764 protein-coding genes, 23 tRNA genes, 1 other RNA gene and 10 pseudogenes (1 of these 798 running past the window's edge) are annotated in these 922,746 nt (G+C 65.3%); 470 read left to right on the forward strand and 328 right to left on the reverse strand.

Annotated elements, in window-relative coordinates; translation table 11 throughout:
• On the forward strand, nt 1–5 hold the 3' portion of the coding sequence (locus tag N4264_RS07415; RefSeq protein ID WP_261696425.1) for a glutathione S-transferase family protein. The gene continues 598 nt to the left of window position 1, outside the view; 5 of the gene's 603 nt are visible here — the last part of the coding sequence; its start codon lies beyond the left edge, outside the window; the stop codon is at nt 3–5.
• 95 nt (nt 6–100) lie between these two features.
• The gene (locus N4264_RS07420) at nt 101–2,365 is read left to right on the forward strand and encodes a thiamine pyrophosphate-dependent enzyme (RefSeq protein ID WP_261696426.1); all 2,265 of its coding nucleotides are present in this window, start codon (nt 101–103) and stop codon (nt 2,363–2,365) included.
• Nucleotides 2,366–2,471: 106 nt separating this feature from the next.
• On the opposite strand, the gene N4264_RS07425 is transcribed toward N4264_RS07420, so the two are convergent.
• Nucleotides 2,472–3,050 carry a TetR/AcrR family transcriptional regulator gene (locus tag N4264_RS07425; RefSeq protein WP_261696427.1) on the reverse strand — a complete coding sequence of 193 codons (579 nt, stop codon included), beginning with the start codon at nt 3,048–3,050 and terminating at the stop codon, nt 2,472–2,474.
• Nucleotides 3,051–3,749: 699 nt separating this feature from the next.
• Here N4264_RS07425 and N4264_RS07430 point away from each other — a divergent pair.
• The 14 genes from N4264_RS07430 to N4264_RS07495 all read left to right on the forward strand — a co-directional run bounded on the left by N4264_RS07430 (nt 3,750) and on the right by N4264_RS07495 (nt 24,989).
• On the forward strand, nt 3,750–7,862 hold the full coding sequence (locus N4264_RS07430) for a type I polyketide synthase (RefSeq protein WP_261696428.1): 4,113 nt from the start codon (nt 3,750–3,752) through the stop codon (nt 7,860–7,862).
• Nucleotides 7,844–11,920: an SDR family NAD(P)-dependent oxidoreductase gene (locus N4264_RS07435; RefSeq protein WP_261696429.1), complete on the forward strand. Its 4,077-nt coding sequence runs from the start codon at nt 7,844–7,846 to the stop codon at nt 11,918–11,920. Before N4264_RS07430 ends, N4264_RS07435 begins: the two co-directional genes overlap by 19 nt.
• A gap of 11 nt (nt 11,921–11,931) precedes the next feature.
• Nucleotides 11,932–12,501, forward strand: a complete 570-nt coding sequence (locus N4264_RS07440) for a DUF4188 domain-containing protein (RefSeq protein ID WP_261696430.1) — start codon at nt 11,932–11,934, stop codon at nt 12,499–12,501.
• Nucleotides 12,502–12,528: 27 nt separating this feature from the next.
• Entirely contained in the window at nt 12,529–13,845 is a 1,317-nt protein-coding gene (locus N4264_RS07445; protein ID WP_261696431.1) for an NAD(P)/FAD-dependent oxidoreductase, read from the forward strand.
• Between the two features lie 2 nt (nt 13,846–13,847).
• A complete protein-coding gene (locus tag N4264_RS07450) occupies nt 13,848–14,507 on the forward strand; it encodes a type 1 glutamine amidotransferase domain-containing protein (RefSeq protein WP_261696432.1) in 660 nt (219 codons plus the stop codon).
• Nucleotides 14,508–14,526: 19 nt separating this feature from the next.
• Nucleotides 14,527–14,973: an ester cyclase gene (locus tag N4264_RS07455; RefSeq protein ID WP_261696433.1), complete on the forward strand. Its 447-nt coding sequence runs from the start codon at nt 14,527–14,529 to the stop codon at nt 14,971–14,973.
• A 28-nt stretch (nt 14,974–15,001) separates the two neighbouring features.
• Complete coding sequence (locus N4264_RS07460) at nt 15,002–16,111, forward strand: DUF4331 family protein (protein WP_261696434.1); 1,110 nt, start codon at nt 15,002–15,004, stop codon at nt 16,109–16,111.
• Between the two features lie 82 nt (nt 16,112–16,193).
• Entirely contained in the window at nt 16,194–17,303 is a 1,110-nt protein-coding gene (locus N4264_RS07465; protein WP_261696435.1) for a DUF4331 family protein, read from the forward strand.
• A gap of 143 nt (nt 17,304–17,446) precedes the next feature.
• Nucleotides 17,447–18,649, forward strand: a complete 1,203-nt coding sequence (locus N4264_RS07470) for a tetratricopeptide repeat protein (protein WP_261696436.1) — start codon at nt 17,447–17,449, stop codon at nt 18,647–18,649.
• Nucleotides 18,633–19,766 (forward strand): HupE/UreJ family protein, encoded by a 1,134-nt coding sequence (locus tag N4264_RS07475; RefSeq protein WP_261696437.1) that lies wholly within the window; start codon nt 18,633–18,635, stop codon nt 19,764–19,766. Before N4264_RS07470 ends, N4264_RS07475 begins: the two co-directional genes overlap by 17 nt.
• 134 nt (nt 19,767–19,900) lie before the next feature.
• Nucleotides 19,901–20,677: a ferredoxin--NADP reductase gene (locus N4264_RS07480; protein ID WP_261696438.1), complete on the forward strand. Its 777-nt coding sequence runs from the start codon at nt 19,901–19,903 to the stop codon at nt 20,675–20,677.
• Between the two features lies 1 nt (nt 20,678).
• Nucleotides 20,679–22,835 (forward strand): TonB-dependent receptor, encoded by a 2,157-nt coding sequence (locus tag N4264_RS07485; RefSeq protein ID WP_261696439.1) that lies wholly within the window; start codon nt 20,679–20,681, stop codon nt 22,833–22,835.
• A gap of 83 nt (nt 22,836–22,918) precedes the next feature.
• Nucleotides 22,919–23,902: an MDR family NADPH-dependent oxidoreductase gene (locus N4264_RS07490; protein WP_261696440.1), complete on the forward strand. Its 984-nt coding sequence runs from the start codon at nt 22,919–22,921 to the stop codon at nt 23,900–23,902.
• 184 nt (nt 23,903–24,086) lie between these two features.
• Complete coding sequence (locus N4264_RS07495; RefSeq protein ID WP_261696441.1) at nt 24,087–24,989, forward strand: adenylate/guanylate cyclase domain-containing protein; 903 nt, start codon at nt 24,087–24,089, stop codon at nt 24,987–24,989.
• Nucleotides 24,990–24,998: 9 nt separating this feature from the next.
• Here the strand turns inward: N4264_RS07495 and ybeY are convergent, their stop codons facing one another.
• The 6 genes from ybeY to miaB all read right to left on the reverse strand — a co-directional run bounded on the left by ybeY (nt 24,999) and on the right by miaB (nt 30,699).
• Complete coding sequence (gene ybeY / locus N4264_RS07500; protein WP_261696442.1) at nt 24,999–25,460, reverse strand: rRNA maturation RNase YbeY; 462 nt, start codon at nt 25,458–25,460, stop codon at nt 24,999–25,001.
• A gap of 25 nt (nt 25,461–25,485) precedes the next feature.
• Nucleotides 25,486–26,463, reverse strand: coding sequence for a PhoH family protein (locus N4264_RS07505; RefSeq protein ID WP_261696443.1), 978 nt, complete (start codon nt 26,461–26,463; stop codon nt 25,486–25,488).
• Nucleotides 26,464–26,498: 35 nt separating this feature from the next.
• Nucleotides 26,499–27,665 carry a diguanylate cyclase gene (locus N4264_RS07510; protein ID WP_261696444.1) on the reverse strand — a complete coding sequence of 389 codons (1,167 nt, stop codon included), beginning with the start codon at nt 27,663–27,665 and terminating at the stop codon, nt 26,499–26,501.
• A gap of 219 nt (nt 27,666–27,884) precedes the next feature.
• Nucleotides 27,885–28,448, reverse strand: coding sequence for an outer membrane protein (locus N4264_RS07515; protein ID WP_261696445.1), 564 nt, complete (start codon nt 28,446–28,448; stop codon nt 27,885–27,887).
• Nucleotides 28,449–28,576: 128 nt separating this feature from the next.
• Entirely contained in the window at nt 28,577–29,131 is a 555-nt protein-coding gene (locus tag N4264_RS07520) for a porin family protein (RefSeq protein WP_261696446.1), read from the reverse strand.
• 239 nt (nt 29,132–29,370) lie between these two features.
• The gene (gene miaB, locus N4264_RS07525; RefSeq protein WP_261696447.1) at nt 29,371–30,699 is read right to left on the reverse strand and encodes a tRNA (N6-isopentenyl adenosine(37)-C2)-methylthiotransferase MiaB; all 1,329 of its coding nucleotides are present in this window, start codon (nt 30,697–30,699) and stop codon (nt 29,371–29,373) included.
• A 150-nt stretch (nt 30,700–30,849) separates the two neighbouring features.
• On the opposite strand from miaB, the gene N4264_RS07530 reads away from it, so the two are divergent.
• Nucleotides 30,850–31,779, forward strand: a complete 930-nt coding sequence (locus tag N4264_RS07530) for a lytic transglycosylase domain-containing protein (protein WP_261696448.1) — start codon at nt 30,850–30,852, stop codon at nt 31,777–31,779.
• Between the two features lie 26 nt (nt 31,780–31,805).
• Here the strand turns inward: N4264_RS07530 and N4264_RS07535 are convergent, their stop codons facing one another.
• The gene (locus tag N4264_RS07535; RefSeq protein WP_261696449.1) at nt 31,806–32,996 is read right to left on the reverse strand and encodes a S1C family serine protease; all 1,191 of its coding nucleotides are present in this window, start codon (nt 32,994–32,996) and stop codon (nt 31,806–31,808) included.
• A gap of 281 nt (nt 32,997–33,277) precedes the next feature.
• Between N4264_RS07535 and petA the strand changes: the two genes are divergently transcribed.
• The 5 genes from petA (at nt 33,278) to N4264_RS07560 (ending at nt 37,144) form a co-directional block, all read left to right on the forward strand.
• Nucleotides 33,278–33,895, forward strand: coding sequence for a ubiquinol-cytochrome c reductase iron-sulfur subunit (gene petA, locus N4264_RS07540; RefSeq protein WP_261696450.1), 618 nt, complete (start codon nt 33,278–33,280; stop codon nt 33,893–33,895).
• Nucleotides 33,895–35,142 carry a cytochrome b gene (locus tag N4264_RS07545; RefSeq protein WP_261696451.1) on the forward strand — a complete coding sequence of 416 codons (1,248 nt, stop codon included), beginning with the start codon at nt 33,895–33,897 and terminating at the stop codon, nt 35,140–35,142. Before petA ends, N4264_RS07545 begins: the two co-directional genes overlap by 1 nt.
• Complete coding sequence (locus N4264_RS07550) at nt 35,135–35,971, forward strand: cytochrome c1 (protein WP_261696452.1); 837 nt, start codon at nt 35,135–35,137, stop codon at nt 35,969–35,971. The genes N4264_RS07545 and N4264_RS07550 overlap by 8 nt, the downstream gene beginning before the upstream one ends.
• A gap of 134 nt (nt 35,972–36,105) precedes the next feature.
• Complete coding sequence (locus N4264_RS07555; RefSeq protein ID WP_261696453.1) at nt 36,106–36,729, forward strand: glutathione S-transferase N-terminal domain-containing protein; 624 nt, start codon at nt 36,106–36,108, stop codon at nt 36,727–36,729.
• A gap of 22 nt (nt 36,730–36,751) precedes the next feature.
• Nucleotides 36,752–37,144: a ClpXP protease specificity-enhancing factor gene (locus N4264_RS07560; protein ID WP_261697589.1), complete on the forward strand. Its 393-nt coding sequence runs from the start codon at nt 36,752–36,754 to the stop codon at nt 37,142–37,144.
• A 45-nt stretch (nt 37,145–37,189) separates the two neighbouring features.
• On the opposite strand, the gene N4264_RS07565 is transcribed toward N4264_RS07560, so the two are convergent.
• The gene (locus N4264_RS07565; protein WP_261696454.1) at nt 37,190–37,531 is read right to left on the reverse strand and encodes a DUF3301 domain-containing protein; all 342 of its coding nucleotides are present in this window, start codon (nt 37,529–37,531) and stop codon (nt 37,190–37,192) included.
• Between the two features lie 321 nt (nt 37,532–37,852).
• On the opposite strand from N4264_RS07565, the gene N4264_RS07570 reads away from it, so the two are divergent.
• On the forward strand, nt 37,853–40,477 hold the full coding sequence (locus N4264_RS07570) for a bifunctional serine/threonine-protein kinase/formylglycine-generating enzyme family protein (RefSeq protein ID WP_261696455.1): 2,625 nt from the start codon (nt 37,853–37,855) through the stop codon (nt 40,475–40,477).
• 117 nt (nt 40,478–40,594) lie between these two features.
• Complete coding sequence (locus N4264_RS07575) at nt 40,595–41,410, forward strand: FHA domain-containing protein (RefSeq protein WP_261696456.1); 816 nt, start codon at nt 40,595–40,597, stop codon at nt 41,408–41,410.
• 124 nt (nt 41,411–41,534) lie between these two features.
• Here the strand turns inward: N4264_RS07575 and nadC are convergent, their stop codons facing one another.
• From nadC to N4264_RS07590, 3 genes are all read right to left on the reverse strand, one after another.
• The gene (gene nadC, locus N4264_RS07580; RefSeq protein ID WP_261696457.1) at nt 41,535–42,389 is read right to left on the reverse strand and encodes a carboxylating nicotinate-nucleotide diphosphorylase; all 855 of its coding nucleotides are present in this window, start codon (nt 42,387–42,389) and stop codon (nt 41,535–41,537) included.
• 22 nt (nt 42,390–42,411) lie between these two features.
• Nucleotides 42,412–44,778: a DUF1631 domain-containing protein gene (locus tag N4264_RS07585; RefSeq protein ID WP_261696458.1), complete on the reverse strand. Its 2,367-nt coding sequence runs from the start codon at nt 44,776–44,778 to the stop codon at nt 42,412–42,414.
• An 83-nt stretch (nt 44,779–44,861) separates the two neighbouring features.
• On the reverse strand, nt 44,862–45,140 hold the full coding sequence (locus tag N4264_RS07590) for a Trm112 family protein (protein WP_261696459.1): 279 nt from the start codon (nt 45,138–45,140) through the stop codon (nt 44,862–44,864).
• Nucleotides 45,141–45,202: 62 nt separating this feature from the next.
• On the opposite strand from N4264_RS07590, the pseudogene purE reads away from it, so the two are divergent.
• Both purE and N4264_RS07600 read left to right on the forward strand, forming a co-directional pair.
• A pseudogene (gene purE, locus N4264_RS07595) lies at nt 45,203–45,717 on the forward strand (5-(carboxyamino)imidazole ribonucleotide mutase).
• Entirely contained in the window at nt 45,714–46,847 is a 1,134-nt protein-coding gene (locus N4264_RS07600; RefSeq protein ID WP_261696460.1) for a 5-(carboxyamino)imidazole ribonucleotide synthase, read from the forward strand. Before purE ends, N4264_RS07600 begins: the two are co-directional and overlap by 4 nt.
• A gap of 61 nt (nt 46,848–46,908) precedes the next feature.
• Here the strand turns inward: N4264_RS07600 and sodB are convergent, their stop codons facing one another.
• A complete protein-coding gene (gene sodB / locus N4264_RS07605; protein ID WP_261696461.1) occupies nt 46,909–47,487 on the reverse strand; it encodes a superoxide dismutase [Fe] in 579 nt (192 codons plus the stop codon).
• A gap of 168 nt (nt 47,488–47,655) precedes the next feature.
• On the opposite strand from sodB, the gene grxD reads away from it, so the two are divergent.
• The 7 genes from grxD to N4264_RS07640 all read left to right on the forward strand — a co-directional run bounded on the left by grxD (nt 47,656) and on the right by N4264_RS07640 (nt 56,917).
• Complete coding sequence (gene grxD / locus N4264_RS07610; RefSeq protein ID WP_261696462.1) at nt 47,656–47,973, forward strand: Grx4 family monothiol glutaredoxin; 318 nt, start codon at nt 47,656–47,658, stop codon at nt 47,971–47,973.
• 1 nt (nt 47,974) lies between these two features.
• A complete protein-coding gene (locus N4264_RS07615; RefSeq protein ID WP_261696463.1) occupies nt 47,975–48,730 on the forward strand; it encodes an SDR family NAD(P)-dependent oxidoreductase in 756 nt (251 codons plus the stop codon).
• An 89-nt stretch (nt 48,731–48,819) separates the two neighbouring features.
• Complete coding sequence (locus N4264_RS07620; RefSeq protein ID WP_261696464.1) at nt 48,820–49,425, forward strand: YhgN family NAAT transporter; 606 nt, start codon at nt 48,820–48,822, stop codon at nt 49,423–49,425.
• A 209-nt stretch (nt 49,426–49,634) separates the two neighbouring features.
• Nucleotides 49,635–51,374, forward strand: a complete 1,740-nt coding sequence (gene olsF, locus N4264_RS07625) for a bifunctional ornithine lipid synthase OlsF (RefSeq protein WP_261696465.1) — start codon at nt 49,635–49,637, stop codon at nt 51,372–51,374.
• 195 nt (nt 51,375–51,569) lie between these two features.
• On the forward strand, nt 51,570–54,767 hold the full coding sequence (locus N4264_RS07630) for a TonB-dependent receptor (RefSeq protein WP_261696466.1): 3,198 nt from the start codon (nt 51,570–51,572) through the stop codon (nt 54,765–54,767).
• Between the two features lie 544 nt (nt 54,768–55,311).
• Nucleotides 55,312–56,709 carry a nucleotide 5'-monophosphate nucleosidase PpnN gene (ppnN, locus tag N4264_RS07635; protein ID WP_261696467.1) on the forward strand — a complete coding sequence of 466 codons (1,398 nt, stop codon included), beginning with the start codon at nt 55,312–55,314 and terminating at the stop codon, nt 56,707–56,709.
• A gap of 132 nt (nt 56,710–56,841) precedes the next feature.
• Nucleotides 56,842–56,917, forward strand: a tRNA-Asn gene (locus N4264_RS07640).
• A gap of 67 nt (nt 56,918–56,984) precedes the next feature.
• Here the strand turns inward: N4264_RS07640 and N4264_RS07645 are convergent.
• Complete coding sequence (locus tag N4264_RS07645) at nt 56,985–57,527, reverse strand: GspH/FimT family pseudopilin (protein WP_261696468.1); 543 nt, start codon at nt 57,525–57,527, stop codon at nt 56,985–56,987.
• A gap of 247 nt (nt 57,528–57,774) precedes the next feature.
• On the opposite strand from N4264_RS07645, the pseudogene uvrB reads away from it, so the two are divergent.
• A pseudogene (uvrB, locus tag N4264_RS07650) lies at nt 57,775–59,810 on the forward strand (excinuclease ABC subunit UvrB).
• 14 nt (nt 59,811–59,824) lie between these two features.
• Here uvrB and N4264_RS07655 read toward each other — a convergent pair.
• Both N4264_RS07655 and N4264_RS07660 read right to left on the reverse strand, forming a co-directional pair.
• Nucleotides 59,825–60,847, reverse strand: coding sequence for a hypothetical protein (locus N4264_RS07655; protein ID WP_261696469.1), 1,023 nt, complete (start codon nt 60,845–60,847; stop codon nt 59,825–59,827).
• Nucleotides 60,822–62,243, reverse strand: a complete 1,422-nt coding sequence (locus N4264_RS07660) for an MBOAT family O-acyltransferase (protein WP_261696470.1) — start codon at nt 62,241–62,243, stop codon at nt 60,822–60,824. The genes N4264_RS07655 and N4264_RS07660 overlap by 26 nt, the downstream gene beginning before the upstream one ends.
• Nucleotides 62,244–62,485: 242 nt before the next feature.
• Between N4264_RS07660 and N4264_RS07665 the strand changes: the two genes are divergently transcribed.
• From N4264_RS07665 to N4264_RS07740, 16 genes are all read left to right on the forward strand, one after another.
• Nucleotides 62,486–62,560, forward strand: a tRNA-Val gene (locus N4264_RS07665).
• 314 nt (nt 62,561–62,874) lie between these two features.
• On the forward strand, nt 62,875–64,986 hold the full coding sequence (locus tag N4264_RS07670) for a TonB-dependent receptor plug domain-containing protein (RefSeq protein ID WP_261696471.1): 2,112 nt from the start codon (nt 62,875–62,877) through the stop codon (nt 64,984–64,986).
• Nucleotides 64,987–65,255: 269 nt separating this feature from the next.
• Nucleotides 65,256–67,160 (forward strand): threonine--tRNA ligase, encoded by a 1,905-nt coding sequence (thrS, locus tag N4264_RS07675; RefSeq protein ID WP_261696472.1) that lies wholly within the window; start codon nt 65,256–65,258, stop codon nt 67,158–67,160.
• A 46-nt stretch (nt 67,161–67,206) separates the two neighbouring features.
• Nucleotides 67,207–67,734, forward strand: coding sequence for a translation initiation factor IF-3 (gene infC / locus N4264_RS07680; RefSeq protein ID WP_261697590.1), 528 nt, complete (start codon nt 67,207–67,209; stop codon nt 67,732–67,734).
• A 295-nt stretch (nt 67,735–68,029) separates the two neighbouring features.
• Complete coding sequence (gene rpmI / locus N4264_RS07685; RefSeq protein WP_133819098.1) at nt 68,030–68,227, forward strand: 50S ribosomal protein L35; 198 nt, start codon at nt 68,030–68,032, stop codon at nt 68,225–68,227.
• Nucleotides 68,228–68,242: 15 nt separating this feature from the next.
• Nucleotides 68,243–68,602, forward strand: coding sequence for a 50S ribosomal protein L20 (gene rplT, locus N4264_RS07690; protein ID WP_261696473.1), 360 nt, complete (start codon nt 68,243–68,245; stop codon nt 68,600–68,602).
• A gap of 115 nt (nt 68,603–68,717) precedes the next feature.
• Nucleotides 68,718–69,713: a phenylalanine--tRNA ligase subunit alpha gene (pheS, locus tag N4264_RS07695; RefSeq protein ID WP_261696474.1), complete on the forward strand. Its 996-nt coding sequence runs from the start codon at nt 68,718–68,720 to the stop codon at nt 69,711–69,713.
• A gap of 102 nt (nt 69,714–69,815) precedes the next feature.
• The gene (gene pheT / locus N4264_RS07700; RefSeq protein WP_261696475.1) at nt 69,816–72,191 is read left to right on the forward strand and encodes a phenylalanine--tRNA ligase subunit beta; all 2,376 of its coding nucleotides are present in this window, start codon (nt 69,816–69,818) and stop codon (nt 72,189–72,191) included.
• A gap of 1 nt (nt 72,192) precedes the next feature.
• Nucleotides 72,193–72,495 carry an integration host factor subunit alpha gene (locus N4264_RS07705; protein ID WP_255914143.1) on the forward strand — a complete coding sequence of 101 codons (303 nt, stop codon included), beginning with the start codon at nt 72,193–72,195 and terminating at the stop codon, nt 72,493–72,495.
• Nucleotides 72,473–72,829: a MerR family transcriptional regulator gene (locus tag N4264_RS07710; protein ID WP_261696476.1), complete on the forward strand. Its 357-nt coding sequence runs from the start codon at nt 72,473–72,475 to the stop codon at nt 72,827–72,829. Before N4264_RS07705 ends, N4264_RS07710 begins: the two co-directional genes overlap by 23 nt.
• Nucleotides 72,830–73,002: 173 nt before the next feature.
• Nucleotides 73,003–73,079 (forward strand) — tRNA-Pro (locus N4264_RS07715).
• A 358-nt stretch (nt 73,080–73,437) separates the two neighbouring features.
• Nucleotides 73,438–74,376, forward strand: a complete 939-nt coding sequence (locus N4264_RS07720) for a helix-turn-helix transcriptional regulator (RefSeq protein ID WP_261696477.1) — start codon at nt 73,438–73,440, stop codon at nt 74,374–74,376.
• A gap of 16 nt (nt 74,377–74,392) precedes the next feature.
• Nucleotides 74,393–75,010, forward strand: coding sequence for a hypothetical protein (locus N4264_RS07725; protein WP_261696478.1), 618 nt, complete (start codon nt 74,393–74,395; stop codon nt 75,008–75,010).
• 150 nt (nt 75,011–75,160) lie between these two features.
• A complete protein-coding gene (gene pip / locus N4264_RS07730; protein ID WP_261696479.1) occupies nt 75,161–76,123 on the forward strand; it encodes a prolyl aminopeptidase in 963 nt (320 codons plus the stop codon).
• A 137-nt stretch (nt 76,124–76,260) separates the two neighbouring features.
• Nucleotides 76,261–78,480, forward strand: a complete 2,220-nt coding sequence (locus N4264_RS07735; RefSeq protein ID WP_261696480.1) for a winged helix-turn-helix domain-containing protein — start codon at nt 76,261–76,263, stop codon at nt 78,478–78,480.
• Between the two features lie 144 nt (nt 78,481–78,624).
• Nucleotides 78,625–79,161: an ECF-type sigma factor gene (locus N4264_RS07740; protein WP_261696481.1), complete on the forward strand. Its 537-nt coding sequence runs from the start codon at nt 78,625–78,627 to the stop codon at nt 79,159–79,161.
• 38 nt (nt 79,162–79,199) lie between these two features.
• On the opposite strand, the gene N4264_RS07745 is transcribed toward N4264_RS07740, so the two are convergent.
• Nucleotides 79,200–81,899: a serine/threonine-protein kinase gene (locus N4264_RS07745; RefSeq protein ID WP_261696482.1), complete on the reverse strand. Its 2,700-nt coding sequence runs from the start codon at nt 81,897–81,899 to the stop codon at nt 79,200–79,202.
• On the reverse strand, nt 81,896–84,607 hold the full coding sequence (locus N4264_RS07750) for a serine/threonine-protein kinase (RefSeq protein WP_261696483.1): 2,712 nt from the start codon (nt 84,605–84,607) through the stop codon (nt 81,896–81,898). Before N4264_RS07750 ends, N4264_RS07745 begins: the two co-directional genes overlap by 4 nt.
• A 586-nt stretch (nt 84,608–85,193) precedes the next feature.
• Here N4264_RS07750 and N4264_RS07755 point away from each other — a divergent pair.
• Together N4264_RS07755 and N4264_RS07760 are read left to right on the forward strand one after the other, a co-directional pair.
• The gene (locus tag N4264_RS07755) at nt 85,194–85,586 is read left to right on the forward strand and encodes a post-PEP-CTERM-1 domain-containing protein (RefSeq protein WP_261696484.1); all 393 of its coding nucleotides are present in this window, start codon (nt 85,194–85,196) and stop codon (nt 85,584–85,586) included.
• Nucleotides 85,576–87,066 carry a PA domain-containing protein gene (locus N4264_RS07760; RefSeq protein WP_261696485.1) on the forward strand — a complete coding sequence of 497 codons (1,491 nt, stop codon included), beginning with the start codon at nt 85,576–85,578 and terminating at the stop codon, nt 87,064–87,066. The genes N4264_RS07755 and N4264_RS07760 overlap by 11 nt, the downstream gene beginning before the upstream one ends.
• Nucleotides 87,067–87,159: 93 nt before the next feature.
• Here the strand turns inward: N4264_RS07760 and N4264_RS07765 are convergent, their stop codons facing one another.
• Nucleotides 87,160–87,519, reverse strand: a complete 360-nt coding sequence (locus tag N4264_RS07765; protein WP_261696486.1) for an MmcQ/YjbR family DNA-binding protein — start codon at nt 87,517–87,519, stop codon at nt 87,160–87,162.
• Nucleotides 87,520–87,806: 287 nt separating this feature from the next.
• Here N4264_RS07765 and N4264_RS07770 point away from each other — a divergent pair, with 287 nt between their 5' ends.
• The 3 genes from N4264_RS07770 to N4264_RS07780 all read left to right on the forward strand — a co-directional run bounded on the left by N4264_RS07770 (nt 87,807) and on the right by N4264_RS07780 (nt 93,396).
• Nucleotides 87,807–88,247 (forward strand): hypothetical protein, encoded by a 441-nt coding sequence (locus N4264_RS07770; protein ID WP_261696487.1) that lies wholly within the window; start codon nt 87,807–87,809, stop codon nt 88,245–88,247.
• 266 nt (nt 88,248–88,513) lie between these two features.
• Nucleotides 88,514–90,865, forward strand: a complete 2,352-nt coding sequence (locus tag N4264_RS07775) for a M9 family metallopeptidase (RefSeq protein ID WP_261696488.1) — start codon at nt 88,514–88,516, stop codon at nt 90,863–90,865.
• 356 nt (nt 90,866–91,221) lie between these two features.
• Nucleotides 91,222–93,396, forward strand: coding sequence for a M9 family metallopeptidase (locus N4264_RS07780; protein WP_261696489.1), 2,175 nt, complete (start codon nt 91,222–91,224; stop codon nt 93,394–93,396).
• Between the two features lie 106 nt (nt 93,397–93,502).
• On the opposite strand, the gene N4264_RS07785 is transcribed toward N4264_RS07780, so the two are convergent.
• Together N4264_RS07785 and N4264_RS07790 are read right to left on the reverse strand one after the other, a co-directional pair.
• The gene (locus N4264_RS07785; RefSeq protein WP_261696490.1) at nt 93,503–94,348 is read right to left on the reverse strand and encodes a hypothetical protein; all 846 of its coding nucleotides are present in this window, start codon (nt 94,346–94,348) and stop codon (nt 93,503–93,505) included.
• Between the two features lie 171 nt (nt 94,349–94,519).
• Nucleotides 94,520–96,022 (reverse strand): aminotransferase class III-fold pyridoxal phosphate-dependent enzyme, encoded by a 1,503-nt coding sequence (locus N4264_RS07790; RefSeq protein ID WP_261696491.1) that lies wholly within the window; start codon nt 96,020–96,022, stop codon nt 94,520–94,522.
• Between the two features lie 270 nt (nt 96,023–96,292).
• Between N4264_RS07790 and N4264_RS07795 the strand changes: the two genes are divergently transcribed.
• From N4264_RS07795 to tgt, 7 genes are all read left to right on the forward strand, one after another.
• Entirely contained in the window at nt 96,293–97,183 is an 891-nt protein-coding gene (locus N4264_RS07795; RefSeq protein ID WP_261696492.1) for an ABC transporter ATP-binding protein, read from the forward strand.
• Complete coding sequence (locus N4264_RS07800) at nt 97,183–97,944, forward strand: ABC transporter permease (protein WP_261696493.1); 762 nt, start codon at nt 97,183–97,185, stop codon at nt 97,942–97,944. The genes N4264_RS07795 and N4264_RS07800 overlap by 1 nt, the downstream gene beginning before the upstream one ends.
• 33 nt (nt 97,945–97,977) lie before the next feature.
• Nucleotides 97,978–99,141 carry a sensor histidine kinase gene (locus tag N4264_RS07805; RefSeq protein WP_261696494.1) on the forward strand — a complete coding sequence of 388 codons (1,164 nt, stop codon included), beginning with the start codon at nt 97,978–97,980 and terminating at the stop codon, nt 99,139–99,141.
• Nucleotides 99,142–99,176: 35 nt separating this feature from the next.
• Nucleotides 99,177–99,779 (forward strand): response regulator transcription factor, encoded by a 603-nt coding sequence (locus N4264_RS07810; protein ID WP_261696495.1) that lies wholly within the window; start codon nt 99,177–99,179, stop codon nt 99,777–99,779.
• Nucleotides 99,780–99,868: 89 nt separating this feature from the next.
• Nucleotides 99,869–101,971, forward strand: a complete 2,103-nt coding sequence (locus N4264_RS07815; protein WP_261696496.1) for a hypothetical protein — start codon at nt 99,869–99,871, stop codon at nt 101,969–101,971.
• A gap of 29 nt (nt 101,972–102,000) precedes the next feature.
• On the forward strand, nt 102,001–103,053 hold the full coding sequence (queA, locus tag N4264_RS07820) for a tRNA preQ1(34) S-adenosylmethionine ribosyltransferase-isomerase QueA (protein WP_261696497.1): 1,053 nt from the start codon (nt 102,001–102,003) through the stop codon (nt 103,051–103,053).
• A gap of 31 nt (nt 103,054–103,084) precedes the next feature.
• Nucleotides 103,085–104,209, forward strand: a complete 1,125-nt coding sequence (gene tgt, locus N4264_RS07825; RefSeq protein WP_425508315.1) for a tRNA guanosine(34) transglycosylase Tgt — start codon at nt 103,085–103,087, stop codon at nt 104,207–104,209.
• Between the two features lie 47 nt (nt 104,210–104,256).
• Here tgt and N4264_RS07830 read toward each other — a convergent pair whose 3' ends face one another.
• From N4264_RS07830 to metG, 4 genes and pseudogenes are all read right to left on the reverse strand, one after another.
• Nucleotides 104,257–105,117 carry a hypothetical protein gene (locus N4264_RS07830; RefSeq protein WP_261696498.1) on the reverse strand — a complete coding sequence of 287 codons (861 nt, stop codon included), beginning with the start codon at nt 105,115–105,117 and terminating at the stop codon, nt 104,257–104,259.
• Between the two features lie 200 nt (nt 105,118–105,317).
• Nucleotides 105,318–105,766, reverse strand: a pseudogene (locus N4264_RS07835) (RnfABCDGE type electron transport complex subunit B); the annotation flags it as partial.
• Between the two features lie 56 nt (nt 105,767–105,822).
• The gene (locus N4264_RS07840) at nt 105,823–106,395 is read right to left on the reverse strand and encodes an Rnf-Nqr domain containing protein (RefSeq protein WP_261696499.1); all 573 of its coding nucleotides are present in this window, start codon (nt 106,393–106,395) and stop codon (nt 105,823–105,825) included.
• A 22-nt stretch (nt 106,396–106,417) separates the two neighbouring features.
• Nucleotides 106,418–108,496 carry a methionine--tRNA ligase gene (gene metG, locus N4264_RS07845; protein WP_261696500.1) on the reverse strand — a complete coding sequence of 693 codons (2,079 nt, stop codon included), beginning with the start codon at nt 108,494–108,496 and terminating at the stop codon, nt 106,418–106,420.
• Between the two features lie 125 nt (nt 108,497–108,621).
• Between metG and apbC the strand changes: the two genes are divergently transcribed.
• From apbC to N4264_RS07870, 5 genes are all read left to right on the forward strand, one after another.
• The gene (apbC, locus tag N4264_RS07850; RefSeq protein WP_261696501.1) at nt 108,622–109,713 is read left to right on the forward strand and encodes an iron-sulfur cluster carrier protein ApbC; all 1,092 of its coding nucleotides are present in this window, start codon (nt 108,622–108,624) and stop codon (nt 109,711–109,713) included.
• 171 nt (nt 109,714–109,884) lie between these two features.
• Nucleotides 109,885–110,454, forward strand: a complete 570-nt coding sequence (dcd, locus tag N4264_RS07855) for a dCTP deaminase (RefSeq protein ID WP_261696502.1) — start codon at nt 109,885–109,887, stop codon at nt 110,452–110,454.
• 67 nt (nt 110,455–110,521) lie between these two features.
• Nucleotides 110,522–110,926 (forward strand): hypothetical protein, encoded by a 405-nt coding sequence (locus N4264_RS07860; protein WP_261696503.1) that lies wholly within the window; start codon nt 110,522–110,524, stop codon nt 110,924–110,926.
• Between the two features lie 37 nt (nt 110,927–110,963).
• On the forward strand, nt 110,964–111,287 hold the full coding sequence (locus N4264_RS07865) for a hypothetical protein (protein ID WP_261696504.1): 324 nt from the start codon (nt 110,964–110,966) through the stop codon (nt 111,285–111,287).
• 71 nt (nt 111,288–111,358) lie between these two features.
• Nucleotides 111,359–112,066 (forward strand): hypothetical protein, encoded by a 708-nt coding sequence (locus N4264_RS07870; RefSeq protein WP_261696505.1) that lies wholly within the window; start codon nt 111,359–111,361, stop codon nt 112,064–112,066.
• A gap of 31 nt (nt 112,067–112,097) precedes the next feature.
• Here N4264_RS07870 and pcp read toward each other — a convergent pair whose 3' ends face one another.
• From pcp to N4264_RS07915, 9 genes are all read right to left on the reverse strand, one after another.
• Complete coding sequence (pcp, locus tag N4264_RS07875; RefSeq protein ID WP_261696506.1) at nt 112,098–112,763, reverse strand: pyroglutamyl-peptidase I; 666 nt, start codon at nt 112,761–112,763, stop codon at nt 112,098–112,100.
• Nucleotides 112,760–113,740, reverse strand: coding sequence for a DUF979 domain-containing protein (locus N4264_RS07880; protein WP_261696507.1), 981 nt, complete (start codon nt 113,738–113,740; stop codon nt 112,760–112,762). The genes pcp and N4264_RS07880 overlap by 4 nt, the downstream gene beginning before the upstream one ends.
• Nucleotides 113,727–114,431, reverse strand: coding sequence for a DUF969 domain-containing protein (locus tag N4264_RS07885; protein WP_261696508.1), 705 nt, complete (start codon nt 114,429–114,431; stop codon nt 113,727–113,729). Before N4264_RS07885 ends, N4264_RS07880 begins: the two co-directional genes overlap by 14 nt.
• Nucleotides 114,422–115,195, reverse strand: coding sequence for a LamB/YcsF family protein (locus N4264_RS07890; protein WP_261696509.1), 774 nt, complete (start codon nt 115,193–115,195; stop codon nt 114,422–114,424). Before N4264_RS07890 ends, N4264_RS07885 begins: the two co-directional genes overlap by 10 nt.
• 95 nt (nt 115,196–115,290) lie before the next feature.
• On the reverse strand, nt 115,291–116,283 hold the full coding sequence (locus N4264_RS07895; protein ID WP_261696510.1) for a 5-oxoprolinase subunit C family protein: 993 nt from the start codon (nt 116,281–116,283) through the stop codon (nt 115,291–115,293).
• Nucleotides 116,280–116,996, reverse strand: coding sequence for a 5-oxoprolinase subunit PxpB (gene pxpB / locus N4264_RS07900; RefSeq protein WP_261696511.1), 717 nt, complete (start codon nt 116,994–116,996; stop codon nt 116,280–116,282). Before pxpB ends, N4264_RS07895 begins: the two co-directional genes overlap by 4 nt.
• Complete coding sequence (locus N4264_RS07905; RefSeq protein ID WP_261696512.1) at nt 116,993–117,430, reverse strand: HIT domain-containing protein; 438 nt, start codon at nt 117,428–117,430, stop codon at nt 116,993–116,995. Before N4264_RS07905 ends, pxpB begins: the two co-directional genes overlap by 4 nt.
• A complete protein-coding gene (locus N4264_RS07910) occupies nt 117,427–118,104 on the reverse strand; it encodes a dienelactone hydrolase family protein (RefSeq protein ID WP_261696513.1) in 678 nt (225 codons plus the stop codon). The genes N4264_RS07905 and N4264_RS07910 overlap by 4 nt, the downstream gene beginning before the upstream one ends.
• A 73-nt stretch (nt 118,105–118,177) precedes the next feature.
• Entirely contained in the window at nt 118,178–120,286 is a 2,109-nt protein-coding gene (locus N4264_RS07915) for a diguanylate cyclase (protein WP_261696514.1), read from the reverse strand.
• 166 nt (nt 120,287–120,452) lie between these two features.
• Here N4264_RS07915 and rimO point away from each other — a divergent pair, with 166 nt between their 5' ends.
• Both rimO and N4264_RS07925 read left to right on the forward strand, forming a co-directional pair.
• Nucleotides 120,453–121,772, forward strand: a complete 1,320-nt coding sequence (gene rimO / locus N4264_RS07920) for a 30S ribosomal protein S12 methylthiotransferase RimO (protein ID WP_261696515.1) — start codon at nt 120,453–120,455, stop codon at nt 121,770–121,772.
• Between the two features lie 18 nt (nt 121,773–121,790).
• Nucleotides 121,791–122,621, forward strand: coding sequence for a DUF3025 domain-containing protein (locus tag N4264_RS07925; protein ID WP_261696516.1), 831 nt, complete (start codon nt 121,791–121,793; stop codon nt 122,619–122,621).
• Here the strand turns inward: N4264_RS07925 and greB are convergent.
• Nucleotides 122,573–123,108, reverse strand: a pseudogene (gene greB, locus N4264_RS07930) (transcription elongation factor GreB). The gene N4264_RS07925 and the pseudogene greB sit on opposite strands and share 49 nt — an antisense overlap.
• Nucleotides 123,109–123,182: 74 nt before the next feature.
• The gene (locus N4264_RS07935) at nt 123,183–123,578 is read right to left on the reverse strand and encodes a VOC family protein (RefSeq protein ID WP_261696517.1); all 396 of its coding nucleotides are present in this window, start codon (nt 123,576–123,578) and stop codon (nt 123,183–123,185) included.
• A gap of 77 nt (nt 123,579–123,655) precedes the next feature.
• On the opposite strand from N4264_RS07935, the gene N4264_RS07940 reads away from it, so the two are divergent.
• A complete protein-coding gene (locus tag N4264_RS07940) occupies nt 123,656–124,564 on the forward strand; it encodes a cation diffusion facilitator family transporter (protein ID WP_261696518.1) in 909 nt (302 codons plus the stop codon).
• Between the two features lie 21 nt (nt 124,565–124,585).
• Here the strand turns inward: N4264_RS07940 and N4264_RS07945 are convergent, their stop codons facing one another.
• Both N4264_RS07945 and N4264_RS25795 read right to left on the reverse strand, forming a co-directional pair.
• On the reverse strand, nt 124,586–125,092 hold the full coding sequence (locus N4264_RS07945; RefSeq protein WP_261696519.1) for a Slp family lipoprotein: 507 nt from the start codon (nt 125,090–125,092) through the stop codon (nt 124,586–124,588).
• 119 nt (nt 125,093–125,211) lie between these two features.
• Nucleotides 125,212–126,062: pseudogene (locus N4264_RS25795) on the reverse strand (23S rRNA (adenine(2030)-N(6))-methyltransferase RlmJ).
• Nucleotides 126,063–126,261: 199 nt separating this feature from the next.
• On the opposite strand from N4264_RS25795, the gene N4264_RS07960 reads away from it, so the two are divergent.
• From N4264_RS07960 to N4264_RS07970, 3 genes are all read left to right on the forward strand, one after another.
• Entirely contained in the window at nt 126,262–128,082 is a 1,821-nt protein-coding gene (locus N4264_RS07960; RefSeq protein WP_261696522.1) for a DUF885 domain-containing protein, read from the forward strand.
• Nucleotides 128,083–128,213: 131 nt separating this feature from the next.
• Nucleotides 128,214–128,810: a GNAT family N-acetyltransferase gene (locus N4264_RS07965; protein WP_261696523.1), complete on the forward strand. Its 597-nt coding sequence runs from the start codon at nt 128,214–128,216 to the stop codon at nt 128,808–128,810.
• 2 nt (nt 128,811–128,812) lie between these two features.
• Nucleotides 128,813–129,736: a carbon-nitrogen hydrolase family protein gene (locus tag N4264_RS07970; protein ID WP_261697593.1), complete on the forward strand. Its 924-nt coding sequence runs from the start codon at nt 128,813–128,815 to the stop codon at nt 129,734–129,736.
• On the opposite strand, the gene N4264_RS07975 is transcribed toward N4264_RS07970, so the two are convergent.
• The gene (locus tag N4264_RS07975) at nt 129,701–130,258 is read right to left on the reverse strand and encodes a phosphatase PAP2 family protein (RefSeq protein WP_261696524.1); all 558 of its coding nucleotides are present in this window, start codon (nt 130,256–130,258) and stop codon (nt 129,701–129,703) included. The genes N4264_RS07970 and N4264_RS07975 overlap by 36 nt on opposite strands.
• Nucleotides 130,255–131,381 (reverse strand): annotated as a pseudogene (locus N4264_RS07980) (glycosyltransferase family 4 protein). Before N4264_RS07980 ends, N4264_RS07975 begins: the two are co-directional and overlap by 4 nt.
• A 142-nt stretch (nt 131,382–131,523) precedes the next feature.
• On the opposite strand from N4264_RS07980, the gene N4264_RS07985 reads away from it, so the two are divergent.
• From N4264_RS07985 to phoU, 4 genes are all read left to right on the forward strand, one after another.
• A complete protein-coding gene (locus N4264_RS07985) occupies nt 131,524–132,609 on the forward strand; it encodes an ABC transporter permease subunit (RefSeq protein WP_261696526.1) in 1,086 nt (361 codons plus the stop codon).
• An 83-nt stretch (nt 132,610–132,692) separates the two neighbouring features.
• Entirely contained in the window at nt 132,693–133,949 is a 1,257-nt protein-coding gene (pstA, locus tag N4264_RS07990; RefSeq protein WP_261696527.1) for a phosphate ABC transporter permease PstA, read from the forward strand.
• Nucleotides 133,946–134,773, forward strand: a complete 828-nt coding sequence (gene pstB, locus N4264_RS07995; RefSeq protein ID WP_261696528.1) for a phosphate ABC transporter ATP-binding protein PstB — start codon at nt 133,946–133,948, stop codon at nt 134,771–134,773. Before pstA ends, pstB begins: the two co-directional genes overlap by 4 nt.
• Before the next feature lie 102 nt (nt 134,774–134,875).
• A complete protein-coding gene (gene phoU, locus N4264_RS08000) occupies nt 134,876–135,592 on the forward strand; it encodes a phosphate signaling complex protein PhoU (RefSeq protein ID WP_261696529.1) in 717 nt (238 codons plus the stop codon).
• An 854-nt stretch (nt 135,593–136,446) separates the two neighbouring features.
• Here phoU and N4264_RS08005 read toward each other — a convergent pair.
• The 3 genes from N4264_RS08005 to N4264_RS08015 all read right to left on the reverse strand — a co-directional run bounded on the left by N4264_RS08005 (nt 136,447) and on the right by N4264_RS08015 (nt 140,743).
• Complete coding sequence (locus N4264_RS08005; protein ID WP_261692799.1) at nt 136,447–137,430, reverse strand: IS5 family transposase; 984 nt, start codon at nt 137,428–137,430, stop codon at nt 136,447–136,449.
• A 258-nt stretch (nt 137,431–137,688) separates the two neighbouring features.
• Nucleotides 137,689–138,783 (reverse strand): hypothetical protein, encoded by a 1,095-nt coding sequence (locus tag N4264_RS08010; RefSeq protein ID WP_261696530.1) that lies wholly within the window; start codon nt 138,781–138,783, stop codon nt 137,689–137,691.
• Nucleotides 138,784–138,976: 193 nt separating this feature from the next.
• Nucleotides 138,977–140,743, reverse strand: a complete 1,767-nt coding sequence (locus N4264_RS08015) for an ABCB family ABC transporter ATP-binding protein/permease (protein WP_261696531.1) — start codon at nt 140,741–140,743, stop codon at nt 138,977–138,979.
• 139 nt (nt 140,744–140,882) lie between these two features.
• On the opposite strand from N4264_RS08015, the gene N4264_RS08020 reads away from it, so the two are divergent.
• Nucleotides 140,883–141,326: a DUF4399 domain-containing protein gene (locus tag N4264_RS08020; protein ID WP_261696532.1), complete on the forward strand. Its 444-nt coding sequence runs from the start codon at nt 140,883–140,885 to the stop codon at nt 141,324–141,326.
• On the opposite strand, the gene N4264_RS08025 is transcribed toward N4264_RS08020, so the two are convergent.
• Genes N4264_RS08025 through N4264_RS08045 form a run of 5 tightly spaced genes read right to left on the reverse strand, consistent with a single transcriptional unit; the run spans nt 141,319 to nt 144,415 of the window.
• The gene (locus tag N4264_RS08025; protein WP_261696533.1) at nt 141,319–141,828 is read right to left on the reverse strand and encodes a hypothetical protein; all 510 of its coding nucleotides are present in this window, start codon (nt 141,826–141,828) and stop codon (nt 141,319–141,321) included. The genes N4264_RS08020 and N4264_RS08025 overlap by 8 nt on opposite strands.
• Nucleotides 141,829–141,885: 57 nt before the next feature.
• Nucleotides 141,886–142,173: a cell division topological specificity factor MinE gene (minE, locus tag N4264_RS08030; protein WP_261696534.1), complete on the reverse strand. Its 288-nt coding sequence runs from the start codon at nt 142,171–142,173 to the stop codon at nt 141,886–141,888.
• A 2-nt stretch (nt 142,174–142,175) separates the two neighbouring features.
• Nucleotides 142,176–142,988: a septum site-determining protein MinD gene (minD, locus tag N4264_RS08035; protein ID WP_261696535.1), complete on the reverse strand. Its 813-nt coding sequence runs from the start codon at nt 142,986–142,988 to the stop codon at nt 142,176–142,178.
• 36 nt (nt 142,989–143,024) lie between these two features.
• Nucleotides 143,025–143,783, reverse strand: coding sequence for a septum site-determining protein MinC (minC, locus tag N4264_RS08040; RefSeq protein ID WP_261696536.1), 759 nt, complete (start codon nt 143,781–143,783; stop codon nt 143,025–143,027).
• A 17-nt stretch (nt 143,784–143,800) separates the two neighbouring features.
• Nucleotides 143,801–144,415 carry a GNAT family N-acetyltransferase gene (locus N4264_RS08045; protein WP_261696537.1) on the reverse strand — a complete coding sequence of 205 codons (615 nt, stop codon included), beginning with the start codon at nt 144,413–144,415 and terminating at the stop codon, nt 143,801–143,803.
• Between the two features lie 335 nt (nt 144,416–144,750).
• On the opposite strand from N4264_RS08045, the gene N4264_RS08050 reads away from it, so the two are divergent.
• From N4264_RS08050 to N4264_RS08090, 9 genes are all read left to right on the forward strand, one after another.
• On the forward strand, nt 144,751–145,917 hold the full coding sequence (locus tag N4264_RS08050) for a sensor histidine kinase (protein WP_261696538.1): 1,167 nt from the start codon (nt 144,751–144,753) through the stop codon (nt 145,915–145,917).
• On the forward strand, nt 145,914–146,555 hold the full coding sequence (locus N4264_RS08055; RefSeq protein WP_261696539.1) for a response regulator: 642 nt from the start codon (nt 145,914–145,916) through the stop codon (nt 146,553–146,555). The genes N4264_RS08050 and N4264_RS08055 overlap by 4 nt, the downstream gene beginning before the upstream one ends.
• Before the next feature lie 380 nt (nt 146,556–146,935).
• Complete coding sequence (locus N4264_RS08060; RefSeq protein WP_261696540.1) at nt 146,936–148,156, forward strand: SRPBCC family protein; 1,221 nt, start codon at nt 146,936–146,938, stop codon at nt 148,154–148,156.
• Nucleotides 148,157–148,540: 384 nt separating this feature from the next.
• Nucleotides 148,541–149,479 (forward strand): ABC transporter ATP-binding protein, encoded by a 939-nt coding sequence (locus tag N4264_RS08065; protein WP_261696541.1) that lies wholly within the window; start codon nt 148,541–148,543, stop codon nt 149,477–149,479.
• The gene (locus N4264_RS08070; protein WP_261696542.1) at nt 149,476–150,210 is read left to right on the forward strand and encodes an ABC transporter permease; all 735 of its coding nucleotides are present in this window, start codon (nt 149,476–149,478) and stop codon (nt 150,208–150,210) included. The genes N4264_RS08065 and N4264_RS08070 overlap by 4 nt, the downstream gene beginning before the upstream one ends.
• Nucleotides 150,211–150,222: 12 nt before the next feature.
• Nucleotides 150,223–152,082, forward strand: coding sequence for a Gldg family protein (locus tag N4264_RS08075; protein WP_261696543.1), 1,860 nt, complete (start codon nt 150,223–150,225; stop codon nt 152,080–152,082).
• Nucleotides 152,083–152,101: 19 nt separating this feature from the next.
• The gene (locus tag N4264_RS08080) at nt 152,102–153,349 is read left to right on the forward strand and encodes a DUF4340 domain-containing protein (RefSeq protein WP_261696544.1); all 1,248 of its coding nucleotides are present in this window, start codon (nt 152,102–152,104) and stop codon (nt 153,347–153,349) included.
• Nucleotides 153,350–153,805: 456 nt separating this feature from the next.
• On the forward strand, nt 153,806–154,789 hold the full coding sequence (locus tag N4264_RS08085) for a BsuPI-related putative proteinase inhibitor (protein WP_261696545.1): 984 nt from the start codon (nt 153,806–153,808) through the stop codon (nt 154,787–154,789).
• A gap of 74 nt (nt 154,790–154,863) precedes the next feature.
• The gene (locus N4264_RS08090) at nt 154,864–155,319 is read left to right on the forward strand and encodes a DUF423 domain-containing protein (RefSeq protein ID WP_343231992.1); all 456 of its coding nucleotides are present in this window, start codon (nt 154,864–154,866) and stop codon (nt 155,317–155,319) included.
• A 1-nt stretch (nt 155,320) separates the two neighbouring features.
• Here N4264_RS08090 and N4264_RS08095 read toward each other — a convergent pair whose 3' ends face one another.
• The 7 genes from N4264_RS08095 to N4264_RS08125 all read right to left on the reverse strand — a co-directional run bounded on the left by N4264_RS08095 (nt 155,321) and on the right by N4264_RS08125 (nt 162,584).
• Nucleotides 155,321–155,905 (reverse strand): 2OG-Fe(II) oxygenase, encoded by a 585-nt coding sequence (locus N4264_RS08095; protein WP_261696546.1) that lies wholly within the window; start codon nt 155,903–155,905, stop codon nt 155,321–155,323.
• Complete coding sequence (locus tag N4264_RS08100) at nt 155,906–156,307, reverse strand: DUF3574 domain-containing protein (protein ID WP_261696547.1); 402 nt, start codon at nt 156,305–156,307, stop codon at nt 155,906–155,908. It abuts the gene before it with no gap.
• 47 nt (nt 156,308–156,354) lie between these two features.
• Nucleotides 156,355–156,837 carry a cupin domain-containing protein gene (locus N4264_RS08105; RefSeq protein ID WP_261696548.1) on the reverse strand — a complete coding sequence of 161 codons (483 nt, stop codon included), beginning with the start codon at nt 156,835–156,837 and terminating at the stop codon, nt 156,355–156,357.
• 46 nt (nt 156,838–156,883) lie between these two features.
• On the reverse strand, nt 156,884–160,336 hold the full coding sequence (mfd, locus tag N4264_RS08110; RefSeq protein ID WP_261696549.1) for a transcription-repair coupling factor: 3,453 nt from the start codon (nt 160,334–160,336) through the stop codon (nt 156,884–156,886).
• Nucleotides 160,337–160,528: 192 nt separating this feature from the next.
• Nucleotides 160,529–161,140, reverse strand: a complete 612-nt coding sequence (locus N4264_RS08115) for a GNAT family N-acetyltransferase (RefSeq protein WP_261696550.1) — start codon at nt 161,138–161,140, stop codon at nt 160,529–160,531.
• A gap of 150 nt (nt 161,141–161,290) precedes the next feature.
• Nucleotides 161,291–161,659 carry a PilZ domain-containing protein gene (locus N4264_RS08120; RefSeq protein WP_261696551.1) on the reverse strand — a complete coding sequence of 123 codons (369 nt, stop codon included), beginning with the start codon at nt 161,657–161,659 and terminating at the stop codon, nt 161,291–161,293.
• A 121-nt stretch (nt 161,660–161,780) separates the two neighbouring features.
• Entirely contained in the window at nt 161,781–162,584 is an 804-nt protein-coding gene (locus tag N4264_RS08125) for a cytochrome C assembly family protein (protein ID WP_261696552.1), read from the reverse strand.
• Between the two features lie 114 nt (nt 162,585–162,698).
• Between N4264_RS08125 and ffh the strand changes: the two genes are divergently transcribed.
• From ffh to N4264_RS08160, 7 genes are all read left to right on the forward strand, one after another.
• Nucleotides 162,699–164,087: a signal recognition particle protein gene (ffh, locus tag N4264_RS08130; protein WP_261696553.1), complete on the forward strand. Its 1,389-nt coding sequence runs from the start codon at nt 162,699–162,701 to the stop codon at nt 164,085–164,087.
• A gap of 168 nt (nt 164,088–164,255) precedes the next feature.
• Nucleotides 164,256–164,513, forward strand: a complete 258-nt coding sequence (rpsP, locus tag N4264_RS08135) for a 30S ribosomal protein S16 (RefSeq protein ID WP_261696554.1) — start codon at nt 164,256–164,258, stop codon at nt 164,511–164,513.
• Between the two features lie 11 nt (nt 164,514–164,524).
• Nucleotides 164,525–165,040, forward strand: a complete 516-nt coding sequence (rimM, locus tag N4264_RS08140; protein WP_261696555.1) for a ribosome maturation factor RimM — start codon at nt 164,525–164,527, stop codon at nt 165,038–165,040.
• A 17-nt stretch (nt 165,041–165,057) separates the two neighbouring features.
• Complete coding sequence (gene trmD, locus N4264_RS08145) at nt 165,058–165,837, forward strand: tRNA (guanosine(37)-N1)-methyltransferase TrmD (RefSeq protein ID WP_261696556.1); 780 nt, start codon at nt 165,058–165,060, stop codon at nt 165,835–165,837.
• Nucleotides 165,838–165,857: 20 nt separating this feature from the next.
• The gene (gene rplS, locus N4264_RS08150) at nt 165,858–166,223 is read left to right on the forward strand and encodes a 50S ribosomal protein L19 (RefSeq protein ID WP_261696557.1); all 366 of its coding nucleotides are present in this window, start codon (nt 165,858–165,860) and stop codon (nt 166,221–166,223) included.
• A gap of 228 nt (nt 166,224–166,451) precedes the next feature.
• Nucleotides 166,452–168,335: a molecular chaperone HtpG gene (htpG, locus tag N4264_RS08155; protein WP_261696558.1), complete on the forward strand. Its 1,884-nt coding sequence runs from the start codon at nt 166,452–166,454 to the stop codon at nt 168,333–168,335.
• 73 nt (nt 168,336–168,408) lie between these two features.
• Nucleotides 168,409–168,810 carry an Hsp15 family ribosome-associated heat shock protein gene (locus tag N4264_RS08160; RefSeq protein WP_261696559.1) on the forward strand — a complete coding sequence of 134 codons (402 nt, stop codon included), beginning with the start codon at nt 168,409–168,411 and terminating at the stop codon, nt 168,808–168,810.
• A gap of 29 nt (nt 168,811–168,839) precedes the next feature.
• On the opposite strand, the gene mutS is transcribed toward N4264_RS08160, so the two are convergent.
• Nucleotides 168,840–171,377 carry a DNA mismatch repair protein MutS gene (mutS, locus tag N4264_RS08165; protein ID WP_261697595.1) on the reverse strand — a complete coding sequence of 846 codons (2,538 nt, stop codon included), beginning with the start codon at nt 171,375–171,377 and terminating at the stop codon, nt 168,840–168,842.
• Between the two features lie 425 nt (nt 171,378–171,802).
• Here mutS and N4264_RS08170 point away from each other — a divergent pair, with 425 nt between their 5' ends.
• The 20 genes from N4264_RS08170 (at nt 171,803) to N4264_RS08265 (ending at nt 187,626) form a co-directional block, all read left to right on the forward strand.
• Complete coding sequence (locus tag N4264_RS08170; RefSeq protein WP_261696560.1) at nt 171,803–172,312, forward strand: CinA family protein; 510 nt, start codon at nt 171,803–171,805, stop codon at nt 172,310–172,312.
• Between the two features lie 137 nt (nt 172,313–172,449).
• On the forward strand, nt 172,450–173,487 hold the full coding sequence (gene recA / locus N4264_RS08175; protein ID WP_261696561.1) for a recombinase RecA: 1,038 nt from the start codon (nt 172,450–172,452) through the stop codon (nt 173,485–173,487).
• Nucleotides 173,488–173,540: 53 nt separating this feature from the next.
• Nucleotides 173,541–174,035, forward strand: coding sequence for a regulatory protein RecX (locus N4264_RS08180; protein WP_261696562.1), 495 nt, complete (start codon nt 173,541–173,543; stop codon nt 174,033–174,035).
• A gap of 55 nt (nt 174,036–174,090) precedes the next feature.
• Nucleotides 174,091–176,724: an alanine--tRNA ligase gene (alaS, locus tag N4264_RS08185; protein WP_261696563.1), complete on the forward strand. Its 2,634-nt coding sequence runs from the start codon at nt 174,091–174,093 to the stop codon at nt 176,722–176,724.
• Nucleotides 176,725–177,003: 279 nt separating this feature from the next.
• Nucleotides 177,004–177,204: a carbon storage regulator CsrA gene (gene csrA, locus N4264_RS08190; RefSeq protein ID WP_261696564.1), complete on the forward strand. Its 201-nt coding sequence runs from the start codon at nt 177,004–177,006 to the stop codon at nt 177,202–177,204.
• Between the two features lie 82 nt (nt 177,205–177,286).
• A tRNA-Ser gene (locus tag N4264_RS08195) sits at nt 177,287–177,379 on the forward strand.
• A gap of 313 nt (nt 177,380–177,692) precedes the next feature.
• A tRNA-Arg gene (locus N4264_RS08200) sits at nt 177,693–177,769 on the forward strand.
• Nucleotides 177,770–177,941: 172 nt separating this feature from the next.
• Nucleotides 177,942–178,018 (forward strand) — tRNA-Pro (locus tag N4264_RS08205).
• A gap of 21 nt (nt 178,019–178,039) precedes the next feature.
• Nucleotides 178,040–178,116, forward strand: a tRNA-Arg gene (locus N4264_RS08210).
• Between the two features lie 20 nt (nt 178,117–178,136).
• A tRNA-His gene (locus N4264_RS08215) sits at nt 178,137–178,213 on the forward strand.
• A 12-nt stretch (nt 178,214–178,225) separates the two neighbouring features.
• A tRNA-Lys gene (locus N4264_RS08220) sits at nt 178,226–178,301 on the forward strand.
• 74 nt (nt 178,302–178,375) lie between these two features.
• Nucleotides 178,376–178,460, forward strand: a tRNA-Leu gene (locus tag N4264_RS08225).
• Nucleotides 178,461–178,528: 68 nt separating this feature from the next.
• Nucleotides 178,529–179,827, forward strand: coding sequence for a trigger factor (gene tig / locus N4264_RS08230; protein ID WP_261696565.1), 1,299 nt, complete (start codon nt 178,529–178,531; stop codon nt 179,825–179,827).
• Nucleotides 179,828–179,966: 139 nt separating this feature from the next.
• The gene (gene clpP / locus N4264_RS08235; protein ID WP_261696566.1) at nt 179,967–180,599 is read left to right on the forward strand and encodes an ATP-dependent Clp endopeptidase proteolytic subunit ClpP; all 633 of its coding nucleotides are present in this window, start codon (nt 179,967–179,969) and stop codon (nt 180,597–180,599) included.
• A 123-nt stretch (nt 180,600–180,722) separates the two neighbouring features.
• On the forward strand, nt 180,723–182,003 hold the full coding sequence (clpX, locus tag N4264_RS08240; protein ID WP_261696567.1) for an ATP-dependent Clp protease ATP-binding subunit ClpX: 1,281 nt from the start codon (nt 180,723–180,725) through the stop codon (nt 182,001–182,003).
• A gap of 340 nt (nt 182,004–182,343) precedes the next feature.
• Nucleotides 182,344–184,812: an endopeptidase La gene (lon, locus tag N4264_RS08245; RefSeq protein WP_261696568.1), complete on the forward strand. Its 2,469-nt coding sequence runs from the start codon at nt 182,344–182,346 to the stop codon at nt 184,810–184,812.
• A 311-nt stretch (nt 184,813–185,123) separates the two neighbouring features.
• Nucleotides 185,124–185,396, forward strand: a complete 273-nt coding sequence (locus N4264_RS08250; RefSeq protein ID WP_261696569.1) for a non-specific DNA-binding protein Hbs — start codon at nt 185,124–185,126, stop codon at nt 185,394–185,396.
• Between the two features lie 13 nt (nt 185,397–185,409).
• Nucleotides 185,410–185,484: transfer RNA gene (locus tag N4264_RS08255), tRNA-Val, on the forward strand.
• 7 nt (nt 185,485–185,491) lie between these two features.
• Nucleotides 185,492–185,568: transfer RNA gene (locus tag N4264_RS08260), tRNA-Asp, on the forward strand.
• Between the two features lie 144 nt (nt 185,569–185,712).
• Nucleotides 185,713–187,626, forward strand: a complete 1,914-nt coding sequence (locus N4264_RS08265; protein ID WP_261696570.1) for a SurA N-terminal domain-containing protein — start codon at nt 185,713–185,715, stop codon at nt 187,624–187,626.
• Nucleotides 187,627–187,766: 140 nt separating this feature from the next.
• Here N4264_RS08265 and N4264_RS08270 read toward each other — a convergent pair whose 3' ends face one another.
• From N4264_RS08270 to gloB, 3 genes are all read right to left on the reverse strand, one after another.
• Nucleotides 187,767–188,552 carry an enoyl-ACP reductase FabI gene (locus tag N4264_RS08270; protein WP_261696571.1) on the reverse strand — a complete coding sequence of 262 codons (786 nt, stop codon included), beginning with the start codon at nt 188,550–188,552 and terminating at the stop codon, nt 187,767–187,769.
• Between the two features lie 291 nt (nt 188,553–188,843).
• Nucleotides 188,844–190,262 (reverse strand): transglycosylase SLT domain-containing protein, encoded by a 1,419-nt coding sequence (locus N4264_RS08275; protein WP_261696572.1) that lies wholly within the window; start codon nt 190,260–190,262, stop codon nt 188,844–188,846.
• A complete protein-coding gene (gene gloB, locus N4264_RS08280) occupies nt 190,256–191,050 on the reverse strand; it encodes a hydroxyacylglutathione hydrolase (RefSeq protein WP_261696573.1) in 795 nt (264 codons plus the stop codon). The genes N4264_RS08275 and gloB overlap by 7 nt, the downstream gene beginning before the upstream one ends.
• 263 nt (nt 191,051–191,313) lie before the next feature.
• Here gloB and N4264_RS08285 point away from each other — a divergent pair, with 263 nt between their 5' ends.
• From N4264_RS08285 to N4264_RS08300, 4 genes are all read left to right on the forward strand, one after another.
• Nucleotides 191,314–192,027 carry a class I SAM-dependent methyltransferase gene (locus N4264_RS08285; RefSeq protein ID WP_261696574.1) on the forward strand — a complete coding sequence of 238 codons (714 nt, stop codon included), beginning with the start codon at nt 191,314–191,316 and terminating at the stop codon, nt 192,025–192,027.
• Entirely contained in the window at nt 192,018–192,476 is a 459-nt protein-coding gene (gene rnhA / locus N4264_RS08290) for a ribonuclease HI (RefSeq protein WP_261697596.1), read from the forward strand. The genes N4264_RS08285 and rnhA overlap by 10 nt, the downstream gene beginning before the upstream one ends.
• On the forward strand, nt 192,476–193,216 hold the full coding sequence (gene dnaQ, locus N4264_RS08295; protein ID WP_261696575.1) for a DNA polymerase III subunit epsilon: 741 nt from the start codon (nt 192,476–192,478) through the stop codon (nt 193,214–193,216). Before rnhA ends, dnaQ begins: the two co-directional genes overlap by 1 nt.
• A gap of 132 nt (nt 193,217–193,348) precedes the next feature.
• Nucleotides 193,349–194,668: a cytochrome c family protein gene (locus tag N4264_RS08300; RefSeq protein ID WP_261696576.1), complete on the forward strand. Its 1,320-nt coding sequence runs from the start codon at nt 193,349–193,351 to the stop codon at nt 194,666–194,668.
• A gap of 69 nt (nt 194,669–194,737) precedes the next feature.
• Here N4264_RS08300 and N4264_RS08305 read toward each other — a convergent pair whose 3' ends face one another.
• Nucleotides 194,738–195,439: a PP2C family protein-serine/threonine phosphatase gene (locus N4264_RS08305; RefSeq protein WP_261696577.1), complete on the reverse strand. Its 702-nt coding sequence runs from the start codon at nt 195,437–195,439 to the stop codon at nt 194,738–194,740.
• Between the two features lie 204 nt (nt 195,440–195,643).
• Nucleotides 195,644–195,733, reverse strand: a tRNA-Ser gene (locus tag N4264_RS08310).
• Between the two features lie 156 nt (nt 195,734–195,889).
• Between N4264_RS08310 and N4264_RS08315 the strand changes: the two genes are divergently transcribed.
• Nucleotides 195,890–196,288, forward strand: a complete 399-nt coding sequence (locus N4264_RS08315; RefSeq protein ID WP_261696578.1) for a DUF6165 family protein — start codon at nt 195,890–195,892, stop codon at nt 196,286–196,288.
• Here N4264_RS08315 and N4264_RS08320 read toward each other — a convergent pair.
• A complete protein-coding gene (locus tag N4264_RS08320; protein ID WP_261696579.1) occupies nt 196,273–197,349 on the reverse strand; it encodes a glycosyltransferase family 9 protein in 1,077 nt (358 codons plus the stop codon). The two genes, N4264_RS08315 and N4264_RS08320, sit on opposite strands and share 16 nt — an antisense overlap.
• A gap of 14 nt (nt 197,350–197,363) precedes the next feature.
• On the opposite strand from N4264_RS08320, the gene N4264_RS08325 reads away from it, so the two are divergent.
• From N4264_RS08325 to N4264_RS08380, 12 genes are all read left to right on the forward strand, one after another.
• On the forward strand, nt 197,364–198,167 hold the full coding sequence (locus tag N4264_RS08325; RefSeq protein WP_261696580.1) for a 3-deoxy-D-manno-octulosonic acid kinase: 804 nt from the start codon (nt 197,364–197,366) through the stop codon (nt 198,165–198,167).
• Complete coding sequence (locus N4264_RS08330) at nt 198,164–198,934, forward strand: MBL fold metallo-hydrolase (protein WP_261696581.1); 771 nt, start codon at nt 198,164–198,166, stop codon at nt 198,932–198,934. Before N4264_RS08325 ends, N4264_RS08330 begins: the two co-directional genes overlap by 4 nt.
• The gene (gene moaA, locus N4264_RS08335; protein ID WP_261696582.1) at nt 198,927–199,973 is read left to right on the forward strand and encodes a GTP 3',8-cyclase MoaA; all 1,047 of its coding nucleotides are present in this window, start codon (nt 198,927–198,929) and stop codon (nt 199,971–199,973) included. The genes N4264_RS08330 and moaA overlap by 8 nt, the downstream gene beginning before the upstream one ends.
• Nucleotides 199,974–199,976: 3 nt before the next feature.
• Nucleotides 199,977–200,471, forward strand: coding sequence for a cyclic pyranopterin monophosphate synthase MoaC (gene moaC, locus N4264_RS08340; protein ID WP_261696583.1), 495 nt, complete (start codon nt 199,977–199,979; stop codon nt 200,469–200,471).
• Nucleotides 200,468–200,707 carry a MoaD/ThiS family protein gene (locus N4264_RS08345; protein WP_261696584.1) on the forward strand — a complete coding sequence of 80 codons (240 nt, stop codon included), beginning with the start codon at nt 200,468–200,470 and terminating at the stop codon, nt 200,705–200,707. The genes moaC and N4264_RS08345 overlap by 4 nt, the downstream gene beginning before the upstream one ends.
• Nucleotides 200,704–201,138, forward strand: coding sequence for a molybdenum cofactor biosynthesis protein MoaE (locus N4264_RS08350; RefSeq protein ID WP_261696585.1), 435 nt, complete (start codon nt 200,704–200,706; stop codon nt 201,136–201,138). Before N4264_RS08345 ends, N4264_RS08350 begins: the two co-directional genes overlap by 4 nt.
• Nucleotides 201,139–201,231: 93 nt before the next feature.
• A tRNA-Ser gene (locus tag N4264_RS08355) sits at nt 201,232–201,324 on the forward strand.
• Between the two features lie 90 nt (nt 201,325–201,414).
• An RNA gene (gene ffs, locus N4264_RS08360) (signal recognition particle sRNA small type) lies at nt 201,415–201,511 on the forward strand.
• A gap of 97 nt (nt 201,512–201,608) precedes the next feature.
• Nucleotides 201,609–203,459 carry a DNA polymerase III subunit gamma/tau gene (gene dnaX / locus N4264_RS08365; protein ID WP_261696586.1) on the forward strand — a complete coding sequence of 617 codons (1,851 nt, stop codon included), beginning with the start codon at nt 201,609–201,611 and terminating at the stop codon, nt 203,457–203,459.
• A 76-nt stretch (nt 203,460–203,535) separates the two neighbouring features.
• Nucleotides 203,536–203,859: a YbaB/EbfC family nucleoid-associated protein gene (locus tag N4264_RS08370; protein WP_261696587.1), complete on the forward strand. Its 324-nt coding sequence runs from the start codon at nt 203,536–203,538 to the stop codon at nt 203,857–203,859.
• A 4-nt stretch (nt 203,860–203,863) separates the two neighbouring features.
• Nucleotides 203,864–204,466: a recombination mediator RecR gene (gene recR, locus N4264_RS08375; RefSeq protein ID WP_261696588.1), complete on the forward strand. Its 603-nt coding sequence runs from the start codon at nt 203,864–203,866 to the stop codon at nt 204,464–204,466.
• A 12-nt stretch (nt 204,467–204,478) separates the two neighbouring features.
• Nucleotides 204,479–204,823, forward strand: a complete 345-nt coding sequence (locus N4264_RS08380) for a histidine triad nucleotide-binding protein (protein WP_261696589.1) — start codon at nt 204,479–204,481, stop codon at nt 204,821–204,823.
• A gap of 36 nt (nt 204,824–204,859) precedes the next feature.
• Here the strand turns inward: N4264_RS08380 and N4264_RS08385 are convergent, their stop codons facing one another.
• From N4264_RS08385 to N4264_RS08400, 4 genes are all read right to left on the reverse strand, one after another.
• Nucleotides 204,860–205,411 (reverse strand): Slp family lipoprotein, encoded by a 552-nt coding sequence (locus tag N4264_RS08385; protein WP_261696590.1) that lies wholly within the window; start codon nt 205,409–205,411, stop codon nt 204,860–204,862.
• Nucleotides 205,412–205,489: 78 nt separating this feature from the next.
• On the reverse strand, nt 205,490–207,478 hold the full coding sequence (locus N4264_RS08390) for a transglutaminase TgpA family protein (RefSeq protein WP_261696591.1): 1,989 nt from the start codon (nt 207,476–207,478) through the stop codon (nt 205,490–205,492).
• Nucleotides 207,475–208,446, reverse strand: coding sequence for a DUF58 domain-containing protein (locus N4264_RS08395; protein WP_261696592.1), 972 nt, complete (start codon nt 208,444–208,446; stop codon nt 207,475–207,477). Before N4264_RS08395 ends, N4264_RS08390 begins: the two co-directional genes overlap by 4 nt.
• Complete coding sequence (locus tag N4264_RS08400; RefSeq protein ID WP_261696593.1) at nt 208,443–209,402, reverse strand: AAA family ATPase; 960 nt, start codon at nt 209,400–209,402, stop codon at nt 208,443–208,445. The genes N4264_RS08395 and N4264_RS08400 overlap by 4 nt, the downstream gene beginning before the upstream one ends.
• A gap of 23 nt (nt 209,403–209,425) precedes the next feature.
• Here N4264_RS08400 and N4264_RS08405 point away from each other — a divergent pair, with 23 nt between their 5' ends.
• A complete protein-coding gene (locus tag N4264_RS08405; protein WP_261696594.1) occupies nt 209,426–210,979 on the forward strand; it encodes an ArnT family glycosyltransferase in 1,554 nt (517 codons plus the stop codon).
• On the opposite strand, the gene N4264_RS08410 is transcribed toward N4264_RS08405, so the two are convergent.
• Nucleotides 210,971–211,558: a Maf family protein gene (locus tag N4264_RS08410; protein ID WP_261696595.1), complete on the reverse strand. Its 588-nt coding sequence runs from the start codon at nt 211,556–211,558 to the stop codon at nt 210,971–210,973. The genes N4264_RS08405 and N4264_RS08410 overlap by 9 nt on opposite strands.
• The gene (locus N4264_RS08415; RefSeq protein ID WP_261696596.1) at nt 211,555–211,980 is read right to left on the reverse strand and encodes a hypothetical protein; all 426 of its coding nucleotides are present in this window, start codon (nt 211,978–211,980) and stop codon (nt 211,555–211,557) included. Before N4264_RS08415 ends, N4264_RS08410 begins: the two co-directional genes overlap by 4 nt.
• Before the next feature lie 148 nt (nt 211,981–212,128).
• Between N4264_RS08415 and N4264_RS08420 the strand changes: the two genes are divergently transcribed.
• The 14 genes from N4264_RS08420 to N4264_RS08485 all read left to right on the forward strand — a co-directional run bounded on the left by N4264_RS08420 (nt 212,129) and on the right by N4264_RS08485 (nt 224,089).
• A complete protein-coding gene (locus N4264_RS08420) occupies nt 212,129–212,638 on the forward strand; it encodes a YceD family protein (RefSeq protein WP_261696597.1) in 510 nt (169 codons plus the stop codon).
• Between the two features lie 89 nt (nt 212,639–212,727).
• Nucleotides 212,728–212,922, forward strand: a complete 195-nt coding sequence (rpmF, locus tag N4264_RS08425; RefSeq protein ID WP_261696598.1) for a 50S ribosomal protein L32 — start codon at nt 212,728–212,730, stop codon at nt 212,920–212,922.
• 194 nt (nt 212,923–213,116) lie between these two features.
• Nucleotides 213,117–214,088: a beta-ketoacyl-ACP synthase III gene (locus N4264_RS08430; protein WP_282563038.1), complete on the forward strand. Its 972-nt coding sequence runs from the start codon at nt 213,117–213,119 to the stop codon at nt 214,086–214,088.
• A gap of 22 nt (nt 214,089–214,110) precedes the next feature.
• Nucleotides 214,111–215,061, forward strand: a complete 951-nt coding sequence (gene fabD / locus N4264_RS08435; RefSeq protein ID WP_261696599.1) for an ACP S-malonyltransferase — start codon at nt 214,111–214,113, stop codon at nt 215,059–215,061.
• 76 nt (nt 215,062–215,137) lie between these two features.
• The gene (gene fabG, locus N4264_RS08440) at nt 215,138–215,881 is read left to right on the forward strand and encodes a 3-oxoacyl-ACP reductase FabG (RefSeq protein WP_261696600.1); all 744 of its coding nucleotides are present in this window, start codon (nt 215,138–215,140) and stop codon (nt 215,879–215,881) included.
• 274 nt (nt 215,882–216,155) lie between these two features.
• Entirely contained in the window at nt 216,156–216,395 is a 240-nt protein-coding gene (gene acpP, locus N4264_RS08445) for an acyl carrier protein (protein ID WP_261696601.1), read from the forward strand.
• A 238-nt stretch (nt 216,396–216,633) separates the two neighbouring features.
• Nucleotides 216,634–217,872, forward strand: a complete 1,239-nt coding sequence (fabF, locus tag N4264_RS08450) for a beta-ketoacyl-ACP synthase II (protein ID WP_261696602.1) — start codon at nt 216,634–216,636, stop codon at nt 217,870–217,872.
• Between the two features lie 110 nt (nt 217,873–217,982).
• Nucleotides 217,983–219,356 carry an aminodeoxychorismate synthase component I gene (locus tag N4264_RS08455; protein WP_261697598.1) on the forward strand — a complete coding sequence of 458 codons (1,374 nt, stop codon included), beginning with the start codon at nt 217,983–217,985 and terminating at the stop codon, nt 219,354–219,356.
• The gene (gene pabC, locus N4264_RS08460; RefSeq protein WP_261696603.1) at nt 219,353–220,171 is read left to right on the forward strand and encodes an aminodeoxychorismate lyase; all 819 of its coding nucleotides are present in this window, start codon (nt 219,353–219,355) and stop codon (nt 220,169–220,171) included. Before N4264_RS08455 ends, pabC begins: the two co-directional genes overlap by 4 nt.
• Nucleotides 220,168–221,196 (forward strand): endolytic transglycosylase MltG, encoded by a 1,029-nt coding sequence (gene mltG / locus N4264_RS08465; protein WP_261696604.1) that lies wholly within the window; start codon nt 220,168–220,170, stop codon nt 221,194–221,196. The genes pabC and mltG overlap by 4 nt, the downstream gene beginning before the upstream one ends.
• Nucleotides 221,193–221,831, forward strand: coding sequence for a dTMP kinase (tmk, locus tag N4264_RS08470; RefSeq protein ID WP_261696605.1), 639 nt, complete (start codon nt 221,193–221,195; stop codon nt 221,829–221,831). The genes mltG and tmk overlap by 4 nt, the downstream gene beginning before the upstream one ends.
• Nucleotides 221,828–222,793: a DNA polymerase III subunit delta' gene (gene holB, locus N4264_RS08475; RefSeq protein ID WP_261696606.1), complete on the forward strand. Its 966-nt coding sequence runs from the start codon at nt 221,828–221,830 to the stop codon at nt 222,791–222,793. Before tmk ends, holB begins: the two co-directional genes overlap by 4 nt.
• Before the next feature lie 16 nt (nt 222,794–222,809).
• Nucleotides 222,810–223,163: a PilZ domain-containing protein gene (locus N4264_RS08480; RefSeq protein ID WP_261697599.1), complete on the forward strand. Its 354-nt coding sequence runs from the start codon at nt 222,810–222,812 to the stop codon at nt 223,161–223,163.
• Complete coding sequence (locus tag N4264_RS08485; RefSeq protein ID WP_261696607.1) at nt 223,163–224,089, forward strand: ketopantoate reductase family protein; 927 nt, start codon at nt 223,163–223,165, stop codon at nt 224,087–224,089. The genes N4264_RS08480 and N4264_RS08485 overlap by 1 nt, the downstream gene beginning before the upstream one ends.
• A 45-nt stretch (nt 224,090–224,134) precedes the next feature.
• Here N4264_RS08485 and N4264_RS08490 read toward each other — a convergent pair whose 3' ends face one another.
• A complete protein-coding gene (locus N4264_RS08490) occupies nt 224,135–226,183 on the reverse strand; it encodes a 3-hydroxyacyl-CoA dehydrogenase NAD-binding domain-containing protein (RefSeq protein WP_261696608.1) in 2,049 nt (682 codons plus the stop codon).
• A 117-nt stretch (nt 226,184–226,300) separates the two neighbouring features.
• Here N4264_RS08490 and N4264_RS08495 point away from each other — a divergent pair, with 117 nt between their 5' ends.
• From N4264_RS08495 to recO, 11 genes are all read left to right on the forward strand, one after another.
• Entirely contained in the window at nt 226,301–226,789 is a 489-nt protein-coding gene (locus N4264_RS08495) for a Ycf46 family AAA ATPase (protein WP_261696609.1), read from the forward strand.
• Nucleotides 226,789–229,404, forward strand: coding sequence for a two-component system response regulator (locus tag N4264_RS08500; protein WP_261696610.1), 2,616 nt, complete (start codon nt 226,789–226,791; stop codon nt 229,402–229,404). Before N4264_RS08495 ends, N4264_RS08500 begins: the two co-directional genes overlap by 1 nt.
• A gap of 242 nt (nt 229,405–229,646) precedes the next feature.
• Entirely contained in the window at nt 229,647–230,234 is a 588-nt protein-coding gene (rpoE, locus tag N4264_RS08505) for an RNA polymerase sigma factor RpoE (RefSeq protein WP_261696611.1), read from the forward strand.
• 5 nt (nt 230,235–230,239) lie between these two features.
• On the forward strand, nt 230,240–230,902 hold the full coding sequence (locus tag N4264_RS08510; RefSeq protein WP_261696612.1) for a sigma-E factor negative regulatory protein: 663 nt from the start codon (nt 230,240–230,242) through the stop codon (nt 230,900–230,902).
• Nucleotides 230,903–231,138: 236 nt separating this feature from the next.
• Entirely contained in the window at nt 231,139–232,575 is a 1,437-nt protein-coding gene (locus tag N4264_RS08515) for a Do family serine endopeptidase (RefSeq protein ID WP_282563034.1), read from the forward strand.
• 235 nt (nt 232,576–232,810) lie between these two features.
• Nucleotides 232,811–234,604 carry a translation elongation factor 4 gene (gene lepA, locus N4264_RS08520; protein ID WP_261696614.1) on the forward strand — a complete coding sequence of 598 codons (1,794 nt, stop codon included), beginning with the start codon at nt 232,811–232,813 and terminating at the stop codon, nt 234,602–234,604.
• Nucleotides 234,605–234,651: 47 nt separating this feature from the next.
• Nucleotides 234,652–235,455, forward strand: coding sequence for a signal peptidase I (gene lepB / locus N4264_RS08525; protein WP_261696615.1), 804 nt, complete (start codon nt 234,652–234,654; stop codon nt 235,453–235,455).
• Nucleotides 235,456–235,469: 14 nt separating this feature from the next.
• On the forward strand, nt 235,470–235,850 hold the full coding sequence (locus N4264_RS08530) for a DUF4845 domain-containing protein (RefSeq protein ID WP_261696616.1): 381 nt from the start codon (nt 235,470–235,472) through the stop codon (nt 235,848–235,850).
• A gap of 23 nt (nt 235,851–235,873) precedes the next feature.
• Nucleotides 235,874–236,542 (forward strand): ribonuclease III, encoded by a 669-nt coding sequence (gene rnc / locus N4264_RS08535; protein WP_261696617.1) that lies wholly within the window; start codon nt 235,874–235,876, stop codon nt 236,540–236,542.
• 4 nt (nt 236,543–236,546) lie between these two features.
• On the forward strand, nt 236,547–237,449 hold the full coding sequence (era, locus tag N4264_RS08540) for a GTPase Era (protein ID WP_425508338.1): 903 nt from the start codon (nt 236,547–236,549) through the stop codon (nt 237,447–237,449).
• Nucleotides 237,450–237,503: 54 nt separating this feature from the next.
• Entirely contained in the window at nt 237,504–238,226 is a 723-nt protein-coding gene (recO, locus tag N4264_RS08545; protein WP_261696619.1) for a DNA repair protein RecO, read from the forward strand.
• On the opposite strand, the gene N4264_RS08550 is transcribed toward recO, so the two are convergent.
• A complete protein-coding gene (locus tag N4264_RS08550) occupies nt 238,218–238,898 on the reverse strand; it encodes a response regulator transcription factor (RefSeq protein ID WP_261696620.1) in 681 nt (226 codons plus the stop codon). The genes recO and N4264_RS08550 overlap by 9 nt on opposite strands.
• A gap of 60 nt (nt 238,899–238,958) precedes the next feature.
• On the opposite strand from N4264_RS08550, the gene N4264_RS08555 reads away from it, so the two are divergent.
• The 8 genes from N4264_RS08555 (at nt 238,959) to N4264_RS08590 (ending at nt 246,246) form a co-directional block, all read left to right on the forward strand.
• A complete protein-coding gene (locus N4264_RS08555) occupies nt 238,959–240,950 on the forward strand; it encodes a hypothetical protein (protein ID WP_261696621.1) in 1,992 nt (663 codons plus the stop codon).
• A 17-nt stretch (nt 240,951–240,967) separates the two neighbouring features.
• On the forward strand, nt 240,968–241,561 hold the full coding sequence (locus N4264_RS08560; protein WP_261696622.1) for a YdbL family probable chaperone protein: 594 nt from the start codon (nt 240,968–240,970) through the stop codon (nt 241,559–241,561).
• A gap of 73 nt (nt 241,562–241,634) precedes the next feature.
• A complete protein-coding gene (rlmD, locus tag N4264_RS08565) occupies nt 241,635–242,939 on the forward strand; it encodes a 23S rRNA (uracil(1939)-C(5))-methyltransferase RlmD (RefSeq protein WP_261696623.1) in 1,305 nt (434 codons plus the stop codon).
• A 12-nt stretch (nt 242,940–242,951) separates the two neighbouring features.
• Nucleotides 242,952–243,464, forward strand: coding sequence for a CYTH domain-containing protein (locus N4264_RS08570; protein WP_261696624.1), 513 nt, complete (start codon nt 242,952–242,954; stop codon nt 243,462–243,464).
• Nucleotides 243,464–244,483 (forward strand): beta-N-acetylhexosaminidase, encoded by a 1,020-nt coding sequence (gene nagZ, locus N4264_RS08575; protein WP_261696625.1) that lies wholly within the window; start codon nt 243,464–243,466, stop codon nt 244,481–244,483. The genes N4264_RS08570 and nagZ overlap by 1 nt, the downstream gene beginning before the upstream one ends.
• Complete coding sequence (locus N4264_RS08580) at nt 244,480–245,019, forward strand: hypoxanthine-guanine phosphoribosyltransferase (RefSeq protein WP_261696626.1); 540 nt, start codon at nt 244,480–244,482, stop codon at nt 245,017–245,019. Before nagZ ends, N4264_RS08580 begins: the two co-directional genes overlap by 4 nt.
• A gap of 53 nt (nt 245,020–245,072) precedes the next feature.
• Nucleotides 245,073–245,816, forward strand: a complete 744-nt coding sequence (locus N4264_RS08585; RefSeq protein ID WP_261696627.1) for an S-methyl-5'-thioinosine phosphorylase — start codon at nt 245,073–245,075, stop codon at nt 245,814–245,816.
• 223 nt (nt 245,817–246,039) lie between these two features.
• Nucleotides 246,040–246,246, forward strand: a complete 207-nt coding sequence (locus N4264_RS08590) for a cold-shock protein (protein WP_261696628.1) — start codon at nt 246,040–246,042, stop codon at nt 246,244–246,246.
• A 157-nt stretch (nt 246,247–246,403) separates the two neighbouring features.
• Here N4264_RS08590 and N4264_RS08595 read toward each other — a convergent pair.
• Nucleotides 246,404–246,480, reverse strand: a tRNA-Pro gene (locus N4264_RS08595).
• A 217-nt stretch (nt 246,481–246,697) separates the two neighbouring features.
• On the opposite strand from N4264_RS08595, the gene N4264_RS08600 reads away from it, so the two are divergent.
• The 3 genes from N4264_RS08600 (at nt 246,698) to N4264_RS08610 (ending at nt 249,150) form a co-directional block, all read left to right on the forward strand.
• On the forward strand, nt 246,698–247,954 hold the full coding sequence (locus N4264_RS08600) for an NAD(P)/FAD-dependent oxidoreductase (RefSeq protein WP_261696629.1): 1,257 nt from the start codon (nt 246,698–246,700) through the stop codon (nt 247,952–247,954).
• Between the two features lie 63 nt (nt 247,955–248,017).
• Nucleotides 248,018–248,800: an N-formylglutamate deformylase gene (gene hutG / locus N4264_RS08605; protein WP_261696630.1), complete on the forward strand. Its 783-nt coding sequence runs from the start codon at nt 248,018–248,020 to the stop codon at nt 248,798–248,800.
• Nucleotides 248,801–248,877: 77 nt separating this feature from the next.
• Complete coding sequence (locus N4264_RS08610) at nt 248,878–249,150, forward strand: hypothetical protein (RefSeq protein ID WP_261696631.1); 273 nt, start codon at nt 248,878–248,880, stop codon at nt 249,148–249,150.
• An 88-nt stretch (nt 249,151–249,238) separates the two neighbouring features.
• Here the strand turns inward: N4264_RS08610 and parE are convergent, their stop codons facing one another.
• On the reverse strand, nt 249,239–251,128 hold the full coding sequence (parE, locus tag N4264_RS08615) for a DNA topoisomerase IV subunit B (RefSeq protein WP_261696632.1): 1,890 nt from the start codon (nt 251,126–251,128) through the stop codon (nt 249,239–249,241).
• A gap of 332 nt (nt 251,129–251,460) precedes the next feature.
• Entirely contained in the window at nt 251,461–251,868 is a 408-nt protein-coding gene (locus tag N4264_RS08620) for a type IV pilin protein (protein WP_261696633.1), read from the reverse strand.
• Between the two features lie 227 nt (nt 251,869–252,095).
• Here N4264_RS08620 and N4264_RS08625 point away from each other — a divergent pair, with 227 nt between their 5' ends.
• The 5 genes from N4264_RS08625 to N4264_RS08645 all read left to right on the forward strand — a co-directional run bounded on the left by N4264_RS08625 (nt 252,096) and on the right by N4264_RS08645 (nt 259,755).
• Complete coding sequence (locus N4264_RS08625; protein WP_261696634.1) at nt 252,096–252,926, forward strand: pilus assembly FimT family protein; 831 nt, start codon at nt 252,096–252,098, stop codon at nt 252,924–252,926.
• 15 nt (nt 252,927–252,941) lie between these two features.
• Nucleotides 252,942–253,694 (forward strand): PilW family protein, encoded by a 753-nt coding sequence (locus tag N4264_RS08630; protein WP_261696635.1) that lies wholly within the window; start codon nt 252,942–252,944, stop codon nt 253,692–253,694.
• A gap of 68 nt (nt 253,695–253,762) precedes the next feature.
• Entirely contained in the window at nt 253,763–255,388 is a 1,626-nt protein-coding gene (locus tag N4264_RS08635; protein WP_261696636.1) for a hypothetical protein, read from the forward strand.
• Between the two features lie 9 nt (nt 255,389–255,397).
• Nucleotides 255,398–257,782, forward strand: a complete 2,385-nt coding sequence (locus tag N4264_RS08640) for a type IV pilus modification PilV family protein (RefSeq protein WP_261696637.1) — start codon at nt 255,398–255,400, stop codon at nt 257,780–257,782.
• 404 nt (nt 257,783–258,186) lie between these two features.
• Complete coding sequence (locus N4264_RS08645; protein WP_261696638.1) at nt 258,187–259,755, forward strand: integrin alpha; 1,569 nt, start codon at nt 258,187–258,189, stop codon at nt 259,753–259,755.
• A gap of 63 nt (nt 259,756–259,818) precedes the next feature.
• Here the strand turns inward: N4264_RS08645 and N4264_RS08650 are convergent, their stop codons facing one another.
• From N4264_RS08650 to N4264_RS08660, 3 genes are all read right to left on the reverse strand, one after another.
• On the reverse strand, nt 259,819–260,865 hold the full coding sequence (locus N4264_RS08650; protein WP_261696639.1) for a TIGR03032 family protein: 1,047 nt from the start codon (nt 260,863–260,865) through the stop codon (nt 259,819–259,821).
• 71 nt (nt 260,866–260,936) lie between these two features.
• A complete protein-coding gene (locus N4264_RS08655) occupies nt 260,937–261,959 on the reverse strand; it encodes an AraC family transcriptional regulator (RefSeq protein ID WP_261696640.1) in 1,023 nt (340 codons plus the stop codon).
• Between the two features lie 8 nt (nt 261,960–261,967).
• Nucleotides 261,968–262,864 carry a GGDEF domain-containing protein gene (locus N4264_RS08660; RefSeq protein WP_261696641.1) on the reverse strand — a complete coding sequence of 299 codons (897 nt, stop codon included), beginning with the start codon at nt 262,862–262,864 and terminating at the stop codon, nt 261,968–261,970.
• Between the two features lie 289 nt (nt 262,865–263,153).
• On the opposite strand from N4264_RS08660, the gene N4264_RS08665 reads away from it, so the two are divergent.
• The 7 genes from N4264_RS08665 (at nt 263,154) to N4264_RS08695 (ending at nt 273,943) form a co-directional block, all read left to right on the forward strand.
• On the forward strand, nt 263,154–265,466 hold the full coding sequence (locus N4264_RS08665) for a TonB-dependent receptor plug domain-containing protein (RefSeq protein WP_261696642.1): 2,313 nt from the start codon (nt 263,154–263,156) through the stop codon (nt 265,464–265,466).
• Nucleotides 265,467–265,487: 21 nt separating this feature from the next.
• Nucleotides 265,488–267,338 (forward strand): phytase, encoded by a 1,851-nt coding sequence (locus tag N4264_RS08670; protein ID WP_261696643.1) that lies wholly within the window; start codon nt 265,488–265,490, stop codon nt 267,336–267,338.
• Nucleotides 267,339–267,427: 89 nt separating this feature from the next.
• Nucleotides 267,428–268,297, forward strand: a complete 870-nt coding sequence (locus tag N4264_RS08675) for a CHAD domain-containing protein (protein ID WP_261696644.1) — start codon at nt 267,428–267,430, stop codon at nt 268,295–268,297.
• A gap of 242 nt (nt 268,298–268,539) precedes the next feature.
• Nucleotides 268,540–269,577 (forward strand): phosphate ABC transporter substrate-binding protein PstS, encoded by a 1,038-nt coding sequence (gene pstS, locus N4264_RS08680; RefSeq protein ID WP_261696645.1) that lies wholly within the window; start codon nt 268,540–268,542, stop codon nt 269,575–269,577.
• 1,106 nt (nt 269,578–270,683) lie between these two features.
• Nucleotides 270,684–272,096: an AAA family ATPase gene (locus N4264_RS08685; protein WP_261696646.1), complete on the forward strand. Its 1,413-nt coding sequence runs from the start codon at nt 270,684–270,686 to the stop codon at nt 272,094–272,096.
• A 3-nt stretch (nt 272,097–272,099) separates the two neighbouring features.
• Nucleotides 272,100–272,744: a retron Ec78 anti-phage system effector HNH endonuclease PtuB gene (ptuB, locus tag N4264_RS08690; RefSeq protein ID WP_261696647.1), complete on the forward strand. Its 645-nt coding sequence runs from the start codon at nt 272,100–272,102 to the stop codon at nt 272,742–272,744.
• A 191-nt stretch (nt 272,745–272,935) separates the two neighbouring features.
• Complete coding sequence (locus tag N4264_RS08695) at nt 272,936–273,943, forward strand: hypothetical protein (protein ID WP_261696648.1); 1,008 nt, start codon at nt 272,936–272,938, stop codon at nt 273,941–273,943.
• 55 nt (nt 273,944–273,998) lie between these two features.
• On the opposite strand, the gene N4264_RS08700 is transcribed toward N4264_RS08695, so the two are convergent.
• The 6 genes from N4264_RS08700 to N4264_RS08725 form a co-directional block, all read right to left on the reverse strand.
• Complete coding sequence (locus N4264_RS08700; protein WP_261696649.1) at nt 273,999–277,604, reverse strand: M36 family metallopeptidase; 3,606 nt, start codon at nt 277,602–277,604, stop codon at nt 273,999–274,001.
• 403 nt (nt 277,605–278,007) lie between these two features.
• A complete protein-coding gene (locus tag N4264_RS08705) occupies nt 278,008–278,766 on the reverse strand; it encodes a class I SAM-dependent DNA methyltransferase (RefSeq protein ID WP_261696650.1) in 759 nt (252 codons plus the stop codon).
• A 33-nt stretch (nt 278,767–278,799) separates the two neighbouring features.
• Nucleotides 278,800–280,995, reverse strand: a complete 2,196-nt coding sequence (locus N4264_RS08710; protein WP_261696651.1) for a glycosyltransferase — start codon at nt 280,993–280,995, stop codon at nt 278,800–278,802.
• Nucleotides 280,992–282,071: a hypothetical protein gene (locus N4264_RS08715; RefSeq protein ID WP_261696652.1), complete on the reverse strand. Its 1,080-nt coding sequence runs from the start codon at nt 282,069–282,071 to the stop codon at nt 280,992–280,994. Before N4264_RS08715 ends, N4264_RS08710 begins: the two co-directional genes overlap by 4 nt.
• A 34-nt stretch (nt 282,072–282,105) precedes the next feature.
• Nucleotides 282,106–283,260: a non-hydrolyzing UDP-N-acetylglucosamine 2-epimerase gene (gene wecB, locus N4264_RS08720; protein WP_261696653.1), complete on the reverse strand. Its 1,155-nt coding sequence runs from the start codon at nt 283,258–283,260 to the stop codon at nt 282,106–282,108.
• Nucleotides 283,261–283,368: 108 nt separating this feature from the next.
• Entirely contained in the window at nt 283,369–285,153 is a 1,785-nt protein-coding gene (locus N4264_RS08725) for an aminopeptidase P family protein (RefSeq protein ID WP_261696654.1), read from the reverse strand.
• 1,134 nt (nt 285,154–286,287) lie between these two features.
• Here N4264_RS08725 and pyrG point away from each other — a divergent pair.
• The 10 genes from pyrG (at nt 286,288) to N4264_RS08775 (ending at nt 294,778) form a co-directional block, all read left to right on the forward strand.
• A complete protein-coding gene (gene pyrG / locus N4264_RS08730) occupies nt 286,288–287,949 on the forward strand; it encodes a CTP synthase (RefSeq protein ID WP_261696655.1) in 1,662 nt (553 codons plus the stop codon).
• A complete protein-coding gene (kdsA, locus tag N4264_RS08735; RefSeq protein ID WP_261696656.1) occupies nt 287,946–288,782 on the forward strand; it encodes a 3-deoxy-8-phosphooctulonate synthase in 837 nt (278 codons plus the stop codon). Before pyrG ends, kdsA begins: the two co-directional genes overlap by 4 nt.
• Nucleotides 288,783–288,798: 16 nt before the next feature.
• Complete coding sequence (locus tag N4264_RS08740) at nt 288,799–289,038, forward strand: hypothetical protein (protein WP_261696657.1); 240 nt, start codon at nt 288,799–288,801, stop codon at nt 289,036–289,038.
• Nucleotides 289,039–289,166: 128 nt separating this feature from the next.
• Nucleotides 289,167–290,345 carry a hypothetical protein gene (locus N4264_RS08745; protein ID WP_261696658.1) on the forward strand — a complete coding sequence of 393 codons (1,179 nt, stop codon included), beginning with the start codon at nt 289,167–289,169 and terminating at the stop codon, nt 290,343–290,345.
• Nucleotides 290,346–290,370: 25 nt separating this feature from the next.
• Complete coding sequence (eno, locus tag N4264_RS08750) at nt 290,371–291,663, forward strand: phosphopyruvate hydratase (RefSeq protein ID WP_261696659.1); 1,293 nt, start codon at nt 290,371–290,373, stop codon at nt 291,661–291,663.
• A 13-nt stretch (nt 291,664–291,676) separates the two neighbouring features.
• Nucleotides 291,677–291,988, forward strand: coding sequence for a cell division protein FtsB (gene ftsB / locus N4264_RS08755; RefSeq protein WP_261696660.1), 312 nt, complete (start codon nt 291,677–291,679; stop codon nt 291,986–291,988).
• Nucleotides 291,989–292,034: 46 nt separating this feature from the next.
• Nucleotides 292,035–292,733, forward strand: coding sequence for a 2-C-methyl-D-erythritol 4-phosphate cytidylyltransferase (gene ispD, locus N4264_RS08760; protein WP_261696661.1), 699 nt, complete (start codon nt 292,035–292,037; stop codon nt 292,731–292,733).
• 37 nt (nt 292,734–292,770) lie between these two features.
• Nucleotides 292,771–293,247: a 2-C-methyl-D-erythritol 2,4-cyclodiphosphate synthase gene (gene ispF / locus N4264_RS08765; protein WP_261696662.1), complete on the forward strand. Its 477-nt coding sequence runs from the start codon at nt 292,771–292,773 to the stop codon at nt 293,245–293,247.
• Between the two features lie 130 nt (nt 293,248–293,377).
• Nucleotides 293,378–294,415: a tRNA pseudouridine(13) synthase TruD gene (truD, locus tag N4264_RS08770; RefSeq protein WP_261696663.1), complete on the forward strand. Its 1,038-nt coding sequence runs from the start codon at nt 293,378–293,380 to the stop codon at nt 294,413–294,415.
• Between the two features lie 135 nt (nt 294,416–294,550).
• A complete protein-coding gene (locus N4264_RS08775; protein ID WP_261696664.1) occupies nt 294,551–294,778 on the forward strand; it encodes a hypothetical protein in 228 nt (75 codons plus the stop codon).
• A 91-nt stretch (nt 294,779–294,869) separates the two neighbouring features.
• Here the strand turns inward: N4264_RS08775 and N4264_RS08780 are convergent, their stop codons facing one another.
• Nucleotides 294,870–295,433, reverse strand: coding sequence for a Smr/MutS family protein (locus tag N4264_RS08780; protein ID WP_261696665.1), 564 nt, complete (start codon nt 295,431–295,433; stop codon nt 294,870–294,872).
• 188 nt (nt 295,434–295,621) lie between these two features.
• Here N4264_RS08780 and surE point away from each other — a divergent pair, with 188 nt between their 5' ends.
• The 5 genes from surE to N4264_RS08805 all read left to right on the forward strand — a co-directional run bounded on the left by surE (nt 295,622) and on the right by N4264_RS08805 (nt 299,996).
• On the forward strand, nt 295,622–296,398 hold the full coding sequence (gene surE / locus N4264_RS08785) for a 5'/3'-nucleotidase SurE (protein ID WP_261696666.1): 777 nt from the start codon (nt 295,622–295,624) through the stop codon (nt 296,396–296,398).
• Nucleotides 296,395–297,075: a protein-L-isoaspartate(D-aspartate) O-methyltransferase gene (locus N4264_RS08790; protein ID WP_261696667.1), complete on the forward strand. Its 681-nt coding sequence runs from the start codon at nt 296,395–296,397 to the stop codon at nt 297,073–297,075. Before surE ends, N4264_RS08790 begins: the two co-directional genes overlap by 4 nt.
• A gap of 43 nt (nt 297,076–297,118) precedes the next feature.
• Nucleotides 297,119–297,724, forward strand: coding sequence for a YqaA family protein (locus tag N4264_RS08795; RefSeq protein WP_261696668.1), 606 nt, complete (start codon nt 297,119–297,121; stop codon nt 297,722–297,724).
• A gap of 10 nt (nt 297,725–297,734) precedes the next feature.
• Nucleotides 297,735–298,910, forward strand: a complete 1,176-nt coding sequence (locus N4264_RS08800) for a peptidoglycan DD-metalloendopeptidase family protein (protein ID WP_261696669.1) — start codon at nt 297,735–297,737, stop codon at nt 298,908–298,910.
• Between the two features lie 165 nt (nt 298,911–299,075).
• Nucleotides 299,076–299,996 (forward strand): sigma-70 family RNA polymerase sigma factor, encoded by a 921-nt coding sequence (locus tag N4264_RS08805; protein WP_261696670.1) that lies wholly within the window; start codon nt 299,076–299,078, stop codon nt 299,994–299,996.
• Nucleotides 299,997–300,050: 54 nt separating this feature from the next.
• Here N4264_RS08805 and N4264_RS08810 read toward each other — a convergent pair whose 3' ends face one another.
• Both N4264_RS08810 and yhbY read right to left on the reverse strand, forming a co-directional pair.
• Nucleotides 300,051–300,422 (reverse strand): Mth938-like domain-containing protein, encoded by a 372-nt coding sequence (locus N4264_RS08810; protein WP_261696671.1) that lies wholly within the window; start codon nt 300,420–300,422, stop codon nt 300,051–300,053.
• A gap of 7 nt (nt 300,423–300,429) precedes the next feature.
• Nucleotides 300,430–300,726, reverse strand: a complete 297-nt coding sequence (gene yhbY / locus N4264_RS08815) for a ribosome assembly RNA-binding protein YhbY (protein ID WP_261696672.1) — start codon at nt 300,724–300,726, stop codon at nt 300,430–300,432.
• A gap of 102 nt (nt 300,727–300,828) precedes the next feature.
• On the opposite strand from yhbY, the gene rlmE reads away from it, so the two are divergent.
• The 5 genes from rlmE to N4264_RS08840 all read left to right on the forward strand — a co-directional run bounded on the left by rlmE (nt 300,829) and on the right by N4264_RS08840 (nt 306,891).
• Complete coding sequence (gene rlmE / locus N4264_RS08820; protein WP_261696673.1) at nt 300,829–301,449, forward strand: 23S rRNA (uridine(2552)-2'-O)-methyltransferase RlmE; 621 nt, start codon at nt 300,829–300,831, stop codon at nt 301,447–301,449.
• A 12-nt stretch (nt 301,450–301,461) separates the two neighbouring features.
• On the forward strand, nt 301,462–303,405 hold the full coding sequence (gene ftsH, locus N4264_RS08825) for an ATP-dependent zinc metalloprotease FtsH (RefSeq protein ID WP_261696674.1): 1,944 nt from the start codon (nt 301,462–301,464) through the stop codon (nt 303,403–303,405).
• 148 nt (nt 303,406–303,553) lie between these two features.
• Entirely contained in the window at nt 303,554–304,441 is an 888-nt protein-coding gene (gene folP / locus N4264_RS08830) for a dihydropteroate synthase (protein ID WP_261696675.1), read from the forward strand.
• 91 nt (nt 304,442–304,532) lie between these two features.
• Nucleotides 304,533–305,879: a phosphoglucosamine mutase gene (gene glmM, locus N4264_RS08835; protein WP_261696676.1), complete on the forward strand. Its 1,347-nt coding sequence runs from the start codon at nt 304,533–304,535 to the stop codon at nt 305,877–305,879.
• 76 nt (nt 305,880–305,955) lie between these two features.
• The gene (locus N4264_RS08840; RefSeq protein WP_261696677.1) at nt 305,956–306,891 is read left to right on the forward strand and encodes an isopenicillin N synthase family dioxygenase; all 936 of its coding nucleotides are present in this window, start codon (nt 305,956–305,958) and stop codon (nt 306,889–306,891) included.
• A gap of 169 nt (nt 306,892–307,060) precedes the next feature.
• Here the strand turns inward: N4264_RS08840 and N4264_RS08845 are convergent, their stop codons facing one another.
• The gene (locus N4264_RS08845) at nt 307,061–307,891 is read right to left on the reverse strand and encodes an SDR family NAD(P)-dependent oxidoreductase (RefSeq protein ID WP_261696678.1); all 831 of its coding nucleotides are present in this window, start codon (nt 307,889–307,891) and stop codon (nt 307,061–307,063) included.
• Between the two features lie 202 nt (nt 307,892–308,093).
• Between N4264_RS08845 and tpiA the strand changes: the two genes are divergently transcribed.
• From tpiA to N4264_RS08985, 28 genes are all read left to right on the forward strand, one after another.
• Complete coding sequence (tpiA, locus tag N4264_RS08850; RefSeq protein ID WP_261696679.1) at nt 308,094–308,840, forward strand: triose-phosphate isomerase; 747 nt, start codon at nt 308,094–308,096, stop codon at nt 308,838–308,840.
• A 23-nt stretch (nt 308,841–308,863) separates the two neighbouring features.
• Nucleotides 308,864–309,331, forward strand: a complete 468-nt coding sequence (gene secG / locus N4264_RS08855) for a preprotein translocase subunit SecG (RefSeq protein ID WP_425508316.1) — start codon at nt 308,864–308,866, stop codon at nt 309,329–309,331.
• Between the two features lie 12 nt (nt 309,332–309,343).
• Nucleotides 309,344–309,428, forward strand: a tRNA-Leu gene (locus N4264_RS08860).
• Between the two features lie 81 nt (nt 309,429–309,509).
• Nucleotides 309,510–309,866 (forward strand): NADH-quinone oxidoreductase subunit A, encoded by a 357-nt coding sequence (locus tag N4264_RS08865; protein WP_261696680.1) that lies wholly within the window; start codon nt 309,510–309,512, stop codon nt 309,864–309,866.
• The gene (locus tag N4264_RS08870; RefSeq protein ID WP_261696681.1) at nt 309,857–310,411 is read left to right on the forward strand and encodes a NuoB/complex I 20 kDa subunit family protein; all 555 of its coding nucleotides are present in this window, start codon (nt 309,857–309,859) and stop codon (nt 310,409–310,411) included. Before N4264_RS08865 ends, N4264_RS08870 begins: the two co-directional genes overlap by 10 nt.
• Before the next feature lie 12 nt (nt 310,412–310,423).
• Complete coding sequence (locus N4264_RS08875) at nt 310,424–311,161, forward strand: NADH-quinone oxidoreductase subunit C (protein ID WP_261696682.1); 738 nt, start codon at nt 310,424–310,426, stop codon at nt 311,159–311,161.
• Between the two features lie 3 nt (nt 311,162–311,164).
• A complete protein-coding gene (locus N4264_RS08880) occupies nt 311,165–312,418 on the forward strand; it encodes an NADH-quinone oxidoreductase subunit D (RefSeq protein WP_261696683.1) in 1,254 nt (417 codons plus the stop codon).
• Between the two features lie 18 nt (nt 312,419–312,436).
• Complete coding sequence (nuoE, locus tag N4264_RS08885; RefSeq protein ID WP_261696684.1) at nt 312,437–312,964, forward strand: NADH-quinone oxidoreductase subunit NuoE; 528 nt, start codon at nt 312,437–312,439, stop codon at nt 312,962–312,964.
• Nucleotides 312,965–313,066: 102 nt separating this feature from the next.
• On the forward strand, nt 313,067–314,380 hold the full coding sequence (nuoF, locus tag N4264_RS08890; protein ID WP_261696685.1) for an NADH-quinone oxidoreductase subunit NuoF: 1,314 nt from the start codon (nt 313,067–313,069) through the stop codon (nt 314,378–314,380).
• 13 nt (nt 314,381–314,393) lie between these two features.
• Nucleotides 314,394–316,736: an NADH-quinone oxidoreductase subunit NuoG gene (gene nuoG / locus N4264_RS08895; RefSeq protein ID WP_261696686.1), complete on the forward strand. Its 2,343-nt coding sequence runs from the start codon at nt 314,394–314,396 to the stop codon at nt 316,734–316,736.
• Nucleotides 316,737–316,741: 5 nt separating this feature from the next.
• A complete protein-coding gene (nuoH, locus tag N4264_RS08900; protein ID WP_261696687.1) occupies nt 316,742–317,806 on the forward strand; it encodes an NADH-quinone oxidoreductase subunit NuoH in 1,065 nt (354 codons plus the stop codon).
• A complete protein-coding gene (gene nuoI / locus N4264_RS08905; protein ID WP_261696688.1) occupies nt 317,803–318,294 on the forward strand; it encodes an NADH-quinone oxidoreductase subunit NuoI in 492 nt (163 codons plus the stop codon). The genes nuoH and nuoI overlap by 4 nt, the downstream gene beginning before the upstream one ends.
• Before the next feature lie 17 nt (nt 318,295–318,311).
• Nucleotides 318,312–318,929 (forward strand): NADH-quinone oxidoreductase subunit J, encoded by a 618-nt coding sequence (locus N4264_RS08910; protein WP_261696689.1) that lies wholly within the window; start codon nt 318,312–318,314, stop codon nt 318,927–318,929.
• Entirely contained in the window at nt 318,926–319,231 is a 306-nt protein-coding gene (gene nuoK / locus N4264_RS08915; RefSeq protein WP_261696690.1) for an NADH-quinone oxidoreductase subunit NuoK, read from the forward strand. The genes N4264_RS08910 and nuoK overlap by 4 nt, the downstream gene beginning before the upstream one ends.
• A 6-nt stretch (nt 319,232–319,237) precedes the next feature.
• Nucleotides 319,238–321,298, forward strand: coding sequence for an NADH-quinone oxidoreductase subunit L (nuoL, locus tag N4264_RS08920; protein ID WP_261696691.1), 2,061 nt, complete (start codon nt 319,238–319,240; stop codon nt 321,296–321,298).
• A gap of 21 nt (nt 321,299–321,319) precedes the next feature.
• Complete coding sequence (locus tag N4264_RS08925) at nt 321,320–322,825, forward strand: NADH-quinone oxidoreductase subunit M (protein ID WP_261696692.1); 1,506 nt, start codon at nt 321,320–321,322, stop codon at nt 322,823–322,825.
• A gap of 10 nt (nt 322,826–322,835) precedes the next feature.
• Nucleotides 322,836–324,308, forward strand: a complete 1,473-nt coding sequence (gene nuoN, locus N4264_RS08930) for an NADH-quinone oxidoreductase subunit NuoN (RefSeq protein ID WP_261696693.1) — start codon at nt 322,836–322,838, stop codon at nt 324,306–324,308.
• Nucleotides 324,309–324,357: 49 nt separating this feature from the next.
• Nucleotides 324,358–324,434 (forward strand) — tRNA-Met (locus tag N4264_RS08935).
• A 138-nt stretch (nt 324,435–324,572) separates the two neighbouring features.
• Nucleotides 324,573–325,097 carry a ribosome maturation factor RimP gene (gene rimP / locus N4264_RS08940; RefSeq protein ID WP_261696694.1) on the forward strand — a complete coding sequence of 175 codons (525 nt, stop codon included), beginning with the start codon at nt 324,573–324,575 and terminating at the stop codon, nt 325,095–325,097.
• A gap of 40 nt (nt 325,098–325,137) precedes the next feature.
• The gene (nusA, locus tag N4264_RS08945) at nt 325,138–326,628 is read left to right on the forward strand and encodes a transcription termination factor NusA (RefSeq protein ID WP_261696695.1); all 1,491 of its coding nucleotides are present in this window, start codon (nt 325,138–325,140) and stop codon (nt 326,626–326,628) included.
• A 58-nt stretch (nt 326,629–326,686) separates the two neighbouring features.
• A complete protein-coding gene (infB, locus tag N4264_RS08950) occupies nt 326,687–329,425 on the forward strand; it encodes a translation initiation factor IF-2 (RefSeq protein ID WP_261696696.1) in 2,739 nt (912 codons plus the stop codon).
• Nucleotides 329,426–329,552: 127 nt separating this feature from the next.
• Nucleotides 329,553–329,909 carry a 30S ribosome-binding factor RbfA gene (gene rbfA, locus N4264_RS08955; RefSeq protein ID WP_261696697.1) on the forward strand — a complete coding sequence of 119 codons (357 nt, stop codon included), beginning with the start codon at nt 329,553–329,555 and terminating at the stop codon, nt 329,907–329,909.
• Between the two features lie 39 nt (nt 329,910–329,948).
• Nucleotides 329,949–330,872 (forward strand): tRNA pseudouridine(55) synthase TruB, encoded by a 924-nt coding sequence (gene truB, locus N4264_RS08960; RefSeq protein ID WP_261696698.1) that lies wholly within the window; start codon nt 329,949–329,951, stop codon nt 330,870–330,872.
• 150 nt (nt 330,873–331,022) lie between these two features.
• On the forward strand, nt 331,023–331,289 hold the full coding sequence (gene rpsO / locus N4264_RS08965) for a 30S ribosomal protein S15 (RefSeq protein ID WP_261696699.1): 267 nt from the start codon (nt 331,023–331,025) through the stop codon (nt 331,287–331,289).
• A 24-nt stretch (nt 331,290–331,313) separates the two neighbouring features.
• On the forward strand, nt 331,314–333,419 hold the full coding sequence (pnp, locus tag N4264_RS08970; RefSeq protein WP_261696700.1) for a polyribonucleotide nucleotidyltransferase: 2,106 nt from the start codon (nt 331,314–331,316) through the stop codon (nt 333,417–333,419).
• Nucleotides 333,420–333,533: 114 nt separating this feature from the next.
• On the forward strand, nt 333,534–334,568 hold the full coding sequence (phaE, locus tag N4264_RS08975; protein WP_261696701.1) for a class III poly(R)-hydroxyalkanoic acid synthase subunit PhaE: 1,035 nt from the start codon (nt 333,534–333,536) through the stop codon (nt 334,566–334,568).
• Nucleotides 334,569–334,576: 8 nt separating this feature from the next.
• Nucleotides 334,577–335,641: a class III poly(R)-hydroxyalkanoic acid synthase subunit PhaC gene (locus N4264_RS08980; RefSeq protein ID WP_261696702.1), complete on the forward strand. Its 1,065-nt coding sequence runs from the start codon at nt 334,577–334,579 to the stop codon at nt 335,639–335,641.
• Between the two features lie 150 nt (nt 335,642–335,791).
• Entirely contained in the window at nt 335,792–336,250 is a 459-nt protein-coding gene (locus N4264_RS08985; RefSeq protein WP_261696703.1) for a hypothetical protein, read from the forward strand.
• A 2-nt stretch (nt 336,251–336,252) separates the two neighbouring features.
• Here N4264_RS08985 and N4264_RS08990 read toward each other — a convergent pair whose 3' ends face one another.
• Nucleotides 336,253–337,179, reverse strand: coding sequence for a hypothetical protein (locus N4264_RS08990; RefSeq protein ID WP_261696704.1), 927 nt, complete (start codon nt 337,177–337,179; stop codon nt 336,253–336,255).
• Between N4264_RS08990 and N4264_RS08995 the strand changes: the two genes are divergently transcribed.
• The 3 genes from N4264_RS08995 (at nt 337,173) to N4264_RS09005 (ending at nt 340,535) form a co-directional block, all read left to right on the forward strand.
• Nucleotides 337,173–338,972 (forward strand): ABC transporter ATP-binding protein, encoded by a 1,800-nt coding sequence (locus N4264_RS08995; protein ID WP_261696705.1) that lies wholly within the window; start codon nt 337,173–337,175, stop codon nt 338,970–338,972. The genes N4264_RS08990 and N4264_RS08995 overlap by 7 nt on opposite strands.
• 113 nt (nt 338,973–339,085) lie before the next feature.
• Nucleotides 339,086–340,114, forward strand: coding sequence for an S-methyl-5-thioribose-1-phosphate isomerase (gene mtnA / locus N4264_RS09000; protein ID WP_261696706.1), 1,029 nt, complete (start codon nt 339,086–339,088; stop codon nt 340,112–340,114).
• Between the two features lie 25 nt (nt 340,115–340,139).
• Nucleotides 340,140–340,535 (forward strand): GtrA family protein, encoded by a 396-nt coding sequence (locus N4264_RS09005; RefSeq protein WP_261696707.1) that lies wholly within the window; start codon nt 340,140–340,142, stop codon nt 340,533–340,535.
• Between the two features lie 25 nt (nt 340,536–340,560).
• On the opposite strand, the gene N4264_RS09010 is transcribed toward N4264_RS09005, so the two are convergent.
• From N4264_RS09010 to N4264_RS09060, 11 genes are all read right to left on the reverse strand, one after another.
• Nucleotides 340,561–341,220, reverse strand: a complete 660-nt coding sequence (locus N4264_RS09010; RefSeq protein WP_261696708.1) for a hypothetical protein — start codon at nt 341,218–341,220, stop codon at nt 340,561–340,563.
• 27 nt (nt 341,221–341,247) lie between these two features.
• Complete coding sequence (locus tag N4264_RS09015; RefSeq protein ID WP_261696709.1) at nt 341,248–341,844, reverse strand: RNA polymerase sigma factor; 597 nt, start codon at nt 341,842–341,844, stop codon at nt 341,248–341,250.
• Nucleotides 341,845–342,213: 369 nt separating this feature from the next.
• A complete protein-coding gene (corA, locus tag N4264_RS09020) occupies nt 342,214–343,245 on the reverse strand; it encodes a magnesium/cobalt transporter CorA (protein WP_425508317.1) in 1,032 nt (343 codons plus the stop codon).
• Between the two features lie 117 nt (nt 343,246–343,362).
• On the reverse strand, nt 343,363–344,595 hold the full coding sequence (locus N4264_RS09025) for a hypothetical protein (protein WP_261696710.1): 1,233 nt from the start codon (nt 344,593–344,595) through the stop codon (nt 343,363–343,365).
• 107 nt (nt 344,596–344,702) lie between these two features.
• Nucleotides 344,703–346,022 carry an Lnb N-terminal periplasmic domain-containing protein gene (locus N4264_RS09030; RefSeq protein ID WP_261696711.1) on the reverse strand — a complete coding sequence of 440 codons (1,320 nt, stop codon included), beginning with the start codon at nt 346,020–346,022 and terminating at the stop codon, nt 344,703–344,705.
• A complete protein-coding gene (locus tag N4264_RS09035) occupies nt 346,006–346,848 on the reverse strand; it encodes a CorC family transporter (RefSeq protein ID WP_261696712.1) in 843 nt (280 codons plus the stop codon). Before N4264_RS09035 ends, N4264_RS09030 begins: the two co-directional genes overlap by 17 nt.
• 83 nt (nt 346,849–346,931) lie before the next feature.
• Nucleotides 346,932–348,014 (reverse strand): alkane 1-monooxygenase, encoded by a 1,083-nt coding sequence (locus N4264_RS09040; RefSeq protein ID WP_261696713.1) that lies wholly within the window; start codon nt 348,012–348,014, stop codon nt 346,932–346,934.
• A 281-nt stretch (nt 348,015–348,295) separates the two neighbouring features.
• The gene (locus tag N4264_RS09045; protein ID WP_261696714.1) at nt 348,296–349,699 is read right to left on the reverse strand and encodes a DUF1501 domain-containing protein; all 1,404 of its coding nucleotides are present in this window, start codon (nt 349,697–349,699) and stop codon (nt 348,296–348,298) included.
• A gap of 7 nt (nt 349,700–349,706) precedes the next feature.
• Entirely contained in the window at nt 349,707–351,497 is a 1,791-nt protein-coding gene (locus N4264_RS09050; RefSeq protein ID WP_261696715.1) for a DUF1800 domain-containing protein, read from the reverse strand.
• Between the two features lie 163 nt (nt 351,498–351,660).
• Nucleotides 351,661–352,716, reverse strand: coding sequence for a UDP-N-acetylmuramate dehydrogenase (gene murB, locus N4264_RS09055; RefSeq protein ID WP_261696716.1), 1,056 nt, complete (start codon nt 352,714–352,716; stop codon nt 351,661–351,663).
• Nucleotides 352,717–352,773: 57 nt separating this feature from the next.
• Nucleotides 352,774–353,808: a quinone-dependent dihydroorotate dehydrogenase gene (locus N4264_RS09060; protein WP_261697602.1), complete on the reverse strand. Its 1,035-nt coding sequence runs from the start codon at nt 353,806–353,808 to the stop codon at nt 352,774–352,776.
• A gap of 398 nt (nt 353,809–354,206) precedes the next feature.
• Between N4264_RS09060 and N4264_RS09065 the strand changes: the two genes are divergently transcribed.
• Together N4264_RS09065 and N4264_RS09070 are read left to right on the forward strand one after the other, a co-directional pair.
• Nucleotides 354,207–354,800 carry a DUF11 domain-containing protein gene (locus tag N4264_RS09065; RefSeq protein ID WP_261696717.1) on the forward strand — a complete coding sequence of 198 codons (594 nt, stop codon included), beginning with the start codon at nt 354,207–354,209 and terminating at the stop codon, nt 354,798–354,800.
• 350 nt (nt 354,801–355,150) lie between these two features.
• Nucleotides 355,151–355,942, forward strand: coding sequence for a winged helix-turn-helix transcriptional regulator (locus N4264_RS09070; RefSeq protein WP_261696718.1), 792 nt, complete (start codon nt 355,151–355,153; stop codon nt 355,940–355,942).
• A gap of 119 nt (nt 355,943–356,061) precedes the next feature.
• Here the strand turns inward: N4264_RS09070 and amaB are convergent, their stop codons facing one another.
• Nucleotides 356,062–357,594 (reverse strand): L-piperidine-6-carboxylate dehydrogenase, encoded by a 1,533-nt coding sequence (gene amaB, locus N4264_RS09075; protein WP_261696719.1) that lies wholly within the window; start codon nt 357,592–357,594, stop codon nt 356,062–356,064.
• A gap of 445 nt (nt 357,595–358,039) precedes the next feature.
• On the opposite strand from amaB, the gene N4264_RS09080 reads away from it, so the two are divergent.
• On the forward strand, nt 358,040–358,372 hold the full coding sequence (locus N4264_RS09080) for a hypothetical protein (protein WP_261696720.1): 333 nt from the start codon (nt 358,040–358,042) through the stop codon (nt 358,370–358,372).
• Between the two features lie 51 nt (nt 358,373–358,423).
• Here the strand turns inward: N4264_RS09080 and N4264_RS09085 are convergent, their stop codons facing one another.
• Both N4264_RS09085 and N4264_RS09090 read right to left on the reverse strand, forming a co-directional pair.
• Nucleotides 358,424–358,852 (reverse strand): hypothetical protein, encoded by a 429-nt coding sequence (locus tag N4264_RS09085; RefSeq protein ID WP_261696721.1) that lies wholly within the window; start codon nt 358,850–358,852, stop codon nt 358,424–358,426.
• Entirely contained in the window at nt 358,849–360,597 is a 1,749-nt protein-coding gene (locus N4264_RS09090) for a hypothetical protein (RefSeq protein WP_261696722.1), read from the reverse strand. The genes N4264_RS09085 and N4264_RS09090 overlap by 4 nt, the downstream gene beginning before the upstream one ends.
• A 219-nt stretch (nt 360,598–360,816) precedes the next feature.
• Between N4264_RS09090 and N4264_RS09095 the strand changes: the two genes are divergently transcribed.
• Both N4264_RS09095 and N4264_RS09100 read left to right on the forward strand, forming a co-directional pair.
• Nucleotides 360,817–361,770: a DNA-3-methyladenine glycosylase family protein gene (locus N4264_RS09095; RefSeq protein WP_261696723.1), complete on the forward strand. Its 954-nt coding sequence runs from the start codon at nt 360,817–360,819 to the stop codon at nt 361,768–361,770.
• A gap of 59 nt (nt 361,771–361,829) precedes the next feature.
• Nucleotides 361,830–362,834, forward strand: a complete 1,005-nt coding sequence (locus tag N4264_RS09100; protein WP_261696724.1) for a S1/P1 nuclease — start codon at nt 361,830–361,832, stop codon at nt 362,832–362,834.
• A gap of 3 nt (nt 362,835–362,837) precedes the next feature.
• On the opposite strand, the gene N4264_RS09105 is transcribed toward N4264_RS09100, so the two are convergent.
• Both N4264_RS09105 and N4264_RS09110 read right to left on the reverse strand, forming a co-directional pair.
• Complete coding sequence (locus N4264_RS09105; protein ID WP_261696725.1) at nt 362,838–363,266, reverse strand: hypothetical protein; 429 nt, start codon at nt 363,264–363,266, stop codon at nt 362,838–362,840.
• Nucleotides 363,267–363,278: 12 nt separating this feature from the next.
• The gene (locus tag N4264_RS09110) at nt 363,279–363,881 is read right to left on the reverse strand and encodes a hypothetical protein (RefSeq protein ID WP_261696726.1); all 603 of its coding nucleotides are present in this window, start codon (nt 363,879–363,881) and stop codon (nt 363,279–363,281) included.
• A gap of 508 nt (nt 363,882–364,389) precedes the next feature.
• Between N4264_RS09110 and N4264_RS09115 the strand changes: the two genes are divergently transcribed.
• Nucleotides 364,390–365,202, forward strand: a complete 813-nt coding sequence (locus N4264_RS09115; protein WP_261696727.1) for a delta-60 repeat domain-containing protein — start codon at nt 364,390–364,392, stop codon at nt 365,200–365,202.
• Between the two features lie 174 nt (nt 365,203–365,376).
• Nucleotides 365,377–366,606 carry a delta-60 repeat domain-containing protein gene (locus N4264_RS09120; RefSeq protein ID WP_261696728.1) on the forward strand — a complete coding sequence of 410 codons (1,230 nt, stop codon included), beginning with the start codon at nt 365,377–365,379 and terminating at the stop codon, nt 366,604–366,606.
• A gap of 48 nt (nt 366,607–366,654) precedes the next feature.
• Here the strand turns inward: N4264_RS09120 and N4264_RS09125 are convergent.
• Together N4264_RS09125 and N4264_RS09130 are read right to left on the reverse strand one after the other, a co-directional pair.
• A pseudogene (locus N4264_RS09125) lies at nt 366,655–366,849 on the reverse strand (transposase); the annotation flags it as partial.
• Nucleotides 366,850–367,018: 169 nt separating this feature from the next.
• A tRNA-Arg gene (locus tag N4264_RS09130) sits at nt 367,019–367,095 on the reverse strand.
• A 208-nt stretch (nt 367,096–367,303) separates the two neighbouring features.
• Between N4264_RS09130 and N4264_RS09135 the strand changes: the two genes are divergently transcribed.
• From N4264_RS09135 to N4264_RS09165, 7 genes are all read left to right on the forward strand, one after another.
• A complete protein-coding gene (locus N4264_RS09135; protein ID WP_261696729.1) occupies nt 367,304–367,810 on the forward strand; it encodes a DUF1993 domain-containing protein in 507 nt (168 codons plus the stop codon).
• Nucleotides 367,811–367,947: 137 nt separating this feature from the next.
• Nucleotides 367,948–368,265, forward strand: coding sequence for a DMT family transporter (locus tag N4264_RS09140; protein WP_261696730.1), 318 nt, complete (start codon nt 367,948–367,950; stop codon nt 368,263–368,265).
• Between the two features lie 259 nt (nt 368,266–368,524).
• Nucleotides 368,525–368,998 carry an aminoacyl-tRNA deacylase gene (locus tag N4264_RS09145; protein ID WP_261696731.1) on the forward strand — a complete coding sequence of 158 codons (474 nt, stop codon included), beginning with the start codon at nt 368,525–368,527 and terminating at the stop codon, nt 368,996–368,998.
• A 389-nt stretch (nt 368,999–369,387) separates the two neighbouring features.
• Nucleotides 369,388–370,425: a phospholipase C/P1 nuclease family protein gene (locus N4264_RS09150; protein ID WP_261696732.1), complete on the forward strand. Its 1,038-nt coding sequence runs from the start codon at nt 369,388–369,390 to the stop codon at nt 370,423–370,425.
• 3 nt (nt 370,426–370,428) lie between these two features.
• The gene (locus N4264_RS09155; protein ID WP_261696733.1) at nt 370,429–371,778 is read left to right on the forward strand and encodes a peptidylprolyl isomerase; all 1,350 of its coding nucleotides are present in this window, start codon (nt 370,429–370,431) and stop codon (nt 371,776–371,778) included.
• A gap of 1 nt (nt 371,779) precedes the next feature.
• The gene (locus tag N4264_RS09160) at nt 371,780–372,424 is read left to right on the forward strand and encodes a hypothetical protein (RefSeq protein ID WP_261696734.1); all 645 of its coding nucleotides are present in this window, start codon (nt 371,780–371,782) and stop codon (nt 372,422–372,424) included.
• A gap of 240 nt (nt 372,425–372,664) precedes the next feature.
• The gene (locus N4264_RS09165) at nt 372,665–375,025 is read left to right on the forward strand and encodes a M9 family metallopeptidase (protein ID WP_261696735.1); all 2,361 of its coding nucleotides are present in this window, start codon (nt 372,665–372,667) and stop codon (nt 375,023–375,025) included.
• 51 nt (nt 375,026–375,076) lie between these two features.
• On the opposite strand, the gene N4264_RS09170 is transcribed toward N4264_RS09165, so the two are convergent.
• Nucleotides 375,077–377,584 carry a hypothetical protein gene (locus tag N4264_RS09170; protein ID WP_261696736.1) on the reverse strand — a complete coding sequence of 836 codons (2,508 nt, stop codon included), beginning with the start codon at nt 377,582–377,584 and terminating at the stop codon, nt 375,077–375,079.
• On the opposite strand from N4264_RS09170, the gene N4264_RS09175 reads away from it, so the two are divergent.
• Nucleotides 377,584–377,940 (forward strand): hypothetical protein, encoded by a 357-nt coding sequence (locus tag N4264_RS09175; protein WP_261696737.1) that lies wholly within the window; start codon nt 377,584–377,586, stop codon nt 377,938–377,940. The genes N4264_RS09170 and N4264_RS09175 overlap by 1 nt on opposite strands.
• 91 nt (nt 377,941–378,031) lie before the next feature.
• Here N4264_RS09175 and N4264_RS09180 read toward each other — a convergent pair whose 3' ends face one another.
• A complete protein-coding gene (locus tag N4264_RS09180) occupies nt 378,032–378,520 on the reverse strand; it encodes an SRPBCC family protein (RefSeq protein ID WP_261696738.1) in 489 nt (162 codons plus the stop codon).
• Nucleotides 378,521–378,624: 104 nt separating this feature from the next.
• Nucleotides 378,625–379,560 carry a LysR family transcriptional regulator gene (locus N4264_RS09185; protein WP_261696739.1) on the reverse strand — a complete coding sequence of 312 codons (936 nt, stop codon included), beginning with the start codon at nt 379,558–379,560 and terminating at the stop codon, nt 378,625–378,627.
• A 161-nt stretch (nt 379,561–379,721) separates the two neighbouring features.
• Here N4264_RS09185 and N4264_RS09190 point away from each other — a divergent pair, with 161 nt between their 5' ends.
• Nucleotides 379,722–380,723 (forward strand): MBL fold metallo-hydrolase, encoded by a 1,002-nt coding sequence (locus tag N4264_RS09190; RefSeq protein WP_261696740.1) that lies wholly within the window; start codon nt 379,722–379,724, stop codon nt 380,721–380,723.
• Nucleotides 380,724–380,738: 15 nt separating this feature from the next.
• On the opposite strand, the gene N4264_RS09195 is transcribed toward N4264_RS09190, so the two are convergent.
• The 3 genes from N4264_RS09195 to N4264_RS09205 all read right to left on the reverse strand — a co-directional run bounded on the left by N4264_RS09195 (nt 380,739) and on the right by N4264_RS09205 (nt 383,627).
• Entirely contained in the window at nt 380,739–381,821 is a 1,083-nt protein-coding gene (locus N4264_RS09195) for a hypothetical protein (RefSeq protein WP_261696741.1), read from the reverse strand.
• Nucleotides 381,818–383,230: a hypothetical protein gene (locus tag N4264_RS09200; RefSeq protein ID WP_261696742.1), complete on the reverse strand. Its 1,413-nt coding sequence runs from the start codon at nt 383,228–383,230 to the stop codon at nt 381,818–381,820. The genes N4264_RS09195 and N4264_RS09200 overlap by 4 nt, the downstream gene beginning before the upstream one ends.
• A gap of 247 nt (nt 383,231–383,477) precedes the next feature.
• On the reverse strand, nt 383,478–383,627 hold the full coding sequence (locus N4264_RS09205; RefSeq protein WP_261696743.1) for a hypothetical protein: 150 nt from the start codon (nt 383,625–383,627) through the stop codon (nt 383,478–383,480).
• A 45-nt stretch (nt 383,628–383,672) separates the two neighbouring features.
• Between N4264_RS09205 and N4264_RS09210 the strand changes: the two genes are divergently transcribed.
• The gene (locus N4264_RS09210) at nt 383,673–384,593 is read left to right on the forward strand and encodes a hypothetical protein (RefSeq protein ID WP_261696744.1); all 921 of its coding nucleotides are present in this window, start codon (nt 383,673–383,675) and stop codon (nt 384,591–384,593) included.
• 14 nt (nt 384,594–384,607) lie between these two features.
• Here N4264_RS09210 and N4264_RS09215 read toward each other — a convergent pair whose 3' ends face one another.
• The 11 genes from N4264_RS09215 to N4264_RS09265 form a co-directional block, all read right to left on the reverse strand.
• Entirely contained in the window at nt 384,608–385,630 is a 1,023-nt protein-coding gene (locus N4264_RS09215; RefSeq protein ID WP_261696745.1) for a GGDEF domain-containing protein, read from the reverse strand.
• 72 nt (nt 385,631–385,702) lie between these two features.
• Nucleotides 385,703–386,890, reverse strand: coding sequence for a DUF3322 domain-containing protein (locus tag N4264_RS09220; protein WP_261696746.1), 1,188 nt, complete (start codon nt 386,888–386,890; stop codon nt 385,703–385,705).
• A complete protein-coding gene (locus N4264_RS09225) occupies nt 386,887–390,264 on the reverse strand; it encodes an ATP-binding protein (protein ID WP_261697603.1) in 3,378 nt (1,125 codons plus the stop codon). The genes N4264_RS09220 and N4264_RS09225 overlap by 4 nt, the downstream gene beginning before the upstream one ends.
• Before the next feature lie 20 nt (nt 390,265–390,284).
• Nucleotides 390,285–390,923 carry a DUF4194 domain-containing protein gene (locus tag N4264_RS09230; protein WP_261696747.1) on the reverse strand — a complete coding sequence of 213 codons (639 nt, stop codon included), beginning with the start codon at nt 390,921–390,923 and terminating at the stop codon, nt 390,285–390,287.
• Between the two features lie 17 nt (nt 390,924–390,940).
• Nucleotides 390,941–392,389 carry a DUF3375 domain-containing protein gene (locus tag N4264_RS09235; protein ID WP_261697604.1) on the reverse strand — a complete coding sequence of 483 codons (1,449 nt, stop codon included), beginning with the start codon at nt 392,387–392,389 and terminating at the stop codon, nt 390,941–390,943.
• 264 nt (nt 392,390–392,653) lie between these two features.
• A tRNA-Ala gene (locus tag N4264_RS09240) sits at nt 392,654–392,729 on the reverse strand.
• Between the two features lie 119 nt (nt 392,730–392,848).
• Entirely contained in the window at nt 392,849–394,147 is a 1,299-nt protein-coding gene (gene thrC / locus N4264_RS09245; RefSeq protein WP_261696748.1) for a threonine synthase, read from the reverse strand.
• Nucleotides 394,144–395,067: a homoserine kinase gene (locus N4264_RS09250; protein WP_261696749.1), complete on the reverse strand. Its 924-nt coding sequence runs from the start codon at nt 395,065–395,067 to the stop codon at nt 394,144–394,146. The genes thrC and N4264_RS09250 overlap by 4 nt, the downstream gene beginning before the upstream one ends.
• Before the next feature lie 105 nt (nt 395,068–395,172).
• Nucleotides 395,173–397,698: a bifunctional aspartate kinase/homoserine dehydrogenase I gene (thrA, locus tag N4264_RS09255; RefSeq protein ID WP_261696750.1), complete on the reverse strand. Its 2,526-nt coding sequence runs from the start codon at nt 397,696–397,698 to the stop codon at nt 395,173–395,175.
• Nucleotides 397,699–397,789: 91 nt separating this feature from the next.
• Nucleotides 397,790–397,915, reverse strand: a complete 126-nt coding sequence (locus N4264_RS09260) for a hypothetical protein (protein ID WP_261696751.1) — start codon at nt 397,913–397,915, stop codon at nt 397,790–397,792.
• Between the two features lie 170 nt (nt 397,916–398,085).
• A complete protein-coding gene (locus N4264_RS09265; protein WP_261696752.1) occupies nt 398,086–399,174 on the reverse strand; it encodes a ribonuclease D in 1,089 nt (362 codons plus the stop codon).
• 97 nt (nt 399,175–399,271) lie between these two features.
• On the opposite strand from N4264_RS09265, the gene N4264_RS09270 reads away from it, so the two are divergent.
• From N4264_RS09270 to N4264_RS09285, 4 genes are read left to right on the forward strand one after another with little or no spacing between them, the layout of a single operon-like run.
• Complete coding sequence (locus N4264_RS09270) at nt 399,272–401,188, forward strand: SUMF1/EgtB/PvdO family nonheme iron enzyme (protein WP_261696753.1); 1,917 nt, start codon at nt 399,272–399,274, stop codon at nt 401,186–401,188.
• 11 nt (nt 401,189–401,199) lie between these two features.
• A complete protein-coding gene (locus N4264_RS09275; protein ID WP_261696754.1) occupies nt 401,200–401,955 on the forward strand; it encodes a L,D-transpeptidase family protein in 756 nt (251 codons plus the stop codon).
• Between the two features lie 3 nt (nt 401,956–401,958).
• Complete coding sequence (locus tag N4264_RS09280) at nt 401,959–402,324, forward strand: MmcQ/YjbR family DNA-binding protein (RefSeq protein WP_261696755.1); 366 nt, start codon at nt 401,959–401,961, stop codon at nt 402,322–402,324.
• A gap of 55 nt (nt 402,325–402,379) precedes the next feature.
• On the forward strand, nt 402,380–402,982 hold the full coding sequence (locus N4264_RS09285; RefSeq protein ID WP_261696756.1) for a class I SAM-dependent DNA methyltransferase: 603 nt from the start codon (nt 402,380–402,382) through the stop codon (nt 402,980–402,982).
• Nucleotides 402,983–403,220: 238 nt separating this feature from the next.
• On the opposite strand, the gene N4264_RS09290 is transcribed toward N4264_RS09285, so the two are convergent.
• The 4 genes from N4264_RS09290 to N4264_RS09305 form a co-directional block, all read right to left on the reverse strand.
• The gene (locus N4264_RS09290; RefSeq protein ID WP_261696757.1) at nt 403,221–405,158 is read right to left on the reverse strand and encodes an LVIVD repeat-containing protein; all 1,938 of its coding nucleotides are present in this window, start codon (nt 405,156–405,158) and stop codon (nt 403,221–403,223) included.
• Between the two features lie 115 nt (nt 405,159–405,273).
• Nucleotides 405,274–407,637, reverse strand: coding sequence for a winged helix-turn-helix domain-containing protein (locus tag N4264_RS09295; RefSeq protein ID WP_261696758.1), 2,364 nt, complete (start codon nt 407,635–407,637; stop codon nt 405,274–405,276).
• A 152-nt stretch (nt 407,638–407,789) separates the two neighbouring features.
• On the reverse strand, nt 407,790–408,452 hold the full coding sequence (locus tag N4264_RS09300) for a response regulator transcription factor (protein ID WP_261696759.1): 663 nt from the start codon (nt 408,450–408,452) through the stop codon (nt 407,790–407,792).
• A 5-nt stretch (nt 408,453–408,457) separates the two neighbouring features.
• Nucleotides 408,458–409,213, reverse strand: coding sequence for a 3-hydroxybutyrate dehydrogenase (locus N4264_RS09305; RefSeq protein WP_261696760.1), 756 nt, complete (start codon nt 409,211–409,213; stop codon nt 408,458–408,460).
• 226 nt (nt 409,214–409,439) lie between these two features.
• Between N4264_RS09305 and N4264_RS09310 the strand changes: the two genes are divergently transcribed.
• On the forward strand, nt 409,440–411,200 hold the full coding sequence (locus tag N4264_RS09310; RefSeq protein ID WP_425508318.1) for a 3-hydroxybutyrate oligomer hydrolase family protein: 1,761 nt from the start codon (nt 409,440–409,442) through the stop codon (nt 411,198–411,200).
• A 67-nt stretch (nt 411,201–411,267) separates the two neighbouring features.
• On the opposite strand, the gene tdh is transcribed toward N4264_RS09310, so the two are convergent.
• On the reverse strand, nt 411,268–412,290 hold the full coding sequence (gene tdh, locus N4264_RS09315) for an L-threonine 3-dehydrogenase (RefSeq protein ID WP_261697605.1): 1,023 nt from the start codon (nt 412,288–412,290) through the stop codon (nt 411,268–411,270).
• A 70-nt stretch (nt 412,291–412,360) separates the two neighbouring features.
• Complete coding sequence (locus N4264_RS09320) at nt 412,361–413,104, reverse strand: SIR2 family NAD-dependent protein deacylase (RefSeq protein WP_261696762.1); 744 nt, start codon at nt 413,102–413,104, stop codon at nt 412,361–412,363.
• Between the two features lie 117 nt (nt 413,105–413,221).
• On the opposite strand from N4264_RS09320, the gene N4264_RS09325 reads away from it, so the two are divergent.
• The 4 genes from N4264_RS09325 (at nt 413,222) to hflX (ending at nt 418,258) form a co-directional block, all read left to right on the forward strand.
• On the forward strand, nt 413,222–415,372 hold the full coding sequence (locus N4264_RS09325) for a S46 family peptidase (RefSeq protein WP_425508319.1): 2,151 nt from the start codon (nt 413,222–413,224) through the stop codon (nt 415,370–415,372).
• 93 nt (nt 415,373–415,465) lie between these two features.
• Nucleotides 415,466–416,428 (forward strand): tRNA (adenosine(37)-N6)-dimethylallyltransferase MiaA, encoded by a 963-nt coding sequence (miaA, locus tag N4264_RS09330; RefSeq protein ID WP_261696763.1) that lies wholly within the window; start codon nt 415,466–415,468, stop codon nt 416,426–416,428.
• A gap of 232 nt (nt 416,429–416,660) precedes the next feature.
• The gene (gene hfq, locus N4264_RS09335; RefSeq protein WP_261696764.1) at nt 416,661–416,948 is read left to right on the forward strand and encodes an RNA chaperone Hfq; all 288 of its coding nucleotides are present in this window, start codon (nt 416,661–416,663) and stop codon (nt 416,946–416,948) included.
• 5 nt (nt 416,949–416,953) lie between these two features.
• Nucleotides 416,954–418,258 carry a ribosome rescue GTPase HflX gene (gene hflX, locus N4264_RS09340; protein WP_261697607.1) on the forward strand — a complete coding sequence of 435 codons (1,305 nt, stop codon included), beginning with the start codon at nt 416,954–416,956 and terminating at the stop codon, nt 418,256–418,258.
• On the opposite strand, the gene N4264_RS09345 is transcribed toward hflX, so the two are convergent.
• Nucleotides 418,252–419,820, reverse strand: coding sequence for a tetratricopeptide repeat protein (locus N4264_RS09345; RefSeq protein ID WP_261696765.1), 1,569 nt, complete (start codon nt 419,818–419,820; stop codon nt 418,252–418,254). The two genes, hflX and N4264_RS09345, sit on opposite strands and share 7 nt — an antisense overlap.
• A 422-nt stretch (nt 419,821–420,242) precedes the next feature.
• On the opposite strand from N4264_RS09345, the gene hflK reads away from it, so the two are divergent.
• From hflK to N4264_RS09370, 5 genes are all read left to right on the forward strand, one after another.
• Nucleotides 420,243–421,307: an FtsH protease activity modulator HflK gene (gene hflK / locus N4264_RS09350; RefSeq protein WP_261696766.1), complete on the forward strand. Its 1,065-nt coding sequence runs from the start codon at nt 420,243–420,245 to the stop codon at nt 421,305–421,307.
• A complete protein-coding gene (gene hflC, locus N4264_RS09355) occupies nt 421,304–422,173 on the forward strand; it encodes a protease modulator HflC (RefSeq protein ID WP_261696767.1) in 870 nt (289 codons plus the stop codon). Before hflK ends, hflC begins: the two co-directional genes overlap by 4 nt.
• Before the next feature lie 203 nt (nt 422,174–422,376).
• Nucleotides 422,377–423,669 (forward strand): adenylosuccinate synthase, encoded by a 1,293-nt coding sequence (locus N4264_RS09360; protein WP_261696768.1) that lies wholly within the window; start codon nt 422,377–422,379, stop codon nt 423,667–423,669.
• 62 nt (nt 423,670–423,731) lie between these two features.
• Nucleotides 423,732–424,154 carry a VOC family protein gene (locus N4264_RS09365; RefSeq protein WP_261696769.1) on the forward strand — a complete coding sequence of 141 codons (423 nt, stop codon included), beginning with the start codon at nt 423,732–423,734 and terminating at the stop codon, nt 424,152–424,154.
• Between the two features lie 127 nt (nt 424,155–424,281).
• On the forward strand, nt 424,282–424,908 hold the full coding sequence (locus tag N4264_RS09370; protein ID WP_261696770.1) for a LysE family translocator: 627 nt from the start codon (nt 424,282–424,284) through the stop codon (nt 424,906–424,908).
• A gap of 97 nt (nt 424,909–425,005) precedes the next feature.
• Here the strand turns inward: N4264_RS09370 and N4264_RS09375 are convergent, their stop codons facing one another.
• Together N4264_RS09375 and N4264_RS09380 are read right to left on the reverse strand one after the other, a co-directional pair.
• Entirely contained in the window at nt 425,006–425,155 is a 150-nt protein-coding gene (locus N4264_RS09375; protein WP_261696771.1) for a hypothetical protein, read from the reverse strand.
• Between the two features lie 67 nt (nt 425,156–425,222).
• Nucleotides 425,223–425,307 (reverse strand) — tRNA-Leu (locus N4264_RS09380).
• A gap of 177 nt (nt 425,308–425,484) precedes the next feature.
• Between N4264_RS09380 and rnr the strand changes: the two genes are divergently transcribed.
• Both rnr and rlmB read left to right on the forward strand, forming a co-directional pair.
• Entirely contained in the window at nt 425,485–427,974 is a 2,490-nt protein-coding gene (rnr, locus tag N4264_RS09385; protein WP_261696772.1) for a ribonuclease R, read from the forward strand.
• Nucleotides 427,971–428,726: a 23S rRNA (guanosine(2251)-2'-O)-methyltransferase RlmB gene (gene rlmB / locus N4264_RS09390; RefSeq protein WP_261696773.1), complete on the forward strand. Its 756-nt coding sequence runs from the start codon at nt 427,971–427,973 to the stop codon at nt 428,724–428,726. Before rnr ends, rlmB begins: the two co-directional genes overlap by 4 nt.
• Nucleotides 428,727–428,961: 235 nt before the next feature.
• Here rlmB and N4264_RS09395 read toward each other — a convergent pair whose 3' ends face one another.
• From N4264_RS09395 to N4264_RS09410, 4 genes are all read right to left on the reverse strand, one after another.
• Nucleotides 428,962–429,414, reverse strand: coding sequence for a hypothetical protein (locus N4264_RS09395; RefSeq protein WP_261696774.1), 453 nt, complete (start codon nt 429,412–429,414; stop codon nt 428,962–428,964).
• A gap of 192 nt (nt 429,415–429,606) precedes the next feature.
• Nucleotides 429,607–430,065, reverse strand: a complete 459-nt coding sequence (locus tag N4264_RS09400) for a hypothetical protein (RefSeq protein WP_261696775.1) — start codon at nt 430,063–430,065, stop codon at nt 429,607–429,609.
• 139 nt (nt 430,066–430,204) lie between these two features.
• A complete protein-coding gene (locus N4264_RS09405) occupies nt 430,205–432,760 on the reverse strand; it encodes a serine/threonine-protein kinase (RefSeq protein WP_261696776.1) in 2,556 nt (851 codons plus the stop codon).
• Nucleotides 432,744–433,328, reverse strand: coding sequence for an ECF-type sigma factor (locus N4264_RS09410; protein ID WP_261696777.1), 585 nt, complete (start codon nt 433,326–433,328; stop codon nt 432,744–432,746). The genes N4264_RS09405 and N4264_RS09410 overlap by 17 nt, the downstream gene beginning before the upstream one ends.
• 335 nt (nt 433,329–433,663) lie before the next feature.
• Between N4264_RS09410 and N4264_RS09415 the strand changes: the two genes are divergently transcribed.
• Together N4264_RS09415 and N4264_RS09420 are read left to right on the forward strand one after the other, a co-directional pair.
• Complete coding sequence (locus N4264_RS09415; RefSeq protein WP_261696778.1) at nt 433,664–434,257, forward strand: hypothetical protein; 594 nt, start codon at nt 433,664–433,666, stop codon at nt 434,255–434,257.
• A complete protein-coding gene (locus N4264_RS09420; protein WP_261696779.1) occupies nt 434,254–435,552 on the forward strand; it encodes an Ig-like domain-containing protein in 1,299 nt (432 codons plus the stop codon). Before N4264_RS09415 ends, N4264_RS09420 begins: the two co-directional genes overlap by 4 nt.
• A gap of 1 nt (nt 435,553) precedes the next feature.
• Here the strand turns inward: N4264_RS09420 and N4264_RS09425 are convergent, their stop codons facing one another.
• The 3 genes from N4264_RS09425 to N4264_RS09435 all read right to left on the reverse strand — a co-directional run bounded on the left by N4264_RS09425 (nt 435,554) and on the right by N4264_RS09435 (nt 441,180).
• Nucleotides 435,554–437,527: a right-handed parallel beta-helix repeat-containing protein gene (locus N4264_RS09425; protein ID WP_261696780.1), complete on the reverse strand. Its 1,974-nt coding sequence runs from the start codon at nt 437,525–437,527 to the stop codon at nt 435,554–435,556.
• 138 nt (nt 437,528–437,665) lie between these two features.
• The gene (locus tag N4264_RS09430) at nt 437,666–440,380 is read right to left on the reverse strand and encodes a YncE family protein (RefSeq protein WP_261696781.1); all 2,715 of its coding nucleotides are present in this window, start codon (nt 440,378–440,380) and stop codon (nt 437,666–437,668) included.
• 110 nt (nt 440,381–440,490) lie between these two features.
• Nucleotides 440,491–441,180 (reverse strand): YceH family protein, encoded by a 690-nt coding sequence (locus N4264_RS09435; RefSeq protein ID WP_261696782.1) that lies wholly within the window; start codon nt 441,178–441,180, stop codon nt 440,491–440,493.
• Nucleotides 441,181–441,306: 126 nt separating this feature from the next.
• On the opposite strand from N4264_RS09435, the gene N4264_RS09440 reads away from it, so the two are divergent.
• Nucleotides 441,307–441,870, forward strand: a complete 564-nt coding sequence (locus tag N4264_RS09440; protein WP_261696783.1) for a CAP domain-containing protein — start codon at nt 441,307–441,309, stop codon at nt 441,868–441,870.
• Here N4264_RS09440 and N4264_RS09445 read toward each other — a convergent pair.
• The 4 genes from N4264_RS09445 to N4264_RS09460 form a co-directional block, all read right to left on the reverse strand.
• Nucleotides 441,864–443,165 (reverse strand): amino acid permease, encoded by a 1,302-nt coding sequence (locus N4264_RS09445; protein ID WP_261696784.1) that lies wholly within the window; start codon nt 443,163–443,165, stop codon nt 441,864–441,866. The two genes, N4264_RS09440 and N4264_RS09445, sit on opposite strands and share 7 nt — an antisense overlap.
• A gap of 71 nt (nt 443,166–443,236) precedes the next feature.
• Complete coding sequence (locus tag N4264_RS09450) at nt 443,237–444,313, reverse strand: aromatic ring-hydroxylating oxygenase subunit alpha (protein ID WP_261696785.1); 1,077 nt, start codon at nt 444,311–444,313, stop codon at nt 443,237–443,239.
• A gap of 79 nt (nt 444,314–444,392) precedes the next feature.
• Nucleotides 444,393–447,386 (reverse strand): CHAT domain-containing protein, encoded by a 2,994-nt coding sequence (locus tag N4264_RS09455; protein WP_261696786.1) that lies wholly within the window; start codon nt 447,384–447,386, stop codon nt 444,393–444,395.
• A 7-nt stretch (nt 447,387–447,393) separates the two neighbouring features.
• Nucleotides 447,394–448,668, reverse strand: coding sequence for a hypothetical protein (locus N4264_RS09460; RefSeq protein ID WP_261696787.1), 1,275 nt, complete (start codon nt 448,666–448,668; stop codon nt 447,394–447,396).
• A 170-nt stretch (nt 448,669–448,838) separates the two neighbouring features.
• On the opposite strand from N4264_RS09460, the gene N4264_RS09465 reads away from it, so the two are divergent.
• The 4 genes from N4264_RS09465 to N4264_RS09480 all read left to right on the forward strand — a co-directional run bounded on the left by N4264_RS09465 (nt 448,839) and on the right by N4264_RS09480 (nt 454,231).
• Entirely contained in the window at nt 448,839–450,908 is a 2,070-nt protein-coding gene (locus N4264_RS09465; protein ID WP_261696788.1) for an FAD-dependent oxidoreductase, read from the forward strand.
• Nucleotides 450,909–450,984: 76 nt separating this feature from the next.
• The gene (locus N4264_RS09470) at nt 450,985–452,859 is read left to right on the forward strand and encodes a 2-oxoacid:acceptor oxidoreductase subunit alpha (RefSeq protein ID WP_261696789.1); all 1,875 of its coding nucleotides are present in this window, start codon (nt 450,985–450,987) and stop codon (nt 452,857–452,859) included.
• 9 nt (nt 452,860–452,868) lie between these two features.
• Complete coding sequence (locus tag N4264_RS09475; protein WP_261696790.1) at nt 452,869–453,147, forward strand: hypothetical protein; 279 nt, start codon at nt 452,869–452,871, stop codon at nt 453,145–453,147.
• Between the two features lie 28 nt (nt 453,148–453,175).
• A complete protein-coding gene (locus N4264_RS09480; RefSeq protein ID WP_261696791.1) occupies nt 453,176–454,231 on the forward strand; it encodes a 2-oxoacid:ferredoxin oxidoreductase subunit beta in 1,056 nt (351 codons plus the stop codon).
• Nucleotides 454,232–454,235: 4 nt separating this feature from the next.
• Here N4264_RS09480 and radA read toward each other — a convergent pair whose 3' ends face one another.
• The 6 genes from radA to rpsF all read right to left on the reverse strand — a co-directional run bounded on the left by radA (nt 454,236) and on the right by rpsF (nt 459,720).
• Nucleotides 454,236–455,609: a DNA repair protein RadA gene (gene radA / locus N4264_RS09485; RefSeq protein ID WP_261696792.1), complete on the reverse strand. Its 1,374-nt coding sequence runs from the start codon at nt 455,607–455,609 to the stop codon at nt 454,236–454,238.
• Between the two features lie 117 nt (nt 455,610–455,726).
• Complete coding sequence (alr, locus tag N4264_RS09490) at nt 455,727–456,806, reverse strand: alanine racemase (RefSeq protein ID WP_261696793.1); 1,080 nt, start codon at nt 456,804–456,806, stop codon at nt 455,727–455,729.
• Nucleotides 456,807–456,859: 53 nt separating this feature from the next.
• The gene (locus N4264_RS09495; protein ID WP_261696794.1) at nt 456,860–458,251 is read right to left on the reverse strand and encodes a replicative DNA helicase; all 1,392 of its coding nucleotides are present in this window, start codon (nt 458,249–458,251) and stop codon (nt 456,860–456,862) included.
• A 223-nt stretch (nt 458,252–458,474) separates the two neighbouring features.
• Entirely contained in the window at nt 458,475–458,924 is a 450-nt protein-coding gene (gene rplI, locus N4264_RS09500) for a 50S ribosomal protein L9 (RefSeq protein ID WP_261696795.1), read from the reverse strand.
• 149 nt (nt 458,925–459,073) lie between these two features.
• Nucleotides 459,074–459,298, reverse strand: coding sequence for a 30S ribosomal protein S18 (rpsR, locus tag N4264_RS09505; protein WP_255914065.1), 225 nt, complete (start codon nt 459,296–459,298; stop codon nt 459,074–459,076).
• 14 nt (nt 459,299–459,312) lie between these two features.
• Nucleotides 459,313–459,720 (reverse strand): 30S ribosomal protein S6, encoded by a 408-nt coding sequence (gene rpsF, locus N4264_RS09510; protein WP_261696796.1) that lies wholly within the window; start codon nt 459,718–459,720, stop codon nt 459,313–459,315.
• Between the two features lie 408 nt (nt 459,721–460,128).
• Between rpsF and N4264_RS09515 the strand changes: the two genes are divergently transcribed.
• Complete coding sequence (locus N4264_RS09515; RefSeq protein WP_261696797.1) at nt 460,129–461,463, forward strand: PAS domain S-box protein; 1,335 nt, start codon at nt 460,129–460,131, stop codon at nt 461,461–461,463.
• A 301-nt stretch (nt 461,464–461,764) separates the two neighbouring features.
• A complete protein-coding gene (locus N4264_RS09520) occupies nt 461,765–461,971 on the forward strand; it encodes a DUF3606 domain-containing protein (RefSeq protein WP_261696798.1) in 207 nt (68 codons plus the stop codon).
• A 94-nt stretch (nt 461,972–462,065) separates the two neighbouring features.
• On the opposite strand, the gene N4264_RS09525 is transcribed toward N4264_RS09520, so the two are convergent.
• The 4 genes from N4264_RS09525 to N4264_RS09540 form a co-directional block, all read right to left on the reverse strand.
• The gene (locus tag N4264_RS09525) at nt 462,066–463,838 is read right to left on the reverse strand and encodes a DUF4153 domain-containing protein (RefSeq protein WP_261696799.1); all 1,773 of its coding nucleotides are present in this window, start codon (nt 463,836–463,838) and stop codon (nt 462,066–462,068) included.
• 443 nt (nt 463,839–464,281) lie between these two features.
• Nucleotides 464,282–464,518 carry a hypothetical protein gene (locus N4264_RS09530; protein WP_261696800.1) on the reverse strand — a complete coding sequence of 79 codons (237 nt, stop codon included), beginning with the start codon at nt 464,516–464,518 and terminating at the stop codon, nt 464,282–464,284.
• 64 nt (nt 464,519–464,582) lie between these two features.
• The gene (locus tag N4264_RS09535) at nt 464,583–464,765 is read right to left on the reverse strand and encodes a hypothetical protein (protein WP_261696801.1); all 183 of its coding nucleotides are present in this window, start codon (nt 464,763–464,765) and stop codon (nt 464,583–464,585) included.
• 395 nt (nt 464,766–465,160) lie between these two features.
• Nucleotides 465,161–468,526, reverse strand: coding sequence for a S8 family serine peptidase (locus N4264_RS09540; protein WP_261696802.1), 3,366 nt, complete (start codon nt 468,524–468,526; stop codon nt 465,161–465,163).
• A gap of 459 nt (nt 468,527–468,985) precedes the next feature.
• Here N4264_RS09540 and N4264_RS09545 point away from each other — a divergent pair, with 459 nt between their 5' ends.
• From N4264_RS09545 to egtD, 3 genes are all read left to right on the forward strand, one after another.
• Nucleotides 468,986–469,411, forward strand: a complete 426-nt coding sequence (locus tag N4264_RS09545) for a CBS domain-containing protein (protein WP_261696803.1) — start codon at nt 468,986–468,988, stop codon at nt 469,409–469,411.
• A gap of 229 nt (nt 469,412–469,640) precedes the next feature.
• Entirely contained in the window at nt 469,641–470,954 is a 1,314-nt protein-coding gene (gene egtB / locus N4264_RS09550; RefSeq protein WP_261696804.1) for an ergothioneine biosynthesis protein EgtB, read from the forward strand.
• On the forward strand, nt 470,951–472,126 hold the full coding sequence (gene egtD, locus N4264_RS09555) for an L-histidine N(alpha)-methyltransferase (protein WP_261696805.1): 1,176 nt from the start codon (nt 470,951–470,953) through the stop codon (nt 472,124–472,126). The genes egtB and egtD overlap by 4 nt, the downstream gene beginning before the upstream one ends.
• An 18-nt stretch (nt 472,127–472,144) precedes the next feature.
• On the opposite strand, the gene N4264_RS09560 is transcribed toward egtD, so the two are convergent.
• The 3 genes from N4264_RS09560 to N4264_RS09570 form a co-directional block, all read right to left on the reverse strand.
• Complete coding sequence (locus N4264_RS09560; protein ID WP_261696806.1) at nt 472,145–472,870, reverse strand: class I SAM-dependent methyltransferase; 726 nt, start codon at nt 472,868–472,870, stop codon at nt 472,145–472,147.
• Complete coding sequence (locus tag N4264_RS09565; RefSeq protein WP_261696807.1) at nt 472,857–474,050, reverse strand: BtaA family protein; 1,194 nt, start codon at nt 474,048–474,050, stop codon at nt 472,857–472,859. Before N4264_RS09565 ends, N4264_RS09560 begins: the two co-directional genes overlap by 14 nt.
• Before the next feature lie 61 nt (nt 474,051–474,111).
• Nucleotides 474,112–474,678 (reverse strand): 3'-5' exoribonuclease domain-containing protein, encoded by a 567-nt coding sequence (locus N4264_RS09570; protein WP_261696808.1) that lies wholly within the window; start codon nt 474,676–474,678, stop codon nt 474,112–474,114.
• A 257-nt stretch (nt 474,679–474,935) separates the two neighbouring features.
• Here N4264_RS09570 and N4264_RS09575 point away from each other — a divergent pair, with 257 nt between their 5' ends.
• A complete protein-coding gene (locus tag N4264_RS09575) occupies nt 474,936–476,705 on the forward strand; it encodes a hotdog family protein (protein ID WP_261696809.1) in 1,770 nt (589 codons plus the stop codon).
• Between the two features lie 42 nt (nt 476,706–476,747).
• Here N4264_RS09575 and N4264_RS09580 read toward each other — a convergent pair whose 3' ends face one another.
• Together N4264_RS09580 and N4264_RS09585 are read right to left on the reverse strand one after the other, a co-directional pair.
• A complete protein-coding gene (locus tag N4264_RS09580; protein WP_261696810.1) occupies nt 476,748–478,334 on the reverse strand; it encodes an endonuclease/exonuclease/phosphatase family protein in 1,587 nt (528 codons plus the stop codon).
• Nucleotides 478,335–478,387: 53 nt separating this feature from the next.
• On the reverse strand, nt 478,388–480,529 hold the full coding sequence (locus N4264_RS09585) for a phosphocholine-specific phospholipase C (protein WP_261696811.1): 2,142 nt from the start codon (nt 480,527–480,529) through the stop codon (nt 478,388–478,390).
• A 451-nt stretch (nt 480,530–480,980) separates the two neighbouring features.
• Between N4264_RS09585 and N4264_RS09590 the strand changes: the two genes are divergently transcribed.
• Complete coding sequence (locus tag N4264_RS09590) at nt 480,981–481,193, forward strand: hypothetical protein (RefSeq protein ID WP_261696812.1); 213 nt, start codon at nt 480,981–480,983, stop codon at nt 481,191–481,193.
• A gap of 51 nt (nt 481,194–481,244) precedes the next feature.
• On the opposite strand, the gene N4264_RS09595 is transcribed toward N4264_RS09590, so the two are convergent.
• Complete coding sequence (locus tag N4264_RS09595; protein WP_261696813.1) at nt 481,245–482,258, reverse strand: zinc-dependent alcohol dehydrogenase family protein; 1,014 nt, start codon at nt 482,256–482,258, stop codon at nt 481,245–481,247.
• 139 nt (nt 482,259–482,397) lie between these two features.
• Here N4264_RS09595 and N4264_RS09600 point away from each other — a divergent pair, with 139 nt between their 5' ends.
• Nucleotides 482,398–483,321 (forward strand): LysR family transcriptional regulator, encoded by a 924-nt coding sequence (locus N4264_RS09600; protein ID WP_261696814.1) that lies wholly within the window; start codon nt 482,398–482,400, stop codon nt 483,319–483,321.
• A 6-nt stretch (nt 483,322–483,327) separates the two neighbouring features.
• Here N4264_RS09600 and ligD read toward each other — a convergent pair whose 3' ends face one another.
• From ligD to N4264_RS09640, 8 genes are all read right to left on the reverse strand, one after another.
• The gene (gene ligD / locus N4264_RS09605; RefSeq protein ID WP_261696815.1) at nt 483,328–485,820 is read right to left on the reverse strand and encodes a DNA ligase D; all 2,493 of its coding nucleotides are present in this window, start codon (nt 485,818–485,820) and stop codon (nt 483,328–483,330) included.
• 139 nt (nt 485,821–485,959) lie between these two features.
• Entirely contained in the window at nt 485,960–486,424 is a 465-nt protein-coding gene (locus N4264_RS09610; RefSeq protein ID WP_261696816.1) for a DUF421 domain-containing protein, read from the reverse strand.
• A gap of 138 nt (nt 486,425–486,562) precedes the next feature.
• Nucleotides 486,563–486,796 carry a hypothetical protein gene (locus N4264_RS09615; RefSeq protein ID WP_261696817.1) on the reverse strand — a complete coding sequence of 78 codons (234 nt, stop codon included), beginning with the start codon at nt 486,794–486,796 and terminating at the stop codon, nt 486,563–486,565.
• A gap of 215 nt (nt 486,797–487,011) precedes the next feature.
• A complete protein-coding gene (locus N4264_RS09620; RefSeq protein WP_261696818.1) occupies nt 487,012–487,818 on the reverse strand; it encodes an ATP-binding protein in 807 nt (268 codons plus the stop codon).
• Complete coding sequence (locus tag N4264_RS09625) at nt 487,815–488,945, reverse strand: response regulator (RefSeq protein WP_261696819.1); 1,131 nt, start codon at nt 488,943–488,945, stop codon at nt 487,815–487,817. Before N4264_RS09625 ends, N4264_RS09620 begins: the two co-directional genes overlap by 4 nt.
• Before the next feature lie 661 nt (nt 488,946–489,606).
• On the reverse strand, nt 489,607–490,014 hold the full coding sequence (locus N4264_RS25800; RefSeq protein WP_425508320.1) for a KGG domain-containing protein: 408 nt from the start codon (nt 490,012–490,014) through the stop codon (nt 489,607–489,609).
• Nucleotides 490,015–490,422: 408 nt separating this feature from the next.
• Nucleotides 490,423–492,669: an EAL domain-containing protein gene (locus tag N4264_RS09635; protein WP_261696820.1), complete on the reverse strand. Its 2,247-nt coding sequence runs from the start codon at nt 492,667–492,669 to the stop codon at nt 490,423–490,425.
• A 388-nt stretch (nt 492,670–493,057) separates the two neighbouring features.
• Complete coding sequence (locus N4264_RS09640; RefSeq protein WP_261696821.1) at nt 493,058–493,909, reverse strand: sterol desaturase family protein; 852 nt, start codon at nt 493,907–493,909, stop codon at nt 493,058–493,060.
• Nucleotides 493,910–494,009: 100 nt separating this feature from the next.
• Here N4264_RS09640 and N4264_RS09645 point away from each other — a divergent pair, with 100 nt between their 5' ends.
• A complete protein-coding gene (locus tag N4264_RS09645; RefSeq protein WP_261696822.1) occupies nt 494,010–494,609 on the forward strand; it encodes a TetR/AcrR family transcriptional regulator in 600 nt (199 codons plus the stop codon).
• Between the two features lie 12 nt (nt 494,610–494,621).
• On the opposite strand, the gene N4264_RS09650 is transcribed toward N4264_RS09645, so the two are convergent.
• Both N4264_RS09650 and N4264_RS09655 read right to left on the reverse strand, forming a co-directional pair.
• Entirely contained in the window at nt 494,622–495,110 is a 489-nt protein-coding gene (locus N4264_RS09650) for a C40 family peptidase (RefSeq protein ID WP_261696823.1), read from the reverse strand.
• Nucleotides 495,107–495,682 carry an N-acetylmuramoyl-L-alanine amidase gene (locus N4264_RS09655; protein WP_261696824.1) on the reverse strand — a complete coding sequence of 192 codons (576 nt, stop codon included), beginning with the start codon at nt 495,680–495,682 and terminating at the stop codon, nt 495,107–495,109. The genes N4264_RS09650 and N4264_RS09655 overlap by 4 nt, the downstream gene beginning before the upstream one ends.
• Before the next feature lie 224 nt (nt 495,683–495,906).
• Between N4264_RS09655 and N4264_RS09660 the strand changes: the two genes are divergently transcribed.
• From N4264_RS09660 to N4264_RS09690, 7 genes are all read left to right on the forward strand, one after another.
• Entirely contained in the window at nt 495,907–496,455 is a 549-nt protein-coding gene (locus N4264_RS09660) for an alpha/beta hydrolase (protein WP_261696825.1), read from the forward strand.
• A 1-nt stretch (nt 496,456) separates the two neighbouring features.
• Entirely contained in the window at nt 496,457–498,583 is a 2,127-nt protein-coding gene (rlmKL, locus tag N4264_RS09665; protein ID WP_261696826.1) for a bifunctional 23S rRNA (guanine(2069)-N(7))-methyltransferase RlmK/23S rRNA (guanine(2445)-N(2))-methyltransferase RlmL, read from the forward strand.
• A gap of 79 nt (nt 498,584–498,662) precedes the next feature.
• Nucleotides 498,663–499,109 carry a hypothetical protein gene (locus tag N4264_RS09670; protein WP_261696827.1) on the forward strand — a complete coding sequence of 149 codons (447 nt, stop codon included), beginning with the start codon at nt 498,663–498,665 and terminating at the stop codon, nt 499,107–499,109.
• A 366-nt stretch (nt 499,110–499,475) separates the two neighbouring features.
• Nucleotides 499,476–500,126, forward strand: coding sequence for a class I SAM-dependent methyltransferase (locus N4264_RS09675; RefSeq protein ID WP_261696828.1), 651 nt, complete (start codon nt 499,476–499,478; stop codon nt 500,124–500,126).
• Between the two features lie 92 nt (nt 500,127–500,218).
• Nucleotides 500,219–501,622, forward strand: a complete 1,404-nt coding sequence (gltX, locus tag N4264_RS09680) for a glutamate--tRNA ligase (RefSeq protein ID WP_261696829.1) — start codon at nt 500,219–500,221, stop codon at nt 501,620–501,622.
• Between the two features lie 132 nt (nt 501,623–501,754).
• A complete protein-coding gene (locus N4264_RS09685) occupies nt 501,755–502,108 on the forward strand; it encodes a hypothetical protein (protein ID WP_261696830.1) in 354 nt (117 codons plus the stop codon).
• A 393-nt stretch (nt 502,109–502,501) separates the two neighbouring features.
• Nucleotides 502,502–502,834, forward strand: coding sequence for a DUF4870 domain-containing protein (locus N4264_RS09690; protein WP_425508339.1), 333 nt, complete (start codon nt 502,502–502,504; stop codon nt 502,832–502,834).
• Nucleotides 502,835–502,925: 91 nt separating this feature from the next.
• On the opposite strand, the gene ispA is transcribed toward N4264_RS09690, so the two are convergent.
• The 5 genes and pseudogenes from ispA to N4264_RS09715 all read right to left on the reverse strand — a co-directional run bounded on the left by ispA (nt 502,926) and on the right by N4264_RS09715 (nt 506,519).
• A complete protein-coding gene (gene ispA, locus N4264_RS09695) occupies nt 502,926–503,810 on the reverse strand; it encodes a (2E,6E)-farnesyl diphosphate synthase (RefSeq protein ID WP_425508340.1) in 885 nt (294 codons plus the stop codon).
• Between the two features lie 55 nt (nt 503,811–503,865).
• Complete coding sequence (locus N4264_RS09700; RefSeq protein WP_261696832.1) at nt 503,866–504,120, reverse strand: exodeoxyribonuclease VII small subunit; 255 nt, start codon at nt 504,118–504,120, stop codon at nt 503,866–503,868.
• Nucleotides 504,121–504,130: 10 nt separating this feature from the next.
• Complete coding sequence (tilS, locus tag N4264_RS09705; protein WP_425508341.1) at nt 504,131–504,778, reverse strand: tRNA lysidine(34) synthetase TilS; 648 nt, start codon at nt 504,776–504,778, stop codon at nt 504,131–504,133.
• 180 nt (nt 504,779–504,958) lie between these two features.
• Nucleotides 504,959–505,455, reverse strand: a pseudogene (tilS, locus tag N4264_RS09710) (tRNA lysidine(34) synthetase TilS); the annotation flags it as partial.
• A gap of 104 nt (nt 505,456–505,559) precedes the next feature.
• Nucleotides 505,560–506,519 (reverse strand): acetyl-CoA carboxylase carboxyltransferase subunit alpha, encoded by a 960-nt coding sequence (locus N4264_RS09715; protein ID WP_261696834.1) that lies wholly within the window; start codon nt 506,517–506,519, stop codon nt 505,560–505,562.
• A 202-nt stretch (nt 506,520–506,721) separates the two neighbouring features.
• Here N4264_RS09715 and N4264_RS09720 point away from each other — a divergent pair, with 202 nt between their 5' ends.
• Nucleotides 506,722–507,036 carry a DUF3247 family protein gene (locus N4264_RS09720; protein ID WP_261696835.1) on the forward strand — a complete coding sequence of 105 codons (315 nt, stop codon included), beginning with the start codon at nt 506,722–506,724 and terminating at the stop codon, nt 507,034–507,036.
• A gap of 21 nt (nt 507,037–507,057) precedes the next feature.
• Here N4264_RS09720 and N4264_RS09725 read toward each other — a convergent pair whose 3' ends face one another.
• The 5 genes from N4264_RS09725 to N4264_RS09745 form a co-directional block, all read right to left on the reverse strand.
• Nucleotides 507,058–507,237: a hypothetical protein gene (locus N4264_RS09725; protein WP_261696836.1), complete on the reverse strand. Its 180-nt coding sequence runs from the start codon at nt 507,235–507,237 to the stop codon at nt 507,058–507,060.
• A gap of 66 nt (nt 507,238–507,303) precedes the next feature.
• Nucleotides 507,304–510,633 carry a sensor histidine kinase gene (locus N4264_RS09730; RefSeq protein ID WP_261696837.1) on the reverse strand — a complete coding sequence of 1,110 codons (3,330 nt, stop codon included), beginning with the start codon at nt 510,631–510,633 and terminating at the stop codon, nt 507,304–507,306.
• Nucleotides 510,634–510,887: 254 nt separating this feature from the next.
• Nucleotides 510,888–514,199 (reverse strand): S8 family serine peptidase, encoded by a 3,312-nt coding sequence (locus tag N4264_RS09735; RefSeq protein WP_261696838.1) that lies wholly within the window; start codon nt 514,197–514,199, stop codon nt 510,888–510,890.
• 398 nt (nt 514,200–514,597) lie between these two features.
• Complete coding sequence (locus N4264_RS09740; protein WP_261696839.1) at nt 514,598–514,783, reverse strand: hypothetical protein; 186 nt, start codon at nt 514,781–514,783, stop codon at nt 514,598–514,600.
• A gap of 37 nt (nt 514,784–514,820) precedes the next feature.
• A complete protein-coding gene (locus N4264_RS09745) occupies nt 514,821–515,276 on the reverse strand; it encodes a hypothetical protein (protein WP_261696840.1) in 456 nt (151 codons plus the stop codon).
• A 189-nt stretch (nt 515,277–515,465) separates the two neighbouring features.
• Here N4264_RS09745 and ompR point away from each other — a divergent pair, with 189 nt between their 5' ends.
• Both ompR and N4264_RS09755 read left to right on the forward strand, forming a co-directional pair.
• A complete protein-coding gene (ompR, locus tag N4264_RS09750; RefSeq protein ID WP_261696841.1) occupies nt 515,466–516,182 on the forward strand; it encodes an osmolarity response regulator transcription factor OmpR in 717 nt (238 codons plus the stop codon).
• Between the two features lie 3 nt (nt 516,183–516,185).
• Nucleotides 516,186–517,460, forward strand: a complete 1,275-nt coding sequence (locus N4264_RS09755; RefSeq protein ID WP_261696842.1) for an ATP-binding protein — start codon at nt 516,186–516,188, stop codon at nt 517,458–517,460.
• Between the two features lie 13 nt (nt 517,461–517,473).
• On the opposite strand, the gene N4264_RS09760 is transcribed toward N4264_RS09755, so the two are convergent.
• Nucleotides 517,474–517,860 carry a VOC family protein gene (locus N4264_RS09760; protein WP_261696843.1) on the reverse strand — a complete coding sequence of 129 codons (387 nt, stop codon included), beginning with the start codon at nt 517,858–517,860 and terminating at the stop codon, nt 517,474–517,476.
• 376 nt (nt 517,861–518,236) lie between these two features.
• Here N4264_RS09760 and N4264_RS09765 point away from each other — a divergent pair, with 376 nt between their 5' ends.
• Both N4264_RS09765 and N4264_RS09770 read left to right on the forward strand, forming a co-directional pair.
• Entirely contained in the window at nt 518,237–519,118 is an 882-nt protein-coding gene (locus N4264_RS09765) for an Fpg/Nei family DNA glycosylase (RefSeq protein WP_261696844.1), read from the forward strand.
• A gap of 96 nt (nt 519,119–519,214) precedes the next feature.
• Complete coding sequence (locus tag N4264_RS09770) at nt 519,215–521,398, forward strand: ATP-binding protein (RefSeq protein WP_261696845.1); 2,184 nt, start codon at nt 519,215–519,217, stop codon at nt 521,396–521,398.
• Nucleotides 521,399–521,406: 8 nt separating this feature from the next.
• Here N4264_RS09770 and N4264_RS09775 read toward each other — a convergent pair whose 3' ends face one another.
• Entirely contained in the window at nt 521,407–521,679 is a 273-nt protein-coding gene (locus tag N4264_RS09775; RefSeq protein WP_261696846.1) for a hypothetical protein, read from the reverse strand.
• Between the two features lie 57 nt (nt 521,680–521,736).
• Between N4264_RS09775 and N4264_RS09780 the strand changes: the two genes are divergently transcribed.
• Nucleotides 521,737–522,204: a hypothetical protein gene (locus N4264_RS09780; RefSeq protein WP_261696847.1), complete on the forward strand. Its 468-nt coding sequence runs from the start codon at nt 521,737–521,739 to the stop codon at nt 522,202–522,204.
• On the opposite strand, the gene trxC is transcribed toward N4264_RS09780, so the two are convergent.
• Together trxC and N4264_RS09790 are read right to left on the reverse strand one after the other, a co-directional pair.
• A complete protein-coding gene (trxC, locus tag N4264_RS09785; RefSeq protein ID WP_261696848.1) occupies nt 522,201–522,662 on the reverse strand; it encodes a thioredoxin TrxC in 462 nt (153 codons plus the stop codon). The two genes, N4264_RS09780 and trxC, sit on opposite strands and share 4 nt — an antisense overlap.
• 51 nt (nt 522,663–522,713) lie before the next feature.
• Entirely contained in the window at nt 522,714–523,325 is a 612-nt protein-coding gene (locus N4264_RS09790) for a hypothetical protein (protein WP_261696849.1), read from the reverse strand.
• A 329-nt stretch (nt 523,326–523,654) separates the two neighbouring features.
• On the opposite strand from N4264_RS09790, the gene N4264_RS09795 reads away from it, so the two are divergent.
• Nucleotides 523,655–525,271 (forward strand): tetratricopeptide repeat-containing sulfotransferase family protein, encoded by a 1,617-nt coding sequence (locus N4264_RS09795; RefSeq protein ID WP_261696850.1) that lies wholly within the window; start codon nt 523,655–523,657, stop codon nt 525,269–525,271.
• Nucleotides 525,272–525,283: 12 nt separating this feature from the next.
• Here the strand turns inward: N4264_RS09795 and N4264_RS09800 are convergent, their stop codons facing one another.
• Genes N4264_RS09800 through N4264_RS09810 form a run of 3 tightly spaced genes read right to left on the reverse strand, consistent with a single transcriptional unit; the run spans nt 525,284 to nt 526,958 of the window.
• Complete coding sequence (locus N4264_RS09800; RefSeq protein WP_261696851.1) at nt 525,284–525,874, reverse strand: M15 family metallopeptidase; 591 nt, start codon at nt 525,872–525,874, stop codon at nt 525,284–525,286.
• Between the two features lie 33 nt (nt 525,875–525,907).
• Entirely contained in the window at nt 525,908–526,087 is a 180-nt protein-coding gene (locus tag N4264_RS09805) for a type II toxin-antitoxin system antitoxin (protein ID WP_261696852.1), read from the reverse strand.
• A 4-nt stretch (nt 526,088–526,091) separates the two neighbouring features.
• On the reverse strand, nt 526,092–526,958 hold the full coding sequence (locus N4264_RS09810) for an SPFH domain-containing protein (RefSeq protein WP_261696853.1): 867 nt from the start codon (nt 526,956–526,958) through the stop codon (nt 526,092–526,094).
• A gap of 134 nt (nt 526,959–527,092) precedes the next feature.
• Here N4264_RS09810 and N4264_RS09815 point away from each other — a divergent pair, with 134 nt between their 5' ends.
• The gene (locus tag N4264_RS09815; RefSeq protein ID WP_261696854.1) at nt 527,093–528,241 is read left to right on the forward strand and encodes an NAD(P)/FAD-dependent oxidoreductase; all 1,149 of its coding nucleotides are present in this window, start codon (nt 527,093–527,095) and stop codon (nt 528,239–528,241) included.
• Between the two features lie 66 nt (nt 528,242–528,307).
• On the opposite strand, the gene N4264_RS09820 is transcribed toward N4264_RS09815, so the two are convergent.
• Together N4264_RS09820 and N4264_RS09825 are read right to left on the reverse strand one after the other, a co-directional pair.
• Entirely contained in the window at nt 528,308–529,183 is an 876-nt protein-coding gene (locus N4264_RS09820) for a YjiK family protein (protein WP_261696855.1), read from the reverse strand.
• A 53-nt stretch (nt 529,184–529,236) separates the two neighbouring features.
• On the reverse strand, nt 529,237–530,691 hold the full coding sequence (locus N4264_RS09825) for a transglutaminase-like domain-containing protein (protein ID WP_261696856.1): 1,455 nt from the start codon (nt 530,689–530,691) through the stop codon (nt 529,237–529,239).
• A gap of 176 nt (nt 530,692–530,867) precedes the next feature.
• On the opposite strand from N4264_RS09825, the gene purT reads away from it, so the two are divergent.
• Nucleotides 530,868–532,049: a formate-dependent phosphoribosylglycinamide formyltransferase gene (purT, locus tag N4264_RS09830; RefSeq protein ID WP_261696857.1), complete on the forward strand. Its 1,182-nt coding sequence runs from the start codon at nt 530,868–530,870 to the stop codon at nt 532,047–532,049.
• A 52-nt stretch (nt 532,050–532,101) separates the two neighbouring features.
• Here purT and N4264_RS09835 read toward each other — a convergent pair whose 3' ends face one another.
• The 6 genes from N4264_RS09835 to N4264_RS09860 all read right to left on the reverse strand — a co-directional run bounded on the left by N4264_RS09835 (nt 532,102) and on the right by N4264_RS09860 (nt 537,827).
• A complete protein-coding gene (locus N4264_RS09835; protein ID WP_261696858.1) occupies nt 532,102–532,401 on the reverse strand; it encodes a hypothetical protein in 300 nt (99 codons plus the stop codon).
• A gap of 66 nt (nt 532,402–532,467) precedes the next feature.
• Complete coding sequence (locus N4264_RS09840) at nt 532,468–533,199, reverse strand: arginyltransferase (RefSeq protein ID WP_261696859.1); 732 nt, start codon at nt 533,197–533,199, stop codon at nt 532,468–532,470.
• 106 nt (nt 533,200–533,305) lie between these two features.
• The gene (locus N4264_RS09845) at nt 533,306–533,749 is read right to left on the reverse strand and encodes a putative signal transducing protein (protein WP_261696860.1); all 444 of its coding nucleotides are present in this window, start codon (nt 533,747–533,749) and stop codon (nt 533,306–533,308) included.
• A 113-nt stretch (nt 533,750–533,862) separates the two neighbouring features.
• Nucleotides 533,863–534,726 (reverse strand): acyl-CoA thioesterase II, encoded by an 864-nt coding sequence (tesB, locus tag N4264_RS09850; protein ID WP_261696861.1) that lies wholly within the window; start codon nt 534,724–534,726, stop codon nt 533,863–533,865.
• A 76-nt stretch (nt 534,727–534,802) separates the two neighbouring features.
• Nucleotides 534,803–535,465 carry a DUF502 domain-containing protein gene (locus N4264_RS09855; RefSeq protein WP_261696862.1) on the reverse strand — a complete coding sequence of 221 codons (663 nt, stop codon included), beginning with the start codon at nt 535,463–535,465 and terminating at the stop codon, nt 534,803–534,805.
• Nucleotides 535,466–535,547: 82 nt separating this feature from the next.
• Nucleotides 535,548–537,827 carry a bifunctional serine/threonine-protein kinase/formylglycine-generating enzyme family protein gene (locus N4264_RS09860; protein ID WP_261696863.1) on the reverse strand — a complete coding sequence of 760 codons (2,280 nt, stop codon included), beginning with the start codon at nt 537,825–537,827 and terminating at the stop codon, nt 535,548–535,550.
• Nucleotides 537,828–537,972: 145 nt separating this feature from the next.
• On the opposite strand from N4264_RS09860, the gene N4264_RS09865 reads away from it, so the two are divergent.
• The 3 genes from N4264_RS09865 (at nt 537,973) to N4264_RS09875 (ending at nt 540,086) form a co-directional block, all read left to right on the forward strand.
• Entirely contained in the window at nt 537,973–538,587 is a 615-nt protein-coding gene (locus tag N4264_RS09865) for a P-loop nucleotide/nucleoside kinase family protein (protein ID WP_261696864.1), read from the forward strand.
• A 135-nt stretch (nt 538,588–538,722) separates the two neighbouring features.
• Nucleotides 538,723–539,283 carry a hypothetical protein gene (locus N4264_RS09870; protein ID WP_261696865.1) on the forward strand — a complete coding sequence of 187 codons (561 nt, stop codon included), beginning with the start codon at nt 538,723–538,725 and terminating at the stop codon, nt 539,281–539,283.
• Between the two features lie 44 nt (nt 539,284–539,327).
• Nucleotides 539,328–540,086: a hypothetical protein gene (locus tag N4264_RS09875; RefSeq protein ID WP_261696866.1), complete on the forward strand. Its 759-nt coding sequence runs from the start codon at nt 539,328–539,330 to the stop codon at nt 540,084–540,086.
• A 53-nt stretch (nt 540,087–540,139) separates the two neighbouring features.
• Here the strand turns inward: N4264_RS09875 and N4264_RS09880 are convergent, their stop codons facing one another.
• The gene (locus N4264_RS09880; RefSeq protein ID WP_261696867.1) at nt 540,140–540,613 is read right to left on the reverse strand and encodes a DUF4442 domain-containing protein; all 474 of its coding nucleotides are present in this window, start codon (nt 540,611–540,613) and stop codon (nt 540,140–540,142) included.
• 124 nt (nt 540,614–540,737) lie between these two features.
• Entirely contained in the window at nt 540,738–541,595 is an 858-nt protein-coding gene (gene trxA / locus N4264_RS09885; RefSeq protein ID WP_261696868.1) for a thioredoxin, read from the reverse strand.
• A 211-nt stretch (nt 541,596–541,806) separates the two neighbouring features.
• Between trxA and leuS the strand changes: the two genes are divergently transcribed.
• The 10 genes from leuS to tldD all read left to right on the forward strand — a co-directional run bounded on the left by leuS (nt 541,807) and on the right by tldD (nt 555,769).
• The gene (gene leuS, locus N4264_RS09890) at nt 541,807–544,548 is read left to right on the forward strand and encodes a leucine--tRNA ligase (protein ID WP_261696869.1); all 2,742 of its coding nucleotides are present in this window, start codon (nt 541,807–541,809) and stop codon (nt 544,546–544,548) included.
• Nucleotide 544,549: 1 nt separating this feature from the next.
• Nucleotides 544,550–545,047: an LPS-assembly lipoprotein LptE gene (locus N4264_RS09895; protein ID WP_261696870.1), complete on the forward strand. Its 498-nt coding sequence runs from the start codon at nt 544,550–544,552 to the stop codon at nt 545,045–545,047.
• A 31-nt stretch (nt 545,048–545,078) separates the two neighbouring features.
• On the forward strand, nt 545,079–546,104 hold the full coding sequence (holA, locus tag N4264_RS09900; protein ID WP_261696871.1) for a DNA polymerase III subunit delta: 1,026 nt from the start codon (nt 545,079–545,081) through the stop codon (nt 546,102–546,104).
• A complete protein-coding gene (gene nadD / locus N4264_RS09905; protein ID WP_261696872.1) occupies nt 546,101–546,757 on the forward strand; it encodes a nicotinate-nucleotide adenylyltransferase in 657 nt (218 codons plus the stop codon). The genes holA and nadD overlap by 4 nt, the downstream gene beginning before the upstream one ends.
• A gap of 312 nt (nt 546,758–547,069) precedes the next feature.
• Nucleotides 547,070–547,468 carry a ribosome silencing factor gene (gene rsfS, locus N4264_RS09910; protein ID WP_425508342.1) on the forward strand — a complete coding sequence of 133 codons (399 nt, stop codon included), beginning with the start codon at nt 547,070–547,072 and terminating at the stop codon, nt 547,466–547,468.
• Nucleotides 547,469–547,570: 102 nt separating this feature from the next.
• Entirely contained in the window at nt 547,571–548,041 is a 471-nt protein-coding gene (gene rlmH / locus N4264_RS09915; protein ID WP_261696873.1) for a 23S rRNA (pseudouridine(1915)-N(3))-methyltransferase RlmH, read from the forward strand.
• A gap of 124 nt (nt 548,042–548,165) precedes the next feature.
• Complete coding sequence (locus tag N4264_RS09920; RefSeq protein WP_261696874.1) at nt 548,166–548,735, forward strand: Maf family protein; 570 nt, start codon at nt 548,166–548,168, stop codon at nt 548,733–548,735.
• A gap of 144 nt (nt 548,736–548,879) precedes the next feature.
• Complete coding sequence (rng, locus tag N4264_RS09925; protein ID WP_261696875.1) at nt 548,880–550,367, forward strand: ribonuclease G; 1,488 nt, start codon at nt 548,880–548,882, stop codon at nt 550,365–550,367.
• A gap of 15 nt (nt 550,368–550,382) precedes the next feature.
• The gene (locus N4264_RS09930; protein ID WP_261696876.1) at nt 550,383–554,252 is read left to right on the forward strand and encodes a YhdP family protein; all 3,870 of its coding nucleotides are present in this window, start codon (nt 550,383–550,385) and stop codon (nt 554,250–554,252) included.
• A gap of 68 nt (nt 554,253–554,320) precedes the next feature.
• Nucleotides 554,321–555,769 (forward strand): metalloprotease TldD, encoded by a 1,449-nt coding sequence (tldD, locus tag N4264_RS09935; protein ID WP_425508343.1) that lies wholly within the window; start codon nt 554,321–554,323, stop codon nt 555,767–555,769.
• A 42-nt stretch (nt 555,770–555,811) separates the two neighbouring features.
• On the opposite strand, the gene yjgA is transcribed toward tldD, so the two are convergent.
• The gene (yjgA, locus tag N4264_RS09940; protein WP_261696878.1) at nt 555,812–556,357 is read right to left on the reverse strand and encodes a ribosome biogenesis factor YjgA; all 546 of its coding nucleotides are present in this window, start codon (nt 556,355–556,357) and stop codon (nt 555,812–555,814) included.
• A gap of 38 nt (nt 556,358–556,395) precedes the next feature.
• On the opposite strand from yjgA, the gene pmbA reads away from it, so the two are divergent.
• From pmbA to N4264_RS09955, 3 genes are all read left to right on the forward strand, one after another.
• Entirely contained in the window at nt 556,396–557,748 is a 1,353-nt protein-coding gene (gene pmbA, locus N4264_RS09945) for a metalloprotease PmbA (protein WP_261696879.1), read from the forward strand.
• Nucleotides 557,749–557,787: 39 nt separating this feature from the next.
• Nucleotides 557,788–558,270 (forward strand): transcriptional repressor, encoded by a 483-nt coding sequence (locus N4264_RS09950; protein ID WP_261696880.1) that lies wholly within the window; start codon nt 557,788–557,790, stop codon nt 558,268–558,270.
• A 97-nt stretch (nt 558,271–558,367) separates the two neighbouring features.
• Nucleotides 558,368–560,005 (forward strand): WS/DGAT/MGAT family O-acyltransferase, encoded by a 1,638-nt coding sequence (locus N4264_RS09955; RefSeq protein ID WP_261696881.1) that lies wholly within the window; start codon nt 558,368–558,370, stop codon nt 560,003–560,005.
• A 52-nt stretch (nt 560,006–560,057) separates the two neighbouring features.
• On the opposite strand, the gene N4264_RS25690 is transcribed toward N4264_RS09955, so the two are convergent.
• The gene (locus tag N4264_RS25690) at nt 560,058–562,382 is read right to left on the reverse strand and encodes a glycosyl hydrolase family 18 protein (protein ID WP_343231996.1); all 2,325 of its coding nucleotides are present in this window, start codon (nt 562,380–562,382) and stop codon (nt 560,058–560,060) included.
• A gap of 574 nt (nt 562,383–562,956) precedes the next feature.
• Between N4264_RS25690 and N4264_RS09970 the strand changes: the two genes are divergently transcribed.
• Nucleotides 562,957–563,316: a GFA family protein gene (locus N4264_RS09970; protein ID WP_261696882.1), complete on the forward strand. Its 360-nt coding sequence runs from the start codon at nt 562,957–562,959 to the stop codon at nt 563,314–563,316.
• Nucleotides 563,317–563,320: 4 nt separating this feature from the next.
• Here the strand turns inward: N4264_RS09970 and N4264_RS09975 are convergent, their stop codons facing one another.
• Nucleotides 563,321–564,562 carry a TIGR03862 family flavoprotein gene (locus tag N4264_RS09975; protein ID WP_261696883.1) on the reverse strand — a complete coding sequence of 414 codons (1,242 nt, stop codon included), beginning with the start codon at nt 564,560–564,562 and terminating at the stop codon, nt 563,321–563,323.
• A gap of 58 nt (nt 564,563–564,620) precedes the next feature.
• Nucleotides 564,621–566,498 carry a CASTOR/POLLUX-related putative ion channel gene (locus tag N4264_RS09980; protein ID WP_261696884.1) on the reverse strand — a complete coding sequence of 626 codons (1,878 nt, stop codon included), beginning with the start codon at nt 566,496–566,498 and terminating at the stop codon, nt 564,621–564,623.
• A gap of 431 nt (nt 566,499–566,929) precedes the next feature.
• On the opposite strand from N4264_RS09980, the gene N4264_RS09985 reads away from it, so the two are divergent.
• Nucleotides 566,930–568,909, forward strand: a complete 1,980-nt coding sequence (locus N4264_RS09985; RefSeq protein WP_261696885.1) for a multicopper oxidase family protein — start codon at nt 566,930–566,932, stop codon at nt 568,907–568,909.
• Between the two features lie 67 nt (nt 568,910–568,976).
• On the opposite strand, the gene N4264_RS09990 is transcribed toward N4264_RS09985, so the two are convergent.
• The 5 genes from N4264_RS09990 to N4264_RS10010 all read right to left on the reverse strand — a co-directional run bounded on the left by N4264_RS09990 (nt 568,977) and on the right by N4264_RS10010 (nt 571,961).
• Nucleotides 568,977–569,873, reverse strand: a complete 897-nt coding sequence (locus N4264_RS09990) for an OmpA family protein (RefSeq protein ID WP_261696886.1) — start codon at nt 569,871–569,873, stop codon at nt 568,977–568,979.
• Nucleotides 569,874–570,069: 196 nt separating this feature from the next.
• Nucleotides 570,070–570,423: a DUF4398 domain-containing protein gene (locus N4264_RS09995; RefSeq protein ID WP_261696887.1), complete on the reverse strand. Its 354-nt coding sequence runs from the start codon at nt 570,421–570,423 to the stop codon at nt 570,070–570,072.
• A 24-nt stretch (nt 570,424–570,447) separates the two neighbouring features.
• Nucleotides 570,448–570,756, reverse strand: coding sequence for an EF-hand domain-containing protein (locus N4264_RS10000; RefSeq protein ID WP_261696888.1), 309 nt, complete (start codon nt 570,754–570,756; stop codon nt 570,448–570,450).
• Between the two features lie 13 nt (nt 570,757–570,769).
• Nucleotides 570,770–571,096: a hypothetical protein gene (locus tag N4264_RS10005; RefSeq protein ID WP_261696889.1), complete on the reverse strand. Its 327-nt coding sequence runs from the start codon at nt 571,094–571,096 to the stop codon at nt 570,770–570,772.
• Between the two features lie 193 nt (nt 571,097–571,289).
• A complete protein-coding gene (locus tag N4264_RS10010) occupies nt 571,290–571,961 on the reverse strand; it encodes a PDZ domain-containing protein (RefSeq protein WP_261696890.1) in 672 nt (223 codons plus the stop codon).
• 143 nt (nt 571,962–572,104) lie between these two features.
• Between N4264_RS10010 and serS the strand changes: the two genes are divergently transcribed.
• Nucleotides 572,105–573,382 (forward strand): serine--tRNA ligase, encoded by a 1,278-nt coding sequence (serS, locus tag N4264_RS10015; protein WP_261696891.1) that lies wholly within the window; start codon nt 572,105–572,107, stop codon nt 573,380–573,382.
• Nucleotides 573,383–573,604: 222 nt separating this feature from the next.
• Nucleotides 573,605–574,576 carry a GTP cyclohydrolase FolE2 gene (folE2, locus tag N4264_RS10020; protein WP_425508321.1) on the forward strand — a complete coding sequence of 324 codons (972 nt, stop codon included), beginning with the start codon at nt 573,605–573,607 and terminating at the stop codon, nt 574,574–574,576.
• 213 nt (nt 574,577–574,789) lie between these two features.
• Here folE2 and N4264_RS10025 read toward each other — a convergent pair whose 3' ends face one another.
• From N4264_RS10025 to yidD, 4 genes are all read right to left on the reverse strand, one after another.
• On the reverse strand, nt 574,790–577,714 hold the full coding sequence (locus N4264_RS10025) for a TonB-dependent receptor plug domain-containing protein (protein ID WP_261696892.1): 2,925 nt from the start codon (nt 577,712–577,714) through the stop codon (nt 574,790–574,792).
• Nucleotides 577,715–578,124: 410 nt separating this feature from the next.
• Nucleotides 578,125–578,997, reverse strand: coding sequence for a M23 family metallopeptidase (locus N4264_RS10030; RefSeq protein ID WP_261696893.1), 873 nt, complete (start codon nt 578,995–578,997; stop codon nt 578,125–578,127).
• On the reverse strand, nt 578,994–580,328 hold the full coding sequence (locus N4264_RS10035) for a dihydroorotase (RefSeq protein ID WP_261696894.1): 1,335 nt from the start codon (nt 580,326–580,328) through the stop codon (nt 578,994–578,996). Before N4264_RS10035 ends, N4264_RS10030 begins: the two co-directional genes overlap by 4 nt.
• On the reverse strand, nt 580,288–580,563 hold the full coding sequence (gene yidD / locus N4264_RS10040; RefSeq protein ID WP_425508344.1) for a membrane protein insertion efficiency factor YidD: 276 nt from the start codon (nt 580,561–580,563) through the stop codon (nt 580,288–580,290). The genes N4264_RS10035 and yidD overlap by 41 nt, the downstream gene beginning before the upstream one ends.
• A 144-nt stretch (nt 580,564–580,707) precedes the next feature.
• Here yidD and dksA point away from each other — a divergent pair, with 144 nt between their 5' ends.
• The gene (gene dksA, locus N4264_RS10045) at nt 580,708–581,742 is read left to right on the forward strand and encodes an RNA polymerase-binding protein DksA (RefSeq protein ID WP_261696896.1); all 1,035 of its coding nucleotides are present in this window, start codon (nt 580,708–580,710) and stop codon (nt 581,740–581,742) included.
• Between the two features lie 77 nt (nt 581,743–581,819).
• Here the strand turns inward: dksA and N4264_RS10050 are convergent, their stop codons facing one another.
• Nucleotides 581,820–582,254 carry a SufE family protein gene (locus tag N4264_RS10050; RefSeq protein ID WP_261696897.1) on the reverse strand — a complete coding sequence of 145 codons (435 nt, stop codon included), beginning with the start codon at nt 582,252–582,254 and terminating at the stop codon, nt 581,820–581,822.
• Nucleotides 582,251–583,636 carry a cysteine--tRNA ligase gene (gene cysS / locus N4264_RS10055; RefSeq protein WP_261696898.1) on the reverse strand — a complete coding sequence of 462 codons (1,386 nt, stop codon included), beginning with the start codon at nt 583,634–583,636 and terminating at the stop codon, nt 582,251–582,253. Before cysS ends, N4264_RS10050 begins: the two co-directional genes overlap by 4 nt.
• Nucleotides 583,637–583,869: 233 nt before the next feature.
• Here cysS and N4264_RS10060 point away from each other — a divergent pair, with 233 nt between their 5' ends.
• From N4264_RS10060 to N4264_RS10110, 11 genes are all read left to right on the forward strand, one after another.
• A complete protein-coding gene (locus tag N4264_RS10060; protein WP_261696899.1) occupies nt 583,870–584,406 on the forward strand; it encodes a glycine zipper 2TM domain-containing protein in 537 nt (178 codons plus the stop codon).
• A gap of 356 nt (nt 584,407–584,762) precedes the next feature.
• Nucleotides 584,763–585,779 carry an N-acetylornithine carbamoyltransferase gene (locus tag N4264_RS10065; RefSeq protein WP_261696900.1) on the forward strand — a complete coding sequence of 339 codons (1,017 nt, stop codon included), beginning with the start codon at nt 584,763–584,765 and terminating at the stop codon, nt 585,777–585,779.
• A 58-nt stretch (nt 585,780–585,837) separates the two neighbouring features.
• Nucleotides 585,838–587,043, forward strand: a complete 1,206-nt coding sequence (locus N4264_RS10070; protein ID WP_261696901.1) for an argininosuccinate synthase — start codon at nt 585,838–585,840, stop codon at nt 587,041–587,043.
• A 36-nt stretch (nt 587,044–587,079) separates the two neighbouring features.
• Nucleotides 587,080–588,171 (forward strand): acetylornithine deacetylase, encoded by a 1,092-nt coding sequence (locus tag N4264_RS10075; RefSeq protein WP_261696902.1) that lies wholly within the window; start codon nt 587,080–587,082, stop codon nt 588,169–588,171.
• Nucleotides 588,158–589,474, forward strand: a complete 1,317-nt coding sequence (locus N4264_RS10080; RefSeq protein WP_261696903.1) for an acetylglutamate kinase — start codon at nt 588,158–588,160, stop codon at nt 589,472–589,474. The genes N4264_RS10075 and N4264_RS10080 overlap by 14 nt, the downstream gene beginning before the upstream one ends.
• 31 nt (nt 589,475–589,505) lie before the next feature.
• Nucleotides 589,506–590,465 (forward strand): N-acetyl-gamma-glutamyl-phosphate reductase, encoded by a 960-nt coding sequence (argC, locus tag N4264_RS10085; protein WP_261696904.1) that lies wholly within the window; start codon nt 589,506–589,508, stop codon nt 590,463–590,465.
• A gap of 1 nt (nt 590,466) precedes the next feature.
• Complete coding sequence (locus tag N4264_RS10090) at nt 590,467–591,780, forward strand: argininosuccinate lyase (protein ID WP_261696905.1); 1,314 nt, start codon at nt 590,467–590,469, stop codon at nt 591,778–591,780.
• Complete coding sequence (gene proB, locus N4264_RS10095; protein ID WP_261696906.1) at nt 591,764–592,909, forward strand: glutamate 5-kinase; 1,146 nt, start codon at nt 591,764–591,766, stop codon at nt 592,907–592,909. Before N4264_RS10090 ends, proB begins: the two co-directional genes overlap by 17 nt.
• Nucleotides 592,906–594,165 (forward strand): glutamate-5-semialdehyde dehydrogenase, encoded by a 1,260-nt coding sequence (locus tag N4264_RS10100; protein ID WP_261696907.1) that lies wholly within the window; start codon nt 592,906–592,908, stop codon nt 594,163–594,165. Before proB ends, N4264_RS10100 begins: the two co-directional genes overlap by 4 nt.
• 150 nt (nt 594,166–594,315) lie before the next feature.
• Entirely contained in the window at nt 594,316–594,969 is a 654-nt protein-coding gene (locus N4264_RS10105; RefSeq protein WP_261696908.1) for a hypothetical protein, read from the forward strand.
• Between the two features lie 216 nt (nt 594,970–595,185).
• On the forward strand, nt 595,186–596,961 hold the full coding sequence (locus N4264_RS10110; protein ID WP_261696909.1) for an acyl-CoA dehydrogenase family protein: 1,776 nt from the start codon (nt 595,186–595,188) through the stop codon (nt 596,959–596,961).
• Between the two features lie 2 nt (nt 596,962–596,963).
• Here N4264_RS10110 and N4264_RS10115 read toward each other — a convergent pair whose 3' ends face one another.
• Both N4264_RS10115 and N4264_RS10120 read right to left on the reverse strand, forming a co-directional pair.
• Nucleotides 596,964–600,224, reverse strand: a complete 3,261-nt coding sequence (locus N4264_RS10115) for a two-component regulator propeller domain-containing protein (protein ID WP_261696910.1) — start codon at nt 600,222–600,224, stop codon at nt 596,964–596,966.
• A 357-nt stretch (nt 600,225–600,581) separates the two neighbouring features.
• A complete protein-coding gene (locus N4264_RS10120) occupies nt 600,582–601,190 on the reverse strand; it encodes a hypothetical protein (protein WP_261696911.1) in 609 nt (202 codons plus the stop codon).
• A gap of 325 nt (nt 601,191–601,515) precedes the next feature.
• Between N4264_RS10120 and N4264_RS10125 the strand changes: the two genes are divergently transcribed.
• Nucleotides 601,516–602,097 (forward strand): hypothetical protein, encoded by a 582-nt coding sequence (locus N4264_RS10125; RefSeq protein ID WP_261696912.1) that lies wholly within the window; start codon nt 601,516–601,518, stop codon nt 602,095–602,097.
• Nucleotides 602,098–602,462: 365 nt separating this feature from the next.
• Nucleotides 602,463–603,005 (forward strand): hypothetical protein, encoded by a 543-nt coding sequence (locus N4264_RS10130; RefSeq protein WP_261696913.1) that lies wholly within the window; start codon nt 602,463–602,465, stop codon nt 603,003–603,005.
• A gap of 148 nt (nt 603,006–603,153) precedes the next feature.
• Here N4264_RS10130 and N4264_RS10135 read toward each other — a convergent pair whose 3' ends face one another.
• The 4 genes from N4264_RS10135 to N4264_RS10150 all read right to left on the reverse strand — a co-directional run bounded on the left by N4264_RS10135 (nt 603,154) and on the right by N4264_RS10150 (nt 606,621).
• Nucleotides 603,154–603,555: a hypothetical protein gene (locus tag N4264_RS10135; protein WP_261696914.1), complete on the reverse strand. Its 402-nt coding sequence runs from the start codon at nt 603,553–603,555 to the stop codon at nt 603,154–603,156.
• A 188-nt stretch (nt 603,556–603,743) separates the two neighbouring features.
• The gene (prfH, locus tag N4264_RS10140) at nt 603,744–604,349 is read right to left on the reverse strand and encodes a peptide chain release factor H (protein ID WP_261696915.1); all 606 of its coding nucleotides are present in this window, start codon (nt 604,347–604,349) and stop codon (nt 603,744–603,746) included.
• Nucleotides 604,346–605,485, reverse strand: coding sequence for an RNA ligase RtcB family protein (locus tag N4264_RS10145; RefSeq protein ID WP_261696916.1), 1,140 nt, complete (start codon nt 605,483–605,485; stop codon nt 604,346–604,348). Before N4264_RS10145 ends, prfH begins: the two co-directional genes overlap by 4 nt.
• 233 nt (nt 605,486–605,718) lie before the next feature.
• Nucleotides 605,719–606,621, reverse strand: a complete 903-nt coding sequence (locus N4264_RS10150; protein WP_261696917.1) for a GGDEF domain-containing protein — start codon at nt 606,619–606,621, stop codon at nt 605,719–605,721.
• A 200-nt stretch (nt 606,622–606,821) separates the two neighbouring features.
• On the opposite strand from N4264_RS10150, the gene N4264_RS10155 reads away from it, so the two are divergent.
• The 7 genes from N4264_RS10155 to N4264_RS10185 all read left to right on the forward strand — a co-directional run bounded on the left by N4264_RS10155 (nt 606,822) and on the right by N4264_RS10185 (nt 615,963).
• Complete coding sequence (locus tag N4264_RS10155; RefSeq protein ID WP_261696918.1) at nt 606,822–610,169, forward strand: ATP-binding protein; 3,348 nt, start codon at nt 606,822–606,824, stop codon at nt 610,167–610,169.
• Between the two features lie 101 nt (nt 610,170–610,270).
• A complete protein-coding gene (locus N4264_RS10160; RefSeq protein ID WP_261696919.1) occupies nt 610,271–611,206 on the forward strand; it encodes a TolB family protein in 936 nt (311 codons plus the stop codon).
• Nucleotides 611,207–611,242: 36 nt separating this feature from the next.
• On the forward strand, nt 611,243–612,133 hold the full coding sequence (gene gcvA / locus N4264_RS10165; RefSeq protein WP_261696920.1) for a transcriptional regulator GcvA: 891 nt from the start codon (nt 611,243–611,245) through the stop codon (nt 612,131–612,133).
• Nucleotides 612,134–612,224: 91 nt separating this feature from the next.
• Nucleotides 612,225–612,698: a RidA family protein gene (locus N4264_RS10170; protein WP_261696921.1), complete on the forward strand. Its 474-nt coding sequence runs from the start codon at nt 612,225–612,227 to the stop codon at nt 612,696–612,698.
• Nucleotides 612,695–613,888: an aminotransferase class V-fold PLP-dependent enzyme gene (locus tag N4264_RS10175; RefSeq protein WP_261696922.1), complete on the forward strand. Its 1,194-nt coding sequence runs from the start codon at nt 612,695–612,697 to the stop codon at nt 613,886–613,888. Before N4264_RS10170 ends, N4264_RS10175 begins: the two co-directional genes overlap by 4 nt.
• 46 nt (nt 613,889–613,934) lie before the next feature.
• Nucleotides 613,935–614,723 (forward strand): SDR family oxidoreductase, encoded by a 789-nt coding sequence (locus N4264_RS10180; protein ID WP_261696923.1) that lies wholly within the window; start codon nt 613,935–613,937, stop codon nt 614,721–614,723.
• Nucleotides 614,724–614,964: 241 nt separating this feature from the next.
• Entirely contained in the window at nt 614,965–615,963 is a 999-nt protein-coding gene (locus tag N4264_RS10185) for a DUF2278 family protein (RefSeq protein ID WP_261696924.1), read from the forward strand.
• 54 nt (nt 615,964–616,017) lie between these two features.
• On the opposite strand, the gene N4264_RS10190 is transcribed toward N4264_RS10185, so the two are convergent.
• Complete coding sequence (locus N4264_RS10190) at nt 616,018–617,106, reverse strand: NAD(P)H-dependent flavin oxidoreductase (RefSeq protein WP_261696925.1); 1,089 nt, start codon at nt 617,104–617,106, stop codon at nt 616,018–616,020.
• A gap of 170 nt (nt 617,107–617,276) precedes the next feature.
• On the opposite strand from N4264_RS10190, the gene N4264_RS10195 reads away from it, so the two are divergent.
• Both N4264_RS10195 and N4264_RS10200 read left to right on the forward strand, forming a co-directional pair.
• Entirely contained in the window at nt 617,277–617,684 is a 408-nt protein-coding gene (locus N4264_RS10195) for a winged helix-turn-helix transcriptional regulator (RefSeq protein WP_261696926.1), read from the forward strand.
• Nucleotides 617,685–617,713: 29 nt separating this feature from the next.
• Nucleotides 617,714–619,051, forward strand: a complete 1,338-nt coding sequence (locus N4264_RS10200) for a M28 family metallopeptidase (RefSeq protein ID WP_261696927.1) — start codon at nt 617,714–617,716, stop codon at nt 619,049–619,051.
• Between the two features lie 13 nt (nt 619,052–619,064).
• On the opposite strand, the gene N4264_RS10205 is transcribed toward N4264_RS10200, so the two are convergent.
• Together N4264_RS10205 and N4264_RS10210 are read right to left on the reverse strand one after the other, a co-directional pair.
• A complete protein-coding gene (locus N4264_RS10205; RefSeq protein ID WP_261696928.1) occupies nt 619,065–619,601 on the reverse strand; it encodes a hypothetical protein in 537 nt (178 codons plus the stop codon).
• Between the two features lie 111 nt (nt 619,602–619,712).
• Nucleotides 619,713–620,879 carry a benzoate/H(+) symporter BenE family transporter gene (locus N4264_RS10210; protein WP_261696929.1) on the reverse strand — a complete coding sequence of 389 codons (1,167 nt, stop codon included), beginning with the start codon at nt 620,877–620,879 and terminating at the stop codon, nt 619,713–619,715.
• Between the two features lie 290 nt (nt 620,880–621,169).
• Here N4264_RS10210 and N4264_RS10215 point away from each other — a divergent pair, with 290 nt between their 5' ends.
• Nucleotides 621,170–622,537 (forward strand): hypothetical protein, encoded by a 1,368-nt coding sequence (locus tag N4264_RS10215; protein WP_261696930.1) that lies wholly within the window; start codon nt 621,170–621,172, stop codon nt 622,535–622,537.
• On the opposite strand, the gene N4264_RS10220 is transcribed toward N4264_RS10215, so the two are convergent.
• Complete coding sequence (locus N4264_RS10220; protein WP_261696931.1) at nt 622,531–622,758, reverse strand: hypothetical protein; 228 nt, start codon at nt 622,756–622,758, stop codon at nt 622,531–622,533. The genes N4264_RS10215 and N4264_RS10220 overlap by 7 nt on opposite strands.
• 110 nt (nt 622,759–622,868) lie before the next feature.
• On the opposite strand from N4264_RS10220, the gene N4264_RS10225 reads away from it, so the two are divergent.
• Together N4264_RS10225 and N4264_RS10230 are read left to right on the forward strand one after the other, a co-directional pair.
• Nucleotides 622,869–623,174: a circadian clock KaiB family protein gene (locus N4264_RS10225; RefSeq protein ID WP_261696932.1), complete on the forward strand. Its 306-nt coding sequence runs from the start codon at nt 622,869–622,871 to the stop codon at nt 623,172–623,174.
• A gap of 293 nt (nt 623,175–623,467) precedes the next feature.
• A pseudogene (locus N4264_RS10230) lies at nt 623,468–625,960 on the forward strand (EAL domain-containing protein).
• Nucleotides 625,961–626,009: 49 nt separating this feature from the next.
• On the opposite strand, the gene N4264_RS10240 reads toward N4264_RS10230, so the two are convergent.
• A complete protein-coding gene (locus N4264_RS10240; protein ID WP_261696933.1) occupies nt 626,010–628,838 on the reverse strand; it encodes a PKD domain-containing protein in 2,829 nt (942 codons plus the stop codon).
• 571 nt (nt 628,839–629,409) lie between these two features.
• On the opposite strand from N4264_RS10240, the gene N4264_RS10245 reads away from it, so the two are divergent.
• Nucleotides 629,410–630,723, forward strand: coding sequence for a M28 family metallopeptidase (locus tag N4264_RS10245; RefSeq protein ID WP_261696934.1), 1,314 nt, complete (start codon nt 629,410–629,412; stop codon nt 630,721–630,723).
• Nucleotides 630,724–630,738: 15 nt separating this feature from the next.
• Here N4264_RS10245 and N4264_RS10250 read toward each other — a convergent pair whose 3' ends face one another.
• The 5 genes from N4264_RS10250 to N4264_RS10270 all read right to left on the reverse strand — a co-directional run bounded on the left by N4264_RS10250 (nt 630,739) and on the right by N4264_RS10270 (nt 634,653).
• Complete coding sequence (locus tag N4264_RS10250; protein ID WP_261696935.1) at nt 630,739–631,050, reverse strand: hypothetical protein; 312 nt, start codon at nt 631,048–631,050, stop codon at nt 630,739–630,741.
• A gap of 60 nt (nt 631,051–631,110) precedes the next feature.
• On the reverse strand, nt 631,111–631,581 hold the full coding sequence (locus N4264_RS10255; RefSeq protein ID WP_261696936.1) for a nuclear transport factor 2 family protein: 471 nt from the start codon (nt 631,579–631,581) through the stop codon (nt 631,111–631,113).
• 118 nt (nt 631,582–631,699) lie between these two features.
• Nucleotides 631,700–633,478 (reverse strand): ABC transporter transmembrane domain-containing protein, encoded by a 1,779-nt coding sequence (locus N4264_RS10260; protein WP_261696937.1) that lies wholly within the window; start codon nt 633,476–633,478, stop codon nt 631,700–631,702.
• Between the two features lie 45 nt (nt 633,479–633,523).
• Nucleotides 633,524–634,120 (reverse strand): IMPACT family protein, encoded by a 597-nt coding sequence (locus tag N4264_RS10265; RefSeq protein ID WP_261696938.1) that lies wholly within the window; start codon nt 634,118–634,120, stop codon nt 633,524–633,526.
• A gap of 35 nt (nt 634,121–634,155) precedes the next feature.
• Nucleotides 634,156–634,653, reverse strand: a complete 498-nt coding sequence (locus N4264_RS10270) for a hypothetical protein (RefSeq protein WP_261696939.1) — start codon at nt 634,651–634,653, stop codon at nt 634,156–634,158.
• Between the two features lie 329 nt (nt 634,654–634,982).
• Here N4264_RS10270 and N4264_RS10275 point away from each other — a divergent pair, with 329 nt between their 5' ends.
• The gene (locus N4264_RS10275; RefSeq protein ID WP_261696940.1) at nt 634,983–635,381 is read left to right on the forward strand and encodes a hypothetical protein; all 399 of its coding nucleotides are present in this window, start codon (nt 634,983–634,985) and stop codon (nt 635,379–635,381) included.
• Here N4264_RS10275 and N4264_RS10280 read toward each other — a convergent pair.
• A complete protein-coding gene (locus tag N4264_RS10280) occupies nt 635,342–635,893 on the reverse strand; it encodes an RNA polymerase sigma factor (protein WP_261696941.1) in 552 nt (183 codons plus the stop codon). The genes N4264_RS10275 and N4264_RS10280 overlap by 40 nt on opposite strands.
• Before the next feature lie 209 nt (nt 635,894–636,102).
• On the opposite strand from N4264_RS10280, the gene N4264_RS10285 reads away from it, so the two are divergent.
• From N4264_RS10285 to N4264_RS10310, 6 genes are all read left to right on the forward strand, one after another.
• Complete coding sequence (locus N4264_RS10285) at nt 636,103–636,552, forward strand: ElaB/YgaM/YqjD family protein (protein WP_261696942.1); 450 nt, start codon at nt 636,103–636,105, stop codon at nt 636,550–636,552.
• A 2-nt stretch (nt 636,553–636,554) separates the two neighbouring features.
• Nucleotides 636,555–636,992, forward strand: a complete 438-nt coding sequence (locus N4264_RS10290; RefSeq protein ID WP_261696943.1) for a hypothetical protein — start codon at nt 636,555–636,557, stop codon at nt 636,990–636,992.
• Nucleotides 636,961–637,230, forward strand: a complete 270-nt coding sequence (locus tag N4264_RS10295; RefSeq protein ID WP_261696944.1) for a hypothetical protein — start codon at nt 636,961–636,963, stop codon at nt 637,228–637,230. The genes N4264_RS10290 and N4264_RS10295 overlap by 32 nt, the downstream gene beginning before the upstream one ends.
• Nucleotides 637,227–638,351 (forward strand): AI-2E family transporter, encoded by a 1,125-nt coding sequence (locus N4264_RS10300; RefSeq protein ID WP_261696945.1) that lies wholly within the window; start codon nt 637,227–637,229, stop codon nt 638,349–638,351. Before N4264_RS10295 ends, N4264_RS10300 begins: the two co-directional genes overlap by 4 nt.
• A gap of 79 nt (nt 638,352–638,430) precedes the next feature.
• Nucleotides 638,431–639,576 carry a pyridoxal phosphate-dependent aminotransferase gene (locus N4264_RS10305; protein ID WP_261696946.1) on the forward strand — a complete coding sequence of 382 codons (1,146 nt, stop codon included), beginning with the start codon at nt 638,431–638,433 and terminating at the stop codon, nt 639,574–639,576.
• A 36-nt stretch (nt 639,577–639,612) separates the two neighbouring features.
• Entirely contained in the window at nt 639,613–640,428 is an 816-nt protein-coding gene (locus tag N4264_RS10310; protein ID WP_261696947.1) for an amidohydrolase, read from the forward strand.
• 126 nt (nt 640,429–640,554) lie between these two features.
• Here the strand turns inward: N4264_RS10310 and N4264_RS10315 are convergent, their stop codons facing one another.
• From N4264_RS10315 to N4264_RS10335, 5 genes are all read right to left on the reverse strand, one after another.
• Nucleotides 640,555–643,857 carry a S8 family serine peptidase gene (locus N4264_RS10315; RefSeq protein WP_261696948.1) on the reverse strand — a complete coding sequence of 1,101 codons (3,303 nt, stop codon included), beginning with the start codon at nt 643,855–643,857 and terminating at the stop codon, nt 640,555–640,557.
• A 384-nt stretch (nt 643,858–644,241) separates the two neighbouring features.
• On the reverse strand, nt 644,242–645,165 hold the full coding sequence (locus tag N4264_RS10320; protein ID WP_261696949.1) for a LysR family transcriptional regulator: 924 nt from the start codon (nt 645,163–645,165) through the stop codon (nt 644,242–644,244).
• 12 nt (nt 645,166–645,177) lie between these two features.
• Nucleotides 645,178–645,525, reverse strand: coding sequence for an arsenate reductase (glutaredoxin) (gene arsC, locus N4264_RS10325; RefSeq protein WP_261696950.1), 348 nt, complete (start codon nt 645,523–645,525; stop codon nt 645,178–645,180).
• A 130-nt stretch (nt 645,526–645,655) separates the two neighbouring features.
• Nucleotides 645,656–645,943 carry a hypothetical protein gene (locus tag N4264_RS10330; RefSeq protein WP_261696951.1) on the reverse strand — a complete coding sequence of 96 codons (288 nt, stop codon included), beginning with the start codon at nt 645,941–645,943 and terminating at the stop codon, nt 645,656–645,658.
• Between the two features lie 78 nt (nt 645,944–646,021).
• Nucleotides 646,022–648,004: a DUF255 domain-containing protein gene (locus N4264_RS10335; protein WP_261696952.1), complete on the reverse strand. Its 1,983-nt coding sequence runs from the start codon at nt 648,002–648,004 to the stop codon at nt 646,022–646,024.
• A gap of 31 nt (nt 648,005–648,035) precedes the next feature.
• Here N4264_RS10335 and N4264_RS10340 point away from each other — a divergent pair, with 31 nt between their 5' ends.
• Together N4264_RS10340 and N4264_RS10345 are read left to right on the forward strand one after the other, a co-directional pair.
• Nucleotides 648,036–648,755, forward strand: a complete 720-nt coding sequence (locus tag N4264_RS10340; RefSeq protein WP_261696953.1) for a CsgG/HfaB family protein — start codon at nt 648,036–648,038, stop codon at nt 648,753–648,755.
• Between the two features lie 249 nt (nt 648,756–649,004).
• On the forward strand, nt 649,005–649,178 hold the full coding sequence (locus tag N4264_RS10345) for a hypothetical protein (protein ID WP_261696954.1): 174 nt from the start codon (nt 649,005–649,007) through the stop codon (nt 649,176–649,178).
• Between the two features lie 312 nt (nt 649,179–649,490).
• Here the strand turns inward: N4264_RS10345 and rluB are convergent, their stop codons facing one another.
• From rluB to N4264_RS10365, 4 genes are all read right to left on the reverse strand, one after another.
• Nucleotides 649,491–651,149, reverse strand: a complete 1,659-nt coding sequence (rluB, locus tag N4264_RS10350) for a 23S rRNA pseudouridine(2605) synthase RluB (RefSeq protein WP_261696955.1) — start codon at nt 651,147–651,149, stop codon at nt 649,491–649,493.
• The gene (gene scpB / locus N4264_RS10355) at nt 651,146–652,255 is read right to left on the reverse strand and encodes an SMC-Scp complex subunit ScpB (RefSeq protein ID WP_261696956.1); all 1,110 of its coding nucleotides are present in this window, start codon (nt 652,253–652,255) and stop codon (nt 651,146–651,148) included. The genes rluB and scpB overlap by 4 nt, the downstream gene beginning before the upstream one ends.
• Nucleotides 652,255–653,127, reverse strand: coding sequence for a segregation and condensation protein A (locus N4264_RS10360; RefSeq protein ID WP_261696957.1), 873 nt, complete (start codon nt 653,125–653,127; stop codon nt 652,255–652,257). Before N4264_RS10360 ends, scpB begins: the two co-directional genes overlap by 1 nt.
• Before the next feature lie 68 nt (nt 653,128–653,195).
• Nucleotides 653,196–653,813, reverse strand: a complete 618-nt coding sequence (locus N4264_RS10365) for an L-threonylcarbamoyladenylate synthase (RefSeq protein ID WP_261696958.1) — start codon at nt 653,811–653,813, stop codon at nt 653,196–653,198.
• Nucleotides 653,814–653,871: 58 nt separating this feature from the next.
• On the opposite strand from N4264_RS10365, the gene dinB reads away from it, so the two are divergent.
• Both dinB and N4264_RS10375 read left to right on the forward strand, forming a co-directional pair.
• Nucleotides 653,872–655,056, forward strand: a complete 1,185-nt coding sequence (dinB, locus tag N4264_RS10370; RefSeq protein WP_261696959.1) for a DNA polymerase IV — start codon at nt 653,872–653,874, stop codon at nt 655,054–655,056.
• 91 nt (nt 655,057–655,147) lie between these two features.
• The gene (locus tag N4264_RS10375) at nt 655,148–655,495 is read left to right on the forward strand and encodes a PilZ domain-containing protein (RefSeq protein ID WP_261696960.1); all 348 of its coding nucleotides are present in this window, start codon (nt 655,148–655,150) and stop codon (nt 655,493–655,495) included.
• Between the two features lie 70 nt (nt 655,496–655,565).
• Here the strand turns inward: N4264_RS10375 and N4264_RS10380 are convergent, their stop codons facing one another.
• Nucleotides 655,566–657,248, reverse strand: coding sequence for a long-chain-fatty-acid--CoA ligase (locus tag N4264_RS10380; RefSeq protein WP_261696961.1), 1,683 nt, complete (start codon nt 657,246–657,248; stop codon nt 655,566–655,568).
• A gap of 159 nt (nt 657,249–657,407) precedes the next feature.
• On the opposite strand from N4264_RS10380, the gene N4264_RS10385 reads away from it, so the two are divergent.
• The 3 genes from N4264_RS10385 (at nt 657,408) to N4264_RS10395 (ending at nt 658,868) form a co-directional block, all read left to right on the forward strand.
• Nucleotides 657,408–657,839 (forward strand): YybH family protein, encoded by a 432-nt coding sequence (locus N4264_RS10385; protein ID WP_261696962.1) that lies wholly within the window; start codon nt 657,408–657,410, stop codon nt 657,837–657,839.
• Nucleotides 657,840–657,927: 88 nt separating this feature from the next.
• The gene (locus N4264_RS10390; RefSeq protein WP_261696963.1) at nt 657,928–658,374 is read left to right on the forward strand and encodes an Xre family toxin-antitoxin system antitoxin; all 447 of its coding nucleotides are present in this window, start codon (nt 657,928–657,930) and stop codon (nt 658,372–658,374) included.
• Complete coding sequence (locus N4264_RS10395; RefSeq protein WP_261696964.1) at nt 658,371–658,868, forward strand: RES family NAD+ phosphorylase; 498 nt, start codon at nt 658,371–658,373, stop codon at nt 658,866–658,868. Before N4264_RS10390 ends, N4264_RS10395 begins: the two co-directional genes overlap by 4 nt.
• A 113-nt stretch (nt 658,869–658,981) precedes the next feature.
• On the opposite strand, the gene acnA is transcribed toward N4264_RS10395, so the two are convergent.
• The 4 genes from acnA to N4264_RS10415 all read right to left on the reverse strand — a co-directional run bounded on the left by acnA (nt 658,982) and on the right by N4264_RS10415 (nt 664,166).
• Nucleotides 658,982–661,678, reverse strand: a complete 2,697-nt coding sequence (acnA, locus tag N4264_RS10400; protein WP_261696965.1) for an aconitate hydratase AcnA — start codon at nt 661,676–661,678, stop codon at nt 658,982–658,984.
• A gap of 251 nt (nt 661,679–661,929) precedes the next feature.
• Nucleotides 661,930–662,553 carry a high frequency lysogenization protein HflD gene (hflD, locus tag N4264_RS10405; protein ID WP_261696966.1) on the reverse strand — a complete coding sequence of 208 codons (624 nt, stop codon included), beginning with the start codon at nt 662,551–662,553 and terminating at the stop codon, nt 661,930–661,932.
• Nucleotides 662,550–663,668 (reverse strand): tRNA 2-thiouridine(34) synthase MnmA, encoded by a 1,119-nt coding sequence (gene mnmA / locus N4264_RS10410; RefSeq protein WP_261696967.1) that lies wholly within the window; start codon nt 663,666–663,668, stop codon nt 662,550–662,552. The genes hflD and mnmA overlap by 4 nt, the downstream gene beginning before the upstream one ends.
• A gap of 3 nt (nt 663,669–663,671) precedes the next feature.
• Entirely contained in the window at nt 663,672–664,166 is a 495-nt protein-coding gene (locus N4264_RS10415) for an NUDIX hydrolase (protein ID WP_261696968.1), read from the reverse strand.
• Nucleotides 664,167–664,276: 110 nt separating this feature from the next.
• On the opposite strand from N4264_RS10415, the gene clpS reads away from it, so the two are divergent.
• Both clpS and clpA read left to right on the forward strand, forming a co-directional pair.
• Nucleotides 664,277–664,603 carry an ATP-dependent Clp protease adapter ClpS gene (gene clpS, locus N4264_RS10420; RefSeq protein ID WP_261696969.1) on the forward strand — a complete coding sequence of 109 codons (327 nt, stop codon included), beginning with the start codon at nt 664,277–664,279 and terminating at the stop codon, nt 664,601–664,603.
• 41 nt (nt 664,604–664,644) lie between these two features.
• A complete protein-coding gene (gene clpA / locus N4264_RS10425; RefSeq protein ID WP_261696970.1) occupies nt 664,645–666,921 on the forward strand; it encodes an ATP-dependent Clp protease ATP-binding subunit ClpA in 2,277 nt (758 codons plus the stop codon).
• A 532-nt stretch (nt 666,922–667,453) separates the two neighbouring features.
• On the opposite strand, the gene infA is transcribed toward clpA, so the two are convergent.
• The 4 genes from infA to trxB form a co-directional block, all read right to left on the reverse strand.
• Nucleotides 667,454–667,672 carry a translation initiation factor IF-1 gene (gene infA / locus N4264_RS10430; protein WP_133820089.1) on the reverse strand — a complete coding sequence of 73 codons (219 nt, stop codon included), beginning with the start codon at nt 667,670–667,672 and terminating at the stop codon, nt 667,454–667,456.
• 169 nt (nt 667,673–667,841) lie between these two features.
• Nucleotides 667,842–668,585, reverse strand: coding sequence for a leucyl/phenylalanyl-tRNA--protein transferase (aat, locus tag N4264_RS10435; protein ID WP_261696971.1), 744 nt, complete (start codon nt 668,583–668,585; stop codon nt 667,842–667,844).
• A complete protein-coding gene (locus N4264_RS10440) occupies nt 668,582–669,751 on the reverse strand; it encodes a GNAT family N-acetyltransferase (RefSeq protein ID WP_261696972.1) in 1,170 nt (389 codons plus the stop codon). The genes aat and N4264_RS10440 overlap by 4 nt, the downstream gene beginning before the upstream one ends.
• Before the next feature lie 47 nt (nt 669,752–669,798).
• Entirely contained in the window at nt 669,799–670,761 is a 963-nt protein-coding gene (gene trxB / locus N4264_RS10445) for a thioredoxin-disulfide reductase (protein ID WP_261696973.1), read from the reverse strand.
• A 293-nt stretch (nt 670,762–671,054) separates the two neighbouring features.
• Here trxB and ald point away from each other — a divergent pair, with 293 nt between their 5' ends.
• The 8 genes from ald to N4264_RS10485 all read left to right on the forward strand — a co-directional run bounded on the left by ald (nt 671,055) and on the right by N4264_RS10485 (nt 681,611).
• Nucleotides 671,055–672,122: an alanine dehydrogenase gene (gene ald, locus N4264_RS10450; RefSeq protein ID WP_261696974.1), complete on the forward strand. Its 1,068-nt coding sequence runs from the start codon at nt 671,055–671,057 to the stop codon at nt 672,120–672,122.
• Between the two features lie 123 nt (nt 672,123–672,245).
• On the forward strand, nt 672,246–674,591 hold the full coding sequence (locus tag N4264_RS10455; protein WP_425508345.1) for a DNA translocase FtsK: 2,346 nt from the start codon (nt 672,246–672,248) through the stop codon (nt 674,589–674,591).
• Nucleotides 674,592–674,595: 4 nt separating this feature from the next.
• On the forward strand, nt 674,596–675,684 hold the full coding sequence (locus N4264_RS10460) for a hypothetical protein (protein ID WP_261696976.1): 1,089 nt from the start codon (nt 674,596–674,598) through the stop codon (nt 675,682–675,684).
• A 12-nt stretch (nt 675,685–675,696) separates the two neighbouring features.
• A complete protein-coding gene (gene lolA, locus N4264_RS10465) occupies nt 675,697–676,344 on the forward strand; it encodes an outer membrane lipoprotein periplasmic chaperone LolA (protein WP_261696977.1) in 648 nt (215 codons plus the stop codon).
• 7 nt (nt 676,345–676,351) lie between these two features.
• Nucleotides 676,352–678,145: a tetratricopeptide repeat protein gene (locus tag N4264_RS10470; RefSeq protein WP_261696978.1), complete on the forward strand. Its 1,794-nt coding sequence runs from the start codon at nt 676,352–676,354 to the stop codon at nt 678,143–678,145.
• A 54-nt stretch (nt 678,146–678,199) separates the two neighbouring features.
• Nucleotides 678,200–679,570, forward strand: coding sequence for a replication-associated recombination protein A (locus N4264_RS10475; protein WP_261696979.1), 1,371 nt, complete (start codon nt 678,200–678,202; stop codon nt 679,568–679,570).
• Nucleotides 679,567–680,754, forward strand: a complete 1,188-nt coding sequence (locus N4264_RS10480) for an MFS transporter (RefSeq protein WP_261696980.1) — start codon at nt 679,567–679,569, stop codon at nt 680,752–680,754. Before N4264_RS10475 ends, N4264_RS10480 begins: the two co-directional genes overlap by 4 nt.
• Nucleotides 680,751–681,611, forward strand: coding sequence for a DMT family transporter (locus N4264_RS10485; RefSeq protein WP_261696981.1), 861 nt, complete (start codon nt 680,751–680,753; stop codon nt 681,609–681,611). The genes N4264_RS10480 and N4264_RS10485 overlap by 4 nt, the downstream gene beginning before the upstream one ends.
• 89 nt (nt 681,612–681,700) lie before the next feature.
• Here N4264_RS10485 and N4264_RS10490 read toward each other — a convergent pair whose 3' ends face one another.
• Complete coding sequence (locus tag N4264_RS10490) at nt 681,701–683,773, reverse strand: EAL domain-containing response regulator (protein ID WP_261696982.1); 2,073 nt, start codon at nt 683,771–683,773, stop codon at nt 681,701–681,703.
• 193 nt (nt 683,774–683,966) lie between these two features.
• Nucleotides 683,967–684,992: an EF-P beta-lysylation protein EpmB gene (epmB, locus tag N4264_RS10495; protein WP_261696983.1), complete on the reverse strand. Its 1,026-nt coding sequence runs from the start codon at nt 684,990–684,992 to the stop codon at nt 683,967–683,969.
• 80 nt (nt 684,993–685,072) lie between these two features.
• On the opposite strand from epmB, the gene efp reads away from it, so the two are divergent.
• From efp to N4264_RS10520, 5 genes are all read left to right on the forward strand, one after another.
• Nucleotides 685,073–685,639, forward strand: a complete 567-nt coding sequence (efp, locus tag N4264_RS10500; RefSeq protein ID WP_261696984.1) for an elongation factor P — start codon at nt 685,073–685,075, stop codon at nt 685,637–685,639.
• Between the two features lie 142 nt (nt 685,640–685,781).
• Nucleotides 685,782–687,116 (forward strand): TRZ/ATZ family hydrolase, encoded by a 1,335-nt coding sequence (locus tag N4264_RS10505; protein WP_261696985.1) that lies wholly within the window; start codon nt 685,782–685,784, stop codon nt 687,114–687,116.
• A 40-nt stretch (nt 687,117–687,156) separates the two neighbouring features.
• Nucleotides 687,157–687,867, forward strand: coding sequence for a bifunctional 2-polyprenyl-6-hydroxyphenol methylase/3-demethylubiquinol 3-O-methyltransferase UbiG (gene ubiG, locus N4264_RS10510; protein WP_261696986.1), 711 nt, complete (start codon nt 687,157–687,159; stop codon nt 687,865–687,867).
• A complete protein-coding gene (gene gph / locus N4264_RS10515) occupies nt 687,864–688,538 on the forward strand; it encodes a phosphoglycolate phosphatase (RefSeq protein ID WP_261696987.1) in 675 nt (224 codons plus the stop codon). The genes ubiG and gph overlap by 4 nt, the downstream gene beginning before the upstream one ends.
• Nucleotides 688,535–689,341, forward strand: coding sequence for a hypothetical protein (locus tag N4264_RS10520; protein ID WP_261696988.1), 807 nt, complete (start codon nt 688,535–688,537; stop codon nt 689,339–689,341). Before gph ends, N4264_RS10520 begins: the two co-directional genes overlap by 4 nt.
• 66 nt (nt 689,342–689,407) lie before the next feature.
• Here the strand turns inward: N4264_RS10520 and ppsA are convergent, their stop codons facing one another.
• The gene (gene ppsA, locus N4264_RS10525) at nt 689,408–691,786 is read right to left on the reverse strand and encodes a phosphoenolpyruvate synthase (protein WP_261696989.1); all 2,379 of its coding nucleotides are present in this window, start codon (nt 691,784–691,786) and stop codon (nt 689,408–689,410) included.
• A gap of 306 nt (nt 691,787–692,092) precedes the next feature.
• Here ppsA and ppsR point away from each other — a divergent pair, with 306 nt between their 5' ends.
• Together ppsR and N4264_RS10535 are read left to right on the forward strand one after the other, a co-directional pair.
• Complete coding sequence (gene ppsR, locus N4264_RS10530) at nt 692,093–692,908, forward strand: posphoenolpyruvate synthetase regulatory kinase/phosphorylase PpsR (RefSeq protein WP_261696990.1); 816 nt, start codon at nt 692,093–692,095, stop codon at nt 692,906–692,908.
• 233 nt (nt 692,909–693,141) lie between these two features.
• Entirely contained in the window at nt 693,142–693,651 is a 510-nt protein-coding gene (locus tag N4264_RS10535; RefSeq protein WP_261696991.1) for a DUF1249 domain-containing protein, read from the forward strand.
• Between the two features lie 275 nt (nt 693,652–693,926).
• Here the strand turns inward: N4264_RS10535 and N4264_RS10540 are convergent.
• The 3 genes from N4264_RS10540 to N4264_RS10550 form a co-directional block, all read right to left on the reverse strand.
• Nucleotides 693,927–694,003 (reverse strand) — tRNA-Asp (locus tag N4264_RS10540).
• Nucleotides 694,004–694,080: 77 nt separating this feature from the next.
• Nucleotides 694,081–694,156 (reverse strand) — tRNA-Glu (locus N4264_RS10545).
• Nucleotides 694,157–694,195: 39 nt separating this feature from the next.
• Nucleotides 694,196–694,271, reverse strand: a tRNA-Ala gene (locus tag N4264_RS10550).
• Between the two features lie 182 nt (nt 694,272–694,453).
• On the opposite strand from N4264_RS10550, the gene N4264_RS10555 reads away from it, so the two are divergent.
• Nucleotides 694,454–696,214, forward strand: coding sequence for a cation:proton antiporter (locus N4264_RS10555; protein WP_261696992.1), 1,761 nt, complete (start codon nt 694,454–694,456; stop codon nt 696,212–696,214).
• A 97-nt stretch (nt 696,215–696,311) separates the two neighbouring features.
• Nucleotides 696,312–700,367, forward strand: a complete 4,056-nt coding sequence (locus tag N4264_RS10560) for an EAL domain-containing protein (RefSeq protein WP_261696993.1) — start codon at nt 696,312–696,314, stop codon at nt 700,365–700,367.
• 5 nt (nt 700,368–700,372) lie between these two features.
• Here the strand turns inward: N4264_RS10560 and N4264_RS10565 are convergent, their stop codons facing one another.
• The 6 genes from N4264_RS10565 to N4264_RS10590 form a co-directional block, all read right to left on the reverse strand.
• Entirely contained in the window at nt 700,373–701,473 is a 1,101-nt protein-coding gene (locus N4264_RS10565) for an ATP-binding protein (RefSeq protein ID WP_261697613.1), read from the reverse strand.
• 833 nt (nt 701,474–702,306) lie between these two features.
• Complete coding sequence (locus N4264_RS10570) at nt 702,307–704,256, reverse strand: response regulator (RefSeq protein WP_261696994.1); 1,950 nt, start codon at nt 704,254–704,256, stop codon at nt 702,307–702,309.
• Nucleotides 704,257–704,416: 160 nt separating this feature from the next.
• On the reverse strand, nt 704,417–704,860 hold the full coding sequence (locus N4264_RS10575) for a response regulator (RefSeq protein ID WP_261696995.1): 444 nt from the start codon (nt 704,858–704,860) through the stop codon (nt 704,417–704,419).
• Nucleotides 704,847–706,751 carry a sensor histidine kinase, YfiR-like protein-associated gene (locus tag N4264_RS10580; protein ID WP_261696996.1) on the reverse strand — a complete coding sequence of 635 codons (1,905 nt, stop codon included), beginning with the start codon at nt 706,749–706,751 and terminating at the stop codon, nt 704,847–704,849. The genes N4264_RS10575 and N4264_RS10580 overlap by 14 nt, the downstream gene beginning before the upstream one ends.
• A complete protein-coding gene (locus N4264_RS10585; protein ID WP_261696997.1) occupies nt 706,752–707,342 on the reverse strand; it encodes a TOL_0243 family YfiR-like periplasmic protein in 591 nt (196 codons plus the stop codon).
• A 22-nt stretch (nt 707,343–707,364) separates the two neighbouring features.
• Complete coding sequence (locus tag N4264_RS10590; protein ID WP_261696998.1) at nt 707,365–709,332, reverse strand: TOL_0244 family TonB-dependent receptor; 1,968 nt, start codon at nt 709,330–709,332, stop codon at nt 707,365–707,367.
• A gap of 424 nt (nt 709,333–709,756) precedes the next feature.
• On the opposite strand from N4264_RS10590, the gene N4264_RS10595 reads away from it, so the two are divergent.
• Entirely contained in the window at nt 709,757–710,524 is a 768-nt protein-coding gene (locus tag N4264_RS10595; protein ID WP_261696999.1) for a hypothetical protein, read from the forward strand.
• A 45-nt stretch (nt 710,525–710,569) separates the two neighbouring features.
• Here the strand turns inward: N4264_RS10595 and N4264_RS10600 are convergent, their stop codons facing one another.
• Both N4264_RS10600 and N4264_RS10605 read right to left on the reverse strand, forming a co-directional pair.
• Nucleotides 710,570–711,631, reverse strand: a complete 1,062-nt coding sequence (locus tag N4264_RS10600) for a radical SAM protein (protein ID WP_261697000.1) — start codon at nt 711,629–711,631, stop codon at nt 710,570–710,572.
• Between the two features lie 86 nt (nt 711,632–711,717).
• Nucleotides 711,718–712,044 carry a hypothetical protein gene (locus N4264_RS10605; RefSeq protein WP_261697001.1) on the reverse strand — a complete coding sequence of 109 codons (327 nt, stop codon included), beginning with the start codon at nt 712,042–712,044 and terminating at the stop codon, nt 711,718–711,720.
• A 416-nt stretch (nt 712,045–712,460) separates the two neighbouring features.
• Between N4264_RS10605 and N4264_RS10610 the strand changes: the two genes are divergently transcribed.
• Nucleotides 712,461–713,183, forward strand: a complete 723-nt coding sequence (locus tag N4264_RS10610; protein WP_261697002.1) for an ankyrin repeat domain-containing protein — start codon at nt 712,461–712,463, stop codon at nt 713,181–713,183.
• Nucleotides 713,184–713,495: 312 nt separating this feature from the next.
• Nucleotides 713,496–714,587 carry a hypothetical protein gene (locus N4264_RS10615; protein WP_261697003.1) on the forward strand — a complete coding sequence of 364 codons (1,092 nt, stop codon included), beginning with the start codon at nt 713,496–713,498 and terminating at the stop codon, nt 714,585–714,587.
• 58 nt (nt 714,588–714,645) lie between these two features.
• Here N4264_RS10615 and N4264_RS10620 read toward each other — a convergent pair whose 3' ends face one another.
• The 3 genes from N4264_RS10620 to N4264_RS10630 form a co-directional block, all read right to left on the reverse strand.
• Nucleotides 714,646–716,022 (reverse strand): DUF1501 domain-containing protein, encoded by a 1,377-nt coding sequence (locus N4264_RS10620; protein ID WP_261697004.1) that lies wholly within the window; start codon nt 716,020–716,022, stop codon nt 714,646–714,648.
• Between the two features lie 10 nt (nt 716,023–716,032).
• Nucleotides 716,033–717,808: a DUF1800 domain-containing protein gene (locus N4264_RS10625; protein WP_261697005.1), complete on the reverse strand. Its 1,776-nt coding sequence runs from the start codon at nt 717,806–717,808 to the stop codon at nt 716,033–716,035.
• A gap of 361 nt (nt 717,809–718,169) precedes the next feature.
• Nucleotides 718,170–719,078, reverse strand: coding sequence for a LysR family transcriptional regulator (locus tag N4264_RS10630; protein ID WP_261697006.1), 909 nt, complete (start codon nt 719,076–719,078; stop codon nt 718,170–718,172).
• A gap of 107 nt (nt 719,079–719,185) precedes the next feature.
• Here N4264_RS10630 and N4264_RS10635 point away from each other — a divergent pair, with 107 nt between their 5' ends.
• The 6 genes from N4264_RS10635 to N4264_RS10660 all read left to right on the forward strand — a co-directional run bounded on the left by N4264_RS10635 (nt 719,186) and on the right by N4264_RS10660 (nt 725,050).
• The gene (locus N4264_RS10635) at nt 719,186–720,445 is read left to right on the forward strand and encodes an MFS transporter (protein ID WP_261697007.1); all 1,260 of its coding nucleotides are present in this window, start codon (nt 719,186–719,188) and stop codon (nt 720,443–720,445) included.
• A gap of 134 nt (nt 720,446–720,579) precedes the next feature.
• Nucleotides 720,580–720,957: a cupin domain-containing protein gene (locus N4264_RS10640; protein WP_261697008.1), complete on the forward strand. Its 378-nt coding sequence runs from the start codon at nt 720,580–720,582 to the stop codon at nt 720,955–720,957.
• 115 nt (nt 720,958–721,072) lie between these two features.
• Complete coding sequence (locus tag N4264_RS10645; protein WP_261697009.1) at nt 721,073–721,768, forward strand: alpha/beta fold hydrolase; 696 nt, start codon at nt 721,073–721,075, stop codon at nt 721,766–721,768.
• 124 nt (nt 721,769–721,892) lie between these two features.
• Nucleotides 721,893–724,019, forward strand: a complete 2,127-nt coding sequence (locus tag N4264_RS10650) for a hypothetical protein (RefSeq protein ID WP_261697010.1) — start codon at nt 721,893–721,895, stop codon at nt 724,017–724,019.
• Nucleotides 724,020–724,181: 162 nt separating this feature from the next.
• Nucleotides 724,182–724,688, forward strand: a complete 507-nt coding sequence (locus tag N4264_RS10655; RefSeq protein ID WP_261697011.1) for a hypothetical protein — start codon at nt 724,182–724,184, stop codon at nt 724,686–724,688.
• Nucleotides 724,685–725,050, forward strand: coding sequence for a hypothetical protein (locus N4264_RS10660; RefSeq protein WP_261697012.1), 366 nt, complete (start codon nt 724,685–724,687; stop codon nt 725,048–725,050). The genes N4264_RS10655 and N4264_RS10660 overlap by 4 nt, the downstream gene beginning before the upstream one ends.
• Before the next feature lie 54 nt (nt 725,051–725,104).
• Here N4264_RS10660 and N4264_RS10665 read toward each other — a convergent pair whose 3' ends face one another.
• Nucleotides 725,105–725,824, reverse strand: coding sequence for a hypothetical protein (locus tag N4264_RS10665; RefSeq protein WP_261697013.1), 720 nt, complete (start codon nt 725,822–725,824; stop codon nt 725,105–725,107).
• Nucleotides 725,825–726,117: 293 nt separating this feature from the next.
• Between N4264_RS10665 and N4264_RS10670 the strand changes: the two genes are divergently transcribed.
• Entirely contained in the window at nt 726,118–727,134 is a 1,017-nt protein-coding gene (locus tag N4264_RS10670) for a zinc-binding alcohol dehydrogenase family protein (RefSeq protein ID WP_261697014.1), read from the forward strand.
• Nucleotides 727,135–727,185: 51 nt separating this feature from the next.
• Here the strand turns inward: N4264_RS10670 and N4264_RS10675 are convergent, their stop codons facing one another.
• On the reverse strand, nt 727,186–728,922 hold the full coding sequence (locus N4264_RS10675; protein WP_261697015.1) for a CehA/McbA family metallohydrolase: 1,737 nt from the start codon (nt 728,920–728,922) through the stop codon (nt 727,186–727,188).
• A gap of 253 nt (nt 728,923–729,175) precedes the next feature.
• Nucleotides 729,176–730,564: a hypothetical protein gene (locus tag N4264_RS10680; protein WP_261697016.1), complete on the reverse strand. Its 1,389-nt coding sequence runs from the start codon at nt 730,562–730,564 to the stop codon at nt 729,176–729,178.
• A gap of 215 nt (nt 730,565–730,779) precedes the next feature.
• On the opposite strand from N4264_RS10680, the gene N4264_RS10685 reads away from it, so the two are divergent.
• Nucleotides 730,780–732,228 (forward strand): DUF4832 domain-containing protein, encoded by a 1,449-nt coding sequence (locus N4264_RS10685; RefSeq protein WP_261697017.1) that lies wholly within the window; start codon nt 730,780–730,782, stop codon nt 732,226–732,228.
• A 5-nt stretch (nt 732,229–732,233) separates the two neighbouring features.
• Here the strand turns inward: N4264_RS10685 and N4264_RS10690 are convergent, their stop codons facing one another.
• Both N4264_RS10690 and N4264_RS10695 read right to left on the reverse strand, forming a co-directional pair.
• Complete coding sequence (locus N4264_RS10690) at nt 732,234–732,749, reverse strand: GNAT family N-acetyltransferase (RefSeq protein ID WP_261697018.1); 516 nt, start codon at nt 732,747–732,749, stop codon at nt 732,234–732,236.
• A 134-nt stretch (nt 732,750–732,883) separates the two neighbouring features.
• Nucleotides 732,884–733,645: a MerR family transcriptional regulator gene (locus tag N4264_RS10695; protein WP_261697019.1), complete on the reverse strand. Its 762-nt coding sequence runs from the start codon at nt 733,643–733,645 to the stop codon at nt 732,884–732,886.
• A 161-nt stretch (nt 733,646–733,806) separates the two neighbouring features.
• Between N4264_RS10695 and N4264_RS10700 the strand changes: the two genes are divergently transcribed.
• Nucleotides 733,807–733,974: a hypothetical protein gene (locus N4264_RS10700; RefSeq protein WP_261697020.1), complete on the forward strand. Its 168-nt coding sequence runs from the start codon at nt 733,807–733,809 to the stop codon at nt 733,972–733,974.
• 57 nt (nt 733,975–734,031) lie between these two features.
• Here the strand turns inward: N4264_RS10700 and N4264_RS10705 are convergent, their stop codons facing one another.
• The gene (locus N4264_RS10705) at nt 734,032–734,745 is read right to left on the reverse strand and encodes a hypothetical protein (RefSeq protein ID WP_261697021.1); all 714 of its coding nucleotides are present in this window, start codon (nt 734,743–734,745) and stop codon (nt 734,032–734,034) included.
• Nucleotides 734,746–735,182: 437 nt separating this feature from the next.
• On the opposite strand from N4264_RS10705, the gene N4264_RS10710 reads away from it, so the two are divergent.
• The 3 genes from N4264_RS10710 to N4264_RS10720 all read left to right on the forward strand — a co-directional run bounded on the left by N4264_RS10710 (nt 735,183) and on the right by N4264_RS10720 (nt 739,762).
• Nucleotides 735,183–735,788 (forward strand): DUF6151 family protein, encoded by a 606-nt coding sequence (locus N4264_RS10710; RefSeq protein ID WP_261697022.1) that lies wholly within the window; start codon nt 735,183–735,185, stop codon nt 735,786–735,788.
• A gap of 200 nt (nt 735,789–735,988) precedes the next feature.
• Nucleotides 735,989–737,257, forward strand: a complete 1,269-nt coding sequence (locus tag N4264_RS10715) for an MATE family efflux transporter (RefSeq protein ID WP_261697023.1) — start codon at nt 735,989–735,991, stop codon at nt 737,255–737,257.
• A 150-nt stretch (nt 737,258–737,407) separates the two neighbouring features.
• Nucleotides 737,408–739,762 carry a polymer-forming cytoskeletal protein gene (locus N4264_RS10720; protein ID WP_261697024.1) on the forward strand — a complete coding sequence of 785 codons (2,355 nt, stop codon included), beginning with the start codon at nt 737,408–737,410 and terminating at the stop codon, nt 739,760–739,762.
• A gap of 54 nt (nt 739,763–739,816) precedes the next feature.
• On the opposite strand, the gene N4264_RS10725 is transcribed toward N4264_RS10720, so the two are convergent.
• From N4264_RS10725 to N4264_RS10740, 4 genes are all read right to left on the reverse strand, one after another.
• Complete coding sequence (locus tag N4264_RS10725; RefSeq protein ID WP_261697025.1) at nt 739,817–740,350, reverse strand: VOC family protein; 534 nt, start codon at nt 740,348–740,350, stop codon at nt 739,817–739,819.
• A gap of 17 nt (nt 740,351–740,367) precedes the next feature.
• The gene (locus tag N4264_RS10730; protein WP_261697026.1) at nt 740,368–741,237 is read right to left on the reverse strand and encodes an AraC family transcriptional regulator; all 870 of its coding nucleotides are present in this window, start codon (nt 741,235–741,237) and stop codon (nt 740,368–740,370) included.
• A 188-nt stretch (nt 741,238–741,425) separates the two neighbouring features.
• Nucleotides 741,426–743,618, reverse strand: a complete 2,193-nt coding sequence (locus tag N4264_RS10735; RefSeq protein ID WP_261697027.1) for a hybrid sensor histidine kinase/response regulator — start codon at nt 743,616–743,618, stop codon at nt 741,426–741,428.
• Nucleotides 743,619–743,716: 98 nt separating this feature from the next.
• Nucleotides 743,717–744,463, reverse strand: a complete 747-nt coding sequence (locus N4264_RS10740) for a YdcF family protein (RefSeq protein WP_425508322.1) — start codon at nt 744,461–744,463, stop codon at nt 743,717–743,719.
• 254 nt (nt 744,464–744,717) lie between these two features.
• Here N4264_RS10740 and N4264_RS10745 point away from each other — a divergent pair, with 254 nt between their 5' ends.
• Nucleotides 744,718–745,623, forward strand: a complete 906-nt coding sequence (locus N4264_RS10745; RefSeq protein ID WP_261697029.1) for a hypothetical protein — start codon at nt 744,718–744,720, stop codon at nt 745,621–745,623.
• Between the two features lie 175 nt (nt 745,624–745,798).
• On the opposite strand, the gene N4264_RS10750 is transcribed toward N4264_RS10745, so the two are convergent.
• From N4264_RS10750 to N4264_RS10760, 3 genes are read right to left on the reverse strand one after another with little or no spacing between them, the layout of a single operon-like run.
• Nucleotides 745,799–746,884: a HupE/UreJ family protein gene (locus N4264_RS10750; protein WP_261697030.1), complete on the reverse strand. Its 1,086-nt coding sequence runs from the start codon at nt 746,882–746,884 to the stop codon at nt 745,799–745,801.
• Nucleotides 746,881–748,191 (reverse strand): tetratricopeptide repeat protein, encoded by a 1,311-nt coding sequence (locus N4264_RS10755; RefSeq protein ID WP_261697031.1) that lies wholly within the window; start codon nt 748,189–748,191, stop codon nt 746,881–746,883. The genes N4264_RS10750 and N4264_RS10755 overlap by 4 nt, the downstream gene beginning before the upstream one ends.
• 58 nt (nt 748,192–748,249) lie before the next feature.
• Nucleotides 748,250–749,755 (reverse strand): DUF4331 family protein, encoded by a 1,506-nt coding sequence (locus N4264_RS10760; protein WP_261697032.1) that lies wholly within the window; start codon nt 749,753–749,755, stop codon nt 748,250–748,252.
• 248 nt (nt 749,756–750,003) lie between these two features.
• Here N4264_RS10760 and N4264_RS10765 point away from each other — a divergent pair, with 248 nt between their 5' ends.
• Nucleotides 750,004–751,542 carry an alpha/beta hydrolase family protein gene (locus N4264_RS10765; RefSeq protein WP_261697033.1) on the forward strand — a complete coding sequence of 513 codons (1,539 nt, stop codon included), beginning with the start codon at nt 750,004–750,006 and terminating at the stop codon, nt 751,540–751,542.
• Between the two features lie 264 nt (nt 751,543–751,806).
• Nucleotides 751,807–752,898, forward strand: a complete 1,092-nt coding sequence (locus tag N4264_RS10770) for an FG-GAP repeat domain-containing protein (RefSeq protein WP_261697034.1) — start codon at nt 751,807–751,809, stop codon at nt 752,896–752,898.
• 52 nt (nt 752,899–752,950) lie between these two features.
• Here the strand turns inward: N4264_RS10770 and N4264_RS10775 are convergent, their stop codons facing one another.
• Complete coding sequence (locus tag N4264_RS10775) at nt 752,951–753,748, reverse strand: hypothetical protein (protein ID WP_261697035.1); 798 nt, start codon at nt 753,746–753,748, stop codon at nt 752,951–752,953.
• 205 nt (nt 753,749–753,953) lie between these two features.
• The gene (locus N4264_RS10780) at nt 753,954–754,160 is read right to left on the reverse strand and encodes a hypothetical protein (protein ID WP_261697036.1); all 207 of its coding nucleotides are present in this window, start codon (nt 754,158–754,160) and stop codon (nt 753,954–753,956) included.
• Between the two features lie 391 nt (nt 754,161–754,551).
• Between N4264_RS10780 and N4264_RS10785 the strand changes: the two genes are divergently transcribed.
• Nucleotides 754,552–754,740, forward strand: coding sequence for a hypothetical protein (locus N4264_RS10785; protein WP_261697037.1), 189 nt, complete (start codon nt 754,552–754,554; stop codon nt 754,738–754,740).
• Between the two features lie 246 nt (nt 754,741–754,986).
• The gene (locus N4264_RS10790) at nt 754,987–756,180 is read left to right on the forward strand and encodes a M12 family metallo-peptidase (RefSeq protein WP_261697038.1); all 1,194 of its coding nucleotides are present in this window, start codon (nt 754,987–754,989) and stop codon (nt 756,178–756,180) included.
• Nucleotides 756,181–756,248: 68 nt separating this feature from the next.
• Here the strand turns inward: N4264_RS10790 and N4264_RS10795 are convergent.
• The 6 genes and pseudogenes from N4264_RS10795 to N4264_RS10820 all read right to left on the reverse strand — a co-directional run.
• A pseudogene (locus N4264_RS10795) lies at nt 756,249–757,847 on the reverse strand (ABC-F family ATP-binding cassette domain-containing protein); the annotation flags it as partial.
• Nucleotides 757,848–757,968: 121 nt separating this feature from the next.
• A complete protein-coding gene (locus tag N4264_RS10800; RefSeq protein WP_261697040.1) occupies nt 757,969–758,253 on the reverse strand; it encodes a hypothetical protein in 285 nt (94 codons plus the stop codon).
• A 20-nt stretch (nt 758,254–758,273) separates the two neighbouring features.
• Nucleotides 758,274–759,287: a tetratricopeptide repeat protein gene (locus tag N4264_RS10805; RefSeq protein WP_261697041.1), complete on the reverse strand. Its 1,014-nt coding sequence runs from the start codon at nt 759,285–759,287 to the stop codon at nt 758,274–758,276.
• A 386-nt stretch (nt 759,288–759,673) separates the two neighbouring features.
• Nucleotides 759,674–760,285, reverse strand: a complete 612-nt coding sequence (locus N4264_RS10810; protein ID WP_261697042.1) for a hypothetical protein — start codon at nt 760,283–760,285, stop codon at nt 759,674–759,676.
• 332 nt (nt 760,286–760,617) lie between these two features.
• Nucleotides 760,618–761,475, reverse strand: coding sequence for a hypothetical protein (locus tag N4264_RS10815; RefSeq protein ID WP_261697043.1), 858 nt, complete (start codon nt 761,473–761,475; stop codon nt 760,618–760,620).
• Nucleotides 761,476–761,598: 123 nt separating this feature from the next.
• Nucleotides 761,599–762,630: a ferritin-like domain-containing protein gene (locus N4264_RS10820; RefSeq protein ID WP_261697044.1), complete on the reverse strand. Its 1,032-nt coding sequence runs from the start codon at nt 762,628–762,630 to the stop codon at nt 761,599–761,601.
• Between the two features lie 531 nt (nt 762,631–763,161).
• On the opposite strand from N4264_RS10820, the gene N4264_RS10825 reads away from it, so the two are divergent.
• The 10 genes from N4264_RS10825 (at nt 763,162) to N4264_RS10870 (ending at nt 775,631) form a co-directional block, all read left to right on the forward strand.
• Nucleotides 763,162–764,547, forward strand: coding sequence for a hypothetical protein (locus N4264_RS10825; protein ID WP_261697045.1), 1,386 nt, complete (start codon nt 763,162–763,164; stop codon nt 764,545–764,547).
• Entirely contained in the window at nt 764,544–765,527 is a 984-nt protein-coding gene (locus N4264_RS10830) for a glycosyltransferase (RefSeq protein WP_261697046.1), read from the forward strand. Before N4264_RS10825 ends, N4264_RS10830 begins: the two co-directional genes overlap by 4 nt.
• The gene (gene ribA / locus N4264_RS10835) at nt 765,524–766,900 is read left to right on the forward strand and encodes a GTP cyclohydrolase II (protein ID WP_261697047.1); all 1,377 of its coding nucleotides are present in this window, start codon (nt 765,524–765,526) and stop codon (nt 766,898–766,900) included. Before N4264_RS10830 ends, ribA begins: the two co-directional genes overlap by 4 nt.
• A complete protein-coding gene (locus tag N4264_RS10840; protein WP_261697048.1) occupies nt 766,897–768,234 on the forward strand; it encodes a hypothetical protein in 1,338 nt (445 codons plus the stop codon). The genes ribA and N4264_RS10840 overlap by 4 nt, the downstream gene beginning before the upstream one ends.
• A 33-nt stretch (nt 768,235–768,267) precedes the next feature.
• Nucleotides 768,268–770,100: a WD40 repeat domain-containing protein gene (locus tag N4264_RS10845; protein ID WP_261697049.1), complete on the forward strand. Its 1,833-nt coding sequence runs from the start codon at nt 768,268–768,270 to the stop codon at nt 770,098–770,100.
• Nucleotides 770,087–770,836 carry a sulfotransferase gene (locus N4264_RS10850; RefSeq protein WP_261697050.1) on the forward strand — a complete coding sequence of 250 codons (750 nt, stop codon included), beginning with the start codon at nt 770,087–770,089 and terminating at the stop codon, nt 770,834–770,836. Before N4264_RS10845 ends, N4264_RS10850 begins: the two co-directional genes overlap by 14 nt.
• A gap of 7 nt (nt 770,837–770,843) precedes the next feature.
• Nucleotides 770,844–771,674 (forward strand): ATP-grasp domain-containing protein, encoded by an 831-nt coding sequence (locus N4264_RS10855; RefSeq protein ID WP_261697051.1) that lies wholly within the window; start codon nt 770,844–770,846, stop codon nt 771,672–771,674.
• A 72-nt stretch (nt 771,675–771,746) separates the two neighbouring features.
• Entirely contained in the window at nt 771,747–772,562 is an 816-nt protein-coding gene (locus N4264_RS10860; RefSeq protein WP_261697052.1) for a hypothetical protein, read from the forward strand.
• Nucleotides 772,559–774,688, forward strand: coding sequence for a hypothetical protein (locus tag N4264_RS10865; RefSeq protein ID WP_261697053.1), 2,130 nt, complete (start codon nt 772,559–772,561; stop codon nt 774,686–774,688). The genes N4264_RS10860 and N4264_RS10865 overlap by 4 nt, the downstream gene beginning before the upstream one ends.
• A gap of 130 nt (nt 774,689–774,818) precedes the next feature.
• Nucleotides 774,819–775,631 (forward strand): class I SAM-dependent methyltransferase, encoded by an 813-nt coding sequence (locus tag N4264_RS10870; RefSeq protein ID WP_261697054.1) that lies wholly within the window; start codon nt 774,819–774,821, stop codon nt 775,629–775,631.
• A 10-nt stretch (nt 775,632–775,641) separates the two neighbouring features.
• Here the strand turns inward: N4264_RS10870 and N4264_RS10875 are convergent, their stop codons facing one another.
• Complete coding sequence (locus tag N4264_RS10875) at nt 775,642–776,022, reverse strand: VOC family protein (protein ID WP_261697055.1); 381 nt, start codon at nt 776,020–776,022, stop codon at nt 775,642–775,644.
• 187 nt (nt 776,023–776,209) lie between these two features.
• Between N4264_RS10875 and N4264_RS10880 the strand changes: the two genes are divergently transcribed.
• Complete coding sequence (locus tag N4264_RS10880; RefSeq protein WP_261697056.1) at nt 776,210–776,767, forward strand: hypothetical protein; 558 nt, start codon at nt 776,210–776,212, stop codon at nt 776,765–776,767.
• 29 nt (nt 776,768–776,796) lie between these two features.
• On the opposite strand, the gene N4264_RS10885 is transcribed toward N4264_RS10880, so the two are convergent.
• Genes N4264_RS10885 through N4264_RS10895 form a run of 3 tightly spaced genes read right to left on the reverse strand, consistent with a single transcriptional unit; the run spans nt 776,797 to nt 779,299 of the window.
• Nucleotides 776,797–777,300 (reverse strand): GDYXXLXY domain-containing protein, encoded by a 504-nt coding sequence (locus N4264_RS10885; RefSeq protein ID WP_261697057.1) that lies wholly within the window; start codon nt 777,298–777,300, stop codon nt 776,797–776,799.
• Nucleotides 777,297–778,319: a DUF4401 domain-containing protein gene (locus N4264_RS10890; protein ID WP_261697058.1), complete on the reverse strand. Its 1,023-nt coding sequence runs from the start codon at nt 778,317–778,319 to the stop codon at nt 777,297–777,299. The genes N4264_RS10885 and N4264_RS10890 overlap by 4 nt, the downstream gene beginning before the upstream one ends.
• Complete coding sequence (locus tag N4264_RS10895; protein ID WP_261697059.1) at nt 778,316–779,299, reverse strand: DUF2157 domain-containing protein; 984 nt, start codon at nt 779,297–779,299, stop codon at nt 778,316–778,318. The genes N4264_RS10890 and N4264_RS10895 overlap by 4 nt, the downstream gene beginning before the upstream one ends.
• 212 nt (nt 779,300–779,511) lie before the next feature.
• On the opposite strand from N4264_RS10895, the gene N4264_RS10900 reads away from it, so the two are divergent.
• From N4264_RS10900 to N4264_RS10915, 4 genes are all read left to right on the forward strand, one after another.
• Nucleotides 779,512–780,318, forward strand: coding sequence for a hypothetical protein (locus N4264_RS10900; RefSeq protein ID WP_261697060.1), 807 nt, complete (start codon nt 779,512–779,514; stop codon nt 780,316–780,318).
• Nucleotides 780,319–780,411: 93 nt separating this feature from the next.
• A complete protein-coding gene (locus N4264_RS10905; RefSeq protein WP_261697061.1) occupies nt 780,412–781,437 on the forward strand; it encodes a hypothetical protein in 1,026 nt (341 codons plus the stop codon).
• A gap of 51 nt (nt 781,438–781,488) precedes the next feature.
• The gene (locus N4264_RS10910; RefSeq protein ID WP_261697062.1) at nt 781,489–782,169 is read left to right on the forward strand and encodes an RNA polymerase sigma factor; all 681 of its coding nucleotides are present in this window, start codon (nt 781,489–781,491) and stop codon (nt 782,167–782,169) included.
• A complete protein-coding gene (locus N4264_RS10915) occupies nt 782,166–784,460 on the forward strand; it encodes a serine/threonine-protein kinase (protein WP_261697063.1) in 2,295 nt (764 codons plus the stop codon). The genes N4264_RS10910 and N4264_RS10915 overlap by 4 nt, the downstream gene beginning before the upstream one ends.
• 9 nt (nt 784,461–784,469) lie before the next feature.
• Here N4264_RS10915 and N4264_RS10920 read toward each other — a convergent pair whose 3' ends face one another.
• The gene (locus tag N4264_RS10920; protein WP_261697064.1) at nt 784,470–785,831 is read right to left on the reverse strand and encodes an MBL fold metallo-hydrolase; all 1,362 of its coding nucleotides are present in this window, start codon (nt 785,829–785,831) and stop codon (nt 784,470–784,472) included.
• Between the two features lie 144 nt (nt 785,832–785,975).
• Nucleotides 785,976–786,419 carry a hypothetical protein gene (locus N4264_RS10925; protein ID WP_261697065.1) on the reverse strand — a complete coding sequence of 148 codons (444 nt, stop codon included), beginning with the start codon at nt 786,417–786,419 and terminating at the stop codon, nt 785,976–785,978.
• Nucleotides 786,420–786,733: 314 nt separating this feature from the next.
• On the opposite strand from N4264_RS10925, the gene N4264_RS10930 reads away from it, so the two are divergent.
• The 4 genes from N4264_RS10930 to N4264_RS10945 all read left to right on the forward strand — a co-directional run bounded on the left by N4264_RS10930 (nt 786,734) and on the right by N4264_RS10945 (nt 792,125).
• A complete protein-coding gene (locus N4264_RS10930; RefSeq protein ID WP_261697066.1) occupies nt 786,734–788,773 on the forward strand; it encodes a carbohydrate binding domain-containing protein in 2,040 nt (679 codons plus the stop codon).
• Between the two features lie 61 nt (nt 788,774–788,834).
• Nucleotides 788,835–791,009, forward strand: coding sequence for a glycoside hydrolase family 44 protein (locus N4264_RS10935; RefSeq protein WP_261697067.1), 2,175 nt, complete (start codon nt 788,835–788,837; stop codon nt 791,007–791,009).
• Between the two features lie 148 nt (nt 791,010–791,157).
• On the forward strand, nt 791,158–791,610 hold the full coding sequence (locus tag N4264_RS10940) for a hypothetical protein (protein WP_261697068.1): 453 nt from the start codon (nt 791,158–791,160) through the stop codon (nt 791,608–791,610).
• Between the two features lie 53 nt (nt 791,611–791,663).
• Nucleotides 791,664–792,125 (forward strand): hypothetical protein, encoded by a 462-nt coding sequence (locus N4264_RS10945; RefSeq protein WP_261697069.1) that lies wholly within the window; start codon nt 791,664–791,666, stop codon nt 792,123–792,125.
• 48 nt (nt 792,126–792,173) lie between these two features.
• Here the strand turns inward: N4264_RS10945 and N4264_RS10950 are convergent, their stop codons facing one another.
• The gene (locus N4264_RS10950) at nt 792,174–793,412 is read right to left on the reverse strand and encodes a pectin acetylesterase-family hydrolase (RefSeq protein ID WP_261697070.1); all 1,239 of its coding nucleotides are present in this window, start codon (nt 793,410–793,412) and stop codon (nt 792,174–792,176) included.
• A 213-nt stretch (nt 793,413–793,625) separates the two neighbouring features.
• Between N4264_RS10950 and N4264_RS10955 the strand changes: the two genes are divergently transcribed.
• Nucleotides 793,626–794,738, forward strand: a complete 1,113-nt coding sequence (locus tag N4264_RS10955) for a glycerophosphodiester phosphodiesterase (protein WP_261697071.1) — start codon at nt 793,626–793,628, stop codon at nt 794,736–794,738.
• Here N4264_RS10955 and N4264_RS10960 read toward each other — a convergent pair.
• The 3 genes from N4264_RS10960 to N4264_RS10970 form a co-directional block, all read right to left on the reverse strand.
• Entirely contained in the window at nt 794,731–795,108 is a 378-nt protein-coding gene (locus tag N4264_RS10960; RefSeq protein WP_261697072.1) for a hypothetical protein, read from the reverse strand. The two genes, N4264_RS10955 and N4264_RS10960, sit on opposite strands and share 8 nt — an antisense overlap.
• A gap of 162 nt (nt 795,109–795,270) precedes the next feature.
• The gene (locus N4264_RS10965) at nt 795,271–796,461 is read right to left on the reverse strand and encodes a sensor histidine kinase (protein WP_261697073.1); all 1,191 of its coding nucleotides are present in this window, start codon (nt 796,459–796,461) and stop codon (nt 795,271–795,273) included.
• Nucleotides 796,445–798,685 carry an ATP-binding protein gene (locus tag N4264_RS10970; protein WP_261697074.1) on the reverse strand — a complete coding sequence of 747 codons (2,241 nt, stop codon included), beginning with the start codon at nt 798,683–798,685 and terminating at the stop codon, nt 796,445–796,447. Before N4264_RS10970 ends, N4264_RS10965 begins: the two co-directional genes overlap by 17 nt.
• Before the next feature lie 498 nt (nt 798,686–799,183).
• On the opposite strand from N4264_RS10970, the gene N4264_RS10975 reads away from it, so the two are divergent.
• The 5 genes from N4264_RS10975 (at nt 799,184) to N4264_RS10995 (ending at nt 805,764) form a co-directional block, all read left to right on the forward strand.
• Nucleotides 799,184–799,735, forward strand: a complete 552-nt coding sequence (locus N4264_RS10975) for a hypothetical protein (RefSeq protein WP_261697075.1) — start codon at nt 799,184–799,186, stop codon at nt 799,733–799,735.
• 198 nt (nt 799,736–799,933) lie between these two features.
• Nucleotides 799,934–800,845, forward strand: coding sequence for a response regulator (locus tag N4264_RS10980; protein WP_261697076.1), 912 nt, complete (start codon nt 799,934–799,936; stop codon nt 800,843–800,845).
• 651 nt (nt 800,846–801,496) lie between these two features.
• Entirely contained in the window at nt 801,497–802,618 is a 1,122-nt protein-coding gene (locus tag N4264_RS10985; RefSeq protein WP_261697077.1) for a hypothetical protein, read from the forward strand.
• Between the two features lie 127 nt (nt 802,619–802,745).
• On the forward strand, nt 802,746–803,630 hold the full coding sequence (locus N4264_RS10990) for a hypothetical protein (RefSeq protein ID WP_261697078.1): 885 nt from the start codon (nt 802,746–802,748) through the stop codon (nt 803,628–803,630).
• Between the two features lie 235 nt (nt 803,631–803,865).
• Nucleotides 803,866–805,764 carry a hypothetical protein gene (locus N4264_RS10995; RefSeq protein ID WP_261697079.1) on the forward strand — a complete coding sequence of 633 codons (1,899 nt, stop codon included), beginning with the start codon at nt 803,866–803,868 and terminating at the stop codon, nt 805,762–805,764.
• 9 nt (nt 805,765–805,773) lie between these two features.
• On the opposite strand, the gene N4264_RS11000 is transcribed toward N4264_RS10995, so the two are convergent.
• Nucleotides 805,774–806,271 carry a hypothetical protein gene (locus N4264_RS11000; protein ID WP_261697080.1) on the reverse strand — a complete coding sequence of 166 codons (498 nt, stop codon included), beginning with the start codon at nt 806,269–806,271 and terminating at the stop codon, nt 805,774–805,776.
• Nucleotides 806,272–806,505: 234 nt separating this feature from the next.
• A complete protein-coding gene (locus N4264_RS11005) occupies nt 806,506–807,456 on the reverse strand; it encodes a LysR family transcriptional regulator (protein WP_261697081.1) in 951 nt (316 codons plus the stop codon).
• A 125-nt stretch (nt 807,457–807,581) separates the two neighbouring features.
• On the opposite strand from N4264_RS11005, the gene N4264_RS11010 reads away from it, so the two are divergent.
• Entirely contained in the window at nt 807,582–809,063 is a 1,482-nt protein-coding gene (locus tag N4264_RS11010; RefSeq protein WP_261697082.1) for an MBL fold metallo-hydrolase, read from the forward strand.
• A 7-nt stretch (nt 809,064–809,070) separates the two neighbouring features.
• Here the strand turns inward: N4264_RS11010 and rarD are convergent, their stop codons facing one another.
• Nucleotides 809,071–809,985, reverse strand: a complete 915-nt coding sequence (gene rarD / locus N4264_RS11015; RefSeq protein ID WP_261697083.1) for an EamA family transporter RarD — start codon at nt 809,983–809,985, stop codon at nt 809,071–809,073.
• 847 nt (nt 809,986–810,832) lie between these two features.
• Here rarD and N4264_RS11020 point away from each other — a divergent pair.
• A complete protein-coding gene (locus tag N4264_RS11020; RefSeq protein WP_261697084.1) occupies nt 810,833–819,277 on the forward strand; it encodes an RHS repeat-associated core domain-containing protein in 8,445 nt (2,814 codons plus the stop codon).
• 246 nt (nt 819,278–819,523) lie between these two features.
• On the forward strand, nt 819,524–819,862 hold the full coding sequence (locus N4264_RS11025; protein WP_261697085.1) for a DUF7737 domain-containing protein: 339 nt from the start codon (nt 819,524–819,526) through the stop codon (nt 819,860–819,862).
• 90 nt (nt 819,863–819,952) lie between these two features.
• Here N4264_RS11025 and N4264_RS11030 read toward each other — a convergent pair whose 3' ends face one another.
• From N4264_RS11030 to N4264_RS11045, 4 genes are all read right to left on the reverse strand, one after another.
• Nucleotides 819,953–820,606, reverse strand: coding sequence for a DUF6064 family protein (locus N4264_RS11030; protein ID WP_261697086.1), 654 nt, complete (start codon nt 820,604–820,606; stop codon nt 819,953–819,955).
• The gene (locus N4264_RS11035) at nt 820,606–821,529 is read right to left on the reverse strand and encodes an aldo/keto reductase (RefSeq protein WP_261697087.1); all 924 of its coding nucleotides are present in this window, start codon (nt 821,527–821,529) and stop codon (nt 820,606–820,608) included. The genes N4264_RS11030 and N4264_RS11035 overlap by 1 nt, the downstream gene beginning before the upstream one ends.
• 380 nt (nt 821,530–821,909) lie before the next feature.
• Nucleotides 821,910–823,220: a delta-60 repeat-containing protein gene (locus N4264_RS11040; protein WP_261697088.1), complete on the reverse strand. Its 1,311-nt coding sequence runs from the start codon at nt 823,218–823,220 to the stop codon at nt 821,910–821,912.
• A 134-nt stretch (nt 823,221–823,354) separates the two neighbouring features.
• Nucleotides 823,355–824,905, reverse strand: a complete 1,551-nt coding sequence (locus N4264_RS11045; protein WP_261697089.1) for a phosphatidylinositol-specific phospholipase C domain-containing protein — start codon at nt 824,903–824,905, stop codon at nt 823,355–823,357.
• Nucleotides 824,906–825,330: 425 nt separating this feature from the next.
• Here N4264_RS11045 and N4264_RS11050 point away from each other — a divergent pair, with 425 nt between their 5' ends.
• Both N4264_RS11050 and N4264_RS11055 read left to right on the forward strand, forming a co-directional pair.
• On the forward strand, nt 825,331–825,696 hold the full coding sequence (locus tag N4264_RS11050) for a YciI family protein (RefSeq protein WP_261697090.1): 366 nt from the start codon (nt 825,331–825,333) through the stop codon (nt 825,694–825,696).
• A 42-nt stretch (nt 825,697–825,738) separates the two neighbouring features.
• Nucleotides 825,739–827,007, forward strand: coding sequence for an RNA polymerase sigma factor (locus N4264_RS11055; protein ID WP_261697091.1), 1,269 nt, complete (start codon nt 825,739–825,741; stop codon nt 827,005–827,007).
• On the opposite strand, the gene N4264_RS11060 is transcribed toward N4264_RS11055, so the two are convergent.
• The 3 genes from N4264_RS11060 to N4264_RS11070 all read right to left on the reverse strand — a co-directional run bounded on the left by N4264_RS11060 (nt 826,988) and on the right by N4264_RS11070 (nt 830,045).
• On the reverse strand, nt 826,988–827,413 hold the full coding sequence (locus tag N4264_RS11060; protein ID WP_261697092.1) for a beta propeller repeat protein: 426 nt from the start codon (nt 827,411–827,413) through the stop codon (nt 826,988–826,990). The two genes, N4264_RS11055 and N4264_RS11060, sit on opposite strands and share 20 nt — an antisense overlap.
• Before the next feature lie 68 nt (nt 827,414–827,481).
• Nucleotides 827,482–828,837 (reverse strand): WD40/YVTN/BNR-like repeat-containing protein, encoded by a 1,356-nt coding sequence (locus N4264_RS11065; RefSeq protein ID WP_261697093.1) that lies wholly within the window; start codon nt 828,835–828,837, stop codon nt 827,482–827,484.
• Nucleotides 828,838–828,941: 104 nt separating this feature from the next.
• Nucleotides 828,942–830,045 (reverse strand): SMP-30/gluconolactonase/LRE family protein, encoded by a 1,104-nt coding sequence (locus N4264_RS11070; protein WP_261697094.1) that lies wholly within the window; start codon nt 830,043–830,045, stop codon nt 828,942–828,944.
• Nucleotides 830,046–830,291: 246 nt separating this feature from the next.
• Between N4264_RS11070 and N4264_RS11075 the strand changes: the two genes are divergently transcribed.
• From N4264_RS11075 to N4264_RS11095, 5 genes are all read left to right on the forward strand, one after another.
• Nucleotides 830,292–831,329 (forward strand): alpha/beta hydrolase, encoded by a 1,038-nt coding sequence (locus tag N4264_RS11075; protein ID WP_261697095.1) that lies wholly within the window; start codon nt 830,292–830,294, stop codon nt 831,327–831,329.
• A 313-nt stretch (nt 831,330–831,642) separates the two neighbouring features.
• Nucleotides 831,643–833,148, forward strand: coding sequence for a hypothetical protein (locus N4264_RS11080; RefSeq protein ID WP_261697096.1), 1,506 nt, complete (start codon nt 831,643–831,645; stop codon nt 833,146–833,148).
• A gap of 489 nt (nt 833,149–833,637) precedes the next feature.
• Nucleotides 833,638–835,287 (forward strand): choice-of-anchor J domain-containing protein, encoded by a 1,650-nt coding sequence (locus N4264_RS11085; RefSeq protein WP_261697097.1) that lies wholly within the window; start codon nt 833,638–833,640, stop codon nt 835,285–835,287.
• Nucleotides 835,288–835,313: 26 nt separating this feature from the next.
• The gene (locus N4264_RS11090; RefSeq protein WP_261697098.1) at nt 835,314–836,882 is read left to right on the forward strand and encodes a sulfotransferase family protein; all 1,569 of its coding nucleotides are present in this window, start codon (nt 835,314–835,316) and stop codon (nt 836,880–836,882) included.
• A 343-nt stretch (nt 836,883–837,225) separates the two neighbouring features.
• A complete protein-coding gene (locus N4264_RS11095) occupies nt 837,226–838,740 on the forward strand; it encodes a hypothetical protein (protein WP_261697099.1) in 1,515 nt (504 codons plus the stop codon).
• A gap of 5 nt (nt 838,741–838,745) precedes the next feature.
• Here the strand turns inward: N4264_RS11095 and N4264_RS11100 are convergent, their stop codons facing one another.
• The 3 genes from N4264_RS11100 to N4264_RS11110 form a co-directional block, all read right to left on the reverse strand.
• Nucleotides 838,746–839,219: a GFA family protein gene (locus tag N4264_RS11100; protein WP_261697100.1), complete on the reverse strand. Its 474-nt coding sequence runs from the start codon at nt 839,217–839,219 to the stop codon at nt 838,746–838,748.
• A gap of 115 nt (nt 839,220–839,334) precedes the next feature.
• Nucleotides 839,335–840,879 carry a hypothetical protein gene (locus N4264_RS11105; RefSeq protein ID WP_261697101.1) on the reverse strand — a complete coding sequence of 515 codons (1,545 nt, stop codon included), beginning with the start codon at nt 840,877–840,879 and terminating at the stop codon, nt 839,335–839,337.
• A gap of 380 nt (nt 840,880–841,259) precedes the next feature.
• Entirely contained in the window at nt 841,260–841,946 is a 687-nt protein-coding gene (locus tag N4264_RS11110) for a hypothetical protein (protein ID WP_261697102.1), read from the reverse strand.
• Nucleotides 841,947–842,388: 442 nt separating this feature from the next.
• Between N4264_RS11110 and N4264_RS11115 the strand changes: the two genes are divergently transcribed.
• Both N4264_RS11115 and N4264_RS11120 read left to right on the forward strand, forming a co-directional pair.
• On the forward strand, nt 842,389–843,750 hold the full coding sequence (locus tag N4264_RS11115) for a delta-60 repeat-containing protein (protein WP_261697103.1): 1,362 nt from the start codon (nt 842,389–842,391) through the stop codon (nt 843,748–843,750).
• A 90-nt stretch (nt 843,751–843,840) separates the two neighbouring features.
• On the forward strand, nt 843,841–846,567 hold the full coding sequence (locus tag N4264_RS11120; RefSeq protein WP_261697104.1) for a serine/threonine-protein kinase: 2,727 nt from the start codon (nt 843,841–843,843) through the stop codon (nt 846,565–846,567).
• An 8-nt stretch (nt 846,568–846,575) separates the two neighbouring features.
• Here N4264_RS11120 and N4264_RS11125 read toward each other — a convergent pair whose 3' ends face one another.
• Nucleotides 846,576–846,890: an SEL1-like repeat protein gene (locus N4264_RS11125; protein ID WP_261697614.1), complete on the reverse strand. Its 315-nt coding sequence runs from the start codon at nt 846,888–846,890 to the stop codon at nt 846,576–846,578.
• Nucleotides 846,891–847,300: 410 nt separating this feature from the next.
• Here N4264_RS11125 and N4264_RS11130 point away from each other — a divergent pair, with 410 nt between their 5' ends.
• Nucleotides 847,301–847,783 (forward strand): hypothetical protein, encoded by a 483-nt coding sequence (locus tag N4264_RS11130; protein ID WP_261697105.1) that lies wholly within the window; start codon nt 847,301–847,303, stop codon nt 847,781–847,783.
• 43 nt (nt 847,784–847,826) lie between these two features.
• On the opposite strand, the gene N4264_RS11135 is transcribed toward N4264_RS11130, so the two are convergent.
• The gene (locus tag N4264_RS11135; protein WP_261697106.1) at nt 847,827–849,329 is read right to left on the reverse strand and encodes a S8 family serine peptidase; all 1,503 of its coding nucleotides are present in this window, start codon (nt 849,327–849,329) and stop codon (nt 847,827–847,829) included.
• A 750-nt stretch (nt 849,330–850,079) separates the two neighbouring features.
• Between N4264_RS11135 and N4264_RS11140 the strand changes: the two genes are divergently transcribed.
• The 3 genes from N4264_RS11140 to N4264_RS11150 all read left to right on the forward strand — a co-directional run bounded on the left by N4264_RS11140 (nt 850,080) and on the right by N4264_RS11150 (nt 852,625).
• A complete protein-coding gene (locus N4264_RS11140) occupies nt 850,080–851,012 on the forward strand; it encodes a response regulator (protein ID WP_261697107.1) in 933 nt (310 codons plus the stop codon).
• A gap of 201 nt (nt 851,013–851,213) precedes the next feature.
• A complete protein-coding gene (locus N4264_RS11145) occupies nt 851,214–851,744 on the forward strand; it encodes a DUF4124 domain-containing protein (protein WP_261697108.1) in 531 nt (176 codons plus the stop codon).
• 167 nt (nt 851,745–851,911) lie between these two features.
• A complete protein-coding gene (locus N4264_RS11150; RefSeq protein ID WP_261697109.1) occupies nt 851,912–852,625 on the forward strand; it encodes a DUF4386 family protein in 714 nt (237 codons plus the stop codon).
• A 47-nt stretch (nt 852,626–852,672) separates the two neighbouring features.
• Here N4264_RS11150 and N4264_RS11155 read toward each other — a convergent pair whose 3' ends face one another.
• Complete coding sequence (locus N4264_RS11155) at nt 852,673–853,089, reverse strand: VOC family protein (protein ID WP_261697110.1); 417 nt, start codon at nt 853,087–853,089, stop codon at nt 852,673–852,675.
• Between the two features lie 101 nt (nt 853,090–853,190).
• Between N4264_RS11155 and N4264_RS11160 the strand changes: the two genes are divergently transcribed.
• The 7 genes from N4264_RS11160 to N4264_RS11190 all read left to right on the forward strand — a co-directional run bounded on the left by N4264_RS11160 (nt 853,191) and on the right by N4264_RS11190 (nt 862,465).
• Nucleotides 853,191–853,877: an HxlR-like winged helix-turn-helix transcriptional regulator gene (locus N4264_RS11160; RefSeq protein ID WP_261697111.1), complete on the forward strand. Its 687-nt coding sequence runs from the start codon at nt 853,191–853,193 to the stop codon at nt 853,875–853,877.
• A 557-nt stretch (nt 853,878–854,434) separates the two neighbouring features.
• Nucleotides 854,435–855,529 (forward strand): hypothetical protein, encoded by a 1,095-nt coding sequence (locus tag N4264_RS11165; protein WP_261697112.1) that lies wholly within the window; start codon nt 854,435–854,437, stop codon nt 855,527–855,529.
• A gap of 390 nt (nt 855,530–855,919) precedes the next feature.
• Entirely contained in the window at nt 855,920–856,567 is a 648-nt protein-coding gene (locus tag N4264_RS11170) for a hypothetical protein (protein WP_261697113.1), read from the forward strand.
• Nucleotides 856,568–856,588: 21 nt separating this feature from the next.
• Nucleotides 856,589–857,170, forward strand: a complete 582-nt coding sequence (locus tag N4264_RS11175; RefSeq protein WP_261697114.1) for a C39 family peptidase — start codon at nt 856,589–856,591, stop codon at nt 857,168–857,170.
• Nucleotides 857,171–857,300: 130 nt separating this feature from the next.
• Nucleotides 857,301–857,945: a hypothetical protein gene (locus N4264_RS11180; RefSeq protein WP_261697115.1), complete on the forward strand. Its 645-nt coding sequence runs from the start codon at nt 857,301–857,303 to the stop codon at nt 857,943–857,945.
• Between the two features lie 190 nt (nt 857,946–858,135).
• Nucleotides 858,136–860,643: a right-handed parallel beta-helix repeat-containing protein gene (locus N4264_RS11185; protein ID WP_261697116.1), complete on the forward strand. Its 2,508-nt coding sequence runs from the start codon at nt 858,136–858,138 to the stop codon at nt 860,641–860,643.
• Nucleotides 860,644–860,923: 280 nt separating this feature from the next.
• On the forward strand, nt 860,924–862,465 hold the full coding sequence (locus tag N4264_RS11190; RefSeq protein ID WP_261697117.1) for a phosphatidylinositol-specific phospholipase C domain-containing protein: 1,542 nt from the start codon (nt 860,924–860,926) through the stop codon (nt 862,463–862,465).
• A 69-nt stretch (nt 862,466–862,534) separates the two neighbouring features.
• On the opposite strand, the gene N4264_RS11195 is transcribed toward N4264_RS11190, so the two are convergent.
• Nucleotides 862,535–863,983 (reverse strand): delta-60 repeat-containing protein, encoded by a 1,449-nt coding sequence (locus N4264_RS11195; RefSeq protein WP_261697118.1) that lies wholly within the window; start codon nt 863,981–863,983, stop codon nt 862,535–862,537.
• 389 nt (nt 863,984–864,372) lie between these two features.
• Here N4264_RS11195 and N4264_RS11200 point away from each other — a divergent pair, with 389 nt between their 5' ends.
• The 9 genes from N4264_RS11200 (at nt 864,373) to N4264_RS11240 (ending at nt 871,629) form a co-directional block, all read left to right on the forward strand.
• Nucleotides 864,373–865,044 carry a GNAT family N-acetyltransferase gene (locus tag N4264_RS11200; RefSeq protein ID WP_261697119.1) on the forward strand — a complete coding sequence of 224 codons (672 nt, stop codon included), beginning with the start codon at nt 864,373–864,375 and terminating at the stop codon, nt 865,042–865,044.
• Nucleotides 865,041–865,718: an HAD hydrolase-like protein gene (locus N4264_RS11205; protein WP_261697120.1), complete on the forward strand. Its 678-nt coding sequence runs from the start codon at nt 865,041–865,043 to the stop codon at nt 865,716–865,718. The genes N4264_RS11200 and N4264_RS11205 overlap by 4 nt, the downstream gene beginning before the upstream one ends.
• A gap of 477 nt (nt 865,719–866,195) precedes the next feature.
• Entirely contained in the window at nt 866,196–866,438 is a 243-nt protein-coding gene (locus N4264_RS11210; protein ID WP_261697121.1) for a DUF3297 family protein, read from the forward strand.
• A gap of 69 nt (nt 866,439–866,507) precedes the next feature.
• Nucleotides 866,508–867,563, forward strand: coding sequence for a DUF1176 domain-containing protein (locus N4264_RS11215; protein ID WP_261697122.1), 1,056 nt, complete (start codon nt 866,508–866,510; stop codon nt 867,561–867,563).
• 441 nt (nt 867,564–868,004) lie between these two features.
• Complete coding sequence (locus tag N4264_RS11220; protein ID WP_261697123.1) at nt 868,005–869,252, forward strand: FG-GAP repeat domain-containing protein; 1,248 nt, start codon at nt 868,005–868,007, stop codon at nt 869,250–869,252.
• A gap of 45 nt (nt 869,253–869,297) precedes the next feature.
• The gene (locus N4264_RS11225) at nt 869,298–869,693 is read left to right on the forward strand and encodes a hypothetical protein (RefSeq protein ID WP_261697124.1); all 396 of its coding nucleotides are present in this window, start codon (nt 869,298–869,300) and stop codon (nt 869,691–869,693) included.
• 153 nt (nt 869,694–869,846) lie between these two features.
• Nucleotides 869,847–870,737: a hypothetical protein gene (locus N4264_RS11230; RefSeq protein WP_261697125.1), complete on the forward strand. Its 891-nt coding sequence runs from the start codon at nt 869,847–869,849 to the stop codon at nt 870,735–870,737.
• A 122-nt stretch (nt 870,738–870,859) separates the two neighbouring features.
• Nucleotides 870,860–871,135: a hypothetical protein gene (locus N4264_RS11235; RefSeq protein WP_261697126.1), complete on the forward strand. Its 276-nt coding sequence runs from the start codon at nt 870,860–870,862 to the stop codon at nt 871,133–871,135.
• Nucleotides 871,136–871,242: 107 nt separating this feature from the next.
• Entirely contained in the window at nt 871,243–871,629 is a 387-nt protein-coding gene (locus N4264_RS11240) for a VOC family protein (protein WP_261697127.1), read from the forward strand.
• Nucleotides 871,630–871,636: 7 nt separating this feature from the next.
• On the opposite strand, the gene N4264_RS11245 is transcribed toward N4264_RS11240, so the two are convergent.
• The 4 genes from N4264_RS11245 to N4264_RS11260 all read right to left on the reverse strand — a co-directional run bounded on the left by N4264_RS11245 (nt 871,637) and on the right by N4264_RS11260 (nt 876,283).
• On the reverse strand, nt 871,637–872,488 hold the full coding sequence (locus N4264_RS11245; RefSeq protein WP_261697128.1) for a GNAT family N-acetyltransferase: 852 nt from the start codon (nt 872,486–872,488) through the stop codon (nt 871,637–871,639).
• 10 nt (nt 872,489–872,498) lie between these two features.
• Complete coding sequence (locus N4264_RS11250; RefSeq protein ID WP_261697129.1) at nt 872,499–874,499, reverse strand: tetratricopeptide repeat protein; 2,001 nt, start codon at nt 874,497–874,499, stop codon at nt 872,499–872,501.
• Between the two features lie 275 nt (nt 874,500–874,774).
• Nucleotides 874,775–875,500, reverse strand: a complete 726-nt coding sequence (locus N4264_RS11255; RefSeq protein ID WP_343232005.1) for an alpha/beta hydrolase family protein — start codon at nt 875,498–875,500, stop codon at nt 874,775–874,777.
• A gap of 117 nt (nt 875,501–875,617) precedes the next feature.
• Nucleotides 875,618–876,283 carry a hypothetical protein gene (locus tag N4264_RS11260; protein WP_261697130.1) on the reverse strand — a complete coding sequence of 222 codons (666 nt, stop codon included), beginning with the start codon at nt 876,281–876,283 and terminating at the stop codon, nt 875,618–875,620.
• 171 nt (nt 876,284–876,454) lie between these two features.
• Here N4264_RS11260 and N4264_RS11265 point away from each other — a divergent pair, with 171 nt between their 5' ends.
• Together N4264_RS11265 and N4264_RS11270 are read left to right on the forward strand one after the other, a co-directional pair.
• Nucleotides 876,455–877,687 (forward strand): hypothetical protein, encoded by a 1,233-nt coding sequence (locus N4264_RS11265; protein WP_261697131.1) that lies wholly within the window; start codon nt 876,455–876,457, stop codon nt 877,685–877,687.
• Between the two features lie 191 nt (nt 877,688–877,878).
• A complete protein-coding gene (locus N4264_RS11270; RefSeq protein WP_261697132.1) occupies nt 877,879–878,745 on the forward strand; it encodes a hypothetical protein in 867 nt (288 codons plus the stop codon).
• A gap of 32 nt (nt 878,746–878,777) precedes the next feature.
• Here N4264_RS11270 and N4264_RS11275 read toward each other — a convergent pair whose 3' ends face one another.
• Complete coding sequence (locus N4264_RS11275) at nt 878,778–879,317, reverse strand: hypothetical protein (protein ID WP_261697133.1); 540 nt, start codon at nt 879,315–879,317, stop codon at nt 878,778–878,780.
• A 166-nt stretch (nt 879,318–879,483) separates the two neighbouring features.
• On the opposite strand from N4264_RS11275, the gene N4264_RS11280 reads away from it, so the two are divergent.
• A complete protein-coding gene (locus N4264_RS11280; protein WP_261697134.1) occupies nt 879,484–879,981 on the forward strand; it encodes a cytochrome C in 498 nt (165 codons plus the stop codon).
• A gap of 26 nt (nt 879,982–880,007) precedes the next feature.
• Here the strand turns inward: N4264_RS11280 and N4264_RS11285 are convergent, their stop codons facing one another.
• A complete protein-coding gene (locus N4264_RS11285) occupies nt 880,008–880,427 on the reverse strand; it encodes an MAPEG family protein (protein WP_261697135.1) in 420 nt (139 codons plus the stop codon).
• A 149-nt stretch (nt 880,428–880,576) separates the two neighbouring features.
• Here N4264_RS11285 and N4264_RS11290 point away from each other — a divergent pair, with 149 nt between their 5' ends.
• Both N4264_RS11290 and N4264_RS11295 read left to right on the forward strand, forming a co-directional pair.
• Nucleotides 880,577–881,461 (forward strand): hypothetical protein, encoded by an 885-nt coding sequence (locus tag N4264_RS11290; protein WP_261697136.1) that lies wholly within the window; start codon nt 880,577–880,579, stop codon nt 881,459–881,461.
• A 133-nt stretch (nt 881,462–881,594) separates the two neighbouring features.
• On the forward strand, nt 881,595–883,547 hold the full coding sequence (locus N4264_RS11295) for a serine/threonine-protein kinase (protein WP_261697137.1): 1,953 nt from the start codon (nt 881,595–881,597) through the stop codon (nt 883,545–883,547).
• Nucleotides 883,548–883,610: 63 nt separating this feature from the next.
• On the opposite strand, the gene N4264_RS11300 is transcribed toward N4264_RS11295, so the two are convergent.
• The 3 genes from N4264_RS11300 to N4264_RS11310 all read right to left on the reverse strand — a co-directional run bounded on the left by N4264_RS11300 (nt 883,611) and on the right by N4264_RS11310 (nt 885,980).
• A complete protein-coding gene (locus tag N4264_RS11300) occupies nt 883,611–884,141 on the reverse strand; it encodes a hypothetical protein (protein WP_261697138.1) in 531 nt (176 codons plus the stop codon).
• A gap of 14 nt (nt 884,142–884,155) precedes the next feature.
• A complete protein-coding gene (locus tag N4264_RS11305) occupies nt 884,156–884,611 on the reverse strand; it encodes a BON domain-containing protein (RefSeq protein ID WP_261697139.1) in 456 nt (151 codons plus the stop codon).
• A gap of 274 nt (nt 884,612–884,885) precedes the next feature.
• A complete protein-coding gene (locus tag N4264_RS11310) occupies nt 884,886–885,980 on the reverse strand; it encodes a flavodoxin family protein (RefSeq protein WP_261697140.1) in 1,095 nt (364 codons plus the stop codon).
• Nucleotides 885,981–886,138: 158 nt separating this feature from the next.
• Between N4264_RS11310 and N4264_RS11315 the strand changes: the two genes are divergently transcribed.
• Nucleotides 886,139–886,906: an MmcQ/YjbR family DNA-binding protein gene (locus tag N4264_RS11315; RefSeq protein ID WP_261697141.1), complete on the forward strand. Its 768-nt coding sequence runs from the start codon at nt 886,139–886,141 to the stop codon at nt 886,904–886,906.
• 26 nt (nt 886,907–886,932) lie between these two features.
• On the opposite strand, the gene N4264_RS11320 is transcribed toward N4264_RS11315, so the two are convergent.
• From N4264_RS11320 to N4264_RS11330, 3 genes are all read right to left on the reverse strand, one after another.
• On the reverse strand, nt 886,933–889,449 hold the full coding sequence (locus tag N4264_RS11320) for a PKD domain-containing protein (RefSeq protein WP_261697142.1): 2,517 nt from the start codon (nt 889,447–889,449) through the stop codon (nt 886,933–886,935).
• Nucleotides 889,446–890,864: an Ig-like domain-containing protein gene (locus N4264_RS11325; protein ID WP_261697143.1), complete on the reverse strand. Its 1,419-nt coding sequence runs from the start codon at nt 890,862–890,864 to the stop codon at nt 889,446–889,448. The genes N4264_RS11320 and N4264_RS11325 overlap by 4 nt, the downstream gene beginning before the upstream one ends.
• Nucleotides 890,865–891,230: 366 nt before the next feature.
• A complete protein-coding gene (locus tag N4264_RS11330) occupies nt 891,231–892,268 on the reverse strand; it encodes a hypothetical protein (protein ID WP_261697144.1) in 1,038 nt (345 codons plus the stop codon).
• A gap of 139 nt (nt 892,269–892,407) precedes the next feature.
• Here N4264_RS11330 and N4264_RS11335 point away from each other — a divergent pair, with 139 nt between their 5' ends.
• The 3 genes from N4264_RS11335 to N4264_RS11345 all read left to right on the forward strand — a co-directional run bounded on the left by N4264_RS11335 (nt 892,408) and on the right by N4264_RS11345 (nt 895,094).
• Nucleotides 892,408–893,319, forward strand: coding sequence for a DUF6929 family protein (locus tag N4264_RS11335; RefSeq protein WP_261697145.1), 912 nt, complete (start codon nt 892,408–892,410; stop codon nt 893,317–893,319).
• A 501-nt stretch (nt 893,320–893,820) separates the two neighbouring features.
• Complete coding sequence (locus N4264_RS11340; RefSeq protein WP_261697146.1) at nt 893,821–894,495, forward strand: hypothetical protein; 675 nt, start codon at nt 893,821–893,823, stop codon at nt 894,493–894,495.
• Nucleotides 894,496–894,518: 23 nt separating this feature from the next.
• Nucleotides 894,519–895,094 (forward strand): C39 family peptidase, encoded by a 576-nt coding sequence (locus N4264_RS11345; RefSeq protein ID WP_261697147.1) that lies wholly within the window; start codon nt 894,519–894,521, stop codon nt 895,092–895,094.
• 120 nt (nt 895,095–895,214) lie between these two features.
• Here the strand turns inward: N4264_RS11345 and N4264_RS11350 are convergent, their stop codons facing one another.
• A complete protein-coding gene (locus tag N4264_RS11350) occupies nt 895,215–898,478 on the reverse strand; it encodes a ligand-binding sensor domain-containing diguanylate cyclase (protein WP_261697148.1) in 3,264 nt (1,087 codons plus the stop codon).
• Nucleotides 898,479–899,046: 568 nt separating this feature from the next.
• Here N4264_RS11350 and N4264_RS11355 point away from each other — a divergent pair.
• The 5 genes from N4264_RS11355 (at nt 899,047) to N4264_RS11375 (ending at nt 906,728) form a co-directional block, all read left to right on the forward strand.
• Nucleotides 899,047–899,589 carry a hypothetical protein gene (locus tag N4264_RS11355; RefSeq protein WP_261697149.1) on the forward strand — a complete coding sequence of 181 codons (543 nt, stop codon included), beginning with the start codon at nt 899,047–899,049 and terminating at the stop codon, nt 899,587–899,589.
• A gap of 955 nt (nt 899,590–900,544) precedes the next feature.
• On the forward strand, nt 900,545–902,623 hold the full coding sequence (locus N4264_RS11360) for a hypothetical protein (RefSeq protein WP_261697150.1): 2,079 nt from the start codon (nt 900,545–900,547) through the stop codon (nt 902,621–902,623).
• A gap of 73 nt (nt 902,624–902,696) precedes the next feature.
• Nucleotides 902,697–903,677, forward strand: coding sequence for a hypothetical protein (locus N4264_RS11365; protein ID WP_261697151.1), 981 nt, complete (start codon nt 902,697–902,699; stop codon nt 903,675–903,677).
• 177 nt (nt 903,678–903,854) lie between these two features.
• A complete protein-coding gene (locus N4264_RS11370; RefSeq protein ID WP_261697152.1) occupies nt 903,855–904,364 on the forward strand; it encodes an STM3941 family protein in 510 nt (169 codons plus the stop codon).
• A gap of 261 nt (nt 904,365–904,625) precedes the next feature.
• Nucleotides 904,626–906,728: a beta strand repeat-containing protein gene (locus N4264_RS11375; protein ID WP_261697153.1), complete on the forward strand. Its 2,103-nt coding sequence runs from the start codon at nt 904,626–904,628 to the stop codon at nt 906,726–906,728.
• A 49-nt stretch (nt 906,729–906,777) separates the two neighbouring features.
• Here the strand turns inward: N4264_RS11375 and N4264_RS11380 are convergent, their stop codons facing one another.
• From N4264_RS11380 to N4264_RS11390, 3 genes are read right to left on the reverse strand one after another with little or no spacing between them, the layout of a single operon-like run.
• Nucleotides 906,778–910,485, reverse strand: a complete 3,708-nt coding sequence (locus tag N4264_RS11380) for an EAL domain-containing protein (protein WP_261697154.1) — start codon at nt 910,483–910,485, stop codon at nt 906,778–906,780.
• A 5-nt stretch (nt 910,486–910,490) separates the two neighbouring features.
• Complete coding sequence (locus tag N4264_RS11385) at nt 910,491–911,297, reverse strand: response regulator (RefSeq protein ID WP_261697155.1); 807 nt, start codon at nt 911,295–911,297, stop codon at nt 910,491–910,493.
• 4 nt (nt 911,298–911,301) lie between these two features.
• Nucleotides 911,302–913,146 carry a PAS domain S-box protein gene (locus N4264_RS11390; RefSeq protein ID WP_261697156.1) on the reverse strand — a complete coding sequence of 615 codons (1,845 nt, stop codon included), beginning with the start codon at nt 913,144–913,146 and terminating at the stop codon, nt 911,302–911,304.
• Nucleotides 913,147–913,507: 361 nt separating this feature from the next.
• Here N4264_RS11390 and N4264_RS11395 point away from each other — a divergent pair, with 361 nt between their 5' ends.
• From N4264_RS11395 to N4264_RS11405, 3 genes are all read left to right on the forward strand, one after another.
• Nucleotides 913,508–915,916 carry a PAS domain S-box protein gene (locus tag N4264_RS11395; RefSeq protein ID WP_261697157.1) on the forward strand — a complete coding sequence of 803 codons (2,409 nt, stop codon included), beginning with the start codon at nt 913,508–913,510 and terminating at the stop codon, nt 915,914–915,916.
• A gap of 78 nt (nt 915,917–915,994) precedes the next feature.
• Nucleotides 915,995–918,763: an ATP-binding protein gene (locus N4264_RS11400; protein WP_261697158.1), complete on the forward strand. Its 2,769-nt coding sequence runs from the start codon at nt 915,995–915,997 to the stop codon at nt 918,761–918,763.
• 26 nt (nt 918,764–918,789) lie between these two features.
• Nucleotides 918,790–919,665: a HEAT repeat domain-containing protein gene (locus N4264_RS11405; protein ID WP_261697159.1), complete on the forward strand. Its 876-nt coding sequence runs from the start codon at nt 918,790–918,792 to the stop codon at nt 919,663–919,665.
• Nucleotides 919,666–919,685: 20 nt separating this feature from the next.
• Here the strand turns inward: N4264_RS11405 and N4264_RS11410 are convergent, their stop codons facing one another.
• Both N4264_RS11410 and N4264_RS11415 read right to left on the reverse strand, forming a co-directional pair.
• The gene (locus N4264_RS11410; RefSeq protein ID WP_261697160.1) at nt 919,686–921,026 is read right to left on the reverse strand and encodes a hypothetical protein; all 1,341 of its coding nucleotides are present in this window, start codon (nt 921,024–921,026) and stop codon (nt 919,686–919,688) included.
• Between the two features lie 139 nt (nt 921,027–921,165).
• Entirely contained in the window at nt 921,166–922,389 is a 1,224-nt protein-coding gene (locus N4264_RS11415; protein ID WP_261697161.1) for a DUF2278 family protein, read from the reverse strand.
• Between the last annotated feature and the right edge of the window lie 357 nt (nt 922,390–922,746).

Raw genomic sequence — 922,746 nt, forward strand, 5'->3', positions numbered from 1 at the left:
CTTGACCGGTCGGAAGAGTCCGTCGCATCGCCAACACCGAATTTCCTTTCCACACCGCGCCACGGTGACTCTCACCGACGCGAATCAGCCGAGCCAAGCCATGTCTGCCGTCGCCCCGATTCCCGCCCGCCATAAAAACGTCAACCGCGCCGAAGTCTGCGACCAGAATTTCCAGGAGTTCGTGCGCGACTGGCACGGCACCGTGCACGCCCGTCCCGCAGCGGACGCGCCGGTGCTGCCGGGCAGCCTGTGCAATGCCACGGATTTCCAGCAATTGCTGGAGTCGCAACTGGTCAGCCGCCATCTGGACCTGATGGCCCGCGTGCTGCGCGTGAAGAACAAAGTGTTCTACACCATCGGTTCGTCGGGCCATGAAGGCAATGCCATGGTTGCGCGCCTGACGCGTCACACCGACCCGGCCTTCCTCCACTACCGTTCCGGCGGCTTCATGGCCGAGCGGTTCCGCAAGCTGCCGGGCATGGATCCGATCATGGATTCGGCCCTGTCGTTCGCCGCGAGCAAGGACGATCCGGCCTCGGGTGGTCGCCACAAAGTGTGGGGATCAAAGCCGCTCTGGGTGCTGCCGCAGACATCCACCATCGCCTCGCACCTGCCCAAGGCGCTGGGCACGGCGGTCGCGATCGAACAGGCACGCCGCATCGGCCACACGCTGCCGGTGCCGGAAGATTCAATCACGATCTGCTCCTTCGGCGATGCCTCGGCCAATCACGCCACCGCGCAGACGGCGTTCAACGCCGCCGGCTGGACCGCCTACCAGAAGCTGCCGGCGCCTGTGCTTTTCGTGTGCGAAGACAACGGCATCGGCATTTCGGTGAAGACGCCTACGGACTGGATCAGCGCCAGTTTCAGCCAGCGCCGTGACCTGGATTACTTCTACGCCAATGGCCTGGATATCGCCGAGGGTTACGAGCAGGTCGCCCGCGCGGTGTACCACTGCCGCACGACACGTCGCCCGACCTTCCTGCACCTGCGCACTACGCGCATCATGGGCCACGCCGGTACCGACTTCGAAATCGAATGGCGTAGCGTGGAAGAACTGATGGCCGTGGAGGCCACTGATCCGCTGCTGCGCTCCGCGCACATCGCGCTGGCATCGGGCCTCTACACCAAGGAAACCCTGCTTGCGCTGTACGAAGGCACGCGCCAGAAGTGCTTCGCCGCGGCGGAAGAGGCCGACCGTCGCCCGAAACTGACCGATCTCGCCGAAGTGATCGCGCCACTCGCGCCCTATCACCCGGACGCCGTGAATGCGGAAGCCCGGCGCACGGATTTTGCGGACCGTCGTGCAGCGGTCTTTGGTGGCGACGAAAAGCTGCCAGAGAAACTGGCGCCACGTCACCTCGCCATCCAGATCAACAATGCCTTGCACGACCTGTTCTGCAAGTATCCCGAAGCCCTGCTGTTTGGCGAGGACGTGGCCCAGAAGGGTGGCGTGTACACCGTCACCAAGGGGCTGCACAAGGCTTTCAAGAGCCAGCGCGTGTTCAACACGCTGCTCGACGAGACCATGATCCTGGGCCTGGCGCAGGGGTATGCCAACATGGGCATGCTGCCGGTGCCCGAGATCCAGTACCTGGCCTATTTCCACAATGCCTGCGACCAGATCCGTGGCGAAGCCTGCTCGCTGCAGTTCTTCTCCAACGGCCAGTACCGCAACCCGATGGTCATGCGCATTGCCTCGCTGGGCTACCAGCGCGGATTCGGCGGTCACTTCCACAACGACACCTCGATCACCGCCCTGCGCGACATCCCGGGCCTGGTCGTCGGTTGCCCCAGCCGCGGCGACGACGCGGCGATGATGCTGCGCACCCTGATGGCGCTGGCAAAGGTGGACGGTCGCGTATGCGCCTTCCTCGAGCCGATCGCGCTGTACATGACCAAGGATCTGTACGAAGCCGGTGACGGCCAGTGGCTGACCAGCTATCCGGCGCCTGACCAGTACATTCCCCTGGGCGAGGAACGCACCTATTCGCCGGAAGCGACGGACCTGGTGATCTTCTGCTACGGCAACACCGTGCCGATGAGTCTTCGTGCTGCACGCGCCCTGGAAGCCAGGCGCGGCTGGAAGGTGCGTGTGGTAGACCTGCGCTGGCTGCAGCCGCTCAATGAATCGGCCATTGCACGTCACGCCGCCGATTGCGCGCGCATCCTCGTGGTGGACGAGGGCCGTCGCTCGGCCGGCGTGGGCGAGGGCATCTTTACCGCGATCGTCGAGGGTGGGCAGGGTGCCAAGCCGCAGAAGCGCGTGGTCGGTGTCGACACCTATACCCCGCTTGCGGGCGCGGCCTTCCTGGTGCTGCCCAGCGACGAAGACATCATTGCCGCGGCGGAATCGCTGGCCTGATCCTGCTTCCCCCGGCGACGCACACCGTCGCCGGGGCCTTCCTCATGCTGCCGCGCCAGCCATCGCGCGGCTTCCCGTGCCGGCCGCCTGAGCCTGGCCACACTTGCTATGCCCGTAGCGACTCGACGATGCCGTCGACAAAGCTGTTCAGGGTTTTCCTGCTGTGGTCCAGCTTCACCATGACCAGCAGCCCCTGATAGTTGAGCAGAAGGTGCCGCGCCAGCACCGCCGCGCTGCGGCCGGCGCGGACCAGTCCCATCCTCTGGGCCTTCTTGATCAACCGTTCAAATTCCACCTCGAACGCCTGCATGCCTTTGATGACCTTGTCCCGGGTGCGTTCGTCCAGATTGCCGATCTCCACCGCCGTATTGGTCAGCAGGCAGCCGCGGCAGTCACCGAGCTTGTGCACATAGGTGGATACGAACAGCGCACGGATGTCCTCGATCGGATCGTCGCCGGACAGGAACTGGCGGATCCGCTTCGTCACGATGTGCTCGATGTAGTAGTCGAGCGCGGTGAGAAACAGCTCGTGCTTGTTGCCGAACGTGTTGTACAGGCTGCCGGCCTTCAGTCCGGTAACGGCTTCCAGATCTTTTATCGACGTCGCCTCGTAGCCGCGACGGCGAAACACATGCATGACCTCCCGGGTGGTTTCGGCGATGTCAAAGCTCTTCTCTCTGGCCATTGGACTTCTCAGTGGTCGTGCGCTCGTCCACTAACCGGACGACGGTGCGCGGGATGGTCAGCCCGGGCCTCCCTGCACACTGGGTCGGCCCCCCTGGCCGACGCTGGTATCCCAACCCTTTGCCATTTCGATTGCAAGTGGTTCTGTGCATATGCGTGGCCAACAATCGTTTCGCAGTTCCGCCCGGGAAAGTGTCGCGGGATCTGAGACGTCAAATGCTTTCAATACCCCCGCTGCAGATCCGTGTTCCCCTTCCGGTCTAGTCCCCTGTGGCGCTTTCGTCACGAAGTTGTCCAACACTCACGCAACGTGGCCATATCTGTCGCTTCCCTGTTGCGAGAAACGTTAACTAGTTCCCTTCGCTACATATTCCGTAAAAGTTCCGTGAATGAATTTGCCTAGTTAGTGCGCTCTAAAAGGCCACTTTCGTTGCAATAGATAGCAAAATGTCATTATTTTTGAACGGTCGACCAAATAATGTGTATGCTACGGTTCCTGGAAGGTCGATCCGGTCGCGTGTGCAAGGTGCGGTCATCGGCGTTTCTTGAACGGTCGGCAAACAGGCCGATCAATATGCGAAATAGTTCTCTTTTCTCGTTCTCACCCCGTGCGTCGCACGGGGTGCAGGGAAGTGTTTCTCTCAAGTTGTCCGGGACGCAGTGGGCGCCCTGGATCGGGCAACCAGAAAGGTTTACCTCGATGAACACAGTACGGAAAAGCAAGAGTCGGACGGATGCAGCAGGTTCTTCGGAAAAGATCGCTGTTGTCGGCATCGGTTGCCGCTATCCGGGTGCGGAATCGCCGCGCCAACTATGGGAAAATATCCTTTCTGCACGACGCGAGTTCCGCCGCATGCCGGATGTGCGTCTGCCGATCGCTGACTATCACGACGGCGACCGCACCACGCCGGACAAAACCTACGGCCTGCGCGCCGCGGTGATTGATGGCTACGAGTTCGACTGGGCCGGCCGACGGATTCCGAAAACCACCTATGACGCCACCGATCTCGCCCACTGGCTGGCGCTGGATACGGCGTTGCAGATGTTGTCGGATGCGGGTTACGACGCTTCCCGACTGCCCGGTGAAACCACGCAGGTCATCGTGGGAAATACACTGACCGGCGAATTCACGCGTTCCAATACCTTGCGTCTGCGCTGGCCGTATGTCCGGCGCGCGTTGCGCGCCTCGGCGGAAAACTGCGGCATGCCGGCATCGGCATTGCAGGCGCTCGAAGAAGACATGGAACTGGTCTTCAAGTCCGCCTTTGCGCCGGTCAACGAAGACACGCTTGCCGGCGGTCTTGCCAATACCATCGCCGGTCGCATCACCAACTATCTCAATCTCAACGGCGGCGGCTATGTCGTGGACGGCGCCTGCTGTTCCTCGCTGATTGCCGTCTACAGCGGAGCCGTTGCCCTGGCGGCCGGTGAGGCCGACTTCGTGATCGCCGGCGGCGTCGACATCAGCCTCGACCCGTTCGAGCTGGTGGGATTTGCAAAGACCGGTGCGCTCTCGCCCACGCAGATGCGTGTCTATGACAGCCGCGGCAACGGCTTCATTCCCGGTGAAGGCTGTGGCTTCGTCGGCCTCAAGCGCCTGGCCGACGCGCAGCGCGATGGCGACAAGATCTACGCCGTGCTCGACGGGTGGGGTATGTCGTCCGACGGACGCGGCGGCATCACTGCGCCGAGCATCAGCGGCCAGGCGATTGCGTTGGCCCGCGCCTACCAGTCCGTCGACCTCGACGCATCGCCCCTGGACTTCATCGAAGGGCATGGTACCGGCACCTCGCTGGGCGACAAAGTGGAATTGTCGGCCATATCGCGAACCGTCACTGCCGAAGGTGATTCGGCGGTGCGGACCTGCGGCGTGACCTCCTTCAAGTCGATCGTCGGACACACCAAGGCGGCCGCCGGTATTGGTGCATTCATCAAAGGCGTCATGGCGGTCAACCAGCGCGTACTGCCGCCGACGGCCGGCTGCGAACAGCCGCACGACGTTTTCCAGGGTGACGGACGCGCGATCTATCCGCTGCTCCGCGGCGAAAAGCGCGCACCCGACGGCGCGATGCGCGCCGGTGTCTCGGCCATGGGATTCGGCGGCATCAACGTGCACGTCACGGTGACGGCGCCGCCCGCCGCGCCACAGTCGCACCTCGCGCCGACTATCGACGAGCGCGCCGTGATGAGCTCCTCGCAGGATTCCGAGCTCTTCGTGTTCGCGGCGATCGACGCCGCCGAACTGGGCGCCCAGGTACGCCGCGTGCGCGCCGAGGCCGTTGATATCAGCCTCGCCGAGCTGGCCGACCTGTCGGCCTCGCTTTGCGAACGCATCGAAGCGGGGCAGGCGTGGCGTGCCAGTGTCGTCGCCTCTTCTCACGACGATCTGCTCAGCAGCCTGGATCAGCTGATTCAGCGCATCAGTCAGGGCGGGCTGCGCCAGGGCGACATCGTGGTCGACCGGGAACACCGCTACACGCTGAGCAACAGCGCGCGAAGCGCAGATCTGGGATTCGTCTTTCCTGGCCAGGGCTCGCAGCAGCTGTGCATGGCGCGCAGCCTGATCGAGCGTTTCGATTGGGCGCGATCACTGGCCCAGCAAGCCGACGCCTGGGCAGCCGAAGTCGGCACGCCGGGGCTGCTCGATGCCATTTATCCCAATCTGAACCTGTACCCCTTCAAGGCCGAGCGGACGGTACTGGCCGAGACGCTCATGCAGACCCAGCTTGCGCAGCCGGCGATCGTGCTGGCATCGCTGCTGTGGCTGGAGCGGCTGCGCCGTCTGGGCGTCGAGCCGGCGGCGGTACTCGGTCACAGCCTGGGCGAGCTCACCGCCTTCCACGCGGCCGGTGCCTACGATGCGAAGGCCCTGATCCAGCTGGCCACGGTGCGTGGCCGCTGCATGGCCGAATCCGCCGAGCGCATCGGCGCGATGGCGAGTCTCGCCTGTGCGCTCGAGCGGGCGAACACGCTGGTTGCCGCCGCGTCCTCCCACGGATACCTGGTGGTTGCCAACGTCAACAGTCCCGAGCAGGTCGTCGTGTCGGGCGACACCAGCGCCATCGATGCGGTGGTGTCGCAGGCGCAGCAGCAGGGCATCAACGCCCGCCTGCTGCCCGTCAGCAATGCATTCCATTCCGAGCTGATGAATCCAGCAGCCGAGCGGCTGCTGGCCCAGGCGCCGGTACCCGCATCGCCTCAGGCGCTGCGCGCCACGGTGTACTCGGCCTGCCTGGCCGGCACGGTCGACGACTCGGTCGCGTTGCCGCGCTATTTCGCCGATCAAATGCTCAAGCCAGTGCAGTTCGTGGCTGCGACGCGGGCATTGACCGGCCGTCACAAGCTGCTGGTCGAAGTCGGGCCGGGCAGGGTGCTCTCGAACCTGATCTCGCGCATCGACGGCGGTGACACGCTCTGCCTGCCGTTGGAAGGCGAAGCCGAGCGCCACGCCGACTTCCACTGGGCGCTGGCCTGTCTCCATGCCTATGGTGTTGCGGTTCGCTGGACGCAGCTCCACGCCAACCGGCTGGTCCGCCCGTTCGTGCCGGCTGCGCAGAAGCAGTTCATCGTCAATCCTTGCGAGCGGCCGCTCGCAGAGCCGGTTCCGCGCCTCGAGCCAGTCTTCGCGGCGGCGTCGCCGGTGGCTGTGGCAAGCAGCGGTGGTGATTCCATCGATAGCGCCATCGATCAGTTGCAGCGTTACCTCTCGGACCGTGGTCGCTTCATCGCGGAAGTCATGAAGGCGGACATCCGCCACTCCGGCACAGGTACCGCACCTGTGCCGGCGGCGTCGGCCGCGGTGTCCGCGAGCGGCAGCATCGTGGAGCGCCTGCTGGCGGCCACGCCTGCCGCGCCGGCCGCCTCCGTCACGAAAAGCGCCCCATCGACACCCGCCGTCGCGGCCGTTGCCACGCCGGCGGCGGCCACGGGCGGCGCGACGCGATCGGTGCTGGTGCGCCTTGCGGCGGAGCTGACCGGATTCGACGCGCAGCGCATCGCGTTGTCGATGCGCCCGGTCGATGACCTCAACCTCGATTCCATCAAGGCGGGGAGCCTGGTCGGGCGCGCTGCCGTTGAACTGGGTATCGCCGGGCAGCTCGACGCCAGCGAGCTGGCTTCCCTCACGCTCGAAGAAATTGCTGCTCGCATGGACGCCCTGGTCGGACCGCAGAGCATCGCCGTCACGGCGCCTGTCACCCACGCCAGCACGGCCTCGGCGATGCCGATCCTGCTCGATGCCGTCGCGCAGATGACCGGCTTCGCCACCAACCGCCTGACGCCGAACCTGCGTCTGATCGACGACCTCAACATGGATTCGATCAAAGTCGGCGCGCTGCTGGCGGAGGTGGCCAGCCAGTGCGGTCTCGCCGGGCAGGTGGATGCGAGCGAACTGGCCGGCTCGACACTCGGCGAGATCGCGGCACGCATGGATGCGCTGGCCGGGCCGGCGCGTCCTGCGCCAGCGGCGTCGACGTCCGCTTCGGCACCGGCGGCCATGACTGTCCTGCGCGATGCCGTCGCGCAGATGACGGGCTTCGCCGCGGACCGGCTTACGCCGGAGCTGCGCCTGATCGACGACCTCAACATGGATTCGATCAAGGTCGGTGCCTTGCTCGCCGACGTTGCCACGCGGTGTGGACTGGCCGGAAAAGTGGATTCCGCCGAACTGGCGGGCGCCACGCTGGGCGAAATTGCTACTCGTCTCGACGCGCTGGCAACCCCGGCAACGCCGAAGTCCTCGGCGCCGGTGGTCGCGGCTGCGCCCCGATCGACCCGGCGCGCCTGCCATCCTGGGTGCGTGGTTTCGAGCTGACGTTGCAGCCGGAGTCCCTGCAGGTTTCGGATGTCTCCCTGTTGCGCCAGTTTGACGGTGCCACCGTATTCATTGCCCGTGACGAGGCTGATGCCGCGGTCGGGGACGCGATCGCCGAGCACCTGCAGGGGCATGGCGCGCAGGTGATTGCCGGTGATCACGCCGCACTCAGGTCGCGTCCTGCCCGCAGCATCCAGCACCTGATTACCGTGCTGCCACGGCGGCCTGCCGATGGGGTCGCGAATCACGACAGCTTGGCGCCGGTGGTCGAGCGACTGAGTGATATCGCCGTCGTGTCGGCGGAGCAGGGCTGTGCTTCCGTGAGCATCGTGCAGTCCGGTGCCCTGGCGACGCTGGGGCGCGGAGACGTCGGCGTCACGGGCATCGCGCAGGGTTGTGCCCGCGCATTTGCCGCCAGCCTGCACCTGGAGCGACCCACGGCGAAAATTCGCGTACTCGACATCGAAGAGGCGATGGCGCCGGTGGATGTCGCGATTCGCGTGGCCGCGGAACTCGCCGTGGACGGCGGGTACGTCGCCAGCTTCCACGACGGCGAGAGTGGGCGGCACATCGGGCGGATGGCGGTGGTTTCCGCCGCCGCAATGCCGCCACGTGACATCCCGTGGAACGGCGACGACGTGGTGATCGTCACCGGCGGCGGCAAGGGCATTACCGCCGAATGTGCGCTCGCGTTCGCACGGCAGACGCGGGTGCGCACGGTGCTGGTCGGCAGCACCACGACCGATCAGGCGTTGCGGTCCGGTAGCGAGATTGCCGCGACATTGGAGCGGTTCCGCAATGCCGGTCTTACGGCACGTTACTACGCCTGCGATATCGCTGATGCCGGCGCAGTGTCCGAGCTGGTACGCCAGGTGGAAACGGAGGTTGGCCCGGTTAGCGGTTTCGTGCACGGTGCCGGCGTCAACAAGCCGCGCCGCGCCGAGCAGGTGAACGCCGCGCAGGCCATGGCCGAGATCGCACCGAAGTTGCTGGGCGCGCTGAACTTCGTTGCTGCGCTGGATGCGAGCCCGCTCAAGCTCATCGTGGGCCTGGGTTCGATCATCGGCCTTACCGGGATGCCCGGCAATGCCTGGTACGCCTTCTCGAACGAGGCGCTGGACCTGGTCCTGCAGCAGCACCGTGCCCGGCATCCCTCGGTGGATGTCGTCACCGTCGCCTACAGCGTCTGGGCCGAAGTGGGCATGGGCGCGAAGCTCGGTAGTACCGACAAGCTCGCGAAAATGGGCATCGATGCCATTCCGAAGGACCAGGGTGTCGACTACTTCCTGGCCTGCGCGCTGCGGCGGCAACCGGCCAGCCAGATCGTCGTCGCCAGCCGTCTGGGTGGGCTCGACACCTGGCCGATCGCGCGCGACCTGGCGCCGCTGCACCGGGATCGCCGCTTTGTCGAGGAGGTCATCGCGCATGAACCCGGCGTCGAGCTGGTCTGCCGCACCCGCTTGTCCATCGATAGCGACCTGTACCTGAAAGACCACTACTACCGCGGCGTCTATCTCTTCCCGACGGTCTTCGGACTGGAAGCGATGGCGCAGTTGGCTGGAGCGGTTCTTGACCGCGCAAACCTGTCCGCCGTGTCGCTCGAAAATGTCAGCCTGGAGCGGCCGATCGTCGTCAACGGCGGTGCCGGCGAACGGATCGAGCTGCACGCCCTGGTGCTCGATCGCACGGATGACGCGCAGCCGCTCAAAGTCCGTGTCGGCATCCGCACCGAGCAGACCGGCTTCAAGCGCGACCATTTCGCTGGAACCGTCGTGTTCGCACCGCCGTCGCACGACGCAGGCATTCCGTCGCTGGCCAGTCGCAGTGCGGAGCCCGTGCCGATGCTCGACCCGATGATCGACCTCTACGGCGGCCTGCTGTTCCAGGGCGCAGTGTTCCAGCGGATCGAGCAGGTGTTCGAAATGGGGTGGGGCGGCTCGTTCACGGCAGTCCGTCGTGGTGCCGAATCGACCTACTTCCATGCCGACCTGCCATCGCGGCTGCACCTGGGTGATCCTTCGTTCCGCGACGCATTGCTCCAGACTGCGCAGCTGTCGGAGAAGGGGCAGTACCTGCCGGTGCATATCGACACCTTGCACCTGCACGATCTCGAACAGTCCAACCGCGGCACGATGCGTGTTGCCAACACCATCACCGGCCGGCGGTCGGATGAACTGCTGTGTGACGTGCACGCCTGCACCGAAGACGGACAGGTTATCGAGTCCTTGCTGGGCTACCGCCTCAAGCGCACGGTCGCCAACGACAGCGCGCCGACGCCGGACGACTGGGTTGATCCCAGCGAACGCGATGCGCGGCTGCTGGATGATGCACTGTCGCAACACAGCGGGGCACTCAAGATCGCCGTCCCGAAGTTCTCTCTGGCGTTCGTGCCCGGGCTCTCGCAGATGGAGAAGGGCCGCCGGCATCTGAGCGAGCTGCCGCTGTTCCTCGAAGCCATTCACCGCGTCGCGCCGGACCTGGGCGATCAGCTGGATGCGCTGGAAATCCAGTGGAGTGCGTCGGGCAAGCCGTCCGTCGTCGGCTTCCCGGCCGATGACCTGAACGTCTCTCTGTCACACGACCTGAGCCATTGCCTGAGCGTGTGCGGATTCGGCGCGCAGGGCTGCGACATCGAGTCGGTCGACCAGCGGAGCGCAGAACAGTGGCGCGCACTCCTGGGTGACAAGCGGGAGGGCATCCTCGCGGCGCTGAATCATCGCGGCGACACGCTCGATGACGCCGGAACGCGGATCTGGTGCGCGGTGGAAAGCGCCCAGAAGGCGCTTGGCAAAGCGGCGGTGGACCTGGAAATCCTCCGTTCCGCCGGCGATGCGATCCTGTGGCGTGCGAGCGCCGCCGGCGAAGCCGAAGGCGTCGAGGTGCTGACCTTCCCGGTCGTGCTGACGCGTCCGCGGCGCAAGATGGTCGGCATCGTCGTCAAACCGGCGACCGTGACGCCACCGCCGGGCAACGCCGCGCTGCCTGCCGTACTCGCGGCGCTGGATCGCGGTGCTGATGACGTCGGCGTCACTGCCTTCATCACGCAGGGGCCGCAGGGCCAGACGCAGACCTGCCATCGTTTCCGCGTTCCGTTCAAGGAAGTGACCAGCCGTCGTCGCCGCCTGAACTTCCCGGTGTTCGCCGACTGGATGGGCATGATCCGAGAGCTGGCCATCACCGGGATCGCCGTCGACCTGGTTCCCGATTTCGCATCGGGTCGCTGGGGCATGGTCACCAACCACTCGAACATTTCGATCGTCGGCGACGCGAACTGTCTCGACCTCATCGAGGGCCGGCTGTGGATCAGCCGCGTCTACGGCGCGGCGAACTCCTCGATCGACATGCACTTCGACTGGGTCCGCATCGACGACTCCGGCGCTGAGCATCCGGTGGCGAGCGCGAACATGGCGACGACCTGGGTCGAGATCACCGGTCACGGCACCGTCGAGCTCAAGCCGCTGCCCGATTACCTGAGCCGGTTCGCGCACGGCTACCTGCCGAAAGAGCCGTTCGGCGACCCGCTCAAGCGCAACGGTGCACCGACCCATGGCCTGGCGTTGAAGGGAGCGCTCTACCGGGCACCGGCAGCGCCGAAGATCGAGCCCGAGCTGGCACGCCACGTATTCGCCACCTCGATGGAAGAGTCGAATCTGGTCGGCAACATCTACTTCTCCAATTACTACCACTGGCAGGGTCGCCTTCTCGACCGGTTCCTCTTCGGCCTGTCGAGCGACTACTTCCGCGCTGGCGTCGCCACCAGCGACCTTCACTGCATCGATACCCGGATCGAGCACCTGCGCGAGGCGATGCCATTCGACGACATCGAAGTGGTGATGGGCCTGGAAGGGCTGTTCGAGAATGGCGTGCGGCTGCACTTCGACTTCTACCGTGTCGGTGCGGGTGGTGACCGCGCCAAGCTGGCCTTCGGCGTGTCCGACTTCGCCTGGGTCGTGGATGCGGACAACGCAGCCGGAGCGCTGACCGCACCATTGCCCGACTGGCTCAAGTCCGCGCTATTGCAGCGCGCCGGGCGCCTCGCGTCGCTGGCGGCTGGCTGAGGAGCGCCCGCATGAGCCGGATCATCAAGGAGCGCGTCACTGTCGATGAGAAGGAGGAATTCGTCGTACTCCTCATCGGCATGCGCATCAACAAATGGTGGAAGGTACACAAGTGGCTTCCGGTGGCGTGGTCCATGCGCACCATGGTCAAGCAGCTGGGCAAGCTCACGGGCGACTCGGGATACCTCGGTGGTGAATACCGCACCGCCGGGAATCCCATCGTGTTCGTGCAGTACTGGCGGTCCTACGACGCGCTGGAGAAGTACGCCTCAAACGCGTCGCTGCACCACCGCAAGATGTGGGGATGGTTCTTCCGCAGCATCGGATTGAAGGGCGACGTGGGGATCTATCACGAGTCCTACCGGATCACGCCGGGCAACTACGAATGCGTCTACCTGAACATGCCGCCGTTCGGCCTGGGCAAGGTTTTCCCGCTGGTTCCCGCCAGCAAGGGATACGCCTCGTCGCGGGGCCGCATGGAGAAATGGCACGGAAAGCCCGGCGCGCCGATCCCGGACGCGCATATCGAGGCTGCCGCAGTGACACCGTCGCACGGCGCTGCCGTTGCAGAATGCGATTAATATACTCTTCTCCTGGAGGATGGTCGGTTGAACACGCAATCATCAAAGGCTGGCGTCGTCATCGTCGGCGCCAGTGTCGCCGGCTGCGCTGCAGCCATCGCGTTCGCGAAGAAGGGCGTGCCTGTCACGCTGATCGAGAAGCGCAGCAACGCCGATTTTCACAAGCCCATCTGCACGCACTTCATCCAGCCCTGCAGCGTGGAGGCGTGGAAGAAGCTCGACATGTACGACGCCCTCATGACCGCCGGTGGCGTGAAGAACACCATTGCGATCTCCACGCGGTGGGGGTGGATACCCAACGCACCGATCGACGAGGAGCACGCCATCAACATGCGGCGCCTCACGCTGGATCCGATGATCCGGCAGAAGGCCATCTCGACGCCCGGTGTGACGCTGGTGGGCGGCTCGCGTGTCGTCGCGCTGACCGTTGACGAAAGCCAGCGGGTGGTGGGTGTCAGTGCGGAGAAGGTGTCCGGTGGCGGCCGCGTCGACTATCCCTGCTCGCTGGTCATCGCAGCGGACGGGCGCGAATCGGAGATCGCCGAGCTGGCGCAGGTGAAGACGCGCGAATGGGTCAACAACCGCTTCTCGTGCTTTGCCTTTTTCCGCGGTATCCCGAATGAATCGCGCACGGTGTCGCGCATGTGGATGCTCGATCCGTATATCGCCTACCAGTTCCCGAACGACGGCGACACGACCCTGATCGCGTTGATGCCGACGAAGGACCGCGTCGACGACTTCAAGGATGATCGCGACAGAAGCTTTCGCGAGATCGTGCGAAACCTGCCCGACGCGCCGGATATCGAGAACGCCGAACGCCTGGGCGAATACCGCATCAACACGAAGAACTCGATGTTGCTGCGGGAGAAACCGCCGGCGGGTCTCGCCCTGGTGGGTGACGCCTTCATCACGACCGATCCCTTGCACGGGTTCGGCATCTCGTGGGGCATCCTGTCATCGATACAGCTCGCCGAATATGCCGCTGATGCCGTACTTGGCGGCCGCAAGGAAAGCATTGACCGGAGCGTGGAGCGTTATCACCGCGACCGGCAACGCGAAGTGTGGGGGCACTTCAAGATCATGGCCGACATGGCACGGGCGGAGCCCATGCCGAAGCCGCAGCAGATTCTGTTCAGCGCCGCGACGCGCGACGACACGATGGCCACCATCGTGCAGCGCTTCCTCGCGGGGCTGACGGGCACCAGCGAACTGCTGTCCCCTTTCACGATGGTACGGGCGATCTCCGCCAACGTTCGCCATGCCGTCAGGAAACGTCTGAAGCGCGAGTCAACGCCTAGGACGGGCAAGCTGCAAGACACACTTCTATCCAGCGAGGAAACTTGACCATGAAGATCCTGATGATCGTCACCAGCCACGACAAGCTCGGCAACACCGGCAATGCGACCGGCCTGTTCCTGTCGGAGCTGAGCCATCCCTACGAAGTTTTCAAGAAGAATGGCATCCAGGTCGACATCGCCTCGCCCAACGGTGGCAAGGCGCCGATCGATCCGAACAGCCTGCAGGCCGAAGACGTACAGCCGTTCAAGCACCTGGCCGATGCGACGCTGAAGCTGAGCGCCATCAACACCGACGACTACGCCGGTGTGTTCATTGTCGGCGGCCACGGCACGATGTACGACCTGCCGACCAGCAAAGATCTGCAGCGCATCCTGATCGAAGCCGACAGCGCCGGGAAGATCGTCGCCTCGGTCTGCCACGGCCAGGCAGGCCTGATCAATGTCGTCGACAAGAACGGCGAGTACCTGTTCAAGAGCCGCAAGCTCACCGCGTTCAGCAACGCTGAAGAATCGCAGATCGGCCTGTCCGGCGTGGTGCCGTTCTCGCTGGAAGATGAGCTCACCCAGCGCGGCAGCAATTATTCCTGCGGCGCGCCGTGGCAGGAACACGTCGTCGTCGACCAGAACCTCGTGACGGGCCAGAACCCGGCTTCGGCCAAGCGCATGGCGGAAGTCATTTCGAAGATGGTCGAGACAGCATCGGCCTGACAACCTAAGGAGTGTGCGCGTGAACGCAGACACATTGATCAAGAGCTATATCGAAGCATGGGAGACCCGGAATTTCGCGCTGTTCGGCGAGATCTTCGCGCCTTCTGTGACGTACTGGGATCCGTTGGTAGGGGAGCCGATCACACTCGGTGCGATGGGTGAGTATGTCGGCCAGCTTCTGGGTGCATTCCCGGATCTGCGCTTTGATGTCTCGTTCACGCGCACCGGCCCGGATTTCGGCACGTTTGAGTGGATCATGCGCGGCACCAACCGTGGTGAGTCGCCTTTCCATCTGCCGACCCACAAGGTGCTGGCACTGCCGGGCATCGACCTGATCCGCGTCGCGGACGGAAAGATCCAGTCAGTCAAGGCCTATTTCGATCTCAAGGACTACGCCGAGCAACTCGGGCTGAGCTCGGTCCAGGCGCCGGAAACTGCCGGTGTCGCCACTGCCGCCACAGCGTGACGGTCAGCCCTTTCCGAAGGAGAAAATCGTGGGTTTGAGGAATCATCTGCGGAAAATCCTGTGTGCAGCGCTGACTGGTGCGGCACTGTCGAGCGGCGCAGCGCTTGCATCCGATCACCGTGAGTCGCCGGAAGCGGCGGCCCATCCGGGGTCGGATATCACCGACTACTACGCGTTCGTCAATCCGAACGATCCGAGCAAGCTGGTTTTCGTTCTGACAGTGAACCCGGCTTCGATCCCGTCCATTGCGCGCACCTATGTGATGGACTCCCGTTCGCGCTTTGTATTTCATATCGATAACAACGGCGACTATCGCGACGACGCCAAGATCGTCTTCCGGTTCTCGAAGGAGGAGTTCCCGCCGTCGGTGCCGGGCGTCGGCATCGTGCCAGGACAGGTCTACAACGCCCGCTTCACGATCGGTTCCGACTCGTTCAACGTGGAAGGCGAGGTCACGCCGTTCAGCCAGCAGTTCCCTGAACCGCCGGCTCCGATCATCACCGAATCCCACGGCGTGAAGGTGTTCGTCGGCCCCTGCAACGATCCGTTCTTCTTCGACAGCGTGGATTCGTTCCGCGTGCTGGCGAAGGTGCAGCCGAAATTCCAGAGTGCGCAGGACCGCAACTGGGGCTCGAATGTCCACGCAATCGTGGTCGAGATGCCGAGCCGGATGATCTACAAGAACAAGCCGCTCAATACCTGGACGGCGACCGAGGAGCTCAATCGCGCGGGCGAGTGGAAGCAGGTGCAGCGCCAGGGCAACCCGGCCCTGAAGGCGGTGTTCATTCCGGAGAAGCTTCGCTACAAGTTCAACACCACGCATCCGAAGGACGATCCGCGGAATTTCCGCGCGGTGATCGCCGACCAGCTCGTCGAGGTCTTCAACGTCCAGCCGCCGGATATCGCGCGTTACCTGAAGTTGACGGTGCCCGATACCTTGCTGCTCGATCCGACCAAGCCGGTCAAGCTGGGGCAGAACGGCCGCACGCTGGATGACGACATCGACCTGATGTTCTGGTTCAACCTCGACAAGCCACTCGCCTATGCGCCGGGCCAGCTCGACGGTGTGCCTGCCAACGATGTCCCCAGCCGCAGCGTGTTCCCCTACGTTGCCCCGCCGACGTCGGTGCCGAACTGAACCGAGAGCCAGGCCGCCGCGCGCCGCGACAGGGCACACCTGTTCCGGGCGCGGTCGCGTCGCCCATCATGGAGTTTCACGAATGAAATCCAGTACGACCCAGCGCTTGATGGCGCTCGTGCAAGGCGTGGCGGTTTCTGTCGCGTCGTTGCTCTGCAGTACCACCGCCATGGCTTCGGACCATCGCGAATCGCCCGAGATCGTCAACTATCCGACCGCGGATATCGGCGACTTCTGGGCCTTCATCAGCCCCAGTGATCCTTCGAAGCTGGTGTTCGTGATGGCGGTGAACCCGTATGCGGTTCCGCTGATCTCCAAGTCCTACATTTTCTCGCCAGACATCCGCTACGTCTTCAAGATCGACAGCGACAATGACGCGCGGGCTGACAGTGAGATCGTGTCGCGTTTCTCCAAGGAAAATGCGTTTGCGCATCCCGATGGTCACGGGGGCCTGACCACGCAGACCTTCCGCACGACTTTCTCGATGGGGCTGGCACCGCTGGTCGGCAAGGTCACGCCGACGACGCAGGTGCGCAAGACGCCGCTCGATCCGATCATTCTGCAGGGGCGCGACGGCACCAAGGCGTTCGCCGGCTTGCGCGACGACCCGTTCTTCTTCGACCTGGTCGCATCCGATCGCACTTTCTCTGGCATGGCCAACGGATTCCGCACCAAGACCGACCGCTTCGCCTGGTTCGCGGTGTCGGCGCTGGTGGTGGAGATTCCGCTCGCATCGGTCTATCGCGGGCAGCCACTGCGTCTGTGGGCAACCACCGAGGAGCTTGGCCAGCGCGGGTGGAAGCAGATCCAGCGCGTGGGCAATCCGGCAGTGAAGGGCGTCTACATTCCCGAGAACATGACTGAGCGTTTCAATGCAAGCGAACCGCACAACGACGTGCGCGACTTCAAGGCGGTCGCGGAGCAGTCGGCGCGGACCATGTTCGGGCTGCAGGGGGAAACGCTTGATCGGCTGATGGGCATCATCATCCCCGACACGCTGACCCTGGATCCGACCCAGCCGACCAAGTCGCCGAACGGCCGTGCGCTGGACGATGACCTCGACCTGATGTTCTGGTTCAACCTCCATGCACCTATCGCTTACGCGCCCGGCGATCTCGATGGCGTGCACGGCAACGACGTGCCCAACAGCACCACGTTCCCGTACCTCGCACCACCGATCCATCCGCAGTAAGTGACGCAGGCGATTCGCGCCAATGGCGCGGATCGATGCAACCCGTCCGGACGTCGCGTCCGGACGGGTATCCACCCCCTTTGCCGAATTCGAGCGACGGTGCGCTGTATCTGCGCACGCCGCGCTGTCTGGAAGTGATTGCCGTGAAGATCCGATTGGGCAACTGGTTGTGCGGCCTGCTCGTGGCCGCAACCGCCACCGGTTCTGCCGATGCGGCCGAACCCTACGTGCCGTCCGACGACGGCGAAGTCCTCGTCCAGCTGCCCGCGTCGCTGCGGGGCCAGCAGACCCGCATCGACGGGTTGAAGGCGCAGCGGGATGCCGCGCCAACGGATGTCACCGTTGCGACCGAACTGGCCAGCCATTATCTGGATGTGGCCAGGCGCGACCGCAACCTGCGCTACTACGGTTATGCCGAATCGGCGATCCAGCCCTGGCTGTCGCGCGCGGACGTTCCATTGGCGACGCTGGTCGTGCGCGCCGACATCCACCAGTACTTCCATCGCTTCGATGCGGCCAAGGCAGACTATCTGCAGGTGGTCCGTGCCAATCCCGCGTATTCCAAGGCCTGGTTCAGCCTGGCGATGATCAGCGCCGCCCAAGCCGACCATGAGACCGCGCTGGCGCACTGCCAGGCGCTGATGCGGCTCAATGTCCATTCGTGGAAGTTGTGCCGTGGTGCTGTCAGCGGGGGAACGTCCGGCATCGCGCAAGGCCAGGCGCTGCTCCGGTCCGCGCTGGACGAGATTCCGTCGTCGGCGGTGGATGAGCGGATCTGGGCGCTGACGGCGTTGGCGGATATCGCGGTGCGCCTGGAGCGGATCGACGAAGCCGATATCTATTTCAAGGAGGCACTCGCCCTGCGTAAAGACAGTGCCGACGTGCTGTTGCCGTATGCCGATTTCCTGCTCGAACAGGGCCGCGCACAGGACGCGCTGGCCGTGCTGGCGAACGATGGGGACACGCTCAATGGCGCGGTCCGGCGATGTCTGGCGCTGCAAGTCACGTCGCCGGGGGACATCGACGCCTGTCGTCTGGCGCTGAAGGCGCGATTTGCCGATAGCGCGTTGCGTGGCGATCCGCCGTACTTCAACGAGGAAGTCCGCGCCAATCTTTATCTGTTCGACGATGCCGCGCGAGCCCTCGCCCTGGCCAAGGAGAACTGGCAAATGGTCAAGACGCCGGCCGATGCGCAGCTGCTGCTGCGCGCCGGACTGGCGGCAAACGATGTGGATGCCGTAACGGCCGTTCGCCAGTGGCTCGCTCCCGTTGCCGCTGCCAATCCGGCGCTCGTGCGTCAGCTCGCTGTCGGACCGGAGGCATCCTCGCATGGCGCCGCTCCGTAATATTCTTCTTCTGCTGTTGACCCTGTGCGGGATGGTGCGGACGGTGTCCGCGCATAGCCCCAGCACGAGCTACCTGTACCTGCAGGCGCAGGAATCGCTGATCGACGTTCGGTGGGACGTCTCCCTGTTCGATCTCAACGACGCCGTCACCCTGGACACCAACGGCGACGGCGCGGTGACCTGGGGCGAATTGCGCAACCAATCCGCGCGCCTCGCGACACTATTGGCAAGCCATGTCGTGATCAGCCAGGACGGCGCATCCTGCGCGCCAGTTCCGCCGATAGGTCTCAGCGTGTTGCACCGGCAGGGTGATACGTTTGCGGTCGTACAGCAGGGCATGCGCTGCAAGGAAGCGCTGACGTCGGCTGACTTGCGCTATTCGTTTCTGTTCGAGCGGAATCTCAAGCACCGTGCGATAGTGACGCTGAATGCGGGCGAGCCGACGGCGTCCGTGCTGGTGGCTTCGCCGGAGCAGCGTACCGTCGCGCTGCGTTTCGACGACAACGCAATGGCGACCTCCTTCGGCGGATTTGTCGTCCATGGCATGCACCACATCCTGGAAGGGCCGGATCACATCCTCTTTGTCTGCACGCTGATCATCGCCGTGCTGCTGCCGCGGCGGCGTCCGAAGACGGATGCCCGTGGCCTGGGTTCCCGCCTGTGGGAACTGACCAAGCTGGTCTCGGTGTTCACGCTGGCGCATTCCCTGACGCTCGGGGCGTCGGCGCTGGGGCTTGTTGCAGCACCGGTCCGGTTCTTCGAATCAGCGATTGCGGTGTCGATCGTCGTGATGGCCCTGAACACCTTGTGGCCGGTTGTACCTGACCGGTTCGAGAAGGGCGTCGTGTTCGGTTTCGGCCTGCTGCACGGCCTGGGTTTCGCCACCTTGCTGCAGGAGCTGTCGCTGCCGCAGACAGGCAGGCTTGCCAGTCTCGCGGGCTTCAATATTGGCGTCGAGATCGGCCAGCTGGCCATTCTCGTGGTGGCCGTACCTGTCGTGCTGTCCGTTTCGTTGTGGCGGCCGGCGCGGGCAGCCTTGGTCATGGCCAGCGCATTCGGCATCGCCGTGATGGGCACCTTCTGGTTCCTCCAGCGCGCACTGGGCATCGGGGCCTGATGCCCTCGCGCTCGCATCGCCGGCATCCGGTACGGGAGGCGGCTGCGTAAGGAAAGGGGATGACCCTGTGCCGACGCGCGCTCCGCATCGCAATGCCGTGTGTTCAACGCATCGGATCGAAAGGAAATACAACGATGACTGCTTTTGACACGGAACGGGTCTTGCGCGTCAGACACTGGACGCCGGCCTATTTCAGCTTCACCACGACGCGTGGCACCGGCCTTCGCTTCGAGAACGGCCAGTTCGTCATGATCGGGCTGCCGGTCGATGGCAAGCCGCTGGTGCGTGCCTACTCGATCGCATCGGGGAACTGGGAAGAGGAGCTGGAGTTTTTCAGCATCAAGGCGCCGAATGGTCCGCTCACCTCGCGGCTGCAGCATCTGCGGGAAGGTGACGACATTCTGGTGAGCCGCAAGCCGACAGGCACGCTGCTCACGCACGACCTGCATGCCGGGCGCAACCTTTACCTGTTGGCGACCGGCACCGGCCTGGCGCCGTTTCTCGCCGTGATCAAGGACCCGCAGACCTATGAGCGGTTCGAGCGTGTCGTCCTGGCGCACGGCGTGCGCTACGAATCGGACCTGGCCTATCGCGACTACCTTACGCGCGGGCTGCCCGAACACGAGTACCTGGGCGAGACGATCCGTCGCCAGCTGCTGTACTACCCGGCCGTCACCCGCGAGCCCTTCGCGCACCAGGGTCGGCTCACCCGGTTGATGGCGAGCGGCCAGATGATGCGGGACCTGGGTATCGAGCCGCTCGACGCGGCGCGCGACCGCGCCATGATCTGCGGCAGCCCCCAGATGCTGTCCGACCTGCGCGAGCTGCTGGATGCACGCGGCTTCACGGCCTCGCCGCGCATCGGTACACCCGGTGAATATGTCTTTGAACGGGCTTTTGTGGAGAAATGACGTGCGGGAGCAGGAAATGATGACCGCGCCGGTCAGAACGAATCAACCCGGTGTGGCGCTGCCGCAGGTTCCGGCGGCCCCTAGGTCGATCGCCCGTCGGGCGACGCTGGCCTTGGCCGTCTGCGCGACTGTCGCCGGCGTTCCACCGATGGTGCATGCCGAGCCGCTGGCCGAAACGCGGTTATCCGCGATCGATGTCGACGAAGTAAATGGCGAAGCGGCCAAGCCCGGCGTGGAGGCTGCATCGGCCGGTATCGTCACGGCGGCCGATCTGCGCGTACGTCCGCTGTCACGTCCGGCGGAGGTGCTGGAGGTGATGCCGGGCCTGGTTGCGACCCAGCACAGCGGCAACGGCAAGGGAAACCAGTATTTCCTGCGTGGATTCAATCTCGATCACGGGACCGATCTCTCCACGACGATCGACGGAGTGCCGAACAACCTGCGCACGCACGGCCACGGGCAGGGCTACAACGACCTCAACGGACTGATCCCGGAACTGATCCGGCGCATCGAGTACCGAAAGGGCCCCTACGCGGCGGACGACGGCGATTTCTCGTCTGCCGGTGCGGCGCATATTCGCTATGTGGATAAAGTTTCCAGGCCATTCGTCGACGTCACGGCCGGCGAGCACGGCTTCGCCCGCGTACTGGCGGCCGGATCGGGCGAGTTCGACCACGACCGGTCGCTCTTGCTCGGGGTGGACCTGGGCCGCAACGACGGTCCCTGGGAAAAGCCCGAAGACGCCCGGCGGGCGTCCGTCATCGCGAAGTTCCGCCAGGGCAATGCCGATACGCGCTGGGGCATCGCATACCTGGGCTACCGCAATCGCTGGGCGTCGAGCGACCAGGTCCCGTTGCGGGCGGTTGAATCCGGCCGCATCGGGCGGTTCGGTCAGATCGACCCGGACCTTGGAGGGGATACGTCGCGACATACCCTCGTGGCCGATGTGACGCATGCGACTGATACCGGCGAATGGCAGGCGAACGCCTACGCGGTTCGCTACCGGCTCGACCTGTTCTCCAACTTCACCTACCTGCTGGAGCACCCGGATGAGGGAGACCAGTTCGCGCAGGCGGACGATCGTACCTACTACGGCGGGGCGCTGACGTATTCGCACCGGTGGACTTCGGGCGAGGTCCTGCACGAACTGGCCACCGGTGCCGAACTGCGCATCGACGATATCGATCGCGTAGGGCTCTATCACACGCGGGCGCGTCAGACGCTGGGTGTCGTGCGGCAGGACCAGGTCGCGGAAACATCCGCCGGCCTGCATGCCAGCCTGCGCAGTCAGTGGACCAGCACGTTTCACAGCGTCGTTGGCCTCCGCGGTGACTACTACGATGCCGACGTCGACAGCCTGCTGTCGCCCAATTCCGGTGCTGCCAGCCAGTTCCGGGCCAGCCCGAAGTTCAGTCTGATGTATTCCCCGGTGGCACCGCTGGCGCTCTATGCCAATGCGGGGCGCGGCTTCCATTCGAACGACGCGCGCGGTGCGACCACCCGCGTCAATCCGCTGGCCCCCTCCGAGCCTGCGCAGCCACTGGATCTCATCGTGCCCACGCGCGGCGAGGAAGTGGGAATCCGCTACGCCCCGGTGCCAAACCTGATGCTCAGTGCCGTGTTCTGGCGGCTGCGCATCGGATCGGAACTGGTGTTCTCCGGCGACGGCGGTTCGACCGAGGCGAGCCGCGCCTCGCGCCGCCAGGGTATCGAGGCGGAACTGACCTACCGGCCATTGCCGTGGCTGCGGCTGGAGGCGGATTTCGCGCGTTCGCAGGCGCGTTTCACGGAATTCGATCCGGCCGGCGACGCCATCCCCGGTGCTATCGAGAAAGTGGCATCCGTTGGCATCTACGTGGACCACGGCGGCCGCTGGTCCGGTGGCCTGCGCTACCGCTATCTCGGCCCGGCACCGCTGGTGGAGGACGGCAGCGTGCGCTCCCGCTCGACCACGCTCGTCAATCTGGATGTCAACTACGCCATCAGTACGAACGCGGCGCTGCGGCTGGAGGTGCACAACCTCCTCGACAGTGACGACAACGACATCACCTATTTTTACGAGTCACGCATGACCGGTGAAACGGATCCTGTCGCGGACATCCATTTCCATCCCGTGGAGCCGCGCACTGTGCGCCTTTCCTGGCGCTACACCTTTTGACGAGCCCTTCCGCGGTTGCAGCGCACCTCTGCGAAGGGGGCGCTGCGGGTGTGGGAGGGCGACGATTGCCGAGGACGGAACCGATGAAGCAGATCCAGTTTGCCCGGACGGGCATCCCCAGCGAGGTCGTGGCGTGCGTGGATGTCCCCGAGCCGGCTTCGCCGGGGCCCGGCGAAGTGCTGGTGCAGGCCCAGGCGTTCCCCATCAACCCGGCCGACATTCTGACGCTGCGCGGCGGCTATGCCCGGCGCGCGGACGGCGTCGGCGTGCCCGGATCCGAGGCCGTTGGCGTGGTCGTGGCGACCGGCGAGGGTGTCGCGAACGTCGCCGTCGGTGATCGCGTCATCTACCTGTGCCGTGACAACTGGTTGGCGTTCAAGTGCGTGCCTGCGCACCAGGTCATGCCGGTGCCACGCCAGGCAGACCTGCTCCAGCTGGCGATGCTCAAAGTGAATCCGGCGACCGCGCACTGCCTGCTGGAACGGTTCGTTGCGCTTGGCGCAGACGACTGGGTGATTCAGAACGCGGCCAATTCCGGCGTCGGCCGCAGCCTCACCCAGTTGGCGCGCCTGCGCGGGATCCGCTCGATCAGCGTGGTGCGTAGGGACGACGTGTCCGCCGAGCTCATGGCGTTGGGGGCTACGGCCGTTCTGCGCGATGGTGACGACCTGGCAGCCCGGGTTCGTGAGCAGACGGGCGGTGCACGCGTCGCGCTGGCGGTGGACGCCGTTGGCGGCGCCGCGACCGCACGCCTGGCGGACGCGGTGTCGGACGGGGCCACCCTGGTCAACTACGGCGGCATGCAGGGCGAAGCATGCATCGTCCGGCCGGATCAGCTGATCTTCCGCGACATCGCCGTGCGTGGCTTCTGGCTGACCCGTACCGTGGAGTCCATGCCCTACGCCGACGCGAAGCTGATGTACGACGCGCTGTCCGGCCACGTGCTGGCGGGCAACCTGCACACGCCGGTGGAGGCGCGCTATCGCGCCGAAGAGATACAGCAGGCCGTGGCGCACGCCGAGCGTGGCGGTCGCCATGGCAAGGTGCTGGTGGAATTCAGCAACTAGCGGTGCGCCGGCCCGATTCGGCGGGTTTGCGCGTCGGGTTGTCCCCCGCGACCTGGCGGTCCGCTCCCCGGCGGGGCGACTGCGGGGGCGGGCGCCAGGACGGGGCTTTGCGCCGCCGGAAGGTGGCGGCCGGCGCCCCGGTGGGCTTCTGGACCTCCGCTGAATCGCCTATGATCGCGCCGAGATGACCCAGCGCCAGCCCTTGACCATCCTCTTTGCCGACGTCTCCGGCAGCACCAAGCTGTTCGAGACCCGTGGCGACGAAACCGCGCGACGGATCGTATCCGGCGTGCTCAACGTCCTGGGGGAGATTACCCAGCATCACGGCGGGCGTGTCATCAAGACCATCGGCGACGAGGTCATGTGTACGTTTCCGGGGCCTCTCAACGGCCTGCTGGCCGCGACGGACATGCAGAAGCGGGTGTCCAGCGACCCGGCGTTCATCCGCGACAACCTGGCCATCCGCGTCGGCCTGCACCATGGCGACACCTTGCTCGAAGACGGCGACGTCTACGGCGATGCCGTGAACACGGCCGCCCGCATGAGCTCCCTGGCCAAGCGTGAGCAGATCGTCACCACGGCCAGTACTGTTTCGGGCGTCACCAACGTGGGGCCGTTGCGCACGCGTGCACTGGGAACGGCGCGGGTCTCGGGCAAACTGTTGCCGATCGAGATCGTCGACGTGATGTGGCAGGAAGACACCTCCAACGTGACCACCGTGCAGCGCGTGGTGAAGCTGGTGGAGCAGGGGCCGCGCAAACAGCGGCTGCTGCTGCGCTATCGCAGCCAGTCGTACGAGATCGACGAGCTGGCACCACCGTTCTCGCTCGGTCGCGAGGCCAGCAATAATCTGATGATCGACGCCGAGTGGGTCTCGCGGACGCACGCGACGATCGAATACAAGCGTGGCCATTGGGTGCTGGGGGACCGTTCCACCAACGGTACCTGGGTCCGCCTGGGCGACGGTGACGAATTGCGGCTGCATCGCGACGAGTTGCACCTGCGGCGCACGGGCACGATCAGCCTCGGCCAGGAAACCTCGCTCAATCCCGACTACGTCCTCACCTTCCAGTGCATGGAAGCGTGATTCGCCGTTTCAGTCGTAGGGATCGCTGATACCCAGCCCGGCCAGCGCGCGCCGCTCCAGGGTCTCCATTGCTTCGGCCTCGTCATCCGCCATGTGGTCGTAGCCGAGCAGGTGCAAGGTGCCGTGTATGGTCATGTGGGCATAGTGGTCGCGCAGCGCCTTGCCCTGTTCACGCGCCTCGCGGGCGACGACCGGTGCGCAGATCACCAGATCCCCCAACAGCGGCAGGCGTAGTCCGGGTGGCAGGTCGGCCGGAAAGGACAGCACGTTCGTGGCGTAATCGCGCTGGCGGTAGGTGCGGTTGAGTTCGCGCCCTTCCGGCGTATCGACGATGCGGATGGTCAGCTCCGCCGCGCGGCGACGACGGGCCACGCGCAGTGCCGCTTCGACCCACGCCTGGAAACTGGCGCGCGTCGGTACACCCGCGCGCGGCAGGCCGCTGGCGCGTGAGACGTGCAGGCTCAGGTTCATGGGCGGGCGGCGGGCGCGGAGTGGATCACTCCTTCGCCCCGCGTTCGTGGCTTTCGTACGCCCGGACGATGCGTTGAACCAGCGGATGGCGAACGACGTCCCGCGCGGTGAAGAAGGTGAAGCTGATGCCGTCGACACCGCGCAGCACATCGATCGCATCGCGCAGGCCGGAGCGCACGTGCTTGGGCAGGTCGATCTGGGTGACATCGCCCGTGACGACGGCAACGGACCCGAAGCCGATGCGTGTAAGAAACATCTTCATTTGTTCCACCGTCGTGTTCTGGGCCTCGTCCAGGATCACGAAGGAGTCGTTGAGCGTGCGTCCGCGCATGTATGCCAGCGGGGCAATTTCAATGACGTTGCGTTCGATCAGCTTGGCGACTTTCTCGAACCCGAGCATCTCGTAGAGGGCATCGTAGAGTGGGCGCAGGTAGGGATCGACCTTCTGGGTCAGGTCGCCTGGCAGAAAGCCCAGCTTTTCGCCGGCCTCGACGGCCGGGCGGACCAGGATGATGCGCTGCACGCGATTGTCTTCGAGCGCATCGACGGCGCTGGCGACGGCGAGGTAGGTCTTGCCAGTACCGGCCGGCCCGATTCCGAAATTGATGTCGTGCGTGGCCACGGCATGGAGATAGCGCGCCTGGTTCGGGCCGCGTCCCTTGATGGTGCCGCGCTTGACCCGGATCACGACTTCCTGCGCCCCTTCGGCGGCGCGCTCGTGCAGGGCTTCAACACCCGATTGCTGCAGATACAGGTTCAACCGATGCGCATCCAGCGTTTCGGTCTCGGTCGATGCGTAGAGTTCATGCAGCAGGCGCATGGTCAGCTCGACTGTGCGATCGTCGCCGATCACCCGGAAGAGGTTGCCGCGGTTGTTGATCTCCACCCCCAGCCGCAGTTCGATCTGGCGCAGGTGTTCGTCGAAGGGGCCAACCAGGTTGGCCAGGCGCTCGACATCGTCGGGCTGGAGGGCAAAGTCGCGATGGGAGAGGGGCGCTGTCATAGGGGCGCGAGGGTAGCGCGCACGCGGAAGCAGCGCTACCCGGACGTCGAGGCGAGGTCCAGCCTGCCAATCGCAGGTCCAACGCTTTCCACCAGGCGCACGCCGCGTCCGTCTTCGCTGCGCAGCGTCGCCGGCGAAATGCCGAGTCCGGAGATTCGCGCGGCACGCGCGTCGTCAGGTCCGGGCAGCACGCCAAAGGCACGGTTGCGGCCGGCTGTCTTGCTCAGGTAGCAGGCGGCATCCGCCAGGCTGAGTGTCTGCTCGATGGATGCCTGCGCCAGCTTTTCGCCCACCCACGGAAAGGGTGCATAGCCGACCGAGCAGGTCACCGTCTCCTGGTGCGGGCCCAGCTGCATGGGTGAGCCGCCGATCGCCTCCAGCAGGCGTTGTGCAGCGGCCGTCGGCTCATCCAGGTCGTAGTAGCGCGCAATGATCAGGAACTCTTCGCCGCCCCAGCGCAACACGGCATCGTCCGCCCGTACTGACGAGCGCAACCGGGCCGCGGTCTCGACCAGGGCGATGTCACCGGCGTCATGGCCGAGCCGGTCGTTGATCTGCTTGAAGTGGTCCAGATCCATCAGGAATACCGTCGTGCGCGCCGGCGCGCGGCGGCGTTCGTGGCTGGCCCGGCGGGACTCGGTATGCTCGTCAAGGAACAATTTCAGAAAGCGGCGATTGCGCAAACCGGTCAAGGTGTCGGTCAGCACCGACTCGGCCAGCTCGCGGTTGATCTGCTCGATCAACCGGTTGCGTTGCTCCAGCTCGGACTGGCTGCGCAGCAGCGCCTCGTAGGCTTCCGCGCGCTCGCGCGCGGCCTTGAGCGCGTTGGCGTGGTAGCGGACGCGGGCGTTGAGTTCCAGGGGGCTGGGCAGTTTCACGACGTAGTCGTTGGCGCCGTACTTGAACGCTTCGACCTTGGTTTCCGGATCTTCCACCGCGGACAGCATCACCACGGGCACGTCGGCCAGCTCGGGCTGCGCGCGGATGCCGCGCAGCACGTCCAGGCCGTTGATCGGGTTCATGTGAATATCGAGGAGAATGACCGCCGGTGCGATCGCGCGAGCCTTCGCTACGGCGCTCGCGGAGTCGTTGTGCAGGTGAATTTCCAGGTCGTCGGCGGACAGCAGGCGCCGTAAGGCTTCGAGAATGACGACCTGATCGTCGATGACCAGGACCTTGGCACGCTCGATTTTCTGGCTCATGCCGCGCACCCCCTGTCCAAGGGGTTCCGGAACGTTGCCAGCGAAACAGTTCGCATGCGGCCAGGCTCCCGATAGCGCGCCGCCGGACCAATGACGCCGGCCGGCGGTGTGATTGAATCACAGGACCGCCAGCCGGCCTAGCGGGGGCGATGCGTCAGCGACGCGACGCCCGGGCATAGCGCCCGGCGGCGCCCCTTGCCGGGGCGTCGACGGGGGGGCTCAGAAGCGGTATTCGGTGCTGATCGACAGTTTGTCCACGTTGTTGGAGCTGCCCGCGCCGACCTTGAAGTAGTCGTAGTTCAGACCCACGCCCCAGTTGGCATTGATGTCGTAGCCGACGCCGACGCCGGCGTACCAGTCCGTGTCGGTGATATCGCCGGCGCCGCGCGTGCCGTCGGAATCGAGGTAGCGGTAGTCGGCCTTCCAGTGGAACAGGCCGGCGCGGGCCGACAGGTACCAGTGGTCATTGAGATTGAAGTGGCCATTGCCGCCGAGCGTCCAACCGGACAGCTCGGTCGAGCCCCTGCTGTGGAAGGTGGGCGACAGGTAGTAGAGCTGATCAACCTGGCCCAGGTCCACATAGCCGCCTTCCACGCCGAAAGAACCCCAGCGGTAGCCACCGTTGATAGCGAAGGCGTTGTCGCTCTCGTTGTAGCCGAGGCTGTCGAGGTCGGACCGGCCTACGCGACCTTCGATGAAGGCTCCGTCAGCCAGTGCGACAGACGGGGCGAACCCGATGAGTGACAGGGCCACTGCCAGGCCCGCCGCAAGATACTTCTTCATTTTTCAGTGTCCGGATAACAGTGGATGGAATTCGTCCAGGGTCTTGCGCGAACGCCTTTTCGTTTCGTGCCGGCCTGAACGGACGACGGCCCTTCCGGGCCGTCGTGGATGTCACAGATAGCGTGCGATCAGAAGCGATATTCGGTGCTGAGCGAGATCTTGTTCACGTCGAAATCGAACACACCCTTCTCAGCGGCATAGTGGTCGTAGTTGATGCCCACGCCCCAGTTGGCATTGATGTCGTAGCCGACGCCGACGCCGGCGTACCAGTCGGTGGAATCGGTATCGCCTTTCATGCGCGGGCCGTTCACCGGGATGGTGTCGATATCGGCGTTCCAGTGGAACAGACCGGCCCGGGCGGACAGATACCAGTGCTCATTGAGGTTGAAATGGCCGTTTGCACCGAGGGTCCAGCCGTCCATGCTGACGCCGTGCTTGCCCGCGCCGATGTAGTTCCTGTCGAACTCGCCCAGATCCACGTAGCCGGCTTCCAGGCCGAACGCGCCCCAGCGATAGCCGCCGTTGATGGCGAATGCGGTGTCATTGTCGTCAAGGCCGTAGTTGTCGAAGTCGGAACGGCCGACGCGACCTTCGACAAAGAGGCCGTCGGCGAGGGCTGTCGCAGGAATAGCGCTGAAAGCGGCCAGGGCGAGCATCAAACTAATAGCAATATTCTTTTTCATGATAGTCCCTTGGGGTCGTCGTGTTGTCGCCGCGTGCTTTCCCCATGCAGTGTCTGCGGCGGGCGAAATATGGGCGAAAGCAGCTGAACCGCCACGCAGCGCGAAGCTGAACGCTTTAGGCGTGGTTCAGAACCATGACGTATGGCCTAGGTGACAGGCGGTTGAGTGCCGCCTGCTTGAGTGCGTCAGCAGCTATCGTCGCGATAGCGGCCGCAGGGACGCGATGCGCGAGGACCGTGTCAGGCGGATGCGATGCGGCCGCGCAACGAATTGGATAGCGCCTCGGTGATCACCACGTCGACGAACTGGCCGATCAGCGACGCGGGGCCGGGAAAGTTCACGTAGCGCATGTTTTCCGTGCGGCCGGTCAGCTCGCTGGCATTCTTGCGGCTGGGCTTTTCGACCAGCACGGTCTGGCGCGTGCCAACCATTGCCTGGCTGATTCTGGCGGCGTTCTCGTTGATATGCGCCTGCAGGCGCAGCAGTCGCTGGCTCTTGACCTCGGCCGGGGTCGTGTCTTCCAGGTTGGCCGCGGGAGTGCCGGGGCGCTTGGAATAGATAAAACTGAAGCTCTGGTCGAAGCCGACGTCTTCGATGAGTTTCATCGTCTTGTCGAAATCCGCATCGGTTTCACCGGGGAAGCCGACAATGAAATCCGATGAGATAGAAATATCCGGGCGCACGGCGCGGAGCTTGCGGATCTTCTGCTTGAATTCCAGCGCGGTGTAGCCGCGCTTCATGGCGGCGAGGATCCGGTCCGAGCCTGCCTGCACGGGCAGGTGCAGGTAGTTCGCCAGCTTGGGCACGCTGGCATAGGCCTCGACCAGGGAATCGGAGAACTCCAGCGGGTGCGAGGTGGTGAAACGGATGCGGCCGATGCCATCGAGCTGCGCGATCGCGTGGATCAGAAGCGCAAGATCCGCAACACCGCCTTCGTGCATGGCACCGCGGTAGGCGTTGACGTTCTGCCCGAGCAGGTTCACTTCGCGCACGCCCTGTTCCGCCAGTGCGGCCACTTCGGCGATGACATCGTCGAACGGGCGGCTGACTTCGTCGCCGCGCGTGTACGGCACGACGCAGAACGTGCAGTACTTGGAACACCCTTCCATGATGGACACGAACGCCGTGGGGCCTTCCGCGCGCGGTTCCGGCAGGTTGTCGAACTTTTCGATCTCGGGGAAGCTGATGTCGACCTGCGGTTTACCCGACTGGCGCTTGGCTTCGATCATCTCGGGCAGTCGGTGCAAGGTCTGCGGACCGAAGACCAGGTCCACGAACGGGGCACGCTTGACGATGCTGTCGCCTTCCTGTGACGCGACGCAACCACCGACGCCGATGATCAGCTTATTGTTGGCCTGCTTGAGTTCACGCCAGCGGCCCAATTGCGAAAACACCTTTTCCTGCGCCTTCTCGCGAATGGAACAGGTGTTGATCAGGATGACGTCCGCTTCAGCCTCATTTTCGGTCAGCTCCAGACCCTGCGCCGCAGCGAGCACATCCGCCATTTTGGACGAGTCGTACTCGTTCATCTGGCAACCGTGGGTTTTGATAAAAAGCTTGCCGGGCATGGGGGCGAAACCAAAAAATCGAGTGAACGCGATAGTTTACGCCCAGATTGCCCGTATCGCCAGTTGCTGCCGGGGAACCCCGGGACGGCCGGATGGTCTTGGAATTTCGCCTTTCCTGTCAGAAACTTGGCCTCCGGAGTTTGGGGACCTATGAAAAACCGCCGCCACCACCGCCTGATCCGTGGGCTCGTCGCCCTTGCGCTGGCGTGCGCCGCCTGGCCCGCTTTTGCCGGCGAACTCTTTCGCTGCAGTGGCAAGAACGGCGAGATGGCCTATACGAACAAACCCGCCGGATACGCCAACTGCGTGAAGGTGGCGGGCTACAAAGAAAACAATGCCAGGCCAGTCACCGCGGCGACCGCGCCCGCCGCGTCCTCGCCCGGGTTTGTGCCCGGCAGTGCGCCGGCGGCGAATGCGAAGCCGGGCCAATGGAACTACCAGGACAGCACCGCTTCCGCGGGAACGCCGCCAGCCGCCGGTACGGCATCAGCTGCGCCCGTGGCGAAGTCCGAGTCGCCCAAGGTGCTGCGGGGCGCGGTGTACAAAGTCAATAAGGCCAACGGCATTACCGAGTACACCAACATCCGTCCCGCCGGAAAGCACTACCAGGTGCTCTTCACCTATATCTCCACGTGCTTCGCCTGCGACGTCCATTCAAAGGTGAACTTCTCGTCGGTGCGCCTCAATCGCGACGCCTATCGAGCCGAGATCGCCGCTGCGGCCGCTGAATTCGGCCTGGATGAATCGCTGCTGCGCGCCGTGGTTCATGCCGAATCCGCATTCAATCCGAATGCGTTGTCGAACAAGGGCGCGCAGGGCTTGATGCAGCTGATGCCGGGCACGGCCGACGACATGGGTGTGGACAACCCCTTCGACGCCGTCCAGAACATCCGCGGTGGTGCCCAGTATCTGTCGCTGCAGTTGAAGAACTTCCAGGGCGACGAACGCCGCGCGATCGCGGCCTATAACGCCGGTCCGGCAAACGTGACCAAGTACGGTGGCGTGCCGCCGTTTGATGAAACCCAGGTCTACGTCTCGCGGGTGTCGACCCTGCGCGACCGCTACCGTCAGACCAACTGACCGGCATTCCCGGCCGGCACGCGCGTTCAGCTCATCGGAATCATGGGCTGGTTGACGACCGGGCGTTGCTTGAGCGTAGCGTCCGTTTCAAAGGGAATGCCGGCGCGAAGGCCGGTGATGTGGACGGTTGTTCCCGGAGCGATCGCGCCCTCCCGCTTGCGCAGGTCCAGGGGATCGGCGATTTCGGCCATGTCGAGCTTGGTGATGACGTCCTCGGGCTGCAGGCCCGCATCCGCGGCCGGGCTGTTGGGATAGATTGCGACGATTTTCGCGCCGCGCTGCGCGCTGCTGACCTCTCCGCCGGAGGCGACGATCACCGGCTCGTACTCGGCGCCCAGCCAGCCGCGCACGACCACGCCGTGGGCGACCAACTGGTCGAACACCTGCTTGGCGGTCGCCGTCGGAATGGCAAATCCGATACCTTCGGTGCCCGTCCGGCGCGCATTGGAGGCCGCCGTATTGATGCCGATGAGATCGCCGTGGGCATTGATCAGGGCGCCGCCCGAATTGCCGACATTGATCGCGGCGTCGGTCTGGATGAACTCCTCCGACGCCCATTGTTCCAGGTGACGTCCGACCGCGCTGACCACGCCCATCGTCACCGTCTTGCCAATACCGGCCGCATTGCCGATGGCAAGGACCACGTCGCCGACGACCGGCGGCGCGCCGTGGGTCAGGTCAACGGTGGGCAGGTCGGTCAGGTCGATTTTCAATACCGCAAGGTCGGTATCGTCGTCGCCTCCGACCAGTTGCGCGGTCGCGAACCGGCCGTCGTGGAGCAGAACCTCGATGTTGTGCGCCTGGGCGATGACGTGGTTGTTGGTCATCACATAACCATTGGCGCTGACGATGACCCCCGATCCGAGGCTGCGCTCCCGCCGCTGCGTCGGCACGATGCTGTAGCCGCCGAGAAGGCGCTGCATGAGGGGGTCGCGCTGGACCAGTCGGGCGGTGGAGGCGACGAACTTCGTGGCATAGATGTTCACGACCGCCGGCGCGGCCTTGGCGACGGCGTCGGCGTAGGAAACCGGGCCGACGCCGGCCGGGCTGGGGAAGCTTGCAGCCGGCGCGGGCGTTGCCGTTGCGGGCGGGATGTTGGCGGGCGTCGGCGCCGGCGCCGGCGTTGCAGGCCACAACCGGGTAATGACGAACGCGGCCGCCAGTCCGACCGTGACTGACTGCAGCAGGAAGGCGAGCGTACGCAACGCAGATTTCATGCGGGATCCGAGCGATGGAGCTGCGCACGAGGGGAAGTGCGCGGCGGGCGAAGTCGGCTGCGCGTTTGATTGTGCGCTGCCTGCCATGCCGCTAAACTAACACGATTTTTGGGGCCAGCCGTCACGTCAGCCGGTCATACCGGCACGGATCCACCGCCCATCGCGGCACGCACTACCCGATGCGCCCCCGGCGGCGCACGTCACTCGCGTTCCCGATGCCCCCGGTCGATTGCTGACAGCCGGTTCCAACCGTATTCCCAAGTATTAAACCGGAGATCCGGATGGCGAACGAAGGCGTCAATCATGGCCGCCGCCGGTTCCTCACGGCCACGACGGCTGTCGTCGGCGGTGCAGGGGCCCTTGTGGCGGCAGTGCCTTTCATCAAATCGTGGTTGCCCAGTGCCCGAGCGAAAACCGCCGGCGCACCGGTGCAGCAGGACATCAGCAAGATCGACGTCGGCCAGATGGTGATCACCGAATGGCGCGGCCAGCCGGTCTGGATCGTCCGCCGTTCGCCGGAGCAGCTGGCCGCGCTGGCCAGCCAGGACGGCCGCCTGCGCGACCCGAAGTCCGAAAACGAAGAACAGCAGCCGAAGTTCGCGCAGAACCCGCACCGTTCGATCAAGCCCGAGTGGCTGGTCATGGTCGGCGTCTGTACCCACCTGGGCTGCTCGCCGAAGTTCCACGGCGACATCAAACCCGAACCGTTCGACGCGGAATGGAAGGGCGGCTTCTTCTGCCCTTGCCACAAGTCGCGCTTCGACATGGCCGGTCGCGTGTACCAGGGCGTTCCCGCGCCGACCAACCTCAAGGTGCCGCCGTACTACTTCACCAACGCGGACAAGACGCTGGTGATCGGCGAGGTGTCCGGCAATCCGGCTGAGCAAGGAGCGGCGTGATGGCGAACACGATCCAGCGCACCGTCGCGAATGTCACGGAGTGGTTCAACTACCGCACCCCGGGCCTGATGCCTGCCTACCGCAAGCACATGTCCGAGTACTGGGCACCGAAGAACTTCAACGTGTGGTACTTCTTCGGTTCGCTCGCCTTGCTGGTGCTGGTCAACCAGATCCTCACCGGCATCTTCCTCACGATGCACTTCAACCCGAGCGCGGCGGGAGCCTTCAACTCGGTCGAGTACATCATGCGCGACGTCGAGTGGGGGTGGCTGATCCGCTACATGCACTCCACTGGTGCATCAGCCTTCTTCATCGTCGTCTACCTGCACATGTTCCGCGGCATCCTGTACGGCTCGGCGCAGAAACCGCGCGAGCTGGTGTGGATCCTCGGCATGCTGATCTACCTCGTGCTGATGGCCGAAGCCTTCATGGGCTACGTGCTCCCATGGGGCCAGATGTCGTTCTGGGGCGCCAAGGTCATCATCTCGTTGTTCGGTGCCATTCCCGTGGTCGGCGACACCCTCGTCGAATGGATCATGGGTGACTACCTGCCGGCCGACGCCACGCTCAACCGCTTCTTCGCGCTGCACGTGATCGCGCTGCCGCTGGTCCTGTTGCTGCTGGTGGTGCTGCACATCGCGGCGCTGCATGAAGTGGGTTCCAACAATCCCGATGGCGTCGACATCAAGAAGACCAAGGATTCCCGTGGTCGCCCGCTGGACGGCATCGCCTTCCACCCGTACTACACGGTGAAGGACATCTTCGGCGTCGGCTTCTTCCTGACGATCTGCGCGTTCGTGATCTTCTTCGAGCCGACCTTCGGTGGCTGGTTCCTTGAGCACGACAACTTCGTCGCCGCCAACAAGATGGTGACGCCGGAGCACATCAAGCCGGTGTGGTACTACACACCGTACTACGCCATGTTGCGCGTGGTGCCGGACAAGCTGCTCGGCGTGCTGGTGATGTTCGGCGCGATCGCGATCCTCTTCCTCGTGCCGTGGCTGGATCGCAGCCCGGTGAAGTCGTTCCGCTATCGCGGCCTGCTGTCCAAGGTGGCGCTCGGCCTGTTCGCCCTGTCGTTCGTATGGCTGGGCAAGATCGGCGCGGGCCCGGGCACGGATCCGGTAGAGACCATCATCGGCCGCGTGCTGACGCTGCTCTACTTCGCCTTCTTCATCACGATGCCGGTGTGGACCCGCATCGACAAGACCAAGCAGGTCCCGGAACGGGTGAAAATGCATGATTAAGGACGCCTTGACCAAGATCGGTCTGACCCTTGCCGTTGCCCTGACGGCCGCCTCTCCGGCTGCCATCGCCAGCTCGGGCGGCGGGGACCTGCAGCCTGCGGGTACCCGAGTTGACAACATCGCCTCGCTCCAGCGCGGCGCCAAGCTCTATTTCAACTACTGCATCGGCTGTCATTCGCTGCAGTACATGCGCTATTCGCGCATCGGTGAAGACCTCGGTCTGTCCGAGGACGTGGTGATGAAGAACCTCAACTTCACCGGCGCCAAGTACGGCGAGACGATCGTCTCCTCGATGCCGGCAGCCGACGCGGAGCGCTGGTTCGGCAAGGCACCGCCGGATCTGTCGCTCGAAGCACGCGCCAAGGGCCCGGACTGGATCTACACCTACCTGAAGTCGTTCTACATCGATCCGGCACGTCCGGTGGGCTGGAACAACTCGGTGTTCCCGGGCGCGTCGATGCCCAATGTCCTGTGGGAACTGCAGGGCACCCAGCACGCCGTCTTCGAGCCAAAGGTCAAGGGCGAGGAAAGCTGCTCCGGCACGGAGGGTGGCTGCAAGAACGGCAAGCGTGAAGTCGAGCACTGCAAGGAAGGCCAGAAGGAACTGGACGGCAAGTGCCTGGTCAAGTTCGAAATTCCGGTGAAGGGCACGCTCAATGAGCATGCCTTCGAGGAAGCGGCCCGCGACCTGACGGCGTTCCTGCAGTATGTCGGCGAGCCTGCCGCCCTCAAGCGCCAGAAACTGGGCGTCTGGGTGCTGCTCTACCTGTCCGTGTTCACCTTCCTGGCCTGGCTGCTCAAGAAGGAATACTGGAAGGACGTGCACTAAGCGTTTCCCCGGCCGGCAGCCCCCAGGCTGCCGGCCGGTGCTTCCTGGCCACGGCTAGGCGAATCTACGGTCAAGTAGTAGATTCGCGCGAGACGGCTCAGATGGGGGCCGGCTCATCGTGGCGGGGGAGAGGCATGGCCTTGAGCACACGTTCGCGCACGGTACTGACGTTGTATTCGGCTCGTGATTGCGTGCATTGCCATCGGATTCGCCTGATTCTCGCGGCGAAAGGCGTTGCCTACGAACTGGTGCTGGTGGATCCGGCAAAGCCGCCGGAGGACCTGATCGATCTCAACCCCTACCATTCGGTTCCCACCCTGATCGATCGCGACCTTGTCCTGTACGAGACCGGCGTAGTGGCCGAGTACCTGGACGAACGCTATCCGCACCCGCCATTGATGCCGATCGACCCGTTGTCGCGGGCGCGGCTGAGGTTGGCAGTGGCGCGGCTCGAGAAGGACTGGTTGCCCCTCGTGGAGCAATGCGCAGGCAACAGCAAGAATGCCGAGGCGGCGCGAAAGCGCCTGCGTGACGACATCCTGGCTGCTTTGCCATTGTTCAAGGCGTCGAAGTTCTTTCTGAACCCGGAGATGAGTCTGGCAGACTGTGCGTTGGCGCCGCTGATCTGGCGCTTGTCCAGCCTCGGAGTCAGCCTGCCGAAAGAGGCGCATGCCATCCAAGATTACGGCGAACGTATTTTCCGCAACCCGGGATTTGCGCGCAGCCTGACCCCAGACGAGAAACTGCTGCGTGACTGACGACAAGGCCGGTACGTCCGGCATGACTTCCAATCGCCCGTACCTGCTTCGCGCCATCTATGACTGGATCAGCGACAACGGACTGACGCCCTACCTCCTGGTCGATGCGTCCTGGCCGGGTGTCCTGGTGCCGCCCCAGGCGGCCAAGGACGGCCGTGTCGTGCTCAATGTCGCGGCGCGCGCCGTCGCCTCATTTGACCTGGGCAAGGACTGGATCCGTTTCCTGGCCCGCTTCGGCGGCGTCAGCCATACGGTCGAGGTGCCCATCGGCGCCGTCCTGGCGATCTATGCCCAGGAAAACGGCCAGGGGATGATGTTTCCGGCGGAAGAAAGCCCGCCGTCGCCGCCATCGCCGACCCGGAGCGAACCCGAGAGCCCGGCAAAAAAGGGCGGGCATCTGCGCGTCATCAAATAGCGCGGATCACACCGGTGTGGTGGGAGAATTTCCGGCCCGTGCGGATCAGTGCAGGGTCGGAGACGACCATACTGCCGGCTCGCTCGGACGAACCGGCAGGGTGAAATCCTCCAGCCGGTCGCCATTGATCCGCAAGCTGCCGCGATGACGGTCACTGCCGTCCGTGCTGACGTCAAATCCATACTGGCGGCGCAAGCCCAGGCGCCCGGACGACTGGCGGACCAGGCTCATGCGCTTGAGCGACACGGACTGGTCCAGAAACTGCAAGCCGGCACGTTCGCAGAGGGTGCGCGTGATCGCCGTGGCGCGGTCCCGGGCGCGCACGGCGTCCTGCCAGACCAATGCCGCGAAACTGACCAGTAAGAAGACGAACAGGGTACTTAGCATCCCCGCAGTGTGGTGCCGCGATCCTACAAACACAACCGTTTCCCGACGCTGCCCACGGCGATTTGCCGTGTGGGCGGTGTCCCCCGGGGGCGTCGAAATCCGATTACCTCACGCTTCCGAAGCCCTCGCCGTTCCCGGAGCATCCATGCAGGCTGAGGCTGGTACGTGTCGAGCCGCCCGTTACGGGGCGACCGGGCAGGGGGTTGCCAATTCCTGGCACAGTCGTGGCCGGGGCTGCGCATCGATTCTCACCCCACACCCGGCCACACCTCATACAATGCCCCCGCATGCGGTAGCGGCAGTACAGGGGAGTGCAAGGCCGTGATCGAAATCGTCGGATACCAGATCAAGCGGGAAATTGGCCAGGGCGGCATGGCGAGCGTCTATCTGGCCGTACAGAGCTCGCTGGAGCGCGAAGTCGCGCTCAAGGTAATGGCGCCCGCACTGGCTGCCGATCCCACCTTTACGCGACGCTTCCTGCAGGAAGCGCGCACGCTGGCGTCTCTGGCCCATCCGAACATCGTGCAGGTGTTCGATGTCGGCGTGACACCCAACCAGCAGCACTATTTCTCGATGCAGTACCTCGCCAACGGCGATTTCGTGGCCCGCGTGCACCGGGGCCTTGACGAAGCCGAACTCAAGCGGATCCTGCAGGGTGTGGCCCGGGCACTGGCCTACGCCCACCAGCGCGGCTATGTCCACCGGGACGTTGCACCCGGCAACATCCTGTTCGATTCGGCGAACAATCCGGTGCTGACGGATTTCGGCATTGCCCTGGCCGCCAGTCAGGCAACACGGATCACCAGCGCCGGTTTCTCGGTGGGCACCAGTCACTACATGAGCCCCGAGCAGGCCCGCGGCGGCGATATCGACACCCGTTCGGACATCTACAGCCTCGGCGTGCTGGCCTGGTACGGGCTCACCGGACACCCGCCCTTCGATGGCTCGGACGGGTTCGCCATCGCGTATGCGCATGTCTTCGAGCCGATCCCGCGCTTACCGCCGAAATTCGCCCATTGGCAGCCCCTTTTCGACCGGGCATTGGCGAAGGACCCGAAAGACCGGTTTGCCGACGTGGAGCAGTTTGCGGAGGCACTGGAAACCATCGGTGTGCCCGACTTGCCGGCCCCCAAGACACTGCCCGAGCCGAACGGCAAGGCAACCGTCGTGACGCGTTCACCGGCCGCCGCGCCTACGCCGGCGGCGGCCGCAAAGGCAGATCCCTCCCGGGCGCCTGCGCCAGCCGCCAAGGCGCCTCCGGCGCCAAAATCGGCGGCAAAGCCCTCAGCGGCGGCAAAACCACCTCAAGTACCTGCGCAATCCGCACCCGCCGCGTCACGGCAGACGGGCTTGTGGCTGGGAATCGGTGCTGTCGCCGTACTGGGGCTGGGCGCCGTCGGTTATCTCCTGACGCGCCCGATGGCGCCGGCCGACGACATGGCTGCCACGGCTCCGGTGCCGGCAAGTGTGGTCTCCACCCCTGCGGCGCCGGCCGTCCCGGCGACAGCCACCCCGTCGACTCCGCCGCCTGCACCGGTCGACACGCCTGCGAGTGCGCCGCCGGTGGACCCGGCCGTGACTTCGGAGCCATTCGCGGCGGCTCTGGCGGCGGTCCCTTCCGACACCGTGCCGCCCGGTGATGCTCCACTGACCGACGTGCTGCCGACAGATTTGCCGCCGGAAGGCGCGGCGGACGTGCCAACCGCCGATGGCATCGAGGCTGCGCCCAATGGGGCGATGACCGACGCCGCCTTCCTCGCCAGCCTGCCCACCGTCGAAGACCCGGTCGCCAAGCTGGTCCGCCAGGGACGGGGCGACCTCACGGCCCAGCGTTACTCGACGCCGCCGGGCGGAAATGCACTGGACCGTTTCCGACTCGCCCTGCGCATTGATGCGCGGGACAAGGGGGCCAAGCAAGGTATTGCCGATACCGCGCGCGCTTACCTGAATCTGGGCAACAAGGCCGCGACGGCGGGTGACCTGGCACTGGCCCGTTCGCACTTCGAGAAGGCGATCGAGATCGCGACATTCGCGCCCCCCGAAAGCAAGCCCGTCACTGACGAGGTCAACCACCGGCGCGCGGCGCTGGCGGGCCCCTTCATCGATGAAGCCAAGCGTGCCGCGGCGGCGTGGGACAAGGAGGCCGCGCAGGCGGCCTATGAGAAGGCGCTGGCCATCGATCCGAAAAACGCCGTTGCGCAGGAAGGGTTGAAAAAGCTGCCGTCGATCGGATCGGCGGGCTTTGTTTTCCGCGACCGTCTCGATGACGGCGGTTCCGGCCCCGAGCTCGTCGTTCTTCCCGGCGCAAAAGTCGCTGCCGGGCGCTACGAAGTCACCCGCGGCGAGTTCCGCCGCTGGTGGACCGCGGCCGGTGCCAAGGTCTTTGGCGCCAAGGAACCCTCCTGCCGCGATCGCGAATCCTTCTTCCGAAGTTCCAAAAAGCGCAATTGGCAGAATGCCGATGTGCAGCAGGAAGACAACCATCCGGTCGTCTGCGTCAGCTGGGACCAGGCGGTGGCGTTCACCCAGTGGTTGTCCCAGCGCAGCGGACACACCTACCGGCTCCTGACCAATGCCGAGTGGGATGCGCTGTCGCGCGACGCGAAGCCCGCATCGTGCAGCACCGCCAACCTGGCCGACGCGGCATTCAACAGCACGTTCGAAGCCCGCTCGGGCGCCGCCTGCGAAGACGGTTTCGCGGGTACGTCGCCGGTCGGCCGCTATGGGGCCATCGCCAACGGGCTCTACGACGTTGACGGCAACGTGCGGGAATGGGTCAATTCGTGCCAGGCCGGCGCGACATCCTGTCGTGAACACCGGATGCGTGGCCGCAGCTGGATGTCGCCGCCCGACAAGGAGACAGTGGCGTTCACCGACACCGTGGCATCGGACGTCGCGTCCAATAACGTCGGCTTCCGCGTCGCGCGCGAGCTTGGCGGGCGTTGATCGCCCGATCGCCTCCCGCGCGCGCTTGCGCAAGGCGTCCGGGGCCGCCTAAGCTCGGTGCGTTCTCCGCCGGGGGTCGGCGGAGCGACCACTACAAGCTCTTCCAAGAGCATGATCATGGGGCAGGATCGAATGAAGCTGACTTTCCCGAACGGCGAGCACGAACCGGTTACGCTGGGCGAAGGCATTACCGCGATCGGGACCAGTGCGGAGTGTCCGATCGTGCTTGCAGCGCCAGGAATCGCTCTGCGTCACGCGGAAATTCACATGCGGAACGGCCAGGCGCTGGTGCGCGTTCCTGATCCGCGCAACGTCGTCGTGCTCAACGGCCGGCAGGTCACCCAGGACATGGCGATCAAGCCCGGCGACCTGCTGCTGTTCGCCAAGGTGGGCTGCCAGGTGATGGCGCCTCCCGAGCGCGCTGCACCGACGCCGCCACCGCGCCCGGCCACCGGGACGGGCGAGGAATCCGACGGACGCACCCGCATCCGGCAAGCCTTGCCAAAATACATGCTGCGTGGGGTGTCCGGTTCCACGTTCGGTAAGACGTATGCCCTGGTGGGCACTATGACGGTCGGTCGCCAGCAGGACTGCGACATCAGCATTCCCGGCGACGAGATCTCGCGTCACCACGCGAAGCTGCAGGTGTTGCCGGACGGCGTGATGGTCGAAGACATGGGCTCGGCCAACGGTACCTTCATCAACGACAAGCGCGTGCATAGCGGCGTGATCAAGCCCGGGGAGGAATTGCGCCTGGATACGGTGCGTTTTCTCCTGATGGCCCCGGGCATGGAAGTGAACAAGCCCGCCGCCGCACCACCACCGCCGGCACCTGAGCCGAAGTCCGGCCCTGGGGCAGGGTTGTGGGTCGGGGTTGCCGTGGTGGTGTTGGCCGCCGCAGCCGGTGCCGCGAAGTTCTTCGGGCTGTTCTGACCAGCGGCAGCGCGATTGCCTGAAAGTGTGTTCCTGGCAGGTCCAGTACGGGCGTTCCGCACTGGATCTCGCTGTTGCGCCAGACGCTCAGGACGATCGGCGGCAGTGCGTCATCGGCGCACGATCACAAGCCAACAGCGACCCGCATCGAGAGATCGATCGCGCGCACGTGCTTGGTCAGCGCGCCGATCGAGATGAAGTCGACACCGGTCTGCGCGATCGCGCGTACGCGTTCGAGGCTCACGCCGCCGGAAACCTCCAGCGGTACGCGGCCGGCGACGTCGGCGACCGCGCGGCAGAGGTCGTCGTCGGAGAATTCATCGAGCATGATGCGGTCGACGCCGCAGGCGAGTGCCTGGTGTAATTCGTCAAAATTCTCCACTTCCACTTCGAGCAGGAGATCCGGGAAGTGCGAGCGCGCGGCGCGGACCGCGGCCGCGAGCGAGCCGGCCGCCGCAATGTGGTTTTCCTTGATGAGAATGGCATCGAACAAGCCGATGCGATGATTCCATCCGCCGCCGCAGCGCACGGCGTACTTCTGCGCGAGGCGCAGGCCCGGGATGGTCTTGCGCGTATCCAGGATGCGCGTCCGTGTCCCTTCGACAGCGGCGACATGGCGCGCCGTGACGGTGGCTGTCGCGGAAAGGGTCTGTACGAAATTCAGTGCGCAACGCTCGCCGCTGACGAGGGCGCGCGCATTGCCGCGCAAGGAAACGAATTTCTGGTTCGGAAGAAGGCGGTCGCCATCGGACGCGTGCCACTGGATGACCACGGCCGGATCGAGCGCCCGGAAGCAGGCATCGAACCACGCCTGACCGCAGAGAATGGCTTCTTCGCGGGTGATCACGAAGGCTTCGGCATTGACGGTGTCCGGCAGCAGCTGCGCGGTGGCGTCGCCGCTGCCGATGTCCTCGTCCAGCGCGCGCTGCACGTCCGCCCGGATGGCCGCCGCCTCGGGCAGCTGAAAAGTGGAATTCATCGCGTCCTGCGGATCGTCGGGGTCAGGTGGCAGCCTGCTGCGCGGCAGCAGGGGACTTGGCGGCATGAGCGCTCTTGAGTCGTTCGACGATCGCATCGAGCGCGCGATCGAAGAGCGGCACTTCCTCAAGAATCACCACGCGGGCACTGGCCAGGTCCGAGGCCAGTTGCAGCGCAGTGCGGTCGGCGACCTTCAGTCCCTTGCGGTTGACGAAGAGGTACTTCGAGCTGATCGGGCTGATCCAGGAAAGCTTCGCGCGCTCCTTGGCACCCTGCTCGTCGGTGAATTCGATCCAGGTGCCGACCTTGAGCTCACGTACCGCGTTCGTCCACTGCTCATCGACCTGTTCGGCCGGGTGCAGCGGCGGCGGTTCCTCTTCGATCGCGCTCATGACGTTGTCCGCGCCGTCCTGGCTGACCATCGGCAGCGGATCGGTCAACTCCAGCGTCGGCACTTCGCTCACGCCGCCGGGATCGGTCGGATGGAGCAGGGCCTGGTAGACGACATTCAGCTGCTGCATCAGCTTGCGAACGTCGTTCTCGTCGAAGGCGACAGTCGCAAGCCCGTGTCGCAGCGTTTTCTCCAGCTGCGGCAGCAGTGCGTGAAGCCGCTCGCGTTCGGCGGCGCTGGACTTGGGCTGCACGCTCCACACCAGCTCGTCGGCGAAACGCAGCGCATGGCGCCATTCGTCCGACGTATCGCCCTGGCGCAGCAGCACCAGCACGAGATAGTTGGCCCAGGGGCGCGACAGCAGGTTGCGGATGAGATCCGGCAGTTCCCGGCTTTCAATCCGCTGCATCACTTCGCGCGCCGCCGTGCGACGCGCTTCGAGCAGTTTCTCGCGGCCGCGGGTGGCTTCGCTCGCGCGTTGCTCGGCGAGGTCTGCGCGCCGCTTGTTGGCTTCGACAAAGGCTTCGAAGTCGATGCGCAGACGATCAAAGATGCCCAGGTCGTCTTCAAAATCCTTCAGCAGCGACTCGACCACTTCGCGCACTTTGTCCTGCAGGCGGCGGTCGCGGTCGGATTCCTCCGACCACCCCACGCAGGCGTGCGCGAGGCTGTCGAGCAGCACGCGGGCCGGATGCGTGCGGCGGGCGAAGAGATGCTTGTCGAGCAGCGCCACCTTGAGGAAGGGAATCTGCAGGCGCCCGAGCATTGCCTGCATCTGCGCCGGAAGATTGCGGTCCTGCAGGATGTACTCGAATAACATGCCAACGAGGTCGATGGTGTCCTCGTCGGCGCTGGAAACATTGGCGCCGTTCTCGCCGCGCAGCTTTCCGGCCTGGCCCAGCAGCTCCTCCTTCATCTTGATCGCGAGCTGCGCGGTCTCGGCGGCGCTCTGCATGCTCAGCGCCTGGTTCTGGAGGATCGTCAGGGCCGAGAGCAGTTCGGTCGGATTGAGCGGCGTGACATTGGGGTTGTAGGTCAGCGGCACGTAGCCGCCCGGCAGGCCCATCGGGCCTTCGTTCGTATCGTGTCGACGCGTGGCGAGCAGCGCCCGCAGCGAGCTGTACAGGTTGGCCTGCATTTCCGCGGCAGCGGCATCGACCGGCATGTAGCCGCCGACAGCCGCTTCGGCGGCCATCTCGGCCGGGGTTTGTGGCATGCCCGGAACGCCGGGCGTGCCCGGCCGGGGTGCGCCGGGAGTACCCGGGGTGGCCGCGGGACCGGCAGGGGCGCCGGGGCGGCGCGCCACGCTGGAGCGCATCTGCGGCAGCACGCCGGCGTGCACCAGCAAGGCATTGAGTTCGTCGTAGAACTGGTCGAGTCCGCCCATGACATAGCGGTCGAACAGCTTGTAAATGATCAGGCGGACCGGCAGCCCCATTTCCAGTTCGCTGCTCGCCGTGCGGAAGGCCTGGCCGACAGCAGTCGGGCCGACCGGGCTGTTGGCGTCCTCCACGCGCTGGTTGGTCAGGGCGGAAAGCCGCTGGTTGACGGCGAACAGAACCCGCTGGAGACGGTTTTCGGTTTTGGCGACCATGCTGGCTACCGCCAGCGATTCTTCCAGTTCCTGGTTGTCGACCAGCGACAACGACAACTCGCCGCCTTCGCTCTTGAGGGCGTTGGGCTGGCGACCCGCCATGAAATCGACGAACTGGCGAGCCAGCTGCTCCTGGAACCGCAATTCGATCTGCTGGCGCTTCTTGCGCACCTCGCGCATGCCGTCGAAGTACTCGGCCTGCACCGCATTGCTGTCAGCCTTGCTGGCCAGGTCGAAAAGGGCGTCGTCGGCGTTCTCGAACAGCGTGGTTGCCAGCGCGGTCAGGCGCTTGAGCGCATGCGTACGGACCTGCCCCAGCGTTTCAGCCGGGCGCTCGCCGAGGGTCGCCGCTGCGCTGCGCTGGTTGAGGTCGACCACTTTCGGATTGTTGTCGTTGGAACTCATAGGCCGCATGACTTCGCGTTCTCGGCAAGCGGGCGGTACAGGGCAAGGATCAGAAACCGGTCACGTTTTTAGTGTGACGGGCGTCACAATTTTGACGCGCTGGGAAATCCCGTCAATTGCGTCGTGCCAATCGCCTCATCGGCCAGCATGACTGGAATATCGTCGTCGATCCGATAGATCACCTTACCGTCCGTCGTTATCAGACCCGCAGCAAAGGGTGTGCCTATTTTCTCGCCAGCGACACTGGCGACCTGGCCGCCCGCAATGGCGGCGTTGAGGGCATCGAGCTGGGCGCGGCTCAAGGGAGTGACGGGGGTCTTGGAAACCGGACAGCACAGTACGTCTAGCAGGCGCTTATCCACTGCGCATTCCTCTCTTGCATTTGCTACTACAATAACCCTTTTGCGAAGGCGGACCAATGAGCATGGCGAGCGCAGGCGAGCCCGCGGGAAACGCCGTTGTCGGCGTGGTGATGGGCTCCCGTTCCGACTGGGAGACGATGCAGCACGCCGCGGAGACGCTGACCCGTCTTGGCGTTCCCCATGAGGTGAAAGTGGTCTCGGCGCACCGGACCCCCGACCTGCTGTTCCAGTACGCCGAGCAGGCTGCCGGCCGCGGATTGCGCGCCATCATCGCCGGCGCAGGGGGGCGGCCCATCTTCCCGGGATGCTGGCGGCGAAAACGAGCGTCCCGGTATTGGGCGTGCCCGTACAGTCGCATGCGCTCAACGGCATGGACTCGCTACTGTCGATCGTGCAGATGCCGGCCGGTATTCCCGTCGCCACGTTCGCCATCGGTCGCGCCGGTGCCGTCAACACGGCGCTGTTCGCGGCGGCCATGCTGGCTCCGACGCATCCGTCGATTGCCCAGGCACTGGCCGATTACCGGGCCACCCAGACCCAGACCGTTCTCGACAATGCGGATCCACGCCAGCCATGACGACCGTAGGTATTCTCGGCGGGGGCCAGCTGGCCCGGATGTTGGCTTTGGCGGGCGCCCCGCTGGGTGTGCGCTTCCTGGTGGTCGACAGCGTTGCCGACGCCTGCGCCAGCCAGGTGGCGCCACTGTTGAAGGCGGACTGGCGTGATTTTGACGCGCTGGAGGAGTTTGCGCGTCGGATTGACGTCGCCACCTTCGATTTCGAGAACGTGCCGGCCGAAACGGCCCAGTGGCTGACCGACCATACGCGGGTCTTCCCCAATCCCCAGGCCCTGGCCATTGCACAGGACCGTCTGGCCGAGAAAACCCTGTTCAGGGAAGTTGGCCTCGACACCCCGGCCTTTGCCGCCGTCGACAGTCAGTCCGACCTGGAAAAGGCCCTGGAATCCATTGGTTACCCGGCGGTCCTGAAGACCCGCCGGCTCGGTTACGACGGCAAAGGCCAATTCCGCATCCGTTCCGCCGCGGATATCGCGCCGGCATGGCAGGCGCTGGGCCGCGTGCCGCTGATCCTCGAGGCCTTCGTACCGTTCGAGCGCGAGGTGTCGGTAGTGGCCGTACGCTCGCGTGAAGGCGAGTTCCGCGCCTATCCGCTGACCCAGAACTGGCACGCCGACGGCATTCTGTCGATGAGCCTCGCGCCGGCCCCCGATTCGGAGGCCCTGGCGCCCCAGGCCTTTGCGCTGGCGAGGAAGCTGGCCGAGCGCCTGGACTACGTCGGTACGTTTGCGCTGGAGCTGTTCGTCCACGACGGGCGGCTGCTCGGCAACGAGATGGCGCCGCGCGTGCACAACTCCGGTCACTGGACGATCGAGGGCGCACCCTCCAGCCAGTTCGAAAATCACGTCCGTGCAGTCCTGGGGCTGCCGCTGGGCGATACATCGGCCCTGGGCCTGAGCGTGATGTTCAACTGGATCGGCACGATGCCGCCGGCCCGGCCGGTGCTGGCCGAAGCGCGCGCCCACTGGCACGACTACGGCAAAGAACCGCGCGACGGTCGAAAAGTCGGACATGCAACGCTGTGCGCCATGACGCGCGAGGAAATGGCGGAGCGGCTCGAACGGGTGGCCCGGGAACTGGGGCGTGAGACGCAGGCGGCGCCGGTGCTCGATGTCCTGAAACGCGCCTGATGACTGCACGAAAAAGCCGCCGGGAGAGGCGGCTTTTTCGTTTTGCGGACAGGCGGTGCGCTTACGCCATCTGTGCGGCGACGAAATCCCAGTTGACCAGGTTCCAGAACGCCTCGACGTACTTCGGGCGGGCGTTGCGGTAGTCGACGTAGTAGGCGTGTTCCCATACGTCGCAGGTGAGCAGGGCGCGGTCGCTGCCGGTCAGCGGCGTGGCGGCATTGGAGGTGCTCACCAGGGCCAGCGAGCCATCCGGACGCTGTACCAGCCAGGCCCAGCCCGAGCCAAAGGTGGTCAGCGCCGTATTGGTGAACTGTTCCTTGAAGGCCGCAAACGAGCCGAAGGCCTGGTTGATCGCGTCAGCCAGCTTGCCGGTGGGCTCGCCGCCGCCGTTGGGCTTGAGGCAGTTCCAGTAGAACGTGTGGTTCCACACCTGTGCGGCGTTGTTGAACATGCCGCCGGAGGACTTCTTGATGATCTCCTCCAGTCCGAGGTTTTCGAACTCCGTGCCCTTGATCTGGTTGTTCAGATTGGTCACGTAGGTCTGGTGGTGCTTGCCGTAGTGAAAGTCGATGGTCTCGGCCGAGATGTGCGGTGCGAGGGCGTCGCGGGCATACGGAAGCGCGGGCAGTTCGATCGCCATTGGGGGCTACTCCTTGCTGATGGGCTGGGATCCTCGATTATAGGTATCCGGCCCGCCTCCGTGGGGCGTTGTGCCGCACGAAGGCTGCGGCACCGCTTGGGTCACGGCGGCGGCTGGTACAATGCGCGATCGGGCGCATACGGCGCCGGCATTACATTGAGGCAAGGAATGGACGTTCTGGAGCGCATCAAAACCACGGTGGAATCCAGCCCCATCGTGCTGTTCATGAAGGGTACGCCGCAGTTTCCGATGTGCGGCTTTTCCAGCCGCACCGCGCAGGCGCTGAAGATGGTCAATGCCGAGTACGTCTCGGTGAACGTCCTGGAGGATCCGGAGATCCGCGCCAACCTGCCGCGCTATTCGAACTGGCCGACCTTTCCCCAGCTGTTCATCAACGGCGAGCTGATCGGCGGTTGTGATATCACGCTGGAACTGTACGAGTCAGGTGAGCTCGAGCGCATGGTGCGCGACACGCGGAAAGCCTGACATGGCGACGCTTCCCGCAGGCTGGACGCCTGCCCCCGGCGCGCTTGCCGGCCGGACCGTGCTCATCACCGGCGCAACGGGCGGCCTGGGCCGCGCCAGCGCACTGGCCTGCGCGGCCGCCGGGGCGACGATCGTCCTGCTAGGCCGCAAGGTGAGCGGCCTGGAAAAGCTCTACGACGAAATCGAAGCCCTCGGTGCGCCGACGCCGGCGATCTATCCGCTCAATCTCGAAGGCGCCACGCCGCGCGACTATGAAGACCTGGCCGACACCATCGCACGCGAATGCGGTGGTCTGCAGGGCGTCGTGCACGCGGCGGCGCATTTCACCGGGTTGCAACCGGCAGTGGAAATCAAGCCGGAAGAGTGGATGCGCAGCCTGCAGGTCAATCTGAACGGCCCGTTCCTGCTCACCCAGGCGGTGCTGCCGCTGCTGCAGCAGCAATCCGACGCCAGCGTCGTGTTCGTGCACGATGATCCGTCGCGCGTGAGCCGCTCGTTCTGGGGCGCTTACGGCGTGGCCAAGGCCGCATTGGCCGGGTTGGTCTCCATTCTCCACGACGAAACCGAAAACTCGCCGGTCCGGATCCACGGCCTGTTGCCACCGCCGATGCGCACCGCCCTGCGCCGCATGGGGTATTTCGGCGAGAACACGATGGACCGGCCGGAGCCGTCCGAATTTGCGCCCGCCGTGGTCTATCTGCTCTGTGCCGACGGTGCTGCATCCCGGGGCCAGACGCTGGACCTGCGCGCCGGCTGAATGCCGCCATCCGGTGGCGGTGGTTGCGCGGCCGGCGCGCCACCGTACACTGCCGGGCCATTGCATGGGGGGCAACGATGGACGCTCAGATGAGCACCTTGTCGGCGGGAATCCTGTTGTTCCTGATCATGGACCCGATCGGCAACATTCCCGTTTTCCTCAGCCTGCTCAAGGGCGTGTCGCCGGAGCGGCGACGCTACGTGCTGCTGCGCGAACTGTTGATCGCGCTGGCGGTGTTGTTCGCCTTCCTGTTCGGCGGCCAATACATCCTGAAGCTGCTGCAGCTGCGCCAGGAGTCGATCAGCATTGCCGGTGGCATCATCCTGTTCCTGATCGGCGTGAAGATGGTGTTTCCACCCAAGGAAGGCGGCATCTTCGGCGGCACGGGCCAGGGCGAGCCGTTTATCGTCCCGATGGCGATACCCGGTGTCGCCGGGCCTTCGGCGATGGCCGCGTTACTGCTGCTGACCAACACCCAGCCCGGACGCATGATGCAATGGGCGGTCGCGCTGTTTGCCGCCTGGGGCGCCACGGCGGCGATCCTGTGGTCGGCCACCTTCCTCTACAAGGTGCTGGGCGACAGCGTGCTGACGGCGCTCGAGCGCCTGATGGGAATGATCCTGGTCGCGCTGTCCGTGCAGATGTTCCTCGATGGCATAGCGACGTACCTGCGCGTGGCGCCGCCGGCCGGATGACCACGACGGATGACTCGTCGCAGAAGTAATTGCGCTAACCCGGCGCCTGTCCAGTGGTTTCCGTTTGCGGCAGCCGGCCTCAGCGCGGCTTTGCACCGAACGGCGCGGCGGCGCAGTCCGGCGGTGCGCCCGTCCGATACCGGACTCTATTCAAACGCCTGTAACATGCCGGGCCGAGCATCGCTACGGTCCGTATGGAGAGCACCCCCGTGATCAGCGTCGAACGCAGCCTGTACGAGAAGTTTCCGCGGCTGGCCGAAGGCGTCGCGCGCAGTTTTTCGCAACCGGTCGTCGATCTGTTGCGCAAGATCACCTGCGAAGAGCGAATCAACGCCACGTTGTCGGCGCTGGCCAACCACACGGGCTTTGAATTCGTCGAGCAGGCGCTGGATTTGCTCGATGTGAGCTACAGCGTTGCCAATACCGATCGGGAGAACATTCCGGTTGACGGCGGCGTTGTCATTGTCTCGAATCATCCGCTCGGCGCTGTCGATGCGCTGTGCCTGCTGCATCTGGTCGGAAGCGTGCGGCGCGATGTCCGTATCCTGGCCAATGACGTGCTGATGCAACTCTCGCCGCTCAACACGCTGCTGCTGCCGATCAACGTGTTCGGCGGCGACGGCGCGGGTTCCGGTGGCATGCGTGAGGCGTATCGCGCGCTGGAAGCGGGGCAGGCGCTGATCGTTTTTCCCTCGGGCGAAGTCTCGCGCGTGCGTCCCAACGGCGTGCGCGACGGGCGCTGGTCATCGGGCTTTGTCCGCATGGCGCGCAAGACCGGCGTGCCGGTACTTCCCGTGCATATCAATGCGCACAATTCGGCGATGTTCTACGGCATCTCCCTGCTCGCCAAGCCGCTCTCCGCGCTGCTGCTCGCCCGGGAGATGTTCGGCATGCGCGGCGAACGGATCGGCATCAATGTCGGCCAGCTGGTGCCGGTGAGCGAGCTTGAGCGTGACAACGAAACGCCGGATTACGTCGCCAAGGGGATGCGCCGTCACGTCTACCAGCTGGCGAAGCGACGTCCCAATGTCTTCACGACGTCCACTGCGATCGCCCACCCGGAGTCACCGCTGGCGGTGCGGCGCGCCTTGCGCGATCGCGCCGAGATTCTTGGCCAGACCACCGACGGCAAGCGCATCCTGCTGATCGATTCGCAACCGGATTGTCCGGTCATGCGCGAAGTCGGGCGGCTGCGCGAAGTCGTGTTCCGCAAGGTCGGCGAGGGCACGGGAAACCGGCGTGACCTCGATGCCTTCGATACGTACTACCGTCACCTGGTGCTGTGGGACGAGGAATCGCTCGCCATCGTGGGTGCCTACCGGCTGGGCGAGGCCGGCACCATCGTTGCGAACCGCGGTATTCCGGGGCTCTATTCGGCGACCCTGTTCGACTATGCGCCGCAGGCCCAGGAATTTCTCAAGGACGCGGTCGAGCTGGGGCGCAGCTTCATCCAGCCGGCCTATTGGGGCTCGCGCAGCCTGGACTACCTCTGGCAGGGCATTGGCGCCTACCTGCGCAAGCGCCCCCAGGTGCGCTACCTGTTCGGGCCCGTCAGTCTCTCGGCGACACTGCCCCAGGCAGTACGGGAGCTGATCGTCCACACCCACGGCCGCTTCTTCCAGGATCCGGAACAGCTGGCCCGCGCCCGCAACCCCTTCCAGGTCAGCCCCGCTGTCGCCCGCGAGGCGGATGCCGCCCTCGACGGGCTGGACGCCAAGGGGGCGCTGTCCCTGCTCAAGCAGCAGCTGGCGACCGCCGACAGCGCCATCCCGACGCTGTACCGCCAATACGTCGACCTGTGCGAGCCCGACGGCGTGCGTTTCCTGGCTTTCGGGGTGGATCCGCAGTTCGGCGGCTGCGTCGATGGCCTTATCCGGCTGGACCTGACGCGGCTGAAGCCGGCCAAGCGCGCGCGATATCTCAGTGACCCGGATGCGTCAAGCCAATAAGCGATAGCCGCTTTACATTTCGGTCATCCATTGCTGTTAAACTCATGTTAATGGATCCGCTCGCGTACGGACTCGCGAGGTCCGGCTCCGTGGCAACACTTGGGTTATCAGGTCGCGCGGACGATGGGGAACATCGTCGCGCGGCTTTCGCATGACCAACGACTGTAACAATTGAAGCTACCAAAGGGTGAAACGATGAATAAGCGACTCCGTGTACGAGTCCTCCCGCTGATGCTCGCCTCGCTGTTGGCCTCCACGCCGACCTTCGCGCAGAACACTTCTGCCGCCATGTCGGGCCGAATCACCGACAGTTCCGGCAACCCCGTCGCCGGTGCGACCGTGGAAATCGTCCACGTTCCGTCGAATACCACCAAGTCCGTCACGACCGATGCCGATGGCCGCTTCAATGCGCGCGGCCTGCGCGTCGGCGGTCCGTTCATCGTTGATGCCGAAAAGAGCGGCATGGCCAAGGTCGAGAAGAAGGACGTGTTCCTCAAGCTCGCCGAGGACACCACGGTTGACCTGACCATGGGCGCCGAAGCGTCCACCCTGGAAGCCGTCGAAGTGACCGCCACTGCGGCCTCGACCGTGTTCCTGGCTGACAACAAGGGCCTGACGACCAACGTCAGCAACCAGCAGATCCAGTCGTTCCCGTCGATCTCGCGCTCGATCCAGGACTATGTCCGCCTCGACCCGCGCATCACGCAGACCGACAAGGAGCGCGGTGAAATCTCGGCCGCCGGCCAGAACTCGCGCTACAACAACATCAAGATCGACGCCGTTTCCACCAACGACGAATTCGGCCTGGAAGCCACCGGCCTGCCGTCGCAGGGTGGCACGCAGCCGATCTCGATCGATACGATTGAAGAATTCAACATTTCCACGGCCGACTTCGACGTCACCAATTCGCGCGCCGTCGGCGCGTCGATCAACGCGGTGACCAAGTCCGGCACGAACGACTTCAAGGGGTCGGTCTACTTCACCTACCGTGATCCCGACCTGATCGGCGAGAACGAGCAGGGCGTCGCCTTCACCGGCTTCAGCAAGCAGACCAACAAGGGCATGACCTTTGGCGGTCCGATCATCAAGGACACGCTGTTCTTCTTCCTGAACTACGAAGAATACGAGCGTACGGACGTGGCGCCGGACGTCGGCGTGCGCGGCTCGGGTGCGACCAACGAAGCGGGCGTCACCCAGGCCCAGCTCGATCGCATCATCAGCATCGCCAAGACCAAGTGGGGCTTTGATCCGGGCACGCTCAACCCGGGCGGCGACCTGTCGGACAAGAAGTACCTCGCCAAGTTCGACTGGAACATCAACGATTACCATCGCGCCAGCTTCCGCTACAACAAGATCGAATCGACCGTTCCGGTGCTCGAGCGCCTGACCGGTGGTCAGGTCTCGCTGTCGTCCTGGTGGTACGACAAGACCTACGACTTCGAAAACTACGTCGTGAACCTGTACGACGACTGGTCCGAGAACTTCTCGACCGAAACCTCGCTGTCGTTCAGCAAGTACGCCAATGCGTCGCCGACGTATTCGCAGCTGCCGGCGATGCACATTGCCGTGGCCGGCACCGAGGGTGCGGCCAACACCAGCGTCTTCCTGGGCACCGAGCGTTCGCGCCAGGCCAATGCGCTCGACGTCGACACGTGGAACTTCTACTGGGCCGGCGACTGGTTCGTGGGTGACCACACGATCAAATTCGGCGCGGATTACAAGAAGAACGACACGTTCAACCTGTTCCTGCAGGATTTCTACGGCAACTACGCGTTTGCCAGCATCGATGATTTCGAAGCCGGCCGCTACTCGCCGATTCCCTCTGGTTTCTCAGGTGGCCTGATTGGCGGCAACGCGTTTCAGCTGAACGTGCCCATCGGCGGCGATGCGCGTAACGCGGCCGCTGACTGGGCGCTGGCGCAGTTCGGCCTGTTCGTCCAGGACACCTGGCAGGCGACGCCGAACCTGTCGATCAAGTACGGCATCCGCATGGACCAGTTCATGACGGGTGACGAGCCGACCTACAACGCGGCCGTGGAGCCGGTGTTCAACTACCGCAACGACGCCACCATCGATGGTCGTCGCGTGTGGCAGCCGCGCCTGGGCTTCAACTACACCTTCGACACCGAGCGCTCCACGCAGCTGCGTGGTGGTATCGGTCTGTTCCAGGGCAGCAACCCGGGTGTATGGCTGTCGAACTCGTACAGCAACACCGGCCTGCTGTTCACGACCTACCAGACCAACCAGCCCGGCACGAACTTCACGCCGGATCCGTTCAACCAGCCGACCGCCAACGCCAACCCGCGCCAGACGCTGTCGCTGACCTCGCCGAATTTCCATGCGCCGTCGGTGTGGAAGTTCGCCCTGGCGTTCGATCACGAGCTGCCGTTCTGGGGCCTGATCGGTTCGGCGGAATACCTGTACCTGGACGTCCGCGACGCCGTGCAGTTCTCGCACCTGAATCTCGGTGCGCCGACCGGAAAGCTGCCGGATGGTCGTGATGCCTTCTGGCGCAACATCAATACGGCGTCCGGCTCCCGTTCCGGGGCGAACACGCGCTTCGGCGACGTCATCCTTCTGCGCAACACGCACGAAGGCAAGGCCAGCAACCTCACGCTGGGCCTTGAAAAGCCGTTCAACGACAACTGGTCGGCGCGCCTGGGTTATTCCTATGGCAACGCCTCGGAAGCCAACGTCGGTTCCTCGTCCGTCGCCCTGTCGAACTGGAACTCGCTGGCGGTCTACAACGCCAACGAGAACCTGGCCACGACCGGCGCCGCCGAGATCCAGCAGCGCTTCACCGCGGCCCTGAGCTGGCGCAAGTCGCTGTTCGGCGACTACAACACCACGATGTCGGCGTTCTATGAAGGCCGCGCGGGTCGTCCGTTCAGCTACACCTTCACCAACGACGCCAACGGCGACGGAAACTCGGGCAACGACCTGTTCTACGTGCCGGTCGATGCCAACGACGTGATCATCGCCGATGCGACCCAGGCCACGAACTTTTGGAACTACATCCAGAGCAACGAGTACCTGAACAGCCGCCGCGGCCAGGTCGTCAGCCGCAATGGCGCCCGCAGCAAGTGGATCAACCAGATCGACCTGCGCTTCTCTCAGGAACTGCCGGGCTTCTTCGAAGGCAACAAGGGTGAGTTCTGGGTCGACATCCTGAACTTCACCAACCTGCTCAACAAGAAGTGGGGCCACATCGACGAAGCGCCGTTCCGCGCCAATGGTGGCCAGAGCCTGGGCGTCGCGCAGTTCGGCGGCGTGGATCCGACGACGGGCAAGTACATCTACCGTTACCCGACCGCCGCCAACAGCATGATCACCAAGGACAACACCGGTGAGTCGCGCTGGGCGATCCAGATGGGTGTGCGCTACACGTTCTGATGCAGTCTCTGGTGGAGCGGGAATCCGCTCCACTGCTGTGGTGTGAAAAAAGCCCCGAAAGGGGCTTTTTTCATTTCCGGGCATAAAAAATGCGGGCGCCGGCAGCGATTGCGCTCGTTGCCTGCGCGGCAGACCGGCGATGCGACTTCCGTCTGGCCGCGAGGTCAGGCTGCGCGCATAGGCGTGGCTACTTGCCTACTTTGCTGTATCGCGAGCGAACAAGCGGTCACTCCGATCGGGCGATTGGCCGGGTCATGCGTGATAGCTAATTGATCTGTAACAATAAATGGCTGGGTCCGTACGGGGCTGGATCAGGCGGGCCGCGTGCGCGGAAGCCGTTGCTTTCAAGGAACTTGACCTCGACGTACGCTTCCGGAATGCTTGATGGCCCCATTCGTCGCCCTTGACGGGCGCGGGACACGGCGTCCCGCAACCACTCTGGCCGTGAGTCGTGCGCGATTCGCGCGAATCCCTCACTGCCGGTCGCTTAGCTCAAGTCGCCAGGACGCCCTGCGTGCCTGTCGGCGGAAGTCGACGGAACCTCATGAATCAACTCAGTAAAACTGCTCTGCGACCCCACACCGTCTCGGCGCGCATTTCGCCGGCCGCCGGCCTGGATGTACTGTCGCGCAACGAAGTGACCCGCCTGCGTGACGCTTCCCAGCGTGGCCTGCACGCCTTGCTGCGCCGCTGCGCGCTGGCCGTGCTGACCCAGGGGGTGGAGACCGACGATGCGCGCGCGCTGCTCGACCGGTATCCGGACTTCGATATCCAGGTGCTGCAACAGGATCGCGGCATCAAGCTGGAATTGCAGAACGCACCAGCCCAGGCTTTCGTGGACGGCCGCATCATCCGCGGCGTGAACGAACTGCTGTTCGCGGTGGTTCGCGACATTGTATACGTTGCCACGCAAATGGAAGCCGGCGGCTTCGATCTGGAAGATTCCTCCGGCATCACACATTCGGTGTTCGAAATCCTGCGCAACGCCCGCGTGCTGCGCCCGCATGCTGATCCGAACCTGGTCGTGTGCTGGGGCGGCCATTCCATCGCGCGGCACGAATACGAATACACCAAGCAGGTGGGGTATCAGCTCGGCCTGCGTGGACTGGACATCGTGACGGGCTGCGGCCCCGGTGCCATGAAAGGCCCGATGAAAGGCGCGATCATTGGCCACGGAAAGCAGCGGCGTAAATCCAACCGCTACATCGGTATCACCGAGCCGGGCATCATCGCGGCCGAATCGCCCAATCCCTCAGTGAATCACCTCATCATCATGCCCGACATCGAAAAGCGCCTCGAGGCGTTTGTCCGTGTCGGTCACGGCATCATCGTGTTCCCTGGCGGTGTGGGTACCGCCGAGGAAATCCTCTACCTCCTGGGCATCCTGCTGCATCCGGAGAACGCGAGCATCCCGTTCCCGCTGATCTTCACCGGTCCGCGCGAATCGGCGGCGTATTTCGAACAGATCGACCGCTTCCTGCGCCTGAGCCTGGGCGATGAAGTGTCCCGGCGCTATGCGATCGTCGTGGATGACCCGGCCGAAGTGGCGCGCCTGATGGTCAAGGGCATCGACAAGGTGCGCGACTACCGGCTGGATTCCAAAGACGCCTTCTTCTTCAACTGGGCGCTGCGCATCCAGCACGAGTTCCAGGTACCGTTCCGTCCGACCCACGAAAACATGGCGGGATTGAAGCTGCATCGCGACCAGCCCGCGCATCGTCTTGCCGCGGACCTGCGCCGGGCCTTCTCGGGCATCGTCGCCGGTAACGTCAAGGAAGAGGGCATTCGCGCCATCGAGCAGCACGGCCTGTTCGAGATCCACGGCGAGCTCGAGATCATGCGTTCGCTCGATGCATTGCTGCACAGCTTCGTCGAGCAGCACCGCATGAAGCTGCCCGGCGGCAGCGCCTACAAGCCGTGTTATCGCGTGGTCGTCGATTGACGACCCGCGCGGGGATGCGTGACCGGTGCCGTGGACGGACTTTGACGGATCCGTGCCCGGGGCCAGGGGAAAAAAGAATAAGAAAAGGCTTGACGAGGTAGGGTCAGATCGGCAAAATCCCGCGCCTCACATTCCCCGATAGCTCAGTCGGTAGAGCAAGTGACTGTTAATCACTGGGTCGGCGGTTCGAGTCCGTCTCGGGGAGCCAGATAAAAAGAAGGGGCCTGCAGCAATGCGGGCCCTTTCTGTTTTCCGGATTGCGGCCTTGCGGATCGTCACGGCGTACAGGCCAGCGCGAATCCCGCTGCTTCTGCCGCGAGCCGGCGCGTACGCCCCATATTGTTTATCACCAGCGCCGTTGCGTGCGCTGCTCCGCGTGCATCGCAGAACGTGATGCGTGTATTGCTGCCGGGACTCGATCCATCGCGCAGTAACCGGATGCGCTGGCGGCCGTCGGAAAGTGCGACACGGACCGTAGCCGGAGCGGGTTCCACGCCGGCCAGTGGCTCGTCGGCGTCGCGGAGCTCGTTGCGGTTGCGGTCTGCGTAGTGGATCCAGGATCCGCTCCAGCGTGGGCTGCGTGCGCACTGCCCGCTGCCATCGTCGGCGCAGAAGATGACGTTGACCGCATGCGCCTGGGCGGTGAGGCGCGCCTGCGCCAATGCCGTGGTGAAACGGTTGCGCGCGTCGGCCATGCGCGTGTCGGCGATGACGCCGGCGAATTGTGGCCAGGCGAGCGTGAGCGTGACGGCGCAGATCAGGAGCGTCATGACCAGTTCGAGCAGCCCGGCGCCGTGCTGGCGGTGGATGGCATTCATCGCGGCATTCCCTTGCATGGAATGCACAGGCTAGCGGGCCGGCTGCGTGCTGGTCAGGGCGCAACGGCGCGTTGACTGCTGGGAAAGCGCCCAATGACGCATCGGAAACGTCCGAGCCGCCGTCGGGCGCCACCCTGGCATCACGGTTCGCGGCGGAGTTCGCCAGGCTCCGGGTCGGTAAGACGATTGGCCGATTGAATCACCGGCGTATTGCCGTTACCTATAGCGTTCGATCCGTGGAGGCCGTATGACCGATCAATTCCAGCTGGTGGCGCCGTACCAGCCCGCGGGTGACCAGCCCAACGCGATCGCGCGGCTCGTTGAAGGGTTCAACGCGGGCCTTGCCCACCAGACACTGCTGGGCGTCACCGGTTCGGGCAAGACCTACACCATCGCCAATCTCATCCAGCAGGTGCAGAAGCCCACGCTGGTGATGGCACCGAACAAGACGCTGGCGGCGCAGCTCTATGGCGAGTTCAAGGAGTTCTTCCCGCACAACGCCGTCGAGTATTTCGTCAGTTACTACGACTACTACCAGCCGGAAGCCTACGTTCCGTCCAGCGACACGTACATCGAGAAAGATTCCTCGATCAACGATCACATCGAGCAGATGCGCCTGTCGGCCACGAAGGCCTTGCTCTCGCGCAAAGACGCGCTGATTGTCGCGACCGTGTCGGCGATCTATGGCCTGGGCGATCCGGACCAGTACCTGCAGATGCGCATGCACCTGATGCGCGGCGAGCACACGGACCAGCGCGAGCTCATCCGTCACCTCACCGAACTGCAGTACACGCGTGGCGACTACGAGCTGCGACGCGGCACCTATCGCGTGCGCGGCGAAGTCATCGATGTGTTCCCCGCTGAAAGCGAAACCGAGGCCTTGCGCATCGAGTTGTTCGATGGCGACATCGAAAACCTGAGCATCTTCGATCCACTGACCGGCGCCGTGCTGCGGCGCGTGCCGCGCTTCACCGTGTATCCGAAGACGCACTACGCGACCACGCGTGCGAGCGTCCTGCGTGCCGTGGATACGATCAAGGAAGAACTGCGCGAGCGCCTCGACGAGCTGTACAAGCAGAACAAGCTGCTCGAGGCGCAACGGCTGCAACAGCGGACCCAGTTCGACCTGGAGATGATGGTCGAGATCGGCTACTGCCAGGGTATCGAGAACTACTCGCGGCACCTTACCGGCCGGGCACCGGGGAGCCGCCGCCGACGCTGTTTGATTACCTTCCGCCCGACGCGTTGCTGGTGATGGATGAATCGCATGTCACCGTGCCGCAGCTGGGTGCCATGTACAAGGGCGACCGGTCGCGCAAGGAGACCCTGGTCGAGTTCGGATTCCGCCTGCCGTCGGCGCTGGACAACCGTCCGCTGCGTTTCGAGGAATGGGAGCAGCGCGAGCCGCGGACGGTGTTCGTCTCGGCTACTCCGGCGAAGTACGAGCTGGAGCGGACGAAAGACAGCACGGTCGAACTGGTCGTTCGTCCGACAGGGCTGGTCGATCCGGAAGTGGAGATCCGGCCCGTGCGCACCCAGGTGGACGATCTCCTGGGCGAGGTTCGCGAACGCGTTGCCATGGGCGACCGCGTCCTGGTGACCACCCTGACCAAGCGCATGGCCGAAAACCTGACCGAATACCTCGGCGATCACGGCGTGCGCGTGCGCTACCTGCACTCGGACATCGAAACCGTGGAGCGCGTGGAGATCATCCGTGACCTGCGCCTGGGGCGGTTTGACGTGCTCGTGGGCATCAACCTGCTCCGCGAAGGGCTGGACATGCCCGAGGTTTCCCTCGTCGCGATCCTCGACGCGGACAAGGAGGGTTTCCTGCGTTCCACCGGTTCGCTGATCCAGACGATTGGGCGCGCCGCGCGCAACCTGCGCGGCAAGGCGATCCTCTACGCGGACAAGATCACCGCGTCGATGAAGGCGGCGATGGAAGAAACGGAACGTCGCCGTGCGCGCCAGGTCGCCTACAACGAGGCTAATGGAATTACGCCGCGCTCGGTGGTGCGCAAGATCACCGACATCATGGAGGGCGCGCGCCCGGAACCGGCGGCCGAGAAGACGCGTGCGGCGGGCGGACGTGGCAAGGGCGAGCGCAAGGTGGCCGATACGGTTGCCGACTACGCCACGCTGACGCCGGAACAGATCGCCGCGCGCATCAAGAAACTCGAGGCGCAGATGTATAAGCACGCCCAGGACCTGGAGTTCGAAGAGGCGGCGCGCCTGCGCGATGAAATCCACCGCGCCCGCAGCCAAGGACTGATGGGCGCCTGATGCTCATGCGGTTGCTATCGCTCCAGTAGCCCGCGCTGGACCAGCGCATCGACCAGGTCGCGCGTGTATTGGGGCTTGTCGCGGTAGTCCGAATGCGATTGGTCAGGTAGTGGCGCGGCTTCGAGTGCCGGTACGTCGGCATAGTGCAGCGTTGCTGCCGGTGTGGTGGCGGCGAAACGGTCCCAGTACAGGCTGCGCGGATAGGACATCTGCGCCATCTTGCGCAGCGTTCCGGCCGTGGGTGTCTCGTAGAAGATCACCTTGCCGCCGCGCTGCTGGATGCGGCGTACCCAGTCGTTGACTTCGGCCAAGGGGGCCAGCCATTCCTCGGGTGTCTCAAGTGCCTTGGTGAACAGGCTGTTGTTGAGGTCCTGCTCGAAATGCGCCGTCAGTGCCTTGACGTCGGTCTGGTCGAAATGGATGTCGCCGCTGCGGTCGCGCCGAAAGACGTGGTAGCCCTTGAACGGGGCAGGGCCGTTGGACAGCCAGCGCTTGGCAGTCGCGGCAGCGCCGAAATCCGGGTTGGCAACGACGGCATGGCGCTGCCACACATTCAGCAGCAGTCGGTGCACGCGCCAGGAAAGGTTCCACTGGGTGCGGTAGTAGGTGTTGTGCGCCGCCTGCATCTCCCAGTAGCGGCGCGTCATGCCGCGGGCGTCGACGTCGCAGAGGATGACGCCCTTGAATTTCTCGTCGTAGGCCAGGTCGCGCAGGGTTGCCAGCGGATTGTGCGCGTTGATGGCCAGCATGACGGGCTTGTAGCGCGGCAGCAGCTGAGCGAGCAGCGGCATGTCCACGCTGAACTCGATGCGGGATGCGCCCAGCAGTACCAGCGGGATGCGCTCATCATCGTATACGCGGTCGCGCTGGATCGACCAGAGCTGGGGGGAATCGAGAAGGCCCGGCCGGTAGTCTTTTCCACGCCAGTAGCGTTCGACAGCAAGCGTAAGGCCGGCTGCCACCAGCAGCGTCACCACGCCGCTCAGCAACCAGTGTCCGCCGCGGGCAGGCTCAGAACTGGAAGTAGATGAAGGCATGGTTGTCTCCCGGCGAAAGCAGGATGATCCAGAGCATCAGCCCCAGGACGACGCCGCGGACGACAGCCGGCAGCGTGGCGACCACGCGCTGCAGGTCGCGTTCGCGCATCAGCCATTGGACGGCGACGACCGCGACAAATACCAGCAGAGCCAGGTGCTGCGCCGGACGTGTCGTCAACGCATCCGCGATGGCGCCGAAAGGACTGAACAGGCGGTGATGCAGTTCCCAGCCGGTCTGCAGGCTGCCGGCTCGGAACCACAGCCAGGCGTAGACGGCGCCCAGCAGCGTCACCATGCCATAGGCAAAGCGCGCCAGTGCGCCGTCGTCGTAACGCGCGAACCAGGTTTCACGCAAGGCGCGCTCCAGCGCCAGGAACAGGCCGTGGAGGCCGCCCCAGATGACGAAGGTCCAGGCTGCGCCGTGCCACAGGCCGCCGATCAGCATCGTCAGCATCAGGTTGCGGTAGGTCCGCCATCGGCCGCCGCGATTGCCGCCCAGGGACACGTAGAGGTAGTCACGCAGCCAGCTCGACAGGGAGATGTGCCAGCGGCGCCAGAAATCCGAGAATCCGATGGCCGCATAGGGACTGCGGAAATTGATCGGCAGCGAAAAGCCCAGCGCCAGAGCCGCACCGATGGCGCACGTGGAATAGCCGGCGAAGTCGCAGAAGATCTGGCCGCTGAAGGCGAGCAGGCCGATCCAGGCATCCGCAGTGCCCGCCTCGGTAGGCGTCTTGAACAGGGCATCGGCGACGGGCGCGAACACCGCATCGGCCAGGGCGACCTTCTGGAACAGGCCGATCACCAGGAGTGACAGCCCCAGGCCAAGGCCTTCCACGGTCGAGCGGCGCGCCGTTTCGATCTGGTCACGCATCTGGGTCCAGCGCACGATCGGGCCGGCAACCAGCTGAGGAAAGAACGCCACGTAGAGCGCGTAGTCGCGCCAGTTTCCGGTCGGCGCGAATTTGCGCCGGTACACGTCAATGCAGTACGAGACCGAGTGAAACGTGTAGAACGAGATACCGATCGGCAGGATGATGCCCAGCGGCGGCGGCTTGTACGTGATGCCGACGACCGCCAGCAGTTGCGCGAGGTTGTCGAGCAGGAACCCGCTGTACTTGAAATAGCCGAGCACACCGAAGTTGAGCAGCAGCGTCAGGACCAGCCAGGTGCGCCGGCGACGGGGATCCTCCTGCGCATCGATGCGCCGGGCGATCCACCAGTCCAGTGTCGTCGAACCGGCCAGCAGCAGAAGGAACGGCGGATTCCAGGCGGCATAGAACGCGTAGCTGGCCACCAGCAGCACGTTCTTGCGCCACGACCACGCGCCCACCGCGTTGTAGACGAGGAGGACGATGGCGAAGAACAGCAGGAAGGTGAAGGAGTCGAACTGCATCGTGCGGCAACAGGGCGCCGCCGCAACGGCGGTACCGGCTCGAGTCAGGGAACGGTCGAGTATAGCGGTATCGGCGCCGCCGCGATGGCGTCATCCGGGGTTGGGGAGACGGTCCCTGCCGTCGGCGTATTCCGCGCCAGTGCACACACCGAAGACGCCATGCCAGGCCGATCGATCGGCGGCCTTCAAACGAAACGCTTGTACTCCGCAATCGACTTCGCTATATTTCGCGCCCCTTCAATGGGCGCGTAGCTCAGCGGTAGAGCACTACCTTGACATGGTAGGGGTCACAGGTTCGATCCCTGTCGCGCCCACCAAGACATCAGTCTTCGACAAACGCCGGCGGAAGCCGGCGTTTGTCGTTCTGGTCACCGTCAACTCCGCTGCGGTGCCCCAGTCATCTTCCGTGTCGGACGCCAGGACCGGAGTTTCCCGAGTCGTGCGCCGCGCGCAAATTCGCCGGTTTCGGTGGCGAGCGGACGGGGCCGGCGCAGAGGGAATGAGCGCTATACGGCTACCGGATAGCCGGCTGGGTCTACTGGCCGATCATTTGTCCGCCGATAGATGGATGTTCCAACGCTGCTTTTGCGGACAATCGCGGGTTCTTAGCGCCGTAGTGTCCGAGGTAGTCATGCGTTCGATCCTTTTCCTGACCATTGGCCTGGCTCTTTCCTCCCCGCTTCTGGCGGCGGACGCTGCAAACGAAATGGCGTCGACCGAGACGGTTGCCGCTGATTCTGCGTCCCCGGAGGCAGAAGGCGAGACCCCGCTGGAGGCGGTCCAGGTCACGGCGACGCGTGCGGCCAAGTCGAATTTCGAAGTGTCTGGCGCGGTTTCGGTCGTCGGTCAGGACGAAATCCGCGAGCGCGCGGCGCTGACGGTCGCGGACTACCTGCGCGCGCAGCCAGGCGCGTTCATCCAGGCGACCACGCCGGGCCAGGCGATTCCGATCGTTCGTGGTCTCAAGGGCTCGGAAGTGCTGCACATGGTGGATGGCTTCCGGCTCAACACCGCGTTCTTCCGCAATTCGCCCAATCAGTATTTCGCGCTGGCTGATGCGCAGAATGTGGGCCAGATTGAGCTGGTGCGTGGTGCCTCGTCGACGTTGTACGGTTCCGATGCGATGGGCGGCGTCGTCCAGATCCTGACACCGGAAGAGCGCTTCGAAGGCAATGACTGGGACGGCCGTGGGCGTGTTCGCGCCCAGTACACCACCGGCGATCTCTCACGCGTAACCCGCGTCACTGGTGCGGTAGGTCACGAGCGTTTCTCGATCTCCGCCGGCGTGACCGCGCAGGATGTCGGCGAGCGCCAGCTCGGCAAGGACAGCGATCGCGTGCCGCACACGGATCTCAGTGCCTGGGCGGCAGATGCCAAGATGTTGTGGGCGCCGGCCGAAGGGCATGAGCTGATGTTGTCGGCTCAATATCTTGAACAGCCGAAAACCCCGCGTATTGACGAACTCGTTGCCGGTTTCGGCCAGACCCGCCCGAATTCAGTCGAGTTCTACTTCCAGCCCCAGGAGCGCCAGTTCGCCCAGGCCCGCTACACGATCGTGGCGGACGCCGGCTGGTTTGACCGCGCCGAATTCCACCTGGGCTACCAGAAGATTGTCGATGATCGCCGTACGCGCGAATTCGGCACGGTGAACCGCGAGCTGGAGCAGAACGCCAGCCGCCTGCGTGGCGCCACCGCGGCTTTCAACAAGGAAATTGGCAACCACGCGCTGGTCTATGGCGTCGAAGCCTATTACGACACGATCGACAGCGCCCGCCAGCGCCTGAATCTCAATTCGGGTGCCTTGACCGTGCGCTCACCGCGCTTCCCGGACGGTTCGACCATGGACAGCTGGGCGTTCTACCTCAATGACAGCATCTCGCTGGCGCCGCGCTGGCAGCTGGATATTGGCGGCCGCTACAGCAAGTTCGATATCGAACTGCCGGCCAACGCGCAAGGTGTCGGCGTGAAGCTGGAGCCGGACGACCTCACCGGCAGCGCCGGGCTGACTTTTCGTGCCACCGACGTGGTGCACATTGTCAGCAATATCGGCCGCGGCTTTCGCGCGCCGAACGTTTTCGATCTGGGCATCTTCGGTGACCGCCCGAGCAACCGTTTTGCCATTCCGAATGCGGATCTGGCGCCTGAAACCGTCGTGACGTGGGACCTCGGCGTGAAATGGGACCAGCCAGGCTGGCAGGCGGAAGCCTTCGTGTGGAAGTCGCGCTACAAGGACAAGATCACGTCCGTGGAAACGGGTGAGCTGACTGAATCGGGCCGGATCATCGTGACCAACCGCAACGTCACCGAGCTGGATCTCTGGGGCGTGGAGGCCGGGCTGCGCTGGTACATGAGCCCGTCGACCGAGGTGTTCGGCGTGCTCAACTACACGCGGGGCGAAGAAACCTATGCGGGCGATTCCTACGACGCGGACCGCATTCCGCCGCTCAATGGCCGGGTGGGCGTGCTCCATCGCCTCACGGGCGCGGTTTCTGTGGAAGGTTACGCCCTCTACGCGGCGCGCCAGGATCGCCTGAGCCCGCGCGACGAAACGGATCCGCGTGTCAATCCCGCCGGTACTGCGGGCTGGAACACGCTGAACGCGCGCCTGGCCTGGGATTTCGCCGACCAGGCAACCCTCGGCCTGCGTCTGGAAAACCTGGCTGACCGCCGCTACCGCGAGCATGGCTCGGGCCTGGACGAGATGGGTCGCAGCGCGACCGTTACCCTCGACTGGGCGTTCTGATCGCCGGAAAATCCCTCGCGCGCCGGGCGACCGGCCCGGTGCGCGTTGACAGGGTCCGTTTCATCTTTTAGCGTTCCGCGTCCCGGGAGCCTGATCTGGCTGGCCCCCCGATGCAGTCAAGGTGGCCCGCGGTAATCGCCGGTCGAGGGTGTGACATGAGCACGCGAACTTTCTTCCGCTGATCCCCATCGCTGAGCCACCCCGATCAGGGCGCTCGGCGCCCTTTTTATTGCCGCGGCGCCCGGCGCGCGGTATCCAAGGTATCTCCCATGATCCAGATTACGCTTCCCGATGGCAGCAAGCGCCCGTTCGAGGCCGCTGTCACGGTCCAGGACGTCGCCGCGTCGATCGGCCCTGGTCTCGCAAAATCGGCGCTGGCCGGAAAAGTCGACGGAAAACTGGTCGATACGTCATTCACGATCGATCGTGACGTCAACCTCGAGATCGTCACGGAGAAGCATCCCGACGCGCTCGAAGTGATCCGGCACTCCACGGCACACCTGCTGGCACAGGCGACGCAGCGGCTGTTTCCCGATACGCAGGTCACCATTGGCCCGGTGGTCGACAACGGCTTCTATTACGACTTTGCCCGGAAAACGGCGTTCACGCCGGAAGATCTCGACAAGATCGAAGCCGAAATGAAGAAGATCGCCGCCGAGGGCATGCCGGTCACGCGCTCGGTGATGCAGCGCGACGAGGCGGTGCAGTTCTTCCGCGGCAAGGGTGAGCAGTACAAGGCGGAGATCATCGAATCGATTCCGTCGAACGAGGATCTCTCGCTCTATGCGCAGGGCGAGTTCATCGACCTGTGCCGTGGCCCGCACGTCCCCAATACCAACAAACTCAAGGCTTTCAAGCTGATGAAGGTCGCCGGCGCCTATTGGCGCGGCGACGCCAAGAACGAGATGCTCCAGCGCGTCTACGGGACGGCCTGGCTGAATGATAAGGACCTGAAAGCCTACCTGACCCAGCTGGAAGAGGCCGAAAAGCGCGATCACCGCAAGATCGGCAAGGCCATGGATCTGTTCCACCTTCAGGAAGAGGCGCCGGGCCTGATCTTCTGGCATCCCAAGGGCTGGTCGATCTGGCAGGTGGTCGAGCAGTACATGCGCAAGGTTTACCGGGACAACGGCTACCAGGAAGTGCGCTGCCCGCAGATCCTGGACAAGTCGCTCTGGGAAAAGACGGGTCACTGGGAAAACTACCGCGAGAACATGTTCACGACCGGCTCGGAAAACCGCGATTACGCGGTCAAGCCGATGAATTGCCCCGGTCACGTGATGATCTACAACCACGGTCTGCACAGCTACAAGGAGCTGCCGATCCGTTACGGCGAGTTCGGCGCCTGCCATCGCAACGAGCCGTCGGGCGCCCTCCACGGCATTCTGCGGGTGAGGGGATTCACCCAGGACGACGGCCACATTTTCTGCCTGGAATCGCAGATCGAGTCGGAAGTGACCGCGTTTCACCGCCAGGCCATGCAGGTCTACACGGATTTCGGCTTCAGCGACATCGCGCTCAAGATTGCCCTGCGTCCGGAAAAGCGCATCGGCAGCGATGAGGTCTGGGATCGTGCCGAGGAGGCGCTGCGCTCGGCCCTTCGCGCCTGCGGGGTGGAGTGGCAGGAGCTGCCGGGCGAGGGGGCGTTCTACGGGCCCAAGATCGAGTACCACATGCGGGACTCCATCGGCCGTGCCTGGCAGGTGGGCACGATGCAGGTCGACTTCTTCATGCCCGGCCGCCTGGGTGCCGAGTACGTCGGCGAGGATTCGTCCCGCCATACCCCGGTCATGCTGCACCGGGCGATCGTGGGCTCGCTGGAGCGTTTCATTGGCGTCCTGATCGAGCATCATGCCGGTAATTTCCCGGCCTGGCTGGCTCCGGTGCAGGCCGTGGTGATGAATATCACCGACGCCCAGGCCGATTACGTCCGCGAGGTGGCGCAAACCCTTGTAAAGCAAGGTTTCCGGGTTGAGGCGGATTTGCGCAACGAGAAGATCGGCTATAAAATCCGCGAGCACACGCTGCAAAAGGTTCCGTATCTCCTCGTGGTCGGTGACCGCGAGAGGGATAATGGAGCCGTTTCTGTGCGTGTGCGGACCGGCGAAGACCTCGGCTCGATGAGCGTGGAAGAGTTCGCCGTCCGCCTTACGGACGAGTGCCGCCGCGGCTAGCCGGGCGGGCTCGACACTATTTGAGGATTGCTGGGAGGACGAAGGTATCGCTGCCACCACCGAAAAGGCGAATCGTCGCAATCACGAGATACGCGTACCCCGCGTTCGCGTGATCGGTGCCGACGGAGAGCAGGTTGGCGTGCTGTCGCGCGATGAAGCGCTGCGCATGGCCCAGGACCTGGAACTCGATCTGGTCGAGATCCAGCCCAACGCCGATCCGCCCGTCTGCCGCATCATGGACTTCGGCAAGTTCAAGTTCGAGATGCAGAAAAAGGCCCACGCGGCGAAGAAGAAGCAGAAGCAGATCGAGATCAAGGAACTCAAGTTCCGTCCCACGACGGACGAGGGTGACTACCAGGTCAAGTTGCGCAACATGAAGCGCTTCCTGATCGAGGGCGACAAGGTCAAGATCGTGATCCGCTTCAAGGGACGCGAAATGGCGCATACGGAGCTCGGCGAAGCGATGGTCAAGCGCATCGCGGCCGATATCGCCGAGGAAGCAGTGGTCGAGCAATATCCGCGGCTGGAAGGGCGACTGATGGTCATGATGATCGCCCCGAAGAAGAAGCAGTAAGGCGCCCAGAACGGCCTTGCAGAAGCAACAGCACCGGCCCTTGCGGGTCGGTGCCGAAGAACTCCGCCCTCGTGATAGACCTCGATGGCGGGGAGGCGTGACCGGTGGTGCCAGTGGCCTGCCGATCCGCACGAAAGTGAAGCCTCCGGCGGGTCATTCCGTCGCGGAGAAGCTGGGCCCCTGTCGGGGTGCGGTGCTTCCAGGGAACAGGTCTATACGCCGATTCGAGCAGGACGGAAAGCGTGGCGCCAGCCACCGCTCGGGTCAGTAACGAAAACTATCAATGGAGCAGATCATGCCCAAAATGAAGACCAACCGGGCCGCTGCCAAGCGGTTCCGCAAGACGGCGTCCGGCAAGTTCAAGTGCGGCCACGCCTTCAAGAGCCACATCCTCACCAAGAAGTCGACCAAGCGTAAGCGCAACCTGCGCGGCACGAACCACGTTCGCGCCGAGGACGCCGGCCGCGTCGCACGCATGCTGCCGTATCTCTAAGGGGAGGAATAAAAAATGGCACGAGTTAAGAAAGGTGTAACGGCGCGTCGTCGTCACAAGAAGATCATTGCCAAGGCGAAGGGCTACTACAATGCCCGCCGCAAGGTATTCCGCGTCGCCAAGCAGGCCGTCACCAAGGCGCACCAGTACGCCTATATCGGCCGCAAGCAGCGCAAGCGCCAGTTCCGCGCGCTGTGGATCGTCCGTATCAACGCCGGTGCGCGTCAGTTCGGCCTGTCCTACAGCCGCATGATGAATGGCCTGAAGAAGGCCAACATCACCGTCGATCGCAAGGTGCTGGCCGATATCGCCGTGCACGACATCGCGGCGTTTGGTGCGCTGGCTGAAAAGGCGAAGACCGCACTGGCCGCGTGAGCAGCTAACACCATCGACAGCGCCCAACGGTGCTGCCGGCTGCGCGTGGGGAGCGGGCGTTCGCCTGGCTCCCCACGCTTTTTTGTGGCGACTCATTTGTGTTCGTGGAGTTCTCATGGACGTGTTGGAAAAGCAGGTCGAGGAATCGCTGGTCCGCATCGCGGAAGCGCCGTCCATCGCCGACCTGGAAAACCTGCGTGTCGGGCTGCTTGGAAAAAGCGGACTGGTCACCGAACAGTTGAAGGCCCTGGGCAAGCTGGCGCCGGATGAGCGCAAGCTCGCCGGCGAGCGCGTCAACCGCGTCAAGGAGTCGTTGCAGGACGCCATCTCCCAGCGCCGCGGCGCCCTGGAAGAAGCCGCCTTCGCCAAGCGTCTTGCCGAGGAGCGCGTGGACATCACGCTGCCCGGCCGCGCTGTCGACAGCGGCGGAATCCATCCGGTCACCCGCACTCTGGAGCGCATCACCGAGATCTTCCAGCGCCTCGGGTATCAGGTCGCGGAGGGCCCGGAAATCGAGGACGACCACCACAATTTCGAGGCGCTGAACTTCCCGCCGCACCATCCGGCGCGCGCCATGCACGATACGTTCTATTTTCCGGACGGCCGGCTGCTGCGCACGCACACCTCGCCGGTGCAGATCCGTGCGATGACGAACCGGCAGCCGCCGATCCGCATCATCGCGCCGGGCAAGGTCTACCGAAGCGATTCGGATCAGACCCACACCCCGATGTTTCACCAGGTCGAAGGGCTGCTGGTCGACGAGACCTCGAGCTTCGCCGACCTCAAGGGAACCCTTGCCGAATTCGTCCGCGCCTTTTTCGAGCGCGACTTCGACATGCGTTTCCGCCCCAGCTACTTCCCCTTCACCGAGCCATCGGCCGAAGTGGATATCCGCTGGGACCAGGCCGATGGCAGCGAACGCTGGCTGGAGGTGCTGGGCTGCGGCATGGTGCATCCCAACGTGCTGCGCAACTGCGGCATCGATCCGGAGCGCTACACCGGCTTTGCCTTCGGGCTGGGTGTGGAGCGCTTCGCCATGCTGCGCTATGGCGTGAAAGACCTGCGTCAGTTTTTCGAGAACGACCTGCGCTTCCTCAAGCAGTTCGCCTGAGCGACGGTGCGACAAGGTCGAGCGATTCCGCAGGCGCATGCCGCGCGCGGGATTGATCCGCGGAACCCACTGGCGGGATCTGGCCCGCCGACAGGATAGCGAATGAAATTCAGTGAGAACTGGCTGCGCGAACTGGTCAATCCCGGTGTCGATCGCGCCGAGCTGTGCCACCGCCTGACCATGGCAGGTCTGGAAGTCGAAGGCGTCGAGGAGCTCGGACGCGGCCTGGACGGCGTTCTGGTCGGCGAGATCGTCGAGTGCGAAAAACATCCCAATGCGGACAAGTTGCGTGTTTGCAAAGTAACCATTGGGGCGGAAGTGCTGCAGATCGTGTGCGGAGCGCCGAATGCTCGCCTTGGTCTCAAGGCGCCGGTCGCGACGATCGGAGCCAACCTGCCCAACGGGATCGCGATCAAGCAGGCCGCATTGCGAGGGGTCGAGTCCTTCGGCATGTTGTGCTCGGCCAAGGAGCTGGGAATCGATGCGGATGCCTCCGGCCTGATGGAGCTGGCCGCCGACGCGCCGACCGGGCGCGCGCTGGCGGAATACCTTGCCTTGCCGGACGCCAGCATCGAACTGAAGATGACGCCCAATCGCCCGGACTGCCTGGGGCTCACGGGGCTCGCCTACGATGTGGCCGCACTGTTCGGCGCGCCGCTCAGCCTGCCCGCCGCCGCGCCCGCGCCGGTGTCGGGAACCGCGACCCGTGACGTGCGGCTCGAGGCCGGCGCCGATTGCCCGCGCTACCTCGGGCGCGTCATCGAAGGTATTGATGCGACGGCGGTGTCGCCGTTGTGGCTGGTTGAGCGCCTGCGACGTGCTGGACTGCGCCCGATCAGCCTGGTCGTCGACATCACCAACTATGTGATGCTGGAACTGGGCCAGCCGATGCACGCGTTCGACAATGACCACCTGCAGGGCGCCGTTGTCGTGCGCCGTGCCACGGCTGGGGAAACCGTGACGCTGCTCGACGGCAATCCGGCCACGCTGGATCCGGGTTTCCTGGTGATTGCCGACGATGCCCGGGCGCTGGCGATTGCCGGCGTGATGGGCGGGTTTGATTCGCGCGTCACCACAGAAACGCGCAACATCTTTTTCGAAAGCGCCCATTTCGCGCCGCCCGTCATCATGGGGCGTGCGCGCAAGCTGGGCATGCATACGGACGCTTCGCACCGGTTTGAGCGGGGCGTGGATCCGGCCCTGCCGCGCGTTGCGATGGAGCGTGCCACGGCGCTGCTGACGCAGATCGCCGGCGGAACCCCGGGGCCGATCACCGAAGCGGTACTGCCGGAACACCTTCCGCAGCGCCCCGCCGTTGGCTTGCGCAGGGCGCGCCTGGCGCGCGTACTCGGCATGCAGGTGCCCGACGCCGAAGTCGAGCGCATCCTCGGCGCGTTGGGTATGCAGGTCGAGTCCACGGCGGATGGCTGGAAGATCACGCCGCCCTCGCGGCGCTTCGACATCGAGATCGAAGAAGACCTGATCGAGGAAGTCGTCCGCGTGCATGGCTACGACCGGGTGCCCACCTGCGCGCCCAGCGGCCAGCTCAAGCTGGGTCTTCCGCCGGAATCCGTCGTGGCCGCGTCGCGTTTGCGCGAGCACCTGGTGGCGCGCGGTTACCACGAGGCCGTGTGCTACAGCTTCGTGGCGCGTGAGTGGCTGCAGCGCTGGAGCCAGGACACCGGTGCCGTCGCGCTCGCCAATCCCTTGAGCGCCGAACTGGCCGTGATGCGCACGGCCTTGCTGCCGGGCCTGGTCGAGGCCTTGCGCCACAATCTGAACCGGCAGCAGGAGCGGGTGCGCCTGTTCGAGAGTGCCCGCGTATTCCACCAGGGTGCGGAGGGCCCGAACGAGACGCGCCGCCTGGCGGCGGTGGTCTGCGGCCGTGCCCAGCCGGAGAGTTGGACGGCCGACAAGCGCGCCGTCGACTTCTTCGACATCAAGGCCGACCTGGAAAGCCTGCTGGCCCTGTCCGGGAAGGCGGGGGCGGTGCGCTTTGAACCGCTCGATCGTCCGGATTTCCACCCCGGCCGCAGTGCCGCCGTGGTGGTCGACGGCGTTTCCATCGGTGTCGTGGGCGCCCTGCACCCGCGGCTGGCGAAGGCGCTGGACCTGGACCAGGACGTCTACGCGTTCGAGGTCGATTTCGACGCGCTGGCCGCCGGTCGGCTGCCCTCGGCCGCCGAGCTGTCGAAGTTTCCGATGGTTCGTCGCGACATCGCCGTGGTCCTGCCCGATTCCACGCCGTGGTCGACCGTGCAAGCGGTTGTCCGGCAGGCGATCGGCGAGGCCCTGACTGGCCTTGTCGTGTTCGATCAGTACGTCGGCGCAGGCTTAGGTTCGGGTACAAAGAGCCTCGCTATTGGCTTGATTTTGCAGGACAGTTACCGCACTCTTACGGATCAGGACGCAGACCATTTTGTGAATTCGGCGGTGGCTGCCCTGGAACGCGAATGCGGGGGACGGTTGCGGGGGTAGCATGGCGCTGACCAAGGCAGAAATGGCAGAGCGACTTTTCCTGGATGTAGGCCTCAACAAGCGCGAGGCCAAGGAATTCGTCGACGCGTTTTTTGATGTCGTACGTGAGGCTCTGGAAAAAGGGGAGCAGGTCAAGCTGTCGGGTTTCGGCAACTTCGACCTGCGCAAAAAGAATCAGCGCCCCGGACGCAACCCTAAGACCGGCGAGGAGATCCCGATCTCCGCGCGGCGTGTGGTGACGTTCCGGCCCGGACAGAAGCTGAAGGTCAGAGTCGAGGCCTATGCTGGATCAGGGCAGCAATAACGAGCTTCCGGTCATCCCGGCCAAGCGCTACTTCACCATCGGTGAGGTCAGTGAGCTGTGCGGCGTGAAGCCGCATGTGCTGCGCTACTGGGAACAGGAGTTCAGCAATCTCAAGCCGGTCAAGCGGCGCGGGAACCGCCGCTATTACCAGCGTCATGACGTGTTGATGATTCGCCAGATCCGCTCGTTGCTGTACGACCAGGGCTTCACCATCACTGGCGCGCGTCAGCGGCTGGATGGTCAGCAGCAGCGCAATGAAGTGAGCATTTCCAACCAGATCGTTCGCCAGGTGCGGATCGAGCTGGAAGAAGTGCTGCAGATCCTGCGGCGCTAGCCGCAGGTCGCACCCGGATCGCCGTTCGCGCGCCTGCTGACCAGCGGGTGGCGTTGGCGTCCGCCGGCCGGCAATCCGGCCGTGGCGACAAAGCAACGAATTTGCCCGTCCCGGCAGGCACGGCCAAATTCTTCTGCTACAATCGCCGACCTTTCCGCAGTACCGAGTCATGTCGGGGCGTAGCGCAGTCTGGTAGCGCACCTGCCTGGGGGGCAGGGGGTCGTGGGTTCGAATCCCGCCGTCCCGACCAATTCGACTCACCATCCCATTCCGTATTGAGCCACGCCGGGCGTCTCCGGTGGTCTCCGCGGCTGTCCTGGCGACGACCTCGCCGACCTCGCTCCGGACTTTTTCAAGCCTTCGAATGTTGCAGGAATGCGCGATGCCGCTTGAAGCGCGTCACGGCTGTCGCGTGACCGGCGTCGCCCCATGCGGGAAGTGGCACCGGGGGCATCGTTCAAGTTATTGATTTTGCGTGACCTCGGCGAGATCTCGCCGAAACCTCGCCGCCCGATGTTGCGAATCTCGCCCCGACCTCGTCCGCTGTTCAGGACTCCCCCGATACGCCTGCCTACTTTCGGGACCGTCATAACGACGGAGGGGTGGCTATGAACTGCATTCAATGGCGTACGGATGGTTCCGATCCGTTTCCCAGCTGGCGGGACCGGGAGGACTACCTGGATCGCTACGGCGCGCGGGCGGTCCTGTGGGTCGGGGATATCCGGTCCGTGCATAACTGGGGTTGGAGTCCCGCTGCGCTGTGTGTCGCCCTTCGCGGGCGTCTGCTGGCCGGCAACCGCGGCTGCGCAGTGGAAGTGGGTAGCAATGATGTGCTGGTGACCGAGGCGGGTAATGGTCTCCGGTTGGAACCCACCGGCTCGGGCGAAACGCGCGTGGCGATGTTGTGGCTGCCGCCGCCGACGGCGCGCAGTCGCGCCCAGGATCCGCTGCCGGCATTCTTCGCCGACGATGCCGAACTGGCCGTCGCGCTGGGGCGCCTGATTCATGCGGCGCAGGAACCGGGTGGCAGCATGCACCTGTGCCTGGATCTGGTTCTCAACCTGCTGGCACACCGCCAGCTGACGCTGGCTGACACTCTCCGCAACTGCCCGGGCCGCAGTGATCGGCATCGCCGCCAGCTGTACAGTCGTTTGCTGCGAGCCAAGAACCTGATCGACCATGGCCAGGCCGTGCCACTGGACCTGGCCGCACTCGCCGAGGTTGCCAGCTTGTCGCCCTCGCATTTCCTGCGTCTGTTTCACCGCGTCTTCGGCGCGTCGCCGCATCGCTATCTGGTGCAGCAGCGGATGCTTCGGGCGCACCGGATGGTCGTGGAGACGGCGGTCCCGATCGGAACCATCGCGCAGCGCCTGGGCTTCATCAACCGTTGTGCCTTTGCCCGCCTGTTTAAGCAGCAGTTCGGCCTGCCGGCCACGCGGCTGCGTCGCCAGGCTTCGGCGCACCTGCGTCTGGGCGCACCGCGGCTGTTGCAGACTCTGGGCTCGCCGTCACGCGTGGCGTACAGTCCTGTTTCAAACGCTGCATGAGGGTGCGGGTGAGGGCATGAGGCGCAAATTCGACCGTCACATTCTGTACACGGGCCTGATGGGGTTGGCGGCCGGATTCCTGGTGCTTGGTTCCAGCGCGCATGCGGGCGATGCGCGCCTGGAGCAGGATTCGCGGCAGGCGTTCAAGGCGTTCGCCTCGCCGCTTGTCGGCAACTGGGATTGCAGCTTGCGCACCTGGGAGGACCGCTTCCACGAGCGCATGGTCGAAACCTCCCAGAAACGACGGTTCAGCTGGGTGCTGGGTGGCCACTTCCTGCAGGAGAGTGTCTACGCCGTGTTGCGCCGCGGCGAGTTGATGCATGTGGGCATCAACCTGCTGAGCGTGGATCCGACAAATACCCATGTGCTGGTGAGCGGCTTCGCAGCGGGTACGCCCGACCGCAAGGTCAGTCTCGATGGCGAGCTCGCCCCGGACTTCCGCCACCTCAGTGGCCGACTGACCGTCGTGCCCAGGAATCCGGAGGCGGACCCGCAGCGCCTGGAATGGCGATGGCTGGATGACGGGCGCACCAGCTCGCGCATGTACGCACGTGCGTCCAATGGCCGCGAATTCCTGCACCAGGAGCTCGTGTGCCGGCGTGCCCAGGAAGAGACGGCCGCCGCCAACCAGTAAAGCGCAGGCAACAACCCCGGCGAGGGTCGCGCCGCGGATGCAGCGCCCCCGACTCGCCGGAAATAGTTGCGGTTGGCGAGTGAAGCGTTCTGTCCAAGGTTCGCCACAGGCTCTAGACTTGGCGTTTGAACCCGTCTGCGAACCTCTCCAATGACCCAGGCAGCTGCGCCGCGCCGCGATCTCTATCCCGACATCGAACCCTTCGATACCGGCTACCTGGCGGTGTCGGATTTGCACAATATCTACTACGAGCAGTGTGGAAATCCCACCGGCAAGCCGGTTGTGTTCCTGCACGGCGGTCCAGGCGCCGGGTGTAACCCGAAGGCCCGTCGATTCTTCGATCCGGACCACTACCGCATCATTCTGTTCGACCAGCGCGGTTGCGGCCGCTCGACGCCGCATGCCGAGCTCACCGATAACACCACCTGGCATCTGGTCGGCGATATCGAACGCCTGCGCGAGCATCTGCGCATCGACCGCTGGCAGGTGTTCGGCGGCTCCTGGGGATCCACCCTCGCGCTGGCCTACGCACAGACCCATCCGGACCGCGTGACCGAGCTGGTCCTGCGCGGGATCTTCATGCTGCGCCGGTGGGAGCTGGAATGGTTCTACCAGCAGGGATGCGACGCGATCTTCCCTGACGCATGGGAACATTATCTCGCTCCGATTCCGCCCGCCGAGCGTGGCGACCTGATGAGCGCGTACTACCGTCGTCTTACCAGTTCCGATCCGGAGGTGAGGCTGGCGGCGGCGCGCGCCTGGTCCACCTGGGAAGGTGCCACCAGCTTCCTTTACCAGGACCAGGCCCACATCACCGCAAGTGGCGAAGACGATTTCGCCCTGGCTTTTGCGCGCATTGAATGTCACTACTTCGTCCACGGCGGGTTCTTCGACCGGGACGACCAGCTGCTGCACAACGCGGCACGCCTGCGTGCCATTCCGGCCGTGATCGTGCAGGGACGCTACGATGTGGTCTGTCCCGCGCGCTCGGCCTGGGATTTGCACCGTGCCTGGCCGGAGGCCGATCTGCGGATCGTCCCGGATGCGGGACATTCCGCGCTGGAGCCGGGTATCACGCACGAGCTGGTATCGGCGACGGACCGCTTCCGCTAGCACCGTGTTGCGTCCGCTGCGGACCGGCGGGGCAATGTGGCAGATCCCTGCGCGTAAAACAGGGGTCATGCCTTCAAGCAGTTGACCGGCGGCCCGGGACGATCGACAGTGCTTTTGGATGACGTGAAGGTGGCAGGGTGAGCGCAAACGTCCGAATCTTGCGACCGCAGGACCAGACGCGGTTTGCGCGGCTTGGCGACTGGCTGGTGGACCTGGCCAGTAATCGCCTGCTGCGCGGCGAGCGCGAATTGCGGCCGACGCCCAAGGCCATGGCCGTTCTGCGCCAGCTCATGCTCGCCGCCGGCGCACCGCTGACGCGCGCCGAGTTGCTCGACACCGTCTGGCGTGACGCCTATCCGACGGATGATGTGCTGACCCACGCCATCACCGAACTGCGCCGCGCGATCGAAGAGGACCCCAAGGCGCCCCGCCACATCGAAACGATTCCGAAGGTGGGTTACCGCCTGCTGACGCCGGTCGAGTGGCTGGAACAATTGCCCGGCCCGCCCGGGCAGGCAGCGGACGTGCCGGCCGCCGTGACCGAGAGCCGGCCGGAACCACCGATGCGCCGGCCGACAGCCCTTTGGGTCGTCATCGCCTTGCTGTTGCTGACAGCCGTGCTGGCACCGACCATCGGCAACCGGGGCTCCATCGCTACCGGGCCGGGTACGCGCAATCGGCTGCTCGAGCAGGTCACCTTGCCGGTTCGGCCGGTCACGGCCGAGAACGACAGCGAAACCTTCCCCAGCATCTCACCCGACGGCACGCTGGTCGCCTACATGACCCGCTATGTCGACGACGACGCGCCACGCATTTATCTGCGCGGGCTCTCCGGTTCACCACCGATCCGTCTCAGCCGCACCAACGGCGGCGAGGAAACCTATCCGGTGTGGTCGCCCGACGGCAGCCAGATCGCCTTTCTGCGCCTGAGCGGTGATGAATGCCGCATCGTCGTCATTGCGTCGCTGGGCGGACGCGAGCGCGATGTCGCTGCCTGCGAGCCACGCAATATCGACTATTTCGACTGGACGCGGGACGGCCGCGCATTGATCGTCTCGCGCCGGCGTGCGGAAGAAAATGCGCCGCCGGCGGGCGAGGAAGCCAAGTCCCTGCACCTGATCGTGCTCGACGACGGCAAGATCACGCCATTGAAGTACGCGACAAACAGCCACCTGCCGGACATCCAGCCGCGCATGTCTCCGGACGGAAAATACATCGCCTTCCGCCGCGGCGCCGTGCCCTACAGCGACCTTCACCTGGTTGCCGCCGAGGGCGGCAACGTACGGCAGCTCACCCGCCTGCGCTCGCGCATGCGCGGCTACGACTGGATGCCCGACAGCCGACATCTGCTGGTGTCGTCCGATCACGAAGGCGTGCAGAAGCTGTACCTGCTCCACATCGAAAGCGGGGAGTTGCTGGGCCTGGGGGTTGCGGGGGCGAGCTATCCGGCCATCAGCCGCGGCCGCTCGCTTGCGGTATTTCAACAGGACAGTGCCGACATCAACCTGCAGAGCTTCCGCTTCGACGCCGCTCCCGACGCCTCCGGCGAAGGAATTGCGTCATCCACGCGTGGCGAGGCGTGGCCCGCATTTGCGCCGAATGACGATCGCCTGGTCTTCGTGTCCGATCGTGGTGGAGATTCGCAATTGTGGTTGTTTGAACCGGGTGCCCGCACCTCCTACCAGCTCACCCACCACAAGACGGCCGACCTCACTGCACCCAACTGGGCGCCGGATGGGCGGCGTGTCCTTTACGTGGCCCGCAGCAACGGGCATAGCAGGCTGTATTCAGTGGAAGTGGATTCCGGCCAGACCCGCGCCGAAAGCGAGGAGTCGGATAACGTCCGTTTCGGCATCTATTCGGCGGATGGTCAAAGCATCTATTACATCAGCGACCGTGGTGGCGCCTGGAACATCTGGCAGCGCTCACTGGACCGCAACACGACACAGCGACTGTCGGACGCGACGGCCTACAACCTGAGCGATCGCGTGGGCGATGGAAAGATTTATTTCTCCAGTATGTCGCGCAATGGCATCTATGCGATTGACCCCGCCACCGGCACCGAGGAGCTGATCAGCAGCGCCGTGGAATACTGGAACAGCAATGCCTGGCGGGTCGACCCGACCGGCCTGTATTACGTTGCCGCCGGCAGCGATATGAAATCGATGCTGTATTTCGAACCCTGGAGCGGCGGGCCTGCCAAGTTGCTGCGAATCTTCGATGGCGTGATGCCCGATGCCGGTTTCACGCTGGACAAGGACGCCACGCGCGTCGTGATGCCGGTCGTTGCCCGTGACGACACGGATGTCATGCTGTTGGATCTTGCGCTCCTGGGTCATGAAGAGACCGCGCGATGAGCGGCATCCCGGAATTGTGCGGGCAGGCGCGGGTGATCACGTCCGCCGGTGATTTTCGGGATATCTGGTAAGGATGCCCGGCCTGGTCGGTGATGGTGGATACACGTGATGACGGATAGAGCGACAGTCCCCGGTGATATGACGATGTTGCTCTCACGTTGGCGTGAGGGCGACGAGGCTGCGGCGCATCGCCTGATGGACGAGCTGTACCCGGCGCTCAAGGATATCGCCGTGCGTGCCGTGCGCCGCTGCGGAAACGCCGGCGTGCTCCAGCCCACGGAACTGGTCAACGAAGCCTACCTGCGGCTTGCCGACAATCCCGCCAACTGTGAGAACCGTGCGCATTTCCTGGCCTTCGTGTCGCGCATGACGCGCAACGTATTGATTGACCTCATGCGCGAACGCGGTGCGGCCAAGCGCGGAGGCGGGCTGGAGATGATCACACTCCGGACCGACGGTGACGAGCAATTCGCCGGGCCGGAATCGACGATCGACTGGCTGGTGCTGGAGGAAACCCTGCAGCTGCTGGAGAAGCGCGACCCGATGGCAGCCCGGATTGTGGAAATGCGCTACTTTGGCGGAATGGAGAACGCTGAAGTCGCCGACGTACTCGGCGTCAGCGTACCGACGGTGGTTCGTCACTGGCGATTCGCGCGCGCCTGGTTGCACAGCCACCTGTAGCGCCTTTCACGACCCGCGACCCCTCGCCGGAGCGGGTACTACTTGGACAACTGCGTGTCCACTTTGACCTCGGACTCGGAAATCCGGCGGCTCCGTGCAGCGCGCTGTGCCGAAGCCGACGAGGCCAGACGCTTCTCGAGGGTGCTGCGCAGGATTTTCAGCCGCTCGCCCAGGCGTGAATCCTCCGCGCAGGCCGGCGCGACGGCGAACTCCGCCTCGGAAAGGAGGTTTGCCGCCAGCAGCGTGTCCCGTTCCTGCACGATCGTTGCGAGCGAGATCCGAGCGCGAGCGCCGGCCGCTTCATAACCGGGCAGCCCCTCGACGGCGTGGCGCAGCAATGGCTCGGCCAGAACGTCTTCGCCGGTGCGGTGGATCAGCGTGCCGTAGTCCGCCTCGATGTGCCGGACGTGCGCGGAGTCCGATCCGTACCCTACGCGCCCGATGCGGAGTGCCTGGGCGTAGAGCGGTGCCGCTTTTCCCGGCTGGTCAAGGCCGTAATGGAAGACGCGGGCTATTGCACTGTGGACCGCTGCCAGGTTGGCGTGGGGCCGGTCCTTGTGCACGCGCTGGAAGATTTCCTCGGCCTGCCGGAACCGACGCAAGGCTTCTTCGTTCTGGTGGCGCCGGTAGGCAATGGTTCCCAGCTCCATGAGCGAAAACGCGCTGGCCCAGGAGGATGATCCGTACAAGCGATCGTGTTCGGGCAATAGTGCAATTTCCAGCTGTTCCGCTTCATCAAGCCGGTTCATCCGCACCAGGACGGATCCCAGACGGCGTTTGAGTTTGTTCACGGAGTCGTGGTCACTGCCAAGAATGGACGTGAGCAAGCCCAGTGCCTGGCGCAGGTCGCGCTCCTTGCGTGCCAGGCGCTCGATCGAGTCCGGACCGCACTGCGCGGCCATGTCCGTCAATTCGCCGAAGCCGATGGGTGTCTTTTCGACGAGGGGCCGCAGCTCGTCGACAAACCGGTCGATGTTGCGGCAACCTTCCGGTTCGTCTTTCCGGCGCTCGATCCGCAGCAAGATGACTTTTGCATACCACGAGGTCTCGTAGCCGATCCCCTCCTTGGCAAACAGTGCCAGCGACTGCTCCGCCGCCTGTGCGGCCTCGTCGAAGCGCACCCGATTGAACAGCGTACCCGCAAGTTGGCGGTAGACCTCGGCGGTCACCGCGTTGTCCGGCTTGGGCATGCTTTGGGCAAAATGCAGGGCGCGCCGACCCAGCACCTCGGCGGTCTCCAGGTCATCCAGCGTCATGTAGAGATTGCCCAATGCCGTGGCCAGCTGGGCTGCGGCGCGTGGATCGTTTGCAAAACGCTCGTCGAGCATCTCCTGTCCGCGCGCGAGCACTTCGCGAACGGGCGTATCCATGCGCAACATGTTTGACGGCTTGAAACGGAAGATCTCGAACAGAAAATTCGTTACGGCTTCGGCGCGGTTCTTTTCCGCCACGGCGTGGTCGCGCTGCGCACGCGTCTGGGCGACCTGCGCCATCAGCAGCGTGGTAAAAACGGTGATGCCGATCGCAGTGGTTGACGCGGCGGTGATGGACCGCCAGTTGCGCCGGAAGAACCGACGTGTCCGATACCAATAGCTGCCGCGATGCGCGAGGATCGGCTGGTTTGCGAGGTAGCGTTCAATATCGCGGACAAGTTGCTCGACCGACGTGTAGCGTTGCTCCGGCTCCTTGCGCAGAGCACGCATGACCACGGCATCGAGATCTCCGCGCAGAGCCCGGGCGAGCGAGGAGGTACTCTGCAGTCCGCGTGCCTGCGCCACTTCCAGCGCAGCGGACCGCGCCGCGATGCTTGGTGCCGTCGGCTCCTCGTCGCAGATGCGCCGTTCCACTTCGGTGGGGCTGAGCCCGCGCAGGTCGAAGATCGGTGAACCACACAGGAGTTCGTACAACAATGTACCGAGCTGGTAGACGTCGCAGGCGACGGACGCCCGATCGCCCCGCACTTGCTCGGGAGAGGCGTTGATGGGTGAAAAATAGCGGTGTTGCAGGGCGGTCTGTTCTGCGGTGACGCCGGTGATGGTGGCCAGCGCTTTGGCGATACCGAAGTCGATCAGTTTCGGCGCGCCGGCCGAGTCAGTCAGCACATTCGAAGACTTGATGTCGCGGTGGAGGACCAGTTTGCCGTGCGCATATTGGACCGCCTCGCAGACCTTCAGAAACGACGCCAGACGCTGGCGGATCCCTAGCCGCCGTTCATTGCAGTGCGCGAGGATGGACTGGCCGCGCAGATACTCCATGACGTAGTAGGGCTCGCCAGCCTCGGTTTCGCCTGCGCAGAACAGGCGCGCGATGCCGGGATGGTCGAATGCGGCGAGGATGTCGCGCTCGCGCTGGAAACGCCCACGGGTGTTGGCATCAAGGCTATGCGCGTGCAGCACCTTGATCGCCACTTCCTGGGCGATCTGTCCGTCCGCCCGTTCGCCGCGGTACACCGTCCCCATGCCGCCACGACCGACTTCCGCGGTCAGACGGTAAACGCCAATGCGCGTGCCGACCGCGGAAGGTGCCATCGCCGCGGCCAGTTCCGCGCGTGCCTGCAGCGTGCGGTCGAGCCACTGCCGATTGGCGTCCAGCATCGCGGCCAGCGCGTCGGCGACGTGCACATCGGTCTGGCGCAGAGTCTCGACCAGCGCAGCCTGCGCTTCGGGTGCCAGGCCGCTGGATGCATCGAACGCGTCCTGCAGAACCTGCCACTGGGCGGTCGAGAGCAGGGGATTCATCGGCTGTTGGCGGAGCGTGGGGCTGCGGGCGCGATACGCTTCGAGACAGCGGCGGCTATCGCGTCCTGCGGGGGCGCTGAAGGGCGTCCGAGCTTCTCGCGCAACGTTCTGACCTGTTCTTCCAGGCTGGGATCCTCCACGAACGCCGAACGCAGGCCCGCATCGGCTTCGCCCACCAACCGGGCTGCCAGCGCGTGATCGCGTGAATGCACGAGGGCGGCGAGAGAAATCCTGGCACGTGCGCCAGCAGACTCATTGCCGGGCAGGTCGTCGAGCGCGTGGCGCAGAACCGCTTCCGCTTCCTGGTTGCCACGACGATGCAGCAAGGTGCCGTAATCGGCTTCCATCTGGCGGACATCCGCGGAGTTCACCCCGTAGGCATCACGGGCGACCCGCAGTGCTTCCCGATACAGCGATTCCGCCTTTGCCAGTTGACCATGACCAAAGTGAGAGACGCGGGCGAGCCCGTAGTGGACGCTGGCGACGTTGCCGTGCGGCCGATCGTTGTGCACATTGTGAAAGATCGCCTGGGCATCCCGGTAATAGCTTTCCGCGACGTCAAAACGGCGCTGACGGTAGGCAATATTGCCGAGTGCAAGCGTTGACAGCCCGTGCGCCCACGACGTGACGCCGTAGATCCGGTCCAGGTCCGGCAGCATCGCCCGCTCCACCTCTTCTGCCTCGTCCACGCGGCCCAGCGCAAGGAGCACTGCAGACTCACGCCGTTTGAGCTTGATATTGGTGTCGTGTTCGGGCCCGAATGTTCGCGTCAGAACGGCGCGCGTCCCGCGCAGATCGGCCAGCAGGGTGGTCAGCCGCTCTGGCGTCCTGGGGCCGCAGAATGAATCCTGCATCAGGGCGGCGGCGAAGCCATTGGGTTCGGCGGGCTGCAGCGGCCGCATGTCGTCGACAAAGCGTTTCGTTTCCCGGCAGGCTGGCTCGTCGCCCTGGCGACGCATCAGGCGCAGCTGGACGACTCTTGAGTACCAGGACCGTTCGTAGCCAACGCCCGCACGCTCGAACGCTGCCAGCGACCGGGCAGCCGCATCGGCCGCTTCCTCGAATCGGGTGTTGTTGATGTGTGCACCGGCGAGGTTGAGGTAGAGCTGACCCAGAAGCGCGTGGTCCGGCTCGGCCATGCGTTCTGCCAGTTCCACGGCGTGGCGGCACAGCTCGGCGTTCCGCCCGAGCTCGTCCATCGTCTGGTAGAGGTTTCCCAGTGCCGAGGCCAGCAACGCACCGGTCCGCGGATCGTCCTTGAATTGCTCGTCGATCATCTGCGCTCCGCGATCCAGAACCGTTCCGACCGGCGTGTCGCGACGAACCACGTGCGCAGGGTTGAATTTGAAGATTCCCAGCAGGAACTGGGTCATTGCTTCAGCGTGTTTCTTCTCGGTTTGTGCGCGTTGCTTTTCGGCAACGGCGCGGTCGCGCTCGATCCGGGTCTGTGTGACCTGCATTGCCAGAAGCGTCGTGAACAGCGCAATGCCGACGACGGCGGTCGACGCTGCAGTAACCGATCGCCAGTTGCGTCGCAGAAAGCGGCTTGTGCGATACCACTGGCTGCCACGATGTCCGTGAATTGGCTGGTTGGCCAGATGGCGTTCGATATCGCGTGCCAGATGGTCGACCGACGAATAGCGCTGCTCCGGGCCTTTGCGCAGCGCGCGCATGACGATGGCATCGAGATCGCCGCGCAGTGCGCGGGCGAGCGCGGCGGAGCTGTGAACTCCGCGCGCCTGCACCACCTCCGGAGGCGCCGCCAGCGCCGAGACGCTGGGTGGCGTCGGCTCCGTTTCACAGATGCGCCGCTCCACCTCGGTTGGCGTGAGGCCGCGCAGATCGAAGATGGGCGAACCGCAGAGCAGCTCGTACAGCAGCGTACCGAGCTGGTACACATCGCAGGCGACCGACGCCGTATTGCCCCGCACCTGCTCGGGCGCGGCGTTGATCGGTGAGAAGTAGCGGTGCTGCAGCGCGGTTTGCTCGGCGGTGACGCCGGTGATGGTGGCCAGCGTCTTGGCGATGCCGAAGTCGATCAGTTTCGGGGTGCCCGCCGAATCGGTCAGCACGTTGCTGGCCTTGATGTCGCGGTGCAGGATCAGCTTGCCGTGGGCGTACTGCACGGCGTCGCAGATCTCGAGGAACAAGGCCAGGCGCTGGCGGATCGGCGCGTGCAACTGGTCACAGTGCATCAGAATCGGCTGCCCGCGCAGGTATTCCATGACGTAGTAAGGCTCGCCGGCGTCGGTCTCTCCCGCGCACAGCAGGCGGGCGATGCCCGGGTGATCAAACGCCGCCAGGATGTCGCGCTCGCGCTGGAAGCGTTCGCGCGTATTCGCATCCAGGCAGTGAGCGTGCAGGACCTTGATGGCGACTTGGTGAGCGACCTGCCCGTCAACGCGTTCGCCCAGGTACACCGTCCCCATGCCGCCGCGGCCGATCTCGGTCATCAGCTGGAATGCACCTACGCGCGTACCGATGGCCGAGGGCGTGATCGCCGCCGCTAGTTCGGCACGTGCCTGCAGGGTCCGGTTCAGCCACTGGCGGTTGGCATCGAGCATTGCCGCGAGTGCATCGGCCACCTGCGGGTCGGTCCGGCGCAGATCATCGACAAAGGCGGCCTGCGCTTCGGGGGCCAGCGAATTGGCGGCATCGAAGGTGTCCTGCAGGACATGCCACTGGGCGGTTGAAAGCAATGCACTCATCGGGCGGGTGGGGCGGAGGTACCGAGGTATCGCGGTGGCTACTTTACCGGTTCGGGTCTTTGCACAGGGCAAGCCAATGCATGCGCAACCCCATGGGCGATGGCCGCGCGCGGAACGAAACCATTCGTATAAGTACGGCCAGGTACCTCCGGTGAAGGCTCCGAAGGGCACCAGATTGCCGGCTTGCTGCATTGCAGCACATGGACCGCCCGACGGCGGCACATATGCCGTGATGAGTGACGCCAGTTCCAGGTGAATTCGTGGGCAACCCGGCGCGGTATCCGCCTGGCGATGGACGTGTGGACCAGCGGACGCCGGGCTATTGCACCTGGTCGGGAACTCCACTTGCGGATTTCGTGCGAATTGCGTCGCCAAATCACGCGAATTTGCCGATAGTTGCGACGCGAGTCCCATTTTGTGCGTTGCAGCACGCGCCGGAAACCGGTTGGCGATGCCGGAATCCGGATGCTATAAGCCCGAATGCGGTAGTGAAGAAATGGCCGTGAGGCACGTTTCGCAACTTCCGCTTTTCGGGCTCGGTGAGTTCGCACCCGAGCCTTTGATCGAGTCTTTGGGAGGAGTTCACATGTTCATGAGACACCTTGGCGCCGTGGCGCTGGGCGTCTTGTTCGCCGCGTCCGTGCACGCCGCTGACAAGTCACCTGCTGCCGACAGCGTGGGCGCTGCCGACGCCGGAATGCGTGCCTATGTCGATCCGGAAACCGGCCGTCTGGTCGACCGCCCGGTCACCGCGGAACAGGCTCGCGCAGCGACGATGGGCCCCACCGTCGACATCAGCAAGATCCAGATGATCCAGCACGCCAACGGCACCAAGCAGTGGAAGTTCAACGGCCAGGCCGATGAAATGATGGTCGCCACGCGCGCCGCCGATGGTTCGCTGCAAATGCGTTGCGCGGAGCACGGCACTGTGCATTCGCAGGAAGTTGAACCGGTTCTGGAGACGCGTGATGACCGCTAGGATGCTCTCTGCCGCCATTGCGGCCATCATGGGTACGGCGCTGTTTGCAGCCCCGAATGCACAGGCCGCGGCCGTTGTGCAGATTTCCAACCAGGACGGCGCGGGCGAAGGTTTCAACGACCCCGCCGCTCCGAATGCCGCCGCGGGTTGCCAGGCCGGCGATACGCTCGGCGCATGCCGTCTGCGCGTGTTCCAGGTCGCCGCCGAGCAGTGGGGCCGCCTGCTCAATTCGAACGTCACCATCGTCGTCCAGGCCGCGATGAATCCGCTGACCTGCAGCGGCACGAGCGCCGTGCTGGGCTCGGCCGGTCCGCTCGATGCGTTCTCGGATTTTCCGAACGCGCCGCGCGCCAACACCGCCTACGTGTCGGCGCTGGCCAACTCGCTGGCCGCGGAAGACCTCGACGACACGACCAACGACATCAACACCCAGTTCAACGTGACGCTGGATGCAGGCACCTGCCTCAACGGCACCGCGGGCTGGTGGTACAGCACGGATCCGTCCATCCCGGTCCCGGCTGACCGCACGCCGCTGCTGCCGGTGGTCTTCCACGAAATCGGCCACGGCCTGGGCTTCACCGCACTTTACAGCGCCACTTCGGGCGCGTCGCTGACCGGTTCGGTGGTTCCGGCCTGGGGCTACTACCTCTACGACACGGAAACGGCCAAGTTGTGGAAGGACATGACCAACGCCGAGCGCGTCGCGTCCACCATCAACGATCCGGACCTGGTCTGGACGGGACCGCGCGTCAACAAGCAGTCGCCCAAGTTCCTCGGTCCGCCGGCCAAGCTGATCATCACCGCGCCGGCCGCGATCTCGGGCAACTTCGACGCGCAGACCGCCGAGTTCGGCCCCAGCGTGGCCACCAGCCCGGTGACCGGCGATGTCGTGCTGGTGGACGACGGCTCGACGGGTACGGGCGGCACGGGCACGGTCAACGACGGGTGTGAAACGCCGTTTGTCAACGCGGCCGCCGTGTCAGGCAAGGTGGCGCTGATCGATCGCGGCACCTGCAACTTCGCCGTCAAGGTGAAGAACGCGCAGCTGGCCGGTGCGACGGCCGTCGTCATCGCCAACAACGCGGCGACCGGTCTGCCCGGCATGGCTGGCAGCGATGCGACGATCACCATTCCGTCGCTGGGCGTCGCCCAGGCCACCGGTACGTCGATCAAGGCCAACCTCGGCACCGGCGTCACGGTGACGCTGGGCGTGCAGTCCGGTGGTGCGCTGGCGGGTACGCGTTCGGGTTGCGTGCGCATGAACGCTCCGAACCCGGTGCAGCAGGGTTCGTCGGTCTCGCACTTCCATCCGGAAGCGTTCCCGAACCTGCTGATGGAACCGTCGCTCAACCGCACGATCTTCGACAAGGTCGACCTCACCCTGCCGCTGTTTGAAGACATCGGCTGGAAGGTCACGCCGGAGAACCTGTTCTTCTTCGACGGCTTCGATCCGAACCCGTGCACGGCGGTGCAGCCGTAATTGGTGAACCCCCTGGGTTCATCTGCTGGACGAACGGCCCGGGTTTTCCCGGGCCGTTCTGATTTTGGGGGCCGCCTATTGGCCCGCACGCATTCAGGACGCCAGCAACGCCTCGCGATCCCGCTTCTTGAGCGATGAGAGCGCCTTCTGGTACGACCACTCCAGGAGTTCGAGCAGGTAGTCCTCCGGAAAGCGGCTGACGTCCACGATCGTGATCCAGTGGAACCGGCCCATGTAGCGCGCCGGCTTCACGCCGGGCATGTCGGTCAGCTCGACGAACCGCTCGGGAGTGACGCGCAGGCTGAAGCGCCACTTCTCCGGCTCGCTGGTCTTGAAATAGGCGAAATTCTTGTCGCCGACGGCGTAGCACAACACATTGCTGGGCTCGCCGTACAACTGCTCTTTCGCACCGGCGAATCGCCGGCAGCGGGCTTTCAACTGTTCCCTCGTCACAGAACTCCTCCTCGGGCTGTCGCGGCTGGCGTTCGGCCAGGACGAAGGATAATAGTAGACAGCGGGAAATCGCCGCGAATGTCGACCCAGGCGCAATTCATGCCGGATGGCGCGGAGCCTTTCGGGGCGTGTTCCGCGGGGCTCCCGGCGTTTGGGCAGTGGACCTCGGCGCCTGCGGGAATTCCGCGCGAACCGGCACGGAACAAGCGGCGGCACCGTGCGATACCATCGGTGCTTTCCAACGGCATCGCGGGCGTCAGGGGCGGCCGCCGGACGGAGTCGGTTCCATGCGCGACAAGCGATTTGCCTGTGCTCTGCTGTTCGGGGCGGGGGTCTTCACTCTCGAAGGCTCCAGTTCCTTCCTTCATGCGGTGGTGCTGCGCGACCTCCCGCACGCGTTGCTGACGCGGGGCGTGGGACTGGGCTGGATGCTGCGTGCAGATGCCCTGCTGTCCGTTCTGGCGGCGGTGTTCTTCACCCTTGGCTGCCGGCCGTCACTGTCCTACCTGGGCACGAAGGCCGCGCGTTTTCGCGCCTACGCACTGGGATTCGTGTTTGCACTTCTGATCGAGCTGCTCAACTGGGCGCTGCCCAATGCGCTCCTCACGCCCGAATCGGTGCTGTCGGCCCTTGTCGCCTGGAGTTGTTTCATCGGTGGCGCGGTGTTCGCAGCGCGACTGGTGCAACGCGGGCAGCACGCGCACGAGGCGCGTGTCGTCCCCTCGTAGGGCGACACACATAACAAAAAGTGTGACGAACACGGGGCTCGCTAGTGATGTTGCGTCGCAGCAATAGCGCTTCTTGTCAAATTCGATTGCAGGCGCGTCGCAAGCGAGCGCGCCTCGCCGCGGAAACCCTCCTAGCATCCAACTACGACGATTGACGTTCGCGTGCATACGGATTGTGTAGCGACGTTGCCACCTACGGTCGAGGAAGACCGCAGCCGCATTCAATCGCCCATGCAGGTCGCGTCTTTCCGTTAGGGGGGTTACACATGTTGTCGTTGATTTCCAAGCCGCTGCGCGCCACGGGCGCGGCAGCTCTGCTTCTTGCTGCCTGCGCGCCGGCCGCATCGGCCCGTGAGCAGGCGTGGATCCGCGCCGCCGGCGTGCATCAGAACATCGCGCATATCGCCGCCGACGCCAATGTCGATGCGCGGCCGCCGCTGCGCGATCCGAGCGCGGTGCACGTCGACTACGACATGCCCGATCCTGCCGTTTCCCGCGCCATTGCACGTGACCAGGCGAACACGTCATCGCAGGTGCGGGGCGGCACCTGCGACATGGCGGCTTTCGCCAGTGCCAGCGGCACGGCCCTGGTCGATCTGGTGAAGGCATCGGATGTCGTCGAATGCCTCTACGATCTGTTCGGCGTCACCGGTACCCAGGCCGGCCAGATCTTCGGCGAAGCCAAGATGATCACGATCGCCAACGCACTGGCGACCAACGCCACGACGTATCCGGGCGACAACTCGCAGCAGACGCTCAACCTGGTGATGTTCCTGCGCGCCGGTTACTACGTGCAGGACAACAACAGCGCAGACGTCGGTGCCTACGGCACGGCACTGCGCAACGCGATGCGCCCGGCATTCGACAACTTTTCGGCGAACAGCCACTTCCTGGATGCCACGTCCGCGCACGGCGATGTGCTGAGCGAGGTCGTCACGCTGATCGACAGTTCCACCGACGGCGGCCACTACCTGCCGACGCTCAAGTCGCTGCTCAACAACTACGGCAATGCGCATCGTTCCATCACCAGCATGCAGACGTCGACCAACAACGTCTTCAACGTGCTCTTCCGTGGCCACCAGTTCGCGGACTTCCGCGCCGCCGTGATTGCCGACGGTTCCATCACCGTGGCGCTGGCGGACTTTATCGCCAACAACACGGCGGACCTGGGTACCGGCCGGGAATACCTGCTCCTCAATGCCGGCTACGAGCTGACGCGCTTTCTGGATACCTCCCTCTACGCACCCAACCCGCAGGCCTCGGCACGTCCGCGCGTGAAGAACATCCTGACCACCTTCCCGATGGTGGGCGTGGGCGGTCGCTTGTGGGCGTCCGTAGCCGACGGTGCTGAATACTACGACGAAGGAAATTGTGCCTATTACGGCATTTGTGACTTCCGCACGGCGCTGGAAGCTCAGGTGCTGTCCATCACGCATGCGTGCAGTCCGACGCTGACACTGCGTGCGCAGAATCTCACGACGCAGCAGATTGCCGATACCTGCACCACGCTGGGAGGCGAGGAGACCTACTTCCACCAAAAGATGGCGACCAGCAACACTCCGATCGCCGGTGACGTCAACTCCAGTCTGCAGATGCTCGTTTTTGACAGCAGCGCCGACTACAAGGTGTACGCCAACATCATCTTCGGCATTGGCGTGAACAACGGCGGCATCTACATGGAGGGGGATCCGACCCAGGTGGGCAACACGCCGCGCTTCTTTGCCTACGAAACCGGTACGCCGGGAACTGCGTCCTGGCAGATCTGGAACCTCACGCACGAATACATCCATTACCTGGACGGGCGTTTCAACACCAAGGGCGGCTTCTGTGACCTTCCGCTCGGTGGACTGTGCGACGACGAGGGCTTCACCGGCCCGCGCGGCTCGATGGTCTGGTACGTCGAAGGTATCGCCGAATACCTCTCCTACAGCTACCGCAACCTCGTGTTCACCGATGCCGTGGCCGAGGCCGAAAGTCGCAGTTTCGCGCTGTCGCAACTCTTCCAGACGGTCTACAGCACGGACTACGGCCGCACCTACGAGTGGGGGTACCTGGCGGCGCGTTTCGTCTACGAATACCGCAACGCCGAGCTGAACCAGATGCTGCAGCACTTCCGCGCCGGAAATTACGATCCGGTGTTCTACAACCAGATCAACACGATCGGCACGAGCTGGGACGCGGACTTCGCCAGCTGGGTGGATTGCTACGTCGAAGCCAACGGCAATCCGACGGACTGCGTGCCCGATCGCATCATGAAGGGCAACTTCGAGCCGCCGCCGGCGCTGCCGGAGTGCACCGATGCCGACGAGCGCATGCTCAACAACGGTTGTCGCCGCAGCAATCAATCTGCGACGACCAGCAGCAAGGACTACTTCGTCTGGGTGCCGAACGGCCTGACCAAGCTCACGCTGAAAATCGCCGGTGGCACGGGCAATGCGGACATGTACGTCAAAGCCGGCGGCTGGGCGTCCCTCACGGAGTACGACTACCGGCCGTTCCTGGCGGGTAACGATGAGACCGTGGAAGTCAACAATCCGGCCGGTGGGCAGTGGTGGTACATCATGGTCCACCCGCGTGCACCATTTACCGGTATGGAAATCAGCGCAAAGTTCAATTAGCTGTTTGTTGTCCGGCATGTCGGCCCGGTGGGGGCCGGCATGCCGTGTTCTGCCGCTACGCACCACCGCACACAGAATGTGGTGGCGTAGACAGTCGGGTCCGTATGGAGCCCGGCATCATAGAAAGTTGAGGTAAGACACCCAAATCATTCTGGTTATCCGGGGAGGCTCCCATGTTTCCGTCGTCGTTTGTGAGGCCGCGCGCGATTTGCGCGGCGTTCATGCTTGTAATCGGTTTATCCGCGGCGCACGCCGCCTCCGATCCCGAATCGGGGCAGATACCGCCTCAAGGCTCGAACCAGGACATCGCACACATCGGCAAAGGGCCGAGAACGGGCGCGCAGCCGCCGCAGCGCGTGCCCAGCGAAGTGCATGTCGACTACGATCTGCCGGACCCCGCTGTCTCCCAGGCGCTCGCCCGAAGCACAGCCCACGCGGATGCATCACGCGCAACGCTGGCCTGCGATCTGTCCGCCTATGCATCGGCGTCAGGCAGCGCGCTCGTGTCGCTGGTGAAATCGGCCGGCTTCACCGAATGCGTATCACCGTTATTCAACGTGACAGGTACCACGGCGGGGCAGATCTTCGCCGAGGCGAAGATGGTGACCATTGCCAATGCGATGGCCGCCGATGCACCGACGTATCCGGGCGACAACTCCCAGCTGATGCTCAACCTGGTGTCGTTTCTGCGCGCGGGCTACTACGTGCAGTTCTACCAGAGCGCAGCCGTCGGCACGTATGGCGCGCCGCTGCGCAACGCGATCCGTCCGGCGCTCGATGCGTACGTCGCGAACAGCCATTTCCTGGACGTGACGGCGGGCCACGGTGACGTGCTGCGTGAAGTGGTCACGCTCATGGACAGCTCCACGGAGAACGCCCGCTACCTGCCGACACTCAAGGTGCTGCTCAACAGCTACGGCAACGCGCATCGCACGATTGCCAGCATGCAGGCAGCGACCAATAGCGTCTTCACGGTGCTGTGGCGTGGCCACCAGTTCGATGACTATCGCGCGGCGGTCGTCGCCGACGGTTCGATCGTCATCACGCTGGCGGACTTCATCGCCAACAACGCGGTCGACCTGGATACGGGGCGCGAATACCTGATCACCAATGCCGGGCGCGAGATGGCCCGCTTTCTCGACAGCACCCGCTACGTACCCAACCCGCAGGCCAGTGCGCGTCCGCGCGTGAAGAACATCCTGACGACCTATCCCATGGTCGGCACGGGCGGCCGGCTGTGGGTCGCCGTCGCTGCGGCCGCCGAGTACTACGATCCGGGCAACTGCGCCTATTACGGCATCTGCAACTTCCAGACGGCGCTGGAAGCCCAGGTGTTGCCGACCACCCATGCCTGCAGCCCGACGCTGACCTTGCGCGCGCAGAACCTGACGCCCCAACAGATCCAGGACACCTGCGCGACGCTCGGCGGAGAGGAAACCTTCTTCCACCAGAAGATGGCGACCAACAACACGCCGATTGCCGGCGACCTCAACGCCAATTTGGAAATGCTGGTGTTTGACAGCAGTGCGGACTACCAGGCCTATGCCAGCGTGCTGTTTGATATCGACACGAACAACGGTGGCATCTACATCGAGGGTGATCCCACCCAGGCCGGCAACCAGGCGCGCTTCTTCTGCTACGAAACCGGCACGCCGGGTACGTCGTCGTGGGAGATCTGGAATCTCTGGCACGAATACATTCACTACCTGGACGGCCGCTTCAACCTGAAGGGCGGATTCTGCGACCAGCCACTGGGTGGACTTTGCGACGGCGGCGGTTTCACGGGCCCGCGTGGTTCACTGGTGTGGTACATCGAAGGACTGGCCGAGTACCTGTCCTACAGCTATCGCGACCTCGTCTACAGCCGCGCCGTTCAACAGGCCACCAGCTCAAGCTGGGCGTTGTCGGATCTTTTCCAGACGGTCTACAGCACCGATTTCGCTCGCACCTACCAGTGGGGCTACCTGGCGACGCGTTTCGTATACGAGTACCGCCGGACCGAGCTGAACCAGATGCTGCAGAACTTTCGCAGCGGACTCTACGATCCCGCGCACTACAACCACATCAACGCGATCGGCACCAGCTGGAACGCGGACTTTGCCGCCTGGGTGCAGTGCTTCGTGGCGGCGAACGGCAATCCGGTGGACTGCGTTCCCGACCGCATCATGAAGGGCAACTTCGAGCCGCCGCCGCCGCTGCCCGAATGTACCAATCCGGACGTGCGCGCGCTGGAGAACGGATGCCGTCGCACCAACCAGGCATCCTCCAGCGGCGACACGCACTATTTCGTGTGGGTACCGACAGGTCTTTCGAAGCTGACGGTGAAGATATCCGGAGGTACGGGCAACGCCGACTTGCACGTGCGCGCCGGTACCTGGGCCTATACCAACGCCTACGACTACCGTCCCTACCTGCCCGGCAACGATGAGACCGTCGAGGTGAACAATCCGGCCGGCGGACAGTGGTGGTATGTGATGCTCAATGCGCGCGCGCCCTACACGGGTGTGGAAATCAGCGCGAAGTTCAATTAGCCACAAACCCTTTGGAGCGCCGGCCTTCGCGGGTCGGCGTTTCCCTTCGTGAGCGACGTGGCGCACACGACCGGCCCCGGCAGCGGGGCCGTCTTTTTCTGCGCCATCAGCTGCCCAGCTCGATGATCTCGATGCCGAGGTAGGCGTTGATCGCATGCACGGCATTGGCCAGGGGCTCCTGTACGTGGGGCGCGTAGAGCGCACCGCGGTCCGCGGTTTCCATCCAGCCGAACAGGGACTGGCGCAGCTGTTCCTCGGTGCGGATGCGCAGGTGCACGTCCTCGAGAATGCGCACGTACTCGCTCTGTGTCGGGCTGGCACCGATAGCCGTGAACACGGCCGCGAGCGCTGCCATGAAGGCTTCGGCGGTATCGGGCAGGCCGAAATCGTCCGGGCGGAAGTCCAGGAAGGCGCGGCTGGCATCCGCGTGCACCCGGAAGCTCACCTTTGCCAGCGAGTGGTACAGCGGTTCCTCGGACATCAGCACCAGCAGGAAATGGGCCGGATTGGCGATGACGGTGCCCTGAGCCGCGTGCCATTCGCGCGTCTGCACGAAATGGTAGAGACGGATGTGGTCGTTGAATTCCGCGGCCTGCAGCTGGTCGAGAATGAGGATGGTACGGGCGCCTTCGGAGTAGGCGCAGGCCTCCGTCACGATGCGCTCGAAGGCGGAAAGCGGTGTATCGACCGTCTGCGGCGCCTCGCCTTCTTCCGTCACCACGATCGGTACCGGCGGCGGGGCGGGGCTGGTGAAGTCGTGATACAGCACGTGCGGGAAATCCAGCGCGTGAGCCAGGGCGTTGGCCAGCGCGGTCTTGCGGCGGCCTGACGCGCCGGTGATGTTCATGCAGCGCAGGTGCGATACATCTGATTCGAAGACGCAGCGCAGCGGATACTCGTAGTCGTCGTTGGACTCAAAACCGAAGTCGGCCAGTTTCCGGCGCAGGCTCATGGGCAATACCGCTCAAGGGGCAACTCGCGTAGCCTAGAGCGCTACCCGGTCATTGGAAAGCCGGCGGCACGCTCGCCGGACGTGCGTTGCGGAGATTCACACAACCGTGGCGTGTGGAAGAAAAAAGGCCCGCACTGGGCGGGCCTTCCTGGAAGCATGGCGCGGGCGCGATCAGGCGGCCTTGGCGCTGTCGGCGCTCTTGCGCGGGCCGTTCAGCAGGGCCTGGCGAACGCCGTCGACCACCAGGTCCACTTCCGCTTCGGTGATGGTGAAGGTCGGCGTGAAACGCAGCGAGTTGGTACCACCGTGGATGACGCCGATGCCGTTCTCGCGCATAAACTCTTCGGTGCTATGGGTGCCGTAGCACTTGAATTCTGCGCTCAGCTCGCACGAGAACAGCAGGCCCGTGCCCTGCACCTTGGTGATGTAGCCCGGCAGCTCGGCCTTGAGCGCTTCGAGCTTCTGCACGAACTGCTGACCCCGCAGACGGATGTTGGCCTGTACATCCGGCGTGAGCATCGACAGCACGGCGCAGGCGACGTCCATCGCGCGCGGATTGGTCGTCATGGTGTTGCCGTAGATTCCCTTCTTGTACAGGCCCGCGGCGCGCTCGCCCACGGCCAGCACGGAAAGCGGGTACTGGCCAGCGTTGAGCGCCTTGGAATAGGTCTCCATGTCCGGCGCGGCCAGCTTTTCAAAGCCCGGGTAGTCGATGATCGACAGCACGCCGTGGGCACGCAGACCGGCCTGGATCGAATCGACCAGGAGCAGCGAACCGTGCGCAAGCGTCAGCTCGCGCGCGGCGGCGTAGAACTCCGGCGTCACCGAACGGCCCGGGTCGCCTTCGCCCATCACCGGCTCCAGGAACATCGCTTCGATGAACCAGCCGTTCTTGTCGGCATCGGCGAAGACCTGCTTGAGCTGCTCGACACTGTAGGGCTCGACCGTCAGCAGCGTGCCCTCGTCGCGGAAGCTCGCCAGGTGCTGCACGTAGGTCTTGCGGGTGGAATCGGAATAGACGGCCGGGCGTTCGGTACGGCCATGGAACGCCCCCTTGACGGCCAGGCGCTTGATCGCGCGGCCCGCGTGGCGGGCACCGGCGTCGGTCATCAGCTTGGCGTTCACGTCCACGATGCGCGATGCCAGCGACACCGACTCAGAGCCGGAATTCAGGCACAGGAAGCGGGTGTACGGGCAACCGCCGCGGCCGCTACCGATAGCGGCCTTGAGCGCGCGCGACAGCTTCAGCTGCGAGACGTTTGGCGTCATCACGTTGGCCATCGGCTGCGGGCGGCTCATCGCCTCGATCACCGGTGCCGGGGTGTGGCCGAAACCGAGCATGCCGTAGCCGCCCGAATCATGCACCACGGCGCCCTTGAGCGTGACGATCCACGGGCCACGCGCGGCCAGGGCGACGTACGGGTTCACCGAGTCATCGGTGTAGAAATTGACGTAGTCGGCCTGGATCTGCTGCATCTGGGCGGCTTCGTCCAGGGCCAGCAGTTCCGGCAGGTCGCGCTGCAGCGCGAGGAACTGCTCATGGGCGGCGTCGACAGCGGCGACCAGCTCCGGCGAGGTGGCGGCGAAGCGGGCAATGGTCGCGTCGGACAGGCCGCGGGTGCGGGCGGCACCACCGGCGGAACGCAGGACGTTGAGTTTGTCGATCAGCTGCATGGCTCGCTCCACAAAAAATACGACACGCACAGGCCACGGGTGCCTGTGGGTCACGGAATTGGCAAGGGTGCCTTTACGGCGGATGCCAGTCTAACAGAGGGTATTGGTCGACCATTGGGGCCGATCCGAGGCTGTCGGATGGTGCCAATTTGGCGATGGGGAAGGTGAAGAACGCGCATGACGCTTGTCAGGATGCGTGGCTGACGCCCGCGACTGGGTCCGCGCAGGCCGCCGGACTAGGGTAGAGCCATCTTCGGTGGAGACCAGTGTATGCATACCGACGTCGTCGCGGAATTGGCGAATGTGACCAAGCGTCACGGCGCGGTCCTGGCGCTGGACCAGGTCAGCCTCGGGATCCGGGCCGGCGAGGTGTACGCCCTGCTCGGCCCGAATGGTGCCGGCAAGTCGACCGCGATCGGTTGCCTGCTCGGCCTGCTTCCGCCCGATGCCGGGCAGGTCCGGCTGTTCGGCCTGGCGAACCGGGCGATGGCGGCACGCCGACGCGTCGGCGTGATGCTGCAGACCGCGACCCTGTCGGAAAATCTCACAGTAATCGAAGTGCTGAACCTGGTCCGCAGCTACTACGAGGCGCCGCGCAGCATTGCGGATATCGTCGCCATGGCCGGGCTGCAGGAGATCCTGCAGCGGCGCTATGGCGCGCTGTCCGTGGGCCAGCAGCGTCGCGTGCAGTTTGCGCTGGCGGTCTGCGGACGTCCGGACCTGCTGTTTCTCGATGAACCGACCGTCGGAATGGACACCGAGTCACGCACCTACCTGTGGAGCACGGTGCGCCACCTCGTCGGCGGCGGCTGCGCCGTGGTGTTGACGACGCACTATCTGGAAGAGGCCGAGGCGCTGGCGCACCGGGTCGGCGTCCTGGCACGCGGGCGGCTCGTCGCCGAGGGCGACATCGAGACGATCCGCGCCCGCGTCAGCTATCGCCAGATCCGCTGTGTCAGCGGGCTGGACCTGGCACAGCTGTCCGGCTGGAGCGGCGTCCACGACGCCGAGCGCCAGGGCGAATGGCTCAACATCACCACACGCGAGCCGGAAACCGTGCTACGCCGATTGTTGCAGGCCGACACGGCCGTTCGCGAACTGGAAGTGCGGCGTGCAGGCCTCGCCGAAGCCCTGAATGAAATCACCCGGGAGGCTGCGTGATGTTTGACCTTGTCATCGACCCGCGTGCGCGCAACAGCCTGCTGCAGGAAATCCGCTGCGAATTCCTGCGCCTGTGGCGCTCACCCAGCTTCATCGTTCCGACGTTGCTGTTCCCGGGCATGTTCTACGTGCTGTTCGGTGTGATCCTGACGATGAGCAAGTCATTCCAGGCCGCCCACTACATGATGGCCTCGTACTGCGTGTTCGGCGTCATTGCACCCGGACTGTTCGGCTTCGGCGTCACGGTCGCCCTGGAGCGCGAAAAGGGCCTGCTCGCGCTCAAGCGCGCCTTGCCGATGCCACCGGCCAACTACCTGCTGGCCAAACTGGCCACTGCCATCGCGTTTGCGCTGGTGATCTACCTGGAGCTGTGCGTACTGGGTGCGACGCTTGGCGGCGTGCGCCTGGAAGCGGCGCAGTGGCTCCAGTTGTCGCTGGTGCCGCTCCTGGGCGTGCTGCCGTTCTGCGCGCTGGGCCTTCTGGTCGGCTGCCTCACGACAGGGCAGGGCGCACCGGCGGTCGGCAACCTGATCTACCTGCCGCTGGCGTTTCTGTCGGGCCTGTGGATACCGCTCTTCGCACTACCCAAGGTCTTCCAGATGCTCGCGCCCCTGTGGCCGGCCTGGCATCTGGGACAGCTGGCCCAGGCGGCGATCGGCCAGCCACACACCGGCACTGTGTTCGAACATGTCACTTACCTGGCCGGTTTCACCGCGATCCTGTTCTATTTCGCCCAGCGACGCCTGGCCAGGGTGGGCTGAGCATCACCGGCACAAACATGCAACGATAGGCGAATGAGCTTCCTCGACCATCCTCGTCTGCTGCGCTGGCGGGCCCGCCTCATCCCCGAGTCGCGGGGCGTCGGCTGGCTGCCGTTCGCGAGCCTGGGCTACATGTGTTTCCTGTGGTTGCCGGCGCTGATTCCGAAGGTGGTTCCCGCCAACTGGGTCGGAGCCACCAGCCTGGCGGTGGCGCTGTTCCTGCCGTTGTATTTCCGTGCGCACTGGGCGCGGCCACGCGAGCTGATGCTGATTCTGCTGGCCATGTGGTCGCTCGGCGTCTGGCTCGAGCCGTTCAATCCGTTCTCCAACAACATGGTGATCTTCGCCTGCGCCCTGGCACCGTGGGTGGGATCGCCGCGGCGGTCAACCGCCGTGGCGTTCGGCTTGATCCTCAGCTATTGCGCTGCCCAGCTGCTCATCGACAGCCGCTCCCTGTTTTCGGCGGCGATCACCGTGATCGTCGGCACGGCGGTCTACGTCAGCAACTACTTCTATTGCGAGTCCAAGAACAAGCAGCGGGAACTGAGCCTGTCGCACGACGAGGTGCGCCGGCTGGCGGCCCTGGCCGAGCGCGAGCGCATTGGCCGTGACCTGCACGATCTGCTGGGCCACACCCTGTCGCTCATCGCCATCAAGACAGAACTGGCCACGCGCCTGTGGGAGCGCGACAGCCACGCGGCGCGCCAGGAAGTGCTCGAGGTCGAGCGCGTGGCGCGGGAAGCGTTGGCACAGGTCCGGCGCGCTGTCAGCGGGATCCGTGCGGCCGGCCTCGCGCCGGAGCTGGCGTCGGCGCGTTCCATGCTCGAATCCAGCGGCATCCGGTTCCAGTACGACATGGGCGAAGCCCAGTTTCCGCCGGAGGTGGAAACCTGCGTCGCACTGGCCGTGCGCGAGGCAGTGACCAATATCCAGCGCCATTCCCAGGCGTCCCAGGCCTGCGTGCGGCTGGAACGGCAGGGCGACACGGTCGTGGTGCACGTGACGGACGATGGTCGTGGCGGCGACATCGTTCCGGGCAACGGGCTCACCGGCATGCGCGAGCGCCTGCATACCATCGGGGCGACGCTGACTGTCGATTCCTACAACGGCAGGGGCACGCATGTGCAGATGCGCGTGCCGGCACTGCCGCTTGAACGCGAGCCGGCGCGCATTGAGAACCAGGCGCGGGCTTTGTAGGCTGCGCCCCCAGACAACCAGGATGATTCCCTTCCATGATCCGCGTGATGCTGGCGGAAGACCAGGCCATGGTGCGCGGCGCGCTCAGCGCCTTGCTTCGGCTGGAGCCCGATATCGATGTCGTTGCCTGCGCAGCCGATGGCCAGGAAGCCTGGCGCCTGCTGCAGGAACATCGCCCCGACGTGGTGGTGACCGACATCGAGATGCCCGGCCTGACCGGGCTTGAGCTGGCGCAGCGCATCCGCGAGCGCGAGATCGTCTGCAAGGTCATCATTGTCACCACGTTTGCGCGCCCGGGCTATCTGCGCCGCGCGCTCGAAGCCGGCGTGGTCGGCTATCTTTTGAAGGATGCGCCGGCCGAGCAACTGGCCGAGGCGCTGCGAAAAGTCCATCGCGGCGGCCGCGTGATTGATCCGCAGCTGGCCGTGGACGCCTGGAGTGACGCCGACCCCCTCAACGATCGCGAACGCCAGGTGCTGCGCCTGGCGGGCGAGGGCCAGTCCGCGGGCGAGATCGCGGCGACGCTGCGCCTGTCGCAGGGTACCGTGCGGAATTACCTCTCCGAGGCGATCGGCAAGCTGGGCGTCGGCAATCGCATCGAGGCCTACCGCCTGGCACGGCAGAAAGGCTGGCTATGATCCGGGGCAGGGATGCCGGCGACAATGCGCGCAGTCGCCACTGTCTGCGCCAAGGCGTTCGCCGGGGCTGCGTCACCATCGTCCTTGCCATGACGCTCTGTGGCCCGACCTTGGCCTGTGGTCCGAGTTTCCCGGTGGAGTTGCTATCGGATCGAAAGCAGACGCTCACGCACCTGATCGACGGCACGTTCGACTACGAAGCGTCGCACCTGGTAACGCCGCCGGCGGGGCTTCCCCGCGCCAGTGTCGACGCCTATGGCTACGACCTCTCACCCTCGCGGGAAACCGTCGAGAAAAACGAACTGGGCGAAGCGTACTCCCGCGTGGAAGCGATGCGTTCGGCTGCGACGGACGCCGAGGCCTGGCAGGCGGGCGAAGGGTTGGACGAGGAGATCCGGCTGTACGCGGCCGGCGCCCGCGCTTTCCACGCCGGTGATGATGACAGCGCCCGCGCGCGTTTCGAAGCATTGCTGGCCCTGCCGCCATCGGCGCAGGCGCGACGCGGCATCTGGGCCCGCTACAACCTGGGGCGCATGGCAGTGTTTGGTGTGGGCGAGGAGGTCGAGCCGGAGTACAGCGACCGTTCCGCCGCGACGGCCATTGCTGCCTTCCAGGCCGTGCGCTCGGCGGTTGCCGGCGGAACGGCGGATCCGCTCGGACTGGCCGTGGCCAGTTTCGGCGAAGAGGCCCAGGTTGCTTTGCGCCGGAACGATCTGGCCGGCGCGGTCACGTTGTACGCGCAGCAGGCTGCGCTGGGTTCGCCCGGCGGACGGGCCTCGCTGCTGATACTGGCGCGGCGGTTGTTTGCCGATGACGCCTCGGTGGAAGTGGCGATGGCCCATCCGGTGCTCCAGAAACTCGCCGCCGCGTACTTGTATACGCGTGCCGGACTCTTCGACGAGGCCTCGGAGGTGACCGAGGCGGCGCTCGCGCGATACCTGGCGGCGGTGGAGCGGATCGATCCGGCCAGCCTTGCCGGCGTCGAGACATTTGCCGCGGCCGCTTATCGTGCAGGACGTTTCGACCTGGCCGCGCGGCTGTCGATACGCAGCGATGCGCCGCTGGCCTGGTGGGTCCGCGCCAAGCTGGCCCTGCGGGATGGCCGGCAGGATCTTGCGGCCGAAGCGTACGCGAAGGCGGCCGCGGCGTTTCCAGCCTCCGAAGACTGGGGATCGCGGATCCATCCCGAATACGGATACCGCGACGAGACGCTGCGCCCACAATGCCGGGTCAACGGCGAACGGGGTGTGCTGGCGTTGTCGCGTGGCCACTACGTCGAGGCGTTGCGACTGTTCCATTCCGCAGGCTCCGTGTACTGGCTGGACCTGGCACGCCTGGCCGAGCGCGTGGTCACGGTGGACGAACTCAAGCAGTTCGTCGATAGCAACGTGCCGGCACCCGCCGTCGCCATCGCGTCGCCAGCACCGCATGACGACGTCTGGTGGCTCGAACGCCATCCGGATCTCCAGCTCCGCGCATTGCTGGGCCGGCGATTGATGCGGGCGGGTCGATACGACGAGGCACCCGCCTATTTCAGCCATAACGTGAAAACGGTCGCCGACCAGTACATCGCCGCCCGGCGTGCTGCCGGCACGAGGGATCGCATCGCCGCTGCACGGGCCCTGTTCGAGGCGGGAACGCTGTTGCGGCGACACGGGATGGAAATGCTGGGGGCCGAGCTGTCGCCAGACGCGTTCGTGTTCGGCGGGTCCTATGCCTGGGACGAGCCGGCACTGGTCGAAGGCCCGCTGGTGCAGCGCGGCGAGATGGATCGCGCCGCAGCCAGCCGCGTGATTCCCGATAGCCGATTCCACTACCGGCGCCTGGCGGCCGACCTGGCGTCGCAGGCTGCCGATCGCCTGCCGCCCCGTTCCCAGGCCTTCGCGGCGACGTTATGCACCGCCGCGCGCTGGATCGGGCACGCGGAAGGGGCCCATGAACAACGGCAGGCCTATTACCGGCGCTATCTGCGGGAAGGCGCGCTGGTCAATTTCGCCGGCAGTTTTGGTGAAACCTGCCCGGCTCCGGATTTCGATGGCGCGGCGCGGCGCCTCCGGGCCGAGCAATGGGCGGCCATCAAGCGCCAGGTCCGGTTGGCTATTCCCGTCGTGGCCTGGGGGATGCTGGCGGCCGGTGTCGCGATCCTGGTCTGGCGCTGGCAGCGGCGACGCGTGGCCCGGGATCGGCGATAATCGCGGACCCGCCGGACCGTAAATCCGGCATGACGGCCAGCCCGCTTGAAAAGTCCGACTTCCATTTCGACCTGCCGGTCGACCTGATCGCCCAATCGCCCCTTCCGCAACGCTCCGCGAGCCGCCTGCTGGTCCTTGACGGTACCAACGGCGATCTCGCCGACCGCCACTTCACCGACTTGCCCGACTACCTGCGGTCCGGTGACCTGCTCGTCTTCAACGACACCCGCGTCCTGCCGGCGCGCCTGCACGGCCGCAAGGAGACCGGCGGCGCGGTGGAGATCCTGATCGAGCGCGTCGTCGGTCCGCACCAGGCACGTGCGCAACTGGGCGTCAGCAAGAAGCCCCGTCCGGGCAGCCGGATCGAGCTGGCCGACGGTACGACCGTTACCGTGCTTGGACGCGACGGCCCATTCTTCGACCTGGCCTTCGACCCGGCCGAGCCGCTGGAGAAAATCCTGCTGCGACTGGGGCGCATGCCGCTGCCGCCCTACATCGAGCGCGCCGCCGACGACAGCGATGACGAGCGCTACCAGACGGTCTTTGCCACGCGCCCCGGCGCAGTGGCTGCACCGACGGCGGGGCTGCATTTTGACCAGGCGCTGCTCGATGACCTCGCGGCGCGCGGCGTGTCCTTCGGGCATGTCACCCTGCACGTGGGTGCGGGCACGTTCCAGCCGATCCGTACCGAGAGCCTGCACGATCACGTGATGCATCGGGAGTGGTTGAACGTCGGTGCCGAGCTGGTCGAGAAGATGCGTCGCACGCGCGAACACGGGGGACGCATCTTCGCGGTCGGCACGACGGTCGTCCGTGCGCTGGAAAGCGCCATGCGCGATGGCGTCGTGCAGCCGTTTGCCGGCGAGACCCAGATCTTCATCTTCCCGGGTTATCGCATCGCCAGCGTCGATGGACTCATCACCAATTTCCACCTGCCCGAATCGACCTTGCTGATGCTGGTCTCCGCCTTCGCCGGCCGCGATCGCATCCTCAGTGCCTACCGGCACGCCGTCGAGCAGCGCTACCGGTTTTTCTCCTACGGCGACGCGATGCTCATTTTTCCCGACGGCACCACGCACTGATCCGCCGGCGCGTGACGAGACGATAACCACCATGAAATTCGAACTGATTGCCACTTCGGGCTCGGCGATGGGCCCGGCCCGACGCGGTCGTATCCATTTCCCGCGCGGCACGATCGAGACGCCGGCCTTCATGCCGGTCGGCACCTACGGCTCGGTCAAGGCGATGCTGCCGCGGGATATCAAGGAAATCGGCGCCCAGATCATCCTGGGCAATACCTTTCACCTGTTCCTGCGTCCGGGCCTGGACGTCATCGGCGACTTCGGCGGACTGCACGACTTCATCGGATGGGACCGGCCTATCCTCACCGATTCGGGCGGATTCCAGGTGTTCTCGCTGGCGCACAAGCGCAAGATCACCGAGGAAGGCGTGACCTTCGCATCGCCGGTTGATGGCTCGAAAGTGTTCCTGAGCCCGGAAGAATCGATGCGGATCCAGCGCGTGCTCAACTCCGACATCGTGATGATCTTCGACGAGTGCACGCCGTATCCGGCGACGCACAAGCAGGCGTCCGATTCGATGGAGTTGTCGCTGCGCTGGGCGGAGCGTTCGCGCCGCGCCCACGAGGGCAATGCCAACGCGCTGTTTGGCATCGTGCAGGGCGGCGTGTATCCGGATCTGCGCGAACGCTCGGCCAGCCGCCTGCAGCAGATCGGCTTCGACGGCTACGCTGTCGGCGGGCTGGCGGTCGGCGAGCCCGAGGCGGAACGCAACCACACGCTGGAAGCGACCGTACCGCTGCTGCCCGCGGACCGTCCGCGTTACCTGATGGGCGTGGGCCGGCCCGAAGATATCGTGGAAGCCGTGCGTCGCGGCATCGACATGTTTGACTGCGTCATGCCCACGCGCAACGCGCGCAACGCACACCTGTTCACGCACAGCGGCGTGCTGCGGCTGCGCAACGCGCAGTACGCGCGCGATCCACGGCCGATCGACGAATCCTGCGGGTGCTACACCTGCCGTTCGGGCTTCAGTCGCGCCTATCTGCGTCACCTGGACAAGTGCAACGAAATCCTCGCCTCGCAGCTGGCAACGATCCACAACCTGTATCACTACCAGGAACTCATGGCCAATCTGCGCGCGGCGATTGCCGATGACCGCCTGGATGATTTCGTGGCGGAGTTCTACGCAAGACGTCGCAGCGAAAAAACGGCCTGACACAAACCGGGCAAGGCGATGCGGTGCAAGCCGCATCGCCTGCGCCGTCACGGCGTTTCCGGTACCTGCAGGTTGCCGACCGGCGTGACGTGCCAGGGGCCCCAGGCGCCATTCTGGAACACGCGGAAATACACCGTGCGGCCGTCGTCCGACAGCATGTCCTGGCGCACCAGGCCCGACGGCGTGATGCCCTGGCTGAAGCTGCGGATCGCTACCAGTCCCGGAATCTGCGCCGCGACCGAAGCCGCATACCACGCGCCCCAGGTCTGGTTCTCGTAGAAGCGGAAATAGATCGTGCGGCCATCACCGGAAACGACCGTTTCCTTCAGGCGCCGGCCGATCGCGGCGTCGCGTCCTTCCTGGTCGAAGCTGCGAATCGTGGTGACGCCGGGGATGCCCAGGCTTTCCACCGTGGAAGTGACCCACGGGCCCCACTCGTACCATTCCTCGTTGAACGTACGCGAATAGATTTCCGTGCCGTTGCTGGAAAGCGCGTATTCCTTGGGCTGGTTGAACGCGTTCGGACCGTGGCTGAAGGAGCGAATTGCGGTGACGCCGATATCACCGAGCACGTTGACCACCGGATTCGACTTCCACGCGCCCCAGCGCGGACCCTGCTGGGCCTTCTGGTGGAGCACTTCACCGTTCTCGCTCAGGGCGAAGAGCTTGGCGCGGTTGTCGGTGGCGACGTCGGCCGTGGTGATGTCGAAAGCGAGGATCGTCCCGGCGGTACCGGCAATGGCGCCGCCCGGCTGGCCGATGTTGTCGTCGCCCGCGTCGAGCAGATCCAGCGCCGGCATGCGCTGCGGTGGCGACACGACGCCATTTGCGCCCGCAGCGACTGCGGAATGCGCGCTAGCCAGGGACAGCGCGGCGACGAGACAGAAGTTCAGTGCATTCTTCAGCATGGAAGTTTTCCCGTAAGCCTTGAAGCAAGGCGAAGGGGAGTACGAGATCCGGTGCAAATCCTTTCGCTCGCCGGAAAACACATTCGCGGCAACGTGCAGAAGGCCACAGTCGTCACTGTGGTAAATGCAGACCTGATTCGCCGCTGGTGCGGCGGAGTCCGGGAGAGTGCGCTTTGTGGTTCTCAGTGCCGCAGGGCTGGAGGTGCCGGCGGCGTGGCCTGCGCCACCAGCGGCAGCGCGATGCAGTCCACGGGGCAGGGCGGCAGGCACAGTCCGCAACCGGTGCAATTGTCCGCCAGCACCGTGTGCATGACCTGTGGCGCGCCGATGATGGCGTCGACGGGGCACGCCTGGATGCACTTGGTGCAGCCGATGCACAGCGCTTCGTCGATCAGCGCGACCACGCGCGGCGATTCCATGCCGTGCTCGGGATTGAGCGGCTTGGATTCGCGCCCGAGAAGCTGTGCGAGTTTCCGGATTCCGTCAGCGCCACCGGGGGGCACTGGTTGATATCGGCCTCGCCGGTGGCAATAGCCTCCGCGTAGGGGCGGCAGCCGGCGTAGTGGCACTGCCGGCACTGCGTTTGTGGTAGCAGGGCATCGATGCGGTCGGCGAGCGGACGAGCGTCGGGCTCTGCGGGTGCCGGCAGCGTTCGCAGTGCGATCACCAGCACCGCCACGATCGCCAGCAGCACGAGAACCGTGGTCATCGAACGGCCAGGCCGGCAAAGCCGGCGAAGGCGAGCGCCAGCAGGCCTGCCGTCAGCAACGTGACCGGCAATCCCTTGAACGCCGCGGGTACCGCCGCCTCGGTCGTGCGATCGCGCAGTGCGGCAAGCAGCACGCACACGAGGGTGAATCCGACGCCGGTGCCGAAGCCTGCCAGCAGTGCTTCTGCGAAACCGGTTGGCGCCGTCGCCGCAAGACCGGCGCTGAGCACCGCGGCATTGGTGGCGACAAGCCAGCCGTCCGTACCGACTGCAGCGGCCAGCCGCGTGCTGCTTCCACGAAGCAGTGCGACCAGGGCGCTGACGACGGCGACGACGCTGATGAGTGCGATGGCCCGCACGGCGACCATGGCCATGGCATCGGGCAGCGCACGCTGCAAGGCCCACATAGCGGCCGCCACGGGCGTGGCGACCACGGTCGTCAGCACGCCGATGCGCCAGGCGGCGTCGACGCGATCCTCGCTGCAAGCCCGGTCTACACCGGACAGTTGTGCGAGCACGACGTTATTGACCAGCGCCGCGCCGATGAATGTCATCCACAGGGACTGCATCGCACGCGGCGCCGCTGAGGGCTTACTTCACCGGCATGCCGGCGGTGGCACCGGCGTCGACGTCGAGCAGGTGCAGGTCGCCGCCGCCGCTGCCGGCGGACAGGATCATTCCTTCGGAGATACCGAAACGCATCTTCCGCGGCGCGAGATTGGCGATGAACACCACGTTGCGGCCGACCAGCTTTTCCGGCTCCTGGTAGGCCGCACGGATTCCCGAGAAGATCTGGCGCTTGCCCAGATCACCGGCATCCAGCTCGAAGCGCAGCAGTTTGTCCGAGCCGTCGACGAATTCGCACACGAGCACCTTGCCGATGCGCAGGTCGAGTCTGGCGAAATCCTCAATGCCGATGTTCGGCAGTGCGGCGCTGTCATTCGCCGCAGCGGGCGCGGGCGCGGCGACAGCTTTGGCAGGCGGCGCGGCGGCAGCGGTTTCCGGGGCGGATTTGAGATCTTCTTTGCTGGCTTCGGTCATGGCGGTGATCTGTGCAGGGTCGATGCGCGTCATCAACGGCTGGAATTCGCGCACGGTGTGGTCGAGAAGCGGATGCTCGATGTCGTCCCAGCGATGCACGGGGGCGACGAGGAAATCTTCGGCGCGGACGCAGGTCTGCGGCAGGATCGGCCGCAGGCAGGCCGCGAGCACGCGGAACAGGTTCAGGCCCTGGGTGCACACGGCGAGCAGTTCGGCCTCGGCGCCTTCCTGCTTGGCGATAACCCAGGGCTTCTTGTCGTCGATGTAGCGGTTGGCTTCGTCGGCGAGCGCCATGGTCTGGCGTACCGCGCGGCTGAATTCGCCTTCGGCGTAGGATGCAGCCACTTCGCGCGCACCGGCGACGAATCGCCCGTACATGGTCGGATGGGGCAATGCGGCCGCGAGGCGGCCGCCGAAGCGCTTGGTGACGAAGCCGGCGCAGCGGCTGGCGATATTGACGAACTTGCCGACCAGGTCCGAGTTCACGCGCGCGACGAAATCGTCGAGATTCAGGTCGAGATCGTCGACGCCGGCGCCGGTCTTGGCCGCGAAGTAGTAACGCAGATATTCCGGGTTCAGCCCGCAATCAAGGTAGGTGCGCGCCTGCACGAAGGTGCCGCGTGACTTCGACATCTTCAGTCCGTTGACGGTGAGATAGCCGTTGACGTGCAGCGCCGTCGGCGGGCGCATGCCCGCTCCGAACAGCACCGACGGCCAGAACAGGCCGTGGAAATTGATGATGTCCTTGCCGATGAAGTGATGCAGCTCGGTGGTGCTGTCCTCGCGCAGGTAGGCCTCGAAATCCAGGCCCTTGGTGTCGCAGTAGGCCTTGAAGCTCGACAGGTAGCCGATCGGGGCATCGAGCCACACGTAGAAGTACTTGCCGGGCGCGTCGGGAATCTCGAAGCCGAAGTAGGGCGCGTCGCGCGAGATATCCCAGTCGCGCAGGCCGCCTTCGGCGTCCAGCCACTCCTGCAGCTTGGCCTTGACGCCCGCATGGGCCACCGGCCCCTGCAGCCATTGGCGCAGGAAATCGGTAAATTTCCCTAATTCAAAAAAGTAGTGTTCCGATTCGCGCAGTACGGGCGCGGCACCGGAAACGACCGAGCGCGGGTTTTTCAGGTCGGTCGGCTGGTACGTGGCACCGCAGTTCTCGCAGCTGTCGCCGTATTGGTCGGCGGTGCCGCAGTTGGGGCATTCGCCTTTGATGAAGCGGTCCGGCAGGAACATCTGCTTGACCGGGTCGAACAGCTGCTGGATGGAACGCTGTGCGATCACGCCGGCCTCGCGCAGGCGCCGGTAGATCAGTTCGGTGACCTCGCGATTGGTGTCGCTGTGGGTCGAGTCGTAGTGGTCGAAGGCGACGCCGAAATCGGCGAAGTCGCGTTCGTGATCCTTCTGCATTTCCGCCACGAAGGCTTCCGCCGACACGCCTGCCTTCTCGGCGGCCAGCATGATCGGCGTGCCATGGGTGTCGTCGGCGCAGACGAAATGCACGGTCCGGCCCGCCATTCGCTGTGCGCGCACCCAGATGTCGCCTTGGGTATAGCCCACCAGGTGGCCCAGGTGCAGCTGGCCATTGGCGTAGGGCAGGGCGCAGGTCACGAGAATGGGGCTGGTGGATGTCATCCGATGGCTTCCGGTCTGAAACGGCCTGCGATTATGGCATGCCGCGCTGCGGCAGACCGTCGGTCCGGCCCCGTCGCCGCGTGTTGCGCTTACAATCCCGCGGTTCCAGAACCCAGGATCATGTGATGTCCCAGGAACTTGAAAGCGCGGTGCGGCAAAGACTGTCGCAAATCATCGACCCCCACACCGGATCGGACCTGGTCGCCAGCGGCGCCGTGCGCGCCATCGGCGTGGATGGCCGGAAGGTGCTGGTCGATATCCAGCTGGGTTACCCGGCGCTGTCGTGGCAGGCGGAGCTGGCCCGCCAGGTGAAGCAGGCCGTGGAAGGCGATGACCTGGCCGAGGCGGCCGCGGTCAATGTCGCCTGCCGCGTGCACGCGCACCAGGTGCAGAAGGACATGAGCCCCCTTCCGGGGGTGAAGAACATCGTCGCGATCGCCTCGGGCAAGGGCGGGGTGGGCAAGTCGACCACGGCCGTGAATCTTGCCCTGGCGCTCAAGGCCGAAGGCGCCAGCGTGGGCGTTCTTGACGCCGACGTGTACGGCCCCTCGCTGCCGATGCTGACCGGGACCGGCGGCAAGCCGGAAAGCCCGGACGGCCAGAATTTCCTGCCCAAGCGCAATCATGGCCTCCAGGTCATGAGCATCGGCTACATGATCGAGGAAGACACCCCGGTGATCTGGCGCGGTCCGATGGTCACGCAGGCCCTGATGCAGCTGGCGACCAATACGCTCTGGGAAGACCTGGACTATCTCGTCATCGATTTTCCGCCCGGCACCGGCGACATCGCCCTGACCCTGGCCCAGCGCATCCCCATGAGCGCCGCGGTAATTGTCACCACCCCCCAGGACATCGCCCTGATCGATGCCCGCAAGGCCTTGAAGATGTTTCAGAAAGTGGAAGTGCCCGTGCTGGGTATCGTCGAGAACATGGCGACCCACGTCTGTTCGAACTGCGGCCACGAGGAAGCCATCTTCGGCGCCGGTGGCGGCGAGCGCATGGCCGGCCAGTACGGTGTGCCATTGCTGGGATCGTTGCCGCTGGACATCCGGATCCGCAGCGAAGCCGATGCCGGTTCGCCCACCGTGGTCGCGGCGCCGGACTCGCCAATCGCGGCGCGGTACCGGGAAATCGCCCGGCGCGTGGCCGGCCGCCTCTCACTGCAGGCGCGCAACAAGGCGATCCAGTTCCCCAAGATCGTGATCCAGAACAGCTAGTGGGCCGTGGCGCCGGCGGGCCCCCGGCGGGGGCCCGCCAACGCATCCTTTACGGGCCGGGGACGGATTTGGTGTAGGCTTGCCGGCTTGTCGCCAGGGTACTGGCCGGGGAGGTCTGTGCCCGGCGGGCCATGGCCCATTCCCGCCGATTCGTCAGCGAACCGAGCCTCGATGAGCATCAAATCCGACAAATGGATCCGCCGCATGGCTGAACGCCACGGCATGATCGATCCGTTCGAACCTGCCCAGGTCAAGCAGAATGCCTCTGGCGGCCGACTGATCTCCTACGGCACCTCCAGCTACGGCTACGACGTGCGCTGTGCCGACGAGTTCAAGGTCTTCACCAATATCAACTCCACCATCGTCGACCCGAAAGCCTTTGATCCGAAGAGCTTTGTCGACATCAAGAGCGAAGTCTGCATCATCCCGCCCAACTCCTTCGCGTTGGCGCGGACGGTGGAATTCTTCCGGATTCCGCGCCAGGTGCTGACCGTCTGCCTGGGCAAGTCGACCTACGCGCGCTGCGGCATCATCGTGAACGTCACGCCGCTCGAGCCGGAGTGGGAAGGGCACGTCACCCTGGAGTTTTCCAATACCACCCCCCTGCCGGCCAAGATTTACGCCAACGAGGGTGTTGCACAAATGCTGTTCTTCGAATCCGACGAGGAATGCGAGACCAGCTATGCGGACCGCGGCGGCAAGTACCAGGGCCAGCGCGGCGTTACGTTGCCGCGCACATGAAGCCACTTTCGCTGCCGCGCCGCGGCGGCGGTGATACCCTTTTGACCTGCAACCTACGGATATCCCGATGCAACGTTTCGCGCTCTCCCGAATTCTGCGTGGTGTGATCCTGGCCTCGGCGGCGGCGCTGGCGCTGTCGGCCTGCAGTGGCCGTACCCGCCCGACCGATGTCGCCGCGCCGGATGTGCCGTCGACCTTCGACGTCGTGCTCAAGGCCGACAAGGACGGCCAGTACGACATGGACGGTGCCACGCTCTCGGAGGAAGACGTCAAGGGCAACCTGCGCTTCCGTCGCGACACGAACAACCCTGCCAAGACCGTGCTGCTCAAGCGCGCGGAGAAGCAGAAAGTCTCCGACCGGCACGTCGCGGGCCTGGCCCGCATCGGGTTCGAGTTGAAGGTCCGCACCTTCCTGCAGGAGAAGGAAGGCGAGGAGATCACCGAGGTCCGCACGCAGGCGGCAGCGCAGTAACCATCCAGAAGGCCCGAGGGGCTATGGGGAGTTCACCATGAAACGCTTCATTTTTGCCTTGTTTACGAGTTTGTTGTTTTCCTTTTCGGCGTTTGCAGCAAAGGACATCAAGGACGGCAACGCCTATGTGAAGGCAGTGGAGCAGGATCAATTCCTGTTCGAGGGCAATCCGCTCGGCAAGAACATGCTGCTGGGTTCCCTGCAGGGCCTCAAGGATGAAGGCAAGATCACCGGCGTGGTGCTGCGCAACGCCGACAAGGCGACCGACAATCACAAGCACCTGCTCAAGGTGATTGCCGATTACCTCAAGATCGCCGCCTATACCGAAAGCAACAACCAGCTCACGCCGCTGGGCGAGTGATACCGTTCCGCCCGCCGTCGTTGATCGACGCGCGGGCGGCAACTTTCACGCGTCGCTGCGGTCGGTTTCGCATGACTTCGAAAACGCCCGCCATCCGTATCGTCGTCGGCGCCCTTGCTCTGGGCACCGCCACCGCCAGCGCAGGCCCCATCGACTGGGCGCGGCAGAAGCTGGGCGGAAAGTCCGAGCCCAGGCCGGGCGTCGTTGCCCACCAGGAAGCTGGTCCGCTCAACTTGCTGGTCGACCAGCCGACGCGCTTTCCCATCGATGCAGCGGCTCCCGAGGCGGAACTGCCCCGCGGCCGCAGCCATTTCCGTCGCGTCGAACTGGCCAGGCCGCTGCCGCAGGCCACCGTGGAAGTGCGCGTCATCGCGCAGGAAGCGGAGAAAGGACGCGGCCACACGGTGTTCAAACCAGTCCTCTATCTCCTCGACGGCGCCGGCAATATCCGCGAGACGGTCGCGGTCGAGCCGCTGAAGCTGGATATCCGCCCCTTTCGCCCGACCGAGCTGTTCGGCTGCGCACGCGTGAAGGACCTGCAGCGTTTCCTGGTCGCGACCACCGAAAAGGACATCGGCAGTGCGTTCGAATCTGGCGCGCGCGACCAGGTCAAGGCACCCACCAAGGGCGGTTTCTACTATTCGACCGATGCCGTGAAAGTGAAGCTGCCCTTCGTGGCCACCGGCGAGCTGGTGATGACGGTCAGCGATGGTGCGAAACCCGGGCGGGGCTGCGAGGCGCCGGTCAGCGAGGCAAAGGTCGCTCAGACGAAGCCGTGAATCCGGAAAGGCTGCCTGTTCAGGCTATGCCCTAGTGCGTGGCCCCGGCCGCAATGCGCCGGTCCCGGCGGGTTGTCGCCGCGGTTTCGATCAGGATGCGCAGGCCGCGCTGCACGGTCTCCAGCGCCAGCCCGGGTGCGCCCGGGTGGCGAGCTGCCTGTTCCGGCAAATAGGGAATGTGCACGAAGCCGCCGCGACAGGTGCGCCGGGACGCCAGTGCGTGCATCAGCGCGAAGAACACGTGGTTGCACACGAATGTGCCTGCCGTCTGGGAGATCTCCGCGGGCACACCCGCGCCCTGCAGCGCTGTCAGCATCGATTTGATGGGCAGTGTGGCGAAGTATGCCGCCGGGGCGTCCGCAATGATGGGGCGGTCGACCGGCTGGCGGCCGGCATTGTCGGGAATGCGGGCGTCGTCGACATTGATTGCCACCCGCTCGATGGACAGCGCGGCACGCCCGCCGGCCTGTCCCACGCACAGGACGATACCGGGTTCCGCACGAGCGATTGCGGCGCGCAATGCCCGGCGCGATCGGCCAAATTCGGTCGGCAGGCAAGTCGCCACAATGCGATGGCCAGCGATGTCTTCGCCGTCCAGCCCACGCACCGCCTCCCAGGACGGGTTGATCGTCTCGCCACCGAAAGGGTCAAAGCCCGTCAGCAGCACTTTTCGCGCCGTAGCTGCCCGGCGGCTCATCGGAATGCCAGGAAATAGAGCAACGCAATGTTCACCACCGCCAGCACCACGGCGGTGGGCCACTGGGCGCGAATCACGCCGTAGGGGCTCTTCAGCTCCAGCAGGATCGCCGGCACCATATTGAAGTTGGCTGCCATGGGCGTGAGCAGCGTGCCGCAGTAACCGGTCAGCATGCCGATCGCGCCGATAACGGCCGCGTTCGCGTTGTGCTGCTCGATCAGTAGCGGCAGCGCGATGCCCGCCGTGACCACCGGGAACGCGGCAAAGGCATTGCCCATGATGATCGTGAACAGCATCATGCCCAGGCCATACGCCAGCACGTAGCCGAACACGTTTCCGGCGGGAACAGCACGGGTCACCAGTGCCGCGATCACTTCGCCGACGCCGGTGGCCGTGAAGACATTGCCCAGTGCCGCCAGCAGCATCGGCAGCACGATGGCCCAGCTCAGGGCGTCCAGCAGGCGGGCTGATTCCACCACGGCCTGCGCCGGCCGGGAACCGGTCACGCGCAGGGCGGCGACCAGGGCCACGGCGCAGGCAATGGCCAGGGCGACCAGGGTTGGTGAATCCTTGCCGAGCAGGAAGCTGCCGTCGACGCCGAAGTAGGACCCGAGCACCGACGGCAACACCAGCACGGCGGTCACGGCGGGAATGAGCAGCGCCGGACCGAACAGGCGGTGACCCAGCCGGCGTGCCGTGGCTTCGCGCCGGGGGCGATCGGCGTCGACCGTGGCGGCGCGCGTCATCCTTCCGGATCCGGCCAGCAGCGCAATCACGATGACGCCGACACCGACCAGCTGTGTCGGCAGCCGGTTGCCCGATTTGGTTTCGGCGATCACCCAGTCGCCGCCGGCAAACACCAGCGTCAGGATGAGCCAGAATGCCGCGTTCGCCCAGCGCCGCGCGCGCAGGTCCATCAACGCCGCGGCGCCGAGGATCAAGGCGACCAGCCACCACACGAAGCTAGCGCTGAACATGCGTATTCCCCGTGACCGCCCGCGCTTTCTGCAGCCGGCGCTGGAAGAAGTGCAGCCGGATGGCGTGGATGATGAATGCGGCAATCGCCGTCGGAATGGCCCAGAGCGCGATCACGAGGGGCTCCATCGGCAATCCGTGGCTGGCGAAGAAGCTCTGGATGATCAGCACCGCGCCGATGGCGATAAAGACATCCTCGCCGAAGAACATGCCGATATTGTCGGTTGCCGAACACATGGCGCGGGTTGCATCGCGCTCCTCATCCGATAGCGGCGCATGCGCCTTCTCCGCGGCCGCTTCGGCCATCGGCGCGATCAGTGGGCGCACGGTCTGCGCGTGGCCGCAGGCCGATTGCAGGCCGACCATGCTGCTGACCTGGCGGATGCCCAGGTAGGTCACCAGCAGCCGCGTCAAGGTCATCCCCTGCAACCGGGCGATCCAGGTCTGCGCATGTTCGCGCAGGCCGGCGTGTTCCAGCAGGCCGATCACCGGCAGGGTCAGCGCGATCACCATTGGCGAGCGCGTCGTGACGAACGCATCGCCGATCAGTGCCAGCAGATCGGGCAGCGATTTGCCGGCGGCAAATCCCGAGGTCAATCCGGCGCTGACCACCACGATCATCGGATTGAGGCGCAGGGCAAAACCGGCGACGACAACGGCAACGCCCAGTAGCGGCCAGTAATTCAGGTCCATGTGTTCTCCGAGAGTGCGGCAACGCCGATGCCGGCGCCTTCCAGTGCGCCGCGCAACCGGCGGGCGAACTCCGCGGCGTCGGCTTTGTCGCCATGGATGCACAGGGTCTGAGCGGACAGCGTGATGACCTGGCCGTCGCGGGCGACGACTTCGCCCTGCGCGGCGATCCGCAGCGCCTGCGCTACGGCCTCGTCAATCGACGACAGCACGGCGTCGCTTTCGCGGCGCGGTACCAGGCTGCCATCAGTCTGGTAGCGCCGGTCGCAGAAAGCCTCGTGCGCCACGCGCAGGCCCGCACGCGTGCCGGCGCGTGTCAGCGCGCTGTCGGCCAGGCCGACCAGTACCAGGCGCGGATCGAAATCACGCACGGCGGCTGCGATGGCGTCAGCCAAGGTGTCATCGCGGGCGGCCATGTTGTAGAGCGCCCCGTGGGGTTTGACATGAAACAGTGCGCGCCGGTGGGTACGCACAAAAGCGTCCAGCGCGCCGATCTGGTAGAGCACCAGTGCGTAGGCCTCATTCGGTGAGACGGCCATGTCGCGTCGGCCGAATCCGGCCAGATCCGGCAGCGACGGGTGTGCACCGATGGGGATGCCGTGGCGCGCGGCCGCTTCCACGGTCTGGCGCATCGTGTCCGGATCGCCGGCGTGGAAGCCGCAGGCGATATTGACGGAGCTGACGTGGGGCATCACGGCGATGTCCTGGCCCATCTTCCAGGCCCCGAAGGATTCGCCCATGTCGCAATTGAGGTCGATGGTCCGCATGGCATTCCTTTCCGGCAGGAGAAGCGCGGTTTCCGCAGCGCGCGTTCCAGGTGGTTGCCGCGCGCAAGGCGTGATGGTAGCGAGGCGGGGCTTGCCTAGGACAGTGCAAGCGCGTGCAAGTCGAGCGCCGCCAGACGTGCGTCGATCTCCGCCTCCAGTCTTCCCAGCGCACCGGCGACACGATAGCCGGCCCGTACGGCATCGTCGGGTGTGACCAGGGTAAATACCGCCTCGTCGCCCGGCCGTTGTTGAGCAATGCGGGGAAGGTCTGCCTCGATGACGTGCGCGATGCGCGGGTAGCCGCCGGTCGTCGGATGCTCGGCGCCCAGCACGATGGGCAGGCCCGCGGGCGGCAGCTGCACGGTGCCGCGGCAGACGCATTCGGAGATCAGTTCCAATGGCTGCGTCAGTTGCAGCGCCGGGCCGTCCAGGCGCAGACCGACGCGATTGGAGTCGGGCTGGATGCGATAGGGGTGACTGGTCAGCGCCACGCGCGACGCGCCGTCAAGCCATTCGTAGTGGGTGCCCGGCGTCAATCGGATCGGTGCCCGCACATTGGCCGTGAACCAGGGGCTGGGACTGCACGACCAGCGCGGCGCGGTGCGGTGGCCGATCCGATCCGGCAGCGCGGCGACCGCCAGGGTGTCACCCGACTGCAGCGGACGTCCACCCAGCGGACCAATTGCGGCATTCACGTCGGTACTGCGGCTGCCGAGCACCGGTTTGACGGCAATGCCACCGCGCACTGCAAGATAGGTACGTGCACCCTGGCGCATGCCGTGACATTCGAGCGTGGTGCCCGCCGACAATGGAACGGGGCGCCAGGTTGGTACCGGCTGCCCATTGATGGAGGCCTCCAGCGGTGCACCGGCAAGCGCGATCCAGGCGTCGCTGGAAAACCGCAAGGTCGGACCCGTCAGCGTGATCTCCAGCAGCGCAGCGGTGATGTCATTGCCCACCAGCCGATTGGCGAGCCGGGCGCAAACGGGATCGGCGCTGCCCGCGCTGCCGATGCCGGCGCCGGCATAGCCATTGCGGCCGCTGTCCTGCACGGTCGTCTGCATGCCTGGCCTGAGCACGGTGATCATGGCGCGTGGCTCTGCGAGCGTAAGTCAAACGCCGCCTGGCTGATGGGCACGAAGCGCACAATATCGCCCGGGGCGAGCCGGTTCGGCGGATCGCGGTCCGCGTGAAACAGCACCTCCGGAGTGCGTCCGATCAATTGCCAGCCGCCCGGCAGGACACACGGATAGATGCCGGTCTGTGCGCCGCCGATCGCGACGGACCCGGCCGGCACGCGCGTCCGCGGTGTGGGGCGTCGCGGCGTGTGCAGTTGCGAATCAAGGCCCAGCAGGTAGGGAAAGCCCGGCGCAAAACCCAGCATGGCGACGGTATAGATCGCGCCCGCATGGCGTTCGATCGCCGCCTCGACAGACATTCCCGCGTGGCGCGCGACGTCGGCCAGGTCGGGGCCATGGTCGCCGCCGTAGCACACCGGGATCTCGATCGTTCGTGCCGATTCCCGGGAAGTGGCATCGATATCGCCCATCGCCTGGATAACGACGGCGGCAACCGCGGTGGCCGGATCGCTGCCGATGCTATCGCGGTAGTAGCTGGGGTCGTACCGGACACCAAGGCTGGCGTAGGCGGGGATCAGGTCCAGTACGCCGGGAATGGCGGCGGCGCGTATCCTGGCCGCCATTGCATGTACGCGGCGGTTGGTGGCCGCGTCAATGCCCGTGCCCAGTTCCACAAGGAGCGTATCAGCACCCAGGAACGTCACGCGCGGCGACGCGTTCATGTCTCCGGCGAGAGCGACAGGCCGGCACGCAGCAGGCCGAGGACACGGCTGCTCTCCGCAGCCGTGTAGGGATCAGCGACGCCAACGCCCCAGACCGGCCGCGGCCAGGCTGCATCGCCCACATAGCGGGCGATCACGTGCAGGTGCAGTTGCGGCACCACGTTGCCTAATGCGGCAATGTTCATTTTGTCGGGCTTGGCGATGGCGTGCAGGACATGGGCTGCCTGGTTGACCTCGTCGAGCAACTGGCGCTGCTCCTCGCGCGACAGTTCGGTCAGCTCGCGCAGACCCGGCCGCCGCGGCACCAGGATCAGCCAGGGGAAGCGCATGTCGTTCATCAGCAACACGCGGGAAAGCGCCAGTTCGCCGACCACGTGGCTGTCATTGGCCAGACGCGGATCGAGCACGAACGCCGTATCGAGCGATGGGGTCATGACTGCCTCGCAGGGACCAGTTCGCGTGCAAAGAAAGCCAGTGTCCGTTCCAGCGCCAGGGCGGCGGATGCCGGATCAAAGTCGGCGCGCTGGTCGCAGTTGAAGCCGTGACCGGCGGGATACAGGTGGAACTCGGCCTGTGGCTGAGCGGCGCGGTGGCGGGCAACATCCTCCGGGGGAATCAGCGGGTCTTTCTCGCCGAAATGAAAGAGCAGGGGCGCTTTCGCCGGTTCTGCCAGGAACGGAACGCTACGTCCGCCGTAGTACACCACCGCCGGCAGTGCCAGCCGCGTGGCGCTGAGAAAACTGACTGTGCCACCCCAGCAGAATCCCGTAACGCCGACTTTGCCCGAGGATGCGATGGCCTCGGCGGCACTGCCCACCGCGGCGACGGCGCGGTCGAATCCGACCTCGGCCGCCAGGGTGCGACCGCGCGCGACGCCGGCTTCGTCGTAGCCGAGCTCGACCCCGGTTTCGATGTGGTCGAAAACGGCCGGGGCGATAGCGGTGTAGCCTGCCGCGGCGAAGCGGTCGACCACGCTGCGGATGTGCGCGTTGACGCCGAAGATTTCCTGCACGACGACAATGCCGCCGCGCGGCGCTCCTGCCGGATCGGCACGGTACGCGCCGATGCAGTGCATGCCATCGGTGGCGATCTGGATGGTCTGGCCCATGGCGTGCTCCCTGCCAAAGCCCTGAGCCTATGCGCCGCGCTGCGGATGTCAACGCATGCGCAGCGGCGCGCAATCAGGCGGCGTAGGGAACCACGCGGTTTCGCCCTTGCGCCTTGGCCCGGTAGACGGCTACATCGGCCGCCCCCAGCAGCGCTTCGAGGTTGGCTGCCCGCGCCAGCTGCACGGTGGCAAGGCCAATGCTGATCGTCAGTGGATTGGGTGCGTGCAGAAGCGGGGTGAGCCCGCTGGCGACCTTGTCGCGCAGGCGTTCGGCGATCTCGGCGGCAACGGTGAGATCCTTTCCGGGCAGCACGACGACAAATTCCTCGCCGCCGTAGCGTCCCACCAGGTCGCCCGGTTCCAGCCACTGGCGAATGATCTGCACGCCACTGGCGAGCACGCGGTCGCCAAAGAGATGGCCGTGCTCGTCGTTGATGCGTTTGAAATGGTCGAAGTCGATCAGCAGCACCGAGAGCTCCTGGCCTTCGCGCAGGGCATGACGCAGGTGGTCTTCGAGCTGGCGCAGCAGGTGGCCGCGGTTGTAGGCGCCGGTCAGCGGATCGGTGATCGCGGCCTGGTAGAGCTCTGCCGCGTGCGTACTGAGCTTGGCATTCGCGTCTTCCAGTGCGCGCTCGTGGGCACTGATCTCTTCGTTTTTTGCTTCGAGCGCGCGGTTGAGCCGGCGTGTCGTGCGGTAGCGGCTGAACAGGACGGCCGAAATCAATCCGAGGGTGATCACAAGGCCAATGCCGATGCGACGCGCCAGCGCCTGTTCGCGCAGGCGCAGCCCCTGCACTTCGTTGGTGAGGCTGAGCATCTGGATGCGCTGGTCGGCTTCGGCGCGCTCGTAGCGGGCCTTGAGGGCTGCCAGCTGGCGGCCCGAGCGCGTGCCGAGCAGTTCTTCGCGCAGCGCCAGGCGCTTGCTGGCGAGGTCCAGTGCGATCGCTGTTTCGCCGGCGGAGCGGGCCAGCTCCTGGCGTGCGGCCATGGCGTCGGCCAGTTTCGCCTTGATATTGGCTTCACGCAGGGCGGCGATTGATTCGTCGAGCAGGCGCCGGGCCTGGTCGGTGTCATTGCGCCGCATCGCTGCACGGCCGAGGTAGAGCAACGCGCCGCCGATGATTTCGCGGTGACGCAGCTCGCGGCCGATCGCCAGGGCCTCGCGCAGCGCCGCCTGGGCTTCGTCGATCTGGCCCAGGCTGAGCTGGGCCCGGCCGATTTCCAGTTTCTCCAGCCCGATGTATGGCCGGTTGCCCAGGCTCGCGTCGATCGCCAGTGCCTGGCGCGCCATGGTCAGGGCGCGCGTGGCGTCCCCCTGGTCGTTGCTGAAGCTGGCATAGCTGCCCAGGGCGCTGGCCAGCGACTGGACGTCATGCCGCTCCTGCGAGGCCCGGACGGCGGCCTCGAAATTGGCCTTGGCCTGTTCGGCGTCTTCGATTTCGCGATACAGCAGGGCGATATTGCGGTACGACAGGTCCACGCGCTCGAGCGGCCCGAGCCGGGTGCGGATGTCCAGGGCCTTGAGCTGCAGTTCGAGGGCGCGGGCGAAGTCGCCCAGGTCGCGATGGACAGTTCCCAGGTTCATCAGGACCTGGGCTTCGCCGGAGGCATCCTGGATCGCCCGGCGCAGGGCGAGGGCGGATTCCTGGTGCTCGCGGGCGCGGTCGAGCTGGCCACGACGGCGCGCGATCACACCCAGGTAGCCTTCCGCGGCTGCCTGGGCGCGCAGGTCGACCAGGCGTCGGCCCTGCAGCAGGAGCTGGTCGGTCAGCCGCTCGGCCAGGTCATAGTCGCCATGGCTGATCGCCACCGAGGCCACATTGTCCAGCGCTTCGAGCAGCCGTTCGGGCGGGCCGTAGCGGCTGGCCAGGTCGCCGACCAGCTGCCACGCCGGCGCAGCCTGCTGGGCCCCCAGCGAAACCTGGAGGGTCCCGACGAACCGGGCCAGGTGGATGCGGCCGTGCGGTCCCAGGAGCGGACCGAGCAGACGGTCTCCGCTGCGCCAGGCGGTGTCGATGGCGGCAGAGGTGGTGCCGGCGGCGGTCGCCAGAGGCCCGGCGGCGGCGGGTGACAGATTTTCGGCGTTGAGCGGATCCACCAGGCCGAAGCCGCAGACGGCCAGCGCCGTCATCAACACGACCAGCGCACGGGCGCGGCGGGGCAGGGGCGGTCCGCTCGGCATGGGAAACCGGTTCCTGGTGGAGTCGGGCAAGCTTTGCAGGATTTGCGCCGTGGCGTAAGGCGCCATGGAAGACACCTTGGTAAACAAAGTTCACGTCGGCAAAGGGCATTCGACGCGATGCCGGCCGCCTCGTTACAATCGCCGGCTTGCCTCAATGAGTTCCGCCATGTCCCGCCAGAATCCCAAGGTCGGCTTTGTCAGCCTCGGCTGCCCCAAGGCACTGGTCGATTCCGAACGTATTCTCACGCAGCTGCGGGTCGAGGGGTACGACATCGTGCAGACCTACGACAACGCGGACGTGGTCGTGGTCAACACCTGCGGATTCATTGACGCCGCGGTCGAGGAATCGCTCGACGCCATTGGCGAGGCCATGGCCGAGAACGGCAAGGTGATCGTGACCGGCTGCCTGGGCGCCAAGGCCGATGTGATCCGCGAGGCGCATCCGGACGTGCTGTCGATTTCCGGCCCGCAGGACTACACCAGCGTCATGAACGCCGTGCACGCCCAGGTGCCGCCCAAGCATGATCCCTTCCTGGACCTGGTCCCGCCGCAGGGGCTCAAGCTCACGCCCAAGCACTACGCCTATCTGAAAATCTCCGAAGGCTGCAATCACCGCTGTTCGTTCTGCATCATCCCCTCGATGCGTGGCGACCTGCGTTCGCGCCCGGTCGATGAAGTGCTGGTGGAGGCGGAGAAGCTCGCCAAGGGCGGCGTGAAGGAGCTGCTGGTCATCTCGCAGGACACCAGCGCCTACGGCGTGGATCTGAAGTACGCCGAGCGCCAGTGGCGCGGCAAGGCCTACCGTACCCGCATGACCGAACTGTGCGACGGTCTTGCGGAATTGGGTATCTGGACACGTCTCCACTATGTATACCCGTACCCTCACGTGGACGAAGTCGTCCCGCTGATGGCGCAGGGGCGCCTGCTGCCGTACCTGGACATCCCGTTCCAGCACGCCAGCCCGCGTATCCTGAAGCTGATGAAGCGGCCTGGAGCAGTGGACAAAGTGCTGGCCCGGGTGCGCAACTGGCGCGAGATTTGTCCGGATCTGACCATCCGCTCCACGTTTATCGTCGGCTTTCCGGGAGAGACCGAGGCCGAATTCGAGGAACTGCTCGACTTCCTGCGCGAAGCGCAGCTCGACCGCGTCGGTGCCTTCGCCTACTCGCCGGTTGATGGCGCTGCGGCCAACGACCTGCCCGATCCGGTGCCGGACGATATCAAGGAAGAACGCCTGGAACGCTTCATGGAAGTTCAGGCCGAGATCAGCGGCATCCGCCTGGGCGAGAAGATCGGTCGCCGCATCACGGTGCTGGTCGACCATGCCGACGGCGAGGGTGCAGTGGCGCGATCGTCTGCCGACGCGCCGGAAATCGACGGCGTTGTACACATTGAGGACGGCCAGAAACTCAAGCCCGGGCAGTTCGTCGAGGTCGAGGTGATCAACGCCGACAACCACGACCTGTTCGCGCGCGTGGCGGTCTGATCGGTTGGCGCCGCGCCGATGCGATTTGTCGCCCCGGCGCGCGGTAGGGTGGATCCGCGGGCGTTCGCCACGCCCCCGCTGGCGCAATGGGCTGCGTTCGAAGACTGGCTGGCGGCGCACGAGTGGCCGGATGTCGATGCGCTCAATCGGCGCCTGAGCCCGGGCACCGGCATTCATTTCGTGGCGCAGACGCCCGAGCTCGTTGCCGATGACCTGCACTACGAACTGCGTATCCACCGCGATCGGCTGGTGCCGACGCGGCCGGACAACTGGCATGACTTCTTCAACGCCCTGATCTGGCACCGGTTCGCGCCGATAAAGGCCGCACTCAACGCGCGCCAGGTGGACGAAATCGCCCGGATGGGTCCGAAGGCGCGCAGCCGTCCGCAGTGCGCGCTGACTCACTTCGACGAGGGCGGCGTGATCGTCGTCCTGCGGGATTGCGCATTGCTGAGTCTGTGGGATGCGCATGACTGGGGCGCGCTGTTCTGGCGCGAACGTGCGGCCTGGCAGGACGGCCGTGCCCGCGCGCTGGTCTTCGGCCATGCGTTGCTGGAAATGGCCCTGGTCCACGACAAGGTCATCACCGGCAAGGCGATTGCGGTGATCGATTCCGGCAGCGACGACCAGCAGGTCATCTCGGTGGTGGCGGCGGCGATCGCGCGGGGCTTGCTCCTGCAGGATCCCCAGGAGCTGCGGCCATTGCCGATCTCGGGAATTCCCGGCTGGCATTCGGCGACATCCGACGAGGCGTTCTACCGGGACGGACCATGTTTCCGCCCTCTGCGCCCGGGCCGCACCTATCCGCTGCCGCTGCGCGTGACCCCCGGCGCCGACTCGGCGTCGTAACGCACATCCACGATGACGAAGGTGCAGCGTCCGCCGGGCAGCTCGGCGACGAATTCATCGTCGACGCGCTTCTTGAGCGCCGCGCGCGCCAGCGGGGAATCAATGCTGATCCAGCCTTTCTGGGCATCGGTTTCATCCGGCCCGACGATGCGGTAATGCTGGCTGCTGCCGTTTTCGTCCTCCAGCGCGATCCAGGCCCCGAAATACACGGCGCTGCGATCGGTGGGCGCGCCGTCGGCCACCTTCAGGGTCTCCAGCCGCTTGCCCAGATAGCGGACACGACGGTCGATCTCGCCGAGTTGTTTCTTGCGATAGATGTATTCGGCGTTCTCCGAGCGATCGCCCTCAGCCGCTGCGGCCGACAGGGCAGCGACGACCTCTGGCCGCAGCGTGCGCCAGAGGTAGTCGAACTCGGCCTTGAGCTTTGCATGGCCTTCGCGCGTGATGATCGCGGTCGAAGCGGCTTGCGGGGGCGCCAGCGTCCCATGGATGCGATTCGGCAGTGGTCGGGGCGCTATCTTGCCACCGCGCCGCGCCACTGCGGAGCCCGCTGCTCGGCCGTCAGCGGCTGAACTGCGCGAACACGACGTGGTGGCCGCCTGGCTCGTCGAATCCGATTTCGGTGGCGCCGTAACCGGTCTTCCGCCGCGCAAGGCAGACCGGATGACCAGTCAATGCAGCCTCGATCGCCTCGATGTCGTCCACTTCGATGAAAAGCCAGGTCTTGTCGCCGCGATAGGCGTCCGCAAGGGTGGGAGCGTCGTGGCGGAGCGAGGCGATGGTCTGCAACATGATTTCCAGCCCGTCCTTCTCCAGGGCGGCAAAGCCCAGGCCGTCGCCGTGCGGAACCTGGATCGTCAGTGAGAACCCCAGCGCGTCACGCCAGAACGGCAGGGACGGTTCGATTGTGTCGACGTATAGCAGGGGCGTGATGCGTTGAAGTGCGGCGGTGGTCATGCGGACTCCAGGTCTGGGCAGATGGGTCATGAATGCTAGACTTCGGTGTTGCCAACGTGGTGTCAGCAGGATGAGACATGGCCGGTAAAGCCGATTCGGTAAAGACGATCCTTTACGCCCTCGGGGCGAACTTTGCGATTTTCGTGGCCAAGCTGGTGGCATCGATCCTGACCGGGTCGGGCTCGATGCTCGCCGAAGCGGTGCACTCCCTGGCCGACTGCGGTAACCAGGGCCTGCTGCTGCTCGGACTCAAGCGCTCAAAGAAGCCACCCTCGGACGATTTTCCGCTGGGCTATGGCAAGACGATCTATTTCTGGTCCTTCCTCGTCGCGCTGATGCTCTTCAGCGTCGGCGGCATCTTCTCGATCTACGAGGGCATCCATAAGCTGCAGCATCCCGAAGCCCTGCGCTGGCCCTGGCTGGCGGTCGGCGTCCTGACCTTCGGCATCATCGCCGAGGCGTTTTCGATGTGGGGTTGCGTGGTCGAGGTGAACAAGGCGCGTGGCGACCAGAGCCTGTGGCGCTGGTTCCGCGACAGCCGCCAGAGCGAGCTCATCGTCATTTTTGGCGAAGATCTGGCCGCGCTCCTGGGCCTGGTGTTCGCCCTGATCGCCGTTCTCCTGACCATGGTGACCGGCAACCCGATGTACGACGCGGGCGGCTCGATCATGATCGGCGTGCTGCTGATCGTGGTGGCGGTCTTCATCGCCATCGAGGTGAAGGCGCTCCTCATCGGCCAGGGCGTCGAACCGCGTCAGAAGAAGGAAATGCTCGAGTTCCTGCACGCGCAGCCGGAGATCAAGCGCGTGTTCAATCTGCTCACGCTGCAGATGGGGACCGACATCATGGTTGCGATCAAGGCGGAAATGAGCCGCTACCTGTCGCCCAAGGACATGATCGCGGACATCAATCGCGTCGAAGCGGCGTTCCGTCAGAAATTCCCGGATGTCCGCTGGTGCTTCTTCGAGCCCGACTCGGCCGACTGATCGCGTTTCACGGCGTCGGGGTCAACGCACGTTGACGCCGACGCCGATGCCGATGTGCCACTGCGGATGGTCAAACTGGAAGCCCGGGGGCCAGCGGTGCACGTGTTCGGGCGTGACCAGCGGAAACACATACGGGCGTTCCTGGATGCGACCGACGCGGGTGCCTTCCAGGCGGCCGGTGAGGCTGACGAACAGGCCGTCCGGGTAGTCATGGCGGTCCGCGTACCCGGGGATGAGGATGATGAAGCGTCCCTGGGTCGGCGCGCCGGGGACCGGGCGCTGGGCGCGATCCAGTGGATACGCCAGCACCGTGACCTCGGTGCGGTTTTCGCGGTTGTCCAGGGCCAGGATCATTCCGCCCCAGAGCACGGGGGCGTCAGCGTAGCGTTCGGGCTCCGCCGCCACTTCGTACGGTTGCGCCGCGATCGGTGCTGCCGTGGGATGGAGCACCGGCTGCGCCACACAACCGGCCAGCAATGCCGCAGCGGCGGCGACGGTGCAGTGCGACAATCGAAAGGCGTCCGGCATGGGGTATCTGGTCTGCGTGGCCGATGTCGGCAGTGTCCGACAATGAATGTTGCGGGGATGTCGACCGATCCACGGCCGGAGCGCGAAACCGTTCGCGTTTCGCGCCGCGTGCGCCGGACTCAATCACCCACCAGCCATTCCAGGCTGTGCTGTCCAAAGCGGCCCTGTGCGAGATGATGCGCCAGCACGGGCAGGATTTCCTCGAGCAGACGGTCGAATTTCCAGGGCGTGTTGAGAATCACCATGCCTGTCCCGTTCAGGCGCAGCGATGAGTTGTCCGGGTGGATCAGAAGCTGCGCCGCCAGGACCTTGCGCCAGCCGCTTTCCTTCAGCCAGCGGTGAAAGGGCACGATGCTCTGGCGCAACTTGATCGGATACCAGATCGCGTAAACGCCGGTCGGCCAGCGGGCCTGGGCGACGGTGAGTGCCTCTTCAATGGCGCGGAACTCGCCCTCCTGGGCTTCGAAGGGGGGATCGATCAGCACCAGTCCCCGCTTCTCCCTGGGCGGCAGCAGGCCCTTGAGCGCCTCGTAACCGTCGCGCTGGTGCACGGCCATGCGCGAGTCGCCGCGAAAGACCTCGCGCAGCCGGCTCGCTTCATCGGGCTGCAATTCGCACAGCTGGGCGCGGTCACTGTCGCGCATCAGCAGGCTGGCCAGCAGGGGGAACCGGGATAGACCGCCAGGTCGTGCGCCGGGCGGTGCGAATTCATCGCGCGGACGAGGTTGAGATAGACATGCAGCGCACTCGGCAGGCGCGCGGCGTCGAGCAGGCGCAGGATGCCGTCGGCGTGTTCGCGGGTCTTGAGGGCGTCTTCGCCGTGGAGGTCGTAGCGTCCGCTGCCGGCGTGGGTGTCGATGTAGCAGAACGGCGCCTGCTTCTGCTTGAGCGATTCGAGCAGGGCGACGAGGACGCAATGCTTGAGCACATCGGCGAAGTTGCCGGCGTGAAAGGCGTGCCGATAGTTCATCCTTGCTCTCCCTGGCGACCTTGCTACCGCGCCAGTATATGCGGCCGGCAATCGGTTGCCAGGGACGCGTGTCTCCGGGGGGCAGGGCAGGCCGGGTGCCGAAGACGCCGCCTCTTCCGGGCCCGGTGTGACTTTCGGCACCTCCGGTATGCGCCAGACGTGCGACAGTTCGCCTTTCGTGAGCGTTGCCGGGGGTCGCATGAAGCGGTTGCTGAAAGTGTTGTTGTGGACATTCGTGGTGTTCGTCGTCGCCATCGGCGGCCTGTTCGTGCATGTCTGGTACTTCAAACCGGCGCGCATTGACTGGTTCTACGGCCGGGTGTTCGCGAAGTTCGCGGTGCGCAATCCGGAAATGCTCTCCAGCATGCGCGTGCTGCCACCCTGGGCGGACTTCTACAGCGACGACTTCGCCGACGCCTCCCTGGCGGAAGAAAAGCGCGCGATGGATCTGCTCAAGGAAAGCCTCGCCACGCTCAAGAGCTACGACCGCGAGAGCCTGACGTCGGACGGCAAGCTTTCCTACGACGTGCTGGAATATTTCCTGCGCATCCAGGTCGAGGGCGAGGCGTTCGCCGGTTATGAGTTCCCGGTAAACCAGATGCAGGGCATCCAGAGCGCCCTGGCTGACTTCATGACCGACCAGCACCCCGTCGCGAGCGAATCCGAGGCCAGGGACTACGTCACGCGCCTCACCAAGTTCCCCCTGAAGTTCGACCAGGTGATTGAAGGGCTGGCGCTGCGCGAGCAGAAGGCCGTGATCCCGCCGCGCTTCACCGTCGAGAAAGTGTTGACCCAGATGCGCGGCTTCATCGAGAAGCCGGCGAAGGAAAACACCCTCTACACGACGTTCAAGGACAAGCTGGACAAGATTCCCGCCGAAGCCATGTCCACGGCGACGCGTGAAGAACTGCTGGGCCAGGTGGAAAAGGCCATCCAGGACAGCGTCTTCCCGGCCTACCGCAAGATGATCGCCCACTACGAAGGCGTGCTGCCCAAGGCCGAGGGCAACTACGGCGCCTGGCACCTTCCCAATGGCGAGGCCTATTACGCCTGGTGCGTCCGCCAGCACACCACGACCACGATGACCCCGGACGAGATCCACCAGATTGGCCTGTCGGAAGTGGCGCGCATCAGCGGCGAGATGAATGCGATCCTGGTGGACCGTGGCATGTCGGAGGGCACCATCGGTGATCGCGTGCGGATGCTGACCAACGCGCCCGAACAGCTGTTCCCGAATACGCCCGAAGGCAAGCAGGAACTGCTGGCCCACTTCCAGGCCATCATCGACGATATCAACGGCAAGCTGGACAGCGCTTTCGATGTGCGTCCGAAGCTGGGTGTGGAGGTCAAGCCGGTTCCCGAGTACGCCCAGGCCACCGCGCCGGGTGCGTACTACCAGCCGGGCTCGTTTGATGGCTCGCGTCCGGGCCAGTTCTACGCCAATCTGCGCAATGTGGCGGAAATGCCAAAGTTTACGATGCGCACACTGGCGTACCACGAAGCCATCCCGGGGCATCACTTCCAGATCGCCATCGCGCAGGAACTGCAGGGCGTTCCCTTCTTCCGTCGCGTGCTGCCCTTTACGGCGTACTCGGAAGGCTGGGCGCTGTACACCGAACGCCTTGCCTACGAGATGGGCTTCCACAAAGACCCACTGGACAACCTCGGCCGCCTGCGCGACGAGATGATGCGCGCGGTGCGCCTGGTGGTCGACACGGGTATCCACTCCAAGCAGTGGACGCGTGAACAGGCGATTGCCTACATGCTGGAGAACACCGGCATGGTCGAGACCGACGTCGTTGCTGAAATCGAGCGCTACTTCGTCATGCCGGGCCAGGCGCTGGGTTACAAGGTCGGCATGATCAAGATGCTCGACCTGCGCGAGAAGGCCAGGAAGGAGCTGGGCGAGAAGTTCGACATCAAGCAGTTCCACAACCAGGTGCTGACGCACGGGGCATTGCCGATGGTCCTGCTCGAGCGCGTGATCGACGACTGGATCGCCGCCACCAAGAAGGCCTGACGGACTGCGCAAGGGCGATATCGCCGCTTTTGCCACACCAGGACCGCCAAACGCTGGCTGCGCCAGCGTCTGGCGGCCGCGGCCGGGAGCGTGACCTCCTGTCGCGGCATGCAGACCGCTATCATCCGCGCATGCAGATCCAGACCTTTACCGGCAACGCGGTTGCCCGGCATCTTGATGCGGTCGCGGCCATGCGCATCGCCGTCTTCCGCGATTGGCCCTACTGCTACGACGGCGATGTCGCCTACGAAGCCCAGTATCTGGCCACCTATGCGCAATCGCCCGAAAGCCTGTTCGTTCTCGTTTTCGACGGCGATGCCGTCGTGGGTGCGTCCACCGCCCTGCCACTGGCGGACGAAACCGAGACATTCCAGCGACCATTCCGCGAGAAGGGCATCGCACCGGGCGATGTTTTCTATTTCGGGGAATCGGTACTGCTGCCGGCATACCGGGGGCGTGGGCTGGGCCACACGTTTTTCGACCGCCGCGAAGGATGGGCGCACGAGCTGGGCCGCTTCCGCCAGTCCGCTTTCTGCGCGGTTGAACGGCGTCCCGACGACCCGCGCCGTCCGCCCGACTATCGTGGCAATGAACTGTTCTGGCGCAAGCGCGGCTATGTTCCCCAGGACGACCTGTTCTGCGAGCTGGAGTGGCGCGAAGTTGGCCAGCCGGAGCCTATGCCGCACGCGCTGCGCTTCTGGCTGCACGATCTGCGGAGCGAGCGCTGATGCTGCGCCTGGCCCTGGCGCAATGGCCGGTCGGCCAGCCCGCCTCGCTGGACGACTTTGCCAGTCGCCTGCGCGGCGCCCTGGGCGAGGCGGCGCAGGCGGGTGCTCACATGGCAGTGTTTCCCGAATATCTTTCGCTGGAACTGGCGGCGATTTTCGAGCCGGCGGTCCGGGCGGATTTTGTGCGCTCGATCGAGGCGCTGCAGGCGTATCACGGCGCGTGGCTCGCCTTGTTCGATACGCTGGCCCGGGAATACGCAATGACCGTTCTGTCGGGAACGTTTCTGCTTCGCCAGGGCAACGGCCGCTACCGCAATCGCGCCTGCCTGCACCTGCCGGATGGGCAGCGTTTCACGCAGGACAAACTCACCTTGACCGGCTTCGAGCGTGCCTGCGGCGTGATCGAGGCGGGAGACGCCTTGCACGTGTTCGATACGGCGCATGGCCGTATCGGCGTTGCCATCTGCTACGACAGCGAGTTTCCCTTGTATGCCCGGGCCCTGCGTGAAGCCGGCGTGCGGCTGTTGCTGGTGCCCAGCTGCACCGACACCCCGGCGGGCGCGACGCGCGTGCGCGTCGGCTGCCAGGCGCGCGCGCTGGAAAACCAGTTTTTCGTGGCGCAGTCGGTAACAGCGGGCGCGGCGGACTGGAGTCCGGCGCTGGATACCAACACGGGGTATGCCGCCTTGTATGCGCCAAGCGACCGCGGGCTGCCCGCGGACGGCGTCGTGGCGCGGGGTGATGGTGGCACAACCTGGGCGATGGCCGACGTCGATTTCGCGGCACTGGACGAGACGCTGAAAAATGGACAAGTAGCCAATGTCGCTGACTGGGATTTCCAGTGCCGGCCGTGCGTCACGGTCGCGCGCGTGGCGTGCGTGGCCCCGTCGTCAGGCGAACAGGCTGACGCCGGGAATCAGCCATAGCGACAGACTGGCCAGCACGGTGCCGATGATCGCCGCCGCGAGCACGTCACTGGGAAAGTGCAGTCCCAGCACCACGCGCGAGGTGGCCACCAGCAGGGTGAAGGGCAGCAGGACGCCGGCGGTGCCGGGGAAGTAGGCGCAGGCGATCAGCGTGAACGTCACGGCGTGCAAGGTGTGGCCGGATGGGAAGCTGAATTCGTCCAGCGGCGGCACGCGCGCGATGATGCCTTCGTGGGCGCGGAACGGGCGAGGGCGACGGGTCTTGCGCTTGAGCGTACGGTACAGCAGTAGCGCGGCAAGGCTCGTTGCCGCCATGTGCAGCGCCGCCTGGAGGCCGCGTGATCCGCCGAACGCAGCGAACAGTGCCATCGTCACGTACCAGATGGCGCCGTCACCGGCACGGCTGATGAGGCCGAAGAAGCGCGCAATGGAGTCACGCGAGCCCCAGCGATTGGCGGCCAGGCACAGTCGCCATTCGCCGCTGCGTATTTCCAGGTGGTTCCAGCGCTCCAGAGCGTTCATGCGGATCTCCCCAGGGAGGCAAGCGTGCGGGCGAAGTGGTCGGTGACGGATTGGGGATTGAGCGGAAGCATTGCCCGGCGCGCGGCGCTGGCGACCCGGTGCCGAAGCGGCGCATCGTCGGCCAGCTGTGCGACCGCATCGATAAACGCCGCCTCATCACCGCGCGCGATGCGAAAACCATTCTCGCCGTGGAGAATGTGTTCGCGGGCGGCGCCGTAGTCGAAGGCGACGGTCGACACGCCGCTGGCCATTGCCTCCAGCGTCACGTTGCCAAAGGTTTCGCTCAAGCTGGCGAACGGGAAAATGTCGCCGATGGAGAAGTAGCGCGCCAGCTCGTCGCCGCGCCGCGCGCCGACGAAGACGAAGTCGGGATTCGCCGTGGCCACTGCATCCCGCGCGGGCCCGTCGCCTACCCAGACGTAGCGCGCCCTGGGATGGCGTTGCTGGATCTGGCGGAAGGCGCGAATGCCCAGCGCCAGGTTTTTCTCCGGTGCAATCCGCCCGACATAGATCACACACAGATCGGCGGGGTCCAGCCCCAGCTCACGGCGCAGTGATTCCTCACGCCGGGCCGGCGCGAAAAGGCGGGTATCCACGGCGCGGCGCAGCAGGCGCACGTCGCCGAAACCCTGCGCCTGCAGGTAGTCGCGCAGTTCGACGGTCGGCACCAGAGTCGTCGCGGCGTGCCGGTGAAAATGACGCAGCCAGGCGAATACCAGTGGCGTGAGAAAGCCAATGCCGTAGTACCGCGCAAAGTCGTCGAAACGGGTGTGAAAACCCGTGCTGGCGGCAATGCCCAGGCGCCGTGCCGCGCGCAATGCCGAATGACCCAGCGGGCCTTCGGTGGCCACGTAGATGGCATCCGGGCGCTGGAGGGACCATAGCCTCTCCAACCGCCGGCGGGCGGGCAAGCCGAAGCGCAGGCCGGGATAGCGGGGGATGCCGGCGCCACGGACCTGGACGTCCTCGGAAACGCCCGTGGCGACGCCGGCGTCTTTCTGGCGGGGACGAATCAACTGCACCGGATGCCCGCTGCCGTCCAGACCCTGGGCCAGGGCCTGCACGGTCAGCGCGACGCCGTTGATCTCGGGGGGTAGGTTTCCGTGACGATCGCGATTCGCATGCGTCGGCTCCTCGCCCGACATGCTGGCGACGGCAGGTTGCGGCGCGGTTGCCCGGCGATGAAGGGGCGATGACAGCCGTACAGGGCACATCGGCCCGGAGGGCTGTAATAGGATTGTCACAATTCCCCCTAGCTTGCGCCGATGCCCGTACCTGCCGTTGAATCTGCAGCGCCTTCGCCTGGCCAGGTCTTCCGGGCACAGCTGGCACGGCGCCTGCGGCGGGAGCGCTGGACCAACGGCGTGATCCGTTGCGCCGCGGTGGCTGTGCTGGCAGCCGTGGCCGGGATTCCGACCTTCCTGCTGGTGGATGCCGGTGTGTCGTCGGCTTCGTGGGCCGCCCTGCGTCCCGTGTTCGTCGGCAGTCTCAAGGCGGCGTTTGCCGCGATGGTGGTCGCCCTGCCACTGGGTTTGTTCGCGGCGGCCTGGTGCGCGCGGTTCGCGTCACCTGCCACACGTGCCTGGCTCAAGCCCGTATTTGAACTGATTGAAGCCGTCCCCGCGGTGGTGCTCGGCCTGGTTGCCAGCGTCACCGTAGCGCCGTGGCTGGCGCGCCATGTCGTGTCGGTGGCCGCATTCGCCGCTCTGCTGCCCGTCGCGCTCGGCGCCGTGGGGCTGGCCTGGCCATCGGCGCCGGCCGGCTGGCGACGAAGAGCGACCGGGTACGAACCGTGGCTGTGCGTACCGGTCATCGCCGGCGTGGCCCTGGCGGCGTGGCTCATTGGCAGTGGTATTACACATGCACTGGGCGTTGGTGAGCCGGCGACGCCGTGGAATCTGTTGCTGGTGGGCATCGTTCTGGGACTGGCGGTGATGCCGATGCTCTTCACGCTGGCGGAAGATGCCCTTTTTGCCGTTCCGGCACACCTCACGGACGGTGCGCTCGCCCTGGGGGCTTCGCGCTGGCAGGCCCTGGTGCGCCTGGTAGTGCCGGCGGCGGCTCCCGGCCTGTTCGCGGCGGTGTTGTTGTGCCTGAGCCGCGCGCTCGGTGAAACCATGATTGTACTGATGGCCAGCGGCAATACGCCGGACGCCACCGGCAATCCGTTTGTCGGCTTGCGCGCCATCTCGGCAAACCTGGCCCTGGAGGCGCCCGAGGCGGTGCCTGGCAGCGCGCACTATCGCCTGCTTCTGACGTCCGCGTTGCTGCTTTTTGTACTGTGCTTCATTCTCAATTCCGTTGCAGATGCCGTGCGTGTCCGTCTGCGCCGACGGCTGGCGGGCCTGTGAGCGGAACGGAGCGGCCCGTTCAACGGTTGCGGACACGCTGGCGCGACGCGGCAGGTGAGTGGTGGCTCGCTGGTGCGACAGCCATGGCGTTCGTCCTGCTGGCGCTGCTGCTGGTGATTCTTTGCCGCCAGGCTTTCGGCGGTTTTCGGGTGCTGCCGATCACCGAGCTGGCCTATCAGGTGGACGGCGTGCGTGACACCCGGCTTTTCGTGATCGTGGCGGAGTCGGCCGACTACCTGGTCGTGCGCGGCAGCGAGGTCCATCGCCGGGGCGGTGCGTACCAGCGTATTGCCGTCCGCAATGTCCTCAGCCGCACTGAGCCGGCGAATGCGATCAGCATCCTGCTGCGCGATGGTCGCGAGCTGGTCGGCCGCGGCGACGATGCGGCCATCCGCGCGTTACCGGAAACCCGGTCCCTGCGTATCGACGATGGCGGGACGGCGTTCGACATTGCCGGCCGGGATATTGTCGAAGTGCTGGCGCCAAACCGGCTCGGCGTCGTGGCGCGCTGGCGCGTCAGCCTCGGGCGCATCGCCGCATTCCTGTCCGGCAGTGGCATGGCGATGCACACCGACAGCCTGTTTCCGGCGCTTATCGGCACGGTCGTGCTGGTGATTCTGATGAGCATCATCGTCATGCCGCTGGGCGTACTGGTCGCCGTGTGGCTCAACGAACATTCGGGAACGGGGCTCGTGGTGCGACTGCTGCGCTCGGCGGTGGCCAACCTGGCCGGCATTCCGGCCGTGGTCTACGGGCTGTTCGGGCTCGCCCTCTTCGTGCACACGTTGGGCAGTGGCATTGACCGGCTCCTGTTCGCCGACGCGCTGCCGCGCGCCACCTTTGGTACCGGCGGATTGTTGTGGTCGGCGGTGACCCTGGCGCTGCTGACGCTGCCAGTGGTCATCATCGCCACCGAGGAAGGCTTGTCGCGCGTGCCGCGTCGGCTCTACCTGGGGGCGCTGGCATTGGGTGCGACCCGCAGCGAAGCGCTCTGGCGCGTCGTCCTCCCGGTAGCGCGGCCCGCCTTGTTGACGGGGTTCGTCCTTGCCGTCGCGCGGGCGGCGGGCGAAGTGGCGCCGCTGATGCTCGTGGGCGTGGTCAAATATGCGCCCTCGCTGCCGATCGACGGCGAGTTTCCTTACCTGCATCCGGCACGGCAATTCATGCACCTTGGGTATACCGTCTACGATCGCGCAATGGCCGGGAGTGACCCGATCCGCTCGCCGGGGCAGGCCTATGCCGCGGCACTGCTGCTGGTGATCGTCGTTATCGGCTTGAACCTCACGGCCATCCTGGTGCGCAACCGCCTGCGCGAGCGCGGCCGGCGGTTGTCCTCATGAACGTCGCCGCGCTGCCGGTTGCGCCGATGACGACCGATGCCATGCCGGGCGGCCTGCTCGATGCGATCGAATGTGCCATCCAGACACGGGGGCTGCGCCTGCACTATGGTGATGTGCCCGCGCTCGACGGCGTCGACCTGGACGTTCCGCGGCATCGCGTGACGGCGCTGATCGGGCCGTCCGGCTGCGGCAAGTCCAGCTTGCTGCGCTGCTTCAACCGGCTCAACGACGAGATTGCCGAGTGCCGTGTCGAGGGCCAGGTGCGCGTACTGGACGTGGACGCCTACGCCCCGGACGTCGTCCTGCCGGACCTGCGCCGACGCGTCGGCATGGTGTTCCAGCGGCCCAATCCGTTCCCCATGCCGGTGCTCGAAAACGTCGCCTTTGGCCTGCGCCTGGCGGGAATTCGTTCGCGTTCGGAGATCGAGGCACGGGTGGAGGCGGCATTGCGCGCCGCGGCCCTCTGGGAAGAAGTGCGCGACCGCCTGGAGCGCAGCGCGCTGGAGCTTTCCGCCGGGCAGCAGCAGCGCCTGGTCATCGCCCGGGCGATTGCGGTCGAGCCGGAAGTCCTCTTGATGGACGAGCCGGCGTCGATGCTCGATCCGATCTCCACGCTCAAGTTCGAGGAGCTGCTGGTCACGCTGCGTGCGCATTACACCGTGCTGCTGGTTACGCACAACATGCAGCAGGCAGCGCGCGTGGCCGACTACACGGCCTACATGCACGGCGGGCGTATACTGGAGTTCGATGCCACCGAGCGGCTGTTCACCAATCCGCGCCTGCGCCAGACCGAGGACTACATCACCGGCAAGTTCCTCGCCTGACGCCCGGTACGGCCGACCGCCACTTTCCTTCGCTCGGTTTCGAAAAGTCGAAATCTGGACGAAGTACTCTTCCGCGAATCCCGACACCTCTACCTGCACACCATGGATCGCCTTCACCTGAGCCAGCACATATCCCAGCAATTCAATGCCGAGCTGGCGGCGTTGACCCGCCAGGTGCTGGCCATGGGCGGACTGGTGGAATCGCAGCTTGCCACGGCGCTGGAAGCCCTGGCCGAGCGCGACGCGCGGCGCACCGCCGACGTGATTGCGCGGGAAGAGGCAGTCAATGCCTCGGAACTGGAAATCGACGCGCGTTGCACGCAGATCCTCGCGCGGCGCCAGCCGGCTGCATCGGATTTGCGCCTGGTCCTTGCCTGCGTGCGCATGGTGACCAACCTCGAACGCATCGGGGACGAGGCCGAGCGCATCGCCAAACTGTCGGAGAAGCTCGGCAGCATCGATCTGGGCGAACGCTACACGATGAAACTGGCCGAGATGGGCAGCCTGGTCCGCGACCAGCTGCGCGGCACACTCGACACCTTCGCCCGCATGGATGAAGACCGTGCGCTGGAACGCCTGCGTCGCGACCGCGAAGTGGACGTGCTCTACAAGGAAGTCTCCGCGATGCTGGTCGATCTGATGCAACGCCAGTCCGACCGTGTTCCCGCCGCGCTGGATCTGCTGTGGTGTGCCCGCGCCCTCGAGCGCATCGGCGACCGCTGCAAGAACCTGTGCGAGCAGGTGATCTATCTGGTGCGCGGCAAGGACGTGCGCCATACCGGGCTTTCGAGGACGAGCGGAGATGCTGGCAAGGGCTAGATGTTCCGCGAGTGCGGGATATCCATGGCTACAAGTATATCTGTGAATTTGTGCGATCCGCCGATGGCCTGATATCGCCAATTCCTGCGGCTTATCCTGTCAATTCGTGTGCCGCGGTCTTTTGGACTGGATTTCGAGATTCCTCCTGCTGCCGTGCGCGCCCCGTCCACGCGATGTTGCGTCCACTGCGTACCGACCGGATGTGCCATAAATCCGTTCGAGTTGGCACGGCGACCCCACTATTCTCCGCGCCCTTTGCCGATTCGCCCTGTCTGTGCGCGTGCGACACCGTACGTGCGTACTGACCTTGTGCGTGCGAACGGATGGTGATCATCGGGCGTGACCATCAGGTTCAAGGATCCCTATGCCTATACCTTCAATGCTGGGCAGTCGTTCGCTTCTTGCAGATACGAGCAGCAGGGCGCGATCACGGAGCACTACTCGTATGCGCGCTTAGCGGGTGCATTGATGGTGAGGGGCGTTCCTATCCAGAGCTACGAGAACATGATCTTCAACGCGATCACGAACATTTGCCGGAGTCCGTGACATGGAAAGCAGACCCGCAGTTGCACTGGTACCGGCGTTGACAGCGCTGGTTCTTGCCGCGGCCGCAGATGGGAATTCCATTCGGATGCCGCTTAGCGCCGTTATGGGCGCTCCATGCCGGGACGAAAGAGCCTCAGCCAGTGAGCTGCTTTGGATACGGCGAGGAGGCTGGCGAGTTAGGGAAAGTCTGAACAAGCCTCGAAAACTGCTTGTCTGAAGACTCGGTCGCATGCCGGTGGTGATGAAAATCGGTTCAGAGCGAACGAGATTGCTTTGCAAAGGCTGCAAATAGCAGCCTTTTTAACGCGCTATGCCACCTTCGGACGCAACTCGCCCGTCATCGCCAGCAATCGCTTTCGCGCCATCCACAGATTCGATAGCGCGAACAGCGTCAGGATCTGCGCCGTGTTCTTCGCCAGTCCCTTGAAGCGCACCTTCACGTAGCCGAACTGACGCTTCACGACACGGAACGGGTGCTCCACGCGCGCGCGAATACTCGCCTTGCGCTTCTCCGCTTTCTCGATCGCACGCTTCTGGCGTCCTTCCGGCATTGCCTTCACGCTGCTGCGTCGACGAGCAATCTGCCAGTCCAATCCTCGGCGCGACGAATGCTTGTCCGCGCCCGTGTAACCGGCATCGGCATAGACCACGCTTTCCTTGCCGTGCAGCAGATACTCCGCTTCATTCACATCCGCTTCGTTCGCTGCGGTTGTCGTCACCGTGTGCACCAGTCCGGAGTCGACATCCACGCCAATGTGCGCCTTCATGCCGAAGAACCACTCATTCCCCTTCTTCGTCTGATGCATCTCCGGATCTCGTTCACCTCCGGCGTTCTTCGTCGAGCTCGGTGCTGCGATGATCGTGGCGTCCACCATCGTTCCGCGCTTGAGCATCAGCCCTTTGCGCGACAGATAGCCGTTCACTCGAGCCAGAATCTCGGCACCCAGCTCGTAGGTTTCCAGCAACCTCCGGAAATTGAGAATCGTCGTCTCGTCCGGGATCGGCTTCGTCAACGATAGGCTCGCGAACTGGCGCATCGACGCGATCTCGTACAGCGCTTCTTCCATCGCCGGGTCGCTCAGCCCGAACCAGTTCTGCATCAGATGAATCTTCAGCATCACCTTCAGCGGATACGGTCGCCGCCCATTGCCAGCCTTCGGATACACCGGCTCGATCAAGTTCAGCAGGATCGTCCAGGGAATAACCTGCTCCATCTCTGCCAGAAACACCTCGCGGCGGGTCCGTTTGCGCTTGCTCGCATACTCGGAGTCGCCGAAGCTCATCTGGTCCATGCGCGTGCCTTTGTGTGGGAGGGTACTATCTCAACACAATCGGGTCGGACTTGTTCAGACCTTCCTTAGATGTCACGACCGAGCCGGCAGATCTTGAAGTGGGGCCCATCTACCGCCTCGCTGTGATGGCTTCTGGAAAACGCAATAGTTAGAAAAGTTGCAAAGTGCGGTGACGCTGAAGGGTCGGTGCAATAGCGGTAACAATGTCGGGCGTGCCAGGTGGCGCGCTCGACAACTCAGGATGTTTTGCACTATCCATTACCGCCCGAACGGGTTCCTCAACCGCGCTACCCCACCCTTTATGGCATCGACTTCACCCGGCTTGGCCCGGTCGTGGTCGACAAAGCCGACGGCGTAGTAGGCGTTGACGTAGTCGATGACGTCCGGGAGCGGGGCGCCGCTGCCGTCGGAGATTTCCTCCAGCGTGGCGAAATCTTTCAGCATGAAGGTGCCGATGCGGAAATGCTTGGTGAACTCGCGTTCGCTCTGCGGATAGCGCGTGAGTTTGTAGCGCGCGCCGCGTTCCAGCGAGGGCAGCAGTTCGCCCTTGGAGCGAACGACCGTGTAGTACCAGAGCAGGCGCGTGTACGGCTGCGCCGTGGCGGAGCCCTTGGCGGACTGGAATTCGCCGGGGCTGAGCTCTTGCCAGTCGCCCGGCTTCAAGGCGCGCGAACAGTGGGGTAGCAGGGCGCGCAGCGTGGTCGCACTGCTGTACCAGGTCTGGCTGGCGGGGTCGAGGATCAGGTCCGGTGCGTCCGGGCTGGTGATGCGCGTGGGGCCGTTGATCAGGGCTCCGGTGATCAGGTCGACCAGGGTGACCTCACGCGAGGGAGCAGGCGCAGGCGCGGGTGCTGCCACCGGCGCCGGTGCAGGACGCGCAGCCGGCGGGGGCGGTGTCGGACGCGGTTCCGCAGCGACAGGGCGGGGCGGCTGGCGGTCGAAGCGGGCGCGCCCGTTGTCACCGTCCGACGGCGGCGAGTATTCACTGGCATATTGGTGCTCGGCCGGTGCCGGTACCGGCGCAGCGGGCTCGGCCGCTCCGGGCACCCCGTGCGTGTAGTGCATCAACAGCTGGGTGACGCCTTCCAGTGTGAGCGGGCGCGGCAGGATCAGATCCGATTCCCGCGCGGACTCCCGTTCGGTGTAGGCGGCGGTACGCTTGCCGGCGCCGCTGGCCTTGAGCCACGCCATGTGGCCGAAAACCGAGTCCACCTCGACGACGACCAGTTCGGCGTCCGTCTCCGAGACCATGTCCCAGCGTTGGCGCAGGCGGGTAGCCGCCGTGCCGAGCAGGTTGCGGAACTCGATCTCTTCTGCCTGGCTGGCACCGACGAGGGCAATTTTGTTCGCCATGCTGGGTCCCCTAAGCTGGCCCGCAAGAATCGGGCCGCACTAATGGCGTTGATGTTGCACGCATTGTCGCGAACGCTGCCGGTGCGTCAACAGCCCAAAGGCCCGGTCGTTTGTTACGACGCGTGGCAAAGGCCGGATGGGCGCCCGGCTTTCGCCGGAATTTCCCGAGGTGGTGTGCACGCGCGCAGCGGTCTCAGCTGCCCGCTTCCCGTTGCTGCATCGCCCAGAGCGCCGCGTAGCGGCCGCCAGCCTCGAGCAGGCGGGCATGCGTACCGCGCTCGACGACCTTGCCTTGTTCCAGTACGAGGATCTCGTCGGCCTCGACGATGGTCGATAGCCGGTGGGCGATGACGAGGGTGGTGCGATGCCGCGCGATATCCGCCAGTTCAGCCTGGATGATCTTCTCGGTGCGGGTGTCCAGCGCGCTGGTGGCCTCGTCGAACACCAGCAGGTGCGGATCCTTGAGCAAGGTGCGTGCGATGGCCACTCGCTGTTTCTCGCCGCCCGAGAGCTTCAGGCCCCGTTCGCCGACCATGCTGTCGTAACCCTGCGGCAGGGACACGATGAAATCATGGATATGCGCCGAACGGGCAGCCGCGATCACGGCTTCGCGGTCGGCATCCGGGCGGCCATAGGCGATGTTGTAGTAGATCGTGTCGTTGAATAGCACCGTGTCCTGCGGAACGATGCCGATTGCCGCGCGCAGCGAATCCTGGGTGACTTCGCGGATGTCCTGGCCGTCGATCGTGATGCGGCCGCCGGTGACATCGTAGAAGCGGTAGAGCAGGCGTGCCAGCGTCGACTTGCCGGCGCCGGTGGTGCCGACCACGGCAAGGGTCTTGCCCGCCGGGATGGTGAAGTCGACATCGCGCAGGATGGGCCGCGCCGCGTCGTAGTGGAAATCAACGTGCTCGAAGCGCAGGGTTGCGCCATCGACGCGCAGTGCCGGTGCGTCGGGCGCATCGCGTACTTCCTGGGGTTCGTCGAGCAGGGCGTACATGCGCTGGATATTGGTCAACGCCTGCTTGACCTCGCGATACACCATGCCGAGGTAGTTGAGGGGAATCGAGAGCTGGATCAGGAACGCATTGACCAGGACCAGGTCTCCCAGTGCCATGCGCCCTTCGGTGACGCCGACCGCGGCGCGCCACAGCAGCAGGGTCAGTCCGATCGCCACGATGCCGGCCTGGCCCACGTTGAGCACGGCGAGGGTCTTGAGGCTCTTGACTGTGGCATTTTCCAGTTTTATCAGGCTGGCATCGAAGCGGTGCTGCTCGTGCGTCTCGTTGTTGAAGTACTTGACCGTCTCGTAGTTGAGCAGCGAGTCGACATTGCGCGCATTGGCCTCGGTGTCCGCCTCGTTGGCAGCCCGGTAGTAACGCAGGCGCCACTCGGTCACGGTGAACGTGAAAGCGACATACGCCACCAGCGTACCCAGCGTGATCACGGTAAAGCTGGAGTCGTAGCGGAAGATCAGGATAAAGCTGACGACCACGATCTCGAACAGCGTGGGCAGGATGGTGTAGAGGGTCCAGTCGAGCAGGTCTGCGATCGCCGACATGCCGCGTTCCAGATCGCGCGCCACGCCACCCGTCTTGCGATCGAGATGGAAGCGCAGACTGAGGGCGTGGAGATGGCGGAAGACCTGCAATGTGATCATGCGCGAGGTGCGCGCCATCACCCGCGCGAAGATGATCTGGCGCAGCTCCTGGAACAGCGATGACGACAGGCGCAGGGCGCCGTAAGCCACCAGGGGTACCAGCGGCAACAGCAACAGCGAGGGCGCGACATCCAGCCGGTCGATCAGCTCTTTCAGGGTGAGCGGTACGGCGATCGTCGCGAGTTTTGCCGTGACCAGGAAGGCCACGGCCAGCAGCACCCGGCCGCGGTAGTGCCACACCTGGGGGAGCATCAGCCGGAGGGTGGCGATGATGGAGCGGTCTTCGCGGGGCGCGTTCATGGGGGGATCGTAGCGGGCAAAGCGGGCACATGGGGGCAGATATGCGGCGGACAAGAAATCCGCCGCACCCGACTTTCGTCAAAGCCCATCCGACGGCAAAGGCGTATGATCCGGTCATTTCGTCACGGAGGAACGCCCCATGCTACGTGCAATGATCCTGGCTGCCGGCCTCGCCACCGGCGGCCTCGCGCTGGCCGAAGACGCCACTGCGCCGGGCCTGCCGCCGCGCACCAAGGCGCCGGCCAATGTGGAGCTTTACATCATTTCACCCAAGGATGGCGAAGTTGTCGGCAAGGAATTCACCGTCCGCTTCGGTCTGAAAGGCATGGGCGTCGCGCCGGCCGGCGTCGCCAAGGAAAACACGGGACACCATCATCTGCTCATCGACGTGGCGACGTCGCCACCGATGAACCTCCCGCTGCCGAACGATGACCATCATCGCCATTTCGGCGGCGGGCAGACCGAAACCACCGTGACCTTGCCGCCCGGCAAGCACACGTTGCAACTGATGCTGGGTGACGCCTTGCACATCCCGTTTGATCCGCCGATCCAGTCGCCGAAGATTACGGTCGAGGTCAAATAGTCGCGCGGCCGTTGGCGTCGAGGAGGCCGCGTTGCAGCAGCCAGGCCCGCGCGTCCTCGGCGTCCTGCTCGAACCAGGCGCGAGTGGAGCCGAGGCGATAGGTATAGCCCCAGGCATCCATGTCGTGCATCAGCTGCAGGCTGCCGACCCCGGGTATGGCCTCGGCCAGCACGATCTGCAGGTAGCAGGTAGCGTCCTCCTCGGCGACCGAATCGGTGGCGTCGGTATGGACAAGGGCGCGCCGTTCCGGCGGCAGGACGAGCAGGTGACAGGCTTCATGCAGCAAGGAATGCACGGGCGTATCAGCGCGGGCATAGACATCGGTGCCGATGATGCCGGCTTCCGGTTCACCCCAGAAGGATCCGGGAATCGCCGCCCCGTCCGCGACGGCGTGCAGGCGCAGTCCGCCGCGGTCGAGCAGTTGGCGTAGCGCGTCGAAGCAGACGTCGCCGACCCGGGTGACGACCGGCTCGGCGATGACGGTGGCAGCGGTGGAATTCATGGAAGTGGCGGTCCTCCGGAGGACCATCAGGCCCTCCGGAGGCAGCAGTGCGCGGAATCAGGCTTCGCTGGGCGCCGGCGCCGCGGCGGCGCCACCCTTTTCGGGCAGCGTCACGGTCAGTTCCAGCACTTCGTGGTCGCCCTCACGCTCGACGTGGATGTCGACGGCGTCCTGGTCGACATTCACGTACTTGCGGATGACTTCCAGCAGCTCGCGACGCAACAGCGGCAGATAGTCAGGGCTGCCACGGGCGCTGCGTTCCTGCGCCACGATGATGCGAAGCCGTTCCTTGGCGATGGTGGCGGTCTGCTTGGGCCGGGCGCGAAGGAAATCGAACAGGCCCATGCTCAGCTCCCGAACAGTCGCGACAGAATGCCTTTCTTGGGCGCGTCGAGGAATCGCATCGGCCGGTTCTCGCCGAGCAGGCGCATGACGGCATCGTCGTAGGCCAGCCCTGCGGTGGACGATTCATCCAGGATGACCGGCACGCCCGCGTTCGATGCGGCCAGCACGCCTTCGGATTCCGGGATCACGCCGAGCACTTCGATGCCGAGGATTTCTTTTACGTCATCGATGCTCATCATGTCGCCGCTGACGACACGCGCCGGGTTGTAGCGCGTCAGCAGCAGGTGCTGTACGACCGGCGTGCCGCCGCTCTCGGCGCGGCGCGTCTTGGATGACAGTAACCCCAGGATGCGGTCGGAGTCGCGTACCGACGACACTTCCGGATTGACCACGACGATGGCCCGGTCGGCGAAATACATGGCGAGAAAGGCGCCTTTCTCGATGCCTGCGGGTGAATCGCAGAGGACAAAGTCGAAACCGTCCTCCTTGAGTTCGTTGAGGACTCGTTCGACACCTTCCTTGGTCAGCGCGTCCTTGTCGCGAGTCTGCGAGGCCGCCAGGACGTGTAGGTTCTCATAGCGCTTGTCCTTGATCAGCGCCTGCTTGAGGGTGCATTCCTGGTGGATGACGTTGACGAAGTCGTACACGACACGCCGCTCGCAACCCATGATGAGATCGAGGTTGCGCAGGCCTACGTCGAAGTCGATGACCGCGACCTTCTTGCCGTGTTTGGCCAGGCCGACGGCGACCGATGCGCTCGACGTGGTCTTGCCGACTCCGCCCTTGCCGGAGGTGACGACGATGAATTCAGTCAAGATAACTCTCCACTTGGCTCTTTATAACTTCGTCCACTATTGGCCGAGCCTGGCCAGTAGCAGCTTCTCCCCCTCCAGCCAGGCCTGCACGGGTTTGCCGCGCAGATCGGCCGGAATGTCTTCGAATACACGGTAATGGCCGGCGATGGAAATCAGCTCGGCCTGGAAATCCTGGCAGAAGATCCGTGCGGACGTATCGCCCTGGGCACCGGCCAGCGCCTTGCCGCGCAGCGCGGAATACACATGCACGGAACCGTCGGCAATGACCTCGGCGCCGTTGCCGACCACGGCGTTGATGACGAGGTCGGTGCCGCGCGCGTAGATCTGCTGGCCCGAACGCACCGGCAGCGCCTGGTAGAGGCTGGCCGGGCCGCGCTGGGGCGCGGGCGCTGGTGTAGCGGCAGGGGCGGGCGCCGGGCGCGGCGCCTCTACGGCTGGCGCGCGGTCTCGTGGGGCCTCGACCGGCTCATAGGCGGCGCGGAACTTGGCAAAGAGTGGAAGATCCAGCGTGCGCGCGAGCGCTTCGTTTTCGCTGGTTCCGTAGGCCAGGCCTACCGGGAGCATGCCGCTCGCACGGATCGTACCGAGCGTTTCGCGGACCGTGGCCGGATCGGGCAGGGTGGCCAGGTGGCTGAGGTCCAGCACGACGGGTGCGCGCGCAAACAGCTGCGGCGCGCTGCTCACCTTCTGGGCGAGCTCCTGCGCCAGGGTATCCAGGTCCAGCGATTTCAATCGAAGATTGGCGATGCCGACCTGGCCGAATTTCAGTTCGCCGACCGGCTCGAGGTTTTGCATCACGCGCGCCATCCAGGTCAGTGCCCGCTGGCGGCGCGAAGGGACGTGCGGCTGCCGTTGCGGACGCGCTCGACCAGCCAGGGTTGATTGGGAAGCTGCCCCATGGGGCCCAGTAGATAGGTATCGCGCACGAATGTGAAGCTCGGGAGGTCCTTGGCCAACAGGCTGACGCGCTTGCCGAGGCCGGGCATGATCTGCTGCCCGACTTCGTGGAAGCCGTAGGTACCGTGGAACAATACCGAGACATCGTCACGCGGTTCGAGGAACACTTCGCAGGCCAGCACCGGAACGCGCACTTCGGCGTAGCTCGTGGCGTCGGAATAGAAGATGCGACCCAGGCCAAGCCCGCGGTAGGGTTTGGCGATGACGATACGGTCGATGTACAGGAACGCCGGATAGCGCTCGCGGAACCACAGATAGTTCGGGCTCTCGTAATCGGCATTGCCCCGCAGCGCGATCAGGAAGCCGGCGATGTGGCCGTCCACCTCGGCGACACGGAAGTAATCCGCATTGTCAAAAAACCAGCGGACTTTCGTGGAGTCCAGCGGAAGGATCGTCGGGCCGGCGGCGTTGTTCAATGCAAGGACGGAATCCAGCTCGTGCTCACGCACGTCGCGGATGGCGATGGCCATTCGGTGCTCCAGCGTTTGGGCGGGCCGACCCGTCGGCGGCCCACGATTGATGGATTATCGCATGCATGCATACCCGAGGCCATGACGCGGCGCGGCAGCCGGCGGGCGAAACACGGGCGGCGGGCGGATCGCAGGGGCTGCGGCGTCATGGCCGAATGGCCGGTGTGGACGTGGCTCGTCATCTAATGCTTAAAAAAAGTTATCCGGGGGCATGGGGCGTGCCTGCGGCAGTCACTGCCGCCGGGTGCCGCAGGCCCGGCCTGTGCGCCCGGCCGCACCCGCCAATTACTAACTGCAGGGTTGCCGCCACGGCCGTGCGGCCTATGATCTCTCTCATGCCTATCGCCCAGATCAACCACATCCGTCTGCTGCGTTACGCCGGATTGTTCACCTACCTCTGCGTCGGCATTCCGTGGTTGAGCTACGGGTCGCTCCTGGCCGAGATGGAACAGCAGCAGCGCTCGCCAGCCTATCTGTACGCGTGGCTGGGCTGCTATTTGCTGTTCGGGGTTGTCTTCTGGGTGCTGACTCATCGACTGGGCAGCGGCCGGTTCTCGCGCCTGAAAGCCTTTCTCCTCGCGGTCCTGGTCGCATCGGCGGTCAGCATCGGCTGGTTCAGCCAGACGGGTCTGGTGGCCTTGCTGCTGGTCGTGGTGGCGGTCCTGCTGCCCTGGCTGCTGCCGCTCAAGGTGGCGATGGTGTGGATGGTCTTGCAGAACTACTCCCTGGTGCCGGTGTTTGCCAGCTTTCCCGGCTGGACGCTCGGCCAGGCCATTCTTCAGTCAAGCATGTACCTGGGGCTGTCGGTACTGACGTTTTTCACCTCCGTCATCGCCAAGCAGCAGGCGGAGGCCCGCGACGAACAGCGCCGGCTCAATTCGGAACTGCGTGCCACCCGGGCCCTCCTGGCGGAATCGAGCCGGATCTCGGAGCGCCTGCGGATCGCACGCGAGTTGCATGACCTGGTCGGTCACCATCTCACGGCGTTGAGCCTCAACCTGGAGGTGGCCAGCCACCTGGTGCAGCAGCCGGCGCAGGAGCATGTGCGCAAGGCGCAGTCCGTCGCGAAACTGCTGCTCAGCGACGTGCGCGAAGTCGTCAGCCAGATGCGCGACGACGACAGCATCGATCTGACCCAGGCTCTGCAGACCCTGATCGAAGGCGTGCCGCAGCTGGAAATCAAACTCGAATTGCCACCGCGATTCAGTGTCGAAGATCCGCACCGCGCCCATGTGCTGCTGCGCTGTGCACAGGAGATCATCACCAATACCGTTCGCCATGCCGGCGCCCGCACGCTATGGTTGCGCTTTGAGCACGGCAACGGGGAAGTCGTCATTCACGCCAGCGATGACGGTCGCGGCAGCGATGGCCTCAAGCAAGGGAACGGCCTGACCGGCATGCGCGAACGCCTCGCGCAGTTCGGTGGCCGGCTGGATATTAGAACCGCCAAGGATCGCGGATTCGCCCTCGATGCCTGGCTGCCACTGGAGACGACGACATGATTTCCGTACTGCTGGTGGACGATCAGACACTGGTGCGCCAGGGCATCCGAAGCCTGCTGGAGCTCTCTGACGACATCCGCGTGATTGCCGAGGCATCTGACGGTGCGCAGGCCGTCGAACTGATTCCGCAGAAGAAGCCCGACGTGGTGTTGCTGGACCTGCGCATGCCGGGCATGAGCGGGATTGACGTCCTCAACACGCTGTCGCAATCAAACCTGTTGCCGCCAACGATCATCCTCACCACTTTTGACGATGACCAGCTTGTCCTGGCAGGCCTGAAGGCGGGGGCGCGTGGTTACCTTCTCAAGGATGTCTCCCTCGACCAGCTGGTGGATGCCGTCAAGACGGTGGCCGGCGGCGGCTCGCTGGTTGCACCGGTGGTAACCCAGCGCCTGCTGACGGGCCTGGAACGCATGCACAACGAATTCGTCAGCCTGGACCGCCCGGATCCACTGACCGAACGCGAAACCGAGATCCTGCGCCTGATGGCAGGCGGCTACAGCAACAAGGAAATCGCCAACTCCCTGGGGGTTGCCGAAGGCACGGTGAAAAATCACGTGTCGAACATCCTGTCCAAGCTCGGCGTCCGGGACCGCACGCGCGCCGTCCTGAAGGCCTTCGAACTGGGCATCGTCTGACACGTGCCATACCGGGGCGACAAGCTCCGGATCGGGGCCGCGCGACCAAAGTCGGCGTTGCCGGTCTTGCGCAACCGCGTGCACTCCCGGGAGACCGGTTTCGTTCCGTTGCAGCTGCGTCGGCAATAACCGTTTCCCGGTCAATGCCTTGGCGGAAATTCCCGATTTTTTTGCTGCGACTGCAGCACGGATATTCCGCCTTGTTCTGCCTCCCTTCAGGTGATAGCCATCGCAAGCGGGAGCGGATACCATGCGCGACTCGGCGTCGTCCTACCCGCCGCGCTGGCGTGCGCGTGCAGGGCTCCGCCTCATTCTTTTAAGCCCTTGGCGGCAGCGGCCTTGTGGCCGGTATAGCGGAAGTAGTCCTGGAGACATCTGGAATGACGCGTATTCTTGAGTTCATCGTCGCCGCGGTCATCGTGTTTGTTGCGGCGGTCGTTTTTGGCCTGACGCTGCCGTCTCACGGCTATATCGAGCGGTCGATCGACGTCAGCCACAACATCCGCCACATCAATGATGTGCTGAGCAACTTCCGCAAATTCCCGGAGTGGGGCTCGCTGCGACTGTTCGATCCGAAGACGCAGTTCACACTGGAAGGCCCGGATTTCGGCGTCGGCGCCAAACTGGCGTTCAAGAGCAGCGAGCCGAGCGTCGGTGACGGTTCCTATGAAGTGGCCGAGATCGAACAGGACTCCAAGATCGTCTGGACGGTGAACAACCGCTGGAAGGGCGAGAACAAGAAGTTCACCATCCGGCTCGAGCCGGCCAAGAGTGGCCGCCTGACGAAGATCGTCTGGTCGTTCGACGTCGACTACGGCATGGACCTGGTCGCGCGTTACTCGGGCCTCTACCTGCACGGCGAGCCGGCGACGCAGATCCAGGCCAACCTGGTGAGCCTGCAGTCGCAGCTGGCGGCCATTCCGAACGTCGACTACACGCAGACCGAAATCTTCATCGCCGACGTGCCGGCGCAGCCGGCGCTCGTGGTCGCCACCCAGGCGCCGCGTTCGCTGGACGAAGTCGCCGCCGCCACCGGCAAGGCGCTCGAAGAAATCCGCGCCTTCATGAAGAAGAACAACATCAATGCGGCCGGCCCGTACTCGATCATCACGACCGAGTGGGGTGAAGAGAACTATGTCTTTGAAGTGTCCCAGCCGATCGACAAGTCCGAGCTGGTACTCGAAGGTGCGCCGCGTCCGATCGTACCGGCCGTCGTGCAGCCGTCCGCCACGGATGACGAAGCCGCGCCGGCCGAACTCAAGCCGGGCATGCTCGACCGCAAGGGTAACCTGGTGGTCACGCCGACCCTGCGCGCCCGCCAGACCTACGGCGGCAAGGCCCTGGTGACGACCTGGATCGGCAGCCCCGCCGGCCTGCCGCTGATGCGCCTTGCCCTCAAGGCCTACGGCATGTCGCGTGGCTATCACTTCAATGATTCGATCAACCGCTACTACGACACGATGATCACCGACCCGGCAACCGTCGCCGACGACGAGCAGCAGTTCAAGGTCTACCTGCCGATCTCCGACCAGGTCATGGCCAACGAACCGGCTGCGGCTCCGGCGGCGCCCGCCGCCGAGCCGGCTGCTGCCGGCGGTTGACACTGACCACGGACGACCTGTCCGCGATTGCGACAAACCCCCGCCCCGCGGGGGTTTGTCGTTTTTGGCGACGGACAATTGCAGCGCCGTCTGGCCATCGGCAGCCCTGGGCAGGTCCCGTGCGCGGGTCGGCGGCGCGGACGTGTCCGGTATGCGCAAATCCGTTGCCGCGTGCGGGAACTTTTCCACGCCTTTGCGGTACATTCCGACGCGCTTGCATCAGCGAGCGGTGACGGCCCAGGGCCCGCCGCGTACGCCCAGCGATGCAGCGCGCGCCAGCGGGAACGGGGTGCGACTTGCTGGCCAGCCATCGTCGTTCTGCTCGAAGTGCCGGTCGTCCGGCGCTGTCGGGGAGCGGCTGCACTAGGAACAGGTGACCTGACGATGATTGAAACCATTCAACTGACGAAACGCTACGGCGACCTCACCGCCGTGGACGGCATTTCGTTCAAGGTCGAGCCGGGGCAGGTACTCGGTTTTCTCGGTCCGAACGGAGCCGGCAAATCCACCACGATGAAAATGATCGCGGGCTTTCTCGCTCCCACAGCCGGGAGCGTGAAGGTGTGCGGCTTTGACGTGGAAGAACAGCCCATCGAAGCGAAGCGGGCGCTGGGATACCTTCCGGAAGGCGCTCCCAGCTACGGCGAGATGACGCCGCTGGGCTTCCTGCAATTCGTGGCCGATGTGCGCGGACTGACGGGCGATGCACGTCGCCGCCGCCTGGACGACGTGATCGGACGCCTGCAGTTGAGCAGCGTGCTCGGCAAGCCCATCGACACGCTCTCCAAGGGCTTCAAGCGCCGCGTAGGGCTCGCCCAGGCGATCCTGCACGATCCGCCGGCGCTGATCCTCGACGAACCCACGGACGGCCTGGACCCGAACCAGAAACACGAAGTCCGCGCGCTGATCAATGCGATGGCCGCGGACAAGATCATCATCATCTCTACGCACATCCTCGAGGAAGTGCACGCCGTCTGTTCGCGCGCGGTGATCATCGCGCACGGCAAGTTGCTCGCCGATGCCACGCCGGCTGAACTTGAAGCGCAGTCGCGCTATCACGGCGCGGTGTCGTTGACCGCGCTCAATGTCGGTGCGGCCAAGGAAGCGCTGCTGCGCGTCAGCCACGTGGAAGAAGTGGAGGTGGATCCGCAGGATCACCGCATCACCGTCTTCCCGAAGCAGGGGCATTCCATCTTCAACGCGGTCAGCGAAACGCTCAAGGCTCAGAACATCGGTTTTACCGAGTTGCAGCTGGAAGCCGGCCGCCTGGACGAGGTGTTCCGCACGATCACCCAGCGCCCCGCCAAGGAGGCACGCGCATGAATCCGATCGCAACGGTCTTCCGGCGCGAGCTGCGCAGCTATTTCTCGACGCCGGTCGCATACGTCTTCATCGTCATATTCCTGCTGCTGTCGGGCGCGCTCACCTTCTACATGGGCGGCCTGTTCGAGCGTGGCCAGGCCGACCTGCAGGCGTTCTTCTCATTCCATCCGGTGCTTTACCTGTTCCTGGTTCCGGCAGTGGCGATGCGCCTTTGGGCGGAAGAGCGCAAGAGCGGCACGATCGAGCTGCTGCTGACCCTGCCGATCACCATGTGGCAAGCCGTCCTGGCCAAGTTCCTCGCCGCGTGGGCGTTCATCGGTATCGCGCTCGCGCTCACCTTCCCGGTATGGATAACGGTCAACTATCTTGGTGATCCGGACAACGGCGTCATCGTCGCCAGCTACCTCGGCAGCCTGCTCATGGCCGGTGGCTTCCTGGCGATCGGTTCCTGCCTGTCGGCGGCGACGCGCAACCAGGTGGTCGCCTTCATCCTGACGGTGGTCGTGTGCTTCCTGTTCATGGTCGCCGGATACCCGCTCGTGCTCGACGCCGTTGGCGCCGTGCTGCCACAGGGGGCTGTGGATGCCGTGTCCGGTCTGAGCTTCCTGACGCACTTCTCGGCGATTTCCAAGGGCGTGATCGATCTGCGCGACCTGATCTATTTCGTGCTGACCATCGGCTTCTGGCTGTACGCCAATGCCGTCGTCATCGATCTGAAGAAGGCCGATTAAGGAGATATCGCCATGGCCATTCAACGCAGAACTCTCACGGGAAGCACGCTCGTGATTCTCGGTGTGCTGTTTGTCGCCGTCGTGCTGCTGAGCAACGTGCTGCTTCGCGGTGCACGCGTCGATCTGACACAAAACAACCTGTATACCTTGTCGGATGGTACCCGCAATGTGCTGACCAAGCTCGACGAGCCGATACATCTGTACCTGTACTACTCGGACAAGGCCACGCAGAACCTGCCGATGCTGCGTACCTACTACCAGCGGGTGCGCGAACTGCTGGAAGAGATGGCCGCCCGGGCCGACGGCAAGTTGCAGCTGACGGTGATTGATCCGCTGCCGTTCTCGGAGGACGAGGACACCGCCGCCAGCTATGGCCTCCAGGCCGTACCGATCAGCCAGGCGGGCGAAAAGGCCTACTTCGGCCTGGCCGGGACCAATTCCACCGACGGCGTGGCGATCATTCCGTTCTTCAATCCGGACAAGGAAACGTTCCTGGAATACGACGTCGCAAAGCTGATCCATGACCTGACGACGACGAAGAAACCAGCCGTGGGTTTCATCTCCAGCCTGTCGATGGCCGCCGGATTCAATCCCGAGACGCGCCAGATGAAGGAACCCTGGGCTGCCTACCAGGAACTGTCGCAGCTGTTCGACGTGCGCCAGCTCAATGCGGCCGCGCTCAAGAGCATTGACAAGGACATCAACGTCGTCGTGCTGGTGCACCCGAAGGACCTGCCCGAGGATGCGCTCTATGCCCTGGACCAGTTCGTCCTGCGCGGCGGCCACCTCATGGTGTTCGTCGATCCGCACGCCGAGCAGGATGAATCGGGCGCCGATCCGCAAAATCCGCAGTCGGCGATGCTGGCCGACAAGTCGTCCGATCTTGGCACGCTGTTCAAGGCCTGGGGCGTGGAGTACGCACCGGACAAGGTGCTGCTGGACCGCACCCACGCGCTCCAGGTGTCCTTCGCGCCGAACACGCCGCCGACGCGGCATCCGGCGATGCTGGGGTTCACCAAGCAGAATCTGAGCCCGGATGACGTCATCACGGCCAACCTGGATACGGTGAACATTTCGACCGCGGGCTATTTCGAGCTGAGCAAGGATGCGACGGCCAAGCTGGTGCCCATCATCCAGTCGAGCAACCAGTCGATGAGCACGCCGGTCGACCAGATCAAGTTCATGGCCGATCCTTCCGCCCTGATGAGCAATTTCAAGCCGACCGGGTCGCTGTTCGTGGTGGCCGGGCGCCTGGAAGGCACCTTCAAGACCGCTTTCCCGGACCGCAAGGAGGAAGGTCATCTGGCGCAGTCCAAGGACAGCAACGCCATTCTGCTGTTCGCCGACACGGACGTGCTCAGTGACCGCCTGTGGGCGCAGGTGAACAACTTCTTCGGCCAGAAGATGGTGAATGCCTTCGCCAACAACGGCGACCTGTTCATCAACGCCGTGGACAATCTCTCGGGCGATTCGGACCTGATCTCCATCCGCGGCCGGGCGACGTCGCGTCGGCCGTTCACCAAGGTCGAAGAGATCAAGCGCTCCGCCGATGACCGATTCCGCAGCAAGGAACAGGAGCTGCAGCAGGAACTGTCCGAAACCGAGCGCAAGCTGACCCAGTTGCAGACGGCCAAGGGCCAGGACCAGGCGATGGTGCTGTCCAGTGAGCAAAAAATAGAACTGGATAAATTCCTCAAGCGCAAGGTCGAGGTCCGCAAGGAGCTGCGCGAGGTGCGGCGAAAGCTCGACGAGGACATCGAGAAGCTCGGCACGCGTCTGAAGGTGTTCAACATCCTCCTGATCCCCATCGTGCTGACGATCGGTGCGCTCGCGTTCGCCGCGTGGCGCCGAAAGCGGCCGCAGGTCGCCTGATCGCCCAGGGAGCCATTGCATGAATCATGTGACACAGAAAAACGTACTGGGCCTGGGGGTCGCCACGGTGCTGGCGATCGGCATCGGGGTGGCGATCACGACATCGCGCCAGCCGCAGAGCGAGGGCAGCCAGGCGGAAACCTATGCTCTGCCTGAGTTGCGCGATCACCTGAACGAGGTGAAGTCGCTCACGCTGAGCGGTGCGGGACAGAAGGTCATTGCGACGATCGAGCGCGGCGATAAAGGCTGGACCCTGAAGGAAAAGGGCGGCTATCCCGTCGATGTGGCCAAGTTGCGCAAGTACCTGATGGACCTGTCGGAAGCCCGTCTGCTCGAACCGAAAACCAGCAACGAGCAGCGCTACGCGGACCTTGGCGTCAGCGACATCGGTGCGGCGGACGCAAAGGGCGTGCTGGTGGCAATCGACGGCCTGGGAAAGCCCGCGCAACTGATCATCGGTAATCCCCACACCCGTGGCGAAGCCACGTTCGTACGCCGCGCGGGCGAAAAACAGAGCTGGCTTGCCAAGGGCAGCCTTGTCGCAGACAAGACGCCGGCAAACTGGCTCGACAAGTCGCTGATGGATATCTCATCCAATCGCATCAAGGATGTTCGGATCCAGCGTCCGGACGGCAAGTCCCTGCACGTGTTCAAAGAGCTGCCGACCGACACGCACTTCAAGGTGGCCGATATCCCGAAGGGGCGCGAACTCAGTTCAGAATTCGCCGCCAACGCGATCGGCACGACTCTGACCGCGCTGACGTTTGAAGATGTCCTGCCTGCCGCCGAAGCGGCACCGCCCGCCGACGGCAAAGTCCACAAGGCGACCTTCACCACATTCGACGGGCTGACGTTGACGCTCAACGGCTGGAAGAAGGACGAGAAAGCCTATGCGCGTATCGAGGCAGCGCTGGACGAGGCCGCTGTCGAAGCGGCAGTCGTCGCGGACCAGGCCAAGGCCAAGGCGGAGTGGGAGGCGAAGTCGGCCAGCGCGCCTGCGGCGGGCGGTGCCGACGCGAAGCCGGCTGCGGAAACGGCTCCGCTCGCCGTGACGGATGCGGCCAAGGACAAGGCCCAGCGATCGGAGGCGATCAAGAACGAGTTCGCCCAGATCCGGCAACGGCTGGACGGCTGGACCTTCGTGCTGTCGACCTACAAGTTCAGCGGCGTCGAGAAATCGATGGAGGACTTGCTCAAGCCCGTGGAAGACAAAAAGGCCGGTGCCAAGGCAGCCGCGAAGCCCGTACTTCCCGGAACCACACCGTAGTCAGCGCGCGGCAGGCGAATCGTCGCTGACGATTCGCCTGCCGCGCTCAGGTACACCGCACGTAGCACCTCGGCGTCCACGGCCCGTGCCCGCCCGCGCCAGTCCCATTACCGACGCACGATGTTGCGATTCTTGCCTTGTCCCCCGCGCTGACGCCCTCTTTGCTTTCTTGTGAAGAAAAGTGTCACGCCTCGTGTTGTGCGTTGCAACACGGTTCCGTTAGAATTTCTCTGTCGCGTACACAGGGTGCGCGGCATATCGGTTGATCCCCCCGCGACATTCACGATTCGCTCCCGCGTCAGCGAACGGGCGGGTGTGTCCGTCGAAAGGTCGACCGATTTCTTGGGCCATCAACAAGCCGCTCCATGAAGGGGCGCCAGCCAATTGATCGCCGCATGGCGCGTCCATGCTCGCGAAGGACTGATTGGCTGTCATCGGTTCATTAACGGAGGAACCATGAGGAAGCATCTTTTCGTCGCCATCGTTCTCGCCTACGCCGGCAGCGCCGCTGCGCAGTCGGCGTCCAGCTACTTCCCCCTCAACCAGGGCGACAAGGCCACGTTCGTCGGTGACAACAACGTCACCCGCGAATTCGCCGTCAACGCCGCTATCAACGACTGGCGCCAGGTCAGCGACCTGATGGGCGCCGGCCCCACGGGCCTGTCGGTCGGCCTCAACGGTCAGATCTCGCTGCGTGCGACCCCGTCGAGCCCGTCGCGCGTGTTCATCGACTTCTCGCGTTCGGTCAACACGACCTTCAACGCCCAGCTCGGCCCGTGCACCAAGTCGGCCACCATCGTTGCCAAGAACCAGCAGCTGACCGTTCCGGCCGGCCGCTTCAGCAACGTGGTGCAGGTCGACTTCGCCCGCAACTGCGCCGACGGCGGCCTGCTCAGCGCGTGGTTCGCGCCGGGTGCGGGTCTCGTGAAGTGGGCGGAAACCAGCATCGCCGGTCCGCGCCAGTACTCGCTGCAGAGCGCGCGCATCGGTGAAACCTACTTCGGTACGCCGGCCATCCGCGTCAGCGCCGAACTGCCGGGACCGAAGGTGCTGGTGAACGTGACGCCGAAGATCACGGCGCGCCTGAAGATCGAGAACCTGTCGAACCAGGACCAGACCTTCGAGTGCCCGAGCACCCAGCAGTTCGACATCGTCATCAACGATGCGCAGGGCCAGTTCGTCACCTCGTGGGCCGCCAAGCGCATGTTCCCGCAGGTCATCACGCAGTTCGTCGTTCCGGCAGGTGGCACCCACACCGTCGGCGGCGACGTCGAGCTGAAGACCCTCGACACGAACCTGCCGCTGGATATCGGCAGCTACACCGTCGAAGCCCTGCTGCGTTGCCACATCCGCCAGGAAGCCAGCGCGTTCGCGCCGGTGCCGTCGTACTCGGCCAAGGGCCCGCTGTTCATCGACCAGCGCGTGTCGATCGGCTTCTAAGCTGAAAGTGGACTGCCATAGGATGGCTGGTCCGATCCTTCGGCTGTACTGACGGAACAAGCCGCGACACTCCGGTGTCGCGGCTTTTCTATTCTTGCGCCCGGCGACAGTCGCTAGACTGCGCATTTCCCGGTGATGGACGCGATGATGCGCGCATCAGCTTCTTCCTGCAGATGGTCGCGGCATTTGTCGGGGCCGTGGGTGTTGCCCTCGGCGCCTTCGGCGCGCACGCGCTGAAGAATGTCTTCGACACGGCGCAACTGGCGACCTGGCAGACCGCAGTCAGCTACCTGTTCTGGCATGTGCTGGCGGCGATGTTCGCGGCGCAACGGATGCGTGGTGAAGCAGCGCCACTTGCCGGGTGGAGTGCGCGGATCTTTCTCGCGGGCATCTTTCTCTTCAGTGGCAGCCTGTTTGCGCTGGCATCCGGTGCGCCGCGGGCAGTCGGCATGATCACGCCCCTGGGCGGCGTGTGCTTCATCGTGGGCTGGATCCTGCTGGCGCTGGATGCGCGTCGCAGCGTTGCGTGAATCAACGTGCGTCGCCGCTGCGAAACCATGCGATCACGGTCAGGCGTTCACCGTGGGTGACGGGCAGCACTTCGTGCGTGGTTTCGGCCCGGAATGCCACGACAGTGCCTGCCGACGGCGCGAGGGCACAATGGCCGGTCGTACCAGTGCGGTTGTGCAGCACGAGTTCACCACCGCCGTAACCGGGGGAGCCAGGGGTCGGCGCCGGTCCATTGAGGAACAGCACGATCGAGATCCGACGATGCCGTGTCTCATCGCGTATCAGCGGTGTGTTGCCGTCCTGGTGCGCCACGAAGAAATCGCCGGTGCGGTAGCGCAGGAACTGCAGCGGTTCCAGCCTGCCGAGCGGCACATCAAAATGCGCTTCCAGGGACGGACGCAGGCGCAGGAAGCACTGCTCCACCTGTTGTATTGCCGTTGCCGGCGCATCCAGTCGCGTCACGCGCCGCATCAGTGGAAGCACGGCGGTATAGGCGCTTGCGCCGCTAACCGTCGCCGGCTCGCCGTCGAGCGCCTGGAGCGCGGCGCACAACGCCGACAACTCGGTACCAGCGACGCAATTGGCGAGCGTCAGGTGGTCCGTCATCTAGAAACGCACGCAGACGGCCGACTGCTCGCGCAGCACCGCCTCCTGCTGGAACTGCACGCGATAGCGGGCAATCACGTCATCCACCGCTGCGCCGGACGCTTCCCCGGGCGGGTGCAGCAGGATGACGAGCCGCGAGCCTTCGCGTACGAGCGAGCCGGCCTCTGAACGCCAGTAGCCTTCGCCGTCAATCACGGTCAAGCCTTCAGGGAACGCGGACGTGAGCACATCGTGCTGGAATTTTTCCCATTGTTCCGGGGTGACGGCACTGCCATCCGGACGCGATTGCCCAAAGTACAGGACGTCGCGAATGTGAGGCTGCAGTCCCGGTGCGCACGACGTTGCAGGGCGGGGCGTTATCGCGCAGCCGCAAAGGCTCACGAGCAGCAGGCCATGCAGCACCGGCCGTGGCCACGACGTTGGACTGACATGCCGTGCGCCGCATCGCGTCATGCCAGGTCCATCAGGTCCGGGTTGAGTTCCTCGATCTGGCGCGCCACCTCGGGAGCCTGGTCGAGCAGCGAAAAGCCGCGGTACTCGTATCCGGGTGCGACCGTACAGCCAACCAGGGTGTAGGCGCCACGCGGGCGCGCCGCCTGCCACATGCCGGCGGGGACCACGAAAACAGGCGCGGATTCGCGCGAAGCGGGGCCCAGCGTGTGTGTCGTGAGGGTGTTCTCGGCTGGATCGTAGCGCAGCAGCTCCAGCGGCTGGCCTTCGTAGAAGTGCCACACTTCGTCGGCATCCACGCGGTGCCAGCGACTGAGTTCACCGTCGGCCAGCAAAAAATAGATCGATGTCGCAGCAGCACGCTGTTCGTTGCCGGTGTAGCCGACTCGACTGGCGGATTCGTAGATGCGCCGGTAGTGGCCGCCCTCGATGTGCGGTTCCAGCCGGAGCGTGCGGATGAGTTCTTGGGCTCGGGTATGCATCGGGAAAGCGTAACCGATGCGGGCGCCCACCGCACCCGCACACGGGCTAGGCCGCTTTGCGTTGCGCCAGCGTGGCGAGCAGGTCACTGGCCGAGCGCAGGCGTTCGGCGGTGCCGGGCAGTTCCATGCGGATCTTGAGCTTGTCCTGTCCGTCGAGCGTGAACACGCGCGGCTGGCTCTGGATCAGCTTGATCACGGTCAGTGGTTCCACATTGGGATTCTTCCCAAAAACAGCGCGTCCACCCTGGGCGCCGAGTTCGAGGCGACGGATGCCCAGCGCCGTGGCGCGCAGCTTCAGCTCAGTGACGGCGAAAAGGTTCTTGACGGCATCGGGCAACAGACCGAAGCGATCGACCATTTCGATTTGCAGTTCGCGCAGTTGGTCCGAGTCGCGCGCACTGGCAATGCGCTTGTAGAGCGTCAGGCGGGCATGCACATCGGGCAGGTAGTCATCCGGGATCAGGGCGGGCAGGTGCAGTTCGACTTCGGCTTCGTGTTCGTTGACCAGTTCGAAATCAGGCACCTTCCCGCTCTTGAGTGCGCGGACCGCACGTTCGAGCAGGTCCGTGTACAGCGAGAAGCCAACCTCCTGGATCTGTCCGCTCTGCTCGTCGCCGAGCAATTCACCGGCGCCGCGGATCTCAAGATCGTGAGTGGCCAGCGTGAAGCCGGCGCCAAGTTCCTCCATCGACGCCAGCGCCTCCAGGCGTTTCTCCGCATCGGCGGTGATCGACTTGCGGTCGGGCAGGATCAGATAGGCGTAGGCGCGATGGTGCGACCGGCCGACGCGGCCGCGCAGCTGGTGCAGCTGCGCCAGTCCGAACCGGTCGGCGCGGTTGACGATGATGGTGTTGGCGGTCGGAATGTCGATGCCCGACTCGATGATCGTCGTGCACAGCAGCACGTTGAACCGCTGGCGGTGGAAGTCCAGCATGACCTGCTCGAGTTCCTTTTCCGGCATCTGGCCGTGGGCGATCCGGATGCGCGCATCCGGGATCAGCGCCTGCAGGTCGCGCTCGGTCTTCTCGATGGTGTCGACTTCGTTGTGCAGGAAATACACCTGGCCGCCGCGCTGCAATTCGCGCTGGAATGCCTCCCGCAGCAAGGCCGGATCCCACTGGGAAATGAAGGTCTTTACCGCCAGGCGATGCGCCGGCGGCGTGGCAATGATGGACAGGTCGCGCATGCCCGACATGGCCATGTTCAAGGTTCGCGGAATCGGCGTCGCGGTCAGCGTGAGGAGATCGACCTCGGCGCGCAGCTTCTTGAGCTGCTCTTTCTGGCGCACGCCGAAGCGCTGTTCCTCATCGACGATGACCAGCCCCAGGTCCTTGAACTTCACGTCCTGCTGCAGCAGCCGGTGCGTGCCGATCATCACGTCGATCTGGCCTTCGGCCAGCTTCTTCATGGCCTCGTCGACTTCCTTCTTGGATTTGAAGCGCGACAGGACATCGACACGGATCGGCCAGTCCGCATAGCGATCGCGGAAATTCTGGTAGTGCTGCTGCGCCAGGAGTGTCGTCGGCACCAGCACGGCCACCTGTTTTCCGGCCACCGCGGTAACGAAGGCCGCACGCAGCGCCACTTCCGTCTTGCCGAAGCCGACGTCGCCGCAGACGACGCGATCCATCGGCTTGCCGGAAGCCAGGTCCGCGACAACCGCATCGATGGCGTTGAGCTGGTCGGGCGTTTCCTCAAATGGAAACGCGGCGGCGAACTGTTCGTACATGACCCGGTCGACGGGCAGGGCGACGCCCTGGCGCGCCTCGCGCTGGGCGTAGATGGCGAGCAGTTCGGCCGCGACGTCGCGGACCTTCTCCGCCGCCTTGCGCTTGGCACGTTCCCAGGCGTCGCCGCCGAGGGAATGCAGCGGAGCCAGCTCCGGCGACGACCCCGAATAGCGCGAAACCAGGTGCAACTGCGCGACCGGTACGTAGAGCTTGTCGCTCTTGGCGTATTCGATGGCGAGGAATTCATTGGCGCTGCCGCCGACATCGAGCTTGATCAGTCCCTGGTAGCGGCCGACGCCATGATCGACGTGCACGATGGGCGCACCGATGGCCAGCTCGGTGAGATCACGGATGATGGTTTCCGGATCGCGCGCCGCACGTTTGCGGCGGCGCTGCTGTGCGACGCGCTCGCCCAGCAGCTCGCGTTCGGTCAGCACCGTGACAGGCGTGGTGGTCAGGGCGAAGCCGGTATTGAGCGCGGCGACGCCGATCGCCAGCCGCATGGGCATCGACAGGAACTCCTGCCACGATGCCACAGTATCCGGACGGATCTGCGCTGCCGCCAGCTGTTCAATCAATGCTTCGCGCCGGCCGGCCGAATCGGCGGCAATAAAGACGCGGCCCGGATAGGCCGCCAGAAAATGCGACAACTCGGCGGCCGGGGCGTCGCTCTTGCGATTGATCGGCAGCATTGGCGCCGGTTGCGTGCCGAGGCTGACGACGTGCTCGTTGGCGCCTTTCGCGACAATGTCGACACGCAACTGCCGGTTGAGCTGCTCGCGCAGCAGGTCCGGTGACAGGTACAGCTCGGCCGGCGGCAGGATCGGGCGCTCGATGTCGTGCGCGCGCTGGTCGTAGCGGTCGGCAGTCTGTTTCCAGAACTGCTCGGCCGCATCGAGCACACCCTCGCACAGCACGAAAAGCGATTCGCCGGCGAGATAATCGAACAGGGTGGCGGTGGTTTCGAAGAACAGCGGCAGGTAGTACTCGATGCCGGCCGGCGTCGCGCCTTCTTTCAGATCCTGGTACAGCGGGCAACGACGGATGTCGATCGGAAATCGTTCGCGCAGACGCGTGCGGAATTGTTTCGTCGATTCATCCGTCAGCGGAAACTCGCGCGCCGGCAGCAGGCGCACTTCTTCGACTTTCTGAGCCGAGCGCTGCGTTTCCGGATCGAAGCTGCGGATCGATTCGATCTCCTCGTCGAACAGTTCGATGCGATAGGGCTCGGCCGCGCCCATGGGGAAAATGTCGATCAGGGCGCCGCGTACGGCAAAATCGCCGGGCTCGAGCACCTGCGGCACGTGGCGGTATCCGGCCGATTCGAGTCGACGCTGCTCGATCGATAGCTGCAGTGTCTGGCCCACGCGCATTGCCAGGCCGGTTCCGCCGATATAGCTCGTTGGCGGCAGGCGTTGCATCAGGGTTGCCGCCGGCACTACCAGGATGCCGCGACGGACGGTCGGCAGCCGGAACAGGGTGGCGACGCGCTGGGAGACGATCTCCGGATGCGGCGCGAAAAGGTCGTACGGCAGTGTTTCCCAATCGGGAAAATGCAGCACTTCGAGCGAGCCGCCGGCGAATACCGCCAGTTCCGACTCCAGTGCGTGGGCGCTCTGTGTGTCGCGCGTCACGGCGACAACCAGCCCGGCGTGCTGGCGCGCCACTTCGGCAAACGCGAGCGCGGCCGAGGAGCCTTGCGGTGTTTCCCAGTAGCGACGGACTTTGGCGGCGGTCGGGAGCGGTGGAAGCGGCAGGATCGAGGTCATCGCGGCACGAATCGAAGTAGACGCGCCAGGGCCACGCCCCGGCGGGGGTCGACAAGTCTACCCGGTTTGGGGGACCCGCCGGCCGATTCCGGGCATTGCAGCGGTGGCGGCCGCGACCGCCCGTTCAGCCCGGGATGTCCTGCCGGCTGTCGATCGCGCGGGGCTGCCTGCGATGCGCTGGCGGCGCGAGCGTCAGATTGCGAGACGGACGCGTGTAAGGCCCGTGCCGTGGAATACCGGTTCGCGACGGAATCCGAGACTGTCGCACAGGGTGAGCATGCGGCCGTTCTCGACCAGTACGTCGCCCCAGATTTCGCGCACGCCGCGCGCGCGGCACGCCGCGATCACGCGCTGCATCAGCAGGCGTCCGAAGCCTTGCCCATTCAGGGCTTTCTGCACGATCACGGCGAACTCGGCGCTGTCTGTGGTGGGGTCGATGTAGGCGCGGGCTACGCCGTGGATCTCAGGTTCCGGCACTTCCGGTCCGTCGACCAGCACCAGCGCGATTTCCCGGTCTGGGTCGATCTGGCACAGGCGCGTGGCCAGGGCATCCGGCAGCTCCGTCAGCGCGTGCAGGAAGCGCATGCGTATTTCTTCGGCGCTCAGGTGCGAGAAGCCACGTTGCAGCGCGACGACATCATCGGGATGAATGGGGCGCAGGCGGAGGGAGCGGCCGTCCCGGCATTTGACCCATTCACCGTCGGAGCGGGGCGCGTCGTTGGCGGCGCGGAATCGCAGACGTTCGGGCGGGCGCACCCGGGAACGGTAATTGCTCATCGCGACGAGGCTGGCTGACGTTTTCATGCACTGCACCATGCCCAAAGGCAGTGGAGCAGGACATCTAATCGGCCGCTCGCCGCGACGCCTGATGCCAGCATGTTGCAGTTTGTAACCATGATGGTGCCGGGCGCGACCTGGTACGCACCTTGCTTTTCTTTCAGTAGCGCAGGTGGATCAGCCCAGGGCGGACAGTTCCCGGTTGAGCAGGCTGGGGTCGCCCAGGTTGAGCTCAATGAGCCGTTTGAGCTGGCTGAAACTGTCCAGGTCGATTTTCTCCCAGCGGCAGCCGAGGCGATGCGGCATGACGTGGGCAATCGACACGCCCATGCTGATGATCACGCTGCCATTGATGCGCAGGTCCAGGCGGTGGCCGCCGCCCAGCTTCCCCTGCCATTCCACCGGCCGTTCAATCAGCACGCCCTTCAGGGAGACGTCGACAAGCTTTGTCTCCCACATGGCGCTGCCCGAATACAGGCGCACGGTGCCTTCGAAGTTGAATCGTTGGAATCGGCGACGCTCGGCGCTGGAGGTTGGGGAGTTCATGTTCGCGACACTGCTGGAAGAAACGACGGCAAATCCCCTGTTGCTGAAGGATTCTGACGCCCGCGGCAGGCAGGGGCAAGCACTGTGCCCCCGACTTTCGTCGCGGCATTTGCCGCGTTGGTCAGTTCGCGCGCTGTAGCACGAGTTCCAGCACGAACTTGCTGCCGAAAAAGCCGAGCAGCAACACGCCCATGCCGGTGAGCACGAGCCGTACGGCGCGACGGCCGCGCCAGCCGAAACGCCAGCGTCCGAACAGCAGGACGCCGAACACGACCCATGCCACCAGCGACAGCACGGTCTTGTGCACCAGGTGCTGTGCGAAAAGGTTCTCCACGAAAAGTACACCGCTCAGGAGGGTGAGCGTCAGCAGTGCAAAGCCGGCTCCGACCAGGCGGAACATGAGGGCTTCGGTGAGCGTCAAGGGTGGCAGCACGCGGACGAGCCCGCCGGACAATCGATGATTGCGCAGCGCACGTTCCTGGCCGAGCAGCAGGATGGCCAGCACGGCGGCCAGGCTCAGCACGGCGTAGGCGAGCAGGGCAACGGCCACGTGCAGCTGGATCTGCCAGCCGAGCGACAGGGGTTGCGAGGATGGCTGGACGAGAATGTCCAGGGTCACCAGCGACGCCGCCAGAGGGAAGACGATCACGCCGAGCCCGGCCACTGGTCTTGCGATGTTGACGGCCAGGGTCAGGGCGGCGACCAGCAGGACCACCACGGACAGGGCGGTAAAGAAATGCAGGTCTATTCCGCCGCCGTGGCGGAGCAGTTCGGCCGCCGCATGAGCCGCGACGCCGCCGCCGGCCAGGGCGAGCCCGACAGAGCGCGATACGAGGGCCGGCCGGTTCAGCAGCGGCTGGGCGATGGCCAGCGCGCCGGCGAGGTACAGGACGGTGGCGATGATAGCCAGGACAAGGGGCAGCATCCGCCGAGTGTGGCATAGCGGCGCGGCTGCACGACAGGGATCGTGCGGGGGCGGCGATCCCCCGGGCGGGTGCTGCTATACTCCCGCTCCTTCAAGCGGCCTACCTTTGCGTCCATGTTCGAGTCCCTGAGCCAGCGGCTGTCTGCCACCATTGAGCGTCTGCGCGGTCGTGCGCGCCTGACCGAAGAAAACATCCGGGAGTCGCTGCGCGAAGTCCGCATTGCGCTGCTGGAGGCCGACGTGGCCCTGCCGGTGGTGCAGGCGCTGATCGAACGCGTCAAGGTACGCGCCGTCGGCCAGGATGTGCTCAAGAGCCTCACTCCGGGCCAGGCCCTGGTCCGCGTGGTGCGTGACGAGCTCACCTCGGTCATGGGAACGGTCAACAGCGACCTCAACCTGGCGACGCAGCCGCCGGCCGTGGTCCTGATGGCTGGCCTGCAGGGCGCCGGCAAGACCACCACGACCGCCAAGCTGGCCCGCTTCCTCAAGGAGCGGAAGAAAAAGAAGGTCATGGTCGTCAGCTGTGACGTCTACCGTCCAGCCGCTATCGAGCAATTGCGGGTGCTGGCCGAGCAGGTCGAGGTGCTGTTTCATCCCAGCGCCGGCGACCAGGATCCCGTCGCCATCGCGCGCGCCGCCCTGGACGCGGCCCGAAAGAATTTCGCCGACGTGCTGTTGGTCGATACCGCCGGCCGCCTGCATGTCGATCAGGACATGATGGTCGAGATCAAGGCGCTGCACGCGGCCCTGAACCCGATCGAAACCCTGTTCGTGGTCGATTCGATGACCGGCCAGGACGCCGCCAATACGGCCAAGGCCTTCGCCGAGGCGCTGCCGCTGAGTGGCGTGATCCTCACCAAGACGGACGGCGACGCCCGTGGCGGCGCGGCGCTGTCGGTGCGCTACATCACTGGCCGGCCGATCAAGTTCATCGGCGCCGGTGAGAAGACCGAGGCGCTGGACCCGTTCCACCCCGACCGCATCGCCCAGCGCATCCTGGGCATGGGCGACGTGCTGTCGCTGGTCGAGCAGGTCGAGCAGAAGGTCGACCAGGAAAAGGCCCAGAAGCTGGCCGAAAAGGTCATGAAGGGCAAGCGTTTCGACCTCAATGACATGCGCGACCAGCTGCAGCAGATGCTGAGCATGGGCGGACTGGGGTCCTTGATGGAGAAATTGCCGGGCGTGAACAGTTTGCCGGAGAACGTCAAATCCAAGGTCAACGATCGCGAAGTGCACCGCATGATCGCGATCATCAATTCGATGACCAAGAAGGAGCGCCGTCATCCGGATCTCCTGAATGGTTCGCGCAAGGCACGCGTGGCGCGCGGTTCGGGTACGTTGCCCGCCGACGTGAACAAGTTGCTCAAGCAGTACCAGCAGATGGAAAAGATGATGTCCAAGCTCGCGGGCGGCGGCCTCAAGGGCCTGATGCGCTCCATGTCCGGCGCCATGCGTGGCATGGGCGGCGGCGGCTTTCCGGGCGGCGGCGGGATGATGCGCTGAGGCGTCCTGGCGGGCGTTTCGGAAGGTTTTCAGGGCGGTCCCGGCGGGTTTGTCCGCCCCAAAATACGTGCCGGGCTTTATTTTTCGAATTATTCGGCTACAATGCCGCGTTTCCCGGGGCTCGTTGCGCCTGCGACCGGCCCGACTACCTATAGAGAAAATCGACCAATGGTCAAGATTCGCCTGTCCCGCGGTGGCGCCAAAGGGCGTCCGTTCTACCACATCGTCGTTGCTGACGAGCGCTATGCCCGTGACGGCCGCAGCATTGAACGTCTCGGCTTCTTCAACCCGATCGCCGCCGGCAAGGAAGTTCCGCTGGAACTGAACGTTGCCCGCGCGAACGAGTGGATCGCCAAGGGTGCCCAGCCGACCGAGAAGGTCCGGGCCCTGCTGAAGAAGGCCTCGAAGCAGGCCGCAGCCGCCTAAGCGGTCCGCGCTTGAGCGAGAGCGTCGAACGACGGATCCTGGTTGGAAGGATCGTCGGCGTATCAGGCGTCCAGGGGGCGATCAAGCTCGAGTCCTGGACGAACCCGCGAATGCAGATTTTCAAGTACCAACCCTGGATCTTGAAATCGGCGTCGGGGGAGAAGGAGATTCAAGGCTGTCGTGGTCGCGAGCAGGGCAAGGGCATGATTGCCGAATTGCCCGGCGTCTGTGAACGCGAACAGGCAGCCGCCCTGATCGGCACGGAAATCTGGGTCTTGCGGTCGGCTTTGCCGCCGCCCAAGCCCGGCGAGTACTACTGGGCCGATCTGGAAGGGCTGGATGTGGTGACGACAGAGGGAATTCCACTCGGTCGCGTTTCGCACCTGTTCTCGACCGGCGCCAACGACGTCCTGGTTGCGAAGGACGCCGAACGTGAACGGATGGTTCCCTTCGTAGTCGGCCAGTACGTTGCCGAGATCGATTTCGATGCCCGGCGCATCGTGGTCGACTGGGATCCGGAGTTCTAGAAGTCGAGGACGGCGCGGTGCGCATCGACGTCATCACGCTGTTTCCCGAGTTCATCCGCCAATGTGCTTCGGTCGGAGTGGTTGGCCGGGCGCAGGAACGGAACCTGCTGACGGTGGAATCGTGGAATCCACGCGATTTCGCGACTGACAACTACCGTACGGTCGATGGCCGCACCTGCGGCGGCGGGCCGGGCATGGTGATGCTGATCCAGCCGCTCCGGGCGGCACTGGCGGCGGCCCGGGCTGCGGCTCCGTCGGCGGCAAGAACGATTTACCTGAGTCCGCAGGGAGCGCGGCTGACACAGGCCAGGGTGGCCGGGCTCGCGCGGGAGGAGCGATTGATCCTCCTTTGCGGACGATATGAAGGTGTGGACGAACGCCTGATCGAGCGGGAAGTCGACGAGGAACTCTCCATCGGCGACTACGTTTTGTCAGGTGGCGAGCTGGGCGCGGCCGTGGTGATCGACGCGATCGGTCGCCTGCAGGACGGGGCATTGAACGATGCCGCGTCGGCCGAGCAAGACTCGTTCTCCAACGGATTGTTGGATTGCCCGCACTATGCGAGACCCATGCAGGATGCGCTTGGCGCTGTACCGGATGTGTTGCAGTCGGGAAACCATGCGATGATCCGTCGCTGGCGCCTGAAGCAATCGCTGGGCCGTACCTGGTTGCGACGCCCCGATCTGCTCGCACGCGCGGACCTGGACGGCGAAGCGCGACAGTTGTTGGAAGAATTCCGCCGCGAATGGCTCGCGGCACAATGTAGCCAAAGGGCCGGCAACGCGCCGGAACCATAAACAGACGAGTGGTGAGTGTCATGAGCAACCTCCTTCAGCAATTCGAAGCCGCACAGATCAAGCGCACGCTGCCGGACTTCGGCCCGGGCGACACGGTGGTCGTCAACGTCAAGGTCAAGGAAGGCAATCGCGAGCGCGTGCAGGCTTACGAAGGGGTGTGCATTGCCCGCAAGAACGCCGGCCTGAACTCCGCCTTCACCGTGCGCAAGATCTCGCACGGCACGGGCGTCGAGCGCGTCTTCCAGACGCACAGCCCGGTCATCGAGTCGGTCTCGGTGAAGCGTCGCGGCAAGGTGCGTGGCGCCAAGCTGTACTACCTGCGTGGTCTGGAAGGCAAAGCCGCCCGCATTCAGGAAGATCTGTCCAAGAGCGCGAAGTCGGAATAATCGACTTCCCGGATCTGCCGCAACGGCCGCCCTCGGGCGGCCGTTTGCATTTCTGCCCTGCGACGGTGCCGCAGACCGCCGCCCGGCCCGGCGCTGGCGTGAATGCCCGCTTGCCAGCCGCAACATGCGGCACCGTTCCGGGACGCACTTCGAAGGCACTGCCCCCGTTGAATCTGACCCGGACGCCCCTATGATCCGCGCGTCCATCCACCTTTGAGGTCCTCGCCAATGACCGATACCGTTGCCCCACAGACGCGCAAGTTCGAGGCCGAAGTCGCCCAGGTCCTGCACCTGGTGACCCATTCGCTCTATTCGCACAAGGAAATCTTCCTGCGCGAGCTTATCTCCAATGCCTCCGATGCCTGCGACAAGCTGCGCTTTGAAGCCATTGCGAATCCGTCGCTCAGCGAAGGCGACGCAGACCTCCACGTCGACATCACCTTCGATGCCGATGCGCGCACGCTGACCCTGCGCGACAACGGCATCGGCATGAGCCGCGACGAGGTGATCGAGAACATCGGCACCATCGCCCGTTCCGGCACGCGCAAATTTCTCGAGTCGCTGTCCGGCGATTCGCGCAAGGACACCCAGCTGATCGGCCAGTTCGGCGTCGGCTTCTACTCGGCGTTCATCGTGGCCGACAAGGTCACCCTGGTCACGCGTCGCGCCGGTGCCGATGCCAGCGAAGGCGTGAAATGGGAGTCCGACGGCACCGGCGAGTACACCATCAGTGCCGTCGCCGACGCGCCGCGTGGCACCAGCGTCACCCTGCACCTCAAGGAAGACGAGTCCGAATTCCTCAACCGCTGGACGCTGCGTTCGCTGGTTTCGAAGTACTCCGACCACATCGCCTTCCCGATCCGCCTGCCCAAGGAAGAAGAAGGCAAGCTGACGGACGAGTTCGAAACCGTCAATCACGTGGCCGCGCTGTGGACGCGCCCGAAGTCGGAACTCAAGGACGAGGATTACCAGAGCTTCTACAAGGCCCTGTCGCACGACTTCAACGACGCCGCGAGCTGGACCCACAATCGCGTTGAAGGCAACCAGAGCTACACGGTGCTGCTGTACCTGCCGTCCAAGCCGCCGTTCGACGCCATGTTCAGCGGCCGCGACGAACGCAAGGGGCTCAAGCTCTACATCCGCCGCGTCTTCATCATGGACGCCAGCGAACAGCTGCTGCCGGCCTACCTCCGCTTCATGCGCGGTGTCGTCGACTCGGATGATCTGCCCCTCAACGTCAGCCGCGAGATCCTGCAGGACAACCGCCTCGTCGCGCAGATCCGCAGCGCGTGCATCAAGCGCAGCCTCGACCTGCTCGAGAAACTGGCCAACGACGACGCGGAAAAATTCCAGGCCTTCATCGACAGCTTCGGCAACGTGCTCAAGGAAGGTATCGCCGAAGATGCCGCCAATCGCGAACGCATCGCCAAGCTGCTGCGGTTTGCCTCGACCCGATCGGAAGGCCAGACGCGCACGGTTTCGCTCGACGACTACATCGGCCGCATGGTGGCCGGCCAGGAAGCCATCTACTACGTCAGCGCGGACAGCTTTGCCGCCGCCAAGGGCAGTCCGCAGATCGAGGCGCTGCGGTCGCGTGGCATTGAAGTGCTGCTGATGATCGATCGCATCGACGAATGGATGCTTGGCTACCTCAACGAATACAACGGCAAGCGCCTGCGCAACGCCGCCAAGGGTGATATCGACCTGACCGCCATCGCCGGTGGCGACGACAAGGACGCCCGGGAAGCCGCGGCCAAGGCCGCCGAGCCTGTCGTCGCACGACTCAAGGAATTGCTGGGCGAGCGTGTGAAGGACGTGCGCATCAGCCAGCGCCTGACGGATTCGCCGTCCTGCCTGGTGCTCGACGAGTACGACATGGCGCTGCACCTGCAGCGGCTGATGCGCGAGGCCGGTCATGAGGTGCCGCCGAGCAAGCCGATCCTGGAGATCAATCCGCAACACGCGCTGGTGCAGCGGATCGAGAAGGATACCGACACCGCCCGTGCGACCGACCTGGCTGTACTGCTGTTCGAACAGGCCCAGATCATGGAAGGGGCGCACCTGGATGACCCCGCGGCGTTCGTGCGTCGCGTCAACGCGTTGCTGGCCTGATTCCAGCACGGCCGCCCGGCATGTCCGGGCGGCCGTCATGGTCACTCGCCACATCCGGTGCGATCATAGGTCCATGGAACCTGCTGCTCCCGAAACTGTCCGGGCCGATCTGTGGCTTTGGGCCGCCCGGTTCTTCAAGACACGCTCGCTTGCCAAGCAGGCGATCGAGGGCGGGAAGGTCGAGGCCAACGCACAACCGTGCAAGCCGAGCAAGGCGATCCGCGCCGGCGACCGCTTGCGTATCACGCGCGGTGAAGAACGCTTCGATGTGGAAGTGCTCGGCCTGAGCGAGCAGCGAGGCCCTGCTTCCGTCGCCCAGGCGTTGTACCGCGAAACTGACGAAAGCCGAGCCGCGCGGGCGGCAGAGCAGGAACGCCGGCGTCTGGAGGCAACCGGCTATGCAAAGCCTGCGACCAAGCCCGACAAGCGGGCGCGCCGTCTCATTCGCGCGCTGGGTGATATCGATTCACTCTAGGCGATGACTGCTCGCGGCGAACGCACCCGCTACAGCAACGCTCGCAACCGGTAAAGCGCCTCCAGCGCTGCTTTTGGAGTCAGCTCGTCCGGGTCGATCTCGCGCAACGCGCGTTCGGCGGCCGACGGCGCGGCGAACAGGTTCATCTGCTGCGGCGATTCCAGCGCGATAGACGTCGTCGCCGGCGCCGCATTCGCGGCTGGCTGTTGTTCCAGCGCGGCCAGATAGCGCCGGGCGGCCGTGATCACCGGTTTTGGCAGACCGGCCAGCGCAGCCACCTGCAGGCCGAAGCTGCGGTTGGCCGGTCCTTCCTTCACCGCATGCATGAACACGAGACTGTCGCCGTACTCGATCGCGTCCAGGTGCACGTTGGCGATGCCCGGATACTGGCTGCCCAGCTCCGTCAGTTCGAAGTAGTGCGTGGCGAACAAGGTGTAGGCCTTGTTCGCGGTTGCCAGCTGCACGGCGCAGGCCTTGGCCAGCGCGAGTCCATCGTAGGTCGAGGTGCCGCGTCCCACCTCGTCCATCAGCACCAGGCTGTCGGGTGTGGCATTGTGGAGAATGTTGGCGGTCTCGGACATCTCCACCATGAAGGTCGATTGGCCGCGTGACAGGTCGTCGCCTGCACCGATGCGCGTGAAGATGCGGTCCACCGGGCCGATCGTCGCACTGTCCGCGGGCACATAGCTGCCGATGTGCGCCAGCAGGACGATCAGCGCCGCCTGCCGCATGTACGTGGATTTGCCGCCCATGTTGGGGCCGGTGATCACCAGCATCCGGCGCGCCGGGTCCAGCCTCAGGTCGTTGGGCTCGAACGGTTCCTGCCGCACCTGTTCGACGACCGGGTGGCGTCCGCGCACGATCTGGATACCCGGATCGCGCACCAGCTCCGGCGCGGTCCAGTTCAGGCTGTCGGCGCGTTCGGCGAAGGTGGCCAGGACGTCCAGCTCGGCGATGGCCGCTGCCGCCTGGCGCAGCGGCTGCAGCAGCTCGTTCAGCCGGTCGAGCACCGCTTCGTACAAAGCGCGCTCGCGCATCAGGCTGCGTTCGCGCGCAGAGAGCACCTTGTCCTCGAAGGCCTTCAGTTCTTCGGTGATGTAGCGCTCGGCGCCCTTGATGGTCTGGCGGCGCGTGTAGTGGGTGGGCGCGCGGTCCGCGTGCGCATTGGTGATCTCGATGTAGTAACCGTGCACGCGGTTGTAGCCGACCTTGAGCGTCGGGATGCCCGACGCTTCGCGTTCGCGTGCTTCCAGATCGACCAGGAACTGATCCGCATTGGTCGACAGGGTCCGCAATTCGTCCAGCTCGGGGTCGAATCCGGTGCGGATCGCGCCGCCGTCGCGCAGCAGCGCCGGCGGCTGATCCACGATCGCGCTGGCCATCCAGTCGGCCGTCTGGGTGTGCTCGCCCAGGCGTTCGAGCAGGGCGAGCAACAAGGGGCTGTCTGCACCGTGGACCGCTTCGCGCAGCCGCGGCGCCTGGTGCAGCGCATCGCGCAGGGTGGACAGGTCGCGCGGACGCGCCGAGCGCAGCGCGACGCGCGCAAGAATGCGTTCCACGTCGCCGATACCCCGCAGGGTTTCGCGCAACGGTTCGAAGCGGCGCGAATCGACCAGGGCGGAGATGGCCTGGAATCGCCGGCGCAGGGTGTCGTGATCGCGCAGCGGCCGGTGCAACCACCGCTTGAGTGTGCGTGCGCCCATCGGTGTGATGCTGCGATCGAGCACGCCCAGCAGGGTGTGTTCGCCACGGCCGCTGGCATTACTGTCCAGTTCCAGGTTGCGCCGCGTCGCGGCATCCAGCGCGATCGTCTCGCTCGCGCTTTCCACCGCCAGGCCGGTCAGGTGGGGCAGGGCGCTCTTCTGGGTTTCCTCGACATAGCCGAGCAGGCAGCCGGCGGCCGCCACGGCGAGGGGCAAGTCCTCGCAGCCGAATCCGGAGAGGTCCTTGGTGCCGAAAAAGCGGCAAAGTTGCCTTGTGCACGACTCGTGGTCGAAGTGCCACGGTGCGCGCTTGCGCAATCCCGGCAGCTCCGTGACGAAGCGCGGCCAGGCCACGTCTTCGCCTACCAGCGTTTCAGCCGGCTGAAGGCGCGCCAGCTCCGACGCCAGCGCCTCGGGGGTGTGGGCTTCGGTCAGCAGGAAACGACCGCTGGCGAGGTCGACCCACGCCATGCCATAGCCGGTCTTGCCAGCGGAAATGGCCAGCAGGAGGTTGTCGCGCCGCTCCTCGAGCAGGGCTTCGTCGGTGACGGTGCCGGGCGTGATGACACGCACTACTTTGCGCTCTACCAGCCCCTTGGCCAGTGCCGGATCACCGATCTGTTCGCAGATCGCCGCTGATTCGCCCAGTTTGACCAGCCGCGCCAGGTAGCCCTCGGCAGCGTGGTACGGAATGCCTGCCATCGGGATCGGCTGGCCGGCGGACTGGCCGCGCTGGGTGAGGGTGATGTCGAGCAGGCGTGCCGCCTTGCGCGCATCGTCGTAGAACAGCTCGTAGAAATCCCCCATCCGGAAGAACAGCAGCGTGTCCGGATAGTCCTGCTTGGCACTGAAGTATTGCCGCATCAGGGGCGTGTGTTCCTGGAACGCCGCACCCGTGCCGGGCTCTTTGTCTGCCGCCTTGGTCTTCACTGGTTATTCCATCGCGATCGGGCGCGGCCTGCCGGGAAGCCGCCGGGTGGGCGGTGCAGGCGCAACGGCGTAGTTTAGCCTGCGTCGCACGGAAGACGTCAGGCCGCCGTCCCGCAGGCGGCCACCCTCCCTGCCGCCAGATGCAGGCCCGCCTGGTTCGCGTTCGGGCTGGCTGCGTCCCGTCGCTGATACGCAATGCGTAGCAATTCACGTCTCCGGCGCGCGAAGCCCGTGATGCCGCGCCTGGGCCCGCGGAGACACGGCCGCCGGCGCGACAGGCTGCGCCCGTCCGGCCGTGTCGCTTGGCGCGTACCCGCATTTCGGCTAGAAGACACGGTTTGATCCCTCCGGAGCACGTGATGACCGTTTCCACCCGCTGCGATGACGCCGAGCTCGTCCGACTGGGCGAAGTCGTGGCCGATCTCCTGATCCAGCGCGGGCAGATGGTGGTGACGGCGGAATCGTGCACCGGCGGCTGGATCGCCAAGACGCTTACCGACATCCCCGGCAGTTCCGCCTGGTTCGAGGCCGGGCTCGTGGCCTACAGCTACGAGGCCAAGGAGGCGCTGCTGGGCGTCAACCCTCACACGCTCGAACGGACCGGTGCCGTGAGCCAGGAAACCGTGGTCGAGATGGTCTCGGGCGCGCTGGCCCGCTACGGCGCGTCGGTTGCCGTGGCTGTCACCGGAATCGCCGGGCCCGGCGGCGCCACTCCCGGAAAGCCGGTCGGCACGGTCTGGATCGCCTGGAAGCGGCGTGGCGGCTATGCGCACGCGGAAACCTTTCACTTCGACGGCGACCGCGAGGCGGTGCGGCGTCAGACGGTTGCCGCCGCGCTCGTCGGGATTCAGAAAATTCTGACCACCTGACGCGGTGGCCGCCCCATGCGACCCCCGGGGCGCTATGGAATAATCGTCCCGTTACCCGCCGTGCGACGCCCCGTCTCGGTTTCTGAGAACGCCGGGGGGCACACTGCGCGGCGCCATGAACCTGACGAGGAAACACAATGGATGACAACAAGCGCAAGGCGCTCGCTTCGGCGCTGAGCCAGATCGAAAAGCAGTTCGGCAAGGGCACCGTGATGCGCATGGGCGACAAGACCGGCGAGGCGGTCGAGGTGGTTTCCACCGGCTCCTTTGCGCTGGATATCGCCCTGGGTATCGGCGGGCTGCCGAAGGGGCGCGTGGTCGAGATCTACGGCCCGGAATCGTCCGGCAAGACCACCCTGACCCTGCAGGCCATCGCCAGCTGCCAGCGTGCCGGCGGCACCGCGGCCTTCGTCGACGCCGAGCACGCGCTCGACCCGACCTACGCCGAAAAGCTTGGCGTGAATGTCGACGATCTCCTCGTTTCGCAGCCCGATACCGGCGAACAGGCACTGGAGATCACCGACATGCTGGTGCGCTCCGGCGCGGTGGACATGGTGGTGATCGACTCGGTTGCCGCGTTGACGCCCAAGGCGGAAATCGAAGGCGAAATGGGCGAGATGCAGGTCGGCCTGCAGGCCCGCCTGATGAGCCAGGCGCTGCGCAAGCTCACCGGCACGATCAAGAAGTCCGGCTGCCTGGTCATCTTCATCAATCAGTTGCGCATGAAGATCGGCATGATGATGCCGGGCCAGAACCCCGAAACCACCACCGGCGGCAATGCGCTCAAGTTCTACGCCTCGGTGCGCCTGGATATCCGCCGCATCGGGTCGGTCAAGAAGGGCGACGAGATCATCGGCAATGAGACCAAGATCAAGGTCGTCAAGAACAAGCTGGCGCCGCCGTTCCGCCAGGTGATCACGGAAATCCTCTACGGCGAGGGCATCAGCCGCGAAGGCGAGCTGATCGACATGGGGGTCGAGCACAAGTTCGTCGAAAAGTCCGGCGCCTGGTACAGCTACAACGGCGAGCGCATCGGCCAGGGCAAGGACAACGCCCGCAATTTCCTCAAGGAACACCGCGATCTGGCCCGCGGCATCGAAGAGCAGCTGCGTGCCAAGCTGATTCCGGAGCGCCGCTCGGCATCGGCGCCGGAATTCGAGCCCGAGGAAGCCTGACCCGCTCCGGGCGGACGGCGTCGCCGTCTGCCCGCTTCCGGCCCCGGATCGCCATGCGTCGCCGCTCCGACGATGACAAGCCGCTGCCCAGTGCCTACCAGAAGGCGCTGGGCCTGCTTACGCGCCGCGAGCATTCCGCCCGCGAGCTGTCGCGCAAACTGGGGCAGACGGGATACAGCGCGGAGGAAGCAGGCGAGGCGGTGAGCCGTCTCCAGTCGCAGTCCTTCCAGAGTGACACCCGGTTCGTGGAAAGCCTGATCCGCACCCGGGCCGGGCAAGGCTACGGTCCGCGCCGCGTCCTGGCGGAGTTGCGCACCCATTCCGTCGGCGACGAGATCGCGCGGCAGGCGATCGCCGAATCGGGCGTCGACTGGGCTGATCTGGCGCAGCGCCAGTACCGTCGCCGCTACGGTTCGCGGGCCGCCGGCGACCGCGCGGAAACCGCCCGGCGCGCGGCATTCCTCTTGCGCCGCGGCTTTGATGCCGCCACAGTACGGGCCATCACCCACGCGGACGACGTGGACGACAGCGCCGACGAGTTCGATTGACGGCGGGTCGTTCGGTCGTCGCGTCTGCCATTTTCCGCATTCGAACGACGACTCAATGAAGACCAGCGCCGAGATCCGCCAGAGTTTCCTGGAGTTCTTCAAAAGCAAAGGGCACGAGATCGTGCCGTCCAGCCCTCTTGTCCCGGGCAACGACCCCACCCTGCTGTTCACCAACGCGGGCATGGTCCAGTTCAAGGACGTGTTCCTGGGCTCCGAAAAGCGCAGCTACACGCGTGCCGTTTCGTCCCAACGCTGCGTGCGCGCCGGCGGAAAGCACAATGACCTCGACCAGGTCGGCTACACCGCGCGCCATCACACCTTCTTCGAGATGCTGGGCAATTTCAGCTTCGGCGACTACTTCAAGCGCGACGCGATCGTCTATGCGTGGGAGTTGCTCACGGACGTCTGGAAGCTGCCCAAAGACCGGCTACTGGTCACGATCTACCATACGGACGACGAGGCTTTTGATATCTGGCATCGCGAAGTGGGCCTGCCGGCGGATCGCATCATCCGCATCGGCGACAACAAGGGCGCGCCGTACGCTTCGGACAACTTCTGGCAGATGGCTGACACCGGCCCCTGCGGTCCCTGCACCGAGATTTTCTACGACCACGGACCGCATATCCCGGGTGGCCCCCCCGGATCGCCCGACGAAGACGGCGATCGCTTTATTGAAATTTGGAATAACGTTTTCATGCAGTTCGATCGCGCGGCGGACGGCACCCTGTCGCCGCTGCCGGCGCCCTGCGTCGACACGGGCATGGGCCTGGAGCGCGTCTCCGCGGTGCTCCAGCACGTGCATTCCAACTACGAGATCGACCTGTTCCAGCACCTGATCAAGGCCGCTGCGGCGCTGACCAACACCGCGGACCTGGAAAACAAGTCCCTGCGTGTCATCGCCGACCATATCCGCGCCTGCAGCTTTCTGATCGTTGACGGCGTGCTGCCGTCGAACGAAGGTCGCGGGTACGTGCTCCGCCGCATCATCCGGCGTGCCCTGCGTCACGGCTACATGCTCGGCGTTCGCGGTCTATTCTTCCACCGCATGGTCGAGGCGCTCGTGGCGCAGATGGGCGGGGCTTACCCGGAGCTGGTGGAAAAACGCGATCTGGTCGAGCGCGCACTGCGCAGCGAAGAGGAGCGTTTCGGCGAGACGCTCGAGCAGGGCATGAAGCTTTTCGAAGGCGTCGCGGCCAACAGCCAGGGCGTGATCCCGGGCGAGGAAGCCTTCCGCCTGTACGACACCTATGGATTCCCGGTTGACCTCACGGCCGACGTGGCGCGCGAACGTGGCCTGTCGGTTGACATGGCCGGCTTCGACGCGGCCATGCAGAAACAGCGCGAAATGGCGCAGCAGGGAAGCAAGTTCCAGGCGGCGGTAACGCTGTCTGCGGAAGCGATCCAGCAGCTGCCGCCGACCCGTTTCACCGGCTACGAACAGCTGGACAGCGCAGATCTTCCGCTCGTCGGTATCGTGCGCGGGTCGCGCCTGGTGGACGAACTGGGCGACGGTGAAGAGGCCACGCTTATCCTCGAAAACACGCCGTTCTACGCCGAATCCGGCGGCCAGGTCGGCGACACCGGCACGCTCGAAACGGACTACGGCCGTTTCGTGGTGCGCGACACGGTGAAGATCGCCGGCACATTCCACGGCCACGTCGGCCGCTGGGAGGGCAAGACCCTGCGCGTCGGCGCGACGGTGCGCGGCAGTGTCGACAGCGCCCGCCGCCAGGCCACCATCCTGAATCATTCGGCGACCCACCTGCTGCACGCAGCATTGCGCCAGGTGCTGGGTACGCATGTGCAGCAGAAGGGGTCGCTCGTCGCGCCCGACCGTCTGCGCTTCGACTTCTCGCATTTCCAGGCCATGACCGCCGACGAGCTGCGCCAGGTCGAGGATCTGGTCAATGCGCAGATCCGGCGGAATAACGCGGCCGACGTGCGCAACATGCCCTACAAGGACGCGCTGGACTTCGGCGCGATGGCCCTGTTCGGCGAGAAATACGGCGAACACGTCCGCGTGCTGAAGTTCGGCGAATTCTCTACCGAGCTGTGCGGTGGCACGCACGTGGGCCGCACGGGTGACATCGGCCTGTTCAAGATCCTGGGTGAAAGCGGCGTCGCTGCGGGCGTCCGCCGCGTCGAGGGCGTCACCGGCGCCGGAGCGCTGGCGCACGTGCGCGAAGACGAGCGACGCCTGGCCGAGGTGGCGCACCTGCTGTCCGCCGGTGGTGGCGAGGTCGTCGACAAGTTGCGGCAAGTGTTCGAACGCCAGAAAAAGCTGGAGCGCGAACTGGAGTCGCTCAAGGCCAAGGCGGCTGGCGCGGCGACCAGCGAGCTGGCCGAGTCCGCGCCGGAAATCGGTGGCGTGAAGCTGGTGGCGGCCCGTATTGACGGCCTGGACGCGAAGGGTTTGCGCGAGGGCGTCGACCAGATCAAGGCAAGGCTGCCCGAATGTATCGTCCTTCTGGCATCCGGCAGCGATGGCAAGATCGCCCTTGTCGCGGGGGTTCAGGGGGCCGCGCAGGCCAAGGTGAAGGCCGGAGACCTGGTCGGGCATGTCGCCCGCCAGATCGGCGGGAAGGGCGGCGGGCGGCCGGACATGGCGCAGGGCGGCGGCGAAGATCGGCCGGAACTGCCGCAGATCCTCGCTGGTTTGCAAGGGTGGGTTGCGGAGCGTTTGGCATAAGCGGGCGTGCTACACGACGAAGGTCACGGCTAGCTTCAATTGCGTGGCCCCGGGGGCTCCGTTAGTATCGGGCGAGGTGCCTACCCGCCAATAAAAGCTATTTAAGACCGGTAGACACTCGAGGTTGGTCGCATGCCGTCGTGGATGGGCGGCAGGCGGTCAAAAAGGGGAGGGCCGCGAGATCAGCCGATGGCGCTGTTCGATGGTCCGATGTTTTGCACCCGCGGTTGTGCGGGTGCCAGGATGAAGGGCCGGGACAGAGGCGAAAGGAGACGAACGATGCTGATTCTGACTCGCCGGGTCGGAGAGACCCTGATGATTGGGGACGAAGTGACTGTGACCGTCCTCGGGGTAAAGGGAAACCAGGTGCGAATCGGCATCAACGCCCCGAAAGACGTGGCTGTCCATCGCGAAGAGATTTACCAGCGCATCAAGCGCGAGCAAGACCCGGGTGTCAGCACCGGCGGAACGGAACCCTGATTCGGGCTTTACCCGAAGCGATCAAATCGCTATTCTTCCGCGCCTCGTCGACGGCACCTGCTGACGACGGGACCGAAAATCCGGAGAGATGCCCGAGAGGCCGAAGGGGCTCCCCTGCTAAGGGAGTATAGGGTCAAAAGCTCTATCGAGGGTTCGAATCCCTCTCTCTCCGCCAGTTTCGCGAATGAAAAAGGACCGCCAGGTCCTTTTTTGTTGCCGGGCTCCAGGTGGTGCGCAAGCACCTGGCGTCTCTGCCGCAAGCGTGGCAGGCGACGACAGTGTGGCGGGTACACCTGGTGAAATGGATAGAAGTTGTATTGTGGTAATGGTTGCGGGTGCCGGGCTGTTTCGGTGGTTCGAAAAAATCTTCGAAAACCTATTGACGACCCGCCCTGATATCCGAATAATTCCGCTTCTCGTCGGCGGGGTAATGCAGGCGAGGCGACGCAAGGGATGCGATCGCAGTTGCAGGGAAGGCACGATTCAGCGCGCCCGTAGCTCAGTTGGATAGAGTACCAGGCTACGAACTTGGTGGTCGGAGGTTCGAATCCTTCCGGGCGCGCCACTTAATTCGGGGGTGCTTCGGCACCCTTTTGTTTGGCGGCGGGGTCTTGTATCCGGTCGTGCGAAGGTTGGTTGGCTTCGCCGGTTTGGCGCAACGGATTGACGCTACCGGCGAGCACCCGTAACATTTCCCTCCTTTGGGAAAGCCACGGGTGACAGAGGTCTGGAACGAGCGGGGTATAGCTCAGCCTGGTAGAGCGCCAGCTTTGGGAGCTGGATGTCGAGAGTTCGAATCCCTCTACCCCGACCAGCGTGCGATTTGCCAGTGACTGCGCCTGTAGCTCAACCGGATAGAGCATCGGCCTTCTAAGCCGACGGTTGCAGGTTCGAGTCCTGTCGGGCGCGCCAAAGCGATCGTTAGTTTTGCGGTGGATGTAGCTCAGCCGGTTAGAGCATCGGATTGTGATTCCGAGGGTCGCGGGTTCGAATCCCGTCTTCCACCCCAGTTGTTTTTTGTGGGCCGTTAGCTCAATTGGTAGAGCAGCAGACTCTTAATCTGTTGGTTCGGGGTTCGAGTCCCTGACGGCCCACCACCCTCCCTCGTTCGTTCCTCACGTGGCCTTCCGCAAAGTAGACGAAACCGTGGTCCATCCGGGTCTGGGTCGTTGCGAGAGTGGCGGAATTGGTAGACGCGCTGGATTTAGGTTCCAGTGGGGTAACCCGTGAGAGTTCGAGTCTCTCCTTTCGCACCAAGAGAATTCGTGGCCGCACGCCTCGCGAAGAGGCATAGTCGCGGCTCATGGCCGTTCGAGGAGCAAGCATGCAAGTTTCCGTAGAAAACGTGGGCACGCTCGAGCGCAAGCTCACCATTCGCGTGCCGTCTGACCAGCTGGACAACCAGGTGCGTTCGCGCATCGCCGAGATGGGCCGCAGCGTCCATCTGAAGGGTTTCCGTCCCGGCAAGGTGCCGCCCAAGGTGATCGAACAGCGCTTCGGCGCGCAGATCCGCGGCGAAGCCATGTCGGAGCTGATCCGTACGACCCTGTCGGAAGCCATCGAAGCGCAGAAGCTGCGCCCGGCCATGCCGCCGTCGGTCGCGACGACCGGCGAAGCGAGCAACGGCGAGATCGAATACACCGCCACCTTCGAAGTGATTCCGGAGATCGGCAAGGTGGATGTCAGCGCGCTGGAGATCAATCGCGCCGCGGCCGAGGTCACCGACGCCGATGTCGACGTCATGATCGACACGCTGCGCATGCAGCGCCGCACCTGGAACCCGGTCGACCGTCCGGCACAGGCCGGCGACATGGTCATGTTCGAGTTCACGGCGTCGGCCGGTGACTCGCGCTACCCGCCCGAAGGCGTGGACCGCGTCGGTACCATCATCGGTTCCAACGCGCTCTTCAAAGATCTGGAAGACGCCCTCGTCGGCCTCAAGGCCGGCGACGAGAAGGCTGCCAAGCTGACCTTCCCGGCCGACTTCCGCAACGAACAGCTCGCGGGCAAGGCCGCTGACACGACCATCAAGGCCGTGCGCGTGCAGGAGCCGCAGCTGCCGACCCTCGACGACACCTTCTTCGCCAGTTTCGGCGTGCCGGAAGGCGGCCTGGAAAAGTTCCGCGCTGACGTCAAGGCCAACCTCGAGCGCGAGCTCAAGGGCACCCTCCTGGCCCGCCTGAAGACCGAAGTGGTCGACAAGCTGGTCGCGGCGTATGCCAGCCTCGAACTGCCCAAGGGCATGATCGACGCCGAGGCCCGCGCGCTGGCGCGCCAGGCCGAGAACAATGCCCGTCAGCAGGGCCAGAACGCGTCGGTTTCGCCGGACGCTTACCTGGAAGTGGCCCGTCGCCGCGTCGCGGCCGGTCTGCTGCTGGGCGAAGTGGCCCGCCAGAACGAATTGCGCCTGGATTCCCGTCGGGTCGCCGAAACGCTGAACCTGATCGCCTCGACGTACGAAGAGCCGCAACAGGTCGTTGAACTTTACAACCGCGACCCCCAATTGATGAGCGCTCTCCAGAGCCGCGTGATCGAAGACCAGGTGGCCGAGTGGATTGCCGACCACGCCAAGGTGGTCGAGCAGAAGCTCAGCTTCAACGAAGTCATGCGACCGGCGGCCTGAGAAACGGACCTGAGGGCGGCAGTAAGCCGCCCTCATTTTTCGTATCGTAGGCACATGGCCCCGTCCGGTGCGGGGGTGGCGAGCCCGGCCGTTCAGAGTTGCCCTTGGCCAGGGCAGTAGGCGCATTTCGGAGTGAACCATGTCCAAAGGTTTCGAACCGGTCCGCAGTCTCAACCTCGTGCCGATGGTGGTCGAGCAGACCTCCCGTGGCGAGCGGGCCTATGACATTTATTCGCGCCTGCTCAAGGAGCGCGTGATCTTCCTGGTGGGCCCGATCGACGACTACATGGCGAATGTGGTCGTGGCCCAGTTGCTGTTCCTGGAGTCGGAAAACCCGGACAAGGACATCAACCTCTACATCAACAGCCCCGGTGGTTCCGTCACGGCGGGCCTGGCCATCTACGACACCATGCAGTTCCTCAAGCCGGATGTGAGCACCATGTGCATCGGCCAGGCGGCCAGCATGGGTGCATTGCTGCTGACCTCCGGTACCAGGGGCAAGCGCTTCGCACTGCCCAATTCGCGCGTCATGATCCACCAGCCGCTCGGCGGCTTCAGCGGTCAGGCCTCGGATATCGACATCCACGCCCGCGAAATCCTCACTATCCGCCAGCGCCTCAACGAGATCATGGCCCGTCACACCGGCCAGCCGATCGAGTCGATCGCGCGCGACACGGATCGTGACAATTTCATGAGCAGCGCGGATGCGCAGAAGTATGGCCTGATTGATGCAGTCCTTGAGAAGCGTCCGGTTGACAGCATCAAGTCCTGACCGCACCTCCGTACAGCAGCGACTGTTTCTGGAGATTGGCTCTCGTTCCCGCGGCTTGCGCCCCGGGCGCGACGGGCTCTATTCTCCCTTTCGAGTTAGTTTTTCGGGTTTTCGAGGCACAGCATGACTGAGGACCGGCAAGGCCGTTCGGGCGACAGCGGCAAGATTCTTTACTGCTCGTTCTGCGGCAAGAGTCAACACGAGGTCCGCAAGCTGATCGCCGGTCCCTCGGTGTTCATCTGCGACGAGTGCGTCGAACTCTGCAATGACATCATCCGCGAGGAGCTTGAGGAGAAGGCCGCCAGCGCGCGCAGCCATCTGCCCAAGCCCCGCGAGATCATGGACGTGCTGGACCAGTACGTCATCGGCCAGACCCGCGCCAAGAAAACCTTGGCCGTGGCCGTCTACAACCACTACAAGCGCCTGGAAACCCGGCAGAAGAGCGACGAGGTCGAGCTGGCCAAGTCCAACATCCTGCTGGTCGGTCCGACGGGCTCGGGCAAGACGCTCCTGGCGGAAACGCTGGCGCGCCTGCTCAATGTGCCCTTCACGATCGCCGATGCGACGACGCTCACCGAGGCCGGCTATGTCGGCGAGGACGTCGAGAACATCATCCAGAAGCTCCTGCAGAAGTGCGACTACGACGTCGAAAAGGCCCAGACGGGTATCGTCTATATCGACGAGATCGACAAGATTTCGCGCAAGAGCGAAAACCCGTCGATTACGCGCGATGTCTCCGGCGAAGGCGTGCAGCAGGCCCTGCTCAAGCTGATCGAGGGTACCGTGGCGTCCGTGCCCCCGCAGGGTGGCCGCAAGCATCCTCAGCAGGAGTTCCTGCAGGTTGACACGCGCAATATCCTGTTCATCTGCGGCGGTGCATTCGCGGGCCTGGAGAAGATCATCCAGCAGCGCGGCGAATCCATCGGCATCGGTTTCAGTGCCGACGTGCGCAGCAAGAAGCAGACAAACTCGGTAGGCAAGGTTCTGGCTGATGTTGAACCGGAAGATCTCGTCAAATTCGGCCTAATCCCCGAATTTGTGGGCCGTTTGCCGGTGTTCGCCACGCTCGAGGAGCTCGACGAAACAGCGCTGGTCAAGATCCTGACCGAGCCCAAGAACGCCATCGTCAAGCAATTCAAGAAGTTGTTCGAGATGGAAAGCGCCGAGCTGGAGTTCCGCCCCGATGCCCTCACGGCTATCGCGCGCAAGGCCCTCAAGCGCAAGACCGGTGCCCGTGGCCTGCGGACCATTCTTGAGCAGGTTCTGCTGGAAACCATGTACGAGCTGCCGTCCCTGGAGCACGTCAGCAAGGTCGTCGTGGACGAGGCGGTCATCAACGGCCAGGCCGAGCCCTACCTCATCTACCGCGGCAATCTGCAGACGCGCGCAGCGGCTGCCGAATAAGCGGTTCTCGTACTACCGACCGACGGCGGCCTGCATGGGCCGCCGTTGCTGTTCTGGCGGGTGCCGATGCGACGCGAGTCCGGTCCGTTTGCTCATATGGCCGAGTTCGATTTGCCGATCCGGGCAAAGCGCGCTATCTGCATCCACTGCGATGCAATCCTTCGCAAACATTTCCGCCGGCTGCGATAAAGTGGCAGCACGCTCGTGATCTGAGTCGGTGGTTCCCCGGATGCCCGGCACTTGCATTGATTGATGCCGGCCGCACTTGACGCAGTCAAAGCCTGCGCTCAGGCTGCCACTATGTTCTTCGGCCGCATGGCCGTTGCCAGGAAGCCCTTCCATGGACAAGACCGAAAAGTCTCCCTCCGCTTCGAGTACGCAACCCATCGAATTGCCCGTGCTGCCGCTGCGCGACGTCGTCGTGTATCCGCACATGGTGATTCCGCTGTTTGTGGGTCGCGAGAAATCCATCCGTGCGCTCGACCTGGCCATGGAAGGCGACAAGCAGATTCTGCTGGTCGCCCAGCGTAGCCCGGATGTCGACGATCCGCGCGACGCGGATCTGTATTCTGTTGGCACGGTGGCGTCCGTTCTGCAGCTGCTGAAGCTGCCGGACAGCACCATCAAGGTATTGGTCGAAGGGGCTTCGCGCGCCGAGATCGTCAAGTTCGGCGAGCGGGACGGCGTGATGGTGGGCCATGTGCGCCCGCTGGAACCGGTCTATACGCGGACCGAGCGCGAGCTCGAAGTCGTATCGCGCTCACTGGTCTCGACGTTCGAGCAATTCGTCAAGCTCAACCGCAAGATTCCGCAGGAGCTGCTCGCTACGCTCGCCGGCATTGAAGACCCGAGCCGACTGGCCGACACCATCGCGGCGCACCTGGCGATCCGCCTGGCCGACAAGCAGCGTCTTCTGGAAATGACCGACGTGGGCGACCGCTTCGAAGCCCTGATGGGCTTCGTGGACGGTGAGATCGACGTCCAGCAGATCGAAAAGCGCATCCGCGGCCGCGTGAAGTCGCAGATGGAGAAGAGCCAGCGCGAGTACTACCTCAACGAACAGATGAAGGCCATCCAGAAGGAATTGGGTGACCTGGAAGAAACTCCCAACGAGCTGGACGAGCTGGCGCGCAAGATTGCCGACGCCGGCATGCCCAAGCCTGTGGAAACCAAGGCCAAGACCGAGCTCAACAAGCTCAAGCAGATGTCGCCGATGTCAGCCGAGGCGACCGTGGTACGCAACTACGTCGACTGGCTGGTCGGCGCGCCCTGGAAGAAGCGCACCAAGGTGCGCAAGGATCTCAAAGCCGCGCAGGACGTCCTCGATGCGGATCACTTTGGCCTTGAGAAGGTCAAGGAACGCATCCTGGAATACCTCGCCGTGCAGCAGCGCGTGAACAAGATGAAGGGGCCTATCCTCTGCCTCGTCGGCCCGCCGGGCGTGGGCAAGACGTCGCTGGGCCAGTCGATCGCCAAGGCCACCAATCGCAAGTTCGTGCGCATGTCGCTCGGTGGCGTGCGTGACGAGGCGGAGATTCGTGGCCATCGCCGTACCTACATCGGTTCGATGCCGGGTCGCATCATCCAGAACATGTCCAAGGTCGGGACGCGCAATCCGCTGTTCGTACTGGACGAAATCGACAAGATGTCGATGGATTTCCGCGGCGATCCGTCGTCGGCGCTGCTGGAAGTGCTCGATCCCGAGCAGAACACGGCATTCAACGATCATTATCTGGAAGTGGATTTTGACCTGTCCGAGGTCATGTGGATCGCAACTGCCAATTCCTTGAATATTCCGGCGCCTTTGCTGGATCGAATGGAAGTGATCCGGATTCCCGGTTATACCGAGGAAGAGAAAATCAATATCGCCACCCGCTACCTGTTGCCGAAACAAACCAAGGCAAATGGCCTGCGTCCGGAAGAAATCGCGATGGACGAATCCGCCATCCGCGACATCATTCGGCATTACACGCGGGAATCGGGCGTGCGCAATCTCGAGCGCGAAATTTCCAAGTGCTGCCGCAAGGTGGTGAAGGAGCTGTCGCTGGCCGAGGGCAAGCCCAAGAAGGGCAAGTCCAAGGCGAAGCCGCAGTCGGTGAAGATCACCCCGGAAAACCTCGACCAGTACCTGGGCGTCCAGCGGTTTACGTTTGGCCGGGCAGAGCTGCAGAACGAAGTAGGCCTGGTCACCGGCCTGGCGTGGACCCAGGTGGGCGGCGACCTGCTCAGCATTGAAGCGACCGTGGTTCCGGGCAAGGGCAAGCTGATCCACACGGGCCAGCTGGGCGATGTCATGCAGGAATCCATCCACGCTGCTCTGAGCGTGGTGCGTGCACGCGCCGACCGGCTTGGCGTGGATCCGGAGTTCCACCAGAAGTACGACATCCATATCCACGTGCCGGAAGGTGCCACGCCGAAAGATGGCCCCAGTGCGGGCATCGCAATGTGCACCGCGCTCGTGTCGGCTTTGACCAAGGTGCCGGTGCGCTCCGAGGTGGCGATGACCGGCGAAATCACGCTGCGCGGCCGCGTGCTGCCGATCGGCGGGCTGAAGGAAAAGCTGCTTGCGGCCCATCGTGGCGGTATCACTACCGTCATCATTCCGGAAGAAAACAAGAAAGACCTTGTGGATATTCCGAAAAATGTCACTTCTTCGCTCGACATTCACGCGGTGCGCTGGATCGATGAAGTGCTCGACATCGCGTTGGAGCGTCCGCTGGGCCCGGCGCAGCAGGCGGCCGAGGGCGAACCCGCAAAGGAAGTGAAGCGGGATGAGGGTGAAGAACCGGCACCCGTGCGACCGCACTGAAGCAGGGCGTTGATCGACCCTTCGAACGCCGGCATTCGCCGGCGTTCGCACGTCTGTCCGCAGGAAATCCTCGCAGCGCGAAAATGACGGCAAAATACCGGGAAATAACGCCCTAAATGCCGCCCTGGCTCGTGTTGCGTGGGCCAAATGCCGCTGGTATAAAGACCCGGACGTGGTCCGAGTGACTGCAATGGTCCGGGCGATCACGGGGTTTGCGAGCCGCGCCGAACGCTGGATATTCCGGTACCAGCGGCATGGCCGTCTCGCCAAAAAGCGTGCGTTGCGGGTCGCAGTTTCCGAGAGGGAGTCAAATGAATAAAGCAGAATTCGTGGGCGCGGTCGCCGACGCCGCGGAACTAACGAAAGCCGACGCCGCGCGGGCTGTCGATGCGGTGGTCGAAGTCGTCAAAAAGGCGTTGAAGAAAGGCGACACGGTCGCTCTCGTCGGGTTCGGCACTTTTTCCGTGCGCAAGCGTGCCGCACGTACCGGCCGCAATCCGCAGACGGGCCAGACGATCAAGATCAAGGCATCGAAGAATCCGGCTTTCAAAGCTGGCAAAGCGCTCAAGGATGCCCTAAACTAATCGGCTCACGCGAGGGTGCTTAGCTCAGCGGTAGAGCGTCGCCCTTACAAGGCGAGGGTCGGGGGTTCGAAACCCTCAGCACCCACCAATGCCGTGGAGTGGTAGTTCAGTCGGTTAGAATATCGGCCTGTCACGCCGAGGGTCGCGGGTTCGAGTCCCGTCCACTCCGCCATGATCCAAGGGCGCCGTACCAGGCGCCCTTTTTTCTGTCCGGTATCGCGTTCTCGCGACGTGGTGCCGGTTGTGGTAGCGCCAGGTCGGCGCAAGGTGCGGCGTGACGACGCTGCATCGCGACAATTCAGCTTAGGCAAACCCCATGCTGCAAGCATTGCGAGAAAAAAGCTCCGGCTTGATTGCGAAGATCGTCCTGGGTCTCCTGATCTTCGTTTTCAGCTTCTTCGGTATCGAGTCGTACTTCCAGAGTACCCAGGAATCGTGGGTGGCGAAGGTCGGCAAGACGGAGATCACGCCCGAACAGTACCGCGACGCGCTGGACACCGAGCGCAATCGCATCACCAGCATGATGGGCGGCCAGGTCGACGGCGCGATGTTCGAGCGTCCCGAGCACAAGCGCCGCGTGCTGGAAGGTCTGATCACGCGCCAACTGGTGCTGCAGGCCAACGAAGATCTCGGCATTGTCGTCGCTGACCAACGCATCCGCGAACAGATCCAGGATGTGCCTGCCTTCCAGGAGGACGGCAAGTTCAGCGCCCAGCGTTACACCACCTGGCTGGCCTCGCAGGGCAAGACGACGCGCTGGCTCGAAGAGCGGATCCGCGAAGACCTGGCCACCAGCGACCTGCCGGGCCAGATCATGGCCTCGGCTGTCATCACGCCGCGCGAAATCGACAACCACATCCGCCTGCGCGACCAGACACGCGATCTGCGGCACGTCGTTCTGCCCAAGCCGGCCGCCGACTCGGTCAAGATCGAGGACGCGGCGGTCGAGGACTACTACAAGTCCCACGGCAGCGAATTCATGACCGAAGAGCAGGTCGCACTCGACTACGTCGAAATCGATGCGGCCAAACTGAACGTCGATGCCACGCCGGATGATGCGCAGCTCAAGGATCGCTACGAGAAGGAAAAGGCCCGTTTCCTCAGCCCGGAACAGCGCCTGGTATCGCACATCCTCGTCGTGTCCAAGGGCGGTGACGCCGAAGCGCAGAAGAAGGCGCTGGCCAAGGCGCAGGATCTCCTCAAGCAGGTGCGTGACGGCAAGGCGTTTGCCGACGTTGCCAAGGCCTCGACCGAAGACCTCGGCTCCAAGGCGCAGGGCGGTGACCTGGGCTGGCTCGAGAAGGGTGTTGCCGAGCCCGCGTTCGATGCCGTCGCCTTCGAGATGAAGAAGGGCGATATCTCCGAGCCGGTGCTGACCGGCGAGGGCTATCACATCATCCAGCTGCGCGATATCCGCGAAAAGAAGGAAAAGCCCTTCGAGGAAGTGAAGGCCGAGCTGGCCAAGGAATTCATCGAAACGGAACGCGATCGCGTGTTCAACGATATCGCCGGCAAGGCGACGGATGTGGCGTACTCCGACGCCGGCACGCTCGAGACCACGGCGAAGGTGGCCAATACGACGGTGCAGAAGGTGCCGCTGTTCTCGCGCCGTGGCGGTACGGGTATTGCGGCCAACCCGGCGGTGATCAAGGCGGCGTTTTCCAACCAGCTCCTGGTCGAAGGCGTCAATTCCGATGGCATCGACCTGTCGCCGACCCACAAGGTTTTCATCCGCGTCGCCGATCACAAGCGTCCGGAGCAGAAGCCGCTCGATGTGGTACGTGAGGAAATTCGCGCCAAGCTGACCCGCGAAGCACTCGCCAAGCAGGCGAAGGACGCGGCCGACGCCGTGCTGGCCCGCGTGAAGAAGGGCGACACCCTCGATGCGGTGGCTGCCGAATCCAAGCTCAAGGTCGAAACCAACAAGGGTGTTGGCCGCCAGGCCGCCAATCTCGACAGCGCCCTGGTCGCCGCGGCGTTCAAGTTGCCGCGCCCTGCCGAGGGTAAGTCGGAGGCCGGCACTGTGGCCCTTCCGGACAACGCCTATGCGGTGATCGTGGTCGACGCGGTGACGGATGGTGATGTCGCCAAGGTCGATGACGCCGGTCGCGAATCCGTGCGTACGCAGCTGCAGAACGAAGTGGCCGCGGTGGAAGCCCGTGCCTTCATCGAGACGCTGCGCAAGGCCACGACGATTGAGATTTCGGAAGAGCGCCTGACGACGCAGTAAGCGCAATGCCAGATGGGTCATCAAAAAAGGGCTGCGAAAGCAGCCCTTTTTGTTTGTGCGCCCGGCGACGAAAGGGGGTGTCCCGAGTCCGGGCAACAAAGAGGGGCGGACGCCCTTCCTTGTTGGTGTGGCGGGCCGGCTTATCCGATACCGGTCATGCCCAGCGTGTTGTAGCCGGCATCGACGTAGGTGACCTCGCCCGTCACGCCGGAAGCCAGGTCCGAGCACAGGAACGCGGCGACATTGCCCACTTCGTCGATCGTCACGCTGCGGCGCAGTGGCGCGTAGTCCTCGACGTGGTCGAGCATCTTGCGGAAGTTGGCGATGCCCGCCGCAGCCAGCGTCTTGATCGGACCGGCCGAGATGGCGTTGACGCGGGTGGACTCGGGGCCGAGGTTATAGGCGAGGTAGCGTACGCAGGCCTCCAGGCTGGCCTTGGCCAGGCCCATGACGTTGTAGTTCGCCAGGGCGCGCTCGGCTCCCAGGTAGCTCAAGGTCAGGATGGAGCCGTTGCGCCCTTGCATCATCGGGCGGGCGGCCTTGGCCAGGGCCGCCAGCGAGTAGCTGGAGATGTCGTGTGCGATGGCGAAGTTTTCGCGGGTGAGGCCGTCGAGGAATTCACCGGCGAGGGCTTCGCGCGGCGCGAAGCCGACCGAGTGCACGAGGATGTCGAAACCGTCCCAGTGCTTTCCGAGTTCGTCGAACAGAGTCGCGATCTGGGCGTCTTCAGCGACGTCGCAGGGGAGCACGATATTGCTGCCGAAGGAGTTGGCCGCCTCGTCCACGCGATCGCGCAGACGGTCGTTCTGATAGGTAAAGGCCAGTTGTGCCCCTTCGCGATGCATGGCGTTGGCGATACCCCAGGCGATGGAACGCTGGCTGGCAATGCCGACGATCAGCGCACGCTTTCCGTGCAAGAAACCCATGAAACCTCCCAATGCGGTTATCGGTCGCGGGCGTGCCGGTACGGCGTCCTCCGAAGGGAGCAGGCCCAGGCAGACCCGTAAATCAGTCGTACCCCGGCGATGGAGTTGCCGAGTCGTTCGATACCGTAGCGCAGGGAGGCGCCTGGGGCGCAGCCCGCCACGGCGGGGCGAAAGTGTACCGGTTTGATCCGCGCCCTGCGCGTCAGGACGCGGGCGCCATCCGCCGGCGAAGGTGGGGCCGGCGGAACTACGGCAGGTCAGAACGCAATACCGCCCGCAGCGGACGCAGGGTCAGTCGGAAGCACCGACCCGCAGTTTCTGCCCCGGCTTGAGCGACTCGCGCTCACCCAGCCGGTTCCAGCGCTTCAGATCACCGATGCTGACCTTGTGCTTCTTGGCCAGGTCCCACAGCGTGTCGCCGCTGCGGATGACGATGGTCTGCTGCTCGGGTGTGGGCTCGGTCGCGCCGGGTGCCAGGGGAATAGACGGCGCCGGCGGCGCCGTACCGACGGAACGCCCGAGTGCGGACGGCAGAAACACGGTAGCGCCGGCGGCAAAGTCGCGGGAGGTATCCACCCCGTTGGCGATGCTGACCAGGTCGATCGGTACGGCCGCCTGGCCGGCCAGTTCGCTGACCCCGCGCGGTTCCCGCAGCTTGACGGCTTCCCAGGTGCTCCAGGCCGCCGGGGAGAGCTGCTCGTAGCGCTGCTGGAACGTCGCGGCCGCCGTCTGCGGCAGCAGCAGGTGCATCGGTGCGTCGCTGGCCATGCGCGACTGGCGATGGCCGGCGTTGTAACGCTTGAGGACGTTCTCCTCCACATCCGCCAGGCGAGCCGCGACGCGGATGTCGATCGGCGCCGACAGCGGCACACGCACGAGGTGGTCGTCCGGTTCCGGCTCGGGAAGCGTGACCCCGAAGCGGGCGGGATCGTTGACGACGCAGCCCAGCGCCAGCAGCTTGGCCAGGTGCTCGTGCGTGATGGGGGAAAGCTTCAGCTTGGCCAGCTGGTCGCTGCTGAGCGTCTCGGCGTTCTTGCGCAGGAGCTGGCGCACCCGCTGCTCGCCGGCGTTGAAGGCCATGTCGACCAGGCGCCAGTCGCCGAACTGGTCCTGGTACTTCTTGAGCAGGCCGACGGCGGCCATGCTCGACGCCCAGGGGTCCAGGCGTCCGTCGTAGCTGGGCGACACCTTCAGGCCCATGCTGCGGGCCGTGCCGGGCACCATCTGCCACATGCCCGCGGGCGTGTCGCCGCGCGCCGGAATCGGCTCGTAGTGACTTTCCAGGTAGGGCAGGAGGGCAAACTCGCCGGGAAGGTCCTGGCGTTCCAGCTCGTCGAGCACGAGCATCAGGAATGGCAGCGAGCGTTTGAGCGTGGCGGCAAACCGGTCCGGCCCCTGGGTATAGGTGCGGGCCCAGCGTTGGACCTGGGGACTGTATTCACAGCCCGGCATGGACAGGCGCGTGCGCAGCCGTTCCCAGGGCGAGTTGCCCGGGCGGACGGCCAGCGCCGGGGTGCTGGTCACGTCCGGTACGGGCGCCAGCGGCACCTTGGAGTCTTCGGGCGCCAGGCGCAGGTCGAGCGGCGGCATGGGCATGCTGCCAGCCTCGACGGCGACGAGATCGCGATGGGGCGCAGAAGCGCAGGCCGCCAATGTCACTGCCAGCGTCGCCACGAGGCCGTGACGCCAAATACGAGCAAACTTCACCATGACACGGGTATCCGGAATACGTCCTTGCCGCGGCGCAGCGCGGCAAACCGATCGACACGAGCGTGCGGCGCGATACCGTGTTCGCGCAGCCCCCAGGCGACGATCCCGGGCGCATCCACACGCAGAAACGGATTCGTAGCACGTTCCAGGCCAATGCTGCTGGGCACGGTTGACTCCAGCCGTGCCCGGCGGGCGCGCACCTCGGCGATGCGCTGCGCCAGGGCGGGATTGTCCGGGTCCACGCTGGCGGCGAAGGCGCAATTGGCGAGCGTGTATTCGTGAGCGCAGTAGACCTGCGTGTCGTCCGGCAGCGCGGCGAGCGTGTCCAGGGACGCCAACATTTGTTCCGGAGTGCCCTCGAACAGGCGGCCGCAGCCGACACTGAACAGGGTGTCGCCGCAGAATACGGCGCCGGTGGTGTGGTAGCTCACGTGGCTGCTGGTATGCCCGGGCGTGCCGATCACGCGGATGGCGCACCCCGGTTCGATGAATTCCAGCAGATCGCCATCGGCCACAGGGTGTGTCGCATCGGGGATGCGGCTGTCCGGCGGCGCGAACACAGGTACCTGGAAACGGAGCCGCAGGCTCGCCACGCCGCCGATGTGATCGTGGTGGTGATGGGTGACCAGGATGGCCCGCAGCGTCAGCCCATGCTGCGCCAGCGCGGCCGTCACCGGCTCGTCCGCACCCGGATCGATCGCCAGCGCATTGCCGGCCGCGTCGGTGGCGAGCCAGAAATAGTTGTCGTCGAAAGCGGGGATGGAGATGAGGCGCAGCACGGCACGCACGCACGATGGAACGGGGCGCGACTATAGCCGGCCGCCCTCGCTGGCTCGTTAAGTCCACTTAACCTTTTCAGGCAGCGAGGTCGCGACAAGTCCCTGTCAATTGGCGCACACTTAGGGATGACTGAATGAACCGGGGCAGGCCTGCGCCGTTTGCCGAGCGGGCGCATCACCATCCGGCGCCCACGGCTCCGACTGCTGCCGTTTCGTTGTGTCCGAAGAACCGTGCATCGCTGCAATCCCCTGCGTTGCCATGACTAGCGCCCATGCCCGAAAGCCCGCCTACATTGTTTGATACGGAACCGCTGCGGCGCTTGCTCGAACACGAGCTGGCGGCCATCGCACCTGAACTGGGCGCTGTCTTCGGCCGGCAAGGCCTGTTCCTGCGCAGCTGCCCGTCCGCGCCGCAGGCGCTGACGATTCCCATGCTCGGCGGGGTCACGCGCCTGTTTGTCGCTTCGCCCGATCGCCTGGGCGGCGATGCGACCTGCCAGGCCACCGCGCTGCCGTTCGCCGACGACAGTTTTCGCCTGGTCCTCGTGCAGCATGCCGCCGAGGTCGTCGCAGACCCGGATGCCCTGCGCGAAGAGCTGGCACGCGTGCTCGAACCGGGCGGTATCGTGATGATCCTTGGCTTTCGCCCGCTCAGCGCCTGGCGTCCGTGGCTGATGCTGCAGAATCGCCGCTACTCGCCGCTCACCCTGTGTTCCTCGGGCGGCTGGCGCGACGCGCTGGCAGACGTGGGGGTCGACGCCTACGCCTCGCGGCGCATCGGGCCGCTCCTGCATCGCCCGGCCATGGCCGCGCCATCGGCGCGACGTCCGCGCTGGCAGTCCGTGCTGTCGCCGCTGCGGCCCAGCTGGCTGTTGCTGGCGCGCAAGCGCACCTTCGGGCCGCGGCTGGAGCCGGGGCGGATTTCGCTCCGGGAGCCTGCGGTGCGTCCGCGCCTGGCCTCGGGCACCCAGCGGGCCTGCGCGTGAGCGAGGTCCAGCGGGTGGATGTATTTACGGACGGTGCTTGCCTGGGAAATCCCGGGCCCGGCGGCTGGGCTGCGTTGTTGCGCTATGGAACTGTGGAAAAAGTTATTTCCGGCTGCGAGCGCGAGACGACCAACAACCGGATGGAGCTGATGGGCGCAATCGGTGCGCTGGAGGCGCTCAAGAGGCCGTGCCACGTGCGCATCACCACCGATTCCCAGTACGTCAAGCAAGGCATGCAGCAATGGCTGCCGCGCTGGCGTGCGAACGGATGGCGCACCTCCGACAACAAGCCGGTCAAGAACCAGGACCTCTGGCAGCGCCTGGCAGCCGCGGTCGCGCGTCACGAAGTCGAATGGTTCTGGACCCGTGGCCACTCCGGCCACCCCGACAATGAACGAGTCGATGCGGCGGCCCGCCGCGCGGCCGAAAAGCAGACAGCGAGCTCCTGATGCGCCAGGTCATTCTTGATACTGAAACTACCGGCCTTGATGCGGCCCGCGGACACCGTCTGATCGAAGTCGGTTGCGTGGAGCTGCTCTCGCGACGGGTCAGCGGCAGCCATTTCCATCGCTACATCCATCCCGATCGCGATATCGACGCGGGCGCGCAGGCGGTCCATGGCATTTCGATCGAATTCCTGGCGGACAAACCCCGCTTTGCCGAGATCGTGGACGAGTTCCTGGCCTACATCCGTGGCGCCGAGCTGATCATCCACAACGCGGCCTTCGACGTCGGCTTCCTGGATGCCGAGCTGGCGCGGTTGGGGCCGCAATACGGGCGGATCACCGACTACTGCACCGTGCTCGATACGCTGCTCCTCGCGCGGGAACAGTATCCGGGTCAGCGCAACAGCCTCGACGCCCTGTGCAAGCGTCTGGATATCGACAACAGTCACCGCCAGTTGCACGGCGCACTGCTCGATGCGGAGATTCTGGCCGACGTCTACCTGGCGATGACGGCCGGGCAGGGCGCGCTGGATTTCGTCACCGAAGCGGCCGCGACGGACACCACCTCCGCTGTCACCGCCTTTGCGCGCCACGCGCGTCCGGCGGTGCGGGTGCGCCTGGCCGATGCGACCGAGCAGGCGGCGCACGACGCGCGCGTGGCGGCGATCGACAAGGCCAGCAAGGGCAATGCCGTGTGGCGCCGGCTGGATGCGCCACCGGTGCCGGAAGCGGTCGTCGCGTAGGACCGGCCGGGCCGCTTCGCCCCATTGTTCGCGCGCCCGTTTCTGTGCTGGCGCGCCCGCCGGCCGCTCAGCATAATGGGTCCCGCACGCCTAGCAGCCGCGATGGCGCTCGCCTGATTGGGGAGATCGGCGATGAGTCTGCGTACGTGGATCGTTGCAGTACCCGTGCTCCTGCTTTCCTCCACCATTGCGGCCGGTTCGGCCGTCGATGCGATCGGCGCGCATCGCCACCTGGGTGTCGCCAGCTGCTCCAACAGCGTCTGCCATGGCGCCTCGCAGGTGTTCCGCGATTCGCGCGTCGCCCAGAACGAATTTGCCATCTGGCAGGAAACCGACCCGCACGCTAAGGCCTATGCGATCCTCGAACAGCCCGCCTCGCGCGAGATCGCGCGCAAGCTGGGCATTGGTGCCGCGACCGAGGCCAAGATCTGCCTGGATTGCCACGCGGACAACGTCGCAGCGGAAAAACGGGGCGAACGTTTCCAGATCGCCGACGGCGTCGGCTGTGAGGCCTGCCACGGCGGTGCCGAACTGTGGCTCAACGCGCATGCCGACAAAAAAGTAAAGCGTGCCGACAATGTGGCAAAAGGGCTTTATGCCACCGAGGATCCGGTGCGCCGGGCCGAGTTGTGCCTGTCCTGCCACATGGGAACGCGGGATCGGATGATCACCCACCGCATCATGGGCGCGGGGCACCCGCGTCTGTCCTTCGAGCTGGATACGTTCACCTGGCTGGGGCGACCGCACTACACCATTGATGAAGACTGGATTGCGCGCAAAGGCGCATGGAATGGCGTGCGTGACTGGGCCGTGGGGCAGGGCGTGGCCGCGCGCAACCTGCTGGATCAGCTGGTCGATGCCAGGTCAGGCTGGAATGGCATCTTCCCGGAGCTGGTGCTGTTTGATTGCCATGCCTGTCACAAGCGCATGTCCGACCGGAGTTGGGGGCCGCGCCAGGGCACCGGCCTCGGTCCTGGCGTAGTGCGACTCAATGATGCGAACCTGGTCATGTTCCGGCACGTGCTGGCCGCCGTGGACAAGGGCGCCGAAAAGACCTTGCTGGAGCACACGCGCGCGTTGCATCGCGCCACGACCGAGAGCCGCGAAGCCACACTGGCCGCCGCGCGGCGACTGCAGGCCAGTCTGGCGGAGCTGCTGCCGAAGGTTGCTGCGCATCCCTTCGACGCGGCCAGCCTGAAGGCGATCCTGGCTGACATCGAGGCCGACGCGGGCAACGGCGAGTACCGCGACTACGAGGCCGCCGAGCAGGCCGCCATGGCCGCCCAGTCTGTCGTGGTGGCCTTCGAGAGTTCCGGCGCCATCGACAAGGCCCAGGCCGAGACGCTGCGGGCGCGCCTGGATGCGGTCTACGCCACGGTCAAGGACGAGAACACCTACGCCATGAGCAAGCTGCAGTCGGCCTTGCGCGCATTGCGCGCCGCGGCGCCATAGGCACTCATCGCTGCCGCCATGAAAAAACGCGGCCCGGGGCCGCGTTGATCAGGGGTGTGGCAATCGCGCTCAGCGCCGACGGATCAGTACGACCGTGACGTTGTCCGAGCCGCCCCCGTCAAGAGCGGCGAGGATGAGGTGGTCCACGCATTCCTGGGCGGACAGGTCTGCGCGAGCCAGCACGCTGGCGATCTGCGCATCTTCCACTTCTTCCGTAAGGCCGTCGCTGCACAGGAGGATCTGCATGCCGGGCTTGAGCGTGCCCTTGATGGTCTCCACGCGCAGGCTCTGGGGGTCGGTGACGCCCAATGCCTGGGTCACAACGTTCCGGTGCGGGTGCGTGCGTGCCTGCTCGGCCGTGATCGCGCCCTGCTCGATCAGCTCCTGTACGTAGGAGTGATCCTGCGACAGTTGCTTGAGGGCGCCGTTCCACACGTATACGCGGCTGTCGCCCACCCAGGCCATGTCGAAGTCATCGCCGTGCAGGCGCACTGCCGCGACCGTGGTACCCATCGGCAGGGCTTCGGCCTTGCGACTGGAATGGCGGATGATCTCTTCGTCGGCCAGCTGGATGGCGCGACCGATCGGCGTTCCCTTGCGTACTTCGTCGACGAGCGTGTCGCGCGCGATGGCGCTGGCCACTTCACCGTGTTCGTGTCCGCCCATGCCGTCGGCGACCAACCACAGGCCCAGCTCGGGGTCGGCGTAATAGGTGTCTTCGTTATGCTCGCGGCGCAGGCCTACGTGGGAACTGTGTCCGAATTCGATCATGCGCGAAGCTTCCTTTTGGGGGCCGTCGCCGAACGCCGTGCGCGGACGACGAAGCTGCGCCGGCGCGCGGATTACGAACTGGCCATAGCATGCCGTTGCGCGCCATGGCGAAGCAAGCGATCCGGCGCGGCACCGGCGGCCCTCACCCCTGAAGCAGGGCCGGAAAATCAAAACGCCCCACGAGGGGGCGTCTTGAGTTGCTGCTGGCGGAGAGGGTGGGATTCGAACCCACGGTACGCTTACACGTACGCCTGATTTCGAGTCAGGTACATTCGACCACTCTGCCACCTCTCCTGAACCGTTTCGACCCGGAGGTCGCCCCACACCGGTGGCACGGCGAGGGGCGCGAATAGTAAGGGCTCCGCGCGCCAGATACAAGCCGGCTGCGCGGCGGCTGCCAGCAGGGCGCCGGCTTGGGCTAAAGTGGCGGTTTTCCCAGGCAGGCCTGCCATGTCCCTGATCACGACCCCGATTTCCCACGGCGAACTCCTCGACAAGATCACCATCCTGGAGATCAAGTCCGAGCAGATCACCGATCCGGCCAAGCTGGCCAACGTGCGCAAGGAGCTCGACCTGCTCAATGCCGTCTGGCTGGCCGACGAAGCCGCCAAGACCGACATTGCCGCCGAGCGTGCCGCGCTCAAGGGCGTCAACCAGGCACTGTGGGATATCGAGGACCGCATCCGCCTGAAGGAAAAGGCGCAGGCTTTCGACGCCGAGTTCATCGAGCTGGCCCGTGCGGTGTATTTCCAGAACGATGACCGCGCTGCGATCAAGCGCACGATCAATCTCAAGCTCGGTTCCCAGCTGATCGAAGAGAAGTCGTACCAGAATTACAAGGCGGTCTGATCCGCCCGCCGATGGCGCACGAAGGCGTCCAGGCGCTCGATCACGGCCTCGGTCTCGATCAGGTCCATCACGCCGTCGTGCTCGATCTTGCTGCCCCAGGCCAGCTCGCTCGCCGGGCGTCCGCGGAAGCGGCGCGCCGCGGCGTCGTAGCGGTCGACGCACCATTGGCGGTCCGAATAGGGGCCGGAACGGTGTGGATTGCTTGCCGCATGCAGCCCGAGCACCGGCGTTCCCACGGCGTTCGCCAGGTGCATCGGGCCCGAATCCGGAGTCAGGACGATGCTGGCCTTGCGCAGCAGCGCCAGCAGCTGTTTCAGCGTGTCCTTGCCGATGAGGTCGACCGGTTCGCAGCGCCGCAGATGCGAGCGGATCGCGTCGCCGAATTCGCGTTCATAAGCGCTCGGGCCGCCGCACAGTGCCACGCGCAGGCCGAGCTGCCCGGCCGCATGGTCCATCGCGGCGGCGTAGCGTTCCGGCCGCCAGTTGCGCAACCGGTGACTCGAACAGGGGCTGACCAGCAACGTCGGCGCATCGCCGGGCAGGTGCGTGTGCGCAAATTCATGCGCCGACTCGGGAATGGGGATGTCCCAGCGGACGGTGGTCTGGCGCAAGCCGAGCGGTTCCACGAAGCTGCCGAGCGCGTCCAGTACGTGTTCGCCGCGGCGGGCGGGTATGCGCCGGTTGATGAACAGCCCGTGCAGATCCTTGGCGCGATCACGGTCGTAGCCGATCCGGACCGGCGCGCGGACCAGCGCGCTGAGCAGGTTCGAGCGCAGCGCGACCTGCATGTGCAGCAGGGCATCAAAACGCCGACCGCCCAGCGCCTGGCGCACCGCGGTGTAGCCGGCCCAGCCTTTGCCCTTGTCGAAGACAATGAACTCCACGCCCGGAAGATCGCCGACCAGGCGATGCTCCAGCTTGCCGACGATCCAGGTCAGCCGGGTCTGCGGCCAGGCGTGCTGCACGGTGCGGACGAGCGGCACCACGTGGCTGACGTCGCCCAGTGCAGACGTGCGCAGCAGGCACAGCGATTCAGGAATGGATGGTGCCGTTCGGGACATGCGGGCTTGCTAAAATGGGCGTGGAATGCGAAGCGGGCCAGGTATCGCAGGCAATGATCGACATGCGCACCATCACCACGCACAACACCAGGGCTGGCGAAAGCGTGATTCTGTGCGACCCATCGCTGCCGGCACAAGTCGACGACAGCTGGTTCGCGCCGGCGCGTGGCCCCGGGAATGCGACAGTCGTCGGCGGGCGCGGTTCGGCCTGGGTCGTGGCCACGCCGATGGGCGAGGCGGTGCTCCGCCATTACCGGCGTGGCGGTCTCGTGGCGCGACTTCTGCGCGATCGCTATTTGTGGACAAATCTGGAGGCGTCGCGCCCCTACGAGGAGCTGCAGCTCCTGCTGTGGATGCATGCGCAGAAGTTGCCGGTGCCCACGCCGATCGCCGCGCGCGTGCAGCGATCGGGAATGTTCTATCGCGGCGACCTGCTGACGCTACGTCTGGCAGATACGCGGACCATGGCCCAATTGCTCGCCGATTCCACGCTTGATGCAGAGTTCATGGGGCGGATCGGCGCGACGATCGCGGATTTCCACCGGCTCGGCGTTTGCCACGCCGACCTCAATGCACACAATATCCTGGTCGGTGACCGCGTGTACCTGATCGATTTTGACCGTGGCCGCCGGCGCGAGCCCGCCGCGGACTGGCAGCGCGCCAACCTTGATCGCCTTCAGCGTTCGCTGCGCAAACTCTCCGCCGGCACGAAGGGTGTGGACGCCGTGGCATGGGCGGCGCTCGAACGGGGCTACGCGACGCGTCAGGCACGCACGCCGCCGCCGCTGGGTAGCGCGCAACCGGAGGCACGGCTGTGACGCTGCATCTGCATTTTCTGGGTGTGGGATCGTCGCAGGCGGTGGAGCTGGGTTCGTCCGGCGCCGTGCTCGAACGCGATGGCCAACCGGTGCTGCTGATCGACTGCGGCCCGGAAACACTGACGCGCTACCAGCAGCGGTATCGCACCATTCCGCGTGCGATCTACGTTACCCACACGCATCTGGATCACGTCGGCGGTTTCGAGCGGTTGTTCACGCGGGCGTATTTCGACGAGGCCCTTCGCGGCCAGGTGCGCGTTTTCGCGCACAGCGCCGTGGTGCCCCTGCTGCACGCGCGTGTGGCGGACTATCCCAACGTGCTCGCCGAAGGCGGAGCCAATTTCTGGGACGCATTCCGGCTGGTGCCGGTCACCCGGGGTTTCTGGCTGGATGGCCTGTGGTTCGACGTTTTCCCGGTGCGTCACCACGCGCCGGACACCGCATTTGCCGTGGCGCTGCGCGGCAGTTTCGTATGGACCGGCGACACGCGTCCGATCCCGGAAATGCTGAGCCGCTACGCCAGCGCGGGCGAACTGGTCGCGCACGATTGCGGCCTGGTGGGCAATCCTTCGCACACGGGCGTGGATGACATCGAGCGCGAGTACGACGCGGATCTGCGTTCGCGCCTGGTGCTTTATCACTACGGCAGCCAGTCCGATGGTGCTGCGCTGGCAGCGCGCGGCTACCGCATCGCGCGAACGGACGACCGCTTGCTTCTGCGCGAAGCGGCCGGGGCTGCGCAGGGGCCGAAGGTTGTTCATGGCTAGTGCCATTCCCGTCCAGCTGATATCGCCGGCGCCGCGGGATTCATACCGCCGCGAACTGACGGACCTGCGCATTTCCGTGGTCGACCGGTGCAATTTCCGCTGCCCGTACTGCCTGCCGGAGGACCAGTACCCGGAACACCATCCGTTCCTGCACAAGAGCGAGCGCCTGTCATTCGAAGAAATCGTGCGGCTGACACGGATTCTCGCCGGGCTGGGGGTGCGCAAGCTGAGGTTGACTGGTGGTGAGCCACTGCTGCGCCGGGAGCTGCCCAAGCTGGTGTCCTGGTTGTCGCAGGTGCCGGGCATCGACGACATCGCGCTGACCACCAACGGCGTCCTGTTACCGCGGCTGGCGCAACCCCTCCGTGACGCGGGGCTGGGTCGTATCACCCTGAGCATCGACAGCCTGGATCCGGTGATCTACCGGCAGCTGTCCGGCAATCGCGGGGAGATCAGCGAGGCGATGGCGGCGCTGGCGGCGGCCGAGGCGGCGGGTTTCGGGGGGGTGAAAATCAATTGCGTGGTCATGCGCCAGATCAATGACGAGGGGGTGCTGGCGCTGGTAGAACGGTTCCGTGGAACGCCCCACATCGTTCGTTTCATTGAATTCATGGACGTGGGCACGCTCAATGGCTGGCAGCGCGACCGCGTGGTTGCGTCGGCCGAGCTGGTCGACCGGATTCATGCCCGCTGGCCGCTGCGGGCAGTCAACCGGCAACGCCATCACGACGTGGCGGAACGCTACGTGTTTGAAGACGGCGGCGGCGAGATTGGCTTTATCAGTTCGGTCACCGCTCCGTTCTGCGGCGATTGCACGCGCGCCCGTCTGTCGGCGGATGGCAAGTTGTATACCTGCCTGTTCGCCGCCGACGGTTTCGATCTGCGGGCGCTGCTGCGCAGCGACGCTGACGATGCCGCGATCGCGGCAGCCATCAGCGCCGTGTGGCAGGCGCGCGACGATCGCTACAGCGAGGAGCGCGCAGCGCGGCGCGCGGCGGGTGATGCGGAAAAGGTGGAAATGTTTGCAATCGGAGGGTGAGGGGTGGACGAAACAGCGCTGACGCATCTGGACCCGGCGGGGCATCCCCGCATGGTCGACGTGGCTGACAAAAGTGTCACCGACCGGCGGGCGACCGCCGAGGCGCAGCTGCGTTTCCCGGCGGACGTGGCCGCGCAGCTGCTGCGTACGGGAATGCGGGCCAAGAAAGGGGCTATCGTCGACACGGCCATCATCGCCGGAACGATGGCGGTCAAGCGCACGCACGAGCTGATCCCGTTCTGCCATCCGCTGGCGATCGAGCGTTGCGACTTCACCGCCGAATTCGTATCGGATACACAGCTGTCGATCCGCTGCACTGTCGGCATTACCGGAAAGACCGGCGTGGAGATGGAAGCGCTCACCGGCGCCAGCATCGCTGCGCTGACGGTTTACGACATGTGCAAGGCGCTCAGCCACGAGATTGTCATCGAGCATGTCCATCTCGTGGAAAAATCCGGCGGCCGCCGGCATGTCAGTGAAGGGCGTCTGCAACCATGAAATACCGGCTCCTCTATTTCGCGTCCCTGCGCGACCGCAGTGGCTGCGATGCGGAAACGGTGGAATCGGCCGCTGCCGATCCACGCGCTCTGTTCGCTGAAGTGGCGTCGCGCCATGGCTGGTCGTTGCCGATGGAGCGCCTGCGCGTGGCGATCAACGGCGCGTTCTGCGGTTGGGAGACTGCCCTGCGCGACGGCGACGAAATCGTGTTCATTCCGCCGGTGTCGGGCGGATGAGCGACTTCGCCCTGCAGGACAGCGCAGTCGATAGCGCGGCCTGGTCGCAGCGCCTGGCCAGCCGCACCGCGGGTGCGTGCGTCACCTTTGAAGGCTGGGTGCGTGACCACAACGACGGTCGCGCCGTGCAGCGGCTTTCCTACCAGGCCTATGCGCCGCTGGCGCTGGCCGAGGGAGAGGCGATCCTGGCCGACGCCCGCCGTCGCTTTGCGATCGAGCAGGCGTATTGCGTGCACCGCGTGGGCGACCTGGCGATCGGCGACCTGGCGGTGTGGGTGGGTGTCAGCGCCGGGCATCGCGGGCCGGCTTTCGAGGCCTGCCGCTTCATCATCGATGAGATCAAGCTGCGCGTGCCGATCTGGAAAAACGAGTTCTATGCCGATGGCGAATCCGGCTGGCTGCATCCCGACGGCTCGTCGGTGGGCGGCTGAGACGCGCTGGTCGCGCTTGTCTGGAAACGGGGTTCAGAGTATCCTCCGCGCCCCGCGGTGACGTCGCACGGATGCAGCCACTTCGCCCGGGATGGAGAGATGTCCGAGTGGTTGAAGGAGCACGCCTGGAAAGTGTGTATACGGCTTATCCCCGTATCGAGGGTTCGAATCCCTCTCTCTCCGCCAGATTCCTGAATCGCACGGCGATTCGCGATACCGGCGGCGCGACAACGCATCTGCCGGTTCGTAGTTGGTTGGTCCCGTCTATGGTGGTCCCGTCGGTCCCCTCGCGACGATAGCTTGCAAACCCCGCCAGGCCCGGAAGGGAGCAACGGTAGTGAGTGATTCGGGTGCCGGGGTGTGGCTGGCGGGACTGCCACCCTTTCCTGCCTTTTCCGCCTTGGCCCCGTGTGCCGTCGACGCGGCCGCAGGCGCTTGGCACAATTGCCGCTTGCCCTGAAGGAACCGGCATGTCCTATCAAGTCCTCGCGCGCAAGTGGCGGCCCAGGAAGTTTTCCGAGCTGGTCGGCCAGGAACACGTCATCCGAGCTCTTTCCAATGCGCTGGACGGCGGCCGCCTGCATCACGCATTCCTGTTCACGGGGACGCGCGGCGTCGGCAAGACCACCATCGCGCGCATCTTCGCCAAGTCGCTCAACTGCGAGCGCGGCCAGTCGTCCCAGCCCTGCGGTGAATGCCGCGCCTGCCTGGATATCGATGCCGGCCGCTTCGTCGACCTGCTGGAAATCGACGCCGCGAGCCACACGGGCGTGGACGACGTGCGCGAGATGATCGAGAACGCGCAGTACACGCCGGCGCGTGGACGCCAGAAGGTCTACCTGATCGACGAAGTCCACATGTTGTCGCGCAATGCGTTCAACGCGTTGCTCAAGACGCTGGAAGAACCGCCGGCGCACGTGAAATTCCTGCTTGCGACGACCGACCCGCAGAAGCTGCCGGTGACCGTGCTGTCGCGGTGTCTCAAGTTCAACCTCAAGCGATTGCTGCCGGACCAGATCGACGGCCAGATGCGGCACATCCTGCAGGCCGAGAACATCGCCTTTGATACCGACGCGGTCGCCATGCTGGCCAAGGGCGCCGACGGTTCGCTGCGCGACGGACTGTCGCTGCTCGACCAGGCGATTGCCTACAGCGGCGGTGCGGTAAGGGCCGATGAAGTCCGCGCGATGCTCGGCACGATCGAGCGTGCGCAGGTGACGCGGCTGCTGGCCGCCGTGGTGGCTGGCGATGGCGGTGCGCTGATGGCCGAGGTGGCGAAACTGGCCGAGTTCTCCCCGGATTTCGGCATGGTGCTCGACGACCTCGCCGGCTTGCTGCACCGTGTGCAGCTCAAGCAACTGGTCCCGGATTACGCCACCGACGACAGTGCCGATTCGCAGGATATCGCCCGCTTCGCCGGTGCCCTCGCCGCGGAAGACGTGCAGCTCTATTACCAGTTGTGCATCACCGGCCGCCGCGACCTGCCACTGGCACCCACGCCGCGCGCCGGTTTCGAGATGGCGTTGTTGCGCCTGCTGGCGTTCCAGCCGATGAGTGCCGGTGAGTCCGGTGCGCCGCCGGCGGGGTCTATGCCACGTCCCATGACACCGACCGCCGGCGGCGGCAGCCCGTCCGGTCCGTCGGCAGCGCCGGTTGCCCCGGCGGCGCCGGTCGAATCGCGCGAGCCGTCGCGCCCGCCGGGTAGTGCGGCAGCGGCCGCCATGCAGGCCGTCGCGGCGTTGAGCGGCGGGTCAGCCTCCGTTACCGAGCGTTCCGCGGTTGCGGCACCATCACCGCCGCCAGCAGTACCAAAGCTGGTTGCCGAGGCACCCCCCGTTCCGGTTCCGGCGCGCATGCCGGTTGCAGAACCGGTGCTGCCGCAGCCCACGGCGGCACCTGCCACGACGGCACAGGTCACGACGCCAGTGGCATTGGAGCCGGGTGATTGGCCGATGTTGATTGAACGCGCCGGTCTGCGTGGTCCGGTCGGACAACTCGCCCAGCACGCGGCACTGATCGCGCTCGAGGGGAGTGTCCTGCGTCTGGCGCTCAAGGCCGAGCACGACCACCTGCACGCGCCGTTCATGGTGGCGCAGCTGGAGGAGCGCATTGGCGCCGTTCTCGGCCGCACCGTGAAATGCCAGTTCGAGAAAGCCCGCGCCGGAGTGGAAACGCCGGCCGACCAGCTGGCGCGCCAGCGCACGGCCCAGCAAACGGAGGCCGAACGCGCCATCGACGAAGATCCCTTCGTCCAGGCACTCGTGCGCGACATGGGGGCGCGGGTGATTCCCCAGTCCGTACGTCCGCTGGATGCGAACTAGGCCACCGGCCTCGAAATTCCGGCCGGCGCCCCAACCCCATGCGCAGGCCAGCCCGTCAACACCGGAGTAGAACGTCATGCGTGGTCCCCTCGGAAACCTCATGCAGCAAGCCCAGCGCATGCAGGAAAATCTCAAGAAGGCACAGGAAGAAATCGCCAAGCTCGAAGTGACCGGCAATGCCGGCGGCGGGCTGGTGAGTGTCACGATGAACGGCCGGCACGAAGTGCGGCGCGTCCAGATCGACCGCAAGCTGATGGTGGACGATCCGGAAATGGCCGAAGACCTCGTTGCCGCGGCCTTCAACGACGCGGCCAACCGCCTGGCCACGCAGACCCAGGAACGCATGTCCGGCGTCACCAACGGCATGAACCTGCCCCCGGGCTTCAACCTGCCGTTCTGAGCCCATGACCGCCGGATCGCCCCTGCTGGCGGAACTGATCGAGGCGTTCCGCTGCCTGCCTGGCGTTGGCGCCAAGAGCGCGCAGCGCATGGCGTTTCACGTGCTGGAGCGCGACCGCACCGGCGCGCGACGCCTCGCGGACCGCCTCGTCGCCGCCATCGACCGGATCGGCAACTGCCGGCAATGCCGCGGGTTCAGTGAAACCGAGATCTGCAACGTCTGTGCAAGCCCCGCCCGTGACCGCTCGCTGCTGTGCATCGTCGAAAGCCCGGTCGACCAGGCGGCGGTCGAGGCGGCCACCGGCTACCGCGGGCTGTATTTCGTCCTTCTGGGGCGGTTGAGTCCGCTGGACGGTCTGGGGCCGAGTGAACTGGGCGTGGACCTTCTCGGCGAGCGCCTGGCCCAGGGCGAGATCAAGGAACTCATCGTCGCCACCAATCCCACGGTGGAAGGCGAGGCCACGGCGCACTGGCTGTCGCAGCTCGCGCGCGACGCCGGCGTGCGGGCCACCCGCCTGGCGCACGGCGTACCGCTGGGTGGCGAACTGGAATTCATCGATCGCGGCACGCTCGCGCACGCGTTCGGCACGCGCCACACCCTGACCTGAAAGGAGCCCTGCATGGTGGATACGATTTTCGGCAAGATCATCCGGCGCGAGATCCCGGCGGATATCGTCTACGAAGACGACGACTGCATCGCGTTCAAGGACATCCACCCGCAGGCGCGCGTGCACGTGCTGTTCGTCCCGAAAGTGGCGATCGCCACGCTCAACGACCTGCGCGAAGACCAGGCGACCCTGCTGGGCAAACTCTTCCTGGCGGCGGCCAACTACGCCAAGTCGCAGGGCTTTGCCGAAAGCGGCTACCGCTGCGTCATCAACTGCAATGCCGATGGTGGGCAGACGGTGTTCCAGCTGCATCTGCACCTGCTGGCCGGCGGCCCGCTCAAGGGCGGCTTCGCCTGATCGGCAGCCGGTCGTCCTGACGGGGACGGCCGGCGCTCAACGGACCGGTTTGGGCGGGCGTGGATGCGGATGCCGGTCACGCACGATCACCACCGGCGGCACATAGTGCCGGTGCCAGAACGGATCCCAGTAGAACCAGGGATAGGGGTCATACACCCGCACCGTTTCGACCGGCTTGCGCCACAGATAGATCACGTCGGCCTCGACTTTCGGATAGCGATAGCGGAACTCGCCGACCAGGCGTTCCTCCATCCCCGAAAGCACGCCGGTCACGGTCACTTCGCGCCCCTTGGCGAACACCTCCGGGTCGTAGAATCCCTTGCGGCAGGCCAGAAAACGTCCGGCGCTCTCGTCGCGCTGGCGGGGACGCGCGCTGTCGTTGAGGTCGCGCGCCAGGATCTCGAAACAGCTCCGGTTGGCCTCGGTCGTCACCTGGATCACTTCGCCGCCCCACCGGACAGCGTCGCCATCGCGCGCCGGCATCGCGGGCGACTGGCTGGCGAATTCGCCGCGAAGCGGCGCGGGCGCCGTGGCGCAGGCCGCCAGCGTGGCTGACAGCACGATCAGCGATACGGATTCAAGGCGCATGGTCGACTCCTTACCCGCAGGTCTTCTCCCAGCAGACGATGCGGTCGATGCCGCCGTTGCGCAAGGCGCCAGGGGCGTTCAGCTTCCGCTGGAAAGACGGCGCGGGCGGAACGCATCGACCTGCGCGCGGAATGCCGTGACATCCGGTGCGGCCGGTTGTTGCGTCGCGTAGCGCAGCGTGATGTAGCGACGGACCAGCGATTCGACTTCCGCCGCCAGCACGGGTGAGCGCTGGCGGATGCGGTCGAGGTAGCTCTGCGGGCCTTCGTGAACGGCGCGCTGGATGCCAGCCCGGGCCAGTCGGCGGCACAGGCGACGCCAGGCGCGGTCGATGGCGTCGCCGCGGTCCGGGTCCGGGCGGAACGCCCAGAACAGGCCGATCGCGATGACCAGCGCGGCGAGAATGCCAAACGCGACGGCGAGCTGGGTCCATTCTGCGCGTTCGATCCCAAATCGCGACAGCAGACCCTGTTGCCGCAGCGTATCGAACTGGACGACCACGCGGTTCCACATCTGGTTGACCAGATCCCAGCGGTTGCGCAGCCCGAGCAGCCATTCGCTGCCATACCAGGGCGCGTCGCCGGCGGCGGCGGCGCGGCTGCCGAGCTGGACCCGGTCCGGGCTGACGGAAGCGGTGGGGTCCACGCGTATCCAGCCCCGGTCTTCCAGCCACACCTCGGTCCAGGCATGTGCGTCGGATTGGCGGACCACCATGTATTCGCCGACCGGATTCCAGTAGCCGCCCTGGTAGCCCACGACGACACGGGCCGGCACGCCGGCGGCGCGCATCAGCGTGGTGAAGGCGGAAGAAAAGTGCTCGCAGAAGCCGGCGCGTGTGTCGAACAGGAAATCATCCATTGCGTTGCGGCCGAGCGGCGGTGGCAGCAATGTGTAGGAAAAGGATTCGTTGAAAAGGTTGAGTGCGGCCTGCACGATCAGCATGCGGTCCTGGAACTGGTTGCGCCATTGCTCGCCCAGTGCCAGCGTGCGCGGATTGAACCCGGGCGGCAGGAACAAGGCGTGGTGGCGCTGTTCCGGTGTCAGCGCCGTGATCTGGTAATCGAGCACCGAACGCAGCGCGTACTGCCGCATCTGGGTGATGGGGGCGCCCGCAATGAGACTGTAGTCCCTGGTCCGCAGGAAACCCGCCGGCGCAATGAGCGGCACGTCCAGTGCGAACAGCCAGTTGCGATGCGTCGGTTCCAGCGTGAGTTCGTAGTCGAGGGTGTCCGACTGGATCACCAGCTTTTCGGCGGACTTTTCCAGCGCCTGCGGCGCCATACCGGTCCAGGTCGTGCCGTCGTAATTCCATAGCACCAGCCCGCGCCAGTAGCGCTGTTCGGGCGCGGGTGGCCGGGAGTTGGCAAACGTCACCCGGAAGGCCGGACTGTCATCGATCAGCAGCTCGGAAATGGATCCCGGGCTCATCGTGTCGCTTGGCCCGGTCTGCGAGCTGCCCGGTGCGGGAGCGCCCCACAGGGGCTCGGCCAGGCGCGGCAGGAAAAGGAAGGCGACCAGGGCGACCGGCGCGGCCGCCAGCAGCGTCAGCACGGTGGAGGGCAGGGTGCGGCGCAGTTCCTGCCAGAACGGCCAGGCCTGCTCGCCCTCCCCGGCGCGCCCGCTGGGTTCCAGCGAGCGCAGAGCAACCAGCTGGGGAAGCAAGGCCGCGGCCACGGCAATGGTCGCCACCAGTGTCTTTGCGAACAGCAGCGAGGCCATCAAGACGAAGCAGGAGAATGTCACGGCTGCGCGCACGTCGCGCGGCTTCTCGCTCTCGCCCAGCTTGAGCACGAGCATGCCGACGGCCAGGGCGCTGCCGGGCTCGCGCCCAAACAGGTTGCCGTAGTAGGCGATGACCGCGGCGGGCAGGGCCAGGCTGAGCGGGAGGCGGATCCATACGGGTGGCGCACCCCATTGCGGGCGCGTATGGCGCTGCCACCAGCGTAGCGCCATGAGCAGGGCGACGCCGATGTTGAACCACAGCGGCATGTGCGGTGCGTGGGACAGCACCGCGACCGCGACGGCAAAGGTGAGGGCGTCGAACTGGCGACGGTCGAGCCGCGTCATAGCAGGGCCAGCTCACGCAGGCAGCGGTCCCGGTGATCCGGGCCCAGATCCGGGCCGAGCGTCACTGCCGGCAATACCAGGCTGTAGCGGACCCGTTCATCCTCGGCCATTAATACCCAGCGGGTGAGGCGGCCAATGCGGGCTTCCACGTCGAGTGCACCCAGTTCGTCGAAGGCGAGCACACGTTCCAGTCCCACCGTGTTCTCCAGTTCCCGCACCATGAGGCGGTCGTGACGCGCGCTGGCTTTCCAGGCGATCAATCGCTGCGGATCGCTCGCCCGGTACTCCCGTAGCGCGCTGAATTCGTCGCCGCCGCGGCGGGTCAGGTACTGCTCGGCCTGGCGGGCGCCGGACGGAGGGGCAGGTGCATGTGGATCCGGACGCGGGTAGACCAGGATCTCCACGCTGGGATTGAGCCAGCTCCAGGGGCGAAACAGGCCGTAGGGCCAGGACGTCCACAGCCGGATGCGCGGCAGGCGCATGAGGCCACGCCGGGTCGTGGCTACATGTAGCGTAGCGCGCATGGGTGAGTTGGCTTCACCGTGCGCGATGGTGACCGCCTCGCCGATGTCCACCCGCACGGCTTCCCGCGGACGTGTGCCGGGGTCGAACACCAGTTGCACCGGGGCGGGTTCGCCGGCAAAGGTCGGGCTGGCGTGGATCGAACGCAGCGTCAGCCCATCCAGGTTGCGGAAGCTGACCAGGACGCTGATGAACGCGACGCCGCCCAGGATGCAGGTCAACAGCAGCGCCGGATTGTTGTTGTAGTTGAGCGCGCCCATCGCCATGACCATGAGCATCACGGCGAACAGCAGGCCGAATAGCGTCGGCAGGACATAGATGCGTCGCCGGTGCAACGCAATGGGTAGCGTCTCGGCCGCGCGCAGGCGCGTCAGCGCCGGCAGCTGGCGTTCCGCCAGTTGCTGCAGGCGGTTCCAGAGCTGGCGGGCAGCTTGCGGCCGTTTCAACGGACCGCCACGTCGGACAGCAGTGCGCGCGCAATCTCGGTGCGGTCGCGCTGGCCGCTCCCCGACGGGGTAAGCCGGTGCGCCGCCACGGGTACGAAGACCGCCTGCAGGTCCTCGGGCAGGCAATAGCCGCGACCCGACAGCAGGGCGTGGGCGCGCGCCGCGTTGAGCAGGGCGAGGCCCGCGCGCGGCGAGAGTCCGGAACGCACGTCCGGATGTGAGCGCGTCGCGCCGATCAAGGCTTGCAAGTAGTCGATCAAGGCGGCGCTGGCGGTGATGGCGGCGCAGTGCTGGCGCAGCGCGTGGATGTCGCCGGCACTCATGCAGGGCGCGAGCGTGGCGATCAGTTGTTGCCGGCTGGTGGAGGTCAGGAGCTCGCGTTCGGCTTCGCGGCTGGGGTAGTCCAGGCTCAGGCGCAGCAGGAAACGGTCGAGCTGCGAATCCGGCAGCGGATAGGTGCCGGCCAGGTCCAGCGGGTTCTGCGTGGCCACGACGAAGAACGGCGACGGCAGCGGGTGCGTCTTTCCGTCGACCGTGACCTGTTGTTCCGCCATCGCTTCGAGCAGCGCGCTCTGCGTCTTGGGCGTGGCGCGATTGATTTCATCCGCCAGGATGAGCTGCGCGAACACGGGGCCGGGATGGAATTCGAACTGGTTGCGGTCGCGTTCGAAGATGCTGACACCGATAATGTCGGACGGCAGCAGGTCGCTGGTGAACTGCACGCGCTGGAAGGAAAGATCCAGCGTCGCGGCCAGGGCATGGGCTAGCGTGGTCTTGCCCACGCCGGGCAGGTCTTCAATCAGCAGGTGCCCGCCGGCGATGAGGCTGACGAAGGCCAGCTTGACCTGCGCGGCTTTGCCCAGCAGCACGCTGTTGACCTGCGCGACGGCGCGGTCGAGGCTGGTCCGCAACGAGGGGTCTAACGCAATGGTGGAGTCGGAGATGGCGGTGGTCATTGGAGCCCAGGGAAGTCCGCGTTGTGCCGATTGATCGCAGTGTAGCCACGGCAGGGGCGCTGCCGCGAGGCTGGCGCCTGGCAGCCATCATCCTGTGGGCGCTGCTGGCCGTTTCCAAATGCTGGGTGGCAGCGACGCTGGCCCCCTTTGGTGACGAGGCCTTCTATTGGCAGGAAAGCCGCGCCCTGGCCTGGTCGTACACCGATGTTCCGCCGGCCACGGCCGTGCTGATCCGGCTTGGCGAAACGCTGTTCGGTCACTCCCCGCTGGGTATGCGCAGTCTGTTTCTGCTGCTGGGGGCGCTGATGCCGCTATGGATCTGGCGGATCGGCGCCCGCCATTTCGGCGAGGAACGGGGCGCCCAGGCGGCGGTAGGATGGATGGCCCTGCCATTGGGCGCGACGCTGGGCGTCATGGCCATGCCCGACGTGCCGCTGACGATCGCGGCGATCGGCGCGCTGGCCGGCTTGCTCGCTGCGGTGACGCAGGGCGGATGGCGTGCCTGGGTCCTGGTTGGTGTCAGCCTTGCCGTCGCCTGGTTCAGCCACTACCGCGCGGCGATGCTGCTGCTTGGTGGCGCGGTGTTCCTGCTCGGCAGTGCGCACGGTCGAGCCCAGTTTCGTCGTCCGGGGTTGTGGCTGGCGCTGGCAATTGCGGCAACGGGACTGGTGCCCCTCGTGCTGTTCAACGCCTCGCATGATTGGCATGGGATGAGCTTCCAGTTCGTCGAGCGACACCCCTGGCGATTCCAGTGGAGTGGCCTGGCCCAGCTGGTGGAGCAGACCATTGCCTCGACCCCCCTGCTTTACGGCGTGATGCTGCTGGCGCTATGGCGGGGATGGCGCCAGCGCGACGCCGATCCGCGCGTGGCGGTGCTGGCCTGCAGCGGCGTGGGGATCGCGCTGGGCTACCTGTTGTTTGGCCTGTTTGCGGACGATGTGCGCTTCCGCGTGCACTGGCCGCTGCCCGCGTACGTGGCCGCTGTACTCCTGGTCCCGCTGCTGCTGGATCTTTCCCGCCGCCACGCGCAACGCTGGGTGTACGGACTGGGCGTAATCGGAACGGGTCTGGCGACGGCCTACCTGGCGATGGCGGCCCATCCCGCATCGATCCAGACGCTGGCCGAGTTCAAGCTGTATCCGCAGAACTTCGTCGGTTGGCGCGAGGCGGGTGCCGAGACCCGCCACCTGCTGCGCGCCGATCCGTCCGCGCTGCTGGTCGCCGACAACTTTTTGCTGGCCGCCGAACTGGATTTCCAGCTCGCTGGTCCAGCTGTGTATTCGCTGGACCACATCCGCAACGTCAAGCACGGGCGCGCCGGGCAGCTACGCATCTGGCAGCGGGACGAGGCAGGCCTTGCTGCCCGGAGCGGTAGTCCGGTGCTGCTGGTGGTGGAAGAGACGTCCAAGCAGGAAGGCCAGGCCCAGTGGCTGCAGAACCTGTGCCGGCACGTGGCCGACCTGACCTTCGTGCAGCGGCTGCGACTGTATGGCGGCCGGAAAATCTTCAGCTGGTACCGCGGCCGGGTGCCGGGACCGCAGGCGCCGGCACAGTGCGCGGCGGACAATTCAGGGTAAGGTGAGGCCGCTTGCGCGCAGCAGGCGGCACAGGGCGATGAGGGGTAGTCCGATGAGGGCGGTCGGATCCTCGTTCTGGATGCGCTCGAACAGGGTGATGCCCAGCCCTTCGCACTTGAAGCTGCCGGCGCAGTCGAGCGGTTGTTCGGCCGCCACATAGCGGTCGATCTCCTGACCCGCCAGGTCGCGGAACCGGACGACAGTGGTGTCGAGGGCCTCGCGCGGCGCGCCCGCTGCGTCGACCACGCAGAGCGCCGTATGAAAGGAGACCGATCGCCCGCTGCAGGCGGACAGCTGGGCCCGGGCGCGCTCCACGCTGCCAGGCTTGCCCAGGACGATCTGATCCAGTGCGGCCACCTGGTCGGAGCCGATCACGATGGCGCCGGGGCATCGCGCCGCGACCGCCAGTGCCTTGGCGCGTGCCAGCCGCACCGCGAGCCCGGCCGGCGCCTCCCCGTCCCGGCGGGATTCATCGACGTCCGGGCCGACCTGCCGGAACGCCGGAAGGATGCGGCGCAGCAGCTCCGCGCGGTAGCGCGAGGTCGAGCCCAGGACGACATCCACCGCCACGGCGCTCATCGACCCTGGGCCTCGCGCAGGGCATGGGTGATCTCGGCGAGGCGATCCAGCTGCTGGCCCATGGAGGCCCGCGACTGTTCGAGCGCGGCGACGGCTATGTCCAGTTCGGGCTGGCTGGCATCAACGGCGTGCTGCTTGATCCACAGGCGGTGTTGCAGCAGATCGCGCAGGGCGGCCTGGACCTTGTCGTCGGCGGTCAGGGCTTCGTCCGCGTCGGTGATCATCTCTTCGGGCAGGTCGACGAGCATGCCGCGCAGGGTCTGCATGCGCTCGCGGCAGGTCAGGAGCTGTTCTTCCAGGGCGTCGGCGCCATCGAGCAGGGCGCGGATGGCCGCCTCGCGCCGGCGCCAGCGGCGCTCGCGCAGGACAACGAAAACGACAAGCGGTACAACGAAAATCGCGATCGCAAAGAGATAGGTCATACGGACGTCCGGCGGTCGCGCCGCAGTCTGCCGCAAGCGGCTACGGGCGTAAACCGAGCCCTTCGGAGGGGTCCACATGGCCTAAGTGGCGGTCCCCAGACCGGTTTCGATTGACTTCTGGCCGGCAGGAACCTATTCTCGCGCGCCCATGTCCGCGCCTTTCCCCGACATTGTGGACGCCTGGCGCATGGTGAGCGCACGACGTTCATTCGACGGCACCCTGCCAATCGCCGGCCTGCCGCGTCTGGCCGAGGCGGTGGCGGCAAGCACAGGCTCGGTCGCCTATGAAGTGGAATTCGGTCGCGATGACCTGGAAACCGCCTTCCTGGCAATCCGGGTGCAGGCCCGACTGACGCTGACCTGTCAGCGTACACTGGAACCGTTTGAATGGCCTGTGACGATCGATACCCGGCTGGGATTGATCACGCGGGAAGAGGAAGAGGCAGGTTTGCCGCCGGGCTACGAGCCGCTGTTGCTCGAGTCGGCTGAAATCCGCCCTGCCGACGTCATCGAGGATGAACTGCTGTTGGCCTTGCCGCTGATCCCGGTGAAGCCGGGCGCGGATGAGGCGGCAGTGGCCTGGTCGAGTGGACCGGCCGAAGAAATGGATTCGGATCGGCCCAATCCCTTCGCGGTGCTGGGCCGGTTGAAGAAATAGCTCCGTCGTGGGCGCTCCGGGCGCAACGCCGGTCGACAGTTGCAGTGCGGCACGTGCCGCGAGACATTCGAGTTTTTTGGAGAAATCCCATGGCAGTGCAGAAATCCCGCAAGACCCCGTCGACCCGCGGCATGCGCCGTTCGCACGACGCGCTGACGGCCAAGCAGCTGGCGACCGACCCGACCACCGGCGAGATCCACGTCCGCCACCACGTGACCAAGGACGGCTACTACCGTGGCCGCAAGGTCATTGACACCAAGGGTTCGGTGCCGAGCGAAGATTGACCAGGCGGACCTTCCGGTCCGACTTGCCTTGAATTCCGGCGCGAAAGCGCCGGATTTCGTTTGCAGAGACCGTGAGCGCGCGTTCGGCACCCGGGACGGGGTTGCCCGACCGGCACTTCTGACTGCGCGCTTGCGTTGATTGTCCGTGTCGCGGTCGGGCATCCGTGGCCGGCTTCCGGCAAGGGGAAAGTGTTCTGATCTATTCACGCATCGCGGGCACCGGCAGCTACCTGCCCGAAAAAGTGCTCACAAACGCGGATCTCGAATCGCTCGTCGATACCACGGACGAGTGGATCCATTCGCGCACCGGCATCCGCCAGCGTCATGTGGCGGCGGAGGGGCAGACCACCTCCGATCTCGCCGAGCGCGCTGCCCGGGCAGCACTCGAATCGGCCGGCGTCGCGGTCAAGGATCTCGACCTCATCGTCGTCGGCACGACCACGCCCGACCTCATCTTCCCGTCCACCGCCTGCCTGCTCCAGCATCGCCTGGGTGCCAACGGCTGCGCGGCTTTTGACGTCAATGCGGCGTGCTCGGGCTTTATCTACGCCCTGAGCGTGGCCGACAAATTCATCCGCTCCGGCAACGCGCGCAAGGCGCTGGTGGTCGGTGCGGAAACGCTGACCCGCATGCTCGACTGGTCCGACCGCAGCACCTGCGTGCTGTTCGGCGATGGCGCCGGCGCGGTCGTGCTCACGGCCGATACGGAAGCCGGTGTCATCTCCACGCACCTGCACGCCGACGGCGGTTACAAGGAACTGCTGTGGAATCCGGTCGGTGTCTCCTCGGGCTTCCGCCCGGAGGAAAAGAACGCCGGCGTGCGCGTGCTGATGACCGGCAACGAAGTGTTCAAGGTCGCGGTGAAGACCCTGGACGCCGTGGTCGAGGAGACGCTTGCCAAGAACGATCTGGACAAGTCCGCCATCGACTGGCTGATCCCGCACCAGGCCAATCTGCGCATCATCCAGGCCACCGCCAAGCGGCTGGAGATGCCGATGGACCGGGTCATCGTGACCGTGGACCGCCACGGCAACACCTCGGCCGGATCGGTGCCGCTGGCGCTGGATTTCGCGGTGCGCTCGGGCAAGGTCCAGCGCGGACAGCTGATGCTGATGGAAGCCTTCGGCGGCGGATTCACCTGGGGCTCGGCCCTGGTCCGCTACTGACCCCTGCTCCGAGGACTCCCCCATGACGGATTCGACCGTTCCCTCCCTGGCCTTCGTGTTCCCGGGCCAGGGCTCCCAGGCCGTGGGCATGTTGTCTGACCTGGCCGCCTCCGAACCCCTGGTCCGCCATACCTTCGAAGAAGCGTCCGCGGGCGTGGGCAAGGATCTCTGGGCGATTTCCCAGCAGGGTCCCGAGGGGGTGCTCAACAGCACCGAAACAACCCAGCCGGCGCTCCTGGCGGCTTCGGTCGCGGTCTGGCGCGTCTGGCGCGCCCGCGGCGGTGCGATGCCGGCGGCGATGGCGGGGCACAGCCTGGGCGAATACTCCGCCCTGGTGTGCGCCGGCGCCGTGGGGCTTGCGGAGGCGGCCGCCCTGGTCGCCGAGCGTGGGCGCCTCATGCAGCAGGCCGTTCCGCCGGGTGTCGGTGCCATGGCAGCGGTGATCGGCGGCGAAGATGCGCAGATCGCGCAGGCCTGCGCCGAGGTGGCGGAAGGCCAGGTTGTCTCGCCGGCCAATTTCAACTCGCCGGGCCAGCTGGTCATCGCCGGTAATGCCGAGGCGGTGGACCGCGCGATTGCCCGCCTCGGCGAGCTGGGCATCAAAAAGGTGGTCAAGCTGGCTGTCAGCGTGCCGTCCCATTGCGCATTGATGCGCGGGGCAGCCGACGCATTGGCCGAACGCATGGCCGCCCTCGCCTGGTCGCTGCCGTCGGTGCCGGTGATACAGAACGCCGATGCCAAGGCCTCTGAAACGCTCGATGACATCCGCGGGGCCCTACATCGCCAGCTGTTCCTGCCGGTGCGCTGGACGGAATGCGTCCAGGCGCTGGCGGCGCGCGGCGTCACGCGGGCCGTCGAGTGTGGTCCCGGCAAGGTGCTGACGGGGCTGATCAAGCGCATCGACAAATCCATCGAAGGCCGCGCCGTTGGCCAGCCGGCTGATCTGGAACAGGCCCTGGCCGACTGGCGCTGAAGCGCTGGCGGTTGTCACGAGGGCAGGGTAGGGAGCGACGCCCGTCGCTGTGCAATTCCACAACAGGAAGAATGCTATGAGTGGAGATCTTCAAGGCGAAATCGCGCTGGTGACCGGCGCCAGCCGCGGCATCGGCGCGGCCATTGCCCGGCGCCTGGCCGAACGCGGCGCCACCGTCATCGGTACGGCGACGAGCGAATCGGGCGCGGCGGCCATCGGCGAAGCACTGGCGCCGCTCGGTGGCGTCGGGCGCGTAGTGAATGTGACGGACGGCGCGGCGGTCGATGCGCTCATCGAGGGCGCCAGCAAGGAGTTCGGCCCGATCAGCATCCTGGTCAACAATGCCGGCATCACGCGCGACCAGCTCCTGATGCGCATGAAAGATGACGACTGGCAGGCCGTCCTCGATACCAACCTCAGCTCGGTGTACCGCACGTCCAAGGCCGTGATGCGCGGCATGATGAAGGCGCGCAAGGGCCGCATCATCAGCATCGCCTCGGTGATCGGCGTGACCGGCAATCCGGGCCAGGCCAACTACGCCGCAGCCAAGGCCGGCATCATTGCTTTCTCGAAGTCGCTGGCGCGCGAAATCGGCTCCCGCGGCATCACGGTCAACGTGGTTGCGCCCGGTTTCATCGACACCGACATGACCAAGTCGCTGCCGGAAGAGCAAAAAACCGCCATGCTCGGCCAGATCGCCCTGGGCCGCCTCGGCCAGCCGGACGATATCGCCCAGGCCGTGGCCTTCCTGGCGTCCCCGGCGGCCGCCTGGATCACCGGCGAGACGCTGCACGTGAACGGCGGCATGTACATGCCTTGAAAAACCGGCCCTGGAACCCAGGGGCCCGGAAAAACAAGGCGTTGACGATACGCGCCAGTCAAACGGGCGTATCTAGTTGCCTCGGTGCGATTCCTCTACAATCTCCCAGCTTTCGTGATGCCAAGGAAGCGTGCGGGCGACTCTCGCGAGAGTCCCCCACGGCCGATGTGCAACATCGGAGCGGCAATCCTGGACTCACACCAGACCAGGATCGGATGGGCAGGAAGCCACCTTTATTTCATTGAACAAATCCCGTTGGGAGGAAGTCGCACACATGAGCAGCATCGAAGAACGCGTCAAGAAGATCGTCGTCGAACAACTCGGCGTCAAGGAAGAAGACGTTACCCAGAACGCCTCGTTCGTCGACGATCTCGGCGCCGACTCGCTCGACACCGTAGAGCTGGTGATGGCTCTGGAAGAAGAGTTCGAGTGCGAGATCCCGGACGAGGAAGCCGAGAAGATCACGACGGTTCAGCAGGCTGTCGACTACATCAAGGCGCACGTCAAGGCCTGAGCCTGGCGTCAATCCTTCAGACGAGCTGCGCCGCATGGCGCAGCTTGCGTTTTGGAATTCCGCATTGCGCTGCCCGCAGGACCCGGCGCGTGGTGCGCGAACACAGGTACACCGGAACCGCGCCTCGTCTCCTGCCGCTCCGTCGCGTCGCCCAATACCGGCGAGTCGCGACGCGCTGCGGCCGTGAACGTGCCCAGGAGGGCAGGTGTCGGCTCTGCGCATTGGAACTCACAACCGTATGAGCAAGCGTCGCGTCGTCATTACCGGTCTTGGCATTCTCAGTCCCGTCGGCAACGACGTGGCCACGGCGTGGAACAACATCGTCGCCGGTGTCAGCGGTATCGGGCCCATCACGCATTTTGATGCCAGTGCCTATTCCACCCGCATCGCCGGTGAAGTCCGTGGCTTCGATCCCGCCAACTGGATCGCCGCAAAGGACGTCAAGAAAATGGATCCGTTCATCCACTACGGCGTCGCCGCCTCGCTGGATGCGCTGAAGGATTCGGGTCTGGAGATCACCGACGCCAATGCCGACCGGATCGGCGTGAGTGTCGGCGCCGGTATCGGCGGAATCACCACGATCGAAAAAACCAGCCAGACGCTGGCTCAGAGCGGCCCGCGCAAGATTTCGCCGTTCTTCGTGCCCTCGACGATCATCAACATGATTTCGGGCAACCTCTCCATCATCACCGGCGTGAAGGGACCCAATCTCGCCACGGTGACGGCCTGCACCACGGCCACGCACAACATCGGACTGGCCGCGCGCCTGATCGCCTACGGCGACGCCGACGTCATGGTCGCCGGCGGCGCGGAATATTCCACCACGGGCACGGCGATCGGCGGTTTCTGTTCGGCGCGTGCGCTGTCCCAGCGCAACGATGAACCCACCAAGGCCAGCCGCCCCTGGGACAAGGACCGCGACGGCTTTGTCCTCTCCGACGGCGCCGGCGTGCTGGTGCTGGAAGAATACGAACACGCCAGGGCCCGCGGCGCGCGCATCTACGCCGAACTCGCCGGCTTCGGCATGAGCGGCGACGCCTACCACATGACCTCGCCCAGCGAGAACGGCGAAGGTGCCGCGCGCTGCATGGTCAACGCCCTGCGCGATGCCGGTATCAACCCGGCCGATGTGGCCTACGTGAACGCCCATGGCACCTCCACCCAGGCCGGTGACCTCGCCGAGACGCAGGCGCTCAAGAGCTGCTTTGGCGACCACGCCTACAAGATGATGGTGTCGTCGACCAAGTCGATGACCGGTCATCTGCTGGGCGCCGCAGGCGGTGTCGAGGCGATCTTCTCGATCCTGGCGATCTATCACGGCATCATTCCGCCGACGATCAACCTCGATGAACCCGGGGAAGGTTGCGACCTCGACTTCGTGCCTGGTGCGGCCCGTAATGTGAAGGTCGATACCGTGCTGTCGAACTCCTTCGGTTTCGGCGGCACCAACGGAACACTGGCGTTCCGGCGCATCTGACAACAACCCGACAGCCCCCGGCGGAGATGCCGGGGGCCGGGCGGAAACACCGCATGGTCGAGACCGCCGCGCAACCAGTCACCGCTTCTTCGCGGATTCACGCCATGGCAATGGATACCGGGCTGACCGCCAATCCTGTCGTGCGGGTGCTTGACGGCACCCGCGATCTGCTCTCCCTCGCCGGATCTGACCAGGCCCGTTATCCCTGCCTGTTTGAAAGTGTGGCGTACGGTACGCACCAGTCGCGCTGGGACATCCTGCTGGCTTTTCCGCAGGACGCATTGAGCCAGCCGTTCGGCGGCCGCGTGACGGACGCCGAAGGCAACGATCACGGTACGGACTTCCTCGCGGCGCTCGATCGCCTGTGGCAATCGTTGCGCACATCGCCGGTGTCGGCCGAATTGCCGTTCCGCGGTGGCTGGGGCGTGTACCTGGCGTATGAGATGGCACAGCAGGTCGAGCCGGTGCTCCAGCTCCCGCCGGCACCGGAAGCTGTCATGCCGGTCGCCTGCGCAGTGCGCTGTCCGGCGGCAGTGCTGGTCGACCACCACGAGCGGCGTACCTACCTGGTGGCCGAGCCGGCATTTGCGGCCCTGCTCGATGCGCTGGAGCGAGACGTGGAGTGCGCCCTCCCGGTGGCGCAGGCGCCGGTGCACGCGCAGTCGATCGAGGAAGACGCGCCGCAGCGCTACACCGACGGCGTCGCGCGCGTGATTGACTATCTCATCGCCGGTGATGTGTTCCAGGTCAATCTGTCGCGCGAATGGCGCGCCTGGATTGATCCGACGGCGTCGACCGCCGGACTGTATGCGCAGCTGCGCCGCACGAATCCATCGCCCTTTGCGGGCCTGTTCCAGCAACCGGAGTGGGCCGTGCTGTCGTCATCGCCGGAGCGCCTGGTCGAGACGCGCGGTGATCGCGTGCAGACCCGCCCGATCGCCGGCACCCGGCCGCGTTTTCCCGGTGACGACGATGCAGCCCGCATCCGCGAACTGATCGGCCACCCGAAGGAGCGCGCCGAGCACATCATGCTGATCGACCTGGAGCGCAACGATCTGGGTCGCATCGCCCGCGCCGGCACGGTCGAAGTCAATGAGCTGATGACCGTGGAGACCTATTCCCACGTGCACCACATCGTGTCGAATGTGCGCGCGCGACTGGTCGATGGAACCACGCCAGGCGCGGTGATCCGCGCGGTGTTTCCGGGCGGCACGATCACCGGGTGCCCCAAGGTGCGCTGCATGCAGATCATCGCCGAGCTCGAGCAGCAGGGGCGCGGCGCCTACACCGGTTCGATGGGCTACCTCAATCGCGACGGCGACATGGACCTCAACATCCTGATCCGCACCATGACGCGTGTGGGCTCGACGGTGCGTTTCCGCGCCGGTGCCGGCATCGTGGTGGATTCAATTGCGGACAAGGAACTCGATGAGTCGCGCGCCAAGGCACGTGGCATGCTGCGCGCGCTGGGAGCGGATTCGTGACACTTCACGTCCGTGTCGACGGGGCTTCCGGCGAGCGGATCCATCCCATGGATCGCGGGCTGTTGTACGGCGACGGTCTGTTTGAAACCGTGCTCTTCCGGGATGGAACGGCGCCGCTGTGGCAACGCCATATGGCTCGGCTCGCATCCGGCTGCGTGCGACTGGGTCTGCCACTTCCGGATGCGCAGGCGCTGCGGTCGCGCTGCGAAGAGGCGGCCGGCACCTGGCCCTGCGCCGCGCTGAGAATCACCTGGACGCGGGGTCCCGGTGAGCGGGGCTATGCGGCGCCCGCATCACCGCAGCCCACCTGCGTCATTGCCGCCGGCGCGGCGCCGGTCGTTGCGTCCGCTGCGGTCGAGTGCGGTGTGAAAGTGCATCTGTGCCAGACGCGCCTCGCGCGACAGCCGTTGCTGGCTGGCATGAAGCATCTCAACCGTCTGGAGCAGGTGCTCGCCCGCGCGGAGTGGCAAGCCGCGGATATCGCCGAAGGCCTCGTCTGCGATGTCGACGGAAACCTGATTTCGGCGACAGCGGCAAATATTTTCGTCGCACTCGGTGGCACCCTTGTCACCCCGGCCGTCGATCACTGCGGCGTGGCGGGTGTCGTCCGGGAAGAACTGCTGTCGGCCCTGCCGGTGACAGTGCGGCCCCTCACTCTGGAAGACCTGATGCACGCCGAGGAATTGTTCCTGACCTCCAGTATTCGCGGGGCCCTGCCTGTCGCCGAGTGCGATGGTCGCCGCCATGTGCCTGGCACCTTCGTGCGGCGTGCACAGGCGCATCTGCAGCGTATCGGCGTGATGGTTGCCGTATGAGCCGTCGCCGCCGCCGTCGCCCGCTGGGCCTGCTGTTCCTGATCCTTCTGGTGGCCTCTGCCGTCGTCGGTGGACTGGCGTATCGCGACTGGGTGCAATTCTCGGACGCGCCGCTGACCCAGACGGATGCGCGTGTGCTGGATGTTCCCAATGGATCATCGTTTCTGGGCATCGTCCGTCTCGTCCGCCAGCAGGGACTGAGCGCCGCACCGGAACTCTACTGGCGCGCCCTGGCCCTGCAGATGCAGGTGACCAGCCAGCTGCACGCGGGTGAATACGCCGTGCCCGTCGGCACGACTCCGCGGACTTTGCTGGCCCGGATGGCCAAGGGTGACGTGATCCAGCATCATTTTACGATTGTGGAAGGGTGGACATTCCGTCATTTGCGCGAACAGCTCGCGGCACACCCGGATCTGGCGAAAACAGTGACGACGCTGTCCGATGCCGAACTGATGGCGAAGCTCGACATGGGCGGCGCCGCGGCAGAAGGCTGGTTCCTGCCGGAAACCTACACCTGGACACGCGGGGATTCCGACCTGGATATCCTCCGGCGCGCGAACACGGCGATGAAACGCACCCTCGAGGCCACCTGGGCGCAACGGGTGCCGGACCTCCCCTATGCCACGCCCTATGAGGCCCTGGTGATGGCGTCGATCGTCGAGCGCGAAACCGGACGCGCCGACGAGCGGCCCGCAATCGCCGGCGTGTTTGTGCGCCGCCTGAAACTGGGCATGAAGCTGCAGACCGATCCGACGGTGATCTACGGACTGGGCGCGAGCTTCGACGGCAACCTGCGCCGGCGTGACCTGGAAACCGACACGCCCTACAACACCTACACCCGCACGGGGCTGCCGCCGACACCGATTGCCCTGCCGGGGCTTGCCGCCCTGCGCGCGGCCGTCCAGCCCGCGCCGGGCGATGCGCTGTATTTCGTGGCGCGCGGCGATGGCTCTCACGAATTCTCGGCCAACCTCGAAGCGCATAATCGCGCGGTCGCCCGCTACCAATTGAAGCGTTCCCTATGAACGGCCGGCTGATCACCCTGGAAGGCGGCGAAGGCGCGGGAAAGAGCACGGTGCTGGCTGCCGTTCGCGCGCAACTGGAAGCGGCCGGGCGTCGTGTGGTGGTGACCCGCGAACCCGGTGGCACGACGGCAGGTGAAGCCATCCGCCACATCCTGCTCGATCCGGCCTACCAGGGGTTGTTTCCCGAAACCGAACTGCTGCTCATGTTCGCCGCGCGCGCGCAGCTGGTGCGGGAATGCATCCGCCCGGCGCTGGACCGCGGCGACTGGGTGCTCAGCGATCGCTTCGTCGATGCCAGTTTCGCCTACCAGGGCGGCGGGCGCGGCCAGCCGGCCTCGCGCATCGCCGACCTGGAACGCTGGGTGCTGGACGGCCTCAGGCCCGATCTCACCCTCCTGCTGGACCTGCCGGTCGAACAGGGCATGGCGCGGGCGGCCGCCCGCCAGGGCAGCGCCGACCGGATCGAGCAGGAGAGCCTGGGTTTCTTCGACCGCGTGCGCCTGGCCTATCGAGAACGTGCAGCGGCTGATCCGGGCCGGTTCCGCGTGATCGATGCCAGCCGTGATCTCGACACCGTCCTGGACCAGGTACGTGCCGCGGTGGATTCCTTCCTGGCTGCGGAGACGGTGTCATGAGCGCTGCGAACTGGAATGCTCCGCTTTGGAACAATGTGCTCGACCGGCTGCGGCGCGGAGCCATGCCGCACGCATTGCTGCTCAGCGGCGCGGCGGGGCTGGGCAAGCGCGCCTTTGCCGATCGCCTCGCCAATCTCCTGCTGTGCGAGAACCGCGCCGACGAACCGTGCGGCCGCTGCCGCGGCTGCCTGCTGTACACGGCGGGCAGTCATCCCGACCGGATGCAGGTGACCCTGGAGCTGCGCGACGACGGCAAGCTGCGCACCGAGATCGTTGTCGAGCAGATCCGGGTGCTTTCCGAGCGCCTGGCCCTGACGCCGCAGTTCGGCGGCCACCAGGTGGCGCTGATCGATCCGGCGGATCTCATGAACACCGCGGCAGCCAACGCGCTGCTCAAGACCCTCGAGGAACCCAGCACCGGCACGGTGATGGTGCTGGTCAGCGACCAGTCCTCGCGGCTTCCCGCCACGATCCGTTCGCGCTGCCAGCGGCTGGACTTTCTGCTTCCCTCGCCATCGGAGGCGATTGCCTGGCTCAATGCACAAGGCATCAGCGGTGCGGCCCAGGCTCTGGAGGCTGCCGCCGGCAACCCGGGCGTGGCCGCCGAACTGGCCCGGGGCGGCGGACTGATGCTGCGCACCGAAGTGGCGACGGACCTGGGGCAGCTGTGGCACGGAAAGGCCTCGGCGGCCGAGATTGCCAACCGGTGGGCCAAGACCGAGGGCGAGCGCCGCCTGTGGTTTGCGGCACAATTGGCAGAGGCCGAAGCGAGCGCGGTCGCGCGGTCGCAATCCGGTCCGCTCGCCTTGACCGCACCGGTCGATTTCAACAAGCTAGCCACATGGTTCCGCGAAGCTGGCCGGGTGCGCGAGCTCCTGCGCACGCCGGTGCGGAGCGAACTGCTGTTACTGGAACTGCTGATCGCGTGGCGCGAACTCGCGCCCGCGGCGAGGAGAGCGTGAGATGGCAACCCCGGCAATGGGTGGGGGAATGCCCCGGCAGGGCATCCTGTCGCTGGCGATCAAGGACCGCGGTGCGCTCTACAACGCCTACATGCCCTTCGTGAAAGGCGGCGGGTTATTCGTGCCGACCACGAAACGCTACAACCTGGGCGACGAGGTCTTCATCCTGCTGACGCTGATGGACGAGAAGGACCGTCTTCCTGTCGCCGGCAAGGTCGTGTGGATCACCCCCGCGGGTGCGCAGGGCAACCGCACGGCGGGCATCGGCGTGCAGTTCAACGAATCGGCCGACGGCGAGACAGCGCGCACCAAGATCGAATCCATCCTCGCGGGCATTCTCGGATCCGATCGTCCGACCCATACGATGTGATGCGTATCCTCGTTCTCGGCGCCGGTGGCACGGGTGCCTATTTTGGTGCCCGCCTGATCCAGGCGGGACATTCGGTCAGTTTCCTGGTGCGACCGGCGCGCGCCGCCTTGCTGCGGCGGGATGGTCTTCGCGTCAACAGCGCCAAGGGCCCGTTTGCGGCGCCCGTCGACATCGTGACCGATGTGCCGCCAGGTGGTGTGTTTGACCTGGTCATCCTGTCCTGCAAGGCGTATGACCTGGATGCCGCCATTGCGGCCGTGGCGCCCGCGATCGGCCCGGCCACGCGCATCCTTCCGCTGCTCAATGGTCTGCGCCATCTGGACGTACTGGACCTGGCCTTCGGCCGCGAGCGCGTGTGGGGCGGAGTCTGCCATATCTCGGTGGCCCTGCAGGACGATGGCAGCGTCACCCACCTGGGCCAGCTCGAGCGCCTGACCTTTGGCAGCCGCCAGCCGGACGCCCGTATCGATGCGCTGGCGCCGGCGTTGCTCCCCGTGCCGGCGGATGTGCGGCACAGTGGAAACATCCTGGATGTGATGTGGGAGAAATTCGTCTTTCTCGCCACGCTCGCTGGGATGACCTGCCTGATGCGTGCCAGCGTGGGTCAGATCGTTGCCACGCCGGACGGTGAAGCGCTGATGCGACGCTGTTATCGCGAATGCCGCGAAGTGGCCGCCCGCCTCGGTCATCCGGTGGCGGAAGCCGCCGTGGCCGAAGGCGAGGCCATTCTGACCACCGCGGGCTCGCCGCTGAAGGCGTCGATGCTGCGCGACCTCGACCGTGGCGGACGCACCGAGTGCGAGCACATCCTCGGGGATCTCCTTGCCCGAGCGCATCGGGTTGGCCTGGAGTTGCCGCTGCTGGCGGCGGCGTGCACCCGGCTACGCATCGGCGAAGCCGGCAGCCTGGCAGCTGCCGCGGCCTGAGGACAAGCGGCCCGGCGATCCGTCAGGACCACCGGGCGCAGGTACTTATTGCGCGGCCAGGGCCGGGTTGTCCCAGCCGGGCTTGGGCGTGAAACGCTTGCCGTATTTGCCGGCCAGGCTTTCGAGCCTGGCCCGGACCGCGTCCGCGCCTTCGCTACGGACGTGCTGGATCGGGCCGCCGCGGAACGGCGCGAAACCGGTACCGAAGATCACGCCGGCGTCCAGCAGCTCTGCATTGGCGACGACGCCCTCGTGCAGGCAGGCCACGGACTCGTTGAGCATGGGCAGGATCATCCGGTCGGTGATATCGGCCGGCGCCTGGTAGTTCGGATCCACTTCCGGCTTGACCGGCTTTCCGTCCTGCCAGATGTAGAAGCCCTGGCCGTCCTTCTTGCCGCGCTTGCCCGATTCGAGCAGCGCGTTCATGCCGGTCGGAAGGTCCAGTCCCAGGAACGGCGCGAGGATCTTGCCGACCGAGGCGCAGACGTCCAGGCCGACCGTATCGGCCAGCTCGATCGGCCCCATCGGCATGCCGAACTTCTTGGCGGCCTTGTCGAGCACGGGGCCCGGTACACCTTCGCTGTAAAGCGTGATGGCCTCGAGCAGGTAGGGCATGAGGATGCGGTTGACCAGGAAGCCTGGCGAGCTCTTCACCGGCACAGGCAGTTTGTCGATGGCCTTGCAGAACGCCAGCGCCCGCTGCGTGGCCTCGGCGGACAGGCCGTCATGGGTCACCACCTCCACCAGCGGCATCAATGCGACCGGGTTGAAGAAGTGCAGCCCCAGGAACAGCTCCTGCCGGGCAACGGCCGTGCGCAGCTCATCCAGAGGAATGCTGGAGGTGTTCGTCGCCAGCAGCTCGCCCTCGTGGAACTGGGCCTCGACCTTGCGGTAGAGCTCCTGCTTGGCTTCGGGGTTTTCGTAGATCGCCTCGATCACGAGGTCCGCCTTGGCGACACCGGCGCCTTCCACGTCGGCGCGCAGGCGGTCCAGGGCGGGTGTGACGCGCTCCGGCGTCTTCAGGCGCTTGGTGAACAGGTCGCGGGCGCGGTCCAGGGCGGGCTGGACGTACTTCATCTCACGGTCCTGCAGGGTCACCTGGAAACCGCGGAAGGCACACCAGGCGGCGATGTCGCCCCCCATCACGCCGGCGCCCACCACGTGGACGTGGTCAACGCCGTGTTCCACCCCGCTTCCCAGCCCCTTGAGCTGTTCCTGGAGGAAGAACACGCGCACCAGGTTGCGGCAGGTCGGTGTCTGCGCCAGCTTTGCGACCGCGCGGGCCTCGTTGCGCAGGCGCCGGCTGATGTCGCCGCCGCGGCGCCAGGTATCGATCAGGGCGAACGGGGCCGGGTAGTGCGACGGGCTGGCCTTGGCGGCTGTCTGCTTGCGCACGACCGAGGCGAGCACCTGCCGCACCGGCCACAGGTTGGTCGCCCAGGCCGTCAGGCGCTGGATCAGCGGACGTGCCGTGGGGTGCAGGATGAGTTCGCGCGCCTTCTCGACCAGCAGCTCCGGCGAGCTGAGCGCGTCCACCAGGCCCATGGCGCGGGCGTTCTCGGCCGAGGCGTTGCGGCCGGTCAGCATCAGCTCCAGCGCCTTCGGCGCACCGACCAGGTACGGCAGGCGGGCGCTGCCGCCCCAGCCCGGGAAGATGCCGAGCTTGACCTCGGGCAGGGCGATCTTGGTGGACGGATCCCGGCTGGCGACGCGGTAGCGGCAGGCCAGGGCGAGCTCGGTGCCGCCCCCCATGCAATGGCCATGGATGGCAGCCACGGTGCGGCAGGGCAGGCGGGCGAGGCGCTCGAAGACGCGCTGCCCGTTCTCGATGGATTCGAGCACGGCGCCGGTCTTCTCGTATTGCTCGAACTCCTTGATGTCGGCCCCGGCGATGAAGCCGGCCGGCTTGGCGGAACGGATGATCACGCCCTTGGGCGGCTCGATGGTCAGGCGTTCGATGATCTCGGCCAGCTCATCGAGCACGGCGCGCGAGAACGTATTGACGGTCGCGTTGGCGCGGTCGAAGCTCAGGACAACAATGCCATCGTTGCCGCGTTCGGTCTTCCAATGGGAAAAGCGTAGTCCTTCAAACATGGCGCGGGGCGTGCTGGCTAAGTGGGCGGGCTATAATCCGTGCACGCCGCGCCTCTGGTCAATCCGGTGGCGCAGGGATTATGGTCAGGGTAAACAGCCGGGGACTGGTTTCAGCTCGTGAGCGTGGAAAGTAGCGACCTTACATTGAGCTTCCGTCTGTTCGACCGCGTCCTGGCGTCGAAGCAGAACCTTGTCGTCCTTGAAACCAAGGACGTGGCCGAGGTGGTTGCCCAGTTCCGCCAGTTTGCGCTGCGCAGCGGACAGTCGATCTATCAATGGCTCGATGACATGGGCATCAGCTCGTTGCGCGAAAGCGAGGTGCGGGTGCCCGGATCGAAGCGGATGTCCGATGCGCTCCGGTACATTCTGCAAAGCATGCATTTTGGCATTTATCTGTTCCCCGATGCGCACAGTCACCTGCGGCCGCCCAATACCGGGCTGCTGCGGCAGATCGGGCGGGCCAAGGGGGGCAATGCCCGCAAGGTGGTCTTCATCGGTGCGCCGATGGTGATGCCGGACAGTCTCGAAGAGGTGACCGAGCACATCACGCACGAGAACGTGACACCCAAGCGGCCGCGGCTGCGTGACGGACGCTGGGTGATCTGATGGCGCGCGAAGAAAAGGGACAGGGATCGGTTCTCATCGTCGCGACCAATCGTGATGATCGCCGGGTACTGTTCGACACCCTGGACGGCCAGAATTTCGACGCGATCTACACGGCCAAGGACCACCAGCAGGCCCTGGCTTTCCTCAATCAGGACCCGGACATTGATATCGTCCTGATTGAATTCGTCGGCCCGGCGCGCGAAGCCGTCGCTTTCTGCACCCAGATGAAGGGCGATCCGCGCCTGGCGCGCGTGCCGGTGATCGGCCTGATGGCCGCTGAAACCGAACAGCGCCAGTGGGACTGGGCGCGTATGCCGCCCGGCGTCGTCGATTGGCTGCGCTCTCCCGTCGACGGCGGCGAGGCGCTGGCCCGGATCCGCCAGGTACTGTCCGGTGGCCGCGGTGCCAACGGCAACGGCAATGGCGACGCTCCCGCACGCGGCAACGGAGCAGACCGCTATCACTTCGTGTTCGAGGGCAGTCTCGACGAACTGGTGATTTCCGACCCGAAATCCGGTCGCATCATCGAAGTGAATCCGACTTTCGAGCAACGTTCCGGTTTCCAGGCGGCGCAGGTCGTGGGCCAGCCGCTCGACACCATCAGCAGGAGCCACACGCGGGAGCAGCGCGCGGAACTGGCGACGCGGCTGATGCGCGAAGGTGGCGTGCGGTACCGGTGCCAGAAACCGCGTGCGGATGGCGGCAGCTATCCCGTGGAAGTCGTCTCGCGACTGGCTGTGCGTTCCGGGAAATTGGTGCATTTTACCATTGTGCGCGACCTGGGTGAGCTCGGGCGGCTGCAGCAGTCGCTGGGGCTGCTGGCGGAGGCCATCGAAGTCGGCGCCGGTGACGAGGGCGTCAAGCAGATCGTGCGCCTGCTGGTCGACTGGCTCGAGCTGGACTACGTCACCCTGATTTCCGCCCGGCCGGACCACCCCACGGACATCCAGCCGATCACCCTGTACCAGCGCGTGAGCATGCCCGGCGATGCGCCGGATCCGCTCAAGCAACCGACGTTGCGCCACGTGCTGGACGGCACGCGCGTCATCCACCTCAACGAGGCGTGGAAGCGCGTCGAACAGGATTCCTTCCTCGGCTATACGCGGTTCGAGGCCTTCGTCGGACTGCCGCTGCGCGATGAGCGCCGCACGGTCCTCGGTGCGCTGCTGCTTGGCCGGCGCGCCGCGTTGCCCGAGTCTTCCACCATCGTCGACACGCTGCGGATTGCGGCCGGGCGGCTTGCGCTGGAACTGGAGCTGCGCCGTTCGCGTGACCAGGGCAAGGCGAAGGCGCTGCAGGACGCGCTGACCGGCCTGCCCAACCGTCTGCTGTTCAACGATCGCCTGGAAACCACGATCAACGAGGCGCATCGCACCGGCGAAATGTTCGCCGTGCTGTTTGTCGATCTCGACCGGTTCAAGAACATCAACGATTCGCTGGGTCACGGCGTCGGTGACCAGGTGCTCGATGCCGTGTCGCGGCGCCTGCGCGCCAGTGTGCGTGCGTCCGACACGGTCGCGCGCTACGCCGGCGACGAGTTCACCCTGATCCTTCGCCACATTGTCCAGCGCGAGGATGTCCTTCGCATCGCCGAGAAAATCGTGCGCGTGATGGAAGTGCCGCTGACGCTCGAAGATGGTTCCGAGCTGCATATCACGGCCTCCCTGGGCATCAGCTTCTACCCGGACGATGCCACCACTGCGGAACGGCTGCTCAAGCACGCGGACGTGGCCATGTACAGCGCCAAGGGCATGGGGCGCAATAACTACCAGACCTATGTCGCCGTGCCGGAGGAATCGCACCAGCAGCGCATCGCACTGGAGACGAAGCTGCGCGTGGCCGAGCGCAACAACGAGCTGCGCGTGTACTACCAGCCGCAGGTGGACTCGCGCACCGAAGACATCGTCGGCATGGAGGCGCTGATCCGCTGGGAGCATCCGGAACTGGGCATGATCAGTCCCGGCTTCTTTATCCCGCTGGCGGAAGAGACGGGTCTGATCGTCTCGATCGGCGAATGGGTGCTGCGGACGGCCTGCGTCGACACGAAGCGCTGGCAGACACGCTTCGGTCTTCCGCTGCGCGTCAGCGTGAACCTTTCGGCGCTGCAGCTGCGCCAGCCGAACCTGGCAGACATCGTGCGCAGCGCGGTCGACGACAGCGGTATCGATCCGACCCTGCTCGACCTGGAAGTCACCGAAAGCATCAGCGTCAAATCGATCCCCAACCTGCTCGAAACGCTGCAGTCGCTGCGTGACCTGGGGTGCCGCATTTCGATTGACGACTTCGGCACCGGACAATCGTCGCTGGACTACATCCGCCGTTTTCCGGCCGACAAGATCAAGATCGACCAGGTTTTCGTGCGCAATATCGGCGTGGATCCCGATGACGAGGCGATTGTCCAGGCAACGATCAGCATGGCGCACAGTCTGAAACTGGGCGTGGTCGCCGAAGGCGTGGAGATCGAGGAGCACTACACCTTCCTGCGTGATCACGGCTGCGAGGAACTGCAGGGGTACCTGTTCTGCCGGCCGCTGGCACCGGTGAGCTTTGAGAACATGCTGGCCGAACGCGAGCGCCTGTTCGGCGGAGCCGGGGCGGAGTTTTCGATGCCTTGAAGGCGCCCGCCGGTCGGGCGGGAACTTCGGCGCGGGATGCCGGTCCCTAGACGGGCCTGGCACAAGGTCGGGAGCGACAGACGCGCAGCGGGGTCAGCATCGTGGAAGGGATCATTTCAATAGGGGGCGGCCTGATGAACTGGGGGAACCGTCGCACCGCCGAACGGCGGCGCACCGACGTCCCGGCGACGGGTCCGGCCGCACAACCGGCGCCCGTGTCGTCGGCAGGGAGAGAAGCCCGGATGGGCGAGGAAATTTCGGACAACGTACTGGTCGAACGCGTGCAGAAGGGCGACAAGCGCGCCTTTGACCTGCTCGTGCGCCGGTACCAGCACAAGGTCGTGAGCGTCATCTCCCGATACATCAACGACTGGGCCGAATGCCAGGATGTCGCGCAGGAGGCTTTCATCCGTGCCTATCGCGCGATCGGCGCCTTCCGCGGCGACAGCGCGTTCTACACCTGGGTCTACCGGATCGCGATCAATACGGCCAAGAACCACCTGGTATCGCAGGGGCGCCGACCGCCCACGGATGACGTCGCCGTGGATGACGCCGTCCAGCTGGATGCCGGGATCCGCCTGAAGGACAGTGCCACGCCCGAACGCGAGCTGCTGCGCCAGGAAATTGAACGAACCGTTTTCGCGACGGTCGAACAGTTGCCGGAAGAGTTGAAGACAGCCATCACGCTTCGCGAAGTCGATGGGCTGTCATACGAAGAGATTGCCGAGCAGATGCAATGTCCGATCGGCACGGTTCGCTCACGGATCTTCCGTGCCCGCGAAGCGATTGATACCCAGTTGCGTCCGCTGCTTGCGGACAGCGAGGTCTGATTGTCATGAGCGCCGATATCAAACAGGAACTTTCCGCACTGATGGATGGGGAAGCCGATCGCGACTCGGCTCGCTTCGTCTTGCGCTCCGTCGACCGCGACCAGGCGCTTGCCGCTGCCTGGACGCGTTACCACGTGGCGCGCGATTGCCTGCGCCAGCAGCCCATAGTGTCCGCAAGGGCCGGTTTTGCCGATAGCGTGATGGCACGGCTGGAGGCCGAGTCGGCGGCGCCGGCCACTGACAACGGCCGTCATTGGCTGCGTTACGCCGGGGGTGGTGCGATTGCCGCGGCGGTTGCGGCGATTGCAGTGATCGCCTCGAATCCGGCGCAGCCGCCTCCGGTTCCGTCTGCGCCGGGAATGGTGGCAGCCACGACGGCGCCCCCGGTTGCGGCCCCGATCCAGCCCGCCGTGCCCTACAACGAAAGTGCGTTGCTGCCTGCCGTGTCGCCCGCGTTGTCCCAGCCGGTCTCGGCCACGATTTCCGGGCGCACCTACTTCGCACCCGGTTATCTCGCTGCGCCGGCCAGCAAGAGCCTGCGCGCCGCCGAACCGGCCATTTTCACCACGACAAACGCCAATGGTGTCCAGTACGTGCTGATGATCGTCCCGGGCCGGGAGGCGCGTCCGGTGGACGTTGATGCCAGCCGCATGCCCCCTCAGCAGTAGCACCTCCGACGCGGTAGCGCCTGCCTGACTGCACCCCGGCCTAGCGCCGGGGTGTTGCTTTGTATTGCATCGAAACAGCTGAGCCCTTATCTCATCGCTGAACAGTTCTCCGTGGGCGTCAGGCGCACGGAACTTTCGCGAAACGCTTGCTTCAAATCGGGCAATCAGACGGACATCCTTTCAGGGTGCCGTCCTCGAAGCCCCCTTCTCAACAAAGGCTAAAAGGTATGCAAGGCATGCTCAAATCCATCGCCCTGTCGGTCGCCATGCTGGCCCTTGTCGCAGGTCCGTCCAGCCAGGCTGTCGAACTTCCCGATTTCACGCCGCTGGTCGACCGCAATGGTCCCGCGGTGGTCAACATCCAGGCCCGCCAGGGCAATGACGATGACCCGGACCCGTCCGACGCGGACGGTGGCCCTGGTGAAGAAGAGGTGCCTGAAATCTTCCGCCGCTTCTTCGGTCCGGGTGGTCCGGGCGGCGCGCCGGGCGTGCCGCGGGGGCCGCAGCGTGGGCGCGTCTCGTTTGGTTCCGGCTTCCTCATTTCGAACGATGGTTACATTCTGACCAACAATCACGTGGTGGATGGGGCCGATTCGGTGACAGTGCGCCTCTCCGACCGTCGCGAACTCGACGCGACCATCGTGGGCTCCGACGCGCAGTACGACATCGCTCTGCTCAAGGTCACGGCGGCAGATCTTCCTGCCGTCACCATCGGCGATTCCAAGAAACTCAAGCCCGGCCAGTGGGTGGTGGCGATCGGTTCCCCCTTCGGGTTTGATCACTCGGTGACCGCCGGTATCGTCAGTGCCGTCAGTCGCAGTTTTGGTGGCCGCGACCAGCAATATGTTCCCTTTATCCAGACCGACGTCGCCATCAACCGCGGTAACTCGGGTGGCCCGCTGTTCAATCTCGACGGCCAGGTCGTCGGCATCAATTCCCAGATTTTCTCCAACACCGGCGGTTTCATGGGCGTGTCGTTCGCGATTCCCATTGATACTGCGATGAGTGCCGTCAAGCAGATCAAGGAAAAGGGCTTCGTGTCCCGCGGCATGATCGGCGTGCAGATCCAGGACGTGAACCGCGAGCTGGCGCAGTCCCTGGGCCTGCCGCGGACCGGTGGTGCGCTGGTCAATTCCGTCAACGCCGGCAGTGCGTCGGACAAGGCCGGCATCAAGGTCGGCGATGTCATTCTGAGTTTTGGTGGCGTCGATGTGGTGCGTTCGTCGGACCTGCCGCCCATGGTCGGCGCGACCATTCCGGGCACCAAGGTGGACGTCGGCGTGTTCCGTGACGGAAAGACGGTCACGATCCCCGTGACCGTGGCCGAGCTGCCGCGGGATGCCAGCAGCCGCAGTGCGGCCGCCGCGGCGGATGGCGCCGCCACCAATCCGCTGGGAATGGTGGTCGAGGATCTCACCGCCGAGCAGCGCCAGCAGCTGGGCCTGAAGGACGAGGGCGTCGTGGTGACCCGCATCACCGGCGTGGCGGCGCGTCGCGCTCAGCTCCAGCCGGGCGACATCATCCTGATGGTGGGCAAGGTCAAGGTGAAATCCAGTGCGGAGTTCAGCGCTGCCGTGAAGTCGGTCCAGCCCGGCGACAGCGTCATGCTCCTGGTACGTCGCGAAGACGCCAGCCAGTTCATTGCCGTAACGGTTCCGAAGAAGACCAGCTGACGTCCGCCGGTCAGGCTCCCGGCGGCGCGCAGTGCGCCGCCGGGGGCAAATCAACTTATTGAATTGACGTGATTTAAGTGGGACGGGTCGATCTTCCGGCGGCGCGGGGTGCCGAAGATTGACCGGTTATCGGAGCGGGAATCCGATTCCAGCGGAAGCAGCTGCCTTCGTGCGATAATCGCCGCTTTGCCGATTCGTACCCCCGGTGCGACCGGCCCAGGCTTTTGGCTGCGCGATGGACCATATCCGAAACTTCTCGATCATTGCCCACGTCGATCATGGCAAGTCCACTCTTGCCGATCGCATCATTCAGCTTTGCGGCGGTCTGGAAGCCCGCGAAATGGAAGCCCAGGTGCTCGATTCCAACCCCATCGAGCGCGAGCGGGGCATCACCATCAAGGCGCAGAGCGTGTCGCTGCCGTACCGCGCGAAGGACGGCACGGTCTACCAGCTCAACTTCATCGACACGCCCGGCCACGTTGACTTCAGCTACGAGGTCAGCCGCTCGCTGGCGGCCTGCGAAGGCGCGCTGCTGGTCGTGGACGCTGCCCAGGGTGTGGAGGCGCAGTCCGTCGCCAATTGCTACACCGCGGTGGAGCAAGGGCTGGAGGTAGTGCCCATCCTGAACAAGATCGACCTTCCCACGGCGGATATCGATCGTGCCAAAGAGGAAATCGAGGCGGTCATCGGCATTGATGCGACCGACGCGATTCCGATCAGCGCCAAGACCGGGCAGAACATCGAGGCCGTGCTCGAAGCCATCGTGGCGCGGATTCCGCCGCCGCGGCCGCGCGACACGGACAAGCTCCAGGCCCTGATCATCGATTCCTGGTTCGACAACTACCTCGGCGTCGTGTCGCTGGTGCGCGTGATGCAGGGCGAAATCAAGCCGCGCGACAAGATCCTGGTCATGTCCACGGGCCGCTGGCACGAAGTCGACCAGGTCGGCGTGTTCACGCCCAAGCGCAAGGTCAAGGATCGCCTGGGTGCCGGTGAAGTGGGCTGGGTGACGGCCTCCATCAAGGATGTCCACGGCGCACCGGTCGGCGATACCCTGACGCTCAATTCCGATCCGGCGCCGCATCCGCTGCCTGGTTTCCAGAAGATGCAGTCGCGCGTGTTTGCCGGCCTGTTCCCGGTGGTCGCGGACGATTATCCGGCCCTGCGCGAAGCCCTGGACAAGCTCAAGCTCAACGACGCCGCGCTCAATTTCGAGCCGGAAAGCTCCGAAGCCATGGGCTTCGGCTTCCGCTGCGGCTTCCTCGGGCTGCTGCACATGGACATCATCCAGGAACGGCTCGAGCGCGAGTACGACCTGGATCTCATCACCACTGCCCCGACCGTGGTCTACGAGGTGCTGCAGACCGACGGCACCATCCTGGCGCTGGATAACCCGGCCAAGCTGCCCCCGGTGCAGTACGTCGAGGAGATCCGCGAGCCGATCATCGTGGCGGACATCCTCACGCCGCCGGACTACGTCGGTAACGTCATCAGCCTGTGCGAAGAAAAGCGCGGTGTGCAACGTGCGATCCATTACGTAGCAACGCAGGTCAAGATCAGCTATGAACTGCCCTTGGCCGAGGTGGTGCTGGACTTCTTCGACAAGCTCAAGTCGGTGTCGCGTGGCTACGCGTCGATGGACTACCACTTCCTGGAATTCCGCACGGGTCCCTTCGCGCGGCTGGATGTGCTGATCAACGGCGACCGTGTCGACGCCTTGAGCCTGATCGTCCATCGCTCCCTGGCCGATCGCCGCGGCCGCGATCTGGTGGAGAAGATGAAAGACCTGATCCCCCGCCAGCAGTTCGACGTGGCGATCCAGGCGGCCATCGGTTCGCAGATCATCGCCAGATCCACCGTCAAGGCGCTTCGCAAGAACGTCCTGGCCAAGTGTTATGGCGGCGACGTCTCGCGCAAACGTAAACTTCTTGAGAAACAGAAGGAAGGCAAGAAGCGCATGAAGCAGGTGGGCCGCGTGGATATCCCGCAGGAAGCCTTCCTGGCTGTCCTGCAGGTCGACAGCAAGTAGTGCCCACGCGTGTCGCGCGCAACACCACCTATTACTGAGGAGCCGGGATGCATTTCGATTTCGCCTTGATACTGGTCGTGCTGACATCGGTGACTGGTGTCGTATGGGGCATCGACAGCCTGTTTTTCGCCAAGGGACGCTCGAAATTCCAGAGCCCCGACCAGCCGCCACGCGAGCCGGTCCTGGTGGAATACTCGCGCTCGTTCTTTCCGGTTCTCCTGATCGTGCTGCTGTTTCGCTCGTTCCTGGCCGAGCCTTTCCGGATCCCGTCCGGGTCGATGATGCCGACCCTGCTGGTGGGCGATTTCATCCTGGTCAACAAGTTTGCCTACGGCATCCGCCTGCCGGTAGTGGACAAGAAAATCATCGAAATCGGCGAGCCCAGCCGTGGTGACGTGGTGGTGTTCCGCTACCCGGAGGACCCGCGCCAGGATTACATCAAGCGGGTGATCGGCCTGCCGGGGGATGAGATTTCCTACCATGACCGCACGCTGTACGTGAACGGCAAGGAGGTCGTGCAGGACCGCGTCGGCCTTTACGACGGCAATGACAGCGAAGCCCGTGGCCTGATCCATGACGGTGCAGAATCGCTGGTCGAGCACCTGGACGGCGTCGATCACGCCATCATCGAGATTCCGACCCGTCCCCGTATCCGCGAGGGCACGTGGAATGTGCCAGCTGGTCATTATTTCGTGATGGGTGATAATCGCGATAATAGCCAGGACAGCCGGTTCTGGGGCTTCGTGCCCGAGCAGAACCTCGTCGGCAAGGCGTTCGTCATCTGGATGAGCTGGCGCGGCCTGGACAACGGCTGGGTCGAGTTCGGACGGCTCGGAAAATTGATCAAGTAGGGGAGTGCATCGTAATGACGCGCAAACAACGCGGTATCACGTTGATCGGTTTTGCCATCATCCTCGCGATTGTCGGGTTTTTCGCTTTCATCGCGATGAAACTGGTCCCTGTCTATTCGGAATACATGGGCGTGGTGAAGTCCATGAACCTGGTGCGTAACGAGGCGAACATCGGTCAGAAGTCGATCGAGGAAATCCGCCAGTCGCTGTCGATCAAGATGGACTCGCAGTATGTCGACAGCAAGACGATTCCGCCGCAGCAGATCCAGCTCAAGAAGCAGGGTGGTTCGGCCAGCCTGCGCATCTACTACGACCGTCGCGTCGATTTCATCTACAACGTCGACCTGCTGGTCAGTTTCGACAAGACCGTCGACCTGACGGGTCCGTCGCTCTGACGGGCAGCATGCCGTACTGATACTTGGCAGCTCCCCGATTTCCGCACGTCTTCCGGGATCCGGGCCTGTATACGCAGGCCCTGACCCATCGCAGTGCCGGCCGCCCCAACAATGAACGCCTGGAATTCCTTGGCGACTCACTCGTGGGCATGCTGGTGGCGGAGATGCTGTTCGAAGCCCATCCGCGCGCGGACGAGGGCGAGCTCACGCGCCTGCGCGCGCAACTGGTGAGTGGCGCGGCGCTGGCGGAGGTCGCGCGCGACCTGGACCTGGGTGACCAGCTGCGACTGGGCACTGGCGAGCTCAAGAGTGGTGGGTTCCGGCGTGATTCGATCCTCGCTGACGCATTCGAGGCGCTGGTCGCGGCGGTGTATCTGGATGCCGGATGGGACGCCTGCCGCCAGTGCGTCCGCACGTTGTTTGCGCAACGGGTGGCGACGTTGCGGATCCCGGAAAAAGATGCGAAGACCCGCCTGCAGGAATTGCTCCAGTCCAAGGGCAAGCCGCTGCCCGCCTACACGCTGATTGCCAGCACCGGCGAGGATCACGCCAAGACTTTCGACATCGAGTGCGTGATCGAGTCGCCGCCCCTGCGCCTGGCCGGACAGGGATCGAGCCGGCGTGCCGCCGAACAGATGGCGGCAGCCGCCGCGCTGGTACACATCAAGGAAATTTTTGCGAATGAGCGATGAATCCATGGCTGTCGCGCCGGACCACCGGTGCGGGCTGGTCGCCCTGCTCGGCAGGCCGAACGTCGGCAAGTCCACGTTGTTGAACGCCCTGATCGGGTTTCGCGTCAGCATCGTGAGTCCCAAGCCCCAGACCACGCGGCACCGCATCCTGGGCATTGCCACGCGTCCCGGCGCGCAGCTGCTGTTTGTCGACACGCCGGGCATGCACGCCAGCGCCAAGCGCGCGATCAACCGCCAGCTCAACCGGGCGGCGCGCCACGCCATCGAGGAAGTCGATGTGCTGGTACACGTGGTCGAGGCCGGGCGCTGGACCGATGAGGATGAGCAGGTCTGGCAGGCGATGAAGGCGTCCGGAAAACCGGCACTGCTGGCGATCAACAAGGTCGACGCCATGAAGGACCGGGAAAAGTTGCTGCCCTTTATCGATTCGTTGACCCGCGAGCGCGCCTACGCCGCGGTGTTGCTGGTGTCGGCGCGTCGCCGTGACGGCCTGGATGTCCTGGAACGTGAAATCGTCGCACGCCTGCCGCTGGCGCCGCCGGTATACGGAGAGGACGAGATCACGGACCGCAGCGAACGTTTCCTGGCGGCCGAACTCGTCCGTGAACAGCTGATGCGGCAGCTGGGCCAGGAACTGCCGTATTCCTGCACCGTCGAAATCGAGCAATTTGGCGTGCGTGAAGACGGCATTACCGAGATCGGTGCCGTCGTGTGGGTGGAACGTGCCGGACAGAAGGCCATCGTGATCGGCGCGGCCGGCGCCCGCCTCAAGGAAGTGGGCACTGCGGCGCGCCTGTCGATGGAGCGCCTGTTCGAACGGCGTATCTTCTTGAAGCTGTGGGTGCGCGTTCGCGAGAATTGGTCGGACGACGAGGCGGCGCTCAAGCGCTTCGGCTACGAAGGCTGAGCGCGGCGTCCGTTCCGAACCGGTTGTTTCCCGGGCGTCCAGTGACGGTGCCGCATGCGCATTGACGATCAGCCCGGCTGGATCCTCCATGCCCGGCCGTACCGGGAAACCAGCGTCCTGCTCGAATGCCTGAGCCGTGAATTCGGCCGTGTCGGGCTGGTCGCCCGCGGCGTGCGCAAGGACAAACCACGTCAACCCCGGGCCCTGCTCCAGGCGTTTGCCCCGGTGAGCTTCAGCTGGGCGGGGCAGGGTGAACTGGCGACGCTCGTTGGCGTCGATGCCCGCGGGCAGCCCCCGGTACTGCAGGGTGAGGCGCTGATGTGCGGGATGTACGTCAATGAGCTGGTCATCCGGCTGGTACAGCGGCAGGACCCCCTCCCGGACCTGTTCGACTGCTACGAATCCACCCTGTATCGACTGGCGCAGCCGCTTTCCCGTCCGTGGACGCTGCGGCGGTTCGAACGCGACCTGCTTTCCGAGATCGGTTACGGCGTTGCCGCGGAGGAAGCGGATACGGGCGATGAGCTTGATGCGGAAGCCGACTACGCCTACGTCCCGGAGCACGGCGCCGTCCGCTGGGCCAACCAGCCTGACGCGCTGCGCTTGCGCGGTTCGGCCCTGCTGGCATTGATCGAAGACAGTGAACCACACCCGCGGGATCTGGCCACGCTTCGCTTGTTGATGCGCGCCCTGATCAGCCACCAGCTGGGCGGCGCCAGCCTGCGCTCCTGGAGCCTGCTTGCGCCCCCGTCGCGCCAGGACTCGCCATCACGCTAGCGCGCGCAGCGTTTCGCCGGCGATGCCGAGGAGTTCGTCCAGGTCAGCCCGGCAGACCGTGCCTGTCGCGTCAATGCGACCCTGCAGTCGCACGCAGGCCTGATCCAGCGCCACGGCGCCGCAGAATCCGCATGACGCGCGCAACCGATGCAGTCGATCGCGCACGGCACTGCCATCGCCCGCGCCCGCGCCGGCCGACAGGACTGCCGGCAGCTCGCGCAGCTCGTCGGCGAAGAGCGCGCGCAGCGCCCGCAGCGTTTCGCTATTCCCGGCGGCCTTGAGGGCGGCCTCATCGTCCAGCGTCCGGCGGATTGCCGGGCTGCCCAGCGCCGCGGCCAGGGCGTCACCGAAGGCAGCGACCGTCAGCGGCTTGCGCAGGCAGGCCAAGAAACCGGCAATCGATCCGGCGTCGTCGGCCGCCGTGGTGGCGATCGCCGGCGCATGGCAGGAGGCGGCCAATGGATTGCCGCGGATCGCCTCCAGCACGGCCGGGCCGACCATTCCGGGCATATTGACGTCCAGCACCAGCAGGTCGAAGTGTGTCGACTCGGCCATCCGGCGCGCCTGGTTCCCATCCCCGGCACACGCGCACAGATGGCCCAGCGCCGCGCCGGCGTCGGACAGGAAACGCAGGGTCAGTGGATTGTCGTCCGCGATCAGCAGGTGCGGCATGAATTCCCCGTTCACTCGTGTGCCGCGACAATAGCGCGCGCACGTCTTGCGGACCTCCGGATGCCGGCACTTCTCCGAACAGCCATTGGATTACTCGCCCTGGTGGGCATCACGCCAGCGATTGGCGCGGCGGGCCTTGCGCTGCGGATCGAGCGCGTCGACGCCGGGGGAATTATTGCAGAAGGCATCGATGTGAAACTCGCCCCGGCCACATCGGGTGGCGCAGGGTTGTCGCTCCAGGCGAAGGCGCGAATGCCGGGCAGTGGCGGTGCAACACCGGTATCTGCCCGCTGCACGCTCATGGTTGTGGATGGGGCCTGGCGTTGCGAGGGGACAGCGGCCTTGGCCGCCACTGCGCAGTCGGACGACGGCCGGCTCACCGTCACGGTGAAAGCGGGCAATGTTGACGCCGAAGTGAAGCAGGCAGCGGCGCGGTTGCGGGTGCAATCCACGGCGCGCGAAGGCGCACGTCGCTGGCAGGTGCAATTGCGCCGGTTCCCGCTGGCGCGACTGGCCGATGCGGTCCGGGCGCGCTGGCCCGAGATCACCCGTCTGTCGGGCGAACTCGACGCGGAAGCGGAGGCCGGCGGCGCTGCGCTGCGCGGCACCTATGCGGTGCGAGACGGAGCCCTCGACAGCGCCGACGGCACCACGGCGGCCGCCGGCGTCCGCCTGCATGGGGCCTGGCAATGGCTCCCGGGCACCTCGTGGCGGCTCACGCCGACCCTGCAACTGGAGAAGGGCGAGTTTCTGCACGGCCGCTTCTACGCGGCGGTGCCTGAAGGCGGTATTGACCTGCGCGGCACCATTGCGCAGCGGCCGGGCGGCGTAGCACTGGACGAGGTGCATCTGACCGATCACGGCGCCGTGGAGATTCGCGGCAAGGCGATGTTTGCCGGTGCGGGAAATGCTGCTGGCTGGTCCGTGGATCTCGCGTCTGCCACGCTGACCTTTCCGCAGGCGTTTGACCGCTATATCAAGCCGATGGCGACGGCGTCCGGCTGGGGCGGCCTGGGCTTGCGCGGAAGCGTCGTGGCTTCCGGCGCCGCGTCCGACGCTGGCGTGCAGCGCTGGTCGATCCAGCCGCAATCGGTGGATCTTGCCGACGACGCCGGCCGGCTCGCCGTGCGCGGCCTGGACGGTGCGGTGAACTGGCATAACAGCGGTGACTACGACGGTGGTTCCCTCGGCTGGACCTCGGCCGAGGCCTATCGCGTAAGCCTCGGCCCGGCGCACTGGCGTTTTCGCGGTAACGACGGCCGCTTTGCGCTTGCCGGGCCGGTGTCCGTGCCGCTGATGGGCGGGGCGCTGGACGTGAAGGCACTCTCGGTCGACCGGCACGCCGCGCGGGATCAGCGCTGGCAGGCCACGCTGGCCGTCCATGACATCGACATGGGGGCGCTCAGCCGTGCCATGGGCTGGCCGGTCTTCGGCGGCAGGCTCGGCGGCGCGGTTCCGCAGGTGCGCTACGACGGCGAACGTCTCGTGCTCGACGGCGGGCTGATGCTGCATATCTTCGACGGAACGCTCAACGTGACCGGCATGGCCCTGGAGCGCCCCTTTGGCGTGGCGCCTACGCTCGCGGCGGAAATCGCCTTTTCCGACCTGGATCTGGCCCTGCTGACCGGGACATTCGATATCGGCGAGATTTCCGGCCGTCTGTCCGGCAAGCTGGCCGGCCTGCGCCTGGTGGACTGGCAGCCGGTCGCCTTCGATGCACGGATGACGGCGCTGGGCGGCGGGACAATCAGCCAGCGTGCAGTAAAAAGCATCTCATCTGTCGGCGGCGGCGGATTTGCCGCCGGCATCCAGGCCAGCCTGCTGCGGATGTTCGACACCTTCGGGTATTCGCGCCTGGGCATCGGCTGCGCCCTGGCCAATAACGTCTGCCACATGAGCGGACTGGATTCATCGGGTCATGGCTACACTCTCGTCGACGGCCGCGGCCTGCCCCGAATCCGCATCGTCGGTCACCAGTCGCAGGTGGACTGGCCGGTGCTGGTGGATCGTCTGCGCGAGGCCATGCGAGGCCACCGCCCTATCGTCGACTGAGTACACGGGAGTTCCTAATGAAGCGCTTCGGAGTGTTCCTCCTTGCCCTGGGCCTGACGCTGTTGTCGGCCTGCGTCACCATCAACGTGTATTTCCCGGCCGCGGCGGCGGAAAAGGCCGCCGAGCAGTTCATCGGCAAGGTCATTGGCGAGGCCGCGGACGCTGATCCTCCCAAGTCCGGCGACGCGCCCGCTCCCCGGCAGCCGCCGCAGGCCAGCCTGCTTGACCTGCTGATTCCCGCCGCGCACGCGGCGGAGCCGGATCTGAACATCCAGACGCCGGCCGTGCGCGAAATCCAGGCGCGCATGAAACAGCGCTTCGATACGACGCTGACCAAAGCCTTTGCCGCCGGCACGATCGGCATGACCGGCAACGGCCTTGTCGCGATGCGCGACGCCGCTTCCGTTCCCCTGTCGGAGCGTGCTGCCCTTACCCAGGCGCTGGCGGACGAGAATCGCGACCGTGCGGCCGTCTACCGTGAAATCGCCGTCGCCAACGGCCATCCGGAGTGGGAAAGCCAGATCCAGTCGACATTCGCGCGCCAATGGATCGAGCGCGCCCGGCCCGGCTGGTATTATCAGGACCCCACGGGCTCGTGGAAGCAGCGCTAGCGGCCCCGTCAGCCCCCTGAAACTCCGGAGACCTGGCGCCCGGGATGCCACCATCCCGGGCGCTTCTCATTTGATGAAAAGCCCGATCCTTCTCGAACTGGATATCACCGACCTTTCCCACGATGGGCGCGGCGTCGCACACCACGAGGGCAAGGCCGTCTTCGTCAGCGGCGCGCTTCCCGGCGAACGAGCGGTGGTCAAGCTGACCCAGCGCCACCGTCATTTTGACGAGGCACAGGTCGATTCGCTGCTGACGCGCGCGGCAACCCGCGTTGATCCAAAATGCCCGCATTTCGGAGTCTGCGGCGGTTGCGCGCTGCAGCACCTGGACCCGGCCGAGCAGATCCTCGCCAAGCAGCGCGTGCTGGCGGAGAACTTCGAGCGCATCGGCAAGGTCGAGCCGCGCCGTTGGCTTCCGCCCCTGGCGGGCCACCCGTGGGGCTACCGCCGCAAGGGCCGGCTGTCGGTGAAGTTCGTGCACAAGAAGGGCAAGGCCCTGGTCGGTTTCCGCGAGGAAAACGGCCGGTACGTGGCCGACCTGACCCGCTGCGAGGTGCTCCATCCTGCTGTCGGCGAGCGTATCGAAGCGATTGCCGGCCTGATCGGGTCGCTCCAGGCGGTGCAGGACATCCCGCAGATCGAGATCGCTGCCGGCGACGATACCGTGGCGCTGATCTTTCGCCACCTGAAGCCGCTGGTGGACACGGACCGCGACGCACTGGTCGCTTTCGGCCGCGAACACGACCTGGCGATCTATCTGCAGCCGGGCGGCAACGACAGCGTGCATCCGCTGTGGCCGGAAAACCCGCGGCTCGCCTTCCGCATTCCGTCCTTCGATGTCGAGCTGGAATTCCGGCCGCTGGATTTCATCCAGGTCAACTCGGCCATGAACGAACGCATGATCTCCCACGCGCTGGATCTGCTCGATGTCACGGCGACCGACCGCGTGCTCGATCTCTTCTGTGGCCTGGGCAACTTCACCTTTCCGCTGGCGCGCCGCGCCGCGCAGGTGGTGGGCGTGGAAGGCGAGCATGGGCTGGTCGAACGGGCGCGCGCCAATGCCGCCCGGAACGGTATTGCCAACGTCGAGTATCACGTCGCCAATCTTCTGGAAGACCAGCGCGAGACGCCCTGGGCGCGTCAGGGCTACGACAAGATTCTGCTCGATCCGCCGCGCTCGGGGGCCGCAGCGGTCTTTGAATACCTTCCGAAGAAGGGAACAAATCGCATTGTGTATGTTTCCTGTCATCCGGCGTCGCTGGCGCGGGATGCGGGCATCCTGGTGGAAAGACACGGGTTCAAGCTCCAGTCTGCCGGTGTGATGGACATGTTTCCGCACACGGCGCACGTCGAGTCCATCGCGTTGTTTGAACGGTGAACGGAGGTTGGCATGGGCATCGAGATTGAACGCAAGTTCCTGCTTTCGTCCGACGCCTGGCGCAGCCAGGTGTCGCGTTCGCAGCGCATGGTGCAGGGATACCTGGTCACGGCGGCGGCGGTCACCAGCGGCGCGGCGAAGAGTTCCGTCCGCGTGCGCGTGGCTGGAGACCAGGCCTGGCTCAACATCAAGTCGTCGACCCTGGGCGTGGAACGTCTCGAATTCGAATACGCCGTACCGCTGGTCGATGCGGAAACCCTGCTGGCACGCCTGTGCGACGGCGTGGTGGAGAAAATCCGCCACTACGTGGCACATGCCGGCCACGAATTCGAGGTCGACGAATTCTTCGGCGACAACGACGGACTGGTGGTTGCCGAGCTGGAACTGAATTCGGTCAATGAATCCTTCGAGAAGCCCGATTGGCTCGGACGTGAAGTGACCTCGCACGCCCGCTACTACAATCTCAACCTGGTCAAACATCCTTATGCCGCGTGGTCCGCGGCCGAGCGCGAAGGACAGGACTGATGCTGGTTATCGGAATCACCGGAAAGGAACTGACTGCCGCCGAGCGCGACTGGATCGCAGCCCCGGAAGTCAGTGGCGTCATCCTGTTCACCCGCAACTTTTCCTCGCGCGAGCAGGTCACCGCGCTGGTCGACGACATCCGTGCACTGCGCGCCGATGAATTCCTGCTGTGCGTGGACCAGGAAGGCGGTCCGGTGCAACGCTTCCGTGACGGATTCACGCGGCTGCCGGCCCTGGCGCGCCTGGGTGACCTTTTCGACCAGGATCCGGCTCATGCCGTTGCCCTCGCCGAGGAGCACGCCTGGGTCATGGCCAGCGAAATGCGTGCCCTCGACATTGACCTCAGCTTTGCGCCGGTGGTCGACCTCAAGCGCGGCAATCGCGCCATCGGCGAACGCGCCTTCCATGCCGATCCGCGCGTCGTGTCGACGCTGACCCAGGCTTACCTGCGTGGCATGCACCTGGGCGGCATGGCTGCGACGATCAAGCATTTCCCGGGTCACGGCTCGGTGCTGGAAGATACGCACTTCGACGCGGCGATCGACCCGCGATCACTCGATGCGCTGCGCGAAACCGACCTGATTCCCTTCGCCGACGGCATCGAAGCCGGCGCCGAGGCCATCATGCTCGCGCACGTCACCTATCCCGCCGTCGATGCCGCGCCTGCCGGCTATTCACGCCGGTGGATCCAGGACATCCTGCGCGGGGAGATGGACTTCCACGGCGTCGTGTTTTCCGACGACATCGGCATGGCCGCCGCCGAATCGGCCGGGGGCATCGCAGCGCGTATCGACGCGCACCTGGACGCCGGTTGCGACCTCGTCCTCGTCTGCAGCCCGACTCTCGTACCCGACGCGATAGCGGCCGTCCGCGGCCGCACGCCCTGCGCGGCCGGCAAGCTGGCGGCGCTGCGCGGCATGGTCGCTTCTACCTGGGAATCGTTGCTGGACAACCCGCAGCGTGCCCGTTTCGTCCAGCGCCTCGAAGCGCTGAACGCCATAGACCGAGTAAATCCATGAATCGACCTCCGCTTGCCGAGGCGCTGTCACGCGCCGACCTGATCCACGACGCCGCCACCCTGGACGCGGCGATTACGCGCCTTGCGCCGCAGATAGACGCTGCGCTGGCGGGCGAACGGGCCGTCTTTCTCACCGTCATGCACGGCGGCCTGCCGTTTGCGGCGAAGCTGGCCCTCGCCATGAAGACCGACATGGAATTCGACTACCTGCACGCGACGCGGTATCGCGGCCAGACGTCGGGTTCCGAAATCCACTGGCTGCGCCAGCCCGCGGTCGACCTGGCCGGACGTACGGTCGTGCTCGCCGACGACATTCTCGACGAGGGCAAGACGCTGAAGGTCATCCGTGATTTCTGCGTGGACCGCGGCGCGCGGCGCGTCCTCGTTGCCGTGCTGTGCGAAAAGCGCCATGGCCGCTGCATCGAGGGCATCACGGCGGATTTCTGCGGCGTGGAAGTGCCCGACCGTTACGTCTTCGGCTATGGCATGGACTACTACGAGCAGGGCCGCAACCTGCCGGGCATCTACGCCATCTGAGCGTGGCCCGCGGACGCGGGCCGATCGTCCATCGCATTCGCAAGGATTCCATCATGACCATCGCACTGGCCGTCATCGGCGGCACGGGCCTGTATCAATTTCCCGGACTGGAAAATATCGAGCGCCGCAGCGTGGACACGCCGTTCGGGCCCACGTCCGCGCCTGTCGTGCTGGGCGAATTCAAGAATCAGCGGCTGGCCTTCCTGGCGCGTCACGGGGAAGGGCACAGCGTGCCGCCGCACCGGGTGAATTACCGGGCCAATGTCTGGGCGCTGCATAGCCTGGGGGCGCGCCGGGTCATCGGCGTCAACGCCGTCGGCGGTATTCGCGACGACATGGGGCCAAAGGTCGTTGTGTTGCCCGACCAGGTCATCGACTACACCCACGGGCGTTACACGAGCTTCTGCGATGTCGACGGCGCCGAGGTCAAGCATATCGATTTCAGCGAGCCCTACAGCCGTGCGCTCCGCTCGGCGCTGCGGGATGCGGCAACAAAGGCAGAAGTAGCCGTTGTGGATAACGGCTGCTATGGCGCAACCCAGGGGCCGCGCCTGGAAACGATCGCCGAGATTGCGCGCATGCGTCGTGATGGCTGCGACCTGGTCGGCATGACCGGGATGCCGGAGGCGGCCCTGGCGCGGGAGCTGGAGCTGGAGTACGCCTGCATCGCGCTGGTGGCCAACTGGGCGGCGGGTTGTGGTGACCAGGCCGAGATCAGCCTGGAAGAGATTTTCGCCAACCTGGCGACGGCGACGCAGGCCGTGCCAAAGCTGATCGCTGCGCTGCTCGAAGGGTGACCGGCTGCCGCCCAGGTGGGCGCTAAAACGCTACTTCTACACGGCACGTTCGTGGTGCTTCGGCACCTGTCTCACGGTGACTTGTCGACGAAAGGTATCGTAGGTCAATTGTGTACTTGATTCGCTCGGTAAGGAAGTGTTTATACTTCGATCGTGCACGGCAAGACGTACTCGGGGGAGGAAGTGCTGCCGTTGCACTTGTCCAGCCGATTGAGGGGAAACAATGCGTTTCGGTACCGTGAAGTGGTTTAACGACGCCAAGGGTTTTGGATTCATCGCGCCGGAAGATGGCGGTGAAGACGTCTTCGTTCACTACTCGGCGATCAATTCCAAGGGCTTTCGCAGCCTGCAGGAAGGTCAGCGGGTGAGCTTCGAAGTGACCCAGGGCCCCAAGGGCTCCCAGGCGTCCGGCGTTGCGCCAGTGCAGTAAGCGGATTCGATCGGGGATCGAATTGCAAGGCCCCGCCATGCGGGGCCTTTTGTCAGGTGGACGAAGCAGGTCGACGCGTAGTGCAGTGCCACTGCAGTGAGTCGATGTTTTCGTGCCAAAAACAAAAACGGCCGCCAGTGGCGGCCGTCTTGTGTATTGGTCGGGGAGACAGGATTTGAACCTGCGACTTCTACGTCCCGAACGTAGCGCTCTACCAGGCTGAGCTACACCCCGAAGGAGTCGTGCATCATAATGACCGAACGACCCTTTGGCAATACCCGGGCTGCAAGAAATCGTCGGCATTGAAGACAGTCGCTGACGCGCGGCGCTGGCTGCGGGCAGGAACGCCTGCGATGGCATGCGTGCGGCTCCAAGGCGCCGGGCGGCCTGCGTGCAACACGCCGATCGTCGTCCTTTCCAAGGGGCGGGGCAGGCTCTACGATCGCGCCCTATGTCCGAAACCCATTCCGATATTGTCATTCTCGGCGCCGGCGTCATCGGCCTGTCGTGCGCGTGGCATTTGTTGCAAGCGGGACGCAGCGTCACCGTGATCGATCAGGGGCGACTGGGCGGCGGCGCCTCCCACGGCAACTGCGGCACCTTGACCCCCAGCCACGCCGCTCCCCTGGCCATGCCTGGAATGGTGAGCCAGGCCCTGCGCTGGATGCTCAAGAAAGACGCCCCTTTTCGCGTCGCTCCGCGGCTGGATCCGGAGCTGTTTGGCTGGATGCTGCGTTTTTCACAGCGCTGCAATTGGAAAGATTTCAATGCCGTCAACCGCGCCAAGGCCGCCATCCTCACGCATTCGCGTGCGATGACCTCGGCGCTCGTGGCGGAGCAGGCGCTTGACTGCGAATACGTTGAATCCGGCACGCTCTACGTCTTTCGCGACCAGCGCCAGCTCGACGAATTCGCGTGGCACACGCGTTCGCTGGAAGAAGTCGGCATTGCTGTTCAGCATCGCGACGGCGACACCCTGCGCGGCATCGAGCCGTGCCTCCTCGACAGCGTGATCGGCGGCGTTTTTCATCCCGGTGATGCCCAGTTGCGTCCCGATCGTTTCGTGGCCGAGCTGGGGCGCATCGTCCGTGCCGGTGGCGGCCAGATCGTCGAGCAGGCCGCGCCGGAAGCAATTGAGCGCGAAGGCGACCGGATCACGGCGGTGCGCGCCGGTGGGCGCCGCTACACGGCCGACCGGTTTGTACTGGCCGTCGGTGCATGGTCGGCCCCGGTGGGGCGACAGCTGGGGCTGCGCATTCCGGTGCAGCCCGGCAAGGGCTACTCCATCACGTACACACGCCCGTCGCTGGCCAATCGCATTCCGCTGGTGCTCAAGGAAGACAGCGTCTGCGTGACCGCCTGGGAAGGCGGCTACCGGCTCGGCAGCACGATGGAGTTCGCCGGTTACGACACGCAGCTCAACCGTGTGCGCCTGGACGCCCTCAGGCGCGGTGCCGCGCGCTATCTGCGCGAACCCGAGGGGCCGGTACAGACCGAGGAATGGTATGGCTGGCGGCCCATGACCTATGACGACCTGCCGATCATCGGTCCCAGTCGCCGCCACGCCAATCTCATGCTGGCGACCGGTCACGGCATGCTGGGTGTCAGCATGTCGGCGGCTACCGGTCAGCTGGTCGCCGAGTTGATCAGCGAGCGTGCCACGACGCTGGATCCCGCGCCTTACAGTCCGGCGCGCTTCAGCCTGTAAGTACCGCTTCCGCCGGCAGCGCACTCCGCTGCCGCGTGCCATTCCTGTTTCGGAACGATGTCGATGAACACGTTTACGCTCCATGCCGGCCACGCGCCGCTGTTGATCTCGCTGCCGCACGATGGTCACGCCTTGCCCGAGGGAATGGCTGGACGCCTCGTGCCGTCCGCGCGACGTGTCCCGGATACGGACTGGCACGTCAGCCGCCTGTACGATTTCGCGCGCGAGCTGGGCGCATCCATCCTGATGCCACGCTATTCCCGTTACGTGGTTGACTTGAATCGCCCGCCGGACGATGTCTCCCTCTATCCGGGACAGAACACCACGGGGCTTTGTCCCATTGTTCAATTTTCCGGCGAGCCGGTGTACCTGGCGGGCGAGGAACCGCAGCCGGAAGAAGTCGCGCAGCGTGTGGCCACTTACTGGCAGCCTTACCATGAGGCGCTGCGTGACGAGCTCAATCGCCTGCGCACCGCCCACGGACGGGTCGTCCTGTGGGAAGGTCACTCGATCCGCAGCGTCGTGCCCTTCCTGTTCGACGGCCGCCTGCCGGACTTCAACCTCGGCACCAGCGGCGGCGCGAGCTGCGCGCCGGCGACGCAACAGCGGCTCGAAGCGGTGCTGTCGGCGCAGCGCGGCTACAGTTACGTTGTCAACGGACGGTTCAAGGGCGGCTACATCACGCGTCACTACGGCAAGCCCGGCGAAGGGGTAGAGGCTATCCAGCTGGAGCTGGCTCAGCTCAACTACATGGACGAGGCGAATTTCGACTATCTGCCCGAGCGCGCCGAGCCCACGCGTTTGCTCATCCGCGAGCTGCTCGTCGCGGCGCTGGGCGCCGGTTGAGGCGCCGCAAATGCGCAGATGACGCCGGCTAGCCGGCGGAGTAGTGTGGGCAGGCCAGCCGAAAGGAGGGCTTCGCCGTGCGTCTACCCATGATCGTCGCCAGCGTCCTGCTGGCAGCGGGATGCTCCCTCGCCGGGGCCGCTCCCCAGAACACTCCGCCGCCGTCTAACGGGCTCGGCCAGAACCAGGGGCCCTACGATCCGTATGCGGCGCCACCGTCGCAGCAGCAACCGCCCCCTCCGCCAAGCCAGCCGCCACCGGCGCAGCGGCGCAATCCCCATGCACCGCAAAGTCCGCCGCCGCCGCGCGAGGGCGACGAACGGCGCGGCAAGGAAGGCGATGAGCGCTGACTACGGCAGGTCAGGCGCCGCCGGCGGTTGCCAGCGGCGTCGGATTTCCGGTTGAGTCCGGCAACTGACGTCCGAGTGCAACCGGCGATCAGACCTCGAGCGAGGCCAGGTCACCCTTTTCTTCCAGCCAGCTCTTGCGGTCCGAGGCACGTTTCTTCGACAGCAGCATGTCCATGACCTTGCTGGTGCCGTCGTCCGGTTCGACCGTGAGCTGCACCAGGCGGCGCGTATCCGGATGCACGGCGGATTCGCGCAACTGGCCGGGATTCATTTCGCCCAGACCCTTGAACCGCGTGACCGATACCTGGCCCTTCATCTTTTCGCGCTCGATCTTTTCGAGCAGCACACGCTTTTCTTCTTCGTCCAGGCAATAGAACACCTGCTTGCCCACGTCGACGCGGAACAAGGGCGGCATTGCCACGAAAACCCGGCCATCGCGCACCAGGCCCGGGAAATGACGCAGGAACAGTGCGCACAGCAGCGTGGCGATGTGCAGACCGTCCGAGTCGGCGTCGGCGAGAATGATGACCTTGCCGTAGCGCAGGCCGTCAATCCGGTCCACGCCGGGATCGCATCCGATGGCGACCGCCAGATCGTGCACTTCCTGCGACGCCAATACGGAGCCGGACTCCACCTCCCAGGTGTTCAGGATCTTGCCGCGCAGCGGCAGGATGGCCTGGAAGTCCTTGTCGCGCGCCTGCTTGGCGGAACCACCGGCGGAATCGCCTTCGACCAGGAAGATCTCGGTCCGCGACAGATCGCTGGAGGCGCAGTCGGCGAGCTTGCCGGGCAGGGCGGGACCCTGGGTGATCTTCTTGCGGACGATCTGTTTTTCGGCCTTCAGGCGCGCCGCCGCGCGCTCGATGGCGAGCTGGGCGATCCGCTCGCCGAGCTCGACATGCTGATTGAGCCACAGCGAGAAACCGTCGTGAACAACGCCTTCGACGAACGCCGCCGCGTTGCGCGAGGACAGTCGTTCCTTGGTCTGGCCGGAAAACTGGGCATCCTGCATCTTGAGCGACAGCACGAACGAGAGCCGGTCCCACACATCTTCCGGCGCCAGTTTCACACCGCGGGGCAGCAGGTTGCGGAAGTCGCAGAATTCGCGCAGGGCTTCGGTCAGGCCCGATCGCAGGCCATTGCAATGCGTGCCGCCCTGCGCGGTCGGGATGAGGTTGACGTAGGACTCCTGCACCAGCTCGCCTTCCGGCACCCACGCGATGGCGAACTCGACGGCCTCGGTGTCGCGCTGCAGGCTGTGCACGTAGAGATCCGGCGGCAGGAATTCGGTGCCCTTGAGCATGCTGCGCAGGTAATCCGAAAGACCATCCTCGTAGTACCACTGGTCTCTCTCGCCACTGGCCTCGTCGGTCAGGCGCACTGTCAGACCCGAACACAGGACGGCTTTTGCCTGCAACAAATGCTTCAGTTTGGACAAAAGGATTTTGGGCGTATCGAAATACTTCGGATCCGGCCAGAACCGAACGGTCGTGCCCGTCTGCCGCTTCGGCACGGTACCGATGACTTCCAGCGGGCTGGACCGGTCGCCATTGCGGAACTCCATCCGGTAGACCTGGGCGTCACGGCGGATCGTCACCTCGACCAGCGTCGATAGCGCATTGACCACCGATACGCCGACGCCGTGCAGGCCACCCGAGAACTGGTAGTTCTTGTTCGAGAATTTGCCGCCGGCGTGGAGCCGGGTCAGGATAAGCTCGACACCCGGAATGCCTTCCTCCGGATGGATATCCACTGGCATCCCGCGGCCGTCGTCGCTGACGGTCACCGAGCCGTCGGCATGGACGATCACTTCCACCGTCTTGGCGTGACCGGCCAACGCCTCGTCGACCGAGTTGTCGATCACTTCCTGGGCAAGGTGGTTGGGGCGCGCCGTATCCGTATACATGCCCGGGCGGCGTTTGACCGGGTCCAGTCCCGACAGGACTTCGATATCGGCGGCGTTGTAGCGACTACTCATTGGTATCGGCGAGCGAGAGCGAGTCGCGCATGGTGGCCGCATCGGCCAGACGGATCAAGTCTTGCGCCGGCGCCCCCGGTTACGGTCCGGCACGGTTCGTGCGTGGTGTCGGATTGTTGACGCGACCGCAGTGTGGCGGGGTGGACAAGACATTGGTCGAAGAAGGGCTCCTGGCGCTCGCTCCTGGCTCGAAAGCCGCTAAGCGGCCCCGAAACCCCTGTCGGACTGCCGAAATTTGTCAAAACCCCGGTTGGCGGCCCCGACGATGAAAAAAATGTGCCTTTCGGCTCACGGGGGTGTCAACGTCCTTCGGCCATTTTCTGCCGTTCGTCCTAATTCCAGCACTCCAGACCAGTGGTTGACCCCTTGGTCGTGGTGCCGGCGGCATAGGTCAGCGTCATGCTCAGACATTTGGTGTCTTTGAGCTGGACGCCCTGGGCGGCGGCAGTTGCCACGAACCCGGTCGCCGTGTTGTTGGTGATGGTGAAGGCGTAATAACCGCGCTCGGACGTGGCGTTGGCACCGATCTGGGCCACGGTTCCGTAGGTGGGCTTGTTGGCGCGGTATTTTTCCTGAAGCAATTGAATCTGCTGCAGGCCGGTCACGGCTTCGGAGCGTCGGCTGCGACGCATCTGCTCAGTGAATGCCGGGTAGGCGATCGCGGCGATGATAGCGATGACTGCCACCACGATCATCAGCTCGACCAGGGTGAAACCGAGGGTTTTCCACTGCCGCCGCATGGGGGTTCTCCTTCACGTGGATACGAGAACAACGCGCCTTTTGTAGAGCCGATGGTACTCCGAAGCGCAGACGGGGCAGCAACCATCATTCCAGGCGAGCCGTTCAAATCGACGGCGCCCGTCAATTTCACGAATTATTTCGGCCGCAACAGGGGATTTGCTCGTTGGCAGAGAAGTGCCACCGAGCTACCTTAGAAACCGTAAAGAAACGTGCCGTTAGATCGGTTTTGTCGTCCGACGCAGTTATACAGAGCACTACGACGCGACAACGGCCATCTAAAAACTCAGGGCAAATCGGTGGCACGCCGTTTGCTCATGCCTCGGAGAAACAAGCTCGCAGCACGCGCAAACCCAATGCGCAACCCCAAAGGATTGAGCTGACGCTGCGTGAGCGGTTTGTGCCGCACAGGCACAGTAGTCAAGAAATTGACGCATTCAGTGCGATTCAGGGGAAAAACATGAAAACATCGCCTGCAGGCATTCGCTTCTCGAAGCGATTTTCGGGCTTCACTCTTATAGAGCTGATGATCACCATTGGCGTGATCGCAGTTCTCGCTTCGCTGGCTGCTCCTTCCTTCTTTGAATTTCGCCATCGGTCCGCACTACGCGGCGCCGCTGAACAGGTTGTCGACTTCTGGGGAAATGCCCGCTTCGAGGCGGTGAAACGTAATACACCAATCAAGGTGACTTTCCGCCGCGCGACCAACGGCAGCATGTGCCTGGGGGCCGTTGCGCAGACGGATACCACGGACTACACCGCCTGCGATTGCTTCAGCGCAACAGGTTGCGCACTGGCCCGTTTTCCCGCTGACCAGGGCGAGTGGCGCGGCGTCACCGCGAACGCCGCCCCGACGATGGGCGCGGGCACTGGCGTGGTGTTTATCGATCCGAAACGCGGATTTCTCTCGCGCACGACGGATGTCGGGAATCTGACGCTGACCTCGCTCAGTCCTTACCAGCTTCGCATCAGCATCGACATGCTCGGTCGCGCATCCACCTGCGAGCCGGCGTCGGCATCCAAGAAGCTCAGTGATTACACCAAGCGCACGTGCGGGTGAACCATGAAAACGACAATGACAATCAATCCCCGCCGCCAGACCGGTGTAACGCTGATCGAAATGATGATCGCCCAGGTCGTGGGCCTGATCATCGCCGGCAGTACACTCAGCTTCGTGATGGCCGGTGTGCGCAGTAATACCGAGTTCGTCTCGACCACGCGCCTGACCCAGGAACTGCGCGGGCTGATGGACGTCAGTACGCGTGAACTGCGTCGCGCCGGCTTCGATCAGAATGCCTACAGAACGATCGGCGCGGGCACGACCTACACCTCGCCCTTCGCATCGATGCAGTTCGTGCCGACCCCGACTGCAGGCAACACCGTCGCCAGCTGTGTGGTGCTGGCCTACGACAGCGCCGTGACCACTGCCGGCAGCGGCCCGGGCGTGCTCGGTTCCACCGAACGTCGCGGCATTCGCTACAACGCGGCCAACCGTTCCGTGGAGTTCAACTTCGGCACCGGCGCAACGCCCGACTGCGCAGCCGCCGGCGCGAACTACGCCGTGTATCCGCCGGCCTGCAATGCGGCGACGGGATGGTGTGCGCTGACCAACCCGCAGCAGATGGAAATCACGCGTTTCGAGCTCGACACGAAAGACTCCAAGAGTATTGCCCCGGTCGGCACGACGACGCCGGGCGTCGCCATTCGCGTGGTGACCCTGACCGTCGCTGGAAACCTCCCTGGCAACAATCAGGTGGTGCGCACGCTGGTCAACGAAGTGCGGGTACGCAGCGATTGCACACTGGCTAACTGCACGGCCGCACCGTAGTGAATAGGGCCCCCTGTTTCGGCAAGGGATACCTCGCGATGCCGGAGATGAACATAGGACGCAATGTCATGAGATTGCAGACCGCATATCCTTCTGGCCCGGCGCTGCGGAATCGACAGCACGGATTCACCACGTTGCTGGTGTCCATCCTCATGCTGCTGATACTGAGCGTGATCGTGGGCTTCGCAGCGAAGGTCGGTGTTTTTGAATACCGTACCAGTACGAACGAGAACCGGGCGCGGCTGACCCAGGGGGCGGCCGAGAGTGCAATGGGCCTGGCGACACAGTTCGTCAAGTCAAACTCCGGCAATGTCATTTCGACCAAGGCCGGCACCGGCTGGCTCGATCCGGCCGCAAGCCGCTGGCAGAGCTGCCAGGTGGCGGTTGCATCGGGGCAGCCCGATCCCTGCCTGGCGGAATCCGATACCGTCCGCCGCGCGCGCATGTTCCGCTACTTCTCTGGTGGCAGGACCACCATCGACTACACCGCAATGGTGCCGGCGCAGGCGCAGGTCACTGGGGTGGGGGGTGTGATTGACGCGTCCACCCGGCAGGGCGAATTCGCGGTGTCCACGAACGTCTCGGCCCTGCTGTGCCGGCTCGACACGGCGAACCCGTCGCGGCCCTGCATCTGCAAGCCCGATCCGGATCCGACCAAGCCCTGCGCGGCCGATCCCGTCGACTCGCGCTCCTACGCCGTGACGCTGGTGTCGACCGCGGACATGGGGGGCGAATCGGCGTCAGCGGAGGTCAAGCAGACGTTGGCTTCGTATCGCGCCATCGGTGGCGCCTCGCCGGTTCCGCTGGTGGCCTCTGGTCTGGTGGAGGGTCTTGGCAACGCGCAGATCGTCACCAGCGCCAACGCGGGCGGCTGGGGTGTTCCAGCCTCGATCTGGAGTCCCCGCGATGTCGATATCGAAGCCAGCAGCGGCGGCGGCATCGGCAGCGTGTCTACCTGTCACATGGGCGAATACCTGCAGGACACGCCGCGCGCGGACCTGCTCACGACGTGCCCCAACAGCAACAATGCCTGCGGCTGTCCGGCCGACGACATCATTTCTGGTCACTCGGCGCGCATCAAGAGAGAAGGCATCGATATCCTGGATATCGACAACGGCAAAGGCGCGCTGCCCGATATCACTTATTACCCGAAAGAACCCTACGACGATCCGAACGATCCCATGGACGATTCGCTGTTCGAGTGGATGTTCAACAAGGACGTCGTCAACGAAGGCCAGACCAAGGTTCGCCAGGACTGCGGTACAAGCGCCAACCAGGACTGCGCCATGGCCGCGCTGGAACGAATGGCGACGCTGATCCTCAATGACTGCAACAGCCTCAATGAAAAATCCACCGGCCTGATCTGGGTGAAAGGAGACTGCGACCTGCCAGATGTGGTGGGCACGCCCGAGGAACCGGTCGTCCTCGTCGTCGAGAACGCCGTCCGCCTTTCCGGCAACGCGGTCTTCTTCGGCATGATGTTCATCCGCTCGTCCGACGGGACGGCGACGATGGATGGTGCCGGCAACGTGAAGGTGTTCGGTTCCATCGTGGTCGAAGGCAACGTCAACCTGCGCGGCGGTCTGGATATCGTCTACGCGCAGGAGATTACCGACGCCATCAACAATTCGCCTGCATTCAACCGGCTCGGGCGCCTGCCCGGCAGCTGGCTGGATTCCAGGACGGCGTTCTAGGAGATGGCCATGACTCGCATCCATCCGAAAACTCTTGGCCGTCGCGCCACAGGTTTCAGCCTGATCGAAGCGATGATCGCACTGCTGGTGCTGTCGATCGGCCTGCTCGCGCTGGCCGTTCTGCAAGTGACCGTCATGCGCAACTCCGGTGAAACCAAGGCACGGACCAGCGCACTGTCGCTGGCGCAGGAAAAACTCGAGGAACTCAAGTCCTTCTCGTCGCTGGATGGCTACAAGGCGATCCAGGTGGGCGCGTCGGGCTCCACCTTGTCCGACATGACGACGGCGGCCCAGACGGGTACCACCTTCACGCGTTCCTGGACGGTACGCCGCTATGTCTACGATCGCAGCACCAGGGCGTTTGCCGATGTCGGCGCATCGCGCGTCACGGCCACCGACGTACAGCTCCTTGCCTTCAATGCGAACCTGCAGCCCGGCACCGAGTTCAAGCGCGTCGACGTCACCGTGGGCTGGCAGGACGCGGCCAGTGGTGCTTCCACGTCCATTACCGTTGGCGACATCATCGACGCGATCGACCCGGGCGATACGGCGGCTGTGATCCAGCAGATCACCTCGGCCGGCAAGAACCCGCTGGTGCGCATCTACGATCCCGCGCTGCAGGAAGGTGTGGTGCCGATTGCCGTGGGCAACAACCAGTCATCTGCCTCATCCGATCCGAAGCCGGTGCAGGAAGGCAGTGACGGCAACGTCACGACGCGCTACACGGTGGCCTCCTACGTGAAGGACGGCAACGATGCGCGCATCCTGCGGCTGATCGACACGGTGGTGACCAGCTGCCAGTGCACCTCGGTCCAGCAGAACAACACCTATGGTGAGAACGAAGGTCCGTTTGCTCCTTCGTACTGGGACGGCGACAAGTTCACCACGCCCGAGGAGCTGCCCAACAAGCCGCGTGGCTGGATCAACGATCGCGTGGGTCAGAACGAGCGGTTGTGCAGCGTGTGTTGCCGCGACCATCACGACGTGAGCACGCAGACGGTCAAGTTCGATCCGTTTCGTCCCTCCAGCGATTTCACCGGCGGCGACCATAACCATTATCGGAATACCAACCGCGGTGGAACGCCGGCCTTCCAGTTGCTCGGCGATGGTGGCAACAAGCTGTACGACGAGGCCTGCCGTTTTGTGCGCGTGGATGGCATCTACCGCGCGACCACCGATCCACGCATGGAAAACGTCGCCATGCTCAACATGGAGCGCGCGACCAATGGTGATACCAGTCTGAGCAGCAGCACGACCACCGCCTATAGCAGCTTTGCCCAGAAGTACCTGGAATCGCTGGCGAATTCGGCCAAAGGCGGGGCCGACCAGGCGAACTACCCGGACTTCACTTCCTCATCGGGCAGTCTCGGTCAGCTTGACCCTGTCACGCTGCGCGTTGGCGGCATCGCGAACCTGCACTCGCGTGCCATTTTTGCCGACTGGGTCAGTCCGGAGACAATCAAGAAGCTCAATTGTGTCGGCACCGACAGCACCAATACCGAATGCTCAATGGTGTATCCGTCCTACCAGACGATGAGTGCCCTGCAGATCATGCCGTTCGTGGCGATCAACCTTACCAATATCGGCGAATGGGCGGAAAACTCGGCGCGACAGATCATCACGATGCGCAACGAGGCCATCCCCAACGACGCGTCGACCAGCTTTGTGCGCGGCGAAGTGACGGCAGTGAAGTCGGGCAATGCGGTGGGAACGGCAAACAGCTATCGCGGCGCTGACGCACTGACGGATCAGTATCCGATCGATCCGAATGATGCCGGCTATGGCGTGACGACGCGTCCGGAGCCCTTCTCTGTGGCGCGGAACGTCCAGGTTACCGGCGGCGTGACCCAGAACGCGCGATTCGTGCTGGAAGTCATCGACTCGACGGCCGACTCGGGCAACTTCCCGTCCGGTGGCATCAACGTCACCAGCTGTACCCGCGGCGCCGGCAAGGTTGGCACCGATCCGACCGATGGCTCGAAGCTGGAAACCAACGAGCATCTGTGCGCCGTCGACAGCCAGGCGACCACGATGACGCTGATCCTGAGCAACTACAACCGTGTCACCAATATCGTGTGTCCCACCGGGTCGAAGGGGAACAACTACTCCTACGTAGCCAATTCCTACCCGCCAGTCTGCGAAGGATCGAAGAACCACGACATCGTCGCGGCGACTTCCTACGTCAATCGCGACTACAAGCTCTGCAACGTGGCGTCGCCCGTATCCGGTGCAACCTTCACCTCGCCGGTGGAGACCAATCCGTCGACGAGCACGCCGAAGGATCCGACCAAGGAAGTGACAACCATTGTCCTGACCATGACACCGGACGCGAGCGTATTTGACCTGAAACGCGCGTTGACGACCTTCGTCAAGCAGACTGGCACCTGTCCGTAACCCTCGCAGGTGGAGAACCCAATGGCCGCGGAGTTCGCTCCGCGGCCATTTTCTTTACGGGAACCGCTCCGGCGGAATGCCGGAATTCCTGCGGATCCAACGGGGAATTTCGTCTAAGTCATTGACTCAAAAGCCCAGCAAATTTAGAGAGCTATTGTAATGACAAGCGGCGCGTAAACGCCGACAAAGGGCTCCATAGTTGTTAACCACGGGGCACATGGATTGCACAGGGGCGGGGTGTAAAACTTGCAGAGGTGAGCGGGCCCGGCGGGTCCTCGGGCACGCGTATTTCGTCACGATTTCATGGCGAGTTCCTAGGCATAGTCGCCTCCCGAAGGGTGGGCGAAGGTTTTATGGTGATCGGGGGGATCATGCATAAGCGGTTCAGATTGAAGTGGCGGCCGTTGAGCCGGGCTGTTTGCGGGGCCCTGCTCGGTGCAGCGGTTGTGCAAGGGGAAGCCTCGGCCATCACTGTGTCGCTGGGATCCCTGGTCGGTTCCAATGGCTTTCGCATCGCAGGCGCTGCGGCGGGTGATTCCTCCGGTTTCAGCGTGAGCGCCGCGGGCGACGTCAATGGCGACGGCAAGCCGGACCTGATTATCGGGGCGCCCGATGCCGATCCGAACGGTGCCTCGTCCGGCAGTGCCTATGTGGTATTCGGGAAAAGTTCCTACAGCGCATCGCTGGAGCTTTCTTCGCTCAACGGCACGAATGGTTTTCGCATTGATGGTGCCGCCGCCAATGACCGCCTGGGGATGGCGGTCAGTGGTGCAGGTGACGTCAATGGCGACCATATCGCCGATATCATCGTCGGTGCCTATCACGCGACAACGAGCAACGGCGCCGAAGCGGGCGCCAGCTATATCATCTTCGGCCGAGCCACCGGCTTTCCCGCCACGTTGAATGTGTCAACGCTCAATGGCACCAATGGCGTGCGGCTGGAAGGTGACGCGGGTGAATATTCCGGTCGCGCCGTCGCATCAGCGGGTGACATCAACGGCGACGGCCTGGGTGACACGATCATCGGGGCCTACCATTCCGGTGACGGGCATTCAGTGGGTTCCAGCTACGTCGTGTTTGGCAAGTCCGGTGCGTTTCCAGCGACGATCAACCTCAAGTCCATGAACAGTTCGTCCGGCTTCCGCCTGAGCGGGAACGGGCCGGGCGATCTTTCCGGTATCTCGGTCGGTAGCGCGGGTGACCTCAACGGCGACGGCCGTTCGGACCTGCTTATCGGCGCCATCGGTACCGACAATCATGGTGAGAGCTCGGGCAGTACCTATGTGGTCTACGGCCGCAACAATTTTCCCGGCAACGTGCCTCTGAACAGCTTGAACCCGAACACGGGGTTCCGTGTCGATGGCGAAGCTGAGGGAGATCGATCGGGAATTTCGGTCAACGCCGCTGGCGACGTCAACGGCGACGGCATCGGCGACCTGATCATCGGCGCCTACCTGGCCGATCCGCATGGCAGCTACTCCGGCCGCACCTATGTGGTGTTCGGCCGCCAAGGCGGCCTGCCGACCGACCTGCCGTTAAATTCCATCGACGGTGTCAACGGCTTCCGTCTCAACGGCGCGTCCGACGGCGACGTCGCAGGTACGTCGGTGAGCCGCGCGGGCGACGTCAACGGCGACGGCATCGCCGATATCCTGATCGGTGCGCCAAAGGCTGATCCCGGTGGCGTGGAAGCCGGCCGCGCCTACATCATGTTCGGCAAGCGCGGTGCGTTTCCGGCGACGGTGGAAATGTCGTCCCTGCACGGCACGACTGGCATGGTGATCAACGGCGCATCCGGTGGCGACTACGCCGGCCAGACCGTGGGCGCCGCCGGTGACCTCAACGGTGATGGCCTGGGCGATGTCGTGCTCGGCGCGCCGGGTGCCGATCCGCACGGCAGTTTCTCGGGCAATACCTACGTCGTGTTCGGGAACGACACCATCTTCGCCAACGGTTTCGAACCGCAGCAGTAACCGACGTATCGCATCCGGGCGGCCGCTGTCGCCAGGCAGCGGCCGTCGTGCGTTGCGGCGTTCTCAGCCAATGTCCGGTGGCAGTGACAAGGTGCGCTTGATGTCGTCGGCCATGAAGCCGACGGCCGCCGGATTGCATACGCCAGGCAGCACGGCGGTGTCGAACAGTTCCTCCACCACACCGTCAAGACGCAGCTCGTGCACGACGTCGCCGCGCTTGAGATCAATCACGGCCAACCCGCAGCGGGCCGAGACGTTTTTCTCCGCCAGGCGCTGATCCAGCAGCAATCCATTGAAAGTGCGGTTCTGTCGCTGCCTGGAAAGACCGACGACGGCAAAGTCGCCGCAGAAGCTCATGCCGCGCAGATAGCCGGCGCAGAAGGCGACGGGTTCGAACCGCCCGGCGGCAAGGTCCACATAGCCGAATTCGCCGGTGCCGGAATTGAGCACCCACAGCCTTCCCCGATACATCCGCGGCGAGTGCGGCATGGACAATCCTTCGCACACGATCGCACCGCTCTTCACGTCGACGACGATGCCTCCCTGCGTGCGATGCTCGCGCCAACCCTCATTGGCATCGCTGCGCGCCACGCACGTCACGTAGGCGGGAGCGCCATCCGCCATCGCCAGCCCATTCATGTGGCAGCGGTCCTCGGCGGCGTAGCGGCTGACAAACGGCGGCTTCCACACCGGAATGAAACTGTAGCGGGCGTCCGGCCGCGCCAGGCACGAGAACAAGGTGCTGACGAAGATCGGATCACCTGCCGCATCGATTCCGACATCGTGTACATCGATATCGCCCGTCGTGTATGCCAGTTGCGGGACGTAGTAGCGGTCATGTGCACCGAACACCTCGCCCGGCTTGAGCGCATTCTCAAATCGCCACAGCTGCCACAGCGTCGCGACCCACAAGGTGTCGCCCTGAGCCGCGAGACCCATCACGCGGGCGATCGTGCGGTTGAACACGGCCAGGCGCCCTGCCGGGTCGATCCCGACGAAAAACAGCTTGCCCGCCTGGTAGGTCGTGAATGCCAGGCTCACCTTCTGTTCGGCCAGCCACGATTCGAACAATCGCGAGGAGTGGATCTCAAGGCCTGAGGGGTTGCTCATGGGCGAATCCGTCGGAGGCGTCGGCAGGCACAGGATACCTGTGTCGGCGCGCTCCTGGTCGTCCGCGGTACTCAGGCGGGGCCAGGAAGCAGGCTCGCGCGCAGCGAGCATGGCGTAAGTCCAGTCCAGCGCTTGAAGGAACGGCGGAAATTCGCGGCGTCGTGAAAGCCGAGATAGGCGGCGGCGCGGCTGTTGTCCATGCCGACGGTGTGGAACAAGTGCAGCGATACGTGCGTGCGAACCCGGTCCAGCTCTGCCTGGAAATGCGTGCCGGACTGTGCGAGGTGCCGCTTGAGTGTGGCCGGGCTCACTCCCAGGGCAGCAGCCGCACTGTCCAGCGTCGGTGCGCGGCGGATGTGCTCGAACAAGTGATCGTAGAGCGCATCGACAACGCCGGGCGCGTGGTCCTGCGCGGCGGCCTCGCGACCGGCCATGGCGGCGGCCAGCGCATTGCCGCGTGGCCAGGGCACGGCCAGCCATCGTGCATCGATCAGCAGCGCGTCGAGCTGGCAGTTGAAGCGCAGCGACGGCCCCAGGTGTACTTCGTACTGGGCGCAGCGGCGTGGCGGCGTGCGGTTGAAGCAGAACTGCCAGGGCAGGCGTTGGCCACCCAGCCATCGCGCCATTGCCACGACGGCGCTCATCTGCAGGTCGACCAGGCGATGGTGCACCGAACCCGTGCCGTGGCTGTCAGTGAAGTACAGGACGGCCAGGGCCCCCTCCATCCGCAAGCGTGGCCGCAGCAGCGGGCTGAGCACGCTGGCGTGGCGGCAAAGCGCTTCCAGCGCGTGGCCGAGATCCGGTGCCAGGGCCATCGCATGGCTGGCCGCGCCGAAATGTGCGGGCAGCAATGACTGGCCGAGCAGGAAGGGTTCGTCAGGCCCCGTGATGGCTGCGAACGTGGCTTCGAACAGGCGGCACAGCTGCATGGCGCTGATCCGGCATGCGGCGTCATGCAACACCGCCGGCTCCAGTCCGGCTTCGCGCAGAATCCGTCGCGTGTCCACCTCGCAGCGTCGCACGTGGTCGATGATCAGTGCAGGCTGGTAGATCGTCGCGATCGCCGGTGTCTCTCGCAGTGTATAGGCGGTCACGGTGGTGTCTATGCGGCGTGTGTTGCCCAATGTGCCGGGTGCTCGATTGCACGATTGAGTGCGCCGAGCAATGCCTCGGGTTCACCGTCGATGGATGATGCGCTGTAGCGCACCGTGAAGGAGATCGCCTGGTCGTCGGCGCAGGTGTGATGGGTCAGTCCTTCGATGGCGCGCGCCAGACGTGCAGCATGCCGGAGCGCTTGCGCGGCGTCCCGGCCCGGCATCAGTACGGCGAAGCGATCGCCCGCATAGCGGCACAGCAGGTCTGCATTCCGCAGGTTCAGCAGCATCACCTGCGCCACGGCCTGCAGGACGCGATCGCCTTCAGACGGTCCGAAGGTGTGATTGATCCGATGGAAGTCATCAATGTCAAACAGCACCAGTGCGCCGCTTGTCGCCTGCTGGCCCGACAGTTCGAGGCGAATCTGCTGCACGAGATATTCCGCATCAGCCAGCTGCGTCACACGGTCGAATGCACGATGTTCGCGGAACAGTCGCTCACGCTTGCGCAGTTGTCGCGACAAGGCGGATTGTTCCTCGCGCCAGAAATACAGCCCGGCCGTCAGCAGGATCACGCCCACCGGCATCAGCGTGCCTTCTAGCAGGTTGTCCCAGCGCTGCAGCTTGTCGACCTGGAAGAACTCATCGAGGCAATCCGTCCATGCCGCCAGCAGCACGGCAGCCAGGCCACCGGCCAGCAGCCGGGTGACGCGCCCGCGCGGTCTGCCGTCAAGCAGGAACACCAGCCACAGCGCACACATCAGCGTCGTGCCGCCCTCGCCAACGATATCGATCCACGTCCAGGCCTGCGGCGGCTTCGCACTGCCGGAAAACACGAATAGACCGAAAATGCCAGCCAGCGCCGCGGCGCAGCCCAGCAGGGTCGAACGATGCAAAGCCAGCATGGTGCACCAGGATGCCCGGGAGAATTCGGCCAAACCGTATGTCGTGGCGATGACACTATGGCGACATCCACCGGCGACGGGTCCGATCAGCTCAGCGCGGAGGCGCCGCATCGTACCCTGCCGGCATCGCTGCGACGGGAGCGCGGCATCGCGTGGTCCGATCGGCTCACTGGCGTTCGAAAAATCGGAAAAACACCCTGATTTCCCATCAATTCGCGGTGTGACGTCACGGGACTGTCATGCGGTGACCTGAAAGTCCGCGACCTCACGTCGCTCAGGGTTGCCCCACATGAAAAACGATGCGAAGCGCACGGTGCTTGCCGTCGCACTGGCTCTGGCCATTGGACAGTCCCGGGCCGCGCCGGAACAGGCCGGCCCGGACGTCGCCACGTCCATGGACGAAATCGTCGTCCAGGCGGACATCACCTATCGCGATCGCAGTGACGAGACACCACCGGTTCTCGTGTACGACCTGGAGTATTTCCAGCGCTTTGAACCGCTGACGGTGGGCGACATGCTCAAGCGCGTGCCGAGTGTCGCCTTCGTGTCCGACGTTCTGGAATACGACGGCGCCCAGCTGCGGGGCCTGCAGGCGGCATATACGCAGGTGCTGATCAATGGCAAGAAAGTACCCGGCGCTGGCGATGACCGCTCGTTCTTCGTCGATCGCATTCCGGCCGAACTGGTCGACCATATCGAGGTCGTCCGCAGCGCCAGCGCGAGCCGGTCCGGCGACGCCGTCGCCGGTGCGCTCAATATCGTGCTGCGCGAGGCCTACGCATTCGATGGCGCCTACCTGCGCGCCGGCGCGCTGCACTTTGACGATGGCACGATGAAACCCACCTACGGGGGCCTCGCCGGCGGTGATGTCGGCGGTGGCCGACTGCTCGCGGGCTTCAATGTGCAGGGGCGGTACAACCCCAAGCAGAAGCAGAGCGTCCGCTTTGAGGAGCCCGGCGGCGATTTCGTCGATCGCGAAGACCAGGATGATATCCGCGACGGTACCGACTACTCGGCAAACCTGAGCTATCACCGCGAGTTCGGTCCGGGGGAGCTGGATCTGTCTGCCTTCCTGGTACGCACGGATCGCCGCGAATCGGAACACTCCGTCGAGTTCAATGACCCCGTCAGTCGTGCCATCGCGCACCGGGTGTCGGTCAACGACCAGGTCGTCGATATCGATCAGGACAACTACTCCCTGGCCGCTTCGTACCGGTTCGAGGGGTTGGGTGGTGCGACAGAGATCTCGCTGCAACGCGCCGCTTTCGACGATTCGCGTTTCGACACGGAAGAAGAGAGCAGCTTCGATGACGAGGAAATGCCGCCCGCTTTCGACGAACGCGAAGGCACGCGGACCCTGACGGCTACGCACGACACGGAAACGACCCTCCGGGTATCGCACCAGCGCGCCATCGGTGGACGGCAACTCGCATTCGGGATCGATCTCCAACGCAAGGATCGTGACACGACACTGTTGACCGCCGAAGTCGATACGGACGAAGAGCACGCGCCGTTGCCGCCGTACACGGAATTCGTGCACGTTGCCAGTGACATCCAGGAACGGCGCGTCGATCCATGGATCACCTGGTCCGGCCAGGGGCGCGCGCTTCGGTGGGAAACCGGATTGCGCTACGAACGTACCGACGCCGATATCCACTCCGACAATGAGGCTGTGGCGAATGAGTACCGCATCCTTCTACCGTCCGCCCACTTTCGCTGGGAGCTGAGCGATGGCGATCGCCTCCGGCTGTCGCTGGCGCGTACCGTGCGCCGGCCAGATTTCAAGCAACTGCTGCCGGTGACATTGGAGGAGGAGTTCGGTGACAACGATTTCATCGGCAATCCGTCCTTGAAACTGGAGAATGCCTGGGGTCTGGACCTGGGTTTCGAACATCGGCTGGGCAAGCGCGGCGTCGTAGGTATCAACCTGTTCTACCGTAACGTGCGGGACTTGATAGAAGTGGTGAACACGGGGACTCCCAGTGCGACGGCACTGGATGACTACGAAGAGGCGGTGGATGAATTCCTTGAGGAACATCCCGGCGCGACCGCGGCCACGCCCGGCTATCCCGTATTTGACCCTGACAGCTTTGTTTTCAGTGCGGCCAATGTCGGGCACGGCCGCGTCTACGGCGTGGAGCTGGATGTTTCCACGCCGCTCACGGCGCTGGGGTTGCCGGATACCGGCGTGTTTGCGAACTACTCCTGGCTCGACAGTTCCGTGCGCGATGCGATGGGTGCGCGGCGCTTCAACAACCAGCCGCGCTTTGTGTACAACGTCGGCGTCATTCACGACATTCCATCGGTCGGTATGAGCGTGGGGGCCAGTTACCGCAAGCAAGGTGACGCCGAGCAACGCCTGCTTGCCGAAGAAGTGCGCACCGAGTACGGCGCCGATCTGGAGGCGTTCGTCGAGAAGCGCTTTGGCGACAGCGTGTCAGTCCGCCTGACTGCCTCGAACCTGCTCAACGCCAGGAAGGACGAGTTCTTCGGCAAGTTCGATACGCTGGGGGACCAGCAGGGTCGCGACTTCGACGAGTACGAGCTGGAAAGCGAGCAATCCGGCCCCGTCGTGCAGCTGATCGCCCGGTTTGCGTTCTGAGTACCCATGATGGAACCCATTGTGAACAAACGTACGATCATTCACTCTTTGTGCGGTCTGGTGTTGTGCGCGATCGGCGCGATGGACATGGCGCGCGCTTCCGCGACCCTTCTTCCGCCCGCCGGTGCGGAAGAAGTCGTGGCCGCCGGTGGCGGCTGGCTGGTGCGCGAAGCGCGCGCCGTCCGCTTGATCGACGCGCACGGAAAGGAGCAGGCGGTGTTGCGCGTTCGCGGCGAACACCTCGATGCGCGTTCCACGAAGGACGGTCTGTTCGCGGTCGTGATGAACGCCGACACGCAGCAGGTGCAAATGCTCGACGTGTTGCCGGCGAGCGGCCGCTGGACGATTCGCGACCCGCTATCGATCACGACGGTGATGGTCGAGACGCTCTGCCTCTATCGCGACGGCCGGAATGTGGATCACCTGGTCGTCATAGGGAAGGATGGCTTGTCGGAGGAATGGTTGCTCGGCGACAGGCCGGTGCTGTTTCGGCGTCTTGCGCTGCCGGCAGGCGCCGAGCATTGCGCCGTCGACGATGCGACCGGGACGTTGTTTGTCGGCGAAGCGGGTGTCGGCATCTGGGCCTACGACATTGCCAGTGAAAGGGCACCGCAACGTCGTCCCGTGCTGCTGCGCAAGCCATGGGGGACGCTCGAGGGCGACGCCGGCCCGCTGGTCACGCTTCCGGGCGGCCTGGCCGTCGCCGACGACGCGGCCGGCATCATTCGCGTCCTGCGTGAAACGTCGGACGGTTGGGGCGCTGAAGCGTCAATCCGCACGTCCGGTCCGGTCGACGCTTTGCTTGCCCACCCAGTCGGGGAATCGATCGACATTCTGGCCGCCTCGGGCTCGGCCACTCCGTGGCAGCGTTACAGCCGGCCATGGAAGGCACCGTCGACGACCGCAGCGGCGATGGCGACCGTCACACCGCGCGCGCAGACCGACCCGGTAGCCCGCCTGGGGGATGCGGCGGACGACCCCGCCATCTGGGTGCATCCGACGCAACCGCGTCTGTCACGTGTACTGGGAACCGACAAGAAGCAGGGGCTGCTGGTGTTCAATCTGGCGGGCAGCCTGCTACGAACCTTGGACGTGGGCCGTCTGAACAACGTTGATCTGCGCCAGCGGGTGCGCTTTGGCAAGGCGCAGTACGATCTTGCGGTCGCGACGCATCGTGATGACCACAGTCTGGTGGTGTTCGGCATTGATGCGGAAGGCCTGGTGCAGGAGCTGCACCGCATTCCGACGGGTCTGCGCGATATCTACGGCGTTTGCCTGTACGCCCCGCCGGGCGGCGGCCTTCAGGTGGTCGCCAATGACAAGGATGGATCCGTCAGGCAGTTTGCCGTCACCCGTAGGAACGGACGCTGGGGCGGCACCTTGTTGCGCCAGTTCGAGCTGGAATCCCAGCCCGAAGGTTGCGTCGTGGACGATGTGCGCGGGCGCCTGTTCATCGGTGAGGAAAAGCGGGGCGTGTGGGCGTTGGCCGCCGACGGAAAGGCACCGGCCAGGCCGGTGTTGATCCTTCCCGTCGGTGACATTTTGCGCGCTGATGTGGAAGGCATGGCGATCCATCACGGAGCAAAGCCCTATCTCGTCGTGTCGAGCCAGGGGAACAACAGTTATGTCGTGCTCGATGCGATGGCGCCGTACGCGGTGCGGGGCACATTTGGCATTGCCCTGGACCACCAGCGCGTGATCGACGGGACGTCTGAAACCGACGGGCTGGACGTCACGGCGGCGGCGCTGGGGGAGGACTACACGCAAGGGCTCCTGGTGGTGCAGGACGGCTTCAAGCGCCTGCCCGACGGGCCGCAGAACTTCAAGTACGTCGCGTGGGCAGATGTGGTGAAGGCGCTCGGACTGCCCTGAACGGGCAGGCAGTGTGGCGTATGTGCGCGGCCCCTTGCCGTTGGGGTCGCTGTCGGGGAGGATGGGAAACCCTGGCCTGGGATCTTGCCGTGACGCCCGCTGCTTCCCGTCGATCGCCGCCGTCCCGCAGCGCCGCTGTGTCGCTGAGCCAGGCACTGTTCGCGCTGGCACTGGATCAACTGGAGCAGGCCGATCGACACTGGCGCCGCGTGCAGCGACACCCCCACGCGGCGATCCATGAATCGCGCAAGGCGCTGCGTCGCTTCCGGTCGCTGCTTGCTTTAGGTATCGGCGTTCCGCCAGATCTTACCGACGTCCTCGACCGTCAGGCGCGTCGCCTGGGACGTGGCTTGTCGCGGCTGCGTGACGCGCATGTCCTCGCCGTTGCGCGGATGCCTGCTGATGGGGCGACCGCCGCAGCGTGGAAGTCCTTGCGCGAGCACTTGGTGCAGCGACGTGACGCGATAGTGCGTGAGATGCTGGCGCAGGATCCGGCATTCGCGCGCCGGCGTCGTCAATTGGCAAGCCTGGCCACCCGGATGCGGCGGGGCTCGCCGCCTGACGGCGTCGCCGTCGACTTCCACGCGGCATTGAAGAAAAGTGCCGCGCGGGTGCGCCGCGCGGAGAAAGGCGCTCTCGTTGCAAAAACCACTGCGGACTTTCACCGTTGGCGCCGTCGCGCGCGACGCCTGCGGATGCAGGTGCAACTGTTGGGCGGGCTCATGCAGGAAAAGTCCGTGCCATCGCAGACCCGGTTGGCGGCAAAGCGGCTGTTGCGCGACGCGTCACCGCACTTGCCCAAGGAAAAGCGTCTTGTCGCGCTGACAGATGCCCTTGGCAAGCAGCAGGATCTGCACCTGCTTCGCGCCTTCCTGCGGCGCCGGCGGGAATTTCCCCACCGATTGGCATTGCTTCGAGGGGTGAGCGAGCGGCTCAGGCGCTTGGCGCCGGCCGTGTAGATCGCGGAAGGCCATCGTTGCTGCCACGTCATTCGGCGCCCGGCACGTCGTGCCGAACCATGCCCCCACGCCTTCACAAAAACAATTTACGGATTTTTCGTCCGTTGAAACATTAGTGTCATCACGCTCTGACATCTGCCCCTTAGGCTCGGGAATGTCCCATCCCCGGTGCCGGGTTTCCCGGCGCCGCAGCCCCGGCCGTGCCGGCGTTGCCGTGACGGCCATTCCCGAGGAGGTACGTCATGAGTGTGGTTGCCTCACGCGTGTGCAAGAACCGTTTCGGGTTGGTGTTCGCGACATTGCTGTCCGGCTGTGCAGCGGCATTCCCGGCCGTCGCTGACATGAGTGGTGCGGGATCCACGTTCGTACAGCCGATCATGCTGCGATGGGCCGATGCGTGGGGGCGGCAATCGGGAGCGAAAGTGACCTACAGTGGCGTGGGATCCGGCGCGGGTGTGGAACAGCTGGTGGCGGGAAAGGTGGATTTCGCGGCATCCGATGCGCCGCTGTCTGAGGAAGATCTCGCCAAGAACCGTTTTACGCAGTTCCCGATCGTTGCGGGTGGCATCGTTGTCGTCGCGAACATGCCGGGCGAACGCAAACGCGTGCAGTTCAGCGGGCCGCTGCTGGCGCAAGTGTTTCTCGGCCAGATCACAAAGTGGAACGATCCTGCGCTGCAGGCGGCCAACGCGGGCATGACCTTGCCGGACCAACCCATCACCGTGGTTCATCGCAGCGACAGCTCGGGCATCACCTACAACTTGACCGCCTTCCTGTCGCGCGTGAGTCCGGCGTGGGCAGAGAAGTACGGCACGAACAAGTTGCCGCAATGGCCCGCTGGCGTACCTGCCAAGGGCAACGATGGTGTCGGACAGAAGATCACGCAGACGCCCTATTCGATCGGCTATGTCGAGTACGGGTATGCGCTGGAGCACAACATGTCCATCACCGGGCTGCGCAACAGCGCAGGTGCGACCATTGCCCCCACGCAGACGACGATTTCCAACGCAGTCGCCGCTGCCGACTGGGAAAGCGCACCGCATTTCAGCACTTTGCTCAGTGGCGTGCAGGATGCCAATGCCTGGCCAATTGCGGCGGTGACCTGGGTAGTGATGCCGCGCACGCCACGCAAGATGGCGGAGGACCAGGGGACGCTCGACTTCTTCACCTGGGTGTTGCGCAACGGTGCCACTCTCGCCGACGCACAGGGCTACACGCCGATGCCCGAGCGTGTGGTGAAACTGGTGGAAGCGGCATGGGCCAAGGAGGTCACGCGCTGACACGCAGGTGGCGCCGGACGCGTCGCACGCGAATTCCGCTGTCCATGCGGCAGGTGTCCGCATCGTGGTGAAGCCACGGTCGACGGAAGTCGCCGGAACGTCCGGCGACTTCCCGAAGCGCGCGTCTGTGTGATGTACCTCCTCGCGGAAAGGCACCTGCGCAGGTGGCGTGGAAGGGCCGTCAACCGCGGCCGCGGCAACGGAGTGGACGTCGGCCGGAACACGCGTTTGGCCCCGCGATTCCGACCGGCAATGCTGTCGTCAATAGCCATCGCGCATCGGGACGGTCGCAGGACGTCCTGCAGATTTCACCATGATGATACGCATTCAGTAGCGTGTGTTTGCGCAGAAAACGCACGATCGGGCGACCGACAACTGCGGGCGCCCGGGTCGTGCGGTCACCTTCGGTGATCACACGCTCCTGGAGTCATTGCGCCATTCTCACGGCGTGACGACGGATGACGGGTACCTTCGTCAGAAAGGGTGACGGGCGACGCATGGTTGGCGTCCCGGTTGGCGCAACCGTCCAGCCTTGCGGCTGCCAATGCGTCGCCCGTCATAGAGCCGGCAGGGCGGCCGCGTCATGCGGAACGCCTCTGGTGCGGGTGGCGTCGGAGTCGACGCGTCAGGAAAGGTTCGCTCGGTACGAACAGGTATTCGCTGCGAAGAGACACTGCGGAGTCCTCGACGAGTGGCCATGACCCGTCACCGGACCCGAATCGGTGACGGACGACGCATGGTTGGTCTACCGGCTACCAAGGACCGGCCAGCCTTGCGGCTGCCACGCGCCGCCCGCCATAAACTGGGGGCAAGAGCGCCCACCCGACGAGCAGGCGCAAAAAAAGCGCCGACATCGACGGATGGGCGCTTGAGCGCCTTGGTAGTACCAGGAGACCAATCCCGGGCCGCCGGATTTGCGGCAGCGATGTGATTCTGCGCGCGATGCGCGTTTCGCGTCAACGCGAATATCCGTGCGCTGGCGCAGGTAGCGCCGAACGGTCCGCTGCAACGGTTCACTGTGGTGGATCCGGTAGAATTCGGCGAAGTAGCGTTGGCCTGTCGCCTGCGGCTGGCGACACCGTTACAGGATTGCTGGAGGTAAATGAATGGTGGGTTCTATCGAAGAGTCGATTGGCGATGCTGGTTTCCGCCTCAAGCAACTGTCCCTGACCAATTTCCGATGTTTCGAGCAGCTGACCATCCAGTTTCATGATCGGCTGACGGTTCTGGTAGCAAGGAACGGCCGAGGGAAGACAGCGGTACTGGATGCGTTGGCGATTGCGCTGGGGCCATTGGTTGGCGCGTTTGATGAGGGAGAAGATCGCACGTTTGTTGCCGGGGATATTCGCCTCGTCCGTGCTTCTCCGACGACAAATACGATGGAATATGCGGATGGGGGCGTTTCCCTGGCTGCGGATGGGTGGCTTCCCTTCGATCCGGAAATCGGGTCCGACTTCCTGCAAATGCAGCGTTGGGAGCGTCATCGTCGAGGCCCGAAGACCAAGACGACGCGAAAGGAATCCCTTCCTCTGGCCGAGTACGGCAAGTTCCTCCAGGGGCGTGTACGCCGCGCTGCCGAGGGCATTGGCCAACCAGTGGTGCTGCCCCTCGTGGCCTACTACGGCACAGGCCGCCTTTGGGACCTGCACCGGTTGCCTTACAAGTCGTTGTCCCGCACATCCCGAATGGTCGGCTACACCCGGTGCCTGGAATCGGGCTCGGATTTCAGGCTTCTTGCGGATTGGTTCCAGTACTGGAGTCGTAACACAATTGCGAAGCACTTCGAAATCCAACGAACTGGGCTGGTCATGGAATCGATCGAGTCCGACAACGCAATTGCCGTACTGCAGGCGGCAGTAAACCATTGCCTTCGGGACACGGAGTGGGGGGAGATTTCGTTTGACTTCAGTCTTGACGAGGTGGTGGCTCGACACCCCGACCATGGTGCGCTGCCAGTTGGTATGCTGAGCGACGGTATCCGCAGCATGCTTGCACTAGTGGCAGACTTGGCATTTCGGGCTTTCAAGCTGAATCCCGACCTGGGCACTTTGGCCGCCCAGAGAACTCCAGGAATCGTGTTGATCGACGAAGTGGAGATGCATCTGCATCCCGGCTGGCAGCAGACCGTTCTGTCCAGTTTGCAGGAGGCCTTTCCTCGCGTGCAGTTTGTCGTGACGACTCATAGTCCGCATGTGTTGACCACGGTTGACGCGCATTGCATTCGACTGTTGCACCAAGACCATGTAGAGACGGTTCCGCGTCAGACAGCTGGAGTAGACAGCGCTGCAGTGCTTGCCGAAGTAATGGGGGTTGATCCGCGCCCAGAAGTTCCCATTGTCGAGCAACTGAGCGCTTACAAAGCCCTGATCAATGAAGGTTTGCACGATTCTGAGCGTGCAGTTCAACTGCGAAAAGAACTCAATGACCACTTCTTTGGCGCCATGCATCCCGAGCTGCTCGAGTGCGATCGATTGCTTCGGCTGGCTTCGCTGAAGCGGTCGATAGCGGGCAAAGGATAGTCTGTGCACAAATTGAATCGCGGGCTGGACGGCCCGCCCTGCTTGCGAAAGTTCCGTCACGGCCACCACTACTGGGGCGACATCTCTGTTCCCGATGGGTACGTTGAGATCTGGCTATGCCTGGACGACATGCAGGGAAGTCGTTGTGCCTATTGTGAGGCTCCCATCGATGAGCACAATCGACATGTCGAGCACTTCTGGCGCCGTCGAGATCACCCGCGTCGGACATTCGACTGGACGAATCTATTCGGATCCTGCAATTCCGGTAACTCTTGTGGAATACACAAAGACCAGGGTGCTGGTGCGTATGATCCAGCGCTGCTGATCAAGCCAGACGAAGACGACCCGGACGACTTCTTTCAGTTCCTGAGTGACGGGTCGATAGTGTCGAAGGAGTCGCTGGACGCGATTCAGAAGCGCCGTGCCGACGAAACACTTCGGGTGTTCAACTTGAACGGCCACGCGGCCTTGCGCTGGCGACGGCAGCAAGCCGCCGCGGGCTACGTCCAAACAGCGCTTGAGCTTTGGGGGTTGCGGCCTGAGTGTGACCAAGAGGAATGGCAACAACTGCTGCATCAGGAACTAGCCGCAATCACGGGTCATCCGTTTGAAACAGCCATCCGGCACACATTGACCATCGTTCGTTGACGATCCTCGGTAGTGCATTGACCGTGAAATGCTCTCGTAGCGTATTTGTCAGGACGCTAGCCAGACGTCGCTGACTTCCGTGGTGTGGCTAGCTGCCATCGCGTAGCGTCCGATTCTCCACGCATAGGCAACCTGGCATCGCGAAACCTGCACCTACCGGAACACAATCGCCGAGTACGGAAGGAATACGAATGCTATTGCGTGGTCTTGCTGTGGCGGCTGCGGCAGCCGCTCCTGGAATCGTCGCCGCACATTCGCTCGCCGCAAGCGACCACGCCCCGGCTGGGGTGATGTTCGAGCACGCGCATGCGGCCGGCGGATGGATGGCGGGTGTGCGCTATCTGGACGAAACGTATTCCGGTGTGCGCAGCGGCAGTCGGCCGATCTCCGATGCGGCGCTGGTGGAGCTGGGGTATCACAGCCGCGCCGGCCACATGGACATGCGCATGGCGATGTTCGAGCTGATGTACGCGCCCACCGATCGGCTCACGCTGATGCTGATGCCGCAGTACATGTGGATGGACATGGGCATGGTGGCGCTGGCATCCCACGGAGGCGAGCCGGGCGGTGGACACGGTCATGGTGATGGCGCGCACCGGGATCACGTCGCCGGATGGGGCGACACGCAGATGTCGGGAATCTGGCGCCTGCATGGTGACGCGCATCAGCAATGGCTGCTGACGGCCACGCTGAGCGCGCCGACGGGAAAAGTGGATATTCGCGGTAGCGACGGCCGCTATGCGCACTACGGCATGCAGCTGGGTTCGGGTACCTGGGATTTCCTGCCCGGCATGACCTATGTGCGACGCGACAACGCCTGGAGTGCCGGCGTGCAGGTGGGTCTGATACGGCGACTGGAAGACCAGAACGCATCGGGATTTCGCCTGGGCGACGGATGGAACGGCACGGTCTGGGCGGCGTGGTCGCCGTCGCCGCGGTGGAGCCTGTCGACGCGGCTTGCGTACAAGGACATCGGCAAGATCGAAGGTCACTATAACGGCGCGCACAATCACGCGGCGCCCGAGGACTTTCAGCGCAACTACGGTGGCAGGCTGCTGGAGGGTGGTCTGGGCGTGAACACGGTGCTGGGCCGCACGCGTGTCGGGCTGGAATGGCAGAAGCCCTTGCGACAGGACGTCAACGGGCAACAGCTGGGCAAGGACCGCAGCCTCTGGCTCAGTGTGAGCCAGGGCTGGTAGACGTTCAGCCATACCCGCAACCGGCCCGCGTTGGCGGGCCGGCCGGTGGTGCTACTTACTCGAAACCATCACGGAACAGCAGGTCGCCGCACTGGCCGTTGTCGGGAACCGTGGTGAGGAACGGGGTGTTCGCCAGACCCGTGAACGTCACATCGTCGATATCCCAGCCGGGTGCGCCGATGCCTTCGTCGCTACCGATGACAAAGCGGATGCGGATCGTCTGGCCCGCGTACGCGTTGCCAAGGTCTACCGTATACGTCTGGTAGGCCGGGTATCCGGCGCTGTTGCCCACGAACGCCTGCTGATTGGCGAGTGGATTGTTGCAGCAGTTGGAGATCGCGCCGCCGTAACTGGGTGTGACTGCGCTGCCGGCAATGGGATTCCAGCTCGTGCCGTTGTCGGTACTGATCTCCAGGCGGCCGCCGTCGTAAAACGTGGCCGTGCCTTCAAACGAATGGCGCGCCTTGAAGGTGAACCCGAAATTGCCGCTGGCGTTGACCTGCAGGGCGGGTGACTCAAGGTTCGTGAGGGCTGCGGAGGCCAGGTCCGGTCCGTTGGCAATGTGCTGCAGCGGGTCGACTTCGCGACGACCCCAGCGTTCGCTGCTGCCGCCGACACTGCTTGTCGGCGTCCAGGTGTACTGCAGGCTTTCGAAATCTTCGCCGGCGGCTGGCGCGCTGTCGACGTTCACGCGAAATTGCTGCGAACCCGCTACGGGCGCCGGCAGTCCTCCGCCGCTGGCGACGTAGTTGACGGTGATGACCTGGATACCCGTCACGTCGTATAGTTGAATGGGCAGGTTGATCGACGCATTGGTCAGCGGCTGGATCACCGGCGTGGTGAAATCGGCCTGTGGGAAGTGCACCGTCGTATCCGGCGATGACAACGTGAGGTTGAATGCGCCGGCCTGGAAGCCATCGTTGCGGACATTGAGCACCAGGCGGCCGCTTTCCATGTTGTCGAGTTCTCCGTCGGCATCGCAGCTGCCGTTGCCATCGTCCGAGAGGCTGGCGCGTGACAGCGACGCGGAGACGCCGAGCGTGAAGCTCTCGACGACGCCGGCGTTGGTGGCGCTGTAGCGGTCGGAGGGGCCTTTCGCACCGACGCCCAGGCCGCGCCGGGCAAAGCCGGCGGCGCACAGCTGGAAGTCGGTCTGATCCTGCGCCCGGGCAGCCGCCAGGATGGCGTCGCGCGCTTCGACGAAGGTGGGCGCGAACGGCATCAGCTTGTAGCCGACCGTGAGATAGCGCTTCATACGCTCCTGCGCCTGGGCGAAGGTCAGGCGCTGCGTATCGCGTAGCAGGGAGCCATAGCATTCAAACAGCATGCTCGCCCAGACCTCGCCAGTGGCGTGCACCTCGGCGTTGTCGCCGGCAAAGGCCGGGGCCGGATTGGTCGGCAGGGGCGCACCGGTCACGATGTGACGGTACATCAGCGGGTTCTTGCGCAGGTTGTTCGAGTAGGGATAGCGCCGGATACCGTTGTAGTAGCCGTTGTTCGGGTTCACTGAGACGCTGGGCCCGCCCGAGGTATAGCCCGCCGCCGCGTACACGCCGGCGAAGTTCGGATTGCTGCCGACCTGCACGTCCTGCTCGGCGATCATCATGAGCAGGGCATGGAAGTCGCCGAAGCCTTCACCCATGCCGCCGGAATGGTTGCTCGACAGGCCCGAGGAGTTCTGCACGAGGCGATTGGAGATATAGTGACCCCATTCGTGCGCGACGATGGCGTTGTCGATCGTGCCGTCGCGATCGGTACCCTTGGTGCGCATCATCGTCGCGGTGACACCCGGCAGGGACGCCTTGATCGCGTTGCCGTCGGCGAGGGTGACACGCAGCGCGGGAATGGTGACCGCCGGATCGGCGCCGCCCATGCTGGCCACGCCGCCGGCCACGTTGTCGGCGACGATGATGCCGGTGGCGCCGGCTGTCTGCGCATTCATGGCCTTGACGGTGAAGTTGCAGTTGCCGCGGTCGACCAGGGCGATCTTGCCCGTCACCGGTGCGGTGAAGGCCTGGCAGCCATCGTTGGCGGGCGCGGTGCCGTCAACGGCAAGCACCACTTCGCCGCTGTGATTGAACTGCTGCGCGCCGAAGCCGGTGGCGACACCCGTGGCGTAGTCGCCGGTCTGCGTGCCGGCCGTGGTCATGTGGCTGGCGCTCTTGCCGTCGAACACGTACATGCGCATGCGCGGGTGATAGCCGTCCGCCGGCGTGGACATATTGGCGTTGTTGCGCCCGGAGACGTCTTGCGCGAGCGTGCGCAGGTTGTCGTTCCCCAGGCCGCCGCGGCCGTAGTTGTCGTTCTGCGCATTGCCGGCGGCTTCGTTGAAGCCCACGTCGTAGAAGTCGTCGTGCAGCCAGTTGTTCGTGTAGAAGAGCTGCGTCGTCGCGGCCTTCACCTGGGCGGGTGTCACCTGCGGCCCGGCACTGGTGTCGTAGGTGCGGTCGAAGGTGCCGGCAGCGGTGAGTTCGGGACGGTAATCCTGCGGCGGATCGAAGGTGGAGGCGCCGGGCGTTGCGTCCTGAAGGTTGGCGAAGGCATCGACGTTGTTGCCTTGCGTATCCGTGGCGTTGTCGGCCAGCCAGGGGTCGTTGACGGCGACCGAGGTAGGCGGCAGGGCGTTGATCAACGTGATCAGGCCCGGTGCAACGAAGGCGGGCTGGAAACCGTCGGCCATGCCCGTCGGGTGGGGCGTCGCGCCGCGGCCTTCCGGGCCCGGCTGCGGTGTGCGCGTGGCGGGATCGGCCCAGACGCGATAGGTGAACGGGGTGAGATCGTTGGTCAGATTCTTGCGGAACAGCAGGTCGCCGTTCTTGGCGGAGACGACGTAGGCGAAGTACTCGTCCAGTTCGCCGTTGTTGCGGGCGACGTCCGCTTCAACGTAGTAGGCGGCTTCCAGTCCCGCAGCGGTGCGGAAGAAGACCGGCCGCGCGCGTGCCGGCGCGACCAGTCGCGCACCGTCGCGGCCTTCCGCATCGAGCGTGAAGAAGGTGTAGCCGTCGCGATCTTCGGTGCGATCGAGCTGGGCCATGAGGTCCGCATCGGCAAACCCGTAGCCGGCCAGCACGCCGGCGACGGCCTGCTGCGCGGAACGGCGGAACAGCGAATCGGTCCGCCCGTGGCGCAGGGTGCCAGCGCCGGAGAGGACGCCGCCGATGCTGTTGAGCGCACCGTCCGCATTGATCAGCACGGATGTGCGTTCGCGGAAGACTTCCACGCCGTTGATGTGGTGCGCGAACTGCACCAGCGCGGCACCGTTGGGCATGCGCTGCAGATCCTGCACGTGAAGGGCGTCGATTTCATCCGGCTCGATCCGGTAGGCGCTGCGCAGCGTCTTGAGGTAGTCGCGCGCCACGGCGGCGGGATCGTTGCGCAGCAGGAGCGAGTCGGAAAGCTTGGGTGTGTGCTCAGTGGCCGACAGGAAGGTGGGCAGGCCGAGCTGGTCATTGAAGTGACCGCGGAAACTGTCGAGTACGGCGGCTTCGCGGACGGCCGGCGCCTTGTCTGCCGGTGCCAGCGCCAGCGCGTCGAATCCGCTGGTGGCGCCGGCCTGGCCGGCACCGGCAAGCAGGGACAGTGCAGCACAGAGTGCGCTTATCAACGGTTTCCGGCCAGACACGCGCCATCCATGCTGCGAGGTTCGCATCAAAATCGCCATTGGGAGTTTTCCTTGAGTGGAAGAAGTGTTGCCGGCGCGGCTGCCCGGTTTCTCCGCGCGGCTCCCGCATCCTCGGCCGGCCTTGCCCGGTGAACAATTGGTCGCAGGTCGTGCCGGGATTCGGTTCTTCGATGTATACAGAAGGAAAGATGGCGATGGCAACTAGCGAAAAAATGGATACGTTGGCGAATGGATTTCCCGGTGTGCGACCTTGCCTCGGTGCCGCTGGTGCATGCCGGCGCGGTTGCTATCGGTTACCGACGCGCGTTGGAGGGCAGCGCCTGCAGGGTTACGCGGGCGACAGGCAGGGTGCTGGCGGCGCGATCACGCCGACGGTCGGACAGGCTTTGGCAGGTGGCAGCACCCACTGACCAGCGGGCGCAGCGGACGGCGCTGGTTTTGGCTACGCCGCCGCCAGCACCACGCTGGCAAACCGCGCGCCGGTTTCGTCGGGCAGTTGGCCGTAGTTCCACGCCACGTGGCGCACCTGCAGCCCGGCGCGCTGGCCCAATGCGACCAGTTGGGCCGGGGCATAGGGGCGAATGGTTTCGTCCGTGGTGAATTCCTGGAGCGGGTGGCCGCTGGCATCAAGCAGGCAGTAGCGCCGTTCGATGCGGTTGCTGCCGTCGCTGTTGGCGGTGATGCGCTTGTGCCGTTCCAGGGCGCCATCGCCGTGCGGACGCCGGTAGTCGAGCCGGAAGTCCGAGAAGCTGCTGACCGGTTGCGGAATGAAGGCGTCCAGTACCAGCACGCCGCCGGGTGCCAGGTGCTCGCGCAACTGCCCGATCACGGCGGCGGCAGTCACGTTGTCGGTGACATAGGTGATCAGGGAATAGGGCAGGAGGATGGTGGAAAACGTGCCGCGCAGCGCCAGTCCGCGCAGATCCATCTGCACAAGGGACGGCGCCAGCCCGCGCGACAGGGCGTCCAGGCGCAACCGGCGCAGCATGGGCAGCGAGCGGTCCACGCCGATGGCGTCGATACCGGCCGCGAGCAGCTCGTTGAGGATGCGCCCGGTGCCGCAGCCCAGCTCCACGGTGGTACCGCCCTGCGCTATCGCCAGCTGGCGGTACCAGCCGACGTCGTCGAACGGCATGCTTTGCCCCATGTCGGTGGCATACACATCGGCGATGGCGTCGTAGGACCAGGCAGCGGATGACATGCGGGCTCCTCAGTGGTGTTGTCGTGGCGCCGGTCAGGCGGACACCCATTGACGGTACATCGCCAGCTGGCGCTGTGCCATCGCGTCCCAGGTATAGCGGTCCAGGCGTTCGCGATCCGCCGATTCGCGGCGGCGGCGTTCCTGGGGATTTTGCAGCAGCTCCGCGATGGGGTCAGCCATGCCGGCGATATCCGCGGCGATGACCAGGCCTTCGAGGGTGTCGTTGGCGAAACCGCGGGCGCCGTCGGCGGTGCTCACGCAGACGCGTCCGGCCAGCAATGATTCGATGAGTTTGATCGACGAGCCGCGGATGTCCATCTGCGGATTGATCGTCAGTGCGCAGCGTTCGAGGTAGGGCGTCGGGTCGACAAAGGCCGAAACGACGTCAATGCCGTCGCCACGGAAACGCGCATCGGCGGCGACCACGACGGCTGACTCGGCGCCGCCGAGAATGGTCAGCGACAGTGCCGGGACGCGTTGCTTGAGCGTCGGCCAGGCCTGGTCGAGGAAAGCACGGATGCCGCCCAGATTCTGGGCGTAGCGGAACGGCCCCATGAACAGCAGGTGCGGGCTGTCGGCCGAAGGATTGGCGGTGCCGCGCCGGTCCACGGCACCGTTGCCAATCAGGGCGACATGGGTATGTCGCAGCAGGGTGGCATCCTCGCTGGAGCACGCGGTGACCGCGTCGTAGCGTGCGATGGCGGCATGCTGCGGTTCGTCGAAGCTGGTGTCGTTGCCGCGCACGTAGACATCGTGCAGCGCCAGCAGCCACTTCGCGCGGCCGCGCCGCAACTCGGCCAGTCGCGCCAATTCCATGAATTCGATCTGGACGATATCCGGATCGTAGAGCGCGATCAGGCGTTCCAGCTCGCGCTTCAAATGCGGCCAGCAGTGGCGTTCCAGCCGCTGGATCAGGTCCAGTGGCGCCTCGCCGGCACGATCGCCGCGTCCCTCGACCAGATGCGTGGCCAGGAACATCGACAGTCCGGGCTCGGACTCGGCCGAATACAGCGATCGTTCGTCGCTGAGCAGGATGAAATCCACATCGCGGTGCAATCGCTTCACCAGCTCCGCGACACGGCGAGCGCCGCCGTGGGCCGGCGGGAACAGCGCGAACGGCGATACCACCAGCACCCGCGGCTTGCGCGGCGTCGTCTGCGCGACAGGCGCGTAGTAGCGGTCAGTGGCGAGCTTGTCGAAGGCAAGGCCGCGGCGCTGCGCGCGGCGCGTGGCCAGGCGGATACGGAAAGCGCGCCAGGCCCGGTCCAGGCCAGCCAGTTCATCCCGGGTATCCGGCTCGTGGCGGGCAATGTGGTGCATCAGCTCGTCCGGTCGCCGACCCGACCAGCCGTGACGGATGTCAAATTGCAGCGAATTGCGCCAGATGATGCGCTCGATCACGTCCTGTTCGTAGTAGCGCTTGACAGTGCCGCGGTGGCGATGCCAGGCCCGTGACGTGGGGCAGAACAGGACTTCCCAGCCGTCGCTCCAGGCGCGGATCCCCCATTCGGCATCCTCCCAGTAGAACGGGGAGTAATCGCAGGAGTCCGCCACGTAGCGACGCAGCACGGCCGTGCGGCAGAGCGAGGAGCCACCGCCCGGATAGAGATTGCCGCGCGCCAGCGCGCCCGGTTCCGGGGTGCGCTCGTACACTTCCGGCCGCTGGTCATTCCAGTGGTAGTCCGACCAGCCTGTTTCTTCGCGGCGCCGCTCGGGATCGGTGAAGAAGATCTGCGAAGTGACGGCGAATACGCTGTCGCGACGGTAGGGCAGGAGCTCGCTCAGGGCGTCCGGCTCCAGTCGCATGTCGCTATTGAGAAGGTAGCACCAGTCGTGCCGCACGGCGGCAAGGCCCGCGGCAATCGCGCCGTTGTAGCCCAGCGCATGCTCATGAAACAGCCACTCGACCGTGGGATGCCGACGCGCCAGTTCGCTGTAGTCGCCCTTTGGCGCGCCATTGACGACCACGATGACCTGGGTCGGCTCCGTGATCACGGCGAGGGCGTCGAACAGGGCCTGCAGCGTTTCCGCCAGCAGGTCCGGCGTGCCGCGCTCGGGAACGATGACGGTCAGGCCTGCCGCCGTAACGGGCGGCTTGCGCGGTTTCCAGCGGCCGGGTGATAACCGCGCAAGCAGGCTCGCTGCGTTGATGGCGACGTAGAGGGGAATGAACCGGACCATGCCCGGTATACGCCACCAGGGTTTGCCGGGTGCTGCAGGCGTGGTCATACCAGCCACTCGGCAGCCGGCGTCGCGTGCCCGGCCAGGCGCCCGGCCTGCCAGCGCAGGGCCTGTTCGGCAAACATGGCGCACCAGACGTTGGGTTGCGGCTGCGGTGCATCGGGCCGGAAGGTGAGCACACCGGATGGTGCGATGCGTTGGACCAGTGCCCGTGCAAGACTGGCCATTGCTGGCGTGGGTGCGCCCTCGCGGGTGAGCAGGGCGATGCGCAGGGCCTGGGCAATGATGTCGCTGCGCGGAACGGTCGAATCTTCCGCTTCTGGCAGGCTGCCGTCGGCGTTTTGCAGTGCCAGCAGGCGCTGCAGCAGTATTCGCACGCCATCAATGCTGGTGGGATCGGCGACGAGTATGCCCTCTGCGAAATACAGGGTCGGATGCAGCATTTCCAGCGGAACCTGCGCGGCGACGGCGGCGTAGCGCTGCGCCAGCGCGGTGCAGGCCTGCGCGAGCAACGGCGGCACAGTGATGTGCCGTGCTGCCAACGTGACGCGCGATGATGCCTTCACCTCGAACGGGCCGCCCACCGTCGACCAGCGGACCGGCAACCGGGCATCCGGCGTGAGTCGGCGCGCGGCGCGGATCTCGCCGGTTTCGTCCACCAGTCGCGCCAGTTCGGCCAGCACGCGTTCGACCGCATTGCGCGGCAGCGTGATCAAACCCGTTTCGGTGGCGGCACACAGGCCGCGCAACAGCATGGCCAGGTCGAAGAAGAACACGGCGTCATTGCGCCAGTCGCTTTCCGTCTCGCCGTTCACATAGGCGCGCGTCGCCGGCACAGCGCCGTTTTCAAACTGGCGCGTCGTCCAGTCGGCCGCGGCCTGTGCCGCCCGGGCGAGCAGTGGGCGTTCGGCGGCCTGGTCGCGTGCGACATCGGCCAGCCAGTGCAGGTAGTAGCCGGTGATTTCCGGATAGACGTAGCGCGCCGTGCCGTCCGCGTCGAACGCGCCGAAGACACCGCCGGCATGAACGCCGCTGTCGCATTGCACGGCGCCTGACAGCAACCAGGAGCGCAGGCGGTCGGCCGCGGCCGTCAGTTCCGGGCCGGACAGTGAAGCGGTGGTCATTCGGGACATCCTTTTTCTGGTGTATTTGTAAGAATCAGGCGGGCACTGCGGCCGGTCTTGCGGTCTGCGCGGAGCGGATGGCGAGGAAGCGCGCGATCTCGGCGGCGATGCGTTCGCCGCTGTAACCGTCGCCGTAGGGCGCATCCGCGGAAAATGGCAGGCGCGCCGGCGGCGGCGCAGCGAGGATCCGGTCCGCCTCGGCAACGATGCGGTCCACGCGGGGCGGCACCAGTGTTGCAGCGCCGATCGCCACGCTTTCGGGCCGTTCCGTGTTCTCCCGCACCACCAGCACCGGCGTACCCAGGTAGGGCGCTTCCTCCTGGATGCCGCCCGAGTCGGTGATCGCCAGCCGCGAGTGCGCCAGCAGGGCGATAAAGGGCTGGTAGTCCATGGGATCGACCAGGGCGACGCGCGGATGGGTCGACAAGTGGCGCCGGATGCGTCCGCCGACCGCGGGATTGGGATGAACCGGGCAAACCACACCGGCTTCCGGATGGCGCGCAAGCAGATCCAGAACCGACGCGCAGACCACGTCGAGGCCGCGGCCATAATTTTCGCGACGGTGCAGGGTAAGCGTGATCAGGTCGCGCACGCCGGGAATCTGCGGCACTGGTACCGGATCGGGCGATTCCACCTGCCAGCGCAGGAGGTCGATCACGGTATTGCCGACGCGATGGATCCTGGCCTCCGCTATCCCTTCGTGGCGCAGGTTCTGCGCAGCGCTGACCGTCGGCGCGAAATGCAGCGCGGCGATCGGCGCGATGCGCCGCCGGAACAACTCCTCGGGAAAGGGGCGGTACGGGTGGCTGGTTCGCAGCCCTGCCTCGACGTGTGCGAGCGGCAGGAGCAAATCCCGCGCTGCCAGCGATGCCGCATAGGCCGTCGTGGTATCACCCTGGGAGACGACCAGGTCGGCGCGTTGTTCCGCGGCGACGCGCCGGATCTGCGCCCGCAGGCTGGCCAGGGCGTGCGACAGCGAGGCGGGCGCGATCTGGCCCGCCTGCACATCGCAGGCGATGCCCACGTGGGCGAACGTGCGTTCCACCATCTGTTCGTGCTGGCCACTGTTGACCAGTACCGTGCGCAATGACGGCTGCTGCCGCAGCGCCGTGACCAGGCTGGCGAGCTTGAGGCACTCGGGACGCGTGCCTGCCACAACCAGTACGGTGGAATTCAACGAGGTTTTCATGCGCTCGTCGCCCCCCAAGAGCGACGTGGATATCGAACAGTACGTAACACGCTGCCAACGACGCGGGTGCGGGACGCAGCGTCGCAGGACGCGTACAACAGATGGCAATCAAAGGGGTTCACAGCGCCGGGCCAGCCAGTCCTTTTCGTCCGGCGTCAGCAGTGGACCCACGCCATCGAGCACGGTGCGGTGATAGCGGTTCAGCCAGTCGACTTCCGCGCCATCGAGCTGTTCGCGCACGATCGGACGGGTGTCGATGGGGCAAAGTGTCAAAGTCTCAAAAGAGAGAAATTCACCAAACTCGGTGGTGCCGGCGGCAACGGTCGCCAGAAGGTTCTCGATGCGCACCCCGTGGCGACCCGGCCGATAGATGCCCGGCTCGTTGGACGTGACCATGCCTTCCACCAGGGCAACGGGGGGTTCGGCGCTGCTCGGGCGGATCGATTGCGGGCCTTCGTGGACGTTGAGGAAATAGCCCACCCCATGCCCGGTGCCATGCCCGTAGTTGATGCCGGCCGCCCAGATCGGCGCGCGCGCCAGGGCGTCGAGCTGCTGGCCGGTGGTGCCGCGCGGAAAGCGGGCGTGCGACAGGGCGATCATGCCTTTGAGCACCAGGGTGTAGTCGGAACGCTGTTCGGTCGTGGTCGGGCCCAGTGCAATGGTGCGGGTGATGTCCGTCGTGCCGCCTTCGTACTGGCCGCCCGAGTCGACCAGGAGGAGTCCTTCCGCGCGAAGCGCCGCGTGCTGCGTCGGCGTTGCCCGGTAGTGCGGTAGCGCGCCGTTGGCGAGGTAGCCGGCAATGGTGGCAAAGCTCTCGCCGACAAAGCCTGGCTGACGGCTGCGTTCATGACGCAGGGCGGCGTCGATGTCCAGCTCCGTCAACGGCTGGCCACGCGCCAGTTGTTCCTCCAGCCAGCGCAGGAAGCGCACCAGGGCTACGCCGTCGTGGCGCATCGTCTGGCGGATGTGGGCCAGCTCCTCGCGGCTCTTGGCCGCCTTGAATGCCTGGCTGGGGTTGGGGTGGCGGATCTGCCGCACCGATGCCGGTGCCGCCTCGGCGATAGCGGCGACGATGCGCCGGGGATCGAGCCAGAGCCGGGCGTCGGCGGGCAGGTGCGCCAGCGCAGGCGGGAGCGTGTCGTACGGCGCCAGGTGAATACCGTCCCGGGCGAGTTCAGCGGCCAGCTCGTCGGCGATCTTGCCCGGATCAATGAACAGGGTGCTGTGCTCCGGTCCGATCAGCAGGTGGGCGAGAAAGACCGGGTTGTAGGCCACGTCCGTGCCACGCAGGCCAGTGATCCAGGCCACGTCGTCCAGCGCGCTGACCAGGTGGTGCGTAGCGTCCTTCTCCCGCATCGCCGTGCGGACCCGGGCGAGCCGTTCGGCGCGGGTAGTGCTGAGGTAGGCCGGTTCATGGGCGCGCACCGGATGGGCAGGGCGCGCCGGGCGGTCGGTCCAGATGCGATCGACCGGGTCCAGGTCCGTGCGCAGGCGGCGTTCGTTCTCGAACTGGCGGCGCAACTGATCCTGGGCTGCGAGGGAAAGGGTATCGCCGGCGACAGCGACGGTGGCGTCAGCTGGCGTGTTCCCGGCAATCCACGCCGCGTGATCGGGAATGCCGGGATTTCCCTGGCGCATCAGGGTGATGCCGCTGCCATCGAGCTCCTGGGCGGCCTGTTCGAAGTAGCGTGAGTCGGTCCAGAGCCCGGCAAATTCCGCGGTCACGACGAGCGTGCCGGCCGAGCCGCCGAAACCGGAGAGCCACTGCCGTGCCTGCCAGCGTGCCGGCAGGTACTCCGACAGATGCGGATCCGCCGACGGAACGACCAGCGCAGCGACCCCCTCGGCGTGCAAGATCTGGCGCAGGGCGTCGATGCGTTCGGGAATGGACATGTCAGGCAGGGGCGGCGGGTCAACCGCCCACGCTAGTCGTTTCAACCTGGGCCTTCAAGTCTGCTGACACATAACTGTCACCGGGCGACGGGGCTGGCCGTCAAGTGGTCCGGCACGGTTGCGCCCAAACCCGTCGTCGGCCGGACCAGGTGACCTGCGCCGGGGCTGGACAGCGTCGGCGCCGTGCCTGACGGAGTCCGGCCCGCACATCTCCCGGCGATCCCCCGGCAGACGGCGTCCCGTGCGGGCATTTTGGCCGCCCCCTTGACTCAAGGGGGCTCCAGAGAAATTCCGTGCACCGGGGCTGGTCTTGCCGTCCCTGGCGATCATTCGCTCGCAGCTAGGGGTAGATGCCTGTGACAGGTCTCCACAACCCCGCCAAACGCTGGCGGTGCCAGCATTTGGCCGCCCCCTTGACTCAAGGGGGGCCGGAGAATTCCCGTGCACCGGGGCTGGTCTTGCCCTCCCTGGCGATCATTCGCTCGCAGCTAGGGGTAGATGCCTGTGACAGGTCTCCACAACCCCGCCAAACGCTGGCGGTGCCAGCATTTGGCCGCCCCCTTGACTCAAGGGGGCTCCGGAGAATTCCTGTGCACCGGGGGTGGTCTTGCCCTCCCTGGCGATCATTCGCTCGCAGCTAGGGGTAGATGCCTGTGACAGGTCTCCACAACCCCGCCAAACGCTGGCGGTGCCAGCATTTGGCCGCCCCCTTGACTCAAGGGGGCTCCAGAGAATTCCCGTGCACCGGGGCTGGTCTTGCCCTCCCTGGCGATCATTCGCTCGCAGCTAGGGGTAGATGCCTGTGACAGGTCTCCACAACCCCGCCAAACGCTGGCGGTGCCAGCATTTGGCCGCCCCCTTGACTCAAGGGGGCTCCAGAGAATTCCCGTGCACCGGGGCTGGTCTTTCCCTCCCTGGCGATCATTCGCTCGCAGCTAGGGGTAGATGCCTGTGACAGGTCTCCACAACCCCGCCAAACGCTGGCGGTGCCAGCATTTGGCCGCCCCCTTGACTCAAGGGGGCTCCGGAGAATTCCCGTGCACCGGGGCTGGTCTTTCCCTCCCTGGCGATCATTCGCTCGCAGCTAGGGGTAGATGCCTGTAAAATAGGGTTTTCCAGCAACCCCCGCTGCTCATGACCCCTCTTATTTTTGTTACCGGTGGTGTGGTGTCCTCGCTTGGCAAGGGCATCGCCGCCGCCTCGCTGGCGTCCATCCTCGAAGCGCGTGGCTTGCGCGTCACGATGATGAAGCTCGATCCCTACATCAATGTGGATCCGGGCACGATGAGCCCCTTCCAGCACGGCGAGGTCTACGTGACCGACGACGGCGCGGAGACCGATCTCGACCTGGGTCACTACGAACGCTTCGTCCGTACGCGGCTGACGGGCAAGAACTCGATCACCACGGGGAAGATCTACGAGGCGGTGATCCGCAAGGAGCGCCGCGGCGATTACCTCGGTGCCACGGTGCAGGTGATTCCGCACATCACCGACGAAATCAAGCACTCGATCTACGAAGCCACGCGCGGTTACGACGTCGCGCTGGTGGAGATCGGCGGCACGGTGGGTGATATCGAGTCGCTGCCGTTCCTCGAGGCTATCCGCCAGGTGCGCATCGAACACGGCGCGGAAAAATGCATGTTCATGCATCTGACGCTGGTTCCGTACATCAAGGCTGCCGGCGAGATCAAGACCAAGCCGACGCAGCACTCGGTGAAGGAACTGCGCACCATCGGTATCCAGCCGGACGTGCTGCTGTGCCGGTGCGACCAGCCGTTGCCCGAGAGTGAGCGCCGCAAGATCGCGCTCTTCACCAACGTCCCCGAGCGCGCCGTCATCAGCGCGATGGACGTGGATACCATCTACCAGTTGCCGCTGTGGCTGCACCAGCAGGGATTGGATCGCCTGGTCATCGATCACCTGCGCCTGGATGCCGGTCCGGCGGACCTGTCCTCGTGGGAGCGCACGGTGGCGGCGGTGGAGAATCCCAAGGACGAAGTCACCATCGCGATCATCGGCAAGTACGTCGAGCACAAGGATGCCTACAAGTCCCTGGGCGAAGCGCTGCGCCACGGTGGCATCAAGCAATCCACGCGGGTCAACCTGAAGTGGATTGAATCCGAACAGATCGAAGCGGAAGGCGGCACGGTGCTGGCCGACGCCGACGCCGTACTGGTGCCGGGCGGCTTCGGCAAGCGCGGCTTCGAAGGCAAGATCGCTGCGGCGCGCTGGGCACGCGAGAACAAGGTGCCGTATTTCGGCATCTGCTACGGCATGCACGCCGCCGTCGTCGATTTTGCACGCCATATCGCCGGCCTGGAGGGTGCCAATTCCAGCGAGAACGAGAAGAGTTGCGCGCATCCGGTGATCGCGCTTATCACTGAGTGGACGACCGCAGCCGGTGACGTCGAACGCCGCACCGAAACCTCGGATCTGGGCGGCACCATGCGCCTGGGCGCGCAGGAGTGCCGTCTGAAAGCCGGCACGCTGGCGCGCAAGCTCTACGGCCAGGACGTGATCCGCGAGCGTCATCGCCATCGCTACGAATTCAACAATCTGTACCGCCAGCAGTTCGAAGACCTGGGCCTGACCATCGCCGGCAAGTCGATGGATGATCTTCTCGTGGAGATGGTCGAGCTGCCGGATCACCCCTGGTTCCTGGCGTGCCAGTTTCATCCGGAATTCACCTCGACGCCGCGTGATGGCCATCCGCTCTTCATCGGCTTCGTCCAGGCCGCGCGCGAATACAAGATCGTCCGTTCTGCTCCGCGCCTGGCGCAGGCGGCATCGGCATGAAGCTCTGCGGATTCGACGTCGGACTCGACAAACCGTTCTTCCTGATTGCCGGCCCCTGCGTCATCGAGTCCGAGCAACTGGCGCTGGACACGGCCGGCGAGCTGAAGGCCATTACGTCGCAGCTCGGTATTCCCTTCATCTACAAATCCAGTTTTGACAAGGCCAACCGCACTTCCGTGTCGGGCCACCGCGGTCCGGGCATGGAAGAAGGCCTGCGTATCCTGGCGGAAGTGAAGCGCCAGATCGGCGTGCCGGTACTGACCGACGTGCACGAATACACACCGATGCAGGAAGTGGCGTCGGTGGTCGACGTGTTGCAGACCCCGGCTTTTCTGTGCCGCCAGACGGACTTCATCCAGAACGTCGCGCGCGCCGGCAAACCGGTGAACATCAAGAAGGGACAGTTCCTATCGCCCTGGGACATGAAGCACGTGGCAGAGAAGGCCAAGGCGACGGGTAATGCTGAAATCATGGTCTGCGAGCGCGGCGCGAGTTTCGGCTACAACAATCTTGTCTCGGACATGCGCAGCCTCGCGGTGATGCGGGAAACCGGTTGCCCGGTGGTATTTGACGCCACGCACTCGGTGCAGCTGCCGGGCGGGCAGGGCGGAAAATCCGGCGGCCAGCGCGAGTTCGTGCCGGTGCTGGCACGCGCGGCCATTGCGGTTGGTATCGCCGGTCTCTTTGCCGAGACACATCCGGATCCGGAGAAGGCGCTAAGTGATGGCCCCAATGCGTGGCCGTTGGGGAAGATGACCGTTTTGCTGGAAACGCTGGTCGAACTGGATCGTTGCGTCAAACGCCAGGGTTTTGCAGAACTGGCCGGCACCTGAGAGGAAATGGAATCCGATGCACGATGAGGCCGCTGTAAAGCTCCTGACGGAAATCCGCGATATCCAGCTGCGGCTGGAATCGTCCTACCAGGAAACGGCAAGGCGTGCACTGGAGATCCAGCAGGCCGCCGTCGAGACACAGCGTGCGGCCTACGAACAGCAAATGCGTACGGCGAGGCTGTATCGCCGGGTTGTGGGAAGTTCGGCGGTGATCATGGTGATCATCCTGTTCATGGCATTCCGTTCGTCCTTTTGATGATGCCGCAGGCCCCCGCCCTTGCATGGACCGGAGTCCGGCGTTCCCCGTCGTTCTCCCGGGCAAGGCAGGCGCGGCATCAGGGAAGGTATCGCTCGCGAACAAATGCTGGTGCAGGAGACTTCAAAATGAACAAGTACGCAAAATGGATGGTTGCGGGAATGGCAGTGCTGGGTGCTGCCGCCCCGGATGCGGTGTTGGCGGATGCGCAGCGGCTCGGTCCGCCAGCCGGCGGTACCGCTTACCCGGCCTTCGCCCAGAATATTGCGTTGGATGACCTCACTGGCACAGTGGCAGCCAGTTCGCATCTTGAGCAAAATGCGGGAACATCGAATCGGGGAGCAGTCGAGCTGTTCCGCCGTGCTGACAGTGGCTGGAATCACGTCGGAACACTGAAGGATCCGACGGCGGATATTTTCGGATGGCGCCTGGCAGCGGGTGATGGATGGATTGCTGTCGGTGCTGCGGTGTCCGGCACGCACGTCATCGATCTGTTCCAGAATACGGGCGCTGGATGGGTCTATCGCCAGCGCCTGGTGCCCTCCATACCCGGCGTGCCTGCCGTCCATCTCGGCAAGATCACGCTGGACGGCGGGAACCTGCTGGTCGGTTCCAGCTATTTTCCGGGGAACATGCCGGGAAAGACCCAGGTGGAGGCCTACCGCCTGGTGGGTGAGACCTGGCAATCCGAGGGCGTCCTGGAAACGCCCTACGCCCGGTGGTACCTGGGCCGCGCGATGGTGCTGTCCGGTGACTCCGCGGTCGTCACGGTGGAGTTCCCGACCCTCGACCAGGCTCCCAAATTCGCCAGCTTCGTCCGCAATCAGGGGCAGTGGCAGCACGTTTCCAGTGCCCTGGCGCCCGCGATCGACTATCCCTATGTCAATCATGCCCTCGCAATCTGTGGTGGCAACTTGTTCGTCTCCGTCCGCTCGGTAAACGTCGACGGCGGCAACGGCCTCGTCCAGCGATACACCGGCAGCGCCTCTGCCTGGACGCCTTCCGGCAATCCGCTGACGAGCGGCGACCACTATTTTGGCTGGGGCCTCGGCTGCTCAGCAGGCGCGCTGGGCATCACTGCGCCCGGAGCGCAAAAGGCGTATCGCCTTGCGCCGGGACATGGCGCCGAGCTGGAAACACTGCAGACGCCCGAGTACACCGGCAGGGCCTTCGACGACAACCAGGTTGTGGTGCACGCCAACGACGTCATCATCAACGACATGTGGGGGCTGGTACCGGCTGTCGGCTACGTCGGTGCGGCGTTTGCCTTCCTCGATGATCGTCTGTTCCGCCATGGTTTTGATTAATTCACTCACGTAGAGACTCTCATCAATGTCCATTGAAAAAGTCCACGCTCGCGAAATCCTTGATTCCCGCGGCAACCCGACCCTCGAAGCCGAAGTGACCCTCGCCAGTGGCCATGTCGGCCGCGCGGCGGTACCGTCGGGCGCCTCCACCGGTTCGCGCGAAGCGGTGGAACTGCGTGACGGCGACAAGACGCGTTACCTCGGCAAGGGCGTGACCAAGGCCGTGGGTCACGTGAACACGACGATTGCCGCCGCGCTCAAGGGATTTGATGCCGCCGACCAGGTGGGCCTGGACCGCAAGCTGATCGCGCTGGACGGCTCGCCGAACAAGAACCACCTGGGGGCCAATGCGCTCCTGGGTGTTTCGCTGGCCGCCGCGCACGCCGCCGCCGCCGCGAAGGGGCTGCCGCTGTGGAAATACCTGGCGGCCGATCGGACGGCCCGGCTGCCGGTGCCGATGATGAACATCGTCAACGGTGGTGCGCATGCCGACAACAACGTCGACATGCAGGAGTTCATGGTGCTGCCGGTCGGTTGCGCCAGCTTCTCCGAAGCACTGCGCTGCGGTACCGAGATCTTCCATGCCCTCAAGTCGGTGCTCAAAGGCCGTGGCCTGTCGACCGCCGTGGGTGACGAAGGCGGTTTCGCGCCGGATCTGAAATCCAACGAAGAAGCCATCGAGACCATCCTGGAAGCCATCGCCAAGGCGGGTTACAAGGCCGGTGAAGATGTCTACCTGGGCCTGGACGTCGCCAGCTCGGAATTCTTCGAGAACGGCAAGTACAACCTGTCGGGCGAAGGCAAGCGCCTGACGTCCGAGCAGTTCGCCGACTTCCTCGCCGGCTGGTGCGCGAACTACCCGATCATCACCATCGAAGACGGCATGGCCGAAGGTGACTGGGACGGCTGGAAGCTTCTCACCGACAAGCTCGGCAAGAAGATCCAGCTGGTCGGCGACGACCTGTTCGTCACTAACACCGCGATCTTCAGGGAAGGTATCGCCAAGGGCATCGCCAACTCGATCCTGATCAAGGTGAACCAGATCGGCACGCTGACCGAGACGCTCGAAGCCATCGCGATGGCCGACGCGGCGAAGTACTCGGCCGTGGTGTCGCACCGCTCGGGCGAAACCGAAGACACCACCATCGCCGATATCTCGGTGGCGACCACGGCCACCCAGATCAAGACCGGCTCGCTCTGCCGCAGCGACCGTGTGGCCAAGTACAACCAGCTGCTGCGCATCGAAGAGGCGCTCGGCAGCGCCGCGCGTTACGCTGGGCGGGACGCGTTCCCGAACCTGCCGGAGCTGTTTCGCTGAGGCCTGATGCCACGTGCTGCGTTACGCCGCCCTGATTCTCCTGATTCTCCTGATCGTTCTGCAGGTCAAGCTGTGGACAGGAGCGGGCGGCGTGCGCGAAGTGGAAAGCCTGCAGAGCGCCGTCGAGGCGCAGAAGAAACAGAATGCCGAGCTCAAGGCGCGCAACGACGCACTGGGCGCCGAAGTGCAGGACCTCAAGGAAGGGCGCGATGCCATCGAAGGCCGCGCCCGCTCCGAGCTGGGCCTGATCCGGCCGGGTGAAACCTTCTATCAGATCGTCGAGCCCGGTGCGGAGGATAAGAACCCGCCGCCGCGGCGGCCCTGAGCCGGTACCCGGCTCTGCGGGACGATCAACGTCACCGGAGGGATGGATGAGCAAGGCCTATTGGTGCGTCATTCCCGCGGCGGGGGCGGGGCGTCGCTTCGGCGCCGCCATGCCCAAGCAGTATCTGCGCCTGGGCGAAAAACCCTTGTTGCTGCATACGCTCGAGCGGCTCGCCGCCCACCCGCAGGTAGCGGGACTCATGGTGGTGATCGCGGCGGACGACAGCTACTGGACGCACGGAATGCTGGAAGTGCTGGGCAAGCCGCTGCTGCTGGCGACTGGCGGCAGCGAGCGCGCCGATTCGGTACTGGCGGGATTGCGTGCACTGCCTTCGTCCATCGCTGACGACGAATTTGTGCTGGTACACGACGCGGCGCGGCCCTGCGTTTCGGCAGAGGACATCAGCCGTCTGGTCGCACGTGCGACCGCCGGTGACGGCGGCCTGCTGGCGGCCCCCCTGCGCGACACGCTCAAGCGGGCCGATGCCGACGGCTGCGTCCAGTCGACCGAGCCGCGAGAGGCGCGCTGGCGCGCCCTGACGCCGCAGATGTTTCGCCGCGGGCCGCTTAGCGCGGCCCTGGCAGCGGCGGCGGAAGCGGGCGTGATGGCGACCGACGAATCCATGGCCATGGAACGGGCCGGTCACCGGCCATTGCTGGTGGAAGGCGCGGAAACCAATCTCAAGGTCACCACGCCGGCGGATTTGCTGCTGGCCGAATTTCTACTGGCGCGCCACGTTGGATGACGGCATCGCATCGGTGCCGGGTCGAGGAATAGAGATAATGCGGATTGGGCAAGGATTTGACGTACACGCCTTCGGGCCGGGAGATCATGTCGTACTGGGCGGCGTACGCATTGCGCACAGCCAGGGCGTGATTGCCCACTCGGACGGCGACGTGGTGATCCACGCGCTATGCGACGCCCTGCTGGGTGCGTTGGCGCTGGGCGACATCGGACAGCACTTCCCGCCCAGTGACGAGCGCTGGCGTGGTGCCGACAGCCGCGTGTTCCTGCGTCATTGCATGGCCTTGCTGGCACAGCAGGGCTACCGGCTTGGCAACGCCGATGTCACTGTGATCGGCGAGCGCCCGAAGGTGTTGCCGCATGCACCGGCGATTCGCCAGGTGCTCGCCGCCGACATGGCCTGCGAGCCGGGAGCGGTGAGCATCAAGGCCACGACCACTGAAAAGCTCGGCTTCACCGGCCGTGGCGAAGGCATCGCGGCCATGGCCGTCGTGCTGGTGGAAAAAGCCGGCTGAGTGCCGGCGGTGCTTTCGATACCTTTTTGTCGAGGGGAGATCTGGACAATGCCGCATTCGCTTGTCCGTCGCCATTCCCTCGGAATAGCGCGGTGTGTGCGTTCGGATCTCTCCTGGTGGTGACTGCCTGATGTCGTCTTTGCCCTTCGCCCACGGTGGCCCCGTCCTCACGGGGCAGCTGCGCTGCGCGCCCGAAGATTTCCGGGTCGACGAGGACCTGGGGTTCGAGCCCGATGGTGCCGGCGAGCACGTTTTCGTCCGCGTGGAGAAACGTGGCGCGAATACCGACTGGGTTGCCGCGGAGCTGGCGCGCTGGCTGGATCTTCCGCCCGAGGCAGTCAGCTATGCGGGGTTGAAAGACCGTCATGCTGTCACGCGGCAGACGTTTTCGATTGCCGTGCCGATCAAGCGGAGCGTGGACTGGAGCAGCCTGGCCCATCCGGAGTTCCGCGTGCTCGACGCCGTGCGCCATGGCCGCAAGCTCAAGCGCGGCGCCTTGCGCGGCAATGCGTTCCGCATCGTGCTGCGCTCCGTGTGCGGGGATCGTGCGCAGGCGGAGGAGCGGATCGCGATCATCCGGGAGCGCGGCGTGCCCAATTATTTCGGCGAGCAACGTTTCGGGCGTGATGGCGCCAATCTCGATCGCGCACTGGAAATGTTCCGTGGGCGGCGCGTCGCCCGGCAGCAGCGCAGCCTGCTGATTTCCGCGGCGCGTTCGCACCTGTTCAATGAGGTACTCGCACGGCGAGTGGCTGCGCAGAGCTGGAACCAGGCCATGGACGGCGACGTCTGGATGCTCGACGGCAGCCACAGCATCTTCGGTCCGCAGCCGGTCGACGAGCAGATCCTGCGCCGCCTGGCCGATCGGGATATCCATCCGACCGGTCCGCTGTGGGGACGCGGCGCGCTGCGCAGCACCGGCGCCGTGGCCGATCTCGAGCAGTCGGTGGCCGGCGGCATGGCCGAGTGCACCACGGGCCTGGAAGGGGTCGGGCTGAACCAGGAGCGCCGCAGCCTGCGCCTGCCCGTGACGGACCTGCAGGCCGAATGGGCGGACGATGCATTGACATTGTCCTTTTGGCTGCCGGCTGGCGCCTATGCAACGACCGTCCTGCGCGAGCTGTGCGGGAGCCCTGCCGGAGATCCTGCGGACGCGATGCAGGAATAAGCGCCAGATCACGCCGCTGTAACGGAAATGGCGCGTTAGATGGCGTCGTCTTCCGCCTTTTGGGGCGCTTCCTATACTGGAACTACCGGGCGCCAGCGCCGACGGCGATGGCGGTCAGTCCAAGAGGAGGATGTCATGTATCGTCTGATGGTGGGTCTGGTGGTAGTGCTGTCGGGAGCGTTGATGACAGGATGCGCGTCGAGCGGCAATTCGGGACTGGTCAAGCGCGAAATGCTGCCGTCCGACGACATCGACGTGCAGAAGGTCGCAACGGTCAACAAGTGGGCGCGCGAACGCGGCCACACCGTGCAATGGATCAACATGCCGATCAAGACGCGCGATCATCGCGTGGCCGATCGCTGAAACGCCACGGCGATCGCGCAGGCGGTCGCCGGTGGCCGTTGCTCCCGGTTGCGGCCGTCCCGGTCGCGCCAGGGATTTGATCGTCGTGGGATCAGCGGTGCCGCAGCAGCACCACCGTGGCGCCGGTTCCACCCAGCTCCGGTCGCGCCGAAGCAAAGGCGACGACATCGTCGCGCTGCCGCAGCATGCGATCGACCAGCCGCTTGATCACGGGCCCGCCCGGTCGTGAACGCAGCCCCTTGCCGTGGATCAGCTTCACGCAGGTGAGGCCGCGATGGCGCGCATCGGCCAGGAAGGTGACGATGGCTGACCGGGCAACCTCGGCCGTCATCTGGTGCAGATCCATTTCGTCCGCAATGCTGAATGCGCCGCGCTTGAGTCGCTTGAGCAGCTCCGGCCTGTAGCCGTCGCGCAGGTAGCTCAGCTCCTCGCCGATCTCCATCTCGGCCGGATCGATCGGCATGTCCAGGAGTTCGTCCCGTACCCGGGCTTCATCCAGCCAGAACTGGCGGGGCTCCGGTGCTGGCCGCTCCGGCACGATACCGGGCGCCTCCGGCGGGGTATGCGGACGTACCGGGCCGATGGCGTCCTGGAACAGTCGCCGGTCTTCCTCGGTGATCGGTGGTGGTGCCGGGCTGGCAGGCCGTTTGCGCATGAATTCCTCGCCGTGGACGGCCAAGGTACCGCATTCGTTCGTGCAGCCGCCATGCCGCGTCGCGCGTGAGCCGCGCGAGGTGGCATCGGCGGCCGAGGGCGGGGCAATTCGGCTAAACTTCCTGCTGCTTTCACGCCGGATACGGCGGCGCTGCACGCGCCGCGGTCCGCTGCACCCAGGAACGACGCATGCGTGTTTTGGTTTCCAACGACGATGGCGTGGACGCCCCGGGCATCCGCGCGCTGGCTGATCGGCTCTCGGCGGTCGGCAAGGTCACCGTGGTCGCGCCGGACCGCGACCGCTCCGGCGCCAGCAATTCGCTGACGCTGGACCAGCCGATCCGGGTCAGCCTGCTGGACGACGGCCGTTACCGTGTCGCCGGCACGCCCACTGACTGCGTGCATCTGGCCCTGGCCGGCATGCTGGATTTCCAGCCGGACATCGTCGTCTCGGGGATCAACAACGCTGCGAACCTCGGTGACGACGTGATCTATTCCGGCACGGTGTCCGCCGCGATGGAAGGCCGTTTTCTCGGCCTTCCGGCGATCGCGGTGTCGCTGGTCAGCCGCGACCACCAGCCGGAGAACTTCGACAGTGCCGCCCAGGCAGCGTTGATTCTCATGCAGCGCCTGCTGGTCGATCCGCTGCCTGCCGATACCATCCTCAACGTCAATGTGCCGGACCGCCCGTGGGACGAGATCCGGGGTTTTGCCGTCACCCGCCTGGGGCGCCGTCATCGTTCGGCGCCGTGCATCCGCCAGAGCGATCCGCGTGGCCGGCCGATCTACTGGATCGGGCCGCCGGGCGAAGCCGAGGACGACGGCCCCGGCACGGATTTCCATGCCGTGCGCGATGGCTTCATCTCGATCACGCCCATCCAGGTCGACCTGACCCGCTACCAGGCGTTGGAGAAAGTTGCCGGTTGGGTCGAGAGCCTGCCACTCGGAGCCGGGTTGCCCGCATGACGGCGTTCCAGCGACAGTCGCCGGAAGCGCGTGGCCAGGGCATGACGTCGCAGCGCGCGCGCGACCGGCTGGCGGATCGCCTTGTCGCCGAAGGTATTCGCGACCGCCGGGTGATCGACGTGATGCGCCAGATGCCGCGCCACCTGTTCGTGGAAGAGGCGCTGGCCACACGGGCCTATGAAGATTCCGCCCTGCCGATCGGCCATGGCCAGACCATCTCGCAGCCCTGGGTCGTCGCTCGCATGACCGAGGCCTTGCTCGAATTTGGCGTGCCCCGGCGCGTGCTGGAGATCGGCACCGGTTCGGGCTTCCAGGCGGCGGTGCTCTCGGCATTGGTCGGCCAGGTGTTTACGGTCGAGCGGATCGAGGAACTGTTGCGCAATGCGCGCCGGCGCTTCCGAAAGCTCGGTATCGACACCATCCGCTCCAAGCACGACGACGGCCGGCTCGGCTGGCCTGAGGAAGCACCGTTCGACGCCATCGTCCTGACGGCCGCCGGTACTGAACTGGAAACCGCGCTGCTCGACCAGCTGGCACCCGACGGTGTCATGGTCGCTCCGGTCGGTGCCTTCGGGCGCCAGCAGCTGGTGCGTATCCGCCCCGACAGCAACGGGGTGCGGATGCGCGAAATTCTCTGCCCGGTGAGCTTCGTGCCGCTCCTGGGTGGGACGCTGTGACGGCCGGCAGCGTTTGCCGGCCCATCCAAGGAAGGAGTCTTCCGTGAGGTTGTTCAAGCCGTTGTACGAGAAAGCGCTCGCGTGGGCGGCGCATCCGCGCGCCGAGGCGCTGCTGGCGGGGCTGAGTTTCATCGAAGCCATCATCTTTCCGGTGATGCCAGAAGTGATGCTGGCGCCGATGACGCTTGCCAGGCCAGCCCGCTGGGCGCGTTTTGCCACTGTGAGTCTGATCTTTTCGTTGATCGGGGCGGTGGTTGGTTACTTTCTGGGCCATTTTGCCTTCGAGGCACTGCGTCCGCTTTTGGACTACCTGGGCTGGCTGCCCAAGATCGACGCGCTGGTGATTTCGCTCAAGGCAACGGTGGCCAACAGCGCCTGGACAGCGTTCTGGTTGTTGGTTGTGGCGGGATTCATGCCGGTTCCACTCAAGATCTTCACGTGGGCGTCGGGCATTGTCGGCGTGCCGATGGTGGCCTTCATCGCCAGCATGGTCGTCGGTCGCGGCAAGCGGGTGTATCTCCTGACCGGCCTGATCCGGCTTGGTGGACCGCGCGCCGAGGCGGCGCTGCACAAGTACATCGAATGGATCGGATGGGCGGCCGTCGTGGTGTTCATCGCCCTGGTGGCCTGGTTGAAGCTGCGGCACTGAGGTCAATGACGTGAAGCGGAAGCTGCATCACTCAATGCGTGAGCTGTACCGGTGCGGACGGGCGCTGCCGCTGGCCCTGCTGCTGGCCGCCTGCGCCTCCACGCCCCCGGCACCGGTGGATGACATCGCCGTGAATTCGCACGAGCGCGACCGTGAACTCCCGGCTGAACCTGTCCGCGCACCGCGCCCGGCGGCGCCCGCCACGCATCGCGTAGCGGCGGGCGACACGCTGTACTCCATCGCCTTCAAAAACCGGATGGACTACCGCGACCTGGCCAGGTTGAACCGTATCGAGGCGCCGTTCCGGATCTACGTTGGCCAGGAAATCCGGCTCGGCCAGGAGCCGACCGAGGCCACTGGCGCCGCGACCTTTGCGGCGGAATCGGCGCCCCGGTCGACGGCCAGTACGCCGCGCCCGGCGAGTCCGACGCCGTTCGAGCCGGTGGAGAGCGCGCCGGCGCGCCCTGCCACGAGCCCGCCGGTGACGACCGCATCGGCGTCCGCGTCGACGTTGCCGCCGGGTACGACCACCACGAGCATTTCCACCATCACGCCGTTGTCGTCCTCGCCGCCGCCGCGTCCGGTCACATCGGGTGCCGCGTCTGCCGCTGCGGGCGCGACGGCATCGACCGCTTCGGCCACGGCCGCAAAGCCCGTGGCTGACCCCCGTTCCGGCGCAACGACCGGCGCGGCAGTGCCTTCTGCTCCGGCCGTCACCTCGTTGACGCCAACGCCCTCCGGCGCCACTGCGGCTGCATCCACGCCGCCCGTACCGCCATCAACCGCGCCGCCGGCCACGGTAGCCAGCAATGGCGGCATCAAATGGCGTTGGCCGGCGGCCGGCAAGGTCATTGCGAGCTACGTCGGTGGCGACCAGACGCGCCAGGGCGTCGATATCGCCGGCTCCGCGGGTGCGCCGGTCTATGCCGCAGCTGATGGTTCCGTCGTCTACAGCGGTAATGGCCTGCTGGGGTACGGCGAACTGGTTATCGTCAAACACTCGGCGAGCTTCCTGTCGGCCTATGGCCATAACCGCAAGCGCCTCGTCAAAGAGGGTGACACGGTGAAAGCCGGGCAGGCGATTGCCGAGATGGGATCGATGGGTTCCAGTCGGGAAATGTTGCATTTTGAAATCCGTCGCAACGGCAAGCCGGTGAACCCGCTCGAATACCTGCCGCCGCGCTGAGTGCAGCCGGCGGGACGCGTCGGACTTCGGACGAGGTGGACGGCCAGCGCGCAGCCTTGTCACAACGCCGCGGCGGATCGTCTTGCCGCGGCACCAGAAACCCGGAAAAACAGGCGCCGTCCGACCCATGACTGCCTCCACCGTGCATCGTAGTATCCTGGCGCAATGATCCAGCCAGTCCGCGAAGAAACGTCGCTGGATGCCGACGACATGCTTGCCCTGCTCGACGTCATCGAGCCCGCCCAGGGCGACGAGGCGCGCAATTCCACCAGCGCCTACCTCAATGAAATCGGGCTGATTCCGTTGCTGGACGCGGGCGGTGAGCGCGACCTGGGCGAACAGGTCGCGCGCGGTGACTGTGACGCACGCCGGCAGATGATCGAGGCCAACCTGCGCCTGGTCGTGGCAGTCGCGCGTAGCTACGTGGGGCGCGGCGTTCCGTTGCTGGACCTCATCGCCGAGGGAAACCTCGGCCTGATTCGTGCGGTGGAGAAGTTCGACCCTGGGCGCGGCCTGCGTTTTTCGACCTACGCCACCTGGTGGATCCGTGAATCGGTGCAGCGTGCGCTCATGCAGCAGGGGCGCACCGTGCGCGTGCCGGTCCATGTGCTGCGCGAGCTGGCCCAGGTGCTGAAGGCGCGCCGCGAACTGATCGGTGCGCTGGGGCGCTACCCCACCCAGGAAGAGCTCGCCCATGCCGTGAACAAGCCAATGGCCGAAGTCGCTGCACTATTCTGCATGACCGAGGAGATCCGCTCGCTGGATGCGCCGATGTCCGAGGACGACGACCGCGCCCTGGTCGAGCAGATCGCGGCTGAATCGGAGGCGGGCAGTGGCGGGGGTATTTTTGCCGAGCTGGCCGGCGGCCGCCTGCCGGACTGGCTCGACAAGCTGACGCCGCGGCAGCGGCTGGTGCTGGAACGCCGTTACGGTCTGGCCGGCAATGCGGCCCAGACCCTTGCCGAGATCGCCACGGATCTGGGCCTCACCCGCGAGCGGGTACGCCAGATCCAGGTCGAAGCCCTGACGCGGTTGCGCCGGCTGGGCGAAGCAGAGGGGGTCGGCCGGAGCGGGACGCCGTCCTGATGATTGCGCCGGAAAACCGGCGCGTCGGGCGGATCGAAAGAGCCCGGGCGTCGATCAGGGCAGAATGAACGCCACGACCACCCGCCGCCCTTCGCTGACCAGGACGTTGTAGGTGCGCGCGGCGGCGGCGTTGTCCATGACTTCCACGCCGATGCCCCGGGTCAGGAATTCCGCCAGCACCGCGGCGGGCGGAAAGACGATGCGGCCGCCTGTGCCCAGGATGGCCACGGCGGGATTGAGCGCCAGGATGGGCTCGACGTGCCGGGGCTCCAGGACGGATCCCGCGCTGACTTCCCAGTCCTCGATGGCCCGTTCTGGCGCCAGGATGAAGCTGCGAGTCAGCGGACGGTCCACGACCGTTACCGCGTCCGTTGCCACGGCCCGGACGAACAGGTATTCACCCGGTCGGTTAAGCGAGAGCTGCATGGACGGGTCAGCGCGGCAGGGCGATCTTGGGTTCGTCCTTGTTGCGGCGGAAATACACCGCCGTGCGGCCGATCGTCTGCACCGTCTCGGCGCCGCTGGCTTCGGCCAGCCGGACGACCATGGCGGCGAAATCTTCGCGGTCTTCGGCCGGAATGCGCACCTTCACCAGTTCGTGGTGGTCCAGGGCCAGGCCGAATTCCTGGACGAGGGCGTCGGAAATACCTTTGGCGCCGACAAGAATGACGGGCTTGAGGTCGTGGGCGAGGCCGCGCAGATAGCGGCGCTGGCTATTGGTCAGGGTCATGGGTCTCGATTCGGGCGGCAATTCCGCCGCAGAGGAAGCCGACAGGGTATCATGCGCGCCCCCTCCCTCGCGTCCGGCCGCTTCCCGGCACTCCGATCCGCCATGTCACGCAGCAAGAGCAGCCATCGCTGGCTGCAGGAACATTTCAACGACCCGTACGTCAAGAAGGCCCAGGCGGAGGGCTATCGGTCGCGCGCGGCGTTCAAACTGGACGAGTTGCTGGAGCGCGACCGGCTGCTCAAGCCGGGCATGGTGGTGGTCGACCTCGGTGCCGCGCCGGGCGGATGGTCGCAGCTGGTCAATGAACGCCTGAAAGGGCAGGGCCGGGTGATTGCCCTGGATATCCTGCCAATGCAGGGAATCAGCGGCGTTGACTTCATTTGCGGTGATTTCCGCGAAGATTCCGTGCTGAAGGAACTGGAGGCCCAGCTGGGCGGGGCGCCGGTGGACCTTGTTCTCTCGGATATGGCCCCCAATATGAGCGGCGTCGACGTCGTCGATCAGGCACGGGCAATGCATCTTTCCGAGCTGGCGCTGGAATTTGCGCAGAACTGGCTCAAGCCCGGGGGCAACTTCCTGATCAAGTTGTTCCAGGGCGTCGGCTTTGATGATTACGTACGGAACTTGCGGGCGAGCTTTTCACGCGTCAGCATCCGTAAACCAAAGGCTTCGCGGGCGCGATCCAACGAAGTCTATGCGCTGGCCCAGGGCAAGCGCGCGTGAGGAGTTAACTTGATGAATGACATGGCAAAGAACCTGCTGATCTGGCTGATCATCGCCGCCGTGCTGATGACCGTATTCCAGCAATTCAACCCGCGCGGCGCGGGCCCGCAGGAACTGGCCTATTCGGAGTTCATGGATCGCGTCAAGCGCAACAGCGTGGGCGAGGTCCTGGTCAAGAACGACGGCCGCACGATCGAAGCCAAGCTCAAGGATGGCAGCTCCGTGCGCACCACGGCGATCCTGACCGAGGCCAACATGGCCGACCTCGAGAAGAACGTCGAGAAACTGCGCGTCGAACCCACCGACAACGGTATCTCGGTCGTCGGCATCCTCGTCAACTGGCTGCCGTTCCTGATTTTCATCGGGTTCCTGATCTATGTGATGCGCCAGATGCAGTCCGGCGGCGGTGGCCGCGGCGCGATGAGCTTCGGCCGTTCGCGGGCGCGCCTGCAGGGCGAGGACCAGGTCAAGATCACCTTCGCTGACGTCGCCGGCTGCGACGAGGCCAAGGAAGAGGTCAAGGAACTGGTCGACTTCCTGCGTGACCCGGGCAAGTTCCAGAAGCTGGGCGGCAAGATCCCGCGCGGCGTGCTGATGGTCGGTTCGCCCGGTACGGGCAAGACCCTGCTCGCCAAGGCGATCGCCGGCGAGGCCAAGGTGCCGTTCTTCACCATTTCCGGTTCGGATTTCGTCGAGATGTTCGTCGGCGTGGGCGCCGCGCGCGTCCGCGACATGTTCGAACAGGCGAAGAAGCACGCGCCGTGCATCATCTTCATCGACGAAATCGACGCTGTCGGCCGCCATCGCGGCGCCGGCCTCGGCGGTGGTCATGACGAGCGCGAGCAGACGCTGAACCAGCTCCTCGTCGAGATGGACGGGTTCGAGGGCAATGAAGGCATCATCGTCATTGCCGCCACCAACCGCCCCGACGTGCTCGATCCGGCGCTGCTGCGCCCGGGCCGCTTCGATCGCCAGGTCGTGGTGCCGCTGCCTGACGTGCGTGGCCGCGAACAGATCCTCAAGGTCCACATGCGCAAGGTGCCGGTCGCGACCGACGTCGACCCGCTGGTGATCGCGCGCGGCACGCCGGGCTTCTCGGGTGCGGACCTCGCCAACCTCGTCAACGAGGCGGCCCTGTTTGCTGCCCGCGAGAATTCGCGCGAAGTGACGATGACGCATTTCGACCGCGCCAAGGACAAGATCATGATGGGCGCGGAACGCCGCTCCATGATCATGAGCGAGGAAGAGAAGCGGAACACGGCCTACCACGAGGCCGGCCACGCCATCATCGGCCGCCTGGTGCCCGAGCACGATCCCGTCTACAAGGTCACGATCATTCCGCGCGGTCGCGCTCTGGGCGTCACCATGTACCTGCCCGAAGGCGACCGGTACAGCTGGAACAAGATCATGCTCGAGAGCCGCCTGTGTGCGCTCTACGGCGGCCGTGTCGCCGAAGAGCTTATTTTCGGTGCGGGCAAGGTCACCACTGGTGCCTCCAACGACATCGAGCGGGCCACCCAGATGGCACGCAACATGGTCACCAAATGGGGCCTGTCCGACGAACTCGGTCCGGTCGCCTACGGTGAGCAGGAGGACGAAGTCTTCCTCGGCCGTTCGGTCACCCAGCACAAGAACGTCTCGGACGAGACGGCGCGCAAGATCGACGAGGTTGTTCGCGGCATCCTGGATCGCGCCTACCAGCGGACGCGCGAAATCCTGGCCGACAACATGGACAAACTGCACACCATGGCCAACGCCCTGCTGCAGTACGAAACCATCGACGCGCCGCAGATCGACGCCATCATGGAAGGCCGCGAACCGCCGCCGCCGCGCGACTGGAACGGCACCAACCGTCCCAGCAACGGCAACGGCAGTGCCAACAGCGGCGGACGGGGCGAAAGCCCGATCGGCGGCCCGGCGGTGACCAGCCGCAACGCGCTGCCATCCGATCACTGACTGCGTCAGCGGTGAATGCCTCGCAAGGCCGCCTTCGGGCGGCCTTGCTGCTTTGGTAGACGGCATCGCGCTACGCAGGCGCGCTTGGCGAAGGCGGCTGCCGGCTGCGATAGTCCGGCATCCGATCGTGGACGAGGGAGTGGCCGCCATGTTTTATCCCACCTTGTCGTGCAACGGACGCGAGCTGGTGTTGGACCGCCCGTTGATCTGCGGCATCGTCAACACCACGCCCGACTCCTTTTCGGACGGTGGACGGCACGCGGACGCCGCGGCAGCGATTGCCCATGGACTGGCCCTGGTGGAGCAAGGCGCTGACCTGCTGGATATCGGCGGTGAGTCAACGCGGCCTGGGGCCACAGCGGTCAGTGCAGAAGAGGAACTGGCGCGCGTCATCCCCGTGATCGAGGGGTTGGCGCGCCAGACGACGGTTCCCTTGTCGATCGATACCTCCAAGCCCGACGTGATGCGCGCCGCCGTCGCGGCCGGGGCGGGGCTGATCAATGACGTCCAGGCCCTGCGCCTGCCCGGTGCACTGGATGCGGCAGCCGAGCTGAAGGTTCCGGTGTGCTTGATGCACATGCAGGGCGAGCCGCGCACCATGCAGGAGGCGCCGAATTACGAGGAGGTAGTGGCCGACGTCAAACGCTTCCTTGCCGATCGCATCTTTACCTGCGAGCTGGCCGGCATCGACAAGAAACGCATCCTGGTCGATCCGGGCTTCGGCTTCGGCAAGTCGCTGGAACACAACCTGGAGCTGCTGCGCCAGCTCAAGGCACTGGCCGGGCTCGGCGTCCCGCTGATGGTCGGCCTGTCGCGCAAATCGATGCTAGGCACCCTTACGGGCCGCGAGGTGGGCGACCGTGTCGTTGCCTCGGCGGTTGCGGCGCTGATTGCGGTGCAGCGGGGCGCCGGGCTGGTGCGCGTGCACGATGTCGCCGCAACCCGCGACGCATTGGCCGTCTGGGCGGCGGTGGCCGATGCGCCATCGCGCCCACGCACCGGATCCGCGCCACGGCGATGGGATGACGACGAGTAAAATCGGGCGGGCAATCCGCATCAGGGTCGCTTCGGTGGCTCCCGGGAAAGGAGTCTGGCAACCTACGCGACCCTCAAACTGGCCCCAACACATGAGCGAGCGCAAATATTTCGGGACAGACGGCATTCGCGGGCGCGTCGGCGAGTGGCCCATCACCGCGGAATTCATGCTCAAGCTGGGCCGGGCCGCGGGCGCCGTTCTCACCGACAACCGGGGTATCGCGACGGTACTGATCGGCAAGGACACCCGAATTTCCGGCTACATGTTCGAATCGGCGCTGGAAGCGGGCCTGGTCGCCTCGGGCGCCAACGTTCGCCTGCTCGGGCCGATGCCGACGCCGGCGGTCGCCTACCTGACACGGTCCCTGCGCGCCAGCGCGGGCATCGTGATCAGTGCGTCGCATAATCCACATCAGGACAATGGCATCAAGTTCTTTTCGGCGGATGGTGAAAAACTCGCCGACGAGGTCGAGCACGCCATCGAAGCCGAGCTGGAAGCGCCCTTCCTGACAGTCTCTTCCGAACGCATCGGCAAGGCTGACCGTATCGCGGATGCGCGCACTCGCTATTCGGAATTCTGCAAATCCACCGTGCCGCCGGACCTGAGCCTGCGCGGGCTGCGCATCGTGGTCGATTGCGCGCACGGCGCGACCTACCACATCGCGCCGAATCTCCTGGAGGAGCTCGGCGCGAAGGTCACTGCGATCGGCGTGCAACCTGACGGACTCAATATCAATCGCGATTGCGGCTCCACCAAGCCCGCGGCGCTGCAGAAAGCGGTGGTCGAGCAGGGGGCGCACCTGGGCATCGCCTTCGATGGCGACGGCGACCGGGTGCAGTTCGTCGACCATGCCGGCCGACTGATCGATGGCGATGACATCCTGTACATCCTGGCGGCGGGGTGGCGCGCCAGCAACCGGCTGCGCGGCCCGGTCGTGGGCACGTTGATGACCAATTTCGGGCTGGAGCAGTGTTTCGCCCAGGCCGGAATCGGGTTTGTCCGTGCGAAGGTGGGGGACCGCTACGTCCTCCAGCAGCTCAAGCAGCACAGCGGCCTGCTCGGCGGCGAGACGTCCGGCCATATCCTGTGCCTGGATCGCGCCACGACGGGTGACGGCATCGTCAGCGCCTTGCAGGTCCTTGAGTGTGTCGTCCGCAGTGGCCGTTCACTGGCCGAGCTGGCGGCCGGATGGACGCGCTTGCCGCAGAAAACCGTCAACGTGCGCGTCGCCGACGGCGCCCGGTTGCTCGATCATGGCACCGTGCTGGATGCGCGGCGGGCGGTCGAGCGCGAACTGGAAGGGCGTGGGCGCCTGGTCCTGCGCGCCTCGGGAACGGAGCCGCTGGTGCGGGTGACGATCGAAGCGGCCGACGTCGCGCTGGTCGATACGCTGGCTGCCCGACTGGCCAGCGCCGTAGAATCCGCGGCCGTACAGTAATCCTTGGGCAAGCGGTGCCGCGGCGGCGCCGAACGCCGGCGCCCTGGCGCCTCCTCGCCTCATCATGGAAACCGATATGTCCGTCATTCCTACCCTTGATATCCGTCGCTTCGACAGTGACCGCGACGCCTTCGTCGCCGAACTCGGTGCGGCCTACCGCGAATGGGGTTTTTGCGGCATCCGCGGCCACGGCATCAGCGACGAACTGATCCACGGCGCCTATGAGCGCTTCCGCGCGTTCTTCGCCTTGCCGACCGAAGTGAAGATGAAGTACCACCTGCCAGGTACCGGCGGTGCGCGCGGCTACACGCCGTTCGGCGTGGAGACGGCAAAAGACTCGCGATATCCCGATCTCAAAGAGTTCTGGCACGTGGGCCGCGAGATCCCACGCGATTCCGAATTCGCGGACATCATGGCGCCGAACCTCTGGCCGGAAGAAGTCGCAGGCTTTAAGGAATACGGCTACGGCCTGTACACGGCGCTCGACCAGCTGGGGTCGCGTGTGCTGCGCGCGCTGGCGTTGCATATCGGGTTGCCGGAAATCTTCTTCGAAGACAAGACCAACTTCGGCAATTCCATCCTCCGCCCGATCCACTATCCGCCGATCACGACGCCCGATGTGCCGAACGTGCGTGCCGGCGCGCATGAAGACATCAATTTCATCACTCTCCTGGTCGGCGCCAGCGCAGCGGGCCTGGAAGTCAAATCGCGCAAGGGCGAGTGGGTGCCGTTCACGGCGGATGCGGACACCATCGTGGTCAATATCGGCGACATGCTGCAGCGCCTGACCAATCACGTATACCCCTCGACGACCCACCGCGTGGTCAATCCGCCGGGCGACGAAGCACGCAAGCCGCGCTATTCGGTGCCGTTCTTCCTGCACCCTAACCCGGACGTCGTGCTCGACCCGCTGCCCGCCTGCGTCACCGCGGACAACCCGCGCCGCTACGACACGTCCATTACGTCGCACGAGTACCTGATGGAACGCCTGCGCGAGATCAAGCTCGTCTGATACGCCAATCACGTACTGCAGAACGAGCGCGCGGCCGGAAACGGCCGTGCGCTTTTGTTTGTGCGCCCGGCAGGGCGCACCTGCCTGGAGGTGAAAGGTGTACGGTGGTGTGGAGAGGGCCGGGGGCTCCCTGCCGACGGGGAAGCGGGTGAGCAAGCCCCGGGGAGCGCTATTCAGCCGTTCCCTGCTGCGGATCCATTACCCGGTAGCTCTTCGACCGTCGCTGGACCAGGTTGAGGGCGAGGCGGTCGGGCAGCAGCTTGATCAGGGTCTTGATCAGCCGGTTCACACGACCCGTGACATGGACGATGTCACCGCGTTCCACCGCGCTCCAGCCCTCGCGCGCCACCTCTTCGGAGGTCATCCACATCCAGCGTGGCATCGTCGATACCTGGGCCCGCGCGCCAGTGACGTCATGGAATTCCGAGAAGGTGAAGCCGGGGCACACCGCGCAGACACGGATGTCCTTATCCCGATTTTCCAGGGCCAGCGACTGGGAGAACTTGATCAGGAATGCCTTGGACGCGGCATACATGGCGTGTCCGGCAGAGCTGGGTACGTGACCGGCAAGGGAGGCGATGTTCGCAATACGGCCGTAGCCGCGCCGTTGCATCCCGGGAAGCAGCCGGTAGGCCAGTTCGCAGGGAGCCGTGACGAGTACCTGCAGGAAATCCGCGTGGACGGTCCATGGCTGCGCCAGGTAGTGGCCCGGCACGCCGTAGCCGGCATTGTTGATCAGGATGTCGATCGTGATGCCGCGCCGGTCGAGCTCCTCGCACAGGCGCGCGGATGCATCGGGCCGGGCAAGGTCGGCGGCGATGGTTTCGGTGCGGATGTCGTGGCGGCTGCGCAGGTCTTCGGCCAGAGCGGTGAGCCGGTCTTCGCGGCGGGCGGTCAGGACCAGGTGGATGCCCTTGCCCGCCAGCTCGCGGGCAAACGCCTCGCCGATACCGGCCGATGCGCCGGTGACCAGGGCCCAGCGTGACGCAGGTGCATTCATTCGGTGTCTCTCCGTGGCAAGGGAATGGCATTGGCGTGGGCAAAGGACGACGCGTGCACGCCACTGACCGGACTGGGTGACTCTAGATGGACGGCCGGTTGCTGCAAAGCCTGCTCCCGGGCCGTATCCTGCGACTCATGGCCGCGTTGCACCGCCGCTGGACCGCCGTTATCCTTCGCGCCCTCTCGAACGGGCCCGTCCTATGCGCCGCAAGCTGGTCGCCGGAAACTGGAAAATGCACGGAACGCGCGCCAGCGCGGCCGAGCTGGTGCACGCGGTCGCCGCCGGTGTGCCGGAGGGCATCGAGGTAGCCGTGTTCCCGCCCTTCGTCTATGCGGGTGAAATCGCGGCTGACGCCCGGCGTGGCGCGGTGGCCGTCGGCGTACAGGATGTCAGCGAGCAGGCGCAGGGGGCGTTCACCGGCGACGTCGCTGCCTCGATGGCGGCCGATATCGGTTGCACGTTGGCGCTGGTCGGTCACTCCGAGCGTCGCCAGTACCATGCCGAGTCGAACGGGCAGGTTGCCGCCAAGTTCGTGCGTGCCCAGGAGGCGGGTCTGGTGCCGGTCCTGTGCGTCGGAGAGACCCTGGTCCAGCGCGAAGCCGGCGAGACCGAATCCGTGGTGGGGGCTCAGATTCAGGCCGTGCTTGCCGCGGCCGGCATAGCCGCTTTTGGTAACGCGGTCGTGGCGTACGAGCCGGTCTGGGCGATTGGTACCGGTCGCACCGCGACCTCGGAACAGGCGCAGCAAGTCCATGCGTTTATCCGTAGCCAACTCGCCATTCACGATGCTACAATCGCCAACTCGCTACGCATCCTTTATGGTGGTAGCGTGAAACCGGGCAATGCAGCCGAGCTTTTCGCCCAGGCTGATGTTGACGGTGGCTTGATCGGCGGAGCGTCCCTCGTGGCCTCCGATTTCCTGGCGATTTGCATGGCGGCGCGATAAGCGCGACGCCCGGTTGGATCGAAATGCTGCCCACGATCTTCAACGTGTTTTACATTCTGATCGCAGTGGCGATGGTGGCGCTGATTCTGCTGCAGCGCGGCGCCGGTGCAGACGCGGGTTCCGGTTTCGGATCCGGCGCGTCGGCAACGGTGTTCGGTGCGCGCGGATCGGCGAACTTCCTGTCGCGAGCCACGGCGATCCTGGCCGCTATGTTCTTCCTGCTCAGTCTGGGCATGGGCATGTATCTGGCTCGCAGTGGCAAAGTAGCGCCGCAGAGCGATCTGGGTATCATGTCCGGCGTCGAGGCACCTGCGGCCACCGAAAAAGCACCTGCCACGTCGCCCGCCAGCGACGTTCCGCAGGCCGCGACCCCGGCTCCGGCCGTGGCGGCACCGCCGGCTTCCGACGTGCCCAAGCCCGCTACTCCTGCCGCGGCCGCTCCGGCCGAAGGCGAGACCAAAGCCAAGGCGGACGAGTCAAAGAAGAACTAGTTGGAATACATTGCCCAGATGGCGGAATTGGTAGACGCACTACCTTGAGGTGGTAGCGACTTAGGTCGTGGGGGTTCGAGTCCCCCTTTGGGCACCAATCTAGTTACGGTCGCGCGGCAAGATGCACGGCTTCGCGATCGCTGATGCATCGACGTTTGATGCGGAGGTTCGCAGACTCGTGCTTGCCGAATATTGGCCCATCCTTCTGTTCCTCGGTATTGCCACCGGGCTGGGCCTCGTCCTGCTCGCCGTCGGCACCCTGCTAGGCCCCAAGCGGCCTGGTCAAGAAAAGCGATCGGCATACGAATGCGGCTTCGAGGCCTTCGAAGACGCGCGCATGAAATTTGACGTGCGCTATTACCTGATCGCCATCCTGTTCATCATCTTCGATCTGGAAATCGCGTTCCTGTTTCCGTGGGCCGTCGTGTTCAAGGAAATCGGTATCGTCGCGCTGATCGAAATGGGCCTTTTCCTGGCCCTGCTGGTGGTCGGTTTCGTTTACGTCTGGAAGAAGGGGGCGCTGGAATGGGAGTGATCGACAGCGTCAGCCGGGTGATGCACAACCCGGTGCCGATCTCCACGGTCGACGACATCCTGCGGCCCGGGGACGACAATCCGCTCATCGAACGCGGATTTGCTACCGCGCGCATGGACGACCTGATCAACTGGGCCCGCACCGGCTCGATGTGGCCGATGACCTTCGGCCTGGCCTGCTGCGCCGTCGAGATGATGCACGCCGGTGCCGCGCGCCTGGACCTTGACCGCTACGGCGTGGTCTTCCGTCCGTCGCCGCGCCAGTCTGACGTGATGATCGTCGCCGGTACCCTGGTCAACAAGATGGCTCCGGCGCTGCGCAAGGTCTATGACCAGATGCCCGATCCGAAGTGGGTCATCTCGATGGGCTCGTGCGCCAACGGCGGCGGCTACTACCACTATTCCTACGCGGTGGTGCGCGGTTGTGACCGCATCGTGCCGGTCGACGTCTACGTCCCCGGCTGTCCGCCGACGGCCGAGGCGCTCGTCTACGGCATTCTGCAGTTGCAGAAGAAAATCCGTCGTACCAACACCATCGCGCGCTAACGGACGACCCGCATGAGCGAGAACACGCCTATGAGCCTGGCGCAGCGCCTTACCGCGCGTCTGGGCGACGACGCCGTGAACGTCATCCAATGGCGCGGCGAAACCACGGTGGAAGTCAAGCCCGAGCGCTGGCTGGCGGTGGCCCGCTTGCTGCGGGACGACCCGGATTTCCACTTCGAACAGCTGATCGACGTCTGCGGCGTCGACTACCTCGGTTACGGCCAGACCGAGTGGGATACCACCGACGTTTCCAACGAAGGATTTTCGCGCGGCGTCGAGGGCAAGGGCCCGGGGCGCTTCAGCTGGAACGAACGCCCGCAGGTCGAGAAGAAGTCAAACCGTTTCGGTGTCGTGGTGCACCTGCTGTCGGTCAAGCACAACCGCCGCGTGCGCGTGCGGACCCTGTGCGCGGATGATGCGCTGCCGATCGTCGCGTCGCTGACCGAGCTCTATCCCGTCGCCAACTGGTTCGAGCGCGAGGCCTTCGATCTGTACGGCATCGTGTTTGAAGGTCATCCGGACCTGCGCCGCATCCTCACCGACTACGGTTTCGTCGGCCATCCGTTCCGCAAGGATTTTCCGCTGATCGGCAACGTCGAAGTGCGCTACGACGCCGAACTGCAACGCGTCATCTACGAGCCCGTCTCGATCGAACCGCGCGTGCTGGTGCCGCGCGTGATCCGCGACGATTCGCGCTACGAACAGGCCCAGGCCGAGGCTGCGGCCGGCGGCGCGGCGGCGGGGAAGTAAGCCATGCAGGAAATCCGCAACTACACGATCAACTTCGGCCCGCAGCATCCGGCGGCTCATGGCGTGCTGCGCCTGGTGCTGGAGATGGATGGCGAGACCATCATGCGCGCCGACCCGCACGTCGGCCTGCTGCATCGCGGTACCGAAAAACTGGCCGAGTCCAAGCCCTTCAACCAGTCGATCGGTTACATGGATCGCCTGGACTACGTCTCGATGATGTGCAACGAGCACGCCTATGTGCGGGCCATCGAGAAGCTGCTCGGTGTCGAGGCCCCGATCCGTGCGCAGTACATCCGCACGATGTTCGACGAGATCACGCGCATCCTGAACCACCTCATGTGGATCGGATCGAACGCGCTCGACCTCGGCGCCATGGCGGTCTTCCTCTACGCGTTCCGTGAGCGCGAAGAACTGATGGATTGCTACGAGGCGGTCAGCGGCGCGCGCATGCATGCCACCTATTACCGGCCGGGCGGTGTCTACCGCGACCTGCCGGACCGCATGCCGCAGTACAAGGAATCGCGTTGGCACAAGGGCAATGACCTCAAGCGCATGAACGAATGGCGCGAAGGTTCGATGCTCGATTTCCTCGAAGCCTTCTGCAAAGATTTCTACAGCAAGGTCGACGAGTACGAGACCCTGCTGACGGACAACCGCATCTGGAAGCAGCGCACCGTCGGCATCGGCGTGATTCCGCCGGAGCAGGCGCTGGCGTGGGGCATGACCGGCGTCATGCTGCGTGGTTCCGGTGTGGCGTGGGACCTGCGCAAGAAGCAGCCCTACGCGGCCTACGCCGACATGGATTTCGATATCCCGGTTGGTGTGAAGGGCGATTGCTACGACCGTTACCTGGTCCGCATCGAGGAGATGCGCCAGTCCAACCGCATCATCGAGCAGTGCGTACGCTGGCTCAGGGCCAATCCCGGCCCGGTGATGATCCAGAATTTCAAGGTGTCGCCGCCGTCTCGCGAAGAGATGAAGGACGACATGGAAGCCCTCATCCACCACTTCAAGTTGTTCACCGAAGGCTATTGCGTGCCGGTCGGTGAAACCTACAGTGCGGTCGAGGCGCCCAAGGGCGAATTCGGTATCTACCTGGTTTCCGACGGCGCGAACAAGCCGTTCCGGTTGAAGGTCCGTGCCCCTGGTTTTGCGCACCTGTCGTCGATGGACGCCATCGTGCGCGGTCACATGCTGCCCGACGTCGTTGCGATGATCGGCACCTACGACATCGTATTCGGCGAAGTCGACCGCTGAGGCGACGGGAGTCATTCCATGAAGGCCACTGGCAACCACGAACAGGTGAAAGACGTCGACCCGATGGTCGCGCTCACCGAGCACACGCGTCACCACATCGATCACTGGGTGTCGAAATTCCCGCCGGACCGCAAGCGCTCGGCGCTGATCCAGGGACTGTTTGCCGCACAGGAACAGAACCAGGGCTGGCTCACCGACGAACTGATCACCGCCGTGGCCAAGTACCTTGGTCTGCCGACGGTGTGGGCCTACGAAGTGGCCAGCTTCTACTCGATGTTCGAGACGGAGAAAGTCGGCCGCAACAATGTGGCGATCTGTACGAATATCTCCTGCTGGCTCAATGGCGCGGAAGACGTCGTGCGTTATTGCGAGAAGAAGCTGGGCGTCAAGCTCGGCGAGAGCACGCCGGACGGCCGCATCTACCTCAAGAAGGAAGAGGAATGCCTGGCTGCCTGTTGCGGCGCGCCGATGATGGTGGTCAACGGCCACTACCATGAAAACCTCACCACGGAAAAAGTGGACGAGATCCTCGACGGCCTTAAATAAGGCAATTGAGTACGTGTTGTAGCAGCGGCCTGGGCCGCGATGCGTCATCGAATACGGGACATCGCACCAGGGCGGCCTCCTGCACATCAAGAGTGAACGGGTATGGCATTCGGACCGGCACCACAAGAACACCAAGTCGTCTACACCACGCTGCATTTCGACAAGCCGTGGTCGTACGACAATTACCTCAAGGTCGACGGCTACCAGGCGTGGCGGAAGATCCTTGCCGAGAAGCCTGATCCGGGCGCCTTGATCGAAGAGATCAAGAAGAGCGCGCTGCGTGGCCGTGGCGGTGCCGGTTTCCCGACTGGCCTGAAGTGGTCCTTCATGCCGCGCACGGCGCCGGGCCAGAAGTACATCCTGTGCAATTCGGACGAATCCGAGCCGGGCACCTGCAAGGACCGCGACATCCTGCGTTTCAACCCGCACTCGGTGATCGAGGGCCTGGCAATCGCGTGCTACTGCACCGGTTCCACCGTGGCCTACAACTACCTGCGGGGTGAGTTCCACCACGAACCCTTCGAGCACTTCGAGGAGGCGCTCAAGGAAGCCTACGCGGCGGGCCTGCTGGGCAAGAACATCCAGGGCTCGGGCATCGACTGCGACATCTACGGCGCCCTCGGCGCCGGCGCCTACATCTGCGGCGAGGAAACCGCGTTGATGGAATCGCTCGAAGGCAAGAAGGGCCAGCCGCGCTTCAAGCCGCCGTTCCCGGCCGGTTTCGGCCTGTACGGGCGTCCCACGACGATCAACAACACGGAAACCTACGCCTCGGTGCCGGCCATCCTGCGCAATGGCGCGGAGTGGTTCCTGAACCTGGGCAAGGCCAACAACGGCGGACCGAAGATCTTCTCGGTCTCCGGCCATGTGAACAAGCCCGGCAATTACGAGATCCGCCTCGGCACCTCGTTCAAGGACCTGCTCGAAATGGCTGGTGGCGTTCGCGGCGGCCGCCAGCTCAAGGCGGTGATTCCCGGCGGGTCGTCCATGCCGGTGCTGCCGGCGGCGACGATGCTCGAATGCACGATGGACTACGACTCGATCCAGAAGGCCGGTTCGGGCCTGGGCTCGGGCGCCGTTATCGTGATGGATGAAACCACCTGCATGGTGCGCGCCTGCCAGCGTATCAGCCGCTTTTACTATGCCGAGTCCTGCGGCCAGTGCACGCCCTGTCGCGAAGGCACGGGCTGGATGTACCGCATGCTGACGCGCATCGTGGAAGGCAAGGCCGAACTGTCTGACCTGGCCATGCTCAAGCAGGCTGCCGGACAGATCGAAGGCCACACCATCTGCGCCTTCGGTGAAGCCGCCGCATGGCCGGTGCAGGGCATGCTCCGCCACTTCTGGCACGAATTTGAATATTTCATCGTCAACAAGCGCTCGCTCGTCGACGAACAGCTCGGCAAGGCCGCGTGAGGACGACCGACAGATGAGCGCCCAGCCCGTCAATCCCAACACGCCGCCCGATCACGTCAACATCGAGATCGACGGCAAGCCAATGACCGCGCCGAAAGGCTCGATGATCATTCATGCCGCCGACAAGGCCGGCGTGCCGATTCCGCGTTTCTGCTACCACGACAAGCTGCCGATCGCGGCCAACTGCCGCATGTGCCTGGTCGAGGTGGAAAAATCACCCAAGCCGATGCCCGCCTGCGCCACGCCGGTCATGGAAGGCATGAAGGTGCTGACCCGCTCCGCCAAGGCGCTCAATTCGCAGCGCAACGTGATGGAGTTCCTGCTGATCAACCATCCGCTGGATTGCCCGATCTGCGATCAGGGCGGTGAATGCGAATTGCAGGACGTCTCGATGGGCTATGGCCGTTCGGTCAGCCGCTTCGTCGAGCGCAAGCGCGCCGTGGCGGACGAAGATATCGGTCCGCTGATTGCGACGGAGATGACGCGCTGCATCCAGTGCACGCGCTGCGTGCGTTTCGTCGGTGAAGTGGCCGGTACCTATGAACTGGGTGGCATGGGCCGCGGCGAAAACCTGGAGATCGGTACCTATGTCGGCAAGACGATCGAGAGCGAGATCGGTGGCAACATCATCGACGTCTGCCCGGTCGGCGCGTTGACCAATAAGCCGTTCCGCTTCCGCGCCCGCGCCTGGGAACTGGTCGCCCGGGAAGGCATCGGCTATCACGACGCGCAGGGTTCGAACCTGTGGTTGCACACCCGCCGCGGCGAAGTGCTGCGCCATGTGCCGCGCGACAACGAAGCCATCAACGAATGCTGGCTGTCGGACCGCGACCGCTACAGCCACCAGGGCCTTTACGCCAGTGACCGTGCGCTGCAGCCGCAAGTCAAGCGCAACGGCGGCTGGGTTGCCGTCAGCTGGGACGAAGCGCTGGCCCTGGTCGCCGAGAAACTCAAGACCGTGTCCGGCGACCAGCTCGGCACGCTGGTCCATCCGGCCACCTCGAACGAGGAAGGCCACCTGCTGGCTGCCCTGTCGCGCGGCCTGGATTCCAGGCACATCGATCACCGCCTGCGCCAGCTCGATTTCGTCGACGGCGCGGCCGGCAACGGGTTCTCGACACCGGTCGCGGATATCGAAAAAGCCGGTGCCGTCCTCCTCGTCGGCTCGTGGCTGCGCCATGAGCTGCCCTTGATCAATCATCGCGTGCGCAAGGCCGCCAAGCGGGGCGCCAAGGTATTCGCCCTCAATCCGGTCGATTTCGATTTCAACTACGACTTCGCCGGCAAGACCATCGCCGCTCCGGCGGCACTGGTCGATGAGGCCCTGAAGCTCGCCAAGGCTGCGGCTGAATCCGGTGTAGCCGTACCGGCCGAACTCCAGCCCTTGCTGGCTGATATCGCGGTGGATGATGCGGCGCGCGCGACCGTTGCTGCGCTGAAGGACGCCACTGCCTCGGTACTGATCGTCGGTGAAGCCGCCGCGATGCATCCGCAGGCGTCCATCCTGCGTGCGGCCGCCCGCCTGGTCGCGCAGGCGACCGACAGCGGCTACAACGAAATTCCGCTCGGCGCCAACGCCGTCGGCCTGAGCCGAGTCGGCGTGTTGCCGCAGGCTGGTGGCCTCGACGCGCGCAGCATGCTGCAGCAGCCGCGCAAGGCCTATCTGCTGTACGGAGCCGAAGCGCCGTTCGACTTTGCGGACGGTGGCCTGGCCATGCAGGCGCTGACGTCCGCCGAGACGGTGGTGGCGTTCTCCGCCTTCGCCAGCGACAACGTCAAGGCCGTCGCCACCATCATCCTGCCGATCGCCGCGACGCCGGAGATCGACGCGACCCTGGTCAATCTCAACGGCACCGCCCAGGTGGCTGCCGCCGGTGCCAAGCCGGCCGGTGAATCGCGTCCGGGCTGGCGCGTACTGCGTGCGCTGGGCGCCAAGCTCGGCGTGTCGGGTTTCGATTTCACCGAAATCGCCGATGTCCGCGCGGCCATGAATGCCAGGCCCGCAGCCGCGCTGGTGACAAATGGCAAGGTCGCCAACCGGGTCAAGCCCACGGGCCTGGCGCGCATTGCCACCGTCCCGGTGTATCGCGGTGACGCCGTGCTCCGTCGCAGCGTGCCCCTGCAGTCGCATCCACTGACGGTGGGTGGCCGCCTCGTCCTTCATCCGGCGGACGCAAAGCAGGCGGGCCTGGAGCAGGGAATGGTGGCCAAGGTGTCCGGCCCCGTCGGTATCGCGACGCTGCCCGTCACGATCAGCCAGGACGTGCCTGCCGGCGGTGCCTGGATCGAATCGGCCTACCTTGAAACCGCTGCGCTGCCGGCCTACGGCGCAGACCTCAGCATCAGCAAGGCATGAGCGCCATGGACTCCCTGACTGCTGCGATCAACGCTTTCGTCAACCAGTTCCCGACGCTCTCCGTCGCGATCGGGCTGATCCTTCTGCCGCTGCTGCCGCTGATCATCTCGGTGGCGATGTATGTGTGGTGGGAGCGCAAGGTCATCGGCTGGATGCACGTGCGCATGGGGCCCAACCAGGTTGGCCCGATGGGCCTGGCGCAGGCCTTCGCCGACGTGTTCAAGCTGCTGTTCAAGGAAATCACCGTCCCTGAGCGCGCCAGCACCTTCCTGTTCTACCTGGCGCCGATCATCGCGCTGGTGCCGGCAATGGCGGCGTGGGCGGTCGTGCCGATCGGCGAAAAAGTCGCCTGGTCGAATGCGAACGCGGGCCTGCTGTATCTGCTGGCGATGACCTCGCTGGGCGTGTACGGCATCATCCTGGCCGGCTGGGCGTCCAACTCCAAGTATGCCTTCCTCGGGGCGATGCGTTCTGCCGCCCAGGTCGTCAGCTACGAAATCGCGATGGGCATGGCCCTGGTCAGCGTGCTGATCCTCGCCGGCAGCCTGAACCTGAGCGATATCGTCGTCGCGCAGTCCGGCAGCAAGGGCTTCTTCGAGTGGTTCTGGTTGCCGCTGCTGCCGATGTTCGTCATCTACTTCATCTCGGGCGTGGCCGAAACCAACCGCGCGCCGTTCGACGTCGCCGAAGGCGAGTCGGAGATCGTTGCCGGCTTCCACGTCGAGTATTCCGGCTCCGCGTTCGCGATCTTCTTCCTCGCCGAATACGCGAACATGATCCTGATCGCGTTCCTGGCGGCCGTGCTGTTCCTCGGCGGCTGGCTGTCTCCCTTCCAGGGTTGGGGCATGGGCCTGCTGTCGGCGCCGGGCTGGTGGTGGCTGTTCATCAAGGCCTTCATCATGGCTTTCCTGTTCCTGTGGTTCCGCGCGACGTTCCCGCGCTACCGCTACGACCAGATCATGCGTCTGGGTTGGAAGGTCTTCATCCCCATCACCATCGCCTGGGTCTTCGTCGCCGGCTGCCTGGCCTATTTCGGCGGCGTCACCATCGGTCCGGAAGCCTCGCCATGAATCGCGTGATCCACTACTTCAAGAGCCTGCTCCTGCTCGAGCTCCTGGCGGGCCTCTGGCTGACGCTCAAGTACCTCGTCAAGCCGAAGTACACGATGCAGTACCCGATGGAAAAGATTCCAAAGTCGAATCGCTTCCGCGGCCTGCATGCGTTGCGTCGCTATCCGAACGGCGAAGAGCGCTGCATTGCGTGCAAGCTGTGCGAGGCCGTGTGCCCCGCGCTGGCGATCACGATCGACGCGGCGCCGCGCGAAAGCGACGGCCAGCGCCGCACCACGCGCTACGACATCGATCTGTTCAAGTGCATCTTCTGCGGCTTCTGCGAGGAAAGCTGCCCGGTGGATTCGATTGTCGAGACCGACATCCACGAATACCACTTCGAAAAGCGCGGCGAGAACGTGCTGACCAAGCAGAAGCTCCTGGCCCTCGGCGACCGTTTCGAGGCTGATATTGCCAAGGCCCGCGCCCAAGACGCGGCCTATCGCTGAGCGCAGGAGACCCGACGATGACGCTACAGCTGGTCTGTTTCTACGCGCTCGCCACGGTAATGGTGGGGTCGGCGCTGGCCGTGATCACGGTGAAGAACTCCGTGCACGCGGCCCTGTTCCTGGTGCTGACCTTCTTCACGGCCGCATCCACCTGGATCCTGGCCGAGGCCGAATTCCTCGGCATCGCCCTGGTGGTGGTGTATGTGGGCGCCGTGATGGTGCTGTTCCTGTTCGTGGTGATGATGCTCGACATCAAGCCCGAGTCGATGCGCGAGGGCTTCATCCGCTTCCTGCCCGTCGGCGTGATCGTCGCGGCGGTCATGCTGGTGGAGATGCTGGCGCTGATCGGCGTGAAGGCAATGACCGCCCAGACTCTGCCGCCGGATCCGGCCGTCGCCGCCGGGATGGGCAACACCGCCTGGCTGGGCAAGGCCCTGTTCACCCAGTTCCTGCTGCCGTTCGAGATTGCCGCGCTGATCCTGACGGTCGCCCTGATCGCGGCGGTTGCCCTGACGCTGCGCAAGCGCACCGGCACCAAGACGCAGAATCCGGGCCTGCAGGTGATGGTCAAGCGTGAAGAACGCCTGCGTGTCGTCAAGATGTCCGCCGAGCGCGGCGAAGGAGAATCCGCATGATCACGCTGGCGCATTACATCGTGCTCGGTGCCGTTCTCTTCTGCATTTCGGTGGCCGGTATCTTCATCAATCGCAAGAACGTCATCGTGCTGCTGATGGCGATCGAGCTGATGCTTCTCGCGGTGAACATGAACTTCGTCGCCTTCTCGCGCTTTCTCGGCGATGCATCGGGGCAGGTGTTCGTGTTCTTCATCCTGACGGTCGCCGCGGCGGAGTCCGCGATCGGCCTGGCCATCCTGGTCGTGCTGTTCCGCAACCGCAGCACCATCAACGTGGCCGAACTCGATTCGATGAAGGGCTAAGACCAGATGATCACGCCGAAGCTTCTCCTCGTCGTTGTCGCCCTGGCGCCCTTGTTCGGCGCCATCGTGGCGGGCCTGTTCGGTCGTACTGTCGGCCGCGCCGGTGCACACACGGTCACCATCGCCGGTGTGGCGGTTTCCTTCCTGCTGTCGTGCTACGTGCTCTACCAGCTGAGCACCGGTGGCTGGGGCGTCTTCAACGAGAATCTCTACACCTGGTTCGAAGTCGGTCCGCTCAGTGTGAGCGTCGGTTTCCTGGTCGATCGCCTGACCGCCGTGATGATGGTCGTCGTCACCTCGGTGTCGCTGCTGGTGCACCTGTACACCATCGGCTATATGCACGAAGACCCGGGCTACCAGCGCTTCTTCAGCTATATCTCGCTCTTCACCTTCTCGATGTTGATGCTGGTGATGAGCAACAACTTCATGCAGCTGTTCTTCGGCTGGGAAGCGGTGGGCCTGGTGTCGTACCTGCTGATCGGTTTCTGGTTCAAGCGGCCGACGGCGATCTTCGCCAACATGAAGGCCTTCCTGGTCAACCGCGTCGGCGATTTCGGCTTCCTGCTGGGTATCGCCGCGGTGCTGCTGTGGTTCGGTTCGCTCGATTACCAGCAGGTTTTCGCCGAAGCGACGAAGGATGGCGCCCTGGCGGGCAAGACGCTGGAGCTGATCAAGGGTCACCCCTGGTCCGCCGCGACTGTCATCGGCGTGCTGCTTTTCGTCGGTGCGATGGGCAAGTCGGCCCAGGTACCGCTGCACGTGTGGCTGCCTGACTCGATGGAAGGCCCGACCCCGATCTCCGCGCTGATCCATGCGGCCACCATGGTGACCGCGGGCATCTTCATGGTCGCCCGCATGTCGCCGCTGTACGAGCTGTCGGAAACCGCCCTCTCGTTCATCATGATCGTGGGCGCCACGACGGCGCTTTTCACGGGCCTGATCGGCATCGTCCAGAACGACGTCAAGCGCGTCGTCGCCTATTCGACCCTCTCGCAGCTGGGCTACATGACGGTTGCCCTGGGCGCGTCGGCGTACTCCGCCGCGATCTTCCACCTGATGACCCACGCCTTCTTCAAGGCGCTGCTGTTCCTCGGCGCGGGCTCGGTGATCATCGCCATGCACCACGAGCAGGACATGCGCTACATGGGCGGCCTGCGCAAGTACATGCCGGTCACCTTCGCTACTGCCTGGATTGGCACGCTGGCGCTGACCGGTTTCCCGGGCTTCTCCGGCTTCTTCTCGAAGGATGCCATCATCGAAGCCGTCGGCCACTCGCATCGCTTCGGTTCGGGCTATGCCTACGCCTGCGTGCTGATCGGCGTGTTCGTGACGGCGCTCTACAGCTTCCGCCTGATCTACCTGACTTATCACGGCAAGGAACGCTTCGAGGACAAGCACGAAGCCGATTACGTGGTGCCCGAGGCGGATACGCCGGAACACGAGGCACAGCTGGCACACGATCATGCGCACCACGACCACGGCCATCACGCGCCGCACGAGTCGCCGTGGGTGGTCACGGTGCCGCTGGTCCTGCTGGCCATTCCGTCGATCTTCATCGGCTGGCTGGCGGTGGAGCCGATGCTGTTCGGCGACTTCTTCGCCGGCGCGATCCACGTGCATGCGGGGCATAACCCGCTGGAAGAACTCAAGCACGAGTTCCATGGCCCCCGTGCGATGGTGCTGCACGGACTGACGCAGTGGCCGTTCCTGTTGGCGCTGGCCGGTTTCGCCACCGCAACCTATGTATACCTGTTCAATCCTTCGGTCGCGGCCAAGGCGGCAAAGGTCTTCGCGCCGCTGTACCGCATCCTGCAGAACAAGTACGGCATCGACGACCTGTATTTCGCGGTCTTCGCCCGCGGCGGCGTGAAGCTGGGCCGTGGCCTGTGGCGCGGCGGTGACGTTGCAGTCATCGACAACGGCATGGTCAACGGTTCGGCCGCCCTGGTCGCGCGCGTGGCGGCGACGGTGCGCCGCGTGCAGTCCGGCTATCTGTATCACTATGCGTTCGCGATGATCCTGGGACTGATCGTCCTCCTCGGCGGTCTGTGGCTGGCTGCGCGGTAAGGGACAAAGGGAAAAATAACGATGTCTCTGTTGAGTCTTCTGATCTGGCTGCCTTTCATCGGCGCCGTCCCCGTCCTGCTGGCAGGCGAGAAGCGTCCCGACATGGCGCGCTGGATCACGCTGCTGGTCGCGCTGGTCACATTCGCGGCCAGCCTCCTCATGCTCTCGCGCTTCGACAGCGCCAGTGCGGCGATGCAGCTGCAGGAAAAATTCGTCTGGATCGAAGCCCTGCAGGTGAACTACCACCTGGGGGTCGACGGCATCTCCGTCGCGCTGGTTCTGCTGACGACCTTCACCAGCGTGCTGGTGGTGCTGGGCGCCTGGGGATCGATCGACGAGAAGGTCAACCAGTACATGGCCGCCATGCTGGTGCTGGAAGGCCTGATGGTGGGCGTCTTCTGCGCGATGGATGCGCTGCTGTTCTATGTCTTCTTCGAAGGCATGCTGATCCCGATGTTCATCCTGATCGGCGTGTGGGGCGGGGCACGTCGCGTCTATGCCACGCTCAAGTTCTTCATCTACACCTTCTTCGGCTCGATCTTCATGCTGATCGGCCTGATTTACCTGTACTTCAAGGCCGGAACCTTCGACCTGGCGACGCTAGCCTCGGTCAGCCTTTCCGCCAAGGAACAGGCCTGGTTGTTCTTCGCCTTCCTGCTGGCCTTTGCCGTGAAGGTGCCGATGTGGCCGGTGCATACCTGGTTGCCGGACGCCCACGTCGAAGCGCCGACCGGTGGTTCGGTGGTGCTGGCGGCGATCATGCTCAAGATCGGTGGTTACGGATTTATCCGCTTCTCCCTGCCGATCACGCCTGACGCGAGCGCGGAGTACGCCTGGATCGTCATCGCGATGTCGCTGATCGCCGTGGTGTATGTGGGCTATGTCGCCCTCGTGCAGGAAGACATGAAAAAGCTGATCGCCTATTCGTCGATCGCGCACATGGGCTTCGTCACGCTCGGCGTGTTCATCGCGATGGCGTTGACGCGCGACCTCAACAATGCCAATGCCGCCCGCATCGGACTGCAGGGCGCGATGATCCAGATGATCTCGCACGGATTCATTTCCGGTGCGATGTTCTCGTGCGTGGGCGTGCTGTATGACCGCATGCACACCCGCATGATCAAGGACTACGGTGGCGTGGTGAACACAATGCCGAAGTTCGCCGCCCTGTTCGTGCTGTTTGCGATGGCCAATTGCGGCCTGCCGGGCACCAGCGGGTTCGTGGGCGAGTTCTGGGTGATCCTGGCGGCGTTCCAGTCGAATCCGTGGGTGGCGGCCCTGGCTGCCTTTACCCTGATCATCGGCGCGGCGTATACGCTGTGGCTGGTCAAGCGCGTGATCTTCGGCGAGGTTGCCAACGAGAACGTCGCCCAGCTGGAAGACATCAACGCCCGCGAATTCTTCGTGTTGGCGGCTTTCGCCGGGGCGGTGCTGCTGTTCGGTCTGTGGCCCAAGCCCCTGGGTGATCTGATGGACGCGCCCATCAAGCAACTGGTGGACCAGATTCTCGTGAGCAAGGGCGTGTGAGGGACCGACCATGATCAGCCTGACCGATATCCTCACCCTTCTTCCCGAGTGCTTCCTGACCGGTGCGATCTGCGTCCTGCTGTTGCTGGACGTGTTCCTCAAGCCGAGCCAGCGTGACGTCACGCACTACTTTTCCATCGCCATCCTGGCCGTGACGGCCTGGCTGGTGCTCTCTGGCCCGGGTGCCGTGACCGTTACTGCAGGTGCGGCCAAGAGCGTCACTGCCTTCGGCGGCATGTTCATTCGCGACGGCATGGCTGATGCGCTCAAGCTCTTCGCTTTGCTGACCTCAGCGCTGGTGTTCGTATACGCACGACCGTACCTGCGCGACCGCAGCCTGTACGTTGGCGAGTACTACGTTCTTTGCCTTTTTGCAGTGCTGGGCATGATGTTCCTGGTCTCGGCGGGCAGCCTGGTGATCGTGTACCTGGGCCTGGAGTTGCTGGCGCTGTCCTCGTATGCGCTGGTCGCCCTGAACCGGGATTCACGCCTGTCGTCCGAAGCGGCGATGAAGTACTTCGTTCTCGGCGCGCTGGCCTCGGGCATGCTGCTCTACGGTATGTCGCTGATCTACGGCGCGGCCCACACGCTGGACCTGAACGGCATCCGTGAGTTTGCCGCCGTGCCGGTGAATGCCCAGTCCAAGCTGTTGCTGACCGGCGTCGTGTTCGTGGTCGTCGGCATCGCATTCAAGTTCGGGGCCGCTCCGTTCCACATGTGGTTGCCCGACGTCTACCAGGGGGCCCCGACGGCCGTGACGGTCTTCATCGGCTCAGCGCCCAAGCTGGCTGCGTTCGGCATGGCCTACCGCCTGCTCGAAACAGGGCTGGACGGCGCCGGCCCGCACTGGCAGCAGATGCTGGCCGTGCTGGCAGTGGCGTCCCTGGCGATCGGTAACATCGCGGCGATCATGCAGTCCAACCTCAAGCGCATGCTCGCCTATTCGACCATCTCGCACGTTGGCTTCCTGCTGCTTGGCCTGGTCAACGGCCAGCCCGGCGGCTATGCGGCAGCGATGTTCTACGCGATCAGCTACGCGCTCATGGCGGCCGCGGCCTTCGGCATGATCCTGTTGCTCTCCCGTGCCGGCTTCGAGGCCGAGGAGATCGACGACTTCAAGGGCCTGAACCAGCGCTCGCCCTGGCACGCCTTCCTGATGTTGCTGGTGATGTTCTCGCTCGCCGGCGTGCCGCCAATGTTCGGGTTCTTCGGTAAGCTGCTGGTGCTCAAGGCGGCCATCGATGCACACCAGATCTGGCTGGCGGTGACCGGCGCAGTCTTCGCGATCGTCGGCATCTTCTATTACCTGCGCGTCGTCAAGGTGATGTACTTCGATGACGCGGATGATGAATCGCGGCTTCCGACGCCCGGTGACCTGCCGATGCGCGTGACGATTTCCATGAATGCACTCGCGTTGCTGGTGCTGGGCTTCTTTTGGGGGCCGCTGTATGGGTGGTGCGTCCGTTCGTTGGGAATTTACTGACAAACGCTTGCGTAAATTCTCGATGGCACGTACAATTCTTTTTCTCTGATGCGGGGTGGAGCAGTCTGGCAGCTCGTCGGGCTCATAACCCGAAGGTCGCAGGTTCAAATCCTGCCCCCGCTACCAGTTAGATGCGAAAGGCCACCTAGTGTGGCCTTTTTGCTAGGAGCGCAGGACGCGCGCGTTGCCGGTGTTGGGAAGCAAGTCAACGGCGGACTACGGAATGGGCCTTCGTGCCCATTTTTTGTTTGTGCGGAAAGCAGCGTGAAAGACGACGAACTCCTCCAATTGATCCACCCGGTAGTGGCTGATCTCGGCCTCGAATGCCTCGGCATCGAGTACGCGCCGAGTCGTGGCAACAGCCTTCTGCGCATCTATATTGATGCGCCGGAACGGGGCATCACGATTGAAGATTGCGAGGCGGTCAGCCGCGAAATCTCGGCGCAGATGGACGTGAACGACCCGATCGAGGGGCGCTACACGCTGGAAGTGTCTTCGCCGGGTATCGACCGACCGCTGTTCACGCCGGCGCAGTTCGAGCGCTTCACCGGTGAAGTGGCAAAGATCGCGCTGAACCTCCCGGTCGAGGGGCGTCGTCGGTTGCAGGGGGTCATCCTCCGTGTCGACGGCGACCAGATAACCATCGACCAGGACGGCGTCGAATTCACGGTGGCGCACGACAATATCCAGAAAGCGCGTCTGGTGCCCGATTACGTGGCGCTGGGACTGGCGCCGGAAAAACCGAAGGGTCCGAAGCCGGGTGCAACGAAGCGCAAACCGAACAAGTAGACAATCCAGGCGTCGCGGGCGCCGGTTGGAGTGACTGACAATGAGTAAAGAATTGCTGTTGGTGGTGGACGCGGTTGCGAACGAGAAGGGCGTCGACAAAGGCGTGATTTTCGAGGCAATGGAAGCGGCCCTGGCTTCCGCGGCCAAGAAGCGCTACGTCGACCAGGATGTCTCGATCCGCGTGTCGATCAATCGCGCCAACGGCGACTATGAAACCTTCCGCCGCTGGGAAGTGGTTCCTGACGATGTCGTCATGGAATCGCCCGAGCGCATGATCCGCCTGATGGACGCCGTCGACGAAAAACCCGGCTCCGACATCGGCGATTTCGTGGAAGAGCAGATCGAAAACCCCGAGTTTGGCCGCATCGCCGCACAGGCCGCCAAGCAGGTCATCGTGCAGCGCGTCCGCGAAGCCGAGCGCGCGCAGGTGGTGGACGCCTTCCGCGACCGCATTGGCGAACTGATCACCGGCGTCGTCAAGCGCGTCGAGCGCGGCGCGGTCTATCTTGACCTCGGTGGCAATGCCGAAGCCTTCATCGCCCGCGACAAGACCATCCCGCGCGAGACCGTACGCACCGGCGACCGCGTCCGCGGCTACCTGTTTGATGTCCGTGCCGAAGCGCGCGGCCCGCAGCTGTTCGTCTCGCGCACCGCGCCGGAATTCATGATCGAGCTGTTCAAGCTTGAAGTGCCGGAAGTGGGCCAGGGTCTGGTCGAAATCAAGGCCTGTGCACGCGACCCCGGCGACCGCGCCAAGATCGCCGTGCTTGCCAACGACAGCCGCACCGATCCCATTGGCGCCTGCATCGGCATGCGCGGTTCGCGCGTTCAGGCGGTGTCGAACGAGCTCAACGGCGAGCGCATCGATATCGTCCTGTGGAACGACAATCCGGCCCAGTTCGTCATCAATGCGATGGCGCCGGCCGAAGTGCAGTCGATCATCGTCGACGAAGACAAGCACTCGATGGACATCGCGGTCGCCGAGGACAAGCTGTCCCAGGCCATCGGCCGCGGCGGCCAGAACGTGCGCCTCGCCAGTAAGCTGTCGGGCTGGCAGCTCAACGTCATGACCGAAGCCCAGGTTCGCACCAAGAGCGAGTCCGAGCAGGAAACAGCGCGCCAGCTGTTCATGACCAAGCTCGAGGTGGACGCGGAAATCGCGGCCATCCTGGTGCAGGAAGGTTTCTCGACCGTCGAGGAGATCGCCTACGTGCCGACCGGCGAACTGCTGGCCGTGGAAGGCTTCGACGAGGATATCGTCGAGGAACTCCGTGCCCGTGCCCGCGATGCGCTCCTGACCGAAGCGCTCGCCGTGGAAGAAGTGATTGATGAGCACAAGCCGGCCGATGACCTCCTGGCCGTGGACGGTATGAACGAAGCACTGGCTTACACCTTGGCCCAGCACGATATCGTTACGCGCGAGAATCTGGCTGACCTGGCGACTGATGAACTGATGGAGTTCGGAATCGAGGGACTCGACGAGGATCGTGCCGCAGCGCTGATTGTGGCCGCGCGCGTAGCCGAGACGTAATCCGCGGGCGTTTTGCAGCGGTTGTTACTGGCAGCAGGCGGATCACGGAGTAACGAGAATGTCGGACGTCACCATCAAGCAACTGGCCCTGGTACTGGGCACTCCGGTCGAGAAGCTGCTCGCGCAGCTTGCCGAGGCCGGCATGAAATTCAGCAATGCGGACCAGATCATCAGCAGCACCGAGAAGGTGAAACTGCTGGGTTTCCTGCGTCGCACGCATGGCAAGACCGAACCGGTCGCCGAAGACTCGGCACCTCGCCAGATCACGCTCAAGCGCAAGACCGTGAGCGAGATCACCGTGAACCAGGGCGCTGCGCGCGGCAAGACGGTCAACGTCGAAGTCCGCCAGAAGCGCACCTACGTCAAGCGCAGCACGGTCGAGGAAGAGCAGAAAGTCGACACCGAGCGCGAAGAGGCCCTGCGCAAGCTGTCCGAGTCCACGCTCAAGCGTGAGGCGGACGAGCTCGAGCGTGCGGCCCAGGAAAAGCGCCGCGCCGAAGAAGAGGCTAAAGCGGCTGCCGCCGCTGCGGCGGAAGCGGCCGCCGCCGAAGAAGCGCGCCGTCGCGACGAAGAGCGGCGTGCCGCGGAAGAAGCCGCCAAGGCCCCGGTGGACAAGACGCCTGCCGCGACCACCAGCGCGCCGCAGCCGTCGACCCCGCCGCGTCCTGCCGCGCCTCCGCCGCGTCATGCGGCACCGTCGTCACGTCCTGCGTCCTCCACCGGACCAGGCCCCGGCGCCCGCCCCACATCACCCCCGCCGCCGCGCCGCGATGACGCGCCGCGTCACCACACGCCGCGTCCTGCGTCTCCGCCGCCCAAGCGCCCGGACGACCAGAACCAGGCCCGTAACAAAGTCAAACACGGATCACATCGGATGCAGGAAGGCCCCACCGCCGATCTCGGCCATCGTTTTGCCGGCGGCGAGCTGCACCTGACGGCCGAGGAACGCGCACGCCGCTTCAGCCGCAAGAAGCCGCGTGGCAAACCCGACATCAGCCGCATCACCGGCCAGCACGGCTTTGCCAAGCCGACGGCCCCGGTCGTTCGCGAAGTCGCCATTGGCGACGGCATCATCGTGGCCGATCTCGCGCAGAAGATGGCGGTCAAGGGTTCCGATGTGGTCAAGGCCCTGTTCAAAATGGGCGTGATGGCCACGATCAACCAGGTCGTCGACCACGACACCGCGGTGCTCGTCGTCGAGGAACTGGGCCACAAGGCTGTCCGTGCCGACGCCAAGGATGCGGAGACCACCCTGATCGCCCGGAACGAAGCTGACCAGGGCGACAAGGAAGTGCGTCCGCCGGTAGTGACCATCATGGGTCATGTCGACCACGGCAAGACCTCGCTGCTCGACTACATCCGACGCACCAAGGTCGCGGCGGGTGAAGCCGGTGGCATCACGCAGCATATCGGCGCGTACCACGTCACCACCGACAAGGGCGTGATCACCTTCCTCGATACGCCGGGCCACGCGGCGTTCACCTCGATGCGCGCCCGCGGTGCCAAGTTGACCGACATCGTCGTGCTGGTCGTCGCCGCGGATGACGGCGTCATGCCGCAGACGATCGAAGCCGTGAAGCACGCGCGTGCGGCCAACGTGCCGATCATTGTCGCAGTCAACAAGATGGATAAGTCCGAGGCAAACCCGGACAACGTCAAGCAGGGCCTGGTGCAGCACGAGGTCGTGCCGGAAGAGTGGGGCGGCGACGTGCAGTTCGTGCCGCTGTCGGCCAAGACCGGCATGGGCGTGGACGCGCTGCTCGATGCCATCTCGGTCCAGGCTGAAGTGCTGGAACTGCGCGCGGTGCGCGATGGCCGCGCCTCGGGCGTGGTCGTGGAAGCCAGCCTCGACAAGGGCCGCGGCCCGGTGGCCACGGTGCTGGTGCAGGCCGGTACGCTCAAGAAGGGCGACTTCCTGGTCTGCGGCATCGAGTACGGCCGCGTCCGTGCGATGTTCAATGAATCGGGCAAGCAGGTGACCGAGGCAGGTCCGTCGATCCCGGTGCAGGTGCTGGGACTTTCCGGCGTGCCGGACGCGGGCGACGACTTCGTCTCCGTCGAAGACGAACGCCTGGCCAAGGACGTTGCCCAGCAGCGCAACATGAAGCGCCGCGAATCGCGCCTGATCAAGCAGAGCACCAAGCTTGAAGACATCATGGCGACGATGACCCAGGGCGGCGAACAGCAGACCCTGAACCTCGTCGTCAAGGCGGACGTGCAGGGTTCGGCCGAAGCCCTGAAGGAAGCGCTGACCAAGCTCACGAACGAGCTGGTGAAGGTCAACGTCATCGTTTCGGGCGTCGGTGGCATCACCGAATCCGATGCGACGCTGGCGGCTGCCTCGAAGGCGACGATCATCGGCTTCAATGTCCGTGCGGACGCTTCGGCGCGCAAGGTCATCGAAACCAATGGTCTGGACCTGCGCTACTTCTCGATCATCTACGACGTGATCGACCAGGTGAAGCAGGTGGCTTCCGGCCTGCTCGGCATGGAGATCCGCGAAGAAATCATCGGCGTGGCCCAGGTGCGCGAAGTGTTCCGCAGCTCCAAGTTTGGCGCGGTCGCGGGCTGCATGGTCATCGAAGGTTTCGTCAAGCGGAACAAGCCGATCCGCGTGCTGCGCGACAACACCGTCATCTTCCAGGGCGAACTGGAGTCACTGCGCCGCTTCAAGGACATCGTCGACGAAGTGCGCAACGGCATGGAATGCGGTATCGCCGTGAAGCAGTACAACGACGTCAAACCGGGCGACCAGATCGAGTGCTTCGAGCGCATCGAAGTGCAGCGCACGTTCTGAGTGAACTGATCACAAGGTGCGCCAACGGCGCATCTTGAATGGATCACAGGAGGCGCCTGCCGGCGCATCCTGAACTGGATCACGTGATGCGCCCGGCGCATCACGTGGCACCTACTGGCGGTGGATCATGCCCAATTCTTTCAATCGCTCTGACCGTATCTCCGCCGAGCTTCGCCGTCTGGTGGGCACGATGGTGCACGAGGTCGTGCGCGATCATGCGCTGCCATCGGTGTCCGTGTCGGATGTCGAGGCCTCGCGCGAACTGGACACCGCCGTCGTCTACGTCACCGCCCTCATTGCCGAGCAGGGGCCGCCCGCGGTCAAGCTGCTCAACGAGATGGCGAAAGATTTCCGCCGCGAGCTCTCGCGCATCATGAAGATCCGCCGTGTGCCGGAGCTGCGCTTCCGCTACGACGATTCGGTCGACAAGGGCGAGCGTATCGAAGCCCTGCTCCGCGGCGAGAAGGAAAAGGGACGTCTCTAGTCCGCTGGCGGCTGCCTCGCGGTCGTCCACTCCGAATCCATGAGCAAGAAACCCGACCCGACGGCCTGGCGCGACGTGCACGGCATTGTCCTGCTCGACAAGCCCAAAGGCCTCAGCTCGAACCAGGCCCTGCAGAAAGTTCGCCGCCTGTATGCGGCCGCCAAGGGCGGACATACCGGTTCGCTCGATCCGATGGCGACCGGCCTGTTGCCGATCTGCCTGGGTGAGGCGACCAAGATCGCCGGTTACCTGCTCGGATCGGGCAAGGCCTACGTCGCGACCGTCGAACTGGGCACCACCACCGTCACCGGCGATGCCGAAGGCGAGATCGACCAGGTACGCCCCGTGCCGACGCTCACTGCCGCGGATGTTGAGCAGGCTTTGGCACCGTTGCGCGGCCGCATCTGGCAGACACCTCCGGTCTATTCGGCGCTCAAGCAGGGCGGTGTTCCGCTCTACCGCCTTGCGCGGCAGGGCGAAACGGTCGTCGTCGCGCCGCGGCAGGTCGAGGTGCACCGGCTGGAAGTCCTCTCGCAGACCCCGTTGCAGCTGACCCTCCTGGTTGAATGCGGCTCCGGCACCTATATCCGCAGCCTGGCGGTGGACCTGGGCGGGGCCCTGGGGTGCGGCGCGCACCTGTCGGCATTGCGCCGCACCTGGGTCGACCCTTTCCGCGTGCCGCAGATGTTCACAGTGGACGCCCTCGAGGCGACCCTCGCGACGCAAGGGCGCGCTGCCCTTGACCGGCTGATACTGCCGACGGATCAGGGTTTGGCCGGCATGCCGCTGGTCACGCTCGACGCCGACCAGGCGCGGCGCCTGCAGATGGGGCAGCCGGTCCGCGTGGGAGCGCTGGCACCGGGGCTGTGCCGGGTGCACGATGCGGCCGGTCACCTGATCGCCCTGGGCGAGGTGGAAGCCGGTGACCTGAAGGTCCGGCGCGGCCTCAACCTGCCGGTGTGAAGCGGCCTCCGGACATCGCAGACTTGTTGCGCCGCGAACGTTGGCGCTAAAATACAACGCTCACCAGACAATTCACCCCACGCGGGGCTTGTGCAGCGCCATCGGAAGGTGGAGCTGCACAAGCCTCGCCTAGCTTTCAAGGTTCCGAAAATGCTGACTGCCGAACAGACTCAGAAGATTCTCGCCGACTACGGCCGCGTGCCCAACGACACCGGCTCCCCGGAAGTGCAGGTCGCCCTGCTGTCGGCCCGTATCGAACACCTCTCCGGCCATTTCGCCAAGCACGCCAAGGATCACCACTCCCGCCGCGGCCTGCTGAAGATGGTCAACCAGCGCCGTCGCCTGCTGAGCTACCTCAAGGCGAAAGACGCCACCCGTTACAAAACCCTGATCGACCGCCTCGGCATCCGCCGCTAAGCGACCCCGCACGAGGAGATGGCAGTGGCGAAAATTTCGAAGTCATTCCAGTACGGTAACCACGAAGTCACACTGGAGACGGGCGAAATCGCCCGCCAGGCTAGCGGTGCGGTGATGGTCAGCATGGGTGGTACGGTCGTGCTCGTCACGGCGGTGGCTGCCAGCAAGGCGCGTGAGGGCCAGGATTTCTTCCCCCTCACCGTCGACTATCAGGAAAAGTTCTACTCCGCCGGTCGTATTCCCGGCGGCTTCTTCAAGCGGGAAGGTCGTCCCACCGAAAAGGAAACGCTGACCTCCCGCCTCATCGATCGTCCGATCCGCCCGCTCTTCCCGGAAGAGTTCAAGAACGAAATCCAGATCATCGCGACGGTCATGTCGCTGAATCCGGAAGTCGACGGCGACATCCCGGCACTGATCGGTGCCTCCGCGGCTCTGGTCCTGGCCGGCGTTCCCTTCAAGGGCCCGATTGCCGCCGCCAAGGTGGGTTACGCCAATGGCCAGTACCTGCTCAATCCGGTCGTCAGCGAGCTGGCCACTTCTGAACTCGAACTGGTTGTCGCCGGTACCGCCAACGCGGTCCTGATGGTCGAATCCGAAGCCAAGCTGCTGTCCGAGGAAGTCATGCTCGGCGCAGTCACCTTTGGCCACAAGGCCATGCAGACGGCGATCGACGCGATCAACGCGTTTGCCGCCGAAGCCGGCCGCAAGACCTTCAACTGGACCGCCCCGACCCGCAATGACGCGCTGTTCGACGCCCTCACCGGCGTGATCGGCAACCGCATGGCGGATGCGTTCCAGATCCGTGACAAGCTGCAGCGCCGTGACGAGCTGGCCAAGGTGAAGACCGACGTCAAGGCCGCCATCGCCGAGCAGGCCATCGCCAACGGCTGGACCGACGGCGAGATCGGCGGCGCCCTGGGTGACCTCGAATACCGCACCATGCGCGACGGCGTCCTCAAGACCAAGGTCCGCATCGACGGCCGCCAGCTCGATACCGTTCGCCCGATCAACGTCCGCGTCGGCGTACTGCCGCGCACGCACGGGTCGGCCCTGTTCACGCGCGGTGAGACGCAGGCCCTGGTGACCGTGACCCTGGGCACCACCAAGGACTCCCAGATCATCGACGCGCCGGAAGGCGAATCGAAGGATACGTTCCTGTTCCACTACAACTTCCCGCCGTTCTCGGTGGGCGAGTGCGGCCGCATGGCCGGCCCGAAGCGTCGTGAGATCGGCCACGGCCGTCTCGCCAAGCGCGGCGTGCAGGCCGTCAAGCCGTCGATGGAAGAATTCCCGTACGTGCTGCGCGTCGTCTCCGAGATCACCGAGTCGAACGGTTCCTCGTCGATGGCCTCGGTCTGCGGTTCCTCGCTGGCGATGATGGATGCCGGCGTGCCGCTGAAAGCGCCGGTTGCCGGTATCGCGATGGGCCTGGTGAAGGAAGGCGACGATTTTGTCGTGCTGTCCGACATCCTGGGCGACGAAGATCACCTGGGCGACATGGATTTCAAGGTGGCCGGTACCGATGCGGGTATCTCTGCGCTGCAGATGGATATCAAGATCGACGGCATCACCGAAGAAATCATGCGCGTGGCGCTGGAACAGGCCAAGCGCGGCCGCCTGCACATCCTCGGCGAAATGAACAAGGTCATCACGACCGCCCGCTCGGAAATGAGCGAGTTCGCGCCGCGCCTGCTGACGATGCGTATCCATCCGGACAAGATCCGCGAAGTGATCGGCAAGGGTGGCTCGGTCATCCGCGCCATCACCGAGGAGACCGGCACCACGATCGACATCCAGGACGACGGCACCATCGTCATCGCCTCGGTCAATCGTGCGGCGGCGGACGAAGCCAAGAAGCGCATCGACATGATCGTCTCCGACGTCGAGCCGGGCCGTGTCTATGAAGGCAAGGTGGCCAAGCTGATGGACTTCGGCGCGTTCGTGACCATCCTCCCGGGCAAGGACGGCCTGGTCCATGTTTCGCAGATTTCCAACGAGCGCGTCGAGAAGGTTTCCGACAAGCTCAAGGAAGGCGACATGGTCAAGGTCAAGGTCCTGGAAGTGGACAAGCAGGGTCGCATCCGCCTGTCGATGAAGGCCGTGACGGAAGAAGAGCAGGGAGCGGCGTAAGCCATGCCGTGACCGACAAAAAAGCCGGCCACGCGCCGGCTTTTTTGTGCACGCTGTTTTGTTGCGACGCAGCATGTCGTCGGTGTAGCATCCGGCGGCCCGGGAGAGGTGAAAATGTCTACGAATACACCGCAGGATTGGTTCGGCGACTGGCAGGAGCTTTCCAGGCGCTATTGGGATGGCTGGAAGTCGCAAGGTATGCCTGCCGCCGCTGCGAATACCGACTTGCCCTGGCAGGCCGGATTCGATCAATGGGCGAAACTCTTCGGCGGTGCTTCGCAGCAGAATGACCTGCTCGAACGGATCAACGCCAACAGCAAGGCGTACATCAGTCTGATGCAGTCGCTGCTCGGCTCCGCCATGGGGCGTGCGGGCGATGGCAATGCGCAATCCTGGACCGATGCATTGCGCAACGGCTTCAACATCCCTGGTATTGATCCCTCGCTGCTGAACAATCCGCTGGCGTCCAGCTTGCGCGACATCGCCGGGCAGGGGGCCAGGGGCTTCGAACAGCTGATGGGGGAGTTCGCCCGCAGCATGGACCGCTGGCGCCAGTCCACCGTCGGAACGTTCGACATGCCGGCATTCGGGCTGGCGCGCGAACACCAGGAGCGTTGGCAGCAGCTCGCGGCCGCAGCGACCGACTACCAGGAACAGACCAACCGCTACAACGCGCTGCTGCTCAAATCCAGCCAGAATGGATTCGAACGCTTCCAGTCGAAGCTGGCCGAACGCGAGGAGCCGGGTCGCCAGCTCGAATCGGTACGGGCGATCTACGACCTGTGGGTGGATGCCGCAGAGGAAGCCTACGCCGAGATCGCCTTGTCGGAGGAGTTCTCGCGAGTCTACGGCGCGATGGTCAATGCACAGATGCGCGTGCGTTCGCTGGCCCAGAAGGAAGTGGAACTGCAGACGCGCCAGCTCGGCATGCCGACGCGCAGTGAAGTGCAGAATCTGGAGAAGTCCATGCTGGCACTGCGCCGCGAACTGCGCAATCGCAACGACGCACCGCCCTCCGATCTTGCGTCCGAAGTAGCCGCGCTGAAGGCGGAGCTGGCTGCGCTCCGGCAGCAGGTGGGCGCATCGGCTTCGCCGGTCGCCGCCACAACGACCAAGCCGTCCAAGAATTCGTCCAAGACCAAGCGCTAGGGTAAGCCATGGGCCCGATTCGAATTGAACCGCAGAAAGCGCTGGATGAAGCGCTGAAGATGCAGCAGAAGCTGTCTGCCGGCACCAAGGTGCTGCAGTCGCTGGACGAGGTCAGCTTCGGCGTCACACCGAAGGAAGCGGTGTATCGCGAAGACAAGATGACTTTGTACCGTTTCCGTGGCAGCAAGGCGCCGACGACGAAGACGCCGCTGCTGATCTGTTATGCACTGGTCAACACACCGTACATGGTCGACCTGCAGGAAGACCGCTCCATGGTCAAGAACCTGCTGGCGCTCGGGCAGGATGTCTACCTGATCGACTGGGGCTATCCGGATGGCGCCGACCGCTACCTGGAACTGGACGACTACATCAACGGCTATCTGCGCCGGTGCGTGGATTTCCTGCGCAAGACGCACGATGTCGACGCGGTGAACCTGCTGGGTATCTGCCAGGGCGGCGCGTTCTCGCTGTGTTTCTCGGCGATCTATCCGGAAAAGGTGAAGAACCTCGTCACCATGGTGACGCCGGTGGATTTCCATACCCCCGACAACATGCTTTCGCGCTGGGTGCAGTCGCTGGATGTCGATCTCTTCGTCGACACGCTCGGCAATGTTCCGGCGGACCTGATGAACTACTGCTACCTCACCCTCAAGCCCGTGCGCCTGAACCAGCAGAAGTACATCGGGCTGGTCGATATCCTCGATAACAAGGCTGAACTGGAGAATTTTCTCCGGATGGAGAAGTGGATCTTCAATTCGCCCGACCAGGCGGGCGAGGCGTTCCGCCAGTTCATCAAGGATTTCTACCAGGGCAACAAGCTGCTCAAGGGCGGGCTGAAAATCGGCGACAAGGCGGTGGATCTGAAAAGCATCCGCTCGCCGGTGCTCAACATCTTCGCCGAGCAGGATCACCTGGTTCCCCCGGCTGCATCGCGCGTCCTCAAGGATGCTGTTGGCACCAGCGACTACACCCAGATCGCCTTCAAGGGCGGTCATATTGGCATCTATGTCTCCAGTCGTGCGCAGCGGGATGTTCCACCGGCGATCCACGACTGGTTGCAAAAGCGCGCCTGACGCAGGGTCACGTGGCTGCGCCCGGGACGGGCGCAGCCGTTTAACGATGCGGCGGACGGGTTTATCGTCCGATGCCGAAAGTACGCAACTGCCGCTGGGGAATTGCTGCGGCAGTGTTCAGACGCCTGCGCTGCGGGCAGAGCTCATTCCGTGCAGATAATTCGTCGCATGCTCTTTTCACCGCCGGTGCTGATGGTGTTCGCGTTGCCGGTGCCGGAATTGGTCTTCAACCTGGTGAAAAGCCCGGGCGAAGCCTTTCTCACTTACCTGGCGATGCTGACCAGCAGCGTGTTCGGCGCGGCCATCTGGTTTGCCGTCGTCGCGCCGCTGGTGGCCATGGTGCACGAGCTGGTGCGGCCGCGTAATCGCTGGACCTACCTCGCCACGGCCATCGGGGTGGGCACCGGACTGGCCGCCATGTTGCGCTGGGTGCTGCTGTCTGCGGCACCCGTCGATCGCGTGGCTGGGTTGCAGGCGCATCTGGTACTCACGACCGTGCTGCTGCTGGGGGCGTACTACGGGCTCGTGGGCGGCCTGGCGATGATCGTCCAGCGCTCCGCGTCGGAGAACGCGGGAGCAGCCGGGGCCGAGTCAGGCAAGAGCGCCTAGGGTCAGGGCTCCCCGCTGCCCGCATCAGCCGGCGGCGTCGGCTTTTGTCGCTTGCGGGGTGCGGGCTTCTTCCTGGCCGAGGCGCCACTTTCCGGGGTGGCAGGCTTTGCGGTCGCGGACTTGCGCGCGACAGCCTCTTTCGCGGCCGACTTGCGTCCTGTCGCCTTTGCCGCGCTTTTGCCCGGCGAGGCCTTCTTGGCGGCCGGCCGGCGCCGGGGCTTTTCCGGCGTGGGTTCCGCTGCGGGCTCCTCGGCGTGCGTGCCGTCGCCCTTGGTAAACGGGTTCAATGCCGCCACCCGCGAAAGCACGCCGCCCAGAGTGCCAAGCGTTTCCTTGGTGGCAGCAACGGACCATTCCCACACCTTGCGTTCGTCGACACCGGTGAACGCTCGCAGCGCGTCGGCAACGCTGTCGACCGGTGCCGAGCCGACCTTGGCGAAGGCCTGGGCGCGGCGCCCGATGGCGTAGGTGGTCGAGGCATTGCCCAGGGCGCTGGTCAGCACCGAGGCGATCGGGGCGACACGGCCCAGTACGGTGGCGCCGAGCTTCTTGCCATAGATGTTGAACAGCTTCCGGCCAAGGGCGTCGACACCGATGCTGGCACCGGCGCCCAGTGCGCTGATCTGCGCGATCAGGGGTTTGCGCAATGCCTCCGGCATGGGCAGGTCATAGAGCGTCAGCGTGTCTTCGATCAGTTTTTCCTGGATCGCCGTGATGGCGGCGATATCGGCGATCTCCCCGAGAGTGAAGCGCAGCAGGGTGCCCGCGCCGGGAATGGCGCCGGCCAGCGCCGAAACCGCGCCGACGCCGGCTGCCTTCAGGCACGCAGTGCGCAGCAGCGACTGGAACTCGGCTTCCTTGTCCCGCTTCGCCGCTGAAGTCGGCGCGCGTTTGGCGGGAATCTCCGTGCTACGCTTTCTCGATGACATCGTCCACCTCGTCGTTTGCTGCATTGTGGCAGCTTATCCGTTATGCGCGGCCCTATCGCGCCCGTTTGATCGCGGCAAGCCTGTGTTCGGTCGCCAACAAATTGTTCGACGTGGCGCCCGAGATCCTGATCGGTATCGCCATCGACGTCGTGGTGCGTGGACAGCAATCCTTCGTGGCCGGATTTGGCGTCACCGACCCGCTGGATCAAGTCTATCTGCTCGGCGGCCTTACGCTGGCCATCTGGATCTTCGAATCCCTGTTCGAGTTCGCCTACCTGGTGCTGTGGCGCAATCTCGCCCAGGATCTGCAGCACGAACTGCGCACGTCCGCCTTCGCTCACGTGCAGAATCTCGACCTCGCCTATTTCGAGGACCGCTCCAGCGGCGGACTCGTGTCGATCCTCAATGACGACGTCAACCAGCTGGAGCGGTTTCTCAACGGCGGTGCCAGCGACCTGATCCAGGTCGTGGTTACTGTGATCGCCTGCGGCGCGGTCTTTTTTGCGATTTCGCCGCAAATTGCGGTTCTGGCCTTCACCCCGATTCCGGTGATCCTGTGGGGTGCGTTCTTCTTCCAGCGCAAGGCAGGTCCGCGCTATGACCGTGTGCGGGAAAAAGTCGCTGCGCTGTCCGGGCGGCTGGCGAACAACCTTGCGGGTATCGCCACCGTGCGCAGCTTCGGTGCCGAGCAACGGGAGTTGGCGCGGTTGCAGACGGACAGCCTGGCCTACGTGGCGGCCAACCGCCACGCCATCCGCCTGAGCTCGGCGTTTGTGCCGCTGATCCGCATGGCGATTCTGTTTGGATTTCTCTGCACCTTCGTCCGCGGTGGCCAGCTGGTGCTCGAAGGTCACCTGCAGGCAGGCTTCTACGCGGTGCTGGTGTTTCTGACCCAGCGCCTGCTGTGGCCGCTGACCCGGTTGGCCGAGACGGTGGACCTGTTCGAACGGGCGATGGCCTCGACCCGGCGGATCCTCGGGTTGCTGGCCACCCCAATCCACATTGCCGATGCGACGACGCCTGAACCGGCGCAGCCCGCGCGCGGCGACATTCGCCTGGACCAGGTCCACTTCGCCTACGCGAACGGCAACCCGGTGCTCCACGGCGTCACGCTGGATATCACGGCAGGCACGACGGTGGCCCTGGTCGGCGCCACCGGGGGCGGAAAGAGTTCGTTGATCAAGCTGCTGCTGCGCTTCTACGAGCCCACGCAGGGCCAGATCTTCCTGGACGGCCGTCCGCTGGCCAGCTACCCGCTGGCCTGGCTGCGATCGCAGATCGGGTGGGTTGCCCAGGATGTCTTCCTGTTCGAGGGCAGCGTGCGCGACAACATTGCCTATGGCCGTCCGGGCGCGAGCGAATCGGAGATCGTCGCTGCGGCGATGGCGGCCGAAGCGCATGAGTTCATTACCCGCCTGCCGCAGGGCTACGACACGCCCGTCGGCGAGCGGGGCATCAAGCTGTCCGGCGGACAGCGCCAGCGCCTGTCGATTGCGCGCGCACTGCTGAAGGATCCCCCGATCCTGCTGCTGGACGAAGCCACCAGCGCCGTCGACAACGAGACCGAGGCGGCCATACAGCGCTCCCTGGCGCGCCTGGCCCACCAGCGCACGGTTATTGTGATCGCGCACCGCCTGTCCACCATCGTCCAGGCGGATGCTGTCGTCGTGGTCGAGGACGGCCGTATCGTCGAGGCTGGCCGGCACCGCGAACTGATCGGCCGCGCGGGCAGCTACGCCGCGCTCTGGAAGGTTCAGACCGGCGCCGCTGCGCAGATGCCCGAGCCGGCCTGACAGGCCTCGTCCCGCTATTGCGTTCTTGAAACGCGCAAGCCCCCCGCGTTGCTGCCAGGCGCGGGGCGTCACAGGCTTGCGCTATCCTCCCGCTTCGTTTTCGGAGATTTGGCATGACCGAACTGGACCGCCACGACACCATCCGCGCCGTACATTGGCTGGGCGACCGCCTCCGCCTGCTGGACCAGCGTCGCCTGCCGTTCGAGGAGGTGTTCATTGAATGCCATAGCGCTGCCGACGTCGCCCAGGCGATCAAGGACCTGGCTGTCCGCGGTGCGCCGGCAATCGGCATTGCCGCGGCCTGGGGCGTCGTGCTCGCCGCCCAGCATACGCCGCAGATCCTCTCTGACTGCCTGCGCCTGCTGCGCGCGTCCCGCCCCACCGCGGTTAACCTGATGTGGGCGCTGGAGCGCATGCAGGGCGTGATCGACCAGGGTGGCGACGTGGCGCGCCTGACCGAGGAAGCCCGGCATATCCAGGAGGAAGATCTCGCCGCCAATCGCCGAATGGGTGAGCTGGGCGCTTCGCTGCTGAGCGGCGGCGGCGTGATGACCCACTGCAATACCGGCTCGCTGGCGACGGCAGGGTTCGGCACGGCGCTCGGCGTGATCCGCTCGGGTTTCGCCAAGGGCAAGGTGTCCAAGGTCTACGCCGGCGAAACCCGCCCGTGGCTGCAGGGCGCGCGCCTGACCATGTACGAGCTGGTGCGCGACGGCATACCGGCCCAGTTGATCGCCGACTCGGCGGCGGCCTACCTGATGCGTTCGGGGGCCGTGCAGTGGGTGATCGTGGGTGCCGACCGCATCGCGGCCAACGGCGACACGGCGAACAAGATCGGCACGTACCAGCTGGCGATTGCCGCGCGCCACCACGGCGTGAAGTTCATGGTCGTCGCGCCGTCGTCGACGGTCGACATGGCCACCGCTGACGGCGCTGGCATCGAGATCGAGCTGCGTGACGCCAGCGAGCTGCTCGGCGTCAGCGGTACGCGCACGGTGGTTGACGGCGCTTCCGCGTGGAACCCGGTATTCGATGTCACGCCCAGTTCCCTGATCGATGCCATCGTGACCGAGCGGGGCATCATCGAGCGTCCGGACCGCAAGAGCATGGCCGCCGTGTTCCGTCCCGGCGCGGCGGAATAGGCGACCGGCACAGCCACTATCGACCGTGCGGCAATTCCTGCTCTTCTGCATCGGCGGCGTCATCGGCTTCGTGGTCGATGCCGGCGTGCTGCGCGTCCTGGTTGGCGGATTCGGCTGGGACGCGTACCTGGCGCGCCTGCTCTCGTTCCTGTGCGCCGCCACGGCGACCTGGCTGTACAACCGCAACCATACCTTCCGGCAGGAGCGGAACTACGGGCTGCTCGGCGAGTGGGCGCGCTACCTGTTTGCGATGTGTGGCGGATTTGTCGTGAACTATGGCATTTATGCCTTTCTTTACTATGCCTCACCACTGGTGCGCCTGTATCCGGAACTGGGCGTGGCCGCCGGTTCGATCGGCGGGCTGGCGGTGAATTTCGCCACGTCGCGCTGGTGGATCTATCGCCGGCAACGCGCTGGTTGAGGCGTCATGTGACACTTCGCCGGCTTCACTTGGCCAGGGCGAAGGTCTGCGTGGTGTATTCGGCCAGATGCCCATCGTGGCCGCGGGTTGAAATCGCGGCGGAATAGGTGCCGGCCGGCAGCTGGGACGCGGCGAAATCCAGGCTGAGCTCCCCGAATCCCCGTGCCGTCAGCCCTTCGAAGCGCCGCCGCGTGCCATCGGGCCAGGTCAGGTCGATGACGTAGTCGCGCACACTCTGTGCCGTCTCCGCGCTGAGCGTCACGGCAAATTGCAACACCACGCGGGGCGCGGCGGGATCAATGCGCAGCGCGGTCGCCGCGACGGCGCTGCGGGCGGTATCCACCAGCATGACCTGCACGTTTGCGGCGACGGATTGCGTCGACGGCGAGGACCACAATCGCCATAGCAGCAGCGATGGCAACAGTGCGCCGAGCATGAAGCTGGCGGCAATCGGCCAGGCGGCAATGGACGGGCGGCGCGGCGGACCGGCGGCGCCGATCGGCGATACCGATCCGCTGGCGATCGTGCGCAGCCCGGTGCGCAAGACACGTTCGGTTTCGACGGCGTGCAGCAGCGCCGGATCCTGGAACAGTTCCAGCTCGAAACGCTCCAGCGCCTCGCCGGTCAGCTCGCCGGCCAGGTAGCTGCGGATCCGCTCATCAGTGGCAACGTGCACGTCGTTCATCGGAGGGGCTCCGCGACGGCGGCAATCTTACGGAACAGTATGGTTTCTCTCCGCCAGTTCGCGCAGGCGACTGCGTGCGCGGTGCAGCACGCGGTCGAAATGCTCTGCGCTGAGCTCGTAGTCGCGGCACAGGTCCGCCTTGTCATGATCCAGGACGTAGTGACGCCAGAGCAAGTCCCGGTCGCGCGGAACGGGCAGTTCCGCAATGAGCTGGCGAACCAGCGTGGTGACCTGTTGTTGTTCAAGCAGGGCCAGCGGTCCGGCGGAGTCGTCGACGGCGGCGGCGAGTCCGTCGCTGTCGGCATCCGTGCGTCGGCGCTGCACCTTGCGCTTCTCGCCAATGGCCAGATTGATGGCGGTCTGGCGAAGGAATCCGGCAAGGCGCTCCGGATCGTCCACCCCGTCGCCGCGCAGGCGCTCCATCGCGATGATGAAGGTTTCCTGTGCCAGGTCGCGAGCCAGTTCCGGCTGGTGCAGGCGCTGGTTGAGGACAGCCAGGATGGGGCGGATATACCGCTGCACGAGGGCGCGTTCGGCGAGTCGGTCTCCCGACGCGATTCGTGCAACCAGTTCGGCGTCGACAGCAGACGCGGGCACGGACGCGAGGTCGAGACCGTTCGGCATGGAGGCTGACAAGCGGACCGGGGAGTCGCTGTCAATCCTATCCAATTAAACAAATTGTGACTAGAAAAATTCGGCATGCGCCGGGGCGCTTGACACGCGTCGAGCCGCTTTCGACATACGCATTCGAATTGTCATCATGGACACCGCGAAGCGTGTCGGTGCCTTTCCGGAACGGCCGGAAAAAGGCGCGTGCAATCAAGTGCATGGGCGGATGGCGCATCGCCGTTCATCCTTACGTCGCAGCCCCTGCCTTGGCTTACTGCCGCCAAGCGGCGTTCCCTCTCAGGCGGCTTGGGGCAGCCGATGCCGCAGCAGCCCGGGGACTCGGCCCCCGCAGCGCGGCCATCCGCTTCACGAAAGGAGCGTGCCCTACAGCCATTTGTGGCGGCGCAGCACGGCAAACAGCCCGATCACGATGAAGAAGGTCGCGCCTACCACTACCGGATAGCCATGCTCCAGTTCGGGCATGGTGCGGAAATTCATTCCGTACCAGCTGGCGATCAGGGTGGGCGCGGCGAGCAGTGCGGCCCAGCCGGCAAGACGCTTGACCACTTCGTTCTGGGCGACGGTCACCAGCGACATGTTCACGCTCATGGCGGCGGTGAGCATTTCGCGCATGGTGTCGGTGGCCTCGTTGATACGCGCGGCGTGGTCGGAGACGTCGCGGAAGTAGAGCCTGACTTCGTCGCGGATCAGGCTGGGGTGGAAGCGCATCAGCTGATTGAGGATATCCTGCAGCGGCGCGACAGCTAGTCGCAATGTCACAAGTTCCTTTTTCAACTCGTACAGGTTCTTGATCGTGTCGCGCTTGAAGGTGTCTTCGAAGATGTCCTTTTCCAGTTCCTGCAGTTCCTCGCGGAACTCGCGCACGATCGGGAAGAAATTGTCGACGATGAAGTCGAGCACGGCGTACAGGCCGTAGCTGGGGCCCAGCGTGAGCAGTTCCGGCGTCTGCTCGCAGCTGCGGCGGGCCGGCTGGTAGGACAGGGAGGCGCCGTGCCGCACCGTCACCAGGTAGTTGCGGCCGAGAAAGATGTGGGTCTCGCCGAATTCGATCTTCCCGCCGATGGCCTGCGCCGTGTGTACAACGACGAAGAGAGAATCGCCGTACACCTCGATCTTGGGACGCTGGTGGGCGTTGTGGGCGTCTTCGACAGCCAGTTCATGCAGGTCGAATTCTTCCTGCAAGCGCTCGAGCAGTGATTCGTCCGGCTCGTGCAGGCCGACCCAGACGAAGTTGCGCCGGTCCTTGAGCACCTCGCTGATCTCGGCGATGGTGATGTCGCGGATGCGCTGGCCGTTCTCGGTCGAGTAGGCGACGCAGTTGACCACCATCGGCGTGGCCGACTCAGCCGGCACCGGGGCCTGGTTCATGGGGGCGGCGGGGGCTGCTAGGTTCATCGGACGCTCGCGCTGGTCGACCCCGCAATGATGCCGGATCGCGCTGCGGCCGCAAACCCGGCGAAGCGTCGGAATCGGGCGGCGTTCAGGCGGTTCACGGAATGTATAGACGTATATTTATTGACTGGCGTGGCAGTCGCCGAAGCGGCGGGCACGTTCGCCGTGGTCGGCAACCTGCGTGGCATAACGCGCACCGGCCTGTTGGCGCGCCGCGAGGGTGAGCCGGCGATCAAGGGCGGCCAGGGTCTGCAGATCGTCGGCCAGAGCCTGGTCCGGAGCATCGGGCCGGTCGGTGTAGCAGCCCTGCGCGTCCAGCCACAGTCGCCAGGCAATCCACGCCCACGCTCCCGCCACATCGCCCTGGTTCCGGGCGCGTGCGGCCGCGCTGTCGATGGCCCAGCGTGTACCCAGGTGCGCCGCGCGCTCGACCGCGGCCTGTGCGTGCTCCGGCAGGGCGGGCTGCCGGCCGTACCCTTTGCTGATGACTTCCGCCAGGAACGGCACGTAGGCGTCGTGACCGTCGGCCAGTCGCTGCAGGAGCGCCAGGCCCCATTGCCGTTCCTCCGCGTTCTCGGATGCCAGGAGCTCGCGCACGACGTTCATCCCGGCGTCGGCGGCCGCGTGCTGCTGCCAGAACTGCTTCAGGCGTTGCAGTAGTTCGGCCCAGCGGTCCGGTTCCGGCGGCTGCCTCAACGCCGCCTCAAGGTGTTCGCGTTCGTCGGGGCCCGTGGTGGCCCGGAACTGCCGGTGCGCCTCGCGCCAGGCGTCCTGGTTGGCGCGCAGGGCGGCACAGCGGCGCTGCAGGCCCTGCAGGTAGGCCAGGCGCTGCTGGAGGGTGAGGCGGATTCGCGCGCGGTCGTCATCGTCCAGTCCCTGGGCCAGGGTCGTGATCGAGGGCAGGGCGAAGGGGGCTGCGGGATCCGGGAACACGCTCGCGCATTCGCGCTCGAGCGCCGAAAGGGCTTCCTCGGCGGGGCGTTCCAGGCGCCGAACCTCCTCGACCAGCTTCCGGACCGTCTTTTCAGGCCGGGCGAGGATGTCGTCCGTGCGTTCGCCAAACGCCTTTTCCTGGCGATGGCGGCGCATACGTTCCTGCGCTGCCGCCCACCGGGCGGGCTCTATCTCGCGGCGAGGGTCCCGCACGGGCGGTGAGGGAGCGGCCGGCGCGGCTGGCGCTGCGCGCCCGTCCGCATCGTCCACGGGGGCAGTGACGGCGTCCGGAGCGCGCGGCTGCATCCAGGCCGGAAAAAGGTCCGGCCGGGCGATCCAGACGATCCATGCCAGGTGGGCGGCGGCAATGACGCAGAACAGTGGGATGTTGTGTTCGATGTCGTAGCGGTCGCGCGTCATTCGTGTCCTTCCCGGCAAGCGGCAGTGCCACTGGGACGCGTGCCGATGACCAGGGTGCCCGTGCTCCGCGCCAGCGTGCAAGCGCTGCAACAGCAGCGCGCGCTGACTCAGGGGGACTGTGCCGGCACTGGAGCCGGGAACGTGCCGTCGGCGGGCTGCGTGAGTCGCCGCAACGCCAGGAACAGGCTCAGGTGCATCGGCAGGAGCAGGGCGACCCAGACACCGTTGTGCTGGCCTATCCACGGCAGAAGCTTCAGTCCGAGGGCCGCCAGGGCGCTGATCAGCACGATCCGGCTGATCCAGCGGGTGAGCGGGCCGATGGTCCAGGTCTCGCGACGGGCGCGCACGTAGGCCGGGATCAGGAGCAGCACGAGCGGATTGAGCAACAGCAGATTGCCGTTGCGCCAGGCCGATACGTGTTCAGTCAGCGACCACAGGCCGGCGAGCATCAGTCCGCCCAGTCCCATGGCCAGCAGCGTCAGGGCAGAGACTGTCGCAAACACGACCCGCGCCGGCCGGCTGCGCCGCCGCGCGGCAAGGCCGTACAGAATTTCGCCGAGGCCGGCACCGATCGGCAGGCAGAACAGCCAGTAATCGAGCGGCCACGGTCCTTTTCGCGCGAACAGGGCCTGTTCGGATTGCGCCAGCAGCGGGGATGCGGCGTGCAGCTTGCGGGTGGCCTCCACCAGCGGCACCTTCGCACCGCTCTCGTCGCTGACGGTGACGGTCTGCAGGTGCTTCATGAACGCCATGGGCACGAAGCTTTCGTCCCAGAACGACAGCGGCCTGTCCGCATAGGGCCCCAGGCCCAGGTCCATCGGCAGCATCAGGAGTGGATCGGGCGCCATCAGGCGATTGGCATGCAGGCGGAAGGTGAAGCCGCGCGACGGAGCAACCAGTTGCCCGCGGATCGTCCCGCCGAGCGCACGGTCGAGTGCATCCCGCACCTGGGTGGAACAATTGGCGGTGAAATACTCGTAGCGGTATTTCGCGTTTTCCGGCTGCGCGTTCCACTGGAGAAATTCGTACAGCGCGTATCGCTGCGCCGGCGTGAATCGCAACGGCTGCTCGACGACCTCGCGCCCCTGTTCGGCGTACAGCGCGATATCGTCATCGGCGTCGTTGACGGCCATGCCGTAGCGCATGTGACCGCGCAGGAAATTGGTCGCGAAGTCAGTCTCTTCGAAATCGAAGATGCCGTAGTTGTAGCTCAGCCCGCGGCCGGTGCGCGTATCGCGGATGACGATGGCGTTATGGCCGAAACGCTCCCACACAGCCTCGCCGGGACCAAATGTCAGCAGGGATACGGTGAGCGTTTCGCCGGGTACCTGGGCACCTACCGGTGCCGCGGCCAGCAGCCACGCCACCAGCAGCCCGACCAGGCACCGCGTGAGGCGCAGCGCGACAGCGCTACTGTTCGTGAACACGGACGGCGAACTGGTGAACGCGGCGATCGTCGGCCTTGGTCACCTGGAAGTGGAACCTGCCGATCGAGGCTTCTTCGCCCACTTCCGGCAGATGCCCGAATTCCGCGGTCACCATGCCACCGACCGTGTCGAATGCCTCGTCGGGAAACTCGCAGCCGAAGCGTTCGTTGAAATCGGCAATCGGCGTCAGCGCGTGCACCAGCCAGCAGCCGTCGATCTGTTCGTGGATGGGGCGTGTATCCCCTTCGACGGTGTCATGTTCGTCGTCGATATCGCCGACGATCTGTTCGAGCACGTCCTCGATGGTGATCAGTCCCGCGACGCCGCCGTATTCATCGACGACGATGGCCATGTGATTGCGTGAGAGCCGGAATTCCTTGAGAAGGATATTGAGCTTCTTCGACTCGGGAATCAGCGCGACGGGACGCAGCATCATCCGGATATCGCAGCCGGCGTCATCGGCCAGGCAGCGCAGGAGGTCCTTGGCGAGCAGGATTCCGAGGATCTCGTCCTTTTCCTCGGCATGGACCGGGAAGCGCGAATGCCCCGATTCGATAACGATCTGCAGGTTTTCCCTGAACGGCGCATCCGCCCGCAGCGCGACGACCTGGGCGCGTGGCACCATGACATCGGCCACGGTCAGGTCGGCCACTTCGATGGCGCCCTCGACCATGGACAGGGTGTCGTTGGAGAGCAGGCCGTTGGCCTGAGCCTGGCGCAATTCCTCGAGCAGTTCTTCGATATTGCGCGGTTCGCCCGACAGCGCCTGACTCAAGCGCTCAAACCAGGATCGGTGGGTGGGCGGACTAGGGTGGTCGTCGCTCATCGCTGACGGTGGCATGCCCAGGGGGCGGGGGAACGAGTGTAGCAGAGCCGCCCGGCAGTGCTGTTTCCCGAAACCGATCGCCGTCACGGGGCGGACCGGGCCCGCCACGCATGGACTCGCGGGTCGATGGTGCGCCGCCACAAGGGGGGTACCAGGGCGAGCAGGAACATGGTGGCGTAGCCCGCAGGCAGCTGAGGGCTGTCCGGGTGATGGCGCAGCCGGTGGTAGCGTCGGCGTGCATGGGCGTGGTGGTCCGAATGCCGCTGGAGCTGGAACAGCAGCCAGTTCGTCAGCCGGTAGCTGGAATTCCAGGAATGCCGGTGATCCACACGCTCGTACTGTCCGGGGCAGACCTGTCGCCGTTCCAGCCCATAGTGCTCGACGTAATTGATGATCTCCAGCGTGACGCCGGCGATAGCGCCCTGGACCAGGAACCCGGCCAGCCCGGCAACGCCGTAGAAAACGAATGCGGCCCCCGCAAACAGGAGGGAAAGCGCGTACCAGCCCAGCAGTTCATTGCGCCAATGCCAGGCTGGCAGACCGAGCCGGCGCAGCCGTGCGGCTTCCAGACGCCAGGCATTGAGCGCATTGCTCAATAGGGCCTTGGGAAGAAACCGGTAGAGCGATTCGCCCAGGCGTGCTGACGAGGCATCCTGCGGAGTGGAAACGTGCACATGGTGGCCGCGCAGATGCTCCACCTTGAAGCCCGCGTAGACCACGCTGGCCAGCAGTACCCCGCCCAATGCCGGCTCGAACCGGCCGGACTTGTGGATGAGTTCGTGCGCGGTGTTGATCGCCACCACGCCGCCGGTGATGCCCAGCGAGAGCAGCCAGACGGCCTTCGCGCCGGGTCCGAGCGGTGCATTTGCCAGCACCCCCAGCGCCCAGCCCAGCAGCCCCAGCCACGCGGGAACCGCCAGCCAGGTCAAGCCGCGAAACAGCCAGTCCGAGGCGTCCGTCGCGTCGTCGTCGCCCGGCGGATTGCGGACATCCCGACCCATCAACGCGTCCGCCAGGGGCACCAGCACGAACAGAAAAAACAGCGGAAAGGCGGCAGCCAGTACGGACGGCACACCGCTGCGTCGCATCATCTCGGCGACCGGCAGCAGCGCCGGCACCACGAATACCAGGCAGAACCCCAGAGCTCGCGTGGCTTCCCGCGTCATGGCCGTCTCGCGCAGCGACAGACACCCTCATCATGCCCGCTCCACCCCCACCTCGCCAACAACCGCTCTTCGGAGCCCCGTTGAGTCAAGGGGGCGGCCAGACGCCGGCTGCGCCGGCGTCTGGCGGGGTTGTGGAAGTGTGAGGCGAAAGCAGGAATTCAGTGTTTCGGAAATTCCAGGCCTGGCTGACTGCGGCCAGACGCCGGCTGCGCCGGCGTCTGGCGGGGTTGTGGGAGCGTGCGGCGCAGGCAGGAATTCCGCCTGTCGGCAATTTCTGCGGCTTATTGAAACCCGTTCTTGAAGATCTGGTCGTAGGTCCCGGGCGGCTGGTCGCTGCCCTGGAAGATGCCCAGCGGCGAATAGCCGCTGTACCCGGGGAACACATAGTAGACATTGGGATTGCCCAGCCGGCGCACCAGGGCTTCGGAGATGACGCGGCGATAGTCCGTGGTCACGGCGACATCCGCGCCTTCGTACAGCTGGGCGCTGGCAAGGCCGGGAAAGGTGCCGTAGGTCCGACCGCCGTTGACGCTGGCGCCCAGTGCCAGCATCACGTTGCCATAGCCGTGATCCGTGCCGCCCGACTCATTCTCGTTCACCCGTCGGCCGAATTCGCTCATCACCAGTACGCTGACCTTCTGCATGTGGTTGGTCGCGCCGGATGACAGGTCGGTGTAGAACGCGCCGAGCATGTCGGACAGTTCCTGCACCTTGTTGCCGAAGTAGTCGTAGGTGTTGGCCGGATTGCCCTGGCCGTCGTGAGTGTCCCAGCCACCGTAGTCGACGGTTGCGATCCGAAGTCCAAGGCCCGCTTTTATCATTTGCGCAATATTGCGCAATTGTGTTCCCAGTGCGCCATCGCCGTAATTGGCGCCGCCGGCGGGCTGATAGCCCCCCGGATTGCTGGAGGCGTTATATAGCCGGAAATTGAGCGGACGCATGGCGGCCAGCGCATCGAGCGTCTGTTGGCCGGCCACCTCCAGCGCGTCTGAACCGGCCCACAGCTGCGGCAGGGTCTCGACGAAACCGCTGAAACCGGCGGGCAGGTCGTTCGCCGCGTAGTTGTCCCGGGCGTTCCACGCCCAGGCGGCGGTATCCAGGCGGAATTCAGAACCGTAGTAGGCCGTGATTGTCTCGGTACTCGACAGGAGGCTGGTAGAGGTGATCGCGCCCATGCACACCGAAGGAATCGGCACATTGGCTGGCAATCCACCGGAGATCAGGTGCCGGGTGAGCCAGCCCACGCCGCTGCCCTGCTGGCCGCCGAGACCGAATTCCATGTTGGCCTGGGAATCGAAGTGGCTGCGCGTGACCGGCGTGTTGACCTGCCCGGCGCCCAGTACCACGGCCAGGTGATTGGATTGATACAGCGCCTGCAATGCGGTTGCCCGTGGATGCAGGCCCCATAGTCCGTTGGTGTTGGGTAGCGGCAATGCCGCGCCGGCGCCCGACAGGGGAATCTTCAGCGTCGGCCGCAGTTGTTCGTAGGTGGCGCGGTCGTTGCCGCCAACCGGCGGTACGAGGCTCAGGCCGTCGGTGCCGCCGCGCAGGAACAGTACGACGAGCGTGTTGTCAGTGGCCGCCGCCGGATCGAATGCCGCGCCGAAGGCGTTCGGGCTCGCTGCGCCCGCGATAGCGCTGGCGCAGCAACCCTTGAGGAAATCGCGTCGATGGATAGTGGTCATGGCTGGCTTACCGGCGCAGATAGTCGGGGCTGCACAGAATCAACGCGACCATTGTGCGCAGGCGTGATTGCGTGTAGTGCGCTTTGAGATTGGTGCCCGCCCAGGCTTCGTTGAGCGACAGGGCTTCCGTCGCGGCAGCGTTCTGGCGCAGGTAGTTCACGGCGACCGGATAGGTCGGCGAAGGGCGTCCCCCCAACAGGCGGTCGCACCAGTAGCCGGCGATGTTGCTGGCGTGGCGGTCGGCGGCGTTGGGAAATGCCGCGAGCGTCTGGGCCAGCACATCAGCGACATAGGGCGTACTGGTGTTGCCGTTGACCTGGCGCATCTCTGGCAGTCGTCCCAGCAGGCGGAAGGTCATGCCCAGGGCGCCGGTGGAGGCCCAGGCGACGCGCTTGTCGGGATAGCCGTTTGGCGCCGGCCAATAGAACAGGCGGTTGCCGGTGAATTGCAGGCGGCTGATGAATTCCTCGGACGTCGTCCAGGCCGAGGTGTAGTCCGGCACGGGTGTGAAATCGGCGCCCAGGGCGCGCAGCGCACCCACGGCCGCAACGGCCGGACGCTTCATGCGCAGGCCCCAGCTGGTGCGGAAATCCGCTGAATTGAGGATCAGGCGGACAACGCGCGCGATCTGGTCGGGCGCCTGCCAGTTGGTGATGAATTCGGTGGCGGCCGCGTTGACCAGTGCGGCCGGCGGATCGTCCGCGACAAAGCGCCGGCACAGCTTCTTCGCCACGAAGCGGGCCGTGCCCGGGTGGGAAGCCAGGATATCGAGCAGGCGCGTACCGTCGGCCTGGTGCTGGTAAGGAGCGATATAGCGGTTGAGGATGTATTTCTGGTACTGGTCGTGCCAGTCGTCGCGATAGATGAATGTGCCGTCGTTCTCGGCCGGGTACTGCCAGTGACCGTTCCTGAGCGTCCAGCCGGTCAATGCGCTGGTTGCCTCGTAGACGTCAATGTCCACATATTTCAAACGTACCGAAGTGCCGTCGGCCAGCTGCCCGATCGGCAGGGACGGGTCGTCCGGATACAGCACGCCGCCGTAGTTTTCCGCGCCCAGCGTGTGCAGTTCGAACAGCTCGCGCGCGAAGTTCTCGTTCGGGCCGGCGCGGGTGGAGGAGTACAAGTCGAGGTAATACATCATCGTCGTCGACTTGGTCACTTCTTCCAGCATTGCGCGGAAGTTGCCCAGGGCGCGCGGCCGGATGATGTCGCGATCGTAGTGCGGGAAGACCGGGCCACCGTTGTAGTCCCAGCCAAACACGCTGAAATGGTCGTGCCAGAAATCGACCATGGTCTCGAACAGCTGGCGCTGGCTGTAGGCCTGGCGGATCAGGGTGGCGCATTCGTTCTCGGCCATCGGCCGCATGCGCACCGCGTAGTCGGCGGTGGATTCGTGGTCGGTCCACAGCTGCTGCAGGCTCTTGCCGAGCGTGGTGAGCGCGGCGGCGGCGAGCCGACTGTCGCAGGCGCTGTCGTTGATCGACGCTGGCGCCAGCTGGCGCTCAACCCAGGCGGCCCAGCGCGCCTCATCGCTCGCACCCGGCAGCGCGGCGAGAGCGGCGATGTCGGCTGGCGAAACGCCGAAGCCTGCCTTGCTCAGCCAGCGGAACGGTGCCGGGGGCACGGCGTAGGTGACAGCCGCCGCGTCGCGTTCCGCCAGGCGGGTATCCATCGACGGTTTTTCGGAGCGGCGCATTGGCGCCGTTTCGGGCTCGGCGATGCCGATGGCGCAGGCGAGGGCGCCGAACAGACGCCGGCGCGTGGCGAAGGCGGATGCCGTCGCAGTGGAACCAACCATGAGAACTCCGCAGCGCGGTCGAAGACGAGACGCCAAGGCTAATCAATACATCGGGGTCAGTCGTGAACCAGGTCACCGATTGACGAGTCGCTAGCATGACCGGCTGCCACGGCGCTGCTGCCGTGGTTGCTTCAGTGCGCGCAGAAGCGCCTGTGGCCGTCGTTCACAGCACCCGTGGCTCTGGTTCCAGCAGCACGCCGAAACGCGCCTGTACGCCCGCCTGGACGTGCTGCGCCACATCCCACAGCTGAGCCCCGGTAGCGCTGCCGTGGTTGACCAGGACCAGCGCGTGCTGTTCCGACACGCCGGCATCGCCCTGGCGGAATCCTTTCAGTCCGGCCGATTCGATCAACCACGCGGCGGAAAGCTTGCAGTGGTCCGCTCCCGCGGGCCAGGCCGGCATGCCCGGATGCGCGGCCTTGAGCGCCTGCGCCACGCCGGCTTCGACGATGGGGTTCTTGAAGAAGCTGCCGGCGTTGCCGATGACCGCCGGATCCGGCAGTTTGCGCCGGCGCAGCCGCGTGACAGCCTCGGCAATCAGCGTGGCGGTCGGCGTTGCCACGCCCATGCGGGCCAGCTCGTCGCCGATGCCGGCGTAGTCGGTTCGCAACGTCCCCTGGCGCGGCAGACGCAACACCACGGCGGTGACAATCCAGCGGTCCGGCTCGTGCTTGAAGCACGAGTCCCGGTAGGCAAAGCGGCAATCGGCATTGCCCAGCCGCACGATGCAGCCTTGGCGACGATCGTAGGCTTCGACGGCGTGAATCACGTCGCACACCTCCACGCCGTAGGCGCCGATGTTCTGGATCGGCGCTGCACCGACCATGCCCGGGATCAGCACGAGGTTCTCCAGCCCGGAAAATCCCTTCGCCAGGGTCCAGTGGACCAGATCGTTCCAGCTTTCGCCGGCCGCCACGTGCAGCAGGGCGCTGTCACCGTCGTCCTCCAGCACGTTGATGCCGCGGGTACCGAGGTTCAGGACCACGCCCGGGAAATCGCGCGTGAAAAGCAGATTGCTGCCCTCGCCCAGCGGCAGCAGCGGCAGGCTGCGCACCAGCGGAAACGCCAGCACCTCCGCCAGTGCCGTGCTGTCACGCACGTCGACCAGCAGGTTTGCGCGGGCCGCCACGCGGAACGTGTTGCGGCCATTCAATGCGGCGTCTTCGAGGATGGTGTAGCCGGGGCCGTCGAAACGTGCCGGCGCAACGGTAAAACTCATTCGGAATGCCCGCGTCGAGGAGTTCGTCAAGCGATGGATCGTGTGAAGGCGACGGCGTCAGCGGCGCGACGGGCCCACGAGCGGGCGCAGGGCGTCGACGCATTCGCCAATCAGCGCAGGTCCGCGATAGACCATGCCCGTGTAGATCTGCACCAGGCTCGCGCCGGCCTCGACCTTCTTCTGCGCGTCCGTACCCGCGAGAATACCGCCCACACCGATCAGCGGGATGCGGCCAGACAACCGTTGCGCCATGCCCTGCAGCACCGCGGTAGAGCGTTCGAAGACCGGCCGCCCGGAAAGACCACCGGCTTCGCCGGCATACCGATGGCCGGCGACGGCCTGGCGGTCGACGGTCGTATTGGTGCAGATCAGGCCATCGATCTGCGTGGCGAGCAGCACGTCGGCGATCGCATCCAGCTCGGCCGCAGTGAGGTCCGGAGCAATCTTCAGGAACATCGGCTTGCGCGCGCCGTGCTGCGCCGCGAGTTGTTCCTGGCGTTCACGCAGCGTGCTGATGAAGCGCTTGAGTGTTTCCTCTTCCTGCAGATCACGCAGCCCCTGGGTGTTGGGCGAGGAGATGTTGACGGTGACGTAGCTGGCGCGTGGGTAGACCCGCTCCAGGCAGTGCAGGTAGTCGTCGACGGCGCGCTCGTTGGGGGTGTCCTTGTTCTTGCCGATGTTGATGCCGAGCACGCCGGAGAATTTCGCGCATTCTGTATTTTTGACAAGTGCGTCAACGCCGGCGTTGTTGAAGCCGAGCCGGTTGATCACGGCATCGTACTCGGGCAGGCGGAACATGCGTGGCTTCGGATTGCCGGCCTGCGGCCGCGGCGTGGTGGTTCCTACTTCGATGAAGCCGAACCCGAGTGATGCCAGTGCATCGACGTGGGCGGCATTCTTGTCCAGTCCTGCGGCAAGTCCGACGGGGTTGGGAAACGGAATGCCGCAGACCGTCACCGGCAGCGGCGCGGGACGCGACGCCAGTAGCGGATTCACGCCGCTGCGGTAGGCAGCTTCCAGGCCGAGCAGGCCATAGTCGTGGGCTTTTTCGGCGTCCAGCAGGAACAGGAAAGGGCGGGCCAGGGAATACACGGGCGGGTTCTCGGTGGGTTTGCCGCGCGCGATCGGCACGGCCGGGAGAAAGGCGCGCGGAGCATAGCGGACCGGCGTCACCGACTCAAAGCGTTGCGCGGCCGTTTTCAAGCCCATTCGCGGGCATCCGCCGTGCGCCTGCACGATGTGAAGCATTGCGAAACCGGCGGGGCGTCTGCGGATGCGTCTTGAGCGGCCGTGTCCGCCTCGCCTAGTGTGTGCGGGCGGCGGCCACGACGGACCGCCGCACGGTTCGCCGCGGCGCGCGGCGTTCAGGGGGAATCGATGGCACCAGGGTGCGCGATGCGCCGGTCCGGGTATTGGCCCGACGAGGCAGGGCGGAGCAGCTCGTTCCTGCGTCCGCGGCGGGCGCGTATGCCGGTCGGCGGGGATCCCTCATGATGTTCCGCGCAGGCGCCGCGACAGGTCTGCGCAGCGGGCGGATGTCCGCGGTGGTGGCTGCCGGTGCAGGTGGCGCCACGGCGCCGCCGGTCCCGACGATCGACCTGGCGCTCCTGCATTCCATCACGCCCGCGGCGGGCCCGGGTGGTGCCCCGGTCAACGTTCGCGTCGATGTGGTGAACAACGGACCCGCGACGGGCACGAATGTCGTGGTGACCGATGCCTTGCCGCCGGGTTATCGGTTTATCGCGGCCGTCACGAGTGCCGGCCATTTCGTTCCCGAGTCCGGCCGGTGGCATGTGGGTACCCTGCGGGCCGGCGGCAGCCAGACCATGACGCTGACGGCGCTGCGCGACAGCGATGGTGTCGATGCGGTCCGGGCGCGCGTGAGTGCCGTCGAATACGACGTCGACCTGGCCAACAACGCCAGCGCCCCGAACCAGTTGTCGCCGACGAACGGTTGGTCCGATGGCCTGCTGATGTGTGCCGCCGTCTGCGTGGTCGTGTTGGTAGTGATGCTGGCCGGGATCGTGCGACGCAACTGGTGTGCGCGTCGCGGAGAAAAGTCCGCGAAGCTTCGCGGTGAATAGACGGCTATACGGCCATTCGTTGCCGCACCATCCAATGATCACGATTTGTAGCGCGGCGTCGGCGCTGGCATGATTTCGATGTTTGCGCCGGCGATAGGTGATGTCGTCACAATTTGTTGACGTCTGCGCGGTATCGCGCGGTTCCAGTCGACTGCGTACGGTAAAGATTGTTGCCATCGATACATTTCTTCACGGCAATGGCCTTGATTCGGGGCTTGCCCCTCTTCCCGTAGCGCACTGACGCGCCGAAGATGGGCTGGACGTTTCGTCGCTACGCGGCCACTTCGCACGACGATATGTCGGAACGGCACGGGCAGCCGGTGGGTCTGGCCAAGCGGAGGAGCACAGGTATGAATCGTCGAGAATCGATGGCGTTGCCCGGATTGCCGGCCTACGCCACCGCGCCGTTGCAACGTTCGGGGGGGCGACGTCACGCGATGGCGTCAGCCGCAGTCGCTGTGCTCGCACCGGAGGCGTGCGTGACCCAGTTGGTCGCAGCGCTGGATCCGGCGCACGCGGAAGTTGTGGCCTGCGGAGGCCTCGAAGGTGTACTGCGGCTCGCGGCGGCGGGACGGCTGGGCATGGTCGTGGTCCACACCGGCATTGGCGACGAGGCCACTGTGGAGTTCGTTGCCGCGCGCCTGGACGAGCGGCTGCACCGGGTGCCGACCCTTGTCATCATGCCCGAGGGCGAGGTGGTCCCGGAGGGGTTGGCCGCCGCGGCGGGTGCGCTGGATTTCCTGGCCTCGCCTTGCAGCGCGGCGGAGCTGCGCATCCGCTCGACCTGTCTTCTGGAACACTACGACGGCACCCGCCACTTGTCGCAGGCGCCGGTGAGCAATACCGATCCCTATGTGTTCCGGATGCATCCGCGCACGGTTGAATTGCACGGTGCCCGTGTGCTGCTCACGCCGCGCGAGTTCGATATCGCCCTGCACCTGTTCCGAAGACCCGGAAAGGTACTGAGCCGCGAAGCATTGCACGAGGCCGTCTGTCATGGCCCGCTCGGCGAAAAAGGACGGGCCATCGAGGTGCACGTCAATGCCATCCGCCGCAAGCTGGGGCTCAACGGGCAGCATGGCTGGCTGCTCGCCACCCTGCGCGGGCTGGGGTATTTCCTGGAGCGTGCCGAGGCGGTGTAGCCGCGCGGCGTCGATCGACGCGGATGATGCAGCGCGCCCACGGTGCGGCGCGATGAGGCCGGCGCGGGAGGCACGGCCGAAGGGGCGGCGGCAGCTGGGCCGCCGCCCGCGGTGACGACTTACACCGTGAACTTGATACCCTGGGCCAGCGGCAGCGCGTCGGAGTAGTTGATCGTGTTGGTCTGGCGGCGCATGTAGGCCTTCCAGGAATCCGAGCCGGATTCGCGGCCGCCGCCGGTCTCCTTCTCGCCGCCGAAGGCGCCGCCGATCTCGGCGCCGGAGGTGCCGATATTGACGTTGGCGATGCCGCAGTCCGAACCGGCCGCCGTCAGGAACTGCTCGGCCACCTTCAGATTCTGCGTGAAGATCGCCGACGACAGGCCCTGGGGCACGCCGTTCTGCAGCTCCAGCGCCTCATCGATCGAGGTGAACGGCATGACGTAGAGGATCGGGGCGAAGGTTTCGGTCTGCACCACGTCGTCGCTGTTCTTCACGCCGGTGATGATGGTCGGCAGCACGAAATTGCCCGGACGATCCAGCGCTGTGCCGCCGGTCCGCACGGTACCGCCGCTGGCCTTGGCTTTTTCCACCGCGGCGAGGAAGCGCTGCACCGAGGCCTTGTCGGTCAGCGGACCCATGAGGGTGGTTGCCTGGGTCGGGTCGCCGATCTTGGACTCCACCTGCTTGTAGGCATTGACCAGCTTGCCGACGACGTCCTCCATGATCGATTCGTGCACGAACAGGCGGCGCGTGGTGGTGCAGCGCTGGCCGGCCGTGCCGACGGCGCCGAACACGATGGCCGGGATCGCCAGCTTCAGGTCGGCGGTCTGGTCGACGATGATGGCATTGTTGCCGCCCAGCTCGAGCAGGCTGCGGCCCATGCGCTTGGCGACGCGCTCACCGACCAGGCGGCCGACGTGGGTGGAACCGGTGAAGCTGACCAGCGGGATGCGGCGATCGTCGACGAACTTCTGCGCCAGGTCGGTGCCAGCGTCATTGAACAGGAAGAAGATGTCCGGGAAACCGCCGGCCTTGAGCGCATCGTTGCAGATCCGCATCGCGGCGATGGCCGAGAGCGGAGTCTTGGGCGAGGGCTTCCACACGGTGATGTTGCCGCAGATGGCGGCGAGGAAGGAGTTCCATGCCCACACGGCCACCGGGAAGTTGAAGGCGCTGATCACGGCGACGATGCCCAGCGGGTGCCACTGTTCGTACATGCGATGGCCCGGGCGCTCCGAGTGCATCGTGTTGCCGTAGAGCATGCGGCTCTGGCCGACGGCGAAATCGGCGATATCGATCATTTCCTGCACTTCGCCGTCGCCTTCCGGCTTGATTTTGCCCATTTCCAGGGCGACCAGCGAACCCAGGGCGTCCTTGTGGCGGCGCAGCGCTTCGCCGCACAGGCGCACGGCTTCGCCGCGCAGCGGGGCTGGCGTGGTGCGCCAGGTTTTGAAGGCTTCCTGGGCGCGGGTCATGATGGTTTCGTAGTCCGCATCGGAGCTGGCCTGCACGCGGGCAATAACTTCGTTGTTGCTCGGATTGATGGCTTCGAGCACGCCGGCGCTGGCGGTCTTGGACCATTCGCCGTTGCCGAGGTAGGTGCCGGAATTCATCTCGGTCAGGCCGAGGGCGGAAAGGATCGAGGCGGACATGGAAGCTCCGAAGGGCAGGTAAGCGGGCGCCGGACGGCGCGAAAGACTGCCAATTCTAGCAGAGCGTCCGTGGCGCGGTCGGGTGCGTGGCCGCCCCGGGAACCCCGTGCGCGGCGGCGTGGGCGTGCAGTGGCGCGCGGTTGCGCCCTGCGCCGGAGTTGGCTCCATCGGGTCGGCGACAAATGGCTCCATCGGGCGCCGGGGCTGGCCCAGCGCGGGCCGTTGCGCGGGCCGTCGTCGCGGTGATCGGCGGCTGGCCCTTGAAACGCCGGGGCGGCCCGGCAGGCGGAATCCGCCACGGGGCCGGTCTCGGCGATCCGTCCGTTATAGGCGTCTTCCGTCGGGAAGGCAAAAGTAATTTGCGAAATATCGCATATGTACGAAAAGACTTTTTCTATACAGGCCCCGGGGGCATACTGGCCCTGCATCGACGAGAGGGAGCGCTATGACCGTACACTGGTTCGAAGATGTCGTCGGCAACGTGGTCATCCTGGACTACGCCAAGTATCCCGACAGCGAGCACTATTGGTTGCACCGCACCACGCAACCGGAACTGACCGAAGACGAATGCGTCCGTTTCGAGGAGGCAGCCACCGCGGGCGATGTATCGCGCGTGGCCACCATCATCTCGGCCCTGCCCGATGACCGGTGTGGTTTCCAGGTCGCCTGCAGCAGCCTGAGCCGCGACGATCTGGCTGCCGTGTTCCTGGAGTTCGAGGACGAGCCTTCCGCCGCCACGCGTATCGCGCGCTGCGAAGAGCGACAGCCCTGGTTCTGAGGTGTCGCAGTGCACCATCGCCGCCGTTGCGGCGATGGTGCAGTCAGGCCTCTAGTGCTTCACTGCATACCACGACGCCACCACGCCCGCCGGCGCGGTGCCGGTCTTGCCGTCCGGGCTGGTGGTCGGATGCGGAATGGCGCGGACGATCGAGCCCACCATCGCGGTTTTCTGGTTGACGCCGTTGGGCCAGGCCGGCACCAGCCAGCCGACGTAGTCGTAGATCCACTCCGCGCCACCCACCACGCCCTTGCCCTGGAAGCGGATCTCCATCGGGTTGCCGTAGCTGCGTGATCCCGTGAGCGCCAGCTGCCAGCCGGGCCCGCCAATCGTGCCGACCAGGATGGCCGGATCGGCTGACATGATCTGGATCGTGCCCGAGCCGAACAGCAGGTCGTTCGGCGCCACCTGCAGGTCCGGATCGTTGAGAAAGCTGCGATAGCTCCAGCTGCCGACGAAGAGGCCCTCCACATCGTTCATGGCAGCGTTCCCGTGTGGATCCGCTCGCGTGCCGACCTGGCCGGTTGCACGGCGGGCGCTGCCTTGGGCGAGGCCTTCTTAGCGCCGTTGGCCGAATCGGCGGCGGGCGGTACGGGGCAGGGAAGACTCGCGCCGTTGAGGCAGTTGGCCGTGAGGAAGCCCCAGACGAAATCGGTCTGAAGGACGGTCAGCGCCGGCGGCTGATTGCTGGCGTAGTAAAGATTCGGGTCCGGTGTGCCGTTCTCGCTCTGCAGGTAGCCCGTCTCGTTGAGGGAGTTGACGAATACCCCGAGCGCCAGCGGAATCGTACCCTTTGCCGTGGTGCCCGCGCGCGCGTGGCAGGTGATGCAGGACGAGGTCTGCATGAAGCCCCCTTCGGTCACCGAATTGCCCAGCAGTGTGGTGCCGCCGGTCGAGTCGGTGAATTCGGTCTGCGAGCCTTTCAGGCGATAGCTCAGCCAGGCCCGGTCGGCGGGCGTGGGGGCCTGGGTTTCGGGATTGTCATAGCTGGCCTTGGCGGTGCCGATACCCATTCCCTGGAAGATGGCGCTCAGGCCTTCCGAGCGCGGACCGCTCGGATACACCTGGTTGAGCTTGAAGATCCAGCTGGCCAGGTCCAGGTCATCGCACTGTTCAAAGGGCGTGGTGTAGTTGGTGGCCTGGTTGGCGCCGACCTTGTCCGCCGTGCTGTAGCCGTAGGAGTCGTTGCAGCCGATGTAGTCGCAGCGGCCGGGATTGTTGACGTGTTCCCAGGTTGCCCAGAGCCAGTTGGGAATGTCCTTGGACGAGATATGCATGGCCACCAGCCAGTGCTCGCCCTTGACGAGAATTGAACCGTTGTTGTCGGTCACGCGCGTGTTGATCGTCATCTTGATGTACGGCGCGTTCGGATCGTCACGCAGGCCCAGTGCCTGGGCCCGGCCCTTCTCGAGCCAGTTGCTCTTGATCATCACGGCGTCGATCGGGAAATCGATCTCGGTCAGCGCGCCGGCCGTGGAGGTGAGCCGGTACGGAAGCCCCGCCGTCGATCCGCTGATGTTTGCCGCATTGCGATTGAATACGGCCGCGATGCCTTCCTGGTGGTAGATGTCGTTACGGAACACGAAATCGAACATGGACTTGTTGCGGAACACGATTTCCGCCATCGACTGGCGGATGTCGCGGCCGGTGTCGTCAATGTTCGGCGCGCGCAGGTTGCCATCACTGTTACGCCGGCCCATCGCGTTGAAGTGGGCCTTCGACAAAGGGCCGGCCTCGCGCAGGCGCGGCGCGCCCTCGCCCAGGTGGTCACCCGGGAAATACGGGCAGTTGACCGCCGGATTCTCCTTGTCGGTGTAGCCGGGGTTGCTGTTGGACGATGGGTTGCAGCAGTTGGTGGTGACCTTGTCCGTGCAGATCGGCAGCGGCTTGTTCGGCCAGGTCTGCTGGTCGGCCGCCCAGCGGTTCCAGAATTCCTGCGTGACGGCGTCGGCGAAGAGTTTCCAGGCGGCCATGTCCGGGCAGCTCATGGCCGGGTTGCTGACGGCCGGATCGACGACGATCTTGCCGTCCACCACGCGCATGGCGCAGGCCGCGGCATCCTTGGGTTTGCTGTTGAAATACATGACGCCCGGGATGTTGTTCGTCGCGGGCGAGATGGAGCCGTTGGTCGTCTTGTCCTTGCAAACGGGATCGGCGGCAAACGTCGCCGACCATCCGCACAGCATCGAGACGACAGCTGTGCCCCAGAGCATTGCGCGTTTCATAGTCTACCCCTTGGCTGGTTGGAACCGTCGATGACGATCCGCACGGGCGCAGGCCGGTACGCCGGCCATCGCATTCGTAGTGGCTAGCGGTCGAACGACCCGGTAGGTTCGACCCATGGGCAAAGCGCGGCAATAAGCAAAAGGCTATCAACGGAAAACGCTGCACGGATGACGCCGCGCAATAAAAGAATGAACGCAAAATAGCAGCAAAAGCAAGTAATGAAAGAATGTGTGCGGTGTCGGGCATGGGGCAGCGCGGATAGGGGCATCCTATGGATTCCCCTTGAGGGCCCAGGATGTGTCTATCGATGTTGGCTCGGGCTGCCAGTACTGCTATTGGCGCTTCAGTGGCGGTGTGACGCTCTGTCCAGCAAAAAGCCGCAGGCACTGACGGGTGTGGTACATGTCGATGCGTCGGTGTATCACCGCAGCATTGCCATCGGCGCGGCGCGGGGCTGTGTGTCGGTTCGGCCGGGTGATGGGAACGCGCTGGAGGCCACCATTCGCGTTTCTGATTTCTCCCACTTGTCAGCCATTGTGGCGCGACCGCGCCGCGTGTTCGATCTGGCGGCGGATCCCCTGGCGATTGGTGAACATCTGAAGGGCGACAGCTTGCTCGCAGGGCTTGTGACAGCACGCCCGGGTATTCGAGTGGCCGGCCCATGGGATGGCTTCGAGCGCGCGGTGCGTACCGTGCTTTGCTGGCAGTGCACTGATAGCAGCGCACAAACCGGCGCCGCGCTGGTCGCCGCGCTCGGCGAGCCTTGCCGTGACAGTGGCGCTGCTGGCATCACGCGGCAGTTTCCCGATCCTGCGCAGGTGTCCGCATCACCGCTGGATAGACTCGGGATTTCTGTCGCACAGCGGCGTGCCATCGCGGCGATTGCTCGCATGGCGGTTGTCGATCCGCATGCATTCGATGCGGGCGACAGCCTTGAGGAGGGTGTGCAGCGCCTTACCGAGCGCGCTGGCGTTGATGAACCCCTTGCGCACGAGATCGCCCTGCGGCTCTGGCGTGAGACCGATGTGTTTGCGCACCAGGACGAGGCCGTGTTGCGGGCAGTAGCAGGATGCATTGCCTCGGTTGGTGAGTTGATCGAACGGGCAGAGGCATGGCGTCCGTGGCGAGCGTATGCGGCCAATCAGCTGCGCGCAGCGATGCCTAGCCGGTGAGAGGTCGACGTCGCTGGCGGCACTGTTGAGATCATCCAACGCGCTGTGGGGAGAGGATCATGCGCGCTCACCGCCTTGCCTTTGTGCTGGCAGTTCTTGGACTGGGTGTCTCGCCGGTTGCGCAGTCCTGGGGGAAGTTTGGCCACCTCACCGTCTGCGATCTGGCCTATCGCAACCTGACTCCCGACGCGCGGGTGGCACTGCAGACGCTGATGCGCAGCCACAGCGGTGGCATCCTCGTCAAAGGCAAGGGCAATGTGCCGGATCGCACGTACACGTCGTTCAATGTCGGGTGCCTGGAAGAAGACGAAGTACCGCGCAAGCATCCGAGCGATCACTTCATCAATATCGACCGTTCGACGACGGCGATCCATGAAGCCTGCCCCAACGGCACTGAGTGCATTCTTGCCGGTATCCAGCGCGATTTCGGCATCCTGAAAGACGCCGGCCGCACGGATGAAGAGCGCGTGTTCTCCCTGATGTCACTCGGTCACTGGATCGGGGACATCCACCAGCCGCTGCATATCTCCTTCGCCGACGACCGCGGCGGAAACTGGATCAAGGTGCAGATGCAGGCCCGCTGCGGCACCTCGGGTTATCGCCCCGACAGCCTGCACGCGGTCTGGGATAACTGCCTTCTTGAAGCGCGGATGTTCGAGCGCGTACGCCAGAGGGTCGATTTCAAGACGACGTGGGGGCGGCGCACCATCACCTACCGGGCCGTCGATACCTTGCTCGCGAATACCTCGCTGGCCGAGGAAAAGTCCTTTCTCGGCGCCGACGCCCGCGCCTGGGCGGACGAGTCGTACCAGGTCACGCTGCAACCCGACGTGAAGTACTGCGTGAAGGAAGGCAGTGAATGCCACTATTCCACGACGCAGCCCACCCTCGATTCCCAGGACAACCAGCGAACGCAGCCCATCAACGCCGCCTACCTCACGGCCTTTGGTGCGGTCGCCGAAGACCGCGTGCGCCGGGCGGGCTTTCGGCTCGCGGACCTCATCAACCAGGCGCTGGATCCGAACTACGCCGGGCCGGTTGCGGACGCGCCGCAGCGCGAATGACGCTCACGGACAACTTCCAAGGGCCGCATTACCCCCAAACCAACCTTTCCTGCTGGCTGTTGTTGCGCAGACAACCGTAGCGAGTCCCGGGCTTCCCGCCAGGATGGATTCGCAACCGGGGCCGGTGCCGTACACCGTGATTTCGCGGCACGCGTACCGATAGCTGCTGCCCGTTCTGGCGAGTGTGCTGACGAAGGTTCCGCTGGGGAGGAAACGCCCGCCCAGCACCTGCTCCAGACGCATGACCTTGTCGTAGGTCAGCTGGTAGCCGATACCAGGGCGTCCGTTGGCGTCATCGTCCAACGCTTCCGCGTCGTCCCGAATACCCGCTTGCTTCACGGTCTCGCGTAAGTCATCTAACTCACGGTCGTCGTGAGAGTACGCCGCCAGCATCAGTTCATCGTTGGCCGTAAAGCGGGTTTGTATCAGCATGGCGAACTCCAGTCAGCAGTAGCCGAAGAAGACGCAGGCACTACGCACGGCGAGCAGGGCGATCAGCACGATCGTACCGGTCAGGTAGGCGGCGAAAGAACACAGCCGTGATCGTCGTGCGGTGGCGTCCAGCCTGTGGTAGTCGTTGTTCAGATGGGCCTGAATGGCGTGCGGATAAAGGGTGTCGATCAGGCTGTCCAGCCGTTCCTGCGCGAGTCGCAACGCGCGGCCGGGCTCCGCCGTAGTCAATTCGTTCTCTGCCGTTGCAATGCGCTGCAGCGTCTGGTGGTCTTTGACGAGCTGAGTCCGCACGATCTCCAACCGGCGATGGGGATTGGAACGCAGATAGATGTCATACATGTCCTGGATGTAGTCGCGTGCCGAGGCATAGCGCTTGATCTCATCGGGACACTGGTACTGATAGACGGCGATACCGATGGCGTAGAACACGCTGGCCGCATACAGCCAGCGCACGCTCATCGGTAACATCGGTTCCGAGCTGAAGTGGAGCACCTGCGCCAGGATCGGCACCGCGATCAACACCACATAAGACACATTGAAGTAGTGGACTTCGCCGAAACCACGGATGGTGCTCCATTTCGGATCAATGGCCATGCCTTCATCCCGGATGCCACGGAACGATCCACGAGGCAGGGCGGGGTATGTCGGTCGCCACAGCCACGGTGTCGCGGAGTATCAAACTGGAAAGAGCGGCATGCAAGGCGACCGCGTCAGGGCTGGCGACCTGGCGATAGCGTGTTTGCCTGGTGTGGCCATCTCGGCAGGTTTCCGTGCCATGGCGGCCTCAGCGGCACCGACGGGTTCTCCGGTATCGGTCCACATCAACACCAGGTCCGCCGTGACGCCGGTGCAACGCACTGCCGGCCTTCCTTGATGAATCGAAATTAACCGCGCGCGATCGGCGGTCAACGGCCGGTTTGCGTTCGCGTTGGGGATCCCCTTGTCCAAATCCGGGAAAAATGGACACGGCACTGTATTCCTCGTCCATACGACCGTTGTGGCGAGGCTATACAGCGCTGGTCGGCAGTTCATGACGTGGCAGCGGCGTTCCGCCCTCGTCATTCCTGAACAGAAGGGCCGAACCCCACTCAAGGACTACTCCATGAGCAAGATTGCTCGCTACTCCCAGACAAACCCCGTCCGCCAACGCCTGAAGCGCTTTCCAAACCGGCACGCACTCGCCGGTGTTCCCGTGTTGTACGGCATGCTTTGCGCTACCGCCGCCGCAACCGGCCTGCAGCCCGAACCGATCCCCCATGTGTTCCTCGGCAACGACAGCTTTATCAACGATGCCGTCGGGCAGCCTGATGGCGGCCTAGTGGTTTCCGGCATCTTCCATCGCATCAATGGGGTTCCGCGCAACCATGTGGCGCGCCTGCTACCCAATGGGGAGCTTGATCCGCAATGGCAGCCGGACATCGTGCCGGCATCCACCGGTGCGGTCGCCACGGACGCGACCAGCGTGTATATCGCGAGTGAATCGGGGATCACCCGATTTCCGCCCAGCGGTCCGGCCATTGCCGATTCCCAGTGGGGCGTCGGCATCGACGGTGCGTATCGCGGGCTCGTGCTCCGGGATGGATGGTTGTACGCGCGAAGTTTTGATGAGCCGATGAACGTTGATCTGATCCGACGGTTCCTCATCGGGACAGGCAATGCGGATCCGACCTGGAACGTGCCCGCCGGCGGCTATGTGTTTGATATGGATTTCGATGAGCGGGGAAACCTCTTTGTCGTGGGGGCGTTCAGCGACATCGGCGGGACGGCCCGCAACGGGTTGGCCAAGCTGAACCCCGATGGCGAGGTCGACCCGGTGTGGGACCCGGCTGCGCCACCGGCCGACCGCTACGTGGAACTGGCAGTCCACGCGGACAAGGTGATTGTTCGCGGCAGCTATGGGCAGCTCGGCGGGTAGGCCGCGACCAACCTCGCGCGCGTATCCGCCATTACCGGCGCGCTCGACACGACCTGGCATCCGGCGATCACGGATGAACCCACCGCAATCACGATCGACGCGCAGGGCGACCTCATCGCCGCCTACCGGCCGCCGCTGGCGCTGCGACGCTACGCAAAAGCAGACGGCAGCGACATGCCGGGCTGGCTGGCGCCCCGCCTCTACGCCAGTACCTTGACGCTCGATAAGGACACAGTCCTGCTCAATGGCGGCTTTGACGTTGATGGGCGCCTTAATCCGGGTGTCTGGCGCCTGGGCACCAACGGCCAGGTGATCGGCAAAGGTGTTCACGCGGAAGTCGCCACCGACGTACTGAGTGTTGCGCGGGATTCCCGTGGTGGCACGGTGCTGGGGGGCTACTTTCGCAATGCCAACGGGGAATCGCGCACCGACGTGGCTCGCCTGAATGCAGACGGCAGTCTCGATGAGAATTGGCATCCTGTGCTCGATGGCGTCGTTACTGCCATGGCGACGGGCCCTTCCGGGAGTGTCTTCATTCTGGGCAATTTCAACAACGTCGACGGCGTACGCCGCGCTGGCCTCGCCAAGCTGCTGGCGGACGGATCACTCGACCGTAGCTGGAGCCCCGCATTGGGTTTCATTCCCGTGACGATGACCTTGGACGCGAATGGCGACCTTTACGTCGGCGGCAATGCCCGATCCGCTCAGCCCGACCAGCCCGTGCATGCTGTGCGGCACGTGTCGTCGGCTACCGGTGCGATCAACACGCAGTGGGCGCCTACGTTTGTCGAGACGGCGGACCGCCCCGGCGTCAGGGTTCGTCGCATTGCCCTCCAGCAGGACTATCTCTTTGTCGAAGGTGATTTCAGCCGGGTCAACGCGACTGATCGCAATGGCCTGGTGAAGATTTCAACGGCCGGCACGGGCGACGTCGACTCGCACTGGAACCCGCCCGTTGATGGCTACATCAGGGACATGGACGTGGACGGCGTGGATGGCATCTACATCGGTGGCGTCCAGTATGTGGACGATGAGGCGTATCCCTTTCTCGGCCGGTTTTCCACGCAGGGCGCAGGACTGCCGGACATGCGCTGGGGCGTGAAGCTGGATCCCGGTGGCGAGGTCGCAGACGTTGTCGTCGGTGCCGATGGTTCAGTCTACTTCAATGGTTCAAGCGGCAAAGCCTGGAGTATTCCTTTCGCCGCCGGCCTGGCGAAGTTCGATCGCCAGGGCAACCTCGACACTCAGTGGAACCCCGCTCTTGTCGATGCACGCATCGTCGGCACCGACAGCGACGGCATCTATGTGGGCGCAGCTCTGATGAAATTCGGCGACACCGCGCGCAACAGTGTCGCCAAGCTGCCCTACAATACCGACGCCATCTTCCGTGACGGCTTCCAGTAGGTACCGTCAGTGAACATACCGAAGGGCGGTGCGATGCCGTCCTTCGGGGAACGGGATCACGCGCACCCGCACGCGTCGCCAGGCCGCAGCCTCTGTGCTCACCGCCGTGTAGATCGGTCGGATCGCGGCGGCGACGACCTTGCGGTCCTTCAGCTGGCCAGCTCAGGGCTGCTGTGGATCAGATGCACGACGGAAGTCTGTACCGTTGTTCGGGAACACGGATTCGATGGCCACCGGCCGGCCATTCCATCAAAGGATTTAGATGCGCCGTGCACGCCGTTTCGCGGTTCCCGTCCCTGGCCGACGCTTGAGGTCAGCGGGCGAGGCACGTCGGTGAGCTGCGCCAGCTGTGCTAAAACAGCGCGAAATACGGCCAATCGAAGCGGCGCGCTATGACGCAAGCCATTGAAGATGGCGGCCCCGATACGATTCGAACGTACGACCTTCCCCTTAGGAGGGGGACGCTCTATCCAGCTGAGCTACGGGGCCTTGAGATCCGGCGATTGATGGCCATCTCGGCGGCGCCGCCGCTTGCGGCAGGCTGGCCGGATGGCGGCGGCATTCTAACCGGGGCAGGGGGCAAAGGCGACGGGTGTCGCTTTCCACCCTGGCCGTGCGGACCGTGCCGCTGGCATCGTCCGCGGGCCCCGTTGTCCTCGCCGGTCGCTGTGATCGAATCCCAAGACAAGGAAATGCCATGACGTTGCCTGTACATGATGTCGCTGTCGGTACCTTTGCCCTGATGCTGCGGAACCTGTCGAAATTTCTCGACAAGGCCGAGGCGCATGCCACGAACAAGGGATTCGACGTCGCTGTGCTGGTCGGCGCGCGGCTGGCGCCGGACATGCTGCCGCTATCGCGCCAGATCCAGATCGCCAGCGACATGGCCAAGGGCGCCGCGGCGCGGCTGTCCGGCACGGAAATTCCGGTCTTCGAGGACACCGAGAGCACGCTGGCCGAGTTGCGCGAGCGCATCGAGAAGACCATCCGCTTTGTCGAGGGGATCGATCCGGCGAAGTTTGTCGGCGGCGAGTTCCGGGATATCACGATCCAGGTGCGCGATCGCACGTTCGAATTCAAGGGCCAGGTGTACCTGGCGACCTGGGCCTTGCCGAATTTCTATTTCCACGTCACCACGGCCTACAACATCCTGCGCCACAACGGCGTGGATCTGGGCAAACGCGATTTTCTCGGGCTGGTATGATGCGCGCCTGCAGCCGGGGCAGCGCCCCGGCTGCCTGACTGGCGCCCCCGGGCGCGGTCCATCCAGCGGCGACCGGGACGGCCCGGCTGATCGAACTTCCCCACGAGGACGACCTCGCTGTTTCCGCGAGGTGTGTGATGTCCTGGATCCTGTTGTTTCTGGCCGGCCTGGCCGAGGTGTGCTGGGCGCTCGCCCTGCGCTATTGCGATGGCTGGTCACGCCCCTTGCCCCTGGCGGTCGCGTTGGCGGGGCTGGTCGCGAGCGTGATCCTTCTCGCCCTGGCTGTCAGGGAGGTTCCGCTTGGCACGGCGTATGCGGTCTGGACGGCCATCGGCGTGGTCGGTACCACCCTTGCCGGCATCCTCTGGTGGAAAGAAGTACCGGACCTGTCCCGGCTGGTCTGTCTGGCGCTGATCGTGGCCGGCGTGATCGGCCTGAAGTGGACGTCCGGCTGACGCTACAGACGTTTACGCCGGCGCCCGCTTTGCCCGTCTGGAGGGCAGGAGTAAGCTGGTCCGGCAGATGCCGCACCGTTGCGGTCTCGCCGGCGGCGCGCAGGCCGATGCGTGCTGGTCGACAGGCTCCCGGGCGGCAATCCGTCGGTGCCGATGACGCTCCGCGTCACGCGCCTGTCCCGCGCGGGAGCCGGATCTCCCGCGTCCGCTCGCCATCGGTCGCGTTCCGCGCGGATGGGAACCGACCCGGGAGATCACCATGTCCGAGCCACGTCTGCAGCAGTTCCTGCACGAGAACCACATCCAGTTCCAGACCATCCATCATTCGCGAGCCGTTACCGCCCGCGAGACAGCGCAACGCGCGCACGTTCCCGACAGTGCCCTGGCCAAGACGGTCGTCGTCAAGCTCGACGGTCGCCTGGCGATGGTGGTGCTGGCCGCCAACCAGCGCCTGGATCTGAGCGCGCTCAAGGAGGCCACCGGCGCAGGGTCGGCCGAACTGGCGCCCGAGTCCGAGTTCGCGCCGCTGTTCCCCGATTGCGAAACCGGCGCCATGCCGCCGTTCGGGAATCTCTACGGCATGGATGTGTATGTGGATGAAAGCCTGACCGACGACGATGAGATCGCCTTCAATGCGGGCACGCATACCGAGCTCATCCGGATTCCCTACGCGCTGTTCGAGCAGCTGGTGCATCCGCGCCACCTGCGGCGCGTGCATCGCATCACGCATTGAGAGAGCCGCCTGGCCGCCCCCTTGAGCCAAGGGGGCGTTGGCCCATTCTGCGCTTCCCGGCGCAGGGCGCCCCGGGGCGGGCCCGTTTGCTCGCCAGCCACGTGGACCGCTCGCCGTGGTGACGTGACGGCGGGATCCGTCCGCCTGCGCTCCGTGGCGCATTCCGACAATTAATGGATTTGCCGGCGCTGTATACACGCGGCGTCTCGACGACCGCGTCTGTCTGTCCTGCCCGTGTCGCGATGTCGTCGTCCCGGCGAAACGACTGTGTCATCGGAAGTACCTAGCTTTTCCATACTCCGGCGTCCGTTTGTGCGCATCCGTGGGGTGTGACGGATCTGCACCAGGGAATGCCGGCTTTCATTGTCGGAAAACGAGGGAGTCTGAGAATGCGCTTAGCGGGAGTGATCGGCGTAGGGATGTTGGCGTTCGCGGTGTCGCAGCAGGCGGGTGCCTGGTCGCAGGAGACGCACCGGCGCATCGTCCTGGATGCGGTTCAATACATGAAGAACAATCCGGCCACCACGCGCTACGCCAAGCTCGCGGCGTGGGCGCAGAGCGGTGGCGTCACGGTGGACCAGCTGGCGCAGACGATAGGACAGTCCGCCTACGACGTGGACGACTTCCAGGACACCTACATCTGTGGCGCCATCACCGGCGACTGCCAGCGCGCGCCGCTGTGGTCCCTGGCCGCTTCCCTGGCGCACTACACCTCGTTCTGGCATTTCCAGAACCACACGCGCGGCGCCGACGTGCACGGCAATGACTTTGGCGGCTACGACTACAGCCGCATGGCCCACCGCGGCGATGTCGACGAACTGGCTGCCGGCTGGCTGTGGAACGATCATCTGGACGACGGCAGCGGCGGCATGCGCGGCTTCTTCTCCGATGGTTCCAAGTACAACACCTACGGCATTACCGAGCGCAACTACCGCATCGGTAGCACGTCAACGGCGCAGATGTACGCCGACTACCAGAACTTCCCCTTCCAGCCTATCGACAATCTCGCCCAGTACTGGTGGTCGCAGTTCCTCAGCCGCCCGACGCCGCAGACCGTGGGCTACGTGCTGCATGCCACCGACCTGGTGCAGCCGCATCACACCTGGATGACCAGCGGCAACAACCATTCGGCGTGGGAGGGCTGGGTCAACGACTACTACTACAGCGAAGGCTTTAACAATCCGGCGCTGGTCACCGCAGCCCTGCAGGACGGCACGTTCACCCAGTGCGGCAGCACTGCTGCGACGGATATCCGGCCACTTCTGACCCAGGGCGGTGCTTACTCGTACCGCATCGGCGGCGTGGTGCTGTCGTCGACGGCCCACGATGACCGCTCGCGGATCGCACGGCAGGCGATTCCCCATGCCATCGCTATGACGGTGTCCGTGCTCAATTGCGCGGCCGAGCGCGTCGCGCGGGTGCCCTGATTCATGCGCTGTGATTCGGCTGCAGGTGCGCCGCCCCGCTGGGGGCGGCGCGTTCTGGCGCTGCTGTGCCTGGTCCTGGGCAGCACGGCGGTCGGCGCAGGTGAAGGAACGCCAGCGTTGACGGTGGGCGCTGCCCGGTTCGAACCACGCACGCTGTCGGTGCTGATTGACTATGCCCGGCGCGAAAGCCCCAAAATGCCCGTCGACCGGATCGTCGACGACATCGTCGAACGGCGCATCCTCGGCGACTATGCCCGCGAACACTACGATGACGCCACGCTGTTTCCCGAGCAGCGCGTCGGCTTCGCGCCCGATGTCCTGATCGAAGACCAGCTGACATCCCTGATCCAGGGCAGCTTCCGCGAGCCGCTGGGTGCCGCCCTGCGGAAGGATTATGGCGATGACGCCAGTGGCGCCATCCTGGAGACGCCGGTGCTGTCGCGCGGTGCGCTCGTTGCGGTCCTCGGCGAGCCGGGGGCGCTGCGGCTGGACTACGCGCTCGACGCCACGGCAGCCGCAAAGGCGCGCGAAGTGGTCGTCCTGCGCTACCAGTTGCGTGGCGAGGCCGAGGCTGTGATCTCGCTGTACGACGTATATCGCCGGCAGAACGTCCAGGGACGCATGCAGCTGCATGGGCTGGACGACGACTTCCTGCGCGCGCAGGCCCGCCAGCACCTGATGGGACGGATGACGCGGCACTGGGCGCACACCACACTGGGTGGCCGGGTTGTCGACGAGCTGGAGCGAACGTTGCGTGACCGCGAATACACGCGCGCGCTGCGCGGGCAGTTCGGCATCGGCGCGGATATTCACGACGTCAGTGACTACCTGGGCCAGCTGCGTGCACGCGTGACGCCGGAGGAAGTCGGCGCCTGGTACGACGCACACCGCGACCAGTTCCAGCAGGTCGCGCGGGTGCGGGCCAGTCATATCCGGGTCGCCGATGAGGCCACCGCGCAGAAGGTGGCCGCCCTGCTCAAGCCGGATGGCAGCAATTTCGGCGAGATCGCCAGACAGCATTCCGTTGCGCCCGACGCCGCCGCCGGCGGACAGCTGGGGTGGCTCGCGCGAAGGAACGACACCCATTGGCTCACCGAGCTCGTGTTCGCGCAGCGACCTGGACGGATCGGCGTGCCGGTACGCGAGCCCGCACCGGCGGATGCAGCCGCGGCGTGGGAGATTCCGTTCGTCCACGAACAGGCGATCGAACCGTTTCCGCGCGATTCGGAGACGGTGAGGTACCAGGCATCGGTCGCCATCGCCCAGCACCGCGCCCGGGCCGAGTACACCGCGCTGCGTGACCGGTTGCGCGCGGCGACGACGGTCGTCGTCGCGCCCGCCAGGGACGGCTGACATGCGACTGCGCGGATACGCTGCACTGGCAGCAGGGCTGGTCGCCAGTGCGACGGCGCTATGGACAGGACAGCGCGACGAGGGTGTTGCCACAACCGCGGGGGCGGCGTCCGTGCCTGATCCTGCGGGCCTTCAGACCGGACAGATGCCACCGACGCTGCCGCGTCCGGCTGCGCTCACACCGTCCGGGCCAGCGGGTACCGCGCCCTCGCGCCAGCCATTTGTCGCTACGCCCGTTCGGGTACCCGGCGTCGCCGCCGAGGATGCCGAAAGCCTCGCCCAGGCGATGAATGGTGGCGATCCGCGTACGCCGCCGCTCGCGCCCGACCGGCACGAATTCCGTCGCGAGCCGCCCACGCCGGTGGAACTGGCAGATCCTCAGGCTTACCGGCGTTACGAGTCGCGCCAGCAGGCAGCGATGTACGCGGCCTTCGAGCGCGAGGCCGGCATCGCGCTGGCCGGCATGCAGCAGGATCTGCAGCGCGCGCGGGCGATGGGCCTGGATCCGGCGCAGCTGGCGGAAGGCGAGGACAAGATGGCCAGGCTGGCAGACACCCTGGACCGTCTGCGACGCGACGAGCTGGTCCCTGCGGCCGATGCATCGGAAACGCCTGTCCCAGTGGTCACTGATACGCCGATGCACTGAAATCGGCTAAGTAGATTAATACACAAGCGCCGGATTGCCGTGTTGCGTACGGTCGCGCATTTGTCAAAAATCCTTGCGCATGCGCGAGGGAAAGGCGCGCATCCCGGCAGCGCGCCCCCTTACGATCACTGGATGCCGCCAGGATGGGGCGTGGGTTGCCCAGGAGGGGGTGCCCGCGCACGGCATAGCCCGGCCGTCTGAGTACAGACGGTCTCTCACAACAATAACCAGGGTGACCCCATGCACAATCCAAACCCGCCCGTCCGGCGCGGGGCGAGGGCGCTTTTGCTCATTGCTGCCTGCGCAGCGGTGTTCGCGACGAGCGACGCCGTTGCCGCGACGGCGCCGATGCCTTCGCCCGCCGCCATCGCGGCACAACGTACGGCTGACAACCACCTTTCGACGCGTCGCGTGTCGCCGAGAGATCTTCCGCCAATCGGCGAGGTTTCGCGTACCGCGTTCGACTACAACCTCTCGCCGCATGCCGATTCACGACCGGCCCCGCCGGCAGTCCGGCAGGCCTGCGACTTCACCGCGCTGGCCAATGCGACCGATGCGGCCTTCGTCAGCGCCGTGCGCGCATCGCCCATCGATTGCGTGAATGGCGATCTGTTCGCGCCGCCCGCGGACCAGGCGCTTGCTATCTTCGGCGAAGCAAAGATGATTGCCGTCGCGAATGCCATGCAGGGTGACGCGGCAACCTATCCTGGCGACAACACGCACCAGATGCGCCAGCTGGTGATGTTCCTGCGCGCCGGCTATTACGTGCAGTGGCAGCATCGCGATGAACCCGGCTGGGCCTACACCGGGGCGCTCAAGAGCGCGGCCGGCAACGCTATCGCCGCCTTCGGCGCCAACTCGCACTTCCTGGATGTCAACGAAGGCCACGGCGTGATCCTTGGCGAGGTGATCACGCTCATCCACAGTTCCCATACCTTCGGCCAGAACGTGGGGCTGATGCGTCGCCTGCTCGACGCCTATGGCCCATCCTTCAGTGGCTGGGCGATGCGCAACTCGATCACCTCGGCGCACAACGTGCTGTACAACGGCCGCGACGATGCGGAATTCCAGGCCGCTGTCCGGGCCGACCCGCAGATCATCGTCTCGCTGGCCAACCTGATCATCAACCAGCGCAACGACCTGGGTGATCCCGCGGCCGGTTATCCGGAAACGGCCGATGCGCCGCGCCAGTACATCCTGATCGATTCCGTGCGCGAGCTGACTCGCTTCACCGACGCCGCTTACGGCGCCACGCGCGATGTCGGCCGTGCGCAGGTCAAGCGCATCATCGACCAGTTCCCCCTGGTCGGCCGCGGTGGCGTGCTGAAGGTGGTGGCAGCCTCGGTCGTCGACCCATGGAACTACGACGAGGGCAATTGCAGCTATTACGGCGTCTGCGGTTTCCATGATGAGCTCGACCAGAACCTGCTTGCCGCACCGGTGGACTGCGGAACGTCGATCCGGATCCGTGCGCAGGGACTGACGCCGTCGCAGCTCACGTCGGCCTGCCAGACCATGCAGGCCGAGGAGAATTTTTTCCACACGAAGCTCCAGACCAACCGGCAGCCGGTGGCGAATGACAACAACGCGGTGCTGGAAGTCGTGGTGTTCAACACGGCCGATGACTACCGCACCTACTCTTACGTCATGTTCGGCAATGCGACCAATAACGGCGGTATCTACCTGGAGGGCGACCCGGCGGCGCCGGGCAATGTGCCGCGCTTCTTCTGCTATGAGGTATACCGCGCCTGGGGTATCTGGAACCTCACCCACGAATACGTGCATTACCTCGACGGCCGTTTCAACATGCACGGCAACTTCTGCAACAACTACCCGACCGGGGACCGCTGCGGCGTCCCGACGGCGCCGCGCGAATCCGCGGTCTGGTACATGGAAGGGATCGCGGAGTACATCGCGTTCTCCTTTGCCAACGAGCCGTCGTTCCGCGCGCCCTGGGCGGCCCTGAACGAGGATGCGGACCTGGCCCGCGTACTGCGGATGGACTACGACTCGTCAAACCTGTACGGCTGGGGCTACCTGGCCACGCGCTACCTGTTCGAGCACCAGCGCGAGAAGTTCGATGCTGTCGTGAGCCTGTTCCGCGCCGGCAGCTACGTGCCGGGCTACGGCAACTGGCAGGACGCAATCGGCACCAGCCTCAACGGGGAGTTCGCCAACTGGGTGGACTGTTACCTCGAAAGCAACGGCGACATGAACGGTCAGTGCGTGCCTGATCGTCTCTTCCAGGGCACGTTCGATCCGCCGCCGCCGGCGCCCGAATGCACCAGCAGCGATCCGCACACCATCGAGGGCAACTGCCGTCGCAGCAATATCGCTTCGAGCACATCGACCTACTTCTGGGTCTGGGTGCCGGGCGGCAGCCAGGTGCTGACGGTGCTTACCAGCGAAGGCACCGGTAACGCGGACATCTACGTGGGCTACAACCGCTGGACCAGCCCCACCGATTTCGATGCGCGCTCGATCGGCCCGGACAACACCGAGAACCTCACCATCTATGCACCCGCCATGGGCTGGTGGCATATTCACGTCAAGGCGCAGACCGCGTTCACCGGCCTGAGCGTCTTCGCGAAAGTGGAATAGCGACAGGCAGCACCCACGCCGCACGCCGGCGTGGGTGCGACGCCCCGCGCGTCACGGCACAGGGTCGACCACAACGGCTGCGGGAAGGGCGTAGGCGGCCAGCGTGGTCCCGGATTCGGCCGCATACTCCAGCAGCAGTGTGGGCGGCTGCGCCGCGAATACTGCGCGTTGCACGCCGGCTACCGGCAGAGTCGCGACGAGGCGGCGCGCAGCGGCATCGTACACATCCACGTGGTCCGAATAGATGGCCGCGCCGAGGGAGCCGCCGAGCGACACCACACGTACGAGCGTGCTGGCGGGATCGCCGTTCACCGGCGTGGCGAGCGGGCGTGGAAAGAGGTGGTCCCACAGCACCGTGGTCGTTGCCGTGGACGTATCGCTTCGTTGCACGCGCACGCTGTTGAAATAGCTTTGCGTCCACAGATAGGCCCCCGCTGCGGGCGGTGGCAACGGATGGCCGGTCGGCGCCAGGTGGTTGGGCGTGGAGAATTCCTCACCTTCGAAATCGGTGAACTCCATGATCTGCGTACCACGGTCGATGGCGTGCAACGTGCCGACATAGCCGGCCTGGCTGGTGGTGGCGTCGACCGTGCGCGACTTCCAATGCACGAATGCGCGGCCATGACCGACTTCCAGTCGGGTGGCGCTCCAGCCCGGACGCGCGGCCACTACACGGCGCTCACCCTCGACGGCACGTAGCGCGACCGTATCGCCCTCGAAAGCCAGGACGGCAAAGGGATCGAAGACGAGGCTGGCACAGCGCTGCCGGGTGCGCGGCAGTGGCTTGGTGTCCAGAACCTTCCCGCTGGAAAGGTCGACGTGCTCCATCTGGTTGAACCGGTCGATCCACAATTCGCCGGATGCCGTCACGCCCCAGGTCTCCTGCTGGGTTTCCTCGGAGCACCGTGCAGGATCTGGATTCTCCTCGGATGGAAATTGCCTGAAACGCTCGTCCGGCAGCCGCGTCAGCGCGGTAGTGAAGCGACGAACGGCCGGTGATGCGTGGCGGTCGATGCTGCGCGCCTGTGCGGTCTCGTCTTCGATGCGGCAGGTTTCGCGGCTCCATGCGAGCGTTTCCACTTTCGCCGCTTCCAGGAGCGAGGCGGGAATGTCGAAGGCCCTCAGCTCCCCACCGCCGACCCGGCGGTAATCGGGCGTGGGCTCGGCGGGAAGCTGTGCGCGTGTCGTGGCCAGCAACTGGCGGCCGTCCGGGGTCGCGGTCAGCGAGCGGATTTCCTGCTGCAGGCGCCACGTTTTCGCCGGTTTGCCGCTGTGGCGCTCGAACACGCTCAGTGCGGAAGTCCCCGCGGTGTCGTCTTCCTCGTGGAGCAGCGCGTACCACCGTCCCAGCGGGTCGGCGGCCATCTGCACCCAGCGGCCCTGCGGCAGGGCGAGCGGCTGTGCGGTGTCCGGTCCGCACTGCTTGAGATTGACCTGGCGCAGCGTGACGGCCGCCTTGTCTGCCTCGCCAGTCCGATCAAGGACCAGGGCTAGCAGTTCGCCCGTTTGCTCGCTGAAGGTGGACTGGAAGTCGGTGGTGGTCAGGGTGGTCGTGGCCGTGCGTTCAAAGCGCAGCAGTTGCCGGGAGGCAAGGTCGAGGACGGCATAGCGCATGTCGCTCGGATCGGGCGCCCATTCCCAGTATTCACCGAAGACTCCTTCGGCCAGGAAGAGCTTGCGGTCCTGGTCGAGGAACTGCAGCTTGACGATTCGCGCGGCGGGAAACTCCTGGAGGACGGACATCGTCGTGGTGTCGATGACAACGAACCGTCCGGCGCCTGCCAGGGCAAGGCGCTTGCCGTCGCCGGACAGTGCGATGGCCAGCGTATTCCACTGGTATCCGGGATAGTCAGCGGGAAGCGCGTCGCAGGTTGCCGTCTGCCCGAGGAGCGACGACGGTATCCATTGCAAGGCGACCGCGTCGGGCGATTCCGCGGACGGCGGGCCAAAGTCGGCAATGGCAACGCAATATTCATTGAACGCGATGGCCACTTTCTGTGCACTGCGCGAGGCGGACAGCAGGCGTGGCGCACCCGGCAATTGAATCCGCTGGTCCTGATCGGGCGTCGCCAGGTTGGTCCGGTGCAGCACGCGGCTGCCGTCACTGTGCACACGCCATTCGCCATTGCCCGACAGAACCAGGGGCCAGGTGCCGGCGGCGACGACGCTGTAGGACTCTTCCTCCCCCGTCGGGCCTGCCGCCTGAAGCGGAAATGCCGTTGCCAGCAGCAGGGAAAGCAGGAAGACACGGCGTGGCGTATTCGGAGAGTGCATGGCGGTGTGCTGGCTCGGGGAGTGCGCGGCATCTTTTCGGACGGTTGTGGCATTTTCAAGGCAGGACGGGGCGGCGCAGATACGCCAGCGCCGCATCGCGCATCGCGCAAGGGGCTCTGGCATAGCCCCCTTCGGTCGAAGTATTATCCCCGCGCTGCTGCGCTCCGACTGTATCGCCAGTGGGCCGACCGCGCATTTGCGACGGTGCCGGCCGGAACGCCCGCAGTGCCGTGACCGGTTTTCTCCCGGAGTGGCGATCGAGGCATGGAAATGGAGAAGTGGCAATGTCAATTCCGTCTACGTTGTCCGAGCTCAAGCAGTCGGCCATCGAACGTATGCGCAATTACCAGGAGAGCGTCAACGGGCCTTCATCCAGCATGGTCCGCTATGTCGGCAAGTGCGACGTGCTGCTGGAAACCTTCCTGCAGCGGCTGGTGGAAGCAAAGGGCGATACGCCGGCGATCATGGCGGCGGCTGAAACGGCGGTGCTGGCCATCAATGCCCTGAATGACCGGGCGGATGGCGGGCTCATCGAAACCGGCGAGCGTGAAGACCTGTGTGAACTGATCGACCAGGCCTGTGCCTGGGCAGGACTGGATATCGGCGAAGGAGACGTCGCCGGCAACTGGCGCGAGTGGTGACCATCGCGGCGGCATTGTAAACACCGCAATGCAGAAGGCCACCCCGGACGGCAAACGTTCGGGCTGTCGCGGCGGTGCACGGACGCAGGCGTCAGCCGCTGACGGGTGCCAGCAGGTCGGTGCGCAGGTGGCGAGTCAATCCGCGCTCGCCCGCGGCCATCACACCCTGGTGATTCCACTCGAAAACCGGCCGCGCCAACCGCGCGATGCGCTGCATCCAGCGCTTCTCCAGTTCGACGCGCCAGAGGTATTCCACGGCCGTTCCGGTCCGTGTGTCGGCAAGACTCCAGCGCCCTTCGCCGCGCAGGTCGCCGCTGGCGCTGGCTCGCAGGCGTGACTGTGGCACCACTTCGACCACGTGTGTCACCAGCCGGAGCGAGTAGGGCAGGCGGCTGCTCCAGTCCAGACGGTGACAGGCGCCGACGCCGTCGCTGCCACCGGCATCCACTTCCTCGACGGCCGTCACGTAGGGCCACCAGCTGGGCCAGGCGTTGACCGAGCGGATGGCTTTCCACACGACTTCGCGCGGCGCGGGGATGTGCCAGTGAGTTACCAGTTCGAAACGGCAGGAGGACGTCATGGAAACCTCGTCGGATCGACAGCGTGCCGCCCGCACGCCCGGTGCCGGATGCCTGCCGGCACTTTCCCTACGAAGACGGCGCCAGGCGTGGATGCAGGGTGGTCTCAGGGGCCTGCTGCCGCGTCGACAATGGCGTCCCAGTAGGGCGCCTCACCGAAGCGATCGGCCAGGAATGCGATGAAGGCGCGCACTTTCGCCGGAACGTTGCGGCGGGATGGATATACCGCGCTCAGCTCCAGGGGCGGCCGCTGAAACGGTTGCAACAGGGGAACCAGTTCGCCGCGCTCGACGGCCGGAGCGATGATGAAGGTGGGCAGGTAAGCCACGCCATGGCCGGCGATGGCGGATTCGCGCAACGCACCGCCGTTGTTGACCCGCAGTACTGAGGCAACCTCGACGCTGAATGCTTTTCCGGTGTCGGGTTGGATAAAGCTCCAGTAGGTGCGTTCGTCCAGGTTGCTGTAGGCCAGTCCGCGATGGCCGGCGAGATCTTCCGGGGTGGCTGGCGTGCCGTGCCTGCGCAGATAGTCCGGGCTGGCGCAGACGGCATGGCGGATGGTGGCGATGGGGCGTGCGACAAGCGAGGAGTCTTTCAACCGGCTGATCCGGATGGCGAGATCAAAGCCTTCGTTGATCAGGTCCACGAAGCGGTCGTTGAGATCCAGGTCCACCCGCATCTGGCGGTGGCGATCCAGAAACTCGCCGATTACCGGCGCCAGATGCAGCACGCCGAACGACATCGGCGCGGCCACGCGCAGCGCGCCGGTAGGTTCGGTGCGCGCGGCGGAGGCGATGGCCTCGGCCTCGTGCAGGTCGGCCAGGATGCGCACCGCGCGTTCATAGAACTCCTGGCCGGGTCCCGTCAGGCTGATGCTGCGCGTTGAGCGTTGCAGGAGTTGGGCGCCCAGGCGGTCTTCCAGCTCCCGGATGCGTCGGCTGACCGCGGACTTGACCACACCCAGGCGATCGGCCGCGACACCGAAACCGTGTGCGTCGACGACGGCGACAAAGGTGCGCAGGTCTTCGTAGCGGTCAGCCATCGTTCTCTCGCGGTGCACAGCGTGTGCTCAAAATAACACCAATAATGTCAATGACATAGGCCTATGATGCAGCAGTCGGCGGCGGGCCGGCCACACTGCCGGGTGGGTCCGCAGCCCCGCTACGCCATCCGCAGCATCCATTATTCCCCTGGGAGAACGCCATGAAACGACAGCCCCTCCATCGACGCTTTCCATCCGCCCTGTTTGCAGCGGTCATCGGTGTCGCCGCCACAAGCGCCCTGCCGCCCGCCGCGGCGGCCGAGCCTGTCTGGGATGCCAATACCGTCGAGCTGGTCAGCCACACCCTGGCGCCGGACGTGTACGCGATGATTCCGCGCAATGCCGCCGAGGCGGCCAACGGTGTCGCCTTGGCCACCACCAGCGGCATCGTCGTCGGCAGCAAAGGCGTGCTGGTAGTCGACACCATGATCAACGAGCGCCTGGCGCGACAGGTTCTCGATCGCGCGAAGCAGGTGTCGAAGCAGCGTGTCCGCTATGTCGTCAACACCAGCTACCACGGCGATCATTCCTACGGGAACTTCTATTTTCCGCCGACGACGACGGTGATCCAGCATGCCGCCACACGCGACTACATCGGCCAGCACTTCGCCGAGGACGTCGCCTTCATGGAAGGCGCGTTCGGCAAGGGACGCGGAATCGACAAGATCCAGCCGCGGGCCGCGGACGTGATGATTCCCGCCGGTGGAAAGCTCACCCTGGACCTGGGCGGCAAGACGGTGCACCTGATCGACTTCGGATTTGCCCAGACCGGCGGCGATGTTTTTGTCTGGGTGCCCGATGCCAGGGTGATGTACACGGGCAATCCCGTGATCGCGCCCAGGCCGTCGCTGCCATGGCTGCTCGACGGGCACGTGGAAGACACCCTGGCGACGCTGCGTCGCGTGCATGAGTTCCTGCCGGCGGACGCGAAGATTGTTCCCGGACACGGCCCCGTCATGGAGCGCGGCGACCTCGCCTGGCATATCGACTATCTCGCCGCGTTGACGACGCAGGTCAAGCGCGGGGTGGCAGAGGGCAAATCGCTGGAGCAAGTCGTGGCGCAGACCACGCTGCCCGAATTCCAGGGGTATGCGATTCGCGGCTGGGTGCACGACCAGATCAACGTGCCGGCCGCGTTCAAGGAGTTTTCGAAGAAGCCGTGACGAGGCAGGTCGCCCCTATTCGCCGGTGGATTGCCCGGCCTGGCGAATGGCTTCCTCTACGACATTCAGGTGACGCACGGCCACATGTTCCGGTGGCAGGCCTGCGCTGCGCTGCCGTGCGTCGAGCACGGCAGCGTGCAACCAGTGCCGCAATGCCGGCGTGTTCATCAGGCGTCCGACCAGACAGGTCTGGGTGAGCTCCGGGTGATTCATGCGGCAGCCGCCGAACAGTTCCGTCGCCTGGACCAGCAGGTCATCCGAGGGTTTGAGGGCCGCGCGCCCCTTTGCCAGCAGCGGCGCCGGCAAGCGCGAGAAATAGTCGCCGGCGCGCTCCGCCGTTTGTAGCAGCGCAATGCCGTGGCCGGGGGGATTGGCCGCCAGGAATGCATCCCGGTGGCGTGCGGCAACAGCAACCACCCGCGCGGACGATGCGGCATCCAGCTCGGGCAAGTCGGCCGGAAGCGCATGCTGCGGACTGCTGGTGCGAAAGGCCAGCGTGATGCGGTGAAGCGATCTGTCCTGCGCCGTCACGAGCAGTTGCTCGTCGTGCGGCTCGCTTGTCATCGGGATCAGCCGAAGCGGCACATCGCGTGACTCGCCGGACTGGTTGACCCGTATCAGGTCGGGGATCGCGGTATCCCAGGTGATGCGGACGCTGACGGTGGCGGGAAGGATCCCCGGTGCGTCGCAGTCCATCCAGGCGCCGTCTGCGGCAATCCGCAAGGGGAGCGGACGCTGCTGGACATCCGCGCAATGCCAGCCGGTCCGCTGGAGGCTGGCATGGAGGTCGGGCAGTGAGCTGGCATCGACCGTGTTGCCGTTCCACGGCGGAGCACCGTCACTTACCAACGCTTCCATCTGCGCGCGGCAGGCCGCATCCAGTGACTTGGAGTACAAAGGGCAATTGTGGTAAATGCCATTTCTGTCGATCGTGAGAACGACGTGGTTCGTCATTGCGGCCACATCGGCGCCGGCCAGCCGTTCACGCTGGCTCGCCAGCTGGAACAGCGGCGTGAGGTCCTTGGGCAGCTCCGGCGCACAACCGGTGAGCAGCAGCAGCGCCAAGACGCCGATACCCCTGCGCAGGCGTCGATTCATGGGCAGGCTCCTTCGGCGACGCTGAAGGGCTCGCGATAGCGGTTGTTGCCGCACTTGCAGACCTTGTGCGGCCCATCGGCACGTTCATCCAGATCGGTCCAGCAATGGAAATTGGCGATGCTGACGCCGGCCTGGAACCCGCGCGTGGGTTGGGCAGCAATGACGGGCGTGTCGAACCCGCGCACCCGGCCCTGCGCAAACCCGCGGGAGACGAGTGTCGTGATCGCCCATTCCTGCGCTTCGCGGGCCAGCCGCTGCGCATCGGCGTCTTCCTTCATGGATTCGGCCAACGCCGGGAAGACGGCAATGCCGCCTGTCCGGTCGTTGCCCCGGTCGATGTGATCCTGTGCGCGTTCTCCTGCGATCAGCAGCTGCACCAGGGTGTCTGGCATGGGCTGGCGGGCCGCGTCAAAGCGGGGCGTGAACGTGTAGCGGTCGTCCGCGTCGGCGTAGATCGCGGCGACGGCGGCGTGGCGCTGGAACAGCCATGGATCAGCGACCTCCACCTCGACCTGCGTCGCGCCCTGTTCGTGGGCGCGGACGAGGTATTCAATCGTGCGCCCCTGCGTGGTGTAACTGCCGGCAAGCCCGCGCGTCTGGTCGGCGACACCGGCCTTCCAGCCGGCCTGGGCGAGCGCGCTGCGGTAGCGCGAAAGAACGTCGGGCAGCGGATCCGGGTACGCCATCGTGATCGCGCGCGAACTGCCTATGAAGGTGGCAGGCGTGTGACGTGGCCAGTCGGGTGAGATCCACTGGTCTGCCGGCAGGCTATCCAGGTCGTAGCGGATATTGCCGTTACTGCGCCAGCCCGCACGCTTGACGGTCGCGCCCGGTAGCCGGAACAGCCGCGTGACCTGCTCGGCATCGTAGAAGTTCGCTGCGGAAGAGGGCGGTGGCAAGGTAGCGGGCGGTGATGCGGCCTCGCCGCGTTCGACCTGCAAGGTGGCGCCCGATCCCGTAGCGCGCAGCACGGCGCGTACGGTGTCGCCATCCTGGTCGCGCAGGTATTCCGCGGCGAGCGCACCAAAGTCATGGTCATCGCGTGGCTCGATCGTCCGCCGGAAGCCAGCCGCGGTGAGGTGCCGGTCAACGTACGTGTACATCGATTGTTTCGCGGCGGACTGGAAGTCTGCGTAGTCCGCCCCGACCGACAGGGGCAGCCAGTGTGTGTAGCTGTACGACACGGTGGCGGTCTGCACGCCTCCGGGCTTTCCGACCTTTTCGCAGGTGGTCGTCACGGCAGGAAAGTAGGGCAGGTCAGCGGTGATACCGAGTGGGGCGATGCAACTGGCGTAGTCGGCATCGGTGGTCGACCCGGTGACGGCTCCGGACAGCAGCACCAGGCTCACCGTCCAGCGGATTCGCCACCCAAGTGGTGCGCGGTGCGTGGTGCCGCCGATCCGGGCCATCGGTATGTCGTCGCAAGACCTGTTGGTGAGCGATTATGCCTCCACGCCGCTTGTTATGATCGTCCGCGCCATTGACTCCAGGAGTAGCCATGCGCGAACCGGGCCCGTGTGTGGCGAGGGTCTTTGCCCTGGCGGGTGTGCTCACTCTCGGTGGTTGCGCGTCGCCGACTGCACCAGAACAGCCCGTCACCATCACGCTGCCCGAGAGCAGTTCCATGGGCGGGCTGCAAGTCACTGCCGACGGGCGTTACGTATTGATCACCACGGCTTCTTCCCTGGTGCTCTGGGACGTTTGGGTAAACCAGATGCGCTGGCGTTCCAGCGAACGCAGCAGCGGCGTGCTCAGCCCGTCCGGACACGTGGTGTTGCTGCGCGACAGGGGGCGCGCCAGCAGCAACTGGTGCTCGTCGACACTGCGACCGGCAAACTTCGCGCAAGACTCATGGGAGATCCAGGCGTCTCGTGGCGTGTGGTGGCAACCGCATTCAGTCCGCGCGGTCGCTATGTGGCAGTCAAGAGCGTCAACATGGACCTCGCCCTCTACGAGATCGGCCAGCTCGACGCGGCCGACAGCGATAGTGGGGTGGCCGAGCTTGCGCCGCGGGTTATCCGCGAGGGCGGTGACTGGGACAAGGACGAATCGCATCGGGAGCCGGGTATCGGCTTCGCATCGGACGAGAGCGATGTGTATGCCTTCTCCAGCCGGCGATTCGTGATGGAGCGCTGGTCGACCGCCGATCCGTCGCAGCGGACCGCGCTGACAGCCTACGGGAAGGTCGGGATGATCTACCCCGGCGGCCTCACACCGGATGGCGCTATCGCCTGGAACTGCAGCTTCCATTCGATGGAGATGGCGCATACCTCACCACCTTCCATGGCGCCGATGCGCACCTACACCGTACCGGTGAAGTACCCGGAAGGCGGGTATTCCATTCGCGGCGGAAGCCTCTGCGCGGTCAGTCCGGACGGGCGCTGGGCTGCCATGGGCCTGAACAACCGCAGCGGCGACATCAAGTACGATTTCAGTCTGTCGCTCTGGGATATCGACGGCACGCCACGCCTGCACGATCTTGGACACGCCGAAGACAAAGTAGCGCCGGACCGGGTGCTGGCCGCGCAGGTGGCGGGCCTGACGTTCAGCGCCGACTCGCGCTACCTGGTAGTGGCAGATGCGCTGGCGGGGGTGCATATCTACGCGCTGGAAGGCGAACTGCGCAAAGCCAAGGTGCCTGCCGAGAAGTTGCATCTGAAGCAGATGACGTTGCCGCTCATCGCCACCGCGACCGACATTGTCGTGATCGGTGATCACGGCGGCCACATCGTCACCTGGCTGCCGATCGAACCCGCCGGCGCGAAGCCTTGAGACGCGCGGCCGCGCTACAGGCTTCGCTGCAGACGGGGCGCGTGGGCGCTGGCACTCTCGACGCGGTTGCGGCCAGCCCGTTTTGCCGCATACAAGGCGTTGTCGGCCGCATCCAGTGCTGCGGCGACGCTGCTCGCCTTCGTGCCCCACACCGCCACACCGATGCTGATGGTCACCTGCAGGCCGCTGATCGTGGTGGTTTCAATCGCGCGGCGCAGCCGCTCCGCCAGCTGTAGTGCGCGTGCTTCATCGCCGCCGGCAAACATCACCGCAAACTCCTCGCCGCCGTAGCGGTATAGCGCCATTCCCGTGTCCAGCTCCGTGCCGAGCGTTGCGGCGACCTGCGTGATCACCCGGTCGCCGACCAGGTGCCCATGCACGTCGTTGATGGACTTGAAGCGATCGACATCCATCAGCAGGACCGCGCCGCCGTCATCGCTGGCGGCCTGTTCGAATTCCTGCAGCGTCTCGTTGAACGTACGTCGGTTGAGGCAATTGGTGAGCGGGTCGCGTTCGGAGTAATAGCGCAGCATCGCCGATGCGCTTTCCTCCAGGAGTGCATAGGTATACATGAAGCCGACCAGCAGCGAGTAGCTCAGTCCGATGCGTGCCACGTCGATCCACGGCGTGAACGGCGCCACCATGGCGCAGGCATAGATTCCAAAGGCAATCATCGCCACCAGCGCCGGCTTCGGCCGCATCAGAAAGAACAGCACCGGCGGTAGCACATAGGCCCAGTAGTGGAAGGTCCGGCCCTGCTGCAGCCCGAACAGCGGCAGGTAGACCAGCACGCCGATGGTGATCCAGAAATAGATCTTCCCGCCGGTGCTGCGTGGGAGTGCGAGCAGCATCACCAGGCACACCGCAAGTACACTGAATACGGCGATCGACAGGAAGACCGAATCCTGCCGTCCGTCGCGTGCATTGAGCAGGCCCAGCACCACCATCATGCCCATGCCGAACAGGCACATCAGCAGGGCGATGCGCCAGCGCGTGCGTTCGCGCAGGAGGGTGAAGGAGTCGCGACGTTGCACCATGGTCCCCCCGGGCCACGGGATGGGGTGGGGCTATGCTACTGCGAACGGGCGCACGTGGCGCCGGTTCGTTGGTCAGTCGGACTGGCAGGAGAGCCCGGCCAGCCGATCGATACACCACTGGAAGCGGACGTGCTCCTGCTCCAGGCGCAGACCGGGCCGGATGCGGTCGTGGCGCAGATCATCGTAGAGCGCATGTTCCGGCACCGACAGCCGTCCGAGTTCAGCACGTACGGGTGTGTCTTCCTGGCCCCACGCGCTGGCGTGGGCCTCCAGTGTTGCCCGGTCCATCAGGAATGATCGTGCGGCCGGAAAACGTGCGCGCAGCTGATCCAGGATGGCAAAACCGTGGGTATCGATATCGCCCCAGTAGAAGAGGGTAGAGCGGGTGAGCCAGTCCGCCGATGCGAGTCCCTCCCAGCCATACCCCGCGCCGAAAAGGATCATTGCGCCTGAAACGGGCGGGAACGCCAGAAAGTTGGTTTCATTCTCGGTGATGAATACCCGCTGCAGAGGCAGATCCAGGCGGCTGAACGAGTGCTCGTCGAGGGTGATGTCGGCGCCCGGCGCGCCCGGGATAAGACTCACCTGCGGGTCAAGCAGCCGGAAACGAAGCCGGACAGGCTTTTCCCGGAAGCCGTAACGCGCGGAGAAGTGCCCGACACCAGTTCGCGCGGAATTGATCTGATCGGCAGGCAGGACGAGGTCAAGCAGCTCTGCCAGTACGCGCCGGTGGGATTCGATGAACTTGGAGTGCACGCCTGGCAGATCGACCTGGCGCAAGTAGATGCCTGGTCTTGGCGTGTCACGCAGCCAGCGCACGACCGCCAGGAGGCGCGACCAGTCCGGGGCCAGCGCCAAGGCTTCGAGGGGACGTTTCTCCAGCCAGCTTACGGCCGCCGGGCATTCCTTGCGCGTTGTCGCGATGATGTCCCTGAATTGCGCGATCTCTTGCTGCTTGCCCAGCCACGCAACAGCGCCATCGAGCGAATCGATCCAGGCGCCGCAGGGAAGGCGCTGCGTACCCTGGACGCGATGGCGGATTTCGGTCCACTCCAGCCGAATCGGTGCGCCAGCGGCCAGACCGGATGCCCAGGCGCGGACCGCGTCGAAACGCTCGGTGATGTCGCGGGTATCCGGTGTACGCAGCGCGATTCGCAGGGGAAACTGCGAAGCTTCCCGCAGAAGGTCGCGCAAGAGTTCGCCCTTCTCCCATCGGCGCTCGAGCTGAGATCGGATGTCTGTGACATCGGACCACCTCATGCCGTCGTCTCGCCTGGCACCGCTGCAGCCTGGGCCGATTTCTGCGCGCGATACTCCTCGATGGACAGATTCCGCAATTGGGATGCGCGGCCGCCCTCGTTGTGCACAAAACCCACACTGGATACATAGGGCTCGATGATGTGGATCTTCTGCAGTGGTGTCACGATCAGAAGCTGCAGGTTGAGCTGGCGGAACAGCTTCAACCCATATTGGGCGGATTCGTCTGATCCGCGTCCGAACGCTTCATCGATGACGACAAAGCGGAATGAACGGGATCGGACGGCGCCCCATTCAAGACCAAACTGGTACGCCAGACTTGCAGCCAGGATGGTGTACGCCAGCTTCTCCTTCTGGCCCCCTGATTTTCCGCCGGAGTCGGAATAGTGCTCGTGTTCGGCGTGGTCTTCACGCCAGCGCTCGCTGGCGGCGAACAGGAACCAGTTGCGCACGTCGGTGACCTTGGCCGTCCAGCGGCGGTCCAGTTCCGTCACGCCGTCGCGGCCGCGGAAGCGATCGATGATGGCCTTCACCTGCAGGAACTTGGCCTCGGAGTATTGCGCGTCTTCCGACCCAGTCACCGCACCTTCCGTACAGGCCCGCAATTCCTGCTGGAAGTCGCGGATCTCCGCATCCGGGCTGCCTTGGGATTCGAGCACGATGTAGCGGCCGGGGTTGTAGTCGATCTCGCCCAGCGACTTGTTGATATGCGTGATGCGGTCTTTGATCGTTTCGCGCTCGCGCGCGAGCTGCGCGTTGAAGTTGGCGATTTCGTTGATCGTGTTGACGTTGAGCAATTCCTTGAACCGCGTGACAAATCGCGGCAGGTCGTCGCGATTGAGCTGGGCGAGCAGATTCTCATATTCGAATGCCGCTTCGAGACTGGCGTCGATGTCGGCCGTTTCCAGCTTGAATGCTTCCTTGAACGTCACCATGGCCTTGATGATTTTCTCGGCCAGACGCTTGAGACGGAGATCTTCCGCATCGATCCGCGATTGCAGCCAGGCGCGCATTTCCTGTTCGCGATTGCCGCACGACTCCACGGTAAGTGAATGGTCGCCCAGCGCTTGTTGGCGCATGGCGTCCAGGGCTGCGGCCAGGGACGGATCGGGTGTCGATTCGACGAGCAGCTCCGCGGTCTGACGTTGCAGCTCTTCGGCATCGGCGCGACGCTGCTCCAGGCGCGCCCGCTTGTCACGGGCGTCCCGCCGATCCAGTTCAGATTGCTTGAGCCGCTGCTGCAGCTGGCGCAGCTGCTCGTTCAACTGCTTGAGTACATCCGACGCGGATTCGAGGCGTTCGCGTTCGTCCACCAGCTGGGCAATCGTCGTGGCTACGCTGGCCCAGTCCAGCTCGTCGAACGCGACGAACTCCTCCAGGCGTGTCAATGCATCCAGGCGTGATTCCAGGCTCTTGCGCAATTGCTGCACCTCGGCGATACGCTGGCCGGTATCCGCGAGCCGGCCTTCCAGCTGGCGGCGCTTGGTTTCCAGCGCGGCGAGCTTGGCCGTATTGCTCCAACCCAGGACGTAGCGGCTGCGATCGTCAATGCGGTGCCGGTCGTCCTTCTCGTGACGGCCGCTCGGATCCTTGATCTGCCCGGCACGCGTGATCGCCCGCGTTTCGCGACGGAACTGTTCCTGCGTCGCGCAGCAGGCGACATCGAAGCGGTGGGCGAGCTCGCGCTCCAGCCAGTCATAGTGTGGCGAGTCGGGTTTGACGGAGAGCTTGCTGACAAGCGAATCACGATGCAGCGTCGGCAGCTCGGCGGACCGGCGCGGCCGTACATGGAAATAGACCAGGCGTCCCCGCAGGTGGCTTGCATCGACCCACTCGGAAACCGTCTTGTAGTGTGCATCAGATACCAGAAGCGAAAGGCCAAATCCGCGGAGAAGTCGTTCCGCCGCGCCTTCCCAGTCGCGCGCCTCGTCACGCACCTGGATCAGCTCGCCGGCGAAGGGCATGTCGGTTTCGCCCAGCCCCAGTGCCTCGCAGAGCGCTGCACGAATTTGCACTTGCTGGTAATCGATATTGCTTCGCCGGCGCTTGAGGCTGTCGATCTCGGCGCTGAGCGCGTCGTGCTCCTGCTTGCCCTGGCTCAGGGCGACGGCATGTTCGGTCAGGCTGTTCTGCAGGTCTGCGTCGTTGGCACGCTCGGTATCCCGCAGTGCCTTGAACTGGTGTCGTTGGGCCAGGAACTGGCTGCTGTCCGCCGCACCGGGCTCGCCAAGCACGTTGACCAGCCCGATGTAGCGTTCGTACTTGGCGCGGCGGGCATCGCGGAGTTGCTCGTTCTTGCGGATCTCGACCGACAGGCGCTCAAGCCGGTCGCCGCCACTGTCGCTGATCGCCTGCCTGAGCTCGTCGATTTGGGCGACCTGTTCGTCGCAGACGGCATCCAGCCGTTGTACCAGGCTGTCGGCACGTATCCACTCCTCAGCCAGCTGTGCCAGGCGCCGGGTGACCAACGCCTGTTTCAAAGTGCCGAAATAGCCGCGCAGTGCATCGCGGGAGTGACGCAGCATCTGCATGTCGTCGACGAGCAAGGCGTGTCGCGCGCAGTCGGCGACCAGGGGCGTCAACCAATCGACCTGTTGCTGTGCCTTGAGGACCGCCTCATGGGCGCGGTTCAGGTCGTCGAAGTGGCTGATCAGCGCCTGGATCCGCGGCGCCACCTCGAACGGTTCGAGCATGTGGCTGCGGACGAAATCCGTCAGATTGCCGACCGACTTCATGGATACCGTCTGGTGGAACAACTCCAGCGCCTGCTCGTTCTCGATGCCGAAGCGGCGCCGGAACCAGGCTGCGTAGGGCGGGAAACTGTCGTGCAGCTCCGCGCCGGTCGTACGCAGCTTCTTGCGGAGCTGGGCGATATCGGTGCCGAACTGGGAGAAGTCGGATGCGATGGACAAACCGCGTTCGGCACCGAGGAAGAAGCGGGCCGGTTGACCCTGGGCATCTTTGAGCCAGAACACCTGGGCCAGGCTGACGGTCTGGTCGTATCCCGCATTGTGGAAAACGCCGAGTATGACCGAATAGCTGTTGTGGTCGCGCAGGGATACGGGTTTGGCGGTACCCGTCACTTCGTTGCGCTCGGACTTGTAATGACCCAGCACGTAGGAACGCAGGCTGCGTTCCTTGTTGTCTGCGCCGGCGGCCTTGTTGTAGGCGATACGATGCGCAGGAACGAGCAGGGTCGTGATCGCGTCCACCAGGGTGGATTTTCCGGAGCCGATGTCGCCGGTGAGAAGTCCGTTGAGGCCGTCCAGTTGCAGCGTCCAGACACGCTTGTCGAAGGTGCCCCAGTTGTAGACTTCCAGGCGGGACAGGCGAAATCCGGAACGCGTGTCGTCCGCGATGAAATCCAGGCCCGCCATGTGCGGGTCGGCGACCTTCCTCACGTGCGTACCCCTGAGTTGGCGAGCTGGTTCTGGTAGTTGGAAAGGCGGGCATCAAACTCGGCGAGCCATTGCGCGTCGACGAAGGCTTTCAGGATGCGGCGGACCTCGTAGTTCGTCGGAGCGGACGTGCCTGTCGAGGGTTTCAGGCGGTGCAGGAAGCCAAGATCGACGACCTTGTTGATGGTCGCTTCCATCTGGTCGATCAGCCGGGCTTCGTTGGGTCCGTCCGGCAGGAATACGCGAACCAGTTCCACAATGTCGTCCCGGCTCAACACCAGGCGCGTGTCGCTGCCGCCGGCGTCAAATTCCGCGAGCTTCTTGCGTAGCAGGGCCAGCAGCAGACTCACTGCGTAAGTCAAGGGACGCCGGGCGATGAGTCGGGGCAGGCGCGGTGAAGGATCGTCCTCGCCGGGCTCTGCGCGGCTCTTGAGGAAGGCATATCCCTCGGCTTCGTCAAGGATCAGCTCCAGGTTCAGGACCGCGACGTAGTCGCGTATCCGGGCTTGCAGACGCAGCAAGGCGCTCCAGAGCGGTTCGTCGTCTTCCCGGTACTGGACGCGCTTGAGCAAGCCGATCAGCAGTACCGACAAATCCGGGGCGGAGGATGTGGCCGGCGGCGTGAATGATTCGTCCATGGGAGTTCCGGCTTGCCTCAGCGCAGGAAGAGGATGCGCGGCACGTCGGCGCGCCGCGTAACGGGGTGGCCGTCATCACCGCAGGCTTGCCAGGTGATGGTGTCCGTGACGGATTCATCGGTGACGCTGCGGAAAATTTCGTTACTTAGCTGAAGGTAGGCGACCAGCTCGGCGAGTCCGTGCTCCAGTGGTTGCGTCGTGATGAGTTCGCGCAAGCTGATCTGAGTTCGTTCCTGCAGCGCGTTGCGGATATGCCGGGTAAGGCGCGCCCTGTCCACGACGACCTGGGTGAACAGGACGGATGCGTCGACATTCATTTCGCCGCTTTGCAGAACGGCATCCGTGATCGTCGGCTTGATGGCCGGCGTGAACATTGGCCGTTCCATCGCCAGCTCGATATCGGACGTGATATCGGCGACCGTCGTGACGGTACCGTCCGGCGGTTCCTGGCGCAGGGCGATCGCCTTGCTTTCAATGCCGTGCAGGATATCCATGATGCGCCGGTTTTCCAGCCAGACCTGGTCGTCGAGAAATCGCCGCAACTGCTGCGACAGTTGCGCGACCGTGCGCTGGGTGTGCTCGCCTGCCTCCATCCAGTCGTAGTGGATGCGGCGAAGGCGCATGTCGGGCTCCAGCTCCTGCACGGCGCCCAGGTTGAGCGCGTGATCGAGCAGTTGCGACAGTTCTTCCTGTCGACGGCTGGAGAGCAGGAAATCCCAGAACGCGCGAAAGCTCTTGCCCTGGTCTGATTCGGCAATCGTGTCGCGTTCGCCGATGATCTCTTCCAGCAGGGCGCCCTTGCTGCCTTCCCACAGGGCAATTCTTTCGCGGACGCGCCGGTCGAGCTGGCGGAAGTTGTGTTCCACTTCGCGAAAGTCGGCCAACAGTTCCCGTGCGCCTTGCGTGAATTGCAGAAAGCGGTCTTTCAGTGATGTGTCATCAAGAACCGGAATGTCGCCATCGGCCACACGGGCAATCTCCGCATCGATGGCCTGACGTTTTTTCCGGAGTTCGTCGATGCGCTTTTCCGGATCGGTTTCAGTTCCGTCGCGCATCTGTTCAAGCAGATGAAACAAGGTGAGCAGGCGGGATTCAGTGCCGACGAACTGCCGCTCGGCCAGTTGCGTCAGCCACGCGATCGCCTTTTCGGTAGCCGGCGTGAGGTCGAACTGGGCTTCGTCGGTTCCGGGCCGGTAGTATTTGCGCAGCCACCCCTTGTCGGCGGCCGCCCAGTCATTGAGGTAGTGCAGCGCAGGGCGCGGAAAGGCTTCGTCGCCGTTGCGCTGACGCAGGGCGAACAGTTCGTCTTCCAGTGCCTCGGCGAGGTCAGTTTCGGCGACCGCGCGCACATTGGGCGCGACAAAGACCCGGTGCAGGAAACTGGCCACGAGGGCTGCGTGATCGGAACGAAGCAACCTCCACGCGGGATGGTGCGCGCGCAGTGCGTCGAGAGTGGCGTAATCCAGTGTCACTGGGCGCAGAATTCCGGAAACTACTTCGCTGTGAAGCCGCTCGCGCCAACGTGAGAGCGGGCAGTGCGGAACATCCGGCAGTTTAGCGCGACCGGTCCGCCCCGGCGTGGTTTCCCACCGGCCGAAGCCGTCCGGAGGTGCGTGACGTCACGGTTGCTGAGGAGTAATCCGAACTCGCCTTCCGCGACGGTACCGAGTAGCCGGCGTGCCGTGCCGCAGGCGAAAAAAAACCCGAGCTTTTCGGCTCGGGTTCTTCATTGGTGGAGCGGAAGGGGATCGAACCCTCGACCTTCGCATTGCGAACGCGACGCTCTCCCAGCTGAGCTACCGCCCCAATGAATCGTTCGCGCTGGCGTGCCAGCGCGAAGGGGGCGCATAGTACATCGGGTTGAAGGGGATGCCAAGCCCGGGTGTTGAAATAGGTGTTTTGGCGCGCCGGCGTGGCGGGAGGGATCAGGGTAGTTGGGCCAGGCGCTCCCGGAAGGCGGGATAGTGGGCCGCCATGGGGGTGGCATGGGCCGGTCGTGCCAGCAGCTCGGCCAGCGCCGCCGGTACGGCGACCGGACGGCCGACCAGCGGCTCGACGATACTTTCGAACTTGGCCGGATGGGCGGTGGCCGCCACGGCCCAATGCCCCGGTACACCTTCCCGACGCAGGCCGGCCAGAATGGCGATGGCTGTCGCGGTATGGGGGCAGAAGACCTCGCCGTGTGCGTCATTGCGCTGCCGGATGGTGTCGCGGATGGTGGCGTCTTCCACCGCATGCGCCTGGAAGCTGCCGCGCAGGGTGTTGTCGTCGGGATAGAGCCAGCGCAGCCGTTCAAAATTGCTGGGTGCGCCCACGTCCATCGCGTTGGCGAGCGTCGGTACGCTGGCGCGAGGGGTGTAGGGAGCGCCGTGGAAATACGCGGGCAAGACATCGTTGGCATTGGTCGCCAGCACGATGCGACCGATCGGAAGGCCGACCGCCCTGGCCAGCACGCCCGCGAAGGCGTTGCCGAGGTTGCCGGTCGGCACCACGAGGTTCAGCGGCTCGCCCTGGGTCCGCCAGTGGCGCAGCGACGCGTCGGCGTAGTAGCTCATCTGGGGCAGGAGCCGGCCCAGGCTGATGCTGTTGGCGGAGCTCAGCGGAGTGATCGCCTGCAGGTCGGCATCATTGAGCGCCTGCTTGACCAGCGCCTGGCAGTCGTCGAACGAACCCTGCACCTTGAAGGTAGTGATGTTGTCGCCGAAGCAACCCAGCTGGTGCGCCTGGCGGGGCGAGACGCGCCCGTCCGGATAGAGCACCACGACGCGCAGCCCGGGCTGGCGATGGAAGGCGGCCGCGACGGCCGCGCCCGTATCGCCCGAAGTGGCCACGACGATCGTCAGCGGGCGTTGCCCGTTCTTCTGCAGCCGAGACAGGCACTCGGCGAGGAACCGCGCGCCGAAGTCCTTGAACGCCGCCGTCGGGCCGTGGAACAGCTCCAGCACATGGTCCTGGGGCGTGGACAGCGGCTTGAGCGGCGCGGGAAAGTCAAACGCGCGGGTGCAGATCGCATCCAGATCGCTCGCCAGCGGGTCGCCCGCGAAGAAGGGGGTGAGCAGGCGCGTGGCGATCGCAGGCAGGGTGTCGGCGCCCGCGAAATCGGCCGTCGACAGCTGCGGCAGCACCGCAGGCACGTAGAGCCCGCCGTCGGGCGCCAGGCCCGCGGCGATTGCGGCACCAAGCCCCGTGGGTGCGGTACTGCCGCGGGTGGAAACGAACTTCATGCGATGACCTCTGCGGCAGGACCGGCAACGGGGGAAATATGCGATTCGCTGTCAAAACCGGCGTCGCGGAACGCCGCCCGCATCGCCGGTGCCGCGGCCTCGGCGGCGGCGCGCGATTCAAACCACGCGAACACACTGGGGCCGGCCCCGGAAATGCTCGCACCCATCGCGCCGCTGTCGAGGGCGGCGGCCTTTACGGCGCCGAATCCTTCGATCAAGGGGGCGCGGCGCGGTTCGACCAGTACGTCGGACAGTCCGCGCCGGACCAGGGCGGCATCGCCGCGCCAGCAGCCGGCGAGCACCAGGGCGAGATTGGCGCTCTGGGCGACGAATTCGCGCAGTTCGTAGGCACCCTTGAGCGCCTCGCGGGCGCGGCGGGTTTCCAGGATCGCGTGTGGATGGACAAGTACACAATGCCATTCGTCCGGAACCGGTACCGATACGGTCGTGTCGGCGGTGGCGAGGACGACGCCGCCCAGCAGCATCGGCCCGACATTGTCACCGTGGCGCCCACCACTGGCGACCGTCTCGCCCGTGACGGCGAAGGGGTAGAGATCGGCCGCGCGAAGCGGCTGGTCCAGCAGGGCATTGGCGGCGACCAGGGCTGCTACGCAGGACGCAGCGGAGCCGCCCATCCCCGAGCCCATCGGGATGCCCTTGTCCAGTTCCACCTCGAAGCCATAGGGCAGCTGCAGCGATTCGCGCAGGGCGATCAATGCGGCACCGGCGGTGTTGCTGGCGGCGTCCAGCGGCAGTTCGACGCTGGCGTTGCGAATGGCGCAAATGCGCACGTCGGGGGTGTCGGTGCGACGGACCGTGGCGCGGTCGCCGGGTCCGGCGAGCGAGTGCCCGAGGATGTCGAAGCCTACGCCGATATTGCCGACGGAGGCGGGTGCAAAGGCGGTAATCGTCTGTGACATAGGCCCATCACGCTGAAACGGAAGAAATACAGTCTCCGGTACGGCCCGCGCACGGGCGCCGCCGCAGGATGCGGCGGGCCTGTGCAAAGCGTCCGTGCCCGTGTGCTACACGCGCGCGCCCAGTGCGGCCGCGACGCGCAGCAGGTCGGCGAAGACGCCGGCGGCAGTGACCTCCGGCCCGGCGCCGGGACCCTGTACGACCAGCGGATTTTCGCAGTAGCGCCGCGTGGAGAAGAGCACGATGTTATCGGTCAGGCGCAGATGCGCGAAGGCGTGGTCGCCGGGCAGCTCGACCAGGCCGACGCTCGCCTTGCCGTCCTTGTCCAGGCGTGCGACGTACCGCAGAACGTTGCCGGCCCGGGTGGCCGTCGCATGGCGCGCGGCCATCGGTGCATCGAGTTCTTCCAGCCGCGCCATGAATGCATCGGCTGCCGCGGAGCGCAGCCCTTCCGGCACGAGGCTCTGCACCTGCACCTCGTTGAGCGACAGCGCATTGCCGGCTTCGCGCGCGAGGATGACGAGCTTGCGCGCAACGTCCGTGCCGGAGAGGTCGTCGCGCGGGTCGGGCTCGGTGTAGCCCATGGCGTGTGCCTCGCGCACCAGGGCGGAGAAGGGCTTGCTGCCGTCATACCGATTGAACAGCCACGCCAGGGTGCCGGAGAAGATGCCTTCGATAGCGACCAGCTCATCGCCGGTATCGAGCAGGTCGCGCAGGGTGGTGACGACCGGAAGTCCGGCACCGACCGTGGCTTCGTAGCGGAAACGCGCCCCGCTGGAATGGCAGGCGGCGCGGATCGCCCGGTAGCGTTCGAGCGGGCCGGCACCGGCCTGCTTGTTCGGCGTGATGACGTGGATGCCGGCGGCCAGCCATTCGGGATAGCGCTCGGCGACGCTGTTGCTGGCGCTGCAATCGATGATGACCGTGTGCGGCAGGTGGGCCGATTGCAGGTGACGCACAAAGGCATCGAGATCGGTCGGGGTTGGCGAATCGGCGAGGCGTTGCTGCCAGTTGCCAGTTTCGCCGAATTCGTCGAGCCACATCTTCTGGCGCGAGGCGACGGCGCGCAGCCGCAGGTCGAGATTGGCCGTCTGCTTCAGGCGGCCGACCGCGGCGTGGATCTGGTCGAGCAGTGCCGCGCCGACTTTGCCGGGGCCGATGACGCCGACCGAAAGGGTCTGCGGCGAGAGCCAGAAGCCCGCGTGCGCGGCGCGCAGGGCCTTGTCGGCGTCGTCGCTGGCGATGGCCACCGAGATGTTCCGCTCCGATGCGCCCTGGGCGATCGCGCGGATGTTGACGCGCGCCCGGCCCAGTGTCTCGAACAGCCGGGCCGCCACGCCGGGCGTACCTGCCATGCCGTCGCCGACGGCCGCCAGCACGCTGATGCGCCGCGTCAGCTGGACGCTCTGCACCTGTCCGTTCGCCAGCTCACGCACGAAGGCGTGTTCGAGGGCGACGCGCGCCACCTGTGCTTCGCTTTCGCGCACGACGCAGCAGATGGAATGTTCCGAGGAGCCCTGCGAGATCATCACCACCGAAACACGCGCGTCCCGCAGTGCGGCAAAGACGCGCTCGGCAGTACCGGGTACACCGATCATGCCGGCGCCTTCCAGGTTGACCAGTGCCAGGTCCGGACACAGAGTGAGACCCTTGACCGGGCCGGCGTCGTCGCCCACGGCGGCGATGCGCGTGCCCGGGTGGTCGGGACGGAATGTATTACGGATGAGGATCGGCGTGCCCCGCGTGATGGCCGGGGTCATGGTCTGCGGATGCACGACCTTGGCGCCGAAATAGGCCAGTTCGCAGGCCTCGTGGTAGCTCAGCGCCGCCAGCGGTACCGCCTCGGGCACCAGGCGCGGATCGGCGGAGAGCACGCCGTCGACGTCGGTCCAGATATGTAATTCTTGCGCATGGAACAATGCAGCAAAGATGGCGCCGGAATAGTCGCTGCCATTGCGGCCCAGGATGGTGACGCGACCGGAATCGTCGCGGGCCACGAAGCCGGTGATCACCACGCGGCGGGCCGGGTGGGCTTCGCGCCAGGCGGCGAATTTCGCTCCGCTTTCGGACCAGTCGACATCGACCCCCAGGTCGCCATGGCGCACCACGAGGACGTCGCGTGCGTCGAGCATTGCCACGTCTTCGCCTTGCGCGGCCAGGTAGTCGGCCAGCAGGCGCGCGGAATACACCTCCCCCAGTCCCTGCACGAGCTCAAGCGCCTCGCGCGGCGGTGTGCCCAGCACCGACAGCGCGTGCAGGACTTCGCCCAGTTCCGTGAAGCGGGCTTCGAACCATTCCAGCGTGGCGGCGGCCTTCTCGCCCAGCAGCGCGTTGGCGGCAACGACGTGGCGTTCGCGCAGTTGCGCCAGGCGTTCGCGCCAGCTGGTGGTGTTGGCGGCGGCCGCCATGGCCAGTCCGATGAGATCGTCCGTGACGCCCTTCATGGCTGAAACGACCGTGGCCTGTACGGCCTCTTCGCGGGCCACGAGCAGGCTGGCGACGTGGCGATAGCGCTCGGCATTGAGCACGGAGGTGCCGCCGAACTTGTGCGCGATGGTGAGCGGCTGGGCGGGCAGGACACCCGCCGCGCCAGGTTTCGGGGGATCAGCGAGAGTGACGGCGAGCGATTTCATGAAGCCTCCGGTGGGGCCTCGCGCTCGGTCGGGATGGGGGCGGGGCCGGCCCGCATCCTGATCGAGGTGCGGGGGCCGTTTGCGTTAAGAACTATTCGCGCACGACCCGCCGCACCACGGTAGTGGTGGACGTGGTCGTAATACCGCCGCCGATGGCAGGCGTCGCCGGGCCGATGGCCTGGCGGATGCTGCTGACGGTGGCGGGGAAGGTGCGCATGGGTCGAGTGAAACGGATCCGACGCGACCGTGTCAAGGACGTCGCGGGCATAAGCCCGGCGGCTGGCGGGCATTTGTCGGACAGTGGCATCCGCGCGCAGGCGATTGGATAGTCGCCGGTTGCGCAGCGGGGCCGGTCCGGCGTGGGCGGCGGCGCGGTGCGGGGTCCATTTATGCCAATTTGGACATCAGGCTGCCCTGCAGCAGCGGTTTGCGCCAGCCATCCAGGGCGTCCGGCCAGCGCTTGTCGAATACCAGTGCTTCGAGGTGGCGCCGGGCGCAGAGCAGGCCCTCGGGCAAGTCCAGTTCCGTGGCGATCGCCGTCACGGACTCTTTCATGGCCGAAAGGATGCGTTTTTCGCGGGGCGCCGGCAGGGGGAAGATCGGTGCGAAGTCGAGCTCTTCGGGTTCCAGTGGCGCCTGCAGTACGTCGAACAATTCGGCGCGCTGGGCACCGCGCAGCGCACGCAGACCCTTGGATCGGCTGAAGAGCTCGTCCACGTCGACCGGCGGCCGCAGCACGAATTCGGCAATACGGGCATCGTCCAGTACCCAGGGGCGCGGCTTGTCGATGCGTCGCGCCGTCGCTTCCCGCCACAACAGGATGCGGCGCAGCAGGGCCTGCTGCTCGCGCGGCCAGTCGGCGGCGCTCTTGAAGTGGCGCTGGGGTTCCGGGTCGCCGTCGCGCACGCGGGACTTCTCGAGCATGCGGCGGCAGTCTTCTGCATGCCATTGCTCACGACCGAGCGCGCGCAGGCGGCCTTCCAGTTCGCTGTGAACGGCTGGCAGGTGGATCACGTCCTGCGCGGCATAGTCGAGTTGTTCGGGTGACAGTGGACGGCGCGTCCAGTCCGAGCGCGTCTCGGCCTTCGGCAGGTCGACGCCAGTGATGGCGGCGACCAGCTTCTGGTAGGACAGCCCCAGCCCGTAGCCGGCCATCGCCGCGGCGATCTGCGTGTCGAACAGGGTGCCGATACCGCCGGGCACCGAGGGCGCCAGCGCTTCGAGGTCTTCGCTGGCGCTATGCATGATGCAGGTGTTGCGCGTGTCGGACAGCGTTGCGCTGAAACCGTCCAGGCCGTCCAGCGCGAGGGGATCGATCAGTGCGACGTGGCCGCCGAGGTTGACCTGCAGCAGCGCCAGCTGCGGGTAGAAGCTGTCGACGCGCATGAACTCGGTATCCAGGCCGATCAGGCTGCCTGGCGTCGCATGTGCGCCGATGTCGGCGAGGGCGTTGGCGGTGTCGATCCAGTGGTACACGGGTTCTCCGGGCGCGGTGTTGCGTTGCAGTAGGAACAGTTGTCAGGCCGAACGCGTTAGCCTAAGTTGAGGGCGCCCTTGCTGTCACATCATTCGAATGCCCGGCAACGAAAACTTCCGCAAGCAGACCACCTGGGGTGGTGCCGCGGGCATCGCCCTGCTCGGGTTTGCCCTCGTCTATCGGTTTTTTCCGGGTCTGATCCACGTCTCACCGACCACGCGCACGGCGCCGATCCCCGTACACACCTCCGCGCCGCCGCCGATCGGCCTGCGGCCGGTGGAAGCAGCCCCCATCCTGATGGGGCCACCGCGTGAACTGGCCGGCACCATGGAGGTGATTCCGGAGCCGCCCACCGAGCCGGAAAAGCCGGCGACGGCAAACATCGCGGCCACCTTGTCCAAGGCCGATGCCGCCCTGGCCGAAGGGCATCTGTTCGAACCGGATGACGCCAATGCCCTGGCACTGTATCAATCCGTGCTGGCGGAAGATGCGAACAATCGTCGCGCCAAGGCCGGTGTCGCCGCGGTACGCGACGCCCTGGTGGCGGCGGTCACTGCCGCATTGGACCAGGGTGATGCGAAAGAATCCGAGCGGCTGCTAGCAGGTTTGGAGCGAGCGGAAATCGATCGGCAGTCTTTCGTGGAACTGCGCGAACGACTCAAGTTGCTGCGGCAGGTCACGCCGCTCCTGGCGACGGCCGCCGATCGGCTCAAGCAGGGCCGGGACCTCGAGCCTGCCGGTGCCAGCGCCATCGATACCTATCGACAGGTGCTGACGCTGGATCCGGCCAATCTCGTCGCGCGGCAGGGCCTGGAGCAGATCCAGCGCACGGTGCTCGACGGCGCACTCGCCGCTGTTGCGCGCGACGACTTCGCCGCTGCCGACGCCATCCTGGCCAAGGCCGAGCAGATCGTGCCCGGTTCACAGCAGCTGCTCGACACGCGGACCCGCACCGAAGGCGTGCGCCGCCAGCGCGCGGGCACGGTGCTGGCGCAGGCGCAGTCCGCACTCGATTCCGGTAGCGCTGACCTCGCCGAGCAGCTGGCCAGGCAGGCCCAGGCGATCAGCGCCGACCTGCCTGGTCTCGATGAATTCCAGGAAAAAATAAAAAATGCGCGTTTGTACGCGAGCCTCCGGCCAGGCGAAGTCGTCACCGACCCCTACCTGGACCGCAGCGGCAATGCACCGCCGGTGGTCGTGGTGCCGACCGGCCGGTTCCTGATGGGATCGCCCGAGAGCGAGGAGGGGCATCGCGAAACCGAGGGCCCGCAGCGCGAAGTCGTCATCACCAGCGGTTTCGCCCTGGGGCGCACCGAAGTGACGGTGGCTGAATTCCGCGAATTCGTGCGTGCCGCCTCGTACGTGACCACCGCCGAGAAGGAAGGCCATTCCAGCGTCTACGACGAAAACAGCGGCCGCATGGCCGATGGGGCAGGCATCACCTGGCAGAATGACTACCGCGGCAAGCGCGCGCAGGACAACCTTCCGGTAGTCCATGTCTCGTGGGCCGACGCCGTGGCCTACCTCGAATGGCTGTCGGCGCGCACGGGAAAGCGCTACCGGCTGCCGTCCGAGGCCGAGTTTGAGTATGCGCTTCGCGCCGGATCGACCACCCGGTTCTGGTGGGGCGATGGCAATCCGCCGCGCCCGCTGGCCAACGTCACAGGGGCCGGCGACCGCTCGCCCGCACACCGGACCTGGCGCAAAGCCTTCGAACGCTATACGGACGGTTTCTGGGGGCCCGGGCCGGTGCGCAGTTTTGCGGCCAACCCGCTGGGCCTGTTCGATATGGACGGCAACGTGTCCGAGTGGGTGGAAGACTGCTGGCACGAAAACTACATCCGCGCGCCGCGCGACAGCCGGGCGTGGGTCAATCCGGGGTGCGAGCGGCATCTGGTGCGCGGTGGATCCTGGGGGAGTGACCCCGATCAGGTGAGATCCGCGTTCCGATTGTCGGCGCTGACGATTACACGCAGCGCACGCGTGGGCTTCCGCGTGGCCCGGGATCTTTAGGAGATGACGCAATGCGTTCAATTCGGCTGTCGACGGGGCGCATCGCCCTGGCGGCCCTGGCGATCGTCGCGGCGGCGTGGCTGGGGCAGGGCCATGCCCGTTCGGCCTTGCGGACGTTCGTGACCTCCGACCGCGCTGCCGCGGCGGCTGAACGGGTGCGGCCGCGCCTGGAGCGCGACCTGGCAGCCAAGGGGCTGGCTTTTGCCGCACCGGTGTTCCTGCGCATCTTCAAGCGGGAGCGCGAACTGGAACTGTGGGTCGCCGGCAAAGGCGGGCGCTACGCGCTGTTCCGCACCTACCCGATCTGCACGTTTTCCGGCCGACTTGGCCCCAAGACCAAGCAGGGTGACGGCCAGGCGCCGGAGGGGTTCTACCGCGTCGCGCGCGGCCAGCTCAATCCGGCGAGCGCCTACCATCTGGCCTTCAACCTGGGCTATCCGAACGCCTACGACCGCGCCCACGCCTACACGGGCGACTACCTGATGGTGCACGGCCAGTGCGTTTCGATTGGCTGCTACGCCATGGGCGACGCGGCGATCGAGGAAATCTATACTCTGGTGGAAGCGGCCTTGCGCGGCGGCCAGCCCGCCGTCGAGGTGCAGGCCTTTCCGTTCCGCCTGGAAGACGCCGCGCTGGCGGCCGAGAGTGGTTCGCGATGGCAGGCCTTCTGGTCGGAGCTCAAGCCCGGCTACGACGCCTTCGAGCGGCATCGCGTGCCGCCGCGGGTGACGGTGCAGGGCAAACGTTACGTTGTCAGTGAAGGATAGGGGATGGCCACGTCATTGGAAGCGAAGGACCTGGAAGCGATCTGCTCAGGCTGGCCGGGCGTCACCCAGTCGATCAAGTGGGAGGTCGACCTGGTCTTCAGTGTGGCGAACAAGATGTTCGCCGTGTACTGCACGCTCGGACCCGAACGCGGCCGCGTCTCCTTCAAGGTGGATCCGGACCGTTTCCTCGAGCTGACCGATCAACCTGGCTTCATGCCCGCGCACTACATGGCACGGGCGTTCTGGGTGACGGTGACCGATCCCGCGGCGCTCAACAGGAAGGAACTGGCCGCATTTCTTCGCCGCTCGTATGACCTCGTCGTCGAAAAGCTGCCGAAAAAGACGCAGACCGCACTCGCCGGCTCGTGAGCCCTGAACGTCCGGTGCGCCCGATGCGTGCCGTGGCCGCATCTGGTGACTATTCATGAACAAACAGTACGACCGCGCCTATTTCGACAAGTGGTACCGCGACAAGACCCATCGCGTCGGTACTGCGCAGACACTGGCGCGCAAGGTTGCCATGGCCGTGGCGATGTGCGAGCACTACATCGGCCGCCCCATCCGCAACGTCCTGGACGTGGGCTGTGGCGAGGGCGCCTGGTTCAAGCCGCTCAAGGCGCTGCGGCCGGATGCCGCCTATCTCGGGCTGGATCCGAGCGAATACGTCGTTTCGCGCTGGGGGCGGCGGCGCAACCTGCGCCAGGCCACATTCGGCCAGTTGGCTCAACTGCGGTTTGACGAGCGCTTCGATCTGGTCGTTTGCGCCGACGTGCTGCATTACGTGAAGACGGCAGAACTCAAGCGCGGACTTGGCGGCATCGTCGACCAGCTCGAGGGCCTGGCGTACCTGGAGGTCTACACCAGTGACGACCAGCTCGTGGGCGACATGGACGGTTTCCAGCGCCGAACCGCGCAGTGGTATCGCCAGGTGTTCGCCGAGGCTGGCCTGCAGGGCGTCGGATCCTACGGCTGGGTGGGGCCGCGCCAGGCACCGTGGGTGACCGCGATGGAATCCGCGTCGCGTTGATCACGTCCCGGTTTTCCGCGCATTGATACCGGAAAAAATCGGCCGCCGCGATGCACCGGGGACACGGCGCATCGCGACGGCCGCAGTGCGCCGTCGGGAGGGTGGGGGAGGAGAGCGACGGGCACCGCAAGCGGAGACGACGCCGGGCGCCCCGGCGTCGCAGTGACATCCCATCTTTTAAAAGTAGCGAGTTACCGGCGGCGCCGGCATCGCGTGTGCCGCCCGCCCGGCTAATGGATCAGGGATCCGAAAAACCGTCGGTGAACAATTGGTCGGACGCATAGACGTATATACCGGCAATATCCGTCATGGCGAACACGCGTGAATCAGCGGCGGCAAGCAGGCGACGGGCGGGCGCCGGCAAATCATGGCGCGATACCCGCACCGGGGCGGCCGGATTGTGGATGTCGACTTCGTCCACGCCATTGTCGTGGCCGACGTAGAGCGTGCTGCCGCGCAGCGCGACAGTCGATGCCGCGACGGCGTATTCGCCAAGGAAAGCAGGGTTGGCTGGCTGGCCGATATCGATCACGTGAGTGGTCGTGCCGCAGGCAACGGCTGCGAGCGTGCCCTGTTGATTGAGCGAGACGTCCAGTGCCGTGGTGCAGCCGGCATAGGTCGTGACGACGGCTGGCTGGTCGGGGTTGGTCACATCCACGACGGCCAGCCCGCCCGTTTCGCCGCCGGGTTCCGCCTGGCCGGCGAGGAAGACGTGATGGCCGTGGTGCGCCAGACGCGACACCCGCCGCGTTTCCAGTCCGCCGCGCGCGACCGGTTGTGCCGGGTTGGTGACATCGACCACCTGGAGCATGCCACCGTTGGTGGAGCGCCCGACGTAGACCATGTTGCCCGCCGCCGTCACCGCGGACGCGAAGCCGAACGCGAAGCGGCCCAGCTCAACGGGGGTGCGCGGCTGGGTGATGTCCGCGATCACCAGGCCCGATCCCCAGCTGGCGAGGTAGGCACGATTGCCATCCACGTGCATCTGCTCGAAGGCGCGCGCCTGGAGCACGGGCTCGATACTGGTTTCGTAGCGTCCTGCCGGATTGAGCGATGCGGCGTCGGCGATATTGAGCCCATAGGCGTTGCCCAGGAGCAGCAGGGTATCGCCGCGCAGCGCCGCATCAAGCGTTGCCGTCCCTCCCGGCAGCACACCGACGCCATCGACCGTCGGCTGCAGCGGGTTGGCCGCTGACAGCTGGACGAGCCGGTCCGCGCGCGTGCCGAGTAAGACCCGTGAATCGGCTTGTGCTGTCGCAACAGTAGCGAAGGTGTCGATGGCGAAATGACCGCGCGCCGCCGGCGCATCCGGGTTGGCGATGGACCAGGTATCCAGGCCATCCAGGCCGAGACTCCAGGCCACGTCCTGTAGAACCACGCCCTCATAGGCCACCGGCGAGTCGACCCGGCCGCGTGCGACGATATTGGCGGGATCGGTCAGGTCGCTGATCGCGACGGCCACGCCGAATCCGTAGGCATAGGGCGGTTTCACCTTCAACCGGAAGTTGTCAAAACCGTCCAGACCAGCGGTCCCGAGGGATTGCGGCGCCGTAGGCTGGGTGATGTCGAAGATTTCCAGCACGGTGCCGGAAATGAAATTGCGACCCACCGTGTAGAGTCGATTGCCGACGACCGTGGCGTGGTCATAGTGTCCCCAGCTGGCGTAGGCCGGCGCGAACACCGGGGCTTCCGGCTGGGTCAGCGGGGCGGCAAAAATGCCGTTCTCGCTGTCGAGCAGCAAGAGGTGGTCGCCTGCCAGGGCCACGCTTTGCGCATTCCGGATCGGTGCGCTGGTGTAGTTGTCGACGTGGCCGACCAGGCGCGGTCGAGCGCGCTCGGCAATGGAAAAGATCGCCACGCCATCCGGTGCGCCGGAATAGACGCGATAGCTGGCGTACAGGTAGTCGCCGCGGCGTACCAGTCCGGTGAGCCAGCCGGGGGCCGGCGCGTGGCGGGTATCGCCGCGCAGCGTTGGCGCGCCGGCACCGGTCTGCCACGCACTGACGGTGGAACCGGCTGCCACGTAGACGAAATCATCAACCACCACCGGATCGTTCAGGCTGCCGCCCTGCGCCGCCTGGAACTGCATGGCGGCAGGGGGCTGGGCGGCGGCGGTGCCGGCTGCGGCGAGAAGGACAGAAATGCTGAGGGCGAGGGGGAGGGCACGCATTCTCATTGAAAACTCCACGACGTGAAAAACGCTACCCATCGTGGATCTATCGCCCGGGTGCCGCATTCGTTGTTCGTTCGTCCGGCATTTCACCAGGCGGGGAGCCGGCAAAAGCGGCCCATCAGGGTGTGGCCGGCGTCCGGTGTCGCTGGCCGGCCAGGCTGGTCCAGCGCGCCTGCGCCCGTTCGCGCGCCGGGGTGGCGCCGAGGGCGTCGTTGATGGCCACGAAGGCGGCGGCGGCGCGCCAGTCGGTGTCGGCCCAGCGGGCAATGCGCGCGCTCAGGGCCCGTGCCTCGTCGCGCCGGCCCAGGGCGATCAGGCTGGGCAGGTAGCCGGCTAGCACTTGCACGAGGTCCGCGGGGACGGCGCCGGTACGATCCACTTGCGTCAGGCTGCGTTCGAAGTATGGCAGCGCGTCCCGGTGACGGCCCTCGCCGGCAGCTTGCTCGGCGAGGGCGAGGTCGGCGTAGATCTGGCGCCAAGGGTCCGGATGGGCGGCGACCCAGTCGCGCCATTCGCGTGTTTCGGTGGCGGCCTCTGCGGCGGCGCCGCTGGCGCGCAATGCGCGCAGCCGTGTCATCCAGGCGGCCGTGTAGCGGCACTGATCGCTGGCCTGCAGCGTCGGCGTCAGAGCGCCCCGGGCACGCCGTGCGGCTTCGCCCGGGTCGCCACGGGCCAATGCCAGATGGGCCAGCAAGGCCGCGGTTTCGGCGCGTGTTCCCGCGTCGGCGTCGGGATCGGATTCACGCAGAAGGTGTTCAGCTTGCGTTTGTGCCTCGTCCAGCCGGCCCTTTTCGCCCAGCGCTTCGGCGCGGACCAGGGTGAGTTTCCAGCGCAGGCGCCGGTTCTGCGTATGCGATTCGGGTGGCCAGTAGCGGTCGGTGACAGCGAGTGCTGCATCGTGATCGAGCAGCAGCTGGTGGACTTCCGCGGTACTGACCAGGCTGAAGACGTGCTCCTCCTGCGCGCCCATGCGTCCGAAACGCAGGGTGGCGTCCTCGAGCGCGGACAGCGCGCTGGCGGGACGTCCGCGCAGTACGTCGATCAGGCCGAGGTTCAGGTCTACCTGGGCGGTGCCCAGGGCGTTGCCGGCAGCCTCCATTTCACTGCGGGCAAGGCCGAGGTCGGCAATGGCCCTGGCGTGGTCACCGCGCATCGTCGCCACCAGTCCGCGGCCCAGCAGCGACAGCCCCAGTGCGTCCGGCTCCTGGCGGTCGGTCAGCAGGGCGATCGCCTCGTCATAGCTGCGCTGCGCCTCGTCGGCCCGGTCGCGTCGTACGTAACTGGCGGCCAGCGTGTTCAGGGCGCGTCCTCGCAACGCCGGGTCGGTGGCCGCGGGCACGCGATCAAGTAGATCGCCAATACGCTGCTCGACGCTGTCGTAGTCGCCGGCCCGCAGCTCGATCTGGGCCAGGCGCAGGGTGATCTCCGGCTGCTCGCGCAGCGACGCGTCGGCGCGCCGGATGAGATCTCCCGCCAATTGGAGCTGGTCGCTGAGCATCGCCGCGCGTGTCCGCTGCAGCAGCTCCGCCAGCGCATTCGACGAATCGGGACTGGAGCCTGGCGTGTGCCCGAGCCGCACCAGCAAGGTGTCGGCCGCGTCGCGCGCCGCCACCAGTGCATCGCGATGGCGCGTTTCCACGATCCATTCGCGCCCGTTGCCGCGCACGGTCAGCGAGACATCCCATTCATCGCCGTGGCGGCGCACGCGCGGCAGGATGCGCAAGGTGCTGTCGGCAAACTGGGCCGAATCGAGCAGCGCAGCGACATCCGCTTCGCTGTTGCCGCGTGCCAGTGCCACGACGGTCTCGCTGGCGGCAGTGCCGAGGTTGCCGCGGCGCAGGCGGCCGGCGATGAGATCCATCAGGCCCAGGCGCAGCCAGCGCCAGTCCTCACCTGCATCGACCAGCGCCGGCAGTACCACGGCGGGCGTGCTGATTGTCGTGCTGGTGCCCGGGGCGCCCGATGGCGCGGTCGGGCGCAGCAGAACCGCCAGTATCCCCAGGCAGGCGATTGCCAGGAATACGGCCCCGGCCACGAACGCGATGATGCGCGGACGTGGCAATCGGACGGTGATCGGATTGCTATCGGAGAGGTAGCGAATTGGTGCGCTGTGCAGGGCCTGTGCGGCGGTGCTGTCGAAGCCGCCGGTCTCCACCACGACATCGCTGCTGCTATCGACGGGCGCGATCCAGCGGTAGCCGAAACGCGGGACGGTACGGATGCTGTGCTGCTCGCTGCCCGTGTCTCCCAGGACGCGACGGACCTTGAGCACGGTCTGGCCGAGCAGGCTGTCGGCGACGTCCGCGCGGCCCCACACGGCGGCCATGAGTTCGTCGCGGCCCACCGCGCGTTCGCGATGCGTAATCAGGTACAGCAGGCAATCGAAGGCGCTGGCGTGAAGTTCGATGGCGCCGTCCGGGCCGCGCAGTTCCCGGGTCGCCGAGTTGAGCTGAAAATCGCGGAAGCGGTACACGGGCGACATTCGGTGGCGGCGGTCATTGCGCCCAGGACGGGCAGGGCCTGTCTATCGTCGCAGGTTGCGTGAGAATTTTCCGTTGCACGGTTCGTGCTGCCTGCCATTCATTCCGTAGCGGGAGCGCGCCACGGCATCTGCCGGGTACGCGGGAGTGCCGCTCAGGGGAGCGGGGCCCTGGCCGGATCCGCCAGCTCCAGCGAACGCAGCAATACCCCGGCCTGGGTGCGGTTGCGCACATCCAGGCGCTCGAAGATCGCGGTCATGTGCGCCTTCACCGTACGCTCCTGTATGCCGAGGAAGTCCGCGATCTGCTTGTTGAGCCGGCCCTCGGCCACCAGGCTGAGCACGCGAAACTGCTGTGGACTCAGGCAGGCGAGCCGCGCGGCGAGGTGACCGTCGATGGATGACAGCGGCACCTGCGCGACCGCGTCGCGCAGCGCCTCCGGAATGAAGTCCTCGCAGGCGAGTACGGCAGCGATCGCGGATTTGAGTTCCTGCGGTGTCGCCCGCTTGGGTATGAAACCCGTCGCGCCGAAGGCCAACGCACGGCGGATCACCAGTGGATCATCGTTGGCCGAGATGATGACAACGGCAACATCCGGATGTTCGCCGCGCAGCGAGGCCAGCCCCATCAGTCCGTGGCTGCCGGGCAGATGCAGATCCAGCAGGACCAGGTCGATGTCGCGGACCTGGGCCAGCTGCGTGCGCGCCTCGTCGAGGCTGGCGGCCTCGATCACCTCGGTCATCGGCAACTCGCGCATTGTCTGGGCCAGTGCCAGGCGATAGAGCGGATGGTCGTCGACGATCAGGAGGCGTGGCATGGGGTTTACTGGATCGTCCAGCCGCCGTCGACGGTGATGGTCTGGCCGGTGATGTTGCGGGCGTGGGGTCCGATCAGGAAGCCGGTAATCCCGGCCAGTTCCTCGAAACTGATGAACACCCCTTTGGGCATCGGTTTGAGCATGATCTCGCTGATCACCTGGGCCTCGGGAATGCCGTGCGTGCGGGCCTGGTCGGCGATCTGCCTGTCGACCAGGGGCGTTTTGACGTACGTGGGGCAGATCGTGTTGATCGTGATGTCCGTATCCGCGGTTTCCAGCGCGATGACCTTGGAGAATCCGACCAGTCCGTGCTTGGCCGCGACATAGGCGCTCTTGTACTTGGACGCCACCAGCGAGTGGATCGAACCGATGTTGACGATGCGACCGAAACCGCGCTCGCGCATGCCGGGCAGTACCGCCTGGGTCAGGCGGGCAACGCCGGTCAGCATCACCTGCACCAGGAAATTCCACTTGTCGATGGGAAAATCTTCCAATCGGGAAACATGTTGCAGACCGGCATTGTTGACCAGCACGTCGATCCGGTGGTCCTTGAGCACGGCGACGCTGTCGTCACGGGTGACATCCAGGGCGAGTGCGCTGGCCGAGCCGCCGGCGGCGCGGATTTCCGCGGCCACCGCTTCTGCCGGATCGACCGCGATATCGGTGACGATCACGTGATGGCCTGCTTCGGCGAGAAGGCGGGCGATGCCGGCGCCGATGCCGCTGCCGGCGCCGGTGATCAGAAGCGTACGAGTTGTCATGGATTCCTCGAAGCACAAACGAATCGGCAAACCCTACAACGGTTCAACGCGCCGACCAAGCAATGGCCGTTCGCCGGCCCTGGTACCTTCGTACAATGCCGTCCGCCGTTCACCTTGATACCGTTGCCGGATGAGGCCCATCTCCCTGCTTGGCACACTGACTCTGCTCTGCGCCGTCCTGACCGGCTGCGCGGAGCCTTCCTCTTCCCGCAAGGAAGCGCCTGCCTTGACTGAATTTCTTGTCTCGCCGGTACGCGTGACAGCCCATTCGGGTACTGACGATCTGCTGAGCGCCGGACTGGGCCTTGATGGCTTGCGCCGCGCAACGCCGCCGCATTTCACCGATCCGGAATCACCGACACCGCAGGAACTGCGCCGGCGCGCGATCTGGACCAACTGGCGCGGCATCGCCGATCTCGCGCCCGGTGGTGGTTACAGCGACGTCTACGGCGCCGTACCCAACGTGCCCGGCGGCGAATGGCAGGCGCTGGCGCGCGTGCCGGGCGCTTCGCAGCCGCACCGGGTGCTGGTGCAGGTTCCCGAGCAGTTCGACGCGGAAAAGCGCTGCGTGGTGGTGACTGCATCCTCCGGATCGCGCGGCATTTACGGCGCCATCGCGCTGGCGGGCGCGTGGGGACTGCCGCGCGGTTGCGCGGTGGCCTATACCGACAAGGGCGCCGGTACCGGCTATTTCGATTCGGACAGCGATACCGGCGTGACGCTGGACGGAACGCGCGCCAGCGCCGGAAGCGGGCTGGAATTTGATCCGCCGTTGGCCGGCCTTCCGCACAGTGTGTTGTTCAAGCACGCCCATTCGGGCGACAACCCGGAAGCCGACTGGGGACGCCATGTCCTGCAGGCGGCCGAATTTGCGTTGGCGGTATTGAGCCAGGCCCGGCCGGATCTTCCCGCCTTCCACTTTTCCAATACGCGGGTGATTGCGGTCGGCCTGTCCAACGGCGCCGGCGCAGTGCTGCGTGCCGCGGAGCTGGACAAGGAGGGGCGCCTGGCCGGCGTCGTCGCGATTGCGCCGAATATCTACCCGGGGGTGCCGGATGCGCGTCCGCTGTTCGACTACGCTACCGAGGCTGCCCTGTACCAGCCGTGCGCGCTGGCGCACGCGCGTTTTGACACGGTAGCGCTGGCGCGGCCGGGCGGAGCGGTTTCGCCCGTGGCGCTGGCCCGCTGTACCGCACTGCATGAGTGCGGCCTGCTGGTGGCCACGACGCCGACGGCCCAGGCGGCGGAAGCCTACGAGCGTCTTCGGCAGTCCGGATGGACCGATGCGGCACTGGAAGCCGGTGCACTGAGCGTGGCCTTTGATCTGTGGCGTAGCATCGCAGTGACCTACGCCTCGGCCTATGGCCGCTTCGGCGTGATCAGCCCCTGCGGCTACAGTTTCGCCGCATTGACGCCGCAGGCGGTGCCGCGCGCCAGTCTGCCGGCCGAACGCCTGTCCTGGGCAGCCGACGGCAGCGGCATCCCCTCGCCACCGTCCATCGGCCTGGTGGATACCCAGGCCCAGGGCAACGATCCCGCCTTGCCTGGCCTGCTATGTCTGCGCGAGCTGTGGACAGGCAACAGCGAGAATGCCCAGCGCGTGAAGACCGGCGTGGCGGCGACGCGTGCGCAACTGCCGCGTGAAGGCCTTCCCTTGATTCTCGTGCATGGCGCTGACGATGGCCTGGTTCCCGCCGTCTTCAGCGGCGAAGCGTATGTCCGCTGGCTGGAGGGCGAGGGGCGGCCGGTGTCCTACTGGGCCGTATCCAACAGCCAGCATTTCGACGGGTTCCTCGGCCTTCCGCCGCTGGCCACGCGCTATGTGCCCTTGATGCCCTATGCCTATCGCGCACTGGATGCGCTCTGGCGGCACGTGGCCGAAGGTGTCGCGTTGCCGCGGGGTGCCACCATCCAGACACGTCCGCGCGTGGCCAGGGGGCCGTTGGCAGCGCCGCTGCAGGCGGATGACCTGGGTGCGACGCCCTGACATCGGGTAGCACGTGAGTCACCGGGCGGCCAAACGCCGGAATCCGGCGTTTGGCGCGTGGTGCCGGCTAATTCCAGCTGCAGACGATCTTGCCGCAGTTGCCGGCTTCCATCAGGTCGAATCCGCGCTGGAAATCGTCGATGTGGATCTGGTGCGTCAGCACCTTTGCCAGCGGAAATCCGGTGAGCACCATTTGCGTCATCTTGTACCAGGTCTCGTACATTCGCCGGCCATAGATGCCGTGCAGGACGAGCCCCTTGAAAATGATCTTGTCCCAGTCGATGCCCGAGCCCTTCGGCAGGATGCCCAGCAGCGCGATCTTGCCGCCGTGGTACATGCAGTCGAGCATGTCGCTGAAAGCGCGCGGATTGCCACTCATTTCAAGGCCGACGTCGAAGCCTTCGATATGCAGCTCGCTGACGACATCCTTGAGCGACTGCTTGGCGACGTTGACTACGCGCGTGGCGCCCATTTCCGCCGCCAGTTTCAAGCGGTAGTCGTTGACGTCGGTCACCACGACATTGCGCGCACCGATGTGCTTGCAGATGCCGGCGGCGATGATGCCGATGGGGCCGGCGCCGGTGATGAGCACGTCTTCGCCGATGACGTCGAATTCCAGGGCGCAGTGCGCGGCGTTGCCGTAGGGGTCGAAAAATGCCGCCAGTTCCGAGGGAATCTGGTCGGGAATCGGCCAGAGGTTGGCGGCGGGCATGGCGATGAATTCGGCGAACGCGCCGTGGCGGTTGACGCCGATACCGACCGTGTTCGGGCACAGATGCTGGCGGCCGGCGCGGCAGTTGCGGCACACGCCGCAGACGATGTGACCTTCCGCCGATACGCGCTGGCCCACGTGGTAGCCGCGCACGCCGGCGCCCATGTCGACGATGCGGCCGACGAACTCGTGGCCGATGATCAGCCCGGGCTTGATCACGCGCTGGGACCATTCGTCCCATTTGTAGATGTGGAGATCGGTACCGCAGATCGCCGTTTTTTCCAGTTTTACCAGGACATCGTTCGGCCCGATCTCCGGCAGCGGCACTTCTTCCATCCAGATGCCCTTGGCGGCTTCGCGCTTGACCAGGGCTTTCATCGTCTTCGACATGGCGCACCTCATGGAGAGAACGCCATTATAAGAGCTTGCCGGCGCTGCGGCCCGGGTATCAGCCCGCCGTCATCGCGGCGAGCACGGCCGGCAGGGCCGAGGCGGCGCTGTCGCTGATCACGATGTCAGCCGAGGGGCTGAGCGGGGTGCGCTGCGGGTTGATCTCGGCGAAATACGCGCCGTGCGACTTGGCCAGCGCCGGCAAGCTGGCCGCCGGATACACCACGCCGGACGTGCCGATGGCCAGCACGACGTCGCATTCGGCGGCGGCGTCCTGGGCGGCTATGAGGGCATCCTCGGGCAGGTTCTCGCCGAACCAGACCACGCCCGGCCGCGCCAGCCCCTTCGGATGATGTGGTGATGCCGGTGGTTCGCCCGGATTCGCGGCCAGCCACGCCGGCGCGATCGCCTGGCGGGTGACGGAGCAGAGCGTCTGGGCGATCTGCCCGTGCAGGGCGATCGCGTCCACCGACCCGGCGCGCTGGTGCAGGTCGTCGACATTCTGGGTGACCAGCGTGGTTCGCACGTGGCGGGCCAGTGCGGCCACCGCGTGATGGCCGGCGTTGGGTTCCGCGGCGGCGACTTTCTCGCGGCGCCAGGCGTACCAGCGCCATACCAGGGCCGGATCGCGTGCGAAGGCCTCGGGCGTAGCCAGGTCTTCCGGGCGATAGCGGGCCCACAGGCCTGTCTGTGCATCGCGAAAGGTGGGAATGCCCGATTCGGCCGAGATACCGGCGCCGGTCAGGACCAGGACATGGCGCGCACGCTGCAGGCGACGGGCCAGGTGGGAGATGGCAGTCATCGGCCGATTGTGGCATGCGTCGGTGCGATCTGTTCCGGATCGTGACTTCTGGCGCTCGCTAAAAAATGTGACTTGCGGCATAAGCCGCCGCTTCGCCCGCGTCTTACGGAGGTCTTCGTGCGTCGTCTCTTGCTTTGCGGCATCTCCCTGGCCCTATTTGGTGATGCCTTGGCCGACGAAGGCATGTGGCAACCGGCACAGCTGCCATCGATTGCGGCCAAGTTGTCCGAGCGCGGCCTGAAGCTGGATCCGTCCCAGCTGACGGACCTTACCGGGCCCACCATGGGAGCGATCGTCAGCCTCAATGGCTGCACGGCCTCCTTCGTATCACCGCAGGGGCTGGTGGTGACCAATCACCACTGTGCCTACGGCGCGATCCAGTACAACTCGACGGCCGAAAAGAACCTCATCCAGGAGGGTTTCCTCGCCCGCTCCACGGAAGAGGAGCTGCCCGGCGATCCGAACATGCGCCTGTACGTGACCGAGGAAATCCGCGACGTCACCAAGGACGTGACCGCCCGGCTCAAGGACAGCATGAGCGGACTGGAACGCTACCAGGCGATCGACAAGGCCGAGAAGGTCATTGTCGCAAAATGTGAAAAACCGGGTGTCCGGTGCGATGTGTACAACTTTCATGGCGGCCTGAGCTTCCAGCTGGTGCGCCAGCGCGAGATCAAGGATGTGCGGCTGGTCTACGCGCCGCCCAGCGCGATCGGCAAGTTTGGCGGCGACGTCGACAACTGGATGTGGCCGCGCCACACCGGCGATTTCGGTTTCCTGCGCGGCTATGTCGGCAAGGACGGCAGCTCCAGGGCCTACGATGCCACCAACGTGCCCTTCGTGCCCAAATACCACCTTCCGATCAATGCCGGCGGCGTCGAGCCGGGCGATTTCGTGATGGTGACCGGCTATCCCGGCCGCACCAACCGCTATCGGTTGACGCAGGAAATCAAGGACGCGATCGACTGGTATTACCCGACCAATATCCGCTATTACACCGAGATCCTCGACATCATCAACAGCGCCGGTGCGAAGGATCCCGCCGTTGCCGTGAAATATGCCAGCTCGGTGGCCAGCTTCAACAACTATCTCAAGAATTTCCGCGGCCAGCTCGAAGGCCTGGGCAAGGCCCATGCGGTCACGTTCAAGCAGAACAAGGAAGACGCCCTGGTCAAGTGGCTGGGTGACCAGGCCGGCGAGACAGCAGCACTGGCCGGTGACATCCGCGAACTACGCGCGCTGCTCGATGAGCAGCGTAAGCTGCGCGAGCGCGACCAGGTGCTCGGGTATCTCAACCGGACAGGCCTCTACAGCGCGGCCTACACGATCTACCGCACCGCGGGCGAACGCACCAAAAAGGACCTGGATCGCGAGGAGGGTTACCAGAATCGCGACGAGATCAAGCTGGAAGGGACGCTCAAGCAGCAGGAGCGGCGCGTCGATCCCGCCGTCGACCAGGCGCTGATGACGCACTTCCTCAAGCGCTATGTGCAGTTGCCGACCGGCCAGCGCGTCGCCGCCCTGGACGCCTGGCTCGGCACCGGCGTGGTGGCGGACGAGGTCGTTGCCGCCAAGGTGGCCGGCCTGTACGACAAGACCGAGCTGACCCGCACCGAGGGCCGGCTGAAGTGGTTCAAGGCGAAAAAGGCCGACATCGAGGCGTCCACCGATCCGGCGCTGGCGTTCATGGTCAAGCTGATGCCAGACCTGCTGGCCATCGAGCAGGCCCGCAAGGAGCGCCAGGGCAACGAACTGAAGCTGCGTCCACGCTACATGCGCGCCATGATTGCCTACAACGACGCCAATGGTCAGGCGGTGTATCCGGATGCGAACAGCTCGCTGCGCGTCACGTTCGGGCGGGTGCAGGGCATCAAGAAGGATGGCGTGGAATTCACGCCGTTCACCACCGGTGAAGGTATCGTCGCCAAGACGACCGGCGTCGAGCCGTTCAACACGCCGCAGTCCGAATACGAACGGCTGGTGGCCAAGGACTATGGCCGCTACGCCTCCCCGACGCTGGGTACCTTGCCGGTGAACTTCCTGGCTGACCTGGACATCACCGGCGGTAACTCCGGTTCACCGACGCTGGATTCCCACGGCCGCCTGGTCGGCCTGGCATTCGACAGCAACTGGGACAGCGTGAGCGCCGACTGGATCTACGAGCAGCCGCTGACGCGTTCGATCCAGGTCGACGTGCGCTACATGCTGTGGGTGATGGACAAGATCGACAACGCGCACAACCTGCTGCGCGAAATGGGCGTCCAGTAGGCTTTCCTCCTGTCGTCGCCGCCGGATGCCTCGCGCGTCCGGCGGCAATCCACCGTCGGTGCGACTACCGGCACCGACCACTACACTCGCCGCATGCCGCAGACCGATCGTCGCCCACGCGCCATCTTCCTCATGGGCCCGACGGCGTCGGGCAAGACGGCGTTGGCCTGCGAACTGGCCGCGCGATATCCGGCGCTCCGGGCAATCAGCGTGGATTCGGCCCTGGTGTATCGCGGCCTGGACATCGGCAGCGCAAAGCCCGACGCGGAAACGCTGCGGCGTTGTCCGCACCGCCTCATTGATATCCGCGACCCGGAAGAGCCCTATTCGGCCGGTGAGTTCCGCGTCGACGCGCTGCGCGAGATGGCCGGGATCGTCGCCTCGGGCGGCGTTCCCCTTCTGGTCGGCGGCACCGGCCTGTACTTCCGGGCACTGACCCAGGGGCTTTCCGACCTGCCGACCGCAGACCCGGCCCTGCGCGAGACCCTGCAGGCCCGGCTGGAGCGCGAGGGGCTGCCGGCCCTGCACGGCCAGTTGCGCGAGGCCGACCCCGTCGCCGCCGGCCGCATCCATCCCAACGATCCGCAACGCATCCTGCGCGCGCTCGAAGTGATTGCGACCACCGGTCGACGCCTGAGCGACCTGCACGGCCAGGCGGGAGAACGATTGCCGTACCGGGTGCTCAAGCTGGCGCTGGTGCCGATCGACCGTCGTCCGCTGCACGAACGGATCGCGCAGCGGTTCGATGCCATGCTCGCGGCCGGCTTCCTGGACGAGGTACGCCGGCTGCGGCGCAATCCGCGACTGCTGCCGGACCTTCCGGCAATCCGCGCGGTCGGTTACCGCCAGGCCTGGCAGCACCTGGATGGCGAGCTGGGCGCGGACCAGTTCCGCGACCAGGCGATTTTTGCCACCCGCCAACTGGCCAAGCGTCAGATCACCATGCTGCGTGCCGAGCTCGACGCCCGTTGGCTGGATCCGGAGCATGGCACCACGCCGGCCACCGCCGTCGAGGCGGTCGAGCACTTCCTGGCGTCACCGCGCGAAATGGCATAAGCGCTCCGGGCATGGCGAATGCCCGCCCGGCCCGGCGGATTGGCGCAGCAGCGGCGGCAGCCGTCGACGGCGACAGGTGCAACCCGCTACGCTGGCCCTGCGTTTAATGATGGAATCGACATTCTCGGAACATTCAATACCGGTTAAGATTGAATCACTTGGACCGGGGCGCCGGGTTGTCGTGGCGCGTTCCCAGCCGCTTTTTTTCCGGTTCGCTGTCAGGAGAACACCAATGTCAAAAGGGCAATCGTTGCAAGATCCGTTTCTGAATGCCTTGCGCCGGGAGCGCGTGCCGGTCTCGATCTACCTGGTCAACGGCATCAAGCTGCAGGGAACGATCGAGTCCTTCGACCAGTTCGTGGTGCTGCTGCGCAACACTGTCAGCCAGATGGTCTACAAGCACGCGATTTCGACAGTGGTACCCAGCCGCAATGTGCGCATCGGTGACAGCGGTTCGCATGGTCACGGCCATTCGGCGTCCGCCGAACATGCCGAGGTTTCCGAGTCGAGCGAGGGCTGACCACTCTGTTCGAACGGTCGAAGAAAGGCGAACGCGCGGTACTCGTCCAGCCCAACTGGGTGGGCGAGACCGATGGTGCGGCGCGTCTGCAGGAGTTTGTCGAGCTGGCCCGCTCGGCGGGCGCGACGGTCGTCGCGACGCTGACCGCGCGCATTGATAAACCTAATCCCAGCTATTTCGTCGGCAGCGGCAAGGCCGACGAGCTCAAGTCACTCAAATTGGCCAACGAGGCTGACCTCATCCTGGTCAATCACGCGCTCAGTCCGGTGCAGGAGCGCAATCTCGAGAAGTTCTGCGAGTGCCGCGTAGTGGGGCGTACCGGACTTATCCTCGATATCTTTGCGCAGCGCGCGCGCTCCCACGAGGGCAAGCTCCAGGTCGAGCTGGCACAGCTCAAGCACATGTCGACGCGCCTGGTGCGCGGCTGGACCCATCTGGAACGCCAGCGCGGCGGCGCGATCGGCCTTCGTGGCCCGGGTGAAACCCAGCTGGAGATCGATCGCCGGCTCCTGGGCGAAAAAGTCAAAGTACTGGAACGACGCCTGGAAAAGGTCGCCGTGCAGCGCGAGCAGGCGCGTCGCGGCCGCCTGCGCAACGCGGTGCCGCTGGTGTCCCTGGTGGGCTATACGAACGCCGGCAAGTCCACGCTCTTCAACCGGATCACCGGCGCCGGCGTCTACGCGGCCGACCAGTTGTTCGCCACGCTCGATCCCACCTTGCGCCGGATCGAAGGCTTGCCCTGCGGGCCCTTCGTTCTGGCCGACACCGTGGGTTTCATCCGCGACCTGCCGCATGACCTGGTGGCCGCGTTCAAGTCCACCCTGGCGGAAACGCGCGATGCGGACCTGCTGCTGCACGTGGTGGACGCGGCGGATCCGGAGCGTGACCAGCGTATCGCTGACGTGATGACGGTGCTCGCTGAGATCGGTGCGGACGACGTGCCGCAGATCCTCGTCTACAACAAGATTGACCGGCTCGAGGCCCAGCGTCCGCGGCGCGAAACGGTACAGGGCGGCGAGGTGGAGCGGGTCTGGGTGTCCGCCGCCGAAGGCCTGGGCATGGACCTGCTGTCCGACACCATCAGCGACTGCCTTGGCATCGACCGGGTGCAACTTACCCTGCAGCTGGAACCAGGCCAGGGGCGTCTGCGTTCGCGCCTGTTCGCCGCCGGCGTGGTTGCGCGGGAAGCCAGTGACGATACGGGTTGGACGATTGAAATCGATGCGCCGCTGTCGCGGTTGCAGTCGCTGTTCGGCCTTCCCGACGGCGACGGCCTGTTCCTCAAGCAGCGCCTGGCATCGCGTCAGTGAGCGTGACCCGGCAGGGCCAGGCCCTCGTCGCCCACGACTTTGCGTGAGGCGTTGCGAGGTTCCAGCGCCAGCTTGTTGACACTCAGCGTGGCGTTGACGATGGACTGCACGTCACGGAAATCCGATTCCAGTTGCTTCTGCGACTGCTTGGACACGCGTTCCATGTTTTCCCGGGCCTGTGCCAGCAGCGGCCGCGCCGCGGGGATGTCACCGCTCTGGGCGAGCGCGCGCGCCAGTTCGATCCGCGTGCCCACGGCGCAGACGGGCGTTTCCATCGTCGGCAGGCGGTCGGTGAGGAGTTCGCGCGTCGCATCGAAGAGCTGCAGTTCGTTGAACACGCGCGCCAGGTTCACGCGCAGCGCGCTGGTGTCCGGGTGCATCGGACCCCAGGATTTTTCGCCCAGGGCGAGCGCCTCGCGCATCAAGGGCATGGCTTCGCCGGGATTGTGCAGGACGCGCCAGTCGAAGTAGGCGAGGTTGTAGATGCTCGCCGCAACATCGGGATGTTCCGGAGCATGGATGGCGCGCGCGGTGGCCAGTGCCTCGCGCAGGTAGCGCTCTGCTGCGGCGTGGTTGCCAGCCTGGGCGTTGAGGATGCCGAGGTTGCGTTGGATCAGGTGGAGGCGGCGGGTCTGGCGGTCAGCCATTCGCTCGAGAATCTCGGCGGCGGCATTGCCCAGCGCCAGTGCCCGGACCCGTTGGCCGTCGTGGTACTCCACCATACCGGCGGCCAGCAAGGCCTGGGCGAGTTCCGGGTGGGTCTCGCCGAAGTGGCGCCGCAATTGATAGACGGATCGTTCGACCAGCGTACGCGCCGCGGCATGCTCGCTGGCGGCCGAGCGCAGGCGCGCTGTCAACACGCCGACCCGCGCGGCAGCCAGGCTTTGCGTGCCCAGGTGTTTCTCCGTGTCTGCCAGGAGGGCTTCCGCCTGCGGGCGGGCTTGCCGTCCACGTCCGGAATCCTCCAGTGCGCGCAGGCGTTGCAGACGCAGGTAGACCATCTGCTCCGGACTGATCGGCGTGGAGACATGATTGCCGAGGAAGGAATCCAGCTCGGCAAGGGCCGCGCTCGCCCGGCCGGTTTCCACTGCCAGGCGGGCACGCAGCAGGGCGTGTTGCGCATCGGCATCCGCGTCGCCCATTCGGTGCGCGGTGGCCAGCGCCGCCGAGTCGGCCAGTGCGCGCTGTGTCCCTTCGTAGTAGGAAAGATTGAGGCACACCTCGGCCAGGGTATGCAGGAGCAGCCGGTGCACCGGTGGGCGCTCCGCGAAATCCCGCGCGATGCGCGTGCGTGCGGCGTCCAGCAGATGGGGAATACGCTCGGACGTCCGCGCCATCAGGGCGGGATTACCCGATGGGAAGGTGTCGGCGAAAAATCGCGCGACGTCCGGATCCTGGTGCAGGTTCTGGGCGGTCAGGGCCGGTGGCGCCAGCACCCCGACGCCGGGAATGAGGAATATCCCTGCGGCGAACGTGGCCGCCACCATCAGCGCCCCTGCGACATAACGGCGGCCACCGTGCCAGCGCGAACTGGGTATCGGCAGGGGGCGCAGCGTGCTCATCGCTGCCCCGCACTGGCGTGGAGGGGCGCATATGTCTGTCCCGTGCGAACTGACACCGGGTGTAAACCTGGTCGGGGAGGCAGATTCGTGCGTACCGGTGCGTCAATCATGAATAACGGCGTGCGGGCATAGGCGGAGGACGACTATGCGCAGCCGCGGATGTGCTTTCAAGGAATAAGGGGCCATCCATGCGCCCGGGAATGGCGCGTCCTGGCCAGGGGAGTAGCAGTCCGGGGGCGGACTGCAACGGCTGCGCTGGGCTTGTCCGAACCCTGCGGGTACAATCCGGCCGCAACCTGCCCAGGCGGACCACCGTTCCGTCATGCGGTTGCCGGCCGGACAATCGCATCCAATGAACACTACACCACGACCGACAATCCAATGGCGCGCCTGCAGTGGCGCGAATCGTACGAGGGCCACTCATGGCATGGAATGAGCCGGGCAAACGCGACCCCTGGCGCGGCAATCAGAAAGGCCCGGATGTCGAGGAAACACTTAGGCGACTCAGAGAGCGGTTCGGCAACCTGCTCGGTGGCTCCGGCGGGCGCAGCGGCGGCACTGGCGGGATCCTGCTGGTCGTGCTGGCGATCGTCCTGCTGTGGACCGTGGCCGATACCGTCACGATCATCAATGCACAGGAAGTGGGCGTCGTACAGCGGTTCGGAAAGAAGAACCGCGTGCTCGGCCCTGGCATGAGCTTCAAGTGGCCGCGCCCGATCGAAACCGTGACCAAGGTGGCGACCACCCGCGTCCAGTCGCTGGACGATGAAGTCGTCATGCTGACGATGGATGAAAACATCGTCCGGATCCGTTTCAACGTGCAGTACCAGATCAGCAATGCCGAGGACTACCTTTTCAAGCTGCGCGACGCCGAAGGCACCGTGAAGGAAGCGGCCGAGAGTGCCGTGCGCCAGGTGATCGGCGGTAGCGAGATGGATCACATCCTTTCCGGCGAAGGCGCCGAGCTGGTCAGCGAGACCAAGAAGGTGCTGCAGCAGACACTCGATTCCTACGAATCGGGGCTGGCCGTGACCGAGGTGAATTTCCAGCTGGTCGCTCCACCGGACCAGGTCAAGGAAGCCTTCGACGACGTGACCAACGCGCGTGAAAACAAGCAGCAGATCGAGAACGAGGCGCGCGCTTATGCCAATACCGTCGTGCCGGAGGCGCGCGGCAAGGCAGCGCGCATCAAGGCCGAGGCCGAGGGCTACAGCGCCGAGCGCGTCGCGCTCGCCAAGGGTGACGCGGATCGCTTCGAATTGCTGATGGTGCAGTACAAGACTGCCCCGGAAGTGACCCGTCAGCGCCTGTACCTGGAAACCATGCAGGAAGTGCTGACTGAAAGCACCAAGGTCATCGACACCACGGGCGGCCGCAACCTGATCAATCTCCCCGTCGACCGTCTCGGCGGCGCTTTGAATTCAGGAGGCGGCGTCCTGCTGCCGTCGGACGAAGCGGTTCGCGCCAAGCGGGAGGGTTCGCGATGAAGTCGTTGGTTGCTTTGGTTGCCGCCCTGCTGGTGCTGCTCGGGGTCAATTCGCTGTTCGTCGTGCGCGAAGGGCAGTCGGCGTTGCTGCTGCAGTTCGGCAAGATCGTCCGTTCCGACTTCAAGCCGGGACTGCACTGGAAGGTGCCGTTCTTCGAGCAGTCACTGTTGTTCGACAAGCGCATCCTTGGCCTTGACGCCCAGCCGGAGCGCTATCTGACGTCGGAAAAGAAGAGCGTGCTGGTCGATTTCTACGTCAAGTGGCGCATTGACGACCTCGCCAAGTTCTACCAGACCTCCGGCGGCGACGAAGAACAGGCCAATTCGCGCCTGTCGCCGATCGTCAAGGATGCGCTGCGCTTTGAATTCAATGCCCGTCCGCTGCATGAGCTGATTGCCGACGGCCGGGTGGACATCACCAAGCGCGTGCGTGACCAGGTCAATCGCTCGACCCAGAATTCGCTCGGCATCGAAGTGAAGGACGTGCGCATCCGCGGCATCAACTTCCCGGAAGAGGGAACGGTGCTGTCGTCCGTGTACGACCGTATGCGCGCCGAGCGCAAGCAGGTCGCCAACAGCCTGCGCGCCAGCGGTCAGGAAGCGGGTGAAACGATCCGGGCGAACGCTGATCGCGAGCGCCAGGTGCTGCTGGCCGACGCGACGCGCGAAGCGCAGAAGACGCGCGGCCAGGGCGACGCGGAGGCGGCGCAGGTGTACGCGCAGGCCTACGGGAAAGATCCAGAGTTCTACGCCTTCACGCGTAGTCTCGAGGCCTACCGGGCGTCGTTCCGGCAGGGCAACGGTGTGTTGCTGCTCGACCCGAAGTCGGACTTGTTCCGCTACTTCAACGACAGCGACAAGGACTAATGAACATCGCGGCGCCGGGCAACCGGCGCCGTGCAACATGAAGCGGGCGTGCCATCGGTCGGCTGAAAGCGGTCGGGGGCGGGCCCGCTTGCGCGTGCGATATGGGCTTGTGCGGGCGGATTGCCTCGCAGGGCGACAGTTTCTTTGTGTGCGCGTCGGACCGACGCGCTCCTGACAGTCATGTGTTTTTGAAGGAAACAGCCATGGGTAAATCGGTAGTCATTCTCGGCGCGCAGTGGGGCGATGAAGGCAAGGGCAAGATCGTCGACCTCCTGACGGAACAGGTTGGCGCGGTGGTGCGCTTCCAGGGCGGCCACAATGCCGGTCATACGCTGGTGATCGGCGGCAAGAAGACCGTCCTGCACCTGATTCCCTCGGGCATCCTGCGCGACGACGCGCTCTGCCTGATCGGCAACGGCGTCGTCCTGTCGCCGGCGGCGCTGCAGACCGAAATTGCAGAGCTGGAAGCCCAGGGCGTGGATGTGCGGTCGCGCCTGAAGATCTCGCCGGCGACACCGCTGATCATGCCGTACCACATCGCGGTGGACCAGGCGCGCGAACGCGCGTCGGGCGCCAAGGCCATCGGCACCACTGGCCGCGGCATTGGCCCGGCCTACGAGGACAAGGTGGCCCGTCGCGGCATCCGCGTGGCCGACCTGTTCTACCCGGACCAGCTCGCCGACAAGCTGCGCGACGCGGTCGACTACCACAACTTCGTGCTCGCCAACTGGCTCAAGGCCGACACGGTCGATTACCAGAAGGTGCTCGACGAGGCGATGTCGTTCGGTTCCTACGTCAAGCCCATGGTCGACGACGTGTCGACCCTCCTGTACGACCTGCGTCGCGCCGGCAAGCGCATCCTCTTTGAAGGTGCGCAGGGTTCGCTGCTGGATATCGACCACGGCACCTATCCCTACGTCACCTCGTCGAATACGACGGTGGGCGGCGCGTACGCCGGCTCGGGCGTCGGCGCCAAGGACATCGACTACGTGCTCGGCATCGCCAAGGCCTACGCCACGCGCGTGGGTGGCGGTCCGTTCCCGACGGAACTCGACGATGACATGGGCGAGCTGCTGCGCAAGCGCGGCAATGAGTTCGGTGCGACCACCGGCCGTCCGCGCCGCTGTGGCTGGATCGACCTGGTGGCGCTGAAGCGTGCCGTGCAGATCAACGGCATCACTGGCCTGGCCATCACCAAACTGGATGTGCTCGATGGCCTGCCGTCGATCAAGGTTTGTATTGCCTACGAATACCGCGGCAAGCAGCGCACGCTGGCGCCACTGGACGCCGCGGGCTGGGAAGAATGCAAGCCGGTCTACCTGGAATTCCCGGGCTGGCAGGAACCCACCTCGGGCGTGCGCGAGTTCGGCAAGCTGCCGCCCGCGGCGCGCGCGTACCTGCGTGCGGTCGAGGAGCTGGCCGAGTGCCCGCTGGCGCTGGTCGCCACGGGTGCAGATCGCGACGACACGATTATTTTGCGCGATCCGTTCGCCTGATAATCGCGGTATCCATACAGGTGTAAAGTCGGGCGGCCTGCGCCGCCCGACAAGCATCGCCCATGACACATCCCTTTCGCATCCGCGAAATCGATCATCTGGTACTGCGCACCCGCGACCAGGAAGGCCTGGTTCGCTTTTACTGCGAGGTCCTGGGCTGTCGCGTCGAGCGCCGCCAGGACGCCATCGGCCTGGTGCAGCTGCGTGCCGGCAGCTCGCTGATCGATATCGTCGGCATCGACGGCGTGCTCGGCAAACGCGGTGGCGATGCGCCGGCGCCCCGGGCGCGCAACCTTGACCACTTCTGCCTGCGTGTGGAGCCATTCGAACTGGACGCCATCCGCGAACACCTGGCGGCGCATGGCGTCAGTATTGGCGAGGTGGATTCACGCTACGGTGCGGAGGGGGAGGGGCCCTCGCTCTACCTGGACGATCCCGAGGGTAATACGGTGGAGCTGAAAGGACCGCCGGATAGCCCGCGGTAGCGCGCAACGTCCTCCGCCCATCGACCAAAGCGGCATTGGCACGCCACCGCCAGTCGCAGTACAACTGCGCGTGACACCATCGGCCTGGCCGTTCGCGCCAGCGGTGACATTCGCAGAGATCACCACCATGGCCCTGTACCTGGCTTTTTGCTTTGCCGCGCTGATGGTGACCCTGTCGCCCGGGCCGGACACTTTCCTGGTGATGGCCAACGCCGCCCGCGGCGGCGCGCGGCTGGGGCTGGCGACCGTCGCCGGCATCGTATCCGGTGGCGTCTTCCATATCGCGCTGTTTGCCGGCGGGTTTGCGCAATTGCTGGTGTACTCGGCGGCGGCGTTCCTGGCGGTGAAGGTCGCCGGCGCGGCCTATCTCGGCTGGCTCGGATTGCAGGCGCTGCGTTCTGCCGCGCGCCCGGCGCAGGAAATCGTCGTGACCACTGACGCTCCGGCCACCACCTCCGTCTGGCCGGTGTATGCGCAAGGCGTGCTGACCAATGCGCTCAACCCGAAGATCGCCGTGTTCTACCTGGCATTCCTGCCCCAGTTCATGGATCCGGCGCAGTCGCTGGCTGCGCAATCCGTATTGTTGATCGGCACCCACTACGTGATGGGATTCGTCTGGCTCGGTGCGCTGGCGTTCGGCGCGGCCCGCATGGGGCCGTGGCTGGCAAAAGGACGTGTCAGACGCTGGCTCGACGGGGTGGTCGGTACCGTGATGCTGGCCTTCGGCGTGCGCCTGGCCCTGACCACGCGCTGAGCACATTGCGCTTGTGATTCGATAGCGCCAGCCGGACGCGTGCGCGTCGCCCCCGCTTACTGCGCGATATCGTCGAGTACCTGGCGCAGGTAGGCCATCACGTCGCGGGCCCTGGTCGAGTCAGGTAGCCATTCGCGGAATTCCTGCGCACGCGCCGCACGTCGTACACCCCCAGCGCCGGCAGTCCGTGCTCGATGCGCGTCGGTGTGAGGGCTTGCTCGGTGCAGCGCGGACATGTACTGGCCATGTCGGATCCCGTGTTGAAGACGGCGCAAAACAAAAGGCCCGCCGAAGCGGGCCTTTCGTTTGAGTATTGGTGCCCAAGAGAGGACTCGAACCTCCACGGGTCGCCCCGCTAGTACCTGAAACTAGTGCGTCTACCAATTCCGCCACCTGGGCAGGTGTCCCGCCGCGTTGTTGACGCTGCGAAGGGCGCGAACTGTACTGGCCATGCGAAAGCTTGTCAACGCTCTTTTTGCAATCGGGTGATCGTCCAGGCTCTTCACCGGTCTGTGTCGCCGGGGGCTTACAATAGGCGCCTGAGCGGAGCCGGCCGGTTCCGCCATGAGGGAAGCAATGAAGAAAAACAGGACAAACGACAAGAACACCAAGTCCCCGGCGCGCACGACGGCGCGCAAGACCAAATTGCCGGCGTGGTTTCCGGAGGTGCCTGAGCCTGTCCGGGCCAAGCCCAAGACAAGCAAGGCCGCGCCGGCACGACCGGCCGCGCCGAAACCGGCAGCAGCGCCGCCCCGGCCGCGGGCCCGGCGCGTCGCCGAGGCCGGCACCGCGCCCGAAGATGTCAGCCGCGAACGGTTCGCGGCACCACCGCCCGCCAGGGCGGGTCGAAAAGCCGGGCGATCCGCGCCGGCAGCGGCCCAGGCTTCGACGGATCCTTTCGCCGAGCGCGAGCGCCAGCGCTACGAATTTCCCATTCCCAGCCGCGAAGCCATCCTGGCCTTCCTGGTGGAGCGGGGCCAGCTGATGACCGCCGAGGCGATCGCCCAGGCGCTCGAGCTCGTCCATGAACGCGATTTCGACGCATTGACCAAGCGACTCGCCGCGATGGTCCGTGACGGGCAGCTGATCCAGAACCGCCGCGGCGGCTATGGCGTCGCCCAGAAGCTCGACCTGCTGCCCGGCGTGGTGCTGGCCAATCCGGACGGCTACGGCTTTCTCAAGCCCGATGCGGGCGGTGAAGACCTGTACCTCTCGCCCTACGAAATGCGCAAGGTGCTGCATGGCGACCGCGTGCTGGGCAGCATCGTCGGCGTGGACCGCCGTGGCCGTCGGCAGGGTGCCATCGTCGAAGTGCTGGAGCGGCGTTCGCCCCGCCTGGTGGGGCGTGTCGTCGAAAAAGACGGCCTGATCCTGGTCGTACCCGATGACCGGCGACTGCACCAGGAAGTGCTGATTCCGCCGGGCAAGGAATGCGGCGCACGTTCCGGTCAGATCGTGGTCGCGGAGATCACTGATCCGCCAACGGCCTATCGCGGCCCGGTTGGACGCGTGCTCGCGGCGCTGGGCGAGCGGCTGACGCCGTCACTGATCGTCGAGATGGCTATCGCCAGCCACGACATCCCGCACGACTGGCCCGAAGCCGCGCTGCGCGAGGCGGCCGAGGTCGAGCCGGAAGTGCACGCGGACGAACTGGCTGATCGCAAGGATCTGCGCGGGTTGCCGTTGGTCACCATCGACGGCGAGGATGCGCGCGACTTCGACGACGCCGTGTTTGCCGAGCCGGTCGCGAGCGGATTCCGCCTGGTCGTCGCGATCGCGGATGTTTCCTACTACGTGCGTCCGGAAACGGCGCTGGACGAAGAAGCTTACAAGCGCGCCACGTCGGTGTACTTCCCGGGTTTCGTCGTGCCGATGCTGCCGGAGACGCTGTCGAACGGTATCTGCTCGCTCAATCCCAAGGTCGATCGCATGTGCATGGTCTGCGACATGCAGATCGACCACGATGGCGAAGTGACCAAGTCAAAGTTCTACGCCGCCGTGATGCGCTCGCATGCGCGCCTGACCTACACCCAGGTGTGGAAGGCGATTGGGGAGAAGGACGCGACCGCACGCGCCCAGATCGGCAACCTGATGCCGCACATCGAGCGCCTGCACCAGCTGTACAAAGTGCTGGCCAAGGCGCGCAAGAAACGCGGTGCGATCGATTTCGAGAGCGCGGAAGTGAAGTTCCGGCTCGCGCCGTCGGGTGAAGTGGTGCAACTGGGTGCCGAGCCGCGCAATGACGCGCATCGCCTGATCGAAGAATGCATGATCGCGGCGAACGTGGAAGCGGCGCGGTTTCTCAACAAGAAGCACATCCCGGCGCTCTACCGTGTGCATGAGTCTCCGCCCGAGGGCAAATACCAGGATCTCCTGGAATTCCTCAAGGATTTCAGCCTGAAGATGCCCCCGGCCGACGAAGTGCAGCCGGGCGATTTCGCCACGCTGATCAAGAAGGTGCAGAAGCGCCCTGACGCGAGCCTGATCGAGTCGGTGCTGCTGCGCTCCCAGGCGCTGGCGGTCTACCAACCCGAATGCCATGGCCATTTCGGTCTCGCGCTCGATGCGTATGCCCACTTCACCTCGCCAATCCGGCGCTATCCCGATTTGCTGGTGCACCGCGCGATCCGCTTCGCCCTGACCAAGGCCAAGCCGTCTCAGTACACCTATACGCCGGCGGCCATGTCCAGCATGGCGGTTCACTGCTCGCAGTGTGGCCGGCGTGCCGAGGAAGCCGAGCGCGATGTGGACGAGCGTTACAAATGCGCCTGGATGGAGAAGCACGTTGGCAGCCAGTTCGCCGGCATCGTCTCGGGCGTCACCTCGTTCGGCCTGTTCGTGGAACTGACGGATTCGAAGGTGACAGGGCTGGTCCACATCACGCAGCTGCCCAACGACTACTACCATTTCGACCCGATCCGCCACCTCCTTACCGGCGAGCGGCGCGGACTGAAGTTCCGCCTGGGCGACGCCGTCAACGTGCAGGTGCTGCGGGCCAGTCTTGAAGATCGCAAGATCGATTTCCGACTGGTTGCCGACGATATTTCGGAGAAAAAGCGGCGATGAGCCACGAGCTGTTGATTGGCATCAATTCGGTCGAAGCGGCGTTGAGCCACGACCCGGGCAATATCGTCGAGCTGTTTATCGAGACGGGCACCACCAATGCCCGCTTGAAAGAGTTGTCCGAGCGCGCACGTGACCTTGGCGTCAAGCCGCACGGCCGCACCCGGGAATTGCTCGATCGCATGACGGGCGGTGCGCGGCACCAGGGGGTCGTGGCGCAGTACCGCGCGGCGCCCAAGCGTACGGAAGCCGATCTGAAAGAACTGGTCGAGGCGGCCGGACGAGACGCGCTCATCCTGGTGCTCGACGGCGTCACGGACCCGCATAACCTCGGAGCCTGCCTGCGCAGCGCCGAAGCGGCGGGTGCCACCGCCGTGGTGGTGACCAAGGACAAGGCCGTGGGCATCACGCCGACGGTTCGCCGGGCCTCGGCCGGCGCCGCCGATCGCGTTCCTTTCATCCAGGCGACGAACCTGGCGCGGACGTTGCGCTCGCTCAAGGATCTCGGTCTGTGGCTGGTCGGCCTGGCCGGTGACAGCGATGAAGACTTCTACAAGACGGACCTGCGCGGACCGATCGCCCTGGTCATCGGCAGTGAAGGCGAGGGAATGCGTCGACTGACGCGCGAGCAATGCGATTTCGTCACCCGCATTCCGATGCGCGGTGCGGTGGAAAGTCTGAATGTTTCCGTCGCGACCGGCGTCACTTTGTTTGAAGTACTGCGCCAGCGCGGCGTGACGCCGGCGAAAAGCTGACGCGTCGGCGGGCTGCTTCCCATCACGCATCGTCATCGGTGCGTCATGGGAAGTGCTAGTAGAGAAGTAGCGGACGGTAAATTGCTACTGACTGATGAGCGTAACTGCGTCGATTGTGCGTGGGGGCGATCGACGGCGTCGGGGCGAAGGGCGTTCAGCGCGATCGCGGGATGCGACACCTTGCCGCACCAGCGTAGGGTCTGCCATTGAGGCGCCGGTCGAATGCCGGCGTGACTCAGCGCATCAATTTGCTGGCGAGCAGGCTCATGGCGTTTGCGACAGAACCGGCTGTTTCCGGCGACGCACCGGCGCGGCAGCTGGTCAGCGGCTGGGTAGCCGTCTCGATATAGCCGGCTGGGGCGACGACCGTGACGGTGACGTGCGCCTGGTGACGGCCCGTGCAGGAAAGCGCCAGTCTTGGCGCGGAACGGGAAGGGTGCGCGGCGATCCGGACACCGCCGGCCACGTTCCACTCGTATCGGTAATCGGCCCCGCGTGGCCAGGCTTCGCAGGCGTAGCCATTACCCGCGGGTTCGCAGGAAATGCCGGCCGCTTGGGCCAGCCCGCACGCCATGATGACGAGAATCCCCAGAAAGACTACCAAGTATTTTTTCACGACCCGGCCCTTGTCGCTCGTATCCGATAAGCGCCGAAACGCGATAGCCGCGCTCAGGGGGCGCGCGGCCACCGCGTTCCGGTAGGGTGCTTACACCCTGATACAGATACTCGGAATGGGGAGGGCAAAGGGCTCACTGGTCCCTAAAGGTCCGCCGGGCGCTTCGGCCCGTCAGTCGCCGCGCTCCGAATCGGGTGAATGACGTTGTTTGGGCGGAGTAGTCGCCGGGGGAGTATCCGCCCCCGGCGAGTAGAGATGACCGACTTATTGCGGGCTCTGGCAGGCAGGAATCGGTGTCTGCGCATAGGCGGTCAGGCCCGCCGGCGAGTAGATGGTCACGGCGACTTGTCCTCCCTGCGGCGCGCAGTCGACAACAAGGAATGGGTTTTTCGCGTCGGTGTAGCCCGGTACCGGCAGATTGGGAGATGCCGCCCAGCTGTACTGGAGCGTTTCTCCCTGCGGTGAGGCCTCGCAAATGTGCCGGCCGTCGGACTGCGTACACTGCAGTGCCGCATTGCTCGGTGGCAATTTGAGCGGCCGCTTCTCGTCGCAGGCGGCGGAACCGGTGCGCAGATCCAGGTGCACGAGGTCGTAGCACTCCTGGCCGTCACACGGCGTGTTGACCAGCGGAAAGATGTCGCATCCCGTCATCTGCGCATGCACTGCCGTGGATGAACTGGCGGAAAGGACTGCCAGAAGCAGGCAGTGCGGTCGAATTTTCATGAAGCGTGACATCGGGTCCCCCTATTTTGTTGTCAAAGCACGAAATCTTAGGCGACGGCGCCTCGCGCCTCTACCCAGCTCCGCTGAGCGCTCGTTTCTAAGATTACGAGGCGTACTCGGAATGGCGAGCTGGACCGGCTCAACCGGTAGTACCGGAATTCGACGCGGTCAACATTAGCGACTCTACCGCCTTACATTGGGCTTCCGTATCTACACTGCGTGAAGATTCGCATCCCAGCTCCTTGAGGACATCCTTGGCGAGGACGGCATATTCTTCACGACGACGAGGACTGGCGGTGCGAAACTGCTCCAGCGCAACAGGGGATGTGAGTTCATTGGCGGCGTCAGAAACACGATTCCAGCCGATCAACGCCCGGACATAGGCGATTCGCCAATACATCACAGGCAGGCGGGTCGATTGATCCTGAGTGCCGCCACGCACCAGGACTTCTTTGTAGAGTGATTCGGCCTCGTCCGGGGAATGGTTCGCGCGCGTCAGTGCCAACGCGACGTTAAACGCGGTACGAAGCGTGTTCTGATGATCGTCTCCGACGGCTTTGCGCCATGCGCGCAGGCTCGTCCGGAATGCGTCCACGGCATCCAGCGGCCTGTTCAACTCATCTAAACACATTCCTAAAGAGCCGCGAGCGGTTGCCGCAACAGTACTGTCCTGTCCGTAAGTGCGATCCGCTTCCGCCACGACGGCTTTGGCCTCCTCCAGAGCCTCGTCACGTCGACCGACAGAGCGCAGGGCACTGACCCGATACAGTCGCACCAGAGTGACCCGTGGATGATTGGGCGACAGACCTCGACTTTGCTCCTGGTAGAGCGTATCCAACAGGCTGAGCGCGTCGTTGCCTCGGTCTCCGCGACGCAGTGCTTCGGCGAGCTGCAAGCGGGCCAGTCTCGCGTCGTCGTCGGATGCAGGTCTTTGACCGAAACTCTCCACCGCCTGCTCCAGTGTAGCAATGGAGTCGGCGAAATGACTGCGATGAAGCAGCAGCATTCCGCGGGCCAATTTCCATTCGGGAGTGCGGACGGGGCTGATATTCGCGGCGCGTGTCAGCAAATCATCGGCAATATCGTAGTCACCGCTACTGATTCGGGCACGGGCTTCCAGTACGAGCAGCCCAGTCACGGTTTCGTTGGGCAATTGCGCCTTCTCCGACGCCAGTCGCGCGCGTTCTGCCAATGCGGCGGCCTGTGGACTGCGTCCCACTGCCAATTCCACTTCGGCCATCGTGCCGGCAAGATCCGCATAGACGTCCGGCTGGCTGTCGAAGGTGGATTCCAGCTGCGGTCGTGCAGCCTCCAGCACGTCCGTCGCCGTCACCTGTGCCCCGCCGACCTGCATGGGGTTGGCGGCCGCGAAGGCTTCCTTCAATAATCCAACGGCCCGTTGCGCGCGGTCGCGTTCGTGCGCAATGGCGATGTTCTGCCGCACGATGGCGACCACGGCGGTACCAATGGTGAAGAGCAGCCCCGCAACCAGTGCGGATGCGACGCTGTGGCGTGCGAGGAACTTCCGCCAGCGATACCAGCGATCGCTCTGACGCTCGCGGATGGGGTGGCCGGCAAGGACATGGTCGATATCCAGATCCAGCTGGTCCACTGTGCCGTAGCGTTCTTCGGGGCGTTTGCGCAGGCAGCGCTGGACGACGTGCTCGAGGTCGCCGCGCAGCGCCGAACGCAGGTCGCGCACGCCGGAAAAGCCGCGGGATTCGGCGGTATAGCGGTCGTTCTCGCCGAGCCGGCTGGCCATGGGCGGTGGCGGCACATGGCGGATGGCGTGCTCGATCTCACCGGGCGTCATGTTGCCGAACGCAAAGGGCAGGCGGCCGCAAAGCAGTTCGTACAGCAGCATGCCCAGCGCATGGATATCGCACGCCACGGTCACGGCACCGCCGGCCAGCTGCTCCGGTGCGGCGCTGGACGGCGTCAGGAAGCGGTCCATCGTCATCGTCGCCTTGTCGTGGCCGATGCGGCCCAGCGGCTTGGCGATGCCGAAATCCAGCAGGCGGATCTCGCCCTCGTTGGTGACCAGCACGTTGCTCGCCTTGATGTCGCGGTGCACCACCAGATTGCGATGCGCATGACCGACGGCGGCGAGCACTTTGCGGAACAGGCGCAGACGATCCTTGATGCCCAGGCGCCGCGCATCGCACCAGTCGTCGATGGCGCGGCCGCGGACGAATTCCATCACCACGAAGGGCGTGCCGTCGGCCGTCGTGTTGGCGTCAATCAAGCGCGAAATGCCGGGATGGTCGAGCGAGGCGAGAATGGCGCGCTCGGTCGAGAAGCGGCGTAGCAATGCCGGATGCAGTACGTCACGGCGGACGAACTTGATCGCCACTTCCTGGGTGAAATCCGGGCCTACCCGCGTGGCGCGGAAGACACGGCCCATGCCGCCCTGGCCGATTTCCTCCTCGAGGGTGTACACGCCGATGGTTGCGCCCGGCTGCAGTGCGGAATTCTCCAGCGCGTCCAGGCCCGCTTCGACGACGCTGACAGCCGAGCGCGTGGCCGAACCGATCAGTTTCTGGTCGCGGCGGATGAGCTTGGCAAGGTCGGCCGCCAGTTGTGGATCATCGGCCATGCAGCGTTCCAGCAGCGCTTCGCGCGCCACCGGATCCAGATCCAAGGCTTCGTCGAAGAGCTCGCCCAGGCGCCGGATGCGCTCAGGCGGCGTCTTCATCATCGGGCACCACGTCGAGGCGTTCGGCAAGCCAGGCGCGGGCGAATCGCCACTGGCGCCCGACCGTGGCGCGGGACGATCCGCAGACTTCGGCGATCTCTTCCTTGGTGAGTCCTGAAAACAGGCGCAACTCGACGACGCGGGCAGCGTCGGGCGAGGCTTCGGCGAATTCCGTGAGGGCCTGGTCGACGGCGAGCCAGTCGACCTGGTCTCCCTGGAACGGTGCCTCGCGCTGGGTCATGTCGTCCAGTGCAATGAATAATTGGTCGCCGCCGCGTTTCTCGGCCTGGCGCTCGCGCAGGTAGTCGACCACCACCCGGCGCATCAGGGTGGCGGCAATGGCATGGAAATGCGCGCGATTCTGCCAATCTACGCCTTGTTGCAGATGCAGCCGCTCGTAGGCTTCGTTGGCTAGTTCCGTGGCGCGCAGGGTCAGGGCCGAGCCATGGCGGCGCACCTGGGCGCGCGCCAGTTCGCGTAACACCGGATATATGTCCGTCGCTAGTGCATCTTCGACACTGCGATCGCCACGCTTCCAGCGATCGAGCAGCTCGGTGATCGTAGACATCGGCCAACCCCCTGCTTCGGTCCGCAGTGTAGCCGCATGACGGCCGATAGAGCCAATAGGTTGCGCGGGCTTCCCGCCGATTGGCCACGCGGCCGGACCACTGTGTGCCGCGGCCGTCTGTATGCGTGTACCGATTGCGGGCGCCGATTATCTGCCCGGTGGCGGCGATGGCGGCCCCGCGATGTTCCGAAACGGCGCTAGAATTTCCGCGCGAACCATTGCCGGGGCACCTGCGGAGCGATTTTCCTCGCCGGCAGGAAATGGTCCCCGGCGAATCCGGGATGGCGGATTCGCAGGGCAGGATGCGTGGATTGAACTTTCCTGCAGGGTGCGCCATGGTCTGGATGCAGCGGTTGATTGTTCTCCTGGCTGGCTGGTCGGGAATGTGCGGTGCCAGTGTTCTGGTGGAGATCGCACCGGATAACGACGCCATCGTCGTCGATTTGCGTATCTGGTCGGATGAAGTGGCCGTGGCGGACAGGGTCCTCCATGTGCGGATGCTGGCGGATGGGCGCGTCGAGGTGCACCGGCCATTCTGGATGCGCGACGGCGGCGACTTCACCGGGCGTCTGTCGGCCGCCGAGCGCGACGGCCTGGTCCAGTCGCTGCTGGATGACGGACTGGATACCTTCGAGCGCGAAAAAGCCATTGTCGCGGTGGAGTCGACGTCGCAATTGCGGCGCGAAGCCGGTCAGCTCAGCTACGACAGCGAGCGCACTCACACGGTCTTTACATTCAACGTGGCTGCCGTGCGGCGCGCCGACGGCCGGCTGGGCATCGTCGCGCAGCGGTTCGGCTACGTGAACCTGCAGCTTGAAGCGGAGCGCTACGCCGCAATTCCCGCGCTGGCAGGTGCTGCACGCGCCCAGCAGCGCGTGCTGGCGCTGGCGCGGCATCCCAGCCTTGTTCACACGGGAGGCCAGCCATGAAGATCGCCACCGCGCGCAGCCTCGTTGCGGCACTGGCCTGCCTGGCCAGCACTGGCGCATTGGCCGGGGCCTTCGTTTTCGCCGATGAAACCAATCTGGACCTGGTCGCCCATGCCAAGGGCTATACGGGCGCCGGCGCCTCGCTGACGCTCAATGTGTGCATTGATCCGAACAGCAACAGCCAGGCATCGATGGAAGTGGCCATCCGCAACGCCATCTACCACTGGAACCAGATGGTGCCAACGGTGCGCAACCTGCGCACCGGCACGGACAACCAGATGACCAATTCCCAGTTTGACTGGGAATCGACCATGATGCACGAGCTGGGGCACTGCATTGGACTGGCGCATCCGAATCTCGCCAGCGAGTCGATGCTGACGGGGACTGATCCGGAATACACCAAGTCGTCCGATGGCCCGAACAACACCTACAACCTGACAGTCGGTGCGGACGGGCTGAAGGGATCGCCCGACGATACCCGTGGCGACGACGACAATTTGCACTGGTACCGCCGCCAGTCGAACAATCCGTTCGTGCTGGTACCGCCGATACAAGGCAGCACCTACTCCCGCACGCTGGGATTCCTGCCCGCAGGCCACACCTTCGCGGCCAATGGCGAGCGCAGCGTGTCGACGCAATTCGGTGTCTCGCCCACCGAAGTGATCATGCAGCAGGGGCAGGGCAACGACGAGGATCAACGCACCTTGGTCGCCGACGACGTGGGTACCCTGATGCTGGCGCGCACCGGGCATGACCGTATCGCCGGCACCAGCGACGACTACACGGTGACCCTGCAATACGGCGGCGTGGCGGCCGGGTGCGATATCAGCGCCAGCATCGATCCCACGTTTTCAGGCCTGGCGGTGTGCCAGTTGAATGGACAATTCAACAATTCCACGAATATTCGCATCACCGGCGCCGTGATGCGGTTCAGCGCGACGACCAACTGGCACTTCACCACCACCCGCGTGCCGGCGCCTTCGCCGGATACGGCGGTCGTGGGTGTCGGCGCTTCCACATCCATGGTGAACGGTGCTGCCACGTCCCTGCTGGCCAACGACACGCATCCGACCGCGGCGGCGTTGGTGATGTCCACCACAGGCTTTCCGGGGCCAGCCAACGGGAGCGTGACGCTCAATACCAACGGTACCTTCCTCTACACCCACAACGGCAATTCGGCAACCAGTGACAGCTTCACCTACCGTGCCTGCGTGGCGACCGATCTCAACGCCTGTTCGATGGGCGTGGTCACCATCACCATCAGCGATGTGATTTTCGAGGACGGATTCGAATAGCTCACGGGGCCATCTCGAAGCCGTTGGCGAACAGCCGGTCGGCGAATTCGTCGGCGCCCATGTCCGGGGCGGTTCCGGCGAATTCGTCGTTGATGCCGGGCAGGCGCTCGCCGCGGTCGATGGCAGCGCTGCCCGGTCCCAGCCGGAAGTCGCGCTCGCCGGCGGACACGAGCCCCGGGGGGGCATTGATGCCACTGGTCTCCTGGCCGGTGGCAGCGCCCCCGAACGCGGAGAACGAGGTGTAGTTCGTGCCCATCCAGCGGACGAAGCGCGTGGAGTCCGTGGTGTAGAGAAGGTCGTAGTTGAAGTCGAGCGTGACGCTGTTGACCTTGTCCAGCACATTGCGCGTGCCGGCATAGATGTTGTTGCGCGAGCGGATGTACGTGCTGAAGCCGGGCGTCAGCAGCGACATCGCGTCCGTCGATGGTGCCGCTGTCACGAAGGTGTTGTGGTAGAGCAGCACCGGACCGACCGGCGTTGAAAATCCGCTGTTGATCTTCAGTACGCTGGACGTATGGCCGTCTATCTGGCTGCTGCGTGTAGAGCCGATATCGAAGGCGACGTTGCGCAGGATGAACGTCGGACCCGGCGCGGCCGGCGCCACGGCGAAGGCCATGTGCGAGTCGGCGATGGTGTTCTCGAACAGGCGGATGTTCGCGCAATAACCTTCCGGTTCGAGTGCGTCGTCGTTGTGGTGGCGGAAGGTGTTCCGGTAGATGTCCACCTCGGTGGTGACGCCCGAGGGCGGTGCCGCACTGCCGCATGGGCCGATGCCGTTGAACCAGCCGGAAAACTGGTTGTGGCGCACGACGTGGCCGCGGCCGACGTTGTCGGTGAACGCGATACCATTGTTCTCGGAGCTGCTGCCCTTGGTCACCGGCCAGGGCCATCCTGGGATCGAGGTGTCGTACAGGGTGTTGTCTTCGATCCGATGCCGCGATCCGCCTTTCACCCAGATTCCCGCGGAGCCGATGTCGTGGATGGTGTTGGCACGCACGATGACGTCGTTGGCCTGGCGCAGGTAGATGCCCTTGCCGTAGTCGCCGGCGCCGAAATGACGAATTTCCAGGTTTTCGATCCGGATGAACGAGCGGCCGTCGACGACAATGCCGTCCTCCAGGCGCGCCACGTGAAAGGTTCGCGGTGACGGCGAGGCATTGCCGGGCAGCTTGACGTGCAGCTGGGTGCCGTCGTGCCAGAAGCCGCCGGGGGCGCCCGCCGCGAGTGCCTGCAACTGGGCCAGGCTGGTGTAGCGGAAGAGGCGTCCCTGGTCAGATACCACATGTCCGGTCGCTGTCGCGTGCGAACGCCGGTAAACGCCGCTGCCCACGGACGTCCAGGCATTGTCCGGGCCGACCACCTGGGCGCCGTCCAGCACGACGCCCGGGCCCTGGCCCCGCAGGATGATCGGTTGCGTCGCCGTTCCCGAACGAGGCATCGAGACGGATTCGCGGTAGATGCCCGGTGCCACCAGGACGGTGTCGCCGGCCTGTGCGATGGCGACGCCACGGCTGATCGTCTGCACCGCAGCCTGTGGCGACAGGCCGTTGTTCGCATCGTTCCCCGTCGGGGTGACGTACACAGTCCGCAGACCGGCTTCCGGCAAAGTGTCCGGGCGGGTGGAAAGCGTCGTGACCTGACTGGTGGCACCCGTGGTGCCGTCCGGGTCAGTCAGCGTCAGGCGGATTTCGTACGCGGTTCCCGGCGAAAGGTGGAAAAGACTGCCGGCCAGATGCGTCGCATCGATGCGAACCAGCGGATGCGCACCGCGGAACGCCGGCTCACCGGCGCGGCGCCATTCCAGCGTGACCCGTGCATCGCGATCGGCATCGCCCGTCAATGTGGCGATGGCGCCGCCGGTAACCAGGTTTCCGTACCCCTCGACGCCCGCCAGCGTGGCGCTGTTCTGCGCGATCGCCGGTACGGAAACGGCGGCCATCAGGATTGCCGACAGTCGGAGCACGTACGCCTTCATGGAGCTGCGTTCCTGGAATGGAATCGCAGCGTATACCGCATTTTCGCGAAAATTTGTGGCGCAATCGGTACTGCGGCGGATGGCAACGGCGGCCGACGCGCGATCCGCCGCCGTTACCGGGCTGACGGTCTGCCAAGGTCAGTTTTCGAATCCGTCGTGGAACAGCGTGTCGCAGCCGGCGCCAACGTCGGCTTCGAAGGCATCGGCGTCGATCGGGGTCACGTCCGGCAATCCAGCGGCATTCAAGGAATGATCGTAGTTGGCGCGGACGTCGCCGGACTGGAACCATCCGTCGAAGAGGGCCACGTCCGCGCTATCGGCCCGGCCGTCTTCGTTGAGATCGGGGCGACAGAAACCCGATGGAAGTGACGCGGGGCTTGCTGGATCGGATTGCCATTCGCGCTCGTCGCGATCGAAGGCGCCGTCGGCATCGCGATCCACGCCGCTGCGGTATTGCGAAAAGGCCGCGACTACCGTGAAGGTCACCTCGGCGCCGGCCGCGGCGCCGGTACGCAGGCTGTCGAGGTCTGTGAATTCATGCCGGCGATCGGAGAGGAAGCGATTGCCCGTGACGTACACCCAGCCGCGATCAACGCCCCCGCGCCGGCCCTTGGCAATCAGGCCGACACGTCCGCTGTCCGCGAGCGCGACGAACGTATCCAGGCGCGAGAGGTCCGCCGCGTTGGTGGTGTTGCCGCCGTCGAAGGTCAGCTGCTGGCCGACGGCGGGCGGGGTCTCGCTGTCGAAGGCCAGCAGGTAGGCCTCCACATCGCGGCGGCGTTGCGGCGCCACCGCCGGGCCACCGAAATTGAAGCCGCCGAGCAGCAGGGCGCCGAGCGTGTCGAACTCCGAATCGCTGTTGAAACCGAAGCCCTTGGCGTTGTCCTGGCGGTTGTTCCGCCAACCGGCCTTTTCCCACAGTCCACGAAGCTGTGCCTGTTTCATCGTCTGCGGCGTGAGCGGCAGGAACGGGTCGTCGACCTGCCTGGTCGTTCCCGTCGGCAGTGCATGGCAATCCACGCAGGCGAGCGTCCCGGCCAACGTGGGCAGGGTGAGAAAGAGCGTCTCGCCGTTGACGGCGTTGCCAGTACCGCCGCCGACAGGCATCGCCGTGGGCAGGCTGCCGTCGATGGACCGGTTTGGATTGGGTGGATAGCGCACGGTCGCCACGAAGTCTTCGAAGGCCTGCATCCGGGCCGCATCCGGTTCGGCGTCTGCACCTTGGAGGCTGACAAATGCCGGCGCAAACGCAGCGAGGTTCTCGCGGTCGCCGCGCCAGTGCATGGCGCCGTTGCCGACGATGCCCTGCAGCGTCTGCGTCACCAGCGGACCCTTCATCGGGTGCCAGTCACGGCAGGTCTGGCCCTGACGGCAGGGTTGGTTGACGGCTTTCATCTCGCCCTGCGGACTGCCCAGATCCCAGGCGAGGAAATCGCTACGTCCGTCGACATGGCAACTGGCGCAGGCGGCCTGCCCCAGGCCGCTGGTTGCGTGGGTGTCGTACAGGAGCGGACGTCCTGCGCGGATGCTCGAAGGCGTGGGATCGAAGAAGGCCAGCCGTTGTATTTCCTGCAGCGTCGCGGTCGTGATAACCGAAACGGAGGCGTCGAACTTGTTGAGCACGTACAGGTGAGTACCTGCTGCATCCAGGACCACGCCGGTGGGGCCGGCGCCGACAGCGACGCGTCCGGTGCGCGTGCCGCTGCTGTTGGTGACGATGAGGTTGTTGGAGCCCATGCCGGTGACATAGGCGAGGTCGTCGACCGGATGCCAGGCGATCCCGCGTGGATCGCCGAGCGACTGGGCCCGGGTTGCCGCAGGCACTGTGCGGACGGTGTAGTCCAGGTGCGGATTGAGATCGGCGATGACGGCCGCGCCTGTGGCAGGGTCCACGTTTGCGATGGAAACATGGACAAAAACACTTTGTACATTCGGTTCAAAGCGGATCTGGTTGAGCGATTCGGTGCCCACCGCAGTCACCTGGCCGTCCGGCCGCGTGCCCAGTGCCATCAGCTGGGTCATGAGACTGGCGAAATAGGTGACCTGCAGCGTCTCGGTGTCGATGCTCGCGATATCGTGATCATGCAGATCCCAGGTGACGAAAGCAGACCAGTCACGGCCGTTGTCGTCGCGCCAGCGTCCATTGCCGTCGCGCCGCACGATGTGCGCGACCGGCGGCGGTGCCGGCAGACCAACAGCCAGTGGCGGATCAAAGGTGTTGCCACTGTTGGGCGGTGGACTGGCGCCCGCATAGGGACCTGCCGGGTCGGTGACCTCGGCCTGGCCAATGATCGTGGTGCCATTGCCCGACTCGAAGAAGGCCACATACACGTGCTGCCGGTCCGGACTCACCGCCAGCGCGCGCGGTTCTTCGCCCTCCAGTGCCAGCGTGGTCGCAGGCGCTGCCAGGTTTGCAGGATCGTAGATGCGCACCTGGTTGAGTTGCGACAACGACACGTAGGCGCGTTCGGGATTGCCGGCAAACACGACGTCCGCCGGTTCATCGCCGGTGCGCAGCGTGGCGACCACGCGCGCATCGGAGATATCGACGATGCTGATGCTGTCTGACAGATGATTGACCACCCAGGCCTGCGCGTTCGACCGGACGCGCACACTGACCGGCTCCACGCCGACGGCCACGGCGCCGGTGGATTGCAGCTGGCCGTCGGTGTTGCGTGTGAAGATCTCCAGGCGCTGGTCAGCCGTGTTGACTGCCAGTACGTGCGTTCCGTCCGGGGTGATATCCAGCGGGTGGACGTGCGGGCTTTCCCAGTTGGCAAACTGGTTCTGCGCGGACGCGGAAGCAGCCGCCAGGCCGAAAAGGCCTGCCAGTGCAGAGCGAAAAGCGTTCATGAAACCCCCTGTGCAGTGCGACCGCGCTGCCATGACGGCAGGCCGTCGAAACAGGGGAACGTGGGCAGGCCCGCGGCGTTGACGCCTGCAGGAGGCGTGCAGCGCGGGCGCTATGGCTCGTTGCTGGTGTCAATGCGCTGCTCCACCGAGCTCAGCCGGGTCTGCAGCGCTTCCACCAGGGATTCGAGCTGGGCGATACGCTGTTCCAGCTCGCGCGAACTGCCAGTGACCTCGTCAGTCGTGCCCGGCGACGCGCTGATCGTCGCGCCTGCCGCGGTGGCCGCCGACTCGCCGCAGAGCAGGTGCATGTAGCGGTCCTCCCGCTGGCCTGCACCGCGGGGCAGGCGCACGGCCAGTGCCGGTTCGCGCTGGCACAGCCGGTCGAGCGTGGCGCGTACATCGTCGAGTGCACCGAAGTCGGCCAGCCGTTCTGTGCGTGTCAGCAGTTCGGCGATCGTCTGTGGGCCGCGCAGCATCATCACCGCCAGCAGAGCCCGTTGCCGTGGCGTGATGTTGAGCGCCTGGTCCATGCGATGCTCGTAACGCGACACGCGCGCGGACATCGAACCGGCTACCAGGCGTTTTGATTCAAGCTGGCGCAGTGTATGGCCGACCTCGCCCTGTTCCAGGTTCATTACCGGGTCACGGTTGGATTTCTGATTGCAGGCACCGACAACCGCGTTCAGCGTCAGCGGATAGACCTCGGGTGTCGTGGCGGCCTTCTCGACCAGGCAGCCCAGGACACGGGCCTCGTTTGCATTGAGCAGGGGAAAGCCCTGGACGTTGTCGGACTCGCTCACGGTGAACTCCAGCATTCGTCGAATATCGCCTGATTATGGCGCAACCGCTGCGCTTGTCATGACGTGGGATTCACACCATGCCGCGTCTCCTGCGCTAGATTGCACGGGCGGATGACGGATATGACGGTGCGATACCTTCTTGCGGTACTCAGTCTTGCGCTTCCGGCGGGCGCGTCGGCGGTATTCATGGACTGCATTGCGATCGACGGGTTCGAGAACACGGTCGCGACCGCGCCGGCGAACTGGCGCTCCCATGTAATGCTGACCAATTGTGCGCGTCGCACCGCCTTGCCGGCTGCTGTTCCGGCTTTGCCGGTGATGCGCTGGGATACGGCGCTGGCCGCCACGGCGCAGGCCTACGCCGACCAATGCCGCTGGCAGCACAGCGGCGCGCCGGGACTGGGGGAAAACCTCAATGCCGCGGCGCAGACGGTCGGATTTCCAGGCAACCAGGAAACTGCCTCAGTCACCAACTGGGCCAGCGAGGCAGCCCAGTACAACTACGCCGCCAACTCCTGCAGCGGCGTATGCGGCCACTACACGCAGCTGGTGTGGCGCAGTACCACCGCTGTCGGCTGCGGATTGCGTAACTGCACCAGCGGATCTCCGTTTGCCAATTTTCCCAACTGGACCATCGTCGTCTGCAACTACTCGCCGCCCGGAAACTTCACCGGCCAGCGGCCCTATTGAGTGCGATAGCGCTGCCATAGGTACAGTGGAACACCACCGGCGACCAGTCCGGCACCCCAGGCCAGGGCCTCCCTGCCGGCGCCCGCCAGTGCCAGCGCCGTGTAGATTGCTGCCGCCACGCCGGCCAGGCGCAGCCACAGGCGTCGCGGTTCCAAAGTCACCAGCGCCAGCGCACATACCAGGTAGGGCAGCAAACAGGCGGCCGTCGACAGCAGGATAGCCCAGGTGAACAATGAAACCAGGCTGGCCTGGTAGTTCGCTGCAATCAAAATCGTAGCAAGCACCGCGCCCGCAGCCAGGCCGATGACGGGCACGCCGCGGGCGGATCCGCGCGCGAAGAACGCAGGAAACAAGCCGTCGCGGGCGATTGCCTGCGGCATCTGGCCGAGCATGAGCACCCAGCCGTTGAGTGCGCCCAGGCAGGCAACGGCGGCCAGCACACTCACCGCGATGGCGGCGGAATCGCCGAGCAGGCGGCTGATCGCATCGGTGAAGGGGGATGCCGATGCTTTCAGCAGGTCGGCGGGCACCATGCCGGCGACTGCCGTGCAGGCGGCGATCGTGATGACGATGGCGATGGCGGTACCGGCGAGCGTGGCGCGCGGTACGGTGCGGTCCGCATTGGCGACGGCGCCAGCGGGTATGGTGGCGCTTTCCAGTCCCATGAACGCCCACAGGGTGAGAGCCGACGTTGCCGCTGTCACTTGCCATAGCGGTTGCTGGGATGGATTGAAGGGCCTGAAATGGGCCGGGTCGGCCAGCAGCAGACCCGCTGCGGCGAAAATCACCAGTACGCCGACCTTGAATCCCGTGGTCAGCAATTGGAGGCCACCGGCCGTCCGCAAACCGCGCGCGTTGACCAGTACGCAGGCCAGGAGCGTGATGACCGCCGTCACAGTCGACCGCAGGGGCGTGGCGGTGAGCGCCGGAAACACTGCGCCGGCATAACCGGCGAACGCGATCGCAATGGCCGGTATCGCGCTCCAGACCGAAATCCAGTAGCTCCAGCCGACGATGAATCCGATCGCATCGCCAAAGGCCGCGCGCGCGAAGGTGTAGGGGCCGCCGGAGTGGGGATACAGCTGGCTGAGCCGGGCAAATACGGCGGCCAGCAGCAGGGCGCCGACGCCGCTACAGGCCCAGCCCAGGAAACTAGCCGAGCCGTACACCGCGAGCGCGCTGGGCAGGAGGAACAGGCCCGAGCCGATCATATTGCCGACGACCAGCGCGGTCGCCGTCCAGAAACCCAGCGGCGCCGCGCGCGGGAGAGTGCTCGAAGCAATGGGGTCTGCCATGACGGTTCCGCGACAGGGAGGGGCGCCGGCAGCCGGTTGCCGGAAAGAAGAACCGGGTCCTTGGGCGACCCTCAGCTCACGCCCGCCTCGCGAAAGGCGCGGCGGACCAGTTCGTGGAAATGGTGCACGCCGCTTTCGCGCCGAGGGCACAGGCGGCCGGCGGTGTACGAGCCCGAGCCCAGGCGCTTCTGCACGGAAATGCAGATCTCCACATCTTCCTGCTGGACGACATCGCTGAAGGCCTGGTCCCGGTCAAAGCGTTCGCTGGTGTCGCCCTCGGCCGATGCTGGGTAGAAATAGTCGAAGTCGACGCGGCAGCGGGCGTGGCCCAGCGGTATCACGCGGTTAGTCTGCAGACGGCCGGGCAAAAGATTCAGCATGACATTCGGCCAGATGAAGTAGTACAGCGCATCGCCGGCACCATAGACATTCTCGATGTTCTCCAGCGGGCTCCATTGCAGGGAATACCAGGGAGCGACCTCCGTGGTGTAGCTGCGGTAGTCAAGCAGGCGGTTGAGTGTCGGATGAATGTGCGGGACGTGGTAACCCTCCAGGTAGTTGTCCACGTACACCTTCCAGTTGCAATCGATTTCGTAGCTGACGCGGTGATGGAATCGATAGGTTTCCGGATCGTGCCCGTTCATGCGTTCGTCGATGCCGGCGACGATCTCCGCCAGCGGCGTGACGCAGTCGAGTGCCGCGAACACCAGGCCGCGCCACTGTTCCACCTGGATCTCGGGCAGATGGACCGCCTTGAGGTCGAACTGGCTGGCCGAGTCCATGTCGGGTGCGTTGCGCAGGTAGCCGTCAAGTCCGTAATTCCAGCCGTGGTAGCGGCAGCGCAACGATCGCGCGCCGCGGCCGTTGCACAGGGCAATCGGGCCGGCCCGGTGACGGCAGACGTTGTGGAATCCGCGCAGTTTTCCGTCTTCGCCGCGCACCAGGATGACCGGCACGCCGCTGATCTCGTCCGCGACATGGTCGCCCGGTGAGGACAGCTGTGCCGCGTGAGCCACTAGTTGCCAGGAGCGGGCGAAGACCAGCCGGCGTTCCTGCTTGGCGACGGCTTCGTCGACATAGAGGCCGGCGGGCAACGCATAGGCGCTGTCCAGGGGCTGGGAAAGGTGCCAGTCGTCGCGCAGGTCCATGGTCTTGGCGGAAAGTCGAGGCTGTGACCGAGCGTAACCGGCCGGGAGCGACCTGCCAACGCAGCGCGGGGCAGTGCTGTTACCGGAAATGCCCGACGTGCACCAGGCTGGCCCAGTAGTACGGGTGACGGAACAGGCGATTCTGGCGCATTGCGCGCTGGGCACTGCGCAGGGCCTGGGCCGGGTTGACCGGCGTGGCGGCGTCCAGCGCGGTGTACAGCGCCGGTACCCAGGTGGAGGTAGCGGCATCACTCACGGGCCACAGCGCCGCGATGACATGCGTGGCGCCGCCGGCCGACAGCGCCGACGCGAAATTCGCCGCGCCGCCGAAGCGGCCGGCCTGGGCGCCGTTGCCGCCGAGCTGGCAGGCATTGAGCACGACCAGCTCCGCGGCGATCGGACGGTCGGCGAGGTCAAGCCAGGACACCAGCTCGGCATCCGCATCGCCGGCACGGGGTGTCAGCCAGAGTCCGGCATAGCCCTGCAGCCCGGGGCGCACTGTGCCGTGTGCCGCGATGTGCACCCAGGCGCCCGGCGTGGCCAGCGCCAGCTGCAGGGCGGTGCGGTCAAACTGGGCGTCGCGCAGCGCGCTGACGGCACGCCCCGGCAGGGCGGCTTCCACACGGCGGGATTCCATGACGGCGGCCGGCAAGGCCGGCAGCTCGGCGCGTGCACCGCCATCGGCCGTGCTGGCCAGAATGAACACTGGCCCCGGGGCTGGCTGGGCTGTTGCCGGCTGTGTGGGCTGGACAATCGTCACGGCGGTGGTTTCGACCAGTGGTTGTGCTTGTCCGGGCCACAGCAGGGCACTGTACGGAATTCCCGCGAGGCCCTCGTCGACCATCAGGCGCAGGTGCTGCGGGGGTGGCCGGTCGCGCGGTGCAAACAGCGCGCGCGACAGTGCGTCGGTGGCGAGCGCGAGCTGCATGGGGGCTGTGTTTGGATCCGCTACTGCTCGGAGGAAATCCTTCGACGCCGCCTCGAACTCGCGTACCGTGCCGGCCGACAGAACCTCGATGCCATCGGTACGCACCGCGACGTTGAGCAGGTGTGTGGCGCTGAAGGCGAGAATCAGAAACTCGTCGTCCGCCGGCAACTGCGCGCGGACGCCTGCGAGTGTCGGTGGCTTCGGCGCGTGGGGTGGAGCTGAAGCCGTCGCCGCACCCGCGTACAGGCTCCACAGAGAACGGTGCGATGCGGGCGGCGGCAGGTCGGCCGGACGCAGCAGTTCGGCTGACAGCTGCCGATCGAAGGATTCGGCGTCCAGCACCGGCATGGCGGCGGACGGGGCCAGCAGTCGCGAGGGATGGGAACGGATGAGCATCGTCCACAATGCCTCCTCACCTGGCCGCTGCAACATCGGTAGCGCCATGTAGTACGTGAGCCAGTCCTGGCGCAGGCCGAGCAGTCGCAAACCCGTGATATGGCGCAGCGGCGCCGCGCCGCTGCGGCTGGCGGCGTCGGCCAGGTGCAGCATCGCCTGGTCGAGCGTGCCCAGCGCAGCCGCGGGATGGCGTCCGCGCGCCTCAATGGCGGCCCGGGTGCGGGTGAGCGAGAAAAGGTCGTCGAACGTGCCGGGCGCCCGTTCGCCGGCGATCACCTGCTGCGCCAGTTCCACCTCGCCGTTGTGCAAAGCCTGGCGTGCCCGGACGAAGGCCGTGCGCTGCGTGAGACGCGGCGTGAGCGTGACGCCTGATGGATGCGCCGGCAGCGGGAGGATTTCGCCGTCATGCAGGCGCATGTCGACGGTATCGAGCTGGCTCTCGTACGCCGCCAGCCCCATGCCGAGGCGTCGGAACAGTGCACCGGCCCGCTCGACGTCCTCCATGGCGCCGCTGAGGTTGCCGGCGGCCGCACGCAGGCGGCCGCGCAGGCGCAGGGCAGTGGCGACGCGCGAGGGAGCTTCGTCTTCCGGCAGGCGCCGGAATGCGTCGTCGACGAACAGGGTGGCTTCGGCATGGGCGCCCAGCATGTGGTACAGCTCTGCAATGCGTAGCAGTGTGTTGGCCTGCCAGCGCGGCCGTCGTGCGGCTTCGTAGGCAGACAGTGCCTTCTGATAGTGGCGGGCGCCGTCGAGGATCCGTCCGTCGAGCGCCGCCAGCTTTCCCTGCGCCAGTTGCAGATTGCCGGTGACAAAGGCGCTGACCGACTGCGGTTCGATGGTTGCCGCGCGCTCAAGGTAGCGGCGTCCGCGTGCGTAGTCGCCGCGCTCCAGAGCGAAGCTGGCGGCGTTGGCGTAGGCATTGGCGGCGTCATTGAGCTCGCCGGCCGTGGCGTAGATGGCCGGCAGCGCGTCGTAGCAGCCCTGGGCGTCAGCGCCCCGGTCAAGGGAGTGCAGCGCCATGCAGCGTTCGGCCTCTGCCCGTGCGGCGAAGTAGTCCTGGCGTGCGCTGCGGGCGAGCTCCCGCGCCTGCACGGCGGCACCGGCGGCCTGTTCGAACTGGCCGGCGCGGATGCGTTGCTCGGCGACACCCAGCATCGCCGCGGACTGTCGCGCCGTGTCGGCGACCGATTGCCATTGCTGCGCGGCGACGCTGTACATATCCGCCGATTCGACGGGCCGCTCCGCCTGCGACAGACGACTGGCCTGTGCGTGAGTCCGCCACGCCGCGCAGATGCGTTGGGTAGGCCCTGCGGGACTGGGGGCATAAACCGGTTGGGTCAGCGTATTGAGGCAGCGCGCCAGTGCCAGGATGTCCGCGTCGGCTGCGCAGTGCAGCGTGACCATGGCCGCGGCGGAACGCCCATATGGTGTGGCCGGCCGCACCTGGATATCCGCGTTGGCGCTCAAGGTCAACGCGGCAATTCCCAGACGCGGCGGCCGTGCGTCAATGGACCGATAGGCCACTTCGCCGGCAAAGCGCCATTCCAGATCGCGCCCGAGCTCCTCGATCATCAGCACGGCGGTGCGCGCATCGCCCGCATCGCGGTCTATCTGCAACAGCAACTCGCTGCCGGTCTCGATCGGGAATGGATGTGGTTCCTGCCCGCAACGCAGTCCGGCGCGGTGCTCCGCGGCGTGCAGTGCGCCGCAGAGCATCAGCAGCAGCGGGAGGAACGGCGCAGCGGCCATGGCGCGGCTATTCGCCTTCGTGGCCGTTGCCTTCGTCGTCCTGGTCGTAGGTGCGTTGGACGTCCTCATCGAGTGCGGCGAACAGTCCTTGCTGTGGGGTTTCCGTAGTCGTTTCCAGAATGTGGCCTGGTGAGAAGTTTTCTTCCGTCGGTTGCGGGTGGACCGAACCGTCGCGAAATACTTCCAGGTGGATGCGTCGTCCCAGTTCAGCGTCATCGCTACGCCGGAAAAGATATATTTTCCACGTTCTGTGCTCACCGGACACGAGCTTCGTCAGCTCGCCTGCCAGGCAATGGAACTGCGCTCCGACCGGAAAGGCGCCAGCCAGTGTGACGGGCGGCGCATCGGGCAGTTGCAGCTGTGTCCCGTGCAGCTCGACGTGCGTATCGATCTGCAGGACGTCGGAATTGGACGCCACGGAGGTCAGCCGGAACCGCGCGCCATCCAGGTCCAGCGGCGAGAGCGCCAGGCAGTTGTACCGGTTGCGCAGGCAGAAGGCGTAGCGCTCCCTTGCTTCGGATGCGGACAGGCGTTGGCTTGACGCGATCGCTTGGATCCAGCCGCGTACGATCGGCGTGACTGCCAGATACTCGGCCTGGTCGTCCGGCTTCTTGCGGCAGGTATGCAGGCCGACCAGTTCAAATGTTCCCTCGCGCCAGATGGCACCGCCGCTGCAGTCGGCGCCGGGCAACGCGAAGCCGGGCACCGACGCCACCCGGCCGCGCGGCTGGCGAATGTTCTCGTCGACGACCGGTCCGTCAAAACGGGCCTTGCCGATCACTGGCAGCGGCGCGTAGTTGCCATGGGCGTCGACTCCAAGGCCGCAGTAGTCGAGCATCGCGGGCGCGGCGTCAGCGGCCGCGCCATCGGCCAGTGTCGTGTAGTGGGTGAATCCGCTGATCGGTTCGGCGAACTCCAGGGCACAGATCTCGTCCTTGCCGCCCAGCAGTTCCGCCGCCTGTGCCGGCCAGCGGCCCATTGGCAGCAGGTCGACTGTGCGGTTGATGCTGCGCCAGTATATTTTGCTAATTCGTACTGGTTTCCCGTTCGGCCGGCTGCGCGCCCACAGTTGGCGATGCGGTGTGCGCACACAATGCGTGCAGGTGATGGCCAGGGTCGCTGTGATCAGGACAGCAGTGCCAAGGCACATGTTCGACTGGTCGAACAGCTCCACCGCTGGTGGCGGTGCAGTATGAGTGCTCCGCGCCGGGCGGGTGGCCGGCGCGACATCGGAAAGAGCAGGTGATGGCGGCGTCGCGTCGTCGAATTGATCGGTGGGCATGACGGTCTCCTGGGCTGGTTCGGTGCGGGACGCCAGTGCACTGCGGCGAGATCGTCGCCCCCTGTGGTTCGTCCCCCTGGAAAGCCTGAGCGCCACCTCGGTGCGATCGGCAGGATGTGTTCAGGCGTTCCCTGTCATAGGGTGTCAACGGCGTCACTTCTCTCACTCCGATGGACCGTGCCACGCCTGTCGCCAGCGCTTGCCCTGGCTGCGCCTTCTGCCGCTCGCCGGGTCAGGTCAACGGTGCAGCGGGAGTTGGCCATCCCGCCGGCGTGGAGCGGTTCGGCATATTGCCGATTGCATCCTTTCCAAGCCCGAAGGCACGAACTAGACTCCACGTAGATCGACAGGCGAGGCTCCCAGCACGTGTGTCGCCAGGAGCCTCTCGCGCAACGCGTTGCCGCGAGGAGGGTGAGGTGCGTCCCACCGATATCCGGGTTCCTGATTACTTTCATAAAGTTGTCGATTGCCAATGGGCGTGCCCCGCCCACACGCCGGTGCCGGAATACATTCGGCTCATCGCTGCCGGCCGCTACGCCGACGCGTACCTGGTGAACTGGAAATCCAACGTCTTTCCTGGCGTCCTGGGCCGCACCTGCGATCGCCCCTGCGAGCCGGCTTGCCGGCGCGTCCGCGTGGAAGAGAACAACGGCGAGAAGCCCGAGCCGGTCGCAATCTGCCGGCTCAAACGGGTAGCGGCGGACAACAAGGGCGATGTGCGCCAGCGCCTGCCCAAGCCCGGCAAACCCAACGGCAAGCGCATCGCCTGCGTGGGCGCCGGCCCTGCATCACTGACGGTGGCACGTGACCTGGCGCCGCTGGGCTACTCGGTGACTGTCTTTGACGGTGAGGCGAAGGCGGGTGGGTTTATCCGCACCCAGATTCCCCGGTTCCGCCTGCCCGAGTCGGTGATCGACGAGGAGACCGGTTACATCCTCGACCTCGGCGTCGCGTTTCGCGGCGGCGAGCGGATCGACTCGCTGGCCCGCCTGCTCGGTGAGGGGTATGACGCGGTCTTCATTGGGTGCGGCGCGCCGCGTGGCCGCGACCTGGACCTGCCCGGTCGTGCCGAGGCAAGCGCCAATATCCACATCGGGATTGATTGGCTGGCATCCGTCTCATTCGGGCACATCGAGAAGATCGGCCGGCGTGTCATCGTGCTGGGGGGCGGCAACACGGCCATGGATTGCTGCCGTTCGGCCCGCCGGCTGGGCGGTGAGGATGTGAAGGTGCTGGTGCGATCGGGCTTCGACGAGATGAAGGCCTCGCCGTGGGAAAAGGAGGATGCGCAGCACGAAGGCATTCCGATCCTCGACTACCACGTTCCCAAAGCCTTCCTGTGCGAGCAAGGGCGCCTGGTCGGCATGCAGTTCGAGCGCGTCCGCGCCGAATACGATGCAAAGGGCCGGCGCAAGCTGGTGCCGACGGGCGAACCCGACGTCACCGTTGCCTGTGATGATGTCCTGATCGCGGTCGGGCAGGAAAACGCCTTTCCGTGGATCGAGCGCGATATCGGCCTTGTCTTCGACGAGTGGAACATGCCGGTGGTCGATCCGGCCACGATGCAGTCCAGCCTGCCGCACGTGTTTTTTGGCGGCGATGCGGCCTTCGGACCCAAGAACATCATCTGGGCCGTTGCACACGGTCACGAGGCGGCGGTTTCCATCGACCGGTTCCTCCACGGCGAAGCGGTGAGCGAGCGGCCGCCGCCGCAGGTCAATCTGCTGTCGCAGAAGATGGGCATCCACGAGTGGAGCTACGAGAACGAGATTTCGCCGGACGACCGTTTCAAGGTGCCGTGGGCAGCGACGGAACAGACGCTGGGCAACATCCGCATGGAGGTCGAGCTGGGTTTTGACCTGGCCACTGCGCGCAAGGAGACGCAGCGTTGCCTCAATTGCGACGTGCAGACGGTGTTTTCAGACCGCGTGTGCATCGAATGCGATGCCTGCGTCGATATCTGCCCCATGGATTGCATCAGTTTCACTGCGAATGCCGATGAAGGGCAGCTGCGCACGCAGCTGTCGGCACCTGCCTTGAACCTGGCTCAGGACCTGTACGTTTCGGGCGAGCTCAAGACCGGGCGCGTCATGGTCAAGGACGAAGATGTCTGCCTGCATTGCGGCCTGTGTGCCGAGCGTTGTCCGACCGGCGCCTGGGACATGCACAAGTTCCTGCTGGAGATGACACACGCCGGTCCGGGGTGCCGCAGTCGCCAGTCGTGCCAGGAGGCCGCATGATCCGCCCGGTGTACCGCCGCAGTATCCAGGGACTCGCGGGACGTCCGTCGGCGTCCCGCCCGCAGGAAGGCCACGCATGACACCCCTCTCGGCCACGAACGATTTCGTCATCAAGTTTGCCAACGTCAACGGTTCCGGTTCGGCTTCCGCGAACGAACTTTTTGCCAAATCCATTCTGCGCATGGGCGTACCGGTCAGCCCGCGCAATATCTTTCCGTCCAACATCCAGGGCCTGCCGACCTGGTACGAAGTCCGTGTCAACGAGCGCGGCTGGCTCGGACGCCGGGGCGGCGTGGACATCATGGTCGCGATGAATCCGCAGACCTGGGATGCGGATATCGCCGAGATCGAGCCGGGCGGCTATCTGTTCTACGACGCGACGCGGCCGATGCCGAAATCGAAATTCCGCGACGACATCGTCGTGCTCGGCGTGCCGTTGACCGAGATCTGCAATGCCACCTACAGCGATGCGCGCCAGCGCCAGCTGTTCAAGAACATCATGTACATCGGCGCACTGTCGGTGCTGCTGGATGTGGATCCGGCCGCGATCGAGCGCCTGCTGGGCGAGCAGTACAAGGGCAAGGAAAAGCTGCTGGATGCGAACAAGCAGGCGTTTCACCTGGGACGCGACTACGTGACCGCCAACCTGCCGCACCCGATCGGCCTGCGCGTGCGTCCGGCCGAGGGTGTTGGCGATCGCATCTTCGTTGATGGCAATACGGCAGCAGCGCTGGGCTGCGTCTATGGCGGTGCGACCGTGTGTGCGTGGTACCCGATCACGCCGTCATCGTCGCTGGCTGAGGCGTTCCAGAAGTACTGCATGAAATTCCGCGTCGATCCGGAAACGGGCGCAAACAAGTTTGCGATCGTGCAGGCGGAAGACGAGATCGCATCGATCGGCATGGTGGTCGGCGCTGGCTGGAACGGTGCGCGTGCCTTTACCACGACCTCGGGCCCGGGCATCTCCTTGATGAACGAGTTCATCGGGCTGGCCTATTTTGCCGAGATTCCGGTCACCATCATCGACGTGCAGCGCGGCGGGCCATCCACCGGCATGCCCACGCGCACGCAGCAGTCGGACGTGCTTGCCTGCGCCTACGCATCGCACGGCGATACCAAGCACGTATTGCTGCTGCCGGAAGATCCCGCCGAGTGCTTCGAGTTCTCTGCGGCGGCATTGGACCTGGCAGATCGGCTGCAGACGCCGGTCTTCGTGCTGACGGACCTGGACATCGGCATGAACCAGCGTCTGTGTGCGCCGATGCGCTGGGACGATACCCGCGAATACGACCGCGGCAAGGTGATGACGGCCGAAGCGCTGGAAGCCGGCAAGGATTTCGGACGCTACAAGGATGTCGACGGCGACGGCATTCCCTACCGAACCTATCCGGGCACGCATCCGGAGCGTGGCGCCTACTTCACACGCGGTACCTCGCGGGATCCCTACGCACGGTATTCGGAAAGGGGGCCGGACTACATCTACAACATGGAGCGGCTGCTGCATAAGTTCGATACGGCGCGCGGGCTCGTGCCGCAGCCGCTGTTGCGCAGTGCGCCGCAGAAGACGCGTTTTGGTGCGATCTTCTATGGCTCGACCAGTCCCGCGATGGCCGAGGCGATCGATGAGCTCGAACGTGACGGCATGATGGTGGACACCCTGCGTGTGCGTGCCTTCCCGTTTCCCGACTCCGTGCGCGAGTTCGTCGAGGCGCACGACGTGGTATTCGTGGTCGAGCAGAATCGCGATGCGCAGCTGCGTAGCCTGGTGATCAATGAGTTCGGCATAGACCCGGCGCGCGTCCCGGCTGTTCTGCACTACGACGGTACGCCAATCACGGCGCGCTTCATTGCACGGGCCATCGGCGAGCGCATGCGCTCGGCCAACGGGCGGCCGGCGGCGGAAGTCCGGGCCGCACCGCTGGGTGTGCCGGTGTCATCGGCGCCACGCTGAGGAGGCGACGTGGACAGCGCCAACCTGCTGCGATTTCTGCCCGAACTGTCGGCCCTGCTCATGCTGGCGGCGTTCGTGGTGCTGTTCCTGCGCACCCGTTCGCCCTGGCTGCTGGGCGCCATCGCGGCAGAAGTCGCGTCGTTCGGGTTCCGCATCGCCTTCAGCGTGTTCGGCTCTGAAATGATGCAGAACCCGATCTTTCTCAGCGCATGGCAATTCAGCTCGCTCATCTGGGCCGGTTGCCTGCTGGGCTTTGCCATCACCTTGCCGCCAGCGGGCAAGTCCTGACGCACCTTCGAATCCCGGGCTGATCACGATGACCTACATCGCCAAACCCAAGCTGCACCACCCGACCTTGCCGCAGAACGCGTTATGTTTCACGCGTCGCGACTACGAGGGCAAGATCTCGACGCTGTGCGCCGGCTGTGGACATGATTCAATCTCGGCTGCCATCATCCAGGCCTGCTGGGAACTGGCGATCGAACCGCACCGCGTTGCCAAGCTCTCGGGCATCGGCTGCAGTTCCAAGACGCCCGACTATTTCCTCGGGCAGTCGCACGGATTCAACACGGTGCACGGCCGCATGCCGTCGGTGCTGACGGGCGCGAACCTGGCCAACCGCGAGCTGCTGTACCTGGGCGTTTCCGGTGACGGCGATTCGGCATCGATTGGCATCGGACAGTTCGTGCACGCGATCCGTCGCGGCGTGAACATGGTGTACATCGTCGAGAATAACGGCGTGTACGGCCTGACCAAGGGGCAGTTCTCCGCCACGGCCGACCAGGGCTCGACATCCAAGCGCGGCGTGGTGAATGCGGACAGCCCGCTGGATCTGGTCGGCCTGGCGCTGCAGCTGGGCGCAACCTACGTGGCCCGCAGCTTCAGCGGCGACAAGCGCCAGCTGGTGCCGCTGATCAAGGGGGCCATGAGTCACCGCGGGCCGGCATTTCTGGATGTGATCAGTCCCTGCGTGGCTTTCAACAACCACGCGGGCAGCACCAAGAGTTACGAGTATGTCCGCGCCCACAACGATGCGGTCAATCGCCTGGACGTGATTCCGGAGCGCCAGGCCATTGCGGTGGACTACGCCGAGGGCGAGACGATCGAGGTCGCGCAGCACGATGGTTCGGTGCTGCGGTTGCACAAGCTGGATGCAGGCTACGACCCGCGTGATCGCATTGCTGCGATGAACTACGTGCAGCAGCACCAGGCGCGCGGCGAGGTGGTCACCGGCCTGCTCTACGTCGATGCGCAGGCTGCGGACCTGCACTCGCATCTCAATACCGTCACGCAACCGTTCAACACGCTGACGGCGAGGGATCTGTCGCCGGGCACGGCGATGCTGGAGAAGATCAACGCCTCGCTGCGCTGAGGTTCTAGCCAGTTGCCTGGAGTGCTTCGGACAGCCGGTCGACCGCGACGACCTCCATCTCGCCGATGCGTGACTTGCGCGGCGCATTGGCCTTCGGGACGATGGCCTTGAGAAAACCGTGCGTTGCCGCTTCCTTGAGGCGTTCCTCGCCGTTGGGTACGGGGCGGATCTCACCCGAGAGGCCGATTTCGCCGAAAGCGATGAGTTTTTCGGGCAGGGCGCGATCGCGGAAGCTCGACAGCACGGCCAGCACGACAGGCAGGTCCGCTGCGGTTTCCTGCACGCGGATGCCGCCGACGACGTTGACGAAGACGTCCTGGTCGTACACGGCGGCGCCACCGTGACGGTGCAGCACGGCCAGCAGCATCGCCAGGCGGTTCTGTTCCAGGCCCAGCGCCACGCGCCGCGGATTGGCCAGGGGCGATTGATCGACCAGCGCCTGCACTTCGACGAGCAGCGGCCGCGTCCCTTCGCGCGTGACCATCACGGCACTGCCGGGCGTGGGCCCGGCGTGGGCGGAGAGAAAAATCGCCGACGGGTTGGGGACTTCGCGCAGGCCTTTGTCCGACATGGCGAACACGCCCAGCTCGTTCACGGCGCCGAAGCGGTTCTTGAAGGCGCGCAGGACGCGGAATCGGCTGCCGGATTCGCCCTCGAAGTACAGCACGGCGTCGACCATGTGCTCCAGCACGCGCGGCCCGGCAATACCGCCTTCCTTAGTGACGTGGCCGACGAGAAACACGCTGGTTCCCGATTCCTTGGCGAAGCGGGTGAGCTTGGCCGCGGATTCGCGCACCTGGCTCACCGATCCCGGCGCGGCGGTGAGGAGTTCGGTCCAGATCGTCTGGATGGAATCGACGATAAGGACGCGCGGTTTCTCTTTTGCGGCGTGTTCCACAATGCGCTCAACGCAGGTCTCGGCCAGCGCGCGCAGCGGCGCCAGCGTCAGCGAGAGGCGTTGCGCGCGTGAGGCGACCTGCGCCAGCGATTCCTCGCCGGTGACGTACAGGCCACTCAGGCGCTCGCCGAGCGCCCCCAGCATCTGCAGCAGGAGCGTGGACTTGCCGATGCCCGGGTCGCCACCGATCAGGACGACCGAGCCGTCCACCAGGCCGCCGCCCAGGACGCGATCCAGTTCACCGATGCCGATGGAAGTACGCGCCTCCACGTTCTGGACCACATCGCCCAGCGATTGCACCCGCGGCGCCGTGGCATCGCCGGCATAGCCGCTGCGGCGGCCGGTGCCTGCCTTGGCCGCCGGTGAAAGCGTGATTTCCGACAGCGTGTTCCAGGCACCGCAGTCGACACACTGGCCCTGCCACTTGCTGTGTTCGCTGCCGCATTCGTTGCAGACGTAGGCGGTCTTGGCCTTGGCCATGGGGGTTCCATCGTTCCGGTCAGCCCCGCAGTGTAGGGCCGGGGCGAAGGATCGGCACCTGCCGTCTCGTACGGTGCGACGCAGCCCGATCCGGGCGGCCGGTCCCGCTGGTGAATCTCAGTCGGATTCGACGAAGAGTACGCGGCGCGTCATGCCGCAGGTGAGGTCGTAGGAGATCGTTCCGGCGTGTGCGGCGATCTCCTCCGCGGGCAGACCCGGCCCCCAGAGCAGGGCGGTATCGCCGACCCGCGCCTGGGGCGCCGGGCGCAGGTCGATGGTGACCAGGTCCATGGATACGCGGCCGATGATGGGGACGCGTTGGCCGTTGACCAGGACAGGGGTTCCGCTGGCCGCGCTGCGCGGATAGCCGTCGCCGTAGCCGATGGCGATGACGCCGACTGGCATGTCCTCGGGGCAGGTCCAGGTGCCGGCATAGCCGACTTTCTCGCCGCGCTGCAGCGCGTTGATGGCGATGAGGCGGGTCTTGAGCGACATCACCGGCTGGAAGCCGAAATCCGCGCCGCATTTGCCCTCGACCACCGACAGCCCGTAGAGCAGCCCACCGGCGCGCACCCACTGACCGCGTGCCTGGGGCCAGCCCAGCACGCCGGCGGAATTGGACAGGCAGCGTTCGCCCGGAAAATCGGCGGTGACGCGCTGGAAACAGTCGATCTGCTCGGCGGTGGTACCGTTGTCGAATTCATCCGACGCCGCGAAATGGGTCATCAGGACAATATCCGGATCGACGCTGGGCAACGCCGCCAGGCGTGCGCGGACCGCAGCGACGGCTTCCGGCGCAAATCCGAGGCGATGCATGCCGGTATCGATCTTGAGCCAGACGGCGAGGGGGCGAGGGTCTTTCTCGGACTCAAGCCACTGCACCTGGGATTCGTGGTGAATGACGGCGTCGAGCTTGAGCCGGCGCATTTCCGCCAGGTCAGCCGGTTCATCCGGGCCGCTGAGCACGACGATGCGCTTGCCGTGGCCGGCGGCGCGCAGGCGCTGGCCGTCGGCGATGGCGGCGACGCCGAACGCATCGGCATCGGCCAGGGCGCGTGCCACGCGTTCGAGACCATGGCCGTAGCCGTCGGCCTTGATCACAGCCATCACCTTGGCTCCCGGCGCCAGCGTGCGGATGCGGGCAAGATTGGCGCGCAGGGCGGAAAGATCGATACGGGCGACGGCGATGCGGCTCACGGTGACACGGATTCCTTTCTCAGGCGGACAGCGCCCGTCGTCCTGGCCGGGTATTACTCGTAGGACCCGAGGTAGTTGTCCGACGCATAGTTCTCGAACTTGGTGTACTGGCCCAGGAAGGTGAGTTTCAGGCTGCCGGTCGGGCCGCTACGCTGCTTGCCGATGATGATTTCGGCGAGGCCCTTGTCGGGCGAATCCTGGTTGTAGTACTCGTCGCGGTAAATGAACATGATCATGTCCGCGTCCTGCTCGATAGCGCCGGATTCGCGCAGGTCGGCCATGACGGGGCGCTTGTCCTGGCGTTGTTCCAGCGAGCGGTTGAGCTGCGAGAGCGCGATCACGGGCACGTGCAGTTCCTTGGCGAGGGCCTTGAGGCTGCGCGAGATTTCTGAAATTTCGGTGGCGCGGTTCTCTTTCATTCCGGGCACCTGCATCAGCTGCAGGTAGTCGATCACGATCAGGCACAGGTCGTGTTCGCGCTTGAGGCGGCGGCAGCGCGCACGCAGCTCCGACGGCGACAGCGCCGGCGTGTCGTCGATGAAGATCTTGGCTTCCGACAGCAGGGTGATGGCGCTGGTGACGCGCGGCCATTCTTCTTCCTGGATGTCGCCGTTGCGCAGGTGCTGCTGGTTGATGCGGCCGACGGACGAGATCAGTCGGAATGCCAGCTGCGAGGCCGACATTTCCATCGAAAACACGGCCACCGCGCGCTTGGTCTTCATCGCGGCGTATTCGGCCATGTTGAGCGAGAACGCCGTCTTGCCCATGGCAGGACGCGCCGCGACGATGATCAGATCGGATGGCTGCAGGCCCGCGGTGAGTTCGTCCAGGTCGGTGAAACCGGTCGGAATGCCCGTGACGGTGCCTTTGTTCTCGAAACGGTGATGCAGGATGGCGAAGGCGTCCTTCACCGCGGTGCGCATCGGCACGAAACCCTGGCGGCCGCGCGCGCCGGCTTCCGCGATGCGGAACACGCGCTGCTCGGCGCCCTCGAGGATTTCCTGCACGCTGCGCCCGTCGGGCTGGAAGCCGTCGCCGACGATCTCCGTGCCCGCATCGATCAGCTGGCGCAGTACCGATTTCTCGCGGACGATGTCGCAGTAGGCCAGGATATTGGCCGCACTGGGCGTGGAATTGGCCAGCTGCAGCACGTAGGTCGTGCCGCCCACCATCTCGGACAGTCCCTGCGATTCAAACCACTCGCCCAGGGTGACCGCGTCGCAGGGCATGCTCTTGTTGGACAGCTCGGCGATGGCGCGAAAGATCATGCGGTGATCTTTGCGGTAGAAGTCGTCCTCATTGAGGCGGTCGGCGACGCGGTCCCAGGCTTCCGGGGACAGCATCAGGCCACCGAGGACGGCCTGCTCGGCGTCGATGGAGTGGGGCGGGACGCGCAGGGCGTCCACTCGCTGCGGGGCGGGTTTGCGATCGGGTGTGGCGGACATGGTGTTCTCGCGGCGAGCGGCGGGCGCTCCGTCGGATCATGCGCAGCGCTGTCTCAGAAGTCGATACAACAACCCTGTGGATATGTTGTGCGCAGAGACGGGGCTGACCGATCCCGGAAGGGTTGTCACAAATGTTCGGACGATGCGGTCACACCGCCTGAAAAAGCGACGGGCGCCCGAAGGCGCCCGTCGAGTACAGCGTAGGGCGTCGAAATGCGGCTGATCAGCCTTCGGCGACCACGACGACCTTGACGGTCGTGTGCACGTCGGCGTGCAGGTGCACGTGCACTTCGAATTCGCCGATGTGGCGCAGCGGGCCTTCGCCCATGACCACTTCCGACTTTTCCAGCGGCTTGCCGGCGGCGGTGAAGGCCTCGGCGATATCGCGCGGACCGACCGAGCCGAACAGCTTGCCTTCGGGGCTGGCGTTGGCCTTGACGGTGACCGACGCGCCTTCCAGGGCCGCCTTGCGGGCTTCGGCGCCGGACAGGATCTGGTTGGCCTTGGCTTCGAATTCAGCGCGACGCTGCTCGAACTGGGCCACGTTGTCGGCGGTGGCCGGAACGGCCTTGCCCTGCGGCACCAGGTAGTTGCGGCCGTAGCCGGGCTTGACCTTGACCTTGTCGCCCAGGGCGCCGAGGTTCTTCACTTTCTGCAGAAGGATGAGTTCCATCGTAGTACTCCGATTCGTTAGCACCGGCGCAAGCCGGTGCAGCGGGTGGCTGTCCGAATCGCGATGTCATGAACGTCGCGAAGCAGTCAGAACATCTTTGGCGCAAGGCCAAAGACAAGCGCGCCGGCAGATGCCGGCGCGCAGTGCGATCAGTGGTTGTCGCAGTAGGGCAGCAGCGACAGGAAGCGGGCGCGCTGGATGGCGACGCCGAGCTGACGCTGGTACTTGGCCTTGGTGCCGGTGATGCGGCTCGGGACGATCTTGCCCGTCTCGCCGATGTACTGGCGCAGGGTGTTCAGGTCCTTGTAGTCGATCTCGACGGTGCCTTCGGCGGTGAAACGGCAGAACTTCTTGCGACGGAAAAACTTGGACATGGTGTGCTCCTACCTCAGGCCGCTTCAGAGTCGCTGGCGTCGGCGCCGCCGCCGAAACCGCCTTCATCGTCGTCGCGACGACGGCGATCGCTGTTCTTCTCGTCCTTGGTCTTCATGATGAAGGACTGTTCCGTGACCGCTTCGTCGCGGGCCAGGATCAGGTGACGCAGGACGGCGTCGTTGAAGCGGAAGCCCGACTCGAGCTCGTTCAGCACGTTCTGCGAACATTCGATGTTCATCAGGACGTAGTGGGCCTTGGCCAGGTTCTGGATCGGGAAGGCCAGCTGACGGCGGCCCCAGTCTTCCAGGCGGTGCACGGCGCCCTTGTCGCCTTCGATCAGCGCCTTGTAGCGCTCGATCATGGCGGGCACCTGTTCGCTCTGGTCAGGGTGGACCAGAAACACGACTTCGTAATGACGCATGCGATTTCCTTGTGGATGTCGAACGGCGGTTGCCGTTGCGCAGCCTCCCGGAGGATCCGATGAGGCAAGGCCCTCCGCCGGTTGGCAGAAGGGGCCGGCATTCTAGTGGAGCCCCGCCCTTGGCGCAAGTTGTTGAACGCAAAGCGGTCCGGCGGCCCAGGCGCCGGGCGGTTACGTCGGAGCCGAGGCACACGGAGGCGCCGCGTTCGTTCCATAACTGGTTGAATGTAATTACTTTTTCATCGTCTGGTGCGTGTCGGCGCGGACGCGCTCCGGGGACGCCCAGGTCGTTCGACGATTCGGCATACCCGCCCCTGCCCGGACGCGCCGGCCGGGAGTATCTTTCACCGCACAAGATTCCAATTTCCCATTGTGTGCTGCTGTCCCGTCTGCCAGGAGGTCGGAGCGATGCCCACAGCCGTTGTACCCCGGTATCGGCGGATCCTCACCGCTCTGGTCGCCACGCTGCTGGTCATCGCTCTGTTCGAAGGGACAGTCCGGCTGCTGGACCTGCCTCACCTGCCATCGGCCCTCATGATCGGTGCCATCGCGGCCGGTTACCTATGGGGGCTCGATGGCGGCCTGGGGTCCGCGCTGATGATCCTGGCCTACGCAGCGCTGGTCTGGCAGGTTCCGGGCGGTGATTTTGCCTATACCCGGGACGATGCCATACGCCTGTCGATCCTGGCCTTCGCGGTGCCAGGCGCGGCGGCACTGGTCGGGTTTCTCAGGAAGCTCAGCGCCGACCGGCTGCGCGCCATGGAGGAAGAAATTCAGCAGCGCCGGACCTCGGAGCAGGCGCTGCGGCTATCCGAGGAACGTTTCCGTGCCGTCGCAGACACGACGGCCGATGGCATCATCACCATCGGCGAAGGCGGGCGTATCCTCTACTGGAATCCTGCGGCTTACCGGATGTTCGGTTACCAGGCCGATGAGGGGCTGGGGCAGTCACTGGAAATCCTGGTGCCCGAGCAATACCGCGACTCCTATCGCAAGGGACTGGTGCAGTACGCCGCCAGCGGCAGTTCGCCGACCGCGGGGATGACCAAGGAATACCTGGCCCGGCGCAAGGACGGTTCCCTGTTTCCGATGGAATTGACGCTGTCGACCTGGCAGGCGTCCGGTGGCGTTTTCTTCACCGGCATTCTCCGCGATATCAGCGCCCGCAAGACTGCCGAGGCCGAGCGGGAGGCGCTGGCGCATTTCCGCAGCCGGATCCTGCAGCACTCGCTTGACGTCATCTGCACGGCCGACAAGGACGGGCGCTTCACGATGGTCAGCGCGGCCTGCGAGACGATGTGGGGCTACGCGCCGGAAGAGTTGCAGGGGCGCCAGTACCTGGAGTTCGTGCATCCGGACGATCGCGAAGCGACGGCGGCGGTCGCTGGCAACATCGTCGGCGGGCAGCCCATCTTCGACTTCGAGAATCGCTACATCGGCAAGGATGGGCGGGTGGTGCCGGTGATGTGGTCGGCGCAATGGTCCGACGAGGACCAGTTGCTCTACGCCGTGGCGCGTGACATGACCGAGCGCAAACGCGCGGAAGAGGAGCGTGCGCGGACGCGCCAGTTCATCGACACCCTCAAGGGCCTGTTGTCGGTCTGCGCCTGGTGCAACCGGATCCGTCGCGAAGACGGGGCGTGGGAGAAGCTGGAGTGTTACGTCGAGAAGCATTCGGAGGCGCAGTTCTCGCATGCCATGTGTCCCGACTGCCTGGCGCGGCATTATCCAGACCCGGACTAAGAAGCGTGCTGCGCCGCAGCACCATGGCGGCTCGCCCGTGTGGTTCTCGCACTTGCGGACCGTGCCCCGCGGAAATCGGTGGTACGACGCCGCCCGGTGCAGACTGCGGCGTGCCGGTGGTGCACGAAAAAAATCCATAAATATCAATCGGCAGCAGCTCGCCCCTCAGGCGCCTTGCCAGGAAACACGGCGGTTTCTGCGCGATTTCTTAACACGTGCGTCATTTGAACGCGCAACAATCGTCGTACTCAGGGGGGCGCTCAGCGGACGCCGGTAGTCCGCTCTTGATCGCGAGGTAATTATGTCTACTGCTATTGAGCGGTCCGAAGCCACTTCCAGCGAGAGGATCGACCTCACCGCTCCGTGGGAACTGAGCTATTGGGCTACCCGTTGGCGGGTATCCACGGAAGAACTGCTGAGTGCCGCCGCCGAAGTCGGTACCGTGAAACGCGTGTTGAAGGCCTACCTGTCGCAAGGGCCGGTACCGCTGTCGACACGACCCCAGTAACGCACCTGTAAGTCACCGCCCGCCGCCGCCCTCAGTGCGGCGGCGGGCGCTTGCGCGTCCGTGACGCGAATGGCCCCCCTCTGCGGCGGCTGCCTTACTGACTGATCTGAGCGCGTTCGCCGGAGAGGTTCAAGTCGGGCCACCGCCGGCGCTCGGGTTTCAGCTCTCCCTTGCGTAGCGCTTTGCGCCGATCGAGCGAGTTGCCGGAGCCGTACCAGTTGAAGGATCCGGACGGCACCCATCGGGCTTGTGCGCGTGTCCACAGTTCGCAGTGTTCGCCGTAATTTCCGCTCAGGTCGCACATCAGGATTTCCGCCGTCGCGTCGCCGTCCAGGTCACGTTGCAGGACGACGCAATCGCTGGCCGGATGCAGGCATTCGGGCATTTGGCTGCCGGCAACCACCTGGTCGAGCCAGTCGCCCGGCACTTCCGTGCCGGGCGCCACATGCAGGAATGCGCGCGCCTCGGCCGCAGTCTTTACTGCCGCTTTGCGTTCCTGCTCGCTGGCGTAGCCGTGTCCGTAGTCGTGGCGACTGGTGGATTTTAGGGATTTATCCACATTGAGCTTTAGCTCCGTGTCTGCCGTGACCTTCTCGTTCGCCAACAGTTGCTCCAGCGCCATGTATCCCCGCCGACCGCTGGCGAATCGCAGGTGGGGCAAGTCCAGCGCGCCGGCTTCCGTGCGTCCGTCGACAAAACGTGCGACCTGGTCAGCGACCGCGATACGGTGCGGGTCCAGCACCGGCGAGTTGGTCAACAGCACCAGTCCGATGACCACCAGTGAAAGGACGATATTGGTCTGCCGCAGCGGCGAGAGCCAGGATTCGCGCTGGCGGAATACGCTGTAGGCATAGCCAGCGGAATAGCCCGTCAATACGATGGCACTGATCAATCCCCAGACGCGGTCCTGGGAAAAGCCATACTGGCCGATGCGCAGTGTCAATGCGTAAATGGCGAGCATCGCATAGACCGGCAGCGTCGCCAGGCCTGCCTCGACCACGCGGCGGACGACCTTCGGGTAAGGTCGCCCGGTGCCGCCGTCCTGGTACACCGCGTTGGTGAAAAGGATGACGACCACCACCAGTGTCAGCAGGATGGCCGTGGCCGAGCGCGTTGCCCACAGGACCTCCAGTCCTGTGAGGGGCAGGGTGACGATAAAGAGCACTGCAATGGCTGCCACCAGGGGCAGGAGTCCCTTGAAGACGGCAAACAGGATCTGCCGCGCCACATGCACCGCCTTGGCCTGGGTGCGGCTGATCAGGATGCCCAGTCCGACCATCGAGCCGGTGGCCAGATAGACGAAGGGCTTTTCCCTGAACAGGTCTTCGAAGAAGTGGATCTTGATCAGCTCGAACAACTGGGCCCACAGGAACAGCACGCCCCAGCAGATTCCGACGAAAAGCCCTGTCAGGATGACGGTGAGGCCGTTTTGCCAGGCCGACTCGAACAGTTCGGCATAGGGCGCGCACCAGCGTCCGGCCTTCAACCGTGCCTGCAGATAGGGCAAAGCGATGAACAGCGCCACCGCGATGCTGAAGCCGAACGGACCCAGCACATTGCCGCTGTCAATATGGGGTGCGCCGGTGGCGCTCCAGGCGGCGCCTACCGCGAGCAGCAGATAGACGAGGAACACCAGTGCCGTCTGTGTCCAGAAGATGCGCTGGCGCAGGTCGCGGACCGACAGCGTCATCGTGACCGGGACGCACAGCACCAGGGTATACCAGCACACCCGGCCGCCCAGTTCGGCGAACGGCCACCATCCCTGTTTCGTGCCGGTTTCGGCCAGGTACAGCAGCAGGCCCTGCAGCAGGGCGGTGAGGACGATGAACGCGCGCTCGGGGCGCGGCAGGGAGTCGGCAGGTGTCACGGGGCGTCCTCACGGTGATAGTCGCCGGGATTATTGCCGTTCAGTCCGCCGGAATGCAGGGCAGGCCGCGGGCAATCCGCCGATCCTGATCTGACAGAAAAAAATACGCCGGACGCGTCGCGGCCGGCGTATGGCGGGTAGCTGGAGCCTGTCACGGTTTTCGGATGACGGCGAACCTGCGGCGCGGCGGTCCGCGCCTGGATCCGCACTGCCTCGGTTGTGCCGTTGATGATCCAAGAACCCTGACAGACTCCAGGCCCATAACGCGCCCGGTCATCGGGCTTTGCCGAATCGCCGGTCTCGGCCACGGACCGGACGACGGGCAAGGGGTGACTCAGCTACTGATTGCGTAGCGAGTGGGTATTGCATGCGCGCCGGCCGTGACCAGCAGCGCGGGAAAGAGGCGGCCGCAGCGACGCGCGATCGCTGCGGTCCGGGTTCGCTCAGGTACTGCGTAAACTCAAGGTTGGCCGTGCGGTCAGGCTGTCCTGCCACGTACCCTTGTAGCCGAACAGGTCAGCTTCGCTCACGCCTTCCATCGAGGCGAAGGAACCGCCATCGAGGATGACGTCCTGAACCGGCTTGTCGCGCAGCCAATAGGCCTGTGTGCCGGTGGGCGAAACCTGCCAGTAATTTGCCCAGGCCGGTGCCTGGGTCCACTCGATCTTCTGGTACGACATAGGTGCCTCCGCGAGTTGTCGAGCCTGCTCGAACCGTCCCAGGGGAAGGACGGCAGTCGCTATGTTAAGCGACATCCAGCAATCGCCGCTTTTCTTCCAGAATGAGTCGTTCGTTGATCCGTATGAACTCGCGCAGCAGTTCATCTTCCGGGCAACTGGCCAGTTCGGCACGCGCACAGCGCACGTAGTCTTCCAGCCGCTGGATGGTATGGATGGTCGAGAGGGTCTTGCGTGCTTCGGTTCGCATTCAGTTCTCCAGGGGGAGGCGAGGCGCCGCTCGAGCGCCCCGCTCCCGTAAAGCGCCGTTCGGCCGGGACTTTGTTCGTCCCATCAGTGTTACGGGCTTCCCTGTGCCCGCCACGATGCCCTGGGCCTTACGTCGCCAGGACAGTGTGCACGCCCGGGTGCCGTCGCGAATCCGGAAAATGCCGCGTCGTGACCTCGGAAAATTCTGATTTTTCGACGAGGCCTTGACAGGCGGCGCGCGCCTGCATCAGAAGCGGCGGCCGGTGGGTCAAGACTGACCCGGTCGCCGGTGCGGCGCGTGCTACGTCCCCAAAAGCAAAACGGAGCGGCCGTGGCCGCTCCGTCGGAGGAAAAACCGGAAGCGGGACAACGATCCCGCTTCCGTGACGCGATGTCTTACGGTTCAAACCCGTCGTCGAAGATCGCGTCGACCTGCGCCGCCTGGCAGCTCTGCACCTTGATGTTGTCCACATACCAGCCGTGCGGCATGCGGCCGACGCTGGTGTCGCTGGTCATGCGGAAGCGGATCTTCACCGACTGGCCCGCGTAGGCGCTCAGGTCCACGACGGACTTGAGGTAAGCCTGCGGGTCACCGCACCAGGCCGGGCTGGGCGCGGCCGGGTTGCCGTTGCCCAGCGGTCCGTTGAGCGGATCGGTCAGCATTGCGGAGCCCGGCACGGCGGTGAACGTGGTGCCGTCGGTGGATACTTCGATGAAGCCGCCGTCCCAGCAGCCGCCGCTGCGCGATTCCAGCGTCTGGTCGCTCTGGAACTGCAGCGTGACCGGGTTTTCACCCGCGGGCAGGGCGATGGTGGTGGAGGTCAGGCGCTGGTCGGAAACGACTTCCGGATCCTGCGCGAGCCAGGCGTTGCCGCTACCGCCGTAGGGGCGTGCATTGCTGATCGCCCAGTTGGCCGAGCCGCTGCCGGCGGTGGCCGTCCAGCCGTTGGTGCCGCCTTCGACATCGTCCGTGAACACCGTGCGGGCCGTCGTGCCCATGCCGCAGTCACCCGGCGCCGCGAGCGTGCTGAACTGGTTCACCGTGGAATTGTCACCCGTGCCGCAGATGTTGCTCGGTCGCACACGCCAGTAGTGGGTCGTGTTGGTGGCCAGATCCGTGTTGGGCGTGGCGGTGGTGTTGCTCGTGGTCGTGGTGAATACGATGTTGCTGAAGGCGGCGTCGGTCGCCACTTCCAGCACGTACTCCGCCGCCTGGGCGGAGGCAGCCCAGGTGAAGGTCGGACGGACGGCGACGTTGGTGGCATTGGCCGCCGGGGCGGTGAGGGCGGCGGCGGCGGGTGTCGCATTGGCCGTGGTCAGGCGCAGGTCCTGGCTCTTGTTGCCGGAAGTGGAGGCCGACTGCAGCTGGAACGTGTAGCTGCCGGGTGCCACGCTGCCCAGCTGGGTGAGGCCGACCGAGGTGCTTCCGGGCGGTGTGACCGCGGCCGGAGTCACCGTGCCGCTGGCACCCGCCGGCAGGTTGGCCAGGGTGAAGTTCACCGGATCCGTATAGCCCATCAGCGAGCCCACGTTCACGCCGTAGCTGGCCGTGGTGGCGTTGGTGGTGCACACCGATTCCGCCGTGCTGCTGGCAATGACCGAGTAGTCCGGCCGTGACTGGCAGTTCACGCAGACCAGGGCGAAGTCCTGGTCGGTGGCATCGCCGGCATTGGGCAGTGCGTCAGAGGTGATGTTGGCGGCCGCCACCTTCAGCATCAGCGTGCTGATCGACGCCAGCGCAGCCGGGTCGAACACGATGGATTCCACGTTGTTCTTGTTGTCGGCGGCGCCACCGGAGGTGCTGAACCCGGTCGAGCCAAACACGTTGCCACGGTAGGTCGTGCTGCCGGACACCGCTTCCAGGTCGAGGTCGTTGTTCCAGGCGGCGGTGGTGCCGCCCAGGCCGTGGCCCGGTGCGTCGGTGTAGGCCAGGACGATCTGCATCGGCTTGGTCGGATCAGCCGGCGATACCGAAGTGGTCCAGGTTTCCCCGGTCGCGTCGAAGGTGCGCGTGTCCTGGTCGTAGTAGAGGACCGGCACGCCGCCCGCAAGCAGGCGGTCGGCGCGCAGCCGGCCCCAGCCCTGCTTGCTGTCGGGGCGGTGCCCCAGCGGGTTGCCGTCGGCGTCGTTCTTGCCGAACAGATCATTGGAAGCGGCGACGAGTGCAGCCTTGATCAACGCGCTGCTCGGCGTGGCTCCGCTGTTGGCGGCGCGGTACTTCTCGATGAACAGCGCAACGACACCACTGACCTGCGGCGAGGCCATGCTGGTGCCGCACATCGTTCCGTAGCCGGTGGCGCTGTTGGCCGAATCGACGGAACAGCCCGGCGTCACCAGCAGCGGAATGCGGCGCCCGTCCAGCGCCGGTCCATGGCCGCTGTTGTCCGAGACATCGTCAAACTGCGGGATGACGGCGCCGTTGGACGACTGCGCCTTGGTCGAACCGATCGTGATCGTGTTCTTGGCTTCGTCCGGCGTGCCCTGCGTGCTGGTGCCGCCGCCGCCGTTCATGAAGGACAACACGAAGATGAGTGGCTGGTCGCCGGTGACATCCGGCTTGGTGTCACGCGTGCCGACGTCGACCTGGCGTGTATCGGCATCGTAGCCGCGCGGCGTGCCTGCGGGGCCCCAGCTGTTGCCGGACAACTGCGCATTGTTGTCGTGCGACTGGCGCATCAGCTTGAGCATGCCGCCCGGTTGGGTGAAGTGCGGGTCGTAGACCTGTTCCACCAGCTTGGCGCCCGGCGCGGCGCCCAGTCCACGGCGGAACCCGGCCGCGTCGTTGACGCCCGACGAGCCGTCGCCAGCCATGATGGCCGCGGTATGCGTTCCGTGCGCATCGGTGTCGCTGCCGCCGCAGGTGTCGCCCGTGCAGGGCAGCATGCGGGCGACCAGGTCCGGGTGCGTGTCGAAGATGCCGCCGTCGACATTGGCGATCGTTACGCCGTTGCCGTTGACGCCAACACTGGACAGCCACGCGACATAGCCCGGAACGGGCAGGTTGCTGGGATTGAGATTGTTGGCGGTGATCTGGTTGGCGAGCTCGCCACGCAGTCCGCCGTCACGCGGCACGGGGTCGATGGCATACACCGCGGGCAGCTGGGCCACCAGATCGATAGCAGCGGCGGTGCCCTGAAGCTCCACGATGTCGAACTGTTTGTCGATCGTTGCGCGCTTGCCGACGAGGACGCCGGTCGCGCGCAGCGCATCGTCGCCCAGATGGGCGCCACGGTAGACCATCGCGCGCCAGGCCATTTCGTTGCGGCGGCGGCCGTCCTCGACGTTCGCCGTCTTGTAGTTCGGCAGGAAGTCGCCGGCCCAGCGCACGGCGCTGTTGCGGCGGGCTTCGGCCAGCGCGCCGTCGTCGGCCCAGACGACGTAGCTGAAGGGGGCGATGTACTGCACCGGCGTGAGGCCCTGCGCCGCGAGCGACTGGAGCCACTCCTGGCGCGTCGGGCCGGTGAACTGCACCAGCCGCAGCGCTTTACCCTTTTCGTAGCTGCGGGTGTTGGCCTGGCTGTCGGTCAGCGGATCAAAGAGACGGCCGCCCAGGTCCAGCGAAAACGTCTCGGCGGCGCTGGCACCCTGTCCACTGTTCACGACCCAGGCGAAGCTGCCGTAGTCGTGCACGATGGTGGCGCCACGGCTCACGGCGTCGGCGACACGTTCGCGCGGCAGTGCAGCATAGTCGGCGGCGAAGGCAGCCGGTGAGATCAGCGCAGCGACGGCCAGCGCCAGAGCGGTACGACGATTTCTCAACATGTGTGACCTCTTATGGTATGTGACCGCACGGAATCGCTCCGGCGGCGGGTGAAGCGGCCCGAAACCTTGCAAGACAACACGTGGAAACATCGATCATGCAAAAAACAGCGAAAAGGTCAATGGTGGAGAAAATGATCGATGCTGCCGAATGTGTAGAAGCGGCAGGCAGAATGCGACGCCGGTTCCACGATCTCCGCCGTATGGCGGATGTACGTTCCGGGTGCTGTGAAACGTGGCGAAGCCGCAAATAACCGGGCTTTTCCGGTGCTTGGCGAATGAGCGCGGGCGGAAAGCAAGGACGGTGCCGACACCAAGCGGCCGGCTGGACGGTGGGATCGGGCGAAAGCACGCTGGACCACTCATTCAAGAGTTTCCGACCACTTTTCCATCACGTGCCGCACGGTATGAGGGTTGCAGGACTCGCTTCCCTGCGCGTTGCGCATGACATGGAGAACATCGATGGAAATCCGCTCGATCATGACTGCCAACCCGAAGGTCTGCACACCGCAGACGCCGCTGCGTGATGTCGCCCGGATGATGCTGGACTGCGACTGCGGCGAGATTCCGGTGGTGGCGGACCTGGAGTCGAAGAAGCCCGTCGGTGTCGTGACTGACCGCGACATCGTCATCCGTCTGGTGGCGCACGGCCAGAATCCGGTGCTGACCGCGGCGGGCGAATGCATGACAGCGCCGGCGGTGACCCTGAGTGCTGACGCGACCGTCGAAGATTGCGCGCACCTGATGGCCGAACACCAGATCCGGCGCATCCCCATCGTCGACGACAAGGGATGCATCTGCGGCATTGTGGCGCTGGCTGACCTGGAGCGGACCAAGGCCCGTTCGCTCAAGTCCGAGGTCACCAGCCGGGTGTCCGTCCCGCATTAAGGCTGGGAGATCCCGCGCGGGTGCGGCAGGACACTCCCGCCCGCGCGGCGAGCAGTACCGAATGTTCCCGGCGGTGCAATTGCGGCTTAGCGTGCCATGCGAATTGCCTGCCGGGCCTGGGTCGGTCGTGCGGGACGACCGACCCGCACGAGCGCAGGCGTGCCAATGCGGCCGCGTTGCCCTGGCATGAATGTTGAGCTGTCCCAACAGAAGCAAGCGGAGGTCGGTCGTGGGTGGATGGGATGCGGTGGTGATGGAAGAGGGGGTCGGCCGCACGCTGATTCCGCCACACGGGGAGGCGTCGAGCGGCCCGCTTTCGCTGGCCGAGCGATACGCCCGGCAACGGCGCGCGACGCTGGACCTGTGCGACGGCCTCAGTGCCGAGGACATGTCGGCCCAATCCATGCCCCAGACCAGCCCCACCAAATGGCACCTGGCGCATACCACCTGGTTCTTTGAGCAGTTCGTACTCGGGGTTCGGGTTTCCGCAGATGACTGGGCACGGCTCTTCAACTCCTATTACGAGCAGGTCGGTCGTCCCTTCGCGCGCGACCGACGCGGGCTGCTGACGCGACCGAGCCTGGCGGAGGTACTGGCCTACCGTGCGCGCGTCGACGACCTTGTCCTGGCGCTACTGGATCGTGATCTGGAGCCCGAGCGTGCCAGCCACGTCGAGCTGGGCATCCAGCACGAGCAACAACACCAGGAGCTGCTGCTGACCGACCTCAAACACCTGTTCGCGCAGAGTCCCCTGGAGCCGGTGTTCCGCTTTCCGCCGTCGTCGGGCGCGCCTGCGCCGGCGTCCTTGTCGAACGGGTTGCGCCTGCGTTTCCTGCCGGGAACCAGCGGGCCGATCGATATCGGTCACGAGGGGCCGGGCTTTGCCTTCGACAATGAGCAACCGCGGCATCCGGCAATGGTCGCGCGACACCGCATTGCCAACCGTCCCGTCACCAACGCCGAGTACCGCACCTTCATCCTGGATGGCGGTTACCGCCGGCCCGAACTGTGGCTCTCCGATGGCTGGGCGGAAGTTCGGCGCGCGGGCTGGGACCGGCCGCTGTACTGGTCGTCGGAGCTGGATACGGAATTCACGCTGCACGGCCGCGTGTCGATCGATCCGCACGCGCCAGTGTGTCACGTCAGCTACTACGAGGCGGACGCCTTCGCGCGTTGGGCGGGCGCGCGCCTGCTGACCGAACAGGAATGGGAGTCGGATGCGGACCCGGGCGACATCGCGTCCGGTCACTGGCGCGAAAGCGGCGTTTTCCACCCCACGGCGGCAATCCGCGACGTCGGGGTGCGGCAGATGTTCGGCGACGTGTGGGAATGGACGTCCAGCGCCTACTCGGCTTATCCGCGTTTCCGGCCTGCTGTCGGCGCAGTCGGTGAATACAACGGCAAGTTCATGTGCGGCCAGTACGTGCTGCGCGGCGGTTCCTGCGCCTCGCCGGAGAGCCACATTCGCTCGACCTATCGCAACTTCTTTTATCCGGCGGATCGCTGGCAGTTCATGGGAATACGACTGGGAGTAGACGGATGAGCGTACCGGCCAGTGGGCTTCATCAGGATGATGTGCGTTATCTGGCGATGCGTGACGAGATATGGCGGGGGCTTGCAGCCAGGCCACGCAAGCTGTCGTCGAAATGGTTCTACGACGAGGCGGGTTCTGCGCTGTTCGAGCGGATCTGCGAGCAGGACGAGTATTACGTGACCCGCACGGAACTGGCGCTGATGCGCGAACACGTGGCGGCCATGGCGAAAATGCTTGGCCCGCAGGTCATGCTGGTGGAATACGGCAGCGGCAGTGGCGAGAAGACGCGCCTGCTGCTCGATCACCTTGAGCGCCCCGCGGCGTACGTGCCGATCGAGATCTCCCGCACGGCGCTGCGGGATTCCGTGGCGCAACTGCGCCAGGCCTATCCTGCGCTGGAGGTGGTCGCATTGAATGCCGACTTCACCGAGCCCCTGCTGCTGCCGCGACCGCACGGGCCGGTGCGTCGCCCGGTGGTGTATTTTCCGGGTTCGACGCTGGGGAATTTCAACCGGCGCGAGGCGGTGGATCTCCTGATCCGGATGCGCCAGCTGATGGGGCCGAACGGTCGGGCGCTGGTGGGCATCGATCTGAAGAAGGATCCGCTGCTCATCGAAGCCGCCTACAACGACGGCGCCGGCGTGACGGCGGCTTTCACCCTGAACCTGCTTGCGCGGCTCAATCGTGAGCTCGACGCCGATTTCGACCTGCAACAATTCCACCATCGGGCGCGCTACAACGTGATGCGCGGCCGGGTCGAAACCTTCATCGTGAGCCGGTGCGCCCAGCGCGTCAGCGTGGCCGGACGCCCCTTCGCCTTTGCGGCCGACGAAGCCATGGCCGTGGAGATCAGCTGCAAATACACCGTATCCGAGTTTGCCGGGATGGCCGCCGCCGCGGGCCTGGGCGTAACCCACGTCTGGACGGATCGTCGTGCCTGGTTTGCCGTGGTGCTGCTCGAACCACACCCGCTCGCGAACGCCGAGGAGATTCCCATGTCGATCCACGATGCCAAAGACCTGTCGCCGGACGGGCTTCCCTGCGTCAAGAACGAGGGCAAGAAGGAAAAGGCGCAGCGCAAGAAGGCCGCCGATGAAAACGTCGACGAAGCGCTGGAGGAGACGTTTCCGGCCAGCGATCCCATTTCGCCCTTCGTCCCGGCAAAGCCGCGCCAGCACTGACACCGCCGTGCCAACCCATCAGTCGTGCCGTCGCTTCCGGCCGACACAGCGAAAATAGGGCACGCGCAGCAACGGAATGTACGGGACGGTCGCATCCAGGTCGTGCGTGACTGGCTCGCACAGGCGTGTCTGCAGTTGCGGCAGCAGCGTGTCGTCCAGGCGCACGCCGTCGTGCCTGAACCACGGACGCCAGAAATGCCGTGCAAGCCAGCGACGCCGGCCGGAGTGCGCCGGAACGTGGAAGTCCACGACACCCAGCAGGCCACCGGGACGCAGCATCGCCAGCGCGTTGTCGAGCGCGGCTGTCGCGTTCGGAATCATGCTCAATGCGTAGGAGAAGTACACCGCGTCGACCGGGGCATCCGGCTGCCACGTGGTCGCGTCGGCCAGGTGTACGCGTGCGGTCGGAATACCGGTGAGCCGGTGCCGCGCCTTGGCGACCAGGGAGGGGCAGAGGTCGACCACGTCGACCTGGCGAAACGCGCGAATGCGTGGTCCGAAGAATTCAAGATTGCGCCCCGTGCCTCCACCCAGTTCGACGACATGTGCACCGGAAGGCACCGCAAGGCTTTCAATCAGCGCCGAGCGGCCGTGCAGTAATCGCTCGCGAAACCGGTCGTACCGTTCCGCCTGCGGGCCATAGAAGGCCTCCAGCCGCTGCGCCTGCGAGGCACCATCAGGCATGCCACGCGCCAGTTGACGCAACACGCGCCATTCGCCCCTCAGCGACTCAAGCCGGGACATCGGCGATCACGAACCCGGCATAGGTATGGACGCGATCGGCCGCGTGCAGCTGGCTCGCCAGGGCATCACGGAAATGCAGCTGTTCACGCAGCGGCGCAGCGTGTTCGCCCACGCGGATGGCGTCGAGGTAGGCTGGCCTGGCCTGCGCGCTGCGCAGCAGGATGCGCGCCCGGGGCGTGGCTCGATGCACGATGGCCTCCCATTCTTCCACCAGTGCTTCGGGGTAGTAGCTGCTCATCCAGTCCATGTGGTCGAGCAGGACGAAGCGGCTGATAGGCTCCTCGCAGCGCTGCAGGAACCGGGTAACGGTGGTCGTGTGCGTCTGGATGCGGTCGATGCCGTGCTGTTTGAGCTGTTCGAACCCCTGTGGCTTGAGATATTCGGGGCAGCAGTCACGACGATACTGGCCGGTGACGTACACGCGCCAGAAGTAGTTGTCGGCGACCGGCAGCTGCCGGAATACGTATTGCACCGCTTCGCGCACGAAGCCGGCGATGCCACCGGCGTGCTGGGTTTCCACGAGTTTCCGCTGCGGGTAGGGCACGCCCAGGAAACTCATGACTAACTGGCGCGACAGCGCCCAGTTCACGTGCCGGTTCCACATCAAGGGAGCCACGCGCTCGTCGTAGATGTCGCGTTGCTCGGCGATGTCGCGTGCCTCGAAAAGTGCCGCAAGACCGCGGCGCAGCGCAGGTCGCGCGTGAAAATAGGCCCGGCACGCGCGCGCGACGATGCCCGAGAGGCCGTGGAAATAGAACGTGGTGCGTCGACCCGCGAACCAGTGCCACCGGCGGTCCCACCACTGGCGTGAGAAGCCCTGCAGTTCTGCGCGCAGCGTGTCGAAATAGATCGCCTTGAAGTGCGGATGACAGCCTTCGCCGAACAGGCGAAAGAAGTCGTCAAAGCCCAGCTGCCGGATGGCGGCGATCTTCAGGTCCAGCAGCGCCGTTTGCCGAGGGTTGGCGTCCACGGCAAAGATGCGGCGTGGGTTGTCCAGCGCGTAGTCCAGCGCGTTGCAGCCGGCGCTGGTGATCACGAGCAGGGTGTCGGTAGGGCCCAGCGCCAGTGCGCGCCGGTCGACTGCCGGATCTTCCCAGCACGTGTTGTAGACCAGGTTGCGCGAATAGATCGCGTTGAACACGCGGTGATCGATACGGTCACGCAGGCTCGGCACGGTCATGGCAGGCGGACAACAGGACGGATGCTGCGTCCCACGCTACTGGCTGCGGGTGACGCGCGTGTTACGTCCCGAGTTGCCCGCCGTGCTCGCGCAGCATGTGGCAGAACAGCTCGCCCTGCTCGATAGCATCGTCCAGGGCCACGTGCGTGTGAGCCCGCGTGCCCGCGAACCAGCGGCGCGGCATGGTGCGCTTGGTGACTGAACGGAACGGACGCCGCATCAGTGACATCGCAAACGTCTTGATGTCGAGCGCCGCGTGACCGAACGGGCTGTGTCCGACGAAGCGCATCAGGTACCAGTATACGAAGAGAAAATCGTAGGACGCCGGATAGCCGACGAATACGGGTTTTCCAGGCAGTTGCAGCAGCCACGCGTGATAGCTCGCCATGGCCTGAGCGGCAGGACGTGTCTCCCGGCGTGCCGCTTCCCAGGCGTCGGGCTGTGTCGCCCACCAGGCCATGGTGTCGGGATGACCGGTCGCATCGGGCAGGGTGTCGAGTGTGACGGAGAAAGTGTCGAGGAGCCGGCCATCGGCCGTAAACGCGGCCGAGGCGAGACTGAGCAGGGAATGGGGGCCGGGGATGGGACCGTCGGCCTCGATATCAGTGGAGACATAGATTTCAGGCATCGCGACATTGTCCCGGCCGGCGGGCGGCATTGTCCAGGCCGGCGCCCTCGGTACACCGCCCCAAACACATCACAGGTGTGTATTGCAAGCCGATTAGATCGTGCCAGGTGTTGGGAATTATGAAATAAAAGGGATTGATGCAAAAAGCAAAATGCCACATGATGGAACGCGGTCCGGAGCAGCAGGGAAAGGCAGTCGCCTCCGGCCGAATCATGTCCGTCGAGCGATTCTGGATGGCAGCCTTCCAGGAGTAGCGCATGACCGATCACCTGTCATTGGCAGCGACTGCAGGGTGCGTTGTCGCTGCCGTAAGTCCCGAACCGGCGCAGAAGGCCGGCGTACCCGCTGTTGCGCCGGTTGCCAGGGCGCCGAACCTGTCCGTAACCGGCGACACGCCCGCGCGGGCGACGGTCCGGCGTCTGCTCCACGCCAGCCTGCGGACCTTCCGTCGCTACCAGGCGCACGACTGTCCGCATCCGCGCGAGACACCCGCCGAGCCGGTGCAGTGGCTGTTCCGCGGCGCCGTGGAGATCAATCACGAGCGCTATCCGGAACTGTTTGACTACGAACGCTTCCGTGCGCCGGACGAGGCGACACTGCGCGACCGCAACGCGAGCGCCTCGCTGGGGTTTCTGATCGAGCTGGCTGTCGATGTCGTGACGAGCAGCCTGTCGGGCGTCTCTGCGGCCCACGTCACCGGCTTGCGCCAGGTCGAGGCGATGCGTCCGCTGCTGGTGCGCGAGGCGATGACCGTGCCGGTCTTCGTGGCCATGCCCAGCCGTGGTGGCTACCGGGTTCTGATCGGGGACTATTTCTCTGCCGTTGTCGAAGTGGGGGCGGCACACGAGGCGCCACGTTGCGATCGCTTCGTGTTCGATATCGAGGCGGACCAGCGTATCGTCGATGCGGTCCCGCTCGACCGCCTGTATCGCGAGCGCTGGTTATTCCAGGGGCGTAGCTATCGCGGCCTGCGCAGTATCGAGGGAATGGACGAAACCGGCGCGGTGGGGCTGGTTGCCCACGTCGGAGGGAAGGGCTCCCTGCTGGAAGGGGTGTTCCAGCTGGCTTCGCTCTGGACACAGTTCCGCTTTCCCTTCGATAGCGGTACACAGCCGGTCCGGCTGGACCGAATGGACTTCTTCGCGCCGATTTCGCTGCTTCGGCGGACGGCCACCCTGGAATGCCGCATTTTTGTCGACGAGGTGGCGGCGACGGAGCAGGTGTTCAGCGCCGAACTCGTTCATGGCGAACACGTGGTGTTGCGGCTGGATCGGTTTACCGCGACGCGCTGCGTTGCCGATACACGGACGCTGGATGTTTACCGGCGCCCGCAGGGCGCGGACCGCATGTGTGATGTCGTCGGGGGGCGGGTTTTCGTCTTCGATTTCGGCGGGCGGGCCGAATGGGTACGCACGATGTTGCGCGAAACCTATCTGCTGGACGATGAGCGCGCGCGACTGGCCGGCATGGCCGACATCGACCGGGATGCCGGACTTTTCGCAATGGTGGCCGGCAAAGATGCTCTCAAGCACTGGTTGATGCGGCACTACGGACTGGACGAACTGCACCCGATGGAAATCCGGCTCGTCCGCGAAGGCCGAGGCGTCTTCGGGATGGCCGGCTTCGAGGGCGAGCGGCGGCCAGTGGGGTTGGGCGTGCACGGCGATATCGGAGTCGCGGTTACCGGCAGTGCGGGGCGCGTCGGCATCGACGTTCGAAGGGTCGACCTGGCGCCGCGTCCGCGCGATGCGGTCGCACTGGACGCGGACGAATCCGCCTGGCTTGACGCGCAGCCCCCTTCGGCGCGCCTGCGCGCCTCGGCGATCCTGTCGACCGCCAAGACGGCCTGCGTGCGATACCGCGAACTGGCGGCTTCGCCGTGGCCGGGCGTCCGCAAGGTGCGCGCCGTTCCCGGTGGCTGGGAAGGGACGGTTGACGGCGTGTGCTTCAAAAGCTGCGTTTACGCCGACCGTGCCGTCATCAGCTGGATCAGCGACGACGACATGGCCGGGCGCAGCCTTGCCTGACCCGCGCCGCTGCCGCCTTGCAGCGGCAGCGGCTTCACGCCTTCATTCAAATCCGTCGGTGAACACACGATCGCCGGGGTCGCGGTACTCCAGCGTCGTGAGCACGGCCGCGTGGTCGCTCGGCCACAGGTTGCGTGCCACGTCCGGATAGGCCGACGGCGTACCGTGCACGATGGCCTCGCTGGCGACGGTCGCCCAGTTCGCTGCGCGATGGAAGATGTAGTTGATCCGGTCCTGGGGTTCGACCGGGCCGCTGGTTCCGCCCTGGAGCGGATAGACCGGCGACCAGGTGTTGCCGGCAGCGATGGCCGGGTCCGGATGGATGCGGCGGTACGTGTCGGCGAGTCCGGCGGATTCGATCGCCAGTGTCGTGGGCCACATCACCGGGCCAACGGTGCAGTGCGCCGCGGTGGTGGCTTCGGTCCAGTCGCGGTGCGAAGGGGAATGCAGGTCGGCGGCCAGAACCACGTCCGCCTGCGGGTCCTGCAGTTGCGACGAAAGGCCGGTGAGAATGGCATTGGCTGCTGCCACGCGGCCGGAATCGTGTTCCCGTTGCACCAGCTGGCTGGCGCTGAGCTGGCCGAAGCAGGCATCGTGCGGCGGGTAGGGGCTGAACCCCAGCTGCGTGGTCCAGGCGATGATTTCCTGGGTGGGGAAGTCGGCGATGCGGATTCGCGCACCGAGCGCGGCATCACTACCGCCCAGCGCGACGGCATGGGTCGACACGATCGGGTAGCGGCTGAGGATGGCGAGGTTCGACCCGCTACTAAAGTGATACCAGCCGAGCGCGTCGGCCAGCGCCTGCGCCGTGTTGCCGGCATTTTCCTGGATAGCCACGATATCGGCCGATTCGGCGAACAGCACGCGCAGCTGCTTTTCACGTCCCAGCTCGACGTGACTGCCGCCGTCCCAGGCGTTGAAGCTCAGGATGCGCACCTGGTCGGCGCGGGGTTCGTCCGCTGGCCGGACACGAATGTCGAGCGTGGATTGCACGGTGGCGCCGCCCGCGTCGACCGCCTGCACGGAAAACGTATTGGCGCCGATATCGCCGGCGGACGCCGAGCCGGACAGATCGCCGTTGGCAGCCACGGACAACCAGGCTGGCCCCGACACTTTCGAATACACCACAGGTCCGTTGCTGCTGCGCGCGCTGGCGCGGATGCTGCCGCTGTAGCTTTCGCCGGCGCGCGCGTTTCGCTCGCTCAGTCGATCGGACAGGAAAGCGAGCGGCAAAACGTTCGAGCGCGGAACCAGATCAAACTCCACCGGCGTGGTGATGGACTGGTAGCCATCGTTCAGCAGGAAATACACGACGTGTCGACCCGGCGTCAGTTCCTGGGTGGGCAGGCTGCGCACGCCCGAGGCGCCGGTTGCGTACGTCCAGGTGGACGAGGGGCCCACGTAGACGCCGTTGACCGGTCCGTTGCCGGGTTGTCGATAAACGCCGAGCCAGTTCTTGTCACCCGGCGTGTCGGTCGTATACGTGGCCTGGACGGTATCGCCCACCTCGTAGGTGGCGCGGTCCAGGGTCAATGTGCCCGCGGCGCGGGCGAGCGGAGCCATGCAAAGCAAGGCGAGCGTCAGGGCGACGCAGCGGATGGCGCCGCGTCGGAATGAAATAGGCCACATTGTGCTTTCTCCAGGCGTGCGGCCGCCGGCATGGTGCCAGCGCCGCGACGCCATCAGACAGTTTCGAAGTCGCCGACGAACAGGCGGTCTGTACGCGAGCCGAAGGCCGGGTCGCTGATGCTGTGCGCTCCAGTCTCCATGTGGCCGGCAATGCGGCGCAGATAGAGGGGGTCGCCGCTGCAACGGATCGACAGGTCGTACCAGTGTCCGCTGGCGGCGACGGGCCAGCTGATGTCGGCCGTCGCGCCGGCGGCAAGCGCTACCTCCTGTGGCGCGGCGTTGCTGTAGCGGTTTGCGCTGAGCGTGGCGGTGCAGGTGGCAGCGCCGGTGTTGCGCAGGCGCAGCATCAGTTCGCCGCGGTCGACGTCGTAGAGCGTCGTCAGTTCCAGGTTGGCGCCCCCGGCCGTGACCAGCGAAAGATCGCCCTTGAATTCGCGCAGGAATCCATTGGGACCATGCACCGACAAATCGTACTTGCCCTGCGTGGCAGCCTGGGCACTCCAGTAGTCGGCAAGCTGGCGGGCGGACTCGAGCGTGTAGAACCACGGACCATCGGTGCGGTTGCCCGAATAGACGTTCAGTGCGACACCGGCTTCGCCGTCATTGTGGAAGTCCAGCCAATAGCGGCCGCTACTCGTTTCCACGCGGCCGTTGACCTGGATTTCGTACGGAAGCTTGCGCGCCGGGCGCACACCCGGCTCCTGCATCGGCAGGGACTGGTTGACGGGTGCCGTAGGCTGGGCGAGCTGGCAGGAGAGATCGGCATTGGCGATGTATTGACTGGTATCAGGCAACACCGGCCAGTTCGTGTCGGCCTGTGAAAAATCGAAGGCACTGGTCAGGTCGCCGGTGACAGCGCGACGCCAGCTGCCGATATTGGGTTCCATCACGCCGAAGCGGCGCTCCAGGAAACGGATGACCGAGGTGTGGTCAAACACCTGCGAGTTGACCCAGCCACCCTTGCTCCAGGGCGACACGATCAGCGTCGGTACGCGGATGCCCAGGCCCACGGGAATGTTGTTGTGATTTTCCGTCGCGGTCGGCACCGTGCTCAGTCCCAGTGCCGTCGTCAGTGGCGGAATTGGCGAGGGAATGTGGTCGAAGAAGCCACCGTTCTCGTCGTAGGTGATGATGAAGGCGGTCTTTGACCAGACGGCCGGATTGGACGCCAGCGCCGCCAGCATCTGCGCGATGAGCGCTTCGCCGAAAGCCGGCGGTGCTTCCGGGTGCTCGGACATGATGTACGAGGGCACGATCCACGACACCTGGGGCAGGGTGCCCTGCTGCACGTCGCGGGTGAATTCGGCGACGAGGTGTTCGCCGCGAGCCGTGTAGGCGTTGGTCGAAGTGGAGCCTGGCACCCAGGCCCGTCCACGGGTATACAACGGCGAGTTCTGGCTGATGCCGCGAAAGTTGCGGAAGTAGGCGAGGGAGTTGTCGCCGTAGTTGTCGTACTCCTGGTACACGCGCCAGCTGACGCCAGCGTTCTGCAGGCGCTCGGCGTAGGTCGTCCAGTCGAAGGCATTGAATGAGGGATTGTCGCTGGCCATGTTGGCCGTCCAGTTCCCGTCGTCGACGTTGTTGACGCAGTGATTGCCCGGCCGGAACACCGCCAATCCGCTTGTGCCGGTGAAAAGATGCATGCGATTGGGATTGGTCGGACCATGCACCGAACAGAACCAGGCATCGCAGACGGTGAAGGCGTCGGCAAGCGCGTGGTAGAAGGGAAGGTCAGTACGGTTGAAGTGGCCCATGCACATGGGGCCCTTCTCGCGAACCCATTCGTCGAAGTGGCGCCAGCGCGTGTGCGAGCCCTTCCAGCTGTGATTGATGTCGTGCATGCAGTGCGCACCGGTGGCAATCGTGTCCAGCCGGAACGGCATGACGTGGCCCGATGTCGTTTTGGGCTGCTTCCACACCGGATCACCATTGGGCAGGTTGATCGGTCGCGGGTCGTCAAAGCCTCGCACGCCGCGCAGCGTGCCGAAGTAGTGGTCGAACGAGCGGTTTTCCTGCATCAGGATGACCACATGCTCGATATCGTTGATCGTGCCGGTACGACGTGCGGCCGGTACGGCGAGGGCGTTCTTGATGACACCCGGCAAGAGGGTGCTGGCGCCGACGGCGCCGGCGGTCCCCGCAGCCAGGCGAAGGAAATGACGGCGGCTTTGCACAGACCGGTCGTTGTTGGACATATGCGCTCCTGGATCTACTGGCGTCCGGTGCCCGCGGACAGGAAAGCGCGAACCATAGGTATCGGTGTTTACAGCCACGTGTGGCGATGTTGACGGGCTGATGACAACGACGCGATCGCGCGGGAGGCCTGTCTGTCGCGAGCGGGTGGCAACTCTCAGCGGAAAGTCCGGGCGCCGGCGTACGGGGAAGATGTGACAAAAACCACAAGGAGAACGAGCGGAGGACTTTCGCTTGGGGCGCCGCCGTGACGAATTGCCGGCGCCGGCGCGACGTAGCGTCGACGGGAAGGAAAGTGCAGGAACGTACTTCCGCCCGGATGAGCGAAGTAACGGCTGCACTTTGTGGAGAGATAGTGCCTTTGGTATTGGGTGCGGCAGCAAATTCGCGGCCGCGTGTACTTGGCGCAACTTGTGCTAGGTCACCCGTATCGACCGACACGAGTGAATCGCCATGGAAGCCACGATGGCCGCCACCAAGACCTTGCAGGAGCTGGCGACGTTGCGCCGGCAGCTGGCCAAGCGCGATCGCAAGGTCAACCGTTACCACGTGTGCAACGAGATCTTCAAACGGGCCAACGCGCTGTGGCGCGACGGTTTTCTGACGGCGGCGGACTTCCTGGAAATTCGCGACGAGGTCGATCAGGCAACCTTGCCGAAAGACTAACAACGGCGGTGGATCTGCGGCCGCGCGTGACCGCAGATCCGCGCGACGCTGTCACGCCATGTCGATGACGACCTTGCCAAAGTGCGCGCCGCTTTCCAGGTGCGCGTAGGCGTCGGCGGCCTGACCGAATTCAAATACACGATCCACCACCGGGTGGATACGGTTCGCGGCGATGAACCGGCTCAGATCTTCGGCCATAGCGCGGCTGCCCACGAGAACGCCAGTCAGCCGCCGTGCCCCGCCGATCAGCGCGAAGGGCTCGTATTCGCCGCCAAATCCGCTGACACCGCCCACGATGGCCACGCTGCCGCCGATGCGTGTCGACGCCACTGCCCGTTTCAGGGTGCCCTGGCCGCCCACTTCCACCACGCGATCCACGCCTGCGCCGCAGGTCACGCGCAGGACTTCCTCCTGCCACTCAGGTGTCGTGCGGTAGTTGATCGTGGCATCGGCACCCAGGGAGCGGGCCCGGGCCAGCTTCTCGTCGCTGGATGAGGTGATGATTACACGCAGTCCGGCGGCCTTGGCCAGTTGCAGGGCCCAGATGGACACGCCGCCGGTGCCCTGCAGCAGGACCGTGTCGCCCGGCTTCAGCCCGTCCTGGGCGAACAGGGCGTTCCAGGCGGTGACGCCGGCGCAGGTGAGGGTGGCTGCTTCGTGATCGTGCAGGTGGCCAGGTACCGCGAATACGGCGTCTTCGTGGAAGTTGGCTTCCTGCGCCAGCACACCGTCCAGGCTGCCGCCAAGTGCACCGGCGGTTCGTGCCGCGGTGGGCTCGCCCTCCAGCCAGAGTGGGAAGAAGGCCGTGGCAACGCGATCGCCCGGTTTGAAACGCGAGACGCCCGCGCCGACGGCGATCACTTCGCCGGCGCCATCCGAGGCGGGGATGAGCGGTGCGTCACCGGGAACCGGGAAATGGCCCTGGGCAATCATGAGATCGCGGTAGTTGAGCGACACGGCACGCATCCGGACGCGCACCTCCCGCTCGCCGGGGGCGATGGTGGCGACATCGAATCGTTCCAGGCCGGCAGCGGGTTTGCCGGGGCGAATACGGTAAGCCTGCATGGGGTTCCTCCCGTGAAGTAGACGGCCGCGTTCCGGCGGCCAATCCGCGGGAGCAACGGTCTGGCGTTACGATATAGGCGCGTGGGTGTCCGTAGTGGCGCTCATTTCGACCGTCAATGTAGACATCGGGGAACCAATCATGGCCGTGACCGACCGATTGAGCGGCATTGCCGAGTTCGTCCAGAGCGTGGAGGCGGGAAGTTTCGCCGAGGCGGCCGGGCGGCTGCACCTGTCGCGCTCCGCCGTCGGCAAGACCATTGCGCGACTGGAACAGCGGCTGGGTGCGCGGTTGTTTCACCGGACGACGCGGCAGCTGAGCCTCACCGAAGACGGCCAGGCCTTCTACGAACGTTGCGTGCGTGCGCTGGCAGAACTGGAGGCGGCCCAGGCTGCGTTGGACAGTGGTCGCCAGGCGCCGACCGGGCGATTGCGCGTGAGCGCTCCGGTCCTTTTCGGACGCCACTGCGTTGCGCCGGTGCTCACCGCGCTCGCCCGGGCACATCCCCGCCTGACGGTTGAGCTGTCCCTGAGTGATCGCGTGGTCGACCTGGTGGACGAAGGCTTCGACCTGGCAGTGCGGATCGGCCGCCTGCCCGACAGCGCCCTGCTGGCAGCGCGCCGGTTGACGGTGCAGCGCATGGCGGTTTGCGCGTCGCCGGGCTATCTCGCCCGGCATGGCACGCCGCGGACGATCGAAGACCTGGCCGGGCACACCGGCGTCGTCTATGCCCGGGCTGGCCAGGACAAGCGGTGGCGCATTCTCGACAACGACGGCCGGGTGCACGAGCCAGCCATGGACAGCCGCCTGCGGTTCGACGATCTGCAGGCCATTGCCGATGCGGCGGTTGCCGGAGCGGGACTGGCATGGCTGCCCTGCTGGCTGCTGGCGCGGCATGTGCGCGCCGGCGAGCTGGTGCTGGTGATGGACAGCCGGCACGTACAGTCGGCAGATATCCATGCCGTCTGGCCCCAGTCGCGTTTCCTGCCGGCGAAGACGCGTGCAGGAATCGATGCGCTGGTCGACAAAATTCCCGCCATGATCGAGGGCGGAGCGTGCGCGTGAGCGGTGCTAGGCCATGTCCGGCAGACTCTGCCGGATCACGTTGATGTCTTCCCAGGGGTCTTTCCGTCGCGCGGCAAGCCGGCGCAGCGCGTTATGGATTGTGTAGCGGTCGCTCTGGCCGACCCGCCCCAGTTCGTCCCAGCCGATCGGCATTGCCACTGCCGCATTGGGACGGGCACGCAGCGAGTAGGAGGCAACGCTGGTGGCACCGCGGCTGTTGCGCAGCCAATCGATGAAGATCTTGTCGCGACGGTTTTTTTCGCCGGCCACAGCGACGCATTCGCCGGGTTCGAGCGTCGCCATCGCGACGGCCACGGCCTTGGTGAATCGCTTGGCGGACTCCCAGGGGACGCCGGGACTGAGGGGAACGACCACGTGCAGGCCCTTGCCGCCGGACAGGCGTGCGAATGACTGCAGGCCGATGGATTCGAGCTGGCCGCGGATCTTTCGTCCGATCGCCGCAACCCGCGCCCAGCTCACCGTTGGATACGGATCGAGGTCAAAGATGAGGCGGTCGGCGTGCTCCAGGTCATCGAATCGCGAGCCCCAGGGATGGAACTCGAGCACGTTCATCTGTACCAGCTCGAGCAGCCCGGCCTCGTCCTCGATGCACAAGTAAGTATCGGTGCCATTCTTCTCGCGGATCGGCACGCCGTGGACATGCTCACCCCAGCCCTTGCCGCTGTGTTTCTGGAAAAAGCAGGCCTTGGTGATACCGTCCGGGCAGCGCACGACGGAGATCGGCCGCCCGGACAGTTCCGGCAGCAACCACTCCGAGACAGCGCGGTAGTAGTCGGCGACATCGGCCTTGGTGACGCCGGCCTCGGGGAAGACCACGCGCTCGGGGTGCGTGATGACGACATGCCTGCCAGACCCTGCCGTCTGCGGCGGCGTACGCGACGCTTTGCCGCGACGCGGACGGAGGGCGGTCTTTGATGATTCACGCTGGAGATCAGCCACGGTCTTGTCCTCGCGCAATGCCTTGAAGGCGGGTTGGCGCAGCACGCCCTGGCTGCCCATGCCCTGGTAGAACACTTCGACGACCAGCTCCGGCGTAACCCAGCGGGCAGTGGCGCGATCCGGCGCTTCCATCCGCGAAATGTCCGCCGGCGGCGTGGACACCACGCGGCCGGCCAGGCGCCGCCGCAGACGGCGGAGCAGGTCGTTGTCCAGGCCGGTGCCGACGCGTCCAATGTAGCGCCATCCGCCAGCATCGGCGCGCGCCAGGAGCAGCGCACCGATGCCGGAGCGGCGGCCCCTGGGCTCGGTGAAGCCTACTACCGCGAATTCGTCGCTGGCGCGTGCCTTGACCTTGACCCAGTCACCGTTGCGGTCGCCGCGATACGGGCTGTCCGCACGCTTGCTGATGATGCCTTCCAGACCAGCAGCCATCGCCTGGGCGAACACAGCGTCGCCGTTGCCGATCTGGTGCTCGCTAAAACGTAGCAAGGGATGCGGACGGCGCGCCAGCAACGCAGCCAGATACTCCTTGCGGGCCACCAGGGGCACGCTGCGCAGGGAATGCCCCTCGGCATAGGGGATATCGAACAGCACGTAGTTGAGCGGCAGGTTGTTGGCCCCGGACAAGCGGGCCTGCAGTGCGTTGAAGTCGTCGCGCCCGTTGCGGATGACGATCAGCTCGCCGTCGAGCTGGGCGCTGTGCAGGCGCAGTTCGCGCAATGCGGTGACGATGGTAGGCAGCCGTTCGGTCCACTCGATGCCGTTGCGTGACCAGAGCCGGATGGAATCCTCGACGATGGTCGCGACGATGCGGTAGCCGTCCCATTTCACTTCGTGCAACCACGGGTCACCCCGGGGTGGTGTCGACTGGTTGCGGCACAGCTCCGGGGCGAACGCCGCATCACTCGCCGCAGCAGGCTCGCTTCCGTCGGGCAGGGCTGTCGCGCCGCGCTGGTTCCGTTGCGGGTTTGCCTTGCGGCGGGAGCGGGCCGTCTTCGTCGTGGCTGTCCGTCGCGGCAGTGGCCGGTCGGTTTCGGGGTCGACATAGTCGTCGGCTTCCTTTGCGCCGGCAAATTCGTCGCGATGCTTGATCAGCAACCATTGCGGCTTGCCTTCCCGGCGGGTACGCACCAGCACCCAGGAGCCGCGCAGCACTTCACCGTGCAGCGTGAACTTCAGTTCGCCGCGTGCCAGGTCACGGCGCGCATCGCCTTCCGGTTCCCATGTGCCTTTGTCGAAGATGTCCACATGTCCTGCGCCGTAGTGGCCGTCGGGAATGTCGCCTTCAAAGTCGGCGTAGTCGAGCGGGTGGTCCTCCACTTCCATGGCGAGGCGCTTCACGGAAGGATCAAAGCTGGGGCCCTTGGGAACGGCCCAGCTCTTGAGCACGCCGTCGAGTTCCAGGCGGAAGTCGTAGTGACGGTGCGAGGCATGGTGCAGTTGTACGACAAAGGTGTGCCCGGGCGGGCGGCGTGCCGCGCCGGCGGGCTCCGGCGTGGCTTTGAAGTCGCGTTTGCGGCGGTACTCGCGAAGTCCCATGCGCCACCTCCCTGGCCCGTATCAAGACCGTGGCAGCCGGGTCCGCCAGGAGTGCCGGCTGTACAGGTCGGGCAGGCAAGGACGATGCCACTGCCGTCCCCTGACATGAAACGGGCAGAACAGGCGCGGTATACGCTGGTTATTTCCGCGTCACTACCGTGATTTCGCCGTTGGTTTCGAGCACGGCCAGCTGCACGTCGGCCGGATCGGTGACGTCGGCCTTGCGCAGCGCCTCTTCCAGGTCGGACTCGGGCAGGTTGTTCCGGCGCATGGCCTTGTGAAGTATGCGGCCATCGCGCACGACGATGACCGGTTCGCCCTCGGTCAGCGTGTCGATGAGACGGCTGCGTGTACTGGCAAATCCGACGCCGTAGTTGAGCGCCACCAGGGTGGCCGCGACGATGATCGCGCCCAGCACGGAGTTGTCGCCGCCGGTCAGCGCGCCCTGGGTGGTTTCGCCGATCAGGATGACTACCAGCAGGTCGAAGGGGGTGAATTCGCCGACGGTACGTTTGCCGGCAATGCGGACGAGCACCATCAGCACGAGGTAAACGACCGCGCCGCGCACGACGAAGTGCCACCAGGGAAGGCTCAGATCAAACATGCGCAATACCCCGGTCCCGTGCGGTTTGCCGCATCCGCCGCCGTGCGCCTGCTGGCGGCGGGGAATTGCCGAGGACGTTGCGTCCGGAGCGCCGAGGCTGCGGTCGCACGAGCCCTTGCCCGGGGCGCTGCTGCATTCTCAGTGGAGTGTCGGGCCATAGCGGCGCCACAGGCGCACGTGGCCATCCAGGTCGACGACGCTCACTTCCGTAGTGATGCCCGAATGGCTCCAGCCGCCCTCGGCGGCCTCAAACGCTTCGTCCACGGCATCGGTGTAGCTGACGTGTTCCGACAGCAACCGATCGCCGATGAACACGACCCAGGTACCGGAAGCAAGGTTCGGGTGGACGCTGAAGATGAGCTGGTAGGGCATGGGTCGTCTCGTCAGGTGGCGTGATGGCGCCGGACGGCGGTGTGTCCACCGTGGCGCAGCCTTGCTGTCGAAGCGAAGGCGGGTGAGCAATGGCAATGAGCATGCCATCGGTCGGGTGCGCCGAAATCGCCGCAAAATCCGCATCGCCGGGCGGCGCTTGCGCGGTTTTCCGGTAATCCGTTCTGGACTATGTAAAACTTGCAAAACGAGGCGGGTCAGGTCGTGCCCGGCAGGTCCGCGCGACGGATGACCTCGGACACCGCCGTTTTCAGGCTGTTGTCCCGGAAGGGCTTGTGGATGACCGTATTGGGCACGGCATCGAGAAAGCGGTTCATGTCAGCGGTGATGGCGCCGCCGGTGATGAAGATGAAGCGATGCGACAGGTGCGGCCAGCGCGACTGGGCCTTGCGGAAGAGGTCCTGGCCGGTCATGGCGGGCATGACCAGGTCACAGACGACGGCGTCGAATTCGCCGTCGGACTCGATCGCGTCAATGGCGGCCTGGGCGCTCTCGACGCACACAAGGTCATGGTCGCTCAGCACGTGCCGCAGCGATTGCAGGACGCCGATCTCATCGTCCACAACCAGGATGCGGCCCCGCTGGGAGCGGACCGCCGGTTCGGCGATCGCGGGTGAGGTTGCTTCGATCTGCGCGGCCTGCAGGACGACGCGCGCTGTCGTGCCCTCGCCCGGCACGCTTTCGATCAGCAGCTCGCCACCCATCGAGCGGACGATGCCCAGGCAGGTGGACAGACCCAGACCAGTGCCGGCACCGACGGCCTTGGTCGTGAAGAAGGGTTCGTAGATGCGCTCGAGCACCGAGGCTGACATGCCGCAGCCGCTGTCGGTGATCGTGATGACGATCTGGCCTGACGCATTGCAGCCGGCGCTGACGGTGATCGTGTTGATATCGACCTGCCCGGGACGGATCGCGTGGGCTGCGTTGATCAGGAGGTTCACCAGTACCTGTGCCAGGCGCATCTCATCGGCCTTGACCAGCGGCACCTCGTCTACCAGCGTCACCAGCTTCGCCCGATGGCGGATCTCGTTTGCCGTCGCCCGTACCGACCATTCGACCGCGCGTACGGCATCGCCGACATCGCTGGTCTGCGAGGGGGGCGTGCGAAGACGCGCAGGTCGGAAATAATCCGGTCAATGCGGGCGGTGGCGGTGCGCAGGTCGCTCAGGGATTCGCGCACGTCCTGCAGTGACACGTCATCGCCATCGTCTTCGTCGAGCGAAGTGGAGGACAGGCGCAGCGGCGACTCCAGGTAGCTGGCAATGAAATTGGCGTTTGCCATCACCACCGACAGGGGGTTGTTGATCTCATGCGCCACGCCGGCGGCCATGGCGCCGAGCGAGGCCAGGCGATCGGTCATCTCGGCCTGCTTGTGCTCGGCTTTCTGCGGGCTGACATCGCGCAGGACGATCACGGCGCCGAGGGTGCGATTGCTGTCGATCACCAGCGAGATGCTCGGGCTGACCGTGACCGTCGCTGCACCGCGCTGCAGCTCGACCTCCGCGCCGCTGACCGGCCGGCCATCGCGCAGGACGGTGGTCCAGAGCGAAGGACGGATGGAGTGCGCCAGCCACGGCAGCAGGTCCAGCACATGCACCGGCTGGTCTGGCAGGCAGGGCAGGTCGGTGAGGGTCAGCGCCGCCGGATTCATGTAAGTGACCGTGCCGGGCAGGTCAATGGTGACGACGGCATCGGCGATGGAGTTGAGGGTCGTCGCGAACCAGCGGTGGCGTTCGCGAACGGTCTTGTCCGTCAGGTAGCGTTCGAACAGCACTGCGATGGCGGCGCGCAGTTCTGCCGCCCGGATCGGGCGGGTCAGATAGCCCAGCGGGCGCACCTCCATCGCCTGCTTGAGGACGAATTCATCGTCCCTTCGGCTGAGAAACAGGGTGGGAATACCGGATCGCTCGGACAGTGTGCGCGCCAGGTCGATCCCGTCGGTGGCCGTGACGATACCCACGTCCATCAGCGCCAGGTCGATTCCGCTGGCGTCGGCCGCGGCCAGGGCCGCCTCGGGCGTGGCGACCAGGGTCGCCTGGTAGTCCAGATCGGTCAGCATGCGACCGATTTCCTGCGCGGCCTGCGCATCCTGTTCGACGATGAGGACGTGTCGGGCGGTCGTCGGGAACACGCGGAGGCTCAGCGGGTAAACGGACGAAGGTTGCGGGCATCCAGCAGCCGCGGCCTGGCTGGCGCCAGGTCGATCGAGGTGCCGTTGCGTCCGGTACGCGCGTGCATGGCTCTTCCCCCACGTGACGGCGCCAGTGTATCGCCGGGAATCCGGGAGAATTGGTGAACAATTGGTAATCCGGCACTGCCAGTGGGGATTTCGCGACGGAAACCACGGAACCCGGCGGCCTCCTGTGGGACGGGGCGGGTTGCGCCTCCCTGTGCGCTGGTGAACGTCTCGCCCGGCCCGTGATGCCAGGGTGTGCCGGTCGGCGTGGTTCCAGTGTCAGCGATGCCGCTATGCGTTGCGTAGCGATGTCGGGCGCCGTCGACGGCGCATTCGGGTGTCCGCTTCCGGTCACAGGCAGTTGTGCAGCCGCTCACGCGCGCGAGCGCCGCAGGAATGGCAGGCAGAAGAACGCTGCGTTTGGCGCGAAGGACATTCCGGCGAAAACGTGACAAAGGACGTCCACAAAGGATCAAACGGCCCAATGGGATAGTGCCACATCGACACGCGTGGCGACGGCGCCTGAACTATCCGTCAGGCGGACCTCGGCGCGCGCGACGCCGGATCAGTCACACCACCCGGCCGGGGCCGGGCGGTGTGTGGCGAAGCACCCGGATTACAGGTTTTCGTCGTTGCGGTTAAAGCCGCCGCGTGACGTGCCGGGTTGGCGTGACTCGTCATCGATGCTTCCCGGGCCGCGCTGTTCGTTGCGGGCCGTGGTGGAGGTCGAGACGTCGCCGCGACGATTGCCGTCTTCGTCGGTGGCGTTCTGGTTGCGGCTGCGCGCTTCACCACCGCGACGGCCGATCTCGGCCATGTGCTCGCGGTCCTGACTGACGACTTCACCGCCCTTGCGACCGGCGATGCGCGCCTCCTCCGACGTGAACTCATGGGCGTTGCCGCTCTCATGAGCAGCACGGCCGCCTTTGCTGGCGATTTCGCGCTGCTTTTCAGCGTCCATGGAGGCAAAGCCACGACCTTCGCCTTTGCGCGTGTTCCCTGGGGTGCCTTGATTGGTAGCCATGTGGACTCCTGTATAGCTGCTCGTGATCGGGTCGCCGGCAACGCAATTCACGTCGCCTGCAACCCATCTCTTCCGCAACGGCCATGCCATCGGTCGTGACAGCGCAAATGCATGATATTGCAGCTCATTTGGGTTGTCCGTAGTGACGGGCCGAAGAGCGTTTTTACATTGGCCTGCAATTTGTGCTCTGCACTCGTGGTGACGCGGGAACGACGTTCCGGGCAACGGCCTGGCCCGTTGCGTCGCGCTCGACGTGCGGTGGTTCCGCACGCATTAGCATGCTCATCCTTTCGTCGTGGACAATACGTGAACTTGCGGTGTGTTGCAGCGTCGGAACGGCCGCTTTCGCAAAAAATTCCTATTTGCGCAGCTCCGGCCGGCAAGGACGGGCCATCGGGGCGATGGCAGTCAGGCATCCTGCACGCCCGTGCGCTGATTTTCGTGATACCGGAAGGCCTCGCGCACGTGCTCGCGCAGGCAATCGTCGGTCCAGGGCTTGGTCAGGAAGCGGAACACGGTGCCGCGATTGACCGATTCAATCACCGTGCTCAGTTCGGCGTAACCACTCAATACCAGGCGGGTGGTATTGGGATGCAGGGTGCGCACGCGCGCCAGGAATTCCGTTCCATCCATGTTCGGCATGCGCTGGTCCGAGAGAATCACCTGGACCTCCTGGCGTGCCAGGATCTCCAGCGCCTCGTGGGCGCTGTTGGCGGTAAGGATTTCGTAACCCTCACCGCGCATCAGCCGGCGCAGGGAGTGCAGGATATTGGGTTCGTCATCCACCATCAGCAGCGTGCGGGGCGATTCCTGCGCCGGGTGAATGGTGTCGGCGACCGGAACGCCGTCGCGCCGGCGCAGCAATGCCGCGCATTCGTCGGCTGGCAGCGGTGGGCTGAAGTAGTACCCCTGGATTTCGTCGCAGCCTCGGCGGCGCAGGCTGTTGACCTGGGCCTCGGATTCCACGCCCTTGGCGACGACTTTCATCGCCAGCTTGTGAGCCAGGCCGATCACCGCATCGCAGATCGCGGCGCTATCGGGTTCGGTGGCGATGTCACGCACGAACGACTGATCGATCTTCACCCGGTCCAGCGGAAGGTGTTTCATGACCATCAGTGCCTGGCCGGTGCCCAGGTCGTCGAGCGAGCAGAGAATGCCCTGGTTCTTGAGGGCCGACAGGGCGGCGAGGCTGGCGCCCAGGTCCTGTACGAGGGCGCTTTCGTTCAGTTCCAGCTCCAGCAGGGTCGGTGGAACACCGCTTTCCTGGAGCGCGCGGGCAATGGCCAGGAGCAGGTTTTCCTGCGTCACCTGGCGCAGGGGCAGGTTGACGGCAATCGGGCAGGCCGGCAATCCTGCGCGCTGCCAGCGGCCCAGTTGCCGGCAGACCTCCTCGATGACCCATTCGCCCAAGGTGTCGAGCACGCCGCATTCTTCTGCCAGTCGAATGAACTGGCGTGGCGCCAAGGCACCGAGCGTGGGGTGGTTCCAGCGCAAAAGTGCCTCTGCGCCGACAATCTGGCCCGTTGCGAGGCTCACTTTCGGCTGGTAGTGCAGCACGAATTCGCGCCGTTCCAGGGCGCCTGTCAGTGCGTTGAAGAGATCAAACTGGGCCTGGACGCGCGCATTCGCATCGGCCGAGTAAAAATTACACAGGTGACCGCCATGGGTGTCGGTGGTGGACAGCGCATGCGATGCGTTCTGCAGGTGCTGGGAAATATCCGAACCATCGCGTGGATGCACGCTGACACCGAGGCGGGCGTGGGGACGCATCTCGCCGCTGGCCAGTGCGACCGGCTGCATCACCCGGACGAGGAGTTGGCGCGCGAAGCGGGCCAGCTCCTCATCTTCATCGATACCCGTTACCTCGATGCCAAACTGGTCGGCGTCCAGCCGCGCGACCAGGTCACCCGGACGGGAGGCTTCGCGCAAGCGCTGGGCGATCGTCCGCAGGACGATTTCCTCCGCACCGGCACCCCACTGTGCAGCCACGTCGGCGGGCGGGTCTACCGCGAGTTTCATGACGGCCACGCGCTTGCGTGAGCGTTCCGCCCGGCGCAGCGCGTGCACCACGCGGTCCATGTAAAAGGTCCGGTTGGGTAATCCCGTCACGGCGTCGTAGTGCGTCTGGAAGGTGAGCTGGGCATCCACCTGGCGGCGCGACTCGCATTCGCGCCGGGCATCCAGCGCACGGGCGATATCGCTCGCCAATTCCTCCAGCGCCGCTTGCCGGCCGTCGCCGAACGCGTCGGCGTCCGGGCTGTAGAGGCAAAGCACGCCGATGGTTTCGCGGCGTACCGTCAAAGCCAGGGCGATGCCCGAGCGCGCGCCCGCCTGCATCATCCGGCGATGCCAGCGGCTGTCGGTCGTGTCGGCTGCCAGATCGGGGAGACGGGCGGTTTGCTCCGCACCCAGGGCCTGGGCGGCCAGTCCTTCGCGGGCATCATCAAGGGCCCAGCCGGTCGGGTCAGCGCAGGCGTCCACCGCGGAATCGTGGGCGAAGGCCAGGCACTTCACCTGGGCGGAAACAGGGCCGCCGATCCACGCCACGCGGCATCGACCCCGTGTCACCAGTGTCCAGGCGACCGACTCGAGCAGCGCTGCCTCGTTCACTGCACGCAACAACACGGTACGGCACTCCGCCAGCGCGGCCTCCATGGGGGTGGGGCGCTGCGGCGGTGACCTGCGCGGGCTCTGTCGTGAGCGGCAGAGCCGTGACACGTCGCTGAGTGCGGCCGATCGCGTAGCCGATGGAAAGCGCCACGCTGGCAGCGGCGACCAGTTCGAACACCATCACGCGGCCGTCCGGCGTCGGATGACGTACCGATTCGGGTGAAGACGATGGCGGCGTTGCCTCGACATGATCCGCTCCTGGCCGGCAGGCGGCGCCTGCGACGGGTTGGGACGGCGCGAAGCAATTTGTGGTCCACATCACGAAATCGCCGGAAAGCCCCGTCTGTCGCGGCGGGAGTGCTGCGGGGCAGGCGTTCGAGCGTCGGTATTCCGGCGCACGATGGGCCGCCTCGGCGGCGGCGCCCACGGCGCGTCAATCGGATGTCGAGGTGCCGGCACGCCAGCCCGGAGGGTTGACGAGCAGCGCCAGCCGGTCGCGCCAGCCAGGGACAGCACGCAGATCGCGCCAGAGTTTCGCCGCTTCCGCGCCGTGGACGGTCAGCGGGTTTGCCGAGCCGATCGGTTCGGTAAGGCCGTAGCGAACCGGCTCGGCTTCCGGCGCATAGGTGCCGAACAGCCGGTCCCAGAGCATGAAGATGCCGCCATAGTTCCTGTCGATGTACTGCGGCTGTACGCCATGGTGGACGCGATGGTTGGACGGGGTGTTGAGCCAGCCGTCCAGGAGCGGCAGGCGCCCGATGGCTTCCGTGTGCAGCCATTGCTGGTAGCCGAGCATGAGCCCGAAGGCGCTGGCAACCACCACCGGGTCGAATCCCGCGAGCACGGCGGGCACGTAGAACCACGGTGAGGTGAAGCCATCGACGAAGGACACGCGCAGGCCGACCGTCTGGTTGTACAGCGGCGAACTATGGTGAACAGAGTGAGCTGCCGCCCAGATGAGGCGGACACGATGCGCGACCCGGTGATCCCAGTAGTAGAGGAAGTCAACGGCGACCAGGGCGAGCAGGCAGGTGGGCAGGTTTACCGGGATGCGCCAGGGTGCGAGCGCTGCAGCGATCGTGAAAAGCGCCGTGATGAAGGCGACCACCAGTGGGGCCACCAGCAGCGACGGAATCACGGCCGAGGCGCTGGCGCCCAGTTCTTTCCAGGCGCCGGCGTCCAGGCGGCGCTGGCGATGGTAACGCCACAGTTCCAGCGGCAGCAGCAGGGCAAACAGTCCGGTGAGGGCCAGGGCGGCCAGGTCGAACGCTTCGGTGGTGGTCATTCCGGTGCTTCATTCATAAAGTGAGCGCTCACTCAGCGTATTTGACGTCATTCGCTCCTGTCAACTAATGTTGAGCGAGTGCTCATCGATTGAGGTCGCCATGCGTCGTGCCGATCCGCAGCTGCATCAGCAGCGCCGCCTGCAGATTCTGGAGGGCGCCGAGCGCTGTTTCCGCAGCAAGGGATTCCACCAGGCCAGTATGCAGGACATCGCCAATGAGTCCGGCGTGAGCATGGGCCTTCTGTACCGCTACTTCGCCAACAAGGAAGCCATCGTCGTGAGCTTCGCCGACAGTGACAGCGCCGAACTGGTGTCACTTCTGGCGGAGTTCGCCGCATCCTCGTCGCCGCTGGAGCTGTGGCCGGGCATCCTTCGGCGCATGCTCAAGGAAGCGAGCGAGCCGGACTACGTCCGCATCACGACCGAGGTCTTCGCCGAGGCGCTACGCAATCCGAAGCTGTTTGAGTCGCTCGTCCAGAGCGACGACACCGTGCGGCGCGCGCTGATTGACGCCATCAAGGCGCAGCAGTCGGCGGGTCGGATGGTGGCGCAGCTCGATCCCATCGTTGCCGCCGACATCCTCATGGGCATGATCGACGGCGTGGGACTGCGTGCCTGCCTGGTGCGCCAGTTCAAGCCGCGGGCGATCGAGCGGCATATCCAGGACCTGGTCCGGCCGTGGTTCGTCGCGCCGGCGTAAGGGGGCGCCTGGCTATTTCAGAAGGCGGCGCGCACCGAAGTAGTGGTCTTTCCAGTAGTCACCGTCGAGCGGATCGAGCCGAACGGTGCCACCGCTGCTGGGCGCGTGCACGAAGCGCCCTTCACCGACGTAGATGCCCACGTGGCTGACGTCGCGGCCGTCCTTGAAAAAAACGAGGTCCCCCGGCGCGAGGTGGCTGCGTCGCACGGACTCGGCGCTGACGCGGCTGATGGCGTCGGCGCTGTGGGGCAGCGCCAGGCCGGCGACGTCACTGAAGACGTAGCCGACCAGTCCGCTGCAATCGAAGCCACCTTCGGGTGTGTTGCCGCCGAACCGGTAGGGCGTGCCGACCAGGCTGATGGCGCGAAAGAGGATGTCGTTCGGGCTGGCCGGAACGCGCGGGCCGGCGATGTGAACCGTGTCGCGCCGTCCACAGCCGGTGGCCAGTAGGGCTGCAAGAACCATCAGGAGGGCCCCGGCCGCGCGGTGAACCGGCGTCATGGCGCAGGCTCCGGAACCAGCCGCTTGAGCTGCGTGGCGCTGATCACATCTGGCCATGGGAACTGTTCGCCGGGATCGCGTTTGCGTCGCACCGTTCGCGCCGGGTCGTCGGAGGCTGCTACCACGCCGGTGTCGAGGTCTTCGTGGCCGGCGATCCAGCGCAGTTGCGGGTGCGTCTGCTCCAGGTGGCGCAGCAGGGCGATGAGCGCCTGGATCTGCGCCGGCATGTAGGGTTCGTCCATCTGCTGGTGGCGTGAGTCGAGCCAGTCGGGCCAGCGTCCGCGATTGACCAGTTCGATGCCGATCGCGCGCTCGTTGTATCCCCGGGTGTGGTGGGCGACGCGGCGGGTATCGACGTAGCGGTAGGTCGCGCCGTCCCGGTCGATGTAAAAATGTCCACTATTGCCGGTGCCGGACGCGTAGTGGACGCGTTCACCGTATTCGCGCGCTGCGGCCAGGTCCGGCAGTTCGGTGCAGTGGATGACGATCAGGTCGACGGCGGATGCGTCGCGCGGCGCCAGCTGGGCAACATACGGCAGGGGGGCGTCGTTAAAGGGAATGCCGGCCGTCATGCGCGATTTCCCGCTTCCGGCGGCGTGTTTCCAGACAAGGGCAGGACAGCCACGTGCTCGACGACCTCTGGACCTGGCGCAATGACTTCGCGGACCGCGGCCCGCATCCCCGATGTACCTGTTGAAGGTGCGCCATGTCGCGAAGTCTGGCACGGCGGCGGCCGCCCTGCCAATGCGGTCCGTGCTAGCATTCGCGGCCCCTCGCGGTGCGAAAGGACGTCAGCATGAAAGGCCACGTGGTGCTCTCGCATGGCTTGGAGAGCGGGCCGGACGGCACCAAGGTCAGCGCCCTGGCCGCCCTGGCCGAGTGCAGAGGGTGGCGGGCCACCCGCATGGACTACCGTGACCTCGACGCCCGCGGCCTCATCGCGTGCATCGCGCCCCGCGTGGAACGCCTTGCCGCTGCCGCTGCCGTTGACGAGGCGCCGACGTTGCTGGTGGGTTCGAGCATGGGTGCGTTCGTCAGCGGACTGGCGTCGTTGCGACGGCCGCCGCTGGCCTTGTTCCTGATGGCGGTGCCGCTGCGGATCGATGGCTATGCGCAGCCGTTCGACGCAGCGAACGTGCCGACGACCATCGTGCATGGCTGGAACGATGAACTGTGTCCGGCCGCCGATGTGACGGGACTTGCCCGCGCGCGCCAGGCGACGGTGATCCTGGTGCCGGATTCGCATCGTCTTGCTTCGCAGATGGCGTTCCTGGCGCATCAATTCGACTATTTCCTGGCGGCGGTCGAACGCAACCCGACCGCCACCTCCCAGCGTGGAACCTGACGTGCTCAAACTGTTTGCCACTTGCCCCAAGGGGCTGGAATACCTGCTGCGTGACGAACTCGCGGCGCTGGGTGCGGCCGAGTCGCGCGAGTCGCTTGCCGGCGTGCACTTCAGCGGTTCGCTGGAAGTGGCGTACCGGGCGTGCCTGTGGTCGCGGCTTGCCAGCCGCATCCTGATGCCGCTGGCCGAATTCGATGCGGCGAGTGGCGAGGCCCTGTACGACGGCGTGGCGGCGGTGGATTTTTCCGCGCACATGGCCGCGGAGGCGTCGTTCGCGATCGATGCCAACGGCGCGACACGCGGCGTGACGCACAGCCACTACGCCGTGCAGCGCGTCAAGGACGCCATTGTCGACCAGTTCCGCCAGCAAAGCGGCGTGCGGCCGTCGATCGACACGGAACGCCCCTCGGTGCGATTCAACCTGCTGCTGCGGCGTGAACGCGGCACGCTCTCGCTGGATCTGTCCGGCGCGCCCCTGCACCAGCGCGGATGGCGCGACGGGCATGGCAAGGCGTCGTTGAAGGAGAACCTCGCCGCAGCCATGCTGCTGCGCGCAGGCTGGCCCGAGATCTACGCCGCGGGTGGTTCACTGGTCGACCCCATGTGCGGGTCGGGCACGCTGCTGGTGGAGGCCGCCTGGATGGCGGCGGACGTCGCGCCGGGCTGGAAGCGCGACTACTACGGCCTGCTTGGCTGGCGGGGTCACGATTCCACGCTGTGGGAATCACTGCGAGCGGAAGTGGCGCGGCGCGCCCAGGCCGGCCTGTCGGCACTGCCATCGCGCTTCTTCGGTTTTGACCAGGATCCCGCCGCGCTCAATGATGCGCGCCATAACGTCCAGCGCGCCGGCGTATCGGGGTTCGTGCACCTGGGACGGCAGTCGGTCGATCACCTGAAGCGACCGCAGGAATGCGATGCGGGCGGTCTGGTGATCGTCAATCCACCCTATGGCCAGCGCCTGGGTGACCGCGAGCGCCTGGTGCCGACCTACCGCACGCTGGGCGAGCGGCTCGCCAGCGAATTCACCGGCTGGCGTGCCAGTGTCATCACGTCGGAGCCGGAGCTGGGACGCGCGATCGGCCTGCGCGCCGTGAAACGCTACGCGCTGTACAACGGCGCGATCGAATGCCAGCTGCTCAACTTCGACCTGGCCGAGCAGGCGCCTGCCGAGCCGCGCACGCCAAAGCCGTTGTCCGCTGGTGCGCGGATGCTGAAGAACCGGCTGGAGAAGAATCGGAAGCATTTGCGCAAAAAACTGGAAAGGGAAGATATCCACTGTTATCGCCTGTATGACGCCGATCTGCCCGAATACGCGGCAGCCATCGATGTCTACGGCGAGCACGTGCATATCCAGGAGTACCAGGCGCCGGCGAGCATCGCACCGGACGTGGCGCAGCAGCGCCTGCGCGAAATCGTGCGCGTCGTCGCCGAAACCCTCCAGGTGCCGCGCGACCGGATCGCGCTCAAGCAGCGCTATCGCGGCAAGGGCGGTGAGAAATACGGCCGCATGGACCAGCGCGGCGAGTTCATTGAAGTCAGCGAGGGCGGCCTTTCGTTCCTGGTGAACCTGTGGGATTACCTGGATACCGGCCTGTTCCTGGATCATCGCCCCTTGCGCGGGAGAGTGCGCGAACTGGCGCGCGGCACGCGTTTTCTCAATCTCTTCTGCTACACCGGCGCAGTGAGTGTCTATGCGGCGGCCGGCGGTGCGGCGAGCACGACCAGTGTGGATCTTTCCACAACGTATCTGGAGTGGGCGTCGCGCAACCTGGCGCTCAACGGCTTCGTCGGCAACCGGCACCGCCTGGTGCAGGCCGACGCCGTGAGCTTCCTGGAGCACGATCAGGAGCAGTACGACCTGATCTTCGTCGACCCGCCCACGTTCTCCAATTCCAAGCGGGCGGACGATTTCGACGTACAGCGCGACCACGTGCGCCTGCTCAACGCCTGTGCAAAGCGCCTTTCGCGCGACGGCCTGCTGATTTTCTCCAACAATTTCCGTCGTTTCCAGCTGGATGAAGAGGCGCTTTCGGCGTTCCGGATCCGGGAAATCAGTGCCGCCACGATCCCCTTCGATTTCGAGCGTGACGCCAGGATCCACCGCGCCTGGGAGCTGCGCCACGCCTGAACGCAGCGGCGGCGCGTGATAAGCCGCGATTCAGCCGGATCGTCGCAGCATCGAGCCGCACTTACGCAGGGTCCAGGCCATGTCGTTTCGTCTGTTGAGTCCGCTTCGTCGTCTCGCTCTTGCCCTGGTGGCGTTCTGCGCCATCGCAATGGCTCCCTCCGCCTTCGCGCGGGATTACTACAGCATCAGCATTGGTGGGCCGGGTTACGGCGTCACCTACGGCAACTGCCGCCACTGCGGCGGCTGGTGGAGCGGCCACGCCTACTCGGGCTGGCATTCGCCCTACTACGGCGCCACCTACTACGGGCCGTACCGGCATTCGCACCGCCATCACCACCGGTCGTACCCGCGCTACAACACCGTCGTTTATGAACGCCCGGTGGTCGTGCGGCGTACGCGCTATGTCGACCGCCACTACTACTACGACGACGACCGCCACGACAGCTATCGCGATCACTACTACGACCGCGATCGCCACTACCACCGTGACCGCTATTACGATCGCGATTACGACTACGATCGCTGATCGCGCTTCCCGCTGGCGGTTCCGCCCCATCCCCTAGGGCGCTGCCAGCACCAGGCCCCGTCGCCTTCCCCTTAGGCGACGGGGCTTTCCTTGTCTGGAGTCCTGCACCCGGGCGGTATGCCTCGGCCGGGAACCGCGCGTGGCCAACCCCACGGTGACGGGGGAAATGCGTATCCCTGGGGGCTGAAAACCCGGCACGCAGGGCAGGCGGCCGGGCCGGTCGGCCGGACAGAACCTGGGGCGCGGCGAAGGATGTTATGGCACCCCAGGAAACCGATTTCCCTTGGCGGCCGGCCGTGCCTTCCGGCCGTCGCGTAAGACGGTGCGCTCGTGGTACAAAGGGCGCCGTTTTTGACGGTATATCGCATGCAGCAGCGCGCTAAATCGGCCCGTGCGACGGAAGGTCGCGGGTCATCCGCGGCCCTCACGTTCTTCCGCCAGTGGCTCAAGAATCCGTTGTCGGTGGCGGCCTTGTCGCCCTCGAGTCGCCAGCTGGCACGCCTGATGGTGCGGGAGCTGCCGGCCGATGCGCGGCGGGTGATTGAACTGGGGGGCGGGACCGGCGTGTTCACGCAGGCGATGCTCGAACATGGCATCGCGCCGGACCACCTGATGGTGCTAGAGCTCAACGAAGAGCTGCACAAGTTTTTGCAGGAGCGGTTCCCCGAGGTTGCCGTCGTCTGCGGCGATGCACGCAAGCTGCGCGAGCTGGCCGAGGAGCGCCGTTTCATTCCCGAGGGTACGGTCGATGCCGTCGTCAGCGGCCTGGGGCTGCTGTCGATGCCCAAGACGCTCCAGCGGGAGATCCTGGAAGCCGCGTTCAGCGTGTTGCCGCCGGACGGGCGCTATATCCAGTTCACCTACGGTCCGGTCAGCCCGGTGCCGCGTGAGACACTGGACGCCCTCGGCCTGACGGTGCGACGCGGCGGCTTTGCGCTGTGGAACATCCCGCCGGCGTCTGTTTTCGTCTATACGCGCACGCGATCCAAGCCCATCCATCCGGTACGCGCGAAGTAAGTCAGCGAGAGCATGCCGGCGTTGGCCGGCGCGCAGGCGAGGGCGGTGTGGTTTGCTACCATTACCGCCCTTTTGATTTCGCCTGAGCCGAAATGACTGTCCGTACCCGCTTCGCTCCCAGCCCGACCGGCTATCTGCATATCGGTGGCGCGCGCACCGCGCTCTATTGCTGGCTGGAAGCCCGCCATCGCGGCGGCGAATTCATTCTCCGTATCGAAGACACCGATCGCGAGCGCTCCACCGAAGCGGCGGTGCAGGCCATTCTCGACGGCATGCAGTGGCTCCAGCTGGGCCACGATGAAGGCCCGTACTACCAGACCCTGCGCATGGAGCGGTACCGCCAGGTGGCGGAAGAGCTGATCCGTGCGGGGAAGGCTTACTACGCGTACGAGACCAAGGACGAGCTGGAGGCCATGCGCGCCCGGCAGATGGAAGCGGGCGTGAAGCCGCGCTACAACGGCGCCTATCGCGACCGTAACGAGCCGCTGCGCGACGATCCCAACCGGGTGATCCGTTTCAAGAATCCGGCCGGCGGTTCGGTGGTGTTCCACGACAAGGTGAAGGGCCGCATCGAGTGGAGCAACGAGGAACTCGATGACCTGGTGATCTTCCGCTCGGACGGTTTTCCGACCTATAACTTCGCCGTGGTCGTCGACGACATCGACATGAAGATCACCGATGTGATCCGCGGCGATGACCACGTCAACAACACGCCGCGGCAGATCAACATCTACGCCGCGCTCAATGCCACGGTGCCGCATTTTGCGCACCTGCCGATGATCCTCGGTGCCGACGGCCAGAAGCTGTCCAAGCGCCATGGCGCGGTCAGCGTGATGCAGTATCGCGACGACGGATTCCTGCCGCACGCGCTGCTCAACTATCTGGTGCGACTGGGCTGGTCGCACGGCGACCAGGAGATCTTCTCGCGCGAGGAGATGATCCGCCTGTTCGACGTGGCTGACGTCAACCATTCGGCCGCGCGCTTCGACCTCGAAAAGCTCGGCTGGCTCAACCAGCAGTACCTCAAGAACGACGACCCGGACTCGCTGGTGCCACACCTGCAGTGGCACCTGGACGCCGCCGGCTACGACCTGGCGTCCGGTCCGAATCCGGCCGACGTCATCGTCGCTCTGCGCGACCGTGCACGCACGCTCAAGGAAATGGCCGAGAAGGCCGCCATGTGGTACCAGCCGATCATCCAGTGGGACGAAGCGGCGGTGACCAAGCACCTGACCACGCCGACGGCAGCTCCGGCGCTCAAGGCAGTCCACGGCGAGCTGGCAAAGCTGTCGCAGTGGAAGGTCGAGGACATCCACAAGGCCATCGAATCGGCAGCCGCATCCATCGGCGAAGGCATGGGCAAGGTGGCCCAGCCGCTGCGTGTGGCGATGACGGGCACCCAGGTATCCCCGTCGATCGACCACACCGTCTTCCTGACTGGCCAGGCGCGCGCGATCGCCCGGATCGAAGACGCCCTGAAGCGGATCGGCGCGTGATCCGGCCGGCCCGCCGCTGCCAGCGGCCGGGCCGCCTGCCGTGCAGCGGCTCCCCGTGGTCGTCGCCCGGGCATCGCGCCATCATGCCGCGATGCCCGTCCCGGGCATCTCACTGACCGGTGCCGGCGGCCCATGGATTCATTGATCGAAAAGGTGCTCGAAGGGATAGACCCGAGCGATCCCGCGGCGACCTGGGAGATCTTCGTCCGCATCATGGGGCTGGTCGACTGGTGGCTGCTGACCTGGGTCAGCGTGCTCTTCGCCGTCGTGGGTGCCCTGATCGGCTGGTGGCGCGGTCATTTCTGGCGCGATCTTTCCCTCGCGCTGGCCCTTGGGCCGATCGGCTGGGTGGTCTCCCTCGCCATGCCGGCCGCCACGCGCGACTGTCTGGGGTGCGGTGCGCGCAATTCACACCGCGCGACCGTGTGCAAGCAGTGCGGCGAGGCGTTGCCGCCGGTCATGCCGGCGCCCCGCGTGCGCCGCTGAGCGGCGCACGTGCTGCCTACATCGCCAAAAGGTCCATCTTTATCCGACGGGGCAAGCGCCGCAGTTGCGGCGTTGCGGGAACTGTCTGCGCCGGCTCCGCTATCCTGGCCACCTGCATTCCTGTTCGCTGGAACGCCCCCGCTTCTGCCCAACCGTGGAATGCGTCACGGCGCGGGTGCGGAATGGACGACCGATGGTGGCGATCGCAGTCTTTACAATGTCCCACCTATACCCAACTGACGAGGCTTGACAGCGTGAACGCCCGGAACGATCTTGGTCGCATCACCCCAGACGGAGGTTGCTATGAGTGCAAATGAGAACGGCCCGGGCATGATGCCGCCGACCCCGCCGCCGGCAGCTGGTGCGCCGAGCGCTGAAGAGCGCCAGTGGGCCATGTTTGCGCACTTGTCCGCGTTGCTGGGGCTTGTGACAGGTGGCCTGGGCAACTTCATCGGACCGCTGGTGATCTGGCTGGTCAAGAAGGAATCGATGCCCTTCGTCGATGACCAGGGCAAGGAAGCCTTGAACTTCAATATCACCGTCGGCCTGCTCGGTGTTGCGCTGGTCGTGCTGACCATCATCACCTTCGGCCTGGGTGCGTTGTTGGCGTTGCCGGTCGGCATCTGCGCGGGCATCGCCTGGCTGGTGTTCACCATCATCGCCACGATCAAGGCGAACGAAGGCGTCGCCTATCGCTACCCGCTGACGCTGCGCCTGATCAAGTAATGTGTCTGCGCGCTGGCCCGGCGACGGGCCAGCGCGGTTTTCTTGCGTCGCCCCGTTGCGGTGCAACACGTTTTGCCCTGCGACGGAACCGTCAGTTGCTGCGTTCCGCCACGAAGTGAGCAAGGCTGGCCAGGTCGGCGCCCGCTTCTCCGAGATCCTGCAGCTGGTCGATCGCTTCGGCGGTCAGTGTGGCCAGCAGGCGACGGGATTCTTCCAGCCCCAGGATGGCCGGATACGTGGGCTTGTCATTGGCGGCATCCTTGCCGGCTGTCTTGCCGATGACGTGGCTCTCGCCCTCGATATCCAGAATGTCGTCGCGGATCTGGAACGCCAGACCGATGCAGTGGCCGTAGCGTTCCAGGCGTGCCACGAGACGTTCGTCCGTGCAGCCCGAAGCCAGGGCGCCGAGGCGGACCGACGCGCGGATCAGAGCGCCTGTCTTGTGCACATGCATGCGTTCCAGGTCGGCGGCGCTCAGTCGGGTACCGACGGCGGCCAGGTCAAAGGCCTGTCCACCGGCCATGCCGTGCGATCCGCAGGCGGCGCCGAGTGTGCGCAGCATCTCCACGCGGGTCCGGGCGTCCACCGGCAGGTGCGGGTCTGCCGCCAGCACTTCGAAGGCCAGTGCCTGGAGAGCGTCCCCTGCGAGGATTGCCATGGCTTCGCCGAAAACGATATGGCAGGTGGGTTGTCCACGGCGAAGGGCGTCGTCGTCCATCGCGGGCAGGTCGTCGTGAACCAGCGAATAGGCGTGGATGATCTCGACCGCCGCCGCGGCGGCGTCCAGCGCCTCGTAACGCGCACCCAGCGCCAGGCCAACAGCGTAGACCAGCATCGGCCGCAGCCGCTTGCCGCCGCCCAGGACGGCGTAGCGCATGGCACGGTGCAGCGGCGTCGGGGGCTGTTCTTCCGGAGGCAGCTGCTGCGAAAGGCAGGTCTCGGCGCGCGCCGAGTGGGCGAGCAGGGACGATGGCAGGTCGGCCGGCGCAGGATTCCGTGCTGCGCAGCCGCTATCCGGAAGGGACATAAGTTCAGGGTGTTTCGGGAGGGAAGGGGACAGCGCTGTTCGGATCCTGCGGATCCATCAGCAGCTTGACGCGAAGTTCGGCCTGTTCCAGTGCGGACTGGCAGTGGCGATACAGGGTCACGCCGCGTTCGAACGATTTGAGCGAATCGTCGAGGCTGAGTTCGCCCTGCTCCATTCGGGAAACCAGCTGTTCGAGTTCGTCGAGCGACTTCTCGAAATCGGCAATCTGGTTCTGCGGCTGGGCGGTGGTATTCGACATGGCGCGAAAGCTAGCGCAGGCCCAAATGGCGGTCAATTGAAAAAGTGTCGCCGTGTGATGGCGGCAAGGTCCAGACCAGGCGGGCGCCCTGGGCGTCGAGCCAGTCGCGGAAGGAATCCGTCTGCCACAGGTCGCCCACGGCTGCCAGGGTGTTTCCCCGGTAGACCAGTGGCATCCGCCCACGCTGCCACGGCGGGACACCGGCGCCCTGCCACAGGTCGCGCAATTCGCGGGTGTGGCGATCGCCCGCGGGCTTGATGGTTTCTCCGCCGTTGCGCAGTCGCACGGTCAGCGGTTCCTGGAGGGTGACACTGCCATCCTTCGCATCACGCAACGCCAGAGTGCCACTGCCGGGTGGCAATTCGAGCGGATGTCCGTGCCAGCTGAATTGCCAATCCGGCGGCGGGGCCGGTGTGGGGGCCATTGCATAGAGCAGCGTGCGATACCGTCGCACTTCGGCGCCGTGCCAGCTCACCTGCAATAGCTTGGTTTCCTGGGAGCACGTGAGCTGCCGGTGCAGCTGGTCGATATGGAAATGTTCCGGCGGCGCCAGTGCAAGACCCCGCAACCACTCCCGCAGCACGGGCCCGCGCAAGGCGTCGGGAAGCCCGATCCACGCCTGCCACTGCAGTGTTGCCGGGTCCAGGCCCTGGATCATGGCCAGCGCGCGGCGTGCTTCCTGGTCGAGGAACTCCGCCGTGGCGCCCAGCCAGCGTGCGCTGTGGCCGATGGCCGTATCCAGTTGCGGCCAGCGTTCGCGCAGCAGTGGCAACACCGCGTGGCGCAGGAAATTGCGGGCATGGCGCGTCTCCGCGTTGCTCGGGTCGTCGATCCAGGTCAGGCCGGCCTGCACCGCGTACCTGTGCAGGTCATCGCGCGGGCATTCGAGCAGGGGGCGCCAGAGCCACTGCCTTCCGTGTGGTCGAAGGGGCGCATGCCGCGCAAGCCGTCGGCACCTGCGCCGCGCACCAGTTTCAGCAGCACGGTTTCGGTCTGGTCGTCACGGTGGTGTGCCAGGGCGATGATGGAACCGGGCGCACACTGCCGCGTAATTGCGGCCATGCGGGCCTCGCGCGCGGCGGCCTCCAGGCCCTGGCCGGCGTCGAGCACAACGGCGACGCGCACGCTGGAGAACGGCACATCGCGTCCGGCAGCGAGGTCGCGACAGGTTTCAGCCCAGGCGGCGCTGCGCGGATGCAGGCCATGATCGATATGGATGGCGGACAACCCCCGTTCGCGCGCCGCGGGCAGCGCGGCCAGCGCGTGCAGCAGCACGGTGGAATCCATGCCGCCGCTCAGCGCAACGACCACCGGGCCAGATGGCAGCGCATCCATGCTGGCCGCGAGCGTGCTGGTTAGGTCCGTTGGCTTCACGGCAGGCTCCCCGCCTTGCGGTCGTCAGGCGGCCGGCCTCTGGCGCCGGCCGCTCCGGTGTTGCGTCAGCCTCCGCGATACGTGCCGTAGCGACGGTAGCGCTGGTAGCGCTGCTCCAGCAACGTGGGAATGTCGATGCGTTCGAGCATGTCGAGCTGGCCCAGCAGCACCGATTTGAGTTTCTCGGCCATGGCCTGTGGATCGCGATGCGCCCCGCCCAGTGGTTCGGGAATGATCTGGTCGATCAGCCCCAGTTCCATCAGTCGCGGCGCCGTCAGGCCCAGCGCTTCGGCGGCGTCTTTTGCCTTTTCAGCACTTTTCCACAAAATCGATGCGCAGCCTTCCGGCGTGATGACCGAATAGGTGCTGTACTCAAGCATCAGTGTGCGATCGCCGACACCGATGGCCAGTGCGCCGCCTGAACCGCCTTCGCCGATCACCGAGCAGATGACGGGAATGCGCAATGCGGACATTTCCAGCAGATTGCGGGCGATGGCCTCGGACTGGCCACGCTCTTCGGCACCGACGCCGGGATAGGCGCCGGCGGTATCGATGAAGGTCAGCAAGGGCAGGCGAAAGCGCTCGGCCATCTTCATCAGACGCAGCGCCTTGCGATAGCCCTCCGGCCGCGGCATGCCGAAATTGCGCCGGATCTTGGTCTTGGTATCGCGGCCTTTCTGGTGGCCGATCACCATCACCGGCCGTCCCTCGATGCGTGCGACCCCGCCCACGATGGCGGCGTCGTCCGCAAAGGCCCGGTCGCCGGCGAGCTCGTGGAATTCGTCGCAGATAGCCGCGAGGTAGTCGAGCGTATAAGGGCGCGAGGGATGGCGTGCCAGCTGCGACACCTGCCAGGGATTCAAGGTGCGGAAGATCTCCGCGGTCTTGAGCTTGAGCTTGTCCTTGAGGCGGGCGATCTCTTCCTCGATGTTGAACGCCTGGCCGTGGCTGGCATGCCGCAGTTCCTGGATCTTGGCTTCCAGTTCGGCAATCGGCTGTTCGAATTCGAGGAAGTTGGGATTCATTCGCGCAAGATGTCAGACAAAGGCGGCCAGTTTAGCCGGCCTTGGGGCGCAGGCGAAGCCTGTGGGGGTTCGGTGCGCCGTGCATTGGACGGGCGAGAGTGCGACGATGGTGCACCACCGGCGCGCCGGTTGCGGGATTCTCCGCCCCTCCGGCCGGCGAGCGCCGCCAACCGGGCGGAACTGCGGCCGAAAGGAGCACATCATGGCCAAGTATTGTGATCACGTGTATTCCAGCCCCCAGGACGTGGCCTGGCTGGAAGGGCTGATCCAGCAATTGCCGGGCGGAGAGCACGTCCGCGTGACCTGTCGTGATGGCCGGATCGTCACCGGCATCGTCAGTGAGCCGCCGATCCTGCAGGTGGCTGAGCAGCCCGATGGCCGTGAGGGCAGCAATGCTTTGTTGCGCCTGGAGCGGGCCGGCGGTGCCACCCTGGATGGCATCTGCGACATCTGGCTCGACACCATCACGCGTGTGGAGCCGCTGATCCATCCGCAGGTCAGCGAGCTTTCGCACTGAGAGACAGATGCAGGTCCCTCTTCAGCGGTGCGGAGCAGCGATCTCCACACCCTGCGAGCCGGCGCTGCGGTATTCGGGATTGCGCAGGTCCGATGCGATGACGAAGCCTGCGACGAGCGGGATCAGTCCGCCCATGATGGTGAGCGCTGCGCGATAGATGCGCGTGGGGCCGTCGGTGTCCGGCAGGTGGTGCGGGATCATAGTCCAGTCTACGGGTAGTGACTCGCCTTGTCAGAACGCTGAAAGGCGGCAGACCGAACAGGTGAATCAGCTCGCCACGGGTTTGTGCGGCAGACGGATCGTGACGGTGGTTCCCTGGCCTGGTTCGCTTTCGATGGTGATCGTGCCGCCATGCGTCTGCACGATGCTGTAGGCGACCGAAAGTCCCAGGCCGGTGCCGCTGCCGACCGGGCGCGTCGTGAAGAAGGGCTCGAACACGCGGCCGATGTTGGCCGGGCTGATGCCCTCGCCGTTGTCGCTGATGGTGATCCGGATGCCATCCGGTTCCGGGCGTGTGCGGATCGTGATCCGGCCCTTGCCGTCCAGCGCCTGCACGGCATTGACGAGCACGTTCAGAAACACCTGGTTGAGCTGGAAGGGCAGGCATTCGATACGCGGCAGCTGGCCGTAGTCGCGTATCACATCGATCTTGTCCTTGATTTCGTGGGCAATCACGTTGAGCGTGCTTTCCAGGCCCTGGTGCACGTCGGTGAGCTGCCACTCGGCTTCATCCAGGTGGGAAAAGTCGCGCAGGTCCTTCACGATCTTGGCGACCTGGATGATGCCGTCGAGTGATTCCTTGAGCAGTTGCGGCACGTCGTCGCGCAGGTAGTCGAGCTCGATTTCGGTCTTCCGGCGTTCCAGCTTTTGCGCCAGATGCGGCGGTGCCGAGGTTTCGATCTGGCCATAGTCGTCGAGCAGGGCGAAGATATCCTCGACGTAGCGCTTCATTCCGCTCAGGTTCGAGCCGATGAAACCGATCGGCGTGTTGATCTCATGCGCGACACCGGCCGCCAGTTGGCCGACAGATGCCATTTTTTCCGATTGCAGCAATTGCAGCTGCGTGCCGGCCAGTTTCTGGTTAAGGGCTTCCAGCTCGTCATTGCGCTGCTGCAGGGCCTGTTCCGCAGCGCGTCGCTCGGTCACTTCCACCTCCAGCTGCAGATTGATCTCGCGCTGGCGTTCATTGGCCAGGCGCAACTCACCGGTGCGCAGTGCCACCTGTTCCTCCAGCTGGCGGTTGCGTCGCTGCAGTGCCGCCAGGCGCCAGCGCACCACGAGCATGACGACGCCGACCAGCGACAGGCCGATCAGGGCGCGGAACCACCAGGTTTCCCACCAGGCCGGCAGTACGCGGAAGGGCACGCTTGCCAGTGGACCCCACGGGTGATGCTGGTCGGCGCGCGCCGCGACCTCGAACCGGTAGACGCCCTGGGGCAGCGAGGAGTACCGCACGTCGCGGTTCTCGGTGATGTTGAAGTCCTTGTCGAAACCCGTCAGGCGAACCTGGTACTGCAACGACCCTTCGGCCAGATAGTCGACGGCCGTGAAGCGGGCCTCGAACACGCCTTCGTCCCGCGGCACCTGGATATCGGTTTCGGTTCCGGTCAATGTCAGCTTGCCCAGCCGCAGCGACAGCAGCTCGACCGTCGGCGGCTTGCGTTCCGGCAGCTTGTCAAAGCGCTTGCCGTCAAAGCGCGCGATGCCGGCACTGGTGCCGAACCACACATCCCCGTTGGCTTCGGACAGAAATGCCATGTTGGCGGTGTCCTCGCCAACGAGGCCGTCGGCGGCGCGGTACTGCTCGTTGCCCCGGGACGAGACCATGTCCAGTCCCATGCCTCCGCCGATCCACACGCGCCGGGCGAGATCCTCGCCCATCAGGAATACTTTCTGCAGCGAGCGGGGCGCTTCGTCGTCATAGTGACGCTGGACGCGTAGCGCACCGTTGTCCAGGCTGACCCTCGCGACGCCATAGGCTTCGAAATAGCCCACCAGCATCTGGTGGTCGAGAGTTGGAAACAAGTACACAATGTAGTTGTGACGCAGCCCGTCCGTCGTAGTGTAGCGGCGCCACTGCGTACCGTCGCGAACGATCAGCCCGTGCTGGCCCGCAACCCACAGGCGCCCGTCGGCGTCTTCCCGCAGATCGCCGATGTTTTCCTGCGGCGTGCCGTCAGGCAGTTCTTCGCGCCGGAATGCCAGCGGCTTCGCTGCGGTATCGGCCGAGTACAGGCCGGCGCCGTCGGTGGCCACCCACAGCGTGCCCTTGCGATCGAGCAGGATGCGGAAGATCCGCTTGGGCGGGTCCGCCGTGGAGACGTGTTCGCGCGACAGTTGCTTGCGGTCGGGGTGGTAGATCAGGATTTCGTTGCCCGGCAGCCCGGCCATGTACATCGTGCCGTCGGCGGCGCGGACGATGGAACGGATGGTGTTGCTTTCCGATCCGGCAATCGTGGTGAAACCGCCGGGGGTGAAGAGCGCCAGCCCCTTCTCGGTGCCAACCCAGAGGCGTTGTTCGGGATCGCGATAGAACGACCACACGAGGGGATTGGGAAGTCCCTCGGCCTGGGTATACGCGTGGAACACGCCGCGGCCGAGCATCCGGTGCAGGCCGACCGAACCGATCCACACGGAGCCGTCGCGATCTTCCAGCACGGCCCGGTTGCGCGCTGGCGGCAGGCCTTCCTTCGGGCCGAGCACCTGCCACGTATCGCCGACCAGATGGAGGATGCTGGTGTCCGACGGTGCCCAGATCTCTCCGTTGCGTCCGGCGGTGAGATAGCCGTAGCTGCTGGTCGGGCTGATCGGCGTTTGCGCCGGCGAAAAACGGCCGGCTTTTGGGTCGAACATCCACATCGCACCGGCGGAGCGGGCCCACACGCGGCCCTGGCCGTCTTCGGCAATACCGTCAATGCGCTCGCGCAGAAGCTCGGCCGGTGCATCCACCTCGTGCCAGTTGCCGTCGCGCCAGATCCAGATCCGTGCCTCGCCGTTCCACTGTGCGACCCACATGCCGTTGTTCTTGCGCCCCTGCCACATGGCGGTGGCTTCGCCACCTGGCCACTGTGCGGCAAGGGCAAAGGGCGTCTGCGGTGTTCCGACAAATGGGCCGCGGGGCGTCGCCACCCAGATGCCGCCGGGGCCGTCAGAGAGCGTGGTGACCGTGATCGATGGCAGTCCCTGCGCGGGCAGGATACGTTCGAAGCGTTGACCGTTCCAATGGCTGAGGCCGCCGTGCGTACCGGCCCACAGTACGCCTTTGGCATCCACGTGCAGGGCATTGATCAGGATCGAATGGAGCCCTTCGCGCGTACCGAACGCGTCGAAGTGATAACCATCGTAGCGGAACAGGCCGTTTTCGGCACCGATCCAGATAAAGCCGCGGGTGTCCTGTGCCAGCTGCTGGATCGCCACGTAGGACAGCCCCTGCGCCGCCCCGTAGTCGCGGAACAGGTACTGTCCGGCAGGCATCGTGCCGGCCGCAATGGGGTCATGCGGTGCCGTAATGGCAGGTGTCTGCGCGCCGGCACCCGGACAGAACAGCAAGGCCAGCGCCGCCAGCGTCCAGGACGTCAGGCATGCTACGGCTTGCATTGGACGCATCAACGGCATGGCGCTGGATAAAAAGATATTTGTCCAGAAAGTATGGTGCGGTGCAATGGGGCCGGTAGCGGGTTCGACAACGGGCGTTTGTTCCGAAAAGCAATGCGTGTACCTAATATACCCTTCCCGCTTCCGGCGCAGCGGCGCAGGTTGTGAAACAAATGTGGCAGCCCGGACGTGACCGTCCGGGCTGCCACGGAGAGGGATCCGGCCATGCGCAGCCTGCGCGCGGCCGGATCTGCGCGCTAGCGCGTAGCGTTCACCTGCACTACCGCGGTCGACGGCGGCGGCGAGTTGCTGCCGATGCACAGGTAGCCGGTGGCGGCGTCGGCCGGCAGGGTGGCAGCGCTGACCGTCAGCACGGTCAACTGGCTCTGCTGCGCACCAACCGTTCCACTGGCGGGTGCCTGGGCCAGCCAGGGGAGCGCGTCGCAGGCGGCGGCGGTCTCGACCGTGATGGCGAAGCCCGGCTGGTCACTGATCGCCACCCATTGGTCGTCCGGCGGCGGCGCCGTCGGGTTGATGCTGACCCCATAGGTGCCGTTGCCCTCGCTCGACTGGTATAGCGCCCAGCCGCGGGTACAGCCGTTCGCGTTTGGCGCGCACGGCAATTCCGGATACACCGCCAGCCAGTACCGACCTGGCGGCAGCGACGCCGGGGCCCCGGCGACCGCCAGGTTGAGCCCGACGGTGGTGCCGGATACGGTGACACCCGCGCCGCCCAACGTACTGTCGTGGCTCCACACGGCGGCGGCACCGCCCATCGGGTTGCCGGCCGGCTTGCCGGCCGCGTCCGCGTAAAGACGCCAGTGGATCGGCGTGGTGGCTGGCTGGCTCGCGAGGCTTGCGCCGACGCCGAATCCGGTGACCTGCAACCGATTCAGGGTCACCGGGCCCGAGCCCGTGAGCACGAAATCATCCGCGGCGAAATAGCTGTAGCTGACGTCGGTGTACTTGGTGCTGTAGTAGCCGTAGTTGACGGTCCGCGTCTGCGCCACCCAGGGATAAGTCGCGGTCGAGCCGTCGGTGAGCCGGGCGAAGTTCAGCCCCGGACCTCCCGTGTTGCGAACCGGCAGCTCGGCGGTGGTACTGGGTTGCCCCGACGGAATTGCCACGCTGAGCGCCTTCGGCACCGAGATCCTTGGCGCCGGCACCGCAACGGCGACCGGCCAATGCAAGGTCGGCAGGCTGCTGTCGCTGGGGGTGAGTGTCACTTCGCCGAACTGGAACGTGCCGTCCGCCGGCAAGCTGGTCGCGACGATCGTCACGTCCACGGCGTGACCCTGGTTCGGGCCGAGCACCAGCGTCGAAGGAGACACGCTGCCCGGCAGGCCGTCGAGGCTGAGCGACCAGGTAACGGTGTTCGACCGTGTGCTGCGCACGTGCCGGTTGAAGCGGCAGCGCGCCTGGCCACCGTCATCGGACAGGCAGGTGCTGTCCTGCAGGCTGGGCAGGTTGAGCGTGGCACCGTCACCGCCTTCCTGCGGGTTGGCCCAGGCCATGTGCAGCGCTGACTCATCCAGGACCAGGCCTGCACGGCTGGCCACGTCCACCTGGATACGGCCGGCGCCCCGGTCGAAGTAGTCGCTGGGCGTAGTACCGTTGGGCTTGGTCAGGCCGACTTCCTTGGCCGTCATCATGAGTGCCGACTTGATCTCCATCGGCGACCAGTCCGGATGCAGTGCGACCAGCAGCGCGCCGGCCCCTGCTACGTGTGGCGTAGCCATGGAGGTGCCACCCATCAGCCCGACGACGTTGGCGCCGTTGACGGTCGTGGTGAAGGTGAGGTTGTTGTAGGCCGCCAGGATATCCACGCCCGGTGCCTGCACGTCGGGCTTGAGCACGTTGTAGGCATTGGGGCCGAGCAGGCTGAATCCGGCCAGCGAATCGGCCAGCGCCGGCAGGCGCCGCGCCGGATAGGCAATGGTGATAGTGGCGCCGGCGTGGGTCTGCAGGTAGGTGTGCAGGTTGCCGCCCGCGGTCTGCGAGGTGGTGAACACCGGAATGGGCTGGTTGGCGCCGCTGGTGAACGAGGCGTCCGTATTGGCGGTGATCAGCACGTGCGTGGCGCCGGCCGCCAGCGCATTGCCGGCCATGGCGTGCGTGCCGCAGCCACCGACGGTCGGGCCGCCACCGTACTTGAGCAGCGCCACCTTGCCGGAAAATGCGCTGGCGGCGAATGGCGTGCAGCCATCGGACGCCTGGCCGAACGTCGGGCTGGCGACGATCGGCGCGCCGCTCAGCGGCCCGCTCAACTGGGCGCCGGCAGGAGCCGGACTGACCGCGAGGTCTGGTGGGGCCGAGGCGCCGTTGACCGCCATGCTGAACCCGATGGCACCCACGGTGTGCGTGCCGGCCGCAACGGAGGTCACCCAGGGCTCATGGTGGTGCGAGGTGCCGGGAAGCGGCACCGGAACCGATGGGCCCGTGTTGCCGGCTGCGGCCGCGACGAAGATGCCGGCACCGGTCGCGCCGAGGAAGGCGAGGGAGGTGCTGTCGTCCCACGGCGTGGTGCCACCGGAGATCGAGAAGCTCAGGACATCGACCACGCCGTCCGCAACTGCCTGATCAACCGCGGCGGTGGTGGCGGACAGGGGGCAGGCGTTGTGCTCGCAGGTCTTGAAGATGACCAGGTTGGCGCGTGGCGCCACCCCTGACATCCGCGCGGGATAGCCGTTGACCGTGCCGCTGCGCCCGTTGCCGCCGGCGGTGCTCGCCGTGTGGCTGCCGTGGCCTTCGCGGTCTTCTGCCGCGGCATCGGAGGCCACCTCGTCGTACACGCCGATCACCTTCGCGTTGCATGGCGACGGAGTGGCGTTGCACAGGCTGCCGAGGTAGACGCCGTTCCCCAGCGGATTGACGTGGGTGTAGCCGCTTGGATCGGTCGCGGCAAACGACGGGCTCAGGCTGTTGAAGCCGGTATCGAGCACGCCGATCACCACGCCTTCGCCGCGCGATCCCGCGCGCGCCTCGAAGGAGTCGATGAAGAAGCTGTCCTGGGCGGCCGAAGGAAGCCCCCACCACAGCGGCGGTGCACCGATGAACTGCGGCCCCACATCCGTCGCCAAGGTCCGTGTTGCGTCGCGTTCGACGGCTGCGACACCCTCGGAACGCCGCACTGCCTCGACTTCATCCACCTGCAGCACAACCACTACTGCATTGATAGCATGCTGCATCCGGCGCGTGACGGCGAGCGGCCGCCCGAGCGTCCGTTCCAGCGCCAGCAGGCGTTCGGTCTGCGTGCCAGCGAGGTGCTGTGTGTAGGCGCGGGCGGCGGCGCTCTGCGTGTCCAGGCGTTTGCGCCCCTTGCGGATGGATTGCGGCGGTGCCGCGAAGCGGGCGTCGTCGCCCGGGTACAGCGCCAGCGGCGCTTCCCTGAAGCGGACAATGTAGCGCGCCGTTTCAGCGGGGCTCAGGGCCGTGTCGACGCTGGCGCCGAGGGGTCGGCCCGATTCACCGACCGGTGGAACAGACGCGGAAACAACAGGCAGGCCAGACAGGAAAACGGTGGCGATGGCCGCGGCCAGCGTCCAGGGCCTTTGCATACGGGAATTCATCGGTAAGTCACCTTAATCAAGCGCTGATGGCATTCCGCCAGGGCGAAACGCCACGTCCTTGTGGCGTATGGGTGGCGCTTGCTGCCGGGCCCGCGGCGGCATTGCGGGCGGCGGTGACGGGCCGATGCGGCAGGCGTCCGCATGAACGGGCCCACTACCGTGTGGACGGCCCGCTGGAAATTTCCCGCCCGATGCCGATCCTGGCGAAAAAATGCGTTTCCGTACAAATATTCCAAATGAATAAGTTGACGGAATTGGCGCATTCGCTACCGAATGGGCCTTTCGGATCAGGCATGATCCTCATATCGGCCGGTCGCGCGGGCGGCGCACTCATCCCGATGGACGAAAGCCCCCGGAGGAGCGGGGGCTTCGTGTTTACGGTGTGCGGGACGGCGCTCTCAGGTGTTTCCACCGCGCTGCAAATCCTCCAGGCTGGTGGCGAGTGCCGCGGTGCTGTCGCAAAGGGCGGCGGGCTGGCCATGGCGTTCGCCTGCCTCGTCCGTCGGTATGGGGTCGACGGCGAAGGCCGGCTGCAGGGACAGGCACAGCGCGGCATTGGCGATGAGGAAGTGGGTTTGACTCATGGGGACAAGTCCACAAAGTGGCAGCACGACGTGGCGGTCAGAATGCGTCCTGGGTCAGTGCTTGGACGGCGGCGCGGATGCGCTGCAGTCGATCCAGCCGGTCGCGCATCGCATCGCGCAGCATGGCCTGCTCGGCAGGCGTCAGCGCCTCGTAGAAGCTGATCATCCGGAGGGTGAGCGCGTGGGAGCGCTGGCGATAGGTGTCGACGGCCTGCTCGGTGGTCGCATGGAACTGGCGGAAGTCAGCCGTCTGGTCGTCCAGCAGCGTATCGAGCGCATCGATGCGTGACTGCATGTCGCGGCGCGCGTCATTGCGCAGGGCCAGAAGCTCCGCGCGCAGCTGGTTCCATTGGGTTGCGGACGGTCCTTCCAGTCCGAGCTCGCTGGCAGTCGGTGGGGCAAACATGGCGGGGCGGGGCAGGCTGGCGTAGGCGCCAACGCTTAAGGCCGAGCCAAGCAGCAGGGAGGTGATCAGGGCAGCACGCTTTTTCATGGTGACTCCGGTGGGGAATGCGCCGCAATCCGGCGTGGCACCATCATTGCGGAGTCGACCAGCGCAGGTGTTTCCCGGCCGGTTCCGCCTGTAAGCAGATATGTCGGAACGGTGCCGTGGAAATATCTGCTTACAACTTCCCGGGCCGGGGACTGCCAGGAAAGGCGGACGCTGGCGCAGAATGCTTCCATGAACGAACCCGCTGCCCACATCCTGGTCGTGGACGATGACGTCCGCCTGCGCGACCTGCTGCGCCGCTACCTCGAACAGCAGGGGTTTTCCGCCAGTGTCGCCGGTGATGGCCGTGAGCTCGAACGCGAGTTGTCGCGTCGTCACGTCGACCTGATCGTGCTGGATGTCATGCTGCCGGGCGAGGATGGGTTGTCGCTGTGCCGGCGGCTGCGCGGCCAGGGGATGGAAACGCCCATCGTCATGCTGACGGCGCGGGGTGACGAGGTGGACCGCATCGTCGGCCTGGAAATCGGCGCAGACGACTACCTGCCAAAACCCGGCAATCCGCGCGAACTGGTGGCACGCATCCGCGCTGTGCTGCGGCGGGGCAAGCCGGTCGTCGGTGCGCCCCAGGAAGCGCGCGAGGCGATCCGTTTCGGCCGCTGCCTGCTCGATCCGTCGACGCGCCAGCTGCTGCGCGACGGTGAACCGCAGAAGCTGACTACCGGGGAGTTTGCGGTGCTGCTGGCACTGCTGCAGCGGCCCCGCCAGCCGCTGACGCGCGACCAGCTGATGAGCGCAGCGCGTGGCCGCGAACACGAGGCGTTCGAGCGCAGCATGGACGTCATGATCAGCCGGCTGCGGCGCCTGGTCGAGGACGACCCGCGGAATCCGCGCTGGCTGCAGACCGTATGGGGTCACGGCTACGTATTCGTTCCGGATGGAGCACCCTGAGGCATGCACGTGCGCATTCGTGGCGGGTCCGTCTTCCGGCGATTGATCGGCCTGCTGGCTGCGGTGACGATCAGCGTCGGGGGGTTGTCTTTGGTGATCACCAATTTGGCGATGGTGGACGTGGCGGCACAGCACGCGGCGCGTTCGCTGGCCACGCAGATCCTCGCAGCCGATGCGATGCTCGCATCACCCGCGGGGATCGAGGACGCGCGGTTCGCGGCTCTGGGGATCCGTCATGTCACCGTCGCGCCACCGGAACCGTCATTCCAATGGCCGTTCCTGCGCAATGTCACGCGCCGCCTGGAGGCACTCCATCCTGGCCGCGACGTGCATTTTGGCGGCCAGGGCCAGCCGGCGATGTGGGCCCGGGCGGTCGCGCCTGCCCAGGGCTGGGTCGGCATTCCGATGGCGCCTTTGGTCCAGACCGTCCGCGGTGCAACGATCTGGACCCTGGTCACGGGCGCGCTGATCATCGTCGGCGCCGCCGGGTTCTATGCGCGCGGGTTGACCCGGCCGTTGCGCCTGCTGGCCCGCCATGCGCCGGACATTGCCGCCGGCGCCGACCCGCCGCCGTTGCCGCGGCGGGTGCCGCGGGAGATGGCGCAACTGGAACACGCCTTGCGCCAGGCGGCCGCTGACGTGCGCGCGGTGGCGCGCGAGCGCGAACTGATGCTGGCCGCGTTGTCGCACGACTTGCGCACGCCGCTGGCGCGGCTGCGTTTGGCGCTGGCGTTGTCGGACGTGCAGGGCGAACTGCGCGAGGGCATGGACGCGGACCTGGACGAGCTCGATCAGCTGACCGGGCAGTTTGTCGACTTCGTGCGTGACGGACGCGACGAACCCGCGGAGGCGCTGGATGCGGCGGAGCTGGTGCGCAGCGTCGCCGGCAGCCCCCGCCGCACGGGAACATGGCAGGTGACGACGCCGGACACCTTGCCGCTGCGCGCCAAGCCGCTGGCGTTGCGACGGGCACTGGAAAATCTGCTACAGAATGCGGAGCGGCATGGGCGCGCGCCGTTTGAGGTCCGGCTGTCGACGTCCGGCGATTGCGCCGAACTGGTAGTGCGTGACCACGGTGCCGGTGTGGACGCCGCGCTGCTGCCACGATTGGGAGAACCGTTCCTGCGCGCGGATCCAGCGCGTAGTGGCGCAGGATCCGGACTGGGGCTCGCCAGCGCGCGCCGGGTCGCGCAGCAGCATGGTGGAACGATGACCATCGACAATGCGCAGGGTGGTGGATTGCGCGTGCGGATGGTGTTGCCGCTCGGCGGACACTGAGGGTTTCGCGTGGTCAGCCGTCGGACGGGGAGTGCAGCGCCAGCCGGTTGCCTTCGCTGTCGGTGATGAGGGCGCGGAAACCATGCGGACCAATGGGGTGCGTGTCTTCCAGCACGCTGCCGCCCTTCGCCTTCACCTGACTGACGGCGTCGCGGATACGGCCGTTGACGTTCAGGTACAGCAGAATGCCGCGCGCCGCGCCGGCCTCGTCCGGATTCGGAACCAGGCAACCGCCGTTGCCGTGCTCGTGGGCGAGGATGCCGAAGGTAAAATCACCAAAAGTGCTTTTTTCAACGCCTACGCCGAGTACGGCAGCGTAGAAGCCGACTGCGCGATCCAGGTCGCTCACCGGGATATCAAACCAGACGGCGCGGTTATGCTGGGAATTGAGGTCGGACATGTCGAAGGCCTCGCTGGGAAAACGAACTGCTTCGGACAGCGTGTGAGGTGCTGCGGCGGGCCGCACGATACCAGCGGCGGCAGCCTGCCCATACTCGGGCAAGGCGGCACCGCGGCGCAAGGCGCGCCGAAGCAGGCCGGCTTGCGCTGTGCCTAGACCAACGACGGCAGCGCGAGCGCGCACACGGCGACGGCGGGCGTCGGGGTGGCGGCCGTGAACAGGCCGAGCAGGAAGGTAGCGATGCGTCGGACCATGGCGTCATTCTACGCCCATGGCCGGGCGCCGCATGTGCCGGGACGGGCGCGCGGAAGGTAAAGTCGGGCTTTGTCCCGTGATGTACGCCGCGCATCTGCGGCCAGCGCCGTTGGGGTCGTCCATGCCTGAATTTCCGGATATCACGGTTTACATCGCGCATCTGCGCCGGCGCATCGTCGGCCAGGTGATCCGGCGCGTGCAGGTGTCCAATCCCTTTGTGCTGCGCACGGTGAATCCGCCGGTGGCCACGGCGGAGGGGGCAACGGTCACGACCGTCGGCAACCTGGGCAAGCGGATCGTGATCGGCCTGGACGGCGACCGCTACTTCGTCATTCATCTGATGATCGCCGGGCGGCTGCGCTGGCGTGGGCCGCGTGAGAAGCCGCCCGGCAAGATCGCCCTGTTCAGCCTGGTATTCGACGAGGGAACTGTGTTTCTCACGGAAGCGGGAACGAAGCGGCGCGCATCGGTGCATTTTGTCGACGGTCGCGCGGCCCTGGCCGCGCTCGACCCCGGCGGCGTCGATCCCTTCGCGGTCGACGAAGCAACGTTCGTGAAGCAGTTGCGCGAGGGCAATCACACGCTCAAGCGGGCGCTGACCGATCCGCGCCGCTTCAGTGGCATCGGCAATGCCTATTCGGATGAGATCCTGCACCGCGCGCGGCTGTCTCCCTTTGCCCTCACCGGCAAGATCGACGATGCCGAAGCGGGCCGGCTATACCACGCGGTGCGGGAGGTGCTGACCGAATGGGTCGAGCGCTTGTCGCGGGAAACGGGCGACGCGTTTCCGGAAAAGGTCACTGCCTTCCACGACGAAATGGCCGCCCACGGTCGATTCGGCAAGCCGTGTCCGGTCTGCTCCGCACCGATCCAGCGCATCGTTTACGCCGAGAACGAGGCCAACTATTGTCCGCGCTGCCAGACTGGCGGTCGTATCCTGGCCGACCGGGCGCTGTCACGGCTGCTCCACGACACCTGGCCCCGGCACGTGGACGAGCTGTAGCGCGCACAAGGAAGTACTTGCGCGAACGATGAATCCCTGCGGCGGGCCTGCTCCGTTTTCCGGTGAATCCGGGCACACTGTCAGCCAGGCGACGGCTTGCGGCAACGTATCGTCGAGGAAACGGAAAAGGGCGGCGTCCGTGGTGGCATCGACGGAACGGGTGGCCCAGGCGGCGGAGTGGAGCAGGGCTCGATGACGATCAAGTTGCGCATCCTGCTGTGCGTGCTGATGCTGGAGCTTTCCGGCTACGGCCTGGTGCTGTACCTGAACTATCGCTCGGCCCAGGAAGGGCTGGCGACGGTGCGCGAACAGCAGATTGGCGCGACGTTCCTGGGCTATCTGCACAAGATCAACGCCCTGACCAACGCGATGGAGCGCAATGCGCGGGATCTGGCCATTGCCGGCGAGCGCTACCACGCCCTGCGCGACGTGGCGGGGGTAGCGGTCGTGACGTCGCATATCGAGCAGCACCTGCTGCGCAATTTCGAAGGACTTTCCGAAGCCCTGGGTGGCGGCCTGTGGTTTGAACCCTTCGCGTTCGATCCGGGCAGGCGCTATTTCGGTCCCTATGCGTTTCGCGAGGGGCCACGCATCCGGTTTACCTGGGACCTGAGCCAGGATAGCTACGACTACCTCCGGCAGAGCTGGTACCTGAAGGCATTGCCCGCCGACTGGCCGCGCACGCGGCGACCGGATCGATGGGTCGTGTGGACCGAACCGTATTACGACGATGCCGGCTCGAAGGCCCTGATGATGACCGTCGACGCGCTGATGTTCGACGATGCGGAACGCATCATCGGCATGGCGACGGTGGACTGGTCGACCGAGAAGATGCGCCAGTTCGTCTCGGACATTCGTATCACGCCCGGTTCGTTCCCGTTCCTGATTGACCGGCAGAGCGGCAAGTTCGTCAGTTTTGGCGCGAACCCGGCGCGTGTGATGACGCCTGCGGCGGCCGAGCCCTGGGCCGCCGACGTTCTGGCCGGCTACCGCACGGGCGAGCTGCGCAGTATCCGCGACGTGCGCTGGAACGGACGCCCGCACCGGATCTACACCATTGGCACCGACATCGGGCTGGTGCTGGGACTGTTCATTCCCGAGCACGAAATCCTGCAGGAGCTGCAACCGGGGTTGCGCCAGAACCTGATCTACGGCGCGATCGTGTCGGTGTCGTTCATCCTGGTCATGGCGCTGGCGTTGACGGTCCTGTTCCGGCCGTTCCAGCGCGTGCTGGCGCAGATCAGCCGCAGCCTCCGGCGCGACAGCGGAAGCCTAGCGCTGTCACCGCTCAGCTATCAGGCGCGCAACGAGTTCACGCCGATCGTCAATGCGTTGAACGACGTGTTCATGCACATCAGCGAGTTCACGGCGAGCCTTGCGGCGGCCAACGAGGCATTGGCCGCCAAGCAGGCGGAGGTCAACGAACTCAACATCTCGCTCGAGCATAAAGTGCGCGAGCGCACCGAAGAGCTGGCGCACAAGAACCAGGCGCTGGAACAGTCGGTGGAAGAACTTCGCGACACGCAGCAGCAGCTCGTCGAAGCCGAGAAGCATGCGGCGTTGAACCAGCTGGTGGCAGGTGTTGCGCACGAGGTGAATACGCCGATCGGCGTGGCGGTGACGGCGGCGTCGCTGCTCCAGGATGAGCTGACGCGCATCCTGGCCATGGCACGCAGCGGGCGCATCGATGCGCGCGCGCTGCAGCGGGAACTGGCCACCTCGTGCGAGGCCATCGACATGACTCTGGCCAACCTGCAACGCGCCGTGGGCATGGTGCGCACGTTCAAGCAGATCTCGGTGGACCAGAGCAGCGAGGCGCGGCGCCGCTTTCATGTACGTGCCTACATCGACGACATCTTCCTGAGCCTGCGGCCGCGGCTCAAGCAGAGCCCGGTGCAGGTTCGCGTCGACTGCGAGAGCGATTTCGAGATCGACAGCTATCCGGGCGCGTTATCGCAGATCATCACCAACCTCGTGATCAATGCGCTGACGCATGCCTTTCCCGGCCGTCGTGCGGGTGTGATAACGCTGGCGATCGAGCAGCACGAAGGGCGTTGTCTGATTCACTTCCGTGACGACGGTGTCGGCATTGCCGCCGATCACCTGCCGCACATCTTCGAGCCCTTCTTCACGACGCGCCGCGGCCAGGGCGGGAGCGGACTTGGCCTCCACATCGTCTACAACCTTGTCAGCAAGACACTCGGTGGCCGTATCCGCTGCGACAGCGAGCTCGGCAAGGGTTGTCATTTCCTCGTGGATATCCCCCTGAAAGTCGGTTGATTCCTAAGCTACGCTTCACGTAGCTGATGGCTGTCGTCGGCCGTGAGGTCGAGATCGTAGACCTTGCGCAGGTCGCCGATCCGTCGGAGCGTCTCGGGGGAAAAGGGGGCCTTGTTCTCCAGGGCGTGGAGGGCGATGCCTTCGATCAGTTCGCCCAGCGGCATGTCGAGGTACTCGGCCAGTGCCTTGAGCACCTTGAGCAGGCGTTTTTCGAGCCGGACGCCGGTCTGGACGCGCTCGATTGCCGGCGCGACGCGTGGCGTGCGGGATGGCCTTGGCATGCGGAATCCTTGGTGTCGTGGTACATTGGTACCAGAATAACACGCTCGGAGATCGTCATGACGCCCTCGCAGCCCGTCAGCCGGGAAGCCAGCTTCACCCTGGACATGTCCCTGCACCGGGCCATGCATTGCTTCACCGCCGAAGGCGAGCGCGCCTGGGCGCCGGGTTGGGATCCGCAGTTTCTCAGTGGTTCCGGCGAGGTCGGCTCCGTGTTCCGGACGGTCAACGAGCACGCCGCGACGATATGGATCGTGGTGGATTTCGATGCCGCGGCGGGAGTCGCCCGCTACGCGCGGGTCGCCGACGGATCCCACGCCGGCACCATCGAAGTGCGTGGGAAGGCGCTGACGGCGGCGTGCACTGAAATCACCGTCCGCTACACGCTGACGCCGACATCTCCGGCCGGCGAACAGCTTGTCGACGAATTGCTCTCGCCGCAGGGCTATGCCGCATTTATCGGCGGATGGAAGGCGCTGATCGACCGGGCGCCGCCGTGCGAGGACGGTCTGGATGACGGCCGCTAGCGGGCCGGCGTGCCGCGGATCTGTTCGAGACCGTAGCTGACCCAACGCTCCAGCGACCGCGCATCCATGGCACCGGCCTGGCGCGCGATTTCGCGTCCCTGGTGCAGGAAGATGAGTGTCGGAATGCTGCGGATATGGAACCGCCCGGCCACGGCTGGATTGGCGTCCGTGTCCAGTTTGACCAGCCGTACATGCGGTTCCAGGGCCCGGGCGGCCGCGGTGAACGTGGGCGCAAACTGCTGGCACGGGCCGCACCAGGCGGCCCAGAAGTCGATCAGGAGCGGTACGTCCCCGCGTTCGGCGATCGCGGCGAAATTGCGGTCCGTCAGCTCGACCGGCTTGCCGGCGAACAGGGGCTGCTTGCAGCGGCCGCAGACGGGCTTGTCCGCCAGACGTACACGCGGGATGCGATTGAGGGCTTCGCAGTGAACGCAGGGGATGGTGACGGGCTCTTCCATGGGGGCTCCGGGCAGTCTGGCCATCCTACATGGCGTCCGCCCGGACCGACGTCAAGGATAGCGGGCCAGGGCCTGCACGCCGGCCAGGGCGATGGCCGAGCCGGAGAAGGGCACGACCGTGGAATAGCCCGCGGGCACCGGCGAGACCGGCGTGGTCGCGGCGGTGCCGAACTGGGTGATGCCGTAGCCGAGTATGGGGCCCAGGTCGTACTGGCGGCCCTCGAAGGTGAAGGGGGCGCTGCTGACCAGTCGCGCCGAGAACGCGTTGAGCGATACCACAGGCTGGCTGCCGGCGCCGTTGTCGGCGCTCACGGTCGTGCCAACGACCATGCTGGTGCGACGGAAAGTCGCCACGCATTCGCCGCCGGCGAAGGACTGCGGATCGTCGAAATCGCCGCAGGGCTCGCGCTGCAGGAACAGGGAAAAATCGCCGACCGCATCGAGCGCGAGATTCAGCTCGCCGTTGACGATCGTCGAGGCCGCGAACGGCCGTGCCGCAAAGGTGAAATGCGCTGTCTTCTCGCTGGGCGCGCCATTGAACAGCGGGCAATCCAGGCCCGCCAGGTGAATGAAATAGCCGTAGTCGGCGAGCCTGTCGTCAGTGCCGCGATAAAAGCGGCCGGTGACGTACCAGGCCAGCTCGGCGGGACGCAGCTGCGACATGATGACCTCGGGCAAGACGTGGAACTGGGTAGAAGGCGCAGAATAGCCAATTATGCGCCAACTGGTGGCCGTGCACGGACGAATGGTTACGTCGTTCCGCCGGAGCGGCAGCAAGCCCCCCTTGCCGCAGAGGAGGATGCAAGAGGCGTGCGACGGGCTCGCGCCCGGGCGAAATGCACGGTGGGCCGCGGATCTGTCCAATCGGTCACAACCGGACGATGGTCGATGCCCGCGGGGCGGTGCGGGTGCCCTCCGGCCGTTGTGCTGCTGCCGATCACGTCGATAATGCGCGGTGCCCGTGCTGGCGGGATCTGGATGACCGATCGACGATGAGTTTGAGCACCGAACAATATGCCGCGGCGATGAACGACCTGGCCCGCGGCATCGCGGCCGGCCGCGCAGCGCCGGCCCTGCAGCAGCTGATCGTGCGTTTCGAGACCGCCCGCGCCGGTGTGCCGCACTGGGTGCAGTGCGCCGAGGACCTGCTGCGGATGGGGCACTTGCCGGTGGCGGGCGCGCTGCTGGAATCCGGACTCAACCGTTGGGCAACCGCAACGTCGCTGCGCTATCTCTACGGCGTGGTGCTGCGGCTGGCCGGCCAGGCACGCGAGGCGGAGGACATGTTCCGCGAAGTCATCGCGGCCGAACCCCTGCATGCCGACGCGCCGCTGGCGTTGGCGTTCCTGATGCGCGAGCAGGGGCGCCTGACGGCCGCGGCGGAGATCATCAACGACGTCTGGAAGCGCCTGCCGCGCACGCGGCTGGGCGATCTGCGCACGCTGCGTTTCCTGGAAGAGTGCCAGCGCCATGCGCAGGCAGAGGAGCTGGCCGAGCCCATCCTCGCCAGTCATCCGGAGGATGCGGACCTGTTGTCCATGACGGGCAGCATCGCGCTCGTGCTGGGGCGGTTCGGTTCGGCCCGGCGGCGCCTGCGCGCGGCCGTGGAGAAGGATCCGCGCCAGGCAGCCGCGTGGCTGCGCCTGGCGCATACGCATAAATTCAGCAAGTCAGATGACCCCGACCTCACGTTTCTGCGCGAGGCGGAATCACGCAAGGACCTCACCGACGATGCCCGTACCGCGGTCAACTTCGCGCTGGGCAAGGCGCTGGACGACCTGGGCGAACGCGCCGAAGCGGCGCAGAAATTCCGTGCCGCGAATGCGCTGACGCGCAGCCGCCTGTCCTGGGAGGAACACGGCTGGCAGCGTTTCGTGGAGGCGCAGATGCGCCAGCGGATCAGTGCCGCGGGCCTGTCGGACGACCGGGTGGTACCGGTTTTCGTCGTCGGTCTGCCGCGTTCGGGCACCACGCTGGTGGCGAGCCAGCTGGCGCGACATGCGGATACGGTCAACCGTAGCGAGCTCAACTGGATAGCCGCGCTGGCGGCGAACCTGGGAGCTGCACCGGCGGCCAATGCGCTGTCCGGTGCGGCCAATCTGTACCGCGCCCAGCTGCGCCAGGACGACGCGCCGGTGCGGTTCTACATCGACAAGAATCCGCTCAATTTCCGTCACCTGGGGCTGATCGCCGCGATGCTGCCCAACGCACGCATCATCCATTGCCGCCGGGACCTGCTCGACACGGCCTTGTCGATCTGGAGCCAGCATTTCGCGCACGAAGACATGAACTGGGCCTACCAGTTCTCGGACATCGCCAGCTATGCCCGCGGCTACCAGCGCCTGATGCAGCATTGGCGGCAAACGCTGCCGATTCCCATTTTTGAGCTCGACTACGAAACCCTCGTGGCGGACACGCCCGGGACCGTCTCGCGGCTGCGCCAGTTTCTCGGCGCCGAGGCCACGACGGCCGTGGCCGACGATGCGCCGCGCGCGGCGATTGCCACGGCGAGCGTATGGCAGGCCCGCCAGAATGTTTACGCCAGCTCGGTTGGCCGCTGGCGCGCGTATTCGCCGCACCTGCCGGAAATGACCGTCGCCTTTGGCTGACGTGCTGGATTGCTATCCACGACGTAGCGGGCGCCAGCACCAGTGCCAGGGTTCGTAGGCGATGCCGTGCGGATTGTCGCGCGGGAATGACAGGTGAAATCCGTAGCCCGGCGCATGCCGCTGCAGCCAGGCGAAGGCGGGCGAGTGCTCGAATTCCTCCTCCAGCACTGCAAAGCCCGGCGTGGTGAGATCCAGCGCGCGGCCGGTGTGGTGCTCGCTGTAGCCGGGCGCGGCGCTGACGGCCAGGATGTCGTCCATCGACTGGCCGCGGTCGAGTTTCCGCTGCAGCAGCCCGAACTGGTAGTCCACCGAGCGGAATGCGGAAACCACGTGCAGTTCAACCATCGCCACCGCGGCGGCCTGGCGCATCGCGAACCAGGCGCGCGCCGCGCGCGGAGCCAGCCACTGCGGACGGTCATAGAGGTCGTAGCCGATGAAACGCAGCACGCGCGCTTCGGCGACGACGCGCAAGCCGTGTCGATCGCCGTAGTCGGCTGGTACGCCCAGGGCCCCGGCCTGCCGCGACAGCTCGTCGCGGCGGTGGCGGTCGGCCAGGCGGGGCAGGGCAATGCCTTCCGGTGTATCGATAAAGCGTTCACGCATTTGCAAGGTCCGTCGTTCCCGCTGTGCCGGGGATTATTCCACCGGTGGCTCGGGTGGTGGGTCGGCCTTCAGGCGTCCCTGCCGGCGCAACGCGTCGCGCAGCACATATTCGATCTGCGCGTTGAGCGAGCGCAGTTCGTCATCCGCCCAGCGCTGCATGGCGTCCAGGACGATCGCGTTGATGCGCAGCGGGTAGGCTTTTTTCTCGCTCACAGGCTCAGTGGTGCAGGGTGCCGGCGTTGACCACCGGCTGGATGGCGCGCTCGCCGCAGAGCACGACGAGCAGGTTGGACACCATCGCTGCCTTGCGTTCCTCATCGAGCGTGACGACGCCGCGGCCGTGCAGCTGTTGCAGGGCCATCTCGACCATGCTTACAGCGCCCTCGACGATGCGCGTGCGGGCCGCGATGATGGCGCCGGCCTGCTGGCGCTGCAACATGGCCTGTGCAATTTCCTGCGCGTAGGCCAGGTGGGTGATACGTGCTTCGATCACGTCCACGCCCGCCCGGCCCAGCCGTTCCTGGATTTCATCCCGCAGGTGCTGGTTGACGACCTTGGGATGCGACAGCAGCGCCGGTTCGCCGGTGTCGTGCGAATCGTAGGGATAGCTTGTCGCCATCTGCCGCAGGGCGGCTTCGGACTGGATCTGCACGAAATCCTCGTAGTCGTCGACGCGGAACACCGCCTCGGCCGTATCGACCACCTGCCACACCACGACGGCGCCGATCTCGATCGGGTTGCCTTCGCTGTCGTTCACCTTGAGCTTGGACGACTCAAAGTTGCGCACGCGCAGGCTGACGTCGCGCTTGCTGTAGAAGGGGTTGGTCCAGCGCAGGCCCTCGTCGCGCACTGTTCCGGCGTAGCGCCCGAACAGCTGCATCACCTTGCCCTGGTTCGGCTGGACCTGGAAAAAGCCCTTGGTCAGGAGGGTGAGCATGACCGTGGTGAACATGGCGCCGATGATGAACGGGGGTGACTGCTGGCTTGCGCCGTAGATGAAGGCGGCCACGACGGCGACGTAGGCTGCAATGAATGCGAACAGGGTGGGGAGGCCGGATACGGACCAGGCTTGCTTCTCGTTCATCGTTGTTCTCCGCTGTTTGAGCAAACGATATCATTTAGATATCACATTGCCAACGCCAGCGGTCATGGCCGGTTGCTGCGGTTCTCCCGTGATGGGAACGCTATAGTTCATGGCCTGTCGACAGGGAGGGGGTCATGACGGACGTTCACGCGCAGCCTGTCTGGTCGGCCGACACGGCCGTGGCCCTGCCGGGGCTTCCTGGTCCGCTGCGATGCGATGCCTGCGTTATCGGGCTGGGCGGCAGTGGCCTTTCCGCGGTGCGGGCGTTGTGCGAGGCCGGCGTCGACACGATCGGCATCGACGCCGTCGGCGTTGCCTCGGGCGCGGCGGGTGGAAATGGCGGTTTCCTGCTCGCCGGCCAGGCCGAGTTCTACCACGACGCCGTCGCCCGCTTCGGCCGTCAGCGGGCTCTCGCCCTTTACCGTCTGACGGTGGAAGGATTGCGCCAGCTCTATGCGGCGGGTGTGCCCGGTGTTCGCCAGACCGGCTCCCTGCGCCTCGCCGCTGACGCGGCCGAACGGGCTGACTGCACGCGGCAGCTCGACGCCATGTACCGCGACGGCCTGGCCGCCCAGCTCTACGAGGGACCGGAAGGCGTCGGCGTGCTCGTTCCCGAAGACGGCGCGTTCGACCCGGCGGAGCGCTGGAACCATCTGGCTGCGCTCGTGCAGCGACGCGGCGCACGCCTCTACGGCCGCACGCCGGCCCTGTCAGTGGAAACCGGGCGGGTGGTGACACCCGCTGGCGTGATCGTGGCCGATCGCATCCTGATTGCGGTCGACGGGGGCCTGGAACACCTGCTGACGCGCCTGGCAGGTGAAGTCCGCTCCGTGCGATTGCAGATGCTGGCTACCGCACCGGCTGCGGACGTGGTGTTGCAGCGGCCCGTCTACTACCGGGATGGCCTGGACTACTGGCAACAGCTGCCGGACGGCCGCGTTGCACTCGGCGGCGCGCGTGACATCGGCGGCGACGCCGAATGGACTGAAACGACCGGCACGTCGGCGCCGGTCCAGGCGCACCTGGAACGCCTGCTGCGCACGAAAATCGGCACTCAGGCGACGATCACGCACCGCTGGTCGGCACGGGTTGCCTTTTCGCGCACCGGCCTGCCGCTGTTCGGACGTGTGCAGCCGGGAGTGTTTGTTACGGGCGCCTACTGCGGCACCGGCAACGTGCTCGGTGCGCTCTGTGGCGAAGCCCTGGTGCAACTGGCTCTGGGCCGACCTTCGGCCCTGGCTTCACTGCTGTGCCATTCGGACGGTTCACCGATGACGGCATGACGACGGGTAACCGTACCGCCCCAGCGGGACGCTACGACTGCAGTAGCGCGCATATCCGGGCGGGGTTCAACGTGCGTCGAACCGGATCAACGCGGCCGGCCAGTGTTCGCCGGTTACGAAAATCGTGCGCCCGTCCGCGCTGAAGGCAATTGCCTCGGCCTGCGGCGCCAGCGCGAAGGGCAGTTCCCGCGGCGCCTGGGCAAAGGCGGTGCCCCAATCCTGGCCCGGCTTGCGCTCGTACAGCCAGACCGCGTCATAGGTGAGCACGGCCGCGAGCGCGCCATCGCGCGACAGGGACATTCCGGTCGGCCGCCGCGGCTGGGTGCGTCGCTTCGGCATGGCGCCGTCACGTTCGGGCGGCAAGGCCAGCGGGCCCAGCAACCGAGCCTCTAGGACGCCGGATCCGGCGGGCGGATGCAGCGGCACGGCCCAGACCTGCGGTGGCTGGGTGCGCTTGGTGACCAGCAGCACCTGGCCGGATGCGGTATCGACCCCGATGGCCTCCACGTCATGGGGGGCATCGGGAAAACGGTAGGTGATCGTCCGTTCGATCGCAACGCGCCGGCGTGCGTTGTCGGCGCCGGAATCGGTTGCCAGGTCGGGTTCGCGGATCACGACCAGCTCGCTGGTGCGACGCACGCCGCCGTTGTCGCCGACATCGCCAAGCACCAGGTAGGGCACGCCCTTCTCCGTGAAGGCGGCGATGTCCTCCCAGTCGACGGGTTTAAGCCGGTCGACGACCGCCTCACCCACAATGCTGGCTGCTTCATTCACGGCATAAAGGCGGGCGCCATTGCCCGAGTCGTTGTGTACCCAGTAGCGGCCGTCGCTACGCGCGGATGCGGCCATGCCACTGAGTTCATCGAGCCGGCTGTCGGTAAACACGCCAGCCATCTTCGGCAGTGGATCGAACGGCTGTGCCGACGCCAGCAGCGGGATCATCGCCAGCACGCTCAACGCGGCGCACCGGCGTCCTCGGACACCAACACACACCATCAGGGCGCCTTGACGTTCTCGACAGACTTCAACGTGATATTCCCCAGCGTGCCGATACCCGCGTAGAAGCGCCAGGGATCGCCGTCGCCGACCCCCAGCGCGATGTGGCCACTGTCGAAACCATTGAGCGCCGCATCGTAGCTGCGCCATTGACCGTCCACCCAGGCCTGCACCCAGGCGTGCGGCACGAACACCCGTTCGGCATTGCCGAACTGGCCGGTGTAGGCGAGACCGTCCACCACGCGCGTGGGAATCTGCAGGGCGCGACCCATCGCTGCCAGCAGCAGCGCGTGCTCGGTGCAATCGCCCTCGCGGGTCTTGAGCGTTTCCAGGGCCGAGGCGTAGCCGACGCTGAGATTCTTGTCCTTGATGTAACTGCGCACGAAGCCTTCCATCAGGCTCATCTTTTCTGCATCGGTTTTGGCGTTTGCCGCCGCGTCTTTCGCCAGCTGCGCGATTTCCGGCGCATCCGACTGCAGCCAGGCATTGGCCAGCCGGTCAGCAGCAACGGGCGCCTCGCCATCGGCGACGGGGCGTGGCGCGACGCTCACCTGGATCGACTTGTCGGATTGCCGGATCGTCTGCTCGCTGGTCGGCGGCAGGGTGAACGGCTTGGCCGGATCCCGCGGCACCAGCGTGTAGCGCAGGCTGCCGTTGAGGTCATCGGTGCCCAGCGCGCGGGGCGCCTGCAGGATGGCGTACTTGAGCATGTCGGCCGGCTGGTTGGGTGCCTGGGCGCAGGCCTGGTCGCAGGCCAGCATCTCCAGCTTGAAACCGAGCAGCTGCATCGTCAGTTTGTGGACATTGTATTTCTCGTCGACCCAGGCGCCACTCTGCAGCGGCATGCCGGGCACGAGCACCTGCTGTTCCACGCGCACCAGATTGCGGCGGCCGCCGGGCAGGTCAACGACCTCGGTTTTCTTGATGTCCGTCGTGACGGGGAAGGCGTCGAGGCTGGATGGCTGGAACGCAACCAGGTCATAGCGTGTGCCGGGCTTCAGACCTTGCTTGATGGCGGCCAGGCGCAGGCCTTCCGACAGCAGCGCCCCCTTCGGCCAGGCCAGCGTCTTGCGCTGGGTGGCGCCGCCGACGCTGGTTTCGATCGACAGCGTTTCCCCGTCGAGAGTGCCGGTGAGGGTGGTCTCGGTTCCCGACAACTTGGAATGGGAGCGGAACGACAGCGGCTTGCCGTCGGCCGTTTCCTCGCTGACTTCGCTGGTGACCATGCCGATGCCGATGCCGCCGCGGTCAATACGGACATCCAGCGTCTGGGTGGTGACGACATGCCCGCCGCGTTCTTCGCGCCGGTTGAGCATGTGGCCGATCTTGCGTCCATCGAGCGTGACGCTCATCCAGGTCTCTTCGACCGGCGCCGCCGCGGCGTTCGTGCCGCAAAACAGTGCGGCGCACAGGAGGGACACAGGGAGCAGGGCATTGGCGAGGATGCGGCGCATGGGATTCCTTGCGGTGGCCGGCGCGCCCGGTACAGGCGCGCCGCGAGGTCCGCATTGTGCCAAACCGGGCCCGATAAGTTCCGTCATGGCGATGGCGGGGCGGGGCGCGCACAGCGCCGGTGCCCACCGCGGTGCGGCCGGTCGTTCCCTTACAATGGCCGGATTTGGGAGGCTCCATGAAACCTTTCGGTACGCCGCGGACGACCGGCGCGGTCCGCCTCATGCTCCTGGGCTCGGGAGAACTGGGCAAGGAAGTCGCCATCGAGGCGCAGCGCCTTGCCATCGAGGTGATCGCGGTCGACCGCTATGCCAATGCCCCGGCCATGCAGGTGGCGCACCGCAGCCACGTGATCAACATGCTCGACGGCGTCCAGCTGCGCGCGCTTATCGCGCAGGAAAAGCCCGATCTCGTGGTGCCGGAGATCGAGGCCATCCACACTCCGACGCTGGTCGAGCTGGAAAAGGAAGGCCTGCGCGTCATCCCTACTGCACGCGCCGCCTGGTTGACCATGGACCGCGAAGGCATCCGGCGGCTGGCCGCGGAAACCCTGGGACTGCCGACCTCGCCCTATCGGTTCTGCGACACCGTGGAGGAATTCCACGCGGCCGTGACCGCGCTGGGTACGCCATGCGTGGTCAAGCCGGTCATGAGTTCTTCCGGCAAGGGGCAGAGCGTGGTGAAATCCGCAGCCGACGCGCAGGCCGCCTGGGACTATGCCCAGAGCGGTGGCCGCGCCGGCCAGGGGCGGGTGATCGTCGAAGGCTTCATCGCATTCGACTACGAGATCACCCTGCTGACGGTGCGCCATCGGGACGGCACGTCTTTCTGTGATCCGATCGGTCACCTGCAGATCGACGGGGACTATCGCGAATCGTGGCAGCCGCAGCCGATGTCGAACGTCGCGCTGGAGCGCGCCCAGGTCATCGCGCGTTCCGTCACCGAGAACCTCGGCGGCTGGGGGGTGTTTGGCGTCGAACTGTTTGTGAAGGGCGATGAGGTGATCTTCTCCGAAGTCAGTCCGCGGCCGCACGATACGGGCCTGGTGACGTTGATCTCGCAGGATCTGCCGCAGTTCTCGCTGCATGCGCGGGCCATTCTCGGCCTGCCGATTCCGACGATCCGCCAATGGGGGCCGTCTGCTTCCTGCGCCGTGCTGACCGAGGGGGATGGCGACCAGCCGGTGTACCACGGCGTGGCGGATGCGCTGGCGGAGCCGGATACGCAGGTGCGTCTGTTCGGCAAGCCCGAAGTGCGCGGCAAGCGGCGCATGGCAGTGACCCTGGCGCGGGATGTCGATATCGCGTCCGCTCGTGCGAAGGCGCGTCGTGCGGCGGCGAAAATCCGCGTGGAGGTGTAAGGCCCGGCGCCCGCGCTGCTATCAGTGGCGTAGCGGGCGCCGGTCGTGCCCGCTACTGCATGGCGGCAGCGTCAATGCGATCGGTGCGCACCACGATGCGGCCGTATTGCTGGCTGGTCAGCTCCAGGCTGCCCTCGTCGCAGCGAACGACGACACCCTCCAGCGTCTGGCCGGCCAGGTAGAGGGTAACGCCGCGCTTGTTGGCACGGCTGGCTTCGAACAGTTCGTGGAATGGCCCTTTGCACTGCATCGCGGACTCCGTCTTGGCGGGGGGATCGGCGAAGGCCGGCGTGCCGGTGGCAGCCAACAGCAAGGATGTCATTACTGCGCGAATCGGTAGCGTGAACAGCATGGAAGCCTCCGTCAGGTTCGCCATGGAAACGCCAGGGTATTGCGATACCGAACAGTCCTCGTGCGGCTATTCCGGCCGATTGGGCGCATCGTGCTCGGCAAAGGGGCGCCATTGGCCGTGCCGCATCACTTCCATCGGCTGGAACAGTCGCTTGTAGTCCATCTTGGGATGCCGGTTGATCCAGTAACCCAGGTACAGGTGCGGCAAACGCGCCAGCCGTGCCCATTCGATCTGGGCCAGAATACCGAAGGTGCCCAGCCCCCGGCTCGACTCGGCGGGGTCGTAGAACGTGTAGACGGCCGATAGCCCCTCGGCGCAGATATCGGTCACGGCAACGCCGAGCAGATCGTTGTCGCGCCGGATCTCCAGGAATCGCGTCGGGCTCCAGTCGGTGTACAGGAAGCGCCCGAAATCGTCTGGCGAGGGATGATCCATGCCGCCATCGCGGTGACGCCCGGCCAGATAGCGTGAGTAGAGATCGAAATACTCGTCGGTGAAGCGCGCCGGTGCGATGCGCGTGCTCAGGTCCGCATTGCGCTTGAGGCAGCGCCGCTGGCTTCGGGTGGGCTGGAATTCGCCCACTGCCAGCCGGCACGGTACGCAGGCCTGGCAGCCGACGCAGTGCGGGTGATAGACATGGCCGCCAGCGCGACGGAAACCCCGCGCGAGCGCCAGGCCGTAGATCGCCGACAGGTTTGGCGCGCTGGGGTCAATGACCAGGTTCTGGGCTGTCCGGTCGACGTAGTAGCCGCAGTCATGCGGCAGCGTCTGGAACAGGCGGACGACGTCGGATTTCATGGCTGTACGCCAGCCTTCAACGGGACGTTGGTCCTGCCGCGGTGCCGGCGACCAGCGGGCTGGGGACGTCCGGTAGTGCGCGTATGCCGCATTCGGCAGGCCTCCCTCAATGGGTGACGACCGGAATGACCTGGGGCTTGGGTGGTTCGGCCTGCTTGCCGACGCTGCAGCTGCGCACGCCTAGAAGAATGGACGCAACGGCGACCAGGGCCAGTGCCCCGATCCGCATACGGCTGGCAACCGCCCGGTGGCGGGCCGGGCCGGTCAGCGGCACGTTTCGTTCGGCAGCAAGCTCTTCCGAGTAGCGCGTCGGCGGTTCGATGCCAGCCTCGCGCAGCAGCTCGCGGGCGCGCGTCTGGTCGTTGGAATTGACCACCCACACCTGCGGCCAGGTGGAATGGTCGGGACGCTGGCTGTAACTGAAGCGTTTCCAGTCGCTGCCCTTGTAGGAGCTGCGATTGGTGACGCTGGTTTCAATGCCGTGCTCGGTCAGCAGGGCGACGACCCGGTCGATGTTTTCGTGGCGCAGGGAGGTGTAGATCTGTCTCATGGGTCCAGTGTAGCCGCCCGGCGCGGGGTCTCGAAGTGCAACTGCAGGGAATAAGCGGGATAAGTGGTCCGATGCGCATGATCCGGCAAAGCGGCCCGAACCACGGGGCCGGATCAGCTGCCGGTCAGCCGGATCAAGCCTTCCTGTGCCGTGCTTGCGACCAGCTGGCCGTCCTGCGAATAGATCAGGCCGCGCGCCAGTCCGCGCGCGTTCTGCGCGGTCGGGCTATCGCAGGCGTACAGCAGCCACTGGTCGGCGCGGAACGGGCGGTGGAACCAGAGCGCGTGGTCCAGGCTGGCCATCTGCACATTGGGCTGGAAATACGAGATCCCGTGCGGAAACGTGGCCGTTCCCACCAGGTGGAAGTCGGACGCATAGGCCAGCATCGCGCGGTGCAGTTCGGGCGAATCCGGCGCCTTGTCCGCGAGCCTGAACCACACCTGCTGGTACGGCGGGCGCTTGGGTGGCTTCACTTCGTTGCGCGGGTACACCGGCCGGAACTCGAACGGCCCCTTCATGCCCAGCCAGCGTTGCAGTTTCACCGGGATTTTCGCCAGTTCCTCCGGCGCAATGGACGCGGGTGGCTCAAGATCTTCGGGCTTGGGTACTTCCGGCATCGACAGCTGGTGTTCGACCCCGCCTTCGTCGACCTGGAAGCTGACCGAACAGGTGAAGATCGGTTGGCCGTGCTGGATGGCGACCACGCGGCGGACCGAGAAACTGTTTCCGTCGCGGGTACGTTCGACCGAGTACACGATTGGCGCGTCGATGTCGCCGGCACGCAGGAAGTAAGCGTGCAGCGAATGGGCCTGGCGCGGCGCGTCCACGGTCTTCTGCGCGGCTGACAGTGCCTGGCCGAGTACCTGGCCGCCGAACACGTACTTGGTGCCTATATCCCGGCTCTGGCCGCGGAAGAGGTTGTCTTCCAGGCGTTCAAGCGCCAGAAGGTCGATCAGTTCGTGCACCACGGACGTCATGGGGTTTCTCGGGAGGGGGCGCGGATTGTAGGGGCGGGCGACGCCGGCAAGCGGCGCCGTTGCGGACTGTAACGATTCACTCGCCGCGAGGCGGCACGGGCGAGGTGGCCGGAAACGGTGCATCGGGCGCGACGGCACCGACGGACAGCACGAAGGCCATGGCCTGGTCCACGCTCCAGTCGGTCGCTGTCAGCTTGTCGACCGGCACGATTTCCAGGTAGCCGCCGGTCGGATTGGGGGTCGTCGGCACATACACGGACGCCATCTCGCGGCCGCTGGCATCGGCGAACACACGCGTGACGAAGCCGATCGTCTTGAGTTCCGGGGACGGAAAATCGATCAGCACCACACGCTGGGTTCCGTTGGGCTTGTTCTGCAGCATCGCCATCAGTTTCTTGGTGCCGCTGTAGACCGACTGCACCAGTGGAATGCGTTCCATCAGCGCATCAAGCCCGGCCAGGATGCGCTGGCCGAACACGCGGTTGGAGATCCAGCCGATGAGGTACAGCGCCAGCAGCGTCGCCGCGAATCCGATCGCCGAGATCAGCCACTGTTCCGCGAACAAGGCGGCTGCGCCCGGAAAAACCGTGGATAGGGCGTGGAAAGCCGCGCCAATCAGCGGCGCGCCGAACTGTGCCAGCAGCGAGGCGATGAAGCGGAAGACCAGGAAGGTGATCCACAACGGGACGACCGTGAGAAGCCCCGTGATCAGGTACCGCTGGATGTGAAGAGTGCGCATGTATTCCCTGGTGTGGAGCTGGGCGGATCAACGGGTAACGCCAGGTAGCCAGAAAGTGTGCCAGCAGGCGCGCGTGTCGGCATCAGCGGCCGGCCGTCGAGGCGCCGGCTGCACCGTCCAGTTCCCGCACGAGCCGGATGCCAACGGTGGTGTAGCCGATGTCCGGGTCGCTGGACCCGCGCCGCGTGCTGGTGGAATCGTTCGGGCCGTCGCGCCAGGACGTGCCGCGGAAGATCCGCTCGGGGCAGGCATCCGGTTTCATCAACCGGTCCAGCGCGCCGCCGGCGCCGCAGTCGAGAGTCCACTCGGCGACGTTGCCGACCAGGTCGTTGATACCCAGGGCAGTGGAACGGTAGCGGCCCACGCTTGCGGTGTGCGCGTTGCCGTCGTTGCACTTGTGCCGGTCGGCCAGGGTGAAGCGTCCCCCCATGGTGCTGTCGGCCACGTTCCCCAGTTCGCAGATGTTGCCCCGGCCGATACTGTGGGTGGCGTGCTGCCATTCGCTCTCGGTCGGCAGTCGGTAAGTTGCACCGGTTCGCTGGCTGAGCCAGCGCGCATAGGCGAATGCATCCTGCCAGCTGACGCACACGACCGGTTCGTTTTCCTGCTGGACGAAATCCGGATTGCGCCAGCTGAGCTTGCGGAAGCGCGAAAGGATCTTCATCGGCTCGCGGCAATTGGCCTCGGCGCGGCCGGTGGCCTTGGCGAATGCCGCGTATTCACCGCGTGTGACTTCGTTGCGGGTCATGGCGAAGGCGTGATCGAGGCTGCGTCCGTCAATGACAGCTGGCACCAGCACGAGCTCGGGCCCGCCGGCGTCGGCGCTGATGGTGGTCGTGTCGATGGGCGGGCTCGCCGGCGCGAGCGAGCGTTGCGCCTGGCGCCAGTGTTCGCCAAAGGCCGGATCGTCCTGCACGAACGTGTCGGCCACTGCTTGCAGCCGTTCCAGCGCGGCCGGATCCCTCGCCTGCAGGCCCGCCGCGACCTGTTGCTCGAAGGCGCTGCGGCGTGCGGCCAGGTACTGGGGCCAGTCGGGCGTGGAGCGCAGAACGGCGCGCTCGCTGAGCATGCGCGCCTGTTCGTGCAGTTGGCGCACGCTGTCACTGTCACCCTTTGCGATCGCCTCGTCGGCCTGCCGCCCGAGTGCCTGCAGTACGGCTACCAGCCCGGCCGTGGCCTCGGCGTTGGTGGCGTCGGCGGCCCGCACGGCGAAATAGCCTTCGGCCGCGTTGTCGCCGGCGGGGGTGACCAGCTTGCCCTGGTCGAGGTTGGATTTCGCCGTTGCCAGCAGGCCGGCAACGTCGGCTCCCGCGCGCGCCGGTTCCGGCGGTTCGGCCGGTTTGTCCGTCGGCTGGGGCGCGACGGCGGGTGCGCCGGTGGCAATCACCGTTCCGTTGGAAGGCGCCTCGGCGCCGGGCCAGAGCAACATTGCCAGGAGCAGCGATGTGCCCACGACCACGCTGGCGCCGACCCAGAAACTGGCGGGTATTGCCGAGAGCCGCTCGCGCCAGCCAATCGCCGTCGCAACGGGTTTGCGGCGGCCGTCGAGGTCACCTTCGATCTGCTCCAGGCAACGCAGGAAGGCGGCGGCGTCCTGGAAGCGGTCGTTGGGGTCCTTTGCCAGGGCCTTGTCGATCAGGGGCTGCCAGACGCGCCGCGTCGGCGGCAACCGCGGGACCGCCTGCTCGACGTGGGCCAGCGCCACCGACAGCGCGTCCGGCCCATGGAAAGGCAGGTCGCCGGTCAGGAGTTCATAGGCGATGACGCCGAGGCTGTACAGATCGGAACGTCCATCGATCACATGGCCGCGGGCCTGCTCGGGACTCATGTAGCCGGTCGAGCCGAGGGTCGCGCCCTCGCGGGTCATGCGGATGTCGCTGTAGCGGGCCAGCGCGATGCCGAAATCCGCCAGCAGCGGCCGGTCCAGTTTGTCGAACAGGACGTTCTCGGGCTTGACATCGCGGTGGACGATGCCCTGTTCATGTGCATACGCCAGGGCCTGTGCCAGCCCGCGCAGGATGCCCAGGATGACGCGTTGATCCTGGATATTGCGGCGGGTCGACAGGTCGCCGTTGGGCAGGTAGGGCAGGGTGTAGTACAGCTGGCCGGTAGAGGCGCGTCCGACATCGTAGATGCTGACGATATTGGGGTGATCCAGGCGCGCGATGGTGCGCGCCTCGTTCTCGAAGCGCTTGATCAGTTCATTGCTGGGCGTGCGCTCGGCGGCGAGGACCTTGATCGCAACCTGCCGGCCGAGCGATGTCTGCGTCGCCAGGTACACGGTGGCCATGCCGCCTTGTCCCAGCTGGCGTGCGATACGGTAGCCGGGAATGTCGAAGGGTATGCCCGGGGCGACGGCCATCGTCATCGATTCGAAACGGATCCTTCGCCTATTCTATCGGATGCGCATGCGAACGCTCATGCCAATCGGTATGGCAGCGACGAACTTCGCGGGCGTGATGCAGTTGGCTGGCGCGGGGCGGGTGGTCGTGGCAGATTAGCTGCCGATGACCTCTGTCCCGACCCCCGTTCCTGCAGCGCCCGTCGATTCCACGCGATCTTCACGCGCCGGCGCGGCCAAGCCCCTCGTCGTGGCGCTGATCGGGCTGCCCGGTTCCGGCAAGAGCGTCGTGGCGCGCGCGATCAGCGACCAGCTCGGATTGCGCCGGGTTGATCGCGATGCGATCCGTCATGCGATGTTCCCGCGGTGCAGTTATAGCTTCGTGGAAAAGCGCGCATCATTCCGCGCCTTGCTGCTGGCGGTGGAAATGAATTGCATGCTGGGCGAATCCAGCGTCATCGACGGTTGCACGTTCTCGCGCCGGGCCGATCTGGTGCGGGTGGATCGCGTGGTGCGCCCGCACGGCTTCCAGCCGGTCGCGCTGCACCTGGACTGCCCTTCCGAGGTGGCGCGCGAGCGGATTTCGCGCGACATCGCAGCCAACGTGCATCTTGCGCGGGACCGCACGCCGGATGTGGTTGGCGAGGTGCTGGCGCGCATGGAACCGCCGCCGCCGGGCACCCTGAGCATTGATGCCACCCTGCCCGCGGTGGAGGTATGCCGTCTTGCCGTGGCGTCGATCGCGGCACTGGCCGGTATCGACCTGGACCTGCGTCGCTGACGCACCGCCGCGGACGCCTGGTCCGCGGGCTTTCGCATGGCGCGCCTTTTGCTGTATATCCGTGCTGCGGCTACGTTGATAGCGGCGTTGGCATAGGGGCCAGCGGCGGCAGACGACCCGGATGAGGGCTACCTCATGAGCAACTGGACGGAGTTGCGCGACCACATCGCCGGACTCAAGCAAGGGCAGCGTTCCGGCAAGATCTATTTCTTCGGCAAGCAGGACGAGCGCCTGCGCAGCGGTTTCATCCGGGTGACGGGTGGAACGGGCTGTGCGGTGAGTTTCCTGGCCTCGCCCATGTCCGACGGTGATGCGTTGCAGCAGCTGCTGCAGTTGGAGCTGACCCGCGTCAAGGTGGCGCCTGACAGCGAAGCAGATATTGAAGCCCAGGGGCCCGCGACCCTGCCGATCGATGCGGTGCTCAAGGAGTTCGACCGGCATGGCCACGGCCCCGCCGTACAGCCCGCCGGGCTGGCGGCGGCCGACGCGCAGGCGCTGGCGGAGGAATCGCGGGCTTTGCTGGAGAAATTCTACGGTTCCGGGGCGGCCAGGAAGTTTGCCGAGATCGCCGCAGCGACTCCCCCGGAAAAGTCACCGACCGCCTTTCTCGACAAGTGCCGTGACTACGTGGCGCAGATGGTAGGCCCCGGCCAGGCGCAGAAATTGTTCGCGCCGCTGTACGCGAAGGTGTCGTAACCACGGTCAACGCATGTTGAACAGTCGGACAGGAGCAGGCAGCCATGACGACAGTGTCCAAAGCAGGGGCGGCGGTATGGGTGGTAGCGGCGGCACTGGTCGTCGTGTTCGCCGTAGTGGGAATCGACCCGAAGGTGCGTCTGTATTACTCCAACGTGATGCAGACGCTGCTGTCGCTGGCGGCAGCATTCTTGTGTTTTCGCACCGTGTTCGCCCTGCCCGAGGGCAGCCCCCTGCGCAAGGTATGGGGCCTGATCGGCGGCGGCGTGCTGGCCTGGGGCATCGGTGCCACGGTGTTCGCCAGCTATCCGCTGCTCAATGACGGTAAGGAAACACCGTTTCCGTCGCTGGCGGACGTGGGCTATCTGCTGACCAGTCCACTGATTGCAGCAGGATTGCTGGTGTTCACCCGATCTACCGGCCTGGTGGCGCCGCTGTGGGGCAAGGCGGTGGCCCTGGCCCTGTTCGGCATTTCCTTTGCCATTGCGATCTGGGCCAACTGGCCCGGCCTGACCAGCGGTGCGCCGCTCCTGGTGCTGACAGCGGGCTGCTACGCCCTGTTCGACCCGGTGCTGCTGGGGGTGACCGTGATGACGGCGTCGGCGTTTCGCGGCGGCGAAATCGCGCAGGCCTGGTGGTATCTCCTGGCTGGCATCCTCCTCTACTACGCCGGCAACCAGATCTACAACTACCTGTCTGTGACCAAGCAGTATGCGACGGGATCGCCGATCGACGTGGGCTGGCTCCTCGGCTTTGGCCTGATCGCGATCGCGGCAGTGAAGATCCGCAGCCTGATGACCTAGGAAGCCATCCGACAGCCCCCTTGAACCCAAGGGGGCTGTCGAGCGGGACCGGATCAGCCTTCGATGGCGTCCGCCGGCACGCGGTCGCGTTTGCGACGGATGTACAGCTGCTTGCGGACCTGTGCGATGCGTTCGCCGGCGGCGGTGGTCACATCGACGTCGAACCAGCGCAGGTATTTGTCGCCGCTGGCGGTGGCCTCGCGGATCTCGTCCAGCACGGCCTGGTCGACGGTGAACTCGGCGAAAACGTCCTCGCGTCCAGGCGCGAGGAAATCAATGACGCCGGATTTGTCCCACACGATGTAGTCGCGTCCGAGGGCGTGCATCACGAGGATCATCCAGAACGGATCGGTCATCGCGAACAGGCTGCCGCCGAAATGGGTGCGGACGTAATTGCGGTTGTACCAGGCCAGCTTGAGGCGGACGCTGGCGTGGCGCCAGTCCGCCGAAAGCGCCTTGACGCGAATGCCGGCGAACAGGAAGGGTGGCCAGAGGTTGAGGATCCGGCGGAGAACAGACGCTTTCATACGAGCCCGGGCGTAGTGGAGGGGAGGAGGCCTGCCGGGGCGGGTCGCGCCGCCGGCAGGACATCGCGGGCTCGATTAAAGCAAGAGAAATTAGAGCAAAATGATGAAGTTATGACGCACCGCGTCAGAACAGCACGGACGCCATCTTGCGCCGGTAGGTGCCGACGAGGTCCGCGTCGTCGAGCACGTTGAACGCAGCGATCAGGCGCTTCTTCGCCAAGCCGTCGTTCCAGCTGCGATCGGTCCGGAGAATGTGGAGGAAGTTGTCGAGACCTGCCGTCGTGTCGCCGCTGACCACCTGGTACACCGCAAGCAGGTCGCGCGCCGCGTGATCGTTGGCGTCCTGGTCCAGGCGCTGGCGCAGTTCCGGCAGGGCCGGCGCGCCGTCCAGCGCGCGGGCGAAATCGAGCTGGCCGCGCAGCCGGACGGCGCGGGCATCGCCAGTGAGCTTGGGCGGCAGCGAATCCAGTTCGGCTTCCGCGGCTGAGGCGTTGCCCAGTTGCATGAAGGCCTGGGCGAGTTCCAGCTTCAGCTCGGGCTGGTCCGGATGGGCGGCAATTTCCTGTTGCAGGCGTGTGACAGTCTGCGTGGGAGATTCATCCAGCGTCAGCTCTTCCTCGACCGTCATGTCGACGCCCGGAACGATCTCGTGCCGGGCAAGGAATTCCCGGATAGCCTGCTCCGGAAGGGCGCCCATGAACCCGTCGATCATCTGACCGCCCTTGAGCAGCACGACCGTGGGCAGGGAACGGATGCCGAACACGGCAGCCAGCTGCATCTCGGCCTCGGTATCGACCTTCGCCAACCGGAAAGCACCGGCGTATTCGTCGGCCAGCTTTTCCAGCACCGGCTTGAGCTGGCGGCAGGGGGCGCACCAGGCGGCCCAGAAATCCACGAGGACGGGCTGCTCGAAGGACGCCTGGATGACGGCGGCCTCGAAATTGTGCTGGGTGGCGTCGAACGCGTGGGTGGACTCGGCCATGGCGGTACTCCTTGTGGATCGGCGCGAACGGGATGCGTCAGGTTAAGCGATCGGGCGGCGCATTCCCATGGCCGGGGCGGTCTCCGGCGGTGCCGCACGGCATGCCCGGCGCCGAGGCTTGGCGGACCTTGCTGCGCTGCGGTAGTCTGCCGTGACTATTCCCCCTTATTTTGTGCCGCGGTCCGAGCCGCCGGCCTGACCGCACAACTCCATGCACGATACCTATGAGCCCCAGGCGGTAGAAACCGCCGCGCAGAAATTCTGGAACGATACCCGCGCCTTCCAGGTCACCGAGCAGCCCGGCAAGGCCAAGTTCTACTGCCTGTCGATGCTTCCGTACCCTTCGGGCGCGCTGCACATGGGCCATGTGCGCAACTACACCATCGGCGACGTGATCAGCCGCTACCAGCGCATGCAGGGCAAGAACGTGCTGCAGCCGATGGGGTTTGACGCCTTCGGTCTTCCGGCCGAGAACGCGGCGATCAAGAACAAGACCGCGCCGGCGAAGTGGACCTACGCCAACATCGAGCACATGAAAGCCCAGCTCAACCGCATGGGCTTTGCCTACGACTGGTCGCGTGAGGTGGTCACCTGCCGCCCCGAGTACTACCGCTGGGAACAGCAGATGTTCACGCGGCTGTTCAGGAAGGGCCTGGTCTACCGCAAGATGAGCGTGGTCAACTGGGATCCGGTCGACCAGACGGTCCTGGCCAACGAGCAGGTGATCGACGGCCGCGGCTGGCGTTCCGGTGCGATTGTGGAAAAGCGAGAAATTCCACAATGGTTCCTGAAGATCACCGCCTATGCCGAAGAGCTGCTGACCGAGCTGGATAACCTGCCGGGCTGGCCCGACGCGGTCAAGACCATGCAGCGGAACTGGATTGGCCGGTCGGAAGGCCTGGAATTCGCCTTCGCCGTGAAGGGCCAGTCCGAAGGGTTGCGCGTGTTCACCACGCGCCCGGACACGCTCATGGGCGTGACCTTCGTTTCCGTGGCGGCCGAGCACCCGCTGGCGCTGGAAGCGGCCCAGTCCCGTCCGGAAGTGGCGGCCTTCATCGAGGAGTGCCGCCACGGCGGTACGGCTGAAGCCGATATCGAGACGGCGGAAAAGAAAGGCGTCTTCACCGGCGTCTACGCCATTCATCCGATCACCGGCGATGAAGTGCCGGTGTGGGTCGCCAACTTCGTCCTGATGGGCTACGGCACCGGCGCGGTGATGGCGGTGCCCGGCCACGACCAGCGCGACTGGGAATTCGCGCGCAAGTACGACCTGCCGATCAAGATGGTCATCGTCAACGACGACGTCCACGACGCCATCCTCGAACTCCGGCGCGATGTTGCCGCCGGCGGCGATGCGATGACCACCGCCCTGGGCGGCGGCTCGGTGCGGGATGTCTACGAGCCGTCCGCCGCCGTGCAGCTGATCGAGGAATTCCAGCAGCGCCTGTTGAACGAAGGCGCCTGGACCGAGCGCGGGTTCCTGGTCAATTCCGGGGAATTCGACGGCATGGGCTACGACCAGGCGTTCAATGCCCTGGCCGCCCGCTTCGAGGGCGAGGGGCGCGGCAACCGCCGCGTGAACTACCGTCTGCGCGACTGGGGGGTCAGCCGGCAGCGCTACTGGGGTTGCCCGATTCCGATGATCCACTGCGCCACGTGCGACGTGGTGCCGGTACCGGATGACCAGCTGCCCGTGGTGCTGCCCGAAGATGTCGCCTTCAGCGGCGTGCAGTCGCCGATCAAGGCGGATCCGGAATGGCGCCGCTGCGTGTGCCCGCAGTGCGGCGGCCCGGCCGAGCGCGAAACGGACACCTTCGATACCTTCATGGAATCGAGCTGGTACTACGCTCGCTACACCAGCCCGGGTGCGCAGGACCAGGTTGACGAGCGCGCCAACTACTGGCTGCCGGTCGACCACTACATCGGCGGTATCGAGCACGCCATCCTGCACCTGCTCTATTTCCGCTTCTATCACAAGCTCATGCGTGACGCGGGCCTGGTCAGCAGCAACGAGCCGGCAACCAACCTGCTGTGCCAGGGCATGGTCGTGGCCGAGACGTTCTGCCGCCGGGAAGCGGATGGCACGACCTCCTGGTTCAACCCCGCCGACGTCACCATTCAGCGCGACGAACACATGAAGGTCATCGGTGCGCTCGCCGCCGACGGCCTGCCGGTGGAGATCGGGCCGATCGAGAAGATGGCCAAGTCCAAGAACAATGGCGTCGATCCGCAGGCCATGGTCGATGCCTACGGCGCCGATACGGTGCGCCTGTTCTCCATGTTTGCCGCACCGCCGGACATGTCGCTGGAATGGCACGAGGCCGGCGTCGAGGGCATGGCGCGCTTCCTGCGCCGCGTGTGGAGCCAGGTGCACCGGCATGTCGGCGCGGCGCCCGTGGCCCAGTCGCAGGCGGGTGCCGAGGCCCTGCGCCGCGGCGAGCTGGTGCTCGACGCCGAGCAGAAGGCCGTGCGCCGGAAGGTGCACGAGACGATTGCCAAGGTGTCCGACGACATCGGTCGCCGGCACGCCTTCAACACGGCCATCGCGGCCATCATGGAACTGCTCAACGCGCTGTCGAAGTTCGACGGCGACAGCGATGTCGCGCGCGCCATCCGGCAGGAAGCCTGGGAAGCGGTCACGCTGATGCTCAACCCGATCACGCCGCATTTCAGCCACACCCTGCGCCAGGCGCTCGGCCATGCCGAAAGCCTGATTGAAGCCGAACGCTGGCCCGTCGCCGACCCGGCGGCTTTGCAGCGCGATGCGGTGACCCTGGCCGTGCAGGTCAACGGCAAACTGCGCGGCCAGATCGAGGTGGCGGTGGCGGCCGACAAGGCCGAATGCGAGCGCCTTGCGCTGGCCGACCCGACGGTCGCCAGGTTCCTCGACGGGCAGACCGTGAAGAAAGTCATCGTGGTACCGGGCAAGATCGTCAATATCGTGGCGGGCTGAAATGACTGCATTGTTGCGTTGTATTCTTGTGTGCTTCGCGCTGGCCCTGGCCGCGTGCGGGTTCCACCTGCGTGAACAGGCCAACGTGCCCGATGCGCTGCGTACCGTGTACCTGGAGATCGCCGATCCGGGCAGCCGCCTCCATCGCGACCTTCCCGGCGCGCTCGAGCGCGCGGGTGCAAAGGTGCTCGAAGCGCCCGCGCCGGAAGCGGCGACGCTGCGCATTCCGGTCAGCAGCCTGGGACCGGAGCCGCTTTCGGTCGGCTCCACGGCGCGGGTGCGCGAGTACACGATGCGTTACCGCGTGGAATTTGACGCCGTCGACGCCGCCGGTGCCGTGGTCATCCAGCGCCAGCAGATCGAACTGAGCCGCGATTACACATTCGATGAAACGCAGGCTCTGGGCGTGGCGGCGCAGGAAGAGGAATTGCGCCGCCAGCTCGAACGCGACATGGTGCAGGCGATCCTGCGCCGCATCGAAGCGGCCGGCCGGCACTGAGCCGGACACTCCAGGCCTTGGTGAATCCGCCATGCCGCTGAGCCTTGAACAGCTGCGCCGGCACCTGGGCGGCAGCGAACTCAAGCCGGTCTATTTCCTGGCCGGCGAAGAGCACCTGCTGCTGATCGAGGCCGCTGATGCCCTGCGCGCACGTGCGCGCGAACTCGGGTATCTCGAACGCGACATCCTGGATGCGGAGAGCGGCTTCGACTGGGACGACCTGGCGCGCGCTGCCAGTGGCATGTCGCTGTTCGCCAGCCGCAAGGTGATCGACCTGCGCGTACCGACCGGCAAGCCCGGCAAGGACGGCGCGGCCGCGATCACCGAGTACTGCGAACGACCGCCGCCGGACACCGTGCTGCTGATCACCGCCACCCAGTGGAGCAAGCAACACGCAGCAGCGTGGGTCGACGTGGTGGATGCGGCGGGTGCGTTCGTGCCGATCTGGCCACTCAAGACCAACGAACTGTACGACTGGATCTCGCAACGCCTGGCCAGCCGGGGCGTGCGTGCCCAGCGCGATGCGATCGAAGTGCTGGTCGAGCGCGTCGAAGGCAATCTGCTGGCCGCGGCGCAGGAAATCGACAAGCTGGCGCTCCTGGCCGGCGACACGCTGCTGGATGCCGATACGCTCGAAAACCTGGTGGCGGACAGTGCACGCTACGACGCGTTCAAACTGACGGACGCAGCGCTGGCGGGTGATGCGGCGCGCGCCCTGCGCATTCTTGGCGGCCTGCGGGGCGAAGGTGAACAAGTGCCGGCACTGATGGGCTGGGTGCTCAACCAGCTGCAATTGATGGTGCGCCTGGCCAGTGCGGCGAATCCGGCCCAGGGATTCCGCGCGGAGCGGATCTGGCCGGCGCGCGAAGGGTTGTACCGCAAGGCCTTGCAGCGCGGCAGTCTGGTCCACTGGGAAACCTGTCTGGCGCAGGCGGCGAAGATCGACCGCATCAGCAAGGGGCGTGGCGCCGGCGATGCCTGGGTGGAGTTTGAGCGCCTGCTGGCGGCAATGGCGCTGCCGCGGTCCACGGCGTTGATTCGAAACATCGCGATATGAGCGACGCGTCCGCGGCTCCCATCGCACTGATGGGTGGCACCTTCGACCCGGTCCACAACGGTCACCTGCGTGCCGCGTGGGAAGCCTCCGCATGGCTGGGCGCGCGTGTCCGCCTGATGCCGGCAAACGTACCGCCGCACCGGCCGCAGCCCCAGGCCCCGGCCGCCGCACGCGCAGCGATGCTGCGGCTGGCCCTGCATGGGCAGGAACGGCTCGTCGTGGACGATCGCGAACTGCGACGCGACAGCCCTTCCTTCACGGTCGATACGCTGCGCGAGCTGCGCGCGGAAGTGGGGGCACGGCACCCGCTGGTGCTCCTGGTCGGCGAGGATGCGTTCGCGGGCCTTGCCAGCTGGCGCGAATGGCGTGAACTGTTCGCGCTGACCCATTTCGGCGTCATGACCCGGCCCGGCCATGAGCCGGCCTGGCCGGGCGAACTCCAGGCCGAGGTCGCAGGGCGGGAGTGCGCACTGGACGGCGACTGGCGGAGCGCCCCGGCGGGGTTCGTCCTGCGCCTGGACGTGACGGCGCTGGAGATTTCTGCCACTGCCATCCGGCAGCAGCTGGCCGTGGGCGAGGAGCCGCGCTACCTGGTTCCCGAGGCGGTACTGGCGGCCATCCGCGCCGAGGGCTGGTACACCCGCCGCGCCTGAGCCCGCCGGTGCGGGCGGACCGGCATCTCCAGTGGCGGTATACTGCGCCCGTCCGGCCCCGGCCGGGCATTCGCCAAAACCAGAGGTATTACACGCTTGGCCACCACCAAAAAGCCGACTTCCAAGACCCCATCCGCTTCCCCGAAGAAGTCCGCGACGCCTCGCACGACGGCGAAAAAACCCGTCGCAAAATCCGCGAGCCCCAAGCTGCCGCCGTCGCAGCGCAAGCCCGCGGCCGCGAAGAAGACCGTCGCAAAGCGCCCCGCCGCCAGGAAAGACATCGCTGCCCTGCAGCCGTCGGTGGCCGCGGCGCTGAAGAAGACCCGCAAGGCGGGCAAGAAGCCGGCGGTGCCGCTGGACATTGTCGAACACCTGCACGCGGAAGTGATCCGCGCGCTGGAAGAGCTCAAGGCCAAGGACATCACCGCACTGGATGTACGCGGCAAGACCACCATCGCCGATTTCATCATCATCGCCAGCGGTACCTCGACGCGGCATGTGAAGTCGGTGTCCGATGAGGTCATCAAGTACGCCAAGAAGATCGGCGTCATGCCGCTGGGCGTGGAAGGCCAGCGTGAAGCCGAATGGGTACTGGTCGATCTGGGTGACATCGTGGTGCACGTGATGCTGCCGCGGGTGCGCGAGTTCTACGGGCTGGAGCGCCTGTGGACGGCCGGTGCCGATGAGTTTTCGGAAGCCGCCAGCGCCTGACCGGCGGCCCGTGCCTCGCCTTCGGCTGAACGCGCCGGCGCCGGGCTTCCTCCGACTCCGGGGTGACCTTCTTTTCGCTGACACCGTCCATCCGGTGCGCCCGTGAGGGCGCGCGTGATCTCGGTCGGCGAACGCATGCCCGGCTGGGTAGCGGAAGGCCTGGCGGAGTACCAGAAGCGCCTGTCGCGGGAACTTCCCCTGGACCTGGTGGAACTCAAGCTCGGTGATCGCGGCAAGGGACGTGACCTGGTGCGGGCGCTGGAGGACGAAGGCGCGGCGATGCTCGCCGCCATTCCCAAGGGGGCCCACGTCGTGGCACTGGATGGCCGGGGCAAGACCTGGTCCAGCGAGGAACTCGCGGTCCAACTGGGGCAGTGGCGCATGCAGGGGCGCGATCCGGTCTTCCTGATCGGCGGGCCCGACGGCCTGGCCGCTGCTGCGCTGGCGCGCGCGGACCAGCGCTTCTCGCTCGGCGCCTTGACCCTGCCACACATGCTGGTGCGGTTGATTCTCGCCGAGCAGTTGTATCGCGCGGTCAGCCTGCTGGGAAATCATCCCTACCATCGCGCGTGACGCGCGGTTTTTCCATTGTGAATTTGTGGTTAAGTGATGCCGATGCGCCGCTTCGGGCGTCGTCGGGCTCGCGCGGGAGGGGTTAGACTCCGACCCAGGCCGCTCTCGAAAGGATATGGACCGTATGCTCTACCTTGCCTCCCAATCTCCGCGGCGGCGCCAATTGCTTGAGCAGGTCGGACTGCGGTTCAGCGTGCTGGACGTGGATGTCCCGGAGTTGCGCCGTGCGGGTGAACCGCCCGAGGACTATGTGAGCCGGGTGGCACGGGAAAAGGCCGGCGCGGGATTTCTCGCCGTTGCTGCGGTCGAGCGCGCTGTCGTCCTGGGCGCCGATACCGAGGTGGTACTCGATGGTGACATCTTCGGAAAACCAGCCGACGCCGCGGACGCCCTCGCGATGCTGCGGCGCCTGTCGGGCCGGACTCACCAGGTCATCTCCTCCGTCTGGGCGGTCAGTGCGGGTCGCGAGGAACACGTCACCCAGATTTCCGAAGTCACCCTCGCCCCCCTGGATGAGGCCACCATCGCGCGCTACATCGCGACCGGCGAACCTTTCGGCAAGGCCGGCGCCTACGGCATTCAGGGGCACGCGGCCGCCTTCATCGCCCATCTGTCGGGCAGCCATTCCAGCGTGATGGGCCTGCCGCTGCACGAAACCACGCGACTCCTGTCGCATTTCGGCATTGTCGGATGAACGCCCATGGCCGGCGTGGCATCGACAAGGCCAACAAGGCCCGGCTATAAACCCGGTTCCCTGACGCCGGTCACTCCGGTCCGACCGGTTCAGTTCTGGTCGACCGGGGGGTCTGGTTCAGGTCTGCGCTGACAAGGTAGCCCCGTGAGCGAAGAAATACTGATCAACGTGACGCCGCGCGAAACGCGCGTGGCCGTCGTCGAAAACGGCATGTTGCAGGAAGTGCACATCGAGCGCGCCCTGCGACGTGGCTATGTCGGGAATATCTACAAGGGCAAGGTCAGCCGGGTCATGCCCGGCATGCAGGCGGCGTTCGTCGAGATCGGCCTTGAGCGCGCGGCATTCCTGCACGCCTCGGATATCGTGCGTGCCGCGCCCTCGCTGGTCGGCGAGGCGGGCAACGAGAACGGCACCGCGCCGACGGTGACGCCGCCGATCCTCGACCTCGTGCGCGAGGGGCATGAGATCGTCGTCCAGGTGGTGAAGGATCCGATCGGCAGCAAGGGCGCGCGGCTCACGACCCACCTGTCGATTCCCTCGCGTTACCTGGTGCTGCTGCCGTACTCGCGCATGGTCGGCGTATCCGTGCGCATCGAAGACGAGGCGGAACGTTCACGCCTGAAGGAAGTGCTGCAGAACCTCGGGCGCGACAGCGCGCTGGGGTACATCGTGCGCACCAATGCCGAAGGGCAGACCGAAGAGGCACTGGCCGAAGACGTCGACTACCTCGGCCGCCTGTGGATGGCGGTGCGGGAAGGCATCGAGAAAGCCAAGGTCGGCGCACGCATCTACGAAGACCTTCCGCTGTCCTTGCGCGCCCTGCGTGACCTGATGCGGCGCGACATCGAGAAAGTCCGCGTCGATTCCCGAGAGACTTACGACAAGACGATCAGCTTCGCCCAGCAGTTCATGCCCGACATGGTCGAGCGCATCGAGCACTACCCGGGCGAGCGGCCGATCTTCGATCTCTACGGCGTCGAGGATGAGATTCAGCGCGCCCTGAAGAAGGAAGTGCCGCTCAAGTCCGGTGGCTACCTGATCGTCGACCAGACCGAGGCCATGACCACGGTCGACGTGAACACCGGTGGCTTCCTCGGCCATCGCAACCTCGAGGAAACGGTCTACAAGACCAATCTCGAGGCGGCCCAGGCGGCGGCGCGGCAGCTGCGGCTGCGCAACCTGGGCGGGATCATCATCATCGACTTCATCGACATGACCGACGAGGAGCACAAGCGCCAGGTGCTGCGCACGCTCGAAAAGGCCCTGTCGCGCGACCACGCCAAGACCACGGTGTACGACATGTCACCGCTGGGGCTGGTTGAGATGACGCGAAAGCGCACCATGGAAAGCCTGGAACGGCAGCTGTGCGAACCCTGTCCGGAATGTAGCGGACGCGGCAGCCTGAAGACGGCTGAAACGGTGACCTACGAGATCTTTCGCGAGATCACGCGCGCCGTGCGCCAGTTTGATGCAGAAAAATTGCTCGTTCTGGCGGCACCCAAGGTGGTCGGGCGCATACTGGAGGAAGAATCGGCCGCCGTGGCCGAGCTCGAAGAATTCATCCGCAAGACCATCCGGTTCCAGCCGGAAGAGCATTACTCGCAGGAACAGTTCGATGTCGTGCTGCTCTGACACGGGGTACACATCGTGACACCGTGGCGTCGCCGCCTCCGGCGACTACGGTTGTGGCTGACCGTGCTGTCGGCCGGCGCCATCATTCTGGCGGCGGTCGTGGTCGGCCTGACGAAACTCCTGCTGCCGCAGGTGAGCCTGCACAGGGAGCGCGTAGCGGCCTTCCTCTCCGAGCGCGTGCACCGGCCGGTGAGCCTGGACAAGGTGGAAGGCTTCTGGGAAGGCGGTGGACCCATCCTGCGCCTGGAAGGCGTGCACATTGCCGCGGCCGATCCCGCACTGCCACCGATCGTGATCCCGCAGGCCGAGCTGGTGCTCGATTTCACCGCCGGCCTCCGGCGCAACCGGCGTTGGAGTGAGTTCCGCCTCAACGGCCTGGACCTCACGCTCGAGCGTGCCGACGGCGGCCGCTGGTCGATATCGGGACTGAGCGGCAGTACCGCCCCGGACAGTGGCGACAATCCCCTCATGATGCTGGGCGCACTGGTGGTGCGGAACAGCCGCCTGCGCATCATCGACGTGCCGGCCGGTATCGATGCGGCGCTGCGCGCAGACGAACTGCGCCTGCTCAACCAGGGCAGCCATCATCGCGTCCTCGGCATCCTGCGGCGCGACAGCCGTGCCGGCGCGCCGGTGGAGCTGGTGGCCGAATACGATGAATCCACCCGCAAGGGCGTCGTCTACGCCGGTGGCCGCGCGATTGACCTGGCCGACCTGGCCGAAGGCCTCGCCTGGCGCGGCCTGCGGCTGGCCGAAGGTCGCGGCCGCCTGCAGGTGTGGGCAAGCGTGGCGGACGACCGCTTTGCGACGGCCCATGTCGCGATGGACCTGACCGACATCCGCGCGGCATCGGCCGCGTCGTCCGAACCGGTCGATCCGGCGGCGAACGCGGATGCGGCGGCCGCCGGGAAGGACCCCGCTGCCAGAGACGTGCACCTGGCATCCCTTTCGGGCGTCGCACGCTGGCAACGCGTCGGACCGGGCTGGCAGCTCGACGTCGCGCAGCTCAAGGCATCCATCGCCGGCGCCACTCCGGCGCCGAGTTTCCTGTCGGTGCGACAGGCTGCGCCGGATGCCGACATGGAATTCAATGCCGAGCAGGTCGACCTCACCAGCATTGCCGCGCTGGTGCGTCTTTCCGGGCAAGGTGGTGAACGCCTGCAGAACTGGTTGACCCGATCGGCGCTGCGTGGACGCGTCGAGCAGGCCTCGCTGCGACTGGCACCGGATGGCGGCAGCCACTTTGCCGTATCGGGCCGCCTGGCCGAGTTTGGCGCTGACGCGGTTGACCGCATTCCCGGTATCGATGCACTCAACGGTGAATTGCTCGGTGACGAGGCCGGCATCGTGCTGACCCTGCCGCCGCAATCCACGACGTTTCGCTATCCGCGCAAATTCCGCGAGCCGTTTGCCTGGCCGCACCTGGCCGGGCGCATTGCCGCCTTCCCGATCGAGGATGGCTGGCGCATCGAAACGGACGCGCTGGATATCGACGGCCAGGGGTACGCGCTGCAACTGCGTGGCGGCGTGGAATTTGTCAAGGACGGCAACAAGCCCTTGCTGGATGTGTATGCGGTCGTCCTCGGCGCCGAGGTGACGGCCGCCAAGCAGTTCTGGCCGATCGGCGATATGTCGCGCAATACCGTGAACTGGCTCGATCGCGGCCTGATTTCCGGCAAGGTGACGCACGGTCGCGCTGTCATCCACGCCGACCTGGACGACTGGCCGTTGCGGAATCTCGCCGGCCGCTTCGGTGCGCGCGCCGAGATCGACGATCTGGTCCTGGATTACAGCCCCAACTGGCCCCGTGCCGAACGCGTGTCCGCGGTAGCGGAGTTCGTCAACCAGAGCATGCGTGTGGAAGCGACAGGCGGAACCGTGCTCGGCACCGAGACCACGCGCGCCGTTGCCGACATCCCCGAATTCAAGGACGCGGTGCTGTCGCTTGACGTCGAGGGCCAGGGCACCGGCGCACAGCTGCTGGGCGTGGTCCACGCATCGCCCCTGGGCAAGCGCTACGCCGACGAACTGCGCGGCATCACCGTCGGTGGGCGCGGCGTGGTCAAGTTCCGCCTGGACATGCCGTTCAAACCCGGTGCTCCCGATGTCCTGCGCGGCACGGTCGATCTCACCGACTCGGTGCTGACCGCGAAAAAGTGGGATATCGATTTCTCCCGCGTCAACGGGCGTCTGGCTTTTACCGGCGACGGCTTCATTGCGCCCTTCGACGTCGATTACGCCGGCAAGGACGCACGTTTTACCCTGGCCGTCGGCAAGACGGTCAGTGATGCCACGAATGCGGTGGAGGCGAGCCTGGAAGGCCACCTTCCGGTGTCCGATGTATTCGCCGATTTCGAGGCGCTCAAGCCCTGGTGGCCGAACTTCCCGGGCAGTTCCGACTGGCGGATCGATGTCGCCGTACCGCGCGAAGCGGCGCCAACCCGCTTGCGCGCCCGCTCCGAGCTGCGTGGCACGGCCTTTATCCTGCCGCCGCCGCTGGACAAGGCAGCCGGTGATGCGATGCCGGTCGAACTGTCGCTGCAGCTGCCGGTGGAAGGCAGCCCGTTGCACATGACCGTTGGCGACGTGTTCCGCCTGGAAGGCCGGCTGCCGGATGCAACGCGTGCGTTTGCGGCCGCGGTGGCCGTGGGCGCCGGCGAGCTGCCGGCGATGCCCCAGGAGGGCGTGACCATTGCCGGCCATACACGCATCGTCGACCTGTCTGCCTGGACGGGCCTTGGCGTCGGCGCCGGGCCGTCGCTCCTGCGCAGCATCGACCTGAAGGCCGATGTCGCTCGCCTGGGCGGGCGCGATTTCGAAAACCTGGGCCTGGTCCTGGCGGAAATGCCGGATCAGGTTGGCGTCAGCTTCAGCGGGCCCACGCTCCAGGGGACGCTGCAGATCCCGCGTAGTGACCTCGTCAAGCGCGGTATCACTGCCCAGTTCGAACGCCTGCATTGGCCCGAGCCGAAGCGGCTACCGACGGAGGGCCCCGTGCCGCCGCCGGACGAAACGGATCCGATGGCCGGCGCGATTCCCGCGATGGTGCCGCCGCTGCATGTATGGATCGGCGATTTTCGCCTTGGTGCCGCGAATTTCGGCGAAACCCGGTTCGAATCCACGCCGATCGACGGCGGCATGAAGATCGAGCAGTTCGATACGCGGTCGTCCGACATGCAGATGCACGTCCGTGGCGAATGGCGCGGCGACGGCAAATCCCAGCGGACCGAGGTGGATATGGATCTGACCGCCGAGAATCTTGGCCGCATGCTCGGAGCCCTGGGTTTCTCCGGACTGTTCGAGGGTGGCCAGACGCTCGCGCACCTGTCCGCCGGCTGGGATGGTTCGCCGGCGGTATTTGCACTGGCCCGACTCGACGGCCGCTTGCGCATCACCGTCAACGCCGGCCGGGTGCTCGACGTCGAGCCGGGAATGGGGCGACTGTTTGGCCTCTTCTCGATCCGGGAGATACCGCGACGGCTGGCGCTGGATTTTGGCGACTTCTTCCAGTCCGGCATGAGTTTCAATGCGATCAAGGGCGAGTTCGAGCTACGCGGGGGCAGCGCGTACACGCAGAACCTGTCGATCACCAGCCCGGCGGCGGACATCCGAATCAGCGGACGCACCGGGCTCAGGGACAAGGATTACGACCAGCAGATGGTGGTGACGCCCCACGTCGGCGGCACCCTGCCCGTCGTCGGCGCACTGGCGGGCGGCCCCGCCGGGGCGGCCGCGGGACTTGCGGTACAGACGCTCTTCAACCGCGCGATCAACCAGGTCACGACGGCGCGCTACCAGGTCACCGGCAGCTGGGAGAAACCCGACATCACCCTGACGGCCCGCGAAGGTGGGCGACGCCGCAAGGACGACAGCATCAAGCGTTGATATTGCCAGTCCCTGTCTTGTGCCCTAACGTCTCCACCCTTATCTCGGCGCTGTTGCCGCTGTAGGAAATCCCGATGAATGCTCTGATCGCAGAAGCCAGCGAACGGCTGTTGCGCCCCGGTGGCCTGTCCACCGGCGAACTCGACCGTGTTTTCGCGCGCCTGATGGGTCCGGGCATCGATGCAGCCGACCTGTATTTCCAGCATTCGCGCTCCGAGCACTGGGTGCTGGAAGATGGCATCGTGAAAGAGGGCAGCCATTCGATCGAACAGGGCGTCGGCGTGCGCGCCATGTCCGGCGAGAAAACCGGGTTTGCCTATTCGGACGAGATCATCCTGCCGCAGCTGCTGGAAGCGGCCGGTGCCGCGCGTGCCGTGGCCAAGTCGGCCGGCAACGGGGTTGGTCGCCCGCTGGCGCTCGCGACGGGGCGCGCCCTGTACAAGCCGGTCGATCCGATCGAAAGCCTCGACAACGCCGCCAAGATCGCGGTGCTGCGCGAGGTCGATGCCTACGCCCGCACGCTCGACACGCGCGTGACCCAGGTGATCGTCAGTCTCGCTGCCAGCCTCGACACGATTCTCATCGCGGCAGCGGATGGCACGCTCGGCGCTGATGTACGGCCGCTGGTGCGGCTCAACGTGCAGGTGATCGCCGAGCAGAACGGCCGGCGCGAGCAGGGAACCTCCGGCGGCGGCGGACGATTCGACTATGCCGAGCTCCTGGCCGGCGGCCGCGCGCACGACTGGGCGCGCGAGGCGGTGCGTCTGGCCGTGACCAACCTTGATGCCGTGGATGCGCCCGCCGGTAGCATGCCGGTCGTGCTCGGGCCAGGCTGGCCCGGCGTGCTGCTGCACGAGGCGATCGGCCACGGGCTGGAAGGCGATTTCAACCGCAAGGGGACGTCGGCGTTTTCCGGACGCGTCGGCGAACGCGTTGCGGCGCCCGGAGTTACCGTTGTGGACGATGGTACTTTGCCCGGCCGGCGCGGTTCGCTCAGCATCGACGACGAGGGCGTCCTGACGGAACGCACCGTGCTGATCGAGGACGGCATCCTCAAGGGTTACATGCAGGACAAGCTCAACGCGCGCCTGATGGGCACGCGTTCCACCGGCAACGGCCGGCGCGAATCGTTTGCCCATCTGCCGATGCCGCGCATGACCAACACCTACATGCTGGCCGGCACGCAGGACCCAGCGGAGATCATCCGCTCGGTCAAGCGCGGCCTCTATGCGGTGAATTTCGGCGGCGGCCAGGTCGACATCACCAACGGCAAGTTCGTGTTCTCTGCCAGCGAGGCCTATCTGATCGAAGACGGCCGCGTGACGCGACCGGTGAAGGGGGCCACCTTGATCGGCTCCGGCCCGGAAGTGATGGGCCGAATCAGCATGATCGGCAACGACTTGAAGCTGGACGAGGGCGTCGGCGTGTGCGGCAAGGATGGCCAGAGCGTTCCGGTCGGCGTCGGCCAGCCCAGCCTCAAGATCGACGGCATGACCGTGGGCGGAACCGCGGCGTGATCAACCGTCCCGTCATGCCGACGGCTTGCGCGTCCCGGGTGATCAGGGCTCGTCGGTGCCGGGTTCGCCCTCAAACAACTCACGCAGTACGCGGAACAGTTCGCGGTAGGCGTGCGGCGGCCGGTTTTCCAGGCGTTCGGTGCGTGCCTGGCGCGTCAGCTGCCGCAGGTGCTGGCGGTCGGCGTGCGGCATCTGCTCCAGCAGCTCGTTCAGGACGTCATCGCCCTGGTCGATCAGCCGGTCACGCCATTTTTCAAGACGGTGCAGCCCGGCCGTTTCGCGTCGCGACAGGTCGCGATCATGGTCGAGGGCGGCACGGATCGCGGGCAGTTCGTCGTCCCGCCGCCGCATCTGCTTGGCCAGGAATTGCACCTGGCGCTTGCGCGCGATGTGCTGCGTCACGGCGCGCGCCTTCATGACTTCATCGCGCAGATCGTCATCGAGCGGAATCTGCGCCAGTTGCGGGTCGCTCAGGGCCACCAGGCGCTCGGCGAGCTCGAACACGGCCAATGCCTCGCGCCGCCGCTGGCTGCGACTGGGTTCGTCCGGCAGGTCGTCGTCGTGATCGTCGTCGTGGTGGTCGCGCATGAGAATCAAATACTGATGGAAGACGTAAAGGATAGGCCGTGACAGCACCGATCGCCAGCAAGGACAACAGCCAACGCGAACTGGACCGCCTCGCCGACATCTCGCGCGACGTGATCCGGCGCTGCATCGACGCCGGCGCCAGCCAGGCCGAAGTCGGCGCGAGCATCGACGTCGGGCTGAATGTGAGCGTGCGGCTCGGCGAGACCGAGACGATCGAGCACACGCGGGACCGCGCCTTTGGCGTCACCGTGTATTTCGGCAAGCGCAAGGGCTCGGCCAGTACGGCCGACCTCGCGGCCGACTCGATTGCCAAGACGATCGAACAGGCCTGCGCGATCGCCCGTTACACGGAAGAGGATCCGGCCTCCGGCCTCGCCGATGCCGATCGCATGGCCAGCGACTTTCCGGACCTGGACCTCTGGCATCCGTGGGATATCGACGTCGAGCGCGCCATCGCGCTGGGGCTCGAAATGGAGGACGCCGGTCGTGCCGTTGCCGGTATCACCAACTCCGAAGGCGCTACCGTACAGATGGGCGAGGCGCTGTCGGTATACGCCAATTCGCACGGTTTCGTCGGCCTGGAGCGCGGTACCCGGCACATGCTGTCGGTCGCCCTGCTGGCGGAGAACGAAGGCGGCATGCAGCGCGATTACTGGTACGACTCGGTCCGCTGCGCCGACGATTTCGGATCCGCCGCGCAGATCGGCCGCACGGCCGCCGAGCGGACCCTGGCGCGCCTGGGCGCGCAGTCCCTGTCGACGCGCCAGTGTCCCGTCCTGTTCGCACCGGAGATCGCCCGCGGGCTGATCGGGCACCTGCTGTCGGCGGTCAGTGGCGGTGCGTTGTACCGCAAGGCCAGCTTCCTCCTGGGAGAGCTCGGCAAACCGGTCCTGCCGTCCTTCATCGACCTGGTCGAAGACCCGCTGATCCGACGCGGTCATGGCTCGGCCGTCTTCGACGCCGAGGGCGTGGCGACGCGGCGCAATCCTTTGGTCGAAAAAGGCGTGCTGCAGCGTTACCTGCTGTCGAGCTATTCGGCGCGCAAGCTCGGCATGGCTTCCACCGGCAATGCCGGCGGTATCCACAATCTGTGCGTCAGCACCGGCGATGACGACTTCGCCGCGATGCTGCGTCGCCTGGGCACCGGGCTGTATGTGACCGAGGTGATGGGGCAGGGCGTGAGCACGGTGACGGGCGATTACTCCCGCGGTGCGGCCGGATTCTGGGTCGAGAACGGCCAGATCGCCTTCCCGGTGGAAGAGATCACCATCGCCTCTAACCTGCGCGAGATGTACCGGGGGATCGTTGCGGTCGGCAAGGATATCGACCCGCGTTCGCATATCCGGGTCGGGTCGATCCTGCTGGACCAGATGACGGTCGCCGGCGGCTGAGCGGCGCAGTACCATGACCCGGGTCATCCAGGTGCAACCATGACCGCTTCCGCCCCGCACAAACACGGCCAGCACCAGCACCGGCACGATGCGCGCAGCCTCGTGCGGGCCGTGGCGGAGGTGTGCGAGAACCGCAACCTGCGGCTGACGCCGCTGCGGCTGCGCGTGCTCGAACTCATCGCCGCCAACGACAAGCCGATCAAGGCCTACGACCTGCTCGACCGGCTCAAGGATGAACGGGCCGGCGCCGCGCCACCGACGGTTTACCGCGCGCTCGATTTCCTGCTGGAAAATTGCTTTATCCACAAACTGGAATCGATCAACGCCTACGTCTCGTGCCATCACCCGGACGAGGCGCACCAGGTGCCGTTCCTGATCTGCGACATCTGCGCCGGTGCAGTGGAAATCTGCGACAGCGGCGTGGCCAAGCTGCTGGGCGACCAGGCGCGCGAACACGGGTTCCGTCCGCGCGCCCAGACGCTGGAAGTGCACGGCGTGTGCGCCAGCTGCGACAAACGCTGAGCACCGCGCCAGGCTGCCGACGCCTTCACGGATTGTTTGCGTTTTTCCACGCTCGCGCGGATGCTAGACGCCGGCAATCGTCCGACGGGAGATGCGGATGTTCGAAGTGCTGCGCGGCAAGCATGAGGCGATGTCCAAGGTCGACACGGCCTGGTTGCGGATGGAGAGTCCGACCAACCTGATGATGATCACGGGTGTGCTGATGTTCGATGGCAACCTGGATCTGCCCGCGCTCAAGAAGATCATCGCCACCCGCTTCCTGGCGTTCCGGCGTTTCAGCCAGAAGGCCGTCGACACGGGTACGTCCGCCAGCTGGCAGACGGACCCGGATTTCGACCTCGACTGGCACGTCCGCCTGACCGCCCTGCCGGGCAAGGCAGGGAAGGCCGAGCTGGAACGCCTGGTCGGCCAGCTCGCCTCCACGCCGCTGGATCAATCCAAGCCGCTCTGGCAGTTCCACGTGGTGGAAAACTACCGTGGCGGCAGTGTCCTGATTGCGCGCATCCACCATTGCTACGCCGACGGGCTGGCGCTGGTGCAGGTACTGCTGTCGCTGACCGATGCGGCGCCCGATGCGCAGCAGAAGGCCGATCTCGCCCGCGTCTGGCTCAACAAGGACCAGGGCAACGTCATCCAGCGCCTGCTGGAGCCGACCAAGGCTGGCATCGCCAAGGCGGTGACGGTTGGCGAGAAGGTGATCGAGAAGGGCGTCGAGCTTTTCAGCGATCCGGCGCTGGCTGCTGAACTGGCCCGCGAAGGCGGGGAAATCACCCGCGAGCTGGCGCATGCGCTGTCGTTGGCCGATGACCCGCCGACCAGCTTCAAGGGACCGCTGGGCGTGAGCAAACGCGTCGCGTGGGCCGAGCCTCTGCCGCTGGAGGAGGTCAAGGCGGTCGGAAAGGCGCTGGGTTGCACTGTCAATGATGTTCTACTGGCCTGTGCGACCGGCGCCCTGCGCGGGCATCTGATCGAGCGTGGCAACGCCGTCGACGGGCTGGTCGTCCGCGCGACCGTGCCCGTCAACCTGCGACCGCTGGAGCATGCCAAGAAACTCGGCAACCACTTCGGCCTGGTCTTCCTGGACCTGCCGATCGGCGAACCCAACCCGCTCGGTCGCCTGGAACGCATCGCAGGCAGCATGCGCGAGCTCAAGCGCTCGCGCCAGGCAGCGCTGACTTTCGGTCTGCTGGCGGCCGTCGGAATGGCGCCCGTCGCGGTGCAGCGGGCCGCACTGGAGCTGTTCAGCAGAAAGGCCACGGCCGTGGCCACCAATGTGCCGGGCCCGCAGATGCCGCTGTACCTGGCCGGTTGCAAGGTGCGGGAACTGATGTTCTGGGTGCCGCAGAACGGCACCATCGGGCTGGGGCTGTCCATCCTCAGCTACAACGGCCACGTCTATTTCGGGTTGATCGGTGATGCCAAGCGCGTCGACGATCCGGATGCCGTCGTCCAGCGGTTCGGCCAGGAGTTCGAAAAACTGGTGCTGTCGACCCTGATGGAAGACTGGTCCGAGGACATCACAGCCGCCGATGGCGCGGCCACGTACCGGCACTTCTGTGGCATGACGGAACCGGTTGCCGCCGCGGCGCCGGCAGCGCCGGAGTCGGGCGCCAAGATCCGCAGGGCGAAAAAGCCGGGCGCGTCCCGTAAACCGGCCACCGCGCCGGCCGCGGCGCCCTTCAATGCGGAACTGGCGAAGTTCCGCCGCGATTCGGGTCCAAAATCCCGCCTCTGATCCGGGGTAATGGAGCGCCGTGGCGTCGCCGCCACGGCGTCCGGTTCATCCCTTACTGCAGGCCGTCCTTGATCGCCTTGGCGAGCGAACCCTGCGCATCGTCACCGCTGAATTCCCAGAAGAACGCACCGCCCAGTCCCTGGTTTTTCACGTACTGCATCTTCTCGAACACGAGCGGCGGGTCATCGAAACTCCAGAAGGTGCTGCCGTTGAAGATCCAGTGGGCCTTGGCCGTCGCGTCATTGTGGCCGGGCCAGCCGAGGTTCTTGAGCACCTTGTAGTCCTCGATGCCGGCTTCATAGGTGCCCGGCGCGGCGGAACCGTTCCGGTAGAGTCCATTGTTGGAATTGGGAACATTGGTCCAGCCGCGGCCGTAGAAGCCGATGCCGAGGTGGAGCTTGGACGCCGGAACGCCACGGCTGATGAACGCCTGCAGGGCGTCGTGGGAGTTGTAGGAGCGCACGTCGCCGGTGGACGGATCCGCGGGCGAGCCGTACAGGGCCGAGTGATGATTGGTGGTCGATTCCCACGCGCCGTGGAAGTCGTAGGTCATCACGTTGATGAAATCCAGATACTGGTGGTACTGGCCCGGATCGGTGACGCGGATCTTGTCGATGCCCGCACCGGCGGCGATGGACAACAACAGGCCCGGGCGCACGGCATCCAGCTGGCGCCGGAACTCGGCCAGGAGCGCGGTGAAGTTGGCGCTGTCTTCCGGACTGCCGCACTGCAGGCCGCAGGCGGCGGGGTATTCCCAGTCCAGGTCGATGCCGTCGAACACACCAGCCGCCGCGCCCGCACCGCCGGCGCCATCGGTCACCGGGAGATTGCCGCGGATGTACGCATCGATGCACGAGGCCACGAAGGCCTGGCGGTTCTCCGGCCGCGCCGCGCTGGAGAATCCGCGCGACCAGGTCCAGCCGCCCAGCGAGATCATCACCTTGAGGTTCGGGTACTTGGCCTTGAGCTTCTTGAGCTGGTTCCAGTTGCCGCGCAGCTTCTGGTCCCAGGTGTCAGCAACGCCATCGACGCTCTGCGCCGCGCCAAAGGCTTTGGTGTAGTCGGCAAAGGCATCACCGCCGGCGCCGGTGTTCGGATCGGACGGCTGCACCACGCCGACTTCGCAACGGTTGTTGCGCACGTTGCCGAAGGCATAGTTGATGTGGGTGAGCCTGGCTGCGCTGTCGCTGGTGTCGATATTGCGCACGATGTAGTTGCGGCCGTAGATGCCCCACTGGGTGAAATAGCCGATCACCTTCTTGGCGCCGTTGCTGATGGGCGAGGTACGCACCGTGATGGGCGCACTCTGGGCCGACTGGCCGGCTTCGTCGATCGCCTGGATGGTAAAGGTGTAAACCGTGTCCGCCGCGAGCCCGCCGGCGGTCGCCGATGTCGAGGCGGTTTCCGCGATCTGGCTGCCGCCCCGGAAGAGGCGGTAACGCACGGTGCAGTTGGCGCCGGCGCTGACGGCGTTCCAGGCCAGGTTGATGCTGCTGCTGGTCACGCCCGTCGAGCGCAGGTTGCCGGGCACGGGCGGCACGGTCGTGCAGGCGGCCGATGTCGTGCTGGCAGTGATTGCGCCGCTTTGCGCGGACGCATTGCCGGCGTTGTCGCGGGCACGGACGCGATAACTGTAGGAAGTGGCCGGCGTGAGGCCCGAATCGGTGAAGCTGGTCGAGGTGCTGGCGCCAACCAGGCTGCTGTTGCGGTAGACATCGTAGCCGGCGACGCCGCTGCCACCGGCGTTGTCGGTCGATGCGCTCCAGCTCAGGCTGATCGACGTGCCGGTCTGGCTCGGCGAGGCCAGGTTGGACGGTACGCTGGGTGCAATCGTGTCGCCGCCGCCGGATACGGTGATCGAAACGGTGCCGGACGTGGCGCTGGCACCGGCGTTGTCGGTGGCGACGGCCTTGAGGGTGTAGTTGCCGGCCGGCACGTTCGCCCACGACACGCTGTACGGCGACGAGGTATCAGTGCCCAGCGACACCGCACCCTGGAAGAATTCCACCTTGCTGACCTGGCCATCGGCGTCCGATGCGCTGGCCGAGACGGTAATCGTGCTGCCGGGGGTGTGGGTCGATCCGCTGGCGGGCGCCGTGAGCGTGACGGTCGGCGCGGTGTTGCTGCCGCCGCACATGCCCAGGTCGCGGTACCAGCCGCAGCTGGCGCAGTAGTTGGGCGGCGCATTCCAGATGGGCACCAGGGCTTCGTAGAGCCGGTTCTGGTACACCATGCGGTCGCCGGGGTTGTAGACCGTGGACGCATTCCACGTGGCCACACCGCTGCAGTTGACGGTCTGCGCCGCCACGGCGCCGCCGCCCAGCGTCAGGCACAACAGGAAACTCAACCGGATGGTGAGTCGGGTTCGGAATCGCATGAGCCTTGCTCCCTTTCGAGGTGATCGTGAGAGCACCCGGGAGAGACGCGGAACCGGCGTGCGGGTCAGTCCAGCCACGGCCGCGCCGACACGCCTGCGCGACGGCAACAACGCCCCATGACCGATGCGATCCGTCGCGCGATGCTCCAGGACTCCGCAAGACGACGATTACCGCACGCTCCTCCCCGAGCGCACGTGGGACTGCCTGCGACGTCAGGCCCTATCCCCCGAATAGGCGACGACCACGCCGGACCGAGACGGCGGCCTGTGCAAATACACGGTGCCGTACGTCCGTCGCGGTGCGCACAATGAACCCGGTTGACAACGTTGTCAACATAATGACTTCGAATTTTGTGGGGATGTTCACAAGCGACGCCTTCTGTGAGCGCCTGCTGTTAATTCGCCGTGAAACGGCGTCGTCCGCGGCAAGACAGGCGTGACAACGTTGCCGGTAGTGTGCGTGCGGTCAGCCGGTTCCGCCGGCCGGTCGGGCGGGAGATCGCTTCCGACGTGACACTTGCCGCGCCAATTCCGCGAACGCTACCTTTCCGTTTCATCCACACGGGAGCGTGTCATGACCTACCAGGGCGGCTGCCATTGCGGCGCGATCAGCATCCAGGTGCAGGGCGAAATCGGCGAGGTCTATGAGTGCAATTGCTCGCTGTGCAGCAAGCGCGGCTACCTGCTGTGGTTCGTCGATCGCAGCCAGGTGACGGTCACGGGTGAGTCCGCGATGGCCACCTATCGCTTCAACACCCATAAGATCGGCCACCATTTCTGCCCGACCTGCGGCTGCGCACCAATGGGCAGCGCCGGCGACAAGGCCGCAATCAACGTGCGTTGCCTGGATGCTGTCGATGTGAAAGCGCTGACGATCAAGCCGGTTGACGGCCGCAGCATTCCGATGGCGCCGCCAGCCGCGCAGAACGCGTGATGGGTTATTCGGGTCGCCGTGCCCAGCGCGCTGCGGCCCGACCGGCGATGCGGCCGCTGGCGAACGACGCCGTCAGCAGATAGCCGCCAGTCGGGGCTTCCCAGTCCAGCATTTCGCCGGCGCAGAATACGCCCGGCATGTCGCGCAGCATGAGGTCCGCATCCAGGCCCTCCAGGGCCACGCCGCCGGCGGTGCTGATGGCTTCGGCCACCGGTCGCGGGCGGTGCAGGGTCAGCGGCAGGGCCTTGATGGCCTTCGCCAGCGTGGCGGGGTCGTTCATGGCGGCGCGGTCGAGCACCTCATAGAGCAGGCCGGCTTTCACGCCGTCGATGCCGGCGTGCCGCCGCAGATGCTCGCTGAGCGAGCGCTTCCCACGCGGCTTGGCCAGATCCTGGGCAATGCGCGACGCGGTCTTTGCCGGAGCGAGGTCGAGCGTCACGGCTGTCGGTCCCTGGGCGTCGATCTGGTCCCGGATTGCCGCGGATGCCGCGTAGATCAGGCTGCCTTCGACGCCATACTCACTGATCACCATTTCGCCCTGGCGCGTCTGCGGACCTTGGAGGCCGACCCAGCGCAACGTGACCGGCTTGACGGGATCGCCCGCATGGCGCGAGCGGAAGTGCTCGCTCCACGGTACCTCAAACCCGCAATTGGCCGGCTTGAGCGGCGCCAGTGGAATACCGCGGTCCGCCAGCAGCGGGAACCAGCGACCATCTGATCCCAGTACTGGCCAGCTGGCGCCACCGAGCGCCAGCACGAGCGCGTCCGCCGCTACGGCAACGGCAGCTCCCTCGCGCGGCTGCAGGCGCACGGTGCCGTCGGCGTTCCAGCCCTCCCAGCGGTGATTGACGTGGAAGGTCACGCCACGCTCGCGCAGGCGTCGCACCCAGGCGCGCAGCAGCGGCGCGGCCTTGAGATCGACCGGAAAGACGCGGCCGGACGTTCCGACGAAGGTTTCGACGCCCAGCCCGCGCGCCCATTCGCGCAGCGCGGGCGCGTCGAACTCACGCAGCCACGCGGCGACGGCGTCTGACCGGGCGCCGAAGCGCGCGACGAACGGCGCAAATGATTCGGAATGGGTGAGATTGAGACCGCCCTTGCCCGCCAGCAGGAACTTGCGCCCGACCGAGCCCATGGCGTCGTAGAGGTGAACCGGGCAGCCCGCATCGGCAGCGGCTTCGGCCGCCATCAGGCCGGCGGGGCCGCCGCCGATCACGACCACGGAGGAAGACGAGGGCATCGGCATCGGACGATCAGGGACGGGCGCGCATGATACGCGACACGGTACCCCGTCGCGGAGCGGCTCAGCTGGTGACGACGATGAGTTGGTCCTGGGTGGTGTAGCGGATCTTCTCTGCCCGGTCCGGATTGAAGACGACGCCGAACTGGCGGTCGGGGTCGTCCGTCAGCGCGGCGCGCCGGTAGCCGATGGCGGTTTCACCCCGGAGTGCGGCCGACTCGATCAGGGTCTGGAAGTCCACCGCCGTGTTGATGCGGATGTAGCTGGGAATCAGGCGCGCATGAATCACCGGGGCCGGCGCGCTGGACAGGCTCGCGTACACCGGCGCGCAGGCCCGCGACTCGGCCACGCGGGCCAGCAGTGAGCCGATCATGCGCGTCGTCGGGACGATGTCGTCCAGTCGCGCCAGTCGCGCCAGCGAGGGGCTGTGCAGGTCGAGCATCTCGCTGATGACCGGCAGCGGCCGGCCAATCTTTTCCGCCAGGTGGCGCAGGTGCAGCAGGATCATCACCGTAACCGAATCGGCCTGTGACAGCGCGGTTCCAGCGGGCGAAAGCACCACGATCTGCTGGAAGTCGGCTGGCGCGAGCGATTCGAGCAGCGCCGCGTCGGAGGGATCGCCGTCGCAGTGATGCAGGCGGCGCGACGTCATCTGCTGCGCCAGGCCGGAGAGCTGCCCGGGTACGCGTGCATCGTTGCTGACCACGACGATGTCCGAGCCCGCGGCCGGCGCGGCATCGAGTTCGCGGATCAGGCGCGCGGCGCGCGTGTTCCACCCGAGCAGCAAGGTGCGCTCGACAGCGGGTTCCGCCCGCGCGCCCAGGAGGATGGCGGAGCGATTGGCCTTGGGCGTCGTGGCAAGGGCATTGGCCGGCTGGTCGCCGATGGCAATCAGCCGGTCGCCCGGCGCAAGCCGTGTGCGCATCGGCGGGTTGAACTGGCTCTCGCCGCCGGCGTGCACGACGCCCAGCGGTGCATAGCCCTGGTTGGCGAGCAGGGCCTCGCGGTAGGTGCGGCCGATCAGGGCGGGCTCGTCGCGCAGCACCAGCGGTGCCTGGGCGCGATCGAGCAGCGAGCGGTAGATGACGCTGATGCCCGGCTGGCGGCAGCTCTGCGCCAGCACGCGGGCGACCAGATCGTCCCCGCGGACGAAGTGAGTGTCGGTGCCGCCGGCCAGGGCCGCGGCGGCCGGGTGCATATCGGCCTGGAGTTCGGCGACCACATGGCACGATCCGGCCCGGAACGCCGGGTGCCCGGTGATCGCCAGCACTGATTGCAGCACCGCGCCATCGGAAGCACCCGCGTCATCGGCCAGTACCACGATGGCGTTGGCCGATTCCGGCGATACCTGGCGCAGGTCGCCGTGATCGCGCGCGCTGCCGCGCCGGAACACCACGTTGCGGTGGCTGGCGTCCGGGAGGTTCCAGGCCAGGTGGTCTTCGACGTGAATGGCATCCTGCTCGGCCAGCACGACAACGCGCTGCAGCTCGCCTTCGCCGTCGGGCTGGCTGAGCGAGCTGACCACCGAGGCGGTCTTGCTCGACCAGCCTACGACCACGGTGTGCCCGCGCTCCACGACCAGTGCCCGGCGCGGGCGCGGCGTGGTGCGGGCGTGCAGCGCAAGGCCCAGCGTTCCGGTGAGAAGCGCCGCGGTCAGGAGCACGCCGATGGTGACCACCGCCAGCAGCACCGGCACGATCCAGCCGCCGCCCAGCCCCAGGGCATCGAGCAGGCTGCGCCAGGTCATGATGATCAGGCCCAGGGGCAGGGTGGCGCTGGTCAGCTGGCTGTCGCCCGACAGGCCGACGACAAGGGCGGTCAGCACCGCGCACAGGCTGCAGGCCAGGATGACCGGTCCGTACGGAATACGCGCCTTGCCCGCGAGGGTGCTTTCCCATCGGTAGCGCAGACGGTCGCGCCAGGTGATCGGTGCTTGCGGCATGGGGCGGATTGTCGGTCAGGGGCGCGCACGATACAGGGCGGGACTGGCCGGCGGAAGTTGCGCGGTGTCAATCCCGCCACCCGGTACGGAGCCGTACCGGGCGATCCCGGCGGACGAGACTCCGCGACCGCCTATCTTCCGACAGGAACGGCCGCCGATCTTTGCCGTAAACGACACTTTGGCGACTGTCCCGGGACAAGACACCGCACCGGAGCCTCTGCCGGGAGGTCCGTCCGCCACTGGATGGCCGTCGCCGCCCCCGGGGCAGAATGCGTCGCCAACCGCGGACGTGCGACAGATTACAGAGGTAGCCAAAGAGTCAATTAGCTTTTTGGCAAAGCGGATTTCGTGCTAGCGTAGCCGGGCAGTCCGTTCGAAGTCCGGGGTGCCGCCGCAACGGTGGCCATGCATTGCTAGGGGGCTTTATGGGTATGCCGGTCGTTTCGGCAGGCGCGCGCCTGCCGCGTTCATATCGTTTCCGCGCCGTATCGGCGGTGCCGCTGGCGCTGCTGGGCGCCCTGGTCGCCGTCGCGCCGGCCAGCGCCGATGCACCGCGGCAGGATCTTCCGCCCGTGCTGGCGAACATTCTGCGTGATGCGGTCGGCGCGCCCGCCGCCGAAAACGCCATCAGCGGGTTTACGCGGCTGCCGGAGATCCGGCCGCATGACGCGCGGCTGGACCTGGACATCGTCTACACCGAATCGACGATCTACAACCCCGCCACCGGCCGGGATGACAAGGTGCGCCTGCGCTCCTACCGGGGCAAGGGAACCAACCCGAAGATTCCCTTTGTCGCGCCGACGATCGAGATCCAGCCCGGCGAGACCGTGCGCATCGGTCTTAACAACCAGTTGCCGCCGGAACCCAATTGCACGCCGCCGGACATCAACACGCCGCATTGCTTCAATTCCACCAACTTGCATTCGCATGGCCTGTGGGTAAGCCCCACCGGCAACAGCGACAACGTGCTGCTGACGATCCGCCCGACGGTGAGCTTCCAGTACGAATACAACGTGCCGTTCGACCACCCTGCCGGCACCTTCTGGTACCACCCGCACCTGCACGGTTCCACCGCGCTGCAGGTGTCCAGCGGCATGGCGGGAACCCTGATCATACGTGGCAGCCGCAAGCCGACGCCGGAGAAGAACGGCGACATCGACACCCTGCTGTCGGTGTATCCGGATGGAAAGCCGGTCGTGGAGCGCGTGCTGGAATTCCAGCAGGTGCAATACGCCTGCCGCGACAAGAATGGTCAGATCAAGGTGGAGAAAGACGCCGCCGGCAAGGTGATCGCCTGGGTGTGCGACCCGGGCGATGTCGGCACCATCGAGAGCTACGACCAGTTCGGGCCGAACAGTTGGCAGGAGTCGAATCGGTACACCAGCATCAATGGCCAGGTTCTGCCCACCTTTGCCGGTGTTGCAGCCGGACGCCTCGAACGCTGGCGTGCCGTACACGCCGGCGTGCGCAACACCGTCACCCTGCAGTTCAAGAAGATGCGCGCCAATGCGCCGACCTTCGACAAACTCCGCGCCGCGGATCTGGATGCCTGGGCGCACGAGAACTGCACCGGTGACGTCCTGCCCCAGTGGGAAATCGCCGCAGATGGCCTGACCCACGCGCAGATGATCGAGAAGACCCAGAACGTGCTTCAGCCGGGTTATCGCAGCGACGTGCTGGTTGTCTTTCCCGAAGCGGGCGAGTACTGCGTCATCGACGCGGCCGCGCCAGCCAACTCGGCCGTCGGGAATATCGAGGAGAGCCGCCAGGTGCTGGGCAAGGTGCTGGTTTCCAAGGGCGTGCCGGTCGGCGGCGACATCCGCAAATTCCTGACCACGCAGTTGCAGGCGATGGCCGGCAAGTCCATGCGGCCGGACATGCGGGAAAAGGTGAAGGCGGCCCTGGGCGACAACCTGCAGACCGGCAGCTTCGTACCGCACCCGACGATCGAACAGGTCAACGGCTATCAGGATGTGGAATTCAACATCGTCACGACGCAGACGCCGCCGCTGTTCCAGGTCAACGGCCATTCCTATGACCCGACCCAGGCGCGCACGCTGATCCTGGGGAAAGTGGAGGAATGGACGATCACCTCCAAGCTGGCAGGCCATCCGTTCCACATCCATGTCAATCCGTTCCAGGTGGTGAAGATCCTCGATCCGGCGGGCAATGACGTGAGCGAGAAGGGCGAGCCGAACGATCCCCAGTACGCCAACCTCAAAGGTACCTGGAAAGACACGCTCTTCGTCAAGCAGAACTACAAGATCGTGATGCGCACGCGCTACCAGCGTTACATCGGCGAATACGTCCTGCATTGCCACATCCTCGATCACGAGGACCAGGGCATGATGCAGAACATCAACATGGTGCTGCCTGATGGCCAGGGCGGCGGCATTACCGGCCATCACTGATGCGCTGAGTGACCGATCGGGTGGGTGCGCATAGTGGCGTACCCACCCGTTTGTTCGGTGAAGTACCTCAGCGGGCGACCGGGTTCTGCACCACCACTTCCACGCGCCGGTTCTGCTGGCGGCCGCTGGCACTGGTGTTGTCGGCAATCGGATAGTCCGGACCCATGCCGCGGGCCGACAGCCGTGCCATGTCGACGCCGCGATTGGCCAGGTAGGATTTCACCGATTCGGCCCGGTCGCGCGACAGCGCGATGTTGAAATCGCGCGCCCCGACGGTGTCGGTGTGGCCTTCGATGGAAACCGTGGCTGCATCGTCGGACTTCAGTGCGTTGGCCAACTGGTCGAGGTTGCGCGTGGCTCCGGGTTTGAGCTCGGCGCGGCCGGTTTCAAACAGGACGTCGCCCAGGGTGACGACCAATCCGCGCTGGGTAGGCCGTGCCTCCAGGTCAGCGAGCTTCTCCTGCAGGACGTCGCGTTCCGCGCGGGCGGCCTGTGCATCCAGGCGCGCCTGGGCGGCGGCAATTCGCTCGTTCTGCGCCTGCTGTTCGGCGGCGGCTGCCTCCTTGAGGGCGGTTTTGGCGCGCAATTGGGCGATGTCGATCTGGCGTGCGCGCGCATCGGCGAGCAGGCGCTCGCGCTCGGTGCCAAGCTCCTGGGCGCGCACCTCGGCAAAGCGCGCCAGGCCTTCGGCTTCGGCGGTCCGCAGCAGGCGGTCAGCCAGGTAGACACCATGGTCGAACAGCTCGTGGTCGAGACGGCGTCCGTCGCGTGCGAGCACGACAATCGCGGCCTCGGCGTTGTCGAGTTCGGCGTCGGCGTGCACGGCGATGCGCTGGTCGTGGCGCAGGCGATCCAGTTCCGATTGCAGTCGGACAACCTGGGGCGCCGGGCCGTCCGGGGTGGTCGCGCAACCGGCCAGCATCACGGCGGACATCACAGCAAAGGCGATAGGTCGACGGTCCATGGCAATTCCTCGTGGGCAGTCGGTCGTTTGGAGCGCGGAAATGCTGCCCGACTTCTCCGTTCCCCTGATCCGGACGGGACGCGCTGGGTGCCTGTCCGTCAGTGTTCGGCGCGGCGGACGCCGGGCGCCTGCTGCAGCGCTTCTTGATCCGTAGCGCTGCAGCAGTACGTCGCGCGGCCCTGCGCCCTCGTGGTGGTCAGTGAATCTGCGCGCGCAGGCTTTCGACCGCGACTTCCACTTCCCGGGTCGTCGCCTCGGCGCGGGCCTGCCGGCTGCGGGCCTCGGCGAGGATGGCGTCCGCGCGGGTGCGCTCGGAGGCCATGATGCTGTCGTTCCAGTCGCGGTGGTCGGCGCGGTCGACGGCAGCGGCCAGGTTGTCGCGTGCGGCGGTCAGGTCCGTGATGGCATGTTCCGTGGCGCCGGCACGTTCGGCGGCTTCGACCGAGGTGCGGGCCTCGGTAAGGGCCAGCTCGGCGTCACGGCGGTTGGCGGCGATGGCGGGCAGGCTGACCGCGCAGCACAGCGCCAGCACGATGAGTTGTCGTTTCATGGGGGCACTCCCTGTGCCGGGCGATCACCAGCGGTCGAATTCCCGCCGCGAGATGCGCCCGTCATTGTTGTGGTCGGCGTAGTCGAAGTCGTTGGCGAGGGTCAGGTAACGACGGGCTTCGCCCTCGTCGATGCTGTCGTTGGCGTCGCTGTCGAGTTGCTCGAAGGCCGGCCGCGATTCCGCGGGGCGCGGATCAGGCTGGCCCCAGCGGACGATCAGCTCGCCGTCCTGGGTCTGGTACCGCGTTTCGCGCAACTGGGTGGCGGACGCGGTGGCCAGCCCGAGGGCGCCGCCGATCAGGAATACGGCGATGAGGGGATGTTGGAATCGCATGGCGGCCTCCGCGTCAGTGCAGGCGGGCCGAAACGTCGCGGCCGAACTCGGCCAGACTGCTGGCGGCCTTGGACAGTCGTGGCGTCAGGTTGGCGGCCAGTCGCTCGGGCAGCGATGTCGACGACCGGCGCATCATCGTCCCGACGATGGCCGCGACGCCGACGCCAACGGCGACGAGCAAGGGAACAACGATCTTGCGCGTCCGGGCTGCGCGGGCCTTTGCCATCCGGGCGGCACGCCCGCGGGCTGGCGCCGCTTTCTCGGTCATGGCGCTGCCGTTCTTGCGCGTCATGGTCCGGGCGTGGGTATTGGTACGGGACTGGGATGTAGTGCGCTCCATTGTCTGGCTCCTGGTGAGTGACCTCGGCCGAAAGGAGGACAACAGGTTCCGTGCCAACGGGCGGATCCGGGGAATTCCCCGCTGCTCCGCGCCATTGGCCGGGATGCCGCGGATGGGGCGCCGGGCAGTTTGCAGAGGCAGTCTTGACCGCGGTTGCAAAGCGCAGCAGCCGCGGCGGCTGGCGGAACGGGCGCTACTGGTTGGCGAAGGTGGCGCCCAGCTTGACGCGCCGTTCGATTGTCTCCGCATTGCGATGGATGCGAAGGACGACGACCTTGCCCATTTTCTCGCGCAGTTGGGATTGGAACGCGGCGCGGTTCTCGACCGCCTTGCCGTCGATGGTGAGGACGACGTCGCCGCTCAGCAAATTGGCGCGGGAGGCGGGACTGTCGCCGACGATGTCTCCCAGGCGGACGCCGCCGTTGAACTGGCGGCGCTCGGAGGCCGAAAGATCGCGGAAGGTGGCGCCGAACGGCAGGCGGAGGCGGACGTAGTAAGCCGCGATGGTGATGCCGGGCGGGTAGGTCAGTACGCGATCTGCGCCAACGCGGCGGGCCTGCTCAGCGATGGCGCTGGCCGGGTCGCCGTCCTGCGGACCGAAGTGGCTGTTGCCCACCAGGACGTAGCCTTTGGTGGCGAGGCTGGCTTCATCCGCGGCGGGTTGGGTGCCGGCAAGGACTTCCGTCTGTTCCGGCGCCGGGGCGGCGCGCAGGTCGGCCAGCGCCGCCGGGTCGCGCCCGGGAACGGCGGTGAAATGCCGGGCAGCGGCTGGTTCGTGGGCGCCCGGTTCCACACTGTGACGCGTGACGGTGGCACAACCGGAGAGCAACAGGCAGAGCAGGGCGAAAAGGCGGATTCGGTGCATTCGGGACGTCCTTTTTCCAGAACCGAAGCATCGCCCGTGCGCCGTGATCGGAATGCAAAGCCCGTCACGTGCCGTACGGTTTGCGCCGCGGCGGCGCTAGCGCCGATAATTCCGCCCTTTGAGCGTTTCGCCAAGGATCAGCCATGCTTGACCCGGCTTTGCTGCGCGGCCAATTGGCGGCCGTCGCCGACCGTCTGACCACCCGCGGTTTCGTGCTCGACACGGCCGAACTGGAAGCCCTGGAGGCCCGCCGCAAGGCGGTGCAGGTGGAAACCCAGGATCTGCAGAACCGCCGCAACAGCCTGTCCAAGGCGATCGGCGTGGCCAAGGGCAAGGGCGAGGATGCCGCTGCGCTGATGGCAGAGGTGGGCGGCATCGGCGACCGGCTCAAGCAGAATGAAACCCAACTGGCCGAGATTCAGCTGCAGATCGCGACCTGCGCCCAGCGCATCCCGAACCTGCCGCACGAATCGGTGCCCGTGGGGGCGGATGAATCGGGCAATGTCGAGCAGCACCGCTGGGGTACGCCGCGGCAATTCGATTTCACCGTGAAGGATCACGTCGAGCTCGGGGCGCGCAAAGGCTGGCTGGACGGTGATGCCGGCGCGAAGCTGTCGGGCTCCCGCTTCACCGTGCTGCGCGGCGAGCTGGCGCGGCTGCATCGCGCCCTGGCCCAGTTCATGTTGAACCTGCACGCCGACGAGCATGCCTACCTGGAGTGCAACGTGCCGCTGATCGTCAATGCGGATGCGATGCAGGGTACCGGCCAGCTGCCGAAGTTCGAGGATGACCTGTTCGCCACCGAGATTGGCGAATCCCGCCGTTACCTGATTCCGACCGCCGAGGTGTCGCTGACGAACATCGTTCGCGACACCATCGTCGAGGCGGACAGCCTGCCGATGCGCATGACCGCGCACTCCATGTGCTTCCGTGCGGAAGCCGGATCGGGCGGCCGCGACATGCGCGGCATGATCCGCCAGCACCAGTTCGAGAAGGTGGAGCTGGTGAGCATCACCAGGCCGGGCGAGAGCGATGCCGAGCACGAACGCATGACCCGTTGCGCCGAACGCGTGCTGGAACTGCTGGAGCTGCCGTATCGCCGCATGCTGTTGTGCACCGGCGACATGGGTTTTGCGGCGGTGAAGACATTTGACCTGGAAGTCTGGCTGCCCTCGCAGGACACCTACCGCGAGATCTCGTCCTGCTCCAACTGCGGCGACTTCCAGGCGCGCCGCATGCTGGCCCGCTGGCGCAACCCGGAGACGGGCAAGCCCGAACTGGTGCATACGCTCAATGGTTCCGGCGTGGCCGTGGGCCGCGCCCTGATCGCCGTGATGGAGAACTACCAGCAGGCCGACGGCTCCATCGCCGTTCCCGCCGTGCTGCAGCCGTACATGGGCGGTGCATCGTCCATCGCCTGAGGGCAACCGGCCGGGTTCGTCGCCAGAACACAGCGTTCTAAGCACGTGACGAAAATTCGGCGGGAAGCTCAGGCCGGGCCTGTTACCCTAGTGGCTGCCGGCAGCGGAGGCCTCCGTTGCCGGCACTGCGTCAGGGGCGACTGCTAAGCTATTGCGACGCACTGCCGGCGCCCCCATGTCACGGCGTTGCCGCGTGTCACCGGTGCGTCCCGAGGATCTGCCATGCGTAACACCGAAAATACCGCCCGCGCCATGCCCGACGTCGCACAGGATGCCCGCCCCCATGTGGCCGGCGCCCTGGACTGGGTCGGCATGGGCGAGATCCACGTACCGGTGAGCCTGTCGCTGGCGGACGGGCGCAGCGTGCAGTCGGGCGCCCGGGTGACGGCCTATGTCAACCTGGCCAAGCCGGACGTGCGTGGCATCCACATGTCGCGGTTATACCTGCATGTCGACCGTTCCTTGTCGACCGAGCCGCTGACCCCGTGCTCCCTGCGGCGGCTGCTCAAAGATTTTCTCGATTCCCATGCCGAGCTTTCCGACCGCGCCATGGTGCGGATCGCGTTCGACTACCTCATCCGTCGGCCGGCGCTGGTCAGCGACAACAGCGGCTGGAAGTCGTACCCCATCGTGTTGACGGCCCTGATGGACCGCGGCCAGTTCTCGCTGGAGCTGGGTTGCGAGGTGGTGTATTCCAGTACCTGCCCCTGCTCGGCGGCGCTGGCGCGCCAGCTGATCCAGGAGAAATTCGGCCAGGACTTCGCCCGTGGCCAGGCGCTGGACTACGACGCCGTCGTCGCCTGGCTTGGCAGCGAGCAGGGGATTGTTGCCACACCGCACAGCCAGCGCAGTTCGGCCGAAGTGCGCGCCCGCCTGGCGCAGGGCTTCGACCTGCCGATCATCGACGTCATCGATCGCGTCGAAGCGGCGCTCAAGACACCGGTGCAGACGGCGGTGAAGCGCGTCGACGAGCAGGCCTTCGCCCGCTTGAATGGCCAGAACCTGATGTTCTGCGAAGATGCTGCCCGGCGCGTGCAGCAGGCGCTGGACACGGACGAACGCATCGTCGACTTCTGGGTCCGTACCTCGCACTTTGAAAGCCTGCATCCGCACAACGCGGTGGCCGTGGCCACCAAGGGCGTGACCGGCGGCTACACCGGCGGTATCGACGCCTTCGCCACCGTCGGCGCCTGACGCCGCAGGGTCGCCTGCCGGCGACCCGTTCCTTGTCTGACGCGTCCGCTGCCGTCTTGAACGGCGGTGTGGTCGTGCCCGTCGTCCGCGTTCCCGGCAGAAACGGCAGGAGAGAGCCTCCGCACGCAAAAAAACGGCGCGGTTGCCCGCGCCGTTCACTCAACCATCCTTGTTTGCCGCGCCGGATGACCGGCGCGGCGACGTTGTCGAATCTTAGAACTTCTGCTGGTAGCTCACGTAGTAGAAACGACCCGGCACGCGGTAGTTCGTTTCGTAGTTGTTCGCGAAGCAGGAGAAGCACACCGGCGGATCCTTGTCGAACAGGTTGCGGATACCGGCGGTGATCTTGGCCTTCCACGGCGCTTGCCAGGTGGCCTGCGCGTCGAAGTACCACACGTCTTCGATCTCGTTCTGCGGCTGCAGCGACGGACGGGCAACGATGTTGGCGCCAGACAGCGAATACGTGTTGATCACGCGATTCGGGTTGGAGCACAGGTTGCGCAGGTCGGCCTGGCCCAGCGCGTTGGCGGTGTTGACCACCAGCGAGCAGTTTTCCTTCAGCGCGGAGGTGTAGTTCGCGCCGAGGGTCGCACTCCAGTCGCCCTGGGTCCAGGTCGTGGAGATGCGCGACTGCAGACGCCACAGCGAGCCGGCGCTGGAGTTGTTCAGCTGCGTACCGATCTGGTTGCCCAGGGTCGGGTCGCCGTCGCCGTTACGCACGCCGCGGTCCGGCTGGTGCAGGTCGCCGTAGTACGAGATGTAGGCGTTGTCCCAGTTGACCTTGAAATCGCCGTAGTCGGTCGAGAAGTTGTAGTCGACGGTGAAGTCGAAACCTTCCACTTCCAGGCCAGAGGCGAAGTTCTGGTTGGTCGCCAGCACCTGGCGGACTTCACCCGGGTTGCCGAACTGCGAGCCGTCCAGGTCGCGGAAGATCAGGGCGCAACGGCTGCTGATGTTCGAGACGAAGCAGTCGTTGAGGATCTGCTGCGTGGTACGCGCCGAGATGTTGTTCTCGATCTGGATGTTGTACCAGTCCAGGGCGACGTTCAGACCTTCGACGAATTCCGGGCTGTAGACCAGGCCCAGGGTCTTCGTACGGGCCGTTTCCGGCGACAGGTTCGGGTTGCCGCCGCTGGTGCCACGCACCTGGGCCGCCGACTGCTGGTAGTTGGTCGGCACGCCGGCTGCTGCGCAGCGGGCGCGGACGTCCGCATTTTCCTGGAAGATCGTGCTGTTGCGCGAGCAGGGGTCGACGGCGGTCGGGAAGCCCGTCGCCTGACCGGCGAACAGTTCGTTGATCGACGGCGCGCGGAAGCCCTCGGCGTAGTTGCCGCGGACCAGCAGGTCGTCAATCGGACGCCAGGTGAAGCCGAACTTCGGGTTGTTGGTCGTGCCGAAGTTGGAGTAGTCGGAGTGACGCGTGGCCACCGAGAATTCCAGCGACTTGGCGAAGGTCACGTCACGCAGGACCGGAACCGCCAGTTCGATGAAGCCTTCGGTCAGGTTGTAACCGCCGCGGGTGGCGGTGGCCGGGTTGTCACCCAGCACGTTGCCCGACTGGGTCAGCGGATCCGGATCGAAGTAGCCGAATTCCTTGCGGTATTCCAGGCCAGCCGCGAAGGCCAGCATGCCGGCCGGCAGCTCGACGATTTCGCCGGACAGGTTGGCCGTGTAGTTCTTGGTCTGCTGTTCGGTGATGTTGCGCGGAACCACGCCGACGTAGGCGAGCATTTCCGGCGTGATGCCGGACTGGCCGCCCGTCAGGTTGAACGGCACGCAGCCGGCGATCGGCGCAGCGGCCGTGCCGCAGCGGGCAACGCCGCCAGCGTCGATGAACGACGGGCCGGTCGCCAGGCCGAAGCGGGTGGCGTCAAAGAAGCCACGCTTGACCTGCACCAGTTCGTTGTTCGAGTAGCTGTAGTTCACGTCCCAGTTGAAGCCGCGATCCCACAGACCGAAGTTGCCTTCCAGGCCCAGTCCGTAGCGGACGGTGTCCTGGTCGACCGCGAACGAACGCGGCTGGACGGTCGGGCGGAAGGTCACGCCGTTCACGGTGACGCCGAACGGGTTGTAGACGTTGTCCGCGTGCAGGCGGACGCCCGAGAGCGGCTGGGCGGCGAGCTGGGCTTCGCTGCTGCGCTGGTTGAACAGCATTTCAGCGCGGAGCTTGACGTTGTCGGTGAGGTCGTAGCGACCCTGGGTGTAGACCGACTGCGTCTCCTGCGGCTGCACCAGGTAGTTCACCGGGGTGAAGTTGTAGCCGTCGGTGCGGAAGTTGAACACGCGGAAGTCCGACAGGCCGGTGGCGTCGGTGCAGTCCTGGTTCGGACGGCAGCCCGGCTTGCTCGGATCCAGCGTCAGCACGCCGCGGTCCGGCACGTTGAAGCTGCCGAACGGGGTGGTCGGGCTGGCGCGGCCCGGCGACGAGGTGTTCGCCGGGAAGCCGAACAGCGGGACCGACGAGATGTCGCGGTCACCGGCCATGATCGGCTCTTGATTGGTGTAAGCAACGTTGAACAGCACGGAGCCGCGGTCGTTGCTGGTGCCCATGGTGAGGTCATAGGCGGTGCGGCGGCCGTCGCCGTGCGAGTTCTCGCCGACGTAGGCAGTCGCCTGCGCGCCTTCGAACTTGTCGCGCATGGTGATGTTGATCACGCCGCAGATGGCGTCGGTGCCGTAGATCGACGAGGCGCCGTCCTTGAGGACTTCAATGCGCTCGATCGCGGCAAACGGGATGCTGCTGAGGTCGACGTTGCCGTTGAGTTCCGGCACCCAACGACGGCCGTTGACCAGGACCAGCGTACGGTTCGAGCCGCAGTTACGCAGGTCGACGCGGCTGGTGCCGTTGGTGTTGCCGTTGTTCACGGTCAGGCCGATCGATGCGCCGTTGCTGGTCAGGTCGGTCAGGACGTCAGCGACCGAGGTCAGGCCGGTGCGTTCCAGGTCGACGCGCTCCAGGGCGAACACCGGCTGGGCGGTTTCGGTTTCGGCGCGCTTGATGCGCGAACCGGTGACGATGATGGCTTCGAGCTCTTCGCCCTTTTCTTCCTGGGCGATGGCAACGCTCTGCGCCAGCATGCCGGCGAGACCGCCGTACAGCGCCAGCGTGATGGAACGGGTAAGTACGCGGGATTTCATCAAAACTGCCCCCATGAACAGGTCAGGTCAAAGTACGTAAGTCATCGTACTTTTTCGGCGAAAAAGAACGACTCTGGTCGCGAGGAACCAGCCAGGCCGTCGTGACAAACCCCAACACCCCGGACTTACAACCAGACGCAGCAGGCTGCGCCAAATGTGAAGCATTTATTAAGGTAACGGGGTCTGACCGATTTGTATAGCGTGTCTTTTGCCGTTTTTGTGGTCTTGGGATATGGATTGGCCGAAATCCACGTCGATATGCCGGTTGGTAGACGTCGAAAGTTCGCTGAAATCCGAAAAAAAACCCCCGATTTCACGTACTTCCGTCGCCCACTGTCGTCGCGTCATTCTGTCGCCGTACTGGGCCGAACTTTTCTGCCCGGCGACGCCCCCGGGCCGGGGAAGCAGGGTTAGCGACGCCGGCCGGCCGGTCCGGAAGCCGCTCCGCCCTTTGGCGCAGCTTTTTCCGCGGTGGCAGGCAGTAGCTGTGGGTCCAGCCGGACATCGAACCAGTTGAATCCCCAGTGCACATGCGGCCCGCTGGCGCGCCCCGTCGCGCCCGCGGCGCCCAGAACCTCGCCCTGCGCCACGGCCTGGCCGACGACGACGTCAATGCGGCTCAGGTGCGCGAAGGCGCTGGTGAGGCCATGGCCATGGTCGACCAGGACGGTGCCGCCGGTCAGGACCAGGTCTGGATCGGCGAAACTGACGACGCCGCCGGCCGGCGCCTTCACGGGCGTACCGGTTGGCACGGCGATGTCCAGGCCCATATGCGGCGACTTCGGTATGCCGTTATTGACGCGCTGGCTGCCGTAGACGCCGCTGATGCGGCCTTCGGCGGGCCGGGCGAATCCCGCCAGGAAGTCGGTCCGCGGGTCGTTCCGCTGGCGCGCCTGGGCAACCCGTGCCTGCTCCTCGGCGATCCGCTTCTCGGTCTCCGGATCGGGCGTGACGGTGCGCTGCGGCAGCCCGTCGACACGTTCGATCGCGTAGCTGCGCTGCGTGACCGCGAGTGCGTGCTCGACCGCTTGGCCGCGGGGCAGTGACACGGATACGACCAGGCGTTCCGGCGCGTCGCGGGCGATGCCAAACGCAATGACACCGTCCGCGCCGGCGGCCAGTGTGCGGTCGCCGACCTTCACCTGGCTTCCGGCGGGGACGTGGCCCACGACGAGCTGCCCCTGTTGCACGGTGTTCGGCAAATCGATGACGCCAGCGTCTGCCCAGGCGCCTGGCGACGTTGCCGCGGCCAAGGCCAGCGCCCATTCCACCGGTCGCTTCATCGGGCGAATTCCAGCCGCTTGCCCATCTGGCTGTCGTCGAGCTGGCCCTGGTGCCAGGCACGATGGCCGTTGACCCAGGTGGCCGTGATCGACGAACGGAACGTGGTGCCTTCAAACGGCGACCAGCCGCAGCGGGACAGCACCTGGTCACGGCTGACCCTGTGCGGGCGGCGCGGATCGACCAGGACGAGGTCGGCCCAGTAGCCTTCGCGCAGGAAGCCCCGTTCCTTGACCCGGAACAGGTTCGCCGGTGCATGGCTGGTGCACTCCACGACCCGTTCGAGGCTCAGCTGGCCGTCGAAATGGCGCTCCAGCGCGCACTGCAGCGCGAACTGCACGAGCGGAAGCCCGGACGGCGCCTTCTCGTAGGGTTGGGCCTTCTCCTCCAGCGTATGCGGTGCATGGTCGGTGGCCAGGACGTCGATCCGGCCTTCACGGACGGCGGCGATGATGGCGTCGCGGTCAGACGCGGACTTGATGGCCGGGTTGCACTTGATCTGGTTGCCCAGCGTCGCGTAGTCCTCTTCGCTGTAGTGCAGGAAGTGCATGCAGGTTTCGGCGGTGATGCGCTTGCCCTGCAGCGGTCCCGGCGAGAACAGGGCCAGCTCGTCGGCGGTCGTGATGTGCAGGACATGCAGTTGCGTCCCGTGTCGTTGCGCCAGGCTGATGGCCAGCCGGGTGGACTTTATGCAGGCCTCGCGCGACCGGATGTACGGGTGGCGTCCGACCGGAATCGCGTCGCCGTAGCGTTCGCGCTCGGCAGCCAGGTTGGCCTCGATGGTCGGAGTGTCCTCGCAATGCGTGACGATGATCGTCGGGGCGTCCCGGAAAATCGCATTGAGCGTATCGGGGTTGTCCACCAGCATGTTGCCGGTCGAGGCGCCCATGAAGATCTTGATACCGCAGGCGGCCTTCGGATCCAGCGCGCGGATCACCTCGAGATTGTCGTTGGTGGCGCCGAGGTAGAAGGCGTGGTTGGCCACCGACTTCGCCGCGGCGCGGGCGTATTTGTCTTCAAGTGCGTCGAGCGTGGTGGTGGTTGGCTTGGAATTGGGCATCTCCATGTAGCTGGTGATGCCGCCGGCCACGGCGGCGCGCGATTCGGTGGCGAAGTCGGCCTTGTATTCCATGCCGGGCTCGCGAAAGTGCACCTGGTCGTCGATCATGCCCGGCAGCAGCCACAATCCGGTGGCGTCGACCACCGTTTCGTCGGCGCGTCCGCTCAGCCCCGGCGCTATCGTGTCGATCCGGCCGTCGCGGATACGCAGGTCGCTGACGGTGCGCTGGCCTTCATTGACGAGGAGGGCGTTCTGAATCAGCCAATTCTTCATGGAGAGGGTTCTCTGGCGTCGGGGCCGCGGGTGGGCGATGACGGAACGTAAAATCAGTCGGCACCGGATCGATACCGCCGGCGCTGAAGGGATGACAGCGTAGCAGCCGCCAGGCCGCCAGCAGCGAGCCGCGCCCCGCCCCGTGGCGTGCGACGGCGACCCGGGCGTAGTCCGAGCAACTGGGATGATAGCGGCATCGCGAGCCCAGCAGAGGACTGAGCAAGCGCTTGTACATGCCCAGCAAAAGGAGTATTAGCCGAGACACTGGCGGCGTGATCCGATGGGGCCAGGCGTTGATCTGGCGAGGATTTCCGGCGGTTGCCGGCATTACCGACTTAGGCTATAACACGCCGCCGCCTAGCCACAACGGTGAACGGAAATGGCGAAAAGCACGCGTAGTTCTGCGAAGAAACCTGCTGCGAAGGGGAAAGCCGTAGTCAGCAGCAAGAGCGCGACCAAAGCAGTCGCGCCGGCAAAGAACAAGGTTGCAGCCAAGACGACTGCCAAGCCCGTCAAGAAGGCGGCGCCACCGGCCAAGGTGGCAAATGCCGCGAAGGCGACGAAGGTGGCAAAGGCGGTCAAGCCGGCCCCACCGGCCAGCAAGTCAGTAGTCGCAACGAAATCGGTGAAACCGGCAGCCAAGGCTCCCGCCGCGGCAGCCAAGTCCGCCAAGCCGACGACGTCGGAACCGGTCACGGCGAAATCCGCCGCCAAGCCCGCTCCTACGGTTTCCAAGCCAGCGCCGGTCGCGGCGCCAGCAGCATCCGCACCTGCTTCGACACCCAAGTTGGCGGAGCACCCCAAGCCGGCCGCCGCAGCGGGGCCGGCCTCGCAGCCGGCGGTAACGTCGGAGCCCGTCAAACAAGACACCACCAGCAAATCGACTAAGCAAGTGATTACCGAAGAGTCCAAGAAAGCAAAAGGTAAAGGAGTGATTGCGCCGACCGCGTCCGAGGCCGGAATCACCATGGAAGGCGGCCGCTACGCTCTTGCGGCAACCACACACATTGACCTTCCGCCGGGCTACCGCCCGTCGTCGGATGAGGAGTACATGAATCCCATGCATCTTGCCTTCTTCCGCAACAAGTTGCGGGAGTGGCGGGACCAGCTGGTCGAGGAATCGAAACAGACGATCGACAACCTGCGCGAGGAAGTCCGCGACATCGGCGACGAAGCCGAGCGGGCGACCCGCGAGACCGAAAACTCCCTGGAGCTGCGTACCCGGGACCGCTATCGCAAGTTGATCGCCAAGATCGACAAGGCGCTCAAGCGGATCGAAGAAGGACGCTACGGCTACTGCGAAGAGACCGATGAGGATATCGGCCTGGAGCGTCTGGAGGCCCGTCCTATCGCCACGCTGTGCCTTGATGCGCAGGAGCGCTGGGAACACCGCCAGCGCCAGATGGGCGACTGATCACGATCGCATGCACGCCCCTGCAACGCCCCGCCTTGAGCGGGGTGTTGTTTTTCCGGGGTACGGCAGGAGCGGGATCAGGCGGTGAGGGTGGCGCGGGCGTGCTGCTTGATGGTCTGGAGCATGGCGGCAAGGCCGTTCGACCGCGTCGGCGACAAATGCTTGGCCAGCCCGATGGCCTCGATGAAACGGGGCTCGGTGGAAACGATCGCGTCGGCCGAACGACCGGAGTACACGCGCAGCAACAGGGCGATCAGGCCGGTGACGATGGATGAGTCGCTGACCGCCGCGAATTCCAGGCGCCCCGCATCGCCCGACGGTACCAGCCAGACCTGTGACTGACAGCCATGCACCTTGTGGGCGTCCGTCTTCCAGGCATCCGGAAATTCCGGCAGCTTGCGGCCGAGGTCGATCAGGTACTGGTAGCGTTCGGTCCAGTCCGCAAAAAAGGCGAATTCGTCAATGATCGCGTCCTGCGCTGCCTCGGCGGCCATGGCACTGGTTTCGCTCATTGCGACGCCACCCGCCAGCGCGTGCCCTGGGCGCCATCCTCGATCGTGACACCCATGTCCGCCAGCGTCTTGCGGATCTCGTCGGCCTTGGCGAATTCACGGGCGGCGCGAGCGGCGTTGCGATCGAGAATCAGCTGTTCGATGGCCGCCGCGTCGACGCCACTGCTGGCGCCCTGCTTGAACCAGGCTTCGGGCTCGCCGGTGGCAAGGCCGATCATCCGGGCGCAGCCGAGGAGATCGCGCTTGGCGGCGGCAGCCTGGTCGGTACCGATGGCTTTGCGCGCCGCATCGGCGACGCGCGCCATGATCGCCAGTGCTTCGGGCGTATTGAGATCGTCGAGCAGGGCGGTCTCGAACTCGGCCGGTACGGCGTCGTGGTCGATCTCGACGGGGACGTCGGCCAGGTCGCGGAGTACGCCATACCAGCCGTCGAGCGTGGCACGCGCCTGGCGCAGCGCGCCCTCCGACCAGTCCAGCGGCTGCCGGTAATGCGCCTTGAGCAGGACGTAGCGCAGCACTTCCGCGGGATAGAGTCCCAGCAGCTCGTGCAGCACCACCGTGTTGCCCACCGATTTGGACATCTTCTTGCCGTCCATGGTGAGCATGCCGTTGTGCATCCAGTAACGCGCAAACACCTTGCCGCCGTGCGCGCAGGTGCTCTGCGCGACCTCGTTTTCGTGGTGCGGGAACTGCAGGTCGACGCCGCCGGCATGGATGTCGATGGTCTCGCCCAGGTGAGTGGCGCTCATGGCCGAGCATTCGATGTGCCAGCCGGGGCGGCCGATGCCCCAGGGGCTGTCCCAGCCCGGCAGGTCGGGTGTGGAGGGCTTCCACAGTACGAAGTCCGCGGGATTCTTCTTGTACGGCGCCACTTCGACGCGGGCGCCGGCGATCATGTCTTCCAGCGAGCGGCCGGAGAGATGACCGTACTCCGGATAGCTCGATACATCGAACAGCACGTGTGACTCGGCCGCGTAGGCATGGCCGCTGGCGATCAGCTTCTCGCACATCGTGATGATCTGTGGGATGTGATCGGTCGCGTGCGGCTCGACATCGGGCGCATCGGCGCCGATCCGCCCCATGTCCTCGCGATAGGCAGCGGCGTAACGCTGGGTAATGGTGCCGATCGGCACGCCGGCTTCGCGTGCGGCGTTGTTGATCTTGTCGTCGACGTCGGTGATGTTGCGGGCGTAGGTGACGTTCGGGAAATGGCGCCGCAGCAAGCGGGCCAGCAGTCCGAATACCACATACGGCCGGGCGTTGCCGATGTGGACATAGTTGTAGACCGTCGGCCCGCAGACATACAGGGTGACCCGGTCGGGGTTCTGCGGCGTGAATTCCTCGACCCGGCGGGTCAACGTGTTGTACAGGCGAAAGGTCATCGGCGTCGACTCTGAATAAGATGAATAGTCTAGCAGTGCGGGCGGACATTCCCAGGTACCCGCCGCCCGCAGGGGAGGCGGTCCGGTCCCGTACGCCTTATCGCAGATTCAGGCTCGGTCAGTTAAATTCTCATTCAAGTCCATGGTGGAACGCTCCGATCCGGCGCGGAATCAATTCCGTCCACGCGGCCCATGGGTGTGTCGTACCGTTCCTCTGCCTTCCGGAGATCACGATGTCGCGTACGTTGCTGCTTATCCTCGCCGCCGGGCTCGTCATGAGCCAGACAGTCAGCGCCCAGGAAGACCGGGGTCGCTCCGACGAGGCAGTGCACTACGCCTGGGCCGATGTGGTCCGCGTCGATCCGATCTATACCTATGAACGTGTCAGCCGCCCCGAGCGCGAGTGCTATGACGAGCGCGTGACCCATCGCGAAGACGGCCGGGGCAACAACACCGGCGCTACGGTGCTCGGCGCCATCATCGGTGGCGCGCTGGGCAATCAGGTCGGCAAGGGCGACGGGCGCAAGGCGGCCACCATTGCCGGTGCGGTCGCCGGCGGCGCCATCGGCAACAGCGCGGCCCGGCGCGATGACCGCACCTACACCAGTACCGAACGCCATTGCCGTGAAGTGGATGGCGGCTACGAAGAGCGTCGCGTGAACGGCTACGACGTCGAGTACCGTTATCGGGGCGAAACCTACATGTCGCGCCTCGACTACGATCCGGGCGAGCGCATCCGCGTACGGGTCAGCGTCACGCCGGCCGAGTAACCGACGGGATGCGGCCGGCAGCCTTGTGTTGGCCGACCCGCCGGGCGTGCGTCGGACGCTGCCGCATATTCCCATGTATTGTTGCGCCGCGGAAAACTTCCGTGTAATGATCCCGGCGTCCACCCCACCCGAGGCAGCATGAGCGCGAACTACGCCGACGCCGATATCCTGACCAGCGCCCGCATGGCTGCTGGCATGACGTCGCGTGCGCGTCGACCGTTCCCGCCATTGCCAGCCGGGTAGGTCGTCGCACTGCATCATCAGTTTCCGACAAAAACCCGGCCTTCGCGCCGGGTTTTTTGTTTGTGGTCCCAAGCCCGGCGAGCGAAGTCCCCCACCTTCTGCCGAGGCTTCCGATGTCACTTCGCCACTTTCTCACCACGCAGGATTGGTCACGCGCCGAGCTGGACGCGTTGCTGGACCAGGCCGTCGCCTTCAAGCATTCCCGCTTCGGCCAGCAGCTGGCGGGCAAGTCCATTGCCCTGCTGTTCTTCAACCCCTCCATGCGCACGCGCACCAGTTTCGAACTGGGCGCCCATCAGTTGGGCGGGCATGCGGTCGTGCTGGCGCCCGGCAAGGATGCCTGGCCGATCGAGTTCGACCTGGGCACCGTCATGGACGGCGATACCGAGGAGCACGTCTCCGAAGTAGCCCGCGTTCTGTCGCGCTACGTCGACCTGATCGGCGTGCGGGCGTTTCCGAAGTTCCAGGACTGGTCAGTGGACCGCGAAGACCGCGTCATCAAGGCATTCGCGAAGTACGCCACGGTGCCGGTGATCAACCTGGAAACCATCACGCATCCGTGCCAGGAGCTCGCGCACGTGATGGCGTTGCGTGAGAAATTCGGCAATCTGGACAAAAAGAAATACGTCCTGACCTGGACGTACCACCCCAAACCCCTCAACACGGCAGTGGCAAACTCGGCGCTCCTGATCGCCACGCGTTTCGGCATGGACGTGACGCTGCTGTGCCCGACGCCCGAGTACGTACTGGACGAGCGTTACATGGAACTGGCCCGCCAGAACGTTGCCGAGAGCGGCGGTTCGCTGCGGGTGAGCCACGATATCGAGGACAGCTACCGCGGCGCCGATATCGTCTACGCCAAGAGCTGGGGCGCGTTGCCGTACTTCGGCCGCTGGCAGGACGAGGCCCCGATCCGCCAGTCGCACAAACATTTTATTGTGGACGAGGCAAAAATGGCGCTGACCAACAACGGCGTCTTCAGCCATTGCCTGCCGCTGCGGCGCAATATCAAAGCGACCGACGCCGTAATGGACTCGCCGGCCTGCATCGCGATCGACGAGGCGGAAAACCGCCTGCATGTGCAGAAAGCCGTCATGGCAGCCTTGGCCCGGCACACGCCTTCGCGCTGAACGCAGCCCCTTTATTCAACCCATCCGGCTGCCGCGAAGCGGCCGACAGGAACACGTCATGAGTCAGAAAGATATCGTCTTGGCATTTTCAGGCGGACTGGATACCAGTTTCTGCATTCCCTATCTGCGCGAACGCGGCTACACGGTGCACACCGTATTTGCTGATACGGGGGGCGTGGACGCCGAGGAGCGGGCCTATATCGAGGCGCGCGCCACCGAGCTTGGCGCCGCCAGTCACGTCACGGTCGACGGTGGTCCGGCAATCTGGTCCGGATTCGTCAAACCCTTCGTCTGGGCCGGCGAGGGATACCAGGGCCAGTATCCGCTGCTGGTGTCCGATCGTTATCTCATTGTCGAAGCCGCCCTCAAACGCTGCGACGAGCTCGGCACGACCCTCATCGCGCACGGCTGCACCGGCATGGGCAACGACCAGGTGCGTTTTGACCTTGCGGTGAAAGCCCTCGGCGACTACACCATCGTTGCGCCGATCCGCGAGATTCAGCGCGAACACAAGGAAGTGCGGGCGTACGAGCAGAAATATCTGGAAGACCGCGGATTTTCGGTGCGCGCCAAGCAGAAGAGCTACACGATCAACGAGAACCTCCTCGGGCTGACCATGTCCGGCGGCGAGATCGACCGCTGGGAAATTCCCGGGCCGGGCGCGCGCGGCTGGTGCGCACCGCGCTCCGAATGGCCGGCACAGGCATTGCACGTGGAAATCGTATTCGAGCAGGGCGAGGCGGTGGCGCTCAACGGAGAGCGCATGGCGGGCCATGCCATCCTCGCCCGGCTCAATACACTGTTCGCGTCCTACGGTGTCGGGCGTGGGCTTTACACGGGCGACACGACGATCGGCCTGAAAGGCCGCATCATTTACGAGGCGCCCGGCCTGGTTTCCCTGCTCGCCGCGCATCGCGCGCTGGAAGAGGCCGTGCTGTCGCGGCCGCAGAACCGCTTCAAGCCCGAGATCGCCCGGCGCTGGGTCGAGCTGGTGTATGAGGGCTTCTACCACGATCCCCTCAAGGCTGACCTGGAAGCCTTCCTGGCCTCCAGCCAGCGCTGCGTCAACGGCACGGTCGTGCTGGAATCCGTGGGCGGAACTGTCAATGCCGTCGCGGTGCGTTCGCCGCACATACTCAATGCCAAGGGTGCGACGTATGCGCAGTCGGCGGATTGGGGCGTGGCCGAAGCCGAGGGATTCATCCGTCTCTACGGCATGAGCTCGACGCTGTGGGCTGAAGTCAATCGCGGCCAGGGTGACTGAGGTGCGGCCGATGCGTACACACGAGGGCAAGTGCCCATGATCGCCACGACACTGGACCACCTGCGTGCCCTGGTCGCCTGCGACACGCGCAATCCGCCGCGGGATATCGGCACCGGCGGCATCTTCGACCATCTCAAGGCGGCCTTGCCCGGCTTCAGCCACACCGTGACCGATCATGGTGCCGGCGCAGTCAGCCTGTACTCGGTGCGTGGAAAACCACGCTTTCTGTTCAATGTTCACCTGGATACCGTGCCCGCGTCGCCGACCTGGTCGCGCAATCCACACGAGCTGCTGGTGACGGATGATCGCGCAATCGGCCTGGGCGCCTGCGACATCAAGGGCGCCGCCGCCGCCCTGCTCACGGCCGCGGCGCACACTTCGGGCGGTTGCGCCTTCCTGTTCACGACTGACGAGGAAGCCAACGACGCACGCTGCATCGCGGCCTTCCTCCGGGATCCGCCGCCGTTTGACGCCGTCATCGTGGCCGAACCCACGCGTGCCGAAGCGGTTCTTGCCCATCGCGGCATCAGCGCCGTGCGGATGCGACTCGCCGGACGCGCAGGGCACGCGTCGGGCGACATCGCGCTGTCGGACAGCGCGGTACACCAGGCGATGCGCTGGGGCGGCCGGGCACTCGATTACGTCCAGGCGCAATCGCATCACCGCTTCGGCGGGCTGACCGGGCTGCGTTTCAATATCGGTCGCGTCGACGGTGGCATCAAGCCGAATGTCATCGCACCGTCGTGCGAAGTCCGGTTCGGATTCCGTCCCCTGCCGAGCATGTCGACGGACGAACTGCTGGGGACATTCCGCGCCTTCGCGGAACCTGCGCCCGCCGAGTTCGAGGAAACGTTTCGTGGCCCGTCGCTGCCCGCGGGTGACATCGCCGCCGCGGAGTCGCGCCGGCTGGCTGCGCGCGACCTTGCGGACGAACTGGGCCTGCCGATCGGAAATGCCGTGGATTTCTGGACTGAATCATCGCTCTTCTCGGCCGCCGGCTACACCAGTTTCGTCTACGGTCCTGGCGATATCGCGCAGGCACACACGGCCGACGAATGGGTCGCCCTGGAACAATTGCAGAAAGTAACCGAAAGCTATGTACGGATCATCGACCATGCATGCGCATAAAGATGTACGCCAGACGATCGTGCGCCTGTTGTCGAGCATGGCCAGCGCGAAAGAAATACACCAATACCTCAAGCGTTTTTCGCAGCTGGACGCCAAGCGCTTCGCCGTGGTCAAGGTCGGCGGCGCCGTTCTGCGCGATGACCTGGAGGCGCTGACCTCTTCGCTGGCATTCCTGCAGCAGGTGGGTCTGACACCGATCGTGGTGCACGGTGCCGGTCCCCAGCTGGACGAACAGCTGTCCGCAGCTGGCATCCAGAAGCAGACCATCGACGGCCTGCGCGTGACTTCACCCGAGGCACTGGCGATCGTGCGCCGCGTTATGCTGACCGAGAACCTCAAGCTCGTCGAATCGCTGCAGGCGACGGACGCGCGTGCGACCTCAATCGTCGGCGGCGTCTTCGACGCGGAGTTCATGGACCGCGAACGCTACGGCCTTGTCGGCGAGGTGACCGGCGTAAATCTGGCGCCGATCGAAGCCAGCCTCAACGCCGGCTCCATTCCCGTGATCGCGAGCCTGGGCGAAACACTGGGCGGTCAGATTCTCAACATCAATGCGGATTTCGCGGCCAATGAGCTGGTGCAGGTGCTGCAGCCCTACAAGATCATCTTCCTGACCAGCACGGGTGGCCTGCTCGACGGTGAAGAGGCGGTGATCGATTCGATCAACCTGTCGACCGAATACGATCATCTGATGGCGCAGCCGTGGCTGCATTCGGGCATGCGGCTGAAGATCGAGCAGATCAAATTGCTGCTGGACCGCCTGCCGCTGACGTCCTCGATCTCGATCACGCGGCCGGCCGAGCTGGCCAAGGAACTCTTCACCCACAAGGGCTCGGGCACGCTGGTGCGGCGCGGCGAGAAAGTCCTGAAGTTCCATTCCTGGCAGGGCATCGACTGCGATCGCCTGCGCTCGCTGATCGAGTCGAGTTTCGGGCGGCGCCTGGTCGCGGACTACTTCGAGCGCACAGTTCCCCAGTGCGTCTACATCAGCGAGAACTATCGCGCCGCGGTGATCCTGACGGAGGTCCAGGGGCATACCTATCTCGACAAATTCGCGGTGCTCGACGAGGCGCAGGGCGAGGGACTGGGGCGTGCCGTGTGGCAGGTGATGCGCGAGGAGGTGCCGCAGCTGTTCTGGCGCTCACGACACGGCAACCTGGTCAATCCGTTCTACTACGCCGAATCCGATGGCTGCTTCAAGCAGGAAAAGTGGAAAGTGTTCTGGTATGGGCTGGAAGATTTTTCCGACATCGCCTTCTGCGTGGACCATTGCCGCGACCGGCCGCCAACCCTGATCGGTTGACGGCCCTGAACCCCTGGAGATTCCGTCGTCCATGAAGAAATCCGTTGGCATCATCGGCGCGCGCGGTCACACCGGCGCCGAACTGATTTCCCTGATCGCAGGACATCCGGGCCTGGAGCTGGCCTTTGTCTCGTCACGTGAGCTGGATGGCCAGCGCGTCAGCGATCACAATGCCCACTACCGTGGCGATCTGCGCTACACCAATCTAGACCCCGCTCAGACTGCCGCCCATGACGCGGACGCTGTCGTCCTGGCCCTGCCCAACGGCAAGGCTGCTCCCTACGTCGAGGCGATGGGCGAATCCTCGACCATCCTGCTCGACCTGTCGGCCGACTACCGCTTCGATCGCAGCTGGTACTACGGGCTTCCCGAGCTGTACCGTTCCGCCTGGCAGGACCAGCGGCGCATCAGCAATCCCGGCTGTTATGCCACGGCCATGCAGCTGGCGATCGCGCCCATCAAGGATCTCCTGGCCGGCCCGCCGACCTGCTTTGGTGTTTCCGGCTATTCGGGCGCCGGAACGACGCCGTCCGACAAGAACGATCCGCAGAAATTGCGCGACAACCTGATGCCGTATTCGCTGGTCGGCCACGTGCATGAGCGGGAGGTCAGCGAACATCTGGGCCTGCCCGTGGAATTCATGCCGCACGTAGCGCCGCACTTTCGCGGCATCACCATGACCGTCAACCTGTGGCTGCAGACACCGCAGACCTTGCCGGCAGTCACTGGCCGGTATCGCGAGCGCTATTCGGCCGAGCCGCTCGTCCGCGTCGTGGACGAGGCGCCCTGGGTCAGCCGGATCGCCGGCGACCACGGCTGCGAGATCGGCGGATTCGCGCTGGCGCCGGGCGGAAAGCGTCTGGTGGTCGTCGCCACGATCGACAACCTGCTCAAGGGGGCCGCAACGCAGGCCCTGCAGAATCTCAACCGTGCCCTTGGCTTTGACGAGCTGACGGCAATTCCCGTGACCGCATCGAAGGCGGAGCCCTGACATGTCCGAACTGCTGTGGCAGAAATCCGGTGTCGAAGTCGACAAGCGCATCATGCAATTCCTCGCCGGTGACGACGTGCTGCTCGACCGCGAATTTTTCCTGCACGACATCCAGGCGAGTCAGGCCCATGTGGAGGGGCTCGCCCGCATCGGGTTGATCACGGCGGAGGAATCGGCGCAGCTGGTACGTGAACTGGCGGAACTGGGCGAGGATTTTCATTCCGGCCGCTTTATCCTGGACGACAGCTACGAAGACGGTCACTCGGCCATCGAGGCACGTCTTATTGCGCGACTGGGGGATATCGGACGCAAGGTGCACACCGGGCGCAGCCGCAATGACCAGATCCTGGTCGCGTCGCGTCTGTGGCTGAAGGAGAAGCTGGCCGAGCTGGTGACGCTATGCCGTGGCGTCGCGCGCGTTTGCCTGGATCGGGCCGCGCGCGACGACCTGCCGATGCCCGGCTACACGCACCTGCAGCGGGCGGTGGTGTCGTCCACGGGAATGTGGTTCGCCGGCTTTGCCGAGGCGTTCATCGATAACGCCCGGCGCGCGGCCGACACCTTGGCCCTGGTCGACTGCAATCCGCTCGGTACTGCGGCAGGCTATGGCGTCAACCTGCCGCTGGACCGGGATTTCACGACGCAGCGCCTGGCCTTCGGCCGCCTCCAGCTGTCGCCGATCTACGCGCAGTTGTCGCGCGGAAAGTTCGAGCTGGCGGCGCTCGACGCCCTGGCGGGCGCCTTGCTCGATCTGCGTCGTCTGGCGTGGGACCTTAGCCTGTTCACCACCGCCGAGTACCGGTTCGTGCAGCTGCCTGCCGCGTACACCACGGGCTCGTCGATCATGCCAAACAAGCGCAATCCGGACGTCGTCGAGCTGATGCGGGCGAGCTATTCCGCCGTGGCGGCCGCACGCTGCGAAGTGGAACAGTTGCTTTCGCTGCCGTCGGGTTACCAGCGCGATCTGCAGTTTTCCAAGGGCTCCATCGTGCATGGATTCACGCGTGGGCTTGGTGCTCTGGCGCTTTTGCCGAATCTGTTGCGTGAGCTGGGCTGGGATGCCGCCGCCATGCGCGCGGCGATCGAGAGCAGCATGTATGCCACCGACGTGGCGATTGAGCAGGCCGCCGCCGGCGTGCCGTTCCGCGAAGCCTACCGGCGTGCGGCGGATACGGCGAACGAAGCGGGGCAGGGGCGTACACCGGAAGCCAGCCTTGCGGCCCGCGTGTCCCCCGGCGGCGCTGCTGACCTGCGTCTGGCGGAGCTTGAACGGCGCTGGCAGGCCGGGGAGATCAGCGATGCGTCCCGCGCATAGTCCGCACGGACTTCCTCCTTGGCGCCGCGCCGTGCTGAAGGTCGGCAGCAGCCTGCTGGCGGCGGACGGCGCCGGCCTGAGCACGCGCTACGCTCTTGGTATCGCCGAGTTCATCGCTGCGGCGCACCGCGCCGGTCGCGAAATCGTGCTGGTGTCCTCCGGTGCCGTGGCGGCGGGGCGTGCCCTGGTCCGTTCGCAGCCGGAGACAGCCCACGGTCTTGCCGCGCGGCAGGCGCTGGCGGCGATCGGTCAGACCAGCGTGGTGGCGCTGTGGCAGCGCTTCTTCGATCGACCGGTTGCCCAGGTGCTGCTGACCCATGACGACCTGCGTAACCGCCGCCGCTACTTGAACGCCCGCGCGACGCTGCGCGAACTGCTCGGCCTGGGTGCGCTGCCTGTCGTCAATGAAAATGACACGGTCGCTGTCGATGAGCTCAAGCTGGGTGACAACGACAATCTCGCCGCGATCGTCGCTGCACTGGTCGATGCGGACGTGTTGATGATTGCCACGGATATCGACGGCCTGTTCACGGCCAATCCACGCACGCACAGCGATGCCGTTCCTGTCGAGGACGTGCCGGTTATCACGCCTGCCGTCATCGCGATGGCCGGTGGCGCCGGCAGCACCGTCGGAACCGGTGGGATGGCCACCAAGGTCGAAGCGGCGGGCAAGGCTGCAGCCGCCGGCATTCCGACGCTGCTCTTCAATGGCACCCGGGCGGATGTTCTGCGCGATCTCTCTGTCGACCGCCTCTGCGGCACCCGCTTTCGCGCCGAAGGCGGGCGACTGCACGCGCGCAAGTACTGGCTGCGCCACACACCGGGCAACGGCGGGCGCATTTGCGTCGACGCCGGCGCGGTGCGCGCCCTGCATGGCGCGGGCGCGTCGCTGTTGCCCAGCGGCGTGGTGGCCGTCGATGGCGATTTCGCGCGCGGTGACGTGGCGGACATCGTCGATGCAGAGGGTCGCACCATCGCACGTGGCCTGTGCCAGTACGGCGCCGTGGAGATCCGCCGCGTGGCCGGCCGCAAGTCGCGCGAGATTGAAGCCCTGCTGGGCTATAGCTACGGCGAAACCATTGTGCATCGCGACGATCTGGTCGTCCTGGAAGGAGCAGTGTCCGCATGACTGACTCGATCCGTACCTTGGCCTTGGCCTGCCGCGACGCCGCCGCGACCGTGGCAGCGCTGGATGCGGCGCGCAAAGCGGCGGTGCTCGTGGCGATGGCCGAGGCGATCGAACACGATGCCGATGCCATCCTGTCTGCCAACGCGCTCGACATGGCTGCAGCGCGGCAGAAGGCGCTCTCTTCGGCGATGCTGGATCGGCTCGCTCTGGATCCGGCGCGTGTTCGTGCCATGGCTGACGCACTGCGCCATGTGGCCGGATTGCCGGATCCGGTGGGGAGCGTGACGCGTCGGGAAACCCGGCCCAATGGCCTCACGATCGAACGCGTCCGCGTGCCACTCGGTGTGGTGGCAATGATCTATGAGGCCAGGCCGAATGTCACCGCTGACGCGGCGGGTCTCTGCCTGAAGGCCGGCAATGGCGTGATCCTTCGCGGCGGTTCGGAAGCCCTGCATTCCAACCGCGCCATCGCGGCCGCGCTGGGGCGCGCGCTGGAGATTAGCGGTATTTCACCGCACGCGATCACCCTGGTGGAGGATACGCGCCGCGAGGTCATGGTCGAACTCCTGCAGTTGACGGACATTGTGGATCTTGCCATTCCGCGCGGTGGCGAAGGGCTGATCCGGTTTGTCGCCGAGCACGCGCGCGTGCCGGTGATCAAGCACTACAAGGGTGTCTGCCATCTTTTCGTCGACAAGGACGCGGACCTGGCGTTGGCGCTGGCACTCCTGGTGGATGGGAAGACCACGCGCCCGGCGGTCTGCAACGCGCTGGAGACACTGCTGGTCCATCGCGCGTGTGCGGGGCAGTTCCTTCCAGCCGCGGTGCAAGCTCTCAGGGCCCGCGGGGTCGAGTTGCGCCTGTGCGAACGCGGCATCGCCATTGCCGGTGATCATACGCTGGCGACCGATGACGACTACGCGGCCGAATTTCTCGACCTGGTGCTGGCGGTGAAGGTGGTCGACGGTATCGACCAGGCTATCCACCACATCCGGCGATTCGGCTCGGATCACACCGAAGTCATCGCTACGCGCGATGCGCAACGCGCGGATCATTTCGTACGCAGCCTGCGCTCGGCGGTGGTGATGGTGAATGCGTCGTCGCGCTTTTCCGATGGCGGCGAGCTCGGCCTGGGCGCCGAGATTGGTATCTCCACCACCCGATTGCACGCCTATGGTCCGATGGGAGCGGAATCGCTCACCATCGAGCGCTTTGTCGTGCGCGGCAACGGCCAGGTTCGCCACGCTCCCACCTGAACCAGCTGCGTATATGCCATCAGTTGGGTCAATTTCGAGCCGATCTGGCGCAACCAAAGTGCTTCGGCCGACATCCTAACGGACACTGACACGTACCGCCCGATGAGGAGCGGAACCCGGTCAGCCAATCCAATTCGTCGGAGCGCTGCCATGTGGTCTTTCGCGGAAATTTCTGATCGTGCCCGTCACACCTTCTGGGTTCGTGCCTTGATCGCTGTGGTCGGCGGCGCCGTGCTGGCGCCCTCATTTGCCGATGCGGCCGAGCGCCAGGCCCTGGTGCTGGCCGATGCCCAGCCGACGGTGGTCAGTGAGGCGCTCGGAAAGGGCTACCGCGAGCGCGGGTTTGCCGTGCAGGCGATGCAGCCCGATGCATCCGGCGACGTGGTCGCCTACGCCGAAAGCGTGGCCAGGAAGGCGCGCGAAATGATGGCGGCGGGTGTGGAAGCCGCCGACATCACCATCGTGGCATCCGGCGACGCCACCAGTGCCGCTGTCCTGGCGTCGGCGATTCTCGGTCGTCTCGACATGAACTACGTGCTGGTCGGCGGCTGCGATCCGCAGCTGCAGGCGAACTACCGCTATCGTCCATCTGGTCGCATGCTCTCGCTCGTGGAGCCTGGCAGCAGTCGTTCCTGCCGTCCGGAGTGGAGCAACGCACCGCGTGTGTCACAGCGGCGCGAGCTTGACCTGGCGACGACCGGCTTCGCCGCGCCCGGTGCACCGACGCTCGATGCGATGGTGCAATGGTCGCAGGGCGAGTACCTCGCCGCGCGCACCGACCTGATAGTAGCCAACACCCGTTGACGACGCGGTCATGGTGCGGACGCAAGGGTCGGCGTCCGCACCGTGCCTTCGGGCTGCGCCTGAAACAGCATCCTGACGTCGCAACGGCCGCCATGAATCGAACGCGCCGGTGCACGCCACCGGCGCGTTTTCGCGTATCCGCTGCGGCGGCGCGCCGCTTGCGATCCTCCCATAGGCGATGGACACTGCCGGACGTTCCCCCAGGAGGCAGTGGCGATGAATACCGCACCCGCGCCCGCGGCAGCATCTTCCGGCGATGCACTGCGCCACGACCAGAGCGTGGCGAAAGGTCTGTTCTTCGGTGAGATTGTCGAAGAAAACCTCTTTCCCTATCCCGCACTGCGCGAGCGCGACCGGGAAATGCTCGGTGCGATGACCGATGCCATCGATGCCTTCCTGGCCGACAAGCAGGCGGAGCTCAAGCACTGGGATCGCATCGCCGAGCAGCCCGCCGAGTTCATCCAGGCGCTGCGCGACATGGGGCTGTTCGGGCTGATCATCCCCGAGGCCTTCGGTGGACTGGAGCTATCCAATGCGGCCTACGCCCGCGTGCTCTGCCAGACGAGCCAGCACGACAGTTCCGTCTCCCTGACCATTGGTGCGCACAGCTCCATCGGCATGAAGGGCGTGCTGCTGTTCGGCACCCCGGAACAGAAGGCGCAGTACCTGCCCCGGCTCGCCAGCGGCGAGATGATCGCCGCGTTCTGCCTTACTGAATCGGGCGCCGGCTCGGACGCGGCATCCGTGCGCACGCGTGCGACGCGCAACGCCGACGGCAGCTGGACCTTGAGTGGCGAGAAGATCTGGATCACCAATGGTGGAATAGCGGATTTATATACGGTGTTCGCGCGAACCGACACCCCCGAGGGCAAGATGACCGCCTTCATCGTCGAGGCGGCGTGGCCGGGGGTCAGCCATGGTCCGCACGAGGACAAGATGGGCATCCGTGCGTCCTCCACGACGACGGTGGCGTTTGCAGACGTGACGGTTCCCGCCGCCAACGTGCTGGGTGAGGTCGGCAAGGGTTTCAAGGTTGCGATGGCGATCCTCAACAATGGGCGCACGGGACTTGGCGGCGGCGCGGTTGGCGGCATGAAGGCGCTGATCCGCCTGGCCACGGCCCAGTCCAAGGAACGCAAGCAGTTCGGACGCCCGATCGCGGAATTCGGGCTGGTGCGCGAGAAAATCGCGCAGATGACCGTCGACTGTTTTGCCGCGGAAAGCGCGGTCTGGATGGTTGCGCACTACATCGACAGCGGTTGCGCCGACTATTCCGTCGAAGCAGCGATCAGCAAGATCTTCGCCAGCGAAGCCGTGCAGCGTGCGAGCTACGAGGCATTGCAGATCGCCGGCGGCAACGGCTTCATGCGCGAATATCCCTATGAGCAGATCAGCCGCGATACGCGCATCCTGTCCATCTTCGAAGGGACCAACGAAATCCTGCGACTATACGTGGGCCTTTCCGGCCTGAAGGACGTCGGCGCCACCCTGTCGAACCTGAAATCGGCGGTGGGCAACATTTTCAACGATCCCATCAAGGGCTTTGGCGTTCTGACCACCTACGCCAGCCGTCGCGTGCGCGAAACGACCGGCTACGGCACCGACAAGATCCTGCGCGAGCTGTCGCCGCCGCTGCGACGGGCCGCCGCGACGTACGAGAGGTACGTCGTCGAGCTGTCCAAAAGTTCCGATGCGCTGCTGCGCCGCTACGGAAAGTCCATTGCCGACCAGCAATACGCGCTCAAGCGGGTGGCGGACATGGCGATCGATCTCTTCGTGGGATTGTGCGTGCTGTCGCGCGCCGATTCCCTGGTTCGCGCGGCGCATGCCGACGCGGTGGCGGCCGTACAGATTGCGGAAGTGTTTACCCGGCAGGCGCGGCGACGTCTTTCGCGCAATGTGCGCGGCCTGGAGCGCAATGCCGATACGGAGATGGACGCATTGGCGGCGCGCATCCTGGAGCGCGGCGACTACGCCTGGGATGTAATCTGAGGTCAATGCATGAGAGATCCGTCGGGGCTGTTGCGTCGGGCGGGCGGGTGAATCGGAAGGAACACCGCAAAGCAGCTGCCGTGTCCCGGTTCGCTGACGACCTGGATGGTACCGCCGTGGCGTTCCACGATACTCCAGGCGACCGACAGGCCCAGCCCGGTTCCCGCACCAACCGGCCGGGTTGAGAAGAATGGCTCGAAGATCCGGCCCAGGTGTGCCGGATCGATGCCGACGCCCGTGTCGCACAGGTCCACGCGTACACGGGCGCCGTCGACGCTGGTGCGCACGGTCACGCGGCCGCGTCCGGAAATCGCCTGCAACGCGTTGACGAGAATGGCCAGGAACACCTGGTTGATCTGGAAGGGGATGGCGGTGATCAGCGGCACATCGCCGAATTCGCGCACCACCTCGACGCGGTCACGAATCGCATGTGCCAGGATGTTGAGGGTGCTTTCAAGTCCTGTCCGCACGTCCATCGCCTGCCACTCGGGCATGCCCGGGTGCACGTCGATGCGGGAGAAATCCCGCAGGTCGCGGACGATCTGTGCAATGCGCTGCAAACCGTCCTGGGATTCATCGATCAGCTTGGCCGTATCCGCCAGTACGAAGTCCATGTCCAGGTCGCGTCGCAGCGCCTGCAGATTGCGGTATTCCGGTGTATCGGCGTACTGGGCCTTTTCCAGCGTCGCGTAGGCGGCAAGCAGGGTGGACATGTTCTCGGCGTAGAGGCGCAGGCTGCCGAGGTTGGCCTGGACGTATCCGATTGGCGTATTGATTTCGTGCGCGACGCCGGCGGCCAGCTGGCCCACCGACGCCATCTTTTCCGACTGCAGCAGCTGCGTCTGCGTGCCGGCGAGTTTGCGATTGACGGTTTCCAGTTCCACGTTGCGCTGTTGCACGGCGCGTTCGGCCGACAATCGCTCGTTGATCTCCGTCAGCAGCTGGTCGTTGGCCTGGTTGAGCGCTTCCAGTGCCTCGCTCTGCCGCTGGTGGGCGACGCTCAGCTCGCGCGTGCGGTGTTCGACGTGCTCTTCCAGCAGGCGATTACGCCGGTGCAATGCGGCCACGCGCCATTGCACCCCAAGCAGTACGACGAGGACCGCGCTGAGGCCGAGCAGCAGCCGGAACCACCAGGTCTGCCACCAGGGCGGCAGTACTGTGAACTCAAAGGAACGCGACGGGCCCCAGGCGCCGGCTGGACTGATCCGCGCGGCCACTTCCAGGCGATAGTCGCCCGCTGGCAGTGCGGGATAGCGCACATCGCGGTTATCACTGACATGGGGGTCTTCTTCCAGACCATGCAGGCGCACGCGGTACTGCAAGGTACCGTCGCGCACGAAGCTGGGCGCCGCGAATCGCGCTTCGAAATGGCTCTGCGTGGCCGGAACGCGCACGGGCGCGCCGCCAGGCGTGATCGGCGAGGTGCCCAGCCGCAGTCCGACGAAAACGGGCGGTGGCGCGACGGCCACCGGCAGCTTCGCATGTGCCGACCCGTCAAAGCGGGCCAGCCCGGCGGACGTGCCGATCCAGACATCGCCGTTGGGTTCGGCCAGGAAGGCCATCGCGGCGCAGTCCTCGCCGGGCATGCCTTCGGCGATGCCGAAATGCTCGGTGCCGTAGGGGCTGACCAGGTCGATGCCTTCGCCACCGCCGAACCACAGGCGACGGTGCGCGTCCTCGCCGACGATAAAGATCTTGTCGGGAGTGTGCGTCGTATCCGAAGCGAAGTGGCGCAGCATTTTCAAGCTACCTGATTCGTAGCGCGCCTCGGCCGCGCCCACCGGATCGAAGTAGGCAAAGAGCAGGTTTCCATTGCCCAAGGCCCTGACGTAGGCCACGTGATCCCGCCGCAGCCCGTCTGCCCGCGTGAATCGGTGCCAGGTGCCCTCATGACGCACGGCCAGGCCGAACTGGCCGGCTGCCCAGAGGCGTCCCGCCGCGTCGCGGTGCAGATCGCTGATGTATTCCTTGTTGTTGCCGCCGGGAAGCGCGACCTGGCGGAACTGCGGCGTACCTGTCCGCGTGTCGGCGCTGAATAGCCCGGCGCCGTCGGTGCTGGCCCACAGGACTCCCTCGTCATCGAGCACCAGGCGGAAGATCCGCTTGGCGGGCGCTTCGGGACTCAGTGGTATTCGCTCCACGGGCCCATCCGGCGGTCGGAAGCGGATCACTTCGTTAGCCGGAATGCCCGCCATGTAGAACGTTCCATCCGGCGCTTCCAACAATGAACGGATGGCATTGGCGCGGGTATCGGTGACAGTGATCCACTGGCGACCATCGAACCGCGCCAGCCCGTGCGCCGTGCCGATCCAGAGCGTGTCGTTGCGGTCGCGCAGGATTTGCCAGACCACGTTGTCGGGCAATCCGTCGGACTTGGTATAACTTTGCACGACGCCGCGCCCGGCGATGCGCAACAGGCCCAGTGCCCCGATCCAGACCGACCCCTCGCGATCCTGCAGCACGGTGCGGGCCCAGTTGGTCGGCAACCCATGCGCTTCGTCGATGACGTTCCAGCGATCGTGATCGAAATGGGCGATGCCCTGGCCGGTCGGAATCCAGAAATCGCCATGGTTTCCCGGTGAAAAGTAGCCACTGTTGCTGAAAAGGGGAATAGGCGCTTTTTGCGGCTCGAAACGGGCGCCCGGATGGGAGAGCATCCAGATGCTGCGAGAGGTGCGGGCCCAGGTGCGGCCGGCATCGTCTTCGAACAGGCCGTCGATGCGTTCGAGCGCGTGTTCGGGTGGTGCTTCGTAGCTGATCCAGCGACCTTCTTTCCAGGCCAGGACGCGCGCCGAATTGTTCCACCATCCAGCCCATATCGTGCCGCTGCGGGCTCCCGACCATAATGCCGTCGCTTCGCCCGCCGGCCACCCGGTTGCGCGGCGGAAAGCCGTCTGCGCCACGCCGTGGGTGAGTCCCTCGGCGGTCGCAATCCACAGCCCCTCGCTGTTGGCCGCCAGATCATTCACCTGCATGCCGGTGACCCCGGGCACGTCGTTGATGGCGCTGAATCCGCTGCCGTTCCACTGCGCCAGGCCCGCATGCGTGCCGACCCACAGCAGGCCGCTGGTGTCGATCTTCAGGGCGTCCACCTGTGAGGAGGGAAGTCCCTCGCGGATGCCGTAGGCATCGAAGCGGTGGCCGTCGTAGCGATACAGCCCGTTCTCCGTGCCGACCCACAGAAAGCCAGCCGCGTCCTGCACCAGTTGCACGACACCGGGATTGGCCAACCCCTGGGAAGAACCGTAAGTGCGGAAGCTCAATCGCCCCTCGGGTGTACGCCTCGATGCCTCCGCCGTTGTCGCTGGCGCGTGCGACAGCGCCAGCAGGAAGCCAAGGGCCACAGCGCAAGCCCGCAAAGCCCGGCGAGGACGGAACCGCTCCCACTGGGGGTTCCGCTGGGACTGGCCAGTCACCGTAACCGCCTCCTGTTGCGCGGGTGGCTGCCAGCGCAGAGCGCGCACGTCCCGGCACGACGAGTGTACCCGCCGCCGGCCGGGGCGTACCACGGCGCTGCAAAGCGTCACAGATTCCGCGACGGCACCGGCCCCGTCAGGTGTAGCGGCCACGCCTGGCCGATGGCGCACCCGACCGCGGATGGCAGCAAGGTGGGCGAGCTGCTAACGGCAGGCAATCGGGTTGCCCTGCGCGTCGTAGCAGGTGCCGGAGTGGTTGACGCCGTCGCCCTTCTTCACGCTCGTCTCGCCCTGGTAGCTGTTGCCGCCGGCTCCTGTGGCGGTAGTGGTGTGGCGCGCGCCCTGGCCACTTGCGTAGGTGGAATCACCGGCATAGGTACCGCCGCTTGCCCCTTGCGCGCGCGTGGAGCGTGCGCCGGTGACGCTACCGTCGGCGTTGCGGTTGAAGCCGCCGGCCGTCGCGCCACTGCCGCCATTCGGGCCTTGCGCGGCGGCGCCGGAACGGTGCGCGACGGTGCCGTCGTCTGTGACGGTCGTGGCGCCGGCGCGTGCCGCACGGCCGCCACCGGGACCGCGTACCGCACCAGCGCTGCCGGCAACGGCGTTGCCCTGGCCGTCAGTGGCAACACCACGCGCGCCGGCTCCCGCTGCGCCGTTCGGGCCGCGTGCTGCGCCCGCGCTGCCGGCCGTGACGCCGCCGGAGCTGTTCGCCTGGGCGCCGCGCGCCTTTACGCGACCCGCAGCGTCAGCATCAGACACGCCGATCACCAACGTGGACAGCACGACGAGGGCAAGTGCGGGGAACGTTCGCATGGGAGGTGCTCCGTTGTATAAAAAGTAAAAGTGGAAAAGAGTGGCGGGTGCGGTGCACGCCGCAGATGGCCTCATGCATGCGGCATGCCTTGGTCAATGGCTGGGAAAATCGAGAAATTTCAGGTCGTTGCCGTGCACACACCGGTACGTCGCCCGGGCCGCGTCAAAGAATTGGTGCGCCGTCGACGGGCTGTCGGCGCCCGGGGCGGAGCCGGCGAGTGCTGGCATGTGAGCGCAAGGTTTGGCACAGTCCGCGCCTTATCCGTTCCGGCATCAAACTCGCAGGACGGAAGATTCATTGCCATCACGCCTGCGGAGTTCCGACGTGGACGACAATCACTATCGTGTTCCCGAGTCCCGTCTGGGCGACAGTCCGGACGAATCCGAGGCGTTCTACGTCGTTGCGCCGTACAAGTTCTGGATGCTGGCGGTTCTGACGATGGGCTTGTATGTGCCGTATTGGTTCTACCGCAACTGGGCGGCGTATCGTGATTCGGCGCGCGCCAATGTGTGGCCGGTTCCCCGGGCCTTGTTCTCGGTGTTTTTCACGCATTCGCTGTTCGCCCATATCGACAGCCGGGTGCGCCAGCAGAGCCCGGCCTTTGCCTGGTCGGCCTCGAACATGGCGTGGGCCTACGTCGTCGCTGCCATTGCGGCCAATCTCCTCGCCCGTGCGGCGGGCGAGGAGGTCAGCTTCATGATCTTGTCGCTGGTACTGACGGTCGGCATGTGCATTCCATTGTCCCGTGCGCAGGATGCAATCAACGCCGCACACGGCGATCCCGCCGGCAGCAGCAACAAGACCCTGACGGCAGCCAACTGGTTCTGGCTCGTCATTGGCGCCTTGCTCTGGTCGCTGACGCTGCTCGGAATCTTCTACCAGTTCTATCCCGCGCCGACGGAATAAGACCGCTCCCTGATCAGCCAGGTTGCCAGGGCAATGGCGTGCGCCCTGCTGCGGGCGCGTTCCCGCGCCCGCAGCATTCACCGTGACGGCCGCAGGTTCGAATGCGGGTGGTGCTCACCTGTCTTCTACGACGAACCCCGTGCGGCGGTGCGATTGCGACGGCAACGGCCGGGTTCGCCTGCCGTTGGCACCGATACTGCTCTAGGTATCCCGCCGGAACGGAATTTGAGCATCAAGTAGCGGATTCTAAAGACCTTCTTTCCGGCACTACACCGACAGCACGACGGAAAGCCGACGTCGGCGCGTCAAGGAAACGTAGACGCGACGACAAAGCGGCGTGAACCAGGCAGGCAAGGGGGATTCCCATGAACGAGAACGCTATACCGGTCAAAACCCTCGAAGGGCAGCGGGAAGTCACAGCGCGGCGCTACAACCTGCCGGCGCGGACACGGGCAGTGCTGATTTCGATCCAGGGCAGCCTCGCCGTGCACGACATCCGCGACCAGTTCCGCGGACTTGGTGATGTCGACAAAATGCTGCGTGAGCTGGAGGCGGCGGGCCTGGTGCGCATGAGTGAAGGCGCCGAGGCCGCGCGTTCAACCATGGAGAAAGTGGACCAGCTGGCAGGCCCCGGGCCCTCGCCGCTCGTACTGGCCAAGCAGTTCATGCGGACGACCGCGCTGGCCGCAGCCGGTGTTCGCGCCATGTTCTTCGTCTGGGCGCTGGACCGGCGTGAATCGCGCAGTGAACTGGAACAGCTTCTGGCACGGTTCCATCGCCTCCTGAGCAAGTCCAGGGGTGAGGCATTCGCGGGCGTCATGGTGCGGCGGGTGGACTACCTGCTGCTGCGTGCGCAGGCGCAAACGCGCAACGAACCGATCGTTCTGGGTCGCCAGCTGGCGCATTGAGGCTTCAGGCGCGACGATGACTCTCCGTCGGCGCACGATTTCACCGCATCCGGGTCGCTGATTTCGGGCCTCGCGGCCCGGGTGCGTCTTCTCCGAGCGAAAGAAAACGAGGGCCCGTTCGGGCCCTCGCGAACCTTGCGGGGCAATGCTACTGGTTGGTGCGGCCCTGGCACTTCACCAGGTCCTTGTCCGAGATCGCCCAGGTATGCGACTCAGCGCACAGCTGTACGTTGGTGATCTCGCACTGGTCGCCGTCTTCGTCGACCAGCTTCACGTCGTACGAACCGCACGGGATTTGTGTCAATGTGAAACTGTCGCCGCTGCCGACGGTGGTCTTGCCGAGCTGGTCGGTGCCCCAGTGGTTGCTTGAAGCGCGCGAGAAATACAGTTGGTCGATGGCCCAGTCGGAATTGTTCTGGAACGTCACCTGCGAATCGACCTTGCCCGATTTCGGGCCGCCATCCAGCGGCAGTTTCGCGGCGACTGCCGAACCCGCCACGGCCATCGAAGCGCCAAGGGCAAGGGTGCAGGAAATCAGCTTGCGCAACATGGGTAATCTCCTTGTAAGCGCGCGATGGGATGCGCCAGAGAATTGCAGCACGGTGTTTTGACTGGGTGCAACACGGCGGCCATTCAGGGTCAGCTGGCTTTCATGCTCGCCTAAGCCGCGCTTCAGTAACGCCAAGATCCCGTGAATCCGGGCCCTGGCGGGCCCGGATTTCATCACGACATAGTCACCTACTCGAACGAATCGCCACGAAATATTCGTATGGCGTTGCCGCGGGAGACAGCGTGGTGCGAAAGACGCCGCTCCGCGCGCTGGCGATCTCCCGCTTCCTGCTGCTGTTCCTGGAGGCGCTGCAGAATAAGTAGCGACGCCAGACGCCGGTTGGCATGCTGACTGCGTTCTGATTGCACCTTCACGCTGATACCGCTCTCGACGTGCGTCGCCCGGACGGCCGATTCCGTGCGGTTGACGTGCTGTCCACCAGGGCCTGATGCACGCAGTGTCTCGTACACGATGCTGCCCGACGGGATCGATTCGGGCACGTCGTAGCGGATGCCGCCGATAAACCAGTTCTTGCGCCCGTGCCGGCGGTAGGGGCTGGCGCAGATCCACTGCAGGGTTCCGTCCCAGGCCCGTGCGAGGCTCGCCGCGGCCGCGCCCTCCAGCTGCAGCAGCACCGAGCGATACGTGCCGGGACGATCCCCGGCGACGGATTCGATCACCGCTGCCGTCACGCCCGAATCCTGGGCTTCACGCAGAAGACGGCGCAGGGCGAGGGCGACGGCCAGGCAGCATTCGTCCGGACCTTGTGCCGAGGAAAGCTGGAACAGAATCATTCGCAGCACCTCGCACGCGTCTTGTAGGTGAGCACGGGGGTGAGCCGTGCCACCAGGCGGATCAGGCCGGCATCGACCAGGTCGCGGATGATGGAGTCAACCGGCTTGTAGGCCTCGGGCGCTTCCTCGTAGATCAATTCCCGGTCGTCGCAAATGACGCGCCCGCCCAGACGGGGGCGTTGGAGTTGCTCGACGGTGTAGCGCTTGCGCAGGCGATCCTTGCAATCGCTGCGCACCCACTTGCGCCCGGCTCCGTGGGCGAGTGACTCAAGGCTTGCGGCGTTCGGCACCGGTTCGACGAGATAGGTGTAGTCCCCGCGCGATCCGGGGATTGCCAGCAGGGTGCCTTGGGCCGGCGTGGCGCCCTTGCGATGCAGCCAGCCTTCGCGTTCACCATGCCGGTGACGGCTCACGAGATTGTGCGAGACATCCACCAGAAGATGGCCGCCGGTTTTCCACCGGGCGAGCATGCGCCGGGCGATCAGCTGGCGGTTGCACACTGCGAAACGCAGGGCCTCATCGTGCTGCCCGAGGTAATCCTCGGCTTCGGCCGACCCGTCCACGAGGCCGGCGTGACCGAACCGGTCGACATGCCGGCGCAGGATGGATTCGCCCAGTCCCCGCGAGCCGCTGTGCACCAGGAGTTGCAACTGTTCCGCATTGATGCCATGCCGCGCGAGGGCGTCGCTGTCATGGCACGTGTCCAGCCGCTGCAGTTCGGCGAAATGATTGCCACCGCCAATAGTTCCCAGGGCCCTTTCGTGCCCGGTGTGGGAAAAACCGGCGTCAGCGACGGCTTCCTGCCAGTCTTCGCCCAGTGGTCCGTCGATGGAACCGAGCTGTTTTTCCAGTTTGTCGGCCGGCTGGCGAACCGGCAGGCGGGTTTGCCAGAGTGCCATGCCGCACCCGATATCGTTGCCGACGAGGGCCGGATAGAGGTGGCCCACCGAGAAGAACGCGGCGCCGACGGGATAGCCGCGGCCCGGATGCAGATCCGGCATGCCGACCACGGTGTGCATGCCCGCGAGGCGGGCGGTGATTTCCAGTTGCTGGATCGCGCGACCTTCGATCCAGGTGTCGTCCGAGGCGATGACGTGCACGCCTTCGGACACGGTCCGAATGGGAGAGTTGCCCATATACCTTTCCAAGAAAAGACAAAGAAATTGGATAGGCAGGCCAAGGCCCGGGCAACGCAGGCGCCTCGACGACGAGGCGGAGAAACGTCAGACCAGGCGGGGCCCGCAAAGGCGGATCAGCGATTGCATGATGCGTACTCCTTTGCAGTAGGGGGAAAGAGGGCGCGCAGCTTAGTGCGTTTGCCGCGCTGGCGCAACGATGGTCCTGCGGTGACGCCGCCCCGGTGCTGTTGTCATGTCTCGTCCGGCTGGAGTGGCGCGCAGGGTTCGACGCGGTTGCGTCCGGCCGCCTTGGCCCGGTACAGCGCGTCGTCGGCCACCCCGACGAGGTGGCCGGCCTCGCAGGCGGATCCGTTGCTGGTGGCGACACCGATGCTGACTGTCACCGCGATGTCGCCGACGGCCGTGGTGACCGCATCGGCGGCCACCGCCAGCCGGATGCGCTCGGCGATTTCCGTGATGACAGCCGGTGGCTCGCCTGGCACGACGACCAGGAATTCCTCGCCGCCATAGCGGCCGATCCGGTCGTAGGGGCGCAGGGAACTCTGCATGCGGCGCGCGGTTTCGCGCAGCACCGTGTCGCCGACCGGATGGCCGTGCGCGTCGTTGACCGGCTTGAAGTGGTCCAGGTCCACCATCAATACGCCCAGGTGGTGCCCCTCGCGGGCAGCGCGTTGCATTTCCTGGTCGAGCGCTTCCAGGATGGCGCCCCGGTTGAGCAGGCCGGTGAGATGGTCGTGCGTGGCCTGGTTGCGCAGCCGCTCGTGCAGCGAAAGGATGCGTTCGGCGACATGCAGCCGTGCGATCAGGTACTTGGGATCTACGGGCTTGCCGATAAAGTCGTCGGCGCCGGCATCGATACCGTCGAGGTAATTGGCCGGCCCGTCCATTGCCGTGATCAGGATGATGTAGGTATAGGGTGCGCCCGACTGGGCGCGCACGGCGCGACACAGCGAGAGACCATCGAGCCCAGGCATCAGCCAGTCGGATATCAGCAGGGGGTAGCGCCCCTTGGCCAGCGCCGCCAGCGCGGCAGTTCCGTCGTCGACAGTCGCGACCGTGTGTCCCATGGTCTCAAGCAAGGTCGCCAGGACATTTCGCGATCCCGGATCGTCATCCGCCACCAGAATATCCATACGTCCCACCTCCCGTGTTTCCGGCTCTGTCCGCCCCACGACCGCATCCGCGCGGAGGCGGTGGCTTCATGGTGCACAAGGTGACAGAGTAAAGCGGCTCCTTTTTTCCGATTGTGCGCCCTTTCCCGGGCGGCGTCTCGCGTAGCGTTTGTCGCCATTTTTTACCGTACCCAGGTGGCCGCGGGCATACCATGGCGCCAATGGAACCCGTTGCCCCTGCCTTCCGTCGCGCCCGCTGTCCTGGCCTGGTCTCGTGGGGGCTAGCGGCGCTGGCCTCCGTGTTGGGCGGCAATGTCCGTGCCGATGACCCGGCGCAGGCCGCGGCCATGGCGGCGACTCCCCCGGGCCACCATCTCTTCCGCGCCTACGGCGGAGAAGAAGGCCTGGCCAATGTCAGCGTATTGCAGCTGCTGCAGGACCGCCACGGCTTTATCTGGGCCGGCACGGAAGACGGGCTGTACCGTTACGATGGCTACCGCTTCGACGGGTTCGGGCTAAAGGACGGCCTGCACTCCACCACCATCGAATCGCTGCACGAGGATTCGCGCGGCCAGTTGTGGGTGGGGACGCGGTCCGGCCTGAGCCGGTGGAACGGCACCGTGCTGACCCCGGTGGCTCCCGAGAGCGGCCTGCCGGGCGCCACGATCAACGGCATGGCGGATGGTCCTGACGGGCTCTGGCTGGCCACTGCCCAGGGCCTGTACGTCGGCACGCCGGACGGTCGCTACCGGCCTGTGCCGGGATTCCCGAAGGCGGACGCGACTGCCGTCTGGGCCGACCCGCGCGGTCGGCGGCTGTGGGCTGCGAGCTGGGAAGGTGCGCCCAGTGTGTGGTTCTACCGGGACGGGCAGTGGCGCCGGATCGCGCTGCCGCCCAACGGCGACAAAGACCGCGTGATGATCTTCTGTGACGATGGCGTCGGACGCGTGTGGGCGCGCACGGACAACCAGCTGCTGCGCCTGGACGAAGCGAACCAGCGTTTTGTCACCGAATCCACACCCTTGCAGATCGGACCGACGCGGGCCTATCTGCACAAAGGGCGCCGTGGCGACCTGCTCGTGCCTACGCCTGGCGGCCTGCTGCGACTGGAGAACGATACCTGGTCGATCATCAGCCTCGACAGCATGGTCGGTGGCAACCGGCCGGTGATCGAGGATCGCGAAGGGTCCATCTGGCAGGGCTCCATGGGGCTGCACCGGCTGCTGGGCCGGCGAGTCATTCACATCTACACAAAGCCCGAAGGGCGCATTGCGGACATCGCCTGGTCCATCATGCGCGACAGCAAGCGCCGCCTCTGGGTGACGACGGACAAAGGCGTGGAGTTCTTCAACGGTCGCCGGTTCGAGACGATTCCCGGCACCGAATCCAAGACATTCCGCTCGATCCGCGAGCTTCCCGGTGGCGTGTTGTATCTGGCCGGCTCGCCGGTTGACGAGCTGACGACCTACGATCCGGAAAAGAAGCTTCTGCAGACGCACCACTGGAATATCAAGACGGCGTCCAAGGTCATCTACCGCGTGATCCAGGACCGCTCCGGTGTGCTGTGGGCCAGCACCTTTGGCGCAGGCCTGCTACGCTCGGAAAGCCTCGCACCCAACCTGAACTTCGTGCCGGTGACCTTGCCGGACCCGGATCCGCATGAACGCATCATCGAGGTGCACGAGGACCCGCAGGGTCGGCTGTGGATCGGTGGCGAGCACGGCGTGGGCCTGCTGGAAAACGGCAAGTGGCGACGTTTCACGACGCGTCACGGCCTGCGCAGCAATTTCGTCACCTATGTGCGCACGGCGCACAACGGCGACCTGTTCATCGTGTACTTCGAGCCGCTGGGGTTTGCGCGCGCACGTTACGTCAATGGTGAACTGAAGATCCTGCGCCACTATGACAGTGCTTCACCGGGTACGACCGACAAGATCTTCGTCATTGGTGAAGATATCGAGGATCGTGTCTGGCTGGGCGGCGGGCGCGGGATCGATGTGCTCAGCGCCGACGGGCATGTCGAGCATTTCGGCGCTGCCGAGGGTCTGATCGGCGAAGACACCGCCAGCATGGCCTTCCTCGCCGAACCCAACGGCGATGTCTGGATCGGAACCAGCGCGGGCCTGGTGCGATTTGACGCAAAGACCTATCGCGAATTGCCGCCGCGGACTCCGCCGGAAGTGGCCATCATGCATCTGCAGATCGGTTCGCAATCGGTAGCGCCGGATACGCAGCAGGTCCGTGTCGCCCACGATGAAGATTCGTTTGAGGCACGCTTTGCCGGCATGAGTTTCGTCGGCGAAGGGAAAATCCAGTACCGTGTGCGACTGCACGGCCGCGAGACCGCATTCATCACGACGGACAGTCGCGATGCGCGCTATTCGGCGCTCTCGCCGGGACGGTATCGCTTCGAAGTGTCGGCGCGTGTCGGGCAGCGCGGAGAATGGGGCCCTCCGGCCACCTTCCAGTTCGAGATCACGCCGGCCTGGTGGCAGACATGGTGGAGCCGGAGCGTGGCGATTCTGCTGGTGCTGGGCGGCATCGTCCGGGCCGTGCGTTGGCGCCTGGCTGCCCTGGAGCGTTCCAACCGGCTCCTGGAAGACCTCGTGGCGGCGCGCACCGGTGAGCTCAGTCGCGCCAACCTTGCCCTGCACGGTGTCAACGAGCAGCTGCAGTCGGAAATTGACGACCGCATCGCCGCGCAGACGGCGTTGCACCAGCGCAACGCGGACCTGGAAGCGGTCAACCAGAAACTGGCCGGCACGCAGAATCAATTGTTGCAGTCCGAGAAAATGGCCTCGGTGGGCCAGCTGGCCGCGGGCGTGGCGCATGAGATCAACAATCCCATCGGTTATGTCGGCTCCAATCTCGGCAGCCTGCGACGCTACGTGGGAGATCTTTTTACGCTGCTGGAAAAGTACGAGCGGCTGGAGTCGGCCTTGCCTCCGGACAGTCGCGAGCTGCACGAACTGCGCACGATCAAGGCGAATATCGAACTGGACTATCTCAAGGAGGATATCGGCAATCTGATGGCCGAGGCGCAGGAAGGGATCACACGGGTGCGCAAGATCGTCTCGGACCTGAAGGACTTTTCGCACCTGGATGAGCCCGAGTGGCAACTGGCCGACCTGCACGCGGGACTGGACAGCACGCTCAACCTGGTCATGCACCAGATCAAATACAACGCGGAAGTCGTGAAGGACTACGGCAACCTTCCGCCGATCCGCTGCCTGCCGTTCCAGCTCAACCAGGTGTTCCTGAATCTCCTGATCAATGCCGCACAAGCCATCGAGGGGCGGGGTGTCATCACCCTGCGGACCCGCTGTGATGGCGACACCGTGCGGGTCGAGGTGGCGGACAATGGCAAGGGTATCGCGGAGGAAAACCTGCATCGCGTGTTCGATCCGTTCTTCACGACCAAGCCCATCGGCACCGGCACTGGCCTGGGGCTGTCGGTGTCCTACGGCATCGTCCAGACCCACGGCGGTTCGATATCGGTTCACAGCGTCGTCGGTGTCGGCACCACGTTCACGGTGCGGTTGCCGATCGATCCGCGCAAATCCGCATGAGCGCGACGAAACGGTGAAACGCCGCGCCAGGACGTGACGCCGGCGTGCATGACAAGTGACGCCGGAACGGTCTTCTGGGTTTTCCAGAAGCGGAGTGACCAATGGACCGTGTTCGTCAGGGTGGTGCGGGTTTTGTTCTCATCGTCGCTGCACTGCCGGGGCTCGCCGGCGCGTCGCCGGCTGCGGGTGCAGCGCGTCTGGTAGCGCCGGGCGTGGTGTCGACGGCGGCGAACGACTACAACTTCGCGATCAGCCGTACCGACGATGTGGCGGTGTTTGCGACATCGGCCGCGCGCTTTGAAGGCGCCCGTATCCACATAGGCCGTTTCCGCGGTGACCGGTTCGACGAACTGCCGGCGCTGCATTTCCAGCGCGACGGGTACCGCTATTCCGACCCCTGGCTGACGCCTGACGGAACCATGCTGCTCTTCATCAGCGACCAGCCGCATCCCGGGCGTGCGGCTGACGCGAAGGACCTGGATATCTGGCAGGTCCACCTGCGGGACGGTCGTTGGGGCGAGCCGCAGCGGCTGGGCGGCGAGATCAATTCCCGCAGTGATGAACTGGGGCCGGAGGTTCATGCCGGAGTGCTCTACTTCAACTCCTCCCGCCCTGGCGGCCCGTCGAAGACGGCAATTTATCGGGCAGCTATTGGCGACGGGCTTGCAGCGCAGGTGGAAGCGTTGCCGGCGGCTATCAACCGTGGCGATCACCAGGGGGATTTCACGCTTTCGGCGGACGGAATGACGGCCGCCTTCTGGTCCATGCGAACCGGCGAGACCGAGAAGCTGGACTTGTATCTCGCCCGACGCGTCGGCGACGGGTGGGGTGAGGCAGAAAAGCTCCCCGCACCTTTCAGTTCGCCCGGCAACGACTTCACGCCGTTCTTTGCCGCAGACGGCAAGACCCTGTATTTCGCCAGTACACGCACGTTGGACGAGGACACCGCCGGCGCTGCCCTGAGCAACGGCCTCTCCAACGTGTTCTGGGCGACCTTGCCGGCGGCGTGGCATACGCGGCCAGGCTCGAAACGTTAGACTTCGCGTTCCCGGGCGCGAGCATCGAGAATCACCGTGCGCACATTTCCACCGCTGCAGGCGTTGCGGGCCTTCGAATCGGCCGGACGTCACTTGAGCTTTACCCGTGCGGCCGAGGAATTGTGCATCACGCCCAGCGCAGTGAGTCACCAGGTGCGTTCCCTGGAGCAATTCCTGGGAACCCCCTTGTTTGTCCGTCAGACGCGCGCCCTGGCCTTGACCGACGCTGGTCTGCGCTACCTGGCCGACATCAGCCGTGCATTCGCCCTCATCGCCGAGGCGACCGGCGTGGTGCGGCACCACCGGCGGCGTTCGTTGCGGATCAGTCTCCTGTCCTCGTTCGCTGCCAACTGGCTGGTGCCGCGCCTGCCGCGCTTCACGACGCGACAGCCGGACGTCTTCCTGCAGTTCGAACCGTCGCTCGCGCTGGTGGACTTCCGGCGCTCGGATATTCAGCTGGCTGTCCGCTATGGTCGAGGCGGGTGGGTCGATGTGGACGCGGAGCTACTCTTTCGGGAGCGCCTGGCGCCGGTGTGCTCGCCGGAATACCTGCAGCGTCTGCCGCTGGATTCCGCAGCCGGCCTGCGCTCGCACGTGCTGCTGATGGCTACCGGCAAACCCGAGTTCGAATGGAACGCATGGCTCGATGGCAGTGGCGTGACCGTTGATGCGCTGAACACGCTCATGCTCAGCGACTACAACATCGTTCTGCAGGCCGCCCTGGACGGCCAGGGTGTTGCCATGGGGCGCCAGGCTCTGATCGAGCCTCACCTGCGCAACAGACGTCTGGTACAGCCGCTGGGACCGGCGCGTCGCTATGGCGACCTGGGCTACTGGATCGTCACACCGCGCCGGCCGCAATCCCCGGCAGTGGCGGCCTTCATCGACTGGTTGCGGGAAGAGGCCGCGGCCCCCGCGGATGCATGAACCAGATTTGTGCGTCGGCTGAAAACCTCGCGTTTGTGGACAGGATGTGCGCGGCCTACTCTGGCCGCCTCTGGCAAACAAGGTGAGCACGATGAGTGAATCGATCCGCACGCGACTGGCCGCGCTCGGCCATGAACTGCCGGCTGTCACGCCGGCAGCCGGAAACTATGTGTCCACCACCCGCGCGGGAAACCTGCTGTTTGTCGCGGGGCAGATCCCCGCGCGGGATGGCACGGCGGTCCTGTGCGGCAAGCTGGGGGCGACCATCGACGAGGCGCAGGCCCGGCAGGCCGCGGAACTGTGCGCTGTCGGCGTGCTGGCGCAGCTGGATGCCGCGATCGGTGGCGACTGGTCAAAAGTCGCGCGTGTTGTGCGCATCGGTGGGTTCATCAACGCCGTGGATACGTTCGATGGTCATTCCCGGGTCATGAACGGGGCGTCCGATCTGCTGGTTGCCGTGCTCGGTGAGCGGGGGCGTCACGCGCGCACTTCGGTGGGCGTGGCGTCGCTGCCGGCCGGCGCGGTGGTCGAGGTCGATGCGGTCATCGAACTGGTGGCCGCATGACGCTCGATATTGCAGCGCTGCGCGCAGGCACGCCCGGATGTACGGATCACGTGCATTTCAATCACGCGGGCAGCTCGCTGATGCCACAACGGGTGGTCGATCGCGTGACAGCCCACTGGCAGAAGGAAGCGCGTCAGGGCGGCATGGAAGCCGGCGCGGCAGTCGCCGACGCACTGGAGGACGTACGCGGGTCGGCAGCGCGGCTCTTTGGTTGCGACGCGACGGAAATTGCGTTCACGACCGGCGCTTCTGCCGGCTACGGCAAGGCGGTCGCGGCGCTGGCCCGCTGGCGGCCCGGCGACCGCATCCTGGTAAGCCGGCAGGAATGGGGTGGCAACCTCGCCACGCTGCACATGGCCGCAGCACGCACCGGGGCGCAGCTCGAATGTCTGCCGTGCACCGCTGACGGTAGCGTCGATGTCGCCCGCATTCCCGCGTTGCTCGACGAACGTGTGCGCCTGGTCTGCACGACCTGGGTACCGGCCAATGGCGGGCTGGTGAATCCGGTCGCGCAGATCGGTGCGGTGATCCGGCCGCACGGCATCGCGTTTCTCGTCGATGCCGCCCAGGCGGCAGGGCAGATGCCGATGGATGTTGACTCCCTGGGGTGCGACCTGCTCGTCGCTAACGGCCGCAAGTATCTGCGCGGACCGCGGGGCACGGGTTTGCTGTATGTGCGACGGGCTTGGCTCGATGCGTTGGAACCCGCCTACGCCGACACCTGGTCAGCCCCCTGGAACGGGAGTGCGCACGCCTGGTGCGCCGACGCGCGGCGGCTGGAGGACAGTGAGCAGAACATCGCCGCACTGCTCGGGCTGGGCGAGGCCCTTTCACTGGCCTTGTCGATTGGCGTGGATGTGATCCGGGAGCGGATTGACGCACTGGCGCAGTCGTTACGCCAGCGCCTGTCGGCCGTTGGTGGCGTCCTCGTGCGGGATCTTGGCCAGGTTCGTGCTGGGCTGGTTTCCTTCACCGTTGAAGGGTGGACGGCAGGCCAGGTGCGACAACAGCTGGCCGCGCAGGGCATCGTCGTCGGCGCCAATGGCGTGGCCTATACGCCGCTGGACATGCAGGCACGTGGCCTGGTCGAGATCGTCCGCGCCTCGGTGACCTACTTCACCGCGGATGACGAAGTGGATCAACTGGTCGCCGCTGTCGCTGCCATGGCGGAGCGCTCGTGCGAGGCGTGATCTCGTGGGGTTCCGCGTCGCAACGCGTACGGGAAAGGAGTGTGCAGTGGATTTTGGTATTTCCGGCAGAAAGGCGCTGATTGTCGGCGGGTCCAAAGGGCTGGGGCGGGGTGTTGCGCGCGCCCTCGCCGCCGAGGGGGTGGACGTGGCACTGATTGCCCGTGACGCGGAGCCGCTTGCGCAGACGGCATCGACGATTGAATCGGAGTTCGGTGTTCGCGCGTTAGCGGTTCCCGCAGACCTGGGAGACGCCGCATCACTGGACGCCGCGCTGGCGCGGTGCGCGAGCAGCCTGGGTGAAATCGACATACTGCTCAACAATTCCGGCGGCCCGCCGCCGTCCGGCGTTGCCGGAATTGCCCCCGCCGTCTGGGAAGCGCAGTTCCAGTCGATGGTCATGCCGATCTTCCGGATCACGCAATTCGTGTTGCCCGCGATGCGGCGGCGCGGTTTCGGGCGCATCCTCACCGTCGCTTCCAGCAGTGTGGTGGAACCCAATCCGGCGATCGCCATCTCCAATACCTTGCGGAGCGCCCTGGTGGGTTGGTCCAAGACCTTGGCGACCGAAGTGGCCGCCGACGGGATCACGGTCAATCTGCTCTTGCCGGGGCAGGTCGCGACCGATCGCACCGCGTTCCTCGACGCTGCGGCCGCCGAACGCCAGGGGGTTCCGGTCGAAAAGGTGCGTGGCGCCCGCGAGGCGGGAATTCCGGCGCGCCGCTATGGCACGCCCGAAGAATTCGGCGCCGTGGCCGCATTTCTCGCCAGCGTGCAGGCGGCCTACGTGACGGGTTCGATGGTGCGGGTGGATGGTGGCCTGTTGCGGTCCGTCTAGTGGCCTGTGGCAGCGCTACAGCCTGAATGAGAAGCAAGTCCTGCGCGGCCAGAACCAGCCAGGCACTTCCGATTCGAGTGTTGCGGGCCACTGGATACCGGCGTTCTGCGGTGCGCGATTGCACCGCTTTGATGGCGCTTTGTGACTGAATGCACAAATTGTGCGTCATGGCCAGCTTTGCCATTCCCGCGTCATTGCCGCTGGCCTATGGTGCTTCCTTTCGCGGAGGGGAGGAAGCAGCATGTGGCGGAGTGGATATGTACTGCTTGCGACGCTCGTGGCGACGCAAGCCACGGCGGCGCTCGATGATTACGGTGTGGTGATCGGCCAGCCGACCGCGCATTACCTGGAGCCGGTCCAGGGCGAAGGAAACTGGCCGCACTACGTGGTGGAGGTGGCGACGCCCGAAGGTCCCTACCGGGCGGTGATCAATGTATACAGCCGCGCCGACGAGCAGGTGTTGCACCGGGAAGTGGCGATGTCGCCCTACGGCAATTACCGCGGAATTTTCGGCCTCTCCGATGGATTGCACCGGCTGCCGTTCCATACGCGTACGGGCGCGGCAACCGGCGGCGCGCTGGATTTCCAGCGCCATCCGTCCTTGCTCAAGGATATCGGCGATACGCCCTGGAACACCTGGCCGCCGGTGGAGAACGGCAACAGCGTTCCGGCTTTCGACCAGCTTTTCGCCGGTGTGCAACGCGTCTACATCTTCGGCGAGCCGTATTTCAACAGCAACGGCAGCAAGGGCGTGCATGACGTGCACCAGAATCAGGGCAACGCGGCCGGCACCACCTTTGCGCGGCTCAATGGCGTGTACCAGGATGGCGCGATGATCCTCGAGTACACGCCCACGTGGAGTACCGAGCCCGAGCGCACGCTGGTGATGACGCGATTCCAGGTGCAGCGGGATTTCACCGACAGGGCCGGCGATGGCCTCGTGCCCTCTTCATCGACAGCGAACGGCTCGGCCTCATCGGGCGGCTGGGTGAACTACGGCCCCTTCAATGCGGGACAGATTCAAGTGGAAGTGACGACGACGGCAGGGAATCCGGACGTGTACCTGCGGGTGGGCTCGCGCCCGACAACCTCCAGTTATCGACTGGCCTCCAGAAATGCGGCAGGGCAGAACGAGTTTCTGCGCGACAACACGGGCGGCTCGACCTATATCGCGGTCCGTGCCAATGGGGCGTTTTCGCGGTGGTCGATCAAGACCAGCTGGTTGCCGCCTTCGCCCTGAGGTGCCGCACGCCGAAGCCGCGGTCGACGCCGTGCGTCGCCGCGGCACGTGTCATCAGCCTGCCGCGGTGAGGGTCCCGGTGAGACCTGACTTCAATGCGTGCATCAGATCCGCCGCGCGTCGGTGTCGCAGGTTCGGCGCGATCTGTCCGCTCCAGAGTGAGACGAGGTCTGTCCTTCCTTGCGCGACCGCGGCGGCCTTGAGCTGCGAGAGGAACCAGCTCTGCACCGGGAAAGGGGCGGAGGGGTGCCCATTTTTCGCCACGGCATCGGTCCAGTGATTCCGTATGCCCCGGGCAAGGCGGCCGGTGAACGAACGGGTCAAGGTCGTGTGGAACGCGCCGTCGCCAAAGAGCGCAGCCCGGTGCGCATCCGAGGTGCCCGATTCCTCGCAGGCCAGGAATGCCGTTCCGATCTGCGCCGCGGCAGCACCCAGCGTCAGCGCTGCGCGGATGCCGCGCGCATCGGCGATGCCGCCCGCAGCGATGACGGGAATAGTCACCCGGTCGCTGACCAGTTGCACCAGGGCCAGCGTTCCCGTCAGCGACTCCTCGGCAGGTGCCAGGAAGGATGGCCGATGTCCGCCTGCTTCAAATCCGGTAGCAACGATGAGGTCCACGCCGCTGCTTTCCAGCAGCTGCGCTTCGGCGACGGAGGTGGCGGCACCGAGCGTGAGGATGCCGCGGTGGCGGCAGGCGGCGAGTACGGATTTGGACGGTACGCCGAAAACGAAGCTGAAGACCGGCGGCGCGGCCTCCAGCAGGGCGTCGACCTGCTCGGCGTAGGGCGGGTGGTAGTACGCCGGCATGGCGGGCTTGTGCACGCCGAGCGCTTCGAAGTAGGGGGCGAACAGCGCGTAGGTGGCTTCGAACGCGTCGTTGTCCAGCTGGGCACCGCCGGGATCGTGGTCGGAGATCCACAGGTTGAGGGCGAACGGTTGCGTGGTCTGCTGGCGGATCTGTGCGGTCACGCGACCGATGTCTGATGGCGCGAGCACATGGGCGCCATAGGAGCCCATGCCGCCCAGGTTGGAGACGGTGGCGGTCAGCAATGGCGTGGAGAGCCCCCCGCCGAAAGGGCCCTGGATGATGGGCCAGGCGATGCCCAGCCGCCGCGTCGCGGCAGTGTCGAAAGTGGTCGTCATGGGAGTCTCAGGCGCTGAAGGAAAAACCCGGCCGCAGCGCGCGGGGGAACGCCACGACCGGTGACGCATGCTAGCAGGCGACAGGTACCTTGGGTTACGTGGTTACTGCAGGTAACGAAATAATGTGGTAACTGTCGGGTAACCGTTGCCAACCGTCCCGGGACGCTGTCATGCCGCTACGCCTTCGCAAGAATCGATCTGCTCCGCTGCCGCCTTCCTGTCCGCTGACCGAGTGCATGGCGCTGATCGGCGGTGCCTGGACGCCAAACATCCTCTGGCACCTGGAAGCAGGGCCGCGACGATTCGGGGAACTGCGGGTCGATATTCCGAAGGTGTCCGCCAAAGTGCTGAGCGCGCGGCTACGTCATATGGCGGAGATCGGCATTATTTCGCGTGCGGTCATCGCCAGTTCGCCCCCATCGGTGGAGTATTCGCTGACCGATCTGGGCGAGCAGTTGCTTCCTGCCATCCGTGCGCTCGTTGATGTCGGCAACAAATTGAAACAACGTCGCACCAATGGGCAGGGTATGGCGATAAGCGCGACTGCGTCGACGTCATCCGCACGAAGAGCGCGCTAGACTCCGGCGATCCCTCCGGAAGCCGCCTCATGATTGCAGCCATTCCCTTGTTCATCGTTTCCGCGGCGGCCGCACCCGACGCACCGGAAAGGGCCCACCTCACCATTGTCGATATTCGTCGTGCGTCCACGGCCGAGGTCGACGATCTGCGCAACGCCCCCGGCGTGCGCTGGTGGCTGGAAATGGGCGACCGGCTGATCCTCGCCGGCGACGAGGCGCCCGGCGTCGTGCAGAGGTCGCCCTACACCGTGCTCGGCGAAGTCGATGACGTCGCAATGGAACAGCTGGCCTTGCGTGCCCGTGGTTGCAAGGAACATTCGGATGCCCCGGGTGCGATGCTGGCACGCGGCGGCCGTTGGGAACTGCGCCAGCTGGGCGAGAACGAGGCCATGCCCGGCGACACACATGGCGAATGGCTGGCTGTGAAACCCAATACGGTGATCGCCCGGCAATATCGCCCGGACGCAAAAGCCGTGATGGCGGCCGACCCGACCATCCTTCCCGTGGTCAATGCGGTCAGCAGTGCGCGCTGGTTCGCGGATGTGCAGACACTCGCCGGCTGGGATCGCTCCAGTTATGGCACCACCTCGCTCAATGCGGCACGCGACTGGATCGGCACACAGTTCACCGCGCTCGGCCTGACGGTCACCACGCCGTCATTCACGATGCCCTACAACGGCAATACGATAACGCGGCACAACGTGATTGGTACCTGGACCGGAACGACCAGGCCGCAGGAATGGATCATCGTCGGCGCGCACTACGATTCCCGGAACAGCACGATCACAAGCACGACGAATACGCCGGGTGCGGAAGACAATGCCTCCGGCTGTGCCGGAGTGATCGAGCTGGCACGGGTGCTCCTGCCTCATCGACCGCAGCGCAGCATTCTCTTCATGTGCTACGCCGGTGAAGAGCAGGGCCTCTACGGCAGCGAAGCCCATGTGGCTTCGCTGCAGCAAAATGGCGATATTGCAAAAGTAAAGTCTGTCGTGATCATGGACATGATCGGCTACAGCGCGGACAACCAGCTGGACGCCACTTTCGAGAGCGACGCGGCGTTCAGCAGCTACCTCGATCGCTTCGGCGCGGCGGCCGCGACCTATGTGCCGTCGCTGACCGTGACCCTGAGCACCAATCCGTTCGGTTCGGATCACATGCCCTATCTCGAGGCCGACAAGGAAACCCTGCTCGCGATCGAGACCGACTACGGAATCTACCCGTACTACCACCGCAGTACCGATACGCCGCAGAACATGGGCGTGAACGCCCAGGCCATGGGTTCGGCCATTCTCAAGACCAATGCGGCGATGCTGGCTGAGCTGACCGGATCGACGGACCGGCTGTTCGCCGACGGCTTCCAGTAACGCGCTTTGCGGATCAGGAAAGCGGCGCGGCAGATCTCCGCACGAGTGCCATCGGCGCCGCGAAACTCGACGCGATAGCCATGTCGCGGGTGCGAAGCTTCAGCTGCGTGGCGGTATCGGCATCGGCGGCGCGCGCGATCAGCATGCCGTAGTGCGGCAGGCATTCGAGCAGGTGTGCATGCGTGCGGCAACAGGCCAGGCGCAGGCGGAAACCGAGTGTGAGCCGATTGGCAGCTTCCAGGGTGTCCTGCATGAAGTGCTTGGCCATCTGCAGGGGCGGCATGTGTTTCTGGCTGGCGGCCACTTCGGTGGCAGTGGGCATGGGATTGAGCGCATCGTGTCCGAAGCTGACGAATCCGGCGATGTGCAGGTGACGCAGTGTCGTCTCCACATCGCCCAGTCCACCGAGCTGTCGACGAAGTTCCGACACACTGTGCTGGAAACCCGTCGCCGCCAGCACCGCCCGGCTCATGGGGTGGAGATCAAACTCGCGGGCGCAGACTTCGCGCAATCCCCGCACCGTCTTGAGCGCCACGTCGCTGTCTCTCATCGCCGCCTCCCGCCTCTATGCGCATCAGACAGCAGCAAGCGGCGGTCCAACTCCGTCGGCCGTCACGTTTCGTTGCATTCAGCGCCGAGGAAGGCCGCTGACCTTTTTGCCCTATGCGGCGCGCCTGCGCAAAACGATGGTGGCGAGAATGCCGCCGGCCAGGCCCCAGAAGGCCGAGCCGATGCCGAACAGGCTCACGCCGGATGCCGTGAGCAGAAAGGTGATCAGTGCGGGCTCGCGTTCGTCCGGATTGGCCAGCGCCGTCGCCAGACCGTTGCCGATCGTGCCCAGCAGGGCGAGGCCCGCGATGACCAGGACCAGTTCCTTGGGCAACGCGCCGAAGAGCGCCGCCACGGTCGCGCCGAACAGACCGATGAGGCAGTAGAAGACCCCGGCGGCAACGGACGCGACATAGCGCCGCGACGGGTCCTCGTGCGCTTCCCGACCCATGCAGATAGCGGCAGTGATGGCAGCGAGGTTGAGCGCGAAGGCACCGAACGGTGCCAGCAGAAGATTGGTGATGCCCGTCCAGCCGATGACCGGCGAGACCGGCACCTCGTAGCCCGAACTCTTCAGCACGGCCACGCCCGGTACGTTCTGCGAGGCCATCGTGACGATGAACAAGGGCAGGGCGATGCTCATCAACGCGCTCACCGAGAAGGACGGCGATACCCATACCGGGCGGGCCACTTCCAGCTGCACGGCCTGCAGTTGCAGGAGCCCCGACGCCAGCGCGATCACCGTACCGAGGGCCAGTGTCACCACCACGGCGTAGCGCGGCAGGAGGCGGCGCATGAGGAGGTAGGTGACAAACATCGCCATCGTCATGCCGAACTGCGTTTTCATGGCGACGAACACGTCGGTGCCAAAGCGCAGCAACACGCCGGACAGCATGCCCGAGGCCAGCGAAATCGGAATGCGGTCCATGGCTCGTTCGAAGAGCCCGGTAAATCCGGCGAGGGAGATCAGGATGGCTGAAACGATGAAGGCGCCGATGGCCTGATCGAGTGCGACGCCTGCCGCGCCGGTGATGAGCATGGCAGCGCCGGGCGTGGACCATGCCGTGACAACCGGAACGCGGTAGCGCAGCGACAGCGCGATGCAGGTCAGTCCCATGCCCAGGCCCAGCGCCCACATCCACGACGCGATCTGCGCCTGGTTGGCGCCCAATGCCTGCGCACCCTGGAAGACGATGACGGCAGAGCTGGTGAATCCCACCAGCACGGTGACAAAGCCCGCAACGACGGCGGGCAGCGAGAGATCTTTGAGGACTTGCATTCGGTCGAGTGTATTACGGGCATTCGCCGAGCGGGTATGTCGTGTTGCTATGACAATGTCGGTGCGTAGCAGCGCCGCTGGTGACACTTCTTCGGTGAATTCGGCGACACAGGCACGTCAATCAGTAGCGGCCGGCCGCGACACAGGCCAGATTGTTCCGCCAGCGGCGTCAATTGCCGAGGGGCGGGCAAAAAAGCGCATTCAGTCGTACTTTAGTTGCAATGTACACGTTGCGAAACCGCGGCTATGATCGGCGCGGGTCAGCGTGACTCCAGCCAGTGAGAAGTGCCATGCGCGCATTGATGCTGTCGCTAGTGGTGGTAACAGGGTTCTGGGGAATGGGACAGGCGGCCGCGGCTGATGAATCGCCCTGCCCGGCCAGTGCCAGCTGGTTCACCGATCCCAGTTTTCCCACCGAAGTGCCGAACGGATCGAATGCCAGCAACTGCAATTTTCACCAGTTTGCCTGGCAGGGTTTCATCGACCTGGTCCAGCCTGCCGGGAACGGGGTGCGCACGTTCGAAACCTGGATGCCTGACTACGGCGTGTTCGTTCCCGCGGGCACTGCGGTGACTCCGTGGGGGCAGCAGCCGGCAGCGCCATGCACGCCGGCGGCGGGAGCCAAGGCGCCGCGCAAAGTGTTCCTGCGGCCGCGTACACCCAAGGGCAGCGGGTTTGATCCCAATTCGGATCTCCAGGCCACGCACGATCCGCTGTATGACCAGAACAAGCAGGTGGTGTACTACAGCATCTGGATGAACAAGGTGGAGTACGACTTCATCACCCAGTGCGACTTCAACAACACCAGCTGCATCACCTCGGCACCGGCCACATCGGCGATCACGGCGGGGGCGGTCGAGCTCAAGGGGGCGTGGCGCGTCTTTACCAGCGATGCGCCGACAGACATGTACACCATCGACGGCGTTGTCGGGGATACCTGCAAGCCCGTGACGCTGGGCCTGGTCGGCTTTCACCTGGTCGCCAATACACCGGAGCATCCCGAGTTCATCTGGGCGACGTTCGAGCACTATCGCAACGCACCCGACTGCACCAATCCACAGCCGACGCCGCCGGGCGGCTGGTCGTTCAACAATCCGGACTGCCCGTCGGGCGAAGCCCGCTGCAAGCCCAACCAACCCAAGGTGAATCCGACCCAGGTCTGTCGCGTTGCGCCGCAGGGTGGCGGTGACGCCCAGAACATCACGAACATCAAGGCGCTCAACGACTCGGTGCACTCCACCTTGACCAAGCTGCTGGCATCGGACGCGAGCAAGTACGCGCCCATGAAGGTGTGGCTCAACTATTCCATGACGGGCAACCTGTGGACCCTGAACGGCCAGCTGCCGCCCAGCAGCACCAATGAGAAGGGCTCGCTGCTCGATGCCAATACCACCTTGGAAACATTCATCCAGGGCCAGTCTGGTTCCGGCGTCAACCAGAATTGCTTTACCTGCCACACGCAACAGCAGTTCGTGGACTCCAAGGGCGTTGCCAAGGGGTTCCCAAACGGCGCGCCGGCGAATTTCAGTCATCTGTGGGGATTTGCGCAGCAAACGGGTGGCTGTGGTGACGGCAAGGGCAGCTTGCCGGCCAGTTGTCCATTGACGACGCAAAAGCAGACAGGCCTGACCGGGAAAACCAGGCCGGCGGGTCAGTAAACGTAGCGCGCATCGATGAGGCTGACTTCGGCGGCCTCATCGGTGGTGCGAGGACGGTCCTTTGACGGTGCCGTGTCGTGCGGCAGTGAGATGTCGTCAGCCGTGTCGATCACGCGGCGCGCAAAGGCATCGACACGCAGAGGGTGATCAGGGAATGCTGGGTCCGAGGCCGGTTTCTGGCGATTTTTGATCGCAGGAAGGCACACGCGGGCCTGAGCCATGGGCCCGGCACGGCGCGTGCAAGCGTCGTCCGTACGCAGTAATTCCTGCGCTGGCGTCGCGTTGGGCGCGGCCGCGCGCCAGCCTTCCCTAACGTGGAACGGGGGCGATCATGCACAGCGACCCGGCGACGTCATCGATTCCGGCAGGCCGCACCGTGCTGCGCCTGTACGTGGCCGGGGATGCACCCAATTCCCGGCGCGCGCGTGCCAACCTCGACCATATCCGGGAACAGCTGCGTGGTGACGTCGAGATCGAAGTGGTCGACGCGCTCGCGCAACCCAAGCGCGCCCTTGCCGATCACATCGTCGTGATGCCGTGTCTGATAAAGGTCTCGCCAGGGCCGTCCGCTGCCGTTTTCGGGCAGTTGGCGCATGCCGAGGAGGTGTTGCAGGCCCTGGGCATCGAGGAGCCGTGACATGGCCGGTATGTCCGACGACAAGGCATCGTCACGCGCGGACGTCCTGCGTGCCCTGGTGCGCAAGCTGGTTCGCAGTGAGGCGGCCCGGCGTGCGCTCGATTCGGGCGAGGTGGACGCGGTGCTTGATCCCACGACCGGTGCGGTGCTGCTACACGATGCGCAGATGGCGCTGCACGAGAGCCAGGCCCGGTTTCGAGTTCTGACGGAACTGTCGTCGGATTGGTATTGGGAACAGGACGCCGATTGCCGCTTCACCCAGATCGCCGGCGCCAGCGTGCCGGATCCTGCCGATGTGGCGCGCATCCTGGGAAAAACGCTGTGGGAGGCATTCAGCGTCGGACCCGATGAATCCGAGTGGCAGGCGCTCCGGCACCGGCTCGACGCCCACAAGCCTTTCTGCGAACTGGCGTGTGCACTGCCGGCACCAAAGGAATCGACGCGCTGGTTCGAGATCAGCGGCAGCCCCTTGTTTGACACTGCCGGCCGATTCGCCGGCTATTGCGGCGTCGGCAAGGACATTACAGACCGTCGGCGCGCCGATGAGGCCATTGCGCGCTATGCCCGCCAGCAGCATCTGGTGGCCGAATTCAGCCAGGAAGCGTTGGCGAACCGCGACATCGGCGCGGTCACCGAACGTGCGGTGGCCATCGTGATGGAGGCGCTGGACGCCGCCGGCGCTGAAGTGTTGCAGCTGTCGGCCGACAAGCGCTCGATGTCCGTGAAGGCATCCGCTGGCATGGATGACGAGGAGACCGCGCGTTCGGAAACGGGCAGCCACGAAGCAATGTCCCAATATGGATTTGTTGTCAGTCGCGCCTTGCCGGTCGTCATCGACGATATCGCGGCGGAGACGCGCTTCGTACCGGCCTCGCGCGTGAACCAGGGACGGCTGGCGAGCGGTGTGAACGTGCCGATCGTGGGCGGCAACGGCGTTTCCGGCGTGCTCGGCGCGTATGCGACCGTTCCGCACGGATTCGGCACCGATGCCATCAGCGTGCTTCTGAGCGTGGCGCATATTCTGGCCGCGGCGATGGAGCGAAAAGCCGCGGACGACCAGCTGGCCTATTTCTCGCAGTTTGACGCCTTGACGGGCCTTCCCAACCGGCATGTGCTGCGTGACCGTGCCGAGCAGTTGATGACGCAGGCGCGACGTGGTGGCTGGTACGTGGCCATGCTGTCAATCAATCTCGACCAGTTCCGTGTTGCCAACAAGAGTCTGGGGCATGACCTCGCCGACCAGCTCCTGGTCCATACCGCCCGCCGCCTGAACCTGGTCTGCGAGGGCGATACCGTTGCGCGCCTGGGGGGCGATCAGTTTGGCGTGGTGCTGGGTCATCTGGCGACGACCGAAGAGGCGCTGCACGCGGCGCAGCGGATCGCGAAGGCGATGGAGGCGCCGTTCCAGATCGACCGTCATCGCCTGAGCCAGACGCTCAGCATCGGCATTGCCGTATTTCCTACCGACGGCGAACGCGCCGAGTTGCTGCTGCGGCACGCGGAAACAGCGATGTACCGGAGCAAGGACCTGGGCGGCAACGACATCAACTGCTTCACCGAGGACATGAGTTCGCGTCTGCATACGCGCATGATGATCGAGCGGGAGCTGCGCCTGGCGGTGGAACGCAGGGAGTTCGAGCTGGTGTACCAGCCGCAGGTGTCGATGGAGAGTGGCTGCGTGGTCGGTGCCGAAGCGCTGATCCGCTGGCGCCACCCGCTGCGGGGGGCTGTCGCCCGGCGAGTTCATCCCGATTGCCGAGGAGACAGGCCTTATCTGCACGATTGGCCAGTGGGCGCTGGAAACGGCCTGTCGCGAAGCGGTCCGTTGGCAGGTGCTCCTGCGCGAGCCCTTGACGGTGGCGGTCAATGTGTCGCCGGCGCAGGTGCGTCGCGGCGAGCTGGCAAAGGACGTCAAGCGGGCGCTGACCGCGAGCGGGCTCCCGCCGGAGCTGCTGGAGATCGAGGTGACCGAAACGCTGGTGATGGACGGGGCCGATACCTTCCTCGACACGCTGCGCGAACTGAAGACCATCGGCGTGCAGGTCGCCCTGGACGATTTCGGTACGGGCTATTCCAGCCTGAGCTACCTGCGGCGGTTCCCGATCGACAAGGTGAAGGTGGACCAGTCCTTTGTGCGCAACGTCGTTTCTGAAATCGAAGATGCATCCATCGTACGCGCCGTGATTGGCATGGCGCACCAGTTGAAACTCGATGTCGTCGCGGAGGGTGTGGAGACAGAGCAGCAGGCTGCTTTCCTGCGCCGTTGCCAGTGCGACCACGTGCAGGGTTATCTGCTGGGCGTGCCGATGGCGGCTGCGCAATTTGCCGAATGGATCGACCGCCGTCCACGCATGGGTGCCTACTGGGAACCGCAGGGATCCTCGCGGTCGCTCCTGCTCGTCGACGACGAGGAGAACATCCGCCAGGCGCTCAAGCGTGCCCTGCGCCAGGAGGGATACGAGATCTACACGGCCGCGTCAGCCCAGGAGGGGCTGGCGATCCTGGCGCGGACACAGGTGGCGGTGGTAGTCGTGGACCAGCGCATGCCCGCCATGAGCGGCACCGAGTTCCTCGGCAAAGTGCGCACGATCTATCCGGATACGATCCGTATTGTCCTTTCCGGCTATACGGACCTGGCCACGGTATCGGCGGCCGTCAATGAAGGCTCGATCTTCAAATTCCTGACCAAGCCCTGGGATGAGGCTCAGCTCAAGGAAGGCATCCGGCTGGGCTTCCGCGAATTTGACCGCCAGCGGGCGGAGCGCACGCGCTCCGCCGCGGCGTAACGTCAGAATCATTCCGGGGCGGCACGGTGTTCCGTGCCGCCCGCGGCGATCAGGGCTTGCTGATGGTGAGGCTGTAGCTGCCTGTGCCGGAGTAGTTCTTGACCCGGTACATGTAGTAGCCGACAGCGCCGTTGTAGTTGATCGACTCGGTGGAGCTGGAACCTTCCGACGCGGCCACCTGCACCCAGGCGCTGCCGTTCCAGAAGTCCAGGTACAGGTCGAAGTCAGTACCTGCCGGGCCGGTCAGGCAGGCACGATGGGCGCCGGCGACGCTACTGTAGTAATAGCTGCCACTGGGCTGGTACTGGGTTTGCCCGTTCGCACCGCTGAAGCTGCCGGAATAAGCGGTGCCTGGGCAGCCGCTGGTGCTGGTGACCGTCACCTGCCGCGTGATGCTGTTGCTCAGGCCGCCCGCGTCGGTCACCGTCAGCTGCACCGAATAGGTGCCAGCGCTGGCGTAGGTCCTGGTCGGGTTGGTCAGCGTCGAGGTGGACCCGTCGCCGAAGTTCCAGCTGCGTGCCGTGATGTTGTTCTGCGGATCGGTGGAGCTGTCGGTGAAGGTGGCGGTCAGGTTGCTGGTGGTGAAGCTGTAGTTCGCCGTCGGCGCGGTGTTGGAACCGCCGTTGAGCGTGACTTTCCACGCGCCGCGGCTGTAGGTGCCGGCGACCAGCACATGCGGCACGTCGTCGATCTCAAGATCCGTGACAACCAGTCCCAGTGGCAGGCCGGCGGAGAAGGCGATGAAATTGTCACCGCCGTCGGCGCTTTCGTACACACCGATATCAGTGCCCACGAAGATGCGATTGGGATTGAGCGGATCAATCGACACCGCGTTGGCGGGCACGTTGGGCAGGCCCGCGCCGACGGCCGTCCAGTTCGTGCCTCCGGTCGTGGAGCGGTACAGCCGCGCCGCATTGAAACCCGCACGCGTGATGAACACGCGCTGGCCGTTCTGCGGATCGGCGGCGATGTCGGAGATCAGGCCGCCCGGATAGTTGCCGGTCACGTCGGTCCAGGTGACGCTCGCGACGGCGGCGTCTGGCGTGGAGTAGACGCGGCCGCCGGTGGTGCCCACGAAGGTCGGCAGCATCACACCCCGTTGCATCGGGCTGAGTACTGACACGGTGCTGCCCAGCGTGTTGGAGATCGCCGTCCACTGGAACGGATTGGCCGACGTGATGCCGCGGAATACGCGGTTCGAGGCCACGAAGATCCGGTTGCTCGCCACCGCCAGCGGCGTCACCCAGGGGAATCCGCCTGCGGTGAGTCCGGTGGTCGGCAAGCTCGAGAACGAGTTGGCCGCGCCGCCCTGGGTGGAACGGACGATATTGGGATAGCCCGAACTGGTGGGATAGCTCGACTGGAACACGATCGAGGTATTGGTCGGATCCACGGCGTTCATGAATCCGTCGCCGCTGACGTAGGTGAGATTCCACACGAGGCTGTTGCTGCGGCTGGACGAGGAGTTGTCCTGCGCGCCGCCGAAGACGATATCCGGATTGTTCGGATCGAGCGCAATATCGTAGAACTGGGTGACATTGAGGTTTGAATTCATGTTCACCCAGGAACTGCCGTTGTTATCCGTGCGCCAGACGCCACCGTCGCTGCCAATCCAGAAACGATTGGCGGTGTTGCGCGAATAGAGCACGACGTGCGTGTCCTGGTGCACCTGCTGCGCCGAACCCCAGCTGCTGGTGAGAATGCTGAAGGTTGCGCCGCCGTCAGTGGAGCGTGCCGGGCGGATCGTGCCGATCAGGATGGTGTTGATCTGAGTCGGGTGGACCGTGATGGCCTGGTTGTAGGAGCACTGGCCTTCGCAGGCTGAGCTGCTGCGCAGCTGCCAGGTGGCGCCGCTGTCACCGCTGCGGTAGACGTTCGATCCCATCAGGGCGTACAGCACGCGGCTGTCGCTTGGCGCCATGGCAAGGCGGAGGCGACTGCCGGAGACCGTCATGCCACTGCTGGAACTGACCCAGGTGGCGCCGCCGTCGGTTGATTTGTACACGCCGCCCCCGCCGGCACTGGCGTAGACCGTCGCTGTTCCCGGCACGAAGAGGATGTCTTCCACGTTGCCGTTGAGCGTGCGGGTCCAGGTCGTGCCGCGGTCCGTCGAGCGGAACAGGCCGGCGCCGGAAAGGACGCCGCTGCTGTTGCAGTTGCCCGCACCACCGGCCAGGACGACGTTGCTGTTGGTCGGTTGCACGGCGACGGCGTTGACGATCGACAGCGGCATCGCGGTGGCGCCGGAGCCGTTCTTGGCGGTCCAGGTGGAGCCGGCGTCGCTGCTCAGGTACACGCCCTGGCCGAAGTAGCCGGAGCAGCCACCGCCGTGGCGGTCGCCGGTTCCGACCCACACCGCGTTGGGCGAGGCGGGTTCGACGAAGATCGAGCCGATCGGCAGCGTGCCGACCTGGTCGAAGATCGGCGTCCAGGAGGCGCCGGCGTTGGTGGTTTTCCAGACGCCGCCGGCGGCGGAGCCGAAGTACAGCGTGTTGTCGTCGGTGGGGTGGGGAACCACGGCGTTGGGGCGGCCTGCGACGCGTCCCATCGTCCAGCTGCCCATCGTCATCGAAGAAGGTCCGAGCGCTGACCAGACCTCGCCGGCAGCGCGCTGGAGCCCCTCGTGCTGGCTTCGCTGCTTCTTGAGGTCGGCCGCTGCACCGGCGCGCAGCGTTGCTGCGTTCTTCACCCGGGAAAACTCGCGTGACTGGTCGAACCAGCGCTGGCGTTGTTCGATCTGCCAGCTTTCGTCGCGGGTCTTGCCGTCCTTGCCTTCGTACGCTTCTTCCTCGTACGCCCAGCCGGTGCCGGTAGCGGCTGCCAGGAACAATGCAAGCACAACACTGCCACGCCGTCGGAATGACGGATGCTTCTTCATGACTGTTCCTCCCCGAACAGTGGATTTTTCTGGAGCCGTGCCCGTGCGGCCGAATGATCACTGATCCATCAGGCGATGGATGACAATGAGCCGAAGGCATGCTAGGCGAATCAAACGGGGAGTCCATGACGCATTGCGCAATAATCAGCGCGATGAGGGCTGTTTCTGAAAACTCTTGTGACCGGCGCTCTTCCTTTTCCGTAGCGTCCCGCGCGCTAGTGCCTGAGTTCCAACGGTTTCCCGCTTCTTCGTGGCGAGAGCGTCCGGTGGTTCTCTATGAGAAATGGCAATAAGTACCCACGCTTTTTCAGGGCACTTGCCGCTTGAAAGTGCGATGGCAGATGTGATGGCCGTCACGGTCGGCTGCTCTCTCGACGCGGCCATCGCATTGTCGGTGCTATCGTCTCTCTGTTTGACTGTTCCGGGCATGGCGCAGGTCGTGCCTGGTTGCGGGGATCCGGCGTAACCCGCCGCGGCGCAGCTGCGCGATGGGAATTAGGGAGAAAGGGACATGTACTGTCGAGTGCGATTCGGGGCGGCAGTGTTGGGAATCTGGGCAGCGATTCCTGCGGTGTCATCCGCAGGCGACCGCGCCTTTGCGGTGGATATCCGTCGGGCGGATGCGGAGTCCGTGGATCATTACAAGCGTGCCGATGGCGTGCGCTGGTGGCTGGAACTGGGTGACGAGCTGATCGTCGCCGGTGACACTGACGCGGTCGCGCGCCTTGCACGAAACGCATCCGGTGCGCGTGATCTGGGCGAGATGCAGCCGGAGGACCTGGTCCTGCATGCCCGCGGGTGCGGCGATACCTCACCGCCGGCGGAACTGTGGGTCGCGGCGACCGAGTCCTTCGACCTGCTGCGGCGTCCGGTGGACGCCGCCCACCGGCGCGCCCTGTCCGCTGCGCATCCGGAGCACCTGGGTACGGCGGAGTGGGTGCCGGTCAGCCCTAACCAGGTGATCGCGCGGCAGTACCGGCTCGATCATCCCCGCGCGGATCCGCCGGATCCGATGGTCCAGCCGCTGGTGGACGCCGTCGATGCCGCTCGCTGGTTCCAGACCGTGTCGCAACTGGCGAGCTGGGACCGCTCCAGCTATTCCGAACAACTGGCCCAGGCGCGCGGCTGGATCGGACAGCAGTTCCAGGCACTGGGTCTGGTGGTGGCGGAGCCTGCCTTCAGCTTTGTCTACAATGGCAATACGGCGAATGTGAACAACATTGTCGGTCGCCTGGATGGCACGCGGCTGCCGGACGAATGGGTCGTCGTCGGCGCCCACTACGATTCGCGCAATGAGACCAATGGCGCACCGCTCACCACGCCCGGCGCGGACGACAACGCCTCCGGTTGCGCCGGCGTCATCGAAGCGGCTCGGGTACTGACCCGGTTCCGGCCGGAGCGCACGGTTGTCTTTGCGTGTTTCGCCGGCGAAGAACAAGGTCTGCATGGCAGCAAGGCCCATGTCGCCGAGCTGACCCAGTCCGGCAACCTCGGCAAGGTCGTCGCCATGCTGAACATGGACATGATCGGCTGGTCGCCGGATGCGAACCTGGGCGTGTCGCTGGGTTCGACCAACGCGCCGCTGACGCAACGGCTCGCCGCCGCAGCGGCAACGTACGTGCCGTCGCTGGCCGTCACCACGACGACCAATACCTGCTGCTCGGATCACATGCCCTACCTCAATGCGGGACGCCCCGCGGTATTGAGCATCCATCGCGGTGGAACCAGCTATCCCTCCTATCACCGCAAGACCGATACCCCGAGCAACCTGGGTGCCTATGCCAGTCAGGTGGGTGGAGCTATCGTCACGATGAACGTGGCGGCGCTGGCCGGGCTGAGCGGTGCATCTGATCGCGTATTTGCCGATGCATTCGATACGCCGTGACGGCCCGGGGCGTGATCAGTAGTAGATGATCCGGATGGCCACCACGGCCAGGACGGTCTGGACGATGAGCGTCGCGCCCATGCCAAGAATGCCTTTGCCGATCGACATCCCCACCTGCGGTCCGATGGCCTTGGTGACGCCGGCAACGAGCAGGCCGCCGATGACGGTGCTGAAGGTGTAACAGAGCACGCCCGCGACGATGAACCATGGCATCGCCTGGCGCTCACTCAGGCCGTTCAGGCCGATGATCAGGAAGAAGAAGAACAGCGCGCTCGCGGCCAGAAACACGAGGCCGACAACAGCGAAGAGGGCGACTCGGACGATCACGCATGGGCTCCGGCGGGTTTGGCCGAACCATAGCGGACATTGGCAGGCTCGGCCAGCCGGTCAGCGGGCGTCTGCCTCGCGGAGAAACCGGGCCAGCCCTTCGGCGGCCTGCCGGCGGACTTTCTGGCGCAGCCAGGGCGTCCAGCCGAGCAACAGCCCCGCCGGTCCCAGCGCCTGGCGTGACCAGCGCCAGAACGAAAAGGTGTCGACGTGGTCGACGATCTTGCCGTCACGTACGCGGATCTGTGCCGCGATGTCGTTGACCACGGGGCGTCCGGTGCTGCTGAACGTGTAGCGAGCCTGCCAGTTGACGCGACCGGCGTCCGGTCCGGCATCGACGACATCGAAGGTCAGGGCGAGATCCTTGCCGCGCTGGCAGAGCATCGTCCACATCGCGCCGATCTCGTTGCCGCGCAGCTGGAATACCGGGTCGCGGAAGGTGGCGTCAGGCGCGTAGCAGGCAGCCATCGCAGCGCCGTCGCGACGTTGAAAGGCTTCGTAGAACGCGGTCAAGAGATCGGCGGTTTGCATGGCAGCGTAGCCTGGCGCCCGGGGGAGGCTATCGTCTCACGCTGCCGCGCCGCCGGCAGCGGTCCAGTCCGCCGGCGCGTGGCGGAAATCGCACCGCCACGCCTGCGACGTGCTGTGATTACTGTGCGAACTGCAGCCGCGCCAGTTCCGCATACAGTCCGCCTTCCCGCAGCAGGGTTTCATGCGTGCCCTGCGCGACGATGCGGCCGTGATCCATCACGACGATCCGGTCGGCGCGCTGCACCGTGGCCAGCCGGTGGGCAATGACCAGGGTCGTGCGTCCCTGCATCAGGCGCTCGAGCGCGTGCTGGATTGCCGCTTCCGACTGCGCGTCGAGGTTGCTGGTGGCCTCGTCGAGCAGGAGGATCGGCGCGTCCTTGAGCAGTGCCCGCGCAATCGCGATGCGCTGCTGCTGGCCGCCCGAGAGCCGTACACCACGCTCGCCCAGGTAGGTGGCGTAGCCCTGCGGCTGGCGTTCGATGAAGTCGTGCGCTTCGGCAGCGCGGGCAGCTTCGATGACGGCAGGCTCGGTTGCGTCGATGCGGCCGAAGCGGATGTTGTCCAGCGCGCTGGCGCCGAAGATGACCGTGTCCTGCGGCACCAGGGCGATTGCGCTGCGCAGGTCCTGCACAGGCAATTGGCGCAGGTCGGTCTGGTCGATCTGCACGCTGCCCTGTTGTGGATCGTAGAAACGCAGCAAAAGGTGGAATACGGTGCTTTTTCCGGCGCCGGACGGACCCACCAGTGCAACCGTCTCGCCGGGCTTCACGTGCAGCGTGAAGTCGTGCAAAGCCGGCGCATCCGGGCGGGTGGGGTAGCGGAATTCGACGTGGTCGAAGCGGATGTCGCCCGTTGCGGGAGATGGCAGTCGCGCAGCCGGCACTGTCGTGCGGATCTGTGGCTGTGTATCGAGCAGTTCGCCGATCCGTTCCAGGGCGCCCGCGGCGCGCTGAACCTCACCCCATACCTCCGTGAGCGCTCCGACCGAACCGCCCGCGACGACGGCATACAACACGAACTGGCCCAGAATGCCTGCCTTGAGTTCACCTGCCAGGACTGCGTTCGCGCCCGCCCAGAGCACCAGCGTGATGGCGCCGAAGACCAGCACGATCACCAGCGCGGTCACCGCGGCACGCGCGCCGATGCGGCGCCGGGCCGTCGCCAGGGCGCGGCCGATGGCATCTGCATAGCGCCCGGCCTCCACGCGTTCGCGCACGTAGGCCTGAACGGCATACATGGCGTTGAGCGTCTCGTTGGCGATGGCCGACGCATCGGCAATGCGGTCCTGGCTTTGGCGCGACAACCCCTGCAGTTTGCGCCCGGAAAACACGATCGGCAGGACCACGACGGGAATGACCAGCGCGGCGTAGCCGGCCAGGCGCGGACTGGTCCATACCAGCGCAGCGGATGCGCCCACGAACATCGCCAGGCTGCGGATAGCCACCGACAGGCTGGAACCCACGACGGTCTGCACCAGCTCCGTGTCGGTTCCCAGGCGCGAGGTGAGTTCGCCGACACGGGTGGATTCAAAGAAGGCCTGATCGAGCGTCAGGAGATGGTCATAGAGCCGGCGGCGCAGGTCCGCGACGACGCGTTCGCCCAGGAGGCTGACGAAGAAGAACCGGGCGGCGGTCGCGATGGCCAGCACCAGCGCTACGCCAAAGAGAGCAAGGAAGCTGGCGTTGATGCTCGCGGCGCTCGCATTGGCAAAGCCCGAATCGATCATGTGCCGTACCGCGACCGGCAGCGACAGCGTCGCTGTGGAGGAGAGCGCAAGAAATGCCAGCCAGCCCAGCGCCAGTCCGCGGTAGGGCCGCACGAACGGCAGAAGGCGTCGCAGCGCGGCCAGCGGGGCGGAACGGGGCGGCGGAGAATCCGCGCGGGGGGCATCCGTCATGGAAGGGCTCTGGAAGTCAGTCAGTGGTAATCGGGGTGGCGGACGTCAGTTCAACACACGCAGGACGCTGCGTCCGCGTGTGGCATCGGCAAGCAGGCGTCGCAGGTGTTCGACGCGATCTGCGGGCAACGCCAGGCGCAGGCGGACGCCATCGCCGTCGAAGGTGTCGGCCAGACGGTCGGCGTCCAGCTCCGACAGCCGCGCCTGCACCAGGGACAACGCCGCGAAGGGCAGGTCGAATTCGACTTCGGTCTTGAGCACGATCGGCACGCGCGGCGCCGCGCGCAGGCACTCGGCGGCGCTGCCGCCGTAGGCCCGGACCAGGCCGCCGGCGCCGAGCTTGATGCCGCCGTAGTAGCGCGTCACGACCACCATCACGCGATCGAATCCCTGGCCTTCAATGGCCTGCAGAATGGGTTTTCCGGCAGTACCGCCAGGCTCGCCGTCGTCACTGAATCGGTACTGCTGTCCAAGCCGATAGGCCCAACAGTTGTGGGTCGCCTGCCGGTCGGCGATCTGGTCGAGAAAAGCCAGTGCCTCCGCCGGCGAAGCGATCGGAGCGGCGCGGGTGTCGAAGCGGCTTTTCTTGATTTCCTGGCTGCCGGAAACAGGGTGGGGCAGTGTGGCAAGCGGCGCAGTCATCCGCCCATTATCCGGCAAAACGCCAGACGTGACGCTCAGCGGATATCGCGCAGGTCCGCCGGAAGGCGGGTCTTGGGGTATTTGCGACGGAATTGCGCCAGGTTGGCCTTGGCCTCGTCGACCCGGCCCGCCTGGATGAGTTCGCGGATCCGGGCCAGCCAGGCGTCCGGTTCGAGCTGCGCGTTGCGGCGGAGGGAATCGCCGGCGGACCCTTCCGGTGCCAGCTCGCCGGCGGCGTCATCGCGGCGTTTTTTGTCGGCCAGGGTGTCGGCGTCGGCCTGGTCAGCTTCCCGGCGCTGGATCCGTCCGGCGGCCGGCGCCGGCTCTGCCGGTTCGGGACGACGGGCGCCAGTGGCCAGCGCCGCCTTCCGGTCCACCGAATCGGCGGCGTCGGCGCCACGTTCCCGCGGAGCGGCCTGCTTGCTCTTCTCCAGGTCCGGGAAGGCCTGGGTGCCGCGTGTCGCATCGGCGGCGGATTCGGCGGCGGTGCCGCCCAGCATGGCCTGTTCATCCTTGCTGACCGCCTCTTCCACCGGGGGGCGGTAACGGCGGGCGCTGCCGCGGGAGCCGGCGCTTCCGGTTGCGCGGGGGCTGGGGCTGGGCGCGGACGCTGGCCGGCAGCGATGCCCGGCAAGGTGTATTCGGTGACGCCGTTGGCTTCGGACTTGGCGCGAACCTCGCGGTCCTTTGGAGAAGCCGGTTTTTCCTCGGCACGCGCGGGCGCGGCCGTCTGCCGCACGAGTTTGTCTTCTTTGGCCGCTGTTGCGGCGCGGGCTGGCTTGGCGGGCGGCTCCGGAACGAAGCTCTGGGGTTCCGGCGGCGGCGGTGGCGGCGGCGGTGCTGCTGCCGGCGCTGGCGCATCGTGAACGACGGCCGTGATCGGAACGACTTCGCGTTCGGCGCTGGCGGCCGCCGGAGCCTGGTAGCGGCTGGCAGACGGGCTAATGCCGTCCTTCATCTGCCAGGCGATGCCGGCGGTCAGCACGACACCGGCAGCGCTGCCCAATCCCACCAGCCACGCCGGACCCTTGCGACGAACCGGCACGCGGCGCAGCGCGGCGACCCGGGTCGGCTCCACCGCCGTACGCGCCAGCGCCAGGACGGCCGCATCGAGCTTGGCGTCGGGCTCGGCCTGGGGCAGCTTGCGGTACAGGCGCGCCAGATCCGACTCCTCCCCGGCGAGGAAGGCTTCGAATTCGCGCTGGTTGGATCGTTTCTCAGTCATTCGGCAAACCTTGCACGGATCTTCGCGAACGCGTAACGCAGGCGCGATTTCACCGTTTCTTGTCCGGCTCCCGTGACGTGCGCGATCTCGTCCAGTCCCATGCCGTTCTCCATGCGCAGTACAAAAGCCAGCCGTTGTTCATCCGGCAACTCTTCCAGCGCCAGCTGGAGCCGGCGCCGCTGCTCGAACTCGGACAGGACGCGCTCGGGTTGCTCGGATTCGGGAGCGTCGAGCAGGCGGAATACCTGCTCGGTCTCCTCTTCGCCTGCCTGCGGACGGTGGCGCCGCAGCAGGTCGATGGCCAGGTTGTGCGCGATCTGCAGCAGCCAGGTGGTGAATTTCGCCTCCGGCCGGTAGCGCTCGCGCGCAGCAATCACGCGGCTCCAGGTTTCCTGAAACAGCTCGTCGGCGCTGGCGCGGTCGCGGCAGTTGCGCAGCAGAAAGCGGTACAGTGTACCGCGATGGCGCGCATACAATGCCTCGAACGCGGGCACGTCGCCGTGCCCGTACGCCAGCATCAGTTCTTCGTCCGTACACTCCTCCCTCATCCGGTCAGGTTAAGCGATCGTCAAGCTGGCGTCACCGGGGCACAGGGTCTGCAACGCGCGCTGGTGCGATCGGGGGTTAATCACTGCCTCTGAACGAACCGGCCTGATACTCTGGCCTGACCGGCGCCTATGGGTGGGCTGGCGCCGGCGGTGGCGATCGCCAGGCGGTGATGCGCCTTCTGTCATGAATCTCGCAAAGGATGCCGATCATGAACCCCAGCGAAAAATCCACATCGCCTGCCAATGGCGAAGAACTGCCCGTCGAACCCGTGCGGCGCAGCCAGCAGGGCGGTGACGCGGACCTGCCCGGTGATGGTCCCGATGCCGCAAAGGCCGCTCACGAACTCAAGGACGCCCTGGGCCGAGCCTGGTCCGAGGCGCGCGATACCGTCGGCAGCCTGCGCGGGACCCTCGGCAAGGGGGCACGCAATGTGGGCCGCGATACGCGCGAGGCGGCGACCGAGGCACGCGAGACATTGTCCGGCGCGGCATCGGAATTTGGCCAGCTGGGCGAGGAAGTCGCCGATGACGCACTTGAGCTGGCGCGCGCCGTCGGACTTGGTGTTTCGCGCTACGTGCGGCGTCACCCGCTGCAATCGATCGTGGTGGCGGCCGCTGCCGGGGCCCTGATCGGACGGTTGTTGCGCGGACGCCATTGACCGTGGCGTCGTCAGAGGAGGGTGCAACGGAGCCGCTGCGCCGGCGCCGGCGTGGCGCGCTCATGCGCTGGGTACGCCTGCTGGGCATGGCAGGCGATGTGCTCGAGGCCCTCGCCGGCCTGCTGCGCGCGGAAACACGACTGGCGAAGTCGGCAGTTCCTCACGCGGTCATCGGTGCGGGCGCGGTCCTGGTGCTGAGCATCCTTTTAATCAGTTGCGGGTGGCTGGGGCTGCTGCTGTGGCTCTACCAGCTGACGGGCTCGGTCGGTCTGGCGTTGATGTGGCTGTCGATCGCCAGTGCCGTGCTGCTTGGTCTTGCCGTCTGGCGACTGGTGCGCGCCCTGCGCGCCTTGAGCTTCCCGGAGACTCGCACGCGCATTCATGCGTGGCTGGAGCGGAGTGATCACCATGGCGTGGACGCTGACGACTCAACGCAGTGAAGTGGCGCAGGCGGCTGCCCACCTGGATGTGCTGCTGGCGCAGGCCAATGACGAATCGCAGCGCGCGGCGCGGACCGCGCACGCGCTGCCGCCGACGCTGCTGATCGGTGGCGCCTTGGCAGCAGGCTTTCTGATCGTGGTATTCCCCAAGCGGTGGCGGAAGGCAGTGCTCATGGGGTTAGGTCAGTACCTGTTCCGGCGGGGGCTCAAGGCGATCCGCTCAAGGCGACCCGAATGAACGGGCCGCGCTGGTGGCAGTGGCAGTGGATCGAGCATGAGTCGTCGTCGGACGCGACGATGAGCGAGGTCGAGCGCCTGGGCCGGCGCCAGCAGCGCAACGTTGCGTCCCTGCGTTTCGCTGCGATCTGGCTGACCCTGCTCGCCACGCTGTTCACCATGTTCGTCGCGCGGACGTTGCTGGTGCCGATACTGTTTTCTGTATTTGTTGCATTGTCGATCAATCCCATCGTTTCGAGTCTGTCGCGGCGCTGGTTTCCACGCGCGCTGGTGGCCGCGCTGGTGATGCTGGGCGGACTGTGCATCGTGGCGCTGGTGGTCACCTGGGTGGCATCGCCGGCCTACCGGTGGGTCGAGCGGGCGCCCGAGGCGGTGCGCGCGTTGGCGCCGAAAATGCGCGCATTCACCGAGCAGATCGACGCCGCCGCGCGTGCCACGCAGTCGCTGGTGACGACCAGCAAGGATGTGACGACGGAAGGACCGCCCGTGCTGTTCGACGTCTGGGCGACGGTCGCTATCGCCCCCAAGGTCGTGCTGGCGATTTTCAGCGTCGTCCTGCTGGTGTACTTTTTCCTGGTTTACGGGGAGTCCCTGCTGCGCCGCACGGTGGAGATTTCGCCGTCGCTGACACAGAAGCGCAACGCGGTCGACATCGTCCGCGTGATGCAGCACGAGATGTCGCGCTATCTGTTCACGACCACGGCGATCAATGCCGGTGTCGGCATCGGGGCCGCCAGCATCGCCACCATGACCGGCATCCCCGATCCGTTGCTGTGGGGCGTGCTGGCCATGGTGCTCAACTTCATCCCATACATCGGCCCGTTGTCGATGACCGGGTTGTTCGTGATCCTGGGCCTGTTGACCTATACCCGGCTGGGGGCCGCACTGATGCCCGCGGTGCTGTTTGCGGTGATGGTCATCATCGAAGGGCAGTTCATCACGCCGATGATCCTGGGCCGCCGCATGGCCATCAATCCGGTCGCCATCTTGTTATGGCTGATGATTCTTGGCTGGTTGTGGGGGGCAATTGGCATCGTCATTGCCGTGCCGTGCCTCGTCGCGATCAAGATCGTGTGCGAGCGCATCGAAGGCTGGCACTGGTTCTCACGGCTGATCGGCTGAGCGGGCTTTTCCGCCGCTGATGAGAGGCGGGACGGCGTGCTACCATGCCACGTTCATTTGGCCGTCCAAACGGTGCGCAATGCAGATTGAAACCAAGCTGCCGAAGGTCGGCACGACGATTTTCACGGTCATGAGCCAGCTGGCCGTGCAGCACAACGCGGTCAACCTGGGGCAGGGGTTCCCCGACTTCGACGGCCCGCAGAGCCTGCGCGATGCCCTGGCCGAGGCGATGAATTCGGGCAGGAACCAGTACGCGCCGATGACCGGCATCCCGAAGCTGCGCGAGCAGATCGCCCAGAAGACCGAGCGTCTGTACGGCCGCAAGGTGAATGCGGATACCGACATCACAGTGACTTCCGGCGCGACCGAGGCGATCTTCGCCGCCGTGGCGGCCGTGGTGCGGCCTGGCGACGAGGTGATCGTCCTGGATCCCTGCTACGACTGCTACGAGCCGGCGATCGACCTGGTCGGCGGTCGTGCCGTCCATGTGCCCTTGTCGCTGCCGGATTTCTCGGTCGACTGGCAGCGCGTCAAGGACGCCATCACGCCGCGGACGCGGATGATCATGGTCAACAGTCCGCACAACCCCTCGGGGGCCGTGTTCAGTGCGCAGGACCTCGACACCCTGGCCGCGCTGACACGTGACACGGAAATCCTGGTTCTGTCCGACGAAGTCTACGAGCACATCATTTTCGACGGATTGCCGCACCAGAGCGTGCTGCGCCATGCGGAACTGGCCGACCGCAGCTTCGTGGTCAGTTCCTTTGGCAAGACCTACCACTGCACCGGCTGGAAGGTGGGTTATTGCGTGGCGCCGCGCACCTTGAGTGCGGAGTTCCGCAAAGTTCACCAGTATCTGACGTTCTGCACCTTCAGTCCGGCCCAGTGGGCGTTTGCGCACGTGCTGGAACACGATCCGCAGCACTACCTGGACCTGCCGGCGTTCTACCAGGAAAAACGCGACCACTTCCGCGACCTGCTGCAGGGCTCGCGCTTCCAGTTGTTGCCCGTACGGGGTGCCTATTTCCAGCTGGTGGACTATTCCGCCATCAGCGACAAGGACGACCTCAACTTCTGCGAATGGCTGGTACGCGAGGCAGGAGTGGCCGCCATTCCCGTGTCGGCGTTCTACGAGACGGCGCCGGCGGCGAAAATCATCCGTTTCTGCTTTGCCAAGAACGACAAGACCCTTGCCGACGCCGCCGAACGCCTGCGGGCGTTGTGACGTCCGCTTTTAATGCACAAAGGAAATAAAGCTGACATGGCACTTCCGACGCAATCACTGCGGGTTTCGCTGGTGCAGGGTGATACGCGCTGGCATGACGCGGCGGCCAATCGCGCGTACTACGGCGAAAAGATTCGTGCGCTGAAAGGCCAGACTGACCTGATCGTCCTGCCTGAGACGTTCACCAGTGGATTCACCAACGAAACCCTTGGCAACGCCGAGGGCATGGACGGCGAAAGCCTTCGCTGGCTGGCGGGGGTCGCAGCGGAAGTCGGGGCCGTGATCACCGGCAGCCTGGTGATCCGTGCGGAAGACCGCTGCGCCAATCGCCTCGTCTGGATGCGTCCGGACGGCAGCTTCGAAACGTACGACAAGCGGCACCTGTTTCGCATGGCAAATGAGCACCAGCGCTATGTCAGTGGCAAGGACCGCCTGATCGTCACGCTGAACGGCTGGCGCATCTGCCCTCTGATCTGCTACGACCTGCGTTTCCCGGTTTGGGCGCGCAATCGCTACAACCGCACCGTGGCTGACCGGTTCGACTACGACGTTCTCATCTACGTGGCGAACTGGCCCAGCGCGCGGCGCTATCCCTGGCAGACGCTTCTGCGCGCGCGGGCGATGGAAAACCTGAGCTACTGCATCGGCGTCAATCGCGTGGGTACGGATGGCAACCAGCTGCACTACGCCGGTGATAGCGTGGCGCTGGATTTCCTGGGGCAGCCCATGGCGGAACTGGGCGCGGTGGACCTCACGGTTACTGTCACGCTCGATCCCGCAGCCCTGGCTGCCCACCGGGAGCGGTTCCCGGCATGGATGGATGCGGACGATTTCGCCCTGACCGCCGACTAGGAGCGCCTCGGCGCATCGTGCGCACTCGCACCGGCGCGAAGGTGATCCTGAAAATACAGACGGCGGGCCAAGGCCCGCCGTTTGCGTTATGGAATGCGAGGGCGTCCGTGCCCTCGTCGATCTGCGTTACGGCGTCGATTCGAAGCCGTTCTTGAAGATCGCGTCGACCGGCGCCGTCGCGACCGGCGAGAGGCACCATTCCTGCACCACGCCGGTATCCTGATTGGCCAGGTCGGCCACGTTCAGGCGCCAGGTGCCAGCCAGTTCGCGGGCGTTGAAGGGCGCGAGCGGGTTGGACGCGCGCACGTCACCGCCGATGCCTGGCGAGGAGGCACGGCAGCTCATCGCCGATGCTGCGCCGTCGTTCCAGCGGACGTCCACGTCGGGGACCGAGCAGCCGGTGCCACCCATGCGATTGCCAAGGATCACGGTCGTGTTGGATGCCACGTGGGTCAACGACACCGTGACGTCGCCGGGCCAGGTGTGGGACATCTTCAGCGACACGTCCAGGTCGGTCAGCGTGCCGGCATCCGCCACCACCAGGTCCGAGTTGACGCCGGTTGCGTTGTTATCCGGCACGGCCAGGTTCGGCGTGACGCAGATCAGGTTGGCGGTGGTGAACGTCGACACCGGCGACTGCGTGCCCGCACCGCAGGTGTTGTCCGCACGAACGCGCCAGTGGTAGGCCGTGTTCGGCAGCAACGCGGTGCCCAGGGTGAGCTGTGTGCCGCTGACTGTTTCCGAGGCGACGATGTCCGTGAAGGCGGCATCCTTTGCGATCTGCACGAAATAGGTCTTGGCCTGGGGTACGGCATTCCACTGGAGGGTAGGCTTCAGTGTGACGCCCAGCTGGTTGTTGGTCGGCGCGACGAGCACGCCGGCCGCCGGAGGCGCCGTGTACAACTGCACGTCCAGCGACTGGGTCTGCGGGCCACTGGTGGAGGTGGCATTGACGTTGAAGGTATACGCGCCGGCGGCGAGCGAACCCGTACCGGTCAGGGTTGCCGTGGCAGTGTTGCCCGGCGTCACCGTGGTCGGCGTCACCGTTGCCGTAGCACCGGCCGGCACGTTGGCTGTCGTCAGCTCGACCGGATCGGAGTAGCCGAGCACCGACGAGACATCGAGGGTGAAGCTGGCATCCGACGGGGCGCAGATCTCGCGGCTGGACGGCGTGGCCTGGAGGCCGAACATCGGCGTCACGGCGCAGTTGTCGCAAACCAGGGCAAAATCCTGGTCCGTGGCATCGCCGCTGCCCGGGATGCCGTCGCCCGGCAGGTTGGTCGCATTCACGCGAATCGTGACGGCGCCGCCGGCGCCGGCCGGCAGGAACACGTTCTCGACGTTGTTCTTCGCGTCCGCCGTGCCGCCGGTGCTGGACACGCCGGCGGTCATCACGTTGCCCTTGTAGGTATTGCCGGCGTGGCTGACTTCCAGGTCCAGGTTGTTGACCAGGGCCGGGTTGGCGCCGACAGCGCCGGGCGCGTCGGTCCAGGCCAGGGTGATGCGCACCGGCTTGGAGGGATTGGCGACACCGACGGTCCATTGCTGGTTCTGGCCGGCGTCATCGAGCACGATGCTCTGGTCGACCGTGAACTGCTGCATGGTCGCATCGATGGTGTTGGCCAGATTCACGCGGCCCCAGCCTTCGTTGTTGTTCGGCACGTCAGCCGTGGCCATATCGATGGCACCGTTGACGAGCAGGGCCTTGGCCATCGCCGGGCTGGGCGTGGCGCCGGCGTGCTGGGCGCGCCACCACTGCGTGATCAGCGCGATGGAACCCGACACATGCGGGGCGGCCATGCTGGTGCCGGAGCACAGTGCGTAGTGGGTGGCGGTGCCGGCGATTTCCGTACCGCAGAGCGAAGCACCGGCGCGGCGGCGGGCCGAGGCAATGCTCTCACCCGGTGCCGACACGTTCGGCAGGACGCGGCCGTCGACCGCGGGGCCGCGGCTGGAGAAGCCGGAGATCGCATTGATCGCGCCAGCGCGGAAGTTGGTGGAGCTGGCGACGATGATCGGATTCTTCGCTTCCTTGGGCGCCGTCAGCGTGGAAGCGCCCGGACCGGAGTTGCCCGCCGAGAACGCGATGATGTACGGCTGGTTGTTGGCGGCGTCGAAGTCGCCGTCGCGGATCATCATGTCAAAGGTGCGTTCACTGGCCTGGTAGCCGTGCGCAGTACCTTCGCCGGTGGTCCAGCTGGCGTTGGTGCCGATGGCGTTACCGGCGAGGCCGAGCTTGGAGAGCTCCTGCCAGCCGTTGAGCGGCGGCCAGTTCTCACCCGTACAGATCGGATAGAGCGAGGTGCCCGGGGCCACGCCCAGGCCATAAAGGAAGCCGGCTGCATCGGCTTCGGCACCAGGGCCGGTGCCATCGCCCAGGCCGACGCCCGCAATGATGCCGGCGACATGCGTGCCGTGACCACCGCCCTGCTCGTCGTCACCGTTCGGCGCCGCGCAACCGGGCATGCTGAAGCCGCCGACGATGCGCGGCGCGAGGTCGGGATGGCCCAGGTCGCTGCCGGTATCGGTGACCGCCCAGATCACGCCGGTGCCGTTGTAGGCGAAGGTCGTCAGCCACGGTGCATAGCCCAGCTGCGGTGCATTGGCGCCGTTGTAGTTGCCGGCGATGATCTGGTTCGACATTTCGTCGTCGAACTGGATCGTGGGGCTGGCATAGCCCATCCACACGACCTGCGGCAGCTGCGCGATCTTTTCGAGCTGGCTGGCATCGACCTTGATCCAGGCGTCGAAGAAGGCCTTGTCCGGCTGTGCCGGCGCATGCGTGATCACGTGGGCGCCCAGGCCCTTGAGCTTGTCGATCAGGCCCTTGACGTTGCCGTCGTTGTAGAAGTGCACGTCGACATTGCCGATCAGGCCGGTGCGGCCATGCAGGTCGCGGTTGATCTTGTAGTCGGCCAGGAAGCCGCCCTGCCAGCGCACGAAGGGCTGGCGCGCGGTTTCGGCGACGGAGTCCATGCGGCCCCAGACCAGGAAGGTGTCATTGGGGTAGTACTGCAGGACGCGCAGGCCCTGCTGCTCGATCGCTTCGCGCCACGCCTGCTTGGCCGGTCCGATGAACTGGACCAGGTGGAGCCCGGCGCCGTCGGCGGTCGTCGGGAAAGCGCCCTTGCGCGCCTGCTGGCCTTCGCGGATCGGATCGAAGTTGACGTCGTTGAACCGGATGCGGCCGGCGTCGGCGATGACACTGGCAGCCGACGAGCGGGCCAGAAGCTTGTTTGCGTCCGAGCGCGAAAGTTCCAGAATGCGGAAATTGCCGTAATCGGTACTTTGCAGCGGCGAGATGCCGAGGGCTTCGGTGGCGATGGTGTCGCTGGCGTCCAGGCGGACGCGAACGGTGTCATCTGCGGCATGTCCGATGCCGGCGGTGCCCAGAAGGGCCGCCAGGGCCAGGTAAAGCGGCTTTCGCATGATCAATCCCCAAGTGAGACAGCTAATCAAGTCGAGCACATGACGACGTCGTGGTGCGCGAGCACGCCACGGCGCGGTTCCAGACCGCCGGATTGGTCGAACGTGGGGGAGCGAGGGCACTACCTTGATCGACGGATTCCGCTTCGATACACGCGCCGAGGCGCGTTCCCTGGTATCTGCACGTTAAGAACCCGAGAAATATAGGCGAAAGTGTGAAGTACGAAAACGATTATCTGAAATTGTTCGTATTGCTGCATCGCAGCGAACATTTCAGGCGCAGCGCTCCAGTCATGGCTTCCAGGCGTGCTGGACAGCAACAATAGGGTGGGTGGTCCAGTGGAACCGGCCTGTCCTGTGCCACCGATGTTTACCGGTAACGGCGGGTCAGCCCGTGTCGGCGTCGCCGGCGGCGTCCCAGTAGGGCTCCGGACCGAAGCGATTGACCAGGAAATCGATCAGGGAACGGGTCTTGGCAGGCACGGCGCGGCCGGGTGGATAGACGGCGTGGATCGCGATCTCGGGTGCGTCCCAGTCTTCCAGCACGCGAACCAGCTCGCCGCGGCGCATCCGCTGCCAGACCAGAAAGGTTGGGGACAGGCAGATGCCCAGGCCTGCTACTGCAGCAGAAGCAATCACGTCGCCATTGTTGACGCGGAGCTTTCCCCGGATCGGAATCTGCGCCCGCTCCTCGCCGCGATGCAGCAGGACCTCGTCCTTGCGTGCCGCGAGCGTGTAGCAGAGGAAATTGTGGTCGGAAAGGTCCGTCGGCTTGCGAGGCGTCCCTTCGCGCCGCAGGTAGGCCGGGCTGGCGACCAGTTGCATCCGGCAAGGTGCGATGCGGCGTGCGATCAGACTGGAGTCGGTCAGCCGGGCGATGCGGATGGCCATGTCAAAGCCTTCCTCGACCAGATCGACCTGGCGGTCGTTGAGGGTCAGCTCCAGTTCGATGCGCGGATGGCGACTCTGGAACTCGGCGATTGCCGCGCCCAGGTGATGAATCGCAAAGGACATGGGCGCCGACACGCGCAGCCGGCCACGCGGCTCGGCCTGCAGCTGCGCGGCGACGGCCTCGGCTTCGCCCAGGTCCCCCAGGATTTCGGCGACCCGCTGGTAATAGTGTTCACCCGCTTCGGTCAGGCTGAGCTTGCGGGTGGTCCGGTGCAGCAGGCGCACACCCAGCTGCTCCTCCAGACCCTGGATCAACTTGCTGGCCAGGGCGCGCGAGATCTCCATCTGGTCGGCCGCCGCGGTGTAGCTGCCGGAATCGACGACGCGGACGAACAATTGCATGGCCTGCAGCTTATCCACGTCGTGCGATCCTCACAGGACGGCCAGCACGGATTCCGGCGGTCGACCGATGACGGCGCGACCGCCCGCAATGACGATGGGGCGTTGAAGCAGACGCGGATGCGCGGCGATGGCGGCAACCAGCTGCGCGGCGGTGAGGGTGTCGGGGTCAAGGCCCAGGGCGGCGAACTCGGGTTCGTCGCGGCGCAGCAGTGCGCGGAATTCATTGCCGAACGCCCTGACCAGTGCATGCAGTTCGGCCGCGGAAAGCGGGTTCTCCAGGTAGTTGCGCACCTCGGGCGCAACGCCGTGCGTCTGCAGGAGTGCGAGCGCCTGGCGCGATTTGGAGCAACGCGGATTGTGATAGATCAGACAGGACATGCGCACAGTGGCCCGACCAAATTGCGCGCACTGTGCCTTGCGTGCGCCGCTGGAGCAATAGCGGCGCGCGGTTCTTCGGTTACATCCCGGTAACGCACCCGCCGCACGCAGCGGGTGCGTCAGCGGCCGCTCAGGCGGCGCTGGTCAACAGCGCAGGATTGGCCACGCCGGGTCGGATCACGGCGGGCTTGATCACTGCGGGCTGGATTACGGCAGGACGCCGCGCAAGTTCCAGTTCGCGGCGGATAACGATCCGTTCGGCATCGGAGCGCGTGGCGGCGGAGCCGATGATGTTTCCGTGTTGCGGGCACAGGACTTCAAACCAGCTGGCGCAGACTGTGCCCAGGTGGTCACGCTCGTCGACGCGTTCGATGGTATAGCCCAGGGCGCGGGTTTCCAGGGTGCGCATGGTGCGCATGGCATTCCTCCATGAGTGGTACTGCACGAGCATACCGATCGTGCGTGGCGATGGCGTTAACCGGACGTTTCATGTCGGTTAATCGGTGTCTGGCCGCTCCTTTCTGTGCATCGGGTTTTCCGTCGCGAGGAACTCGCCGATGCCCTCCGCCGTGAAAATGGGCAGGGAGCAGCGCCGGTCCGTGCAGATAAACGCGGCGGGCCGCTTCGGCCTGGGATAGTCCACGTCCGCATTGGGCAGGCGCTTGCCGTCACGGTCCCACCATTCGACTCGCTTGTACCATCCCGGCAGTTGCTGTGTTGTGGAGAAAAGGACTTTTGATCTCCCGTCCGCGTGCGGGCCGATGACGGTCAGGTGCAGCGGATCAGAATGGACTTCCTGATCTGCCAGCAGGATGCCGGCCTCGGTCAGTCGCTCCAGGGCTATGGACGGCTGCGCCAGCCAGGAGAGAGCGTGTGCGGCCATGTCCTTGTGTGTGGCGGATCCGGAGTAGCGTGACAGCAGATTGGTGAAGCGGGTGACGGACAGGTTTTCGTCGATCTGTGGCAGGGGCGGGATCGGACCGCGACTCACGGCGGCGGCATAGCCGCCGCGTTTGTCCCGGAAGTGCGCCTGGATGTAATCGGCTGCGGCCACGGCGTGCATGTACCAGCGTTGGTCTGCGGTGGCGCGGTACAGCGCCAGGAAGGCGCGGCCCATGGCCAGCGTGTCAGCGAGGTAGGGGCCGGCGGTGTCCTTCTCATCGTGGCGGAAGCCGCCCTTGCCGTGCGCACGCTCGCGCAGCGCCCATTCAACGGCGGCGACAGCGTCGTCCAGTGCCTGGGTGTCGCCCGTGTATTCGGCCCAGGTAGCCAGGGCTTCGGCGATCTGGCCGGTCTGCTGGGCGTAGCGGTGCGTGTCGATGCGGGGAATGCCGCGTGCACGACGGGTGGCATCGTCGCCGGCGAAGTAGTCTTCGGCGTGTGTGCCGGCGGTCAGGTCGGCGTCCTGGCTGACGTAGTATCCGCCGTCCTTGCTCTTCAGAAATCGGTCAATGTAGCGGCGAATCGCCAGAGCTGCATTCCGGTCGGACTCGCGCCGCCATTGCGCATAGGCCAGGGTATAGATGCGCAGGTATTCGGCCTGCACCGTGGCCAGTTTCTCGTAGTGCGGATGCTGCCAGTCGTGGTGCGTGGAATACTGGTAAACCCCGCCCCAGACCGGATCGATCAGTGCCCGGGCGGCATCGAGCGTCTGCTGCGCACGCCGGCCTTCCTCGGCAATGCCGGCCAGCGCGTTGACCATTTGCCACTCCACGCTGTCGCGATCGAGAAATTTCTGGTTGATATCCAGGCCGCCGGCTTTGTCGTCGTGGGCGCTGCGGTGCCTGGCCTGCAGGGCCTTGCGCGTGTCCTGGGCAAGCCGGCTCGGCAGTGGACCGCCGGCGTCGGCGTTGTCGGCCGCCTCTGGCGAGGGATCCGCCACGATCGCCTGGAGCAGGCGCACGAAGCGCTCGGGCGCGACGTATCCCTGGCGTTTGACAATCTCCCGGCCGGCCGGATCGAACACGATCGTTGCGGGCCAGCCGTAGTCCCGGTAGCGGTTGGCCAGGTCGGGACGTGCGTCCTGGTCGATGCGTAGGGGCACATAGTGGTCCTCGATCACTGCCTTGACCGCGGGATCGGTGTAGGTCTGCTGGTCCATGACGTGGCACCAGTGGCACCAGACGGCCTCCAGATACAGCAGGACGAAGCGGTTGTCGCGAGCAGCACGGGCGAAGGCGTCGGTGTCAGACCGGATCCAGTTCACAGTCCCGCCGTCGGCGAGCGCACAGCCGCTGCCCAGCAGCAGGACTAGAATGAACCGCAGGAACAGGGGCATGAGGCAATCTCCGGCGTTTTTGCGTATGTGAGTCACTACGTGATCGTTTGCCTGTTCGGATTCGTCCGCGTGACACGTTCCAACCCTTCGCGCTCCTCCTCCCAGCGCTGGCAGACGCTGATCGGCGGCCGTTAAAATGGCGTCGATACCTGCTGACGCGGGTGCCGGTGAATTCCGGTCCGGGGATGGCGGGAGGGGCAACCGTAATTCATCCGCTTGGAAGGAGCTCTCAATGAAGAAGTTGATGTTCGGCGTGGCGTTGGCTCTGGCCGGCGCAGTGACGGCGAGTCCGGTTTTCGCAGCTGGCGGTGGCAAGCCGGCGGTCGGCGTGGCGGAATTCAAGAACGAATCCGGTGCGGCCTGGTGGCGCGGCGGCGTGGGCTGGGAGCTTTCGGGCATGCTGTCCAACGAGCTGGCCTCCAGCGGCAACTTCAAGATCGTCGAGCGCGCCAAGCTGGAAAAAGTGCTGGAAGAGCAGAACCTCGCGGCTTCCGGTCGCGTCCGCTCGGGCACCGGCGCCCAGATGGGCAAGGTGACGGGCGCCGACTATCTCGTCATGGGCACGGTTACGGCTTATGAGGAAAACACCGCTTCCACCGGCGGTGGCGTGAGCTTCAAGGGTATCTCCCTGGGCGGCAAGAAGAGCGACGCCTACCTCGCCGTTGATATCCGCGTGGTGAACACCACCACCGGCGACATCGATTTCTCGCGCACCATCGAAGGCCGTGCCTCGGGCGGCGGCGTCGACGTCGGCATCTCCCGCGGTGGTTTCGGCGGCAACCTGTCGTCCGAGAAGAACACGCCGGCGGGCAAGGCGATCCGCGCCGCGCTGGTGGAAATCAGCGAATACCTCGACTGCGTGATGGTTCAGCAGAACGGCTGCGAGGACGAATACCAGGCGAAGGAATCCAAGCGTCGCGAGAAGACCAAGAAGTCGCTCAAGCTCGACTGACGTCCAGTGCGGCTGGCGGGGGGATCGATTCCGCCACCGCAACGCGGCAGGCATGTACGAAGAACGGCGGGTCCTCCCGCCGTTTTTTTTGCTTCCGAATCAATAGCGGCTTCGGGAATGTATCGCCTCGGGTGGCGGAAGCACGGCGAATTCAGGTTCCACGGCAGGGTGCCAGCTGCCAAGAAATCAGAATGGGATTTTTGAACTCCAGGTGGCCGTGGCGCGCCACCTCGACCCCGCCCCCGCGCCGTGTGGCGAGGCGAGCGCATTGCCCACACCAGGCAGCAGCCCTGGGATGAGCACGGCCTCCTGGTGCTGCCGCGCTTCTACGTCATCCAGTCGGAGATGCCTGCCTGGCAGGCCTGCATGGACGCGCAGATTGCCAGGCGCGGATTGAAGGCGCGGATTGAAGGCGCGGATTGAAGGCGCGGATTGAAGGCGCGGATTGAAGGCGCGGATTGAAGGCGCGGATTGAAGGCGCGGATCATCGCCGCGCGGTGCGGAAACGGTATGCGCCTTCATTGCGAACCGGAATTCGATCGTGCCTTACCAGGACGGCTTCTGGATGCACCGCGCGCACCAGCCGGTATCCGGACAGGGCCCGGGCGAATTGCCACCCGTGCCCGAAGAGCTGCTGCGGCCTTAAGCGAATCTGAGCCCGCGTCGCGGAATGTCGCCGCGACCTGCACACCGTAGACAGCAGAACGGCGGGTTTCCCCGCCGTTCTCCGATCACTTAGCGATTGCCGCTGCGCGGGCCGCGATTGCCGCCACCCGGGCGGCCGCCGCCGGGGCGTCCACCGGGACGTGGACCACCGCCCGGGCGCTGGCCGCCGCCGGGGCGCTGGCCACCCGGGCGGTTGCCGCCGCCGGGACGTGCATTGCCGCGGCGTTCACCACCCGGAGCGCGATTGCCGTAGTTGTTGCCGAAGTCCCGCTGCTCGAACCGATTGCCCTGGGCGCGGTTGCCATCGGGTTCGGCGCGATTGCCAAAATTGCCGCGTGCCTGGCGCTGGCGCTCGCCGTAGGGGCTGCTGTCGGGATGGCCGTAGGGCAGCTCGTTGCCACCGCGCGGACCGCGCCGCTCGGCGGTGTCGCCCCAGGGACGCTCGTTGCCGCGACCGCCGCGGGCAGGGCCTGCACCGCTGCGGTTACCGCCGCGGCCCGGACCCTGGCCTTGGCCCTGGCCTTGACCCGGACCACCACGTCCGCGGCCGGCACCGCGATTGAATTCATCGCCGGCAGACCAGGTGCGCGGAATCACCACTTCCTGGCCCGGCGCAGCGCCACGACGGCGGTTGGGACCGCCGGCTCCGGCGCCGGCGCCTGCACGGCGCTGCGGCTTGGCCGTATTGCCGTCGGCACCACCGCGCGCGCCGCCGCCCGGGCCGGGACGCTTGCGTCCACGTCCGCCCGGACGTGCCGGAGCGTCATCGCGGATGCGATCAAAGCGGGTGAGTTCGCGCGCTTCGCCGCGATCCACGCCTGTCCAGGCCTGCGCCGCACGCGGGGCAGGGCGGTACTCGTTGACGACGGTCTGCGCCGCGCGCCGCTGGTGAATCACCGGCTGCAGGGTCAGCGTCGGTTCGTTCTGCGTAGCGCCGCAGAGTTCGCGCAGCGGCTTGACCAGGTCGGCGTCCAGTTCCTGCGAATGGCCGCGCTTGAGCGGACGGGGCAGCTCGACATTGCCGTAGCGCACGCGCTTGAGGCGGCTGACCAGGAAGCCCATGGCGTCCCACAGGCGGCGCACTTCGCGGTTGCGGCCTTCACGGATCACGACGCGGAACCAGGAATGGCTGCCGCTTCGGCTGATCACGCCGATATCGTCGAAATGGGCGGGGCCGTCATCAAGTTCGATGCCGGCCTTGAGGCGTTCGAGCACCTCGTCGGGTACTTCGCCATGCACGCGGCAGATGTACTCGCGTTCAATCTCGCTCGATGGATGCATCAGTGCATTCGCGAGATTTCCGTCGGTGGTGAGCAGCAGCAGGCCGGTCGTGTTGATGTCCAGGCGACCGACGGCGATCCAGCGCTGGCCCTTCAGACGCGGCAGCTGTTCGAACACGGTCGGGCGGCCTTCGGGATCGTCGCGCGTGGTCACCACGCCCTCGGGCTTGTGGTAGACCAGGACCTGCGCCTGCTCCGCGTCGTCGCGGATGACGACAAACAGCTTGCCGTCGATTTCAACGCGGTCGCCGCTCTTGACACTCATGCCCAGGGTGGCCGTGGCGGCGTTGACCGTGACCTCGCCGTTCTGGATTCGCTGCTCGAGCAGGCGGCGCGATCCCAGACCGGCGTTGGCCAGTACCTTGTGAAGGCGTTCCTCGACTGCCGGGGCGGCATCGCTGGGGGCAGGGCGTTTGAGTGTCAGGGTACGGCGAGGTGCAGCGGTCATGCGGTTTGCTCCGGGACGTCGTCGGACGTCGTGGGGTCGGACAGGTCGGCGTCGTTGCCGGTGTCTTCTGGGTCTGTCTCGGGGGAAAGGGGGGCGTCGTCTTCCGACGCGTCGGGTTCGTCATTGCCGTGGCGGGTCTCGTCGCCGGACCAGGCTACGTCATCACTTTGGTAGGATTCACTATTTCCATTTTTTTCGTCGTCATCCGTGGCGTCGTCTGCCACCCATTCGTCGGTGATTTCTTCGGGTACTTCCGGTGCATCGTCGATCGGTTCGGCTTCGGACACCTCGGCGACCGGATCGACCAGCACGGCTGGTTCATCCGCGAAGACGGCATCGTCAGTGGCTGGACGCTCGTCGGGCGATGCGGGCGCCGGGCGGGCTTCGGATGCCGTGTCCCCGGCTGGCGCGCCGCCATCGGCTTCGACGGCGGACGCGATGCCGGTGTCGTCCGCTGTTCCCGTTGCCGGTGGCTCTTCGGGCGCGGTCACGGAGTCGCTGTCGACCGGAGGTGCTTCCCCGGCGGCCGGCGCAGCATCCACGGCAGTCGGTGCAAGCGCCAGTTGCGGGTCGAATTCGTCCAGGTCGCGGATTTCGGCGAGCGGCGGCAGCTCGTCCAGCGACTTGAGGTTGAAATAGTCGAGAAAGCTGCGCGAGGTGCCGAACAGCGCAGGCCGTCCGGGAACGTCGCGGTAGCCCACCACGCGGACCCATTCGCGCTCTTCCAGAGTCTTGATGATGCTGGAAGAAACGGCGACGCCGCGAATCTGCTCGATCTCCGCGCGGGTGATCGGCTGGCGGTAGGCGATCAGCGCCAGGGTTTCCAGCAGTGCGCGCGAGTATTTGGTCTGTCGTTCGGTCCACAGGCGCGCGACCCACTGGTGCACGTCCTCGCGCACCTGGAAGCGATAGCCCGAGGCGACTTCCTTCAATTCGATACCGCGTTCGGCGCAGTCGGAGGCCAGTTCCTCGAGTGCGCGCACCAGTTCGTCGTGCTCGACCGGCTCATTTTCACCGAAGAGCGCGGCCAGCTGGGCCAGGGTCAGCGGCTGTCCGGCGGCGAGAAGGACGGCTTCGAGTACGCGTTTTAGCAGGGCTGGATCCATCAGACGGGTTCCGCTTCGCCGCTCGCCTGGGCCAGCGACTTGAGGTAGATAGGTCCGGGGACTTCGTTCTGGACGATTTCGATCAGGATTTCCTTGGCCAGCTCCAGCATGGCCAGGAAGGTGACGACGATGCCGCGTCGGCCTTCCTCGTAGTTGAACAGGCTGTCGAAGCGGTGGAACTCGCCGTCGCCCAGCGTGTTGAGCACGTCGCTCATCCGGTTACGCACGCTCAGCGCTTCGCGCTGGATCGCATGGTGACCGGTAAGATCGGCGCGGCGCAGGACATCCTTGAGCGCCAGCAGCAGTTCCTTCAACTCCACCGGCGGCGGCAGCCGGATCACGGTGCGTTCCGGCACGAACGCCGCTGCGACGGAGATGTCCCGCTCCAGCCGCGGCAGGGCTTCGATATCCATCGCCGCCTTCTTGAAGCGTTCGTACTCCTGCAGGCGACGTACCAGCTCGGCGCGCGGATCTTCCTCGATACCTTCCTCGTCTGGCGGCCGTGGCAGCAACAGGCGTGACTTGATCTCCGCGAGGATGGCGGCCATCACCAGGTATTCGGCTGCCAGCTCGAGCTTCATGTCCTGCATCAGCTCGATGTAGTCGACATATTGGCGCGTGATCTCGGCGATCGGGATATCCAGGATGTCGAGGTTCTGGCGCCGGATCAGGTAGAGCAGGAGATCCAGCGGCCCCTCGAAGGCCTCCAGGATCACTTCCAGCGCGTCAGGCGGGATGTACAGATCCTGCGGCATCTGCAGCACCGGCTCGCCCTTGACGATGGCGAGCGGCATCTCTTGCTGCTGTGGTACAGGCGCAAAAATGCCCTGACCCTCGCTGGGCGCGAGTTGCTCGGCAGGCTCGGTGCTCATCTAGCGGCGCTGGTCTCTCGCTGATCGCCGCGTTCACCGCGGCATGCGGGCCGGAAGGCCATCGTGTCTCAGGCGAAGGGCACTTCACCCTTGCCCTGGCGCACGAGCTTGGGCGTGTCGTCGATCAGATCGATCACGGTCGTCGGCTCGTTGCCACAAAATCCGCTGTCGACGAACAGGTCGACGCCGGACTTCACGTGTTCATAAAGGTCATCGACTTCCCAGCCGGCCATGTCCGTGTCCGGGAGAATCAGGCTGGAGCTCGACAGGGGCTCGCCCAATGCCTCGACCAGCGCCAATGCTACGCGATGGTCCGGAATGCGGACTCCTACAGATCGTTGCTTGGCCTGCTTCAAGTGCCGCGGCACTTCGGCCGCCGCGGGCAGAAGAAAGGTGTAGGGACCGGGAGTCAGGGATCGGACCATCCGAAACGCCGCATCGTGCATGCGTGCGTAGGCACCGACCTCGCTCAAGTGGCGACAGACTAAAGTGAAGTTGTGCCTCCTGTCCAGTCCTCGAAGGCGGATCACCCGCTCATGGGCGTTCTGTGAGGCCAGGCGCCAGCCCAGCGCGTAGCCTGAGTCCGTGGGATAGGCGATGAGCCCACCGCGATCGAGTACGGCGACGACCTGGGCGATCAGGCGTGGCGGCGGGTTGTCCGGATGGAGGAAGAGTCGGGGGGCCATCCGCCCAGCGTGCGCAGAGGCGCCATTTTCGTCAAGCGGAACATGGCAAACTGCCCGGATGACCGCTGCGCGCGCCATCATCCACGTCGACATGGACGCTTTCTATGCGGCTATCGAACAGCGCGACAACCCGCAATGGCGCGGCCGGCCGTTGGTGGTCGGGGAGCTGGGGCCGCGCAGCGTGGTTTCCACCGCCAGCTACGAGGCGCGCCCGTTCGGTGTCCGTTCGGCCATGCCGACGCTTACGGCCAAGCGCCTGTGCCCCGAGGCGATTTTCGTTCCGGTCCGGATGAGCCGTTACCAGGAGGTGTCGGCCCAGGTGTTCGAGGTGTTTGCAGAGGTGACGCCGCAGATTGAAGGCCTGTCGCTGGACGAGGCGTTCCTGGATGTCACTGGCAGCCTTCGGCTTTTCGGCGGGCAGGTCGAGGCTATCGGCCGCTTCATCAAGGCGCAGATCCGCGCCAGGACCGCATTGAATGCCTCGGTCGGAATGGCGCACAACAAGCTGTTGGCGAAGTTGGCCAGTGAATTGTCCAAGCCGGACGGCCTGCTGCGTATCACGCAGGACTCGGTCCAGTCCATTCTCGATCCTCTGCCGGTCGGCCGGTTGTGGACGATTGGCAAGGTGGCCGAGGCCGGGCTGCATCGTCTGGGCATACGCACGGTGCGCGACCTGCGCGAGGCCGACGCACGGCGCCTCGCCCAGGCCATGGGGAACCAGGCCGTGCACTGGCAGCGCCTCGCGCGGGGCCTGGACGACAGGCCGGTCGAGGCGGGCGAGGAGAAGTCCGTCAGCGCCGAAACCACCTTCGAAACAGACCTGGATACCCTCGACCAGGCCTTGGCCTGGCTGGCCCGCCTGGCCGAACGCGTCGGGGAGCGCGTGCGTGCCCATGGCCTCCAGGGTCGGACAGTAACTGTCAAATTGCGGAAGCCGCCGTTCGAAACGCACACGCGGCAGGTGACACTGGTGGAACCGTCAGATGTCACCGCTGTCATCCTGGATGCCGGCCGCACGCTGCTGCGGCGCTGGTGGCAGGGGGAGACGACGCCGCGCTTACGCCTGTTAGGCATCGGATTGAGCAGTTTTGGCGAACTTCCGCAGTCGAGCCTGTTCGACAATGCCGCCGGACGCGCGCAAGATCACGTCGCCGACCGGATCAATCGAAAATTTGGCGGCGGGAGCCTTGTCCGTGGCGCCGTTCTCAAGGCCAGGAAGCCGCGAGATGACGAGTCGTCATGAATGGCACGAATCGTGATTATTCCGGAATTGATTTTGGAAGTGTGCTTGGCTAAAAGATCGTTCAACCCACGGGGGGTGTAGGATGCTTCATATGAAAGAGCCGAAGGCGCGAACAGGCATGCGCCCCGCGCGAATGAAGATCCGTTCCGCCGTGTTGATGATGCACGGTGGTGACGCGTGGTCGAGTGAACTGGAAGATATTTCCGCCACGGGCGTGCTGGTCAAGCGCCCCGAGGGGTTCACGGGACACGCCGGAGATTTGTTCGTTCTCGACATGATGATTGGCGATCAGCTCAACATCCATGTCGAGGCCACGGTCGCGCGGGTGACCGAGCAAAGCATCGGCTTCGCCTATGCGCGGATTCCCGAAAACAAGGAGGTTCCCCTGTGGGATCTCCTGGGCGGATATGCCGACTCGCTGGAGTCGTATCGCAGCTGAGGCACCTCGTACGCAACGAAAAAACCCGCCGTTCGGCGGGTTTTTTCGTTCTGGAACGCGCGGCGGCCGGTTATGCGGCGGTTTTTGGTGCGTCGCGCAGCTCGCGGCGCAGGATCTTGCCGACATTGCTCTTGGGCAGGGAGTCACGAAACTCGATGTAGCGCGGCAGCTTGTAGCCGGTGAGGTTCGCCTTGCAGTGCGCGCGCAGGTCGTCGGCGCTGAGGTTTGGATCCTTGCGGACGACCACGATCTTCACCGCCTCGCCGGACTTGTCGTCCGGAACGCCGATCGCGGCCACCTCGAGTACGCCCGGATGGGTGGCGACGACATCCTCGACTTCATTCGGATACACATTGAATCCCGACACGAGGATCATGTCCTTCTTGCGATCGACGATGTAGACGTAACCCTTGTCGTCGATGCGCGCCACGTCGCCGGTGTGGAGCCACCCGTCGGCGCTGAGGACCTTCGCCGTCTCTTCCGGACGGTTCCAGTAGCCCTTCATGACCTGCGGTCCGCGCAGGCACAGTTCGCCCACTTCGCCCATCGGCAGGTGGTTACCGTTGTCATCCTGGACGCTGACTTCGGTGGACGGGATCGGAAGGCCGATCGAGCCGTTGTAGTCGGGCAGGTCCATGGGGTTGATGCAGGCGGCGGGTGAGGACTCGGTCAAGCCGTAGGCCTCGATCAGGGTGATGCCGGTGACCTTCTTCCAGCGCTCGGCCACCGCACGCTGCACCGCCATGCCGCCGCCAAGCGTGAGGTGCAGGCTGGAGAAGTCGAGCTTGTCGAATCCCGGGGTGTTCAGCAGGCCGTTGAAGAGCGTATTTACGCCTGTGATGGCCGTGAATTTGACGCCAGACATTTCCTTGACGAACCCCGGCATGTCACGCGGGTTGGTGATGAGGTAGTTCAGGCCGCCGAACTTCATGAAGACGAGTCCGTTCGCCGTCAGCGCGAAGATATGGTAGAGCGGCAGCGCGGTAATGATGACTTCCTCGCCCAGGCGCGCATTCACGCCGAGCCAGGCTGATGCCTGCTGCATGTTCGCGATGAGATTGCGGTGGGTGAGCATCGCACCTTTGGCAACGCCTGTCGTACCGCCGGTGTACTGGAGGAAGGCAATGTCGTCGTGGGTCAGTCCGGCAGTCTTGTACGAATGCCGCTCGCCGCGGGACAGGGCGTCGCGGAAGCGGATCGCGCCGTCGATACGATAGGCCGGCACCAGCTTCTTGACGTACTTGACGACGAAATTCGTGAGAATGGATTTGGGGAAACCGAGGAGGTCGCCCAGACCGGTGGTGATCACGTGCTTGCAGGACGTTTCCCGGATCACCTCGGCGACAGTGCCGGCGAAGTTGTCGAGGACGACGATGGCTGATGCGCCGGAGTCATTGAGCTGGTGCTTGAGTTCGCGCGCCGTGTACATGGGGTTGGTGTTGACCACCACCAGACCCGCACGCAGCACACCGAAGATGGCGATGGGATACTGCAACACATTGGGCAGCATCAGCGCGACGCGGTCGCCTTTCTTCAGACCCAATTCGCCGGTCAGGAATGCGGCGAAGGTGCGGCTGAGACGGTCGACGTCACCATAGGTGAGCACTTTGCCCATATTGGAGAACGCCGGCCGGTGGCGGAAGCGCTCACAGGCCGACTCCAGCACCGCCACGACGGAACTGTACTCGTCGAGATCAATTTCGGCCGGAACGCCGGAAGGATAGCTCGCGAGCCAGGGGCGTTGGGTGCTCATCGTTTCGGTAACCTCGGCGGTCAGGGATGTCGGGGTAGCCGCTGGCGGGCGGCGAATCAGGCCTGATTGGAGCATATGCCCGGAAAACGCAGCAAGCGGCATTGCAGCGGCAGCGGGGGTATGCGCAAATCCCCCCCGGACCAACCGGCAGGAGGCGACATGAATCGACGGATTTTCGGGCTGGCCACGCTGGCGCTGTCGGCGGCGCTGGCGGCATGCCGGGGCACGCCGGATGAAACCCGCATCCGCGAGGCCATTGCGGCCATGGAAGCGGCGGTCGAGCAGCATCAACCGCGGGAATTCATGGCCTATGTGGCCGACGACTTCACCGGCGGCAACGGCCAGTACGACCGGAAGGCCGTCCAGGACACGTTGCGTGCACTGCTGCTGCGTAACGAGAAAATCGTCATCGTGCTCGGTTCGATTGACGTCCAGCTGCAGGGGACGCGGGCGACTGCCCGGGTCGATGCCACCCTGACCGGCGGAGAAGGCTGGCTGCCGGATCGTGGTGCCGTCTACGCATTTACCACCGGGTGGAAGCGGGACGGCAGCCAATGGCGGTGTATCAGCGCGAACTGGGAACAAAAGTGACGAAAACGCGCGAAACGTTTACCGGGAGCGCGGTACGGGGGTATAGTCGTCATATGACGGGGACCAATCCGTCATATGGAGAACAGCGATGAGCGCAGCGGCCGAAGACGTTTCCCGGTTCCTCCAGGCAAATCGAGGTTCGGCCCGCTTCCGTGTTCCCTCCACAGCCCTCCAGTACGACGCTCTGCTGCGCAAGGGCCTGTCCCTGGGTGTCGCCGATGCCGCAGCCACCAAGCTGGGCATTCCCCGCGAGCGCCTGGCGCGCTTGATTCGCATCAGCCCGTCGACGCTCGAACGCCGCTTCAAGGAAAAGGTCGACCTCACTGGCGCCGAGGCCGATGCCCTGTACCGCATCATTGGCGTGCTGGGCGTTGCCCAGCGCGTGCTCGTGAACGACGCAAACGTGCGCTCCTGGATGAGCCGGCCCCAGCCTGGCCTGGGCGACAGGGCCCCGTTAGACCTGCTCGACAACGCGGCCGGCACCGAAGCCGTCACGTTGCTGCTTGAGCAGATCTACCACGGTATTGTTCCGTGATTGTCTGGCGGATCATTCGCAAAGAATTTGCCGCCACCCCGCTCTCTGTCGAAGGGGCCAAGCTGTTTCCCGGACGCTGGCATTCCGCCGGAACACCAATTCTCTACACGGCCTCGACCGAATCCCTGGCCCTGCTGGAGAAATTCGTCCACCTCTCACTGGAATATCGCACCATCCTGCACGTAAAGCTGGAAATCGCGCTGCCGGACGACGCCGTTGTCGAGCAGTTCGAAGATCAGCCACACGCGGCGGACGCGTCCTGGGAGGGGGATGATCCCAGCACGTCGCGCGCCGTGGGTGATCGCTGGGCGCGGCACTCGTCTTCGCTGGGGCTTTCCGTGCCGAGCGTGCTTTCCACGAGCGAACGGAACGTACTGCTGCGGGCCAACTCGCCGCAGTTCGGCCAGCTGCAGATAGTGCGCGCGGAAGATTTTCTATACGATGACCGGATGTGGAAAAGCGAGCAGAAGATCGCCGCAAAGCGGCAGCGCTGAGGCGCGCGCCGCGGTCGGGACGGGTGAAACGTAAATCGATTCTGTGTCTGTCCCGGCCATGACCGGGCGGCGTGGGAAAGGCTTTGTGCCTTTCCCACGGATTCCGCGACTGCTCAGGCCGCCTTCGGCTGCTGGGCCAACTGGCGCAGCACGTAGGGCAGGATGCCGCCGTGACGGAAGTATTCGACTTCCTTCGGGGTCAGCAGAAGCACCTTGACGGTGAAGCGCTTGGTTTCCGTCGGGCCCTTGGCCACGACTTCGATCTCCTTCGATGCACCGTCATTGAGTCCAGCGATCTCGAACACTTCGTCGCCCTTCAGGCCGATCGTCTGCGCGTTTTCGCCGTCCTGGAACTGCAGCGGCAGCACGCCCATGCCGACCAGGTTGGAGCGATGGATGCGCTCGAAACTTTCGGCGATCACGGCTTTCACGCCCAGCAACATCGTGCCCTTGGCGGCCCAGTCGCGCGACGAGCCGGTGCCGTATTCCTTGCCGGCGATCACCACCAGCGGCACGCCCTCGGCCTTGTAGCGCATGGCAGCGTCATAAATGGAGAGCTTCTCGCCGTTGGGGTAGTGATAGGTATTGCCGCCTTCTTCACCACCCAGCATCAGGTTTTTGATGCGGATGTTGGCGAAGGTGCCGCGAACCATCACGTCGTCGTTGCCACGGCGCGAACCGTAGGAGTTGAAGTCAACCTTGGCCACGCCGCGGCTCTGCAGGAACACGCCGGCGGGCGAGGTGGCCTTGATGTCGCCGGCGGGTGAGATGTGGTCGGTGGTGATCGAATCGCCGAACAGGCCCAGCACGCGGGCGCCGTGAATGTCGGCGATGCTGCCAACGGACATCGTCATGCCGTCGAAGTAGGGCGGGTTCTTGATGTAGGTGGAGCTGCCATCCCAGCTGTAGATGCCGCCTTCGGGCGAAGCGATCTGGTTCCAGCGGTTGTCGCCCTTGAACACGTCGGCATAGTTCTTCTTGAACATTTCCGGACCGACCGTGGTGGCGATGGTGTCGCCGATTTCCTTGTTGGACGGCCAGATGTCGCGCAGGAACACGGCATTGCCGGCAGGATCGTGGCCGATCGGATCCTTGCTCAGGTCGATGTCCACCGTGCCCGCGATGGCGTAGGCGACGACCAGCGGGGGCGAGGCCAGGTAGTTCATCTTCACTTCGGGATGGACGCGGCCTTCGAAGTTGCGATTGCCCGAGAGCACCGAGGTCACGACCAGATCACCCTCGGCAATACCTGCCGACACTTCCTCGGGCAGCGGGCCGGAGTTGCCGATGCACGTCGTGCAGCCGTAGCCGACGACGTAGAAGCCGAGCTGCTCCATGTCCTTGAGCACGCCGGCCTTCTTGAGGTAGTCGGTCACCACCAGCGAGCCTGGGCCGAGCGAGGTCTTCACCCAGGGGGCTGCCTTCAGTCCGCGCGCGACGGCGTTGCGGGCAAGGAGGCCGGCGCCCAGCATGACGGCCGGGTTGGACGTATTGGTGCAGGAGGTGATCGCGGCAATCACGACGGCACCGTCCTTGAGCGTGTACTGGCTGCCGTCCTTGGTGACGACGGCCTGGCCCGGCGTCGCCGCCTTGGTGCGGGTGGCGCGCGCGTCGGACATTGGTGCCAGTGCTTCGCGATAGTTGCCGGCCACGTTTTCCAGCAGGACGCGGTCCTGCGGGCGCTTCGGGCCAGCCAGCGAGGGCTTCACGTCGGCGAGGTCCAGCGACAGCACCGCGCTGTAGTCGGCGTCGGCCTGGCCGGGCTCGCGCCACAGGCCCTGTGCCTTGGCATAGGTTTCGACCAGCTGCACCAGGGCCTCGTCGCGACCGGACAGGCGCAGGTAGTTCAGCGCTTCGTTGTCGATCGGGAAGATGCCGCAGGTCGCGCCGTATTCGGGCGCCATGTTGGCGATGGTGGCGCGGTCAGCCAGGGCCAGGTGATCCAGGCCGTCGCCGTAGAATTCGACGAACTTGCCCACCACGCCATGCTTGCGCAGCATCTGCGTGACGGTGAGGACGAGGTCGGTCGCGGTGGCGCCTTCCGGCAGCTTGCCGCTGAGCTTGAAGCCGACGACCTGGGGAATCAGCATCGACGAAGGCTGGCCCAGCATCGCCGCTTCCGCCTCGATGCCGCCGACGCCCCAGCCGAGCACGCCGATGCCGTTGATCATCGTGGTGTGCGAATCGGTACCGAAGACGGTGTCCGGGAAGGCCCAGGTTTCCTTGCCTTCGGTGCGCGTCATCACCACGCGGGCGAGGTTTTCCAGGTTCACTTGGTGGACGATGCCGGTATTGGGCGGCACCACCTTGAAGTTGTCGAACGCGTTCTGGCCCCAGCGCAGGAAGCTGTAGCGCTCGATGTTGCGGCCGAATTCGATCTTGCCGTTGAGATCGAGGGCTTCGGGCTTGCCGAAGACGTCGACCTGGACAGAGTGGTCGATGACCAGTTCCGACGGGATCTGCGGATTGATCTGGCTGGCCTCGCCGCCGAGACGGACGACGGCATCACGCATGGCCGCAAGGTCGACCACGCAAGGCACGCCAGTGAAGTCCTGCAGCACGACGCGGGCCGGCATGAAGGAAATTTCGGTGTCCGGTTCCTTGGTGGCGTTCCAGTTGGCGACCGCCTCGATCTCTTTCTCGGTTACGTTGAGGCCATCCTCCTGGCGCAGAAGGTTCTCCAGGAGGATCTTCATCGAGAACGGCAAACGCTTGAGGTTGAAGCGTTCGCCCAGCTTCGCGAGGCTGGCGATGGTGTAACGCTGACCGTTGACCTCGATCGAGGTTCTGGTCGAGAAAGAGTCTTTCATTCCGTTCTCCTGGCGTGCAGCAGCTTGAAGGGAGGGCGGAGCGCGGCGGCGGTCTGGCGGAAATGCGCGCAACAGCAGGGACTGCCGTGTCGGCGCCGGACCCCGGCTCCGATGCGGCACCGCGAAGCGGCCCCTGAAACTGCAGCTCTCCGGGACTGCCACCGATGGAATCCGGCGCCCGAAAAATCACCCTATTATGACTGAAACGCCCGTTTGACTGAAACGACGGGCTTGTCGTCCCCCGGTGGGGGTCAGCCGCCGTCCAGCCGGCAGCGGGCCAGCAGGCCCCGGGCCAGCATCAGGCACTGGCGCTGCTGCAGGAACAGTTGCCACTGGTTTCCGCCGAGCTGACGCCAGAGAACGGCCGCGCGCACGCCGGCCAGAAGCGTGGCGCGAATGCGCTCCACGAGGTGGCTCTGCTGCAGGAACAAGGGGTTGCCCTGTACGACGACACGCGGACGCAGGGTCGACAGGGTGGTGGCGTAGAGCTCGGCCAGGCGGCTGCTGACGGCGGAATGACCGATTCCCAGGTGATCGACCTGACGCTGCACGCCGCTGATACCTTCGCGCAGGCGGTCGAGCAGGTCGCGCCGGCGCGCCAGCTTGCGTTCGACGCGCATGATGGCAGCGGCGATCTGGGTCACCGCGGCAGCGCGCTGGGGGTCGTCGACTTGCTGGGTCAGGGCTTCCAGCCCCAGGCGGACGCCGGCGATGCCGCCGAACACCTGGGCCGGGCTGTCCGCGTCGATGCGCAGAATGCTGGCGATGCTCGATTCGAACGCGGCGGTGTCGTTGTTGCCGGTCACGGCAATGGTCCGGACGAGGGCGGCGGACTGGAAGATGCCTGCCAGCGCGATGACGCGTTCTTCATTCATGGATTGGTTCCGAAAGTCATGCCGCCAATCGGGGCATCCGTGGCGGCGATGACTGCGCCACCCAGGCATTCCTCGTCGCGATAGAACACGACGGATTGTCCGGGCGTGACGGCCCGTTGCGGCTGGTCGAACGTCACGAGCAACTGGTCGTTGTGATAGCAGAGCGTGCAGGGCTGGTCGACCTGGCGGTAGCGCGTCTTGGCGGTGCAGCGCAGACCGTCCACGGGCCCGGTGCCGGCGGTCCAGCTAGCCTCGCCTGCCAGCAGACGGCGCGAATCCAGCCAGTGGCTGGCATTGCCCTGCGCGACATACAGGACATTGGCGGCGACATCCTTGCCGACGACGTACCATGGGTCGCCGCTGGCATCGCGCTGTCCGCCGATGCCCAGTCCCTGCCGCTGGCCCAGCGTGTAATACATGACACCCTGGTGCGTGCCGATGCGTCGGCCTTCTGGCGTCAACATTTCGCCGGGTTGTGCAGGAATGTACTGGGCCAAAAAGGCGTGGAAGTCGCGTTCGCCGATGAAACAGATGCCGGTGGAGTCTTTTTTCGCGTGCGTGGGCAGGGCCGCTTCGCGCGCCATGTCGCGCACGGTGGGCTTGGGCAGCTCGCCGACGGGAAATTCCGTCGCTGCCAGCTGAGCCTGGCCCAGGGTGTACAGGAAGTAGGACTGGTCCTTGTTCGTATCACGGCCGCGCAGCAGCCGGTGGCGGCCGTCGACGCAATCGGTACGGGCGTAGTGCCCGGTGGCGATCCGTCCGGCGCCCAGCTCGCGGGCGTGGTCGAGGAAGGTCCGGAACTTGATCTCGCGGTTGCACAGGACGTCCGGATTGGGCGTGCGCCCGGCGCGATACTCGGCCAGGAAGTGGGTAAATACCTGATTCCAGTACTCCCCTGAGAAATTGCGCGTGTGAAACGGGATGTCCAGGGCCGCGCAGACCTTGAGCGCATCGAGGCGATCGCGGTCCGCTTCGCATTCGCCCAGGCGGCCGTCGTCCTCCCAGTTCTTCATGAACATGCCGGCGACCGGGCGCCCCGCGCGCTTGAGCAGGAGCGCGGCAACGGAGGAGTCCACTCCGCCGGATACGCCGACCATGACCAGGCCCTCGCCCATGGCTCAGGTCGGTCCCGCGGCGGATTGGACAGCCGTCAGCGGCAGGCGCTGGCCGCCCAGCCAGGCATCGATACTGCTGAGGATCAGCGGGCTGCGCAGCCGGTCACCCAGCGCGGCGATCTCCTGCCGGCCCAGCCAGTGGATCCGCTCGATACCCACGTCCAGCGGCCGGGAGGCATGATGCATGCAGGGAGTGGCGGCAAAGGTAAATCGCACGAAGTGACGGTCGGACTGGCGGTTCACCCACTGGTGCACTCCCACCAGGCAGTCGAGCGTCACTTCCCAGCCGGTTTCCTCCAGGGTTTCCCGGACGGCCGCCTCGGCCAGTGATTCGCCGGCTTCGAGGTGGCCGGCTGGTTGATTGAACAGCCTGTCGCCGCGGATGTTCTCCTCGACCAGGAGGAAACGGCCCTGGCGTGGCACGATCGTCGCAACGGTTACATGTGGCCGCCAGATGGTTTCATCGCTGGTGCCGTTCGTCAGGATTTCGGTGGTCATCCACGTAATGTTACACGAGCACGATTTCAAACCCGGCACACTTGCGATCGACGGTTCAGGCCCCATCAGCGGCGCTATACTGGACCCGAGTTCGAAACAGCGGCTGGACGATGTCAGGCGATTCCCAACACCACCGAGAGCATCAACACGGCCTGGCAGTAGAGGAGGCGCGCCCCGAGGTGGCGCGGCCGCCGATGTACCAGGTGATGCTGCTCAACGACGACTACACGCCCATGGATTTCGTGGTGCAGATCCTGCAGTCCTTCTTCGGCTTCGCCTACGAGCGCGCCCACGAGGTGATGTTGCATGTACACCTGCGCGGACGCGGCGTGTGCGGGCTGTACACCCGCGAGGTTGCGGAGACGAAAGTCACCCAGGTCAACGAATTTTCGCGCGCCAACCATCACCCATTGTTGTGCACCATGGAAAAAGCATGAGTGGGCCCCACCTAGTGCGCATCCTGAAGCAGGGGTAAGGCATGTTCAGCAAAGATCTCGAGCTCACCATCGGCCAGTGCTACAAAGAGGCGCGTGAGCAGCGCCATGAGTTCATGACCGTCGAGCATCTTCTCCTGGCGCTCCTGGAGAACCCCTCAGCGGCTGCCGTGCTGCGGGCGTGCGGCGCGGACATCGGTAAGCTGGGCAAGGAACTCAAGGCGATCATCGCCGAGACGGTTCCGGTGTTGCCGCCGAGCGATGAACGCGATACGCAGCCGACACTGGGCTTCCAGCGGGTGCTGCAGCGTGCGGTCTACCACGTGCAGTCGTCGGGCCGGAAAGAAGTGACCGGCGCCAACGTACTGGTCGCGATCTTCGGCGAAAAAGACTCCCACGCGGTGTATTTCCTCAACCAGCAGGAAATCACCCGGCTGGATGTCGTCAATTACATCTCGCACGGGATTGCCAAGATCGGCCACGAGCCGCAGCAGCAACCGGGTGTGGGCGGCAGCGAGCGCGAAGCGGAGGATGGCGGCGAGCCCAAGGGCAATCCGCTGACCGAATTTGCCTCCAACCTCAATGAGCTGGCGCGCCAGGGCAAGATCGATCCGCTCATCGGCCGCACCGAGGAAGTCGAGCGCACCATCCAGGTGCTGTGCCGCCGGCGCAAGAACAACCCGCTGTACGTCGGCGAAGCCGGCGTTGGCAAGACTGCGCTGGCCGAAGGCCTGGCCAAGCGCATTGTCGAGAACGACGTTCCCGCCGTCCTCAAGGAATCGACCATCTACGCGCTCGACCTGGGTGCGCTGGTGGCTGGCACCAAGTATCGCGGTGACTTTGAAAAGCGTCTGAAGGCGGTGATCGGCCAGTTGAAGAAGGAGCCGCACGCCATCCTCTTCATTGACGAGATCCACACCATCATCGGCGCCGGTTCCGCGTCGGGCGGCACGATGGATGCGTCGAACCTGATCAAGCCCATGCTGGCATCGGGCGAGATCCGCTGCATTGGTTCGACCACCTTCCAGGAATACCGCGCGATCTTCGAAAAAGACCGTGCTCTCGCGCGTCGCTTCCAGAAGATCGACGTCGTCGAGCCGAGCGTGGCGGACAGCTTCGAGATCCTCAAGGGGCTGCGGTCGCGCTTTGAAGAACACCACAATGTGGAATACACCAACGACGCGCTGAAAGCCGCCGTGGACCTGTCGGTCAAGCACATCGCCGACCGCCTGTTGCCGGACAAGGCCATTGACGTGATCGACGAAGCCGGTGCGCGCCAGCGCCTGGTGCCGGAAGACAAGCGCAAGACGGTTGTCGACGTTCCGGAGATCGAGTTCATCGTCGCCCGCATGGCGCGTATCCCGCCCAAGCAGGTGTCGGCATCCGACCGCGATGTCCTGCGTAATCTCGATCGCAATCTCAAGATGGTGGTGTTCGGCCAGGATCCGGCGATCGATTCGCTCGCCGGTGCCATCAAGATGGCGCGCTCCGGCCTGGGCAATCCGCAGAAGCCGATCGGCTGCTTCCTGCTGGCAGGCCCCACGGGCGTCGGCAAGACGGAAGTCACGCGACAGCTTGCGTTGCAGCTCGGGATCGAGCTGATCCGCTTCGACATGTCCGAGTACATGGAAGCCCATTCGGTATCGCGACTGATCGGCGCGCCTCCGGGCTACGTCGGTTTCGACCAGGGTGGCCTGCTGACCGAGCAGATCGTCAAGCATCCGCACTGCGTGCTGCTAATGGACGAGATCGAGAAGGCGCATCCGGATGTGTTCAACATCCTGCTCCAGGTCATGGATCGCGGCGCGCTGACTGATACCAACGGCCGCGAGGCGAACTTCAAGAACGTGATCGTGGTGATGACCACCAATGCCGGCGCCACCCAGGCGGCGCGCCGCACCATCGGGTTCGTCACGCAGAATCACTCCACCGATGCGATGGAAGCCATCCGGCGCCAGTTCTCGCCGGAATTCCGCAACCGCCTGGATGCCATCGTGCAGTTCAGTGCGCTGGACATGGAACACATCCTGCGCGTTGTGGACAAGTTCCTCATCGAGCTGGAAACCCAGTTGCAGGAGAAGCACGTCTCGCTGCACGTCGACGCCGAGGCCCGCCGCTGGCTGGCCGACCACGGCTTCGATCCGCAGATGGGTGCCCGCCCGATGGCGCGGGTCATCCAGGACAACGTAAAGCGTCCACTGGCCGACGAACTGTTGTTCGGCAGGCTGGTCGACGGCGGGCGCGTCAACCTGGGCGTGAAGGACGGCAACCTCGACGTACAGATCGCGGAAGAAGATACGAAACTGCCGGCAATCGTCTGACTGCCGGGAAACCAGGGGCCGTCCGAGGTATCGGGCGGCCTTTTCACGCGTGGCGCCGGCCAGTCCGGGCTTACGGATTCGCTCCGGATTGCCGTGTAGCGCAGGGGATCGGCAGCCAGCTGGAAGTTCGCGCCAGCGCGCCGAGACGAGAACACCTGGCCGGATTTGAGCGCCGTCAGAACCTGCGTTGCTTTGGAAGGGCGTTGGAGCCGGTAGTCCTCGACGTAGTAGTCGATCTTTTCGACCACGTAGCCGCCGACGGTCTCGGCCACCGTGCGCACGGTATCGTTCTTGACGGGCCAGCTTCCGGTTTCAACCGCCACCCGATAGAGGCGGTCCTCGTCGCATATGCGGATTGCGAATGACGAGCCCGTCACCGCGGGCGCCATCGGACGCCGAAACAGCGGTCCCATACCAGACACCGGCCAGGTCACGAGCCGTGATGAGGGCGGGGTGGCTGGTCGCCGGGGGCCGCCAGCGGCCATTGGCGCGCTTGCTGGGAGAAGCCACGCCAGCTACATCGTCGGCAGTGTTACTTCATGCGGTACGTGATACGACCCTTGGTCAGGTCGTACGGGGTCATTTCGCACTTGACCTTGTCGCCGGTCAGGATGCGGATGTAATTCTTGCGCATGCGGCCGGAGATATGGGCCGTAACCACGTGGCCGTTTTCCAGCTTCACGCGGAACATGGTGTTGGGCAGGGTTTCAAGCACCGTGCCTTCCATCTCGATGACGTCGTCTTTGGACATTTGCCCTTCGTGTGGTGTGACCGGGGGGTCGTAAGCGGCGCGGGATTCTGCCACGTTGACGCTCCCACGGGAAGCAATCCCTGCCGGGCGGGGCGGCCGTCCGTCCGAATTCCGGCCGGGAAGGGGCCTGTCGCGCCCGCCGGACGCCGCATGCAGGCGCCAATGACCCCTAGCGGGCGGCCGGTTGACCGGCCAGCTCGGCGGCGCGTTCCAGCGCAAGACATCCGGTCCAGGACCCGGTGGCTCCCGCGCGGGCGGTCAGGCGGGCGACGTGCGCGGCAAACGCCTGCCGCGGCAGTTCGATAGCCCCCAGGGTCCGCAGGTGGTCGGAGCTGACCTGGGCGTCGATCAGCGGCCAGCCCCAGCGGCGCAGGGTCGCCGCCAGTGCCATCAATGCCACCTTCGACGCATTGGTGGCGTGGCTGAACATCGATTCGGCGAAAAACATCTGGCCGACGGCCACGCCGTACAGGCCGCCAATCAACCGGTCGGCCTCGTACACCTCGATGGAATGGGCGTGTCCCATTTCGTGGAGCAGGCAATAGGCATCGAGCATCGAAGCGGTGATCCAGGTGCCCGTCTGCCCCGGGCGCGGTGCTGCACAGCTGATCATCACCGCACGGAACTCCCGATCGGCATCGATCGTCCACGGACACTGGCGCAGCCAGCGGTTGAGGCGCCGGGACTGGTGGACCGCGTCGGTCGCGAACACCATGCGAGGGTCCGGCGACCACCAGAGAATCGGCTCGCCTGGGGAAAACCAGGGGAAGATGCCGTGCCGGTACGCCTCCAGCAGCCGGGTGGGGCTGAGATCGCCGCCGGCTGCGAGCAGGCCGTTGGGCTCATGCAGGGCCTGGTCGATGCGCGGAAACGCTTCGCGGCTGCCGGGTCGGAGGATCGGTATGCGGATCACGGGAACTCGGGCGGGTCAGAAGGGGCGCCGTGGCAGACATGGTCCGCATAGGGCGAATGCCGTTCAAGCTCCGCGCCGTAGTCGCTGATGGCCCGCGCCTCGTGGCGCAGCGCATCGGCAATCGCCTGGCGGAAGCGCAGGTCCGCCACGTAGTGGAAGGACCGCGTGCGCCGGGGCAGAAACCCACGCGCCAGCTTGTGTTCGCCTTGTGCGCCGGGCTCGAAGCGCTGCAGCCCGTGGCGGATGCAGTAGTCGATACCCTGGTAGTAGCACAGCTCGAAATGCAGGCCGGGCACCGTTTCGAGGCAGCCCCAGTAGCGTCCGTAAAGGGTGGTCGCATCACGCAGGCAGAGCGCGGCCGCGATCGGCGTGGCGCCGCGGTAGCCGATGATCGCCACCACATTGCGCGGCAGGTGCTGGCCGAGGTGGCGGAAGAAGTCGGCGGTCAGTGCCGGATGGTTGCCCTTCTCCTGGAAGGTCGTGCAATAGCAGGTGTGCAGGAAACGCCACATCGCATCGTCGAGCTCGTCGCCCTGCACGATCTGCGCATGGACGCCGCTGCGTGCGACCAGCGCGCGTTCCTGGCGGATGTTCTTGCGTTTCTTGTGCGTGAGGGCGTCGAGGAAGTCGTCGAAATCGCGATAGGCGCGGTTGTGCCAGTGAAACTGCCAGTCCGATCGTGCCAGCCAGTGCGGCGTGTCGAACAATTCCACATCGCGGGGTTGTAGAAAGTTGACGTGGGCCGTCGAAAGCTGGCGCCGGTCGCATTCCCCTCGGATGGCCTCGATGAGATGGCGTTGCACGGCGGGATCCGGGCTCGTGCCGGCCAGAAGGCGCGGGCCGCTCACCGGTGAGTACGGGACAGCCGCCAGCAGCTTGGGATAGTAGTCGCGGCCACTGCGTTCGTACGCGGCGGCCCAGGCCCAGTCGAATACGAATTCGCCGTGCGAATTGCCCTTGAGGTAGAGCGGTGCGGCGCCGATGAGCGCACCGTCGCGGTACAGGCCCAGATGGTGCGGTTGCCAGCCCCAGTGGGAGCGGATGCAGCCGGTGCGTTCCAGGCCTTCCAGGAAGGCATGCGACAGGAAGGGACTGTCATCGGGCCGCAGGGCATTCCAGGCGGCGGCGTCGATGTCGGCGAGGCGGGGATGGAACCGCACATCCATGGGGAGGAGGGGCAGGGCGGCGGCAGCCGCCCCGACCGCGCTTCGGCTCAGCCGGCCAGGCCGAGCTTGTCCAGGTATTTCTCGGCGTCGAGTGCCGCCATGCAGCCGAAGCCCGCGGAGGTCACCGCCTGGCGATACACCTGGTCGGCAACGTCGCCCGCAGCGAATACGCCGGGAACGCTGGTCGCCGTTGCGCCGCCTTCCAGGCCGGTACGAATCCGTATGTAGCCATTCACCATATCGAGCTGGCCTTCAAACAGCGCCGTGTTCGGTGTATGGCCGATCGCCACGAACATGCCGGTGACGGCCAGGTCGCGGGTGGATCCGTCCTGGGTGCTCTTGATGCGAACGCCGGTCACGCCGGTCGTGTCGCCCAGAACCTCGTCGACGTGGTGGTTCCAGACGATTTCCACCTTGCCGGCGCGTTCCTTCGCGAAGAGCTTGTCCTGGAGGATCTTCTCGGCGCGGAACTTGTCGCGACGATGTACAACTGTGACTTTGCTGGCAATGTTTGCAAGGTATAGCGCTTCTTCGACGGCGGTGTTGCCGCCGCCGATCACGGCCACGTCCTGATTGCGGAAGAAGAACCCGTCGCAGGTCGCGCAGGCCGAAACGCCCTGGCCCTTGTACTTTTCTTCCGACTCCAGGCCCATGTACTTCGCCGTGGCGCCAGTGGCGATGATGATCGCGTCGGCGGTGTAGGTGCCGCTGTCGCCGGTCAGGCGGAAGGGGCGCTGGGACAGATCGGCCGTATGGATGTGATCGAGCACGATCTCGGTTTCAAACCGCTGTGCATGCGCCAGCATGCGCTCCATGAGCTGCGGCCCCTGCAGCCCCTCCACGTCGCCGGGCCAGTTGTCGACGTCTGTCGTCGTCATCAACTGGCCGCCCTGCAGCATTCCGGTCACCAGCAGCGGCTTGAGGTTGGCGCGCGCGGCATATACCGCGGCGGTATACCCGGCGGGGCCTGAACCGAGAATCAGCAGGCGACTGTGCTTGGGGGTGCTCATGTATAATCCCTCGCCGCTTTTTGGCGGCCTTGAACGTATCGATATTCGCGTCGGGCACGGGTTTCATACCCGCCTCGGTCCCGCCGTCCGTGAAAACAGTCCCTCAATCCTGCATGCCTCGGCGTACGCGCCGTAGGCCGTGCAGGCGGCACGAGGATCCGGAAGGATGGGGAGAATGCGCGAGCGATTCAAGGGCACGACCAGAAGCTAAGCATGGGCTCGGGAGGGCACCGGGCGTAGCGCCGCGTACCGTGGCGGTGATTGAGCTTTCATAACATTGAGGAATTGCTGAGATGCGTATCGGTATCCCGTCGGAAACCAAGACCCTGGAAGGGCGCGTCGCGCTCGTGCCGGCCGCCTGTGCGGACTTGGTCAAACGCGGTCATGAGGTGTTCGTGCAGTCTGGCGCGGGCAACAAGAGCGGCTTCACGGACGCGGACTTCACCCGGGTCGGCGTGAAGATCGCGGCGGACGCCGACGCGCTGTACGAAGCCGGTGAACTGATCGTCAAGGTCAAGGAACCGATCAAGGGCGACCTGGAACGCCTGAAGAAGCACCACCAGCTGTTCTGCTACCTGCACCTGGCGCCGGAACCGGAACTGACCAGGCGCCTGCTCGACATCGGCCTGACCGGCGTGGCGTTCGAGTCGGTCGAGGAAGCCGACGGCTCACTGCCCCTGCTTGCGCCGATGTCGATCATCGCCGGCCGCATCGCGATCCAGGTGGGTACCCATCTGCTGCATCAGCCGATGGGCGGCAAGGGCAAATTGCTCGGCGGCCTGCCGGCGACCGAGCGTGGCAAGGTCGTCGTGCTCGGTGCGGGCGCGGCCGGCGGCAATTCGGCCGCCCTGGCGGCTGCAGGTGGCGCCAACGTCGTCGTGTTCGACAAGCGCCCGGACCGCCTGGCCCAGATGATGGCCCTGGGCACCAACGTCACCGCGCTGTATCCGTACGAAGAATACGTCGCGCGCGAAGTGGCCACGGCCGACCTCGTCGTCGGCGCCGTGCTCATTCCCAGCGCCAAGGCCCCGCACGTGGTAACGCGTGACATGGTCAAGACGATGGAGCCGGGCAGCGTGCTGGTCGATATTTCGATCGACCAGGGCGGCTGCTTCGAAACCGCCCGTCCGACCACCTGGGCCGAGCCGACCTACCTGGTCGACGGCGTCACGCACTTTGCGGTGACCAACATGCCGGGCGCCGTGCCGCAGACCTCCTCGCAGGCGATCTCGGCCGCGATCCTGCCGTATGTCCAGCGCATGGCTGCCGGTTCGCAGTGGCGCGAATTCGAACCGCTGCGCCGCGGCATCAATGTCGACAACGGCCAGATCGTGCACCCGGCGCTCAAGGGCCTGGTCTGATCCAACGCCGTGCCTGCGCAAACCCCGGCCTTGGCCGGGGTTTGCCGGGGATCGGTCATCCGGTCCCGCATCCGCTGCCGCATTGCTTCAAAGATCCTAACTGGTAACAATCGCTTAGACGTAATTCCTAAGGTGCGGCTTCCGGTGGCGCGTAATTCCAAAGCAACTCCGACCACGGCCGCCTCCGAGCAGACCCACAAACGTCTGCGCGAAGTCGCGTTCATCCTGCTGCTGCCCCTGGTCGTGTACCTGGTGGCCTGCCTCCTGAGCTACAGCCCGCAGGACCCTGGCTGGTCCCACGCCGGCGAGCCCGAGCGTATTCATAACTTCGGCGGCGCCGTCGGCGCCTGGATTGCCGACCTCGCGTTCTACTTCTTCGGCGGGCTCGCCTACGTCTTTCCGGTCCTGCTGCTGGTTGCCGTCGGCATGGGCATCCTGCGGCCGCGCGAGGATGAAGCCACGTCCGCGCTGGAGCCGTCGTTGCGGCTGGTCGGGTTCGTCGCGTTCTTCCTGTCGGGCACGGGGCTCGCTCATCTGCATTTCACCGGGCCCAGCCAGCTGCCCGAGAAGGCCGGTGGCATTCTCGGCAAGATGGTCGGCGGCGGCCTGCTGCACGGCTTCGGTTTCCTCGGCGCGACACTGTTCCTGCTGGCGGCCTTCCTGATCGCGGTGACCTTTGCCACCGGCCTTTCCTGGTTCAAGCTGATGGACGCGATCGGGCGCGGCCTGATCACGGCCGTGGGCTGGATCGGCGGCAGCCTGAAAAAGGCCGACGACGCGCGGGTTGGCCGCGCCGCGCGGATCGAACGCGAGGAAGTGCGCAAGGTCGAGACCGTCAAGCAGGCGCGGCGAGAGCCGGTACGTATCGAAAAGCCCTCGACGGGCCCGATCGAGAAAAGCGAGCGGGCCGAGCGCGAGCAGCAGATCCCGCTCTTTGTCGGTGCCGCTGTCGATGGCGACCTGCCGCCGCTGTCCCTGCTCGATGATCCCAAGCAGCAGAGCAAGGGCTATTCGGAAGAAACGCTCAACGTGCTCTCGCGCCAGGTCGAGCTCAAGCTCAAGGACTTCCGTATCGAGGCGCAGGTGGTCGGTGTCTTTCCCGGCCCGGTGGTGACGCGATTTGAAATGGAACCGGCAGCCGGTGTGCGCGGCAGCCAGATCTCCAACCTCGACAAGGACATCGCGCGCGGCCTGTCGGTCGTCAGCGTCCGTGTCGTGGACGTCATTCCGGGCAAGAACGTCATCGGCCTGGAAATCCCCAACGCAAATCGTGAAATCGTATACCTGTCGGAGATCCTGCGCTCTGACAAGTACGACGCACAGAAATCGCCGTTGTCCCTGGCGCTGGGCAAGGATATCGGCGGCCGCCCGGTGGTGGTGGACCTCGCCAAGATGCCGCACCTGCTGGTTGCCGGTACCACCGGTTCGGGCAAGTCCGTCGCCGTGAATGCGATGGTGCTGAGTCTTCTGTACAAGGCCAGCGCCCGTGACGTCCGTCTGATCATGATCGATCCGAAGATGCTCGAGCTGTCGGTTTACGAAGGTATTCCGCACCTGCTCGCACCGGTCGTCACGGACATGAAAGAAGCCGCCAACGCGCTTCGCTGGTGTGTGGCGGAGATGGAGCGGCGCTACAAGCTGATGGCTGCCGTGGGCGTGCGCAATCTCGCGGGCTTCAACAAGAAGGTCAGCGAGGCGGACGAGGCGGGCCAGCCCCTGCTCGATCCCCTGTTCCGCCCCGATGCGTCGCAGCCGGAACGGCGCGCCGAACCGCTGCAGACCTTGCCCTACATCGTCGTCATCATCGACGAGTTCGCCGACATGATGATGATTGTCGGCAAGAAGGTCGAAGAGCTGATTGCGCGCCTGGCGCAGAAGGCGCGCGCCGCCGGCGTGCACCTGATCCTGGCCACGCAGCGTCCGTCGGTCGACGTCATCACCGGCCTGATCAAGGCGAACATTCCCACGCGCATCGCCTTCCAGGTGTCCTCGAAGATCGATTCGCGCACCATCCTCGACCAATCCGGTGCCGAGACGTTGCTGGGTCACGGCGACATGCTCTACCTGCCGCCCGGAACGGCCACGCCCGAGCGCGTCCATGGCGCCTTCGTCGATGATCACGAAGTGCACAAGGTAGTCGAATGGCTGCGCGCGCAGGGACGTCCCGAGTATGTCGAGGGCGTGCTGATGGAAGTGCAGACGCTCGGCGATGGCAAGGTGATCGGAGAGACCGGCCTGCCGGAAGAGCTCAGCGAAGGCAACAGCGAATACGACGAACTGTACGACCAGGCCGTGCGCATCGTGACCGAATCGCGCCGCGCGTCCATCTCGGGCGTCCAGCGCCGCCTGAAGATCGGTTACAACCGCGCTGCACGCCTCATCGAGTTGATGGAACAACAGGGTATCGTCAGTGCACCGGAGCACAACGGCAACCGGACCGTGCTGGCCCCGCCGCCGCCGGAGCTGTAACGCGATGAACACCACTGTCCCCGTCATGTCATCCGCCGAACTGCGCCGCGCGCGCCGGATGACCGTTGGCCTCGCCGGCCTGATCTATCTGGCGGGATGGGCGATGGTGACGTTTCCCCTGCCGTTCAGTGACGCAGGTCCGATGCCGCCGTGGCCGGTGATGATCGACTACCTCCTGACCGTACCGGCCATCTATGCCTTCCTGCACCGCCGGGAACCGCGACGGGCCTTGCGCGGTGCGCTGGCTTTGGCGGGTTTTGGCTATCTGCTGGCGAGCTGGATCCTGCCGCCGCTCGCAGGTCCGTTCTGGGACACGCTGCGTGGTCTGCGCAACCTCAGCCTGGCGATCGGCGTTGCGATCGAACTTGGCATCCTCTTCCTGTTTTTCCGTGCGCTCGGCGGCCTGCGGCGGGCCGAAAATCCGGACTACGCGTTGACCGGCGTCGTCGAGAAAGTGTTTGGCCCCGGCTTCGTCACGCGCATCCTCGCTTTCGAACTGCGTATCTGGTTCATGGTGTTCGCACCGCCGCGCTGGAAATGGGCCTATCGGGGTACCCGCCATTTCAGCTACCACGCCAAGGATGCGAACCTGGCCAACCAGCAGGGCTTCCTGGTCCTGATTGCGGCCGAGCTCCCTGTGGCGCACCTGCTGGTTTCCCTGTGGAGCTCCCTGGCGGCCTGGATCTTCACCGGACTTTCCCTCTATTCGCTCGCGTTCCTGTTTGCGCATTACCGCGCGACGCAGCGCTGCCCGATATCCCTGGATGACAGGCAGCTCTACCTGCGCTACGGAATGTTCCTCTCCGAACAGGCCATAGCACTGTCGCAGATCGAGTCCATCACCCTGCACCGTGGCCCGGTAACACGCGACAGCACGCAGCTGCGCCTGTGCGAATCGGGCGACCCGAATGTCTGTATCCGCTTGCGCAGCCCCCAGGCGGTGGCGGGCCTGTTCGGCCGTGAGCGGCAGATTGAAATCATCTACCTGGGCGTCGACCAGCCGCACGCGTTTGTCAACGCCGTGCAGACAACGCTGGCGTCTACGGAATCTGTGCCGACGGCCGCTGTCCATACGGCACCCTTTACCTCCTGACGACGGAAAACCATGCGAACTGTCGCTGCCCTACTGATGATGCTCGCCGCACAGGCTGTTTCCGCCGCCACTGCCCGGGAGCAGCTGGATACCTTTGCCAAGGGGCTCCGTTCACTCTCCGGCTCGTTCCAGCAAACGGTGTTCGACGCGAACGACAAGCCCGGCAAGGAAACCCGTGGGACGCTCGCGCTTGAAGCACCGCGACAGTTCCGCTGGGACGTCAGTAAGCCCTACGCGCAGCACATCATTGCCGATGGCATGCACGTATGGATTTATGACCCGGATCTGGAGCAGGTCACGGTACGTAATCAGGGCATCGAGGAATCGCACAGTCCGCTGACGGTGCTGACCGATCTTTCACAGCTGGATCGCGAATACGTCGCCACCGAAGCCGGCGAGCGCGACGGGGCGCAGTGGCTGCGCCTGAAATCCAAGGCGAAAGAGGCCGATTTCGAGTATGCCGAGCTCGGCTTCACCACGGCTGGCCTGACGCGCATGGTGTTCAAGGACACGCTCGGCAATCGCACCGAAATCCAGTTCTCCGACTGGAAACGCAATGCGCCGGTGACGCCGGGTACGTTCACGTTCAAGCCGCCGGCGGGCGTGGATGTGATCGGCGAGGTCAAACCCGAAGCCGAAGTGCATCCCGTCAAGGACTAGCCGGCCCATGGATCGGCAGGGGTGGCTGCAGCAGGCGATGGCAGCATTGCAGCACGCGCAGCCGGCGCAGGCCGCTGCCCTGCTGAGGGAGGCGCTGCACGCTGATCCGACGGATGCGGAAGCGGCGCGGCTGTTGTCCGCCGCGCTGCTGGCAACGGGTGACGGCGAGGGGGCACTGCGGGTTCTGGACGAGGCCCTGAGCCACCGGCCGCAGTGGGCGCCGCTCCATGCCGCCCGCGGCGAAGTGCAGTCCCGCCTGGGGAATACCGCGGAAGCCGAAGCCGCTTTCGAAGCGGCGCTCCGGATTCAGCCGAACGACCGCGTTGCCTTGCGGTCGCTGCTGCGGCTCTGGTTGCAGCTGTCCCGTCCGGCGCAGGTACTCGAGCGCATCGACCGGACCTTCCCGCACGCGATTCCCCCGGATTTTCTGCGTATCCGCGCCGAAGCACTGATCGCCGCCGGGCGGGGCGATGACGCAGCGATGCTGTCAGCCGGATTTGGCGCGGACCGCTCGTGCCTGGCGGCTGACCTTCAGCTGGCGTTGTCACTGTCGCAGGCGCAGCAGGCGGGTGCAGCGGAATCCCTGGCGCGACGGTTGCTGCCGACACACCGGCCCGAGGCCTGGTTTGCGTTGGCGCGGGCGTTGCTGGCGCAGGACCGGCTGGGCGAGGCGGAAGCGGCGCTGGTGGAAGTCGTCCGTCATGCCCCCGGCCACCTGCTGGCGCAGGAGGATCTCGTGCAGCTGCGCTGGACCCGCAGCGGCGACCCGGCGATTGCCACGGCGGCACTGGACGAGGCGCTTCGGCGCGATCCGGCGTGCACGGCGCTGCTCGTCCACAAAGCGCGTTTGTACGACTATGCGCGCGGGCCGGAAGCCGCCCGGGCATTGCTCGCCGATGCCGCACGGCAGCGGCCGGACGATGCCCTCCTGGCCCAGGCCTGCGCGGAATTCGCGTTGAAATTTGATGCGGCTGTCGCGGTGCGCGACGCCGAGCGCGCCTGGCAGTTGGCGCCACAGCGCCCTGGCGTCGCCATTGCGCTGGCGGACGCCACGCTGGCCGCCGGACAGCCCGATCGCGCGTTGCGCCTGGCAACGGCCTTGCTGGCGCAGGATCCGGCCGACCAGCACGCACTGGCTGTACAGGCCGTGGCCCTGCGCCAGCTGGGGAAACCGGAATACGGCGAGCTCTACGACTACTCGCGGTTTGTTTCGGCAACATTGCTGGAGACGCCATCTGGCTGGAACCGTCTGGAAGACTATCTCGGCGATCTGGCTGGGGCCCTGCGCCGGATGCACTTGGCCAAGGCCCATCCGGTGGGGCAGTCCCTGCGGGGTGGCACGCAGACCCACCAGGAACTCGAAAAGAGCGAGGATCCGGCCATTCGTGCATTCTTCCAGGCGATTGACGGACCGATCCGGCGCCATCTCACGGCGATCGGGCCCGGCTCGGATCCACTCCGCCGTCGCTACAGCGAGAACTACGCGATCCGCGGCATCTGGTCGGTGCAGTTGCGCGCGAGCGGATTCCACACGAACCATTTCCACCAGGAAGGCTGGTTCTCGTCCGCGTGTTACATCGACCTGCCGCCCGCGATCTCGGACGACTGCCAGGATGGCTGGCTTCAGTTCGGGCAACCGGGCTATCCCACATCACCGCCGACAGGGCCAGATCATTTCATTCGCCCGCAACCGGGGCTGCTGGCGCTGTTTCCATCCTATTTCTGGCACGGCACGGTGCCCTTCACCGGCTCGCCGGACCACACGCGCCTGACCATTGCCTTCGACATCGTACCGGCCTGAAGCCATTGGTCGAGGCCGGGCCAGCAGCCCGGCGTGAGCGGTTATCATCGCCCCATGTCCCGCCGCAAACCCGCCAGCACACATGGATTGTTCGCCGAGCCGCAGGGTTTGAAGCCGCTGGCCGAACGCATGCGCCCGCGCAGCCTCGACGAAATCGTCGGGCAGACACGCCTGCTCGATCCGGGTAAACCGCTGCGACGCGCCATCGAGGCGGGGCACGTGCACTCGATGATCCTGTGGGGGCCGCCCGGTTGCGGCAAGACCACACTGGCCCTGTTGCTGGCGCGCTACGCCGAGGCCGAGTTCCGCGCGATATCTGCCGTGCTGTCGGGCCTGGCCGACGTGCGCGTGGCGCTGGAGGAGGCAGCCGCGAATTTTGCCCGGGGCGTGCGGACCGTGCTCTTCGTCGATGAGGTGCACCGCTTCAACAAGGCGCAGCAGGATGCCTTTCTGCCGCACATCGAGAAAGGCGTGATCCTTTTCATCGGCGCGACGACCGAAAACCCGTCGTTTGAACTCAATTCCGCCTTGCTGTCGCGCTGTCGCGTGCACGTGATGGAAGCCGTGTCGGCCACCGACATCCAGCGTGCGCTGGAGCGTGCGCTACACGATGCGGAGCGCGGGTTGGGCGGGATGGCTCTGCGACCGCATGCCGATGCGCTGGGCCTGATCGCCCAGGCCGCCGACGGCGATGTGCGACGCGCCTTGACCTTGCTGGAGATCGCCGCGGAGCTGGCCGATGGCGGCGTGATCGACGAGGTGACGCTGGCGCAGGTGCTGGCCGATCGCACCCGCCGATTCGACAAAGGGGGCGAACAGTTCTATGACCAGATCTCCGCGCTGCATAAATCTGTGCGCTCGTCCGACGCCGATGCGGCGCTGTACTGGGTCACGCGCATGATGGATGGGGGCTGCGATCCGGCTTACCTCGCGCGGCGGCTGACACGAATGGCGATCGAAGATGTCGGCCTGGCCGACCCGCGTGCCCTCAGCATGGCCCTGGAGGCCTGGAATACCTACGACCGGCTCGGTAGTCCCGAGGGGGATCTGGCTCTGGCGCAGGTGGCGGTGTACCTCGCAGTCGCCGCCAAGAGCAATGCCGTGTACGTCGGATTCAACGAAACGAAGGCCGAAATCGCGGCGAACGGTACTCTCGAGGTACCCGTTCACCTGCGCAATGCGCCGACCCGGCTGATGAAGAATCTCGGCTACGGTGCCGGCTACCAGTACGACCACGATGTTGAGGGCGGGGTAGCGCTAGACCAGCAGTGCCTGCCCGATGCCCTCGTCGGACGCCAGTTCTACCGGCCTACCGAGCGGGGGCTGGAAGGAAAAATCGCGGAGAAGGTGAACGCGCTGCGCCAGGCCCGCGAGGCGGCGCGTTCCGCATCGGCGGAGCCTAAGGGCCGGAGGTCGCGCGCATGATCGCGGCCTTGCGTTCCCTGCCAGCCACCGTCTGGTTGCTGGGCCTGGTCAGCCTGGTCAACGACACCGCCAGCGACATGATCTACCCGCTGGTGCCGCTGTATCTGTCCGGCGTGCTGATGGCGGGTCCAAAGGTCCTGGGCCTGATCGAAGGCGTCGCGGAGGCGGCTGGCAGCCTGCTGAAGCTGGTTGCCGGCGTGATGGCTGACCGTTTGCGCCGGATGAAGCCCTGGGTCGTGGCGGGCTACAGCGTGGCGGGATTGGCGCGTCCGATGATTGCGTTCGTCACGGGCTGGGGCGGCGTGCTGGCCTGCCGGTTCGCCGATCGTCTGGGCAAAGGGCTGCGCGCGGCGCCGCGCGACGCGCTGCTGACCTTGAGCGTGGATCCGTCGCGCCGTGGCATGGCGTTCGGCCTGCACCGCGCAATGGACAATCTCGGTGCCGTGGCCGGCCCGCTGGTCGCGGCGGGACTGCTGGCGGCCGGGTTTTCGCTGCGGCAGGTGTTCTTCGCGGCGATTCTTCCGGCGTTGGTGGTGATCATCCTCACCCTTGTCATCCGCGAGCCGTCGCATCCTCCGGTGCTCAAGACCCAGCCGTGGACCTGGCACCTGGGCGATTTTCCGCCGGCATTCCGGCGTTATCTGCTTGTGCTCGGGCTGTTCACCCTGGGCAACTCGTCGAACATGTTCCTGCTGCTACGCGCGCAGGAGCTGGGCCTCACCGCGAGCGAGATCCCACTGGCCTGGGCCGTGGTGTGTGGCGTGGCAGCGGTGCTGAGCACGCCGCTGTCGGCGCTGTCCGATCGCATTGACCGGCGCCGGTTGATCACCGGCGGCTGGGCGATCTACGCGGTGTTCTACGTCGTCTTCGGATTGCTGCCGCCCACACCCTGGCTGATCTGGCCGATGTTTGCGTTCTATGGCGTCTTCCTGGCGGCCACCGAGGGGGCCGAGAAGGCGCTGGTGGCTGATCTCGTGCCAGCCGAACGTGCCGGCACCGCCTTCGGTTGGTACAACCTGGTGGTCGGTCTGATGCTGCTTCCGGCATCGCTGGTGTTTGGCTGGCTGTGGAGCGACATCCAGCCGTTGGCGGCATTCGGCTTCGGCGGCGTCTGCGCCCTGGCGGCCGCGGTATTGCTGCGGGTCTGGGTGGCGCCTCCGGCGGGATCCAGGGCCATCGGATGACGCCGTATCTGCGTGGCATCCTGTGCATGCTGGGTGCGGTCGCTGCGTTCTCCTTCATGGACGCAGGCCTCAAGGCATTGTCTGCGCACTACGGTGCGATGCAGGTGGCAGCGCTGCGCGGCCTGGCGTCCTGGCCGCTCATCGTCCTGTGGTCGGTCGCCAATGGCGGTGTTGGCCAGCTGGTGCGGGTGCGCTGGCCCTTGCACCTGCTCCGAGGGGCGTTGTCAGTGGCGATGCTGTCGTCGTTCGCCTACGCCCTGCGCTACCTGCCGATGACCGAGGCGTATTCACTGTTTTTCGTCGCCCCGCTGATGATCACCGCCCTGGCCGGACCCATGCTCGGCGAACGGGTGGGCTGGCGCCGATGGGTGGCGATCGGCGTCGGACTGGGCGGCACGCTGGTGATCCTGCGGCCGAGCGGCGAGGGTATGCTTTCGTTGGGCGGTGCCGCCGTGCTGGTGTCGGCGGCGAGTTATTCGATTTCCGCGATCACCGGCCGCATTCTCGGACGCACCGACAGTACGCCCGCGATGATGTTCTGGATGATCACATTGCTGTGCGTGTTCGCGACGGCGTCGGCGCTACCCGATTGGAAGCCGGTCCTCGCGCAGGATGTCTGGTTGCTGGTCGGCGTGGGACTGAGCGGTACGCTGGGGCTCTACGGCATCACGGAAGCGTTCCGGTTGACGCCGGCGTCCGTCGCTGCGCCGCTGGAGTACACCGCACTGGCCTGGGGCCTGCTGTTTGACTGGCTGTTCTGGAGCACCCTGCCCGAGGCGCGAATGGTGACTGGCGCAGCGATCATCGTGATTGCAGGCCTGTACCTGCTCAAGGGGGATCGCGGTCACGAGGGTTGACGGTGCACAAGCTACCTGGCGCAGCCGCTGGCGCAGGTCGCGCCAGCGGCTGTAGTGGCGCGGTGCCGCGCGCCGGCGGAAGACCAGGATCAGCGCACGTCGTGCGCGATGATCTTTTCCGGTTCCTGCAGGAAGTTGCCCTGTACGAAGTTGACGCCACAGCTGAACAGGATCGACATGCTGGCCGCGTCTTCCACGAACTCGGCGACGGTGAGCTTGCCCGCGTGGTGGGCCTGGTCGCACAGCTCCTTGAGTTTTTCCTGGTTTTCCTTGTGCTTGGGCAATTCGGCCATGTAGCTGCGGTCGAGCTTGAGATAGTCGACGTCGATATGCTTGAGCAACTGGAAGGAATTCAGGCCTGACCCGAACTGCTCCAGGGCGAAGCCGCAGTGCAGTTGCTTGAGGCCGTGGGCGAAGGCGCGTGCCGGCTTGAGGTTGGTGACGACCTTGCTCTCCGGCATCTCGAAGACCAGTGCATCGCCGCGCAGGCGCGCATTCTTGAGCTGCTGCGCCACCCACGGCAGCAGGGTCTGGTCTTCGAGCGACTGTGGGGTCAGCTTGATGAAGAACGTGGTCTTGTTGCCGGCGCGTTCGCGTTCCACCAGGGCCTTGATGGCGTGCGCGATGACCCAGCGGTCGATCTGCGGCATCAGTCCGTGCTGTTCGGCGATCGGCAGGAAGAAGTTCGGCGTGATTTCGCCCTTGGGCCCCTGCATGCGCAGGAGAATCTCGAAGAACTCGCCATCGGCGCCATGCAGGCTGATGATCGGCTGGTTGAACAGGACGAAGCCGTTGTTGGCCAGGGCGTCCTGCACCAGCTTGAGCCAGTGGCGCTGCTTTTCTTCCGCGGCTTTGTCCTGTGCCGCCGGATCGAAAATGTTGATGCGGTTGACGCCTTCGTTCTGCGCCGCGCGCAGCGTGGTATTGGCCTGGCCGAGGATGGCCTGGGCATTGGCGTTCTTTTCGCTGATCAGCGTGCCGCCGATGCTCATCGTGACGCTGATCGACTGCTTGCCGATATCGAAGATACGGTCTTCGAACGCCTTGCGCAGCGTCTCGGCGACCTTCTTGGATGATTCGTGATCGCGATCGATCAGCAGCACTGCGAACGTGTGGTCCGCGAAACGGGCGGCGACGTCCACCTCGTTGAGGTGGCGGCGCATCAGGTTGGCCAGGTCGCCCAGGAGCAGGTCGGTGTTGCCGATGCCGATCGTGTCGAGCACCTGCTTGAAGTTGTCCGGTTCCAGCAGCAAGAGGGCGCGGTCGCTGCGGCCGCCGGCCGCATGGGCGATCGCGCGGTCCAGTTCGAGCAACAGGTGCTGGCGGTTGAACAGGTCGGTGACGAGATCCTTCGAGCGCAGGGCGTCGAGTTCTTTCTCAAGTTCCGGATTGGCAGTCTGCTGGCGGAAGATGATCTGCTGGCAGGGCTCGCCCTCGTAGCTGGCCTCGGCGAACTCCATCACGGCATCGAAGGTGGAACCGTCGCCGCGCTGCGCCTTGAGGTTCAGCTTCTGCGGCGGTTTCTCGCCCTTGGAGAGCTTCTTGAGCAGGGTCTTGAAGTCGTCGGCGTCGTCGGGGGCGATCATGTCGAGGATCGACATGCTTTCGATGTCCTCGAACTCGTCGTAGCCGAACATCTCCAGGTAGGCCTTGTTCGCACGCACGTGCATGCCTTCGTGCACGTAGGCGATCGGGTCGCGCGAGGAGTCGAGCAGCGATTCGCAGCGGCGTTCGGTTTCGCGCAGCGCCGATTCCAGCCGGCGCACGCTGCGACGCGTGTGCAGCGCTTCAAATTCGCGCTTGACGATCATCTGGGTGTGATCGGGGCGGCTGCGCAGCGCCACGGCGCGCGCGCCTTCGCGGAAGGCGTTGACGATCTGCTCTTCGTTCGGCGCCACCGCGCTGGCGATGATGGCGATGTCCTTGCCGGTGCGGTTGGCGCTGTCGGCCACCTGACCCAGTTGCAGGGACTTCGCGCCGAGATTGACCAGGATCAGGTCGGGAGTCTGCTGTGCGATCTGGTCTTCCAGCTCTGCTTCGTTGCTGGCCCGGGCCGGCCGTACGGCGATGCCACCATTGCGCAACATGCTGATCTGCTGTTCGGCGTCTTCGACCGAATCTTCGATCAGCAACAACTTGATGACACTATCCTGTTTAGTCATGGGCTCGGGCGCAGGGGAAAAGGAAGCAGGCGGTCAGGTGACGCCGGGAGAGATCCCATGGACTGGAGCCGCATCCGGCGCATTTCATTCCTTGTTGTATTGGCGACTTGACGGATCAAGCGACCGCTCATCGCCGTTTTTACCGGATTCATCCGGTCATTTCCACAGGAACGGCGCGGGATCGAGGAAATCGTCACACCGGACTCTTCGAGGCTTCGCCGGGGATTTCGCGGACCAGCCGGGGCACAAGATAGCCCGGCAGCCGTTCACGCAGCGTCTCCACCAATGCCAGGGCCCGCTCGTCGTCGACCTCGAAATGGGCGACGCCCTGGACGCGGTCGAGCTGGTGCAGGTAGTAGGGCAGGACCCCCTGCTCCAGCAGGCGCTCGGACAGCTCCGACAGCACGTCAGCTGCGTCGTTGACCCCGCGCAGCAGCACGCTCTGGTTCAGCAGGGTGACGCCGGCCTCGCGCAACCGGCGGCAGGCTTCGGCTGTCGCGCCGTCCAGCTCGTTGGGGTGATTGACGTGCAGCACCAGCACCTTCTGTTGCGACAGCGAGCCCAGCCAGCCCTGCAGCGCCGCATCGACGCGTTCGGGCAGCACCACCGGAAGCCGCGTGTGAATGCGCAGGCGACGGACGTGTGGCGCCGCCGCCAGGCCGTCGGTCAGCTCTGTGAGTTTCGGCGTGGAAAGCGACAAAGGGTCACCGCCGGAGAGGATGACCTCGGAAACGCCGGCGTCTGCCACGACCGCGGCTATCGCCGCCTGCCAGCGATTCGCGGCGGCCGTTTCGTCGGCGTAGGGAAAGTGGCGCCGAAAGCAGAACCGGCAGTTCACCGCACACGATCCGGTGGCAATCAGCAGGGCGCGGCCTTGGTATTTCTGGAGCACGCCATGCGCACTGCGGGCCGCCATGTCGCCAACGGCGTCGGTCACGAACCCCGGTGATTCCAGGAGTTCCGCCGCGACCGGCAATACCTGCAACAACAGCGGGTCGGCCGGGTCGCCCGGACGCATCCGGGCGATGTAGCCGCGCGGCACACGCGTGGCAAAACCCGTGTCGCGTACCGGCAACAGACGCTCCGCCTGGTTTTCCAGGCCCAGCAGTCGCAGCAGCTCCAGCGGGTCGGTGACAGCCTCGCGCCACAGCTGCTGCCAGCGGCCGGACGGGGACCGTGGATCGGTCGGCTGCGCGCCAACGCGGTTCGGGGTTATCATTGCGAGCTAGGTTCCGGATTTCCGGGCAGTCCACCATTGTAGCCGCTGTGCAGCGGCGAATCAGTTTCCAGGAGTGACACATGGCCAGCTATGGCATGAACGATGTCAAGAACGGCATGAAAATCATCGTCAACGCAGAGCCGTGCGTGATCACCGATACGGAATACGTGAAGCCGGGCAAGGGCCAGGCCTTCACCCGCGTCAAGTACCGCAACATCAAGTCCGGCCGCGTCGTCGAAATGACGATGAAGTCGACCGATTCGGTCGAAGCCGCGGACGTGATGGACACCGACATGGAGTTCCTCTACTCCGACGGCGAATTCTGGCACTTCATGCACCCGGAAACCCATGAGCAGGTAGGTGCCGATGCCAACGCGATGGCGGATGCCTCCAAGTGGCTCAAGGGCAATGAAACCTGTGTCGTCACCCTGTGGAATGGCGCGCCGCTGACCGTGGCCGCGCCGAACTTCGTCGAACTGGAAATCACCGAGACCGACCCGGGCGTCCGTGGCGATACCTCGGGCGGCGGCGGCAAGCCGGCCAAGCTCGAGACCGGCGCCGTGGTGCGCGTTCCGCTGTTCGTGGCGCAGGGCGAAAAGATCAAGGTTGATACCCGCACCGGCGAGTACGTATCGCGCGTCAAGTGATCATCGCCGCGGTTTACGCCACGCCGACGCACGCCGCGTTTGCGGCGTGGCGGCCGCGAGTCCTCGAGGGGGAAACCGGATCATCGGTTTCCCCTTTTTCGTATCCGGCATCTGCCGGCATGGCGTTGCAAGGGAGTAGAGCGTGAGCCAGACAGAAAAACGCGCCGTCGACACCATCATCGGTGCCCGCTGGGTCGTTCCGGTCGAGCCCCATGGCGTGGTGCTGGAAAACCACGCCGTGGTCATCCACAAGGGGCAGATCCTCGCCCTGGTGCCCCAGGCGGAAGCCGCCGCGGCCTATGTCGCTGCGCAGAACGTAGCACTGGACGAACACGTGCTGATGCCGGGCCTGGTCAATGCCCACACGCACAATCCGATGACGCTGATGCGCGGGATTGCCGACGACCTGCCGCTGATGACCTGGCTGACCCAGCACATCTGGCCCGCCGAGGCGAAGGCGATCAGTCCCGAGTTCGTCCGCGACGGCGTCGAGCTGGCCATAGCGGAAATGGTGCGCGGCGGCACCACCTGCTGCAACGAAAACTACTTCTTTCCCGACGTACAGGCAGCAACCTACCGCCGCCATGGATTCCGCGCCATGGTCGGCCTGCCGATCATCGAATTCCCCAGCGCCTGGGCAAAGACGTCCGACGAATACTTCGACAAGGCCCTGGGCGTCCACGACGAGTACCGCGATACGGCGCTACTCGGAACGGCCTTTGCGCCGCATGCGCCGTACACCGTGAGCAACGCCAGCTTTGAGCGCACCCGGCTTTTGTCGGACCAGCTGGACATGCCCGTGCATGTCCACGTCCACGAAACCGCGCAGGAAGTGGAGGATTCGCGTCGAGACCACGGCGTGCGTCCGCTGCAGCGTTTACAGGGGCTGGGCATCGTCAATGATCACCTGATCGCCGTGCACATGACCCAGCTGACCGACGCCGAAATCGAGCTCTGCGCGGAAGCGGGCGTTTCCGTGGTGCATTGTCCCGAATCCAATCTCAAGCTGGCCAGCGGCTTCTGTCCGGCCGAACGGCTGCGGCGCGCCGGCGTCAACGTCGCCATCGGCACCGACGGCTGCGCCAGCAACAACGACCTGGACATGTTCGGCGAAATGCGCACGGCCGCCCTCCTGGCCAAGGGCGTTGCCGCAGATGCGAGCGCCTTCGACGCTGCCAGCACACTGCGCGCCGCCACCCTGGGCAGCGCGCGCGCGCTGGGCTGGGGCGACCGCATCGGCTCGCTGGAGGCCGGCAAGGCGGCTGACCTCGCGGCAGTCCGTCTGGATGCGCTGGAAACCCAGCCCGTTTTCCACGTGATCTCGCAGCTGGTCTACGCCTGTGGCCGCCACCAGGTCAGTGACGTGTGGATCGCCGGCGAGCGCAAGCTCTCCGGCGGTATTCTCGTGGACATGGACAGCGCGGACCTGCTCGCCCGCGCCCGCAGCTGGCGCAACCGCCTGGCGGCGTTCGACTGAGCCGCAGGCCGGCAACAACACCAATGTTCCGAGGCAAGTCATGAAACCATCCGCGACAAATGTGGATCCCGCCGAAACCGCCAAATTCGATCGCCTGGCGCACCGCTGGTGGGATCCGGACGGCGAATCGCGACCCCTGCATGACCTCAACCCGGTACGCCTGGCCTATGTCGCCGAGCGCGTGGCCCTGCGCGGCGCCCGTGTCCTCGACGTGGGCTGTGGCGGCGGCCTGCTCAGCGAGGCCTTGGCCCGGAGCGGCGCCGACGTTACCGGCATCGACCTGGCTCCCAACGTGCTCGACGTGGCACGCATGCACCTGTTCGAGTCGGGCCTTTCGGTCAACTATCGCCAGATCAGTACGGAAGACCTCGCGCGCGAGGCGCCTGGTTCGTTCGATGTCATCACCTGCATGGAGATGCTCGAGCACGTGCCTGACCCGGACAGCGTCATCCAGGCCTGCGCCACGCTGCTCAAGCCCGGTGGCCGGTTCTTTGCCTCCACTCTGAACCGCACGCCACAGGCCTTCGCCGTGGCGATTCTCGGCGCCGAATACGCCTTGCGCCTGTTGCCCCGCGGCACGCACCACTACGCCCAGTTCATCCGGCCCAGCGAGCTGGCGGCCTCCCTGCGACGCGCGGAACTGGAACTGGAAGACGTCAGCGGCATGGACTACAACCCCTGGACGCGCCGGGCGAAGCTCACGCCCACCGTCTCGGTCAACTATCTGGTCAGTGCAGGAAAACCCGCATGAAGCTGTTCGGTCGCGACCTCGATGCCGTGCTGTTTGATCTGGACGGTACCCTGGTCGACAGTGCACCTGATCTGATCCACGCCATACAGCGCCTGTGCGTCGCACTGGAACAGCCGGCCGCCGATGCGGAGGCGGTGCGCGCAGTGGTTTCCAAGGGCGGCCGTGCGATGCTGCAGAAAGGCCTGCCGCACTATGATCCGGACCAGCGGGAGGCCTTGCTGGAACGCTTTCTTGCGATGTACGCCGAGAACATCGCCGAGCATTCACGCCCCTACGCCGGCGTGGAGAGCCTGTTGCGGGCGATCGAGCAGCGAGGCGCGCGCTGGGGCATCGTGACCAACAAACCGGGCTGGCTGGCGCGGCCGCTGGTGCAGCAACTGGGATGGTCGGCACGGGCAGCCTCCCTGGTGAGCGGCGATTGCCTGCCCGTCAAGAAGCCGGATCCGGCGCCCGTGTTGCACGCCTGCGAGCTGGCTGGTGTCCGGCCGGAGCGCTGCGCCTATGTCGGCGATGATCTGCGCGATATCGAAGCTGGTCGTTCCGCTGGCATGCTGACCGTGGCGGCTGCCTGGGGCTACCTCAATGGCGAAGATCCCGCCACCTGGGCCGCAGACCTGGTTTCCCGCAGTGCTGACGAGCTGACCCGGGCCCTGAGTCTGGCCGCCGCATGACGGAAACCGCCATCGACAGCTTTGTCGCCAAGTTGGTCCAGGCGTATCCGGAATTGCCCGTCGCGCGCCTGTTCTTGAGCGCCGCACTCCGCGAACGCACTATGGCAACCGAGTGCCTGTTGCACGAATTGATGCAGACCACCTTGCACGTGCACGAACCGGTTGTCGTCGGCACGAAACTGCGCTGGTGGCAAGAGGAATGCGAACGCCTGAACGCGAGGCAGGGGCGCCATCCCATCAGTCTGCCGCTGCAGGAAAGCGCGGCCACTATCGACGTTGCTGCCTGCGCTGACCTGGTTCTGGTGGCGATGTCCCGCCATTCGGCGCCGCCGCCGGCGGATTTCGCCGCGCAGCGGGCGCAGGTCGAACCGGTGTTCACCGCATTGGCGGATATCGAAGCATCTGCGTTGGGCCAGCGCATCGACACGGGGGCAACTGCGCGCGCGCGCGGCCTGTCGTATCTGTTCCGCGAAACGGCCCGCGCGCCGGTGGCAGAGGACGATGATCCCCTGGGTTTGCCGCTCAACCGTCTGGCGCGGCACCAGCTGACGCGCCCGGCCCTGCGCGAGGATACCGTGGCACGCAACGATGCCTGCCGCGAGCAGCTGGCGGACCTCGCCTCGGCAATGGATGCGCTGGACGTGGGGCGCTGCAGCTATTTCACCCGATTGCGGCTGCGCATGGACCGGCGGCGCATTGCCGCCATATTGAAAGCACCAAGGCCCTTTCCCGCGGCCTGGGAACAGCTCAACCGTTCGCCACTGTCAGCAGTGTGGACGGCCTGGCGCGAAGCGCGCCGCTAGCCAGCGCGCAGTACGCAAGGCGAAGCCCGTTCTGCGGGTTCCGCCTTGCGTCTCATTCCCGCGGGATCAGGCCTTGTCGCCGCGGACCTTGGCCAGTCGCAGCCAGGTATCGACCACGGTATCCGGATTGAGCGACACCGATTCAATGCCCTGTTGCATCAGCCATTCGGCCAGATCCGGATGGTCCGACGGGCCCTGGCCACAGATGCCGATGTACTTGCCCTTGGCGCGCGCCGTCTGGATCGCCATGGACAGCAGCTTCTTCACCGCGGCGTTCCGCTCGTCGAACAGGTGCGCCACGATCGCCGAGTCGCGATCCAGGCCGAGGGTGAGCTGGGTCAGGTCGTTCGAGCCGATGGAGAAGCCGTCGAAGATCTCCAGGAACTCGTCCGCCAGCAGGGCATTGGACGGCAGTTCGCACATCATGATGAGCTTCAGTCCATTTTCGCTGCGACGCAGGCCGTTCTGGGCCAGTACGTCGATCACCTTCTGACCCTCTTCCACGGTGCGCACGAACGGAATCATGACCCAGGCGTTGGTCAGGCCCATCACGTCGCGCACTTTCTTCATCGCGCGGCATTCCAGCGCAAAGCAGTCGCGGAACGACGGATCGACATAGCGGCTGGCACCGCGGAAGCCGATCATCGGGTTTTCCTCGTGCGGTTCGTAGCGCTTGCCGCCGATCAGGTTGGCGTATTCGTTGGACTTGAAGTCCGACAGGCGCACGATCACCGGGTGCGGTGCGAACGCCGCCGTAATGGTGGCGATGCCCTCGGCCAGCCGGTCCACATAGAACTCGACCGGATCACCGTAGCCGGCAATGCGCTCGTCGATCAGCCGGCGGGTATCGGCATCCTGGCGCGTGTACTCCATCAGCGCCTTCGGGTGCACGCCGATGTGACTGTTGATGATCATCTCCAGGCGCGCCAGGCCCACGCCGCCGTGGGGCAGCATGGCGAAATCGAAGGCGCGTTCCGGATTGGCGACGTTCATCATGATCTTCAGCGGCGCCGGCGGCATCGCGCCGAGGTCGGCCGTGACACGCTCGAAATCCAGCAGGCCGTCGTAGATGAAGCCCGTATCACCTTCGGCGCAGGAGACGGTCACCGAGGCGCCATCGGGAATCGTGTCCAGCGCATTGCCGCAGCCGACGACGGCGGGAACGCCCAGTTCACGCGCGATGATGGCGGCGTGGCAGGTGCGTCCGCCGCGGTTGGTGACGATCGCGGCGGCGCGCTTCATCACCGGTTCCCAATCCGGATCGGTCATGTCGGCAACCAGGACGTCACCCGGCTGCACGCGGTTCATGTCGGCCAGCGAGCGGATCACGCGCGCCGTACCGGCGCCGATCTTCTGGCCAATGGCACGACCTTCCGAGAGCACCGGGCCCCGGGCGCGCAGGTGGAAGCGCTCGATCTGCGTGGCGTGGGCACGCGATTTCACCGTTTCCGGACGCGCCTGCACGATGTACAGCTTGCCGGTGATGCCGTCCTTGGCCCACTCGATATCCATCGGGCGGCCGTAGTGGCGCTCGATCACCAGGGACTGTTTCGCCAGTTCATGCACGTCCTCGTCGGAGATGCAGAAGCGCGCGCGCTCGGTGGCTGGTGTCTCTTCGATCTTGACGCGCTCGCCGGGCACCGAGGAATAGACCATGCGCTGCTGCTTGGCGCCGATCTGGCGCCGCAGGATGGCCGGTCGGCCTTCGCCCAGCGTCGGCTTGTAGACGTAGAACTCGTCCGGATTCACCGCGCCCTGCACGACCATCTCGCCCAGGCCGAAGCTACCGGTGACGAAGACGACGTCGCGAAAGCCCGATTCGGTATCGAGGGTGAACAGCACGCCGGAAGCGCCGACGTCCGAACGCACCATCAGCTGCACGCCGGCCGAAAGGAACACGTCTTCGTGCTTGAAGCCATGGTGCACGCGGTAGGCGATGGCGCGGTCGTTGTAGAGCGAAGCGAAAACTTCTTTCACCTTGTGGATGACGTCGTCTTCGCCGCTGACATTGAGGAAGGTTTCCTGCTGGCCGGCGAACGAGGCATCCGGGAGGTCTTCCGCCGTTGCCGAGGAGCGCACGGCGACCGAGACATCGGTGCCGCCGGCATCGGCGCACAGCTGCCGGTAGGCGGCGCGTACGGCCTGGTCGAACTCGGGGATCAGCGGGGTTTCCACGACCCAGCCGCGGATCTGCGCGCCGACCCGGGTAAGCTCGTCGACATTGTCGACGTCGAGCGTGGCCAGGCGATCCTGGATGCGCTGGGCGAGGCCGCTCTGGGCGATGAACTGCTGGAACGCATGGGCGGTGGTGGCGAAACCGCCCGGCACGGAGACGCCCAGCTTCGAGAGGTTGCCGATCATTTCGCCCAGGGACGAGTTCTTGCCGCCCACCTTGCCCAGATCGGCAAGACGCAGGTTGTCCAGCCAAAGCACGAGATCGCTCAAAGGATGTCTCCGGATTGCAAGTAGAAAAGGCGTGCAGCGGCCGGCCTGGACACCGGACCGCGCAGTAACGGCAAGTAGCCGTCACCGGGCACCGCGGCCGGGGCCGGGCAGCCGTGCGATCGAACAGGCGTCAGGGCAGAGCGCGAATCAAGAACGCAATTTTCGGGGTTCCCAGGCGCCGAGACAAGTTGTGCAGTGCGGCAACGCATCGTTTGGCCGGGTTTGGCGCGTCGCCGGACGGCGAAGTACCATCCGACGCTTCGCGCGTGCCGGGGATGCCCGGTGGCGGCCAACCAGGAATCCATCATGCGCAGGACGATCTTCTACGTTTCCGACGGCACCGGCATCACGGCCGAAACCATCGGCCATTCGGTCCTGACGCAGTTTGACGGCATCGATTTCGACACCTTCCGCATTCCGTTCGTCGACGACGATGTCAAGGCACGTGCGGCCTGCCTGCGCATCAAGACCTCCTACGCGCAGACCGGCGTGCGGCCGATCGTCATCAATACGGTGGTCGATCCGTCGCTGACCGAAATTCTCGCCGGCAGCGGCGCACTGATGGTCGACGTCTTTGCGCCCTTCATCGGTCCGCTGGAGCTGGAGCTGGGCACGCCGCGCTCGCGTCACGTCAACAAGGCCCACGGCCTGGTGAACTTCGCCGAGTACGAAGCGCGTATCAATGCGACCAACTACGCCTTGTCGCACGATGACGGTGTTGCAACGAACTATGCGGATGCGGAGATGATCCTGGTGGGTGTGTCGCGTTCCGGAAAGACGCCGACCTGCCTCTACATGGCGCTGCACTACGGCGTGAAGGCCGCGAATTACCCGCTGACCGACGACGATCTGGAAAAGCTCGAATTGCCGGCGCGATTGAAGCCCCACCGGAACCGGCTCTATGGCCTCACCATTGACGCACAGCGCCTGACACAGGTGCGTGAAAATCGTCGTCCGGGCAGTCGCTACGCGACGCTGGATCAATGCCGCTGGGAACTGGCGCAGGCCGACAAGTTGTTCCGTCGCGAAGGGCTGCCCGTGCAGAACACCACGCATACCTCGATCGAGGAGATTGCCAGCAAGATCCTCTCGGCCCTGGGCATCGAGAAACACATGTTTTGATTTGTACAGAAGATCGCGCCGATTTGCGCCGGCCAGGGACGAGCCGATGGCCGCTTCGTCCGTGAGGTTTGTTAAATCGCGATAACGCAGCGGGGCGCGGGGCGCGGAAAACGGCCGGAAACAGGGGATTTCGCGGGAATTCGCGGATTCCCGCGACGGGAAGCCCATCGTAACAGGCTCTTTTGTGATCGGGCAGTCTGGTGGCGAAAAAAGCCGCTGTTATGATCACAGCCATGACGTACGTTGCCGAAAGACCGCTGAAACTGCTGCCTGGCCGCTTCGCCTATCTCATGGGGCTGTATGCGGAAAACTACCAGCGTCTGGCACGTATTTTTTCACCGCAGCGGCTGTCGCCCGGCACGTATTTTTCCTCGATCGAGGACGGCCTGGATATCCGCCTGGATCTGATCGAGCAGCACCGCTACACCGTGGAGCTGCGGCTCAACTATTGCTTCATCGATTCGGCGACGGGCGAACTGTCGCCCTCGGCGTGGCTGCGGATGTACCAGGATGCCCACCTGGCAGAGGCCACGCATTGCCACCCGGGGCGCCACCTCATCGATGTGCTCGGTCCGTATCCTGCGGCGCACACCGTGCTGCAGCATCGCCTGCGCATGAATGCCTTCCTGACGCGCTGGCTCGAATACCTGGCCGAACAGGGGCATTCGATGGCGACGCTGCGTCGCGCGGGTTCCGATACGCCGATCGCACTGCTGCCGCCCATCGATGTGACGGTCCGCTGAGTCACTTTCGATTCCGACATTGAGAGAGAACGGGCGTGGGCGCGCAGCGCGGCGTGCAGATCGCTTCGTCCGACCGCGCACCAAAGCAGTTCCATTAATTCAGGCTCGTCGAACGATGGAGGAGATCCGTTGCGGACTCTCTTGCGCCGCAATCGATCGTCCTGTGCAGTCGTCACTCGCGAAAATGTGGGGGCACCGTGCAGTCTGCGCGACACGTTGGGTCGGACGATCAATAGGCACAAAAAAGCCCGCACTAGGCGGGCTTCTCTGTTAGCTGGCGGAGTGGACGGGACTCGAACCCGCGACCCTCGGCGTGACAGGCCGATATTCTAACCGGCTGAACTACCACTCCATAAACGCGTCGGTATCCTTTCCGACAATTGCTCCAACTTTCACTTTGGAGCGACCGCTCCTGCGGTCTTTTGAGTTTGGCGTCCCCACGGGGATTCGAACCCCGGTCGCCACCGTGAAAGGGTGATGTCCTAGGCCTCTAGACGATGGGGACGTAAACCTCTCTAACTTGGTTGAACAACAGTATGAAACTTGGTGGAGCCAGTCGGGATCGAACCGACGACCTCTACAATGCCATTGTAGCGCTCTCCCAGCTGAGCTATGGCCCCCTTGCGGAGAAGCGAAATAATATTCAGCGAGCTCGGGTACGTCAACCCCTTTCATCGATTTTTTTTCGCGAGGCATTCGATGAGGCATCGAATGCCGGCCGACGTGCCGGGGCGCGGATGATGCCACAACGGATTCGTCATGCCGACTTGTCTCGTGCACGGGGCTCGGTTATTACCGTCGCATGCACGGCATCGGCTTCTTGCAGGACCTCGCGGTCATCATGGTGGTCGCAGGCTGCACAACAGTGATCTTCCACCGGCTGCGCCAACCGGTGGTGCTCGGCTACATCCTCGCCGGCCTGCTCATCGGCCCTCACACGCCACCCTTCATGCTCATCACGGACGAGTCGACCATTCGCAATATTGCGGATCTGGGCGTCGTGCTGCTGATGTTCTCGCTGGGGCTGGAGTTCAGCCTGCCGCGATTGCGCGAAGTCGGCATCGCCGCACTCGCGGCCACTGGCGTGGAAGTCATGTTGATGTTGTGGGCCGGCTACGAACTGGGTCGCTGGTTCGGCTGGCGCACGACCGATGCCTTGTTCCTGGGCGCGATGATGGCGATCTCTTCGACCATGCTCGTGATCCGGGTGATCAACGAATCCGGACGCAAGCACGAGCAGTTTGCGCGACTGGTCTTCGGCATCCTGGTGATCGAGGACGTGTTCGCGATCGCGCTGATCGCAGTGCTTTCGGGTATTGCCATCAGCGGCACCATTGAACCGGGCCAAGCCGTCGAGACCATCGGCCGGCTTAGCCTGTTTACTGTCGTTGCACTCGTGCTCGGCCTGCTGTTGCTGCCGCGGCTTGTCGACTACGTGGCATCGTTCGGTCGCAGCGAGATGCTGCTGGTCACCGCCCTGGGCATCTGCTTCGGCGGCAGCCTGCTGGCGGCCGCCGCCGGGTTCAGTGTCGCGCTCGGTGCGTTCATTGGTGGCGCTATCGTGGCGGAAGCGCAGTCGGTCAAGCGGGTGGAGCGCCTGATCGAACCCCTGCGTGACATGTTCGGCGCGCTGTTCTTCGTGGCGATAGGGCTACTGATCGAACCGCGCCTGTTGTTTGAATACGCCGTGCCGGTGTTGCTGGTCGCAACCTTCGTCATCGTGGGCAAGACCCTCGCATGCACCTTTGGCGGGCTGGTTGCCGGCAACGACGGGCACGTCAGCCTGCGCGCGGGCCTGAGCATGGCGCAGATCGGCGAGTTTTCGTTCGTCATTGCCGCGCTAGGGCTCAGTCGCGGCGTGACCAGCGACTTCCTGTATCCCATTGCGGTGGCGGCCTCGGTGCTGACGGCGTTCGTCACCCCCTACCTGGTGCGCTCTTCCGACCGGATCGCAGACGTCGCCAACGCCGCGCTGCCGCGCAAGGTGCGCGGGCTGATGGCGGCCTATGCAAACTGGATCGCGGGGCTCAAGCCGGTCGAGGAGAATGTCGCCATCGCGCAAATGCTGCGAAGGCTGGTTGTGCACATTGTGATAAACATGGCGCTTGTGGTCGCCGTGTTCCTCGCGGCCGCCTGGGTCAAGCCGCGCATGTTGCAGTGGTTCCCGCAATGGACGGCCGGCGACACGATCCGGCGCAGCGTGTTGTGGTCCGCGGCCCTGGTGGTGGCGATGCCGATGCTGATCGCCGCTTACCGTAAGGCAGACGCTCTGGGCATGGTGCTGGCCGAGCTTGGCATTCGCGAGGGAGCGGCTGGTGCGCGCACCTACGCGCTGCGGCGGGTGCTCGGAAAGATGATACCGCTCGCCATGCTGGTGATCCTGGCGCTGCTGGTCATGGCATTGGGGTCGGCCATCCTGCCGTCGCATGAAGTGCTGATCCTCCTGCTGGCCGGAGCCAGCGCCCTGGCCGCGTTCCTGTGGCGCTCGTTTGTCCAGGTCCACGCCCGGCTGCAGGCCGCGTTGCGCGATGTCATGCAGTCCGGGCGCGAAGGGGAAAATTGAGGCAACGCAGTCCGTAGCGTGTATATTTGTCGTCGTCGTGCGGCCTGCCGCACACACGGAGGCAGCGGCCGGCATGGTTATGCGTCCTTGCGGAGGAATGTGGCGCTGGATCGCGGTGCAGATCGCGCCGGCCGCGATTCCTGGCACCGCAATGGCCGCCGCCGGCGATGTGCTGCCCGACTCCGGTAGTCCCTGGTCGGTCGTATTGGCCTGCGCCCTCGCGACGGTCGTCGGGGTGGGCACGTATGCGGTGATCTCATTCCGTGGCAAGGCGCGCATGCAGCGCCGTATCGCCGAAAGCCTGCGCGCCCAGAACGACATCCTGCACAACCTCGCCGAAGGCGCGCCGCGCGTCGACGTGCTCACCGCCGTTGATGCACTGCTGCACCAGTATCTGCCCCGGGCGCATATATCGGTGCGCTACGACCTGCCTTCCGGTCCGGTGCAGTGGCCGATACCCGCCAACGAGTACGTCCAGCTGCTGCATGCCACGCTGGCCGCGGTGGATCTGAAGGTCGACCAGGAAAACGCCCTCTCGCTCTACGATGAAGGTGGCGGCCTCCGGTTGGGGGCCGAATTGCGCGCCCGGCTGATCACCGCCGGCTACGGAACCCTGTGGGTCGAGCCCCTGCTGGATACGAACCGGCAGCGGCGCGGCGAGGTGGTGCTCGCATTGCCGCAGCGCATGGCGCTGGCTGCCGGCGACCGTGTGGTGGCCCGTGCCGCTGCGGCGGCTGTCGGGCTGGTGCTGCAGCGTGACGCGACGCGCGAAGGTCTGGAGCAGGGCCGCGAGCTGTACCAGTCGCTGGTGGACAACCAGCCGGACGCGGTTCTCCGCCTGGACGAGCACGGCCGGATCGACGCCTCTAACGAAGCGGCGCATATCCTGTTCGGCCGCAGCGCGGAAGAGCTGGCCGGCATGCTGCTGGCGGACCTGATGGAACCCGCCGTGGCTTTTATCCTGCCGATGCGGATTGCTGCGGCCCTCAAGGGGCGCGCCCAGGCGATCGACGCCACGGCGCCGCGTGCGGGATCGCGCCCGCGCGAGCTGGAATTGACCCTGATCCCCCTGCGGGAGGGGTCCAACGCGAGCGGCCTGTTCGCCGTGGCACGCGACCTCACCCGCTTCCGCGCCTCGGAGCGCGCCCTGCGCCGAACCTATGAGCTGTCGCTGTTGCTGCGCGACCAGCTGATCGAGCTCAACCAGATCGCTATTGCTGCCGCGGCCCTGGTGCACGTGGATCAACTGGTCGACTACCTGGCGGTCTCGATGCGCCGTCTGGCGCGCGTGCGCATCGTGCGCATAGCCCTGGATCCGCGGGCGGACGGCCGCGGGCGCAGCGAGCCTTATGTGCACACGGTGGGTGATGGCGAGATCCAGGCCGACCTGCTTCCGGATTCCCTGCGCCAGTCGGCACGCCAGTGCACCGAGCCGACCCGCCGGTCTATGGTCGAGTTCGCTGCCGCATTGGGGGAGTCCGACACCGGCGAGGGAGCGCCGCGCACCTGGCTGGGCCTGGCCCTGGTCGACGACTCGGGCAGCGTGGTCGGTACCCTGGAATGGTTCGACAAGCACGATGATGAATTCAGTGACGACGATGAAGTCCTGGCCACGCAGTTCGCGCGACTGACCACGGCCAACCTGCAGCGGACACGACTGGTCGGCTACCTGCGTGACGCCGAGAACAGCGTTGCGCACCAGCTGGCCTTCGTGCGCGCCATGGCATCGAGCGTGGGCGAGGGGTTGTATGCCATCGACCAGCAGGGGCGGCTGAATTTCATCAACCAGGCCGCCGAGCGCATGCTGTCCCTGGACCCGGGATCCCTGCGCGAGGTGGATGCCGAGCGCCATTTCCTGCCGCCCGGTGCGACGGATGTCGGCCCGGGCATGCGTGCCCTGCGGGAGGGCAGCAGCATCACGGCCGAGCACGTGGAATTTATCGACCGGCAAGAGCGGCGCTTTCCCGTCGACCTTGTCGCTGCCCCGCTCAACCTGGGCGGGGAGGTCGTCGGCGCCGTGGTGGTGTTCCGCGATATCAGCGACCGGTTGCGCGCCGAAGAGGAACGGCTCGAACGCGATCGTTTCTTTGAGCTGTCTGTCGAGCTGTTCATCATTATCGATGCGACCGGGCAATTGCTCCAGGCGAATGCGGCCGTGATCCGCCAGTTCGTTCGCCCTGGAACAGCGCTGACCGCCATGAACTGGCGCGAAGTGGTTCATCCGGACGACGTCTCGTCCACTGACGCGGTAATGGCGCAGCTGCTCGCAACGGGGCGGCTGGAAGGCTTCGTCAATCGCTGGGTCGACGTGGACGGCCGCGTGCATTGGTTGGAGTGGGCTGGTTCCTTGTCGCCGGACCGGCGGATTTTCGCCGTCGCCCGCGATATCTCGGAGCGACGTCGCTACGAAAGCGAGCTGGCGCGCTACGCCACGCATGACAGCGTCACCGGATTGCCGCGCATCGAGCAGGTGGAGGCGTACCTGGTGTCGACCCTGGCGTCGGCGGCGCAGCGCGGTGGCCGCGTCAGCGTGTTCTACATCGACCTGGATCGCTTCCACGCGATCAACGATTCCCGCGGGCACGGCGTGGGCGACGACGTCCTGCGCACCATCGCCGAGCGGCTGAGCAAGGCAGCCGGCGAGCAGGGAAGGGTGACGCGCATCGCGGGCGACGAGTTTGTCATCGTGCGTGTCGACGAAGGCGAGGGGCCGGACCAGCACGGGCTCGGCGAAATCTTTCGCGCCGCCGTCGAAGTGCCCATTGCCGTGGGCGACACGCACATTTTCCTGACCTGCAGCGTCGGTGTGAGCTGTTTCCCGGAGAACGGCACGACCCCGCGCGACCTCATTCGCCAGTCCGAGGCAGCGATGACGCGCGCAAAGGACGAAGGCCGCAACGTCGTGGCGGCGTTCTCCAATGATGAGCAGCAGGCCCTGCGGGACCGGCTCGACCTCGGCACGCGCCTGCGCGGGGCGATCGACAATCGCGAGCTCACCTTGCATTTCCAGCCGCAGATCAGCGCCCACAACTGGCAGGTGACCGGCGTCGAGGCGTTGGTGCGGTGGAATAGTCCCGAGCTGGGCATGCTGCTGCCGGGCCGCTTCATTCCGGTGGCCGAAGAGCTCGGTGTCATCGTCGAGCTCGGGCAATGGGTGCTGCAATCGGCCTGCCGCATGGCCAAGGAGTGGCTGGATAGCGGACTGGCGGATTTCGTCGTTGCGGTGAATGTGTCGTCACTGCAGTTGCAACGCCCGGAATTTCTCGAGCACGTGCAGTACGCGCTGGAGGTTTCGCGGCTGCCGCCGCGCTATCTGGAGCTGGAGCTCACCGAAAGCATGGTCATGGCGCATGTGGACCGGGTCATCGGCTCGATGCGTTCGCTCAAGGCGCTGGGCGTCAGCCTGTCACTGGACGATTTCGGTTCCGGCTACTCCAGCCTCAACTACTTGCGCCGGTTTCCGATCGACAAACTCAAGATCGACCATTCCTTCGTGCACGATATCGTGACAGACCCGGGCTCAGCCGGTATCTGCCGCGCGGTGATCGCCCTGGGCCACCAGCTCGGCATGATGGTCAGTGCCGAAGGCGTGGAAACCATCGGCCAGGCATCGTTCCTGCGCCGGAATGAGTGCGACCAGTTCCAGGGCAACTATTTCAGCCAGCCCTTGCCCGCGCAGCAGGCCTTCGAGGTATTGCGCCGGCGCTACCTGCGCCAGGAGGAACTTGGCGGCACGATCGAGCCGCAACGCGTTCCTGACACGCTGTTGCTGCTGGACGACGAGGAGAACGTCATTCGTGCGCTGGTGCGGCTGCTGCGGCGCGACGGCTACCACATCCTGACGGCGACATCGGCCAAGCAGGCCTACGACCTTCTCGCCAGCCAGCCTGTTCACGTGATCGTTTCTGACCAGCGCATGCCCGATATCAGCGGCACCGATTTCCTGGGACGAGTGAAAGATCTCTACCCGGATACCGTGCGCCTGATCCTGAGCGGCTACAGCGATTTCGCATCGCTGACCGAGGCGCTGAACAAGGGAGCGGTCTATCGGTTCGTCGCCAAGCCCTGGGACGATGAAGAACTGCGCCGCACCATCCGCGAGGCGTTCCGGATCAGCGAGTCGCGTCGCGAACCCAGTGCGGGAGCGGCGTAGAGGGCTCAGACAGTTGGCGTCTGGCGCTGCGGCAGCGTGATGCGGAACGTCGTGCCCTCGCCGAGGCGGCTGTCGACGGTGATCTCGCCGTGGTGCTTGCGCACGATGCCGTAGGAAATCGACAGTCCCAGCCCGGTGCCCTTGCCGACCGGCTTGGTGGTGAAAAAAGGATCAAATATCCGTTTTTGCACATCCGGCGGAATGCCGCCGCCGGTGTCGGTGATCTCCACCGAGACGGTGCCGTTGTTGCTGGAGGTCCTGACCCGGATCTCGCCGCGCTCTTCGATGGCCTGCGCCGCGTTCACCAGGATGTTGACGAAGACCTGGTTGATCTGCGAGGGCAGGCACTCCACCAGCGGAAGGTTGCCGTATTCCTTGCGCACCTCGGCCTTGTACTTGATCTCGTTCCAGACGATGCCGATGGTGCTGTCCAGGCCGCGATGCAGGTCGAACAGTGACCAGGTTTCCATGCGGTCGGCGTGGGAGAAGTCGCGCAGGTCCTGCACGATGCGCCGCACCCGGTCGATGCCTTCGCGCGATTCGGCCAGGAGCTGCGGCAGATCCTGCACCAGGAATTCGAAATCAATGTTGCGCTTGCGCTCGAGCACCTCGGCGCGCCGTTCCGGCGCCACGCCGGCGCTGGAGACGAGCGCGGCGTCGTAGCATTCGATGAGCCCGAACAGGTTGTTGAGGTATTCCTGCAGCGTGCCGAGATTGGAATGCACGTATCCGATGGGATTGTTGATCTCGTGCGCGATGCCCGCGGCCAGCTGGCCGAGCGAGGCCATTTTCTCCGACTGCACCAGTTGCTCCTGCACCGTGTGCAGGCGCGCCAGGGCCAGCTCCAGACTCAGTCCCTGGCCGTCGGTGTCCGTGGTGGCATGCGTGCCGGCCGGCTCAAGCATGACCAGGGCGCAGCGGCCGCCGTTGTGTCCCAGCGGAATGGCAACCGTGCGAGTGTCCGCGCCACCGGATGCATTCTGCTGTGACGCCAGTACGGCCCGGGCCAGCTGTGCCACGCGCTCGCGGGGATCAACCCCGCCGGCTGTGGATTGCGCCAGGCGTAGCGCCGCCGGATTGGCATGGAGGACGCTGTCGTCCTCCATCAGGACGGCGGGTTCGACCAGTCCGTCCAGTACCGCCCGTAGTTTGCCTTCTTCCAGCGAAGTGGATTCTTTCACGCGGAGACATCCGGCAAGGCGACGCCTCGATTTTTCTCCAATCCCGGTCGAATTGAAATGGGGGAAGGTCGGAAATTCGCGGCCTTGCCGTGGCGGCGAGCCCAGGCAGCAGCGGCCGCTTGAGCCGCGCCGGGTGTGGTGACGAAGGGCATGGGGAGAGTATCGACAAGGAATGAAGAGATTCGCCAAGAACCGTGCCCGGAAAATCGCTGCACGGCAGGGCAGGACTCGAACCTGCTCGCCTTTCGGCTTACCAATGTAGTCCCTTCGGTATTCGATACTCGCCCCATGCCCCTCGATGTCGCCGCCGGGGTAGCGGGTGAGCCGGCCCGGGATACCGGGCGAACATCGACAACAATGAAGAGATCGTTTTACGGCGCTCTGCCACTGAGCTACAGGGGCCCATACCCCTGGTGGGATTCGAACCCACGGCTTCCGGCACCCGATGCTGTAATCCCTTCGGCATTCGATGTTCGCCGGGTATCCCGGTGAACGGGGAGCGAGACGTCCCCTTGCGGGCCGTGCCGCCCATCGGCACGGCCAGCGCCGGTGGCCCCACCCGGGTCAGCCGGCGCCCGGTGGTGATGCGGCGGGAGCCGCCGCGTCATCCGCCAGGCAGCAGGACAATTACAAAGCGCGTGCCAACGGCGTCATGGCGGGGAAATGCGCTGGATTTCAATGGCTTGCCCGTTGTCGTGATCCGGGATGGACAGAGGGTTTCGATCAGCCGGGATAGGGATCTATCCCAGCAGATAAGCTTAGCCCGCGATCCTGTGGTTCACGATGGCACGCAGGCGGTCGCTGTCGAAGGGCTTCTCCAGCCGGTCGTTGGGTACGTGGTCCAGAAACGACCGGGCGCTCGGCGTGAACGCACCGCCGGTGACGAAAATCATGCGTGACGCCTGCTCGGGCGCGGCCTGGAGGATCGCCGCGTGCAGCTCCATGCCGCTCATCTCCGGCATCATCAGGTCGCACAGGATCACGTCGTAGAGCTCTCCGGAATGGATCCGCTGCAGGGCCTCGCTGGCGCGCGTGGTGATCGTGACGTCGTGTTCGCGGCTGAGGATGCGCCGGACGGCCGGCCCCATGAGCGGCTCGTCGTCCACCATCAGCACCCGTCCACGGCGCCTGGCCGGCTCCACGATGATGGGTTGCGGTGCGTGGCTGCTGGTCGCGTCCGCCAGGGGCAGCAGCACACGGATCGTGGTGCCCTGGCCCAGTTCGCTCTCTACCTCGATCTTGCCGCCCAGGCCGTCGACGATGCGCTCGCAGATCACCAGCCCAAGGCCCGTGCCGACGCCGACCGGCTTGGTCGTGAAGAAGGGCGTGAACAGGTGGCGCAGCGCATCGGGTGCGATGCCGCTGCCGGTGTCGGCGACTTCCACGACGATGCGGTCATCGCCCTGCAGGCGGGTGGCGATGCGGATGGTGTTGGCGTTCGCATCGCCCTCATCGATCGCCTGCGCCGCATTGACGATCAGGTTGAGAAATACCTGGCCCAGGCGCGATTCGGAGGTCATGACACGCGCGTCCGGCCCGAAATCCTTCACCAGGCAGGCGCGGTGGCGGATTTCATTCCAGGCCATGCGGATACTCGATTCGAGCACCGAGTGGATCTCGACCGCGCGCGTATCGGTGTACTCGTGCCGCGAAAACATCTTCAGGTCGCGCACGATGCTGCGAACACGGTTGATCGCCACCTGGGCGTCATCAAGCATTTCGTGCAGCTCGCCGGTATCGCGCAGGTGCCCCGCCTTTTCCCGGTCGCTGATCGCCAGCTTGACCATTTCCAGGTTCGCCAGCACCGCGGCCAGCGGATTATTGATCTCGTGGCCCACGCCGGCAGCGAGCATGCCGATCGATGCCATGCGATCGGAAATCATCAGCTGCTCATGCGAGGCGCGCTCGCGCGTGACGTCGCGGAACACGCCGACGGCACCGCGGACCGTCCCGTCGGCGTCGCGCAGCGGCCGTGCGTTGACCGACAGGTGCGCGCCTTTTGGCGCGGCCGGGCCGCACACGAACACAGCGTAGGAATCGAGCGCTTCGCCGTGCAGCGCACGCTTGAGCAGGTCGACGGCGTTGGAGTGTGGAGTGATCGTGTCCGGGTGAAACAGGGACAAGGGCGGCTCCGGGTCTGTCGCTGCCGTATCGAAGCTGGCGAACAGTGGGTCCGCCGGTTGATTCCACAGCAATGGCCTGCCCGAGGTGTCGATCACCGCGACCCCGTCAGGAACGCTGTCGATGACCAGGCGGAGCAGCCGCTCCGAGGATTCGATTTCGCGCCGCCGATGAACCACTTCGAGCTCGGCGGCGTGGCGCCGGCGCCGTTCCTGCGCCTCGCGCATCTCGCGGTCGATCGCCGGGATCAGGCGCGCAAACATGCCCTTGGTCATGAAGTCCTGGACGCCGGCATGCAGCGCCTCGACGGCGATTTCCTCGCCGATCGTGCCCGAGACGATCATGAAAGGAATGTCCGGGTCCCACTCGCGCGCAATGGAGAAGGCGTCAAGGCCTGTGAAGCGCGGCATGGACCAGTCCGAGATGATCAGATCCCACCGGCGCTGCTTGAGCGCCTGGCGCATGTCCTCGGGCGTCCAGACCTGGTCGTATTCCGGTTCATAGCCCCCCTGGCGCAGTTCCGCCAGGAGCAGCTGTGCGTCGGACTCGGAGTCCTCGACGATCAGGATGCGAAGTGGTCTGCCCATGGCAGAGGCCCCCCTTGTCGGCTGTGGCGCTGAACGGGGCGGCGGCAGTCCAGGTCGATGATCAGAAAGGGAATCGCGGTGGCGGATCCGTCCGGGAGCTCGGGCCTGGACGGCTTCTGCCCGTTCCTGGAGAACAGGCGGAAAAGGGGGCGGTTGCGCATCATCGGGACACGACACGGTTGATGGCCAGCCAGTAGTAGCCGGCCTGCTTGGCCACTTCGGCCAACGATGTGAAATCGACCGGCTTGACCACGTAGCTGTTCGCGCCCAGCGCGTAGCTCTTGGCCACGTCGTTCTCTTCCTGCGAGGAGGTCATCACGACCACCGGTATGTTGCGCGTCGTCTCGTCGCTCTTGATCGCCTGCAACACCTCGATGCCATCCACGCGCGGCATTTTCAGGTCCAGCAGCATCAGGCGGGGCCCAGGGTCGTCGCGGGTGCTGTAGGGGCCGCGGCGGAAAATGTAGTCGAGGGCCTGCTGGCCGTCCGTGACCCAGATGACGCGGTTGGCCACGTGGCCGTCCTTCAACCCGAGCATCGTCAATTCCGCGTCGACGGGGTTGTCTTCAACGAGGAGGATGTCGATCTGCTCAATGGCTTCCATTGGGATTTTCCTTCGGTAAGGAAAAATAGAATTTTGCACCTTCATCGGGCTTGCTGTCTGCCCACACGCGTCCGCCGTGGCGGGTGATGATCCGGTGCACCAGCGCAAGCCCCACGCCGTTACCGGGGAATTCGCTGGTGCTGTGCAACCGTTGGAACACTCCGAACAACTTGTTCTGGTAGCGCGGGTCGAATCCCGCGCCGTTGTCCCGCACGAAGTAGATATGCTCTGTCGCGTCGCTGATCGCGTCGACCTCGATCACCGGATGGTCCCGGTGCGAGGAGAATTTCAGCGCGTTGGAGAGGAAGTTCGCCCACACCTGCTCGAGCAGGACGCGATCGCCGACGGCATGGGGCAGGGGGCCGATATGGAACTCGGGCGGATTTCCCGGTTGCTGGCCCTGCAGCCGTTCGTACATCGATTCGGCCATGTTCCGCATATCCAGCTCGACCGGCTTGATCGCCTGGCGGCCCAGGCGCGCGAACAGCAGCAGGTCGTCAATCAGCACGCCCATGCGCAGGGCTTCGTTCTGGATGATCTCCAGTTTGCGACGGCCTTCATCGTCCAGCTGGTTGGCGTGATCTTTCCACAGCAGCTTGGAGAACCCGGCGACGGCACGGACCGGTGCACGCAGGTCGTGCGATACGGAATAGCTGAATCCTTCCAGTTCGCGATTGGTCGCCTGCAGTTCGGCGGTGCGGTCGGCGACGCGCTTTTCCAGCTCCGCATTCAGCTCCCGCAGCGCCTCCTCCGCCATCCGCTGGTCGTGAATATCGCTGACGGTGCCAATCCACTCCCGCACGTCGCCCTGGGCATTGGTGACCGGAACGGCGCGGAAATTGACGTAGCGAAAGCTCTGCGTGGCCTGGTGCCACAGGCGCATTTCGTGCTGGAACGGCTCGCTCGAGTCCGTCGCCTGTTGCCAGCCGGCCTCGAACGCCTCGCGGTCTTCGGGCTCGATGGCGTTCTGCCAGCCCAACCCCTGTGCCTTGCCGGCAGACTGGCCGGTATAAGTTTCCCAGGACGGCTGCGGTTCGGCGAACTGACCCTGCGCATTGGCCGTCCAGACCAGCGAGGTGAGCGCGGCCACGAGGGTGCGATGACGTCGCTCGCTCGCGTGCAATGCCGCTTCCGCCTCCGCGCGTTCGGCGATTTCGTGGGCCAGCTGGCGGTTGGAGTTTTCCAGCGTTTCGCTGGTGCGGCCGATCTCCGCGAGCATGTTGTTGAAGGCGTCAACGAGGATTCCGACTTCATCCTGCGTGGACTTCTCGGCGCGGACACTGAAGTCACCCTGTTCCATCACGCGGCGTGCGGCGTCGCTCACCGCGCCGAGTGGACGCGTCACCTCGCGGCTGAGCCAATAGGACAGCAGCACGGCAACGATCAGGCTGGCCACCATCGCCATGCCGAGGATGCCGGTGTAGCTGGCGAGGCGATCCCACAGTTCGTAGCGGGCGCGCAGGTACACCGTGCCGACGATTTCGTCGTGATCGATGATGCGCTTGAAGACAATCAGCTCACCGTCCTTGACGCGCGCACCATCCAGCTCGGGAATGCGCGGAAATTCGTGGGTGGGCTGGCCGTGTTGCAGATAACTGGCAAATTGCGTGCCCTTGGCCGAGTACACCGCCGCGGCAAGGACCTGCGGGCGCGCCTTGAGCAGCGCGAGGTTTTCCTGGGCCGCCTTGGGATCGTCGAACGTCAGGGCAGGTGCACTGGCGCGGCCGAGAATGTCCGCCTGGGTTTCCAGATCGGCCATCCAGGTCTGGCGATAGGCGCGGGCGTCATAGACCAGCAGGGCGGCGCCCGTGACGACAAGCGCGGCAAGTGTCACCGTGCCGACGACCAGCAGCAGCTTCCGCCGCACCGACCGCACGCTTGCCAGGATCATTCAGTTCACCCCCTGCCTCACGTTCTGTGCCACGGCCAGCAACCGCGAACTGAGCTTGATGGCGCGCCGGTCGGCACTGGCGGTTGAGATCTCGAACCGCACACGCCCATCGGTCATCACGAAATTGATCACGCTGCCAAGATTCAGCGCACGATCCGACTCGGTCACGATGAGCACCGGCGAACCATTCGTGGCGCCCAGAATGTCCGCCAATCGACCAGCTACGCTGTTGCCGATGAAGAAAACGTGTACGCCGTCCAGAGGGTCATCCGGGCCCAGCGTGCGTACCTGCAGCGGGTGCGTGCCGACCTGGCGCCCCTCCGCCAGCACTTCCAGCTCGCGGGCGACCGTCTCCTCGCCCAGCACCCCGAAAACGATCGGTGCGTCGGGCGAGGTGAAGGCGCCGGACGGCCAGTCCACGTAGCCGGCGAATTTGTAGATAAATGCGGCTTTGACGCGCTGCTCCGCCACGGATTCCTGCGCTCCCGTCGCGGTGGCCATGAGCATTGCGACAGCCAGCAGCACGATGGCGGCCCACGGTCTGCGCCAATGCTCCCGGCGCGAGTCCTTCATCACAGGGCTGGGTTTCACGTGCGGGTCGCTCCTTGCGTTTTCATGGACGCCATTCCAGGTTCAGCAGTGCGCTGCGTTCGAAAAAGCTGCCGGTGGCGAGGGCGCCAAACTCCCGGTGTTGCGCGTCGGTGAGGTTCTGCACGGTCAAGGAGACAGCGAGGGCGTCATGGACGCGCCACTCCCAGCGCAGGTCTAACGCAGTGACCGACGGTACCGACGGATCCGGCAAGCGGCCCACGTGGTGCAGGTGGAGATCCAGGTCCTGGCTGGGTGAAAGGGCAATGGTCGAGCGCAGCTTCCACTGGTGTTCCGGATCGTTGCCGTTGGAACGGGTTCCGGTCGGATCCCCGCTGCCAGGCTTCTGGCGTAGATCCTTGCGCAGCTCGACAAAGCCCGCGCCGAGCGTCCAGCGGGGCAGCGGTTGCCAGCGCAGCCAGCCTTCCAGGCCATAGGAGGTGCCTTCCTGACGGTTGCCGAAGACGTATCGGCCCGGCGCGACCGGTTCGAAACTGCGCAGGTCGTCGTAGCGATGGTGGAAAGCGGTCAGCGAATACGACAGCAGCTGACTGGCTTCCGCCTTGTAGCCGAGCTCGGCAACATCGGCGGTTTCCGACTGGAATTCGGGCCCGCCGGCGAGTACGAAGGGCGGTTGTCCCGGCAGGAAGAAGTCGCGGTCGATGCGCGACGGCGCGCGCACCGCTCGCGACACGGCAGCCCACAGCGTGCGGGCGTCGGCCACCTTCCACCGTGCGCGCATGCTCGGAAGGAATTCCGTGCCGGTATATACGTTGCGCTCCCATTTCGCGCCGAGCGACAGGGTCATCCGCTCGCCCAGAGCGAGGTCGTCCTGCACGAAAACATTCGTCCACCGAAGGGATTTCTCGCCTGGAATGAAGGCCAGGCCGGCGCTATTGGTCACATCGTCGCGCGAATAGCGGTGGCCGGCACCCCAGGACCACTGGTGGCGGCCGTTGGGCGCCAGGGCGTGCTGGAATTCGATATCGACGGTATCGAGCGTTTCGGCGAAGGTGCCGGGGATCAGCCGCTCGGTGCGATCCACGTAGCATTGCAGTCTTGCCTGCGCGCCGGTATCCGAGCGGCGGTGCCAGCGCGCCAGCAGGTTGGCGCCTTCAATGCGACGGTCACGGGTGACCGGGTGATCCGCAACGCCGCTATAGGCGTCGCCCTGGACGGTGTAGTCGTCCGTACCGTTGCTCCAGTCGGTGCGAAATCCGACCTGGGCATTCTGCGCCGCGTCGAATGTCTTGCGGCCGTTGGCCAGGATGCTTGAATCCCGGTCGAGATACTTGGCGTAGAGGCGATACGCACCGTTGCCGGGCAAGGTGCCGCCGATGCGAAGCGCGGCCTTGTCCTCGTGGGTGCCAACCGCGCTGGCGACGAGCAGTCCCTGGGTGGCGGACGCGGCACGGGTCACGATATTGATCACGCCGTTGACAGCGTTGGAACCCCACAGGGTACCGCCGGGACCGGAAAGCACTTCGATCCGCTCGATGTCTTCCAGCAGCACATCCTGTGCGTCCCAGAACACGCCCGAGTACAACGGCGTGTATACGGTTCGCCCGTCGATCAGTACCAGCAGCTTGTTGGTGGTGGTGGTGTTGAAGCCGCGGGCGCTGATCGCGTACTCGCTGGCGCGGATGCGGGCAACCTGGAGTGTGGGTGCCAGGCGCAGGGCTTCCGGAATGCTGTTGGCGCCGGAACGCCGCACGTCTTCCCGCGTGATCACAAAGACCGAGGCCGGCGCGTGCACGAGCCGCTCGGCGCGCCGATTGACGCTGATCACCTCGATATCACCGAGCTGTTCCAGCGACAGGTCGGCAAGGTCGCCGATGTCTGGAACCTCCGCGACGGCGGGGAGAGCGGCCAGGCTGTACGCCAGGGCCATCGCCGTGCCGGACCACCGGTTGCGGCGAGCCGCCGGCGCCGGGGCAGCAGCGTCCGTCGGAGCCCCCTGTGGCCAGGTCGACTGCGTGGAACGTAGATCCATCGGCGTCCCCGGTTGAACCACCGGCCCCGGGTCGTGCGGGCCTTTCGCGCCAGCGGTTGCCGTGGCGGCAGGGTGGCTGGTGCGCGCTGGAATGCGTACCTCGATCGACGCCAGGATCTTCCGCCGACAACTGACAGAAATCAACTTGTTAGCGCCTCGTGAGGCAGGGAAGGCGGCTGCGACGGGGTGGAACCCCCGGTCGTTCGGCGGCAAGGCCCAGGCGGCCTGGGGCGCCGGACGGTGCCGATCGGGTAGCAACGACGGCCACGAAGTGCGAAATACTCCACGGTCTCTTGTGGATTCCGGTGGAATTGGTTAACGATCGACGTTCCGCCTTCTGCGCCATGTCGGGGAAGCATGCGTCCGGGGGACGATGCGGCCATGGTTCCGGCGGACTACGCAAACACATTCACATGGGGAAATCATGAAGAAACACGTTATGGTGCTCGCGTGCCTGTCGCTCCTGGCCGGAAACGCTTTCGCGCAGGGCACGATCACCTCCGGCGCCGCCAACTACGTCATTGCCGCGGGCCATTTCGACGCTTCGCCGGGCGTCAATTTCACGGGCGTAGGCACGAACGACCAGTTGTTCGAGGCCGGCTGGTGGTTCCGCGTCGACGGAGACTCGCAGGAAGCTTTCTTCCCGGCGCCCGATACGCAGAACTACAACGCGGCTGCGGCAACGCTCAACTGGGCCAACGTCGGCGGCCGTGGGTTCTCGGCCGTGAAAACGCACGTCGTGGCCTCGCCCGGCAGCGGTGCGGGCGAAACGACGAGCACGATGACGGTGACCAACACGGGCAGCAGCCCGGTCACCCTGCACCTTTTCCACATGGCCGACATTGACGTAAACGGTACTGCCGGTACCGATACGGCGGCGGTGGTCGACGGCAACAACCGTTACCTGCGCATCAATGACGCCACACAAGGGCAATGCGAATACCGCGCGCCGGGCTCCGTCGCGTTCATGGTGCGGCCGTGGGTGTCCGGCGCAACCGACGTGCCGGGCTTGCTGAGCGATACGACGATCACCAGTTTCGACAACTCCGGATTGCCGTTCACGGGTGACTTTACCGGCGGCTTCCAATGGACCTTGACCCTGGCGGCCGGCGCGCAGGCCAGCGTCACGGCCTACGTGGCCTGCAACACGGCGGCCACGCCGGTCTCGCTGATGCAGTACAGCGTCGACTGAGGCGTGTTGCGGCGGCGGACTCGCTACGGCGTTCCGCCGCTGCACCTAGGCAGCCGACAAGACCGCTGACGGCGGGTCGACGGTCGGCGGCGGCCGGTCCTGGCTGGCCGAGGTGATGGCCGCATACCAGTTGGTAAACGGCAGGTGAGCTGGCGCTGCCTGGAGGTCGTCCCATACGCGCCGGGCCACGTCGAGAAACGCCGGGTAGCGCTGTCGTTTCCAGGTGCTGGCTTGTGACGCGAACCGGCCGTCGGCCAGGTCGGCAATCGCAAACGATCGTCCGAAGCCGTGCTGCACCGGAACGACCAGGCCATCGTCCTGCAGCACCAGTGGCGATACCAGCGCGGCCAGCGGCTGCTCGCGGCTGATCGCGGGATCAGGTGTTGCAATCGCGAATGCGCGGTAGGGCTCCCGCTCGATCAGCGGACGGTCAGCCACGTCGAACTGGATCCGCAGCCGCTGGCCGTATTCCTTCTGCAGCCGCGCAACCTCCACGAAGGCGTAGGCCAGTTCCAGGTCGTCGGGCGGCAGCAGGGCGTAGTCGCGTGCCCGCCCGACCTGTTCCAGCGGGTGCACCTGCAGCAAGGCGGCGCCTTCGCCGGCCGCGAATTCGGCCACCCAGGCCAGTTCATCCAGGTTGTTCAAGGTCAGGGTGAAAATAAAGCCGAACGGCAGCCCGGTTTTTCGCAGCAGGTCCAGCCGGGCCCGCATGCGGTCGAACGCCCGCGGCATGGCGCGCATGCGGTCATGCTGTTCGGGCACGCCGTCGATACTGATGGCCACCAGCGACACGTGCGGCCCGATGGCTGCGAGATGCCGCTCATCGAGCAGCAGGCCGTTGGTGGTGACGGTCGTGTAGTAGCCCAGTGAGCGTGCATAGGCCAGCAGGCGGGGCAGGGGTCGGTAGACGAGCGGTTCGCCGCCGGAAAGACCGATTGCATTGAATCCTTCTGCGGCCGCGTCCGCCAGGAACGCCTCGATCCATTCGACCGGCAGTTCGCTCGTCACTTCCGGTCCCGACGTGGAGTAGCAGTGCTGACAGCGCAGGTTGCACCGGCGCGTCGGATGGATCTGGATGACATTGACGGTATCGCCGGTCGGGCCCATGAGTGACCTCGTGATCCTGGCCGGCCCCGGGCATGGCGCCCGAGGCCGGCGCATCGGTGACGATGAAAGCGGTGGTCCGCGGTGCCTTATCCGCGGGCGGGATTGCGGATGTCGGCTTCGATCCGGAACAGATCAGGCTTGGGAATACCGTAGGGGAAGCACTGCGCCGTGACCTGGAAATCCGGCCCGTTCATCTTCATCAGATGGTCCACCAGCGGGCCCAGGTTCTCGGCCTTCACTTCAAAGTGGGCGCGGACCAGATCGATCGCCGGCTGGCCGTACTTCCACCACCACTTCACCTGGTAATCATCGCGGGCGAAGCCGATGGCCCGGGTGATGGCGTCGCGGTCGTGCGCTTCGACCGCGAACAGCTTTGCCGAGCCGCGCGCTTCGGGTTTCACAGGAGTATCCATAGACAGTTCCTCTCAGGGGTAAAACCGCAGATGTGGAGCGTCGGCAGCGTCAGCGTGGCACGGGTGGTGGTCGTGACTGCACCGGGGAGCCTGCGGATGGTCCGTTCTGTGCTCTCTCCCGCGTCCGGATTCCGCAGTTGCCGTGGCGCACGGGTACGCCCGTGTTACCGGCGCTGAGCTGCCGGAGTGGAAAGAGCAATTGATATGCCATCTGGATAAGTGGAATAAAGGTCACTCAGATCAGGTGCTTGCGAGTGCTGGCCTTCCGCGCGGCGGGTGAGTGCAGACCCGCGCCGCTGCGCCGGGAAGGGTGTCGGCCGACCCGGCGCCTGCCGCGTGTTCGGATGGATCCTGCGCCGGCGTTCTCCAGACGTGAGCCTGCACGCCGCGGCCGAGCCCGCTTCGAGGAGGAACCTGTGCGTCGACCTTCCCTGGTGGTGCCTGCTGGTGGCCGGAACACGGCGCGGGTTTCCGGTTTCCGCGTGGCGATGCGTCTTGCGATGCTGCTCGCGCTGGTGTCGGGTGTAGCAGGCGCGCTCCAGGGCGCATCGCGGCGCACGCCAGGTACCGAGGGCGCGCCGGCGATGCGTCGCGGCGAGACGATGGCGATCGTCAGCCGCGCCCGGCTGGCGCTGACGCCGGACAACCTGGTCGATCCCCTGCTGCGCGGCGATGTGACCATCGTCGAGGCACTGCTCTCGGCCGGCGTGGACGTGAAGGCACGCGCCAGCATGCTCCAGTCGCCCATGCAACTGGCCGTCAGCGCCTGTGCCAACCTGCGTGGCCAGGGGCAGAGGGGCGCCGCCAGCGCCCTGGCAATGATCGAGGTGCTGCTGCGTCATGGCGCCGAGCTGGACCGGCCGGGACCGGGAGGGCTGACGGCATTGATGGTGGCCGCACAGCATTGCCCGGGAGCGGTCATCACGCGTCTGGTGCAGGCGGGCGCCGACACCTCGGTGCGCACAACCCAGGGTTACACAGCGCTCTCGCTGGCACTTTTCGCGGGCAATCACGACGCGGCTGAGGTGTTGCTGGCGGCCGGCGCACGCACTGGTGGCGTTGTGCTGACGCGCCTGATGGAGGGGCGTCCCGCCGATGCGCGAACGGCCGAGCTGATCCGGCGCGCCGGATTACCGTAGTACCAAAAACCCGCCGACCCGATTGGCGGGCCGCGGCGCCGACGTGACCGCGTGGCACTGTTTTTGACAGTTCGTATCAATCGGATGCAGGCCGCATTCGATGCACTCGCGCATAAGAGAAAAACCCTGAAATCTGCGTATTTGCGGCGTATTTTCCTCCGCCAGGCGTAGCGCCGGCGGCCGGAAAAGGGACTTGCGTACTTCTTCACCGTGTTGACCCACCCCCTGTCACTCCTAGTATTTCTTCAACGCTCGCGCCGTCAGCCGCCCTTTTTGTGGCATGGATCGTCACGTCCGAAGAGGAAGTACGTCATGCTCAAGAATTTGAAGATCTGGCAGAAGCTGCTACTGGCCAGCGTCGTGTTCCTGCCGCCGATGGGTTACTTGTTGTACGTCGGCGTCCAGGGTATCAACTACGACATCCGGTTCAGCCAGTGGGAAATCTACGGCGACCGTTACCAGCGACCGCTGGAACGGCTGCTCAAGACGATCTCCGAACACGGATTCCTGACCCACCAGTACCTGGACAGCAAGTCCGATGATCTGAAAAAGGCACTGCGTGCGAAAGAAGCGGAAGTCGACGCCGCGTTCGTCGAGCTGCAGGCCATCGACAAGGAACTGGGCGAAGCACTGCAGTTCACGCAGGAAGGTCTGCTCAAGCGCAACCGCGTTCACACGCAAGTGAAGAATCTGCTGCCGGAATGGACCGACCTCAAAGGCAAAGAGGACTCGATCACGGCGGCCGCGTCTCGCGAGAAGCATTTCCATCTCGCTGCGGACCTGCGCAGCATGATCACCCACGCGGGCGACATGTCGAACCTGATTCTCGATCCGGACCTGGATACCTACTACATCATGGACGTGACGCTGCTGGCCTTGCCGCAGAGTCAGGACCGGCTCTCGTCCGTGCTGATGGACGGTTACGACATCCTCAAGGCCGGTGGTGAAATCTCGTCGCAGGACCGCACCAAGCTTGCCGTGTACGCGGCGATGCTCAAGGAGGCGGATCGCGAACGTGTCTTCACCAGCACCAACACGGCGCTCAACGAAGACAAGAATTTCTATGGCATTGTGCAGAGCTTCCACCTCGACATTCCGTTGGCGCTGGATGTCTACGGCGACAAGACCAAGTTTCTGATCGACATGCTCAACGACATTGCATTGTCGCCGAGCACGACGATCACGCCGGCGGAGTTTTCCAAGGCCGGTACGGCGGCGCACCAGGCCTCCTTCGAGTTCTGGGACAAGATGGTGGCCAGCAACGATGCGCTGATCACTGATCGTCTCAACGGTTTGCGCAAGCAGAGGCTGATGACCTACGCCATCGCCGGTGGTTCGCTGGTGCTGGCAATACTTCTGTTCGTTTTCATTACGCGGCGCGTGGCGCGCGACTCCGCCGCCTGACGCCTGTCTGCCCGGCTCGAAGCCGCCGGAAGGGCATGCTTCCGGCGGCTTCGCCACATCAGGACAGGAAACCCAGGTCTGCCGTGGCAAATCGGCCAAGGTTCGGAAAAATGTCGCTGATGCCGCTGTTGTTCACGCCGAACCACCGCGCAATCGTCGCGGCATACTGGTCCACTGCCAGCGTGGGAATGATCTGTCCGTAGCCGGTATCGTCCGGATTGTTGGTGGATGCCAGACTGGGCATGCGTCCGTAGAACCGGCGGCCGCGCACCGCGCCACCGACGACGAAGTGATGGCCACCCCAGCCGTGGTCGGTGCCGTCACCGTTGATCGAGGTACTGCGGCCAAACTCCGAGGTGGTGTAGGCGGTGACGCTATTCTGTACGCCCATGGCGACCGTCGCGTCGTAGAACGCCTTGAGGCTGCGGGACAGGTCCTCGAGGATCGGCGCGTGCGCGGTGAGCTGGCCGTTGTGGTGATCAAGGCCCGGCAAGGCCACGAAGAACACCTGACGGCGCATATTGAGCGTGTTGCGCGCGCTGATCAGTCGCGCCACCATTTTCAGCTGCAGGCCCAGTTCCGAGGTCGGGAACGCCGGGAAGTCAGTCGCTGCCTGCAGCCCGCTATTGATCAACGCGTAATTGCTCATCGAGCGACGCATGGCGTTGGTGAATGCGCGTTCGAACACATGGTGCTGCGGCGCCTCGGTGGCGAGTGCGTTGAACACGGCGTTGGCAGTGGCGCTTTCCCGCTCCTCGTACTCCAGCGGTTTGACGCCCTGGTGGCTCATCACGTACTGCGGTACGTTGTCGCCGCGCTGGAACTGGTTATCGCCGAACAGCGAAATGGACATGGTCAGCTGCTGGTTCGGATTGCCCGGATGCAGCAGGTCGGCAATGCGTCCGCCCCAGCCATTGGCTTTCACGTCGTCGACGCGCGATGTCTGCCAGAAGGTCGTCTGTTCGCCATGCGAGAACAGCTGCAGCGGCGATGGCACCGTGCCTGCCTGGTACTGGGCGGCGGTGATCGGGTACTGCAGCGTGCCCACGTTGGCAATGACGGCGGCATGGCCCGCATTGAACAGGTCTGCCAGCTCCGGCATGTTTTCGTGAAGCCCATAGTGCGCGCCGTCACCGGGTAGTCCGTCATTGAGCGGCGACAGCGCACGCAGTCGCTCCCGATCGATTGCCAGGCCGCGGCGGGTCGCCTGATACGTGCTGTAGTGCGGCGGGTCGCTCGGAACGATCATGTTGAACGAATCGTTTCCGCCGTACAGGAAGATGCACACGAGGGCGCGGTAGTCGGGAAAGCTGCCCAGTTGCGCGGCCGCTGCCGATTCGATCAGGCGCAGTCCACCGAAAGCGCTGTAGATCGAGGCGCCGCCGATTGCGGAATGGATGCAGCGGCGCAGGAATTCGCGACGATTGACAGTCATGGTCGGCCACTCACTTCTGGATCGAATATTCGGAGGAGGTCAGCAGCAGGTAGAGCGCATGCTGCACGCGATGGCGACCGCCGTCGCTGTTGGGCAGGGTCGTCAGGAAGTTCACCAGCGTGTCGCGCATGAACGGCGACATCTGCCCCGACATGAAGAGCAGGTTCAGTCGTTCCACCAGCGCCGCGGGCGTGGCGGCCAGGCTGTTGAGGGTCGTGTAGTCGAGCAGTGGTTGCCCGGGTTCCAGTGCGTAGGTGTAATCGCTGCCGAGGTAGTAGTAGAAGATGCGCCAATACAGGTGGTTGGGTGCCGAGATCAGCCGGTTGTCGGTGGCAATCTGGAATTCGGGGCTGACCAGCCCCAGCGCCTTGATTTCGCCCGGTTGCTGAAAGTCGGGCCGGAAAAAGTTGAAAACGGTCGGCGAGCGCAACGGACCCTGGCCATACTCCTGGAACGGGTCATAGAGCATATAGGCGCGACGGTTGTCCGAGCGCACGCCCACCGTGCGGAAGAGTTGCACCAGCTTGAGAAAGGGTTCGCGCAGCTTGCCGTAGCGGTCCGACGGATTGAGATGCCCGTAGCGCGCCTCAACGTCGAGCAGGATCGCCTTGACCACGGCCTTGAGGTCGCCGCGCACGCCCTGCCCGTTGTTGTTGAACACGTTGGCGACGCGTTGCACGTAGGCCGGTGACGGATTGCTCGTGACCAACCGCTGGATCAGCTGCTTTCCGATGAAGGGCCCGACGTTGGGATGATTGGCGATGTTGTCCAGCGCCGCGGCCAGCTCCTGCTGCGCGGTGCCTCCGTGCAGGAGGCGGCCGCCCGGCAAGGTCACGCCAGGGTAGGTGAGGAGTTGTTTGTCTGTCGTGTTGTCATGGCGGTCCTCGATGGCATGCATCGGCGTGCGCCAGGCCGGATCGTTGGGCGGGTAGTAGCTGCATTCCTCGTTGGGATCGCAGGGCGCGTAGGTCCATCCGGTGAACACGTGTGCGAAGCCGCGTACGACGATCTGGCCATAGGTGGGAACGGGCTGGCCGTTCTGCATGACGGGTGTGCCGTCGGGATTGAGCTGGTACAGGCCGATCGAAAACAGCTGGAGAATCTCGCGCGCGAAATTCTCATCCGGCCGCGTATTGGCTTCCGGATCGGGCTTGCGGTTGCCGAGCATCGACAGGTAGACACCCATCGCAGGGTGCAGCGTGACGTCCTGCAGCAATGTGCGGTAGTTGCCGAATGCATTCCGCACCAGCATGTCGTAGTAGGTGCCGGTGGCCCAGGCTTCGACGTCGAGCGCCGAGGCGTTGTCGGAAACCACGAAGATCTCCGACAGCGCCAACGCAACGCGTTGGCGCAGAAAGTCCGAATGCACCCGGGGGAGGTTGCTCGGATCGACCAGGCCGATGCTGTTGATCAGCCACGTTTCCAGACGCGTGTACTGATAGACGCTGCCGACGCCCTCATTGGCGGCTACCCAGTCGAGGAACGGCTCTTCATAGGACGGCTGCGCGGCGAACTGCTCGTCGAGCCAGGCGTTGTAGCCGATCTGGCGCAGGCGTTGAATGTCCGCGAGCGTGGCGCCGAATGTAGCCTGGGTGAGAAAGCGCGCGGCCTCCGCATCCGTGTGAGGGCCTGACGCTATGGATTCGAAACCCTGGCGCAGCAACCCGTCCGGACGATGATCCGTGCTCTGGGCAAACGCCGGTTGTGCCGCGGCGGCGAGAATGCCAGCGTGCAGGCATGCTCCGGAAAGACGCTTCAGCGTGCGCCATGCAACAGTGAACACCATGATTGCCCCCGACTCGAAAGTGCGCAAAGCCTAGTGAGCCATTCTGGCAAGAAGGGTGAAGCGCGCCACGATTTTCGGGCGCGTGACGCGGCATTTGAACGGCTTGGGGGAAGTGGTCCACACCAAAGCGCCGCAAAGCCTGTTAATGATCCTTGTATGCGTGTTTTGGGGGCCATTTAGAGTCTGGCCGCGGCATTCGGGCGCGCAAAGTGGTCCAGCGGGTGTTCCGGCAGGGCGGCAATATGATCCTTGCCCGAAAATGGGGGAGGTGCTGGGGCCCGTCGGGTACGGCGCGTCCAAGTCCACGCACCACGGTGGTGTAATAGAAGAGAAGTGTATTAGTGCGTGACGGGAGCGTCTTCTACGGAACCGATGCGGCGTTCAGCTCGTCACGGCGCGCGCGAAACTCATCAATGAGCAGCCGCAGCGGTGGAGACAGGCGGCGGTCGGTGTAGACCAGGCTGAGCGGAACCGTTTCGCCCGCCCAGTCGGGCAGGATCCGCTGCAGCCGGCCGGCGCCGATGTCAGCCGCGACGTCCGCCCAGATGCGATAGATCACGCCGTGGCCTTCGATGGCCCAGCGGCGCACCATTTCCGCGTCGTTGAAGATCCAGCGCGGATCCACCTCCACGTCCACCGATTCGCCGTCCTGTTCGAATCGCCAGCGATCCGCGGGTCGCTGATGGACCATGTAGCAAATGGCCGCATGGTCGCGCAGTGCGTGTGGATTGGGCGGAGTGCCATGGCGCAGCAGGTAAGCGGGTGCGGCGCAGGCCACGCGTGTCAGTGTCGCCAGCGGCAACGCGATCAAACTGGAATCGCTGAGCTTTCCGTAGCGCAGGGCCACGTCGACCGGCGAGGAGAAGAAGTCGGCCACCGCGTCGTCGAAGGTCACCTGGAAGCGCAATCGGGGATGGCGTTCGGAAAATGGCAACAGCCAGCTCATCAGGCGGTTGCGGCCCAGGTCAGCGGGTGCACTGATCCGCAACGTACCCTCGACCTGCGTGCTGTCCGCTGCCAGCGCCAGGCGCCCTTCGCCCAGGGCCTGCAGCGCCGCACGGGCATGTGGCAGGTAGTCCTCACCTTGCTGGGTCAACCGCAGCTGCCGGGTGCTGCGCAAAATGAGCTGGGTGCCCAGGGATGCTTCGAGTCGCTTGAGCGCTGCGCTGGCTGCTGCCGGCGTGATGCCGAGCGCGCGCGCGGCGCCGGCAAGACGGCCGCTGTCGGCGCTGGCGACGAACACGCGGATGTCGCTGAGAGTCTCGTTCATTATCAACCGTTGTTTGATTCTGTGTCTGGCGCCGCGCGACTGTCGGGGCTGGCCCCCACCTCGCTACTCTGCCGAGTGTGTCGACTTTGGCCCCCAAGAGTACGCCCGTGCGCACCGACGTTTCCTCCGACGGCCAGCCGGCCAGCCCGTGGACCCGCACCGTCATCCTGGCCGTTGCCTGCGGCGCACTGATCGTGACGATCAGCATGGGTGTACGCCAGAGCTTCGGATTGTTCATGCAACCGATCGGGCGCGACTTCGGCATGGGGCGCGAATCGTTTGCGCTGGCCGTGGCGGTGCAGAACCTGCTGTTTGGCCTGGTACAGCCGTTCATCGGTGCGCTGAGCGACCGGTGGGGCGCACGGTGCGTGCTGGTCGTGGGAGCGGTGGTATACGCGGCGGGTCTCGTGCTCGCTGCCTTCGCGCAGGCGCCCGCGACCATCATGGCTGCGCTGGGCATCATGGTAGGCCTTGCGCTGAGTGCGACGACCTTCGTTGTCGTGCTGGGAGCGGTCGGGCGCCTGGTGAGCCCCGCTCATCGCAGCACGGCTTTTGGCCTGGTCACGGCCGGCGGGTCCTTCGGGCAGTTTGCCGTCGTGCCGATCGCACAGCAGTGGATCTCCGGACTGGGCTGGCGCGACGCGCTGGTCGGTCTGGCCGCACTGTTCCTTGTGCTGATCATCGCCGCATGGGGGCTGGCCAGGCCGCAGTCCGCCGCGAACGGTTCGACTGCGGGTGACGGTGAACCGCTGGCGCGGGCGCTGGCCGGTGCTTTTCGCAGTCCGCACTACGGGCTGCTCAACCTCGGCTTTTTCGTCTGCGGTTTCCATATCGCGTTTGTGGGCACGCATTTTCCCGCCTACCTGGTCGACCAGGGCCTGCCCGCCTGGGTCGGTGCCTATGCCCTGGCCCTGGTGGGTCTGTTCAACATCGCCGGATCGTACCTGTTTGGCGTGTGGGGTGGCCGGCAGTCGCGTCCGCGCCTGCTGAGTGCCCTGTATGCCGGGCGGGCACTGATGATCGCCGTGTTCCTGGTGGCGCCGCTCAGCCCGTCCTCGGCCCTGGTCTTTGCCGCCGCGTTCGGGTTCCTCTGGCTGGGCACGGTTCCCCTCACCAGCGGTGCGGTCGCGAACATGTTCGGGCTGACGCACCTGTCCACGCTCTATGGCATCGTGTTCCTGAGCCACCAGATCGGCAGCTTTCTGGGGGCCTGGTCGGCCGGCCGCTGGTTTGATATTACGGGCAACTACCAGCCGATCTGGATCGCCAGCATCGTGCTGGGCCTTGCCGCGGCAGTGGTGAGTTTCTTCACCGACGACCGGCATGTGCCGCGCGCGGTGATGGCTGTTCGCGGCGCGCCCGCATGAGTGCGGTGCGCATTGCGATCTGGTGCAGCAGCCTCCTGGCGGTGCTGGTGCTGGCGCACCTGTGGCTGCGTTGGGGCGAGCTGGTGTTCGTCCGCACGCTGTCGATGATGTGCTGAGTGAGAATAGGGTCCGCTATGAACGCTGCCGTGAATGCCCGTTCGATCGCCGCTGCGCTGACAGACCTCTGGTCGCCTCGCGTGGTGGCGGAAGTCGACGACGCTTACGTGAAAGTGGCGCGTATCCAGGGCGTGCTCGACTGGCATACGCACGCCGACGAGGACGAATTGTTCCTCGTGCTTGCGGGGGAGTTGCGACTGCGGATGCACGCGGGCGACGTCGTGCTGCGCGAAGGCGACCTGTATGTCGTGCCCAAGGGCGTGGCGCACAGCCCGCTGGCCGAATCCGAATGCCTGGTGCTGCTGGTGGAGCGCAAGTCCACCTTGCATACCGGCTCGACCGTGACCGCGCAGACGCGTTCGATCGAGGAGCAATTGCGGGCCTTTTCCCGCTGACGGCACCTTGTACTTGCCGGGTGTACGTTATCCCACTGTACTTTCGTACATCTATCCACCGGGTGGTGGCGTGCGACACTGCGGCACTGGCTGAATCACCGGTCGCGGGGGTGTCATGCGCGTGTCAGTAGGCTTTTGTGCGTTGCTGTTCGCGGCCGTTTCGCCGATGGCTGCCGAAGCGGCGTGCGTGGATGCGGTGGTGCTCGTGCACGGCAATACCGGGTCACCGTCGGATTTCGATGCCACCGTCAGCCAGCTGCTGCGCCGCGGCTACGCTGCCTCGGACATCCGTCGCCCGCGCTGGGGATCATCCGTGTGCGCCGCCTGCAACGACCACAGTGGCAGCGAGGCGCTGCCGGTGGAACAGGCGCTGATCGACGCCGCAGCGGCGTCCTGTACGGGACGCGTGGACGTGATCGGGCATTCCATGGGCGTCACCCTCCTGGCGCGGGAAATCACGCGCCTGGGCATGTCCGGATACATCGACAGCTTCATCGGTATTGCCGGTGCCTACCGCGGCCTGCGCAGCTGCGGCCTGTACCCGTTCAACGTCGCCACACCGACCTGTGGCGAGTGGGGCCTTTCACTGGGCAGTCCGTTGCTGCAGGGACTGCGTGACCGGCCGCTCGCACGCCGGGTGCATTCGATCAAATCCTGGTATGACGAGATCGTGTGCGCGACCGGCATCTGCACCGTGGGCGGCATCCATTCGTCGGCGATAGACGGCGAGTGGAGCAGCACCACGCTTCCGCTCGGGCACTTCGGCCTGGCGCGGCACACATCGGTTTTGCAGGCGGATCTGCTGCAATAAGTGTGTCGAGCGTGACGTCCGTCGCAAACGGCGGATGAGTCGGTAGCGAGCATGTCGCCCGCGGTTCCCCGGGCGCGTCATCGACCTCAAGAACCCGACTTCTCTCCGGGTGGGCGAGGCCACTATGTTGCGACGACTCTTGTGTGTGCTGGCGCTGTCCAGCTTGGTGCTCTCCGCGGTGCACGCGGCATCGCTGAACATTCCCGCGGGCCATCCGCGCCTGTGGTATGGCAATGCGACGCGCCTGGCGCAGGCACGGACCTACAACCAGACCGTTCCCTTCACGCCCACCGGCAGCACCACGCAGCTCAATGCAGGCCGCGCCCTGCGTGGCCTGCTCACCAACAACACCACTGATTGCGACCAGGCGGCCGCTTACCTGGCGGGATGGCGCGCCGAAGACCAGGGTGGTTTCCGCGATGCGATCCGCCAGCAGGGCGACAGCCTGTTGCTCATCTATGACTGGTGCCATAGCCGCCTGACGGCGCCGCAGATCGCCACCCTGGTGACGCGCTGGAACGGCTACATGGACACGGAGAACGCCGATGGTTTCGCCAACCAGGGATCGGAAGCCAACAACTATTTCTGGGGCCGCGTCCGCAACAATCTGATGTGGGGCATCGCCAGCTTCGGCGACAATCCCCGTGCCCAGGAATTCATCAACAACGCGCTGGATCTGCGACTGTCCACCTGGTTCAGTCGCTGGTATGGCGATTTCGGCCGGGGCGGCGTCTTCGTGGAAGGCGCCGACTATGGCTCGGTGATGCTGTCGTATCCGATCATCCCGTTCGCCTCGGCAGCAGATTTCGGCTATGACCCCTACACCGCGACACCGTTCTTCCGCGAGGCTATCTACGCCCTGATCTACGGCACCACGCCGGGACCCACGACCATCACCGACGGATTCTCGGGCGGCGCACTGCTGTTCCCGTTCAATGACGACGAATCGTTCCGCCAGGGCAGCGTCATCAATAACCGGCAATATCTCGGCGATTTCGCGCGCTATTTCGGGCATCGCGACAACACCAGTGGGAACGCCGTGCACATGCGCGCCTGGCTGGCGGCGACCAACGCCGGCCGCAGCTGGATGTTCGATGCCCTGGGCGGCACCGGGCAGGCCGCGGATCTGGCAACCTTGCCCACAGACTATTACGCGCCGGGCGCGGGTGTCTTCTACGCGCGCACCGGTCACGATGCCAATGCCACGGCCGTTCACGTGCAGCTGGGTACGCCGGGAGGCATTGAGCATCGCCACCGCGATGCGGGAAATTTCCAGATGTGGCGAAAGGGGCGCTGGATCACCCGCGAAACGACGGGCTATTCCGATCAGATCGCCGGATTCGCGGGCAACGGTTCGGTCGACTCGGAGGATCACCTGGCGCACAACGGCCTGCAATTCCAGGGCCGTACGACGGCGATGTGGATCGGTACCGGCCCCACGGTGATTCCACCCGGCGAAGATCGCGGCGACCAGCCCGATGGCCTGCCGGAGGTGGTACGCGTGCAGCACGCAACGGATTTCGGCTACGTCGCGGTCGATTTCACCAAGTCCTACCGCAACACCAATGGCCGTCGCGTGGACTGGCCCTATGCCGACAAAGCCGTGCGTGAATTTCTGTTCGTGCGCCCGCTGGGCGCGCTGATCGTGCTTGATCGCATGCGCGGCAGCGCCGACTCCACCTTGCCGTTCTACTCCACCGGCAACTGGGTCAACGCCAATGCGCCGCTGTCGGATCACCTGGCGCCCGAACAGGTTCGTCGCACCTTCCTCATGCACTTTGAAACCCAGCCGACGATCGCCGGCTCGCGCGTGCAGGCGGCGCTGGGAACACAGGTGTCGGAACTGCGCACCCTGGTGCCGGCCTCGCCGATGTACCGGCTGGTCAACGAAGACCGGCCCGGTGACGAGCCGGCTGGCCAGTACCGCCTGGAACTGGATTCCAGCGGCACGCTGGAAAGCTATTTCATCAACGTGATTCATGGCCGCGACAGCGCGGAAGCCGCCATCACCGCCACCGCGGTCGACAACGGCATGAGCTGGACGGTGCAGTTGACCCATCCCACGCGCGGCAGCGCCACGATCCTGCTGAACAAGGGCATGGCGTCGCAGGGGGGCAGCGTCACGATCAACGGCGGCGCACCGGTTGCGCTGATCAGCGGCCTGCAGGGCATCAGCGTGACGCCGGCCGGCCCGGTCTGGGCCTCGGCCTCGGACAGCATCTTCCGGAACGGTTTCGACGCAGCGCCGTAATCCGTGCCGCGCCCGTGGCCTGTTGCCACGGGCGCCTTTTGCACGCGTATGGAGGGCGTACGACTCGGAATCGCCGATCCGACCCGGCATCATGTGGGGCACGCGACACCCTGTGTCGTGTAATCCGACCTGCTGAGGTGTGCGCCGATGGTGTCCAGATGGATGGCTTTTCTGATCCTGCTAGTTCCCCTGTCTGCTTTTGCGTGGGAGCAGCGGGCGTGCGGGCTGTCGGCGAAGGAAATCGCTTCGGCATCCGTCGAGGCGGCGACCGAGGCACTCCTGTCGAGCGCATGCGCGGCTTATCGCGAACCCCTGGTCGCACGGCTGGAGGAGCTGGCGAGCACGGGAAAGTGGGCTGACGAGGCGGGCAGTGATCCGGAACAGTGGCGGGAAATGGAAGGCGTGCTCGCGCTGGCGCGATTGAAGGTCGAGCTGCTCGGCGGAAATCTGCTGCGGGTCCGGCGTCAGCTGGACGTTGTGGAAACGCTGGCACAGTCCGGTGCGATGGCCGACATGGATGGCGAGGACCTCCGCTCGCTGGTGAGCAGTGTGAAGGGCATCCTGGACGGAACAGATCGTCCGGAGTGGCGTGCCTCGCTGCCTGGTCCGGATGAGGAATGGATCGCCAGGCCCGGCAAGTGCGGGATGGGGCGGTGGTTGAAGGCATGACGAACCTGCTGCCCGGCGCGTCCGACGCATGGGTGGCGGCCGGCCGGCCCGACGTTGCCGTCCAGCAGCTGCTGGTGGAGTCCTGGCGACCCGCGCTGGCGTCGGCAAGCCGGCTACCGATGTTGCGGGAATACACCGAACGGGCGTTCGGGCCGGGCAGTTATCGGCGCGAAGTCGAGGCAGCGCTGGCCAGTATCCGCATAACGGCCGGGCTGAAGGGGCTGGAAGGCCGGATGTCGCTGCTGGGTCTATCGGTCCCGGTGCCGCTGGGATACTACTCTTCGCGCGACGAGGAGCCCCGGCGTTTCGAGACGCCGGACGAGATTGCCCGGTGGCTTCGGCCGTTGCTCCTCCCGGAGTGAACCCGCGGCGCGCCGGTTTCCCCGGCGCGAACAGCTCCGCCGGCGCGCGAGCGTTCAGTCGATCGTGAACGACTGCAAGCCCACTGGCACCCCGTTGTCGCCGGTCACCGACATCACGATCTGCATGCCCGGAAAATTGATCGCGGCCAGCGAGGTGATCTCCGTGACGCCACAGTCGCTAGCCTTGATGTAGCTCGGTGCTACTTCGCCAGCATTGTTCGAGCCGACGAAGAACGAGTGACTGTTGATCATCCCGTCCGGCGTGTAGATCTCGACGACGAGGATATCCGTGCTGACATTCAACACCGGTGGTGCCGTGATCGGCACGCTCACCAGCGTGCCTGATGCGGTGTCCTGCACGGTGGTGGATTCGCTGGTCAGCAACGTGAGCGACGCGGTTGTCGGTGGATTGCTGGAACTCTTGTAGAGATTCACCTGGACCGGCTGCCCGGCGTTGGCGCCGTCATTGGCCAGTTCGACCCCATAGGTGATGTTCTGGATGCGGAAATGGGGCTGGGTGAGTATCGGAAATTTCGACAGGGTGAAGGCGCGGTAGTAGCCGTTGGCGGTGTGCAGTCCCTGCGCATTGCAGGACACCGAATTGTTGGCGGTGATGGCCGAGCTGTTGGACTGGGCGATGGTCTGCGCCGTCTGCGGGAACGCCATCGGCGGCCGTTGCGGCGAAGGATTGCGGTGGGGGCTGAAGCTCTGTGCGAAAAGGACCGCCGGGAGAACAAACAGGGCGACGGAAAGGCAAGTGCGTCGTGCGTGCATGGCTGCTCCTTGGCAAAAGGAAAGAGCACAGGTACGGCAGCGCGATCACCAAGACCCAGCCCGGGCAATGCCATGACACAGCCTGCGAGGCTGGCGGTCCGATACTCCCACATTGGCCGCGTTCTGCACAGGTACACGCGTGGCACGGTCTTTGCCACTTTCCGCCTGGAGCAGATTCCGCGCTTTGCAAGCGCGGATTCGCAATCACGACGAGAGACTGTCTTGGCGGTGCGCGATGTTTCCGGTGACGACTCATTGGGGCTAGGCTGTTGGCGTTCTCCGGAGATACTCCCATGCGCGCCGTCGGCTTGAATCGTTACCTTCCCATCACCGAGCCCGACTCCCTGGTCGACCTGGAACTGCCCGTGCCGCAGCCGACGGGAACGGATCTGCTGGTCCGCGTGCAGGCGATCTCGGTGAACCCGGTGGACGTGAAGGTGCGGGCGCCGAAGGCGCTGGTGGAACCGGCGCCGCGCGTGCTGGGGTGGGACGCGGCCGGTGTGGTGGAGGCGGTCGGTGACTCGGTCACGTTGTTCCGGCCGGGCGATGCGGTGTATTACGCCGGCGATATCACGCGGCCGGGCTGCAATGCCCAATTTCACCTGGTGGACCAGCACATCGTGGCGGCGATGCCACGGTCCCTCGACTTCGCACACGCCGCGGCCCTGCCGCTGACGGCGATCACAGCCTGGGAGCTGCTATTTGACCGGTTCGGGATTGATCCGGACGGATTCCATTCGGGCCGCAGCCTGTTGATTCTTGGCGGTGCAGGCGGGCTGGGATCGATGGTAATCCAGCTGGCGCGCCTGGCGGGGTTGCGGGTCATCGCCACGGCGTCCCGTCCCGAAAGTGCCGACTGGTGTCGTTCTCTGGGGGCCGAAGCGGTGCTCGATCACGGCATGCCGCTGCGTCCCCAGCTGGAATCACTGGGGTTGGCGCATGTGGATTACATCGCCAACCTCGTGGACGTGGTGGCGTACTGGGAGGTGATGGCCGACCTCATCGCGCCACAGGGCTGCATCGGCCTGGTGAGTGAACCTTCGGGCCCGGTTCGCCTGGGAGGGCCGCTGAAGGAGAAGAGCGTCAGCCTGCATTGGGAATTCATGTTCACGCGGCCGATGTTCTCCACGGCAGATCGCCTCGAACAGCACCGTTTGCTGACGCGTATCGCGGCATTGGTTGACGCCGGCACCGTGCGTGGCACGGCACGCCAGGTCCTGACGCCGATCAACGCGCGGCAGCTGCGCGAGGCGCATGCGCGCATCGAATCCGGACGCACGGTCGGGAAAATCGTCCTGGAAGGGTGGTGACCTATAGCGCTGTCAGTTGCGTAGCATGGGGTGGTCCACTCCGGGCGCCAGTCAGAACCCGTCGCGGAAAATCACGTCTGCCGGATCCAGCTGTTCCACCCAGATTGGTGCCGACCAGAGCATGTCGTCGTCGTCCTGGACGATCCGGGCGTAGTAGAAGTGATGGCCCACCGACGGTGTCAGCGTCGCCGTCGCGGTGCTTGCGGCCACGGTGACCGTGCCGTTGCGGCCGGGCACGCCTTCGTAGATCTGCACCTGGTCGACGCTGTGTCCGGACGTGCTGGCATAGAGCGTTGACAGTTCCAGTGGTCCGACGTTGACGATTCGGCTACCCATGAGGTGGCCGTTGGCGGTGAAGATGATCTGTCCGGTCCGGTCCATCGTCGCAAACACGCGCCGCGCGCGTAGGGCCTCCACGAACGAGGCCATGCTGAGCGGTGTACCGTCGGGGATCAGCACGGCCGTGCGATTGGTATACGACAAACCCCAGTTGGCGCAGTGATTGTCCTGGTTGCTGGCCGGAGCGACATGGAATCCGCGTTCGAGCATCTTCTTCCACGCACTTTCGTAGGGCGTGTTGCTCGTCTCGGTCTCGGTAGTGTTCACCGAGAAGGCCGAGGTATTGAGCACTTCGGTCAGCACCATCACCGCGTCGCCGTCCTCGGTATAGCCCAGGGCCGTCGACCCCACCAGGAACTGCGTCGTGCTGGACGGGTGATTGAACTGCCCCAGCGCGCCTTCGCTACGCATCACGGTGTAGAGGGTGTCGTAGCGGTCCTTGGGTGTATACACCGAGCCGATCAGCTGGCCGCCATTGGTGTACTCCCATTCGTAGAGACCGGATGCGCCGAGAATGTTGAGGTGCCCGCCATTGGTCGTCACACCCCATTCCATGCCATAGAGCGCGAGAAAATTGCCGGCGTGATCGGTGTTGTACTGCGTGGCGATGGCCAGGCCCGCGTTGTACAGCGCAATCGCCGCCGCGGGATCGGCGGAGGCGTTGGTACTGGTCGATCCGTCGTACAGATGGTTGTGTTCGGATGCCATCAGGAAATCCAGTCCCCGATCGTTCTGCGCGTCGGCATAGGCGTAGGCATCGGCCGGGCCGAACGCGCCATCCTGCGGACCTTCCGCGCCGTTGCAGGTGGACAGGTCCCCGCCACCATCGCTGTGGTTGGTCTGGCTGTGAAGATTCCCCATGTATACGGTGTAGGGGAGGGTGCCGGAGGTCTGTGCTGGTGCCCGCAGTGCGCCGACCGCCCGGGCGTGCGGCAGGCCCTTGAACGCTGGCATGACCGGACGCGGCAGCTCACCGGCCTGGACGTCCCATTCGTGGATTACCGGTAGTTCGACGCGGGCCTGCAGCAGGGAATCGACGCTCGCGGCGGCCACGCCCCGGGCCAGGTCGCTCGCGGATCCGGCGATGGCGGCCAGCTGGACCACGTAGTGGCCGGCCGGCAGCCGCTTGCCGTGGCTGTCGAGGCCATCCCAGTGCAACGACTGACGGGTTCGGGTATCGCCGGTCGTCGCGGTGCCGGACCATTGCCTCAGCACGCGCCCTTGCGGTCCCAGCAACTGGACGCGCCAGTTAACGCCGACGGCCTGCTCGCCGGGATACTGGAAAGCCAGGCCAAACTGGCGTGAATCGTCGGCATTGCCGCGAAAAGGCGCCTTCAGCGTGGCCTCCAGTTCGCGGTGTTCAGTGGGCACTTCGCGGGCGGGCGCGGCAGAGGCCGCCAGGGCGGAAAGGGTTACGCACAACAACGACGTGGCAAACGGCGAACGCATCACGACATCCTCGCCGCAAACGCATGGGCGTCCCGGCGCATGAATCACCAGGCCCGGCCTTCCTGCCGCCCGCGACGATCCGACATGGACCGATGCCCCCCTGGCACCGGCGCTTGACGCGGATCCTTGCGGAAATCTGCGCTGGATCCGAGGATCCAGGCCTCCGAGTATAGAGGCCTTAAGCGCCACGGGCATGTGCGGTCGCAACACCGCGTATACGGAGGGTGAAACGCGCAAAACGGTAGATTTTTCCCTAGCCGCCCAGATCGGAGGCAAACAGCGTGTCATCGGCATGCATCCGCGCGACCATCACGTGGGTGCTTTCCGCCTCGCAGTAGGGCGCGGCGAGACCGGCCAGTACCGGTTTGCCCATCCAGTTGCTGTAGCGCACCGGTCGCTGTGAGGTCGGAATGTTGTTCGCGCAGGTGCCTCCGACGCCGCGATAAGAGAACGTGGTTGCGCCGTGATTGCCGAAATCGGTGTACACGCCGTCTTCGGTCGGCAGCGCGCCGAGCGTCACCACGCTGGCATAGGTGCCGACGTCCGAACCGGCAAGCTGCGGCGCATGCGACTCCTCGTGCAGAAGGCGCAAGCCGGCGCCGTATAGCACGCGTCCGCCCGCAATCGGTATCACCGAGCCGAACAGCCAGTGGCTGTTGATCGACAGGGGCTGTCCGGCGATCGCCGGCAGGTCAGGCAGTACGACTTCCGAAGCCCCGGTTTCGCGCAGCACCACCAGGCGTGGCTGCAGCGGTGCGTTGGACAGGTCCGGATTGCGCCAGGCGCTCGGCACGACCATCACGCCGGTGGGCAGGATGCGCCCGCTACCGACGGTGTAGTGCCCGCTGCCGGCGGTGACGACGGATTGCACCTGGCCGGAGACTGCGTCCAGTTCCGCCTTGAACCAGCGTGATTGATTGCTGGCAGGGTGCAGGCCGTGTCCGCCGACCCACAGGCGGTCGTTGGGGCCGATGCCCGCGGTGGTCGCCGCCGACGTTTCGAAGCCGGCGAAGTTCACCAGCCGGACCGCGGAGACCGTGCCCGTTGGCGTCAGGTGGGCGACGAAAGCGTCGCTGACGCCACTGGCCAGCGTGGCCGATCCGCTGATGTAGATGTCATTGCCTGCGCCGATATTGATGCCGAGCGGATACTCGGTGTTGCCCAGGCCCGACAGGTGTTCATCCAGATTGAGCGTCACCATGCCGGCGGCGCCGAAATTCGTGTCGAACACGCCGTCCTGGGTGAGTTTGACGAGCTGTATGTTCTGATCCAGGTCGGTACCGCGAATGACGCGCGCAACGAGAATCGCGCCGCTGCTCAGGCAGGTGCCGAGCTTGATGGTGGTGATGCTGGTGGTGGCCATGTTCGCCTGTACGCCGCTCAGGCCAAAGCTCGTGTCCAGTGCGCCGTTGGCTTTGATGCGGAACAGCGAGAGATTGCTGGTGCCGACTTCCGCTGCCACGTTGAGCGTGCCATTGGGGCCGGCGCAGGCGGCCAGACCGGTGCTTTGGAGATCGGCGGCGCCCAGGGCGGTGTAGGTTGCGATCCCGCCGCTGCCGAAACGGGTATCAAGGCCGATGGTTTGCGCCACGGCGGCGCCCATGGGGGTGGCAAGCATCAGGGAGATAAGAATGCGGCGCATAACGGAACCAGGCGGAGACGAAGTCGTCGGTGCCAGGACATGCGAAGTTGCGATGCCTTTTCTCCGCGGCGATCGTGTCGGAGTGCAACGATCGCTCTTCCAGCGCCTGGGTGAGCCAGGGAGGGATGACCGGCGGCGCGTGGGCTGTGACTGAGTTCAAAGGCGGCAGTGCCGCCACCGGCGATACTTCGTCTCCCTCGCCCAGATGTCTTCCGATGCGCCGCCTATCCGCCTTGCTGGCCCTTGTCATGCCCGTCGTGGCGATGGCGACGCAATACACGCCGCCGGTTACCCAGGACGACCTGGACAACCCGCACAAGGGATTCATGCTGTGGGGCACGACCTGGTCGCAGGGCGGCGCGGAGAATCACTACGGTGCCAGCATCTATCACGTCTATGTGCCCTGGCGTGAACTGGAAACGGCAGACCAGGTGTTTGACTGGGCCGGCTTCGAGCAGCGGCACCTGCAGCCCATCCTGAACGACGATCCACAGGCAACCTTCGTCCTGCGTCCTGTTGCGGACTATCCCGACAGTGTCGGAACGGGCCTGAGTTTCTATTACACCGGGGGGCAGCCGGAGCGCGACTACCCGCTGTTCCTGGAACAGCCGCCGCTGAACATCCCGGCATTCGACTACACCAGTTGCGACGGCGACGGACCGGGGCGGACGCCAGATTGGAACAATGCAGCATTTGCAACGCAGGCCCGGCAGCTGATAGTGGCACTGGGCCAACGCTACAACGGCGACCCGCGCATCACCGCGATCCAGGTGGGGCTGCTGGGGTTGTGGGGAGAATGGCACCAGACGGGTTGTCCTACGCCGGAGCCGAATGATGCGGTCAAGCGCCTTGTCCGCGATGCCTATGTCACGGCGTTTCCGCAAACCCGCCTGCAGACGCGGTACGCGCGCGATCCGGACGCCGTCGGCGTGAACTTCGGATTCCACGAAGATTACTTCCCCTCGTTCACCGCCAACTGCACCTTTGGATTTCCCTCCTGTGACGACAGCGGCGACTGGAATCTCGAATACGGACTGGCGCATGTCGTTCCCGCCGCGCGACAGAACTGGAAAGAAAACCCCGTCTCCGGCGAGAGCCCGTTCACGGCGCAGAAGAACGCCTGGGTCAACGACACGGCTGATATCCTGACGGTGATCCGCAATTACCACTTCAGCTTCCTGGGGCCGGCCGGCAAGCACGAGGAGGCGGGTTTCGCCACGCCGCTCAACTCGATCAAGCGGACGCTGGGCTACGATTTCGCGGTCAATCGCCTGGTGATTCCGGATGTGCTGGCCGCCGGCATGCCACTGGCGTTCACGCTCGAGGTCACCAATCGCGGCGCTGCGCCGGTCTACCACGGCTTCGCGCCGCAGCTGCATTTTGTCGACGGCGGCGGCGTGACACGGGGTACGGTGTCACTCACGGGCGATTTGCGCACGGTGTTGCCCGGCAGCACTACCACTTTCACCGGCCAGTTCTCGCTGCCGGCCATCGCACCCGGCAGCTACAGCCTGCGAATCAACCTGGGTGCGACGGCTGCCGGCCAACGCGCCATCACGCTGCAGAATTCGCCGCGCGATACGAGTGGCCGCGTCACTCTGGGGACAGTCACGGTGCAGGCGGCGCCGGACCGGATCTTTGCCTCCGGTTTCGAGTCGCCGTAAGCGATCTACAGCGTAATGCCGTAGAGGTCGACGTCGTGGTCGCCCGCACTGAGGCGGGTTCGTGTTTCGAAGCTGAACCCGATTTTGCACAGCAGGCTTGCCGAGGCGCTGTTCTGCGGTGAGACGATCGCCACCAGACGTCGCAAACCGATGTCTTCGCGCGCATGCACCAGCGTGGCGGCAGCAGCTTCGCGGGCGAAGCCCATCGCGCGGTAGCGGGGCAGAAACGCGAAGCCCAGGTCGACATCGGCCAAGGTATCGCGCTTGATCAGGCCGCAGATCCCCAGTGCTTCGCCGGTGTCCCGCGAAGTGACGCAATACAGGCCAAACCCCTTCGCGGCGATCATCGCCATTGGACCGTTGCGGATATAGGCGCAGGCGTCGTCCCGGTTGCGTACGCCCTTGTCGCCGATGTAACGCAGCCAGGCCGGGTCGGTGACGAGCTCGAAGATGAAGTCGGCGTCTGATTCGTCCAGGTGCCTCAAGGTGAGGCGTTCGGTGTGCAGAACGAGGGATGTCATCGGTGGAGGCGTCGTGGCTCGGCCCGGCAATGCGGAGTGGCGAGTATGCGGCGTGCGCCAACCTCGTCAAATCGACCTTCGTCTGTGGGCGAAAGCGGTGCGCCGTGCCGGCACGGCAACGGCGCACGTCCGCCTCACTGCGGCAGGCTTAGCCCGATGGCGCTCATCGCCGCACCGACATACGCAAACAAGGCTGGATCAAGTCCGCGCTCCGCCATCGCCTGCGGCTGCGCCGCATAGGCCTGTGACAGCTTGCGGGTGACAGCGACGTCGCCGCCGGTAAGTGCGGTGACCAGTGCATGCCATTGCCGCGCCAGTTCAGCCATCGACGGGTCGTGCGGTGGCAGGCCGGCCTGCATTGCGGCGCGCACTTTGCTGATAAGAGCGGGCCAGGCTTCCCGGCTCGCGGCAAGGGCAGCGGTGCCCAGCTGCGCCGCGCGCCCGCGCAGCGCTTCGCGTTCTTCGGCGGTAAATGAAACGTCCAGGGCTTTGGTCATGCTGAGGTTCTCCAGGAGTGCATCGATAGACAGGGTCGATGCCGAATCCACCTGGTGCGCCGCCTGCCGCAGCGCATCGAGTGCCTGTGTGCGTTGCTCCAGTTCCTGCTCCAGCCGGTGTATCCGCTGTGCCAGCAGGGTGGCGACAATGCGGGGATCGCGTTCGAGCAGACGCGCGATCTCGCCCAGGGCAAATCCACTTTGCTTGAGCAGCACGATCTGGTGCAGCCGCGCCAGCGCTTCGGCACCGTAGAGCCGGTAGCCGGCCGCCGAGTGTGTCGATGGTCTGAGCAGGCCGCGCTGCTCGTAGAGACGCAGAGCCTTGGCGCTGACGCGGCCGCGTTCGGCCAGTTCGCCGATGCGGAGGAATCGCGGTGCGGTGGAAGGTGAGTTCGACATCGCGGCCGACACTGCGGTTTGCCCCAGGGGCAAGGTCAAGCAGGATAGCCGAGACTGTCTTGGCGAGCGGAGCAGGCGGCAGGACAGACGGCTTGCCGGTCTGTATGGCCTGCCAGGAGGCGCGGGTAAACTACGGCCTTTGCGAGGGAGCAGGGGACAGCATGAACAGCAAGGCCATCAGCGGGTTGGTCGGTATTGTTGTCGGCGGCGCCTGGCTGGTGTGGAACCTGCAGCACCTGACTTCGCAGGGCTATGTGGCCATCGCGATGCCGCTGCTGATCTGCGTCCTGGGGGCGGTCTACTTTTTTCGTAGTCGCGACGAGTCCTGACGTTCCGCACGCCGGCAGACGAAAGGGCCCTGGTCAGGGCCCTCTCGCGATGGACCGTCACCGTTGCTGTGTCGCCGAGCCGTCGACGCACTGCGAGTATTCGTGGCTGGCGATCCTGCCATCACGGTCGATGTCGCAACTTTCAATGCTGGCCCGCGCCTGCAGATTGGTGTTGAGCTCATCCGAAGACACGTAGCCGTCGCGGTTGCGGTCGAGCAGGGTGAAACTCTGCTGCACGGACAGGGTCGGCTGGATCGTGCCGCCCACGGTGGTCGTGGTCGTCCCGTCGGCATTCAAGGTCGTCGTGGGAATAGTCGTGTTCGTGGCCGGGTTCGCCGTGGTGCTGGCCGTGTTCGGATTGGCCGGTGCGCTGAGCGTGGGATTGGCCGGTGCGCTCAGCGTGGGGTTGGGCGGCGAACTGAGGGTCGAATTCACCGGTGCGCTGGTCTGCGCGTTGACCGGTGTGGGGGGCGTGGCGGGCGTTGCTGGCGCCTGCGCATCGACGGGCTGCCGACGCGTTGCGCTGTTGTCCGTCGGGGCGGTCGCCGTGGGCGGCGTGCGCGCGCCACTCGCTTGTGCGGTCGCCGATGTGTTTGATGAAGCCGTTGAGCTCGACTGTTGCGCCGGCGCGCCCTGCGGCCCGGCCGCATTGCTCGTTACCGGCGCCGGTACGGACTGGGGCGCAGCGCCAGTCGATTGCGCCAGTGCCGTGCCAGAAACAAAAGCAAACTGTACCGCCAATACCAGGGTCGTCTTGTGCAGTGCCGTCATGGGGGATCTCCCGTGTTCAATCACGCAGGTCCCGCACGGAGCGTGCCACGCGCGCGCGCCGCAATTCCCACGGAAGATCGCGCCCTGCAACGGGCTGAAAGCGTGGCCGATCCTGCGGCGTGCACGGCAATGGCGGGCCGGTCGTGCGATGTTCACGCATGCCGGCAGCGAGCTGCGCTGGCGCCCCCAATGCACGTGGTTCACCACTTCACCAAGGCGCCCGGGTGCCGGACTGTACTGCGGGCAACTCATCGGGACGAAAGACCCAGGCCCTGGACGGCTTTGCCTGCGTGTGGTCTGTACGCCGCGCGGGCAGGCGCTTCGCCGCGACTAGACATTGGTCAATAGCGGTGCAATACCGATTGACGCTGCTGCGTCGGCAGCGCCACCATCTCTGGCTGACATCTGTGTCGCTCCTTCGCTGCCAGGATCTCCGTATGCCGGAAGCTGATCACCCCATTCAGTGTCAATGTGGAAAACTGCGCGGAACCCTGTCGCGCAGCGCCGCCTTCACGCGACTGCGCTGCTACTGCCGTGATTGCCAGGCCTATGCACGCGCATTGGGCAAGCCCGCGGAGATTGTCGATCCGCAGGGTGGCAGCGATATTGTCGCGACGCTGCAGCAGCACGTTGCGTTCAGCCAGGGCAAGGAACAGCTCGCGTGTCTGTCCCTCAGCGAGCAAGGCCTGCTGCGCTGGTATGCGCGCTGCTGCAACACGCCGATCGGCAACACGGCGCGAGACGTGAAGATGTGCTACATCGGCCTGATGCACAGTGCGCTTTCCAGTGCACCGGTAACGCTGGATGCCGCTTTCGGCAATGCCGCGATCGCGGTCAACGCGAAAAGCGCACGGGGGGCGGTCACCGAAAGCGGTATTCGGACGGTGCTTGCCACCGTCCGCATCATCGGACGGGTGCTGCAATCACGCTTCTCCGGAGCGTATCGGGCCAGCCCCTTCTTCTCCTATCCGGACGGACGCCCCGTTGCCGATCCGCGCGTGCTGGATGCGGCCGAACGCCAGCGCGCCTTCGACACCGCCTGAGACAGTAGCGGAACACCGAATTTCGCCACCGGGGCCCGCGTCGTCAGAGGCGCGCGCCTGGCCGAAGTGCTACTTTGCAGTCTCCGTTCGTGGGAGGCGCAGATGCGGGCTGATGAGGCCGGTCGGGCCCCGGCGAGTACTACCCGCAGGACTGCCCGGGTGGACAGCGTGCCGATGCGGGCGCGTCGTGATGGTGGGTCATGCGCCTGATCTGGCGGCTGGCCGTCAACCTGGTCAGCGGGTACTTGCATATCGCCATGATGGCGGCGATCACGATCCTGGTCGTGCCGGTGTATGCACGCACGATGGGGGCATCGCAGTGGGGCATCGTCGCGCTGTGCATGACCTTGCAGGGTCTGATGTTCTCGGTCGATGTCGCGCTGGGGCCGCTGATGTTGCGGGAGATTGCCCGTGCTGTGGGCAGCGGACGGCAGCGCCAGGTCGAGCGCCGTTTCCTGCGCATTTACCTGAGCATCGCCGCTGCGCTGTTTGTCGCAGGGCAGGCAGGAATCTCCCTGTTCGCGACTCCGCCGCAGGCAGGTAGTCCGGATGAGCTGACCACGGCATTACGTCTGGTCCTGGTTCAGTTCTTTTTCCAGTTCTCCAACAATGCGGCGATCGGTTACTGGAACGGCATGCAGCGCCAGGCCTTCGCCAATCTGCGGCTGGCGATGTTCACGCTCATGAAGCACGGCCTTGCCCTGGCGCTGGTGCTGGGGTGGAAGGCGAGCGCGCTGGTCTACCTGACCCCCTTTGCCATCATCGGCGGGCTGGAATTCCTGACCAACCAGTGGCGCGTACGCGCCAGCGTGGCAGGCATTCACACGGGGCCGCTGGACAGTGACCACGACGCTGTCAGCGGTTGGCGCGAGCTGGCGGCCTACGGTCCCACGGCGATCCTGGGTCTGCTCACGACCCAGATCGACCGCGTTGCGCTGTCGTTCCTGCTGCCGGCCAGTGAGTACGGCGTGTACTACCTCATCTCGGCACTGATGTTGTCGCTGCTGTCACTCCAGGCACCGATTCACCGCGCCTTTCTGCCGGCGCTGGTCACCGCCACGGCAGCGGCGCGCGTGGTGGCGGCGATGCGCCGCGTCTCGGTGCTGGCGCTAAGCCTGCCATGCCTTGCAATGGCCGTGTTTCCGGAGTTTCTGCTACGTGTCTGGTTGCACGATGCGACCATGGCGACGGCCGGGGCAGACTGCCTGCGCCTTCAGCTGCTGGCCGTCGCCCTGATCGCCTTCTATGCACCGACCGGTCAGCTGCTCTTCAGCCAGCACCGGTACCCGCTGATGTTTCGCATGAACGCCGTGATCCTGGTACTGCAGGGCGGCATCCTGGTGATCTTCGCGCCGACGCTGGGATTGCTCGCCGGCGGCCTGGCGTGGTGTGGCCTGGGCGTGGTGCAGGCGGTGATGGCAGTGGTCCTCTGGCCGCGCCGCGGGTCGGACGCGCCGGTAACCGGGTGAAGCGGCGGCGCATTCGTTCTGTGCGGGCGGGGCGGCTCCTGGCAAACTGAGCAGCCGTTCGCACAACAGGTGCGTATCGATTGGCGGATCCACGCCGCCGCTGCTGCGAAGATGCGCTGTTTTCGCCCCCTCGATCGACAAGGAAGCCCGATGTCCCTGCTGTTCCGCCTCTTCGCCGCAACCGGCCTGTGCCTGGGCGGCGTGTCCGCATCGTCCGGCGCCGACTGGCACTCGTCCGCCGACCTGGTCAAGCGCAGCCCCGACAGGTTCGTCCGGGCTGACAAGGCTGCCATCGAGGCCGCGCTGCAGCGCGCCGACAAGGTGGTTCACGTCGACGACTATCTGCGCGAGAAGAACCTGACGGTCTACCTGCACAAGGGCGACCTTGTCGTGGACGGTTCATTTTCCAACGACGACGCGTTGATCGTCGACGGCAACCTCACCATCCGGGGCAGCTACGACGACTACAACCCGGGTATCGGCGTGCTCCTGGTCACCGGCGACCTGCGCGTGGAAAACCTGGTGAGCTGGGGCACTGTGGCAGTCAATGGACGGCTGGACGCCAGCGGCCTGGTCTACGCCTACTACAACGACTTCACCTTTGAGGTCGGTGGCCCGGTGAAAGCGCAGGCATTGGTCGTGTACGACAAGATGAGCGACTATGGCCCGGTCGAGGCTGCCGTCGTGCAGACTCACGATGACATCCAGCACGCGCAGGCGCTGCGCCATTTCGTGCCGGAACTGATGATCGACGACGTGCTTGAACATGATCCGGAAGACGGCGAGGTGTCGGCCTGGGCCAGCTACGGCGCAGCCACGAGCCGCATTCACGACGAGCTGCCACTGTTTCGTGAATCGCCGGCGCCCGAGAACCTGCCGGCGGACGTCAACCGTCTGCTGCAGGCGTCAGTGGACGAGGCGACCATCGCGCGCCTGGCCAGCTCGGATCGACTCCTGGCAATGGTGGCAGCGGCACGCGAGAAACTGCCGTTGACCATCCAGCGCCAGCTGCTGGCCCAGGGCGATGCGAAGGTGCTGGAGCTTCTGGCCGGCAACCCGTCCACCAGCAAGGTCATCCTGGAACAGATCGCGAAGGCGAAGCCGCAGACGGCGTCTGCGATCGCGACTAACCCCAACGCGCCGTCTTCCGTGCTCGCTCCGATGGCGCAGAACACCGATCCCGCCGTGCGCATGGCCGTGCTGGAGCATGCTGATCCGCCGTTGGAACACCTGGTGAAGCTTGCCGGGGATGAATCGGCCGAGGTGCGCGAAGCGCTCGCACGCAGCCGGCATGTCCGGCGCCTGTCGGCGGCCGTCCTGGGTACGCTGGTGAACGACAAGGAAGCGGGCGTGCGCGCCGCGCTTCCGGTGCATGACTCGCTACTCACCGTGGAGCAGTACGCGGCGCTCGCGGCCGACACGAGCGCGGTCGTGCGGGTTGCCGTGGCCGAGTCGCTGAGCCGCCAGGCGGTGTGGGAACAAGTACCGGTGGGTGAGACGCCGGCGCGGGAAGCGCTGGCCTTGCGCCTTTCATCGGATGAAGACAAGCAGGTTGTCGCTGCGGTCCTGGCCGCGCTCGCGCCAGCCGAGCAGGAGCGCCTCGCGGCCTCGGCGCAGGCGCCCTTCAAGCGCGTCGTCGATGTCACGCTGGCCAGGCACACCCGCAGTGTCGCGCTGATGTCGCGCTATGCGGAGGGTGCGCAGGACCTGGCCGAGGAGCTGGCGGAAAACCTCGCGTTGCCTGCGGCGGTGCAGGAAAAGCTGGTGGCGCGCCTGCCGCCTGCGGCATCCCATCCCCATGTGTCGCGCTTCGATCTGGAGGCTTTTGTCGCACAAAGCCAGACCTGGGACGCGGTCGTTGCCAAGCTCATGGAAAACGAGAATGCCGCCGCCTCCGCTGTCCTGGCGACGGCGAAGTACTGCAAGGCGATTCGCGGTGACGCGACCTTCTGCTCCAGCCTGATGGACCGGGACGACCTCAGCGCGGACGTGTTCGACGTATTGGCCGGAACCGGAGACATGGAATTCCGTGAAGACTGGGCGCTGACGGTGCTGGGTAGCATCCACGCGTCGCGTGCCCAGATCGAACGTGCCGTGCCGCTGTGGTACGACGACGACAAGGCCCTGCAATCGGCCGTGAAGGCGCTGGGCAAGCACTCCGATGACGCGGCCTGGTTTGGCGCGCTGGCGCAATCGGAACACGCACAGTTGCGCGAGATTGCCGCCACTAACGCGGCCACGCCGCCGGCGGTGGTTGCACGCCTGCTGGAAGACCCGGAAGAAGATGTCCGTGGTCCTGCATCGGCCAACCCGTCGTTGCCTGCGGACGTTCTTGCCAGGACGGCGAAGTCGCCCTCCTGGGCACTGAGCAATCCGGCAATCCCCGACGCGTTGCTGCGCGAATTGCTGGACCGGGCGCTGGCAGGCGCCGAGGCGACACCCGACGCGGATGACGTGAAGGAAGTGATTGCGCGCCGGTTCCTGAGGGCCAGGGCCGGGCAATAGTCCCGTCACCGGTGGCTTTCGTGCCGCGCACGAAAGCCACCGGCATTTCTCGCATCACGGGTTGGGGGGATAGCGTTCCCAATAGCCGGGTTTCGGTGCCGTCTGTTCCACCACGTCGATCCAGGTTCCCGACGGATCCTTCACCGCGAAACGACGCTGGCCCCAGTCCTCGTCGTGCAGGTCATAGGCCATCTCGACGCCACGGGCACGCAGCCGCTCGTACACGGCACCGGCGTCCGCTACCTGCAAAGTCAGGAATACGCCCTGGCCGCCGTACGTCTCGGGGCCTGGTGGACGCGACGGGTGGTCGGGGCGCATGAAGGCGATGCCATGGACGCCGTCCGGCGACTGCAGATAGACGAACCAGCTTGATTCAAACGCGACAGCGTAGCCCAGTACATCGCGCCAGTAGTCACGGCTCTGGGTGAATGCGGCGGTCACGATAACCGGATAGTGCGATTGCAGCTTCATGTCATGGCCCGGTTGTGTACGACTTGCCGTCGTGGACGACCCGGCCGGCGCCGGTGTCGATGCGGAAATGGACAGGCTATGCAGGCCCAGGAGCAACGCGCAGGCGAACTTCATCATCGCAAGGTCTCCGGCACTCAGCACAGGGGAACCGCGATCTGGGTGCGCAACTGGTGGGGTGGCACCGTGCGTACATCGTTGAGGTATTCCTCGACACACGGCCCGTCGCGGCCTTCCTCGCCGCTCTGGGGCAGCCAGCTGCAGAACAGCCAGTGATAGGCGCGATCAAGCTCCGCGTAGGGGCCGACGTGTTCGATCACCGCATAGCGTCCGCCGGCAATGACCTGCCAATGCACGCTGTCATCCAGCGGGGTTTCGCCCGGGCGCGTGACTGATTCGGTCATGAATGCCGCGGTCGAGCGCAGCTCGGCCTCCGGTTTGGCGCTCGGGTCATCCGGGTACATGCCGAACCAGCGGGTGGAATCGCGCAGCAATTGCCGCGCAGCGGCCCAGACCTGCAGATGCTCGAACACCTGGCCGATCTGGTGGTAGGCGCCGTGGTGCGTGCGTGCGATGACCGTGATTTCCGGCCTGTTTTCGATGCGAACTTCGTACATATCCATTGCCTCCGGTGGAGTGAACCTGGGCAGCAGTGACGGCGCCTGACCGCGCTGGCGATAGCGTGCCGGCGCCTGGCCGTACGCGTTCGCAAAGGCGCGGGTGAACGCCGCCTGGCTGCCGTAACCGGCACGCTGTGCAATCGTCTTGATCGGATCGGTGCTGCCCAGCAGGCTGATGGCGGCCTGATGCAGACGCAACCGTCGTTGCGTGTCCTTGACGGTTTCGCCGGTCATCGCGTGGTAGATCCGGTGAAAATGAAACGGCGAGAACAGTCCGATCGCCGCCAGTTGTTCGAGCGAGGGATCCTGCTCCGGGTGCCGCACCAGATGCTGCACGACACGCAGCACGCGGTCGGCGTAACTCAGGCGGGTGCGGGAGCGTTTCATCAGGGTTCCTCGTGCTCAACGACGGGGCAGGACGATTGCCGTGCCGGTGGCCATGATGCGGCGACGGCTTTTGATCCGGGTTGCTCAGTTGGACGGGCGGGACCGCTCAGCCCCGGCGAGGCGGTGGCGTGGGTGCTGTCCGGCGGCGGGGGGCGCAGGGGCGGCGCCGGCCTCCGCCGCCGTGCGGTTCACGCGTGCAGTTCCGGCTCGTGCCGCAGACGTATCTTGGCCTGCGATACGCGCAGGCGGATCTGGCTGAGCGCGGCACCGAGGTCCTGGCCGGTGTGCAGTGCGTTGGCCATGTCGCTGCAGGCGAGGATACCGGGGTGGAAGTCCGCGCTCTGGAACACATTGCGTAGCACGTGGAGGTGATCGAGTGCCGCCGCGGTCTCGCCGGCCTGCATGGCCTGGTCCATGCCCTGCAAGGCCGTGTCCATCTCTTCGATGAGCGCATTGAGGTAGGTGCGGACGGCCTCGGTGGAACCGAGCTGGCGCAGGACGTCCGTTGGCGACTGGCGCGGCTCGTCTGCTGCCGCTGGGAACGCCGGTGCCAACCGTTCGGATTCGCGCGACCGTTCCGCGTTCTGAAAAGCGATCTGGCGCAGTACGTCGAGCAGCCGCTGCGGCACGATCGGCTTGGGCAGGTACGCGGTCGCGCCGCGTCGCAGCGACGCGGCGATGGATTCGGGATCCGAATCGGCGCTGAGGACGACGACCGGCGGCGTCAACGGCCACACGCCGGGGCGACGCAGTTCCGCCAGGACGTCCATGCCGCTCATACCGGGCATGTGCAGGTCCAGGAAGACGGCGTCGTAGGTGGATTCACGCGTCAGCGCGAGACCGGCAGGACCCGTTGCGGCAAAGTCCGCGGTATGCCCGGCGCGGGTGAGCAGGCGCTGCAGAATGTCGCGATTGGGTCCGTTGTCTTCGATCACCAGGCAGCGCAACGAGGGTACCGCGGCACGGTGCTGATCCAGCGCGGCCAAGGTGTTGAGCGCGGACGGCAGAGCCTGACCCGGCGCGGCGCAGGCGAAGCTCACGCGCCACTGGAAGACCGTACCGCCACCGGGGTTGTCCGACACAGCCAGGGTGCCGCCGAGGCGGTCCGACACGCTGCGCACGATATGCAGGCCGAGGCCTACACCCCCATGGCGTCGCGCCGATCCGGCACTGACCTGGTGGAAAGGCAGGAAGATCTTCGCCTTGTCGCTGTCGGCGATGCCGATGCCGGTGTCGCTGACGCTGCACAGCAGGGAAAGACGCCCGTCGTTGCCGGGGGCGTGGTCGTCGCGTGCGACGTGGACGCGTACATGGCCGTTCGCGGGCGTGAACTTGATGGCATTGCTGACCAGGTTAGTCAGTACCTGTTCGACCCGCCCGGCATCGCCCATCACGACCTCGTCCAAGCCGTCATCGAGCTGGACTTCCAGTCGTATGGGCTTGTCGCGGGCCTGCTGTCCAACCACATTCTGCATGGCGTGCAGCACGCTGGAGAAGCGGAACGGTTCGTTGGCGATGTGCAGCTGTCCGCGGTCGATGGCCGCGACGTCCAGCACTTCGTTCACCCGGTGCAGCAGTACGGCGGCGTTGGCGGCGAGGGATTCGATCAACTCCCTGTCGCCGCTGGAAAGCCGTTCCGTCTCGATCAGCGCGGCGGCCGGAATGATGGCGTTGAGCGGCGTGCGCAGCTCGTGCGACATCGTGGCGATGAAGCGGCTCTGCGCATCGCGCGAGCGCACGGCTGCCTGCGACACCGCATGGAGCGCACCGAGCACGCGGTTGACCGTCATCGGCAGGCCGACCAGCAGCACTACGGCGAACACGGCGAAGGCCGGGCGGGTGATCCAGTAGCCCTCGGGTGCGGCGCCGCCGACGATCACGACCGACGCCGCCATGCTGGCCCAGAAGGCATAGCGGCTGAAACGCACGCAGATCACGATGCTGGCCAGCGGTAACAAGGGCACTGCCCACAGGTTCAGGTTCCACGACAGTTTCAGCAGCACGGCAATGCCGATGAAGTTGGCGACGCTGCCGGCGGCGTCCGGCCACAGGCCCGGCTTGATGCGTCCGCTGCGCACGGCGTAGAGCCAGATCAGCGAGATCACGAAGAACGCCACCGCGTAGGGGAGCACGCGTGCGCCTTCGATCGGAAGTACCTTGCCCAGCGCCATCCGGGCGAGATTCTCCGGTGAATTCGGATCACCGCCGCGTCCCCAGAAATACGCCCAGACGCAGGTGATGGCCATGATCAGCACGCGGCGCAGGGCGACGTGGTACTCGCGATAGCCGGCAACGACGCGATCGATGCGCTCGTTGCGCAGTCGCTCGGCGACAGCGACCAGGCTCAACGGTTTCTGGTCGGGTGGGTCAGCGTGATACATGGTCGGGTCCGATGGGCGTGGGCTGGCGGGCTGGAGCCGGGGCAACGCAAAGGCGGTGGTGCGCTACACCGTCATCGTGACGGTCTTGCTATCGCGTCCTATCCCCTCGCCGGGGGATTCCAGCCGAGCGCGTTATACACATGGAAACGCGCGATACCGAGGTATTCGTGCAGGGCGAAATCGGTGGCCATCAGGTTGTAGGCCAATGGGAGAACGCTGCCCGCGGCGTCCAGGTAGTCCGCCCGCACCGGAATGGTGCGGATGCCGAAGTGCTCAAAGTAGAGCATGCTGCGCGTGAGGTGAAGGCCGGAGGTGACCAGATATACCCGGTCCGGCTGCAGCGCGGCGAGTAACGGTTCGCAGTAGCGGGCGTTTTCCCAGGTGTTCTGACTGCGGGTTTCCGCGATGAGGTCGGTTTCGGGCACGCCCAGCTTTGCCAGCTGACGTACGTAAACGGCGCCCTCGCTGTCACCGTTGCCGTGCACGTCGCCGCCGCTGGCCACCACCTTGCACTCGCCGCCCGCCTGGCGACATCCGTGATAGAGCTCAGCGGCTTTGGTGACCCGGCTGTGTGCCAGCGGGCTGACCTCGGCGGCCATGCGGGCCGCGGGGCTGACGGTGCCTGCCCCGAGCAGCACGATGGCGCTGCGCACGCCAAACGACGCCGCCATCGGCTGGGCATAGGGGGCTTGCAGCGGCTGCAGCAGGAGCTGCGGCAGCGGGCCGCAGCCGGCGGCCAGGAACAGGCCGACGACGAGTGCCGCCATCGTGCCGCGAAGACGGTGTCGTCCCCAGCGATGGAACATCACGATCAAGCCGGTCAGCAGGATCAGGATCAGCAGCACGCCAGTCATCCCCGGAAGTCAACGTCGGCTGCCCCTCGCTGTGGCTGAAGCCGGGCTGGCAGCGGGCCTTCAAAGGGGGCAGGACCGGCAAGCATAGCCGCCGCGCCGGCCGGGCAGAAGCGCCACCGGTCATCGCGTATCCGGCGTGACACAGCCGCTGGCTCGGCCGCGTTGAATCCAGGGGCTGCCGATGCCGCGTATCTACCCGGTATTCGAACGTCGTCGCCGGACCTGCCGGCACCAGGGAGATCACCATGATCGTGTCGCGGGTCGTCGCCGGAATTGCCCTTGCGCTGGGCATGGCGGGAAGCACCCCGGACAGCGGTGCGCGTGCGCCGGATGAGAGGGTCACGGCGAAGCAGGTCTGCGACGTGCTCCATCGGCTACCTGCGCAGCACCGGCAGGCCTGCTGCGGGGTACCGGAATCCGATCTTTCCGGTGTCTGCGAGGTGGCGCTGGACGCGGCGCTACGGCGTGGCGCCGTTCATCTGAAGGCCGATCGCCTTGCCCGCTGCAGGGCCGCCAGCGAATCGGCGATGGTCGGATGCGATCGCATCGGACCACTGCTGCCCGCGCTGCCGGACGCGTGCAATGGCCTGCTCGCAGGCACACGCAAGATCGGCAGTACCTGCGCCTCTTCGGTGGAATGTCGCGAGGGCCTGTATTGCCAGGGTGTTGGCGACGATGGCAAGGGCGTCTGCGCGTCGCCGGCGCCGGTGAATGCGCGCTGCGAATCGCCGTCGGATTCGCTACAGGTGTTCACACGTACTGTCGGGGACCCGCGCCACCCGACCTGCGATGGCATTTGCGTCAAAGGGCAATGCCTGGCGCAGGCGCCGAAGGACGCGGCTTGTTCGAGCGCCGTGCGATGCGCCGCGGGCCTGCAGTGCACGGATGGCCGCTGCACCGAAGCGCCACTGGCGGCACTCGGGCAATTCTGCTCGCCGACGGCGGGCTGCGCAGGTGAGGCGACCTGCCAGGCGGGACGCTGCGCCTTGCCCAAGGCCGGCGGCGAGGCATGCATGTCGCCATTCGAGTGCCGTTCGCTCGCGTGTGCCCGGACCGGCGAGGCGGGACCGGGCCAGTGCGTCGACGCGTGCAAGGTGGCGGCCTCGCGACCTTTCGCGCTGCCGGTCAAGCCGCCCGGTGACGAGGGCTAGCGTGTCGCGGCGCCACTAGCGGCCTGTAGCCGAAGTAGCGGGTGACTGGCGAAGGGCTGGTCGTGCTGGGCGCCGCTCCGGCGTGAGGGATGTAGCAGCGCTACAGCCCGAATGAGAAGCAAGTCCAGCGCGGCCGGGACGAGTCAGTCACTTCCGATTCGAGTGCTGCAGGCCACTAGGCCTGGCCCAGGCTCCACAGGCGTTGCGTGAACCAGGCCAGACCCGCCAGCACCACGGCACCATTGAGCGCGGGAAGCGCAATGCGCCGGTAGTTGCGGGCCCGCGCGGCCAGCCACAGCAGCGGCAGGACCAGCATCACCACCGCCAGCTGTCCCGCCTCGACACCGAGATTGAAGGTCAGCAGTGCGAAGGGAATGTGTGCCTGCGGCAGCGTGATTTCCTGCAATGCGCCGGCGAAACCGAAACCGTGGATCAGGCCGAAAGCGAAGGTCAGGCGCCAGCGTCCCGGCCGGTCGCCGACGCGCCAGTTCTCGATGCCGACATAGACGATCGACAGGGCGATCACCGGCTCCACCCAGCGCGGGCCTGGCGCAACCACACCGGTCACGGCCAGTGCCAGGGTGATCGAATGCGCCACGGTGAATGCCGTGATCATGAGAAGCAGCCCGCGCATCCGGGTTCCGGCGAGGAGCAGTCCCATTACGAAGACGAGATGGTCGTAGCCGGTGAGAATGTGCTCAAGGCCGAGGAGGAACCATTCGGCGGAGGAGGGCTTGGGTGCAACGCCGCTCTGCACGGTCCATCGGGATTGCGCGCGATGCAGCACGACGGGCGCCGACGGCGTATCCGCGACGGCCGTCGCGAGGTGGCGGTGCCCATCGCCCAGGGAACTGAACAGATCAAAGTGAATGGAAAAAGTGGAACTGTTTCCATTGCAGCGATGGCGCAGTCGCAGCCAGAGGCCGTCCTGGTCGGACAATCCCGTCTCTTCAAGTGAGCCCGGGCACGTGGAATCATCCGCGCGCACAGGGATTCCTTCTACAAACGTCGCAGCCAGCGTTGCGTGACCGGCTGCGAGTTCCTCATGGGACACGGAACCATCGCGATCGGTATCGATTGTCGGTATCGCCAGGGCGATTTCGCGCCGCGCAAACGTGAGTTCGGTCGCCAGCGTTCCTGGCGTCGCCGTGTACGCGCCGCGTGACAGCCCCACCGAATGGGCGGCGGACACGGATATGGTCGCGATGCTGGCGATGACAACCACTACTGCCGCGATCAGATGCGATGACCGGCGTTTCATCGGGCCACCATCGCTGAGTCGGTAGCGGAGAGAAGCGCGCGCGCCTCATCCGCTTCCCGGGGTGAGAAGTGGGGATTGAGTGCCAGCGCCTTGCGGACCATCGCGCGGCCGTTGTCCCGCTCACCCGCGGCGATGGCGATTGCGCCGGCATGGAACAATAGCCGTGCATCGGGTGTGCCCAGGCGGAGCGCGCGTTGGCTGGCGGCGGTGGCTTCGGCGATATGCCCGCTGCGATAGAGCGCCCAGGCATAGGCATCGTCGACGTAGATGCCGCCACGAACCGTGCGTTCCTGTTCGATCAGTTGCAGCGCTTCCCCGCTGCTTTCGTTTCGCTCAAGCAGGAAGAGGGCAAGCCCCATCGGATCGTCGCGTCCACCCTGCTGTCGGGCCCTGGATGACCAGGTCTGCGCGAGGTCGGGCTGATGGAGACGCCGGTACGACTCGCCCAGGAGGGCGGCGGCGTCGAGCGTCGGATGCGCGGCATAGGCCAGTTCCAGGTCCTGGATCGCCTCGGCGACGTTGCCGCGGGCCAGCGCGATCCGTGCGCGGCCGATGCGCGATGCCGGCTGTTCCGCATGCCATTTCAGGGCTTCGCTGTACAAGGCGTGGGCGCCGTCGTAGTCGCCCTCGTGCCAGTACAGTGTCGCCGCATCCGCCAGTGCCCAGGCCCAGGGTTCCGGGTCCGCCGGGTTGCGGTTGTGCAGGGCATCGCGCAGCAGCGCCTTTGCGCCATCGCGATCACCGTGCAGCCAGCGCAGGTGGGCACCACGCACTTCGGCGGCCATGCCCGGCTGTGCCGTCATCTGGCGCTGCGCGGCGGAAAGTGCCTGTTCGTAGTCGCCCAGTTCCAGCAGTGCATCGCTGAGGATACCCAGCACCAACGGATCTTCCGTGCCCGCAGCGAGGATGTCCCGCGCCAGGGTTGCGGCTTCCTCGAAGCGATGGGCATTCATCGCCGCCAGTGCGCGCAGCGCGAGCGCGGGAGCGAACGCGGCGGTGCGATGCAGCGCTTCGGTCGCGCACGCCTCGGCGTTGAGATAGAAGCCGGGGTCCGTGGTGTAGCGTGCCTTGCGCACCCACTGTTCGCCGATGGAAACCCAGGTGGCCGCGGCCTGGGGTGTGTGCCGCGCGAGCCGTTGTGCGCGGCGCAGCGGAGTGTCTGTGCGCGGCGTGCCGTCCGCCGGAGCCATGCACAGTGCCTGCGATTCGCGCGTTGTTTCGGTTGCGCTCGTGTCGGTTATTTCCGGGGGTTGGCAGCCGCCGAGAAATACCGGAAGCAGCGTTGCTGCAAACAGGAGTCGATTCATGGGACCACCGGCAAAAGAGCGGCGGCCCCGAAACGAGGCCGCCAAGATCACGCGTTGTTCAGCGCGGTGTCGTCGCGTGGATGTCGTTAGTGCCACCGTGTCCGCCATTCAGGCCGTCGTGCGGCAGCGGCACGAAGGGAAACTCGGTGAGATAGTCCTTGTCGTTGAAGTTCACGCCGTCGCCGGCGCCGGCTGCGGGGTTGCCGGCCACCACCAGGCTGATGATCACGTCGCTGACGTCGACGTGTTCCTTGTTCGGTGCCGATCCGCTATCGAGCCGGCGGCCGTTGGGAAACTTCGAGTCGATCGCAGCATCCAGCGTGATCACATCACCCGTGCTGCCGTCGACGATCGGAATCGGCCGGCCGAGGTTGATTGCATTGATGATGTCCACGCGCGGGCCCTTGAGGCCGGCCGCATTGGGATCTATGCCCAGCGCTGCGTAGATGCCCAGTAGTTCCGCATCGCGAACCAGTACCGGGAACAGGATGTCGCCGCCGAAATTGCTGACGTCCTTCATCGGCGAGGATCGCAAATATTTCGTCTGTCGCGCCGTGCCCACCAGCCCGGCATTGAACAACGGCAATGCGTTGCGACCCACCTGGCGCCAGCGGCCGGTGTAGCGATAGCCTGTCACCACGTTATCCGGATCGACGATCTGCTGTTCGCGCCGGCTGATGTTGAACCACACGCGCAGCAGGCTATCCGTCGTCTGGGGCCGCAGCTCGCCGTTGTGCGGAATACCGCCGGGGAAGATTTCCTCGGTGGGGATCTCCAGGGCCACGGTAAACACGTTGAAGCCGGTGAAGACGTCTTCGCAGTCGCCGTCGCGCGCGCCGGCGATACCGAACAGGCCGTCACGGCAGAGGTTTACAAGATCAAAAATACCTTTTTCGTCGAGATAGTAGGGGTCGTCACGCTGCCCGGAGAAGGCGCGACCACCGTTGGAAAGGGTGTGGATGAAGTTCGCTGCAACGAATGCGTCGTCGTAAAGGTTCTGCTTGCGGCTGGTGTTGTCGCCGGACTCATACCCCTTGAACGGCCCCAGTCCATTGACCAGGCGGTCGGTCTGCGGACCGTGGTTGTTCGGCGCCACCGGCAGGTTGCTGCCGATCACGGTCGCGTGGCCATGGCGATCCAGGCGCGTCACGGTGTAGGTTTCCGCACCGCCGGTGATCTGCCACAGCAACTCGTTGCCACCCAGCGGCGGGTCGGTCGCACTGGGGGCACCGTCGGTGGGTTCGGTGTTGTTGAACGTGATGCGATACACGAACTGGTCGTTGAGGTATCGGCCTTTGCCGATGTGAAACTCATAGCGGTACCCGTTGCAGGCGCGTAGTCCCTGGTTGCCCTGGCCGGGTTCGTGCAATGGATTGAAATTGGCGATCAGGTAGAGCTTCTTGTGGTCTCCCGGGGACACCCAGGCATAGGTATCGGTGTTGTCCGCGCACGGTTCATTGAGAACGGCCAGCGCCTCCCGGTGACTGGAAGCCTGCGCGGCCGGTACGGCCAGGAAGAACCCGGCGGATGCGGCCAGCGCGATGGCGGTCTTGCGTATGTCCATCTCTCTCTCCTCGCGAGCTGTGTTGGGCGCTCGTACCGATACTTACGAAGGCATTCACGGGTTGGATGCAGCTGCGATGGCGTGAAACAGGTGGAAGGTGGTATTTGTGGATCTGCCGGGCGCGGCGGCCGCGTGCCGCGGGTCTTTAAACCCGCCGGAGTGAATCTGCATCCGACAGTGCTCACGTAGGGGGACAAAGCATGATGGGTTTTGGCAGGCGTTTGACGGGGTTTGTGGGGGCGTTCGGCGTGAGTTTCCTGGCCTTCCCGGCCTGGGCGGCGCTCACGCCCGGCATTTACGAGGGATTGCTCGACACCGGGCACGGCGGCCCGCAAGGACTGTTCCGCCTGGTCGTCAGCCAGAAGGCGGGGGCCTGGGAAGGTGTCCTCGCCGCCGTGGCAAAGCCCGATGCGCCGCCGCCGATGACGATTCCCTTGGTGGTCGACGGCAGGCTGCTGAGTCTCTCACTGCCGTCAAAAGCAGGCGCGCTGACCTGCAAGGCGCGAATTGCCAAGGACGCATTGGCGCCGGTCGAGACGACGCCGGCCTGCCGCCTGTCGATGGTGACCGTGGCGCCGCAAAGCCGCGCTTCGGGCCTGTCGGGTGCGTGGCGCGCGGCCGACGGCCGGATTTTCGCCGTCGCCACCCTGGCCGACTGGGATAATCCGCTGTGGGTCGACTACAACAGTGGCCGCTGGAATCACCTGTTCGACCGGGGTGACGAATTGCAAGGCGGCTCGGGCTTCGTGGATCCCCGGTCGCCGTACCTGTCGCTCAAACCTGGCCGTGACGGCTCATGGACGCTCAAATCCGAGGGGCGTCGTCGCGTCGCCCTGCAGCGTGTCACTTTCCGGGAGGAACCGATCGCCTGGACGAACGCTGGTATCGAGCTGCGCGGCACGCTGATCCTGCCTGAAGGCGAGGGCCCGTTTCCGGCAGTCGTGCTGACGCAGATGAGTGCGCCCGCGGCCCGCGACGGCTATCGGCTCAATGCCTACTTCTTCGCCCACCATGGCATTGCCAGCCTGATCTACGATCGCCGCGGCCTGGGTGAATCCGGTGGCAAGGAAGCCTCGGCGGGCATGCGCGACCTGGCGGACGATGCCGTTGCCGGGGCGCATGCGCTGCAAGCGCGCGCGGACATCCGCAGGAACCGCGTCGGTGTGTGGGGGCACAGCCAGGGCGGATGGATTGCACCCATCGCCGCCGCGCGCAGCAAGGACATCGCGTTTGTCATCGCCCAGTCCGCGCCGGCGGTCACCGCGGCAGAGCAGGAAATTTTCCGCGTCGAGAACGTGGCGCGCTCCGCCGGGCTCTCCGACGCCGATATCGCCGAGGCGGTCGACTACGAAAAGCGTCTGATGGAGTGGGTCCGGTCCGGCCAGGGGCGCGCGGAAATCCTCGCCCTTTCCAGGCACAGTGTCGACAAACCGTGGGCCTCCTTTGTCGAGCTGCGTGACGACCTGCCCGAGAAGCCCAGTGAACGCGCTCAGACGTTCTGGTACTTCGACCCGGTGCCGGATTTCCGCACGATCTCGGTGCCGGTGCTTGGCCTTTTCGGGGAGAAGGACAGCTTCGTTCCCGTGGCCAGGAGCGTGCCGATCTTCCGCGAAGCCCTCGCTGCCGGCGGCGCGCCGCAGGAAATCCATGTGTTCCCGAGCACGGCGCATGGCTTGTGGACGGGCCCGGACGACTCCCTGTCCGGCCTGCTGCGGTCACGGGGATTTCATCCGGACTACTGGAGCACGATGGGACGGTGGCTGAAGGCTACTGCGGCCACGAAATAGCGGCCGGCTTCGCCAGAGGGGTATGACGGGTGCCACCGGCACTAGCACCGCTAGCGAAGTGACGGGCCATTTGTCGGAATCCGATGGGCAAGTCTTGCCGTCACGAAACTTCCGGCGCTCATCAGCAAACGTGATTTCCGTACATTGCGGATATTTCTAGGATGCGGCGCGGCCATTGAAGGGCCGCTCCTGTCTGTGCGCCCGGCGTGCTATGCACCGGGTAGCGCAGCGCGCATCCACCTCCACGTCGGAAGTCACACCGTCATGAAACGGACGTTTTCTTCATTGTTGCTTGCCAGTCTTTCCGTGATTCCCCTCTCCGCTGCGGTCGCCGGGGCGACCGATGCCGGTCGCGCCGGACCGGGCGGCGCCCAGATTCGCTTCAACCCCAGTACGATCGTCGCTGGCCAGTACACGGTGCTGAGCTGGTCGTCGCCGCAGGCCGTGTATTGCGAAGTCCTGGGCATTCCGGATCTGGTGACCGGATCGCCCATGGGTTCGGAGGGCATGCGACCGACCCGTAACCTCACCGCGGAGCTCATCTGCGAAGGTGCGCCGGCAGGCGCAAACTACGCCCGGGCCGATCTCACGGTACTGCCGCCCGACACTAAGCCGGTCGTGCGCGCATCCTTCTCGCCCTCGTCCATCTACGCCGGGCAGTCGTCGAGCCTGGTGTGGAGCTCGGACTACGCCCTGAGCTGCAGCGCCAGCGGCAGCATCGCGGCGGCGGTCGGCGCCACCTCGGGCAGCACGACCGTTTCGCCGACCAGCAGCGGTTCGGTGACGGTGACCTGTTCCAACGACGCTGGCCAGACCTCTGCCACCGCCCATCTCACGGTCTCGCTCACGCCGCCGCCGCAGGTGTGGCTGTCGGTGTACCCGACAGTGCTGCAGCGTCCCGGCTGGGTTGATCTGCTGTGGAGCTCGGCGAATGCCACGCACTGCAGCTACGGTGGTCCGTCCGGCAGCTATCGCCAGTACTTCCTGTTCTCCGGCGCGGATGTCTTCCAGTGTTTCGGGCCGGGCGGCACGACCACCCGCTGGTACAGCGTCACGGTTCTGGGATTCACCGCAAAGGCGGGCAAGGCCGATACGTTTGACCTTGGGCGTTTGGGTATTGAAGCCGGTTCCAACGGCGTCTCGGCGAAAAGGGCGGACTTCAACAATGACGGTATCGATGACGTCCTGGTCGTCAACGCGCTCGATCACACGGCGCAGGTATTTGTCGGCACGAAGAAGGGCACCTTCCGTCTGGCCAAGACCGTCGAAGGCGTGCCGAGCCTGGAGTCGGTGAGCGAAGTGTTCTTCCCGGCAGACGGCGACGACAGCGGCATCCGTATTCAGTCTCAACAGTAACTGCCGGCAGTAGACGCTGGGCGGGGCGATCCGCCCGGCGCATCAAGCGGCTTTACTGCGGAGGTGTTCCATTGAGAACGCCGGCGCAGGTCTGCGTGCGCGTCAGGGCAAAGAACTGCGGGTCCATTGCGCCGCACCGCCAGGAGATCTCGTGGCGCGTGTTCATCGTGCAGGAGCCCGGAAAGGTGAGCACGCTGCGTGAGGCCGTGATGGGCGACAGAGTGTCGTAGGCGACCGCGGTGCTGGTGAGATCATTCACCGTAGCCGATACGGCCCGTACGATCCACGACGGCGGCGGAGGATACGGCCCGAATCCCGGTCCCGGCGCTCCCATGCGGGCCTCGGCCTGCGGGGCATCCACCATCGCGATATTCGCGGTGAAGCGCGACGGCAAGCCGTAGATACCCGCGCAGACTTGTGCCGAATAGGAGAAGGGTTCCTGGGTGGCGCGCGTGGCGTTTCCCTGGCGCCTGGTGGAATTGGCGGCCTCCAGGCGCGCAATGCTCGCCTTCAGGAAATCTGCGGTATTCCGGGCGTTTTTCGCCACTTCCGGGTCCGTCGCGCGGAGCAGCTCCTGGCTGCGCTGCCAGTGGTCACGGAGAGTCGACAGATACAGGCGGCGCCCCTCATCGCCGGCATAGACACGCGTCAACTCACCATCGCGGCCCTTGCCCTCGACGAATCCGGGTGCCACCTGTTGCCAGTGCGCCACATCCGGCACGCTCAAACCCAGCGCTGCCGTGATCGCAGCAGTTGGCTCATTTTTCACGTCTTGCGCGATAGCGGCGGTAGCGCCCAGCAGCGCGACGGCCAGAACACTGGTGCGGTGACGCAGACCATGAATCGGCATGTTTCCCTCGGGAAGATATGTGATTGGCGCGCCGTGGAGCGGCCAGGCCCGGAAATTCCGGTGCGTCGCGGTTGCGACGCCAGAACCTGAAACTCGGATTTGTGCGCATTTGCGGCTCACGCAACAACGCCGGGATTGTTGCGTAGGGAACATCCATGCCGGAGCGACGAGGCGCTATTGCTGCTATGGCCGCGCGTGGTGCGCGCTACTTGCGCCGGTTGCTCCGTTTGGCGCTGTCCGTGAAGTCGTCGGGCTTGCTGCGTACCCAGCGGACGAAGGATTGGACATCGGGATGTTCCAGCAGTGCCTCGGCGCTGTTGTAGGTGCGGGCCAGCTCCGTTTCACTGAAGAGGGCGTGGATCTGCCGATGGCAGATCCGATGCAGCTCCTGAGTAACACGCCCGCCCTTCATGCGGGGCACCAGATGATGCTTGTCGACCTGTGACGGGGGAATCGGCCGGCCGCACAAGGGGCAGCATTTCGGTGGTGCCGAAATGCCGTAGCCAGTCAAATCATGTTGTCGGCGCTTGGATGCCAAGGGCGTTCTACCGGAATTGGCACGTCCGTGAGCGGACGCTTCTGTGGGGAATGCCAACGGAACGCCGTTGCAGGGGCTGAGGCCGCGACATGTGGCCGGATCTGCACCGTACAAGGGTGCCATGAATGTGACGCCAGATTGCAAGACGATGGCGCAAGGTATACAACCGGCGCTGCCGTGCGGCGATCCGGTGCAGCCGGCTGCCGGGCGGACCGCCGGCGCGACGGCCTCGCGCCGTACCTGGGCAAGCGAGGAGGGAAAGATCATGCCATCGAACAATTCGAAGAATGCCGGCAGCGCGGGACGGTCGCCCGGCAACGACGCGGGTACCAAGGGCACGGGCAGCGCCGGCCGCACACCCGGCGGCGACGCGGGTACGAAGGGAACTGGCAGCGCCGGCAAGTCGGCCGCGCCGACCAAGTCCGGCTCCAATCGCACAAAGAACGCACGTTAGCATCCACGTGCAATGCCTGCCCTGGCCTTGCCGGGGCAGGCGACTTCTGACAGCCGCATCACGAAATAACGAACGGTCGTATCGAACCCTGGCTGATCGGCCAGGGTGCCCACCCGGTGCTGCTTCTACTGTCTGACGCATCCGCCGGTTCCGCGGCGCGGCATCAGACCGACTCGCGCGTCGCAACACCGTGTCGTCGTGCCCCTGCGTCCGGCGGATCTGTTCCCGCCGTCGCCGAGGTGCGCCATGCTCGTCCGCTCGCTGTGTACTTTCTTGTTCCTGCCGGTCGCCGTCGGGGCGACGCAGATCGTGCCGTCTGCCTGGCAGGTTGAACAGGCACTGGAACCCAGGGCTGTCCGTTCGGCAGCGGCTACCCACGCCAGCCGGATCACCATCGATGCGCAGGCCCTGCGCCGGGCCGAGCAACTGCAATTGCACCTGCCGGGCGGTGCCGTCCACACGGTTCAGGTCAATGCGCGTACCGAGCGCGGTGGCGGGGATTTCACCCTTTCGGGCGCCCTCGCGGCAGGCCCGGAATACACCGTCACGCTGACGATGCATGCGGGTTTGCTTGCCGGGCTGGTGACCGCCCCGGAGGGCAACTACGAGGTGTCGCCCCTTGCTGATGGCGGCCAATCCGTCTTTGCGCTGGATCAGGCGGCATTTCCGGAATGCGCCGGCGGCGACGTGCCTGAACACGTTCCCGACGCGGCCGTTCCTGCCGCCGTGACGGCCGATCCTCCCAATCGGATCGAACTGCTGGTGATGTACTCGCCACAGGCGCTGGAGGGGGCCGGGGGCGTCACGCAGATCCGCACCCTGGCCCAGGCAGCGGTGGATGCGGCCAACACCGCCTTCCGCAACAGCGACATGGTCGCGCGCTTCGTCCTGCTTGATGTGCGTCCGGTCACCCGCGACGAAGACGAGGATGACCTGAACTGGATCGTGAACAATGCCGAGGTTGCGCGGATCCGCAACGAGGTAGGCGCAGACCTGGTCTCGCTGATCGTGGAGTCGTCGCTGGACGGGTGCGGCGTCGCGAAAGTGATGCGCAATCCGGGCCCAGGCTTTGCGAATCTTGCCTACCAGGTGACCAAGCGCAGCTGTGCGGTCGGAAACCTGAGTTTTGCCCACGAGCATGGCCACAACATGGGCATGGAGCACAACCCGGAAGATGGCACGGACCAGGACAACGCGTCCTACGACTGGTCCTACGGGCACTACGTCAGCGGTAGCTACCGCACCGTCATGTCCTATTCGGACCCGTGCAGCAGCTCCTGCCCGCGACGGCCGTATTTCTCCAATCCGGCGGTGACCTTCAATGGTGTGCCGACCGGCATCGCCGGTGCGCGTGACAACCATCGCACCGGAAACCTGACTGCGCCGATCGTTGCCAATTTCCGGCCGTCGGAACGGTTGTTCGCCAACGGCTTCAACTGAAAACCCCGTGGTGCCGGGCGCTGCTGCTCTCCCGGCAGCGCCCGCGGCGCGGCGGCGGGTCAGGCCGCCGCCGCGGCCGGTTTGGTCGTGGTGCGTGCGCCGCGCGAACGCAGCCAGGTAGCGTATTCGTCCAGGTCACCCTGGAAGGCTTCGACCTTGCCGTCGGCAACGCGCCAGAAGGTGTCGCAGACCAGGCCCGTGAGATGGCGGTCGTGGGAAACCAGCACGATGGCGCCGGGGAAGTCGCTCAAGGCTTCGGCCAGCGCCTCGCGCATTTCCAGGTCCAGGTGGTTGGTCGGTTCGTCCAGGAGCAACACGTTCGGGCGGCGCCAGGCAATCAGCGCCAGCGCCAGCCGGGCGCGTTCGCCGCCGGAGAAATTGTCGATCACCTCGAACGCGCGGTTGCCGGGGAAATTCCAGCGCGCAAGGAAATCGCGAAACACCTGCGTGGCCGTGCCCGGCGCGATTTCCTTGAGGTGGTCGATCGGGCTCAAGCCGTCATGGAGCGATTCCACCGTGTGCTGCGCGAAATAGCCCAGCTGCATTTCCCGGTGCGCCACGCGTTCGCCGGCGCGCAGTGGCAATTCGCCGACCAGGGTCTTGACCAGGGTGGACTTGCCCGCACCGTTGGGCCCCAGCAGGCCGATGCGGTCGCCGGCCTCCAGCCCGAATCCGACGTCCTGGAGGATGGTGGCGGTTTCATAGCCGGCGTCCGTGTCGTTGAGGCGGATCAGCGAATGCGGCAGCTTCACCGGTTCATCGAACTGGATGCGGATCTGGCGTTCCGCGCGCACGGCTTCGGTGCCAGTCAGCTTTGCCAGCCGCTTGACGCGTGACTGCGCCTGGCGCGCCTTGCTCGCCTTGGCCTTGAAGCGGTCGATGAACGCCTGCAGGTGGGCGCGCTCGGCCTGTTCCTTTTCGAAGGCGATCTGCTGCTGGCGCAGGTGTTCGGCGCGCTGGCGCTCGAAACTGGTGTAATCGCCCGTGTAGAGCTTTGCCCGGCCGTCATGGATGTGCAGCGTGTGCGTGCTGACACCGTCGAGGAACTCGCGGTCATGCGAGATCATGAGCAGCATGCCGGGATATTTCAGCAGCCACTGCTCCAGCCACAGCACCGCGTCGAGGTCCAGGTGGTTGGTCGGCTCGTCCAGCAGCAGCACGTCGCTGGGCATCATCAGTGCGCGGGCCAGGTTCAGCCGCACGCGCCAGCCACCGGAAAAGGCGGACACCGGCATCTCGTGCGTATCCGGCGAAAATCCCAGGCCATGCAGCAGGCGTCCGGCCCGGGCGGTGGCGTCATAGCCATTGATCGCCGCCAGTTCCTGGTGGGCGGCGGCGACGCCGTCCCAATCCTCGCGGGCCATCGCCTCGGCCTCGGCGCGCAGGATCCGATGCACTTCCACGTCGCCGGAAAGTACGAAATCGATCGCCGGGTCAGGCAGGGACGGCGTCTCCTGTGCCACGCTGGCGATGCGCAGGCGGGCGGGCAGGTCCAGGTCACCGCGGTCGGGCTCGACTTCGCGCTGAATCGCGGCAAACAGGCTGGATTTTCCACAGCCGTTGCGGCCGACAACGCCGACGCGCGCACCCGCATGCAGGGCGATATCCACGTCGGACAGGAGCAGGCGTTCGCCACGCCGCAGGGCGAAATTCCGGAAGGCAATCATGGGGACGTGCAGAAAAACGGGCGCGTAGTGTAGCGGAACTGGCGCCGTGTCCCGCCGTCAGGCACCTGCTGAGCCGGTTATTGACCGGAATTCACGATCGACAGGGGATGCCCGGCCGGCGTCAGGGAGGTTCGGATGCCCGGGGCGGTACCGCCACCGTGGCGGATTCTTCAAACCATTCGTGGCGCCAGGTGCTGGGACCGCGCGCCTGCGCGGTGATCCGGATGGCGCGGCGGTGGCGATCGGCCCAGCTCATTGAATAGGAGAACTCGACGCGCTCGCCGGCAATATCCAGCACCTGTTCGAGCGGGGCTGAACCGACGAGGGGAATGAGGTCCTGCGGATCGTATTGGCGCAGGACTTCCAGCTCGTGGACAAGACAGGCATACGCGTTGGCGATATTCATGCGGCAGGTATCCGAATGGTTCAGGCCGTTTCGATCTCACCGTCATCCGGTCCACGCCACCAGGGGGTGGCTGCGGTGGGTTCGGGCAATTCGCAGTCGCGGTTGGCCAGTCCGTCGAAATGACGGTCCGGGCTGCCATGGATCCATTGCTTGAGGAGGTCTTCGACGGAGGCGAGGTCAACGGCGGCAATGCCGAGGTTGCGTTCGGGCTGCCAGGGCGATGCACCGGAGGATTCGTGCGTGTGCGGAGTGCCGTAACTGCAACGCATGCAGTAGTGGCGAATGCTGGTGGTCCAGTCTTCCACCATGCCGATGCCGGGCGCGATCGCATGCAGCAGCGCGTCGACATCCCTGAGCGTCGCGGCGCGGACGAACACGACAAACGTGCGGTATTCCGATACGTGCAGTCGCGACAGCGCATTAAAGACGGGGACCCGGCTATCGCCCCACTGCCGTTCGCCCGTGCGGGCGCCGTCGTGCAGCACGATATCGCCGAAACGGTGGCCGCTTTCCGGTAGCGGCACGTTGAGCAGCCGCGCGCGCACCACGTCGATGCGTTCGGCGAAAACGGTTTCGGCGCAACTGTCCGGGTTCAGCCGGATGGACACGTTGCCGTAGTGGTGGTTGATGGGTTCGTCGCAATCAGCGACGTCGATGCCGGCGTTGCGCCAGTGACGGCGTGCTTCGCGCCAGTGGCGCAACGCCGTTGCCGCAATGCCTGCATTCCAGGTCGCGGCGTCGTTGGGCTCGCTGCCCAGGGACAGTGCGCGCTGGTTGTGGTGCAGCGAGCGCGCCCAATTGCGCAGGTACTTCTGCGTCAGCCCCTGCATGTAGTGGAAATCTGCCGACTCCGGTTCGATCCCGAGCAGTGCATCGAAGGCGCGGGCGGCGCGCTGCAGGTCGCCCTTGTCGAAGGCGCTGTAGGCGTCGGCTTCGAGTGCTTCGGGGTCGTCGGGAAGGGGGGAGACAGGCGCATGCGCATACCGGACAAATGACGAGGCTTTGATTGTGGGACAAGGTGCTCTGCGGTGCACGTGCCGTTCGACGGACATTTGTGCCAAAAGCGACAGTAGCGTGACCGACGACGACAACATGCCGACGGACGTTGGTGATTGGACCATTTAGCGGTCGTTTGCGTTCCCCCTTTCTGCGGGCCGGTTGTTACGCTATGAGTGCGTACGCTTCGCGGAACGGTTGCCATTCCGGACCGCGAAAACCCCCGGCTGTGCCCACGGATGCCGTGTCCCAGGCATCCGTGGGCCAGCGGACAGGCGAGCCACGCCGCCCGGGTATTCCAGACGGCGCCAGGCACTGAACGCAGATCGTGGCACTTTTCGTCGCCGGGAAATCCGGTGGGCAATTCCGGCAACATCGCCCTCCGCCGACGTGCTACCTCGTCAATAGCGACACCGCGCAATGATCAGGGCGAGTGCCGCGTCGGTATCCATCCGGACGCTGTCGCCGCGTCCGCATCGCGAATCCGATAGCGAGCCGGTCGTTCGTACAGCGTCATCCAGTAGCAGCCGTGGTCGCGGGTAATGCCAAAGCGTCTTTCGCTGCTGGCGAGCGTGCCCTGCGCCTGGTTCGTGGTCAGTACGACCAGGCCGGGTGCTGACACGGATTCGTACAGGAGCCCGCCATCGATGTCTTCGCGAATGAAGGATTCGCCCGCGTCGATGGCCACGTCCTTGAAGGCTGGCTTGAGCAAGCCCAGGAGCTGCCGCAGTTCGCTGCGTGCGGTCCGTGCGGAGTAACCCCGCCATAACACCAGGCCGGATAGACGGATGCCGTTGCGCGTTCTGAGTGCGTCACGCACTTGCTGTTGCAGCTCCTGGGGGGTGCGTGCACACGTCTCGCGGTGCGCGCGGCGCGAAGCGGGTCGCGATGCCTGCGAGGTGTCCTTGCCCGATGCACAGTACTGGGCAAATACCGGTTCACCGGCGCTGCCGACGCAACGCTGGGGCGTGCGTGCATCAGTAGCGCCCGGGATCAGCAACAGGCTGGCGCAGAACGGAAGGATTCGTGGATGCATGACGGGCCTCCTGCAGCATGGCAGCGGACCGTGCCGACCGGATGCAGGCGATCGGAATGGCCCAGGACGGCTGCCGATACTGCGGTCACGCACGCGACCTCCGCGACGCAGGAGCCCGCGCAAAGGCAATGCCACGGGTTCGCCGCGTCCTGCGCTGTTGTTTCGCGCGGCGGGAATACCGAGGGGTTGCAGGCTGCCCGAACGGCCTCACGCCGAGCGGCAATACGCAGGATCTGTGCAGCTGGGGGAGGCACCCCAGGTTTCGGAAGGGTTGAAAGGTGTGGAAGCCCGGCGAATCCGACGCTGGCGCCGTATCGCCGGGCCTTCAGTCGCTAGTTGCTGCTGGTGCTGCTTCCGCTGGTGTGCGGGGGCGCGTATCCGGCGGACCAGACGTTGCCACTGCCCGCGTCGCAGGACACATTGGGCTGGCCGACCTGGAAGGGGCCGGTGTAGATCGGGCACCGACAAGTGGCAAATCCGGAACGCTTACCCTTCTTGTCGTTCTCGAAGGTGCACGATGCGGTCATGCAACCGGCGTAGGGCGCCGGCGTGCTGGTGCAGCTGGTCTGGCCGGAGGCGTAGCGTTTGGCACGTGCCAGGCTGAACGTGGATACCACCTGCGCGTCCGGTGCCATCGGCGCGATACCGTCGCTGCCGGCAATCAGGTAGCTGCACGCCGGTGCAACCGGCAACGATCCGAGCGAGGCGCCGGTGCTGGTGGTGACGTCGCCGGGCAGGGCGTCTGTCAGCAGGTTGCGACAACCTGCACCGTCCTGGCCACAGATACGAATGGTTTCGATGTAAGCCTCAGTGTTGCGGATGGCGTGGATATCGATGTACGAGATGCCGTTTTCCGCGTAGCACCGGCATTCGGCAATTTCCGGATCATCCTTGGATACCTTGCACGGCAGGCTGGGCAGCTTGCCACCCTGCGCTGCCTTCGGCGGTGTGTCCGGACCGGAATAGAAGCACAGGGCGTAGGGGCCGGCCGGACACGACAGGAAATTGGTTGGCGACAGCACGACGTCGGCGGCGGCCGGGCCGTATTCGGTGGTCCAGAACGTGTTTGGTACATAGGGCGCCGGGCAGTTCTGGGTACAGGTACCGTCCGCTTCGCCGGCGATAGCGGGCAGTGCAAGTCCTGCCCACAGCAGGCAGGCGTGGACAAGACGGATTGCGTGGACGCTCATTGGGGGGCTCCCGGAAGGAGGGCGTTCGGTTCGAACCGGTTCCGCGTCCCTGCGCCTGCGTGGGAAGTGCTGACGGCACGCACACGGCGTGCCGTCGTGGTCATCAGTGCACCGCCGTGGTGGTCAGGAGAAACTCGCCGGTGTCCACTGGGGAACGTTGCCGGCCTGCCATACCTTCACCGCATCGGTGAGGAGGTTGGTCATCGACCAGATGTTGCCCTGTCCGGTCGTCCACAAGGTATTCATCGATGCGATGAGGTTGGCGAAATCGGTCTGCAGCGTCACGTTCTGCTGAGATGCGGGTGCCGAGGTGCCGGTGTAGACGTTGGCCGTGGTCAGTCCCAGTGCCTGCACCGCGAGGAACCGTCCGAAGTGGCTGTACTCGGCCTGGCCCGGTGGATCGGAGCTCATGCCGACCAGGCGGTCGGCCACATCCGGAATCATGAATTCCTGCGGCGTGAACGGCGGGTTTGGCGGTGGCGACTGGGCCTTGCCTTCGCCCTGTTCGCAGATGACATCGATCGCCGTCACCAGGTCCTGGTAGTTGGTGATGACCTGGGGGAAGGCCTGTGTATTGAAGTAGCTCTGCTGGTTGGCCGTGGTCCACGGCGCGCTGCTGCGGGCCAGCCGCGCCAGTCCCTTCAGGGCATCGTACATCTGGCCGATGGAGTGATACGGGGGCACCAGGGCGCCGGTCTCGAATTCGGTCGGCACTTCGATATCGAGCATCGTGGGCAGCAGGTCGACCAGGTTGCCGATGCGCGCATTGAGGATGCCCGAGTCGCCGGTCGCGGGATCGGTTGGGTCGAGTATCGGCGTTCCATCGGGGAAGCTGGGCACCTGTCCGTAGACCGGCGCGGTGAAGTTGGGCGTGGTTCCCAGTGCCAGGCAGATGTTGGCGGCCAGCTGCAGGTGGAGCATTTCCTCGGTGCACACGCTCAGCACAGCGGCGTAGGCCGATTGGGCCGCGCTGCCCGTGGACGTGTTGATGGACGCCAGGGCGCTGAGGTAAAGGGGAATAGTATACAGTTCAACGGCGACGGCGACCTGCGCATGCTGCTGCGCCGCAGCAAGGCTGGTGGAAACCGCGGTCGGCGTGCTACGGGCGCGAACATCGAACGAATCGCGAAGCTGCGGATTGGCGGGCATGTTCATTGGCTAACTCCAGGCAGGTACAACGAATGGACCAGGGAGCGGCTTGAGAGGCGGCGGAATCACCGGAGCGGACGGCGGAGGGCGCTGCCGCGGGCAAGAATACCGCATTACCGTTTCACGCAAGAATGCGCACTGCAGTACGAATCCACAAACAGCCTTTCAACAATTCGTGTGTTGGTATACTCTGATCTCCACTGTCTGTCGTGGGTTCTGGGGTCAGGAGTGCGCCCTCGGGGCAGTGCGCCGGAAGGCGCGCCAACGTCATTGCGGCCGTTGAACCGGCGGCGATGGCGGGTGCGTGAGGTCGCACTGTCGCGGGAGCAGCGATCCTCCCATCCCAGTGCCGGCCGCAGTCGTCGGACCGGGGGATCGATGAAGCGCCTTCGCGTGGCCGTTCTGTCTGTCCTTGCCCTGGCGGCAGCCTGCAGCCAGCCCGACCAGCGGTCCAGCCCGCCACCGGCCGCTTCCCGTGAGTTATCCACCCGGTCTTGCCGCATTGATGATGCGGACGGGGCCCGATGGTGGTCGGACGTGCCGTCGAACGCCGACAACTGCCTGATGCAGCGCTTCGTTTTCAATAATTTCCTGTATCTGGCCCGGGACGATGCCACCGGGCATCCGCGACTGATGACCTTGGCGCCCTGGTACGAGGCGATACCCCGTGACGGATCGGCACCCGCGTGGAAGGCGGGCTACAAGCCGCTCTCGCCAACGGCGCTGCGCAAGACCGCGCACGAGGGCGAGGCGGGTGACGGTTTCGCGCTTCTGGCGGCGGATGGGCGCCGGGTCGCTTTTGACATACGCGTGAACCGTACCTTCCTCGACTACATCGCTGCATCGGGCACCTACAAGGCCAGCGTGCTCCAGGCCATGGCCAGTGCGTTTCAGGCCAATCCTGCCAGCGGTGGCGTGTGGCTGCCCGGTGGATCGGCAACGCAGGAGGGCGCGGTCACGGTGAAGACGTCCTGGCGTCGCTTCGCCACTGAATGTCCGGTGGAACGAATGCATTGTGAAAAAGACTCCAAAGGACACTGGTGGGGCCTGATCGGCGTCCATCTGGTTCAGAAGACGCCGATCCTGGGAGAGATGACCTGGGCGACCTTCGAGCACGTGGCCAACGCGCCGGACTGTGCGCCGGGCGGTACGCGTGCCATCGCGCCGGCACCGCACGATCCGGCGAACCCGGACCGTCTGCTGGAAGGTGGCTGGAACCTCTTCGACTGGGAACGCTACCGCGCCGCAGGCGGCGACGGCCGGCGCTGTCCGGTGCCCGACGGCGCTTACATCTACACCGTGGCTGCCGATGGCCAGACATTGCAGGACCAAGGCTGCGGCGCACCGACAGCGCCACCGCTGTGCAATACCGATCCGCGCCAGCCGCTGGTCGACGGCGTCGCCCACGACGGCTTCTACCGCATCAACGTCTGTCGGACACAACCACAGCCGCCGTGCACGGGCAGCGGCAGTGCCGCTGACGTCGTGGCCTGTCTCAACGCGGATTTCGCGCAGCACTTTCCGCCGGGGCTTGCGGCGAAGTGGCGCCACTATTTCCTGGTTGGCTCGGAATACGTGCTGCCGCATCCGCCGGGCACAGGCTGCTTCCGCTACGACGACGGACCAGTGCTGACAACGACGCCGCCGCGTTCGCGATTCCCGAGCAGCTGCAACGGTCTTTCCACGTCGCCCCTGGTCACGCGTGAAGGCAACACAGCCGTGGCGAATACCTCGATGGAAACGTGGATGCAGCCCGGCACCTGCCTGGTCAGCTCGCCCGGTAGCACGCCACTGATGGGCCGGGATTGCCTGGCCTGTCATACACCGGCCACCAATCCACCCGGCTGGCCATTCGGCATGGGTGACATGAGTTTCCTCTTTGACCGGGTGCGCCTGCCGGCGCCGCAGGAAGGTAGCCCATGAACAGCAACGATATCCCTGGTGCCCAGCAGGCCTGGCATTCCACCACGTCATCGCGGCGTCACTGTCTTGTGACGATCACCGACGACGGCTTTGTGGCGGGCACGCAGATGCTGCTGTTCACCTTTCTGCGCTACAACCCCTGGTTTCGCGGCACGGTCGTCGTGATCGTCGGTGGTGAACTGGGCGCCGCGGCGCGGGCACGGCTGCAGGCGCTGACGCCGATCTGCTTCGTCGAGCCGGGTGCAGACCTGGTCCATCGGGTCGCGCAGCTCACCCGTGCGCTGCCAGGCTTGCGTGTTGCCGGCCCGCGTTTTGCGTCGCTGGAAGCCTTTGGCATGGACGCATTCGACCGGGTCGTCTATATCGACAGCGACGCCTTCGTCACGGGCGATCTGTCACGCCTGTTCATGACGGATGAGCCGCTGCTGTGTTGCGGCGACGGCAGTCACTACGATGCACTGCTCGGTGATCCGGAGGCGGCGTTGCAGGCGAACCGGCGCCGCTACGGCAAAGCCTTGTCGACGTGCTTCAACGCCGGAATGATTTCCATCGGCCGGGCTTGTCTCGCACGCGCGCTGCGCGACGAACTTGTCGGCCTGATTGACCCGCAAACCTGGCGCGACGTGGAAACCCTGGGCTGGACCGACCAGCTCATACTCAATCGCCGTTTCGCCGGTTTCGCGACCTTGCTGGACGCGCGCTACAACTACATGCCGATCCTGGAGGCACGGATCCGCAAGGCCGATGGATTGAGCTTCTGCGATGCCCGCGTGATCCACATGGCCGGGCGCGACAAACCCTGGGAAACGCCATCCACCGAGCGGCCGCCGAGTGTCGCGAAGTTCCACGAGCTGTGGCAGCAGTTGTCCGAGCTGATGCCGGGCCAGGACGCACGGGCGTCGGAAGAGCGCCTGGCGCTGGAGTCGGCGCAGATGCACTCCCTGATGCAGCCCCGCACCGAAATCGAGGCCTCGTCATGAAAATTCCGACCGCTGCCTGCGCACGCCTGCCCGTCGATGTCGGTGCGTTCCAGACCACGGTGTTTGACGCCTATGACGGCAAGGAGCACGTCGCGCTGACGATGGGCGAACTGGCGGATGGCCCGCCGGCGCTGGTGCGAATTCACTCGGAATGCTTCACCGGCGACGTGCTGGGTTCCCACCGCTGCGACTGCGGCGAGCAACTGGCCGAATCGATGCGGCGGATTGCGCGCGAAGGTCGCGGTGCGGTGTTGTACCTGCGCCAGGAAGGGCGGGGGATCGGCCTGGCCGAGAAGCTGCGCGCCTATCAGCTGCAGGACCTGGGTTTCGACACGGTGGATGCGAACATCGAGCTGGGACATGCGGCCGACGCACGCGACTACGGTGTGGCGGCCAGCATCCTGCGGGACCTGGGCGTCCATGCGTTGCAGCTGATGACGAACAATCCGGCCAAGGTGGCGGCGCTGACACGCCTGGGCATCGAAGTGGTTGCGCGGGTGCCGTTGGTGATTCCGCCCCGCCCGGAGAATCGCGAATACCTCAATGCCAAGGCGCGCCGTATGGGGCATCTGCTGGACTCACCCGATGTCGCAGAGACCAAGGCGCAGATCGTCGTGCCGGCGGCCAAGGTGCCTTCGGACCGCTCCGAGCCCCTGTTTGATCTCCTGAGTCGGGTTTCCGCACGACGCGACCGTCCCTTCGTCACGCTCAGCTACGCCCAGAGCCTGGATGGGAGCTCAGCCGCACTGGGCAATCGGCCGCTCGCGATCAGCGGCGGCGCATCGCGCTGTTTCACGCACCGGTTGCGCGCGGCGCACGACGCCATCCTGGTGGGCATTGGAACCATCCTCGCCGACGATCCACGCCTGACGGTGAGGGAGGCGCATGGGGTGGACCCGCAGCCGGTCATCGTCGACAGCCGCCTGCGCTTCCCGCTCGACGCACGCCTGCTGACCCATCCCACGCGCAAGGTGTGGATCGCGACGACGCCGCTGGCCAACCCCTCGCGCATGCGCCGGCTGGAATCGCTGGGTGCGGAGTTGCTGGTCGTACCAGTCGACACGATGGAGCGGGTCGACCTGTCGGCGTTGCTGGCGCTGCTGCGTGCCCGTGGTGTCCGCAATCTGATGATCGAAGGCGGCGGGCGTGTGCTGACCCAGGTCGTGGACCAGCGCCTGTTTGACCTGCTCGTATTGACGGTCGCACCGATGATGGTGGGTGGCACCCCGGCGTTTGCGCCGCACCAGAGTCTGCGTAACCGCGAACACACGCGCATTGACCGACCGAACTACCTGCAGGTTGGCGATGACCTGGTGATATGGGGAGCACCGCAGGTGCCCGGCGCTACCGGTGAAGGAGCACGTGACGCATGAGATCCGACGAAGCCTTTGTCTATGGCGTGCTGGATGTCCGCGACCGCCTGTCCGATACGGAACTGGCGGAACGCTGCCGGGAACTGACGTTCGCCTGGTCGCGCTGGTCGTATTCGGGGCCGATCATCGAGCACGATGATCCGCAGACGCTGTTGCGACTGGCGGCGCAGCGGAATGCCCGCTATTGCCTGGTACAGGCGGGCGGACACCTGGTCGTCGAAACGCTGCGTCCGAAGGGCGCGGAGGCGCCCGAACTGGTGGACCTGCTGGTGAGGGCACTGGGCAGCCAGCACTGGCTGGTGGGGCACTCGGTGGCGCCTGGCGCCATCCGCGAGAGTTGCTGGCTGGTGGACCTGGACCGCTGGCAGTTGGCCGGACAGCCGACCTTGCGCCGGGACGCGGGCAGGCCCTGGCTGTGGTGCGACGACCTGTGGGGCATGGCGCCGTTTCCGATGGCTGCGCGCGCACTGGGCCGGGAACTGCAGCCGGAACGTGCCGCGCACGCGGACGCACTCCGCAGCACGCCCGAGCGCGCGGACCGGGATTCCCTGACACCGGAGCTGGCGAGTTTCGTCGACGGCCTTTCGCGCACGCTGGACCGCAGCCAGCGCGGTGTGTTCGTGTGGAACCTCGAAGGTTACGACGACGTCTCGCTGCTCGAACCCGAGCCGCTGGCAGCGCTCTACTGTGTGGCTGCCGGATTCAAGCCGAATGCGATCCTGCGTCGCTGCGGATTCCGCCCGGATGCCCAGGTGGTCTTCCTCGACTACAGCCGCGACGCGCTGCGATTCCGGCGCCAGTTGGTCGAAGCGTGGAATGGACGTGATCTGCCCGCCTTCCTCTGGCCTCGCCTGGAACCGTCATCCACTCACTATTGGCTGAGGTCCACCGCCCACGACGGCATGCCCGATCGCGCGGAACTGGAGCAACTGTGGCAGCGCGAGCTGGACGACTGGGGCGGAGCCGACACCTTTGCCGCGCATTGGCAGGCGACGCGACGGCTCGTGCATCACTATGTCCACGTCGACCTGCTACGCCATCCGGAGCGCGCGATCACGATGACGCCGCAGGGGCCGTCCGTGGTGTGGTGGAGCAACGCATTCTCATCGGTGCATGCGCTGTGGCATCTGCGGTACGCGGCGCGGGCCGATGCCTTCACCCGTTGGATCGACGTACTGGCCGAGGCCTGCCCGGAGGCCCAGCTACTGGGCGCCGACGCCGACAACGTGCCCGTCGCGGACACGCGTGCCGCCGAATATGCCGCCATGCGTGCCGTCTGGCAGGGCGGGATGCACGAACCGCTGCGCTGCTGCACGACATCGTTGCGATTCTGATCGCCGCTGGTCCACATTACGGAGGATTCATCCATGCAGGAGATGAAGTTCAGTCGTCATCGCGGGCCGGTGACCTCGGCGGCCTGGATACCCGGCACGCGGCAGGTGATCACTTCTGCCTACGATGGTGCGGTGGCGCGCTTCGACGTCGATACGGGCAGTGTGGACCTGCTCGGCTACCACGAACACCTGGCCAACCGCGTCGTCGTCGACGACAGCGGACGGCGTGCGGCATCGGTGTCATCGGATTACAGCATCATCCTGTGGGACCTGCTGGCGGGAAGCCGTGAGCGCGTATTGCTGGGCCACAGCGACGACGTCGAGGACTTCTGCTTTCTCGACGGCAACAAGGGCGCCTCCGTGTCACGCGATCGCCGCATCCTCGTGTGGGATCTGGCGAGCGGCGCTGTCATCCGCGTGATCGAAGGTCACGAGCGTGATGTGCTCAGCGTCTGCGCGCACGATGGACGTCTCTACAGTTCCGGCGATGACAGCACCCTGCGCGTCTGGGATCTGGATGGCGGCAGGCCGCTGCACGTATTCGGTCCCTTCGAGACGGAAACCGATACCTGTGCGATCGATCCGCAGCGCCGGCGCGTCGTGCTCGGGTGTGACGACGGTTGCCTGCGCATCTTCGACATCGAGCGTGGCGAGTTGATCACGGTCATCCATGCGCATCGCTCCGGGATCAAGAAAGTGGCCTGCTCGCCGCGGGACGGCAGCATTCTGAGTGCGGCCTACGACCAGCAGATTCGCGTGTGGGACGGCAATGATTTCGCACCGCGCCTGAGCCTGGAGAACCGCGCCAGCAAATGGGAGCGCTCGTTCAACTGGTCGCAGGACGGCACGCATATCGTCGCGGGTACCTTCGACGGCACGGTATTGGTCTGGCAGTCGGATACGGGGCAGTGCCTGCGCGAGCTCGGCGCACATCCCGGCGGCAACGCCTGCCTCAACGACGTGGCCGGCGATGGCCACGGCGCAATCGCCGTGGTCGGCGATGACGGGCTGGTCCGTGTCGGTACCCTGACGCCGGGCGAGGCGTGCTGGCGCGACGAATGCCAGCCGGCACCCGAGCGCATGCTGATGAACGCGGTGACCTGGGACGCGGGATCCGGCTTGATCGTCTGCGGCGCGCACGACCAGCAGGTGCACGTCTGCACAATGGCCGACGAGGGCCTGCACCGGAAGGTATCGGCGCATCTGGATGAAGGCCCGGTCAACTGCCTGCGCGTCGCCAATCATGGCGACTGGCAGGGGCAGATCTTCGTCGCCTGCTATTCCGGTGCCATCGTCCGAATGGCGCAGGATGGAACGGTACTCGGCCGTTTCCGCGTGCACGAAAACGCTGTCAAGGCCTTGCGGCTTCATCCCGAACGGGCGATCGGGGTGAGCTGCAGCGCCGACGGCATGCTGTGCGCCTGGCAATTTGGCGGGCAGCTGTTGCGACGCTATCCGGGGCATACGGCAATCATCGACGATGTGGACCTGGATCCCACCGGGCAGTGGCTGGCCAGCACCGGGCGAGACTTTCACGTCAAGGTATACCGGCTCGATGACGGCGTGCTCGCGCATTCGTTCGACCTGGGGCGTCGCTCGCCCAAGGCCCTGTGTTTTCTCGACACGCACACGGTGGTCGTCTCGAACTACTGGGGCGAGCTGCTGCGCGTGGACCTCTCGCGGTCGCGGATCCTGCGCAGGACCGTCGCGCGCAATGGCATCAGCGCGGTGACGCGTGCGGATGCGGCCGGTACGCATCTGCTGGCCTCGTCGTACGACGGTGCGGCCTATCTGGTACGCGCCGACGACCTGTCCGTGGTCAACGAGCTGCGTGCCATGCAGCAACGGCCGAATGTCCGGCACTGAAGCGCCGGTGCGGTTTGTCGTGGTGTCGGCCCGGCGGTCCGGCAGCAACATGCTGTGCACGTTGCTGGACGCACATCCGGATGTGTTGTGTCATCACGAGCTGTTCAATCCGCGTGGCGTGTTCGCCGCACTGTCCTGCCGCACCGCGCCATGGTGCATGGATGAGCTGCGACAGCGTGACGCCGACCCGTCGGGATTTCTTGCGCAGGTGTGGCGTCGTTCCGCAGGGTACCGTGCCGTCGGCTTCAAGATGACGCCGGGCCAGTCGCCATCGGTGCTCGCGGCGATGCTGGATGACCCGGGCATCCGCAAGATCGTGCTGCGCCGGCGGAACCTGGTCAGAACCTTTGTATCGGAGCGCATCGCCGAGGCAATCGACCAGTGGGAACTCTACGACGCGGCCGAGCGCATGCCGGATCGCCCCCGGGTGCGCGTCGATGTCGGTGCCTTGCTGCACCATGTGGCGGACGTGCAGGGCTTCTACCGTGCGGTGACCGGGCAGATGCGCGCGACCGGCCAGCGCTGGCTGGAAGTCGCGTACGAAACACTCGCTGTACATGATGCGCAGTCGCGGCTGTTCGACTGGCTCGATGTGCCGGCGTTGCCGGAGGCGGTGACGGCGCGCAGTGTGCGACAGAATCCGGAGCCGCTGGAGCAGCTGATCGCGAACTTTCGCGAAGTTCAGGCTCTGCTGAAAAATCATCCCCTTTCCCGTGCCCTGCGGGACGCCGACTAGGACGACGATGCGTATCCTCTTTTATCCACAATTCCCGGCGATCGACGGTTACACCCTGGTCGCGATCTGCCACGAGTTGGGCTACCAGGGCGTGGCATCGCCCGAAGATCCCTTCGACATCGCCGTGGCCTGGGCCGACGAGACGTGGCTGGCCAGCGATCCCGTGCTGGAAGCGGTCGCCCGCGAACGGCCCGTGTGGAACATCGACTGCCGCGACATCAGCAAGCGTCGCGTCGACGTCCTGATGCACGAGGTATTTGGCTATGGCGCGGAGATCGATCCGCGGCGTTTTCACGGCGTATGCGCGGTCAAGACCGACGAGAACGCCCGGGGGCGGGGAAGCGTGGTGCAGGCGCCAACCACGCAGGTGGACCCGGCGTTCGTCTACCAGCGTTACATCCAGTGCAGCGAACACGGACATACCGTGAACTACCGGGTGCCGGTGATCGCAGGCAGCATCCCCGTGTGCTACGTGCTGGGTCGGGAACCGCCGTTGCGCGTGCTCAAGACCGACGCCACCTCCTGCCGCCTGGAATCCCCGGACGTGCTGTTTTCCCGCGACGAGCAGCGCAAGATCCTCCAGTTGTGCGAGCACATGGGGTTGGACTTCGGCGAGCTGGACGTGCTGCGCGACGATGCCGACGGTCGCTTGTACGTGATCGATGTAAACAAGACGCCCGCGGGAATGGGTATCGCCTACCGGCACAAGTGGACCGTGACGCAGCGGCGCGACGCGCTGCACCTTCTGGCGCGGGCATTCGACGCGGCGGTGAAACAGGGATTGCCGCGACGACGCGGTCAGGCGACGGAAGCCGGGATCCAGTCGCTGCAAGCGTGAGAGGCTGGTCGACCCTCCCGGCCGTTGGCTATGCTGGCGTGGTGCATCTACGGGTTTCCGGCGGGTAGGGTGATGTCGAGGCCGAAGGTTTTGCCGCGTTTGCTGGCGGTGGCGCTGGCGCTGGTCAGTGCGTGCGTCGCCGCGGAGCCGGTCAACTGGGTCTGGGCATGGGATCGTCCGGAAGACCTGCGCTGGCTGCCCCCCGATGTCGGAGTCGCCTGGTTTGCGGGGCAGTTCGACGCCCGCGGCGAGGCGTTCCGGTTTACCGGACGACGCGCTGTGCTGCGAATACGGCCCGAAACGAAGCGGATGCCGGTACTGCACATCGAGGCCTTCGACCGTCGTTACCCGCCCGTGCTGGATGACGCGGCGGTCGCACGCTGGAGCGACGCGCTGTTCGAGGCGATCCGTCGCCTGGACGCACCTGTCGTGCAGATCGATTTCGAAGCCCGCTCGGGGCAGCAGCGGTTTTATCGCGATGTCCTGGCTGCGTTGCGCGGCCGGTTGCCGGCCGCCCAGCGGATTTCGGCGACCGCGCTGGCGTCCTGGTGTGGCGACGCGGCCTGGGTCGACGGATTGCCGGTGGACGAGCTGGTGCCGATGTATTTCCGCATGGGGGCTGCCGAGCGCGGACTCTGGCAACGCCGCATGCGCCAATCCGATTCCTTGCCGAGGGCATGCCGGAAGGCGGCTGGCATCGCGACGGACGAATGGACGCGCCATGGCAGCGCGTTCGGTCCGGACCCGATGGGGGCGTTCGCAGGCCGCGTTCTTTATCTGTTCTCCCCGCGATCCTGGCAGCCTGATGGCTTGCGCCAGCTGTCCGGGTGGCCGCGCAGCGTCTCCGTGGGCAAGGTGGAAGACAGTGATAAAGGGAAAAATAGATGAGCCTGCGAGTGAGTGGCGGTACGCGGCGTTTGGCTGTGCTGGTGCTGTCCCTGGCGCCGGCGACGTGCCTGGGATCCGGCGGCGGCCCGATACCCAGCCCGGTGTCCACGTCCCGGGTCCGGCCCGAAGCCGCTGCCATGGAGCGCTATCTGCAAGGAAAGCTCGGCATCCTCTGGCCCAGCTACGACCGTGCCATGCTACTGGTGGCGTATCGGACCTCGCGCGGCCTGCGTGGCGTCTCTGATGCGGACCGCGAGCGCCTGGTCCAGGTGACAGGCCTTTCCAGTCCGGTGCTATGGCCTGATCTGGAGGCCTGGAGTCAGGCCCGCGTCAACGCAGGCGGCCCGGAATTGCCGTATCGCCTGGATTTCGGATGGCGGATGCAGTCTGAATTCAGCGGCGCCGTCAATTGCCAGCCGCATGCATTTCGCATGGCCACGAAAACGCTGAAGGCGCGGCAGGCGACGTACGCTGCAGACACCGCTGCCGTCCAGCACTGGCTCGCGGCGCAGGACAGCGTGTTCTCCTACTGCCAGCAATCCGGATCACCGGTGCCCCTGCCCGAGCTGGCAGCCGATGCGCCGGAATGGCTGGTCAAGGACCACGCCTATCAACATGCCGCCGTGCTGCTGTACCAGCACCAGCCGGATCCGGCGATCGAGGCGTTTTCCGCGATCGCGAAAGACCCGGCATCCCCCTGGCGTGAGTGGGCGGCGTATCTAAAGGTACGCACCTGGTGGCGACATACGTTCAACGTGCCGGAAGACTACGCCACGTTCGTGGCGCAGACGCCGGAGTTGTCTGCTCACCCGCAGGTTCGGCAGCTGATATCAGTGGGCCAGTCCGCGAAAGATCCGGAAGTAAAGGCTGCCGCCGAGGAACTCCGCAGTGCGATTGCGGCGCGTCATACGCCTGCCCGCACACATCGTGACCTGTGGCAGCTTGCCGGCGCTGCCGAGCCGGTGCCTGATCTGCAAGCCTGGATCCGCGACATCCGCTTTCTGTGGGCGGTACTCAAGCAGGAGGACTACGCCACGGATTGGCTTTTCGCGACCCGTTCGCAGAACGCGGATTTCGGCGAGGCATCGGTCACGCTGGCGCGCGAGCGATTGGCAGCGGCCTGGAATGAACGTCACGAACCCATCGTGTTGGCGAGCCTGCTGATGGGGGCGACTCCCACGACTGACGGTGTCGATGATTGGGTCCAGGCCAGCCGGAAAATCGCTTCCGACGATCCGCTCTATCTGCATTTTGCCTACCAGCGTGCGCGTCTTGCATTGACGCGTGGCGATCGCGAGGCCGCTCGGGCCGAGCTAACGCGGGCCGCACCGGCCGTAGGCGAAGCGTCGTTGGGCACACGCCAGGCATTTGATCAGCTGGCCATGCTGCTTGCGCCCTCGTTGGAAGTCCTTTCGGCCCACCTGCTGCGGGTGCCGGTGAGCAGCGAGACCACCGATATCGAAATGGAGCCGATCTTCGAATCGCTCACACTGGCCGATCCCATTCTCGACGGGCCGACGCAGCAGTGGCTGGTGCAGCAACTGACGGGTGAGGAGTTGCTGTCCTTGTCGGAATCGACAACGCTGGCGGCGTCGCACCAGATACTGTTCGCGAGCGAGGCGTGGCGCTGGGGTGCATTCACGCAGGATGCGGCGTTAGAGCGTCGCGCCGCCCGGCGCCTGGCAACCTTGACGGCAGATGCGCCGGTGGTCGCAGCCCTGGCGTCCGATGATGCGGAACAGATGCGCTTCCTCATGGCACATCGTCTTCTGGAAGGCAAGGTCCAGCAGCTCGGCGGGTTCTTTCCGCACGGCGCCGGGCCGGAGACTGCCGAGGCGCACTGGCAGCTGCCGCCCGCATTCCGAGACACGACCGAAGCCGCGAAACAACAGTCGGACCGGGAGCGGCGAAACGGCGTCAATACCACCACCTGGATGGGCGAGCAGATTCTTCCATGGATCTCCGCCCACACGGACCATGCGGACGCGGCGGCGATTCTGAAGGATCTGGTCTATGCCTCGCGCTACGGGGCGCCCGACAAGGCGACCTCACGCAAAGCGTTCCTGCTGCTGCACAAGCTCTACCCGGAAAGCGAGGAAGCTAAAAGTACAAAATACTACTACTGAGCGTGCCGGGCTGCGGAGGCAGCCCTGGCCGATGTGTTGTCCGTGCGCAGACCGGCCTGATACGCTCGTGATTTCCCACCGCGAACGGCGCTGACCGGTGGCGCGCGGTCAGTCCAGGAAGACGCCATCCATGTCCAATGCAATGCGTGCCACTCTCAAGCGCTGGGTAGAGCGCGCCGGGCTGTTGGGCGTGGCGTTCCGCGTCCACGAGTACCTGAAGGCCCGCGAAGCCCGGCGCCGGCATCCGGCGGCGTTTCGCGGGCTGGCGGCGGATGGACTACCCATGCCGCCGGCAGGGCACCTGGTGCTGGTCGGCGGCGAAACCAATGCGGAGGCATTTCTGCAGGGTGGCGCCCACACGGCCCAGACCATTCGCAGCGTTCTTGCCGCGCACGGCGCCGACATCGGGCAGTTTCGCGCGATTCTTGATTTCGGCTGCGGGTGCGGTCGCGTCATGCGCCACTGGCAGTCGCTGCCGGGTCGCGTGGAATTGCACGGTACCGACTACAACGCCGCCCTGATCGAATGGTCGCGCAAGAACCTGCCGTTCGGCCGGTTTCACATCAACTCGCTGGCGCCGCCGCTGAGTCACGCCGACGGCAGCTTCGACCTGGTCTACGCGTTTTCCGTGTTCACGCACCTGACGGCCGCGCTGCAGGTGGCATGGATTGCCGAACTCACGCGTGTCCTCGCGCCGGGCGGGTATTTGTTCATCACGGTGCACGGCGAGAGCTTCCGCAACCAACTTTCCGTGGACGAAGCCCGCCAGTTTGATGCCGGCGATCTCGTCGTGCGGCACGCCGGCATGGCAGGAAGCAATCTCTGCGCCGCTTTTCACCCGCTGCCGTACCTGCGACGGATGGCCGGGGAGCTGGAGGTGATCGACCACCGGCCGGCGTTGCTGGGGCAGGATGTCGTTCTGCTGCGCAAGCGCGCCGCGTAATTGCGTCACGCTATACGGGCTCGCTGCCCACATGTGTTGAATACACGGTGATCCAGTGGCCGGCCGGCTCACGTACGCGAAATCGCTCGTGATCGATGGCGGGCACCGCCTCGATCGGCGAAGGGGATAAGCCCATCGTCGTGAATCGCCGGTGGGTGTCGTGGATATCGTCCACCATCAGGTCGAACGGGGCATCGCCCGCTTCGATGCCGGATTTCGCCTGGAGGATCAGGTGGGTGCCGCCGCGCATTTCGAAAATGGAGACCTGCGGCCCTTCGAAGATCGAACGCATGCCGATCCGATGCATGAACTGCGCGGATTCGAGCATGCGGTCCGTAGGCAGGGCGACGTGTCCGATCCACACGGCAGGGCGGCGATCAAACGGGCTCATGGGCGTACCCCGTCAGCGGCGTGATGCAGGGACGAGATAGCAGAAACGGCGTTAACGCCTCGTCGCAACGCCAGGTCGCGACCTCGGCGAAGAGGTCGTTGCTTTTCCGCGTTTGCGTGCTTTGCTAATTTGCGCAGACCTCAACGCTGGAGTACCGGTCCCGATGTGTCGTGCTACACGATTGCGCGTGTTGTTTGCCGGATGCCTGGTGATCTCCCTGCCGGTTGAGGCGGCGTTGCAGTGCACCGAACGCGCCCTGGAGGCGCCTGCCACGCCGGAAGGGGTGTACGTCAACCTGATGACCGGCATCACCGGCGAAACCGAAGCCAGCGTGCCGGGCTTCGATATCAATCTCTATGCGCCGGCCAACGCGGATCCACCGGGCCAGCTCAAGTTCTACTGGGGGCAGTCGAGCATTGGCGGTGCCGGTGTCGCCAGTATCGCAGACACCTACGCGGTGCTGGCGCCCGGCGATACCATCGGCCCGGCTTCGCTCTTCACGCGTGCCGCGTTTGCGGGAAATACCTCGGCCTGGCAGGCGGGCACCACGGGGTTCCTGGGGCTGCGTTTCCGCAACGAAGCCTCCGCGGTCATCAACTACGGCTGGGTGCAACTGGCTACCACGCCACCCTTCGGCTTTCCAGCCACGATCCTGCGCTGGTGCTACGAGGACAGCGGCGCCGCGATCACGATTCCCGCCCCACCGGACAGCCTGTTTGCGGATGGCTTTGATCCCGGCACGTAGCACAGGGCCCGCCGGCCGCGCCGGTGTCGCTATAGCGGATTGAAGTCCTTATCGCGCAGGCCGGCGAGGACCGCGTCGCCCGCCCCGGTGACGCGGACTTCGCCGAACCGTGCCGTGGCATAACGCTCGGCCGATCCCTCGGCGAAATAGAAGGCGTCGGTGACAACGTAGGGCGCGCGACTGACGGGAACCTGGAAACGCAGCGCGTATTCGCCTTCTGCGAGCGGCTCTGCTGCCGGTTGGAGACGCCGAAACTGCGCCACTCTCCGGGCATCCAGCGTCACGATCGCAAAGCCCTCGGCAGCCGGCGAGGGCGGGCGGTCGGGGCGGGCACGGAGCGCGTCGTTGACCAGCGCAAAGCGCAGGGTCATGTAGTCGCCCTGGATGAGCGAGCGCGGATCTGCCGGTTCCAGCGGGAGGAACACGACAGTGCCGGATCGCAGCACCGCGTCGCGCGAGGCAATGAACGCATTGCACAACAGCAGGACGAGGGCGAGCCCGATCCAGGCCAGGCGTGGCTGCCATTCGCTCATGCGAACTTCTCCGACACGCCTCGTGCGATCCATCGCAATGCCAACAGCAGCAGTCCGTTGCCGACCAGCAGCAGCGACTTCTGCAGCAGCGGCAGTTCCATTCCGATATAGAACTGGGCGAGGCTGATGCCGCTGGCGATGAGCGACAGCGCGACCAGCAGCGGCCGGCCCGCATGAAATCCGATCACGGCCAGGCAAAGCCCGAGAAGCAGGCCGCTGGCAGGCCACGCGAGTGCCGCGAAGCCCAGCGCAGCGACCCCGGCGATGATCGGGAGCACGCTCCCGCGCCGGGCGTACTGCCCCAGCGATACGAGCGTGACCACGGGCAGCATGCCGGCGACGACGAGATGTCCCATGAAATGCGCGTCTTCCATCGGGCGACGGAGGTGGTGGCTGTGGTCGAAGGCGAACAGCTCCAGTGCCAGCGCAACCAGTGTCCAACCCCAGGCAGCCGGCACGAGATCCCACCAGCGGCCCTGCACGGCCAGGCACCAGATCAACACGGCGCCCACCGCGAACGTCGCCGTCATGTAGTGCTTGGCGCCCACATCGGCCTTTTCCAGGATCATGCCGATGGCCAGTGCGGCCACCAGGCTGCACAGGAAGCGATGCACGACCGGCGGGGCCAGGGCGTACTGGATGATCGCGACGACGAGCGCCGCGTACCACAGGCCGTCCGCATCGCGCCAGAAGCTCGCCGCAGCGACGATCAGGCATTGTGCCGACAGGCTGGCCACCGTCGCCACCTGTTCAAGGTAGAGATTGCCGGGCGCGAAGCGCAGCGCGCCTACCGCGGCGGTGGCGGTGACGGCAACGTATACGAAGAGCCCGGCGTATTCCTTGTGGTCCAGGATGGTGATGGCGGCAAACGCCGTGACGAGGACGGTAGCCAGCCAGATTCCGGCGCTGACCAGCACGTGGATGTACCACGGGACGGTCGTGTCATCGGGCGGGCGTTCCGCTGACACGAGCCCCGCCTCGCGCAGGCGTTGCCAGAGCAGGGCGCCGGTCGTGGTCACGAGGCCTCCGACCGGGCAAGCCGACGCAGGATCACGACGACACCCACCAGCTGCCCGACGATCGCCACCGCCAGCATCAGCAATACCCAGATGGCGTCGCGTAGCAGTTCCAGCAGGATCCGGCCAAGGACGACATTCGCCACGACCAGGGCGCTCAGGGCGAGTCCGCTGAGGCCGAGCAGGTTACGCGGCCGGTTCCTGGCAAAGTAGATTCCGAAGCCGATCATGAGTACGAGCCAGAACCCGACGCTGCCAACCGCCGCCCCGCGATCTCCGGCGACGTCACGCACGGCTGCCGCCGAAACGAAGGCCAGTGCGGTAAAGGCGAGAATCAACGGACCCTGCCGGCCGCGCAGTTCCGGCAGCCGCAGCGCCGCTGCCACCCACGCGATGAACAACGCCGTGTTGAAGACGCTCAGATTCACCAGGTCATTGGCCGGGATGTAGCGCAGTGAGTTGTCTCTGAGCCACAGCGCGAAGGTCAGATTGGCCAACGCGATGGCTGCCAGCCACAGGACGGCGCTGCGCGAGGCGACGACCCATGGCAGCGACAACGCAGTCCAGGCCGCGAACAGATGCCAGGCATCGGCTTCGATGCGATAGGTCTGCCCGATCAGTCCGAGAAAGGCACCCACTATCATCATGGCGAGGAACAGCCCGGCTTCAAACACCCGGGCTTTGCCGCGGAAGTACCACGCTGCGCCGACCGTGCCGACCAGCAGCAGCTGTATGCCGCCCAGCCTTGCCATCACGCCCAGTGCGTCCCAGTTTGCCGCGATGAAGCTGATGACGCCGGTGCCGATCAGGCTGACCCCACCCCACAGGCCCAGGCGATCGAGGAACCACGCCCAGGGCGGCGTTGGATCGATGCCCAGGGCCGTCGCCGCGGCATCCGCGGAGCGGAGCACGCCGTCGCGCTGCCAGCGCGCGAGCCGGTGCCGTTGCCGGTTCTGGTCAAGCCAATGCCCGAGTGTGCTCATGGACGTCAGCCTACCATGCGGCCACGAGTGGGCTCCTTGTCACATTGTCCAGTGGCAATCGGCCAAGGCCACTCGCCGGACCTCCCGTGTGACCGAAACCGACGCCTCCGGCGCGCATTTAGACAAGCGGTGGACTGGCGAACAGCGCTACCTTGCAGGACAGCGTGATATCGCCGTCGCCGGAAGCCGCCATGATTCGGACCTGCCCACGTGTGAACCACCGTTACCGCCGGCTCGGCGTGCTACTGCTGGTGTTGCTGGGCACAGCCTCGCCGCTCACTGGAGCAGTGGCAGCGCCTCCCTACAGCGGCACGATCTGGATTGCGCCAAACCTCATCACGTCCGCCGATCCCACGGAATTCACGACGCTTGCGTACCAAGGGCAGGGCATGCGCCTGATGTTCGACCGGCGCGTCAATGCCTTCGTGGAGTACAACGCCTACCTTTTCAACGCCAGTTTCGTCGGCGGCAGCACCGTCGAAGTGCAGGTCAATCCGGAATTCGGCAGTGCCGCTGCGGCGCAGGCGGAAGCTGAAATCTACCTGCCGGTGATCGGACGGTTGCCGCGCGCACTCCGGCGCGACGTGCAGACAGTGTGGTTGCATCGGGGCGACCAGCCCTTCGGCGGCGGCAACAACAATCTGCTGATTCACAATGGCAGTGTGGCGCAGGGGTACATTCGCGATGGCGTGCTTGAAGAGACGCTGGCGCACGAAGCCTCGCACACCTCGCTGGATGCGGATTTTGCCGCGGCGCCGGGTTGGATCGCCGCACAGACAGCCGATCCGGAGTTCATTTCCACCTATGCCCGCGACAATCCCACGCGCGAAGATATCGCCGAGAGTTTCGTTCCCTGGCTGGCGTCGCGCTGCGGCAATGGTCGCGTCCCGCCGGCGGTGATCTCGACGGTCGACGCCACGATTCCCCACCGCCTGCACTATTTCGATGCACGCAATCGCGATCTGCGTCCCCTGTCCGGATGTGATCCGATTTTCGTCAGCGACCTGGAAGCGCCCTGAGAGAATCTTCGCGCTGCCCTGTCATCGTTGCTGCCCTCGCCGTATGTCAGGAGTGACGGAAATGCCGTCGCTAGCGGTAAAGGGAGAGGTTCGATGCGGTCCATACGAAGTTCGCTCGTGGGGGTGTGGCTGCTGTTGACAGCGACAACGGGCGTACTGGTTGCCAGTGAGGCTGGCGCTGCCGGGCGGCCCGGCGCGGGGGAGCCGATAGCCGAGGCGGCGCAAGCGCAGTCGCTGCGATACCGGCAGCAACTCGTGCGGCGATTGGCTGGCAGCCACACGCGTGACGAATTGATTGTTGCCGTCATGCTGGGAATGCCGCGGAACGGCGAAACGGGCACGGTGGACGGATACCAAGAGGCCAGCGCGCGGCTGGCGCGGAGCCGCCCGGACGACGCGCTGGCGGCGTACGTTCTGGCCGTGGGATGCCAGGAAGCCAGCGCTTGTGCAGTGCCATCCCACGGTGCCGTCGCCCGGCTTGAACCGGCCAACGCCGTACACTGGCTGGTAAATCCCGCGGGCACGACACTCGATGCGGCCGCACTCGCCCAGGCTGCGCAGGCGCAATACGCCGATTCCCACCTCGATACGCTCATCGACATGATCCGCACCGTGCTGGATGGCGAGCCCGCGCCGGAAGCAGTGGTTGGAGCCGATCCGGTCGCGGTGGCACGGCGGCTGCGCCGGGATGCGGCCGAACGGGTGCTGGTGCCGCGCCTCGGAAGCGTTCTGACGCTATGCCGCGACGCAGCCGGTGCGCTGCGCGAAGATTGCATGCGCGTAGGACGTCACCTTTTTGCAGACCGTAGCGGTTCCGTTCTCACCCGCATGATCGGAAGTGTCCTGCTGCGTCGTCTCGTGCCCGGCACCGAAGAAGCCGTACGGGCCCTGGCGTTCCGGCGGAACTACACGTGGCTCGCCGAAAAGGTGTCTGTACGGTCCGCCGATGTCCTCGACCGCGTGCAGGACGAGATGGCCGAGGTCGGCGAATGGGAGGCCTTGCAGCGCAGTGCGGAACGAATGGGGTGGTCGCGGACGCCGCCCATCGGGTGGCAACCGGCAGACCCAAACGTCTTGCTGTTGCCGGAGGAACGCCCCGTGCCGCCGACAGTGCAGTAACGATCGGATACCGCTACGCTCATCGTCGCTGCGGCCGTCCCGGAATCGCCCATGGTCTCTTTTCCCACAACCCGCTGGAGCCGCATTCTTGCCAGCGATTCCCGCTGTGACGACCGTGCAGGCACCTGGGAGGGGCTGGTACGCGACTACCAGCCGGCAATCCTCGGCTTTTTCCGGCGTAGTGTACTGGCCCGGGATGCGGAGGATCTGACCCAGGAATTTCTGCTGCGCTCGTTGCGCGACGGCTGGTGGGCCCGGGCGACGCCGGAGGCCGGTAGTTTCCGGCGTTTCCTGTTTGCCCTGCTTCATCGGTTTCTGGCACAGCAACGCAACCGCGGCCATCGCCGTTTCGAAGAGGCTGCCGCGGAACCGTTGGAGCTGCCGTCGATGGACTCGCCCGAACAGCGGTTCGACCTGGCCTTTGCGCTGTGTCTGACGCGCTCAGCGCTGGATAGTCTGCAGCAAGCGTATGCCGAAGAAGGCCGCGGCGAAGTATTCGACGCGTTGCAGCCCTGGTTGTCGGAAACACCGCCACCCGGCGAGCTCGTGCGCATCGCGACATTGCGTGGTATCGCGCCGAACACGCTGGCCGTGCAGCTCAAGCGGCTGCGTGGGCGGTTCCAGAAGGCGGTGCGGGACTCGCTTGCTGCCCTGTGTGCGGATCCGGCCGACGTTGAGAATGAACTGGTGGCGCTTCGCATGGCCCTGGCCACAGGCGGGGCCGATGCATGAGCGCGCCGGACGATCCTCGCACCCAACGCACCCTGCACGCCGCAGCAACGGACTGGACATCTGTGGCGCGGCTTGGCGTTGAAGAGGCTGACCCGGACCACCTGCTGGGCGAGTCGCTGGACCTCGCTGACCCTGACGAACGTCGTTTCGGCGATTTTGAATTGCTGGAACGCCTCGGGCGTGGCGGCATGGGCGTTGTGTTCCGCGCCCGGCAGGTCAGTCTGGACCGCCAGGTCGCGGTCAAGTTCGTGACCACCCGCATGGCGGGCGACGAAAGGACCATAAACCGGTTTCGCGAAGAAGCGCGCATTGCGGCGCGCCTGCACCATCCGCACATCGTGGCCATCTACGAGGTGGGTGCAACGGATGGGTTGCACTACTTCTCCATGCCACTGCTGCGTGGCGGCACGCTCGCCGCCCGGCTCGCTGCGGCGCCGATGCCTGCGCGTCTAGCGGTGGAGGTGATCACAGCGGTTGCTTCCGCCGTGGAGTACGCCCACAGCTTGCAGCTGCTGCACCTGGACCTCAAGCCTGCGAACGTGCTGTTCAACGACCAGGGCCAGCCCATGGTCGCAGACTTCGGTCTGGCTCGCGTAATGGGATCCGGCGGTGGCGTGCTGGCGCAAGAGTGTGCCGGCACGCCCGGATACATGGCGCCGGAGCAATCCAGGCCCGGCGCATTTCTCGATGCATGCACGGATATTTATGCACTGGGTGCCATCCTGTACGAAATGCTGGGGGGCGTGGCGCCGCGGCGGACTGACACGCCCAGTGCACCCACCTTGGCGGGCGGAATAGCTGGCATGGCCTTGTCGCAACGCGTTGCCGGGACGCTGGATCGCGATCTCGCCGCGATCTGCGAGCGATGCCTGCAGCCGGATCCGGAGCGGCGCTACGCGACGGTCGGTGCATTGCGCGCGGACCTGTCGCGCTGGCAGGACGGTACCGCCGTCAGTGTGCGCGCGCGGCGATGGCCGGAGCGCGCGTGGCGTTCGGTGAGACGTAATCGGCTTGTGACACTGGTCACTGCTGTCGCAATTGCGGCGCTGATCGGCGGTCTGGCGGCCACGCTGTGGCAATGGCGCCGCGCGGAAACCGCGCGAATCGCCGCGCACGAGTCGCAGTTGCAGACACACCAGGAGTCCCGGCGGGTGGCGCACCTTTCTGGCCTGCTGGCAGCCGCGTTTCCGGCGGGTGCAGGCGAAGAGCGCGAACGCAGTGCCCGGCGCTCGGTGGCTTGGCTGAAACAAGCCTTGCGGGGGGATGCGGCGGCACAGGGCGAGGTACTGGCCCGTTTTCGCGAAGCGCTGACAGCTGCGGGAAACGGCGATGCGGTCAACGACCTGGTGTCGCAGATCGCCGCGCAACTGGGCGAGGATTATCGACGGACCCAGATCGACACGCTGGCCGGTTCTTCCGACCGTGACCACTGGATCGCCGCAGCCCTGATCGGTATTGCCACCGCGCGGGAAGCTGGTAATGGCGACGCGTACGAGACGGTTCTGTCGCGCTTGTCGGACGAGCGTGGCAATGAACTGGCGCTCTACGTGGCAGCCCTTGCCTGCCATGCGCAACACCATCCCTGCCGCCATCCGGAGTACCGCGAGCGCTTGATCCGGCACTTCCCGGACAACGCTATCCACTGGTTCCTGCTGCCCCGGGGCGAAAAGCGAAGTGATGCGGCCCTTGCGAACGTGATCCTGCAGGCGGCGAAAGCCAGTCGCGCGGACGATCACTTGCCCGATATCGTCCGCATCCTGCGCCCCGTTGTCGGACGCGAGCCGTTGCCTTCGTCCATCGCACGACCGCTGCACGGCATGACCGGTGAGGCCGATATCGAACGCTGGTTCCGGCGCTATGCGATCAACAACGTACCGTTGCCCGCCTACGGCGATGTGGCCCGGCTATGTAAACCGGGCGATCCGATCCATCGTGCGGTGCCAGCCTTGCGCGATGCATGTGGAACCCTGGGTCAGCGGCTGATGCAATCGGACGCCAGCATCCTTGCGCGGATGATCGGGAGTGTCATCTTGCGCCGCCTGTACAAAGGGCGGCCGCAGGAAGCCCAGGCCCTTGCCTTCCGACGCCAGTACGTCTGGCTGGGCGAGCACGTGCGCGACGATCTCGTCACGTCGGAACGCCTGCAGCAGGATGTCACTGCGGTGGGCGAGTGGGAGGCGCTGCAGCGGCAGGCCGACTACCTTGGCGTCGCCCGTACGCCGCCCGATGCCTGGCATCCGGTCAATCCGCAAGTCCTGCTACTTCCCGAGGAGCGCGCACCCGCGCCCTGAGCGGCGGCACTACGACGCGGGCGGCTCCGGCATTGCGCAGGCGCGTTGGACCTCCGAGTGCTCGACAATTCCCTGTATGCCGAAGCTGTTCAGGGGCCAGCTGCCAACGTAGCGATCGACGCCGAGGCCCAGGGACTGCACCGTGGCGCACAGCTTGCGCGACCGCCCGCGTAGGGCCTGTCCTGGCCGGTACATCATCAGGTCGCCGGTCAAGAGCAGCTTTTGTGCCGGGAAGTGGAAGATGAAGTAGTCGTCGGTGTGGGCGGAGTCCACGTTGTAGATGTCCAGCCGGTTTGTCTCATCCGCGATGCGCTCGTGCGCGGCGATGGTGTGCAGTTTCAAGGGGGCGCGCACGGCAGCCTGGGCATCGGGATGCAGACGGTGCGGCGCAGCCAGCACGTCCTTGATCAGCGGTGCCGTTGATGGTGGCACGAGTATCGTTGCGCCCTCCGCCACCCAGCTGCGCACGCCGCCGACATATTGGCCATGCAGATGGCTGAACGCGAAATAGCGCACGGGTTTGCCGAAATGCCTGCGGATGGCCTGCGCCAACCGGTCGCCGACGGCGGAGCTGTAGGCGCCTTCCAGCACGATGACATGATCACCGAACTCGGCGACGAAGACCCGAAGATCCAGTGCGGCCAGGGCGATCATGTGCACGCCGGGCGCCAATTCAGTGAACTGGATTTCCCGGTCAGACACGACGCGTGCGCGATCATTCTGGCGGTCGATGGCACCGATGCCTTCCCACTCGAGTGCCGGCGTTCCTGCTGTGAAAGACAGGTCAGCCAGGGTGCGCTCAAAGGCAGTGACGGTGACGTGGGTGCCGCCTTCGCGCCGTTGCCGATACGAAACGGATTCCACCGTGTCGCCGAAGAGATCGTGCGCCACGTCGTGACGGAGCGCCGTAACGGCTTCGCCGCGACGCGCAAACGCCAGCGTCCACAGCACGTCATTCCAGGCGAACCACCCCTGGCTGCCGCGCCGGGCAAGATCCTCGCGCCGGATGGTCAAGGTGCTGTCGACCACGGCCGGGTGCAGTGCGGCGATCACGGCCGGCGACACATCGCCCAGGGACGATGCCGCGATTTCCCTGCCCTCGGCGTCGCGCTGGAATACGCGTCCATGGCCGATGAAATACTGTGCAATAGCTGATTTGCCGGCGAGGTCCGTTTCAATCGCGATCGACGCTTCTGCTGTCACGGGATCGAGCGTGACGGTGACGCGGACATCAATCCGGTGGCTGTCGCCCGGACGTTTCGGGTGCGTTGCGTCGGTGAGGTAGCCCTCGGCGCGATACGTCGTTGCAGCCGGGGCGAAGGACCCGAAACCCAGCAATGCGATGAGCAGAATCAGACGACAGGCGCGCATGGACGATCCTGGCTAGCGGGGAAGTGGCATGCTAGCGCAGGCAAAGCCCACGATTTTCAGGCCCGGCGCACCGAAGGCCTCGGCCCAACCCGCTGCACCGTCGTTTCGGCGCAGCGGTACGTTTAACGTGCGTGGGCCTGGAAATCACTCATCGTCCGGATGGCCGTGCTCCGATAGGAAGCCTTCCTCGAACACAACATCACCCTGGGATGTGGTGTAGCGGAAGCCCCAGGGATCCTCGTCGTAGTCGCCTTCGACGATGGCATGGATCTGTGGAGAGAGCTGAGCCAGGAATGAGGCGATCGATTCGGCGATTTCCATGCCCCAGGTGCCGTAGACAGCACACCAGACGATGCTGTCTTCCTCCTGCCGTTGTTCCTCGAGCGACAGATTCTCCCGGTGCTCCCCCATTGCCTGGATCAGGCCACGCGCCGCGTTGGCGCCGGCGTCGCCGAACTGCTCGGCGCAGCGGGCGACAAGGGCATCGTTGTCGCTGCCCGACTTGCCCACATTCATAGCCAGTACGCTGCGGAAAAACGCCTCCTGCGGCGGGGTGATACGAACGCTGACTTCAAACTGGCATTCCATGAGGGACCTTCTGGGCAGCAAAAGTGACGGACGGCGGTGGCTCGACGCGCCCGGAAACCGTCGATTGTGTCTCATTCTCCAGTCAATGGCACTTTCTGAAACGACCGTTGGCTCCTACCGCATGTCGGCTATTTCGGCCAAAGCGTGATTCGGGTCGCGTTCCCCGGAAAGATTGGGCCTTTTACCGACCCCGCCTCCGCAAAATGGTTCTGGAGGCTGGCAATTGTGCCACTGACAATGCCGCCGCCAATGAACCCCGTCGCCTGATCGACCGTGCGGGCGGGCCTTGATACCTCCAGGAACGGGAAATTCGCGTGCGCCTTGTCAACTGTCATTCATCGCTGGTCCTGCTGGCTGCTGCCGTCGGCGTAAACGTCCACGCGGCCGATCGCGTCGTGTACGACGAGCAGCTGCAGAACAACTTCACCAATATCAGCTGGGGCGGCACGGAGAATTTCGCCAACACGACGCCGGCTCACGCTGGCACCCGCTCCATCCGGTTTTTGCCGCGGGACTGGAACGGGCTGAGCGTGGTGACGACGGATGCGCTGGATACCACGACCTATCGCGGCCTGCGCTTCTGGGTCCACGGCGGTAGCGCGGGCGGGCAACGCGTGCGGCTTTTTGTGGGAAACCGGGTGGGCAGTTCGACCGATATCCGCGCCCAGGCGGATGTCGCCCCCATGGCCGGCGGCACGATCGCGGCCAACGCATGGACGCAGGTCGAGGTGTCGTTTGACAGTGGCGCGATGGCATTTTCGGGCACGTTCAACAATGTGTACCTGATGGACTGGGGCGTAGACGGTTCGGAGCAGACGCCGCTTTACCTCGATGACGTCGTGCTGCTGGAGCGCGCACCGACCGGTGGTCCGGACCCGATCTTCAGCGGCAATTTCGAACCGGTTATCGCCCCGCCGGACAATGGCATCGTGATCGAACCAGACGTCAATCTCGACGGGTTCCGTTCCGACCGCTACACCTGGCGCGACAGCGCAGGACGCCCGCGCAGTGCGGCCATGGTCCGCAATACCCAGCGTGATCCCGCCAGCAAGTACGGCGGTTATCTGCGCCAGCTGACCTACCAGCTGGCAGACCAGTCGACGCGTACGGTGACCGGTTCGTTCAACGGTCATCCGGGATTCGGTTACGTCGTATCTCATTTCGGCAATGGACTGGGCAGCTGGGGCGTGGCCGGCTATGACACGCCCGGCCAGTTCCGCACGCTGTTTGCCGGTCGTCACCACGCCATCCATCGCTATACGCAGACGTTCCAATTTGCCGGCATGAACGGCAGCGGCGGCGTCAGCCAGTACCCGGTGGGCATCACGATCGACTGGACCTTCGTCACCGGCCGCGATCACCCCCTCTGGTCGATCAGCTACGACATGAGCAGCGCGCCCGTGAATGCGCTGGAGGGCGACAGCCGCTCCCCCTACGGCGACATGACGTTCGACGGCGCCGCGCCAGGAACGGGCGATACGGTGATGGGCGCGGCATGGGGCGAGCGCTACAAGTTCACGACCACGGCCGGTCCGTTGACGCTGAACAGTCCCTGGGCCTGGACTGCGCCCAATACGGTTCCCTACGCAAATTTGTGGACGCAGAACGTCGACGCCGAAATGGGCATGGTGCAGACGCAGACCATCACCCAGCAGGACGCCGGCGGCTACTGGGGCTATGCGCGCTGGGGTTCGACCAGTGCGGCGGGTCCGGCCTGTACGTCCGGCACGACCTCAACCATGCCCTGCACCTGGAACTGGCCGTACCAGCTGAATCAGTACTCCTTCCTCGGTACCGATGACAGTACGATTTCCAAGCGCATCGCGTGGGGAACCAACTACGGTTTCCTGGGCAAGGCGAGCTATCCGGAGCTGGGCGACACGGGCATGCGGGCCGGCTGGCCGCGCCAGAGCTACAACCTGCACATCGTGCTCGATCGTCACTCGATCAGCCCGACCCTGAGCCAGGTGCAACAAGTGGAAACGGTGCAGAATGTCACCTTGACTGCGACGCAGGGACAGGTGCTGACCCAGGGGCCTGCCGGCGCGGGCCGGACCGACACCAAGCCCTACCAGCCGGCCGGCTACAACCACGTGTACGGCACCTGGGAGGTGCAGGCCGCGGGCAACGCGGTCAACCTCGGCGTGCAGGTCGGCAGCGGCACCCTGAACCGTCCCGTTCTTGTGGTGCGCGGTTACACCGGCAGCGCCCTTCCGGGTACGGTCCGGCTCAACGGCATGACGCTGGTGCGGGATGTGGACTACTTCCCGTCACTGGATGATGCCGGCGACGCGCTGTGGATCACGCTCAACCGCAATCTCTCGGGTAACAGCACGCTCATCGTGTCGCCCTGACGACCTCCGGTCGCCGCTGCGGCGGCGACCGCCTCCAATCCGACTTCTTCCGGAGCTGTCCATGCGTAACGGACTTTGGCTTTGGCTGCTGGCGTGCGCCCCGGTTTCGGCGCAGACGTCCGTGCCCGTCTACACCGATTCCCTGCAGTCCGACTTCCAGAATTGGAGCTGGGGCACCCATGCGCTGAACAATGCGACGCCCGTGCACGGTGGCAGCCAGTCGATAAGGTTTGATCCGGCTGACTGGGGTGGGCTGCTGTTTGCCCGTCCACAATCGAGCATCAACATCGCGGGAGTCGCCTCGCTCACGTTCTGGATTCACGGTGGCAGTGCGGGCAACCAGGTGCTCAAGCTCGCGCTGATCAACGGTGAGACCCGCGTGGCCGAGTTCGATGTGGCGCCGCGCACGGCAGGTGGCATCACGGCAGGTACGTGGCACCTTTTCACGCTGCCCTTCAACGCCAGCACTGGCCTGACCGGAGGCGAGTTCAACAAGCTGCAGATCATGGATTTCACTGGCGGCAGCCAGCCTGCCGTCTATATTGACGACATTGTCTTCAACGGCCGTCCGATCCAGTCCGTCACCCAGACGGTGACGGTGAACCTGGGCGTGAACCGCCGCCCGATCAATCCGGACATCTACGGCGTCAACTTCGGCAGCACCGCCCAGCATGCGGACCTGCGCTATCCGGTGCGCCGTCATGGCGGAAATGCCACGACGCGCGAAAACTGGCAGTTCGACACGCATAGCACGGCGTCCGACTGGTTCTACATGAACATCCCTGATGGCAACGGCACCGGCCTGCCCGGCAACTCGACCATCAACCAGTTCATCGACATCACCCGGCAGTACGGCGGAGAGCCGTTGATTACGGCTTCGATGATCGGATGGACCCCCAAGGATCGCGTCAAACGCTGGGGTTTCTCGATCGCCAAGTACGGGCCGCAGCTGAGCAACGAATGCCTCGCGGCGGGCAATCCGGACTGGTGCACGGCAGACGCCGGCAACGGCCTGTGCAATCCGCAGGTGAACACCACCGGCTACTGCGTGGCGAATCCGAACGGCAGCAATCCGCCGGGCTTCATCCGCAACAATGATCCGGCCGATACGTCGATCCCGATCACGCCGGCGTTCAACGCGCAACGCCTGGCGCACATCGCCAGCCGGCCGGGTGGCCCGGCGCGCTACGTATCGCTCGACAACGAGATCATGCTGTGGCACTTGACGCACGGCGACGTGCATCCACAGCCCGTCAGCTACGACGAACTGTGGACTCGCACGCTGCAGTACGCGGACGCCATGAAGATGCAGGATCCGTACGTGAAACTGTTCGGCCCGGTGACCTGGGGATGGTGTGACCTGTTCACCTCCGCGCAGGATGCCAGTCGCGGCGTGAGCTGTGTCACCGGTCCGGATCGCGATGCGCACCAGGGGATGCCGCTCGCCGAGTGGTACCTCAAGAAGGTGTGCGACTACCAGAGTACCAATGGCGTTCGCCTGGTCGACTACCTGGATGTGCATTACTATCCGCAGGGCGACGAGACGCACGACCTGGCCGGTACCAATCCGGATCATGTCGACGAATCGCCGGAAACGGCGGCGTGGCGGCTGCAGTCGCTGAAGGAGCTGTACGACCCGAACTACACGTCCCCGTCGTGGATACGGGACAAGCCGCGCCTGATCCCACGGCTGCGCGAGTGGATCGACGCGCGTTGCCCTGGTACGAAGCTGGCGATCACCGAGTACAAGTGGGGTCCGGACTCGGGGGCCACGGGCGCGCTGGCACAGGCCGAGGTGCTGGCGATCTTCGGCCGCGAAGGCGTGGATCTCGCCACGCGCTGGGTCGCACCGGCCGAGGGCAGCTACGCAGAGGACGCTTTCCGCATGTACCTGGACTACGACGGCGCCAACAGCCGCGTCGTCGGCGACAGTGTGCAGGCACTGTCCAGCGACGTCGACGCCCTGGGCGCGTATGCGGTGCACCAGGCGGGCCAGAAGGTCTTCGTGCTGTTGTTCAACAAATCCACATCGCCGCAGGATATCACCGTGAACCTGTCAACCCCGCTTACAGGTTCCTGGCGGATGTACCGCTTCGACGGCGCGCACCACTACGCCCAGGCGGGCACGGGTTCCATCGCGGGCAACAGCCTGGTCATACCCGCTGTTCCGGCCCGCTCGGCGAGCCTGCTCGTACTGCCGGAAAGCGACGTGCTCTTCCGGAACGGCTTCCAGTAAGCGGGCCCTGTTGACGATGCCGGCGCGACCTGCGGGAATGCCGTTCCGACGCCGGTTCCGCGGGGCGTTGCGTGCTGGCATCGGCATATGCGAGCCTTTCCCGGCGAAGGCGCGGCCCTCCCGCCGCCCGGGTCCTGCAGGGAGCGGCGTGGAACTGCGACGGGAATGCGAACATCTGGCCCGTCCGAAGGGACGGTCGCCCGCCTACGCACTGCGACTGTATTGCAACGGGGCACTCGTCTTCGACAGCGCGTGGGTGGCCATCACTCTGGAAGATGCGCAGGCAGCCGACTGGCTGGCCAGGCTGGTGGAAGACGCCTGCCGTAGCGGATCGCTCGTGCCCCCGCCGGGCCGGCGGTCGCACCGTTCCACGCTGGCGTGGGACGGCGATCCGGACGACGACACCTCGGCCGTCGCAGCAGGGCGCGAGGCGAGGGCGGAGCACCTGGACGGACCGCGCCGCGGCGGACGCTGGTGTTGCGCGGTCAGCCCGGGCTTCCATTCGGGCGATTACGCGGGCCTGCTGGTGCGAAGCGGGCTGGCGGCCCGCTGGTTGTGCGAACAGGTCGTCGCCTTGCCAGCGCCAGTGACCCCGGGATAATCAGTGCCGTCGTAACCTACCGTCACCGATGTACAGGCGAACAGGAGGTTTTCGTGGAAGCAAGACGATTGCGGTTCTGGCAGCTGTGGTTGTTCGGCGTCACCATGCTGACGGTCGTATTCGGGTTGGCGCTGATGGTGGCGCCGGTGCTGGCCCGCCACGGATTTTCGTGGCTGTTCTATGGTTCACCCTTCCACATCGATACGTTTGGCGAGGCCGCCACGCGCTATATCACCTTCATTCACGGGGCGCTGGGGGCGGCGATCTTCGGTTGGGGTATTGTTCTGGCGTTTGTTGCGCATGGCCCGTTCGCCAACCGATCGCGCCTGGCATGGTCGGCTTTTGCAGCGTCCCTGTTCGGATGGTTCGTGCCGGATGTCCTGGTTTCCCTGGCGTTCGGTTTCTGGCAGAACGTCGCGCTCGATGCGGTGTTCTTCGTGCTCTATGTCGCGCCGCTCCTGGCGACCTGGAAGATCTTCTGGCGTCCCGCATCCGCCGTTCCCGCCACGGCGTGATGGCGCGGCACGGCGTCTGCGCATGAGGGACGCCGTGCCGTGTGCGGGCTAGGGACAGGCGGGATTCCGGTAGACGTAACGACGTGGCGTTTCATCGCGCCAGAATCGGCCGACCAGGTCGCGATAGGTCCGGCCGTTCTGTCCTGCGTTGAATGCCGTATTGCTGCCGCTCAAGGTGTGATAGACGTCGCCGCTGCTGAACAGCCAGGGGGCGGCTGCCAGCGCCTGGGTCATGCGACAGCGCCATTCCTCGCGTGCGGGGTCGTTCAGGTCGTCCAGGCCCAGACGCGCCACGGCGACGGCGTCCAGTGTGCTGTTCTGGAGCAGTACCTTCAGGCCCAGGCCGTTGGTGGCCGAAGTCAGGTAGGAATAATCCACCGACAGAAAAGTACACAAAGATGGATCCAGTCCGCGGGCGATGCGATCTGCTTCGCAGAAGGTGTCGAAGCGCGCACGCCAGAAACGACGGTTCTGCGCAGCCACGGCGTTGACGTTGGTCAGATGACTGTCACCGATGGTGTGGCCCGGAACGTCCCAGCCGTCCAGCACGAAGGCGCCGTCAATCACGAAGCGCAGGCGATCCGCCTGGTGCGTCACCGGCAGCAGCGTGGTCAGCGCTTCGGCGTTTGCCGCCAGGCCGAAACCGCCCGCTGACGTGCCGACGAACAGCACGCGTTGCGATCCGTCGTCCACGAGTCCGTGCTCACGCTGGAGCGATTCCAGCGCAGCCTGCACATTGGCGCGCCCGGAAAAATACCACCCGCACGTGCTCGCATCCGTGCACCCGGGCGTTGCCGAGGTGATGCGCCGCAATGACGTCGCGCCGGACCATTGGTCGCTGGAGCAGTAATTGAGCTGCACCAGGTTGGCGGCGTAGAAGTCCGGATTGACCGTTGGCAGGGGGTTGAGAATGCCCGCGTGCGGAATGCGTCGCCACTGTCCGTTTCCGATCGGCGAGGTGGTCGTCAACCGGTGATTTCGATTGGCACACTGCAGCGTCAGGTCGTCGCAACTGCCGCCGCCTTCGAACAGGATCACCCAGTTTTTCGAGCCGGTGGGTGACGGACGGAATTCATAGCCCGCGGCGCTGCCGTCGTTGCAGCGGGCCTGCGCCCAGTGCGAATCCATCTCGGCGGGTTTCACTGTCAGCCAGCAGTCCGGCGCGCCGGCGCGGCAGGCCGGCGGCAATGCCGGCGCGGTACGCACAGGTTCGGATGCACCGGCGGTGCCAGGCGGCCCGTGTAACGTGGCCAATGCCAGCGCGGCGGCCAACGCGGAGGTCTTCATGGTAGTCCCTTGGCGAATGAGTCATGCCAAGGAACGTCCGGTATCTGCAATGGTTGACCGGGAGGATGCGTCGCATCGCAGTGGCTGCGCCGGTAAGGACGGCGTAGCATGACCGACATCACATTCCGGTGCCCGGATGCGACACGATAGCGTCATCGCGCCACCCTACAGTCCCCCGCGCAGGGGTTGCGCGAGGAGGAAAATATGCGTGGAATGACACGGATTGTACTGGTCGCCGTGTGGGCGCTGGGTGCCGGGATGGGCACGCACGACGCATTGGCTGACATGGCACAGGCTCCGGCGCCGATCGTGATCGGCCATCGTGGTGCCAGTGGCTATCGGCCCGAGCACACACTGGCCAGCTACGAGATGGCGATCGACCTGGGTGCGGATTTCATCGAGCCGGACCTGGTCAGTACGCGCGACGGCGTGCTCATTGCGCGGCACGAGAACGAGATCTCGGCGACAACGGATGTCGCCGCACATCCGGAGTTCGCCGCGCGACGCACCACCAGAACCATTGATGGAACGCCGGTTACCGGCTGGTTCACCGAGGACTTCTCACTGGCGGAAATCAAGACGCTTCGCGCACGTGAACGCATCCCCGCGATTCGTCAACGCAACACGGTATACGACGACCGCTATGAGGTGCCGACGCTGGAGGAAGTGATCCGCCTGGTGCAGCGCAAGGAGCGGCAGCTGCGGCGACGGATCGGACTGTATCCGGAAACCAAGCACCCGAGCTATTTCGATGCGATGGGCTTGTCGCTGGAGGAACCGCTGGTTTCCATGCTGCATGCGCACGGTTACAGGCAACGTTCTTCGGCGGTGTTTATCCAGTCCTTCGAAGTCGGCAACCTGCGCCAGCTGCGTCACCACACGCGGCTGCGCCTGGTGCAGCTGGTCCACGACAGTGGTCGTCCCTACGACTTCGAGCTCAATGGTGACCCGCGCACCTACGCTGATCTGGTGACTCCGGCGGGGCTGGCGGAGGTGGCCACGTATGCGGACGGAATCGGCGTGAACAAGAACCTCGTGGTACCGCGGGATTCCGCGGGCAACCTTCTGCCCCCGACGACGCTGGTACCGCGCGCCCACGCCCTGGGGCTGATCGTCCATGCCTGGACGTTCCGCAATGAGAACACCTTCCTGCCGTTGAGCCTGCGCGTCGCGGGGCCTAATGGTGCCGATATGCCGGCGTTTTACGGCAAGGCGATCGACGAATACGCGCTGTTCTACCGGCTCGGCGTGGACGGCGTGTTCAGTGACAACCCGGACACCGCCCGGGAGGCCATGCGGCGCCAGGGATCTGTGGGCGTCAGGTAAATGCGAGCGTGATCGCGGCGACGAGGCCCAGTCCGATCCACCCCGGATGACGGCCTCGTGTCCCGAGAAGAACGAGGACGGCGCTTGCCGCGGTCGCAACGAAGATCGCGTCCAGCAGGAACGATCGCAGGTCCGCGTCCGACCGCGAAACGCGGATCAGCACGGCCGCTATCATCCACCCCATGACGGTGACGATGTGCCACGTTGCCCAGAGTATCCGTACATGGCGCTCCGCGAGAGGCGGCGCGGGCAGATGCGCGGCGACGCCGCGGGCGCGGACATGGCGGAATATCAGCCATTCCCCCAGGCTGGAGTGAATGGCGCCGATGCCGATCATCAGGAGACCGGCCGTCATCAGTGCGGTGTTCATGGATTCTCGGCACGCAGGATGGTGGAAGGGGGATGGTGGAAACGACGCAGCTTGACGAGCTGGGGGAATTATTTCACTGGCACGGCCCGGTGATGTTGCGCGAAGCGTCACGCCCGGGGCGCGGGCCTGTGGTCGTTCGTCGCAGGCTGTGCGGCAGTCGTGTCAGGTGATTCCCGTGACTGCCTCGGCAGGCGAAAGCGGTACCTGGATGGCGAAATGCACACCCTTGCCCGGCGTGCTTTCGCATTGGATCTCACCGCCAAGCTTGTCGCACACGAGAGTCTTGACGATGTTCATGCCCAGGCCGCTGCCGCCGCAGCCTGGTTTGGTCGTGAAGTAATTCTCAAAAATGTGTGGCAGGTGCTGCGTCGCGATGCCGGCGCCGTCGTCCCGGTAGTCGATCTTGAGCTGGCCGTCCGACGTGGCGTAGTCGATCGTAATGGTTCCCGCCACGTTCTCGTCGTAGCCGTGGACGAGGGAGTTTTCGATCAGGTTGGTGAATATCTGGGCAAACGCCCCGGGATAGGTGACGAACTCCAGATCCGAAGGGCCATTGACCTGCACCTTGATGCTCGAATGCTTCAGACGCGGCCGCAGACTGATGAGTACCTTGTCGAGGTAGGAGCCGAAGCGGATGCTGTAGCGCACGTCGGCGCACTGGTCGACAGCGACCGCCTTGAAACTCTGCACGGTGGTCGCGGCGAAGCTCAGACCATTGCAGGCCATCTCCAGCGAGCGCAGGGCCGTATCGATCAACTGGGTCAGTTCCGCCGTGTCGACGGTGCGCTGGGACATCGCCTTGCTGACGGCGCGCATCCGGTCGGTAAGAGAGCTGAGTACCAGTTGGGCATTGCCCAGCGGTGTTGCCAGCTCGTGAGCCAGGGCGCCGACAAGGTGTCCCAGCTGGGCGAGCTTTTCGTTTTCCTGCAACCGGGCCAGCTGCAGCTCGCGGGTTCGCTTGAGCATCAGCTGGTTGCTGACGCGAACCAGCAGCTCCTGCTGCTGCACGGGCTTGCAGATGTAGTCGGCGGCTCCGACGGCGAATCCGCGTTCGATGTCTTCCGGCTGGGTCCGCGCTGTAACAAAGACAACGGGCACGTCGCGACTGGTGGGATCGGCCTTCAGACGGCGGCAGGTTTCGTAGCCGTCGATGTCGGGCATCATGACGTCCAGCAGGATCAGGTCGGGTCGCAGTTTGTGCGAGATGCGCAATGCGGTCGCACCGTTGGTCGCGACGGCCAGGTTAAAATCGCTACGCTTAAGGTAGCGTCGCAGCAGGTTGATGTTTCCTGGCTGGTCGTCCACCAGCAGGATCGTCGCTGCCGAGCTGGCATTCTCAATCGGCGTGTACATCGGAGAGTTCCTGGAGCCGGGCAATGAATCCGTCCATGTCGTAGTTCTGCAGCAAGGGACGCAATACGGCCGCAGCGGCGGCTCGTCCGCCACCGCCCTGGGTCATTGCCTGAAGCTGGGCTTCGAGCGCGGCGACGTTGCCCATCTCGGCATGCTCGCGCAATTCATCGGCCAGAGCCGCGGAGATCTGCGGCTGCGCATCGTATGTGGGCGCCTCGGGAGACGGCGTGACGGCCGGCTGGTTCATCACGAATTCCACGTGCAGCAGGTCGCGCAGCGCGGCAAAGATACGTTCGAACAGGAACGGTTTGGCGATGTATTCGTCAAACCCGGCGGCGCGCACGGCGGAACGTGTCTGGCCGAGGCTGGACGCCGACATGGCGACATAGGCGGTGCGCTGTTCCGGCCAGAGGTCGCGCAACTGGCGGTGCAGGTCGGCACCGCCAAAACCCGGCATGCGGATGTCGGTGAAAACGATATCAGGAATACGGTGCCGGGCGGCCACGACGGCTTCGTCAGCGGTGCCGACACAGTCGACGCTGCAGCCGATGGCCCGCAACAGGCGGGCGAGCAGGTCGCGACTTTCCGCATCGTCATCAACGACCAGCGCGTGGACATCGAAACCCGCAGCGAGATGATGCACCTTGTCCAGTGGCGACTCCGCCGGCGGCAGTGCGTCGCTGGCGGGCAGGTCGAGTTCGAAGGCGAATTGGGTCCCGGTAGCCTGCGAGCTGACATCCAGCCGGCTGCCCATCAGCTCCAGGTGCCGTCGCGCAATGGCCAGGCCCAGGCCCGCACCACCGGCGCGCGCGCCGACTTCCGTCTGCGCGAAGGGCTCCATCACGAACTCCAGCTGGTCCTCGGGGATGCCCGGGCCGCTATCGATGACGACGAAACGGTAGCGGTGCTCACCGACCCGCTTCACATGGAGCGCGACGCCGCCTTCGTCGGTGAACTTGATCGCATTGCCCAGCAGGTTGATCAGTATCTGGCTGAGCTTGCCCTGGTCTCCCCGCACGCATCCGGGGGGCGGATCGACGTCCCAGCGCGACTCGAACTGCAGCTGCTTCTGCTGCGCGCGCAGGCTCAGCATGCCAGTGACGCTTTCCACCGTTTCCTGGAGGTCGAAGTCCGACAGCTTGAGTTGCATCACGCCGGCTTCGATGCGGGTGATGTCGATGATGTCGCTGATCAGGCCGATCAGGTGGTGCCCCGACCGCTGGATCAGTGCCAGCGACTCGGCCGACTCCGATCCCAGGTCCGCATTGCGTGCCAGCAACTGGGCATGGCCCAGGATCACGTTCATGGGCGTGCGGATCTCGTGCGACATGTTGGCGAGGAAGATCGATTTCGCCTCGTTCGCCCGGTCAGCGGCCTGCTTGGCGGTCAACAGCGACGACTCGGCCCTGTGCCGTACTTTTACCTCGTGACCGAGCTTCTGGTTGCTGTCACGCAGTTCGGCACTCAGATGCTGCTCGCGAGCGTACTCGCGTTGCAGTCGCTGGATGAAAACGCCGATCATGGCGACACCCAGCATCAGCAGACCCGCGGTGAGCCAGAAGATCTTGGTGAACACCTCTTCGGCCTTCGAAAAACCCAGTGCCAGCGGCTTGGAAACTTCCAGTACGCCGCGCACGTCGCCTTCGCGCCAGTCACGCTTTGGACTGAGGGGGTGGGTGTTGTGGCAGGTCACGCAGGCGCTGAGCATGCGATCGGCAACGGCGTAGCGCACATGCGGTTCGCCGTTGATGGCTTCGACGCGCACCACCGGTTCTGTCGGATTGCGCTGCAGGCGTTCCCAGGCGTCGCGGGCAAACGCGTCGGGCATGCCGCCGGTCTGGGCACGCCAGGGGAACGGGTGTGGGCTGTACAGCTTTACCCGGATATCCGCCGGATCGCTGCTCATCCGTTCGCCCAGCAGGATGGTCAGGGTGGCCGGCAGCGGGATTTCGCCATCCCGCTGGATGTAGTCATGGGTCACCGGTACGCGACTCCCGCGCAGGCGGTCGACGACCTCGGAGGTGTACAGGCCGCGAAAGGCGGTCAGCATTGTGGCGTACTGACCACAGCTCACGGTGGCGTTGCTGCGCACCAGGTCGTAGGTCATCCGGCGCAGGTGCCAGGTGATTCCGGCCAGGCCTGCGGCAAAGAGGATGCCCAGCAGCAGCAGGGGATGCTCCGCCAGCCTACGCAGCAGTGCAGGTTTGCCGGACGGATTCGTCATGGCCGGACGTCTGCTGACACCCCCCACCTGGGCACCGGGGCCATCTTACGCTTTTGCAGTGGACATTCGCCGCTGGGCCGGGCGAGGCCCCCGGCCGGGGCCGCTACACCGTAAGCCGGCGCGCGTGCGGTCTGGTGGATCGCCGGCACCGGGGAATGGCTTGACCAGTGCCGGTGCGCGCGGGGGGCTCCGCACCCGCGGCGACTGCGCGGGCGCGTTCCGTCGGATGCCGGCAATGGACAACGGAATCGCCGGAACGGCGTGGGACTTCGCTACGCCGATAGCAATCCGGAATGTTCGCAATCGCATTCGTCATCGTTTCAATCGATGCGAACTTGCCAAGTGCAAGAAGCGACGCGGGGCAGATATCGTTCCTGCGTGGGAGCGTCCGGATCGACGCTACTCCTTCGATGGCGCATGACACCACGTAGCTGGCATCGGCCCGCGCCGGCCGAGAGGATGTGCTACGCCACCTTCACCAAGACCAGAGACCATGCCGTGAAAAACGTACTTCGTCGTGCCGTCCTCGCACTCATTCCCCTGTCGCTGTTCGTCGCCGTCTCCGGCGTCACCGCAAAACCGCTCAGCTGCACCAGCGGATCGCGCATGGTGTCCGCCGTGACCGATCCGGTGACCTTTCCCATCACTACCCGCTACCAGTTCGATACGCCAAACCTGCAGCCGCTGCTCCGATACACGATCAGTGCCAACCGCGGTTGCCTGGTGGCGCACTTGTCCGGTCTTGCGCGGATCACTGACAACTACGTCGTTTTCCAGGTGCGCGTCGACGGTGTTCCGATGAAGGGGCATCTGCCGGGTGTTGCCGGGGTGGCGACGCCTGTGGTCTTCGCGTCGATTGATTCACTCAGTGCAGCGCCGCTCAACGACGAGCAATTCATCGACCCGACAAAGGTGACTGCCTACAACTTCTTTGACGAGATCGGCGAGGGTATCCACACCATTGAAGTGCTGGGCGCCGCAGGGAGTGGGGTCGACATGGCCAACCCCTCCCAGGTCAGCAACCTGGTGCTGACCCTGGAATACCAGTAATTCGGCACGGGATACCCGGGGAACGACCCGGAGTCGCGGGTCGTGCCCGGGGCGGGGAAAGTGCCGGGATCGATCAGCGCATTGAAATACCTGGGGATTCCGGCACTGGTCCGCGAGTTTGCAATTTGTGATGGCATTCAATTCCCCGGTTTCTCGAATGAAAAGCTGCGGGCCCAACCGCGCGCTGGGGGGATTGGAATGACGGGCAAGGCTAAGGTGATCGTCATCGATGACGAGATGCGCATCGTTGCAGCGATTGCGGCAGTGCTGGAAGGGATCTACGACGTCGTCGCGACGACCGATCCCTTCGAAGTGTTGCGGTGCGTCCAGACACAACCCGTGCACGTGGTCCTGGCTGATCTGCGCATGCCAGCGTATTCGGGTGCCGATCTACTGCGCGAAGTGCGCGCGCAGTCGCCGCAGACGACCCGCTTGCTGCTGTCGGACTTCACCGATCTTGCGCACGCGGTGCGTTCGATCAGCGTCGGTGACGTCTACCGGTTCGTGCGAAAACCCTGGGACAGCAAGGAACTGCTGTCCGCCATTGCGCAGGCGGTGGAGTTGGCAGTAGCGGCGAATCCACCCGGCGACACGGCGGGCGTTTCTGCAGGGCCCTCGGAATTGCCGGTGGACGTGCTGCTGGTCGGCGTCGCCGACAGCGACCATGACCTGTATGCCTGCACGGTCGGCTCGCGCTATACGCTCCATCGTGCTGGCAGTGTCGAGGCGGCGGCGCGCGTGATGGACCGTCATCCTGTCGGTGTCGTCATTGTCGACATGGATGCCCACGCGTCGGCGTTCGGCGACTTCCTGATCCGGCTGCGCGCGCAGCGGCCGGATATCGTGACACTGGTGCAGGCTTCGCCACAGGGAGCACGCCACCTGATCGCTCTGATCAACCAGGCGCAGGTCTTCCGCTATCTGGCCAAGCCGCTTCGCCCGACGGCGCTGACGGCGTCAGTCGATGCGGCACTGCTGCGCCACGCCCAGCTGGCTCGACAGGCGCAGCGTCGACGTGAGCTGATGCAACCGGCAGCGCCTGGCGTCAGTGGCGCGCACGAATCGCGGGGATCGCTGATCACGCAGATTCACGAGCGAGCCCGCGTGTAACCTTTCCTGCATACGGGAGCGCAGCATCTGGCGGAACGGTGGAATGCGGGCGCTTCCGTGAGCAGATTCGCAACACTCCTGGACTGATTCCGACGCGCTCGCGTGGAAAACGGTCCATATCGCGCTTGCGTCGACGATGACGCGCGGTGTGCGGCGTGTCCGCATTTTGCTGAGCAATAACAACGACCAAACGAAAGTCTTACAACTTTCTCGGCAAATGTGCCTATAGTCGCCGCCCGTCGCAAACACCTGCGCAGCCATGGTCCGGGGGCGGTCCAGCTACGCAAGGAGAAGCCTGCCGTTCTGGCAGTTGCGACGGTGCTATGGAGTCGACGAGCGTCACCGGTGCCGCCGGGGGTAGGGAGACGTACTCCTGATCCCGTTAGGTACCGCGTCCGGCGACGTGATCGACTCCGACGCTGTTTTCCGAAAGGGGAAGACGGGGGCAATGTCCTCTGCCGTGCGGGTAGGTCGGGGCAGGTCGCTTCCAATGCGCGCGCCATCGGAACAAACCGATGTAGCACCGATGGATGAATCGCAAAGACACCACCCCGGGTGGTGGCTGGCTTTGCTCAACAACCGTGGATCGTACGTAGGCCTGGCGGATCAGCCTCCGCAGGATCAGGCACGTCAGAAGAAAAGGAATCAACAATGACGAATGCATTGCGCAACTTGCTCGTAGGATTGGGCCTGGCCCTCTCGCTTTCCGGAACCGCTGCGGCGGACACCCAGGTACACCTGGTTCACGGCGGCAAGCGATGCACCTTCACCTCGACGTCAACGCCGGCGGTGAAACTGATCACCGAAGGGCCGGATGCGGGCGACTTGCTGATCGAGAGCACGGAAGCGGCACCGTTCAGTGGCGATGGATGCCCCGGTGACGACTCGGGCGGCGCCGTCACGGTGTCCCCCGTCACGGCCCCCGCGACGGCGAACGCGAACGTGCCGTTCATCGTGCAGTTCCGCACCACGGGCAACCCGGACTATTGCTCGCCCGAAGGTTCGGTCATTCCAGAAAACTCGACGGTCGCGAACTGGGGGCCGGTCAGCAGCTCCACGCAGCTGTGTACCGGCGCGGCCTGCGCGAGTGTCACGCGCTCGATTACCGCCAGCGGAGCCGGTGAGCATCGTTTCGGCGTGAAGTGCTACAAGGCGGGCCAGCAGCCGGTCTCATCGTCGCTGGCCACGGTGCGGGTGATTGCCGATTGCCCGGCGCCGCAGGTGGCCACCCGCGTCGGCGGCACAACCGTCCTGCACTCGAACTTTGGCGAGCGCTGGGGTGATGCCAAGTTCTACGACAATGTCTTCGGCTACTCGCCGGCCACGAGCACCGCAAACCCGTTCCCCGGCCCGAATATCGGTTCGCAGGTAAACCTCGGATTGTCGCCGGGCGAATATTTCGCCATGGAGTTCACGGTTCCCGCCGATACGCGTCCGACCTTCAAGTACTCGCTGACGACATTCGAAACCCGCTGGCGCCCGGCCGTCGGCGCCGGTGCGACGCCGATCGGACTGGCCATCTCGCCGTGCCCGGGTGTGTTCAATGACCCGCAGATGGCGCCGACCTGCCGCGCCAATCTGCAGCCGCAGGGCGACACGATGCAGCTTTCCGTGAATACCGCGTTCACCTCGACGTGTCCGCTGGTTCCCGGCAAGACGTACTACATGAATTTCGTGTTCGCCAACGTCAACACACCGGGAACGCCCAACTGCAACGGTTCCTGCAAGTTCAGCATCCGCACGCTTCGCGACGCGAGCCGTCCGGCCGAGTAAGCACCCAGCAACGCCGGGGCCGGGCTTGCCCGGCCCTTCTCGCCGCCGGTGATGCGCAGAGCCGCACGGCGCCGCGAAGGACGGCCGCTCAACCTTCTCACGCGACGAACTACGGAATTTGACAGACATGAAACCTGCCAGCACTGCTGCGGCGTTGGCCGCACTGCTCTTCACCACCGCGTCCACCGCGGTGACCGTTCCCCTCGTGATTTCCGACGAGGACCACACCAACGCCGTGGCATGGACCTACTCCGACGGGGTCGCGTCGTTCACGACCGATACGCCTGTCATCTGTGCGAAAGTCGACGAGAACATCTCGTCCGGCGCCCAGAGCGTGGATTTCCAGCAGCCGGGGCTTGGAACGCGCATCGGAAATTTCCTGTTCGGGCGTACCGATGCCCAGGGCCGGCAGATGCCGCTCAGCGGGCTGCGTGTCCTGGAATATGTGCCGACCTTGCGCCTCCTCACGGACGAGGAACTGGTGTGCTACGTACTTCGTAGCGACGGGACACGCAAGCGGACGGCCAACCTGTTCCTGGCGCCCTTCGATGAAACGCCGGACGCCACCGCGGCCATCACCGTTGCTGCGCTGCCCGATGCCAGCAATGGCTTTCTCTACACCTATTATCTTGATGTGACGATTCCCGCCATGTCGGCCAGCGAGCCCGTGCCGTATGTGGTCAGCAATGGCTACGACAGCTCGGTGTTCAGCAATCCGCGTTTCTGCAAGGTGGCGCCGGGTGTCACCTCCTGCGGTGCAGCGCCTGTTGTCTCGACCAACGTGCACGACCGCGTGTCCGTTGCGCCGGGTGAGACCGTCCGTGCGCGCTACATCGTGACGCTGTCGGCGGGCCAGGTCATCGACGGGTCGATTCCGCCGACCTCGACACTGGCACTCGCAGGCCTGTTCACCTACATGGGCGGGGAAGTCCGCCTGGACAACAACGTCGCCGTGGGGCGCAATGCCCTGGGCAACAGCGCACTGCAGAACCTGGCCGGCGGGCGCCCGTAACGCCACCTCGCAGCAGGCGACGGTCTTCACCCTGAAGGCAGCCATCCGGCTGCCTTCGGCGTTTCCGGGTACCGGCATTGTGCGTACGCGTGAGGCAGGTCCAGGCGTGTTCCACGCCTCTCGTCGCGTGATTGCTGCCGCCAGGGTGGCCAGCGGCGGCGCATTGTGGAATTCCGGGACGGGCTTGCCACCACAATGGCGGTGCAACCGGGCCCGTACGCAACGAGGTGCCGTCATGTCGTCTTCGCTCGTCCGATTCATTTCCACGATCGTGTGCCTGATGTGTGGTGTCATGCCGGCAGCGGCGCTGCCGGATGTCGATGTCGCCGATGCCTGGCTGGATGCCGACAACCGGCTCCAGGTTTCGCTGACCAATGACGGGGACACGCTTGTCTGGCCCGGGAAGGGCGGTCTGACGATCTTCATTGACGGGCGCGCCGTGATGTCCTATCGCCTGGGCGATCTGGCCGATGACGCGTTCCGGTATCCGGGCGGCGTGACGACGGTGTCCACCAATATCCGGCTGTTTGGTCCCTACCGTCGCGTGGGCATCGTCGTTGATCCGCACGACGACATCGTTGAAGCGATGGAGGTCCACAATTCCCATACGCATTCCCTGCTGCCCGCGCCACTCACCGGTTTTGATCTGGCGATCGGGCCCATGCTTCGCAGTAGCGGGGGAGAACTGTGGATTCCGATTCGCAACCAGGGAAACGCGCGGACGCCAGCGGCGCATCCGGCGACGCTGACGATCCGCGTCGACGATGGCGCCACACGCACCATCGCGTTCGACGCCGGTAACATCCTGCCGGGTGGAACGCGGTGGGTGATGCCGTCACCAGCGATCGGCCTGCCGGCAGTACACCGTGTTCATGCAAGGCTGAATCCTGGTGCGTTCCTGCAGGATCTGGACTCGGTCAACAACACGGCAGAGGCCTGGCTGCCGATTTCGCCCGTGGTCGAGGAGGTGGAGCGGATCGCAGCGTTACCGGCGATCAGTGCCGCCATCGTATGGCACAACCACTCCGGCACGGCCGTACCGTACAACCGCTGGACGGCGAGCCAGCGGCTGGATCTGCGCACGGCCGTAAACCGCCTGGAGAATGGCGACCCGGCGGGATTGCGCGTTCCTCCGGGGTTGCCCACTGCCGACACACGCCTGATTGCGGATACCGATGCCTGGCGCATCTACGTCGCGCATGTGGCGCAAAGCCTGTGGGTGGAAGCGCGCGGCCTGGTTCCGTGGCGACTGACCGCCATGTCCGCGTCCGATCGCTCCCTCCTGCTGGACAGCAACCACATCGTCCAGCCCTCGTTGCTGCGGCCGCCGATGTATTCCTTCTACGGCACGGTGGCGGACTGGTCACCCGAGTCGAGCTGGCAGTTCCTGACGGGTCTGGGCCTGCTCAAGAGCACGCACCGCGGAACCGTCGAGGCGCTGACGCGCTGGATGGCCGTGCATCTCTACCACGCCTTTGGCTCGACACCGCGGACGGAAATGTACGCCTATGCAGGGGCGGCACCGACGGACCGCATGCTTTATTCCATCGACGGCCAGTTGCACTGGACCCTGGGCTGCCATGGCACGTCCGGGCTGTATCGGGCCGTGCTCCGGGCGGCGAACATACCGGTGATGATCGAAAGGGATGACAGTTTCACCCACACGCGGCCGATATTTCCCTCCATCAACCTGGCGATGGTGCACGGCGATGATCCCTATCGCGAGCGCCTGCGCGACAGTGGCAATCCCTTGCCGATCTCCGTCGTGCTGAAGACGCCTGCCGAGATCGCCGCGCGCTACATTCACGCGCCGCTGGATTGCAACAGCACCGGTTGCAATACGCCAGCAGAGCAATGGTCCTACAACGCTACGAAGGATTCGCTGAGCGCCTCGTTGGCGGCATTGAGCGACAACATTCTTGAGCCCTACGTCCGGGGTGGTCCCCTGGAGCTGGAGCGCGTACTGACCGGGACCGGTGCGACGGTACATCCCCTGTTCTCTCCGGCCGAACGCAGCGCTGCGCGCACGGCCGTCGAGGCGGAGCTGCGGCGCGTGGGCGGAGGCAGTCTTCCGCTCGGCCGTGACCGCGTGCTGCAACGGTTGAACGTGTTCGTCGAAAACACCGTGGAATAGGCCGTGGCGTCAGCGATCGCGCGGCCTAAGGCCGGCGATGGCGGCGAGGTAGGCGGTGCGAACCCGTTCCACGGCGGAATGATCCGGCCCTTCGGCCATGACGATCTCGCGGCCATCGGGCAGTGTGAGTACACATTGGAAGTATGGGTCGCCTTCGCTGTCGCGTCCGGCGGCGATGCGCGGCGGTGAAAGGTCGGCGGCGTGGCAGCGCAGCTCACGTGTCCGCGAGGGAAACCGTTCGCGAACGACGACTCCGGAAGCGGATACGCGAACGCAGATGCGGGCGAATGCGCAGGCCCAGACGGCGATGCCGATTCCGGCGATCCAGAACAGCAGGAGAATTGGCAAGCCCCATGCGCCTACTTGCGGAATCCCCCGTTCGCGCACGAAGAGATAGGTGAAGCAGAGCAGAAATGCCAGCCAGGTCGCGACGAAACCCCACACGAATACCGCCTTGTCATTGCGGAATTCGCTCCGGGGCGGGGCGTCGGCACCGTTGGTATCCATCCGTTGTACGGTATAGCACGAGGCGCCGGTGTCCGCAGCTTTGGCGCCGGGGCGGCACCATCGGCTCGGGCTCGCCGCAGAGGCGTACGCCCTTGCACTTCAGTGTGTCCGGGCATTCCCCGGCGATGTTCGTGCTGATGAAGTCCGTGGCCGGAATGCCCTGCGGAGGGGCTTACTGATGAAGGCGTGCTTACGGAAATCCGTCGGCTCGTGGACAAGCTCGACACGGTCGCGCTAGCGAACAGGCTTCGGCTCGGACGCTCCGAACGCATCGGCCAGATGATGTTGCCAGCCATGGGCCTTGCTGGGACGCCACACGAGCGAAATGTTCTCCACGCAGTTGGCGGCGCCGTCACGGATGACCACCTGCAGAAGATCCTGCCCGACGAGTGCAAAGTCCGGCAGGTAGGCCAATGCCAACCCATCGCGGACGAGTGTGAGCAATACCTGGAGGTCGTCCACCCAGTAGCGGATCCGCCGCGGATGGCGTTGCTGGTTCCACCCGTCGGCCGCGGCGCCCTGTTCGGCGCCGCAGAAGATGGATCGGCTGGGACAGGCGAAGTCATGACCCAGTACCGCTGTCATTTCCGTGTAAATCGTTTTTGCGGCAAGGCTGACCGTCGTGGTGCCCTGGCTGCGCCGCGCGAGTGGATGCTGCCGGGAAGCGGCCAGCTGCATGGCGAGGATGCCCAGTGGCACGGTGGCACGGTCCCGTTGCGATCCGGCACCGGCTTCATTCAACGCCTGTTGCGTCACCAGCGCGACGTCGACCTCGCCGCGGTGGAATGCGGCGAGCGCCTCGTTCTCGAAATGCGGTACGAAGGTGAGGGCACTGGACGGATATCGCTGTGTCAGCCGTTGGGCGATCTGCGGGCCGAAGCGCCACTGCAATACTGGCGGTGCGGCAATCCGGGCATGGATCCGGTTCTGGGCGCCGAGAAACTCACAGCGAGTATCTTCCGCCAGTTGAACCAGTTGCATACCGCGTGCGAGCAGACGCTCGCCTGCCGGATTGAGGCGCAGCGATTTGCCGATGCGGTCGAAGGCGACGATGCTCAGGGCACTTTCCAGTCGTCGGATGGCCTTGGAGAGCGCCGAGGGGGTCTGGTGCAGTTCCGTGGCGGCGCGGTGGAGATTGCCGTGCCGTGCAACCACGAGGAAGACACGCAGGTCGGCCAGGTCCATGAAATGCTCCGCGGGTCGAATCTGGCAAGTCTAGTTCCCCGGTGGAAACGATTGGTGAAAAACAGTTGCTTCCCGCGCCCCAGCCGGGTGCCCACACTGGCGCCCATGTCTTGGCGTGGAATCCCATGATGCAACCCTGGTTTCGCCTGAAATACCGCGGAATCCTCGCGCTTTTCCTGGTGGCGGCAGCACCGGTCGTCGGGGCCGCGTCATTGCAATTTCCGGCGCAGTGGGTCCACGGGATGGTCGGTGAGCCCGTGCTGCAGGTCCACGAGGCGGCGCCCGGGACCTGGATCCTGCGCCAGTCCAGGCGCAGCCATTTCGAAGCCCCGTTCCTGTACCTGCTGGCTGGCGAGAAGCGGGCGTTGCTGCTCGATACCGGGGCCGAGCCCCAGGCGGGGCCGCCGTTGCCCTTGCGCGAAACCATCGACCGGTTGCTGGCCGAATGGTCGGCCACGCGGAGCCGTGGTCCATTTCCGTTGATCGTCGCCCATACGCACGCCCACAAGGATCACGTCTTTGGCGACGCCCAGTTCCACGATCGGGCGGATACGCAGGTGGTCGGTACGAAACGCGAGGAGGTTGCGGCGTTCTTCGGCCTGCCACGATGGCCGCAGGGCGAAGCGATGGTGGACCTGGGGCAACGCCCCCTCATCATCGTGCCGTTGCCGGGGCACGAGCCGTCGCACATTGCCATCTACGACGCAGCAACCCGGTCGCTCCTGAGCGGCGACTCCCTGTATCCGGGCCTGCTGACTGTGCGCGACTGGCAGGCCTATCGCGCCAGCGCCGCCAGCCTGGCCGCCTTCGTCGGGCGTCACGACGTACAGCATGTGCTCGGCGCACACATCGAAGCGCGGTCGACAGCGCGCCAGCTGTATCCGCTGGAAACGGCGTACCAGCCTGATGAGCATGTGCTGGCATTGCAGGCGTCCCACGTGCGCGAACTGGCACAGGCCACCGCACGCCTGGGCGACTTCGTCGCGGACGAGGTGCACGACGATTTCACCCTGACACGGGTCTCGCCGCCGTCGGCCGATCACCCCTCGACCCACGGCATGGTGCTGTTCGGGCAGCGCGAGGTATACCTGTCCCATATGCCCATGTTCCACAGTCCGCACGACTACCAGCTGATCCTTGAGGCCGAACTCCCGCCGGACGTTCTGGCGGCCTGGCGCCAGGACGCCGCGAAGCATCCGGACACGTTCTATTCGATCGCGCCCACCGGTGCGTGGGTGCTGACCGAAGGCATCGCGGAGGGCAAGACGTTTGCAGCTGACCTCTTCCGCGGGCATTTCGAACGCGGCGGCGCACGCCTGTTGCAGAACGTGACCGTGACCGTCAAGCGACTCATCCACTTCCGGCGATTCGAGGCGGGACAAGCGCCAGCAGGGCGGTGGATCCCCTTCGGATCGAACGACGAGTCCTATCTGGCGCACCGGATCGAGGGCGCACCGGACATGGACCAGATCGTCATGCTGTCCGGCGCCCCCGGTGGTGAAGAATGGGCGCATGGCAACGGCGGCGCTCTTGCCGCTGGCGATCGTGTGGGCACCGAATCGGTCCGCCGCGTGATCTACACGGAATTCGATGATCTCAAGCAATAGGCATGCGTCAATGCGCGTCGTCGCTGGATGCCAGTGGCGAGGTCGGTGCACGGCGGCGCTGCCACAAGCTGTGCCCGGTGACGATGGCCAGCCCGCTCCAGATGAACACGAAGCTCATCAGCCGGTCGCGATCAAACGGCTCGTGATACACGAACACCGCCAGCAGGAATACCAGGCTCGGTGAGGCGTACTGGAGAAAGCCCAGGCTCGTCAGCGGAATGCGCTGCACGCCTGCAGCAAAAAGGCTTAGTGGCACCGCGGTGAGAACGCCACCCAGGACCAGCAGCAAAGACAGGGATGTGCCGGCGTGCACGAACAGCCCGGCTCCGGTCCATTCGAGCCACACCAGGTAGATCAGTGCCAGTGGCACCAGGGCCACTGTTTCCACCAGAAACCCGTTCAGCGCATTGACGCAGGTGTGTTTCCGGATCAGGCCATACAGGCCGAAGCTCAGGGCCAGCCCCAGTGCAATCCACGGCAGCTCGCCGCGGGCGACGATCAACCAGATCACGCCGACGGCAGCCAGCACCAGGGCCGCCAGCTGCACGCGCGACAGGCGTTCGCGCAGCACCAACACACCCAGTGCGATCGTGAAGAGCGGGTTGATGAAATACCCCAGGCTGGTGTCCAGCACGCGATCGTGCGTGATGGCCCAGGTATAGATGAACCAGTTCGTGCTCACCAGCAGCGCCGAAGCCAGCAATAACCCCAAAAGGCGCGGTGTGCGGATGATCTGGCCGAACTGCCAGGGCTGGCGGAGCAGCAGGATGAGGAGCAGCGCGACTGGCGTCGACCAGACGATGCGATGCGCAAGAATTTCCTGCGCCGGCACCGTCGCGACGGCCTTGAAGTAGATCGGAATGAGGCCCCAGATCAGGTAGGCGCTGGCGGCCAGCAGCAGACCGCGGCGTTGCTCGGACATGACCATCACGACACTCGGTTCGGCCGGATACCTTATCCATACGCCAGCCATCGGGAAATGGCGATGGGTTATGCGGACTCGACCGATCCCCCTGTCGCCACGCGAGCGGTCAATCCCTGGGGCGGTACCGGGCGATCAGGACGCGCGCCGGGCTTTACCACTCGGCCAGTGTCGTCTCCATCTCCGTCAGCGCGACGGTTTCGCTCGCCCTGGGGAATCAGCAGCCATCAGGGAATGATGTTGCGGTTCCACGCGTTGACGATGGCGTCAACGGGTTGATCCAGGAGGTCACCATCGATGAGCCCAGGTGTCATGGGTGAGTGCCGTAAGAAGGGCAGGCTTCGAAGATATATACAATTAGAGATGTATCGTTTGAAGCTCTTGTTTAGAGCAAATCGATGCGACCTTGCTCTGGTTTGGCGCGCGTCGGGTGATCTCCATCGTTTAGGGTTGACTTTATAGGCATACCCTTCCACCACGCGCTTTCCGTCCACGCGATGTTGCGTCCACTGCGTACCGACCGGATGTGCCATAAATCCGTTCGAGTTGGCACGGCGACCCCACTATTCTCCGTGCCCTTTGCCGATTCGCCCTGTCTGTGCGCGTGCGACACCGTACGTGCGTACTGACCTGATGCGTGCGAGCGGATGGTGATCATCGGGCGTGATCATCTTCCTTCTGATTTTCCGAATAGGACTGTGCGCCGCTCCCCGGCTGGGGTGTCGGTATCGGCTGCCTGTGTCCCTGACTTTGATTTGACCGAGGATTTTTCGTGGGTATTCCTGACGCTGTAACGGGCGGGGCGCATGGCGCTCCGACGTCGGCGCGCTGTGGCTTTGTGTCACGGATGCGACGGGTATTGATGGGATTGTGTGGTCTGGTGACGGCGGGACTGTCGCTGCAGGCCGCGGCGGCGGTGTCGCCGCCGGATCCGGCGGTGTGTCCGGCCAGTACGCCGGTGCTCGATTCGGGCTCGACGAAGATTTTCCCGGGCCACTGGCATAACCCGCAGCGTCACGGGACGGGGTGGGATTTCTACTTCACCGAAGGCGGCAGCGTGCTGATGGGGTATTGGTATACCTACGACAGCGTGACGCGTGCGCCGGTGTGGTACATGGTGACGGCGCCGGTGATCGCAGGCTCGGATACCTGGGCGGGGACGCTGAACAAGATCACGTTGCCGCAGAGCGGTCCGAACGCGGGCCGTGTGCAGGCCACGCCGATCGGATCGGTGGCGGGGCGCACCTACGGTGGCACTGCGACGAAGATGGCGGTGCGCTGGGCGATCGACGGTGTGATGAACAACCCGCCGAGCGAGTGCCTGTACGACCTGTTCCGCGAGTCCAAGATCACCGCGCCGCAGCCGGGTGCGGTGGATCCGACGTACACGGGCAACTGGGCCGATCCGCAGCACCTGGGCTGGGGCATCAACCTGTCGGTGGCGAACCTGGGCAGCGCGATCGCCGAGACCGAGAAGGCGGTGATCTACGACGCCGCAGGCCAGCCGGTGTGGCTGATGGCGACAGCGGTGGGCGCTCCGTCCTCCGACACGATGAGCGCGCCGCGGCTGCTGCTGTACCGCTCGAGCAAGTACCGGGTGGACCAGGCGTGCGAAGACAACCTCAACACGCCGGTGAACGAGTGCGTGCAGGTGTGGGATGACACCACGCGCAGCCACAACGCGGGTACCGGCGCGTGCACGGCGGCGTTCAGTGATCCGGGCCAGCTGCTGCGGCGGCTGGGCCACCGCTTCACGAGCGCGACAGAGGGCCAGGCGAGCCTGGTGGTGAAGGTGGCGGCGCGCCTGTGCGACGGCGTGACGACGCTCAACAACGCGGCGATCAACTGGCCCGGTACGGTGGCGCTGCCGCCGTCGAACACCGCGCAGGGCAATCCGGCGACGTTGGCCAAGCAGTCGGGCGTGACGCACGTATACGTCAATTCCCCGGTGTGCATGGCCCCTTCGGCGGTGGCCTCGTGCAACGTGCTGGTGTCGTGGGCGTCGCTGACGACGGGTAACCGGCTGTACCGGGTGAACGGCACGTCAGCGACGCTGGTGTCGAGCGTGGGCGCGGGCACCCTGACCGACGCGCTGCCGGTGGGCTCGCGGGTGCAGTACGAACTGCGCAACAGCGGTGGCGTGGCGCTGGCGACCTCGGCGGAAGTGGTGGTGACGGCACCGGCGCTGGATGGCGGCGACTCGACCCTGGGGCCGCCGGATGCGGCGCCGGGTGCGGCCGCGATGGCCGAGCCGTCGCTGGACCTGGCCTCGGACACGGTCGGTGCGCTGGCCGGTGAGTTCAAGGTGGACGAGGGCGGCAATGCGACCTACCGCATCCCGCTGTTCACCCCGCCAGGCCGTGGCGGCCTGGCCCCGCCGGTGGCGCTGAGCTACCACAGCGGTGCCGGTGAGGGACGCCTGGGCATGGGCTTCTCGCTGGAGGCGGCCGGCGCGATCCAGCGTTGCCGCTCGGGCACCGAGTTCGGTGACCCGGCAGCCAGCAGCGGCCAGCTGGACCAGTTGTGCCTGGACGGCCAGCGCCTGCTGCTGGTGCGCGGCCAGGCGCAGCAGGTGGGTGCGGAATACCGCACGGAGATCGAGTCGTTCCAGCGCGTGAAGATCGTGCAGGCGTCGCCGCTGGTGTTCACGGTGGAAGGCAAGGACGGTTCGCTGCGTCGCTACGGCGGCAGCGGCGGCACGCTGACGGGCCATAACCAGGGCAGCGTGGCGGTGGCCTGGCTGCAGACCGAACACCGCGATGCCTCGGGCAACGCATTGACCTACACCTACGCCAGCGGCAACGGCGAGCGGGTTCTGAGCACCATCAGCTACCAGGGGGGTAGCATCGATTTTGCGTACCGCGCCTCGGGCCGGTACGACATCAGTCATTCGAGCGCGGGCGACACGGTCAGCAGCCAGCTGCTGACGGCGGTGACGGTGAAGGGAGCGGACGGCAGCGTGCTGCGCCACTACCCGGTGACCTATCGCGATGCGTTCAGCGAACTGAGCGGCACGCTGGTGCGGCCGCGCGTGCAGACAATCCGCGAGTGTGCCGATACGGGCGAGACGGTGTGTTACCCGGGAACGCGGTTTGACTGGCAGGAAGTGTCGGGCAACGTCGATACGGGCAACACCGATGCCCAGGGCGGCAAGCGCTTCCCGAACCTGCGCTTCCATCGCCTGGGTGACTTTGACGGCGACGGCCGCGCGGACATCGCGTGGATCGACGCGGGCCGGCGCGTGTCGGTGACCTACTCGCGGCCGGACAGCCGCGGGATCAACTTCTCGCCGAACACGGCGCTGGTGACGCTGGACGGATCGGGTCGGGGCACGCTGGAGGTGTTCGACCTGGATGCAGACGGCTATGACGACATCGTGTACCTGACGCGCGGTGCCTCGGGCCGGCTCAGCTGGATCCTGCGCCGCTCGACCGGTGCGGGTTTCGCGCCGGAAGAAGTGCTGCTGGCGGACGTGGCCAACGGTGTGGCGAACGAGATGATCGTGGAATCGTCGCTGGTGGACCACAGTGGCGACGGCCTGCCGGACCTGATGTTCTGGGCGGGCCTGCCGCAGGTGGCGCTGATGGAACACGTGCGCACGGACGTGAATCGGCCGCTGCGCTTCGTGGCGCCGATCGGGGTGAAGTTCGAAGACCAGTTCCCGTACCAGAGCGGCTGCGCATCGGCGCTGTCGATGCCGCGGCGTGACCAGGAGCGGGCGCAGGTGGTGGATGTGGACGGTGACGGTCGCGCGGACCTGGCGTTCCAGTCGACGTCGGTATGGTGCAACTCGGGCACGGTGATCGGCGCGGCCGAAGGGCCGGTCGACAACAGCGTACCCAACGGCCAGGATCCGGAAGCAGGCGAACAGACTCCGGCCGGCACGCCGGTGCACTTCTACTCGGTGGCCTACCGGGTGAATGGGGTAATCAGCGAGAACGGCCAGAACAAGCTGTCGTTCAAGCGCTACGGCCGCACCATTCGCGTGGCCGAGAACATGAGCGAGACCGCGCATGAGCGGGCGCGCCAGCGCGTGATGCACGCCGATCTCAACGGCGACGGCGTACGCGACATCGTCTACCTGAAGGACAACGGGGAATGGCGTTCGAACCTGAGCGTGTCGGGCAGCACCAGCGGCCTGGACGTGAAGATCGAGAACGTCAACGCCAACCACATCGACAAGGTGCAGCTGCTCGATTACGACGGCGACGGTCGCCTGGACTTCTGGTGGCCCGACGCGAGCACGCCCAATCGCAACTATGTCGTGTACCTGTGGCGCGGTGACCGCTTCGCCACGCAAGCCATCCGCACGCAGTTCGTAGCCACCGCCGGCAACGACTGGATGCGCCTGCCGGCCGACTTCGACGGCGACGGCATGGTCGACAACCTGGTGATCAAGCCGGTGCAGGACAGCACCAGCGGCGACGGCGGCTGGCAGGTATACCGCTCGGTCAACCATCACCGTCCGCGCGGCGTGGTCAGCACGATCACCAATGGCCTGGGCGCGGTGACTCAGCTGGACTACTCGCCGCTGACCTTCCGCTCGGTCTACTCGCGCGACTACGACGGCGTGGCACGTCCCTGGGGCCGCGGCGCCGTGGTGTTCGACCTGACCCTGCCCAACTACGTGGTGCACTACGTCGAGAGTAGCGCGCCGACCTGGAACAACGCCTCCGAACGCTCGGCGGTGCAGTACAGCTATGCGGGCCTGAAGGTGCAGGCCGGTGGACGCGGCTCGCTGGGCTTCCGGCGCGTCTCTACGATTGATCTGCAAACCGCCGTCACGGTCGATACGAGCTACAACCAGAACTTCCCCTGGAACGGCCTGCCGGTGCACACCGGCACGCGCAAGCTGAGCCAGCTGCCGGCGGACGTGTGCCGCCCGGGCGGTGCGCTCAACGACGCGGCGGCCGGCTGCTTCAGCCACGTGGCGTTCTGCCCGTCGGGGCGCCTGCAGGTGTGCGATGCCTCGCAGCCCGAACCCAATGCGGTGATGCTCAAGGCGCTGGTGGACGTCTATGCCTGGCGCTACCAGCCACTGGAGCTGTCGCCGGCCGGTGTGCCGGCGGAACTGAACTACAGCGTCGAGAGCCCGATGAACGCGCCGGTCCCGGCCGGCCTGACGCCGCCGATCTTCATCGGCCGCACGGTCTCCAACACGAACGACTATTACGACGCGGGCGGCGTACGCGGCTACACGGCGTTCGTCGGCACGCAGTTCGGTACGTCCGGCTACGACGACCACGGCAATGTGCTGTACAGCAAGGTGACCACGCGGCGGCGCGGTATCGGCGGCCAGACCGAGGACGGCACCGAGGTGGTGCTGGAGACGCGCAACCGTTTTCTCGACACGCAGGATACGCAGACCTGGAAGCTGGGCCGCCTGCAGAGCACGGACACGCTGACCACGCGCAAGACGATGCGCGGTGGCCAGGCCACGACCACCACGCTGGGCCGCCGGGCGAGCTTTGGCTACACCGCCAAGGGCCTGTTGGCCAGCGAACGGGTGGAAGGCATGCTGGGGGCGAGCGTGGATGCGCTCACGCCCGATCCGGGCACGCGTGGCGTGGCGACGTACTACGACGTCAACGCGGCCGGTAACCGGGTCGGCACGGCCACCTGCAGCCTGGATATTCCCGAGGCCACCTGCCGTGCGCTGCGCGCCCCGTCCACCAGCGGCTACCTGTTCCATCCGGCCGACCGGCAGGTGATGCGCTATGCGCGCAGCACGTATGACAGCCTGGAACGCTTCGTCAACAGCACCAGCGGCGCGATCTCGACCGGCCTGGATGCGTCGGCCGAGCGCACGCTGACGACGGTGACAGCGCGCAACAGTGGCGGCGACGTGCTCGAGGCGACCGATGCCAATGGCGTGAGCAGCAGCACGCGCTACGGGCGCCTGGGCCGCAAGCGCTTCGGCTACAGCAGCACCGGTGCGGCCTCGCGCGTGGACTACGCCCGTTGCACCAGCGCCAACTGCCCGACCGGCATGGCGCTGGCCTATGTGATGACCACGATCACCGCGCCGCCGTCCGCCCTGGCGCAGCCGAGCGTACCGGCGAGCGCGATGACGGCGCCGCAGCAATGGACCTACTTCGACCTGGTCGGCCGTCCGGTGCTGAGCGTGAGCCAGGGCCTGCGTGCCGGGGATGTGGTCAGCGTGCTGACCCAGTACGACGATCGCGGCAATGTATACCGCCAGTCCGAGCCGTTCTTCGCCCAGGGCCTGAACGCGCAGGCGGCCACGCCGGCCACCGGCGTGACGCCGGCCTGGACCACGACCCACTACGACGCCCTCAACCGCCCCGAGCGCATCGTGGCGCCCGACGGTGGCCAGACGAGCAAGGTGTACACCGGTTCGACCGTCGTCACGACCCTGCCGGCGAACAAGAACGGCCAGGTGCAGACCCTGACCGAAGTGCGCAATGCGCAGGGCGAGCTGGTGTCCACGACCGATGCGAACGGGCTGGTGGTGGAGTTCCTGTATGACGCCGGCGGCAATGTCGTCAACACGACCCGCAACGGTCGCGAGACGACGGCCAGCTACGACACACTGGGCCGCAAGAAGTGGACGAACGACCCGGACGCGGGGATGTGGCGCTACGTGACCAACGACGCGGGCGAGGTGATCGAGCAGACCGGCCCGCGTGGCACCTGCACGCGCCAGCGCTACGACGGCAATGGCCGCCTGTGGCAGCGCAAGGACTACAGCGACGCCAACTGCACCGCCGAGGTGGCCAGTGCGACCTGGCGCTTCGACACGGCGGCCTATGGCGTGGGCCAGCTGGCCTCGGAGGAGTCGAGCGAGACCGGTGCGATCAGCGTGGTGCGTAACTACAGCTACAACGAGCGCGGCCTGGTGGCGCAGGTAGCGACCACGCAGGACAACAAGACCTATGTCGCCCAGTCGACCTATGACGCGGCGGGGCGTCCGTTCCAGAGCTTCTTTGCCGCCCCGGGCCTGCCGACGGTGGGTGAGAAGACGGTCTACAACGAACGGGGCTATGCCTACCAGGTGCGCTCGGCCTATCCGGCCGGCAGCGGCGCGCTCTACAACGAGGTGCAGGAACTGGACGCGCGTGGCCAGGTCAAGCGCGAGCAGCGTCTGATCGGTGCGGCGTTCCTGACCGAGCGGCAGTACGACGCCCGCACGGGCCGCCTGCTGCAGCAGAAGGTGCAGAACGGCAGCCTGCAGCAGCTCAACTACACCTACGACAAGCTGGGCAATGTGGATTACCGCGAGTCGGTGCGTCCGAGCGGCAACAGCTACGAGACGCTGCGCGAGACCTTCGCCTACGACAAGCTGCAGCGCCTGACCGGCTCGACCATCACGCGCAATGGCGCCACGACGGGCACGACGGGCCAGCTGTTCGACGGCGTGGGCAACATCACGCAGAAGAATGCGCTGGCCTATACCTACGGCCAGCTGGCGTCGGTGTGCAGCAGCGTGCCGGGTGCGGCGACGCCGGGTCCGCACGCGGTGAGCCAGGCGGGCAATACGCAGTACTGCTATGACCGTGGCGGCAACGTCATCCGGATCAACAGCCCCAGCGACAACCGCGAGTTCACCTACAGTGCCTACGACCTGGTGCGCGAGGTGCGCTCGACCACCAACGGCACGCACACCGGCTATGACTACGGTCCGGGCCGCGAGAAGGTGCGTCGTCGCGATTACCCCAACGCCACCGCCACGACGGCGAACGCGCTGACCGACTACGTTGCCGGTGCGGAAGTACGCTGGGTCAATGGCGCGATCGACGAGGTGCGTCGCTATGCCGGCGGGTTGCTGGTGATCCAGCGTCTGCAGGGCGGGGCGTACCGGGTCAGCTACCAGTACCTGCTGACCGATGCGCAGGGTTCGACGGATCTGGTCGTCGACATCTGGGGCCAGCCGGTCAACGCGAACGCGACGATGAGCTTCGACGCCTACGGCCAGCGTCGCGACGCGGCCGACTGGAACGGTGCAACGCCGTGGAGCTGGAGCCTGGATGCGGACCTGGACCGCACCACGCGGCACGGCTACACCGGCCACGAACAGGCCGACGAAGTGGGCATCGTGCACATGAACGGGCGCATTTATGACCCGATGCTGGGCCGCTTCCTGCAGGCCGATCCGTTCGTGCAGGCGCCGGGCAACAGCCAGAGCCACAACCGCTACAGCTACGTGTTCAACAACCCGATGGCCTACACCGACCCGACCGGCTACTTCGGGTCGAAGGAACGCGGCAATGTGCGCACCGCCGCGGCGATCGTGATCTCGTGCTTCATGCCGGGCATGCTGACCACCTACACCAGCATGGGCCCGACCGCGGCCGCGGTCGTCACCGGTGCGGCCGCCGGTGCGGTACAGAGCGGCACGGCGCGCGGTGCCGCGATGGGCGCGATCACCGCCTACGCCTTCAGCCGCGTGGATGCCGCCTTCGTCACCGCCGCCGACAAGGCCGGCGGCATGACCCCGTCGCTCTTCGCCAGGAAGGCGCTCACCGACGGCATCCTGGGGGGCGTGCTCGCCACCGTCAACGGCGGCCGCTTCGGCCACGGCTTCATCAGCGCCGGCCTGAGCAACTACCTCGCCCCCACCTCCGCCGACTTCAACGACCACCCGATCGGCACTTCACTGGCCATGGCCGCGGCGGGTGGTACCTTGTCCGCGGTCAGTGGCGGCGACTTCGTGAACGGGGCGTTGACGGGGGCGTTCAGGGCGGCAACGGGAACTCTGAGGGCGCACGGAAGCAAAACTGGACAATCGGTCGATCGCGCGCTCGAGCAGAGAATGGCGAATGCGGCGTACGGGGATCCAGACTATTGGCTTGCGTGGGAGCTGCCCTCACTCCCGCAGGGGTTGGTGGACTTCGCAGCAGGAATGGGCGACACGGCGAGTTTTGGACTGAGTGCGCACATTCGTGGCCTATGGGACATCGACGGCGGTGTCGACGAGACGTCAAATTCCTATAGGACTGGAATGGTTGCAGGTATACCTGCCGCGACTGGCACAATCTTGGCGGGCGGGATGGCATTCAACATGGGTATTCGGGCCGTTGGGGGAGCGCGCACGCTTTACCATTTCACGAGTTCGGCAGGTGCGGCAGGTATTGCTGGTGACGGCGTGATCAATGCGTCGATGGGAATGGCTGGGCGCGGTGTGTATGCAGCAGCGCTTCCCACGCGATGGCTGACTTTCGGTGCGAGAGGAGCGGATGTAATGCTCACAATTCCCACCGCGGGCCTCCGGGTAGGCGCTGGCGTCTGGCCAGGTACCTTCCGGATTATGGGTTCGGTTCCATTTCCATAGGCGACCCCAATGAAACAGGTGCTATTTTTTGCGATCACACTGGTCCTGGGGTTTGTCGTCCAGTCTCTGCTGTTTAAGAGACCGGATGTGAGCTGGGCTGTTGCGTTGACAACGTGGCAAGGGCTATGGGTTTTGTATACCGCTGCTGGATGGGTCATTGCCGAAATCGCCACGCGATCCCGTCCAGAAAGCCGGCCTGGGAAGAAAGAAGGCGAGTGACGTTTTCTCTCCGGCTTCCCCGAGGCAGTGGTCGACGAAATCTGCCGGCATCGTGCCGAGGTGATCCTGGCCATTGCCGGTACGCTGCGCATCAAGGGTATGCACTGGGATGAGGGCTTCCTGCACGTGGAGGGCAAGCGCGCCAGCTACCGTATTCACCTGCTGAGTGCGGCAGTGCACGTGATGCCTGGCGCGCACCTGTGCATCATCCTTGATCCAGCTGGAAAGGAAGACGATGTGTATCTGCCGTTTGCCGATACGGACGCCATGATCAGCATGATCCTCTCCAAGGCACTGATGCTGGCCGACGACAAAGCGATCCGTGATCCGGCCATCCTGTCGCAGCTGGAGGCGCTGGGAAACTAGTGACCTGTCTCGTAAATGCGCTGAAGAAATTCCGGATGGATCGCGTCGAAAGACACCGGAATTATTCAGTGGTACTTGCGAGACAGGCCACTAGCGCGCAGCGGCAGGGCGCACGAAACTTACAGCCAGCGCCAGCGTCAGCGCGCAGGTGACAATGATCCAGTCCCATGCGCGCAGAGTGCACCAGGTGGCTGCGCTGAAGAGGCACCACGCCACGGGCACCGGCAACAACAGCGCACGCCAACGCCCTGGCGCCAGCGCCAGCCAGGCGATGGTTGCCAGTGCTGTCGGATCAGCCGTCATGCCGAATGATTCCAGCTGGTTCCATTGCCGGCCGGTGAACATGCCGATGGATGGGAGGGCGAGGCCGCAGAGGGCGAACACCATTGCCGCCGCGCGCTGGCGTGGAACGATATCCAGTGGCCGGCTCTGCCATGCCACCAGTGCCAGGAGCAGCGCTTCCACCATGAATGCCGTGGCCGCGTAGTGCATGCCCCAGTGAATGGACGAAAATCGTTGCCAGAAGAAGGCGACGCCGACGAAGGCCCATGCAGACGCAAGTGCCAGGGCGGCACCTCGCCACAGCGAGCCTCGCCAGAGCGAAACGGCAATCCCGATGCCGATCATCGATGCGAATACCGGTAGTGGCTCCCAGCTTTTGTTGTAGGCCTGAATCAGTCGCAGGTAGCTGCGCAACGAATACATCAGGAAATCGGAGAAATCGTAGCTCCACCACTCCGACATCACAGTGCCTCGACGTAGGCGATCATGCGTTGGCGCATCGCCGCATCCGGCATGCGTCCGTGCGCCGCGCCCATGTTCTCGCGGACGTGGGCGACCTGGCTCGTGGCGGGGATGGCGCACGTGACTGCCGGGTGGCTGATGATGAACTTCAGCAGGAACTGCGCCCAGTTCGTGCAGTCGATCTCGCCCGCCCACGGTGGCAGGGGTTTGTTGCGGAGTGCATCGATCAAGATGCCCTGCCGGAAAGGACGATTGCAGATCACGCGCACACCGCGCTCCGTTGCGAGCGGTAACAGGCGCTGTTCGACCTCGCGATCCAGGATGTTGTAGGTGAACTGCACGAAGTCCAGCGGTTCGTTCTTCAGAAGCCGCTCGATCTCGTCGTGACGCCGGCCTTCGGAGGTGGTGATACCCACGTAGCGCAGCTGGCCGGACTGCTTCATCTCGCGTAGCGTCGCCAGATGGTGTTCGACACCGAGCAGGTTGTGTACCTGCAGCAGATCGAACCGCGGCACCGACCAGTGTCGGCGCGACTGTTCAATCTGTGTTCGACCGTCCCGGTCGCCGGTCCACACCTTGTCGGCCGCAAACAGGTCGCGCTGGCGATCGAGCTTGCGCAGCGCATGGCCGATGACGGCCTGCGATGAGCCATACATCGGCGACGAATCGATCAGCCGGCCGCCCAGGGCAAAGAATTCGCCGATGACGGCTGCGCAGTCGTCGCGCAGTTCCGCATCGTCGCCGACGTTGAATGTGATCCAGCTGCCGAGTCCGATCGGCGGAACGATTTCCCCGGTCGTATGAACCAGCAGTTCAGCGCGCGGTCCGCGAAGCGGGCACATCCATAACCCCGTGGCCACGGCGGCGGCGCCCAGCAGGCGGCGACGCCGGAGGTCGATCGCGTGGAGGTGTTGCTCGGACATAGTCGCTCCCGCATTCGATGGGCTCAGGCGGCACCCCATCGTCGCGCGGATGCCGTGAGCATCATCGTATTCGCCGGCGCATCCGGCGGGCGTCGCTTGGGCGCGACAGGCGCCCGGCTGGGCGCAAGCGCGCGGCGAAAGGAGGTCTGGCGCACCTGACAGCAGCCGCTCCGGACTGTCCTGTCCTATCGGGCCCGACACGGGAACGCGACGTGGGACCTCGCCGGGTGGACTTGTCACGCGCAGCCGGCGAGGGAGAGCGTGCTATTCATACGGTAGCGATGGCGCCAGAGCAAGCGCTGGCAGCGCCAGCGCTTGGCGGAACGGTGGAAGTCGCGGACGTCGCCGGGCGTTTCCTCTGGCAATGCGTCCAGGCTCTTCTACGGAAACACTTCCGTGCGGAAGACGCCCCAGGCTTCGTCGCCACTGAAGTGCAGCTGCCGGCCGGCGACAACGACGCGCGTGCGTCCACCGCTGACCTGCCAGCGTGCAAAGGAACCCCAGTCAAAGGGCAGGGCGCCGGGAACGAACGGCGTGCGGTTGAACGAAACCAGGCCGTTTCCGCCGAACGTCGAATCGATATCGCCGTTGCTCAGAAAACGGCCGACGATAGCAGCCGTACCGGTGGAGGAGAACATCGATCCCGCGAACAGGACGGTGCCATCCCGCGTGGGTAGCAACTCGGTCAGTGCGGATCCGAAGCCTGCGATGGGATGCACTTTGCGAAACACCTGAGTACCGGTCGTGGTGTAGGCGGCCACGACGCTGTTGTCGTAGCCGTTCTCGCCCTGAGCCGTGCCGCCAACCCAGATCCGACCCGTGGCATCGGTTGCGATGGATTCGCACGCGTCCATCCTGTTACTGCCAGGCAGGTCGACAGCGACGGTGAGCTTTCCGTCGTTGCTGAAGCTCGTGTCGAGGGTGAGATCTGGCTTGAGCTGGGCAACGGCAAAGTCCAGGTCTTCCTGCGCGTCAAACAACGTCCATCCGCAGATCAGCAGCTTCCCGGTACCGACGCGGGCGATGGCGGTCGGATGGTCCGGACGGGACACGCCCGACGCCGTGAAGTCGATGCGACTGGTCAGCAGTGCCTGCCAGGTGGTCCCGTTGAAACGCCAGCGACGCACGACCCAGTCACTGCTTGGCGAAAAGTCGCCGGCGCCCACTGTCACCACGTCCCCATTGGGTTCTATCACCAGATCGACACCGTGCTCGGCAATGGCTTCGCCGTGAATGGTGCTGGTATACGGGCCGCGTTGGCCATCTTTGCCGAGGCGTTCGAGCGTGACGCAGGTCCGAAGTGCCGGTAATGGCGCACAGGCCTTGGCCGTGGAGAGCACGACCAGGGCGCCGTCGCCAGCGACGGCCACGGCGTTGGTCGTCGTTTCGCTGGCACCTGTCGCGTAGCTAAGCACCACGCGACCGTTCTGGCCGAAGCTCCAGTCCCGTGTGCCATTGGCGTTAAGACGGATCAGTACGCCTTTGCCGGCGATGGAGGCCGCGCCGGCGGTGGCGAACACGATCTTTCCGTCTGCCTGGGTCGCCATGTACCGCGCCTTGCCGAAGCCGTCGGTGGTCTGGTCGTAGAAGTGACTGAAGGGCGGCGTGGCGCCGAAACTGAAGTCGATCGCGCCGGCGGCGCTGGCCTGGCTGTTGGCGAACAAGGCGAGACTGGCAATCACGTATTTCACGGGCGTTCCTCTGCTGTCGGGGCCGGGCCGGAGCGGCGCGGCAGTCCGTAGCAGGCAGAAACGCAGGTTGGGGAAAAATCCGGAAATTGCGATAGGCCCGGGCCGGATCGACGATCGGGCCCGGGCGCTCGTCCCTACTGCCGCTCCACCACCAGGCTTGACGCCAGGTCGTTGAAATCCGGCAGTCCCGTGGCATCGGACGTAACGACGCGAGATCGTCCCTGGAAACCGGCGTGTTCGAACAGGGTGACCTTCCAGCCCGGCAGCACGACGACAGAACTGACAACGTCGTTGCCGATGCCCAGTGCGCCGATGTCGTAGCGGCCTTCGCCAAAGTGCTGAGTGCGTCCGGCGTATCCATTGTGCTCGAACACGGCGACGGCAGGTTCCTGCGTGACGACGAGACTGGACATCGTGTCGTTGAAGTCCGCGAGAAATGGCGTATCGCCGCGCACCGTCCTGCTGCGGCCCTGGAATCCGGCGTGCTCGAACAGTGTGACGGACATCCCTGGTGGCACCGAGAGCGAGCTCAGGGTGTCGTTGCCGATGGCGAGCGAAGCAATGTCGTAGCTGCCCGGTCGCAAGGACTGCGGCCGGCCGGCATAGTCGGCGTGGCTGAACAGCGTAACGCCGGTATTGAGCGCGATGATCTTGTCGATCAGGCCCTGCCCGGGAAAATCGGCCATGACTGTGCCGACAAAATTCAATCGCGCGGCGTCGATGAGCGCTGACGTCAGCACATTGGTTCCTTCGAAGGCGATGGTGCAGATGCCAATGAAGCAGCTGACGCGGGGAAAGTCCGGGTAAGAGCTGTTCCAGCCGGGTGTCGTCAACCCTGTTGCCAGGCGCGATGCGCCCGTACCGGGGCTGGAGTGGCCGCTGGCCACGAAGTAGGGAAATGCGCCGCCGGAGCCGGACAGGTAATTCATATGGAAGGCGCGTACCGACTCATCGCTGGCGTTGGCAGCCAGCAGATGGTGCTTCACCGCCAGCCACTTGTCGTAGAGCGCCCAGTTAGTGGAAAGGTGGTAGTTGTCCTGGATGGCGAGCGCGCCGTAGGCGATGCCGAAGCGTGCCCCGGCGAAGTTGGCCAGGACGACTATTTTTCCACGCACATCGTTCAGCGTCGGGTTGGGATCGTTTGACTTCCAGAAATAGCCGCTGTAGCGCGGATCGTTCGCGTAGGTATCGAATATCTCCGGGAAGCTCATGGAGCTGTTGGCCGGTTCATGCTCTTCCTTGATACGCATCAGCACCGTCTCGCCGGGATGCTGTTGCAGGAAGCGCGCGACGGTCTGGAGGACATCGTCGAAGTTGGCGTGCAGATAAACAGCGCCGTGATGCATGGTGAACTTGTTATCGATTCGCCGGCAGCGGATATCGAGCACCCGTACGCCAGCAGCCAGCTGCGTGGCCAGGGGCATCGTCTGGGTCTGAGCGATATCGGCCAGCGGGAAGGACACGTTGTACGCCATCGTGTCGTGGGTGCCGGGAAGGGAAAGGTCTTTCAACCGGCGGTGCCCGGCAACGCCGCGCATCCAGTCGCTTTGGGTGTGGGTGATGCCAGTGTCGTGCGAGTAGGCGGATGACAGGTGGGCAGAGGCGGTGTGCGTCAGCGCGAGGGACAGGAGCACTCCACCAAAAAGATGCGCCTTGCCGGAAGTACGCATGTTCGTGACAACCATCGTTTCATCCTCAACAGGGGAACTGCGTGGAAGAACACGTACGGGGAACAGCGGGCAGGGACGATTGATCCGTTCAGGGCACCATGGACGGCTCCGGATGTCAGTTCGAGGGCAAGCGAGCCCGCACCGGCGGCGACGCCGGTGAGGATGGGAAGGCTGTGCGACGGCACGGGCCGGAGGCGATCGAACGGCAGTGCATCCCGTGGCCCGCGGGCGCCATTCGCAGCGGTATTCAAGCACAGACTGCCGGGCCGGCTGCAAGGGAGGGTTTCCGGTCGACAGGCTTGCCGGGAATGCCCCCCATGGTCCGCATTGCCCCTTACGCTGGTGCGCGTACAGTGGCCGCCTGTCGAATGTCGATTTTCGAAGGGCCCGATCGTCTCCACCGTGGTGGAACCCACCGACAACCCAAAGGAATCCCATCCATGCAGTACATGCTCTTGATCTACAGCGAAGAATCGGCCTGGGCGAACCTGTCGCCGGCAGACATCACCCAGGTGCTGGAGGCCTATCGGGCCTACTCCAGGGAGCTGGCGGAGGCCGGCGTGCTGCGCGGTGGCTCCGAACTGGCGCCCACGGCCACGGCCACCACGGTCCGGGTGCGCAATGGCAAGCCACTGCTGACGGATGGCCCCTTCGCGGAAACGCGCGAACAGCTCGGCGGCTACTATCTGATTGACGTTCCGTCACTGGACGAAGCCACGCGCTGGGCTGCCCGGATACCGTCGGCAACGATGGGGTCCATCGAGGTGCGGCCGCTGACCGAGAACCAGGCGAACGCGCAGGTGTGAGGGTCGGGCCGGCCCGGTGTCGCACGCCGGCCGGCCCATTCCATGATCAACCGGGCCATTGCCACGCTGTGCCGCCAGGAAGGCGGCCGCATTCTTGCGAGCCTGATCCGCCACTTCGGCGACTTCGACATCGCCGAGGAGGCGCTGCAGGACGCATTCGAACAGGCCCTGGGTCATTGGCCGGCAGCCGGCGTACCTGATAACCCGGCGGGCTGGCTGTTCCGGGTGGCGCGCAACCGGGGCCTCGACCAGCTCCGCAAGCGTGCGCCGTTGCACCACGATGCGGCCCTGATCGAACAGATCCAGGCGCCGTCGCGCGACGATGACGATACGGCCGAATTCGGCAGCGATGACGATCGGCTGCGCCTGATCTTCACCTGCTGTCATCCGGCGCTGGCACCATCGGCGCAGATCGCGCTGACCCTGCGTACGGTCTGCCAGTTGCAGACGGCTGAAATTGCCCGCGCGTTTGTCGAACCGGAGGCTACGACGGCGCAGAAACTGGTGCGCGCCAAACGCAAGATCAGCCAGGCACGGATTCCCTATGCGATTCCCGTGCGGGAAGAGTGGCCCGAACGCGTGGCGGCGGTCTTGGCCGTCGTCTACCTGCTCTTCAACGAAGGATATGCCGCGACGACGCACCACGGCCTGCTGCGCCTGGACCTCACCGCCGAAGCCATCCGCCTGGGGCGCGAGATGATCCGGCTGCTGCCGGACCAGGCCGAAACGACGGGGCTTCTGGCGCTGATGCTGTTTCACCATTCGCGCCGCGCGACGCGTGTCGATGTGGAAGGTGTGCTGGTTCCCCTGGAGCTGCAGGACAGGGGCGCGTGGGATCGCGACGAAATACGCGACGCCACGGCGTTGCTGGATAGTGCCTTGTTGAAGCGGCAGCCCGGCCCTTACCAGATCCAGGCCGCGATCGCTGCCCTCCACGCCAATGCGCCGACAGCAGCGGACACCGACTGGATCCAGATTGTTGCGCTGTACGGGGCGCTGCTGCGCCACCAGCCGACGGCCGTCGTCGAGCTCAATGCCGCTGCCGCGCTGGCCATGGCAACGTCACCCGAGCAGGGATTGGCGTGGATGGATCGGATTGCGGCATCAGGCCGCCTGCCGGAGTACCACCTGCTGCCGGCGGCCCGTGCAGACCTGCTGCGTCGAATGGCGCGTTACGACGAGGCTGGCGTCGCCTACCGCATGGCGTTGGCGCTGGCGACCAATCCCGCGGAAACCGCCTATCTGCAGCGCCGGCTGGCGCAGGTCGAGGCCGCTTCCGCGGGTGGCAGCATCAATCCCAGCCGTCCGTGAACAGGTCGTCACCGGTGCGAAGTACACCATTGGAATAGACAGCAATGAATTCGCCCTTGCCGGCAGACGCTATGCTCTGCAGGAAGTGAACCGGCGAGTCGGGTTGCCGGGTCCAACGGATACCGTCGGGCGAGGTGGCGACGACGAAGTTCACGCCCATGAACTGGCGGCCGTCCCAGGCGATCTGGTCGAAGGCATGCCAGGGCAATCCGGTCGCGTGTGTCTGCCAGGTGGCGCCGTCGGTCGAGGTCATGACATTGGCGGCCACTGTCGCGACGAACACAGACCCGTTCCATACCACGTCGCGCGGTCCCTGGTACTGGCCGTCGGTGCTGTCGTAGCGCACCGTCCACGCGATCCCGTCCGGCGAGCTGATGATGGCGCCACCGTCGACCCATGTGCCCACCGCGACAAACACCTCGCCATTGAAAACGACGCGGTTGAGGCGCCGGAACGTGTTGGAGGTGCGTTGTGTCAGATCACGCCATCTTCCGATGTCTGCACGGTACCGCCGTCGCCAACGGCGACGAAACGTCCGCGCCCCCAGGCCACGCTGTTGACGGAATAGCTCGGGGAGGTTGCGGAACCGGCAGGAATCCAGGTCGTGCGATCGGCCGATGCCCAGATCGAGCCGCCCACGATGACGCTGCGTTCGCCGACGGGCGTCTGCGCGCGGGCGATGTCGGTGAGCGGCGGTGTAAAGCCATGGCCGACCTGGAACGGCGTCCAGTGGCGACCGTCGGACGACCGCAGCGAAGGGCCGAGATAGCCCAGCGCGACGTATTCATCTCCCACCCACCGCACGGCGTAGAGATTGGTCAGTTCGCCCTGGCGACGCGGCGTCCACGATGTGCCGTCGGGCGAGGTGGCGACAAAGCCGTCTTCGCCGACCAGGACGAACTGGGATCCGGTCCAGGTCACGCCATTGAGTTCGCCGTGGTGATCCACTTCCCGTGCTTCCCAGGTGGAACCATCCGTCGAGACGTATATCACCGCGGGCTCGGCGCCACCGTTGTAGCCAACTGCGACGTAACGGCCGCCTCCTGCGGCCAGGTGACGTCTGTCGTGACCCGGGAAGGGGGTATTCGTCCACTCGGTGAGATTGGTCGTCGTGAACGTGAGCGGCTGGTTGGATTTGTCGCGCGCGAGGAAGGTCACGCGGCCGTTGCCGGCGGCGATGGCGTCGGCGCGCAGGCCGGGCAGGCGGTGAGATGTCCACTGCGCGCCGTCCGGTGATGCGAAGATGGTCGTATCGTCGTAGGTGAAGCTCGCTGTCCCGGTCATTCCGATCGCGACAAATTGCGCGCCGGTCCAGACCACGTCCTGCAGGCGGACGCGATCGGCCAGCGCCGGATCAATGTGCGAGGGTTGCCAGGATTCGCCGTTGGCTGAGGTCAGGATCGCGCCGCTGTCGTCAGTGGTGGCGACAAACCGGGTGCCATCGCTGGCGATGCGGGTCAGGCGCAAGGACGCGTCCTGGAAGTGCGGTGTCCATGCGCGTCCGTCGGGCGAGGTCAGCAAGGCACCGTCCCAGCCGACAGCGACAAAGCGGCTACTGCCCCAGGCGACGCCACGCAGGTAGGCGCGTGTGTTACCCGGGCGGGGTGTCCAGGTGATGCCGTCGTCGGAACTCAGCAGTGTGCCGCGATCGCCCACGGCCACGTGCGTGGATCCGTTTGAGAGAACGGCCTGAAGCGTATTGCCCTGCGGCAAAGGGGTGGACCAGCGCCAGGCCTGCTGCGCGGCGGCAGGCAGGGTGCCAGTCATCAGGCAGGCAGCGATGGCACCGGTAACGGAAAAAGATCTAAAAAGGCGCGTAAACGCGTTCATGGTGAATTTCCCACGGTTTCGTACACAGGTATCGGTGTGTACGACGTGGGAAAGGCGCTTCCACCCGACCTCGACGAACTCGCAGACGCAGAAGTGCTGGCCAGCTACGGTTCTGTGCGCTCCAGCCACGCCAGTCCCATCGGATTGAGGCTCTGCACATAGCGGCGCTCGTCCGTCTCGGTGATGCCGGTGACCTCGGGGAACGCGCCGGTCGGATCCTGCAGGTCTTCGACGATGGTGCCGTCATCAGTGAAGGCGATGGCGTGCCCATAGGGCGGCGGGGGCGGGCGCATCACCGGCGGCAGGCGCAGCAGGAGTTTTCGCAGGGCGGGCGCGTCGGACATGTCGTCCAGCAGTGCCAGTCGTGGACTGGCCAGCCCGAGCCAGACGCGCCCGTCGCGGCCGCGCAGAAGGTTGTCGGGAAAACCGGGGAGGTTGTCCAGCAGTACGCTCGCCTGCGGGGTCGCCTGACGGATATCGAGCTGGTCGGCATCTACGCCGATTTTCCACACGCGGTAGCGCGCCATCTCCACCACGAGCAGGTGCGCCTGATCGCGGGTGAGGGCGATGCCGTTGGCGAAATTCAGGCCGTGGACGACGATTCGTGCAGCCTTCGTGGCCGGATCGTATTCGATCACGCGACCGGACCCGGATTGCTCGACGATGTCATGGAGACTGGCTTGCTTGAGACCCAGATCCGCCGGGGAAAAACGGGTCGTCGCGTCGGTGAGATACACCTTGCCGTTTGCAGCCACCACGACGGCGTCGGCGAAACGGATCGGATCGCCCTCGACCGTGTTGGCCAGTACCGTAACCGCACCTGCCGGGGTGATCGCCAGTAGCCCCTTGATGGCATCGGCGGCAATCAGGTTGCCGGCGGCATCGAAGTCAAATCCCAGCACGCGGCCGCCGGTGGTGGCGAAGAGCTCCTGGTCAGTCCCGTCCGGCTTCATGCGCAGCACTTTGCCATTGTCGACGGCCAGGTACAGCTTGCCGTCGGTGTGCAGCACGATGTGTTCGGGGGCGGTGTCGGCGCCCAGCGGCACGACAGTCAGGTTCGACAGCCGGGTATTGGCGGCATGAACGCCGGTGTAGCCGGGAGACGGCTTTGCGGTCCACCGTGTCGGCTCGATTGGCACCGGCCAGAACATCAGGTAAGCGGCCAGGGCGACGCTGAGAAGGGCCAGGCTCAATGCCAGTCGTTTCATACGGATGTCCCGGGTGGCGTGCGGCGGTGCGGTAGGCAGGCGCCGGCGATCCGACACTGTACTGGGCGACACCGCGTACTGTCGACGGTTGCACACGCGGTGGCTGGGAGGACGCCTCGAATACACATCTAGCTGATTGACACTTTTGCACGCCGGCTCCCGAATTCGGGTGACGCATGAGGGATCCGTCGTGACGACGGGCCCCGGCGCTACCCGATGTGTAATGAGGAGACTGCTGTGAAGGGAATGAAACGGTGGATTGGCGTGCTCGCCGCAGGCCTTGGGCTGTTTTCCGTAGCGGCCGGCGCGGCCGTTACGCGTCAGGTGCTATCGCTGCCGGACGTGCCTTTGCGTCCCGGTGTCGCGGTGACGCTCAGCGCCACGGTGTTCCAGAGTCAACCCGCGTGCCTTCCGTCGCAGACGGTGCTCGCCCTGCACGGGCTTGCGCACACGGCGGCCACGTATGAGCCGCTGGCGCGTACCGTGTTCGCGACGCCGCTGGCGGCACGCGCCGTGTGTCGCGTCGTCGCATTGGACCTGCCCGGACACGGCCTGAGCGGATTGCCCACGGGCCTGCGGTTCGGCGAACTCACCCTGGACGACTACGTCGCGGCGCTCGACGGCGCATTGCCCCGGCTGCGTGCCCGTGGCATGCACGTGCGTGCGCTGGTGGGTCACAGCATGGGCGGTGAAGTGATCGTGCTGGCGCAGCAGGCGCTGGCCAATCGCGGCACCAGCCTGCGCGCCGCGCACGGCGTGGCCGGTGTGCTGCTGCTCGCCCCGGCGTTGCCGCGTCCGATGGCGTGGTCGCTGGCCGATAGCGGCGCCGCGGCCCAGGTGCTGGGTCCCTTCATTGGCGAGGATCCCGTACTCGGCCCGGTGGTGCGCATCCCGGAACCCGCCTGGACGGCGTTGTTCTTCACCAATGCCAGCGGCACCGTCGTTCCCGGCACGCCGGCGAACCCGCACCAGCGCGGCTACATCGCGGCGGAATCGCTCTTTGCCGGTGCCCAGCTGACCGGCACTGCGCCATTCGTGCGTCCCAGCGTGGCAGCGGGGCTGTTCGCCGCCAACCGTGGCACCGCGCTGGGCGTGGTCAGTTTCAGTGACGATGTGTTCCTGCCGCCTGCGGAAATTGCCGCCCTGCATACCCATCTGACGGCCAGCACGTCCGGAATGGGCCACGTGACGGTGACAGATCCTGCCGCCGTTCACGACATGTATCTGTCGAATCCCTCGCTGATGGTGCAGCGTGCGATAGCAGCGTTTGCTGCTCTACTTTAACCACCACATCACGCTCCTCCGTGACCCGGCAGGCAGTCCCTGTCTGCCCGCCGGGATTTTTCAGGACCGCCCCCGCGCCGGCGGTCTCAGAATAGTCTCCGGCGCGCGTGCAGATACCTTCCCGTTCAGCATTGCGCCATTGTGCGCAGGGTGGAGATAGCAATTCCGTCGCATTTCGGCGTCAACGGTTGTTCGTCATCCGCGTTCTTGCACGCGCAGGGGATAGGGACGCGCAACGCTTGGCGGTGCTGCCGGCGTCGTCAGGCGCGCGTCATTGGGTGGCATGCCACCATGAGCAGACGGGATGGCGCATATGAAACGACTACATGGGTTATTGGCGGCCGTGGCAGCCTTGGTGGCGATGCCTGCGGCCGTAGCAGGGACAGATGGTGTGCCACACAGTGGTGCGACGGCGCCGCCATCGCCCGAGTTGAGCTCGGAACGTCGGGGGATAGGCCTTACGGCGCCTACTGCCTCCGGAAGAGAAGGTGCTCCGATCGATCCGTTTCGCTCGCTGGCGGTAACGGATCTGGCCATCCTGGAGAAGTTCACGTTTCTGGAAGTGATGACAGCCGCGACGAAGGTCGTCGGCAACACGATGACACCGCTGCAGTCGTTCCAGCAGTGGTGGGATACGCAGAACCTCGCACCTGGCCTTGCCCTCGGACCGCACTGCGACGACCAGCGCAAGAACGGCGTACCCGTCTTCAACGGATTTGCGTTCCTGTGCCCGCGTGCGGAAGGCGATCATGTGAACATCGATCCCTTCGATCCGGGCCCGACGGGCTTCATGCCGATCGGGTTGTTCAACCGGTTCGACCTGGCGCCCGCCGACGGCAGCGACTGTGGCGAGTACCGCATCCTGTTCGCGCGCCGTTCCGGGCAGAACATTCCATTTTTCCGGAATCTGTTGATCTTCGAGGCCGTACTGCCCAATCCGCGGCCGGAGCTGGGATTGAACGGCTGCGCCCGCGTGGCTGAGTTCTGGGGCAAGTTGTCGGAAGAAGCCGATGCGCAGGTGCGGGCCACCCGGCTGCACGACTTCTACTTCAAGGGACTGCCGGGCTTCCCGCCGGTCGTGGCGCCCAACCATTACGGCGCCGGTCCGAAGGGCCGAGGACAGGTGCGAACGAACCAGTTCATGCAGTTCCCCTGGAATCTGCGCGAGTTCAAGCTGGCGCGCGTGTGTGATAGCGCCGTGCAGTGTTCGATCCGGTTCATGCCGGCGACCGACAAGACCAATCCCGCTGCCACGCTGTTCAACGGAACGAACGCCCAGTCGCAGAATTTCCAGCAGGATTTCGTGGCCAACCAGGTGGCACGGCTGGCGGTACCCGACATCAACCTGTTCAGCTTTGCGCCGCCGAACAAGTTCAACACCGGGCAGAGCCTGTCACAGACCGAAGAGAACGACTATTCACTGGCGTTTCTGTCGGCGCCGGCCGCGTTCCGGTCGGCCATCCAGGACAAGCTCGATCAACTGGGTAGCCCCCTTTCCCCGGACCAGATCGTGGCGCGTGCACAGACGCTGTCCTGCGGCGGCTGCCATGAGCTCAGCCGTTCGGCGGATATCGGACATGACCAGACGTTTCCCGCCTCAGTGGGTTTCGTGCACGTGGCTGAGAACCAGTTTGAGAGCGGTCCCGATGGCACGCGTTTCATGACCTCGCCAGCGCTCAAGGATGTGTTCCTGCCGCACCGCAAGAATGTACTGGAGGCGTTTCTGTCCCAGACCGCGGAATTGCCGCGTTGCGCAATGCCGTGCACTACACCCGAAGGTACCGCGACCACCTGCCAGGAGATCTGCGTCGCACCCTAGCCATAGGCGCACGCGGAACCACAGCCGGTGCCGACAGGCGCCGGCTGTCTTCGCGTCTCCTTGACGCAGGCAGGACATCCGCAAACCAGTAGCACTGCGCCGGTGCACGTCCACGGACGCCGCACAAGGATGAAGGTTTCGTGTAGCAAACACGCCAGGTTGACGTCGCTCTAACAAATGGCGGCAGTGAGCGGTCAGGAATCGGTGTTTGACGCGCGCGGGGGAATCGTGATCGGCGACGAATTCGTCTAGGATAGTCCCGGGCAGCGTTCCCGAGCTGGCTGATTTCGATCTTCGCTGTTGCGTGGAATTCGAAAGTGCGTTCTGACGGAGTACCGGCGGAACCAAGGAGTGGTTCTTGCTGTTCGCGGCGAGAACGATGGGATTTTCTCTTTACGTCGACGCGACGACGTCAGACCGCCTGCCGCTGCGCGCTGCGCCGCACATCGCGTTCTCGTCGTACGACTGTCAACTAAAAGAGGATTCCACATGGATATCTCGTTGCGTCGGCATGCCCTTGCGTCGGCGGTACTCGTGGTACTTTCGTCTTCGCCGGCATTGGCCGCCAATGTCTTCTTCGAGGACTTCCAGATTCCCGGCGGCATGGGGCAGCACGGCTGCCAGGTATCCGTCAATGCCGGCGGCGCCGGCACCTATCCGTTCCCGGCCAACTGGTTGCTGCGCAACGTGGATAACCGGACGCCGGCTACCAATGTGAATTACGTCAACGACGCCTGGGAAGATCGCGAGGACTTCGCCAACGATACAACCGACTGCGCCGCGTTCAGCACCTCCTGGTACAGTCCGGCCGGTTCCGCCGACGACTGGATGTGGACGCCGGCGATCGCCGTGCCGGCCGGAGGCGCGAACCTGACCTGGAACGCCATCACCTATGACCCCTCGTATCCGGATGGGTACGAAGTACGCATTATGGCGTCGCCCAATGTGCCGACCGGCGGGACGGGGACCATCGGCAACCAGCTGAGCAGCAGCACGCAGCTGTTCGCGATTCCGCAGGAGAATACGGCCTGGACGCCGCGTTCCGTTTCGCTGGCCGCCTACTCGGGCCAGACTGTCTATATCGGGTTCCGCAACAACAGCAATGACAAGTTCCTGCTGTTGATTGACGACGTGGCCGTCGTGTCGTCGGCCCCCGACCTGGCTGCCGAGGAGTCATTGGCCTTTCCAGTCGACTATCCCCTCGTGCCGGCGGGCATCAAGGTGGAGGCGACCCTCGCAGCGCGGGCACGCAACGCGGGCGGCGCGACCCTGACGAACGTCGCGGGTACGGCGCAGCCCAAACTCGATGCGGTGGCGGTCGGGTCTGTGCTGCCCTCGACCAATACCATCGCCTCGCTGGCGGTCGGTGCGACCGATACGCTGAGTTTCCCGTCGCCCCTGGTCATTGACGCGCCGGGTGACTGGTCAGCGACCTTCACCATGACGGCCACGGAAACCGACGCGGAACCCGGCAACAACACACTGGACGTACCGCTCACCAGCGTCGGCGGCAATGCCTGGTCGCGGTTTGAAGGTGCACCGACCGGAACCTTGGGAATCGGTGCCGGCAACGGCGGTGAGCTGGGCACCAGCTTCACCCTGTTGCGTCGCGCGGATATTCGCGGCATTCGTTTTGGCGTCGGTCCCTCGGCCGAGGTGAACTGGCCGGGCCAGGATCTGATCGCCAACGTTCGTGCCACCGACGGCACCGGGCAGCCGACGACGATCATTGCCTCGACGGTGCCGGTCGAGTCGACCGCCGAGGGTGGCATCTATGAGGTGCCCTTCGTGGGCGGTGCGATCAATTTGCAACCCGGCACGTACTTCGTCAGCGTCGCCGAGCCGGTCGGCGGACCGACCTTGCCGCTGTACGTGCATATGCAGCGCTTCGAGAGCGGTACGAACTGGGCTGCGCTGCAGACGCCGCCCACTTCGTGGTCGACGTTTGAGTCGTTTGGAACGGGCTTCCAGCGAGTGCCCCAGATATCACTGCTGGTAGAACTGTCCTTGTTCCGCGATGGGTTTGATCTGCCCGAGCCGGCGCGCTCGTCCTACCAGGTGGCTCCGGCGCCCAAGGCGGTGCCGCCCTTGCTGCGCAAGCCGGCACCGACGGCATTCTCGCAAGGCATGGCAAGATAGGCCGGACCTCCCTTCGGCCCGGACGCATGCACGAGCACCGCCTTCGACAGATGCTGGAAGCGCACATCGCCCAGGGCCGCTTCGATGCGGCCCTGGTGTTGCTGGAACAATGGCAGGGGCAGGCGCCGCGCCAGCTCCTGCCGGAATTGATCCGGGCTCGCCTGGAGTTCATGCAGGGCCGTTATCGCGCCGCAAGGGCCCGTTTCCTGCAGGCCGTGCAGGAACGCGAATGCGCGCCGTCCGACGTGCTGGAACTGGTCAACGGATTGCGGCTGTTCGTGGCCCACGACGCCATGATCGCGTGGGCCGAAAGTTATCCGCACCGGAATGCGCTCCGGGCGGTGGACCAGGTGCTGGCGGCAGCCTCCCTGAGCACCATCGGCGCGCAGGACCTGGCCCGACGCTGGGCCGACGAGGCCGTTGCGAAGGCCCCGGATGACGGTATCTGCCGGGTCAATCGCGCGTTGATTCTCAACTACGCCGGCGACTTCGATGCCGCCCGGGCTGACCTGGATCACGTCCTCGGCGGGCCGCAGGAATCTGCCATGGGTTACTGGCTCGCCGCCCGGGTTTCGCGGCAGACACCCGACCGCAATCACGTCGGCGCCCTGCGCGAACGCCTGGGCCGCTCGACGCTGCATCCGCGCGATCGCGAATTTCTATACTTTGCACTGTTCAAGGAACTCGACGACCTGGGCGACCGGCCCGGCGCGTGGGAAGCGCTGTCCGCCGGCTGCCGCGTCGCCCGGACGAGGGCCCCCTACGATGCGGCGATGCAGGAGCGGCTGTTTGCGCATCTTCGCCAGCCGATCCGCGCGGTACCGGTAGCGGATCCACCGCCGGTCGGTGCGCCGGTGCCGATCTTCATCGTCGGCATGCATCGCTCGGGCACGACCCTGCTCGAAAGCATGCTCAGCGCCCATCCGGAGGTACATGCCTACGGCGAATCCCAGCGCCTGAGTGCGGCGCTGCGGCTGGCGGCGGACCGCTATTGCCAGGGTGTCATTGACGACGGCCTGGCGCAGCGCCTGCCGGATCTGGACTACCGTGCGGCTCGCGACAGCTTTCTCGGCGAAGGCCGGCGACTGGTAGGGCAGGCGACGCACGTAACGGAGAAAATGCCCGGCAACTTCCAGCTTGTCGGCGCGATCCGTCACGCCTTGCCGCACGCCCGCGTCATTCACATGCGGCGGGATCCCATGGACGTGTGTTTCGCCAATCTGCGCGAGCACTTCGCCGACGGCGTGAGCCACGCCAACAGTGCTGTCGACGTGGCGCACTATCACGCGCTGTATCGTGGTCTGATGGCGCATTGGCAGGAGGTCTATCCGGGATTCGTCCTGGACGTGGACTACGAATCCCTCGTGACGGATCCCGTAGCCGAGTCCCGGCGCGTCTATGCGTTTTGCGGCTTGCCCTGGGACGACGGTGTTACGGATCCCGCGCGATGGGCGGGGCGTGCCATCACCACCCTCAGCTCACTTCAGGCGCGCGGCACGATCCATCGGAACCGTGTCGGTGGGTGGCGGGCCTACGCCCAATGGCTGGAGCCCCTGCAGGAAGCGCTCGGCGTCACCGAGGTGTCGGCCAGCTAGCGCCACGCGCGCGTCGCCTCCTTGCCGTTCTGTGCGTCCGTTCTCGAATGTTCCGGCGATGGCGGTAAACCGCAGCCGGACACCGCCGTTGATCTTCCCCGGGTTGAACCTGCCTGGCGTCATCGTTGCGGCGCCAGGTCCACCGGGAAGGGAGATGGGTAATGACACGGTATCTGATAGCGATGGCAGCAGCCGTCGTGGGGATGGCACACGCGGCGCCAGCGGCAGCCTTTGACACGATCTGGCGCGGGGGCTTCGAGAGCGCGGCCAACCGTACTTCCCCCTGGGTACCAACCTGGATCGGATGCTGGACCACTCGACCGCATACAACTTCGTTGACGTGATGAAGCAGTCACGTACGTGGATCACGCAGCACACGCAGTCCAGTGCCTGGGATACGGGCGACTTCGCCTGCCTGGACCTCGATGCGAACGGATACGTGCGCTCGCTGGTGCCGCGGACCGACCACCCCGATTGCACCGAGCCGGACTACAACGCGGTTTCCACCCTGTTCTTCTACGGCGAGAACTGGCATGGGCACTATCCGGCGGGCCGGTATACCGTGACCTGGGAAGGGCGCGGCAAGCTGGAGTACTTCTTCGCCGCCCGGAAGAACGACGCGGATTCCAGCGATCACCGCGATGCCCTGGACGTGGATCCCAGCGAGAGCGGATTCATGCTGCGGATCAGCGAAATCGATCCGGAAGACCCGGTGCGCAATATCCATGTGTGGATGCCGGGATTTGACGAGAACACCGGGCCTTCGCAGCTGTTCCACCCGGATTTCCTGCGCCTCATCCGACGCAACAAAGTCCTGCGCTTCATGGACTGGATGATGACAAACAACTCCAACGAGAAGGAGTTTGCCACGCGACCAAAGCGGCCGGACGTGCGCTGGACCGAGCACGGCGTGCCGCTGGAGATCATGGTCGAGTTGTCCAACCGCACCGATACGCATCCCTGGTTCAACATGCCGCACCAGGCCACGGATGACTACATGATGCGCTTTGCGCAGATGGTGAAGCGCCAGTTGCGGCGTGATCTGAACGTGTACGTGGAGTATTCCAACGAGATCTGGAATCGCATATTCACCCAGGGCACCTATGTCAGGGACCATGGTGTCGGCCTTTTCGGCGCCGCTGACGAATGGGAAAGCCGCTTTACCTGGCACGGTATGCGGTCGGCACAGATGTGCGATATCTGGAAGGCGGCCTTTGGCGATCAGGCAGACCGCGTCGTCTGCGTTCTGGGCGGCTGGGCGAGCAATGCCTACATGTCGCGGGTGGCGGCCGAGTGCACACTGTGGACCGACGGCCGCCCCTGCAGGGGGCATGGGCTGACCGCCATGGCGATCGCGCCCTATTTCGGTGGCTATCTCGGTGACGATCCCTACTTTGATACCGTCAAGAACTGGAACCTGGACAAGCTGTTTACGGAAATCACGCAAGGCGGGCAGTTGACGGGCGGCCCGGCAGGCGGCTCGCTGGCGGAAGCCAGGCGCTGGATGGATGCGCACGCGGACGTCGTCGACGACCTCGGAATGCATCTGGTCGCCTACGAAGGTGGCCAGCATCTCGCGGGCGTGCCGGTTGCTGCCCAGGAATCGCAGACCCTTACCCGGCTCTTCACCAGCGCCAATCGCGATGCGCGCATGGGAGCGATCTACACGCAGTACCTCAACCAGTGGAAAGCGGCCGGCGGCGAGATGATGGTCCACTTCAACGCCTCCGGCATGTACTCCAAATACGGCAGCTGGGGCGCCGTGGAGTTTCTCGACCAGCAGAACACCCAAAAGCAGACCGCCATCCGGAACTTCATTCAGAACACGCCGTGCTGGTGGACAGGATGCGAAGACTGATTTCGCTACGTCTTCAGTAGCTTAAGCGGAGGCGTATGATCGTGCGGGGCGTCACGCAGTATGCGCAACTGAACGCCGCGGAACCACACCTCACGCCAGCGGGTGGTCTTGGCGGATGGCGTCAACTGCTGTGGCGAAACGGTCACCTCGCCTTCAAATGCGTGACGCGTGTCGATGGCGCGTCGGTTGACTGCGGCGAACAGGGTATTGCCGTCACGGTAGCTGACGGCGACCAGTGCGCCGCAGCGGGCACACAGCAGGAACTCGGCGGACTGGCTACCCTGGCGATAGCGCGACAGGTAGTCGGTGCTGTCGATCAGGAAGGCACACCGTCCCTGCGGATCGGACAGCCAGGCGGCACCGTGCCGGGTGCAGAAGTCACAATCACAGGCGCGGGGGGCGTATGTTTCCGGTGCGGCTGATAGCGTCACTTGCGTGTGGATCGCGCCGCAATGGCATCCGCCGTTCAGTCGGATCATCGCTTGCTCTGATTGAGAAGGACACCGTCGACTGTGGCGGGATCCGATTGCCGCGTCAATGCGGCAATCGGATCGGTGCGTATCCGGCCGTCAGGCGACCGGTGCCGGATCTTCGTTACGGGCGACAGATTTCCGAGCAGACCTGCGGCCGGCCGGCGGAGTCTTTGCACGGCACGTCACAGCGCGGCAGCGACGCACGGCTGTTCAGATAGTCGCGCAGCACGTTCTGGCGGTGTGGCAGGAAGACATCCGTCAGGGCCTGGGAGATCGGGAAGCGTTCGCCGTCCGGACCGGTTTCGGTGAACTGCTCGGTCACATGAACAAATCCGAGCGTGCCAGGCCAGTTCGGCTGCCCGCCGCCGATATCAGCAAAGCCGCTCAGCTGGTGACAGCCGGCGCAGGACATCGCCTGGGCGCGGGCGATGATCTGGTCCGGCGTGAGCCGGCTGCCGATCTGGTTGAGTTTGTTCTGGATCTGCACGCGGAAGGATGGCGGCGAGTTCGAGAACGCGAAGACGTAGTCGTTGTCGGTGCCCTGTTCCTGGCTTTCGCCGGTATTGAAGAACTTCGGCGGCGTGAAGGTGAAGCGGTTGATGTCCGGTACCGCCAGGTTCGCCACCTGCTGGTTGACGAAATGCGTGCGGAAGGTGCGCGCCGTCTCGGTGTTGTCGGAGAACAGCGTCGCCGACGGGTTCGTCTTGACCGTCTGCGGGCGCATGCCGGCCAGCGGGCAGGGCCGGTCAGCAGGGCAGGGGACGAGGTTGCTGTCGCCGCGGAACAGCTTGAACTCACGCAGGACCCAGTTGCCGCCGCTCTGGAACGTCATGAACTGGTTGCTGCGGATCTGGCCCTTGCCGGAGGGGCCGGCGCCGTAGTTGTCGGGGTGTACGACCGGCCGGAAGCCGGGCAGGCCAGTGAAATAGAACTGCTTGAGTTGGCTGGCGCGCTGCGACACGTTGTTGGTGCGCGAGAGTTTGTCCCAGAACTCCGCCACGCGCACGCAGCCGTCGAGACCGGCTTGTGGCCGCGGATTGGGCAAGGTGGCTTCGAAGATGACCAGGTTGCGGTCGGCGAAGTTGACCTGGCCTGAACCCTTCGCGAACACGATGCGGTATTCGCCGCAGTCAGCGCCGTCGGCGGGCGCGAGGTCGAAGCGGTTGAACAGGCCGACCGGTTCGAAGCTGTCCGGTCCGAAGATGAAGGGATTGCTCTGGGCCAGTGCGCCTTCGCCCCGCGGACACTCGTACTTGAAGCCGTTGAAGGTGGTCTGGCCCTGGAGGATCTGGTCGTCGCAGTGCGAGCCGGGACCAATGCCGGGCTTGCGGTTCTGCGTGTCCCACCACTGGCGGAACAGTGGCAGTGCACGGCTGCGATCCAGTCCGCCGCGCATGACGATGGTTTCCATCGTCTCCTTGAACGTGAATTGCGCGAGGATCGCCTTGTCGGTGACGGCAAACGAGCGACGCGGATCCGTTGCGGCGATGGCTTCCGAAGCGGTCGCTGCGGACAGCGGCGCAGGTGCCACCGCAAGGCCGCGGCGTTCAGAGCTGAGCTCGGACGCGTTGCCGGCCAGGGCGGGATCGATGATCTGTGCGCTGGCGAAGCAACTGACGAAGGCCAGCGAAACGCCGGCCGCGAGTGAAGGTTTGATACGGTTCATGTCCATCCATCCTGGTGAAATACGACTTCCGTGCGCGTCATCCCTGTCAGGTCGGCCGCGCAGCGTCGCGGGCGGGACCTGATTCGTTGTCCGTGATCTCTGGCAGCAGTACCTGAGGAGGTGAGTGGCGCTTGCTGGGATTCCCCGGCACGGCGATATCCGTGCAGAGGGAAGAACCGGCCCCGGCCAGGCCGGTGCTGGGCGTCGTGGAGCGACGTCCCGCGTGCGTAGTAGGCTACGAATGGTTTTGTACGTAAAGCGAGAATACGACGCATCGACGCGCTATTTTGACTAGGCGCGCTTTTCCTGTCGCGACGGTGTCCCGTCGCGCCACTGCTGCGGAATGGGTAGCTGTAGTGGCTGCTGCCGGCCTGGTGCGGCTAGCCGCGGGTGCGCCAGACCGATCCGGAGAACAGCGCGTAGCGCAGCAGTCCCCAGACCTGTGGCAACAGCAACGCGAGTGCCAGCCCCAGCATGCCGGCCGCAAAACGACTGTCCGGGCCGTAGGGTCCGCTGGCGAAGACGACGATCTGCTTGAGCGTCACCACCATGAAGGCCGCGAGCACGGCGGCGACGGCGAGCCACAGGTAGGGACTGAGCCAGGCGCGGTGCAGGCGCCAGCCGACCAGGCCGGCGATGCTGGCCAGCTCGATGACCAGGCGCGCTCCGAAGCTGCGGAACGGATCGCCCGTTTCGGCGTGGTGATAGGCCTGGTTGAGCGTCAGTGCGGCCAGCAGCACGATGTACATCCACCAGGCCATGCTCTGCACGGTCCATCCGACCGTGCTGTGGTCGAAGCGGACGTGGGCGCGGGGCGCCTGGTAGGGATTGGTCTCGAAGTGGTCCGGTTCGATGACGACGACGCTTTCGTCAATCGGCACAAGTGCTGGCTCGGGGTCTGAAACCGGCTCCGGGGGGCGGCTCCAGTCCAGTCCGCGCCGGGTTGCTTCGGCGATGGCGACTTCCTTCGCCAGTTCGGTCAGTGCGCCGGAACGCAGACGGTGCAGCAGCGGCGCATCGGCCAGGTCAGCATAGCGGGCGGCCAACGATTCGCGGGTGATTTCCACACTCGGGTCCTGTGGCAACGTGGCGCTGGGATCAGTGTACCCCGAGTGCTGCATCGCGCCGCCAGGCGTGCGATACCGGGCAAATCGAAGGCGCCAGGCCGTCGGTGCCTTCGTTTTGTCGATGCCAGCGGACGGGCCGCCCGTTCACGCCGCGGAAGTGGACAATAGCCGGGGTATCGCGCAGGCGTTCGGATGGCGTCACGCGCATTCCGGCGCTGTAGCCATGCGCGCGTGCGGTGTTCGGGCGAATGGAAATGATAAGTATTAAAGAGTACTAATATACGTTGAAACAGGGCGCATTCCATTGCTGGCGTGTCGAAGCCCGTCGGCGGGTGCCGGACGGAGTGAGGGATGATCCCTACGGCGGGCATTCCCCGTATGTCCCGGCGAGGCGCCTCCCAGCCGGGGTGGGCGCCACCGCCCCGATACGAGGAATTCCGCCATGTCCGTCCGATCCTTCCTGGCGTGTGCCGCCCTTGGACTCTCTGCTGTGGCTGGCGCTGCCGACAGCGAACTCGACACGAGCTTTGGCATATTCTCAACCGGCCGGAACGTCATTCCGATCAACGGAGGCGGCAGCAACAGCGACTATGTCGCCGAAGTGCTGGTCGCGCCCGACAACTCGATCTACCTGGTCGGGTCGTCCAACGTGCAGGGTACGAACGATTTCCGCCTGACAGTCGTTCACCTCCTTCCCAACGGGGTGCTCGATACGGACTTCGGCACCAATGGCCGTTACGTCGCACCCCAGGGTACCGGCAACACCTTGGCCAATTCGGCAACGTTCGACAGCCAGGGCGATATCCTGATTGGCGGTACGCGCCGGATCACTTCCAGCGACACCGACTTCACGGTGTGCAAGATCCGCGGTGCGGGGCTTGCGGTATTCAGCGGAACCAACACCGCCTGCGTGATCGTGCCGATCAACCTGGGCGGTACATTGCAGGACACGGCCTACCGCATGAAACGCCTGCCGGATGGGCGGCTTCTGCTGATGGGCACGGCCGACGCGGGTGCGGGTCCGGATCACGCCGCGCTGGCGCTGCTCAAGGCCGACGGCACCCTGGATACGTCCTTCGGCAATGGTGGCAAGGTACATACCCTGCGTGACGGCCTGATCCGCGCGGAACTGCACGGCGCGGCCCTGACCGGGGACATCCTCTTTGCCGTGGGCGAGGGCGTTACCAATCCAGGCGGACATCGCGGCGCGCTGGTTGTGAAAGTCCGGCTGTCCGACGGTGCCGTCGTTGGCGATTCCTTGAATTTCCTCGGCACCGACACCGGGCCGGCCTACTACCGCGACGCCATCGAGGTACCCGGGTTCGGGCTGATCGCGGTCGGCACCGCCACCAGTACTGGCAAGCGCCGCGGTGTCGCCGCGTCCCTGAGTGGCGCGGGCGAGCCGTACGGTAACTGGGCGAGCGGCGATGGCTATAGCCTGATGCTCGGTGGTGACGCCATCGACCTCAAGCGGATCACGCAGCAGTCGGATGGCAAGTTCCTCGTGTCCGGCACGTTCCTGGCTTCGGGCGGGGCGTCGTCGCAGCTGATGGTGGGGCGCTACAACGCCGGTGGCGGCGTCGACTACACCTTCAACCTGTTGCAGGGTTATCGCGCGATTGACTTTCAGATGCCGGGCGCGTTTGACGGCGGCGCCGTGCTGGCCGTACAGAACGGCCGGCCGATTGTCGCAGGCAGCATTTCCGTCCAGTCCAATACCGCTGACTTTGATTTCGGTGTCGCACGGCTGCAGAACGATCTGGTGTTCAGCAACGCCTTCGGACCGGCACCCAACCTGGACTGATACGGATCGATGCGGGGTCCTGGCCTGCGGCAGGGTGTGCGGTGTGTCCCGACAGCTGTCTAAAATCGTCGAAAGCGGGGAGGACGGCAGATGGATGCACAACGCTGGCGACGTGCGCGCGAATTGTTCGACGCCTTGGCCGACGCACCTGCCGAGCGCTGGAACGATCGGCTTGAACAGTTGTGTCCGGACGATGATGCCGTGCGTGCCGAGGCGCTGGCGCTACTGCGCGCGGACCAGGATGTCACGCTGACCACGGCGCTCGCCGGCCACGCGCCGGACCTGATCGAGGCGGCCGCGCAGGACCATGATCGGGAGGAACGGGTCGCCTTGGCGGGTGTGCGGGTTGGTCCGTTCCGGTTGGTTCGGGAACTGGGGCGTGGCGGCATGGGACAGGTCTGGCTGGCCGAGCGCGACGACGGTGAGTTCCAGCAGTCGGTGGCCATCAAGCTGATGCGCGGCGGCTGGGACACCGACGAGTTGCACGCACGGTTTCGCGCGGAGCGGCAGATCCTGGCGGGATTGACGCATCCGAACATCGCGCACCTGGTCGATGGCGGCGTCACCGCGAACGGAAAACCCTGGCTGGCACTGGAATATGTCGACGGCAGCAATCTGCGCGAGTATTGCGACGCCCGGCGCTTGAGTCTGCGTGAACGGTTGCGCCTGTTCCTCACCGTCTGCGACGCGGTGGCGCATGCGCACGCGCGGCTGGTCGTGCACCGTGATCTCAAGCCGTCGAATCTTCTGGTCGATTCGCGTGGCCAGGCGAAGCTGCTGGACTTCGGCATTGCCAAGCTGATCGACAGCGATACCGCAACCAGCACCACGCGCATTTTCACGCCCGAGTACGCTGCGCCGGAGCAGGTGCGAGGAGAGCTGGTCACGACGGCCGTCGACATCTATGCACTTGGTCTGCTGCTGTACGAACTCCTGACTGGCTGCCGCCCGTACCAGCTGAAAGATTCGACACCGGCTGCCTACGAGCGGGCCATCCTGGACCAGGAGCCGACCCGCCCGAGCGCCGCCGTGACGCGCAGCGATGCCGAGGCGGACGCCCGTGCGGCGCAGCGGCATCTGACGCCGGGCTTGCTCTCCCGCGCGTTGCGCGGTGACCTGGATGCCGTCGTGCTCAAGACCCTGCGCAAGGAGCCGGCACAGCGCTACTCGACCGTCGGCGACCTGGCGGCGGATATCCAGCGTTACCTGGATCGTCGGCCGGTGCTGGCGCGGCGTGGCGGATGGCGTTACCGCGCGGCGCGCTTTCTGCGTCGCCATGCGCTGGCAGCCGTCCTGGCGGCTATTGCTGTCATCGGGTTGGTCAGTGGGTTGGGCGTGGCGCTGTGGCAGGCGCGGATTGCACGGTCCGAGCGTGATACGGCGCGCCAGTCGCTGGCGTTCATGACGCACCTTTTCGAAAGTGCGGATCCCGGGCTGCGCAAGAAGACGGAATTGACGGTGCAGGATCTTCTGGATGAAGGCACGCGGACGATCCGATCCGAGCTGGCCGACCAGCCGTCGGCGCGCCTGGAACTGCTTCTGGCCATGGCGACGGCCTACGCGGGTATGGAGCTGCCCGATTCGGTCGAGCCGCTCCTGGACGAAGCCGAGCGCATCGCCGTCTCGTTGAACGCGGTTGCACACCAGGCCGAGATCCTGCGCTTACGCTGCCACGTCGCGTCGAGCCGCAACCGGACGGACGATTGCGCGGCATTGCTTGATCGCGTGGAAGCGATGGTGAATCCGGAGGATCCGGCACAGCGACGCACATTGCTGCAGGCGATTGAAATGCGTTCGATGTATCTGTCGCGGCAGAACCGTCACGCGGAAGTCGTGAAGCAGATGGAGCGCGCGCTGGCACTGACCACCAGTGATCGTGAGTATCTGCGGCGACGCGAAGAATTGCTCGGAACGCTCAGCTACTCGCTGGTGAAGCTCGGGCGTGCTGCCGAAGCGGTGAGCCGGTTGCGTCCGCTCGTCGAAGAACTGCGCCGCACGCCGGATACGCCACCGCGCATTCTTGCCGACGCCCTGGACAACCTGGCGCGTTCCCTGGCCGCTCAGGGACACAAGGACGAAGCCATTGCGCTCAACGCGGAATCGCTCGCGGTGATGGAAGCCCTGTACGGGCCCGACAACCCCATCATTTCGGTCAAGCTGGGCAACTATGCCGTGACCCTGTATGAGGCCGGGCAACTGACCAAGGCGCTGCCGCTGCTCAAACGCGTGGTTGCGCTCGACCGGGCGGGTGGCGAACCCCGGTTGCGTGGCCTGGCAAATTCCCTCGGAAACCTGGGCGCGCTGGAGTTCCAGCTCGGTAACAATGCGGTGGCGCGTGAACTGCTGACCGAGGCGGTGGAGGTGGCGGTGCGCGCGGGTGTTCCCTTGCATCAGGGGGGATGGCTGCGCTGGCGCGGCGTGCTGGCGATGACGGAACAGCGCTACGCGGATGCCCAGGCGGATCTGGCCGAAAGTCAGAAGGTGCTGGCGCCCTTGTTCGCCCCGGACCATGCGAGTCTGCTTCGAGGACGTCTTCTGGCGCAGCTGGCGCGTCTGGGCGCGCAGGGCTGGCAGGCGCGCGAGGCTGTCTGCGTCGCCGTATCCGCGGATGCTCCCAAATGGGTAGCGGCGAAGATCACCTCGGCGGAGGCCAGTGTTGCCGCGTGGCTGCAGTCGCTATGTGCGATGGCGGCACCGGATGCGACCGCAGTCGATGCGTCGTACCGCGAGCTGGTAGGGCGGCTGCCAAAAGAGGATTACCGCTTGCGCTACCTGGAACCGGTCAAGGTACGCCTGCTGCGGAATGCGGCGCCGTGATGCACTGATCAGTCTTCCAATTGGTCAAGACGCTGACGCAACGCCTCGGCTTCCTGCGGCAGCAGGGCAAATCCGTAGTGGTGCTGGGACTCGGTGTCGAGCAGGAATTGCAGCGCCAGACGGTTGCCGAGTTCCGCCGCACTGCGGATGTGCGCCAGGCCGCGATTGAGGTCGCGTGCGACACCCAGTGCAGTGAGCAGGGCGTAACCGTACTCGTATTTCGAGGCGGCGTGTCCCAGTTCGGCGCCGCGCTCGAACCACTTCGCTGCCTTGGAGTAGTTGCACACGGCCCTGGGCGCATAGACGCCGTACTGCTGGCCCAGAAAAAAGCGGCGTCCGCGTTTCCGGCGCGGGCGACGCCCTCGACATAGCGGTAGGCTTCCTCCAGCCGGCCTTGTTCATAGAGGTCGAGCCAATGGCTGCTGAAATGGATCTGGTCGTCGGATTCGTCCGGCTCGGTCATCGGTGTGCCAGTGCAGATCATCGCCCGAATGGCTGTGTGCCGGCGGTCATTGCTCCACCGGTGGCGCAGGCGGGTAGCGGCAAGGGACCACGAACGGCGCACCGGTCCGCCGTGTGGCGGCACCTGGATGATGGCCCGATTGTGCCGCCGATTCGGCGTCTAGGCCAGTTGCTCGACATCCGATGGGCGATACTGCCGCAACACCGGATTCAGGTCCCGCTGCAAATCCGGTGTCTGTCTGCCCCCGTGTTCACCAAGGCAGGAGCCGTCATGGGTGTCTATCTGGAACAGTTTCCCGGTGCGCTTGAGCCGCGTCGTACGCCATTTGACGAACCGGGCGAGCCGGTCGTGCCCTGTGCCTTCATCTACCTCACCAATCGGTACGAAGGGCGCTGGTCGTACCTGATGCCCGTCGGGTTCGAGAAGGTGCATGACCCGATCGATCATGTCGCCATGGGGTATACGCAGTTGTGGATAATGCAGAAAATGCAGGGCATCCATCCCGGAGGCGGGTCGTCGCGAAGTCGCGCGTCGAAGCCGATACCCGCCTTCGACGAGGGCATCGAACGGAGCGATTACGTGGATCTGTTTCATATCCTGCGTGAACCGGGCGCCGGCGCGATGCAGCACAATGATCATCTGGGCGGACGTCGCCGCTACCGCGACGCCGTGGAGACGGCGCGGCAGCACGCCCAGCGTGAGCATTGCCGCGTTGTCGTGGCCAAACTGCTGCACGACTGGACCTGGCATTGACGGCCGGCGCACAGCGCCGGCCGCCTGTCGCAGTACTGCTCAATTACGGCGAGTTGATGGCGGCCTGGTAGGCCAGCCAGGCGTCGAGGCGGCCGTGCCCGACCATGTGGTTGGGTCGAGTGCCGGAGGTCGTGCCGCCGCAGGTCTGGCTGAAGGGTACGCTGGCGCTGACGACCGACTGGCGCAGCAGCTGTGCCACCTTGGCGGGGTTGCCCTTCAACGCCGGCTTCGCCGACATCATCAATGCGACGACGCCGGCGACGTGGGGCGTGGCCATGCTGGTACCGCTCATGGTGCCGTAGCTGCTGTTACGCACGCTGGAACGCACGCTGACGCCGGGGGCGCTCAGGTCCGGCTTGATCGCCGACTGGCCGGACACCGGTCCGCGGCTGGAGAAGTTGGCGAGACTGTCATTGGTCGTGCCGGTCGCACCGACAACGAAGGCCGAGCTGTAGACGGCCGGCGGATCCTTGATCGTCGAGCAGGAGGAACCATCGTTGCCTGCGGCGGCAACCACCATGACGCCGCCGGCGACGAGATTGTCGACTGCCGAGCGGATCTCGTTGCCCGTGGTGCAACCCTCCGAACGCACGCAGCCCCAGGAATTGCTGGTGACGTCCGGCGCGAGGTCCGGATCCGGATTCTGGTTGGCCAGGTTGGTTGGCGCCAGCATCCATTGCAGGCATTCGATGTAGCGCGCCGGCGTGCCGTTGCCGGCAGCCATGTTGCGGCAACCGATCCATTTTGCGCCGGGTGCTACGCCGATCTGGTTGCTGCCTCCGTCGTCGCCGGCAAACGTACCTGCCGTGTGCGTGCCGTGGCCGTTGTCGTCACAGGGCGCGGGAGCATTGTTGCCGCAGGTGTTGCCGGACGCGTTGTGGATAGCGTCATGCCAGTGGTAGTTGTGGTTGGCGGTCGTGCCGTTCCAACCCCGGTACTGGCGCTTGAGCGCCGGATGGTTCCATTGATACCCCGTGTCCATGCCGCCGATCACGACGCCCTGCCCGCGAAATCCGGCAGACCAGACCGACGGAGCGCGAATGCGATTGACGCCGCTGGCGATCGCCTCGACCGACTCGGTAGCGCTGGTTTCCTTGGGCAGCGACGTCTTGAGGACGGGATTGGGCTCGACGCGCGCTACGCGCCGCAGCGGCGACTTGCGCGATGGCTGCGCAGCCAGTTCGCGCAAGGCGGACGCGGGCAGCTCGGCCTGAATGACATTGGCGATCCAGTAGGCCCGGTACTGGATGCCGCGCGCGTCCAGCCAGGCGCGTACTGACTCCTGCGAAACATCGGCACGCGCGATCAGGTTTGCCACGAGCGCGCGACGCCGGACCAGGTAATCGGCCTCTTCCGCCAGCGGGGTGGTGAGCGGGGTCTTCTGGTCGTCCATCACAAGCAGGACGTCTTGGGTCTTGCCCGCGTTTTCGCTCGCCAACAAGCTTGGATTGACGTCGGCGGCGCTGGCGGCGGCCGACGCAAACAAGGCGGCCCACAGCGCGTGACGCGCCAATCCCGTCGCTTTCACAGCAGGAACTGCTTTCATCCTTCTTCCCTCCCAGGTAGAAGGGCCGCCCACTACGGCGACCCGCAAGCCGGCGCCCCCGCGCCGGAGAATGCGCGCAACCGATCCTGCGCCGCGCTCACGGCGGGATGGGTGAGCGGACCGGCTGTGCGGGTGATCGGTGCGGATAAAGCAATTCCGCGAGTTTTCGACAAAATACCGGGCGTTGTCGAGGGGCGGCGGAGGCGGTAGCCGAATGGCCTATGTTCGCGGCAAGCACTTGTATTGATGGCGGATTATCCGGGCGGTTTTCCGGATTCGAATGGGCAGCGCCAAAGCGGTCGCGCTGTCTTGCCGGAAATCGGGCTGGCGAGCTGGACCATGACACCAAGGCTATTTCTGGAAAATGGATCTTGACCAGCCGGGTGCGCGAGGGATGTCCCCTCGCCTTGGTGCCGCGTCAAAAGATCGACGAAGCGGCCGCGGACCAGTGCCGGAAAAATGCCGTGGCGGCCTTGCCTGCGAGGAGCGACGGAATCTCGTCGGTGCGCGCGGACAACGGCGGGTCGATCCATTCGGAGGCTGGAAAATGGATGCACACGCTTGCGCAAGTGGATGAATCTGATCCGGTTCGATTGTGGTTACGCCGGGCTTTCGAAGGCTGGAAACAGCAGGTGCACTCGTCGCCTTGTGAAGAATTTTCACGATGTGGCATTACCGGTGCATTTCCCCTCCCGGGAACGCAGTGCTGCGGTTGCTGCGTGCGGAAGGTCGAGGCCTGTTGGGGGAAATATGTTGAACGCCGGAACGGTAAACGTTGCGCTGTTTGGTATCTCGCAACGCGAGGAACGCATGATCAATATCGTGCTGTCCCACCAGAAACACAGCACCACGAATTTTGTGCCGGTGAAGGCGGCGGGTTCGGCCGACTGCCGGATAGGCCTGATCGACCTGGACGCGCTCAACGCTGAAGAGGCCCGCCGGGAACTGACGGTGCTGCAGAATGCCGATCCGAATATCAAGATCATCTACGTTTCCAACGATGGCCAGCGTGGCGACGGCATCTATCGCATCGCCCACAAATCGCTGCTGTCGCAGCTGGTCCTGACGTTGCAGGACATTGCCAAGACCATCGCCACGCAGTCCTCCGTCAGTGCCATCAACACGGCGGCTTCCGCTTCACCGGGCGAGGCGGCCACGCCGTCACCGGCTGCACCCGTCCAGGGCTTGCTGCGCGGATCAATCGCCGCTGCGCGCCAGTCGTTGGCGGAACGCGTGACATCGGCCGGTGCCTACGGCATGGCACCGCTGCAGGCGCTGGTCGTCGATGACAGCGTGACGGTCCGCAACCAGCTTGACGCCGCGCTCAAGGACGTCGGTTTCATCACCGACCTTGCATCCAGCGGTGACCAGGCCGCGGCGATGATGGCGAAGAAGCGCTACGACGTCGTATTCCTCGATGTGGTACTGCCGGGTGAAGACGGCTATGCGATCTGCAAGGCCATCCGTCGTACGCCGGTTGGAAAGTCCCGGCAGGTCGTGATGCTGACCAGCCGCTCGTCACCGTTTGACCGGGCGCGCGGCGCGTTGGCCGGCTGCAATATGTATCTGGTCAAGCCGCTGTCATTGGACGTCTTCTATGGCGCCGTCGAGAAGGTGGTGGGGAAGATCCAGGCGGGTGCGCGTGCGGCGTTGATCGAGGGTGACTACCAGTTCTCCGCCTGATCCTTGCACTGACAACGGCCAGTACCAGTAGCGCGCGGCGACGTCCTGGAAGGGCGGCGTCGCGCTTTTGCGCGGCCGGGATCTGGCGCTTAGCGCCGGTGGTCGGCGACGGCCGGTCCGGGGGCGGCGCCAGGTGTGATCGCCTTGGCGTCGAGCGCCCATGGGTTGTGCCACAATGGGCGTTGGTCACAGGACTTGCCGATGAAGCCACTCGCTCTTGTTTCCCTGCTTTTTGCATCGTCTCTTGCCCATGCAGCGGCCTACCAGTGCAAACGACCCGACGGTACCCTGGCATTCCAGGACAAGCCATGTCCCGGCGCGCAGGGTTACGAGATTGAGGTCGACGGCATCCTGACGACGCGCCAGCGCGAAGAAGTGGCCAATCCGTCCGTCATCAACGTGGCGCCGGCGGTGTCACCGGACCAGATCGACATCTCCGGCCGCTGGTGTGCCTATGGGATGTCTGCCACGCCCGACGGCGAGGTCGATTCCTCCAGGACCGGTACCTGGGTCTTTACGGCGACGACGGTCATGCACAGCACGCCGACCACCGAGATGATTACCGCCCCCTATGACCGCAATGGCAATGATCTGGTCATCAGCGGCGACAGCGCGCTGGGTAATACCGCCTGGGTGGTGACGCGGGGCAAGGGTACGGAGTTGATCCTCACCTCGGCCTCGTCCGGTTCGCACCATCTGCGCCGCGGATCCTGCCTGTCCGCATCGCGCTGAGACACGGTTGCGCGTACCGGCGCGCCGAGCCGGACGGCCGGCGTGATCCGTCCGCTCCATTCGTCACCCGATCCCTGCCCGCCGTCATTCGTCGCGGCCCGCTTCCCGCCTGAGTACGACAGCGCCAGATTGTTTCCCGTCTGGCACACATCGGAAAGGGGATGGCGGTGAAAACAAACAGTCTTGAGAACGCGGGGCGCTGGATCGGTGCGGCGATTGTCGGCAATTTCGTTATCGGCATCACGTCGAACTTCAAGTTGCAGACCGACCTGTTCGGAGGCGAAGGGCTGCTGGTCAATGCGGCCGCCCATCCGATACAGATCGGACTGATCGCCGTGCTCGGATTGCTCGGCAGTCTGCTGTCGATTGCGGTGGCGTCGACCATGTCGGCGCACTTTGGCAAGGCCCATCCACGACTGACTGGCCTCTACTACGCGATCACGGCCGCGACCTTGGCAATCACGGTCGTCGAATGCGCAACCTTCATAGCCTTCCGCACGCTGAGCGAGCAGTACCTGGCGGCCGGTACAGCGGCGGGCCCGGAGTACCAGCTGCTCAAGAAGGTGCTGGCGGGCCTGCGCAACGGCGTGCATTTCCCGCATGTGCTGGCCGGTGGCGCCGGTGTGCTGGCGTTCTTCCTGCTGCTCTACCGGGAACGCCTCGTGCCGCGGGCGTTGGCGGGATTCGGCGTCGCGAGCATTCTGGTGCAGATGTTCACGGTCAGCTTCCCGTTGTTCGGGCTGCGTGTCATCTATCCCTTGCTGGTGCTCCCGGCGCTGGCCTTCGTAGGCACGGCCGGCTGGTTGCTGGTGAGGGGATTCGCCACATCGCGAGACGGCCAGCCGCCGCACTACGACGAACCGCGCCCGGCGGTCGCCTAGGGGGCTCGAAAGCCGAAGGCATGTGGCATGCCTTCGGCTCATTCGCCTCAGGGCATTTTCATGCCGGCGTTGACCATCCATTGGACGCCAAAACGGTCGGTCAGCACGCCGAAACGGGTTGCCCAGAACGTTTCCGCCAGGGGCATGTCGATCCGGCCGTCCTTGCCCAGGGCGTCAAAGGTCGCGCTGGCCTCGTCGACCGAATCAAAGGTGAGGGTGAGGGCGAAGCCCTTGGCCGGCCCGGTGTTGCAGCCGGCGAAGGCGTCGGCCGCCATGATGACGCCGCCAGGGAATGTGAGGCAGGAATGCATCACCTTGGTCGGATCCGCGCCGGGCATTTCATTGCCCGGAGGTGCGTCGGCGTGAGTCATCAGCTGCAGATCCCCCTTGAGCACTTCCTGGTAGAACCGCATGGCTTCGGCGCAGTTGTCGTCAAACGTCAGATACGGGTTCAGCGTGAGCATGGCGACCTCGTTGCTTGCGATGGGGATTGCAAAGTAGCACTCGATACTCCTAAAAAGCAACTAAACTCATCCGAATCGCAACGATGCGGTAGAATCGTGGCATGGTCGGCAAACGCAGCTATGAAGACGGATGCGCCGCGGCGCACGCCTTGGACTTGATCGGGGAGCGCTGGGCCTTGCTTGTGGCGCGTGAGCTGATACTCGGCCCGAAGCGGTTCACGGATCTGCGCGCAGGCCTGCCGGGAATCAGCCCCAATGTGCTGACGCAGCGACTGGAGGAACTCGAGCGCGCCTCGATCCTGCAACGACGCAAGCTGCCGCCGCCGGCTTCGGTCTGGGTCTACGAACTGACCGAGTGGGGCGCACAGCTGGAAGGCGTCATCATGGCGCTGGGGCGCTGGGGCGCAAAATCGCCCAACCTGCCGAAGGGGGATCCACTGAGCGTGGATTCGACCATGCTGTCCCTGCGAACCATGTTCGATCCGGTTTCGTCGGCGGGAGTGAAGGGGGTACTGGAATTCCGTTTTGGCGAAGAGCGCTTTCGGGGACGTATCGGCGCCGGCCGGCTGGAGCTGGTTCGCGGCAGTGCCGATGCCCCCGACGTCGTCGTCGCGACCAGCCCGGCGCTGCTCCTGGCCCTGATCTACGGTGGCTACCCGATCAAGGACGCGCTGCGCGCCGGTGAGCTCACCCTCTCGGGTGACCAGGCTCTGTTCAAGCGGTTCATCACCTTGTTCCCGTTGCCGGCACCGGCGCCGGCCACTTATGTCCCGGCAGACGGACACTGACGGCTGCCGACGCTTGAACGGTTGGTCGCCGGATTATCGCCAGGCAATATCCAGCGCGTATGCGGTCAGTTTGAAAATAGGCCGATCGTGATTGTCCGCGCAAACACGTCCGCCAAAAACCGTCGAGCCAGTATTCAGGCGAGCCGCGCACGGCAGTGACGCCGGACGGTATTTCTGTCTTCGTGTGGTGCGAATGGCGTCCGTCCACTACGAGGGCGTGTGTTCGGTCCGGGCAACGGATCATGGGCACGCCAGCGAGCCAGATCGCAGCGCGATCGCCGCCATTTTCGCTGCAAAATCCCTAAAAGGACACTAAAACGGCAAGTGTTTATTTTTCGTTTGCGATGCAGTTGCCAATGCGCTTCGTCGAGAAGTAGCAATGTTGCGATTGACATGCGTGAATCGCCGCCTTATATCCGCTGTCGGCCGCCACATTCTGGTGCGCCAAATCCATCCCCTCGCTCTTTACGTCGCGCCGCCTTTTCCGCTGGCGCCGGCATCGAGCGTCCGCGTGCGTGGGCGAGTGAAATCTCAATCAACTTATGGAATCCGATAATATGAAAAGGGCAATTCTTGCAAGCGTTGTTTCCCTGGGCGCGATTCTGACGGCCGGCGTGGCCGTTGCGGAAACGGCGTCGGAACGCGCGCCACTGCTGCGCGTGACCGCCCGCTTCACTCCCAGCTCGATTGTGGCCGGCCAGCAGACCACCTTTTCCTGGTTCGTCAGCGGTGGTGACGCAGCGGGCTGCGAAATTACCGGCGTGCCCGGCCTGGATTGGGGTGATGATGCAGGTTCGTTCGTCCTGACGCCGACCACCAGCCTCTCTGCCCGCGTGGTTTGCGAGGGCATCATTGACGGCCAGACGGGCATTGGTCGCGCCACCCTGACTGTGGCGCCCGGTGATTCGCTGCCGGTCGTCAACGCCGCGTTCTCGCCGGCCTCCGTGTTCACCGGCCAGTCCACGACGTTCACCTGGAGCTCCCAGTACGCCAGCAGTTGTACCAGCACGGGTCCGGTGAATGTCACCACGACTGCCGGCTCGTCCACGCTCAACCCCACGAGCAACCAGTCCGTCACGGTGACCTGTACGAATGCGTCCGGTTCGACGTCCAAGACGGCATCTGTCACGGTGTCGCCGCCGCCGCCGGTCATCCACACCTGGTCGTCGCCCTTCAGCCTCCAGCAGCCGGGTTGGGCAACGATCTTCTGGAACTCATACAACACCACGGGTTGCTCGCCCTATGGCCCTTCGGGTTCGATCTTCCGCTACTTCTCGTTCTCCTCGTTCGAGGTGATCACCTGTTGGGGGCCGGGTGGCACGCAGTCGGCCGTGCAGTGGGTCCACGTGTGGAACACGTCCATCACTTCGGCGGGCAAGGCGCAGGGCGGTCCTGACCTGAGCAAGGTTGGTATGGATGTGAAGGCGTCCGGCGTTTCCCGGCTTGTGGCGGACTTCAACCAGGACGGTATCGCCGACGCGCTCGTCGTTGACGCGAACACCGCTGAAGCGTCGGTCGTTCTCGGCCAGCACGGTCGTGGCCCGCGCATTGCCAAGATGATCGGGAACGTCACGAACCTGCAGCAGATTACGGCGGTCACTGTTCCGGCCGGTGGTTCGGACGAGGCGATCAGCGTGAGCCTGTCGCAGTAACTGTTCGTTGGATCTGCTGCCAGGATGGCGCAGTCGGAAACCGCCGGTATTCGCCGGCGGTTTTCTTTAATGAACTGTGCGGCATAGGCGGAAGGTGCCTCACGTTCCCGCATGCGCGTGATTCATGCCGGAAACGCAACGCGATGTGGAAAGCGTTCTTGTATGCGGGTTTATGCAATATATGCGTCAAATTGCATAAGGCAGTAATGCACTTTAAAACAGAATATTCGAAATCACATGGCGGGCTTCGGGCTGCTTTCGGGTACTGATGAGTGGGGCGTGACGCAGTAATCCCACGTTGCGTACCTGGGGAAGCCGGATCGATCGGATCTCAGGGGCCGCTTTCTCTTCGTTTTGTCATTCCCATCAATGGCAAGAGGAGAGTCCATCATGCATTCCATCCGACGTATTCTCGCGGCCGCCGTGCTCGCGGTTGTCGGCATGTCCGACACGGCGTTTGCCTCGGCAGAGGACGCCACGATGCGACCAGCCGCCGACATCGCGCAGGCCGCATTGAACGAGCTGGGGCTTTCGCTCGCTCCGCTGGAGGGCAGTCTTCCTGTCGGATTTCCCTTTGCAGTAAGCGACGTGCAGGATCTTCGCCGCGCCACGGTCGGCTTCGGTTACGAAGAGTGGCAGGCGGATCCGCAGTTGTTGCTGGCGGGTCGCAGTCTCGCCGATGCGGCGCGCCCGACCGGCCAGTGGCGGTATGTGGTCAGTGTCGACGATAGCCCTGTCGGCCTCCTCACCCTGGCTATGCAGGATGGGCGCTGGTCGATTGTCTCAATCGGCGGCGCTGCGCTGTCCGAAGAGGTCGCGCAGATCGCGCGCAGCACGAAGGCCGATGCGGTGCGCTTCGTTCGGGTACCGCAGGCGTCGTCGGATTTCATCGAGCTGCGCGGCGTTGATCGCCGCGTCAGCTACGTCCCCTTGGGCGGCGCGCGCCGCATGCTGGGCCTGGACAAGGCGGGTGCCTTGGACGAGTCGGCATTTGCCGTGCCGTTGCGCGATGTGATTGCGCGCAACCTTTCCCAGTAATCCGGCGACAGGAGATCTCTCATGAAACCCGTGATTCGCAACCTGCTTGCAGTCGCGCTCGTGGCCGCGGCTGCCGATGCGGCCGCCGGCGACGGCCATCGCTACATCCCGGTCAATCTGGTCACGCAGGAACACAGCAACTGGTGCTGGGCGGGTGTGGCCGTTTCGGTCCTCAATCGCTACAACCAGTCGCCCAGTCAGTGCAGTGTGGTGAACTGGGCGTTCGGCATCAGCCATGCCTGCGGCAACAGCACGTTCAACTGGAACAACTACGCCAACTCGCCCAATGGGATCTACGGCGGCGGCGGAAGTATTCAGGGCATTCTCAATCACTGGGGTGTGCGCAGCTACGGAATACAGAATTACCTGCGCTGGAGCACCGTCGTGACCGAAGTCAACGCCAATCGTCCCTTCGTCATGCGCTATGGTTGGACGGGCGGTGGCGGGCACTTCATCGTGGGGTACGGGTACAACGACACCTCCGGAACGCAACGAGTGGCCTACATGAACCCCTGGCCGGGCGAGGGCTACACCTGGGTGAATTACCAATGGGCGGTGCGCGCCAGTGATCACGCGTGGACGCATACCTTGCGGATGAACTGAGGGCGGTCTGGCCGGATCCGGTGTTCGCGGCACGCCCTCAGGCACCGGGTCCGGCGGCAGGCTGCGCGTCCAAGCGCCGCTGGGCGGCCAATACTGGCAAAATGCGAAGCCATTGCCGGATACGACGCCCATGTCCTACGTGCACGCCGACGTTGAAACTGCCAATTCATCGTTCCTGCAGAGGCATGCGGGGCCCGCGCGTATCGGCCTGGCCGGCGGCAATGCACTGGTGGACCGGACGATCCGGAAGGCCCAGCGACTGATTACGGCGGATCCCGCCGGCAGTGCCTGGTCGCATGCCTTTCTGATCGGCGAGGCGCGCAGCGACGGCCACTGGTGGGTGCTCGAATCGGATCTGGATCTTCGTCACAAGCAGATCCGCCTGGGTGCACAGGAAAATCGACTGTCGAAGTACTTCGACGAAGCCGAGTGGCCTAACCTGGCGGTCCTGGATTTCGGCCTGGATGACGCCGGGGCGAGGCGTGTACTGACGGCCGCCCTGGACCTGCTGGCCAACTCCACCCGCTATTCGTTGCGCGAAATCGTCGGCACCATGCTTTCGCTGGCGCGTCCGACCTTGCGCGAGCGGGAAAACCTGCTGGCGCGCGAAGGTTCCCTGTATTGCTCGGCATTCGTCCAGCACTGCTACGCCACTGCCGGCCTGAATTTCATGCCCGGCCTGTCAGCCAAGAACACGACTCCGCACGACATCGCCCGCACCGCACTGCCGCATCAGGCGCACTACCTCGTGCGGCAGGCGGGCGCCGTGAAATAGGCGGCCACTCGATATCCCGCCTGCACTGCACATTTGCTGCACAGTCCGTTGCTATGGTGCCGCGCTCCGCGATCATGGCCGGCATGCCGACCTGGGCGCGATAGGTGTGCGCCGTTGTTGACGCTTCTGTAGGGGCGCGACGGACTGACGCACAGTCCGGATAGCCGGCAATTTCAAAGGACAGGTACACATGCAGCGACAGTGGCGGCGCCTGGCGTCGATGGGATGGGTGGTGGGCTTGTTGTTCACCGGGTGGGTTTCGGCCTATGAAGTACAGGGGCTCGGAACGGCCTCGCTGGTCGGCGCAGATGCGACGGACCGCAATGGCGACGGCGACGAGTCATGCGTCATCGCCGGCAATAGCCCGCTGGAATGTGGCTTCGACGCCACCTTCGCGGCCAACAACGAAGCTGCATTCAGCAACGGCAGCAACGGGGGCGAGCGCGCGTTCAACGTGTTCGATAACGCCGTCGGCGCGTTCGATCACAAGTGGTGTTGCGATTCGCCATCGCAGGGCATAGACGATCCCGCGACCGCAGAGAACGAATCCGGCAGCCTGTACGTCCAGGCCATCTTCGCCGCGCCCATCGTGCTGCGGGCATTTACGATCACGACCGGCAATGACATCCAGCCTGGCCGTGATCCCGATATCTGGAAGATCCAGGGCTCGGTGGACGGTCAGGTGTACACGGATATCTACTCCTATTCGCAGGACGGGGTGTCGCCGTTCAGCGCGCCCAACCAGGTGTTGCTGTTCCGCGCCGGCAGCGACTATGTCACGCCGCCCGCCTACCGCTACATCCGATACCGCGTGTTCTCGACCACTGGCGACGGCAATACGGACGGAACCGAGCATCACCTGGGCGAGCTGGAGTTCTTCGACGAACCGCTCAATCCCCAGACGATCCACATCGACGGCAGCTGCACGTTGCACGACGCGATTCTCGCCGCCAACACCGGTACGGCCGTGGGCAACTGCCCGTCGGGCAGTCGCGTCAAGGACACCCTGGTCCTGGATGCGGAGGTCACCGTGCAGGCCGCAGATACCGCTGCCGTCGCCGCCGCCCACGACGGTCACACGCAGTTGCTGCAGGGCGCCCGTGCGGGTTTGCCTGACATCACACGCTCGCTGGTTATCCGTGCCGGACAGCACACTCGCCTGCGCCGCGACCCGGCCCTGGGTTGCGATGATGCGGATCCCGACGCTTTCCGACTGTTGACGTCCACCGCAGCGCTGACCCTGCAGGGGCTGACGATCGAGAATGGCTGCGTTGCACCGGCGGGCACGGGTGACGTCGGCGGTGGCGCCCTGCTGGTTTCCGACGCGAGCCTCACGCTCGAGGGCGTGACCTTTCGCAATAACCAGGCCCGGTCGGCGTCCAGCGCGGCCAGCGGAGGCAGCGCGACCAGCAGCGCCCAGGGTGGCGCCGTCTGGATTTCGGGGGAGGGCGACAGCACGATTTCCGGATCCCGTTTTGAAGGCAACAGCGTACTGGGAGGCACGGCGTCGGATAGCGGCGGCCGCGCGGACGGTGCGGGGCTGTTTGCCGAAAGCGGCCCGGGCAGCGTCATCGTCGATACGCTGTTCATCGGCAATCGTGCGACGGGGGGCAATGTGGAGTTGTCGCGCGGCGTCGCCGGTGGACCCACCGGTGGTTTCGCGACGGGCGGTGCCTTCCGCTGGCAGGGGACGCGGCTGCAGCTGCAGCGCGTCATTGCGCGCGACAACGTCACGCAGGGCGGCCTCGGATTTTCCAACGGCGGCGACGCGGCGGGTACGATCCATGTGGAGTACACGCCGACCCAGGTCACCGATCTGTTGCTGGAGAACAACCAGGTGATTGGCGGCAACGCAACCGGTCGCGCCGGGAACGCCGTCGGCGGGGGCTTCGTGGGGCTGGTGTCCGTGGGCGAGCGGATCACCGCCGCAGGCAACCTGGCCCAGGGCGGCTCCGCGCAGGGCAGCGGCAATGCCACGGGTGGCGGGTTGGTGATCCTGGCAGGTGACGACCGGCGCGGGATCGCTCCGCTCGGGCAGCCCGGTCCGGTGCTGCGGAACATCACGCTGAGCGGCAACCGCGCGGTTGCGCGGAGCGGTATCGCCAGCGGCAGTGCCCGCGGTGGTGGCCTGTACATTGAGAACGGCTTCCAGGCGCTGTTGCAGCACGTCACGGCGATCGACAATCAGGTCACGACCATGCCCGGAATGTCCACGGGAACCCTGCACGGCGCGGGCATCTCGACTGACGGCGATGTCGGCCTCGGTCATTCCATCCTTCGCGGCAACACTGCGACAGTGGGGTCGAATGCGCCCGCCGCCAGTGACTGTGCGGGGCTGGGTGCCAACGGTGTGGTGCTGTCGCTGGGATATAACCGGATCGAAGGCGCCGCTGCTGGCTGTGCGGTGAACCAGCCAACGGACCAGCTCGGTGTGAGCATTCCGCTGGCGACGCTCGCGGATAACGGTTGCGAGACACGGTTGCCCGACGGCCAGTGTCTTCCCACGTTGGCGCTGCTGCCGACGAGTACGGCGGCTATCGATGCGGGCGCCTGCCAGGCGTCCGGAGTGATACAGGACGCCCGTGGCATGCATCGTCCGATTGATGTGGACGGTGTGGGCGACGGTGCGGACGATTGCGATATCGGCGCGTTCGAATATGCTGCCGACGACGTGCTGTTCCGGAACGGGTTTCAGTAGGCATCCGGGTGAAAAGGCCCCGCGACGAGCAATCGTCGCGGGGCTTTTTTTGGTGCTGTGGTTTTGTCGCAGTGCGACGCGGTGTGGTAAGCGTAAAAATCGGAAAAAACATACGCGTTAAAGGAAAAATATATTCAGCGTGTTTGTACGAGTTTTTTTATCCACTCCATATTCTCTTCACTTTTACGCATCAGTCTCTCTTCCGAGCCGGAACATGCACGGCGAGCGGGGCGAGTTCACCGATCATCGCCCACCCAGCATTCACGTGGAGGGAGCAGCAATGGAACGACGCATCTCGAACAACCGGATCAACACCCTGGCGATGGCCCTGGCGGCACTGCTGCCCTGCACGGGCGCTTTCGCGCACGACCACTCGGCGTACTCGCACGATTCGGGCAACAGCCGTTCAAACTCCGAATGGATGGCCAACGTTGCCGACAAGCGCCTGCTGCGCGACATGTCGTTGCCGGGTACGCACGATACGATGACCTACGACCTGGACAACTACGACAGCGCCCAGACCCAGGCGAAGTCGCTTGCACAGCAGCTGGCTGCCGGCGTGCGCGTGCTGGACATCCGGTGCCGTCGCATCAACAACCGGTTCCATATCTATCACGGCTTCGTCACAACGCACTTCAACTTCGATGACGTGTTGCTCACCGTGACTGACTTTCTGGCTGATCACCCCAGCGAAACCGTTCTGATGCGGATCAAGCCGGAAGGCAATGAGTCGAGCACGATGAGTTTTGAAGATGTGTTCGATACCTATGTCGACGATTCGCGCTACACCAACTACTTCTGGCGCGGCACCAGCACGGGCGTGACGCTCGGCGACGTGCGCGGCAAGATCGTGGTGCTGGCGAATTTCGAAAATGCGCCGTTTGGCATCTCCTACGGATCGATCAACATCCAGGACAACTACCAGCTCGACACGAACTGGGATCTCTACGGCAAGTGGGTCGACGTCAAGGAGCAGATCCAGGCCGCCAATACGAGCTCGGAAGGCAGTCGCAGTTTCTACATGAATTACCTTTCCGGTTCCGGCGGGTCGTTTCCCTATTTTGTGGCCAGCGGGCACTCCAGCCCCGGCACCAGCGCGCCGCGCCTGCTGACCGGCCTGACGACGCCCGGCTGGAAAGACAAGTACCCGGACTTCCCGCGGATCGACTGCTTCCTCGGCGTCTGCTCCATCGCGTTCGAAGGGACCAACGTCCTTGCCTACGACTATCTGGAAGACAAGAACATCGCATTCTCGGGCATCCTGATGGCAGATTTCCCCGGTCACGGCCTGATCGATCGTATCGTTGCGCTCAACAACGATGCGGTGACGCTGTTCCAGAACACCAACTACAGCGGCACCCGCAAGTCCGTGGAGCTGGGCAGCCACACGCTGGCGTCGCTGGCGGTGGGTGACAACATGCTCAGCTCGGTGTCGCTGGCCGACAACCTCACCGTCACGTTGTATGACAACAGCGACTTGTCCGGCAGCTACACGGTCATTTCGTCGGATACCGCCGCATTGTCGAGCTATGGCTTTGACAACCGCGCCTCCAGCATCACGGTGATGCCAAAAGGCGCAGCGGTGTACGAACACGGCAGTTACACCGGCCGCATGCAGATCCTGCCGGTCGGCAGCTACAACCTCTCCGACCTGAACCTGGGCAACGACGTGATCAGCTCCATCCGGGTGGGGGATGGCTACAAGGTCAAGCTGTACGAGCACTCGAATTTCAAGGGCGACACCAAGACCCTGACCTCGGATGCCAGTGGCCTGGGCAGCTTCAACGACGAGACGTCGAGCATCGTCGTCAGCTACGAGTAGGACGAAGCACTGGCGTCAGGGACGATGCCGCTGCAGTCCGCCGACGCGCGCCACAGACGGCGCGCGTTGCTACGGCTGGAACCCGTTGTTGAAGAGCGAGTCGCCCTTCAGGCGCAGTACTGCAAAGTCGAAATCGTCAACGCTATTGGGCATGTCGCGTCGCCACAGTGCGGACGCCGCCAGCACGATGCGTCCGTGATCGAGCGTCAGCTGGCCTGCGTGATGGTCCAGGACCGTCGAGGAAGGTGCCGTGGGAAAGACGGCAATCTGAAGGTTGCTGGGGCCGCCGCCGAGGTCCGTGGCGAATTGGTTGTCGGGGGCGCCTGTGGCGCTCATCTGTGCCACCCAGAGAATCCGGTTCGGCGACACATTGGTCTGCTCGGTGGATGTGTGCCCGGCAAGCACGATCTTGCCGTCCGTGCGAACAGCCAGCCCGGTCACGTTGAGATAGCGATAGATCCGGTCGTACTGGGCGACAGAGCTTCCAAACGGCAGTGCGAAAGCGCCGGTCGGGCCAATCCGGGTGACAAGGTAGTTGGTGGAAACCGCCCCCTCGACCAACCGCTCGGTTTCGCCGGCGACGACGATGTTCCCGTCCGGGGCAACAGCCAGTGCACGGATACGGTCGTCGTTGGTGCCACCGAAATTAAAGCCGATCGTTCGCAGTCCCTGCGTGCGGTCGGTGCCGGGGCAGGCTGCGGTGGTGGGGCAGAAGGTGGTGTCTTCGGCGCCGTTCAGTGCGCTGATGCGCATCAGGGCGAAATCGTTGCCCAGCTCATTGTCGGCATAACCGCCGACCGTGAGGTGATTGCCCTGCAGCACGATAGCCTGTGCGCCGTCGATATCGCCGCCGGCATGACTGGTGTTGGCGTCAAATGCGACGACGACCATGCCGTTGCCGGCGAAGGTGGACAAGGGGGATGCATCGGTGCTGGCCAGCTTCATGACGAGAAAATCGGCGTCTTCTGCTGAAATCTGGGCCTGGCCGGCCACGTAGATCTGGCCCGCGCCATCGGTCGTCACCGCTGAGAGGGTATCGCTGCCGTTGGGCATCTTGTCGACCGAGATCGTCCGGCAGCCCGAGGACGAAACCGTGGTGTCGCGCTGTCCGGCGGCGGTGTAGCGGCACACGACCGGATCGAAGTCGAAGTTGCCGGCGGGGTCCAGGCCAAAGCCGACGACGATCGTGCGGCCCAGAACATCCATGGTCGCCGCGGTCACCGCGACCAGGGGCGCGCCGTAGGCGATCTTTCCGTTGATGCCGAAGTCCGCATCAATCGAACCGTCGGGTTTGAAGGCGGCAAGCCCGACATATCCGCTCTCGACCATGCCGACCACGAGATAGCGGCCATTCCGGTCCACCAGCACGGCCGTTGCTTCGTCGCGCTTGGTCGTGCCGGTGTCGAAACGGAGCGTCTGCTGCCCGTCTTCGCTGAACCGCTCATCGCGGTCTCCCTCGCGGCCCAGGGCCGTCGACGCGGCCAGCGCCAGCACCGTAAAGCAGAGCGATCGCACCATTACCCGATTCCTCGAAAGCTGTGGTCTCATGGACGCCGTCGGCATCCGGTCCGCATGTCGAATACGTATTCCGGCGCGGAAAGCGGAAGTTCACGGCGGAACCGACAAGTGTCGCGCCGGGGGCGTGCAGATGCCAACAGGACGTGACGGGCACCGGTGGCCCTGGCACACACGTTTTCGCCTTTTCCGCGACTGCGTCACGCAGTGAAGACGGCTGGTTGCGGAAAGCCGTGCCGGCCGACGTATTCGCTCAGGTGGCACAGACGGGCAGCGTGTTGCTGCACCGCGCCGCGCTTGCGATGGGTCGCGACGTACCCATCTGGCACCGGAACGGCGGCACCGGCCGTTCAATCGTTTGCAGGACTCATCGACGCAGGGACACTCACCGCATGACCACGCTTCCGACCGCGCGTATTTCCAATCCCTTCTGGCTGGCCCTGAACACCCGCAATGCGCACCTGGGCACGGGCGGCGGCATGGCGCGCCGGTATGAGCACGCCGTGGCACCGTTTGTCGCTGTCGCCGATCGCGCGGTGCCGGCGGCGGCGGTGATGGATCTGCTCGATGCGGGTGAAACGGCCTATCTCCTCGATTGCCGTCCCGACGACCTCGATGCCCAGCCGGTCGGCAACGTGCTGCAGATGGAAGCGGCCGTCACCATCGAAGCGCCCGCGCAGCCGGTCACCGCGCTGGACGAGGCTGATACGCCCGACATGCTTGCGCTGACGGCCATTGCCTACCCCTTTTTCTTCCGGCCCCGGACGCAGCGCTTTGGCAGCTACTACGGCATCCGCGTCGATGGCCGCCTCGTCGCAATGGCGGGCGAGCGCATGGCAGTTCCGGGGGCGCAGGAGATCAGCGCCATCTGCACCCATCCCGAATTCCTCGGGCGCGGGTATGCGGCGGCGTTGACGCGTCACGTCGCCGCACGGGCGCAGGCCCGCGGCGATCGCGCCTTCCTGCACGTCAGCGCCGGGAACGAACGCGCCATCGCTCTGTACGAGCGGCTGGGTTTCGTCGTCACGGCCGACCTCGGCTTCTGGCGCGTGGTGGCGCCGTGAACGACAGCAGCCACACCCGCGCGCTGCCGCGCTACGACCTGGTGATTTTCGACTTCGACGGAACGCTGGCCGATTCCTTTGACTGGTTCTGGACGTTCCTGCCCACCTTGACGCAACGATTCCGGCTTACGCCGCTCGACTGGTCGACGCGCGATGCATACCGCCACCTGAGCGCGCGCGCCCTGGTGGCGCGACTGGGCGTACGCTGGTGGCAGGGCCCGGGCATTGCGCGTTACGCCCGGCGTTGCATGACGGAACAGGCGGGGCAGATTCCGCTGTTCGAAGGCGTGCCGGACATGCTGCGCCACCTGCGCGCGTCAGGTGTCACCATTGCTATCGTCACCTCCAACAGCAGGACCAATGTGGCCCGCATCCTGGGACCGCAGCTGGCGGCCCTGGTGGATCACTACGGTTGCGGTGCACCCATTCTGGGCAAGAAGCGCCTGACGCAGCGGGTGATGCGACAGGCGGGGGCGTCGCCGGCGCGAACCTTGTGCATTGGTGACGAGCTGCGCGACGCGGACGTGGCGCGCGTCGTGGGCGCTGATTTTGCGCCGGTGAGCTGGGGCTACACCTTGCCCGAGGCATTTGTCGTCTCGGGCTTCGGTCCCGCGATCCCGGCGCTGCCGGCCGTTGCCGAGCGCGTGCTCGGCCACGCTGCTGCCCCGGGGTAGGGGGGATTTCATCTCCGGACGTCTGTTGCCAGGACGGGGCGTCGGGTCGACCGCTGTACGACCGCCTGCTTCGTCGCCGGGGTGTCCGGACGGGCGCTGACCGGTGGTTGGGCACGGCGCAACTGCAGTGAACAAGAAACGGTGCAAGACAGGCTGGCGAGGTCAGGCGCGTTGGGCATTGCCTGGGAGGGCCTGGTTGGCGTGGATGCGGTTGCCGGACAGTGAAGGGGATGGGCCGGGCATTGCGGATGCAACGGCTGGACAGCGGGGCTCACGGAGGTTAGCCGGACCGGTGCGGTTACCAGACGCCTGCCCGGTACGGTGAACCCCGGCAGGATGTGCGCAACGACGCAGCTGTCGCCTCGCTGCCATCTGCACTGCCGACCTTGGCGGGCGGCCTTCGGGCCGCCTGCGTTTTATCCGGGCAGGGCCCCGGCTATCATGGGTGTCTTCTTTTCCGCACCGGACCACCCCGCCATGACCGATACCCCGCCCGATCGCCTCGACGCCAACCCCAAGAGCCGTTACCACGATGCGGCCGCCATGGAGCGCGGCGTCGGCATCCGCTTCAACGGCGAGGAAAAGTTCAACGTCGAGGAATACTGCGTCAGCGAAGGCTGGATCCGCGTTCCCTTCGGCAAGTCGCTGGACCGCCGCGGCAATCCGATGACGGTAAAGCTCAAGGGCGAGGTGGTCGCCTACTTCCGCGACGCGCAGTGAGCGGATTTCGACGCGCTAGCGGATCCGTAGCACTGCGACCTGCTGTTTTCGTCTGACGAAGGGCTTTCCATGATTTCAGGTGCCGTAGGCGTGGGCCTGGTGCTGGCGGGTATGGCGGCGGGCGCCCAGGGCGCGTCGTCGCAGGGACTGTCGTTCTCGCACAAAGACTGGGAGCTGGCCTGCGACAACACGCGCACCTGCCGTGCTGCCGGCTACAGCGATGACGCCCAGACGCACCGGGTTTCGGTGCAGCTGGAACGGCGCGCAGGTGCCCACACCGCGGTCGAGGTCAATCTGATGCTCGGCCAAGAGGACGATGCCTACGAGGCATTGCCGTCGACGATTCCGCTGGATCTGGTCATCAACGGAAAGCGTGCCGGTTCCGTCTCGGTCGAAAGGAACACGCTGGTCGCCACGCTGGCAGCGGCCGAGACGAAAGCCCTCCTGGCGGCACTGGCGGGTACCAGTACCATCGAGTGGGTTCACGGCGATATCCGCTGGCGCCTGTCCGACAAAGGCAGCTCGGCGGTGTTGCTGAAGATGGACGAATTCCAGGGACGTATCGGCACACCTGGTGCGCTGGTGCGCACAGGGACCAGGGACGAAAAGAACGTGCTTCCGCCATTGCCTGCGCCGGAAGTGGTGCGCGGTCGGCTCGCCGCCGCCCGGCCGGGCGATGCCACCTTCGATGTCACGCACGCTGCCGCACTGCGCGAAATGCTGCGCTCAGCGACGACGGAAGAGGACTGCAGCCTCTTCTTCGAATCGGGTGAAGGTGAGCCGGACATCGACGTCTGGCGTTTGACCGATACGAAGCTGCTCGTCGCCACGCCCTGCTGGCGGGGTGCATACAACGCGGGCAACGGCTATTGGGTGATCAACCAGGTCGCGCCGTTTGATCCGGTCTTCGTCACCACGGAAGGATCGGAGTACGGAAGCGGTGAAATCAACGGCGACTACAAGGGGCGTGGCCTGGGCGATTGCTGGTCCAGCAAGACCTGGACCTGGGATGGCTCCACCTTCGTGCTGACCCGAGCCACCTCCACCGGCATGTGCCGGATGATCGCGCCGGGCGGTGCGTGGGAGCTTCCCACGGTGATCACCAACGTCACCGGGAAGCCGTAGCGCCAGGGCGTAAGGAGTGCCCGACCAGCCACCGCATTGACGCCCCTGGCCCGGGGGCGCTGCCGGACACAGGTTTCCTGTGGGCTATTGAAGCCATTGCGATAGCGGGTTTTGCCGCCAGGGGCGTCGGCGGCCCCCGCCGCCTCCGTGCTGCGGACCAAGGCCGAGGGCACTACAGCCGCGCGCCGCCCAATCCCCTTTCGCAGATTTCTCACCTGTGCCCGCGATCTGCGCGGGCGTCCGCGGCACTGATCGTCGGTCACGCTGTTGCGGCATGCTGCTCCGGTGAGGCACGGATCGCTGGCGATGAATTCCTAACCTGCTGTTCTAGCGCGTATTTGTGGTTCGTCGACACAACGTCGATCTTTCGTTCGCGTTTCGTCGGGACGCCGGCCGCAGGACGGCGCGAGAGTGCGGATTCCCCGTTCCGCAAGGTCTGCCATGACGATTCGCCACCTGTTTCCCGCCGCGGCGCTGCTGTTCGCGGCCCCCTCTCTCTGGGCTGCTCCGGCGCCCTACAGCCAGGGATTCCGCCATCTGTTGCCCTGGGCGGAGCACGCCGAGCCCGATGTGGAAATCATCTACGGCGGCGTTGACCTCGACGGCGACCAGCGCCGCGACGTCGTCATCGCGGCGCGCAGCCAGCCCTTGACCCTGATGTCGAACGTGGCGCCCGGCCGGTTCGTTGCGCGCAATCTGGGAACCTACGAGACGGCTGTTTCGTTTCTTGCTGCTGCCCATTTCAACAACGATCCATGGATCGACCTTTTCCTGTCTGACGGCCGCTCCAGTCGCGTGCTGTTCGGCCAGGGCGCAGGCCTGTTCGTGCCAGGTCCCCATCTGTCGCTTGGCGCGGACGCCATGGCCCTTGTGGACTTCAACGGGGACGGCGTGCTGGATATGGTCGGCACCGAAAACGGAATTACCGAGCTGGCGCTCGGCCAGGGCAATGGCGCGTTCCAGTACGGCGGAAGTACGTCGGCCTACTCGGGAATCCCCTACGTTTCCACTGCCGACGTGACGGGTGACAACCGGAAGGATTTGCTGTCCGGCGCTGGCGCCGGAGTGAGCCTTGTGCGCTACCAGCCCGGCTCGCCGTCGATGGTGCGCACGGACCTGTCGTTGAACTTCAACGACGACAGGATCGTGCAGCACCTGCACGCCACGGACCTTGACAGGGACACCAAACCGGATGCCCTCGTCGGCACCGTTGATCTGGCCCGCAACAGCACCCTTCATGTGCTGGCCAATCGCCTCGGTGCGCCCTCTTACCTGACGATGCTGGCCACTTCCTATCCTCTGGTGGGCCTGTTTACGGAAGAAGTGACGCACTCGATCACCGGTCTCCAGGCGACCGACTACAACCGCGACGGCAATCCCGATGCGGTCGTCGGCCTGTATGCCGACGGGTGTCGTCCCGGCAAGTTCCGCCCGAACTGGGACGAGGCCTGTCCGTCGGTGGCGCTCTTCCCTGGAAACGGCAACGCCACGTTGGGTGTGCCCGTCACCATCAACGGCGGCGAGCTGCCGAAGGGAGGCGTGGTCGCTGATGACTTTGACGACGATGGCATCACGGATTTCGCCTTCTTCAGCACCCGTCGCAGCGCATTTGTCGCGTATTTCACCGATCTCGCGCAGGACCAGATCTGGGGCGACGGGTTCTCCGAGGTGTGGGTCAGCGAGCGCTGACGAATCGCGTCACATGTCCTTCCTCTACTGAACGGTTCGCAGCACATGATCCTGACACCTGAAATGCTGGTTCTGGCAGCTTCCTTGCTACTGGAGAATACGCAGCCGATCTCGCAGGCATCCGTCTGCTATCGCGGCATCGTCGAGAAGCGCACGGCAATCGTGCTTGACGCGACAAACGTCGTGGAGTTCGGCGTATTGCGCCTGGATACGCCGGTGGATTTCGCCGGCGAAGAATCGGATCCATCCGGCGCGGTCCACGCGCCGCAAACGCGCGACCTGCAGTTGCGAGGCGGCGTTGAAAAGATCGCGCTGCACTATGTCGGCACGCGTGTCGCTGCCTGCGGCAAACTGGCGCCGGCGCGTGAAAGAACCGATCTGACCGAAGTCGTACTGCGCGCCGATGAACTGGTGCCCGAACCGAACAAGGCGTCGCGCTGATTGCCGTGAACGCTTAGCCACCTGCAGGAACCGGGTCAACGCAGACCCGGTTCCTGCACGCAGGACACCGCAGATACTAACGATTTCCGCTTTTGCGCACAGACCGCGTTTGTGCAGTCACCTGGTTCCCAGGTACTACACGAGGAGTGTGTCATGGTGCGTTGGCTGGCGGGTGCGGCATTGGTCCTGGCTTCCCCATTTGCGATGGGTGCCCAGTGTGAGTTCACCGTGGAAGCATCGTGGGTGCACCCGATGCAGCCGCTGTCGATGCGCAACCAGGAGGAGTTCTATTGCTTCCTGATCGGAGCCAGCGGCAATTTCCGCGGGAGTGGTGAATCGGTTTTCATGCGCGGTAACGGGTTTGGGCGCTGGGTACTTGGTGGCACATCCCAGCAGGAGGGGGTGACGGCGCATGGGATCTGCGCGGCAAAGGGGTGCTTCACCTCCGCCAGCGGCGGCACGGCGCGATGGCATTCGGAGGAAATAACCGCACTGTCCAGCGCCGATGCGCCGGATTTTCCCTGGGAACACTGCTGGGCCGGCATCCACGACCAGCGGCCCGCCTGGTGGGGTGATGCATTCACGGTACTCAATGGCATGCAGGGCCGCTTCGACGGCCTGGGCGAATTCGTCAGCGTGCAGCAGACGTCGCAGCCGTTCGAGGCCTCGCGCGTCAACGCCAAGCTGAGCGCATGCACGGACGATTACCTGCGTGCCTCGGCGCATTCGTTCTTCGTCGGCACGCCATCGAGCGGAAAGCCTGCGCGTTTCGGTGGGCCCGGCGGGTTCGGCAACGCGGCACAGGTCGGGGAGTTCACGGTCTCGGCAGCCGGTACGACCATGAGCACCGTGATGATCCCGACCTGGGCGGGGATGTGCTATTTCACCGAGATATCCGGCAATTTCCGCGGCGGCGGTGAATCGGTTCGCATCACGGCGCAGACCATCAATGGCGTCAAGCGCTGGGTACTCAAGGCCTCCCACGCCAATCCGAACGGCCTGGTTACGGCGCGGTCGCGATGCGTGTTGTTCGCACAGAACTGAACGAAAGGGGCGGCAGGTCCCCTGTGGGACGAGGACCTGCCACCGTCACGCAGCAGAACCACGCCTGATCACTGCCCGCACTGTTCCCCGGTATGAACCAGTGACAACCGGAGTGCCACAGCATGCTCGATCTGGACGACGTACCCGTCGGACCCCTGGCGCGAGGCCTGTTGCTGATCGTTCGGATAGTGTGGTGGCTGGCGTGGGAGATCTGTCTCGTGACGGTGGGCTGGTTCGTGGGCTGGCCCATTTGCCGGGCGCTGACGCTGGGGCGGTTGCCCGGTGCCCACATCACCGAATGTGACGATGTCGCGTGCTGGCTCCAGGTTGCAGTGGCGCTGGTCGGCCTGGGCACGCTGGCAGGTTTGCTGTTCCTTCTGCCCGGATATGCCGGCTAGCCCGGTAGCGGTAGCAAGCAAAGTCTGCGCAAGCCGCGGTCTCGCCGTGCTCAGACCCTTCCCGATGATCGTGTATGGTGGCGGTTTCTCCATAGCAGGTGAGCTTCATGCCGGGACCAGCCAATGCGGGCCTGTTCATCTACGCCAAGGACCTTGATCACCTGGGCGGCTTTTACGAGACGGTCTGCAGCATGGCGGTACTGCACCGGTCGGACGATCTGATTGTCCTTGAATCGCCGGATATCCAGCTCCTGGTCCACGCCATTCCGGCATCGATCGCGGCGGGCATCACGATCACCGCACCGCCGCAATGGCGCGAGGAAACACCCTTGAAGTTCTTTTTCACCGTGCCGGACCTGTCGAAGACGACGGCGATCATCGCCGGCCTTGGCGGCGAAGTCGCCACGCAGCGGTGGAGCGGTCCCGGCTTCGTCGCCGTCAATGCCTGTGACCCCGAAGGCAACATCTTCCAGTTGCGACAGAAGACAGGCTGAGCGCGCGTCAGCCGATCTCGAACGAGGTCACCCCGTACTGCCGCCGCAGGGGTGTGTCCGGTTGCGGGCCGGTATACATGCGTGCCGTCTCGAAAACCATCCGCATGCCGTGTCGCCGCGCCAGGGTCATGGCGGCCGGGTTGACTTCGGGAACATCCAGATAAAGAACGTCGGTGGGCGCGATACTTGCGCGCAGCGCACCGAACAATGCCTCGGCATCCTGTTCGGTGTCCGCCGCCAGCGGCCCGATCTTTCCGCCGGACACACACTGCCGCCAGACAGCGTAGCCCGCGAGACGCCCATCGCGGAGGACGCCAAGGGCCGTCGCCTGCGGTTGGGTAATCCACGCTTTCAGAAAGGCGGGCCGTGCCACCGGGAAGAAGGGGCGTTCATAGGCCGCCAGTTCGTCAAACGGGACACCGGACAGGTCGACAATGGACCGGTCGCGCGAGCCATCCCCTGATCCGTTGCATTCAAATCGGATATTCCGGTACGCCAGGTGAAAACCGTGCTTTGTGTAATTGGACTGTTGTTCCACGACGCCGTCCAGGCCGACGTTGCGCCCACGCAGCCGTTCCATGGCTGCGCGGAAGACGGCCAGCCCATAGCCTCTGCCCCGGTGCGCCGGATCGACGATGAAGAAGCCGATAAACCCGAAGTCCTCGCCGTAGCGCATGGCGGAAATCGTGGAATAGATCTGTCTGCCGAGCTGGCCGACGAGAAATCCGTCGGCATCGGCGGCGAGATAGCAGTCCACATCGTGCAAACCCGGGTTCCAGCCCTCGCGTGCGGCCCATGCCGCGGCAGTGCGGGCCTGCTCCGGTGTCGCGACCTGTACCGCATAGGGCGTGGTCGTCACGGCGGACTCCTCATTCAAGGGGCTTGGCGGGTGTCGTGGCTGCGTCGTTGCGCTGGTGCTCGTCCAGGGCGGCGCGAATGGCTTCGGGTTTCGCGGCGGCATGGGTTCCCATTCGCAGGTAGCGCAGCGCCTCGTCGCGCTGACCATCTGCGACGAGGCGGTCGGCGAGCGCGAGGTAGGCGCGCGTTTCGCGCGGCTGCAACGCCAGTGCCTGGCGGTAGTCGCTGATGGCATCTTCGTCGCGGCCCAATGCGGTGTGCACGTGGCCACGCGTCACCCAGGCAGCGACGAGATTCGGGCGCAGGCGGATCGCTTCGGAAAGTGCCTCGCGCGCCTGCGCGTGACGCTGTAGCGCGTGCAGCGCCAAGCCGAGATTGAACTGGAACTCGGGGACATCCGGCGCCGATTGCGTCGCGGCGAGAAAATCCGGCACGGCATTGGCGACGTCGCCCGACCCCATTCGCGCGACGCCCCGCCACGCGGTGGCCAGCGCGTTTCCCGGTGCTTCCGCGAGCAGGTGCTGTGTGGTCTGCAGGGCCCGGGCAAAGTTCCGCTGCCCGAGCTGGAATGCGGCGATATCGAAATGCGGTGTCAGCGATGCCGTTTCTGTGGCAGCGGCCAGCCGGGCGAGGTGTGCATCCGCACCGTGGCCGGCGAGGTCTGCCCGCAGGATGGCCAGCGTGCGGTACAAGGCATCCGTGGCGCCGGCACCTGGTTGTGGTGCGAACGGCTGGACATCTTTCACATCCGGCGTGGCCTCGCGCAATTGTGCGAGCAGGTCGCCGCTGCGGGCGCGCGCGATGTGGTGGTCAGTCATCGTGACGTGAACCACATCTTGCGTGCGACGCCGCGGCATGTGGCAGCCGACGCAATTCTCCGGCGTTGCAGTGCCTTTCACCGCGACACTCTCGGCAGGGTGGGGTTCGTGACAACGCCCGCAGGTGGCGTCCACGGACGCAAGACGGGTGTCCTTGGCCAGGGGGTGGTGCGGATTGTGGCAGTCGATGCAGGTGATGCCACCTTTCTGGTAGCAGTCGCTTTGCATCAGCCGGTAGGCGTGATGATTGATTTCGAAGCGTTCCGTCGCGGGCTCGCCGGTAACGGTTTCCATGTGGACGAGATAGTCATCCAGCGCCTGTCCCGGCCGGAAGCTGTAATCGCCGCGGTCCAGTCGTCGCGGGCCGATCACGGCGACGGCGGGCAGAAGGTGACACTGGAAACACACGTCGTCGCGGCGCGCCGGGGCCAGTCGTGCCGGATTGATGATGCTGGCCCGGATTGTCTCGACAGGCGCATTCGCGATGACCTGCCGCACATGCACTGCGCCCGGTCCGTGGCAACGCTGGCATCCCGTCCCTTCCGGAAGCGCGGCCGGAAATACCGGCGGCGCCCAGTGTGCATCAGAGCCGGTGGGCTGCTCCGGATAGGCGTTGTGGCAGAACAGACATTCGCGACGGATGCGCCGTGTCAGGCCATCATGGTCGGCGCGGTCATAGCCCGGTGCCATCGCCAGGCGCTGCTCCTGCGTGTACCAGGCAATCGGCAGCTGGTACAGCTCGCCACCCGGCGTGCGGTAGAGGTAGACGCGCGAGCGGTGTCCGGAACCCAGGATCCAATCCACGCGCTGGGAAAACGCATTGATCGGTTTTCCCTCGTCATCCCGTTGCCAGCGCTTGAACAGCAGCACTTCGCCGTTCCAGGTCAACGAAAAGTGACTCTTCGACGGCGTGTGCTCGAATTGCGTGCGCGCAAAATCTTCCACCAGCGCCGCGGCCGACGGGCGCCGGAACGATTGCGCCATGCCCACGTCCTGGTAGCTGGCGTAGGTTGCCGGATGGCAGGTGGCGCAGCCGGTGTCGGCGATGTGGCCGGCTGCTGTGCCGGTGCCTTCGCGCAGGTGCAGCAGCTGCAACGGATCCGCTGCCACCGTGGCCAGCGCATTCGCGGCCGTCCCCAGCAGGGTAACCATGCACCATCGGCGCAGGCGGTTCAGTCCTTGCGTGCGTTTCATCAGCGCACCCGGATGGAATGGCCGGCGGGTTCGCCGGGCGACACAGCGTCGCCGATCCTGCCTCATCTTGCCAAGCGGCCGGCCGCGGTATCCGCCGGGCTGGCGCGCATTCTACAGAATGGCGCATCGCGCACTCCGGCGGCTCGCCCTGTCCGTTGGAGTAAAGGGGGGCGTGTGATGATGGGGCTCGAGCTCCGTCGCGTGCTGTTCCTGGGACGTATCGCTGGGTTGTTGGAAGACATCTGCGTCGCCCTCTATCGGCTCGGTGAAGTCATTCAACCGAAATTTCGCGCCGTGACTACCTCAGCATTCGCCCGCTGTGCAGCGAGCCAATGACACAGCGTCTGATGTGCCTGGCTGCACGGATCGAGGAATGCCATGTGGCTGGTATCCGACAGTTCCGCCAGCGTGACCGGATCGCCGTGGCTGGCGGCCAGGGCCACGTAGTCCCGCGACAGCTGGACCGGAACGGCGGTATCCTCCGTGCCGTGCGCGATCAGCTGCGGAATATGTAGCGGAAGTTGCGCATGCGGCGATGCGGTCCGGTAGCGCCCGGGAACGTCCTGCGGCGAGCCACCCAGCAATTGGCCTGCTGCTTGGCCGCCGAGGGCCAGATGGTAGCCAGCGGTGAGATCGGCGATCGGCGCAAGCCCGGCGACGGCGCGCACGCGAATGCGGGGTGCAGCGCGACTTGCGCTCCACAGCGCCAGATGGCCTCCGGCCGAGTGCCCCGCCACGAACACCTGGTCCAGATCCATCGAGATGCCGTCGGCGTGCAGCAATGCCAGGTGATCGATCGCCGCGCCGACGTCGTCGAACGTACCCGGCCAGCCGCCGCCTGGTTCTCCGACACGCCGGTAGCCGATATTCCACACGGCATACCTGCGTCCGACGAGGTCCTGCGCCACGGCTTCCATCTGGTCGCGCCCGTAGGGTGTACGCCAGAATCCGCCGTGCAGCAGGCAGACGACCGCTGCGGCGTTTCCGTCGGGCAGGTACAGGTCGGCGGTCTGGCTAGCCGTGGAGCCATACCGGTGGGTGGTCGGGGGGAGGGTATCGGCATGTCGTTCCGTGAATGGGTAGTGGCGTTGTGCCGCGACGCACGTCGCGCGCGCCGGCTATGGCCGTTCGCAGGCCGTGGTTTCCAGCCGCAGGTTTGAGAACAGGCCGCTGGCCACGGGCTTTCCGTCTTTCATCGCATCGAATCGCATCGGCCACCAGATTCCGCCAATGTCCCGGTAATCGTGCTCGACACTGACTGTTCCGTCGTCAAACCTGTTTTCGACAATGCGGTGATGCGCGTCCAGGCGGACGTCGAAGGCGTCCTGCCCGGCGGGGAAGAGTCGGATCCGATGTGTGTCCTGCCATTGCGCGCGGGTTGCCGGATCGCGCAGCAGGCGCAGGAAATGCGTGGCGGCGTGGGCGCGCAACCGCGCGGTGGTGGCCTCGTCCAGAGGGACGTTCGTGCCGTTTCGGCGAACGCCATTCCCGGTGGGTGAGATCCACGACAGGCTGCCGTCCGCCGTGTTGCGAACCACGAGCGTTCCGGTGCCCGGTTCCAGACAATAGTCGCCTTCGCGCAGGCGACTGCCATCCGGCCGGGAGACGGCCAGGTGGTAGTGGACGGAAACCGTCCGGGCCAACGCCTTTTCTCCGAAGCCCTTGCGCAGGATGTGCAATGGATCGCTTTCGGTGGAGGCCGCCGCGACGCTCAGGACGGCAAGACAGGTCAACGCGGTGACCCACTGCCTGCGTGGCGATTGCCGATGTTCCGGGCCAGTCATGCGTGTCATTCCTTGCTGATGGGGCGCTCGCGAGGCGAGGTGGATACCCGACCGGGCAGAGGCGAGTTCCCTTTCACGCTGGACGGCGTGTTGCCAGGTCTCGTGCCTCGGTTGGAGCGGTTGGGGCCGCTGCGACTATGATGCGCGGCACACTCACCGGAGAGGGCACCCATGGTTCGTCTTCCTGTCGTGCTGTTGCTGCTGGTTCCCGTATTCGCCCAGGCTGCCGATACGGCAAAGCTGCTCAAGCGCACCGAGCGGGGCGAGACACGTGACCGAATCAATGCGCTCAACGACCTGGGCGACGCCGATGCGCCGGCCGCGGTCACCCGGGCGACCGAATGGCTGGAATCACAGACGGATGCGCGGCTTCGCGCCGCCGCGGCGCGCCTGCTGTGGGACCACAAGGATGCCGCCGCGCCAGCCGAACCCGCGTTGCGCCGCGCCCTCGACGATGCGGATGAAGAGACCGCGTATGCAGCGGTCGGCGCGTTGGATGCCATGGGCGTGCCGGACGCACAGCTGCGCAGTACCCGCCTGCGTCTGGCGCGGCAGGCACGTGATGCCTACTACGCCTTCTACGCTGCGCGGGCTCTCTATCCGGATCCGGACCTGCCCCTGGCCAATGTGCTCGATGTTGTTTTCGATGCGGTGGATCTGTCCAAGAATGAAGACGCGCTGGACTTTTCGGCGCGGCATGATCTGGGCGATGCGACCTACACGCTGCTCGCCCGCGTCGCGAAGGAAAATGGCCGCGAAGGATTCTCCGCCCTGGTGGATGCCTTTGCGCGCGAGTCGCCGGCGGTGCGCTACACCATTTCGCGGGTCATCGGATCGGTACCTGTCGAATCGGGTGATCCAAAGCGCATTGCCGCGCTGATGACGGGCGCCCGCGCCGACGTGCGCGGATTTCTGCTTGCGGCGCTGGGCGGCTACGGTGCGCGCGCCCAGCCGGCGCTGGACGTCATGCTTGGCGAGTTGGCGCTGAACAACGAGCCGGCGGTCCGCAAGGATGCGGCCAGCGCCCTGTCGCGCGTGGCCGACGTACCGGGTGCGCTGTCGGACATGCAGAAGGCGGGCAGCTGGCGCACCCAGGTCGAGACGCGCATCGCGCCCGCCCTGGCACGTCTGGTCGTTGACGACCCGGAGCCGGCCGTACGCACGGCAGCGGCGGAGTCCCTGGAGCGCCTGCAACTCTGGGGGGCGCCCGCCGCATCGGTGGTTGCGCCGGTCATTGCGCGGCAGGACGACGCGGCTGCGCGGTTGGCGCTGGTGTCGGTGTGCAAGTGGGCACGTGGGACACCGGGTTTTCCCCGTGAGGTGCTGGAGAAACTCGCTGCGTCCGATCCGGATACCTATGTCCGCCGTGACGCCGGGGATGCCCTGCGCGCGGCCAGTCAGTAACGGAAAGTGGGGCAGCGTGGTGGCGATCGCAACAGTGCACGGCGGTGACTGCGGTGCCACCGGCGCGTGGCCGGGTGTAACCTGTCATCGCGTGCATTGCCGTTGTGGTCGGTCAGTCGATCGCCTTTGCGTCGCAGACGCTTCACGACGTCCCTGATGTCTCCCTTCCACTGGATCTCGGGAGTGCTTTCATGAATCGTGTTCCAGCGTTGTGGATATCGAGTGTCGCGGCAACTCTGCTGGGGCTGTCCACGGTGGCATCGGCAGTGCCTGTTCGGTGGGTCATCATGGACAGCCGCTTCGAGGACGGCGGCGTTCTGTCCGGCACCTTTGTGTTCGACGCCGACACCCGCCAGATCAGCCAGTGGAACGTCAGCGTTTCCGGTGGCGGCGTCGTCGCGTTTCCGCCGTTCACCTATGACGAGGCCGCGGCCAGCGGCGTGTATGAAGGCGGCTACGGCAATCCGCAGGATTCGGTCATACTGCAAAGCCGGACCAGCGAGCGCCAGTTGCGGGTGACGCCGAACGCCGCGTTCACCAACGCCGGCGGAACCGTGCCGATCAATCTCAACACCGCGCAGGACCACTCTGCCGGCCTCGAGTGCTACAACTGCGGCCCCGCGCGGATCATCGTCTCCGGCAATTTCGTCGGCACGCCGGTCACGACGGGTTTTGTGCTGGCGCCATCGATCTCCGGCAACTGGTACGACCCGGCGCAGAACGGTCATGGTTTCCAGATCGAGGTCCTGCCCGGTGGCGTGGCGACGGCCTTCTGGTTCACGTTCGACAACGCGGGTAATCCTGTCTGGATCAATGCCGCTGGCAGCATCGGCGCACAGACGATTTCGATGGATGCGCGCCGCGTACTGGGCGGTCGTTTTCCGCCGAACTTCAATGCCGCGACGATCACGACGCCCGTGTGGGGCACGCTGCGCTTTGCGTTCACCGGCTGCAACAGCGGATCGGTCACGTGGACGACGGTCGATCCCGCGTTCACGGCATCCGGCACGATGGTGCTGCAGCGGCTGACATCGATCGAGGGGCTTGCCTGTCCGTGATTCGTCGGCAAGACCGCCCGGGCGGATGAGGCCTAGAAGCCGTACTGGCCCTGCATCATGTGCTTTCCAATGCGCCAGGCGTTCTCCCATTCGGCGGGAGACGCCTGGAACATCACCATCCACAGTTCGTCGCTCTTGTCATCGGCGACGAGCGCATAGCGCGCGATGACCGTCACCTCGTCAGTCAGTTTCACGCGCAGCTCGTGGATCGTTCGTGCGCCATCACTGCGCCGGGATTCGGAATCCACACGGCCGATCGTCTTGAACTCGTTGGCCATGGCGCGCGCAGCAGCCGATGCCGGCCGGCTGAAACGTCGTGACGCCTGAGGGTAATAGGTGACGAGCAGGGCGGTTTCATCGGCCGGCCTTTTGCCACTGAAGCCGTTGGCGTTGATCGCCAGCACGAACTGGCCCTGGCCCTTTTCGACGATCGAGGACCAGCCATCGGGCTTGAGGAATGCCGAGCGTCCCCGTTCAAACCGCTCCCAGGACATGCCGGCGGGCGCAGGTGGAAGCGCAGCGTGCGCCAGGGACGTGACAAGGAAGGCAAGCAACAGAACGGTTCGACGCATGAGCAAGACCTGGTTGGACGGGGAGGAGGTGCCGATGCCGGATATGGCGTCGGTCTGTCCGGTACTGAACGCAAAAGCGGGTTGGCAGATCCCGTAGCCCCATCGCATGACAGGTTGTGCATCGGCGTTCCGTCCTTGGAGATACCTTCCACGACGGTCAGCCATCATGCGTACGTTTACCCTGGGTCTGATGTTCCTGCTCACCTTTCCCGCGGCCGCGGCGCCGCCTGCCGGTGAGATGGCGCTGATCGAAAGAGGGCGGTACCTGCTCGAGATCGGCGGCTGTCACGATTGCCACACGCCCGGCTATACGATGCAGGGCGGCAACGCGCCGAAAGACGCCTGGCTGACCGGTGACCGCCTGGGCTGGCAGGGCGCCTGGGGCACCACCTATGCACCCAATCTGCGCCTGCGCCTCAACGATATGGATCTGTCGACCTGGGTCGCCTTTGCGCGAACCATGAAGTCGCGGCCGCCGATGCCGTACTGGGCGCTCAACCGGATGAGCGAGACCGATCTGAGCGCGATCTGGCACGTCGTGAAATGGCTGGGCAAGGCCGGTGATCCGGCTCCCGCCGCATTGCCTGCAGGTGCTGCGGCGGCCGGGCCGGTGGTGCGATTCCCGGAACCGCCGCCGTCCGCGAAGACCAGCCGTCCCGACTGACACAGACGCGGGCAGCAACAGACGCGCTACGCAAAGAGTATCGACCAGATAACCAGGACCGTCATGGCGACGACGATGGCGCAGCCGGCCATGAACACTTTGCGGCGCACCGGCACGATGTTCGACCCGGTGTGGATATACGCGTGGACGATGCGACTGCCGACGAACAGCCAGGCCAGCGCCTGGGCGAGCGGACCGGTTGTGCCCAGTTGCCACAGCATGATCGTCAGCACGTAGAAAAGGACCGGAACCTCGAACTGATTGCGGATGTTGTTGTTGACCTTCTGGACGCTCGCCGGCCAGGCATCGTCATAGAGGCCGCGGCGCTCCGGATCGACCTGTCCCTCCCGCACGGCCTTGGCCTTGGCGGCGGCGAGGCGGACGTAGACCGCGATGGTGAGCAGGACCTGGGCAAGGGCCGGCAGGAGGATCAGGTTGCGGCTCATGTGGTTGGCCGGTTGGGAAGGATCGCCGGATGGTCGCACGCGCCGCGGCCGGCGTGCGGGATAGCCCGGAAGTCATCCCCCGACTTTCGTCACTTATCGGTGTTGTAGGTCACTAGCACACTAAAGCTCCAACCCGAAGGAGCCTACGCATGAACAGAACCTTGTTGTCGCTGGTGCTGCTGTCCGCTGGTCTGGCGGGCGCGGTCTCTCCGGTCCTGGCGCAGGAGCGCGCCGTGGCGTCCACCCACGCGGCCGCGTCGGTCAGCGTTCCGGACCCGGCGCGCCAGATCACCGACCTGGCGCAGAAATTCCGAGCCGGCGACTTGTCCGGCCTGGCCCAGAGTGTGGTGCCGCCGGAGAAGTGGCGCGCTGCCCGGGCGGCATACGAGCGCAAACGTGCCGAACCGACCACTGAAGAAGACCGCGCCCGCTTTGCCGAGAAATTCGCGCGTATCACCTCTGCCGACGCCGTCGACCAGTTCATGGCAGACATCGAACCCAAGCTCGCCCGGGCGCGTCCGCAGCTTCCCGGCGCCCTGCTGATGGGGTTCGGCGCCATGGCGATGGCGATCGACTCGCCGGAAAGCGACCTGACGCCTGCCGAGCGCGCCGCGCTCAAGAGCGCCATGCCGGGCCTGCAGCGCTGGGCCAACGGCACGGATTTCCTGAGCTCGGCCACGATGCGGCGCGCAGTGGGGCGGATCGTCGATGCGGCCCGCAGTACCGGAATCACGGACATCGACCAGCTCAAGTCGCTGCCGCTGGAAGGCGTGCTCGAACGCGCCGCGCCGGTATTCACGGCAGCCAAGGAAGCCGTGGGCTACTACGGTATAGACCTGGATGCGATCGCGGCGACGCTGAAGGTCGACGTGCTGAATCTGGAAACAGCGACCGCGCGGGTGCGCACGACGGTGACCGTGTTCGGCGCCCCGGTGAGCAGCGAGCATGACCTGGTGCTGGTGGAAGGTCGCTGGTACGACAAGGATGCGCTGGTCCATTTCGACGAGGAGCTGGACGACGACGTCGAGAGCTGAGTCGCGCGGGTCGGACGCAGGTGCGACGCGGCGCCTGCGTCCGCCGATGCCGGCCGCATCGTTTTCACGCGGTATGCGCCAAGGTTGTGCACTATCATTTCACCGGAGCGGAACGGCGGCGAAACGATTGGACGTGACAGCGGAATCGGCGACATCGGGCGCGGGAAACGGATTCCCGGTCATTGCGGGCTTCACCTTCACCGGCCTGCTGGGACGCGGCGGCATGGCCGCCGTGTACCGGGCGCGCCAGGACAGTCTCGGACGCGATGTCGCCATCAAGGTGGTCGAGCCCGACGCCACCGACGCAGCCCGACATCTGCAGCGCCTGGAGGACGAGGCGCGTGGCCTGGCGGGCCTGCATCATCCCTCCATCGTGCAGCTGTACGACTTCGGCCGCACCGAGCACGGTGCGATGTACTACGTGATGCCGTTGCTGTCTGGTGGCGATCTGCTGCAATGGGAACGTCCCGTTGCGGAATCGCGCCTGGTGCCGCTGCTGGAACGTCTGCTCGACGCGCTCGATCACGCGCATTCCTCCGGAATCGTGCACCGGGACATCAAGCCGGAAAACGTGCTGTTCGACCGCGAAGGGCGTCCGCTGCTGGCTGACTTCGGTGCGGCCCAGATGCCGCGTCCGAATCGCTTGACGGAGGATGGTACCGCCATCGGCAGCACCGGATACATGAGCCCGGAGCAGGCCCGGGGCCGCGAGGTCGACGCGCGTTCGGACCTGTACAGCCTTGCCGTGCTGGCCTATGAGCAGCTCACCGGAACGCTGCCGTTCGAAGGCGTTGACGCGCTGTCGGTGGCGCTGGCGCAGCTGGAACATCCCGTTCCGCGCCTGCCCCGTGCGTTGCGCCATTGGCAGGCGTTTTTCGACCGCACCCTGGCCGTGGATCCGCAGAAGCGCTACGCCAGTGCCGCCCAGATGCGCGAGGCCTTGCCGATGCCCGCGTCGTCGCGACCGTCCTGGCTGTCCGCCGTCACGACGCGGCTGGACAAGCGCTGGCGCCTGCCCGCAGCCGTGGCAGCGGGACTGGCCATCGGAGCCCTGCTGTTCCTGGTGGTGGGTTGGTTGTCCGGTCCGCGCATCTCGGCCGAAAGCATCGCAGCGCTCATCCAGCAAGGTGCCTTGACCCAGCCGGACGAACCCAATGCGCTGGATGCGCTGCGCCGGGCGCGCGAAGCCGGCATGGACGCTGACGCCGTGGGTGCGCTGCAATCACAGCTGGCAGGCCGGCTCGACGAGAACGTGCGTGGGGCGCTCGCGGCAGATTCACTGCCGGCCCTGCGCGTTGCCTGGCGCCGATGGCAGCTGGCGGTGGACGATTTTGCTTTTCCGCAGGAAGGCGTGGTTGCCGAGCGTACCGACGCCGTCGCGCGGCGACTTTCGCGGGATCTCGACACCGCGCTGCTGCGCTTCGATCGCACGCAGGCGTCGGATGCCCTGGCCGTGGTGGACGACTGGAAAAGCGCGCCCGCAGCGCTCGTCTCCCACGCGGCCAAGGTCAGGGCCATCCCGGAGGTAGGCGGACACTTTGCCGACGATAACGGACCTATGCTCGTCCTGGTACGGCGGCCCGTCGATGACGAGAGTGGCCTTGCGGTGATGTCGGCGCCGCTGCAGGCTGATCTTTACGATGAATTCACCCGGGAAACGCGCCGGGCCGCTACATCTTGCGAAGCAGCCCCAGGCGACTACAAGGGCTGCATCGAGCATGCTGTTGCGCGTCAGTTTGCCGAGTGGCTCAGTCGCCGCACGGGACACAGCTACCGTTTGCCCACGCTCGACGAACTTGCCCAGGCGCGACCGATGCTCGCCGCACCGCCCGTCGTCGCGTGGAGTAATGACTGCAATGCGGTGACGGTCGCGCGCCAGCAGAATGCGGTACGCCGAACCTGGGGCGAGGTACGCAGTCTGTTCGGACGACCGGCGGCGCCCCGCACCCAGACGCGCTGCGACGGCTACCAGGCGCTTCCGCTCGCGGAGGCGGATGGCCAGCCACGCGTGCTCAAGAGCGCGGACGCCTCCACCGGCGTCATTCTCGTGCGCGAGATCAAGGCCGCGCCGGCTTCCGGCTCGTGATCCAATAGGAAAGGGCCGGCACCCGTGGAGGTCGCCGGCCCTTGCCTGACAGCCCGGCGGTACTTATGCGGCTTTGCCGCCCGCCTTGGCTTCGGTCGAGGTGGAGATGTCCTCGGCGTTGCAGCGCTTGAAGATTTCCTTTGCCTTGTCGCGCTCCTTGCTGTCGTCGGTGTGGACCGAAATCAGGATGTTTCCGCCACGGATCTTGTCGTCGTAGCGCTTGGCTTCGAATTCCGGGATGCCCATGCCGACCAGGGCGCCAATGACACCGCCGGCTGCGGTGCCGACGGCGGCGCCGCCCAGCGCGCCAAGAATGGGGCCGGCAGCGATGAACGGGCCGACGCCCGGAATCGCCAGTGAACCGATACCGGCCAGCCAGCCGAGCGCGGCGCCCACGCCCATGCCGGCCACGCCACCCGCCGTCGCGCCTTCCGGTGCCTTGGTGTTGTGTTCATGGGCGAAGTCCTGCGTCGTACGCTTGTCCGGCAGCAGGGCAGAAATATCGTTGTTGGAGAAGCCGGCCAGACGCAGCTCATCCACGATGACGTTGGCCTGGTCGACCGTCTGGGCGATGCAATAGACAGATGCTTTCATCGGAATCTCCTTGTTTACTTTTTGACATCCAGCTCGTTGTTGACCTTGGTAACGCCGGCGACGCGCCTGGCGATGGTCGCGACCTTGTCCTTCTCGGCGGTGCCGTTCACGGGGCCGCGCAGAGTGATCACACCGCCATCGGCGAGGATCTTCACGTTGTGCGCCATCGTCGAGAGCGAATCATCGTCCACGATGGCCTTGCGGACGTCGGCCAGGATCTGCAGATTGCTGCTGTCGTTGGGTTGGTCGTCGGGCGTGGCCGTGTTGCCGTCCTGGTCGCGCTTGTTGATCCGTGTGTTGTCGGCCCGATCACCGCTCACGGGCGTCTCATTCGACGCGGAGCGGATGGTTTCCTCCGTGCGAGTGGGGTCAGCGCGCGGCTTGTCCTTGTCGTTGGCCAGTCCAATGGCCGGTAGGGACAGTACGAGCAGCGCTCCCGCGCACACTGTCGTTTTCAATCGTGCGTTCAAGGGTATCTCCTCCATTGAAAGGCAAGGGAGCCTGTGCAGCGACACGCCAGGGGTGTCGATGCAGGGATTCCGGGTGGACCAGGTGCACTCGCCAACCGCGCCGGCGGCGCACCCGCCACTGCATCGCACTATCCGTGCCAGCCGGATGGGCCTGTCCTGCCGCTGTTCCGGCCGGGTTTGCCGTTCCGATTGCAATGATCCGCGCTGTCACATCGTGCAAAGTGGCGATACCGCCGTCGGCGCACGGGAACGTGCGCCGTTGCGTCCGCTCGCCCTACTTGGGGCGCGGAGCCGGTGGCAAGCCGGCATCCTCGGGCCCTGTGCGACGCAGTTGCTCTGCTTCGCGTAGCAGCGCCTGCGCGACGATGCGGACTTCCTGCTGCACGGCGACGTCGCGATCGAGCGCCTCGTGGCTGGTCGCGTAGGATTCGTAGTAGCCGATGAAGCGGTCGAGTGCTGCCGGGCCGTCGGCCTGCTGGAGTTCCATTGCAGTCATCCAGTCGACGAGCGCCCGGCGTACCGCCTGCGCCCCTTCGGTATCGGCGTGCACGACGACGCCGAAGGCGCGGCCTTTGAGGTGTCGCGGGTAATGCCAGCCGTCGAGCTCCCGCTTCTTGGCGAGCGCAGCGTTCTTGCCGCCGGTGAGCGTCGGATCGGGATTGCCGCCATCGGCGCAGACCAGGCGGTCCATCATCAACTTGAGGACACCGGGCACCTGGTTCCAATGCACGGGCGTGACCACCAGGATGCCATGCGCGGCGACCCAGCGTGGGTAAATGTCGGCCATCCAGTCATTAACCTGGCCGAGCGAATGGTGGGGGTAGCAGGAGCAAGGCCAGTGGCACAGGGGCATTGCTGTTGAAACGCACCCCTTGCACGGATAGATGACCCGGCCGTATTCGGACGTGACCAGGCTCAGATCCAGCAGATCGCATTCGGCGCCCGCACGTGTGATGACCTCTTCCGCGATCTTCGCCAGCCGGAACGACTTGGCCATCTCGCCGGGGCAGGTGCGATCGTTGCGCGGCGAACCATTCACGATGAGGATCCGGCAGGGCCGTGCCCGGTCCGCGTGGCGCAGCGCCGCCGACTGGATGGCCTCGCGTGCGGCCAGCCAGTCGCAGGAGAGTTCGTACTCCGGATCAGCGAAGGAGGGGCCTGCCTTTCGCGTCCGCGGCGCCTTGTGGCCGTCGCGGTACGCCTCCCAGGCGCGTTCAAGGATGGGCTCCAGATCCGTCCCTTCGAACAGCGGATCGGCGAAGTGGGCTCGGTAGCGCCGCGCGAATTCGTCCTTGTCGAGCTTGCCGGGTGCCTGCCCCGTGCGGATGACGGGCACCTGCATTTCCTGCTCGTCCGTCCTGTCTGACACGGCTGGCTCCTGAGGTTGCCTGGAATCAGGTTAGCAAGCAGCGTGTCAGCGGTTGGTGGAGGCCGCTATCGCCGCAGGAGTCCGGTCTGCAACGGCCTGTAAAGGTGCACATTAGCGGGACACCCGCGGTAGCATCACCCGGTCGGGGCGGAGGCAGCATGGCAAAGACCATTGATTCAGCAGTTCGCGAAGTTTGTCTTTCCTTTCCCGAGGCCGAGGAGTTCCTCTCGCACGGGGCGCCCAACTTCCGCGTGCGCGGCAAGACGTTCGCCTCCTATGCCGTCAATCACCATGGCGACGGCCGCGTGGCACTCTGGCTGAATGCGCCGTCCGGCGCCCAGGAACAGCACTGCGCCCATGAGCCCACGCACTTCTTCATACCGCCCTACGTCGGGCCGCGGGGTTGGCTGGGGGTGAACCTGGACAAGGGGCTGAGCTGGCAGCGCATCGCGGCGCTGGTGCGGTCCGCCTACGAAACGTCAGCGCCGCCGGCGCTCGTTCGCGGCATGGGCCCGACCATCCGTATCACGCCGCCGGCAAAGACTCTGTCACCGGCGCAGATGGATCCGATGCTCGCCGCACCCGTGCAACTCGTGCTGAAACAGCTGCGCGACGTGTGCCTGGCGCTGCCCGAAGTGGTCGAAGATCGACAGTTCGGCTCGCCCGTGTGGCGCGCGGGAAAACGAACGTTCGCCCAGGCCTGGATGGATGCTGGCAAACTGACCCTCGGCTTCTGGGTCGGTATCGAGCAGCAGGGGCTCTACACCAGCGATCCGCGCTTTCGCATCCCGATGTACCTGGGCCATAACGGCTGGATTGCGCTGGATGTTTCCCGACGGTGCAACTGGAAGGAGGTGCGCAGTCTGGCCCTCCACAGTTATCGGCATTTCGCGCTGAAGCGGATGCTGGCGGCGCTGGACGAGTAAGCCCAGGTCCGCCTGCCCGTCACAGACTATCCGTCAAATCCATTCCGGAAAATGGCATCATTGTCCACAATGATCGAAACCGGCGGCGACAATGTGCGGAAGCGTCCCAGTTCGTGGGTGACGAAGGCCTGCACCAGGCGCGTGCCGCCGCCGCTGGCGATCCATGTCGCGTTCCAGGGCGCGGTTTCCGCTGCGGCGACGGCCGACCCGCCGACCAGGTAGTCCACGTGGGTTATTGCCGCCAGATTGCTGGCGATGCTCAGCGGCACGGGGGCGCCGGCGAGGTACTGATTGCCGGCAGCAGGAGAGGTCACCGCCAGCTGTGCGGGCGCCGCGACACCGGGTTCGGACGCATCGATCTGCAGCAGGAAGGCTTCCAGTTGCTGGCGCTGCAATGCGGAGAGCGATGCCGTGTCCCCGTGGGCGCCGTTCGGGTTGCGCGTCGTCAGCACGTCCGTGAGCGTACCGGCGGACCCATCATGGAGATAGGGGGCCGAGGCAAACAGCCCACGCAAGGTGGGCGTATCAATCGCCAGCAGCGGCCCACCCAGGCGTTGGCCGCTGCCGGGCATGAGTGTACCCACGTCGTGGCGAAAGCCCTGCGGGCTGTCCGTGAATGCGTCACCGGCGTGGCAGCGCCCGCATTGCAGCTGCATGAACACGGCGCGGCCGGCGCTGCCGTCCGCTGTGAGTGAGCCGTCCGGGTTGCGATGGGGCGAGCGGTCGTCTTGCGTCAGACTGGCCACGTACGCCGCAAGCGCGTCCAGGTCCGCGGAGAAGCCGGCCTTGGGCGGTCCGAGCGGGTGATTCCGGCCGTCGGCAAAGTAGTCGGTGTTGGACATGAATCCCAGTCCGCCGAACAGGTTCCGGATCGGCACCTCGAAATCCTGGATTTCGTCGAAATTGCCGCTCCAGTGCACCAGGCCGCGTCCGAGCCCCGCATTGCCGCGCAGGCTGGTGGTATTGCGCAGTCCTTCGCCGAGCTGGGTGAAATCCCACACGCGCCCATCGCTGCGGCCATCCAGGTGACAGGATGCGCAGGTGCTGTAGCCGTCATGGCTCATGCGTTCGTCGCTGGCGTTGTAGAACACGCGCTTGCCCTGCAGAACCTGCGGCGACAGCGTCTCGGCCAGGGTGGTCGCGACGGTGCCCAGCGATTGCGGCAGTGTCTGGCCATCCTCGAGCAGGTCGCCGGTATCGAAGACGCTGATCGAACGTCCCAGGAAATTGTGCACGAAAAGGCGCCCGGTGCTGGCGTCATAGGACAGGCCCTGGGGGGCACGGTCCACCGCAAAGCGCGTAATCTCGCGGCGGTTCCACGGGTCCAGGACCAGCACCCGGTTATTCGTCTCCTGCGCCACGAAAAGGTGGCTGGACCCGGGCGGCAGCAGCAGGGCCGAAAGGCGTCCGCTGTCGTCGATATCGTGGCGTGCAGCAACTGTCTCGGTGCCGGCATTCGCATCGACGCGGCCGAGCAGCGAGCGCATGACGCTTTCGAAGGTCAGCGGCAGGCCTTCGCGATACAGGCCGGCGACGATGTTGTCCTTCTTGGCGCCATACCACAGGTGCTGGCCGTCTTCGGCGAGCGCGAGCGCACCGACGTAGTTGGGCAGGCCGCGCGCAGCCGTGCCGGAATCGGGGGAGGTGGTGTCCAGCGGCAGGTCGATCGCGGTTGCGCTGGAGAACGCGGGCAGGCTGATGCGCCAGAGAGTCCCTGCATTCCCGCGGCTGACCAGGCGCGAAGCAAACAACCGGCTGTTGTCGCCGCTGACCAGCAGTGCATCCACGTCGGTGTCGACGGACAGTGTTCCGGCAAGCTGCGCAGAGGCCGGTGTGAACCGTTGGATGCGACCTGGGCCCGCCAGTGCCACATAGCCCGCGATGCCATCCGGTGCAATTGTGACGGCAACCGGTTTGGCGCCATAGCCGAGTGCGATTGTCGCGGTAACGGTGCGCGTGGCGGGATCAATGCGGCGCAGCGTATCAGCATCCCGCACGGCGACCCAGACGTTTCCCGCGGCATCGATGGCCAACGACGCGGGATGGCTGCCCACGGTCACCTCGTCCAGGCGGACCAGGGTGTCGGCATGGACCACGCTCACGGTGCCGTGGTCGGGATTGACCGTCCACACTTCGCGTCGCACGGTGTGGACGACGACCGGGCTGGAGGGGCGGGCCGCCGGTGCACTGGCCAGGCGTACCACCAGCGGCTTGCTCGCGCTGGCCAGCCCCTGCGTGGGATGGCGTACCTGCAGCAGTACCGTAAACGTACCGGCACCGGCGTAGGTATGGCTGATCGTATTGGTCGGCAGCCACGGTGTGCGGGGCGTTCCGTCGCCAAAATCCCAGCGGTATTCCAGCGCGTCACCACCCGCCACGCTGGCCGACGCGGTGAGCTGTGCCGGCTGCGTCACGACCAGCGGTGGTGCGGGCGAGGCCGAAATGCCGGAGATGACCGGCTGTGCCCATCCCGTCGACAGCGACAGCGCCAGGAGCGCGATCGCCACGCACCACTCACGCCCGAAGAAGCGCCATCGGCTCAAGGCTGGAACCCGTTCGCGAAGATCAGGTCCGCCGGCACCAGGGTCGGGCCGGTGGCGAACCGGAACGTGTACTCGGCCATGCCGTTGCCGGCCACGTCGCGGACACCGTCCTGCACGATGCGCACTTCATACGTGGTATTGGCCGCCAGCGGCGCTTCGGGAACGATATTGACCACGCCGTAGTTCGTGTGGATGACCGTCGTTGACAAGGTGGCACCACCCACGGCGCGTACCTGGATGTTCTGCGAGGTGACGGTGGGGGAGTCCAGGGTCTCGTTGATAACCAGTCCGATCACGGTCGTGACCGGCTGGTTGATCGCGTTGGGTCGCGGCAGGTGATAGCCGACGGTGGGGCGCGTGGTATCCAGCGTGGCGCGGTGCGAGAACAGGTACGAGCGCGAGCCCGTCGTTTCCGAACTCGATGCCAGCACGATATGGCCGAGCGGAATCCACTGGAAATCGCCGAAGCAGCAGGACGTCGGCGTGAAGACCTGTTCGACCTGGCGTGTCACCAGGTTGTACTTGGTGCCGCGGTCGAAGCGGCCGGCAAAGGCGTAGTCGTCCTGGAAGTGGGCGTAGCGGCCGGGAAGATCGTTGTAGGGGATCTTGTGCACCAGCTGCAGGTTGGTCGGATCGCTGAAATCGATCACGAGCGTGTTGGCGTCCTGCTGCGGGCCATTGGTGTTGTCGCCGAACATCAGCAGCAGATAGTGGCGCCACACCTGCCAGGCATTGGTGTACTGCTTGTAGTTCCCGCTGAGCAGATCGAGCATCACCGGTTGCGCCGGATTGCCGATGTCAAAGACAGCCAGCCCGTTCTGCGTGTCCGAGGGCGTGAGGAACAGCAGGTTGCCGATGCGCCAGTGATTGGCCGAGGTCAAGCCCGACATCTGCAGGACGTTGGCCTCCGAAACGTGCGGCCACCAGCCGACGCGCGCGTCGACGACGTATTCGCCGAAGAAGTGCGGATAGGTGTTGAGCCAGTTGCCGGGCCATCCCATCGGCGGTTGGCCCGAGGGGAAGGTGCCGACGTTCTGGGTCTGCTGCGTCGGGGATAGCGGATTGGACAGGTTCTGGAACGGGCTCGGGTTGTTGTCGCCGATCTCGGGGATCCAGTAGGTACGCCAGAACACGTCGCCCACCTTCGCCCAGGTGTGGCCATTGACGCCGCTCGCCTGGGTGCGCCGCAGCTGCGGGTTGATCGGATTGGAGATGTCGTAGGTCCAGGTACCCTGGTTTTCCAGGCCGCCCAGGTAGAGATAGCCACGGTGGAAGGTGGTGATTCGCCCACCATGGTTCCACATCGCCAGCTGCGTGCCCGGCGCCCACGTCTGTGTCGGAAGACCCTGCGCGGACGCCGCGCTGCCCGCCAGGGCGAGCGCCCCGGCAACGAAGTATTGAAGTGTTGATTTCACGGTGTTCCCCTGGCTGTTCACCGCTTCCGCACGCGGCCCGGAAAGTCCGGCCGAAAGCCTAAACGCGATCGCCGGCAGCGCAATCCTCGCGCGGGCAAAGGGCATTATCCGCGCGATGAGTGGGAACGTCGATGTGAGCGTGTTGGCAGTTTTCCGGGCCGCGTGCGCAAAGCATTATCTGTTCCAAGAATCGCTGTGCAGCGTCGCGCCCGCCTCCGCCCGGTTGTGCTCGGCTTACCGAGGTCATCCGCACAGGTGACAGGCCATGAAGCCGCCACGCAAAGCATTCGCGGCGAAGCCCGGCAAAGTGCCACGCGTCTGTCGAGCCTTGGCCGCTCGCTTCGCCGCTGTTGGCCGGCGGTACGGTTATTGGATCACGACGCGAAGTCGCCGAACGTACTCATGACGCTCGCCGGCTTTCAGCCGCAGATATTCGATGCTTTGTACGCCCTTGTCGTCGCGCAGCTTGCGCTCGGCATGGGAGACGAACATGCCAGCGCTGCCGACGATCTCGATATCGATCGTGGCGGTCGGACAGTTCGGATCACCTTCACGTGGCTTCAGGGGATGCAACGCAAACTTCCGGATAGTCAATTGCGACGGCAGAACGTCGTCGATTGTTTTCCAAATGGCCTGCGCCCGTGCCGGTACGTCGGCACATTTCATGGGCTCTGGCTTGATCGTTGCCGGGTCAGGTGGCAGTTCGCCCGCGGCGATCGGTGCTGGCGGCTCCCATGCAATCGAACGGACCCTGTCGTAGCGGACCTGCCGGCCGGTACGGATGGACTGCTGGGATGAGGCCCACAGGCTGTAGTACTTGAGGTCATAGGTGACGTCCTTGATCAGCAGGTCGCCTTCCTTGTTCTGCGACACCCAGATTTCCTCGTCGCGGCCATTCGTGCTCGACGATGCAACCAGCAGCCAATGGAATTCACACCGCCAGCTGTTGAGGGTGGCGAAGACGGGGCCCGGTGGACCGTGTTGCGTCACCGCGTCGACGTAGACGGAAGGCTGATTTCGCAGGCGCTCCGACAGGTCGATCCTGAGCACCAGCGCCCGCCATGATGCGTAGCGTTTCGGAGACTCCTTGCTCGTGGTTCGTGCGAAATCCAGCAGCGACGAGCGCGGTACGACCCACCACGCCTCATTGCCGCTGTCGCCCTGGCTGAAAGTCAGGCGAACCGGATAGCCCAGTGTCTTTGGCGGCTGGGTATTGACCACGCGCTTGGCGATGTCCGTTCCGGCGATATCATACGTGCCGGATAGCTTGGGGCATGCATGCTCTGCCGGCGCATCCGGATTGACCACAACGGGCCGGTATTCGTCCGGAGTGTTGTCGCCCGAGCAGCTGGTGAGTGCGATGCCGAGCATGAGCATTGCTATCGGCTTTGCGCAACCTTTCACGTACGAATCCTCTGGCTCGGTGGCGGTAACCAACCGGCGGCAGTCTACAAAGGATCTCCCGCAGCGGCCATCGTAGCCGTCCGTGTCCTTTTCGTTTGCCTGTACTATCGGCGCACGTGTTCTCCTGAAAAGCGTCCTGATGATTCCCGTTACGCGTCTTGGTGAGCTGCGTCTCGAAGAAGCCCCGTATCCCGGTCGCCCGGCGCACCTGAGCGCCGCCAGTGGGCTGGTGCGCGTCGGCAATTTTCACTATGTGGTTGCCGACGACGAGAACCATATCGGCGTTTTTCCGCTGTCAGATGGATTCTCCGGCGAATTGCTCCGGGTCTTTCCCGGCGAACTGCCGGACGCCGCGAAGGAACGCAAACCGGTAAAGCCGGATCTGGAAGCGCTGCTGCACCTTCCGATGCTGGGGGCCTTGCTGGCGGTTCCGTCAGGTTCCAAACCGCATCGACGGCGTGGTGTCATGCTGGCGTTGGAGGAGTCCGGCGCCATTGCATCCCCGCCTTGCGCCATCGATTTCACGGGCCTCTATGCGGGCTTGGATGTGCAGTTTCCCAAGCTCAATATCGAAGGAGCTGTGATCCTGGGCGATCGTCTGGTGCTTCTCCACCGAGGCAACAAGAAGAATTCCCGCAACGCGTGCATTCACTTCGACCTTTCCGCTGCGCTGAGCTCTCTGACAAGCACTTCTGCGCCAACTCGCATCGATCCGGTGGCGATCCACTGGTTCGATCTGGGAACGATCGGCGACATCCCGTTGTGCTTCACCGATGCCGCCGCGCTGCCAGACGGGGGCTTCCTTTTCACCGCCGTGGCAGAGAACACGAAAGACAACTACGAGGATGGCAGCTGTGCGGGCGCCGGCATCGGTTGCATTTCGGGAGACGGCGAGCTGCGTTGGCTTCGTGCGCTGGATCCGTGCCACAAGGTGGAAGGAATCAGCGCGGAGGTGAATGGCAATTCGGTGCGCGTGCTGCTGGTGACCGATGCGGATGATCCGGCGACGCCGGCGGTCGCGTTGTCCGCGGACGTGAAGTTGACCTGGTAGCGACGCGCGGCTATTTCGCGGTGTGCTCGACGGCAGCTTTGTAACCAAAGGTGTCGTCTTTGTAGCAGGCGCCGGCGAGAATTCTCTTTCCGGGCGCTACGGACGTAATTGCGACAGGCCCTGCCTCGGTAATGCATCAGAGTGCGGTCGTCGAATCCTGTGCGTGCGTGCGTGCGTGCCGCGTTTCCTCCGGGTAGAAACTGCAGATCATCGTTTCGCGAGGCCGCAGCCGCGGTTTGGATATGCCGTGCGTGGCGATGCACGACGTCTGTTTCTGTATTGACGTTACAGATTGTTTCCGCACTGCCGAAAACGCGGCTCTTGTTGCTCTGCAAAATCGAAAGTTCTGATTTTCGTGGCGGCGCTGGCATTTCTTCGGGGTATGTCGAATTTGAGCGCGATCGAACCGATACCGCTCATGATTCGGGAGAGGCTCCTGCGATATCGCACCTGTCCACTCCTGTCCGGATTGACTGATGACTGTAAACCGGGGGGATGTTCATGTTCACGATGCAAAAAGTTCTTGCGACGTTGATTCTGGCCGTGTGTTCGGCCGCGACGGCGAATGCCGCGCCGGTGCTGACGGAGGGAATGCAGGCGGGGAAGGCGGTTCACGATGCGGCGCAAGCGGCGCTGCGCAGCTTCGGTGCGGAAGTAGGGCGGGGAAATGGACTGCCGCCGAATTTTCCGCTGGCCGTAGCCGATATCAGCGATGTCAATCGCGCAACGATCGGTGTTGGTTACGAAGAACTGCACGCGGATCCGCACGCCATCATGGCGGGGCAGAGCCTGCAGAAGTCGGCGCGCGCCTCGTCGATGTGGCGTTTCACCGTGATGGTCGATGACCGCGCGGTCGGAATGATCACGATGGTCAACGACAAAGGCCAGTGGCGGGTCCGCTCCATCGGCGCGGCGGCACTGGCCAACGAGGTCAACGCCGTGGCGCAAAGTGCAGGAAAAGACGCACAGCTGCGTGTGATCCGTGTCCTGCAGGCAACGTCGGATTTCGTCGAGGTGAGCTCGGCGGCGCAGAAGAGCCGGCTGGTACCACTGGCATCGGCACGCAAGACGCTGGGTCTGAGCCAGGCGCTCGTTGCACCCAACACGTCTGCAGTCGAGGAAGCGGAGTTTGCCCAATCGCTCCGTGACACGATCGCCCGCAATCTCGCCCAGTAACCGACCGAATCCAGGAGTACGCCATGAATTTCCTTCTTCGCCACGCGCTGGTGGCCACCCTGGCCCTGGCTTCGACCGGTGCCGTCGCCGCCGACAAGGTGCTCAACGTCTACCAGACCAACCAGGAGCACAGTAACTGGTGCTGGGCTGCCACGTCGGTCGCCGTGCTGAATTTCTATGGAAAGTATCCCAGCCAGTGCCAGGTCGTGAACTGGGCGCGCGGCATCAACTACGCCTGCGGCAATACCACGTTCAACTGGAACAACACCGCCAATCAGCCTAACAGCATGTACGGCGTGAACGGCAGCATCCAGTCCATTCTCAATGCCTGGACGATCAAGAGCTACGGCTACCAGTTCGCGTTCAATTTCCAGAGCGTGATCAACGAGATCAACGGCAACCATCCTTTCATCATGCGCTACGGCTGGACCAGCGGTGGCGGGCACTTCATCGTCGGCATCGGCTACTGGCAGTACGGCTCGAACTGGATGATGACGATGAATCCGTGGCCGGGTGAAGGCACCGAGTGGATCCTGCACCAGGATGCCGTTGCTGCCGCCGATCACCAATGGACCCACACGCTGAGTACCTGGAAATAAGGAAGACCATCTCGACGCAGAGTAGCGGGCCCTACTCTTCGGGGAGGTAGCGACAGACGGACGCCGCCAGGCATCGCGATAACGTCCGGTCTCTCGCGAATGTGATGAATCCAACGGGGGTCACGCTTCGACCGTCCAGCGCAATGCGTCGGCAGGAAGGCAGCTGGCGACCGTGACTTCGCCGGCGGCCAGTTGTGCTTCGGTGCTTTGCGACAGGCGGGTGACGAGCCGCCGGGGACGTGTCCGTTCCGTACCGTTGATGCCGACCCAGGCGTTGCGGCCGCTCCGCTTGGCGCAGTACAGCGCCAGATCGGCGATGGCGACGATGCGCGTCCAGGAAACCGCGTCGGGCTGACCTGGCAGGAACGGGTATACGGCGTAGCCGATAGAACAGGTCTTGTGAATGGTGTGCTCCGGGCTGATCCGGAAGGGGTGATTGGCCACCAGCGCGCGCAAGCGTTCGGCCACGACCGGTGCGTGGGTGCGATCGACGAAGCGCGCGACGACGAGAAATTCTTCCCCGCCCCAGCGCACGAGGTAGTCCGATTCGCGGAACAACTGGCGCAGCAGCTCGGCCAGCATCGCCAGCAGGCGGTCGCCAGCCTTGTGGCCGTAGCTGTCGTTCACGGATTTGAAGTGGTCGCAGTCGATCAGGAAAAACACCAGGTCGGCGTGATCGGGCGCTTGATGCAGCGGCTTTTCCGCGTCCGCGTACTGGCGTACCGCCAGCGCGAGGTCCTGGTCCAGGTGACCAAGCAGGAAACGCCGGTTTTTCAGCCCGGTCAGTGGGTCGGTGAGGCTGGTTTCCTCCAGCCGTGCGTTGGCTTCACCCAATTGCCGGGTCAGTGCGCGCAACTCTTCGGTGCGCGCGGCAACCTCGGTTTCCAGGTGTCGCTGCGCGCGATGCAGGGCTTCAACCCGCCATCGATACCCCAGGTAGCCGACGCCGACCAGCGCCAACGCAGTGGCCAGTCGGAACCAGCCGGTCATCCAGAACGGCGGAAGGATGGTGATATCCAGCTGTGCTTCCCGCGTACCCCACACACCGTCCTTGTTACTGGCCTTGATACGGAATCGGTAGCGGCCTGGATCAAGGTTTGTGTACGTGGCGCGGCGATTCCGCGCATCGGTGGCGACCCAGTCGCTGTCGTAGCCGTCGAGGCGATAGGCATAACGGTTGCGGCTGGCATCGGCGAAGTGCAGGGCAGAGAACTCCAGCGTGACCGCCGCCTGCTGGTAGGGGAGGTTCAGTGCGGTTGTCTGGTAGATCGGTTCGCGCAGCGGAGACTCCGTGGCATCGCCGCGCGGCTCCTGGGGCCGATTGCCGATGAGCAGTGCGGTAAGGATGGGCTTGGGGGGATGCGGATTGGCGGTGATCTGGTCCGGGTGGAAGATGCTCATTCCCTCGCTGCCGCCAAAGAACATCCGGCCGTCCCGCGTCTGGTAGTGCGACTTGATGTAGTAGCCCGAGGCCAGTGCGCCGTCTTTCGTGCCGTAGTTGGTGAACTGACCGCTGTCGGGATCAAAGCGCGATATGCCCTGTACGGTGCTGATCCACAGCCGGCCGGCGCGATCTTCGAGTACGCCGCCGATGGCTTCCGCGGCCAGGCCGTCGCGACTGGTGTAGGTCTGGAAGGAGAGCTGGTATTCGCCGGCAGGTGTGCGCGAGCGTGCCAGGCCGCCGGCCGTACCCACCCACAGCCAGCCGCGGCTGTCGCGCAAGACGCTGTGTACACGACCGTGGGGAGGGCCTGCGTCGCCCTGCTCGGCGGGATAGGTGCGGAATTGTCCGTTGGCCGGGTCAAAATGCACCAGTCCGTCGCCAGCGGTAGCGAGCCACAAGGTATCGTCGCTGTCCCGATACACCGCGTTGATGCGTTCGGAGCGCGATGCGGCGGCAACGGGATAAGCGAACGATTGCGCCGTACCGGTGACAGGATCGAACCGGTTGAGGCCACCGTCCCAGGTGCCGAGCCATAGCACGCCATCGGCCGCCGGCAGTATGGCGCTGACGTAGCTGTCATTGAGGCTGCCAGCTTTCGCGGCGTCGTGGCGAAAGACGGTGAATCGTCCGCTGCCGGGGTCTAGTCGATTGAGTCCGTCCTTGGTGCCGGCCCAGACGGTGCCGTCGGCGTCGACCGCAACGGCGAGGACGTGACCGTGGCTAAGTCCCGTCTGCGACGACCCGGTGGCCGGGAAATTGTCGACCTGCCCGGATGCCAGGTCGAGCCGGTTCAGTCCGTTGGCTGTTCCGATCCACAACACAGTGCTGCCGTCGCCGGCGATGGCCAGTACGCGTTTGTCGGTCAGCCCGCCTGCAATGCCGTGGCGCGTTCCGAAATGCGCAAAGCGGCTGCTTTCCAGGTCCATGTGATTCGCGCCGCCATGCCAGGTGCCGACCCACAGGGTGCCGCTGCGATCCTGGAACAGGGAGGACACGCGCGAGTCGCCCAGGCTGTGCGGATTCGCCGGGTCGTGGCGGTACCGTCGGATGGTTCCGGCGACGGTGTCGTAGCGCGCCAGACCGCCGGCAAAGCTGCCGATCCACAGGACGCCTGTTCGGTCGACGTAGAGGCTGCGGATATCCCGGTCACCCAGCTCGGAGCGGATGGCCAGGTCCGCGGCCTCGCCGACGCGGCTGCCCGCTTCAAAACGGAAAAGGCCATGGGTGGTGCCTACCCATAGCGCGCCGGACGGTGATCGCGCCAGGGCGTTGACTTCGGGCGTCCCCGGCAGGAGCAAGGGCTGGATGTGCGATGTCCCGGCATTGCGGTGAAAAAGGCCTGCGCCGGTACCGATCCAGAGATTTTCCGTATCACCCAGCAGGGCGTTGATGCGCTGCGCCGGGGGCGCTTCGGCGGGAATCCGCAACACGGCAATAGCATCGTCGCGAACCTGATTGAGGCCATTCATCGTTCCGACCCAGAGCGTGCCCTTCATATCGCCCCAGATGGCCAGCACGATGTTGTCACTCAGGCCGCCAGGCGTGCCCGGGTGGTGCCGGAATGCGGTGAAGCGCTCGCTCGCATCGTCGTAGCGGTTCAATCCGCCGTCGCGTGTGCCGACCCACAGGCGCCCGCGGGTGTCCTCGAACATCGCCGTGACCCAGTTGTCGGCGAGCGATCCCGGGTCATGCGCCTTCTGGTTGAACACGCGCAGGGAATAGCCGTCGTAGCGATTGAGGCCAAACTGCGTTCCGAACCAGAGAAAACCGTGGCGGTCCTGCAGGATGCACGACACGCTGGCCTGGGACAGCCCTTCTTCGACGGAGAGCCGCCCAAAGGCGTCGGAAGCGTCGATGGCCGCGCGCGCAGTGATCGCGGCCACGCAAATGCCACCCACCAACAGGCTGCGGACCCAGCGACGTGCAACGCCGTGGACCATGCGCCGTCCCCCTGTGCGGCGGCGGCACCGATCGCCCGGAGGCGCCGTGCCGACAGGTCAGAGCCTAGCTCAACGGCCGCAGGGTGTCAGCGCAGATGGGCGTGGCCTGCCAGAAATTTCATTTATTTACGGTCGTGCCGCACCGGGAGGGGCGCATTTGCTATGCCTGGTTGCCGCCAAGCAGCGATTGCGACCGCTCTGGCAGGCGCCGGATTGTTTACATGAGGCATCTTGTATCCGCGTTTACTGCGTGCGGAAATCGAACGGGAAAGTGTGGTGCGAACGCTGCGGGAAAAAATGGAAATATGAAACAATGAGCGTTGTTTGGGCGTCTGGGAAGCCCGCACGCCTGCGCAAAGGCCTGTGGTGGCGTCCGGAGGTAACAGTGGTTCGGAACGGGGTCAATGGCATGCACCTGCCGTTGCTCGACCAAAAGAGGGCGTCCGGCGGTCGACTGTGTTTTTGTGTCAAGGATGTGCATTTGCGTTTGCAGGCGACAGGGTGATTTGTTAATACGCGCACCAGCCGAACGCACCGGGGGGGTCGGCGTGCGGCTCGGAATCACTCGTTGCGCGGTCAGCTCTTTGGCGATCGCATCTATTTACAGGGGAAAGAAGTCATGTGGCGAATTGCGGTTGCTGTCCTGGTGCTGATCGGTGCGGTCGGCATCATGACCCGGAAGAAGGACGTCTCGGCGGATGCCACGGAGCAACAGGCGCAGTACAAGTATGCGGAGGCTCGCATCGCCATCTCGGCGAACGGCCGCGAGATGGAAATGGTGGCAGTGGGCGAAGGTCCTACGGATGCCGAATGCACCGGCAAGCAGGGTACGAACGTGATCAAGGGCATCTGCGCCGGGCGTGGTCCCAGCTGCAAGGTGGTCTCGTTCGATTGCACGAACACGCTTGAACAACGCTACGTCAACATGCTCGCACGCAAGCCGATGAACGTGCCGTACACGCACATCGTCGTCCCGGCGAACGGCCGCGAGAACAACGCGGCGATCGTCGGCTGGGGACTGACGGCTGACGAATCGCTGATGCTGTGCCGCGGCATGGGGCAGATGTCGAGCGGTCAGCTCAAGGCATCCTGCATCACCAGCGGCGGTTGATGTCATCGCGTCCGCGGGGTCGGCCGTCGACCCCGCGGGGTTCAACTGCCGCGCCGGCCAGCTGAAGCGATGTACCGGACATGGCGGCGGGCTCCTCAACCGGCCCCGTTGCGCAGGCCACGCGTCGCGACGGGCGCCAGCTCCTTCCCAGCGCGCGGGCAGCCCTCTGCATTGCCTTGATCGCCAGGCGGCTCGGAGTTTTCCGGATCGTGGGTGTCCTGGTCCGGTCTCCGATGCCGTGCCGTCTCGCCCGCTACCCGGTTCCCCCCGGGGTCTTGGACCTTCCGGAACCGTTCCTTCCCTATTGCCCGGGAACAACATCCCGGTCGGATTGACGGCCGTAGGGCTCGGAATTTTCCGGATCGTGGTTGTCCTGATTCGGTACGGTTGTCCCCGGGTCCCCCGGGGTCTTGGACCTTCCGGAACCGTTCCTTCCGTATTGCCCGGGAACAACATCCCGGTCGGATTGACGGCCATAGGGCTCGGAATTTTCCGAATCGTGGTTGTCCTGGTCCGGTCGCGAATCGTGGTTGTCCTGATCCGGTACGGTTGTCCCCGGTTCCCCCGGGTCTTGGACCTTCCGGAACCGTTCCTTCCGTATTGCCCGGGAACAACATCCCCGGTCGGATTGACGGCCGTAGGGCTCGGAATTTTCCGGATCGTGGTTGTCCTGGTCCGGTCTCCGATCCGGTGCGCGTCTGGCCCCCTACCGAATTGACGGCCGTCGGGCTGGGAATATTCCGAACAGTGGTTGTCCTGATATAGAGATCCGCTCACTTTCGTCAGTCAAACCAAGGCGTTGCGAATCGTAAGGTTTCCGTAAGGCAAGACGGGCGGGGGACGGGCAGGGTGCGGCTGTCCCCGTTCCGGTCTGCCGCATCGCGTCCTTGAGGATCCGGTTGTCGCGGGTGGGGATATCCGAATGACCCTCGCGCTTCGACCCAAGGAGACTGTCATGGCCGCCACCCAACTTGCCGCCACCCCTGTCGCTCTTCGCAAACCCACGCCCGCCACCCTGCGGCCGCGCCGCAAGGTCCAGATCGCCCCTGGCATGCACGTGACCCTGAAGCCGGATTTCGCCGGCGAGGTTCTGCCCGTCACCCGCCTGGGCCGGGTTGCACAGGCTCTGGTGGAACAGACGGTCGTCTCGACCATCAGCGTCGCCGCCGTCACCAGCTACGTCTATGCGTTGACCCAGGCGGCAGCGCCGCAGGTCACCTTCACCGACCTGCCGCCGGGCATGAACAATTCGCAGCTGGCGCCGCTGCAAGCGGCCTATGACCAGTTCCTGACCCAGTTCGCCGTCTTCCAGGGCCAGGCGGCGACCTGGATCAATACCCAGCAGGGCTCCGGCACGCCCAGCATCTTCTCCCAGCTGGTATCGATTCCGACGACGCTGTCGACGATCAACGCCACGGTGAGCTCGAATTTCACGTTGCTCAATTCGCTGACACCGGGATCGCCCACCTACAACCAGTTGCTGACCCAGCAGGAAAACCTCATCGGCGCCGAGAAGCCGGCGATCACTGCGCTGGTGGCGGCGGTCCAGACGCTGGGCACGAACCTGGATTCCGGTTCCAGCCAGCTGATCGCCTCCACGCAGACGGGCGTCCTGGCGCAGATGCTCGCGGCGTACGCGGCCGACATCGCCACGCTGACCAACGACATCAATAACTGCAACAACCAGATCAGTGCAGACAACGCCAAGATTGTCGGTGAGGGCGTTGGCGCTGCCACCTCCATCACGGTCGGATTGGTGGGACTGGCCAACATCTGGAATCCGATCGGCTGGTTCCTCCTGATCGGCGGCGCGATTGGCGCCTATTTCGCCATCGCCGAGATCGAGGTGCTCAAAGGCCAGATCGCGCAGCTCAAGGGCCAGATCAATACCGACATCGCCTTCCAGACGACGGATGAGCAAGCCGCGATGACGATGTCTGCGTTCTGCACCCAGCTGCAGGGCTTCGCTGCGATGAATACGGCGGCGCAGCAGGAACTGGCGACACTGGAAGCCTTGTATAGCACGCTCGCCGACGACATCACGCTGGCGTTGACGGACCTGTCCTCGGGCGACCTGTCCGACGCGCAGAACGAGTGGAACACGATCCTGCAGGCGAGCGCGGTGTTGAGCGGGCTGACGGCCTACATCTGGCCGAGCTTTGCCGAGCTTTCCAGTCCGTCGAGCTTTGCCGCGATCGGTAATGACGTCTACTACATCGCCACGTCCGGCGAGATGTATCACTACACCGGCAGTAGCGGAAGCTGGACGGACATGGGCGTCACCGCGCTCAGCTGTGCCGGACAGGGGACGACCCTCGTCGCGATCGACGGTGCGCCGCTCGATGGTTCGGTGACGACCAGCAATCCGACGGCATCGACCTATTTCGTCAAGAGCTACGACCTGTCCGCCCATTCCTGGACCACGATTTCCACATTCCCCGCAGCGGCGATCGCGGTCGGGAACGGCGGCGTCGTGTACGCGATCAACCAGACGGTCAGTGACCGGATGGTCTACCAGTACAGCGGCTCAGGCTCAGTATGGAATGCGCTGCCGCAATTGCCGGGCCCGGACGCCGCGCAGCAGATCGCCGTGGCCGGTGGCGTGCTGTTTGCGCTCTCCACCAACGGTCAGCTCGTGTACCAGTACAACCCGTCGAGCAGCAGCTGGACACAGGTGTTCGCGCAGACCTGCGCATCGATCACGGCCAACGGCAACCAGCTGGGCATCCTGGGCACCAACGGGTATGCGTACCTGTACAACCCGACCATCAGCCAGCCCCCGGTCAACTACGGCGCGGGTGTGACGCAGATCGCCCAGCTGTCGACGGGCAATGAATATCGCACCGCCGCGGACCTTTCCCTGTGGTACGGCGATTTCAGCGTCAACCCGCCGGCCTACACCAGCGTGGCCAACAATGTCACCGGCGTCTATGCCAGCGACACGAACCTGGTCTATTACGCCGACAACCTGGGCAATCTGTTCCTGATCCCCTCTCCGGGCACTGTGCTGCCGATTCCGGCCATCCCCAGCTGATACGTCGCGTCATCCTCCGGATCGGGGCAGCCTGCCGGCTGCCCCGCCTGTCACCTCGATTCGGGAGCGAATCATGAATCTTGTCACTACACCACGCCGCACACCGCGTCACGCTGTCGCGAGCCACCTGCCTGCACCATTGCCGGTGATCGATATCGGCAACAACCTGATCGTCTGCTGTGGCTACCTGGCGGCGGTTGAATCCGCGTCGCTGCCAAGCCTCATCACCGGCGACCCCCAGTACAGCGGCCTGGCAACTGCCTACGCGGACTGGCAGACCTCGGCCTGGGAACAGTTCTTTGTCGGCCTGCTCAACGCCGGTGTCATGGCGCAGGCCGAGGAAGTCAGCAACCTGGTTTCCGCGGGGGTCACCGAGCAATCGGCATTCCAGTCCCTGTTCACACCGGCCGGGTCATCCGTACCGACGGTGATTTCGCTCTGCGACGACATGGCCTCCCAGGTACTGGCCGGCGAAACCTACGTGCAGCAGCTGACCAGCATCGTGCAGAACATCCAGGGCGCGGACGAGGCCAAGCTGGCGCAATTGAACGGCCTGGTGAATCAGCTCAATGCCCAGTTTGATGCGCTGGAAGAGCAGTTGACGGAGAAGGCGCTGGACAACAGCAAGGAGGCGGTGGTCACCGTCATCAAGGTCGGAATCGCGGTGGCCACCGAAGAGGATCCGGTGGAGCCGATCATCGACGGCATCGCACAGATTGCGGAGGACATCGTCGAAGAGCTCGTCCTCACCCGGGAAATTCAGCAGACCTTGCTGGCGCTGGAGGCGGCGTGGACTGAGCTTGACGAAGTGACGTTGCAGGTCGCGCAACTCAATCTGATCCTGCAGCGGCTCAATCTCGTCGTCAGCGACTCGTCGGACACCTTGAATGCGCTCAATGGTCTGGTCAATGATTGGCAGGTCATCGTTGACACCGTCAACGGCTCACCATCCCACTGGAACGATGCCGGACTGCCGCGCCTGACGGAATGGGCCTCCCGTCTGTTGCGGATCTCTTTCCCGTCGCCGGTTACGCAGATCATCCAGAGCAGTTGATCGATCGCGAGTGCATGCACGGCGCCGCCCGCATCCGCCGGCGGCGCTGTGACGGGGACGGCATCCGCCATGCCGACACGATCACGCTTGTCCAGAACATTCCGCGTAGCGGGTTGACACGTTTTCCGGCGCTATCCACCATCGATGCACTCAGGATTTCAAGGTGGACGCCAGCGCGTGGAAACGCCCGTACTCATCGCCAGGAACTCGCGCTGGAAGAATGCCGGCTACCTGTTGCTGTGTACCGTCTTCGTCGCCGTCGGGGCTGCGATCATCATTCGGGGCTCGCGCCCGGAGGTATGGATCGGCTGGTTGACGGTGGCATTTTTCGGCATAGGGCTGCCGCTGTTCTCCTGGCAGATTCTCGATCCAAGGCCGCGCATCGTGATCGACGAACGCGGTATTTTCGACCGCAAGCTCCGCGTCGGCTGCATTCCCTGGAGCGAAATTTCCGGCGCCTATCGCCAGGCTGTCTTCGGGCAGGAGTTTATTTGTCTGCATTTACGTAATGTGGATGAATGGATGCAGCGTCTCCCGGCGACCAGTCGACGCGTCGCGCTGGCGAACCTGCGAATGGGTTTCCAGGTGCTGAACGTCAACCTGTCTGGCACCACGCTTGACCCCGGCGTAGTGCTGGAGCGCATTGCGCAGCACATTGCTCGCCAGGGCGGTGATACGGATCGCTGACGCGTCGACGGCGGGGAGCGCTTACCGCGGACGGCGGCGTAGCCCCGCGGTCGCCGTGGCAAGCCATTCTATTGGCGCCAGGGGGCGCGTAGACTCCTCTCCGTTGCCGCCCGCTCGGCGGGCCAGGGGGAGTACGGCAGGCGGGTGCCAGGATGGGCACGCGCTTGTCACTCGGCGTGTTCGCTTGTCGAGTCCGTGATCGTTTCGTTCGGTCGTGCCCCTTGCGTCAACGCACCGTCGCTACCCATCGCGGAGTCGTCCATGAAAGCCTATCTCATTCGCGCAGCTGCCTCTGTGTTTGCAATTGTTTGCACTGCAGTCGGTGGTCCCGCCGGTGCGACACTCATTACGGTCAATACCAACATCGACCCGGGCCTGGCCGGCGTGTGTTCCCTCCGCTCCGCCATCCAGGCTGCCAATACGAACATGGCAGTGCACGGTTGCCCCGCAGGCCAGGGCAGCCCGAACGTCGATACCATCCAGTTCGCGATCACGCCCGTCGACCAGACGGTGAAGACGATCCAGCCGCAGTCGGAACTGCCCACGATCACCGACCGCGTCGTCATCGACGGCTACGGTAATGGCGGTGTCATCGGTTCGTCGCCCAACACCCTGGCGAGTGCAACCAACGCCGTCATCAAGGTGATGATCGACGGCACCAATACACCTTCCTCCGGCGGCATGAATCCCGTCTATCCGGTGGGTCTGAAGTTCTCGTCGACGGCGGGTGGCAGCACCGTGAAGGGCATCGCCATGGGCGGCTTCAGCGGCGGCGGCATCTGGCTGGACGGCTCGAGCAACAACATCATCACGGGCAACTTCCTCGGCACGACGACGACGGGCCTCGCCGCAAGGCCCATGAGTTCCCAGGGCTACCACGGCGGCGTACATATCCTTGCCGACAGTGCGGGCAAGGTGGCCAACAATAATCGCGTGGGCGGCACCGCACCGGCGGACCGGAACCTGATTTCCGCCGCGGGCATCGGTGTGAAGATCGAGGCCTACAACGGCGGCAGCATCAATACCGTCGAGGTGTACGGCAACCTGCTGGGGCCCAACAAGAACGGAACGGCAAACCTCACCGGGACGATCGGCAGCTTCGGCGCCGGCGTGATCGTGGCCGGTGCCAGCAACGTCACCATCGGATCGACCACGGGCGCCAGCGCCAATGCGTGTACCGGCGGCTGCAACCTGTTTGCCGGCACCTACGGTGGCGTGACGATGTACGGGCAGGTGCCGGTCACCAACCTGCTGGTCCAATCCAATTTCATGGGCGTGAACGTCACGGGCACGGCGGCATTTCCGCTGCCGCAGGGGCTCAACAACAACGGTTCCGGCGTGACGATCTCGGGCATCGATACCGGTCCGATCCAGATTGGCGGCACCAATCCGCTGCAGCGGAATGTGATCGGCGGCTACGTGGGGCCGGGTGTCGACATCCAGAACTACAACCATGTCGCCACCATCCAGGTGCAGGGCAATTTCATCGGCACGGATGCCACGGGCATGGCACCGATCCCGAACCAGGTCGGTGTCAACGTGCAGAACACGACGGGCGTCCTGATCGGCGGGACGGCGCAGAACGCGGGCAACGTGATTTCCGGCAACAACTACACGGGTGTGTGGCTGCAAGGCGGCACGCAGACGTTCGTGCAGGGCAACAAGATCGGCACTGGCGTGGACGGTGCGACCGACGTCGGCAACGGCCGTGACGGCATCCAGATCCAGAACACCGGCTTCGTGCCGCCGGACAAGAACGTCATCGGCGCGGCAGCAGGAAGCGTACTGGGCGGCAACGTGATTGCCTACAACGGCGCCGACCTGACTTCCCCCAGCGCGGGTGTCGCCGTGCAATCCGGGCAGGGCAACCGCATCTCGCGCAACAGCTTTTTCTCCAATACCGGTTCTTCCACGGGCCTGGCCATCGACCTGTACGACGCAAACGGTATCGGGCCGAGTGTCAATGACCTCTGCGACCTGGACGGTAACGACAGCTTCACCGCCAACCACACCACCAACTATCCGAGCAATGTCACCTACACGACGAATGGCGGCATCACGAAAGTCTCAGGCGTGATGCGCGGTGCTGCCAATACCACGTATACGCTGGAGTTCTACGTCAACACTGCCGGTGACGCGAGCGGCTTCGGCGAGGGACAAACCTTCATCGGCTCCACGTCCCTCACGACCGGGTCGCCGCCCAATTGCTCGGCCTCGTTCAACGTGACGACATCACTGGTCCAGCCTGGCCTGTTCGTCACTGCCCTGGCGATCGATGAAACGCCCGGCCCGCGCCAGGGGGATACCTCGGAATTCAGTGGTCCGTTTGACCTGGTCTTCCGGAACGGGTTCGACGCTCTGTAATACACCACGCCGCGCTTTTCCCGCACTCGCGGGAGAAGCGCGGCAGCATTCACGCAATGTCGGTGGCAGGACGGTACAGGCGGAATGCCTCGCGCACCTGTTCGCGCAACAGATCATCCTCCCAGGGCTTGGTGAGGAACTTGAATACGGCGCCGCGATTGACCGAGTCGGTAACGACGCCCAGGTCCGCATAGCCGGAGAGGATGATGCGCACCGTGTCGGGATACAGCTGCCTGACCACGTGCAGAAATTCGGTGCCGGACATGTTCGGCATGCGTTGGTCCGAAATGATCACCTGCACGGCGTTGGTCGCCAGGAGTTCCAGCCCTTCCTTTCCGCCTTCGGCAGTCAGTACGCGATAGCCGTCGCGCCGAAGGATCCGCACCAGTGCCGAACGCACGCCCTGTTCGTCGTCGACGACGAGCAGGGTCCGGGTGGCGTCGCTCGATGACGTGGGGCAATCCAGGCGCTTGCGCTGGCGGATGAAGCCTTCAAGGACGTCCTGGGCAACGCCCGGACTGAAGTAGTGGCCCTGAAGCTGGTCGCAGCGTTGGTGCCTCAGATAGTTGAGCTGGCCTTCCGTCTCGACGCCTTCCGCGACGACCTTCAGCCCCATCCGGTGCGACATGGCAATCACGGCGTTGGCAATCGCGGCGTCCTCGGCATTGCAGGTGATGTCGGTGATGAACATGCGATCGATCTTCACCGTATCGAACGGAAAATGCTTCAAATGCCCGAGCGACGAATAGCCCGTACCGAAGTCATCCAGTGCCAGGGTGCAGCCAAGCTGTTTTACATGACGAAGGATCTCGGCCCCCTGGTTCGGGTTGGCCATCACGGCCGACTCGGTAAGTTCCAGCTCCAGCCAGCGTCCTTCGATGCGGGCATTCTGCAGCGCAGCGCAGATGGTGTCGAACAGGGTCTCCTGCGAGAGCTGGTGCGATGACAGGTTGACGGAGATTGGCACAATGTCCAGCGCCGTTGCCTGCCAGGCGGCCAGCTGCGCACACACGGCGTTGATGATCCACTCGCCGATCCGGGTGATCAGGCCCGTCTCCTCCGCGACCGGAATGAAGCGCCCCGGGCCGATAAGTCCCTCCACCGGATGCCGCCAGCGGATGAGTGCCTCAGCGCCGACGATCGCACCGCTAGTCAAATCCACCCTGGGTTGGTAATGAATGATGAATTGCCGCTCTTCCAGTGCGACACGAAGTTCCTCCTCCAGCAGCCGGCGTTCCTGCATGCGTGTCTGGAGTTCGCGGGAGTAGTAGGCATGCGGCTCGCCAGCGGTCTTTGCCTGCTTGAGCGCGCTGTCAGCATTCTTGAAAAGGGCCTCGGCGTCCTCGTTGTCCGTGGGAAACAGCGCAATTCCCAGCTGCACGGCGACCGTCAGTGGCTTTTCCTCCCAGGTGTAGGGTTCGTGCATCGCGTGGCTGATGGTGTTGCGAAGCTCTACCCCGTGCGCTTCGTCACGGATGAAGTCGGCGAACGCGAACGTGTCGGCACTGACTCGCGCCGTCAGGACATGATTCGGCAAGCGCTGTTCCAGTCGCTTGCCAACGGCCCGCAACAGCGCGTCGCCGGCGGCCCGGCCGTAGGTTTCGTTGAACTGCGTGAAATGCATAATGTCCGCCAGCACGACGGCGATGCCGAGGCATTCGACGCTGGCTGTCACGCACATCTGCTGCAGGCGATCGTGAAAGGTCCGGACGTTGGGTAGCCCGGTCAGGACGTCGTTGAAGGCCAGGTAGCTCAGGCGTTCGGATTTCGCCGCCATCTCCAGCGCGAATGACAGGTCAGCTGTCATCCAGTCCAGCAATGCGACCTCCTCCTGGTCGAACAGGCCGGCGGTGCGCGAAAGCAGGACCAGGAAACTGTCGACTTTCCCTTCCACGAACAGCGGGAAGGTCGCGCCGGCGTGGAAGCCCTGCTGCAGGAGTGCATCGCGCGTGAGACCGGGAGGAAGGTCGGTGGCGAAGGCGTTGAAGATGCGCGGTGCGGGGCGAGGGTCGCCCAGTTTGAAGGGGAGTGCGCGAGCACCGATATCGTGACTGATCGTGTGGAGGACAGCCTGGATCTGGTCGCGATCGCCGCCGCAGTAGGTCAACAGGCGAATGCTCGCCAGGTCGCGATCCACGTCCACCACCCAGGCTTGCGCGAACACGCTTTCCGTGACGGCAATTCGGCAGGCTTCCTGGAATAGTTCGTGCCGGTCGCGCAGACGGATCATCGCCGAGCTGATGCTGCCGGTAACCGCGCGGATGCGATGAAGCCGGGAGATCTTGCGCTCCTGCTCGCGCCGCTCGGTGATATCGTCGGCAATGCCCGCAATCCGCACCACCGTTCCTGCTTCGTCGGTGATCGGAAAACCGCGCGCATGAATCCAGCGGAGGGCGCCGTCGTCACGGCGAATGCGGTACTCCATGTCGAAACGGCCGTCGGCGTCGCGCTGGGCCTTGCCACGCCGGATGGCGGTGTCGTCGTCGGAGATCGAGAGGTCCGCCCACGCCTCGGGGTTCTCGTAAAGACTCTGGCAGCTGCGTCCCCAGATGGCTTCGTAGGCAGGGCTGACGTAGTACACGGCGCGGTTGTTCGCATCCGTCAGGAAAAACACGGTGTCGATTTTCCGCCAGTTGCCGGAAGCGCATTTCGCTTTCGCGCAGGCGGTGTTCGGTCTGCCGGCGCTCCAGTACCTCCTGGTGCAGTGCGGCGGCGTGCCGCTGCACCTCTTCGCACAACGCCAGGTTGCCGTATGTCTGCGCGATCTGCGCACTGAGCGTGGTGGCAAACTCCTCGTCTTCGGCGTCGAAGGGCTGGCCGGTATCCTTGTCGGCGAAGTACACCAGCCCCCGGACGCCGGGGGCGGTCTCGGTACGCACCACAAGAACGCTCGACACCAGCGGATGCTCCGTCGGAAACGACGTCGGCACCTGCGGGCTATCGAAAGCCAGGCGCACAGTGACCGTCGGTGACGACGGGTCGGCCACCTGCCGTCAACGGGTGACAGCGTGCCCAGGTCGGGACGCTCGGCGTCGGTGGGGCCCACCGACGACCAGTGTCGCGGTTCCGCATCGCCGTCCTGGAAGACGATGCCGACGTAGCGCACGTGCACGATCTCCTGCGCGGCGCGACAGAATGTGTCCAGCAAGGCCTGCCGGTCCCGCTCGGCGGACAGGGCGAGGCCGAGTTCCAGCGTGGCGGCCAGGCGCAGGCTCGTCGCATTGGCGGGTGGCTGCAGGGCGGGTTCCGTCGCCTCCGGCGTGTTCGCGGCGGGAGCGGGAACGCGCAACGGCTTGCGCGGCTTCTCCAAGCCCGCCAGCCGAAAGCGACGACTTTCCCTGGCTGGCTCTTCCACGTCGCGTGCGGGCGAGCCGGGGACGGACATCCGCTGTTCGGCCAGCACGCGGGTCACCGCATCGAGTATGGCTTGCGGCTCCGACGGCTTGGGCAGCACGACGGAAACGCCGCAGGACTGGGCCAGGGTCCTCGCTTCGTGGACGCGGTAGGTGGCCGTGTAGAAGATGATCGGGATATCCGAAGTTGCCGGATCTGCGCGCAACTCCCGGGTCATCTCCAGGCCGTCCAGCAGGGGCATCATGACGTCGGAAATAATGAGCATGGGGCGCTTGTGCCGGACTGCTTCCAGCGCGGCGCGGCCATCCGCCGCTTCGCGCACGGAATGGCCGGCATAGCCGAGAAGAGCGGTGAGGAATTCTCGATTGATCGACCGGTCATCGACGACAAGGATGTCGCTCACGGCTATCACCGTTTTTTTGAAAGGCAGAGGGAAATCTCATCGATGAGCGCCTGCGGCTCGATGGGCCGCACGAGGAAGCGTGCAATACCCAGCCGGCTGGCTGTTGCACGGTCCGCGTCGTTCCATGTGGACGAACTGAGCACGATGACGGGCAAGTCGCCCATCGCCGGGATCGCCTTGATCGCCTTTGCGAGCATGAATCCATCGACCGACGGCATGTGCAGGTCCGAGATCACCAGGTCAGGCCGGATGTCTTGCGCCGTGCGCATCGCTTCCTCGGCCGTGACGGCGGTGTGCACCTGGAATCCGAAGGGTTCAAGGATGTCGCGCATGAGGTCGCGGTTGGCGGGCGTGTCGTCCACGACCAGGATGGTGCCCCGCGGGGATATCTGTAACCCGGGATCTTCGGCCGGCTCGCTCTCGACGGAGACAGGCGACAGGATTCTCGACGGCCCGAGGAAGGATTCCAGGTCTGCTACGAAGCGTTCCGGATCGATCGGCTTGGTGATGTAGCTGTCGAATCCCGCGCTGAGCACGCGGGCGCGATCGCCGACCATGGCCAGCGCCGTCACGGCCACCAGGGGAATGAGGCTGGTAGCGGGGTCCGACTTGAGCGCCTGAGCCACCGTATAGCCGTCACCGTCGGGAAGATGAATGTCACATACCACCAGGTCGGGCTGCATCTCGCGCGCCATGACGATGCCGGCTCGTCCACTGCCGACCGACCGGGTCTCATGTCCGAATGCCTCGAGCAGATAGGTCATCAGCTCAAGGTTGTCAGCGTTGTCTTCAATGATCAGGACGCGGGCCATGGTGTCACTCCAGGGGCAGGGTCAGCACGAAGGTGCTGCCGTAGCCGGTCCGGCTTTCGAAGCTGATTCGCCCGCCCAGGAGGCCGGCAAGCTTCTGTGACAGGTGTAATCCCAGTCCTGTCCCCTGCCGGGGCGCTGGCGCGGAGACATCGAATTGCCGGAACGCCTGGAACAGGTTGACCTGGTCTTCGGGTTTGATCCCCGTGCCCGTATCGCGCACGCCGATCGTCACCTCATCCGTGTTCCAGGACAGCTGGATACTGACGCGGCCGGGAGCTTCGGTGAACTTGATCGCATTGCTCGTCAGGTTGATGAGGATCTGGCTCAATGCCCTGCGATCGGTCGGCAAGAAGTGATTGGCTGCCGGCAGCTCCAGCTGGAATGCAAGCCCCTTCTCCTCTGCCATGGGACGCAGCATGGTGGCGACTTCCTCGACCACGGAAATCAGTCCCGTCGGCTCCCGGCGCAACTCGATTTTTCCCGATTCGATCTTGGCCAGGTCCAGCAGGTCATTGATGAGTGAAAGCAGGTGTCGTGCGTTGTTCCGGACTGTGGTGAGCTGCTTTCGCTGGACGGGATTGAGGGGGCCCGGCAGGCCCATCAGCAACGTGCCGGTAAAGCCGATGACTGCATTGAGGGGCGTGCGCAGCTCATGCGACATGCTGGCGAGGAAGCGGTCCTTGGCCTCGGCGGCAATCTGCAGTTCTATATTCTTCTCGCTGAGAATGTTCTCGATGCGCTTGCGCTCGCTGATGTCGCGGATGGCGCTGGACACCAGGATTCCTTCCGCAGTCTCCAGCGGACTCAGGCTGATCTCGACGGGGAACTCGGAGCCGTCCTTGCGCAGTCCGTACAGCTCCAGACCGACGCCCATGGCCCTGGGGCGTGGCTGGGCGAAGAAGTCCATCCGGTGGGATGGGTGGCGCCGCCGATAGCGTGCCGGAACCAGCATTTCGACGGCCTGACCGAGCAGCTCGTCGCGCGGATAGCCGAACAGTCGTTCGGCCTGCGAATTGACCAGGACGATATGGCCGCCGCGGTCGACGATGACCATTGCATCCGGTGCCGATTCGAGCAATCCGCGGAACTTGCTTTCGGCGCGCTTCCGGTCGCTGATATCGCGGACGGCGCTGAGAACCAGCATGCCTTCTTCTGTCGTGATCGGGCTGAGACTGACCTCGACCGGAAACTCCGTACCGTCCTTGCGTACACCGAACAAGTCCAGGTCGGCTCCCATGGAGCGTGTACGCGGCTGGCGAAAATACTGGGAACGATGGCCGACATGCGGCATGCGCAGGCGCTGCGGAAGCAGGACTTCGACGGGCTGGCCGCACAGCTCGCCGTGCGCGTAGCCGAACATGTGTTCCGCCTGGCGATTAGCCACCACGATCAGTCCTGCGGGATTGGCCAGGACGATGCCATCGGGCATCGATTCCAGGAACGCGCCGAAGCGCGCCTCGACCAGCTTGGCGTCGCGCAGCGTCTTGAGCGGCGTCACATTCTTCTTGCTGCACAATATGTAGCTGCTACCGTCGACGCTCGACACCAGGCGGCTGGAGACATCGACGTTGATCAGCGCGCCGTCCTTGCACATGCGCACGGACTCATAGGTGCCGACGCCGAGTTCCAGCACGCGCGCCAGCATGCGTCTTTCCTCGCCCGCAAGCGGCGGAGGAACGGTCACCTCGCTCAGGAGCCGGCCTTCCGCTTCATGACGGGAAAAGCCGAACATGCGTTCTGCCCCCGTTGACCAGCGAACGATCCGCCCGTCCGGCGACATCACTACCAAGGCGTCGGGGTTCTCCTCCCGTAGCAGTCGATCCAGGTCCGGATCGTGCACGTCCATCATGGGCCTCCCTTGGAGAGCTGGCCGCTGGCCACTCCATCTCCGGAAAACCACTCATCGTTTCGCAGCCGCGGTACGACAGGGTCGACGCGATAGCTACGAGGGGCCAACACCTGCACCGAGTGGCCGGATCACCGATGGGGCATCGGATGTCGGCCGAGGACGCGGCTGGACTGGCCGCGAATCCCTGACGCTAGGATAGCGCAATCTCCGCTGGCAGTCCGTGCGCCGGTCGTCACGGCGCACCGGTGCTGCAGTAGACTGGGCAGGGACACATTGTGGAATTCGGCCGGCGCCGCTCGGCCGTTCCTGGAAAGGGGAGGCGGAACCCGTCCGCGTCGGGAGCCTGGGGATGAAGGCGAGAATGCATCGTTCGGCATCGTTGCTCGAGCGGGCAAGCCGAGTCGCAAGGCTGGCGGGCCTGGTGATTGCGGCTGTCGGCATCTCGTCGCTGCTGGCGTGGTTCGCTGGCTCGCTGTTGCCGAGTCCGCTCGGCGAGGCACTGCGTGCAATTCGCCCTGGTGCGGCGCTGTGCGTGCTACTTGCGGGAACGGCGCTGGTGCTGCATGTGAGGTCGCTGCAGCGGCAGTGGGAAACGGTATGCGTTGCAATGCTGCTGGCCATCGTCGTGGCGACGGCTGTTACGTACGTCGTGGCTGAGCCCGACATCGATCAATGGCTTGCCCTGGAAAAGGCGGGTGGCCAGCGACCCTTGCGCATGGGCCTTGCTTCTACCTTTTGCTTCGCGCTCATCGGCATCGCTCTCGCGCTCAGCGACGTCAGTTGGCGCGGATTCCGGCCGGCCCAGTGGTGCTGTCTGCTGTGCCTGTGGTTCTCGATCGTGGCCTTGACTGGCATGGCATTCGGCGCGGCGGGTCCGCGCACGATACCGGTAATGGCCAATGTGACAGCGCTGGCGGCGCTCAGCTGGGGCGTTCTGTCGATCGGCATACTGTTGAGCCGGCCGCAGGTCGGCATCATGCGGTTGCTGACCAGCGATACCTCTTCCGGGTACATCCTGCGACGGTTGTTGCCGGCCATGGTGCTCATTGCCATCGTGGTCGAAAGTCTGTCAGTTGCGCTGACATACAGTGGCGTGATCTCCAATGAATTTGGCAAGTCGCTCAGTGTCGCGGTCAACATCACGTACCTGTGCGTGCTGGTGTGGTGGGTCGTTGCACCCCAGGCCCGCCTTGAACTGGCCCAGCGGCAGACCACCGCGGCGCTTGCCGACAGCGAGGAAAACCTTGCTATCACCTTGGACAGCATTGGCGATGCGGTCATCGCCACCGGCCCGTCGGGAATAATCCAGCGCATGAATCCCGTAGCCGAGCGACTGACGGGGTGGGCACGCGAGGAAGGGGTGGGACGGCCACTGGGCGAGGTTCTCCGCCTGGTCGACGAACGCACGGGCGATGTGCTCGAAAGCCCCGTGGCGCGCGTGCTCCGCGAGGCACATCCGGTAGAGCTCGGACGGGCGGTCCTGCTGTTGCCGCGCCACGGCGATCCTATTCCGATATCCGACAGTGGCGCACCGATTCGCTCCGGGACGAATGAGGTGCGCGGCGTGGTGCTGGTATTCAGGGACCGGACAGACGAGCACCGCGCGGAGCTGGAAATCCGCAAGCTGGCGGAAATAGTGGACTATTCCACCGACGCCATTATCCGTAAAGATGCATCGGGTACGATAACGCATTGGAACCGCGGCGCGGTTAGCCTGTTTGGTTATTCCGCGGCGGAGGCGGTCGGCCAGTCGATTGACCTGTTGCTGCCAGTTGGGGCGGCTGAGGAACGCTCCCGGATCATGGCCAGGCGCATGGCCAATTCGCGCATGGAGCCGTTCGAGACCGTCCGGCGTCACAAGGATGGGCACGAGGTGGCGGTCTCCGTCGCGATTTCCCCCATCGATGACGGTTACGGGAATGTCGTGGGATCTTCGATGATCGCGCGGGACATTTCCGAGCGGCAGCGTGCGGCGGAATTGCGCGAGCGTACCTATCGCCTGGAAATGGAAAACGCGCGGGTCGAGGAGTCGAACCGCCTCAAGAGCGAGTTCCTGGCCAACATGTCGCACGAGTTGCGTACGCCACTCAATGCCATCATCGGGTTCACCGGAACACTGCTGATGAGACTGCCTGGCCCTCTCACCGGCGGCCAGGAGAAACAGCTGACGACGATCCAGCAGAGCGCGCGTCACCTGCTGTCGCTGATCAACGACCTGCTGGACCTGGCGAAGATCGAAGCGGGGAAGATCGACCTGCATCCGGAGCTGATCGACTGCCGAAACATCATCGACGACGTCATGGCGTCGCTGCGGCCGGAGATCGTACGAAAGGGATTGTCCATGACAGTCAACCTGCCCGAGCTGGACGCATGGGTCACCGCAGACCGGCGCGCTGCGACCCAGATCCTCCTCAATCTGGCGGGTAATGCGGTCAAGTTTACCGAACGCGGCGGCGTCACCATCAGCGTGGAACAGACGCAGAGCAGTGGGCAGGTGCGGACATCCATCGCCGTTCAGGATACAGGGCCGGGCATCGAGCGCGGCGATCTTCCCAAGTTGTTCGTTGCCTATGGACAGCTCGATTCGTCCTCGACGCGACGCCACGAAGGGACGGGCCTGGGGCTTCGTCTCAGCCAGAAGCTGGCGGAACTGATGGGCGGCACCATCTGGGTCGAAAGCGTTGTAGGTCAAGGCAGCTGCTTTCGCTTCGAGTGGCGCCACGAAGCGTGCATGGGCAGTGGCATCGGCGATGTCGGCAGCACACTTTGACTCTTTTCGGAATTGCGCCATGCGAAGCAGTGTCGCGCCCATCGTGGATTTGGAGCTGCAGTGTGCGAGGGGGGCACCATGACCTACTTCTTGCCCTCGCATCTGCATCGGATCGGCCAGCTGCGGAGCGTTCTGACCTTGGGTGTTGGCATCGGTGCTATCGCCGGTTGGACGTTGGATGTGCATTGGTTGGTGGGGGAGCAGCTGTCGGCCGACCGGATCCGAATCCAGTCGGCGATAGCGTTGACGCTGTACGGAATGGTCCTGGTGGGCCGGGACTGGCTGTCGCGCACGCGGCAATCGTTCGGTATCGCGCTGGCTGGTGCGCTGCTGGTAGCTTTGGCTGGAAGTAACCTGAGTTACTACGTGGCGGAACTGTCTGCGCCGCCGACGGGACTGCACCCGGCGCTGACACAAATCCACCTGGAACGGATGACGCCGGCCACGGCGCTCGGCTACTTCCTGCTGGGGGCTGCCCTGTGGATCGACTGGATGCGCAATGAGCGCATCTGGTCCGCGTCCGCCGCCATAGGGCTCGCCGTCGCGGCAATGGGCAGCTTGTCGCGGCTGGGGCGTCTGAGTAGCAGCTACGCCGGCATCGTTGTCTGGTCGTACACGGGAATTACTCTTCTGACCGCAGTGGGGTTCGTGACAGGAGGAATGTCGCAATACCTGTGGGCCACCCGGCGGGCGCGGGCACGCTGGGTGCTGAGTCGCCGGGCGTCGGCGGCGTTCGGCATCGCCATCGCATTGCTGCTGACGGTCACTGGTTGGGCCTACTCCTCCATGGCCAGAATGGTCGACACCACCAACCAGGTCAACCAGACCCGGGAAGTGATTGCGCAGATCCACGCGTTGGAGACGGATGTGGCCGTGCTGGAGAGCGCTCAGCGCAGGGTGCAGGCGGATGCCGGTCAATCCACGCGTGACCGGTGGACTGACGCGGTTGCGGCCGTGAGCAGGGATGCCAGGGTGCTGCAGACGCTGCTGGCAACGAATCCCGCTCAGCATGAGCGGGTCAGTCAGCTGCTGGCCGGCGTTTCCGAGCGCGTCGCGGTCGGGCGGCAGGTCCTTGGCGCGAACGGACACACCGATGCGGACCGCTTGGCGGAGGTTTCCAACCGGGACATCGTCATTGGCGACCGCATCGCCGTGCTGTTCAAGCAACTGCGCCAGCAGGAAGATCAACTGCTGGACGGCCGGCTGGCGTCGTCCCAGGCGGCATCGCAGGAAACGTTCCTGCTGTTGCCGCTGGGTGTCCTCGTGAGCCTCGCCATCCTCATGATCACGCTCTTTGCACTCAATGACGGTGCGGACGAGCGGCAACGAGTGCAGAACGCGCTCGCCGAACGCGAAGATCTTTTCAGCAAGGCATTCCGGCTCAGTCCCGACTGCATGCTCATCGTGCGACTGGCGGATCGGACGGTCGTCAAAGCCAGCGAATCGGCCTGCAAGCTGTGGAATACCACGGAGGAGGAAGTGGTCGGGAAGCCGACCAGTGCCTTCTGCCAGTGGGATGACCCGGAACAACGGGAGGCCTTCATGGACGCCCTGCGGCAACGCGGTGAGTCACTCAACCAGGAAGTCTTGCTCCATTTGCACGATGGAAGGGAATTGACGTTTGCCATTTCAGCGCGGCTGGCCATGTTCGGTGGCGAGCCCAGCATCTTGAGCGTGATGCACGACATCACCGACCGGAAGCGCGACGAGATGGCTCTGCGGCGTAGCGAGATGCGCTATCGCGGAACGCTCGACTGCATGCTCGAAGGTTGTCAGATTATCGACCGGGACTGGCGTTACGCCTATCTGAACGATGCGGCGGCGGCGCACGGACGCCAGCCGAAGGAGGCGCTGCTGGGTCGAAAGCTCACGGACTGCTTTCCGGGCATCGAGGCGACGCCCCTGTTCGCCATCATGAGCCGCTGCATGGAAGAGCGCGTTGGCGTGGTGCTGGAGAACGAGTATACGTTTCCAGACGGCGTGCGCGTGTGGTACGAACTGGGCATTCAGCCTGCGCCGGAAGGTATTTTCATCCTGTCGCTGGATATCTCGGCGCGCAAGGCGGCGGAGAAGATCCTCCATGATACCAATCGCGAACTGGAACGGCTGGTGACGGAGCGCACCTGCGAGCTGCAGAAGGCGAAGGAGCAGGCCGAGTCAAGCGACCGGCTGAAGTCGGAGTTTCTGGCGACGATGAGCCATGAATTGCGTACGCCGCTCAACGCGATCATCGGTTTCACCGGTACCCTGCTCATGAAATTGCCGGGGCCCCTGACCACGACGCAGGAAAAACAGCTGGTAACCGTGCAGGCCAGTGCGCGTCACCTGCTGTCCCTCATCAACGATATCCTGGATGTTGCCAAGATCGAATCGGGGAAAGTGAAGTTGGTACTTGAACCACTGGCCTGTCAGCCCCTCATCGATAGTGTCGTGGCAGCCCTTGGCGCCAGTGCCGCCGCCAAGGAAATCGGTCTGCACGTCGTCGTGCCCGCAACGCCGGTCATCGTCAATGCCGACCGACGTGCGCTCGAACAGATTCTGATCAACCTGGTGAGCAATGCCATCAAGTTCACCGAGCAGGGGGCCGTCTCTGTCGCGCTGGAATTGTCCGACTGTGCGATCCTTCTACGCGTCATAGACTCGGGCATCGGCATCGCACCGGAGGACCAGGTGCGCTTGTTCCGGTCGTTCGTGCAGATCAGTGACGGCGCACCGGGCCGCGCCGAAGGAACCGGACTCGGACTGTACCTTTCGCAAGCGCTGGCCCGGTTGATGGAAGGGCAGATTGCCGTGACCAGCGAGGCAGGGAAAGGCAGCACGTTCACCCTGCAATTGCCGCGCCCCTGAGGGGCCTTTCTCCTGGAGAATTCGCGATGCCTGTGCGGAAAGTCCGTCTCCTCTCTGCGCGTCTGACGGGTCGCAGCCTCGTCGGCATGGCGCTCCAGCAATGGGACAGCGACGAAAGCTGGTACGCGATCCATGAGCTGCGCGCGCGCGGCTGTGCCACCATGGTGGATCGATGCCTGCGTCTGTCTCGCAGCCGAAATTGGCGCAAGCGTGCACTGGCCGTCGACGTGCTGTGCCAACTCGCAATACCCCGCACATCGCGCGGCGGAGGATTTGCGCCCGGCGAACCGTTTGGTGTCGAACAGGCGCACCATGTGCTGCTGCATGCATTGGACGACCCGCATGCGGCCGTCGTGCTGGCAGCCATCTACGAGTGCGGCCACCGTCGCTTCGCTGCCGCCCAGCGACGTCTGCTGGAATTCGTTGCGCATCCGTCGCCCGACGTGCGCCACGCCGTGGCTTTTGCGCTGGCGCCTGGGAGTGATGAGACGCCGGAGAGTGACGCGGCGATCGCCGCACTGCTGCAGCTGATGCAGGATCGCGACGAGGATGTCCGCGACTGGGCAACGTTTAAGATTGGCGAGCAGTCGACCCGCGACACGCCGGCCATCCGCGAAGCGCTGTGGCGAAATACGTCGGATCCCCATGTCGACGTGCGCGGCGAGGCCATGGTTGGCCTGGCGCGGCGGCGCGACCACCGGTTGTTTTCGCTATTGCCTCGCCTGCTCGAGGATGACCAGTGGCGCGGGTGGGTGCACAACATCACGGAGGATTTCGCCGACGACGGCCTGTGGCAGGCCTTGGTCAGTTTCGCCGCCTCGTTTCAGGGATCCGTAGCGGCGCGAGCCGTCCTCGACAGGATGGTGGCAGAGGCGGAATCGCTCAGGAATGCCCCCCACTGATCACCAGGGGGGCTGGCGTGTCACCGCAGCGCGCGTCGCACCCATCGCAGGCCGTAGCGGATGCCGGCCAGGCCGAGCGTGCACTGCAATGCCAGTGTCAGCCAGACGATGGCGGGAATATCGCGCCACGTCGCCGCCGACGTCGATACGCTGAACGCCGGCGCTGGCGGTTGCGTCAGGATGTAGAGGATGGCCGATTCGCCCAACAGCGGTGCGTCCGTGGCGTCGGACAGCAGGCGTGGCACCAGCAGCCGTCCGTTGGGCAAGGGTACGCTGGCGGCAAGCACCAGCAGCGAGATCACCCGCGCTTCCCGATACGCACCGACCCGGCGCGCCGCGGCTGCGCCGAAGGCGGTTGCCGACCCGCCGAGACCGGCAATGACCGGACCAGAATCGATATCGACGTAGTGCTCCCCCGTGTGTGACCGGGCGAACTCCCGGTAGCCGGAGAACCAGAACGTTTCCTGCCAGAACTCCCTGGTGTGAATCTGCCACCACTGGCGCGCCTGCTCCGGCCACAGTTCCGGCGCATGCTGCATCAGCCAGACGTTGGCGCTGCCGCGAACATCCGTCGGGTGCGGGGTCGGCGTGCCGTACCAGGCTAGTGGTGGCATCCCCAGGCTGGGCGCCATTCCATCGATGAATCCACGCACGCCGGTTGCGGCGGATGCGGAGTGATCTGTTTGCAGGATGGCATCAGCGCGCCGGATGGCCTGCCAGGCCGCAGCGACGTCGGCCGGGAATATCTGCCCGGGATAGTCGGCGAGCAGACCTGTTGTCGACGCAGCGATTTCCGCCGACAGGCCTTCTACCTGGGTGTGGAGCAGCGCGTCGTGGCGACGATCGCCGGTCAGGTTCGTATAGCTGGTGAGCGCATCGATCAGCAGCATCCGGTAGAACACGTTCTCGCGTTCCAGGTAGGCATCGCCCCAGTGCTGTTTGACCCACGTCGCATGCGCGGGATCGATCACCAGGGCAACGGCTGCCTCGATGGCCTCGCGGGCGTATACCGCCGGCCGCTCGCCGACGGGACTGGCCTGCCACGCGCGGTCCAGGTTCTCCGTGGCGCGCAGGTAGAAAACGGTGCCGAACAGCGGCCATTCCGTTCCGGAGATGTTGTTGATGGACAGCTTGGCGGCCGCCCCGCTTTGGCGGCGCTCCACCGCCCACTCCGCCAACGCGCCCGACAAGGCCCGGTGCCAGCGCCAGCTTTGGCTGGCCGGGCCCGGCCCGCCGAGGTGCGCATCGGAAACGGCACGCGCCAGTTCCCATCCAGGCCAGAGAAAGAACAGGCCGCTGACGGCGCTCACCACGATTCCCAGCATTGCCAGCACGAGGCGGCGCGCAAGACGATTCGGCATGTATCAGCCACGGATCCGGAAGCCGGGGCCGAGAATACCTCAGGCGCTACGCATGGTTGCAATGCGGTATGTACGGAAGTGCGCAATAGCGAGCCGCTTCCGTCCCTCGCAACGCAAGGGACGGAAGCGGCGAGGGGCATCAACGCGTGGAGATTTTCAGCGTGGTGCCCGACGCACTGTCGCAGTAGCTGCCCGGATCCGTCGCCTTGACGCGCACGTAGTAGCTGCCCCGGATGTTGATCGGAATCGGACGGCCGCCGGTCCACCAGTGGAAAATCCAGGTGGGGTAATAGGCGCGGACGAATGCACGACTGAGCGGCGAGGGTTTCGTGGTTTCGTCGATCACGGTGACGTCGCCCATGTCGGATGGATCGTTGAACGCGCCGTTCTTTACGCGTACTTCGATCTTGGGCGCCGAGTCCGGTCCGTAGGGGGCTGCCGTCGTGCCGGATGTGGACACTTCCACTTCGCTGGCGTTGAACGGGCCATAAGTCATGTAGTCGCCGCAGATCAATCCCAATGTATGTGTCTGCGTCGCCGGCGCCAGCGTGTGGCCTGCCGGGGCCGGGCGCGACAGATCGTCGGCTTCGGCGCTGAAATCGGTCTGCGCGGCGAATTTCGTCATCAGCACCTGTCGCGACGTGCGCCAGGACCCCAGGTACGTACGTCGCTCGATAATGACGGCGCCGTCCTGGAAGGTGGCATTGTTCCGGGCGAAACCGGCAATCGTGTCCGCCTGGTTCTGGTGTACCACATGCATGCCTTTGCCGGTTGAGAATGGCTCACCGAAGACGTACACCTTGGTCGTGACCGGCAGCACGATGGAACCCGAAGCCGGCTTGAACAGTGCGTCGAGCTGCGGCAGGGCCCACTGCAGCGGATCGGCTGTCGTCGTGGCATACATGTTCTGCCAGGGCAGATTGCGCATGGCCTTGAGCAGGCCTGGATGGCGAATGTAGTCCAGGGCACCGGCCGCCTGCTTGCCCGCGTCGGTCTGGTTCAACCCGGCAGCCTTGTTGCTGATCTCGTGATACCCACTGGTCGCACTGAATACGGGGCCGAAATTTGACGCCAGCTCCGCCTCTGTCTGGTTGTTGAGGCTGGCCAGGCGATAGATCAGGGGCTTGGTCGGCGATACATCGTTGACGTCGATCACGACGCGGTACTCTTCGCCGGCGTCGGTCTTCACGAAGATGTGGTAGTGCAGGTACTTGCCCTTGCCGGGCTCGTCGAGCTTCTCCAGGAAACTCTTTTCCGGTTGCAGCGTACCGACGACATACCCGTATCGCGCCAGCTGCGCGAATACCGGTGTAGCGGTAGCGAGTATCGCGGCCGTGAGCAGCGCGCGGATCACGATTTTCATGGAATCCTCCTCCCTTCGTTGACGGAATGAACAACATCCCGCCGCCGATCCGTTCGGCGGTCGCCGGTGGCCTGTAACCGAAAATCGGGAGTGGCTGGCGAAGGGTTGGTCGTGCTGCCGCTTCGGAGTGAGGGCAGTAGCAGCGCTACAGCCCGAATGAGAAGCACGTCCAGCGCGGGTAGAACGAGTCAGTCACTTCCGATTCGAGTGTTACAGGCCACGAGTGCCGGGATGACGCGGTGTCGCCGGGCGCGGACGTCGCGATCACACGTAATCAGCGCGATATCCACTGTCCGGCGTGCACGCGTCGGACAGGTGCGTGCCGGGCGTACGGCCCGGATGGTGCCACCAGCGTCA

The organism is Tahibacter amnicola (assembly GCF_025398735.1).
Lineage (GTDB): Bacteria > Pseudomonadota > Gammaproteobacteria > Xanthomonadales > Rhodanobacteraceae > Tahibacter > Tahibacter amnicola.

Bases quoted from the DNA above. Each gene is read 5' to 3' on its own strand.
- acnA (WP_261696965.1), bottom strand. From the start codon at position 661,678: ATGAAAGACTCTTTCTCGACCAGAACCTCGATCGAGGTCAACGGTCAG.
- N4264_RS08780 (WP_261696665.1), bottom strand. From the start codon at position 295,433: ATGCGCAAACGGCCTGCCAGCCCGGCACCACCACCGATCACCGAGGAA.
- tdh (WP_261697605.1), bottom strand. From the start codon at position 412,290: ATGAAAGCCCTGGTCAAGCGCGAAGCCGCCAAGGGCATCTGGATGGAA.
- N4264_RS07985 (WP_261696526.1), top strand. From the start codon at position 131,524: ATGCCCGTACCTGCCGTTGAATCTGCAGCGCCTTCGCCTGGCCAGGTC.
- N4264_RS10700 (WP_261697020.1), top strand. From the start codon at position 733,807: ATGAACAGCAAGGCCATCAGCGGGTTGGTCGGTATTGTTGTCGGCGGC.
- pstS (WP_261696645.1), top strand. From the start codon at position 268,540: ATGAGTGTGGTTGCCTCACGCGTGTGCAAGAACCGTTTCGGGTTGGTG.
- N4264_RS08095 (WP_261696546.1), bottom strand. From the start codon at position 155,905: ATGACGGACCACCTGACGCTCGCCAATTGCGTCGCTGGTACCGAGTTG.
- N4264_RS09585 (WP_261696811.1), bottom strand. From the start codon at position 480,529: ATGTCCAACAACGACCGGTCTGTGCAAAGCCGCCGTCATTTCCTTCGC.
- N4264_RS09590 (WP_261696812.1), top strand. From the start codon at position 480,981: ATGGAAGCCACGATGGCCGCCACCAAGACCTTGCAGGAGCTGGCGACG.
- N4264_RS10625 (WP_261697005.1), bottom strand. From the start codon at position 717,808: ATGGTGTTCACTGTTGCATGGCGCACGCTGAAGCGTCTTTCCGGAGCA.
- N4264_RS08700 (WP_261696649.1), bottom strand. From the start codon at position 277,604: ATGGCGATTTTGATGCGAACCTCGCAGCATGGATGGCGCGTGTCTGGC.
- N4264_RS08350 (WP_261696585.1), top strand. From the start codon at position 200,704: ATGAGCGACTTCGCCCTGCAGGACAGCGCAGTCGATAGCGCGGCCTGG.
- N4264_RS10695 (WP_261697019.1), bottom strand. From the start codon at position 733,645: ATGTCGAACTCACCTTCCACCGCACCGCGATTCCTCCGCATCGGCGAA.
- corA (WP_425508317.1), bottom strand. From the start codon at position 343,245: ATGAACCTAGCAGCCCCCGCCGCCCCCATGAACCAGGCCCCGGTGCCG.
- N4264_RS10640 (WP_261697008.1), top strand. From the start codon at position 720,580: ATGAACGCTGCCGTGAATGCCCGTTCGATCGCCGCTGCGCTGACAGAC.
- N4264_RS10030 (WP_261696893.1), bottom strand. From the start codon at position 578,997: ATGAAGCGACCGGTGGAATGGGCGCTGGCCTTGGCCGCGGCAACGTCG.
- N4264_RS11225 (WP_261697124.1), top strand. From the start codon at position 869,298: ATGATCCTGACACCTGAAATGCTGGTTCTGGCAGCTTCCTTGCTACTG.
- N4264_RS07550 (WP_261696452.1), top strand. From the start codon at position 35,135: ATGATTAAGGACGCCTTGACCAAGATCGGTCTGACCCTTGCCGTTGCC.
- N4264_RS07560 (WP_261697589.1), top strand. From the start codon at position 36,752: ATGACTTCCAATCGCCCGTACCTGCTTCGCGCCATCTATGACTGGATC.
- cysS (WP_261696898.1), bottom strand. From the start codon at position 583,636: ATGACCTTTCGCCTGTACAACACGTTGACCCGCCGGGTCGAGGAATTC.
- N4264_RS10925 (WP_261697065.1), bottom strand. From the start codon at position 786,419: ATGGAATGCCAGTTTGAAGTCAGCGTTCGTATCACCCCGCCGCAGGAG.
- N4264_RS09220 (WP_261696746.1), bottom strand. From the start codon at position 386,890: ATGAGGTGGTCCGATGTCACAGACATCCGATCTCAGCTCGAGCGCCGA.
- N4264_RS09145 (WP_261696731.1), top strand. From the start codon at position 368,525: ATGTCCGAGCCACGTCTGCAGCAGTTCCTGCACGAGAACCACATCCAG.
- N4264_RS10895 (WP_261697059.1), bottom strand. From the start codon at position 779,299: ATGAGCACACTCGGGCATTGGCTTGACCAGAACCGGCAACGGCACCGG.
- N4264_RS10225 (WP_261696932.1), top strand. From the start codon at position 622,869: ATGCACAGCGACCCGGCGACGTCATCGATTCCGGCAGGCCGCACCGTG.
- rplT (WP_261696473.1), top strand. From the start codon at position 68,243: ATGGCACGAGTTAAGAAAGGTGTAACGGCGCGTCGTCGTCACAAGAAG.
- N4264_RS08420 (WP_261696597.1), top strand. From the start codon at position 212,129: ATGTCCGCGCCTTTCCCCGACATTGTGGACGCCTGGCGCATGGTGAGC.
- nuoG (WP_261696686.1), top strand. From the start codon at position 314,394: ATGAGCGCCCAGCCCGTCAATCCCAACACGCCGCCCGATCACGTCAAC.
- N4264_RS08550 (WP_261696620.1), bottom strand. From the start codon at position 238,898: ATGCCGCACCTGCTGATCGCGGACGACAATCCACTGACCCTGCGTTTC.
- N4264_RS09260 (WP_261696751.1), bottom strand. From the start codon at position 397,915: ATGCGCACCTTCCCCGCCACCGTCAGCAGCATCCGCCAGGCCATCGGC.
- prfH (WP_261696915.1), bottom strand. From the start codon at position 604,349: ATGATTCTGTTCCAGCTTTCCTCGGCACAAGGTCCGGACGAATGCTGC.
- N4264_RS09050 (WP_261696715.1), bottom strand. From the start codon at position 351,497: ATGGTTGGTTCCACTGCGACGGCATCCGCCTTCGCCACGCGCCGGCGT.
- N4264_RS11345 (WP_261697147.1), top strand. From the start codon at position 894,519: ATGAATTTCCTTCTTCGCCACGCGCTGGTGGCCACCCTGGCCCTGGCT.
- nuoF (WP_261696685.1), top strand. From the start codon at position 313,067: ATGGCATTCGGACCGGCACCACAAGAACACCAAGTCGTCTACACCACG.
- N4264_RS09690 (WP_425508339.1), top strand. From the start codon at position 502,502: ATGTTTGCGCACTTGTCCGCGTTGCTGGGGCTTGTGACAGGTGGCCTG.
- N4264_RS11045 (WP_261697089.1), bottom strand. From the start codon at position 824,905: ATGGTTGTCACGAACATGCGTACTTCCGGCAAGGCGCATCTTTTTGGT.
- N4264_RS11090 (WP_261697098.1), top strand. From the start codon at position 835,314: ATGCACGAGCACCGCCTTCGACAGATGCTGGAAGCGCACATCGCCCAG.
- kdsA (WP_261696656.1), top strand. From the start codon at position 287,946: ATGAAGCTCTGCGGATTCGACGTCGGACTCGACAAACCGTTCTTCCTG.
- N4264_RS07480 (WP_261696438.1), top strand. From the start codon at position 19,901: ATGACTGCTTTTGACACGGAACGGGTCTTGCGCGTCAGACACTGGACG.
- N4264_RS07660 (WP_261696470.1), bottom strand. From the start codon at position 62,243: ATGCAGTTCGACTCCTTCACCTTCCTGCTGTTCTTCGCCATCGTCCTC.
- N4264_RS09725 (WP_261696836.1), bottom strand. From the start codon at position 507,237: ATGATCCCGCACCACCTGCCGGACACCGACGGCCCCACGCGCATCTAT.
- N4264_RS11280 (WP_261697134.1), top strand. From the start codon at position 879,484: ATGCGTACGTTTACCCTGGGTCTGATGTTCCTGCTCACCTTTCCCGCG.
- N4264_RS08685 (WP_261696646.1), top strand. From the start codon at position 270,684: ATGGTGGGTTCTATCGAAGAGTCGATTGGCGATGCTGGTTTCCGCCTC.
- rpsP (WP_261696554.1), top strand. From the start codon at position 164,256: ATGGTCAAGATTCGCCTGTCCCGCGGTGGCGCCAAAGGGCGTCCGTTC.
- rpoE (WP_261696611.1), top strand. From the start codon at position 229,647: ATGGGCGAGGAAATTTCGGACAACGTACTGGTCGAACGCGTGCAGAAG.
- N4264_RS10860 (WP_261697052.1), top strand. From the start codon at position 771,747: ATGTCGAGGCCGAAGGTTTTGCCGCGTTTGCTGGCGGTGGCGCTGGCG.
- hfq (WP_261696764.1), top strand. From the start codon at position 416,661: ATGTCAAAAGGGCAATCGTTGCAAGATCCGTTTCTGAATGCCTTGCGC.
- N4264_RS09740 (WP_261696839.1), bottom strand. From the start codon at position 514,783: ATGAGTCAAACCCACTTCCTCATCGCCAATGCCGCGCTGTGCCTGTCC.
- N4264_RS08285 (WP_261696574.1), top strand. From the start codon at position 191,314: ATGCCCGAAAGCCCGCCTACATTGTTTGATACGGAACCGCTGCGGCGC.
- N4264_RS09515 (WP_261696797.1), top strand. From the start codon at position 460,129: ATGCCCACAGCCGTTGTACCCCGGTATCGGCGGATCCTCACCGCTCTG.
- N4264_RS09215 (WP_261696745.1), bottom strand. From the start codon at position 385,630: ATGGTGCAACGTCGCGACTCCTTCACCCTCCTGCGCGAACGCACGCGC.
- N4264_RS10240 (WP_261696933.1), bottom strand. From the start codon at position 628,838: ATGAAGAAGCATCCGTCATTCCGACGGCGTGGCAGTGTTGTGCTTGCA.
- N4264_RS07895 (WP_261696510.1), bottom strand. From the start codon at position 116,283: ATGATCACCGTGCTCAGGCCAGGCATGCAGACGACCGTGCAGGACAGC.
- N4264_RS10305 (WP_261696946.1), top strand. From the start codon at position 638,431: ATGCAGATTGAAACCAAGCTGCCGAAGGTCGGCACGACGATTTTCACG.
- metG (WP_261696500.1), bottom strand. From the start codon at position 108,496: ATGACATCCACCAGCCCCATTCTCGTGACCTGCGCCCTGCCCTACGCC.
- N4264_RS10035 (WP_261696894.1), bottom strand. From the start codon at position 580,328: ATGAAGAATTGGCTGATTCAGAACGCCCTCCTCGTCAATGAAGGCCAG.
- N4264_RS10600 (WP_261697000.1), bottom strand. From the start codon at position 711,631: ATGGGCCCGACCGGCGATACCGTCAATGTCATCCAGATCCATCCGACG.
- N4264_RS07945 (WP_261696519.1), bottom strand. From the start codon at position 125,092: ATGCCGGACGCCTTTCGATTGTCGCACTGCACCGTCGCCGCCGCTGCG.
- N4264_RS11400 (WP_261697158.1), top strand. From the start codon at position 915,995: ATGACCTACTTCTTGCCCTCGCATCTGCATCGGATCGGCCAGCTGCGG.
- N4264_RS09200 (WP_261696742.1), bottom strand. From the start codon at position 383,230: ATGGCCCGGATCGGCGGCACCACGCACCGCGCACCACTTGGGTGGCGA.
- N4264_RS09480 (WP_261696791.1), top strand. From the start codon at position 453,176: ATGACCTACATCGCCAAACCCAAGCTGCACCACCCGACCTTGCCGCAG.
- N4264_RS10820 (WP_261697044.1), bottom strand. From the start codon at position 762,630: ATGAACATGCCCGCCAATCCGCAGCTTCGCGATTCGTTCGATGTTCGC.
- N4264_RS10595 (WP_261696999.1), top strand. From the start codon at position 709,757: ATGAAGAAACACGTTATGGTGCTCGCGTGCCTGTCGCTCCTGGCCGGA.
- N4264_RS09210 (WP_261696744.1), top strand. From the start codon at position 383,673: ATGGGAGATCCAGGCGTCTCGTGGCGTGTGGTGGCAACCGCATTCAGT.
- N4264_RS08105 (WP_261696548.1), bottom strand. From the start codon at position 156,837: ATGCATACCCGAGCCCAAGAACTCATCCGCACGCTCCGGCTGGAACCG.
- N4264_RS08560 (WP_261696622.1), top strand. From the start codon at position 240,968: ATGAAGCGCTTCGGAGTGTTCCTCCTTGCCCTGGGCCTGACGCTGTTG.
- N4264_RS09995 (WP_261696887.1), bottom strand. From the start codon at position 570,423: ATGAAACGACAACTCATCGTGCTGGCGCTGTGCTGCGCGGTCAGCCTG.
- N4264_RS07600 (WP_261696460.1), top strand. From the start codon at position 45,714: ATGACGACCGTAGGTATTCTCGGCGGGGGCCAGCTGGCCCGGATGTTG.
- N4264_RS10915 (WP_261697063.1), top strand. From the start codon at position 782,166: ATGAGCGCGCCGGACGATCCTCGCACCCAACGCACCCTGCACGCCGCA.
- N4264_RS09575 (WP_261696809.1), top strand. From the start codon at position 474,936: ATGACCGATCACCTGTCATTGGCAGCGACTGCAGGGTGCGTTGTCGCT.
- mltG (WP_261696604.1), top strand. From the start codon at position 220,168: ATGAGCCGTCGCCGCCGCCGTCGCCCGCTGGGCCTGCTGTTCCTGATC.
- N4264_RS09300 (WP_261696759.1), bottom strand. From the start codon at position 408,452: ATGCCACGCCTCCTGATCGTCGACGACCATCCGCTCTATCGCCTGGCA.
- N4264_RS09430 (WP_261696781.1), bottom strand. From the start codon at position 440,380: ATGAACGCTTTTCGCTCTGCACTGGCAGGCCTTTTCGGCCTGGCGGCT.
- N4264_RS07555 (WP_261696453.1), top strand. From the start codon at position 36,106: ATGGCCTTGAGCACACGTTCGCGCACGGTACTGACGTTGTATTCGGCT.
- N4264_RS09455 (WP_261696786.1), bottom strand. From the start codon at position 447,386: ATGGCCGCTGCGCCGTTCCTCCCGCTGCTGCTGATGCTCTGCGGCGCA.
- N4264_RS08630 (WP_261696635.1), top strand. From the start codon at position 252,942: ATGACAATCAATCCCCGCCGCCAGACCGGTGTAACGCTGATCGAAATG.
- hutG (WP_261696630.1), top strand. From the start codon at position 248,018: ATGAACACGTTTACGCTCCATGCCGGCCACGCGCCGCTGTTGATCTCG.
- clpA (WP_261696970.1), top strand. From the start codon at position 664,645: ATGTTCAGCAAAGATCTCGAGCTCACCATCGGCCAGTGCTACAAAGAG.
- N4264_RS10730 (WP_261697026.1), bottom strand. From the start codon at position 741,237: ATGAAACGCTCCCGCACCCGCCTGAGTTACGCCGACCGCGTGCTGCGT.
- N4264_RS10855 (WP_261697051.1), top strand. From the start codon at position 770,844: ATGCGTATCCTCTTTTATCCACAATTCCCGGCGATCGACGGTTACACC.
- N4264_RS10755 (WP_261697031.1), bottom strand. From the start codon at position 748,191: ATGAATCGACTCCTGTTTGCAGCAACGCTGCTTCCGGTATTTCTCGGC.
- N4264_RS10205 (WP_261696928.1), bottom strand. From the start codon at position 619,601: ATGAGAGACAGCGACGTGGCGCTCAAGACGGTGCGGGGATTGCGCGAA.
- N4264_RS11185 (WP_261697116.1), top strand. From the start codon at position 858,136: ATGCAGCGACAGTGGCGGCGCCTGGCGTCGATGGGATGGGTGGTGGGC.
- N4264_RS10885 (WP_261697057.1), bottom strand. From the start codon at position 777,300: ATGAGCGAATGGCAGCCACGCCTGGCCTGGATCGGGCTCGCCCTCGTC.
- N4264_RS07465 (WP_261696435.1), top strand. From the start codon at position 16,194: ATGAAATCCAGTACGACCCAGCGCTTGATGGCGCTCGTGCAAGGCGTG.
- N4264_RS11200 (WP_261697119.1), top strand. From the start codon at position 864,373: ATGACCACGCTTCCGACCGCGCGTATTTCCAATCCCTTCTGGCTGGCC.
- scpB (WP_261696956.1), bottom strand. From the start codon at position 652,255: ATGGATCCAGCCCTGCTAAAACGCGTACTCGAAGCCGTCCTTCTCGCC.
- N4264_RS10995 (WP_261697079.1), top strand. From the start codon at position 803,866: ATGTCGTCTTCGCTCGTCCGATTCATTTCCACGATCGTGTGCCTGATG.
- infB (WP_261696696.1), top strand. From the start codon at position 326,687: ATGTCGGACGTCACCATCAAGCAACTGGCCCTGGTACTGGGCACTCCG.
- ald (WP_261696974.1), top strand. From the start codon at position 671,055: ATGCGTATCGGTATCCCGTCGGAAACCAAGACCCTGGAAGGGCGCGTC.
- N4264_RS09085 (WP_261696721.1), bottom strand. From the start codon at position 358,852: ATGAACGATGTGGAGGGCCTCTTCGTCGGCAGCTGGAGCTATCGCAGC.
- N4264_RS11080 (WP_261697096.1), top strand. From the start codon at position 831,643: ATGAAACGACTACATGGGTTATTGGCGGCCGTGGCAGCCTTGGTGGCG.
- N4264_RS10330 (WP_261696951.1), bottom strand. From the start codon at position 645,943: ATGCGCACCATGCGCACCCTGGAAACCCGCGCCCTGGGCTATACCATC.
- N4264_RS08635 (WP_261696636.1), top strand. From the start codon at position 253,763: ATGAGATTGCAGACCGCATATCCTTCTGGCCCGGCGCTGCGGAATCGA.
- N4264_RS10675 (WP_261697015.1), bottom strand. From the start codon at position 728,922: ATGCGTTCGCCGTTTGCCACGTCGTTGTTGTGCGTAACCCTTTCCGCC.
- N4264_RS07620 (WP_261696464.1), top strand. From the start codon at position 48,820: ATGAGCACCTTGTCGGCGGGAATCCTGTTGTTCCTGATCATGGACCCG.
- N4264_RS10100 (WP_261696907.1), top strand. From the start codon at position 592,906: ATGACTGACTCGATCCGTACCTTGGCCTTGGCCTGCCGCGACGCCGCC.
- N4264_RS07450 (WP_261696432.1), top strand. From the start codon at position 13,848: ATGAAGATCCTGATGATCGTCACCAGCCACGACAAGCTCGGCAACACC.
- N4264_RS11395 (WP_261697157.1), top strand. From the start codon at position 913,508: ATGCATCGTTCGGCATCGTTGCTCGAGCGGGCAAGCCGAGTCGCAAGG.
- N4264_RS09855 (WP_261696862.1), bottom strand. From the start codon at position 535,465: ATGCGCACTCTTCACATCCAGCGGTACCTGATCACGGGGCTTCTCACG.
- N4264_RS08025 (WP_261696533.1), bottom strand. From the start codon at position 141,828: ATGAATTCCACCGCTGCCACCGTCATCGCCGAGCCGGTCGTCACCCGG.
- N4264_RS10390 (WP_261696963.1), top strand. From the start codon at position 657,928: ATGAGCGCAGCGGCCGAAGACGTTTCCCGGTTCCTCCAGGCAAATCGA.
- rarD (WP_261697083.1), bottom strand. From the start codon at position 809,985: ATGTCCGAGCAACGCCGCGGTCTGCTGCTGGCCGCCAGCGCCTACCTG.
- nuoH (WP_261696687.1), top strand. From the start codon at position 316,742: ATGGACTCCCTGACTGCTGCGATCAACGCTTTCGTCAACCAGTTCCCG.
- rpsR (WP_255914065.1), bottom strand. From the start codon at position 459,298: ATGTCCAAGTTTTTCCGTCGCAAGAAGTTCTGCCGTTTCACCGCCGAA.
- N4264_RS10360 (WP_261696957.1), bottom strand. From the start codon at position 653,127: ATGAGCACCGAGCCTGCCGAGCAACTCGCGCCCAGCGAGGGTCAGGGC.
- N4264_RS09595 (WP_261696813.1), bottom strand. From the start codon at position 482,258: ATGCAGGCTTACCGTATTCGCCCCGGCAAACCCGCTGCCGGCCTGGAA.
- N4264_RS09780 (WP_261696847.1), top strand. From the start codon at position 521,737: ATGACGCCCTCGCAGCCCGTCAGCCGGGAAGCCAGCTTCACCCTGGAC.
- N4264_RS09530 (WP_261696800.1), bottom strand. From the start codon at position 464,518: ATGTCGTACCAGAAGATCGAGTGGACCCAGGCACCGGCCTGGGCAAAT.
- N4264_RS09285 (WP_261696756.1), top strand. From the start codon at position 402,380: ATGAACAAACAGTACGACCGCGCCTATTTCGACAAGTGGTACCGCGAC.
- N4264_RS10340 (WP_261696953.1), top strand. From the start codon at position 648,036: ATGAAGAAGTTGATGTTCGGCGTGGCGTTGGCTCTGGCCGGCGCAGTG.
- yhbY (WP_261696672.1), bottom strand. From the start codon at position 300,726: ATGACCCTGACCAATAGCCAGCGCCGCTATCTGCGCGGCCTCGCCCAC.
- N4264_RS07520 (WP_261696446.1), bottom strand. From the start codon at position 29,131: ATGAAAAAGAATATTGCTATTAGTTTGATGCTCGCCCTGGCCGCTTTC.
- N4264_RS10220 (WP_261696931.1), bottom strand. From the start codon at position 622,758: ATGGCTCAGGCCCGCGTGTGCCTTCCTGCGATCAAAAATCGCCAGAAA.
- N4264_RS11410 (WP_261697160.1), bottom strand. From the start codon at position 921,026: ATGCCGAATCGTCTTGCGCGCCGCCTCGTGCTGGCAATGCTGGGAATC.
- N4264_RS08875 (WP_261696682.1), top strand. From the start codon at position 310,424: ATGAGCGAGAACACGCCTATGAGCCTGGCGCAGCGCCTTACCGCGCGT.
- N4264_RS10620 (WP_261697004.1), bottom strand. From the start codon at position 716,022: ATGACTGTCAATCGTCGCGAATTCCTGCGCCGCTGCATCCATTCCGCA.
- miaB (WP_261696447.1), bottom strand. From the start codon at position 30,699: ATGCCCGGCAAGCTTTTTATCAAAACCCACGGTTGCCAGATGAACGAG.
- trxC (WP_261696848.1), bottom strand. From the start codon at position 522,662: ATGGAAGAGCCCGTCACCATCCCCTGCGTTCACTGCGAAGCCCTCAAT.
- N4264_RS08500 (WP_261696610.1), top strand. From the start codon at position 226,789: ATGGCGCGCGAAGAAAAGGGACAGGGATCGGTTCTCATCGTCGCGACC.
- holB (WP_261696606.1), top strand. From the start codon at position 221,828: ATGAGCGCTGCGAACTGGAATGCTCCGCTTTGGAACAATGTGCTCGAC.
- N4264_RS07710 (WP_261696476.1), top strand. From the start codon at position 72,473: ATGCTGGATCAGGGCAGCAATAACGAGCTTCCGGTCATCCCGGCCAAG.
- dnaX (WP_261696586.1), top strand. From the start codon at position 201,609: ATGTCCTATCAAGTCCTCGCGCGCAAGTGGCGGCCCAGGAAGTTTTCC.
- N4264_RS07530 (WP_261696448.1), top strand. From the start codon at position 30,850: ATGAAAAACCGCCGCCACCACCGCCTGATCCGTGGGCTCGTCGCCCTT.
- N4264_RS09950 (WP_261696880.1), top strand. From the start codon at position 557,788: ATGACCGCTTCCGCCCCGCACAAACACGGCCAGCACCAGCACCGGCAC.
- N4264_RS10800 (WP_261697040.1), bottom strand. From the start codon at position 758,253: ATGAATATCGCCAACGCGTATGCCTGTCTTGTCCACGAGCTGGAAGTC.
- N4264_RS10440 (WP_261696972.1), bottom strand. From the start codon at position 669,751: ATGGATGTGCGGTTCCATCCCCGCCTCGCCGACATCGACGCCGCCGCC.
- N4264_RS07760 (WP_261696485.1), top strand. From the start codon at position 85,576: ATGACCGCTAGGATGCTCTCTGCCGCCATTGCGGCCATCATGGGTACG.
- N4264_RS11250 (WP_261697129.1), bottom strand. From the start codon at position 874,499: ATGAAACGCACGCAAGGACTGAACCGCCTGCGCCGATGGTGCATGGTT.
- nagZ (WP_261696625.1), top strand. From the start codon at position 243,464: ATGCTGGTTATCGGAATCACCGGAAAGGAACTGACTGCCGCCGAGCGC.
- dcd (WP_261696502.1), top strand. From the start codon at position 109,885: ATGAGCATCAAATCCGACAAATGGATCCGCCGCATGGCTGAACGCCAC.
- rpmI (WP_133819098.1), top strand. From the start codon at position 68,030: ATGCCCAAAATGAAGACCAACCGGGCCGCTGCCAAGCGGTTCCGCAAG.
- N4264_RS11270 (WP_261697132.1), top strand. From the start codon at position 877,879: ATGAATCGTGTTCCAGCGTTGTGGATATCGAGTGTCGCGGCAACTCTG.
- ftsH (WP_261696674.1), top strand. From the start codon at position 301,462: ATGAATGACATGGCAAAGAACCTGCTGATCTGGCTGATCATCGCCGCC.
- N4264_RS09790 (WP_261696849.1), bottom strand. From the start codon at position 523,325: ATGTCGCAGCTGCGTCCCGCCGAGCTGGCCTGGTACGTCACCGGCCGC.
- pyrG (WP_261696655.1), top strand. From the start codon at position 286,288: ATGACCCCTCTTATTTTTGTTACCGGTGGTGTGGTGTCCTCGCTTGGC.
- N4264_RS08045 (WP_261696537.1), bottom strand. From the start codon at position 144,415: ATGGCCATCGCCATCCGCGACGTGCGTGAGCACGAGCTGGATTCCGTC.
- leuS (WP_261696869.1), top strand. From the start codon at position 541,807: ATGCACGATACCTATGAGCCCCAGGCGGTAGAAACCGCCGCGCAGAAA.
- mutS (WP_261697595.1), bottom strand. From the start codon at position 171,377: ATGCGGCAATACTTCAGTGCCAAGCAGGACTATCCGGACACGCTGCTG.
- N4264_RS10955 (WP_261697071.1), top strand. From the start codon at position 793,626: ATGACACGGATTGTACTGGTCGCCGTGTGGGCGCTGGGTGCCGGGATG.
- pstA (WP_261696527.1), top strand. From the start codon at position 132,693: ATGGCGTTCGTCCTGCTGGCGCTGCTGCTGGTGATTCTTTGCCGCCAG.
- ispD (WP_261696661.1), top strand. From the start codon at position 292,035: ATGAGCAAGGCCTATTGGTGCGTCATTCCCGCGGCGGGGGCGGGGCGT.
- N4264_RS09670 (WP_261696827.1), top strand. From the start codon at position 498,663: ATGTCGTTTCGTCTGTTGAGTCCGCTTCGTCGTCTCGCTCTTGCCCTG.
- recO (WP_261696619.1), top strand. From the start codon at position 237,504: ATGCGCATTGACGATCAGCCCGGCTGGATCCTCCATGCCCGGCCGTAC.
- N4264_RS10875 (WP_261697055.1), bottom strand. From the start codon at position 776,022: ATGAGCCCGTTTGATCGCCGCCCTGCCGTGTGGATCGGACACGTCGCC.
- N4264_RS08585 (WP_261696627.1), top strand. From the start codon at position 245,073: ATGACCATCGCACTGGCCGTCATCGGCGGCACGGGCCTGTATCAATTT.
- N4264_RS10785 (WP_261697037.1), top strand. From the start codon at position 754,552: ATGCCATCGAACAATTCGAAGAATGCCGGCAGCGCGGGACGGTCGCCC.
- N4264_RS10685 (WP_261697017.1), top strand. From the start codon at position 730,780: ATGCGCCGCCTATCCGCCTTGCTGGCCCTTGTCATGCCCGTCGTGGCG.
- fabG (WP_261696600.1), top strand. From the start codon at position 215,138: ATGAGTGGAGATCTTCAAGGCGAAATCGCGCTGGTGACCGGCGCCAGC.
- N4264_RS08805 (WP_261696670.1), top strand. From the start codon at position 299,076: ATGATCCAGCCAGTCCGCGAAGAAACGTCGCTGGATGCCGACGACATG.
- ubiG (WP_261696986.1), top strand. From the start codon at position 687,157: ATGAAACCATCCGCGACAAATGTGGATCCCGCCGAAACCGCCAAATTC.
- N4264_RS10310 (WP_261696947.1), top strand. From the start codon at position 639,613: ATGGCACTTCCGACGCAATCACTGCGGGTTTCGCTGGTGCAGGGTGAT.
- N4264_RS08775 (WP_261696664.1), top strand. From the start codon at position 294,551: ATGTATCGTCTGATGGTGGGTCTGGTGGTAGTGCTGTCGGGAGCGTTG.
- N4264_RS08990 (WP_261696704.1), bottom strand. From the start codon at position 337,179: ATGTCATCGAGAAAGCGTAGCACGGAGATTCCCGCCAAACGCGCGCCG.
- N4264_RS08490 (WP_261696608.1), bottom strand. From the start codon at position 226,183: ATGTTTGAAGGACTACGCTTTTCCCATTGGAAGACCGAACGCGGCAAC.
- petA (WP_261696450.1), top strand. From the start codon at position 33,278: ATGGCGAACGAAGGCGTCAATCATGGCCGCCGCCGGTTCCTCACGGCC.
- N4264_RS10060 (WP_261696899.1), top strand. From the start codon at position 583,870: ATGTCGCGTACGTTGCTGCTTATCCTCGCCGCCGGGCTCGTCATGAGC.
- rnr (WP_261696772.1), top strand. From the start codon at position 425,485: ATGAAGAAAAACAGGACAAACGACAAGAACACCAAGTCCCCGGCGCGC.
- thrA (WP_261696750.1), bottom strand. From the start codon at position 397,698: ATGAAATCGCTCGCCGTCACTCTCGCTGATCCCCCGAAACCTGGCGCG.
- N4264_RS09970 (WP_261696882.1), top strand. From the start codon at position 562,957: ATGACCTACCAGGGCGGCTGCCATTGCGGCGCGATCAGCATCCAGGTG.
- N4264_RS09895 (WP_261696870.1), top strand. From the start codon at position 544,550: ATGACTGCATTGTTGCGTTGTATTCTTGTGTGCTTCGCGCTGGCCCTG.
- pheT (WP_261696475.1), top strand. From the start codon at position 69,816: ATGAAATTCAGTGAGAACTGGCTGCGCGAACTGGTCAATCCCGGTGTC.
- tmk (WP_261696605.1), top strand. From the start codon at position 221,193: ATGAACGGCCGGCTGATCACCCTGGAAGGCGGCGAAGGCGCGGGAAAG.
- N4264_RS11180 (WP_261697115.1), top strand. From the start codon at position 857,301: ATGTCCTACGTGCACGCCGACGTTGAAACTGCCAATTCATCGTTCCTG.
- N4264_RS07925 (WP_261696516.1), top strand. From the start codon at position 121,791: ATGCGATTTGTCGCCCCGGCGCGCGGTAGGGTGGATCCGCGGGCGTTC.
- thrC (WP_261696748.1), bottom strand. From the start codon at position 394,147: ATGAAGTTCGTTTCCACCCGCGGCAGTACCGCACCCACGGGGCTTGGT.
- rlmD (WP_261696623.1), top strand. From the start codon at position 241,635: ATGAAAAGCCCGATCCTTCTCGAACTGGATATCACCGACCTTTCCCAC.
- parE (WP_261696632.1), bottom strand. From the start codon at position 251,128: ATGAGTAGTCGCTACAACGCCGCCGATATCGAAGTCCTGTCGGGACTG.
- clpX (WP_261696567.1), top strand. From the start codon at position 180,723: ATGACTGAGGACCGGCAAGGCCGTTCGGGCGACAGCGGCAAGATTCTT.
- ompR (WP_261696841.1), top strand. From the start codon at position 515,466: ATGAACGAACCCGCTGCCCACATCCTGGTCGTGGACGATGACGTCCGC.
- dinB (WP_261696959.1), top strand. From the start codon at position 653,872: ATGACCGCTGCGCGCGCCATCATCCACGTCGACATGGACGCTTTCTAT.
- N4264_RS10535 (WP_261696991.1), top strand. From the start codon at position 693,142: ATGACGTACGTTGCCGAAAGACCGCTGAAACTGCTGCCTGGCCGCTTC.
- N4264_RS07740 (WP_261696481.1), top strand. From the start codon at position 78,625: ATGTTGCTCTCACGTTGGCGTGAGGGCGACGAGGCTGCGGCGCATCGC.
- efp (WP_261696984.1), top strand. From the start codon at position 685,073: ATGGCCAGCTATGGCATGAACGATGTCAAGAACGGCATGAAAATCATC.
- N4264_RS11215 (WP_261697122.1), top strand. From the start codon at position 866,508: ATGATTTCAGGTGCCGTAGGCGTGGGCCTGGTGCTGGCGGGTATGGCG.
- N4264_RS09115 (WP_261696727.1), top strand. From the start codon at position 364,390: ATGAGCAAGATTGCTCGCTACTCCCAGACAAACCCCGTCCGCCAACGC.
- rplI (WP_261696795.1), bottom strand. From the start codon at position 458,924: ATGGAACTCATCCTTCTGCAGAAAGTGAAGAACCTCGGCGCCCTGGGC.
- N4264_RS10185 (WP_261696924.1), top strand. From the start codon at position 614,965: ATGTGGCGGAGTGGATATGTACTGCTTGCGACGCTCGTGGCGACGCAA.
- nadC (WP_261696457.1), bottom strand. From the start codon at position 42,389: ATGAATTCCACTTTTCAGCTGCCCGAGGCGGCGGCCATCCGGGCGGAC.
- N4264_RS07840 (WP_261696499.1), bottom strand. From the start codon at position 106,395: ATGCAGTCCCTGTGGATGACATTCATCGGCGCGGCGCTGGTCAATAAC.
- N4264_RS09230 (WP_261696747.1), bottom strand. From the start codon at position 390,923: ATGGACGAATCATTCACGCCGCCGGCCACATCCTCCGCCCCGGATTTG.
- N4264_RS10110 (WP_261696909.1), top strand. From the start codon at position 595,186: ATGAATACCGCACCCGCGCCCGCGGCAGCATCTTCCGGCGATGCACTG.
- N4264_RS09955 (WP_261696881.1), top strand. From the start codon at position 558,368: ATGTTCGAAGTGCTGCGCGGCAAGCATGAGGCGATGTCCAAGGTCGAC.
- N4264_RS09535 (WP_261696801.1), bottom strand. From the start codon at position 464,765: ATGCGAACCGAAGCACGCAAGACCCTCTCGACCATCCATACCATCCAG.
- N4264_RS10660 (WP_261697012.1), top strand. From the start codon at position 724,685: ATGACGAACCTGCTGCCCGGCGCGTCCGACGCATGGGTGGCGGCCGGC.
- N4264_RS09540 (WP_261696802.1), bottom strand. From the start codon at position 468,526: ATGTTGAGAAATCGTCGTACCGCTCTGGCGCTGGCCGTCGCTGCGCTG.
- N4264_RS11160 (WP_261697111.1), top strand. From the start codon at position 853,191: ATGGTCGGCAAACGCAGCTATGAAGACGGATGCGCCGCGGCGCACGCC.
- alaS (WP_261696563.1), top strand. From the start codon at position 174,091: ATGAAGACCAGCGCCGAGATCCGCCAGAGTTTCCTGGAGTTCTTCAAA.
- N4264_RS08925 (WP_261696692.1), top strand. From the start codon at position 321,320: ATGTCTCTGTTGAGTCTTCTGATCTGGCTGCCTTTCATCGGCGCCGTC.
- N4264_RS10745 (WP_261697029.1), top strand. From the start codon at position 744,718: ATGATCGTGTCGCGGGTCGTCGCCGGAATTGCCCTTGCGCTGGGCATG.
- N4264_RS08385 (WP_261696590.1), bottom strand. From the start codon at position 205,411: ATGCGCCTTGAATCCGTATCGCTGATCGTGCTGTCAGCCACGCTGGCG.
- N4264_RS09105 (WP_261696725.1), bottom strand. From the start codon at position 363,266: ATGCTGATACAAACCCGCTTTACGGCCAACGATGAACTGATGCTGGCG.
- N4264_RS10605 (WP_261697001.1), bottom strand. From the start codon at position 712,044: ATGGATACTCCTGTGAAACCCGAAGCGCGCGGCTCGGCAAAGCTGTTC.
- lon (WP_261696568.1), top strand. From the start codon at position 182,344: ATGGACAAGACCGAAAAGTCTCCCTCCGCTTCGAGTACGCAACCCATC.
- N4264_RS10075 (WP_261696902.1), top strand. From the start codon at position 587,080: ATGATCGCCACGACACTGGACCACCTGCGTGCCCTGGTCGCCTGCGAC.
- N4264_RS08650 (WP_261696639.1), bottom strand. From the start codon at position 260,865: ATGAGCAACCCCTCAGGCCTTGAGATCCACTCCTCGCGATTGTTCGAA.
- N4264_RS08060 (WP_261696540.1), top strand. From the start codon at position 146,936: ATGACGCGTATTCTTGAGTTCATCGTCGCCGCGGTCATCGTGTTTGTT.
- arsC (WP_261696950.1), bottom strand. From the start codon at position 645,525: ATGTCCTGTCTGATCTATCACAATCCGCGTTGCTCCAAATCGCGCCAG.
- N4264_RS09640 (WP_261696821.1), bottom strand. From the start codon at position 493,909: ATGACCACCACCGAAGCGTTCGACCTGGCCGCCCTGGCCCTCACCGGA.
- N4264_RS08115 (WP_261696550.1), bottom strand. From the start codon at position 161,140: ATGAAAACGTCAGCCAGCCTCGTCGCGATGAGCAATTACCGTTCCCGG.
- N4264_RS09040 (WP_261696713.1), bottom strand. From the start codon at position 348,014: ATGACGCGGGAAGCCACGCGAGCTCTGGGGTTCTGCCTGGTATTCGTG.
- N4264_RS10920 (WP_261697064.1), bottom strand. From the start codon at position 785,831: ATGCGCGCCTGTCGTCTGATTCTGCTCATCGCATTGCTGGGTTTCGGG.
- truD (WP_261696663.1), top strand. From the start codon at position 293,378: ATGTCGTCTTTGCCCTTCGCCCACGGTGGCCCCGTCCTCACGGGGCAG.
- N4264_RS10170 (WP_261696921.1), top strand. From the start codon at position 612,225: ATGAGTGAATCGATCCGCACGCGACTGGCCGCGCTCGGCCATGAACTG.
- N4264_RS09880 (WP_261696867.1), bottom strand. From the start codon at position 540,613: ATGAAAGCGTCTGTTCTCCGCCGGATCCTCAACCTCTGGCCACCCTTC.
- N4264_RS08125 (WP_261696552.1), bottom strand. From the start codon at position 162,584: ATGCTGCCCCTTGTCCTGGCTATCATCGCCACCGTCCTGTACCTCGCC.
- N4264_RS08075 (WP_261696543.1), top strand. From the start codon at position 150,223: ATGGCCATTCAACGCAGAACTCTCACGGGAAGCACGCTCGTGATTCTC.
- N4264_RS10970 (WP_261697074.1), bottom strand. From the start codon at position 798,685: ATGACGAATCCGTCCGGCAAACCTGCACTGCTGCGTAGGCTGGCGGAG.
- N4264_RS08590 (WP_261696628.1), top strand. From the start codon at position 246,040: ATGCGTTTCGGTACCGTGAAGTGGTTTAACGACGCCAAGGGTTTTGGA.
- N4264_RS10090 (WP_261696905.1), top strand. From the start codon at position 590,467: ATGTCCGAACTGCTGTGGCAGAAATCCGGTGTCGAAGTCGACAAGCGC.
- N4264_RS09520 (WP_261696798.1), top strand. From the start codon at position 461,765: ATGTCTACTGCTATTGAGCGGTCCGAAGCCACTTCCAGCGAGAGGATC.
- N4264_RS10475 (WP_261696979.1), top strand. From the start codon at position 678,200: ATGTCCCGCCGCAAACCCGCCAGCACACATGGATTGTTCGCCGAGCCG.
- N4264_RS08840 (WP_261696677.1), top strand. From the start codon at position 305,956: ATGTCCGTCATTCCTACCCTTGATATCCGTCGCTTCGACAGTGACCGC.
- N4264_RS09180 (WP_261696738.1), bottom strand. From the start codon at position 378,520: ATGACGTCCTCCTGCCGTTTCGAACTGGTAACTCACTGGCACATCCCC.
- N4264_RS11335 (WP_261697145.1), top strand. From the start codon at position 892,408: ATGATTCCCGTTACGCGTCTTGGTGAGCTGCGTCTCGAAGAAGCCCCG.
- N4264_RS08070 (WP_261696542.1), top strand. From the start codon at position 149,476: ATGAATCCGATCGCAACGGTCTTCCGGCGCGAGCTGCGCAGCTATTTC.
- N4264_RS10720 (WP_261697024.1), top strand. From the start codon at position 737,408: ATGTCCCTGCTGTTCCGCCTCTTCGCCGCAACCGGCCTGTGCCTGGGC.
- N4264_RS10565 (WP_261697613.1), bottom strand. From the start codon at position 701,473: ATGGAGGACGACAGCGTCCTCCATGCCAATCCGGCGGCGCTACGCCTG.
- N4264_RS07535 (WP_261696449.1), bottom strand. From the start codon at position 32,996: ATGAAATCTGCGTTGCGTACGCTCGCCTTCCTGCTGCAGTCAGTCACG.
- N4264_RS07585 (WP_261696458.1), bottom strand. From the start codon at position 44,778: ATGAGTTCCAACGACAACAATCCGAAAGTGGTCGACCTCAACCAGCGC.
- mfd (WP_261696549.1), bottom strand. From the start codon at position 160,336: ATGACCTCGATCCTGCCGCTTCCACCGCTCCCGACCGCCGCCAAAGTC.
- N4264_RS08265 (WP_261696570.1), top strand. From the start codon at position 185,713: ATGCTGCAAGCATTGCGAGAAAAAAGCTCCGGCTTGATTGCGAAGATC.
- minE (WP_261696534.1), bottom strand. From the start codon at position 142,173: ATGGGCCTGTTCGATTTCCTTCGCGCCCGGCCCAAGCAGACCGCCACC.
- N4264_RS07795 (WP_261696492.1), top strand. From the start codon at position 96,293: ATGCATACCGACGTCGTCGCGGAATTGGCGAATGTGACCAAGCGTCAC.
- N4264_RS07860 (WP_261696503.1), top strand. From the start codon at position 110,522: ATGCAACGTTTCGCGCTCTCCCGAATTCTGCGTGGTGTGATCCTGGCC.
- N4264_RS09735 (WP_261696838.1), bottom strand. From the start codon at position 514,199: ATGAATTCCCGTATGCAAAGGCCCTGGACGCTGGCCGCGGCCATCGCC.
- N4264_RS08170 (WP_261696560.1), top strand. From the start codon at position 171,803: ATGACCGTTTCCACCCGCTGCGATGACGCCGAGCTCGTCCGACTGGGC.
- N4264_RS10705 (WP_261697021.1), bottom strand. From the start codon at position 734,745: ATGACGGCACTGCACAAGACGACCCTGGTATTGGCGGTACAGTTTGCT.
- N4264_RS09810 (WP_261696853.1), bottom strand. From the start codon at position 526,958: ATGAACGAGAAGCAAGCCTGGTCCGTATCCGGCCTCCCCACCCTGTTC.
- N4264_RS07810 (WP_261696495.1), top strand. From the start codon at position 99,177: ATGATCCGCGTGATGCTGGCGGAAGACCAGGCCATGGTGCGCGGCGCG.
- N4264_RS11260 (WP_261697130.1), bottom strand. From the start codon at position 876,283: ATGACTGGCCCGGAACATCGGCAATCGCCACGCAGGCAGTGGGTCACC.
- N4264_RS10985 (WP_261697077.1), top strand. From the start codon at position 801,497: ATGACGAATGCATTGCGCAACTTGCTCGTAGGATTGGGCCTGGCCCTC.
- N4264_RS08345 (WP_261696584.1), top strand. From the start codon at position 200,468: ATGAAATACCGGCTCCTCTATTTCGCGTCCCTGCGCGACCGCAGTGGC.
- N4264_RS10120 (WP_261696911.1), bottom strand. From the start codon at position 601,190: ATGCGAACGTTCCCCGCACTTGCCCTCGTCGTGCTGTCCACGTTGGTG.
- N4264_RS07425 (WP_261696427.1), bottom strand. From the start codon at position 3,050: ATGGCCAGAGAGAAGAGCTTTGACATCGCCGAAACCACCCGGGAGGTC.
- N4264_RS08485 (WP_261696607.1), top strand. From the start codon at position 223,163: ATGCGTATCCTCGTTCTCGGCGCCGGTGGCACGGGTGCCTATTTTGGT.
- N4264_RS07880 (WP_261696507.1), bottom strand. From the start codon at position 113,740: ATGTTCAGCGCTAGCTTCGTGTGGTGGCTGGTCGCCTTGATCCTCGGC.
- N4264_RS08120 (WP_261696551.1), bottom strand. From the start codon at position 161,659: ATGAACTCCCCAACCTCCAGCGCCGAGCGTCGCCGATTCCAACGATTC.
- fabD (WP_261696599.1), top strand. From the start codon at position 214,111: ATGACGGATTCGACCGTTCCCTCCCTGGCCTTCGTGTTCCCGGGCCAG.
- N4264_RS10960 (WP_261697072.1), bottom strand. From the start codon at position 795,108: ATGAACACCGCACTGATGACGGCCGGTCTCCTGATGATCGGCATCGGC.
- N4264_RS11065 (WP_261697093.1), bottom strand. From the start codon at position 828,837: ATGAACGCGTTTACGCGCCTTTTTAGATCTTTTTCCGTTACCGGTGCC.
- N4264_RS08715 (WP_261696652.1), bottom strand. From the start codon at position 282,071: ATGACCACCGCTTCACTGTCCGGCCCGGAACTGACGGCCGCGGCCGAC.
- rlmB (WP_261696773.1), top strand. From the start codon at position 427,971: ATGAGCCACGAGCTGTTGATTGGCATCAATTCGGTCGAAGCGGCGTTG.
- dksA (WP_261696896.1), top strand. From the start codon at position 580,708: ATGGCGAAAAGCACGCGTAGTTCTGCGAAGAAACCTGCTGCGAAGGGG.
- pip (WP_261696479.1), top strand. From the start codon at position 75,161: ATGACCCAGGCAGCTGCGCCGCGCCGCGATCTCTATCCCGACATCGAA.
- N4264_RS07515 (WP_261696445.1), bottom strand. From the start codon at position 28,448: ATGAAGAAGTATCTTGCGGCGGGCCTGGCAGTGGCCCTGTCACTCATC.
- clpS (WP_261696969.1), top strand. From the start codon at position 664,277: ATGTCAGGCGATTCCCAACACCACCGAGAGCATCAACACGGCCTGGCA.
- hflD (WP_261696966.1), bottom strand. From the start codon at position 662,553: ATGAATGAAGAACGCGTCATCGCGCTGGCAGGCATCTTCCAGTCCGCC.
- N4264_RS09560 (WP_261696806.1), bottom strand. From the start codon at position 472,870: ATGTCCCGGCTTGAGTCGCTGAGGGGCGAATGGCGCGTGTTGCGTCAA.
- N4264_RS09495 (WP_261696794.1), bottom strand. From the start codon at position 458,251: ATGTCCGCCACACCCGATCGCAAACCCGCCCCGCAGCGAGTGGACGCC.
- N4264_RS10280 (WP_261696941.1), bottom strand. From the start codon at position 635,893: ATGAGGGAGGAGTGTACGGACGAAGAACTGATGCTGGCGTACGGGCAC.
- N4264_RS11190 (WP_261697117.1), top strand. From the start codon at position 860,924: ATGGAACGACGCATCTCGAACAACCGGATCAACACCCTGGCGATGGCC.
- N4264_RS10790 (WP_261697038.1), top strand. From the start codon at position 754,987: ATGCTCGTCCGCTCGCTGTGTACTTTCTTGTTCCTGCCGGTCGCCGTC.
- N4264_RS07725 (WP_261696478.1), top strand. From the start codon at position 74,393: ATGAGGCGCAAATTCGACCGTCACATTCTGTACACGGGCCTGATGGGG.
- N4264_RS11115 (WP_261697103.1), top strand. From the start codon at position 842,389: ATGTCCGTCCGATCCTTCCTGGCGTGTGCCGCCCTTGGACTCTCTGCT.
- pheS (WP_261696474.1), top strand. From the start codon at position 68,718: ATGGACGTGTTGGAAAAGCAGGTCGAGGAATCGCTGGTCCGCATCGCG.
- wecB (WP_261696653.1), bottom strand. From the start codon at position 283,260: ATGAAAACCTCGTTGAATTCCACCGTACTGGTTGTGGCAGGCACGCGT.
- N4264_RS09155 (WP_261696733.1), top strand. From the start codon at position 370,429: ATGCGCTGTGATTCGGCTGCAGGTGCGCCGCCCCGCTGGGGGCGGCGC.
- N4264_RS10135 (WP_261696914.1), bottom strand. From the start codon at position 603,555: ATGTTGCGCAAGCTGATTTCCTGCACCCTTGCCCTTGGCGCTTCGATG.
- N4264_RS08270 (WP_261696571.1), bottom strand. From the start codon at position 188,552: ATGGGTTTCTTGCACGGAAAGCGTGCGCTGATCGTCGGCATTGCCAGC.
- N4264_RS08410 (WP_261696595.1), bottom strand. From the start codon at position 211,558: ATGAGCGCCGTGGCGGTGGATGTCGTCCTGGGCTCGACCTCGCGCTAC.
- N4264_RS09985 (WP_261696885.1), top strand. From the start codon at position 566,930: ATGCCGGTCGTTTCGGCAGGCGCGCGCCTGCCGCGTTCATATCGTTTC.
- truB (WP_261696698.1), top strand. From the start codon at position 329,949: ATGAGCAAGAAACCCGACCCGACGGCCTGGCGCGACGTGCACGGCATT.
- N4264_RS10810 (WP_261697042.1), bottom strand. From the start codon at position 760,285: ATGCATCCACGAATCCTTCCGTTCTGCGCCAGCCTGTTGCTGATCCCG.
- N4264_RS09460 (WP_261696787.1), bottom strand. From the start codon at position 448,668: ATGCCCACCGATCAATTCGACGACGCGACGCCGCCATCACCTGCTCTT.
- N4264_RS11010 (WP_261697082.1), top strand. From the start codon at position 807,582: ATGATGCAACCCTGGTTTCGCCTGAAATACCGCGGAATCCTCGCGCTT.
- N4264_RS10520 (WP_261696988.1), top strand. From the start codon at position 688,535: ATGACGGAAACCGCCATCGACAGCTTTGTCGCCAAGTTGGTCCAGGCG.
- N4264_RS09720 (WP_261696835.1), top strand. From the start codon at position 506,722: ATGGCCAAGTATTGTGATCACGTGTATTCCAGCCCCCAGGACGTGGCC.
- N4264_RS10260 (WP_261696937.1), bottom strand. From the start codon at position 633,478: ATGACGGATGCCCCCCGCGCGGATTCTCCGCCGCCCCGTTCCGCCCCG.
- N4264_RS10285 (WP_261696942.1), top strand. From the start codon at position 636,103: ATGAACCCCAGCGAAAAATCCACATCGCCTGCCAATGGCGAAGAACTG.
- N4264_RS09065 (WP_261696717.1), top strand. From the start codon at position 354,207: ATGATGTTCCGCGCAGGCGCCGCGACAGGTCTGCGCAGCGGGCGGATG.
- N4264_RS10680 (WP_261697016.1), bottom strand. From the start codon at position 730,564: ATGCGCCGCATTCTTATCTCCCTGATGCTTGCCACCCCCATGGGCGCC.
- N4264_RS11360 (WP_261697150.1), top strand. From the start codon at position 900,545: ATGGCCGCCACCCAACTTGCCGCCACCCCTGTCGCTCTTCGCAAACCC.
- tig (WP_261696565.1), top strand. From the start codon at position 178,529: ATGCAAGTTTCCGTAGAAAACGTGGGCACGCTCGAGCGCAAGCTCACC.
- N4264_RS10555 (WP_261696992.1), top strand. From the start codon at position 694,454: ATGCACGGCATCGGCTTCTTGCAGGACCTCGCGGTCATCATGGTGGTC.
- N4264_RS07775 (WP_261696488.1), top strand. From the start codon at position 88,514: ATGTTGTCGTTGATTTCCAAGCCGCTGCGCGCCACGGGCGCGGCAGCT.
- N4264_RS10580 (WP_261696996.1), bottom strand. From the start codon at position 706,751: ATGATCCTGGCAAGCGTGCGGTCGGTGCGGCGGAAGCTGCTGCTGGTC.
- N4264_RS09845 (WP_261696860.1), bottom strand. From the start codon at position 533,749: ATGAGACAGATCTACACCTCCCTGCGCCACGAAAACATCGACCGGGTC.
- N4264_RS09565 (WP_261696807.1), bottom strand. From the start codon at position 474,050: ATGACCGTGCCGAGCCTGCGTGACCGTATCGATCACCGCGTGTTCAAC.
- N4264_RS11235 (WP_261697126.1), top strand. From the start codon at position 870,860: ATGCTCGATCTGGACGACGTACCCGTCGGACCCCTGGCGCGAGGCCTG.
- N4264_RS09150 (WP_261696732.1), top strand. From the start codon at position 369,388: ATGCGCTTAGCGGGAGTGATCGGCGTAGGGATGTTGGCGTTCGCGGTG.
- gph (WP_261696987.1), top strand. From the start codon at position 687,864: ATGAAGCTGTTCGGTCGCGACCTCGATGCCGTGCTGTTTGATCTGGAC.
- N4264_RS10780 (WP_261697036.1), bottom strand. From the start codon at position 754,160: ATGAAGGGCGGGCGTGTTACTCAGGAGCTGCATCGGATCTGCCATCGG.
- N4264_RS25690 (WP_343231996.1), bottom strand. From the start codon at position 562,382: ATGCGATTCCGAACCCGACTCACCATCCGGTTGAGTTTCCTGTTGTGC.
- N4264_RS08020 (WP_261696532.1), top strand. From the start codon at position 140,883: ATGCTACGTGCAATGATCCTGGCTGCCGGCCTCGCCACCGGCGGCCTC.
- pstB (WP_261696528.1), top strand. From the start codon at position 133,946: ATGAACGTCGCCGCGCTGCCGGTTGCGCCGATGACGACCGATGCCATG.
- N4264_RS07935 (WP_261696517.1), bottom strand. From the start codon at position 123,578: ATGACCACCGCCGCACTTCAACGCATCACGCCCCTGCTATACGTCGAC.
- N4264_RS10980 (WP_261697076.1), top strand. From the start codon at position 799,934: ATGACGGGCAAGGCTAAGGTGATCGTCATCGATGACGAGATGCGCATC.
- N4264_RS09580 (WP_261696810.1), bottom strand. From the start codon at position 478,334: ATGTGGCCTATTTCATTCCGACGCGGCGCCATCCGCTGCGTCGCCCTG.
- N4264_RS09175 (WP_261696737.1), top strand. From the start codon at position 377,584: ATGTCAATTCCGTCTACGTTGTCCGAGCTCAAGCAGTCGGCCATCGAA.
- N4264_RS09760 (WP_261696843.1), bottom strand. From the start codon at position 517,860: ATGTCCGACCTCAATTCCCAGCATAACCGCGCCGTCTGGTTTGATATC.
- N4264_RS08005 (WP_261692799.1), bottom strand. From the start codon at position 137,430: ATGGACCAGATGAGCTTCGGCGACTCCGAGTATGCGAGCAAGCGCAAA.
- N4264_RS08085 (WP_261696545.1), top strand. From the start codon at position 153,806: ATGAGGAAGCATCTTTTCGTCGCCATCGTTCTCGCCTACGCCGGCAGC.
- nuoE (WP_261696684.1), top strand. From the start codon at position 312,437: ATGAAGGCCACTGGCAACCACGAACAGGTGAAAGACGTCGACCCGATG.
- N4264_RS09650 (WP_261696823.1), bottom strand. From the start codon at position 495,110: ATGACGCCGGTTCACCGCGCGGCCGGGGCCCTCCTGATGGTTCTTGCA.
- tgt (WP_425508315.1), top strand. From the start codon at position 103,085: ATGAAATTCGAACTGATTGCCACTTCGGGCTCGGCGATGGGCCCGGCC.
- tilS (WP_425508341.1), bottom strand. From the start codon at position 504,778: ATGATCCAGGGCCTGGACCCGGCAACACTGCAGTGGCAGGCGTGGATC.
- tpiA (WP_261696679.1), top strand. From the start codon at position 308,094: ATGCGCCGCAAGCTGGTCGCCGGAAACTGGAAAATGCACGGAACGCGC.
- N4264_RS10025 (WP_261696892.1), bottom strand. From the start codon at position 577,714: ATGAAATCCCGCGTACTTACCCGTTCCATCACGCTGGCGCTGTACGGC.
- N4264_RS09425 (WP_261696780.1), bottom strand. From the start codon at position 437,527: ATGAAGGCGTACGTGCTCCGACTGTCGGCAATCCTGATGGCCGCCGTT.
- ligD (WP_261696815.1), bottom strand. From the start codon at position 485,820: ATGGGACTTCGCGAGTACCGCCGCAAACGCGACTTCAAAGCCACGCCG.
- N4264_RS08620 (WP_261696633.1), bottom strand. From the start codon at position 251,868: ATGCGGCGGCAGTGGAAAACCCTCGGTTTCACCCTGGTCGAGCTGATG.
- N4264_RS08710 (WP_261696651.1), bottom strand. From the start codon at position 280,995: ATGACCACGCCTGCAGCACCCGGCAAACCCTGGTGGCGTATACCGGGC.
- N4264_RS09645 (WP_261696822.1), top strand. From the start codon at position 494,010: ATGCGTCGTGCCGATCCGCAGCTGCATCAGCAGCGCCGCCTGCAGATT.
- N4264_RS11095 (WP_261697099.1), top strand. From the start codon at position 837,226: ATGAAGCAGTCACGTACGTGGATCACGCAGCACACGCAGTCCAGTGCC.
- N4264_RS07720 (WP_261696477.1), top strand. From the start codon at position 73,438: ATGAACTGCATTCAATGGCGTACGGATGGTTCCGATCCGTTTCCCAGC.
- N4264_RS07865 (WP_261696504.1), top strand. From the start codon at position 110,964: ATGAAACGCTTCATTTTTGCCTTGTTTACGAGTTTGTTGTTTTCCTTT.
- N4264_RS11340 (WP_261697146.1), top strand. From the start codon at position 893,821: ATGTTCACGATGCAAAAAGTTCTTGCGACGTTGATTCTGGCCGTGTGT.
- N4264_RS10615 (WP_261697003.1), top strand. From the start codon at position 713,496: ATGCTCAAGAATTTGAAGATCTGGCAGAAGCTGCTACTGGCCAGCGTC.
- N4264_RS09835 (WP_261696858.1), bottom strand. From the start codon at position 532,401: ATGCTGTTCACGCTACCGATTCGCGCAGTAATGACATCCTTGCTGTTG.
- minC (WP_261696536.1), bottom strand. From the start codon at position 143,783: ATGCAAAACCTCGAGCCGGTCGGCGAACTGAAATTCGGCCAGGTCGGC.
- N4264_RS10255 (WP_261696936.1), bottom strand. From the start codon at position 631,581: ATGCAAACCGCCGATCTCTTGACCGCGTTCTACGAAGCCTTTCAACGT.
- N4264_RS08010 (WP_261696530.1), bottom strand. From the start codon at position 138,783: ATGGCGAACAAAATTGCCCTCGTCGGTGCCAGCCAGGCAGAAGAGATC.
- N4264_RS10570 (WP_261696994.1), bottom strand. From the start codon at position 704,256: ATGGGCAGACCACTTCGCATCCTGATCGTCGAGGACTCCGAGTCCGAC.
- recA (WP_261696561.1), top strand. From the start codon at position 172,450: ATGGATGACAACAAGCGCAAGGCGCTCGCTTCGGCGCTGAGCCAGATC.
- N4264_RS08845 (WP_261696678.1), bottom strand. From the start codon at position 307,891: ATGAATGCACCTGCGTCACGCTGGGCCCTGGTCACCGGCGCATCGGCC.
- rpmF (WP_261696598.1), top strand. From the start codon at position 212,728: ATGGCAGTGCAGAAATCCCGCAAGACCCCGTCGACCCGCGGCATGCGC.
- N4264_RS11220 (WP_261697123.1), top strand. From the start codon at position 868,005: ATGACGATTCGCCACCTGTTTCCCGCCGCGGCGCTGCTGTTCGCGGCC.
- N4264_RS10845 (WP_261697049.1), top strand. From the start codon at position 768,268: ATGCAGGAGATGAAGTTCAGTCGTCATCGCGGGCCGGTGACCTCGGCG.
- N4264_RS08570 (WP_261696624.1), top strand. From the start codon at position 242,952: ATGGGCATCGAGATTGAACGCAAGTTCCTGCTTTCGTCCGACGCCTGG.
- N4264_RS10750 (WP_261697030.1), bottom strand. From the start codon at position 746,884: ATGAAACGCCGGTCATCGCATCTGATCGCGGCAGTAGTGGTTGTCATC.
- rplS (WP_261696557.1), top strand. From the start codon at position 165,858: ATGAGCAACCTCCTTCAGCAATTCGAAGCCGCACAGATCAAGCGCACG.
- N4264_RS07965 (WP_261696523.1), top strand. From the start codon at position 128,214: ATGCAGATCCAGACCTTTACCGGCAACGCGGTTGCCCGGCATCTTGAT.
- N4264_RS10365 (WP_261696958.1), bottom strand. From the start codon at position 653,813: ATGGCCCCCCGACTCTTCCTCCATCCGGACAACCCGCCGCCACGCCTG.
- N4264_RS10005 (WP_261696889.1), bottom strand. From the start codon at position 571,096: ATGGAGCGCACTACATCCCAGTCCCGTACCAATACCCACGCCCGGACC.
- N4264_RS10150 (WP_261696917.1), bottom strand. From the start codon at position 606,621: ATGGATATTCTGGTGGCGGATGACGATCCGGGATCGCGAAATGTCCTG.
- eno (WP_261696659.1), top strand. From the start codon at position 290,371: ATGTCCATTGAAAAAGTCCACGCTCGCGAAATCCTTGATTCCCGCGGC.
- N4264_RS11365 (WP_261697151.1), top strand. From the start codon at position 902,697: ATGAATCTTGTCACTACACCACGCCGCACACCGCGTCACGCTGTCGCG.
- N4264_RS08580 (WP_261696626.1), top strand. From the start codon at position 244,480: ATGAATCGACCTCCGCTTGCCGAGGCGCTGTCACGCGCCGACCTGATC.
- ppsR (WP_261696990.1), top strand. From the start codon at position 692,093: ATGCGCAGGACGATCTTCTACGTTTCCGACGGCACCGGCATCACGGCC.
- pcp (WP_261696506.1), bottom strand. From the start codon at position 112,763: ATGAGCCGCCGGGCAGCTACGGCGCGAAAAGTGCTGCTGACGGGCTTT.
- N4264_RS10865 (WP_261697053.1), top strand. From the start codon at position 772,559: ATGAGCCTGCGAGTGAGTGGCGGTACGCGGCGTTTGGCTGTGCTGGTG.
- N4264_RS11005 (WP_261697081.1), bottom strand. From the start codon at position 807,456: ATGGACCTGGCCGACCTGCGTGTCTTCCTCGTGGTTGCACGGCACGGC.
- N4264_RS10775 (WP_261697035.1), bottom strand. From the start codon at position 753,748: ATGCCGATTCATGGTCTGCGTCACCGCACCAGTGTTCTGGCCGTCGCG.
- N4264_RS09345 (WP_261696765.1), bottom strand. From the start codon at position 419,820: ATGAGCACGCTGCGCCCCCTGCCGATACCCAGTTCGCGCTGGCACGGT.
- N4264_RS09360 (WP_261696768.1), top strand. From the start codon at position 422,377: ATGGGTAAATCGGTAGTCATTCTCGGCGCGCAGTGGGGCGATGAAGGC.
- epmB (WP_261696983.1), bottom strand. From the start codon at position 684,992: ATGATAACCCCGAACCGCGTTGGCGCGCAGCCGACCGATCCACGGTCC.
- N4264_RS09600 (WP_261696814.1), top strand. From the start codon at position 482,398: ATGGCCGTGACCGACCGATTGAGCGGCATTGCCGAGTTCGTCCAGAGC.
- N4264_RS07575 (WP_261696456.1), top strand. From the start codon at position 40,595: ATGGGGCAGGATCGAATGAAGCTGACTTTCCCGAACGGCGAGCACGAA.
- N4264_RS09795 (WP_261696850.1), top strand. From the start codon at position 523,655: ATGAGTTTGAGCACCGAACAATATGCCGCGGCGATGAACGACCTGGCC.
- recR (WP_261696588.1), top strand. From the start codon at position 203,864: ATGACCGCCGGATCGCCCCTGCTGGCGGAACTGATCGAGGCGTTCCGC.
- N4264_RS09730 (WP_261696837.1), bottom strand. From the start codon at position 510,633: ATGCAAGCCGTAGCATGCCTGACGTCCTGGACGCTGGCGGCGCTGGCC.
- nuoN (WP_261696693.1), top strand. From the start codon at position 322,836: ATGATCAGCCTGACCGATATCCTCACCCTTCTTCCCGAGTGCTTCCTG.
- N4264_RS07905 (WP_261696512.1), bottom strand. From the start codon at position 117,430: ATGACCCCATCGCTCGATACGGCGTTCGTGCTCGATCCGCGTCTGGCC.
- rimO (WP_261696515.1), top strand. From the start codon at position 120,453: ATGTCCCGCCAGAATCCCAAGGTCGGCTTTGTCAGCCTCGGCTGCCCC.
- N4264_RS11070 (WP_261697094.1), bottom strand. From the start codon at position 830,045: ATGAAACGACTGGCATTGAGCCTGGCCCTTCTCAGCGTCGCCCTGGCC.
- mnmA (WP_261696967.1), bottom strand. From the start codon at position 663,668: ATGGGCGAGGGCCTGGTCATGGTCGGCGTATCCGGCGGAGTGGACTCC.
- N4264_RS09775 (WP_261696846.1), bottom strand. From the start codon at position 521,679: ATGCCAAGGCCATCCCGCACGCCACGCGTCGCGCCGGCAATCGAGCGC.
- N4264_RS11350 (WP_261697148.1), bottom strand. From the start codon at position 898,478: ATGGTCCACGGCGTTGCACGTCGCTGGGTCCGCAGCCTGTTGGTGGGT.
- N4264_RS08275 (WP_261696572.1), bottom strand. From the start codon at position 190,262: ATGGTGAAGTTTGCTCGTATTTGGCGTCACGGCCTCGTGGCGACGCTG.
- N4264_RS08180 (WP_261696562.1), top strand. From the start codon at position 173,541: ATGCGTCGCCGCTCCGACGATGACAAGCCGCTGCCCAGTGCCTACCAG.
- N4264_RS07805 (WP_261696494.1), top strand. From the start codon at position 97,978: ATGAGCTTCCTCGACCATCCTCGTCTGCTGCGCTGGCGGGCCCGCCTC.
- N4264_RS09070 (WP_261696718.1), top strand. From the start codon at position 355,151: ATGAATCGTCGAGAATCGATGGCGTTGCCCGGATTGCCGGCCTACGCC.
- N4264_RS09305 (WP_261696760.1), bottom strand. From the start codon at position 409,213: ATGACAACTCGTACGCTTCTGATCACCGGCGCCGGCAGCGGCATCGGC.
- N4264_RS09095 (WP_261696723.1), top strand. From the start codon at position 360,817: ATGAAAGAATGTGTGCGGTGTCGGGCATGGGGCAGCGCGGATAGGGGC.
- N4264_RS11285 (WP_261697135.1), bottom strand. From the start codon at position 880,427: ATGAGCCGCAACCTGATCCTCCTGCCGGCCCTTGCCCAGGTCCTGCTC.
- N4264_RS10770 (WP_261697034.1), top strand. From the start codon at position 751,807: ATGAAACGGACGTTTTCTTCATTGTTGCTTGCCAGTCTTTCCGTGATT.
- N4264_RS10665 (WP_261697013.1), bottom strand. From the start codon at position 725,824: ATGCACGCACGACGCACTTGCCTTTCCGTCGCCCTGTTTGTTCTCCCG.
- N4264_RS10380 (WP_261696961.1), bottom strand. From the start codon at position 657,248: ATGAGCACCCAACGCCCCTGGCTCGCGAGCTATCCTTCCGGCGTTCCG.
- N4264_RS08640 (WP_261696637.1), top strand. From the start codon at position 255,398: ATGACTCGCATCCATCCGAAAACTCTTGGCCGTCGCGCCACAGGTTTC.
- N4264_RS08600 (WP_261696629.1), top strand. From the start codon at position 246,698: ATGTCCGAAACCCATTCCGATATTGTCATTCTCGGCGCCGGCGTCATC.
- N4264_RS11020 (WP_261697084.1), top strand. From the start codon at position 810,833: ATGCGACGGGTATTGATGGGATTGTGTGGTCTGGTGACGGCGGGACTG.
- lepA (WP_261696614.1), top strand. From the start codon at position 232,811: ATGGACCATATCCGAAACTTCTCGATCATTGCCCACGTCGATCATGGC.
- N4264_RS07940 (WP_261696518.1), top strand. From the start codon at position 123,656: ATGGCCGGTAAAGCCGATTCGGTAAAGACGATCCTTTACGCCCTCGGG.
- N4264_RS09015 (WP_261696709.1), bottom strand. From the start codon at position 341,844: ATGCCGAACGGTCTCGACCTCGCGTCCGTGCCCGCGTCTGCTGTCGAC.
- N4264_RS10210 (WP_261696929.1), bottom strand. From the start codon at position 620,879: ATGCAAGTCCTCAAAGATCTCTCGCTGCCCGCCGTCGTTGCGGGCTTT.
- N4264_RS11385 (WP_261697155.1), bottom strand. From the start codon at position 911,297: ATGGCCCGCGTCCTGATCATTGAAGACAACGCTGACAACCTTGAGCTG.
- N4264_RS08555 (WP_261696621.1), top strand. From the start codon at position 238,959: ATGCCGGCACTTCTCCGAACAGCCATTGGATTACTCGCCCTGGTGGGC.
- N4264_RS07495 (WP_261696441.1), top strand. From the start codon at position 24,087: ATGACCCAGCGCCAGCCCTTGACCATCCTCTTTGCCGACGTCTCCGGC.
- N4264_RS08050 (WP_261696538.1), top strand. From the start codon at position 144,751: ATGCCTATCGCCCAGATCAACCACATCCGTCTGCTGCGTTACGCCGGA.
- N4264_RS10070 (WP_261696901.1), top strand. From the start codon at position 585,838: ATGAGTCAGAAAGATATCGTCTTGGCATTTTCAGGCGGACTGGATACC.
- N4264_RS08080 (WP_261696544.1), top strand. From the start codon at position 152,102: ATGAATCATGTGACACAGAAAAACGTACTGGGCCTGGGGGTCGCCACG.
- N4264_RS09840 (WP_261696859.1), bottom strand. From the start codon at position 533,199: ATGAAATCCGACGTCGTCCGCCTGTTCCAGACGCTGCCGCATGACTGC.
- nusA (WP_261696695.1), top strand. From the start codon at position 325,138: ATGAGTAAAGAATTGCTGTTGGTGGTGGACGCGGTTGCGAACGAGAAG.
- fabF (WP_261696602.1), top strand. From the start codon at position 216,634: ATGAGCAAGCGTCGCGTCGTCATTACCGGTCTTGGCATTCTCAGTCCC.
- N4264_RS08015 (WP_261696531.1), bottom strand. From the start codon at position 140,743: ATGAACGCGCCCCGCGAAGACCGCTCCATCATCGCCACCCTCCGGCTG.
- N4264_RS08415 (WP_261696596.1), bottom strand. From the start codon at position 211,980: ATGACCTATCTCTTTGCGATCGCGATTTTCGTTGTACCGCTTGTCGTT.
- N4264_RS10300 (WP_261696945.1), top strand. From the start codon at position 637,227: ATGAACGGGCCGCGCTGGTGGCAGTGGCAGTGGATCGAGCATGAGTCG.
- N4264_RS10000 (WP_261696888.1), bottom strand. From the start codon at position 570,756: ATGCGATTCCAACATCCCCTCATCGCCGTATTCCTGATCGGCGGCGCC.
- N4264_RS09410 (WP_261696777.1), bottom strand. From the start codon at position 433,328: ATGTCTACGATCACCGAGCTGCTCGATCGCTGGAAGCGTGGCGATCGC.
- N4264_RS07790 (WP_261696491.1), bottom strand. From the start codon at position 96,022: ATGCAGCTGATCGACAAACTCAACGTCCTGCGTTCCGCCGGTGGTGCC.
- N4264_RS09290 (WP_261696757.1), bottom strand. From the start codon at position 405,158: ATGAGAATGCGTGCCCTCCCCCTCGCCCTCAGCATTTCTGTCCTTCTC.
- N4264_RS07440 (WP_261696430.1), top strand. From the start codon at position 11,932: ATGAGCCGGATCATCAAGGAGCGCGTCACTGTCGATGAGAAGGAGGAA.
- N4264_RS08980 (WP_261696702.1), top strand. From the start codon at position 334,577: ATGGGCCCGATTCGAATTGAACCGCAGAAAGCGCTGGATGAAGCGCTG.
- N4264_RS09545 (WP_261696803.1), top strand. From the start codon at position 468,986: ATGGAAATCCGCTCGATCATGACTGCCAACCCGAAGGTCTGCACACCG.
- N4264_RS10815 (WP_261697043.1), bottom strand. From the start codon at position 761,475: ATGAGCGTCCACGCAATCCGTCTTGTCCACGCCTGCCTGCTGTGGGCA.
- N4264_RS09295 (WP_261696758.1), bottom strand. From the start codon at position 407,637: ATGTCGCCCGTGTACCGCTTCCGCGATTTTCAGCTCAACTCGGCGACC.
- surE (WP_261696666.1), top strand. From the start codon at position 295,622: ATGCGTGTTTTGGTTTCCAACGACGATGGCGTGGACGCCCCGGGCATC.
- N4264_RS08305 (WP_261696577.1), bottom strand. From the start codon at position 195,439: ATGATCGAATTCGGACACAGTTCCCACGTAGGCCTGCGCCGCGAGCAT.
- proB (WP_261696906.1), top strand. From the start codon at position 591,764: ATGCGTCCCGCGCATAGTCCGCACGGACTTCCTCCTTGGCGCCGCGCC.
- holA (WP_261696871.1), top strand. From the start codon at position 545,079: ATGCCGCTGAGCCTTGAACAGCTGCGCCGGCACCTGGGCGGCAGCGAA.
- N4264_RS08320 (WP_261696579.1), bottom strand. From the start codon at position 197,349: ATGTCCCGAACGGCACCATCCATTCCTGAATCGCTGTGCCTGCTGCGC.
- N4264_RS07670 (WP_261696471.1), top strand. From the start codon at position 62,875: ATGCGTTCGATCCTTTTCCTGACCATTGGCCTGGCTCTTTCCTCCCCG.
- N4264_RS10655 (WP_261697011.1), top strand. From the start codon at position 724,182: ATGGCTTTTCTGATCCTGCTAGTTCCCCTGTCTGCTTTTGCGTGGGAG.
- rluB (WP_261696955.1), bottom strand. From the start codon at position 651,149: ATGACCGCTGCACCTCGCCGTACCCTGACACTCAAACGCCCTGCCCCC.
- N4264_RS08370 (WP_261696587.1), top strand. From the start codon at position 203,536: ATGCGTGGTCCCCTCGGAAACCTCATGCAGCAAGCCCAGCGCATGCAG.
- N4264_RS07645 (WP_261696468.1), bottom strand. From the start codon at position 57,527: ATGAATGCCATCCACCGCCAGCACGGCGCCGGGCTGCTCGAACTGGTC.
- N4264_RS09420 (WP_261696779.1), top strand. From the start codon at position 434,254: ATGAAGATCGCCACCGCGCGCAGCCTCGTTGCGGCACTGGCCTGCCTG.
- N4264_RS09370 (WP_261696770.1), top strand. From the start codon at position 424,282: ATGGCCCTGTACCTGGCTTTTTGCTTTGCCGCGCTGATGGTGACCCTG.
- N4264_RS10630 (WP_261697006.1), bottom strand. From the start codon at position 719,078: ATGAACGAGACTCTCAGCGACATCCGCGTGTTCGTCGCCAGCGCCGAC.
- N4264_RS11390 (WP_261697156.1), bottom strand. From the start codon at position 913,146: ATGATGGACGTGCACGATCCGGACCTGGATCGACTGCTACGGGAGGAG.
- N4264_RS09615 (WP_261696817.1), bottom strand. From the start codon at position 486,796: ATGCCCTACCAGCTCATCTTCAGCGTCCACCCGAACCTTGCTTCCGGT.
- trxB (WP_261696973.1), bottom strand. From the start codon at position 670,761: ATGAGCACCCCCAAGCACAGTCGCCTGCTGATTCTCGGTTCAGGCCCC.
- ppnN (WP_261696467.1), top strand. From the start codon at position 55,312: ATGAATCAACTCAGTAAAACTGCTCTGCGACCCCACACCGTCTCGGCG.
- N4264_RS08725 (WP_261696654.1), bottom strand. From the start codon at position 285,153: ATGTCCATTCCCGAACGCATCGACGCCCTGCGCCAGATCTTGCACGCC.
- N4264_RS09685 (WP_261696830.1), top strand. From the start codon at position 501,755: ATGGATTCATTGATCGAAAAGGTGCTCGAAGGGATAGACCCGAGCGAT.
- N4264_RS10715 (WP_261697023.1), top strand. From the start codon at position 735,989: ATGCGCCTGATCTGGCGGCTGGCCGTCAACCTGGTCAGCGGGTACTTG.
- N4264_RS09375 (WP_261696771.1), bottom strand. From the start codon at position 425,155: ATGGCCAGTACATGTCCGCGCTGCACCGAGCAAGCCCTCACACCGACG.
- murB (WP_261696716.1), bottom strand. From the start codon at position 352,716: ATGAGTTTTACCGTTGCGCCGGCACGTTTCGACGGCCCCGGCTACACC.
- nadD (WP_261696872.1), top strand. From the start codon at position 546,101: ATGAGCGACGCGTCCGCGGCTCCCATCGCACTGATGGGTGGCACCTTC.
- N4264_RS10870 (WP_261697054.1), top strand. From the start codon at position 774,819: ATGTCCAATGCAATGCGTGCCACTCTCAAGCGCTGGGTAGAGCGCGCC.
- N4264_RS11210 (WP_261697121.1), top strand. From the start codon at position 866,196: ATGACCGATACCCCGCCCGATCGCCTCGACGCCAACCCCAAGAGCCGT.
- sodB (WP_261696461.1), bottom strand. From the start codon at position 47,487: ATGGCGATCGAACTGCCCGCGCTTCCGTATGCCCGCGACGCCCTCGCA.
- N4264_RS10385 (WP_261696962.1), top strand. From the start codon at position 657,408: ATGAATCGACGGATTTTCGGGCTGGCCACGCTGGCGCTGTCGGCGGCG.
- amaB (WP_261696719.1), bottom strand. From the start codon at position 357,594: ATGTCCGCCTCGATCCTTTCCGCCCTCGGCCTGACCGAGATGAATTCC.
- N4264_RS07705 (WP_255914143.1), top strand. From the start codon at position 72,193: ATGGCGCTGACCAAGGCAGAAATGGCAGAGCGACTTTTCCTGGATGTA.
- N4264_RS10850 (WP_261697050.1), top strand. From the start codon at position 770,087: ATGTCCGGCACTGAAGCGCCGGTGCGGTTTGTCGTGGTGTCGGCCCGG.
- N4264_RS08790 (WP_261696667.1), top strand. From the start codon at position 296,395: ATGACGGCGTTCCAGCGACAGTCGCCGGAAGCGCGTGGCCAGGGCATG.
- rpsO (WP_261696699.1), top strand. From the start codon at position 331,023: ATGCTGACTGCCGAACAGACTCAGAAGATTCTCGCCGACTACGGCCGC.
- N4264_RS09860 (WP_261696863.1), bottom strand. From the start codon at position 537,827: ATGGCCGTCGCCCCGGGCATACCCTTCGACATTCCCGGCTACCGTATC.
- phoU (WP_261696529.1), top strand. From the start codon at position 134,876: ATGGATCGCCTTCACCTGAGCCAGCACATATCCCAGCAATTCAATGCC.
- lolA (WP_261696977.1), top strand. From the start codon at position 675,697: ATGCGAACTGTCGCTGCCCTACTGATGATGCTCGCCGCACAGGCTGTT.
- folE2 (WP_425508321.1), top strand. From the start codon at position 573,605: ATGCGTAACACCGAAAATACCGCCCGCGCCATGCCCGACGTCGCACAG.
- N4264_RS10155 (WP_261696918.1), top strand. From the start codon at position 606,822: ATGGAACCCGTTGCCCCTGCCTTCCGTCGCGCCCGCTGTCCTGGCCTG.
- N4264_RS09825 (WP_261696856.1), bottom strand. From the start codon at position 530,691: ATGCGCCGCATCCTCGCCAATGCCCTGCTCCCTGTGTCCCTCCTGTGC.
- N4264_RS09765 (WP_261696844.1), top strand. From the start codon at position 518,237: ATGCCTGAATTTCCGGATATCACGGTTTACATCGCGCATCTGCGCCGG.
- N4264_RS11170 (WP_261697113.1), top strand. From the start codon at position 855,920: ATGCATTCCATCCGACGTATTCTCGCGGCCGCCGTGCTCGCGGTTGTC.
- acpP (WP_261696601.1), top strand. From the start codon at position 216,156: ATGAGCAGCATCGAAGAACGCGTCAAGAAGATCGTCGTCGAACAACTC.
- ribA (WP_261697047.1), top strand. From the start codon at position 765,524: ATGAAAATTCCGACCGCTGCCTGCGCACGCCTGCCCGTCGATGTCGGT.
- N4264_RS09415 (WP_261696778.1), top strand. From the start codon at position 433,664: ATGGTCTGGATGCAGCGGTTGATTGTTCTCCTGGCTGGCTGGTCGGGA.
- htpG (WP_261696558.1), top strand. From the start codon at position 166,452: ATGACCGATACCGTTGCCCCACAGACGCGCAAGTTCGAGGCCGAAGTC.
- N4264_RS11075 (WP_261697095.1), top strand. From the start codon at position 830,292: ATGAAACGGTGGATTGGCGTGCTCGCCGCAGGCCTTGGGCTGTTTTCC.
- phaE (WP_261696701.1), top strand. From the start codon at position 333,534: ATGTCTACGAATACACCGCAGGATTGGTTCGGCGACTGGCAGGAGCTT.
- trxA (WP_261696868.1), bottom strand. From the start codon at position 541,595: ATGGCCGAGTCCACCCACGCGTTCGACGCCACCCAGCACAATTTCGAG.
- N4264_RS11135 (WP_261697106.1), bottom strand. From the start codon at position 849,329: ATGAAAGCAGTTCCTGCTGTGAAAGCGACGGGATTGGCGCGTCACGCG.
- N4264_RS10725 (WP_261697025.1), bottom strand. From the start codon at position 740,350: ATGATGAAGTTCGCCTGCGCGTTGCTCCTGGGCCTGCATAGCCTGTCC.
- N4264_RS07505 (WP_261696443.1), bottom strand. From the start codon at position 26,463: ATGACAGCGCCCCTCTCCCATCGCGACTTTGCCCTCCAGCCCGACGAT.
- N4264_RS08665 (WP_261696642.1), top strand. From the start codon at position 263,154: ATGAAAAACGATGCGAAGCGCACGGTGCTTGCCGTCGCACTGGCTCTG.
- nuoI (WP_261696688.1), top strand. From the start codon at position 317,803: ATGAATCGCGTGATCCACTACTTCAAGAGCCTGCTCCTGCTCGAGCTC.
- N4264_RS10590 (WP_261696998.1), bottom strand. From the start codon at position 709,332: ATGGATCTACGTTCCACGCAGTCGACCTGGCCACAGGGGGCTCCGACG.
- N4264_RS09135 (WP_261696729.1), top strand. From the start codon at position 367,304: ATGACGTTGCCTGTACATGATGTCGCTGTCGGTACCTTTGCCCTGATG.
- N4264_RS07565 (WP_261696454.1), bottom strand. From the start codon at position 37,531: ATGCTAAGTACCCTGTTCGTCTTCTTACTGGTCAGTTTCGCGGCATTG.
- N4264_RS09190 (WP_261696740.1), top strand. From the start codon at position 379,722: ATGAAACGACAGCCCCTCCATCGACGCTTTCCATCCGCCCTGTTTGCA.
- N4264_RS07510 (WP_261696444.1), bottom strand. From the start codon at position 27,665: ATGAGCCAGAAAATCGAGCGTGCCAAGGTCCTGGTCATCGACGATCAG.
- N4264_RS10650 (WP_261697010.1), top strand. From the start codon at position 721,893: ATGTTGCGACGACTCTTGTGTGTGCTGGCGCTGTCCAGCTTGGTGCTC.
- N4264_RS10710 (WP_261697022.1), top strand. From the start codon at position 735,183: ATGCCGGAAGCTGATCACCCCATTCAGTGTCAATGTGGAAAACTGCGC.
- N4264_RS11105 (WP_261697101.1), bottom strand. From the start codon at position 840,879: ATGAACCGTATCAAACCTTCACTCGCGGCCGGCGTTTCGCTGGCCTTC.
- N4264_RS09045 (WP_261696714.1), bottom strand. From the start codon at position 349,699: ATGACCACTATCCATCGACGCGATTTCCTCAAGGGTTGCTGCGCCAGC.
- N4264_RS09700 (WP_261696832.1), bottom strand. From the start codon at position 504,120: ATGTCGAATACCACCGCCCAGCCGCAGAACCAGATTGCCGATTTCGAG.
- N4264_RS11130 (WP_261697105.1), top strand. From the start codon at position 847,301: ATGGGTGTCTATCTGGAACAGTTTCCCGGTGCGCTTGAGCCGCGTCGT.
- N4264_RS09755 (WP_261696842.1), top strand. From the start codon at position 516,186: ATGCACGTGCGCATTCGTGGCGGGTCCGTCTTCCGGCGATTGATCGGC.
- N4264_RS10575 (WP_261696995.1), bottom strand. From the start codon at position 704,860: ATGGAAGCCATTGAGCAGATCGACATCCTCCTCGTTGAAGACAACCCC.
- N4264_RS09570 (WP_261696808.1), bottom strand. From the start codon at position 474,678: ATGCCTGAAATCTATGTCTCCACTGATATCGAGGCCGACGGTCCCATC.
- N4264_RS08695 (WP_261696648.1), top strand. From the start codon at position 272,936: ATGCTATTGCGTGGTCTTGCTGTGGCGGCTGCGGCAGCCGCTCCTGGA.
- N4264_RS11055 (WP_261697091.1), top strand. From the start codon at position 825,739: ATGATCAACCGGGCCATTGCCACGCTGTGCCGCCAGGAAGGCGGCCGC.
- N4264_RS07420 (WP_261696426.1), top strand. From the start codon at position 101: ATGTCTGCCGTCGCCCCGATTCCCGCCCGCCATAAAAACGTCAACCGC.
- N4264_RS10935 (WP_261697067.1), top strand. From the start codon at position 788,835: ATGCGTAACGGACTTTGGCTTTGGCTGCTGGCGTGCGCCCCGGTTTCG.
- N4264_RS11140 (WP_261697107.1), top strand. From the start codon at position 850,080: ATGTTGAACGCCGGAACGGTAAACGTTGCGCTGTTTGGTATCTCGCAA.
- N4264_RS10485 (WP_261696981.1), top strand. From the start codon at position 680,751: ATGACGCCGTATCTGCGTGGCATCCTGTGCATGCTGGGTGCGGTCGCT.
- era (WP_425508338.1), top strand. From the start codon at position 236,547: ATGGCTGTCGCGCCGGACCACCGGTGCGGGCTGGTCGCCCTGCTCGGC.
- rlmE (WP_261696673.1), top strand. From the start codon at position 300,829: ATGTCACGCAGCAAGAGCAGCCATCGCTGGCTGCAGGAACATTTCAAC.
- N4264_RS10080 (WP_261696903.1), top strand. From the start codon at position 588,158: ATGCATGCGCATAAAGATGTACGCCAGACGATCGTGCGCCTGTTGTCG.
- N4264_RS11120 (WP_261697104.1), top strand. From the start codon at position 843,841: ATGGATGCACAACGCTGGCGACGTGCGCGCGAATTGTTCGACGCCTTG.
- rpsF (WP_261696796.1), bottom strand. From the start codon at position 459,720: ATGCGTCATTACGAAGTCGTGTTTCTGGTCCACCCTGACCAGAGCGAA.
- N4264_RS11415 (WP_261697161.1), bottom strand. From the start codon at position 922,389: ATGAAAATCGTGATCCGCGCGCTGCTCACGGCCGCGATACTCGCTACC.
- purT (WP_261696857.1), top strand. From the start codon at position 530,868: ATGAAACCTTTCGGTACGCCGCGGACGACCGGCGCGGTCCGCCTCATG.
- N4264_RS10145 (WP_261696916.1), bottom strand. From the start codon at position 605,485: ATGGGCAACTCTCCCATTCGGACCGTGTCCGAAGGCGTGCACGTCATC.
- N4264_RS09090 (WP_261696722.1), bottom strand. From the start codon at position 360,597: ATGAAACGCGCAATGCTCTGGGGCACAGCTGTCGTCTCGATGCTGTGC.
- N4264_RS09185 (WP_261696739.1), bottom strand. From the start codon at position 379,560: ATGGCTGACCGCTACGAAGACCTGCGCACCTTTGTCGCCGTCGTCGAC.
- N4264_RS10760 (WP_261697032.1), bottom strand. From the start codon at position 749,755: ATGGACATACGCAAGACCGCCATCGCGCTGGCCGCATCCGCCGGGTTC.
- hflC (WP_261696767.1), top strand. From the start codon at position 421,304: ATGAAGTCGTTGGTTGCTTTGGTTGCCGCCCTGCTGGTGCTGCTCGGG.
- N4264_RS10190 (WP_261696925.1), bottom strand. From the start codon at position 617,106: ATGACGACCACTTTCGACACTGCCGCGACGCGGCGGCTGGGCATCGCC.
- N4264_RS07770 (WP_261696487.1), top strand. From the start codon at position 87,807: ATGCGCGACAAGCGATTTGCCTGTGCTCTGCTGTTCGGGGCGGGGGTC.
- N4264_RS11145 (WP_261697108.1), top strand. From the start codon at position 851,214: ATGAAGCCACTCGCTCTTGTTTCCCTGCTTTTTGCATCGTCTCTTGCC.
- N4264_RS10905 (WP_261697061.1), top strand. From the start codon at position 780,412: ATGCGGTCCATACGAAGTTCGCTCGTGGGGGTGTGGCTGCTGTTGACA.
- N4264_RS10105 (WP_261696908.1), top strand. From the start codon at position 594,316: ATGTGGTCTTTCGCGGAAATTTCTGATCGTGCCCGTCACACCTTCTGG.
- N4264_RS11275 (WP_261697133.1), bottom strand. From the start codon at position 879,317: ATGCGTCGAACCGTTCTGTTGCTTGCCTTCCTTGTCACGTCCCTGGCG.
- N4264_RS09280 (WP_261696755.1), top strand. From the start codon at position 401,959: ATGGCCACGTCATTGGAAGCGAAGGACCTGGAAGCGATCTGCTCAGGC.
- N4264_RS09815 (WP_261696854.1), top strand. From the start codon at position 527,093: ATGACGGACGTTCACGCGCAGCCTGTCTGGTCGGCCGACACGGCCGTG.
- N4264_RS08995 (WP_261696705.1), top strand. From the start codon at position 337,173: ATGACATCGTCCACCTCGTCGTTTGCTGCATTGTGGCAGCTTATCCGT.
- N4264_RS09745 (WP_261696840.1), bottom strand. From the start codon at position 515,276: ATGAAAAAGCGTGCTGCCCTGATCACCTCCCTGCTGCTTGGCTCGGCC.
- N4264_RS07755 (WP_261696484.1), top strand. From the start codon at position 85,194: ATGTTCATGAGACACCTTGGCGCCGTGGCGCTGGGCGTCTTGTTCGCC.
- N4264_RS07655 (WP_261696469.1), bottom strand. From the start codon at position 60,847: ATGCCTTCATCTACTTCCAGTTCTGAGCCTGCCCGCGGCGGACACTGG.
- N4264_RS10065 (WP_261696900.1), top strand. From the start codon at position 584,763: ATGTCACTTCGCCACTTTCTCACCACGCAGGATTGGTCACGCGCCGAG.
- N4264_RS09715 (WP_261696834.1), bottom strand. From the start codon at position 506,519: ATGAATCCCAACTTCCTCGAATTCGAACAGCCGATTGCCGAACTGGAA.
- apbC (WP_261696501.1), top strand. From the start codon at position 108,622: ATGTCCCAGGAACTTGAAAGCGCGGTGCGGCAAAGACTGTCGCAAATC.
- N4264_RS10840 (WP_261697048.1), top strand. From the start codon at position 766,897: ATGAGATCCGACGAAGCCTTTGTCTATGGCGTGCTGGATGTCCGCGAC.
- N4264_RS08325 (WP_261696580.1), top strand. From the start codon at position 197,364: ATGGGCGTGGAATGCGAAGCGGGCCAGGTATCGCAGGCAATGATCGAC.
- ispF (WP_261696662.1), top strand. From the start codon at position 292,771: ATGCGGATTGGGCAAGGATTTGACGTACACGCCTTCGGGCCGGGAGAT.
- mtnA (WP_261696706.1), top strand. From the start codon at position 339,086: ATGACCGAACTGGACCGCCACGACACCATCCGCGCCGTACATTGGCTG.
- N4264_RS09120 (WP_261696728.1), top strand. From the start codon at position 365,377: ATGCCGGGCTGGCTGGCGCCCCGCCTCTACGCCAGTACCTTGACGCTC.
- N4264_RS08065 (WP_261696541.1), top strand. From the start codon at position 148,541: ATGATTGAAACCATTCAACTGACGAAACGCTACGGCGACCTCACCGCC.
- serS (WP_261696891.1), top strand. From the start codon at position 572,105: ATGCTTGACCCGGCTTTGCTGCGCGGCCAATTGGCGGCCGTCGCCGAC.
- N4264_RS11175 (WP_261697114.1), top strand. From the start codon at position 856,589: ATGAAACCCGTGATTCGCAACCTGCTTGCAGTCGCGCTCGTGGCCGCG.
- N4264_RS08910 (WP_261696689.1), top strand. From the start codon at position 318,312: ATGACGCTACAGCTGGTCTGTTTCTACGCGCTCGCCACGGTAATGGTG.
- ffh (WP_261696553.1), top strand. From the start codon at position 162,699: ATGTTCGAGTCCCTGAGCCAGCGGCTGTCTGCCACCATTGAGCGTCTG.
- folP (WP_261696675.1), top strand. From the start codon at position 303,554: ATGTTTTATCCCACCTTGTCGTGCAACGGACGCGAGCTGGTGTTGGAC.
- clpP (WP_261696566.1), top strand. From the start codon at position 179,967: ATGTCCAAAGGTTTCGAACCGGTCCGCAGTCTCAACCTCGTGCCGATG.
- N4264_RS11265 (WP_261697131.1), top strand. From the start codon at position 876,455: ATGGTTCGTCTTCCTGTCGTGCTGTTGCTGCTGGTTCCCGTATTCGCC.
- N4264_RS07815 (WP_261696496.1), top strand. From the start codon at position 99,869: ATGACGCTCTGTGGCCCGACCTTGGCCTGTGGTCCGAGTTTCCCGGTG.
- N4264_RS11290 (WP_261697136.1), top strand. From the start codon at position 880,577: ATGAACAGAACCTTGTTGTCGCTGGTGCTGCTGTCCGCTGGTCTGGCG.
- tesB (WP_261696861.1), bottom strand. From the start codon at position 534,726: ATGACGTCCGTGGTGCACGAACTGATCGACCTTCTGGCGCTTGAACGC.
- lepB (WP_261696615.1), top strand. From the start codon at position 234,652: ATGCATTTCGATTTCGCCTTGATACTGGTCGTGCTGACATCGGTGACT.
- N4264_RS09975 (WP_261696883.1), bottom strand. From the start codon at position 564,562: ATGCCGATGCCCTCGTCTTCCTCCGTGGTCGTGATCGGCGGCGGCCCC.
- N4264_RS09320 (WP_261696762.1), bottom strand. From the start codon at position 413,104: ATGACTGCCATCTCCCACCTGGCCCGTCGCCTGCAGCGTGCGCGCCAT.
- N4264_RS08660 (WP_261696641.1), bottom strand. From the start codon at position 262,864: ATGCTGGCTTTGCATCGTTCGACCCTGCTGGGCTGCGCCGCGGCGCTG.
- N4264_RS07890 (WP_261696509.1), bottom strand. From the start codon at position 115,195: ATGCGGACCATCGACCTCAATTGCGACATGGGCGAATCCTTCGGGGCC.
- thrS (WP_261696472.1), top strand. From the start codon at position 65,256: ATGATCCAGATTACGCTTCCCGATGGCAGCAAGCGCCCGTTCGAGGCC.
- N4264_RS11405 (WP_261697159.1), top strand. From the start codon at position 918,790: ATGCCTGTGCGGAAAGTCCGTCTCCTCTCTGCGCGTCTGACGGGTCGC.
- N4264_RS07750 (WP_261696483.1), bottom strand. From the start codon at position 84,607: ATGAGTGCATTGCTTTCAACCGCCCAGTGGCATGTCCTGCAGGACACC.
- N4264_RS10200 (WP_261696927.1), top strand. From the start codon at position 617,714: ATGATTGCAGCCATTCCCTTGTTCATCGTTTCCGCGGCGGCCGCACCC.
- N4264_RS08455 (WP_261697598.1), top strand. From the start codon at position 217,983: ATGGATACCGGGCTGACCGCCAATCCTGTCGTGCGGGTGCTTGACGGC.
- N4264_RS11000 (WP_261697080.1), bottom strand. From the start codon at position 806,271: ATGGATACCAACGGTGCCGACGCCCCGCCCCGGAGCGAATTCCGCAAT.
- N4264_RS09870 (WP_261696865.1), top strand. From the start codon at position 538,723: ATGAGCAACTGGACGGAGTTGCGCGACCACATCGCCGGACTCAAGCAA.
- N4264_RS10175 (WP_261696922.1), top strand. From the start codon at position 612,695: ATGACGCTCGATATTGCAGCGCTGCGCGCAGGCACGCCCGGATGTACG.
- N4264_RS09635 (WP_261696820.1), bottom strand. From the start codon at position 492,669: ATGGAGGCCGCGCTGGCGGAGTGCCGTACCGTGTTGTTGCGTGCAGTG.
- N4264_RS09275 (WP_261696754.1), top strand. From the start codon at position 401,200: ATGCGTTCAATTCGGCTGTCGACGGGGCGCATCGCCCTGGCGGCCCTG.
- N4264_RS08745 (WP_261696658.1), top strand. From the start codon at position 289,167: ATGAACAAGTACGCAAAATGGATGGTTGCGGGAATGGCAGTGCTGGGT.
- N4264_RS07630 (WP_261696466.1), top strand. From the start codon at position 51,570: ATGAATAAGCGACTCCGTGTACGAGTCCTCCCGCTGATGCTCGCCTCG.
- N4264_RS07885 (WP_261696508.1), bottom strand. From the start codon at position 114,431: ATGGACCTGAATTACTGGCCGCTACTGGGCGTTGCCGTTGTCGTCGCC.
- N4264_RS09445 (WP_261696784.1), bottom strand. From the start codon at position 443,165: ATGGCAGACCCCATTGCTTCGAGCACTCTCCCGCGCGCGGCGCCGCTG.
- N4264_RS09610 (WP_261696816.1), bottom strand. From the start codon at position 486,424: ATGTTTGATCTGAGCCTTCCCTGGTGGCACTTCGTCGTGCGCGGCGCG.
- N4264_RS08880 (WP_261696683.1), top strand. From the start codon at position 311,165: ATGCAGGAAATCCGCAACTACACGATCAACTTCGGCCCGCAGCATCCG.
- N4264_RS11155 (WP_261697110.1), bottom strand. From the start codon at position 853,089: ATGCTCACGCTGAACCCGTATCTGACGTTTGACGACAACTGCGCCGAA.
- N4264_RS11035 (WP_261697087.1), bottom strand. From the start codon at position 821,529: ATGTCCGAGCAACACCTCCACGCGATCGACCTCCGGCGTCGCCGCCTG.
- N4264_RS11165 (WP_261697112.1), top strand. From the start codon at position 854,435: ATGAAAAGGGCAATTCTTGCAAGCGTTGTTTCCCTGGGCGCGATTCTG.
- N4264_RS09110 (WP_261696726.1), bottom strand. From the start codon at position 363,881: ATGGCCATTGATCCGAAATGGAGCACCATCCGTGGTTTCGGCGAAGTC.
- N4264_RS07870 (WP_261696505.1), top strand. From the start codon at position 111,359: ATGACTTCGAAAACGCCCGCCATCCGTATCGTCGTCGGCGCCCTTGCT.
- N4264_RS10910 (WP_261697062.1), top strand. From the start codon at position 781,489: ATGGTCTCTTTTCCCACAACCCGCTGGAGCCGCATTCTTGCCAGCGAT.
- N4264_RS10690 (WP_261697018.1), bottom strand. From the start codon at position 732,749: ATGACATCCCTCGTTCTGCACACCGAACGCCTCACCTTGAGGCACCTG.
- miaA (WP_261696763.1), top strand. From the start codon at position 415,466: ATGCCGCAGACCGATCGTCGCCCACGCGCCATCTTCCTCATGGGCCCG.
- N4264_RS09010 (WP_261696708.1), bottom strand. From the start codon at position 341,220: ATGAACGACGTGCACGTTGCCACTGATGAGCGGATCCGCAGCTACCTG.
- N4264_RS09450 (WP_261696785.1), bottom strand. From the start codon at position 444,313: ATGGACCTGCGCGACGACTGGCACCTTTCCCAGCCCCTGGACAGCGCC.
- N4264_RS07475 (WP_261696437.1), top strand. From the start codon at position 18,633: ATGGCGCCGCTCCGTAATATTCTTCTTCTGCTGTTGACCCTGTGCGGG.
- rbfA (WP_261696697.1), top strand. From the start codon at position 329,553: ATGCCCAATTCTTTCAATCGCTCTGACCGTATCTCCGCCGAGCTTCGC.
- N4264_RS09800 (WP_261696851.1), bottom strand. From the start codon at position 525,874: ATGCGTGAACGCTTTATCGATACACCGGAAGGCATTGCCCTGCCCCGC.
- N4264_RS10560 (WP_261696993.1), top strand. From the start codon at position 696,312: ATGTGGCGCTGGATCGCGGTGCAGATCGCGCCGGCCGCGATTCCTGGC.
- N4264_RS09675 (WP_261696828.1), top strand. From the start codon at position 499,476: ATGCAGCAGCGCGCTAAATCGGCCCGTGCGACGGAAGGTCGCGGGTCA.
- N4264_RS08480 (WP_261697599.1), top strand. From the start codon at position 222,810: ATGGGTGGGGGAATGCCCCGGCAGGGCATCCTGTCGCTGGCGATCAAG.
- N4264_RS09990 (WP_261696886.1), bottom strand. From the start codon at position 569,873: ATGGACCGTCGACCTATCGCCTTTGCTGTGATGTCCGCCGTGATGCTG.
- pxpB (WP_261696511.1), bottom strand. From the start codon at position 116,996: ATGAACGCGTCGCCGCGCGTGACGTTCCTGGGTGCTGATACGCTCCTT.
- N4264_RS11315 (WP_261697141.1), top strand. From the start codon at position 886,139: ATGGCAAAGACCATTGATTCAGCAGTTCGCGAAGTTTGTCTTTCCTTT.
- N4264_RS09655 (WP_261696824.1), bottom strand. From the start codon at position 495,682: ATGACGGCCGGCATTCCCTTTAACGACGCCCCCCTGCCGTATGTTGCC.
- N4264_RS10215 (WP_261696930.1), top strand. From the start codon at position 621,170: ATGCGCGCATTGATGCTGTCGCTAGTGGTGGTAACAGGGTTCTGGGGA.
- N4264_RS11300 (WP_261697138.1), bottom strand. From the start codon at position 884,141: ATGAAAGCATCTGTCTATTGCATCGCCCAGACGGTCGACCAGGCCAAC.
- N4264_RS08810 (WP_261696671.1), bottom strand. From the start codon at position 300,422: ATGCAGCTCTCGCTTAACCGACCGGGTGAATACCTGTTCGTCCGGGCC.
- N4264_RS08740 (WP_261696657.1), top strand. From the start codon at position 288,799: ATGCACGATGAGGCCGCTGTAAAGCTCCTGACGGAAATCCGCGATATC.
- N4264_RS09035 (WP_261696712.1), bottom strand. From the start codon at position 346,848: ATGAGCGACGACCACCCTAGTCCGCCCACCCACCGATCCTGGTTTGAG.
- N4264_RS07960 (WP_261696522.1), top strand. From the start codon at position 126,262: ATGAAGCGGTTGCTGAAAGTGTTGTTGTGGACATTCGTGGTGTTCGTC.
- secG (WP_425508316.1), top strand. From the start codon at position 308,864: ATGCTGCCCACGATCTTCAACGTGTTTTACATTCTGATCGCAGTGGCG.
- N4264_RS09080 (WP_261696720.1), top strand. From the start codon at position 358,040: ATGACCGTACACTGGTTCGAAGATGTCGTCGGCAACGTGGTCATCCTG.
- N4264_RS09140 (WP_261696730.1), top strand. From the start codon at position 367,948: ATGTCCTGGATCCTGTTGTTTCTGGCCGGCCTGGCCGAGGTGTGCTGG.
- N4264_RS07915 (WP_261696514.1), bottom strand. From the start codon at position 120,286: ATGCCGAGCGGACCGCCCCTGCCCCGCCGCGCCCGTGCGCTGGTCGTG.
- hflK (WP_261696766.1), top strand. From the start codon at position 420,243: ATGGCATGGAATGAGCCGGGCAAACGCGACCCCTGGCGCGGCAATCAG.
- grxD (WP_261696462.1), top strand. From the start codon at position 47,656: ATGGACGTTCTGGAGCGCATCAAAACCACGGTGGAATCCAGCCCCATC.
- glmM (WP_261696676.1), top strand. From the start codon at position 304,533: ATGAGCGAGCGCAAATATTTCGGGACAGACGGCATTCGCGGGCGCGTC.
- N4264_RS08250 (WP_261696569.1), top strand. From the start codon at position 185,124: ATGAATAAAGCAGAATTCGTGGGCGCGGTCGCCGACGCCGCGGAACTA.
- N4264_RS10950 (WP_261697070.1), bottom strand. From the start codon at position 793,412: ATGAAGACCTCCGCGTTGGCCGCCGCGCTGGCATTGGCCACGTTACAC.
- moaA (WP_261696582.1), top strand. From the start codon at position 198,927: ATGGCTAGTGCCATTCCCGTCCAGCTGATATCGCCGGCGCCGCGGGAT.
- N4264_RS08160 (WP_261696559.1), top strand. From the start codon at position 168,409: ATGGAACCTGCTGCTCCCGAAACTGTCCGGGCCGATCTGTGGCTTTGG.
- N4264_RS11085 (WP_261697097.1), top strand. From the start codon at position 833,638: ATGGATATCTCGTTGCGTCGGCATGCCCTTGCGTCGGCGGTACTCGTG.
- N4264_RS07490 (WP_261696440.1), top strand. From the start codon at position 22,919: ATGAAGCAGATCCAGTTTGCCCGGACGGGCATCCCCAGCGAGGTCGTG.
- N4264_RS08315 (WP_261696578.1), top strand. From the start codon at position 195,890: ATGTCCCTGATCACGACCCCGATTTCCCACGGCGAACTCCTCGACAAG.
- N4264_RS11050 (WP_261697090.1), top strand. From the start codon at position 825,331: ATGCAGTACATGCTCTTGATCTACAGCGAAGAATCGGCCTGGGCGAAC.
- yidD (WP_425508344.1), bottom strand. From the start codon at position 580,563: ATGTACAAGCGCTTGCTCAGTCCTCTGCTGGGCTCGCGATGCCGCTAT.
- N4264_RS09875 (WP_261696866.1), top strand. From the start codon at position 539,328: ATGACGACAGTGTCCAAAGCAGGGGCGGCGGTATGGGTGGTAGCGGCG.
- N4264_RS09160 (WP_261696734.1), top strand. From the start codon at position 371,780: ATGCGACTGCGCGGATACGCTGCACTGGCAGCAGGGCTGGTCGCCAGT.
- argC (WP_261696904.1), top strand. From the start codon at position 589,506: ATGAAGAAATCCGTTGGCATCATCGGCGCGCGCGGTCACACCGGCGCC.
- N4264_RS09195 (WP_261696741.1), bottom strand. From the start codon at position 381,821: ATGAATCGACGCCTGCGCAGGGGTATCGGCGTCTTGGCGCTGCTGCTG.
- N4264_RS11195 (WP_261697118.1), bottom strand. From the start codon at position 863,983: ATGGTGCGATCGCTCTGCTTTACGGTGCTGGCGCTGGCCGCGTCGACG.
- yjgA (WP_261696878.1), bottom strand. From the start codon at position 556,357: ATGCGCGACCACCACGACGACGATCACGACGACGACCTGCCGGACGAA.
- N4264_RS10265 (WP_261696938.1), bottom strand. From the start codon at position 634,120: ATGACTGCGCCGCTTGCCACACTGCCCCACCCTGTTTCCGGCAGCCAG.
- nuoK (WP_261696690.1), top strand. From the start codon at position 318,926: ATGATCACGCTGGCGCATTACATCGTGCTCGGTGCCGTTCTCTTCTGC.
- N4264_RS07785 (WP_261696490.1), bottom strand. From the start codon at position 94,348: ATGAGCCTGCGCCGGAAACTGGCCGACTTCGGTTTTGAGTCCAACGAC.
- N4264_RS08380 (WP_261696589.1), top strand. From the start codon at position 204,479: ATGGTGGATACGATTTTCGGCAAGATCATCCGGCGCGAGATCCCGGCG.
- N4264_RS10375 (WP_261696960.1), top strand. From the start codon at position 655,148: ATGAAAGAGCCGAAGGCGCGAACAGGCATGCGCCCCGCGCGAATGAAG.
- N4264_RS08400 (WP_261696593.1), bottom strand. From the start codon at position 209,402: ATGACCACCGCCATCTCCGACTCCACCATTGCGTTAGACCCCTCGTTG.
- N4264_RS10670 (WP_261697014.1), top strand. From the start codon at position 726,118: ATGCGCGCCGTCGGCTTGAATCGTTACCTTCCCATCACCGAGCCCGAC.
- N4264_RS10965 (WP_261697073.1), bottom strand. From the start codon at position 796,461: ATGTACACGCCGATTGAGAATGCCAGCTCGGCAGCGACGATCCTGCTG.
- N4264_RS07830 (WP_261696498.1), bottom strand. From the start codon at position 105,117: ATGCTGAAGAATGCACTGAACTTCTGTCTCGTCGCCGCGCTGTCCCTG.
- N4264_RS08870 (WP_261696681.1), top strand. From the start codon at position 309,857: ATGGGAGTGATCGACAGCGTCAGCCGGGTGATGCACAACCCGGTGCCG.
- N4264_RS07430 (WP_261696428.1), top strand. From the start codon at position 3,750: ATGAACACAGTACGGAAAAGCAAGAGTCGGACGGATGCAGCAGGTTCT.
- N4264_RS07910 (WP_261696513.1), bottom strand. From the start codon at position 118,104: ATGGGCCAGACCATCCAGATCGCCACCGATGGCATGCACTGCATCGGC.
- N4264_RS09980 (WP_261696884.1), bottom strand. From the start codon at position 566,498: ATGCCGCAAGCACCGATCACCTGGCGCGACCGTCTGCGCTACCGATGG.
- egtD (WP_261696805.1), top strand. From the start codon at position 470,951: ATGAGCGTACCGGCCAGTGGGCTTCATCAGGATGATGTGCGTTATCTG.
- N4264_RS09660 (WP_261696825.1), top strand. From the start codon at position 495,907: ATGAAAGGCCACGTGGTGCTCTCGCATGGCTTGGAGAGCGGGCCGGAC.
- N4264_RS07975 (WP_261696524.1), bottom strand. From the start codon at position 130,258: ATGAACGCTCTGGAGCGCTGGAACCACCTGGAAATACGCAGCGGCGAA.
- N4264_RS10050 (WP_261696897.1), bottom strand. From the start codon at position 582,254: ATGAGCGAAACCAGTGCCATGGCCGCCGAGGCAGCGCAGGACGCGATC.
- N4264_RS09820 (WP_261696855.1), bottom strand. From the start codon at position 529,183: ATGATCCCGCTGCTGGCGTCGGCACAGCCGTTCGATCCACTGCCGAAG.
- N4264_RS09025 (WP_261696710.1), bottom strand. From the start codon at position 344,595: ATGACGCGCGACCGCTACGACATCGAACACAACATCCCACTGTTCTGC.
- N4264_RS08055 (WP_261696539.1), top strand. From the start codon at position 145,914: ATGATTTCCGTACTGCTGGTGGACGATCAGACACTGGTGCGCCAGGGC.
- N4264_RS08530 (WP_261696616.1), top strand. From the start codon at position 235,470: ATGACGCGCAAACAACGCGGTATCACGTTGATCGGTTTTGCCATCATC.
- N4264_RS09465 (WP_261696788.1), top strand. From the start codon at position 448,839: ATGGACCGTGCCACGCCTGTCGCCAGCGCTTGCCCTGGCTGCGCCTTC.
- N4264_RS09270 (WP_261696753.1), top strand. From the start codon at position 399,272: ATGCCCGGCAACGAAAACTTCCGCAAGCAGACCACCTGGGGTGGTGCC.
- N4264_RS11230 (WP_261697125.1), top strand. From the start codon at position 869,847: ATGGTGCGTTGGCTGGCGGGTGCGGCATTGGTCCTGGCTTCCCCATTT.
- N4264_RS08705 (WP_261696650.1), bottom strand. From the start codon at position 278,766: ATGTCATCCGCTGCCTGGTCCTACGACGCCATCGCCGATGTGTATGCC.
- N4264_RS09470 (WP_261696789.1), top strand. From the start codon at position 450,985: ATGACACCCCTCTCGGCCACGAACGATTTCGTCATCAAGTTTGCCAAC.
- N4264_RS09165 (WP_261696735.1), top strand. From the start codon at position 372,665: ATGCACAATCCAAACCCGCCCGTCCGGCGCGGGGCGAGGGCGCTTTTG.
- N4264_RS10010 (WP_261696890.1), bottom strand. From the start codon at position 571,961: ATGCACCGAATCCGCCTTTTCGCCCTGCTCTGCCTGTTGCTCTCCGGT.
- N4264_RS10480 (WP_261696980.1), top strand. From the start codon at position 679,567: ATGATCGCGGCCTTGCGTTCCCTGCCAGCCACCGTCTGGTTGCTGGGC.
- N4264_RS09405 (WP_261696776.1), bottom strand. From the start codon at position 432,760: ATGAAGACGCCGCCTGAGCGCATCCGGCGCCTGGGCGAGCTCTTCGAC.
- N4264_RS07545 (WP_261696451.1), top strand. From the start codon at position 33,895: ATGGCGAACACGATCCAGCGCACCGTCGCGAATGTCACGGAGTGGTTC.
- N4264_RS09100 (WP_261696724.1), top strand. From the start codon at position 361,830: ATGCGCGCTCACCGCCTTGCCTTTGTGCTGGCAGTTCTTGGACTGGGT.
- N4264_RS10295 (WP_261696944.1), top strand. From the start codon at position 636,961: ATGGCGTGGACGCTGACGACTCAACGCAGTGAAGTGGCGCAGGCGGCT.
- N4264_RS10470 (WP_261696978.1), top strand. From the start codon at position 676,352: ATGGATCGGCAGGGGTGGCTGCAGCAGGCGATGGCAGCATTGCAGCAC.
- N4264_RS07800 (WP_261696493.1), top strand. From the start codon at position 97,183: ATGTTTGACCTTGTCATCGACCCGCGTGCGCGCAACAGCCTGCTGCAG.
- N4264_RS10130 (WP_261696913.1), top strand. From the start codon at position 602,463: ATGAACGAGAACGCTATACCGGTCAAAACCCTCGAAGGGCAGCGGGAA.
- N4264_RS10490 (WP_261696982.1), bottom strand. From the start codon at position 683,773: ATGACTAAACAGGATAGTGTCATCAAGTTGTTGCTGATCGAAGATTCG.
- N4264_RS08510 (WP_261696612.1), top strand. From the start codon at position 230,240: ATGAGCGCCGATATCAAACAGGAACTTTCCGCACTGATGGATGGGGAA.
- N4264_RS10735 (WP_261697027.1), bottom strand. From the start codon at position 743,618: ATGTATCACGCTGACCCACCCGACCAGAAACCGTTGAGCCTGGTCGCT.
- N4264_RS07745 (WP_261696482.1), bottom strand. From the start codon at position 81,899: ATGAATCCCCTGCTCTCGACCGCCCAGTGGCAGGTTCTGCAGGACGCG.
- N4264_RS10195 (WP_261696926.1), top strand. From the start codon at position 617,277: ATGCCGCTACGCCTTCGCAAGAATCGATCTGCTCCGCTGCCGCCTTCC.
- N4264_RS10460 (WP_261696976.1), top strand. From the start codon at position 674,596: ATGAACACCACTGTCCCCGTCATGTCATCCGCCGAACTGCGCCGCGCG.
- N4264_RS11100 (WP_261697100.1), bottom strand. From the start codon at position 839,219: ATGATCCGACTGAACGGCGGATGCCATTGCGGCGCGATCCACACGCAA.
- N4264_RS09400 (WP_261696775.1), bottom strand. From the start codon at position 430,065: ATGAAAATTCGACCGCACTGCCTGCTTCTGGCAGTCCTTTCCGCCAGT.
- N4264_RS08300 (WP_261696576.1), top strand. From the start codon at position 193,349: ATGAGTCTGCGTACGTGGATCGTTGCAGTACCCGTGCTCCTGCTTTCC.
- N4264_RS10315 (WP_261696948.1), bottom strand. From the start codon at position 643,857: ATGCGAAAGCCGCTTTACCTGGCCCTGGCGGCCCTTCTGGGCACCGCC.
- N4264_RS09250 (WP_261696749.1), bottom strand. From the start codon at position 395,067: ATGTCACAGACGATTACCGCCTTTGCACCCGCCTCCGTCGGCAATATC.
- ybeY (WP_261696442.1), bottom strand. From the start codon at position 25,460: ATGAACCTGAGCCTGCACGTCTCACGCGCCAGCGGCCTGCCGCGCGCG.
- N4264_RS11240 (WP_261697127.1), top strand. From the start codon at position 871,243: ATGCCGGGACCAGCCAATGCGGGCCTGTTCATCTACGCCAAGGACCTT.
- N4264_RS10645 (WP_261697009.1), top strand. From the start codon at position 721,073: ATGCGCGTGTCAGTAGGCTTTTGTGCGTTGCTGTTCGCGGCCGTTTCG.
- N4264_RS11030 (WP_261697086.1), bottom strand. From the start codon at position 820,606: ATGTCGGAGTGGTGGAGCTACGATTTCTCCGATTTCCTGATGTATTCG.
- N4264_RS09865 (WP_261696864.1), top strand. From the start codon at position 537,973: ATGACCTCTGTCCCGACCCCCGTTCCTGCAGCGCCCGTCGATTCCACG.
- nuoL (WP_261696691.1), top strand. From the start codon at position 319,238: ATGATCACGCCGAAGCTTCTCCTCGTCGTTGTCGCCCTGGCGCCCTTG.
- N4264_RS09225 (WP_261697603.1), bottom strand. From the start codon at position 390,264: ATGGCGGGCCTGGATTTCATCGCGGACGACACGCGTTCCGGATTTCGC.
- N4264_RS10160 (WP_261696919.1), top strand. From the start codon at position 610,271: ATGGACCGTGTTCGTCAGGGTGGTGCGGGTTTTGTTCTCATCGTCGCT.
- N4264_RS25800 (WP_425508320.1), bottom strand. From the start codon at position 490,014: ATGGCTACCAATCAAGGCACCCCAGGGAACACGCGCAAAGGCGAAGGT.
- N4264_RS09365 (WP_261696769.1), top strand. From the start codon at position 423,732: ATGACACATCCCTTTCGCATCCGCGAAATCGATCATCTGGTACTGCGC.
- csrA (WP_261696564.1), top strand. From the start codon at position 177,004: ATGCTGATTCTGACTCGCCGGGTCGGAGAGACCCTGATGATTGGGGAC.
- dnaQ (WP_261696575.1), top strand. From the start codon at position 192,476: ATGCGCCAGGTCATTCTTGATACTGAAACTACCGGCCTTGATGCGGCC.
- N4264_RS11375 (WP_261697153.1), top strand. From the start codon at position 904,626: ATGAAAGCCTATCTCATTCGCGCAGCTGCCTCTGTGTTTGCAATTGTT.
- gltX (WP_261696829.1), top strand. From the start codon at position 500,219: ATGACTGTCCGTACCCGCTTCGCTCCCAGCCCGACCGGCTATCTGCAT.
- N4264_RS10830 (WP_261697046.1), top strand. From the start codon at position 764,544: ATGAACAGCAACGATATCCCTGGTGCCCAGCAGGCCTGGCATTCCACC.
- infA (WP_133820089.1), bottom strand. From the start codon at position 667,672: ATGTCCAAAGACGACGTCATCGAGATGGAAGGCACGGTGCTTGAAACC.
- N4264_RS09920 (WP_261696874.1), top strand. From the start codon at position 548,166: ATGCTCTACCTTGCCTCCCAATCTCCGCGGCGGCGCCAATTGCTTGAG.
- N4264_RS07615 (WP_261696463.1), top strand. From the start codon at position 47,975: ATGGCGACGCTTCCCGCAGGCTGGACGCCTGCCCCCGGCGCGCTTGCC.
- queA (WP_261696497.1), top strand. From the start codon at position 102,001: ATGACGGCCAGCCCGCTTGAAAAGTCCGACTTCCATTTCGACCTGCCG.
- radA (WP_261696792.1), bottom strand. From the start codon at position 455,609: ATGGCCAAGGCCAAGACCGCCTACGTCTGCAACGAATGCGGCAGCGAA.
- N4264_RS10990 (WP_261697078.1), top strand. From the start codon at position 802,746: ATGAAACCTGCCAGCACTGCTGCGGCGTTGGCCGCACTGCTCTTCACC.
- N4264_RS10415 (WP_261696968.1), bottom strand. From the start codon at position 664,166: ATGACCACCGAAATCCTGACGAACGGCACCAGCGATGAAACCATCTGG.
- N4264_RS08390 (WP_261696591.1), bottom strand. From the start codon at position 207,478: ATGACGCGGCTCGACCGTCGCCAGTTCGACGCCCTCACCTTTGCCGTC.
- N4264_RS08515 (WP_282563034.1), top strand. From the start codon at position 231,139: ATGCTCAAATCCATCGCCCTGTCGGTCGCCATGCTGGCCCTTGTCGCA.